At 42.0% G+C, this 922,746-nt stretch carries 765 protein-coding genes, 2 tRNA genes, 13 pseudogenes and 4 riboswitches (2 of these 784 cut by a window edge); of the genes and pseudogenes, 394 read left to right on the plus strand and 386 right to left on the minus strand.

Translation table 11 applies throughout. The annotated features are described in order from the left end of the window. The 8 genes from NG22_RS04945 to NG22_RS04985 all read left to right on the plus strand — a co-directional run. Positions 1–264 carry the 3' portion of an SPOR domain-containing protein gene (locus tag NG22_RS04945; RefSeq protein WP_053404694.1) on the plus strand. 156 nt of this gene lie to the left of the window's left edge, so only the last 264 of its 420 coding nucleotides appear in the window; its start codon lies beyond the left edge, outside the window; the stop codon is at positions 262–264. 214 nt (positions 265–478) lie between these two features. Beyond that, positions 479–1,177, plus strand: a complete 699-nt coding sequence (locus NG22_RS04950) for a MotA/TolQ/ExbB proton channel family protein (RefSeq protein ID WP_053406886.1) — start codon at positions 479–481, stop codon at positions 1,175–1,177. A gap of 19 nt (positions 1,178–1,196) precedes the next feature. Beyond that, positions 1,197–1,592: a biopolymer transporter ExbD gene (locus NG22_RS04955; protein WP_053404695.1), complete on the plus strand. Its 396-nt coding sequence runs from the start codon at positions 1,197–1,199 to the stop codon at positions 1,590–1,592. 2 nt (positions 1,593–1,594) lie between these two features. Next, positions 1,595–2,443, plus strand: coding sequence for a hypothetical protein (locus NG22_RS04960; protein ID WP_053404696.1), 849 nt, complete (start codon positions 1,595–1,597; stop codon positions 2,441–2,443). 614 nt (positions 2,444–3,057) lie between these two features. Beyond that, positions 3,058–3,360 carry a type II toxin-antitoxin system HigB family toxin gene (locus NG22_RS04970; protein ID WP_053404698.1) on the plus strand — a complete coding sequence of 101 codons (303 nt, stop codon included), beginning with the start codon at positions 3,058–3,060 and terminating at the stop codon, positions 3,358–3,360. After that, positions 3,357–3,719 (plus strand): type II toxin-antitoxin system HigA family antitoxin, encoded by a 363-nt coding sequence (locus NG22_RS04975; RefSeq protein ID WP_053404699.1) that lies wholly within the window; start codon positions 3,357–3,359, stop codon positions 3,717–3,719. The genes NG22_RS04970 and NG22_RS04975 overlap by 4 nt, the downstream gene beginning before the upstream one ends. A 126-nt stretch (positions 3,720–3,845) precedes the next feature. After that, a complete protein-coding gene (locus NG22_RS04980) occupies positions 3,846–5,825 on the plus strand; it encodes a LamG-like jellyroll fold domain-containing protein (RefSeq protein ID WP_053404700.1) in 1,980 nt (659 codons plus the stop codon). Between the two features lie 120 nt (positions 5,826–5,945). After that, positions 5,946–8,597: a glycoside hydrolase family 3 C-terminal domain-containing protein gene (locus NG22_RS04985; RefSeq protein WP_172674326.1), complete on the plus strand. Its 2,652-nt coding sequence runs from the start codon at positions 5,946–5,948 to the stop codon at positions 8,595–8,597. Positions 8,598–8,893: 296 nt separating this feature from the next. Here the strand turns inward: NG22_RS04985 and NG22_RS04990 are convergent, their stop codons facing one another. From NG22_RS04990 to NG22_RS05000, 3 genes are read right to left on the minus strand one after another with little or no spacing between them, the layout of a single operon-like run. Next, entirely contained in the window at positions 8,894–9,754 is an 861-nt protein-coding gene (locus tag NG22_RS04990; protein ID WP_053404702.1) for a cyclopropane-fatty-acyl-phospholipid synthase family protein, read from the minus strand. Next, positions 9,744–10,478 (minus strand): hypothetical protein, encoded by a 735-nt coding sequence (locus NG22_RS04995; RefSeq protein WP_053404703.1) that lies wholly within the window; start codon positions 10,476–10,478, stop codon positions 9,744–9,746. Before NG22_RS04995 ends, NG22_RS04990 begins: the two co-directional genes overlap by 11 nt. 28 nt (positions 10,479–10,506) lie before the next feature. Then, complete coding sequence (locus tag NG22_RS05000; protein WP_053404704.1) at positions 10,507–11,451, minus strand: prenyltransferase; 945 nt, start codon at positions 11,449–11,451, stop codon at positions 10,507–10,509. A gap of 148 nt (positions 11,452–11,599) precedes the next feature. On the opposite strand from NG22_RS05000, the gene NG22_RS05005 reads away from it, so the two are divergent. After that, the gene (locus tag NG22_RS05005) at positions 11,600–13,372 is read left to right on the plus strand and encodes a mechanosensitive ion channel family protein (protein ID WP_216597596.1); all 1,773 of its coding nucleotides are present in this window, start codon (positions 11,600–11,602) and stop codon (positions 13,370–13,372) included. Position 13,373: 1 nt separating this feature from the next. Here NG22_RS05005 and NG22_RS05010 read toward each other — a convergent pair whose 3' ends face one another. The 7 genes from NG22_RS05010 to NG22_RS05040 all read right to left on the minus strand — a co-directional run bounded on the left by NG22_RS05010 (position 13,374) and on the right by NG22_RS05040 (position 22,489). Then, the gene (locus tag NG22_RS05010) at positions 13,374–13,838 is read right to left on the minus strand and encodes an N-acetyltransferase (protein WP_053404706.1); all 465 of its coding nucleotides are present in this window, start codon (positions 13,836–13,838) and stop codon (positions 13,374–13,376) included. A gap of 75 nt (positions 13,839–13,913) precedes the next feature. Further along, a complete protein-coding gene (locus NG22_RS05015) occupies positions 13,914–15,116 on the minus strand; it encodes an acetate/propionate family kinase (protein WP_053404707.1) in 1,203 nt (400 codons plus the stop codon). Between the two features lie 111 nt (positions 15,117–15,227). Then, entirely contained in the window at positions 15,228–16,448 is a 1,221-nt protein-coding gene (locus NG22_RS05020) for an acetate/propionate family kinase (protein WP_053404708.1), read from the minus strand. Positions 16,449–16,491: 43 nt separating this feature from the next. Further along, complete coding sequence (locus NG22_RS05025; RefSeq protein ID WP_053404709.1) at positions 16,492–17,448, minus strand: 3-hydroxyacyl-CoA dehydrogenase family protein; 957 nt, start codon at positions 17,446–17,448, stop codon at positions 16,492–16,494. 78 nt (positions 17,449–17,526) lie between these two features. Next, on the minus strand, positions 17,527–18,528 hold the full coding sequence (gene pta / locus NG22_RS05030) for a phosphate acetyltransferase (protein ID WP_053404710.1): 1,002 nt from the start codon (positions 18,526–18,528) through the stop codon (positions 17,527–17,529). Positions 18,529–18,940: 412 nt separating this feature from the next. Next, the gene (gene yidC, locus NG22_RS05035; protein WP_053404711.1) at positions 18,941–20,752 is read right to left on the minus strand and encodes a membrane protein insertase YidC; all 1,812 of its coding nucleotides are present in this window, start codon (positions 20,750–20,752) and stop codon (positions 18,941–18,943) included. A gap of 120 nt (positions 20,753–20,872) precedes the next feature. After that, a complete protein-coding gene (locus tag NG22_RS05040; RefSeq protein ID WP_053404712.1) occupies positions 20,873–22,489 on the minus strand; it encodes a CTP synthase in 1,617 nt (538 codons plus the stop codon). Between the two features lie 370 nt (positions 22,490–22,859). Between NG22_RS05040 and NG22_RS05045 the strand changes: the two genes are divergently transcribed. Then, positions 22,860–24,062, plus strand: a complete 1,203-nt coding sequence (locus NG22_RS05045) for a response regulator (RefSeq protein ID WP_172674327.1) — start codon at positions 22,860–22,862, stop codon at positions 24,060–24,062. Positions 24,063–24,092: 30 nt separating this feature from the next. Here the strand turns inward: NG22_RS05045 and NG22_RS05050 are convergent, their stop codons facing one another. The 3 genes from NG22_RS05050 to NG22_RS05060 all read right to left on the minus strand — a co-directional run bounded on the left by NG22_RS05050 (position 24,093) and on the right by NG22_RS05060 (position 27,027). Continuing rightward, a complete protein-coding gene (locus tag NG22_RS05050; RefSeq protein WP_053404714.1) occupies positions 24,093–25,106 on the minus strand; it encodes a 3-oxoacyl-ACP synthase III family protein in 1,014 nt (337 codons plus the stop codon). Between the two features lie 218 nt (positions 25,107–25,324). Continuing rightward, complete coding sequence (locus tag NG22_RS05055) at positions 25,325–26,752, minus strand: GAF domain-containing protein (protein ID WP_053404715.1); 1,428 nt, start codon at positions 26,750–26,752, stop codon at positions 25,325–25,327. A 71-nt stretch (positions 26,753–26,823) separates the two neighbouring features. After that, a complete protein-coding gene (locus NG22_RS05060) occupies positions 26,824–27,027 on the minus strand; it encodes a hypothetical protein (RefSeq protein WP_053404716.1) in 204 nt (67 codons plus the stop codon). 128 nt (positions 27,028–27,155) lie between these two features. Here NG22_RS05060 and NG22_RS05065 point away from each other — a divergent pair, with 128 nt between their 5' ends. The 6 genes from NG22_RS05065 (at position 27,156) to NG22_RS05090 (ending at position 33,326) form a co-directional block, all read left to right on the plus strand. After that, positions 27,156–28,562 carry a DUF5106 domain-containing protein gene (locus tag NG22_RS05065; RefSeq protein WP_053404717.1) on the plus strand — a complete coding sequence of 469 codons (1,407 nt, stop codon included), beginning with the start codon at positions 27,156–27,158 and terminating at the stop codon, positions 28,560–28,562. Between the two features lie 111 nt (positions 28,563–28,673). Continuing rightward, the gene (locus NG22_RS05070) at positions 28,674–29,063 is read left to right on the plus strand and encodes a GtrA family protein (protein ID WP_082305124.1); all 390 of its coding nucleotides are present in this window, start codon (positions 28,674–28,676) and stop codon (positions 29,061–29,063) included. Then, positions 29,064–30,776: a glycosyltransferase family 39 protein gene (locus NG22_RS05075; protein WP_053404718.1), complete on the plus strand. Its 1,713-nt coding sequence runs from the start codon at positions 29,064–29,066 to the stop codon at positions 30,774–30,776. It begins immediately after the preceding gene. Positions 30,777–30,867: 91 nt separating this feature from the next. Then, on the plus strand, positions 30,868–32,469 hold the full coding sequence (locus tag NG22_RS05080; protein WP_053404719.1) for an OmpA family protein: 1,602 nt from the start codon (positions 30,868–30,870) through the stop codon (positions 32,467–32,469). 1 nt (position 32,470) lies between these two features. Further along, a complete protein-coding gene (locus NG22_RS05085) occupies positions 32,471–32,659 on the plus strand; it encodes a hypothetical protein (protein ID WP_053404720.1) in 189 nt (62 codons plus the stop codon). Further along, on the plus strand, positions 32,646–33,326 hold the full coding sequence (locus NG22_RS05090; protein ID WP_157600870.1) for a hypothetical protein: 681 nt from the start codon (positions 32,646–32,648) through the stop codon (positions 33,324–33,326). Before NG22_RS05085 ends, NG22_RS05090 begins: the two co-directional genes overlap by 14 nt. Positions 33,327–33,612: 286 nt before the next feature. Here the strand turns inward: NG22_RS05090 and NG22_RS05095 are convergent, their stop codons facing one another. The 3 genes from NG22_RS05095 to NG22_RS05105 all read right to left on the minus strand — a co-directional run bounded on the left by NG22_RS05095 (position 33,613) and on the right by NG22_RS05105 (position 35,635). Beyond that, a complete protein-coding gene (locus tag NG22_RS05095) occupies positions 33,613–34,230 on the minus strand; it encodes a deoxynucleoside kinase (protein WP_053404722.1) in 618 nt (205 codons plus the stop codon). A 13-nt stretch (positions 34,231–34,243) separates the two neighbouring features. Continuing rightward, on the minus strand, positions 34,244–34,861 hold the full coding sequence (locus tag NG22_RS05100) for a deoxynucleoside kinase (protein WP_053404723.1): 618 nt from the start codon (positions 34,859–34,861) through the stop codon (positions 34,244–34,246). 441 nt (positions 34,862–35,302) lie between these two features. After that, complete coding sequence (locus NG22_RS05105) at positions 35,303–35,635, minus strand: enzyme of heme biosynthesis (protein ID WP_053404724.1); 333 nt, start codon at positions 35,633–35,635, stop codon at positions 35,303–35,305. Between the two features lie 207 nt (positions 35,636–35,842). Between NG22_RS05105 and NG22_RS05110 the strand changes: the two genes are divergently transcribed. The 4 genes from NG22_RS05110 (at position 35,843) to NG22_RS05125 (ending at position 39,690) form a co-directional block, all read left to right on the plus strand. Then, the gene (locus NG22_RS05110; RefSeq protein ID WP_053404725.1) at positions 35,843–36,577 is read left to right on the plus strand and encodes an electron transfer flavoprotein subunit beta/FixA family protein; all 735 of its coding nucleotides are present in this window, start codon (positions 35,843–35,845) and stop codon (positions 36,575–36,577) included. Positions 36,578–36,634: 57 nt separating this feature from the next. Further along, entirely contained in the window at positions 36,635–37,606 is a 972-nt protein-coding gene (locus tag NG22_RS05115; protein WP_053404726.1) for an electron transfer flavoprotein subunit alpha/FixB family protein, read from the plus strand. Positions 37,607–37,612: 6 nt separating this feature from the next. After that, positions 37,613–38,275 carry a bifunctional nuclease family protein gene (locus NG22_RS05120; protein WP_053404727.1) on the plus strand — a complete coding sequence of 221 codons (663 nt, stop codon included), beginning with the start codon at positions 37,613–37,615 and terminating at the stop codon, positions 38,273–38,275. Positions 38,276–38,373: 98 nt separating this feature from the next. Then, positions 38,374–39,690 (plus strand): NupC/NupG family nucleoside CNT transporter, encoded by a 1,317-nt coding sequence (locus NG22_RS05125; RefSeq protein WP_053404728.1) that lies wholly within the window; start codon positions 38,374–38,376, stop codon positions 39,688–39,690. Between the two features lie 105 nt (positions 39,691–39,795). Here NG22_RS05125 and xseB read toward each other — a convergent pair whose 3' ends face one another. Genes xseB through NG22_RS05150 form a run of 5 tightly spaced genes read right to left on the minus strand, consistent with a single transcriptional unit; the run spans position 39,796 to position 42,929 of the window. Beyond that, the gene (gene xseB / locus NG22_RS05130; protein ID WP_053404729.1) at positions 39,796–40,005 is read right to left on the minus strand and encodes an exodeoxyribonuclease VII small subunit; all 210 of its coding nucleotides are present in this window, start codon (positions 40,003–40,005) and stop codon (positions 39,796–39,798) included. A 3-nt stretch (positions 40,006–40,008) separates the two neighbouring features. Then, on the minus strand, positions 40,009–41,310 hold the full coding sequence (xseA, locus tag NG22_RS05135; RefSeq protein ID WP_053404730.1) for an exodeoxyribonuclease VII large subunit: 1,302 nt from the start codon (positions 41,308–41,310) through the stop codon (positions 40,009–40,011). A gap of 40 nt (positions 41,311–41,350) precedes the next feature. Next, positions 41,351–41,767, minus strand: a complete 417-nt coding sequence (locus NG22_RS05140; RefSeq protein ID WP_172674328.1) for a hypothetical protein — start codon at positions 41,765–41,767, stop codon at positions 41,351–41,353. Positions 41,768–41,816: 49 nt separating this feature from the next. Next, a complete protein-coding gene (locus NG22_RS05145; protein ID WP_053404732.1) occupies positions 41,817–42,218 on the minus strand; it encodes a hypothetical protein in 402 nt (133 codons plus the stop codon). Positions 42,219–42,257: 39 nt separating this feature from the next. After that, positions 42,258–42,929, minus strand: a complete 672-nt coding sequence (locus NG22_RS05150) for an RNA polymerase sigma factor (protein ID WP_082305125.1) — start codon at positions 42,927–42,929, stop codon at positions 42,258–42,260. A 50-nt stretch (positions 42,930–42,979) separates the two neighbouring features. On the opposite strand from NG22_RS05150, the gene NG22_RS05155 reads away from it, so the two are divergent. Then, complete coding sequence (locus NG22_RS05155) at positions 42,980–43,576, plus strand: 3'-5' exonuclease (RefSeq protein WP_053404733.1); 597 nt, start codon at positions 42,980–42,982, stop codon at positions 43,574–43,576. Positions 43,577–43,648: 72 nt separating this feature from the next. On the opposite strand, the gene NG22_RS05160 is transcribed toward NG22_RS05155, so the two are convergent. Then, positions 43,649–43,870: a hypothetical protein gene (locus tag NG22_RS05160; RefSeq protein ID WP_053404734.1), complete on the minus strand. Its 222-nt coding sequence runs from the start codon at positions 43,868–43,870 to the stop codon at positions 43,649–43,651. Between the two features lie 143 nt (positions 43,871–44,013). On the opposite strand from NG22_RS05160, the gene NG22_RS05165 reads away from it, so the two are divergent. The 6 genes from NG22_RS05165 (at position 44,014) to NG22_RS05190 (ending at position 50,011) form a co-directional block, all read left to right on the plus strand. Next, the gene (locus tag NG22_RS05165) at positions 44,014–45,060 is read left to right on the plus strand and encodes a glycosyltransferase family 9 protein (RefSeq protein WP_053404735.1); all 1,047 of its coding nucleotides are present in this window, start codon (positions 44,014–44,016) and stop codon (positions 45,058–45,060) included. After that, positions 45,060–45,872, plus strand: coding sequence for a glutamate racemase (gene murI / locus NG22_RS05170; protein ID WP_053404736.1), 813 nt, complete (start codon positions 45,060–45,062; stop codon positions 45,870–45,872). The genes NG22_RS05165 and murI overlap by 1 nt, the downstream gene beginning before the upstream one ends. Position 45,873: 1 nt before the next feature. Continuing rightward, a complete protein-coding gene (locus NG22_RS05175) occupies positions 45,874–46,776 on the plus strand; it encodes a histone deacetylase (protein WP_053404737.1) in 903 nt (300 codons plus the stop codon). A gap of 882 nt (positions 46,777–47,658) precedes the next feature. Continuing rightward, positions 47,659–48,423: a rhomboid family intramembrane serine protease gene (locus NG22_RS05180; protein WP_082305126.1), complete on the plus strand. Its 765-nt coding sequence runs from the start codon at positions 47,659–47,661 to the stop codon at positions 48,421–48,423. Between the two features lie 119 nt (positions 48,424–48,542). Then, the gene (locus tag NG22_RS05185) at positions 48,543–49,148 is read left to right on the plus strand and encodes an OmpH family outer membrane protein (RefSeq protein ID WP_053404739.1); all 606 of its coding nucleotides are present in this window, start codon (positions 48,543–48,545) and stop codon (positions 49,146–49,148) included. A 206-nt stretch (positions 49,149–49,354) separates the two neighbouring features. Further along, on the plus strand, positions 49,355–50,011 hold the full coding sequence (locus NG22_RS05190; RefSeq protein ID WP_053404740.1) for a hypothetical protein: 657 nt from the start codon (positions 49,355–49,357) through the stop codon (positions 50,009–50,011). A 435-nt stretch (positions 50,012–50,446) separates the two neighbouring features. Here the strand turns inward: NG22_RS05190 and NG22_RS05195 are convergent, their stop codons facing one another. Together NG22_RS05195 and NG22_RS05200 are read right to left on the minus strand one after the other, a co-directional pair. Next, a complete protein-coding gene (locus NG22_RS05195; protein WP_072159038.1) occupies positions 50,447–50,869 on the minus strand; it encodes a hypothetical protein in 423 nt (140 codons plus the stop codon). 179 nt (positions 50,870–51,048) lie between these two features. Continuing rightward, on the minus strand, positions 51,049–52,287 hold the full coding sequence (locus NG22_RS05200; protein WP_053404742.1) for a nucleoside recognition domain-containing protein: 1,239 nt from the start codon (positions 52,285–52,287) through the stop codon (positions 51,049–51,051). Positions 52,288–52,494: 207 nt separating this feature from the next. On the opposite strand from NG22_RS05200, the gene NG22_RS05205 reads away from it, so the two are divergent. Then, the gene (locus NG22_RS05205; RefSeq protein ID WP_053404743.1) at positions 52,495–53,031 is read left to right on the plus strand and encodes a hypothetical protein; all 537 of its coding nucleotides are present in this window, start codon (positions 52,495–52,497) and stop codon (positions 53,029–53,031) included. Between the two features lie 235 nt (positions 53,032–53,266). Next, positions 53,267–54,967, plus strand: coding sequence for an AMP-binding protein (locus NG22_RS05210; protein ID WP_053404744.1), 1,701 nt, complete (start codon positions 53,267–53,269; stop codon positions 54,965–54,967). Between the two features lie 249 nt (positions 54,968–55,216). On the opposite strand, the gene NG22_RS05215 is transcribed toward NG22_RS05210, so the two are convergent. Beyond that, on the minus strand, positions 55,217–56,461 hold the full coding sequence (locus NG22_RS05215; protein ID WP_053404745.1) for an IS256 family transposase: 1,245 nt from the start codon (positions 56,459–56,461) through the stop codon (positions 55,217–55,219). A 177-nt stretch (positions 56,462–56,638) separates the two neighbouring features. On the opposite strand from NG22_RS05215, the gene NG22_RS05220 reads away from it, so the two are divergent. Next, entirely contained in the window at positions 56,639–58,051 is a 1,413-nt protein-coding gene (locus NG22_RS05220; RefSeq protein WP_053404746.1) for a YfcC family protein, read from the plus strand. A gap of 70 nt (positions 58,052–58,121) precedes the next feature. Continuing rightward, the gene (locus NG22_RS05225; RefSeq protein WP_053404747.1) at positions 58,122–58,613 is read left to right on the plus strand and encodes a hypothetical protein; all 492 of its coding nucleotides are present in this window, start codon (positions 58,122–58,124) and stop codon (positions 58,611–58,613) included. Positions 58,614–58,643: 30 nt separating this feature from the next. On the opposite strand, the gene NG22_RS05230 is transcribed toward NG22_RS05225, so the two are convergent. From NG22_RS05230 to NG22_RS05240, 3 genes are all read right to left on the minus strand, one after another. Further along, positions 58,644–59,537 (minus strand): DUF6089 family protein, encoded by an 894-nt coding sequence (locus NG22_RS05230; RefSeq protein WP_157600871.1) that lies wholly within the window; start codon positions 59,535–59,537, stop codon positions 58,644–58,646. Positions 59,538–59,773: 236 nt separating this feature from the next. Further along, positions 59,774–60,286, minus strand: a complete 513-nt coding sequence (locus NG22_RS05235; protein ID WP_053404749.1) for a ferritin — start codon at positions 60,284–60,286, stop codon at positions 59,774–59,776. Positions 60,287–60,351: 65 nt separating this feature from the next. Next, the gene (locus NG22_RS05240; RefSeq protein ID WP_053404750.1) at positions 60,352–61,290 is read right to left on the minus strand and encodes a sulfotransferase; all 939 of its coding nucleotides are present in this window, start codon (positions 61,288–61,290) and stop codon (positions 60,352–60,354) included. A 126-nt stretch (positions 61,291–61,416) separates the two neighbouring features. On the opposite strand from NG22_RS05240, the gene NG22_RS05245 reads away from it, so the two are divergent. From NG22_RS05245 to NG22_RS05260, 4 genes are read left to right on the plus strand one after another with little or no spacing between them, the layout of a single operon-like run. After that, positions 61,417–62,592, plus strand: a complete 1,176-nt coding sequence (locus NG22_RS05245) for a glycosyltransferase (RefSeq protein ID WP_072159039.1) — start codon at positions 61,417–61,419, stop codon at positions 62,590–62,592. Further along, positions 62,582–63,499: a glycosyltransferase family 2 protein gene (locus tag NG22_RS05250; protein WP_053404752.1), complete on the plus strand. Its 918-nt coding sequence runs from the start codon at positions 62,582–62,584 to the stop codon at positions 63,497–63,499. Before NG22_RS05245 ends, NG22_RS05250 begins: the two co-directional genes overlap by 11 nt. After that, the gene (locus NG22_RS05255) at positions 63,496–64,674 is read left to right on the plus strand and encodes a glycosyltransferase family 1 protein (protein WP_053404753.1); all 1,179 of its coding nucleotides are present in this window, start codon (positions 63,496–63,498) and stop codon (positions 64,672–64,674) included. Before NG22_RS05250 ends, NG22_RS05255 begins: the two co-directional genes overlap by 4 nt. Next, on the plus strand, positions 64,665–65,888 hold the full coding sequence (locus NG22_RS05260) for a glycosyltransferase family 2 protein (RefSeq protein WP_253275651.1): 1,224 nt from the start codon (positions 64,665–64,667) through the stop codon (positions 65,886–65,888). The genes NG22_RS05255 and NG22_RS05260 overlap by 10 nt, the downstream gene beginning before the upstream one ends. 436 nt (positions 65,889–66,324) lie before the next feature. On the opposite strand, the gene NG22_RS05265 is transcribed toward NG22_RS05260, so the two are convergent. After that, a complete protein-coding gene (locus NG22_RS05265; RefSeq protein ID WP_053404755.1) occupies positions 66,325–68,742 on the minus strand; it encodes a PspC domain-containing protein in 2,418 nt (805 codons plus the stop codon). Between the two features lie 5 nt (positions 68,743–68,747). Then, the gene (locus tag NG22_RS05270; RefSeq protein ID WP_053404756.1) at positions 68,748–69,083 is read right to left on the minus strand and encodes a PadR family transcriptional regulator; all 336 of its coding nucleotides are present in this window, start codon (positions 69,081–69,083) and stop codon (positions 68,748–68,750) included. A 625-nt stretch (positions 69,084–69,708) separates the two neighbouring features. On the opposite strand from NG22_RS05270, the gene NG22_RS05275 reads away from it, so the two are divergent. Next, entirely contained in the window at positions 69,709–71,412 is a 1,704-nt protein-coding gene (locus tag NG22_RS05275; protein ID WP_053404757.1) for a lysophospholipid acyltransferase family protein, read from the plus strand. Between the two features lie 35 nt (positions 71,413–71,447). Here NG22_RS05275 and NG22_RS05280 read toward each other — a convergent pair whose 3' ends face one another. Continuing rightward, positions 71,448–72,164, minus strand: a complete 717-nt coding sequence (locus NG22_RS05280; RefSeq protein WP_053404758.1) for a hypothetical protein — start codon at positions 72,162–72,164, stop codon at positions 71,448–71,450. Positions 72,165–72,234: 70 nt separating this feature from the next. Next, positions 72,235–74,013, minus strand: coding sequence for a GAF domain-containing protein (locus NG22_RS05285; RefSeq protein ID WP_053404759.1), 1,779 nt, complete (start codon positions 74,011–74,013; stop codon positions 72,235–72,237). Between the two features lie 84 nt (positions 74,014–74,097). Here NG22_RS05285 and NG22_RS05290 point away from each other — a divergent pair, with 84 nt between their 5' ends. Then, a complete protein-coding gene (locus tag NG22_RS05290; RefSeq protein ID WP_053404760.1) occupies positions 74,098–74,883 on the plus strand; it encodes a patatin-like phospholipase family protein in 786 nt (261 codons plus the stop codon). 277 nt (positions 74,884–75,160) lie between these two features. After that, entirely contained in the window at positions 75,161–75,730 is a 570-nt protein-coding gene (locus NG22_RS05295) for a 1-acyl-sn-glycerol-3-phosphate acyltransferase (RefSeq protein ID WP_053404761.1), read from the plus strand. A 306-nt stretch (positions 75,731–76,036) separates the two neighbouring features. Further along, a riboswitch (cobalamin riboswitch) is annotated at positions 76,037–76,224 on the plus strand. A 609-nt stretch (positions 76,225–76,833) separates the two neighbouring features. Here the strand turns inward: NG22_RS05295 and NG22_RS05305 are convergent. The 7 genes and pseudogenes from NG22_RS05305 to NG22_RS05340 form a co-directional block, all read right to left on the minus strand. Continuing rightward, positions 76,834–77,388, minus strand: coding sequence for a toxin-antitoxin system YwqK family antitoxin (locus NG22_RS05305; RefSeq protein ID WP_053404763.1), 555 nt, complete (start codon positions 77,386–77,388; stop codon positions 76,834–76,836). Positions 77,389–77,759: 371 nt separating this feature from the next. After that, positions 77,760–78,209, minus strand: coding sequence for a thioredoxin-dependent thiol peroxidase (bcp, locus tag NG22_RS05315; protein ID WP_053404765.1), 450 nt, complete (start codon positions 78,207–78,209; stop codon positions 77,760–77,762). Between the two features lie 97 nt (positions 78,210–78,306). Continuing rightward, positions 78,307–78,672 (minus strand): hypothetical protein, encoded by a 366-nt coding sequence (locus tag NG22_RS05320; RefSeq protein WP_053404766.1) that lies wholly within the window; start codon positions 78,670–78,672, stop codon positions 78,307–78,309. Between the two features lie 152 nt (positions 78,673–78,824). Further along, a pseudogene (locus NG22_RS05325) lies at positions 78,825–79,046 on the minus strand (peroxiredoxin); the annotation flags it as partial. Positions 79,047–79,143: 97 nt separating this feature from the next. After that, positions 79,144–79,509 (minus strand): hypothetical protein, encoded by a 366-nt coding sequence (locus NG22_RS05330; protein ID WP_053404766.1) that lies wholly within the window; start codon positions 79,507–79,509, stop codon positions 79,144–79,146. A gap of 176 nt (positions 79,510–79,685) precedes the next feature. Further along, on the minus strand, positions 79,686–81,053 hold the full coding sequence (locus tag NG22_RS05335) for a M23 family metallopeptidase (RefSeq protein WP_053404767.1): 1,368 nt from the start codon (positions 81,051–81,053) through the stop codon (positions 79,686–79,688). A gap of 274 nt (positions 81,054–81,327) precedes the next feature. Next, complete coding sequence (locus tag NG22_RS05340; protein WP_053404768.1) at positions 81,328–81,939, minus strand: fumarylacetoacetate hydrolase family protein; 612 nt, start codon at positions 81,937–81,939, stop codon at positions 81,328–81,330. A gap of 125 nt (positions 81,940–82,064) precedes the next feature. Here NG22_RS05340 and NG22_RS05345 point away from each other — a divergent pair, with 125 nt between their 5' ends. After that, positions 82,065–82,610 carry a hypothetical protein gene (locus NG22_RS05345; RefSeq protein WP_063790916.1) on the plus strand — a complete coding sequence of 182 codons (546 nt, stop codon included), beginning with the start codon at positions 82,065–82,067 and terminating at the stop codon, positions 82,608–82,610. Positions 82,611–82,677: 67 nt separating this feature from the next. Here the strand turns inward: NG22_RS05345 and NG22_RS05350 are convergent, their stop codons facing one another. Then, on the minus strand, positions 82,678–84,363 hold the full coding sequence (locus NG22_RS05350; protein ID WP_053404770.1) for an AMP-binding protein: 1,686 nt from the start codon (positions 84,361–84,363) through the stop codon (positions 82,678–82,680). Positions 84,364–84,815: 452 nt separating this feature from the next. Here NG22_RS05350 and NG22_RS05355 point away from each other — a divergent pair, with 452 nt between their 5' ends. The 9 genes from NG22_RS05355 to NG22_RS05400 all read left to right on the plus strand — a co-directional run bounded on the left by NG22_RS05355 (position 84,816) and on the right by NG22_RS05400 (position 93,858). After that, complete coding sequence (locus NG22_RS05355; RefSeq protein ID WP_053406889.1) at positions 84,816–85,283, plus strand: Lrp/AsnC ligand binding domain-containing protein; 468 nt, start codon at positions 84,816–84,818, stop codon at positions 85,281–85,283. 208 nt (positions 85,284–85,491) lie between these two features. Beyond that, positions 85,492–86,943, plus strand: a complete 1,452-nt coding sequence (gene sufB / locus NG22_RS05360) for a Fe-S cluster assembly protein SufB (RefSeq protein ID WP_053404771.1) — start codon at positions 85,492–85,494, stop codon at positions 86,941–86,943. A gap of 84 nt (positions 86,944–87,027) precedes the next feature. Then, positions 87,028–87,789, plus strand: coding sequence for a Fe-S cluster assembly ATPase SufC (gene sufC / locus NG22_RS05365; protein ID WP_053404772.1), 762 nt, complete (start codon positions 87,028–87,030; stop codon positions 87,787–87,789). 24 nt (positions 87,790–87,813) lie between these two features. Further along, the gene (sufD, locus tag NG22_RS05370; RefSeq protein WP_053404773.1) at positions 87,814–89,124 is read left to right on the plus strand and encodes a Fe-S cluster assembly protein SufD; all 1,311 of its coding nucleotides are present in this window, start codon (positions 87,814–87,816) and stop codon (positions 89,122–89,124) included. A gap of 409 nt (positions 89,125–89,533) precedes the next feature. Next, entirely contained in the window at positions 89,534–91,000 is a 1,467-nt protein-coding gene (locus tag NG22_RS05380; protein ID WP_157600872.1) for a hypothetical protein, read from the plus strand. 293 nt (positions 91,001–91,293) lie between these two features. Beyond that, on the plus strand, positions 91,294–92,520 hold the full coding sequence (locus NG22_RS05385) for an aminotransferase class V-fold PLP-dependent enzyme (RefSeq protein WP_053404776.1): 1,227 nt from the start codon (positions 91,294–91,296) through the stop codon (positions 92,518–92,520). Positions 92,521–92,593: 73 nt separating this feature from the next. Continuing rightward, positions 92,594–93,031, plus strand: coding sequence for a SufE family protein (locus NG22_RS05390; protein ID WP_053404777.1), 438 nt, complete (start codon positions 92,594–92,596; stop codon positions 93,029–93,031). 20 nt (positions 93,032–93,051) lie between these two features. After that, entirely contained in the window at positions 93,052–93,363 is a 312-nt protein-coding gene (locus tag NG22_RS05395) for an SUF system Fe-S cluster assembly protein (protein ID WP_053404778.1), read from the plus strand. A gap of 75 nt (positions 93,364–93,438) precedes the next feature. Beyond that, complete coding sequence (locus NG22_RS05400; RefSeq protein WP_053404779.1) at positions 93,439–93,858, plus strand: BrxA/BrxB family bacilliredoxin; 420 nt, start codon at positions 93,439–93,441, stop codon at positions 93,856–93,858. 1,282 nt (positions 93,859–95,140) lie between these two features. Here the strand turns inward: NG22_RS05400 and NG22_RS05410 are convergent. The 4 genes from NG22_RS05410 to NG22_RS05430 all read right to left on the minus strand — a co-directional run bounded on the left by NG22_RS05410 (position 95,141) and on the right by NG22_RS05430 (position 100,379). After that, positions 95,141–97,354: a radical SAM protein gene (locus tag NG22_RS05410; RefSeq protein WP_053404781.1), complete on the minus strand. Its 2,214-nt coding sequence runs from the start codon at positions 97,352–97,354 to the stop codon at positions 95,141–95,143. Positions 97,355–98,172: 818 nt separating this feature from the next. Beyond that, positions 98,173–99,027: a DUF350 domain-containing protein gene (locus NG22_RS05420; protein ID WP_053404783.1), complete on the minus strand. Its 855-nt coding sequence runs from the start codon at positions 99,025–99,027 to the stop codon at positions 98,173–98,175. Between the two features lie 31 nt (positions 99,028–99,058). Then, entirely contained in the window at positions 99,059–99,808 is a 750-nt protein-coding gene (locus tag NG22_RS05425; protein WP_072159040.1) for a hypothetical protein, read from the minus strand. Positions 99,809–99,818: 10 nt separating this feature from the next. Beyond that, positions 99,819–100,379, minus strand: coding sequence for a DUF4178 domain-containing protein (locus NG22_RS05430; protein WP_053404785.1), 561 nt, complete (start codon positions 100,377–100,379; stop codon positions 99,819–99,821). A 519-nt stretch (positions 100,380–100,898) separates the two neighbouring features. Here NG22_RS05430 and NG22_RS05435 point away from each other — a divergent pair. From NG22_RS05435 to NG22_RS05455, 5 genes are all read left to right on the plus strand, one after another. Continuing rightward, positions 100,899–101,657: a helix-turn-helix transcriptional regulator gene (locus NG22_RS05435; RefSeq protein WP_053404786.1), complete on the plus strand. Its 759-nt coding sequence runs from the start codon at positions 100,899–100,901 to the stop codon at positions 101,655–101,657. 63 nt (positions 101,658–101,720) lie between these two features. Then, positions 101,721–102,257 carry a dihydrofolate reductase family protein gene (locus NG22_RS05440; protein ID WP_053404787.1) on the plus strand — a complete coding sequence of 179 codons (537 nt, stop codon included), beginning with the start codon at positions 101,721–101,723 and terminating at the stop codon, positions 102,255–102,257. An 852-nt stretch (positions 102,258–103,109) separates the two neighbouring features. Continuing rightward, positions 103,110–103,841 (plus strand): hypothetical protein, encoded by a 732-nt coding sequence (locus NG22_RS05445; RefSeq protein ID WP_053404788.1) that lies wholly within the window; start codon positions 103,110–103,112, stop codon positions 103,839–103,841. Positions 103,842–103,887: 46 nt separating this feature from the next. Continuing rightward, positions 103,888–104,697 (plus strand): outer membrane beta-barrel protein, encoded by an 810-nt coding sequence (locus NG22_RS05450; RefSeq protein WP_053404789.1) that lies wholly within the window; start codon positions 103,888–103,890, stop codon positions 104,695–104,697. 667 nt (positions 104,698–105,364) lie between these two features. Next, positions 105,365–106,108: a hypothetical protein gene (locus NG22_RS05455; RefSeq protein WP_053404790.1), complete on the plus strand. Its 744-nt coding sequence runs from the start codon at positions 105,365–105,367 to the stop codon at positions 106,106–106,108. A gap of 99 nt (positions 106,109–106,207) precedes the next feature. Here NG22_RS05455 and NG22_RS05460 read toward each other — a convergent pair whose 3' ends face one another. The 4 genes from NG22_RS05460 to NG22_RS05475 form a co-directional block, all read right to left on the minus strand. Beyond that, positions 106,208–107,431 (minus strand): S-adenosylmethionine:tRNA ribosyltransferase-isomerase, encoded by a 1,224-nt coding sequence (locus NG22_RS05460; RefSeq protein WP_053404791.1) that lies wholly within the window; start codon positions 107,429–107,431, stop codon positions 106,208–106,210. Between the two features lie 560 nt (positions 107,432–107,991). Beyond that, a complete protein-coding gene (locus NG22_RS05465; RefSeq protein ID WP_157600873.1) occupies positions 107,992–108,510 on the minus strand; it encodes an outer membrane beta-barrel protein in 519 nt (172 codons plus the stop codon). A 559-nt stretch (positions 108,511–109,069) separates the two neighbouring features. After that, positions 109,070–109,417, minus strand: a complete 348-nt coding sequence (locus NG22_RS05470; RefSeq protein WP_053404793.1) for a DUF2834 domain-containing protein — start codon at positions 109,415–109,417, stop codon at positions 109,070–109,072. 165 nt (positions 109,418–109,582) lie between these two features. Further along, the gene (locus NG22_RS05475) at positions 109,583–110,821 is read right to left on the minus strand and encodes a D-alanyl-D-alanine carboxypeptidase (protein WP_053404794.1); all 1,239 of its coding nucleotides are present in this window, start codon (positions 110,819–110,821) and stop codon (positions 109,583–109,585) included. Between the two features lie 309 nt (positions 110,822–111,130). Here NG22_RS05475 and NG22_RS05480 point away from each other — a divergent pair, with 309 nt between their 5' ends. The 4 genes from NG22_RS05480 to NG22_RS05495 all read left to right on the plus strand — a co-directional run bounded on the left by NG22_RS05480 (position 111,131) and on the right by NG22_RS05495 (position 114,833). Further along, positions 111,131–112,492: an AAA family ATPase gene (locus tag NG22_RS05480; protein ID WP_053404795.1), complete on the plus strand. Its 1,362-nt coding sequence runs from the start codon at positions 111,131–111,133 to the stop codon at positions 112,490–112,492. Continuing rightward, positions 112,489–112,704, plus strand: coding sequence for a PD-(D/E)XK nuclease domain-containing protein (locus NG22_RS17560; protein ID WP_053404796.1), 216 nt, complete (start codon positions 112,489–112,491; stop codon positions 112,702–112,704). Before NG22_RS05480 ends, NG22_RS17560 begins: the two co-directional genes overlap by 4 nt. A gap of 98 nt (positions 112,705–112,802) precedes the next feature. After that, complete coding sequence (locus tag NG22_RS05490; protein WP_072159194.1) at positions 112,803–114,374, plus strand: ATP-binding protein; 1,572 nt, start codon at positions 112,803–112,805, stop codon at positions 114,372–114,374. 24 nt (positions 114,375–114,398) lie between these two features. After that, the gene (locus NG22_RS05495) at positions 114,399–114,833 is read left to right on the plus strand and encodes a hypothetical protein (protein ID WP_053404798.1); all 435 of its coding nucleotides are present in this window, start codon (positions 114,399–114,401) and stop codon (positions 114,831–114,833) included. A 712-nt stretch (positions 114,834–115,545) separates the two neighbouring features. On the opposite strand, the gene purL is transcribed toward NG22_RS05495, so the two are convergent. Continuing rightward, positions 115,546–119,241 (minus strand): phosphoribosylformylglycinamidine synthase, encoded by a 3,696-nt coding sequence (purL, locus tag NG22_RS05500; protein ID WP_053404799.1) that lies wholly within the window; start codon positions 119,239–119,241, stop codon positions 115,546–115,548. Positions 119,242–119,815: 574 nt separating this feature from the next. Here purL and NG22_RS05505 point away from each other — a divergent pair. Then, positions 119,816–120,922, plus strand: coding sequence for an alpha,alpha-trehalase (locus NG22_RS05505; protein ID WP_253275652.1), 1,107 nt, complete (start codon positions 119,816–119,818; stop codon positions 120,920–120,922). A 26-nt stretch (positions 120,923–120,948) separates the two neighbouring features. Continuing rightward, on the plus strand, positions 120,949–121,347 hold the full coding sequence (locus NG22_RS18085; RefSeq protein WP_253275717.1) for an alpha,alpha-trehalase: 399 nt from the start codon (positions 120,949–120,951) through the stop codon (positions 121,345–121,347). Between the two features lie 276 nt (positions 121,348–121,623). Here NG22_RS18085 and NG22_RS05510 read toward each other — a convergent pair whose 3' ends face one another. Then, complete coding sequence (locus NG22_RS05510) at positions 121,624–123,561, minus strand: carbohydrate-binding protein (protein WP_053404800.1); 1,938 nt, start codon at positions 123,559–123,561, stop codon at positions 121,624–121,626. A gap of 352 nt (positions 123,562–123,913) precedes the next feature. Between NG22_RS05510 and NG22_RS05515 the strand changes: the two genes are divergently transcribed. The 5 genes from NG22_RS05515 to NG22_RS05535 all read left to right on the plus strand — a co-directional run bounded on the left by NG22_RS05515 (position 123,914) and on the right by NG22_RS05535 (position 130,261). Further along, positions 123,914–124,252 (plus strand): hypothetical protein, encoded by a 339-nt coding sequence (locus NG22_RS05515; RefSeq protein WP_157600874.1) that lies wholly within the window; start codon positions 123,914–123,916, stop codon positions 124,250–124,252. A 256-nt stretch (positions 124,253–124,508) separates the two neighbouring features. Next, positions 124,509–125,402, plus strand: a complete 894-nt coding sequence (locus NG22_RS05520) for a FixH family protein (protein WP_053404802.1) — start codon at positions 124,509–124,511, stop codon at positions 125,400–125,402. Between the two features lie 345 nt (positions 125,403–125,747). Next, the gene (locus NG22_RS05525) at positions 125,748–127,715 is read left to right on the plus strand and encodes a TonB-dependent receptor (RefSeq protein WP_053404803.1); all 1,968 of its coding nucleotides are present in this window, start codon (positions 125,748–125,750) and stop codon (positions 127,713–127,715) included. Between the two features lie 473 nt (positions 127,716–128,188). Continuing rightward, positions 128,189–129,100 carry a hypothetical protein gene (locus tag NG22_RS05530; RefSeq protein ID WP_157600875.1) on the plus strand — a complete coding sequence of 304 codons (912 nt, stop codon included), beginning with the start codon at positions 128,189–128,191 and terminating at the stop codon, positions 129,098–129,100. A gap of 24 nt (positions 129,101–129,124) precedes the next feature. Then, positions 129,125–130,261, plus strand: coding sequence for a tRNA (5-methylaminomethyl-2-thiouridylate)-methyltransferase (locus NG22_RS05535; RefSeq protein ID WP_082304998.1), 1,137 nt, complete (start codon positions 129,125–129,127; stop codon positions 130,259–130,261). A gap of 40 nt (positions 130,262–130,301) precedes the next feature. Here the strand turns inward: NG22_RS05535 and NG22_RS05540 are convergent, their stop codons facing one another. The 6 genes from NG22_RS05540 to NG22_RS05565 all read right to left on the minus strand — a co-directional run bounded on the left by NG22_RS05540 (position 130,302) and on the right by NG22_RS05565 (position 135,046). Further along, a complete protein-coding gene (locus NG22_RS05540) occupies positions 130,302–131,132 on the minus strand; it encodes a fasciclin domain-containing protein (protein WP_053404805.1) in 831 nt (276 codons plus the stop codon). After that, positions 131,129–132,040 (minus strand): fasciclin domain-containing protein, encoded by a 912-nt coding sequence (locus NG22_RS05545; RefSeq protein WP_172674330.1) that lies wholly within the window; start codon positions 132,038–132,040, stop codon positions 131,129–131,131. Before NG22_RS05545 ends, NG22_RS05540 begins: the two co-directional genes overlap by 4 nt. A 189-nt stretch (positions 132,041–132,229) precedes the next feature. Beyond that, positions 132,230–132,709: an efflux RND transporter periplasmic adaptor subunit gene (locus NG22_RS05550; RefSeq protein WP_060686254.1), complete on the minus strand. Its 480-nt coding sequence runs from the start codon at positions 132,707–132,709 to the stop codon at positions 132,230–132,232. Positions 132,710–132,917: 208 nt separating this feature from the next. Then, entirely contained in the window at positions 132,918–133,790 is an 873-nt protein-coding gene (locus NG22_RS05555; protein WP_053404808.1) for a mechanosensitive ion channel family protein, read from the minus strand. A 131-nt stretch (positions 133,791–133,921) separates the two neighbouring features. Next, a complete protein-coding gene (locus tag NG22_RS05560) occupies positions 133,922–134,626 on the minus strand; it encodes a PspA/IM30 family protein (protein ID WP_053404809.1) in 705 nt (234 codons plus the stop codon). Positions 134,627–134,653: 27 nt separating this feature from the next. Then, positions 134,654–135,046 (minus strand): YbjN domain-containing protein, encoded by a 393-nt coding sequence (locus tag NG22_RS05565; protein ID WP_053404810.1) that lies wholly within the window; start codon positions 135,044–135,046, stop codon positions 134,654–134,656. Between the two features lie 176 nt (positions 135,047–135,222). On the opposite strand from NG22_RS05565, the gene NG22_RS05570 reads away from it, so the two are divergent. Further along, positions 135,223–135,972 (plus strand): helix-turn-helix domain-containing protein, encoded by a 750-nt coding sequence (locus NG22_RS05570; protein ID WP_053404811.1) that lies wholly within the window; start codon positions 135,223–135,225, stop codon positions 135,970–135,972. Here NG22_RS05570 and NG22_RS05575 read toward each other — a convergent pair. The 8 genes from NG22_RS05575 to NG22_RS05605 form a co-directional block, all read right to left on the minus strand. Next, on the minus strand, positions 135,956–137,479 hold the full coding sequence (locus NG22_RS05575) for an NAD(P)-binding protein (protein WP_053404812.1): 1,524 nt from the start codon (positions 137,477–137,479) through the stop codon (positions 135,956–135,958). The two genes, NG22_RS05570 and NG22_RS05575, sit on opposite strands and share 17 nt — an antisense overlap. Continuing rightward, positions 137,479–138,267, minus strand: coding sequence for a hypothetical protein (locus NG22_RS17920; RefSeq protein WP_172674331.1), 789 nt, complete (start codon positions 138,265–138,267; stop codon positions 137,479–137,481). The genes NG22_RS05575 and NG22_RS17920 overlap by 1 nt, the downstream gene beginning before the upstream one ends. Before the next feature lie 635 nt (positions 138,268–138,902). Further along, positions 138,903–140,378, minus strand: coding sequence for a nicotinate phosphoribosyltransferase (locus tag NG22_RS05585; protein WP_053404814.1), 1,476 nt, complete (start codon positions 140,376–140,378; stop codon positions 138,903–138,905). Between the two features lie 85 nt (positions 140,379–140,463). Further along, on the minus strand, positions 140,464–140,691 hold the full coding sequence (locus NG22_RS05590; RefSeq protein ID WP_053404815.1) for a ferredoxin: 228 nt from the start codon (positions 140,689–140,691) through the stop codon (positions 140,464–140,466). Next, the gene (locus NG22_RS05595; protein ID WP_053404816.1) at positions 140,688–141,950 is read right to left on the minus strand and encodes a U32 family peptidase; all 1,263 of its coding nucleotides are present in this window, start codon (positions 141,948–141,950) and stop codon (positions 140,688–140,690) included. Before NG22_RS05595 ends, NG22_RS05590 begins: the two co-directional genes overlap by 4 nt. Before the next feature lie 183 nt (positions 141,951–142,133). Beyond that, complete coding sequence (gene nadA / locus NG22_RS05600) at positions 142,134–143,138, minus strand: quinolinate synthase NadA (protein ID WP_053404817.1); 1,005 nt, start codon at positions 143,136–143,138, stop codon at positions 142,134–142,136. Positions 143,139–143,286: 148 nt separating this feature from the next. After that, entirely contained in the window at positions 143,287–143,415 is a 129-nt protein-coding gene (locus NG22_RS18195) for a hypothetical protein (protein WP_301280964.1), read from the minus strand. Positions 143,416–143,693: 278 nt separating this feature from the next. Beyond that, positions 143,694–144,281: a DUF6134 family protein gene (locus NG22_RS05605; RefSeq protein ID WP_053404818.1), complete on the minus strand. Its 588-nt coding sequence runs from the start codon at positions 144,279–144,281 to the stop codon at positions 143,694–143,696. Positions 144,282–144,468: 187 nt separating this feature from the next. On the opposite strand from NG22_RS05605, the gene NG22_RS18290 reads away from it, so the two are divergent. The 8 genes from NG22_RS18290 to NG22_RS05640 all read left to right on the plus strand — a co-directional run bounded on the left by NG22_RS18290 (position 144,469) and on the right by NG22_RS05640 (position 152,248). After that, positions 144,469–145,260 carry a folylpolyglutamate synthase/dihydrofolate synthase family protein gene (locus NG22_RS18290; RefSeq protein ID WP_367379224.1) on the plus strand — a complete coding sequence of 264 codons (792 nt, stop codon included), beginning with the start codon at positions 144,469–144,471 and terminating at the stop codon, positions 145,258–145,260. Further along, positions 145,260–145,745 (plus strand): glutamate ligase domain-containing protein, encoded by a 486-nt coding sequence (locus NG22_RS18295; RefSeq protein WP_367379225.1) that lies wholly within the window; start codon positions 145,260–145,262, stop codon positions 145,743–145,745. Before NG22_RS18290 ends, NG22_RS18295 begins: the two co-directional genes overlap by 1 nt. Before the next feature lie 9 nt (positions 145,746–145,754). Then, positions 145,755–146,441 carry a tRNA (guanosine(46)-N7)-methyltransferase TrmB gene (gene trmB, locus NG22_RS05615; protein WP_053404819.1) on the plus strand — a complete coding sequence of 229 codons (687 nt, stop codon included), beginning with the start codon at positions 145,755–145,757 and terminating at the stop codon, positions 146,439–146,441. Continuing rightward, on the plus strand, positions 146,438–147,082 hold the full coding sequence (locus NG22_RS05620) for a phosphatase PAP2 family protein (protein ID WP_053404820.1): 645 nt from the start codon (positions 146,438–146,440) through the stop codon (positions 147,080–147,082). The genes trmB and NG22_RS05620 overlap by 4 nt, the downstream gene beginning before the upstream one ends. 213 nt (positions 147,083–147,295) lie before the next feature. After that, entirely contained in the window at positions 147,296–150,646 is a 3,351-nt protein-coding gene (locus NG22_RS05625; protein ID WP_053404821.1) for a SpoIIE family protein phosphatase, read from the plus strand. 92 nt (positions 150,647–150,738) lie between these two features. Then, positions 150,739–150,963 carry a hypothetical protein gene (locus NG22_RS05630; protein WP_053404822.1) on the plus strand — a complete coding sequence of 75 codons (225 nt, stop codon included), beginning with the start codon at positions 150,739–150,741 and terminating at the stop codon, positions 150,961–150,963. A gap of 203 nt (positions 150,964–151,166) precedes the next feature. Beyond that, a complete protein-coding gene (yiaA, locus tag NG22_RS05635; RefSeq protein WP_053404823.1) occupies positions 151,167–151,601 on the plus strand; it encodes an inner membrane protein YiaA in 435 nt (144 codons plus the stop codon). Positions 151,602–151,915: 314 nt separating this feature from the next. Beyond that, complete coding sequence (locus NG22_RS05640; RefSeq protein ID WP_172674400.1) at positions 151,916–152,248, plus strand: multidrug efflux SMR transporter; 333 nt, start codon at positions 151,916–151,918, stop codon at positions 152,246–152,248. Between the two features lie 182 nt (positions 152,249–152,430). On the opposite strand, the gene NG22_RS05645 is transcribed toward NG22_RS05640, so the two are convergent. After that, positions 152,431–152,877, minus strand: a complete 447-nt coding sequence (locus tag NG22_RS05645; RefSeq protein WP_053404825.1) for a hypothetical protein — start codon at positions 152,875–152,877, stop codon at positions 152,431–152,433. A 313-nt stretch (positions 152,878–153,190) separates the two neighbouring features. Between NG22_RS05645 and NG22_RS05650 the strand changes: the two genes are divergently transcribed. Next, complete coding sequence (locus tag NG22_RS05650; RefSeq protein WP_053404826.1) at positions 153,191–153,583, plus strand: hypothetical protein; 393 nt, start codon at positions 153,191–153,193, stop codon at positions 153,581–153,583. 387 nt (positions 153,584–153,970) lie between these two features. On the opposite strand, the gene tyrS is transcribed toward NG22_RS05650, so the two are convergent. Then, on the minus strand, positions 153,971–155,269 hold the full coding sequence (tyrS, locus tag NG22_RS05655; RefSeq protein ID WP_053404827.1) for a tyrosine--tRNA ligase: 1,299 nt from the start codon (positions 155,267–155,269) through the stop codon (positions 153,971–153,973). A 162-nt stretch (positions 155,270–155,431) separates the two neighbouring features. Here tyrS and NG22_RS05660 point away from each other — a divergent pair, with 162 nt between their 5' ends. Both NG22_RS05660 and NG22_RS05670 read left to right on the plus strand, forming a co-directional pair. Continuing rightward, positions 155,432–155,713 (plus strand): DUF427 domain-containing protein, encoded by a 282-nt coding sequence (locus NG22_RS05660; protein WP_053406891.1) that lies wholly within the window; start codon positions 155,432–155,434, stop codon positions 155,711–155,713. Positions 155,714–156,527: 814 nt separating this feature from the next. Beyond that, a complete protein-coding gene (locus NG22_RS05670) occupies positions 156,528–156,848 on the plus strand; it encodes a hypothetical protein (RefSeq protein ID WP_053404829.1) in 321 nt (106 codons plus the stop codon). Between the two features lies 1 nt (position 156,849). Here the strand turns inward: NG22_RS05670 and istB are convergent, their stop codons facing one another. Both istB and istA read right to left on the minus strand, forming a co-directional pair. Next, positions 156,850–157,608 carry an IS21-like element helper ATPase IstB gene (gene istB, locus NG22_RS05675; RefSeq protein WP_172674332.1) on the minus strand — a complete coding sequence of 253 codons (759 nt, stop codon included), beginning with the start codon at positions 157,606–157,608 and terminating at the stop codon, positions 156,850–156,852. Further along, entirely contained in the window at positions 157,605–159,134 is a 1,530-nt protein-coding gene (gene istA / locus NG22_RS05680) for an IS21 family transposase (RefSeq protein ID WP_172674333.1), read from the minus strand. The genes istB and istA overlap by 4 nt, the downstream gene beginning before the upstream one ends. A 184-nt stretch (positions 159,135–159,318) precedes the next feature. Here istA and NG22_RS05685 point away from each other — a divergent pair, with 184 nt between their 5' ends. Continuing rightward, entirely contained in the window at positions 159,319–159,486 is a 168-nt protein-coding gene (locus tag NG22_RS05685; RefSeq protein WP_157600876.1) for a hypothetical protein, read from the plus strand. A 259-nt stretch (positions 159,487–159,745) separates the two neighbouring features. On the opposite strand, the gene NG22_RS05690 is transcribed toward NG22_RS05685, so the two are convergent. The 5 genes from NG22_RS05690 to NG22_RS05710 form a co-directional block, all read right to left on the minus strand. Next, positions 159,746–160,351, minus strand: coding sequence for a hypothetical protein (locus tag NG22_RS05690; RefSeq protein WP_053404833.1), 606 nt, complete (start codon positions 160,349–160,351; stop codon positions 159,746–159,748). 39 nt (positions 160,352–160,390) lie between these two features. Further along, positions 160,391–160,846 carry a potassium channel family protein gene (locus tag NG22_RS05695; RefSeq protein WP_072159042.1) on the minus strand — a complete coding sequence of 152 codons (456 nt, stop codon included), beginning with the start codon at positions 160,844–160,846 and terminating at the stop codon, positions 160,391–160,393. Positions 160,847–160,962: 116 nt separating this feature from the next. Then, positions 160,963–162,060 (minus strand): IS3 family transposase, encoded by a 1,098-nt coding sequence (locus NG22_RS05700; protein WP_157600836.1) that lies wholly within the window; start codon positions 162,058–162,060, stop codon positions 160,963–160,965. Next, complete coding sequence (locus NG22_RS05705) at positions 162,033–162,344, minus strand: transposase (RefSeq protein WP_053404356.1); 312 nt, start codon at positions 162,342–162,344, stop codon at positions 162,033–162,035. The genes NG22_RS05700 and NG22_RS05705 overlap by 28 nt, the downstream gene beginning before the upstream one ends. Positions 162,345–162,385: 41 nt before the next feature. Further along, entirely contained in the window at positions 162,386–162,745 is a 360-nt protein-coding gene (locus NG22_RS05710) for an ion transporter (RefSeq protein WP_053404835.1), read from the minus strand. Positions 162,746–162,853: 108 nt separating this feature from the next. Here NG22_RS05710 and NG22_RS05715 point away from each other — a divergent pair, with 108 nt between their 5' ends. Then, positions 162,854–163,264 (plus strand): UPF0158 family protein, encoded by a 411-nt coding sequence (locus tag NG22_RS05715; RefSeq protein WP_053404836.1) that lies wholly within the window; start codon positions 162,854–162,856, stop codon positions 163,262–163,264. A gap of 399 nt (positions 163,265–163,663) precedes the next feature. Here NG22_RS05715 and bglX read toward each other — a convergent pair whose 3' ends face one another. Both bglX and NG22_RS17925 read right to left on the minus strand, forming a co-directional pair. Continuing rightward, the gene (gene bglX / locus NG22_RS05720; protein WP_216597597.1) at positions 163,664–166,006 is read right to left on the minus strand and encodes a beta-glucosidase BglX; all 2,343 of its coding nucleotides are present in this window, start codon (positions 166,004–166,006) and stop codon (positions 163,664–163,666) included. 128 nt (positions 166,007–166,134) lie between these two features. After that, entirely contained in the window at positions 166,135–166,530 is a 396-nt protein-coding gene (locus tag NG22_RS17925) for a hypothetical protein (protein ID WP_053404837.1), read from the minus strand. On the opposite strand from NG22_RS17925, the gene NG22_RS05730 reads away from it, so the two are divergent. The 3 genes from NG22_RS05730 (at position 166,529) to NG22_RS05740 (ending at position 170,032) form a co-directional block, all read left to right on the plus strand. Further along, a complete protein-coding gene (locus tag NG22_RS05730; RefSeq protein WP_053404838.1) occupies positions 166,529–169,225 on the plus strand; it encodes a triple tyrosine motif-containing protein in 2,697 nt (898 codons plus the stop codon). The genes NG22_RS17925 and NG22_RS05730 overlap by 2 nt on opposite strands. Before the next feature lie 3 nt (positions 169,226–169,228). Then, positions 169,229–169,558, plus strand: coding sequence for a hypothetical protein (locus tag NG22_RS05735; protein WP_053404839.1), 330 nt, complete (start codon positions 169,229–169,231; stop codon positions 169,556–169,558). Between the two features lie 273 nt (positions 169,559–169,831). Then, on the plus strand, positions 169,832–170,032 hold the full coding sequence (locus NG22_RS05740) for a hypothetical protein (RefSeq protein WP_053404840.1): 201 nt from the start codon (positions 169,832–169,834) through the stop codon (positions 170,030–170,032). Here NG22_RS05740 and NG22_RS05745 read toward each other — a convergent pair. Continuing rightward, positions 170,025–170,696 carry a hypothetical protein gene (locus NG22_RS05745; protein WP_216597598.1) on the minus strand — a complete coding sequence of 224 codons (672 nt, stop codon included), beginning with the start codon at positions 170,694–170,696 and terminating at the stop codon, positions 170,025–170,027. The genes NG22_RS05740 and NG22_RS05745 overlap by 8 nt on opposite strands. Positions 170,697–171,321: 625 nt before the next feature. On the opposite strand from NG22_RS05745, the gene fabG reads away from it, so the two are divergent. Beyond that, positions 171,322–172,086: a 3-oxoacyl-ACP reductase FabG gene (fabG, locus tag NG22_RS05750; protein ID WP_216597599.1), complete on the plus strand. Its 765-nt coding sequence runs from the start codon at positions 171,322–171,324 to the stop codon at positions 172,084–172,086. A 654-nt stretch (positions 172,087–172,740) separates the two neighbouring features. Here the strand turns inward: fabG and NG22_RS05755 are convergent. The 3 genes and pseudogenes from NG22_RS05755 to NG22_RS05770 form a co-directional block, all read right to left on the minus strand. Further along, positions 172,741–174,573 carry a thiol-activated cytolysin family protein gene (locus NG22_RS05755; RefSeq protein WP_053404843.1) on the minus strand — a complete coding sequence of 611 codons (1,833 nt, stop codon included), beginning with the start codon at positions 174,571–174,573 and terminating at the stop codon, positions 172,741–172,743. 100 nt (positions 174,574–174,673) lie between these two features. After that, positions 174,674–177,019, minus strand: a pseudogene (locus NG22_RS05765) (TonB-dependent receptor). A gap of 337 nt (positions 177,020–177,356) precedes the next feature. After that, a complete protein-coding gene (locus tag NG22_RS05770; RefSeq protein WP_157600877.1) occupies positions 177,357–177,752 on the minus strand; it encodes a hypothetical protein in 396 nt (131 codons plus the stop codon). 190 nt (positions 177,753–177,942) lie between these two features. Here NG22_RS05770 and NG22_RS05775 point away from each other — a divergent pair, with 190 nt between their 5' ends. Then, on the plus strand, positions 177,943–178,263 hold the full coding sequence (locus NG22_RS05775; protein ID WP_053404847.1) for a hypothetical protein: 321 nt from the start codon (positions 177,943–177,945) through the stop codon (positions 178,261–178,263). 380 nt (positions 178,264–178,643) lie between these two features. After that, positions 178,644–178,765, plus strand: a riboswitch (FMN riboswitch). A 73-nt stretch (positions 178,766–178,838) separates the two neighbouring features. Next, a complete protein-coding gene (gene ribB / locus NG22_RS05780) occupies positions 178,839–179,501 on the plus strand; it encodes a 3,4-dihydroxy-2-butanone-4-phosphate synthase (RefSeq protein ID WP_053406893.1) in 663 nt (220 codons plus the stop codon). A 45-nt stretch (positions 179,502–179,546) separates the two neighbouring features. Here ribB and NG22_RS05785 read toward each other — a convergent pair whose 3' ends face one another. Beyond that, a complete protein-coding gene (locus NG22_RS05785; protein WP_053404848.1) occupies positions 179,547–181,115 on the minus strand; it encodes a glycosyltransferase family 39 protein in 1,569 nt (522 codons plus the stop codon). A gap of 510 nt (positions 181,116–181,625) precedes the next feature. After that, on the minus strand, positions 181,626–182,240 hold the full coding sequence (locus NG22_RS05790) for a hypothetical protein (protein WP_053404849.1): 615 nt from the start codon (positions 182,238–182,240) through the stop codon (positions 181,626–181,628). 146 nt (positions 182,241–182,386) lie between these two features. Here NG22_RS05790 and NG22_RS05795 point away from each other — a divergent pair, with 146 nt between their 5' ends. The 5 genes from NG22_RS05795 to mnmA all read left to right on the plus strand — a co-directional run bounded on the left by NG22_RS05795 (position 182,387) and on the right by mnmA (position 186,508). Then, a complete protein-coding gene (locus NG22_RS05795) occupies positions 182,387–182,719 on the plus strand; it encodes a thioredoxin family protein (protein WP_053404850.1) in 333 nt (110 codons plus the stop codon). Then, positions 182,712–184,310, plus strand: a complete 1,599-nt coding sequence (locus tag NG22_RS05800; RefSeq protein ID WP_082305003.1) for a S8 family peptidase — start codon at positions 182,712–182,714, stop codon at positions 184,308–184,310. Before NG22_RS05795 ends, NG22_RS05800 begins: the two co-directional genes overlap by 8 nt. A 72-nt stretch (positions 184,311–184,382) precedes the next feature. Beyond that, positions 184,383–184,934 carry a tetratricopeptide repeat protein gene (locus tag NG22_RS05805; RefSeq protein ID WP_053404852.1) on the plus strand — a complete coding sequence of 184 codons (552 nt, stop codon included), beginning with the start codon at positions 184,383–184,385 and terminating at the stop codon, positions 184,932–184,934. 17 nt (positions 184,935–184,951) lie between these two features. Beyond that, positions 184,952–185,119: a hypothetical protein gene (locus NG22_RS17740; RefSeq protein ID WP_157600878.1), complete on the plus strand. Its 168-nt coding sequence runs from the start codon at positions 184,952–184,954 to the stop codon at positions 185,117–185,119. Positions 185,120–185,311: 192 nt separating this feature from the next. After that, on the plus strand, positions 185,312–186,508 hold the full coding sequence (gene mnmA / locus NG22_RS05810; RefSeq protein ID WP_053404853.1) for a tRNA 2-thiouridine(34) synthase MnmA: 1,197 nt from the start codon (positions 185,312–185,314) through the stop codon (positions 186,506–186,508). A gap of 208 nt (positions 186,509–186,716) precedes the next feature. On the opposite strand, the gene NG22_RS05815 is transcribed toward mnmA, so the two are convergent. The 3 genes from NG22_RS05815 to NG22_RS05825 all read right to left on the minus strand — a co-directional run bounded on the left by NG22_RS05815 (position 186,717) and on the right by NG22_RS05825 (position 187,965). Further along, entirely contained in the window at positions 186,717–187,112 is a 396-nt protein-coding gene (locus NG22_RS05815) for a hypothetical protein (protein ID WP_157600879.1), read from the minus strand. A 356-nt stretch (positions 187,113–187,468) separates the two neighbouring features. Continuing rightward, a complete protein-coding gene (locus NG22_RS17745) occupies positions 187,469–187,693 on the minus strand; it encodes a hypothetical protein (protein ID WP_157600880.1) in 225 nt (74 codons plus the stop codon). A gap of 44 nt (positions 187,694–187,737) precedes the next feature. Then, positions 187,738–187,965 (minus strand): hypothetical protein, encoded by a 228-nt coding sequence (locus tag NG22_RS05825; RefSeq protein WP_053404856.1) that lies wholly within the window; start codon positions 187,963–187,965, stop codon positions 187,738–187,740. 739 nt (positions 187,966–188,704) lie between these two features. Here NG22_RS05825 and NG22_RS05830 point away from each other — a divergent pair. Further along, positions 188,705–189,127, plus strand: coding sequence for a gamma-glutamylcyclotransferase family protein (locus NG22_RS05830; RefSeq protein ID WP_053404857.1), 423 nt, complete (start codon positions 188,705–188,707; stop codon positions 189,125–189,127). A 14-nt stretch (positions 189,128–189,141) separates the two neighbouring features. Here the strand turns inward: NG22_RS05830 and NG22_RS05835 are convergent, their stop codons facing one another. The 3 genes from NG22_RS05835 to NG22_RS05845 are packed head-to-tail and all read right to left on the minus strand — an operon-like array spanning position 189,142 to position 192,320. Next, complete coding sequence (locus NG22_RS05835; protein ID WP_157600881.1) at positions 189,142–189,561, minus strand: hypothetical protein; 420 nt, start codon at positions 189,559–189,561, stop codon at positions 189,142–189,144. A gap of 29 nt (positions 189,562–189,590) precedes the next feature. Further along, on the minus strand, positions 189,591–190,616 hold the full coding sequence (locus NG22_RS05840) for a glycosyltransferase family 9 protein (RefSeq protein ID WP_367379226.1): 1,026 nt from the start codon (positions 190,614–190,616) through the stop codon (positions 189,591–189,593). A 9-nt stretch (positions 190,617–190,625) separates the two neighbouring features. Beyond that, on the minus strand, positions 190,626–192,320 hold the full coding sequence (locus NG22_RS05845; RefSeq protein ID WP_053404859.1) for a DNA polymerase/3'-5' exonuclease PolX: 1,695 nt from the start codon (positions 192,318–192,320) through the stop codon (positions 190,626–190,628). A 341-nt stretch (positions 192,321–192,661) separates the two neighbouring features. On the opposite strand from NG22_RS05845, the gene NG22_RS05850 reads away from it, so the two are divergent. The 4 genes from NG22_RS05850 (at position 192,662) to NG22_RS05865 (ending at position 196,100) form a co-directional block, all read left to right on the plus strand. After that, entirely contained in the window at positions 192,662–193,846 is a 1,185-nt protein-coding gene (locus NG22_RS05850; RefSeq protein ID WP_053404860.1) for a hypothetical protein, read from the plus strand. Beyond that, entirely contained in the window at positions 193,825–194,199 is a 375-nt protein-coding gene (locus NG22_RS05855) for a hypothetical protein (RefSeq protein ID WP_053404861.1), read from the plus strand. The genes NG22_RS05850 and NG22_RS05855 overlap by 22 nt, the downstream gene beginning before the upstream one ends. Positions 194,200–194,625: 426 nt before the next feature. Continuing rightward, positions 194,626–195,174, plus strand: coding sequence for a bifunctional pyr operon transcriptional regulator/uracil phosphoribosyltransferase PyrR (gene pyrR / locus NG22_RS05860; RefSeq protein WP_053404862.1), 549 nt, complete (start codon positions 194,626–194,628; stop codon positions 195,172–195,174). After that, positions 195,174–196,100, plus strand: coding sequence for an aspartate carbamoyltransferase catalytic subunit (locus NG22_RS05865; RefSeq protein ID WP_053404863.1), 927 nt, complete (start codon positions 195,174–195,176; stop codon positions 196,098–196,100). The genes pyrR and NG22_RS05865 overlap by 1 nt, the downstream gene beginning before the upstream one ends. A gap of 217 nt (positions 196,101–196,317) precedes the next feature. Here NG22_RS05865 and NG22_RS05870 read toward each other — a convergent pair whose 3' ends face one another. The 3 genes from NG22_RS05870 to NG22_RS05880 form a co-directional block, all read right to left on the minus strand. Continuing rightward, a complete protein-coding gene (locus tag NG22_RS05870; protein ID WP_157600882.1) occupies positions 196,318–197,676 on the minus strand; it encodes a hypothetical protein in 1,359 nt (452 codons plus the stop codon). A 161-nt stretch (positions 197,677–197,837) separates the two neighbouring features. Next, a complete protein-coding gene (locus NG22_RS05875) occupies positions 197,838–198,164 on the minus strand; it encodes a hypothetical protein (protein WP_053404865.1) in 327 nt (108 codons plus the stop codon). Between the two features lie 86 nt (positions 198,165–198,250). After that, positions 198,251–199,840 carry a DUF4421 family protein gene (locus tag NG22_RS05880; protein ID WP_172674334.1) on the minus strand — a complete coding sequence of 530 codons (1,590 nt, stop codon included), beginning with the start codon at positions 199,838–199,840 and terminating at the stop codon, positions 198,251–198,253. Positions 199,841–200,027: 187 nt separating this feature from the next. On the opposite strand from NG22_RS05880, the gene NG22_RS05885 reads away from it, so the two are divergent. Further along, entirely contained in the window at positions 200,028–201,284 is a 1,257-nt protein-coding gene (locus NG22_RS05885) for a glycosyltransferase (RefSeq protein WP_053404867.1), read from the plus strand. Between the two features lie 10 nt (positions 201,285–201,294). Here NG22_RS05885 and NG22_RS17565 read toward each other — a convergent pair whose 3' ends face one another. Beyond that, entirely contained in the window at positions 201,295–202,647 is a 1,353-nt protein-coding gene (locus NG22_RS17565) for a response regulator (protein WP_172674335.1), read from the minus strand. A 201-nt stretch (positions 202,648–202,848) separates the two neighbouring features. Between NG22_RS17565 and NG22_RS05895 the strand changes: the two genes are divergently transcribed. From NG22_RS05895 to NG22_RS05910, 4 genes are all read left to right on the plus strand, one after another. After that, complete coding sequence (locus tag NG22_RS05895; RefSeq protein WP_053404869.1) at positions 202,849–205,257, plus strand: TIM-barrel domain-containing protein; 2,409 nt, start codon at positions 202,849–202,851, stop codon at positions 205,255–205,257. A 102-nt stretch (positions 205,258–205,359) separates the two neighbouring features. Continuing rightward, entirely contained in the window at positions 205,360–205,938 is a 579-nt protein-coding gene (locus NG22_RS05900; protein ID WP_053404870.1) for a Crp/Fnr family transcriptional regulator, read from the plus strand. Positions 205,939–206,055: 117 nt separating this feature from the next. After that, complete coding sequence (locus NG22_RS05905; RefSeq protein ID WP_053404871.1) at positions 206,056–207,279, plus strand: serine hydrolase; 1,224 nt, start codon at positions 206,056–206,058, stop codon at positions 207,277–207,279. Positions 207,280–207,396: 117 nt separating this feature from the next. Further along, positions 207,397–208,494 (plus strand): ISAs1 family transposase, encoded by a 1,098-nt coding sequence (locus tag NG22_RS05910; RefSeq protein WP_053404476.1) that lies wholly within the window; start codon positions 207,397–207,399, stop codon positions 208,492–208,494. 664 nt (positions 208,495–209,158) lie between these two features. Here the strand turns inward: NG22_RS05910 and eutB are convergent. Next, positions 209,159–211,459 carry an ethanolamine ammonia-lyase subunit EutB gene (gene eutB / locus NG22_RS05920; protein WP_053404873.1) on the minus strand — a complete coding sequence of 767 codons (2,301 nt, stop codon included), beginning with the start codon at positions 211,457–211,459 and terminating at the stop codon, positions 209,159–209,161. Positions 211,460–211,874: 415 nt separating this feature from the next. On the opposite strand from eutB, the gene NG22_RS05925 reads away from it, so the two are divergent. After that, complete coding sequence (locus tag NG22_RS05925) at positions 211,875–212,465, plus strand: isochorismatase family cysteine hydrolase (RefSeq protein WP_082305004.1); 591 nt, start codon at positions 211,875–211,877, stop codon at positions 212,463–212,465. Positions 212,466–212,467: 2 nt separating this feature from the next. On the opposite strand, the gene NG22_RS05930 is transcribed toward NG22_RS05925, so the two are convergent. Continuing rightward, positions 212,468–213,235 carry a hypothetical protein gene (locus NG22_RS05930; protein WP_053404875.1) on the minus strand — a complete coding sequence of 256 codons (768 nt, stop codon included), beginning with the start codon at positions 213,233–213,235 and terminating at the stop codon, positions 212,468–212,470. A gap of 232 nt (positions 213,236–213,467) precedes the next feature. Between NG22_RS05930 and NG22_RS05935 the strand changes: the two genes are divergently transcribed. From NG22_RS05935 to NG22_RS05945, 3 genes are all read left to right on the plus strand, one after another. Next, entirely contained in the window at positions 213,468–214,520 is a 1,053-nt protein-coding gene (locus tag NG22_RS05935) for an MBL fold metallo-hydrolase (RefSeq protein ID WP_053404876.1), read from the plus strand. 568 nt (positions 214,521–215,088) lie between these two features. Further along, positions 215,089–215,526, plus strand: a complete 438-nt coding sequence (locus NG22_RS05940; protein ID WP_053404877.1) for a hypothetical protein — start codon at positions 215,089–215,091, stop codon at positions 215,524–215,526. Positions 215,527–215,608: 82 nt separating this feature from the next. Further along, entirely contained in the window at positions 215,609–216,091 is a 483-nt protein-coding gene (locus tag NG22_RS05945) for a hypothetical protein (RefSeq protein ID WP_053404878.1), read from the plus strand. 196 nt (positions 216,092–216,287) lie between these two features. On the opposite strand, the gene NG22_RS05950 is transcribed toward NG22_RS05945, so the two are convergent. The 3 genes from NG22_RS05950 to NG22_RS05960 all read right to left on the minus strand — a co-directional run bounded on the left by NG22_RS05950 (position 216,288) and on the right by NG22_RS05960 (position 218,420). Beyond that, on the minus strand, positions 216,288–216,902 hold the full coding sequence (locus NG22_RS05950) for a hypothetical protein (RefSeq protein ID WP_053404879.1): 615 nt from the start codon (positions 216,900–216,902) through the stop codon (positions 216,288–216,290). Positions 216,903–216,944: 42 nt separating this feature from the next. Continuing rightward, positions 216,945–217,595 carry a hypothetical protein gene (locus NG22_RS05955; RefSeq protein WP_157600883.1) on the minus strand — a complete coding sequence of 217 codons (651 nt, stop codon included), beginning with the start codon at positions 217,593–217,595 and terminating at the stop codon, positions 216,945–216,947. 306 nt (positions 217,596–217,901) lie between these two features. Next, on the minus strand, positions 217,902–218,420 hold the full coding sequence (locus NG22_RS05960) for a YcxB family protein (protein ID WP_053404881.1): 519 nt from the start codon (positions 218,418–218,420) through the stop codon (positions 217,902–217,904). Between the two features lie 234 nt (positions 218,421–218,654). Between NG22_RS05960 and NG22_RS05965 the strand changes: the two genes are divergently transcribed. Then, complete coding sequence (locus tag NG22_RS05965; protein ID WP_053404882.1) at positions 218,655–219,155, plus strand: hypothetical protein; 501 nt, start codon at positions 218,655–218,657, stop codon at positions 219,153–219,155. A 32-nt stretch (positions 219,156–219,187) separates the two neighbouring features. Here the strand turns inward: NG22_RS05965 and NG22_RS17570 are convergent, their stop codons facing one another. The 8 genes from NG22_RS17570 to NG22_RS06000 all read right to left on the minus strand — a co-directional run bounded on the left by NG22_RS17570 (position 219,188) and on the right by NG22_RS06000 (position 224,619). Beyond that, entirely contained in the window at positions 219,188–219,400 is a 213-nt protein-coding gene (locus tag NG22_RS17570) for a hypothetical protein (RefSeq protein WP_053404883.1), read from the minus strand. Next, entirely contained in the window at positions 219,397–219,906 is a 510-nt protein-coding gene (locus NG22_RS05975) for a metallophosphoesterase (RefSeq protein ID WP_053404884.1), read from the minus strand. The genes NG22_RS17570 and NG22_RS05975 overlap by 4 nt, the downstream gene beginning before the upstream one ends. Position 219,907: 1 nt before the next feature. Next, positions 219,908–220,513: a rhomboid family intramembrane serine protease gene (locus tag NG22_RS05980; protein ID WP_053404885.1), complete on the minus strand. Its 606-nt coding sequence runs from the start codon at positions 220,511–220,513 to the stop codon at positions 219,908–219,910. Then, positions 220,500–221,195 carry a TVP38/TMEM64 family protein gene (locus NG22_RS05985; RefSeq protein ID WP_053404886.1) on the minus strand — a complete coding sequence of 232 codons (696 nt, stop codon included), beginning with the start codon at positions 221,193–221,195 and terminating at the stop codon, positions 220,500–220,502. Before NG22_RS05985 ends, NG22_RS05980 begins: the two co-directional genes overlap by 14 nt. A 1-nt stretch (position 221,196) precedes the next feature. Continuing rightward, positions 221,197–222,747, minus strand: a complete 1,551-nt coding sequence (locus tag NG22_RS05990; protein WP_053404887.1) for a polyamine aminopropyltransferase — start codon at positions 222,745–222,747, stop codon at positions 221,197–221,199. A 243-nt stretch (positions 222,748–222,990) separates the two neighbouring features. Continuing rightward, positions 222,991–223,266: a hypothetical protein gene (locus NG22_RS17995; RefSeq protein ID WP_216597600.1), complete on the minus strand. Its 276-nt coding sequence runs from the start codon at positions 223,264–223,266 to the stop codon at positions 222,991–222,993. Then, on the minus strand, positions 223,236–223,946 hold the full coding sequence (locus NG22_RS05995) for an alcohol dehydrogenase catalytic domain-containing protein (protein WP_216597601.1): 711 nt from the start codon (positions 223,944–223,946) through the stop codon (positions 223,236–223,238). Before NG22_RS05995 ends, NG22_RS17995 begins: the two co-directional genes overlap by 31 nt. Before the next feature lie 127 nt (positions 223,947–224,073). Continuing rightward, on the minus strand, positions 224,074–224,619 hold the full coding sequence (locus NG22_RS06000) for a GNAT family N-acetyltransferase (RefSeq protein WP_053404888.1): 546 nt from the start codon (positions 224,617–224,619) through the stop codon (positions 224,074–224,076). A 188-nt stretch (positions 224,620–224,807) separates the two neighbouring features. Here NG22_RS06000 and NG22_RS06005 point away from each other — a divergent pair, with 188 nt between their 5' ends. After that, on the plus strand, positions 224,808–225,371 hold the full coding sequence (locus NG22_RS06005; RefSeq protein ID WP_053404889.1) for a hypothetical protein: 564 nt from the start codon (positions 224,808–224,810) through the stop codon (positions 225,369–225,371). A gap of 90 nt (positions 225,372–225,461) precedes the next feature. On the opposite strand, the gene NG22_RS06010 is transcribed toward NG22_RS06005, so the two are convergent. From NG22_RS06010 to NG22_RS06020, 3 genes are all read right to left on the minus strand, one after another. Beyond that, positions 225,462–226,088: a hypothetical protein gene (locus NG22_RS06010; protein WP_157600884.1), complete on the minus strand. Its 627-nt coding sequence runs from the start codon at positions 226,086–226,088 to the stop codon at positions 225,462–225,464. Positions 226,089–226,090: 2 nt separating this feature from the next. Continuing rightward, positions 226,091–226,312 carry a hypothetical protein gene (locus NG22_RS06015; protein WP_053404891.1) on the minus strand — a complete coding sequence of 74 codons (222 nt, stop codon included), beginning with the start codon at positions 226,310–226,312 and terminating at the stop codon, positions 226,091–226,093. A gap of 1,298 nt (positions 226,313–227,610) precedes the next feature. Then, positions 227,611–229,431 carry an arylsulfatase gene (locus NG22_RS06020; protein WP_216597602.1) on the minus strand — a complete coding sequence of 607 codons (1,821 nt, stop codon included), beginning with the start codon at positions 229,429–229,431 and terminating at the stop codon, positions 227,611–227,613. Positions 229,432–229,604: 173 nt separating this feature from the next. On the opposite strand from NG22_RS06020, the gene NG22_RS06025 reads away from it, so the two are divergent. Continuing rightward, positions 229,605–230,444, plus strand: coding sequence for a bile acid:sodium symporter family protein (locus NG22_RS06025; protein WP_072159045.1), 840 nt, complete (start codon positions 229,605–229,607; stop codon positions 230,442–230,444). A 78-nt stretch (positions 230,445–230,522) separates the two neighbouring features. Then, positions 230,523–231,839 carry an O-antigen ligase gene (locus NG22_RS06030; protein WP_053404893.1) on the plus strand — a complete coding sequence of 439 codons (1,317 nt, stop codon included), beginning with the start codon at positions 230,523–230,525 and terminating at the stop codon, positions 231,837–231,839. Positions 231,840–232,409: 570 nt separating this feature from the next. On the opposite strand, the gene NG22_RS06035 is transcribed toward NG22_RS06030, so the two are convergent. Next, on the minus strand, positions 232,410–233,534 hold the full coding sequence (locus tag NG22_RS06035; protein ID WP_053404894.1) for a glycerate kinase: 1,125 nt from the start codon (positions 233,532–233,534) through the stop codon (positions 232,410–232,412). A 513-nt stretch (positions 233,535–234,047) separates the two neighbouring features. On the opposite strand from NG22_RS06035, the gene ctlX reads away from it, so the two are divergent. Both ctlX and NG22_RS06045 read left to right on the plus strand, forming a co-directional pair. Then, complete coding sequence (gene ctlX / locus NG22_RS06040) at positions 234,048–234,974, plus strand: citrulline utilization hydrolase CtlX (protein ID WP_053404895.1); 927 nt, start codon at positions 234,048–234,050, stop codon at positions 234,972–234,974. A gap of 25 nt (positions 234,975–234,999) precedes the next feature. Then, a complete protein-coding gene (locus tag NG22_RS06045; RefSeq protein WP_053404896.1) occupies positions 235,000–236,049 on the plus strand; it encodes a tetratricopeptide repeat protein in 1,050 nt (349 codons plus the stop codon). A 1,414-nt stretch (positions 236,050–237,463) separates the two neighbouring features. On the opposite strand, the gene NG22_RS06055 is transcribed toward NG22_RS06045, so the two are convergent. From NG22_RS06055 to NG22_RS06070, 4 genes are all read right to left on the minus strand, one after another. Further along, positions 237,464–238,456 carry an ABC transporter ATP-binding protein gene (locus NG22_RS06055; RefSeq protein ID WP_053404898.1) on the minus strand — a complete coding sequence of 331 codons (993 nt, stop codon included), beginning with the start codon at positions 238,454–238,456 and terminating at the stop codon, positions 237,464–237,466. Continuing rightward, positions 238,453–239,478 carry an iron ABC transporter permease gene (locus NG22_RS06060; RefSeq protein WP_053404899.1) on the minus strand — a complete coding sequence of 342 codons (1,026 nt, stop codon included), beginning with the start codon at positions 239,476–239,478 and terminating at the stop codon, positions 238,453–238,455. The genes NG22_RS06055 and NG22_RS06060 overlap by 4 nt, the downstream gene beginning before the upstream one ends. Beyond that, positions 239,478–240,611 carry an ABC transporter substrate-binding protein gene (locus tag NG22_RS06065; protein ID WP_172674337.1) on the minus strand — a complete coding sequence of 378 codons (1,134 nt, stop codon included), beginning with the start codon at positions 240,609–240,611 and terminating at the stop codon, positions 239,478–239,480. The genes NG22_RS06060 and NG22_RS06065 overlap by 1 nt, the downstream gene beginning before the upstream one ends. Before the next feature lie 74 nt (positions 240,612–240,685). Continuing rightward, positions 240,686–241,027 carry a MarR family transcriptional regulator gene (locus tag NG22_RS06070; RefSeq protein ID WP_172674338.1) on the minus strand — a complete coding sequence of 114 codons (342 nt, stop codon included), beginning with the start codon at positions 241,025–241,027 and terminating at the stop codon, positions 240,686–240,688. 286 nt (positions 241,028–241,313) lie between these two features. Here NG22_RS06070 and NG22_RS06075 point away from each other — a divergent pair, with 286 nt between their 5' ends. Then, the gene (locus NG22_RS06075) at positions 241,314–242,735 is read left to right on the plus strand and encodes an FGGY-family carbohydrate kinase (protein WP_053404902.1); all 1,422 of its coding nucleotides are present in this window, start codon (positions 241,314–241,316) and stop codon (positions 242,733–242,735) included. A 167-nt stretch (positions 242,736–242,902) separates the two neighbouring features. Beyond that, entirely contained in the window at positions 242,903–244,012 is a 1,110-nt protein-coding gene (locus NG22_RS06080) for a hybrid sensor histidine kinase/response regulator (protein WP_053404903.1), read from the plus strand. Positions 244,013–244,468: 456 nt separating this feature from the next. Here the strand turns inward: NG22_RS06080 and NG22_RS06085 are convergent, their stop codons facing one another. The 9 genes from NG22_RS06085 to folK all read right to left on the minus strand — a co-directional run bounded on the left by NG22_RS06085 (position 244,469) and on the right by folK (position 256,582). Then, positions 244,469–245,692: a hypothetical protein gene (locus tag NG22_RS06085; protein WP_157600885.1), complete on the minus strand. Its 1,224-nt coding sequence runs from the start codon at positions 245,690–245,692 to the stop codon at positions 244,469–244,471. A gap of 35 nt (positions 245,693–245,727) precedes the next feature. Next, positions 245,728–248,295: a DNA gyrase subunit A gene (gyrA, locus tag NG22_RS06090; protein WP_053404905.1), complete on the minus strand. Its 2,568-nt coding sequence runs from the start codon at positions 248,293–248,295 to the stop codon at positions 245,728–245,730. A gap of 398 nt (positions 248,296–248,693) precedes the next feature. After that, positions 248,694–249,872 (minus strand): hypothetical protein, encoded by a 1,179-nt coding sequence (locus tag NG22_RS06095; protein ID WP_053404906.1) that lies wholly within the window; start codon positions 249,870–249,872, stop codon positions 248,694–248,696. 3 nt (positions 249,873–249,875) lie between these two features. Continuing rightward, on the minus strand, positions 249,876–250,850 hold the full coding sequence (locus tag NG22_RS06100; RefSeq protein WP_053404907.1) for a hypothetical protein: 975 nt from the start codon (positions 250,848–250,850) through the stop codon (positions 249,876–249,878). A 194-nt stretch (positions 250,851–251,044) separates the two neighbouring features. Then, positions 251,045–252,112 carry a response regulator gene (locus NG22_RS06105; RefSeq protein WP_053404908.1) on the minus strand — a complete coding sequence of 356 codons (1,068 nt, stop codon included), beginning with the start codon at positions 252,110–252,112 and terminating at the stop codon, positions 251,045–251,047. 96 nt (positions 252,113–252,208) lie between these two features. Beyond that, positions 252,209–253,828 carry an ATP-binding protein gene (locus tag NG22_RS06110; RefSeq protein ID WP_053404909.1) on the minus strand — a complete coding sequence of 540 codons (1,620 nt, stop codon included), beginning with the start codon at positions 253,826–253,828 and terminating at the stop codon, positions 252,209–252,211. 47 nt (positions 253,829–253,875) lie between these two features. Continuing rightward, positions 253,876–254,331, minus strand: a complete 456-nt coding sequence (locus NG22_RS06115) for a response regulator (RefSeq protein ID WP_053404910.1) — start codon at positions 254,329–254,331, stop codon at positions 253,876–253,878. A 225-nt stretch (positions 254,332–254,556) separates the two neighbouring features. After that, a complete protein-coding gene (locus tag NG22_RS06120) occupies positions 254,557–256,062 on the minus strand; it encodes a PAS domain S-box protein (RefSeq protein ID WP_053404911.1) in 1,506 nt (501 codons plus the stop codon). Positions 256,063–256,093: 31 nt separating this feature from the next. Next, positions 256,094–256,582 (minus strand): 2-amino-4-hydroxy-6-hydroxymethyldihydropteridine diphosphokinase, encoded by a 489-nt coding sequence (gene folK, locus NG22_RS06125; RefSeq protein WP_053404912.1) that lies wholly within the window; start codon positions 256,580–256,582, stop codon positions 256,094–256,096. A gap of 104 nt (positions 256,583–256,686) precedes the next feature. Here folK and sppA point away from each other — a divergent pair, with 104 nt between their 5' ends. Continuing rightward, positions 256,687–258,450, plus strand: a complete 1,764-nt coding sequence (gene sppA, locus NG22_RS06130; RefSeq protein WP_053404913.1) for a signal peptide peptidase SppA — start codon at positions 256,687–256,689, stop codon at positions 258,448–258,450. Between the two features lie 60 nt (positions 258,451–258,510). On the opposite strand, the gene NG22_RS06135 is transcribed toward sppA, so the two are convergent. The 3 genes from NG22_RS06135 to NG22_RS06145 all read right to left on the minus strand — a co-directional run bounded on the left by NG22_RS06135 (position 258,511) and on the right by NG22_RS06145 (position 260,744). After that, on the minus strand, positions 258,511–259,083 hold the full coding sequence (locus tag NG22_RS06135) for a hypothetical protein (protein WP_053404914.1): 573 nt from the start codon (positions 259,081–259,083) through the stop codon (positions 258,511–258,513). A 594-nt stretch (positions 259,084–259,677) separates the two neighbouring features. Continuing rightward, a complete protein-coding gene (locus tag NG22_RS06140) occupies positions 259,678–260,325 on the minus strand; it encodes a potassium channel family protein (protein WP_053404915.1) in 648 nt (215 codons plus the stop codon). A 119-nt stretch (positions 260,326–260,444) separates the two neighbouring features. Then, positions 260,445–260,744 (minus strand): isoprenylcysteine carboxylmethyltransferase family protein, encoded by a 300-nt coding sequence (locus NG22_RS06145; protein ID WP_082305005.1) that lies wholly within the window; start codon positions 260,742–260,744, stop codon positions 260,445–260,447. Between the two features lie 142 nt (positions 260,745–260,886). Here NG22_RS06145 and NG22_RS17575 point away from each other — a divergent pair, with 142 nt between their 5' ends. Continuing rightward, positions 260,887–262,371 carry an ISNCY family transposase gene (locus tag NG22_RS17575; protein ID WP_053404917.1) on the plus strand — a complete coding sequence of 495 codons (1,485 nt, stop codon included), beginning with the start codon at positions 260,887–260,889 and terminating at the stop codon, positions 262,369–262,371. 492 nt (positions 262,372–262,863) lie between these two features. Here NG22_RS17575 and NG22_RS06160 read toward each other — a convergent pair whose 3' ends face one another. Continuing rightward, on the minus strand, positions 262,864–264,495 hold the full coding sequence (locus tag NG22_RS06160) for a hypothetical protein (RefSeq protein ID WP_053404919.1): 1,632 nt from the start codon (positions 264,493–264,495) through the stop codon (positions 262,864–262,866). A gap of 219 nt (positions 264,496–264,714) precedes the next feature. On the opposite strand from NG22_RS06160, the gene NG22_RS06170 reads away from it, so the two are divergent. After that, positions 264,715–265,353 carry a hypothetical protein gene (locus NG22_RS06170; RefSeq protein ID WP_053404921.1) on the plus strand — a complete coding sequence of 213 codons (639 nt, stop codon included), beginning with the start codon at positions 264,715–264,717 and terminating at the stop codon, positions 265,351–265,353. Positions 265,354–265,445: 92 nt separating this feature from the next. Here NG22_RS06170 and NG22_RS06175 read toward each other — a convergent pair whose 3' ends face one another. Next, positions 265,446–271,037 carry a BspA family leucine-rich repeat surface protein gene (locus tag NG22_RS06175; RefSeq protein WP_053404922.1) on the minus strand — a complete coding sequence of 1,864 codons (5,592 nt, stop codon included), beginning with the start codon at positions 271,035–271,037 and terminating at the stop codon, positions 265,446–265,448. A gap of 299 nt (positions 271,038–271,336) precedes the next feature. Here NG22_RS06175 and NG22_RS06180 point away from each other — a divergent pair, with 299 nt between their 5' ends. The 7 genes from NG22_RS06180 to NG22_RS06210 all read left to right on the plus strand — a co-directional run bounded on the left by NG22_RS06180 (position 271,337) and on the right by NG22_RS06210 (position 280,904). Beyond that, positions 271,337–272,401, plus strand: a complete 1,065-nt coding sequence (locus tag NG22_RS06180; RefSeq protein WP_082305006.1) for an efflux RND transporter periplasmic adaptor subunit — start codon at positions 271,337–271,339, stop codon at positions 272,399–272,401. Next, positions 272,401–275,475, plus strand: coding sequence for an efflux RND transporter permease subunit (locus NG22_RS06185; protein ID WP_053404924.1), 3,075 nt, complete (start codon positions 272,401–272,403; stop codon positions 275,473–275,475). Before NG22_RS06180 ends, NG22_RS06185 begins: the two co-directional genes overlap by 1 nt. Further along, positions 275,468–276,859 carry a TolC family protein gene (locus NG22_RS06190; RefSeq protein WP_053404925.1) on the plus strand — a complete coding sequence of 464 codons (1,392 nt, stop codon included), beginning with the start codon at positions 275,468–275,470 and terminating at the stop codon, positions 276,857–276,859. Before NG22_RS06185 ends, NG22_RS06190 begins: the two co-directional genes overlap by 8 nt. Before the next feature lie 159 nt (positions 276,860–277,018). Further along, complete coding sequence (locus NG22_RS06195) at positions 277,019–278,125, plus strand: sensor histidine kinase (RefSeq protein ID WP_053404926.1); 1,107 nt, start codon at positions 277,019–277,021, stop codon at positions 278,123–278,125. Between the two features lie 5 nt (positions 278,126–278,130). Then, positions 278,131–278,895, plus strand: a complete 765-nt coding sequence (locus tag NG22_RS06200) for a LytTR family DNA-binding domain-containing protein (protein WP_053404927.1) — start codon at positions 278,131–278,133, stop codon at positions 278,893–278,895. Between the two features lie 158 nt (positions 278,896–279,053). Beyond that, positions 279,054–279,884: a hypothetical protein gene (locus NG22_RS06205; RefSeq protein WP_053404928.1), complete on the plus strand. Its 831-nt coding sequence runs from the start codon at positions 279,054–279,056 to the stop codon at positions 279,882–279,884. A gap of 276 nt (positions 279,885–280,160) precedes the next feature. Beyond that, positions 280,161–280,904, plus strand: coding sequence for a lipopolysaccharide kinase InaA family protein (locus NG22_RS06210; protein WP_053404929.1), 744 nt, complete (start codon positions 280,161–280,163; stop codon positions 280,902–280,904). A 247-nt stretch (positions 280,905–281,151) separates the two neighbouring features. Here the strand turns inward: NG22_RS06210 and NG22_RS06215 are convergent, their stop codons facing one another. Then, positions 281,152–283,173, minus strand: a complete 2,022-nt coding sequence (locus tag NG22_RS06215; protein ID WP_053406896.1) for a transketolase — start codon at positions 283,171–283,173, stop codon at positions 281,152–281,154. Between the two features lie 221 nt (positions 283,174–283,394). Between NG22_RS06215 and NG22_RS06220 the strand changes: the two genes are divergently transcribed. The 6 genes from NG22_RS06220 to NG22_RS06245 all read left to right on the plus strand — a co-directional run bounded on the left by NG22_RS06220 (position 283,395) and on the right by NG22_RS06245 (position 293,720). Next, on the plus strand, positions 283,395–285,269 hold the full coding sequence (locus NG22_RS06220; RefSeq protein ID WP_157600887.1) for an LTA synthase family protein: 1,875 nt from the start codon (positions 283,395–283,397) through the stop codon (positions 285,267–285,269). 738 nt (positions 285,270–286,007) lie between these two features. Next, positions 286,008–288,005 (plus strand): transglutaminase domain-containing protein, encoded by a 1,998-nt coding sequence (locus NG22_RS06225; RefSeq protein WP_053404931.1) that lies wholly within the window; start codon positions 286,008–286,010, stop codon positions 288,003–288,005. Positions 288,006–288,082: 77 nt separating this feature from the next. Then, positions 288,083–288,619, plus strand: coding sequence for a DUF3857 domain-containing protein (locus tag NG22_RS06230; RefSeq protein WP_053404932.1), 537 nt, complete (start codon positions 288,083–288,085; stop codon positions 288,617–288,619). Positions 288,620–288,708: 89 nt separating this feature from the next. After that, the gene (locus NG22_RS06235) at positions 288,709–289,914 is read left to right on the plus strand and encodes a transglutaminase family protein (protein ID WP_157600888.1); all 1,206 of its coding nucleotides are present in this window, start codon (positions 288,709–288,711) and stop codon (positions 289,912–289,914) included. 4 nt (positions 289,915–289,918) lie between these two features. Continuing rightward, positions 289,919–291,823 (plus strand): DUF3857 domain-containing protein, encoded by a 1,905-nt coding sequence (locus tag NG22_RS06240; RefSeq protein WP_053404934.1) that lies wholly within the window; start codon positions 289,919–289,921, stop codon positions 291,821–291,823. Between the two features lie 10 nt (positions 291,824–291,833). Further along, a complete protein-coding gene (locus NG22_RS06245; RefSeq protein ID WP_053404935.1) occupies positions 291,834–293,720 on the plus strand; it encodes a DUF3857 domain-containing protein in 1,887 nt (628 codons plus the stop codon). Positions 293,721–294,221: 501 nt separating this feature from the next. Here NG22_RS06245 and NG22_RS06250 read toward each other — a convergent pair. Together NG22_RS06250 and NG22_RS06255 are read right to left on the minus strand one after the other, a co-directional pair. Further along, the gene (locus NG22_RS06250) at positions 294,222–294,485 is read right to left on the minus strand and encodes a hypothetical protein (RefSeq protein ID WP_053404936.1); all 264 of its coding nucleotides are present in this window, start codon (positions 294,483–294,485) and stop codon (positions 294,222–294,224) included. Between the two features lie 12 nt (positions 294,486–294,497). Continuing rightward, a complete protein-coding gene (locus NG22_RS06255) occupies positions 294,498–295,418 on the minus strand; it encodes a BamA/TamA family outer membrane protein (protein WP_053404937.1) in 921 nt (306 codons plus the stop codon). A gap of 658 nt (positions 295,419–296,076) precedes the next feature. Here NG22_RS06255 and NG22_RS06265 point away from each other — a divergent pair. Continuing rightward, positions 296,077–298,080, plus strand: coding sequence for a hypothetical protein (locus tag NG22_RS06265; RefSeq protein WP_157600889.1), 2,004 nt, complete (start codon positions 296,077–296,079; stop codon positions 298,078–298,080). Between the two features lie 995 nt (positions 298,081–299,075). On the opposite strand, the gene NG22_RS06270 is transcribed toward NG22_RS06265, so the two are convergent. Continuing rightward, a complete protein-coding gene (locus NG22_RS06270; RefSeq protein WP_053404940.1) occupies positions 299,076–299,696 on the minus strand; it encodes a hypothetical protein in 621 nt (206 codons plus the stop codon). 194 nt (positions 299,697–299,890) lie between these two features. Between NG22_RS06270 and NG22_RS06275 the strand changes: the two genes are divergently transcribed. Then, the gene (locus NG22_RS06275; RefSeq protein WP_053404941.1) at positions 299,891–300,397 is read left to right on the plus strand and encodes a hypothetical protein; all 507 of its coding nucleotides are present in this window, start codon (positions 299,891–299,893) and stop codon (positions 300,395–300,397) included. 82 nt (positions 300,398–300,479) lie between these two features. Here the strand turns inward: NG22_RS06275 and NG22_RS06280 are convergent, their stop codons facing one another. The 3 genes from NG22_RS06280 to NG22_RS06290 all read right to left on the minus strand — a co-directional run bounded on the left by NG22_RS06280 (position 300,480) and on the right by NG22_RS06290 (position 302,483). Further along, complete coding sequence (locus NG22_RS06280) at positions 300,480–301,247, minus strand: S1/P1 nuclease (protein WP_053404942.1); 768 nt, start codon at positions 301,245–301,247, stop codon at positions 300,480–300,482. A 50-nt stretch (positions 301,248–301,297) separates the two neighbouring features. Further along, positions 301,298–301,873 (minus strand): HD domain-containing protein, encoded by a 576-nt coding sequence (locus NG22_RS06285; RefSeq protein WP_253275654.1) that lies wholly within the window; start codon positions 301,871–301,873, stop codon positions 301,298–301,300. An 88-nt stretch (positions 301,874–301,961) separates the two neighbouring features. Beyond that, entirely contained in the window at positions 301,962–302,483 is a 522-nt protein-coding gene (locus NG22_RS06290; RefSeq protein ID WP_053404943.1) for a gamma carbonic anhydrase family protein, read from the minus strand. A gap of 34 nt (positions 302,484–302,517) precedes the next feature. Between NG22_RS06290 and NG22_RS06295 the strand changes: the two genes are divergently transcribed. The 3 genes from NG22_RS06295 to NG22_RS06305 all read left to right on the plus strand — a co-directional run bounded on the left by NG22_RS06295 (position 302,518) and on the right by NG22_RS06305 (position 307,298). Beyond that, the gene (locus NG22_RS06295; protein ID WP_053404944.1) at positions 302,518–303,804 is read left to right on the plus strand and encodes an anthranilate synthase component I family protein; all 1,287 of its coding nucleotides are present in this window, start codon (positions 302,518–302,520) and stop codon (positions 303,802–303,804) included. A gap of 34 nt (positions 303,805–303,838) precedes the next feature. Beyond that, complete coding sequence (locus NG22_RS06300; protein ID WP_172674339.1) at positions 303,839–304,627, plus strand: DUF3298 and DUF4163 domain-containing protein; 789 nt, start codon at positions 303,839–303,841, stop codon at positions 304,625–304,627. A 328-nt stretch (positions 304,628–304,955) separates the two neighbouring features. Then, complete coding sequence (locus NG22_RS06305) at positions 304,956–307,298, plus strand: outer membrane beta-barrel family protein (protein ID WP_053404946.1); 2,343 nt, start codon at positions 304,956–304,958, stop codon at positions 307,296–307,298. A 306-nt stretch (positions 307,299–307,604) separates the two neighbouring features. Here NG22_RS06305 and tnpA read toward each other — a convergent pair whose 3' ends face one another. Then, complete coding sequence (tnpA, locus tag NG22_RS06310) at positions 307,605–308,039, minus strand: IS200/IS605 family transposase (protein ID WP_367379241.1); 435 nt, start codon at positions 308,037–308,039, stop codon at positions 307,605–307,607. Between the two features lie 478 nt (positions 308,040–308,517). On the opposite strand from tnpA, the gene NG22_RS18090 reads away from it, so the two are divergent. The 3 genes from NG22_RS18090 to NG22_RS06320 all read left to right on the plus strand — a co-directional run bounded on the left by NG22_RS18090 (position 308,518) and on the right by NG22_RS06320 (position 312,047). After that, entirely contained in the window at positions 308,518–309,306 is a 789-nt protein-coding gene (locus tag NG22_RS18090) for a hypothetical protein (RefSeq protein WP_253275655.1), read from the plus strand. A 482-nt stretch (positions 309,307–309,788) separates the two neighbouring features. Continuing rightward, positions 309,789–310,556, plus strand: coding sequence for a S9 family peptidase (locus NG22_RS18095; RefSeq protein WP_253275718.1), 768 nt, complete (start codon positions 309,789–309,791; stop codon positions 310,554–310,556). 273 nt (positions 310,557–310,829) lie between these two features. Next, positions 310,830–312,047: a 6-phosphofructokinase gene (locus NG22_RS06320; protein WP_053404948.1), complete on the plus strand. Its 1,218-nt coding sequence runs from the start codon at positions 310,830–310,832 to the stop codon at positions 312,045–312,047. A 477-nt stretch (positions 312,048–312,524) separates the two neighbouring features. Here the strand turns inward: NG22_RS06320 and NG22_RS06325 are convergent, their stop codons facing one another. Next, complete coding sequence (locus tag NG22_RS06325; RefSeq protein ID WP_053404949.1) at positions 312,525–313,079, minus strand: hypothetical protein; 555 nt, start codon at positions 313,077–313,079, stop codon at positions 312,525–312,527. 203 nt (positions 313,080–313,282) lie between these two features. On the opposite strand from NG22_RS06325, the gene NG22_RS06330 reads away from it, so the two are divergent. Next, positions 313,283–313,843, plus strand: coding sequence for a GNAT family N-acetyltransferase (locus NG22_RS06330; protein WP_053404950.1), 561 nt, complete (start codon positions 313,283–313,285; stop codon positions 313,841–313,843). A 47-nt stretch (positions 313,844–313,890) separates the two neighbouring features. Here the strand turns inward: NG22_RS06330 and NG22_RS06335 are convergent, their stop codons facing one another. Next, entirely contained in the window at positions 313,891–315,501 is a 1,611-nt protein-coding gene (locus tag NG22_RS06335; protein WP_053404951.1) for a SulP family inorganic anion transporter, read from the minus strand. A 763-nt stretch (positions 315,502–316,264) separates the two neighbouring features. Between NG22_RS06335 and NG22_RS06340 the strand changes: the two genes are divergently transcribed. Further along, a complete protein-coding gene (locus NG22_RS06340) occupies positions 316,265–317,329 on the plus strand; it encodes an IS110 family transposase (protein ID WP_053404952.1) in 1,065 nt (354 codons plus the stop codon). Between the two features lie 748 nt (positions 317,330–318,077). Beyond that, positions 318,078–318,983 carry an alpha/beta hydrolase gene (locus NG22_RS06345; protein ID WP_053404953.1) on the plus strand — a complete coding sequence of 302 codons (906 nt, stop codon included), beginning with the start codon at positions 318,078–318,080 and terminating at the stop codon, positions 318,981–318,983. Positions 318,984–318,997: 14 nt separating this feature from the next. Here NG22_RS06345 and NG22_RS06350 read toward each other — a convergent pair whose 3' ends face one another. Continuing rightward, a complete protein-coding gene (locus NG22_RS06350; RefSeq protein ID WP_082305008.1) occupies positions 318,998–320,578 on the minus strand; it encodes a M1 family metallopeptidase in 1,581 nt (526 codons plus the stop codon). Positions 320,579–320,962: 384 nt separating this feature from the next. After that, the gene (gene miaA / locus NG22_RS06355) at positions 320,963–321,898 is read right to left on the minus strand and encodes a tRNA (adenosine(37)-N6)-dimethylallyltransferase MiaA (RefSeq protein WP_053404955.1); all 936 of its coding nucleotides are present in this window, start codon (positions 321,896–321,898) and stop codon (positions 320,963–320,965) included. A gap of 124 nt (positions 321,899–322,022) precedes the next feature. On the opposite strand from miaA, the gene NG22_RS06360 reads away from it, so the two are divergent. Then, positions 322,023–322,388, plus strand: coding sequence for an arsenate reductase family protein (locus NG22_RS06360; RefSeq protein ID WP_053406897.1), 366 nt, complete (start codon positions 322,023–322,025; stop codon positions 322,386–322,388). 42 nt (positions 322,389–322,430) lie between these two features. Further along, positions 322,431–322,612, plus strand: a riboswitch (cobalamin riboswitch). Positions 322,613–322,687: 75 nt separating this feature from the next. Beyond that, positions 322,688–323,470 (plus strand): DUF4465 domain-containing protein, encoded by a 783-nt coding sequence (locus NG22_RS06365; protein WP_172674340.1) that lies wholly within the window; start codon positions 322,688–322,690, stop codon positions 323,468–323,470. 39 nt (positions 323,471–323,509) lie between these two features. Here NG22_RS06365 and NG22_RS06370 read toward each other — a convergent pair whose 3' ends face one another. Beyond that, positions 323,510–324,181, minus strand: coding sequence for a VOC family protein (locus NG22_RS06370; RefSeq protein ID WP_053404957.1), 672 nt, complete (start codon positions 324,179–324,181; stop codon positions 323,510–323,512). A gap of 89 nt (positions 324,182–324,270) precedes the next feature. Here NG22_RS06370 and NG22_RS06375 point away from each other — a divergent pair, with 89 nt between their 5' ends. Both NG22_RS06375 and NG22_RS06380 read left to right on the plus strand, forming a co-directional pair. Continuing rightward, positions 324,271–324,993 carry a pseudouridine synthase gene (locus NG22_RS06375; RefSeq protein ID WP_053404958.1) on the plus strand — a complete coding sequence of 241 codons (723 nt, stop codon included), beginning with the start codon at positions 324,271–324,273 and terminating at the stop codon, positions 324,991–324,993. A gap of 9 nt (positions 324,994–325,002) precedes the next feature. Next, positions 325,003–326,750, plus strand: a pseudogene (locus NG22_RS06380) (ABC transporter ATP-binding protein). A gap of 135 nt (positions 326,751–326,885) precedes the next feature. Here NG22_RS06380 and NG22_RS06385 read toward each other — a convergent pair. Beyond that, positions 326,886–327,590 (minus strand): hypothetical protein, encoded by a 705-nt coding sequence (locus NG22_RS06385; RefSeq protein ID WP_172674341.1) that lies wholly within the window; start codon positions 327,588–327,590, stop codon positions 326,886–326,888. Between the two features lie 59 nt (positions 327,591–327,649). Beyond that, positions 327,650–329,038: an Mbeg1-like protein gene (locus NG22_RS06390; RefSeq protein ID WP_082305009.1), complete on the minus strand. Its 1,389-nt coding sequence runs from the start codon at positions 329,036–329,038 to the stop codon at positions 327,650–327,652. Positions 329,039–329,120: 82 nt separating this feature from the next. On the opposite strand from NG22_RS06390, the gene NG22_RS06395 reads away from it, so the two are divergent. The 5 genes from NG22_RS06395 to NG22_RS06415 all read left to right on the plus strand — a co-directional run bounded on the left by NG22_RS06395 (position 329,121) and on the right by NG22_RS06415 (position 335,178). Next, complete coding sequence (locus NG22_RS06395) at positions 329,121–330,470, plus strand: ATP-binding protein (protein ID WP_053404961.1); 1,350 nt, start codon at positions 329,121–329,123, stop codon at positions 330,468–330,470. Between the two features lie 204 nt (positions 330,471–330,674). Further along, positions 330,675–330,923 carry a hypothetical protein gene (locus NG22_RS06400; RefSeq protein ID WP_053404962.1) on the plus strand — a complete coding sequence of 83 codons (249 nt, stop codon included), beginning with the start codon at positions 330,675–330,677 and terminating at the stop codon, positions 330,921–330,923. Between the two features lie 94 nt (positions 330,924–331,017). Next, positions 331,018–332,910, plus strand: a complete 1,893-nt coding sequence (serA, locus tag NG22_RS06405; RefSeq protein WP_053404963.1) for a phosphoglycerate dehydrogenase — start codon at positions 331,018–331,020, stop codon at positions 332,908–332,910. 25 nt (positions 332,911–332,935) lie between these two features. Further along, positions 332,936–334,045, plus strand: coding sequence for a GDP-mannose 4,6-dehydratase (gmd, locus tag NG22_RS06410; RefSeq protein ID WP_053404964.1), 1,110 nt, complete (start codon positions 332,936–332,938; stop codon positions 334,043–334,045). A 761-nt stretch (positions 334,046–334,806) separates the two neighbouring features. Continuing rightward, on the plus strand, positions 334,807–335,178 hold the full coding sequence (locus tag NG22_RS06415; protein WP_053404965.1) for a hypothetical protein: 372 nt from the start codon (positions 334,807–334,809) through the stop codon (positions 335,176–335,178). A gap of 1,091 nt (positions 335,179–336,269) precedes the next feature. Here NG22_RS06415 and NG22_RS06420 read toward each other — a convergent pair. Then, a complete protein-coding gene (locus NG22_RS06420; RefSeq protein WP_157600892.1) occupies positions 336,270–336,965 on the minus strand; it encodes a S24 family peptidase in 696 nt (231 codons plus the stop codon). A gap of 189 nt (positions 336,966–337,154) precedes the next feature. On the opposite strand from NG22_RS06420, the gene NG22_RS06425 reads away from it, so the two are divergent. The 15 genes from NG22_RS06425 (at position 337,155) to NG22_RS06500 (ending at position 346,346) form a co-directional block, all read left to right on the plus strand. Then, on the plus strand, positions 337,155–337,304 hold the full coding sequence (locus NG22_RS06425; protein WP_216597605.1) for a hypothetical protein: 150 nt from the start codon (positions 337,155–337,157) through the stop codon (positions 337,302–337,304). A gap of 61 nt (positions 337,305–337,365) precedes the next feature. After that, positions 337,366–339,420 carry a hypothetical protein gene (locus NG22_RS06430; protein WP_053404968.1) on the plus strand — a complete coding sequence of 685 codons (2,055 nt, stop codon included), beginning with the start codon at positions 337,366–337,368 and terminating at the stop codon, positions 339,418–339,420. A gap of 9 nt (positions 339,421–339,429) precedes the next feature. After that, entirely contained in the window at positions 339,430–340,380 is a 951-nt protein-coding gene (locus NG22_RS06435; protein WP_053404969.1) for an AAA family ATPase, read from the plus strand. Further along, positions 340,358–341,035 (plus strand): hypothetical protein, encoded by a 678-nt coding sequence (locus NG22_RS06440; RefSeq protein ID WP_053404970.1) that lies wholly within the window; start codon positions 340,358–340,360, stop codon positions 341,033–341,035. Before NG22_RS06435 ends, NG22_RS06440 begins: the two co-directional genes overlap by 23 nt. 78 nt (positions 341,036–341,113) lie before the next feature. Next, positions 341,114–341,473, plus strand: a complete 360-nt coding sequence (locus NG22_RS06445; protein ID WP_053404971.1) for a hypothetical protein — start codon at positions 341,114–341,116, stop codon at positions 341,471–341,473. Then, entirely contained in the window at positions 341,460–341,813 is a 354-nt protein-coding gene (locus tag NG22_RS06450; RefSeq protein ID WP_053404972.1) for a hypothetical protein, read from the plus strand. Before NG22_RS06445 ends, NG22_RS06450 begins: the two co-directional genes overlap by 14 nt. A 166-nt stretch (positions 341,814–341,979) precedes the next feature. After that, positions 341,980–342,657 (plus strand): DUF3164 family protein, encoded by a 678-nt coding sequence (locus tag NG22_RS06455; protein WP_053404973.1) that lies wholly within the window; start codon positions 341,980–341,982, stop codon positions 342,655–342,657. Between the two features lie 48 nt (positions 342,658–342,705). Further along, the gene (locus NG22_RS06460; RefSeq protein ID WP_216597607.1) at positions 342,706–343,041 is read left to right on the plus strand and encodes a hypothetical protein; all 336 of its coding nucleotides are present in this window, start codon (positions 342,706–342,708) and stop codon (positions 343,039–343,041) included. 261 nt (positions 343,042–343,302) lie between these two features. After that, positions 343,303–343,527, plus strand: a complete 225-nt coding sequence (locus NG22_RS06470) for a hypothetical protein (protein ID WP_053404975.1) — start codon at positions 343,303–343,305, stop codon at positions 343,525–343,527. Continuing rightward, the gene (locus NG22_RS06475) at positions 343,517–344,215 is read left to right on the plus strand and encodes a hypothetical protein (RefSeq protein ID WP_053404976.1); all 699 of its coding nucleotides are present in this window, start codon (positions 343,517–343,519) and stop codon (positions 344,213–344,215) included. The genes NG22_RS06470 and NG22_RS06475 overlap by 11 nt, the downstream gene beginning before the upstream one ends. Before the next feature lie 102 nt (positions 344,216–344,317). Continuing rightward, complete coding sequence (locus NG22_RS06480) at positions 344,318–344,782, plus strand: hypothetical protein (protein WP_053404977.1); 465 nt, start codon at positions 344,318–344,320, stop codon at positions 344,780–344,782. Beyond that, complete coding sequence (locus NG22_RS06485; protein WP_157600893.1) at positions 344,772–345,254, plus strand: hypothetical protein; 483 nt, start codon at positions 344,772–344,774, stop codon at positions 345,252–345,254. Before NG22_RS06480 ends, NG22_RS06485 begins: the two co-directional genes overlap by 11 nt. An 80-nt stretch (positions 345,255–345,334) precedes the next feature. Further along, entirely contained in the window at positions 345,335–345,532 is a 198-nt protein-coding gene (locus tag NG22_RS06490) for a hypothetical protein (RefSeq protein ID WP_053404979.1), read from the plus strand. A gap of 101 nt (positions 345,533–345,633) precedes the next feature. After that, a complete protein-coding gene (locus tag NG22_RS06495; protein WP_053404980.1) occupies positions 345,634–346,008 on the plus strand; it encodes a hypothetical protein in 375 nt (124 codons plus the stop codon). 104 nt (positions 346,009–346,112) lie between these two features. Then, positions 346,113–346,346, plus strand: coding sequence for a hypothetical protein (locus NG22_RS06500; protein ID WP_053404981.1), 234 nt, complete (start codon positions 346,113–346,115; stop codon positions 346,344–346,346). Here the strand turns inward: NG22_RS06500 and NG22_RS06505 are convergent. The 7 genes from NG22_RS06505 to NG22_RS06535 all read right to left on the minus strand — a co-directional run bounded on the left by NG22_RS06505 (position 346,343) and on the right by NG22_RS06535 (position 352,094). Continuing rightward, positions 346,343–346,771, minus strand: coding sequence for a hypothetical protein (locus tag NG22_RS06505; protein ID WP_053404982.1), 429 nt, complete (start codon positions 346,769–346,771; stop codon positions 346,343–346,345). The two genes, NG22_RS06500 and NG22_RS06505, sit on opposite strands and share 4 nt — an antisense overlap. 2 nt (positions 346,772–346,773) lie before the next feature. After that, positions 346,774–347,208, minus strand: a complete 435-nt coding sequence (locus NG22_RS06510; protein ID WP_053404983.1) for a phage virion morphogenesis protein — start codon at positions 347,206–347,208, stop codon at positions 346,774–346,776. A gap of 100 nt (positions 347,209–347,308) precedes the next feature. Beyond that, a complete protein-coding gene (locus tag NG22_RS06515; protein ID WP_053404984.1) occupies positions 347,309–348,286 on the minus strand; it encodes a hypothetical protein in 978 nt (325 codons plus the stop codon). A 148-nt stretch (positions 348,287–348,434) separates the two neighbouring features. Continuing rightward, entirely contained in the window at positions 348,435–349,730 is a 1,296-nt protein-coding gene (locus NG22_RS06520) for a DUF935 family protein (protein ID WP_053404985.1), read from the minus strand. A gap of 1 nt (position 349,731) precedes the next feature. Next, positions 349,732–350,136 carry a phage protein Gp36 family protein gene (locus NG22_RS06525; protein WP_053404986.1) on the minus strand — a complete coding sequence of 135 codons (405 nt, stop codon included), beginning with the start codon at positions 350,134–350,136 and terminating at the stop codon, positions 349,732–349,734. Between the two features lie 2 nt (positions 350,137–350,138). Beyond that, complete coding sequence (locus tag NG22_RS06530) at positions 350,139–351,566, minus strand: hypothetical protein (protein ID WP_053404987.1); 1,428 nt, start codon at positions 351,564–351,566, stop codon at positions 350,139–350,141. Positions 351,567–351,656: 90 nt separating this feature from the next. Beyond that, on the minus strand, positions 351,657–352,094 hold the full coding sequence (locus NG22_RS06535; protein ID WP_053404988.1) for a hypothetical protein: 438 nt from the start codon (positions 352,092–352,094) through the stop codon (positions 351,657–351,659). Positions 352,095–352,263: 169 nt separating this feature from the next. Here NG22_RS06535 and NG22_RS06540 point away from each other — a divergent pair, with 169 nt between their 5' ends. From NG22_RS06540 to NG22_RS06650, 24 genes are all read left to right on the plus strand, one after another. Then, entirely contained in the window at positions 352,264–353,208 is a 945-nt protein-coding gene (locus NG22_RS06540) for a hypothetical protein (protein WP_082305011.1), read from the plus strand. Positions 353,209–353,229: 21 nt separating this feature from the next. Next, positions 353,230–354,084 (plus strand): hypothetical protein, encoded by an 855-nt coding sequence (locus tag NG22_RS06545; RefSeq protein WP_053404990.1) that lies wholly within the window; start codon positions 353,230–353,232, stop codon positions 354,082–354,084. Between the two features lie 5 nt (positions 354,085–354,089). Continuing rightward, entirely contained in the window at positions 354,090–354,272 is a 183-nt protein-coding gene (locus NG22_RS06550) for a hypothetical protein (protein ID WP_053404991.1), read from the plus strand. Then, positions 354,256–354,621: a hypothetical protein gene (locus tag NG22_RS06555; protein ID WP_053404992.1), complete on the plus strand. Its 366-nt coding sequence runs from the start codon at positions 354,256–354,258 to the stop codon at positions 354,619–354,621. The genes NG22_RS06550 and NG22_RS06555 overlap by 17 nt, the downstream gene beginning before the upstream one ends. After that, on the plus strand, positions 354,622–355,176 hold the full coding sequence (locus NG22_RS06560) for a hypothetical protein (RefSeq protein ID WP_053404993.1): 555 nt from the start codon (positions 354,622–354,624) through the stop codon (positions 355,174–355,176). It begins immediately after the preceding gene. Positions 355,177–355,184: 8 nt separating this feature from the next. Continuing rightward, positions 355,185–355,349, plus strand: a complete 165-nt coding sequence (locus tag NG22_RS17750) for a hypothetical protein (protein ID WP_157600895.1) — start codon at positions 355,185–355,187, stop codon at positions 355,347–355,349. Beyond that, positions 355,339–355,662 carry a hypothetical protein gene (locus NG22_RS06565; RefSeq protein ID WP_053404994.1) on the plus strand — a complete coding sequence of 108 codons (324 nt, stop codon included), beginning with the start codon at positions 355,339–355,341 and terminating at the stop codon, positions 355,660–355,662. Before NG22_RS17750 ends, NG22_RS06565 begins: the two co-directional genes overlap by 11 nt. A gap of 2 nt (positions 355,663–355,664) precedes the next feature. Then, positions 355,665–356,867 (plus strand): DUF2586 family protein, encoded by a 1,203-nt coding sequence (locus tag NG22_RS06570; RefSeq protein ID WP_053404995.1) that lies wholly within the window; start codon positions 355,665–355,667, stop codon positions 356,865–356,867. Beyond that, positions 356,867–357,313 (plus strand): hypothetical protein, encoded by a 447-nt coding sequence (locus NG22_RS06575; RefSeq protein WP_053404996.1) that lies wholly within the window; start codon positions 356,867–356,869, stop codon positions 357,311–357,313. Before NG22_RS06570 ends, NG22_RS06575 begins: the two co-directional genes overlap by 1 nt. A 22-nt stretch (positions 357,314–357,335) precedes the next feature. After that, positions 357,336–357,683 (plus strand): hypothetical protein, encoded by a 348-nt coding sequence (locus NG22_RS06580; protein WP_053404997.1) that lies wholly within the window; start codon positions 357,336–357,338, stop codon positions 357,681–357,683. 159 nt (positions 357,684–357,842) lie between these two features. Further along, on the plus strand, positions 357,843–360,203 hold the full coding sequence (locus NG22_RS06585) for a phage tail tape measure protein (RefSeq protein ID WP_053404998.1): 2,361 nt from the start codon (positions 357,843–357,845) through the stop codon (positions 360,201–360,203). Positions 360,204–360,212: 9 nt separating this feature from the next. Beyond that, the gene (locus NG22_RS06590; RefSeq protein WP_053404999.1) at positions 360,213–360,842 is read left to right on the plus strand and encodes a DUF6046 domain-containing protein; all 630 of its coding nucleotides are present in this window, start codon (positions 360,213–360,215) and stop codon (positions 360,840–360,842) included. Next, a complete protein-coding gene (locus NG22_RS06595; protein WP_053405000.1) occupies positions 360,842–361,801 on the plus strand; it encodes a hypothetical protein in 960 nt (319 codons plus the stop codon). The genes NG22_RS06590 and NG22_RS06595 overlap by 1 nt, the downstream gene beginning before the upstream one ends. A gap of 5 nt (positions 361,802–361,806) precedes the next feature. Next, positions 361,807–362,370, plus strand: a complete 564-nt coding sequence (locus NG22_RS06600) for a hypothetical protein (RefSeq protein WP_053405001.1) — start codon at positions 361,807–361,809, stop codon at positions 362,368–362,370. 11 nt (positions 362,371–362,381) lie between these two features. Then, positions 362,382–362,663, plus strand: a complete 282-nt coding sequence (locus NG22_RS06605) for a hypothetical protein (protein WP_053405002.1) — start codon at positions 362,382–362,384, stop codon at positions 362,661–362,663. Further along, entirely contained in the window at positions 362,650–362,877 is a 228-nt protein-coding gene (locus tag NG22_RS06610) for a hypothetical protein (RefSeq protein ID WP_053405003.1), read from the plus strand. Before NG22_RS06605 ends, NG22_RS06610 begins: the two co-directional genes overlap by 14 nt. Positions 362,878–362,888: 11 nt before the next feature. Then, a complete protein-coding gene (locus NG22_RS06615) occupies positions 362,889–363,719 on the plus strand; it encodes a hypothetical protein (RefSeq protein WP_053405004.1) in 831 nt (276 codons plus the stop codon). Positions 363,720–363,721: 2 nt separating this feature from the next. After that, entirely contained in the window at positions 363,722–364,747 is a 1,026-nt protein-coding gene (locus NG22_RS06620) for a tail fiber protein (protein ID WP_053405005.1), read from the plus strand. 66 nt (positions 364,748–364,813) lie between these two features. Continuing rightward, the gene (locus NG22_RS06625) at positions 364,814–365,335 is read left to right on the plus strand and encodes a hypothetical protein (RefSeq protein WP_157600896.1); all 522 of its coding nucleotides are present in this window, start codon (positions 364,814–364,816) and stop codon (positions 365,333–365,335) included. Next, positions 365,328–366,233 (plus strand): hypothetical protein, encoded by a 906-nt coding sequence (locus NG22_RS06630; RefSeq protein ID WP_053405007.1) that lies wholly within the window; start codon positions 365,328–365,330, stop codon positions 366,231–366,233. The genes NG22_RS06625 and NG22_RS06630 overlap by 8 nt, the downstream gene beginning before the upstream one ends. Position 366,234: 1 nt before the next feature. After that, entirely contained in the window at positions 366,235–366,957 is a 723-nt protein-coding gene (locus tag NG22_RS06635) for a hypothetical protein (protein ID WP_053405008.1), read from the plus strand. Positions 366,958–366,992: 35 nt separating this feature from the next. After that, complete coding sequence (locus tag NG22_RS06640; protein WP_053405009.1) at positions 366,993–369,332, plus strand: hypothetical protein; 2,340 nt, start codon at positions 366,993–366,995, stop codon at positions 369,330–369,332. 63 nt (positions 369,333–369,395) lie between these two features. Next, a complete protein-coding gene (locus tag NG22_RS06645; RefSeq protein WP_053405010.1) occupies positions 369,396–369,755 on the plus strand; it encodes a hypothetical protein in 360 nt (119 codons plus the stop codon). A gap of 117 nt (positions 369,756–369,872) precedes the next feature. Beyond that, positions 369,873–370,889, plus strand: coding sequence for a universal stress protein (locus NG22_RS06650; protein ID WP_053405011.1), 1,017 nt, complete (start codon positions 369,873–369,875; stop codon positions 370,887–370,889). Between the two features lie 705 nt (positions 370,890–371,594). On the opposite strand, the gene NG22_RS06655 is transcribed toward NG22_RS06650, so the two are convergent. Next, entirely contained in the window at positions 371,595–371,864 is a 270-nt protein-coding gene (locus NG22_RS06655) for a hypothetical protein (protein ID WP_053405012.1), read from the minus strand. Between the two features lie 230 nt (positions 371,865–372,094). Here NG22_RS06655 and NG22_RS06660 point away from each other — a divergent pair, with 230 nt between their 5' ends. Further along, the gene (locus tag NG22_RS06660; protein WP_053405013.1) at positions 372,095–374,134 is read left to right on the plus strand and encodes a M3 family metallopeptidase; all 2,040 of its coding nucleotides are present in this window, start codon (positions 372,095–372,097) and stop codon (positions 374,132–374,134) included. Positions 374,135–374,478: 344 nt separating this feature from the next. On the opposite strand, the gene NG22_RS06665 is transcribed toward NG22_RS06660, so the two are convergent. Continuing rightward, entirely contained in the window at positions 374,479–375,138 is a 660-nt protein-coding gene (locus tag NG22_RS06665; RefSeq protein WP_053405014.1) for a hypothetical protein, read from the minus strand. Positions 375,139–375,585: 447 nt separating this feature from the next. Between NG22_RS06665 and NG22_RS06670 the strand changes: the two are divergent. Next, positions 375,586–376,895 (plus strand): annotated as a pseudogene (locus NG22_RS06670) (pyridoxal phosphate-dependent aminotransferase). A gap of 542 nt (positions 376,896–377,437) precedes the next feature. After that, positions 377,438–378,583: a site-specific integrase gene (locus NG22_RS06675; RefSeq protein WP_053405015.1), complete on the plus strand. Its 1,146-nt coding sequence runs from the start codon at positions 377,438–377,440 to the stop codon at positions 378,581–378,583. A 368-nt stretch (positions 378,584–378,951) separates the two neighbouring features. Here the strand turns inward: NG22_RS06675 and NG22_RS06680 are convergent, their stop codons facing one another. Genes NG22_RS06680 through NG22_RS06695 form a run of 4 tightly spaced genes read right to left on the minus strand, consistent with a single transcriptional unit; the run spans position 378,952 to position 382,723 of the window. Further along, complete coding sequence (locus NG22_RS06680) at positions 378,952–379,926, minus strand: DNA/RNA helicase domain-containing protein (RefSeq protein ID WP_053405016.1); 975 nt, start codon at positions 379,924–379,926, stop codon at positions 378,952–378,954. Next, a complete protein-coding gene (locus tag NG22_RS18000; protein ID WP_053405017.1) occupies positions 379,923–381,611 on the minus strand; it encodes a hypothetical protein in 1,689 nt (562 codons plus the stop codon). The genes NG22_RS06680 and NG22_RS18000 overlap by 4 nt, the downstream gene beginning before the upstream one ends. Next, positions 381,608–382,534 carry an ArdC family protein gene (locus NG22_RS06690; protein ID WP_053405018.1) on the minus strand — a complete coding sequence of 309 codons (927 nt, stop codon included), beginning with the start codon at positions 382,532–382,534 and terminating at the stop codon, positions 381,608–381,610. Before NG22_RS06690 ends, NG22_RS18000 begins: the two co-directional genes overlap by 4 nt. 6 nt (positions 382,535–382,540) lie before the next feature. Then, entirely contained in the window at positions 382,541–382,723 is a 183-nt protein-coding gene (locus tag NG22_RS06695; RefSeq protein WP_053405019.1) for a hypothetical protein, read from the minus strand. A 109-nt stretch (positions 382,724–382,832) separates the two neighbouring features. Between NG22_RS06695 and NG22_RS06700 the strand changes: the two genes are divergently transcribed. Together NG22_RS06700 and NG22_RS06705 are read left to right on the plus strand one after the other, a co-directional pair. Next, positions 382,833–383,048, plus strand: a complete 216-nt coding sequence (locus tag NG22_RS06700) for a hypothetical protein (RefSeq protein ID WP_053405020.1) — start codon at positions 382,833–382,835, stop codon at positions 383,046–383,048. Then, positions 383,048–383,443 (plus strand): type II toxin-antitoxin system death-on-curing family toxin, encoded by a 396-nt coding sequence (locus NG22_RS06705; protein WP_053405021.1) that lies wholly within the window; start codon positions 383,048–383,050, stop codon positions 383,441–383,443. The genes NG22_RS06700 and NG22_RS06705 overlap by 1 nt, the downstream gene beginning before the upstream one ends. 25 nt (positions 383,444–383,468) lie before the next feature. On the opposite strand, the gene NG22_RS06710 is transcribed toward NG22_RS06705, so the two are convergent. From NG22_RS06710 to NG22_RS06790, 17 genes are read right to left on the minus strand one after another with little or no spacing between them, the layout of a single operon-like run. Beyond that, positions 383,469–383,909: a 3TM-type holin gene (locus NG22_RS06710; protein WP_053405022.1), complete on the minus strand. Its 441-nt coding sequence runs from the start codon at positions 383,907–383,909 to the stop codon at positions 383,469–383,471. After that, entirely contained in the window at positions 383,890–384,534 is a 645-nt protein-coding gene (locus NG22_RS06715; protein WP_053405023.1) for a glycoside hydrolase family 108 protein, read from the minus strand. Before NG22_RS06715 ends, NG22_RS06710 begins: the two co-directional genes overlap by 20 nt. Beyond that, a complete protein-coding gene (locus NG22_RS06720; RefSeq protein ID WP_053405024.1) occupies positions 384,531–384,974 on the minus strand; it encodes a hypothetical protein in 444 nt (147 codons plus the stop codon). Before NG22_RS06720 ends, NG22_RS06715 begins: the two co-directional genes overlap by 4 nt. Next, on the minus strand, positions 384,971–385,402 hold the full coding sequence (locus NG22_RS06725) for a hypothetical protein (RefSeq protein ID WP_053405025.1): 432 nt from the start codon (positions 385,400–385,402) through the stop codon (positions 384,971–384,973). Before NG22_RS06725 ends, NG22_RS06720 begins: the two co-directional genes overlap by 4 nt. Next, on the minus strand, positions 385,403–385,585 hold the full coding sequence (locus tag NG22_RS06730) for a hypothetical protein (RefSeq protein WP_053405026.1): 183 nt from the start codon (positions 385,583–385,585) through the stop codon (positions 385,403–385,405). It lies immediately after the preceding gene. After that, entirely contained in the window at positions 385,578–386,369 is a 792-nt protein-coding gene (locus NG22_RS06735) for a hypothetical protein (protein WP_053405027.1), read from the minus strand. Before NG22_RS06735 ends, NG22_RS06730 begins: the two co-directional genes overlap by 8 nt. Before the next feature lie 16 nt (positions 386,370–386,385). Then, complete coding sequence (locus NG22_RS06740; RefSeq protein ID WP_053405028.1) at positions 386,386–387,126, minus strand: hypothetical protein; 741 nt, start codon at positions 387,124–387,126, stop codon at positions 386,386–386,388. Positions 387,127–387,138: 12 nt separating this feature from the next. Further along, entirely contained in the window at positions 387,139–387,354 is a 216-nt protein-coding gene (locus NG22_RS06745; protein WP_053404244.1) for a hypothetical protein, read from the minus strand. Further along, the gene (locus NG22_RS06750; RefSeq protein ID WP_053405029.1) at positions 387,351–387,683 is read right to left on the minus strand and encodes a hypothetical protein; all 333 of its coding nucleotides are present in this window, start codon (positions 387,681–387,683) and stop codon (positions 387,351–387,353) included. Before NG22_RS06750 ends, NG22_RS06745 begins: the two co-directional genes overlap by 4 nt. Continuing rightward, positions 387,684–388,841, minus strand: coding sequence for a hypothetical protein (locus NG22_RS06755; RefSeq protein ID WP_053405030.1), 1,158 nt, complete (start codon positions 388,839–388,841; stop codon positions 387,684–387,686). A 1-nt stretch (position 388,842) separates the two neighbouring features. Next, positions 388,843–389,994: a hypothetical protein gene (locus NG22_RS06760; RefSeq protein WP_157600898.1), complete on the minus strand. Its 1,152-nt coding sequence runs from the start codon at positions 389,992–389,994 to the stop codon at positions 388,843–388,845. Then, a complete protein-coding gene (locus NG22_RS06765) occupies positions 389,991–390,284 on the minus strand; it encodes a hypothetical protein (protein WP_053405032.1) in 294 nt (97 codons plus the stop codon). Before NG22_RS06765 ends, NG22_RS06760 begins: the two co-directional genes overlap by 4 nt. A gap of 3 nt (positions 390,285–390,287) precedes the next feature. Continuing rightward, entirely contained in the window at positions 390,288–390,662 is a 375-nt protein-coding gene (locus tag NG22_RS06770) for a hypothetical protein (RefSeq protein ID WP_053405033.1), read from the minus strand. 38 nt (positions 390,663–390,700) lie between these two features. Continuing rightward, positions 390,701–391,303 (minus strand): hypothetical protein, encoded by a 603-nt coding sequence (locus NG22_RS06775; RefSeq protein ID WP_053405034.1) that lies wholly within the window; start codon positions 391,301–391,303, stop codon positions 390,701–390,703. Positions 391,304–391,350: 47 nt separating this feature from the next. Further along, positions 391,351–391,773, minus strand: coding sequence for a hypothetical protein (locus NG22_RS06780; RefSeq protein WP_053405035.1), 423 nt, complete (start codon positions 391,771–391,773; stop codon positions 391,351–391,353). 58 nt (positions 391,774–391,831) lie between these two features. Further along, positions 391,832–393,094 (minus strand): hypothetical protein, encoded by a 1,263-nt coding sequence (locus NG22_RS18005; RefSeq protein ID WP_053405036.1) that lies wholly within the window; start codon positions 393,092–393,094, stop codon positions 391,832–391,834. Next, positions 393,091–393,540, minus strand: a complete 450-nt coding sequence (locus NG22_RS06790) for a hypothetical protein (protein WP_157600899.1) — start codon at positions 393,538–393,540, stop codon at positions 393,091–393,093. The genes NG22_RS18005 and NG22_RS06790 overlap by 4 nt, the downstream gene beginning before the upstream one ends. 156 nt (positions 393,541–393,696) lie before the next feature. Between NG22_RS06790 and NG22_RS17760 the strand changes: the two genes are divergently transcribed. The 3 genes from NG22_RS17760 (at position 393,697) to NG22_RS06800 (ending at position 396,076) form a co-directional block, all read left to right on the plus strand. Then, on the plus strand, positions 393,697–393,870 hold the full coding sequence (locus NG22_RS17760; protein ID WP_157600826.1) for a hypothetical protein: 174 nt from the start codon (positions 393,697–393,699) through the stop codon (positions 393,868–393,870). Positions 393,871–394,187: 317 nt separating this feature from the next. Beyond that, on the plus strand, positions 394,188–395,645 hold the full coding sequence (locus NG22_RS06795; protein ID WP_053405038.1) for a hypothetical protein: 1,458 nt from the start codon (positions 394,188–394,190) through the stop codon (positions 395,643–395,645). A gap of 137 nt (positions 395,646–395,782) precedes the next feature. Continuing rightward, the gene (locus NG22_RS06800) at positions 395,783–396,076 is read left to right on the plus strand and encodes a hypothetical protein (protein ID WP_157600901.1); all 294 of its coding nucleotides are present in this window, start codon (positions 395,783–395,785) and stop codon (positions 396,074–396,076) included. Between the two features lie 55 nt (positions 396,077–396,131). Here NG22_RS06800 and brxL read toward each other — a convergent pair whose 3' ends face one another. Both brxL and pglZ read right to left on the minus strand, forming a co-directional pair. Beyond that, the gene (gene brxL, locus NG22_RS06805) at positions 396,132–398,198 is read right to left on the minus strand and encodes a BREX system Lon protease-like protein BrxL (protein WP_053405040.1); all 2,067 of its coding nucleotides are present in this window, start codon (positions 398,196–398,198) and stop codon (positions 396,132–396,134) included. A 10-nt stretch (positions 398,199–398,208) separates the two neighbouring features. After that, positions 398,209–400,704 (minus strand): BREX-1 system phosphatase PglZ type A, encoded by a 2,496-nt coding sequence (gene pglZ / locus NG22_RS06810; RefSeq protein ID WP_053405041.1) that lies wholly within the window; start codon positions 400,702–400,704, stop codon positions 398,209–398,211. A gap of 140 nt (positions 400,705–400,844) precedes the next feature. Between pglZ and NG22_RS06815 the strand changes: the two genes are divergently transcribed. After that, a complete protein-coding gene (locus NG22_RS06815) occupies positions 400,845–402,674 on the plus strand; it encodes a DUF262 domain-containing protein (RefSeq protein WP_053405042.1) in 1,830 nt (609 codons plus the stop codon). Between the two features lie 58 nt (positions 402,675–402,732). Here NG22_RS06815 and pglX read toward each other — a convergent pair whose 3' ends face one another. The 5 genes from pglX to NG22_RS06840 all read right to left on the minus strand — a co-directional run bounded on the left by pglX (position 402,733) and on the right by NG22_RS06840 (position 412,807). Next, positions 402,733–406,335 carry a BREX-1 system adenine-specific DNA-methyltransferase PglX gene (gene pglX / locus NG22_RS06820; RefSeq protein ID WP_053405043.1) on the minus strand — a complete coding sequence of 1,201 codons (3,603 nt, stop codon included), beginning with the start codon at positions 406,333–406,335 and terminating at the stop codon, positions 402,733–402,735. Positions 406,336–406,432: 97 nt separating this feature from the next. Then, positions 406,433–409,972 carry a BREX system P-loop protein BrxC gene (gene brxC, locus NG22_RS06825; protein WP_053405044.1) on the minus strand — a complete coding sequence of 1,180 codons (3,540 nt, stop codon included), beginning with the start codon at positions 409,970–409,972 and terminating at the stop codon, positions 406,433–406,435. A 46-nt stretch (positions 409,973–410,018) separates the two neighbouring features. Continuing rightward, positions 410,019–410,597 (minus strand): DUF1788 domain-containing protein, encoded by a 579-nt coding sequence (locus NG22_RS06830; RefSeq protein ID WP_053405045.1) that lies wholly within the window; start codon positions 410,595–410,597, stop codon positions 410,019–410,021. Beyond that, complete coding sequence (locus tag NG22_RS06835; RefSeq protein ID WP_053405046.1) at positions 410,590–411,201, minus strand: DUF1819 family protein; 612 nt, start codon at positions 411,199–411,201, stop codon at positions 410,590–410,592. Before NG22_RS06835 ends, NG22_RS06830 begins: the two co-directional genes overlap by 8 nt. A gap of 286 nt (positions 411,202–411,487) precedes the next feature. Next, a complete protein-coding gene (locus NG22_RS06840) occupies positions 411,488–412,807 on the minus strand; it encodes an ATP-binding protein (protein ID WP_053405047.1) in 1,320 nt (439 codons plus the stop codon). A 95-nt stretch (positions 412,808–412,902) separates the two neighbouring features. Between NG22_RS06840 and NG22_RS06845 the strand changes: the two genes are divergently transcribed. Together NG22_RS06845 and NG22_RS06850 are read left to right on the plus strand one after the other, a co-directional pair. Continuing rightward, the gene (locus NG22_RS06845; RefSeq protein WP_053405048.1) at positions 412,903–415,002 is read left to right on the plus strand and encodes a hypothetical protein; all 2,100 of its coding nucleotides are present in this window, start codon (positions 412,903–412,905) and stop codon (positions 415,000–415,002) included. After that, positions 414,989–416,266 carry a hypothetical protein gene (locus tag NG22_RS06850; RefSeq protein WP_053405049.1) on the plus strand — a complete coding sequence of 426 codons (1,278 nt, stop codon included), beginning with the start codon at positions 414,989–414,991 and terminating at the stop codon, positions 416,264–416,266. Before NG22_RS06845 ends, NG22_RS06850 begins: the two co-directional genes overlap by 14 nt. A 48-nt stretch (positions 416,267–416,314) precedes the next feature. Here NG22_RS06850 and NG22_RS06855 read toward each other — a convergent pair whose 3' ends face one another. The 23 genes from NG22_RS06855 to sdaAB all read right to left on the minus strand — a co-directional run bounded on the left by NG22_RS06855 (position 416,315) and on the right by sdaAB (position 438,859). Continuing rightward, positions 416,315–417,103 carry a ParB N-terminal domain-containing protein gene (locus NG22_RS06855; protein ID WP_053405050.1) on the minus strand — a complete coding sequence of 263 codons (789 nt, stop codon included), beginning with the start codon at positions 417,101–417,103 and terminating at the stop codon, positions 416,315–416,317. Then, entirely contained in the window at positions 417,100–417,765 is a 666-nt protein-coding gene (locus tag NG22_RS06860) for a ParA family protein (protein WP_082305129.1), read from the minus strand. Before NG22_RS06860 ends, NG22_RS06855 begins: the two co-directional genes overlap by 4 nt. A 1-nt stretch (position 417,766) precedes the next feature. Beyond that, positions 417,767–418,087: a hypothetical protein gene (locus NG22_RS06865; RefSeq protein ID WP_157600829.1), complete on the minus strand. Its 321-nt coding sequence runs from the start codon at positions 418,085–418,087 to the stop codon at positions 417,767–417,769. 196 nt (positions 418,088–418,283) lie between these two features. Further along, positions 418,284–421,406: a DNA primase gene (locus NG22_RS06870; RefSeq protein WP_053405052.1), complete on the minus strand. Its 3,123-nt coding sequence runs from the start codon at positions 421,404–421,406 to the stop codon at positions 418,284–418,286. A 317-nt stretch (positions 421,407–421,723) separates the two neighbouring features. Continuing rightward, positions 421,724–421,945, minus strand: coding sequence for a hypothetical protein (locus tag NG22_RS06875; protein WP_053405053.1), 222 nt, complete (start codon positions 421,943–421,945; stop codon positions 421,724–421,726). Between the two features lie 708 nt (positions 421,946–422,653). Next, positions 422,654–423,247 carry a bifunctional phosphoribosyl-AMP cyclohydrolase/phosphoribosyl-ATP diphosphatase HisIE gene (gene hisIE, locus NG22_RS06880; protein WP_053405054.1) on the minus strand — a complete coding sequence of 198 codons (594 nt, stop codon included), beginning with the start codon at positions 423,245–423,247 and terminating at the stop codon, positions 422,654–422,656. A 14-nt stretch (positions 423,248–423,261) separates the two neighbouring features. After that, positions 423,262–423,819, minus strand: coding sequence for a cysteine hydrolase family protein (locus tag NG22_RS06885; protein ID WP_053405055.1), 558 nt, complete (start codon positions 423,817–423,819; stop codon positions 423,262–423,264). 149 nt (positions 423,820–423,968) lie between these two features. Beyond that, positions 423,969–424,724 (minus strand): imidazole glycerol phosphate synthase subunit HisF, encoded by a 756-nt coding sequence (hisF, locus tag NG22_RS06890; protein WP_053405056.1) that lies wholly within the window; start codon positions 424,722–424,724, stop codon positions 423,969–423,971. Positions 424,725–424,736: 12 nt separating this feature from the next. Next, entirely contained in the window at positions 424,737–425,453 is a 717-nt protein-coding gene (gene hisA, locus NG22_RS06895) for a 1-(5-phosphoribosyl)-5-[(5-phosphoribosylamino)methylideneamino]imidazole-4-carboxamide isomerase (protein ID WP_053405057.1), read from the minus strand. Between the two features lie 95 nt (positions 425,454–425,548). After that, positions 425,549–426,082: a hypothetical protein gene (locus NG22_RS06900; protein ID WP_053405058.1), complete on the minus strand. Its 534-nt coding sequence runs from the start codon at positions 426,080–426,082 to the stop codon at positions 425,549–425,551. Further along, positions 426,075–426,617 carry a hypothetical protein gene (locus NG22_RS06905; RefSeq protein WP_157600902.1) on the minus strand — a complete coding sequence of 181 codons (543 nt, stop codon included), beginning with the start codon at positions 426,615–426,617 and terminating at the stop codon, positions 426,075–426,077. Before NG22_RS06905 ends, NG22_RS06900 begins: the two co-directional genes overlap by 8 nt. Before the next feature lie 324 nt (positions 426,618–426,941). Further along, positions 426,942–427,526 (minus strand): imidazole glycerol phosphate synthase subunit HisH, encoded by a 585-nt coding sequence (gene hisH / locus NG22_RS06910; protein ID WP_253275656.1) that lies wholly within the window; start codon positions 427,524–427,526, stop codon positions 426,942–426,944. A 55-nt stretch (positions 427,527–427,581) separates the two neighbouring features. Next, a complete protein-coding gene (trpA, locus tag NG22_RS06915; RefSeq protein WP_053405060.1) occupies positions 427,582–428,358 on the minus strand; it encodes a tryptophan synthase subunit alpha in 777 nt (258 codons plus the stop codon). 20 nt (positions 428,359–428,378) lie between these two features. Further along, positions 428,379–429,566 (minus strand): tryptophan synthase subunit beta, encoded by a 1,188-nt coding sequence (gene trpB / locus NG22_RS06920; protein ID WP_053405061.1) that lies wholly within the window; start codon positions 429,564–429,566, stop codon positions 428,379–428,381. 1 nt (position 429,567) lies between these two features. After that, complete coding sequence (locus tag NG22_RS06925; RefSeq protein WP_053405062.1) at positions 429,568–430,215, minus strand: phosphoribosylanthranilate isomerase; 648 nt, start codon at positions 430,213–430,215, stop codon at positions 429,568–429,570. Between the two features lie 6 nt (positions 430,216–430,221). Further along, positions 430,222–431,007, minus strand: a complete 786-nt coding sequence (gene trpC / locus NG22_RS06930) for an indole-3-glycerol phosphate synthase TrpC (RefSeq protein ID WP_053405063.1) — start codon at positions 431,005–431,007, stop codon at positions 430,222–430,224. Positions 431,008–431,079: 72 nt separating this feature from the next. Beyond that, a complete protein-coding gene (trpD, locus tag NG22_RS06935) occupies positions 431,080–432,075 on the minus strand; it encodes an anthranilate phosphoribosyltransferase (RefSeq protein ID WP_053405064.1) in 996 nt (331 codons plus the stop codon). 213 nt (positions 432,076–432,288) lie between these two features. Further along, positions 432,289–432,861: an aminodeoxychorismate/anthranilate synthase component II gene (locus tag NG22_RS06940; RefSeq protein WP_053405065.1), complete on the minus strand. Its 573-nt coding sequence runs from the start codon at positions 432,859–432,861 to the stop codon at positions 432,289–432,291. A 38-nt stretch (positions 432,862–432,899) separates the two neighbouring features. Next, positions 432,900–434,321 (minus strand): anthranilate synthase component I family protein, encoded by a 1,422-nt coding sequence (locus tag NG22_RS06945; RefSeq protein WP_053405066.1) that lies wholly within the window; start codon positions 434,319–434,321, stop codon positions 432,900–432,902. A gap of 331 nt (positions 434,322–434,652) precedes the next feature. Continuing rightward, positions 434,653–435,063 carry an META domain-containing protein gene (locus NG22_RS06950; RefSeq protein ID WP_082305012.1) on the minus strand — a complete coding sequence of 137 codons (411 nt, stop codon included), beginning with the start codon at positions 435,061–435,063 and terminating at the stop codon, positions 434,653–434,655. 249 nt (positions 435,064–435,312) lie between these two features. Next, positions 435,313–436,641, minus strand: coding sequence for an efflux RND transporter periplasmic adaptor subunit (locus NG22_RS06955; RefSeq protein ID WP_053405068.1), 1,329 nt, complete (start codon positions 436,639–436,641; stop codon positions 435,313–435,315). Between the two features lie 24 nt (positions 436,642–436,665). Next, positions 436,666–438,165, minus strand: coding sequence for a TolC family protein (locus NG22_RS06960; RefSeq protein ID WP_053405069.1), 1,500 nt, complete (start codon positions 438,163–438,165; stop codon positions 436,666–436,668). 19 nt (positions 438,166–438,184) lie between these two features. Then, positions 438,185–438,859: an L-serine ammonia-lyase, iron-sulfur-dependent subunit beta gene (gene sdaAB, locus NG22_RS06965; protein WP_053405070.1), complete on the minus strand. Its 675-nt coding sequence runs from the start codon at positions 438,857–438,859 to the stop codon at positions 438,185–438,187. A gap of 69 nt (positions 438,860–438,928) precedes the next feature. Between sdaAB and NG22_RS06970 the strand changes: the two genes are divergently transcribed. The 3 genes from NG22_RS06970 (at position 438,929) to NG22_RS06980 (ending at position 442,633) form a co-directional block, all read left to right on the plus strand. Then, positions 438,929–439,735, plus strand: coding sequence for an aminotransferase class IV (locus tag NG22_RS06970; RefSeq protein WP_053405071.1), 807 nt, complete (start codon positions 438,929–438,931; stop codon positions 439,733–439,735). An 81-nt stretch (positions 439,736–439,816) separates the two neighbouring features. Then, on the plus strand, positions 439,817–440,101 hold the full coding sequence (locus NG22_RS06975; protein ID WP_053405072.1) for a hypothetical protein: 285 nt from the start codon (positions 439,817–439,819) through the stop codon (positions 440,099–440,101). 225 nt (positions 440,102–440,326) lie between these two features. Further along, the gene (locus NG22_RS06980; RefSeq protein WP_053405073.1) at positions 440,327–442,633 is read left to right on the plus strand and encodes a patatin-like phospholipase family protein; all 2,307 of its coding nucleotides are present in this window, start codon (positions 440,327–440,329) and stop codon (positions 442,631–442,633) included. A 374-nt stretch (positions 442,634–443,007) separates the two neighbouring features. Here the strand turns inward: NG22_RS06980 and NG22_RS17765 are convergent, their stop codons facing one another. From NG22_RS17765 to NG22_RS07010, 7 genes are all read right to left on the minus strand, one after another. Continuing rightward, a complete protein-coding gene (locus NG22_RS17765) occupies positions 443,008–443,154 on the minus strand; it encodes a hypothetical protein (RefSeq protein ID WP_157600903.1) in 147 nt (48 codons plus the stop codon). A gap of 72 nt (positions 443,155–443,226) precedes the next feature. Then, on the minus strand, positions 443,227–445,833 hold the full coding sequence (locus NG22_RS06985) for a malectin domain-containing carbohydrate-binding protein (RefSeq protein ID WP_053405074.1): 2,607 nt from the start codon (positions 445,831–445,833) through the stop codon (positions 443,227–443,229). A 110-nt stretch (positions 445,834–445,943) separates the two neighbouring features. Continuing rightward, complete coding sequence (locus tag NG22_RS06990; protein ID WP_157600904.1) at positions 445,944–447,185, minus strand: hypothetical protein; 1,242 nt, start codon at positions 447,183–447,185, stop codon at positions 445,944–445,946. Further along, the gene (locus NG22_RS06995) at positions 447,182–447,802 is read right to left on the minus strand and encodes a hypothetical protein (RefSeq protein WP_157600905.1); all 621 of its coding nucleotides are present in this window, start codon (positions 447,800–447,802) and stop codon (positions 447,182–447,184) included. The genes NG22_RS06990 and NG22_RS06995 overlap by 4 nt, the downstream gene beginning before the upstream one ends. 704 nt (positions 447,803–448,506) lie before the next feature. After that, positions 448,507–448,992, minus strand: coding sequence for a DUF4494 domain-containing protein (locus NG22_RS07000; RefSeq protein WP_053405077.1), 486 nt, complete (start codon positions 448,990–448,992; stop codon positions 448,507–448,509). Between the two features lie 69 nt (positions 448,993–449,061). Further along, complete coding sequence (locus NG22_RS07005) at positions 449,062–449,484, minus strand: DUF1573 domain-containing protein (protein ID WP_053405078.1); 423 nt, start codon at positions 449,482–449,484, stop codon at positions 449,062–449,064. Next, entirely contained in the window at positions 449,468–450,865 is a 1,398-nt protein-coding gene (locus tag NG22_RS07010) for an ATP-dependent RecD-like DNA helicase (RefSeq protein ID WP_053405079.1), read from the minus strand. Before NG22_RS07010 ends, NG22_RS07005 begins: the two co-directional genes overlap by 17 nt. 72 nt (positions 450,866–450,937) lie before the next feature. Here NG22_RS07010 and NG22_RS07015 point away from each other — a divergent pair, with 72 nt between their 5' ends. The 5 genes from NG22_RS07015 to NG22_RS07035 all read left to right on the plus strand — a co-directional run bounded on the left by NG22_RS07015 (position 450,938) and on the right by NG22_RS07035 (position 453,927). Continuing rightward, positions 450,938–451,429 (plus strand): NUDIX domain-containing protein, encoded by a 492-nt coding sequence (locus tag NG22_RS07015; protein WP_053405080.1) that lies wholly within the window; start codon positions 450,938–450,940, stop codon positions 451,427–451,429. Between the two features lie 77 nt (positions 451,430–451,506). Then, the gene (locus tag NG22_RS07020) at positions 451,507–452,094 is read left to right on the plus strand and encodes a hypothetical protein (protein ID WP_072159046.1); all 588 of its coding nucleotides are present in this window, start codon (positions 451,507–451,509) and stop codon (positions 452,092–452,094) included. A 4-nt stretch (positions 452,095–452,098) separates the two neighbouring features. Beyond that, entirely contained in the window at positions 452,099–452,992 is an 894-nt protein-coding gene (locus NG22_RS07025; RefSeq protein ID WP_072159047.1) for a DUF3822 family protein, read from the plus strand. Between the two features lie 33 nt (positions 452,993–453,025). Further along, the gene (gene coaD / locus NG22_RS07030; RefSeq protein WP_053405083.1) at positions 453,026–453,481 is read left to right on the plus strand and encodes a pantetheine-phosphate adenylyltransferase; all 456 of its coding nucleotides are present in this window, start codon (positions 453,026–453,028) and stop codon (positions 453,479–453,481) included. A gap of 5 nt (positions 453,482–453,486) precedes the next feature. After that, the gene (locus tag NG22_RS07035; protein ID WP_053405084.1) at positions 453,487–453,927 is read left to right on the plus strand and encodes a hypothetical protein; all 441 of its coding nucleotides are present in this window, start codon (positions 453,487–453,489) and stop codon (positions 453,925–453,927) included. Between the two features lie 269 nt (positions 453,928–454,196). On the opposite strand, the gene NG22_RS07040 is transcribed toward NG22_RS07035, so the two are convergent. The 5 genes from NG22_RS07040 to NG22_RS07060 form a co-directional block, all read right to left on the minus strand. Next, on the minus strand, positions 454,197–455,486 hold the full coding sequence (locus tag NG22_RS07040) for a metallophosphoesterase (RefSeq protein ID WP_053405085.1): 1,290 nt from the start codon (positions 455,484–455,486) through the stop codon (positions 454,197–454,199). A gap of 268 nt (positions 455,487–455,754) precedes the next feature. Beyond that, positions 455,755–459,201: an efflux RND transporter permease subunit gene (locus tag NG22_RS07045; RefSeq protein ID WP_053405086.1), complete on the minus strand. Its 3,447-nt coding sequence runs from the start codon at positions 459,199–459,201 to the stop codon at positions 455,755–455,757. A 12-nt stretch (positions 459,202–459,213) separates the two neighbouring features. Beyond that, on the minus strand, positions 459,214–460,377 hold the full coding sequence (locus NG22_RS07050) for an efflux RND transporter periplasmic adaptor subunit (protein WP_053405087.1): 1,164 nt from the start codon (positions 460,375–460,377) through the stop codon (positions 459,214–459,216). 17 nt (positions 460,378–460,394) lie between these two features. Next, complete coding sequence (locus tag NG22_RS07055; protein ID WP_072159048.1) at positions 460,395–461,762, minus strand: TolC family protein; 1,368 nt, start codon at positions 461,760–461,762, stop codon at positions 460,395–460,397. Next, positions 461,759–462,379 carry a TetR/AcrR family transcriptional regulator gene (locus NG22_RS07060; RefSeq protein ID WP_053405089.1) on the minus strand — a complete coding sequence of 207 codons (621 nt, stop codon included), beginning with the start codon at positions 462,377–462,379 and terminating at the stop codon, positions 461,759–461,761. The genes NG22_RS07055 and NG22_RS07060 overlap by 4 nt, the downstream gene beginning before the upstream one ends. A 348-nt stretch (positions 462,380–462,727) precedes the next feature. Between NG22_RS07060 and NG22_RS07065 the strand changes: the two genes are divergently transcribed. The 7 genes and pseudogenes from NG22_RS07065 to NG22_RS07090 all read left to right on the plus strand — a co-directional run bounded on the left by NG22_RS07065 (position 462,728) and on the right by NG22_RS07090 (position 474,023). Beyond that, on the plus strand, positions 462,728–463,513 hold the full coding sequence (locus NG22_RS07065) for an alpha/beta fold hydrolase (RefSeq protein ID WP_053405090.1): 786 nt from the start codon (positions 462,728–462,730) through the stop codon (positions 463,511–463,513). A 207-nt stretch (positions 463,514–463,720) separates the two neighbouring features. Beyond that, a complete protein-coding gene (locus tag NG22_RS07070; protein WP_053405091.1) occupies positions 463,721–464,662 on the plus strand; it encodes a ribose-phosphate pyrophosphokinase in 942 nt (313 codons plus the stop codon). A 149-nt stretch (positions 464,663–464,811) separates the two neighbouring features. Beyond that, on the plus strand, positions 464,812–465,390 hold the full coding sequence (locus NG22_RS07075) for a 50S ribosomal protein L25/general stress protein Ctc (protein ID WP_053405092.1): 579 nt from the start codon (positions 464,812–464,814) through the stop codon (positions 465,388–465,390). Positions 465,391–465,515: 125 nt separating this feature from the next. Next, positions 465,516–466,076, plus strand: coding sequence for an aminoacyl-tRNA hydrolase (gene pth, locus NG22_RS07080; RefSeq protein WP_053405093.1), 561 nt, complete (start codon positions 465,516–465,518; stop codon positions 466,074–466,076). 950 nt (positions 466,077–467,026) lie between these two features. Next, positions 467,027–470,955, plus strand: a pseudogene (locus NG22_RS07085) (Ig-like domain-containing protein). A 13-nt stretch (positions 470,956–470,968) separates the two neighbouring features. After that, positions 470,969–471,868, plus strand: a pseudogene (locus NG22_RS18300) (type IX secretion system membrane protein PorP/SprF); the annotation flags it as partial. 1 nt (position 471,869) lies between these two features. Further along, a complete protein-coding gene (locus NG22_RS07090; protein WP_053405095.1) occupies positions 471,870–474,023 on the plus strand; it encodes a tetratricopeptide repeat protein in 2,154 nt (717 codons plus the stop codon). A 57-nt stretch (positions 474,024–474,080) separates the two neighbouring features. Here NG22_RS07090 and thiH read toward each other — a convergent pair whose 3' ends face one another. The 8 genes and pseudogenes from thiH to NG22_RS07135 all read right to left on the minus strand — a co-directional run bounded on the left by thiH (position 474,081) and on the right by NG22_RS07135 (position 481,130). Next, the gene (gene thiH, locus NG22_RS07095; RefSeq protein WP_053405096.1) at positions 474,081–475,199 is read right to left on the minus strand and encodes a 2-iminoacetate synthase ThiH; all 1,119 of its coding nucleotides are present in this window, start codon (positions 475,197–475,199) and stop codon (positions 474,081–474,083) included. A 3-nt stretch (positions 475,200–475,202) separates the two neighbouring features. Further along, entirely contained in the window at positions 475,203–475,970 is a 768-nt protein-coding gene (locus NG22_RS07100) for a thiazole synthase (RefSeq protein WP_053405097.1), read from the minus strand. 2 nt (positions 475,971–475,972) lie between these two features. Next, the gene (locus tag NG22_RS07105; protein WP_053405098.1) at positions 475,973–476,623 is read right to left on the minus strand and encodes a thiamine phosphate synthase; all 651 of its coding nucleotides are present in this window, start codon (positions 476,621–476,623) and stop codon (positions 475,973–475,975) included. Continuing rightward, positions 476,620–477,363, minus strand: coding sequence for a hydroxymethylpyrimidine/phosphomethylpyrimidine kinase (locus NG22_RS07110; protein WP_053405099.1), 744 nt, complete (start codon positions 477,361–477,363; stop codon positions 476,620–476,622). Before NG22_RS07110 ends, NG22_RS07105 begins: the two co-directional genes overlap by 4 nt. Then, the gene (locus NG22_RS07115) at positions 477,356–477,955 is read right to left on the minus strand and encodes a thiamine phosphate synthase (protein ID WP_053405100.1); all 600 of its coding nucleotides are present in this window, start codon (positions 477,953–477,955) and stop codon (positions 477,356–477,358) included. Before NG22_RS07115 ends, NG22_RS07110 begins: the two co-directional genes overlap by 8 nt. A gap of 3 nt (positions 477,956–477,958) precedes the next feature. Next, a pseudogene (gene thiC / locus NG22_RS07120) lies at positions 477,959–479,820 on the minus strand (phosphomethylpyrimidine synthase ThiC). A gap of 3 nt (positions 479,821–479,823) precedes the next feature. After that, positions 479,824–480,027, minus strand: coding sequence for a sulfur carrier protein ThiS (gene thiS / locus NG22_RS07125; RefSeq protein WP_053405101.1), 204 nt, complete (start codon positions 480,025–480,027; stop codon positions 479,824–479,826). 129 nt (positions 480,028–480,156) lie between these two features. Continuing rightward, a riboswitch (TPP riboswitch) is annotated at positions 480,157–480,249 on the minus strand. A 137-nt stretch (positions 480,250–480,386) separates the two neighbouring features. After that, on the minus strand, positions 480,387–481,130 hold the full coding sequence (locus tag NG22_RS07135) for an N-acetylmuramoyl-L-alanine amidase (protein WP_053405103.1): 744 nt from the start codon (positions 481,128–481,130) through the stop codon (positions 480,387–480,389). A 539-nt stretch (positions 481,131–481,669) separates the two neighbouring features. On the opposite strand from NG22_RS07135, the gene NG22_RS07140 reads away from it, so the two are divergent. From NG22_RS07140 to priA, 7 genes and pseudogenes are all read left to right on the plus strand, one after another. Further along, positions 481,670–482,065 carry a hypothetical protein gene (locus NG22_RS07140; protein ID WP_157600906.1) on the plus strand — a complete coding sequence of 132 codons (396 nt, stop codon included), beginning with the start codon at positions 481,670–481,672 and terminating at the stop codon, positions 482,063–482,065. A gap of 513 nt (positions 482,066–482,578) precedes the next feature. Continuing rightward, positions 482,579–483,981, plus strand: a pseudogene (locus NG22_RS07145) (S41 family peptidase). 136 nt (positions 483,982–484,117) lie between these two features. Continuing rightward, on the plus strand, positions 484,118–485,104 hold the full coding sequence (gene hutG / locus NG22_RS07150) for a formimidoylglutamase (protein WP_053405105.1): 987 nt from the start codon (positions 484,118–484,120) through the stop codon (positions 485,102–485,104). A gap of 207 nt (positions 485,105–485,311) precedes the next feature. Next, on the plus strand, positions 485,312–486,286 hold the full coding sequence (locus NG22_RS07155; protein WP_053405106.1) for a GSCFA domain-containing protein: 975 nt from the start codon (positions 485,312–485,314) through the stop codon (positions 486,284–486,286). A 166-nt stretch (positions 486,287–486,452) separates the two neighbouring features. Beyond that, complete coding sequence (locus NG22_RS07160; RefSeq protein WP_053405107.1) at positions 486,453–488,480, plus strand: thioredoxin domain-containing protein; 2,028 nt, start codon at positions 486,453–486,455, stop codon at positions 488,478–488,480. A gap of 267 nt (positions 488,481–488,747) precedes the next feature. Then, positions 488,748–489,437 carry a hypothetical protein gene (locus NG22_RS07165; protein ID WP_157600907.1) on the plus strand — a complete coding sequence of 230 codons (690 nt, stop codon included), beginning with the start codon at positions 488,748–488,750 and terminating at the stop codon, positions 489,435–489,437. Positions 489,438–489,505: 68 nt separating this feature from the next. Beyond that, positions 489,506–492,004, plus strand: a complete 2,499-nt coding sequence (gene priA / locus NG22_RS07170) for a primosomal protein N' (protein WP_053405109.1) — start codon at positions 489,506–489,508, stop codon at positions 492,002–492,004. A gap of 16 nt (positions 492,005–492,020) precedes the next feature. Here the strand turns inward: priA and NG22_RS07175 are convergent, their stop codons facing one another. From NG22_RS07175 to dnaG, 5 genes are all read right to left on the minus strand, one after another. After that, positions 492,021–492,449 (minus strand): hypothetical protein, encoded by a 429-nt coding sequence (locus tag NG22_RS07175; protein ID WP_053405110.1) that lies wholly within the window; start codon positions 492,447–492,449, stop codon positions 492,021–492,023. A gap of 963 nt (positions 492,450–493,412) precedes the next feature. Next, complete coding sequence (gene surE, locus NG22_RS07180) at positions 493,413–494,186, minus strand: 5'/3'-nucleotidase SurE (protein WP_053405111.1); 774 nt, start codon at positions 494,184–494,186, stop codon at positions 493,413–493,415. Positions 494,187–494,285: 99 nt separating this feature from the next. Beyond that, positions 494,286–494,945, minus strand: a complete 660-nt coding sequence (locus NG22_RS07185) for a hypothetical protein (protein ID WP_053405112.1) — start codon at positions 494,943–494,945, stop codon at positions 494,286–494,288. A gap of 181 nt (positions 494,946–495,126) precedes the next feature. After that, on the minus strand, positions 495,127–496,347 hold the full coding sequence (locus NG22_RS07190; RefSeq protein WP_053405113.1) for a bifunctional 3,4-dihydroxy-2-butanone-4-phosphate synthase/GTP cyclohydrolase II: 1,221 nt from the start codon (positions 496,345–496,347) through the stop codon (positions 495,127–495,129). Positions 496,348–496,384: 37 nt separating this feature from the next. Then, on the minus strand, positions 496,385–498,406 hold the full coding sequence (dnaG, locus tag NG22_RS07195; protein ID WP_053405114.1) for a DNA primase: 2,022 nt from the start codon (positions 498,404–498,406) through the stop codon (positions 496,385–496,387). Positions 498,407–499,336: 930 nt separating this feature from the next. On the opposite strand from dnaG, the gene NG22_RS07200 reads away from it, so the two are divergent. The 6 genes from NG22_RS07200 to NG22_RS07225 all read left to right on the plus strand — a co-directional run bounded on the left by NG22_RS07200 (position 499,337) and on the right by NG22_RS07225 (position 507,181). Beyond that, positions 499,337–500,434, plus strand: a complete 1,098-nt coding sequence (locus NG22_RS07200) for an Mrp/NBP35 family ATP-binding protein (protein WP_053406900.1) — start codon at positions 499,337–499,339, stop codon at positions 500,432–500,434. 3 nt (positions 500,435–500,437) lie between these two features. Next, positions 500,438–500,695 (plus strand): NifU family protein, encoded by a 258-nt coding sequence (locus tag NG22_RS07205; RefSeq protein ID WP_053405115.1) that lies wholly within the window; start codon positions 500,438–500,440, stop codon positions 500,693–500,695. A 256-nt stretch (positions 500,696–500,951) separates the two neighbouring features. Beyond that, the gene (locus NG22_RS07210) at positions 500,952–503,096 is read left to right on the plus strand and encodes a M43 family zinc metalloprotease (RefSeq protein WP_053405116.1); all 2,145 of its coding nucleotides are present in this window, start codon (positions 500,952–500,954) and stop codon (positions 503,094–503,096) included. Positions 503,097–503,206: 110 nt separating this feature from the next. Further along, positions 503,207–504,292, plus strand: coding sequence for a D-alanine--D-alanine ligase family protein (locus NG22_RS07215; protein ID WP_053405117.1), 1,086 nt, complete (start codon positions 503,207–503,209; stop codon positions 504,290–504,292). Between the two features lie 31 nt (positions 504,293–504,323). Continuing rightward, on the plus strand, positions 504,324–505,124 hold the full coding sequence (locus tag NG22_RS07220) for a PASTA domain-containing protein (protein ID WP_053405118.1): 801 nt from the start codon (positions 504,324–504,326) through the stop codon (positions 505,122–505,124). A gap of 140 nt (positions 505,125–505,264) precedes the next feature. Continuing rightward, positions 505,265–507,181: a T9SS type A sorting domain-containing protein gene (locus tag NG22_RS07225; protein WP_053405119.1), complete on the plus strand. Its 1,917-nt coding sequence runs from the start codon at positions 505,265–505,267 to the stop codon at positions 507,179–507,181. A 188-nt stretch (positions 507,182–507,369) separates the two neighbouring features. On the opposite strand, the gene NG22_RS07230 is transcribed toward NG22_RS07225, so the two are convergent. Then, positions 507,370–507,936, minus strand: coding sequence for a DUF255 domain-containing protein (locus tag NG22_RS07230; protein WP_072159049.1), 567 nt, complete (start codon positions 507,934–507,936; stop codon positions 507,370–507,372). A gap of 103 nt (positions 507,937–508,039) precedes the next feature. On the opposite strand from NG22_RS07230, the gene NG22_RS07235 reads away from it, so the two are divergent. After that, positions 508,040–508,690, plus strand: a complete 651-nt coding sequence (locus NG22_RS07235; RefSeq protein WP_157600908.1) for a class I SAM-dependent methyltransferase — start codon at positions 508,040–508,042, stop codon at positions 508,688–508,690. Here the strand turns inward: NG22_RS07235 and NG22_RS07240 are convergent, their stop codons facing one another. Next, positions 508,691–509,473 carry an S-adenosyl-l-methionine hydroxide adenosyltransferase family protein gene (locus tag NG22_RS07240; protein WP_053405121.1) on the minus strand — a complete coding sequence of 261 codons (783 nt, stop codon included), beginning with the start codon at positions 509,471–509,473 and terminating at the stop codon, positions 508,691–508,693. A gap of 86 nt (positions 509,474–509,559) precedes the next feature. Between NG22_RS07240 and NG22_RS07245 the strand changes: the two are divergent. Beyond that, positions 509,560–510,514 (plus strand): annotated as a pseudogene (locus tag NG22_RS07245) (PhoH family protein). 105 nt (positions 510,515–510,619) lie between these two features. Continuing rightward, complete coding sequence (locus NG22_RS07250; protein ID WP_053405122.1) at positions 510,620–511,054, plus strand: GNAT family N-acetyltransferase; 435 nt, start codon at positions 510,620–510,622, stop codon at positions 511,052–511,054. A 27-nt stretch (positions 511,055–511,081) separates the two neighbouring features. Here NG22_RS07250 and NG22_RS07255 read toward each other — a convergent pair whose 3' ends face one another. Then, positions 511,082–514,576, minus strand: a complete 3,495-nt coding sequence (locus tag NG22_RS07255) for an ATP-binding protein (RefSeq protein ID WP_082305015.1) — start codon at positions 514,574–514,576, stop codon at positions 511,082–511,084. A 503-nt stretch (positions 514,577–515,079) separates the two neighbouring features. On the opposite strand from NG22_RS07255, the gene NG22_RS07260 reads away from it, so the two are divergent. Beyond that, positions 515,080–516,282: a ComEC/Rec2 family competence protein gene (locus NG22_RS07260; protein ID WP_157600909.1), complete on the plus strand. Its 1,203-nt coding sequence runs from the start codon at positions 515,080–515,082 to the stop codon at positions 516,280–516,282. Positions 516,283–516,744: 462 nt separating this feature from the next. On the opposite strand, the gene NG22_RS07265 is transcribed toward NG22_RS07260, so the two are convergent. Next, positions 516,745–518,172 (minus strand): VWA domain-containing protein, encoded by a 1,428-nt coding sequence (locus NG22_RS07265; protein ID WP_053405125.1) that lies wholly within the window; start codon positions 518,170–518,172, stop codon positions 516,745–516,747. After that, positions 518,165–519,688, minus strand: a complete 1,524-nt coding sequence (locus tag NG22_RS07270; RefSeq protein WP_053405126.1) for an AAA family ATPase — start codon at positions 519,686–519,688, stop codon at positions 518,165–518,167. Before NG22_RS07270 ends, NG22_RS07265 begins: the two co-directional genes overlap by 8 nt. A 421-nt stretch (positions 519,689–520,109) precedes the next feature. Between NG22_RS07270 and NG22_RS07275 the strand changes: the two genes are divergently transcribed. The 9 genes from NG22_RS07275 (at position 520,110) to NG22_RS07320 (ending at position 529,744) form a co-directional block, all read left to right on the plus strand. Next, positions 520,110–520,769, plus strand: coding sequence for a metal-dependent transcriptional regulator (locus NG22_RS07275; protein ID WP_053405127.1), 660 nt, complete (start codon positions 520,110–520,112; stop codon positions 520,767–520,769). Further along, complete coding sequence (locus tag NG22_RS07280; RefSeq protein WP_053405128.1) at positions 520,753–521,679, plus strand: zinc ABC transporter substrate-binding protein; 927 nt, start codon at positions 520,753–520,755, stop codon at positions 521,677–521,679. Before NG22_RS07275 ends, NG22_RS07280 begins: the two co-directional genes overlap by 17 nt. Next, positions 521,679–522,476, plus strand: coding sequence for a metal ABC transporter ATP-binding protein (locus tag NG22_RS07285; RefSeq protein ID WP_053405129.1), 798 nt, complete (start codon positions 521,679–521,681; stop codon positions 522,474–522,476). Before NG22_RS07280 ends, NG22_RS07285 begins: the two co-directional genes overlap by 1 nt. Position 522,477: 1 nt before the next feature. Further along, on the plus strand, positions 522,478–523,770 hold the full coding sequence (locus tag NG22_RS07290) for an iron chelate uptake ABC transporter family permease subunit (RefSeq protein WP_053405130.1): 1,293 nt from the start codon (positions 522,478–522,480) through the stop codon (positions 523,768–523,770). 8 nt (positions 523,771–523,778) lie between these two features. Next, positions 523,779–524,678, plus strand: a complete 900-nt coding sequence (locus NG22_RS07295) for a metal ABC transporter permease (RefSeq protein ID WP_053405131.1) — start codon at positions 523,779–523,781, stop codon at positions 524,676–524,678. 136 nt (positions 524,679–524,814) lie between these two features. Continuing rightward, complete coding sequence (locus tag NG22_RS07300) at positions 524,815–525,264, plus strand: thioredoxin fold domain-containing protein (protein WP_157600910.1); 450 nt, start codon at positions 524,815–524,817, stop codon at positions 525,262–525,264. A 662-nt stretch (positions 525,265–525,926) separates the two neighbouring features. Continuing rightward, entirely contained in the window at positions 525,927–526,508 is a 582-nt protein-coding gene (locus tag NG22_RS07305; RefSeq protein WP_053406902.1) for a hypothetical protein, read from the plus strand. A gap of 588 nt (positions 526,509–527,096) precedes the next feature. Continuing rightward, positions 527,097–527,789 (plus strand): hypothetical protein, encoded by a 693-nt coding sequence (locus NG22_RS07310; RefSeq protein ID WP_053405133.1) that lies wholly within the window; start codon positions 527,097–527,099, stop codon positions 527,787–527,789. A gap of 1,295 nt (positions 527,790–529,084) precedes the next feature. Beyond that, on the plus strand, positions 529,085–529,744 hold the full coding sequence (locus NG22_RS07320; protein ID WP_053405135.1) for a hypothetical protein: 660 nt from the start codon (positions 529,085–529,087) through the stop codon (positions 529,742–529,744). 812 nt (positions 529,745–530,556) lie between these two features. Here the strand turns inward: NG22_RS07320 and NG22_RS07330 are convergent. After that, positions 530,557–530,781, minus strand: a complete 225-nt coding sequence (locus tag NG22_RS07330; protein ID WP_053405137.1) for a hypothetical protein — start codon at positions 530,779–530,781, stop codon at positions 530,557–530,559. A 520-nt stretch (positions 530,782–531,301) separates the two neighbouring features. Here NG22_RS07330 and NG22_RS07335 point away from each other — a divergent pair. Then, positions 531,302–532,015 (plus strand): pseudouridine synthase, encoded by a 714-nt coding sequence (locus NG22_RS07335; RefSeq protein ID WP_053405138.1) that lies wholly within the window; start codon positions 531,302–531,304, stop codon positions 532,013–532,015. 125 nt (positions 532,016–532,140) lie between these two features. Here the strand turns inward: NG22_RS07335 and NG22_RS07340 are convergent, their stop codons facing one another. The 5 genes from NG22_RS07340 to NG22_RS07360 form a co-directional block, all read right to left on the minus strand. Beyond that, complete coding sequence (locus tag NG22_RS07340; protein ID WP_053405139.1) at positions 532,141–533,577, minus strand: IS66 family transposase; 1,437 nt, start codon at positions 533,575–533,577, stop codon at positions 532,141–532,143. A gap of 58 nt (positions 533,578–533,635) precedes the next feature. Continuing rightward, entirely contained in the window at positions 533,636–533,980 is a 345-nt protein-coding gene (gene tnpB, locus NG22_RS07345) for an IS66 family insertion sequence element accessory protein TnpB (RefSeq protein WP_053405140.1), read from the minus strand. After that, positions 533,968–534,288 carry a hypothetical protein gene (locus NG22_RS07350; protein ID WP_053405141.1) on the minus strand — a complete coding sequence of 107 codons (321 nt, stop codon included), beginning with the start codon at positions 534,286–534,288 and terminating at the stop codon, positions 533,968–533,970. Before NG22_RS07350 ends, tnpB (NG22_RS07345) begins: the two co-directional genes overlap by 13 nt. A gap of 347 nt (positions 534,289–534,635) precedes the next feature. After that, a complete protein-coding gene (locus NG22_RS07355) occupies positions 534,636–535,244 on the minus strand; it encodes a M48 family metallopeptidase (protein ID WP_157600911.1) in 609 nt (202 codons plus the stop codon). Positions 535,245–536,059: 815 nt separating this feature from the next. Then, positions 536,060–536,860: a LexA family transcriptional regulator gene (locus NG22_RS07360; protein ID WP_053405143.1), complete on the minus strand. Its 801-nt coding sequence runs from the start codon at positions 536,858–536,860 to the stop codon at positions 536,060–536,062. A gap of 272 nt (positions 536,861–537,132) precedes the next feature. Here NG22_RS07360 and NG22_RS07365 point away from each other — a divergent pair, with 272 nt between their 5' ends. The 13 genes from NG22_RS07365 (at position 537,133) to NG22_RS07430 (ending at position 545,818) form a co-directional block, all read left to right on the plus strand. Next, on the plus strand, positions 537,133–539,190 hold the full coding sequence (locus tag NG22_RS07365; protein ID WP_053405144.1) for a hypothetical protein: 2,058 nt from the start codon (positions 537,133–537,135) through the stop codon (positions 539,188–539,190). 12 nt (positions 539,191–539,202) lie between these two features. Next, complete coding sequence (locus tag NG22_RS07370) at positions 539,203–540,153, plus strand: ATP-binding protein (protein ID WP_053405145.1); 951 nt, start codon at positions 539,203–539,205, stop codon at positions 540,151–540,153. Further along, positions 540,131–540,808: a hypothetical protein gene (locus NG22_RS07375; protein WP_157600912.1), complete on the plus strand. Its 678-nt coding sequence runs from the start codon at positions 540,131–540,133 to the stop codon at positions 540,806–540,808. Before NG22_RS07370 ends, NG22_RS07375 begins: the two co-directional genes overlap by 23 nt. A 75-nt stretch (positions 540,809–540,883) precedes the next feature. Next, on the plus strand, positions 540,884–541,243 hold the full coding sequence (locus tag NG22_RS07380) for a hypothetical protein (protein WP_053405147.1): 360 nt from the start codon (positions 540,884–540,886) through the stop codon (positions 541,241–541,243). Next, positions 541,230–541,583, plus strand: a complete 354-nt coding sequence (locus NG22_RS07385) for a hypothetical protein (protein WP_053405148.1) — start codon at positions 541,230–541,232, stop codon at positions 541,581–541,583. Before NG22_RS07380 ends, NG22_RS07385 begins: the two co-directional genes overlap by 14 nt. 165 nt (positions 541,584–541,748) lie before the next feature. Continuing rightward, the gene (locus tag NG22_RS07390; RefSeq protein WP_053405149.1) at positions 541,749–542,426 is read left to right on the plus strand and encodes a DUF3164 family protein; all 678 of its coding nucleotides are present in this window, start codon (positions 541,749–541,751) and stop codon (positions 542,424–542,426) included. A 346-nt stretch (positions 542,427–542,772) separates the two neighbouring features. Further along, complete coding sequence (locus NG22_RS07400) at positions 542,773–542,958, plus strand: hypothetical protein (RefSeq protein WP_157600913.1); 186 nt, start codon at positions 542,773–542,775, stop codon at positions 542,956–542,958. Then, positions 542,948–543,646 carry a hypothetical protein gene (locus tag NG22_RS07405; RefSeq protein ID WP_053405152.1) on the plus strand — a complete coding sequence of 233 codons (699 nt, stop codon included), beginning with the start codon at positions 542,948–542,950 and terminating at the stop codon, positions 543,644–543,646. Before NG22_RS07400 ends, NG22_RS07405 begins: the two co-directional genes overlap by 11 nt. A gap of 102 nt (positions 543,647–543,748) precedes the next feature. After that, positions 543,749–544,213 carry a hypothetical protein gene (locus NG22_RS07410; protein WP_053405153.1) on the plus strand — a complete coding sequence of 155 codons (465 nt, stop codon included), beginning with the start codon at positions 543,749–543,751 and terminating at the stop codon, positions 544,211–544,213. After that, on the plus strand, positions 544,203–544,685 hold the full coding sequence (locus NG22_RS07415; protein ID WP_157600914.1) for a hypothetical protein: 483 nt from the start codon (positions 544,203–544,205) through the stop codon (positions 544,683–544,685). Before NG22_RS07410 ends, NG22_RS07415 begins: the two co-directional genes overlap by 11 nt. Before the next feature lie 80 nt (positions 544,686–544,765). Then, positions 544,766–544,966: a hypothetical protein gene (locus NG22_RS07420; protein ID WP_053405155.1), complete on the plus strand. Its 201-nt coding sequence runs from the start codon at positions 544,766–544,768 to the stop codon at positions 544,964–544,966. A 129-nt stretch (positions 544,967–545,095) separates the two neighbouring features. Next, entirely contained in the window at positions 545,096–545,476 is a 381-nt protein-coding gene (locus NG22_RS07425; RefSeq protein ID WP_157600915.1) for a hypothetical protein, read from the plus strand. A 108-nt stretch (positions 545,477–545,584) separates the two neighbouring features. After that, positions 545,585–545,818, plus strand: a complete 234-nt coding sequence (locus tag NG22_RS07430) for a hypothetical protein (RefSeq protein WP_053405157.1) — start codon at positions 545,585–545,587, stop codon at positions 545,816–545,818. Here NG22_RS07430 and NG22_RS07435 read toward each other — a convergent pair. From NG22_RS07435 to NG22_RS07480, 10 genes are all read right to left on the minus strand, one after another. Beyond that, positions 545,815–546,225 carry a hypothetical protein gene (locus NG22_RS07435; protein ID WP_053405158.1) on the minus strand — a complete coding sequence of 137 codons (411 nt, stop codon included), beginning with the start codon at positions 546,223–546,225 and terminating at the stop codon, positions 545,815–545,817. The genes NG22_RS07430 and NG22_RS07435 overlap by 4 nt on opposite strands. Beyond that, on the minus strand, positions 546,222–546,662 hold the full coding sequence (locus NG22_RS07440; RefSeq protein WP_053405159.1) for a phage virion morphogenesis protein: 441 nt from the start codon (positions 546,660–546,662) through the stop codon (positions 546,222–546,224). Before NG22_RS07440 ends, NG22_RS07435 begins: the two co-directional genes overlap by 4 nt. 102 nt (positions 546,663–546,764) lie before the next feature. After that, positions 546,765–547,109, minus strand: coding sequence for a hypothetical protein (locus NG22_RS07445; protein WP_157600916.1), 345 nt, complete (start codon positions 547,107–547,109; stop codon positions 546,765–546,767). Between the two features lie 116 nt (positions 547,110–547,225). After that, entirely contained in the window at positions 547,226–547,804 is a 579-nt protein-coding gene (locus NG22_RS07450) for a phage minor head protein (protein ID WP_053405161.1), read from the minus strand. Positions 547,805–547,889: 85 nt separating this feature from the next. Next, complete coding sequence (locus NG22_RS07455) at positions 547,890–549,002, minus strand: DUF935 family protein (protein ID WP_172674342.1); 1,113 nt, start codon at positions 549,000–549,002, stop codon at positions 547,890–547,892. Next, a complete protein-coding gene (locus NG22_RS07460) occupies positions 548,984–549,184 on the minus strand; it encodes a hypothetical protein (RefSeq protein ID WP_053405163.1) in 201 nt (66 codons plus the stop codon). Before NG22_RS07460 ends, NG22_RS07455 begins: the two co-directional genes overlap by 19 nt. Before the next feature lie 2 nt (positions 549,185–549,186). Beyond that, positions 549,187–549,591, minus strand: a complete 405-nt coding sequence (locus tag NG22_RS07465; RefSeq protein ID WP_053405164.1) for a phage protein Gp36 family protein — start codon at positions 549,589–549,591, stop codon at positions 549,187–549,189. A 2-nt stretch (positions 549,592–549,593) separates the two neighbouring features. After that, on the minus strand, positions 549,594–550,184 hold the full coding sequence (locus NG22_RS17580) for a hypothetical protein (RefSeq protein ID WP_053405165.1): 591 nt from the start codon (positions 550,182–550,184) through the stop codon (positions 549,594–549,596). Next, a complete protein-coding gene (locus tag NG22_RS17585; protein WP_053405166.1) occupies positions 550,163–551,110 on the minus strand; it encodes a hypothetical protein in 948 nt (315 codons plus the stop codon). The genes NG22_RS17580 and NG22_RS17585 overlap by 22 nt, the downstream gene beginning before the upstream one ends. A 2-nt stretch (positions 551,111–551,112) precedes the next feature. Further along, positions 551,113–551,550, minus strand: coding sequence for a hypothetical protein (locus NG22_RS07480; protein WP_053405167.1), 438 nt, complete (start codon positions 551,548–551,550; stop codon positions 551,113–551,115). Between the two features lie 191 nt (positions 551,551–551,741). On the opposite strand from NG22_RS07480, the gene NG22_RS07485 reads away from it, so the two are divergent. From NG22_RS07485 to mnmE, 26 genes are all read left to right on the plus strand, one after another. After that, a complete protein-coding gene (locus NG22_RS07485) occupies positions 551,742–552,686 on the plus strand; it encodes a hypothetical protein (RefSeq protein WP_053405168.1) in 945 nt (314 codons plus the stop codon). Positions 552,687–552,707: 21 nt separating this feature from the next. Beyond that, on the plus strand, positions 552,708–553,562 hold the full coding sequence (locus tag NG22_RS07490) for a hypothetical protein (RefSeq protein ID WP_053405169.1): 855 nt from the start codon (positions 552,708–552,710) through the stop codon (positions 553,560–553,562). 5 nt (positions 553,563–553,567) lie between these two features. After that, complete coding sequence (locus NG22_RS07495; RefSeq protein WP_053405170.1) at positions 553,568–553,750, plus strand: hypothetical protein; 183 nt, start codon at positions 553,568–553,570, stop codon at positions 553,748–553,750. Then, positions 553,734–554,099, plus strand: coding sequence for a hypothetical protein (locus NG22_RS07500; protein WP_053405171.1), 366 nt, complete (start codon positions 553,734–553,736; stop codon positions 554,097–554,099). Before NG22_RS07495 ends, NG22_RS07500 begins: the two co-directional genes overlap by 17 nt. Beyond that, positions 554,100–554,654: a hypothetical protein gene (locus tag NG22_RS07505; RefSeq protein ID WP_053405172.1), complete on the plus strand. Its 555-nt coding sequence runs from the start codon at positions 554,100–554,102 to the stop codon at positions 554,652–554,654. Next, positions 554,654–554,833, plus strand: a complete 180-nt coding sequence (locus NG22_RS07510; protein WP_053405173.1) for a hypothetical protein — start codon at positions 554,654–554,656, stop codon at positions 554,831–554,833. Before NG22_RS07505 ends, NG22_RS07510 begins: the two co-directional genes overlap by 1 nt. Continuing rightward, positions 554,817–555,143, plus strand: a complete 327-nt coding sequence (locus tag NG22_RS07515; protein ID WP_053405174.1) for a hypothetical protein — start codon at positions 554,817–554,819, stop codon at positions 555,141–555,143. The genes NG22_RS07510 and NG22_RS07515 overlap by 17 nt, the downstream gene beginning before the upstream one ends. 144 nt (positions 555,144–555,287) lie before the next feature. Beyond that, positions 555,288–556,343, plus strand: a complete 1,056-nt coding sequence (locus NG22_RS07520; RefSeq protein WP_301280972.1) for a DUF2586 family protein — start codon at positions 555,288–555,290, stop codon at positions 556,341–556,343. A gap of 2 nt (positions 556,344–556,345) precedes the next feature. Beyond that, positions 556,346–556,792, plus strand: coding sequence for a hypothetical protein (locus NG22_RS07525; RefSeq protein WP_053405176.1), 447 nt, complete (start codon positions 556,346–556,348; stop codon positions 556,790–556,792). A gap of 22 nt (positions 556,793–556,814) precedes the next feature. Continuing rightward, complete coding sequence (locus NG22_RS07530; protein ID WP_053405177.1) at positions 556,815–557,162, plus strand: hypothetical protein; 348 nt, start codon at positions 556,815–556,817, stop codon at positions 557,160–557,162. Further along, positions 557,147–557,368: a hypothetical protein gene (locus tag NG22_RS17770; RefSeq protein WP_053405178.1), complete on the plus strand. Its 222-nt coding sequence runs from the start codon at positions 557,147–557,149 to the stop codon at positions 557,366–557,368. The genes NG22_RS07530 and NG22_RS17770 overlap by 16 nt, the downstream gene beginning before the upstream one ends. Then, on the plus strand, positions 557,328–559,688 hold the full coding sequence (locus NG22_RS07540) for a phage tail tape measure protein (protein WP_082305018.1): 2,361 nt from the start codon (positions 557,328–557,330) through the stop codon (positions 559,686–559,688). Before NG22_RS17770 ends, NG22_RS07540 begins: the two co-directional genes overlap by 41 nt. Next, complete coding sequence (locus tag NG22_RS07545; protein ID WP_053405180.1) at positions 559,688–560,317, plus strand: DUF6046 domain-containing protein; 630 nt, start codon at positions 559,688–559,690, stop codon at positions 560,315–560,317. The genes NG22_RS07540 and NG22_RS07545 overlap by 1 nt, the downstream gene beginning before the upstream one ends. Then, positions 560,318–561,277 carry a hypothetical protein gene (locus tag NG22_RS07550; RefSeq protein ID WP_053405181.1) on the plus strand — a complete coding sequence of 320 codons (960 nt, stop codon included), beginning with the start codon at positions 560,318–560,320 and terminating at the stop codon, positions 561,275–561,277. Beyond that, on the plus strand, positions 561,274–561,840 hold the full coding sequence (locus NG22_RS07555) for a hypothetical protein (RefSeq protein ID WP_053405182.1): 567 nt from the start codon (positions 561,274–561,276) through the stop codon (positions 561,838–561,840). Before NG22_RS07550 ends, NG22_RS07555 begins: the two co-directional genes overlap by 4 nt. Positions 561,841–561,849: 9 nt before the next feature. Continuing rightward, positions 561,850–562,101: a hypothetical protein gene (locus tag NG22_RS07560; RefSeq protein ID WP_053405183.1), complete on the plus strand. Its 252-nt coding sequence runs from the start codon at positions 561,850–561,852 to the stop codon at positions 562,099–562,101. After that, the gene (locus tag NG22_RS07565) at positions 562,098–562,382 is read left to right on the plus strand and encodes a hypothetical protein (protein ID WP_053405184.1); all 285 of its coding nucleotides are present in this window, start codon (positions 562,098–562,100) and stop codon (positions 562,380–562,382) included. Before NG22_RS07560 ends, NG22_RS07565 begins: the two co-directional genes overlap by 4 nt. Further along, positions 562,369–562,596 (plus strand): hypothetical protein, encoded by a 228-nt coding sequence (locus NG22_RS07570; protein ID WP_053405185.1) that lies wholly within the window; start codon positions 562,369–562,371, stop codon positions 562,594–562,596. Before NG22_RS07565 ends, NG22_RS07570 begins: the two co-directional genes overlap by 14 nt. A 2-nt stretch (positions 562,597–562,598) precedes the next feature. Next, positions 562,599–563,429, plus strand: coding sequence for a hypothetical protein (locus NG22_RS07575; protein ID WP_053405186.1), 831 nt, complete (start codon positions 562,599–562,601; stop codon positions 563,427–563,429). A gap of 2 nt (positions 563,430–563,431) precedes the next feature. Further along, positions 563,432–564,490, plus strand: a complete 1,059-nt coding sequence (locus NG22_RS07580) for a tail fiber protein (RefSeq protein WP_053405187.1) — start codon at positions 563,432–563,434, stop codon at positions 564,488–564,490. After that, positions 564,490–565,044 (plus strand): hypothetical protein, encoded by a 555-nt coding sequence (locus NG22_RS07585; RefSeq protein ID WP_053405188.1) that lies wholly within the window; start codon positions 564,490–564,492, stop codon positions 565,042–565,044. Before NG22_RS07580 ends, NG22_RS07585 begins: the two co-directional genes overlap by 1 nt. Then, positions 565,037–566,038, plus strand: a complete 1,002-nt coding sequence (locus NG22_RS07590; RefSeq protein ID WP_053405189.1) for a hypothetical protein — start codon at positions 565,037–565,039, stop codon at positions 566,036–566,038. Before NG22_RS07585 ends, NG22_RS07590 begins: the two co-directional genes overlap by 8 nt. Further along, positions 566,031–566,681: a hypothetical protein gene (locus tag NG22_RS07595; protein WP_053405190.1), complete on the plus strand. Its 651-nt coding sequence runs from the start codon at positions 566,031–566,033 to the stop codon at positions 566,679–566,681. The genes NG22_RS07590 and NG22_RS07595 overlap by 8 nt, the downstream gene beginning before the upstream one ends. Next, complete coding sequence (locus tag NG22_RS07600) at positions 566,659–569,019, plus strand: hypothetical protein (RefSeq protein WP_053405191.1); 2,361 nt, start codon at positions 566,659–566,661, stop codon at positions 569,017–569,019. Before NG22_RS07595 ends, NG22_RS07600 begins: the two co-directional genes overlap by 23 nt. 95 nt (positions 569,020–569,114) lie before the next feature. Beyond that, on the plus strand, positions 569,115–569,765 hold the full coding sequence (locus NG22_RS07605) for a hypothetical protein (RefSeq protein WP_172674343.1): 651 nt from the start codon (positions 569,115–569,117) through the stop codon (positions 569,763–569,765). A 187-nt stretch (positions 569,766–569,952) separates the two neighbouring features. After that, positions 569,953–571,329 carry a tRNA uridine-5-carboxymethylaminomethyl(34) synthesis GTPase MnmE gene (gene mnmE / locus NG22_RS07610; RefSeq protein WP_053405193.1) on the plus strand — a complete coding sequence of 459 codons (1,377 nt, stop codon included), beginning with the start codon at positions 569,953–569,955 and terminating at the stop codon, positions 571,327–571,329. A 281-nt stretch (positions 571,330–571,610) separates the two neighbouring features. On the opposite strand, the gene NG22_RS07615 is transcribed toward mnmE, so the two are convergent. Next, entirely contained in the window at positions 571,611–572,927 is a 1,317-nt protein-coding gene (locus NG22_RS07615; protein ID WP_053405194.1) for an ATP-binding protein, read from the minus strand. An 83-nt stretch (positions 572,928–573,010) separates the two neighbouring features. Between NG22_RS07615 and NG22_RS07620 the strand changes: the two genes are divergently transcribed. From NG22_RS07620 to NG22_RS07655, 7 genes are all read left to right on the plus strand, one after another. Next, positions 573,011–573,253 (plus strand): hypothetical protein, encoded by a 243-nt coding sequence (locus tag NG22_RS07620; RefSeq protein ID WP_053405195.1) that lies wholly within the window; start codon positions 573,011–573,013, stop codon positions 573,251–573,253. Beyond that, entirely contained in the window at positions 573,229–574,236 is a 1,008-nt protein-coding gene (locus tag NG22_RS07625; protein ID WP_053405196.1) for a pesticin C-terminus-like muramidase, read from the plus strand. The genes NG22_RS07620 and NG22_RS07625 overlap by 25 nt, the downstream gene beginning before the upstream one ends. 193 nt (positions 574,237–574,429) lie before the next feature. Then, positions 574,430–575,680: a hypothetical protein gene (locus NG22_RS07630; RefSeq protein ID WP_053405197.1), complete on the plus strand. Its 1,251-nt coding sequence runs from the start codon at positions 574,430–574,432 to the stop codon at positions 575,678–575,680. Positions 575,681–575,686: 6 nt separating this feature from the next. Then, the gene (locus tag NG22_RS07635) at positions 575,687–576,157 is read left to right on the plus strand and encodes a hypothetical protein (RefSeq protein WP_053405198.1); all 471 of its coding nucleotides are present in this window, start codon (positions 575,687–575,689) and stop codon (positions 576,155–576,157) included. 348 nt (positions 576,158–576,505) lie between these two features. Then, entirely contained in the window at positions 576,506–576,736 is a 231-nt protein-coding gene (locus tag NG22_RS07645) for a hypothetical protein (RefSeq protein ID WP_157600920.1), read from the plus strand. A 25-nt stretch (positions 576,737–576,761) separates the two neighbouring features. Next, complete coding sequence (locus NG22_RS07650) at positions 576,762–577,187, plus strand: lysozyme inhibitor LprI family protein (RefSeq protein WP_053405201.1); 426 nt, start codon at positions 576,762–576,764, stop codon at positions 577,185–577,187. 358 nt (positions 577,188–577,545) lie between these two features. Continuing rightward, positions 577,546–578,064, plus strand: a complete 519-nt coding sequence (locus tag NG22_RS07655) for a hypothetical protein (RefSeq protein WP_053405202.1) — start codon at positions 577,546–577,548, stop codon at positions 578,062–578,064. 46 nt (positions 578,065–578,110) lie between these two features. On the opposite strand, the gene NG22_RS07660 is transcribed toward NG22_RS07655, so the two are convergent. The 13 genes from NG22_RS07660 to NG22_RS07715 form a co-directional block, all read right to left on the minus strand. Then, positions 578,111–578,638 (minus strand): hypothetical protein, encoded by a 528-nt coding sequence (locus NG22_RS07660; protein ID WP_157600921.1) that lies wholly within the window; start codon positions 578,636–578,638, stop codon positions 578,111–578,113. Between the two features lie 299 nt (positions 578,639–578,937). After that, the gene (locus NG22_RS07665) at positions 578,938–580,224 is read right to left on the minus strand and encodes an McrC family protein (RefSeq protein WP_053405204.1); all 1,287 of its coding nucleotides are present in this window, start codon (positions 580,222–580,224) and stop codon (positions 578,938–578,940) included. Continuing rightward, entirely contained in the window at positions 580,217–582,130 is a 1,914-nt protein-coding gene (locus NG22_RS07670; RefSeq protein WP_053405205.1) for an AAA family ATPase, read from the minus strand. Before NG22_RS07670 ends, NG22_RS07665 begins: the two co-directional genes overlap by 8 nt. A 17-nt stretch (positions 582,131–582,147) precedes the next feature. Further along, positions 582,148–582,633, minus strand: a complete 486-nt coding sequence (locus NG22_RS07675; protein WP_053405206.1) for a hypothetical protein — start codon at positions 582,631–582,633, stop codon at positions 582,148–582,150. Positions 582,634–582,739: 106 nt separating this feature from the next. After that, positions 582,740–583,384, minus strand: coding sequence for an SLATT domain-containing protein (locus NG22_RS07680; protein WP_053405207.1), 645 nt, complete (start codon positions 583,382–583,384; stop codon positions 582,740–582,742). Then, complete coding sequence (locus NG22_RS07685; RefSeq protein WP_053405208.1) at positions 583,377–586,130, minus strand: hypothetical protein; 2,754 nt, start codon at positions 586,128–586,130, stop codon at positions 583,377–583,379. Before NG22_RS07685 ends, NG22_RS07680 begins: the two co-directional genes overlap by 8 nt. A gap of 1 nt (position 586,131) precedes the next feature. Then, positions 586,132–588,498: a hypothetical protein gene (locus NG22_RS07690; RefSeq protein WP_053405209.1), complete on the minus strand. Its 2,367-nt coding sequence runs from the start codon at positions 588,496–588,498 to the stop codon at positions 586,132–586,134. A 51-nt stretch (positions 588,499–588,549) separates the two neighbouring features. Next, on the minus strand, positions 588,550–591,216 hold the full coding sequence (locus NG22_RS07695; RefSeq protein WP_216597608.1) for a DEAD/DEAH box helicase family protein: 2,667 nt from the start codon (positions 591,214–591,216) through the stop codon (positions 588,550–588,552). Beyond that, positions 591,192–592,016, minus strand: coding sequence for a DUF4145 domain-containing protein (locus NG22_RS18010; protein WP_216597609.1), 825 nt, complete (start codon positions 592,014–592,016; stop codon positions 591,192–591,194). Before NG22_RS18010 ends, NG22_RS07695 begins: the two co-directional genes overlap by 25 nt. Before the next feature lie 310 nt (positions 592,017–592,326). Then, on the minus strand, positions 592,327–593,412 hold the full coding sequence (locus NG22_RS07700) for a restriction endonuclease subunit S (protein ID WP_172674344.1): 1,086 nt from the start codon (positions 593,410–593,412) through the stop codon (positions 592,327–592,329). Between the two features lie 8 nt (positions 593,413–593,420). Continuing rightward, positions 593,421–594,899, minus strand: coding sequence for a class I SAM-dependent DNA methyltransferase (locus tag NG22_RS07705; RefSeq protein WP_053405211.1), 1,479 nt, complete (start codon positions 594,897–594,899; stop codon positions 593,421–593,423). 190 nt (positions 594,900–595,089) lie between these two features. Further along, positions 595,090–596,451 (minus strand): hypothetical protein, encoded by a 1,362-nt coding sequence (locus tag NG22_RS07710; protein ID WP_053405212.1) that lies wholly within the window; start codon positions 596,449–596,451, stop codon positions 595,090–595,092. After that, entirely contained in the window at positions 596,435–597,601 is a 1,167-nt protein-coding gene (locus tag NG22_RS07715; protein ID WP_053405213.1) for a hypothetical protein, read from the minus strand. The genes NG22_RS07710 and NG22_RS07715 overlap by 17 nt, the downstream gene beginning before the upstream one ends. 166 nt (positions 597,602–597,767) lie before the next feature. Between NG22_RS07715 and NG22_RS07720 the strand changes: the two genes are divergently transcribed. Continuing rightward, positions 597,768–598,631 carry a GIY-YIG nuclease family protein gene (locus NG22_RS07720; protein ID WP_053405214.1) on the plus strand — a complete coding sequence of 288 codons (864 nt, stop codon included), beginning with the start codon at positions 597,768–597,770 and terminating at the stop codon, positions 598,629–598,631. Further along, positions 598,628–598,924 carry a hypothetical protein gene (locus NG22_RS07725; RefSeq protein ID WP_053405215.1) on the plus strand — a complete coding sequence of 99 codons (297 nt, stop codon included), beginning with the start codon at positions 598,628–598,630 and terminating at the stop codon, positions 598,922–598,924. Before NG22_RS07720 ends, NG22_RS07725 begins: the two co-directional genes overlap by 4 nt. A gap of 41 nt (positions 598,925–598,965) precedes the next feature. Here NG22_RS07725 and NG22_RS07730 read toward each other — a convergent pair whose 3' ends face one another. The 9 genes from NG22_RS07730 to NG22_RS07770 form a co-directional block, all read right to left on the minus strand. After that, positions 598,966–599,649 (minus strand): tRNA-dependent cyclodipeptide synthase, encoded by a 684-nt coding sequence (locus tag NG22_RS07730; RefSeq protein ID WP_053405216.1) that lies wholly within the window; start codon positions 599,647–599,649, stop codon positions 598,966–598,968. Between the two features lie 198 nt (positions 599,650–599,847). Next, the gene (locus NG22_RS07735) at positions 599,848–600,588 is read right to left on the minus strand and encodes a hypothetical protein (RefSeq protein WP_053405217.1); all 741 of its coding nucleotides are present in this window, start codon (positions 600,586–600,588) and stop codon (positions 599,848–599,850) included. A 179-nt stretch (positions 600,589–600,767) separates the two neighbouring features. After that, positions 600,768–601,859 carry a hypothetical protein gene (locus NG22_RS07740; RefSeq protein ID WP_157600923.1) on the minus strand — a complete coding sequence of 364 codons (1,092 nt, stop codon included), beginning with the start codon at positions 601,857–601,859 and terminating at the stop codon, positions 600,768–600,770. Positions 601,860–602,135: 276 nt separating this feature from the next. Further along, complete coding sequence (locus NG22_RS07745; RefSeq protein ID WP_053405219.1) at positions 602,136–602,819, minus strand: hypothetical protein; 684 nt, start codon at positions 602,817–602,819, stop codon at positions 602,136–602,138. Next, entirely contained in the window at positions 602,792–603,349 is a 558-nt protein-coding gene (locus NG22_RS07750; RefSeq protein WP_157600924.1) for a hypothetical protein, read from the minus strand. The genes NG22_RS07745 and NG22_RS07750 overlap by 28 nt, the downstream gene beginning before the upstream one ends. A gap of 473 nt (positions 603,350–603,822) precedes the next feature. Beyond that, on the minus strand, positions 603,823–604,365 hold the full coding sequence (locus NG22_RS07755) for a hypothetical protein (RefSeq protein WP_157600925.1): 543 nt from the start codon (positions 604,363–604,365) through the stop codon (positions 603,823–603,825). A gap of 14 nt (positions 604,366–604,379) precedes the next feature. Further along, positions 604,380–607,892, minus strand: a complete 3,513-nt coding sequence (locus tag NG22_RS07760; RefSeq protein ID WP_053405222.1) for a D-alanyl-D-alanine carboxypeptidase family protein — start codon at positions 607,890–607,892, stop codon at positions 604,380–604,382. Between the two features lie 1,068 nt (positions 607,893–608,960). After that, the gene (locus NG22_RS07765) at positions 608,961–609,884 is read right to left on the minus strand and encodes a leucine-rich repeat domain-containing protein (RefSeq protein ID WP_053405223.1); all 924 of its coding nucleotides are present in this window, start codon (positions 609,882–609,884) and stop codon (positions 608,961–608,963) included. Between the two features lie 126 nt (positions 609,885–610,010). Continuing rightward, on the minus strand, positions 610,011–610,391 hold the full coding sequence (locus NG22_RS07770; protein ID WP_053405224.1) for a DUF3574 domain-containing protein: 381 nt from the start codon (positions 610,389–610,391) through the stop codon (positions 610,011–610,013). Positions 610,392–611,208: 817 nt separating this feature from the next. On the opposite strand from NG22_RS07770, the gene NG22_RS07775 reads away from it, so the two are divergent. The 3 genes from NG22_RS07775 (at position 611,209) to NG22_RS07785 (ending at position 612,864) form a co-directional block, all read left to right on the plus strand. Next, on the plus strand, positions 611,209–611,439 hold the full coding sequence (locus tag NG22_RS07775) for a hypothetical protein (protein WP_157600926.1): 231 nt from the start codon (positions 611,209–611,211) through the stop codon (positions 611,437–611,439). A 61-nt stretch (positions 611,440–611,500) separates the two neighbouring features. Next, complete coding sequence (locus NG22_RS07780) at positions 611,501–612,574, plus strand: transposase (protein ID WP_053405226.1); 1,074 nt, start codon at positions 611,501–611,503, stop codon at positions 612,572–612,574. Positions 612,575–612,594: 20 nt separating this feature from the next. Further along, complete coding sequence (locus NG22_RS07785; protein ID WP_053405227.1) at positions 612,595–612,864, plus strand: hypothetical protein; 270 nt, start codon at positions 612,595–612,597, stop codon at positions 612,862–612,864. 515 nt (positions 612,865–613,379) lie between these two features. Here the strand turns inward: NG22_RS07785 and NG22_RS07790 are convergent. Further along, positions 613,380–614,276, minus strand: a complete 897-nt coding sequence (locus NG22_RS07790; protein ID WP_053405228.1) for a family 16 glycosylhydrolase — start codon at positions 614,274–614,276, stop codon at positions 613,380–613,382. Positions 614,277–614,497: 221 nt separating this feature from the next. Between NG22_RS07790 and NG22_RS17935 the strand changes: the two genes are divergently transcribed. The 3 genes and pseudogenes from NG22_RS17935 to NG22_RS07820 all read left to right on the plus strand — a co-directional run bounded on the left by NG22_RS17935 (position 614,498) and on the right by NG22_RS07820 (position 618,393). Further along, positions 614,498–614,680 carry a hypothetical protein gene (locus tag NG22_RS17935; protein ID WP_172674345.1) on the plus strand — a complete coding sequence of 61 codons (183 nt, stop codon included), beginning with the start codon at positions 614,498–614,500 and terminating at the stop codon, positions 614,678–614,680. A 559-nt stretch (positions 614,681–615,239) separates the two neighbouring features. Next, a pseudogene (locus tag NG22_RS17590) lies at positions 615,240–616,825 on the plus strand (BCCT family transporter). Positions 616,826–617,637: 812 nt separating this feature from the next. Next, a complete protein-coding gene (locus NG22_RS07820; RefSeq protein ID WP_367379242.1) occupies positions 617,638–618,393 on the plus strand; it encodes a hypothetical protein in 756 nt (251 codons plus the stop codon). 279 nt (positions 618,394–618,672) lie between these two features. On the opposite strand, the gene NG22_RS07825 is transcribed toward NG22_RS07820, so the two are convergent. From NG22_RS07825 to NG22_RS07865, 8 genes are all read right to left on the minus strand, one after another. Then, on the minus strand, positions 618,673–624,405 hold the full coding sequence (locus NG22_RS07825) for a S8 family serine peptidase (RefSeq protein WP_053405235.1): 5,733 nt from the start codon (positions 624,403–624,405) through the stop codon (positions 618,673–618,675). An 899-nt stretch (positions 624,406–625,304) separates the two neighbouring features. Next, a complete protein-coding gene (locus tag NG22_RS18305; protein WP_367379243.1) occupies positions 625,305–625,595 on the minus strand; it encodes a DUF2809 domain-containing protein in 291 nt (96 codons plus the stop codon). A gap of 373 nt (positions 625,596–625,968) precedes the next feature. Continuing rightward, positions 625,969–626,253: a hypothetical protein gene (locus NG22_RS07835; protein WP_053405237.1), complete on the minus strand. Its 285-nt coding sequence runs from the start codon at positions 626,251–626,253 to the stop codon at positions 625,969–625,971. 640 nt (positions 626,254–626,893) lie between these two features. Further along, on the minus strand, positions 626,894–627,997 hold the full coding sequence (locus NG22_RS07840) for a porin (RefSeq protein ID WP_053405238.1): 1,104 nt from the start codon (positions 627,995–627,997) through the stop codon (positions 626,894–626,896). 286 nt (positions 627,998–628,283) lie between these two features. Further along, positions 628,284–630,491 carry an ABC transporter permease gene (locus tag NG22_RS07850; protein WP_172674347.1) on the minus strand — a complete coding sequence of 736 codons (2,208 nt, stop codon included), beginning with the start codon at positions 630,489–630,491 and terminating at the stop codon, positions 628,284–628,286. Positions 630,492–631,187: 696 nt separating this feature from the next. Next, a complete protein-coding gene (locus NG22_RS07855; RefSeq protein ID WP_053405241.1) occupies positions 631,188–632,876 on the minus strand; it encodes a T9SS type A sorting domain-containing protein in 1,689 nt (562 codons plus the stop codon). 1,022 nt (positions 632,877–633,898) lie between these two features. Further along, positions 633,899–641,176 (minus strand): S8 family serine peptidase, encoded by a 7,278-nt coding sequence (locus NG22_RS07860; RefSeq protein WP_082305019.1) that lies wholly within the window; start codon positions 641,174–641,176, stop codon positions 633,899–633,901. Positions 641,177–641,239: 63 nt separating this feature from the next. Beyond that, a complete protein-coding gene (locus NG22_RS07865) occupies positions 641,240–642,001 on the minus strand; it encodes a TrmB family transcriptional regulator (protein WP_053405243.1) in 762 nt (253 codons plus the stop codon). A gap of 707 nt (positions 642,002–642,708) precedes the next feature. Here NG22_RS07865 and NG22_RS07870 point away from each other — a divergent pair. Further along, positions 642,709–643,284: a hypothetical protein gene (locus NG22_RS07870; RefSeq protein WP_053405244.1), complete on the plus strand. Its 576-nt coding sequence runs from the start codon at positions 642,709–642,711 to the stop codon at positions 643,282–643,284. A 640-nt stretch (positions 643,285–643,924) separates the two neighbouring features. Here the strand turns inward: NG22_RS07870 and NG22_RS07875 are convergent. Beyond that, positions 643,925–646,330, minus strand: a complete 2,406-nt coding sequence (locus NG22_RS07875; RefSeq protein WP_253275720.1) for an Ig-like domain-containing protein — start codon at positions 646,328–646,330, stop codon at positions 643,925–643,927. Next, positions 646,327–646,980, minus strand: a complete 654-nt coding sequence (locus NG22_RS18100; protein WP_253275657.1) for a hypothetical protein — start codon at positions 646,978–646,980, stop codon at positions 646,327–646,329. The genes NG22_RS07875 and NG22_RS18100 overlap by 4 nt, the downstream gene beginning before the upstream one ends. Positions 646,981–647,968: 988 nt before the next feature. On the opposite strand from NG22_RS18100, the gene NG22_RS07890 reads away from it, so the two are divergent. Continuing rightward, a complete protein-coding gene (locus tag NG22_RS07890) occupies positions 647,969–650,134 on the plus strand; it encodes a hypothetical protein (protein ID WP_053405248.1) in 2,166 nt (721 codons plus the stop codon). Between the two features lie 555 nt (positions 650,135–650,689). Here NG22_RS07890 and NG22_RS07895 read toward each other — a convergent pair. The 3 genes from NG22_RS07895 to NG22_RS17775 form a co-directional block, all read right to left on the minus strand. Continuing rightward, positions 650,690–651,328 carry an NAD(P)H-dependent oxidoreductase gene (locus tag NG22_RS07895; protein WP_082305132.1) on the minus strand — a complete coding sequence of 213 codons (639 nt, stop codon included), beginning with the start codon at positions 651,326–651,328 and terminating at the stop codon, positions 650,690–650,692. A gap of 401 nt (positions 651,329–651,729) precedes the next feature. Next, the gene (locus tag NG22_RS07900) at positions 651,730–652,332 is read right to left on the minus strand and encodes a Crp/Fnr family transcriptional regulator (RefSeq protein ID WP_053405249.1); all 603 of its coding nucleotides are present in this window, start codon (positions 652,330–652,332) and stop codon (positions 651,730–651,732) included. A 145-nt stretch (positions 652,333–652,477) separates the two neighbouring features. Next, on the minus strand, positions 652,478–652,615 hold the full coding sequence (locus NG22_RS17775) for a hypothetical protein (protein ID WP_157600928.1): 138 nt from the start codon (positions 652,613–652,615) through the stop codon (positions 652,478–652,480). A 246-nt stretch (positions 652,616–652,861) separates the two neighbouring features. Between NG22_RS17775 and NG22_RS07910 the strand changes: the two genes are divergently transcribed. The 4 genes from NG22_RS07910 (at position 652,862) to NG22_RS07925 (ending at position 659,041) form a co-directional block, all read left to right on the plus strand. Further along, complete coding sequence (locus NG22_RS07910; protein ID WP_053405251.1) at positions 652,862–653,548, plus strand: hypothetical protein; 687 nt, start codon at positions 652,862–652,864, stop codon at positions 653,546–653,548. Positions 653,549–653,577: 29 nt separating this feature from the next. Next, positions 653,578–654,804: a peptidase T gene (pepT, locus tag NG22_RS07915; RefSeq protein ID WP_053405252.1), complete on the plus strand. Its 1,227-nt coding sequence runs from the start codon at positions 653,578–653,580 to the stop codon at positions 654,802–654,804. Positions 654,805–654,933: 129 nt separating this feature from the next. Continuing rightward, positions 654,934–656,955 carry a WG repeat-containing protein gene (locus NG22_RS07920; RefSeq protein WP_172674349.1) on the plus strand — a complete coding sequence of 674 codons (2,022 nt, stop codon included), beginning with the start codon at positions 654,934–654,936 and terminating at the stop codon, positions 656,953–656,955. Continuing rightward, a complete protein-coding gene (locus NG22_RS07925) occupies positions 656,942–659,041 on the plus strand; it encodes a WG repeat-containing protein (RefSeq protein WP_053405254.1) in 2,100 nt (699 codons plus the stop codon). The genes NG22_RS07920 and NG22_RS07925 overlap by 14 nt, the downstream gene beginning before the upstream one ends. 80 nt (positions 659,042–659,121) lie before the next feature. On the opposite strand, the gene NG22_RS07930 is transcribed toward NG22_RS07925, so the two are convergent. From NG22_RS07930 to NG22_RS07950, 4 genes are all read right to left on the minus strand, one after another. Further along, the gene (locus NG22_RS07930) at positions 659,122–660,480 is read right to left on the minus strand and encodes a DEAD/DEAH box helicase (RefSeq protein WP_157600929.1); all 1,359 of its coding nucleotides are present in this window, start codon (positions 660,478–660,480) and stop codon (positions 659,122–659,124) included. 162 nt (positions 660,481–660,642) lie between these two features. Beyond that, positions 660,643–661,002 (minus strand): phage holin family protein, encoded by a 360-nt coding sequence (locus tag NG22_RS07935; RefSeq protein WP_053405256.1) that lies wholly within the window; start codon positions 661,000–661,002, stop codon positions 660,643–660,645. A 428-nt stretch (positions 661,003–661,430) separates the two neighbouring features. Continuing rightward, positions 661,431–663,086: a pyruvate dehydrogenase complex dihydrolipoamide acetyltransferase gene (locus NG22_RS07945; RefSeq protein ID WP_053405258.1), complete on the minus strand. Its 1,656-nt coding sequence runs from the start codon at positions 663,084–663,086 to the stop codon at positions 661,431–661,433. A gap of 288 nt (positions 663,087–663,374) precedes the next feature. Next, positions 663,375–666,299, minus strand: a complete 2,925-nt coding sequence (locus NG22_RS07950; protein WP_053405259.1) for a hypothetical protein — start codon at positions 666,297–666,299, stop codon at positions 663,375–663,377. Positions 666,300–666,449: 150 nt separating this feature from the next. On the opposite strand from NG22_RS07950, the gene NG22_RS07955 reads away from it, so the two are divergent. From NG22_RS07955 to NG22_RS07965, 3 genes are all read left to right on the plus strand, one after another. After that, the gene (locus NG22_RS07955) at positions 666,450–667,196 is read left to right on the plus strand and encodes a hypothetical protein (protein WP_053405260.1); all 747 of its coding nucleotides are present in this window, start codon (positions 666,450–666,452) and stop codon (positions 667,194–667,196) included. Positions 667,197–667,475: 279 nt separating this feature from the next. Further along, positions 667,476–669,284: a translational GTPase TypA gene (gene typA, locus NG22_RS07960; protein ID WP_053405261.1), complete on the plus strand. Its 1,809-nt coding sequence runs from the start codon at positions 667,476–667,478 to the stop codon at positions 669,282–669,284. A gap of 292 nt (positions 669,285–669,576) precedes the next feature. Next, positions 669,577–670,542 carry an OmpA family protein gene (locus NG22_RS07965; protein WP_053405262.1) on the plus strand — a complete coding sequence of 322 codons (966 nt, stop codon included), beginning with the start codon at positions 669,577–669,579 and terminating at the stop codon, positions 670,540–670,542. Here the strand turns inward: NG22_RS07965 and NG22_RS07970 are convergent. The 3 genes from NG22_RS07970 to NG22_RS07980 form a co-directional block, all read right to left on the minus strand. Further along, a complete protein-coding gene (locus NG22_RS07970) occupies positions 670,539–671,597 on the minus strand; it encodes a hypothetical protein (protein ID WP_053405263.1) in 1,059 nt (352 codons plus the stop codon). The genes NG22_RS07965 and NG22_RS07970 overlap by 4 nt on opposite strands. Before the next feature lie 38 nt (positions 671,598–671,635). Next, positions 671,636–672,274, minus strand: a complete 639-nt coding sequence (locus NG22_RS07975; RefSeq protein ID WP_157600930.1) for a hypothetical protein — start codon at positions 672,272–672,274, stop codon at positions 671,636–671,638. 332 nt (positions 672,275–672,606) lie between these two features. Further along, the gene (locus tag NG22_RS07980; protein WP_053405265.1) at positions 672,607–673,026 is read right to left on the minus strand and encodes a response regulator; all 420 of its coding nucleotides are present in this window, start codon (positions 673,024–673,026) and stop codon (positions 672,607–672,609) included. Between the two features lie 225 nt (positions 673,027–673,251). Here NG22_RS07980 and NG22_RS07985 point away from each other — a divergent pair, with 225 nt between their 5' ends. Beyond that, positions 673,252–673,896 (plus strand): transglutaminase family protein, encoded by a 645-nt coding sequence (locus tag NG22_RS07985; RefSeq protein ID WP_053405266.1) that lies wholly within the window; start codon positions 673,252–673,254, stop codon positions 673,894–673,896. Here NG22_RS07985 and NG22_RS07990 read toward each other — a convergent pair. The 3 genes from NG22_RS07990 to NG22_RS08000 form a co-directional block, all read right to left on the minus strand. Then, a complete protein-coding gene (locus tag NG22_RS07990; RefSeq protein WP_053405267.1) occupies positions 673,885–674,118 on the minus strand; it encodes a heavy-metal-associated domain-containing protein in 234 nt (77 codons plus the stop codon). The genes NG22_RS07985 and NG22_RS07990 overlap by 12 nt on opposite strands. Before the next feature lie 34 nt (positions 674,119–674,152). Continuing rightward, complete coding sequence (locus NG22_RS07995; protein ID WP_053405268.1) at positions 674,153–674,794, minus strand: 7-carboxy-7-deazaguanine synthase QueE; 642 nt, start codon at positions 674,792–674,794, stop codon at positions 674,153–674,155. Positions 674,795–674,939: 145 nt separating this feature from the next. Next, positions 674,940–675,824, minus strand: coding sequence for a bifunctional 5,10-methylenetetrahydrofolate dehydrogenase/5,10-methenyltetrahydrofolate cyclohydrolase (locus tag NG22_RS08000; protein WP_053406903.1), 885 nt, complete (start codon positions 675,822–675,824; stop codon positions 674,940–674,942). Positions 675,825–676,079: 255 nt separating this feature from the next. Between NG22_RS08000 and NG22_RS08005 the strand changes: the two genes are divergently transcribed. Continuing rightward, complete coding sequence (locus NG22_RS08005; RefSeq protein ID WP_082305134.1) at positions 676,080–677,603, plus strand: sodium:alanine symporter family protein; 1,524 nt, start codon at positions 676,080–676,082, stop codon at positions 677,601–677,603. Positions 677,604–677,658: 55 nt separating this feature from the next. Here the strand turns inward: NG22_RS08005 and NG22_RS08010 are convergent, their stop codons facing one another. Together NG22_RS08010 and NG22_RS08015 are read right to left on the minus strand one after the other, a co-directional pair. Further along, positions 677,659–678,120 carry an RES family NAD+ phosphorylase gene (locus NG22_RS08010; protein WP_053405269.1) on the minus strand — a complete coding sequence of 154 codons (462 nt, stop codon included), beginning with the start codon at positions 678,118–678,120 and terminating at the stop codon, positions 677,659–677,661. Further along, positions 678,120–678,593 (minus strand): antitoxin Xre/MbcA/ParS toxin-binding domain-containing protein, encoded by a 474-nt coding sequence (locus NG22_RS08015; protein WP_053406905.1) that lies wholly within the window; start codon positions 678,591–678,593, stop codon positions 678,120–678,122. Before NG22_RS08015 ends, NG22_RS08010 begins: the two co-directional genes overlap by 1 nt. A gap of 274 nt (positions 678,594–678,867) precedes the next feature. On the opposite strand from NG22_RS08015, the gene NG22_RS08020 reads away from it, so the two are divergent. After that, positions 678,868–680,247: a sulfatase gene (locus NG22_RS08020; protein ID WP_053405270.1), complete on the plus strand. Its 1,380-nt coding sequence runs from the start codon at positions 678,868–678,870 to the stop codon at positions 680,245–680,247. Between the two features lie 271 nt (positions 680,248–680,518). Here NG22_RS08020 and NG22_RS18310 read toward each other — a convergent pair. From NG22_RS18310 to NG22_RS08045, 5 genes and pseudogenes are all read right to left on the minus strand, one after another. Next, positions 680,519–680,704, minus strand: a pseudogene (locus tag NG22_RS18310) (DUF6678 family protein); the annotation flags it as partial. Between the two features lie 414 nt (positions 680,705–681,118). Next, a pseudogene (locus tag NG22_RS08030) lies at positions 681,119–682,695 on the minus strand (NAD(P)/FAD-dependent oxidoreductase). Positions 682,696–683,070: 375 nt separating this feature from the next. Then, positions 683,071–683,808: an RluA family pseudouridine synthase gene (locus NG22_RS08035; RefSeq protein WP_053406906.1), complete on the minus strand. Its 738-nt coding sequence runs from the start codon at positions 683,806–683,808 to the stop codon at positions 683,071–683,073. 84 nt (positions 683,809–683,892) lie between these two features. Beyond that, positions 683,893–685,002: a YhcG family protein gene (locus NG22_RS08040; protein WP_253275658.1), complete on the minus strand. Its 1,110-nt coding sequence runs from the start codon at positions 685,000–685,002 to the stop codon at positions 683,893–683,895. An 89-nt stretch (positions 685,003–685,091) separates the two neighbouring features. Continuing rightward, positions 685,092–686,672, minus strand: a complete 1,581-nt coding sequence (locus tag NG22_RS08045) for a peptide chain release factor 3 (RefSeq protein ID WP_053405272.1) — start codon at positions 686,670–686,672, stop codon at positions 685,092–685,094. Positions 686,673–686,936: 264 nt separating this feature from the next. On the opposite strand from NG22_RS08045, the gene NG22_RS08055 reads away from it, so the two are divergent. From NG22_RS08055 to NG22_RS08070, 4 genes are all read left to right on the plus strand, one after another. Further along, entirely contained in the window at positions 686,937–688,700 is a 1,764-nt protein-coding gene (locus tag NG22_RS08055; protein ID WP_082305023.1) for an ABC transporter ATP-binding protein, read from the plus strand. A 208-nt stretch (positions 688,701–688,908) separates the two neighbouring features. Then, a complete protein-coding gene (gene rnr, locus NG22_RS08060) occupies positions 688,909–691,086 on the plus strand; it encodes a ribonuclease R (RefSeq protein ID WP_053405275.1) in 2,178 nt (725 codons plus the stop codon). Beyond that, on the plus strand, positions 691,079–692,056 hold the full coding sequence (locus tag NG22_RS08065; protein ID WP_053405276.1) for a polyprenyl synthetase family protein: 978 nt from the start codon (positions 691,079–691,081) through the stop codon (positions 692,054–692,056). The genes rnr and NG22_RS08065 overlap by 8 nt, the downstream gene beginning before the upstream one ends. A gap of 176 nt (positions 692,057–692,232) precedes the next feature. After that, positions 692,233–692,772 carry a hypothetical protein gene (locus NG22_RS08070; protein WP_053405277.1) on the plus strand — a complete coding sequence of 180 codons (540 nt, stop codon included), beginning with the start codon at positions 692,233–692,235 and terminating at the stop codon, positions 692,770–692,772. A gap of 34 nt (positions 692,773–692,806) precedes the next feature. On the opposite strand, the gene NG22_RS08075 is transcribed toward NG22_RS08070, so the two are convergent. After that, positions 692,807–693,274, minus strand: a complete 468-nt coding sequence (locus NG22_RS08075) for a thioredoxin family protein (RefSeq protein WP_053405278.1) — start codon at positions 693,272–693,274, stop codon at positions 692,807–692,809. Positions 693,275–693,404: 130 nt separating this feature from the next. Beyond that, positions 693,405–693,881 carry a hypothetical protein gene (locus tag NG22_RS08080; protein WP_053405279.1) on the minus strand — a complete coding sequence of 159 codons (477 nt, stop codon included), beginning with the start codon at positions 693,879–693,881 and terminating at the stop codon, positions 693,405–693,407. A 441-nt stretch (positions 693,882–694,322) separates the two neighbouring features. Here NG22_RS08080 and NG22_RS08090 point away from each other — a divergent pair, with 441 nt between their 5' ends. From NG22_RS08090 to NG22_RS08125, 8 genes are all read left to right on the plus strand, one after another. Beyond that, entirely contained in the window at positions 694,323–695,522 is a 1,200-nt protein-coding gene (locus tag NG22_RS08090) for a DUF1972 domain-containing protein (protein ID WP_072159052.1), read from the plus strand. Between the two features lie 183 nt (positions 695,523–695,705). Beyond that, the gene (locus tag NG22_RS08095) at positions 695,706–696,635 is read left to right on the plus strand and encodes a glycosyltransferase family 4 protein (protein ID WP_157600931.1); all 930 of its coding nucleotides are present in this window, start codon (positions 695,706–695,708) and stop codon (positions 696,633–696,635) included. 105 nt (positions 696,636–696,740) lie between these two features. Continuing rightward, positions 696,741–697,484: a polysaccharide biosynthesis/export family protein gene (locus NG22_RS08100; RefSeq protein WP_053405282.1), complete on the plus strand. Its 744-nt coding sequence runs from the start codon at positions 696,741–696,743 to the stop codon at positions 697,482–697,484. Beyond that, positions 697,481–699,703 (plus strand): exopolysaccharide transport family protein, encoded by a 2,223-nt coding sequence (locus tag NG22_RS08105; protein ID WP_053405283.1) that lies wholly within the window; start codon positions 697,481–697,483, stop codon positions 699,701–699,703. The genes NG22_RS08100 and NG22_RS08105 overlap by 4 nt, the downstream gene beginning before the upstream one ends. Then, positions 699,700–700,980, plus strand: a complete 1,281-nt coding sequence (locus NG22_RS08110) for a hypothetical protein (RefSeq protein ID WP_053405284.1) — start codon at positions 699,700–699,702, stop codon at positions 700,978–700,980. The genes NG22_RS08105 and NG22_RS08110 overlap by 4 nt, the downstream gene beginning before the upstream one ends. A gap of 2 nt (positions 700,981–700,982) precedes the next feature. Then, positions 700,983–702,104, plus strand: a complete 1,122-nt coding sequence (locus NG22_RS08115; protein ID WP_053405285.1) for a glycosyltransferase family 4 protein — start codon at positions 700,983–700,985, stop codon at positions 702,102–702,104. Continuing rightward, complete coding sequence (locus NG22_RS08120) at positions 702,101–703,384, plus strand: O-antigen ligase (RefSeq protein ID WP_053405286.1); 1,284 nt, start codon at positions 702,101–702,103, stop codon at positions 703,382–703,384. Before NG22_RS08115 ends, NG22_RS08120 begins: the two co-directional genes overlap by 4 nt. A gap of 112 nt (positions 703,385–703,496) precedes the next feature. After that, positions 703,497–704,834 (plus strand): sigma-54 dependent transcriptional regulator, encoded by a 1,338-nt coding sequence (locus NG22_RS08125; RefSeq protein WP_053405287.1) that lies wholly within the window; start codon positions 703,497–703,499, stop codon positions 704,832–704,834. A 192-nt stretch (positions 704,835–705,026) separates the two neighbouring features. Here the strand turns inward: NG22_RS08125 and NG22_RS08130 are convergent, their stop codons facing one another. The 4 genes from NG22_RS08130 to NG22_RS08145 are packed head-to-tail and all read right to left on the minus strand — an operon-like array spanning position 705,027 to position 710,616. Next, a complete protein-coding gene (locus tag NG22_RS08130; protein ID WP_053405288.1) occupies positions 705,027–706,094 on the minus strand; it encodes a glycosyltransferase family 4 protein in 1,068 nt (355 codons plus the stop codon). Between the two features lie 11 nt (positions 706,095–706,105). Beyond that, a complete protein-coding gene (locus tag NG22_RS08135; RefSeq protein ID WP_053405289.1) occupies positions 706,106–707,389 on the minus strand; it encodes a glycosyltransferase family 4 protein in 1,284 nt (427 codons plus the stop codon). After that, complete coding sequence (locus tag NG22_RS18200) at positions 707,389–708,096, minus strand: DapH/DapD/GlmU-related protein (protein WP_053405290.1); 708 nt, start codon at positions 708,094–708,096, stop codon at positions 707,389–707,391. Before NG22_RS18200 ends, NG22_RS08135 begins: the two co-directional genes overlap by 1 nt. A gap of 3 nt (positions 708,097–708,099) precedes the next feature. Further along, complete coding sequence (locus NG22_RS08145; protein WP_157600932.1) at positions 708,100–710,616, minus strand: hypothetical protein; 2,517 nt, start codon at positions 710,614–710,616, stop codon at positions 708,100–708,102. Positions 710,617–710,838: 222 nt separating this feature from the next. On the opposite strand from NG22_RS08145, the gene NG22_RS08150 reads away from it, so the two are divergent. Next, positions 710,839–714,981 (plus strand): FG-GAP-like repeat-containing protein, encoded by a 4,143-nt coding sequence (locus NG22_RS08150; RefSeq protein WP_172674350.1) that lies wholly within the window; start codon positions 710,839–710,841, stop codon positions 714,979–714,981. 63 nt (positions 714,982–715,044) lie between these two features. Here the strand turns inward: NG22_RS08150 and NG22_RS08155 are convergent, their stop codons facing one another. After that, complete coding sequence (locus tag NG22_RS08155; protein WP_053405293.1) at positions 715,045–715,245, minus strand: hypothetical protein; 201 nt, start codon at positions 715,243–715,245, stop codon at positions 715,045–715,047. A 196-nt stretch (positions 715,246–715,441) separates the two neighbouring features. Between NG22_RS08155 and NG22_RS08160 the strand changes: the two genes are divergently transcribed. From NG22_RS08160 to NG22_RS08180, 5 genes are all read left to right on the plus strand, one after another. Further along, a complete protein-coding gene (locus NG22_RS08160) occupies positions 715,442–717,328 on the plus strand; it encodes an amidophosphoribosyltransferase (RefSeq protein ID WP_053405294.1) in 1,887 nt (628 codons plus the stop codon). Positions 717,329–717,513: 185 nt separating this feature from the next. Next, positions 717,514–719,094, plus strand: coding sequence for an AbgT family transporter (locus NG22_RS08165; RefSeq protein WP_053405295.1), 1,581 nt, complete (start codon positions 717,514–717,516; stop codon positions 719,092–719,094). A 78-nt stretch (positions 719,095–719,172) separates the two neighbouring features. After that, on the plus strand, positions 719,173–720,189 hold the full coding sequence (locus NG22_RS08170) for an elongator complex protein 3 (RefSeq protein WP_053405296.1): 1,017 nt from the start codon (positions 719,173–719,175) through the stop codon (positions 720,187–720,189). 308 nt (positions 720,190–720,497) lie between these two features. Beyond that, the gene (locus NG22_RS08175; RefSeq protein ID WP_053405297.1) at positions 720,498–720,911 is read left to right on the plus strand and encodes an STAS/SEC14 domain-containing protein; all 414 of its coding nucleotides are present in this window, start codon (positions 720,498–720,500) and stop codon (positions 720,909–720,911) included. A 24-nt stretch (positions 720,912–720,935) separates the two neighbouring features. After that, the gene (locus NG22_RS08180) at positions 720,936–721,649 is read left to right on the plus strand and encodes a hypothetical protein (RefSeq protein ID WP_157600933.1); all 714 of its coding nucleotides are present in this window, start codon (positions 720,936–720,938) and stop codon (positions 721,647–721,649) included. Positions 721,650–721,703: 54 nt separating this feature from the next. On the opposite strand, the gene deoD is transcribed toward NG22_RS08180, so the two are convergent. Genes deoD through deoC form a run of 3 tightly spaced genes read right to left on the minus strand, consistent with a single transcriptional unit; the run spans position 721,704 to position 724,234 of the window. Further along, positions 721,704–722,402 carry a purine-nucleoside phosphorylase gene (gene deoD / locus NG22_RS08185; protein WP_053405299.1) on the minus strand — a complete coding sequence of 233 codons (699 nt, stop codon included), beginning with the start codon at positions 722,400–722,402 and terminating at the stop codon, positions 721,704–721,706. Between the two features lie 6 nt (positions 722,403–722,408). Then, complete coding sequence (locus NG22_RS08190) at positions 722,409–723,560, minus strand: phosphopentomutase (protein WP_053405300.1); 1,152 nt, start codon at positions 723,558–723,560, stop codon at positions 722,409–722,411. 11 nt (positions 723,561–723,571) lie between these two features. Next, positions 723,572–724,234, minus strand: a complete 663-nt coding sequence (gene deoC / locus NG22_RS08195; RefSeq protein WP_053405301.1) for a deoxyribose-phosphate aldolase — start codon at positions 724,232–724,234, stop codon at positions 723,572–723,574. A 246-nt stretch (positions 724,235–724,480) separates the two neighbouring features. Here deoC and NG22_RS08200 point away from each other — a divergent pair, with 246 nt between their 5' ends. The 16 genes from NG22_RS08200 (at position 724,481) to NG22_RS08275 (ending at position 741,241) form a co-directional block, all read left to right on the plus strand. Then, positions 724,481–725,065 (plus strand): alpha-ketoglutarate-dependent dioxygenase AlkB, encoded by a 585-nt coding sequence (locus NG22_RS08200; RefSeq protein WP_072159226.1) that lies wholly within the window; start codon positions 724,481–724,483, stop codon positions 725,063–725,065. 26 nt (positions 725,066–725,091) lie between these two features. After that, positions 725,092–725,865 carry an NAD-dependent deacylase gene (locus NG22_RS08205; protein WP_082305026.1) on the plus strand — a complete coding sequence of 258 codons (774 nt, stop codon included), beginning with the start codon at positions 725,092–725,094 and terminating at the stop codon, positions 725,863–725,865. A 497-nt stretch (positions 725,866–726,362) separates the two neighbouring features. Continuing rightward, complete coding sequence (locus tag NG22_RS08210; RefSeq protein ID WP_157600934.1) at positions 726,363–726,797, plus strand: PleD family two-component system response regulator; 435 nt, start codon at positions 726,363–726,365, stop codon at positions 726,795–726,797. Beyond that, complete coding sequence (locus tag NG22_RS08215) at positions 726,790–728,016, plus strand: sugar transferase (protein WP_053405303.1); 1,227 nt, start codon at positions 726,790–726,792, stop codon at positions 728,014–728,016. The genes NG22_RS08210 and NG22_RS08215 overlap by 8 nt, the downstream gene beginning before the upstream one ends. Next, entirely contained in the window at positions 728,009–728,749 is a 741-nt protein-coding gene (locus NG22_RS08220) for a TolC family protein (protein WP_053405304.1), read from the plus strand. The genes NG22_RS08215 and NG22_RS08220 overlap by 8 nt, the downstream gene beginning before the upstream one ends. 11 nt (positions 728,750–728,760) lie before the next feature. Next, positions 728,761–730,953, plus strand: coding sequence for a hypothetical protein (locus NG22_RS08225; RefSeq protein WP_053405305.1), 2,193 nt, complete (start codon positions 728,761–728,763; stop codon positions 730,951–730,953). After that, a complete protein-coding gene (locus NG22_RS08230) occupies positions 730,932–732,137 on the plus strand; it encodes a glycosyltransferase (protein ID WP_082305027.1) in 1,206 nt (401 codons plus the stop codon). Before NG22_RS08225 ends, NG22_RS08230 begins: the two co-directional genes overlap by 22 nt. After that, positions 732,118–733,434, plus strand: a complete 1,317-nt coding sequence (locus tag NG22_RS08235; protein ID WP_053405307.1) for an oligosaccharide flippase family protein — start codon at positions 732,118–732,120, stop codon at positions 733,432–733,434. The genes NG22_RS08230 and NG22_RS08235 overlap by 20 nt, the downstream gene beginning before the upstream one ends. 66 nt (positions 733,435–733,500) lie before the next feature. Further along, the gene (locus NG22_RS08240) at positions 733,501–734,169 is read left to right on the plus strand and encodes a TetR/AcrR family transcriptional regulator (protein ID WP_053405308.1); all 669 of its coding nucleotides are present in this window, start codon (positions 733,501–733,503) and stop codon (positions 734,167–734,169) included. After that, a complete protein-coding gene (locus NG22_RS08245) occupies positions 734,153–735,472 on the plus strand; it encodes an AarF/ABC1/UbiB kinase family protein (RefSeq protein ID WP_053405309.1) in 1,320 nt (439 codons plus the stop codon). Before NG22_RS08240 ends, NG22_RS08245 begins: the two co-directional genes overlap by 17 nt. A 91-nt stretch (positions 735,473–735,563) precedes the next feature. Further along, positions 735,564–735,637, plus strand: a tRNA-Ile gene (locus tag NG22_RS08250). A gap of 51 nt (positions 735,638–735,688) precedes the next feature. Beyond that, positions 735,689–735,765: transfer RNA gene (locus NG22_RS08255), tRNA-Ile, on the plus strand. A gap of 107 nt (positions 735,766–735,872) precedes the next feature. Beyond that, on the plus strand, positions 735,873–737,993 hold the full coding sequence (locus NG22_RS08260) for a tetratricopeptide repeat protein (protein ID WP_053405310.1): 2,121 nt from the start codon (positions 735,873–735,875) through the stop codon (positions 737,991–737,993). Between the two features lie 80 nt (positions 737,994–738,073). Continuing rightward, the gene (gene menD, locus NG22_RS08265) at positions 738,074–739,762 is read left to right on the plus strand and encodes a 2-succinyl-5-enolpyruvyl-6-hydroxy-3-cyclohexene-1-carboxylic-acid synthase (RefSeq protein ID WP_053405311.1); all 1,689 of its coding nucleotides are present in this window, start codon (positions 738,074–738,076) and stop codon (positions 739,760–739,762) included. Then, on the plus strand, positions 739,759–740,883 hold the full coding sequence (locus tag NG22_RS08270; protein WP_053405312.1) for an AMP-binding protein: 1,125 nt from the start codon (positions 739,759–739,761) through the stop codon (positions 740,881–740,883). Before menD ends, NG22_RS08270 begins: the two co-directional genes overlap by 4 nt. Further along, positions 740,870–741,241, plus strand: a complete 372-nt coding sequence (locus NG22_RS08275) for a DUF2141 domain-containing protein (RefSeq protein WP_053405313.1) — start codon at positions 740,870–740,872, stop codon at positions 741,239–741,241. The genes NG22_RS08270 and NG22_RS08275 overlap by 14 nt, the downstream gene beginning before the upstream one ends. Positions 741,242–741,676: 435 nt before the next feature. Here the strand turns inward: NG22_RS08275 and NG22_RS08280 are convergent, their stop codons facing one another. Then, positions 741,677–742,651 (minus strand): lipid A deacylase LpxR family protein, encoded by a 975-nt coding sequence (locus NG22_RS08280; protein ID WP_157600935.1) that lies wholly within the window; start codon positions 742,649–742,651, stop codon positions 741,677–741,679. Positions 742,652–742,859: 208 nt separating this feature from the next. On the opposite strand from NG22_RS08280, the gene NG22_RS08285 reads away from it, so the two are divergent. Genes NG22_RS08285 through NG22_RS18120 form a run of 3 tightly spaced genes read left to right on the plus strand, consistent with a single transcriptional unit; the run spans position 742,860 to position 744,409 of the window. Next, positions 742,860–743,411: a GNAT family N-acetyltransferase gene (locus NG22_RS08285; RefSeq protein ID WP_053405315.1), complete on the plus strand. Its 552-nt coding sequence runs from the start codon at positions 742,860–742,862 to the stop codon at positions 743,409–743,411. A gap of 60 nt (positions 743,412–743,471) precedes the next feature. Next, positions 743,472–743,849: a LysR family transcriptional regulator gene (locus tag NG22_RS18115; protein WP_253275660.1), complete on the plus strand. Its 378-nt coding sequence runs from the start codon at positions 743,472–743,474 to the stop codon at positions 743,847–743,849. Next, positions 743,846–744,409 (plus strand): LysR substrate-binding domain-containing protein, encoded by a 564-nt coding sequence (locus tag NG22_RS18120; RefSeq protein WP_253275661.1) that lies wholly within the window; start codon positions 743,846–743,848, stop codon positions 744,407–744,409. Before NG22_RS18115 ends, NG22_RS18120 begins: the two co-directional genes overlap by 4 nt. A gap of 18 nt (positions 744,410–744,427) precedes the next feature. Here NG22_RS18120 and NG22_RS08295 read toward each other — a convergent pair whose 3' ends face one another. Next, positions 744,428–744,988: an NUDIX hydrolase gene (locus tag NG22_RS08295; protein ID WP_053405316.1), complete on the minus strand. Its 561-nt coding sequence runs from the start codon at positions 744,986–744,988 to the stop codon at positions 744,428–744,430. After that, positions 744,989–745,405: a BT0820 family HAD-type phosphatase gene (locus NG22_RS08300; RefSeq protein ID WP_053405317.1), complete on the minus strand. Its 417-nt coding sequence runs from the start codon at positions 745,403–745,405 to the stop codon at positions 744,989–744,991. It lies immediately after the preceding gene. 240 nt (positions 745,406–745,645) lie between these two features. Between NG22_RS08300 and NG22_RS08305 the strand changes: the two genes are divergently transcribed. Next, positions 745,646–746,164, plus strand: coding sequence for a haloacid dehalogenase-like hydrolase (locus NG22_RS08305; RefSeq protein WP_053405318.1), 519 nt, complete (start codon positions 745,646–745,648; stop codon positions 746,162–746,164). On the opposite strand, the gene NG22_RS08310 is transcribed toward NG22_RS08305, so the two are convergent. From NG22_RS08310 to NG22_RS08330, 5 genes are all read right to left on the minus strand, one after another. Further along, a complete protein-coding gene (locus NG22_RS08310) occupies positions 746,145–748,226 on the minus strand; it encodes a hypothetical protein (protein ID WP_053405319.1) in 2,082 nt (693 codons plus the stop codon). The two genes, NG22_RS08305 and NG22_RS08310, sit on opposite strands and share 20 nt — an antisense overlap. Continuing rightward, positions 748,223–748,621 carry a PIG-L family deacetylase gene (locus NG22_RS17600; protein ID WP_172674352.1) on the minus strand — a complete coding sequence of 133 codons (399 nt, stop codon included), beginning with the start codon at positions 748,619–748,621 and terminating at the stop codon, positions 748,223–748,225. Before NG22_RS17600 ends, NG22_RS08310 begins: the two co-directional genes overlap by 4 nt. Positions 748,622–748,752: 131 nt before the next feature. Then, on the minus strand, positions 748,753–749,130 hold the full coding sequence (locus NG22_RS08320; protein WP_053405321.1) for a DUF3127 domain-containing protein: 378 nt from the start codon (positions 749,128–749,130) through the stop codon (positions 748,753–748,755). 74 nt (positions 749,131–749,204) lie between these two features. Continuing rightward, entirely contained in the window at positions 749,205–750,011 is an 807-nt protein-coding gene (locus tag NG22_RS08325; RefSeq protein ID WP_053405322.1) for a LexA family transcriptional regulator, read from the minus strand. A 13-nt stretch (positions 750,012–750,024) separates the two neighbouring features. Continuing rightward, a complete protein-coding gene (locus NG22_RS08330) occupies positions 750,025–750,333 on the minus strand; it encodes a hypothetical protein (RefSeq protein WP_053405323.1) in 309 nt (102 codons plus the stop codon). Between the two features lie 132 nt (positions 750,334–750,465). Here NG22_RS08330 and NG22_RS08335 point away from each other — a divergent pair, with 132 nt between their 5' ends. Continuing rightward, positions 750,466–750,900: a peptidylprolyl isomerase gene (locus NG22_RS08335; RefSeq protein ID WP_053405324.1), complete on the plus strand. Its 435-nt coding sequence runs from the start codon at positions 750,466–750,468 to the stop codon at positions 750,898–750,900. Positions 750,901–750,942: 42 nt separating this feature from the next. Here NG22_RS08335 and NG22_RS08340 read toward each other — a convergent pair whose 3' ends face one another. Beyond that, positions 750,943–751,296: an Hpt domain-containing protein gene (locus NG22_RS08340; protein ID WP_053405325.1), complete on the minus strand. Its 354-nt coding sequence runs from the start codon at positions 751,294–751,296 to the stop codon at positions 750,943–750,945. A 25-nt stretch (positions 751,297–751,321) separates the two neighbouring features. Then, positions 751,322–752,671, minus strand: coding sequence for a sigma-54 dependent transcriptional regulator (locus NG22_RS08345; protein ID WP_253275662.1), 1,350 nt, complete (start codon positions 752,669–752,671; stop codon positions 751,322–751,324). 275 nt (positions 752,672–752,946) lie between these two features. On the opposite strand from NG22_RS08345, the gene lhgO reads away from it, so the two are divergent. Next, positions 752,947–754,143, plus strand: coding sequence for an L-2-hydroxyglutarate oxidase (gene lhgO, locus NG22_RS08350; RefSeq protein ID WP_053405327.1), 1,197 nt, complete (start codon positions 752,947–752,949; stop codon positions 754,141–754,143). A 432-nt stretch (positions 754,144–754,575) separates the two neighbouring features. Here lhgO and NG22_RS08355 read toward each other — a convergent pair whose 3' ends face one another. The 7 genes from NG22_RS08355 to NG22_RS08385 all read right to left on the minus strand — a co-directional run bounded on the left by NG22_RS08355 (position 754,576) and on the right by NG22_RS08385 (position 761,330). After that, positions 754,576–755,421: an SDR family NAD(P)-dependent oxidoreductase gene (locus NG22_RS08355; protein ID WP_053405328.1), complete on the minus strand. Its 846-nt coding sequence runs from the start codon at positions 755,419–755,421 to the stop codon at positions 754,576–754,578. 137 nt (positions 755,422–755,558) lie between these two features. Next, positions 755,559–756,971, minus strand: a complete 1,413-nt coding sequence (locus tag NG22_RS08360) for a COG3014 family protein (protein ID WP_053405329.1) — start codon at positions 756,969–756,971, stop codon at positions 755,559–755,561. Positions 756,972–757,240: 269 nt separating this feature from the next. Continuing rightward, on the minus strand, positions 757,241–757,831 hold the full coding sequence (lpoB, locus tag NG22_RS08365; protein WP_053405330.1) for a penicillin-binding protein activator LpoB: 591 nt from the start codon (positions 757,829–757,831) through the stop codon (positions 757,241–757,243). A gap of 16 nt (positions 757,832–757,847) precedes the next feature. Further along, entirely contained in the window at positions 757,848–758,276 is a 429-nt protein-coding gene (locus NG22_RS17605; RefSeq protein ID WP_053405331.1) for a hypothetical protein, read from the minus strand. Continuing rightward, complete coding sequence (locus NG22_RS08375) at positions 758,276–760,156, minus strand: TonB-dependent siderophore receptor (RefSeq protein WP_172674353.1); 1,881 nt, start codon at positions 760,154–760,156, stop codon at positions 758,276–758,278. The genes NG22_RS17605 and NG22_RS08375 overlap by 1 nt, the downstream gene beginning before the upstream one ends. Before the next feature lie 208 nt (positions 760,157–760,364). Next, positions 760,365–761,015 (minus strand): ribulose-phosphate 3-epimerase, encoded by a 651-nt coding sequence (rpe, locus tag NG22_RS08380; RefSeq protein WP_053405333.1) that lies wholly within the window; start codon positions 761,013–761,015, stop codon positions 760,365–760,367. 60 nt (positions 761,016–761,075) lie between these two features. After that, entirely contained in the window at positions 761,076–761,330 is a 255-nt protein-coding gene (locus NG22_RS08385) for a hypothetical protein (RefSeq protein WP_157600936.1), read from the minus strand. 191 nt (positions 761,331–761,521) lie between these two features. Between NG22_RS08385 and NG22_RS08390 the strand changes: the two genes are divergently transcribed. Then, positions 761,522–761,782 carry an acyl-CoA-binding protein gene (locus NG22_RS08390; RefSeq protein ID WP_053406909.1) on the plus strand — a complete coding sequence of 87 codons (261 nt, stop codon included), beginning with the start codon at positions 761,522–761,524 and terminating at the stop codon, positions 761,780–761,782. Between the two features lie 338 nt (positions 761,783–762,120). Then, positions 762,121–762,828, plus strand: a complete 708-nt coding sequence (locus NG22_RS08395; protein ID WP_053405335.1) for a 16S rRNA (uracil(1498)-N(3))-methyltransferase — start codon at positions 762,121–762,123, stop codon at positions 762,826–762,828. An 83-nt stretch (positions 762,829–762,911) separates the two neighbouring features. Here NG22_RS08395 and NG22_RS08400 read toward each other — a convergent pair whose 3' ends face one another. Then, on the minus strand, positions 762,912–763,532 hold the full coding sequence (locus NG22_RS08400; RefSeq protein ID WP_053405336.1) for a histidine phosphatase family protein: 621 nt from the start codon (positions 763,530–763,532) through the stop codon (positions 762,912–762,914). 86 nt (positions 763,533–763,618) lie between these two features. Here NG22_RS08400 and NG22_RS08405 point away from each other — a divergent pair, with 86 nt between their 5' ends. From NG22_RS08405 to NG22_RS08415, 3 genes are read left to right on the plus strand one after another with little or no spacing between them, the layout of a single operon-like run. Beyond that, positions 763,619–764,038 carry a hotdog fold thioesterase gene (locus NG22_RS08405; protein WP_053405337.1) on the plus strand — a complete coding sequence of 140 codons (420 nt, stop codon included), beginning with the start codon at positions 763,619–763,621 and terminating at the stop codon, positions 764,036–764,038. Positions 764,039–764,068: 30 nt separating this feature from the next. Beyond that, the gene (locus NG22_RS08410) at positions 764,069–765,274 is read left to right on the plus strand and encodes a chorismate-binding protein (protein ID WP_053405338.1); all 1,206 of its coding nucleotides are present in this window, start codon (positions 764,069–764,071) and stop codon (positions 765,272–765,274) included. 4 nt (positions 765,275–765,278) lie between these two features. Beyond that, positions 765,279–766,541: a twitch domain-containing radical SAM protein gene (locus tag NG22_RS08415; protein WP_053405339.1), complete on the plus strand. Its 1,263-nt coding sequence runs from the start codon at positions 765,279–765,281 to the stop codon at positions 766,539–766,541. 50 nt (positions 766,542–766,591) lie between these two features. Here the strand turns inward: NG22_RS08415 and NG22_RS08420 are convergent, their stop codons facing one another. Beyond that, positions 766,592–767,830 carry a sodium:solute symporter gene (locus NG22_RS08420; RefSeq protein ID WP_053405340.1) on the minus strand — a complete coding sequence of 413 codons (1,239 nt, stop codon included), beginning with the start codon at positions 767,828–767,830 and terminating at the stop codon, positions 766,592–766,594. A gap of 97 nt (positions 767,831–767,927) precedes the next feature. Between NG22_RS08420 and NG22_RS08425 the strand changes: the two genes are divergently transcribed. The 4 genes from NG22_RS08425 to NG22_RS08440 all read left to right on the plus strand — a co-directional run bounded on the left by NG22_RS08425 (position 767,928) and on the right by NG22_RS08440 (position 773,755). Continuing rightward, entirely contained in the window at positions 767,928–768,623 is a 696-nt protein-coding gene (locus NG22_RS08425) for a hypothetical protein (protein WP_053405341.1), read from the plus strand. A gap of 165 nt (positions 768,624–768,788) precedes the next feature. Continuing rightward, positions 768,789–770,507: a 1-acyl-sn-glycerol-3-phosphate acyltransferase gene (locus NG22_RS08430; protein WP_053405342.1), complete on the plus strand. Its 1,719-nt coding sequence runs from the start codon at positions 768,789–768,791 to the stop codon at positions 770,505–770,507. 18 nt (positions 770,508–770,525) lie between these two features. Next, entirely contained in the window at positions 770,526–771,575 is a 1,050-nt protein-coding gene (locus NG22_RS08435) for an NAD(P)H-dependent glycerol-3-phosphate dehydrogenase (RefSeq protein ID WP_053405343.1), read from the plus strand. A gap of 437 nt (positions 771,576–772,012) precedes the next feature. Continuing rightward, entirely contained in the window at positions 772,013–773,755 is a 1,743-nt protein-coding gene (locus tag NG22_RS08440) for a hypothetical protein (protein ID WP_157600937.1), read from the plus strand. A 223-nt stretch (positions 773,756–773,978) separates the two neighbouring features. On the opposite strand, the gene NG22_RS08445 is transcribed toward NG22_RS08440, so the two are convergent. The 3 genes from NG22_RS08445 to NG22_RS08455 form a co-directional block, all read right to left on the minus strand. Beyond that, positions 773,979–776,318, minus strand: coding sequence for an OmpA family protein (locus tag NG22_RS08445; RefSeq protein ID WP_072159054.1), 2,340 nt, complete (start codon positions 776,316–776,318; stop codon positions 773,979–773,981). Positions 776,319–776,348: 30 nt separating this feature from the next. Further along, positions 776,349–777,596 (minus strand): M48 family metallopeptidase, encoded by a 1,248-nt coding sequence (locus NG22_RS08450; RefSeq protein WP_072159055.1) that lies wholly within the window; start codon positions 777,594–777,596, stop codon positions 776,349–776,351. Positions 777,597–777,677: 81 nt separating this feature from the next. Next, the gene (locus tag NG22_RS08455) at positions 777,678–778,718 is read right to left on the minus strand and encodes a type IX secretion system membrane protein PorP/SprF (protein WP_072159231.1); all 1,041 of its coding nucleotides are present in this window, start codon (positions 778,716–778,718) and stop codon (positions 777,678–777,680) included. Between the two features lie 254 nt (positions 778,719–778,972). Here NG22_RS08455 and NG22_RS08460 point away from each other — a divergent pair, with 254 nt between their 5' ends. The 3 genes from NG22_RS08460 to yaaA all read left to right on the plus strand — a co-directional run bounded on the left by NG22_RS08460 (position 778,973) and on the right by yaaA (position 785,480). Then, complete coding sequence (locus NG22_RS08460; RefSeq protein ID WP_053405348.1) at positions 778,973–781,855, plus strand: hypothetical protein; 2,883 nt, start codon at positions 778,973–778,975, stop codon at positions 781,853–781,855. Next, positions 781,789–784,605, plus strand: a complete 2,817-nt coding sequence (locus NG22_RS08465; RefSeq protein ID WP_053405349.1) for a gliding motility-associated C-terminal domain-containing protein — start codon at positions 781,789–781,791, stop codon at positions 784,603–784,605. The genes NG22_RS08460 and NG22_RS08465 overlap by 67 nt, the downstream gene beginning before the upstream one ends. Positions 784,606–784,712: 107 nt before the next feature. Further along, complete coding sequence (yaaA, locus tag NG22_RS08470) at positions 784,713–785,480, plus strand: peroxide stress protein YaaA (RefSeq protein ID WP_053405350.1); 768 nt, start codon at positions 784,713–784,715, stop codon at positions 785,478–785,480. Positions 785,481–785,516: 36 nt separating this feature from the next. Here yaaA and NG22_RS08475 read toward each other — a convergent pair whose 3' ends face one another. From NG22_RS08475 to NG22_RS08485, 3 genes are all read right to left on the minus strand, one after another. After that, positions 785,517–785,864 (minus strand): carboxypeptidase-like regulatory domain-containing protein, encoded by a 348-nt coding sequence (locus NG22_RS08475; protein ID WP_053405351.1) that lies wholly within the window; start codon positions 785,862–785,864, stop codon positions 785,517–785,519. Between the two features lie 249 nt (positions 785,865–786,113). After that, positions 786,114–787,040 (minus strand): YbhN family protein, encoded by a 927-nt coding sequence (locus NG22_RS08480; protein ID WP_367379228.1) that lies wholly within the window; start codon positions 787,038–787,040, stop codon positions 786,114–786,116. 6 nt (positions 787,041–787,046) lie between these two features. After that, positions 787,047–787,778: a ScpA family protein gene (locus NG22_RS08485; protein ID WP_053406910.1), complete on the minus strand. Its 732-nt coding sequence runs from the start codon at positions 787,776–787,778 to the stop codon at positions 787,047–787,049. 312 nt (positions 787,779–788,090) lie between these two features. Here NG22_RS08485 and dxs point away from each other — a divergent pair. The 3 genes and pseudogenes from dxs (at position 788,091) to NG22_RS08500 (ending at position 793,026) form a co-directional block, all read left to right on the plus strand. Next, positions 788,091–790,021: pseudogene (dxs, locus tag NG22_RS08490) on the plus strand (1-deoxy-D-xylulose-5-phosphate synthase). Between the two features lie 18 nt (positions 790,022–790,039). Continuing rightward, entirely contained in the window at positions 790,040–790,816 is a 777-nt protein-coding gene (locus NG22_RS08495; protein ID WP_053405352.1) for an alpha/beta fold hydrolase, read from the plus strand. Between the two features lie 20 nt (positions 790,817–790,836). Then, entirely contained in the window at positions 790,837–793,026 is a 2,190-nt protein-coding gene (locus NG22_RS08500; protein ID WP_053405353.1) for a S9 family peptidase, read from the plus strand. Positions 793,027–793,089: 63 nt separating this feature from the next. On the opposite strand, the gene NG22_RS08505 is transcribed toward NG22_RS08500, so the two are convergent. Further along, positions 793,090–793,290, minus strand: coding sequence for a hypothetical protein (locus NG22_RS08505; RefSeq protein ID WP_053405354.1), 201 nt, complete (start codon positions 793,288–793,290; stop codon positions 793,090–793,092). Positions 793,291–793,443: 153 nt separating this feature from the next. Between NG22_RS08505 and NG22_RS08510 the strand changes: the two genes are divergently transcribed. From NG22_RS08510 to NG22_RS08530, 4 genes are all read left to right on the plus strand, one after another. After that, positions 793,444–794,841: an exonuclease domain-containing protein gene (locus NG22_RS08510; RefSeq protein WP_053405355.1), complete on the plus strand. Its 1,398-nt coding sequence runs from the start codon at positions 793,444–793,446 to the stop codon at positions 794,839–794,841. 2,880 nt (positions 794,842–797,721) lie between these two features. Further along, positions 797,722–798,048 (plus strand): hypothetical protein, encoded by a 327-nt coding sequence (locus NG22_RS08520; RefSeq protein WP_053405357.1) that lies wholly within the window; start codon positions 797,722–797,724, stop codon positions 798,046–798,048. Beyond that, positions 798,036–798,380: an IS66 family insertion sequence element accessory protein TnpB gene (gene tnpB, locus NG22_RS08525; RefSeq protein WP_053405140.1), complete on the plus strand. Its 345-nt coding sequence runs from the start codon at positions 798,036–798,038 to the stop codon at positions 798,378–798,380. The genes NG22_RS08520 and tnpB (NG22_RS08525) overlap by 13 nt, the downstream gene beginning before the upstream one ends. Before the next feature lie 58 nt (positions 798,381–798,438). Beyond that, positions 798,439–799,875 (plus strand): IS66 family transposase, encoded by a 1,437-nt coding sequence (locus tag NG22_RS08530; RefSeq protein WP_053405358.1) that lies wholly within the window; start codon positions 798,439–798,441, stop codon positions 799,873–799,875. Between the two features lie 484 nt (positions 799,876–800,359). Here NG22_RS08530 and NG22_RS08540 read toward each other — a convergent pair whose 3' ends face one another. From NG22_RS08540 to NG22_RS17780, 6 genes are all read right to left on the minus strand, one after another. Beyond that, positions 800,360–812,971, minus strand: a complete 12,612-nt coding sequence (locus tag NG22_RS08540; protein WP_157600940.1) for a PKD domain-containing protein — start codon at positions 812,969–812,971, stop codon at positions 800,360–800,362. 640 nt (positions 812,972–813,611) lie between these two features. After that, complete coding sequence (locus NG22_RS08545) at positions 813,612–821,861, minus strand: PKD domain-containing protein (protein ID WP_053405361.1); 8,250 nt, start codon at positions 821,859–821,861, stop codon at positions 813,612–813,614. A 44-nt stretch (positions 821,862–821,905) separates the two neighbouring features. Continuing rightward, positions 821,906–826,327 (minus strand): hypothetical protein, encoded by a 4,422-nt coding sequence (locus tag NG22_RS08550; protein WP_053405362.1) that lies wholly within the window; start codon positions 826,325–826,327, stop codon positions 821,906–821,908. 732 nt (positions 826,328–827,059) lie between these two features. After that, positions 827,060–828,505, minus strand: coding sequence for a sodium:alanine symporter family protein (locus tag NG22_RS08555; protein WP_053405363.1), 1,446 nt, complete (start codon positions 828,503–828,505; stop codon positions 827,060–827,062). Between the two features lie 325 nt (positions 828,506–828,830). Beyond that, positions 828,831–829,619, minus strand: a complete 789-nt coding sequence (locus NG22_RS08560; RefSeq protein WP_053405364.1) for an SGNH/GDSL hydrolase family protein — start codon at positions 829,617–829,619, stop codon at positions 828,831–828,833. A gap of 1,214 nt (positions 829,620–830,833) precedes the next feature. Continuing rightward, positions 830,834–831,010, minus strand: a complete 177-nt coding sequence (locus NG22_RS17780) for a hypothetical protein (protein ID WP_157600942.1) — start codon at positions 831,008–831,010, stop codon at positions 830,834–830,836. Positions 831,011–831,410: 400 nt separating this feature from the next. Between NG22_RS17780 and NG22_RS08575 the strand changes: the two genes are divergently transcribed. After that, positions 831,411–832,211 (plus strand): DUF1295 domain-containing protein, encoded by an 801-nt coding sequence (locus NG22_RS08575; protein WP_216597610.1) that lies wholly within the window; start codon positions 831,411–831,413, stop codon positions 832,209–832,211. 834 nt (positions 832,212–833,045) lie between these two features. Here NG22_RS08575 and NG22_RS08580 read toward each other — a convergent pair. Further along, positions 833,046–834,020: a hypothetical protein gene (locus NG22_RS08580; RefSeq protein WP_053405368.1), complete on the minus strand. Its 975-nt coding sequence runs from the start codon at positions 834,018–834,020 to the stop codon at positions 833,046–833,048. A 333-nt stretch (positions 834,021–834,353) separates the two neighbouring features. Between NG22_RS08580 and NG22_RS08585 the strand changes: the two genes are divergently transcribed. The 6 genes from NG22_RS08585 to NG22_RS08615 all read left to right on the plus strand — a co-directional run bounded on the left by NG22_RS08585 (position 834,354) and on the right by NG22_RS08615 (position 839,952). Further along, positions 834,354–835,214 carry a hypothetical protein gene (locus NG22_RS08585; RefSeq protein WP_157600944.1) on the plus strand — a complete coding sequence of 287 codons (861 nt, stop codon included), beginning with the start codon at positions 834,354–834,356 and terminating at the stop codon, positions 835,212–835,214. A 709-nt stretch (positions 835,215–835,923) separates the two neighbouring features. After that, positions 835,924–836,646, plus strand: a complete 723-nt coding sequence (locus tag NG22_RS08595) for a sensor histidine kinase (protein WP_172674354.1) — start codon at positions 835,924–835,926, stop codon at positions 836,644–836,646. Between the two features lie 4 nt (positions 836,647–836,650). After that, the gene (locus tag NG22_RS08600; protein ID WP_053405372.1) at positions 836,651–837,454 is read left to right on the plus strand and encodes a hypothetical protein; all 804 of its coding nucleotides are present in this window, start codon (positions 836,651–836,653) and stop codon (positions 837,452–837,454) included. Between the two features lie 9 nt (positions 837,455–837,463). Next, a complete protein-coding gene (locus NG22_RS08605) occupies positions 837,464–838,267 on the plus strand; it encodes a hypothetical protein (protein ID WP_053405373.1) in 804 nt (267 codons plus the stop codon). Between the two features lie 113 nt (positions 838,268–838,380). Continuing rightward, positions 838,381–839,184, plus strand: a complete 804-nt coding sequence (locus NG22_RS08610; protein WP_053405374.1) for a hypothetical protein — start codon at positions 838,381–838,383, stop codon at positions 839,182–839,184. Positions 839,185–839,370: 186 nt separating this feature from the next. Beyond that, complete coding sequence (locus NG22_RS08615) at positions 839,371–839,952, plus strand: response regulator transcription factor (protein ID WP_053405375.1); 582 nt, start codon at positions 839,371–839,373, stop codon at positions 839,950–839,952. A gap of 111 nt (positions 839,953–840,063) precedes the next feature. Here the strand turns inward: NG22_RS08615 and NG22_RS08620 are convergent, their stop codons facing one another. After that, entirely contained in the window at positions 840,064–841,131 is a 1,068-nt protein-coding gene (locus NG22_RS08620) for a transglutaminase domain-containing protein (protein ID WP_082305030.1), read from the minus strand. Between the two features lie 145 nt (positions 841,132–841,276). Between NG22_RS08620 and NG22_RS08625 the strand changes: the two genes are divergently transcribed. Together NG22_RS08625 and NG22_RS08630 are read left to right on the plus strand one after the other, a co-directional pair. Next, positions 841,277–842,740, plus strand: coding sequence for a M28 family peptidase (locus tag NG22_RS08625; protein WP_053405377.1), 1,464 nt, complete (start codon positions 841,277–841,279; stop codon positions 842,738–842,740). A 2,849-nt stretch (positions 842,741–845,589) separates the two neighbouring features. After that, positions 845,590–846,192, plus strand: a complete 603-nt coding sequence (locus NG22_RS08630) for a hypothetical protein (RefSeq protein ID WP_053405378.1) — start codon at positions 845,590–845,592, stop codon at positions 846,190–846,192. A 378-nt stretch (positions 846,193–846,570) separates the two neighbouring features. Here NG22_RS08630 and NG22_RS08635 read toward each other — a convergent pair whose 3' ends face one another. From NG22_RS08635 to NG22_RS18125, 6 genes are all read right to left on the minus strand, one after another. Then, positions 846,571–847,923, minus strand: a complete 1,353-nt coding sequence (locus tag NG22_RS08635; RefSeq protein WP_053405379.1) for a TolC family protein — start codon at positions 847,921–847,923, stop codon at positions 846,571–846,573. Next, entirely contained in the window at positions 847,920–851,027 is a 3,108-nt protein-coding gene (locus tag NG22_RS08640; protein ID WP_053405380.1) for an efflux RND transporter permease subunit, read from the minus strand. Before NG22_RS08640 ends, NG22_RS08635 begins: the two co-directional genes overlap by 4 nt. A gap of 12 nt (positions 851,028–851,039) precedes the next feature. Next, on the minus strand, positions 851,040–852,116 hold the full coding sequence (locus NG22_RS08645) for an efflux RND transporter periplasmic adaptor subunit (protein WP_053405381.1): 1,077 nt from the start codon (positions 852,114–852,116) through the stop codon (positions 851,040–851,042). A 475-nt stretch (positions 852,117–852,591) separates the two neighbouring features. Further along, entirely contained in the window at positions 852,592–852,873 is a 282-nt protein-coding gene (locus tag NG22_RS08650) for a hypothetical protein (protein WP_053405382.1), read from the minus strand. 107 nt (positions 852,874–852,980) lie between these two features. Next, the gene (locus NG22_RS08655; protein ID WP_053405383.1) at positions 852,981–854,066 is read right to left on the minus strand and encodes an ankyrin repeat domain-containing protein; all 1,086 of its coding nucleotides are present in this window, start codon (positions 854,064–854,066) and stop codon (positions 852,981–852,983) included. Positions 854,067–854,148: 82 nt separating this feature from the next. Continuing rightward, on the minus strand, positions 854,149–854,394 hold the full coding sequence (locus NG22_RS18125; RefSeq protein ID WP_367379244.1) for a winged helix-turn-helix transcriptional regulator: 246 nt from the start codon (positions 854,392–854,394) through the stop codon (positions 854,149–854,151). A 281-nt stretch (positions 854,395–854,675) separates the two neighbouring features. Between NG22_RS18125 and NG22_RS18205 the strand changes: the two genes are divergently transcribed. Further along, positions 854,676–854,801 carry a hypothetical protein gene (locus tag NG22_RS18205; protein WP_301280965.1) on the plus strand — a complete coding sequence of 42 codons (126 nt, stop codon included), beginning with the start codon at positions 854,676–854,678 and terminating at the stop codon, positions 854,799–854,801. A gap of 683 nt (positions 854,802–855,484) precedes the next feature. On the opposite strand, the gene NG22_RS08670 is transcribed toward NG22_RS18205, so the two are convergent. The 7 genes from NG22_RS08670 to NG22_RS08710 all read right to left on the minus strand — a co-directional run bounded on the left by NG22_RS08670 (position 855,485) and on the right by NG22_RS08710 (position 863,436). Then, complete coding sequence (locus NG22_RS08670; RefSeq protein WP_053405384.1) at positions 855,485–855,766, minus strand: hypothetical protein; 282 nt, start codon at positions 855,764–855,766, stop codon at positions 855,485–855,487. A 28-nt stretch (positions 855,767–855,794) separates the two neighbouring features. Next, positions 855,795–856,364, minus strand: coding sequence for a hypothetical protein (locus NG22_RS08675; protein ID WP_053405385.1), 570 nt, complete (start codon positions 856,362–856,364; stop codon positions 855,795–855,797). A 378-nt stretch (positions 856,365–856,742) separates the two neighbouring features. Next, positions 856,743–857,039: a GNAT family N-acetyltransferase gene (locus NG22_RS08680; protein WP_253275721.1), complete on the minus strand. Its 297-nt coding sequence runs from the start codon at positions 857,037–857,039 to the stop codon at positions 856,743–856,745. 5 nt (positions 857,040–857,044) lie between these two features. Then, positions 857,045–857,284, minus strand: coding sequence for a GNAT family N-acetyltransferase (locus NG22_RS08685; protein WP_157600946.1), 240 nt, complete (start codon positions 857,282–857,284; stop codon positions 857,045–857,047). A 2,477-nt stretch (positions 857,285–859,761) separates the two neighbouring features. After that, positions 859,762–860,199: a GNAT family N-acetyltransferase gene (locus tag NG22_RS08700; protein WP_157600948.1), complete on the minus strand. Its 438-nt coding sequence runs from the start codon at positions 860,197–860,199 to the stop codon at positions 859,762–859,764. Between the two features lie 304 nt (positions 860,200–860,503). Then, positions 860,504–861,415: a GyrI-like domain-containing protein gene (locus NG22_RS08705; protein WP_053405390.1), complete on the minus strand. Its 912-nt coding sequence runs from the start codon at positions 861,413–861,415 to the stop codon at positions 860,504–860,506. A 668-nt stretch (positions 861,416–862,083) separates the two neighbouring features. Further along, positions 862,084–863,436 carry an MATE family efflux transporter gene (locus NG22_RS08710; RefSeq protein ID WP_053405391.1) on the minus strand — a complete coding sequence of 451 codons (1,353 nt, stop codon included), beginning with the start codon at positions 863,434–863,436 and terminating at the stop codon, positions 862,084–862,086. 202 nt (positions 863,437–863,638) lie between these two features. Here NG22_RS08710 and NG22_RS08720 point away from each other — a divergent pair, with 202 nt between their 5' ends. The 3 genes from NG22_RS08720 (at position 863,639) to NG22_RS08730 (ending at position 866,615) form a co-directional block, all read left to right on the plus strand. Then, complete coding sequence (locus tag NG22_RS08720; protein WP_301280974.1) at positions 863,639–863,956, plus strand: ATP-binding protein; 318 nt, start codon at positions 863,639–863,641, stop codon at positions 863,954–863,956. Positions 863,957–864,093: 137 nt separating this feature from the next. Next, positions 864,094–864,720: a hypothetical protein gene (locus tag NG22_RS08725; RefSeq protein ID WP_053405394.1), complete on the plus strand. Its 627-nt coding sequence runs from the start codon at positions 864,094–864,096 to the stop codon at positions 864,718–864,720. Between the two features lie 419 nt (positions 864,721–865,139). Beyond that, a complete protein-coding gene (locus tag NG22_RS08730; protein WP_157600950.1) occupies positions 865,140–866,615 on the plus strand; it encodes a hypothetical protein in 1,476 nt (491 codons plus the stop codon). Between the two features lie 294 nt (positions 866,616–866,909). On the opposite strand, the gene NG22_RS08735 is transcribed toward NG22_RS08730, so the two are convergent. The 3 genes from NG22_RS08735 to NG22_RS08745 all read right to left on the minus strand — a co-directional run bounded on the left by NG22_RS08735 (position 866,910) and on the right by NG22_RS08745 (position 869,166). Then, entirely contained in the window at positions 866,910–867,551 is a 642-nt protein-coding gene (locus NG22_RS08735; protein ID WP_053405396.1) for a hypothetical protein, read from the minus strand. Positions 867,552–867,625: 74 nt separating this feature from the next. Further along, positions 867,626–868,564, minus strand: a complete 939-nt coding sequence (locus NG22_RS08740) for an ion channel (protein ID WP_072159238.1) — start codon at positions 868,562–868,564, stop codon at positions 867,626–867,628. Between the two features lie 71 nt (positions 868,565–868,635). After that, positions 868,636–869,166 (minus strand): hypothetical protein, encoded by a 531-nt coding sequence (locus NG22_RS08745; RefSeq protein ID WP_053405398.1) that lies wholly within the window; start codon positions 869,164–869,166, stop codon positions 868,636–868,638. 662 nt (positions 869,167–869,828) lie between these two features. On the opposite strand from NG22_RS08745, the gene NG22_RS08755 reads away from it, so the two are divergent. Together NG22_RS08755 and NG22_RS08760 are read left to right on the plus strand one after the other, a co-directional pair. Then, entirely contained in the window at positions 869,829–870,776 is a 948-nt protein-coding gene (locus tag NG22_RS08755) for an SH3 domain-containing protein (RefSeq protein WP_082305032.1), read from the plus strand. A gap of 550 nt (positions 870,777–871,326) precedes the next feature. Continuing rightward, positions 871,327–871,947, plus strand: coding sequence for a hypothetical protein (locus NG22_RS08760; protein WP_053405401.1), 621 nt, complete (start codon positions 871,327–871,329; stop codon positions 871,945–871,947). Between the two features lie 641 nt (positions 871,948–872,588). On the opposite strand, the gene NG22_RS08765 is transcribed toward NG22_RS08760, so the two are convergent. Both NG22_RS08765 and NG22_RS08770 read right to left on the minus strand, forming a co-directional pair. Continuing rightward, entirely contained in the window at positions 872,589–873,146 is a 558-nt protein-coding gene (locus NG22_RS08765) for a pyridoxamine 5'-phosphate oxidase family protein (protein WP_053405402.1), read from the minus strand. 590 nt (positions 873,147–873,736) lie between these two features. Next, positions 873,737–874,594 carry a helix-turn-helix transcriptional regulator gene (locus NG22_RS08770; protein WP_157600952.1) on the minus strand — a complete coding sequence of 286 codons (858 nt, stop codon included), beginning with the start codon at positions 874,592–874,594 and terminating at the stop codon, positions 873,737–873,739. A 286-nt stretch (positions 874,595–874,880) separates the two neighbouring features. Between NG22_RS08770 and NG22_RS08775 the strand changes: the two genes are divergently transcribed. The 4 genes from NG22_RS08775 to NG22_RS08790 all read left to right on the plus strand — a co-directional run bounded on the left by NG22_RS08775 (position 874,881) and on the right by NG22_RS08790 (position 881,298). After that, positions 874,881–877,259 (plus strand): TonB-dependent receptor plug domain-containing protein, encoded by a 2,379-nt coding sequence (locus NG22_RS08775; RefSeq protein WP_172674355.1) that lies wholly within the window; start codon positions 874,881–874,883, stop codon positions 877,257–877,259. A 4-nt stretch (positions 877,260–877,263) separates the two neighbouring features. Further along, positions 877,264–878,499 carry a DUF4374 domain-containing protein gene (locus NG22_RS08780; protein ID WP_053405405.1) on the plus strand — a complete coding sequence of 412 codons (1,236 nt, stop codon included), beginning with the start codon at positions 877,264–877,266 and terminating at the stop codon, positions 878,497–878,499. A gap of 142 nt (positions 878,500–878,641) precedes the next feature. Next, positions 878,642–879,787, plus strand: a complete 1,146-nt coding sequence (locus NG22_RS08785; protein ID WP_053405406.1) for a PepSY domain-containing protein — start codon at positions 878,642–878,644, stop codon at positions 879,785–879,787. 593 nt (positions 879,788–880,380) lie between these two features. Continuing rightward, positions 880,381–881,298, plus strand: coding sequence for a S41 family peptidase (locus NG22_RS08790; RefSeq protein ID WP_053405407.1), 918 nt, complete (start codon positions 880,381–880,383; stop codon positions 881,296–881,298). Positions 881,299–881,747: 449 nt separating this feature from the next. Here NG22_RS08790 and NG22_RS08795 read toward each other — a convergent pair whose 3' ends face one another. The 3 genes from NG22_RS08795 to NG22_RS17785 form a co-directional block, all read right to left on the minus strand. Further along, complete coding sequence (locus NG22_RS08795) at positions 881,748–882,317, minus strand: hypothetical protein (protein ID WP_053405408.1); 570 nt, start codon at positions 882,315–882,317, stop codon at positions 881,748–881,750. Between the two features lie 102 nt (positions 882,318–882,419). Then, on the minus strand, positions 882,420–883,235 hold the full coding sequence (locus tag NG22_RS08800) for a 2,3,4,5-tetrahydropyridine-2,6-dicarboxylate N-succinyltransferase (RefSeq protein WP_053405409.1): 816 nt from the start codon (positions 883,233–883,235) through the stop codon (positions 882,420–882,422). A 194-nt stretch (positions 883,236–883,429) separates the two neighbouring features. Further along, entirely contained in the window at positions 883,430–883,624 is a 195-nt protein-coding gene (locus NG22_RS17785) for a hypothetical protein (protein ID WP_157600954.1), read from the minus strand. Positions 883,625–883,701: 77 nt separating this feature from the next. Between NG22_RS17785 and NG22_RS18015 the strand changes: the two genes are divergently transcribed. From NG22_RS18015 to NG22_RS08830, 7 genes are all read left to right on the plus strand, one after another. Further along, the gene (locus NG22_RS18015; RefSeq protein ID WP_216597611.1) at positions 883,702–884,670 is read left to right on the plus strand and encodes a Na+/H+ antiporter NhaC family protein; all 969 of its coding nucleotides are present in this window, start codon (positions 883,702–883,704) and stop codon (positions 884,668–884,670) included. Beyond that, positions 884,667–885,194: a hypothetical protein gene (locus NG22_RS18020; RefSeq protein ID WP_216597612.1), complete on the plus strand. Its 528-nt coding sequence runs from the start codon at positions 884,667–884,669 to the stop codon at positions 885,192–885,194. Before NG22_RS18015 ends, NG22_RS18020 begins: the two co-directional genes overlap by 4 nt. A gap of 557 nt (positions 885,195–885,751) precedes the next feature. Then, positions 885,752–887,680, plus strand: coding sequence for an ATP-dependent DNA helicase RecQ (locus NG22_RS08810; protein WP_053405410.1), 1,929 nt, complete (start codon positions 885,752–885,754; stop codon positions 887,678–887,680). Positions 887,681–887,729: 49 nt separating this feature from the next. Continuing rightward, positions 887,730–888,569 carry a prolipoprotein diacylglyceryl transferase gene (lgt, locus tag NG22_RS08815; RefSeq protein ID WP_053405411.1) on the plus strand — a complete coding sequence of 280 codons (840 nt, stop codon included), beginning with the start codon at positions 887,730–887,732 and terminating at the stop codon, positions 888,567–888,569. 730 nt (positions 888,570–889,299) lie between these two features. Next, entirely contained in the window at positions 889,300–889,521 is a 222-nt protein-coding gene (locus NG22_RS08820) for a hypothetical protein (RefSeq protein WP_053405412.1), read from the plus strand. Positions 889,522–889,542: 21 nt separating this feature from the next. After that, positions 889,543–889,734 (plus strand): cold-shock protein, encoded by a 192-nt coding sequence (locus tag NG22_RS08825; protein WP_053405413.1) that lies wholly within the window; start codon positions 889,543–889,545, stop codon positions 889,732–889,734. A 426-nt stretch (positions 889,735–890,160) separates the two neighbouring features. Further along, positions 890,161–891,039, plus strand: a complete 879-nt coding sequence (locus NG22_RS08830) for an alpha/beta hydrolase (protein ID WP_053405414.1) — start codon at positions 890,161–890,163, stop codon at positions 891,037–891,039. Between the two features lie 326 nt (positions 891,040–891,365). Here the strand turns inward: NG22_RS08830 and NG22_RS08835 are convergent, their stop codons facing one another. From NG22_RS08835 to NG22_RS08845, 3 genes are all read right to left on the minus strand, one after another. Beyond that, positions 891,366–892,616 (minus strand): DUF3999 family protein, encoded by a 1,251-nt coding sequence (locus NG22_RS08835; protein ID WP_053405415.1) that lies wholly within the window; start codon positions 892,614–892,616, stop codon positions 891,366–891,368. Further along, on the minus strand, positions 892,609–894,990 hold the full coding sequence (locus NG22_RS08840; RefSeq protein WP_253275664.1) for a DUF2339 domain-containing protein: 2,382 nt from the start codon (positions 894,988–894,990) through the stop codon (positions 892,609–892,611). The genes NG22_RS08835 and NG22_RS08840 overlap by 8 nt, the downstream gene beginning before the upstream one ends. Positions 894,991–895,445: 455 nt before the next feature. Continuing rightward, positions 895,446–895,877 carry a hypothetical protein gene (locus NG22_RS08845; RefSeq protein ID WP_053405417.1) on the minus strand — a complete coding sequence of 144 codons (432 nt, stop codon included), beginning with the start codon at positions 895,875–895,877 and terminating at the stop codon, positions 895,446–895,448. Between the two features lie 252 nt (positions 895,878–896,129). On the opposite strand from NG22_RS08845, the gene NG22_RS08850 reads away from it, so the two are divergent. Continuing rightward, the gene (locus tag NG22_RS08850; RefSeq protein ID WP_053405418.1) at positions 896,130–896,456 is read left to right on the plus strand and encodes a MazG nucleotide pyrophosphohydrolase domain-containing protein; all 327 of its coding nucleotides are present in this window, start codon (positions 896,130–896,132) and stop codon (positions 896,454–896,456) included. Positions 896,457–896,540: 84 nt separating this feature from the next. On the opposite strand, the gene NG22_RS08855 is transcribed toward NG22_RS08850, so the two are convergent. The 4 genes from NG22_RS08855 to lepA form a co-directional block, all read right to left on the minus strand. Continuing rightward, positions 896,541–896,999, minus strand: coding sequence for a GNAT family N-acetyltransferase (locus NG22_RS08855; protein ID WP_053405419.1), 459 nt, complete (start codon positions 896,997–896,999; stop codon positions 896,541–896,543). A 579-nt stretch (positions 897,000–897,578) separates the two neighbouring features. Continuing rightward, on the minus strand, positions 897,579–899,171 hold the full coding sequence (locus tag NG22_RS08865) for a DUF4139 domain-containing protein (protein ID WP_053405421.1): 1,593 nt from the start codon (positions 899,169–899,171) through the stop codon (positions 897,579–897,581). 783 nt (positions 899,172–899,954) lie between these two features. Then, a complete protein-coding gene (locus tag NG22_RS08875) occupies positions 899,955–900,635 on the minus strand; it encodes a hypothetical protein (RefSeq protein ID WP_053405423.1) in 681 nt (226 codons plus the stop codon). A 200-nt stretch (positions 900,636–900,835) separates the two neighbouring features. Further along, the gene (gene lepA / locus NG22_RS08880; protein WP_053405424.1) at positions 900,836–902,626 is read right to left on the minus strand and encodes a translation elongation factor 4; all 1,791 of its coding nucleotides are present in this window, start codon (positions 902,624–902,626) and stop codon (positions 900,836–900,838) included. 449 nt (positions 902,627–903,075) lie between these two features. On the opposite strand from lepA, the gene NG22_RS08885 reads away from it, so the two are divergent. The 3 genes from NG22_RS08885 to NG22_RS08895 all read left to right on the plus strand — a co-directional run bounded on the left by NG22_RS08885 (position 903,076) and on the right by NG22_RS08895 (position 905,245). Next, a complete protein-coding gene (locus NG22_RS08885; protein WP_053405425.1) occupies positions 903,076–904,068 on the plus strand; it encodes a 2-hydroxyacid dehydrogenase in 993 nt (330 codons plus the stop codon). 117 nt (positions 904,069–904,185) lie between these two features. Further along, positions 904,186–904,527 (plus strand): CidA/LrgA family protein, encoded by a 342-nt coding sequence (locus NG22_RS08890; protein ID WP_053405426.1) that lies wholly within the window; start codon positions 904,186–904,188, stop codon positions 904,525–904,527. Further along, positions 904,520–905,245: an LrgB family protein gene (locus tag NG22_RS08895; RefSeq protein WP_053405427.1), complete on the plus strand. Its 726-nt coding sequence runs from the start codon at positions 904,520–904,522 to the stop codon at positions 905,243–905,245. Before NG22_RS08890 ends, NG22_RS08895 begins: the two co-directional genes overlap by 8 nt. Before the next feature lie 71 nt (positions 905,246–905,316). On the opposite strand, the gene NG22_RS08900 is transcribed toward NG22_RS08895, so the two are convergent. The 12 genes from NG22_RS08900 to NG22_RS08955 all read right to left on the minus strand — a co-directional run. After that, complete coding sequence (locus tag NG22_RS08900) at positions 905,317–905,709, minus strand: DUF1987 domain-containing protein (protein WP_053406911.1); 393 nt, start codon at positions 905,707–905,709, stop codon at positions 905,317–905,319. Between the two features lie 7 nt (positions 905,710–905,716). After that, a complete protein-coding gene (locus tag NG22_RS08905; RefSeq protein WP_053405428.1) occupies positions 905,717–906,256 on the minus strand; it encodes a DUF6272 family protein in 540 nt (179 codons plus the stop codon). 4 nt (positions 906,257–906,260) lie between these two features. Further along, positions 906,261–908,711, minus strand: coding sequence for a SpoIIE family protein phosphatase (locus tag NG22_RS08910; protein ID WP_157600955.1), 2,451 nt, complete (start codon positions 908,709–908,711; stop codon positions 906,261–906,263). Positions 908,712–908,797: 86 nt separating this feature from the next. After that, complete coding sequence (locus tag NG22_RS08915) at positions 908,798–910,993, minus strand: TonB-dependent receptor (protein ID WP_053405430.1); 2,196 nt, start codon at positions 910,991–910,993, stop codon at positions 908,798–908,800. Between the two features lie 23 nt (positions 910,994–911,016). Further along, positions 911,017–914,991, minus strand: coding sequence for a fibronectin type III domain-containing protein (locus NG22_RS08920; protein WP_157600957.1), 3,975 nt, complete (start codon positions 914,989–914,991; stop codon positions 911,017–911,019). Beyond that, complete coding sequence (locus NG22_RS08925) at positions 914,949–917,075, minus strand: fibronectin type III domain-containing protein (RefSeq protein WP_053405432.1); 2,127 nt, start codon at positions 917,073–917,075, stop codon at positions 914,949–914,951. Before NG22_RS08925 ends, NG22_RS08920 begins: the two co-directional genes overlap by 43 nt. A 17-nt stretch (positions 917,076–917,092) precedes the next feature. Next, positions 917,093–918,211, minus strand: coding sequence for a fibronectin type III domain-containing protein (locus NG22_RS08930; protein ID WP_053405433.1), 1,119 nt, complete (start codon positions 918,209–918,211; stop codon positions 917,093–917,095). Between the two features lie 38 nt (positions 918,212–918,249). Beyond that, on the minus strand, positions 918,250–918,723 hold the full coding sequence (locus NG22_RS08935) for a fibronectin type III domain-containing protein (RefSeq protein WP_157600959.1): 474 nt from the start codon (positions 918,721–918,723) through the stop codon (positions 918,250–918,252). A gap of 535 nt (positions 918,724–919,258) precedes the next feature. Continuing rightward, on the minus strand, positions 919,259–920,140 hold the full coding sequence (gene cysM, locus NG22_RS08940) for a cysteine synthase CysM (protein ID WP_053405435.1): 882 nt from the start codon (positions 920,138–920,140) through the stop codon (positions 919,259–919,261). Positions 920,141–920,405: 265 nt separating this feature from the next. Continuing rightward, positions 920,406–921,329: an isoaspartyl peptidase/L-asparaginase family protein gene (locus NG22_RS08945; protein ID WP_053405436.1), complete on the minus strand. Its 924-nt coding sequence runs from the start codon at positions 921,327–921,329 to the stop codon at positions 920,406–920,408. A gap of 8 nt (positions 921,330–921,337) precedes the next feature. Continuing rightward, positions 921,338–922,174, minus strand: a complete 837-nt coding sequence (locus NG22_RS08950; RefSeq protein WP_053405437.1) for a cyanophycinase — start codon at positions 922,172–922,174, stop codon at positions 921,338–921,340. A gap of 55 nt (positions 922,175–922,229) precedes the next feature. After that, positions 922,230–922,746 carry the 3' end of a PKD domain-containing protein gene (locus NG22_RS08955; RefSeq protein WP_172674356.1) on the minus strand. The gene runs 677 nt beyond the window's last position, so only the last 517 of its 1,194 coding nucleotides appear in the window; the start codon falls outside the window, past its right edge; the stop codon is at positions 922,230–922,232.

Consider the following 922,746-nt stretch of genomic DNA (forward strand, 5'->3'; position numbering starts at 1 on the left):
TCGGGGATTGAGCGATTAACTTCACTTTCAGGAAATTTCCATGTAGTAGTAAAAAGTTTTCTGGATGGAGATTTAGCATTGGATTTTGCTAAATCATTAGAAGCAGAAGGTAAGATGGTTTACTTATTCCGCTCTCCAAAGAAAAATGGCATTAGCTATCACCGTGTTTCTTTAGGGAAATATGCCACAGAAGAGGAAGCGAATGAAGAACTGGATCTTTACAAATCCAATTTTGGTGAGGATGTGTGGATCAAAAAATTCTAGACTCAAAATAGCTTAAACGTTTTAAAATAAAAAAGCCTCGGTAATGTACATTGCCGGGGCTCTTTTTTTGCGCTCAGGCATCACAAAGCGAAGATTTTATTTTATATTTCGCATTAAACGCATACAGGAAAAGTGTTTCCTGTTGCCGGGTTTTTGAAAATTTCACAGGCCCTTATTGATCAATGAAATACAACCGTAACCCCATATGTTACCTATGCTTTTACTTCAAATCTCTACGACTACCACTGAGCAAGTGATGACGGATGTGGCGACTGAGCCGGCAGCTTCCATCAACCTTTTAGAATTATTGTTTAAAGGAGGCTGGATGATGCTTCCGCTGGCGCTTCTATTAGTCGGAGCCATTTACATTATTTTGGAGCGTTGGTTCACCCTGAAGAATGCCTCTAAGCTTCCCAAAGATTTTAATGAGACGATTCGCGCTTTGGTGGCAGAAGGAGAAGTACAACAGGCTTTGATGGTTTGTCAGCAGAGTGATTCACCGGTGGCAAGGATGATAGAGAAAGGCATCAGCCGTATAGGAAGTTCTTTGAAAAATATCGAGGCCTCTATTGAAAATGTAGGCAAGATTGAGATTTACCGATTAGAGAAAAACCTGAGCGTTTTGGCAACCATCTCCGGAGCAGCGCCTATGATGGGTTTCCTGGGGACGGTAACCGGGATGATTTCCGCCTTTATCGCCATTGCACAGGAGGAAGGATCGGTAAGTCCGAAATTACTTTCTTCCGGTATTTATGAGGCCATGATCACCACTGCTTTTGGTTTGTTGGTAGGCTTAATCGCTTATTTGGGTTATAACTTTTTGGTGGCAAAAGTGCAGAAGCTGATTCAATCAATGGAGTACAATGCTATTGATTTTATTGATTTGTTGCAGGAGCCTCAAAACAAAGTTTAATCCTCCAAAAAGAAAAGCGATGCCTTTACAATCAAAAAATAAAATTAATGCCGCTTTCAGCATGTCTTCCATGACGGATGTGATCTTTTTGTTGTTGATCTTTTTCATGCTGACTTCTAACTTCATTACGCCTTCCGGCCTGCCGGTGAATTTGCCCTCCAGTAAAAAAGCAGAAATAGTGATGCAGAAGTTAAGTGTCACGGTTACATCTGATTTGAATTATTTTGTGAATGACCGCAAAGTAGATCGTGGAATGGTAGAAAGTGCTCTGGCGGCCGAATTAAAAGGAAAGGAAGGAGTTGTGGTGCTCCATATTGATAAGAGTGTACCGACCGAGCATTTAGTTTATGTGGCAGGAATTGCCGCAAAGTTAAAAGCCAAAGTTTCTATTGCGGCCACACCGGAAAACAGATAGATATGAAGGATGCAAAGCAAAAGAAAAGAGAACAACTCAGTGGCATCCTGACGGCAATACTGACCATCGCTTTGGTGGTGTGTTTTTATTTTATTTCCGTCTGGCAGGCACCGGATCCACCTTTGCCAGTGTATGGCTTAGAACTTAGCCTGGGCATGGATGAAAGTGGGAGTGGAGAACCTGTACAGGAAATTCAGGCGCAGGCCCCAACGCCCAATAACCCGGAGCCTATTCAACCCGAGCCATTGCCGGAAGTAGAAGAAGTGCCCCAAGAAGTAATGGAGGAAGTTCCTGAGCAGACGGAGCCGGTAGAGGAAACGGTGAAAACGCCGGTAGAAGATATACAAGAGGAACCGTCCTGGGTGGAAGAAAAGCCGGAAGAGGTCGTGAGTGAGCCAGAAGAACCGAAAAAGGAAAAATTGCCGGCTTATGAATTCCCTTCGGATAAAAAGACGGAAGATCAAAGCAATGCTTCAGCGGCTTCCTCGGGTGATGATGATCATGCCACCGGAACCAAAGGAAAAGAAGAGGGAAAGATTGACGAAAGAGGGATTTATTCCGGAAGCTTTGGTGCTAAGGGTGCGAGTCTGGACATGAAAGGCTGGGCCTGGGATGCTGCGCCTAGACCTTCGGATAATTCCAATGAAAGTGGGAAGATTGTCTATCAGATCCGCATTGATGAGGATGGGGAGATTCAGGAAGTGCGAAGATTAGAATCCACGGTGCGCCCGGAAGTAGAGGCCCGTTATCGAAGAGCCGTCGAGCAGTTAACCTTTAGCCGTTCGGCGGATAATCTGCGTCCGGCACCCTTTACCACAGGTAAGATCACCTTTATCATTAACGCCAATTAAGATTTTGAATAAGAAAGCCGCTGGAGACAGCGGTTTTTTTTGTTTGGGATTTAACCTGAATTATACATACCTGAACCGGACTATTCATGATTATATCCTCGATAAGCTGGAAGGCGGGAAAAATGAAGGAACTTTTCCATTACGAGTTTTTTCCAAAAAAGAAGATGAATGTGGATATAGTAAGCTTTCCCAAATTTGGGTAATTAAAAAATCAGTCTAAATGAATGTACTTCACTGATAATTAGTTGATTAAAGTAAGTTTCTGAATCTGACGGTGAATAATTCGGGTTAATTCGAATTATACATACCTGAGCCGGACTATTCATGATTATATCCTCGATTAGCTGGAAGGCGGGAAAAATGAAGGAACTTTTCCATTACGAGTTTTTTCCAAGAAAGCAGATGAATGAGGAGAAAGTAAGCTTTTCCAAATTCGGGCTATTAAAAACCAAAAAATATCGACTATAATACATTGATAGTAAGTGGTTTGAGTTCTGTCAATGCATCAGTTGGTAATAATCCTAGATGAGGGGATGTAATATTGGGGATTAAACAACTGACTTAAAATATGTTACGCAATTCGTAATAAATTATTTATTTTGTAACTTTCTGTAATGAGAAGGGTTCATATTATTAGCAGGCCGGTATTAAAGGCTTTTGTAGTGAAATATCCGGACAGCAAATCGGCTTTGGATTCCTGGTGGCAAATCAGTTCTCATTCTTATTGGCAAAACTGGTCGGAATTGAAATCAGTTTTTCCTCAGGCTGATAAGGTGGGGGATAAAGTGATTTTTAATATTGGAAGAGCGTATCGGCTTATTTGCAGATTAAAGTTCGGAACCAATAGAACCACCTTGTTTGTGTTGTGGTTGGGTCACCATAATGCATATGATAAATTGGATATTAAAAAATTATGATGGATTACGAACAATATCAGGCTGCATTAGAGAAGGTTGATCAGTTTATGAAATGTCAGGAACTGGATTTTATGGAGGAGACTTTGATGGATAGTTTAGTAGACAAAATTGAGGCTTATGAGGAAGTGCATTATCCTCAAATTCCTGCAAGTCCGCAGCAGGTGATGCGTTTAATCATGGAAGAGCGGGGATTGAAACAAAAAGATTTAATTCCTTTATTTGGGTCAGCCCCAAGAGTGTCGGAATTTTTCTCCGGAAAATTACCTACGGTGGAAACCATTGTAAGCCTGTCAAAAGCCTTTAATTTATCTTTGGAGATATTTTTAAATGAGCACACCGTAAAGGTGAGGGAGCTGTAAAGTTTTTTCAGGAGCTTATTTTATGGTCGCTCTATTTTGCTTTAGATTTTTAATAACATCCGATGCCCTTATTATTGATGCTGCTGGAAATATGGCTTAACTTTGTGTTTTTGAAAGAATTTGATCATGCCCAAAGGATTCCATTTTTCTTTTTTGACCATGCTGCTGTTACTTCCTGTGGGGAAGGGTTTTGCTAGCGAAGCAATTCTTAATTTTTCACATCCTTTGGCAGATACCACCTTGCTTTGGGCTGACCGGCATATTCATCTGAAAAAAGAGGGAAGTCAGCTCTTCCCCTATACCCTTGAACAGGCCCGAACGGGACACCTGACCTTTCTGGATTTGGATACCCTTTCTAAAAATGCAAAAGCTTATATTTTAAGAACTTGGAGGAAATCCGGCAAGCCACCCGTTTTTATAAAGGGTAAAGATGCCCAATCCCTGGTTAGCTGGGTAAATTCACAAGAACGTGCGCAAGTTAATTTACAGTCAGAAGACGGAGTTTTGCCCGAGCACATTCTTTGGGAGGGGGCACCGGATTTAATAACGGGTGCGAGGTGGACTTACCCATGGGGAAATAAACGTACCTTAAAAGTTAGCCCCCAGAGTCCCTCCTGGTCCTTTAGTCCTGAAAATTTACTTTTATTAAAAAGTCGCCCCGGTTTAAAAGTGATTTCGGCTTTTAGGAAATCCTTAGAGGAAGATTTAATAGTGAAATGGTCCATTAATAACCGTTTTAGTGCCCTTGGCGCAACTACCAATCATCATCAATGGCGCCCGCAACATATTGAGGAAAGCAAGGAGGGCTGGCATTTCAATGGGAAAAATGCCAGCGTGCTGGTGAATGATCCACCGATTGATGATGCCAAGGCTCCCTTTTCGGTGTTGATCACCTTCCGGCCGGAAGAAATTAAGGCGGATCGTATGAGTCTGTTAAACCAGGGAAGGGTATTTGACATCAAGTTGATTGATAATCATTTGGTATTCAATCATCATTATGATTACAAATTCGAAAAGGTGGCGCTAGTGCCTTATCAATGGTATGAATTAGTGGTGGTATTTTTTCCCGGTAAAAAGTTTGAGTACTACCTCAATGGTGAACTTCTTTTTGAAAGGGATTTAGTTGCACATCAATATGTGGGGCAGGCCTGGGTAGTCGGAAGTAATATTTGGGGCGAGTATTTTAAAGGGACAATTCAACATTTTCTGGTGTGGGACAGGCCACTCAGCAAAGAGGAAGTAAGCCGCTTATATGAATTTACCAACAGTCCTTTATTTCGACCCTATATTTATTGGGGGCTGATGGTCTTGGGTTTCTTTTTAATATTGGCGTTTTATTTATATAAAAAACCCAAGAAAATGCCGGTGTTTAAGCAGCATCGTCCTGGTCCTGTTTCAAAGTGGCAATTGATCGGGGGCTTTCAAATATTGGATGCCGCCGGAACATTACAATCTCACCATTTTTCTGCTTTGCAAAGAGAGTTTTTAATCAGTCTGTTTTTATGTCAATTACAAAATAAACCATTGACAACTAAGCGGATGAATCAGATATTCTGGCCTGATAAATCCACAGATCAGGCTAAGAATTCCCGAAGTTCCCTTTTGTCACGCCTCCGAAAGGAAATAAAGGCTATAGGGATGGGAAGTATTGAACAACGCGATGGCCATTGGTTTTTTGATGTCAGTGAAAATTTTCAGGTTGACGCGCAGGAGCTGGAAAATTTGTTAAATACGGGGAATTGGGAGCGAAAAGATGCGAGGGTCCTTTTGCAGTCCCTTGCCAATGGAAATTTAGTGGAGGAAGATGCTACAGACTTTATTCATCAGGAGGTCCTTCATATAGAGCGAAAATGGTGGGCTAAACTTCAGGCACAGTTGGAACATATTCCTTCTCCTTTACGGAGCCTTGCCTTTGATGCCCTACTGCGTTTAGATCCTTTAAATGAAGAGGTCTTTGAAAAGAAAACAGCCTTTCTCTTAATGGAAGGAGAATTTCATTTGGCCGAAAAGGGATACCAAACGTTTGTAGCGAACTATTTCCAACAGTTAGAAATGGAATTTCCGATAAAGTTTAGCGATTACGTAAATCGGTTTGCTAAGCGTTAGTCTTGTTTTTATTGTGTTTTTTTGATCATTTTTTAAACACAGTACACCCTCGCTACACGCTCCAATACCCATTATTTCCCATTTTCGAGCATTATGTTTTTTGATTTAAAATATGCTGAAATGAAAAAATGGTTGCTCTTATTTTTAATGTGGATACCCGCTTTTTTAGGGAAGGCGCAGGACTTTCAAAAACCGGATATTCCGTTTTACAATCATCAACTGAGTGTTGAGGAACGGCTGGATGATATTTCCAATCGCCTGACCAATTCTGAAAAAGGTCATATGATCACCCTTTGGAATAAGGGGGTGCCTCGCCTGGGCTTAAAAAGCTTTATGCCTGGAGAAGCTTTACATGGGCTTGCGGCACCAAGACATAATGCTGCTACTGTTTTTCCGCAATCCATAGGACTGGCGGCAAGCTGGAATCCGGATCTTATGAAGGCCATTGGGGATGCCGTTTCAGACGAGGCCCGGGCGCAGTATCACAATGGGCCGGTGATTAAGAAAGGGAATGAAAAAGGGAAAAAAGGTCCTTTATTTTTTTGGTCGCCGGTAATTAATATTGGTCGGGATCCACGCTGGGGGCGTAACCAGGAAAATTATGGAGAGGATCCGCTTTTAACCAGTCAATTTGTAAGTCATTATTTAAAGGGCCTCCAGGGGGACGATCCAAATTATTTGAAAGTAGCGGCAGGTGCCAAGCATTTTGTTGCGAATAATGAAGAACATAATCGCTTTAATGGGAATGCTGATGTCTCCGAGAAACAATTGCGTGAATATTATTTCCCTGCTTATAAGGCAGCGGTTCAGGAAGGGGATGCCAAAATTATCATGACCGCATATAATGCGCTGAACGGTTTGCCTTGTGTGGAAAATTCCTGGTTGGTGAATGACGTGCTGCGTAAAGAGTGGGGCTTTGATGGTTTTGTGATTGGAGATTATGGCTCCGAACTCATGTTGACGCAAGGGTGGAAGGAAAGAGGTTTCCAGGGGCATGAAAAATATGCTGATAATGTGGCCTCAGCTGCAGCCGTAATGAATGCGCAGACTTTGGATATGGGGAATACCCGTTTATTCCGAAAAGAGTTGATGCAGGCGATTGAGGAAGGAAAGGTAGATGAAAAAGAACTGGACCGTGCTTTTCGAAATGTGATGCGGGTAGGTTTACGTTTGGGAATGTTTGATCCGGAGGAATTATCTCCCTGGAAAGACTTGCCTTTCGAAACCATGTGCGCTGATGCACATAAAGCTTTGGCATTGAAAGCTGCTGAGGAAAGCCTGGTGCTGTTGCAGAATAATCCGGTGGATGGACAGCCCATTTTGCCCTTTCAAAAGGAAAAAATAAAAAAAGTGGCCATTGTGGGTCCAAATGCAGACGCCCTGAATTTTGGAACATACAGTGGTGTAGCGAAAGATCCCGTGAGTGTGTTAAATGGTTTACGTCAGTACCTAGGAGAAGACATTGAGGTGGTATATGTTCCCTGGAAGAAAAAAGACCAGGAATTGGTTGATATCCCAATGGACCGCATTATTTCATTGGATAATCAGGGGATGGGTGTTTGGAAAGCCCGCTATTATAATAATAAGCAGGCGCATGGAAAGCCTATTGCCCAAAATACCGTAGCGAATATTGATCAGCATTGGAATGAAAAAGCCCCCCATGCAAAATTGAAAGGCCAGAATAGATATTCAGTGGTTTATTCCTCTACTATAGCCCCAACCAAATCAGGTTTATACACCCTGGGTATTGAGTCCGCGGGAGCGAACGTAACCGTGAAAGTGAATGGAGCCCCATTGATCAGAACGCACGGGGATAAAGAGAATGTAGAGCATCTGGCTAAGGCGATCCGATTTGAGGAAGGACAAAACTATGAGTTGGAAGTGTTGTATATGAAAAATACCAATGCTCAGCTTAATCAATTGCGTTTCGGCTGGCAGTTGCCCGTGGATGAAATGGCATATGAAGGAGGAGAAATGGAGCTAGCCGCTAATGTGGATGCCGTAATTGCGGTCATGGGATTAAGTGTGGAATATGAAAGAGAAAGTATAGACCGCTCTTTTGAGGGTTTACCAAGAGAGCAAGTCGCTTTCCTGAAGGAGTTATTGCAGGTAAATAAAAATACGGCAGTCGTTTTGCAAAATGGTAGTTCTATTGAAAGCGAATGGCTTAAGCAGCATGCTCCGGCTATTTTAGAAGCCTGGTATCCGGGAGAACAGGGTGGTCTGGCCGTAGCTAAGGCACTTTTTGGAGCGGTGAACCCTGGGGGTAAATTACCGATGACCTTTGTGAAAAGCTGGAATGATCTTCCGGGACAAGACGATTATGATATCGCGAAGGGAAGAACTTATTTGTATTTTGAGAAGGAGCCGCTTTTTGCCTTTGGCCATGGCTTGAGTTATACCGATTTTGAATTTTCCCCAATGGAAATCAATGCGGAATCTTTCGCATTAGAAGATGAAATCGTGGTGAGTTTCTCTGTCCGCAATACGGGTGACCAAAGTGGTGATGAGGTGGCACAGCTTTATGTCAAAGAGCTATTTGAGCGAAATGAAAAGCCCATTCAAAGATTAAAGGCTTTCCAGAGGGTGCATTTAGGACAAGGTGAGGACGCCAATGTTCAATTGAGCATTCCGGTAAAGGATTTAGCTTATTGGGATGAAAATGATAAGCAATGGAAGGTGGGGAATGGCCCAATTGAACTGCGTCTTGGAAGTGCTTCCGATAAAATTCATTTGACTAAGACCGTGAATATTGTAGGAGGGGCCTTGTAAGCTTTCCTAATACAACATTATCTGCCACTTTCCTCTATTCAAAAGGAGCGGAAGGCGAGCAGGTGATCAAACAAAAATAAGCCGGGGATTCAGTTTTCCGGCTTTATTTTTTAACCCGGAATATTCATGCCTAAATCCCCGTTAAGCTGCACGGCGGAAAAAATGAAGGAATAGCCCCCATTTTGATTGTTTTTCAACGAAGTAGATGAATATGGAGAAGGCTAGCTCGCCCCAATTTAGGCTATTAAAAATGAAAGAAAATTACTCCTAATAACCTGGTGGCAAGCTATTGGTCATTAGCTAGTGGATTTAGCGGTGAATAATTCGGGTTTAATCGCAGAATATATGCCATAAGCCCAGAGGTCCTGTTCTAATGCTTTATGTTGGGCAATCACACTTTCAATCCGGCTTTTTGGTACCCGCATTTTTTTTGGAAACAGCCATTGAAGAGGAAAAGTCCATTGGCCCATTTTTCCGAAAAAATAGAGTCTTTTGGAAGAGGGAAGGATGTGAGGGGTAAAATCTTCCCAGGAAAGTGCTCTGAAATCCCAATTTTTTAATTGGTGGCTGAAATCTTCCACTTTGCATAATTCCTGTATATGGTAACCCGTAAACCATTGTTTTAATAGGGCTTCCCGGCCATCGGTTTTACCCCAATAATCAGAAATCACCATTCGCCCGCCGGGGCAGAGTACTCTGGCGGCTTCCCTCAGAAATTTGGCTTTGTCCTGAATGTGAAAGGCACTTTCCAAAGCCAGATAATGCGTAAAATGCTGATCCGGAAAAGCTAAATGATGGTAATCCCCTAATTCAAACCGGCATAAATGGGCCACCTCATGTTCAAGGGCTAATTGTTTAGCTTTTTCAATTTGCCGGGGAGAAAGGGTAATACCGGTGATACGGCAACCATATTTTTGAGCCAGCCAAACGGCCGTGCCGCCATAGCCGCAGCCTGCGTCCAGAAGGTGAGCACTAGAATTTAGTTGCAGACGCTCCGCAATTTTTGTCCTCAGATTGATTATGGCTTGACGGATAGTTTGCGTGTCCGCCTCCCAATAACCATAATTCATGGACCATTCCTTCCCCAATCCCCAAACCAATTTATACAGCCATTCAGATTGATCATAGGCAGTGGCTATCTCCTGCTTAGGATCCATGCTTTTGAATTTTTTGGGCCATTTGTTTTCTGGCCTCCTGATAGTCCATTTCCCAATGGGCTTGCCCATTCCAATCCCAAAGTGGAACCGGTATCATACCATGGGCAAAAAGCTGCCGCATCAAACTTTCCTCATTTTCGGGATCCCTTTGATAGGAGAATGGATTCCGAAATCCTTGTTGTGGTTGGAGCTGGTGGTATTTTTGATCATTGATTTTTATCAATTCCAGCATTTCTTTTCCACGATTGACCATCGCTTTCAGAAATTCCGGATGAAAAGGCGGGATTTGCTTTCTTTCCTGCGGATTTTTGGCCACCCATTTTGCCCAGTCAAAACCATAGGTGAAATCATGAACAAATTGAAAATTGATGGTAGTGTTACCTCCAAAAATCCCCATTAATTGTACCAATAACTCATCCATTTTCCGGAGAAAATGAGTGGGGTGATCAGATGCAAATGTCATTTTCACGATTTCTCTGACCATCAGATCATAATCGTAAAAGATATTTTGGGGGTAATGTTGATACTGACTTTGAATAAGGTCCCGGCAAAGCAGGGCAAGCTCCTGGAAATGGTGAAAATCGGGAAATTCCAACGCTGTTTTTTCAGCTAATGCAGCAAAGGAAGTGGCGGTATTTTTTCCCGGATCTACCGATTTAAATTCAATGCCCTGATGGGAGATCCATTGATCAATGGGTGTAAAAAGTTGTTGGGGTTCTCGCATAAGCTTATCAAAGCAGGAATTTAGGGATTCATGGGGAGGCTAACAAGAGTAAACCAATAATTAGCATGCTGGCCCAAATGCCAATATGCAACTCCTGTTTGAAGGCATTTATGGCTTTGAATTGGTTGGTTTGTGCAAATGGGGAAAGTTGTAGCACTTTTCTGCCGTACCATAATATGATGACAGCACCGATGAGGTGGATAATAAACGGAAGATGCCAGCTAAAGAAATAACTAATAATCCAAAAGGCTAAGGCCATTATCCAAAGCCAATGTATAGCTTGCCGAACACGCTGATTACCAAATAGCGTGGTAAAAGTGTTCTTTTTTCCTTTAATATCCGATAATTCGTCCGATAAACCACTGGCCAGGGCGCTACTAAGAGAGAGCAACAGGGTCACCGGAAGGATGATGCGTGCCGAGGGAATGGCTAGTGTGCCAGCTTGTAGGTAGGCCGAAAACAGGGGCAATAGCGCGCCTACACCTAACATCTCCAGTATTTCCCCTCCACCTCTGTAATTTAGTTTAATCGGAGGGAGGGTGTAGGCAACAAAGGTCAGGCAACAGATGATCGCCATGAGAAAAGCTTCTTTTCCCAATGCGATATGTTTCCCCGCCAAAAATGCCGCGGAAAACCCTATGATCATGCTTAGTGCTGCGGCCATTTTCAATTGTCGGGCACTGAGAATATTATCGGGTAAAGTTTTGGGCGAACAGCCCTCCGGGAACATTTGTCGCTTTATTTTATCCACTTTAAAGTCCCCCAAATCATTTACGACCACAATAAATATGACACCGGAAACGGCAAATATACTTCCAAATAGCAAGGGAGTCCATAAGATTTGTCCACTGTAATGAATTCCCATAAGCTGACCTAAAATGAAGGGGACTAGTATTTTGGGCCAGGAGTTGATTTTCAGGACTTTGATCCAGGGAGTGTAGCTGTTCAGATATTTGGCTTGTTTGTAATTCACAAAAGAGGTTTTTCAATAAATATAGTTAAAGAAAGGATAATCTTTATTTTTCAACGAAAAGGTACAAAAGTAAATGTGCTTTCCTCAGTCCCCCACAAAATCCTTATTATCGGCTTCAACGGTTTATGGAATCATTTTGTCCTTACTATTGTTGTTATTTTTTCATACGGATTTATGGGCCCAGGCAACGAAAAGAGATTCACTGGCGCTGAAAATATCAGAAAGGATAGAGCAGCTTATCCTTCAGGATTCCCTGAATAGACTGCAATTGCAACAGGCTTTAGTCGAATATCAGCAGTTGGGGAATGCTGCCGTCCCGCTTGCATCTCCGACCGAAATAGATTCGCTGACACAGGAACATATTCATCAAAAGGAAAAAAATCAGCTGGTTCGCTTGCCGGTGATTCCTTTCGAAGAGGATACTATATTTTTTCTGTTGGATACCAGTATCACCCCTGCTCTGGAAAGGCGAAAAGATCTGATTGAAGGGAATATTCAATATGTGGTGGATCATTATTTGTATTTTGAAGATTCTCTAAAGATCATACATGAGCCTCATTTTAGTCAAATTGTATATCATGACACCGTGTTAATGGTCTTAAATGAGTATGATGCCCTATTGGCCGATACCTTATTGCAGCCATTAGCAGAAACCTACCGGTCAGCGATTGATCATTCCATTAGTGCAAATGTGTCTCAGCGTAATTTGCTGTCCATTGCCATGGCTTTAGGTCTCTTGGTGGGGCTTTTCTTTCTGGTAAAGCTTATCCGACGTTTTTTCCGCTGGATGACCAAGAAAATATGGGACCATCGGGAGGACTGGTTTAAAACCATAAAGTACAAGGGCGTAGATTTTTTGAATGCAGAACAGCAGGAGACTATTGTGAAGCGCCTTTTGACTCTAGTGGAATATGCTTTCCTGTTTCTGGTAGTTTATCTCTGCCTGCCCTTATTGTTCAGTGTGTTCCCTCCGGCTCAGCGCTTTGCAGATAAGTTGTTTGCCTTTATTTGGGATCCGATCAAAGCGGTTTTCCTGGCTGTTTTGGATTATTTGCCCAACCTCTTTTTTATTATGGTGATAGTAGTCGTTTTTCGGTATTTGATTCAGGGAACACGGGCTATTTTTAACGAAATCAAGGTGGGCAAAATTAAGATTAGCGGTTTTTATCCTGAATGGGCAAAGCCTACATTGAAGATTATTACTTTTCTGCTTTATTCCTTCATGCTGGTGTTAATCTTTCCTTATTTGCCCGGTGCACAGTCCGAGGCTTTTAAAGGTATCTCTGTATTTGTCGGGGTATTGATTTCTATCGGTTCCAGTTCGGCGATTACCAACTCTATCGCCGGCATCGTCATCACTTATATGCGCCCGTTTACCATTGGGGATTGGGTGGAAGTTGCCGGTATCCGTGGCGAGTTGATCGAGCGCTCTATGTTTGTAATTCGCATGCGAACCAATGAAAATAAGATTATTACCATTCCGAATTCTTCTGTACTTTCCAATAATTCTATTAATCTAAGTGTCAGTAACCAACGGTTCAAGCTGATTATTCATACAGAAGTAACGATCGGTTATGATGTGCCCTGGAGAAGGGTTCGAGACTTGTTGATTAGGTCTGCGCAGGAAACGGATGGTATTTTGCAGGATCCTACGCCTTTTGTCCTCACTACCAAACTGAATGATTTTTATATCGAATACAGTATCCGATGCTGTACCAATTATCCCGGGAAAATTCCCAGAACCCTGGCGTTATTGAATCAGAATATTCTGGACAATTTTAATAGAGGAGGAGTAGAGATTTTATCTCCCCACTTCAGGGCGCAGCGCAGCGGGGAGGATATTACCATTATCAACCAAAAGGAGTATCCGGAAATGTGGGACATAGGAGATAAAGGGGAAGAGGATAAACCTCAGCATTAGTTTATTGGGCAGCCATATTATCTAAATCTAATTTGAGGCGTAGCATATCCTTATGTTGGATTCCTAATTCAAAAATGGGGGCGGGGTAATTGTTTAGAAAATGATCCTTCAGAATTTTATCCACTCTGAATCCTGCCTTTTGGTAAAAGGCGAGCTGATAGCCAAAGGTGCCCGTGCCCAATTCTATGGAGGAGAAACGATGAAGCAGTGCCCATTGAATACTTTCCTTCAGTAGCTGGCTGCCAATACCTTTTTTTTGGTATTGTGGGTATACTGCGATGTTCATTAACTCCAACTTACTTTCGCTGGTTTCCAGAAAGACTATGATGCCTTCAATATTTCCCTCAGAAATGGCGGCCAAAATTTTACTTTGAGGCAAATATTCCTGAACCACAGATTCATCGGGATCTGCTAAAAGCAGGAGATCCATGGGCGTTTCATTGGGTTGTAAAAATTTGAATTCCATAACTAAGTATAAGCAAAAAAATAAAAAAAGGCACCCCTCAGTGGAATGCCTTTCTGAAATATTTTTAGGAATTTATTACAAATTAGAAACGATATTTTCCGTATCCCTTGCAATCATGTATTCTTCATTGGTTGGTACCACCATTACATCTACTTTAGAATCTTCTGTAGAAACAATGGTTTCCGTTCCAAAGGTTTTAGCGTTCAATTCTTTATTGATCTCCAAACCTAAGTAACCAAAGTTGCTGCTTACGTCCTCACGAACATAGAAAGCATTTTCACCAATACCTCCGGTGAAGATGATCAAATCAACCCCATTCATTACGGCAGTATAGGAACCAATGTATTTGGCAATTCGCTGACAGTACATATCATAAGACAATTTCGCCTGCTCATTACCGTCTTTCATAGCTGCTAAGATATCGCGCATATCCGAGGATACACCAGATACACCCAACATACCAGAGCGTTTGTTAATTAAACTATTGGCTGTATTGGCATCAATACCTTCCTGAATCATGATGTAAGTCAAAACACCCAAATCCACATCACCGGCACGGGTACCCATGATCATACCTTCGGTTGGGGTCATCCCCATGGAGGTATCCACAGACTTACCATACTGGATAGCGGTTACCGAGGCACCACCACCCAGGTGACAGCTGATGATTTTCTTAGTGGTAATATCCCAACCGCGAATTTCACAAGCACGTTCTGCTACATATTGATGAGAGGTCCCGTGGAAACCGTAACGACGAATACCATATTTCTTGTAAAGCTGATATGGAATGGCGTACATATAAGATTTCGCCGGCATGGTCTGGTGGAAAGCGGTATCGAATACTGCCACCTGAGGTACCTCAGGAAGAAGGGTGTCGATAGCGCTGATTCCCATCATATTGGCCGGGTTATGCAATGGCGCTAAGTCAAAAAGCTTGTTAATGCTCTTTCTGACCTCATCATTGATCAGGGTAGAAGTTTTGAAGCGCTCACCACCATGCGTTACACGGTGACCCACCGCATTGATTTCGTTCAGACTCTTAATTACGCCGTGTTTCTCGGAAGTGATGATTCCCAAAACGTACTCAATACCCTGAGTGTGGTCGTTAATTTCTCCGTCAAAGACTACTTTATCCCCATTAGGTTTTTTAATGGTTAAAAAAGCCCCTGCTAATCCTACTTTTTCTACCAATCCCGTGATTTTCACCTCGCGTGAATCAGTGTCGAATAATTGAAACTTGATGGATGACGATCCACAGTTTAGGACAAGAATGTTCATGTATTATGAAGGATTTGTTAATTACTATATTATCATTTGAAAATAAGTATTAAGCCAAAGCGGGGTTGATCGTCGGGAAAGCAGGGCCTGAAAATCAAGCCCTGTTTTCATTTATGAACTTACACTTAAAACCTGTTCAGAAAGACGGTAGGTGTCTTCGGCGATGACCAACTCTTCGTTAGTCGGTACTACCATAACCGTAACTTTGGAGCCTGGTTTGGTAATTACCTTTTCTTCTGCCCGGAATGATTTATTGATCTCGTGGTCAAAATCCACGCCCATAAATTCTAATCCCCGGCATACTCCTTCCCGGGTGGCATCTCCATTTTCGCCCACCCCTCCGGTGAAAACGATGGCGTCAACGCCTCCCATGGCTACCGCATAAGCACCAATATATTTCTTGATACGATAATCATACATGTCCAAAGCCAGCTGGGCACGGTCATTACCTTTTTCAAAGGCTTCCAATTCTATATCTCTCATGTCTGAGGAGATGCCCGTAATGCCCAAAACGCCGGAGCGTTTGTTGATTAACGTATTGGCGGTATTGACACTGATGTCTTCTTTCTTCATGATAAAGGTTAACACCCCAAGGTCCAAATCCCCGGCACGCGTTCCCATAATCATGCCCTCTACAGGCGTCAGTCCCATAGAAGTATCGACGGATTTCCCACCATCAACCGCAGCGACAGAAGCTCCACCGCCTAAATGGCAGGTGATAATCTTCGCCTTACTGTAGTCCAGCCCCAAGATTTCACAAGCCCTACGTGAAACGTATTTGTGTGAGGTCCCATGGAAACCATATCGTCGAATTCCATACTTCTTATATAATTCATATGGAATAGCGTACATATAGGCATGTGCCGGCATTGATTGGTGAAAAGCAGTGTCAAAAACCGCTACCTGAGGTGCTTCCGGTAAAAGTTCCATCATAGAGCGAACCCCTAAAAGGTTCGGCGGATTGTGCAAAGGAGCCAAATCGATACATTTCTCAATTTCTGCCAATACGCTTTCGTCTATCAAAGCAGAATCTTTAAAAGCTTCTCCTCCGTGGACTACGCGATGGCCGATCGCATCAATTTCATTTAATTCCTTCACCACACCATATTTCTCACTCTTCAGCACGCCGAGTATGTACTCGATGCCGATTTTGTGATCCATGATGTCGCCTTCCAAAATGACTTTATTGCCGTCTTTATCCTTGGTTTTTAAGAATGCTCCGGTCAATCCAATTTTTTCTACAATCCCGTTGGCTAACTCTGTAGCCTTCGGCATCGCAAGCAATTGGTATTTGATTGAGGAGCTTCCGCAGTTTAATACTAAAATTTTCATTGTTTGTGTGATTGTGATTGGGGTAAAGTCTTGCGACCCTTATTTAGTCATGGATCTTGGATCCGTATTTGTCGTATTTATAGAATCCTTCACCCACTGAACGGCCAGTCTTACCTGCTCTCATCAATTTTTTCAACATTGGAGAAGCTTTGTAGCGGGTGTTACCGAATTCGTTGTAAAGGTTATCCAACCAGCGGGTTACGCGATCAATACCAAAAAGATCTGCCGCCTCGAATGGCCCCATGGAGTTCCCCATGCCTAAACGCATCGTGGTATCGATATCTTCTTTGGTCGCTACTCCTTCCATCAAAATGGAACAAGCCTCGTTGATCATCGGTGCGATCAGACGGGTAGAAATGATGCCTGGAGATTCTACTACAGGAATTACGGTTTTCTTTAACATTTTTGCAAAACGCTGCACACGCTCATATGCGGCTTCGGAAGTGTGCAAGCCACGGGCTACCTCCACGATTTCTGCATCTTCTACCGGGAAAATGAAGTGTAGGGAGGCACAACGCTCCGGGTGATCCAATTCAGCGGCAAGCTCAGTGATCACCAAAGTAGTGGAGTTCGTAACGATTAAGCACTCCTCAGAAACTACTTCTTCCGCTTTTTTGAAAATGGATTTGCGATCCGGAACACATTTCTCACGGGTGCGAGACTTGATCGCTTCAATAACGATATCGCTTTTTGCTAAGTCAGCATAAACGGTAGTTCCGGAAATGCGGGAAAGGATGGATTTCTTTTCAGAATCTGTTAAACCCCAACGTTCGATTTCCAAATCCAATGCGTGAGACATGCCGTCCATCGCCTGGTCCACACGCTGTTGGCTCAATTCCAAGAAAACGACATCGAAACCACGGCGCGCACATAATAAGGCGATGGCTTGCCCAAGGAAGCCGCAACCTACGATACCTACATGGGAAAAGATGTTGTTCTTAGGAGCATCATTTCCTGCATGTAGGCCATATGATGCAATTGATTCTCTAATTTCAGACATTATTGATATAAAAGGATAAATATTTCGATAACTGTATTAACGCCAAAAGCCCGAGGATTTCCCCGGGCCAGTGCTTTATTAAGCTTCTGCAGCCTGATTTGCCGTAATGGCCACCAGGTTTACGATGTCATTCACGGAACATCCACGTGACAAATCATTGATTGGTGCTGCCATACCCTGAAGTACCGGGCCGATGGCTTCCGCACCTGCTAGTCGCTGTACCAATTTGTAACCAATGTTACCTGACTGTAGATCCGGGAATACCAAAACGTTGGCCTGACCGGCAATTTCAGAGCCCGGCGCTTTAGAAGCCCCCACTGCTGCTACAATGGCAGCATCTGCCTGCAATTCACCGTCAATTTTTAAATCAGGCGCTAATGCTTTTGCCAATGCCGTAGCTTCCGTTACTTTGTCTACAAATTCGTGTTTTGCTGAACCTTTAGTAGAGAAAGACAACATGGCCACTTTAGGGTCGATTTTAGCAATCGCTTTCGCAGTTTCCGCAGAAGAAACCGCAATTTGCGCCAATTGCTTCGCATCCGGGTTTGGTGTTACGGCACAATCCGCAAATACCATTAGCCCATCCTGACCATAGGTGTCATTTGGTAAAATCATTACAAACGCTCCTGATACAACAGAAATACCAGGTTTGGTTTTTACGACCTGGAAAGCAGGGCGCAATACATCGCCAGTGGCATTTTGTGCGCCGGCAACCTCACCATCAGCATCACCCGCTTTAATCATAAGTGTCGCCAGGTATAATGGGTTTTCAACCAATTTGGAAGCTTGTTCCTCGGTCAAGCCTTTAGATTTTCTTAAATCTAATAGTAATTCGGTGTAAGCCTGTTTCTTGTCATGATTCGTAGGATCGATGATCGTCACCTTGTCCAAATTGTTTAAACCTAATCTTCCGGCTTCTTCCTGAATGGTATTCGGGTTTCCAATTAGGATGATATGTGCCAGACCTTCGGCAGCAATTTGGTCCGCTGCTTGCAAAGTACGTTCTTCCTCGCCTTCAGGAAGGACGATTCTTTTATTGTACTTTTTTGCGTTTTCCTTAATCTTCTCAATCAAACTCATAACGGGCTTAACTTATTTTTATTGTTAATCAAATGTTTCTTTATTTAAAAGTCGGGTATCGACTATTTTGCTTCGAATGTAACAAATTATTCCATTAATCGCTGTTTTTTGGCAGACCAAAAATGATTTTGATCAAAGAAAATTTGTTATTCCTGCTGATCTGTGTTTCAGAATATGATAGATGTCTGCATTACGCTTGATTTTGTATTATTTCAATCAGGGCTTTGCGTGTGTTTTGGTTAACCAATATAAGTAAAGGTCAATGTATTTATCCAAATTTGCAATTATTTAGGGCTTTATTCTAATGTAATTTTACTTAGCCTTAAACATGATGATTGTCATGTAATTGCGCAAAATGTCAAAAAAAAGCCCATCCAGTCGGATGGGCTTTTTTCAATAGTTTAATATTTAATTATTTCTTTTTCTTATTCTGGTCAGCAGTGCGTTGCTTTTGCATTTCCTGAGATTGCTTCATGGCTTCCTGAAGACGAGCCTGGAATCCGGTTTTCTTGCGGTTGCCGGCATTCTTTTTTGCTTCCTGTAATTTTGCATGGATGGCATCGTCATCTACAAATTTACGGATGGCGTAAGTCTGACCAAAAGTAATGATGTTAGACAGGAAGTAGTAGTACGTCAAACCAGCAGGGAAATCATTCAGGAAGAAAATCATCATGATCGGCATCATGTACTGAATGCTTTTCATAGGTCCTTCCAAATTCGTGTTTTGGTTCGTTGCCTTGGTGTAAAGGATGGTGGAAACCGTCATCAACAAGGTGAACAAGGAAACGTGATCTCCATAAAATGGGATAGAGAATGGAAGATCTAAAATACTATCAAAAGTGGATAGGTCATGTGCCCAAAGGAAAGATTCCTGACGTAATTCCACGGAGTTCGGGAAGAATCGGAACATCGCGAACAGAATAGGCATCTGAAGCAGCATCGGGATACAACCACTTAGTGGGTTTACGCCTGCTTTAGAGTACAATTCCATCTGTGCGGATTGTTGTTTCTGCATGTCGTCCGGATGCTGTTCCTTGATTTCAGCAAGTTCCGGCTGCAACACCCGCATTTTTGCCATGGACAGATAAGACTTATAAGTCATCGGGAACAACAACATCTTAATCACCAATACCAGCATCAGGATGATCAATCCGTAGTTGGAGGTGAATTTCTCAAAGAAGTGAAAGATATTGATGATGATGTATTTGTTGACATACTTGAAAATGAACCAGCCCAGGTTGAGGTTTTGGTCAAAACCAGGCGCTACTTCTTTCAGGATATCGTACTGGTTAGGTCCAAAGAAGAATTCAATGGACTGATCTGCATTGTAGTCAAAAGTCGCGCGGCCAATTTTCACCGTCGTGCTGTCATTCGCAGGCGTTTCAATACTGACTTCCGAAACTTTTACCGCAGTCGATGGAATTACAGAAGATGTGAAAAACTTCTGCTTAAAAGCAATCCAGCTGATTTGTTCCGCCGGAGAAGCAATTTCTTTATCACTGGAAGACATGGAAAGTTCTTCGAAGTCCCCACCGGCAGTGTAATAATGTGCAGTGGTGTTCATACGAGCACCAGCACGGCTATCCAAATCAGGCTCTACTCTTTTGAGGCGGTTGGTCCAGTCAAAAGCAATGGTTTGTGAATTCAGGGAGCTCCCCAAATTGTTTAATTTGGTGTCAGCGTTTAAGGTATAACCTTCTTCCGACAGGGTGTAGCTTTGCTGAATGCTACCATTTCCCACTTGCAAATTAAAAGTAATGGTGTTGCCATTAAGCTGAGGAGTGGAAAAGTATAATTCCGAAAGGTTTACATTGCGACCTTCAAACTGAATCGTACGATTGAGTTGAGAAGATTCCTCATCTAAAAGAATTAAAGGCTTTTGGTCGTAAGTTTTATATTTTTTCAATTCCACAGAAGCAATGCTTGCGCCTTTGGAAGAGAAAATCACTTTAATGTCTTCGTTTTCTAAAGTGGCATTAGTGGCAGTTCCGGTAGTGGCCTCTGCTAAATTGCCAAATTTTTGCTGGTTGATAAGGGCTTGAACGGAGTCCGGAAGTGCCGGCGTTTCCGCTGGTTGGGAAGGCTGAGTAGTCGTCTGCTCGACTTTTGCTGCTTCAACGGCTTGCTGTTTTGCTAAATCCTCTTCGGATGGTGCAAAAAAGTAGCCGTAGGCGAGAAGTAGGGCAGAGATAAGTACTAAGCCTGTTACTTGATTTTTGTCCATAATTAAACGTCAATTCTAAAAATTGATCCTGGTTATTTCGATTTTAAGAAACGCGAATTTAATGAAAAAAAACACCTCGATGAACCATCGAGGTGTTTTTTAAAAGCTATATTAATGCTATTATTTGTTTTTTGACTGGTAATCCAAGGCCGCTTTCACAAATGAAACAAAGATTGGAGATGGATTAATCACGGTAGATTTCAATTCCGGGTGGAACTGAGAGCCCACAAACCAAGGGTGATCCGGAATTTCCACCATTTCTACCAGTGTAGAGTCTGGATTAATACCGGAGGCAATCATACCGGCCTTTTCGAAATCCGCTAAGAATTTATTATTGAATTCCCAACGGTGACGGTGACGCTCGCGGACTACCGGTTTGCCATAAACCTCTGCCGCTTTCGTGTCCGGTTTGATTTCGCAGGCATAAGCTCCCAGACGCATGGTTCCGCCCAGGTTGGATAAATCCTGTCCTTCCATCAAGTCAATTACCGGGTGAGTGGTCTGAGGATTCATCTCTGAAGATGCTGCATCTTCCCAGCCCAATACGTTGCGGGCGAATTCCACTACCGCCATTTGCATTCCCAGACAGATACCAAAGAATGGAATTTTGTTCTCACGAACATATTGAATCGCTGTGATTTTTCCGTCAATACCGCGCTCACCAAAGCCTGGTGCTACCAATACGCCGGCAGAATCACCCAATAAGTTAGCCACATTATCTTTATTGACAGACTCTGCGCTTACCCAGTTGATGCGAACTTTGGCTTCGTTTTGTGCACCCGCATGAATGAAGGATTCCACGATGGATTTATAGGCATCGTGAAGCTCTACATATTTTCCTACCAAAGAAATTTTCACTTCTGCCGTAGGATTTTTCAATCGACCCAGGAAATCTTTCCAAAGCTCCAGCTTGGGTTCGCTGTCATAGGTCAATTGTAATTTTTCAATAACACGCTCATCCAGCTTTTCTTTTCTCATCAAAAGCGGTACATCGTAAATGGTCTCTGCATCCAAAGATTCAATTACGTTTTTATATTCCACATTGCAGAAAAGAGAAAGTTTGCGACGAACATCATCAGGAAGTGAATGCTCAGAACGACAAACCAAAACATCAGGCTGGATTCCGGCTTCCAAAAGTTGCTTCACCGAATGCTGCGTTGGTTTGGTTTTTAATTCACCTGCTGCTTTCAAATACGGAATCAGCGTCAGGTGGATCACCATAGCATTGGAAGAACCCAATTCTAGTTTTGCCTGACGAACGGCTTCAATAAATGGAAGTGATTCAATATCACCCACGCAACCACCGATTTCTGTGATGATGACATCATACTCGCCGGTTTGGCCTAGTTTATAGAAATTTTCCTTAATTTCATTGGTGATATGAGGGATGACCTGTACCGTTTTTCCAAGGTATTTTCCTTCACGTTCCTTATTGATCACGTTATGGTAAATTCTACCCGTGGTCACATTATTTGCCTGAGAGGTCTTAATGTTAAGAAAACGTTCGTAGTGTCCCAGGTCAAGGTCGGTCTCCGCTCCATCCCGAGTGACGTAACACTCGCCGTGCTCGTATGGATTCAGTGTTCCCGGATCAATATTTAGATAAGGATCGAATTTTTGAATAGTGACAGACAAGCCTCTTGCCTGTAATAATTTTGCCAAAGAAGCGGCGATAATTCCTTTTCCCAAAGAAGATGTTACCCCACCGGTAACGAAGATGTATTTTGCTGAACCCATAAGAAATAAACTGCTGTTTCTGTACTTATGGGATACAAAGTTAGGGGACTTTTTGTATTCTGCACAATAAACTGACTTAATAATTATTAAAAATCGTAAAGCCCCACTGTCTTAGTAAATTACCATTTCGCTAGTGATTTTTAATGGCATGGCTGAAATTTAATATTACATCTTGTTTATGTTTAATTTCATCTGTAGGTCTTACATCTTCCTCGTTGATCCTTCTGCGCTTTTTTCAATAATAAGGAGGAATAACAATATTAGTAATTGCCTGTTATACCCATATTAGTTGCGTAATCTGGCTGAGAGACGGTCATATTATGTTTTAATTAGGAATTAATGTTACATGGTATTGTATAGCGGGATGCAAATGTCTTCTTTTTCTACGAGGGAAACCATACATCAGTGGATGGCGGATTTGAAAGCGGTTGCCCAACAGAAGCAGGTTAAAGTGAAAGCTTGGGTGGATACGGATATCCCGGAATTTTTGGTTGGCGATAAGCTAAAGGTTTATCAATTGGTGCATCAGCAGGTAACCGATCTGCTCGAAACCACGGGGGATCACGCGATTGAAATGGAAGTGGGGGTGGGGAAATGCCTGGAGAAGAATATATGGCTGAATTTCCATATTTCCGGAGGCTTTGATTCTTCCTCTATAACTCAGGAGCAGCTTGCACACACCTATAAAAAAATGGTAGCGGGAATTGGGGCCGAGATGGAGGTCAGTTTTTTGAAAGACAGGGTTAAATTTTCCCTGTGTATTCCCTTTCTAAGAAGTGAAGAGGGACTGCCCAGGCCGCTGGCCAATATGAAAGAAGGTGATTTCGAACATCGTTCCATTTTGCTTATAGAAGATGATCCGGTGAATGTGATTGTGTTTAAAAAATGGATGAAGCGGTGGAATTTAGAGGTTGTGGTGGCACAAAATGGCCTTCAGGGTTTGAAATTGCTCAATGAAAAACCTTTTTCGATGGTTATTCTCGATCTGCAGTTACCCATATTAAATGGCTGGGAATTGATGGAGATGCTCCGGCAATCCGAGCATGCTTATTTTAAGCAAATCCCGGTGGTAGCCATTACCGCTTTGGTGGATTGGTATGAAGGGGTAAGGCCTGTAAAGGGTATTCAGCAGTTATTGATCAAACCATTTAGGCCGAAGGATTTATTATCGGCCATCGGTGATCATGTGTTATTTAAAAATGCCACCTTTAAAAAGTCTGCTGCGCTGGCCAAAAAGATCAATGCGCATTATTCCAAAAGGGATGCCTTAGGCGTACAAACTCTTCCGCTTTATGGGCAGCATGAACTGAAATTAAAGAAATTTTTGCATCGATACCGCAAAGCCCTTAGTACGGAGGACTATTTTTCCCGAATTGAAGCGGTCGATAATATCCGTTCCACCCTTATTCAGTTGGATGCTGACCAGTTATTGTTGGAAATTGACAACAACGGAGGTGATCTTAAGGGGTATGCGGCGGTCGAAAAAGGAGTTCAAAATTTACTGCAATCTTTTGGTCAATATGGCTTGGAAAGCAATGCCAAGCCGGTGCAAGTACAAAAAAAGCACCACTAGTGTGGTGCTTATATGGCTGTTATCATCGATTTACCAGCGAATCAAAGCGGATGCCCAGGTAAATCCGGAGCCAAAGGCGGCCAGGCAGATCAAGTCTCCATCTTTCACTTTTCCTTCCTCCCAAGCCTCACTCAAAGCAATCGGAATAGAAGCTGCTGTGGTGTTACCGTAGCGCATAATGTTGTTGTATACTTTTTCTTCCGGCAATTTCATTTTTTGTTGAATGAAATTACTGATTCTCAAATTGGCCTGATGTGGTACCAGGAGATCAATCTGATCCGGCGTCATTTGATTAGCTTTTAGGGCTTCCCCAATCACTTCCATAAATCTCACCACCGCGTGCTTGAAGACTACATTGCCATTCATGTGTGGGCGGATGCTCATACTCTCTATCACTTCTTGGTTCAGTCTCTGATCCGGATGTCGGCTGGAGCCCGGGTCCTTCCCAAATAACTCCTCCGCATGCGTGCCATCGGCATGCAAATGCGTGGAAAGAATACCCTGACCGCTTGCTCCTTCTTCGGCCTGAATGACGGCCGCACCTGCTCCATCGCCAAAAATAACCGAAACATTTCTACCACGGTCCGACATTTCTAAAGCGGAGGACTGGATTTCGGCACCTACCACTAATACCGTTTTATACATGCCGGTTTTGATGAACTGATCTGCCACCGACAGGCCGTAGATAAAACCGGAGCAGGCATTTCGGATATCAATCGCCGGGATGGTTTTTTCATGAAGTCCCAATTCTCTTTGCATTAAAACGCCGGAGCCCGGAAAAAAGTAATCCGGGGTGATGGTCGCGAAAACGATCATGTCTACCTCCTGAATGGCGATGCCAGCGCGCTCTAATGCCATTTTTGATGCACGGGTTGCCATATTGGAACAGGTATCTTTTTCCGGATCAAAAAATCTTCTGCTTTTAATACCGGTACGTTCCTGAATCCACTGGTCCGAAGTGTCCATTTGGGCAGCCAAATCATCATTTGTCACCACATTTTCGGGAACATAGTGTCCTACACCTTTAATTCTTGAAAATGTCATATTTCTTATTTCTGTGTTTGTTTCTTTTCATTATTACCGCCATCAATTTAATAGTTTATGCGGCAATGGCAAATGACATTTAAACTCCTCAAATCGGCTTGTATTTGGGATCTTCCTTTTAACTATTTGGGATTTAGTGGAATATTACTCAGGATAGGGTGAATTATTGATAGATTAATAATTTTAAAGAATCAGGAAACTCTCTTATTCCTGATGGTTTATTGTGATTTTTTAGCATGCGTATTTCGGGCGGCTGCCACTTGGTTGGAAATGTTATAGACGAACAGCTTTTGTTGACCTCCGGAAATCACCTTTTTGTTCAGCTGCCATTGTTTTGGATTGTTGTTGATGTGGTCTTCAACCAAAATTTCCGCTTTGATCATGTGGAAATAGGAGGGCGTCTCTTCTAAAGCCATTTTTCGGATGTTTTGCCCACTGTGATTTTTTTTATTACAATCTTCTATAATCAATGGGCTCAGCCATAAAATATCGCCACTTTGGCTCAATAGCAAGATTCTTTCTCCGCTAATACCATGACATTCCAGCAGTATTGAAAAATGCAGATTGAAACGATCGATTTGTTTTTGATGGTGGTTTTCCTGATCGGCCTGCATGCGGGTCATTTGTTCGTGAGTAGCGGCCAACTCTTCCATGTTTTGCCGCATTTCTTCTTCCTGTGCCTGCAATTGTTCGGTTTGTAGATTACTGGATTCCAATAGTTTTTTGGTTTGTTTGTTGATGTTCAGGTTAATCAGATGAGCGCCGAGATTATTACATATGCCCTTTAAATACTCGAAATAATGTTTTGGATAGGGGTGTAAGGCTGCTAATTCGAGTATTCCTACCACCTCTTCATTGTATTTCATCGGCATTAGAATGATGGATGTTGGTGGGGCGTCTCCCAGTCCTGATTTGATACTAAAATAATTGGAAGGGATTTCTGTAAGGTAAATTTCCTGAGCCTCCAGATAGCACTGACCCACCAGGCCTTCCCGATCGGTATAGGACTTGTGCAGGTATTTTTTTCGATTGAAGGCATAGCAGGCGACCATGTTTATTTTGGTTTTTCCATGGAGTTGGTCAATATGGTAAATCGCTCCCTGCATGCTGTTAGTGTATTGGACGATGGCACTCAGGAGCCGGTCCTGCTGATTTTCCGCCCCATCGGTTGCCCTGAGCAGCTGATCTATGGCTGCAATGCCTTCTGTAATCCATTGCCTTTTTTTGTCTTCTTCTTTTTGTGTCTCTACCTGTGCGACATAGGCTTGTAATTGCTCCGATTTCGATTGTAAATCTTTCTGGCTTACTTCCATTTTATGGATCATTTTCTGAGCGCTCAACTGCAGATTGCGTTGCACCTTTTTATTGACAAATGTCAGGGCAATGATCATCATCACCCCACCAATCGTATTAATGAAATATTCAAGTGAAGTTGTTTCGTAACCGATAAAAGAGCTCATTTCGAAAAGAGGCGCCATATAAAGCAGGGCGAAGAGGTGAGCGATATTGATGGCTGTGGCCCACCAAAGTGGTTTTTTTTCTGAGAGATCAAATAATACCCAGGGTAAAATAATCATAGCGGTCATCGTGAGGAATAAGGAAGGTACCGGATTTTGTCCCAGAGGTGTAATCAGGCTAATGGCCACTGTGGTGAAAGAGGTGGGGAAGATGGCGGTAATAATTCGTGCAATATGATTAAGCCGGAGTTTGTTTAGGGTCAGGGAAGTAAGGTATACCAGACAGCTTCCCCGAGTAAAATCAATAATGAAGGCGCGGTAAAAAGCGCCAGGCTTCCAAAAATCAGGCAGGCGATCAGACAGAAATAATTTACCAGATTACAAACCCAGAATTTGGTTTTTACCTGTTGATTGTCGGTCGGAAGGCTCCCTAAAAAGAGCAAATTGTCAATTGTCGTCTTCATATTCGTTGGTCAAATCGGCATTATTTATAATATTTGAAACTTAACCACTTTGGGAGCGTGCAAGTCAGAAAGGTGAGGGGGAGTGGTGTCAGAAAAATCAAACAGTTCAATTATTTAGACATTAACTTATGTTTTTAAGGAATAAAGCACATTGGCTATTGGGGGTGATGATGTTTTTTAGCTATGTGGTGAAGGGGCAGGGGTACGAAATAGATCTTCAAATTAAGGGCGTGGCCCTTCCTGAAATGTATTTGGGCTATTACTTTGGAGAAAAACAGTACGTCAAGGATACTGCAAGTATTTTAACAGATATATCCGGTGTGGGGCATTACCAATTTAAGGGAGAAGAGCCCTTAAAAGAGGGGATTTATTTTATTTATCATCCGGAAGGGGTTTATTTTCAAATGGTGCCGGACGAGCAGGCTTTTGCGCTGAAGACCGATACCCTGGACCTGACGGGACATATGGATATTCAGCATTCTCCTAAAAATGAGCTTTTTATTGGCTATGAACATTTTATCACCAGCCAGAATAATAAAGCGCAGCAGATTCAGCAACAGCTGCAGGCCCTGCCGGAGGGAGCCACTGATCAGCAAAAGGCCTTTCAGGAGCAATTGATGCAATTGGACCAAGATGTGAAGGCGCGTCAGTCTGCGGTATTGACCCAACATCCGGAATCCATGACCGCCAAGATTATTAAGGCCACCAAACGACCGGAGGTACCGGCCTCGCTTGGGAGTCAGCTGGAGCGGGTGATTTATTACCGATCTCATTTTTGGGATAATTTTGACCTGAGCGATCCGGCCTTGCTCAGAACTCAATTCTATGCACCAAAAGTGGAGGAATATATGGAGAAACTGACCTATCCGCAGCCGGATTCTTTGTTTGATTCGGCCGTTAGGTTGATTGAATTGTCGAAAGGCGATGAGGAGACTTTCAGATATATGGTGGTGAATTTGTCCAATCAGTTTGAAATGGGCAAGCGCATCGGGGCCGAGAATGTTTTTGTGAAGCTGGCGGAGCGCTATTATTTGTCCGGTCAGGCGACTTGGGCAGAGGAGGAAACCATTTCAAAAATCGAGGAGCGGGTAAATCAGTTGAAGCCGAATTTGATTGGAGAGAGGGCGCCTGATTTAGTGTTGAGAGATCCGGAGGGGAATGAGTTGAATATGGCGGACCATTCCGCACCTTTTACGGTGCTGTTTTTCTATGATCCGGAATGCGGGCATTGTAAGAAAGAAACCCCGAAAGTATTGGAGGCTTTTCATGAACTACGAGATCAGGGCGTTGAATTCTGGGGAGTGAATACGACCACCGATACCGAAAAATGGTTGAAATATGTGGAGGATAAGCAAATGGACTGGATCAATGGGGAGGATCCTTATGTGCAAAGTAATTTCCGCTACGATTATGATATTCGAACTACGCCCATCATTTATATTTTGGATAAGGATAAGAAAATCATTGCCAAAAAGATAGCGGCGGAGAATATCACGAAGTTCATCGAAATTTATCAAAAAGAAGGCGCTAACTAAATTAAAAACCTCTGAGCGGGAATGTCCCCTCAGAGGTTTTTTTTGGCTTTTGATTACGGGGTTTAGCGGATTTGCTTATTTTTGCCCCCTTATGCGCATTGGCAATTTGATATGAAAGAATTATTCATGAAGCTACTCAAATTCGGAGTAGTGGGCTTCTCAGGACTTTTTATAGATTTCGGCATTACCTATTTCACCAAAGAACGTTTGAAGTGGCATAAGTATGTGGCCAACAGTACGGGCTTTATGGTGGCGGCTTCCAGTAATTATATGCTGAACCGCATTTGGACTTTTGAAAGTCATGATCCGCAAATATTAATGCAATACTCTCAGTTTATTGGCGTTAGTTTGATCGGATTGGTGTTGAATAATATCATTATTTATATTTGTAATGATCGGTTTAAGATCAATTTTTATATCTCTAAAGTTTTCGCAGTGGGTGTGGTGACTTTGTGGAATTTCTTTGTGAATTATTACTTTACTTTTTCGTCTACCCTGTAAATGAGCCTTTTCGATAAATCTAATACCCGGTCTCAGGGGCTGCTAATCTTCTTGGGAGCCTGGTTGATCATTAATTTACTTCAGGCCTGGGCCGTAGGCGTGCATGAAGATGAAGCCTATTACTGGATGTGGTCCCGTTGGATGGATTGGGGGTATTTTGATCATCCCCCCATGGTTGCGCTTATCATAAAAATCGGCAAAGGGTTTTTCAGTGGTACATTAGGTTTGCGTCTGATGACGGTGCTCATGAGTACGACTGCCATTTACCTGTTGTGGGAATTGGTCAAGCCTTATCAGGTGAAATTTGCTCACTTCTGTATGGTGGTGGCCTCTGTTCCGTTGATTCACATTTATGGCTTTGTGACCACGCCGGATGTGCCTCTGTTTTTCTTTGGTGTGCTGTATTTTCATGCGCTGAAGCGCTATTATCAGGAAGACAGCTGGAAAAATGTGTTGTTGCTTGCGATAGTCATCGCCCTGATGTTTTATAGTAAATACCATGCGGTATTGTTGGTGTTTTTCAGCTTGCTGGCCAATTGGAAGTTATTAACAAGACCAAGCTTTTGGGTGACGGCTGTGCTTTCCGTTTTATTGTTGACGCCGCATATTTACTGGCAAATTTCCAATGAATTCCCATCTATCCAGTATCATTTATTTGACCGCTCTAAGGAGCCCTATAAAATAGCGAATACCTATATGTATTTGCTGAATGAGTGGGTGGTCTTTGGGCCATTGACGGCTTATTTCTTATTTAAAGCCGCGCTGAAAGTGAAATTGGAAGGCGATTTTGATCGTGCCTTGTTGGTGAATTTATTCGGGATTGTCCTATTTTTCTTTATTTCCTCTTTTAAAGGTTGGGTAGAAGCACACTGGACATTGGTGGCGACGATTCCATTGGTTTTATTGGCGCCCCGAGGGATTCAATATTTATCAGTGGGAGAATACAAGTGGTTTAAAAATTTGTTTGTGGCCAGTTTAGTTTTGCTGATGACTGCTCGTTTGTTGCTTGGCATTCCGGCAGGTCCATGGTACAGTTTGCCGGCATTGAAAATGTTTAAGGAACGCAAGGAATGGTCTGAAAGGATACAGGAAGTGGCGCAGGGTCGTCCGGTGGTTTTTGTGAACGGATTTCAAAAACCTTCTCAATTCGGGTTTTATACAGATGGAGCTCACGTGGCCTGCCTTACGCAGGTGAATTACCGCAAACACCAGTATGATCTTTGGCCCATGCTGGACAGTCTTCAGGGGAAATCCATCGCATTGGTGGGCTATGAAGGGCAGCTTCCTCAAATGCAAACCTTTGATACGCCTAATGGCAAAGTGAGTGTGGGAATAATGGATGATTTTCAATCTCTGGGGAAAATTTGGAGTGAAATTCAAAATCCGGCGCCTACTTATTCTGCCGGGCAAGAGGTAAAACTGGAGGTTTTACTGACGAATAAATTTGACCGAGCCGTTCAATACCATTTCGATTTGGAAGGGGCGTCTCCGGCATTATTGCCTACCTTTTGGAAAGAAGGAAAAATAGTTCCGGTAGCGCAGCAGCCGATTCCTCTGGAGCAATTAAAATGGAGACAAGGCGAACAGCGCCTTCAATCTGTGCATATCAAAATGCCTGCGGAAGCAGGAAAATATAAACTGATGATTTCAACCTGTCAGTTTCCCTTTGAAAGAAGATTAAGTGGACGTGCGATAGATGTGGAGATAAAATAGGGGAATTCAACAGGCTTTCTTAATTTTGGTAAAGGCCCAAAATCAACCTATAGATTTGGTATTTTTTCCTTGAAAATTGAATGTTTGGATAATGCTTTTTAAGAATACACTTTTAACCATTGGTTTAACGATAACCGCAGCCACTTTTGCTAATGCTCAAAATTGGCAGCAGGGCCCGCTGAATGAGGAAATAAATTCCATAGTAGATGAGCGTGCGCCGGTACTGTCGCCGGATGGGCAGATTTTATATTTTGTGCGCGCTTCTCATCCGGAGAATGCAGGTGGGAAGAAAGATAAGGGTGATATCTGGCAGTCGGAGCGCATGGCGAACGGCAGCTGGACAGCTCCTGTTTTGTTGAAAGGCCGGGTGAATAATGAGCAACGCAATGAGATTCTGGGCCTGAGTGCAGACGGAAAAACCATGTTTGTAAATGATGCCTATCGTCAGGATGGGCGCACGGGAATTTCAGTGAGTCAGTTGGAAGGTGGAGCCTGGTCGGCGCCAAGAGCCCTGGAATTGCCCTATTTCAAAAATGCCTCCAAAGAAATTTCCGGTGCTCTAAGTGCTGATGGCAAGGTGATGTTCCTGTCGATTGAGTCTTTTAATAGTCGGGGAGCAGAGGATTTATATGTTTTGTTCAGGAAGGGCAATGGGAGTTATGGCGATCCGAAAAATTTGGGTTCTGTGATCAATTCCGCCTTTCAGGAAGTGTCTCCCTATTTAGCTCCTGATAATAAAACCCTGTATTTTGCTTCTAACGGACATGGGGGAGCGGGAAGTTTTGATCTTTTCCGTTCCGAGCGTTTGGATGATAGTTTCACCGCCTGGTCAAAGCCGGAGAATCTGGGTCCCGAAGTTAATACCAAGGGGAAAGAAACCTATTTCCGCATTATCAATGAAGGCAAGCAAGGACTGTATGTCTCCACTCAGGATTCGAATGGTTATGGCGATTTAAAGGTTTATACCTTCCCGGAGCCACAGGAAGTGGTGGCGCAGGCTGAAATTCAGGTGGAGGAAGCGACCATTACTACGGAAATTTCCGATAGCCTGAAAGTGTCAGCAGTGCCGGAGGTTAAGGAGGTACAGGGTCGAAGATATTTGCAGTTATGGGTGGTTGATGAAAATAGTAATGAATTAATCGCTGCTGAAGTGGAGGCGGTTTTGGAAGACAGCCTTGCGCAGATCATTATTCCTCATGGTCATGAATCTGTGCCACTGCCTCAGGGAAAGCGTTTGAAAGAATTCAGGATTAAGTCGGAAGGCTATTGGGGGATAGAACAAGCTGTGAATGAACTGGTGGAGGAAGCCGCCTCTGCCTACAGGTTTAAATTAAAACCTTTAGAGGTGGGGATGAACGTCCGTCTGGATAATATCTTATTCCAAAGGGGAACGGCCATTATGCTGGAAGGTGGAGATGCGCAGCTGGATAAAATGTATGAGTTGCTAAGTGAGAATCCGAATATGGTGATTGAAGTGGCTGGGCATACGGATAACCGTGGAAGCACGGATGCCAATCGTAAATTGTCCTTGCAAAGAGCGGAATCCATTAAAGCTTATCTGGTGGAGAAGGGCATAAAGAAAAAGCGTGTAGAGGCCAAAGGTTATGGATCAGCCAAGCCTGTAGCGGATAATAAGCGGGAAGAAACCAGAAAATTAAATAGAAGAGTTGAGTTTACCATTTTAGCCCAATAAGATGAAACGCTCCAAAATCATTTTTATCGTCTTCGCCATTTTGTTTTTTGCGGCCTTGTTGTGGGTGAGCTATGATATTTCCACCCGCACCACCTGGCCCGGCTCAAAGGGACAATTGAAAGAGCGAATAAAAGAACAATTACAGGAAGACGAAACGGACAGCAGCCAAACTGAAGATGGACAGAAGTAGTAAGATTTTTTACCAATGGATGGAAGAGCATCTGTTGGTCCGGCCACAGACCTTGCCACTTTCGGAAGCCTTGTTACGCAAGTGGAAAAATTATGAAATGCTGGAGGAGCTTTTCCGGGAGATGGGAGGCGTTTCAGCGCGTATTTTTGTACCGAAGGAAATCACATTGTGGACGGCCAACAGAAAGGCATTGTTGATTGACACCCCTTTGGATTATAACAGATACCGTATGCAGACTTATCGCTCCAAATGGTATGGGGAAAAGATGCCGGAATTGGATGTAAAAGCATTTGCCAGGAATTGCCGCCAGAAGGAAAAGGAATGCCTGAAGTTAGGTTTAGGTCCTGAGCAGTGGACCAATAAGCTGGCAGAGCAATATTTTGGAAAAGCAGCCACTGGTGGGGACTTTTTTGGTAATGGTGCGCCTGCATGGAAATTACGGGCATGGACGGCATTACTGACGGATGTTGCTGCTCACGGGCATTTTTACAATCTGCAGCGGGTGAGTATTTACCAATCCGTGATGATGGATAAAAAGTTACAGCCTTTGGGAAGTATCCTGCTTTTGGGTAAAGAAGTGCATGCCGAGAAGATCGCCAAGCTGGTGAAAAGAGGCTGGGGAGAAAGCAATCCTGCTCCCGCATCGGATGATCTTTTTAAAATATAACCCGAATTATTCGCCGCTAGATTTAGTGATTCACTATAAGTGTTTTGTTAGCAGGATTTTACGGTTAACCCTATCGAATTTTCAATAGCTCAAATTTGGGTATGCTTGCTTTCTCCTCATTCATCTGCTTCCTTGGGAAAAACTCGATATAGGAAACTATTCCTTCATTTTTCCCGCCTAGCAGCTAAACGAGGATTAAAGCATGAAAAATCCGGGATAAGGACATGAAAAAGCCGATTTCTACAGTTTGGAAATCGGCTTTTTTGTGCTGAAATGCAAGCTAACATTAGGAGAATAGCCCATGAAACTCCACATCAATGGCCTGGGTGATTTTGGCGAAATCCTCTGGCTTATTTTCATAATCCATCTCATTTACGTCAAAAATCAAAAGCTTGGAATCACTGTATTGACTAATCCATTCCTCATAATTTTTATTCAGGCTTTCCAAATATTGAAGCGGGATGCTTTGCTCGTAATCCCTTCCTCTTTTCTGAATTTGCTTCACCAATTTGGAAATGTCTGCCTTCAGATATATCATTAAATCCGGTGGCTGAATAAAGCGTTTCATATGCTGGTAAACGGCCAGATAATTATCCCAGTCCCGCTGGTTCAAAACACCTGAATCAAATAAATTCTTAGCGAAAATATTCACCCCCTCATCAATGGTTCTGTCCTGGACGGTCGTGCTGATTCTTTCCTTGATGTCAACGGCTTGCTTGAATCGGCTCTTCAAGAAGTACAATTCCAAATGGAAGGCCCATCGCTCCATATCATCATAAAAATCACTCAGATAGGGGTTGTCATCCACCGGTTCAAATTCTGCCGTCCACCCGTAATGGTGGGCCAGTTTATTGCAAAGGGTGGTTTTGCCTGAGCCTATATTTCCTGCAACTGCAATATGCATGGGTAAATAAATGTTAGGAGAATAAACCGTTTAGTTCTACATCAATTTTGTCCACTACCTGTGCAAAGTCTTCCACACGGTTTTCGTAATCCATTTCATTTACATCGATTACTAAAAGTCGGCCCGCATCATAATTGTCAATCCATGAATTGTAATAATTATTCAACGACTGCAAATAGTCTATGCGAATAGAGTTTTCGTAATCCCTGCCTCTTTTCGTAATCTGATCTACCAGCTTTGGAATATCCGCCTTCAAATAAATCAGCAGGTCAGGTGCCTGAATATAGCGTGTCATGGCCTGAAACAGATCCATATAGTTGGCATAATCACGCTCATTTAAGTTTCCGCCTTCATGTAGGCTACGGGCGAAAATATAGGCGTCCTCATAGATGGTACGATCCTGAATAATGGATTTTCCGCCTTCGCGAATATCCAGAATCTGCTCATAACGCTTGCTTAAAAAATAGACCTGCAAGTGAAATGACCATTGGGACATATCCGCATAAAAATCACTCAAATACGGGTTGTCATCCACGGATTCAAATTGTGGAGTCCAGTGGTAGTGTTTTGCTAATTTTTTGGTCAGGGTGGTTTTGCCTGAACCTATATTTCCTGCTACTGCAATGTGCATTATATACTCTCCCTTTTGAAATTCTTAATTTTTCGGACGGCAAAATAACGCAATAGAATGCGAATAAAAAAGGTTGATTATTTGACCATTTTTCTTATCTGAATATATCTGCCTTAAATCCTTCTTCTTCTGTTTGAAGAAAATAGGAGGGAACCGAAAATTTTTCCAATGCCTTTTCTCCCAAAAAAATGACAGCACATAAATTTCTCCTTCAGGATCTGGTTTAAACCAAATGATTCACCCTCAGATTCAATCCCTCTAGTTAAGAGAGCTTGTCCTCAGGCTGTTGTTTCTGGTTTAAAAAATGGTCCAAATCTGGTTAATCGTGCTTTCCTCTCCTTTTTTGGAAAATACCCGAAACAGGAAACTATTCCTTTATTTTCCTTCCTTGTAGCTGAACGAGTCATCAAGCATGCCTATTTCGGCTTTAAATGCAAAAAACTATTCTTCGTCGTACTCTTCAAACAGAAAATTCTGATAGGCATTTTGCAGTTCCCTAAGCGCAAAGTCATCCCCTTGATTTTTGGCCAGTGCAATACCTTCTTCATAAGTGGATTTCGCCTCTTCCAGCAGTTCCAGTTCTATATACAATTTTGCTGCATGATAATAGGTAGGTAGGTAATTTTTGTGATTTTTTAATAAGTGTTCAAAGTGATTTTTAGCCTTTTGCAGGTCGGATTTCGTATACTCTAAGGCAATTGAATACCAGATAAACGGATCACTTGGATCCTCCTCTTTGAAGGCGATTAATTGCGCTAACCGATCGAAACTCATATCTGAAAATTAGTTTTATTTAAAATTTTTTTAATAAATTAAAGTAAATGAGCTTGCGTGGATAAATTTGAGCTTAAAAAACGAGTGATTTTTTTTATCTTCCTATTCGTCATTTCGTTTCCTAAGGTGAGAATTTTGACGTACGCTTCCTTTTATTGAAACAATCAAAATCTCAAATAAACTTTAACCCATTAATCACCCGATTTTATGAAAATCCTTGTATGTATTACCCACGTCCCAGATACGACGTCAAAGATTGCCTTTACTGACAATAATACCAAATTTGACAGCAGTGGAGTGCAGTATATCATCGGACCTTATGATGATTACGCCCTGGCCAGAGCCGTGGAGTTGAAAGAAGCACATGGTGGCTCGGTGACCGTTTTGAACGTAGGAACGGCTGAATCTGAGCCGACCATTCGAAAAGCCCTGGCCATTGGTGCGGATGAGGCCATTCGGGTAAATGCCGAACCTACTGATTCTTTCTTTGTAGCCAGTCAAATTGCGGAGGTTGCCAAAGAAGGCTATGACCTGATTCTGATGGGAAGAGAATCCATTGATTTTAACAGCGGCGTAGTACACGCTTTGGTTGGAGAAATGCTGGGCATTGTGTCAGTTTCTCCTGTAATGCGTCTGGAAGTGGAAGGCAATACCGCCACCATGGATCGGGAGATTGAAGGAGGGAAGCAGACCATTCAGATTGATTTGCCTTTTGTGGCGGGTTGTCAGGAGCCGATAGCGGAATGGAAAATTCCTAATATGCGCGGTATTATGACCGCACGTACCAAGCCGCTGAACGTAGTGGAGCCTGTTGGTGGAGAAAAACAGGTGAAGCTGGTGGATTATGAATTACCAGCAGCAAAAGGCGCTGTGAAAATTGTGGCACAGGAAGAGGTGAATGAATTGGTGAAGATGCTACAAAATGAAGCCAAAGTATTATAAACCCGCCTTTCAGAACAACAACCTAACAACCCAAACTTCAAATTAGAATCAATTATTATGTCTGTATTAGTATTTATAGAATCAGATAACGGAAATATAAAGAAAAGCTCATTGGAGGCCGTTTCCTTTGGTGCCGGAATTGCCAAGCAGGAAGGAAGCACGGTTACCGCTTTAGTATTAGGGCTGGTGGAAGATTCCCAATTGGGCGCTTTAGGCATGGCGGGAGCGAGTAAAATCCTACATGCCAAGGAAGAAAGATTAAACACGCCGAGTATTATGGCTTATGCCTCTGCGATTTCGCAGGTGTTGGAGCAAACCGGTGCCACCACTTTGGTGTTGGCGCAATCGGCCTTAGCAACCCCCGCGGGCGCCAGAGCGGCGGTAAAAGCAGGCGCAGCCATCGTGTCCAATGTGATTGAATTGCCGGTGGTTGAAGGTGGGCAGTTCAAGGTGAAACGCGGAATTTTCACCGGAAAAGCTTTTGAAACCCTGAATGTAGAGGCGGATAAACGGGTATTGGTGGTGAAGAAAAATGCCGTAGAGTTGAAGGCCGATGGAGGAGAAGCCGTGGTAGAAGAGGTAGCAGTAAGCCTTTCTGATGGAGATTTTGTATTAAAAGTATTGGAAACTCACAAGCAGGAGGGGGATGTTTTACTTCCCGAAGCAGAAATTGTGGTTAGCGGTGGGCGAGGATTGAAAGGCCCGGAGAATTGGGGGATTATTGAGGATTTAGCCAGTAGTTTAGGAGCCGCTACAGGCTGTAGCAAGCCGGTATCCGACATGGATTGGCGTCCTCATCACGAACATGTTGGACAAACAGGAATAAAAGTAAGCCCTAATTTGTACATTGCTGTTGGTATTTCGGGTGCAATTCAGCATCTTGCAGGGGTAAACTCGTCAAAATGTATTGTAGTCATTAACAAGGATCCGGAAGCGCCATTTTTCAAAGCGGCAGATTACGGTATCGTTGGTGATGCATTTGAAGTACTCCCTAAGCTTACTGAAGCGATAAAGGCGGTCAAAAGCTAGATTATTTTGGATAAAATCAAACTCGACATCTTAGGTCTTTCCTCCAGCCAGTCCCAGTCAGGTTCTTTTGCCCTGGTTTTGGGAGAAGAAAGTGGTAACCGAAGGTTGCCCATCATTATTGGTATGTTTGAGGCGCAGGCCATAGCCATTGAAATTGAAAAAATTATTCCTAACCGTCCGATGACGCATGATTTGTTTAAATCAATCGGTTATGCGTTTAATTTTACGGTGGTGGAAATTCTGATTTCTGATTTGCGGGAAGGGGTGTTTTACGCCAAGATTGTCTGCAATGATGGCTTGAAAAATATCGAGATTGATGCGCGTCCTTCGGATGCCATAGCGATTGGCTTGCGATTTTCAGCCCCTATTTATACCTATGAGCGTATTTTAGGAGAAGCAGGAATTGTACTGACTGATGAAGAAGAGGACGAAGGTAAGCCCGCTGAAAAGGCGGAGGACCTGTCTTCTTTTGCACCGGCAGATAATCCTACCAGTAAAGCAGATCCGGTACCACCAAGCTCCGGAAGTGTTTCCAGAAGTAGCGGTGGTTCCTCCAAATTGAAAAATACTTCTTTAGCCAAGCTAAATGAAATGCTGGAGAAGGCCATTATGGATGAGGATTATGAAAAAGCTGCTGAAATTCGCGACGAGATTAATAAGCGACAATGATTTTAATTAAAAAGTTCTTAGAAAAAGCCTACTATTCTGTAGTAGGCTTTTTTTGTGCCATAGAATAAATTACCTTTGCCGAAAAATTATATTATTTGATGGAAATTGTACGGGGTTTCGTTGGTGTACTGATCATTCTCGGAGTGGCGGTTGCTTTTTCACGTAATCGAAAAGCGATTGATTGGCGACTAGTAGGATCAGGGATATTATTGCAAATTGTGATTGGGGTGTTAATCACCCAAGTGCCTTTTGTGAAAAGTGGCTTTGAGTCTGTTAGTGAAGGTTTCGTGACCTTCCTTGGTTTTACTGAAGCAGGAGCGGGTTTCCTTTTTGGTCCCTTGGCAGATGTAGACAGTTCTGGTTTTATCTTCGTTTTTCAAGTACTGACCACCATCGTATTTTTCTCTGCGGTTTCCACTGGTTTGTATTATTTAGGGATTCTTCAAAAGATTGTCTGGGTATTGGCCTGGGTGATGAAGAAGACTATGCGCCTTTCCGGTGCGGAGAGTTTATCCGTTGCTGGTAATATTTTCTTAGGGCAGACAGAAGCACCTTTATTGGTGAAGCCTTTCATTGCCGGAATGACCAAATCTGAGTTGATGTGTTTAATGACCGGAGGAATGGCGACTATTGCAGGTGGTGTTTTAGCGGGTTATGTGAAGTTTTTGGGAGGTTCTGATCCGGTCGAGCAGGCAAGATTCGCTTCCTACTTACTTTCGGCCTCAGTAATGAATGCACCAGCAGCTGTCGTTATGGCAAAAATTTTATTTCCTGAAGAGCATCATGATCAGATTGATACGGAAATGAAAGTAAATCCGGAATCTGTGGGGGTGAATATCATCGATGCCGTTTCCAGAGGGACTTCAGATGGTTTAGGCCTGGCGATGAATGTAGGGGCGATGTTGTTGTCTTTTATTGCAATTATAGCAGCGATCAATTACATGTTCACCGATCTTTTAGGAGAATGGATCGGTTATACTTCAGATGAAGATGTGTGGATTTCTTTGAATATGATGATTAAAGAAAGTACTAGTGGTGCTTTTGAAGGACTTTCTTTAGAATATTTATTCGGTCAGGTTTTTCGCGTATTTGCCTATATTATGGGGGTGGAATGGAGTGAGTCTTTATTGGTAGGTTCTTTATTAGGACAAAAAACGGCCATTAATGAATTTGTTGCTTATAGTAATTTGTCGGAGTTGAAGGCCGCTGGAGACTTAAGCTCCCGTGCGATTATTATTTCCACTTATGCCTTGTGCGGATTTTCCAACTTCTCCTCCATTGCGATTCAGGTAGGAGGTATTGGGGCATTAGCGCCATCTCAGCAAGCAAACCTGTCAAAATTGGGTTTGTTGGCTTTATTAGCGGCTTCCTTGGCTTGTTTGATGACCGGAACAATGGCTGGTATTATTTTGTAAATATTAAAGCTTAAACGAGAAAAAGGCGAAATGTGGAGTTATCCCGCATTTCGCCTTTTTTTTGTCCTCAGAATTTTGTGAGGTGATGGTTTAATTGGAGAAATGTCAACCCTCTTCCGGATCTTCATTCAATTTTTCCAACGCCTTATTCAATTTTTCTTCAGAGCCTCTAAGCTTGGACTGGCAAAATTTTAAGAGGGTGGCCGCTCGTTCTACCATGCCGGCCAATTCATCGACTTCCGGATTTTCTTGTTCCATTTTCTGGACAATCCCTTCCAGTTCTTCCAGGGCTGATTTATAGCTTTGTGTTTCCATATTTTAATTCACTGTACTTTCAATGGTATAATTGGCTGTTCGGGTTTGAATGACATCACCTTTCTCTGGTTTATTTTGCTCAGAGAGTACTTTTCCACCAAAGGTGGTCATAGAATAGCCGCGCTTCAATAGTTGTTTCGGATCCAGTAACTGAATGTTTTTTTGTAACCATTCTAATTTTTGCTGCTCTTTATCCACTATGCGTTTTGGGGCTTTTAGCAATCGATCCTTCAATCCTTCCAGTACCAGATTTTCCCTTTGTAGGCTTAAGCCTGCTTTTTGTGGAATGATGCGGTATAATTGCTCCAGATACTTTTCTTGTGCCCTAATATGTCCCGTTGCTGAAATCTGCAACTTATTACTTAGAAATTGGAGCTTGTCCTTGTCCTGTTGAAGGCGTTGCCCCGCATTCTGGCTGATGGTATTAACCAGATTGAGCACATTTTCTTCATAGCTTCGGAAGCCTTCAATCAGGAATTCTGCTACTGCTGTCGGAGTCTTCAGTTTGGTATGGGCCACCAAATCAGCGATGGTTTCATCCCGCTCATGGCCAATACCGGTGAGTATGGGTAATGGGAATTGGGCAATGTGTGCACAAAGATCGTAATCGTCGAAACAATCCAGATCCGTTTGTGCTCCACCACCACGGATGATCACCACCACATCGAATTCCTCCACCCGGTCATAAATGCTCATTAATGCCTTAATGATACTTTCCGGAGCGTTTTGTCCCTGCATCACCGAAGGGAAGAGTCTGCCCGTGATGGAGTAGCCGTAAATGTTATTTTTGATCTGATTTCTGAAATCCCCGAAGCCGGCCGCATTTTCCGCACTGATAATGGCAATGCGTTGCGGAACAGTGGGCAACAGGTGTTCTTTATTTAAATCAAAAATACCATCGGCCTGTAGCTGATCAATGGTTTCCTTACGTTTTCTGGCCCTTTCTCCAAGCGTATAGTTGGGGTCCAGATCCAGAATATTGGCAGAGATGCCATAAACCTCGTGAAACTGTACTTCTAACTTCACCAGCACTTTCATGCCATTGGCTAAATCAGAGCCGGTGTGTGTTTTAAACCAGGCGCTTAGATTGCGAAAGGTATACGCCCAGATGGTAGCCCGAATCTGAGCTAAAAATTGCGATCCCTTTTTTTCTACCAGATTCAAATAACAGTGTCCGGCACCGTGTATCCGCATTTCGGCAATTTCTGCTACGACCCAATAGCTGGGCGCCATGCTGCGTTGCAATACAGATTTGATTTCCTGATTGAATTGGGAAAGACTAATATGGGATTTGACTTTTTCCATAGGCGCCCAATTTAAGCATATGGGCACCGCTGATCAAGTTTTACTTGTTGCGGCTTCCGCCTCTTTTACGGTTTTCTGCATTCTTCAATAATTTTCTTCTGAATTCCGCCTCCAGTATGGGTACTTGCAGGGCAATGCCGGCGTCTAAAGCTTCAACCATTTCGCTCAGGTATTTTTTTTGAATATCCACTTCCCTGGCTTTTAGCTCAAATACTTCCTGCAAGCCCTGTTCTTCTTTGCCGGCATAATTGCCCGCCTTAATGTCCTCCACCAGTCGGCGCATTTGTCTGCGCAAAGTTTCGGCTTCCTTATTCATTTTATTATAAACAGGCCAAAAGACTTCTGCATCCTGACTGCTCAGGTCAAGCTGTTCCGTAAAATAAGCCACTTTATAATTGTGTATTTTCTCCCGGTTATTACCCTGGGCAAAGCTCAGCTGTATCGTGCTACAGAACATTAAAACGAAAATCGTTTTGATGCTATTGGTTATAAATTGACGTTTCATTTTAAAAAATGTCATTGGTATAGTGAAAGTAATCGATTTCATATTGTAAATCCTCCTCCGTGATTTTCATTTTCAGATCCTGCTCCTCCATGGGTAGGGAATGGATCAATTCCTGTTCTTCAATATCCAGCCCAAGGGGCTGATTTTCTTCTCGCAGATAAGCATAAACTTCTTCTGGGGAGAATTCGGGTGTTGTCAGTCGCTGGTGACCAAAAGGCCAGCTGATCAGCAGGGCCAGCGTTGCGGCAATGCTGATGGAAGCCGCCACCCTGATGGCAGGATAATCCAATAGGGAGGGTTTTTCCTGCTGATGAATGCGCTGATCAATTTTTTCCGCTAATTGATTAAAATACCCATCCGGAGTGGAGTAGGGGTTCTCTTTGGGAATATCTGAAAGTTTCATAATGTCTTTATTGTTTTGATGTTTTTGACCACCAATGGTTTAATGCTTGTCCAGTTGGGCTTCAATTTTTTTTACCGCATGATGGTAGTTCGCTTTGCAGGCGCCCACGCTTTTTTCGGTAATGCGTGCAATGTCTTCATATTTCAAATCCTCAAAATATTTCATATTGAATACCAACTGTTGTTGCGGTGGAAGTCCTAATATAGCCTTATGCAAGATCCTCTGAATTTCATCTCCATTAAAGGTGTTGCTGTGATCTATTTTTTGAATAAGCTCATTTTCCGCCTCCATCCAGGGCAGAAAGTGGCGCTTTTTCTTTTTGCGTAAAAAGTTGAGGCATTCATTACTGGCAATTCTATAAATCCAGGTAAAAAGGGCGGCATCTCCACGGAATTGGTCAAAATTCCGGAAAACCTTTACAAATGTTTCCTGCGTAAGGTCATCCGCATCCTCATGATCCACCACCATTTTTCTGATGTGCCAATACACCCTTTCCTGGTAATTTTCCACCAACTTGCGAAAGCCCAGCTCTCGCAGGTTGCCTTGCTCAGATTTAAGGTGATAGAGGAGTGTTTCTTCTTTCAATGGGATATAAAAAATGATTTTACCTTGGATGCGTTCAAAGTTAAAAGGTTTAACAGGCCAACTCAAAAAAATCAATTTTTCTTTTTTGTTAGAGGGGCAGGAGGTGGTGTGAAAGAAATACTCCATTTTGGCAAGGTGTTTGAAATCAATTAATTGTAAACATCTAAGCCAAAACAATGATTGATTTCAGCGCATATCTAAACGGAGAGAAAAAAATTTCGAAAGAGGAAGTTAATGAATTGCCATTGTGCCGATACGAAGGGGAAATCGTGACGGTGTCCAGTCGGGAAGCATTAATGGAAGCCGTAAAAGATTTAGCGCAATATCATCGTATAGGTTTCGATACTGAGACGCGACCATCAACCCAAAAGGGGTTTTCCAATAGTGTGGCATTATTGCAATTGTCTACACCCAAAACCGCCTATTTGATTCATCTTCATAAAACAGGTTTTCCGATTGAATTACAATGGTTGATGAGTAGTGCGGATCACTTGAAAGTAGGAATTGCGCTCTTAGATGATATCAGAGGTTTGCAGGAATATGCCGATTTTGAACCTCAGGGTTTTGTGGATTTGGCGGAAGTGGCGAAGGAGAAAGGTTTTCAGCAAACCGGAGCAAGAAATTTAGCGGGTATTCTGATGGGCGTTAGGATTTCGAAAACACAACAAACTTCAAATTGGGAGAAGTATCCCTTGAGTCAGGGGCAAAAATTTTATGCGGCTACAGATGCTTGGTTAGGCCCGGAATTATTGCAGCGATTCGAGCAAATTTAAGTTATAATAGTAAAGTAAAAGAATATACTAAAGGCGACCAATTTGGTCGCCCTTTTTATTGTATCGCACAAGTCAGGAAGTGTGGTAATCGTATGCAACGATTCGGACGCACAATTTTTTTTCCAAGTTTTGCACTTTTTTCAATTCCTCATCGGTTAACTGGGCGGGTTTTGGAGGGGTATAGTAGGCCAAAAGCGTTTTGCCTGTTTCTTTTTCCAGCGCTTTGATTTTTTTCAGATCTTTCTCGGATAAATAATCCGCATACTTTCTTTCGAATTCTGGTAAATCTTCCATGAAATTGAATGGTTATGGTGTTGATAATGTTTGTTTGATTATTGTTCTATCATAATATTCGAGTTGCGGAAGTTTTTTGTTTTCACATCGGGATTTTTATTTCCTAACCTGATTGATCAGAAATTTCCTGTATATTTGACGCCATGAATCAGAAAAATCCCAAATTTTTGGTCATGCAGTCCGCATTTATAGGAGATGTCATTCTCACCACGGCTGCATTGGAAAAATTGCATCTATATTATCCCCACGCACAAATCGATTTTTTAGTAAGAAAAGGCAATGAAGGCTTGGTGAAAGATCACCCTTTCTTAAAAAAAGTATACGTTTTCGATAAGAAAGGTGGGAAATTCAAAGAAATGCGACGTTTGATCAGTGAGATCAGGGCAGAAAAATACGATAAGGTGATTAATTTCCAGCGCTTTTTCTCCTCGGGCTTGATGGCGGCCGCATCCGGTGCAAAGGAAATCATTGGTTTTAAAAAGAATCCATTGTCCCGGGCATTTGATGTGAAAGGGGAACACCACTTTTCCAGTATGGACTCGGACTATTATATACATGAAGTAGAACGGAATCAGGCTTTGTTAGCAGCTTTTACTGATGATGAAAAAAATCAGCCTAAGCTGTATCCCACTAAGGAGGATTACGAAAAAGTAGCACCTTATAAAAACAGCGATTATGTTTGTATGGCGCCTACCAGCGTTTGGTTTACCAAGCAGTTTCCTGCGGAGCGTTGGGTGGAATTGATGGATAAAATGCCTGCAGATCTGACGATTTATCTTTTAGGAGCTCCTTCGGATAAAGACGTTTGTGAGCAATTAAAAAATCAGGCTAGGCATCCCCATATTGTGAACCTGGCAGGTGCTTTACCTTTGTTAGCATCGGCGGCATTGATGAAAGATGCTTTGTTGAATTATGTGAATGATTCAGCCCCCATGCATTTATGTTCAGCCATGAATGCCCCGACGGTGGCGATTTATTGTTCTACCGTTCCGGCTTTTGGTTACGGGCCCTTGGCGGATTTTAATCGCATCGTAGAGGTGGAAAAGCCTTTGGAGTGTCGACCTTGTGGCGTTCACGGGCATAAAAAATGTCCGAAAGGACACTTTAAATGTGGTTTTGATATTGAAATGAATGCTTTGCTGAAAGCTTTGGAGGAAGCGAAAGCCTGGCGTTCTGATTTAATGGCGTAATGGATAATAAAAACCAACCAATTGGCATTTTTGATTCTGGTATCGGAGGGCTGACAGTGGCCAAGGCGATCAAAGAAGTGTTGCCTCAGGAGCGTATTGTTTATTTCGGGGATACAGCACATTTGCCCTATGGGGAAAAGTCTACGGCGGCCCTGCAGGCTTATGCCATTAAGATTTGCAATGTGTTGTTGAGCATGTCCTGTAAAATGATCGTGATTGCCTGTAATTCTGCCTCTGCCGCGGCTTTTGATTTGGTGAAGGAGTATGTAGGCTCGAAAGCGGTGGTGATGAATGTGATTGACCCGGTGGTGGATTATGTAGTAGAGCATTATCCGGATCAAACCGTAGGGCTTATCGGTACGCGCCAAACGATTTCCTCCAATATTTATCGCCAGCGAATACACCATTTCCAAAAAGGAGTTAGTCTGAAATCATTGGCGACTCCTTTATTGGCGGGTATGATTGAAGAAGGCTTTCACCATAATCAGATTTCTCGCTCGGTGATTAATGAATACCTGAGCCAAAAAGAGTTGGCGGACATTCGTTCTTTGATTCTGGGTTGTACTCACTATCCTTTGATCAAGGATGAAGTGGAGGACTTTTATAAAGGGAAGGTGGATGTGATAGATTCCCCGGCGATTGTGGCAGCCGCTATTAAGGATAAATTACTTGAACAGGGGCTTCTAAGGAATCAGAAGCCGGCTCGTCAGGATTATTTCATGGTGTCGGATTATACCCAGTCTTTTGAAATGAGTTCAGCCTTGTTTTTTGGAGAAAGTGTTCAGCTCAACAAATACCCGCTTTGGGAATAATATGCTCAAAATTGCCTTTGATCAATCTTTTATTTTGCCACTTCCGGAAGGTCACCGGTTTCCCATGGCCAAATATGAATTGCTTCCCCAGCAGTTGTTGTATGAAGGAACGGTAAAAGAAGAGAATTTTTTTGTTCCTGAAATAGATGCTAGCCCATGGATTAGTCAAACGCATCAGGCTGATTATTTGGAGCGATTGGTCTCCGGAAAACTAAGCAAGGCCGAAATTCGTCGTTCCGGATTTCCATGGAGCAAAGAAATGGTAGAGCGAGAGTTTTTACTGGCTGCCGGTACGGTACAAGCCACGGAATTTGCTCTGAACTACGGCCTGGCCATGAATATTGCCGGAGGAACGCACCATGCTTATTCAGACCGGGGAGAGGGCTTTTGCCTCTTAAATGATCAGGCGATCGCGGCTCAATACCTTATTCAGGAGAAAGGATTCACTCGGGTATTAATTCTGGACCTGGATGTGCACCAGGGAAATGGCACAGCGGAAATTTTTCAAAATGAAGATAGGGTCTTTACTTTTTCCATGCATGGCGAAAAGAATTATCCGATGCATAAGGAAAAGTCAGATCTGGATGTGGCATGCCCCGACGGAATGGAAGATGCCGCCTACTTAGCATTGCTGGAGGAAAAATTATCGGAGGTACTGGATACTTTTCAACCGGAATTTGTCTTTTTTCAATCCGGGGTGGATGTTTTGGCCTCTGATAAATTAGGCCGACTGGCCTTAAGCATGGAGGGCTGTCGGCGTCGGGATGCCATGGTGTTGCAAAATTGTTTTCAAAGAAGTTTGCCTGTCATGATTTCCATGGGCGGCGGCTATTCCGAGAATGTATCCACCATTGTTAATGCGCATGCGAATACTTACCGTTTGGCTCAGGAAATTTATTTTTAAGCCGAATTAATAGGCTCAGATGTAGTAAATACTAAATCGTCTATTGTGAGGGTGTGGTGATTGGTTTTGCTGATTTTTTAACCGTTTAAATTTGCGGGACGATTCTTTCTCTTCAATCATCGGCTTTGTTAGGAAAAATTAGAGGTAGGTAAAATTTTTTCATTTTTCTCAATTTCACGGCTTTTCCTAAAACATTCAAATGAAGAGATCTTAGTAAGATCCAGTTCCATAAGAGGTTCTTTTTGGTTTGACTGCTTGTTAATAGTCAGGCTACGGTTTTTTTTACGGTATTGACTTTATAAGGCAAAATCTATTTTTATCAACAGTCGGGTCTTGGTCAATTGGTGAAAAACCAATGACGCTGCTGCCGAAGAGAATTATCCTATCAATATTTTCTTCTATTAGCTCCCATCGTCAAATATCGTCTTGATGGATTACGGAAGCAGGTTTGGTGACTTCCCGGAATTGATCATCGCCTTGATTTTTGCTTCCTTTTTTATCAACGAAGCTGAAGAATGAAGCAAAAGCAAGCTTGCTCAAATTTGGATAGTCAATAAATTAGGAAGTGAACTCTTATTGTGTTGAAAATGAGTAGTCTGAGGTGGGTTGATGAATTTAGCGGTGAATAACTCGGTTTAAAGATTGATTTATAAATAAAATGAATTGAATTGTCGATCCAGCTTTTAATAAAAAAGCCCTTTTCCCGCCTTTGAGCGGCAAGAGGACTGGAGTACGAATATTTGGCATAAGTCAGACCAGAATGGGGGGTAGAATGTACTTTTTAAGTCATTTATATAAAATCTTTTTGTTTTGTCCCTTTGGGAGAATCCTTTCAGGAATGATTACAGTTTATTAAATAGAATTGTAAATAAATACGAATCCATGATCGAGCAAGAATCCAAAATATTTTACAAAAGCCTGATATATACATTTGGCTTCGTTTCTCTATTGTGGGTAGTTCGGATTTTTGAATGGATAATGGGTCTGGACTTGGGCTTTTTGGGTATTTTACCCAGAACACTGAATGGTTCTATTGGGGTTATTACCTCTCCATTAGTGCATGGTGGATTTATGCATTTGTTATCCAATACTTTTCCCTTACTGGTTTTGGGTATTGGCCTTTTTTATTTTTATGAGCAAATCGCCAAACAGGTTTTCATCTGGATTTATCTGGTGACAGGTCTTTGGGTTTGGATGATTGCGCGTAGTGCCTACCATATTGGGGCCAGTGGGGTGGTGTATGGCTTAGTGGCTTTTATGTTTTTTTCGGGTTTGCTGAGAAAAGATTCGAAATCTGTTGCTATTTCTTTATCCGTCTTTTTTCTATATGGAGGGATGGTTTATGGGGTGTTGCCTACAGACCCTTCCGTTTCCTGGGAAAGTCATTTATTAGGTTCTTTTGCAGGTATTGTGGCCGCCATTCACTATCGGAATGTGCCGGTCAGAATGTTGGATGGAAGTATTCCTACACAGGTAGTACATTCAGAGGTAGATCCAGCGCCTAAGGATCTGTTTGAAACTAAGGAAGTTCCCTTTTTTTATAACGCTTCAGATAATGTGAATTATCAATATTCCTTTAAGTCTAAGGTTAAGCCCCAAAAAAACATTCCTCCCACAGCACCCCATGCTGGGAATGAAGAAAGTTAAAAGCTTTCAGACTCTTGTAAAAATTACGGTGGTATTTTAAATAAGGGACTTTTTTTATTATTATTGCCCTCTCGATTAGGTGCGGGGCGCACCTTATTTTTAATACTAAATGATTAACCGTGAAAAATTTCAAGTTGGCAATTAATGGCCTTTTGGCAGGTGCAGTATTATCTTTATACGCGTGTAACCAACCGACTACCCCTGCTGGAAGCACTGCCGAAGTAGCCTCCGTAAACGCTTCTTCTGCCGCTGCTGCAGGCATGAAAGTAGCTTATATCAATACTGATACATTATTGAACAACTACGGATTTTTTAAAGAGAAGCAAGATGATCTTGCCAGCAAGACCGAGAAATACCAAAAAGAATTCCAAAATCGTGCGGAAGGCTTACAGAGTGAGTTTGAAGCGTATGATAAGACCCGTGGAAGTCTGACCATCAATCAGGCAAGATCTAAAGAAGAAGAATTAATGCGTAAGCGTGATAATTTGGCGCAATACGAAGCTTCATTGAATCAGACCCTGGCAATAGAACGTAACCAAATGTTGGCAGAATTAGACTCTGTAGTTACGGATTACTTGCAGAATTATGGTTCATCCAATGCATATGATTTGGTGTTGACCTATACAAAAGGGTCCGGCGTACTTTATGCTAATCCTAAGTTTGATATTACCAATGAGGTTTTGAAAGGCTTGAATACTGAGTTTGAAGCCAGCAAGCAAAAATAATTGAACGGCAAAGTTCATTGAAAAGGCTCCCATTTGGGGGCTTTTTTTATTTATTTGGTTTTTATTGTACTATACATATTGAAACAATCCATGTTCACGTTACATTTTATTATATAGAGGGATAAAATTAATAAAAGCGAATATTTTATGCTTCATTCTAAATTTGGCACCACCCTTGTGTATTATAAACTGATATTTAATCGCATATGAAAATACTGTATTTAATATTTCTTTGGGTGAGTTTATTTGGATTCAATGGGGCTTCTGAAAAGAAGGAGCTTACAAATGAGGGCGCTGTCGTGTCTTTAGAAGAGCAAATGTTGGGGAATAAAATTATTCCTGAAGAAATACTAGATATAGTGGAGGAGGTGATGCCCCAGTATCCGGAATTATGGGATACGCCGATTGAATTTAAATTCACCAGCATAAAAGGAATGACCATGTGTGCGCAGCCCAAAGCCTCTGTTCTTTACAGGAGTACGGATAAACGTGGATATGTGATAAAAATGAGCGATAATGTTGATCCACTGAATGGAATGGTGGTGGCTGAAGCCCCCAGAGAAGTTTTGGTTGGTCTTATTGCCCACGAACTGGGGCATATTATGGATTATCAGCATAAAAGTAAATTGAGCATGCTGAGATTTGGAATTGGGTATGTTTGTTCCAAAAACTTCATGAGAAAGGCAGAGTATGCCGCGGACAGTTTTGCGGTTTCGAAGGGCTATGCCGCTCACGTTACCGCAATAAAAAATTATGTAATCGGAACCGAATGCTTTCCGGAGTCCTATAAAGATCGCTTGAGAAATTTTTACCCTTCCCCAGAGCAAATTGCTGTTTTGGAAGAGGAGTTTTTGGTGAAGTAGATAATGAGTTTAAAAATGAATAGGTTATAAACCGAAAAAGCCGACAGTTACTGTCGGCTTTTTTGTTTCTTAGGTTCTATTCTTAAGCTAAATTATTCATTCGAAATCCTCCTTTAATTGCTGGGAGGGAAAAATGAAGGATTGTTACCTGTTCCAGAGTTATCCAGCAAAGCAGATGAATAAGCCTACCCAAATTTGAGCGATTTGAAATTCAAGCATGACGATGTCAAAGGGTTGATATCACATTTTTTAGCTGGACTAACTAAATCTATCAAAAAATAAATAATGTGAATGAAAGTAAAGTGAGCGCCTAAGATTAAGCTATTTTCAATCGTTCCCCACGATTAAGATAGGGCGGAATTATTGGTGAAATAAAATACCCAAATCGCCTCAGTTAATTTAATTTTAGCCGGATCGTATGCTTTAATTATATCATTAGTCTTTTGACCACATTTGGAATTTGTGATCCATTAAATCTGAAATTTTCTTGTAATTTCTCCAATTATCCTGAACGTGGTAAATGGAGGGTAGTCCATTGGCCAGAACACTCTCATAATCCTTGAGAAACTCACCTGATGCATAATAGTGATCAGCAAAGCTTTTGCCTTTTTCGTTTAAAAGATCATGACTTAAAGCACCTCCCCAAATTTCGCTTAAAAGCATAGGCGAGAGCTCCCTTAGTTTAAATCTGAAGATTTCTGTTTCTGCTTCTTCTTCAAAATATTCTGAATACAGTTCCTGATCAATGATCCACCCCATAAACATTCCTATATGTAGATAGGCATTTTCTATGGGTAGGCTTTCCGGAAATTTGTTCAGAAAGTGAAATTTTGCATGGTCAAATAGGTCGTTTTGCATGGTTGAATCTGCAAAAATTGTGTTGGGTACCATAGGCAGTATATTTACTACTTTATAAACGACTCATTATTAATAAGTTCAAATAAAGTAGTTCTATAGGTCAACTAATGGGCTAAATGAAAGAATTTCTTACGAATAGAAAATATAATAAATATTTATGCCATTCACTTCGAATTTGGTCAAACTTGATGAAAAAACAAATAGGCAATGAATATTGCGGCAATAATTCCAACAAAATCTGCTATTAGTCCACAAGTGATGGCATATCGTGTTTTGCGAATATTGACAGCCCCAAAGTAAAGCGCCACCACATATAAAGTAGTTTCTGTAGACCCCTGCATTACGGATGTCAGTCTTCCTACAAAAGAATCGGGGCCGTAATTACTCATAGCTTCCACCATGAGTCCACGGGCTCCTGATCCGCTCAGGGGTTTCATCAGAGCAGTAGGCAGGGCTGGTAGAAAATCAGCGTTTACGCCTATCATTTCAAAAGCCAGGCTCAATTGGTCAATAACAAAATCCATTGCACCTGATGCCCGGAATGCACCAATGGCCACCAGCATGGCAACTAAATAGGGGATAATTGTCACTGCAATCCCAAAAGACTCTTTTGCTCCTTCTATGAAGGCTTCATACACATTCACCTTTTTCCTCCAGCCAAAGGCCACGAACAAAGTGATGATGGTTAAAATGATCGCATTGGAAAAAATACGACTGTAAGTAGAAAGTTCTTCAGGACTTAGCAATGAAAAATAATATAGCAGCCCCAGGATGAAAGCTGAGACTCCTCCCAAATAGGCCAATATGGTCGGGTGAAATAAATTTATCTTTTGATAAATGGATACCGCTATCAAACCGGCCAGCGTGGAAAGGAATGTCGTTAATAGAATTGGTATAAAAACATCAGCCGGATTGGCTGCCCCCATTTCCAGTCGGTAAGCCAATATACTCACCGGAAGGATGGTCAGCCCAGAGGTGTTCAAAACCAAAAACATGATTTGAGCATTGGAAGCGGTATCTTTTTGAGGATTGATTGATTGTAAACCTTCCATTGCTTTTAATCCCAAAGGGGTGGCGGCATTGTCCAGTCCCAGCATATTGGCAGAGAAGTTTAATAAAATGGGCGTGAGAACAGGGTGGTTTTCAGGGATTTCTGGGAAGAGTTTTCTGAAAAACGGGCCAACAGCTTTATTGACCACATTTATTAAACCGGCTTTTTCACCAATCCTCATGAGCCCCAGCCAAAAAGCCATGATACCGGTGAGCATAATGGAAATTTCAAATCCGGTTTTGGCCATCTCAAAAATTTTGTCCACCACAGCCGAAAAAACCTCATAGTTTTGAAAAAACAGGGCTTGAATGATGGCAGAGAGAAAGGCCAATAGAAAAAGCCCAATCCAAATGTAATTTAAAATCATAGATTGAAATGCTCGGGTATAAAAACACAAATTAAGCAAAGGAATTTTTAAATCCGTCTTTCTTTCAGGCTAAAGAAGAATTGTTTTTCTTTGTGCAATGCGTAGTGACCCGCGATTTCGGATTTAATGAAGGGAGTTTTTTCCCCTTAGGGAGGGTAGTGTTATTTAAATACCGACTGGTTTCGCATTTTAGTAATAATTCAAGACATGAGGAAGATCGTTTTTTTTGGCCTGATGCTCGGGCTTTTTTTCAGATGTAGTTCCATTGACGATCCGCAGTTTAGCCCTGGGGAAGTCAGCAGAATGATGACTAATGATTCCATCAAATACTGGACGGCCGTTCAGTATTTGATAGATGGGGCTCCGGCAGCATTGGATACCTGCAATGCAAATACCTTAATTGGAAGTGATTTTGTTTTAAATGCCAAATATGATGAGTTGCAGGAAGATTTTGGTTTTGAACTTGAAAATCCATTAGGTTATTGGGTGAAGAGCACGGAGGATTGTCCTGATTTTGAATCAGATTCCATTGCCATTATGGGGGTTTGGAATGTCACACACCGATCGGAATATCAGCCCTTTGTTTCTGATATTTTATTAGAATATTCCGTGGACACTATTCGGACTGAAATGAAAATTCTGGATTTAACCTCGAATAGAATTTCGGTGGAGTATTTCGATAAAAGAGTGGGGGAAGGAGGGGCAAATGTCCGACTGGATTTTATTCACCAACAGGGAAGATGAAAATAATTGTTTTAACCGGGTTTTTAATCCGGTTTTTTTGTGTCTTTTCCATTCTTAAAAAGGAAACTGATGGATCTTTTGGGGATTTTAAATACAAATTTGGTATTTCAAGTATTCAATTACATTTTTGCGGATTGATTGTACTTTTTTTCGTTATATTCTTATAAAAGAGAATTAAAGCCTGGTCAATTGTTGTTTTTGTTTCAGGTGAAATAACAGAACCCAATTATATCTTATGGAAACTCAGAAAGAAAAATATTTTTGGAGGAAAAACTATCCATCAGGAGTCCCCTTTGAAATCGATCCGGAAAAATACAGCTCATTGGTTGATCTGTTTGAGGAGACGGTTTCGGTTTATTCGGATCGGATTGCTTTTAATAATTTTGATAAAGAAATTACTTATAAAGAGCTGGAGGTGTACTCCGCTCAGTTTGCTGGCTATTTGCAAGGCGAATTAGGTTTAAAAAAAGGGGATCGAATTGCTATTCAGGTTCCCAACCTGTTACAATATCCAATCGCACTTTGGGGAGCCATACGTGCAGGCTTGATTGTGGTCAATACCAATCCCTTGTATACGCCCCGGGAAATGGAACACCAGTTTAAGGATGCAGGTGTGAAGGCATTATTGATATATGAGAATTTCGCTTTCAACCTTCAGGGGATATTGAAAAACACTCCGATTGAGCAGGTGATCCTCACCGGAACGGGAGATATGCTGGGAGGTTTAAAAGGCTGGTTGGTGAATTTTGTAGTTCGTCGTATTAAAAAATTAGTCCCTAAATTCAATTTACCCCAGGCTATCAGCTTTAAAGAAGCGCTGAAGTTGGGGAAATCTCATCCTCTGAAAAAGGTGGAGGTGGAGTCTGAGGATATTGCCTTTCTGCAATATACCGGCGGGACTACCGGGCTTTCCAAAGGGGCTATGTTGACCCACAGAAATATTGTGGCGGCACTGGAAGGTTCCACAGCCTGGGTCCGACCGGTTTTGCCGGCAGAGGGAGCGGTGATCATGACCGCCTTGCCAATGTACCATATTTTCGCCCTGACCGCCAATTGTTTATTAGTTTTTAAATTGGGAGGAAAGAATATTTTGGTTACTAACCCAAGGGACTTGCCGGCTTTTGTGAAAATTATGAAGAATAATACCTTCAACATGATTTCCGGTGTCAATACCCTGTTCAATGCCCTGTTGAATAGAGAAGATTTCAAATCTATTGACTTTTCTCAGTTAAAGGTTACGCTCGGTGGAGGAATGGCAGTGCAGGATGCGGTTGCCCAAAAATGGGAAGAAGTCACCAAATGCCCTTTGGCTGAAGCTTATGGCATGACGGAAACTTCTCCGGGAATCACTATTAACCCACTGGATGGTTCTCAACATATGGGAAGTATTGGCCTTCCATTTCCCTCTACGGAAGTGAAAATCATGAAGGAAAATGGCACAGAGGCTGAATTTGGAGAGCCGGGAGAACTTTGGGTGCGTGGACCGCAGGTGATGAAAGGTTATTGGGAAAGACCGGAGGCTACTGCGGAAGTTTTTGAAGGGGATTGGTTAAAAACAGGAGATATAGCGACTGTTGACGAGGAGGGTTTTTTCAAAATTGTGGACAGGAAAAAGGAAATGATCCTAGTTTCTGGCTTTAATGTTTATCCTAATGAGGTCGAGAATATAGTAGCCTCTCACCCTAAAGTACTGGAAGTTGGTGCTATTGGTATCCCTGATGAACGGTCAGGAGAAAAAGTGAAGGTCTGTGTGGTGAAAAGTGATGATGCTCTCACCAAAGAGGAATTAATTGAATTTTGTAAGAAGGAATTAACGGCTTATAAGGTGCCTAAAGAGGTAGAATTTATGGAAGAGCTGCCTAAGAGCAATGTAGGGAAAATTCTCCGACGGTTGCTTAAAGAACAGGAGGGGGGGGGAGTTAATCTAAATAGATAAAAATCAAGCCCCCTAAGGGGAGTGTAAACTGAACGCTGTCTCTAAAAAATTCTCCTCTCTGCAGATAAGCCCTGCTAAGCTAAAGAAATAATATCAAATTATTTCTTTTGAAAGCCAAGTGTTCAGTACTTTTTAAGAGATGTGCTGGCTCCATGCAAGGGTAGGCGACGAAGGAGCCTATTTATATACCCTTGCGTGGATGCATGCTCATCTCTTATTTTTGTATCTGACACTTTGTTTTCTGTGGGATCAGATGTCCATTGGCATTCTGTCTCCAAAGTGGATTCTAAGCTGCTGAGCGGTTATTCCCCAGTTTTGAACAGCAGAGGTCCATTTTTTGGAGATGTTCATATAAGCCAGATAGATGAGTTTTAGCAACGCATTATCGTTGGTAAAAGCACCCTTGGTTTTGGTGATTTTACGAACCTGACGATGAAAACCCTCTACCGCATTAGTGGTGTAAATCATCTTACGAATATGCGTATCATACTGAAAGTAATGGGTTAATTCCTCCCAATTACGTTCCCAGGACTCGATCACCACCGGATATTTACCACCCCACTTATTTTTCAGGTTGCCTAGCTCTGTTTCAGCCACTTCCTTCGTTGTTGCCTTATAGACCAGTTTAAGATCTTTCATGAATTCCTTTTGATCTTTGGAGGCCACATATTTGGTCGAATTGCGAATCTGGTGAATGACACATTTCTGAATTTCAGTCTTTGGAAAGATGCTCTGGATGGCTTCTGAAAAACCTTTCAGGTTATCAGTACAGGCAATCAAAATATCTTCAACCCCTCTATTTTTTAGATGGGTTAGAACATTCAGCCAAAATTTAGCCCCCTCGGATTCAGATACATACATACCAATTAATTCTTTCTTACCTTCTTCATCCAGTGCAAGAACATTGTAAACGGCTCGACTAGTTACCCGACCATCTTCTCCTCTCACCTTAAAGTGAAATGCATCCATCCAGACAATGGGATATACCGATTTAAGATCTCTGTTTTGCCAGGCTTTAACCTCCGGCAAAATCTTGTCAACTATCGAAGAGAGCGTTTGTGCGCTTACTTTCGTGTCATACATGTCTTCAATGTACTCGGAAATATCCCTAAGACTCATCCCCTTAGCATAAAGAACCGTGATTTTAGCGGATAGACTATCTGCTAAAACGGTCGAACGTTTAGGTACAATTTCAGGCTGAAAACTGTTCTCCCTATCTTGAGGAGTGATTAGTTCAACCTCACCAGCTGAGGTTTTAACCGTTTTCTTTCGCTTACCGTTTCTTTTATTTTTCTTGTCAGACTGCTTCTCCTTTCGCAAGTGCGCTTCCATCTCAGCCTCCAAAGCACTGTCTAGGAATTGTTTAAGTAAAGGGGCAAAAACGCCACCTTCTCCTGTTAAGGATTTGCCTGATTTAAGTTGCTTGATGGCTAAGTCGCGCATCTCTTCGAAATTAGTCTCTGACTGCTGGTCTTTGTTCTGGTAAGTATCCATAATGTTTGCAAGTTATAAATTTAACAAATATGGACAGCGTTTATTTTACAGTCTCAGCTAAGGCGTTTCAATCATTTGGAACGCTTTTTTATTTGTAATGAAAATGTGCTTAAATATTTGCCGCTCATTAAGATTAAATTTTAATTTTGCGCCTCCATTTATTATTTAAACGATTTAATGAAAGCCATTAAACTTCCCTCCGCCTATACGATTCTATTGTCGATTATTGTATTCGTAGCCGTTTTAACCCATTTACTCCCTACTGGTAAATATGCCTACCAAAATGGAGAAGGGAAAAGACTTTCTCCCCAGGAAGCGATGCGAGGGGTAGAGGACGGATTTTTGCCCCTACCAAATACTTATGAAGCAGTAGAGGCAAATCCCCAGGGAATTTTTGAGGTGGTCCTGGCGCCAATTCAGGGATTTTATAAAGCCATTGACGTTTCTGTCTTCATTTTAATGATAGGAGGATTTCTCGGAGTAATAATGGCCACTGGAGCAATTGATGCTGGTGTGAAACAAGTGCTGAAGAAGTTACAAGGGAGAGAACAATGGATGATTCCTGTGCTGACCGCTCTTTTTGGTTTAGGTGGTTCCACCTTTGGGATGGCCGAGGAGACATTGGCTTTTTATCCGGTCTTAATTCCAGTTTTTGCTTCAGCGGGCTTTAATGCGCGAACGGCTGTGGGGACAATTTTATTAGGAGCAGGTTTTGGTGTTTTATCTTCCACCGTGAATCCTTTTTCAACGGCAATCGCATCAGGTTTTGCCGGAATTTCTATAGGAGATGGTTTGGGAGTAAGAGTATTCATTTGGTTCGTGATGTGGCTGTTGACTTCCTCCTTTCTCTTAAGGTATGCTAAATCCGTAAAAACAGCGCCCAAAATCGAGGAGGAGCAGCAGGAAATTGCATTGTCAGCACTCAGTCAAAAACAAAGCCTGGCTTTAATCCTTTTTGCCCTGACTTTTTTGGTGATGATTGTGGGCGTTATTCCTTTTGCAGATTTAGGGATAACGATAATGCCCACTTTAGGCTGGTGGTTCAATGAACTGAATGCCCTATTCTTATGCTCTGCTATTTTGATGGGAGTTTTAGTGGGTATGAAAGAGGATGAGATTGCCTCTAATTTTGTGAATGGGGCCCGGGATATGCTAGGCGTGGCATTTATTGTTGGGATTAGCCGTGGAATCACGGTGGTCATGAATGATGGTTTGATTATCGATACTATTTTAAATTATGCCGAAATGGCTATTTCGGGGTTAAGCAGTTCGGTTTTTATCTGCATGATGTTTATCCTGGAGGTTTTTCTTTCTTTTTTCATTCCTTCAACTTCAGGTCTGGCAACTCTGACAATGCCTATTATGGCTCCTTTAAGTTCCTTTGCGGGTGTTGAAGCGCATTGGGTGGTGACCGCTTATCAAACGGCATCAGGTTTTGTGAATCTATTTACACCCACTTCTGCAGTAGTGATGGGGGGACTCGCCATTGGGAAAATTGGGTATGGTGAATTTTTTAAATGGGTTTTGCCCTACCTTGTTGTTGTTTTCCTTTTAGTGTTACTCGTGTTGGGAGTGGGGGTAATGGTTTAGCTCTATTTGCTTTAAAGTTCGTGAAAAATTGTGGTTTCTAATGAATTAAACACTGTTTCTATTGAAGATTATGGAATACAAAGCATTTAGAAATCGATATTTATTTAAGTTGACCATTATCAATATTTTGATGAATGGTTTAGTGGCAGCGATCATGTACCTGCCCAAAGAAGAGATTTCTGTATTTGAGGGTAAAGGACTTTATGTTGATTTTCTAGGGACCGCGTTTTTTATGCCCTTAATTTTAGGGACTATTATTCAAAAAGATATTAGCAATAGTTTAGCTAATTATTCTTTTCTGTCAGACTATAAACCAATGCTGCATAAGTGGCTTAATAGTAGATTAGGTTCATTGCTATTGAATAATAGTAGACCTCAGCTGTTATTCAGTATTTTTAGTCTCGCTTTTTGGGGGATTATTTCGGCCTTAGGATTTTATGGGGTTCATTTGGTGTTGGTGCTTCCCTGGGAAGGTGTTTTAATGAAGGCGCTTTTTGGAGGAATGGTGGCCTTATCTTTGAATTTTTTAATGGCAACATTCTTCCTTGAAAAACAGATATAAAAAAAGCCCTCTTCGGAGGGCTTTGTTGTTTTATCTTCTTCTTCGTTTCTTCGGTTTGTATCTTCTGGTACTTCTTTTTCTCTTATGAACCTTTCCTCCAGATCCAAAGGAGAAAAAGTATTCAACCCGGAAATTCATCAGAAAGTAACCGTCATTGTTGTCCGGGTTTCCTCTTACTTGACTTTCTTCTGGTCGGTTTGATGGCCATCGGTCAGGATCATTAGGTAATATTTCTCTGGTTCTATCCGAAAGCCTTGACTCCAATGATTCGGCATCGAAAGGCATATATCTAGGGCCTGAAACATCGTCTAAATAATCAGTACCTGTAAATCTATATCCTCCGTCTACAGCAATATTGACAAATGGAGAGACTCTGAAACTACAGCCGAATCCCATTGGAATTGTATAAGTAACAGCACCGTAAGACTGTCCGGGCTCCGTTTCAATATTTCTGAGATTGTACTTGGTGCCATCTAGTTTCGTGGTTGGGTTAACGGTTACTCCACCAATACCAATAAAAAAGTAGGGGTTAACTGCTCTACGTGCATAGAACCTGGAAGGCACCGGAAACAAATCCACATGTAGGGTAGTGGCAAATTCCACGTTATGCGACATGAAATTTAAATTCCGATTTCGACGTCCAATGTCATTGGCCTTCGCATCATCACCTCTTAGAGTGAAATAGGTGATGTCTCCGGCAATACTGAGGCGATCCCAGAATCTGTACCTTAATCCAACGGTAAGATTGGGTTGCACCCAAAACTGCCCATCATTTGCAAGGTCACCATAATAGTTGGCTATACCTGTCCCCGCCGTAAAAACAAATCTTCTGTCGGCTCCTCTGGCATAAAATGATTGAGCTGTTACCTCCAGAATACTTAAACAGGAGAAAATAAGTATTAATAAGGGGTATTTTAGTTTCATAGAATGAATGTTGGATGCAATGGTGTTAAAATAACTATTACTTGAGATAATTAATGTCCAAATAATAAATGTCTTTTCAAAAAAGCGAAAAATTTTAAAATTTATCACCAAATAAGGCTAAAAAAATAGCCTTTCCTGTAAGTTTTTTATAATACTTGAATAAAAAATAAGCGTTTTTATTCTTTTGACTGCGCAAAAGTTGATTTTATCCATATTATTATAACTTTTCGTTCCCCTTATTCCGGAGAGGTAGCTAAGTTTCCAATAGATTGGTCTATCATATACAGCGCTACTCCTTCATCTCCGGCCACTTCAAAGAAGTCAAGTATTCTTCTCGCAGTCATTTCCTCCTCGCGTTGCTCTGTGGCAAACCACTGTAAGAAATTGATGGTAATAAAATCGTTTTCCTGATAACAATGGCTCATTAAAGCATTAATCGACTGAGTTACCGAAACCTCATGGTTAAGAAAGGATTCACATAGATTTTTTAAAGATTCATAGTCTTGAGGGATGTCGGTGATTTCAGGACTGATCGCCTGCCCACCAACTTCATTTAGATAATTGAAAATTTTGAGCATATGCATTCTTTCCTCATCTGACTGGAGGTAAAAGAACTTTGCGGAATGTTCAAATGCGTTTCTTTCACACCAGGAGGCCATTCCGAGGTAGATGGCGGAAGCTTTTGCCTCCATGGCGACTTGTTGGTTCAATAATTCTTCTGTTTTTTTGCTAAGGCTGCGATATTCCATGGTTTAGTAGATTTTGATAGGAGAAACTAATTAAATTTCTGCACATATAAAATCAGTACCCAATGTTAGTTGAAATGTTTCCAGTGATCTAAATTTACCCTTAGCAGGTCTTCTAGCTTTTCAATATCCTCCAAATATATTTCTTGTGTGATTTTGTTTTTGAGCTCTTTTGGGAATGAAGGTTTTTCAAGATTGGCATTTCTGGCATTATTCAGCCATTTTTTGAGGTGCGGTTGTCCTTTAATCAGGTTTAAAAGACCGGGAGTTAGCTTTTCAACGGACTTTTTGACCACACTATTTTGTCCGATAATGGCATCCAGCTTTTTATTTTTGATGTATCCGGATTTATTAAATTGCTGGTTGGTTTCAAATTCAAAAGGGGCTAAATCCAGGAATTCAATAAGCTGGTTTAAAACTTCTGAAGGTTTTTTTAAGAGGTCTTCATGAAATAGTATTTTTATCTGATGCTCAGGGAAAAGGTCAAAATAACTTTTTAAATGATCGGCATAAAAGCCACTTGGAATAAGGTCAGGCCTTTTCCAATATATATTTCCTTTTTTTATTACATCATTAAAACTAACCTCAGGAGTCCTGTTTTCTCTAGCCAAATGCAAATATCTAGACCATAATCTTTCTGCGGGCTGCCTCAAAACTGCAATAAGTTTGGCCTCCGGAATCCTTTGTTTAATGCCTTCTGCCGCTTTTTTGCTATATAAATACATGGTAGAAGCTTCGGCTTTGAGCTGGTGGGGTTCCGCTGAGGCGAACAAATCAAGGTATTCCTGGAACTCCGTAACCGCCCATGGATAGTGGAACATCTGTTCCGGGTCGTCTTTTTCATTAACCGGATCAATTCCTTCCAATGCAAAAAAATTGGGTTCTTTTACCTCAGAAAAGAAGATATCAGGATGTTGATCCAAATAATGGTAAAGAGAGGTGGTGCCTGATTTTCCCGCGCCTATAATCAGGAAGTCAGGTAAGGTGATGTTGGCAATGTCTTTCATATTTTTTAATACTCCTTATAAATCTGTAAAGTTTTAACAAAACCTACTATTTATTGCATTTAAGTAAGTGTGGGTGATGTAACATTTTGATTCGTTTCTACTTTAGAAAGTTATAAGTGAATCATTATGGAAATAATTATTAGCCTTCTCCTGCTTTATTTTACATTTAATGCCTGTTACTGGTTGTTCTTCAGTTTGTCAGGACTGTTTTATAAGACCGTAGCGCCAAAGGAAAAGTCAGGCGATTTGTCTTCATTTTTGGTCCTTATTCCTGCTTATAAAGAGGATGGGGTGATTGAATCTGTAGTGAAGGAAAATTTGAACCAAAATTATCCTAAAGAGAAATTTGATATTATAGTTATTGCGGATTCATTTCAGGAAGATACATTGAAGCGGTTGGAGCATTATCCTGTTGAGCTGTTGGTAGTAGAGTTTGAACAATCTACCAAAGTGAAGGCACTCAATGCGGCTTTTGAAAGTCTGAATCGGAATTATGATTATGCGATGATTCTGGATGCTGATAATGTAATGGCGCCCAATTGCCTGATGGAAATGCATAAAGTTTTCTCTGCCGCTAAAGTTCAAGCGGTGCAGGGACAAAGAACGGCAAAAAATGATAATACCTCCATGGCGGTTTTGGATGGAATCAGTGAGGCGATTAATAATCATATTTACCGTTCTGGGCATGCAGTAGTGGGAATGTCCTGTCCGCTAATTGGTTCCGGAATGGCATTTGAATTTCATTTAGTGAAACGGATCTTAAATGAAATGATCTCCGTGGGAGGCTTTGACAGGGAACTGGAACTACGCCTGCTGCGGGAAAATGTGAGTGTGAAGTATCAGGCTACCGCTATTACCTATGATGAAAAAATTCAAAATGCTTCCGGTTTTTATAATCAAAGACGCAGGTGGATTTCCACTCAGTTTGTGTATTTAAAAAAATATTTTTTTGAGGCTCTGATGCTCCTGATGAAGGGTAATCTTTCTTTTTTTGATAATGCCGTTATTCGGAATTTGCAACTTCCAAGGCTGCTGTTTTTGGGTTTAATGGGGCTTTTCACCCTGCTTGCCCTGATCATTCCTCAATTTGTAGGCCCATTTTCGGATTGGGTGAAAATTTGTATTATCACATTACTTTCCATAGTGGTAGCCTTTCCTCGGAGGATGTTGAACAGAAAGCTTTTCGGGGCTATACTGCTTTTGCCTAAAACTTTTTTATTGATGCTATTAGCCTTATTGAAAGTAAAAGGCGCTAATAAGAAATTTATTCACACCACTCATTCCTCCAATAATGTCAAGTAATAAAAGCAAGGTTTCCATTATCGCGATCAATTATAACTCCACAGCATACACCATGGATTTTATTGCCTCTATTGAAAAATATCACGGTAAAGAAGTGGAAATAATCATTGTGGATAATGCCTCGGAGGTTTCCCCAAAGGAAGAAATTCTGACTAAGTTTCCTGATGTGGTGGTTTTAGAATGCGAGACAAACCTGGGATTTGCCGGAGGCAATAATTTGGGCTATCGTCATGCTTCGGGAGATTTTATATTTTTCGCAAATAATGATACGCTCTTTACTGAGGGGCTGATGGACGGATTAATGCAAGTTTTTCAGGATTATCCGGATGTGGGTCTGGTTTGTCCTAAAATTAAGTTTTTTGAACCCTATGGACTTATTCAGTATGCAGGTTCAACGCCTTTAAACCCCTGGACTGCCCGAAACAGTACTTATGGCGCAAAAGAAAAAGACCTTGGACAATATGACAAAACATATGAGACGGCTTTTCCGCATGGCGCAGCTATGATGGTTCCCCGGGCAGTCATTGAAAAGGCGGGCATGATGCCGGAAGATTATTTTTTGTACTATGAGGAACTTGACTGGGGCGCGATGTTGAAAAGGGCAGGCTATAAGCTGATATACAACGGAAAAGTGGAAATCATTCATAGGGAGTCTAGTTCCATCGGCAAAAGCAATCCATTCAAAACTTATTATATGAATCGAAATCGCATATTATTTGTGAAGCGAAATTTTCCCAAAATACACCAGCTGTTTTTCAGTTTGTATTTTGGTTTACTAGCTTTTCCTAAAGGCTTACTTGTTTTTGCGCTAAAAGGAGAGTGGGAGCATTGTAAAGCACTTTGGAGTGCGGTGCGTTGGCATTTTAAATCACCACTAAGCAGAGCTGTTAAATATGAAAGTGTATGAGAATAGGCATTGAAGCAAGGCGGATTTTTCGTCCCAAGAAGCATGGTTTAGAGATCGCTTTACTGGAAATGCTTAAAGCATTGCAAGTGCTGGATCAGGAAAATGAGTACTTCATTTTTGCCAAACCGGACAGCGATTTGTCCTGCATCACTTTTCGCGACAATTTCAAATTGGTCCTATTGCCTTCCCTGACAGAATTAGATTGGGAACAGGTGGTGCTGCCATCTGCGGTTAAAAAATATAAAATTGATTTATTGCACTGCACCAGCAATACTGCTCCCGTATTGGTGTCTGTTCCTTTAATATTGACGCTTCATGATATCATTTATTATCATGCTCCTACTTTTGAAGGAAGCCCTTACCAGATTATCGGAAATGCTTATAGGCGTTTTGTTGTTCCTTTTGCGGTTAAAAACGCGACCCATATTTTCACAGTTTCTTCAAATGCCAAGGAGCAAATAAAAGATCGATTCCCTGTTGCGAATAATAAAATTTCAGTGAACTATAATGGAATTAATCCGGCATTTAAACGCTGTCAGCAATTCAAACCGCTGGAGATTGTCAGGCTGAAATATAATTTACCTGAAACCTTTATTTTTTTTATTGGGAATGATCATCCGCGAAAAAATGCGATAAAGATGATCGAGGCGTATTGTTTGTATTGTCAAAATGTGAAAAACCCTTTGCCATTAGTTTGCCCAAATGTTCCTTCCGAAATGATAATGAATGTTTTGGAAGAAAATCAATTACAACATCTATGGCAGGATTTTATACAGCCTGAATATATCACTTTTGAAGATCTTCCTTTGGTCTATAATTTGGCCGAATTATTTGTTTTTCCTTCTCTGGAAGAGGGGTTTGGCCTTCCCATCATTGAAAGTATGGCCTGTGGGACTCCTGTGATCACATCGAATATTTCCTGTATGCCGGAAGTGTCAGGAGCTGCAGCCAAATTAGTCGATCCACATTCCATACCTGCTTTAGCGGAGGCCATGGAAGAAATTTTGAAAAATCAGGCTTTTCGGAATCAACTTATTTCGGCCGGACTACAGCGTAGTCGTGATTTTTCGTGGCAGGCCAATGCGGAGAATTTATTAAGTCAATATTTAAAAACCGGTCAACAATTTCTCTACAAAAAAACGTCCACCTTAACCTCTGATTACCAATGGAAATAAATTTACTGACGACATCTGATCAGCTGACAATGGCAGAATGGATCTTTTGGACTGCTTTGGCTTTGGTTTTTTATACCTACGTGGGTTACGGCATGCTATTGGGCTTTTTAGTAAGAATGAAGAAGAAATTTTTTCCCGAAAAAATTTTTCATTTTGAGGAGGAGGAGTTGCCATCGGTCACCTTTATAGTGGCTGCCTATAATGAGGAGGCCTACATTCAGGAAAAAATAGATAACTGTTTATCTCTTGAATACCCTCAGGAAAAAATTTCTTATTGGTTCGTGACGGATGGTTCTAATGATGGTACCATGTCGATTATTGAATCCAATCCGGAAGTGCGATTGTTGCATCGGGAGGAACGGGCAGGTAAAATAGCCGCCATGCATCGGGCCATGGGGGAGGTAGAAAGCGATATTGCGATTTTTTCAGATGCCAATGCTCTTCTAAACCCGGAGGCGGTAATGGAAATGGTGCAGTGTTATGCCAATCCTCAGGTGGGAGCCGTTGCCGGAGAAAAGGGGATTGCCATGGATGCAGAGGAAAAAGCCAGCGGGGCAGGGGAAGGAATTTACTGGAAATATGAGTCCCAGTTAAAAAAATGGGACTATCAATTATACTCGGTTGTGGGAGCGGCAGGGGAGTTGTTTTCAGTCAGGACAAGTCTTTATGAAGGTGTTGAGCCGGATACCCTTTTAGATGATTTTATGATTTCCTTAAGAATTGCCCAAAAGGGCTATCGGGTGGCTTATGCGCCAAACGCCAAGGCTACCGAAAAGGCTTCCCTAAATGTAGAGGAAGAAATGAAGCGAAAGATTCGCATTTCAGCCGGAGGCTTGCAATCCATTTCCAGATTAATCCCTTTACTTAATATTTTTAAGCATGGGTGGTTGAGTTTTCAATATATTTCGCATCGGGTTTTACGTTGGACGCTGGCTCCATTGGCTTTGCCGTTCATTTTTATATCCAATGGATATCTGGCGGTTCAGTCCGAGGAGTGGATTTATAGCTTATTGTTGCTTGGCCAATTGGGATTTTACTTTCTGGCCTTTTTAGGGATGATTCTACAGGATAAAAAAGTCAGGATTAAAGGTTTCTTTGTGCCTTACTATTTTGCCATGATGAACTGGTCCGTTTATTTGGGCCTGATTCGGCTGTTAAAAGGCCGTCAATCGGTGAAATGGGAGAAAGCAGTAAGGGCAACCACCACCTCCTGATGATTGCCCTGCCTTTGATGAATTAACCGGGCTACTATGGAATGGAGCTAGCCCGAATTATTTACCGCTATATTTATTAACTGAACGTAAGTAATTTAATTGCAGTTCATTACAAATAATTTGCTTTGATTTTAATAGTCCAAATTTGGGTAGGCTTGCTTTCTCCTCATTCATCTGTTTCGTTTGAAAAAACTCGAAATAGGAAAAATTCCATCATTTTTTCCGCCTTACAGCTAAACGAGGATTTAAGCATGAATTATCCGGGCTAGTAGTTAGAGGATGTTTTACGATCAATTGATCTGCTGGTAAATTTGAAAGATTGGAAGCGACTTTTCTTTTTTTTACCAGGAAGAAAGATTTTCTTTTTCAATAATCCTGTGGTACCGTCGCTGTCCAATCAAATTTTCGCGAGGAATCTTAGCTTTTAGCTTTATTCCTAATTTCCAATCTGCTCAACCTGTGCGGCTCCTGAGGTGGCAGCGTCTATGGTAGGGTTTCCTTCATAGAATATATTTGAGCTACCTGAGGCCTCTGCTTTCAGGTATTCCTGAGCAGAAAGTTTCACCGAACTTGCACCAGAGGAGGTGACTTCCGCATTTTTCACCCAGAATTCCTGCGCTTTCACATTAGAGGCTCCTGAGGTATTGAAAGCACCGAATTTGGCTTTTCCCTTTAGACTGATGTTGGAAGCACCTTCCGCATTACCATGTACTTCCTCATATTCTCCGAAGAGGTCGATGTTGGATGCCCCATTGGCGTAAAGACTGATGCTCTCTTTCTCTTTGAAATCCTGAATGATAACGTGAGTGCTTCCACCAGCTTCTATTGCTTTAATAGTTGGGCAGCCCACTAAAATTTTTATTCGCTTATCAGAAAAAATATTTTTTAAACCACCATTAGATAAATTCAATGTGCCGTTTCTGCTCTTTATTTTACAATCTGCTATAGCCTCCTCCTTTCCAATGGCGATGACTTCAAAATCCTCACTCGGGAAAATTTCTGCTTTCAGACTGCCATTTACTTCAATTTTTTTAAATGGCGCTACTTCGAATTCCTCATAATAACCCGAAATCTGATTTTTCTTCACATTGGAATTATAATGAAACTGTTCCTTGGTAATGCAGGTAACACATTGTAATCCATCTCCGGTATACACCCACTCATTGTCGGCTAGTTGATTGACGCGGTAACCATTTGGACTTAGGGTGTTTCTTAATACAGTTCCCAATGCCGGAGACATTTGAAAATGTAAGCCAAAGGGAAGGTAAAGGGTTGTTAAATGTTTCTGATTTCGAAATTTCCCATTTTTATCCAGTTGGAAGAAGCGATCCAGTGATATTATACTTTCATTAACGGTGTAACCGTAAAGGATTTGTCTGGCATTATCCTCGGCCTCATAAGTAGACTTGCCTCTTGCTTCAAGGGTCTGCACCACTTTGATGTTGTCACCGGAATAGCCTCTTATTTTGAGCTTGGTTTCCGCCCAGTCAATACCCTTGTTTTTGTTTAAATTTAAAATGAGTAAACTGTCAGCCGGGTAAGGAATGACTTCTGAAATTTCCACAGATCCACTTTTCTTAAACTGGGCCACTGTTTTTGGAATAAGAAAAAGACCAACAATCATAGCGATTCCCCACAGAGAAAGCATGGTAATGTGAAAAGCCCTGTTTCCAATGGATCTTTTGAAGAAAAATATCATCCCCAAAATAATCAGGTAAAATGCCGGGATGGCCATCAGGAAAAATCCCGTCACTACTAATGCCGGAGAGGTAACGGTGGTGATTAGTTCGGCGGGGAGAGGGAAATCCCCCACCACGATATCATTGCCCAGCCAGCCCATGCTTGCCACTGCAATGATGAGTAAAACCACCAGTGTAACAAACCCGGTAAAGGAGGTAATAAATCCCAGAAATACTCTGAAAATATCGGCCAGGAAAGTCAATAAAGGCCCTAACACACCCTGTAGTACGGTAAGAAGTTCCGCTAATATCCGAAAGGGAAACAAAAGTATTTTAGTGGCAATATTTTCTTCTCCTTCAATATTATTTAAACGTTTGCGAATATTGCTTTCAATATTTTCAAGGGTGATGGGTTGCCCCTGCATTTTTACCTTTTGGCTAGGGGTTTGTGCTTCGGGAAGAATGACCCAAAGTGCTGCATAGATGAAAATGGCGGTGCCTCCGAGAAAAATCAGGGCGATGAAGATGAGCCGCACAATAGTAATGTCAATGCCATAAAAGGCGGAAAAACCAGCACACACGCCACCTAAAACCTTCTGATCCGGATCTCGATAGATTTTTTTCTCATTTTTCTGCTCAGGGAAATCATTGCGAGCTGGCATAATGAATATCAGGCATAGATAGACCAGGGCCAGAACAGTCGCCACAGAGGGAATGAAACTAAATCCAAAAAAAAGAATCAGAAAACCCAGGCGCATCCACAGCGGGTCGATTTGAAAGTATTGAGCAAGGCCTGCCAACACCCCTCCAAGCACTTTTCTGGATTCATCTCGGAACAGCCTGTTAGGTTCTTCGAAAAATTGTTCTTCTTCGTTTTGGAAATAATCCCGATCTGTTCCGAATTCTTTTTCAATGGTTTCGAAATCATCCAGGCTACCCATGGTGGAAATGAGCTCTTCTACATCCTCTAAAATAATCGCCTGTTTGTTATCGGTTAATTTTGAGAAAAACAGTTCTGCGATGCGGTTTTCAATGTCGTCAATGATCTCATGGCTGTCGGGGTAGGCAGAAAAATGCTGCCGGATACTCTCCAGGTATTCATTTAAAATCAGGTAGCCGTCTTCTTCTATATGGAAAATAATTCCTCCGATGCTGATGCTTATACTTTTTTTCATAGGTCTTATTGAGCTTCGTCGGTCATGAATTCGTGTGTGGTATCTTCGATTTCTCCCCATTCTGCTTTTAGAGCAGCCAATTTATCGGCTCCTTTAGGCGTAATGCAGTATAATCTCATGGTAGGTGAATCCTCCGAACTGCTGTTTTCCTTGAGCAGATATTCATTTCTTTTCAAATCAAAAAGAATGGGGAAAATGACGCCTTCCACCCATAGTAAAGAAACATCTTTCAATTTCTTAATGAGTTGATGAATGTCAATTTGTCCCTTTGACAACAATTGGAGGATATAAAACTCAATAAATCCTCTCTTTAGGATAAGATGGGTATTTCTTCTAATCATGAGATGCTCACTTGTTGATATATTGATATTACGGGGATTTTTAAATTAATGCAAAATAATAAACAAGGAATCTTTACATAAATACCCATTTTATTGGTTGTATTCAATTGGTCTTATTGTAAAAGTTATATTTTGTTCGTGAGGGGACAGTGCGTTCAGTGAAAATTCTTTAGGTTATCGATTTAATTTGGGGGATGGCTTTCAATTAATTTGGGGGCTGGTGACTATAATTATTTATTTTTAGCTAATGGCTTTAATTGTTTTCATTAGCTTATAATTGAAGGGGTTGTGGGGTGGGATATGCATGAACTATTCGTCTTCTCTAATATTTATTTCTACAAAAAGCCGTTTTAATTGAATTTACTTAGTAATTAATCCTTATTTTGTCTTTAGAAATTTTTTAACCTTATTTTATACCCCTATTTTATCTCAAAGTGAAGCGCGATATGCTGGGTTTTGATGATTTGATAATCTGAATTAAATGGTCATTTAGGCTAAAAATGATTAATATTGCAGCTTCAAAAATTATGACCTGATTTCATGATATTGTTTTTTTGAAACAATTTGAGGATAGGGTTAGATTTTTCCATGTCTGCAGAAGCGGTATTGGAAATATAATGCATATATGAAAAAGTTTATTTCTAAAGAGGAGTTTTTCGGAGCCCTGAACAAGGGAGATATTAAGTTGGACACCAAGTCTTTGTTTCAACCATTACATGCTTTGCAACAAGATAGTGAAGAGGGATGGGAGGAGATTTTGGATACTTTTTTCCAACAAGTAGAAATTGAGTTGGAGGTAGATCGCAAGGAATTGCGCAGAATTCCTAAATCAGGAACATTTATCACCATCAGTAATAATCCATTCGGTTTCGTAGATTTTGTTTCTCTAATGAAAGTGGTGAGAAATCGCCGTTTTGATTTTAAAATTTACGGAGAGCATGTTACCGGAGAAGAAGTGCTGGATCATTTTATCGCAGAGGAAAGCAATAGCTTTGAGGAATCTATTCAGCAGGCCATCAAAGAAGGTCATGGAATTGGTTTGTTTCCTTCCGGAGATGTGGAAAGTTTTTATACGGACGATAAAGAAATTGCGGACCGTCAATGGGATTTGGATCATATTGCAGCGGTGAAAAAAGCCGGTGTACCCATCATTCCGATATATATTCAGGGGCAAAATGATTTGTTTTTTCATTTGATGAAAGTATCCAATGGCGAGCTGGATTTGAATGAATGGATCAGTGAAGGGCCAAAGAAGTTACGTGTTATTATCGGTAATCCGATCAGTGCCGAGGAGCAAAATGAGTTTAAGGACTTTAACCGTTTTTCAAGGTTTTTGAGAGTAAAAACCATGATGCTGGGTTGCCGGTTGGAATCCGAAATTACTTCAGATAAGATATTTGCAAAGAAGCAGTTAGAGCAAAAGCCGGTAGGGGTGGAGGAGATTATCCCAGCCGTTAGTCTGGAATTAATTCAGCAGGAACTGGATAATTCCCAAGACCAGCTGGTGGTGGAAAACGGCCCCTTTCAGGTTTACATTTGCAGCGCCAGAAGAGTTCCGAATATTCTCCAGGAAATTGGCCGGCTAAGAGAGATTACTTTCCGGGCGGTAGGAGAAGGCACCAATAAGGCACTGGATTTGGACGAATACGATATGTATTATCATCACCTTTTTGTTTGGGATAAGGAGAATAATAGCATCGTAGGAGCCTACCGAATTGGGAAGGGCGAAGAGATTATGAACAAATATGGGATCAAAGGATTCTATACCAGTTCGCTTTTTCAGATTGATGAAAAGTTCAGTCCCTATTTGATTCACGGTTGTGAGTTAGGTCGTTCATTTGTTCGTCAGGAATATCAGTTAAAACGCCTTCCATTGTTTTTATTGTGGCAAGGTCTATTGATGTTAATGTTGTCTGAGAATCATTATCAGTATTTGCTGGGGCCGGTAAGTATATCCAATGAATACACTACGCTTTCCAAAAGTCTGATTGCTGAGTTTGTGAAGAAGTTTTATTTTGATCATGACTTAGCCAAATTTATTCAACCGTTGAATGAATTTAAAGTACAGTTTGATGATTTCGATCATGAGCCACTTTGGGATTTTACCGGGGATGATTTTCAGCGCTTTGATAAGTTGATCGGAGATGTGGATCCTGTTCATCACGGGGTTCCGATTTTGTTAAAGAAGTATATTAAGCAGAATGGGAAAATTCTCGCCTTTAATGTTGATCCGGATTTTAATGATGCATTGGATGGCTTTTTGCTGTTAAATATGCAGGACGTTCCGCAGGAGCAAATCGACGATTTGAAAAAAAATATTGAAATGTAAAAAAAAGGCAGTACCAAAATACTGCCTTTTTTGTTTTACCTTCTTCTTCGCCTTTTGCCCTTTTTCTTTGGGTTAGCAGATTGGAAAACCAAGCCGATGGAAATCTCATATCCTGAATAATCCAGTTGAGCATTGGCTTCACTGAATGCTTCTCGAATGAAATCACCACTGGCATTCACGCCTTCGACCGTTCCTTTCCATGCCCATTCGCTTTGCCCGGAAAGGTAATTGCCTTCTAGCGTAAGGCTGACCTGGGGGTTGATTTCTACGAGATAACTTAAGCCAAAGCGATAGCCATAACCCAGTCCGTTTTTATTCTCTAGATCGGCATTGGCCAATATCCAGTCATTTTGTTTTTTATAAGCCCGGTCAAAGTTTCCTAGATGGGTCTTGGCATCCAAATTACCATATAAAAACCCTCCTCCTTTGAGTTGAAATAAGCCGATTCCTGTAGGAAGGCTAAATACAGCTTCTACCGGAATCATTAAGGAAAAGAAAGGATCGGTAAGGCTTTCATTGGTTTTAATGGCAGTTTCCTTAATATTCATGCCGGCCATACGAAAAAGCGTGAAGCCCGTTTCTACACCAAATAGTCCCCAGGATTGGCCCAGGCCCCGAAAACTAAAAGGTGTAACCGGGTTGGAAAATGAGCCATTCTTTGGTATAAAGTAAGTGGCGGATAAGCCGTACTGGGCTTGGGAGAACTGGCTGCATAAAAGCAGTGAGAAGAGTAGAAGGCTTTTTTTGATCATAGGGGTTTTGAGGTTGGCTTTCTGAAAGTAAAAAAGCTGCCCTTACTGACAGCTTTTTTTGTTTAATGTATTATTTGATCATCTTTTTACTTTTGAAGAGTTCTTCCTCTAATTGTCGGATCTTGTCCTCAAATTCATACTTTTCTGTTTCGTCAAACTGAATGCCTAACAAGCCGGTGATGCCCAGGTAATCAATAAAAAACGGCATTTTGATGGTTCTCAGGTATTTGGTTTTACCTCCTGAAAGGTCTGCAGCCTCTGTTTGGCGATATTCCCGCGCTCCGGTTCTCATGATTTCTTTTTCTTCATCTATCATGGGTCGTCCTACCTCTTCACCAAAGAAGTCAAGGTCTGATTTACCTAACAGGTCCTCCTCCGAACAGTTATGAGCTTTACAAACGGCTTCATTGACCATTATCATGCGACACTCATCATCTTTCATGAAAATCTTGTTGGGCACCACATTGAATATTTTCTGGAAGACCTTAGCGTGTTGCTGTATTTCTGTTATCATTTTTTCATGTTGCTCCTTTTGTTCATCCTGCATCCGCGTGATTTGCTCGTGCGTAGCGTGAAGCTCTTCCATGTTTTGGCGCATCTCTTCCTCCTGAGCCCTTAGTTGCTCCGTGGCTAATTGAGATTCTTCCAGTAACAGCTGAGTGCGTGCATTTATTTTATTGTTGATCAGGTAAGAGGCGACTGAATGGGATGCTTTTTGCAGGTATTCCATATGGTATTCATCCATCACCTGAAAGGCCGCTAGTTCAATCACTCCGACAATTTCTTCATTGTATTTCAAAGGCATAATTAAAATACAATTCGGATTCGCTTCTCCCAGGCCGGAAGTAATGGAAATGTAGTTTTCCGGAACCTCCGTCAGGTAAATGGTTTCTTGCTCCAGATAACATTGCCCCACCAGGCCTTCGCCAATTTCAATTTTTTGCTCGTGGTACTTTTTGCGATTGTAAGCATAGCAGGCAGTAAGTTGTAAATGCAGGTCCTCACTTTCTCCTTCCACACTGTACAGGCCTCCCTGAATGGCGCCGGCATAATTTACAATTTCCCTGATGATTTGATCCTGTAGTGCATCGTCCTTTTCATTGGTGCGCAGTAATTGGTCAATGGCTGAAACTCCTTGAGTGATCCATTGCCGTTTTTCATCAATGGCCTTTTGCTCCTTAATTTTGGAGACATAATCCTCCATTTCTTCTGATTGTTTTACCAGGTCTTTTTGCTTTTGATCCATGTTTTCCACCAACTCTTCATTGGATTTTCTTTGGAGGTGAGCAAAGTATTCCATTAATAAGATAATGGCGAAAAGCAAAAGGGTGAAAAAGCCCGCGGTTATTTTTCGGCTGATGGTATCTACTGGTCCGAAAATCAATCCTTCCGGTTGAAATGTTCCCGCGAAGAACAAAGGCCCCGCCAGCGCTAAAATGCTCAATCCAAAAGCTAGGAGCAAGTCTTTTGGGTTTCGGAAAGAGAGCAATAAAAATGGTATTGTGGCAATATTGACCTGATATAAAATCATTTCCAGCGTGGGTTCGGCACCAGCCGGGGTATCTGCACAGGAAATGATGCAGGCAAAGATGATACTGCTGTAAATAAGAATAGAACGAGCCGTTCGGTATGACTGGTTTAGATTGAAGGCCAGGCTTAGCAGTAATAAAAAAATGTGGGTCAGTGGAATCCAAAAAAGGTTGCCGCCATTCCAATAATTCAGGGAGGCCAGTCCTAAATTAATGAGGATTAATAATGCAGCACAAAATTTGGTCGCCATCATACTGTTTTGCTGGTGAATCCCGATATTGCTATTGGTCTCACTTTTAAATAACTTAGAAAAGTTCATAATAGGGGGCGATAGGTAAAAAAACTATTTCTTAATGCCCAAATTTAGACTATAAAATTAATTTTTCAACGATAATTAAATAGAATGAAGGCTTATTCTATCAATTTGGATCAAAAAAAAATTGGCGCTTGTTTTTCCGGTGGCGGGGTGAAAGGAGTGGCCCATTTGGGGATGATCAAGGCCTTCGAAGAAGTTGGTATTCAGTTTTCAGCAGTTAGTGGGACTTCCTCCGGAGCCATTGTGGCAGCCTTTTATGCCGCAGGTTATCCGGCGGAAGAATTGCTTGGGATCATTAAGTCGCTTTCTTTGACAAAGCTGGTTAGGCCTGCCTGGAGCAAAAAGGGCTTATTAAATATAGAACAATTGAAGCCTTTGTTTTATAAATACCTGGCAGTTGACAAATTTGAGGAATTATCTATCCCCCTGACCGTTGCAGCGATTGATTTGGTGGATGGTCAAATATGTTATTTTGATACTGGAGATTTAATTTTGCCCTTAATGGCCAGCTGTGCGATTCCGGCAATTTTTGCACCGGTACCTATTGATGGAAAAATGCTTATTGACGGAGGAATGTTAAATAATATGCCGGTGGAAGCCTTGGTTGGTAGAATGGATGTGACGGTGGGTTTTAATTGCAATGTAATACAGAAGGGGTGTACAGATTTTAGTTTGAAAAAGAATCTAGAGCGGAGTTTGTTGTTGGCCGTTAATGTGAATGTTCAACACAGTCAGCGATATTGTGATTGGTACCTGGAAGCTCCACAATTAGCCGGCTACTCTCCGCTGAAACTGGAGGGCTTGGATGATATTTTTGAAATAGGTTATCACTACGCAAAAGATTTTTTGAGGCAACAGGAATTAAACGCTTAAGCCGAAATATTTGCAGCTGAATTAAGGTTGTGCGCTAAGCGGCTTATTTTCATTTTTCTAAAATTGTAATTACTGATTTGTTAATAGCCCAAATGGGGGCAAGCTTGCTTTCTCCTAATTTATCTGCTTCGTTGGAAAATTGCAATAGGGAAGTATTCCATCATTTTTTCCGCCTTGCAGCTAAACGAGGATTAAAGCATGAATAATTCGGGTTAATTTCTTCCTGCCTTTTATTTTACCTACTGAAAACCTAAGTTTGCAGCAAATTAATTGATTCATGTGGAAATTCATTTCAAAAATAATATTTAAAGTTTCCGGTTGGAAAATTGAGGGCGACAGCCATATTGGTTTAAAGAAAGCGGTGGTTATCGCTGCTCCGCATACCAGTAATTGGGATTTTATTTATGCCCGGGCAGCTTTTTTTCTATTGGGCCTTCCGGTAAAATATACCATAAAGCGCGAATGGACGGACAATAAAGTGTTTGGGGGATTACTAAAACGCTTAGGTGCCATCGGTATTGATCGTCGCCCCAAAGGGATGCGAGACGATCAGAAGTTATCCATGGTGGAGGCGATGGCAAATTTGTACAAGGAAAATGATGAAATGATGATCATGATCACTCCTGAGGGTACGCGGAAATATGTGGAGAAATGGAAGTCAGGTTTTTATCGCCTGGCAGAAATGGCGGAGGTGCCCATTGCTTTGGGGTATCTGGATTTTGAACGTAAACGTGCCGGTATTCATAGTGTGTATCATCCCACAGGAAATTATGATCAGGATTTGGAAGAGATTATGTCTTTCTACCGAACGGTAAAAGGAAAACACCCTGAACTGGGGGTTAAGTAAAGATTAAAATTCCCTGCGGGGAATTTTTTTTGTCCTAAGCCGAATTCTGCTTTCGTAAATCCTTGACTTACAGTTAACCGAGGTTTGAAGCATGAATACTCCGGCTTAAGAATTTAGGAAAATATACACCTAAATCATATAAGATAAACTCTTTGGGTGGGTTTATTGAATCCTGTGGGCTGTAATTTGGCTTAGCCAGCCACATCTACTTTTTACAGAAAAGGAGCCAGGCTAGTCCTGTTTAGGGTCAAACAAATAATTTTCGAAAGAGTGTTTCTTTTTTTTGGGATTTATAAAATTGCCTTTAACTTTGTCAATGAGGACGGTTCTTCCAAGGAAGATGAAAAGGGAAGTTTGTGCAATTCAAACACTGTTCCCGCAACTGTAAATCCGTATTTTGAATATTTTACATCCCTCACCACTGCCCGTAAGGGTGGGAAGGTCGTAAAGTGTCTCGGAAAGTCAGGAGACCTGCCGTAGCTCAAAGCTAATGATTTAACATTGCCCGGGATTTGGTAATGTAAATGAATAGAGTTTGTCATTTCTGCAATATGCAAAATGCTTTATTTTCTTGAGAATAATCCCTAAAGCGGTGAATTTGCCTTAATTGGCTAGGTTTCGCTCTATTGTGGCTTTTTTTTGTGAATGGCTATAAAGTGCTTTGAAGCTTAGGGCCTGTTATGTGCTCAGTTTTAAATAATAGCCAAAATTGAGGTGGAAAGGGTTATTGGAAAGTCATGTTTTATAAAATGACAGACCCAAGAAAAAATTAAGCAGTTGATAATTGTTGAATTACCTTTTTTTAAATTTTGATGACTGAGTGGATCAAAGGCTTTGTAGAAATAATGATTGATATTAAATAAAAAATAGTATAGATAATAGATACAAAATCTCATTGAGATGAAGTAAACAGGGACGAACTTGAAATTCTGTCTCGAGTATATTTGAAGGTGGTCATGCCAAGCCCGTTTAAAAGATCCTGGATAGTTTTTGAAATCGGCAGGTTCCTGTACCTGCCGGTTCTTTTTCCCATCCAAAAAGTTCGATAGTTAATTTTCTTTGAGCCGATGTTGAAACACATCGGTTTTTTTGTGGAATTTTTTCTAGAATTCTTCCTCCTTAATAATTTTTCCGCTTGTATTGTAGGAGTACCAAATTCCGGTTTTTTTGCTATTCTCGTATTGACCTTTCTGAATCAGGTTCCCCTCCTGATCATGGGCAAAGTATTTTCCTGACCCTTCAGATAGTAATTGATTCCCCTCTTCATCGAAGAAATTTTTAATAATAAATTGTTCTCGCTCACGGCCATTTTTTTGTTTTACCACTTCCCAGTGCCCCTCTTCTTTTAATTGGCCATTCGAGTACCACCATTGCCATAATCCTATTTTCTTTCCCTTTTCAAAATATTTGACCCCTTTAATGTTTCCATTGGGGTGAAAGTAAAAGAATTTACCATTTTCTTTACCGTCGACGATGGCCCCCCGGCGCATTATTTGGTGGTCGAGGTTGAAATCCTCGCACATGCTTTCAAGGCCTTCCTGCCGGTAGTAGGAGGCATGAGCTTTATCGCAAACGTTAAATTGCTTGTCAAGGTAAGTGGTGTCAGCAGTGACTTCAGTTTGAATTTGAAATAATAGCGATAGTAATAAAATTTTCATATGGCAATTTAGTGCCGAAAACTATTCCAATTCTATTGCGGATACCTGTGAGGTGAAAATATGTCAAAATCGGATAGACTGAACCCAAAAAAAAGAGGAGCAGGGCTCCTCTTAAAATTCTTCATCATCAGATTGTAGATTGTTAAGTTCAGAAATCGTCTTGTTGACGTATTGAATGAACCTTTGATCTACCATACGCCTTGAATCATCTTCTGTGCAATCTATTTCTTTATATACCTTCCCGATTATTTGTCTGATGCCTTTCCAGTGCAGATCAAAATGATCTGCAATCTTTTGGACAGGCCATCCGTTTAGGTAAAGCCGAAATATTTTGAGGTATTTAACTTGCATAGGAGGAGTTCGAGGCCAGTTTATTGGATGATTTGCGCCGTATGTTCTTTGGTTTTTACTTTTTCTATGATTTCCTCCAGCTTTCCTTCTTCGTCAATGATGAAGGTGGTGCGGATGGTACCCATATAGGTTCTTCCATAATTTTTCTTTTCCCCCCAGGTGCCATACATTTCATGAACGGCTTTGTCCTCATCTGCAATCAGAGGAAATGGAAGTTCATGTTTGCTGATGAATTTTTGGTGGGAAGTTTCAGAGTCAGTTGATACCCCAATTACTTCATAGCCTTTTTCCATCAATACTTCATAATTGTCTCGCAAATTACAAGCCTGGGCAGTACATCCTGGGGTATTGTCTTTTGGGTAGAAGTACAATACTACTTTTTTGCCTTTGAAATCTGATAATTTAATCAAATTACCATTTTGGTCTTTGCCCTCGAATGCCGGAGCGGCTTTGCCAATTTCTAATGCCATGGTTTGGATCGGTTTATGTTTGTGAATTTTGGTTTATTTGATCAAATGGGATTCGCAATATAAGCTTTCGTATACGTAAATAAAAGGATATTTTAGTCTATGGTATGTGCTTTTCATATATCTTTTTATTCCCGATTTGATCTGTGACTTCCACCCGTAACAGTCCTTTTAATGGGATAGTTTTGTCCAGTCTTTCGGACCAAATCATATTTGTTTTATAGTCATAATGTAGCAAAAGCCATTGGTCATTGATCCAGGCGTTGTAGCTGCTGATGCCGGAGCGCTCATCGGTGATTCTAAACTTACATTTTTTATTGTTTACTATTATAGGATGAATTTTTGGAGGGATACTATCGTATTTAATAGTAAACTGACCAAATGATCTGCTCTTGAACTTTATCACTTTTTCTTCTTCCCAGGTGCCGCCTATATAGCTATATCCCTTTCCAACTTTTTGGTACACTGCTGCTTTTTCCTGTTCGTACGCCTGCTGTAATTTTAATTCTGCGTAAAAGTTGCTTTTGAGAGGGATAGTCGTTTCGCCAATACTGAATATTTCCTCTCTTAATTTCTCATCATACTGATAGTCTGTATTTAAGTATAAGTCCTGAAACAGTGTGTTTTTGGTGAATTCCCAATTACTTCATAGCCTTTTTCCATCAATACTTCATAATTGTCTCGCAAATTACAAGCCTGGGCAGTACATCCTGGGGTATTGTCTTTTGGGTAGAAGTACAATACTACTTTTTTGCCTTTGAAATCTGATAATTTAATCAAATTACCATTTTGGTCTTTGCCCTCGAATGCCGGAGCGGCTTTGCCAATTTCTAATGCCATGGTTTGGATCGGTTTATGTTTGTGAATTTTGGTTTATTTGATCAAATGGGATTCGCAATATAAGCTTTCGTATACGTAAATAAAAGGATATTTTAGTCTATGGTATGTGCTTTTCATATATCTTTTTATTCCCGATTTGATCTGTGACTTCCACCCGTAACAGTCCTTTTAATGGGATAGTTTTGTCCAGTCTTTCGGACCAAATCATATTTGTTTTATAGTCATAATGTAGCAAAAGCCATTGGTCATTGATCCAGGCGTTGTAGCTGCTGATGCCGGAGCGCTCATCGGTGATTCTAAACTTACATTTTTTATTGTTTACTATTATAGGATGAATTTTTGGAGGGATACTATCGTATTTAATAGTAAACTGACCAAATGATCTGCTCTTGAACTTTATCACTTTTTCTTCTTCCCAGGTGCCGCCTATATAGCTATATCCCTTTCCAACTTTTTGGTACACTGCTGCTTTTTCCTGTTCGTACGCCTGCTGTAATTTTAATTCTGCGTAAAAGTTGCTTTTGAGAGGGATAGTCGTTTCGCCAATACTGAATATTTCCTCTCTTAATTTCTCATCATACTGATAGTCTGTATTTAAGTATAAGTCCTGAAACAGTGTGTTTTTGGTGAATTTTAATTTTAAATTCTTATGAAAGAAATTGATGTTACTGGCCGCCGGAATCTCAATTTGAAAGGGGGGCGGATCGTGTTACTTGAAATTTTAATGGAATCAGGGATGCCATCGTATAAATCAATTAGATAATACTGGCTGTTTTCGTTGCTATAATCCGCCGTTTTTATTCTTTGGGCATGTCCTTCATATAAAAGGCTCTCCTTGTATTCGTCCGCTGGCTTTTGCTCCCAGTACTTCAAAATATTCCCCGCAAGCTTAAAGCCATAGGGGGCTTTTGATTTGTCCATGCCCGGGATTTCACTTCTGTCAGGAATTTCTCCCTGAATGGTGAATCTGACTTCGCGTTTATTTTGATAAGCATCTGTCATCCGGATCCTGATATGGTAAGTGCTGTCGGGTTCTACCCAAAAAGTACCATCTCCATAAGCCTGTTGCTGAAAAGCCAAATGATTCCCCTGATCCAGATATAATTTTGCGAAGCGTTGTCTTCTTAGTTTTTCGATTTCATAATTGGTGTGAACCAAAATCTGTCGGCTTTCCACAAATGACAATAAGTCTAAATGATGCTGGTAAGTCAGGCTGTCATTGATGAAAAGCTCAAAACTGGAAATGCCATTTTTGTTGGAGGCTCCGTTCAATCGGTCAAAGGCCATGATCTCTATGCCGAGTTTTCCGTTTGCCGCTATGGGATCTGTAATTTCGTAATACCCGTTTTTTAAGCTTAGCGGCCAGTCGGTCCATTGGAACCCGTGATTGATGCGGCTATCGATTTCCATTGGGCGAAGTGCCAGTCGAACGGCCGAAGGGGGGATGTCATCTTTAATTTCTTTAAAGCCGTAGGAGAGGGGGTTCACCACTCTTTGTTCCTTATCACGAATTTCGAAATGTAAATGTGGGCCGCCTGATCCACCTGAGTTGCCGGAAAGTGCAATGACTTCCCCTTGTTTCACCGGAAAATCTTTGGGGCCAGGAAACATTTCAATGGTATAGGATTTCTCCTGGTATTGTTTTTTTAGGACTTCCCGGGCAATTTTATCATTAAAGGAAAGTAAGTGGCCGTATACGGTGGTGGAGCCATTGGGGTGAGCAATGTATAATGCCCAACCGTAACCTCCATGGGAGATTTTGATTCTGGAAATATATCCATCCGCTGCGGCATATACGAGTAAGCCCGTGACGCCTTTGGTTTTAATGTCAATACCGGCGTGGAAGTGTCCGGGTCTGAGTTCTCCCATGGTGCCGGAGAGAAAGTTAGTTTTGCCGGTTTGTATGGGGAAGATATAATAACCTTTTTCTGCTTCCACCTGTGCAAGTAGCGGGAAAGACAGGAGGTAGAATAGAAAGCTGAAAAAAAGGATAGGGGAGCATTTCATAAAATGTATTCGAAGGTTATGGGTTAGAATAGTTCGCAATAAAAAAAATGACTGTCTCTTTATCAAACGAAAAAAAAGCGACAGTCATTAAGAGCGTGTTTAAAAGCCAAAATTCGTAACGAAAATTTGATTATGGCAGAAGCCATACCCGATTATTTTGAGGGATTAGTAGCGCTATTATTGAGAAATTATCCAAACTCACTTCCAATAATTCGAATTTGCAGTCGGATAGTGCAGTTTTAAACACGCGCTAAGTTTTTTTATTTTTTCGGGATTATTTCACGTCCACCTCCAGCATTTTCTTTTCACCAATGAAACACTCCAGCTTATCACCGATGTTCACCTTTCCTACTCCGGCAGGGGTACCGGTGAAAATCAAATCACCTTTTTTGAGCATAAAAAACTTACTCATATGGGCAATGATTTCATCGATACTCCAAATCATATGAGACGTATTACCTTTTTGTCGTTCTTCCTTATTCACTTTTAGAGAAAAATCAAGATTGGACAAATCCAGTTCGTCTTTTGGTATAAAAGTCTGGGAAACCGGAGCGGAGCCATTGAAACCTTTAGCGGTGTCCCAGGGTAAACCTTTCGCTTTTAATTTGGCCTGAAGATCCCTGGCCGTAAAATCGATACCAATGCCCACCTCATCATAATATTTATGCGCAAATTTAGGTTTGATGTTTTTTCCATTGTGATTAATCTTCACCACTATTTCTACCTCATGATGGACATCATTGGTCCAGTCCGGAATATAGAAAGGGTCCACCGAGCGAAGATAGGCGGTTTCGGGTTTGGTAAAAATCACAGGTTCGTCCGGGCGTTCATTGTTCAGTTCTTTAATATGGTCTACATAGTTTCTCCCGATTGCGATGATTTTCATAAAAGACGGATATTTATAGGTATAGCGAGGGCAGGGCCTCTGGAAAAATTTTTCTGAAATTTCCGCAAAAATAACTTTTTAATAGGATAAAATTCCGTTCTTTGGATGCAGAAATTAATTGTATTATGAGTAAGGTACTAAAAAATCTTGATCCGAAGGCAGTTGAAGCATTGAAAGCTGAATTTGCCGCTGCTGGCGTAAATCACCAAATTGTGGATGAGGGCGACAATAATGACGAAATGGTCAACTTTCGTTTTGTTGGCAAGCATGAAGGAGAAGAGGTGATCTTTGATGTGATGATGTCCACCCTTCGTTTGGAGCATGCCGGTGAGCTCTATGAAGAGGCCGAGAAAGAGGTGTTGAAGCGTTTTCCTAATCTTCCGCAGAATTCTGAGGAGTGGAACCTGACAGATCAGCAAATCGAAGAAGTAGAAGAAGTTTTGGCAGATGCCATGATGGAAGCTGAGGCAGAAGGAACCGTGAAGGTGAAAGAGCATGTTACTTTGGATTACAATTCCGATTTGGATACGGAAATCTATGTGGATGTAGCGTTGAATGTGGATGCGATCGACAATCAGGTAATTGCCAAGTTTGTGGATGATTACAATAGCGGTGCATTAAAACTTGATGACCAATTGTATTCCTTCGTTCACGAAGAAGATGAGCAATAATCAAAAGCTTATAAAAAAGGAAAGGCTAGCAATTATGCTAGCCTTTTTTGGTTCATAGTGGTTCTGGTTATACAGAAACGCTTTTGCGTTCCTCGTATTCCTTTAATTTTCTCCTTAATATTTTGCCCACATTGGATTTGGGTAATTCTTCCAAAAATTCAATATGTTTAGGTCGTTTGTAGGCAGTTAAATGTGCTTTACAATAAGTGAAAATTTCTTCTTTGGTTAGTGTCGGGTCATTTTTGATGATAAATGCCTTTACGGTTTCATTGGATTTTTCATCCGGTATTCCAATAACCCCAGCTTCCGCCACTTTGGGGTGAGAAGTGACGGCAGCTTCTACCTCATTGGGGTAAACATTGAAGCCGGAAACATTGATCATTTCCTTTTTTCGATCGACTAGCTTAATATAGCCCTCAACGGTCATATATCCAATATCTCCGGTCTTTAACCAATCCCCTTCCATGACCAGCGCTGTTTCGTCTGTTCTGTTCCAGTAGCCTCTCATCACCTGCGGGCCACGCACCCAGACTTCTCCATGTTCCCCGAAATCCATATCCTTTCCTTCGTCGGAAACGATGCGCACGTCAGTACTTGGCAAAGGCATGCCGATCGTCCCGATTTTTTCGGAGCCATCAATCGGGTTGCAGGCCACCACCGGGGAAGATTCTGTTAATCCATAGCCTTCGGCCAATGGGCATCCGGTTACTTTTTTCCACTTTTCAGCTACATGGTCCTGTACTGCCATGCCGCCGCCAATGGCCACTTTAAAATTGGAGAAATCAATATTTAAAAAGTCCTTCTGTAATAATAAGGCATTGAATAAAGTGTTCACGCCAGTAAAAACCGAGAATGGATGTTTTTTTAGTTCTTTGATAAAAGCGGGTAAATCTCGTGGATTCGTGATTAAGATGTTTTTTCCACCGGTTTTGAAGAACAGCCAGCAATTCACTGTGAGCGCAAAAATGTGGTATAATGGTAAAGCCGTGATTACAATTTCCTTCCCAGCTACCAAACCGGTCATCATCCATGCGCCATTTTGCTCCATATTGGCGATGATGTTCCGGTGGGTCAACATCGCGCCTTTGGAGATTCCCGTGGTGCCTCCCGTATATTGTAAAAAGGCCAAATCTTCCGGAGCCAATTCTACTTTTTCCAGCCGGAGCTTGCTGCCTTCTTTTAACGCGTCTTTAAAAGAAACATGCCCGTCCAATTGATATGGAGGGACCATTTTTTTAATATGTTTCACAACAAAGTTCACAATGTTGCCTTTTAAGCCGCCAAGTAAATCACCTAATTTGGTGACAATAACATGCTTAATGTCCGTGTCCGTAAGAATTTCTTCCAGATTCGAGGCGAAGTTGGCAACGATTACAATGGCTTTCGCTCCGGAATCTTTGAACTGATGTGCCATTTCATGAGTGGTATATAACGGATTGGTGTTAACCACGATCAGGCCTGCTTTCAATGCACCAAACATGACGATGGGGTATTGCAGGAGGTTGGGCATCTGAATGGCTATTCGATCTCCTTTTTTAAGACCTAGAGATTGTTGCAGATAGGCTGCAAAATCATCGCTAAGTTGGTCGATTTGGTTAAAAGTCATGGCGGCGCCCATATTTTCAAAGGCGATTTGCTCTCCGTAAGTGTTGACCGCCTCTTCAATAAGTTCAATAAGATTGGTGTAAACCGCAGGGTTGATGTGCTCAGATACTCCTTGGGGATAGTTTTGGAGCCAGGGTTTGTTGTTCATAAGGTAATAGGGTTTCGGGCTAAAGTTGTAAGTAATATATGGTTATTGTTTTAAGGTCTTCATTTAAAATACATAATTTCCAGCATAATGATAAGGGAATTATAAAAAATATGCTGATTTTAGGTAAATTTTTAAATTTAGGGTCGCTATTTATCCATTCTTTTATTATTCTTGTATCGCGCCTTGCGAATGGATACCAAATGTTTTTTGAAAGTCACCCCTTAACAACTCTTTAGCTCTTTGGCTTTTTCTTTTTGGTGTTTTTTTAGCTGATCGTTAATGAGGAATAGGAGATTTTTTTATGATTTGTTAATTGCTTGGTGATAAAGTCGTCAAATATTCGGTGGATTGATGTTTTTTTTGAGAATTCCTTAAAAAAATCGGCAAATAAATACCTCAATCGCTATATTTGACTTGAATAATTCGGGGAATGATAATATTTTTGTGAAATGATGAATAAAAATTATGAGATCGATAATGTGGATATGAAGATCCTTTCACTGTTAACGGAGGATGCCAAGATGCCTTATACAGAGGTAGCGAAGCGTGTTTTCGTGTCAGGGGGTACTGTCCATGTTCGTATGCGTAAACTGGAGGAAATGGGGATTGTTCGTGGGACTACCCTGGATATGGATTACTCCAAGATGGGCTATGATATTACAGCATTCTTAGGGATTTATCTGGAAAAGTCGTCTTTGTATGATTCAGTGATCGAGCGCCTGGTGCAAATTTCGGAAATCGTCACCATTCATTACACTACGGGGAATTACAATATTTTCGTAAAAATGCACTGTCGTGATACCATGCACCTGAAAAATACTTTGCACGATAAGATTCAGCAGATTGAGGGGATTGAAAGAACCGAGACTATCATTTCTTTAGAAGAGTCTATGAATCGTCACATAAAGTTTGGTGAATAATTGACTCCAACTATAGATTGTTCAAATACAATCATAACAATTTATAATTGAATAAGCCCATTTTTACGAATGGGCTTATTTGTTTGCCCCTGTTTCTAATTCTATATTTGCAACAGTGAACAAACAGGTATTTTGCTGCAAATAACTTTTAAGTTAATCTTTTTATTACCTTTGCAGTTGAGTATTTATAAATAGTCTAAATAACGACATGAGTAAAGACGATCAAATTCTTGAGGAATTTACCCAGTCGGAATATAAGCATGGTTTCGTGACCGATATTGAGCAGGAATTTGCTCCTAAAGGTCTTAACGAAGATATCATTCGCTTTATTTCCGCCAAAAAGGAGGAGCCGGAGTGGCTGTTGGAGTGGCGCTTGAAGGCCTTCCGTCATTGGCAGACCCTCACGGAACCAGAATGGCCTAACGTAGATTACCCTAAACCAGACTTTCAGGACCTTCACTATTATGCGGCACCGAAAAAGAAGCCGGAGTTGGAGAGCCTGGACCAAGTGGACCCTGAATTACTAGATACTTTCAAACGCCTAGGAATCTCTCTGGAAGAACAAAAGAGATTAAGTGGCGTGAAAGTAGCGGTGGATGCAGTATTAGACTCTGTTTCCGTTGCCACTACTTTCCGCGAAACCCTGGCAGAGCAGGGGATTATTTTCTGCTCTTTTAGTGAGGCGGTAAAAGATCACCCTGAGCTAGTAAAGAAATATCTGGGTTCCGTAGTACCCTATACGGATAACTTCTATGCCGCTTTGAACTCGGCCGTATTCTCGGACGGTTCATTTGCCTATATTCCTAAAGGGGTACATTGCCCTATGGAACTTTCTACTTACTTCCGAATCAACGCAGCCAACACCGGTCAGTTTGAGCGTACGCTAATCGTTGCGGAAGAAGGTTCAAAGGTTTCTTATTTGGAAGGATGTACTGCTCCTCAGCGTGATGAGAATCAATTGCACGCTGCTGTGGTAGAGATCTTTGTAGAAAAGGAAGCTGATGTAAAATATTCTACTGTACAAAACTGGTTCCCTGGTGATGCAGAAGGAAAAGGAGGTATTTATAACTTCGTAACCAAGCGTGGTATCTGTAATGGATCTCATGCAAAGTTGAGCTGGACGCAGGTGGAAACCGGTTCTGCGGTGACCTGGAAATACCCTTCTTGTGTATTGAAAGGAGACTATTCTATTGGTGAATTCTATTCTGTTGCAGTAACGAACAACTTGCAGCAGGCCGATACAGGTACCAAAATGATCCACATTGGAAAAAATACCAAGTCGCGTATTGTATCCAAAGGGGTTTCTGCCGGTAAATCGCAGAACTCTTACCGTGGATTGGTGAAAGTATTGAAGCGTGCGGAAGGTGCTCGTAACTTCTCTCAGTGTGATTCTCTTTTGATGGGTGATCAGTGTGGTGCACACACTTTCCCTTACATTGAGATTGACAATAAAACTGCACATGTAGAACACGAGGCGACTACCTCCAAAATTGGTGAAGACCAATTGTTCTATTGTAACCAGCGTGGTATTGATACCGAAGCAGCCGTAGCCCTGATCGTAAACGGTTACTGTAAAGAGGTATTGAACCAATTGCCAATGGAGTTCGCAGTAGAGGCGCAGAAATTGTTAGCCCTTACTTTGGAAGGATCCGTAGGTTAATTTTTTATCGCTGATTTATCGGCGGGGATGGGGAAGCCCATCCGAATCAAAAATATTCATAAGACAATCATAAAAATCAGATAAATGTTAAGCATTAAGAATCTGAAGGCAAATATCGGTGAAAAGGAGATCCTGAGAGGGATCAACTTGGAGGTAAAGCCGGGGGAAGTTCACGCAATCATGGGACCTAACGGTTCCGGTAAGTCCACTTTGGCCTCTGTATTGGCAGGTCGTGAGGATTTTGAAGTTGTTGGTGGTGAAGTAGATTTTCAGGGCAAAGATCTTTTGGATTTCGGTCCTGAAGAGCGTGCGCGTGAAGGTGTATTTTTGGCATTCCAGTATCCGGTAGAGATTCCGGGCGTGAGTACGATTAACTTCATGAAGACTGCTTTGAATCAGGTGCGTGAGCATAGAGGAGAAGAGGCTTTGAGTGCAGTTGATTTCCTTAAAGTGATGAAGGAAAAAATGGAGTTGGTAGAGATTTCTCAGTCGCTTTTGAATCGTTCTTTGAACGAAGGTTTCTCCGGTGGGGAGAAAAAGCGTAATGAGATCTTCCAAATGGCCATGTTGGAGCCAAAACTTTCTATTTTGGATGAAACGGATTCCGGTTTGGATATTGATGCCTTGCGTATCGTAGCTAATGGCGTGAATAAGTTGAAAAATAAAGACAACGCGACTATCGTGGTTACCCACTACCAGCGTTTGTTGGATTACATCGTGCCGGATTATGTGCACGTACTTTATAACGGTCGTATCGTGAAGTCCGGTACCAAAGAATTGGCTTTGGAATTGGAAGAGAAAGGATATGACTGGATCAAGGCCGAGGCCGATCAGCAATTTGCTTAATGTTCCACTTTTAAGATCATAGGTATGTCCATGACTCTATCCCAAAAGGATGCCATGAACCAGATCGCTGAGGTACATGAGCAAACCGTCGCTAAAATCCCTGCTGTTGTAGCTGAAAAAGCGAAAGCTGCCTGGGAAGCATTGGCTGCGGAAGGTTTGCCAGCGCCAAAGGCGGAAGAATATAAATATACGCCCATTACAAAGCAAATTGAGAAGCACTTTGACTTTACTGCGGAAGTACCAGCAGGAAAGTTGACCGCAGAGGAGGTGGAAGCACTTCGCTTTGCGAGTGTGGATGCAGATGTTTTTGTAGTGGAGAATGGTGTTTTCAATCCGGCAATTTCCCATTTCGATGCAGCCAACTATACGGCTTGCTCGTTGGCAGAGGCTGCAGACCAGCACGCTGATCTATTGGCGGCGCACTTTGCAAAACACCCTCATCAGGAAGATCCTTTCCTTCAGTTAAATACCGCCATGACGGCTAATGGTGTTTTCATTCATGTGTCAAAGAATAAAGTGGTTGAAAAACCTATCTTATTGTTGCACATCAATGATACCCGTGAAGGTCAGGTGATTGCACAGCCTCGTAATATGGTGATTGCAGCGCAATCGGCTGCAGTGACAGTATTCGAAAGATATCGTACCATCGGGGAGCAAAAGAGTTTGAATAATGTAGTAACTGAAGTTTTCGCGGAAGCGAATGCGAATGTGAACTATTATAAGATTGAAGATGAAGGGGATGCCGCATATCACGTGGGTAACACCATGATCGTCCAGTCGCGTGACTCAGTAGTTTCTACTTTCACCATGACCCTTAATGGGGCGATGGTTCGTAACAACATCAATTTCGTATTGGACGGTGAAAACATCACTTCCAACATGTACGGATTGTCATTGTTGAAAGGAACTTCTCATGTAGATAACCATACCACCGTAGACCATACCCACCCGAATTGTGAGTCCAATGAGCTTTACAAAGGGGTGTATGATGAAAAATCTGCCGGAGTATTCAATGGTAAAATCTTCGTACGTGAAGGTGCACAGAAGACCAATGCATTCCAGTCCAACAAGAATATTTTGTTAACCGACGATGCTTCGATTGATACCAAGCCTCAGTTAGAGATTTGGGCCGATGATGTGAAGTGTTCGCATGGTTGTACAAACGGTCAGTTGGATCCGGAGCAATTATTTTACCTGCGTGCTCGTGGTATCGACCAGAAAACCGCACATGGCATGTTATTGTATGCTTTTGCAGCGGATGTATTGGAGAATATCCACATCGATGCACTTCGTGAAGAATTAGAAAAAATTATTCACGAAAGAGCAGGTTATTAATCGGAGAAATATTAGACGCAAGGAGCGTTAAAAAATACTAAAACGGTAACTATAATTTGGTTGCCGTTTTTTTTTGAATTGAAAATTAAACTCAATTTCTCTTAGTAGAGTGGGGGAATCATTTTTTTTAATTAGCGCTGGGGCCCTCTGGCGTGCGATTTTAGGCTTTATAAAATCAAGGGGTAAAAAACTTGTTTCGGTTTTAGTTGTCAAACTGGTTTGATTACAAAACATTTTTTTTTTAAAATGTACTTTTAGGTAGTATTTTTATTACTGTAAGCATATTTTTATGTATCAGCTTTTTTTAAGTTTTATGGATATGAGACTCTCTTTTTTTATAATTTTCGTTTTTCTAATACCCTCTCTGCTTTCCTGTAGGTCAGAGGTTCCTTCATTGAACGATGGGGAAATGGAGATAAATATTGCTGACCGGGATTTTATCCGCGGAACCAAAGCGACTCTTTTCATGAGTAATATTGGTAATCCATCCTCCGTAAAAGAAGTAAAATATTACCTGTCGGGTAAGGAGATTGGTACAAGTAATCACTTTCCCTTTCAGCTCAAATTTAATTCCCGGGAGTTCGAAGATGGAATTTATGAATTGGATGCAGAGGTGATCTATTCTGTTGAGGAGCAGGTTGCTGTCGTGCGGCGGCAGGTGGGTTTGCATAATGTAATTACGCGTTTGGATTCTAATACGGCATTTTTTGAGCGTTGGGTCTGGTTGATTGATCGGGAAGGAAATCCCATTTCAGAGCCTATGGATGTAACTTCCGCACAAACGTATTTTTTTCCGGATGATTGCCATGAAGAAATGGTGCAATTTGTGATATATTCCTGGCCAGTATTGGAGGGGAATACGGGTTCTTACAAGCTTATTTCTACCGATGTGTTATGTAGTCAGCCTCCTTTTATTTATTTTCCGGCACCAGAGGAAAAGGAATTGCCCGCATTACGTTTTGCGGAAAGCGGTTTGCCCCATTGGGTTGTAAAAGTGCCATTAGCGCCTCAAAATTTGGAGGGAGAGGCGCAGTTTGATTTGCAATTCAATAATGGGGAATGGCCTGTAAGTGTTAAGCAGACAGAAACAGAGTCTCATATGATTTATGAGGTTTCCTTTTTGCAGGAGCCAGGGAATGAGCTATTTGACCTGAATGTATTCAGAAAACAAAGAAGTTCAGGGAAAAGCGGGGCAGGGAAATATTGGCGACTATCCGATGTGAAAACACTACCTAACCAAAGTCAGTGGTTTGTGCTAGAGGAAGAAAAGGGGATGTCCTCTTCAGGTAATATCACCAAAAGCAATGTTCCAATTGCTTATGTCAGGCAAGATGGTCTTCATTTTATGGGCGGAAATATGGAGGGTAGTGAAGAGTTAGGAAGTAGGAAGGAGGTTTTTCAGGAATCGGAACAGGTAAGAGCGTATGAATGGTGGGATTCTTTTGAGCAAAAAGAGGATTTCCAAAAGTCTATAATAATGCTTCATAATGGATTGCAATATATATATGAGCTATCCCCACCACCAGCCCAATTGCCTAATCATCATTGGGAATCCATCCAGTTTAACACTAGAATCAATGGGGTGTCATGGAACCTAAATGGAGAACAGGTCGATTTCCTTCGTGGGAGAGCATCAATGCAGATCTCACCTAATGAAGCCAGATCATTATCAATTGTAATTGCTCTGGACGGGGATAATACTGGAAGTTTTGACTTACGTTTTCCATCGGTGATTCAGGAGGATTTTCAAATTGATTTTAAAAGCCTGAAATACTGTTATTTTTGGAAGGTGTTGGCTTCGAAGGAACAGATAGTGGATAATAACTGGTATCGTATTGATGACCTTGTCGTGAAATCCATGTTGATTCAAGAGTAACGATAAATGGGCATTCTTTTGGGTGATGAGTCTGATGGGTGCAGATTGACGGCCCATTCGTTTATTCATTTGCTCCAATAATTCTTCCCTTGATGGGCTTATCATTTTTTTTTATCCATCTGATCCCCTTCAAAAAACAAACAGTTGTTGAGATATTGCACTATTCCTTCGTAAATTGGATCGATTTTAAATAGCAAACCCTTATGTTGGGCGGCAGACCTTTGATTTGCAGTGATTTGCCCAAATTTGAGTTGGCTTTCTATTAATGAAGCATCACCCTGGAATTAGAAAATATGTCCAATACACTAGATATTCAGCAAATTCGCGCTCAATTTCCGGTCCTGCACCAGGAAGTGAACGGAAAACCACTGGTTTATTTTGATAATGCCGCCACCACCCAGAAACCACAGGTGGTCATTGACGCATTGGACAATTATTATAAGGGATACAATTCCAATATCCACCGCGGCGCACATGCTTTGGCGGATAAGGCCACACAGGCTTTTGAAGAAACCCGTAAAACGGCAGCTAAATTCCTGAATGCGGAATCACCCGAGCAGGTGATTTTCACCAAAGGAACCACGGATGGGATTAATTTGATCGCATCTTCCTATGGTCGTCAAAATATTCAGGCTGGAGATGAGATCATCGTCTCTACATTGGAGCACCATTCTAACATTGTTCCCTGGCAGATGCTATGTCAGGAAAAAGGGGCGACCTTAAAAGTGATTCCGATTAATGCCAAGGGGGAATTGATCATGGAAGAATTTGAAAAGCTGCTTACTGCCAATACCAAGATTGTGGCGGTCAATCATGCTTCCAATGCTTTGGGAACAGTGAACCCTATCGCTGAGATGATTGAAAAGGCACATGCGGTTGGGGCTGTTGTAGTGGTAGATGGAGCACAGTCCGCCTCCCATTTTGATATTGATGTTCAGGCGCTCGGAGTAGATTTCTTCGTGACTTCAGCCCATAAAATTTATGGCCCGACAGGCATCGGCTTATTGTATGGTAAGCGCGTCCTTTTGGAGGAAATGCCCCCTTATCAGGGTGGTGGAGAAATGATTAAGGAAGTCTCTTTTGATGGGACGACCTTTAATGAGATCCCTTATAAATTTGAGGCCGGTACCCCGAATATCGCAGATGTCATTGCCTTTGATGCGGCCATGAAATGGGTGCAGGATTTAGGTAAAGAGGCCATCCGTGCGCATGAGGCGGAGCTATTGGCTTATGCCAATGAGAAGTTATCGGAAATTCCGGGCATCATCTTCTATGGAACTGCAGCCGAAAAAGTGTCCGTACTGTCATTTGGTCTTGAAGGGGTGCACCCTTTTGACATTGGTATGATGTTGGATGCTCGTGGGGTAGCTGTAAGAACAGGCCATCACTGTACGCAGCCATTAATGAAGCACCTTGGCATTGAAGGAACAGTTCGCGCTTCCTTCTCCGTCTACAATACTAAAGAGGAGATTGATACTTTAGTGCAGGGCGTAGCCAGAGTGGCTAAAATGATGGCTTAAATTTTGTAGTTTAAGTAATAGATTTTCAGAAGGTTAACCTCTGTGAGTTAATCCTTTACCATAAAGCATTTTCATGGCGACTATTAACGAAGTTCAAGACGCAATTATTGAAGAGTTCTCCCTTTTTGCCGGAGACCGTGAAGCAATTACAGAATATATTTTTGAGATGGGCCTGAAGCTCGCTCCATTGGCCGAAGAGCATAAGGTGAGTCAGAATGTCATCAAAGGATGTCAGTCAACAGTGTGGCTGGTAGCTGATTTGGTGGACGGGAAAATCATTTTTTCCGCGGACTCCAATACCGGTATTACAAAGGGGTTGATCAGTATGTTACTTCGTATATTTTCTGATCGCAGCCCTGAGGAAATCCTGAATACAGAATTGTATTTTCTCGAAAAAATCGGAATGAGCGGGATTATATCTTCTCAACGTTCTAACGGCTTAACCGCCATGATCAAACAAATCAAACTTTACGCCCTGGCTTTTCAGGCAAAGGCCAAGGCAAACGCATAATCACGATAATAGTGGAAGTAATGAGTGATACAAGCTTAAAAGAGAAGATCGTAGACGCCATTAAAACGGTATACGATCCGGAAATTCCGGTGGACATCTATGAATTGGGACTAATTTATGAAATTGAGGTTTTCCCGATTAATAATGTCAACGTAACGATGACCCTGACTTCTCCATCTTGTCCCGCGGCAGAGCATATCCCGAACGAAGTTAAGGAGAAAGTATCTGCTTTGGAAGAGGTGAATGAGGTTAATGTGGAAATCACCTGGGATCCTCCGTATTCTCAGGACATGATGTCAGAAGCCGCAAAACTGGAGTTGGGTTTTATGTAAGCCTCTCCTTGTAATAAGATAAAATGGCCGTCGGGCCATCAAATTTGTATAAACAACAATTAATATAACCCTATTATGTACCCAGAGGAATTAGTAGCTCCAATGCGTCAGGAATTAGTAGACGCAGGATTCGCAGAATTTAAGACAGCGGAGGCCGTTAATGAGCATTTTAAGGATCATAAAGGAACTACCCTGGTAGTTGTAAACTCAGTTTGTGGTTGTGCAGCCGGTGCTGCCCGTCCTGGTGTTCGTTTCGCATTGCAAAATGCTGCCAATACGCCTGATAACTGTGTAACGGTATTCGCAGGTAACGATCGTGAGGCAACACAAGCTGCACGTGATTTGATGTTGCCTTACCCTCCTTCTTCTCCATGTATCGCTTTGTTCAAAGACGGTGAGTTGGTGCAGATGGTGGAGCGTCACCACATCGAAGGTCGTAATGCCGAGTTGATCGGATCATTTTTGGTAGGCGCTTTTGACGAGCACTGCGCATAAGATTCGATTGCTTTAAAAGCATACTTATAAGATGCCTGTTCCTTCATTGGGGCAGGCATTTTTTATTATATAAACCTTTGGCTTAAGCCGAATTATTCACCGCTAAACTCAATTATAAACACAAGTAATTTTTAGTTAGGCGAATACGAGTCATCCTCTTAGATTTGAAATAGCCCAAATTGGGGTAAGCTTATTTTCACCCTATTCCTTTACTTCCTTGGTAAAAACTCGAAATAGGGAAAATTCCTTCACTTTTTTTCTGTCTTGTAGCTAAGATTTAGGTCGAAACTTCTATTAATCGGTTGGTGACTTTATGTTTTTAGTCGCAAAAACCACCTCATTTAATTCGGTTATCACGCCATGGGTTTGCGTATTATCATTAACTGACTAATGATAAAGGCGAAAATGGAATTCCCAAAGTTTATTTTTAGGCTTTGATTCATTGCCTCCTTTTATCATTCCTACAAAGGCTCTTTTTTCAGCGCAATATTGCAGGTGGAGAATTGATGCGTTTTTATAGGTAGCAGCGTTTCCTTTCGATTTTTGATGCTTTTGATTATGTCGGTTTTGGAACCAGCCGATCATCTGATGAGCTTTTTTTACCTTAGTGAAATTGATGATTTTTGCATTTTTTTTAGGGGAAAAGCTATAATTATGGCTTTAATTTGAGACCTTTTCTGAGGATGATTTGAATCGATATATAAAGCGATACTCTAGACCAATTGTGTATTATTCAAATTTTATTTTGTTTTAAAGGCAGGGGCGCCTGATTTGCATGTTTTGATTTATTGGGATTGCTTTAATAAAGCTTTGCTTAAGATTTTGCAATTCATAAGAAAGGTATTAATATTGCATTCGATTGAATTGTATTATTTCGATAAATTTTGGTGATAAATCCGTCTGATTGATGGGGGTAATTACGCCTTTTCATTGCGTATTTGCGTAATTTGGCCTTATTTCTTTAGTCAATGGGTTTTTATTGATCTCTGGAAAGTTGTTTGAGTTAACTTTACACCCCTTTATCTTTTCACTATCTCTTCCTTAAATTCCACTACCCTTTTTGAAAGGAGTGCCCAAATTGTTCCAATTTCCCGTTTTTATCTTGGTCTATTCAATCCGCTTAAAATGAGGGTTTTTATCTTTGTTATTCGCTTAAGACAGGCATTTTTTGGGTTAAAAAATCAAGATTGCCAATGACGCCATTTAAGCTGTTCAATCTGGTGAAAACGCAAAAGGCAGGTCCTGAAGGAAACCTGCCTTTTAGTCTTATTGTTTTTTGTAATTAGCGAATGAGTAACAGGCCCTTTTCGCGTAGTTTCTGCCAAAGTTTTGTGCTGATCAAACTCAAAGCCGGCAGTTGAAAAGCTTCCTCATATTGTTTTCCCAGCGCTTCCAGCGTTAAACTTTCCCCGTTTTTCAGCATGAACTGAGGAATCTGTTTTTCCATCCAACGGATCAATTCTGCCGAAGCATCCACCCGAATAGTGGAGGATCTTTCATGGATGATTATCCGGCCTTTTTCCTCGGTTTTCATGCCCTTTCGGTTTTTCTTTTTCACCTGGAAATATTCGAAGGAAACATTGCCCCAAATCCAAAATACCCGGTGATTGAGCTTTTCTGCATCGGTCTTTTCCGGGATTTGCAGGGCGTGGTGCAGCAGGTTTTTTGGGATGGTAGTCGACGGGACTTCAAAATCAAACCATTCGTCTGCCTTCCAATCCACTCCCACGGCATGCATGAAGTTGTAAAGGGACTTTTTTAGGGCGCCCCCGTAGGCATCATGATTGCCACCTTTCGGGTCCTCATGGAAAAGGTCATTTTCAGCAAATCCGTCGAATTCCGGCCCTGTTCGAATGACGTCAAAGGCCTCCGGATTTCTGCCAATTGGGCTGTGGGCTGTCATGGCGAAACGATGCCAGAAGCCAGATTGAATAATATTATGCTTAAAGAGCTGGCGGACCACTTCAAGGGAATCCACCGTCTCCTGTTCGGTTTGCGTAGGGAAGCCATACATCAGGTAAGCGTGTACCATAATATTGGCTTCGGTAAGGTCCCTGCAAACTCTGGCGACCTGTTCAATGGAAACCCCTTTTCGCATCATCTTCAGCAAACGATCGGAAGCCACTTCCAGGCCACCGGAGACAGCAATGCAACCTGATTTGGCCAAAAGCTGGCACAGGTCCCGCGTTAAGGTTTTTTCAAACCGGATATTGGTCCACCAGGTGATTTTTACGTTCCGGCGGATGAGCTCCAGGGCCAGATCACGCATCAAAAGCGGGGGAGCCGCTTCATCAACGAAGTGAAAGCCGGTCTCTCCGGTCTGTGCAATAATGGTTTCGATTCGATCCACCAACATTTTTGCCGGAGCCTCTTCATAACGCCCGATATAGTCCAGATTGACATCACAAAAAGAGCAATTTTTCCAATAGCAACCGTGCGCGAGCGTCATCTTGTTCCACCGGCCATCACTCCAAAGGCGGTGCATCGGGTTGACCATTTCAATGATGGAAAGGTAAGATTTTAGAGGGAGGCCCGCATAGTCCGGATAGCCTTGCTCCGTATGTGGAACGGGCTTTTGATCGCCTTCAATGTAGACTACCTGATCATTTTCACAATAGAACGTGCGGGTGAGTGCCTCAATTGGACGATTGCCGGCTAAATGTTCAAGCAAATGGAGCACCGGCCCTTCGCCATCGTCAAGGGTGATATAGTCAATGTAATTAAATACGCGCGGATCATTAATACTTCTCAATTCTGTATTGGGGTATCCGCCGCCCATCGTGATTTTAACCTCAGGATATTCTTGTTTCAGGTATTGAGCGATGCGAAAGGCGCCGAAAAGGTTCCCTGGAAATGGTACTGAAAGCCCCACAAGGTCCGGACTAAATTGCTCCAAATGCTTTTGCAGACATTCGATTAATAGTCGGTCAATCCAATTCAGAGGTTGTCTCAAAGCATCCTCAATGGGAGAGAAACTCGAGGCGGTACGCCCAAGGCGTTCAGCATATCGGCTAAAGCCAAAGTCTGGGCTGATATTTTCCTTAATTAAGTCCCCCAAATCCTCCAGATACAGGGTGGCCAGATGGCGGGCATGGTCATGAATACCCATGGTTCCAAAGGCCCAATCCAATTCCTGCTCTTGTTTGAATCGAGCTCCTCTTGGCAGGTAGTCCTGCCCACAAATTTGATAGGCCAGAGAGGGATCTTTTTCTTGTAAGAAGGCGATTACCGGATCAATGGTCGCCAGGTATTCATCTTTAAGTGCCAGGACTCTTTGAGTGTTGGCATTTGGCTCCTTTTGGGCTTCAATTAAACCAAACAGTTCAGATAATCCTGATTTGTTGAAAATCCGAAGGACTAAATCAATGCCCAGGTCTGCTTGCTGTACGTCGAAGCCTTTCCTTTTTAAATATTGGGTCAAATAAGCAGTAGCCGGATAGGGCGTATTCAACTGCGTAAGTGGGGGGGTTAGAAGTAGTACCTTTTGAGGCCTCACAAGCTTTTGTTTTTATGGTCAATCGCGACAAGAAATAGGCCAAATAGCGGTATCATTTCAATATTCTTTCATCAATACTTATTTGACGGCCCAAAATTAGAGATTTTGACTGAAAATCCATCAAAATGAAGGAAAAGCAGGGGAGTCTGATTTCTCTTAGGTCGGCAAGGTGTTAGGGTTTTTCCTACCTGTAGGGAATTGTCGCCTTTTGCCTTCCATTTTCTTCGCGGAGCTCAAGTCGGAGAGGTAGCCAATTTTTTAGTCTCTGCCATAGCAAATAGCATTTGTTTGTCCGATTTGATAGAATTTGACGGGGCATTTTTTGAAAATGGGAAGGTTAGGGGGATTGCTGTTTTGCTTTATAATCAAAAGCCTTCCCGGGATTTCAAATACTTATAATTTCCCCTTAATTTTTATCCATTCGCTCCCGATTCATTGTGTTTTCGGTCTCCACCAGTCTCTCTCTTTTCCCTGGATGCCCATTCTAACGAGCTACTTTAAGCCGGATTATTCATACCTAAATCCTTCTTTAGCTGCAAGGCGGAAAAAATGATGGAATTTTTCCTATTTCGAGTTTTTTCCAACGAAACAGATGAATGAGGAGAAAAGAAGCCTACCCCCATTAGGGCTATCAGAAATTTGGTAGAATAAACGGTAACTGATTGATAATAAAATCATTGCGGTAATCTCTGGAATTAGCGGTGAATAATTTGGGTTTAAGAATTGTTTTCTCGCCCCACGCCATGGACATAAAAAAACTCCCCGACCTTTTACAGCCAGGGAGTTTAGGATAGTTGTCCAATTAGTTTATCCTTCAATCAGATAGCAAGGGTAATCAAAACAGATCCACCGATGTAAGCAAAAGCTTCAATGATGGCTGCCCCAATATTCGGATGCTCCTGATTCACAATTTCGTCCGTTAAGTTTTGTCCGGGTAATAAAATTTTATCCGTCACCAATCGACAGATTGGTAAGAAGATTAGTCCTAGTACCAATTCGTAGGAAATAATTACGATGGTAGAGGTCCAGTCTTCAAAAGGGTGCATAATGGCCGCTCTCATAATATTTGCCAAGCCAATAAGGGCACCTGCTTTACCTATTCCTACTGCCACATTCAATTTTGAAAGATGCTCATGGGTGTCATAGGGAACAATGGCATTATATACCATACCGGTTAATACGAAAAGGATTTGTCCGACTACCCAAAAGCCGATGGCGGTCCCTAAACCAAAACCTTCCGTATACAAAGCGGCGAAAATAATCATACCGGAGCCGGCAGCAACAGCACCTTCTACCAAACCAACCCCTGCATTCTGACGGCCGGTAATCTCTTCAGTTACCTTGAATTTTGCCAGTAAGAATTTATCAGAGATAATGGTAGAGAGGTTTAACAAAATGATGCCCACCAAACCATAAGTCATGATGGCGATCAGGTCGGCCACTAAACCATCAGACTGACCGGACATTGCCCCCGCAATAGCGAATAGCAAACCGATATAATAGCCCGTATTCGAAAGGGCAAAGGCCAGATTATCTTTAATCACTAATTCTTCATTCACCTTAATGTTCCGGTGAAAAAGCTGATAGGCCACTTTACCTATAAAAAACAGCAGGAAACAGCTTACCAGGTAAGCCAGTGTAAGCATTAAGCTTGTTCCAATTTCTTGTATCATGATCCGTTGGGTTGATTAAATGTTAATTTGATTACTTTCCAAAGCCACCACCACGGCTTCGGAAGGAAGAGGAGGATGAACGGCTGCTTCTGGAGCTTGAACTGCTACTTCTGGTAGAGCTACTGCGGGAAGTTCTGCTGGATACCCGACTCTGGAAACTGCTGTTTTTTGACCAACTGGAACCTGAGCGTGCTCCCTGAGATCCGTAAGTACCGTAATAGGTACGGCCATTACTGCCTACAGGCCCGTAGTAATCACGTCCTCTTGTGCGATAATTGCTGTAGTAATCATTGTAATAAGAATAGCGTACTGGGTAAGTCATCATGTTAAACATGGAATTCATAAAGGCGAACCTTCCATAGAACTCCCAAAAACTGGTGCCTCCGCGATCCACCCAATGGCCATATTGTTTATTCCCTACATAATTGGAATAACCTGCCGGCACAATGGATTTGCTTACCTTGCCCTCTTTCTTAGAGGCGATCTCCATGCCCATTGCGTCTTCATATTGGTAGAAGAATCTTTGCGAAACTTCTTGCCAAGGCGTAATTTCCTCTTTGGGCTCTCCGTTTACCTCTTTAATCACCTTATATTGGTGCTTATAGGTGGTGGAAAACATTCCCTCGGTATCCATATCATATAAAATGATCGTGTAAACGGGTTCTGAATCCAGGTCGCGGATCAATACATCCAGCGGAGATTTGTAATAACGCTTTCCCCCGCAACTGCTCAGGAAAAGCGCCATAAAGAAAAGTAATAAGTATCTTGATTGATGTTTCATTATAAAAGTCTTAGCCGTTTTGGGCTGGAAGAATGTTGGATATTTCAAATGCTTTGATGGGTTTACCTATGGAAGCTTCAAATTCGCGCTCATCCCACTGGCTAACCGCTATCATTTTACTTTCATCCTTAGTATAATATTCCCATTCTATGAATTCTGCCCAGGCATCATCATAGTTGTTTTCTTCCATATCCTTGCAGTATCCGGCAGAGTCCCCATCCAGGTAATAGGTGTCCCCGTCAAAAATAATTTTGGTTGGGCCTTCCTTATGCTTGACAATATATTCCGGCAAGTCCTCATCTATACTGCGAATTTTCACAGATCTGCTGACCGACAGGTCCAATCCATCATTGGCATCCACGGAAAGGTAAAGTTCCAGCTCTCCATCAAATAGTTTAAACTCCTTGGTGAAGTACTCCTTTCCCCAATCATAATCCCAGGCCTGAGTCACTTTCCAACTCTTCAAATCATAGTCCAGCATAAAGCCCACTTGCAAATCCGTTATTTGGATATTGGTAGGGTCATAGGCGGGCTCTTTGTCTTTTTTCTTAAAAAAATCGAACAGTCCCATATTTTATATTTTTTGATTTCGAATATTACTATTCAAACATAAGAAAAAAATATTCCAAATACACCTAATTGCCCTTTCCTGTAAGTTAACGGCGATTATTTGGTTTTAATGGTCTTCTCATTCTGACGGTCATTTTTGCTTTATGTCCTGAAATGAACAAAAAGGGGCCGATATTTATCTTATTTGGGTGAGTGGGAGTTGTTTGAGGGGATTTCATTGGTAATGAAGGGTTTGGGGTTTATCATTACTTGTCCTGCATCTTGAATTAGGTATTTCGAGCTTGCCTCATGAGGGGCAGTTTCTTTAGAAATGTTCCAATTTTACTTTAAGTGGGGGGCTGTATTTTTCTTCCGTTTTTTTATACTACTTTTTCTATTTGTGGATTTTGGCCGTGTTATAAAAAATGATCCCCGGAGCTAAAAGTAAAGAAGGAGGGAAGTAAATATGGGGTAAAGCAAAATTGGTCAACTCATTCGTACATTTGAACTTTAGAGGGAAAGTTCGACTTATCAATTTGAAATGGAATCTTTCGTTTTTCATCCACCGGAATCTCTTCAGCAATATATCGATGTCCTTTGGCTGGGCAAATCAGCTGATTTGTCGATTACTTCCGTGCACTATGCTCCCGAGTTCACAGAATTAATATTTAATTATGGTGATCGCTTCGAAATAAAAGGTGAAAATGTGGCGCAGAAACGAACCCGGGAAAGTTGCACCATCTGTATTTCCGGATTAAAAAAACAGCCCTTTATCACCACCACCGAAGGGCGCTATTGTAGTGCCGGATTAATATTAAAACCCTACTGTTTCCGCTTCCTGCAAGAGCTACTGAAGGCTCCAATACTGGAAAAGGTGGAACGATGCATCTTCAGGGATTTGATTAATACCCAACGGCCCGACGCCACCAAGGTTTTTACACTCCTGGAGGCATTCTTTTCCCAAATCAAGCTGGATCCCATTCTGCAAATATTCGAACAGCAAATTTCTGCTACTTTTTTAGAACGGGGTGCCCTCAGACGGTTTAGTCAGCGGCAGCAGTTGTCCTCCAAAAGTTTTATTCAGAAGTTTAAAAAGCATTATTTTATAACCCCGGCCCAGTATGTTAAGCTCCGACAGATCAATTATGCCCGGAGTTTAATTCATCAGCGTCCAGATCTGTCTTTAGGGCAGATTGGTTTGGAGGCAGGTTTTTATGATCAGCCCCATTTTGTCCGGGTATTTCAGCAGTACATGGGCAGTAGTCCCAAAAATTTCTCTGAACCGAAAGTTCCCGGGTAATTTTTATACAATTTTGAGAACATCCGTTCTCTTACCTTTGTAGCGTAATATAAAATAATAGTCATGGAAGAACGTAAGCTTAAGTTGTATATTAGTATGAGTGTGGATGGTTTTATTGCGACTAAGGATGATGATTTATCCTGGCTGTCTATTGCCGAAAAGGAGGGAGAGGATTATGGCTATGCAGCATTTACCAAAGATGTGGACACTTATATTGTGGGACGCAGAACTTACGAAGTAGTCCTTAAACTTTGTGATGGGAAATTTCCGCCAGCGGAAAAATTTGATTGTTATGTCATCAGCAGAGAAGAGCGAGTGCCAGAAAACGGCGTGCAATTTTACAATGGAGATCTTGAAAAATTAGTCCATGAGTTGAAGCAACGGCCGGGCGGTACGATTTATTGCGATGGCGGTGGCGCAATTGTGAAGCTGCTCATGGCAAAAAGCCTGATTGACGAATATATCATTTTTATGATGCCAACCATGCTGGGAGACGGAATACGTTTGTTTCAGGGAGGGGTGAAACCGATAGGGTTGAAGGCGCTGGAGCCAAAATTCTTTGAGGCCGGAGTTGTTCGCTTGCATTATGTGAAGGAATGAAAGGGGCGCCAATGCATATACTCCTCCTTTACTGCTAATAATGATGATTTTTTAACAGCCTTCCGTGTAACGAAACGGAAGGCTTTTTTTACTAGGAATTTTTAGTCTCAGCGTTTCGGGAAGGATGAGAATTCTAAACCTATTATGATCCATCCTCAAATCTACCTTTTGCCGTAAGTCGGGATAATTGATGGCGTAATTTTTATTTCGAATATATTCACTGGAGTTAGTTTTGTTTCAGAGCCTGTTGAAGCATAGTTTGATTTAACCCGGTTTATTCATGCTTTAATCCTCGTTTAGCTGCAAGGCGGGAAAAATGAAGGAATAGTTTTCTATTTTTTTCTAACGAAGCAGCTGAATGAGGAGAAATCAAGCTTGTCCAAATTTGGGCTATTAAATAATCAGTCGACACGAATGTACTATATTGATAATTAGTTGATTAAATCAAGTCCCTGAATCTGGCGGTGAATAATTCTGGTTAAGCGCTGTAACTCCCTCGTTTTTGGAAGCAATTAGGTAATGGGTATTTCATCAACTTATTGAAAAGTATATTATCATATCAACTCAAAATCAAGGGGTGTTGCCATCCTTTTTTAATCACTTGATTAGTTTTCTTTTTTCAATAGAATCTCAGCTATCTGAATCTGATCAAGTAATACTTTAAAATGATGGGAAAATTAATGGGATTGGGTTTGATTTTCTGTGTTTCCCTGCCGGAGAGTTGTTTACTGCTTATCTGGTTTCTTGAAATAGTACCATTACGATGTGTTAATCCCTGATTAATCTAGCTTTAAGTTTAGTGGGTGCGTGATGGTTTAATTTTGCCTTATAAAACATTGATGAAATAATATTATGTGGGTAAAAATTAAATTTGGCTTGTGGGTCCTTATGTTGTTCGGCTTTTACTTTGTGAATGCGCAAGGTGCTGTTTGTGATGATGATAAGTTTGCTCCGGATAATTATTTCAGAGCCGTTCATAAGGATTATCATCCCGGAAGGATATATTTTCATGATGGGAAGGTACAGGAGGGTTTTGTTTTGGTCTCAAGGGCTGGTTCCGGTCTTATTGCGATCCCGACTCGGATTAATTTCAAAGCAAATGAAAAGTCCCAGGTTGAATATTACAAAATTAAAGATCTTTTCGCATTTGTGGCAGGCGCAGATTCTTTTGCAATCGCGAATAATATTCATCACCATCTGATGATAAAAAAGCCCTTTAAGAAAGAGTTCGTTCGGATCATAGAAACAAAAGGCCCTGTTGTTTACGCCATGGAGCATGGCGAGGCGGGATCAAATGGACAGGTTTTTTATACGAATGCTATGGTTTTAATTGATAAAGCTACTGGTGATGCCGTAAGTGTAGTCAGACCGAAAAAACAGTATCCCAAAATTTTTAAAATGCTTTCTCACAATGCGGAATTTGTAGCTTATACAGAGCGCGTTCCCAAATGGTATTCAAATTTAGCTAAGTCCCCAAAGAAGGAAGAGGTCGGAAGGCCAATTAATTGGGAAACAATGGAGCCGATGTATCAGCATGAATTGATGCGCTTGTATTTTCAAGATTTATTGGAGAATAACCCTTAGTAGTCAATCTATTGTGAATTTATAGTAATGTAAAAAAATTGAGTATATGAATAAAAAACTACTTTTAGTAACATTGTTTTTGCTTCTTGGAGAGCTAGTAACATTTGCGAAAACATCTTCTTCAAATACTGAGGATAAACTTTATAAGTTTGGAATATCTGGTCCCGGGATTGCAGTTTCTTGGTATAATACACCCATATCGAAGTTTCCAGTCAGTGAAGGTTTTTCAAATGCAGGTTATGCTGGCTTGCATTTAGGTATTCGAGGAGTTTATCGTTTAAATTCCCATTTTGATCTTATTGGTGAATTAAACTATTTGGGAACCGGAGGGAATTATACTAAAGAAGATAGACGTGTTACGGTAATTGGAGAAGGGAAAGCGATGATCCATCGAGCCTACGGTTTCAATACCTTAAGTGTTCCATTAATGATCAGCCGAAAGTTTGTCCTTGATCCCGATAGTAAAATGCCTTCATATGCAAGGCCTGCCATTCGTATTTCCGGTGGCGCAGTGTTCAATTTTAATATGAGTCAAAAATATAGTTGGAGTAGATATGAAGGGAATATTGTGGTCGCCTCAAAAACCTATAAAGAGCAAATTGAATTTGCAAATCCCTTTAATGTGGGATTAGCCTTTGAAGCGGCCTATGATCATATTCTTAACACTAATTTCTTTGTCTTTCTAAAGTACCAGCAAACTTTATCACAAATCTTTGATGGCAATCATGATACACTGGACTATCACTACTCAGGAGCAAGTGGTGATAATTGGAATACAAGGATGGGTACAATAACCCTTGGTGTGGGAATTTATATCATAAAGAAAAGACATAAATTTGACACCTCCTGGATGTAAATAAATGAAGGGGTTGTAGCGCAGGGTTTTAAGGTGTGTATTGATGAGGTGATTCTCATTATTCCCAGCTGAGGAAGGCGGCCTTAATGTCGACCTCCTCATTTATGTTAAGAGGGTGAGTAATCATAAATTCTTTCTCCCTCTTTTTTGAGCCTGATCATTTTCCATCTGATGATATGAAGACAAAGCAATCAAAAAGGGAAAACAACACAAACAGCCGTTTTCCCTTTTTTTAGGGTAATTTTTTAATATTTTCTATGCCTGAAGCAAATCCTTCAATGGTTTGATTATATGGAGGATGGGCCCGGTAATTACTTTGTGAGCCCATAAATAAGGGAATTATCGGAGCTGGTTTTGTTTAATTTACTTTAAAAGAGAGCTGCTGTTTTCTTCTAAAAAACTTGTTTCTAATTGCGCAAACCTTCAATTTTTTGAAGCATTTGGTGAGGTTTATAATGCTCTATCTTTAAAAGAACCTTTTACTTCACACTAACTGTATTTGGTATTGAGTATTAAAAAGATTTTAGTTGTTAAGTTTTGGTTTTGATTTGCATTAAATCGGCAAAATAAATGAATTAGAATGTATGGGGAGCGGTTCTGATGGGTGGTAATAAGAATAAAAAATGAATACTTTGCATTAAATTTTTATATATGATTTATGTGCAAGATGAAATTTAAAGTATTTATTTTTTTATCACTCCTGATGTTTTTGCAGAGAAACGCCCAAGGGCAGTATTTAACTACACTACAGTCCTATTTATCAGGGACAGGTAAGTGGGAGAAAGTATTTAAGGGTAAGCATGAGGCGAAGCTCTACTATAAAGATGGTACTATTTCCCATGGAGAAGTAAAAATGCATCGTGCAAATGTCTCTGTTTTTGGTGTTGCTCCCTCTGGGATATCATTGAGGGCTGAAGGGGAAAAGAATTTTAAAAAACTTGAGTTAAAAGAGCTGCTGGGGTTTAGGGTATCGAATGATTCTTTTGCCATTGCTCAGGATGTACGTATTCATGATTTGAAAAAGAAAAAACTGCCCTACGATTATTTTAGAGTGATAGTGGATGCTCCTCTGGTCTTCGGTATTCAGCATACTGCTGCCAGTGACGCACAGTCTACTCGTATCCTTAATCAGGCGGTGATTATGAATAAGGCCACAAAAGAGGTGGTTGTGTCGGTAGCGCCCAAAAAACAGAAACAGGAGCTGTTTGATTTGCTGAAGTTTAACGAAAATTTTGTCATGTACACCTCCAGAGTGTCTAATTGGTACAAGAAACTGAATAAGTCTAATAATATTTTTAATGAGGAGCGGGAATTTAGTTGGGACACCACCCGCCCGCTTTATATCACAGAAATATTATACCTGATTTATAAAGATATGGAAGACCCGACGCAACGACCAGAAGGTTTGTAAAGGTTCCGCTTATAGCGAATAAAAGAAAAGGGAAAGCAACTTACCGGTCGCTTTCCCTTTTTTTTGTCTGACGGCAATGTTTACCGTGTCAACTATTGTTTATCGCTTTCTCCTTAGGAAAGAAGCATCACCATAGCTTAAAAATCGATAATCCTTCTCCAGGGCATTGGCATAGATCTTCTTCCAATCCTCACCAACAAAAGCAGCCACCAACATGATGAGGGTAGAACCTGGTTGGTGGAAGTTGGTGATAATTCCCTCGATGATCTGGAAAGGATAGCCTGGGAAAATAAAGATTTCCGTGCTTCCCTGTAGCACATCGGTTTGGTCACGGTCCATTTTAGCCATCACCGCTTTCATGCTGTCTTCCACCGTCGGCATTTCCTGCATTTCATATTGATAAGGGCGCAATTTCTCCACGAAAAAGGCGGCAGAAGGATCCTCCATCAGCTTTACCCCATACCAATACAAGCTCTCTAGCGTCCGCATGGAAGTGGTCCCCACGCAAAAGACTTTCCCGATATTGTTCAGGATGGTCTGCACGTTTTCCCGGCTGATGATAATCTGCTCCTCATGCATCGGGTGGTTCACCGCATTGGCTTCCTTTACCGGTTGGAAGGTTCCCGCACTTACGTGGAGGGTCAGTTCCTGACGCTGGATATTTTTAGCGTCCAGCTTGCCTAATATCTCATCGGTGAAGTGTAATCCAGAGGTAGGGGCCGCCACAGCGCCTTCATGTTTGGAGAATACCGTCTGATACCGCGGCTTGTCTTCTTCTTCCGCCTCCCGATTCATATAAGGGGGCAGCGGTACAGTTCCTGCGCCTTCCACTATATCCACAAAGGCAATTTCTTCGGGCGTCCATTCGAAAGTTACTTCAAAAGGGGCGCGGCTGGTGATGCGGGCCTTCAACATAACCTTCGTTCCGTTAATGTCCATCTCTCTTTCCAGCACCTGATCATCCTTCCACTTCTTGGCATTACCTACCATGGCCGCCCAGGTAGCCGAACCTTTGGCTTCCATCGCCTGGGTAATTACCGGGCTTGGCTTCAGTGGGTTCAATAGGAAAACCTCGATCTTCGCCCCGGTATCTTTACGGAAAAAGATACGCGCAGGAATTACTTTGGTGTTGTTAAAAAATAAGGCGGAGTCCGCAGGAATCAACTTTTCAATTGCAGGGAATTGCAAATTGTCGATCTCCCCGTCATGATAATATAATAGCTTAGAGGCATCACGATTTTCCAGCGGGTATTTTGCAATACGCTCGTCCGGTAAGTCGTAAGTATATTCTTCTAATTTAATTTCTGGCAGTGTCGTTTTCATAGCCCGCAAATATAAGTCACAAATCAGCAGTGTCAAATACTTTGCCAGCCCCAAAATGCAAAACCCTTTGGTTAATTGCCGTTATTGTCTTTTCCGGTGATAAAATCGTCAGGAATAACCTCTATTTTCGAGGGCTAACATACCTTAGAGTCCGCAGCATAGCCTAATTGGTGTACTTTTTAATTATTTGGGGGTGCCCTCCTGGGCAGTCGGTCGGGCTGGAGGCGGCTCGCTCTTTATTGGTGACTGAAAGTGGTGATAAATAGGCCAGACTTTCACTCACCAATAAAGGAGCTCAGACAGGCCCGCCCCATCCCTCACCCAAGCGCTCTGAAAGCGCAGGTAATCGGCTAGGTGCCCACCGTAAAGGGTTGGCAGAGGGATAGAGGCATTGTTGGAGCTCCTTTTTTCGGCCTTAAAGCGTAGCGGGCTGGGAAAAAGAGCGACTGCCGAAAGCCCGACCGGAGCGGAGCGAAGGGCTGCCCCAAAAAAATACCTATACCGTTCTTTTTAAAGAGCAGTATAGGTATGTAATGAAATGAATCGCTTGGTCTTCAGGTTTAGAAGAAAATAGAAGCAGTAGCTCCGGTTCTGATAAAGCTTCCGGTGTGATCTGCAGCGGAGATTTTCACCTCAGGAGCGATAGAAAAGCGATTAGCGATTCGGAAATCGATGCCAATCCCCAAATTAAAACCGAAATCCACAGCAGATCCGTCAAAGGAATGCTGGCCACCTTCAATTTTTTCTTTAATAGCCATCATGTTGCCTCCAATAATACCGTAAGGACGTACAAGTCCGGTTTTAATGAAAAATCTATGGTAGTCGGCATCTAAAACAAAGCCACCAAGGGTATGTCCTGGCTCCACTTCAGTCGTGGAAAAGTTTGTTCCGGTAACTTGTACCAAGGATTTTTCAGACCATTGGTATCCTACCAAAAAACCGAAGACTCCTTTTTCTGTAAACCTGATATCATGGGAATAATTGATACCCAACTTAACCCATTTTTCGGTTTGATTTTCCTGCGCTAAGGCGGTGAATGATAAAAATGTTGTAAAAATTAAAGCGAAAATGCCTTTCATAAATTTGATGTTTTTCAATAAAAAATTTGGTTTTAAAAAGTAAGGCTGCAAACATAGGCTTTCTTTATGGCTTTAGGGTTAAATAAGGGTTAGGAGGGGATAAGAGTCTTTTTTTTGATTTGTTTTAGGTATGTTTTCCATAGTTTTATTAGAAGTTGTGGGGCTCAGAACGGATTTAAAACCTCACCTTCCAACATCAAATTCGAATTTTGGCTTTTTAATAAGCTCTTAAGTATTCAGCAAATTTTTGAATGAGGGAAATTGACAATGGGAAGTCCAATGTGTTAAAAACAGTGCTCTTAGTTAAGCTTATTGAGTCTGGAGGTGCATTAATCGGTTAAGAAAAGGCCTTGTAAACAAGTTATGGGCCATAAAAGTGTGGGGATGGTGCTGATGAAGTTCGGGTTGGACTAAACTTCATGAAGTGGCTTGTTAATTCTTTAAATGGGATAGGTTCCAGCAGAAATAGCCTTCGGGAAAATAGAAATGGGTAGTTTTCCAGAAAAATTCAACTCCCGGATGGGCGATGATCTTTTAGAACCTGCTATGAGCGGATAGCTTACATTAGCTCTCCATGCTCTTCATGGATAAGTTGTTTTTCCAGGTGTATTTCCCGCAAATACAGAAACAGGGGCAAGCCGAAGGATACTCCGACTAATAAACAGCCCAATATGGGTGCCCAAAGGCCTTTCATATTGAGGCGACGAGCCTCCAGCACAATGAAAGCCAATAGCGTACAGGCCGAAATGATCACATCCCATCCAAAGAAGGCGGAGGAGGGTTTTTCAAAAACGCGCTGGAACAAAAGGGTGACGTCCACGCCATTTTCAATGAAAAACATCATCAGGCTTTCGTAGGGAAGGACAATTCCGAGGATGGTCAGGATCAGGAAGGTTCTTTTGGCCATGGTACTAGCTTTGTATTGGAGAATTCACAATTCAGGCAGATGAGGTTTGGGTGTTCGGGCTCAAGATTAAAAGCCTGTTTCGCCCAAATTGGTTTGGTCTACTGCCTTAGAGAATATGTGAAAAGATAATCAATTTCCTGATGATGCAGATCATCCCCTAAAGGATTAATATGTTTCGGCAACTTGCTGAAGGTAGGCCATCATTCGACTACGGCAAGGGTGGTAGCTTCCATGGATGTTATTATTTAACCAGCTGAAGGTGAGTATGCGACCACTTTTGCATTTGAGGTAGCCACTCAGGCAATAGACGCCCGACATGCTGCCACTTTTTGCAAATAGAAAAGGGGCTTGGCCATTCGCAAGATCCTGAAGGGTGCCTTCGCCACCATTGTGCGGCAAAAGAGAGAATAATCGCTCATGATCTATTTCCGCCCAGGCTTGTTGCAGTAATTGGTTAAAGTGGAGGGGAGTGAATTGATTGTATCTCGAAAGGCCGGAGCCGTCAACCCATTTTGGGCTGGGCAAGCTGTCGGGGATGATGTTTTGCTTGGCCCAATCCAAGGCCTTATCGATGTTGATGGTATCCGACAGCTGGCCTGAGCACATGAGGAGGAGTTGCTCGGCGAAGAGATTGTCTGATGCTTTGAGCATTCGGCTTTGAAGGCTGTCGGTAGGAAGGGTGGCGAGGACGTCCCATTCTATGCCTTCCGGCAATTCATAATGCAAGGGCATGGGCATCAGTCTTTTGTTCAGGGCTTCAGCCAATAGTGGGCCATTGACGGTGAGCTGATTGGTGGCAAATGGTATTTTTTGCCGCTTGCTGCCTATCGGACAGGCTGATGGATTGTAATATACCTTACCGCTATTAATATCCCGAAACATACATTTGCCTTCGGTGGTGGGTTGAGGGCTATTGTTGAACCAGGCCAAATCTGCTTTGGGCTTTAGCGCGAAGGGGTCCCAAGTGTACTCTACAAGATTTCCATGTATGGGCATCAAAGAGCGCTCCGGGCAATAGGCATAGCCGAAGTCATCCCAAGTCCAGCCATCACCCCAGGGGGAAGTCTCAAAAACCCGCGGAGCCAGGTGAATCATTTCCGGAGCTAGCAGGAAAAACTGTCGCGCCAGCTCATCTTCAAAGTCCGGATGGAAAAGGGTGGGATTGGCCGTGGGCTGAAGGATCAGATTTTGCCCTTCCCAGTGATAACGGAAAAGGGGAGCCTTTTTAGGCAATAGCTTTTCTCCGGTCATAAAGGTAAAGAGTTTTACATTGGAGGCCGGGGTAAACCACTGCGCGGCATTATATTGATCCAATAGTTCACCACTTTGGGCATCAGCCAGGACAAAGCCCATATGATGGGGGAATTGATCCGTTAGGTGTGCAATTCCGGAGGGGGCTTCCACCCTTGCTTGTGGCGCCTTCTTACAGGAAAAAAAAAGCAGGAGGCTCAGGCTTAAAATCCAGGGAAAGGGGAAATATTTTGGGCAGATGCAGAATATATTTGGCACTATGGGGAAAGCTAAAGGACTGACGATTGATTACAGGGGTCAATTTAGAGAATATTTCTGAATGATAAAGGAGGAAGAGCGGCATTATGAGGCCTGTATGAGAGTGACGACAATTTTGGAAAGGGAGTTTAAGGCCTTTGGTGTTGGAAAATGGGTATTTGAAAACAAATATTTTATATTTGGATTACTTCAATAATATAAAGCATGCGCAAAGCACTTCCGATCGGTATTCAGACTTTTGAAAAGTTAAAGGAAAAGGAATTTGAATTCCTTTACGTGGATAAGACGAAAGAAATTTTACAGCTGGTCAACCACCCGGGCTATATCTTTCTCTCCCGTCCGCGCCGTTTCGGGAAATCGATGCTGGTCTCTACCATGGCGGCTTTGTTTGAAGGTAAAAAGGATTTGTTCGAAGGACTGTATATTGAAGAGCATTGGGACTGGGGTAAAACTTATCCCGTGATCCGGATGGATATGAGCGGGATTAATTATCAGTCCATCACAGATGTTCGGGGACAGCTGCAAAATATGCTGGCGCAAAACTGCCGGAAGTTTGAAGTGCCTGTAGAAGCCCTTTCTCATGCGGGTTTAGGCCCCAAGCTTGGGCAGTTGATTCAACTCATTTCCGAAAAATACCAGCAACAGGTTGTTATTCTGATTGACGAATACGATAAAGCCATTCAGGATACCCTGAGTAAGGAAGGGGATCTGGCGGCTGAGGCGATGGAAGAGCTTCGGGGTTTTTACAGTGTCTTTAAACCCTACGATGAGTACATTCGCTTCTGCTTTATGACAGGCATTACTAAATTTGCCGGCATGGGGCTCTTCAGCGGCGCGAATAATTTTAAGGATATCACCCTTTCAGCCAAATATGGTAGCATTTGTGGTTTCACGCAAGAGGAGTTGGAACGGGATTTTGCAGATTATCTGGAGGGCGTGGACCTGAAAAGGGTGAAACAGTGGTATAATGGTTATCAATATTTGGGAGATAAGATTTATAATCCTTTTGATGTTTTATTGTTTCTCAGTGAAGAGGGTGTTTTCAGCAACTATTGGTGGGAGACAGGCACTCCTGGCTTTTTAGTGAAACTTTTCGAACAACAAAATTACCGTCCGCAGGAAATGGGCAAGATGGAACTGAAGGAGACACGGTTAAAGCAATTTACGCTGAAGAATCTGGATTTGGTTTCTCTGCTATGGCAAACAGGTTATCTGACCATAACAGGAGTAAAACAAAACAGGGCGGGAGTAAATATTTATGAATTGGGTATTCCGAATCTGGAGGTACAAAATGCCCTGAACGCGCTGTTTTTTGAAACGATATCCAGTACTCAGGTAGACGATTACACTCCTGATCATGTTCTTGATTCATTAAGTGACAATAAAATGGAGACTTTCGAACAGGCAATCCGTTCTTTATTCGCTTCCATTCCTTATGAGAACTATTCCAAAAGTAATATCCAGCAGTTTGAGGGGTATTATGCCGCCATTCTTTTTACTTTTCTCTCCTCCTCCGGGTTGAAGGTGTATCCTGAGAAAAGTATTGCCATCGGCGGGTGGATATGACCATTGAAACGCCGGATTATCTCTATGTGCTGGAATTTAAAGTTGGAGGAGAAGGAAAGGCACTGGAACAGATTCATGAAAAGCGTTACTATGAACCTTATCTGTCGGATGGGCGGAAAGTAATCCTGATCGGGATGGATTTTGATGCGGAGCAGAAGAATCTGGGCGGATTTGAGTGGGAGGAGTTACCGGGAAATTTTAAGGGGAATTAATTTACTATGGACATTATTCTATTTGCTATATAAGGAGATGAGGCGGGGAATCTCTTTTGAAAAATGCTTAATTTTACCTCTCAATAATGACTTTCAATATGCGCAAAGCACTTCCGATCGGTATTCAGACTTTTTCTGAGGTTCGAAATTCTTCTTCAGATTTCCTCTATGTGGATAAGACCGAGTCTGTTCATTTAATGTGCAGGCACAAGGGATACTATTTTCTCTCCCGTCCGCGCCGTTTCGGTAAATCGATGCTGGTCTCTACCATGGCGGCTTTGTTTGAAGGTAAAAGGGATTTGTTCGAAGGACTGTATATTGAAGAGCATTGGGACTGGGGTAAAACTTATCCCGTGATCCGGATGGATATGAGCGGGATTAATTATCAAACCATTCAGGATGTACAGGGCCAGCTGCAAAATATGCTGGCGCAAAACTGCCGGAAGTTTGAAGTACCTGTAGAAGCCCTTACTCATACGGGTTTAGGCCCGAAGCTTGGGCAGTTGATTCAACTCATTTCCGAAAAATACCAGCAACAGGTCGTCATTCTGATTGACGAATACGATAAAGCCATTCAGGATACGTTGAGTAAGGAAGGGGAGTTGGCGGCTGAGGCGATGGAAGAGCTTCGGGGTTTTTACAGTGTCTTTAAACCCTACGATGAGTACATTCGCTTCTGCTTTATGACAGGCATCACTAAATTTGCCGGCATGGGGCTCTTTAGCGGGGCAAATAATTTTGATGATATCACCCTTGATCCGGATTATGCCTCCATTGTTGGTTTTACGCAGTATGAATTGGAACACAGTTTTGGCAGTTACTTCGATGGGGTGGACATGGAGAAGGTGAAACAGTGGTATAATGGTTATGCTTATCTGGGAGAAAAAATTTACAACCCCTTTGATGTACTGTTGTTTCTGAAAAAGAAAAATACCTTTGCCAATTATTGGTGGGAAACGGGTACTCCGGGCTTTTTGGTGAAGCTTTTTGAGCAGCAAAATTACCGCCCGCAGGAATTGGGAAAGATGGAGTTGAAGGAGACGCGCCTAAAGCAATTTACCCTTAAGAATCTGGATTTGGTTTCTCTGCTTTGGCAGTCCGGATACTTAACCATTACAGGCACCCGACAGGATTTTTTGGGGATGACTTACTATCAGTTAGGTGTGCCCAATTTGGAAGTTCAAAATGCACTGAATGAGCTCTTTTTTGAGACCATAGTAAAGGCACCGTCGGGAGATTTTGGAATTGAAAAGGGAGGGTTGGCCTTATATGAAAAGGATATGGAGGCTTTCGAACAGGCAATCCGTTCTATGTTCGCTTCCATTCCCTATGAGAACTATTCCAAAAGTAATATTCAGCAGTTTGAGGGGTATTATGCCGCCATTCTTTTTACTTTTCTCTCCTCCTCCGGGTTGAAGGTGTATCCTGAGAAAAGTATTGCCATCGGGCGGGTGGATATGACCATTGAAACGCCGGATTATCTCTATGTGCTGGAATTTAAAGTTGGAGGAGAAGGAAAGGCACTGGAACAGATTCATGAAAAGCGTTACTATGAACCTTATTTGTCGGATGGGCGGAAAATAATCCTGATCGGGATGGATTTTGATGCGGAGCAGAAGAATCTGGGCGGATTTGAGTGGGAGGAGCTCGAATCCGGATTAATTAACTAATTAAATTTAAAATCAAATATTATTATGATGGACGAATATGAGCAATGGCAGGCAGAAGTGAAAAAACTTCAGGAGGAGAATGAAGGCATTTTGAAAGGATTTCATGATTATCTTGAACGATCAGGGCTTTCGAAGAAAACCATCAGAGTGCATGTAGGTAATATTGAATTTTTTGGCAATGATTACCTTACCCGCGAAGACCCTACTTCACTGGCTGATGGTTGGTCGATGATTGATGAGTTTTTAGGATACTATTTTGTCCGAAAATGTATGTGGTCTAGCCCTGCAACGACCAGACAATATATCACTAGCTTCAAAAAATTCTACGCTTATTACTATGAGGTTGGAGGTATTAGTAAAGAAACCTTGGAAAAGGTGAAATTTGAATTGAAGGAGGGAAAAGAAGATTGGATAGATGCTCATGGGGAGCTGGATGAGCTTTTGGGCTGGGATTGGTAAGTGATATTGTTTGTTTCTTTTGTCGAATTAATTACCGACAAGGGAGGTTTACGATAGGCTTCCCAATGTTCAAGTAGTATCGCCCCGTCGGTGTGATTCAGCCGGAATCTTACTTTTATCGGAATCAACAAAGTGAACTTCATGGAACTTTTTAAGGATGCTCTCTGGCTTTCCTGGGTAGAGAGTTGTTCAATATCGGTGTAGGGAATGTAAAGTGGTGACTTACCAAAGAGATTCAGCTGAATGCCTTCGCTGCCGATGAGTAGCTGATCTAATCCCTTTCTACTTTGATAAGTGTATAGGGTTAAATTCTTGATTTGACAGCTATGGCTGATCTTTAGGTCCTTTGGCTGCCAAACTCCTCCTGAAGCAGGTCCATTATTCTGTGCGTTTTATAAAGGGAAAAAGCAAATAAACCCACGACAGTTAAAAATGGAAGAATGCTGATAATGTGCTCCATGGTTTTGATAGCGTTAAAAAGCGTTTAAAAAGTAATCACGGACATTGGCTTTCCAGCCTTAAAAAAATAAGATATCAAAATCGGTAGAGTAATAAAACAGAGAAGATCAATAATGATAGGTGGGCCGGGCAATTTCATATTGAAGCCTTTTTTTTGTCATTATAGTGAAAGCTTCCCTTAAAATAAGCATAAAAAAATCCCCCGCACCGGACTGGTACGGGGGATTTTCATTTTTATTAAAAAGCTGAACGCTTATTTCTCTTTTTTGGTTGCTTCTACCCATTGGCGAGCATTAACGAATGCTTCGATCCACGGAGTAACTTCATCATTCTTACGGTTGGTTGGGTATTTGGCCCAGTTCCAGGGGAAGATCGCACGCTCCAGGTGAGGCATCATCGCTAAATGACGACCATCGTTAGAAGCGATACCGGCAACATTATAATCAGAACCGTTAGGGTTCGCTGGGTAAGTCTCATAGGAGTATTTACCGATAATGTTGTAGGACTCTTCCGCATAAGGCAAGTTAAATTTACCTTCACCGTGGGCAATCCATACACCCAAACGAGATCCTGATAAGCTGGACAGCATTACAGAGTCGTTTTGAGGAATGGTCATGTTCACGAAGCCGGATTCAAACTTGTGCGAGTCGTTGTGCAACATAGCAGGTTTCTCTTCATGATCAGGGTTGATCAATCCAAGTTCAATCATCAACTGACAGCCGTTGCAAACCCCCAAAGAAAGGGTGTCAGGACGTGTGAAGAAGTTATCCAAAGCTTCTTTTGCTTTCGGGTTGAAAAGGAAAGCTCCGGCCCAACCTTTGGCAGAACCTAACACATCAGAGTTAGAGAAACCACCAACGAAAACAATCAGATTCACGTCTTCCAAAGTCTCACGTCCGGCGATCAAGTCGGTCATGTGAACGTCTTTCACGTCGAAGCCAGCCAAGAACATGGAATAGGCCATTTCACGATCACCATTTACCCCTTTTTCACGGATGATGGCCGCTTTGATACCGGACTCACCTTTGCGATCCTGCGTCAAGCCGTAATCAGCCAATTTACCGGTGAACTCGGTGTTGAAAGTGAAGCGAAGTGGAGATTTTTTGTAAGATTCAAAACGCTCTGAAGCCAATTCCTCACCTGACTGGTGACGATCCAACAAGTAAGAAGTCTTGAACCATACATCACGAAGTTCCGCTACCGGGATGAAGAACTTGGTGCCGCCATTGCGAACGGCCAATTCTTTATCTTCTACCGGAATACCGATCAATTTAGCATTGATACCTGCCTTCTCGAAGAATTCAGTAACATAAGCCTCATCATTCACCTGCAACAACACACCGCTGTTTTCTGCGAACAATACTTTGATCAGGTCTTCTTCCTCAATGCCGGTCAAGTCTACATCAGCAGCGATATTTTGCTCTGCAAAACACATTTCCAACAAAGCGGTAATCAAACCACCGGCAGAAATATCGTGCCCTGCTACAATTTTATCTTCCATGATCAACGTCTGAATAGCGTTGAAGGCATTTTTGAAGTATTCAGGGTCCTTTACGGTAGGAGCAGATTCCCCCAATTTGTTTTGTGCCTGCGCAAAAGCAGATCCACCCAAATTCAAGGCGTCGGAAGAAAGGTCGATGTAGAAGATTGGCTTATCTTCGCCTTTCTGCAATACCGGCTCCACTACTTTTTTCACGTCTGCTACTTCACCAGCAGCAGAGATAATAACTGTACCCGGTGCAATAACGGTTTCGTCCTTGTATTTCTGCGTCATCGACATGGAATCTTTTCCTGTCGGGATGTTAATGCCCAATGCAATGGCGAAATCAGAAGCTGCTTTTACTGCATCGTAAAGGCGAGCGTCCTCTCCTTCATTTTTACATGGCCACATCCAGTTGGCAGAAAGGGATACGCCGTTCATTTGGTGGGTTAATGGTGCCCAAACCAAGTTGGTTAAAGATTCCGCAATAGAATTAACAGAACCTGCTTTAGGATCAATCAATCCGGATACCGGATCGTGACCGATCGCCGTAGCTACACCACCCTTACCTTTGTAATCCATCGCCATAACACCGACGTTGTTCAAAGGTAATTGCAAAGCACCAGCAGTCTGTTGCTTGGCTACTTTACCCGTTACAGAACGGTCTACTTTGTTCGTTAACCAGTCTTTACAAGCTACAGATTCCAGTTGCAATACGTCAACTAGGTAATCCAATAGTTGCTCTGAGCTATATTCCAAAGCGGCATATTTTTCATCTTTGGCATTGTCTTTCATGATGGTCTTCGGTGGGTTACCGAACATGTCCGCCAATTCCAAATCGATAGGGTTTTCTCCTGTTTGCTGATCCTCGAAAGTGAATCGCATGTCACCTGTAGCTTCCCCTACATCATAAATAGGAGCACGCTCGCGGTCACCAATACGCTTCAACTCTTCAATGTCATCGCCCTTCATCACAAGACCCATACGTTCCTGAGATTCGTTACCAACAATCTCTTTTCCGGAAAGGGTAGGGTCACCTACAGGCAATTTACGAAGGTCAATTTTACCACCTACTTCCTCTACCAATTCAGATAGGGAGTTTAAGTGTCCACCAGCACCGTGGTCGTGGATAGAAACGATGGTGTTCTTATCTGACTCTACCAATGCACGGATGGCATTCATGGCACGTTTCTGCATCTCTGGGTTGGAGCGCTGAACCGCATTTAACTCAATCGCAGAAGAAAACTCCCCGGTATCTACAGAAGAAACGGCGCCACCACCCATACCAATACGGTAGTTGTCACCACCCATCACGACGATGCGATCACCTTTGGAAACGGCTTTCTTCAATGCGTGCTCGTGCTTGGCAAAACCAACACCACCGGCCAGCATGATTACCTTGTCGAATCCTAATTTTCGGTCGTTTTCTTCATGCTCGAAGGTTAAAACAGAACCGGTGATCAATGGCTGACCAAATTTGTTACCGAAATCAGAAGCTCCGTTGGAAGCTTTGATCAAAATTTCGATAGGAGTTTGGTATAACCAAGGACGTGGTTGAATATTCTTTTCCCAGTTACGACCTTCCTCCAAACGAGAGTAAGGCGTCATGTAAACGGCAGTACCTGCCAATGGCAAAGATCCCTGCCCCCCTGCTAAACGGTCGCGAATCTCTCCTCCCGCGCCGGTTGCCGCACCGTTGAATGGCTCCACAGTCGTTGGGAAGTTGTGAGTCTCTGCTTTAATGGAAATTACTGAATCAATCTCTTTGGTTTCAAAGAAGTCCGGCTTGTCCTGAGTCTTAGGCGCAAATTGCTCAATCTTCGGACCTTTGATAAATGCCACATTATCTTTGTATGCAGACACCAAATGGTTCGGATGTTCATTTGAAGTCTTGCGAATCATTTTGAACAAAGACTCTTCCTTTTCTTCTCCGTCAATGACGAAGGTCCCGTTGAAGATTTTGTGACGACAGTGCTCTGAATTTACCTGAGAGAATCCGAAAACCTCAGAGTCCGTAAGCTTACGGCCCAATTTCTCGGTTAATCCTTCCAGGTATTTGATTTCTTCCTCACTTAATGCCAATCCTTCTGATTGATTGTAAGCGGCGATGTCCTCGATATACACAACCGCCTCAGGCGCTTTGTGAATATCAAAAACTTCCTGATCCAGCCCGTTGTATTTGGCTTCCAGCATTGGATCAAAAGTAGCATTCTCCTCTTTTAGCAGAAATTGCTCGATACGAATGATACCTTCGATACCCATATTCTGGGTGATTTCCACCGCATTGGTGCTCCATGGGGTGATCATCTCCTTACGCGGGCCGATGAACGTGCCTTCGACTGTTGTTCCGTCAACTTGCGTTGCGTTACCAAACAGCCATGTTAATTTGTTGCGGTCTTGCTCATTTAAAGGCTTCTGAGCTTCCACCACAAAGAAATTTTTGTGTACGCCTTGATAGAATGTGATCATCCTTATAAGAAAATTTGAACGGTTAAGGGATTGATTCCTTTCAAGCGGCAAAAATAGCAGTTTATATTGGAAGGAAAATGATTTGGGGTGGAAAAAATAGCTGTTTCTGCAAGTTTTTTTGGTAAGAGGTATGGGGTGGGTTAGGAATGTATCCTGTTTTTATGATTTTTGTCCGCTTTTAGTGTTTTGTAGGATGTGAAAACACCTCCGAATTACTGTGTAGGGGACTTGATGTTGATTTTGGGCGTCATTTTGAAGGCGGTCCTTTACAAGGTTTGAATAGGATATTTTCTGAATAGCGGCTAAAGTTCTGTTGATCAGGGAAATTGTTGATTGAAGGGTGAAGTGTATATGGAAATGCTTCTTGGGGATTTTGTTTTTTATTGAACGGGTGTAGCACTTTATGGGAAAAACGAATGTTTTTCGTAGTTTATTCTGTTAGGAAAAACGTTTGCATAAAATGAATCGCGAAAACCGCTTATTTATAGCTGCTTTAATTGCAGCAACTGTCATTTTTGGCTTGGTTTTTATACCCATAGCGGAAAAACCTTCTCAGACAGTAAATAATCCTTTCATGCTAATCTATTCAGCAGACCGTCCGATATATCGTTTTTTTCAGGCAGTTCAGCTTTCGGGAATTTTTCCGGATAGCAAAACTTTTGTGGATGCCCGCCTACGTACTTCGGAAGAAGAAGTATTGAAGGATTTTAGTGTTATTGATCCAGAAGATCGCCTGGCACTGGAATCTATCGTTCTGCGTCATTTTGAATTACCACAGGCTTATCAGGTGAAAGAAGAGACCCTTCGTGTGGGTTTTACGGAACACTTGCAGCGGATGTGGCATCGGCTGAAGCGCCCTGCAGATATGTCTGTGGAAGGTAGTACCCTCCTTCCATTGAAGGAGGAATATGTGGTTCCCGGGGGGAGGTTCCGTGAAGTATATTATTGGGACAGTTATTTTACATTATTAGGGCTGCTTGCCTCTGATGAGATAGATTTGGCGGAAAGTCTGGTGAAGAATTTTGCGGATCTTATCAATAGGGAGGGCTTTGTGCCCAACGGCAACAGGAGTTATTACTTGAGTCGATCTCAGCCTCCGGTGTTTTCTTTAATGGTGAAAGCTTTGGAGGAGAAAATGGGGAAAGAATATGCCCTACAATATCTTCCGGCCATGGAGAAGGAATATGCTTTTTGGATGGATGGGGAAAACCAGGAGCAGCTGGATGAGGCCTATCGCCGAATAGTCAAATTACCATCAGGTGCGATATTGAATCGCTTTTGGGATGATGATGACGCTCCAAGGCCAGAGAGTTACCGGGAAGACCGGGAGTTGGCAGAAGGTTTGCCTGAGGAAGAGCGCAGAAAACTATATCGTAATATTCGTGCTGCGGCAGAGTCGGGTTGGGATTTTTCCTCCCGCTGGTTTGGGGATGCTCAACGCTTTGATAAGATTCAGACTACTGATATTTTACCGGTGGATTTAAATGCTTTGATGTATCATTTGGAGCACCAACTGGCGGAATATTATAATCAAAGCGCACAATTTGATATGGCCAGAACTTTTGCATTAAAGGCTTCCCTGAGAAAGCAGGCCATGCAGCAAGTGTTTTGGTCAAATGGCGATGGATTTTATTATGATTATGACTGGGTGAAGGGGAACATACCCATATTCCTACACTAGCCGGATTATGGCCGCTTTATTTAAAGCTGTCAACGGATGCTCAGGCCCTTAAAGTCGCTCGGGTGCTGGAACATGATTTCTTAAAGCCCGGAGGGTGGATTACCACTTTGCATCAGACGGGTCAGCAATGGGATGCACCCAATGGCTGGGCACCACTGCAATGGATTACCTATCAGGGGCTGATGAACTATAATCAAAAAATGCTGGCGGAAGAAGGAGCAGAGCGTTGGTTGTTACTGAATGAAAAAGTGTATCAGCGCACCGGTAAAATGATGGAAAAATATAATGTGGTCGATACCAGTTTGATTGCCGGAGGAGGGGAATACCCCAATCAGGATGGCTTTGGCTGGACGAATGGGGTCGCATTAAGGTTATTGGAAGAAGGAATTGCGGTGGAGTTGCAGCCAATGCAGGCGGAGCGTTAGTATTTAACCCGAATTATTCACCGCTAGATTTAGTGACTCACTTTAAATATCTTTAAGTCAGGGTGTTGGGATTGATTTTATCGAATTGTCAATAGCTCAAATTTGGGTAAGCTTGCTTTCTCCTCATTCATCTGCTTCGTTGGAAAAACTCGAAATAGGCAACTATTCCTTCATTTTTCCCGCCTTGCAGCTAAAGGAGGATTAAAGCATGAAAAATCCGGCTTAAGGTAGCCCGGAAATTTCCGGGCCAGTGCTTTTAAGCATGATCATCCTGCCTTATTGGAGGATGATTTTTTTTGTCTTTTGCTGTCCTAATTTAACATAATACACACCAGTAGGCTGATTCTTTAGGTTGATTTCTACTGGCTGGCGGCAATTCAATGTTTGTTGTAAGACAATCCGTCCTTGTTGGTCCATAACGCGCAGGTCCTTGGCTTCCCCATTTCCCATGGGATCATGTATAGTGAAGATGCCCTCATTGGGGTTAGGAGCCAGGGTATATTCCATATTGTAAATATCTTCCGAAAATGAACGGCTGTTCATTGGCCCGACACGTTTTAGGGAAAATTTATCCATATTAGGTCCCCAGCTTGCTCCCCGGTTTGTCAGGCGGATCAGGTGGTTGCCTGCAGTGAAGTTGGCATTTTTAGAAGCCTTCACGCTTTGATAGTTATTGTAACCACCAGTGTAGGGAAGGTTGGTGGTGTTGAAATAAGTGTTGGATACAATAAAATCGATTTGGGAATCTGCTGAAGGAGTAGCGACTAAATAATTTATTTCGTAAGCGCCCTCTTCCGGAATGTTTACGAAATATTCTACCCAATCCCCATCATTATTATAATCGATAATACTGCCGGAATTTTTAACGCCATATCCGGGTCCTCCAAAAGCCGAATCATTAAATGTCCCCCCGGTAGTATTAAAGGTCTCGGCTTCTATCTCTATCGCGGCTTCTCCGGTCACCACCTCCGGTGTATAGACTCTAATCCAGTCAACTTTCATGATATGGTCTTCGGGTCTTCCGTAGATTTCTCCATCTGTAGGATATCTACCTGCCAGAGCGTTCCAGTCCTGTGCTTCGATATTAATGATCAGCTTCATAGGTTTGGTGAGCCCCTTTCCATTGGTGTAGTTGTATTTGTCCAAAACATTGAAGTCTGCAGATGCTTCAATTAATTTACCATCCGGATCCAGATAGGAATAATTTTTACCGGAAAGCGTTCTTACCCATTTTCCATTGATGTAATATTCTAAATGGTTAGGGTCCTTCCAGTAAACGCCTATGGTAGAGTATTCTCCGGCCCAGTCTGTTCTTCCGTTTTCATAATACCAGGTACCATAAACCCCCTCTTCGTCACGTGGCTGGTAGTCATCAAAGTTGGTTAGGTGGCGATTGTTAAACACATGATGGCTCAGGTGAATGTGTTTGGCAAACCAGGCGTTCATCGCTGTACCCGTTCTTCCAGGGTCTCCCAGACCGCCATAATTTTCACAAATATCAATTTCTTCATAGTCATCATCACTGATCATCCATACATTATTGGCGAAAACGGCATCAGCAATTTTAACACGCGCCTCTACAAATACAGGATACTGGACATGCCCTTTGGATACCACACAGCCCATCTGAGTAGCTGGCAGTGTATGATAAGTGCCATCATGACTATTTCGGAAAGTCTTGGTGTTGCCATTTCGGGAAGCCACGATATTCATGTGCCCATTTGAGACGGAGACGTTTTCATGTCGCCACTGAGTAGGGCCAGGGCCATCCCAGCTGTTATGCCAGAAGTTTTTCCATTTTCCTGCAATATAAGTCTCCTCTTTATTGGCTGGAAAATCATAATTAAAATCATCAGACATATCGGCCTGCAGCTTCCATTGTTTCCCATTTCCCGGATCCGCAGGGACAGGTATACCGGCCCAGTCTTGCGCCTGTGTGGGGGAAATTACTCCAATGAAAATCAGAAAGAGTGAAGCAGGCAGAAGGGTGTTCAGCCAGGTCTGAGCCAGGCGTTTTAGGTTAATATGCGTGCTGGAGATTACTGCTTGACCGTCTGGCCATAATGGCGCAAAAGCGATTGTTTCAAACCAGGAATGGTTGAATGACAGAAGACCTAACTTCTTTTTGAAGTCATTTTTATTTTTTTTTCGACAAAAGAAATTCAAGCTTCTTTTTTGAAAAGCACTACATAAATAGGTCAAGGGCATTTTCATTATTATTGAATTTAGGCCCTTGCAGAAATCAGAAAAGTAGAATGGCTATGCAGAAATAGCCTGATAATGGTATGACAAAAGTATTGATAAAAAAGGAATTACCATTGTTCCTGGCGGATGAAATTAGATTTTCTTGGAATAATTATTTCTCATCACTTAAAAGTATTGCTTTGTTGAGGAGATGAGGGATGAATTATTTCAATATTATTCCTTTGTTACAGGAATGATGGTTTGTTTTAATGATCTATATCATAAAAAATTATTTTACTTGTTGCAATTGTCCATGTCCCCGTCTATGTTTGCATTAATGAAGCAACTCCTGACAATATTTTTAATTGGAAATATCCTGTTAATGTCCCTTTCACGTATTGGGGTGGTGTTTTCCTATGAAATGTTTCAGGACTATATCGCCGAAAACTGGTGTGAAAATCGTGATGAACCCATCACGGTCTGTTATGGTAGTTGTTTTGTGAAAAATAGCATGGAGCTGATTGATAATTTTGAACATCAAACAGGACAGGAAGGAAGTGCTCCAGCGGTTAAGGTCATTACAGATTTTTTTGTTCTTGCCTCAGTTCCTCTTATTATTCCGGAAAACACTGCTTTGCTAAATATTAAGCACCGGAATTTTTATGCTAACTTTTATCAATCTGTCCATACTTCTTCAGTGTTTATACCTCCCTGCGCATAATTTCCCTTCACCTTTAGAGCGTGTTGTCTCTTAGTCGATGGTAGATTAAGAGTAGTATGGATTTGCCTGTCTTATTCATGGCATTGCTGTACCTGAATTCCGGTAGTGAAATCAGCAATTGCTGCGCTCTCGCTGGCTGCTTTGAGCTAGTTTATTTCACCTTTTATTAATTCAGACTTTCGGATTCGGTTTCCAAATTGATTTGTGTGGCCTTTTCCGTTGGTTATTCTATTATTGAAATTTTCTCAAACAGATTATGATGCGCAATTTTTTTTCAATTTATATATTGGTCGCTTTTGTGACCGTCTTTTCGTTATTTTCCTGTTCTAATGAAGGAGCAGATCCTGCTCCTGAAGATCAGGGAACGATGATCGCCCACTACGATATTCCGGATACCGATTTTCAATTAGAAATTTACGGTCAGCAGGCCTACCAATCCGGTTATAATGTGATGGGTTTGCGGGTAGTGGACGCTAATAAGGTCCGAGTGGAGGCCAATATTACCGTGAACCCCATCATGTATATGGATGGTGGGCACTCACATGGATGCCCCGTGGATGTTCCGGCTGTTTCACTTCCTGCAGGGCAACAGGCTGTGGGTGTTTTCTTTATTATGCCTTCCATGAATGGATATTGGGAGTTGAATTTTACGGTGGAAGGTGCCGGTGTGGAAGCCACATTTACCGAGAGGATAACGGTTATAGATCCCACAGATTGGGAGACCAAATATGGTAGCCATTTTCTTAGAACAACTTACCAGGAGGAGTCCTATTTCTTTTCTTATTACTGGAAGAATGGAAAGCCTGCAGCAGATGCCAATACCTGGGTAGGAGTAGCCTATAAAGCGGTGCGCATAATGCAGGGGGACCATATGATGATGACTTTTGAACCGGTGAAAGATTTGGAGTGGAATACCATTTCCTGGATGGCTTCCATGGATCATGGTGCTCCTGAAAATCCAATGGCAATGGAAATGGAAGGGTATGCCGGGCATTATGAAGGGAAAGTGAATTTTACGATGACCGGTGACTGGCAAATTGCTAATCACGTGTTATTGAATGGGGAGTCGGTCCTCACCTCAGAAGAAGTGCCCGCTGAAGGAGATGGAATAGATTATTTCAGTGGAGATGTATTTTATCTGGAGTTTTAATCTGATTTAATCATGCTTGCATCCTCGTTTAGCTGCAAAGTAGGGAAAATGATGAAATAGGAATCTATATCGAGTTTTTCCCAAAGAAACAGCTAAATGAGGAGCAGGTAAACTCCCTCAAAATTGGGCTGTTAAAATCAGCTAAGACCACTCAAAACGTACTGAAGATGATGAGTTTTTGGGGTGGTTTTCTGAGTCTGTCGGTAAATGATTTGGCTTCTGGGAAGCGTATCCGTCAGCCCCTAGAAAAGGAATGAGGATTATTTGTTCATTCTCTTTTTACGTGACTTCTTATGGCAGCCCTCTTTTTCTAAAGATTTACTTCTACTTTAAATCCCTCCTGACATGCGCCTCTTTATAGCTTTTTTGTTTTTATTATCATTTATTTTCCTCGGATTAACGCCCACAAGTGGTCAGGATTCCCTCAGAACGGTGGAATTAAAGCAGGTGATTATTAGGGAGGGGAGAGCAATAAAGCCGAAGATTTCCCTTTCTGCGGGAAATAGTTTGGATCAGGCCTTGGAGTCAAATGGAGCCGTTCAGCTACAGAGAAAAGGAGTTTTTGGGGCGGATCCGGTGATTAATGGCCTCTCGGGTCATCGGATTAGTATGAGTCTGGATGGTATTCGGGTGTTTGGCGCCTGCGCTGACCGGATGGATCCTATGACGAATTATCTCGGAATGGCCTCTATTGCAGGTATGGAAGTGATGGAAGGCATGGGTTCCGCTTTAGAAGGAAACAATATTGGTGGACATATCAATTTTTCGGTTTTTAATTTGGCAGATTTACCCCGGTCATGGTCCGGAAATGTAGGTCTTTTGGCGCAATCCAACGGTTTCGGAGGGGCCATGAATATGGCCTTAGCCTATAAGGGAGAGCACTGGGGCTTCAGGTATACTGCAGAAGCACAATCGGCAGACAGCTACCGATCCGGAGGTGGCGAGCGGGTAGATTTTTCCTATTACCGGAAGATGAATCATCATTTAGCTTTGGAGAAAAATATGGGCAACCATCATTTTCGATTGAACATGCTTTGGGACCAGGCCCATGATATAGGCTATCCGGCCTTACCAATGGACACGGGCTTTTCGGAGGCTTACATCTTCTGGTTGACGCATCATTTCGTATTTTCAGATAATATTTCAGTGGAAAACAAGTTGTATTACAGTCAGATTTACCATGAGATGTCTGATGAGGAGCGTATAGATAAACTAGTGGACATGGATATGCCTAACTGGAGTCGATCCTCCGGCGGATATAGTCGTTGGAAATATCATCAGGGCAGACTGGCCACGGAGGTTAAAGGGGAATATTATCAATATTATTCTTTTTCGGAGATGAAAATGTACCCGGAAGATTTTATTGCGTCCTATATGCAGACCTTACCCGAAGTTAAGCGATCGGTTTTTGCTTTAAGTGCAGTTTTGGATTATCGATTAGGGCTGAATTATTGGTTGGTATTAAACGGCCGGGGAGAATTCTTGGTAGATGAATTGTTGGATGAAAGAGGCATAGCCCAATGGCGGGTTTTAGGTTACGATTTGTCCTCTCCAAGAAATTTTGAGGTCTATAATGCTAATGTAAGGATTGGAAGGCGCATTGGTGAGGCTTCTACCATTGATTTTGGCTTAGGTTTTGGAAAGCGGGCGAGTTCATTATCGGAGCTTTACGCTTATTATTTATTTAATACTTTTGATGGTTATGACTATAGAGGAAATCCAGATTTGGAAGGGGAGTCCGCCATTCAATGGCAGCTGAACTATCAATATCAGCAGGGTTCACATTCCGTCAGTTTAGATGTTTTTTCGCATTATTTTTTCAATTTTATCATGGGAGAAGTGGACCCGGCATTGATCAGGATGACGCCGGAGGCAAATGGGGTGAAAGCTTTTGGAGACAAGCAAGCCGCTATAATCAGTGGGTTGAACTTTCAATATATTTATGAAAAGGATAGCTGGAACTTCTCCCTTCCAATTCATTACCAATTGGGTCAACGAGCAAATGGCGAACCTTTACCATTAATGTTGCCTTTAAGTGTGCGTCCAAAAATTCAAAAGCAGATGCAAAATTTGAGTTTTGAAATGGAATATGAAGCGGCTTTAAGACAATTTCGAATCAGTAAGTCTTTTGGGGAGCAATCAACAAAGGCTTATCATTTGGTGCATCTTGGCCTGCAATGGGAAAAAGCAAACTGGAAAATAAAAGGGCAGATTCAAAATGTGATGGACCAGGCTTATCGTACCCATTTGGATTGGGGAGGGATTTTAAGACCAGGTCGAAATTTTGTACTTGGGCTGTCTTATGGCTTTTAGAGGGTGTTTGACTGCCAAAATTTAGACGAAAATATGGATGGGGCAGCATAAATACCAGTTTTTTGGCAGGGAGAGGTTTTGTTGAAAAATTAACCATAAATCGTTGCGTATATTTTGAGTTTGCTTCCTTCGTTGTGCCTTAACCCGAATTATTCACCAGTAAATTTATTTTGCGCAAGGAGTTTATTTTCAGTTCATTATTATTTGTTTTCTATGATTTATATTAGCCCAAATTTGGGCAAGCTTGCTTTCTCCTCATTCCTCTTTTTCGTTGGAAAAAACTCGAAATAGAAAACGATTCCTTTATTTTTTTCGCCTTACAGATAAACGAGTATTTAGGCATGAATAATCCGGCTTATTTCACGACAATATTCCATGCAATATTAAATGTTAAATTACATCTTATTTAAGTCCAAAGCATTTGCTTCTATAATAAAGATCTTCGTTATCAATTTATGGCCAAATGTTTTGTTATGAATCGCTTACTGATTCCAAGCTTTTTATTTTTATCCTTAATGTGGACTTCTTGTAATAAGAATTCCGAGCCACAACCGAATTTGCCGGAAATTCCCAATTTTCGCTTAGACCAACAAACGATTGTCTATACTTTCGAGGGTGTAGAAAATCAAATTGATTTGAATTATGAATATGGTGGAGATGGTACCGCCCGATTGTTGTCCGTCTCTGGAGGGGATTATCAAATGTCGCTGGCCTATGAATCAGCTAGTAATTTAGTGAAGCGAATTATTGAAATTACGGTTGATGGGGCGAAAAGCGATTTTAGCTGTTCCTATGATAATCGAGGGAGAATCATTAAAATGACGGGAACCTCTAACCTTCCAAATGTGCTGAATATGGATTTTGGGATGAGTAAATTTTTTGATATCAGGGGATATGCCGGTGGGGCAAAACAAGAGCATGAATACGAATATAAATTTGTCTATAATACCTCTACTTTTTTTCCTGATCAGGTTAATATTTATAAAAAACATGGGACCTCTTTTTATGAGGAGTCCACATTAGATTTTTTATATGATCAGGGTTCTTTAAAAGAAACCCAATGGCAAGATTATCAATATTATGGGGGAGTGGCTGAGCCTAGGGTATTGGGGTCCTCTATTCAAGCGCAAATGGAAGAAGTTTTTCACCCAATGGCCAAACTGCCTTATGTTTTACATTTTTTTCTTCCCCTGGCAGGTAATATTTATGCTATTTCTTCAATAAAATACAGTGGTGCACTGAGATTAGAAAATCCGGATGTCCTATTTACCAATACCACCGGGAGTGGAGTCGCTACTCAAATTAATTTTGCTCTTCAAGATAGTGCTGATGCTGAAGAAATGTCTTTTCGCATGCGCTTTAATATCAGTAGTTTACAGGATTAAGCTTTTTTGGCAACTTTTTTGATCATGCTAATTCGTCCGAAAATCCAACAGGATTTTAAGGCGAAGTCAAAAATTCCTTTATTTTTGCAGGCTGAAAAATCTAAACATAGCAGCATCGGGGTAGGTGTTGTTGAGTTTTTCATCAAAAATCAAACAAAGTTGAAACAAAGAAGAGCACTGGCATTGTATTCCGGAGGACTTGATTCTCTGCTAGCGATGAAACTTATCAAAGATCAGGGAATTGAGGTGATTGCCCTGAATTTCGTATCCCACTTTTTTGGCGGGGAAAATGATCGTTCAAAAAAATTGTGTGAACAGATTGGTGTAAAACTAGAATATGTAGATTTCAAGAAGGAGCACACAGAGGTCGTGAAAAATCCGGCCAATGGCCGTGGAAAAAATATGAACCCTTGTGTGGATTGTCATGCTTTGATGATGAGTTTCACCTCTGAGCATTTGATGAAGAAATATGATGCGGATTTTTTGATTTCGGGTGAAGTTTTGAATCAGCGTCCGATGTCACAGACGCGCGGGCCATTGGAAAAGGTACAGAAGCTTTCGGGCATGGAAGATTTAATTGTCCGTCCGATGAGTGCGAAATTACTTCCACCTACAAAGCCTGTTCGAGAGGGTTGGGTGGATATTGAGAAATTAGAGAATATTAGTGGTCGAGGACGTCATCGTCAGATGGAAATGGCGGCTGAATTTGGGATTACTGATTACCCAAAACCTGCTGGCGGGTGTTGGTTGACGGAGCCGGCCTATTCGGATCGCCTTCGGGTATTGGAAGAAGATGGTTTGCTGGAACATGAGCATGCGCCACTGTTTAAGTTGATTAGAAATAGCCGTTTTCTTCGCTTGGGAGAGCAGAAATACTTATTTATGGCCCGAAATCAGGAAGAGGAAGCAATTGTAGAGCGCTATGCAAATTTATCCTCTTTCATGGTGGAGGGAACGGATAAAACTCCCGGGCCTGCAATTTTGGGTTATGGAGAAATGACTCCTGAGGATATGGAACTGGTGAAGGATCTGTTTTCTCGTTATTCCAGAGCGAAAGGGAAGGTGGATGCTCATTTAAAAATCAATCAGGAAGATGTCGTACATGCTCCTTTTGAGGTCGAAACTTTGCAGGATCGAGTTAAAGATTTAATGATAGGATAAAAAAAAATAGCCGCAATTTGCGGCTATTTTTTTGCTGTATTTAGTTAGAAGCTGGAGGTAATAATACCTGATCAATAACGTGGACCACACCATTGGAAACTGCCACATCAGGAATCACTACGTCTGAGTTTCCATTAATAGTAACACCATCTGACAGAGAAACGGAAATATCATTTCCATCCAGCATGGTATAGGTGGTTTCCTCTAACATATCGGAAGTAACTTTAGCCGCTGCTACATGATATTGCAATACCGCTAATAAGGTGGCCTCATCAATATCATCTAAAGAATTCCAATCATCATTAGAATCAAGAAGCGCCTGGAAAGCATCATTGGTTGGGGCAAAAACCGTCAATTGTGCTGATTCGTCTGATAATGCAGTCACAATATCCGGAAATTTGGTTACTGCTGCCACCAAAGTGGATAAATCATCCACCGCTACCGCTTCCTCCACGATATTATTCAAGGGAATTAATACTTTATCAATTACGTGAATAACACCATTTGTAGCATCTACATCCGCGGTGGTCACCATGGCATCATTAATCATTACCCCATTGTCAATATTAATGTCAATGTATTTGCCATTGAGTGTTTCTGCTCTGGAATTGCTCAAGGACGAAGAAAACACCTCTGAAGTCAAAATGTGATATTCCAGCACCGCTTCGAGTGTCGCTTCATCAATATCATCCAGCGTGTTCCATTCCGGATTGGAGGCTAATAAATCAGCAAAAGCCGCATTAGTAGGTGCAAATACAGTTAGCATCGAAGACTCATCCGAGATAGCAGTTAGGAGATCAGGGAATTTTGAAACCGCTTCTACCAAAATGGAGAAGTTCTCATCTGCAACGGCAATTTCGGCTATACTCATGGGTTGTGGGGGATAATGACCATGTCAATTACATGTACAACACCATTCACGGCAAATATGTCCGCCGCAGAAATATTTGCATTTTCGATCATCGCACCATTCTCTAGTGAAATAGTGGCGATAGCTCCATTCAGCATGGTAATTTCTTGTCCTTCGGATAAGTCGGTGGAAGCAATTACCTCAGCAGCTACATGAAACTCTAATACATCTTTGAGTAAGTCGTCTGAAATATCGTCCAGAGAATTCCAATCATCATTAGAGTCAAGAAGCGCCTGGAAAGCATCATTGGTTGGGGCAAAAACCGTCAATTGCGATTCACGGGATGAAATAGCCGCGGTTAAATCGTCAAAACGGGTAACGGCTTCTACCAATAAGGAAAAGTCTTCATTACCTACGGCAATCTCCGCGATAGTTTGAGTTGGTACTGTACTTGGAACCAGTACCATATCAATTTTGTGAATCACTCCATTAACCGCCTCTAAATCTACTTCCGTCACATTCGCATCATTGATCATTACGGAAGCACCATCAATACTGACAATCAAATTTTCACCTTGTAGAGTGGCTAAGGTTTGTCCATCTGATAAATCGGCAGCCATTTCAATAGAAGCCAAAACGTGAAAGGTTAGGATTTCTTCAATTTGATCGTTCGTTAAATTAGGATACAATTCAAGAAAATCAGTGAAGGCATCGTTTGTGGGAGCAAACAGCGTTAATTCGGCATCCGGGTTATTCAGTGCGTCAACCACATCAGGAAATCCACTGGCTACCGTTACCAGCGTGGAGAGATCATCCTCTCCGGAGATTATGTCTAAAATGGAATTTTCCTCAATCGGAGGAGTGGGATCCACCATGCCATCATCATCGTCACTACATGCTGTAAATACGATAAAAATGCTTAATAGCATTAAGAGTTTAAAGTTGAATGTTTTTAAAGCCATCATGATACATGTTATAGTTTAGGTTTTCTAATACAACCTGCCCAACATGTTGTTTAAGAGATATGATGAGAGATTTAATCTTTTGCGATAAAAAATTTCAAAAAACATTCGTTTAACCTTGTGAGTGAATAAGTTAAACACTCGTATTTATTTTTACTATTTTGGAATTAATTGTGCAATTACGGTTTCAGCTTCTAAATAATCCCCTTTTTTTACTTTTAAGTGGCTGATTTTGCCATCTTTGGGCGCTAAAATTATTAAACTTTCTTTGAGGGAACGCCAATATTTTTCATCTTCTCTCAGATCATCTAATTGATATTTTAAAGCTTGCTCCTTTTCATTAAAGGATTTTCTAATGTCTTGCATTTCATTTTCAATGGCACTTTTCATTTTAGTGTCCAAAGAACTGTTTAAGGTTTTCGGATGGTCGTTTTTAAGAATCCTAAGAAGCGCCTTTTTTTCCTGTTGTAGCGCAAGTATTTGTTTCTTCGTATTGGATATTTCATCCAGAGTTAGCCATAAGTTTTTATTTACGGTAGGACTCTCTAATGAGAATAAAAGATCCCCTTGTTTTACGGGTTCTCCTGTTCTGACGTAACTGTCCACTACTTTCACCTCAATCAGGGGTACCTTCAATGAAATATATTTATCGGATTTCTTTTTGAGTGGAGGAGTTACGCATAAATAGCCTAAAACTAGTGAAAGTAGGAGTATTGGGAGAGTATAAATGGTAGTTTTCCTGCTCATAATCAATCATTTACTGTGAATTGTTTTGATGTAAGAAAAGTAACCAATGAGAATGTTTTTTTTACCCAAAAAACTTAAAGTTGATCCTTTTTGACCCTTAGGATTTGGTGTGATCCGTCTTTATATGTAGGTCTCTTTGAGGGAAAGGGATTTCTATTTGATGTAATTTGAATTGTTTGAAAATTTCGAAATAGACTTCACTTTGTAGAATATCAAATTTATGCAGGTAGGATTCCGTCCAAACATCCAGCGAAAAGTCCAGGGAACTCTCTCCGAAATTGGTGAACAAAACCTGAGGTGTAGGCTGTTTCAGAATGCCATGATGTTCCTCGACAATTTTTAATAAAACTTCTTTTACTTTTTCAGGGTCTTCCTTATAACTCACGCCCACGGGAAAACGCAGGCGTATTTTGTGATTGTTGTGAGACCAATTGGTTACCTGCTGATTGGTCAGGTAGGAGTTGGGTAAAATGATGGAGATATTATCATTTGTTAATACGGATGTAGCGCGCGCCTCTATATTTGTGATAATGCCTGAAATCCCATTGACATCAATTCGGTCGCCCACTTTTACCGGTCGCTCAAACATGATTAATATTCCCGAGACAAAATTTTCGGTAATGTTTTGAAGCCCAATACCAATCCCGACGCCCAACGAACCAAAAATAACGTAAAGGGAGGATAAATTGAGCCCCATGGAGTGAACCACAATCATAAAACCCAAAACCAATGTAATGTATCGGGCAATATTTCCGATAGAACTTCCATAGGGTTGAAGTTTTGGCGAAGTTTTAAACAAGCGGTGGCTTATGAAATAGCGAATGTATTTGGCAATAATCAGTACCAGTGCGGTAAAGATGATGAAGTGTAAAATATCCCCCAAACTAAGGTTGAGCCCGCTTTCTGAATTTACAAGCTGAAAATCAAGGATATGATTAAACTTTGTCCAAAAATCATTGATAATTTCCATGACTGATTGGGATTTAAGAAGATGGAAATCTAAATATATTCATTTTTAGGCTGGAAAAAAGGATTTTTACCGGGGCAAAAAAAAGCGATTCACCGGAGCGAATCGCTTTTATACTACTATAAGGTATTCAATTAATCGTTTCCTTTATTCATTTTGGCTTTCAGGGCTGCCAAAGCATCAACGCCTTTTGCATCACCACCCAAAGCTTTGTCTAATTTGTTGTCCAGGCTTTCGTTGCTATCTGCAATGTCGCCATAGGCTTCTGCCAAAGCTTCGTTTTCGTCTACCTTAGCTTTCATTTTTTCCAACATGGAGACGGTGGAAGTGGTGTCGATTTTCGCCATTTGTTTATTCAAACGCTGCGTAGACTCACTTACTTTTACTCTGGCTTTTAGTGTTTTCAGCTCATTTTCCCACTGGTTGATTTGAGAACGTAATTTTTTCACGTTTCCTTCCAGTTGAGGAACTTTTTGGTCGAAAAGCGCCTGTTCTTTTTTCGCTCTTTCCAAATCAGCGTCGATGTCAGCTTTTTTAGCCAAAACTTCTGTGGCTAATTCATCCGCTTCTGTTTCGCTAATTTGTCCTGACTGCGCCTTTTGGATTAAAAGCATGGCCTTGCTTTCATAATCAGCTGATTTTTCTTTCAGCTGATTCACTTCGTTTTTAGAACGAATCGCCATGGATTTTACTTCCGCTAAAGATTGCAAGCTGGCATCCAGATCTTTTTTCATATCACGAATACCCTGCTCGGTCAACTTAATAGGGTTTTCTAATTTGTCCACGGCGGAGTGGGCTTCTGCTTGTCCGATTTTGAATAATCTCTTAAAAACGTTCATGTTCGTATCTTTTAATTTTCTATTTTTTTAGGCTTTGGAGAAGCTGATCAGCTCTTCGGTGTATTCACTCAAAAGTAAACCAAGGGCGTTGAAAGAAGCTTCTATCTCATTTAAGTCCAGATTTTCCAACTGAAGGGTGTCCCTGAAGATCACCTTTTTGCCGGATTCATCCAGTACAAATGCACCGTGCACCATGTCACGATTCTTTTGTAGTAAGGCAATCAGGATATCCGAATCAGCGGAGGTGAGGTCGAATAAAAATTGTTCCATGATCAGGATAGGCTCTGCTACTCCCAACATCATGTTTTTGATTCCGTTCTCTTCATGATTCACTACGAATATTCCGTCTATTTCACTTTCGTAGTGGATGGCGTAGTCTAGTTCTACTAAGTATTCTCTTACTTTTTCAAAGTTGCTCATTGGGAAGGCTTTTTTTGATGTTTATTTGTTTTCCCTTTTGTTTATATAGGGAAGATACGAAACAAAATGACAAGAGTTTTGTCATGGCTCAAAAAATTAGCTAAAATTTTTAAATAATTTTTTCCGGCCATAATTTTGATTAATTTCAAGAATTAAAATCTAACTTTTTCTGATATATGTCATACATAGGTCGAAATATTCGCAAAATCCGGTCGGTCAAAAATTTGAGCCAGGCAAAATTTGCAGAATTGTTTAATCTGGCCCGGCCTTCAGTAGGAGCCTATGAGGAGGGGCGTTCGGAACCAAAAATTGAAACTTTGATTCAGATCGCCAAGCATTTTGACCTCAGTATTGACCTTTTGTTGACAAAGGAAATAACGGTTAACCAGCTGTACCATTTCGATTTGGAAGGCACCTCTACTTTATTAGATAAAAAAGAAGAGATCCCGGCTACCGGCATTCCGGTGCTGGAAGGGAAAGATTGGCTGAATTATGTGTTGGGGCAAAGAAAGGCTGATTTTTTGAGCAGATTACCGAAGGTGCAGGTGCCCGGGGTAAAGCAGGAGGATCATTTGGTTTTTTCACTGACGGAAAATCAGGGCGGCAGTGGGGCAGGCCTGAAAAAAGGGGATTGGCTGATATGTAAAAAAAAGGCTCTTAATGAACTGGAGGAGGGGAAGTTGGTAGTGCTTTTCCATTCCCGGAAAGCCTATGTTTTACGATTCACAGCCATGGTACAGGGGCAGCTGAAGCTTTCTTTGTGGGAAAATCCGGGAGAGCACATTGTGCTTGAAGAAACAGGATTGGAAGAGTGCTGGGAAGTGCGAAAGCGGATTACCAACGATTTAGCAGAGCCCCATTTGCTCGACCGGCGGGTGCTGAAACTGGAAGAGCAAATGGAGCAGTTACTTAAAGGCTTAAACTAGGCTTGCTCAATTTTTGAGCTGCTTGAATTCCGCTGTCCATTGCCTCGAAAAGCAGGGGCAGGCGGAAACAATCCACTCCTGCAAATGCTAAATTTTGTGGCAGGTTTAACGCTTTAAACAGGTAGCCTGGTTTGGGCAATGGCATGGCATGCCCCATAAAATGGATGTATGCGGCCGCCGTATTTTTTTGAATATTTTCGCCAGTGAGTGCTTCCACGGCTTTTACTCCAAACCTGATCAGGTGTTCGGGAGACTCCTTTATTTTTAGCAACTCTTCTCTTTCTTCCATCTGATAGTTGTGATAGAGGGAAAGGATTTGTTGATTTTCATTTTGATGTACTTTGGAGTTGACCATTCCTAATAATGGGCTGTCTTCCTGTATCCATTCATTTTGCCAGACCGCTCGATTTTTTTCCAGAGGTTGGTTCAAGACAAAATTGATCACCAGCCATGGACTGTATTCCTGTCCGATAAAGGGTGCTGCGTATTTTGGAAATAGCCGACTCAGTTGGAACTTTGGAGCAGCGAAGACCAAATTGGTGGACCGGATTTTTCGCAGGCTTTGAGCCGTCATATCCACTACGGTGGTTTCAAAGCCATCTTTCACTTCCTGGATGTTGACGACCATTTGCTGGCATTGTATTCGTTCCTGAGGCAATCTTTCCTTCATTTTTTTGATGAAGTAGTAATTTCCCTCCTCCGGAGAAAAAATTTCCGCATCCATACTGCCATAGGGGCGGCAGGTGAAATAATGGATGCCCGCCAGTGCAGAGACTTCCTCGATGCCCGCCCCATAATCATCGCGCATGGCATAGCTTAAGGCCAAAAGGGTTTCATTGGAAAAGGAATAGTGCTCGTCCAGAAATGATTTAAAAGTGATGTCATTTAAATAATGGAACTCTTTTTTGATCAGCCTCGCTGGCATGGGCATTTTTCCCTCAAAAGGAGCCATCATTTTTTGAAACTGGTGACGTTCCCAGTGATCGGCGATAAGATTTCCACCTCTTTCCCCGTTTTGTAAGTATTGGCCTTCCGCTGAAAATGGGACAATATGTTCGCGGTCTGTAAACCGGTAAGTTCTGGCCAATGGATCAAAATCAATGATATTCATCGATTTCAGGAAGCTCAATACTTCCTCTCCATAATAGGCAGGATAGGCCACATCATAATGTGCTCCCTGCGCCATCCATTGCCCCTGATGGTTTTCTGCCGAGGCGGTTCCTCCTAAACGATCTGACATTTCCAGCAAAAGAAAATCCTGGTCCTCCAGATGGCAAGCCGTACTTAAGCCTGCCATCCCACCGCCCACAATAAGGGTTGTGGTGGTTTCGGTGGCTTTTTGAGGCCAATCCGGTAATCCGAAACGAAGAAAATGCCCTGCTTGATCCTCCGATCTTAAATGAACCGGAAAAGGAAGCGGCTGATTTTTATGTTGACAAGCCCATTGCCAAAGCGGGGCTGCTAATAATCCGGTACTGCTTATTTTTAAAAATTGTCTGCGTTTCATTAAATACTTCCCAGGGTTTCAGATTTTAAAGAGGAGAGGAGTTGAGGATCATCCAGTCGATTGACGGGAAGGTCTGATTGGTTTTTTGCTTTTGGAAAACTCCTTAATAGCGTAATGGCTTCTTCGTTGAGCCATTCGCAGCTTGTATTATCAAAATTGAACTCAAAGGAGCCCAATGCTTTCGGACTGCCAATCAACCAGCATAATTCCCCCATGCTGGTGCCGGCATTATGGATCTTTTCAGTTTGGAATCCAGCGGCACTAATGGTTTTGTTAATTATTTCTATTCCCCGCTCAAAAAGAAAAGGATTGCCAGCGGAAGTAATGAAAATGCCTTGGGGGCGGAGGTTTTTAGCCAGTAATTGATAAAATTCTAAGGTAAAGAACCTGTTGTCTTCTACCGAATTCGGGAATGGTGTATCGACAATAATTAAATCATATTGGTGATTCGATTTTTCTAAATAAACGCCAATCGGTTCCTTCAGTGTGTTTAACCGCTTGTCTAAGAATTCCGATGAGTATTCCTTTGGGAAGTTAATGTAATCCAGGGGCAGGTGATGGATGTTTTTCCAGTTTTTTTGGTGGATCAGTTTTTTAACAGCTGTTTTAAATTCATCACCAATCACCAATACCGATTCCGGATTTTTTAAGTAGCCCTGAGGGTAATAAGTTAAAGGTTCCCGGTAAAGGGCATCATCTGCAGAGCAATGTATGATCTCATTTTTACGGTAAATCCATTGGTGGTTTCGGTATTTTCCGATAAAATAAGAGTGTATATTCCCATTCAATTGATGGGTGATAACATCCTGAAATTGAGCTTGTTCGGGCTTTGGGGTAAAGTTAAAATGTATTGCAGCATAAGCGGCTAAGCCACAGCTGCTTATTAGTATCCAATCGCTCCGTTTTTTGCTCAGAGGCTTAATTTGTTCTTTTTGAAAAAAGGCATAAAGAAAGGCCAGCGCAATCAGTAGTAGGGGGATCCAGTCGATTTTGAATGTTATGGGATAAAGGGAGAAGGCGATAAAAGCAGGGAATAGCAAAGCGGAAAGTCGAAAGCTATTTAGCTGTATTTGAGGTGCTAATGTGCCCAGTAGGATGCAGTAGGCATAAAATGCTGGTTCAAAATAGAGTGTATTGATTTTTATTAAAAATATGATTTTAGGCAAGAGTGCGATCCCAGTAAAGAACAGGGGGGGGCTAATTTGACTTCCTAAAAGCTGTATTTTTTGGTTTGTAAACTTTTTGAAGAGATGGCTTATGATATTTCCTGATAAAAAAGCCAATAGGGCTATGATAAATCCGTAATTTTTGGGTCCATGCCATTGGAACCAAATACCTCTTATCCATATAAATAAAAACAGTAATAGGGATGATGTCAGTAATCCTATGAGCTTTGATCTGTGGTTGGATCGGGTGTTATGCATTATGAGTTCTGCTCGCGTAATTTAAAAATCAGTTCACGTTTTTGTTGGTCTAATTCAGGTTCCAACCCTACAGGATAGCTGTGTGGATTGGTGAACCTTTTAACAGAGGCGTCTAAGGTATGTAAGCTTTGAATTGTCCTTTTTTGCAGGTGCTCTAAAGCCGGCGGCAGGTATTGCAGTTTTCCGCCTTCAAATACCGGAACCAAAAGATCCTGATATAACCAGGTCTTTTTAATTTTCTTTCTTCTGGTGGCATCGGAAGGGTCAATGATCTTTTCCGCATCAGCGCCTATTTCTTGATCATAAATCATATCGGCGACCATTTTTCCTTCTTCATCATAAAATCGCCGGATCTGATGGCTGCCCTGAGTGGTGACTTTTACGGCTTGCTCTGATAATTTAATTTTAGGTTCCCATTGGCCGTCTTTATTTTTGATTTGGGTAAGTTTATATACACCCCCCAAAGCGGGTTGGTCATAAGCCGTTACCAGTTTGGTGCCCACTCCCCAAACGTCGATTTTAGCACCCTGTTCTTTTTTGAGCGATCGGATAATATGTTCGTCCAAATCATTGGAGGCTACAATTACAGTATTGAAAAAACCTGCCTCATCCAGTAATTTTCGGGCTTTTTGGCTTAAATAGGCCAGATCGCCGGAGTCCAGGCGGATGCCATGAAAGGGAATTTTCTTCTTGCTTAAACGTTTCATGACTTGAATGGCTTTTTTTACCCCCTCCAAAGTGTCGTAAGTGTCCACCAGCAGTATGGTGTTATCCGGCATCGCGTTGGCAAAAGATTCAAATGCTTCTTCTTCAGAATCGAAGGCCAAAACCCAAGAATGAGCGTGTGTTCCTTTTACCGGTATGCCGAATAGCATTCCTGCCTGTACGTCGGAAGTGGCATTGACCCCACCGATAAAAGCTGCTCTGGAGGCGGTAATTCCTCCATCAATGCCCTGGGCTCTTCGTAATCCAAACTCCAGCAGGGTGTCAGTCTCCGCAGCCAGTCGAAGTCTGGAAGCTTTTGTGGCGACCAAAGTCTGGAAATTGATGATGGTGAGCAGGGGCGTTTCAATTAATTGGGCTTGTAGTAAAGGTCCTTTAATCTTCAATATGGGTTCGAGGGGGAAGATTACCGTTCCTTCTTCTACGGCCTCAACATCACAGGTGAATCTTAATGTTTTCAGATAATCTATGAAAGCGGTTTCAAACAAAGGACTGCCTGAGGGACCTTTTAATCCACTTAAATATTGGAGTTCAGGTTCATCAAAAGACCAATTTTCCAGATAATCAATGACAAATTGTAATCCGGCTGCAATGGTATAGCCGCCATCAAATGGATTTTTACGAAAGTATAATTCGTAGACGGCCTCCTGATCCTGTTTGCCTTCCTTCCAGTAACCATATGCCATGGTCAGTTGATAAAGGTCGGTTAGCAAGGCCAGGTTGGATTGATATATCTGGGACAAATGGTTCATGCTTCCTTTTGGGGCAAGTTAATCAGAATGTTTTGATCAAAAAAAAGCGCCATAGAAATATGACGCTTTTTGCTGTATTTTGAGGCTAATGCTCTCTTACCTGAATAATATTCACCGGACAAGCTTTAGCCGCACGTTGGTTTTCTTCCAACTCATCCTCGGTCACCTTTACGGTCCAAAAGCCCTTTTTTTCCTTGGCGCCCAATAAAACACTCTTTCCGTCTTTCTTGGACATTCGCCAGCGGCTAAAGGCCATTTCCACGCAATAGTGGCAACCTATGCATTTTTCTCTTTGGTGAATAATGGTGATCATACTACTTCCTCGTTGGCCACCATTTTATATAATTTATCAGAAGGACGCACGCGATCCGGTACTTTGATCGAGCAAAGATCTCCTCTTTTAGCCTCTTCAACCGGTTGGCCATCTACATGAATTTCTTCTACTTCGACTTCCATCACTCCGGTGGTGACCCCTGTGATCAGAAGCTTGTCGCCAACACGCATTTTTTGTGCCTCAATCTTGAACTCTGCTACCCCAATTTTGGTGTAATAGTGTTTCCCAACGCCTAAATACACTTTTTTCTGGGTAGCCTGTGATCCGGCCTGATCCGTCCATTCGCCTAATTCCTGCCCCAGGTAATATCCGCCCCAGAAATCACGATTGTATACCGAACGTAAGCGTTCCATCCAACCCTCTACTTTCTCAGGGGTGTAAGTGTCCTCATAAATGGCATCTACGGCTTCCCGGTAACAGGAAACCACTTCCTTTACATATTCAGGTCCCTTACCACGACCTTCAATTTTCAGTACCTGAACACCGGTGTCCAGCAGTTGATCCATGAAGTTCAAAGTGCATAGGTCTTTTGGAGACATGATGTACTCATTGTCGATCTCAAATTCAATATTCGGATCTTCCGCGTCCATCACCTTGTATTTGCGACGGCAGTTCTGGTTACATGCTCCGCGGTTGGCCGAGGAATTGTAAGTGTGCAGAGATAGATAGCATTTACCGGAAACGGCCATGCAAAGCGCTCCGTGTGCAAAAACCTCAATTTCTACCGGTTTTCCATTTGGTCCGCAAATATTTTCTTTTCTGACCTGATCACAAATATGATTGATCTGCATCAGACTTAATTCTCTCGAAAGTACCATCACATCTGCAAAAAGCGAGTAGAAACGGATGGTCTCTACATTGGTGATATTTACCTGCGTAGAAATATGAATTTCAATGCCGATGGATTTGGCATAGGAAATAACGGCCTGGTCAGAGGCGATGATGGCGGTGATGCCCGCTTCTTTTACGCGATCGCAAACATGCTTCACGATCGACATATCGTGATCATACACGATGGTGTTTAGTGTCAAATAACTTCTAACGCCATGCTCCTGACAAATGGCTGCTACTTTTTCCAAATCATCCAATTTGAAGTTCATAGTAGCTCGGGCACGCATGTTTAACTGCTCTACACCAAAGTATACCGAATCTGCGCCACCTTGTATGGCTGCCATTAATGACTCGAAGCCCCCTGCCGGGGCCATGATTTCAATATCCTTTCTTAGGGGTGCTCTCATGATTTTGTCTGTGGTTATCTATTTGTAGTAGAATCCTGAACAATATACGATTTTAGGCTAAATTACTGAAAATCAAATGATCGTCGGAGTCAGTAAGTAGCGCAAGAAAAAAGCCTGACCATTGGGTAAGGCTTTTGTTTGAGTTCAAATATTGTGCAATTTATCCCGCTGAGGGAGAAAAATCTACTTAATACCTAATTTGTTAGAGATTTCTAACATTTTAAGAATTGGTTTTTTTGCTTTTTCTATTTGGTCGTCAGTTAATTCGATTTCCGGAAGTTCAAATTTCAATGCATTATAAAGCTTTTCCATGGTATTCAGCTTCATAAAGGCACAATCGTTACACCCACAAGTGGCATCCACTGATGGTGCCGGGATGAAAGTCTTCTCCGGAGCCGCTTTTTGCATTTGGTGTAGAATACCGCTTTCGGTCGCCACAATAAACTTTTGCGCTTTTGAAGCTTCCGTCGTGTACCTCAACAAGGCAGTGGTTGAGCCTACAAAGTCCGCAGCCAAAAGCAAAGGGCGTTCACACTCAGGGTGAGCGATAAATTCCGCATCGGTATGCTCTTCCTTCAGGTCCAGAATTTTCTCCAGGGAGTACTGCTCATGTACAATGCAGGCACCATCCCAAAGGACCATTTCGCGGCCGGTTAGGTTGTTGATATAACTTCCCAGATTTTTATCCGGAGCAAAAATGATCTTCTGATCTTTAGGGAACGATTCTACAATCTGAACGGCATTGGAAGAAGTTACAATCACGTCGGAAAGTGCCTTAATGTCTGCAGTACAGTTGATGTAGGAAAGTACAATATGGTCCGGATGTTGGGCTTTGAAAGCAGCAAATGCATCCGCAGGCGCAGATTCAGCCAAAGAACAAGAGGCCTTAAGATCAGGAATGATCACCTTTTTGTTCGGATTAAGGATTTTGGCAGTTTCTCCCATGAAGTGTACTCCAAGGAAAACAATAATGTCTGCGTCGGTCTTCTCCGCTGCTCGGGCCAATCCAAGGCTATCTCCCAAATGATCGGAAATATCCTGTAAATCGCCTGTAATATAATAATGCCCAAGAATTACGGCATTTTTTTCTTTTTTGAGTTTTTTGATCTCCTCAACCAGATCGAGATCGGGATCCACGGGGGCGTTAATAAAGCCCTCTTCACTTAAAGCGGATTGAATACTGTCCATTTTAGCTATTGATGCAATAAATAAGAAGATCAAAGGTAATTAAAAAAAATGAAATTTCGGATATAAAAGGGTATGGGGGCGGACAGATATAAAAAAAATCCCACAAGTCGGGAGGACTTGTGGGATGAGTGAGCGCGTCGAATAATGGTTAAACACGTTTCTTTTCTTTCGCCTGTTTTTCTGATGTTACCTTTTTAACTAGTTTTTTTTGACGCCATTTTTTATAAAATTCAGCAGCATCAGAGATAGCGGTCGTGGGGGAGAATTCTGTTTGCATGAGATTATCTTTTTAAAAAATAATGGGGGATTATTTTAGGAGCAAGTTAAACCAAGTAAAGATCCAATAATCACCAATTATGGACTTGGAATGAAAGGGGACTTCGAGTCTGGTAATGTGCTATACCTATTCAAATACCCTTAGGTCAATAAGGCAATAATTATATGTGATTAAGCAGAACGATTGGTTTATTTGCTCTAATGCAAGTTAAAAAATGTCTGCTTTATTCCTCCAAATCAAAAGAGATAAAAAGGTGTAAAAAGCAGAAAAAAAGCATGTTATCTTCTTTTTTGGAAAATGAAAGCAGCAGGCCCAAACTTACCCTCCACCTTGATACATTGGTTTCCGTCATAATAAAATTTACTTTCCTTCATCATGCTCACCTTAAGCGAATAGGCTGAGGGGGCGATTTTTTTACAAGGAAGAAATTCACCTAATCGTTCACTGAAAATTTCCTGATGTTTCTCCGGTTTCTCAAAATAGGCCCTAATTACAGAAAAAGGTACTTCAGGAATAGTCCATTGATTCTTTTCTTTGCTGATGTGTAGTTTGCCGTTTTTACTGACTACCTCTGTGCGTTCTTTCAGGCTTTGATTCATATAGTTTTCAAAAAAAGAATGGCTCAGACGACCGTTTTTGTAGTGGGTTTTGATGATGAAATTGTTCTCAATTTCCTTGAAGAGGTTGATTTTTAGCCTGGATTCCATGGTGTAGATTTCAAGATCATTAATGATTTTTTTTTCTACGGTCATGCTTCCTACAATTTCCTCTCCCATAAAAATGTCATAAAAATGCTTTTGCGCCTGTGCCAATGAAAAGGTGTTGAAGTTAAGCAGCAGCAGAAAAACATATTGGGAAAAGCGCATTAGCAGGGAAAATTATCTTAAAGAGGTTACTTATTTAAAAAGGAGATTTTGGATTCAATGTTTTATTCTTCATTAAAAGAATGGAATATCAGGGCTTTTGGAGTAGTATTTAGTCCAATTTTGTATTTTTGTCGGATCAAAATTTGGAAACTATCGCTGAGCACTGTCGCTCAGTTAATTAAATAATATGGACTATCAGCAAACGCTTGATTTTTTATATCAGCAATTACCCATGTATCAACGACAAGGGGCGGTTGCTTTCAAAAAAGATTTAACCAATACGCTCGCGCTGTGCGAAGTATTGGAAAATCCGCATCAAAAATTTAAAAGTATTCATATTGCCGGCACCAATGGTAAGGGGAGTAGTTCCCATATGTTGGCCGCGATATTACAATCTGCGGGATATAAGGTCGGGCTATATACTTCCCCTCATCTTAAAAGCTTTCGGGAGCGCATAAAAGTCAACGGAAAGGAAATTTGTGAGGAGCAAGTGGTCTCTTTTGTAGCGGGGATGATGTCGGAGATAGAACGCATTCAGCCTTCATTTTTTGAAATGACCGTCGCCATGGCGTTCGATCATTTTGCTAAAGAAAAAGTGGATGTGGCCATCGTGGAAGTGGGGCTGGGCGGAAGGTTGGATTCCACTAATGTGCTGTCTCCAATCGCTTGTCTGATAACGAATATTGGATTGGATCATCAGGCCATGCTGGGGGAGACGCTTACAGAAATTGCCCAAGAAAAAGCGGGCATCATTAAAGAGAAGACGCCCGTAGTGGTGAGTCGCAAGCAGCCGGAAGTGCAGGAGGTTTTTGAGCAGATCGCGGAGGAGAAAGAAGCGCCATTGATGTTTGCTCAGGATTATTGGAAAATGAAAGCCCAAAATGGCTTGCTGTTTATACAGTCGGATGATGAAGTGGTGGCCTTTGGGGTAGACCCTGAACTGAAAGGGGATTACCAAAAGGAAAACCTGTTGGGGTAATGGAGATGGTTTACGGCTTGCAGTCCATTGGTTGGGAAATTGGTCTGGAAGATATTGTCCATGGGCTGGAATCAGTCGTGGCATTGACCGGCCTTAAAGGAAGATGGCAACTTTTGCAGCAGGATCCCAAAATGATATGCGATACCGGTCATAATATCGATGGCGTGAGGATGCTGGTGAAACAATTGAACCAGCAGACGTATAAGCAGCTTTGGATGGTTTGGGGAGCGGCGAATGATAAGGATTTAGATCCGATACTGGCCCTGCTTCCGAAGTCGGCAAAATATTTGTTCTGTCAGGCTGATGTTCCCAGAGCGTTGAAGGCGGAGGAATTGGCGACAAAAGCTAAAACTCATGGTTTGGTTGGGGAAGTCGTCCCTTCCGTAAAAGAGGCTATCGCCAAAGCGAAAGCAGCAGCTGATCCGGGAGATTTAATATTTATTGGAGGGAGTACCTTCGTAGTAGCAGAAATAGAAGAGTTATAAAAATATACAATGGGGAGAGCGAGTAAATTAGCGCGATTTGCAGATAATTCGGTAAGGTACAATACCATTGAGCCGGGGAAAGAAAAGTTTGAGACCATTAAAGGGAAGTGGAATGCGGAGCATTTTCAGGAGGAAAAGCCTTTAGTAGTAGAATTAGCCTGCGGACGTGGTGAATATACGGTGGGATTAGGGAGGACTAACCCAGATAAAAATCATATCGGTGTGGACATAAAAGGTGCCCGAATTTGGGTTGGCGCCACCATGGCCATTGATGAGGGATTGGAGAATGTGGCTTTTTTACGAACAGAAATTCTTCATATCGAAAAGTTTTTCGCAAAAGGGGAAATCGATGAGTTGTGGATTACTTTTCCGGATCCTCGTCCGAAAGACCGTGATGAGAAGCGTCGATTGACGCATCCAAGATTCCTTGAAATGTATAAAAATATGGTAGATGCAGATGGTTGGGTGAAATTTAAAACAGATAATACCCCGCTGTTTGAATATACCCTGGAGGTTTTGAAGGAACGGTCTGATATTTTGGATCTTACCTATACCTTTGACCTTTATCAGGAAGAGGAACTGATGAAGGAACATTATGGTATTAAAACTTATTATGAAAAATTATTTACCGAAAAAGGTGAAGATATTAAATATTTAAAATTTCGATTTGATCAATCAGTGACCACAAGCTCATGATGAAAAAAAAGCTCAGCATTATAGCCCCCATTTATTTATCCCTGCTCATTATTGGTGGAGTTTTGCTTTTGATGTATGGTAGGGGACCCATGGAAGTATGGGTGAATCAGCATCATTTTCCCGCCGGAGATGTGTTCTTTAAATACATTACTTATTTGGGCGATGGCATAATTCTGGTTTTATTTTTTCTTGGGCTCTTAAAAGTGAAAAAGTATTATGCCCTTGAAGGAGGACTGGTGGTACTTTTTCAAACCTTGGTCACCACTTTTGCGAAAAGAGTGATCTGGGCTGATGTGAAACGGCCACGGGTCTGGTTTGAGCTAAATGAAATACCCATGAATGTGGTAGAAGGGGTGAGCTTACATAGTAAATGGTCATTTCCTTCGGGGCATACTGCTATGGCTTTTGGAGTGGCAACCTATCTGGTCATTATTTCCAATAAAGTTCACTGGGCGTTGATGTGGTTCTTATTAGCACTATTGGCCGCCTTTTCCCGGGTATATCTGGGGCAGCATTTTGTGGTGGATATCTATTTTGGTTCTTTGGTGGGAGTAGTGAGTGCTTTTGCCGTTCATTACCATATGGAATATTGGCATCCGGAATTGAAATTGAAAAAGGGGCTCAAGGGAGGCTTGCTGTAGCTGTGAAACTAATTCAAAACGATAAAAGACGCTGGAAAGCGTTTTTTTTTATGCGTAATTTTTTCATGAGTATCGGTTAGTTGCTTAATAGATAGCTGGTTATAGTATTTTGTTTTAGGTATAATCATTATTAATTACTGTAGGTGACCTTTTAGGTTTTAATCGAAATCTTTTTTTTCTAATTTAGAATGCAATTTGATAATATTCATTCAAATGATTAAAAAGAATAACATCTCCTTCTATACATATTTTTTCCTGTTTTCCTTATTTTTTCATGCTCAGGTATTGGTTTATGGTCAAGAGGTATCCAATATTAAACTTTATGACTATTCTCAACCCTGGGCGAAATATGAAAGGGAGGTGCTGAAGCAACTCGTTTATCAGGATCCAAAAGGGTTTATTCATGTAATAGATGAATTCAGTCGTCCAAGGAGGTTGCAGGGGAAAGAATGGTCGGTTGTTCATGATTTTGATTTTGTCGGAAAGGTGATTAATCATGTTTTTGAGGAAAACAAAATGGTTATAGCTCATCCTGATAAAATTTATTGGAGGGATTATGGGGAAGATCAGCCACAGATATATGACTCCCTTGAAATTCCACAAAACTTTAAACCGATCTACGCTAAGAAATTAAGGCAATTAGCCGTTCAGGGGGATTATTTTTATTTTCTTTCCGCCGAAGGTTTATTGATGCTGAATTGGAAAACAAAAATTTGGAGTATGCACGAGCTTCGCTCTGGTTTTCAGGTTTTTAAGCAGAAAGAGGGCCTTTTTATCACTGATATTTTTCATGGACCTTATTACGTGAAGGAAAATAAAGTCCATCTCCTGGAATTTTTGGGGAAGTCTTTTCGATTGCGGTATACTCCGATTGGTTTTGTGGAAGTGGAAAAAGGGAAGTTTATGACCTTTAACCGGCGGGGACAGATTTATAATTTTGACCTGGAAGGTAATGTCGAGTTGCTAAATGCCTATGATCAACTTACCGCAGAGGCGGGCCCCAATGGAGCATATTTGTTAAATGATGGATTAATCGCCTTAAAAACGGATTCTGAGGGACTTCTTTTTTATACTCAACAAGGAGAGTTTGTCGCAAAGGTTAATGGTGAAAATGGCCTCAAGACTGATTTTGTTCGGGGTTTCATGCAGGATCGTGAGGGCAATATTTGGATTGTAGGAAATGGAGTAATCCAATGTTGGCCTTATTCCAGTTTCTTAACCCAGGTCATGGGGCAAGACAACGGCTTTTGTATTGGCGCAAGCCGATATGATTCTGCTATTATTTATGCCAGTGATAAAGGTTTGTTTAGATTTAAGCAAAACGATCATAATTTTATGTTTCATTATGATGAATTAAAAGAAATTCCCGCCAGAAGTAAATCTATTTTTTCGGTGGGGAATCATTTCTTTTATTCTTCATTTAATTTTTTCTATTCTGATAGCGGTCTCGATAACCTTAAGCAGGTTAATCTCCGGGCCTATGAGGGTTTTCGTCTATTTTCTTATAAGGGAAAGCAATATTTGGCCTGCTTTGGGGCGGCACGCATTGATATATTTGATTTTGAGGGAGAGCAAAAAAGACTTTGGTATTCTAACTATGAAAATGCTTTTAATCCGACTGACTTAGAGTTTGTCCTGGAGCAGGGCCATCCGGTATTTTATTTTACCACTAATGAAAATTGGGGGAAAATAAGACTCGATTCCGATTGGGATACCAAAAATTATAAAGCTTTCCGTTTAACCGATCCCATGGTTAGTTCAAGTCAGGACAATAAAGTACTGGTTCCGGATGTTTTTACTGAACATTTCCTGGATTATAAAATCGAGTATATAGATCGGGATCTTAAATTAATAGGCGATAAAAAACTATATAAACGGGATGATCAGTTGTTTATGGTGGTTAATGATAAACAATATGCTCTTCGTGAGGATCAATGGGTGTTTGATCAGGCTGTCATTCAGGGGGAAGTGCTTTCGAAATCAACTCAAGATACTTATCGTTTGCTTCATTTTGAAAATGAAAAGTATGTCATCCAGACCTTTGGGGAAGAGGAAGAGCACATTAAAAAAGTGGAGGTGAGTCTTCCCGATAAAGTGGTTGGAAAGGTAATAGATATCCTTGATGTGGAGGATGGGAAAAAATGGATTTTCAGCCGAAAAGGGGTTTTCTTTTTAGATCCGAATAAATCTGAACAGGAATATACATTGAAAATTTTCCCTTTGCGTGTTGAAAGTGAAGAGCAGAAATTTAAAATTCAGGACTGGGGCTCAGTCCCTCAATTAGCTTATAATAAACCTTTACATGTAAAGGCTGTTGCGCCTTACTACCAATGCCCAGAGGCTTTACATTATCGATATCGTATAGATGACCAAAGCTGGAGTGCTTGGGCGGATGATGCCGAATTCACAATTTACGATATGAGTCCTGGGGGGCACAGTTTAGAGATTCAGGCCAAAAGTAGTTTTAGTACCGATATTGAACCCTTATATATTCCTTTTGAGGTGAGGTTACCGTGGTTTTTACGTTGGTGGGCAGTGCTCCTTTATATTGTCTTATTATTATCCCTTTTATCGATGGTAGTGAAATGGTACACTATCAAATTGCGAAGACAAAAAATCCAATTGGAAAGGCGTGTGAAAGAACATACCCTGGTGCTTGAACAAAGGAATTTTGAACTAGCGCAAAACCGAAATGAGTTGCTGAAAAAATCTTCGCTTTTGACGAGCCTGAATAAAACCTTAGCGGACCGTAACTCTTCTATTGAGGCGAGTTTGAATTATGCAGACCACGTCCAGCGGATGTTCTCCCTTTCAGAAAAAGAGATAGAGAAAATTATTCCTGACTATTTTCATTTTTCTGTTGCTAAGGATGTGTTAAATGGAGACTTTCTCTGGATTACCCATACTGCAAAAGGGGTTATCGTGGCTGTGGCGGATTGCACCGGGCATGGGGTTCCGGCAGCATTACTTACTATGTATGGGCGTCAATGTCTTCAGGAAATTGTGCATGCCCGGGATATTCACCAACCGGCATTAATATTGGAAGAATTGCAAAGGAAGTTTACCCATACTGAAAGTGGAAAACAGACCGAGTTACCCGATGGAATGGAAATTGGCGTGGTTTTAATCCAGCAAGATCAGGCATTATTTGCAGGGGCAAATTTAGATTTGATAGTTGTCGAAGAGGAGGAGTTGCAAGTGTTTCGTTCAGATCGTTTATATATAGGAACTCCCCTGGAGCAATCCAGTGCGCAAAAATTTACCCAAAAGGAAATTCTTTTGAAAGAGAACAGTACTTTCTATATGGTTACCGATGGTTTTTCGGATCAGTTTGGTAAAGTAAGTGGGAAGAAGTTGATGCGTAAAAATATGAGAAAACTCATTTTTGAAAATTCACATCTTCCTTTAAAGGCTCAGGGTATGGTGATACAAAAGTTTTTTGAAGATTGGAAAGGAGGAGAGGAGCAGTTGGATGATGCCACCGTAGTGGGTTTTAAGCCTTCCTCAGTCATTTTATCAAAAGTAGTGAAACAGGTGCATAGGTTGTCTGGTTACGTGTCGTGATTTAATAAAATTATAATGTTATAAATTTTTATATATTTTCATAAATTATAAATTTCATTTACTTTTGAGTATTCTTTCTTAATTATAATCATATGAAGATTTTTTTTAACACTTTTATTTTATCTAGTCTACTTATTTTAAGTGCATGCCATTATGAAGAGGTGTTGCCGGTTGTAAATGAAAATGACGATTTAGAGGTTGAACAGGTGGAAGATATTCCACAAGAAGAAACAAAAGTAGATATTGCTCCATTTTTCGATTCGATTGACAATGCACCGGATTACCAATCGAATCCAGTTAAAAAGGGGACCCGCTAAGATAGGAATTGTGAGATAAAAACCATTTGCCTGCTAAAAAGCAGGTTTTTTTGTTTTTTGCACTATCAATTGGGTGTGATGTTTCCTGCTAATTGTGAAAATTAATAGCATGATATGTATGAAATTACTTTATCATCCAGTAATAACTAAAAATTCTACACAGAATTCCATATCTTAAAATTTTTGTAATTATTTTTATCATTATGTTAGATATAGAAGAAAAAAAAGATTCAAATACAGTGGTTAATCACGGAACTAGTGTTAATGCACCTTCAAAAGTTTTTATAGCGGCTGGCTGGATTGCTCTGGGTGTGGGATTTATTGCCTTTCTTATTGGGCTTTATAATGCCGAAATGCAATTAAACGAAAAAGGTTACTATCTCACCGTTTTGCTTTATGGGCTGTTTGCTTCGGTTTCGCTTCAAAAAAGTGTAAGAGACCGATTGGAGGGAATTGCAGTTACCGATATGTACTTTGGAATTTGCTGGTTTGCGTTGATAAGTGCGATAGCCCTTTTAGTAGTGGGCTTGTTTAATGCCGACTTGGAGCTGAGTGAGAAAGGCTTTTATGGAATGTCCTATACCCTGGTGATGTTCGCTTCTATTGCCGTTCAGAAGAATGTGCGGGATGCGCAATAAATGTAATTTATAATAAAGTATAAAAGGCCGGAATTTCCGGCTTTTTTTTATTTACACTTAATTTTAGAGATAACGAATACTGTTTATGGGGTTGATCGGAGAGATTGAGCTCCAAGCTTAGCCAAAATGGGGATAATTAAAAATTATCTAATTTCATTTATTATGAAATTCAGGGGGCTAGGATGGTTTAATGAATTAAGTAGTGAACCCTTCAGGTTTTGCTATTTTGCTTAAAAAAGTTGATAATCATTTGGTATGGTTGCAGTTGTTCGGGATGATTTTATCAAATTGCAGCTCTAACAAAAGAATTGCTCATTATGCGGTGGATATTTTTAACGATATCAATTATTTCCGAGGTGATCGGAACCAGTGCCATGAATGCAAGTGAAGGATTTACAAAACCCCTGCCTTCTATCATCACCGCAGTAGGGTATGGCGTTGCTTTTTATTTCCTGTCAATGACTTTGAAAGAAATTAATGTCAGTGTCGCCTATGCTATTTGGTCCGGGGCTGGGATTGTACTTTTGGCCATCATTGGGTATTTTTGGTTGGGTCAGCAATTGGATTTAGCCTCCATTATTGGAATCGGCTTTATTATCGCAGGGGTAATCATTATTAATGTTTTTTCCAACAGCGTTAGTCATTAAGTCGGATATTGCCGGATTAAATTTTTATTGAGCGGCAAGGCTGGGATATTTGAAGATTAGTCCTACCATTTGATTTTTAACATCCAGGTAGAGGAATGAGGGGAAAGCAAGTTCGGCCAAATAATAATAAATAGCATAGATCCCCTTCAATGGTGCTTATTGAAGGGGATTTATTTTGGCGCCTATTTTTTAATGTTCAACCTTACCTTTTCAGATTCAGCTTCATAATTAAGGTAAGAAATCCACCAACGCCCCTTCTTGAAAACCATTTCATATACATTGACTCCGCGGGCAATTTCTCCTTTTCCCTCTACAGAAGCACCGTAGGGCTGAAAAACCTGCGCGATATGCCCGAAAGATTTTACCTCCGTTTCAAAGGCGTATTCTCGAAAGCCATTAGCGCTATAAAAAGGTTTGGTCCGTTCAATGAATTCCTCCACTGAAAATGATTGATGAATTATGCTGTCGCCTTTTAGCCTAATGGCATGAAGTTGGGCATCTGGTGTGAATAAATTTTGAAATCTTTCCCAATCCCGTGGTTCGCCCTTTTTTCCGGAGATGGTTTCCAGTAAGGCCAGTGCAAGCTTTTCGGGATTTTCGTAATCTTTATTTGAGGGATTTTGTCCCATTGAAATAAGGGGGAAGGACCAAAATATAATAAAAAGTAAGGATTTCATTAAGCTGTTTTGAATAAATGGAGTCATGTGGGTGTTTATAGACTGGTTATGTTTAGTTTTATTCTTTTTTGAATATTTTTGGGAAATTAAGTTTTATACCAAGCTTCCGTTAAATACAGCGGTCAGAATTATAAAAATCTGGGCAGACATTTATCTCTGCAATCCGCTAATGGATCTGCAGGGGATTTCAAATGAATTCACCTGATGTAAATATAATGGAGAGCGGGAGATATTTTTAGGAGCGGGAAATTATTATTAAAAAGATATGGCATTTAATCAGGGTGTTTTTTCAAAGCGGTGGGTGGTTTTGAGTTTCGTTATTTTTGTAGCGGTGGAGTTATTTTTTGGGAAATATTTGGCTGAAATGTTAGCAGGTAGAATTGTTTCGGTCAGTTTAAGGTACCAGCTTCAGGGTGGACTGAATTTGATCAGTTATTTATGCGGAGGTTTTATTATTGGGATTATTTCTCCGGGAGTCCGGATTTTAGAACCCGCAGTGGGCGCTTTTCTGGCGGTGGCCTTGATGCTGATAGTATCCGTTTTTACGCCTTATTCTTTTATTTATTTTAGTTTGAGCAAGCTTCTTGTCGGAGGAGGAATAGCCTTTTTTCTGGCCCTGATCGGAGCACATTACGGAGAACGATTAATGGGGAATTAAATGAAGAAAAGCCGGGGGAGATTTCGTTAGGGGAAAATTTAGGGCCTTGGGTGATGATTTTTCTCGAGGACTATCTTCTTGATTTGTCGGTCTTTCAGAGGGCTTATTATTATTTGGGAAAGCGAGGTGCTTTATTGAGGGGGATGGAGTAGTCGTCTGGAGGCCAACATTTTTAGCGGAGTTTTCGGGCTATCCCTATACAGGTTCTGAATGGTCTATAACCTCTATTTCCACCCGTGAGGTAGTGATGGATATTTATATCTCAGAATATAGGTTGCCAAAAACTGCAAGCTGCAAATTGTAGACTATTTTCCACAGCCATAAAAAAACCACGACTTTCGGAGCCGTGGTTTTTTGATTATTTCCTTCGGAGGAAATTTCAATATTTTATGCGTTCACCTTCAACAGGTAGTAGTTTTTCTTTCCTCTTTGCATCAACAAATATTTGTCCTGCAATAAACTAACTTCCACTGCGCCGTTAGGATCAGCAATTTTATTCTTGTTGATCGATACTCCACCGCCTTTGATCATCTTCCGGGCTTCCCCCTTTGATGGGAATACTAAGCCTTCGTAGGATACCAAATCAGTATAATTTTCAATTGCTTCGAAATCCGCCTTGGAAATCTCCGCTTGGGGAACGCCCTCGAAAACAGCCAACAAAGTATCTTCATTCAAGGAAGCCAAGTCCTCAGTGGTAGATTTTCCGAACAAAATTCCAGTAGCCTTAATCGCCATGTCCAGTTCTTCCTGTCCATGAACCATACGGGTTACTTCCTCTGCCAAACGTTTCTGCAAAACTCTGGTGTGTGGAGCCTCTTCATGTTGAGCGATTAGCTCATCAATGGTTGCTTTATCCAGAGTCGTGAAAATTTTGATGTTTTTCTTAGCATCATCATCGGCAACATTTAGCCAGAACTGATAGAAAGCGTATGGCGAAGTACGCTTCGGATCCAGCCAAACTGCACCGCCTTCGGTTTTCCCGAATTTGGTCCCGTCAGATTTTAGCAATAATGGACAAGTAATCGCAAATGCTTCTCCCTGCGCTTTACGGCGAATTAACTCTGTACCGGTGGTGATATTTCCCCACTGATCAGATCCTCCCATTTGCAGCTTCACATTTTCGTGATTATATAAATGAAGGAAATCATATCCCTGCAAAAGCTGATAGGTGAACTCGGTGAAAGACATGCCGTCTCTCGCTTCACCAGTGAGTCTTTTCTTTACAGAATCTTTGGACATCATATAGTTCACCGTAATATGCTTTCCAATATCACGGGCGAAATCCAAAAAGCTGAAATTCTTCATCCAGTCATAGTTGTTCACTAAAACTGCTGCATTGTCAGTATCAGAATCAAAGTCCAAAAATTTGGCCAGCTGATTTTTGATGCTGTTCACATTATGCTGAAGAATTTCTTCCGTCAAAAGATTTCTTTCTTCCGACTTTCCTGAAGGGTCACCGATCATACCAGTCGCACCACCTACCAAAGCATATGGTTTGTGGCCTGCTTCCTGAAAATGTTTCAATAACATCACCCCAACAAGGTGACCGATATGCAGGGAGTCTGCTGTAGGATCAATGCCTAAATAACCGGCAGTCAACTCTTTATTCAGTTGTTCTTCCGTTCCGGGCATTACATCGTGAAGCATGCCTCTCCAGCTTACTTCTTCAACAAAATTCTTCGCCATTGTCTTTTAAAAATTCAATTATAATATAGTCTGCAAATATAGGTTTTTTTGGGAAATCCGAGCGTCTACATTGTGGATTATCCAAACAAATATTCCACTTTGAAAGGATTTTTTCGATCTAAACTTTTGAACATTCAGGCCGTTGGCAAAAATAAAAACTTTATGAAAGCCATTTGGAAAAATCAAATCATTGCAGAAAGTAACGAGACCAAGCTGGTAGAGGGTAATCATTATTTTCCTGCCGAAAGTGTGGTACAGCAATTTTTAAAACCATCGGGCACGCATACCAGCTGTCCATGGAAGGGGCAGGCCTCCTATTATCATGTGGAAGTGGAAGGAGAGGTCAATACCGATGCGGCCTGGTATTATGAACATCCGAAACCCGCGGCGGAAGAAATTAGAGATCATGTGGCTTTTTATAAGGGAGTGAAAGTGGTGGAATAGTTTAGACGGATGATGCATGCCTCACCCGAATAATTTCCCACTGGATTTGGTGAGTTAAACGGAGGCGTTACAGTTTTGAGCATGTTTAAAAGCACATCGTCCGACTGCAAAATCGAATTATTGGAAGCGATTTTGGATAATTTCTCATCAAAAGCGCTGCTATTCTCTTAAATTAATCGGGTATCGCTTCTGCAATAATTCAAATTTTCGTTACGAAACTGGGCTTTTGAACATGCTCTTATTGGATTGGAAAACAAGTCGCTTTTTCAGCTTGGGTATATTCATTAGGAGCAAAATAGGATTCAACCAAATCGTCTGTCTAAAATTTGGTTATAGGGTGGTTGAATTTTTGAAAGAACAGATGCACTTTCCAGCGGCTCTCTCTTTGGCCTATTCAAAATCAAAGTATTTATTTGAAGGCGTAATTATCGATAGGGTAGTATGGGGGTTGAATTTTCTTTCCCTCTACATGGAGTAATATATGGGTGGCTCGATGTTAATATAAAAAAAGAGCGCATTATCCTTCAGAGTAATTAGCCATGAGGCCCTGTGAATCGGCCTGACATCATTGGGGTAATTTGCGCTCGCCTATGTGTTTTCGAACTAAATTTATTATTTTTTTTGGTCCTCGGTATGTGGGTTTAAAGCTAAACGGAGTCATTTTGAGAAAATTCCATGGGCCTGTTGTTGCATTTTTCGAAGTGTGGTTGATATGATAATTTATTTTTTAGGAATAAATACCTAAATTATAACCAACTTATTATCAATCAATAGTTGAATATTGATTCAAAGATTATCAACCAACCTACTTACAATGCATAAAATTTTACAGCATTACCGGGCAATCGGATTAGGATTGATCGGCATTTTTTTTGCGCTCTCTCCTTTAAAAGCCCAGGAATTTTCGATGGTGACCATAGAAAATATCCGACAAATCCCACCAAGATATGAAGTAGTAGATTACGCTACCTGGATTCAAATTAATGGATCAGAATTGGTGTATCGTTTCAAGGGCAAAACAAAAATTTTACAATTGGATGTAATCTCCAACCAAATGGGTACCACCCTTCCAACCGAAAAGGGTACCATTAAAAGTAAAATAAATAGGCTAAAAGCCCATGGTTGTTTTCAATAAATTATGCCTGTTGTGTAAGATTCATTGTCTCTCTTAATCGATAAGACTCCCCATCCATATTGATCAAATGAGCTTTGTGAGTCAACCGGTCAATCAGGGCTGCTGTTAAGACCGGGTCAAGGAATATTTCATGCCATCTCTCAAAGTCCAGATTGGTGGTGATGATCGTTGATTTCCTGCCAGCCCTGAGGGATAAATGATTGAATAAGAGTTCCGCTCCGGCCTTATCAAAGGAGACATAGCCTACTTCATCGCAAATTACCAAATCGTATTTCTCAAATCTGACTTCGATCTGCCTTAGCGCCTTCTGAGAGTGCGATTCCCGTAGGAGGGTTAGTAAAGCATGGATGGTGGTGAAATAAACGGAATAGCCCATTTCACAAGCTTTCAGTCCCAGCCCAATAGCGATATGCGTTTTACCTGTCCCTGGATTGCCTGCCATGATGATATTTTGTCCCTGGTCGATAAATTCCAGTCGTTCAAGAACCGGGAGCTTTTTTTGTGCCGCCTTGGGAAGAAAAGTACGTTCCAACAGCGAAAGATAGCTCTTTGAAGGAAAACCCGCTCTTCGGATAATATTTTTCTTTCTATTTTCATTTCTATTGATGAACTCTTTTTCTAAAATAGCTAACAGGTAGTCCTCATAGTCCAGATTGTTTTCGGCTGCTTCGGCAGCTAATGTGGTAAAATTATTCCTCAGTGCCGGAAGCCTCAATTCCCTGCTGAGTTCAATGATTCGTTCTTTATCTGACTTTCTCATCCCTTCAGTAATTTAGAGGCCTGTGATATGGTTTGTTGAGCATGATGCAGAATGGTCGAATTAATATTAATCACCGGAGTTTCTTTTTCCTTATTGCTTAGTAAAACTCTGATTAATTCCCAGGTAATGGACACCGTCGGTTGCTTCCGCTTTATTTGATCCACACATAAAACCAGCCGTTGACGGTCAATTCCTTCTTTCTGGCAAAAGGCCAGCATCTCGATAAATGATCTTGGATTAGTACTAAAATGATCATCAAAAAGACCCTTTAAAAATGGGTCTGAATCCAATGCCACACTTTTTGCTAACGCTCCGGGTTTCATTGCCAATGTGGGTAGGTAATGATGGAGTGATATTGCCCACTGATGGGTGCCAAATACCCGAGAATGACTCGCGACCAACTCCTCTTGGTAGAAAGCCTTAATCATGTTTGAAGTAACTTCAAGCGTAATAAATTTACCTACAAGATGATCTGGGACAGAATATCTGTTTGTCTTGTAGCACACGGTGGCATACTTATCTACACGTACCTCTTCTCGTTCAAAACAGTGAAATCCACCGGAGTGATCAAGTAGGTAATCTCGTTCCAATTCCAATAACTCTTTGGCTGATTCTTCTTTCCCCGTTAGTCTTCTATTATTAATTTTATCTAATTCTACCTGAAGGTAATCATTAGCCTCTTCCAGTGAATTAAAAGATATTTTTCCCGCAAATGATTTCCGGCGAACATACTCTACACTTCGTTCTACTTTTCCTTTTTCATTCCCCTTTCGAACATTACAAAATCGATGACTGAAACCATAATGAGCTTTTAAATTAATGAGTGCTTCGGTGGGTTCCTTCTCTGTTTTGCTGATGAATGACTTAACTGCTACACGCATATTATCGTAAACCACTTCACGATAAACACCTTCTACATTCGCAAAATAACGGACATGAGCCTCCTGAAATGCAATACTATCCTGCCGGTTAAACAGGCAGGCGAATCGATGATTACTATAGCCAGAAGTGAAGACTGCCATCTGTATTACACGCAGCTTTCCATCTATTTCTAATTTTATCTCTCCCCAATCAAACTCCGTCATGCTTCCAGCTGCAATTTGCTGTCGGATATATGCCTCATTCCTTCTATTTGCCTTTTTCTTATGCAAGTATGCACATACACTTGAATAGCTAATGGAATAGCCCTCAGCCTCCAGGCATTCATGAATATCAACCGCCTTTAAAAGCTGCTTCTTTAACCCCAAACCTTGTCGGCGATCATTTTCTTCCAACAGCGATTCAATTCTTGCGATGACCTTATCTGTCAGCTTCGAATTAGTTCGATTGGAGGAGTCATACTTTGGATGTATTGCCAAACTCGCTCTCAGGGCACTTTGAAAATCATTGTGTTGAGGCCGTAACTCTTCAAATTCCTGAAGGTATTTTCTTACGGTCCTTCTACCAACCTTCAATTCCTTTACAATAGTGCGCTGGCTTTGATGGTCCCTGTATTTCCTTAACAGGATTTCTTGTTTCGTGTTCATAGATACCATTTTGTAATCTAATTCAATTTCGAATTAGATTGGTGAAGTGGTACCCTTTTCAATTAGAAGGTGGTATCGTTTTCATTGGTGGTTACAATTGGATGCAGAACAATTAGCCCACTTGGCAGAGTGTTTAGATCAGGGACGTTTTTCCAGGGTAAATAAAAATTGGAACAAAAAAGGGATGCCTACTTTCACACGTGTGAGCCGGAAGGTGAATAATATGTCCGAAGAGTGGATCCTGGAAGGAATGGAGGGAGATGGCCGGTCTGTGGATTTTTTCCTGGAAGTCCTGAATAATATTTTGCCTGAAGAGGTTGAACTGGTGGTGGAGCAGGCGGTATCACTTTAAGGTGGCTTATTCATTCTTTTAAATTAAATGCCCAAAAGCGGATGATTTTTAGCTTAAATGGTTCATGAGCATTTCTGATCCGGGAAAGCTTGAAGCCTCCTTTTTCATCCGCTTTTATCCCATTAGGATAGGCTGCATTCATTGCCGGGAAGGGAAGCTATTGCACGGTGTTCAGCATATTTTTTGAAGGCAATATCGGAATACCGGGGGCAATTTTGGATTATTTCTTATTTTAATTCCCTTGGCTTTTAAACATCCTCTAAAGCATGACCTCTTGCCAATTAATATTTTCACATTCCAAATTCATCAGTTCTACTTTTTCATTCACCATCCATAAAATTTGGGCGGAATAAGAGGAATCTGCCTTTTGTCGGATGGAAATTTTCGCCGAGGAGGTGTGCACGCGTTTTTCACGCTGCCATTTTTGCAAGTCAAAGGCTTTGGGGATGGAATCATTGGTAGACATCCGGCTGCTAAAAAAGTAAGGTGCTTTAACAATAGCATAGTCCGGGACACTCCGGGATTGGAGTGGCTCAGGCCATGATCTTTTGTTGGGGTAATAGTGGATATAATCACCGCTAATCGTTCCCTCCTGATCAGCGAAGAGGTAAAATTCTACATAATAGCCATTTTCCTCAAATGTCCTGCTATAGTGTCCTTTTTCCATTCCTTTGGTATAAAGAGTGAGCTTATAGGCCCGATCACTTCCATAAATTTCATCAGGTGATATTTTTGCTAAAAATCCGACGGGATAATGGGCACGAAGCTCCTGATATTTGGCGATTTCGAGGTAGTCTTTTTTCCCTGGAGATTTTGAACAGCCCAACAAAATGGTCAGACCAAGGAGCATTAATAAATTCTTCATATTCTGGCTTAATGTTTTTCTTAAATACGAGAAGCAAGCCTAGGAGTGTTCATGAAAATCTTTACCGCAATGAGGACAGGTATGTTTTGAACCGGTTTTATTTTGTTTTTTTTCCTTATGGATTTTTTCCATAAAGCCCGCAGAGATGAGTCCGGTAGGTAATGCTACCAGGCCAATCCCAATGATGGCAATCATTCCACTAATAAATTTTCCCAAGCCGGTTATAGGATAAACATCTCCGTAACCCACGGTTGTTAAAGTGGCTACCGCCCACCAGAATGCCGCCAGAATGTTTGGGAAAGCCTCAGGCTGATGATGTCCTTCGGCGTAGAACATCAAAAAAGAAGCAATCACTAATATCATGATGGTTAAAAAACAGGTCATGTATAGCTCATTCTTTTTTTCGGAGATTACCTGGAAAATTAAGTCGACAGAATGGGTGTAACGGTTTAATTTTAATACCCGAAGAAAACGAAATAGTCTTAATATTCTCAAAAACCGGAGATCAATAGTGGTTTAGCCCCCATATTTTCGGACTTTTTTGATTTTGCCTCTTGTGAGGTCTATTTTTCCATTATAAGTTTGTGTTAGCAAAGAACGATCGACGGCGATTAATTTACCGAAGGTTGTAATGAATTTGGAGTGTTGGGCCCATTCACATCCTCATTCAAATATCCCTCCCCATTTAGGGTCGGCATATTTGAGCAAAGAACTTCTCTCTGACTCATAATCCCCGAAAGTTGACTATGGGGTACTGTAAGTCTAAATTTCACCTTTCGCTCGTTTATTACTGTGCGTTCAATCAAATCATATTCCCACGCTTTCCAAAACAAATTGGGACTAAGATGAGCTATTGACCCATGTAATCTAACATTGTTATATTTTTCATAAAACACTTCTAACCTTTCTCTTAATTCCTCTAAGTTCCAAAATGGCTCTTGTCCCAAGCCCTTCTTAAGAATGCTATGAAAACTTTCAATATGGCCATTCTCCTGAGGCGTATAAGGATGTGTAAAGGTTTGATGAACACTATTTTCCCTTAAAAATTCTTGAACGCTTTTAGCGCTAAACTGAGATCCATTATCATTCCTTAATTCAACATGAAGATCCTGTTTCAATAAGTCATTTGGTTGCAAATAGTTCTCTATTACCCTCTCCCAGGCTTTAATAACCATTTTTTGATCCATTTGATAGCCAACCGACCAATCTAAAATTACTCTTGTAAATGTATCAATAATACTTAATATATAAGCATGACGCCTATGCTCTGTTACCCAAACCATTTTAATATCCATTTCTAAAACCTGCAATGGGCGTTCTGGGCATACACAGCGATATTTGACGTAATTTTTATCACTAACCTTTCTTTTTTCCTGCAGTAAATCTGCTTCCTTCATCAAACGGAAAACCTTTTTATGATTAATATTATATCCTTCAAGCTTCAATTGACTGGTCATCATACGATAACCATAATCAGTGATTGGATCTTCTTTTAAGCACTTAATTTGCCCTATTACATCCTCATTGGGCACTACCGAATGCCCCCTTTGGGTTGTAGTAGTGGCTTTTCTGCCTATATGTTTACGTTCTTTAGTAGGCTGGTAATAGTATTTGTGTTTTGTTATTTGGGCAATCAAAATAGCTTTATCTCGTTTTAGCCCCAGACCAGTGTATTTTCGTGCTATTTCCGCCCTTTCGTCTGAGGATATTTCTTTTTTAGCAGCTCATCCTTCATTTTGGATTCAAGCTCCTTTTCAGCGATGATTTCCTTTAATAGAGCATTCTCTTTCTCAAGACGCTTTATCTCCTTTAATTGAGGTATAGTCATCCCGCGAGTGAAACCTGCCTCTCCCATGGTTTCATATTTTTTCACCCAATTTTTATAGGTGGCTGGATAAACTCCATACTTACTTAGAGTTTCTTCTACTCCTCTTTCCTCGCATTCTTTTAGAATAGCTAGCTTCTCTTCCTTGGTTCGTGTTACTCTTTTCATCGGATTTCAAATATTGTAAAAAAAAATTTAAGTCCGACTATTTACGGGGCGGAATCAATAGGAATGATTAGTGGCAGATAAAAAGGCAATATGGAAAGGAGGTCCACCATTCCATAGAAAGAAAAAATAAATAGGAATGCTGATTTCCAATTATTTGATGCAGGATGGGTCATGTCAGCAATGTAAATTCTCATTACATATTCCAACGTGAAGATGATGATGGAAAAATATTCGATGGCCTGAAAAAGCAGGGAGTATTGCTGCTGAAATTCCGGTATGGACTCTAAGATGAGCGCACCAATATTTATGAAAATTAGGCTCATGATGCCGTAGTCAAAATATTTATTGATATCAGCGCCATGGGTTCCTTTTTGCAATAAATTATAGCTTAATTGTTTCATGTTGGGGAAGGTGAAATTTTCCCACAAAATGATTATTATTATATAAAATTGAAAAGAATTGAAATGATTTTCAATAGTATACTTTTGTGAATCAAAATTTGGGTAAATATGGAATTGACAGCATCACAGATAAATGGTATTTGGCAGGAATTGGAGATGGGCTTTGAACGTCTCTTTTTGCATAGAGCAGATGGGCGATTGATTAGATTACCTTCGCAGGAGCTAATTGATAATTCATGGGATGAAGAAGAGATGGAAGAACTAAGAGGCAATTATGATTTCGTAGAATTTGAGAAAAACCCGGATGATTTTTTTGAGCTGGAGCCTATGGATAGCCGGGAGAGTTACGATGTGATGCTTTCGTTTGTTGAGGGGCGAAATGGGGTGAATCAAAGAAAAATGTTGGATATTTTGGAGGGAAGAAGGCCTTTTGCGAAGTTTAAAAATTTTCTTTCTTATCATCGGATTTGCAAGAAGATTGGTTCAAGCATAAAGCAGCATGTTATGCAGATTATGTGAAGGCTCAGGTAGAGGACTTTAATGATTGGAGGAAATAAGCTTGGATTTAAATGTTGGCCTTTTTCTTCTTGAAAAAGGCCTGCCTAGGAGAAAATGAACAGGAGAAGGGTAGATGCTCTCTGTTCCTATTCGTTTTAGTTAAAAGCCGAAAACTGAAATAAGCGTTCCTTTTTTTAGTTTTTTCAAAGGAAGCTGATGATTTAGTTTACTTAAATTGGCTCATGGATTTAATCATATTGCTAATTGAGGGTTTAAGTTTGCATCATTCGGCTTGAGGGTTCGAAATTGCCAGGAAAGGGCAGTTTCTAAAAAGTCAAAAAAAAATCCATCCCACTGAAAGTCGTGAGATGGATTCAAAATAAAGAGATTATGGATTATACTTGCCTTTTCAGGCACTTATTAATTGTTCGCGTTTTCTACGTAGCGGAAAGAAGCCGCATTGCTGATGTCCGCTGAGTTAGTACCAATCCACAGATTGAATTTACCTGCCTCAGGTGCTACCACATTGTTAAACGTTAAGAATTCGATAGTTGATTCATCGATACTGAACTCGATTGTTTTAGTTTCACCAGCCTTGATCATCACTTTCTCAAAACCTTTCAATTCTTTTACCGGACGGGTCACAGAACCTGCGATGTCACGGATGTAAAGCTGAACGATTTCCTCACCGTCTACTTTAGAGGTATTGGTCACCTCAATAGAAGCTGTGATATTGCCCCCTTTAGAGAATTCATCAGAAGAAAGGTTCAAATTTTTGTACTCGAAAGATGCGTAGCTCAAACCAAAACCGAACGGATAAAGTGGGGTGTTAGGTACATCTAAATAAGTAGATTTGTAATCTGCCCATTTTGCTGGATCTTCCGGACGACCGGTGTTCTTGTGGTTGTAGTAAATTGGAATTTGACCAACGTTGCGTGGGAAAGTCAAAGTAATTTTACCTGATGGGTTATAGTCACCGGAAATTACATCAGCAATCGCATGTCCCGCCTGAGTACCTAAATACCAGGTCTCCAAAATGGCATCCATATTTTCTTCTTCCCAGGAAAGATCCAAAGGACGGCCACCCATCAAGACCAAAGTGATAGGCTTATTCAACTCTTTCAATGCACGCAATAATGCTTTTTGTGATTTTGGAAGGGTGATATCCGTACGTGAAGCCGCCTCACCTGTCCATTTCCAGAATTCACCCGCTGCTACGATAATTTCATCCGCATCCTGAGCTACAGCAAGTGCCTCTTCAACTTTTGACTGGATTTCTTCCGCTGTTTTTGCATTTTCTGCTTCAATCTTACGAGGTAGCGTAGCGCCTTGGGCGTATAGGAAATCTACTTTAGATTTTTTATAAGCAGCCATTAGACCTTCTTCCAGAGTTACCGATTTTTTACGGTCTCCCTTAATCGCCCAGTCACCATTCAAAGACATGCGCTCTTTTACGAATGGCCCAATCAAAGCAACTTTTTTCTTCTCTTTCTTAGCCAATGGCAAGGTATTGTTTTCGTTTTTCAATAATACAATTGAACGCTGCGCGTTTCTTCTTGCTTCTTCAAAGTATTCCGCTTTTTCAATGGTAGCGGCCTCGCGCTCCTCATCCATATAGCGATAAGGATCTTCAAACAATCCCAGGATAAATTTCAATTCCAGAATACGAGCAGCGGCCTGGTTTACGTGATCTTCCGTAATTTTACCTTCTTCAATCAATGCGCCAACGTGCTTGATAAATGCAGCGCCGTTCATGTCCATATCGATTCCGGCATCCAAAGATTTTTGTGCAGCTTCTTTCAAATCTTCTGCAAATCCATGGTCCACCATCTCATTAATCGCCGTGTAATCGGTTACTACCGTTCCGCGGAAATCCCACTCACCACGTAAAACATCCGAGTACAAATATTTTGAACCCGTACAAGGTACGCCACCAATTTCATTAAAAGAAGTCATGAAAGTGGCTACACCAGCATCGATAGCTGCCTCGAATGGAGGGAAATAAGTCTCGCGCAAAGTTCTGTCCGACATATCAGTCGTATTATAATCACGGCCAGCTTCAGCAGCACCATAAGCCACAAAGTGTTTTGCCGTTGCCAGCATGGTATTCGGTTTTCCGAAATCTTCCCAGCTTTCGATACCCTGGAAGCCTTTAACTCGTGCTTCTGCTACTTTTTTTCCTAAGTAAACGTCTTCACCAGCTCCTTCCATTACGCGGCCCCAACGTGGATCGCGGGAAGTGTCAATCATAGGCGCGAAAGTCCAGCTGATACCAGCAGCGGTTCCTTCTTCGGCCGCAATTCTTGCAGAACGCTCCATCAATTCCAAATCCCAGGAACAGGATTCCGCCAAAGGAATAGGGAAGGTGGTTTTATATCCGTGGATAATATCCGCAGCAAAAAGTACCGGAATATTCAAGCGGGAATTTTCAACCGCATATTGCTGCAACTGGCGAAGGCCCTTGGCACCAAATACGTTGAACATGGAGCCCACCAGGCCCTTCTCCATATATTCTTTATAATCATCCTGAATGGCTGGGCCAGTTACCGCAGTTTTACCTGGGAACTGCGTCATCTGACCAATTTTTTCTTCCAGTGTCATTAAAGCCAATAAGGAGTCTACCTTAGCTTCAATGGTGGCATCTTTAGAATAAGATTTCCAGTCACCCGTGTGGGCTAGGCTGGATTGTGCAGTAGCGGAAAATCCCACTCCCGCAGCCAATGCTGTTCCAGCAATCAGCGATTTAAGTTTATTGATTTTCATATAGAAATGTATAAAGGGTTTAGTCGTAAATATGATGTCTGACCGCAAAGCGAAATAGGATGCTTTGCCTGTTTTTCCTGACCTTACAAAGATGGAGTAAAAAGGATGCTTTCCATATTTTAGTCCCCCTACAAAAGCCCTTCATGCTTGTGTTTCCTGTTATTAGCTTGTTTAGCAGGCTTTTGGTTAGTATTTGATTTTATGTGTAGGGGTGCTTGTAGTGGTGAAAACACAACAAAATTCAGCGCATAATTTTCAGTAAAGAGAAAAAATGTAGATTTTTGCTTTTGCCTTATTAGCGCAGGTTTCCCTCTGGCAAATGCTGGATCGGGTAAATTGAATGAGGTTTTGGGATAGTGTTGATTTTTATATTTATGTTGGCTTGTGGATATTTGTAGCATGATAAATAGGTGGCAATGGTGTGAGGGATTTATATGGTATGGAGTTATTATTCCATTACTTTTTTTCACTTGTATTTTTGAAGCGAGTGCAGAAACTGTAGAAATTTCCCGATCCCCACGCATGCAAAATTTTAATAAACTTGCGTATGGGGCTGCTAATCAGAACTGGGATGTAGCCACTTCCGAGGCAGGTTATATTTATTTTGCAAATTCTGTAGGCCTGTTGCAATACGATAGTAAACGATGGGAGCTTTTTCCCACGAAAGAAATGCTTCGGGCGGTGAAGCCTGTAAATAATTTGATTTATGTCGGCGGAAAAGATATCCTGGGATACTATGAAGAGACACATCAGGGTTTGATTTATCATGATCTGACTGAGCTGATCGATTTTCAGGATGAAATCTGGAAAATTATCCCGGTAGCAGAGAAAATTGTTTTTCAATCCTTCAAAGCGCTTTACATTTATGATGGCAAGCGTATCCGGCAACAAAATCTGACGGGAAATTTGACCACCTATGCTTATGGGGTTCGCGATCACCTTTATTACCATGAGTCTCATGGGGCTTTGGTAAAAGTGAATTTGGAAGGAGGGCGACAGGTTTTTGAAGAGCAAATGCTGAAGCAGTGGAAGGTGAAGTTTATTTATGAACTTGAGCAAGACCAACTATTGCTGGGGACCTTGCGCCATGGCTTGTTCTTATATGATCAGGAAGGAATAAGCCCTTTGGAAAATGAACTTTCTGAACTCCTGAAAAAATATCAAATCAATAAAGCCATTCCCTTACCCCAATTGGGTTGGTTTGCTTTTGCCACCATGAATCAAGGGGTGCTGATCGCGCATTTGGATGGTAGGATTCGTCATCATTTAGATACCCAGAATGGGCTGTCGGATAATCGGATTCATGGCCTGGCTTATAAAAATGGTGCCCTATGGGTTGGGACGGAAAATGGTATTTCTCAGGTAGTCCTGGATGATCCGCTCTATTTTTTTCATGATCCCCTGGTACAGTTGGGCGCTATTGAAGATGCAATAGCCTTTGATGGACATTATTATATTGGGACGAATCAGGGCGTTTATGTTAGTGACGGCGCCTTGGAGGATCCGGATCATCGGCTAGAATTAATTCCGGGAACGGATGGGCAGGTTTGGAAATTTTCCATTGTTCATGGGACGCTGTTTTGTGGGCATAATGATGGGGTGTTTCAACTCCAGGGGAAAGTTGCCAGGAAAATTTCCTCCCGTGGCGGGGCTTATCAATTAATTGCGCCCCAGGACAAAGAGGATTTAATGATCACTACAGGGTATCGGGGATTGGAAGTCTATCAGAAATCTGAGGGGGATTGGAAGCATCTTCGATTCATTCCCGGCTTTGATCAGGTACTTCATTATCTGTTGCCGCTGGAGGATGGGAGCTATTTGGCTTCCGGACCTAATAAAAATTTGTGGCAATTTCGATTGGATGAAAAATGCGTTAAAATTTTGGAATTAGAGGATTTGCGGGTAGATGCGCAACTGAAAAATTCAGGGAATTTAAAATTGGATTTTTGGGCCGGGGAGGCCTTGATTATTGGCAAAGATTCGGTGTTTCGATTCAATCAAGACGGAATTTCCGCCGGGCCTGAAGAGTTGCAGGGGGTGCAGGAAATCTCAGCTCGCAATGGGGATTTTCATTTGTTGAATCAAAGAGGGCAATTGGTGCTCTGGGATTTGAAAAAAGGGCAGCGGGTAAGCTTGCCCAAGCATGTGGAACGGCAGGCTGATCTTCAGATCTTTGGTAAAGAGAAACTGATTCCATTTGGGACGGCCTTATTTTTTATCCCGATCGAAAAAGGATTTGAGATTTTGAATGTTGCCCAATTAAATGACAGGACTACTCCCGCCTATGCGCCGGTAATGAGAGGTATTTCCTGGAAGAATGAGCGGACGGATGAATTTTTTGAAAATATTGAGCAAGATGAAATTCCTTATGCATACAATTCCGTAAATCTTCGTTTCACGGATTTTAACTATTTAGAGGAAGTTCCCTATGAATACCAACTATCGGGTTATCATCAGGAGTGGATGCTTTTAGGTGGTCAGGAGAATTTGACTTTTGGTAACTTACCTGCCGGGCAATATCAGTTTCTTTTGAGGAATCCTTCAGGGGATGTTTTTCCTTTAACGGATTTTGAAATTTCACCTCCCTGGTATAAAAATTCATGGTCGATCTTATTGTATGTGATGGTCCTGATCAGCTTGATTGGCCTGGCCTGGAAATGGCATCAGCTAAGAATGCGCAAGCTTACTTTGGAAATGTTGCAGCGTAAGCGAATGCTTTTGAAGCAACAAAGGCAGGAGAATGAATGGCGTTTAAAAGAAATGGAGCGTTTGCAACTGGAAGAAGAGGTTTCGGAAAGTAATCGGGAGCTTTCTCGTATCATGGCCCGCCATGGTAAAAACCGGGAGTTGATCGGAAAGCTCCGTGAGGAAGTAAACAAACTAAAGGATAAGGGGAACATCGGCCAAACAAAAGCGCTGACTAAGCTGCACGATATTATTGATAATAATTTGGATGAGGTTAAGGATTGGCAGGTATTCGAATCGGCCTTTAATCAAAAACATGCCAACTTTTTCACCCATTTAAAAAAGGCGCATCCTCAGTTGACGGCCGAAGATTTAAAACTTTGTGCTTACCTGAAAATGCACTTAAGCACCAAAGAGTTGGCGCCCATTTTTAATATTACCCCTAAATCAGTAGAGGTAAAGCGTTATCGTTTGCGAAAAAAGATGGACCTTCCCAAAGAGAAGAGTTTACAGGAGTATTTGGATAATTTTTAAAGCATGAGTGTTTCTTATAAAGCCGCAGACACCAATTACACGCCCAAGCATTGGAAATTTTTAGCAAGGAAATTTAAAGGCGAAATTAAGCAAGCCATTTTTTATGAAGATGGCCGGGTGAATCGATTTGAATTTTCCTTTCAAAGAGACGGGCAACGGTTTCTTTTTTTAGCTTTTGATGGCGTTTCTCCTGGCAGCAGGGGGAGAGGAAGAGCAGTTTTTACCAGCCTGAGAATGGAGGTTCCCGAAAAGGATCCTGAATTTATTTTGCGGCCAGCAATTCCAACAGTGGATTTCTTTAACCGTTTGGTCTTTAGAAAAAATTATACTTAGCCCGGATTATTCATGCTTAAATCCTCGTTTAGCTGTAAGGCGGAAAAAATGATGGAATAGTTTCCTATTTCGAGTTTTTTCCAACGAAACAGATGAATGAGGAGAAAGCAAGCTTTCGCAAATTTGGGCTATTATAATTCAAAGAAAATAAGTTTTTAAGAACTGAGAATAAGCCGCTTGCTTCTGGTTAAAAATATAGCGGTGAATAATTCGGGTTAGGGCACCGCACTTGATGGTATATATTCGCTGTATGCGGAAGAGGCAACATTTGCGATGCAGTTCTCCAAAGGGCTGACTTTTCTGACTAAAATGCCGTCAACTATTGTTTGTGATAATCAAACCTATGATTGGGTCACCACCCAGCGATATCTGGAAGTCAGAACGCCCTCCCTTTTGTTGGGGAAAAAGGAGGTAGAGCATTTTTTAGCCCTGGCGTTTGATTTGGTTTTTCAATATCAGGAGATCGTTAGTTAGATGAGATTTCTTCCTGCTGAAATACATTGACCACACTTTCAGGAAGCTGGTGAAGCATGATCGCTCTGTTAGGAGATTCTGGTAAATAACAAATGGGATATTCTAACTCCCTGCTATAGGAATTTTCTCCCCTTTGTCTCAAATAGTAAATATGTTTTTTGTGATGCTCATCTTGAAAAGAAAATTCAAATTGATAAACAGGCTCGTCATTTACAGTTATGGAGGTCTCATAAAATTTGACTAAGTGAGCAATAGTAAGCTGCCCTTGCTCCACAATTTTGATTGTCCGAATGCTGGCGTAAACATAATATACTATGCCGAGGAAGCATAACGTTAGTAGGATGCAGAAAAACACAAAACCCGGAGTGTTGGATTGGGTATTGGATAATCCTTTGATCCGATGAATATCTGGATTTTCCAGGCTATATTCGATTTCTACTTCCTCTTGGAGTTGGTATTTGGCTTTTTTGGAGAATGAACTCCATTGTTTATCTCCCCATGGGGAATGAAAGGTGTATACATATTCGTAGTCGGTCACTTCATCCTCATCATCATAGATTTTATAGATGTTGTCAATGGTGCCTTTACCAATGGCAACCTCACTTCTTAGGTGTCGAAATTCTTGCCAATTGATTTGAGTAGATATGATGAAGGTAATTCCCATTAGCACGCAAAAAACGAGCAAGGGAATCCAAATAATCTTTTTTAAAAATATATCAAACTTTAAACTTCTGGAAAGTTCTCGTTGAGTCAGGTTCATAATTGAAAAATAGGTTTTCATAAATATGGGAAAACATTTTAAATATCAATAGATCTTATTAGTTAAATATTGGGATTGAGATGATTAATAAATTATAATAAGTCCCGTTTTAAGCCGGATTATTATGCTTATATCCTCATTTAACTGAAAGGCGGAAAAAATGAAGGGATATTTCTGTTTTGAGATTTTTTCAACAAGCCAGAGGAATGAGTAGAAAGCAAGTTTACCTTATTTTGGGCGATGGGAAATTCAGTAAAATCAATAATTTTTGTTTGATAACAAATAATCTTGCATCCATCGTCTAAGACCCGGGAGTCATAGGGCTAAAGTAGCCCGATAACTCCACAAATTACTGTTATGAATGCTCCCTGGCCAACACCCTATAAACACTTTATGATAAAATAGGTGATTTTTTTGCGTCTTTATGCACACTACATTATCAGTAATTCCTAATTCAGGTTTAATCGCTGAAGTCTGAATTTATCTTTATTTGGATTTTTATTAGTTACGTTTATAGTCAATGAGCAAAATGAATACAGAAAAAATAGCAGTGGTTACAGGTGGGTCAAGAGGAATAGGTAAGGGGATTTCAAAAGTTTTTGCTTCTCAGGGGTATAAGGTGGTTGTGCTTGCCAGGGATGCTGCCCATGGAAAAGTAGTGGTTACTGAATTGAGAAAAGAAGGAGGTGATGTGATTTTTATTTCCTGTGATGTGAGTCAGGAGGAAAGTGTAAAAAAATCCATGCAGGAAATTGTAAATATATATGGTCGTATTGATGTTTTATGTGCTAATGCTGGTATTTTCCCTCAACAGTCATTAGATACTATGGACGGTTCGCAGTGGGATCATGTCATGGCGACCAATTTGAAAAGTCTTTTTTTGACGGTGAAGTATGCCAGCGTTCCCATGAGAAAACAAAAGTGGGGGAGAATTATTGTGACTTCTTCCATCACGGGCCCCATTACCGGCTATGCAGGTTGGACCCACTATGCCGCCTCTAAGGCAGGGCAGTTGGGGTTTATAAAAACAGCGTCTTTGGAATTGGCTAAAGATAATATTACGGTAAATGCAGTCTTGCCGGGAAATATAATCACTGAAGGTCTTGAAGAATTGGGAAGTGATTATTTGGCAGAAATGGCGGCCACTATTCCGATGAAACGCTTGGGCGCTCCTGAAGACATTGGAAATGCGGCTTTATTTTTTGCTTCCGAAGCGGCTTCTTATATTACCGGGCAACATTTGGTGGTGGATGGTGGACAGGTGCTGCCAGAATCTTTAGAAGCGATGCTGTGATTGAGGTCGTTGAAGGTTTTCAGGGGGATCTCCCTATGCTATTGAAAGTATTTGACTATCAAAAGAAAAGGCTGCCGGAATTTGTTTATGATTCCATTCCCTATGGCTCGGAGATGGGAAGCATTTCTCAAGATTTTGAATGAGCTTTCCGGACGTATTGAAATACTCCTATTACTGCCAGGGACATAATTCATAGGAGGAAGAAATAATGGAAAAGGGCGGCTGATTTACAAGGAGGGGATGTTGGTCTCATAATTTGTTTGGATATTGGGGCCAAGAAAAATTTAAAGCGGAGCTTGGGGCCCCGCTTTTTTATTAATATTTGATCATGTTAAATATCAGATAAATGAACAGTAGTACTAAGTTGAGAAGGGTGAGCCATTTGATCGTTTTCCACATTGCTTTCATGAAATAAAATCTTATCACCTGAAAAATGGAAACGAATAGGATGGTTTCAGGTTTTAGTGCCCGCATTGCGGACTTGATTTTTTGGCAATGTTTGATCGTGATTTTCAGTTTTTTACCAAAAGAAAAGAAATTGCGATCAATAATCTTGATGAGCTTAGTAAATTTATAATAAAAAAGCGACCAATCTCATTATCGAATGATTAGTCGCTTTTTTCCTTAGAGCTTTACCCTTATGTCCGGATAAAATTATAGGTCAAATGGCCCGATAAAAGTATTTTCTCCGGTGCCGAAAACATCTCCTGAAATGGCATATTCCGTTCCTTCCAGGTTAAATAAGAGGTAGAAGCGTTTTTGTCCCAGGTAAAAGCCAATGGCGGCGCCTACTTTTTGCTGTTCAAATGGCAGGCTACCATCTGCCCAATTCGTAATTGAAGTTACGTTTCCAAAAGAATTCGGATTGTTTTGGTAAAGGGAAAACTGCGTGCCATCACTATTGATCATATACCGATTTGCCGGCCCTTCGCTGGATTTGAATCTAAAGGCCATGGCCCCAATACCGTTCAAGCTGAAAGGATTAAATCCATCGGCTAATTTGGAAATGGGCTGGGCGCCATTTGAGGACCAGCGGCCGTCAAAACGGATATAGGCATATTGACTACCCGTAACATCCATGGTCATTATCCAGGGCGCAGCATCGTCATTGCCATCGATATTGCAAGCAGCACCTATGTCAAAGGGACGATCACCATCGGCCAATTCATTCACGGAAAATGGTCCTTCCAATTCACCAATATTGCTTCGCATAAATTGTTTGCCATCTTTACTAATGAGTACAAATTCGGTATCCTGGTAGGCATAAGCGGCCCCGACTGGCCCCATTCTATCCAAAACATTACCTGCCCAGTGAGCCGTGTAGGGAGGTTCGCCACCTAACGGAGCAGGCTCGCACTCTGTAATGTCATATTCTGTGGCCAATTGGGTGCTGACAATTTGGTTCGTCAGGACGCTTCGGACTACATAACTAATCGGTAATCCGGTTTGTATGGTCGTGCTTTCAGCTAGTAATTGTACCAATTGATTCAAATCGGTCACTCCAACGGTCAGTAAAGAGGTTTGGGCATCTCCTCCAAAGGCCATGACCTTGATTTTGAGGTTTTCTAGTTTGTCAAGGCTATTAGCGGAAATGTCCACATCTGTTTGATTGGTGACGCCGGAAAAAGACCCCTGAATCTCTGTCTCCATTTCCTGATAGGAGGAGGTGGACTCTATGAGCATATAATAAATCCGTCCATAGGTGACATCAGAAATATAGGTGGCCGGATTGCCCTCTTGTACATATCGGGAAAGATCTTCCGGGCTTACGGATTCAGCAAAAATGCCCGCATTACTGGTCGGGATATCAAAGCTCATAGTGTAAAAGCTCTGGTTTAATTTTACCAAAATTCGGTTAAGGCTGGAGCCGGAGCTGAAACCAAAATCACCACTAACCTCTGCAAAAGCATTTTCAAAATCAATCCCCAATTCAAAAGCCAGTGCACTTTCACTTTGGACTTGTTCGTAATTAAAAACAAAATTGGCGGGAAGATTTTGAGGGGCATTGGCAATGATGTTGTTCATCGCATTCTGGATAGAACTTTTGGCGACTTCTTCCACTGTAAAACTAGAAGCAAGATTTCCATTATTTAAATCATAGGAAATCGTTCCGCCGGCTCTTTCTACGGCGATCACATTAGGGGTGGCTTGCTTGAGGGAATTTCCCTGTAATAAACTTCCCGGATAAATGACGGAAGCGTTAGGGTTGAACAAAGGAAAGCCACTATTTCCTCCTCCGGGTGTTAGGGCATTCACGGTTCTGGTGCGGCATTTCCACACCTCTCCTTCAATAATTTCATTTTCCTCTTTTTCGTCAATGGTTTCTTCTGAGCGCGTGGCTGGAGGAGGGACACCACCATTGTTCAAAACGGCATCAAATTCATTTTCTAGGTTGGTGGGGGTGGGATCGGCAGATCCGTCACTGGAACTATCGCTGCAAGACCAACAAGCAACGATCACGATCAATAGCGGAATAAAATATTTCATACGGGCTGGTTTTATCATTAAACTTGCCTTTTCTTTAGTCCGTTTTATCGCTAGTTTTTACTAGAATAATGCTTATTGGTCATATAAACGCCTCATTTATTTATTCTTTATTCTCCAAGCTGAAGTTGATATTCAACGATAAATAGGGGCTATTGGCGTACTTGAAGTAATAACTGAAATCATCTTCGGCATAGTTAATTTCATAGCGGAAGGTGTTCAAAATATTATTGGCGATAAGGGTGGCGCTCCATCGGTCCGATTTTCCCAATCGTTTTTTGATAGATAAATCTGAGGTGAAATATCCATCCCGTACGCCTTGAGCCATTTGCTGTGGGCTGACGTAGCGGCCATTGAGATTGAGGCTGAATTTTCTCGGGAGCTCAAAAGTATTTTGTAGGCGTCCCCCGTAGTTAAAGTTGTTTTCAAAGCTTTCTTGATCTTGGTATTGAATAAACAAATTATAGCCGGACAAACTAAGGGAAGCATTAATATGCCACCATGTCCATGGCCTCACATTCGCCATCACCTCTGTTCCGTATTCAATGGATCTTCCTACATTTTCCATAGTGGCCAAAAGGCTTCGCTCGTTTAGTGGATGTTGTACTCTTTGGATGAGGTCATGGGCGTCTCTCAGGAATATTTCGGTGGTGAAGCTATTCTGATCCCAGGTTTTGTTATAGTTAATTTCATAACTGTAGGAAATCTCTGGTTGTAATTGGTCATTTCCGGTATAATAATTATAAGGATTGGAATAGGACTCCAACGGCATCAATGCCTAGTACCAGGGTCGACGAATTCTAGTCGAGTAACCGAATGACAATTGTTGACTTTCAGTGATGGGATATAACAAATGGAGGGAAGGGAAAAGGTTCCCGAATTTATCGTCGTACAATTGTTGAACTTTTTCCTGCTTACTGTTGGTGAAGGATAAATCCGATTTTCTGAGGGTGTATTCATATCGAAGACCTGCCTGTATTTGTAGCTTGCTCCATTCACCTTTTAGAGAAATATAGGGGGCATAGACATCCTGCTGATAATCTTTTAGACGTTGATTTGTTTTCTCATTCGGGATGGCTAATGGTTCATCATTTATCCAAAATTGATTAAGAATAGACACCTCTTCAAAGTAATGGGTGTTGATGTCTGCACCGCCATTTATGTTAAATTTTTCACCCAAGGGGCGGACATAGTCTAATTTTAATCGGACCATTCGTTCTCCTTTTTCTACCGTTTGGGCATGTCGCTTTTCGCTTTTCCCGGGGCTGTCGAGTAGAAATATTTCATTATCCGTTCCGGGGGAGAAGAACTCATAATCTATATTGGTAGTGAGTTTGTGCTTGTCTTCCTCGTCGAAAGTTTGTTCAAAGGCTAAGCTTCCTTGTATGCTTCTGTATTGATAATCATAAGTGGTGGTACTATTCCGAGAGGTTTTAATTCCCTCATTCCATTCGTCCAACTGTCCTTTTGCCTCACTTTCGCCGCCGAAATAAAAAGGGTTGAAATTTCCACTGAGCGTAATCCGATTTTTTTCTCCGGGTTTAAGGTAGAAATCATACTGTAAGTAATTATTCTGATAATGTCCGGTTTGCCGGACTTTGGTTTGCATCATGAAATTTTCTTCGGCCGTGAAAATTTCGTTTCGTTGTTCCATCTCTCCATTATTGTAGATGTTTTTCCCCAAATATCCATTAATAGTCCAGCCATATTTTTTCTCTTCTTTGTCAAAATATATCGAACCGGTGGTGGTGCCCATGGAATTGAATCGTGCTTCGGCATTCACGCTGATACCTTCTAATCTCCTTTTTTTCATGACAATATTGATGATTCCGGCAGAGCCCTCCGCATCGTATTTGGAGCCGGGATTGGTGATCATTTCCACCCGATCAATGGAGGAAGCAGGAATACTCCTGAGCCTTTGTTCTCCTCCGACTGCCGGACGCCCATTGATGAAAATGGTGAACTGCCCATCGTTTCTATAAGTAATATTGCCTTCTAAATCCACTTTGATGGAAGGAAGATTCTCGATCAAATCAAGTGCTACTTCGGCTTGGGGGAAGCTTTCTGCATTCAGGATTTTCCGATCCACCTCAAAGCGAATGGCGTCTTTTTTATCGGCAATCACCACATCTTCCAGTACTTTGGTGTCAGCTTTCAGTGCAATGGTTTGGAGGGCGCGGGGGGTACTTTTTATGGAATATTTTTCATAGCCTACCGAAGTAATTTCGATGATATATTCCGAATTTTCTAATTCAATCTCAAAGTATCCTGTTTCATCAGAAATTTTTCCAGCGATCAAGCTTGAATCTGCAGGGAGATTGATGGCGATACTGGCAAAGGGTATTGGTTTGTTAGATTCTGCGTCAACAAGAGTAGCTGAAAGCATTTGACCGAAACTTTGGAGTCCAAAGCCGATAAAAATTAGCAGAAAGGTGATTTTCTTCATCATATGGTAGGTTTCGATTTTTCCTTAAGGAAAGCAAAAAAAATAGATAAACCCTTTTAGGTCGGCAGGTGACCGAGTTTTGTGGATGAAAATTGATATTACTACTATGGTGATGGGAAATGTGCGGAAAGGGTTGCTTTGGACGAAAAAAATAATTCTACTATTAACCAAGCGACTATTAAATGACACGGGGCTGTTGGGTGTGGGGTGTGCGTCAGGTTTTTAGGGAGTTGTATTGCTGCGAAAAATTACCACTGGCTTAATAAAAACTTATAGGAACACCTAGAGTGAGGTGTTCTGGCAAAAAAAGAGCCTCCCTCAGGAAGCTCTTTTAATCATTTTAATAATGCTGTTCTAAAAATTGATAGAAATTTTGTTTAAGCTCTACATTAATCTTTCGATTCAAAGCTAAGTTTTCTTTTAATTCCTGATGGGCATTTATATCCATTTTTTCGGGGATTAAATCTCCATTTTTGGCGTGAAGATTCAGGTTTTTTTCCTGTTTATGGATGTGGTTTTTGTAAATATCGAGTACTTCCTTCTGGCGAATGAATTGATTCTGGAAATGTTCAACCTGAGCTTTGAACTTTTTTTCTTTGACTAATTTGGAGACTTCTCCGAGTCTCATATTTAAAACTTCCAATTCGTCGGCCATCAGGTAGATTTCAGTGATCCACTCATTGTTTTCATTTTTTAAGGCTTCAATGTTGATGGCCTTATTTTGGGGAATTTCCATGGGCGTAATAATTTTTTGGTTATTGAATTGGTTAATTCGGGTCACGCGATCCAATGGTTGCCTTTTGAGTCTTGATCTGAGATCAGTATTAAAATACAAAAAACTTGTCAGATTATGATGTTGAAAATGAGCTTTTTAATGCCGTTGTAAAAATAAACTAATTGGAAGGGGATGGGGGGTAGATTTGAAAATGAAGTTATTGAAATGCAGTCTGATGGTTTTGATTTGGGGAATTTTTTATTTTTCCTGTAATGCACAGGGCCGGTTTCCGGATCCCGGTTTTAGCCCTAAAAATTACCGGCAACAACGACCAGAATGTCAGGATTATTACAAGGTTGATGTAAGTCTCAAAACTTTATGGAAAGTCGGAGGAATTGATGTGTTGGACATTGAGTTGGAGATCAGAGGACAACAAGAGTATGTCACGATAGGTGCAAGAGCGGGGGATTTGTCCGTTTGTATGGGATGTGAATACTTCCGGTTTAAATTTCGGGTATTGGAGATCGTTTGAAGCTTTTTCGCGTCTTTATTATAATTTAGAAAAGCGAGTTTACAGCAATAAGTCTGATGAGTTTTATTCCGGGAACTATTTTAGTCCGGTGGTGGCGTGTTCCTATTCAGGCCTTTCTGCCTCTTCTGAAACTGAAGATCAAAAGAAACGGCAGGTTATGCTTACTTATGGCTTTTTATGAGGTATGCAGCGATATTTTATAATTTTATTTATGGTATGGAAACAGGCCTGAGCAGGGTTAGCGATTTTCGCAATGCTCACCAATGGATGTTGACGCTTCGTTTCAGACTGGCTTATGTATTAAATGGATAATATAAAGGCGATTTAGGCCGGAACTTATTTTCTTTTTTTATCCACGTAATTTTCCCTAAGTTCGCCTCAGTTTTCTTCAGGGCGGGGTGAAATTCCCCACCGGCGGTCATAGCCCGCGACTCCCATATATTGGGATTGATTTGGTGAAATTCCAAAGCCGACGGTATAGTCCGGATGGAAGAAGAAAAAGATATTTCAGATGATAGAGATTGTCTGACCAATTTTTTATGCCCTGATGAGTTTTTATGATTAATCACAGTTTTATGAAAACCATCAAAGAGTTTGACAGCAATTTTGAATTGCGTGTGCAAAAAGCAATGGAAGCCCTTCAGGATGGAAGAGGGGTTTTACTAATGGATGATTTTGACCGGGAAAATGAAGGGGATATTATCTTTCCTGCTTCCACAATGACGGCCAAAGACATGGCCTTAATGATTCGGGAGTGTTCGGGTATTGTTTGTCTTTGCCTGACCGACGAAAAATGCCAATCCCTGGAGTTGCCGCCTATGGTTGCGGTGAATAATTCCAAAAATCAAACCGGATTTACGGTGAGCATTGAGGCCAAAGAAGGCGTCACCACCGGTGTTTCTGCTAAAGATCGTCTTACCACCATTCAAACAGCTATTGCGGCCAATGCGGTGCCGGAGGATTTAGCCCGACCAGGGCATATTTTTCCTTTAAGAGCGAATGCGAAAGGAGTTTTCGGGCGGAGAGGCCATACAGAGGGAAGTGTTGATTTGGTGAAGTTGGCAGGCTTAGGAGAGGCCGCGGTTTTGTGTGAACTTCAAAACGAAGACGGAAGCATGGCTAAATTACCAGAAGTGTTGATGTTTTCAGAAAAGCATGATATGCCGGTGCTTTCTATTGAAGATTTAGTACAATACCGTCAAAAAATGTTAGTAGAAATGGAATTGATGGAAAACTAAGTTTTTAAAAAAATAAATAAGGAATTAGCCGTACGCTCTGGTTCCTTATTTTTCTTCCTGGATTATTTCGCGGTCGGATTTAGCAGTTCTTTTGTAGAATAAATAGCCATTTTCTTCATGAATTAATTCTAGATCCCTAACCCCGCGAATTCGGTATTTATGATCTTTTCGGATGTACAGGTATACATCTTTATCAATATCACCAAAAAGGAACCATTCCTTAGATTTAGCTCTCGGGTTTTCGTATGGCATCACATTGCCATAGAAGTAGGGTAGTGTTTCATCTTTTTCTCTGGCGATGATATAACAGTTTTTGTCTTTCATTTCTCCAACAAAACGGGTCAGCGGACCCTGATATGCTTCCTCAAATATGGGCAAAAACAGATGAATGGTGAATTGAATGCTTAATATGGCAGAAAAACCGAGCCATTCCATGCCAAGGGTGATCTGATTTTTTTTGATCAGGAGCAATGCGACCATAATTCCAAAAATATAGAAAAGCCCTACAATTCCTTCATTTCCGGTAGGGAATCGCATGTGGGTAATTGTCTCCTTCCAAAAGTCATTTTTGATGATCTCCCATGTTGAAAATTGCTCCAATAAAAAGGGACTCAAAAATACCAGGCAACCCATTACGATAACTGTTATGATGATGGAGGAGCTGAGCCATGCGGGAAATTTCAGTCCCCCAGCCAAATATTTTCTTAAATATAGTGCCGAGAAATAGCTTAAAGGAATGAGGGATAAAGAGCTGAAATAGAGCCAGTTTTTTGCGGGAAAAATCGCGAAAAGGATCAAAATCGTCCAGGAGCAAATGCCCATTAATTTTTTGAATCCTTTGTTTCTCTTTTCTTTAAAATTAGCCAGGAAATAGGCCACTGAAAAGTAACTCATCGGAAAACAAGTCATTAAAACCAGCCAAAGGTGGGTGCTGGGTACCGGACCGTTTAAGATTTTATTGCGACCAAGATATTGCAGGTTATGATGAATAGTATTTTTTAAAAGCTCGAAGTCGTTTTTGCTCAAAAATAGCAGTAAAAAGAATAAGAGGAAACTCAATAAGCCTAAGGCCACTTTTAAAATAGTGAGGTTGTCTGGAAGGTATTCGAACCGATTAAGGGTCCAGAAAATGATGAGGATGACCGAGGGGATTACAAAGCCTTCCAGTCCGGAAAGTAAAATACTAATACCGATAAAATTGCCCGAGAGGAAAAGCATAATGTCCTGTTTTTTTTCACTACCGATATAGTAAGTAAATAAGGTGGCGAAAATCAACAAATGGTTAAACGGAGTGGGCCCGGCAAAGCGGAAAAATAAATGGGGAAGAAAGGAAGACAAATAACTGGCTACCCAAAGCCAGGCCAAATAGCTTCCATGCATTTTTCTGCCCATTCGATAAATTAACAAGAGGGTCAAAATGCCCGCCATGGCATTAGGGATTCTAATGGCAAAGGGGTTGGTGCCAAAAAGCTTTATGGAAGCACTTAATAACCAAATATAGCTGGGAAGCTGATCCCATTGATATTGAAAGCCCAACTGTGGCACCCACCATTCTCCGGTGATCAACATTTCCCGGGCCTGTTCAGCAGTCTGTAATTCAACGCCTTCAATCAATGGGAGCTGATGAATGTAGGGGATAAATAATAAGGCACCCAGGAGTGTAATAATGATCTCGTCCTGAAATTGATGAAAGGAATTACGAATTCGGAGTTGGGTAGGGGTTTTAATGGCCTTTTCGTTTTAGCGTTTTTCTATTGTACGAAAAGGGGATTGGGGTGTTGGGACTAGGAGCTGCTGTTTAATCAGATTAAAAAATGCATATATCTTTTCCTGAACCAGCGGAATAAGTAAATGATGAGCTATACGCTTGGATCTGCGTTAAGCGGTAATGGGGATGAAAAAAAGAATAGGGCCTATATGTTTTTTTAAGGCGGCAGAGACAAGAAGAGAAAGCTGGTTCAACCAAAATGAAGCCATCAGAAATTTATCAAAACCCATCAAAACGACCTTGTATTTGAGCTTTTAGGAGGTTTCCTGCATCAGGCAGTGCATAATTCGGTGGAAGGCAAAAAAAAGCCCTGAAAGTCTCAGGGCTTTTGAGTAATTCTTCTTCTTGCAAAAGTGTTATTCTTCTTCCAAGGCTTCCAATATATCCGCCATTTCATCATAGTCTTTGAAGCCAGGACGAATTTCCTCCCCGCCTTTAATTGAAATGCCTTTAATTTCTGAGGAGATTAATTGACTTACATTTTTTTCCTCAATGCCAAATCCAAGTACGATGTCATACTCCTTGGCAAGTTCAAAAACAGCATCCAGTTCTTCCTGAAGCGTTTCTCCCTTACTGTTTTCAATTAAAAGGTATTCGATATATTCTGAAACATCAGAAATTTCATCTTCGATCTCATCCATGCTTTTGGAGGCGAGATCCACCTTGTAAATTAGTTTTTTACCAGTGGTCTGAAGGGCTTCCAATAGATCAATATCGCTCACCTGGATCGCTTCCAATTCACATTCACTGCAAATCTGTTGAATGGTTTGCAGATCATTGCTTTCAAACTCCACTACGCGGTCAACACCAGCAATCCATTCAGTGATTTCGGCATATGAAGTAGGGTTCAGGTTGTTGTCTTGCTTGGTGTCCATAGGGAAACCAATGGCATCAACCAGCATTCCAGCACAGTAACGGGCATCGCTAAGATTATTCACCGCGCTAATTTTAACATATGTTTTGAGTGCCATGAGTATATTTTATCAAAAATTCGGGCTATGTTTAATGTTCATTCCAATAACAGGTTAATTTTTGGCAAAAACTGCTGTTTTGGAATGGCTACGAATTACGAAATTGTCGTTGTACTTAACAACCCCTATGACTAAATTTTTGACAAATGGAAAATTCTTCTCCTGCCGTCCATCAAGTATCTCCGGAAGAGTTTCTTTCTCTTAATAAAAAAAGTACCAAATCGATTGTGTTATTTTCAGCACCTTGGTGTGGCTTATGTAAAAGAATTGCTCCCATTTATAGAAAAAAGGCAATGGAAATAGCCCAGGTGAATTTTTTTAGCATTGATCTCGGCGAATTTCCTCAGGCAAGAAATCTGGCTGAAGTGACCAGTTTACCTTTTTTTGCCACTTTTATTGATGGGCGAATACAGGAGCGTAAAGCCAGCAGTAAACCGGATGTACTTATGAACCTGATTAATCAACTTATAAATGAATAAAATTTTTACACTTTTATTACTCATGGCCTCCACTTTGGTGTGCAATGCACAAGAGAGTAGGTTTTTGGTTCGCTTTATGGACAAATCAGATAATGAGTTTGACCTGAATCAGCCCGAGGAATTTTTAACTGAAGCATCTCTTGAACGCAGGAGCCGACTGGGTATTATTTTAGATGAAAATGATTTACCCCTTTCTCCCAAATACCGACAAAAAGTAAAAGATGAAGGATATTCCATCTGGGGTGAAACAAAATGGTTAAATGGGTTAGTGGTGCTGGCTGATCGCGCCCAGGAAAGTGCTTTAGGTCAGTTGGCCGGAGTAACCGAAGTGGCTTATCTTGGTCCGCATATTATTAAGAATTCAGCTCCGGAAATTCCTGTTTCCAATGCCGGGAGCCCGACTACGGAATTAATGACTAGCCTGCAGAACAGCTTTCTGAATTTGGACTCCCTTTATGAATTGGGATGGAATGCCGAAGGGGTGCGCGTGGCCATTTTTGACGCCGGTTTTCTGAATGTTCCATTTGGGGAAAGCTGGGTAGCGGTACATGAGGATCGGATTTTTGGAGCAAGAAATTATATTGAGCCCGGATTGGACGTTTATCGTTATCATTTGCATGGAACCCATGTGTATTCCACCATGGGGTATTATAAAGAAGGGGAATTTGAGGGCATCGCACCGGAAGCGGACTATATGTTTTGTGTAACCGAAGACGTGGCCAATGAATATCCTTTTGAAGAAATCAATTGGCTAATGGCCGCTGAATATGCCGATAGCCTCGGGGCGGATATTATTCAATCTTCCCTGGGTTATTATGACTTTGATGATCCATCATTGGATTATACACAGGCAGATTTGGATGGGAAAACAGCCTGGATTACTCAGGCAGCAGGAATTGCGGCAGAAAGAGGGATTTTGGTGGTAAATTCTGCGGGAAATGAGGCCAGAAATTATTGGCAAAAGATTTCCTTTCCGGCGGATCATGAACATGTACTGGCTGTGGGCGCAATGGATGAAAAATGGACCAGAAGTAGTTTTTCCTCTTTTGGCCCAAATGCAAATGGGCTGATCAAACCTAATGTTTCTACCCTGGGCTCCTCTGTGGCATTGGCAGTAGGAGAAGGAAAATATGTGAGAAGTTCCGGAACCTCTTATGCTTCTCCGATGATAGCGGCCCTGGCAGCCATGGTAATTCAGGAGTATCCGGATAAAAAACCGGAAGAGGTGATCACTTACCTTCAGGAGAATGCGCATCAGGCTTATGCGCCGGACACTTTAATTGGATATGGCGTTCCGATGAATAACCAGCGTCCTTTATATGTTTTGGAGCCCAATGGGGAAAATTTGCAGGTGAGTCCGAATCCTATGGCGCCTAATCTTCTAAGGCTATTGGTAGGGGAAGCGCCATTGATGGATTGTCAGTTGCAAATCGTTGGGGTGGACGGGAAACCGCATTTTGCTCAGAAGGAGGATTTGAATGCTTTAAGCACCAAAGAAGTTCAGCTTCCGGCGCCTTTAAACAGTGGAGTCTATTTTTTGAGGTGGGCTACCAATAAGGAGCAGGGGGTGAAAAAAATTGTGGTACAATAATCTGCAGAAGTCCTGAATAGTTTGCCTGAACGGCATTTTTTGGCATATTTGTATTCTTATTTTTATATCATTATGAAATTCATCAAGCTATTATTTATACTGTTCTGTGTTTCAATTTTTTCCTGGAATGCAGTAGCTCAAAACACCACCGAAGCGCAAAAATTCATTGATCAGGGCTTGGCTGCTTTTGATAATGGCGCATTGGAAGATGCAGAAAAAGCATTCAGTGCTGCCGCCGAAAAAGACCTTAAAAATGCCGGTATTTATATGCTTCGGGGAATGACCCGCGAGGCGCTGGAAAATGGTCAGGGGGCGTTGGATGATTATAATATGGCATTAAATCTGAACCCGGAAGACACCGTGGGCTATGTGGTGAGAGGCCAATTGCGCATGGCCCTGGGCAATAATGATGGGGCAGTAATGGATTTTACGAAGGCGCTTGACCTGGATGATGAAATGCCGGAAGCTTACCGTTCGCGTGGAATGGTGTATTATTTCCAGAATAATTATCGTCTGGCACTTGCTGATTTTCAGGAAGCCCTGCTTTTGGAAGCGGATGATGCCTCAGACTATTTTTACATTGGTATTTGCCTGCGTGAATTGGGGATAATGCCCGTGCGGTAGGCTTTTTCAATACCTGTTTGCTTTTTGATGAAGAAAATGCAGAGGTTTATTACCAGCGTGGTTTAGCCAACAATGATTTGTTATTTGTGGAAGAGGCTTGTAGTGATTTTAGAAAAGCCTATCAATTAGGGATGACTGATTTGAAGGAATTATTAGTGGAGTACTGCGGGAAAAATAAAGGCTAAGAGGAATTCAGGATTCCAAAATTATTTCCCATAATCTGATTTGGATTAGGTGAGCCCGGTTATTTTGAGGCCGGAATGTGAAGAAGTCCGCTCAGAGACTTTTGAGAATATATTCCCAGCCTCTGCTGATATACTTTGGTTCACAATTTGCAGTTGCGTACCTTTGCCCACTTTCAAGCGAAAGGAGAATAAATGAAAAGAGTGGTAGTTGGTTTGTCAGGAGGGGTTGATTCCTCTGTGGCGGCCTATTTACTCAAGGAACAAGGCTATGAAGTAATTGGCCTTTTTATGAAAAACTGGCATGATGATTCGGTAACCATCAGTGACGAATGTCCGTGGTTGGAAGATTCAAATGATGCCTTAATAGTAGCAGAAAAGTTAGGAATTCCCTTCCAGACCATCGATTTAAGTGAGCAGTACAAGGAACGTATTGTGGACTATATGTTCAATGAATACGAGAAAGGCAGAACGCCGAATCCTGATGTATTGTGTAATCGTGAGATCAAATTCGATATTTTTTTGAAGGCTGCAATGGATTTGGGAGCGGATTATGTCGCTACCGGTCATTATTGCCGAAAGGATGAATTTGAGAAAGACGGTGAAATGGTTTATCGTCTGTTGGCTGGAAAAGATAATAATAAGGATCAGTCTTATTTCCTTTGTCAGTTGAATCAGGAGCAGTTGTCGAAAGCATTGTTCCCGATCGGGCATTTGGAAAAGCCGGAAGTGAGAAAAATTGCGGCGGAAGCGGATCTGATTACTGCGGAAAAGAAAGATTCCCAGGGATTGTGCTTTATCGGTAAGGTACGCCTTCCTGATTTCCTTCAGCAAAAACTGAAGCCCAAAGACGGGAAAATTGTGGAAATTACGGAAGATGCGCCGGTATTTAAGGCACATCAGGAAAAAATCCAGCAGGCTGCTTCAGAGGAAGAATGGTTAAAGGCGATTTCAGCGCCCTATCAGTTTCACCCGACCATGGGGAAAGAGGTGGGAGATCACCGGGGTGCTCATTATTTTACCATTGGGCAGCGCAAGGGGTTGTCGGTTGGTGGAACTAAAGAGCCTTTGTTCGTGGTGGATACCAATACGGATAGCAATGTGATTTTCACGGGTCAGGGGAAAAACCATCCCGGCTTGAAACGTTACGGCCTTTTTGTGTCTAATCAGGAAAGCCATTGGGTAAGGGAAGATTTACGCCTTAAAGTAGGCGAAATGAAAAAATACCTGGCCAGAATTCGCTATCGTGAGGAATTGAGTGCGGCTACGCTTTATCAAAAGGAAGATGGGCTGTACATCGTTTTTGATCAGGAGCGAGTAGGGGTTGCGGCCGGTCAGTTTGTGGCCTGGTACAATGGCGAAGAGTTAATTGGTTCAGGAACAATCGGATAAATTGACCATAATTTTTGGTGAAATTCCTATTGAAAATATTGATAGCCCCAAAGAGATTTTGGTCTGACTTAAATTGAAAAAAAATAGCAAAATAGGTCCTAAAAAATGCGCTTTGGCTTAACAGAAGGACATTTTATGCGTATATTTGACTATTGAATTTCAAATCAAGATACACCCACCCGGTGGTCACGTTTTTCAAATCTAACAGTTACATAGTACCGGGTGAAGCGATGCGGTAAAACCGGGCCTCAACCAAGCCTCGCGTTTGGTCAAGTTCTTCGGAGCTTGTCAACAGTGGAGGGTTGATCCGATTAGCAGCCCAAATCGTGTTTTTTGGAGATTTAGATAAAACCTTCAATACGCCACTGGTGGGTACCTTATATAACCACTGTCTTTGATTAGGCAGTGGTTTTTTTTGGGTGTAACTTTTACAGAGGCTTATAGAAAAAAATGTAGTGAGTACACCAAAAGTTGCTTTTTTGCTGTACTCCCCTTTATTTTTGGAATAATGGGTGTTTGATTTCCCGATAGATTGGCCATTCAATGCCTTATTTGAATATTGAACTGTTTCTTTTTCATTTTTTCTTGATAAAAAACGAAACAAAAAATCAAGGCTGTGATCAATTCTGGCGAGCCATCGAACCTGCTGCCGGAATTCATCAAGGCGTTATTTGAAGGTTGCAGTGCATAGAAGAAAGTATTGAGGAAATAACGCTGTGATGACTTCTCATCGGCAGCAGACTCAATGGCTTTTCGCCAATTGATCAAGGCCGGATTGTTGTGATGGAAGGTTTCGCAGCTAGCTACCCTCACTTCTAAAAGTAAGCCTAAAAAAAATCGAGAAAATTTGTTCAATTTATTGCCAAAAATCTCCTTCAATAATAAGCGCCAATCTGCTCAGTTCGCGATATAATGATATTTCCCTCTTTTCTTTTTCATTTTTTCTTGATAAAAAATGAATCAAAAAATCAAGGCTGTGATCAATTCTGGAGAGCCATCGAACCTGCTGCCGGAATTCATCAAGGCGTTATTTGACGGTTGCAGTGCATAGAAGAAAGTATTGAGGAAATAACGCTGTGATGACTTCTCATCGGCAGCAGACTCAATGGCTTTTCGCCAATTGATCAAGGCCGGATTGTTGTGATGGAAGGTTTTGCAGCTAACCTTACTTCCAAAAGTAAGCAAAAAAAATTGAGAAAATTTGTTCGATTTGTGGCCCAAAAACTTCTTTAATCAGAGCCATCGAACCTGCTGCCGGAATTCATTAAGGCGTTGTTTGACGGTTGCAGTGCATAGAAGAAAATATTGAGGAAATAACGCTGTGATGACTTCTCATCGGCAATAGCCTCAATGGCTTTTCGCCCATTGATCAAAGCCGGATTGATGTGACGGAAGCTTTTGCAGCTACCCTTACTTCTAAAAGTAAGTCTAGCAATAATTCGAGAAAATTTGTTCAATTTGTGGCCAAAAATCTCCTTTAATAATAAGCGCCAATCTGCTCAGTTCGCGATATAATGATATTTTCCTCTTTTCTTTTTCATTTTTTCTTGATAAAAAACGAAACAAAAAATCAAGGCTGTGATCAATTCTGGCGAGCCATCGAACCTGCTGCCGGAATTCATCAAGGCGTAATTTGACGGTTGCAGTGAATAGAAGAAAATATTGAGGAAATAACGCTGTGATGACTTCTCATCGTGAGCAGAACCCTTGGCTTTTCGCCAATTGATCAAGGCCAGTCTGCTGATGTGGAAGATTTTGAGTAGAATGTCAATACTTTGAAAGTATGTAGCTTCACAACTAAAACAAGCATAGCCAAATGTGAGCTATGGAAAAACAGGATAAATGTCCGTAATAATCTGATTGTCAGTTTGTTGAAAAGGAGGTAGATCTATCGGTGCTTAATTCGGTTAAAGTTCATTTTAAGAGTTACTTTTTTTTAGACTTTGCGACGGATTATTTCATATTGAGTTTTATCAAAAATAGTGATGCTAACAGGGCTTATTTACAGTGGAAGCCCTGCGGATAGGCCTGGTTTTTGATGACTTCAAGCGCATTCAATTAGTGAAATCCGATAGAGATGAGGGATTATGTCTAATTCAGTAGGTGATTTTAAAAATTCACCACTCATGAATCTAATTGGATTTTAATCTCGTTGTAAAAAAGTCTATATTTGAGTTAAGGACCTATTTTATATCAATGCAATATTGTCTATTTATCTATGGAACCCTGATGGATTTAGAAATCCATGAAATTCTTTTCGGCAAAACATTTCCGATTAAGCCGGCAGTGCTAGAGGACTATATGATCTGTCATCATGACGATTTTGACTATTTCTTTTTAAGACCAGCGCCTGGGGCGAAAACGCAAGGCGGATATGTGGAAATAGGAGAGCAGGAACTCCGGAAAATAGATTTATGGGAAGGTCGGGAAGAATATGAAAGAACTACCATAAAGATTCAAACCAAACACGGCGTACAGTTTGCTCAAGCTTATATTGGCCTGATGGATGGAAAACCCCTACCGGAAAAATATATTGGAAAATACTCCAAACGCACCCGTAAAATGCAGCAATTAGATCTGATGGAGTGGCGCAAAGAACAAAAAAAAATCCAACCTTAATGGTTGGATTTTTTTTATCTGATTTCCTTCATAGCGAAGAAACCAATCATCACTAAAAAGATTGATTTTATGAATTCAAAGAGGTAATACCAAAATTCAAAGGAACTCTTTCCTTTGATGATCATTTTGAAACTTTCCAGCCAGTAGCCATCCACATTGGGTAGGAAGCGAATACTTTGAACAATCAGCAAGATCACCACAATCAGGAAGGACCAAAACACTTTAGCCCTTGGTATGGCAAAGATAAAGGTGAGTGCGAAAATGATGGACATATAGATTTCCATCTTGTTGAGGCTGTTAAAAACCATCTTACCGGCACCATCCATCAGATCAATGATGAAGTCTTCTCCACCTACTTTGGCGTGCACGGTATTTTGAATAAAAGATAAGCCAATCAGTAATCCCAACCACACAAAGGGGATTCCTACCCGCATTTCTCTTCCGAATTTTTTTAATTGACTAATCATGGTAAATAAAAATCAAACGTCAGTTCTTTCATACATTTAAAATGTCCCTTTGGACATGAATTTCTTCCCGCCTTTGAACAGGGGCGGCATTTTAATTTTGTATTTTCAAAGACAAAAAATTTAGTCTTATAGGGATGGAAATTATTCGGGACAGTGCTGCCCCAAATACTATAGATGGTCTTCTTGAATGCGGCTGCGATATGGGTGAGCCCCGTATCATGGCCGAAGACATATTGGGCCTGTTTCACTAAAGAGGCCGACTGATTCAAATTGAATTTCCCACAGGCATTGAAGATGACGGTCTTCTTACCCAATTCCGTCAGGCCTTCTTCATAAGGTGCATTGCTCTCTCTCTTCCGGAAAAAATCCTCCAGCTTTTCTCCATTTTCCGCATCATCAGGGCCTCCGACCAGTACGATCGGCCGGTTGATGCGGTCGCATAGGACCACCATCTGTTCAAAAGGCAGAATCTTGGTATATTTCGTTCCTCCGATCACATAGGCGACATATCCCTTGCGAAACTCCTCCGGAAGCCACTCCATTTCCACTTCATCCTTTTCGGGAATATAATGATCCATTCCCTGCTCATCATTCACCACTCCCAAAGGTTTCACTGCATCCATATACCGATCGGTGACATGCACATTGGGCATGAAATTGATTTGGAAATTGGTATAAAGGAATCGCTTGATCCTGAGTTTGTCATAAGTGGAAGAGGGGACACCCAGCGCCCATTTTATCCTGCTGGTTCTGAAGTTATTGTGGAGGTCCACCACGAAGTCAAACTTTTCCTGCTTCAAATCAGCAATCAAAGGCGACATACTGCCTTCCAGCAAATGCAGTTTATCAATATAAGGATTGGCCTCCAGAAGCCCCCGGAACTGTTTTTTTACGGCAAAATGCAGTTCGCAGCCCTCAATCTGAGTTTTGATGCAGCGCACCACCGTAGAGGTCCAGGCAATATCTCCAATGGAGGAAAATCGCAGTATTAATATTTTTTTATACTTTTTTGTCATTTTCATAAGCGGCGCTTAGCCTTTCTTGCTTTCGAAATAAGCAGCCACTTCCGCAGTGCTTTTGGTGTTGAAAGTCTGGTCTTTTCTCAAACCGGCCTTTCGTCCCACCTGGACACCATATTGCATGTCTGCAAAACCTTTGATTTCGTGTGCATCCGGATTTATGGAAATTTCCACTCCCTTTTCCAGCGCCTGGTGCACGAAACGCCAGTCCATGTCCAGTCTCCACGGATTAGCATTGATCTCAATGATCACCTTATTGGCCGCACAGGCATCAATAATCATTTCATGATTCACCGGATAACCTGCACGCTTTAAAAGCAATCTGCCTGTAGGATGCCCCAACATGGTGGTGTAAGGATTTTCAATGGCTTTAATCAGTCGCTGCGTAGCGGTGGCCTCATCCATATTCATATTGCCATGAATGGAAGCGACAATAAAATCGAACTGTTTCAGGATTTCGTCCTCATAGTCCAGGCTTCCATCTTGCAGGATATCAGATTCTATGCCTTTAAAAATTCTGAATTTTTCAAAGCCGGCGTTAAGGCGATCAATCTCGGCATGCTGAGCCAGTACTCTTTCCACTTGCAGGCCATTGGCATAGGCGGCAGTCTGGCTGTGATCAGAAATCCCTAAATACTCCCATCCCTGAGACTGGCAATAGGCGGCCAATTCTTCCAGACTATGGGATCCATCAGAATAGTTGGAGTGGTTGTGCATAGGCCCACGCAGATCTGCATAGGTCAATAATTGATCCGGGGAATTTTTATCCAACCAATCCCATTCCCAAAGGCCTTCTCTCATTTCCTGAGGTACGAAGGGAAGGCCTGCGGCTTCATATATTTCCTGCTCGGAGGCAAAAGCTTTTTGATGCAATAGCTGACGCAATGTTTTTTCAGGACTCAACCCCTTATTCAGGTGAGCGGGGGCAACGCCTAATTCAAATTGCCTGTTGGTGAATTGATCCAGTGGGCAGAAGTGAAGCAGAAATCTCATTTCATAATCCTGATGCTCTAGGTAAGCGGTGAATGGACCCGATTGCTCCTTATTTTCCTGAAAGCCGGTGGCTGCTAATATCTTTTGGTGAGCGGCTATCGGGCTTTCTGTAGCAATAACCATTTCAAGTTCGGCCACAGTTTCTCTTTGTAACAGATAGTCACCGGTAAAATCTATTTGCGCCTCCGGTAATAGGGTTTGTAAAAGGCTTTTCATTAATTCCGCCTCTTCCTGAGCGTCAGCCCAACGTTTCTTCCAGTGATTTTCTTGCCAAAATATCAGGGCCTCTTTTAAAGATTCCACCGTTTTGGCCCCAAAACCTTTGGCTTTACCCAGGCTTCCGTTGTTGCAGGCTTCTAAAAGTGCTGCCGGAGTAGTAATATTTAAATCCATCCAAAGGGCACGTAGTTTTTTTGGACCGAGGCCTTTAATCTTTGCCAGTTCCAAAAGTCCCTTAGGCGTATTTTCTTTTAATTCCACCAGCTTGGCGAAGGTGCCGGTTTCGTTAATTTCTGCCAGGGTGGCTGCCATGCTTTTCCCCAGACCTTCCTGTTTTTCCAGGTTTTCTACTGACCAGTCCTCCACCCAAAGCACATTATTTTCAATCATGCTGACTACTTTCTGGTAGGAGCGTAATTGAAAAGGATTTCCTCCGTGAATTTCTTTCAATAACAAGTACTGCTTTAGCGGGCTAATGAGGTCTTTTCTGGTCAAGGGTAATTTGGTTTAGGTATGGAAATATATTTCTGGCCAAAATTAATCAAAATGATCTCCTTTGAAAAATTTATACACATATATGCTGTGCTGTTTACGATTTGTTTAAGGTGTTGTCTGTTAGTGTTTTGTGTTTTTATTTCAGGGGAGGGAGTGATTTGGGTTTCTTTTTATTTTTATAATCCTTGTTTTTAAACGGCCGGTGATAATTGCTTTTTATGCGAAAGAGGCCCATTAAAGCGGTCATTATGTGAGGAATATGGGCCATTCTGAAAAAGCCTTCATAAATTTTACGTATATTTTAAAAAGTACTTTTACCGAGAGTTAAATTATTGCCCGATATGAGTTTCCTGCGTCTTTTTTCAGTAATCTTCCTATCTGTTTATGTTTTTAATGCCCAAGCCCAGTTGGTGAAAAGCGAAGAGGTGATTGGACAGGTGGCAGAGACGGAATCTTTTTTTCATGTATTCAGTAATGCTGATTCCTCCTTATATTTTTTTAAAAAAAACCAGCATAAGGTTAGAGATAAGCAAGCCTTATGGGAGGTGAGTAAATTTAATCAGGCCCTTGAAGAGGTGGCTCATCAACAATATTATTTAAGCAGTAGGGAGGATTTGATTGGTTATGATACTAATGGGCAGGACATTTTTCTTTTATTCACCGAAGACCTGGAGCATATTCGCAAGCTGACCCTTTACCAAATGCCCCTTTTCGGACAGCAGGCCTTGAAGGAGTTTAAAATTGATTTACCCTTTCAATTAAAGATGCAGGCTTATGAGACGGTGGGGACGCATATGGTGCTCGCCGGAGATGTCAATGAAAAGGCGGTGGTGGTATTGTATGATTTGACCAACGGACAATTGAAAGTGGTTCGGAATCATTATAATGAAAAAAGCCGCCTGCTTTCACTGACCATTGATGATGCCACGCAAACATTTAAAACGGTTACTATTTTTCGGCACCGACAGGCAAAATATGAGGTGCGGCTTAGCATTTTTGATGAAACCGGCAAAGAATTACTAAAACATCAGTTTTTAACCCCGGAGAATCAGAATTTTCTTTCCGCTACCACCCAGACCCTCCCTAACTTTGATGAATTGTTGGTGGCAACTTATGCAGAGGGGGGGGCGAACATGGAAGATTATTCCAAGGGCGTAATGGTTTGCCGTTTACCGCTAAGAGGAGAGCAGCAATTTCAGAAAATACCTTTTGGCGCTTTAGGGAATTACTATGGTTACCTTCCCCTTGACAAGCAGGAGAAAATGCAAAAGAAAAAGAAAAAGAGAAGCTCCAGCAGTAAAGATATGAATGTAATGAACCGGATGATCTTGTCTTCTCGTAAAACGGGCTTTGGCGAGTATGCCTTTTATGGGGAATTCTTTTATCCTACTTACCGGGCGCTGCAGGAAGGAATGAGTGCTTTAAATACCATTGTTAACCAGACGCAGGTGTATAGGTTTAGCCATAATATGATGGTGGTTTTTGATGCGAAGGGGAATTTATTGTGGGATCGGGCATTCCACTAAACGATCACGAACAGTTTGTCCTTAAAGGAGCGGGTGCTTTTGCATATTTGCCGGAAGATCATGCGGTGATGATTTACAAAGAAGAAGATGAACTTAAAGGATATGAAGTAAGCCTGTTGGGAGATGGAGAAATCACCGCCGGTCGGGAGTTTAGCCTGATGGGCCTGCCGGAAGATTATGCCAATAATCAACAGTATTCCGGTGCAGGTGGAGAGGTTGTACATTGGTATGGAAATCACTTTTACCATTATGGGGTTTATGACCCTATGGGGAAAGGGCGGGAGCCGTTTTTCTTTTTACAAAAGTACAGCTGGACGCCGGTAGTAGAAGGTAAAGCAGGATCCGTGGAGTAGGGCTTATTCAAAGACTATTTTGAATATAGGGGAAAAATAGACCTCCTCTCAGGCAGTTCTCCTTACCTTATCGCGAGTTTAATAGCCAAAATTGGCCACGAAAATTTCATTAGTGCAAAAGAAGCGCTGCCAGAGTATTTTGAGATAACAGCATTACTATTGTTGGGGAATTATCAAAAATCGCTTACAATAATTCCAATTTTCAGCCGGATGATGCGCTATTAAATAAGCTCCTAATTGAGATTATTAAAAAGTAAAACTAATCTTTTGGGGCTGATAGTCCCGGTGGATAACTTCTTTAAGCTTGAAAGGCAGAGAGAAAATAAGCGCTATTGGTGAAGTGCACAGCAATTTTAAAATTTTGATGCGGCTTTATGCGCGCTTTAGTGGTATAAAAAAACAGACCTTATTATATTTGCTTTCGCTATGAACAGACGTAAGATATTCAGTAGTGAATTGTTGGATATTACCATCCAACGAATGACTCAGCAACTCATTGAAAACCACGGAGACTTTGAAGACACCGTAATTTTGGCGCTTCAACCCCGTGGTGTTTTTTTAGCCGAACGTCTGAAGACGTGTCTGGAGGAAAACATCGGTCGCCCTATAAATCTGGGCTACCTTGATATCACTTTTCATCGTGATGATTTCCGCAGGAGAGAGAAACCTCTGCAGGCGAACACCACTCACATCCCATTTCTAATTGAGAACAAGAAAGTCATCCTGGTTGATGATGTATTGTATACCGGTAGATCCGTCCGCGCTGCAATGGATGCGATGATCACTTTTGGTCGACCGCAGGCTGTGGAGCTGGCAGTGCTGATAGACCGGAAATATACCAGAGACCTTCCCATAGAACCGAATGTGGTCGGGCAGCATGTGAATACTGTCGCCAGCCAACGCATAGAGGTTGAGCTGAAAGGGAAGGATTATCAGGAAGATTCAATTTGGCTTACGGAAAAAACTCAGGATTAATGTCTCAATTAAGTACCAAACATTTACTAGGGATCAAAGACCTTACCCCGGAGGATTTGCATCTCATATTTCAAACTGCCGATCAGTTTAAAGAAGTGATTAATCGCCCCATAAAAAAGGTGCCATCACTACGGGACATTACTATTGCCAATGTGTTTTTCGAAAACTCTACCCGCACCCGCCTTTCTTTCGAATTGGCAGAAAAGCGCTTGAGTGCAGATGTGGTAAACTTTTCGGCTGGTAATAGTTCGGTGAAAAAAGGCGAAACCCTTTTGGATACGGTGAATAATATCCTTTCCATGAAAGTAGATATGGTCGTGATGCGTCACGCCAGTCCCGGAGCACCTCACTTTCTGTCCAAACATATTGATGCCAACATTGTGAATGCGGGTGATGGTACTCATGAGCATCCCACTCAGGCTTTGTTGGATACCTTTTCGATTCGGGAGAAATTGGGCGATGTGGCCGGGAAAAAGGTGTGCTTATTTGGAGATATCGTCCATTCCCGAGTAGCCCTTTCCAATATCTTTGCTCTGAAGAAATTAGGCGCTGAGGTGATGGTGTGTGGACCCAAGACCCTTTTGCCTAAATATGTGGAATCTTTGGGAGTGAAGGTAGAGCTGGACGTTCGCAAGGCATTACAGTGGTGTGATGTGGCCAATGTATTACGAATTCAGCTTGAGCGTCAGCAGTTGAAATACTTTCCTTCATTAAGAGAATACTCTCAGTATTACGGCATCAATAAAGGACTTTTGGACTCCCTGGACAAGGAAATCGTGATTATGCACCCGGGGCCAATTAACCGTGGGGTGGAATTGAATTCCGATGTGGCGGATTCTGATGCGGCGATTATTTTGGATCAGGTTGAGAACGGGGTAGCGGTTCGTATGGCAGTACTTTATTTGTTGGCCGGTGCCGGAGCCTAAGGAAAGCTTGCATCAATGATGATTTTAAAAAAAGTGCTATTAAGCGCCAATTGATATTTAACATAATAAGACCAGCCCTTAGTGGCTGGTTTTTTTATGGTTGAGATGGCAAAAGTGGAATCGGAATTGACCACCAGATTTGCACTATACCCGAGCATAGCGCCTGAAAAATATGGTTTCCCCCACCATTAGCTGATGGGGGATTAGTGCTTTAATTTTAGAAATTAGGAATGCTGGGTTGAGGAATGTTATTCATTTGCATCATCATTTGTTGCTGCATCATTTGCTGGTGAAACATCATATTGTATGAATTAATAACTCCTTCATTGGGCTGGGCCAGATACTTTAACGTATAGACGTATTCCAATTGATCCGCATGCTTAATTCGTTTTTTTCGAGCAAAGAAGTCTTTAGCATAGGGGGCTTTATCAAATGCCTGAGTAAACCGCTCGCTTAATTTAGGGTGAAGTCCATCTGTTAATTTAGCGTATTGGATCACCTCTCCGTTATTGTCAATGTCTACAGCAATCATGGTTTTACCATTCCTTTTAAACGGGAGCGCATTTGCAGTGGTAAAAACGCTGTATTCTGCCTGAAACATAGAACCAATAAGCGTTAATGGACTCACATAGGCTTTACTTACTTGCTCTACCCGGATATTCCCTTTCTTATAAACGGAGGATTTCAATTTTCCTTTTTCAAAGGTTCTGGTGAAAGTGAGACCTCGAAAGGGATCATTGAAAGTTTCTATCCCGGATGATTTTTCATTAAACAAAATAGCCCCCACCTGATCACACACCGCATGGTATTTAACTTTGTTCTTATTAGTTACATAATAGACATAATGGTTTTTCCCGTTGGGATGATAGGTATGTATAATTTTTTCCGCACGTTGGTTCGGGTTTAATTGCAATGCCCCTTTAGGACTAACTTCCAAATAATAATCATGATTGTTTTCGGTGGAGGTAAAGTATATTGTTTTTAATGGAGCGCCATTGGGGTAATAATACTCCGTGGTAAGCTTTTCGATATAAAGTTTTGGGTATTTGCTCAATCCTTCTGATTGATCAATGATTTTTTCCAGGGTTTTGGTGACCAATTCGTCGGTTGCCAAAAGGTAGGTGGATTTGCTCCAGGTACCCGCAGGACTTAATAATTCTGTCTCGGTATAATAGGTTGCTCTCTCCTGATGCTCCACCATGGACCAGTTTTGGTCAAAATAGGTTTTGATTCCATTGATGGCATGAAAATCATTTCTTAATGCGGTAATAAGGTTATCAAGATTTTGATCTCCATTCGCCACTAATTTTTCCTTTGAAAAAAATGGGAAGCCACTGATAGAATTGAAATAACCTTCTTGGAGGTCAGGTTTGTTTGGTATTAAATTTTTTAGGACTTTTTCTCGTTCATACAAGCTTTTTAACCTTCCCTTTTCCGTATAGGGGATCCCCAATTCATAACAAACGGAAGGACTATTTAAAATAATTTTATTGAAAATATCATGATCAAAGTTTTTCCCATTTAATACATAAGCCTGTTGGGTTTCCATGTCTTTACAAACCAGGTATTTTTTCATTGGCTCCGATTTTTTACTTAAGGAGCTCTTTTTCAGAGCAATGTAAAACATGAAGGAACCCATTTGAAATTCTTTTTTCAGTAGTCCCATTTTATCCTTTCCGGAAAGAATTTCATTCCATATCTGGGGGTCATGATCGGAAAATAGAGAGTCTTCCCCAATCACAACACTATATTTTTGAAGTGGATCAAGCTTGGGGTATTATAACCTTCTAAATATTTCAGTTTATAATTCCCAAAGGAAACCTTCACCTTGGTGTAAATGGGGGCTTCCTCCGAACTTAAGTATAGTTTTGCCGGTGTAAACTCCTGACCGTAATAGGCCTTTTCAGTAAAATTGCTATTAGGGTTGTCCATCATGCCTAGATAGCCATATATAGGCTCACCATTCGGTAAGATGTAATGTCCAACAAGATTAGGATCCGTGCTTTGAGTGAAGGCCGTCAGAGCGGAGCTTAGATAAAAAAACAGGAATAATGTACGAGTCATTTATAATGAGATTAAAATAAAATTATAGGGCTCAATATAAAATATTCCTGTTTAATATACGATTATAAATATTTAAAATTAACCGTTTAAAATTTCACCATCCTCATGGCGCGTGGTGGATTGAATCGGAAACCTACAAAAAATTGGAGGCTTTGTCGACTACTCGTGTTGTAGATGTCTTTTTCTTCTATAAAGGCGCCACTGGCAAATTGCGTATACAGGCCCCCAAAATAGCGTTCCCCATTAATTCCAATTCCTATTCGACCATCAATGCGAAACAGAACCCCATAGTCCTGATCTCTAATAAGCTGTTCTTCTTCTAGTTTTTGTAACCAGCTGTAGACCAATCCAAAACCCGGGGCAATTCCAGCGCTGATATAAATGGATTTGTGGATAACAAAGGTGTGGAAATAACCATAGTTTAAGCCGATTTCAATATTATCGGATTGTTTTATCTGAACTGGCAAAAGGGTGTCTGCAGCATCCTGCGTTTGGAAATATCGATAATGTGAAATCACCATCCCACTACCCGCGCTTTTTAATTGTCGTTCTGTCTGGGTGGATAAAGCCCGCAAAGAAAATTTAGGATTAAATTTATAACCAGTGGCCCCCTCAAACGCTCTGTATCGCAATTGATTTTTTTGAATATAGGGGTCGCCAAATTGCCATTGTGGAAGGAAGTCGGCCGTATTGTCCAGATAAAAACCCTTTATCCGGCGCGTTCTAAAATTATGAAACCAATGGGTTCTTATTATAGAAAAGTCCAGATCATAGCCACTGCTTTTGCCTTTGATATCCCGATCCTGATTAGAGGTGAAGAATGGGGGCGTGTAGGAAAAGCCTCCTGCCAAGCCACGGTAATTGACCTGAAACTTTAACCGTTGATTTGAATTCGGAATGAAATCAAACTTTTCATCACCTACAGGGTCAAGAATAAATAATTCGGCATTTTCGATTAAAGCTACTTTAAAGTGCAAATAAGCATTCATTTCATCAATCCACCCATTATATCTGATATGCGTATCGCTGATTTTCCTTAAAGAATCAGCAGTTATAGGTTGAATAAATCCGGACTTTTTTTTTGTACTGTGTTTTTTATAGGTGGTTCGTTCCTGAATTTGTTCCTTGAAAATTTTGCTGAGGCTGCCTAATTTTTCATCATAAATCAAGCATAAATTTTTATTTGGATATTTTTCTAAACTTTTGTCAAAATATTCAAGACGGATTTGCTTAATCACCTCTTTCCGCTCCTTTGCAGGAAGAGAATTTTTAATGGGTGAACTGATGTGGGTATTGAGATCCTCCTGTGTTAATGGAATAGTATTATATTGAGATTCATACACTTGAACTATTTTTTTAGCTCGAATGCTAATAGTGGCTAAGTCGGCTTCTGCATACTGCTCCACAGATAATTGGTAACGGTCTTTCAGTAAATCTTCCGCTAAAAGGTCATAGGATCCGGTGGTGGGTAGGTAGCCATATAGCTTTCGAACTTTCCTTAAATCGGTGGAGTCAGGGAGTACATAGTTGAATTCTTCCTGAATGATCTGGCTGCCACTTATCCTTTGGTTTTCTACTAATTGATGGAGGTTTTGGATATAGGGCTTTTGTCCTAATAAATTCTGTTGAATGACGGTAATGGTCCTTCCTCCTTGTTGAAAGGAATGATATTGCACATCATAGGAATTGGCATTTTTTATGATTTTTAGGCCTGTACATGAAAAGGAAAGTGATAAAAAAATAAATAGGAGACTTCTAAGCATTTTCGGGTAGGATTTTAACCATCTTTACATCATTATTACTTTTAAAAAGATGTTTCTGTTTACTTGGGATCAGGAATTTTAAAGTTTAAATCAATTTTGCATGAGGATACTCTTGACTGCCATAGGCACCCGTGGAGATATGGAGCCTTTTTTGGCTATAGGAAAATTGTTAGTACAAAGAGGACATGAAGTGCATTTGATGATGCCGGCACAATTTGAGCCATTAGCGGAAGAGGAGGGCCTGGCCTTTCACTCTTTGGGGGAGGCCTTTATCAAAATGCTGGATAGTGAGGTGGGGAAGCGCGCGCTCGGAGGAGGTGGGGGATTCTGGTCCAAAATATTGGCCTACATTCAGTTAGCCATGCAACAGGGAAAGGTCAATAAAGACATGGTGCTCATTCAGCAGGAAGTCATTTCCCGACTTCATCCGGACCTGATCCTATACAATGCCAAAGTCATGGTCCCGGTATTATGGGGGATGCAACCACACCATAGGGCCATTCAGGTGAGCCCTGTTTTGTATTTGCATGAGGTGAGGGATCATAGTCATATTGCTTTTAATCGCAATTTCGGACCATTCTGGAACCGACAAACCTTTGCTTTGGCCCGTTTTGGCTTAGTAAAAACCTTGCTAAAAGCACAGGAATGGCTTCAGGTGAACAAGCCTTTTGATAAGCAGTCCATTACTCATTATCTGAAAAATAATGAGGTGATCTATACTATTTCTCCTTACTTATTTCCCAAACCCCAGGAGTGGCCTGAACACCGCCGCGTAATGGGCTACTTTGAGCGGTCCAAGGAAATTCATTTCACGCCCTCAGCTGGATTACTGGCATTTTTGGACCGGCATAAGGAGATCTTATTCATTACGTTCGGAAGTATGACCAATCCCGCTCCGGAGGAGAAGACCCGCATTGTACTTCAGGTCCTGAAGGAATTGCAAATTCCCGCTCTTATTAATACCGCCGCTGGCGGATTAGTGGTTCCTGAAAGTTATGATCAGCAGAGGGTGCATTTTGTGGATCAGGTACCCTATGATTTTATTCTGCCTCATATGAAGGCTATGGTGCATCATGGAGGAAGTGGAACGGTGCATTTGGCTTTAAAAAATGCTTTGCCGACCTTGATCATTCCGCATATTATTGATCAGTTCGTATGGGATCGGGAACTTTCAGCCCAGGCTTTTGGTCCGCGGGGTATTCCAATCGCTAAGCTTAATGAAAAGGTATTGAAAAAGAAGGTTTTGGATCTGTGGACTAATCCGCTGTACACACAAAATGCAAAGGCCATCTCAGAAAAGATGGCCAGCGAAAATTTTGAAAAAGAATTCTTTAAAGTGATCGAAAATCAGGGCTAGCTTTCCCTTACTATTCTTCCTTTTTACTTAAAAGATATTTCAGGCGTTCCAGGCTTAAAGGTTTGGAGGTGAAACCTGAAACGGGTTTGAAATTAGAAGCCTTATTTTCATCATCCGGATCAATGGAGGAGGATAACATATGAATTTTAATATTAAAAGAACGTTCCTCAAAAGCTTCCAAAAACTCCCAGCCGGACATATACGGCATATTGATGTCCAGAAAGATAATGTCCGGAAGGCTTTGGCTGTTTTGTAGTTCCTCCAAGGCCTCATCCGCACGAAGAAATGATTTTACTTTTAGCCCCGAGTCCAGCAATTCCAGCATTTTGGTGGAGATTTTATGATGCAGCGGGTCATCGTCAATCATCCAAACATTGGATACCGCCAAAGGGGAGGCCTGTTCAAAGACGGGCTGTTCTCTTTGGTGCAGGACATCATTCATTTCATGAAGTTGATCATCCAGCTCATTGGCGCTTTGAAGCAGTAATTGTATGTTTTCATTTTCCGGGCAATCCTCCAATAACAATTGCGACAGCCCGATGATGCTGCTTAACTTTGCACGAATCTTATGCGAATTAATATGGTTAAGCTCTCGAAGTTTTTCATTTTGGGTCTGTAGATCCCTATTCAGGGCTTTTAACTGTTCCTGAAAGCGCATTTCCTCTGAAATATCTTTCACAAAAACTGCGCATCCGGTCACTTTTCCATCCATGATGATGGGGTTGTAGTTCGCCTGAAAATAGGTGCGCTCATAAAGCTCATTGCCATATACCTGCGTGATGGAATAAGACTCCCCATCCAATGCTCGCTGAATATCGCTCTCTGCCTTGACATGGTCTCCGTTTACCCGCATATATTCCAAAACGTTTTTACCAATTTCAATATCCAGCCCATAAATCTTTTTCATGGTCAGGAAATGATTGCGGTTAAAAGCCGTGTAACAGAATTGATTATCAAGCGAAAAGATAATGTCCTCCGTGCTTTCAATAATACTGACCAACTGCGTCTCTAATTGGCTCGGCATCAAAGAAAGCGAAGCATTAGATATTTTTTGCGGAAAAAATTGAACAACACAATCTTCCACTGATATTTTCTGATAGAAAATTCGAAAGGGGTGAAGTGTTTTGGATTGTGGAAGCTGAAGCGCTAACTCAACGGCCGGACTATCCGTTTCGATTTGATTTTGCTGACAATGGAGAAGGATTTCTTGGATTAAAATTCCGGTAAACTCTTCACTGAGATATTGAAGTGCATTCTTATTATAATCTAAAATTTTAGCATTGGGAATATTTAATATAACTGCAGCAGTTGGGTATCCCGAGTGAATATTAATAAGCCCATTTTGTCCGGTATCGTTTTTCATCTCCATTTTCGTTACTTCCACACGTAAAGTCGCAATATAAACGAAAATAATAATTGATTTGTATGATTCTTTTTGGAATTTTTAATGATCTACCCGAAATCAAACGATTGTTGTGATTATTCAGGGATATTTCCGTCTAAATTTTGTTAAATTATGAATTGGGGAGTTGGTTTGTTATTTACAATACAAGATTAAAATGGTATGTTAAATAGACTTTTTGCTGGACTGTTTGTCGCTTTCCTGTTCACCGGACAGGTATTTGCTCAACGCGCATATCAGGGGTACCAATATCATCCTGATCACCTTGAGGTTAACACCAATGATGGGAAAATTCATATTACGCCCTATGGCGCATCTTCCTTTCGGGTAGATTTTTTAGCTCATGGAGAGGCATTGCCTTTTCCGGTGAATGCGGCGGCGGGTGCTCCCGAACGTACGGAAACCAAGGTAAAAGAAACGGAAACGCAATTGATTTATTCCGTTGATGATTTATCGGTGATATTAGAGAAAAAGCCCTTTCACCTACGCTTTGTACGCGATGGAAAGGTCATCCTATCTGAAGAGAAAGGCTTCTTTGATCAGGATTCTGTGGCCGGATTCCGCTTTGAATTACAGGATAATGAAAAACTGATCGGTGGAGGGGAACGTGTATTGGGCATGGATCGCCGTGGTCACCGCTTAGAGTTGTACAACCGTGCTTCCTATGGTTATGAGAAACATGCGGAATTGATGTATTACTCTATGCCGATGTTGGTTTCTTCGGAGAAATACGCTTTGATCTTTGATAATGGCGCCAAAGGATTTCTGGATCTTGGCGCTACGGAATCCAATATTCTTCAATTTGAAGCGATGGGTGGCAACATGAGCTACTTTGTTGTCGCTGGAGAAGATTATCCGGAGCTAATGGATAATTTTACGGCTTTGACTGGCCGTAACCCAATGCCGGCGCGTTGGACACTGGGGAACATTGCTTCCCGTATGGGCTATCACAGCCAGGAAGAAGTGGAAATGACCGCCGGAAAATACAAAACCGAGGAAATTCCATTGGATGGTATCGTGATCGATCTTTTCTGGCAAGGTAAAGACCTGACCGGTCATATGGGGAATTTGGATTGGGAGCCGGACAGCTTTCCGCAACCCGAACAAATGATGGCGAACCTAAAAGAGGATGGTGTTAAAACGATTTTGATTACCGAACCTTTCATCCTGACCAATTGTAAGACCTGGGACTCAGCGGTGGAAAATAAAATTTTGGGAACGGATACTTTAGGGAATCCTTATAAGTTTGATTTCTTCTTCGGAAACACCGGTTTGGTGGATATTTTCAAACCTGAGGCCAAAGATTGGTTCTGGTCTTTCTACAAAAAGCATACTGATGCTGGTGTTGGCGGATGGTGGGGCGATTTGGGAGAGCCTGAGGTTCATCCTGCTGGTTTGCAGCATGTGAATGGTTCTGCTGATGAGGTACACAATATTTATGGACATGAGTGGGCGAAAATGGTCTACGATGGATATGCCAAAGATTTTCCAAATGAGCGTCCGCTGATTTTGATGCGTTCCGGCTTTGTGGGTTCTCAACGTTATGGATTGGTGCCCTGGACGGGAGACGTGAACCGTACCTGGGGTGGTTTATGGCCACAGGTAGAACTTTCCTTGAGCATGGGACTACAGGGAGCAGCTTATATGTCTTCTGACTTGGGTGGTTTTGCGGGGACTTATGAGGATCCTGAATTATACCTGCGTTGGTTGCAATTTGGCGTATTCAACCCGGTTTATCGTACGCACGCTCAGGAAGAGGTGCCCGCAGAGCCGGTATTTTGGGATGTGAAAACCAAGGCCATTGCCCGTGAGTTTATTCGTTTGAGATACCAAATGATGCCTTATAACTATACTTTGGCTTATGATAACCACACTACGGGTATGCCATTGATGCGTCCATTGTTCTTCGAAGAAGATCGTGCAGATTTGATCGACTATGTGGATGCTTATATGTGGGGAGATGCCTTCCTGGTAGCGCCGGTTCGTGAAAAAGGACAGCAAAGCAAAAAGCTTTACTTGCCAAAAGGTCACCGTTGGTTTACTTTCGATACCGATCAGGTATTTGATGGCGGTCAGGAAATTTCATTGCCTACAAATATTAAGCATTTGCCGGTAATGGTGAAGGCAGGATCCTTTGTACCGATGGCGGAGGTTTTCCAAAGCACTGAATTTTATAATACTGAAAAACTGACCCTGCATTATTTTGCTGATCCTTCGGTGGAGGAAGCCAAAGGAGAAATGTATGAGGATGATGGCCATTCCAAAGATGCCATTGCCAGGGGAGATTTTCAATTACTGAAATTTGAAGCTGATCAGGTGGGCGATGCTTTGAAAATTGCATTGGAAAAGACTGGCAAAGGTTATGTAGGAGCTCCTGCGGAGCGTCAAACGACTTTGATTGTCCACCAATCACCGGAAGCGAAAAAGGTGTCCGTAAATGGGGAGAAAATAAAAGTGCAGAAATCCAAAGAGAAGTGGGCTGCCAAAGGTGGTGCATTCTATGACGAGGCAAGCAAGCAGCTACATTTGACCGTAGCATTTAAAGATAAAGTTGACATCGTGATCAACTAAGTATATCTGATATCGCATTTCAAGGGCCGGGGCTATTTTTAGCTCCGGTTTTTTTATGACCGATTTTTAATAAATGCTTTTTTATTTTCGTACCTTCCTGCCATGTCGTTAAATCTTTCCCTTCTTCAATCTATCATTAAAATTTATGGAGAGGTCTCTTCGGCCAACCTGAAAAAGATTGCGGATTTGGTGTCGCTTGTTCAATTGGAAAAGGGGACATTAATTTGTAAGGAAGGGAGCAGTAATAATAAAGAGTATTTCCTGACAGCGGGAATTTGTCGTTCTTTTATCTTATCGGAAAAAGGAGAGGAGATCAGTTTGGGCTTTTATATCGGCCCCGTTGTTTTACCTCCACAGACCAGCAGAGTAAAGTTTGAAAAATCTTTATATCAAATGGAATGCCTCTCCGGGGTGGAGATACTGGAATTACCAGCGGATCAATTTTTAAACCTCATGGTGGAAGAGGAGGAAATCCGCAACTGGGGAAATGCGGTACTGCATCAGGAATTAAGTGAAAAGGTGGAGAAGGAATTAATATTGGCCAGTTGTGGAGGGAAGGAAAAGCTTCAGTGGTTCCGTTCCAAATATCCCCTTTTGGAACAACGGATCCCACATGGGATGATTGCCTCATTTTTGGGCATGACTAATATTTCACTAAGTCGGTTACGCGGTGGGGTATAGAGAGGACAGGATGGTTCTTTTTTTCTTTTATATTATTATCCCAAAATAGCGTTTTTTTGATATGGTTTGATCCTAATTATCAGAATGTTGAACTTGAAATAACAACATTGATGATTTATGAAAACCTGGTCAATTTTAACGATTTTCGTCTCCTTTTTTTGGGGAGCAACCGCTGCAAAAGCGCAAGAGTCTGATGGACTAAAAGAGGAGGTAGCTCAATTAACACCTCCTTCCAGAACAGATCAACCTCTATTATCAGATTTTCAGTCTCAACAAAATCAGAGGCCGTTTCATAAACCACCGCATCTGCCGGATGATATTTTGGTGAAGCCTTTGGAAGAACTGGCTTTGAAACCCACGGACTTCAGTCCGATGGTGGCGGATATTTCCAAAGAAAACCTTCGTTTTAAGAAAGAATTATTAGCAGGTAAAAAGCCAAATCAATTGCGCCAGAAAGGAGCTGTGGACAGCTTCCTTTTTTATCAAAAAGGGGCACTTCGGCTGGAGCAATATTTTGCTTATTCGGCAATTGACCGTCCTCATTTCCAAATGTCAATTACTAAAAGTATGACGGCTCTGGCGGTAGGCCTGGCTTTGGAGGAAGGGATTTTCCATTCGGTGGAAGACCCTGTTTTGAAATATTTTCCTTTTGATCAGGGAGAGTTGCCTGAAGCTGCATTCCAAATCAAGATGAAAGATGCACTCACGATGCAATCTGGTATTCGACTACCGAAAAATTTTAAACCCGCCACAGTAAAGGAAGATTTAGAGCTTTGGCGTCAGATTTTTAAGGAGGCAGAATACCATCCAGCTGGAACCACTTACAAATATCAGGGGATTGATCCGTCCTTGTTCAGTTCCGCCCTTTATCTGCAGACCGGGAAAACCATGGAAGAATATTTACATGAAAAATTATTGATGCCAATGGGCATTAAAGCTGCTTTTTCAACCACCCCACAAGGGATGACCAAAGCCCCCGCAGGAATGGATCTTACCTCCAGGGATATGCTAAAATTAGGAATTTTAGTTTTAGAGCAGGGGAAATTTGCAGAACATCAGTTTCTATCTTCCTCCTGGATAAAGGAAATGACGGACGCATATGCTCAAAATGGAAAAAATGAATACGGATATTTTTGGTGGCGCCATGTTGAGCGTTATAATGAAAAGGAGATTGCAGTTATTTCTGCGCGGGGAGCGGGAGGACAGTTTATTTTTATTTTGCCGGAATTTGAGGCGATCTGTATTTTTACCTCCTATGGCACGCGGAAACCATTTCAATATTTATCTCAGGAAATTATTCCCATATTGGCCGGGGGGAAAAACTCCCGGAATCTCCATTAACAATTGTTAATGCAGGGTATTTCATTTTCTGCCTAATTGGGAATAAATCAAATTAATGGAAAATAGGGCAAACGCATCAAGTTAAAAACTATTGAGAAATTGGTTTATTTTTGCCCTATGAATACACCCACGACTATTTTTTCAGGAGTAGAAGACCCTCGCCAAGAGTGGAGATGTCTTCATCCATTAGAAAATATCCTTTTTATCGCCTTAGCAACAATGATTTGTAATGGCGAAGATTTTGAAGATATGGTAATTTTCGGAGAGCAAAATTATGAATGGCTAGCCGAGTGCCTTGATTTATCGAATGGTATCCCATCTCATGATACCTTTAATCGAGTTCTACAAAGATTACGACCAGACTCATTGCTGAATAGTCTCAAAGAAGATGGGCAACAATTACTGGACGTTGTAAATGAAAAGCAGGTGATTTTAGATGGGAAAAAATTAAGGGGAGTTTCTCCAAATCAAAAAGGGAATAAAGGTTTATACATATTAAGTGCTTGGGTTGGTGAAAATAATATTTGCATAGGCCAACAAAAGGTTAAAAATAAAAGCAACGAAATTACAGCCATTCCTGAATTACTTGATAGCATAGAATTGGCCGGCGCTACGGTGAGTATTGATGCGATAGGGTGTCAAAGGGAGATTGCTCAAAAAATAACACAAGATTGTGATGCTCAATACTTTCTTTCGCTTAAAAAAAACCAGAGGAACAGTTATCAGATTGTTGAAGATGCATTCCGCTTCCACAATCCTAGCAAATTTGACTTAATGATTGAAGAAGGGCATGGAAGAAAAGAAGAACGTAAATGCACTATAATTTCAATGGCATCTTTGCCGGAAGAGGAGCAATTAACTGGTTGGGAAGGGCTAAAAACTATTGTTAAGATTGAGAGTAATCGAAATGTTAAAGGGAAGGAAAGTAAGCAGGTTAGATTCTACATGAGTTCTGAAGAAATTTCAGATCCAAAATACTACAATTTATTGGCAAGAGGACATTGGAGCATAGAGAATCAACTGCACTGGCATTTGGATGTGACATTTAATGAGGATGCTTGTAGAGCCAGAAAGGATCATTCCGCTGAAAACTTAAATATCCTCCGAAAAATCGCACTGCAGAGAATTTCTAGAATGGATGATAAACTCAGTAAGAAAAAGAGGAGATACAAGGCTTCAATGGATCATAACTACCTTATATCCATCATCTCCTGATGCGTTTGCCCTAAATGGAAAATGAAAAAGTAGTGATTTATGTTATTTGTTATTGGGTAGGCCAAGCCCCTGCTCAAAATACCGCCCTATTGGTGATTGATTTGCAAACTATTTTCCTGAAGGAAGATTCCCTATTCATGTGGATTTGGCCGCAGTGGAGATTTTCTTTGAAGCCATTCATAAGCAGGAGCGAAATTTTTGCCGAAGCGGACAGTACTTTAATATTTTATGTGCTGAATGAATGGCATTCGCCTTTAGTCCGGATTCAATCCTCTTTTAGCTGCAAGGAGGGAAAAATGAAGGAATAGCCTCCTGTTTCGAGTTTTTTCCAATGAAGCAGATGAATGAGGAGAAAGCAATATTGCCCAAATTTGAGCTAAAAAAATCAGCAGGAATGTATTGAGTTGATGATAAATCAGATAAGGTGAATTACTTAATTTAGTGGTGAATAATTCGGGTTAAAAATTGGATTGCCGGAAATGTATCAAAGGCAGATGCGGAGGGGGTATGGCTTGATGATCGCTTAATGTTTTGTGCCGATCAGTTTTATAGCTTTCAGGACGCGAAACCAATTTAGGAGGAACCGTATGCGGGAAATCTGCTTGTACGGATCTGTGAGGGAGCGTGGAGATAACGAACCGCTCTTCTCGGAAATCCGGCCGGCTTAAGCTTGGTGGAATAATTGATTAATAATACTGACCGTTTCTGATGCGGCTATTTTTGGCTGAAGAGCCGTATCAGAAATGCCCGAAACGACACGAGTAATATCATGGTCGATTTCACCTTTAGCCCAAAGGTCTTTACTCGAAACAGTTAAATAGGCGGAGAAATTATGATGTCCGGAGCCGGGGCGTTCTCCAATAATGTGAATGATCCCACGCTTTTCTTGCTGTTTTCCTGCCTCACCAAAAATATATTGTCCACAGTGATAGCCTGCCCTTACACGTCCATTTTTGATGATGACAGGCTGTTTGCTCAAGTGGTAATTATTAACCGCCAATTCATTTTGCAAATGTTCCAAATAAGGAAATAGATGCCCATCATCCATGATGGCCCGGGCGTTTAAGCCATCCGAAATAATGATCTGAATTTCGGGACTTTCGCCTTTCCAACTCGATCGCATTTCTCGTAAAGCGCTTAGCGATTGACTCGTTATTTTTTCTCCACTCTCCGGATGGTAAACATAGTCCTTTCGGTCAGTTGAAACTGTAAATACCCTCAAAGCAGCAGGGATGGATAAAACAAAATCAGCATTCATTTCTGTCCAAATGCTCACTTTTGCATCCTGGTATAAACTTTCTACTTCCGCAGCTAAGCCGGGATTTAAATCCCAATAATGTTTACCATAACCTTCTGCAATATTCACACCTCTTGATTTGATGCGCTCAATGGCGGCTTGGCCTTCGGCATAAATATCCTCTTTACTTCGGTGATCGTTCTTTTGCTTACAATATTGATAATACACCCAAATTGGATCTCCAAAGTGCTTTGTAGGCTGATTGTCCTCGTCAATAATTTCCAAATCTTTAAAAAATTGCCATATGGTATCCTCGACCTTATAATTGAATTTTTCCCGTACCCGTATATGGTCACTGAAGGAAGTAGTCAGGTAGCTTAACATGGGGTCATTTTTAGTCGGTAAGGCCATGAAATAGGCCGGATTGGCGGGCATAATTTCATCGATGCACCAGTTCAAATCGTCCAGGTCGATGTCCATATGCAGGGTGGAACAGATGTCGAGACCGATGGTTAAGCCGTGAAGTTTTCCCATCGTAATATCTTCCAAACAACATCGGACTAATTGTTCCTTGGTTCGGAAAACCTCAGGGCCAATAAAGCCGGCCACATTATTCAAAAAGGAGGTAGGAGGGTGCTGGTCATTTTGTGACATATAGGTTTTCAGGGCCCTTAGAAAGCCATATTTTCGCGCTTCATGGATCACCATATCAAAACCTTCTCCATGTCCGTTGGTGAAATCGGCTCCCTGCCCCGTTTCAATATATAAGCCATATTGACCATTGCGCTGCTTCGCATATCGGATCATTTTTTCAATGGTCACATCAAAAGTTTGATTCGCTTCGACGGTTCCAGCAAGACTTTGAAACCAAATGCCAGTGCTGCCCGGATGCTCTTGCTCCACCTTCGCTTGAATGTCGATATGGGAAAGCACACAATTGGGCATTTGCTCCTGAAGCCTGAAGGTTTTTAGAACATCATAAAGTGCGGCTTCAATTTTGGCGACCGAATCCGGATTACTGGAAACGGGATTGGTGCCTAAAAGTAAATCGCCTACGGCAAAGGACCAGGCATTGAATACCTGCCAAATGATGTCCTCCGTATTATCTGTTGGAGAATTCGGTTGCACACGCGCCCCTAAATATCCTTTGCTACCAATTTTACTGTTGGGCAAAACATTGAAAATTTTACTGCCGGTTTGGAGGAGTTCCTGATTGCTCATGAGTTTGACTACACAAGCGATCACATCACTACTCAGATAGGGCATTACCGCTTTTACGGCCTGTTCATCTTCCTCAAGGATAAAAGCTTTGAGGTCGCCCATCGTCCAGTCCTGATATTTTTCATCGTATAAGGTGGTCTTTTGGATCAATCGATATAAATTATCCTCGAAAATGGGATGTTGAACCAGCGACCCAATTTTAGTATTGGAGAGTAATTTTCTTGCTGTTGCCCGCTGTTGTGGATTTTCAGCAGCGATGCCCAGTAGGTCATCTCCTTCCTTAAATTCATTGGCCGCCCCTAATAGTTTTTTGTATAGGTCAGCATCAAATTGACCAGCAGTTTGTGTGATATAGGAAAATAGATCTTCTTCCGTAGGAGAAGGCTGAATATTCCTATAGGGCGGTTTTTGCCCAAAGGCATCCAAACAGCTGAAACTACTAAAGGCAAAGTAAAGGCCGAACTTTTTGGATTGCGCTAAAAATTGCTTGCGGGAGATGAGCTTCATGCGGGATATGGTTGGTAGACTATTAATTTACAAAAACATTTATTCTTTTCTTAGGTGCAAAGTGTTGAGGTACATCTTTTTAAATAGGCTTTCGGAAATAGGGTATAAAGTTCTAACCAGCATGAGGTACTACTAAGTTTAAAAAATCTATCCCATAAATTTAATTCAAATACCTACCAGGGCGATTACGGATGTTTTTTTCCACCAGAATCAGGGGAGCTTAACTTCCTGTGATTCCACTTCAGGAAAGTGATATTTTACCAGTGCATTATCTGGTGTGGAAGTTCTGGTATGCGGGTGTATGGAGTGAAAATCTCTCCCAATATCAAAAAGATCAATTTGTACACCACCATTAACAATTGTTAATGCGCTAAACTTTTTTTTCCATTTACTTGTGCGCGTATCAAAATAGTTAATGATGAAAAAGTGGTGTTTTATCTTCCTTTGCCTATGTATGTGCTCGATTAAGCTGGTCGCACAGGAATCTGCCTTATTAGTGATCGATGTTCAAAGCAATTTCCTTCGGGAAGATTCCCCCATGCATGTGGAGCTGTCCTCTATATCGACCTTCTTCGAGGGGATTAATGGGCTGGAATACCAATTTTCCCAAAAGGATAGTACTTTGGTTTTTTATGTAGTAAATGAATGGCATGCCCCCATTAAAAACTGGATGACCGGAAATGTCTCCAAAGCAGGTGAAGCAGGAGTGGAGCTGGATGATCGCTTGCTGTTGTGTTCTGATCAGCTTTATTCCAAATCTAAAGGCGATGCGCTGTCCAATTCAGCATTGAAAGAGGCACTTATGGAAAGGCAAATCGAGCAAGTAGTCGTGGTAGGCTTATTTGCAGAAGGCTGTGTCAGGAAAACAGTAAAGTCGTTGGTCAGGCATGGTTATAAGGTCACCATTCCATCCGCTGCCATCGCCTCCAAAAATGGAAAGAAAAAGGAGAAAGCCCTTCGTCAATTGGAAGCACATTCTCCTTTTGTAAATGTAATATGGGAATAGGTCTATTCTCCTTTCCAGTCCAAATAATTGACATCAATCTGGACATTCATCATTTCGCCCATTTTGACACTTTGTCGACTGGAGGCAGGCCAGTAACGACCATTGGTTTTTTCAAATTGAAAATTCACCGTGGAGGTCATGTTTGGGGTCGCCATATTGATTTTCTCCAGGAACAGCCATTGGTCTAATTGTAAAGTCCTAATTTGGGCAAATATACTGGTGCCATCCGGCATGCTGGAGTTTACACTAATGCTGGAATAATCCTGCGTGATCGAGATCTCATCATTTTGCATTTCCTTTTCCAGGCTTACCTGAATGCCATTTTCAATGTCTTTAATTTTGGTTTTATTCGCGGGAGCATCCAGAAAGTCGGTCATGAAATATTCTTTTATCAGCACAAAAGCACCTTCCGCTGCCTGCAGGTAACCGGCTTTCATTTGGCCAAGGCCCTCAATTTCATTTTCGGCAATATCTAATTCAGAAAGTTCGAATTGGCTTTCCTGGCTAAGCAAGTCATAGTGAATTTTTACGGTAAGGTTTTGCAATTGGCTGGCCACTACATCTTCTCCCTCCGCCAAATACTTCGGAGCAAGCTTAGCGAAAAGTTGTGCGACTTCCGGTATATAGACTTTAAAGCTGATTTCCTTTTGAAGGTCCCGATCAAGGCGATAAAATTTTTCATTGATCTCTGTGATCGAAGGTTGCTGGGCAAAAGCGGGAATGTCGGTTAACCAAAGGGCGGTGATAAGGAAAGCGATATTTTTAAACATAAATCTTCTGTCTTTGTGGCAAAATACAGTTTTTAGGCCAAGCTTAAATGGAAATCAAATGAAAATTGAGCAAGTGTCCGGGCTTTTCCTGATTTTATAGGGAGTGAGGTTGTTTTTGTGTTATTCTTGAATTCAGTGCGGTTTTTATGGGGAAAAGCGAAATATTTATTGCATTATTTCATCTTAATGGCTTCCTTTTGGTTGGATTATAAATGAATTAAATACCGAATATATGAAGGCATTCAAAGCGCAGTTCGGGGGGAAGCCTCGTAAAGATGATATTCAGCGATACGAAAAATCTCCTAATTGGAATGCAGGTAAGTTTCAGAATCTGGAAGAGACTACTATGGCCATTAACCTGAAAGAATTACCTAAATTATTAAAGCAAAATTTTTCAGATAAAGCGATTCGACGCCCTCAGCAGGTTTTGCCGGTAAAAAAGCTGGATATTGATGCTTTTTTGGAGAATGATGGACGGGCCCGCTTCGTCTGGTACGGGCATTCGGTATTGTTGATACAAATTGCAGGGAAGATCATATTAATAGATCCCATGCTTGGCCCTAATGCCTCCCCAATCGCCCCTTTTTCAACGGATCGCTTCTCTGACCATACACTGGATTTAATTGATGATTTTCCCGACATTGATTTGGTGCTGCTCACCCATGATCATTATGACCATCTGGACATGGCCAGTATTATGAAGTTAAAATCCAAGGTGAAAAACTGGTGGACGGCCCTGGGCGTTTCCCGTCACCTGGAATATTGGGGCATAGCAAAAGAAAAGGTAAAACCCTTTGACTGGTGGGAGCAGGCGGAATTCGAAGGACTGCAGATTACCTTCACACCTTCTCGACACTTTTCCGGTCGTGGGGTACTCGATCGGGCCAAGTCTTTATGGGGAGGCTGGGTAATTAAGAGTGAAATGGAGAACATCTATTGGAGTGGTGACGGCGGTCGTGGTGATCATTTTCATGAAGTGGGTGAAAAATTGGGACCATTTGACATCGGCTTTATGGAGTGTGGGCAATATCATCAGCAATGGCACGATATTCATATGTTTCCGGAAGAAAGTGTGCATGCGGCGCTGGATGCAGGTGTAAAAATAGCAGTACCGGTTCATTGGGGAGGGTTCTCTTTGGCTTTACACCATTGGAAAGAACCGGTAGAGCGATTTCAGACTGCAGCTGTTACAAATGAATTGAAATGTTTTTTTCCGAAACTCGGAGAGGTTTTTACAAAAGATTTTACGCTTGGGAAAAACCCGTGGTGGAGTAGGGAAAAATAAAATTTCGGGAACACAAATACATTTGGAAGGCCATTTAATAAGGTACTTATTTTCACTTTGTCGGCTAAGTCGATATAGTTCCTATATCCCCATTAGTTTGGCTCAATAAGAAGCCCGTGAAGTATGGATAATAATGTTTTTAAAGGAGCAGATGGAGCGTACTATATAAGCCTCAAAAATCATATACGATCAAAAGCATTTGACAAATTTGCCTGTGGATCAGGGATTTCAATGCATGTATGGAAGGTGGATGCATGGAAATACCTGACATTGGCATGCTTAAGTGGTGTCTTATCTTAAAAAATTAAAATTGTCCATGGACATTTTTTGAATTTACTCTTCGAGCTTGTCCTTTCTGTGATGCGCTAAACGAATAGCCCAAAAGTACCCATCAAATGGAATCAAAGTAGAGAGGATCGAAATTTGGCAATTCTAATGCCGTATTGAATTCCTACTGGGAATTAATCGTTTGAGAATAAATTATTTAAATCCATCTTTAATTTTTGTATGGAACATACAACCTATCCGTTAAATTTTGGTAAACACCATAATAAAAGATATCAGGATTATGAGTGTATTCACGGAAGTAGATCGTCAGCAAGACATCAAAGGATTTGATGTACCGGCTTTTAAAAAATATTTAGTAGATAAAGAAAAAGAACTTCAGCACCTTCGCCATCAATTAGTAAATAAGGAACATCTGATTATTCGTGCAAAAGATTTTATTGGCCTGGCTAATAATAATATAGCGCAATTTCAAAATAAAATTACAGCCAATAAAGTTAGTGCCCAGGAAGTTCAGTTGGCGCAGGATCAGATTGTGTTTTTGGAAATTAAGCGGGAGCGCCAGCAACAGACTTTAAAGGACTTAGAGGAGCTTCATGACCGCATTGAGCAAAAAATCACGAATTTAGAAAGTGGAGTAGCGGAGAAGCTAAGAGAATTTCAAAATGGGATGATTGGTAGCGGAATGGTACGCTGGAATCAGCAGGAATACCATTATTGAAAATGGAGATTTAGGTAGATAATCCACTAGAAAGTAATCTGCTTTACTTTTTCCCAAGTGAAAAAACGATTTTCTTTGTGGTATGGAATCTCTGTCAATCTCATTGGAGTCTATCACATCAATAGTGAAGGATCACAAGCTTTTATTGCTATTGTTTTATAATAATGACTGTCTTGGATGTACCGGTCGGGCGATACCTTTTGCCCACCAGCTGGATCAGGAATTTCCCGAATTAAAAGTGGTGGGCGTCCATAGCAATTTTGGAAAACGTGCGGCCCACAATGAACAGGAGCTGTTGTCCATTTTCAGAGCAGCTCAGGCACCCTTCGAATTATTTATTGATGCCGACCATCAGCTTTATGATGCGCTCAATTGTGAAGGCACCCCACATTGGGCACTCTTCGATGCCAGGGGGAGCAGTTGCTATCCATCTTTGGTTCGCAGGGCAATGCACAAAATCGTTTGCTGTATTTTCTGGAAGAATATTTCCAGGATGTTTAAAGAAATCTCCCTGGCTTCGGGTTTCAAGAACCGGCAATATCGTTTGGGAATGGATGATTGGTGATTTTAGCCACAAATTCCCCGAATTTTCACAAATGAATTTGAGCCTTATTCTGATGAAGGCATTGACATTGGTGGAGAGCTTTTGTTGTGATTTTAAAACTTCCCGGCCCAACATCCGGCCCGGTTCAATAGGTTAAAATTTCCGCGAGCTGCTACCGATAAGAAAATTTACTTAAACAGGTCTTTTAGGGGTTTTATTAAGGAACGATAAACGTGGCTTCCGAATTTCCCTTCTTTGTTTTCAGGCTGGCAATATACCGGCTCGTCGCCAGGAAAGGCACTTCCAATTGGTAAAATTCTTTAGGACCATTGAATTCCATGACCTGATGCCACACACACTGTCCATTCATTTGGTAAATGAAAAATTCACCACTTTCTGCAGGGCTAGCCACAGCAAATTTTAGCAATTGATTTTGAATCGGGTTTGGCGCAATTAGCAAAGCCGGAATGATTTCAGGAACTTCCAGCTGAACAATAAAATCGAAGTCCTGTTTTTCGGTTACCTTCAACAGGCGGAAATTTTGAAGGTTTCCATTTTGATTGATCGATAAAAAATAATGACCAGCGATTTCAAGTTCTTCTCTGGATTGCAGCCGATTGCTTTTTTCGGCCATCAAAGATTTTTCAATAAGGGCACGTCCAAACTGATCAAACAATTTAATGCTCACACTATCTCCAAAGCTGGCCGGAATGCTGATTTCCAACTCGTTTTCAATCAGGTGCGAGTTAATGCGGGCTGCTGGCTTTTGTTCCTGCCCGGAAGCATTAAAAAAAGTAAGTAGGAAAAGGAGAGGAGTGATAAAAATTTTCATAGGATTAAGAATGAAGATGAAAGCAGGTAAGAGGATTGAATTTTATTGACAGCCTTTAATTATTTCCAAAGACTTTTCGTATTGGGCAATTAACTGTTGGCGGATGTCCTGAGCGATGGTCATGGTTCTTCGGAGTTTGGGGAGATCCTCCTCGATGATATGGTTGGTCATTTTGGCCTGCTCATCCAGAAAAAACTGCTGCGCACTGTACACGTTGATAAGTTCGGCCAGGCATTCATAATCAATTTCCTGACTGAAGTCAGAGAGGGTAGCGGCCTGCCAGGCCACATCCGGCAACTGAATCATATTGATGTTGAGCTCCAGATAAAAATCATACTCAAATTTATTTCCCGAAATTAAGGTGGAATCCTTAATATGAATATGTGGGTGAGGATCAATAAAAGCATGAATTTTTTCCGGTTCCCCCGTAATCACATTCAGGTCGTTGCCCTTATTCAATTGGGTCAGGGTATCCAGCAAATAAAGGATACGGATATTATCCGAACGCTTCTCCAGTTGCTTCCGGTTATTAGTCAGCTCCTCAATGATATTTTTCAGTGCAAGTGCCTTTTGTTTTTTGATACGATGCTGTTGTCCCAGACCATCCACATAAAAGGCCAAAAGCACGCCCATGGTAGTGGCGACCAAAGTAATCACCCAATTTGAAGAAAATATGCGTCGGAGCAGGGACATAATGAAAGCAGGTAGTTTTGAATTTCAGGGATATTCCCCTTGTCAATAAAGATAATTATCAATATTGAAATTCAATGGCAGTTTTTGGAAAAAATACAGGCCTAAGCTTTCTTATAAATTCATTTTCAATTTTATATCCCGGGCTTTCAAGCAAAGTTTGTTTTTCATTTCAGCGGCTTTTTTGAACTACTATATAGCTCGACTTCTTGGCGGTATTTCCTCTCTGAAAATATTAAAACGTAGTGTCAGATGGTTTGGTGTAAAAGAACGTAAGCTGCCGGAATTTAAATCAGTGAGTTGTATTATTTACTTAGTTGCAGCAATTTTCCTTTTTGCAAACTTCCGGAACTCCTGTTCTTCCTCCTGAAAGATTCTTTTAGGGACGATCACTGCCTGTTGGCTGGTGATGAAAAGGTAGTAAAACAGCTGGTCTTCCCGAAAGCTGTGCATACTTTCCCACTTAATAGTGGAGACGATTTCTTCGTCGGCAGACAGGATTAAATTGTTTTCGGTCAATGCGATTGCTTTTTCTCCGGTGATATGAGCAGCTGGATTTTGCCGGAGATATTTTAATGATTTCGATTTAATCAGTTTTCTGTATAATCTGCCGATAAACGGACTAATGGCAACTGTTAGCCCAAGGGTAATCAAATTCGGGATACTGAAAACCTGACCACTATTTTGTACCGCCAGCACTGCCAATACGGCTAAGAAAGGGTATAGGTAAATGATCACCCTTAGCTTTTTCTTTTCCGGACGATACCATCCATAGTAATAGTTAAAATGGATAAAGTCTTCCGGTAATAACTCAAAATTGAATTTCATAGCTTTTAAATATAAAAAAAATAAATGTGTTAACCCGGACGCCTCAAAGCATCCGCATATATATTGGAGAAATCAGGTCCTAAAGATCCGGATATTGTTCAAATTATATGATAACCATCACCGTGGGAATTGTTGATCCTCATTGCAGTGAATTATTGTAATCACTTTCGTTTGGGATAGTTTTATTTAATTTCAATTTTTATTATATCAGGCTATAAAACCATTTTTGGAGTATTGAAAAATATAATTTTTGCTATTGTCATCTTGATTCCGCTAGCTTTGTTGGGCCTATTTGATTTGAGATTATCGGCTTATGAGGAAAAAACTGCAGAGAACTTGGTGAATTTTACCCTTGGGGCTGCCACTCTGGCTTTTGTATGCTTCGCATTCGTTAGAAAGTTTAAAAAACTGGAAGTTGCTTCCGGGAAAAATATCTTTAATTATTTTGTGAAGATGTTCAGACTTTTGTTAGGGACAACTTTTGTTTATTTTATGTTCTTTCTTCCGGTATTTATCAAATCCGTAATTTTTCTGAATGCGAAGATCGGAAAACATGAGAAGGTATGGATAGAGGGAAATGTTTATTACCGGGAATCTTCAAGGGTTCATATTAATACAGCTCAATCCTCCAAAGAGTACATTTTCTTGATTAATAAATATCCTCATTTTCCAAAATCAGGCCCTTTTAAAATAGAAATGAAAAAAGGTTTTTTGGGCCTCCTGTACATTCAATGAAAAAGGCCTGATTTTAAATGCAGAACTCCCTACTATTTCGCCAATCTCAACGCATCGGCATAACTATCCGGAAAATCAGATTGAATGACGCCCTGTGCAGCTTTTTCTACATCATAGGTAAATCGGACAAATTTCACTTTTAAGCTGTCCGGATTTTTGGGATCTAATTCATCAAATTCCACTAACACACAGCAACCCTGAGTATTCCGGTCTTTGGGTTTTCCGACCGAACCGATATTGATCACATGCTTGAAAGTATCGCCTGTTGGGATGAACGATGATAGGGCTTATGGGTGTGTCCGCAAAGGATCAGGTCAGCTTGCGTGCAATGCATCATTGCCAGCACTTCTTCTTCCGGATAATCTTCCAACAGATAATCGTTAATGGCTTTTACACTACCATGCACCAATTCCATCCGGAAAACTTTTTCTCCTTCACCGAATTGCAAGGTCATTTGACGAGGCAACTGTTGCAGGAATTTTCGCTGGTTTTCACCCAATAATTGTTGAGTGATGCCGGCATTGCCTTTATCCCCTTTGAGATCTTTCAGTTGCGCTTCATCATGATTGCCCATGATGGTCGGGATTTTATTGCTTTGAATATAATCCACAATCTGATTTGGCCAGACATTATAGCCCACAAGATCCCCCAGACAATAAATCCCATCGGGTTGAATTTCCGCTACTTTGTGAAGGAAAGCCTCAAAGGCAGGAAGGTTGGCGTGTATATCAGAGAAGAAAATGATTTTCATATTAGCTCAATTTTGAAATGATAGATTTATCGTGTGGATTCGGCGGGATATTGTTCCCGTTTTTCTTTGCCAGCATAAAGCCAAAGATGGATCCGCAAATGCCACCGATGATGTGGGCGGTATGACTGATATTATCCTGTTGATAGATGGACAAAAATTCCTGTCCAAGATAGAGGATGCTTACCAGAATAAAGGTCAGAGGAATATGTCCGCGGCGGTAGTTCACGATCGAGCTCAACAGAATCATCATAAATACAACACCACTGGCGCCTCTTAATCCCGTATCGAACATTAAAATATTGAAGATGCCGGTAAAAAGGCCGGTCATCAGGATCATGACCATCAGTCGGTAGGGCCCGTATTTTTCTTCCAGTAGTGGCCCCAGCAATAAAATGTATAACATATTACTGATCAGATGGGTGGCATCGGCATGCCCGAAAATGTGGCTGAAGATTCGGAAATAGTCCAGCGGATCAAAAAAATTGAAAGTTCCGCTGACCGAAAAAAGATAAACCATCAGCTGAGGAAGGAAAGCCTGTAAAACCAAAACCAGCAGACAGATGCTGGAAAAGCCAATGGTGATCGGTGCGTTATTATAAATTTTCATGTGTTTGAGTGATAGCTTTGGAAATCATCCGGCTTAAACCCAATACCGAAATGATAATCAGTCCCAAGATAATCCATTGTTGCCAGCCGGAAAAAGGATCTGCCAATAAAGCCTCTAATTGATTGGCCTGAATACCGACATAGATCACCAGCAAAGTGCGGGGCAACATGCCGATGGCGGCTCCCCAAAAGAAAGGGCGAAGACGGGCACCGGCAATGGCCAGCAGAATATTACTCACTGCGAAAGGAAGCACCGGGGAAAGCTTGGTCAGAATGACCAGCTGCAATTCCTGATGCTGTAAGCGGTCAAGGATCAGACGGGCCTGTGGGTGCTCCCGCAGGCTATTGGTGAAATTTCCATGGTCCAGCTTTTGAGCGGTGAAATAGCACAATACGGAGGCCAGCAGATAGGAAGGAACAATGAAAAAAATCGCCTTCCAGCCTAAAAGGTATCCGCTGATCAGTGCAATGAGGGTGGTGGGCGTCAGGGCGAAAGCCATGGTGATTACCGTTAGGGCATAAAACAATAACCACTGGGACCAATCGAATGCCCGAAGGGTGGCTTCATTTTGCAACACCAATACCGATGCTGTCCCGCTAAAGATCAGCGGCAGCGCAGTAAGTCCTAAGGCAAAACCCAGAGAGGCACCATTGGCCCGAAGTATTTTGAAAATTTCTTTCATATTAATAAAGCTCCCATTTTCCGTCCAGATAATATTTATAGAGGGTCGGGTGGTGGAGGTAATTTGGTTTTACCTGACTCAAGTCTTCCTTAAAAACGGATTTCCCGAAGGCCATCATCATCTTCATGGCACTTTGATTGAACCAATGGGTATACTCATCCGGATAATCTAAACGACCGAAAGCTTCCTTCATTTTTTCTTGCGGGATGTTTTTACTACCTAAAATCCAACCCCATTCTCCAAGGGTAATCAGATGGGTGTGGTAAGGCAAAGTATTAAAGCCTGCCTGCTGAAAACTGAGATCAATGCAGTGAAAAGCTTTCTCTGCATAATAGGGACTTCCGGCTTGAGTAACTAATAAACCTTCGGGTCTTAAGTGTTTGTAACACAGCTTATAAAACTCCACGCTGTAAAGTCTTCCAATATCCACATTTTTCGGGTCGGGAAGGTCCACGATAATCCCGTCATAATAATTTTGATGGTCAGCCAAAAAGGTGTAACCATCACCATTAATGACCGTCACCCGCGGATCCTTCATGGCATTCTGATTGATCTCCGCCATCACCGGATGTTCCATGGCCAGCTCGGTCATGGCCGGATCAAGATCCACTAATGTAATATTTTGTACCGAAGGATATTTTAAAACTTCGCGTACAGCACAACCATCACCACCGCCAAGGATTAAAATATCCTTGGGTTGTTTCAACTGTGAAAGCATGGGGTGCACGATCGCTTCATGATAGGGGATTTCATCCAAAGTAGAAAGCTGTTGGTTACCGTTCAGGAATAGCCAGTATTCCCCTTTGTTCTCCGTCATCACAATTCGCTGATAATTCGTTTGCTGATCAAAAATCACCCGGTCCGCATATCGCTGTTGCTCCCCGTAAGCGATAATGTCGCCGGCCTTCCATAGCCCCAGTCCCCAACAGGCCATTACGAACAGGGAAGCCAGTCTTAATTTTTTCAAGTGCTCGGATTTCAAATGTCCTTTTAGTAAGTAAAATAACCAAAAGGCTACGGCAAAGTTGACCATTCCCAAAACAAAGGGAGTGTAGGTAAGTCCCAAATAGGGGCGGCCAATAAAAGCAAAGAAAATTCCACCCAACAAGCTGCCATAATAATCATTCTCCATAATGTTGGAGACATTCACTTTCAGCTCCTCATAGGCATCGTTCATCCGAATTACCAAAGGAATCTCCATACCGATGAGTAATCCGATCACAATACTAAGACCGTAAATCACTACAGCAGTCAGGGCAGGAAACAGGCTGATGCCATAGGCAATGAGTGAAGCGAAGGTCACCAAAAAACTCAGGATGTACTCCAGGGAGATAAAAGTAGCCAGCAGATCCTCATCAAACCTACGGGATATTCGCGATCCTAATCCCATGGCAAAAAGCATGAGGGAAACAATCAAGGTAAACTGAATCACCGAGTCTCCCAAAAAGTAGGAGGCCAGGGTGGATAAAACGTATTCCGCTACGATGCCGGAAAGGCCGGTAGCGAATAAGGCAATCTTTAAACTTCTGGAAAAAACGGGATCTTTGGTCATGTTGTAATTTTGCTCCTGCGCATAGGCGCGTATTTTGGCTCAAAATTATACAATTTATTGGTTCAGTTGCCATGATGGCCATGATTAAAGTGCCATGATTAGAAGGATTAAAAGGATTTAGGGATTAAAGTTTTTAGTAATCCTATCAATTCAGTTAATCCGATCACTCAAGTAGCCCTGACCGTGATTAATATGATTGAAAGGATTTAGGGATTAAAGTTTGTGCTAATCCCATCAATCCTGTTAATCCGAATAATCAAGGTAGATTACCGTCTTCTGCTTCGATTGCTCACTATGCGCCAGCGCCTCCAACATTTGTTCAAAAGGAAATTCAACAGGAGCAGGCACCAGTAATTTTTGTCTGCTAACCGCTTCCATTAGTTTCATTCCCGCATCCATCAGGTTTTTCCAATCCCCTGCGTCCCCAAAGTTATGGAGGGCGCCCAGCGCAATTTCATGGTAAGAGATGGTTCGGGAAAAGGGAGGATCTACAGGGCGGGAATCCGGTCCTGTATGCAAATAATATGGCCATTGGCTTTCAGATGAGGAACCATTTCGGCGGCATGAGCACCGCTGATGGCATCATAGATGGCAAAGTAGGGCTGCTTGATCTCTGCAGGGAATCGTAAAATGTTCCGAATGCCATAGGATTGTGCTTCCGCTTCTGAAATATTTTTGGAAAGCACATCCACCCGAAAGTCTGCCTGCACCAGCATTTGTACCAATAATTTATTCACGGCTCCAAGCCCGACTACCAGTACCGGAAATTCTTTTCGCAAGGGAATTTTTTCAAAAGCCTGTCTGGCAGTTAACATCGGGCAGGGAAGGGCAGCAGCCATGGCAAAAGACAGTGTCTCCGGTAATTTCATCACCCTTTCCGGAAACAAGCGGGTGTACAAGCCAAAGCTTCCGTTGTGTGCCAGCGCCTGATGATAGGCGACCCGCTCTCCGATCCAGTCCTGGCTCACCTTTTTTCCAACGGCAACCACCACGCCGGCGCCATCGACTCCGGGGATGTGTCCGTCAGGCCAGTGAAGTGGATTGGTTTTAATGAATTTCCAGTCCACCGGGTTAATGCCGATGGCGGCATTCCGTACTAGGATTTGATTTTCTTCCGGCACAGGCTGATCCGATTCCGTTTGAATGAGGGTATGCTGATGACTGAGATACCCCCAGCCTTGATTCTTTTCCGTGTTCATAAGTGGTTTAGTCAAAAGTCAATCGTTAAAAATTCATTTTTCTCTAAAAGAGGAGATTTATTGGTCTGTCTGCTTATAACAAAAATAGATGGATTATAGACGGAATATTCTTTCTAAAGGAAGTCCGTTATTTTTTCCGACTCAATATGACATTGTCGGTATACCGGCCATTATCGAGTTTAATAAAATCAGCTTGCCGGCCATCCTCTACAAAGCCCAAAGCTTTATAGAGTTTGATGGCAAGTAGATTATTTCCAAACACCTGAAGCCAAATGACTTCAATGCCGCTTCGGTTATCCGCCCATTCCAATAGTTTTTCCATCAGCAGTTTACCAATACCTTTTTGCTGCCAGTCCGGATGAACACCCATTCCCAAATAGCCCGTATGCGAAAGCATTTTGCGATGATGCATACTCAAATCTATATTGCCAATAATCCGTCCTTCATGCTCCGCTACCAGGAGTAAATCATGTTGACCTTCCTGAAATTTTGAAATCCATTTCCCCTGTTCCTTGGGACTTGGTTGATATTCATCTTTGGTCAGTGGAATAGTTTGATTTTTCAGATAAGCCTGGATACAACCGGTGAGGGCCAGGGCATTTCCGGGATGAGCCTCCCTGATGATGATGTTTATTCCGCTGGAAATTGGGCAGATGACAGGTTTGAATTTCATTGAAATTAAAATTAAATCAAAAATTTGGGAATTTAAGGAATGTCAGATTATTCAGAAGGGATTTTCGGGATTATAATTTCATTAAAGACAAAATATGCAATTGCATAATTTTAATACTAAATATTTTTATTTTAACTTAATCTGCAGAGGCATTTCGAAATAATTTGTACCCTTAGATCTGTTGGCTTATGAAGAATTTTTTTCTGTTTACCTGTATATGCTCCCTTCTTTTTTCTTCCGCTTTCGCTCAAAATGAATGCGATGGCCTTGTGGATCGGGTGGAGGAAATGAACAGGCAGATTAACGAAAAAACCAATGAAATACAGCAACTAAATGCCAGTATTGCTTATTACAAAAATACCCTGAAGCTCATTAATTCAAAAAAGGAAACCGAATGCAACGACGTTCTCTTTAAAATTAATAAAGTGACCGGCAATTCGAATTCCGGGGAGGTAAAGATAGAAGGGGTGGTGATTAACACCAAATTGGAGCGTTCTTTACAGGGTTCTTTTTCGGAAGTTTTTGATCCGCAGGGAAATGTCTCCACCTCCTATAAGATTGAGGTGGGCAATCAGAAACGGTTAGCCGCCTTATATAAAGATGTTCCGGTGAAATTTTCAGCGGTTATTGAACAATATGATTTAGATGCTCCAATCATAAATCTGTTGAAAATGAAATTCTATTCTTCGGTGGGTTACAAAAAAGATGATTTGATCGTGGTCTTCAAAAATTTGGAGGTGGATTGGCGTTAGTCCATAATAGCTGCTAAAAAAAAGGGAAAACCGTTATAGGCTTTCCCTTTTTATTATTTTTAAATTAGATTTTGAGCATTTTTTAGGCAATTATTCCCCTGTTAGTTCTCCCAAAACCTGTTGTGCTTTAGCTTTTTCCTGAGCTATTTCATTTTCCATTTCTGAAAGTTTCGCTTCCACCTGGGAAAGAATTTCTTCTTTATCGCTGAGGTCCTTTTTGGAAACTTTGGAGTCCTTTTTCATTTCTTCTACCTTGGCCCGGGCTTCTTTCAATTTTGCCTTTCTTTCCTTTAGCTCCTTTTCGCTTTTGCTGATTTCGTCATTTAGTTGCGCTACATCTTTTTTGACTTTTGCACGCGCTTCTTCAGACCTGATTTTGCCAAATTCTTTCCCGCTTAATTCCCCTTTGTTTTTCCCATGGGCTTTTCCTTTATTGGCCTCCTCCGCTTTTCCATTGCCACCTTTGTGATTCTCTTTGGCTTCTAATCCAGCTTTTTTGTGTTCCTCGGATTTCCCCTTGGCTTTAGCCTTTTTTTCGGATTTATCCTTCTGTTTTCCTTTGCTGAATTCTTCCGCGGCTTCCTCTAAAGTATCCTCTTCCTGTTTTAGCTCAGTTTTATTTTTTCCTTTTCCTTTACCTTGGGAATTTCCCTGAGCCATAGCGCATACTCCAGCAAAAAGGAAAGAAAGGGTCAATAGGGTTAGTATTTTTCTCATGATTATATTTTCTGTAGTAATGAATCAACTTCCTGTAGTTGTTTTTCGGTTTTTTGGTGAATTTTCTCAGTAGCAGTTTTTATCTCACTACTTACTTTTTCTACCTGTTCCTTTTGTTCTTCGCTAACAGGAGCAGAAGATTCTTTTACCTCTTTTTTACCTTCCTGACTTCCGCAAGATGCTAAAGCAAGGCAAAATAGGCCCATTAAAAATATGTTTTTCATAAGTAAATTGGTTGGTGATTATTGGTGTTAATTAGGTATTTAGTGCATTATAGATTTAAAAAACATTAAAAACAATATTTTTTTAATTCAAAGCCAATCCGGGCTTAAAGCAGGTAAACTAAGGATTTATTAAATATTAGGGTAAAATGATGCTTGCGTGCAAACCCTTTGAGCTAAATATGAATGTAACATCAGCGTAGCCTTGCCAAAGGGAGTCGAATAAGAATTTGTGGTGTCACTGCATTGGGTGGGGATGGACTGCCTCTATCAACTAAAATAAAAAAAGGAGAATGATTCATAAAGGAAGGCCTCCGGGTCGCTAATAAGTTTGCTGTTTTGGGCAGTTAGCTCCATCAATAACCCTTTAAAACCAGTGAAGCCTTTAGCCCGAATCGTCTATAGGCTCATCGTGGGTTCCATTTCGGAAATCCATTCACTATAGGCCAGAGGAGCCTGCAGTCAAGGAATGTTCGCTTTTGGAACAAGATTCGGAAACCCTCTTTTTTTCCCAACAAATGATTGGTGGAATAGACAGCAAAATATTTTCTTTTGGGGTGAATCTTCAGTGTTTACTTCGGAAGTTGTTTTGTTTGGGGACACAAATTTTGTCTTTATGATAATTCGGAAGGCCACTTATCCATTGTGAGTTTATTGGCTAGGACAGTCAGTTAGAGGCCATCAGTACTATTTCTTTTGACTTCTCGTATTATTATGATCCGGAGGCAGTCTAGCAGGGCGGCTATTTCATACAGTCTCCGGTTTTTTGGGGAAGTTATTTTGTTTGGGGACTCAAATTTTGTCTTTATGATAATTCGGAAGGCCACTGTTTTTTTCTATCCATTGTGAGTTTATGCGCTAGGACAGTCAGATAGAGGGCATCATTACTATTTCTTTTGACTTCCCGTATTATTGTGATCCGGAGGGAGTCCAGCAGGTCGGCTATTTCAATTAGGCTCCGCTTTTTGGGATTTCCATGCTTTGATGGTCGTGGAGGCAAAGCACCATAGATTTCTAAATAAAAACACCCTCCCGCATATCGAGGAAGGGTGTTTATTTTTGTGAAAATTAATTTCCTTTTTGTATCCATTCCATTCCCATGGGCCTTTGCATGGTGCGCTGGATTAATTATCTAAAGAAATGCCTCATGCATGAATATTCCCTTTTCATAGAACCGATTGTACGTTTCGTTTGACAATACTGAAAGGGTTCTCCTCAATTAATGAAAGCATCCAGAGGCTTGCTTTATTTTTTTAGCAATTGACGGAGGTCCAAAACCTCTAGATTATGCTCCAATTTTTTTAAGAGTTGGAGGGGATTGCACTGATATAGATATAGTAAACACCATATTTTTCATTTCCCTCTATAAAGTCAGCGGTCAGGAAATTACGGCCCTTTTCCAGCTCAACAATGCAATCAATGGCCTCGTCTTCTTCCCTAATAGATTTTACCAAATTGTGCGTTCCAATGCTGATGTGGACCTTTTCAGGTTTTATAGCTTGGTATTGAAAATGGTTTTTGGGGTTTTCTGCAGGCACACCCCATATTTTTCCCGGGCATTCTTTTGGCCATCGTCTACAAGAAATCTGGTATTTTCCTTTACGGTGAACATCCAGTGCAAATCGGTTATTGGTGTTTTTCATACCTTCAGCGACTTGTTCACTTTTCCATATCCCGCGGTCCGTTCCCATGGCGTGCTGTATGGTCAGTACTACTTCTTCCTGTTTTGGATGTCCCACTAAAGGAGCCGGAAGCTGCTGATAGGGCATGGCCGTTTTGGTGGCTTTCATAAAAGCCTCATTTTCCGCTTTTAATTGCGCTACCATCTCAGGCTGTTGTTGATAGATGTCCTTGAGCTGAAGGGAATCCTCCGTAATGTGGTATAATTTTTTACCATGCAGCAAACGCCATTCATTTTTCAGAATGGCACTTCCTTGCCAATCATCCGGAGCAGCTGGATCCTGACGGTGGTGGATGAATACCGAGCGGTCAATGTCTTTCTTTTTCTGTAGCAAGATCTCAGATAGATCGATACCATCAAGGTAAGCCGTTTCTTCAGGAGTAAAATCACAAAGTTGAGCAAGGGTTGGTAATAAATCCACATGGGCCGCCAGCTGATTACTTTCAAAGCCTGCCTCGATTCCACCTTTTGGCCAGCGAATATAGAATGGTACCCGGTGCCCGCCTTCTTCTTTATTGGATTTATTGCCACGGTAACCTTTATTGAAACCCATGTTTTTTTCATAACTGTAGCCATACTGGGTGCCGTTATCGGTCATGAAAATTAGGATGGTATTTTCGGCTTGCCCGCTTTTTTTAAGGTACCGGTCAAGTTTTCCGAAGTTTTCATCTATATTGGCAATCATTCCCAGATAAGCAGCACTGATAATCTGCTTGCCTTCAAACTTTTCGTAGGGCTTTTTGTATTTATCCTCCACAATCAAAGGAGAGTGCGGTGCATTGGTGGCCAGGTAAATGAAAAAAGGTTTGTCCTGATGATTTTCGATGTGGCGGATGGTTTGTTCAAACCAGATATCCGTGCAGTAACCCTGAAATTTTTTAGGCTCGTTGTTTTCGTAGTAGGTATCATCAAAATAAGTATTGCCCCAGTAGTCGGATAGTTCACCCACGCCACCGGAACGGTGCTGCAGGGAATAGTCAAATCCACAATCGGTTGGGCGTACGGGGAAATTATCTCCCAAATGCCATTTACCAAAGTGGGCGGTGTGATACCCCTGAGCCCTGAAAACATCCGCAATGGTGGGGAATTCCCTTTGTATAGCATCCCGGCCTTTATAAGTGGCCCAGGCTCCATTTCGTACGGGGTATTGTCCGGTGATGATGGCTGAGCGGGTAGGGGTACATAGCGGACTGACATGGAAATTGCTCAGGCCGGTGGATTCCGCTGCAAATTTATCCAGATTGGGGGTTTTGAGATATGGGTTACCATGGTAACTCAAATCACCAATTCCCTGGTCGTCGGTCATAACGATAATGACGTTCGGTTTATTGGGTTTTGAGATTTGATGGCAGCCGGTAAGCATCATTACTGCCGAAAGTAAAAATGCAAAATAGCAGAGGCTGTTTTTTTTGTAAGTCTTTAAGAATAAATAGGGATTCATGTTTAAAAAATTTTGAAAATAAAGGTTTAAGCCTAGGAATTTCTACCTGAAAATTAACTGCATTATATTGCAGTATTGGGAACAAAGGCGCCGAATAGTGGGGAGGAAATGTTTTTTCTTTAACGGAGTAGCCTAGTTTCAATTTTTTTGTACTGAAAAAAATTTGGATTAGATTGTTAACTGTTTTATTACCAATAGCATTAGCCTGGTTGATGTTCTGCGTAGGATTAAAGACGGAGCTTGCCGCCTTTAAAAATCTTGGGCAGGAAAAAGTGAAAATTATTTTGGGCGTTGGGCTGCAGGTTTTGGCTATGCCTTTACTAGTATGGTTGTTTCTGCAGGTATTTTATCTGGACAATGTAGTGGCTTTGGGCTTGGTTTTAGTAGCACTTTCCCCGGGAGGAGCTTCTTCAAACTCCATTACCTATCTGAGTCGGGGGAATGTACCCTTATCTATTATGATGACTACTATCAGTAGTTTGTTAGTCCCTTTGACTTTGCCATTCTTTCTTTCGTATTTTACACATTTTGAAATAGCTATTCCTATAGAAAAAACGGTGCTACAATTATTTGTGGTTACGGTGTTACCTTTAGGGCTGGGCCTCCTGTTAGGACATTATTGGGGGCGGAATTCTCGCTGGGTTAATCGATTTGATAAAAGCGCTATTTGGGTTTTTATTTTTATGGTAGGTCTTGTGGTGGGCATGAATGAGCATTTTTGGGAACATATTTTCACCTGGAATTCAATTTTGATTTTATCATTCTGTGTGCTGGCTTGTGGCTTAGGTTGGTTAAGCGCGCTATTGTTTAATTTTACGAGCAGGGACCAGGTCACGATGTCCATTGAGGTAGGCATTCAAAATGCCGGGACTGCTATTTTTGTCGCCATGTCTTTATTAGAAATGCCGGAGTCGGCCATCATTCCTTTACAATATGGTGTATTGATGAACATACCCGCTCTTTGTTTTATTTTTCTGGGAAGAAAAAGAGAGCAATGGGTATTCTCCAGATAATTCTTTCTAAAGTTTATCCGATAAATTCAAAACATTTGCTGGCTGGTGCGTTTTCATTGGTGAGACTCGACCTTCGCCATGGAAATTACTTTTGATCGATTATTTCTTTTGGCCCGTAAAGGGCTATTTTTTTTCCTCCTGATGACCACCGTGCTGCAAATTATTCCTGCTGCACATTCGGAAAGTATTAATTATTATATCTATTGTGCTTTACTTACGGACATGGTGGCCTTGTGCTATGCTTTGCTGGCAATTCAGCGTAAAGAAGGTATAGTTTTCAATTGGATGATCATCTACTTTGCCTATCGCTTCTTAAATGTGATTTTTGTCCGGGGATTTCCGGGAGGCTTTGCCGCTTCCTATTTATTGTTGGTAAATACAATCATAGGACTGGGTTTTTATTTTTTACTTTATCATAATGAACGGAAGGATGTTTTTCGTTTTTGTGTGATTGCCTTAGTAGGCTTAGGTGTTTTTGAAGCCTGTATAGGAATTTCCCAAGCCACTACCGGAGAGCCTTATTTTGAAAATTTAGTAGGGGAAGAGCTCCATACTTTTAATCGAAATTATTTCGCTTATATTTTTCCCGGAGGAGCGAAGTCTACTGTTTTGGGATCCGGTACTTTCCGACACTTCAATGCTTTGGGTTCTTTTTTAGTGGTTGTATTTCCAATCGCCTATGCGCTATGGTATGAGAGTAGGAAGCGCTTAGCGCTTTTTGCACTGGTGGCCATATTTTTGGGTATTGTCTTTACTTTTTCAAGAGGGGCTTTGATTGGTACTTTTTTGATGTACACGATTTTGTATTTTTCCTTTACGAAGGACCGTTGGATGAAAATGGGCCTTATTGTAGCTGGGGGGCTGATCATTTTAGCTTCCATTGCGCCACTGCTTATTTCTTATGCCAATGAAACAGGAAATGCCACGATTCGCTTCAATACCTGGATGGAAATGTGGAAACATGCCAAAACAGACTACCGCATGCTGGTATTTGGGTGGGGAGAAAATTACTTCCGCGATCGGGTATTGAACTGGGGCCATGGCGTTTGGATCATGAATAATACGCATAATACCTTCTTCCAAACCCTATTGGAAAACGGGGTGGTGGGTTTTTTAATTTTTGGAATAGCGATTGGCCAATTTATTTTTAAAGCGATACGGTTTAAGAATATTTGGGCCTATGCCGGAATTGCCATGATAGTGGGCTTCGCCTTTTCACAATTCTTCGAACATACTTTTTATGGTTTTGTCGGGACTATTTTCTTTGCGGTACTGGGATTTTTGCAAATCGCAATGCAAGCATCTTTTACTTATGCAGATGACTCAAAAGAGCTAAAAGAAAATAAAACCCTAACAGAACCAACTGAGAGCCTAAAAGATATGGTGGAGAAATAAATGGGCAGGAGTTTTAGAGGGTGTTTAAATGCAAAAATTTCTAACGGAAATTTGAAGTTTTTCAGAAGCGATACCCGATTATTTTGAGAGCATAGCAGCGGTATTGTTGAGAATTTAACCCAAATCGCCTCCTGTAATTCGAATTTGTAGTCGGGGGGACGGTTTTAAATACGCTCCAGAGGGGCTTATATAAGTCTAATCACAGGTCGATGTAGGCATCCAAGCGAAGTCTTTAATATCAACACAAATGGATGGGGGAGATAATGTTTGATAGCCCAATTTTAAGTAGGCTAGCTTTCTCTTCATTTTTCCTGCCTAACAACTCATTGAAAACTATAGCAAAAATAATTTGGCTACAGTGTTAAATTGACTCATATAGAAAGAGTTAATTTAACATAATGAATAGCGCCTTCCTTTAGTAATTAATATTGTTTTTCTCTTTGATATTACACGCATCAGGATTGACATTAGATTTTTATGTTTTTTGCGAATAGCTCTTAACAGGAATACAAATATATATCGATACAAATAAATAATAGAGAGTCGCTTTTTAATGAATGGGGTTGATGCTTATTGACCATATTGACCTATCCATTCCAGCACTGCATTTCTTAAATTTATCATTGCTTGCTTAGGTGCCATTGCCTCGGCTAAAGATTGACCTTCTATACTGATTTCATATGCCCTTATCTTTTTTATTTTCAGATCACTGAGGATATCAGCTTCAACTTTTCCTGCAAAGGCAATTATCGGAATTTGATAGGGAAGCGCTCTTTGATAGAGTCCTTTCAAGACTTTTCCTTCCAGGCTTTGTCGATCCAATTTTCCTTCTCCAGTGAGGATGAGATCTACCTTAGGTAAGAGTTGATCAATATTTTTTGCCTCGCAAATAATATCGAAACCGGATTTTAACTTTCCATTTAATAAAGCCCATAGTCCTCCGCTGATGCCACCGCCAGCACCGGCGCCTGCAATTTTTTGAATTTCTTTACCATTATGTCGCGCTATAACATGGGCAAAGTTTCTTAAGCCCTGATCCAGTTGTTCGACCATTTGAGCATTCGCACCTTTTTGGGGCGCATAAATAAAAGCGGCCCCCTCTGGCCCAATGAAGGGGTTTTGAACATCACAGGCAATCTGAAAATGACAGTTTTTTAGCTCCGGCAATAAATTTTGCTCACTAACACAGTGGATACGTGAAAGGATTTGACCGCCAGTACCTAAAATATTTCCCTGCACGTCAAAGAATTCAAAACCTAAAGCTTGTAGCAAGCCCGTGCCGGCATCATTGGTTGCGCTTCCACCGATTCCGATAATGAATTTTCGAATTCCCTTTGCAATCGCCTGCCTAATCATAACACCCGTCCCATAAGTACTGCTTAAACAGGGATTGAATTCTTCCTCCCGAAGTAAGGGAAGCCCGGAAGCACTGGCCATTTCAATAATGGCGGTATCTTCATTCAGAATATACTGCGCGCTGATTGGTCGCCCTAGTGGGTCAGATGTTTTCACATCCATTATTCTAGAGGAATCCTTTTTTAGGCAGTCTACAAATCCTTCTCCACCATCAGCAAGAGGGAAAGCAAATGATTGAATCCTATTTGAAAAATCAGCTAAAGCATCCTGAATGATCTGAACTACTTCAGGAGCGGATAAACTACCTTTGAAAGCATCCGGGGCAATTAATATTTTCATATTTCAAAATATCAGTTAGGCCAAGGTAATAAAAACGTGGTATTTAATGAATAACGGTTTTTATGTGTTTCAAATAAATGGATTAAAGTAACACGATTTCACCTAAGTTATCAACCCCTCAATTTATTGCCTTAACACCAGTAATTTGTATTAAGCTATTAATAGCTGTTGTCTTTGATTTGTAATAGCCCTAATTCAGGCAGGCTTGTATTCTTCTTAATCCTCTGCTTCATTGGAACAATCTTGAAATGGAGCATTAATCTTTCATCCTAACGAGTAGGATTAAGACAGATATCTAGCATGAAAAGCAAAACTACTATCAAACACCATTTTTTGAGGCTAATTATAGTTATGTCGTTATATTTAAAACCTTGTCTTTTTAAGGTGGAAAGGGCATATTGCTATAACCGATTTGATGTCAACCTATTATTGCTGCCTTAAAAAAAGATTATCCTCAGCATTTTTTCCATTGAATTGAATGTGTAATTTTGATTAAGGGAAAATAATGAATAGATGAAACAAACAGCCCATACAGTGATGATGGTGCGCCCAGTGCGCTTTGGTTTTAATGTAGAAACTGCGGAAAGCAATGCATTTCAACATTCAGAAACCCAATTAACACCTGCGGAAATTCAACAAAAAGCCTTAGCTGAATTTGATGAATTTGTAGAAAAGCTTCAGGCTAACGGTATTGAGGTTATGGTGGTAGAAGATACCGAACAGCCGCATACGCCTGATTCAATTTTTCCAAATAACTGGATTTCATTTCATGAAGATGGCAAAGTGGTGCTTTACCCAATGCTAGCCAACAATAGACGGCAGGAAAGAAGAATGGATGTAATCGGCAGGCTGCAATCGGAATTTGGCTTTAAAGTCAGGGAAGTATTGGATATTACCAACTATGAAAATCAGGATATTATCCTGGAGGGAACGGGATCCATTATTTTTGATTATCCTCATCAATTGGCTTATGCAACACGCTCCAGTCGTACCGAGGAAAAACTCTTCCGCCAGTTATGTGATCGCCTGGGATTTAAGCCGGTATTGTGTGATGCAGTGGATAAAGACGGTATGGATATTTACCATACCAATGTGGTAATGGCAATTGGTGATCAATTTGCGGTAATTTGTACGGATGCTTTAAAGCCGGATGAGGAGAAGAAAGCCTTTATCGCCAGCTTAGAAAATACCGGACATGAAATAGTGGACATTTCTTTTGACCAATTGTATGCCTTCGCTGGAAATATGATTCAGGTGGAAAATCAGGAGGGAAAGACTTTCCTTTTAATGTCGCAAACTTCATTTGATTCCCTGACAGACGTTCAGAAAAATCATTTGGAGCAATACACTTCGCTTTTGCCAATGAATGTTCATACTATTGAACAATTCGGAGGAGGTTCTGTCAGATGTATGGTGGCAGGTGTTCATTTGCCTAAGTAATTTATATTTAACATAATTTAGAGGGATGAAAATTCCCTCTCATTTTTTTATGCAACACCGAAAATTTATCCTCGCTGGTATATTGTTCCTATCAAGCTGTGGTCTTTTTGACAAAGACCAAAGGCGTGATCAGTTTTTTTTGAAAGGAAAAATTGCCATTGAACAGGCGGAATGGGAAAAGGCAGAACAATATTTTGGACAAGCCATCGAGATGGATCCAAATTTTGTGGATGCCTATAATAATAGAGGTGTTTGTCGACAGAAATTAGGTAGAGTGGGAGCTGCCATAGAAGATTTCAATTCCGCATTGGCTTATGATCCAAATTTCACCGGAGCATATTATAATCGAGCCCAGGCTTTTTTAGATTATAAAGAATATTATCAATGCTTAAGAGATATTCAGCAGGTCGCGAAGGTATATCCTGATACTTTACCGGTGTTTTTTACGGAAGGATTAGCGAAAATGGCTTTGTATGAGTACGATGATGCCATCATTGCTTTTGGAAAAGCGATCCAAAAAGATAGCACCAATGAGGAGTTGTGGATTAACCGGGCTTCCAATTATTATTATTTAGGAGACTATTCAGCGGCTAAAGCGGATATACAAAAAGCGATGGAACTCGATGAAAAGAATCCTTTTGCCTTTAATGTCCGGGGAATGATTGCCGCAGCGGAAGGAGATTATCAATCCGCTATTAAAGATTACGGACAAGCATTAATTATCAAAGGGGGATTGCCTTTTGTGCTGAATAATCGCGCTTTTGCGCATTTACAGATGGATCAATTAGGTGCTGCACAAACAGACATTAATAATAGCATTCAAATAGATCCATATAATCAGTGGGCTTACCGAAATAAAGCGTACTTCTTCATTAAAAAGAAAAATTATTCCAGAGCCATCGCGCTTTTGGAAAAGGTCTACGAGAAAGACCCCAATATTCCGCTAACCACAAATTTGCTTGCTTATGCTTATCTTCAGCAAGGTCAGCTTGACAAAGCCTGTGCTTGGCATGATATATATATATCGAAAGAAGAGATTATGGAAGCAGTTTATGAAATTAATACTTGTATTTGAGAGAGGTTATCTGTAAGTAGCTAACGCTCAATGAATTATAACGTCTTATTTAACATAATACAAGTTATAATTAAAGTTGAAATAAGCTAAAATAAGCCTACATCAAAAATTCAGTACAGAAATAAAAAATGCTTTTAGCTACTAAGTCAAAAAAATTAAATGGCCAATGGCATCTATACCGTGTAATTCAATGTACTCAAATATTTCGCTTAAAAATTCATCGGCGCACCGTAAAAAGCTAACTTATTTGATCAAGGCCAGAAATTACATTCAAACGGAAAATCTTTAGTCGACAGAAAGGCCCACTCTAAAGCTCTTTTGCTTTCAACAGTACGCAAAATTTAATCACCAAAAACCTGGAGTAGCACGGCAATTATTAGCGATAAAATATACACGGCCAAAAACGGAATTAATTATTCTAACAACAGCATAGTTTAGCCCATTTATTTACCTCACCCGCTGAACCGGACCCCCGACTACGGACTGAATTAACCTAAACGAACTATTGATTTCCTTATGTTGAGATTGTTTCCCCTGATTTTTAGAGGAAATAATTCCTCACTTTCCCGCCTTACAGCTAAATATGAATTAGGGCTGGTTAACAAGCCTAACCCACACCGAAAATTTGAGTATTGCTGAAACGATAACCGATTTACTTTGACACAATAACATCGTTATTATTCAGTAACTTTCAAAAATAGCATCCATCCAATAATTCCAAATCGCCGACGGATGGTGCGCTTTCAAACACGCTCCTAAGCAAACCAATTTCGTTTGAGTTATTGCTCCTGTCCAAATTCAATTCCGCTGTTTCACAAATACCCGGATTATTCATGCTATAATCCTCGTTTAGCTGTAAGGCAGAAAAAATGAAGGAATGATTTCCTATTTCGAGTTTTTTCCAACGAAACAGATGAATGAGAATTAAAGCAAGCTTGCCCAAATTTGGGCTATTATAATTCAAAGAAAATAAGTTTTAAAGGGTTGAAAATAAGTCACCCACGATTGTTTAATAAATATAGCGGTGAATAATTCGGGTTAAACAGGAAATAGCCCTTACCAGTATATCAAAAATTAGCCATGCCATAATGGCAGGATCCGCGCTTTGGTTTTGCTAAATTTCTTAGTCTTGGATTTTTTCAAAGATCAAATTTAAATCTTGAATGAAAAGAAATTCATTTTACATTTAAACCCTTTCCTCTTGTCGATTATATCGCCTCCGCGAATCGGTATCTTTATTCTGAATAGAGAGTTATTTCTCGAAAGATTCCTCTTACTTAATTTGGTTTCAAAATGAAACTAAAATAGCGCGCAAAAAAAATGCGGTAGTCGAAATTGACACCGCTCTTTCTAAGGCCCTCCTATTTGTGTAGAGCTGAAATGTAGTTTTGCAATAATAGTACCTCCTATTATGTTAAATAAGACCTTTACCTACCGCATTTACTAAATCAGATAGTCGCCTATAAATCACTTTATTAAAGACATAGTCATTACCGATTTTCTCTACTTTTTCTTGAACATTGGGATTAATCCCTACTCCAATTTTCGCTAGGGCTTGTTGGAGCCATTTCTGCTCTAAAGCTGAAAAATTGACGAGCTGAATAGCTTTATTTAACACCAAAGGTGCCTCAAATCTTCCACTTTCAGCATTGAAAGTCACTTCTTTTTTCTCAAAAAAAGCGGCAAATTCTCCGGAGAGCACCATCTCCTCCGGCATCCCAAATGCCGGACTTTTCTCCTTATGCAATAAAAGTATTTCATCGCAAAACTGCAGACTCAGGTCAAGCTCATGCGAGCTAATTAAGATCGTTTTGCCGGTAGCCGCCAACTCCCGAAGAATACTAAAAATCACAATCTTATTGGGCACATCTAAATGTGCTGCGGGTTCATCCAGAAAAATAATGGGGGTGTCCTGGGCAAGTGCCCGGCCAATTAGAGCCAATTGTTTTTGCCCATCGGATAAATCCGTGATAGGTTGTTGAAGGATGTGACCAATGCCCAGCTTCTCCACAATTCGATCCACTATATCAACATCAGCCTGACTATGCCTTCCCCACCAATTGGTATGGGGACTTCGTCCACTAAATATTAATTCCTCTACCGTCAAAAAAGGCGTGCTTATTTTATCGGTAAGCACTACTGAAATTTCCTTCGCCAATGCCTGATGGGCAATCATAGCCAGGTCTTTACCATTTAAAAAAACTTGCCCCTTTACAATGGGCTGCATTTTCAACAGGCTTCGCATCAGGGTAGATTTACCCACGCCATTTCCTCCAAGGAGTCCAATCATTTTTCCGGAATGAATTTCAGCATTTAAGCCGGCCTGCACAATATTCCAATGACCTGAGGTTTTCTGCGGATACCCGACCGTTAGATTATCTATCTTTAACTGCGGAACTTCACTCATGACCTTCTTTTAATAATCACAAAAATTACGATAGGCGCTCCGACCAATCCCGTTACCGCATTCATGGGCAATACGGCCTGACTATATGGTAATTTGCTAATCAAATCGCAAATTAACATTAATATCGCTCCTCCTAATACCGAGGCGGGAATTAAAGTCTTATGACTTGCCGTTAAAAAAAATCGCCGGGCTAAATGCGGAACCGCAATTCCTACAAATCCTATGGGACCCACAAAAGAAACCGTGGCGGCTGTTAAAACACTGGTGATTCCAATAATCGCTATCCGGATACGCTTGATAGAAAGCCCCATTGATAAGGCATAATTTTCTCCCAACAATAGAATATTCAATGGCTTGGCCATAAAAAAAGCAGCCAAAACACTCATTCCTACCAGGGTTCCCATTACCCAAAGTTGGCTACTATTCAAACCGGCTAAACTACCCAGGGACCATAGCAGAAAATCCTGGATCATTTCTGGACTGGAAAAATACTGACCAATGGCTACAATGGCGTTGGTTAAGAAGCCAATCATCACCCCGACAATTAACAAACTTACTGCATCTTTAAGCTTACTGGCCAATACTAAAATCAATAAAAAAACCATCAATGCTCCCACAAATGCCGCAGCAACCAAAAGCGAACTTTTACCCACATCCACGGTCTGTAGAAATGAGGCGGAAACATTACCTCCAATTCCTAAAACGACCATCGCTACACCAAGGCTGGCGCCGGAAGAAATACCCAATACAGATGGACCGGCCAATGGGTTCCCAAAAAGAGATTGCATCAGCAAGCCTCCCACGGCTAATGCGGCCCCAACAATTATGGCCGCCAAAGCTCTGGGCATTCTGATTTTGAAAATGATGGCTTGAATAATTTCATCTTCTCCAGAGCCTATTAAATGGGAAAAGGTTTCTGAAAAACTAATTTTTACAGATCCCATTCCTACATCCAGGAAAAAAAGGAGAATCAGAATGAAAATGAGCAAAAGCCAACGAACGGATTTGAATTCTCCTCTCATTAATTAATTGGACGATAATACACCAAAGTGGAATCTGAAAAAGCTTCCGGATGAATAATTTTGATCAAATCCTTCAGCACTAAGTCCGGGTTCAAATAGCCCGTGTACCAGAAGGCATTAACCCCATCAATCTCAAGCCCATTATTATTATAAATTCGATTAAGACTATAAGGTGGAAAAAGCGCATACCTTTCATCCAGGTCAACAAGTTCTTCTTTCGTTTTCACCGGCCCCACATTTAACCAAACCTGAGATTGTTGCGCTTTTTTAAAGACCACTTCAAAATCCACCGGCACTGCCGCAACCACATCATTTTCTTTAAACATAAAATTCCCTCCGGCCGCTTCTATAAACTGGGCAGTAAAACTTTTTCCCCCGGCCATATGCCAAACCCCTTTATAGGGTAAGCCACAAATTACATTCACGGAGCGATCCAAGGTATCAGCAAAGGATTTCCAGGAAAAATAATTTTCTCGCGTTCGGTCAAAGGCTAAAGTAGCGCGCTCAGGCTTATCCAATAGCAAAGCCATCACTTTCAACCATTCCGTTCTTCCCAAGGGAGTTTCTTCTTGCCAGGAGGAAATAGGCAACAGGCAAATGCCCTGACTCTTTAATGCCGGGTAGGTTTCATCTTGCCCCATATCATCATAAAGCACCACATCCGGTTTCATTGCCAGGATCAACTCTTCATTCAGTTTTGAATAAGCCCCCACTTCTTTAATTTCTCCGGATTCAATTTTCGTACGAATCGTCCTGTCAGGGATATAATCATGCGCATCAACCCCCTTCAGGGCACTCAGACCTCTTAAGCGGTCCAGCATTCCCACATGGGTATTGGACAGGGCGACTACTTTTCTCACCGGAACTTCAATCACTTTGCTGGAATGAACTCCCTTAGGATAGGGCGTTCCCCGCTTGACCAGATAATATTCTGAGACCTCATGCTTATTATTCAAGCGGCTATGAAGTACTAATTTTTTAAAATTGGAATGTTTACTAATCTCAAAGTTCTTAGCAAATTCTATATTTAAAGAATCCTCAAAAAAAGTATAATCAGTTTGCTGTAAATCAATGGTTTCAGCGCCTTCATTTTTAGTATTATTCGAAGTACCACAAGCCGCGAAAAAACTCACTAAAATCAAGCAGGAATATAGACGGATATTAAACATTAATCTCGTATAGTTAAAAATACCAAAGGAACCATATACTAGCTTATGATTGCCTTCAAACTATTATGCCACGAATTTAAGAAGTCAATCCCTTTCATGCACAGCTCAGAGGAAATTTCCTTCAAGCTTTTTTTCAACATCTGTTCAATCTCCAGATTCCAAATAGTGCAATTTCGCTTAGCCACCTTGGTAGAATAAATATTTTTTTCCCGGCTATCCTCATTCCCCGGAATTCTCACGACCATGGCTTCGTCCTCCAGCAGGTCCAGAAGCCGAGAAACCTGCACTTTAGATAAGCCCAACCTTTGGCCAATATCATGTTGAGAAATACCCTCCTTTTCAACTACTAATTGCAGGATTAAGAATGACTTATAAGACAATTTGATATTTTTTGATTTAAAAAATTCAAGTATCTGTTGTTCAAAATGATGTGATATAAATAAAAGAGAATGGCTGAAACTAATATTACTCATAAATGCAAATTAAGGCGCTTACTAAAAGATGAGCCAGTAAAGGGCATTATTTTGCAAAGACTATCCCGTATAAAGGCTCATTAAGGGACAAAAAGTTAGGAAAAATTGTCACAAACTAATAATTTCGTATCTTGAATTGAGCAGTCATTCGTGTGCCTGTTCATTTTTTCTATTCCACCATTGAATAACTCTTATGAGTAAATCTGTAATTGCAATTTTTGACATAGGTCGTACTTATAAAAAATTCTTTCTTTTTGACAGAAATTATGAGATCGTTCATGAGGAACTCACTCGTTTCGAAGACATAACGGATGAGGATGGGGATGCTTGTGAAGATTTAAATTCAATTGTAGAGTGGGTAAAGAAAACCTTTAAGGATGCCATGAAGATGAAAGATTTTCAGATTCGAGCATTGAATTTTACCTCCTACGGTGCGAGCTGGGTTCATATCAATAAAGCAGGTAAGCCTGTCACCCCGGTGTATAGCTACTGGAAGCCGATTCCTAAACATATACAGGAACAATTTTATAAAAAATACGGAGACGCTGACAAATTTGCTTTAGCGACCTCCTCTCCGCAACATGGCATGTTGAATGCCGGTATGCAATTATACTGGTTAAAGCATGACAAGCCGGAGGTTTTCAAGAAGATCCACACTTCTCTGGGAATTCCACAATACCTTTCGTATGTGATTACCGGAAAAGCATTTTCTGAAATTACCCATTTAGGATGTCATTCTTCTTTATGGGATTTTAAAAAGGATCGCTCACATGATTGGGTATATAAGGAAAAAATGTATTCCAAATTCCCTCCCATTGTGAATACCACTTCTTCTGAAAAGATTTTTGTAAAAAACCGCGAAGTGAAAGTCGGTATTGGAATTATTGGCGGCGCGGCCTCTATGGTTCCCTACCAATTAGGTTTCGAACGTAACTATGTAGTTTTAACAACCGGTACCTGGAGTACTGCCACGAACCCTTCATTGGATGCCAAAATGACCCCCGAAGATATCTACAACGATAACTTCGATCTTTTGAGCTTCCGTGGGGACGTTATGCGTACGGCCAGAATCTTTTTGGGAAGAGAGCACGAATTTCATTTGCAGCGTATTGCAAAGCATTTTGATATTGATCGGACTTTCTATAAATCGGTAATGGCTGATGAGAGCGTAATTTCTGATCTGATCAACCGCCTGACACCGGAAAGAAGATTTTATCCGCAGTCTGCTTTGGGTAGTCGCTTCTCTCCGGAAGAGCCGGAACCCCTGAATGATCTATCGGCCTTTAGTTCTCCTCAGGAAGCTTACCACCAATTAATTTTGGATTTATCCTGTCTGCAGGCCTCCTCTATCACCTCTGTGATTGGAGATACGGATGTAGGGAAAGTATTTATGGCAGGTGGATTCTCATACAATGAATCTTTCAAAAGAATTTTGCCGGCTATTTTGCCGGACATTCAGTTCTATACGAATGGCGTTCAAAGAGCCACTGCTTTGGGAGCCGCTTTAACACTTCACACCCATTGGAATAAGGAAACCAATTTGGATAACTTACTCCGTTTTGAAATGGTGGAAGAATTAAACATTCCGGATGTGGAAGGCCTAGAGCTGGTTTAAAAAAACTCCAAAATGACATTTTAGCCCTTTCGAGGGCTTTTTTTATCTACAAATTTTAATATTTAAATTCTAAATGTTATTATAAAACGCAATTTAGATTAATTTTGCAAAGCGATAATATCCGCCTTTTTTGAAATTCAACATCGCACTTATAACCAATACTATATATGCAGTCTGCTCAGTTCCATGCAAAAATTTTGATTGTCGATGACATTCCAAAAAATATACAGGTAGCGGCAAATATCCTTAAACAGGAAAATTATAATATTACTTTTGCCAAAAGCGGCCCGCAGGCTTTGGAAAAAATTGAAAAAATAGAATTTGATTTAATTCTATTAGATGTCATGATGCCGGAGATGGATGGTTTTGAAGTCTGCCGAAGAATCAAAGAAGATCCTAAAAATCAGGGAATTCCAGTAATATTCCTGACGGCCAAAACTGAATCGGAGAGTATTGTCAAAGGTTTTGAAGTAGGTGGAATTGACTATGTCACCAAACCATTTAATGGCATTGAGCTATTGGCCAGGGTACGTAATCATATTAATCTCCGAAATACTCAAAAAGAATTAGAAAAAGCCAATGCCACCAAAGACCGCATGTTCTCTATTATCGGACATGACTTACGTGGCCCTATTGGCAATATTAAGTCCATTTTTTCGCTACTCACCGATAATCAAAAAAGCTTTGAGCCTAAACAGTTCAAAACCTTTTTGGACCTGGGAAGAGAGTCTGCGGAATCTACCTTTTCCTTATTGGAAAACTTATTAAACTGGGCCCGAAGCCAAAGAAACCAAATTCAATTCAACCCCAGAAAGGTCGATGTTTATCGCCTTACCCTGGAAATGATAAATTTAGTTTCGCTACAGGCCTCTCATAAAGATATTGAGCTGGTCAATGAAGTAGAGCCGCACGCCATAGTTTATGCCGATGATGAAATGATTAAAACCATTATCAGAAATTTGTTATCGAATGCGATTAAATTTACTGACGATGGAGGAAAGATCATGATCAGTGGTCAATCGGAAGGAGATTATTTCCATATGGCGGTCAGAGATACGGGCCAGGGAATGACAGAAGATGTAGTCCAGCAATTAGTGGAAGAAGATGGTTATACCACTTCAGGAACCGCAGGAGAAAAAGGTTCTGGCTTAGGCCTTTATCTTTTCAAAAAATTTGTCAAAATGCATGGGGGAAGTTTTGATATTCAATCCGTTCCTGATCAGGGAAGTATTTTTTCTTTCAAAATCCCACTCCACCCTCCTCAAAAAACAAAGTAATTTTTTAACCCGATCATGTGTCGGGTTTTTTATTGCCGAAAGATATTTTTTATGTTAAATAGACCTGCAGTATTTTCTCTCAATTTATATACAAGTATACAACACTGGGAATTTCAAAAGCAAATATGAGAGCACCTACCCTCAACTTCCCCCAATTTACCAGCGACCTTAAACCAGAATATTCCTACTTAAACCCTCGTTTTCCCATAAGACGGGAAAAATGAAGTAATTTTTCCTATTTCGATTTTTTCCCAAGCAGGCAGATGAATGTGGAGAACGCAAGCTTACCCCAATTTTGATGATTAACATATCAATAAACACCACCTTATCAGATTGAAAATAGCCGATTTAAGCATGAATACAGAATTAAGAGTTGTATAACTCAGGTTAAGTCGACTATATGAACAAAAAAAGCCGCTAAAAGCGGCTTTTCCATTTTTTCATACTTGTTATTCCTTATTCAGGAAGAGACTCTAGTTGTGTTTGAATCTCCGCAGCTTTTTCTTTCTCACCAATTTTCAAGTAAGTACCTGCCAAAGTTTCCAACAACATACGATCTTCCGGCTTCAACTCACGTGCCTTTTCGAAATATGGAATAGACTCACGGAATTGTTGTTTTGCCTTGTTTTCTACTTCTTCACCGCGCTTACGGTACTCTTCCATAGACATATCATTTGCCTCATTCCAAGTTGCCGCAGCAGTGTTGTAGTAATTTACGGCGATATTAAATACCGCATCATAATAATCAGGCTTGATTTCTACTGCACTTTCGTAAGCTTTCAATGCACTAGCAGAGTATTCAGCCATTTTCTCAGCATCTTCTGCTTTTTTAGCACCTGCCGCTAGTTGATCATAAACATAGCCCAAATCGTAATAAAGGATTTCACTGTTTGGGTTAGCATCGATTTCCTTCTGAATTTTTGCAATAGCCTCCTCTGGCTGATCCAATTTCAAGTAAAGACCTACCATTTCCTGGATAAGGTTTTTATCCATTGGGTAGTATTTACGAGCATCATTTACCGCTGCTAAAGCCGCCTGATTATCTTCCTTGAAAGTTCTCTCAAGCAAAATAACTTGCTGATAATAAATCATATCAGCCGTATCATTCAATGCTTCTTTTGCTTCTACATAACCTTTGAAGTTATCCAAAGATTCTTGCTGCATTTCTGCCTGAGATGCAGCAATTGCAGTATACAAATAATTAGTCGTATCTGATTTTACGATTTTAGCCTGGTTGAAATACTTCACCGCATTTTCGTAATCCGCTTCGCCATAAGCACCAGCACCTTTGTTGAACAAATCTCCCCAAAGGCCTTCAATTTGCTGACCAGCCATGATATAGTTAGGAGAAGTTTCTTTCTCTAAGCTTTCAACTTTATGGAAAGCAGCAATCGCTTCTTTCAAAGCCGCCTCATCCAAATTTGTAGAATCTGCAGTAGCTACCGCTGCGTAAATTTTACCTTTGATAAAGTAATCTTTTCCTTTAGGGGCTTTTTTTGCTTTTTCTTTCGCCAACTCATTCATGTAATTGATAGCGTTATCAATTTCAGTCTTAGCCTGGTCAAGCTCACCCTTAGTCAAATAGCCTTCTGCTTTTGTCGAAGAACCTTTTGTTACTTGCGCAAATGACATTGTAGCTGCAGTAGCTACCATCAATGCGGTTACAAATAGTCGTTTCATAACGTGATTTTGATAAATGATATAATAATCAGTTTTTAATTTTCTTCTGTTTCCGAATTTTCGTCGGTATTGTCTACCGCTTCATTCGATTCATTACCTTCTGCAGTTTCGGCAGGAAGTTCCACTTCTACATTTTCCGAGTCTACCACTGCTTCCAACTGCTGTACGCGCTCAATGGAGGCAATTTCATCTCCTTCCTGAAGACGGATCAATTTCACGCCCTGTGTAGCACGGCCCATCACTCTCAAGCCATCCACTGACATACGGATAGTAATACCGGATTTGGTGATGATCATCAAATCATCCGTATCCACTACCTCATTCAAGGCGACAAGCTTTCCGGTTTTTTCCGTGATGTTCATCGCACGAACACCTTTTCCACCACGCTTGGTAATTCGGTAATCACTCATGAGCGAACGCTTACCAAAACCGTTTTCTGAAACCACCAAAATATTGGCTTCCTCTTCAGAATTAACGGCCACCATTCCGATTACCTCATCCTGATCATCCGCTAAAGTTACCCCGCGAACACCCGTTGCGGTACGACCCATAGCACGAACATCCTCTTCATTGAATCGGATTGCCTGTCCGGCTTTGGTACCCAACATGATGAAGTCATTACCGGAAGTCAAGGCAACATCCAAAAGGCGATCACCTTCATTAATAGAAATTGCATTAATACCTCCCTGACGTGGACGCGAGTAAGCACTCAAAATGGTTTTCTTCACTACCCCTTTGGTAGTCACCATCATCAGGTAATTGTTATTCACATAATCCTCATCACGAAGATCTTTCACATTTACAATAGAGCGGATTTTATCCCCCTGCTCAATATTGATCAGGTTCTGAATCGCACGACCTTTAGCAGTCTTGGATCCTTCCGGAACTTCGTATACACGTTTCCAGAATACGCGTCCCATCTCTGTGAAAATCAACAGGAAGTTGTGAGCGGAAGCTACGAACATCAATTCAGTGAAATCATCTTCCTTAGAAGAAGCGCCACGTGAACCTACACCGCCACGTCCCTGTGTTCTGTACTCAGACAATAAGGTACGTTTAATATAACCCTCATGAGAAACGGTAATCACCATTTCCTCATTTGGAATGAAGTCTTCTACATCAAAGTCATCAGCAGAGTGAACAATCTCGGTACGGCGATCATCACCGAACTTCTCTCTTACCTCTTCTAATTCTTCCTTGATGATGTCCATTCTCATTTCCTCACTATTCAAAATAGCATTCAAATGATCAATCAACTTCTTCAATTCCGCATATTCGTTTTGGATTTTCTCGCGCTCCATGCCCGTCAAACGCTGCAGACGCATATCCAAAATGGCTTTCGCCTGAATCTCCGATAGGGCAAATTTCTCGATCAAAGAGTTTTTCGCCAATTCCGGATCACGGGAAGCACGAATCAACGCAATGACCTCATCCAGATTATCCAAAGCAATCAGATAACCTTCCAAAATATGGGCACGTTTTTCCGCTTCCGCCAATTCGTATTGGGTACGACGTACCACTACTTCATGACGGTGCTCCACATAGTATTTTATGATTTCTTTCAGGTTCAAAGTACGTGGACGACCTTTTACCAGCGCTACGTTATTTACCCCAAAAGAAGACTGTAAAGCAGTATATTTGAAAAGATTATTCAATACGATATTCCCTACCGCATCTTTCTTCAATTCATAAACAATGCGCAAACCTTTACGGTCAGACTCATCGCGAATATCAGAAATACCTTCAATTTTCTTTTCATTGACCAAACCTGCGGTTTTCTCAATCATTGCCGCCTTATTCACCATATAAGGAATCTCGGTTACAATGATTTGTTCTCTACCGGTTTTGGTGGTTTCGATCGTTGCCTTGGCTCTCATCACCACTCGGCCCCTGCCCGTTTCAAAGGCAGACTTAACCCCCTGGAAACCATAAATCACACCACCTGTCGGGAAATCCGGGGCGGTAATATGATTCATCAATTCCGGAATAGTGATGTCATTATTATCAATATAGGCAATGGTACCATTCACTACCTCCGTCAGGTTATGCGGTGGCATATTGGTGGCCATACCTACGGCAATACCGGAAGCACCATTAATCAATAAGTTGGGTAATCTTGCTGGCAATACTTCCGGCTCTTTCAAAGAGTCATCGAAGTTGGGCTGAAAGTCTACCGTACTTTTATTGATATCAGACAATAACTCGTCGGAAATTCTTTTAAGGCGAGCCTCCGTATAACGCATTGCTGCAGGAGAATCACCGTCAATAGAACCGAAGTTACCTTGTCCATCTACCAAAGGATAACGTAAGGACCAGTCCTGAGCCATACGCACCATCGTATCATAAACAGAAGAATCTCCGTGTGGGTGGTACTTACCCAACACTTCCCCGACAATACGAGCAGATTTTTTGTAAGATTTATTATATGTGACTCCTAAGTCCAACATCCCGTACAGCACGCGGCGGTGTACAGGCTTCAAACCATCCCTAACATCAGGAAGCGCACGAGATACAATTACCGACATCGAATAATCGATGTAGGCACCTCTCATTTCATCTTCTATGTTAATCGGAATGATATTTTCATTCTCTCCTTTTGCCATATTGTTTTTAAAAGGTTTGCCCTAAAAAGTACATCCGGGCATATTCTTAAAAATATTTCTAATTCATTTAAGCTTTGACAAAAATAACAGATTTCAGCTGTATTGCACTATACTCAGGGAGCCTTTTAACGTTTTTTAGCTAAAAAATGAGCAACTAATCCCCTATTTGATTAAGCAAATTCAATTTAAAGCATTTTAGCGCCCTTCTAAGCTTATAAAGTAAAAATTAGACGATAGATTATGTTAAATAAGGAGCTGAATTACCTTTGTACTGATTGTAGGTTTCAACATTATTTACCCGCCAAACTTAGGGTTGAATTCTGTAGAAAATCTGTAGAATTTCAGGATTTTTTAATAATGATAAACAAAAAAGGAGCCTATTTTCTCCACAAACATTACTACTCACTGGTACCTTTGGAGTTATCTCCTCCAGCGGAATTACCAGCTGGCTTTGGAGTCGCTTTACCACCCTTGCCTTTCTTCAGGTTTTTACGCTTCCAACGCAATTTCTGATAGGTTTGGGGAATTTGGCCGATTTGAGGATTCTGAGGATAGAAAATCGGCTGACCGCGAAATTCCCGGTCTCCATGCTGATGCTTTTGCTGGGTTTCACAATTTCGGATCGGACAACGACGAATCTCAGGTATGGTAAAACTCAAGCCAAAAGTAACCTTAAGACTATTTTGATTGGTCTTAATGGCAGAAGTTGCCCCGGGAATAGTAGTGGAATAGCCTCGGATTTCATAAGACGGACGAATAAAAACCCGAAAGTATTCCGACACATGAAAATACATCGGCAGCGCCAACTGAATATCTACCGTCGGCTTTTGAACATTCTTGTCATATGCACTCCCCAGGCTGTATTTGCCAATACCTAATTCAGCAACATAACTCCAGCCCATAAACTGGAAAAACTCATAGCCTACCAATAGATTATATTTGAAATTCCATGTAGAGAAATCATCCACATAACTTCCAATGAGGCCATTATAAGAGTTATAGGGGTTTAGATAATCAAACTTATGGTGTTCTGCCTCAAAGCCAAAACCCACTCTAAACTTTTTATAATTAAAGAAAATGGACATATGGATCGGTATGACTCTCGCCCTACCACGATACCCTAATTCCGGAAAATCCTGATTGGAATAATGAGAAACCGTATTGGCCGAATCCAATATCCCATCATCAACACCTCCGCCCGGAGGAATTGGATTAGGGATATCTGGAAAATCCCCTCCATTACCACCACCTCCGGTAATGCTTACAGCCTCTGGCCTTGTCAACCAGTTTCGATAAGCCACCGTATCCATGGAGCCGTTTTCCTGAGGAATGCCAATTAACAAATCATCTCCCCGGTAATACAGATCAAATCCTGACAAATCCTGATTGTAAAAGGATTGTCCCGTTCCCACTCCGGCATCGAAGGAAAACATATTCAGCACTCTGCGCACCGGACTGTATTTAATGGCAGGTCGGGTGGCATAAACATCGGATAAATTGAACTGAGCAAAAGCAGGAAGTGCCCACAAATAACCTATCACGAAGGCTCCAAAATATTTCAAGACGGATCTCTTCATGTTCTAATTATTTGCAGGTGGATTTGCCTTCACATACTCTTCAATGGTAAAAAGAGCGGTGGCAAATGGTAAGACATTCACAAAAGCAGGTGCGATAATGCCATCCTCCGCACATTGTGCTCTTAAAAAAGAGGGAACAACCGTGACACTCGCATCATAAGCCATGGAACTGGCCATGGTCAGGTAGCCTGTTTTGTTGTATTGCATTTTTGGAAAGGCATGAATAAAACCTTCAATATAATTGTTTCGCTCATCACCGGCACCATAGTAATAAAGGGTGCTGTCCGTAAAAGCGGTATATTGGGATTGGTCTAAATTTTTAAAATCCATATCCCCACGAAGCCTCCCATAGACCGATGGAGCAGAAACACCAAGTGGATCTTTCACATAATAGACTCCCCGACCTAAATCTTCTACCTCTAAATTTTGTCCAGAATTATCAGAAGCGATGACTTCATTTGCTAATTGCTCTGCCTCGGCAAATTCCCTGGCTTCCCAGGCCGCTGGTGTAAAAACCGTAAGCACTTCTACATCTATCCGGAGATGAGTATCAGAAGGTAATAAATCAAAAGCATAAGATTTCCAGGCCAAAGAAGATGGTACTAAAAAACGAACGGACTGCCCTTGATTTAGACCAACCATGGCAGTATCCAAGGATCGAGGCAATAAAGCTTCCGATAAACTTCGAAAACGCTGTACCGCATTATCAATTTCCTGATCCTCTAAATTATACACCACCATACGAGCTTCTACCACCATTCCTGATGAAATCGTTCCTAAATCAGGGTCACCTGTTGTCTCTTCATATTTATAAGAACCGTTTGGCTGTTTTTCATAGGGTAAATTACTCCCCGCCACATAGTCTTCCAAACTAATCGACACGACATTCTCCCGCTCTACCATGGGAGCTTTGCAGGCCTGAAAGAACATAAACAATGCTAAAATAATAGCAGAGAAAAGTAGTTTGGATTGCATCATAACACAAAAGGCCAATAGCCTGAGCACTATTCGCCGTATACACCTGTTTTCCTAATTAACGTTCAAAATTGCCTATATTCTTCAAAAATCAAAGATATTTTATGATAATTATGGAAAATACTTACATAAAAAAACACCCTCAAATTCTACCAGGAATTCAAGGGTGTCTTTACTATAAGAATAACAGTTATTTATCAATAAAACCCATTTTTAATGGACTGCAATCTTCCTAATTCAATTACTTTAATATTTCTTCCCCGAATCTCAATCAGCCCTTCATCTTTGAAATCTGCCAAGGTCCGGATAACCGATTCTGTTGAAGTCCCCACAATATTCGCCAGGTCTTCCCGAGTGATGGACATGGTAAAATCACCAGGTTTATCCTTTTCATTATAACGCCCCTCCAGCATGATCAATGCCTCAGCTACGCGCTGGCGAACAGAATTATAAGCCAAATTCAACAAACGCTCTTCAGACTCCTTAAGGTTATTGGATAAAATCTTAATGAATTTATGCGCCACTTCTCTTTTACTGGTGAGTAAAGAAAAGAAATCTTCTTTCGGGATAAAGCAAATTTCAGAATCTTCCAAAGCCATCGCAGACTCCGTATAATTCGTTATTTCCAACAATGCCATATACCCAATAAAATCTCCCGCTTTAAAAAGGCCGGTGATATACTCTTTGGCGTCTTCGTTGGTCTTATAGGTTTTTACTTTTCCTTTACTAATGAAGAACAATCCATTTGGAATCGCCTCTTCATGATAAATAATTTCCTTACGCTTGTAGGTTTTCACCTTGCGATCTTTAGAAAGAGAAGCCAGGTCATTATTCTCTGCCGTATTAAAGAAATCATCCAAACCACCCAGATCCTGAGCAAAATCTTTTTTGAATAAATCACTTTTTTTCAAACGACTCTCGACCGCATTCAATAATTCCATATCATCGAAAGGCTTGGTCAGATAGTCATCTGCCCCCATTTCCATTCCTTTGCGAAAATCCGAACGCTCTGCCTTGGCAGTTAGAAAAATGAATGGAATACTCGCTGATGCCGGATTTTTACCCAATAGATAAAGTACACCATAACCATCCAATTCAGGCATCATTACATCACACACAATAAGGTCAGGCAATTCCTTTTGAGCTTTTTCAACTCCTACCTTTCCGTTTTCAGCAGTAATCACCTCATAATTGGCCAACTCAAGGATTTCCGCGGTATTTTCCCGCATCTCATGGTTATCCTCAATTAAAAGTATTTTTTTCATCGGATTTTTCTTAGCGCTCCCCCTGACCCTAAGATCAGAGAAATGAAGGTTATAAATTTGATTGTAAGTTCAGCATTTTTTTTCAAAAAGGAAGCATTAGGCCTCAATTTGATGCGGAATATTAATATAGAAGGTGGTTCCTTCGCCCAGTGCACTCTCAAAGGAGATCTCACCACCAAGCATATCTACATATTTTTTGACAATATTCAGACCCAGACCTGTACCCTGAATATTTTGGGCATTATTGGCCCGAAAGAAACGCTCGAAGATATGTACTTGCTCTGAGTCTGAAATGCCCATACCATTATCTTTCACGCGCACTTTCATTTGTTCAGCGCGCATTTCAATGCCCAGCACAATTTCCTTTCCTTCCTGCGAATACTTAATCGCATTGGACAACAGGTTGATCAGGATATTTTTAAAGATTTGCGGATCGATCTTGATCACATCTTCCTCCGCACCCTGGAAATCAAAATTAATCTGCTGCCCATTGCGCAAAAGTACCTGAATTTCATCGACCACCTGTTGGGCTTTCTCTTTAACCACTATAGTCTCCGGTGTATTTTTGATTTTGCCCTCTTCCAGTTTAGAAATGGAAAGGAAGTCATTCAAAATTCCGGTCAAATTATTTACAGAAGATTTTATCCGCCCGACGTGCTTGTCCCTTCGGTCCTGCTGTTCGCTTTCCGTATACCGCCCAATTAAAGAGGCCGAGGACAAAATAGTACTTAAAGGCGTCCGGAATTCATGTGAAGCAGTGGTTACGAAACGCGTCTTTAACTCATTGAGTTCTATCTCTTTAGCTAATGACTTCCGAATCTCTTCTTCCGCCTTTTTGGCCTCAGTAATATTTTGCAGCACTAAAAGAATCTGCTTGACATAGCCCAAAGAATTAAACAAGGGTACGCCATTCACTTTATAAGCACTGGTGCCAATACTCACCTCAAAAGCTACCGTATTGCCCTGAAAAACAGAATTAAAATTCTCCATCCAGATACCCTTTTCTTCGGTCGCCAAAAAGTCAGTAGCCGGCATACCGATCATTCTTTTGGAGGCCAGACCAAGAATATCCAGTTCCTGTCCATCTATGAAGACAAAATCAAAATTTCGATCTACCACCGAAATAATCCCTTTAGGGAAATTTCGGGCGATGGCTTTATAAAGTCTTTGGGATTGACGTAAGGCTTTTTCGGTCGAACGCCGAACTTCAATTTGCTTTTCCAGAGAATCATTGGACCGCTTCAACTTTTTTACCGCAACGGCTAATTCCCGCGTACGATCCTCTACGCGTTGTTCCAACTCTTCATTCAGATGCTGAATATGCACCAGGTTCTGCGCATGACGCAAACTATATCGGATAGAACGATCCAGTATGTAGGAATTCAAACCACCCTTATAGACATAATCTGCAGCGCCCACTTCTACCGCCTGGTCATCGACCTGCTGGTCCAGTTGCCCGGTAAGTAAAATCAAAGGAGCAGTAATGCCAAGCTGAACGGCCTCCCGGATTAATTCAATACCGGTATAGGCCCCTAGCCTATAATCCACCAGATAGACGTCATGATCATGATGACGTATGGCCTGCAAACCATCCTGATAATTAGATATCCACTCAATACTATAATTCCGATTGGGGATTTCGGAAATCAAATCTTTTGTGATAATATAATCCTCCTCATCATCATCAATGAAGAGAATCCTCACCTGATCATCCATAAATGCGGGTTAAAGCTTGTTTTGTTGGGCAATTTATAAAATCACCATCAAAATCTACTAGCCAAAGGGGTTTTATTGAAAGAGAACCAATAGGTACAAAGGGAATTCATCAGGGCAACAAATTCGTCAAATTGTACAGGTTTGTTAAGGAAAGAGTTAACGCCTAAATCGTAGGATTTCACCATATCCTCATCGGCGCTGGAAGTGGTCAATACTACGATAGGAATTCTTTGAAAACAGGAATGCGCTTTGATCTCCTGTAGCGCTTCACGACCATCCTTTTTAGGCATATTAAGATCCAAAAGAATGAGACTTGGCAGTGGATATGCGCTTCTATCCGCATATTTACCAGCCCCGTGCAAATAATCCAACAATTCTTCCCCATCTTCCACAAAAAGCGTTTTACCTTTATAGTGGCTTTCTTCTAGTGCCTCTTGCGCCAACAAACGATCTTCGATATCATCATCAGCAATTAGAATTACGGGACGGTTGGAATCGATCATACCTTTTCGATGGGTTTAACATTGAAGAATAAATTAGAATAGTACAATTAATCTACTTCTTTCTTCCTTAACGCGAGCCATTATATTTCTTTATAGAGATATAAACAAATCAAAATATGATTTTTGTCAAAATTTCTAAATAGAACATGACAATTATCAACTTTTGGTCGCGAATCAAGCCAAAATCACCTTCAAAGCCCTAAAAAATGGACAAACCTACTCCAGTCAGACCTCTTTCATCTTTACAGGAATAGTGACATTAAATTCCGCACCATGACCTAGCTCACCTTTTGCGGAAATCCCACCGCCATGGAGTTCGGCAATTTTTTTACAAATCGCCAGACCAACGCCGGAACCATCGTATTTCTGACCTTCCAGTCTTTGAAAAATCGTAAATATCTTGTCTACATATTTTTGGTTAAAACCAATACCATTATCCTTTACCGAAAGATGCACATTTTTCAGTTTCCCTTTCTTCCCGGAAGCCACTGCTTCGGCCTTTATTTGAATAAGCGGATCCACATCCGGCTTTCTGAATTTAAGCGCATTGGAGATTAAATTTTGAAATAGCTGCTGAATCAAAATAGGATCAGAATATATGACCGGCATTTCTCCTAATTCAATGGTCGCATTTTCCTTTTCAATCGCGTACTCCAAATCCATCATAACTTCCTGCACGATCTGATTCAAATCCACCTCCTTGAAAGTCCCTTTGCGAGAACCCACCCGGCTAAATTTCAGCAGATCATTAATCAGCTTCTGCATTCGTTTGGCCGCATTATTCATCCTGTCCAGATAATCTACACCGGTTTCACTCAGGTTAGCTTCTTCTTTTACTTTAAGCCGATCTCCAAAAGCGCGAATTTTCCGAAGAGGCTCCTGTAAATCGTGGGAAGAGACATAAGCAAATTCTTCCAGATCGCGATTGGAACGCTCCAGATCCTGGGCATAACTTTTAAGCTTGGCTTCCACCGCTTTCATTTCCGTAAGATCGTGGAGAATACAGGTAAACATTTTGCGGTCCGGCAAATGCACCACACCCACCGAAAGCTTGACCGGCACCTCATCCCCGGACTGCGTTTTACACAAAATTTCTCTGGAAGAAGGAATAGACACGCCGGGCTCATAAGACAGTAATATTTCATTTTCCCCTTCGCTTTGGCTATCATTCGGGTGTACCAATTCCTGGAAATTTTTCCCGTACAGTTCCCGTTGTTTGTAACCAAACAGCCCGGCTGCGGTCGGGTTAACCGTTTCAATATTCCCCTGAGCATCCAGGGTAATGATCCCATCTGCGGCGCTATTGATAATGGCGTTTAGCTTATTGGTATTTTCTGTAAAACCTTTCTCCAGTATGGCTTCCTGTGATTTATCCAGGATCAGTTCAGCAAAGAATAAAGCATCCCCTTCCATTTTGCGGGAAAGCCAAACGTCCGCCGGAAATACATAACCATTCGCTTTTCGTCCTTTCATCCGAAATTCGTCAGAAGGATTCTTTTCCGAAGCCAGCCTACTCACCCGGCGAATACTATAAAGGTGATCACTGTGATATTCCTCATCATAGAGGATATTAATGTGTTGCCCAATTAGTTCCTGGGATTCTTTTCCAAATAATTCCTCCGCCTTAGCGTTAACATGCACAATGGAACAAGCCTCATCGAAAACCACCAAACCGACCATCTGCTCGCGCTGTAAAATCTCATTGGCCCAGCTGTCAAAATTCATCATCATCTTTGCTTTATCAAATGCTTACAACTCCCTATTAATCTGCAGAATAGATCCACACCTTTAAATCATCTTTACAATCGGATAATAGCGCCTTCATATCCTTTTGAAATACCGGATGCTGAAAGCTTCCGGCAATTTCTGCCATGGGTAAAAGAGTGAATTTCCTGTTTTGAATTTCCGGATGTGGCACGGTTAATCTTTGAGCATTAATCTGCTCGTTGCCATAAAACAAAATATCAATATCAATAGTGCGTTCGCCCCACCTTTCATGCCTTACTCTTCCCAACTGTTGTTCAATTTGCTGAATCCCCAAAAGTAAATCCATCGGCGCCAAAGCAGTCTCAATCTCCAACACCTGATTCAGGAATAAGGGCTGCTCTCGTACGCCCCAGGCCTCGGTTTCGTAAATATGACTTTTGTGCAAAACTTTCCCTAAGCGCAAATCAATAGTTTCCGTGGCCTCTCGCAGTAATTTCTCGCGGTCCTGAAGATTGCTCCCTAATAACAGATATACTCCTTTCATCCTCAAATTATGTTCAACAGTATAAATTCACAAGCTCAAAAGTAGTCAATTATTTAAATTTACATGGTATAGATAAATAGAAATAGAACCTATTTAACAATCATATGAAATTCTTAAGAAACGTTTTGGCTGCCTTGGTCGCATTGACCCTCTTCTTTGGATTGCCAATGTTCTTTTTCCTGATGATCGCCATGGTGAGTGGCTCGGCTGATGGATCTGAACCAATCACAAAAGAATCTATCCTTCGCCTTAAATTTTCTGGCCCCATCCAGGACCGTGTGCAGGAGGAAGACCCTATGGCGGTCTTTAATAAAATATTTGGAGACAAAGACGCCATCGGCCTGAATCAGGTCAAGAAAGCTTTGGAAAATGCAGCTACTGATGAAAAAATAAAGGCGGTATACCTGGAGTCGCCCATGATGGCTGCTGGCCCATCTACTGCGCTTGAGATTCATCAGGCCCTAAAAAATTTCAGAGAAGAAAGTGGCAAACCCGTTTTTGCCTATTCTCCATACTATAGTCAATTGTCTTATTATGTGGCATCTGCTGCTGATAGCCTTTATTTGAACCCGATTGGGGGTATGGATTTAAAAGGATTAAGCGCCAATATCTCTTTTTTCAAGGGCACATTGGATAAGCTGGGCATCAAAGCAGAAATTTTCCGGGTAGGAGACTTTAAAAGTGCCGTTGAGCCTTACTTCCGAAAGAATATGAGTGAGGAAAATAGGCTTCAATATCAGGAATTATTAGGGGGCTTAAATGGCGTAATGCTGGAAGGCATCAGTGAGAGCCGGAATATTGACCTGGCCAAACTAAACAATATATCCGACAGCCTTTTAGTACGATCAACCAAAGATGCCATGCAATATCAGCTGGTGGATGATTTAGTGTATGAGGACGAAATCAACGCCAAATTAAGAGCCTTTATGGAATTGGAGGAAGATGACAAAATTCCTTTCGTTGGCCTGAATCGTTACAACAACAGTGTAAAAAGAAAAGTGACCACCAGTCGAGATAAAATCGCAGTCATTTATGCTGATGGAGCTATTCAAACCGGAAAAAGCGAAGAAGGTAAGACTATTGGATCCAAAACATTAATGGAGGAATTAGCCAAGGCCAGAAAAGACGATAAAGTAAAAGCCGTGGTACTACGGGTAAACAGCCCCGGAGGCAGTGCCCTGGCTTCAGACATGATCTGGCGCGAAGTATTGCTAACCCGTGAAAAGAAGCCGGTTATTGCTTCTATGGGAGACTATGCCGCTTCTGGTGGGTATTACATCTCCATGGCCGCTGACACCATCGTTGCTCAGCCGAACACTATTACCGGGTCTATTGGTATTTTTGCGGTCCTGATGAACTTTGAGAAATTTCTCAATGATAAAGTAGGCATCAGCCATGACATCGTGAAGACCGGATTATTTTCTGATTTAGGTAACCCCACCCGACCGATGTCTGCCTATGAGCGCCAAATCATTCAAAGTGGTGTAAATGAAGGCTATGAAATCTTTACTTCCAAAGCAGCTGAAGGACGTCATATGTCCCAGGAGGATTTATTAAAAATTGCCGGTGGCCGCGTATGGACAGGTGCAAAAGCGCAGGAGTTGGGCCTAGTGGATGTTATGGGAGGGCTGGAAACAGCCATAGCAATTGCGGCAGAAAAAGCCGAACTGGAAGAATATAAGATTTCCAATCGACCTGAAATGAAGAGTAAATTCGATCAATTATTTGAAGATCTGAATGAAGAAGTACAATCCAAAATTGTGGAATACCGCTTCGGCCCTTTTGCCAATTATGCAGAGGAGCTTCAAAGACTAGAAGCCATTGAAGGTCCACAGGCTCGAATGGTTTTCGATCTTGAAATTGAATAATCTTCAACAGCAAATAGATTAGTTTAGTCGCAAAAAGGCCGGTATGTACCGGCCTTTTTTTTATTTTAAACGCTTCCTTTTCTCCTTTAATAGATCATAATTTTCATTGGTGGGGTTTTCCTGAAAGTCCTTCAATACTTCCAGATATTCCGGGTAATTTCTAAATCGAAAACGCTCAATGCTACCCGCTGGCAATAAGTTCAGGAGAATGATCAAAAGCATCAATGGAATGCTTCTTTTTAGAATGTTGAGAAATAATCCCTGCTTTTCCCTAGACCATAGTAATAAGCTTATCAATGATATTCCCGAAAGCAAGGCCAAGCCTACAATCCCTATAAATCGTCCTCCAGGGTAAGATAAAACTATAAATTGAATCCCCACCAGGCCAATGCTGAATACCACACCCATGACTAATAACAAGAAAGTGGGCCGATCAGCGTTTCGATTTTTTTGTGAGAGAAAAGAAGTAACTGAACCTCCACTTATGCTAATAGCCCCACCACCCAGTAAATAAAAACAAGCCAAAATCCCAATTACCATCGATAAAAAAATAGATCCACCGGGGAGCAAAAACAAGTAGCCGAAGAAAAAAATCACAAGCAATACAGTCAAAATAATTTCTACTTTACGCATAAAGAAAATATAAAATTGAAAAATGAAAATCTAAACCTTAGACCAAAAGCTTCGGCACCTACCGCCTTTTTCACTAAATCACTTAAAAACAAACTCATAAACGAATCGACATTTAGGCCTAATCCACTTTAAAAAGTGGCTGGAATCATTGTGCACTAATATTCTGCTTTTCGATTTCTCTTGATAGAAAACGAAACAAAAAAATCAAGGCTGTGATCAATCTTGGAGCTCCATTGAATCATCGGAACCCATTACGATAGCTCTGATTGAAAAATGATGAAAATTGAAAACCGCTTTGTGAAAATAATTAGGGGGTAATGACCTTCCTTTCGAGAGCAGCCCCCATGCAGTTCCGCCTATAGATTAAGATCGCAATCTGGCATAAAAAAAACTGAAACTATCAGTAATATTGAAAATATCCATAACTTCATTCATGAAAATACTGGCCATTCGTGGCTACTCCTCCACAACCTTCCTTGGGGTGATTTAACCCAAATCAAAGTCGTTTTAATCATCATTTATGATGCAGGTACCCCTTTTAAAATCCCTGACACATGTTTTTTCAAAAACACCTAATTTAGCAGAAGACCTGTTTTAGGCCTTGCTATTGGTGTATTTACTGATCAACAAAGCCATCACCACCGTCAGGTAAAACTGCCCTGCCATTCCCAAAAACATACTCAAAACCTTGGCAACCGGATGTTCCGGGGTAATATCGCCATAGCCCACAGTGGTCAGGGTCATGAAAGAATAGTAAAAAGCATTTTTCCAATCGGTCGCTTCCATATTGTTATATGCATTCGGAATGGTGATCATTATCGCAATCATGATTAGTGCACAGTTAATCCCGATAAGCATATAGCCTGAAAAGGCGGCATAAAAAGTATTTTGATTGACCTCGGGCGTACTTAGTAAAAATCGTAATACGCGCCATTGGATATAAGTATAAAAAGTAATGGTATATAACAGGTAAATATCCTGATACCAAACAGCCTCCACAAAATAACCCAACACCTGAAAAACGATCCCTCCACCACCAAGTATATAGGCATAAACCTTACGCCTGCGATCCGGACTTATAGAAATAATCGCACCCATGGACACCAGGATTAAGCTTAGCGGAAAGAAAAAACGCATGATTTGTCCATTGGGAAATACCGCTGCCTGAGATAATAACATGAAACAAAGCATGAAAAACAATACCATGAAATTATTCTTGAGCACAAAGCGGATAACTTTCATTGAATGGAGATTTTGATGAGCAATTTTCTCAAAGTTAAAGCAATAAATTTATCTATTTGTTAAAAGCCAAATTGAAATTTCAATTTAAGTACGAAAAGGAATCAAAATTAAATACTTCCTCACAAATAACGACGTACCGACTGGCAATAATCACGATATGGATCTCCAAATTTTTCCGCTAAAAAGCTTTCCTCTGCCTGAATAATCCGATGGTAGACTATAAAATTTAAAATAGCGATTGCCCAAGCCCACCAAAGGTTCAATGCCAGGGCGGCGGCAAATATAATCAAATAGAGCCCCAGATAAATCGGGTTACGGCTGAAGCGGTAAGGACCGGAGGTTTTCAACTTTGTCTGTTCCCTGGGAAGACCAAAGCGTAACGAACTTCCTAAATAGTGCTTGTCCGAAAACTCTAAAATCGTTTATATAGGCCTAATATCATCGATTTTTAGTGATAATTGAAAATGAGTTTTTTCGAAAAAGTCAAAGAAAATGCTTTTATTTAATCGTAATACACGGATAACACTCATTTAAGGCTCAAAACTCATACTTTTTTTAACTATGCGCAGCGGATTCACCCAACAACTCAAAATTAACACAATACCTATAAGTGAGGTTCAATTTCCTAGCAACACACGAGATCATATTGTTAATTTATTACGGGCTCTTCAAGCGATCTACATGAATAAGGAAATTAGTGTTCGCATAGAAAAACTTTTGCAAGAGGCCATTGGGACTAGTCAGACTTCAGGAAGGAAAGGGATGGGATTATGGGAAGTTTTTGTTTTGGCTCAATTACGATTGTGTCAGAATTTATCATACGATGATCTTCTAAATTTGGCAAATTATAACGTTTTGGTTCGAAGGATGCTGGGAAAACAAATTAATCTTGGTCTTGCTGGTGAATCAGTGGATGAATATACCTTTCAAAATATTTATGATAATGTTAGCTTGGTTGATGATGAAACACTAAAAAAAATTAATGCTGTTATTGTTGAATTTGGACATGGTATATTTAAAAAAAAAGACTCGGATCCATTATCCTTAAAAACAGATAGTTTTGTTGTTGAAACAAATACGACTTTTCCATCGGATTATGTATTACTTTTTGAAGCTGGTCGCAAATGCCTAAATATGATCGGTGAAATAGCAAAACAGCATAAAGTAAAAGGTTGGAGAGAAGTAAAAAGCGAATCAAGTAAATTAAAATCACTCTGTAGATCTTTTGGAAGAGCTACCTCAGCAGGTGGGAAAAATAAAGCTAAAAATGAAATTGAAGCTTGTCAGGCATATTTGAATAAAGCAAAATCACTATACAAAAAGGTTGCTGATTTTTGGGAAAAAGATATGCCGGCATTGCTTATTGACCAAAAGACACTGTTGGTTCTTATTAAAGTTGAGTGGTTTAAGTTGATGTTTGAAAAACATATAAACTTGTTGGAGCGAAGAATAATTGGCCAAGAGAAAATCCCAGCATCAGAAAAAGTCTATTCCCTCTATCTTCCTTTCACAGAATGGATAAAAAAGGGAAAGAAACGCCCCCCAATTGAAATAGGGAAAAAGTTATTTGTCACAACAGATCAATTTGGGCTTATTGTTGATCATTGTCTTGGGGATAATTTATCAGACAGAGATTCGATTATGGATATTATTGATCGAGTACTAGAAAAATATCAATTAGTATCATCTTGGAGTACAGATAAAGGATTTTCTTCAAAAGAAAATAAAGCGTTAATTCAGGAAGTTTTCCCTGATTTGCAGTTGATAATGCCTAAACTAGGTAAACGAAATAAAACGGAAGAGGCTGAAGAAAAGAGTAAACCCTTTAAATTATTAAAAAATGCGCACTCTGCTATAGAATCTAACATCAATGAATTGGAGAATAGAGGGTTAGATAGGTGTCCAAATAGATCTCCTGAGCAATTTCGAAATTATGTAGCCCTGGGAATTACAGCATATAATTTGCATAAAATAGGAAAACGATTAAATGAAATAAAAATTAAAAAGGAAAAAACACGATATAAAAAAATTATGTCTGCCGCTTAAAGAAGCTGCCTTTTAGAATGGAATAAAGCCTCTAGATTTACTAAAGGCTAAATTCTGTATGTCTTAATTTTCAAATAATTGTCGTAAAATAACCTTCAATGTCTTCTTCTGTCAAAAATGATAGATTTTAGCAATCAAAGGATAAATATCCAATAATCAAGCCATACCAATAGTGCACAACAATATTGTTTCTGTTATATTTTAAAATATTGTGTTTCATTTTCTTACAGCCACTAAATATTTAAGGGAAGCCAGAATCAATACAATTCCGGCCATCAACAACCAAAAAGAAATGTCCCTCCACCATATTGAATAGGAAGACATAAAAAGAATTTCTTTAAGATAAAATCCGATCAAAACATAACCGGATATTTTGCCACCATAAAAAAATAAAGGTGGAATCGGGGGAGCACCAAAAAAATCCATAAAAAAATATACTATTAAAAAATAAGATTAATGATTTAAACGCTTTTACCATCAACCGATGAGCAATTAAAATGAAGCTGGTCTCCAATGTTGTTTCATTTGTTCCATCCACATATTATTCCACTGTTCATTTTGTAAATATTGATTTTGTGGAAATATCCCAATTGATTGCTTAAGCTGATTCAACTCCAAATCAATGATAGACTCGCCATAAAACGAATAATAATGGAATAAAAATAAGTGTTCAGAATTAAAAGAAAAGGTTTGCTCACTGATATTTTGAGGTGCACTAGAAAACTCTTCTAAATTTGAGACCAAAAAAGATTGAAAAGGGCTGGAGATCAAAGGGGCTTCTGTTGAAAGTGCCCCACCGGTGCCATCGAAAAGAAAGACGGATAGTCCCATTCCATTAGTATCCTGATTCGATAGCTGAGATGGAATTTTATATTCTGTTAGTTTTTTCATTAAACCCTTTACAAAATTATCATAACGCCTCTTATCCACTAATTGATTAATCCATTGTCCATCCTGATACGGATAATAGGACCCCACTAATTCCCCCTTATTATATTTTCTGGAAATTTCAATGCCCCTAATGGAATCTTGAAAATGCTCCACCAATCCTGCTTTTTGCTCGGCAATGGCTAGCGATTGTCCATTAGCTAACCTAACCTCTTTAAAAGAAAAGCCCCCCTTGCTCCCATAAACCATATGATAATGAAGGCTGCCATCAGGATAAAAAGTTTTCTCCTTAAGCTTTTGCCCCTTCTCATCCAGCAAAACTTCCCGTCTTAAAGTAATGCCATCCGGGTAATAAAAGCATCTTTTTTTATACAGTTCATTATGCGCTAAACGCTCAAGGTCCTCCATATCATGGGGAATATCCATTTGTTGAATCTCGACCAAAACATCCTCCTGAATGGTTCTAATCACCAAACTCATTCGTTCATCGAAAATTTTGTACGCTCCATAAAATACGGCACCCTCCGGACTTCGAAGCCTTCTCCAGTATTGGTCATAGTATTCCATTTTATTCGGCCAGGCATAGGCTTCATATTCACTGATCATTTTAGGGATGTCCGCCAAATAGGAATATTGACCACTCTTAATTTTTTGGCGCACCGAAACGCAATCACCGAATACGTCCAACCATCTTCTCTCTTTATCCCTGCTGTTCCTCACATATAAAGGAAAAACACCGAGATCTCCTTTCAAACCAAAATAATAATGGTACTGCGACTTTCCCTCTTTTCCCGGCGTTCTGAAAATAGAAAATTTCTCCGTATCCGTTACATGCAGAAGTAAAGCCCCTTTTTCTCCATTTTTTTCATAGGGATGAGGGAGATAGCTGCTGTAAATCAGAGAATCATTCCCCACCTTAACCGCCCTGAGATTTACTAATGGAAAATGAACCGGTTCATCATAAATGGCAGATGAATTATTCCTCACCTTTTTCTTTCGCATGTCTACCATGACCTCCCTTTTCATAATAGGCCCAAAGGTATACACCTCCGCAGGAAGGGCATGCAAATAATAATTGAAACCAAGAAAAGGATAACTATCCTCCACATAATCACGGTCCAAATAACCGTAAATCACCTGATGAGGTAACAGGTAATGACCAATAGGCAAAGAACCAGTCTGCCCCATGGCACCAAAAGAAAGTAAAGACGAAAAAAGTAATAACAGGAATCTCATAAAAAAATTTTAATCAAAATATAAAATTTAAATTCTATAGAAAAATAAATAAGAAAATTCCCTTTTATTTCAAAAAAACAACCTTCCTCCCTAATGCTTTTAGGGCAAAAATAATCTTCGAAATTATGATCTACCAAAAGGTTTTGAGCCGAATGGTATTTATTTGAACACTTTAAGCCTATCTTGCCTTTTATTTTTTTTATCCCTTTCAAAAGCTTAATGAAAAACGCAGTAGTTCTATGGACGGGCGGTAAAGATTCTGCCATGGCCCTTTATGAGTCAATGAATAAATACAAAATAGTAAAGTTTGTCACCTTTGTGCCTGCGGTAAAAAAAGATTTTATCGCCCATCCTTTGGGATTGATGGAGGCACAGTCCGCTGCCATTGGTATAGACCATGACTTTGTGAAAATTGGCGAACCCTATGCCGACAGCTACCGGAAGGCGATCGCCCGGTTGAAAGATGAAGGTATTGAGGTTTTGATTACCGGCGACATTTCTACCATTAATGGTGCCCCCAACTGGATCAGGCAATGCGCTGAAGGATTAGTTGAAGTGGACACTCCCCTATGGGAACATGACCGAAAGCAGCTGCTGGAAAAATTTATTCAAAGGGATTTTGTAGTGATCTGTTCCCTGTCCTATAAAGCCTATTTTCAAAGCCCGGTGGTTGGGCAGCGATTAAATGAGGAACTGGTCCGAAAATTTGAAGCCATCAATATTGACCTCTGTGGAGAGAATGGGGAATATCACACTTGTGTGTTGAATGCGCCTTTCTTCAAAAAGAAAATTGAACTTGATTTTGATATCCTAGAGGCCGAAGATTATTTCCATATGAAAATCAATCACATCAATTAAGGTATTAATCCTCCAATAACAACCCATCCAAAAAAAGCTCACCGGTCACCGATGAGCTTTTTTATGTTAAACAGGATTTCCGGTCTATTATTCTACTCTTTCATCAATTTTCCGATCACCTGACCATTGATCACCAATTGATAAATACCCGTGCCCAATGCACTGATGTCAAACTGTGAAGCCACTTCTGAAACTTTTGTTTCCAAAACTACTCTTCCCGAAAGATCCAATATCCTCACCTCGCCTGTGGTTTGCAGTCCTTCAATGAAGACTTGTCCTTTGGACGGGTTCGGGTAAAATTTAATTTCCGTCTGTAGCTCATTAGACAACATGCGATCGAAAAGGGCCGTGATCGTATGATCTTCCTCCACATCTTGAAAAGTGTAAGTGCTAACTGCTCCTACGGATTCACCGTCTACCAGTACGTCTGCGATTTGGTAGTGGGTAGCTGGCGTGATCGTGAAGGATTGCTCCGAACCAAGATCCACTACGGTACGCTCTGGAGAGATTGTTCCATTGTCCGTTTGGAAAACGTCAATAACAAATTGCGAACGTTCATAAGTGGCAGTGATCGTATGATCTTCCTCCACATTTTCAAAGGTGTAAGTAGTGACGGCCCCTACGGATTCGCCGTCTACCAGTACGTCTGTGATTTGGTAGTGGGTAGCTGGCGTGATCGTGAAGGTTTGCTCCGAGCCAAGATCCACTACGGTACGCTCTGGAGAGATTGTTCCATTGTCAGTTTGGATAACGTCAATGACAAATTCCGAACGTTCATAAGTGGCAGTGATCGTATGATCTTCCTCCACACTTTCAAATGTATAAGTGCTAACTGCTCCTACGGATTCGCCGTCTACCAATACGTCTGTGATTTGGTGGTGGGTAGCTGGCGTGATTGTGAAGGTTTGGGATTCGCCATAAGCTACCGAAGTTGTTTCCGGAGAGATTGTACCGTTTTCGGTTTGGCTTACGGTAATGTGATATGCTGCGGGAACAATAATCGCTTTGACATCTACTGCCTCCTCTACAGGATAAATATCATAATAATTCACTGCCCCAACACTTTCTCCATTGATCAACACATCCGTTAATAAATAATCCTCAAGGGCATAAATCTCAATAGACAATTGGGAGCCCTTGCGAATACGATCTATAAACGGACTGATCACTCCATGATCACCTGCATCCGTTGTAAAGGCAAAGGTCTGCACTACTTCCGCCTCGACAGTGGTCTGTTCCGTCACATTCTCCAGGAGAAAATCTTTGCCATAATGCCCCTGAGATAAACCATCTACCTTCCAATCTACTACCTCATAGTCTTCCGGCATGGTCAAAGTAAAGGTCTGATCTTCTCCATGCGTAACACTGATTTCCTCCGGACTAATCTTTGCTCCTTCGTTCACCGTGGCCGTTACTACATAGCTTCTCAACTTAAAGCGTACATTCACCTGAACCTCTTGCTGAATATTGCCAATGACAAACTCATTTTGTGCATCCCATTCTGTCGCTTCACCATCTACCAAAATTTGATCTAACTCATAACCCTCATCCGGAATTACTTTTAAGGTAACAGAAGTCCCTACGCTAGCGAAAAGCGGTCCCTCAATATTTCCATTGCCCTCCTTGGATACCATAATGGCGATTAAATCTTTTTGGAAGAAAGGACGAATAGTTCCTCTATCATTGCCTATGGACCAAAGATTATCAAAATCCCAGCCTTTAAAATTAGATTGCAGTTGAAAGTCAGCCGTAGTCAAACCCGCAGAGGCATTGGAACCTGCTGAACTGCTTTGATTAGTGGTTTCCTTATCCCAATAGGCGTTCTCCACTAATAAACCTGTGGTATTAACCCCGACCACGCCACCGATATTACTGCCGCTGGCTTCTATCAAGCCTGAAGCATAAACGTGCGCTGTTCTACCGGCATTATTTCTCGCCACCACGCCCCCTACATTGCTGCTTGCCTTAATGTGTACATTACTATAACTGTTCACAATATTGGCGTTCTGGGCATCTCCCACCAAACCACCAACATAGCTGCTCGCATTTATACTACCATGTGCAGATGCATTTCTAATATCAGTGGAATAACCACCTGCCCCCCACGCATAATTGGCAGACCCCACCAGACCACCTACTTCATTGGACCCATTGAGCCTAACTTGAGCCGTGGCACTAGATACTTTACTATTGATTAAAACACCAGCAACGGCGCCTACACGATCTTTCCCCTGCAGGTAACCTTCCACTTTAATATTTTCAATGGAAGTAGTGTAAGCATTACCAATAGCTCCCACACCTGTACCCGCTTCAATCTTATAATCAATCAAAGACAGATTGCGGATTTCAGCAGCGGTAGTGCTACCGAAAAAGCCCATATTATCCGTATTCGAATCATTTATTCTCAAAGACTGAATCACAAAGCCATTTCCATTAAAATGAGCACGGAATCTGGCGGTTCCGTTACCTACGGGAGCAAAGCCTTTACCCTCATTCCAAATCTCACTTTCCAAAGCATCAATATTTTGGCTTAACTCATAATACGTCTCCGCCTGCCATCTTTCCGCATCTGACAAGCCACCTTCAAGCCCTTCGGACAGCCAACGAAGCTCTGCCAAATTAGAAATCAGATAAGGATTGGCTTCGGTCCCGTCACCCTGAGGTTTTTGCGCTAAAGTCTCCTCATCAAATGCACAGCTTCTGCCTTGATCGGTTATGGTCCAACCTTTGTTTTCAAGCAAGGATTTCGCTTGCATCGCTTCAGTAGAACAGTAGGATAAATCAATATCAATTTCTAACCCGCCATTTATATCTTGTTCACTCCACGATAAAAGCATTTGTTCATAGTCTTCATCAGTATGAGCAGTATTGCGGATAAACTGACTAGCCCTTTTCAATCCGGATAATTGCCATGGACTCAAATCACCATTAAATGAACGGGCATCATAGAACATATAAGACATGTCCGTAACATTACTCACATCCCAGCTACTCAAATCGCCATCAAACAAGAACGCAGAATTGAACATAGCTCCCATACTAGCAACATTACCCACATCCCAAGCACTCAAATCGCCATTAAAGGAACTGGCATATTCGAACATAGATTCCATATTAGTAACATTACTCACATCCCAGCCACTCAAATCGCCATTAAACGATCTGGCGTAATAGAACATAGCTCCCATATAAGTAACATTACTCACATCCCAGTTACTTAAATCGCCATTAAAGGAACTGGCATATTTGAACATAGCTCCCATACTAGCAACATTACTCACACCCCAGCCACTCAAATCGCCATTAAAGGAACTGGCAGAGCGGAACATAGATCCCATAACAGTAACATTATCCACATCCCAGTCACTCAAATCGCCATTAAAGGAACTAGCATATTCGAACATAGATCTCATATCAGTAACATTACCCACATCCCAGCCACTCAAATCGCCATTAAAGGAACTAGCATATTCGAACATAGATCTCATATCAGTAACATTACCCACATCCCAGCCACTCAAATCGCCATTAAAGGAACTGGCACGATAGAACATATGAGACATATCCTTAACATTACTCACATCCCAGTCACTCAAATCAACATTAAAGGAACTGGCATATTGGAACATACAGGACATGCTCTGAGTCAATGACAAATCCGGCTGATCATCTCCTAAAAAATTTTCTAATTCACTGGCAAAAGACAACATATAAGCCGTAGAGTACCACTTATTCGTTCCCCATTGCGCTACGTGTTTTACCTTTGAGACATTATTCCTTTCTAAATCATTTGGCCAACCTTGAAACGTACAAAAAGCTAGCTGCGGTAACTTCCCACTCATGGACACCTGATATTCCCCGCCCTCAGTGTAGGTATGGCTAACAGTTTCTTCCGAGCTGCTTCCTCCCGTGGTAGTACTTCCATCGCCCCAATCAATGGTATAATCACTGGCACCGGAGCCATTTACACCTCCCTTGATCTTTACAAAAAAGTCTTTGCTGTCTTCCGGTACGTTTATAGTGATGATAAAATCATCCGGACGCCCTACAACTGCTTTCAAGCTATGATCCGCTTCGATATTCTCCAGGGTATAGCTAAGGCCTTGCGCTGCTTGACGCACACCATCCAACTCCCAAAATAGCAGGTGTTCGCCTTCAGGAATTTGTACTGAAAAAGTAAAAGCATCCCCCGGGGAAACATGAACATTAGCAGCGTTAATTTCACCGCCCCCTGTGGCAGATGCCCAAATCTGATAATCATATTTGGCATACAAGGTCATATCCTCTTCACCCATTACATCTTTTGCAAAATCCCAAGCAAAATCCAAGGTTACCCCTTCGTCAGGGCTCGTTGCCCAGCCCACACTAGACATCCCCTCCTTTTCTGGAATGATAGCAGGAGCCTGAATTAAACCTGACACAATCCCCGGATAGGCCTCCGGAACTGTCGGTGCTCCCCCTAAAGTATTAAATGTAACTTTATGTCCACAATATTGAGTACTTTCGTTAATGCTCCATCCTTTTTCATCGATTAACGCTTGTCGAAAATCTAAACTTTCATCGGTACAATAATAAGCCGGAGCGCCAAAATTAACGCCTGTCTGCAAATTCAATTTACTCCAGGATTCCAATAAACGATCATAATTTTCAGCAGAATAATTATCAGCATAGCGGAACATATCACTCATATTCGTTACTGCACTTACATCCCAACCACTCAAATCGCCATTAAACGAACTAGCAAAGCGGAACATATTCCTCATATTCGTTACTGCACTCACATCCCAGCCACTCAAATCACCATTAAAAGAACTGGCAGAAGAGAACATATGACCCATCGACGTAACATTACTCACATCCCAGCCACTCAAATCACCATTAAAAGAACTGGCAGAAGAGAACATATACCCCATCGACGTAACATTACTCACATCCCAGCTACTCAAATCGCCATTAAAAGAACTGGCACGATAGAACATATCACTCATATACGTTACTGCACTTACATCCCAGCTACTCAAATCACCATTAAAAGAACCGGCAGAATGGAACATAAAAGACATATATGTTACACCACTCACATCCCAGTCACTCAAATCTCCATTAAACGAACTAGCTGAGCGGAACATATGACCCATATCCTTAACATTACTCACATCCCAACCACTCAAATCGCCATTAAAAGAACTGGCGTAAAAGAACATATAGGACATGCTCTGAGTCAAAGCCAAATCCGGTTGATCAACTCCTGAATTTTCTAATTTACTTGAATAGGAAAACATATATGCAGTAGAATACCACTTATTCGTTCCCCATTGCACTACCTGTCTTACCCTTGAAGCATTATTTTCTTCTAAATCATTTGAACTCCAGCCAAACTTACAAAAAGTAAGCTGTGGCAACTTCCCACTCATGCTCACCTGATATTCCCCGCCTTCAGCATAGGTATGGTTAACGGTTTCTTCCGAGGTGCTTCCTCCTGTCGTTGTAGTACCATCGCCCCAGTCAATGGTATAATCACTGGCACCGGAGCCGTTTACATCTCCCTTAATCTTTACAAAAAAATCTTTGTTGTCTTCCGGGATTTCTATCGTGATAATAAAAGGCCGCTCTTCCTCAGCGGCATAAGTAAGTTGTGTCAGACTGATCATCAACAGGCTGAACCAAAAAAAGTAAGATTTCATAAATAGGATTAATATTTAAATTAAACCGAAAGATATGACCCTTTATTTAAATATATACTTAAAAAAACATAAAATAATGATCGTATTTAAACAACTCTCCGGTATTAAATACCATTCTTTGCAGAATTATTGGAGCTGACGCCAACTCTGATTCATAAATCACAGCAGTCCCCTTCAGTTTCCCACTCCCCCCTCATCACTTCAACCTTCAATTTCAGCACTTCATCCCAATAAATCCCTCCACAGCCTGAGCAGGACCTAGTTTTGTGGCATGTATTCACAAAACAAATGAAAACCTCATGCGCAAGCAATTCACCTTTTTAATGACGGTCGCGATCATGAGTGCCTGCCAAAGCACTACGGAAACGGCCTCCCCTCAGCATGCCAAGCCCGTAAAAGTACAGGCGCTTACTCCACAACAGTCTGCAGAAAAAATCTATTTCAACGGACAGGTGGCAGAACAAAAAGAAGTAATGGTCTCCTTTCGTGTGGGTGGCCCCTTAAGCAGCCTGAAAGTTAATAGTGGCGACTATGTAAAAAAAGGAACCGTCATTGCGACCATTGATTCCCGAGATTATGAGATCGCCCTACGTCAGGCCAAGGCACAATGGGAGCAAGTCAGCAGTGAATATGAACGCTACACCGCCCTCTTTGAGAAAGGGAAATTGCCGGCGAATAATTACGATAAAATTAAGTCAGGCTATAAAATGGCCAAAGTCGCCTACGACCAAGCCACCAACCAGCTACAGGATACCCAATTGCGAGCGCCCTTCTCCGGTTACATCAGCAACAAGATGGCGAATAATTTCGAGACCGTAGGCCCTGGTCAGCCCATCGTGGCGTTAATTGATGCCCAAGCACTGGAAATTGTGGTAGGTGTACCGGCCTCCCGTATCGAAGCGGTAAAATCCGCCAAACATTTTACGGTAGACATTAAAAATGCCGGCGTACAAGACCTACCGGTTCAATTGTTGAGCGTCAATGCGAAAAATGGTCCTGATAAATTGTATGAAGCGCGCTTCCAATTATCACCAGCAAATCAGGCAACGATCAAAACGGGCATGGCTGTAAGAATGGCCTTAGAGGCCTCCACTAGTGATACTGCGATCAATAGCGTTCCGGTGGAAGCCCTAATGAATAAAAGTGGCCAGGATATGGTCTGGGTCTACGATGCCCAGGCAGGTATTGCAAAAACGAAAGCAGTGCGGACTGGTGCACTATTGAACGATGGCCAAATAGAAATTCTTTCCGGCTTGAGTGCTCAGGATAAGGTCATCACCGCTGGCGCACACAGCCTATACGAAGGCCAAAAAGTCAAGCCGATTAAAAACAGTACTAAAACGAATATTGGAGGATTGCTGTAATGCTGGAAAAGGTTTTAGAACAAAAAGCGATGATCTCAGTGGTGCTGATCGCAGTGCTGTTGGGAGGACTATTTGCCTACACCAAGATTGGTAAGCTGGAAGATGCCGAAATTCCCCTAAAAACGGCTTTGGTCATCACCCCCTATCCGGGAGCCAGTGCACATGAGGTGGAATTAGAGGTGACCGATGTTTTAGAAAAAGCGATACAAAAGCTGGAAAACATTAAAAACATCAAGTCGCAATCCATGCCGGGAGTATCGGTGATTGAAATCAATATCCGTGATCAGGTGAAAACCGATGAGCTTCCACAGCTATGGGATCACCTCAGAAGAAAAGTGGGTGATGCGAAATCTCAATTGCCGGCAGCGGCCTACGATCCGCAAGTCAATGATGATTTCGCTGACACCTATGGGATGCTCTATGCGGTGACTTCTGATGGATACACGAAGGCAGAACTAAAGAATTATACCGAATACATCGAAAGAGAGCTATTGGAGGTGGAAGGCATCCGCCGTTCCCAAATCTTTGGTAGTCAGATGGAGGATATTGAAATCACCTTCTCTTCCGAAAAATTAGCCCAACTGAATGTCAACCCGATGATGATCGCCATGGAGATGCAGAACCAGGGCACCATCGTGAATGCAGGACGTATCAGTGCCGGAAGCGAGTCTATTCGCTTAGGCGTTGGGAATAAAATCTCCAATGTTGCGCAACTGGAGGATTTGATCATTCAAATTCCACATGGTGGAAGTATTCGCTTGGGAGATGTCGCTACAGTAAGCAAAAGCTATATGGAACCTAAGCGGGAAGCCATGTATTTCAATGGAGAAATGGCTTTAGCCCTCGCCTTTTCTAATGAAAGCGGAATCAATGTGGTACAATTAGGGGACAGACTGGATGAGCGCGTAGCCGAAATTACCGCCAATCTGCCTGCCGGAATTGAAATGCACAAAATATACTCTCAGCCGGAACGTGTGGACGATGCCGTAACCAACTTCATGTGGAATTTGGTGAGTTCGGTGGCGATCGTAATTGTGGTATTATTATTTGCGATGGGATTCCGTTCCGGTTTGTTGATTTCCTCCGGATTAGTCTTCACCATTTTGGCGACCATTATTGTGATGCTCGGCATTGACCTTCCCCTACACCGCGTAACATTAGCAGCCATCATTTTGGCCATGGGGATGTTGGTGGATAATTCCATCGTGGTGGCAGACGGAATATTGGTTGATTTAAAAAGAGGCGTTGACCCCAAATTGGCCTTTGTCAATACTGCAAAGAAAACAGCCATGCCTCTATTAGGAGCTACCTTGGTCGCCATCCTGGCCTTCTTCCCATTAGCGATGTCGCCTGATATGGCGGGCGAATTTTTAGGTTCTCTCTTCTCGGTGCTGATCATTTCCTTATTGCTCAGCTGGGTATTTGCCATGGTACAAACGCCTTTTATGGCCAAATATTTTTATAAGAAAGAAGGTCAACAAAACAATGTTGCTAAAAATAATGAAGGGGGAATTTACCGCTTGTTCCGCCGTTCGGTGGAGTTTTCCCTGAAGCACAAAAAGACGACGATGGGACTGAGTTTGGGGGTATTAGTGGTTTCCCTTTCGCTCTTCAAATTTGTCAACCTGAGCTTCTTCCCAAAAATTGACTATGACCAATTCGTAATCGAATATGAATTGCCGATAGGCAGTGATATCGAAGCGATAGAACAAGACCTGAAGAAAGCGGCTACGCACCTTTCCCAATTGGAAGGCGTAGAAATCACCAATGTTTCGGTGGGTCGTCCACCAGCGCGTTACACCATGATGCGCCCAATGGCCAAAGGCGGGAACCATTATGGGGAAATCATGATACAGACTGCGGAAACAGATCAGGTAAAGGAACTTGTTCCGCAGGTGGAAAGCTATTTCGCCTCCAACTTCCCTCATGCCTTTGTGAAGGTGCAGGAATACGGTGCCTATATGGCCGACTTTGAAATTGAAGCGGAATTTTCCGGTCCGGATCCATTGGTTTTGGAACAGCTAGCCGATCAGGCCAAAGCGATCATGCATCAGACTGCTGGCGCCCAACATATCACGGATGACTGGAGAAATAAATCCAAAGTACTGAAGCCTGTCTATTCGGTTGAAAATGCCCAGCCTCTCGGACTTAGTCGAAAAGATATGGCCAATTCCATCCTCGTAGCGACAGAGGGCATGCCCATCGGCGCCATATACGAAGGACAAGAAATGTTACCGGTCTTACTAAAAGTGGAAGAACCGGTAGAAAATCAACTGGAGAACATCGGTAACATTCCGGTATGGGGAGAGCGCAGTCAGTTTAGCGTGCCATTGGCGCAAATTACGGAGGACGTGGATTTGAATTGGGAGAATGAAATGGTGCGTCGCTACAATGGTAAGCGTGCGATCAAAGCACAGTGTAATGTAGCCGATGGTTATAATGCTATGAAAGTGCAGGAATCCATGGCGGAAGCATTGGAAAGCATCGAGCTTCCGGAAGGTTACGCCTTTCGTTGGGATGGGACCAATGCCGAGTCAGCCAAATCCACTCAAGCCTTAATGACTTACCTGCCATTGGCTTTGGGCTTGATGTTAATCATCATTATCGGATTGTTCAATAACCTCAAACAACCCCTGATCATCTTTATGGTCTTCCCTTATGCCTTCATCGGCATTGTGATCGGCTATTTGGTCACAGGTGTGGATCTGGAGTTTACCGGTATTATCGGAACGCTTGGACTGATCGGAATGATGATCAAAAACTCGGTGGTGTTGCTCGATGAAATCAACCTGAACATCAAAGCAGGACACGCTCCATTAACGGCCACCATCGAATCATCAGTATCCCGAATGCGCCCCGTAATGATGGCCTCCCTAACGACCATCCTGGGGATGTTGCCCCTGATTTTTGACCCTATGTTCCGCTCCATGGCAGTGGCCATTATGTTCGGACTACTGGTCGGATCTCTCATCACTTTGGTATTGGTACCGGTGATGTATGCGGTATTTTATGGAGTGGATGGCAATAGTGCCGCCAAGGAATCCACAAACGAAAAGACTTTAGCTCATGCTTAATTTCATAAAACAAGGGATGGTGGCCGCACTTTTGGTCACCTCCACTGCGGTTAAGGCCCAAACCTATGTCAGCTTAGAGGATTGTAGGGAGCAGGCGGTGGCCTATAATAAAGATTTGAAAAAAGCCGCCCTGCAAATAGCCGAAGCGGAAAGCAATTTAAAGGTAGCGAAGAAAGCTTATTTGCCTTCCATTGAAGCCTCTGCTACTGCTATGCACATTCCTAATCTTAATGCGGAACTGAATATGCCCGGAGGCTTTCTGCCAACAGCCGAAAGTCTGGAAGCCGCGCAGGCAGGTAATTTCTCCGGCATGAGTGATGTTTATAGTCCGGGGATGTCGATGACGATGGATAAGATGTCTCTGGTCGCTGCCGACGTTTCCCTGATCCAACCGATTTATACAGGCGGTAAAATCAATGCCATTAACAAGCAAGCGAAAATCGGGCAGGAGATCAGTCAGGAGAATTATCAGCTGACTTATAGTGACATCATTGTCAAGACAGATCAGGCCTATTGGAATGTGATCGCTGCCAGAGATGGGGTGGCACTCTCTAAAAGTTATCTGGAGATGCTCACGGATTTAGAGGAACAGATGGCCGATATGCAGGAAGTCGGACTATTACCGGCAAGTGAAAAGTTGCGCGTGAGCGTGCAGAAAAATCAGGCAGAACTGAATGTGGTGAAGGCCGAAAATGGATTAACACTGGCGACCATGTTTTTGAATCAGTTAATGGGAGCGAAATTGAAGCAGGAAACGGTGCCGACCGATGAACTGAATGCAACAGTGGCCAAAATGGATTTGAACGACGGACTGACCTATGGCTTGTCCAATCGTCAGGAATTAAAAATGATGGACAAGCAGGTCGAGATTTCAAAACTACAAGAGCAAGTGGTGCGTGCGGATTACCTGCCTCAGGCCGGGGTCTCCGCTGCTTATATGTATGCCTATGCCACGGATGTGGCGGAGGATTTAGCCCCGATAGCCTTACTTTCCGGGCAGGTGAACATTCCGGTATTCCATTGGGGTGAGCGCAAACAGAAAATGCGGGTGGCCAAATTACAGACCGAACAGCACCAAACGGATTACGAGCAGGCTTTTGACATGATCACCCTGGAAATCCAACAAAAATCATTAGCGCTGGAGGAAGCTTATACGGCCATCCAAATCGCCAAAAAAGGCGTGGCTCAGGCCAAAGAAGCCATGGAGGAAACCCAGTATAGTTTTGAGGCGGACTTAAATACCACGACTGACTTGCTGAATGCTAAAGCTGAATATCAAAATGCACAATATCAGTTGATCGGTGCATTGATTGATTATGAAACTCAAAAAACCGATTGGGCCAAAACTACGGGTACGCTCGTTCGGCCAATGGATAATAAATAAAGGTTGTTAGGCATCGAGGGAGGCCGATTGGTTATAGATTATTATTGCCTTAAAATGGTGCAGGCCTCCCTATTTTTTGTTGACCACCACACTCCCCTGACCACAATAATTAAAGTAAAGGATAGCCTTTACGCTCACTTTTTTTTTAATATTACAGTCATGAATACTTGTAAACCGGGAGAGTTTGAAATTAATGACGGACTGATGAGGAATTTAACGATGATTCATAGCATTATTGCACCAAACCTGTACTCCAAAAGGGAGATACTCAAAAGATTATTCCTGGCCATCATTTGGTCTCAGGGCATTATATACTTCATTGAATACATTATTGAAGATCCTGAACCTGACGGAATGCCCATCTGGCAAGTCCGCTGGATATCCTTTGCGGCTTTTGCCTTTTTGTCTGAAGCGCTAGTCCTAAACGAATATTGGGTCGAACGGCTTTTTCCCATCGATGAGAAAAATTTTACCCGGAGGGTCTCGCTGCAATTTTTAACCAGTTGCGTGCTCTGTATTCTTGTATTTGGCGCGGTCTACCATATTTTCGATGCACCCACTAATCCAGAATATGAAAAAGGCGCTTTTTTGGGATTAGCATTAGGACTATGGTCCATGATGATGCAGGTATTTATTGTATTGGTAAACCGCATGATGCGGAAATGGAAAGAAACCACCAAAGAGATGGAGGCATTAAAAAGGGAAAAAATGGAAATGACCATTACCTCCTTACAAGATCAACTGAATCCGCATTTTCTATTCAACAATCTGAGTGTATTGAAATCCTTGGTGATGCTCAATCAGCAAAAAGCGGCTTTGGGTTTTATCCAAAATTTTTCCGAAATCTATCGCTATGTTTTGACGCAGTCGGAAGCCATGACGGTGCCCTTAGCCGAAGAGTTGGCATTTATCAAACAATATGCTGCCTTGCATCAAGAACGATTGGACGATGCCTTGTATATGGAATATGACATCCCGGAGCAGCATTTGCAAGATCACCTTCCCCCGATGACTTTACAATTATTGGTGGAGAATGCCCTCAAACACAATATTGCGGAAGAGGGTAATGAACTGCTGATCAAAATAAAAATTGTGGCGGGCTATTTAGTGGTCTCCAATAATGTCCAAAAGAAAAGCAGTACCTATTCGACCTATAAAGGATTAGAGAATTTAAAAAGAAGATGTGAACTACTCAGTAGCCGTCCAATGATTATTCTGGAAAATGAGCAACAGTTCACGGTAAAAGTTCCCCTTATACAAGCCTAAGCCCCATGAATTATATCATCATTGAAGACGAAAAGCATAATCGATTAATGCTCGAAGCGCAGGTGGCCATGTTGCGGCCGGATTGGCAGTGCCAGCATTATTTTGACAAAGTATCCACCGCAGTAGATTACCTGAAGAATAATCCGGATCCGGAACTCATCTTTATGGACATTCAACTTAAGGATGATAATTGCTTTGCCATCTTCGAGCAATGCATCGTAAATGCTCCGATAATTTTCACCACAGCCTATGATGAGTTTGCCATCAAAGCCTTTGAAGTCAATAGCATTGATTACCTTTTAAAGCCTATTGACGAACAAAAACTAAGTTTATCCCTGGATAAATTTGATCGATTGCATTTAAAGGAAACACCTGTTCCGCAGGATTATGACGCGCTGGTGCAAATGATCCAAACAGAGAAAAACAACTATAAACAACGTTTCCTGATCAGTGGTATTGATTCCTACTTTAAGGTGAACACCAGCGATATCGCCTACTTTATTTCCGAATCAGGAGTCACCCATGTGGTGCTATACAATGGGAAAAAATATACCCTGGACCAAACGCTGGAAAAATTGGAACAGCAGGTAGATCCAACCCTGTTCTTTCGGGCCAATCGCCACATCATCCTCCACATTGATGCGGTGGTGAAATTTGAAAACTATTTCGGCGGGAAATTATCCGTCTTCCTTCACCCTAAGCCATCAGAGGAGACGATTACCATCAGTCGATTAAAAGCTACGGCATTTAAGGCCTGGATGGATCAATAAAACAACATTCAAAGGATGAGGCCTGAATGGACTGGTCGAAATGAGCATTTCCTACCCTTCGCATTTCATCTGTGAAATTTTTCGTTTCAATACCAGAATTCAGCGCTTCATCCTTTTTTATCTCCAGCGCTTGGCTTGAATATCTAAATTGGGGGCATATGAGCCAGATAATTATAAACCCAGCCTTTAAACCTTTCGCTGATATCATTGAGGAAATCCCCTTCCTCTTTCAGAACAGCAGTCCATTGAAAGAAAAGCCTCAACACCTCACCCTACAAAAAGAGCATCGGGGTATTTCACTGAGCATCCATTTTTTTTCAGATAAGGATGGAGGATCAATCCGAGACAAAACGCCAAAACCTACCGCCGGAAGGGCCTATGATAATGCCTGGAAATTGATTCAGTTGGGCCTTCGCTCTCCAGAACCATTGGCATGGATGGATACAGATCATTCATTTTTGCTCGGAAAAGGAAGTGTTTATATCACGCATCAGGAATCGGGCCTTGGATCTTTAACATCGGTTTTTCAAAAGGCCCCGGACAAGGAGAAATTAACTGAAAAATTGCTCCATTTCATCTTGGAGGATTTACAAGCCAGACAAATTGGGCATCACCATCTAAATGGTGAAAATATAGGAGTTCATCTAAAAAATGGACATTATACTTTTTCCATTGAAGAGCCCCAGGGCATTCGCTTTGACCAGCCTTTTACAAAAGAAAGCAGGCTGCTGCAATTACAGCAATTAAGCCAGGAACCCGAACTCCTATTTGACTTAGCACAAGCTTTTGCCGATCAGCAGAATGAAGACTTCTCAGAGGTTATTTTTAATATATTCCAACAAGATGTAAAAATGAACTTTTTACACCACCTCACCTATCATAAACAACCAATAATTAAGAGAAGAACAAGCCTGACTTATACCGAAATATTGGCATCCTCAAACCCTACTAAAAATCAACAAAATCATAAGATACTGAAAAACAGCTAAAAAATATTCTTCTAAAATTATATTTATGTTATTGAAATCCAATACTTACCGGGACCGTATATTATTTAAATATGTTGCTCGGAATAGCTGATCACCACGCCCTGAATGAAGGCCTTATTGAACAAGAATTTGCAATATTTAAATTGGGAGAACCTCATCAAACCTTCGTTCTTTTTAACTTGAAAAATCTGATTATCAGCATTAATTGCACTACTAGTTTGTGACTATTATGAAAAAAATTATACTAAATCCTTCCTATAAAAGCGTTCAGAAAAATTGAATGCCATTCCTACGGATTTCCAAAATGAAGGGGAATTAATTCAGGGAGGACGGAATATAATTAAGAATATTGAATATCAAGGAGATACCTACTGCGTCAAATCCTTTGGTAAACCTACCTGGGCTAATATGTTCATTTATTCCTTTTTCCGAAAATCCAAAGCACAGCGTTCCTATGAACATGGTATGAAGCTTCTGAAATTAGGCATCGCTACCCCAATGCCCATTGCCTGGATTGAAATTAAAAACAATTGGGGAATTATTACTGAAAGTTATTATATCTCTAATTATGAACCGGGACTTTTTGACATGTCAAATGTCTTCTTTAATAATGACACCAAGGATCGGGAACATATTATTTCAGAATTTCTCTATTTTGTGAATCACGACCTGCACCGCCAAGGTATCCTGCATAAGGACTTTAATGGCGGCAATGTGTTGGTCAATCAGAAAGAGAATGGAGCATACTACTTCTCCCTGATTGACATCAATCGCATGAGCTTCGATAATCATTTCACCCAGGCGAAAGCCATTAAAAATTTGCAGGGCATTACCTCTAATACTGATGCGTTGATCCTGGTGGCCCGGAAGTATGCGGAATTATTACACAAGAATTTTGCGGAAATCTTATATCCATTGATCACCACTAAGAATATACAAGGCAAAAGAAGGTTTGTACGAAAGAGTATCACCAATTGGCTGAAGGTACATGTGCTGCATAAGCCAGTGAAGGTTCATTGAAAATAAAAAACTATGCCTGCTCTGCATCCTTAAGCCGTACTTCAAAAAGGCCGGCTTAAAGATTTTAAATATTTAAACCACCGGTCTTCGCGTCCTGGCTAGTCAGCAGGTTCTCTGTCCGCCGACATTGGTTACAGGAGTTGAAATACACTAAGGATTCCTAAAGACGGAACCCATCCCCAAAAAGAAAAAAAGCCCGCCGGAGAATCCAGCGGGCTTTACTATTTATATCTTATGAACGCAAATATTAGGCTTTCACTTCTGCCAAATACTCCGTCACTTGCTTCACTACGTTTTCACCAGTGAAACCGAATTTCTCATCCAATACCCCTGCAGGCGCAGAATAACCGAAGTGATCCAAACCGAATACTTTACCGAAAGGACCTACCAGGCCTTCTAATGTTACAGGCAAACCAGCCGTCATACCGAAAGTAGGAACGTTGGTTGGCAATACTGCTTGCTGGTAAGCTTTATCCTGCGTACGGAACAAACCTTCAGAAGGAGCAGAAACGATACGAACTTTCAATCCATCTGCTTCAAGCTTTTCAGCACCATCCGCCAAAGTCGCTACTTCAGAACCGGAAGCTACCAAAATTACATCTGGATTCTCCACATCTTTCACGATGTAAGCACCACGCTCCGCACCCAAAGCTTCGGTATAGGAAACCTGAGATTTGATGTTCTGACGAGAGAAAATCAAAGCCGTAGGCGTCTTGGTGTTCTCCATCGCCATTTTCCAGGCCACTGTCGTTTCATCAGCATCTGCAGGACGCAAAGCCAACAAAGACATATCACCGTGGTGGTTTTTCAATTTCTCCATCAAACGGATCTGTGCTTCCTGCTCGATTGGCTGGTGAGTAGGACCATCCTCTCCTACGCGGAAAGCATCGTGTGTCCAAATATATTTCACTGGCAAGCCCATCAATGCAGACAAACGGAAAGCAGGCTTCATATAATCAGAGAATACGAAGAAAGTCGCTACCGCTACCTGAACACCGCCGTGCAATGCAATACCGTTTGCGATTACCGCCATGGTAAATTCACAAACCCCTGCCTGCAAGAAAGCACCAGAGAAGTCCCCTTTTTTCAATACAGTGGTCTTCTTCAAGAAGCCATCTGTTTTATCTGAGTTAGACAAATCCGCAGAAGAAACGATCATGTTTTCTACATTCTCTGCCAAGTGACCCAATACGGTTGCAGAAGCTGCACGCGTAGCAACACCTTGCTTTTGCTCAATTGATTCCCAATTGATCGCAGTAGCCTCACCGGAGAAGAATTGCTCCAACTTCGCTGCTAATTCAGGATGTGCTTTGGCCCACTCTGCCTGTGCTGCTTTTTTCTCAGAAGCGTAATCTGCTTTTTCTTCCAATACTTTCGCATAGAAAGCGGCTACGTCTTCGAATACTACGAATGGGTTCGCAGCATCACCTCCCAGGTTCTCGATGGTTTTATCCAAAGAAGCACCTGCCGCAGTCAATGGCTGACCGTGAGTAGAAACTTTGCGCTCGAAGCTTTCGCCTTCAGCAGTTACCGCTCCTTTACCCATAATCGTCTTACCGATGATCAAAGAAGGACGTGCATCCGCATTCGCCGCAACCAATGCCTCACGAAGGGCCTCCACATTGTTACCTTCTACGGTAACAACATGCCAGTTCCAGGCTTCATATTTTTTAGCAACATCCTCAGAAGTTACCTCATCCACTTCTGTTGACAGCTGAATATCGTTGGCATCATAGAACATGATCAAGTTCCCTAAGCCTAAGTGACCTGCGATACGACCTGCTCCCTGAGAAATTTCTTCCTGAATACCTCCATCAGAAATGAATGCATAAGTTTTGTGTGCCATCCACTCGCCAAAGCGTGCTACCAAAAAGCGCTCCGCAATCGCTGCACCTACTGCCATGGCATGTCCCTGACCCAATGGTCCGGAAGTATTTTCAACACCTCGGTCCAAGTCCACTTCAGGGTGTCCTGGAGTTGGGCTTCCCCACTGACGGAAATTTTTCAAATCCTCCATGCTATAGTGCCCTAACATATGAAGCTGGCTGTACAACATCGGAGACATGTGTCCCGGATCCATGAAGAAACGATCACGGTTGATCCAGCGTGGATCTTTTGGATCGTAATTTAAAAATTCGGTATAAAGTAAGTTAATAAAGTCAGCACCACCCATTGCACCCCCTGGGTGTCCAGACTTTGCTTTTTCTACCATGGAAGCAGAAAGGATACGGATATTATCCGCCGCACGATTTAAGATTTCGTTATTCATCAGTTTTGTAACGTGTTGAAATTGCTCGCAAATATAATCAAAAGCCGACATTTAGCAGGCAAAAAACCAGCCAAAGCACAGAAAAATGGGCGGGGGTCCAATATTTCCCGAAAACCATTGGATTATTTTTAGCTTATTAATAGAGGATCCAACATTAACCAAAAAGAAATGTCATTGCTCTATTATAAAAAATACCAACTTTGGATCAGCTGCGTAAAAATTTGTTTCAATCAAATATAGTATTTACCCTACAACTATTCCTTTTTTGGGTGTTGTTTTTCGGCCTTTGCCGTTCGATTTTCATACTTCATAATTGGGATGCTTTTGAAACCGTTCCCAATGATGAAATTTTCAAATCCTTTTGGAAGGCCCTCCCCCTGGATGCTTCAGCTTCCGGCTACTTGATCATTATCCCGACGGTTTTAGGCCTTTTCATGAACCTCTTCGATGGCGAGGGCACCATCAAAAAGTTTTTATTGTTCTATCATTTATTCCTTATTGGCCTGATCAGCCTGATGTGCAGTGCGGAGCTTTCCCTCTTCGATGAATGGCAAAGCCGACTCAGTTATCGGGTATTGGATTATCTGGCCAATCCCGGGCTCATTATTGACTCTCTGAGTTCGGGTATTATCATTACCACCAGCCTCTACTTTTGCCTGCTCTATTTCAGTGGAAGATGGATATTCCACCAATTAATCAAGCGAAAAGCCCGGATCTCAAAGATCACCTGGCCATGGGCCTTGAGTTCTTTTCTGGTGGCAGGCTTTATTATTGCCTCTGCCATGCGTGGGGGACTGCTACGGGCCATTCCCATTTCGCAATCGGATGTGTACTTTAGCCAAAACGCCATTGTCAATACCGCCACGATCAATGGCCCCTGGGGATTTTTCCAAAGCATCGAAAATAATGCGCAGACTTCTTCCAGGAATCGATTTTCTCATTATTTGAAACCGGAAGAAGCCAATGAAATTTTTCATTCACTCGTCGACATCCCCAAAGACACCACGATATACCTTTTTCAACAGGACAGACCCAATATCGTATTTTTCTTATTGGAAAGCTTTACTTCTGACCTGATTGAACCCCTGGGAGGATTTCCGGAAGTAAGCCCGAACCTGAATGAAATTATTAAGGAGAGTTATACCTTTTCCAACTGCATCACCTCGGCCTCCCGAACGGATCAGGGCATCTCTGCCACTCAGTCCGGCTATCCGGCGCAACCGATGACCTCTATTATCGGGCAGCTTTCCAAGCATAAAAACCTTCCCTCCATTACGCAGGAACTTAAAAAGGAAAACTATTTTTCGGCCTTTTATTACGGAGGACAACTCTCTTATGTCAATATTAAAGCCTGGCTGTATACCTCGGGTTGGGACCATATCGTAGATCAGGCCAACCTGAAGGAGTATCCTAATAAAGGTGGGCTGGGATATCATGAAGAGGTGTATTTCCAAAAATTCCTGGAAGATGTGGATCAATACCCAAAAGACCAACCCTTTTACACGGTGCTGTTATCAATCAGCACGCATCAGCCCTATGATCAAAAAAGCTTGCGCAACTTTCAATACGGAAAAGACCGGAACCAAATTTTGGATGCCGCGCATTATACCGACCATCAAATCGGGAAATTATTGGAGGCTGCGCGAGAAAAAGACTGGTACGACAATACGATTTTTGTTTTTCTGGCCGATCACTCCGGTATTACCCCCCGGCACTGGCCATTGGACTCCTATCAGCACCGGCTGATTCCCTGGATCTTTTATGGGGAACCATTGAAAAGAGAATTCCGCGGAAAAATGAATGAACAGTTAGTTTCGCAGGTTGATGTCACCCAGACCTTATTAAAACAACTAAAAATAGATTCCGACCGATACCCCTTTAGCAAAAATGTGATGAATCCCTATAGCCCGAAATACGCCTACTTTTCCTCTCAGGAGCATATCGGCTGGGCATGCCCGGAGGATTACCTCGTCTATGACTTCAGGACTAACCGGATTACTTATCAAAAAACCACTCAGGACAGTATCGCTTCGCGCAGTCAAAAGTATCTGAAAAGCTATATTATTAAACTAAAAGACGATTACCTGAATCGTTAAGAGAATGAAGCAATTAAGTTAACCCGAATTATTCAGGCTTAAAACCTCATTGAGCTGCAAGGCGGGAAAATGAAGGAATTTTTCATATTGCCCGCTTTTTTCAAGGAAGCAGATGAATGAGGAGAAGGCAAGCCTGCCTTAACCCGGATTATACATGCTTCAATCCTCTTTTAGCTGCAAGGCGGGAAAAATGAAGGAATAGTCTCCTATTTCGAGTTTTTTCCAACGAAGCAGATGAAGGAGGAGAAAGCAAGCTTGCCCAAATTTGGGCTATAAAAAAATCAGCAGAAACAATCCTATTGAGTTGATTTTAAATTAGTTAAGGCGGGTTACTTAATTTAGCGGTGAATAATTCGGGTTAATTTGGCAATTAATAATCAAAGAAAAACAACCCATTAAACTGAAAATAGCACCTTTTAGCGGTATCGGTCAATTTGTCGGTAAATACATTTAGGCTGATTTTTACAAAAAAGGTCGCAATAAATTGGAATAAACCGCCCCCGATTGTTAAAGCGAAATCCCCAATCGCTTTCAAATATTTGAATTTGTACGAATGCTGCGGTTTCTACAACGCTCTTGAAAAAAATGATACTGTTTATCCACCACCTCCAATCTCAGGAAAAAACTTATCAAGAATGAATATAAAATAGCAATATCAAAAAGGCCGTATTTGCTATATTTTATATAATCTAAAATAATTATTATTTTTAGCGATATTTTACCGAAAATAGCTCCAACATGAAGTATTTTTTCTTTCTTTTATCCCTATTTTTAATATCTACCATCGGCTATTCTGCTGAGAAAGAACTTCCCAAATTTAAAATGGGAAAAGTCTCTGCAGCCTTATTTACCAAAACCTTTGAAGGTGTCGATAATGAAGATGATGCGCTTATCATCTACGACGAGGGAAATGAAATCATTAGCTATACCAAAGATCTGGGTTGGATGCGCTCCTTCAAGCACCACAAAATTATCAGAATTCAAAAAGAAGCCGGCACCCAATATGCCAATATTGAACTGGATATCTACGATCTATCAGGAGGTAGAAAAGATTTGATTAATATCAAAGGATATACCTACAATTTGGAAGGTGGAAAAGTTTCCAGAATAAAATTAAGCAACGATAATATATTAAGAGAAAAAGTAACCGATACTCACTTTAAAAGAAAGATAATGTTCCCCAATGTGAAGGAAGGAAGCATTATTGAATTAGAATATACCCTAAGGACAGACCGTGCTTATGACCTTGAAACCTGGCGTTTTCAGTCTAACATCCCAACGGTTTGGAGTAAACACACGACCACTATTCCAGAATATTTTAAATTCAGCACCCCTACTCAAGGATTTCATGCCCCATTTCATGCTGATAGTAGAACTGCCTCCGGATCCATATCTTTCGGCACCGATAGCCAACCCCTTAACTATGTCAATGACATCCATGAATATGTCTATCACAATCTACCCGCTCTGAAGCCACAAAAGTTCTCCACGGCTTTGGTCGATTTTTACCAGCAAATTCGCTTTAATCTTAATTATTACAGAAGCCCGGGCGATAATTCCATTCAGAACTTCCTAAACTCCTGGGAAAAGATATCGGATGAATTGGAAAAAAACGCTCATTTTGGAGGTTATTATTTAGCCAAAAAAGGCACCTATAAAGCCATTTTGGAATCCATTGCCCCGCAATCTGAACATTCCTTGGAACAGGTGGTCGCCATTTACGAGTACGTTAAAAACAATTATCAATGGAATAGCAAAAACCGTCTGACGACCAAAGTGAATCATCCCAAAAAATTCATCGAAAGTCAAACCGGTAATGCAGCGGAAATGAATTTATTCCTGGCGGGACTCCTGCACCATGCGGGTTATACGGTAAAGCCGGTATTGGTTAGTACCAGAGACCATGGTCGCCCGAATTTTGCCGTTCCAATCATCGAAGATTATAATTATCCGCTCGTCTTACTTTCGTTCAATAACCAACGCTTGTTCCTCGATGCTACTTCCAAACTCCAGCCATTGGGGCAGGTGCCTTTCCGTTGTTTATCTGATCGGGGACAGCTTTTAGCAGAAAAACATAGCCAGGTGATCGATATCCCCACTGGCCACGGCTGGACCAGCGCCAAACAATTATCCATTAAGCCACAGGAAGACGGAAGTATCCATTATGAAGGAAAAATAATTTCCAAAGGCTACTCCGCCCTTCGCAAAAGAAGTAACCATCTGGGAAAAGAAAATGATGAAATTTTGGAAGCCTATACCAGTAGTCTGCCCGATTTCGAAGTGGAATCAGTGGAGGGTATAGACCTGGAGCATATTTACAAACCTTATACAGAAAATATTAGCCTGCGATATGATGAAGGAGCCGGAGCATTGGGCGAACAAATCTACATCCCCCTTCCTTTCAAGGAAGAGGACAATGATTTTCTGGAAGAAAACAGGGTTATTCCGCTGAATTTTGGCTGTACCATGAAGGATAAATATATGTACCAGATTCATATTCCGGAGGGATATAAACTGGAAAATAAACTGGAACCTGTCCGAGTGAGCTTTCCGGATAAGAAGACCTATTTTCATTTCACTCCTTCTGTTACCAACAACGTTATTACGCTTATTTATGAAGTAAAAACGGGTCATAGCCAATATGAGCCTGACCAGTTCGGATTCTTCAAAACTTTGTATGACGAAGCCCTGCGGGTTTTTGGAGAAGAAATAATCCTTACTAAAACTGCCCTCTAATCATGATCGGTAAAAAAATATTCCTGAGCAGCATGCTAATTACATGCTGCTTTTCTTCCTTTGGGCAAATCAAAAAAATGCCTTATAGTGCTTGGTTCCGGCAACCGGTAGTAGAAAATACCAATGCCAGGATTCATTACGACTCTACTCATATACAGATTAACTCCTCTAAAAGCATGCGGGAGTACCAGAAAATAGTGCTGACGATCTATAACAAAAAGGCGGAAAAATTAGCCATGCATTACGCCTATTATAACCGAAACTCGGAGATCACCACTTTTAATGCCCGTATTCTGGATGACAGAGGCAAGACGGTACTCAAACTAAAAAAGGCGGACATCATTGACGTCAGCGCTTCCGGTAATAATGATGTAACCGACAGCCGACTGCAATACGCAGAAATGAATCGGGCAAAATACCCCATGCATCTGGAGCTGGAGTATGAGAAAGTATATAAAAAAGGATTTTATAGTATCCCTCCCTGGACGCCACAGGAGGCATTAAAAGTTCAGGTGGATCAATCCATTTATGTGGTAAACTATCCCAAGACTATGCCTTTGATACCTTTGAACAATTGCTTGAGGGCAACGAATTTTCGAAAGTCAAACAAATAGAAGCCATCAGGTGGTCGGCGGTAAATCTGCCACCCAAAAAAGAATGGGAGTCGCACTTTCCGGCAAGTAACCAAATCCCTGTTCTGCAATTGATCCCTGAAAGTTTTGAATACGAAAAATGGAAAGGATCCAACAGTTCCTGGGCTATGTTGGGAAATTGGTATGCGGAGTTGAATCAGGGCCGGGAGGAAATCCCGGAAAAGCTTCAGGCTATAGTAGACCAACTGGTAGCAGGTAAATCGGAAAAAGAAAAAATCCAGGCCATTTATGAATGGGTGCAGGACAATACCCGCTATATCTCTATTCAGGTGGGGATTGGTGGAAATCAAAGCCAAACCGCTGCCAAAACTTTCGATACCGGCTACGGAGACTGTAAAGCGCTTACCACCCTGACGATGGGCATGCTGAAACATGCAGGCATTAAATCACATCCTGCCCTGGTGTATGGGGGAAGGCAAAATACCATTTTTGAAATTGATCCGGTAATGGACCAGTTCAATCATGTGATTTTGGGCGTTCCACATCCACAAGACACCACCTGGATTGAATGCACCAGCTCAAGCTTGCCCGCTGGCTATTTGGGAACTTTTACCGGCAACCGGTATGCCTTATGGATAGATGGAGCACAGAGCAAACTGGTCAAAACCCAAAACTTTAAAGCGGAGGAGAATCTGGAGGAACATAAAGCGACCATAAGCATTGATAAGCATCTCAAAGGAACCGTCAGCCTCCACAGCAGCTACCGGGGCCAAAATTATGATTATCTGGAACACCTCAGTCAAAAGAAAGAAAGTGAACTTAAGGATTACTATTATAAACGATTACCCCTAAAATCTTTCCAAATCAATGATTTGAAAATCGAAAACCGAAAGGAAAGCTGCGCTTTTGAAGAACAATTAGACCTTAGCGTTCCGCAGGTTGTGAAAAAAGCCGGGAATCGCCTTTTACTCAGTCCGGGAATATTGTCCGCTGGAGGAAAAAAAATCATCGACAAAGAACGCCTATTCCCTATGATGTTCTTTAACGGCTTTTCCAGCGAGCAGGAAATCATATGGGAAATCCCGGTGGAATATTCCGCCCAAAAACTACCGGAAGAAATTCATTTGGAAAGTGAGTTCGGCTGGTATAAATGCGTCATCACCTGCCGGGACCAACAACTCATTTTCCATAGAACCTATCATTTGAAAGCAGGGCAATACGCACCTGAACTTTATTCGGAATATGTAAAATTCAGAAATCAGATTCGCAAATATGACAATCAAAAGATCAGCTTGATCCAGACGCTTAATCATTAACGGTTTGCAAAAATTTCATTTATTTTTAAAGCTATTTTTCGGAAGCATTTTCCTTATTTTTTCGCATCCTTCCTGCCCGCAGTCGCAGTCAAAGGATGCGGAAAGTTATATCGATGAAAAATCTGAAGCACTTGAATTATTAATGGATTGTGTGGTCAGCTGGGAAAATGGCATACACTACCGACACCATTATAAAAGAAAAATCCTCCGGGATAATTATGGGGAGGCGGCAGACATCAAAATCAAATATTTTGCCTTTAAATCCCTGGAGTCCATCCGGGACCTGAAAGCGGTGATCTACACGCCTAAAGGAGACGGCACTTTTCAAAAAAAGGAACTTGCCCCTGAAAATATAATTGAGGTAAATCTGGACAATAAGTACCGACAAGTCAACCTATTATTTCCAAAGGTGCAAAAAGGCGCCATTTTGGAGTGGAAATATACGATTTCCTCTTACTCCTTTTTGGGAATTGGCCCCTGGCACTTTTCCTCCGTCTACCCGATTAAAAAATCTTCCTTCGCCGTAAATATCTACAGCATTCCCTGGCACATTATGCTCAGGGGGAAGGAATTAATCGAAAAATATCAAGGTGATGAGGGCCGCCTGCTTTATCGCTGGGAAATGGAAAACATTAAAGCTCAAAATCAAAATATTCCTTTCTTAGATAATGTTCAAAATTATTCCAATTCCGTGACCTTACACCAAGGAAGGCTCAAGGCTGTGTCCCGGAAAAAAAAAGGGAATTCCAATCATTTTACCAATAGCCCAATAGACACACTTTGGCTCCCACAACAGCTCAATACCATCGTCACCGACATCTTTATGGCTGGGGAAAGTCCTAAGTATAAAAACGAATCCCATGCCTATAAAAAATATTTCGAAACTCATTTCCCGGATTCCATCGCAGGGGATGCCTTAAAAATCATCGACTGGTATAAAAATGAATTCAAATGGAATAATTCATATTCTTATTCGGCCAGCCAACCGCTAAGGTCATTTTTAAAAAAGAAAAGCGGTAATGATACAGAGATGGCCTTAGGCCTATATGGCTTTTTAAAATCACAGGGTTTTGAATCCGAAATGATCCTCTCCGCCCCTACCCAACACATTAAAATACAACCGGAATACCCTTTCTTGCCGAACTTTTCGGCCATGTTCCTCCGGCTCAAACTTAATGAAGAGTGGATTTATATCGATCCTTGCCAACCGCATTTACCCCCAGGCTTTATTAACCCGAATTATCTGGAAAATGCCGCCATTTGCTGTTCGGAAACTCCATGGATCATCGAAAGCCTCTCGGATAAAGGCCGAAGCCAGGAGTTATGGAATATCGTTCTTGACCTGAAAGCGGCTCAGCCTAAATACCAGATAAAATTAAGAGCTAATGGGCATAAGATGCAAAAAATCATCCCTCAGCCTAAGCATTATATTGCCCGCCACCTCAACATACAGCCGGAAAACATTGAACAATTCTCCATAGTAAAAAATGAGAAAGGGATTCAGATCGAATGTTACGCAGCTTATGATTCGGAAGGGGAATCCACCTTAGCCGTACTCCCTTTTAAATCCTTTACAAAAAATCCATTTGCCTCTGACAAGGAGAGAATTTATCCGATAGATTTGGGCTATCCCGCAAGTGAAAAAATAATATTCAATGTATTATTTCCAAAAACGATAGCCCCCCTCTCGTCACCTGATGAACAAAAGTACCTATTACCCAATAAAATGGGCGGCTTCACCTTAAAGAGTGCCTATACGGGAAACGCATTAACAACCATTAGTCATTTTTATAACAATCAACGCTTTTTACCGGCTGAATTTTTTCCCATCCTTCGTCAATTAACAGAAGATCTCATGGCTTTGCAGGAGCAGGTCGTCCTACTGAAAAATAATCCCAATAAACAATAAGACATCCGTTATGAAACGCCTTTTTTTATACTTCAACATTTTTTGCTTACTATTTACGGCCAGCCCTTCCTGGGCCAAAGCCCCAAAATTTGGCAAGCTCAGCAAGGAAGAACATAACTTAATTAGGGTAGATTTTGAACCCGAAGCCGATGCCGTGGAACTGTTTCAAAACTGTAAAGTTACCTTTGGCCCTGCCGTCTTCCATAAAAAACATTTCCGAAGAAAATTACTCACTGATCAGGTGGAGGAATCAGGAAAAGTGGAAATCATTTTCTATCATCATCAGGATATGGAAAGTATTCATAGCTTAAATGCCGTGGTGCACATTCCGCAGCCTGATGGAAGTTACACCAAAATCAAGTTAAGTAAGGAACAAATGCCCACTGCGGAAATTTCCGAACTTAGAAGTAAAGTTTCCCTGATCTTCCCTCAATTACAAAAAGGTGCAATCATTGAGTGGGAATACACTTTGGCCTCCAAGCGGTTCTTTTTCATCGGTCCGTGGAATTATTTATCGCGCTACCCCATTTTAAAATCCACCTTTTCCTTTTTATCGCCTTCTTACCTGAAATATCAAATGGTCATGAAAGGCGATGAAATGACAGAAAAATACGCCAATAAAAACACCAATACCTGGACTTTAGAAAATATCAAAGGATATGATCCCAATGCTCGATTTGTAGACAATCCTTTCAACTATGCCAATAAGCTTTCCCTTCAATTAAAGGAATATCCTGCCAGTGGAGCAATGGGAGGAACTGAAATGAAATCTTATGTGCATGACATTCAGGACCTGGCCAATGAACTTCGGAAAAGCGGGAACAATTATAGATTTTTACGCAAAGTGACTTCCCTGGCGGAAAGCATGCCTGTGAACGTCAATGACTATGAGGGCATCGAAAAGGCAAAGTTCATCTTAAGGGAAGTACAAAATAAATATCAGTGGAATGGCATGTACAGTTCCTCCGCCAGGAGAACGCCGGCACAATTAGCCAAAGAGAAGAAAGGTAATTCTGCGGAAATCAATCTGGTGTTGTATTCCATTTTAAAGTCCTACGGACTGGACGCCCAATTAATTGCCACCTCGCCAACCCAACATGGCTTTATTACGAAAGTAGGCGCATTCCGGGATCAATTCAGCACCTTTATTGTGGGCATCCCAGCGGAACACGGATGGCATTTTATGGATGCTACCCAGCCCTCTTTACCCATGGGCTATATCAATCCTGATTGCTGGAATAATCAGGCGTTGGTATGTGAAAGTAAAGCGAGCTGGATAGAAAACCTGGAACCCAAATCCCCAAGTAAATCCCTTTGGAGTTTGTACTTAAACCTCAACGAAGAAAATCCTCATTATCAGGTGACCCTTAGTCTAATTGGCAATTGCATCGATAACATCGCTGGAGGAGTATCGGAATATATTGCCCGAAAATTCCACATTAATCAGGAGGAAATTGCGGATTTAAAGGTAGAACATCAATTTAAGCAAACTAAAATCACCTGCAGCCTTCCCTACCAGTCAGAAGCCGCGGATTTACTCCCTTTGATCCCGATCAAAACGATGGATGAAAATCCCTTTCAATCGGATAAAGAGCGAAATTTACCGCTCGATTTGAACTATGCTTATTCCGAACAAATCATCCTAAATTATGTACTTCCCACGGACCTAAAGGCCGCTAATCCTCCGGAAAATATCCGCATCGCACTCCCTAATAAAGCCGGGAGTCTTACCCTGCTCACCCAGATCAATCAAAACTCGGTGGCGATAAGTTCCAAATATGTACAACAATACCGGTTCCTGAATGCCAACTACTACCCTTATCTCCGAAATATGGCGGAAGAAGTCATCAACCGACAATCCGCCTATCTGACCATTGAGAAAAATCAGGCCAATTAACAATAATCCGTTTCGAAAAATCGGATTTCCATTAAGCCGAAAAATTCATGCTTTAATCCTCGTTTAACTGCAAGTCGGGAAAAATGAAGGAATAGTTTCCTATTTCGAATTTTTTCCAACGAAACAGATGAAGGAGGAGAAAGCAAGCTTGCCCAAATTTGGGCTATAAAAAAATCAGGAAAAATGAGCCAATTGAGTTGATAATAATTCAGTTAAGGTGAATTACTTAATTTAGCGATGAATAATTCGGGATAATAATCTAAAAATAGCCTACTTAGGTTTGGTTGTTGAATTTAGCGGTGAATAATTCGGGTTAAGCCGGATGGTACGGTTTTAAACACGCCCTCAATCAACCGCAAAATTTTAAAGCATACTATAGCCTATTTTTTAAATCAACAGGCAAAAATCACCCGCTGAGAAAAAGGTGTTATAAAAGATGCAACCTGAAGAAATCCTTGGAGAGCTCCTCTCGAAAGTCAGCATTTGTGGCTGCTACCTTATTTAAAAGGATTCCGTGATACCAAAATAAAATACCGAGCCCGTTTTGCCATAGGCATAATCAAATTTTAGATTCAACCGCTCATATGGGAGCAATCTATACCGAACTCCCGCCGCAACAGCAGGCAACCACTCTGCATCCTTAAAATCCTTCGACATACCGGAAGAATGCTTGCTACTTCCAAAAACTTTACCTGTAGATACAGCGGCGACAAATCCCAACTTACTATTCAGCCAGAGAGTTTCCTTCCTGTATTCCACCTCCATATTCACCAGGTTTCAGTCATTATATCGTCCTGTTTCATATCCTCGTTGAGCGATGCCTCCGGCACGCCCATAAGAAGACCAAAAAGAGCGGGAAGCATCTGCAGAAATAAACCTACCGAATGCATGCACAGCCAACACATTACTCACATTATCCCCTAAGGTGAAAAATTGACGGTAATCGGCCAGAAAAATATTTTGCTTGTCTGAGCCAAGCATTTGATCCATGCTCACCTTTACAATCATTCCGGAATATGGATAATTGACATTATCCCGCGTATCATAGCTCAATGCATAACGCAGGCCGTGCATATGTTCAAATTCATCTCCAAAATGATTTTTATCGAGCAATTCTTGTGAAGCGGAGTCCCGTCCTTCTACCAGGCGGCCATTATATTGATAACCCAGCCCCAAATAGACTCTGGAAAAGATTTTCCGTTCTACCATGAAATTCCCGATCGCTATATTGGTCGTTACTTTGGCTAATCCCATGGGGGCTTCCTCCTGCCCCGGAGCAGTGGATAAATACATTTCCGTATTAAAAGCGCCATAAAACCCAAATGCGGTTAATCGCCACAGATCTTCTTTCAAATAAATCTTATTAAAAACTCCCGCCATCCAGCTGTTGTTGGTGGTGTAATTCGCCATAGCGCCAGAGGTAGAAGGCGGAGATTTTAAATCCCCTTTAGAGGGATAATAATTAATGAGATTAATCAATGAAATACCCCATTTTGAAGCGGGGTCGTAGGAGGGTAAAGGCACAAGATTGTATTTAACCCCTTTACGTTCCTTTTTGTCATCAAAAATCTGACGACCGTGCTCATCTTTTTTCACCTCTTCCTTATCTTGCCCTATCGGTAATTGAGCAAAAGCGCCTAATGTGGAAAAAGTTAAAATTAAAAATGAAAATAGTACTTTTTTTATTTTATTTAACATGACATAATTTTTCAAAAAGCTAATCTGCCTAAAGACCAGCCATTGAGCTCATCAAAAAATCATCCAAATTTCATCACTTTATTGAATTTCATTAAAATATAATTCAATGCTCTCTTTTTTCGAATAAAGAGGGTTTTAGGCTCATGTCGAATAGATCAAACCCAAACGACACCTCTACTCCAAACAGAATTAATCCATAATCCTGCTTATTCAAAAAAGGGTGGAAGAATAAAATTACCCTAAGCCCGATCCAATTAGCATAAAAAATTGATTTTGCACTACAGCCCGATACTTTCATAGAATAACCAAAAGAAAATACTAAAAAAATGAGGGAAAATATTCAAATCAGCGATCACAAAACCCCACAACCGACTGGCCTACAATTGGATACAAAACCCCATTAACTTCTCCAGCAAATTCCCCCATAATGACAAGAGAAAATCTAACCGTCTACAACTTGCATAATTCTCACATCATCAGGCAAGCGAACTGCTTAAACAAGCCGTCTAAAGTTGGGGTAAAGGATTCAGTAAGCGATTTGCAATAATTAAAGAAATTAATATTAGATGCTATATTTATAATTAAACCAATAAAAAATTTACGATCTTCAAGTAATATTGTGTATCACGATCTCATGAAAAAACTGTTCCTCCTTATATTGATAAGCACTCAAGCGGCGCTGGCCTTTGCTTCAGGTAACAATAACATTCCTGAATCTACTTTTGGGACTATCAACAAAAATTTAATTACTGACAGCGTCTCCAGCTTCTTACATCAGGATCATGCGGCCATATTATGGGATCAGGCCAATTTTGAAATAAAACCTACAGCGCTCTCCGGTAAGTTAACCGCTACGGTAACCATTCACCGTCAAATTTTGATTCAGAACATTGAAGCCGCCCAATCTTTATTGAATTTTATCATTAAACTGCCTCAGCACACGGAGGGTGAACTGGATCAGTTTAGATCAAAATGGTACAAATTATCAGACGGACAATTTTCTCCGATCAAGACGGATATTCATCATATTAAAAAAGCCAATACGCGTACTAATTTAGCCTATTCGATCAATATTGATGGAATTTCAGGTCCTTGCATATTAGAATACGAATATACTTACCGTTACAGAGACAATTTTCATCTGCCGGATTGGAGCTTTCAAGCTGAATTTCCTACGCTCTGGTCTATTTTGCAGGTTCAGTATCCGGAAAATTTAACCTATAATTTCAGTCCAAGGGGTAATTTAGATTTTCACACCTCCTCGCAGGAAAGCTTGACTGCTCGTGTTAAAATTCAACAAGACAAAAAGAAGGTAAAACACGATTATAATATTGAGCGTCGGAAATTTATTATTCATCAGGCTCCCGCAATCAAACCTGTGGCTCATGCCACCTATGTTCAAAATTACTTTCAAAGAATGAACATTTATCTGATGGAAGTAGCTCCTTTTTTAAATGAAGGCGAGCGAATAGAAGTTGCAAAGGATTGGGAGGACATACAGCAATACCTGATTTCCATGAGCAAATTTGGTAAATTCTATCTCCGCCATCAGGAAGAATATGAAAAGCTACTGCGGGAAATTGGAGTTACCGCTGCCGATGAAGAAAATTTGCAGAAGATTTATGAATACGTTACGCAACATGTGAGGTGGAATAATAAATTTCGATTGATTGCCAGAGCAGATGGCCCATCCGAATTATTGGATAAGCGTGACGGTAATTCAGCAGATATCAACCTGACCATTCTGGGACTGGCACATCATGCTGGATTTAATGCCACCCCCTATATCTCCTCTATCAGACAAAAACCCCTGGCCAACCCTAACTTCCCAACTTTATCAGATTATCATTACGTTTGCCCCATCATTGCAATTAACGGGCAGCGCATATTCATCGATGGCACTAGTCCTTACCGAACGATGGGAGAGCTTCCACTGGAATGTGGAGTGAATGCGGGCAAACATTTAACCCAGCATCAAGTCAAGACAATCAAGCCGATTATCGGAAGGGGATATTTTATGGAGCAGTCCACCCAAATCACGACCAAAAACCGACGAAGATTCTCCTATAAAAATGAATATATTTCGGAAGGCATTACAGCTTACGAACGAAGAAAACATCGCTCTGAAAAGCCACAAAATTACCAAATTAAAAAATGGACGATCCCTCACTTTTTCACTATTATCAGCAACCGTTCACTAAATCTGGAGAATGTACAAGAACCTCTGAAAGAAATATTTGAATTTGAAGTTGAAGAGGCTGACTATCATTCAGAACAAATCAACATCTTCCTTCCGGTAGAGTTTGAAGCTCATCAAATACGAACTACGGACAGAAACATTCCGCTGGATTTAGGGGCTCCTTTGCATCAAAAAATCACTTACCACATCCCAATTCCAAGGGGTTATCAGTTACAACACCAATTTTTCAACCAAAAAATTCAGCTTAGTGGTGGTTTAAATTACTTTTCCTGCACCCTGCTTCCTGAAGCAGAAAGCTTAACTTTGATTTTCGAATTGGAATTATCGGATAGTATCTATCCTTTGACTGCTTTTCCAAAACTTAATGAAATGATTAACGCTTGGGAAGATATCTCGACCTCACCTATCGTTTTGAAAAAGCTCCCCAACACCATAGCTGAGGAAGCTATTGAAGAATATTAATGCGCCCGGATTTTCAAGTTTAAACCCTCATTTAGCGGTAAGGCAAAAATAAAAGATTTTTCCTGTTTCGAGTTTTCCCAAGGCAGTAGAGGAATGAGGAGTAAGCGAGCCGAAAGCAATTTGTGTTATTTGTAAATCAGTAAAATCAAACCCAACAAACTGACCAAAACCTGCTTTGTGTGGCTCACGAATCCACGGCTTTTACCTAAAACTACAAATGGGCAAATTATAGGAATGTTCTAGTTCTCAGTGAGGGTTGATTTGAGCGCTTGTTTATGAGTTAGATTACTATCTTTTACAGTATTGATATTATGGTATAAAATCTTCCGCATCAACAGTCCGGCCTTGATCAATGGGCGGATAGACAAGGGTTCTCCTGGCAACTAGAAGGCATCACAGCGACATTTTAGCAATATTTCACCAGTCTTTTGCCCTCTCCAAATGTTGCCTTGAGGGATTCCGTCAGCAGGTTCTTTGTTCCGCCAATATTGATCACAGCCTTGATTTTTTTGTTTCGTTTTTTATCAAGAAAAAATGAAAAAGAAAACCTTGAATATTAAATATAAGGTGTTAAATGGCTGATCTATATCTCTATAAAAAAAACTACTCACGAAACCTATTGAGGTATAATTCGGATTAAATTTGACAAGTGGAAATAATTTCGCCTTCAGCAATTTATATGCTTTACTAAGAGCATGCTTAATAGCGCATCCTCCGACTGCAAATTCGAATTATTGGAAGCGATTTTGGATAATTGCTCAACAATAGCGCATCTATTCTCTCCAAAATAATCCGGTATCGCTTCTGCTATAATCAAATTTTCGTTACGAATTTTAACTTTTAAACACGCTATAAATGAAGAGGTACGTAATTTTTCATGACCACAAAAAGCTAATACCCTTAGAATATCAGAATTTAACCATTGATTCAGAGAAGGTTTTACTTTTACCGGCAATAAAGGTAGCATAAGGCACCCCTTCGTATAACATGATTACTTATTCGTGAATTGAATAGATCGTCTGCGGATTTTGAAACCTTTGATAAGCACTCCAAATCAAATAGGCGATCACCCCTATTCCTACGGCCCAAACGCCCTCTACCCCTAAAAACTCAAAGGCCATGGTCATCAGTTTTTTAATGCCCCGATTTCTACCACTGTAAGCAATCTCCTCCCCGCGGGCCAAAGCGGCATTAGTGGTTAATCCCAACCAAATCATGCCCCCAACAAATGCCATCCAAAACACATTTATGGCCAGCGGCACCCATTTTTTTTCAGCTCTTTGCGTTGTTACAAAATTTCGACTGTCCTTCAATTGCTGTATAACATAAGCCCGGTCTTCTGTATTGGCCATCACCACCGATTTGCTCTTTTCTTTACCCTCAGCATTTTGAAAAAATATTTCCAAAGTGTTTTCCTCTTCCCGGTATTCCAGTCTTATTACTTGACTTAGGGGGATTCTGCTTAAATTTTCGAGCATTCCCTTTTTCTCCAGAGATTTTAGTACACTCTCTGCTGTCTTGTGCTTTTTATCACTAATGATAATTTCCTCACTGGTTAAAGCAAGTACTTTATTATGCTTTTCATTTAAAGCAAAAATATTAATTGTTAATTCCATTATTCCTCCTCAATTACAAAACATTCACAAATATGAAAAAAATATAATTAAATCTTTAGGTAGCCATTCCCTGATCAGTCATAATTATTATTGATTTTTATCACTAAAACAATAATCATCTCTTACTTTAACTGATTATCACTGGATTAAAAAGCAATAATAATATATATTGAGAGAGACCAAAATTTACCATAATGAAAAAACTTAGTCTCCTTATCCTGGCCCTCTTCTGCTTCACCGCTTGCTCAGAAGAGCCTAGTCCATCCATAACCGCAGATCTACTAGAAAGTAGAGAAGCCTGGGGAAACTTCAAGAAAGAGCATGCGAACACCTATTCCTTTACCAGCACAACCTCCTCTTTTACCTCTTTACAAACAGCATCCACCCTTATCGTTTCTAATGGAGTAGTCATTCGAAAAGATTATTATGCCCAATACCGGGATGATAACGGTGACTTAGTCGAGGAAAGATTTCAGGAGACTGGAGGGGATATAGGCCTTTCACCAAAAGGCATCAGGCCAATGACCATGGATGAAATTTATGATTTGGCAGAAACCGAATGGTTAAAACCTGAAGTCCCGGCAGAAGTTTTCTTCGAAGTAGATCACCTTGGCATTCTTTCCAAAGCCGGATATCAGGCTGAAGGATGTATCGATGACTGCTTTAAGGGTATTACCATTGAAAAAATCACGGCTTTATAATTCACCAGTCGTCCCATCCCAAAACAAAAAAATCCTCTGAAGGCAGCCCTCAGAGGATTGTTATTATGTTAAATCCAGTAGATTATCCGAATAACTCATTCAGGTAGCCAGCCAGACGAACGCCACCTTTAAGAATCTGGTGATACATCACATCTTTATAATCATAAACGTAACGGTAACCAAAATTCCCATCCCCAACATTGTCATACAACTCATTGGCGATCAGGTGCGACTCCTCTACCCAATCCAATACCTTGGCAGATTGCCATTCTTTGACTTCAGCCTCTTTGGGAATTCCTACATGGCGCGCCAGTTCGGTATAGCTTAAATCCAGATAATTGATAATATCCGAATCCCACACACGGTGCAGGTTAGAATCCTTACGGAACCACTTTACTTTCACTATGTTTCCACCTAAATCTTCGGCATGGCCAACGTGCATCGGCTGATGTAAATCTCCCACTATATGAACAATATAACGGAATGCTTCACGTTTTTTCTCTATCGTGGCATTGGGATCCTTCAAAATAGAAGACATCAATTCCAAAGCCATCACCGCATCGCCTTCCGGATTTTTTGTGGAACGCTCATAAGTCTCATCTCCTTTCATGTTCACGTAATGATAAACATTACAAGAATCATAGGCATGATCCGACTTCACCTCATCTGCCCAGGTAGAAGCCATGGCCAGGTTCTCATCACCCATTAGGGCCAGAATCGCCTTGCGCGCTTTACTGGAAAGGTGTTGCTCCGCAATTTCACCTACGGCGCGGTGACCGTTAGCCCCCCAACCGAATGACTGCCCTACCAGAGCAACCATCATCAGCACTACCAAATTAATTTTCTTCATCAATCTCAGATTTGTTTCATTCTTCTAATAATGCAAAGAAAGCGGAAAAATTATTTCTTCCCATCCCATTCGGCATAAAATCGCATTAGAAAGTCCTCCATGAAAGCATGACGATCTTCGGCGATCACTTTTGCAGCATCCGTATTCATCCTTTCTTTTAAAAGCAATAACTTCTCATAGAAATGGTTAATGGTACTTCCCCTGCTATTTTTATAAGATTCAAAATCTTTATGCAGGACTGGCTCCTGCTCCGGATCATGCATGGGGTTCCCCACACTGCCTCCATAGGCGAAGGTCCGGGCCACACCAATGGCGCCAATAGCATCGAGGCGGTCAGCATCCTGCACCACCAAACCTTCGATAGATTCCATTTTGTTTGCTACCCCGGCTCCTTTATAAGAAATATGTTCAATGATGTGAACAACTGCCGCAATGTCCCGCTCGGCAACACCGAGCCCTTCCATATACTCGCGGGCCACCCTCGGACCCACGGTCTCATCTCCATCATGAAATTTAAAATCAGCAATATCATGCAGCAGGGCACCCATTTCAGAGATAAACATATTGGCTTTCGGTACCCCTGCAAAATCAACTTTGTATTTTTCCAGACCCGATAAATATGCCACCAGTCATGACCGGTGCCTTCTCCCAAAAATTTCTCCCGCACATAAGCGGCGGTTTGTTCAACCCACTGCTGCTTTTGATCTTCCTTCATTATTCTTCCTCTTTATACCAGGTCGCGTATTTTTGGTAATAGTTTTCACCAATTCGCTGAATCATTTCCTTACGATCCCCAATTTCCTTCACTTTCTTCGCCGGAATGCCCGCATAGATGGTACCGGATTCTACTACTGTATTTTCCAAAACAACTGCTCCAGCTGCTACGATCGCACCTTCTTTCACCACTACACCGTCCAGAAGCACCGAATTCATCCCGATCAGGCAATTGTCTTCAATGGTACAACCATGGATCATGGCTTTATGACCAATGGTTACATTAGAACCAATCGTAGTCGGATGAGTTTGGTAAGAACAATGGATACAAGCCAAGTCCTGAATATTGGTATTATCCCCCACTTTAATATAATGCACGTCTCCGCGAACCACTGCATTGAACCATACGGAGCAATTGTCCCCTAACTCTACTTCCCCAATTACGGTGGCATTGTCGGCTAAAAATACATTTTTCCCAAATTTAGGGCTTACATTTCCTCTGATGGTCTTTATTAGTGCCATAGCTTTTTTACTTTTGTGAAAAAATTAAACATCCTTGAAAAGAAATCAGCTTTCCTTTCCTTCCTTTTCGGAAAAACAATTACTGCAGTGGGCGGCCAGCTACGAACAGCTTTTGTTTTTAAACCCCAATCATTATGGGCAACAGGAAAAATTTTCCCATTTCCCCAAAATGCTGGCCGTGGGCGCAAAAGCTACCCTACATATTCCCGAAGGTGGAAAGGCCAAAGCTTTCGAGCAACTTAAAGCTTTCCACCAAAAGCATGGCGATTGGCTGTTTGGCCACCTGAACTACGACCTGAAAAATGAGGTAGAGGATTTAAAAAGTCGACACAAGGCCAAAACCGAATTCCCTGACCTCCATTTTTTCGTTCCGGAGCATCTTTGCTTTTTCGAAAAAGACGGCGTAAGAATAGAAACTTATAGTTCCCCAAGCAAGCTAAAAGAGGAAATATTGGCCACCAAGATAGCCGATAATCCGCAACTGACTAAGCTTCACTTCCATCCGCAAATTTCCCAGGAGGCTTATTTAAATATGATCGACCGGCTCAAGGAACATATTCGGCAGGGAGATTTTTACGAAATAAATTTTTGTCAGGAATTTATTGCAGAGCAGGCCGAGATTCAACCGGTACCCGCCTATTGGGCACTGAATGAAATGTCGCCCATGCCCTTTTCAGCCTTTTACAAACTGAAAGATCAATATGCCATGGTAGCCTCGCCAGAGCGTTATGTCAAAAAAGTGGGACATCAGATTTATTCAGAACCAATTAAAGGCACCAGCCGAAGAAGAACGGATCCTTTGAAAGATCAGGAGCAGATCAATTATCTGAAAACTTCTGAAAAGGAAATCGCTGAAAACATGATGATTGTGGACCTGGTTCGGAATGATTTGGCCCGAACGGCCATCCCGGGGACTGTTCGGGTTCCGGAGCTGTTTGAAGTGTATTCTTTTCCGCAGGTGCATCAACTGATTTCAACTATCAGCGCCACTATGGCTCCGGAATACCACTGGACAGATGTGTTGGAAAAATCCTTCCCGATGGGTTCCATGACCGGTGCGCCGAAAATCTCCGTGATGCAACATGCCGACCAATATGAAAGTGGAAGGCGGGAATTATATGCCGGCACACTGGGCTATGTGAGCCCTGAAGGAGACTTCGATTTTAATGTAGTGATCCGCAGTCTTTTTTATAATGACCAAAAGAAATTCGCCCATTATTGGGTGGGCGGTGCCATTACCATCGATTCGGAAGCCGAGGATGAATACCGGGAGTGTCTGCTAAAAGCCAAAGCGATTCAAAGTATCTTTTCAAAAAATTAAAATGAATTCTAAGCCCTCAAAACCTATCAACCTTATGAAAAATTTCGGACTGATTATCATGTGCCTCCTTACTGGACTCATCGCATGCGAAACCAAGAGCAACAAGGAGGAGCATTTCGAGCAAAATGCCCTTGAATTTGAAACATTAACCTTTCGAGTAGACGAAAAAGATTGTGAAGAAGAGGAAAAGAATGCCTGCACCTATTTTGAGGTGGAATTACCTTATATCACGAAAGCAACACTATCCGGGAAGGAGGAAAGATTTAATCAGGCCGTGATGGACTTCTTTGAGGAAGATAGTATTAAATCGGTCAAGGAAATTTCGGCATTTATAGAAAATGACATGGTCATCTATGAAGATTTTACTGAATTTTTAGGAGATAATAGAACCAAATGGTTTTATTCAAAAAAAGTAGATTTAATATATACCAACCCTCAATTATGGTCCTTTCACTTTGCACAAAAAGAATATATGGGAGGCGCACATGGAAATACTTCCCATCAGTATAAAGTAATTAATAGTGCCACCGGCCAAAAACTCACTTTAACCGATTTATTCCGGCCAGATTTTCTCCCTGAATTAACCGCCATGGGCGAAGCCGCTTTTAAAGAAGCAAGAGGCATTTCAGACTCCACCTCTTTATCATCTTCAGGGTTTCAATTCCCCAAAAATGAATTTGAACTCAACAATAATTTTGGTTTAAGCGAGGAAGGTATTCGTTTTTATTACAATCCTTATGAAATAGGCCCCTATAGCCTGGGTGCATCTTTTTTTGACCTGCCCATGGAACAAATAAAAGCAGGTCTAAAATTTGATATTTAAAGCGCCAGTTCTCCCGAAATTCCAGCCATAAAACATTATGAAATTGACTGAAATTTCGGGGGTAAATTAAATAATCATTAAGACTTCAAATTATTCTTTGCATCCTTTCTAAAAATTTCCATGTGATAGAATTCTTTAATATCACTAAAAAAGGGGAAAACCAAGATTTTCAGGCATGCCCACCAAAATCATTAAGCATTGATTTACAGGCTATTCCAAAATCTATCAAAAAAATTAACGAATCTAACCGAATCCTAATGTATTTATTTCGATAATGGCGAGGTTTCTGCCTATCATTGAACAATATTATTAGAGAAATTGGAGAAAAATGAAGTTTCGCTTACCGCTTTTTAAGCTCGCTTTCTTTCTTGTTTTTCTGTTCAGCCTTACCGTTACTCAAGCACAAACCATTGTTAGTGTTTCAGGCCAGTTTGTTGATTCGGAAAAAGATGAAGGCGTCCCATTTGCTACTGTAGCCATTTTTAAAAATAAAGGGGATGTTAATCCTATTGGCTCTGGATTTTCAGAAGAAGATGGGTCCTTTGAAATAATTTTAACAGAATCCGGCACCTTTTTTATGCAAGTCCAGTGTATGGGTTTTGATGGATATGAGCAAGCGCTGACTGTTGATATCAGTGATATCAAATTGGGACAAATTCCACTGAAAAGCCAGACTCAAATGCTGGAGAGTGTGGTGATCACCGGAGAAAAAGTATCCGGTACTTCCACCCCGGGTGCTATGAAATTCAATATGGATGCTCAGGGTTCGGATGATATGGAGGAAATCGTATCCAATATGCCCGGGGTCGAAATGGACTTTGACGGAAATGCCTCTATCCGTGGACTAAGTGTTACTTATTTAGTAAATGGAGAAGAATCTGGAATGGAAAATCCGCTTCAGGAAATCCCGAAACAATCTATTGCTTCTATCGAATTAATGACGAACCCACCGGTAGAATATGCCTCTTCCGGACCGGTGATCAATATTATTCTAAAAGAAGATGCCAAAATAGGTAACAGCTTTCGAATGGGTGGAAACTTCGGCAACCTTAATTCCGCTAAAGGCTACGTTGGTGGATCTGTCCGTACCGAAAACCTGACCATTAACCCATGGGTTTATTATTCTCAGCGCGACCGCGAAACATTTGGGAATAATGAGCAACTGAATTACGACGAACGTTTCATGGAGCAAAGCCATACCAGTAAAAATGGCTGGAGGTACGGAAGTGCCGGCACCTGGTGGGCGTATAAGTTCAAAGATAAATCCGAATTAAGTGGAACCATCAGATACTCCCTTTCAGATAATTTCTCCGAAAGTTGGAACAATAACGATTTCTACGATCTGGATTCGGTAACTTTCCGGAACACCAACGTTCGGACCAATGAAAACAACGGCTTCACCAGAGATTTCAGTTATGAAAACAAATACCGAAAAACCTGGGAAAGTGGCCAAAAGCTGTCCTTACGTTATTTGATGAATTATAAGGAAAGCTTTTCTTCTCAACACCAGGGCAGTGACTATATCTACAATGCCGAGGAGGATAATGCAACAATTCTGGATCGCGGTGACCGTACCAATGATAATATGCGTCATCGTTTTCAGGCACGCTTCACGCAGCCAATAAATGAAGAAATGCGTGTGGTGACCGGTTATTATTTCGATTATCGGAAAAATAATCAGACGGCAGAATATGATCGTAAAGAAAATGAAGGCGACTGGATTTATAATCCGGATCGTCGTCAGGATGCCTGCACGGAAACCATGGCCCATGATGTTTTTGCCAGCTTTACCGGAAAATGGGATCGTTTTGGATTAAATCTGGGGATGCGCTATAAAACGGGTAAAACTGATATTCACCAATGGGATGCCGGAATGGGCGTTTATGATGACTTTCTGAACCAGTTCTCTAACCTGAACAACACCATCAAGCTGAGTTACGATTTGAAAGAAGAAGGCGAAAATATTATGCTTTCTTATCGGAATAACGTTCGCCCTCCAAGTGCCGGGCAATTAAACCCTTTCGTGAACGATGCCAATCCGCTTTGGATCACCATGGGTAATCCCGATTTGAACTCGACGAAAACCCACTATCTGGAATTAGAATATTTGAAAGTCGGAGATACCTATACTTTTAAGGGAGGAGCATTTGGAAGAAAAATCTTTGATCAGGTGGCCAGATACCAGTGGTCAGAAGCCGATACTATTTACAATTCCTTCCACAATATTGAAGGCGTATCCGTTGCCGGATTAAATGTCTATTTACAAAAAGACATTGTGCCCGGACTTCGCGGAACAGTGGACGGATCCTGGTCTTATGAATACATGCCGGATCGTGAAGGAGATTTGAGTAAAGCCCAGACCTACTACTTCATTAAGGGTAATGTGGAATACAAATTTGCGAAAAATTACCGTATCGCCCTGACGGGTCGCTACACCTCCACCAAACTTTCCAATAACGCCCAGACAGCGGGATATGGAAGTATGGACATTAACTTTGAAAGGAAATTCTACGATGGTAAAGGAAAGGTATATTTGAACATCCGGGATGTCCTAAACACCATCGAACAAAATGTATTGACCTCCTCGGATTCCTTTATTCGGGACAGCTTTGCAAAACAAGAAACCAGAATGATCATGCTCGGCATGTCTTTCTACTTAAACGGCTTATAAATCAACAAAGCACTAATTATTCTAGTCGTATATCCGGCCTCCTCTGAAATTTCAGGGGAGGCATTTTTTGTGATTATGGTTATTGAGGCCAGCCAATTCCTTGCCCACGAATGAATTCGTGGGCAAGGAATTGGGTAGAACCGACGCATCGTGTAAGCCAACTATTATCAGGCTGTCCTAAATTTTTCACCCATCTCATAGGGCAGATCGAAACTCTAGGTAGATGCGCAAGATAATGCACCTGAAGATTCCTTTTTTGCCCATGAATTCATTCGTGGGCAAAAAAATAGATTACGCCAAAGGTATTTAACAACCATTCAACCTCCTCAAAGCTTCAATTTCCTTTTCAACTTCCCGTCGCAAGTGTATCGATTTTTGATTGATGATATAATGATAAACACGATCCGTTTGGGATTGGCTCACCGAAAAAGCACTAAAACCCACCTGCCATTGAAATTTTTCCCCAACCTCAAAATGAAGATTAAACCAGCGAGAAGAACTCCCTTTTAACTGCTTCGCCACATGCGAAATGGATAGGGTTATAGGATGATGATACAAAATATGGATATGATTTTCTGTACCATTAATCACTATAAAATTCCCACCACATTTCAGTAGTTCCTTTTTCAGAAAATCATGAAAATCAGCCTCCAGCCAATGCTTAATAAACGGCTTTCTGAATTTTGTCACCAGGATCATATGGATCCATACATTACTATAGGAATGAGACATGAAAACCATACCATCCTTGAGAATAAAGGTTTCCCTCACATAAATCCCAGGATGTAAGAATTCCTTCAATTATGAAAAATCATTCCTAGCCCTTCCCTCACCCATGAATTTAATCATTGGACTAAACCAACAGAAAAGCTTACTACTTTCTCATCTACTCTTCCATCACCCATGAATTTATTCATGAGATCATCCCTAATAGTCTAAACACTCCTAAATTTAAACAATCCACAAAAAAACATTCTACACCATATCCACTCCTTTTATCAAAAAGAATGACTACAATACACTTAGCCTTCCCTTTCACCCATGAATTCATTCATGGGGGAACTTCCCCTACCAGCCAACAATCTTCTCCCATTGCCCTAAATCCATAACAATTCCTTAAGCCGGATGACATTCCCGTAACATTTAGTTTGGGAAATTCGCCACGGACCAATTAAAACTGTATTTTTGCGGGAATTATACACAACCAAAATATAGTTTTATGTTCAAAAGAGGTTTACTGTTATTTTCCTGCCTGCTCATGGCCTGGAGTGTAACAGCTCAAAAGGTATTGACTCCAGAATTGTTATGGGAAATGGGCCGTGTAAACGGAGGAGAAATCTCTCCTGACCAAACGACCTTGCTTTACGGCGTAGTAAATTATGAATTATCTGAGAACAGTGGCAAGAACACCCTGTTTCTGAAAGATCTTAAAAGCGGTGAAGACCGTGAATTAAAATTACCTTCCAGTGCTTCTTCCGCAGTTTGGACTCCTGACGGGCAGATGATCGCCTTTTTGATGGGAGGACAAGTTTACGAAATCCGTCCGGATGGCTCAGGACTTCGCAAAGTAACCGAGGTAGAAAGCGGGGTTTCCTCTTTCAACTACGCTGCTTCCGGTGATAAACTGGCTTACTCCACCTCTGTAAAATTAAAGCCTACCACTGCAGACCTTTACCCGGATTACACCAAGGCCAATGCCGTAGTGATCGATGATTTGATGTATCGTCACTGGCAGCATGGTCAGATGAATTCTTCAACCACGTATTCGTGGCAGACTATAAAGAAGGAAGCATTACTAACGCCAAAGACATCATGGGCAAAGAAGCTTATGACTGTCCTACGATGCCATTCGGCGGTGGAGATGACTATACCTTCAGCCCTGACGGGAGCAAATTGGTTTACGTTTGCAAAAAGAAAGAAGGAAAAGAATATGCCGTATCCACCAATACGGATTTGTACGTGTATGACATCGCAGCCGGTACCACTCAGAATTTCACGGAGGGCATGATGGGTTATGATACTCACCCTACTTTCTCCAACGATGGTACTAAATTGGCTTGGTTGAGCATGGCCCGTGATGGTTACGAGTCAGATAAAAACGACATCGTGGTTTATGATTTCACGGCACAAACCAAAACCAACATCACCAAAGATTGGGACAACACCGTGGATGGATTCATCTGGGGTGAAAAAGACCGCAACATTTTCTTTGTAGCGGGTAAAGACGCGACTTACCAATTGTGGGATTATAAATTAGGCAAAAAAGTAGTAGACACCAAGGTAGCGGATATCCGCATGATCACCGAAGGCGTTCACAACTACGGTTCGGTAGCGCAATTGGATGGCAAGACTTTGATCGGTTCTCGCATGTCCATGTCTTCTGCTTCAGAGCTTTTCAAGGTAGATATCAAAAAAGGAACGGAAACAGCACTTACTCAGGTTAACCAGCCTATCTACGATTCCATCGAAATGGGTAAAGTAGAAAAGCGCATGGTACCTACCTCAGATGGTAAGGAAGAATTGGTATGGGTAATCTATCCACCAAACTTCGATCCGAACAAAAAATATCCAGCCTTGCTATACTGCCAGGGTGGTCCACAATCAGCGGTTTCACAGTTCTTCTCCTTCCGTTGGAACTTCCAGTTAATGGCTGCAAACGGTTATATCGTGGTAGCACCTAATCGTCGTGGTTTGCCATCTTTCGGTACCAAGTGGAATGAGGACATCTCTGGTGACTGGGGTGGTCAGCCAATGCGTGATTACCTAGCAGCCATTGATGCCGTAGCCGCCGAACCATATGTAGATAACAACGCACTTGGTTGTATCGGTGCTTCTTATGGTGGATACTCTACCTATATGTTAGCCGGTATTCACGAAGGTAGATTCTCCGCTTTTGTTTCCCACTGTGGTTTATTCGACATGCGTTCCTGGTATGGCACTACAGAAGAATTGTTCTTCGCCAATTGGGATTTGGGTGGCGCTTATTGGGAGAAAGATGCCCCAAAAGCTTATACCGAATTCAACCCTTCCAGCTATGTGCAAAACTGGGATACGCCGATGATGGTGATTCACGGTGGAAAAGATTTCCGTGTACCGGAAGGTCAGGGTATGCAGGCTTTCCAGGCGGCGAAATTGCAAGGCATTCCTTCCCGATTCCTTTACTTCCCGGAAGAAGGACACTGGGTATTATCTCCACAAAACGGTATGATCTGGCACACGGAATTCTTCCGTTGGTTGGATGAGTGGTTGAAAAAATAAACCTCCTCACTTAGAAAAAAGGATTTGGTCACTGGCCAAATCCTTTTTTTATGCCCCAAAATTTCCTTCAGGCGCAATCAGGTATCAAAAGCCCTCATCTTTTAATTATGCAATAAAAGACGCTTTCCTTTACATCCCCCTCCCTTTTCTTTAGCAAGCAATTACAACTTAGCACTAATTGTAAAGTCAGCCGACCAAAAATCCTTTAAGTTTAATATCAAATCCTTACCTTTGCAGTCGGGATAAATCTCGATTTAGAAGTAAAAACAAATTATGAAAGACGCTATCGCAATTTTGTGCGGAGGAGGACCTGCGCCCGGTATCAACACCGTGATCAGTTCCGTGGCCAAAGTTTTCCTCAACAACGGTTATCGTGTAATCGGTCTTCACGAAGGCTACAAGGGCCTTTTTAGCAATGAAACTCGTATAGACGAGATTGACTACAATTTCGCTGATGACATCTACACCCGTGGTGGTTCCGCTCTGCAAATGAGCCGTTTCAAGCCGGATCTGAGCACCTTGAATGTAGAATTCTTCCGTGAAAACAACATCAAATTATTGGTGACTATTGGTGGAGATGACACCGCCTCTACCGCCAACCGTATCTCCAAATACTTGGAAGAAAAGAATGTGAAGTTGCAAAACATCCACGTTCCGAAAACCATTGACAACGATCTTCCTCTTCCTGAAGGCGTGCCTACTTTTGGTTACAACTCTGCCAAAAACGAAGGGGTAATGATCGCCAACACCGTTTTGGAAGATGCCCGTACCAGCCAAAACTGGTTCATCCTTTCGGCTATGGGACGTGAGGCGGGTCACCTGACCATCGGTATTGGTTCTGCTTGCCACTACCCGATGATCATCATTCCGGAAATGTTCAATAATGCCGAGGTGACTTTCGAAAACATCATCCGACTGAACATCTCCTCTATCATCAAGCGTAAAATCCTGGGCTTGAAATACGGGGCTTCTATCATTTCTGAAGGGGTATTCCATTTCATGAAGGAAGACGAAATCAGAAATTCCGGCATCAACTTCACATTCGATGCACACGGCCATCCGGAATTGCACTCCATCTCCAAATCCCACGTATTCGCCTCATTGGTGCAAAAACGCGTGAAAGAATTGGGCTTAGACAACAAGATGCGTCCGGTAGAGTTAGGCTTCGAATTGCGATGCACCAAGCCCATCGGATACGACCTGACCTACTGTACCCTTTTGGGCTTCGGCGTTTACCAATTGTTTGAGCAAGGTCACTCCCGCTGTATGGTTTCTGTAGACCACACCGGTAAAGTGGATCCATTATTCCTTAAAGATGTGGAAGATGAAAACGGTCGCGTAAAGGCACGTTTGGTGAACATCAACGCTTCCAACACACAGGCAGTACTGAACCACGGTATGCACTACCTGACCGAGAAAGACTACGAGGCCGCAAAAGCTTATGTAGAAAATCCGGAATACTACGACTTCAATAACATTCTAAATCGATAGATTTTCTCCTCAAGAGAAATGACGATCACAAAAAACTCCCGCTGTTATCCGGCGGGAGTTTTTTATTCACAATCAAACCCGGATTATTGAGGCTTAAATCCTCGTTTAGCTGTAAGGCGGAAAAAATGAAGGAATAGTTTCCTATTTCGAGTTTTTTCCAACGAAACAGGTGAATGAGGAGAAAGCAAGCTTGCCCAAATCTGGGCTATTATAAACCATAGAAAATAAATTATAATGAACTAAAAATAAGTCACTTGCGCTTATCTGATTAATTTAGCGGTGAATAATTCGGGCAAATTTTCTTTTTCAGGGGCTGCCCTTCGCTACACTCCGGTCGGGCTCGCACCACTCGCTTTTTGGGCCGCCTTTTGGTAAAAAACCGGACAACCGCAAAGCCGCCCCAAAAGAGCTCAGACAATGGCTTGATCCCTCAGCCAAAAAGCTTGCCCGCAAGCTTACAGGCACCTCACCTTCCCTTTATTCAAATAAGACCTTTTCACCATGGGCATTTACCGCCCACACCTCCTTCACCTTGCCAAACACAAAATAGTAATCCTTATTTTGATAAATATCTTTACGAAAATCCGATAGTTTAATCTGCACCACTAAATGGTTCATTTTCGACAAATCCTCTTCCTTAATTATGATGGACTGTCCCTTTTCCTTCACATTGATGCGAAAACCTTTCTCCTCCTCCACTGCTTTATAGATCTCATCCCAAAACTTTACCTTTTGCGCTGTGGAATCATAAAGGTCCATTTGAAATATTTCCTCCGGACTAAGCGTCAATTCATAAAGGTGCTTTCCCTTCTTTTTATAAGCCGAAAGTAACTTTTTGGAAGCTTTGGATTTCCGGTCCTTTTCACTGTTCATCTTTGTCAGTTGATCGTAAACGCCCTTCCAATCCTGTACCACCACCTCAATATCACTATTGGTGCGGGAGGCATTTGAAATACTTTCACCTTCGGCCATAACCACGGAAGAAGTAAAAAAAGTGAACATTAAAAATAAAGTCGTAATCATCGGTTTCATCTGTGCTGTTATTTAAAATGACAGAGCCAGGCAGATTAAACTCAAAATTAAGGGGAATTCATCAGGCTGACCATGGGTATTCCCCACCGATTAGAAGGTATATCATGTTAATATCAGACACTAAAACGATATTTTTAAAATAAAATTAAAAAAAACAAAGCATTCATAAATGAAATCAGATATCTTCCCCAAAAGCATTGCCTATGAGAACGATCGAAGACCTTCCCCTGCTAAAGGGCCCGAAAATCCACCTGAAAACGCCCGGGGCGAAGGATATTCCCCGAATTTGCGAACTCCTGAATGAACCTGAAGTATCCGCCTACACCCTGTTCATCCCCCATCCCTATAGGGAAAAAGATGCCATCTTCTGGCTCAATATGGGACATCAGGGGTTGAACAATCAGAATCAATTCATCTTCGGTATCTATAAAAATGACAGCGGGGAATTTATCGGTGGGATTGATCTGAGACTGGAGCGGATGCATCGCAAGGGAGAATTGGGCTACTGGCTGGGCAAACCCCATTGGAACCAGGGCCTGATGACCGAGGCCCTGGAGCTGATGATTTCCTGGGCGATGGAAGATTTAAAGGTAAATAAAATCATCGCCCTGCATGATGTGGACAATCCCGCCTCCGGAAGAGTAATGGAAAAATGCGGAATGATAAAAGAAGCTACTTTAATTGATCACTTTTTTGTCAATAAAAAGTTCACCACCCTCCATCAGTATTATATCAATAAAAACCACTATTATAAAACCCATTAAAACAAAAATCCGGAGACTACATCCGGATTTTTGGTTAAAAGACAAAGCTAAGCTACTACTTCATCAATGGAGGTATCTTCCCTCATGGAAGCGGGAATGTCCAGCTGAGGTAGGCCGCTAATCTTCAATTGAATTTGATTTTTTGGGGCATGATCTGCAAATTTCTCTATCTCCTCCAATACATCTTCATCAATAAACCGACAGTCTGTCCCGTCAATCCACACTTTTGATCCCTCCGTAATCTCCTCCAACATCAAGGCAATGGAGGCCCGGTTTAAAAAAGAAACATCCTGAGCCAATCGCAACTGGGTGATCTCTCCCTCAGGCGTTTTTTCCTTCTTCAAAAATGCAGGTGTGTGATAATTGTTCAATAAAATATAAAAGAGGGCCAAAGACATCCCAATAGCGATTCCCATCAGCATATCGGTAAATACCAATCCGAGGACTGTCAGCATGAAGGGAATAAACTGCCGTCGACCTTTTTGATACAGCTCCTTGAATAAGGCCGGAGAAGCCAGTTTATAACCCACCATGATTAAAATAGCCGATAAACTAGCCAGAGGAATTTTATTGAGAAAAGCAGGAATGAGCATCACAAAAATCAGCATAAACAGCCCATGAAACATTGCGGCTAATTTGGTTTTACCTCCGGAAACGATATTGGTGGAGGAACGAACAATCACTTGAGTAACCGGCAGCCCTCCAATCAGACCACTGCAAATATTACCCCAACCCTGCGCGATTAATTCCAGATTCTTGGAAGAAATTCTTTGCTCAGGATCAAGTTTATCGGTAGCCTCCAAACTCAGTAAACTCTCCAAACTCCCCACTATCGCCAAAGTAATCGCTACTACATAAACTTCTTTTTGACCAATGGCAGAAAAATCAGGGAACACTAGCAGACTTTTCAATTCCGCTAGGGAGGTAATTTCCGGTAGGCTGACCAAATGAGTGTTCCCATTAGCATTCGAGATGGCCCAATTCGGAAAAAACTGTAGAAATATCTCATTCAAGGCAATCCCTAAAATCACCACCAATAATGGCGCAGGAATCATCCTCAGCCATTTTATGGATTTCACCCAGCCGGTGTCCCACATCACCAACAAAAAAATGGAGAGTGCCGAAATCAACACTGCCCCCGGACTATAATATTGAAAAGCAAAGAAAATTTCCTGAAAGGTATTATCTCCACTTGATTGGATAAAGGAAAGTTCGCCTTCAAAACTCCGGTCATAGCCCAGTGCATGTTGGATTTGCTTTAAGATAATGATGATGCCAATACCGGCCAGCATTCCCTTAATGACAGAGGTAGGAAAAAAAGCTGCGATGATGCCCGCACGCAGATAGCCCACAATAATCTGAATAATCCCGGAAATCATTACCGCCAAAAGAAAAACTTCAAAACCCAAATCTAAAATGGCGCCTGAAACAATGACCACCAGACCAGCGGCAGGCCCACTCACCCCAAGGGCGGAATTAGAAATGGCAGCCACCACTAATCCCCCCACTACACCGGCAATAATGCCTGAAAACATCGGCGCTCCAGATGCCAGTGCAATGCCCAGACACAAAGGAAGGGCTACTAAAAACACCACCAAACCAGCGAGTAAATCACTGGGCCAGGATTCACTTAATGAAAGAGACTGAGATTTTTTCATAAGGTAGATCTTTAAAAAATTGAAGGAAAATATTCAATTTTGTGCGCACCAATAAGCACGGCCAGCAGTATTGACACCAGGACAATTAAGAGTTGTATTTTTCAGCAATGAAAAAAAACTAAAAACGAGAAATAAAAAAAAAATCACTTCTGTAAAATCAAATGGTTGATATTGGTATTTTTTTATTTCTAAATGCAATAATTTTCCCTCTCATTACCCCCAAAAAATAATTGCGATACAAAAGTCCAATTATGCTTTCTAATTTAAACCACACTAATTCGTTCCAGCAACATTAAGCTACCAACCATACCATTAAGCGATGAAACCTTATTTTATAATAGCATACTTAATAGCCAAAATTCGCACCGAAAATTTGATTATTACAGAAGCGATACCCGATTATTTTAAGGGCATAGCAGCGCTATTGTTGAGCAATTTTCCAAAATCGCTTCGAATAATTCCCTTTTGCAGCCGGATAGCGTGCTTTTAAACACGCTCTCATATCTTGACTTCTATAAAGCAGATAACGAAATAATTCAATTTTCATTATATTATAGCTTGTCAGCAAAAAGGAGTAAGAACATACGCTCAAAAGATGGCATTATTGTCAATCTAGCAATTTAGGAAATCCCCTTTTTGCCCAAGCTTTAGAGTTAGAACAGTACCTAAGAACGTGGGAACTTGCCCTCGATTCAGTATCAATCATGAGAAAAGACGATGAAGATTGGTGACAAATTGAGTATTTATTAAATCGTAAAGGACTATGGAAATCAAGTATGTAGCAGGCGTTGATATCGCCAAATCAGATTTTAAGGTCAGCCTGGTTTTAGGTTTCTCGGATCGTGAGCCAAAGGTTTTAGGCAGTAGAAAATTTAAAAATACGGAGAAAGGCTTTGATGAATTAGTTTCGTGGGCTGCTAAGAAATGTAAATTGGATTTGCCTTTAAGCTTTGTCATGGAAGCCACGGGAAATTACCATGAGAAGCTCGCCTGGTACTTAAATCTGAATTCGCACCGCGTGTGTGTTGTACTGGCGAATCGGGCAAAATCCTATATGAAAAGCATTGGGCATAAAACTAAGAATGATAAAATGGACGCCAAAGGTTTGGCCTTCATGGGTGCTTTTCAACATTTGAAAGAATGGGAGCCGATGAGTAAAGACCTCTACCAGCTAAGGGAACGTACCCGCTTATTGGAAGATTTGCTAAAGGTAGAAACAAGCTTGAAAAATAGAATGGAGCATGCCAAGCACACGATGATCATTGTCGAAGATGCTCAGCAATGCCTGCAAGAGGCGATTGATGCGATAGAAACACAAATTTCTAAGTGCAGAGAGCAGATTAAAGAAGTGGTTCAGAAGGATCCGGAATTAGCCCGAAAAATCGAATTCTTAACTTCCATCAAAGGGATCGGCCCCATCACAGCAGCTACCATAATTGCAGAAACCAACGGATTCTTGTTATTTGAAAACCTACGGCAACTTACCAGCTATGCAGGATATGATGTTCAGGAAAACCAGTCTGGTCAAAAAGAGGGAAAGACTTCAATCAGTAAAAAGGGAAATTCACACATTAGAAGAATTCTACATATGGCAGCATTGAATGTCGTTAAGCATGAAAAGGGCGCTTTTAAAGCACTTCAGGTACGGATTTATAAAAAGACAAATATCAAAATGAAAGGGTATGTGGCCGTGCAGTCCAAATTATTAAGGATAATGTATACCCTCTGGCACAATGAACAGCCTTATGACAATCAATATCATCGAAATTGTGCCAGGACAGTCGAAGGCGATCCAAGTCAATTGATCGTGGAACAGAAGGTTGCCTGAGGGAAAACATGAAGTGCCCCCATCTAGGGGCATAGATGCAATCGGTAATCTTTAACCATTGATCCGATAATCAATACCTAAGAACAACTATAGGAGTGCCATTTACAACCTTTAGGAATTAACCTGAAGATGATACTAAAAAGGGAACATTCCCTTAAAATGGAAGTAGCTGCCTTAAAAAAAGACAGCTACAGAAGGTAGACGTAATCGCCTCCTTTGAATTTCAAATATATTAAAATAATTCAATTCAAATATTTGCTTTTTTAGACAGTACCTAATGCTTCACCGTGACTGATGAATAGAAAACAGAAGCTTACCAAAACTTTCCCTTTTCAAACATACAAAAGTCCATAATCAAGTTTGTAGTCCACTCGTTACGACGAAGAATGAATCTACTCCTAAGTCAATCGGCCTAAAAACAATCATAAAATAGGCACCCCTTAATCAGTAACAGATGATCCCCAAATTCCCTACTTCAAACTTTAACTTCAAGCTATAATTAAGTCCTACAATTACTCTAATAAAATAATAAAAAAAGGCGATGACTAACGTAATCTCTTATTATATTTAAATTAAAATCTATGTAGAAACAAATAAAGAATAGCCGTACAATCCAAAAAACATGCTCCCACAGGTAATTTTTTTTTGACTGGAATTCTGATAACATTATTTCACGACACAGAAAATCATTGCGTAAATGACCAAAAAGTACGGAGGGTTTTAGTAAGTTTGAGATAAATCCAAGCTGATGACTGACTTCAAAACAAGAACCTACAAAGCTTTAGGCTTTTTAACCTTTCTTTACCTGACGATTAGTGGCATTTTTTTCTTCCAACAGGAAAAATTAATGTTTCACCCTAATCCGCTTGAAAAAAATCATCGATTTGAGACTGAAGTCTCCCATTATGAACACTATTTCAAAATGGCTGATGGCACCAAGCTTCACGGTCTATATTTAGAGGCAGAAAACCCCAAAGGACTCGTTTATTATTATCATGGCAATACTGGAGACATCAGCACCTATCTTCCCTCCTGTGAATTTTATGTAGCATCAGGATTTGATGTTTTCTTAATGGATTATCGGGGCTTTGGCAAAAGTGATGGAAAAATCAGTAGTGAGCAGCAATTTTTATCTGATGCTTTAGAAGTATTTAAAATGGTGGGCACGGACTATACCAGCGAAGAGAAAATTATCATAGGCTACTCCATTGGCACAGCCCCTGCCGCTTATGTAGCGTCAAAAGTTAACAGTAAGGAAGTAATTTTGCTGGCCCCATTCACCAGTATGCATTACCTAAGAGAACATTTATATCCCTGGTTACCCAGCATTGCCGTAAACTACCCATTAGATATCCAGCAATTTTTAAAGGAGGCTCCTATGCCGGTCACTATTTTTCATGGCCTGGAAGACAATATCATTCCCTTTGATTGTGCCCTGCAATTAAGAAAAGACTTTAAGGAAGAAGATCAATTATTTCCTATACCCGGACAGGATCACATGAAGTTTGAAAATCAAAAGCAATACAGAAAGCAGGTGAAAAAAATTCTTCACCGTGCTCCGCAAGCTAAAAAATCCCCCTATTTTTTACCCCAGAGACGACCTAAACAATCGTCAGAGCAAGGGAGCGCAATAAAAAAAAGCACCGATCCATGATCAGTGCTTTTTACCTATTCTGCCAATTCAAATAGCAAATGCCCATTCGGGTCTAATTTAATGGCATTGGGTTCCTCTCCTACCGTCAATCTGAAAACTTGCTCTTTTTCACTTAGCTTTTCAGAAAAATAAATCTTATCCCCTTCAAAGGTAATGGCCATTAATTCCAGCGGAAAGCTCGTGAGGTTTTCTTGTTCCTGCCGTACAGTGACGATGGATTCCTTCCTTTCCTTATCATAAGTCACCTTATAACTTAGTCGTGGAAGCCCTGCTTCCATTAACCAGGGATAAAAAAAGCTTTTTAATGATCTGCCGCTTACCGACTCCATCGTTACGATGAAATCCTCCGTGTTGGCATTTCCACCCGCAAATGTCTGGTAATACTGCTGAATTCCATCCCTAAAAGCCAAATCCCCAATTTCCTGACGAAGCATATGCAAAACCCAGGCTCCCTTATAATAGGAATACTTATTCAGCATTTTATTCGGGTCTTCTACCACTTCGGGCACCACTACTTTAGATGGAAACTGCTTTTTATAATTGAACACCTTATCCTTGCCCTCTTTCATAAAGGCGATCAAAGCCGGAGTACCATACCGGTGCTCCAGATACATGGCCGTAAAATAAGTCGCAAAGCCTTCCGACAACCACAAGTCATTCCAGCGTACTTCGGTCACCATATTCCCCCACCATTGATGGGCAATCTCATGTGCGATCAAACGCTCCATCCGCTTCGGATTATCGACTGCACGCTCATCATAAAAAATACAAGCTGCATTTTCCATTCCCCCATAACGGGTAGTGGACTGCGACTGCCAAAGCGACTCAAATGGATATGGCGCAATATACTCTCCAAAGAAATTCAAGACATCCTGCGTCACGCTCAGGGCCTGCTTCATATGCTCGGCATCCTCCGGATAGGCATAACCTTTCATCGGCAAAGCACCCTCCAGTGGCCAGGCCTCCAATTGAGCCGCTCCAAAAACCATCACCTTCGTAGGAATATCCTGCTTTTCCTCGAAAAACCACTCTTTATACATTCCACCAAAAGGTCGAACCTCTTTCAAAATACCATTGGCCAATACTTCATAATGCTCCGGAGCCAAAATATGCCAGTTCACCGTAGCCTTATCCGAGGGATGATCCACCACCGGTAAATAATGATGCGCCCGGTTGGGCCAGTTATCCCCGAAAATAGTCCTGTTGCCATATCGATTTTGGCCCATGATCAGGCCATCTTTCGGTACGCCTCGATACTCCACCTTTATGGAGGCCGTATCTCCCTGCTGCAAACTTAGGTCTACCACCAATTGCTGTTTCAATTGCTCAAACTTCAATGATTGCCCCATTCGGCTTACCGACAACACCTCCATCCCTCCATTATCATCAGCACTGACCAGTTCTAGTGTACACTGGTCCAGGTCTTCAGTGGCCAAATAATGGATTTGAGCCGTAGCATTGAGACTGTCATTTAAACTATTTACCATCATATGGAAATCATAATGATGAACATCAATCCCTTGCTGAGCAATAGATTTACTTGCAATAGTCGACAGGGCCATCAATACACCTGCTCGCAAAAATTTACATATCATAGATGACTGGATTAAAGGAATAGATTCTAATCGAATGCCCAAAATTAAAATTACTTTCCTACTATTTGAATTTTCGGAAAAGTAAATTTTTCGTGAAGGCTACCCCCCAATGGCGGCCAGTCCAAAAATACGGGCACAAAAAAAAGGCAACTCCCTCAGGAACTGCCTTTTTGTTTAGATTTGGTATTTTGAGTTCAAAGAAAACTTTCCCTATTGATTTGACCTCACGCGCACCGGCGCCAATTTACGTTTTGGCTTGTTGTTGTTCTTGAACTGATCATACAGCACAATCATCATTATCAGGGAAATTATAAAACTAATCATATAACATTATTTAGTTCTGCTATTATTACAGCAAGAATCATTCCAACCAAACGATGTGCCCTAAGACCGCTGCCATTCTGCCAAAAGTTCTTGTATGTTTTGATCTACACCTGCTTCACTCTTTAACCAGTAAATCTGATGTCCCATCTTTTCCATTCTACGGAAAAAAGTCATCTGCCGTTTAGCAAAACGATGAATTTGCGCTTCTAATGACGAAAACATCTCTTCGTAGCTTAACTTCCCCTGTAAATGCTCGGTAATCATCTTATACTCTAAACCGTAGTAAATCAAGCCTTCAGCAGGTACTTTTTTCAGCAAAGCCTCTACTTCGCCGAGCATGCCTTCCTCAAATCTTTTTTTCAGGCGAAGGGAAATTTTACGTCTTCTTGCTTCCCGATCAATCTCAATACCCACCAACAACTGCTTTTCTGCTGCTACCGGTCTTACATAAGCGGGTAATTCCGCCGGGGGATGTTGGTCAAAATATCGTTTCACCTCCAGCGCCCGGATCATCCGTTTCCGATGCCCCCAATCTTTAAAATAGGCCGGGGCACCCCATTCCTTCAGCTTTTGCTCAATTTCCTTATCGGATAATAATTCCGCTGCTGCCCGCCAGCTCATATCTTCCGGCACCAGTGTGTTGATATTTCCTGCCAGTATGGTTTGAATATACAAACCTGTTCCCCCACAGAGAATAGGCAATTTTCCCCGCTCACTTATATCATTAAAAGCCAAATGAAAATCTTCCTGAAACTCCCGAAGATTATATTGATAACCTGCTTGGCGAATATCAATCAAATGGTATGGGATATTGCCGTATTCAGCCAGATCTTTCCCCGTTCCCAAATCCATCTCCTTATAAACCTGTCGGCTATCTCCACTGATAATTTCGCCCTCCAGCTCCTGCGCAAGCCTGACCGCCAGGGCTGTCTTTCCAGAAGCTGTAGGCCCTATGATCGTGATTAAGGCCTTATGTTTTTCATTGGACTGTTGCATTCCGCAAAATTAGAAAATCTTCCCCAAAGCAGCCTCATTCAAAAAATCAATTGGCCAATTAATTTTTCCCATTTGCCCCGTGGATGAAAATTCCTCAAATTTGATTTTCAAAATTATCATTTCTATGAGCAGAAAAATATATCACCTTTCCACCTGCAGTACCTGTAAGAAGATTATTGCAGAAATTCAACCAGATCAGACTTTTGAATTACAAGACATCAAAACCGAAAAAATCTCGGAAGCCCAATTAGCAGAAATGCAGGCTTTAGCCGGAAATTACGAAAGTTTGTTCAGTCGCAGGGCCCGAAACTATGCCGCCCGGGGACTAAAAGATCAAATTCTAACAGAAGAGGATTATAAAAACCTCATTTTGGAAGATTACACCTTCCTTAAACGCCCCGTCATTCTTTTTGAAAATCAGATATTTATCGGAAACAGCAAGAAAACTGTAGGGGCCGCCATAGAAAGTATCCAAAATCATTCCGCATAAAATGATCTAAATCCTTTTTTGGTAGCTGGAATTTTAACTACTTCGCGCAAGTATTTTTAAGGTACATCCTCGGATGTTGAAAAGGGAACCGGGTGTAAATCCCGGGCAGTACCCGCTGCTGTAATTTCCCCACGTTCGCTTACCCTCTGCCACTGACTATCGTCGGGAAGGCCAGGCGAATATGGGAATGAGCCAGAAGACCTGCCTGTAAACTATGTTAAACACTTTCGGGAGTTAGAGTGGAATATTTTTTCGATCATCGAAAGATGGATCACCCTTCCGTATTTTTCAAAAAACCTATGTTAAAAAGAACGCTACTATTGATGAGTCTGGCGGCTACTGTTGTATTATCTGCCTGTAACAATGATGATGATCCGGTAAAAGATACCGTGATTGATTTTTCAAATTTGACGCTTGAAGAGGAAGAGACTTATTACCTTGACAGCGAAATGACCGGTGAAAAAGGTGATGATGGTTGGGGAGGAGACGCCTATTTTTCTGAAATAAACTCAGGAATTCTTTCGTTCACTCACCAGTATAATGCAGGCTGGGGAGGTTTTGCTGGCTATACCTATTCCAACGTTTCTGATGCTACCTACAATAAGGAGGAAACGGACGCAGACAAATTTCTTTCCTATCAATCTGCAGCGGCCAGTAATTATGACAAAAATTATTTAATCGCCTATCCAAATAAAACGCATAACCTGAAATTTAATACGGTTACCGCTATTAAAACCATCACCATTAATAACAATGGAACGGCTTATTTAAGCATGAAAAATGGGGACGCTTTTGCCAAAAAATTCGGCGGAGAAGATGGAAATGATCCTGATTTCTTCAAAGTTATTTTTACCGGTTTGGATGTTGATGGTAAAGAAACAGGTTCTGTAGAATTTTTCTTAGCAGATTACCGTTTTGAAGACAATTCTCAAGACTATATTTTGGAAGATTGGACAACTGTGGATCTTACTGGTCTGGGTGAAGTTAAAGAAATTGCCATCAATTTTGATAGTACAGACCCTGGCTATGGCGGAGGAATACAAACTCCTTCTTACCTTGCCATCGGTCAACTGACTTACTAATCAGCCACCAAAAAAAAATATTCAAATCCCCTGATCACCTCAGGGGATTTTTTTTATCCCTTCAAAAACACCAGCCCTGACTTTCGCAAAAAATCGCCCCCCGGTATCAGTCCACTCTAACTCCAGATCATTCACCACAGACGGTTTTGTGGTCGGCAACCAATTCCTTCCGGCCTTTACACAAATCATGACGCCCTGATGATCGCCCACCCAACAGAAATTGGGTCGGAAACTTTCCGGTGCTTTGGGTTTAATGCCGAAAATCGTCTGTAAATATTGGGCTAAGGCCAAAGGGTCCTCTGAAGGCAAACCCACTTCATTAACTCCCAAGACTTCCGTTAAAGAAAAAGCCCCTTTTACAGAAGCAGCAAAACCCGGCCGCTCAATAAACTCCACGATATTGCCTGCCGGATCATAAAAATAGATCGCGCGGCCATTTGTAAATTCAATAATTTCGGACGCTTCAAAGGGCAAAAGTCCTATTCCTTTTTGCTTCACAAATTCCAGGGCCGCCTGAATTCTTCCCCGGGGGATTAAAAAAGCAAAATGATAATAGGGCGCCCCAACTTGTTCTTGAAAAATGAGCTGCGTCCAGCCAGCTTTCATTACAATAAGACTCCCCTCCCGTCTTAGCTCAAAACCCATATGTTGATAAAAAGACAATTGGGCGGGAAGCTCACTACAAAACAATTTCAATCGGTGAATTTGCATAGGCTTTGATTCATACCATTCAGAAATAAAAAGAATATAAGCACATACTGTTTCAATTCCTGTTTCAAGCCCCTATTTTTGCGCGCTATATGGAACAGAATACACTATCCATGGAATTGGAAATATTATACCTCGACGAATACTTTTGTGCTATCAACAAACCGGCCGGCTTGATGGTCCATAAATCCCGTGTTGCCCGGGACGTAAAAACCTTCGCCATGCAGGAGTTAAGAAATCAGCTGGACCGATATGTTTATCCGGTGCACCGGTTGGATCGCGCCACTTCAGGCATCCTGCTTTTTGCCCTGAGCCCGGAGGATTGCACGCTGGCCCAGCAAATGATTACGGACCGAAAAATCACCAAAAAATACTGGACAGTACTACGCGGCTACACACCGGAGGAAGGAGAAATTGACAAAGCCCTGACGTCCGAATTCAATGATACCCCCAAGGAGTCCCTGACCATTTATAAAAAACTGGAACAGCAGGAGTCTCCCTTTAAAGTTTCGGAAAGATATCCGGCCTGCAGAACTTCTCTGGTAGAAGCGCAGCCGATAACCGGCCGAACGCATCAATTGCGTCAGCATTTTGCCAAAATCCGGCACTATATTATCGGAGACAATAAGCATGGGGACCATAAGCTGAACAAAGGCTTCAAATCAGAAGTGGGCGTGGAGAACATGCTGTTACATGCCAGAAGTTTGACTTTTATACATCCCCATAGCCGGGAAAACGTTCATATAGAAGCTCCTTTGCCTGATTATTATTCCGAAATATTGGATAAATTAGGTTATCAATATCATCAACAATAAGCTAGACTCGTGTCCAAAACCACCAAAACCTCCCTAAACTCCATTCAGTACGCATTCAAATCCATCATCTGGCCCAGACGAAAACTGCTCTTTTTAGGATTAATCCTGATTGTCATTAATCGTCTGGCAGGACTGGTGTTACCTGGCGCATCCAAATACCTGATTGATAATATCATCACTCCTGGAAATTTAGACTTGCTACAATATTTATTAATGGCGGTGGGCGCTGCTGTAGCCGTACAGGCGATCACCTCTTTTTTCCTGACCAAATTACTCAGCGTAGAAGCTCAAAAACTCATTGCGGAATTGAGAGTGAAAGTGCATCGTCAGGTGATTCAGCTTCCGCTGCATTATTTTGATGATCACAAATCCGGTGAAGTAGTTTCGCGAATTATGAACGATGTAGAAGGGGTTCGGAATTTAGTCGGCACCGGACTGGTGCAATTAATCGGTGGCATTTTGACCGCCATCCTGTCGCTAATCCTGCTGATCAACATCTCCCCCAGCCTCACCGGATTTGCCTTATTGCCCCTGATTCTATTTGCCGTAATTTCCACTCAGGCCTTTAAATTTATTCGCCCTATTTTCCGGGAGCGCTCCAAAATTCAGGCAGAAGTTACCGGAAGGCTGACAGAATCTATCGGTGGAATTCGCGTGGTGAAGGGATTCAATGCCGAGGAATTTGAATTGACCACCTTTGAAAGCGGTGTGGACCGGATTTTTCAAAATGTTAAAAAAACACTGACTTCCACCTCCCTGATCACTTCTTCGGCCACCTTATTATTGGGAGTAGCTTCCACGGCCATCATGGGACTGGGAGCCTACCGAATCATTGAGGGGCTCATGACCGTGGGGACTTTTTCGCCTTTACGCTTTATCTGGGATTTATGGTGGCGCCCATCGTGCAGATGAGTTCCATCGGGACTCAAATCACGGAGGCTTTTGCCGGACTGGACCGAATGGAAGAAATCTTCCAACAGGAAAAAGAAGGAGAAGAAAATGACCGAACTTTGGAGCTGAAAAACACCCAGGGGTATTTCAGCTTTCAAAAAGTCAACTTTTCCTATGAGGAAGGAAAAGAAGTACTGCATGACATCAACTTCGAAATGCCCTCCGGATCGGTAACGGCGCTGGTGGGCAGTTCCGGCTCAGGCAAATCCACCATTGCCAGCCTGACCGCCACTTTCCTGCAACCATCTTCCGGTGAAATTTTGCTGGATGATCAGCCACTTGCTCAAATTAAATTATCTGCATATCGTGATCACCTTGGACTTGTTTTACAGGAAGATTTTCTGTTTGAAGGTACGATCAAAGAAAATATTCTTTTTGCCAAGCCGGAAGCACAGGCCCATGAGGTGGAAAATGCCATTAAATCTGCCTATGTGAATGAGTTTACGGATCGCTTTGAGGAAGGCCTAGACACCTTAATTGGCGAAAGAGGCGTAAAGTTATCCGGTGGACAGCGACAGCGGATCGCTATTGCCCGGGCGCTATTGGCAGATCCGAAAATATTGATACTCGATGAGGCTACTTCCAATCTGGATACAGAGAGTGAAGCAATGATACAGGAATCCCTGGCGCATCTGATGAAAGGCCGTACCACATTGGTAATCGCCCACCGATTAAGTACCATCCAAAAGGCCGATCAGATTCTGGTGCTGGAGAAAGGTGAGATTGTGGAGCGGGGCAATCACGAAAGTCTGATCGCAGCAAAAGGCCGATATCACCAACTCTATACCTATCAAAGTAGAATTTAGCAGGTTAATCACTTCGCCAAACAGCTTATAAAAACTTCGAAAAGCCGCGCAAAAAGAGAATTACTATTTTTCATTTGAATAAAAAAAAGGATTCGATCAATCACCGAATCCTTTTTTCCTTTTCAAGCTAATATTTTATTGATTAAGCGATAAACGCTTATTGGTTTTAGCATATGTACCAGGACTCACCTCCCGAACCAAATTCAAAAGGGTATCCACATTAAAATCGGAAACTGGCTTATTTGATTTGAAAATAATATTCAGACGCTGCTGCACCAATGATTCCTCTACTTCCACCGTTTTATTGATCAGCCCCCGATCTACCACCTCCTTTGGAGTAGTAGCTTTAAGAAATTTAAAGTCTATCCAAAAAGAAGCCTTTGGATGATCTTTAAACTTTTCCAACAATTGCTGTAAGTCCCCCAGCATTTGCGTTTGATTCTCCGCATTCACTTCCCCAATAATATCTGCAAAAATCTTCACCGATACATAAGGCTCATTTATCAGCATTGCGGTGGACACCTCTGATTGCGCCCAAACCTCCTCCGTATAACGCTCATCCGAAAGCACTACGGAAGCATAAATATAAGCGGTTCCAAATTTGGCCTTCCAATGGTCATTGATATAACGATTAAACTTATAGGAAAAGACCGCTCGATCATATTCATCCATAAACTGTTGAAATCCCTCATCGTGATACCCACGAAATACGATATTGGGATTTTTTAATGGATAAGCCTGAAAACCGTAGTTACCACGTACAGCAGAAAACTCATCTCTGATAATATGAAATTCTTCCTGATACTTTTCTTCTAAATGTGCTTTTAGCTTCTTTTCCATGGAGGTATTACAGGACAATAATGTTAAAACGAGCGTAAAAATAAAAAAAATACGGATCATCATGCGTTCATTTCTATTTTTGACCAATCAAAAGTTTCAATACTCTGCACCACATACTTTTCATCTGCTGTCATGGTTCGATTCTCCGAGGCAATTTTTCCGAAAATTGTTGCTTTTATTTTTTTGAAAATTTCGATTAACTCCTGCTTAGCCTCCTGAATAAATTTAACAACATTACCTATTTTATCTCTCACACCTTCAGCTACTGCTCTTTCAGACTGAAATGGATAATATTCATGACCGGAAATAACCGCCGCTTCATTCATTTTTTCCAACCCAAGCCCCTCCCCTTTGGCAAAATGCTCCTGACTGGAATAATAGGTCTCATCTAACTCCGTGGTACGCCGAAGTTCCTGAAACTGATCAGAGGAAAAAACATGTTTTAAATGCCCTTCTTTCACTCCGGCGATAATGGTTTTCAAGGTTCCATATAAATCCCAAAGCCTGGTCTCCATGATTTGTTGAGTGGTCATCCAGGGCGTCCCAAAATCATGCGTGTAAAATACGCCGGGTATACTTTCATCACCGGCTTTATCCACCAAATCGCCCACCACAATATGATGAAATACTTCCGGACGATCTTCCTCCGGAGTTTGCTTAAATTTTTCGACAGAAGCCGTATCAATTCCCGGCGCCTGAAAGGTAAACGCCTGCCCGATACGGGAAGCATAATTTGCCGTCACCAATTGCGCCAATGCTCCCCCCAGACTATGACCGGTTACATCCACCTTCCCATCGGAGCGGGCAATCAACTTTTCTATTAATTCCTGATTCGCTATAAATTGCGGCATGCCCACAGCGATCGGGTCCAAATCTGCCAAAATGGTATCAAACTCACTGACTTCCGTTCCCCGAAATGCAATGATATCGTTCCCCTCGTCATTGCCCAAATAAGCATACTGAAATCCTTTTTTACCACGCTTGATTTCCACAAAGTAATAACCAAAGCTTTCAATCAAATCATTCAGTCTTTCGGGCAATTCAGTAGTCTCCTCCTGATAGGCCAGATTATGCGCGACAAACTCAAAAAACGCGTGCCGATCGGCATCCGTCTTTAAGGCCTGTGTAAGCTCCTGCCCTTTTTGGTATTCCTCCTCAGAATTGTAGTGAATAGGACGAATGCTTTCCCCCTCCCCATTTTTCCCGGTAATTTCAATACCCTCTTCATTTCTCCGAATACTCCCGTTTTTCAAACCCTCCACCCCACGTACCGTCTCATGGGCATCATACTGCCGGTGATCATAGCTTTGGTATGGGTCCATAAGCAACTCATCAGCCAAAATTCGAAAATCTGGCGACTGATATTGATATTGATGTAGTGGATCGTTGTGGAGCAAGCCATTCCTTGGATTATTCCCAATATTATGATCCGGCCGAAGTGATCTCATATTATTTAATACAATTATACTTAATCAATATATTTATATTTTTATAATTATCTTAAATTAACCCCTTAGAATTAGAAGAAAAATGGAAATTAATAACCAAAACCTAGGGGTAATAAGTAGCGACATCTTATTGCTCATTAAAATAATTGAAGAAAATTTCCCTGATAATCAATCACTTGAAGGAGAATTCAGACAATTCAAGGGTATTGATCCGGAAAGAATTATTCAATTATATATTCAGTCAGCATTTAAAGATCAAATTGAGCCAGAACTCAACCCTGTTGAGTATTTCATTTTACTTTGCGCGGTAGCTCCCCACCTTTACCCCCCGACCTTTCAAAGGTTCGTGTTTTTACTCCAACAAAACCCCATTACCTTTGCCGCGGTGGGCGGACAGTTTCAAAAAGAACAGACCCTTTTCTACCCGACCATTGAGACGATATTATTCTTACTTTTGGGACATAAATTGAAAGATCGGATTAGTTTTTTAACCCTTTTCGATCCCACAAATACCCTTTTCACCCAGAACCTTGTTCAACTCACCAGTGTCTCTCCGCAGTTTTCTGCCAATACCCGACAAATTTACCCCACTGCCGAATTATTAGCATTGGTGCGAAGCCAAACCTATTTACCGGAATACAGTACCGATTTCCCCGCCAGCAGAATTTCTACCGAGCTTGACTGGGAAGACTTAGTATTACCACATGACACCCTGGAAAGTCTCGAAGAATTGAAAATGTGGATGTTCCATGGTAAAGAACTACATCAGCATCCGGAATTAAGAAAAAAAATCAAACCGGGTTACCGTGTGCTTTTCTATGGCCCTTCCGGTACCGGCAAAACATTAACGGCCTCCTTAATTGGAAAAACTTTCCAATTGCCCGTTTACCGCATAGACCTGAGCATGGTGGTTTCTAAGTGGGTGGGGGAAACAGAGAAAAACCTCAAACAGCTATTTGACACCGCAGAAAACAAAAACTGGATTCTATTTTTTGATGAGGCCGACTCCATTTTTGGAAAACGTACCCAAACCAATAGCTCCAATGATAAATACGCCAATCAGGAAGTCTCCTACCTATTACAGAGAATAGAGGACTTTCCCGGACTGATTATTCTGGCCTCCAACTTAAAAAGTAATATCGACAATGCCTTTAATCGAAGATTTCAGTCCAATATCATCTTTCCCATGCCTGATGAAGACATGCGTTACGCCCTCTGGGAAAAGGCTTTCCCAAAAGATTTCCCCCTAAGTGAAGAGGTGGATTTATGGGAAATTTCCAGAAATTATGAATTGGCCGGTGGGTCCATCACCAATATTATCCGCTATTGTGTATTGAAAGCCATGCAGGGCAGTGAAAAAATGATACAATCGCAGGACCTGCGATATGCTATTGTAAGGGAATTCAAGAAAAGTGGTAAAATGGTAAAATAGCTAAAATAAATGGAGGATGTTCTGCATTAAGTGAAATCGGATCAGCAGTACGAAATTCCCTTCTAAGCTTTTCCATATAAATAATATAATCTTCTTTTTTTCAAAAACCCTATTTATCAACCGCTTAAAAACAGCTCTCGCACCCGCTACAGTATTATTAGGATCAAAAATGCCTCAATTGAGAATTTTCTGTATTTTTGGTACATGAGATCCATTATATTAAAGATTATCATTAAAAAAATGGGAAATGCCATTCCCTTGGATATTTCCCAACACCGACGTATCCCATGCTACTCTCTGACAAGTTTTGAGTTCGAGGAAAAACTTTTTCAAATCCAATACAACCCTCAGGAGGGCACCACGGAGGCTGCTATAATTCAGGAACACCTGATTGCCCTCCATAAAAAATACAAAATTCACCGTTTCGAAATTTTAAAACCAGAAGCGAAATAGTTGTGAAAAATCTCGTTTTATAGACAAAACATTTGAAAATTAGCAATTAAATAAGGAATTTCCATTTTTAATATTACCAAACAACCATTCATCCATGGAAGCGCAGAACAATTTCATCATTGACTATGACAGCACCTTTATCCAAGTGGAGTCTCTGGACTTTTTAGCCAATAAGGCCTTTTCCAGAGCTGCAAATGCTGAAGAACTTATTTCGACCTTTAAAGCGATAACAGACCGGGGGATGAATGGAGAAATTTCTTTTGAAGAATCCATCAATCACCGCCTGAACCTACTAAAAGCAGATAAAAGCCTCATTGCCGAAACTGTAGAAGAGCTTAAAGCTTTAGTGACGCCTTCATTCAAGAGAAATGCCGAATTCCTCAAAAAAAATGCGGAGAACATTTACATTGTTTCCAATGGTTTCTTTGAGCTGATTGCTCCTGTAGTAGGAGAATACGGCATTCCGGAGTCCAATATTTTTGCAAACCGCTTTGTATTTGGCCCTGAGAACCGCATTATCGGTATGAATAAGGAAAATCCATTATCCGGAAATCAGGGAAAAGTGACCGTAGCCAAAGCTTTGACACTGGAAGGGTTCACCTATGTGATTGGTGATGGCTATACGGATTATGAAATTCGTCAGGCGGGTCTGGCGGATCGTTTTTATGCATTCACCGCCAATGTGAGCCGCAAAAGAGTGTTGGAAGTTGCAGATCACGAAGCTCCAAGTCTGGACGAAATCCTTTACGACTTAAAAATTGAAGGAGCCGTTTCCTACCCCAAGTCCCGAATTAAGATTTTATTACTGGAAAACGTACATCCTAATGCGGCAGAGGCACTTCGTAAAGATGGATTCCATGTAGAAACTTATCCGGCAGCCATGGATGAGGACATGCTCCTGGAGAAAATCAAAGGGGTTTCTATCCTAGGCCTGCGTTCCAAAACTAAATTGACCCGCAAAGTGGTGGAGGCTGCCGATCGATTAATCGCGGTGGGCGCATTCTGTATTGGCACCAATCAAATAGATCTTCCTGCCTGTACCGAAAAAGGAATAGCCATTTTCAATGCCCCATTCTCAAACACCCGCTCCGTAGTGGAATTGGCCTTGGGACAGATCATCATGTTGATGAGAAATGTGCATGATGCCAGCATCAGCATGCATCAGGGAAAATGGAGCAAAACAGCCAAGGGTTGTTTCGAAATCCGTGGAAAAAAACTGGGCATCATTGGCTATGGCAATATTGGTTCACAGTTGTCCATTTTAGCAGAAGCAGCCGGTATGGATGTCTATTATTACGATTTGGGCGAAAAACTACCGCTTGGTAATGTCACCAAATGCGAAACCATGGAAGGCCTACTTTCTATTGCAGATGTGGTTTCCCTGCACGTAGATGGTCGCCCTGAAAACAAGAGTTTCTTTGGGGAACGCGAATTCAAATTGATGAAAAACGGATCTGTGTTCATTAACCTGAGCCGGGGCCATGTAGTGGACATTGAGGCACTGAAGGAAAATATTGATTCCGGCAAATTGCTGGGAGCCGCTGTGGACGTGTTCCCATCCGAGCCAAGAAGTAATGATGATCCTTTTGAGTCTATTTTGATCGGATGCAGAAACACCATTCTCACTTCCCACATTGGCGGATCGACACTGGAAGCGCAGGAAAATATCGCGGACTTCGTCCCTACCAAATTAGCCCAATATGTGAACAGTGGCTCCACTTTAAACAGTGTGAACTTCCCTGAAATTCAGTTGGGTAAAATTGAAGGTGCACACCGCCTGATTCACATTCACCGCAATGTTCCGGGGATTTTGGCCAACATCAACCAGGTGTTCGCTAAACATAAATGTAATATTTTGGGACAAAATTTAAAAACAAATGAGTCTATAGGCTATTTAATCACGGCAATAGACAAACAATACGATGATGAGGTGGTTCAGGATTTAAAAAATATCCCTGATACCATTCGCTTCAGGGTATTATATTAATCCCTACATCATCAAACATATTTTTATGAAAAAGGCGCTAATCACCGGTGTAACCGGACAAGATGGAGCATATTTGGCGGAACTGCTTTTGGAAAAAGGCTATGAGGTGCACGGTATTAAAAGACGAAGCTCTTTATTCAATACTTCCCGCATTGACCACCTTTATCAGGATCCGCACGATAAGGATATCCGCTTTAAGTTACACTACGGTGATTTAACCGATTCCATGAACCTCACCCGCATTATTCAGGAGGTGCAGCCGGATGAAATCTATAACCTTGGGGCCATGTCCCATGTAAAAGTTTCCTTCGACACTCCTGAATATACGGCCAATGCTGATGCGGTGGGTACCTTAAGAATTCTGGAAGCCATCCGGTTATTGGGGCTGGAGAAAAAGACCAAATTCTATCAGGCCTCAACCTCGGAGCTTTATGGATTAGTGCAGGAAATCCCACAAAAAGAAACCACTCCTTTCTACCCTCGTTCCCCCTATGCGGTGGCTAAAATGTACGGCTACTGGATTACGGTGAACTATCGGGAGGCTTATAATATGTACGCCTGTAATGGTATTCTTTTTAATCACGAGTCTCCTTTAAGAGGAGAAACTTTCGTCACCAGAAAGATTACCCGTGGGGCCGCAAAAATCGCCCTTGGGCTGGAGGAAACCATTTTCTTAGGAAATATGGACGCCAAGCGGGACTGGGGACATGCCAAAGATTATGTAAAAGCGATGTGGCTGATGCTGCAGCAGGATGAAGCGGAAGATTATGTGGTTGCCACAGGGGTAACCACCACTGTTCGTGATTTTGTAAAAATGGCTTTTGGGGAATTAGGCATTGAGGTGGAATTTTCAGGAGAAGGTGTCAAAGAAGTAGGACGGGTGAAAAGCTGTTCCGGGGAATACCAATTACCGGAAGGCGCAGAGGTTGTGAAAGTGGATCCGAAATATTTCCGCCCCACCGAAGTAGATTTACTAATAGGAGATCCGACCAAGGCCAAAACCAAGTTAGGCTGGGAATTGGAATATGATTTACAGGCGCTGGTAAAAGATATGGTATTAAGCGATATGGAAATTTTCAAACGGGATCAATTCCTTCTGAAAGGAGGGCACAAAGTTTATAACCAATACGAATAAAAAACGGGAGTCGAAAGACTCCTTTTTTTATGCAATGCACCTAAAGCTTTAAAAGAAGGATTTCCCAAATTCGCAATTATCCGGGCAATTGAAACCTTCACATTGGAAATATTACCATAACACCCCTTGAAACACCCTATCCAAACTAATCAAACACACTTGCCCAGCATCAAACCATATAAAATTTCGAATTTTCAGCCCCGCTCGCAATTTAATTCCAGAAACGGATTATTCCACTTCCTAAAGCCTTCCTTTTAATCACCAAAACCAATCCGTGACAAAAGTCATAAATATTCAAAAAATACAATTAAGTAAAAATTTTAGGCAAGCTTTATTCTCACTCCAATTTCCACCTTAACAATCAATTCACAGTAAGATTATCGAAAACACCACAGAATCTATCTGTTTTTGAAAAATTCATAATTAGCCCACCAACATTTAATAAATCCGTAATATTTAAGCGTAAATCAGGCAAATAATCAACACTAAACCCCAAATAGAAAGTTTTTTTAAAATTTTCAAAAAAAATTAAAAAGCCTCCAAATCACCCCAAACAGAATAAAAGGTGTCCTTTTTGACCAAAACAAAATAAATTATGGTATTTGCCATTCCCGCAAAATTCTCTGAACAGGCCGTGTTTTAAGGTTTTTCGAGCGGACTTGTTCTTTAAAAATTACTATGTACATTTGTAATGTCATCAGGGAATAAAACGCCACTAATGACAACATAAAGGATCATTAATTATTCAATTCTTTTCAGTCATGAAAGCCCTTAAAATTTTAGTAGCACTTTTTATGATAAGCGGGAGCGCTTATGCTACTACTCCTCCAGCAGGAGATGCTGTTGTGGGTGAGGCCAATGTCGACATGATGATCGTGAGCTTTGATCACGAAAATGCTAATTTAGTATTATCTATGGAGGCGCATGCAGATCATGTGATCAGTACCATGATTGATCTGACAAGAGTTAATGAACTGGCATATAAAACCAGAATTTACCGTTATTTCGGTGGCTTGTTAAAAGCGGAAAATATGGCTTTCAACACCATTACCTTAAAGAAAAACGGTGAAACCACTTCTGTTCCATTTACAAGAGAAAATCTTTCTTCTGTAGTAGAACAGGCCATGAATTAGAAAGTAATAAGGTTAAAGGATAAGCATTATAGGTAATTGGGACTCCTGCTGTAAAGGCAGGAGTTTTTTTTTTCAGGCAAACATCTCAAAAAAATTCAATTGGCTAATTCCCCCACCCTTTGAAAAATCACCCTCCTTCACCCGTTCTACCCGCCTACTCCGGCCACTTAGGAGCAAGTTGACTAGCGCTACCCTTATTTTACGAATTTGTTAAATTTTAGAAAATTTTCAGCACCATTTTTACGAAATACATTTATTTTAAACTTTCTGAAAAAAATTTTATAAGGACAATCGTGAGAAAGGGCAATATTATTCCGCTTTCCAGGTAAAAACAAGCTGCCCGAAATGTACTTTACCATAAAGCCGAAATGTTGAAAAACCAACAATCAGACCGGTCCACAAACAGGCTTTGACATTTAAATAATCCTACCTACCTTCATATCATCAAAGGGGCAAAAGGCCATTCAAACCTCCCTTTTTATATTTTTTTTACCCCGTAAATTTTACCGTGATGAGTATAAGGGGTAAAACCAAAAGGGCAAATTTATAAAAACAGCCAAAAGGGCAAAAAACCGCCATGCACATATCTGCAAGGCGGTTTTTTTGTGTCCTGGAGCTTAACCAGCTTAAAAACCAAATTTCCATTAACTACCATTTAACTACCATTTCATGACCGCATTTAAGGAGCTTACAGGAACGGAATTATCATTTTGCAGGTGAATACCAGAAACGTCTTTAAAGACCATGTATGTGGGGATTTACGTCATTTTATAGAAACATTTGGAGGGTGGTTTTGTTGCCGGTGGCTGAATCCTGGTCTTTTGCCCTTGAGGGTGGTTTTTGTGTATGGGGTGACAATTGGGGTGACAATTGGGGGGACAAAAGCAGGAAAAAAAACACCTATTTTTGATTGTTTTTCGCTAAAATCCCAAAGAAAATCTTTAAATTTTTAGAACATTATATCCCTCAATTGAAAAAACAGCAGCGCTAAAACAAATAAAGCACTTATTTTCAGTCAATTAGCGGTAATTAATGCTAAATCGAAATCCTCTTTGGTGATAATTGCAAAAATGCTTATTTGGTTTTTGGTGTTAATTCAGTCTAATGGAGGCCTTAACCATTGCAATGGCCCTAATTTTTGAAAAATGCACATCCTTTGGAGAGTGATGTCTATTTTGTGAGACTAAGGTTATAAAATCATTTCCCTGCTCTGATTTATGAATAAATTTCACTGACACAAACTCTTCTCCCGAAACCTCCACACTTATTAAGTACATTTCTCCCCAAAATATTTCGTCAATATCATTACTAACTATTTTGTAAGCCACCATATCTCCACTTTTAAGTAGTGGATACATGCTATCTCCTTTAACGAAAATTGCTCCATCACATTTAGGTAGGTTAGGGATTTTGATTGTATCTATTATGTTCTGCCTAGATGGAGAATCAAAAAGGTGAACTAACCCCGCAGTAGCTTCTAGATTATATAAAGGAATAACCTGGTCGTCCACATTCTCCTTATCAAATAATTGCGTAACCTCAACATCTCGCTCTTTTTTTATCATTGGCCCCTCTCCTGTAACAAGCCAGTTCAAATCAATGTCATCAAACTTGTTTGATATATCTAAAAGAATGTCCATGCTGGGCTTTTTTTCAGGGTCTTTTAATCTATTGAGCTTTTGGGAAGACCCATACTCCAAACCATTTAAAGAGAAGTCTCTAAGGTTTTTATACCCTTTATATTTAGACACTTCCATTAATCTATCAAAGAAGGTTGAAAAAATCATTGATGTTGTTTTGTAAAATCAAACTTGTTTTATATAATTGCAATACACTAATGCGTTTCGCATTGGGAATTAACAAATAAAAAAAATATTTACATTTTTCACTAACTCAAATTTCTTATGGTCTCACCAAAACGAATAATTTCGCCTCCTGCTCACAAACAAATCATTAGAAAGGAGCTAAAAATTAGTATGCAATCAGTAGACTTTGCATTAAGGTATGTAACCAATTCTCAGATATCTCACAAAGTAAGGCAAAGGGCTAAGGAGCTCTTAGAACAAGAGGCTAAAGAAGTCGTCATTGATTTAAATAATCAGGATGAGGAGCAATTGGATGATTAAAGCCTATTTGATTAGATGGGTAATTTAAAATGAGGTAATTACTACCACAATAATTAAATAGATGCCACATGAATGGAATGAATTATTGGTTGTCTTCATTGATGAAATTGTACCGGATTTCTGGAATAATTATGAACATTTAAAGCGAGAACTCCACCGCTACAAAGACAAAAAGTACGGTATCAAAAGAGCCCGGAGAGCATGCAGAGGACATCAGGCACTTATTCTTTTTGACTCCCTGCCAGAGGACGTCCGGAAAGCTTTAGGAGATCCGAGAAAAAGATTTGATCATCCCCTGGAGCAATATTATGAAGAAACTGAAGCCAATTATCGCTTTTATGAAGAATTCAAAAGGCCGGGTTTTGGGAATCTGGGACAGGAAGAAAAGGAACGTTACCGGGTGAATGCTGCCATGTGTGAGGCATTAATCGCACTGGATACCTGGAGACGGAAGGAGTATAAAACGCTCAAGAAGTCCACCAGAGGTTTAAATCAAGTTTTATTATCTGACGCAATGAGTTTTCAGGAAGTATTAAAAGAGAAGCACCACACCTCGCACACCTTACCATCAAGCTGGAGAGGGTTAAATGAGAAAATGCGTGCTTATGAGGAGAAAGGCCCCGTTGCATTAATAAAAGATGCTGAAGGTAATTCCCTTTCAAACGCAAGGAAAGTGGATGGCGCCTCTTCTATGATACTTGAAGCGCTCTTTGCCGGAGTGGATTACAAACCGGATGCCACTGAGGTAAGAAGACAGTTTGATACTTTTTTGGATGGTTATCTGGAGGTGGTTAATCCCGAAACAGGAGAATTATTTTCGCCAAAAGGGATGAAAGCTTTAAGTGATTCGGCTGTTCGCAGTTTCTTACGTTCATGGGATTCCAGTATTGGTACATTAGCCAAACGGCAGGGAGATCGCCAGAAATTGATTCAGCGATTTGATCCTTATCATTCTTTGCAACGCCCGGAGTTTGCAGGCTCATTAATCTCAATAGACGACCGCCAACCGCCTTTCTATTATGCGAAAGGGAAAAGGGCGTGGTTTTACCTGGGCATTGACTTAGCCTCTGAAGCATTCACCACCTGGGTCTCCGGAAAAAGTAAGGAAGGATTGATTCTGGAGTTTTACAGGCAAATGGTTCGTAATTATGCACAGTGGGGCATGCAAATACCGCATGGTTTGGAGTGTGAAAGTTCACTAAACAGCAGTTATCGTAAAAGCTTTTTAGCCAATGGAGCCATGTTCGGAGATGTCCGGATAGAAGCCAATAAAGCAAGAGCCAAACGGATTGAAGCTTATTTCAGACCCTTGCGTTACGGATTGGAAAAGAAACGGCATGGCTGGGTCGCGCGGCCTACCGCAGTTGCAGAAGCTAATCAAACCCAATACGGGCAGGGTAAGGAGGTGATACTCCCCTATGAGGAAATAATTGAAGGTTGTCTTCGTGACGTTGTCACCTGGAACAATACCTTACATTCTGATCAGGAGATGTATCCGGGAAAAACCCGCTGGGAAGTTTTCGTTGAAAACCAAAACCCCGGATTGAGTCAGACCCCTTATAAGTCGTTTTTACCTCATTTGGGTTACCACTCCAAAACTTCCTGTAATGCGGGTATCGTGAAACTGCAATACAGCGAATGGCTTTTGGGCAATGACGGAAAGATTGCTACTGGTGAAGAGTTGATTGAACTTATGCGCCGGGTTGAAGGCAAAGAACTGGATGTTTATTGGCTCAATGATAACGATGGTAAAGTGCTGAAGGCTATTGTTTATACAGATCGGTATATATGCGAATTGTTGCCTAAACCTGTTTATCAGCGTGCGGTGATTGAGCAAACCGATAAAGACAAGGAAAAGCAAAGTCTGATGTCTGCTTATGCGATGACCATTGCCGGATATCAGAAGCGCAGACGTAATGAGATTCAGGATGTGGTGGTCATCGATAATACACCGAAGCACAAACCACGGATTGAATTTACCATTGATGGCGTAAGTCAATATCAGGCTCCTGAGGAAGATGCACAGGAGATGCCTGATTTAGCCGATGAACTGGATATTGAGACATTGGATGAACGTCCGTCACAAGGCAGACGCTCATTAGATCAACGTTTTTAACAAACTATTATGAAAAACATTCAAATTACGGATGAGTACCGCAAAAAAGTACTTGCCGCCATACTGGAAGACCGGGAGCGGTTTGACGGTACGGATACTGATTATGCAAGGCGAATCGGTGTAAACAATTCAGTTTTCTCTTCGCTGAAAAAGGGGGAGATAGAAGGTAAACTGGCTTCGGAGAAATGGCTGAGTATTGGCAAGATACTGGATGTACACCTCGGGCAAAGAAACTGGAAGGCAGTGAGGACAGAGGTTTTTGAGCAGATTCAGGAAGATGTGGATTACTGCCAGCTCCATAGTCGTTCGATGCTTTTTGTGGATGATTGTGCCATTGGGAAGACTTTTGCGGCAAAATACCTTTCACGTAGTCGAAGAAACTGTTTCTACATGGACGCATCGCAGTGCAAGCGAAAGATTTCCTTTATCCGGACGATGGCAAGGACGCTCGGACTGGAGAGCACCGGACGGGTGGATGATGTGAAACAGACGGTGAAGTATTACTTATCCTCTTATCTGGGTGGCATGGAAGATAAGCCGCTTATTATCATTGATGAAGCGGGAGATCTGGAGTATTCGGCTTTTCTGGAGCTGAAGGAACTGTGGAACGCTACTGAGCACCGCTGCGGTTGGTACATGATCGGGGCAGATGGCCTCCGCAGGAAAATTACCAGGGGGATTGATGCAGAGAAGGTGGGCTTTCGGGAGATCTTTTCCCGCTTTGGCAACTCTTACAGTAAGGCAGTGCCAGTGGGTAAGGAAGCGCAGCAGGCATTTTACAAAAAGTTGATCGCTGATGTTGTTAAGGCGAATGCAACGGATAAAAAAGTAGTGAATGAGATCGTTAGAAGATGTCTTTCACATAATGACAACCGTGGTGGTCTGAGACGAGCAGAAGACCTTTTGATATTGTTGGATCAAAAGGATGTGCAAGGCCATGAAAATCAAAGCGCTGTTTGATGAAGCAGAAAAACTGAAACGTTTTCAGTTTAATGATGCCAAATGGGATGAGGTATTAGGCCAGCCCGGACGTGATGGGTTATGGTTAATACAGGGCCCGGAGAAGCATGGGAAAACCACTTTCTGTTTGGAGTTAGCCAAGTTTTTAAGTGGCTATGTTCAGCAAGTGTTATTTGTGAACTATGAAACGGGCGTAATTGAAACCTCTTTTGTAGATAGTTTATTGCGGGTTGGGATTCAACCAAAGGCAAAGGTGGGAAAGAATATTTTTTGGGAGGAATTTTTAGAATGGGATCACCTTATTAAAGCCATTTCCAATCCGGCAGAATCAAAAAGCCAAAAACCGGCACCTGCAAATATTGTCTTCATTGATAATATTACTTATGCAAGGCATGTTTTAAAAGAAGGCTGGATTGAAGCTTTACCGAAACAACATAAAAACACCCTCTTCATTTATGTGGCGCATGAGGAAGGCGGGGAAGTTGTGGGGGCTGAAGCAAAAGCAGCCAGGCGACTGGCAAAGATAATATTTCGGGTAGATGCTCATACCGCCTATGCTGGTGGCCGATGCCCGGGAGGAAATGTTTCTTTTACCGACAGGGCTCCTGCTCTGCACGGACATGAAAGAACTAAAGGAACGGCAATACATGCCTGATATTTTTTAAGTGAGCTGATCTCATTCACTTCAATAAATTGGGATCTATTATTTAGTATATCCAAAACGTTTTCAAAAATGGCAAACGTTAAGACTGATTTGCACCAGGCGATCAACGATGAGGTGCAAAAAAACAGCGGGATGAATGACCATGATTACTTTTTTTTAATCGTGGACAGTGGAGTGGCTTTCGTTGATTTTTTCCTGACTGGTTGTAATGCCGATGTAAATCATTGGACACAATCTCAGATTATTGCTCAGAAAGACTTCTGGCAAATGTTTATAGAAGAATGGGATCTGATGATTCAATCCTTCTATACCTCTCAATCAGGGTCTGTTTACCCTTACATTCAGCAATGGATGCAGTGTAATTGTGACCTGATTGTCCGTTTAGATTGTCTACTTATTCAATGGGAGGAGGGTCATGCAGTACAGTAAATTTTATCTTTTACTTACCGAGCTCCAGGTGGATGAGCCGGAGGTTACCAAAGAGCAGGTGATTGCTGAGACTATTTGTCGCTATGTAAATAGCTTAACAGAGCTTTCAAAAGAGGAATATTATGCGGTAATGGAACACCTTAAAGCCTCTGTTAAAAGGTATCGTGCATCAAAGAATCAAATGCGCCGGAAGCTTTGGCAGATCTTCAAAGCAAGGGCGTCTCAAGATCCTGCGGAAGCTTCAAGAGATTGGTTTGAGAAGAATGCCAAATATCCGATGACCAATGATGCACCTCGTAAGGTCTACGCCAAATTTGTTTCTGTAGCGGAAAGAATGTAAAGCACCCTAAAACTCTAAATTATGACTTCTAAAGCCATTATACAGCGCGAAATCAAAAAGTATAACCTCTGCGCTGCCATGTGCAAATCTGAGGAGAACCGAATGTTCTACCTCGAAAAAGTAAGCCTATTTCAACAAGTTTTAAACGATCTAAAAAGCAAATAACATGGATATTTCAAATTTATCACCGGAACAAAAAGCAGCTCTGTTAGAAGATCTTCAAAGAGAGCAGAAAGAACAAAAAGCGGCCATTCAGGAAGAGCGCGTCATTTATAAGGACACTGTAAAAGAACAGGTCGGGCATACCATTGACGGCTTACAGGATTTAAGTGAGGTGCTTTCCAGAGCCAAAGCAGAAGTTTTCAATGCTTTCAGTGCCCTGATCTCCCTCAAAAAGGATTTGTTTGGCTATAAGGAAGGCCAACAAAGTCACACTTTTACTGATGATCTTGGTCGTTCCATTGAAATTGGGTACAGAACCATTGACGGCTGGGATGATACGCAGGAGGCAGGTATTGCCAAGGTTAATCAGTTTATAGAATCATTGGCTACCAATGAGGAGACCGCCAAGCTGGTGAAAATGATTCAGAACCTTTTGAAAAAGGATGCAAAAGGAAATTTAAAGGCTTCCAGGGTACTGGAGCTGAAGCAGCTGGCAGAAGAGCATGACAACCCTGTGTTTTCCGAAGGGGTGGAAATTCTGGTAGAGAGCTATAAGCCCGTGCGCTCAGCTTATTTCGTGGAAGCCCGAATGAAAAATCAATTGGGTAAATCCGTTACCATTCCTCTGTCCATTACGGCAGTGCCCTTTCCGGAGGGCATGGAAGTAGAAGTGAATTTTTAATCCATTCCACTAAGGGGGTGCCTTCGGGCATTCCCAAAATTTGATGATATGAAAAACATGAATATTCAGGAAAGAATTCTTAATCAGATTAAAATTGAGCGGCAAAAGCAGGACGCCAAATGGGGAGAGCAAAATCACTTACCAATGGAGTGGATTACAATATTAATGGAGGAAATTGGAGAAGTGTCCAAAGAAGCTTGTGATCATCATTTCAGAAATGGTTTTGGGGAAGATCCAATATTGGATGAAAATTTTAGTCTTGTTCAGGAGCAGAGACTAATCAGATATCGACAAGAGCTGATACAAGTTGCAGCAGTTGCTGTATCAATGATAGAATGTTTAGACCGTGGATTTCCGGTCAGTATTGCAATAAATGATGAATAGCTATGGTAACAATGGAACAAATCTCCTTTGAGATCAAAAACCTTGAAAGTGACATCAAAGCTGTGGATCGACATATAAGAGCTACGGCTGGGCATCTGAAGGAAATGCGCCAAAGGAAGCAACGATTTGAAGCTCGGATGGACAAATTATTAAGGAAACTCAAATCACTGACCCAATGCTAGTAAAAGGTTTAGTATTCATTTGCTTTATCATGGTTCTGGTTTGGGCCATGGATAATACCAACACTCCAAATTTAATGCGATGAAAATATTTAGATTTTATAAAAACCAGTCAGGTCAAATGACTATTGGTGAAGTCCAGGTTGTTCCTGGTAACAGAAGAATTAGTTGTGCAAATCAACTATCAGAGGCACGTAAAACTAATCAGGAACATGTGGTAAAAGTTAATCAATATTTGGCTTATGTGGTAGCTGAGTCTACTTATGCAGCCGTTCACCTTTTTGACCAAAGCGGACATGAAGCCTGATCATTTATTCCACTACCTACTGGTAATTGTATCCGTGAGCTACAATGCCTTTGCAGCAGGAAACTATGCCGCGAAAATGATTCCCTCATTTTACGCCTATATATGCGCAATCTTACTAAGTACTCTGGCCCACTATTATTTAATTGAAGGGATTAAGCACTGGAAAAAAATGGGCACAGCAAATGAAAATTTATTGTGTGCGGTTGTTCTATGTGGTTGTTGCGTATTCGCTGACCTGAATGGGGTGAGTGTTCTCGCTTTTAAAAAGGAAGTTAGTCCGATAGAATATCAATTTCAAAAGCAAATCACCTCTCTGGAAAATGCCTACAACACGACTCTTACGGAGGCTTCCAGCGCCAGAACCATCAAATTAAGATCGGATCTTTTACTCCTGGCAAAACAGCAGGGAAAGGAACTGGAGCTTAAAAGAGCGGAAAGGGATCAGGCATTATTGAATGCCTCGGCCATTGCTAACCAATCAAAAAAAGCATTTCGAATATTCTCCATTTTGCTTTTCATTCTTTCAGGGGCAGTGGCTTCTTTATTAGCACCTGTGCTTTCTCCTATGGCCAAAAGAGTAAGGGAATTATGGATGAAAGGGAAGCGCAAAAAGCAGGAATTAGCCAAAGAACTAGGGGTTAATCATTCTTCTTTAAATCGCTTGATGCAGGAAGCAGAACTGATATGAGCAAAGAAAAGCCGGATTTAGGTGAGATTGTAATCCACCCCAATCAGCTTCATCTCTTTGACTGGATGCACAATGAATTTGTAAACCGAAAACTTTTAAAAAATGGAAGTTCAAAAAGTAAAGGAGCTCCTGAGAAACCCAAACGCAAAACGGGCAGACCTTAAAGCAGCTCTGGCAGATGCGTACCATTTAGATCTGCATGCCTTGAAGGCAGCAAAGGAAATGGAAAGCCGGATTTTTAATCAATGTAAGGGGTATTTCTCCCAGCAGTATCAAAATCATACACAAGTACCCCTGGCGTGGTCTGCTAAAGATGCCGGAGCCCTAAAGGATATCATGAAAAAGCTCAATCAATTAACGGAGGGTAGGACTCCGGTGGTGGAAGCTTTTCAGTACCTGATTATTAACCTTCCGGACTGGTACAAGAGTCATGGCTTTAGCCTGCCCGTCATTAATGGGAAATTTAATGAGCTGATTGCAGAAATCAAGACAAACCGAAATGGAGCTTCAAAAAGCAACGTCTCAGACGATTACAAAGCAAGGGTACTTAAAGACCTTGTCTCCTAAACAAGTGGCCCAGGAGTGCCGGTTGGTTCGTAGAATTGAGCAGGTTATTGAGTTAAATCACCCTCCGGTGGGACAGTTACGCAGGGAGCTGGGAGAAACACAACTGCTGGCACTGATCAAAATACACCTGATTGACTTTAATGAGTTGCTGGATCTTCGCAAGCCTTTGGGGGAGCGGCAGATTGATAAGATTGCAGAGGTGCTGCTGGAGCAGTTTCCCAGCCTTTCTTTTGCGGATATTCACTTTGTTTTTAATCAGGTCATGCTGGGCGCTTACGGTGAGCTGTATGAATCCCTGAACATTTCTAAAGTCATGAGTTGGTTCAAAGTGTATTTTGATGAGCGTACTGAAGTATTCGGGGAACGCTCACGGCTCCAGGCAGATAGTCATAAAAGCCCGGGAATCCATAGAGAAGTATTGGAAATTAAAGAGTTGGAAGACTTTTATAAACGGGTAAGGAATGAAACTTAGTATCCTGATTCATATATGTTGGATTTACCCGCTCATCTGCTTTTTATGGGCGGTTTACGATAAACTTAAAAACCGAAAAAATGGCAAAAGTTCAAGTAATCAGAAAAGGAGTAGACAATTTTAAAGTCGAGCAATCAATTCAAACTTGCGAACTCTTTATTCGCGATCTAACCGATCATGATGGAAGCGTTTGCTTAGTGCTAAAAGGAAAGCGAGAAGAAGCTCGAGTCTGGCTTAGTGAAACTGAGCAGCAAAAGATCAATTTAACAAATAAGTAAATCCTAACCCTTCTTTTTTTAAAGAAGGGTTTTTTATTACATTGCAAATCAATTCGATAACTAGCTGATAATTGTTGCGTTATAATAACAAATACTAAAATATGAGACTTCTGTTTTTAATACTTTTCGGACTTGTAGCCCATTTTTCTTTTGCCCAGGAGCTTAATGATGATGCGAAAGAAATTAAAGAGTTTGACCCTGTTGAGTATCAACGAATCTACACTGCGTCTTTGAGGTTAGCAGGAAACGATCATCAAAATTTCATCAAGCTAATTAATGGCTTTTGTAGTTCTTTCATTTATACAGTCGATATTTGTGAAAAAGAGGGGGCTGAAAGCAAACCGTGCTGGATAGTATTTCAATTAACAGAAGACCCTACTTACACAAAAGAAATCGAAGGCCATGTATATTATGATTGGATCGCGATGGCAAAAGAAGCGCAAATTAGAATACAGGCAATCAAGAACACAAAGTAGATTTATACTCCCTTTTAAATACCCAATCCCTGCCATTTGGTAGGGATTTTTTGTTAAAAAATGGTTATATTCGAATTGTCATTCCACCATTCCTTTTTTGTAATATGAGATATTCGCAGAACCGCAATAAGCTGTTGTTGATTATTGACATTCAGGAAATCTTCCTGGAGGAAAAAGAAAAGAGTCGCGGAGGCTTTTCGAATAGATTCATCTATAATGAAAAGATTTACCCAGTGTATCGGATTGCAGAGAACACATTTTATGAGTACCTCCGGACTCCAGCAAAAAAGCTTTTAAAAAAATTAGATGAAACACCAGCTCAGATGAATCTTTTCTAAGCTAGACTTACAGTATCAGGCGACCATTCTACACGTCCGTAGAAAGTTAAAGGAACCTCGTAATCGGTTCCTTTTTTTTGTGCGTGTTCTCGGGCCAGCATTATGCCAAAGATCCCTTCAACGTCATTTTCTACTAGCCTGGACTTAATGATTTCAATCACGTTGGTTTGCTCCCGTAGGGCCAGTAGCTGCTCCTTTGGAGTGCCTTTACCCTCTGACCTTAGATAAGGCGAAAACTTAACATTAACCGTAAATCGGATATCAGCTTGGGTGCTGCCTTTTGGTAGTTGCTCATGATTAAGTGGATCAAAACTTACCAGAGCGGCGGGAAAAATATTTGGATCTTCACCTCCTTTCATATCGATGAATTTCAGTGCGGGAATTTCACTTAGCGCTTCGGCTATATTAAGGTACAGAGCTATCATTTTTAAAGGTCTTTAAATCGTTTTTCAATTTTTGCTATAATCTTCGCATTCAATAGGTCAGACTGCTTGATAAAAGGTCGGGCAGGCATTTTAAAGGGAGCTGATTTCCTTCCGGATGTTCCTCCTTCATTGTGTACCTGTGCATATTCTTTATCGGAAATAATTTCAACGCCCTGGGCGGTTTTTTTATAGTCCGGCGACCGTCCAAGATCTCCTGTTTCACCCGTCAGGATCTTTCTCTTCGCTGCGGCTCCATCGCCACTTCCCTGGCGTCTGCCTACTTCTTTCCACCTGTTATCATTTTTAGATTTGTCTGAAAAACCTTCATTTTGAAATGATCCTTTAGCGTGCTCCACTGCTAACATGCCGATATCGTCTTTGACCTCGTCTTGCAAATAATGATGTAGCTTTGTGATTTTATCGATGAATTCTTTCATTTACGAACTGATATTCTTATAATTACATCTCTAATAAAGCGATTAACACTGCGACTCTTTGATTGCATATCACTGTAGCGACGGGTGTTAGTCGCTTTTTTTATTGCAATGATTCTACCACAGAGTAAATCTGACGCTCTCCATTGGCCAGCTCTCGAAGTACCAGGAATGAGTCCCGCTCATTCACCGTAATTTTGTAATAGTGATATTGGCGGATCAATGGATTAGCCTTTGTATTCGGGTCGGTTCTGATAAATTCAGCATTCTCCAGCACCTCCTCCAGGGTAAATAAAATCCGGTTCTTTAGGGCATAATCCCGGTGAGGTTGGTTTAAAATCTCTTTTATACCGGAGGTATGTAAAACAGCCGGACTTCCACCCAACTGATAGGTACTTTTCAGCTCACTTTTCGCCCATTCCAACAAAAGTTTACGCTCCAGTCGCATTGCGGCGGTTGGTGCGCTCTTTTTCACCTTTCGCGGTGCACTGGCCTGATAGGGATGATCATCCCCAAATACTTTACGACTAATGCACGGATTCTCTTTAAGTCCGGCTTGTGGCCTGATTTCCACTTCTGGAGCATCTGTTACCGGATCATCAGTCAGAGCCCAATCGCATTTACAGTTGTAGCGATTACCCGGAAAATTTGTCGCCCAGAAAGGATCTGACTGAGGTAATACCGTATGCCAGTATCCTTTATGTATTGCATCAGGAATAGCCGCTCTGGAGGGAATCCACTTGATGTTTCGTCCTGGGGTCTGCTGAAACTTATTCCATTGCACTGCTGTGCGGGCTCGCGCCACAGTGGTATTATATTCAGTTCGCAACCATTGTTGATTATAATTACCAATGATTTGCTTTGAGTCGCGCTTAAAGGCTGCAAAGCTCTTCAGCTTTCCATCATCTCCAACGACAATCTTTTTTAGCTCTGTGTACTGTTGGTGTGTTTTGAAGGCGGCAAACACGGCATTGCTTTGCTGCAAAGCTTCCTTAATGCCCCATTCGGAGTCGATATAGGAGATTGCTCCCACTCCCTCTTCCACTGCCTTATTCAGCTCGGTATAGGCAATTCGCCACAAATTTGGCTCAATGGTGCCATTGAAGTTATCAGCGTAGATATTGACCAGTGCCTTATCAACTAAGTCCTGAATATCAAAAAGGGGCTCATCGGCCAGTTCCAGCTCACAGCAATGACCGTACTGGTGTTTTAGTTGCTCCCCGACCGTTTCATGATCGGGGAAAATCCGAAAAAAAGGATTTCAGTTTCAACCAAAAAGACTGCTCCTCCTGGCTTAATTTTACCTCTTCTTTCTTCTCCTCTTTTTTTGCTGGCTTTGGCTTATGATTTTCTTTGGGCTTGGGGTCGCCCCCTTCTTTCTCCAGCTCCTTTTGCTTCTTTTTGGGACGTGGTCGGTTGTATGTTTCATACCAATAGTCGTCATCTAGTGGGGCTTTCTCGCTGAATTTTTCGTCAAATTCAAATCGTTCCTTTGGCGTCATCCCGTCCTGCTCTTCATAGCCAAAACGCCCACCCGCGACGGCATAGCCAAACTTCTCCAGTATAGGAATGAACTTTTCATTCAGGAGGCGAAGCATGAAGCGACGGTCAGCCTTAGCCACTTCTTTTTCACTACTTGCGTGCACCTCTCCCTTGTAATTACCGCCTTGGGCGTCCGTGGTCATGGTGTTCAAAAGGATCGCTTTGGAGTTTTGCTCATCACAGAACTTTGCCAGATTGCTGTATAAGTCAGAGGAGCCGGATTTATGCGTGGTTTCATGCAGCTTAAACTCTGAATTCCGTGGACGTACAACATATGAAGCGGCTGATTGCTCCTTGGCAATTGCTTCTAACTGCGGCCTTGCGGTCGGGTCATCATAAATGTATTCACGGAAAGGAGCGCCAAAGACCTGGGCAAATACTGACCAATCCGAAACATTACCCTTTTTATAAATCACCGCCAACGCGGCTTTTGAAAGTAGCCCTAAATCATCCGGCTTCCCTGCTTCCAAACAATACATGTTGTATGGTGCCTCCCGGTACTGCTCCCCGGAATCATCATATTGATGCTTCATGACAATTCCCTTTCGCGGATTGACATGCTTTCTTGGGATGAGCTTATAGTCAAGTGTTTTCCCCTCAATTGAATCAAACCAAATCAACGAATGACCATAAAAGCGACAATCAATCAAATCCTTCATCATTTCCTCGAAATTCTCGGTATTGATCAAATCATTGATGATTTCCACTTCCTTGCCGGACTTGTCAAAAAATTTCAGTGGGATATTGGTCACAAACATTTGGCGCTTTTCGATTAAAGCGGTAAGGTGCAGATCCAATACGACTTCCTCATACAAATCATAAAGTAGTGTTCGTCTGGGGTTATCCGCACTTTCAGCCGCTTTAATGGCACTACGCCATTCGGGGATACCCTTATAGCTCCTGTCTATATTGGAAATGGTGAAATTATTCACCTCAATTTTGTGCGTTTTTTTGTTGTCTTTTTTATTGATTCGCTTAGCCATATTAGTATCTGTTGTTTAATCCACCTGCAAAAAAATCAGCTTGTTTGTCCGGTTCTGCCTTCTCTGACCATAGTGGTAGATCCAGCTTTAAAAGCCCTTCTCGGATCTCTTTAAGTGCTTCCTTTGCCCACTTATAGCGGTCAACAATATCCTGTTTAATCTTCTCGGTAACCGAAAAAATATGATATAAGGAAACATCTATGCAGAGTCCTTTAATGATGCCGTTCCGCTCGTCTCCTGTTTGCGTCCAGAGTTCAGAGGTGTCATACTTTTGATTCATATAACCGTCCACTTCAGCAATTGCGCGAGCAATATTTTGCTCGATATAGGTCGGGTCTTGGCGGCTGACGTTTTGCAAAATATCAGCGTAAACGCCCTGGCTTAAATCTTTTTCTTCAATGAACATAATTAGTAATGTGATGGCCGCCTATTCGAACCCATAATAGGTTTTTCGTGCGGATTGGCAGTTGATGAAATATGTTGAGATAGTTTTGATATCGCCCCCTGGTCAGCATCCGGGGCGTCATCATGTGAATTGTAGCCCGGCTCTATCCCCTTGGTTTGCTCCTCACCCTGTGAATGATCATTCGATGAATATTCCTTTTCATTGTATATCATTCGGCCCTGCTGGTATAGCGGTAAAAGTTCGCTGACAATCCGGTCATATTTTTTACCCTTCTTTGAGTCGTCTTTGATCATGCCAATATCAAAACCAAAATCAGCTCTGATTTCGTCGTAAGTGTCTTGAAGCGTTTTGTTCCAAAATTGTGATTCATACCAAAAAGGAATCCATACCCTAGGATTAAGCATTTTAAAATAGAACATCCACCTTATGGCCTCATCCATTGTGGATTGACGGACAAATGATTTGATCAGGTAGTATTTCTTGCCCTTCTTCCCCCAAATCCTCACTGCGTTATAATCATTATTACCGGAGTACGCCACGTCCCAATAGCCCACAATAGCATCATAATGATCTATTCGCGGGATTTTTTCATACCTGAAGTATTCATTTTTGAAAAGCTTACCCTCAGTGTGTGGATCTTGATTAAACTCCGCTTTACAGGCCAGTATCCCCAGTTCTTCCTCCATATCACGCCAGTATTGAGGCGTGTATTTTTGGTGCCACCGAGGATTGTAATCATGGTCATAAGCTTTGATGTGATGCACCCACCATTTCGGGTGTTTCTTCTGCAATACCGTTTGCACCATGCGCGGTGCATAACGGTTGTTTGCCCAAATGAACCTCCGGATAGGGCCGTCCATTGTGGGGATCAAATCCCGCTCCACCCATTGCGCCAGCTCGTCCTGACGTTTAGGATTTTTTACAAGTTCTCTGGTCTCGTTATCATCCCCCACGCAGTAATCCGGCCTTTGTGCTCCTTTTCGCAGTCCCCGCACGGACTGTCCAGCGCCCAGAGCTTTTGCCATAAAGCCGCCTTTTGTCTTAAAATCTCCTGACTCCCATTGCCCTAGGTTCTTTTGTGGCCCAAAGTCCGTGATAATCTTCTGATTTGATTCGAACTCGGCCTTAAGGTCGTCCAATAGTTGAGCCGCCTTGTCAAAGCTATTACCTATCAGCACCATATAATGGCATTGGTCATTAATCCAAAGCCAAAAGGGTAGAAAAATATTTACATGCACTGATTTGGCGTGCCCTCTTGGCCATTCAGCAAAAGCCTTAATAGTGGGATTTCTTTTGATCTTACGGGCAAATTCAATATGAAAGTCTGCGCTTTCACAAGTTGCGTAATGACTGAAATAAGTTTCAATCATAAACTTATAGTCTTTCTTTGCCCGTGCGATACGCGCCTCCTTTTGCTCTGGGGAATCCATCCCCCGCCTTTGGAGTTTTGGTATATCCAGTCACATTTTGCCTGATAGTCTTTGAGTGCCTGTTTATCCTTTACGGTGATTTTTGCCATACTACAATGCGGCTTTATGTTTTTCCTCCAGGAACCCACGAAACAACTTTGAATACTCCAGCGCCTTATCGGGCTTATTCTCAATAATCCACTCGGTCAGCTCGTCGAAAACTTCGCAATACACATGCAATGGATTCGACTCCAGGAACTCAATTTCTTTACGCAGGGCCGACTTTGCGTCTGACAATACTTTATCCGGCACGCCGCCCATTTCCTCAATTTTTTGATTCACCGCTTTAAGCTGCGAAAAGGCATCTTGCAGAAGCTGTTGACGGGTCACGGTCTGCGCTTCCTTCAAACTATCCCAGTCCTCTTTTGTGATCCAGGCCCGTAAGGTCTTTTCCGTCACATTTACAAGTGAAGCTATTTCTTTTCTATTGATCCGGCCTTTAGTATACAGGTTGCGAGCCTGCTCTTTTTTTGCATCAAATTTACCCATGAGTGATACTTTTTTATAGACAAAAATATGCTTTTTACTGTCTACAAAAACTAGTCTATTCACGTTGAGATGTGATTTATTGACAATTTGAACAGGGGTGTTGGCGACGTCAAAAGATACTTTTCGAAGTAAAAAATTAGCCCAATATTGCATCATCAAAAAAGGAAAAATGACAAAAAAAAGTAAGCGTTTTGTATTACATGATCAATCAAAGAACAGTTACGGACTGATTCTTCAGACCTCCGGCGGTGATCTGACTCAATTCAAAAAGAATCCGGTTATGCTGCATGAGCATAACGGTTGGATGATGCCTATTGGGCACTGGGATGACATTCAGGTGGAAGGTGAAAAAATTACCGCGGTGCCTGTATTTGACCTTAAGGATGAATTTGCAAAGGTGATTGCTCAAAAGGTGGAAGACGGGCATATCCGCATGGCATCCATGGGAGTGCTACCGCTGGAGGTGGACGGTGATGTGGTTACAAAATGGGAAGTCCGCGAAGCCTCCATTGTTACCTTTGGTAGCAATAAAAATGCGCTTCGCCTTATGGATGCCAATGGCGAGCTTTTAACGCTTTCCGCAGTCAAAAATTTAAAGCCTTCGGGTAAATCTAATAATCAAAAAAATAGCATGGAATTTAAAGAAACCATTGCAACGGCCATCAACTTGTCTGCAAGTTCAGAGCCAGCTCAGGTTTTGGCTAAAGTGCTGGAGCTTTCGCAAGAAAACATTAGCCTGAAGGCCGAAAATGCGCGACTCAAAGAGGAAAAAGAGGCCGCTCAAAAATCCGCTGAAACAAAGGAGAAGGAAGAAATTTTGCTTTCTGCGGTGACCAGCAAAAAAATCACGGTTGAGCAAAAGAAGATCTACGAAAAGCTGGAGCTCTCCGAGGTCAAAACTTTGGTAGGTGATTTGAAAAAGCCGCTTAACCTTAGTGAGTTCCCCGAGCCAGGGGGTGAGGAAGTTCAGCTTCCTAAACAGCTTGAAGGCATGACCTTTTCTGAGATTTCAAGAAAGAATCCTCAAGCATTAGAACAGTTGAAGCTTTCCAATAAGGAGGCTTATAAGAAGCTATTCAAGGATCAGTATGGCAAAGAGCCGACTAACTTTTAATCCCTTTTAAAAATCATTTAAATGGCTTTAGAAAAAGAAATTTGGCAAAATGATATCGTTGACCATCTTTGGAAAGAGAATGATTTCATGTCAACGGTAACAGCAGAGGATGAATATGTCCTACAAGGAAAAGTAGTCCATATCCCACAGGCGGGGCCACCTTCCAATGTTGAGAAAAACAGAACGACAGTACCCGCTACCCCGGCTCAAAGGCCAGATAGTGAAGTATTGTATTCTCTTAATGAGTTTACAACTGACCCACGTTTGATCCGGGATGCGGAAAAGGTAGAACTTTCCTACAACAAGCGCGATAGTATCATTGGTGATGACAAACAAAAGATTGCGGAGGAAGTAGCGGAAGATTTAATTGATGTTTGGGCAAGAGGTTTAACTACTGATCATATCATTACAGAATCTGACATTGCCCGGGCATCTTTGCAGAAAATGCAGACCATGTTTAATACTCATAATGTACCCCTACAGGATCGTTATGCATTGGTTCCGGCACAAATCATTCCATTATTATTTCCGGATACGGAAGTAACCGCCTTGCTCTCAATGATGCGCTCCAACGATGAACGACTGAATTCTATGTTTGACAACCTTTACGGTTTCAAAATTAAGATGCGTTCTTCTGTGCTGACTTTTGATGCTGGCGGAGCATTAAAACCTCCAGGATCAGCTGGGGCGGAAGATGACACAGAGGGCGTCCTTTGCTATCAAAAAAGATCACTGGCTAAAGCCGTGGGTGAGGTTAAAATGTTTGACAACCCAAATCAGGCCACCTATTATGGTGATATCGTTTCCTTTCTCCTTCGTGCTGGTGGACGTCGTCGCCGGGAAGATGATAAAGGAGTGGGTATCCTAAAAGTATAAATCGGATGAATAACTTTGAATCTTCAGTCTCCGGACTGTCCGCCTCTGTTTTAGCCATGTTCTTTAAAGTGGTTTCGGTTGGTGACCTTTTCACCGCATTCCTTTGTGGACTCTGTGGCGCAGCCGGAGGCTGGATTTTCAAAATTGGTATAGACAAAATCATAAAGTACCGTGAAAAGAATTCTTGATATTATCAAGCATTGGGGTGAGTACATTCCCTTTTTGCTTGCCGTGGTTTTCTGGTGGTTATCCAGATACGTGACCACTTGGTTAGATCCCACCGCAGCGGTGGACGATGCCGGGCTCCTACAGGCTTTCCTTTTTAAGGCCATGTGCTACTTCGGGGCAGTGTCATTTACCTGGATCGCATTACGTCTTGTCTTCCCGCGTGTCTTGCGCTATATGGATGAAGATTTTGGACGGCCCTTTGATAAGCCATTTCATGAGGACGGGATTTCCGAGTATGATCCCAGGCTCTGGCTATCGATCTGCATGCTCGGCCTTTATTTAATTTCAGCAGCTATAATTTTTGCATAAATGAAACAGTTATTTTTATTACTCATCATGTCCCTGTATACCCTCTCTGGTATTGGGCAGGGACGCACAGAACAGAAGATCCGTGATGAGCTGGATTCTACTTTCCTTTCACAGGTAGGCGTTCGGGAAGCCACAGGCAAAAACGATGGCCCGGAGGTGGAAATGTATCTGGCATCTTGCGGACTTGGTAAAGGTTATGCCTGGTGCGGGGCTAAGATGAATTGGGGTTTTCTGGAGAATGATTTAGTACCTCCTCGATCAGCCGCATGGTCGCCGTCCTGGTTTCCAAGTAACAAGGTGATCTATAAGAAGGGTAAGTCACTAACGGGTAAGCCTCCGCAAAAGTCCGATGTCATGGGGATCTACTTTGCATCCAAGAAAAGGATTGCCCATGTGGGGCATGTACATCGTTGGCCTCCTAATAGTGACTATGCCACGACCATTGAAGGCAATACGAACGGAGCAGGTTCACGAGAAGGTGATGGAGTATATAAGAAACGAAGACTCAAACGGCAGCTTTGGATTGCCGATTGGGTCAGTGCACAAAGTGGTTAATGTTGGGTTTGGTAAAGCCGTGGCGATTCGTCGCCGCGGTACTTCTCGGGTTTGCCCTGGGCTTTGCTTCCGGGGTGACTGTTGGCATCAAGCTGGTAGATAAGCCGCAGACGGTCAACAATATTAAAATGAAGCGTAACATCTTTCAACGAATATTTTCAGATGAACGATAAGCAAAAAAAATACTTTGAGGCTCACCCGACGGTGAAAAAGTTCTATTTCACTTCAGACGGCATGGCTTTTCAGCGAGAGAATCCCGCGATTCAACACCAAAAGAATATTGACAAAAAGAAAGAGATTCAAACGGTGAAGCGTCCGCAGGAGGCGAAAGGATTAACCGCCGCGCAAAAGGGTCAGCAAACCAAGCTCACTAAAAAGCTGGAGGAACTTCGCGCCTCCTTGCTCGATGCTCCGGGGCAGCAGGAGCGCGATGCAATCCAGGAGCAGATTAATGAAACCGAGCAGAAGCTCGAAAACTTACAGTAGGTATGGGTATCCCAAACGTTTCTTTTGAACTGCTTAAAGGGCAGCTGGGTGGAACAATTAACCTGGACGATGGTATTGCGGGATTAATTGTTTCCGGAACAGCGACGCCTGATATTGCCCTATCGGAGCCGAAGGTAATTTTCTCTTATGAAGATGCTCTTGACCTGGAGCTTTCTGGCTTTGCCCTGCGTGAAATTCAGGAGTTTTATCAATTCGCTGGGGCCGGGCAAGAGCTATGGATTATGCTGGTTGCGGATGATACCTTAATTTCCGAGATCTGCGATATTACTAATCCACTTGCGAAAAAATTGTTGGATGCCAGCGCTGGCCGCATCAAAGTATGGGGCGTTAATGTGGAGCTTACCAGCTCATACTCCCCTTCAATTCCTTCGGCCGAAGGCATCGACGCTGATGTGTTGGCCGCCTTGCCACTTGCTCAGGCGCTGTGCGAAGACTTTGCGGGGCGTCACCACCCCACGCGTTGCGTTATGGGGGGTAGAATGTTCGATGCAGGTAAAATCGCAGAACTGAGAGACTTAAAACAAGGATCTGACAACCGCGTCCAAATCACGCTGTTGGGTCGTAGCCTGGAGGAGCTGGATTCCGACCCAACGAACCATGAAGGTAAAGAAGCACGCGTGGGTTTCTTGCTCGGTTTATACTCCAGTCTTTCGGTTCAAAGAAACATTGGGCGTGTTGCTAATGGAGACCTCGGTTTGACGGAGGCTTTCTATTCCGACGGGGAGACCACCGCAGAGGAGCTGATGAATGCGGCCGATACCATACACGATAAGGGTTATGTCCTGCCTATTGTCCGCTATGGAAAGAACGGCTACTTCTATGCTGATGATCCAACGGCGACCGCTGATACGGATGATTTCAATTCATTCGCTCGTGGTCGGGTGATCGACAAGGCGCAGCGTATCGCCTACAATGTGTTTTGTGATTTTGTCAATGACGACTATTCCGTTGACGCCTCCGGGCAGATTGGTATCGGAGAGCTGAAGCGCCTCCAGGGCGGCATTGACGATGCAGTGAATCAACAAATGACCGCGGCCGGGGAAATCTCCGCCTTCCAGTCATTTGTAGATCCGGCGCAGGACACATTGGCCACCGGGCAAACCAAAGTGAAATTGATGGTGCAACCAAGGGCCTACCACAAGCAAATTGTGATTGAGCTGGGCTTTTCAAAAACGATTGAATAATGTCATTTTCAACGAAAACCGGACAATTCAGCTGGAAAGATCTTAACGTGATCATGGACGGCCGCCCTATGCTCGGCGCTACTGATGTCGAGTACGGCACTGAGTTGGCCCTTGAAGCTATTTTTGGGGCGGGTAATACTGCACAATACATCGGTGAAGGTAATGAAGCCACGGCCGGAGCTTTGGAGATGCTTCAGGCTGACTATGAAGCCATGACCGAGGAAGCTAAAAAGCGGGGCCATAATTCCATCGCGGGTATGGAGGTGGATTTATTGATTACCTACATTCCTAAAAGTACTGACCCTGCCACAGTGGTCATGAAAACCATTGTTGACCGCGTTGTGGGTGCGAAATTCAGCGGACAGGTCAAAAAACTTACGCAAGGCGATACGCATATGAAAGTCTCATTGCCTTTTCTTGCCCTGCGTGTAGAGCATCAAATTTAATTTAACCAAACCCATATTTAACATGTCTGAGAAAAAAGAAGCACTTAAATTCCCTGCGAAGTATGCGAAGCAGGTAGAAGCCTGGAAGAAAGAGCACGGCCGAATCAAGTATTACGAGTTTGAGGGTCTGGCACTATTTTTCAAATTACCTAACCGTCAGCAACTTTCAGCAGCGGAGGGTATAGCCACAAATGAAGACGGTAGCATGGATCTGACTAAAAAAGCAGACCAGCTAATAAGTGACTGCTTTATAGGAGGTGATTTGACAGTTGATCAAATCAATGATGATATTGAAGTGTATGTGTCAATTGTATCATTCTGTAACAGCAAACTAGTCGAGGCAAAAAAGGCTACCTGGGGGAGCTGCTAGAGCAGTCACAAAAAACGGTCAATACCGGAAGTGTAGGATATATCAATACCCTTCTCCAATATTATAATGTTTGTCCCAATCCTGAGAAATTAACAGATCAGGAGTGGGCTTATAAATTCGCGATGCTGGATCATATCCGGCAGCAGGAAAAATCAGATAATGAGTTCAACAACGCTGCATACAATACAGGTCGAGACAAACGGTAATGAGGTTTTACCGCGCCTGACCCAAAACGCTAAAGCGGCTGATCATTCTCTGACGAAATTTTCTAAAGATGCTAACGGCCGTTTACGTGATGTGAACGGCCGTTTTGTTAAGACGAAGGAATCTTCCGATAAAGCCACAAACTCTCTTGTCCGCTTCGGTAAAAGTGGAACGTCGAGTCTCCGCAGGGTGGAGCAACAAGCCACTTCTCTGACTTCAAAATTCAAAAGCCTTGTTGCTGGGCTCGGCTTAACGGTCACTACAGGGGCCGCGTTGGGCGGTATTGTTGGTATTGGTGCTGGGTTTGAAAAGTCCATGTCCAATGTGCAAGCATTGTCAGGGGCTACCACCGAGCAAATGATTGAGCTCCGCCAGGCATCGCGTGATGCCGGAGCAAGCACCGCCTTTTCAGCCAGAGAATCAGCGGACGCCCTGGGCTTTTTATCCCTTGCGGGCTTTGATGCTAATCAACAGATTGCGGCTTTACCCGCCACGCTCGATCTGGCCGCAGCCGCAAGTTTGGATCTTTCCACCTCGGCCGACATTGCTACTAACATACTTTCCCAGTTCCGGATGACCGCCGCCCAAACGGGTACGGTGGTGGATCAGGCGGCCTTCCTCCAGGCGAACTTTAATACGAATGTGCAGGAAGGTGCCGAGGCGATGAAGTACTTCGGCCCGACTGCGGCGGCTATGAAGGTTTCGCTCTCCGAGAGTGGGGCCACCATTGGACTTATGGCTAATGCGGGTTTAAAGGGTACGGTAGCTACGCGTGCCCTGGGCACGGGAATGGTGCGGCTTGCCAAGCCTACTAAGGCGATGTCCGACACCATGAAGCAGCTTAACCTGAATTTCCACGATACCAATGGTGAGTTTGTGGGTATGGCAAACATGGTGGAGCAGCTGGAGACAAGTTTTAGCGGGCTGACCACAAAGCAACAACAAGCGGCGCTTTCTACCATTTTCGGCAATGAGGCGATACAGGAAATGAATATCCTGCTGGCTGCTGGTTCCGACCAGATCCGGTACTGGACACAGGAGTTGGAGAACGCCGAGGGCACGGCGGCAAAAATCGCTGCCACGAAGCTGGACAACCTAGCGGGCGACTTTGTTACCCTCCGCTCGGCCTCGGAGGAAATCACTTTGCAGCTGTACGATCATTTACAGCCGACACTCCGACTTATCACGCAGGAGGCTACTTTGTTTGTCCGCTCGTTGGATACGCGTGAAATCGGTAACTACTTATCCCAGACGATTAAGGGCATCCGTACTGGCATGGTGTTTTTGATGAAGCACCGCAAAGAAATTGTGTTGCTCGGCAAAGCAATGCTGGTTATGAAAGCCAGTACGATTGGCTATAATGTGGCCCTGAAGGCTCAGACAGCACTCACGGTGGCGCACCGGGCAGCTGTGATCGCGCATACCATCGCCACACGTGGTGCAGCAGTGGCGACTAGGGCATTTAACTTGACGCTTTCAGCTTCTCCTTTCGGAATTGTGCTGGCGGGTCTTGCGGCCATCACCACGGCCATGATTCTTTTCAGAGACAAGAGCCAGGAGGCGACCACGGCACAGTCCAAGCTCAACGACACGATGGAGGCCACCAAGCTGATTGACAGCTCAGTGGAGATGATGCGCAAGGACAATGAGCTTGACCTGTTCAAGCTTCAGAACCGGGACATTAACGAGCAGCAGGCCCAGTCCATCTTTCGCAATGCGCTGAGCCGTCGCGGCCAGCTGGAGAATGAACTGGATAAGGTGGCGCTACAGACCAGGGCCCACCGCGAGGCGGCAACCGATGAGCGGGCCCGTCTGGTATCCGAGCGAGACCAATTACGTGAGCGGGTAGAGAACCCGCAATTCACCGCAGGAGGTGGAGCTGGAGATGCTATTGCTAATAGCTTAGTAAATCGCCAATATCGCAGAAAACAGCAAGAACTCATCACTTTCGACAAGCAGACGGCTGCTTTTGGTCGTGAGCAAGAGCAGGGCATCCGCGCAGCGCTGGAGCAGGTGAATAGCATCATCACGCAGACCCGAAACATGGGAGCTTCAGAGGGGGGATTACTCACCCCTGGCCCAACAACGGGCGGGGCTGTTGATCCGGCCGCCAGCCGCATGGCGGAGAGCGTTGTTAGCGGTGGAGCAAGGCAGACAGTTATTAATATTGATATAGAAAAATTTCAGGATTACATCAACTTCAATATTGAAGGAGAGGTGGAAGAAATCCGCGAAAGCATGGACGAGCTGGTGGAAGAGGTGACCGAGCGATTTTTAAGGGTAGTCAATAGCGCCAATCAATTAGCACGAAATTAATACACACTGATGGAATTTGATATAAAAAACATATACGAATCACTGGCAAGTTATAAGGGCCTTCCGTTCCCTTTGAGCCTCGGCCAGATCCCTGCCTATCGAAAGAAGCAGTGGGTTGACCGTGGTGATATTCTGGACGGTGTTTTCTCTCAAAACGAGGGCGTGAAGTTTGGGGAGGCGGAAGTGTGGGACTTGTTTGGTCAGCCGATTATTTGCCCTATCCAGCTGGATGGGATCTACCTAGGCAGTGGTGAGTCGGGTCATATCAACCTTCAGCCGATGATGGTGATTGACGCCAAGAAGCGGATGACCAAGAGCTATATCCCAGGAGGTGACCACCGTGGGTCAGTGAAGGAATTTATTGCCGTGGATGATTACAAAATCAAGATTACGGGCATACTGCTTAACCATCGAGACCGTGGGCAGTACCCGCATTCGGAGGCTAGCATCCTGCGGAGCATTTGGAAAAAGAATACGGCACTGGACTTTTCATGCGTGATCACCAATGAGCTGTTTCAATATGTGGTAATAGAGAAGCTAAAATTTAAGGAGCTGTCAATGGCCCCTGGTTATCAGCGTTACGAGATTGAGCTGGTAAGTGATATCCCTAACGAAGTTGAATTACTGTCTGGAGAATAATGTTAACACCAAAAGTAAATATCAAGATTGCAGGACGCTACCTTTTCAAGGGCTGCAAGAGCTTTCGTGTGCTGAAGGATTTGGACAATCTTTCTGCTACTGGAGAGCTGAGGTTTCCGGTCATGATGACGCTTTTGGGTCAGCGCATGCGGATTGATGATACGATCCGCACGGGCGATGAAATCACGATTGAAGCGGGTTACCTGGAGGAAGAAATCCGAGAGATTTTTCAAGGATATATCACCAATATTGACACGGGCACGGAGGTAAGGGTACGGGTAGAAGATGCAGTGTACCAGCTCCGGAAACGGGCGATTGTGATCAATGAAAAGAACACGACCGTCAAGCAGATTGCCGCTAAATTGATTGAAGGAACGGCCTTAAAAGTGTCTTCAAACACTATTGAAGCAGGCATTGATAAAATGACTTTTAAGGGCAATGCGGCAGGGGCGCTGGCGAAGCTGCGGGAGACTTTCAATTTTACGGTCTCAATGGATCATAATGAGCTATATATTGGAGGTATTGGCTTGAATCCTAAAGCTCAGGTTCCGGCAATTTTTGGAAGAAACATTTTGAAGAACAACGTGGCTTACCAGTATGCTGACGCTAACCCGGTTCAGATTACGGTTGTGGGTAAGAAGCCGGACGGTACTGAGGTGAAAATTATAAAGGGCATGGAAGGAGGAATGGCCATGACTTTCTTCCGATACAATGTGACTGACACAAAGGTACTGGAGAACATTGCAGACCAAGAGCTGAAGCGGTATTACTATGATGGTTTTGAAGGCAGTTTGAAGATGTTTTTTATACCATTTGCAGAGGCTGGCGGTTCGGTGAGTTATCAAAATTTGAATTATCAGCAAGAGGTGGAAGGTAAGTATTTCATTCGCGCGGTGAATTACTCCTTTTCTCCTGCTGATGGATTGCGACAGGATCTTAAACTAGGATTTAAGCTTTAAGTGATATGAACGAAAAACGAATATTAGACGGGCTTAGTAACCTGGTGAAATCAGTATCTGAGGAATCATTTATTGGTATCGTGAAGCAGGTAGATGAAAAGGAGATGGTCGCACAGGTGGAATATGATGAGCTACTTTTTGATGTGCAGCTTCGCGCGGTGGCTGATAGTGATCAGAGCTGTTTTGTTCAGGTTCCGGCGATTGGTAGTTATGTGGTCGCAGCTCCAGTGGGTCATGACAAAGAGCGTTGTGTTTTACTTATTGCTTCGGTGGTGGAAAAGGTGATCTACCAGGGCAAGAAGACTTCACTTATTATTGATGATGTGGAAGAAAAGATCATTTTCAATAATGCTGATAAGGGCTCCTTCATGACGGACATTAACGAGCTGGTGGATAAGCTTAATACTATTGAGCGGGATATTAACAGTTTGAAGACAGCTTTTTCCAATTGGGTGACCGCTCCGAATGATGGAGGTGCAGCACTAAAAGCAATCACAGCCAGCTGGGCGGGGCAACAGCTAACCCCTACGAAAGTGGATGATATTTCTGACGAAAGCATTGAACATTAATAATTTATGATATGGCAAACGATATTAAAAATATCAATGGAGACCTTGACTTTTCCGGTGGTGATGTGTCTTGGGGAGAGTCCACGCGGGCACTTACTCAAAAGATTATTAGTGTCAGAAAAGGTAGTTTGAAGCATGCTCCTGGTTTGGGTGTAGGTATTGAGGATTATCTGAATGATGATGATTCAGCAAAGATATTGAATTCTATCAATCAGGAACTTACTAGTGATGGAATGACGGTGAAATCATTAAGTATAGAGAACTCAAAAATCAGTATAGATGCAGACTATTAAAACGGTCAGGGGACAATCAATTTTTGATTTAGCTATTCAGGAATATGGCAATATTGAAGCTGCATTTATGATTATCGAGGATAATAATTTATATACCATTGACGTGGCTGACTCACTTCCTGAAGGCATGGAGGTGAAAATTCGGGAGACGGATGATACTATACGACAAAATGTATTGAAAAAGCTAGATGGTGAAAAAGTAATAAGCGAATAAGGCATAAGGTTATGGCTAGAGAAATCACTGAAATACAGCAAGAATTGGAGCAGAACATCAATGATGTTTTTGAAACTCCTTCGCAATCTGATGCAGCGGATTGGAAACTTTGGAGCTATATATGGGCGCATGCTATTTGGGCTTTTGAGAACATCATGCAAATTTTTCAAAATGACGTTGATATGATAATCAATACAAAAAGATATGGCACGCTGGCATGGTATTATGATCGCATAATGGAGTTTCAAGGCGCTGATGATGGAGCAGGGTTTGAGGGCGATAAATTAATTGTTGACGAGCATGGCCGGATAGTCTTTGAAGTTCAGGACGAGACGCGGAGAATCATCTCGCGTGCATCAGTTCAGGAAATCAGCGGAGGTATTGCGGTGAAGCTCGCCAAAATGGTGGACGATGAGCTGGAGCAGTTGAGCCCGCAGGAGCTGAACGCTTTTGAGCAATACCTGAGAAACGTAAAGTATCCTGGTACGGCGGTAAACTTAATATCCTTGTCGGCAGATATTATCCGCTATGACCTGAATATATATTATGATCCGCATTATTCAGCCGTAACTGTTCAGCAAAATATTGAAGCTGCGATTGAGCAGTACCGCTGGGTGGTGGGCTTCGATGCCCGATTTTATAAACAGCAATTTGCTGAGTATTTAATGCGGGTTGAAGGGCTGATTTCTATGCGGTTTAATGGCCTGTTTGTTCAGACTACAACCTCGGACTGGACGGCCATAGATGTATACCACGAGCTGGAAAGTGGCTATTTCAATTACCAGCCGCAAGAGGGAGATAATCACTCCAGTATTACAATGATTAACGCTTCAGACTTATAAATATGAAAAGACAAACACAAGACGTTGGTATAAAGAAATGGTGGGGTGACTATTTCGTAGATATGCAAGATCAGATCTATACCGTACTTGATCGGCTTTTTTCGCAGTATGGTAATTGTGTCATTGAAGGCTGTGAAACGACAGGAACAGCGGGGAATTGGTCAATCTCTGAAGGTTTGGTGGGTATCATCCATGCCGACGGTTTCCGCGTGGGCCGCCTGGAGGCTCAAAGTGTAACGGGACTTACCGAGGTACACTTTGAGATGGAAAAGATCACGCACGATGGTGAGTACAAGGATGGAGGAATCCGACCAATTGCTTTTGAATATAAAGCGAATAGAGTTCTGAATGCATCGGCCAACACTTTAACCATTAAGCTGGACGGTTCGCATAATATTTATCAGGATCTAGTGCAAAAGAAAGCTTACGAGCTAGCAGAGTCTAGAGAGCCAAAAATTGAAACGAAGTATAGCGGCTTCAACCTTCCAAAATCCGATTCGATTGATTCAAAAGATTCCAATGAGCTTGCGACCTCAAAGGCTGTTGGCGATTTAAACGAGGTTAAAGAGCCGAAAATTGAAACGAAGGAAAGCGGCTTCAATCTTCCAAAATCTGATTCGGTTGATTCAAATGAGAGCAGCCAATTAGCCACCTCAAAGGCTGTAAAAGCGGCTTATGATAAGATCTACTATAAATCAGAGAAGCTTAAACTAAATAGTACAGTTCAGCCAGACACATATATTACAATAGACCTTGAAAGAATTGGGCGAGTGGTTCATTGTAGAGTGATAGGTAATGAGTCTAAGGGTTTATTTGGTAACATAGTGTATTCCGGTCTCCCTGTAGGGTACCGCCCTTCCCGATATCAGCGGGTCCGGGGGTACTTGCCTAATGCTTCTGGTTGGGGTTACGACGCGTCAACCAGTGCTCCAATGTCTATCTGGCCTGATGGACATATTGATGGGGGGTGGGCTGATGGTGACACATTCCCAAAAGAAGGAGATTTCATGGTCACTTGGATGGTTTAAAAAAACAGCTTGCTACAATCATATAAAGAAATATTCCTTATGCTCGGATTCGACATATTAAGATTTGTGAAAAGGAAAATTCCTTTTTCAATTCGACTACCTAACCGGGTAGTGTATTTATCGTGGCCCTTCCGCTCCTTGTTGACAACCTGGAACAACTTTTTGCCGTGGCGTTCAAATGCACTGTGGCGTGCCAATATCACTGGTCAGACACTCGCTTTAGAATCTAATTTGAATCGTCACGTATCTGGCAGCCAGAACAGTATCTATATAATTGAAGGCTCCCCGCTCTCCAGATGGATATCATTAATTAGCGAACAGGCGGATGTGTTTGAGCCAGGGCTATTACCGGATGAGGAACCGGAAGAAATTGGCCTAAGCACTGAAAATAGTGGCTCACTTGGTGTGAGCTTCCGCGTGATGGCTCCTTCTACGGCCGATGTGCTCGAAATTCAAAACATTGTTGAAACGTTTCGAATAGTCGGAAAGACTTATGACATAGTCACCTTTGTGCCAGGCGCTGGAATAGTAACGAGCTCAGGTCACATACTTATTGATCATAATCAAAACAGAATTACCTATGGCTGATGCAAAAAGAATATATGAGTTAGAGGATGAGGAATTTAGCCCTCACTCTAATGACTATGCAATGATTGACCGGGTGGGTACTACGACCCGGAAGGTGAAAGTAGAAAACCTTGCTGCTACAAAGAATCTAAGTAATGTCCCTGTAAGTGATTTTCGAAACAAAGCCACCAATGCAGGCGTTGGAGTCACCGCGCAGGATCATACTTTCAATATCGACGTTGGAGCTATCAAGGCGGGTGATACAGTACCTTCTGGACTATCATTTGACGATTGGGTCGCACTGGTCGGCACGGAGATTTTCCCACCTGTTGCGGCCATTTCTGGCGGCGGAGTGCATGAGTATACCGGAGCTGCTACGGTTCCTATTACCCTGAATTGGAGCGTAACAAAAGGAAGTCTTAATATCACTAACATCCTTGTTGCAGGTGAGAGCATCCCACCAACTGGCGGCAATCAATCCGGAACAAAGCCCGTTAATGCTCCGGCTAATACTTCAACAAGCTACAGCATCACAGTGACGGACGAGCAGGGACAGCAGGACACGAAAAGCACAACGGTAAGCTTCCGCCACCGCCGCTTCTTTTTCGCTGACTCAGATGACCTACAAGCTATGTCTGACACGGAGATTAGTAACCGGATGAATGCTTCCCACCTTTCACGCTCGGAACTTGCCACAAACCGCCTGAAAAGCTACTCACAGCCCTGCGCAGATGAGTACTTTTACTATGCCTACCCAGCAGCATGGGCAAAAGCCACCTTCCGCGTGAACGGCCTCATTAACAATGCAGTGATCGAAAAGGAATTCCAGTACACTAACCAAAACGGGCATACTGAGACTTACTATTTGTATCGCTCATTCGGAAAAAATTCTTCTACTCTTTCAATTGAAGTTATTTAATATGGATCACGTAAATGACCCCGCCGGAACCGTTGTAGCCGATGCTTTAGCGAGTCCGGGTAAAGGCACAAACTATTCACACAAGCAAATAGGTGGATATTATATCGTTCCAACCGTAGAAATCCGTGACCAAATCCCTGCGGGTGAAAGCTTAAACCCCGACGGCTGGAGCTGTGGACAGCGCGAAAATGGAATGTTGTGCGGCGTAGGACTTGGCAGGGATGCGGTAACTTACCAGTTGGAGGTCGAGAACTGGGATTCTTTAACAGATGCTCAGAAGGTTGCCGAGCTAGCGAATAATGATAATTGGAAGATTCACGACAACGATATAAGCTTTTTCACGCAAGACGTTAAGCCAGATGATGGCCTTGATTACACAGTGATCGACCTAAAAAAAGCCAAATATCAATTTTTGAACATATACCGTGACACTAAAATCATGTTCATTAATACGGAGTATTATAGCGAATATCGTATTGGTATTTTCGTATTCGGATCATTTAATGTGAATTTCCCCGGATTCGACAAATTCCTGAACGGCCAGGGCACAGCGGAAAAACCAGACTTAGCTTATCTTTCCATTGCTAATATTGAAGTTGGGCCGATATTGGTTGATTGGGTTCCGACTGATCTACAACGGTATACGCCATGGGTTCCGGCGGGGTTTGATCCAACGAAACACGGATTACCCGCAGATTGGACGCCTTTTACCCCTACTACTTAATATCTTAATATGAAACCACATAAAGGACTGCCGGGGTGATTCAGCTACTTCTTGACCCCTATGACAAAGAATCTATTCTGCCTGAAGATGAGGAATTATTAATGAAATCGACTATAGGAAATCAGCGCGATGTTATAGGTGCAAATTGTCTTTTCTTCGATGGCACATACGGACTACTATTTCCCTTCACACCTACTTTAGCGCGCGCATGGGTGAAATTAGAAGGCGATGGTGAAGTCTGGCAGGAAGATTTCGACTTAATGCCTTTTTTTGTTGATGCTGAATTTGGTGAGACCTTTAGGGGGTATGTGAAAAAAATCGTCGCAACTGACGGAACGAATGATTTTTCTAGCCCGGGAGAACAAGGAGGTGGTTTTTTTCTATTTCACGAGGAATCAATTGAAATTTATGCTGAAATCCGTGGATTTGTTGGAGCTTCTAGGATCACATTGCTTGATGATTCCGGAGATCCGCTTGACGATTTCTTGATATACTCTCAGCAAAGTGACTGCCCGTGGACTTCAGGTGACTTGTTAGGATTCAACAAGTCTGATGTGATGTCAATAACTCCAGAAGGTGCTGACCCTGCATATCCAGACGTTTGGACCGCGTGGAAGTACGCATCAAATTCGCCTGATCTCTTTTTTTACTCAGCTTTCAACACAAGCGGAATTCAGACGCACGTTGATTATCGATCCCCCACAAGCGATGATTCAATTAGAGTTCGTCTAAGCTTACGTGTAGACGGTGATCAACGAGCTGACCCTTCAGGGTCGAACCCCGGCCCGCCCCGACCTGATTTCGACATCGATTCATACATAGAGGCAGACATGGGAGGTGTTCTTCCATACCTTCAGCAAAATTCAGATGGAAGGCCGTATATAGGAATGCAAGCACCACGGGCACTACCTGGTGCTATTAATTCAAATCAGCTAGCATTTGCAATTACAGACCCTGAAAAGGTCATTGATATTGAATTTAAGCTTGTGGATCTCGGCGATCCTTCGACGTATGTCGATTTGATTACGCAAACTTCTAATATGATGTCGGGTATGAATCTTCAACGCACATCCGGAGGCGGCACTATCGGGATGAGGGACTTCCTTGCTCGAAATGATTTTAGAGACGTTTGGAATACGAGGAATAAGGTAATATTAATTGAAGGGCAAACTGAATTGATTAATTCACGATTTGCGGCTGTGAACATAAGTAACTCATTAGTTTATCCGGAGCTAAGTGTGATTCATTTTTTCATGCTGCAAATACAGGAATATATTGACGGAAACGCGAACGAACTCGATCAAATCACAACAGAAATTTTTAACTCGATTGACGATTTAGATTCAATTTGGGCGCCTACAGAGGAAGATTTGAAGCAAAATTTCATTAACATGTTTAATGAATGGAATGACTTTATAGTACTAGTAAGCCGTGAACAGCGTGACGCGCGGCATTGGATTCAATATGTTACTGATTATTATTCTGCAAATTATGTATTGAATGACTATGAAAATCCCGACATGGCTAACGGCTGGTCATTCGGATCTCCTGTAGGTGGGCGTTTCGCTTACTCAAATCGAGTTACGAATGTTGGCCACAACATCATCCACCTGCAAGGCTTTGTTAATTCACTACGCAATTACTACGAAGGTTTCATTTTCCCGCCAATCACCATAGAGGTTTCCATGACTCCCGGCAATTGCGCACTTGAACTGTATCGTTTTGGGTTTGAAGGAAACAACAATATACCCGCGAACCCTGCAAAGCCTGGCTTTTCAGCCGATGGTATGACCCTTAATTATCGTGGACAAGCGGCCATTAACGCCAAAAGACTACCGAATGGCAACATTGATCCAAATCCAGAAAGTTCACCTATTGCAAACCATTTTCCTAATGAACTCATTCCTGGGGTTGGCATCCCAGGCTTGTACTACATGGAAAATGAATCAAAGAATTATGTAGGCCTTTCCGCTACTGCCACAGCGCGGGAAGATGAGGTCGCAAGGGCTTGGACAAACTACGGCAATCACTTACTCTCTGTTGAAGCGCATCCGGATGATATTTTGATATTTTCGGGATATGATCGAGCGAACGGGTATGATTTAGGTGAGTTTAATCCCGAAATCATTTATCCAGGCTTTAAGGTTACCAGCTTTGGGGCCATTCAAAATGAAGTGTTTTTGCAGGTAGAGGGCGATCATACTGATATTGAACAGGTATCCCTTTGGATTGAAGGCTTCGGCCAGACTCCTTTTTATGACGTTGAGTTGGTTATGGACGGAACCCAAACCCGCTGGGTGTATCCATCATCGAGCATGGCAAATCATTTTCGCTCTTTCGTGGGCAGCAACATGCAAATTAAATCATACTGGTAGTCGTGTGAAAAAATCGTGCACAATTCGTTTTGAAATTTGTGCACGATTCGTTTTCCCGTTTATATGAGAGCTTTTAAAATGATCGCAGTGTTTTTCTTTTTAGGTTTAGGAAGCGTTGCTATGGCATCGGAAAATAACGATGCTGAAAAAGCGAATCGTGTTGTAGTTTCATTCAATCATCAAAATAAATCCCTGATCCTTAAAAGAGGGGCTGATTGTTGCCCCAATACCAATGCCACCATCAATTTGAACCGAGTGGATGAATTGGCCTATAAAACCAAAATATACCGCTACTTTGGAGGAATCCTCCGAACCAATGCCCTGGGCTTTGAAACAATTGTAGTGGAAGAAGGCGGTGAACAAAACATTCTGGATTTTAATCGAGAAAATATTGCTTTAGTGGTGAATAACCTTATAGATTAAATTCAACCCACTCTTTAAAAAGCACCATTCTTTTTGGATGGTGCTTTTTTTTGCATTATTCAAAGGACAACATTAAAAAATCTACATGGTTTTGTATTAAAGAACAAAAACAAAACCATGTATTATAAAATAAAAAGGATACTTGTTCCCCTTGATTTCTCTGCACAGGATGACCGAATTCTTCAGTTCCTATCCATGATCTGTCGAATAGTGGACGTAAAAGAAATTTACTTTCTGCATATCATCCCGAAAGAAGACTGGACCTCCGCCTATAAAAACAAAGCGGACCGAAATCTTGAGGAGATTTTAATGGACAGCATCGAACAGTCTGTGGAGCGTTACTTCAAAGATCAACAAAGCCGCATTCACTTCCGCATTAAAAAGGGTAATAAAGCGGAAACAATTGTACAGTATGCCAAAACAAAAATGGTGGATTTAATTGCTATTGGGAAGAAAGAACGTCAAAACACCCCAATGATGGAGGAGGAAGAAGAAAAACCAAAAGTATTCCCTGAATTTGCCCAAGAGATCGAATTATTACCCTCGGGTATCAGAGGCAGTATGGATACCAGTGGATATTTGGTCAGAAAAGTGGCCAATATGGCTCCTTGTTCCATGCTGATTATTCCGGAAACGCTACCGGAGAAAATTGACCATGTCATTGTCCCTGTTGATTTTACCGATGCCTCTAGGCTGGCGCTGGAAAAGGCCTATGAAATCGCCTTCCAGTCAGCCAACAAACCCATTATTGACTGTGTTCATGTATTCTCGGCACCCATTGGAAATTATTCCGTGGGTATTCCTTATGATGAATGGGTGGAAACTATCCGGAACAATCGAAAAAAGGAATTTGAGCAATTTCTGAAAAAAAGCAGAATCCCGGAGAGAGATGCCGTTCAGTGCAAATTCCTGCTGGATAATGAAGGTAACCCAGCAGAAATTATCTCTGATTACGCCCAAAAGATAAAGGCTTCTGCTATCTGTATTGGTACGGAAGGAAAATCCTTCTTGGCTTCCCTCATCCTCGGAGATGTAGCCGAACGTCTGATCAATTACCCTTTCAGTAAGCCTCTGTTTATTATTAAAGACAAAACGAAAAATATGGGATTTTTCGATGCCTTACTTAAATTATAAACTACGCCTCTGGAATCAACTCGAAAACTCCTCTTTTAGCCGGATTAACCCGGATTGTTCATGCTTAAATCCTCGTTTAGCTGTAAGGCGGAAAAAATGAAGGAATTTTTCCTATTTCGAATTTTTTCCAACGAAACAGATGAATGAGGAGAAAGCAAGCTTGCCCAGATTTGGGATATTATAAATCAAAGAAAACAAACAATAATGAACTTAGAGTAAGCTACTTAGGACTGACCAGTAAATTTAGCGCTGAATAATTCGGCTTAAACCTGCTTTTATCCAGGTCTAGGCGAAGGGCGTTGAAAGAAAAAGACGCCCTTTTTTCGAGTTTTTTCCAAGGGAAGCAGATGAATAGGAAACAATTTAGCAAGGCCGTTTGAAAACTGAAAAATCACAGAATTACAGCTGGCCTCTAAATTGAATTTACCTGAATTATGAAGGCTAAAACCTCGTTCAGTGTCAAGGGAGGAAAATGAAGGAACAATTCCTTATTTCGAGATTTTTCCAACAAAGCAGATGAGTGAGGAAGAAAGCTAACTATTTCGCCAATTCGGACTCTCAACAATCAAAACCACCCACAAAACACTGACAATCAATCCTTATATGGGTTAATGAATGTTGTAGTACATCATTCCATCAATCAGATTGTATGGTAGTTAAAAACGAGGCATAATGGCATTCTAAAGCTCAGACATTCACAATACATTATGCCTTGAGCTTTTTAGGAGGACGAGTCATTTTTATCATTTGCTTAAACTCGTCAATACTTATGGGGGCAATGACCTCCTCTACCTGAGGCTCAGATTTTTTCAGATGCTCTTTTTGACTTTGTTTCCGCTGTATTCCCTTCTCTTGCTTTTGTTCTTTCTTATGAGACCTCTTCTCTCGATCCTGATGAGGTTCTTGCTCCGCCATGGCAGAAGAACCAAAAAGAAAGCATATCCCAAAAATGATTACCTGTAAAGTTCTCTTCATAATTGTGCAAATAATGTTCTAAAATTAAAGCTACATAAGCACAACTACCTGTAATTTAAATTGATAACTCACCAGTGTAAGAATTGGTTTAAACCCATAGTTTTTAGATCAATAGCAGGAAAAAAGTCTTAAATTAATCTGCTCCGCCGGACCTTTTTGGATGAAATCACGTAAATTTTTACAAAACTGTCCTATTTTTGGAATTATTCCCATAATGAAAAATCGATCTAATGAGTCATAACCCACTTTTAGTAGAGAAATTTGCCGGATCTTACGAGGCAATTCCTTTTGATCAAATAGAAGAAAAACATTTTTTGCCTGCTTTGGAGGAAGCCATTGCCAGTGGCAAAAAAGATATTGAGGCCATTAAAGCCAATACTGCACCAGCAGATTTTGATAATACCATCGTTGCTTTGGATGAAGCCGGGAAATTGGTAGGGCGTGTATCTTCCATCTTTTTCAATTTGAATTCCGCCGAAACCAATGATGAAATTCAAAAAATCGCTCAGGAATTCGCTCCGAAACTAACGGTTTATTCCAATGAGATTTTGTTAGATGAGGCCCTTTTCGAAAGAGTAAAAACGGTTTTTGAAAATACCAACCTTGATGCGCTTTCTCCGGAAGACAAGACCCTTTTGGAAAAGACTTACAAAGGTTTCGTGAGAAATGGTGCTCTTTTAGCCGAGGATCAAAAAGCCCGGCTGACCGAAATCTCTACTGAACTTTCCAAAACAAGTCTTCAGTTTGGTGAAAACGTACTGGCCGAAACCAATAAATATGTCAAAATTGTAGAGAACAAGGAAGACTTAGCCGGTCTGCCGGATTTTGCTTTGGAAGCCGCAGCAGCGGAAGCCAAAAACCAGGAGGCAGAAGGCCAATACGCCCTGACACTCCAGTACCCTTCTTATATCCCGACCATGACCTATGCTGACAATCGGGAATTAAGAAAGGAATTATTCCTGGCTTTTGGACAAAAAGGGTTCCATGGAGATGATTTGGACAACCAGGAAATCATTAAAAAAATCGTAAGCCTTCGCCATAAAAAGGCCCGGATTCTGGGCTATAAAAACCATGCGGACTTCACCTTGGAAGAACGTATGGCTGGCAGCCCCGAAGCCGTAAAAGGCTTTTTGAATGACCTTTTAGAAAAAGCGAAGCCGGTAGCTGATGAACAGGTCGCGGAAGTGAAAGCATTTGCCGCTTCCAAAGGACTGGAAGGAGAATTGCAAAGATGGGACTGGGCTTACTATGCCGAAAAGCTAAAAAAGGAAAAGTTTGCCATTGATGACGAAATCCTTAAACCTTATTTCCAACTGGAAAAAGTAGTGGACGGGGTTTTTGAAACGGCTCGCAGACTTTTCGGCATTACCTTTAAGCAGATTGACATCCCGGTTTACCATGAAGAAGTCACCGCCTACGAGGTAAAAACAGAGGCTGGCGACTATGTAGGTTTATTTTACGCAGATTTCTTCCCAAGAAAAGGAAAAAGAAATGGTGCCTGGATGACCTCCTACCGTGGACAGTCCAACGTACATGGCCAGCAACAGCGTCCGCATATTTCCATCGTATGTAACTTCACCAAACCAACTGCTACCAAACCAAGCCTGCTGACTTTCAATGAAGTCACCACCCTTTTCCATGAGTTCGGGCATGCTTTGCACGGATTATTGGCCAACACCACATACAGCAGTCTTTCCGGCACCAGCGTTTATTGGGACTTTGTGGAGCTCCCAAGCCAGATTCTGGAAAACTGGGCCTATGAAAAAGAATGCCTGGACTTGTTCGCCAAGCATTATGAAACTGGTGAAAGCATTCCAATGGAGTTGATCACTAAAATTAAAGAATCGGCCAACTTCCTGGAGGGCTACCAAACCCTTCGTCAGTTGAGCTTTGGACTCCTAGACATGGCCTGGCACGGGCAGGCGCCTGAGGAAAACACCAAAGTGGGTGAGTTTGAGAAAAAGGCCATGGCACCCACCGAGCTTTTCCCCACAGTAGAAAGTACTTGTATGAGTACCAGCTTCAGCCACATTTTCCAGGGCGGCTATTCCGCGGGATACTACTCCTACAAATGGGCCGAAGTGCTGGACGCCGATGCCTTTGAAGCATTTCAGGAAAAAGGCATTTTTGATGTCACTACCGCCACTTCCTTTAAAGAAAATATCCTTTCCAAAGGAGGAAGTGAACACCCCATGACTTTATATAAACGTTTCCGTGGAGACGAACCCAAAACTGATGCACTGCTCAAGCGTGCCGGTTTGTTGAAATAATATTAGCCTAAAAGGTCGGAAAATTTCCGGCCTTTTTTTTATTCCCCATTACACAGGAACGATCCATACTGAGTTTTGGGGGCCTTTTGCTAACGCAAAACCGGGCTGGCGGCACTCGCTTTTTGGCCCTATCAGCCTCCATTAGAGGAGCCAAAAGAGCTCAAACAAACTGCCTTCATCCCTGGCCCGGAACCCAACTTGCACCAACCTCCGGAAATGGAAAGGCTGAAGCTATTAATCAGGGACTTCTCCACCAAATCAACTTATTTCACCCTTTCCACCTTATGCCTTTCACAAGGATACCCTCCCAAAGGAATGCTGGAATTTAGCTGGAAACGAATAATTCATCGCAACCGAAAACGTGATGGTGACGGCTCATAGTACTGTTCCCCAATCCAAAATCCGGAATTTAACTCTAAAATAATCACCTTATCAGACAAGGGCTCAAACACCCCTTGCTCCAGGCCATCCAATACCGGATTCCACAAAAATGCTTTGGCCAGTTGAGGCGCGTACTCTTTTCTGATTCGCTTGGACAAATCCCTTAAGGTATTCACATCATCCATCTGAGATAACCAGCTCTCTTCCAGAGAATTAATACTCACCCCTTCAATATCAAAATAAAGATGATCCATGATCAAATCAGCCGCAATAATTATGGAATCACCCTGTGAATAAATTTGTGTTTTCTCCCCATCACCAAAATCTACCATAAAGGAACATCTGCCCGGCACATAAAACACCCGACTGGTCGTGGCATCATACAGAGAAAAGCCAAAAACAGTGTAGGGTTCTACCTTCTTCACCGTATCCACATACACAAACTCTTCCACCGCCAGCTCTACCCTTCCACTACTTTTGATTTGCTCAATATACAGGCGTTCCCGTTTCAATCGGGCTTCCCGATCGGCCATTGCCTTCTGAGAAAGCCGCTGCTCATGAAAGAAAAATGCAGCTACTAACACAACTACTGTTGAAATCAAAAAATACCAAATTCTATTCATCCTGTTAAATATCCATTTTCTCTTATAACAGCCTTAAAACAGGGATTATCTGCCCCGGATTCCTGACCTTTGATCAAAATCCAAATAATCATACCCTAAAACGCTCTCCCACCTTTGAATTTTGAAGAAATAATAAGAATTTCACAAACTTTACAACATTATAATTCACAAAATCAAAATTAATCCGCCACTCGCGGAAAAAACCGGAAGATTCTGGTACCAAATGAAGGCATACACACCGCCATTAATTTTAATGGAAATTAACGCAAAACGCCACAAATAGCCCAATCAGGCATTAATTTTGTATAAAATAATCACCTCTATTTCACCAACGGAATAGAACCGCCAGAAATTCATCAACAATCAAAGGTTGAATTTTTCGCAATTTAATTTAGACGGGAAAGCCATGGCTACCTGAATGCCCGTCATTAATGAGTATAATTTAATATGAGACAACGTCTTTTAAGAGAGGGAGCAAGCGAGCTAACGTACGAAATCCGGGGCATTGTAAAAAAGGCGGAACAACTGAAAAAGGTTGGTCAGCCTATTTACTGGGAAAACATTGGGGATCCCATTCAGAAAAATGCCAAAATGCCCGATTGGATGAAGGACATTATTGGCCAATTGGTAAAAGAGGATGATACTTTTGGATATTGCCATTCCAAAGGGATTCCGGAAACACGAGCCTTTTTGGCCGCCAGGACCAATACCCTGGGGGGTGCCCAAATCTCTGCTGAAGACATTTTATTTTTCAATGGTCTGGGAGATGCCATATCAAAGGTGTATCAATTCCTGATGCCGACCTCCCGAATTATTGGTCCGTCTCCGGCCTATTCCACGCACTCTTCTTCTGAAGGAGCGCATGCGAACACCAGCCCCCTGACCTATAAACTGGATCCGGACAATCACTGGTATCCGGATATGGATGATTTATACCTGAAGATCAAATACAATCCCAATGTGGTGGGCATCCTGATTATTAATCCGGATAACCCAACGGGAATGGTATACCCAAAAGAAATTCTGGATCGCTTTGTAGAAATTGCCAGAGAGTTCAATCTGATGTTGGTCTCCGATGAGATATATTGCAATGTAACCTATAATGACGCTCGGCATGGCAACTGGCGGAGTACATTCAGGAAGTTCCGGGCATTGCTTTGAAAGGTATTTCCAAAGAATTCCCCTGGCCGGGTGCGCGTTGTGGATGGATGGAATATTACAATCGTGGAGCCGACGAACAGTTCGAACGCTTCTGTCAGACCCTGGACAATGCCAAAATGATTGAGGTTTGTTCCACCAAATTACCACAGAAAGCGATTCCGATCATTATGGGAGATGAGCGCTACCAGCCCTACCGTATTGAAAAGAATAAAGAAATCGGGCAGAGAAGTAATATCATCACGGATATTTTAAATGACATCCCCTACATTACCTTCAACCCCACCAATGGTGCCTTTTATAACACCATCATTTTCCGGGAGGACGTACTGAAAAAAGGGCAGCATTTAAAGATTGAAAATCCCGAAGCAGCAGCACTTCTGAAAAGTTGGGAAGATGCTGAACCCAATATGTCTTTGGACAAGCACTTTGTTTATTCACTCTTAGCAGCGGAAGGAGTCTGTGTAGTCCCAACCTCTTCCTTTGCCAGTGAGTTACAGGGATTCCGCGTCACCCTACTGGAGGAAAATGAGGAATTATTAAAATCGACCTTCGGCAAAATTAAAAAAGCCTTGATGGCTTACTGTGAGAGCATTTAATTTTTTATTGAATACCCATAATCTAAAAAGCACGATCCCTTACCGATCGTGCTTTTTTCATTTACTCAAAAATGATTTTCATTCTTACCATGTTTTCGTCACATTTTCAACAACCTCCCATAAACTGAAAATCGCCCAATTAAATTTACGAAGACTAAAAACAGATGTCCCTCTTTCAAATCCCTCCTGTATACGGTGTTTATTATCCGTTTCCCCACCATCTTTCATAAGGTCGGCTGACTTTACAGCACCAAAATTTCCACTTCAACACAACGGCCTTGATCAATTGGCGAAAAGCCATGGAGACTGCTACCGATAAGAAGTCGTCACAGCGTTATTTCCTCAATATTTTCTTCTAACCCCTCAGAGGTCAAATAACGCCTTGATGAATTCCGGTAGTAGACTCAATGGCGCGCCCGAATTGATCACAGCCTTGATTTTTTTGTTTCGTTTTTTATCAAGGAAAATGAAAAGTATGCCTATTGCGCAATTAAGGATGATTTTGTAGTTTTTGATACACAGACTTTTAACGCGATAAATTTATGAAGAAAGTAAGATTTAACTACTACAATAATGATATAAGTAAACGTTGGTATATCACCTATCCGGTTATAAAGAATGGGAAACTGAAATCGCACCGAAAGTATATTAAAAGCAAAAAATACCCTACAGTGGATGAAAAGCACGCATTTGCAAAAGAATTTATCGCGGATATGGAGCAAAGAATAGAAAATAACGATTTAATAGATATAACTTCTAACGAAACTCCCAAAGAAATCCCAACTCTGGAAAGTGCAATAACGAATATTATTTCGATTTTTAAACAAACTTTAGCGGACAATACTTTGAGCTCATACAAATGTGTGCTAAAAAATTTTTTGAAATTTGTTCAGGAAGGGGAAGATTCCGGTATTTTGGTCAATAATGTGACCACTGCCCACGTCCATGAATTTCTAGATTTTAAGGTTTCCGAAGGGCAATTGTGTATTAGTAGTAGAAATCGATATCTCAGAACTCTGAAGGCTTCTTTCGAGTTGATGAGGGAAAGGGAAATCATTGAAATTAATCCAGCCAGAACAATAAAAGGAATCCGTAATCCTGGACAAAAATCTCATCAGCCCTATACCATGTTGGAGGCTACTCAAATATTGAACTATTTAAGGAAACATGACCCACAACTTTTCGTTTTTGTTTCCATCATTTTCCATACCTTTTTGCGTCCTATTGAAATATGTCGAATGCGGGTAAATGACATTGATTTTGATAATCAACGTATCCATGTATCTAAGGAAAATTCAAAAACGAGGATTGCCAAAAACCCAAGGTTCTCCAAACAGCTTCTCCAAATTTTAAGAGAGTACATGGTGGAGCCTAATTTTGGCGATCTATTTATTTCGGTGAATGGTGCTCCAGGTATGAGGAGTTTGCAAGTAGATCAAATCCGGTACAGATACAATAAGGCTTTAAAAGCGATAAAACTGGATGGCAAGGGACATACACTCTACAGTTGGAAGCATACTGGAAATATTGAACTCTATAAGCAATGTAAGGATGTCAAATATGTGCAGTTTCAAAATGGGCACACCTCGCTATCAATGACGGATCAATATTTAAGAAATCTCGGCCTTATGATGGATGATAGCTGGAGCTACGAAATGCCTGACCTTCAATTTGAAGAAATTGCATAGTAGCTAGGTGATTTTCTGTTTCCTCTTTCCTCACCTCATTTTCGAGAAATTGTACTTTAAATCCCTCTTCTGGGGCTCCTGGTATTTTTGGTAGTCAGAAAAGTACAAATATTTTGAGGAAACAGAGGTTAAAGTGCAATTTTATGGCGATTATTAGAAAAGTACTAATGAAATAATACAAATGACTGTTGAGGCTCATTTATTAGGGTTTTTGAGAGGCTGATTTCGATGAATTTTCAAATTTCATCTCTAAATACAGGGATTTATATTGGGTTATTTATATTTCCTTTTGAGGGGATAGGAAGGAAGTTAGAGGGAGAATAGGTGAAATAGTGAGGAAACAGAGGTGTTTTTCTAGAAAGATAGCCTCACCTCACCACCACTTCAACATCCTCTCCTCCCTCAATCCTTTCCTCAAACACATTAAAGACCCTATCCGCATTCGAATACCTGTTCTTCTCAAACATCGCCCGACCGCCTTCATGCACATGAATGACCATATCGGAATCGAATTCCACCATATTTCCGCCGCGGGTTTGGCGTCCGGTGGTGGATTGGAAGATCATGATGAAGATGGTTTGTTTGTGCTGCTTGCGGAGGTCATTCAGGTCTTGCTGTTTGGCATTGGGGACTTTGTTCCAGGAATCGACCACCACGACATCAAAGTGCTGGGCGGCTTCGTGTAGCGAAGTAACGCCTTTGGCGGCTTCAGCCGCAGATTGAATTTTGGATCGGTTTTCCGGGTGGATGTATTGTTCGGTATAATTTCGGATTACGGGATGAGCCGGGTCCATCTCCAGAGTAAAAAATCCGACTGACTTTCCGAGACTGGCCAAGCCGTTCATTAGTTGGAAAGCCAGGCGCGTTTTGCCGGCTCCTTTGTCGCCACGGAGGACGATGGCGGATTCATGTGGGGCAAATTCTCCCAACCACAAACCGATCTGTCCAGGGATTTTGATCTTGGGGGTAGGATCTTCGGTTCTTTCTAAGCTTCCAAAACCGGAAAATCCATTTTCCTGCTTATGGTTTGTTGGTTGAGCTTCCTTATTTTGGGTGATTTGCCGGTATTGTTCCGCTTTGATGGAGCTGCCTTTGTGGTCCTCACATTCACAGCCGCAAATACAGGTCACGGCATTTCCCAGGCCGGCACCATGGAACTTTCCTCCGCATTTGCATTCACATTTCGGTCCGGTGGCGGACTCGCATTTCCCGGAGTGTTTTTCGGGCATACCTGCTATGGCAGATTCATTTATATTTTCCTCCATAGATGCCAAAATGATCATACGCTCGGTTTCATCTTTGGCATTTTTTAAGGCATCGATATATTTTTTGGGAATACTCATGAGGCTTTCTTTTTGGTTCCGAAGAGAGAAGTTTGCTTTTTGCCGGCCTGTTTGGCTTCGGATTTTTTCTTCATATGCTTGGCTAATTTCCGCTTGATCGTCCCCACCTTGTCGAGGTAGGGCTTGGCCAATTCATCGGCCTTGTTTTTAGAGATTTTTCGTGTGGCATCGCTACTATTCACCGCAGCATAAAATCGTGTCGATTTTTCATGGTATTCTTTTTCAGCGACTTTCAACTCCTTTTCAATGCTTCTTTTCTGTTCCTCCCAGGCCGCTTCTGATGGAGATTTGGAGAGCTGTCGGTTCAGATTGATCACTGCATCATATTTTCCCATATTCGCAAACCTCTCCAGGTATTGAAAGAACTTGCTTTTAGCTGAAAATTGTCCGCTTTTATTGCCATATCCTTGCTGAAATAGCCATTTAGCGATCTGATTTTCATTTTGATGCGTCAGCTTTGGGAACCGTCTTCGCGCCTCTCCAGTCCAGTTGGCTATGGTGGAAAGGTTGTTTAGAGAGGTCTTGTCTTTGCCGTCAAATTGCAATAATTGCCCAATCATCCAGCCCTTGGGGTTGAGATATGACAAATTATGGATGGTCGATGCGTTCTTGCCTTCTTTCTCGCGGATTTCTTCCTCAATTTGCTTGGCGCAAGAGGGTCCGGAAAGCCCACATTCCTCCCGTTTTTTTCGATAATATCCGGCACGCTCCAGGTCGGTTTCTTTGGTGGAAAGCGTGTTTGAATTCAGTGCAAAATTAATGGCCTGTGCTTCGCTTCCCTCAAAGATCTTCGCCGGTATCCTTTTAAAATAATGGTCAATTTTTGAAATTCTTTTGAATGCCTCAAAGCGGCTGTGCCCACTTAAAACGAAGTATCTATTTTTCTTGTTTGGATCCTCCCAAACGACGATGGAATCAAAAGCGGACCAGTCAAATTTTTGATTGAAATGAGCCGATTCAATTCGCTTTACCGACTCCTCAGAATAGGCATTATTTCGGTTTTGAAAACGCTTTTCATCTGTTTGGATCTTCCACAAATCAATAGTGTGAACCTTTACCTTATTTGAACTAGCTCCCTTCTCGGACTTTACTTTCGTCTTTTTAGCTGGTGTGGCCGGTTTTGACTTTGGCTTTAACTCACTCTTTTTTTTTAAGATGCAGCTCATTTGACCCAATGCAACTTGAACCTTTTCTTCATTTGTTTCGGAAAGGGGAATTTGCCAAACCTTCTGCTTTGGTGCCCAGGTGAAGCCATTGGACTTCAGAATTGCCCGGTCTACTTCACTAGGTTTATGGCTGAATTTTAGTTGTATGCGTTTGATTTTTTCATTGCGAACTACCTCTGTTTCAATAGTGGATGCTGCTTTTTTCGGACTTCCTTTTGCTGCCGCTGGGACTTTGGGTTTTGGGGCAGCTTTTGGCGCTGAGCTCGGTTTAGGGACAGATTCAGGCTTTTCCGGACTCGCTTTTTCCGGTCTATTTTCCGGATTAAAGGCCTGGTATTCTCCCTTTTTGAGAATGAAATCTGCAGCCTTTTGCGCCTTGGCCGTAGTGTTCGTAATCCAGCGGTTATCCTCTCTCATTTTTTTGAGAATACGGCTTTTCCAGTTTCGAATATAGGCGGCGCTATTGTCAATGGTAAACATCAAAATGCCCGCCTGCCCACATAAATAGGAAGCGCTCATTTCTGCGATAAGTTCTTCTGCAGCATATCCCGGATCACCCCAAACAGCTCCCCGCGCGACTTATCATTGAGTCGTTTTCGGTGCTTTGTGCTATGAACCAACTCATGAAAAAGGGTAGCATAGTAACGCTGTTTTTCTTCGAATTGGTCAAAATAGGGCATGGTCACCGTATCCTTTTGTGGGGTGTAAAATGCCCGATCCTTTTTGGAATGCAGGATAGGAGGCCTTTCCGGCATATGTGCAATTATCTGATTAGCAGAATCAATATCATCACCTTTAAATTTTTCTGCTTCTATTTTCGTGAAGTTGTGGTCAATTCCCTCAGTATCATCCAGATTGAATACCCGGTAGTACTTCAGAAATTTGATTTCCTCATTGTTTTGCGGGTCACTTTCGTATTCTTCTTTTGTGATGGTATTCCCTTCCGAATCTTTATACATGATGGAATAATAGACCACTATTCGGCTTTCTGCTCCCTTTTCAATTTGCCCTTTTAGCTTCTGGACCTGCTTGAAAGTAAGATAATAAGGCAAGGCTCTCCGATCCATCATACTCAGCATAAAGTAGTTCATACCCGTGTAGGGCTTATCACTGACGTAATTTTTAGCAATGGGACCAAGTGGTCTGCCGTTTTTATCCAGGAAGATAGTCTGAGACCAGGGTTTCCTCCAGGGCAGCTCTTCTTCAGAAGTGGATTCAATTTTATCAATGATCATTTGGGTGATGATGTCGTTGACATTGGCGGTCTTTCCCAGTCCCATCAAGCCGCCCAGTTCTTCCAAGGGTCGTCCTTCATCTCCAAGGAGTTCCTGCTCTTCCTTTTCGCAGAGGCATGGAATACCGTTTAATAATTCGTTGTCATTATTATTATCGGAGAACATCCACCAGGTAAGTCCTCCCAAGGCTAGGGCTGGAATGATCATATTTCTTTAATTGTTTTGGACTACAGTATTTTCCGCCAATATTTCCCCCAGTAATCCCCCCACAAAAAGGAAAGCCGAAGCATCTTTTTTCAGATGCCTGGCTAAATAATAGGCCGCCAACCCGCAGGCACCTACATAAATGGCTTTTTTAGTTGTGTTTTTTAGGGTTAGGAGGTGAACTTGACTCATTACTCTTAGGGTTTCAATTTCTCTTTAAATGCAGGATTCCGTGTTTTTTGTATTACTTAATGTCATTTAGTATTACTTTTGCGTATACTCTATTAAAAAGTAAAGTATTATGGAAAGCTCAAAAATCAGAAAGTCACTAACACTTGATCCGGATGTGGTTCAATTTATTGACAAATACTCACGTACGAGCCGAGTTAGCTTCAGTACCGCCGTTAATCAGATTCTGTTGATTTATAAGCAGAAGCAGCAAAAAGAGACCGCTATGCAAATGGCTGATCGGTTAATGGATGATAATGAAGATGTATTTGAACACTTGGCTAAATAATGGTTAATTCTTATATCACTAAAGAGGAGCTACTCTTATTGCATCACAAATCCATCAAGCGATTTGGTGGTTTAGATGGAATTAAATCACCTGAGCACGAAGGTTTGATTGATTCCTGTTTATCTCATATTCAAAACGATGATTATTATCCGGATCTGGAAAGCAAAAGTGTGCATTTGTATTGGAGCCTGATAAAGAATCATTGTTTTGAAGATGGAAACAAACGAATAGCCTTAAGAGCGGTTACCTTTTTTTGGTTGAAAAACGGAATAGAATACGATGTAGCCAATTCATTTATTAAACAACATGGTATTTCACTCACAGAAGGAATTGCTGCCGGTAAGTTTGAGAAAAACCAAGTATTTTCCATTATCCAGGACTTTCTAAAGTCTTAATTTTTTCAACCTTGCGAATAGTCGATTATACATTATTGTCTTCATTTTTTCTTTTGTAGTTAATCATGGATATATCAAAATGCTGACTCACTTTACCGGCCACCTTTTCAATCGTTCGGCCTGCCACATAACCACCAATGCCTACGGTGAGCAGGTTCCAGAATGGTTCCGGTATACGATGTAATTCAACCGGATAGAAGCAGGAAATCATCACAATAAGGGCAAAGCAAACCATCACCGCTGGTCGCCAATTCCGTTGCAGGGCATTTCCTTGGCTTTCACTGAGGATAATTTGTGTCTGCAGGCGACTAATTTCCACCAAATGCTCTAGGAGCATTTTGGCTAATCGGTTTTTCAGGGCTTGCTTTTCCTCTTCGGAAGTAACTACTTCATCGACCACATTCCCAACGGATTCCACTAGTTTTGATGCCCCACTGGAAATGATTTTAGATAGAAAATTTCCCATAATGCATCAATATTATTCCCCCGATAAGCACCAAGGCTAAACTGCCTAAACCATAGACCTGCCAGTCTGCATAAACAAAAGCCATGGCCCGCTTTTTCCAACCGGATAAAAACTTTTTCAGAGTGCTATTCTTTTGGGCCAAGGCCTCATAATATTCCACTCTGGCCAGCTTGTACTGCTCAAATAGCAAGGCTCCATCCACGGAGTTTATCGCACCTATAGTCATTGGACCCATGGCACCATCTACTGAAAGATTCAGGCTAAATGATTTATTTAGAGTTCGCTGCAAAACCTTAATGGCATTTCCTCCGGCATTGACAAAGAAGTCAAAGATTTGAGCCTGTAGCGCAGTATTTTGGATATAATCTAGTTGAGCTCTTTTCCAGAATTTTTCAAGGTAAAAAGCTTTAACTAAGTCGTTTATTTCCACTGCTTTGACTTGGGTATTCCAGGGTAATTTACCTCCGGCCTGCGCCTTGGCCATATCGATATGGATCCAGCCCGGCCATGAGGGATGATAATTTCGGGCAATACCCTGATAGGTTTCTCCGCCGCTATCTCCAGGGACAAAGGCGTAAAAACCTTCGTGCCTGAGGGTTTCATTTAAAATTTTATCAAAACTCATAAAGCAAAAGCGTTATTTCGAATTTCAATCAACTGTTGTTCGGTTTTATCCAACACCGGAAATTGAGAAAATTCATCATAAGTCAACATGCTAACAGCGGACTCATGAACGAAATACCGATAGTCCTGACCACCAATTTGAGTCTGAACTTCCAGCATCTGATTTTCCTTTTTTCCACTGAATTTTCCGGCCAGATTATCGCGGTATAAGGTGGTAATCAGTCCGGTTCCATTTCCATCCGGGTAAGAAGGTACCACTTTTGATCCCTGATAAACTCCGGTCTTATCCAGGGATACCACCGCATAAAGGGGAGTTTGCACTGGGCTGACCTCCTTCTCTGTTGCCAATACAGGAAGTAAATCCTTCATTCCTTTTTCCCGAATGTATTGAGAGGTAATGAGCAAAATTCCCATTCCCATTAGTAAGTCTTCCGTTCTCATGCTGCCAGAATTTGGTTCAACTTCATCAGGTCGGAGCCGCTGAGTTCATCGGTCAGGTCCTGCACCACATTTCTTTGGTAGAGGGAGCGATAAGCGTTGTTCACTGCCGCCATGGAAATCTTATTGTTTTTCATATCATGAATCACCCGAAAGATTTCTCCTTCATTAGTGCCATCCCAAAGCCATGAAAAAGAAGAAGGATGCATGGCCGCATACAGACGGGTTGCATAGGAAGTGCTGAGCCCTTTATCCGATTGCATGCCGAATTGATTGGCGGCCTGAATGGCCTTCGACTTTTTTAACTGTCGATCAATCACCAAATAAACGGCAACACCCACCCCCGCTAAAAGGGCGAATTTGATCACCGTCTTTCCGGTATCACTGGAGACCACATTTTTCGCTGTTGATAGTGCCGTTATTGGATTCATTTACAGTATATTTTGGTAATTTTTAATCATCATATTGATGCCGGGCTTCTTACTTTTTTGAGCTAAAATTTCCAGACTTTCCACCGTCAATTGATTGACAATAGTCTGAATGGCACGAGCCATTTTTTGTCCCTCTGCTGTGGATTTTACATTCACTGAAATGCTTAAATTAGCCTTACTCATAGTCCACCTCCTCACCACTTGGTTTTCGGAAATTGCTTAATAATTGTCCCAGTAATTCCTCATTTTGAGCGAGTAATTGTACCAGAATGAAGAACTCTTTTTGGTATTGCTCATCTTTAGAGAGTAACCATTTTTCCGTCTCCGCTATAACTTCATTTTCAGCCCCTTCAAAAGCTACATTTGCATTATTTCCAGCAGGCAGGGAGTTGGATAGGTCCACGCCCATCAACCGACTTACCGCCACAGCTGCCAAATTGGCCAGTACCGGATTTTCGCCCACTTTTTCCATCACTCCGGCTAAGCCATTGCTCTGCTCAATCTCCTTTTTTCGGTCTTCAATGGCATGGACTTCATCCTTCAGCTGGTTCTCTTTCTGAAGTTTAAAATTTTCTTCCTTGAGACGTTCATTTTGAGATTCCAGCTGATCCGCTTTCTTCTCCATCTTCAGCAAATCTTTCTCCAGTTGCTGAATCATATAGGCTTTTACATCGTTGAGCTGCTCCTGAGGGAGGCCATGCAGGGCGGAAGTTTTTTCCAGTTCAGCGGTTTCTACGGATTTCTTTCCGGCGTCCACAAATTCACCATCTACCTTTTTTTTCGTGTTGACGATGATTTTTTCCGGTTCATAAGTGAATTTGATGTCCTCCAGTATTTCCACCAATTCTTGCTGATCAGCCGTACTTTGGTTTTCATAGACCAGCTGCTCCTCTCCATCTTTGAGGTAGCCAATGTCCACAGCCTCATAACGGGCGGTATGTTTGGCGATGTTATGTAATTTATTCATAGCGGGTTAATTTGGTTTATCTTTTGCGTCTTCGAAACAAGCGTTTCAATCCTCTTCCGGCAATGGCTGCCGGATGGTATCGCAGGACTTTTTTCAAAATAGACGACCTTTTCTTTGCTGATTTTCTTACTGCCGGTTTTCGACTGGACAATATAGGTCGTCGATTAACAGGCGATTTTTTTAATGTGGATGGAAAGCGCCTAAATCTCAAAGATGGTCTGCCAGGGAAGCCTTTTTTTTTGATCTTTGAACGCAGGCTTCTTGTTTTTAGAGAGGGTTTAAATGAAGGTTGCTGAATGCTCCTATTTTGATCTACAGCCCTTCTTTGACCAAAATAGGTAGGTCTTCTTTTTATGGAAGAAGTGCCCTTACAATGCTTCAAGGCCTGCTTCAAAACCCGGTTTTGTCTATGCACTGCAGCCTGTTTTCTTTTGGCCAGGAGCATGCTTCTTCGCCTTTCTTTTTGTGCTCTTTCCTTCTTTTTTTGAAGTGCAAAGCGTCTTTTTCTCTCCTCACGGTTCCTTCGGAGCTGCGATTGCTTTTTCACTTCCATTTGTTGAGCCACAGGATTGGTATTTTTTCCGGTTTTGACCGTCGGGATACGCTTAATCGCCGGTACCACTTTTGAGCTGCCCGGTAGTTTTTGAAGATTAGCCTGAGGCACCACTTTTCCATTGGGACGATTCATCTGGTCCACATCAATACCAAATGCATTGGCTACTCCTGCCGCAAATTGTTGGGTAAGTGTTCTTTGCATGATACTATATGATTAAGGCGTATTTTTAGAATTTTTAGCAGACTTCCATTCCTGTCTGATTTTAAATAGTAGCCATATGATTCCCAGCATAGAATTCAGCAATACAAAGCCCTTATCGATATGATGCCACTGGATGTCATGAGTAGTTTTGAGGTACTCATTGTAGAAGGTCAGGAAGAAAGCAGCAAAGCCACTTTTATCGAAGAAATTGTATACTAATCTATTCATGTGTTTCCCTCTATTTGCGTAATTCTGGATTCCAGTCTGGTGACTTTTTCGTAAAGCATTTTCATTGCTTTTGCCGAGGCAGCAATAAGACTGGAGTCTTCAGAAAAACTATCGGTCAGACTGATTTCAAAATTGACCCAATCGGCATTGGTGGAGCCCATTAGTTTAAAGTATTCCTTGCTATCCAATTGAAAAACCATCAACCCCATATAGGCCCGTCCGCTTTCTACCAATGCATATCGGCTTTTCTCATCGGCACAAACCAAGCGAGAATCCACCGGATCATTGGAGGCAATATGCAGCCCATATGGAAGGTTGAACTTGTTCATTTAGGAAATGGTGAAATCGTAATTCGCTTCCGAAGCATAACCAGATCCCGCCAAAGTTGAAGTATAGACATCATAATCCCGAAGGTTGCCTCCGGCGTCTTCAATTTGTTTCAGGCTGGCGCTAATGGCAAAAGAACCGGTCACGTCAGCATTGGAAGATTCCCGGAACAATACTTTTAGCGTGCGTCCCTTGGGCACACAAATGGCCAGATTCTTTTCTCCAGCCGGAATGGTCAGGCTGCCGGAAGCGTTATTTCCGCTCAATAATTTTTGCTTCAATCCCCTGGCTTCAGCGCTATTATTCGGGATGGAAATCCCATAAAATACAGCGTATTGGGGCGTGAAAATCAAAATATTACTGTCTTTTAGTCCAGCGGTAATCCGCCCATTGGGATAGGGGTTTCCTTTGTTGTCGTTTTTTATTGGTCCTTCCAGATAATTGAGCTCCACATACACTCCAAGTGTTTCGCCCGGATTAGCAAAAGTAATAGGCTCCAAAATGTAGGAGGTGTCTGTATTGGCAATTGCGCCCTGGTTGACCTCACTATTTTGATTGAAATTATCATTAGGAAAGGAGCGATAAACCGCAATTTCATCGATTTCACCTGCATCATTTAGTTGAATAACCCAATTGATTTTTGGAGTAATCGTACTTCCGATCTCCACGTTTTTGACATCCGAACTTGAAGCAGAAATGCTCGGAGCGGTATAAGTGGGGTTAATGGTGGGATTTTCAATTTCATCTAATCTCGCCAAAATCGATAGGTATTCGGCCTGATCCACGGGACCAATTTCCAGCCAGTCACTATTGGAATCCCCCCGAAGACCGTAGTACTGGTCCTCCTCTTTGACATAGACCGTCGAGCCCTCCGTCACTTTTCCATCGGTCAACAATTGGTTGCGCTCTGCTAAACTCTGGACAATAAGCGTTCCGCCGGACACGCCTGTAGGACCAACCAAAAGCACCCAGTCTCCGGTAGATTTATCCCGAAGCCCGTAAAGCTCTTTGGTGTCTTGCTGGAAAACAATCATGCCGTTGAAAGCTAATCCATCCGAAATCAGGGCGGCTCTGGCGGCGGCATCCGCTACTTGTTGCCTTTGATCGGTAGGGTCGGAAGAGGCGATATTGAGGCCGAAAGGTAGGTTGAATTTTGACATATCAAATAAGGGTTATATCGTAATGTGCGTCCATGCTATAGCCGGAGCCGGCCAGGCTACTGGTGAGCAACCAATAGGCCTGATCATTTCCTCCGGCGTCCTGCACAACTATTTCTTTTTTTATAAATGCGGCAGTCACTTCTGCATTGGAAGATTCCCGAAATGTTACTTTAAGTGACTGATTTTTAGGGAGAGCGATAAAACAGGATTTCTCCCCCTGTGGAATGAATAAGGTTCCGGAGAAGGCGTTTTTAATTAGGTGTTGCTCCCCGGATCGTATTTGTTCAGAGTTCACAGGGAGTCCTAAACCAAAAAATATTTTTTGATATCCTCTAAAATTAAGGTTAGCAGATAATGCCCCTGCCGGAATTTGGTATTCTCTTCCCTGAATATCATACCATTTTGGACCGGCCTCATAAGCAGCTTTGGCTTGAAACCCTATTATCCCTAAAGGCATATTCCATCCATAAGAAAAACGGTTTGATCCGCTATGAATCAGTTGGTTGTCCTGGAGTAATTCAATGCTGGGAAGTAATATATTCCCACCATCATTTTGGCTGAATTGGATTTGAAACAGGGCTTCCATCTTGCTGCCCACTTCCGCCTCTAAATCGATATCACCAAGAAGCTTTAAGCTGGGGGCAACTGGTGGGCGGAAAGGGTTGATGAGTTCCTGTATTTTCCAATATTCCGCCTGTGAGAACTGATGGAATTGCCTTACTTTTTGTTCGACAAAAGCCCTTTTCCTGATAAATTCCACCTCAATGATTTCAACATAATCTTCCCCTCCGGAAGCTGTATAAGCTTTTTTCACATAGGGATCTAACCACTGAATGATAATATCATTTTCCTCTGAACGGTGAACAAATAGCTTATAGCGCGCTCCGACTTGGCCCCGAAATACTTCAATTTGAAAGTCCTGATCGATATGGATTTCAAATTCGGAATACTCCAAATTTTTGCAATCCAGGAGTAAATTTCCCTCCGGAATTTTCCGTCCAAATAACGGCATGCCTGCCGGATAATCCTGGGAGCCATCACTCACGCTCACGAATTGAGGGGCCTTTGCTTTGGCATTGGTAGCATTAGAAAATGACTGATAGGGACCGAAAGAAAACATAAAGAGTAGAAGACTTAGCAGTTTGATTTTCATCGAATGGTTTCGTTAAGTTTGGCGACATATTTAAAGATTCTGACCAATCCGGTGCCGGTTTGGTCAAATCTGATTTCCATCTCTCCTTCAAAGGCATAGCCGGAAGATGCTGGAAATGAATATCTTTCCCCTGCAGGAATATCGATATCCAATGGCTCGCCCACATAGCCAATGTGTGCAGTGGTATCACCGGCATTAATGACGGTAAAGCCAGCGCAGGCATTCAGGCTAAAAGTGTCCCCATCCTTAAGCAGGGAGTCCGAAGTGAGCTTCATCAGATATAATCCCATGGCTTAAGATTTAAGGGTTCTGGTTAACCTGAAGACAAAATCATACACCAATTTTTCAGTGGTTTGCTGGTCAAATTGTGTATTGATTTTTACAGTATGTCCATTCGCAGGAATATCCACTTCCTGGAATCGATCATGGAAGGGCAATGATTTATCAGCCGTGAGTGCATCCTGATGCGTAACCTGCAGCAGGGCGCCACCATTGTCTTCCAACCCCACCCGAAAGGCATCCAATCCGCCTTGCTTGATGGGGTAAATCGCTACGCCCGTGCAGCGTTCGTAGGAAGAATTGAGTTTTACCTCTGAGCGAATTACGGTAGAAGCTGTACCGGCCGGTACCTCGATGGTCTTGGTCTGGAGGAAGGTTTCTTTTCTCATAAGAAGGAAAAATGGGGGCCGAGGCCCCGATCATCAAATTATTTCGGCATGGTCTGGGCACCCATGAGTCGAACCTGGAAGAAATGTCTTCCGACAGATTCATCCATGGCCTGATCCGGATTGAATTCGATCACCATTTCAATGATCTTCTTTTCAATCAACAAAATGGGGGTATCCAGGTGATAAGTGTCTTCCTCACCTTGCACCTTGGTGGATTTGGCCGCATGGGTGAAACGCTCCACCGGTAGCGATAGAAGCGTCTTTCCATCCTGTTTGATCAGGAATTTGGAGTTGAGCAATTCGGCCGGGAAGCTGGCATAATCCGAAGAGTACTTCACTGATGCCGGGGAGCCGACATAGTCTTTGGCCTTCATGATATAACCCAATTTGATTTTATCCACCGCCACATTTTGGCCTACATCCAGGGTATTTTCATTGAAATCAGAAACCCCAACCACCTTTTGATTGGTAGATCTTAACAGTGGATGTACCGAACCGGCATTGCTGATGTCGGAGGCATGCACCACATCGGCATCCGTAATTCGGATAGATTTTTTGGCAAATTCCTCCTGCGTCTGACGCGGTAATTTGCCTTTTCTTTTGTGCAAAAACTGAATTGCACGGGAGAATTGTTGAGTCATGATTTGATAGTATTAGATATTCTTTTTTAGGGAGTCAGACCTCCGAATTAACCCACGGTATCTTCCAATCCGATGAGCTCGTCATCGTAATCAATGGCTCCCACGGTATCTTCGATTTCTCCTCCTTCGCCACCATTGAGCATATAGGTGTTGCCGTATTCATCCTGCACCAGAGAAGGATTTCCCAGGCCGTCAATCTGGTAGATGTTGCCATCCTCATCCTGAATGAGTTCTCCCATTCCATTGATGCCGACCCCAACAGTGGGGACATAAGGCTTCAATACGGCTACTTTTTCCGCGACCTTTCCGGCCACTCCAATGGCGCCTTTCACCGCCATGCCCACCCCAATGCTGGAGAACTTTGGAGACTTCAGCGCAATGGCCATTCCGGCTGCCAATAATCCTATTTCAGCTAAGGGATTGTTGATACGGTTTCCGATTACGGAGGCGATGGTAATTCCTCCGGCCACCCCGCGATTTCTTTTAATTGAGTTGAATATTGTTTCATGGTAAATATGATAAGCGAAACTATTTTTTCATTACAGCGATCAAAGCCAATGCGCCCATGCCCATCATCATCATGGTTTGAGGGTTCATCTGGCTGCCTTGTTGGGTTTTCATGATTTCAAAGGCCGCAGCATTGGCGGCAGCTTCTCCCTGCGCTTTGGCAATGGAGGCGCTTTCATGCACCGACATCCCATTACCTTGTTGCGGACGAATGATATTCATAACCGTATCCAAGGTGTCCTTCAGGAAGTTACCGCCACTTCCGCCACTTGGCATCAAAGCATTTGGCGGAAGTGGCGGAAGCGCTGGTGCGGTGTTCATGGTTTGTATTCCTTTGGGTTGTAGCGGCGCTACACTCACCGGTTTAGGCGGAGAAATCCGGGCCATTTTTTTGGCTTTTCTGCGTTCTCGGATTTTCTTAATTCCTTTTCCAATGGCTTTTACTCCTTTGCCTACCAGACTGGCGACTGGCGCTAAGAAAGAGAGTAAGCCCAATTGTCCCAGGCCGCCAAGCCCAAGCATTTGCCGGGGCTGCATTTCATAATAGGTGGTACCATCGAAGAATAGCATGTCGTCTTCCGGTCCGTAAATGCCCTGAATTTCTTCCGAATAATAGAGCTGTTGATTAGCTGAGGCGGATTTTTCAATGGGCTGGAAAGATTCTTCCACCCCCTCTAATCCATTGAGGAAACGAATGGGTAACATGCTTTTATCGTATTTTTTACTGAATGGCTTTTCCTGATCGAACTGGCTGAGCACCGGATCAATGGTGGCATAAGGCTTGGGCATGGAGCCGTCTTTATTCGGGACAATCACATAGACATGCTGATAACTTTCTCGGCCATTGTAGGCCGTTTTTCGAAGCTTGTGCGCAATGCCCAAATTGTACAAAATGGAGCTGGCTAAAATCGAATAGCAATCACAATCCACGCCTTCGGCCCGGTCTGCCCATGACCTCGCAGGTCGACGCAATTGTTCTTCGTGTCGGGCGTCAGGGGTGTATTGGATATGATGATAGATGAAATTCCAAATGTTTCGGGCAGTCTCATAATCATTCTTGCCTTTTAAAACAGTGGAAATCCTTTGGGTATCTTTTAGGGTCTGCTCAATGATTTGCCCCATGAATTTGAGGGTATCAAAGCTATCGCCCGAATGCGTCAATAAAGGATTGGTCCTTTCCGGCTTGGGGAAATACCGATCGAACTCCCTGCCGGATTTAATCTTCCGCTTACCACTGGCCACAAGGCCCAAATGATCATTGCCGTTCAAATATCTCACAATCATAGCTGAAAAGTTTTGGTGTGAGACAATGACTGCCCATTCAGTTTGCCGGTGACTTTCGCCACGATGGTGGCGCCTTTCAAACTGAAATTGCTCAGCATATTCCGAACGGTCGAAAAGGGCAGCTCCAGGGTGATATTATTGATGCGCTGCGTGCTTCCGGCTTTGATCTCAAATGACTGATGGATGGAATAACCTTCCACCAACGGATTCAAAACACCAGGAGCCTTCTGGTGAAAAAGCTTCACAAAAACATCCTGCACATGAGCATCAATATTCGAAACATTGATCACCTGCAAGTCCACCTTGAAAGTCAGTTTGGTCAGGTCCACCGAATGGAGTCGCACCGCTTTTAAATCCAATTTCACCTGATCAGATAAGTGAGCGAATTGATTGTACAGCATGCCCGCGCCTATAATTGCCGATATGATAAGTCCTGCTTGGATCATATCGATTTAACTGTAACCGCTATCGCTCATCAGGCATTTTTAAGCAAGCGCGACCATTTTCAGGCTAGAAAGTGCAACAAAGTGCATTATAGTTCATGAACTGACGAATAATTTGCGCAAAAGATAGTTATTCTACATGAACCAACATTTAACCTGATGAATGCAGAAGAACTCAATGGGATGTACACAAGGATTGAAGTGGCTCGTATGCTCAATATTCACCGCAATACCCTGCGCCTGTACATGAAACGCTATGGAGTGGAAGTCGAAAAGAGGCGGTTGTCGATAAAGGATGTGAAGCGGATTTTTGAGGCTTTGGGGATGGGGTGAAATATTATTCAAGCGCCGTTTTTTTGATGTTAATAAAACATCCCTTCTATAATCGGAATAAAAATTGATATTTCTCTTTTCTATTAAAGTCAAAAGCCATAAGTTTGAAATAGTATGATTCCAATAAAATAAATAACTATATAAACTTAACGTTACATTTTTTAAAAATGCATTTACCTACTTTACAAAAAAACTCACGAATAAGAAGTTGGGTTATCTTATCTCTATTTAGTGTTATACTTATATATACTACATCGTGTAAAAAGGACGATACTGTAGAACCAATCGGTACAGATTCCTTTTTGACTGATTCGGATATGGAAAATATGACTAAGTTGGGAAACCAGTTGGATAATCCATTTTCTGTAAAAAATATGAGTTTGGCATGGGAAAACCTAAAAAAGGAAAATTCAAAATTAAGAATGGGAAACAGTGAGGATGTTATTAAGACAACTCATCTGTATTTAAAATTTATTCCGAAAAATGAAGAGCAGCTTTCCATTTTGGCAAGAGACACTTCCTTGGTACTATACACATATCCTCTAGATTATGAAATAGTAAAGGAAGGAAATTTTTACCATGACCCCAGTGTTCCAGTTTCTCAGCCTACTTATCAATATTGCGCTATTGAAAAAGACCAACAAATACCCGAACAAATTGAATATGAGGTATTGGAGGAATTATTTATCCCAGATGAGGCTGAAAATAATGAAAATGTTAGGTTGAACTCAATTTTTAATGAGGAGATTACACAACAATTAATCGATGAAGCTTATCGAATAACTGGAAATGAAGATTTTAGCTCTGAAAATTCTAAAGTTGCTGCAAGTAAATGGCGACCTTCTGGAAGAATTCGAGTTTGGGATGATGTAAGAGGTAATTGGAGTGGTGTTGTAGGGGTGGAAGTTAGGGCTAGACGCTGGTTTACAACTTATAAGGGACAGACAAATTCAACGGGTTCTTTTACTTGTAATGGAACTTTTAGAAGGGATGCTAATTATTCTTTAAAATGGGAGCAATATCATTACAGTATACGCTCTGGTTCTTTCGGCCAAGCAAAACTAGATGGGCCTAAAAGAAGAGGAAGTTGGTTTCGTGATATTGGTAATAATGAATTGCAAAAACTATATGCCTTTATTCACTTAGCATCCTATAATTATTATTACGGGAATCGTTTATGGTTAAAGAGACCGCCTTTAAATGGAATTTTTAAGCCCCAGATGAAGATTGGCGGACACGATGAAGATGGTCGATCAAATCACAATAAAAATAGAAGGTGTTTAGGTTTTAGCGATCGAATTAGAATTTTTCGAAACATAAATGGAAGTCGAAGAAATTCTGAAGAAATTTATAACGTTACGCTTCACGAATTAGCACATGCCTCACATTGGGAGCTTCGAAAAGGGAATTGGAGTAGCACAGAAGGAAAGTTAAAAGAAAGCTGGGCCTTAGGTGCTGCCTGGGCGCTAACAAGGTTGAGATATCCGAATCATGATCAATGGGAAAATGTATCTTTTGAATGGATGAGAAATGAGGGAGAAGGCAATTATACGCCTTTAATAATTGATTTAATTGATAATGTAAATCAGGGAGCGACTAATACCGCAAGGCCGTTTGATCGGGTAACAGGTTATTCCATTCGTGAAATCGAAGCGGTACTGAGTAGATGCAAAAATATAGCCCAATTGCAAAATGAATTAGATGCCCGATATAATAAAAATTCGGATGAATTTTTAGATGAGTTATTTGAACAATATATTAATTTAGAAAGATGAGAAATATTATATTTTTGGGACTTGGCCTTTTATTCATCACAAGTTGTGGTGATTGTGATGATTGCGGACCGAACCGCGTATCGGAGTATTCAATTACTAATAGCACAGGAAATGGAATACGCATAATTTGGTACGGTTTGTCTACTGAAGATGACAATATAGATGCTGAATTTGACCTTTCTGCCGGGGAGAAAAAAATATTGTACGGATCCTCTTTGGAGGGAGCAACTGGTCCTTTAACGCTACCTCCATTTGGAGCATCCCCCTCTTATGATTCCGTAAAGGTAATTTTTTCGGAAGGTTCTGAGCTTTTGTATCTGCCAAATAATTGTGACCAGCATAATAACCCTCTTTGTGAAAGTAGCTATGAGTTGGTAAAGGATGTTGATAATAAGGAAGAAAAGATCCGAATTTGGAATCTGGAGTACTAATTTTTCCGACTTATAAAGAAAAAAGGCCAACAACTTTGTTGGTCTTTTTTTGTAGTTATATCGTAGTAATAGGGATCTTTTTTTCTTTAATATATATTATACTACACTGCCTGCACAACCTTTGCGTCGGTACAAAAATTCCCAGATCAAAGCGATTAGAATTCTGGCTGCTTTGGAAAATATCGAGTCCTCTTCCAAGTACAATGCGCCAGCCATTATTCATGGTCAGGGAGCGGTCGTGCATGGTTTCATTGAATTCGAATTCAAAGCTGATGCCGGTTCTTTTTAGTTGATCCTGAATGTCTTCGAAGTTATTCACCGAGCTGGATAGGTACTCCGCCTTATTATTCGTGATGAGCTTGAATTTAATTTCCTGATCGGGTGTTTTGACCTCAAAGAGCAAGGAGATGAATTCCATCAGGTTTTTGATCTGATGTGGGGTCCGGATATATGGATCCTGTAGAATAATTTCTGAAGCTCCTATGAGATATTCCTTGAATAAACCCTGATAGGATATGCCTCTCTGGTTTTCAAAAATCTGTTTTTCTCCTTCAAAGAGTGGCTTACTTTCAGCGTCCTCAACCGAAGGCGCTGAAGGAAGGTCTTTGGTTTTTGGTGCAGGGACATCAGCAGGTGTTTTCTTTTCAACCGTTGATGTATGCGTATTTTGATACTCAATTTCTTCAAGCGTGATAACCTTTTGCTTACTTTCGGAAGAATTGATGGTATAACTAAAGTCTACCTCCTCAAAGGTTTCATCCATTTTCCGCAACTGCTCCTTCACTCTCCGGCGGTTTTCAATGGCGAAGTCCAGTAATTCTTTACCTTCTTCTTCAGTGAATTCCCCGTTTGGAAAGATGATTTTCACAAGGCCGGAGAATGTCTTGGCTATAGCCGTTTTGTCGCGGGTGGTGATGCTGTTAGACAGCTGGAAATATTGCTCATAGCTATGGCTGAAGTCCTCTTTTCGAAGCCCTTTTAATACCTCCGCCAGATAATCGACAATGAATCCAAAATCACTGGTGAACATTTCATTCCGCAATTTATCTACTTCCCAACCCGGTAAGTAGCCATGCATACGATCCAAAAAGGCGGTATCATAATAGTCCTTTGGTAAGGCTTCAAACAGGTTGGAATGCTTGAGCATATAGGGAACGGAACGGTCCGTATTGCCAACAAATACCATGGAGGCTGCAGCACTGTACACATTGGTGCCTCTGGAGAAGGACTTATTGGCCATATAGTTTTTCATAATATCGACTAGCCCACGATCCACTTTTTTGGTTTTGCCGGCAAATTCATCATAGGCCACCACATCCCAATAACCTACTAAACCAATTTCTCCGTTGCTGTTATTAACAAACAGCTTGGCTTTGGATACTTCCCCTCCCGAAATCAAAATTCCATGGGGAGACATTTCAGAAAAAATATGGGATTTTCCGGTGCCCTTTGGGCCAAGTTCAATCAGGTTGTAATTGTTTTCTACATAGGGGATCAGACGGCACAGCTGAATTAGTTTGGAGCGGAAGGAAAACTCCTTTGGATTCAGGCCAATACTTTGCATCAGGGCATCAATCCATTCAATTCTGGAGAAGTGCTCCCTGGCTTTTTTGTACTCTTCAATATCTGCCTCCGGAATCTGAATGGGCTTCAGATTTTCTACTATCCAGGGGTTGGTCCCTTTTTCATCGGTAGCCAAATAGCCCATGGTCAGGATACACCACACGCCACCGGAAAGCAACTTTTGATTCGCTTTGATGATCTCATCGCCAATGGGTACCCCATTTAGCCCCAGGTTAGCAAAAAAGGCCTCGTATTGATCTTTTTTGTCATTCAGTTTAACGGAGATTTTATCGATGATCCGGTGAGAACCCTGCTCGCGGATAGTAGATTTAATGATTTGAGCCTCATCGCGATGAACGAAATGCCTGGATATTATATTTTTTACGGTTTCGACCCCACCTTCAATAGTGGCTTCATCATTGGTCGCACAGTATTGTCCTAGAAGATACTCCAACACATAAGTAGGCACAATGGCATTGCCCTTCACTTTTTTGGTCAGGTCTTTACGAACTACTTTTCCTTCAAAAAATTTATTCAGCTTTTCGTTGATTATGCTCATCAGTAAAAAATTAAAAATCGGTAGGTATTGAAATATTCATGGTGTAAAAGAACTCTTTGTATTTAGTCCATTTTGAAGTGCCCTCAACAGGAGTTTCAAGCCTTAAGGCCACCTGCTGGTTTTTGTATCTGGCGCTGGCCTCATAGTTCAGCTTAAAATGGTGTGTTTGTTCTCTCTGGCGTTCCATGGCCGCTTCTGAGTCAAAATTATAGGTAAATACATCACTTAACAGTACCCCATCCTGACTATAAATTCCGGCACGGATTTTTTGGGCCAAGCAGTTTTGACTAACCGGCTCTGACTGCATAAAGGAAACCGCCAGTGCTCCGGTGGTAATTCTTTCCACAGACCGAATGATATCAATTTCTACTGCTTTGACCGTATTGCTTCTCTTTTTGCTGATTTTTATCAAAGGGATGACCATTTCCTGCAAGCTGGCTCCCCCGTGAATGAATCTGGCCCCTGCGCCACTAATGCGATATCGGTTAACGGATTTTGGGAGCAAAAATTCCGCCTCTCCTTTTAAGCCTAATTGTTCACTGTTCCATTTTTGAGCGGAGTCTTCCTGTGGTAATCCTTGCCCTATGATAAAACGGCGGTTCTTTTTCCAGATTACTTTGTCCTCTGCTGCCGTAGCGCAATAATCACTTTCCTGTACTTCAGAAGCCTGATACAGGAAGCCATGATCCGCCGTGATAAAGATATTATTCCCATTCAGGTTGGTGATTTTTTTCACCAGTTGCAGCAGGGTATTCATGGTTTCTGCTGTAGCTGCGGGCACCTGTTGCTCGGTGGTTTTGTCATCACCGGTTTTGTCTATTTGGTTATGGTAAACGTAAATCAGGTCATATTGCTTTACATATTCCCGCCCCTGGTCACGGTTCAGATTCAGAAAATTATCAGCCGTAATGGCACCGGCTCTTTCGCCTGCAGCAGAGTTTTGCTGAAGAATTTTAGTTCTTCCTTCTAGCCCCATGGCCGTGATTTCGCCCACCTGAACCGCATCGCTTCCGGCTTTGATGCTCAGGCTGTTTTTATGCGGCAACAGGGCGGCCATTCCCAGCTGCGTGTAGGAGGGCAAAGCACTGAAAAGGGGCGTAATACCGGCTTCGAATCGGTTTTCCTGTAAAATTTTTTGCTGAAGTTCCTTTCCGCATTCAAAGCGAAGGGCATCGGAAACAATCACAAACAAGCGCTTGCCCTGCTCCGGAAATGGCGCTACATAATTAGTGTAAAAGCCTTGCTGGTTGGTGTCGTTCAGCGGCAGGCGCTCCATGCGGTCCAGCACCTTCTGCCATTGGTTATTCAGTGGCAGGAGCCAGTCATTGGCATAGCGTTTATTTATCACTTCAAACAGGGCTGCCAGTGGATCTTTTTCTTCAATTTTCAACCATGCCTGCAGGAAATGACGATAGGCCATATCCACCTGATACAGTGCATTGGAATAAAGAGAAATTCCCTGACTGAAGTCCTGCAGTTCTTCTTTTGATAATGCTTTCTGCAGGGAAATTATCCGGCTGGCCTGCAGGATACACTGATAATAATCTGCATACAGCGGATACCAGCATTTATTTTCTCTTTGCTTGATCATGCTTAGCACCTGATCATGAGGGAGCGCTTGCTGGTGGACGTTTTCGGCCAGTTGCAGGACGATGTGCTGCTCGGCTTTTCGGAATAGATTGTCTTTTAGTAGCGTCTGAAGGCTGCTCTCCTCAGCCTTAGTAGCTACCTGAAGGTCTTCTGCTACCCGCTTACTCATTTCATAAAAACCGGCTTGCATGGATTGGCTGTCCTGCCATTGCCATAGCAACAGGCCGGAATCACCACTAAGCTTTTTTTCCTGGGTAAACAGCGGGGAATTCTCCTGGAATACTTCCACCATGAAATCATAGATGCCAGGCGTTTCTGACTGGTAGCCATATCTTTTTTCCACCAACTTCCAGAGCACCTTTTCCAGCTTAAAACGCTTGAGTTCGTCCGGAATTTTATTTTCCTCTTCCAGAAAGGATTTGGTTAGTTGCCACAAAAAGTGATCAAGGCTGGCCTGTTTACTTTTGAAAACCTGCTGGAGCATTTTTAAATGCAGGGAGTTCATTGATTCGTCTTCGGAAATTACAGCCTGTAGTTTTTGCAGGCGCTCTTTGGCTTTGAAAAATTCCAGATGTTCCTGAATCAGGCCAGCAAAGTCCGAAGGCAGATTTAAATCCTGCAAAAGCACTGCTTTTTGGTCGGTTTGGAAAACGAAGTGGGCCAATTCAAGGTCCAGCAGCCAGTGTTGGTCATTGGCGGGTCTTCCTTCGGGAAAATACAGCAGGAACTTCTCCTTTTCTGCCGACTTTGAGATTTGATAACGAAGGGCAAATTCATTGTTTTGAATCCGGACTTTTTCAATGCCGGGCGTATTCAGTTGCTCAAATTCCTGCTCAAATTCCTGTTTTTCATCATACCAGAATATCAGCTTATGCTGTTCAAAATGTTTTGCCAGTGCGTTCGCTACCTTCGTCATATTTTTATTTTATTGGACGGTCAAGTTAAAAAATATTGGCGGGAATTTCATGATTTTCCATCGGTGGGAGTAAGCATTGCCGCATTTTTATTTTTACATTTAGATTTTTATCTACAATATTTTTAAACACGAGAAAGCACATGAGTTTTTCAATAGATGCCGGAATTTTTACGCTCAAAAACAATTCAAAAAAAGATAAGACCATACTGAATCGCGGGATTAAGTACACTATCCCCATTTATCAGCGGCCTTATTCCTGGAAGGAAGAACAAATTGGGAAATTTATCTCGGATCTGTTTCTGTCTTTTTGGGGCTATGATAAGGAGAAGGCGCCGGAGCCTTTATTCATCGGGACCATGCAATTGTCCGGTGTGGAAGACCATACCAGAGAAATTATTGACGGTCAGCAGCGGTTAACAACGCTTTTTATTCTGCTGAAAGTACTGGGGCTCAAATACCCGGAGAATGAGGAACTCCAGGCATTGGGATTGGACTGGATAAAAACGGAGGTGAGCTTAGGCGCTCAGCAGGACTATCTGACCGCATTGATTGAGCTCAGTACCCTGGAGCAGTCGGACGACCACCAGCTGAATCCTTATATAGAAAATGCCCACCTAATCAGCCAGTTAGTAGAACAGCATATCGCTCAGGAAACGCCTGAAGATCCGGTATTTGATTTCCCGAAATTCCTTGATCATCTGTCGGCTAATATTCTCTTTGCGGTGATTGAAACCAATGCCGGACTATCGAAAACCCTTCAGATATTTGATGCCATTAATACTACCGGCCTTGATCTGAATACCGGTGATTTGTTTAAGATCCGAATGTATGAATATCTGAAAATGGAAGGTGCGGAATCCTCTGCTTTTGAGGATATCAGTGCATTATACGGAAAAATTGATACCGGCAACGAAGCACTGAATTTGGGCTGGGAAGTAGTGCCGGTCACCTCCATTTTAACCTTGTATCAGCATTATCTTATTGCCCGATATGAGTTGCCTGTAGTATTGTATTCGTATGCAGTAGAGACTTTTTACCAACGGTTGTTTGATACCATTTTTAATGTCCGCAGGTGGGAGCACTTTCAGAATAATGTGGAGAACGGAAAGGTGAAGCTTTGCCTGAAAGAGTTGGAGCGGATGATAGACATTCGTTTTGACTGGGAAACAAGATGGCGGAATAATAACTATGGCAGCCCCTTTACGCTCTGTGTGCTCCATATTTTAAGCCGGTCAAGATACAGCCGCTTCAGGGATTATATTCATTTGGTACTGTTTCGGATTGCTGAAAATGAGCTGCCCGGGGAGGCCGATTATGAACGAATGTATGCCTTTACCGAAAAGCTCAACCGCCTCTATTTGCTCTACAGTGTGGTTTATCAAAAGGCGGTCAACCGGATAAGTACAGGATTCAACAGTGAACTACTGCATGCGCTGGTACATGAAGGCTATGAAGAGGCCATGGCTGTGATCGATAAAAGATGGGAAGAAAGCCAGTGGGAAAAGGAACAGTTCAGAAAAATATTGGAGGGCACTATTGTTTATAATCCAAAGGTGAAATACCTGCTTTGCTGGCTATCGGCTTCACTGGAAGAGGTGGGACAAAAGGACAAGGACGCCTATGAGGCAGTACGGGAAATGTTTTTTGAGCCTGTTGATATCGAGCATATTCAGTCTTTTCATGATGAGAACGAGCAGCTACGGGAAAGCATATGGAATGAATATGGTGAAGATATTCACTCGATCGGGAATTTGGTGATTCTTGAACGGCATTTGAACCGCAGCATCAATAACCGGGAAGCGGAAAAAATGAAGAAGTATCAGGAAAGTAAATTCAGCATTGTGAAGGATAAACTGGTGAGTCAATATGGCCAAAAGTGGGAGCTGGACCAATGCCTGCAACGTAAAGCCACAGAAACGGAGAAAATTTGCGACTATCTCTTCCAGTCCGTGGAAGCTTCGGTTGAATAAAAAAAACAGCGCAGCAGTATCATTTTCCTGCTGCGCTGTATTTTTTTTAGCTAAAAGCTTAGGCTACCGGCACTTCCAGCCAGTCGAAGCCTTTGACTTTCTTGAGGGTTTTGGCGTCATTCAGGCCGGCTACGGCTTTGATGGCCTGCCCAAAGCGGTTGTAGTTCACCAATACTCCATCATCCAGATTAATAGGAAGGCGCTTGAGGGCCAGTGGCTGGATGGTGTCCCGCTCGTATTGCTCCAGCTCCAGCAGGATCTTACGGGCTTTTTCTTTGGCTTTGGTGGCCCGGTTTTGCTCGGCGGCGGTACCATTGATCTCGATATGCTCCTGGTGCTGCATATGCTGGCGGAGCTTCTCCTGATACTCCCGCAGGTAGCCATTGAGCAGGTGGTTGAGGGTATCCGGATTATAACGGTGCATATAAATGAGCGCATTGAAACTGCCACTCGGACTGCTGAACTGCCAGTAGATCGGGCGTTTTTTATAGCGCTTGATGTGATCCTTGTAGAAATCTGCCATGAAGTATTTACGCAGGGATTTGCCCAAGGCTTCTTCCACAAAGCGCAGGTTCTCCGCATAATGTTCTTCTCCGAAGCTAGCCTTTAAGAAGGCGTAGAAGCGGCCCACAATATCATCGGCAAACCACTCATCATCCAGCACCGGAATGATATTGTCCTCATCCGGCAGGAAGCGTACTTCGGCCTCACTTTTCCCCAGTTTTTGAAGGTAATCTTCCAGCGTTTCGCCCTGATTGGCTAAAATTAAGCCTTCCTGCTCCAAAGCATAACGCCCGAACATACAACCCACCGCATAGCTGATGAACTGCATCACAATTTCCTGCTGATCAAACGGCAGGACTAAAGTGGCATAAGGATCTTCCTGACGCAACTGCCAGCTTTCCCTCCCCAATTCCCAGCCACTCTGGAATTTTTCGGAAATCTTCGCCAAAGCTTTTTGATCCACCTCATCCCGTAAAATGGTGATGTCTTTCAGCTCCACATCCGGAGTGAGTTCTTCCTGCAAGCCGTAGATCTCGATGAATTCTTTATTCAATGCCTCCTCATTGCGGTGTAATTGGATGAATTGGGATTGCCAGTGGGCACAGAACGCTTGAAAAGCATCTGAAATTGTATGTTTTTCTTGTTTTACAAGTTCATTTTTTAAAAATCCGAAGGATGTTTCACGAGAGTTCCATTCTTTTTTTGCACTATCAATTAATTCGATAACAGATGAGTTAATCAAATTGGATTGTAAATCAATGTAAGGAATTCGACCTACTGGGCCTTCATGATAATCAAGTGTTGGAGCTAAAAACCGTAAAAAGTGATTGACTAAATGACTATTAAGAAATCCTAATAAAATATTGTCAGATTTCAAATTTTTAGGGAAACAAACAGATCCCTTAGATTCGAAAAGCCAATCTTTGTCGAATACTCTAAATGAAGCTTTACTCGATGAAATTGTAGACCATGTGAAACCTGATCGAGAGAAGTAGTAGGATTGGTTTCTTAAAACCGACCTTAGTTTACCCTTTTCATTGAAATAGTTCTTTAATTCATACCCATCATTAGACCAATTGATCAAAATATCTGCATTGCCAAACCATTTTCGATAAGCACCTCCTTTGGTACATGTAAACCACCTCTTATTATAATCGTCCAGACTAACTTCCCAGTTTTGTCTTAAAAAATAGTCGTTATTTCCTGTAGCAAGACCTTGTCTCGGGTCTGCATGATTTGAAACCATCCGATTTTCATCAAAAATTTGGATGTCTGTTCTGGTAGCCCAATACCCAATCGGGCTACCAGGGATTTTTTGGAAGTTGTTTTGGTTGGCGGTGTAGAAGAATCCGCAGTCAGGGTTTTGGATGGCTTCGAGGGTTTTATCACTTTTGAGTTTACTGTTTCCAAAATCCACCAATCGCAGATAGCTCCCTTTTTCATCACTTTGGGTGTTCCAAAAAGTAAAAGCAGCATTTTGCACTACTTCACCACCAATTTCAGGGAAAGTTCTTGGCCCTAAATGCAGTAGGGTATCAAAGAATGTGTTTTTTACCAACTTATTTCGCAGCGCTTCATAACTACTTAGGAACATCCAGGAGTGCTGGTTAATCATTCCTAAATAACCTTTGGGTTCCAGCATCGTCAAACCAGCTTCCATAAAGCAAGCCATTAAGTCTGCTTTGCTGTCCGGATAATTTTTCTTCACAAAATCCGACAGAGGCTTATTCATATTCCCCCCGCCCATATATGGAGGGTTGTCCACGATACAGTGGTATTTCATGGCTAGGAGCTTCAGGCTGCCCAAAGCTTTTTGTAAGGTCAGTAGGTAAGGACTGAAGATGGAACCTGTCTGGAGTTGTGTTTGTAATCGCTCCGCTAAAGTAGCTCTTTCCATTTCCTCACTCTCCACTTTGATCAGGGAGCCTAAATTGGTGGCCTGCTGTAAATGTTCTAAATCCGTGAGTAAGGCTTTGGTGGGTGTAAAAGCCAGTGCGTGAAAAACTTCCTGTAAACGTTCTGCGCTTAAGGTTAAATCTTCGTATTGCAGAATCTGCGGGCGCAGGGCTTTGCGGAATACGCGTCGGTGGTAGGCGCGGGCCTGCATCATCAAAGCAAAGCCGGCCAACTGTGCGGCACGTTCATCAATTTCAAAACCGAAGAGGTTATGCTCCAGAATCAGCTGAGGAATTTCACTGCTGGAAAAACCTTCTTCCTCATAGATTTTGGTCAGCAGCTCAAAGCCATACAGCAGGATGTGCCCACTCCCGCATGCCTGATCCAGAAAACGGATCTCTTCTGCGCTGTTGATTTTCAGATAATCCTCTGTATGCAGGGAAGGCGAATCAATGAAATAGGGCATTACTTCCCTCAAAGCAGATTGCGGGCGGTTTTGCAACCATAGTTTCCCAAGCGTATTCTGCACCATATATTCCACAATCCAGCGGGGAGTAAAGAGTTGGGTGGCTGCGGGAATTTCATCGGTTTCCACCTTGCCTTTTTTGGCAAACACCTCATCCTTCTTCTCCGAAATATAGAACTGATACAACCAGCCAATGATTTCCACCTGTTGGCAGTCTTCCTCCGGCATGCCTTCCCGCACATCGTTCAGGATGGATTGCTCCGAGAGCAGATCATCCGGCAGCAGGAGGTCGGTATAGTCATTGATGGCCTCAAAAAGAAAAGGAAACAGCTGGTGGAGCTGGTTACAGGCGGCAATGAGTAGCAGCTTATAGGCGTCATTTTGGGCATTGCCGGTAGCGGCAGGAATCTGCCCGCTGAGCAGGCCGTCTACCTGTGCGCCAATCTTGGGCCAATAGTCCGCATCGGTGAGCATGCCCTGCTTGGCCTGATCGAGCAGCTCCGGCTGGCTGAAGTCTTCTTTAGGGCTGATCACCGCCATACCATCCGGCTGGTATTGCTGCACATCCATATAGCGCAGGGCCACCAGTCGGTTGAACCAGCTGTAGGCCACTTTTTCAATCACGGCGGCCTCGCTGCTCTGTTCAATTTCTTTCTTCAGCTTCTCTACGGCAGTCTGCTGCTCGCGCAGAGCCGCAGAGTCCTGTGTCAAAACGTAGTTCAGCTTGTTGCCCACCTGTTGGATGAGCTTCTGGCGCGCCTGCTGCGCGAATATTTTCAGTTTGTTGGTATTCATGTGCTTTTAAAAATCGGCCCCAAGCCGTATCAGAGAAAAAAAGGGGCGCTATTGCTATTGCCCCTTTTTGGTGAATGTTTTTTTAATGGATTGCTGCCTACACCATAATGATCCTGTCCTGCTCCAGCTCTTTGAGATAAGCCTTGCGCAGGCTATCCAGATAAGCCTCTACATCGCGGGGATTCTCCAGCTTCTTCAGGGTACTGTTCACGCGGATATTGTCCTTTTTGATGTATTTCTTAGGCGCCGGTTTGGGTGGGCTCACCACTGGTTTTGCCACTGCCGTTCCGCCAGTGTCCGGAACAGCCGGTTGAGGATCTGCCACCGGTGCCGGGGTCAGCATTTCCGCCATGCGGTTCCACTGTTTTTCTTCCAGTTGTTCCAGCTCCTGTTTGCTGTTCTTCAGGTTTGCGATAAAACGCTCAATGGCCAGGCGTTGCATTTTGGTGGTAAAAGGCGCGATAATTTCCTGCTGTTGTGCCGGGCTTAAGCGGGTAAAGTCTTCTTCTGCCTGTAATTCTTTCATCACCAGGTCCACCGCCATAATGGCTTCTTCCCGATGGTTTTGCAATACGTCTTGTAAAGTTTTGAGCGCAATATCATATTGGCCCTTGGCCTGTTGCATCACACTGCCCTTATAGGGGCTGGCATGTTCCAGTACTGCATTTAGGGGCTTCAGATATTCCTCTTCCAGATAGCTCAGGTTCTGCGCATCGGTATGTAATAGCGTGTATATTTTATCAAAAATACTCTTTTGCTCTCCGTTCCAGAACTTCAATACCGGTTCCCAAAGGTCTTCTTTAAAGTCCAGCAGGGCATCTTCAAATTGGGCCTGCTCATTCAGGAAGAAGCGGTATTCCTTATGCTCCCATCTTTGGAATTGCTGCACCGGTGCCTCCATGGCATGGAGGAAAGGGTATTTCTTTTGCTCCTGCGCCAATTCCTTCATTTTGCTGAGCATTTCCCCTAATTTTTTCTGGAAATCCCTGGCCACTTCCTTACCATCATTGGCATTAACGGGCTCATCAAAAGCTTCCTGATAAATGGTTTTCAGGTTTTTGATGGCCTTCGGATCAATAGCTTCCTGTGGCTCCAGTAAAACATTGCCATGCAGGCGGCTGTTCAGCAGGGCTTCTGCCAATTTTTGGCTTTCTAACAGATTGCTGTCCTGCCTTACTTCCAGCTTGGATTTCTTCACCAGGCGCATGGTGATCAGCCAAATGGCATTGGCCGGCCAGCCATAAGGAGCCCGTTCAAAGCACTCTTTTAAATCTGACAGGCTGGTGCGGTTGGCATTTTGCTTGCGGCGGTTAATCAGATTGAAAACTTCCTGTTCTTCCTCCCGCAGGGATTGATGGAAAAGATCCCCATCGCTACTTTTCAGTTCCTGTCGGATCAGGTCCTCGGTATAAATCTGTGTGCCTATCATCTTCAGGTTGGGATAGACATAGGTGATCAGTTCCTGGGCCGCTCTTTGCAAGAAGCTGCGGGCTTCATTACCACCGCTGGTATTCAGGCTGCCTCCATTCATAAAAATGGTGGATGCTGTCAGCAAGCCGGAGGCCTGCGTACTGAGGCGTTTACGTCTTTCGCCGTTCAGCTGGCCTTTTTCCTGCAAAATGCGGGTTCTTTCCGGACGATTATTGGCCGAATTGTTTTGCCTTATGTATTTGTCCGTTGCCAGATAAAGCTTCAGGTCTTTATAAAAAGTTTTGTCTGCCGGTAATACCAATCGCAGCATGCGTTGGCTCATGGTCTCCGAGGCCAGAAGATCAATATTTTCATAATTGAAATGATCCGGACTGATCAGCTCAATCTTTAATTCCCGGTCTTTCCCAAACAGTTGCCCATTAATCTTAGGGGTAAACTCAAATTCCTGCTTGTTCTCCGCATATTGAATTTTTTTCAGCCGCAGGACTTCATCAAAGAAGATGTCGCGCATCATATTCGGCACGGCCTGTTCCTCAATATCGGTGTTTTTGATGTCGTTCTCAATTTCCTTTTCGTCGTCGGTCAGGAACTCGTACACCTCTCCACTTCTTTGCACAAAACTTTGGCTTTCCAGCAGGTTCAGGGCATGCTCGATCTGCTCCTGATGTGCCTGAAAATCGGCTTTGATATCATTCAGCAACAGCACCGCTACATTTTCCAGTGTGGCTTTAAAATTGCGGAAATATTTCACCAAAAAGAGCGCCTTTAGCACGCGAATGGCCAGGGGATCTTCAATATTGCCCTCTGCGAGTAAAACAGGTCGCTGAATTTCACTTCTGAGCTCATTGCGAATGCCTTCATACATAAGGTCAAAACTCACCAGCTGACTCAGGCGCTCATGGGGTGTTTGCAAAATGATCTGCTGGAATACGCCCAGCATAGAACGCTCTCCTACAGAAGCGTGTTTCCCCTGAAAAGCATTGTGAGTGGAAAGACTGATCCGGCATTGCTGGAACAAATCAAACTGGTAAGAGGCAAAAGGGTATTTGGAGATAAAGTCTTCCTCTCCCTGATAAGACTTTAACTGAATGGAATCCCGGAAAGCCAGTAAGGTGCGCATATTGGCATTTTCAGCATGCCAGAATCCGGTCAGCTGCGATTGCCCCAAATCGTTTTTGGAAAGCAAACGCTTTTCAATTACTTCATCAATATTGGCAGAAGTCAGCGGTACTTTTACCGAGAAGCGGGCCTGAATGCGGGAGAAGTCATTCTGCTGCTGCTTGTTCATATCACCTACCACTTTCTCCATATCCTCCTGAGAGGTCACGAAAATCCAAGAGCGCCCTTTGGTGCGGGTGGCCAGTGTTTCGGCAATGGTCTGCAGGTTCAGCATCAGTTTGGTGTTGTCGCCAATATACTGACCTACCTCATCCACAAAGAAATTCAGCCGGAAATTTCCGCCCTGCCTTTGGATGTATTCATCCACTCTTTCGCAGAAGTTTTCTATCGATTGCTTCTCGTTATCTTCCAGCTTATCGAGGATATTCAGATAGCGTTCCGCATCGCCACCTTTACAAATGGCCACTGCCTCCGCAATGGCGTCCTCAACATCCGGATCGTGGTAGTCTCTTCGGGCCATCTCCCAGCTTTTCCCCAGTTGACTTTGGAAATGCGTTTTAAAGGCTGCATAATGCCCTTCTTTGTCCAGCCAGGACTCAAATTCTGCTACATGTTGCTGATAACCATAGTAGCCTAAATGGTCGAAAAAGACTTTGTAAAAGACGGAAAGAATGGCGTTCGGATTGGCCTTTGAGGTAATCTGTGATTGCTGATCAATGTTGAACAGAATGGACTCTGAGGAAATATTGATGGCCGCCTGAATGTCTCCCTTTAGCAGGGCGTCATTTTCAATCTTTTCGGCAAATACCTCTCCGCAACGGGTCCCATTAAATTCCTTGTTTTCCAGTACATAGGAAAGGATTTTCAGTAAGTGGGACTTACCCGAGCCAAAGAAACCCGAAATCCAAACCCCGTTGGTGCCACTGGCTTGCTTATAAGCCTGAAACAGGTCCCCGATTTTTTTGGCAATTTCCCTGGTGATGACATATTCAGAAACTTCATCTGCAATATGGGTACGGTCGTCAGCCTTGATGACCGTCTCAATATTTCTGCCAACATCCTTTGCAAAAAATGTCTTTAATTCCATTAGTCTAAAAATTTCTTATCAACAATCAATCTTTTACTTCTGCCTGTTACAGCTGATAGCGATCCAGGTTAAATGCCCGGTAATAGTTATCATCTTTTAGCAGGCCAAACAGTTCCAGTGAGGTTCCACTGTAATTCCCCGGAAAGAACATTACCGTGGGCGCATTTTTGGCAATGTTCTGTAAATTATTCAGCACCGTATGGGACCGGATAAAGGGGAATACCGCACCGATACCGGTAATAAAGTAAATCTTCGCATTTGATTCCTTTATTTTTTTATCAATAGCCGGCATCAACACTTCCTGAATATTGAGGGAAGATTGCAGTGCCCTTAAAAATTTGTCCTTGTTTCGGCGCGTCTCTGCTTTTATCATTTTCTCCATGCCCATTCCTCCTTCGATGATCTCGCAGGAAAGTGCATATAAATTGATCTCCAGCACCTCAATATTGTTGGACGCCAGTTTATTGATCAGTCCCTTGATGGCCTTTTCCACCTCAACCTGCATTTTGGGGTCATAAGGAGCGATAAAAAATGGAATTTCCCCGCCCAGAGCATTCATTTTAAGGAACTGCTCAGAGGATGCTACCCTGAATAAATGCTGAAACTGCTCCGATGTATTATACATTTTGCTTTCTTTCTAAAATTTCCTGATCTCCCCAAAAAAATAATCCAAGGTGTTCCGGATTGTCCTGAAGAAGTAAATTTATTATTTCTTCCGGCAAAATTTGAAATAAAAGGGTTTTTTCTCTTGTACTTTTTATTATTCCGGCTTCCTCTAAAATCCTGAAAATGGTTGCCCTTGCGGATTTTAAGGTCACCGGAGATAGCCGTTCCATTTCGGGATATAATTCCGTTTTTTGCGTTAGGAATTTTTGATAATCACTTTCCCTGATATCCATATCATGGAATAGGACCTTCTCCCGTAATACCTCCATTACAAAGTCGGCCATAAAGGGGTAGCATCTGCAAACAGCCAGATAAGCCAATTGGCGTTGCCCGCTGAGATCAAGATGGATATATGATTTTCTCTGTGCTTCGCTCAGGGTTAATGCTCTTCTTTTTAGCTCGTTGAATAATTTTTTACCGGTGCTTTCTTTTCCTGCTCCCAATCTGTAAATCAGTTCGGAGCGGTCTCCTTCATCCTCCAAATACTCCATTACCATGGTAAATTCAGGCAACCGTAAAGATGCCGTAGTAATACCAAAGGAGTATTTATTCGCCTTGTTCATACCTTGTTTTTAATCAATTGTTCCAGGCGTGAAATTACAATACTATTTTCGGAAGAAAAAGCGCCGAAATTGTCTATTGCAGGAGTATGGGGGAATTGAAAGGGACAGGAGATCGTCTTTTGGTACGAACGTCCATTGCCTGATAGCTTGTGATTTTTTAACCGTTTGACCACCCATAGCGCTAAGGGAAAATTTTTCCCATAGCTCTCGAAAGCCCATTAAGTATGTATTCGTGCAGATTCTAAAAGTGGAAAAAGTAAGCACTCTTTTGCTCTTGTGGGCTGCCTCATTTCACCATTTTCCCACTCTTCTTAAATTCCCTTACAATAGCATAGCGGAGGTCATGTTCTTTCACCATATGGTCCTGATTACTCAGGGATTTCAAAACACAATACCGAATGATATTCGTAATCGCACCTCCGGCCAGTTCATAATTGCGGGCAATATCCCGGATGTCAATTTCTTCATGAAGTCTGAATTCTTCCGGAAAGGCCTTCTCCCAAAGCATATAGCGCATGTCTTCATCCGGCATCGGGAAGTGAATGGTGGCCTGGAATCGTCGGTTGAAAGCCGTGTCGATATTGCTTTTCAGGTTGGAAGCCAGAATCACCAGTCCTGGAAAATCTTCTATGCGCTGCAAAAGGTAAGATACTTCCTGATTGGCGTATTTATCGTTAGAGCTGTTGGTCTGGGTGCGTTTACCAAAGATAGAATCCGCCTCATCAAAAAATAGGATCCAGTTTTTGTTTTCAGCGATGTCAAAGAGTTGCTTCAGGTTTTTCTCCGTTTCACCCACCCATTTTGAAACCACCATGCTTAGATCCACTCGATAAACCGGCAGGTTAAAAGTCTTGCCGATCAGGGAAGCCGTCAGGGTTTTTCCGGTACCGGAAGGGCCATAAAAAAGCACTCTATAGCCCGGCTTCACCTTTTTCAATAATTCAGGATGCGCATTTAGTTTTTTCCCGTGCTCCATCCACATATTCAACTCCTCCAGGTTTTCCAGCGTATCATGCGGCAGCACCAGGTCTTCCCAATTCATTTTGGTTTGGATTCTTGATGCCGGAAAGTTGGTGGAATATTCCGGCTCGAATTCCTCTCCCTGTAGCAGGGCCATTAGCTCCGCGGTGGGATATATTTGCCGGCTGGTGGGAGACTCCATGGGATTGAGCGGAGCGAGCTGGAGAAGGTTGTGGCGGAATAAAGGGTTGGTGGGTTTGAAGAGTGGCAGAAGATCCAAACGTTCTTTTAGGGAAGCACCGATCAGCAAAAAAAGGATACTATCGATGGTGGGGTAAAATATGGCACTTTCTGCTTTATTAATTCCTCCAAGCATACTGGAATAGGCGCCATTTTTTTGCTTCAGCCTGATGAGCGTATCAAAAGTATTTGGGATTAAAAAGGGAGCCGCAGCACTAATCAGGACAAAATACTCAATGGGGTTTACTTCAAATGGCAGGGTGTTTTTAAATTGCGATTTGTTAAAAATATCAAGGATTACCTCTTTAGGCATCCCTAACAGGAGGGTATTGGAGCTTTCCTCCTCATTTGAACCAAACCACTCATTGAGGTGGTTAATCAATACTTTTATTTCTTCCGCAATCATTTATCGTATGTAGAAAATTCTAAATTTATCTCAATTCGCTTTTAGGTCACATATTTAAGTATAAAAATGATATATTTAAACCAAATTATTGAAAAATGAGGACCAGAAGCCAGGAGCGACAAGTTGGGCCTGATAATAATCGTTATCAGAGCCAAAGAAATAATCAGCAGGAACAAGCTGCCAATTATGTGCCCATTGATTCAGAATTGTTAAACTCAGAATCAAATGGCCAGATTGGCGCATGGTATAATGAGTTGACCGCTGAAACGGAGGCTATTTCTTCCGAAGAATCAGACACCGTATCAGAATCTTCTACGGACACCTATTATATTTTTGATAAAAATGCCATTATTAGGTCTGAGGAAAATAATTTTGCTTCAACAGGGACTAAAATTCCACAATGGTCTGCGGTGAAGGTGATCGAAACTTCAGAGAATGGAAAATATATCAAAGTTGAAAGCGTTAGTGATAGCGCTCAGGTATGGTGGACATCAAAGTCTAATGCAGTGAAATCAGACACTTCGTCAGATTCAGCTAGTTATAAAGTTTTATACAATGATGTTGATCTATTGTCCGCTCCGGGTGAAAAAGAGGGTACTGAGAAGTTAGAAGATAATTGTGATTATCAGATTTTGCAGTCCTTTACTTCGACAGAGGGGGATTATGCTCAGATTAAATATGTTGATGGTGAAGAGTCATTGGGTTGGATAAAGGATGCTTCTGCAAATTTGGCTACAGGCGCAGCGATAACCCGCAGGGACACGATGGAAGATCTGAAAAAGTATCTGGAAGATCAGCTGGAAACCGCTAAATCCAAAACGGGAGAGGATAAAATCTCTTTTGTACAGGGGATGCTGTATCAGATAGAACAATTCAGTGAGAATATAGCGAAGGATCCGCCAATATATCCGGTGATCGCTAATTTAGATAGAAATCCTTCTTTTTCTGAAGCAGATGATATTGCCAAGGGTACTTCTGTACCGCATGAACTTACCGGAATAGTAAGAGGGTTTATTGAAATCACTGAATTTAAGCCGGCCGAGGAAGTGAGTACGGTTTCGGAGGAAAGTAATGTAGTAGTTGAAGCAGGCCAAAACGAAACCACTCCCCCTTCAAGGGAAAATGATCCGCAACAGTTGGAAGCCTGGTTGGAAGGTGGACTTAATGCGCCCGCTCAGGAGCAGACGGCTGCTACGGAGAGTGCTGCTGAAGAACCGCAGCGCATTGTGGGAGGCTCTCAGCATAGTAATATTGATTGGAATTCCCGACTGGGTGTTCCACAATACAGAACGCAAAGTGATAACCTATCAATCCCGGAAGCTACCTGTAATGTGACCACTATGGCCATGACTTTGGAGAAATTAGGTAATAGCCGCTCCGATGTGATAACGGCCATAGAGGCTAAAATGGTGGAAGGGGTTGAGAATCCAAATTTGGATAACTTGTGGGAAACGAAGGCAGAGGCGTATTTTAAAGCGATAACGACCGCTGCGGTGAATACGAAATATAGAAAACTTAGAGGCGGGGAAGAAGGGCTAGTCGGGAAAGAAAATGATTTGGCCAAGATTTTTAAAGATCATGGTCAGATGGAAGACTTGATTGATTTTTATCTTTATTTGCGAGACAACTCTGTTTCTAATAGAATATTATTATTAGCAAGTAATAATTATAATGATTCGGTTCCGGAAGAAATTAATGATTTGAATTTTGAGAATGAAGGGGCTTTTGATACGAAAAAAATTGACCTTGAGACATCGCCTTTTACTGCTAAAGAAAAAATGGCTATTAAGAAAACATTAAATTCTGGAGGTTCAGTTGTTTTAAGTATTAGGCATAAGGGTTTAAATACTGATGGCCATATTGTTTCGGTCCAGTCAATAACATCAGAAGGTTTGATTGTGGATGATCCATATGGTAGTCATTGTGAGGATTATATTTATGGTAACTCTGGTGATTTATTTAAGGATAAGGGTGGCAAGAAAAGGAGAAGTCAATATAATTATAGAAATGTTCCCAAAAGTTCATCGGATTCCGACCTTACAAAACGGGATTTTACTGCCACTGCTGCTCAAAACTTAGAGGAAAATGAGTCGAGGGGAAAGAATCAATTAATGAAATGGGAAATGTTTAATAAGAGCAAAAAACACCAAGGAGTATTTTTTGCTAAATACATTATATTATATGAAAAGAACTAGCTTACTTTTTGCCATTTTATGTTTAAATATTAATTTATTTGCCCAGGAACATGAAATTAGTCTAAGGGAAGTGACTCTTAGTTTGCCAGATACAGCATATACTCAAATATCACGTGAAACTATTTTAGAGTTTTGGAAACTATTAGATAATAATGAATTAGAGGGTGATTTCAGGAAAGATCAAGAGCCAAGCTATTTTAGTCCAGTGAATCCTTATTATAATTGTTCAGGAAGTTTTGGGCCAGCTGGTAGGCGATCTATTAATTGCCCTTTTGGATATTTCCCTAAAAATGATCTATTGGTTTTTTCTGAACTGATTCAAATAAAAATATTTCGGTTGTACAATCAGACAATTGTTGGGGTTAGTTCAAATATTTCTACATTTACGGGAATAGAACAACAATTGTCGTTGTTTTATGATTATAGAAATAATGAATTTTTAGACATAACTAACGATATTTTTACTGAATTTAACTTCAAAAATAATTATCCCTCTTGGTTTAGTGACTATTACGGTAAAAGTGATAAGTCTGGTATTTTGACCTTTTCTCCAATTAAGAATACACTATATTTTTCAAAACAGGATATAGAGTGGGAATATGTAGGCGGATCTTTTGAAGACAGTGATGCCGCTCTTTTTTTACTACTTGATTCGACGCATGTATATAACGAAGAATATTTCTGGCGGGAGTATGAACTCACGGAAGATGGTTTTAAACCATTAGGAGTATTAAATCACCGCCAATTAGCGCCATCCTTTGACTGGCAGAAGCAAATTGCAAAAAGGGAAAATCTGACTGTTAAAGATTATTTTTCTTTATTAACACAAGAGCAGATTTACAAGGACTTTCCTGTTTTGGAAAGCGAAACGGATCGTGATAAATTGATTAAAACATTGGATGCAAAAAATGGCTACCTTGAATTTGGGGAGCAAGGCCAGTGTGTTCTGTTTAAAGATAGAAAAAGAAAACAGGATATAATCGCCATAGAGCAAATTAACACTGGTGATTTTGAATTCCCTTTTCTAAATGGCTTTTTCTCTTTCAATAAGGAGCGGCAAGCATGGCAACTAGAACCAGTTTTTCCATATATGGAAGTTAATAATGCGCTTAGTCAAAAAATCGATGGTAATTATGTTGAATATCGCTTAAAACTCCCTCAGCACGGCACCACCATAATCGCCTATATTGAGGACAATCCGGATGTCTTTGTTGAGGTTAAGTGGGATGGGGAGAAATTTCGGCTTGAGGGAGAGGGGAATTAAATTCAGGCCTATGCTACTCCTTAACAAGTAGCATAGGTTTGTTGAATCTTAAGCAAACAGGAAGTTAATTTTATCCTTTTGCTCGGAATTCAGGATGCCTTCCTTCTTGGCCTGCTCCAATGTCTGGATCGCCTTTTCCACTTTCTTCAAAAAGGCATGCTTACTTTTTTCTTTTTGGTTTTCCTCCGGAACTCCAAAAGCCCATTTTCGGATTTTAGCATCTGAAATTTTCTTTTTCCCACTGAGTACCGCTTCTTTTATTCCGGGTTCTTTTAATTCCATTTGATCCAATCCTGCTTGATACAATCCATCATTTCGGATCGTTTTTTCAGTGACACCTTGCTCCTTTGCTATTTGCTCTGAGGTACGCTGAGCTAAGGGAAAATTTTTCCCATAGCTGACTGAGGTATAATCTCCCCCTTTTTCTTTCTTCATCCGATTATACAACAATCCCCGATAATACTTTAGCTGTTTGGCATTCAAATTCCGGCGGCTGAACTGGTTCAAAATCATCCAGTCTTTGGCTTCTTCCAGAGATTGGAAGTCTTTTTCTATCCAGGGATAATCCTTGATGCCCAGCTTTTGAATGGCCTCATATCGGTTGTGGCCGTCAATAATGACATGGTCTTCCTCCCGCTTCCAGAGGATGAGCGGGTCCCGAATACCGTCAGTTTTGATGCTTTCAAAAAGGTTAAACTTTTCTTCCGGAGTGAGTGGTTGGATGAATTGCTTCAGCTCCATTAGCTCGGTGATGATAAAAGGTTTCTTGGGTAATTGGTCGATGTGCTGGATTTTATCAAAATCCATATCACGCATCATATTGAGGATTTTACTCATAGCGCAGGTATGTTTTCAGGTTCTAAAATAATTTTATTAAGATGTTCATATAGGATGTTGAATTCGTCGTCTATTTCCGCGCCTGCAATTATTTTGTCAGCTTGGGTGAGTTGATAGCGCTTCAGCTGACGTAGGCCCTGTCCATAAACCGGAATTTGGTGCTTTTTGAAAAATTCTATAGCAGCGCCAAAGTCTTTGCTTCGGTCTCTTTTATTGAGAATCACCCCAATTTCAGTTTCCAAACCATAGGAGGCCCGGCTTTCCTTTACCGCTTTCAGTTGCTGGATGAATTGTATGGTGGTGTAAAGTTCCAGGGATGCGGTGGAAGTGGGGACAATTATATGATCCGCCATAGTCAGGATAATTGATACGTCTCCACCTTCCAATCGGCCGGGCACATCAATGATGGTGATATCATATTGAGCGGAAAGTGTTATCACTTTTTCCTTTAATGCATTCCTATGGCCGGTGGTGTCGAGGAAAATGATATCAAAATGCTTCCTTTTTGTATTCATCTTCATTACTTCAAATGAACGCTGAGGGTCGGCATCAATGACGGCCACTTTGAGCCCTTTCCGATAGTAGAGTGCTGCGGCGTACATACAGGCGATGGTCGATTTCCCAACGCCGCCTTTTTGATTCGCTAATGCAATGATTTTCATATTATTCACTTAAGATTTGGATTTTATATTGGATGTTTAAATGCTTGTATTGGAGAATTTTTGCCAGTATATTAAAGGTTTCAAAATCCTGAGACTCACTGTAAATCACGATTTCGCCATCCTCTTCCAGTAGGCTGGAGGAGCGTACCATGATGAAGTTGTTCAGTTCATAGCACTTAGGGGAAATGTCAATGGCGTATTCCATGGCTTTGATAAGCGCCAATTCCTTTTCGGCTATGCCGGAGAGTAGCACAAAGAAATTTCCGCATTCAATGATGTGTTGGTCGAATTGTGTAATCACCATATGCTTGGGTTTGATCAATTGAATCCAATTTTGGTTGAGGAAACCTTAGTGGTCTTTCCTCATTTTCACTTGCTGTTTCCTCAAAAATGGGGGCTGTTTCCTCACTATCTCCTCATTAAATAATTATATAAATATTATTTTTATTGTATTATTATATGAAATTAGGGCTAATGAGCTTGAAAGTTCGACCCAGTGAGGAAACAGCAAATTTTGCTTACGCGTGTATGAGCTCTTCTTTTAAAAAGTGATTGATTTTCTCAAATTGGTCTCTGAAGCGGATGTCATGTTCTTGGTATAATTTGAGGTAGTCAAAGACAAATCCGGAGGATCGGCTGCCCGTTTCAGTGTAGAGCAGATTTTTATCCTTAAATTCAATAAAGCTTTCGTGTGATTTTAAAGCTTCCCGAATGGTCACTTCTTTCTCCGGCTGGATTCCTCTATTTCGGCATTCGTTTAAATATACGTCTTTATGAATTTCCCTTAGCTTGAAGTAAATGTGCAGCTCCTTATCATCCTTTGTGTAAAAATCATAATGCACGCCTTGGTGTAGGTCAGTACTATTTCTGATGGTTAGGAAGAAATCGATGGTAATGTCATGAACATTGGCCAGGTCTTTCTGTCGAGAAATCAAATCCAGGAAGTTGTCAACTAATGTATTCGGATCGATATATTCCGCCAATACCGGATACTTTTCCGCTACCAAAAAGAAAATAGCAATCAAAGGAGAGATATTATTCGAATCCCGATCAATGAGCTCAATTCCCCTTTCTTTTGCCCGCTTATAAACCTCTCTTGAAATCGTTTTTCTGGTTTTTCGATATCTTTCATTGACATGGGCACTAAATGATAAAAATTGATTGGTGAGGAAGGTCAATTTTTTGGTCTGGAGTATTTCCTTAAAGTCCTCAAACTTATCCCGATCCCAGTTGGGAGCATCTTTCAATGAGTAGCATAGAAGGATACAGCGGGAATATAATGCATCATCACAAAGCGGATAGGCGTTGCCGGTAATAATCACGCTACCTTTCGGCATGCTCTTATTCGTTTGGTTGTCATTGCTGAGTTTTCCCCGAACATCCCCGGAGCCGTCGGCCAGTCCCTTTAAGAATTCTATTTTCTTCTGATCCAGATGGTTATTGAATTCAGAAAGATAAAAAGGGATATTGGAAGTCATATTCATTGACCTTCGGATTCCTACCGTAGTACCTCCGGCAGTTAAGTTAATCCCATCACGGTGCAGTAGCCCACCGAAGAGGTAAAGAATAGTGCGGGCAGCATTGGTTTTTCCCGCTCCCTTTTCACCATAAAGAAAAAGTAGCGGGAAATATTCATCGTGCTCAAAGATCTCATTCCAAAACAGAGAGGTCAGATAGTAGAGGATCAAAACCTCTGCTTTTTCCTGGTGGATGTCTGTCATATATTGGAGGAATTCTTTTATGGATAAATCACAGTTTTGGTGATATTGATGCACCAGAGCGGCACTGTAGCCGCTGAGATTATTGTCCTCTACATAGCCAATTTGCTGTACTTTCCATGGGAAATAATAGTTTTCAGGCCCATCTTCTCCTGGGAGTTGTACCACTCCGTTTTCATCCACAGGATAAAATTTTTGGTCCTTGCTAATGCCATTTCCCCATACCCAAAAATCACGCCTCACATTTCGACCAATGGTTTCTAACTGATAAGCGGTTTCACTTTTTCTCATTGCCATGTCTTTGGCAGATTGAAAAATGGTCTCAGTGGCATTGGATCCATACCAAATCAAACCCAGACTATTGGAAATTAATTTCTTGAATGCGTTTAGGTTAGCGGTATCAATAGCAGAAGCCAACATGGTCGATTTTTTGCCATCATACCTTTTGAAATGAATGAGTAATCGATTGGATTCCCCTTGCTGTTCCAGATAGTATTGGATATGGAAAGTAAAGTTGGCCACTCGTTTGGGTCCCTGTGGGGTAGGACTCATCATAAAGCCATCTTCCACATAGTAACCCTCAGTTTCCCATTGTTCCAATGAACTTTCCGAAAGGTCATTGTCTTTGGAGAGTAAATCCTGTTGTTTCGGCAGTTTGATCTGCGTTTTGAACAGCCGCCATTTTTTCGCAATCAAATCATAATAGGCCGCTCGTTTGATCGTATCCGGAATAGAGAGAATGAGCTCTCCCATTTCTTTGACTTTCTCCGCTTCATATATCGGACCCTGAACCTTCGCCTCCAATAGAGTGGGTAACAGCAAGTAATCTTCAATATAGGCCTGGGCAGAATCTAGAAAATCCGTAATCTTTTCTTCTGTATCTAGCGTTTGGAAGTAATCATCCGGATCACCCTTTTCAGGAATTAAAATTGAAACATTTAATCCCTGAGCCACAGCTTTTTTCGCAATTTTGTCTACGGCTTTAATGCCTTCTTCTCCGTCATTATCTGCGATGAAGCAGATGTTTTGCGTGAGCCTCTTAATCAATTTAATTTGACCATCGTGCAGGTCTTTTCCGAGTAATGCACAAACGTTAAATATGCCTTTAGACCAAAGCCTTAAAACATCCGTAGCGCCTTCGCAAAGGTAGAGTAAATCTCTTTTCTCCTGTTTAATGCCCTCGTAGTTCACTTTTCCTTTTCCCACAAATCGATTGGCGATATGAATGCCATAAAGCGCTTTTTGTTTGTCCCAAATCTTGGCGAAAGAATGGCGATATTTGGGACCAGTACCTTCCACTTTTCTACCTGAAAAAGCAATGGGTTGGCCCTGTATATCCAGAATGGGAAACATGACCCGATTAGTAAAATTGAACCGTCCCGACTTGTTAATCAGATCCGCTTGTAATAATTGCGTTTTGGTTAGGTCTTTCAATTCCGATAGGCTGGACGCAAATCCAATCTTCGCCCATTCCAATGCTCGATCATCATAAGCCCGATTGAGGAAAGCTTCCGGAATTTCATTGAGAATGAAGGATTCCATGGCAGATATCAAGGTGGACTGTAGTTCGTTCTTTTGATGACGAGCGGTTTCAATGGCCTTAGCTTGCTCAGCCGATAAGGCTTCATATTGTAATGCAATGCCATATTTTTGCCCCAGGTATTGGAGTGCCTCCAAATAGCTCATTTTCTGATGATTCATCAAAAATGAAATGGCGTCTCCACTTTTTCCGCATCCATAGCAATTATAATAATTCTTAGCCCGGTGGATTTTAAAGGAGGGCGTTTTCTCTTCGTGAAACGGACAACAGGCTTCATAATATTGTCCGGATTTTTTGACCGGTACAAATTCATTGATCACCTCATAGGTGACCATCGCTGACTTGATTTGCTGTATGGTATCAGCAGAAAGAAAGTTCTTCATATTAAATTACATGAATATTACATGTATTAATTGAAATAAAATAAGTGATTGATTTAGAATTGGTAAAAAAATCCCATCACTGAGCTGACTTTCAATCTTTGATTAATTATATTTAATTCATCAAATCAATCAGAAGTATTCAGTGCTTTATCCTTGGTGGGGACAATGATTTTTAACCAATCATGTTGCGCTTTATTTCCTTTGGTTTGAGTCGTACAAGAAATTGTACTTTGCCAGTATTGCTCTTCGACCTTCAATACTGGTTCTCTAAACTTTTAAGAGCTAGCGCAGCAATGTGTTAGCTTTTTTTATGCCGTTTAGCTCACAAATTGGCCTATTTCGACTTTTAGCCAGTTACTTAGGCTTTTAGCTTCTTCAATTGTGATCGGCTTGCCACTGTTGTTTAAAATACGGGTAAATCGCTTTCTGGTAAGTCCTAGTTCACTGAGTTTTTCATCAGTGGGTCTGGCCTCCAGACCAAACCTTTCTTCTATCAAATTCGATAGGATGTTGAGGGGTTTTTGCTTCGATAATGTCATATAATCACCTTAATTATGTACAATAATTTAAGCGATTATCGGCAATAGGAAATGGAAAGTCAAGGGGGAGAAAAGCGAGGCTCAAAAAATGTTTGAACTTAAAGATTTAGATAATTATATAAATACCTATTTAAATCCTATCCGAAAATGTATGTCACTTGCGAAATAATGCAAAAATAACCAAATAGATCAGGTATAAATGTACTTTCCATAGAGGAAAGTGATAGCTGTATCAATTTCTGTATCAAAAAATGATACAAGTTTTTTTGTTGCTAAACCACTGAGTTACAAGGTAATAAAAATTTAGAATTGGCTTTACGTTTTCTATCAAGAAAAAATGAAAACAGAGCTGTTAAATAGAATCCCCTGCATGATATAACTTACTGCCTGAATCAATAAAAAAGTGAAATGTCATTAAGACTTTAGATTCATTACCCTCTCCAAAATGAAATTCCAGCCCTTATATATAATGCCAAAGAGAAGCCTTCTCTTGATAGGTAGCTAATGTAACGCTGGCATTAACAAAGTGCTTTTCCAGCAAAAGAGGAGATTGGCTAAGTGGAATTAATAAAATTTCCGCCGATCTGTCTCGTTGCAGAAAGTGGTTAATCCGCATTTTATCGCAATATCAATTACCCATAAACGCAAAAAGCACGATCCCTTTCCGATCGTGCTTTTTTCATTTACTAAAAAATGATTTGCTTATCCTTATTTATGGCGTTCTCGCAGTACATCCGCCACCTCTTCCAAAGAATGCCCCTTGGCCTCCAACAGCACTAAATAGTGATACAACAAATCCGCAGACTCATTCAGGAACAATTCCGCATTGTCATCCTTAGCTTCAATCACCACTTCCACGGCTTCCTCTCCTACCTTCTGCGCCACCTTATTGATCCCTCTTTTCACCAACTTATTCGTATAAGAATTCGGATCATCCTCGGCAATTCGATCGTGAATCGTCTTTCTCAAATGATCAATAAAGGCCAGGCTGCTGTCATTCTTTTCATCCCAACAAGTATCCGCACCCGTATGGCATACCGGCCCTACCGGATCCACCTTTATCAGTAAAGTATCCCGGTCACAATCCAACCGAATGTCCTTTACCATTAAAAAATTACCGCTCTCTTCCCCCTTCGTCCATAACCTGTTCTTGGACCGGCTGAAAAAAGTCACCTTGCCTTCCTCCTTAGTTTGGGCAAAAGCAGCCTCATTCATATAGCCCAGCATCAACACCTTTGCAGTCGCAAAATCCTGAATAATCACGGGCACCAAACCGTCCCCTTTTTGAAAATCAATATTCATAATATAAAAATTTATTACTCAACTAAATCCACCCCCAGCTTTTCCAGTATTTCCGCTGAAGGCACCACACGCACGCGTCCTTCTGTCGGGCTTAAATCCGCCCATATTTCGTTATAATGATCAATGGCCTGCCTGGCCGAAATATGCGTTCTGTCCGCCGTCGTATGCCCGTCAGCCACCACAACCACCTGGTAATCCTTCACCAAAGCCGATTGCACCGAAGCCTCCACACAATAATCCGTCGCACAGCCGGTCACATAAATGGTCTTTATCCCCTTTCTGTCCAATATTTCATGCAGATCGGTTTTATAAAACATATCATTTGCCTGCTTACTTACCAGCAGATCCGAAGCCTTCCGATCAAGACTATCCAAAATCTCCCATGCCTCCGTTTCCGGAAAAAAACCACCTTCCCGGCTGCCATCATGCTGAATAAAAATCACCGGCCAGGCCAATGCGTTGAATCGCTTACTGAGCGAATTAATTCGGGCCACCACCTGATCCGCCGCATAGCGGGGAGTTTCAGGAGTAAAGGAACCCTTCTGCATATCAATTATAATGAGTGCTTCCATTGTTTATCTTTTTTTGGGGGCTGCCCACCTGACGGCGGTCGGGCTATTGGCAGTCGCTCTTTTTGCGAGCCGCTACGCCCTAAGGCTGCAAAAAGGAGCTCCAACAACGGCTTCGCCTCTGCCGCTATCCCTCAGCCAACCCACTCAACTTATAACCGAACTTCCACGCCCTGCTCCCGCAAATAAGCCTTCAGCTCCGGCACCGGAATTTCTTTAAAGTGAAAAATACTTGCCGCCAGAGCAGCGTCGGCTTTTCCGTCAGTAAAAACATCCACAAAATGCGGCATTGTTCCCGCACCGCCGGAAGCAATCACCGGAATCGGCAACATCCCCGAAAGCTCCTCTGTAATTTCATTGGCAAAGCCTGCCTTTGTTCCATCATGATCCATGGAAGTCAGTAAAATCTCTCCGGCACCGCGCGCCGCCACTTCCTTCGCCCACTCCTGGGTGATAATTTCCGTAGGTTTTGTACCTCCATGCGTATGCACCAAATCCACATCGCCCACACGGCGCGTATCAATCGCCACCACCACACACTGACTGCCGAATTCCTGCGCCAATTCATTGATCAATTCCGGACGGCGCACCGCCGAGCTATTGATACTGATTTTATCCGCTCCGGCATTCAACAGTGCCCGAACATCTTCCACGGAACTAATCCCGCCGCCCACGGTAAAGGGAATATTGATCTGACGCGCCACCTGATCGACCAAATCCACCAGAGTCTTGCGCTTTTCCTGCGTGGCAGAAATGTCCAGAAATACCAATTCATCGGCACCTTCCTTGGCGTAAACCTTCGCCAACTCCACCGGATCTCCGGCATCGCGAAGCTCCACAAAGTTCACCCCTTTTACTGTGCGGCCATCTTTAATATCCAAACAGGGAATTATTCTTTTCGCTAACATAATCTTTTATTTTCAGGCGAATGAAGCCAATTGTTCCAAACTGATTCTCCCTTCATAAAATGCCTTCCCGACAATCGTTCCATACACGCCAATGTCCTCCAGCCTTTTCAAATCATCGAATTCCGCCACGCCACCGCTGGCAATCAGCTTTACTTCCGGAAAAGCGGCTAATATTTTTTGATATAATGCCACATTCGGCCCCTGCAGTAAGCCATCCTTGCTTACATCTGTACAAATGACATATTGCAAACCTAACCCAAGGTATTCCTCCAGGAAAGGTAACAACTTACGATCTGAAGATTCGGCCCAGCCACTCACGGCAATATTCTCCCCATGCACATCGGCACCGAGAATAATCTTATCACCACCAAAATCCTGAATCCAGCGCTTGAAGGTCTCCGGATCTTTCACCGCTATGGAACCTCCGGTAATTTGCTTCGCCCCGCTCTCAAAGGCAATTTTCAGATCTTCATCTGTCCGCAGGCCACCACCAAAATCTATATGGAGCGCCGTATTTTCAGCTACTCTTTTCAATACCGCATCATTGGTGATTTTTCGGGCTTTGGCCCCATCCAAATCCACCAGATGCAGGCGCTGAATACCAGCGGCCTCAAAGCTTTTGGCCATTTTCAGTGGATCGGATTCATAAACTTTTTTTTGGGCATAGTCACCCTGCGTCAACCGGACGCATTGACCGTCGATAAGGTCTATTGCTGGAATAATTTCCATAATTTGTTAAAGGCTAAAAGATGTTTAAAAATGCATTAATGGTCAGTATCGCCCAATTAATAAAAATAATATTTCGGGAACGATCCGGATTTTCGCTAATCCTCCGACGTCAGAGGTAACTTATCCACTTGTTTACTTAAATAATAAAGGCCGTCAAAATCATATTTAATGGATTTATAAGTCCAGTACCTTCCATGCGCCAACCAGTGACGATAGTGAAAAGCCCCCTTAATTTCTGAAATTAAAGCAGGGGAAACCAGCCCACTGGATTTCCATAAATTAAAAATCCCCTGATCCAAAGGACAGTGGTATAGGTAACGTTGAAATAGCATCCTCATTTGTTTGGATAAGGGATCTTTCAATTTTCGTTCACAACGATAGCTATAATCCAATCTGAATTTAGCCTCTATACCTGCCAAAAGATTTAAACAAGCGTCTTTTTCTGCTTCAGAAATTTGTTCACCCTTTAAAAAGTGGACTTCCTCAGAGAGCAAACCCGCAAAAACCAGTGAAAACTTTGGATTTTCTTCAGAAAAAAACAATTGTAGAGATTTACAACGATAATGATAAACCTCTGCAATATTTTCTAAGCTCAAATGTTGATTGGAAACCGATAGTCGTTTAGCCATTCACCACCTTCATCAGGATATCAAAAAAAGCATTGGCATCCAGATGGGTATATTTCACCTCTGGAGGGCGAGTAGCCAGCTTCCAGGCCCAATCCACTTTCACGAAATACTGGCCCGTAGCCTCAAAAACTTCGACCTCTCCATTAGGAGTGATATAGGTCGCAATATTTGGTTCAGTGGCTGTTTTATCTACAAGTAACAGGCGCTGCGTGGCTTTAGGACCAATGACATCCACCCGCCCGACAGATCCGATTAAGCGGGTACCGACAGGGGTAATGGAAATAATACGGTGACCGAATTCCAAGCGAAGCCCCTTCACGGCATAACTTCCTAATCCTTCTTCAATTAGGGTTTTCTCCTCTTCAGAAATAACAATACTCCCGGCCTCTACATATTTGGCCAGCCATTGATGAATATCAGCCCGCAAAACCTGTAGCTTATCCTGCCAAAGCACCAAACGATCCTCCCAATTTTCTGTGGTGGAGAAATCACCCTCTGCCTCTTTCAAAAATGCTTCAAATTCCCGCTCACTCATAATATCAAATTTTTCCTTATTGAATTTCAAAATGGGTAATCCCACCCACAACTAAAACTTGCCACTCTCCAAAATGAAAAACGTCCCTATTCAGCACTTTGTTTGCCTAACTTATTTACCCAACACTATTTTATCGCTATAGACCCGACCCGCAAAAGACTTATTATAAACACCTTACAGGATCAAGGGTAAACTGTAAATTGTCGCCGGGTTTATAACTTGCTCCATCTGAAAAACCAAACTTCCCGCCACCCCCCAATTTACCTCAACTTATTCGTCAGGAAAAATAAACTTCACCAACTACCAGACAAAAGGATCAACCCTCTATAGCTTAAGAAAATTCTCCAAAATCTTTGCGCCCACTTCCCCGCTCTTCTCCGGATGCGCCTGAATGGCATAAAAATTATCCCGATGCAAAGCAGTGGCAAAAGGCAAAATGTAATTCGCCTCCGCAATCTCCCACTCATTGGTCTCGGCATAATAGCTGTGTACAAAATACACATAAGGCTTTTCCAGGCCCTCAAACAAGGGAGACTTCAATTTACTCAGGGAATTCCAGCCCACATGAGGTACTTTATCCTCAGGAGGAAAACGCTTCACTAAAACATCAAAAATCCCCAGGCAGTCCGCATCTCCTTCCTCCGTATGTTTACACATCAGCTGAAGACCGAGGCAAATGCCCAAAACCGGCTGTTTCAGATTTTTAATGACTTCGTCCAGTCCCTTTGCTTTCAAAAAATTCATCGCCGTGGAAGCTTCCCCCACCCCGGGAAAGATCACTTTATCCGCAGCTTTCAGCTCTTCCGGATCATCAGTGATGATTGGGTCAACGCCCAGTCGGTGCAGGGTATTCTCCACCGACCGGACATTGCCGGCATTATATTTTACAATCGCAATTTTGCTCATCATGTTGAGTCGTTCAAATAGGTGTTAAAAATTAAGTTTAGGCAATATTTAGCAAAGCCTATCCATTTTTGACACGGCTAACAAAATTGGTGATCGCTGTTGGAATATCTTCTGCCTCCGACAGGCTATTCACAAAAGCAGATCCGATGATCGCACCATTGGCATAGTTACAAGCCGTACTGAAGGAATCGTGATCTGAAATTCCGAAACCTATCAGGCGCGGGTTTTTCAATTTCATATCCTGAATACGCTCAAAATACGTCAGCTGCGCTTCCGAAATTCCCTTACGGGCTCCGGTCGTTCCGGCATCTGACACCATATAGATAAAACCATCCGTCTTTTCATCAATCAAACGAATACGCTCTTCTGAAGTCTGTGGAGAAATCAGGAATACATTGCGAATCCCATAGTCATCAAAGGTAGCTTTATAATCATCCAAATAAGCCTGCAGTGGCAAGTCCGGCACGATGATACCATCTACACCCACACGCTGACACTCCTTGCAGAATTCCTCAATGCCAAACTGAATCACCGGATTCACATAGCCCATCAAAATCACCGGGGCCTTCACCTTCTCGCGCATGCCATCCAATTGCTCAAACAAAAGCTTCAGACTCATGCCCTGCGCCAGGGCTTTTTCATTGCTGCGCTGAATCACCGGACCATCTGCCACGGGATCAGAAAAAGGAATACCGATTTCAATCAGGTCGGCACCGGAGGCATCCAGACTTTCCAACACCGTTCTGGTATCAGCCGTATTCGGGTAACCGGCTGTAAAATATACATTCAGCAGATTGCTGTCTTTTTCTTCAAATAATTGATTGATTCTGTTCATTTTCAAAAAATTGGCTGCCGTTAATATTTTCCGTATTTGATGTAAGTGGCCAAATCCTTATCCCCTCTACCGGATAAATTCACCACGACCACATCGTCTGCCTTAAATTCCATTTTTTCCAAAGCGGCAAAAGCATGCGCCGATTCCACTGCCGGAATAATGCCTTCCAGCTTGCTTAATTTCACGCCGGCCTCCATGGCCTCATCATCCGTAATCGACAGGAAGGTTCCGCGTTTACTATCGAACAAATGCGCATGCAAGGGACCGATACCAGGATAATCCAAACCTGCAGAAATAGAATAAGGCTCCACAATCTGCCCATCTTCAGTCTGCATCAAAATAGTCTTAGAACCATGCAAAACGCCTTCAGTACCGATGCTGGTCGTTGCTGCTGTTTTTCCGGAATCAACTCCCAATCCACCGGCTTCTGTGGCGACCAATTGCACTTCCGGCTCATCCATAAAGTGATAGAAAGCGCCAGCGGCATTGGAACCACCACCCACACAGGCAATCACATAATCCGGATTCTCACGTCCCTCCTGCTCCAGCAATTGCTTTCTGATTTCCTCTGAAATCACCGACTGGAATTTAGCCACCATATCCGGATAAGGGTGAGGCCCCACTACCGAACCAATAATATAATGCGTATCCGTGGGATGCTGAATCCAATGACGCATCGCCTCATTCGTGGCATCTTTCAGGGTCTTGGAACCACTGGTCGCCGGTACTACTTCGGCACCCAAAATTCGCATACGCTCCACATTCGGCTTTTGACGCTCCATATCAATCTCGCCCATGTACACGATACACTCCATGCCCATCAGCGCACAAACGGTCGCTGTCGCCACTCCATGCTGACCGGCTCCGGTTTCGGCAATGATTTTATGCTTACCCAAACGCTTGGCCAACAAAATCTGCCCGATCGTATTATTCACCTTATGTGCGCCGGTATGATTCAAATCCTCCCGCTTTAAATAAACCTTTGCCCCCACCGACTCGGACAATCGCTTTGCGAAATACAATGGTGTCGGACGACCTACATAGTTTTTCAATAAATCCTCAAAGTCTGCCTGAAAATCAGGATCTGCCATAATCTGCAAATACGACTGCCGCAACTCCTCCACATTCGGATACAGCATTTCGGGAATATAGGCTCCGCCAAATTTGCCGTAATAGCCCTTCTCGCTCACTTCAAATGAAACTGCCATTTTATATATTTTCTTTATGTCTTAAAATCGTTTTTAACTCCATCAGCTTCCGCACATCTTTCATGGCCGGACTTAATTCAAACTTACTGTTGACGTCCAACCCTACAGGTTTTGGAGTATTTATGCGTTTGGCGCGTTTAATATTTTTTAAACTCAGTCCACCGCTCAGCATATAGGGAATATCCTCCGGAATACGTTCGAGTAAATTCCAATCGAAAGTTTCCCCGCTACCGCCATGTTCCTTGGTTTTGGTATCAAAAAGGAATAGATCCACCACCTTGCGATAAGGCTCCAGCTCCTCCGGATTGAAATTTTCATCCATTGGAAAATTCTTAATCACCTTCAGGCCTTTAGCTTTAATGGAAGCGCAGAATTCCGGTGTTTCCTTTCCATGCAATTGCAGATAATCAAAACTTCCGGTATCAATCAGTCGAACGGCCTCTTCAATGGTCGGATTCACCATAACGCCCACCGTATAAGTATCTTCTTCCAGATAACGGAAGCTGTCCAGCACCGCCTCCAAATCACTCACATGTCGTGGCGAAGGCTCATAAAAAATGAAACCCATCATATCCGGTCTCAAAGCCGCCACCTCCCGAATATTCTCCGGATCCCGCATGCCACAAACTTTCCAAAGTAATTTCCCCATGCTGTCCTATTCTTTTAGTTGGTTCATAAAATCCGCTATGGCCAGTGCCGGATTTTCCGTTTTCATAAAATTCTCCCCGATCAGGAATCCGTCAAAACCGGCTGCTTTCAATTCCTTCAGTTGGCTTACCTCATGCAATCCACTCTCAGAAATTTTCACCGTCCCCGAAGGAAAGAAAGGCAATAGCTCCAGACTTTGGCGGTAATCGGTGACAAAGGTTTTCAGGTTTCGGTTGTTAACGCCCACCACATCCATGTCCTCATTCTGATATTGCAGCAACTCCTCTTTATCATGAACCTCTAACAGCGTATTCAGTCCCAGACTTTTTGCAAAAGCCGCAAACTGATGACATTCCTCCACACTCAAAGCGGATGCAATCAGCAGGATAATATCCGCTCCATAGCCCTTGGCTTCCAGAATCTGATACTCATCAACGATGAATTCCTTTCTCAACACCGGAATATCCACCGCACCGCGCACTGCCGACAAATCCGCTAAAGTCCCGCCGAAGAACGGTTCATCCGTCAGGCAGGAGATCGCTGCGGCACCTGCTGCCTCATAACCTTTCGCCGTTTCCGCCGGCTTGGCCGTACCATTGATCAGTCCCTTGGAAGGCGACTGTCTTTTAAATTCTGAAATGATGCCATAAGGATGACTTTTCAGCGAATCCGCCAGGGAAGGACAAACGCGTCCAAACAATGGCATTTGCTCAATAGCCGCCGTACTGACTTTCGACTTCGCGATTGCCACTTCTTCCTTTTTGGCTAATATGATTTTATCTAAAATATTCACGTCGATTGCTTATTGTTAAAGGTGTTTTGGATTAGAGCATGCCGTTACGAAATTTGGCTTTTTAATGCGCGCTTACTGCGACAGCTCCACAAACTTTTTGAAGGAAGCCAGGGCCTTACCGGACTCCAAAGATTCCCTCGCTTCGGCCATCGCCGTCTCCATAGATTTCTCCGGTGCCGCACATTTCAAACTCACCCCCGCATTGGCAATCACCACATCGGACTGCGCCTCCGTGCCACGCCCTTCCAAAATATTCATGAAAATTGTCGCCGCATCTTTCACCGAATTCCCGCCATAAAGCGCTTCCGCCGGATGCTGATTAAAGCCCAACTGCTGCGGACTCAAGGTCTGCTCGCCCTGTTGATCAATCAGCTTCACCGCTCCTGTCAGCGAGATCTCATCATAACCATCCAAAGCATGTAAAATGGTGAAATTTCGATCACTGTTCTGATACAAATAGCCGTACAAACGCGCCAGTCCCAGATTAAACACCCCATTCACCATATTCTTCGGAAAGGCCGGATTCGTTAACGGCCCCAAAATATTGAAGAAAGTTCTCACGCCCAGCTCCTTGCGCACCGGCGCCACATTCGCCATCGCCGGGTGAAACAAAGGCGCATGCAAGAAGCAAATCCCCGCCTCTTCCAGCAGTTGCTTCAGCTTGTCCTCCTCATTGGTAAACTTCACGCCCGCCTGCACCAACACATTGGACGATCCACTCACCGAGCTCACCGAATTATTTCCATGCTTGGCCACGCGCTGTCCCGCACCCGCCACCACAAAGGAACTCAAAGTCGAAATATTGAAGGTATTTTTACCGTCACCACCCGTCCCTACAATATCAATCGGGTTAAATTCCGACAGCTCCACGCGGTTACACATCTCCAACATGGCATCACGAAAACCCGCCAATTCCTCCACCGTAATCGGTCGCATCAGGTACACCGTCATAAAGGCCGCCATCTGCGAAGTATTGATTTCCCCCTTGGCAATCTGCGTCAGAATATGCTTTGCCGTCTCCTGATCCAATGCCTTATGGTCAAAAAGTCTGTTGAGAATCGATTTCATTATCTTTAAAAATTTTGATCGTTATTGATTTTTTGGGGCTTCCCTCCCATACGGTCGGTCGGGCTCGCGCCACTCGCTCTTTGGCCCCTGTCCTGAAATTCCATACCCTTGCGCCTCATGCATTTCGCCAAAAGCATCCGAAGAAATTTGGAAGGAACCGACCAAAGGAGCTCAGACAATGGCTTCATCCCTAAGCCTCCACTAGCACGAAGTTTACTTTACGCCCAACCAGTTTTTCATCATGGCCATGCCGTGCTCAGTCAGGATCGATTCCGGATGGAACTGCACCCCCTGCACATCATGCTCCTGATGTCGAACCGCCATCACGCGCCCCTGCTCATCGGTAGCGGTTACGGCTAATGGTGCTTTCACTGTCTCTGGTTTCACTGTCCAGCTGTGATAACGACAAACCTTAAAGTCCTCCGGCAATCCGTCAAAAATGCCTTCCGCTGCCCCCACTTTAATTGGGTGGTCAATACCATGATACACTTCCGACATATTTTCCAGCTCCGCACCGTAGACCTCACTGATCGCCTGATGCCCCAAACACACCCCAAAGATGGATTTGCTGGCGCCATAGGCTTTGATCACCTCCAACAGGATGCCCGCTTCTTCCGGTATGCCCGGCCCCGGACTCAACAAAATTTTATCAAACTTTTCAATTTCCTCCAAAGCAATCTGATCATTGCGGTGCACTTCCAGCTGACCAGCAAAGCCCAACTCGCGAATCATATGCACCAAATTATAGGTGAAGGAATCGTAATTATCGAATACTAATATTTTCATCTGCTCGTTTCTTTTTCAAAAACCCAAAGGTTATACTCTTATCGTCCTACTTGCTCTGCCGTCTTAATCGCTTTTCTCAAAGCCGCCAGCTTATTATTCACTTCCTGCAATTCCGACTCCGGCACCGACTTGGCCACCACGCCGGCTCCTGCCTGATAATACAGACGGTTCGCCTTGGACATAAAAGAGCGAATCATGATCGCATGATTGAAATCACCATTGAAGCCCATAAACCCGATCGCGCCACCGTAGTAACCTCTTCGGTTGGGCTCATATTCATTGATCAGCTTCATGGCCATATGCTTGGGCGCTCCGGAAAGTGTGCCCGCCGGAAAAGTATCCGCTGCCATCTGATAGCCTTCACCCTGATCCTCCAATTTGCCCGTCACCTTAGAAACCAGGTGAATCACATGACTATAAAACTGTATTTCTTTAAAAACTTCTACCTTCACCTCATCCCCGTGACGGCTCAAATCGTTTCTGGCCAAATCCACCAGCATCACGTGTTCGGAATTTTCTTTAGGGTCGGCAAAAAGCTTGGTCGCCAATTCGGCATCGCTTTTATCATCTCCGGTACGACGAAAAGTCCCGGCAATCGGGAAGATGGAAGCCTGCTGATCTTTAATCACCAACTGGGCCTCGGGCGAGGAACCAAAAATTTTGAAGCTTCCGAAATCAAAAAAGAATAAATAAGGAGAGGGGTTGATCGATCTCAACGCACGATACACATTAAATTCATCGCCCTGAAATCCGGTGCTGAATCTTCTGGACAATACAATCTGGAAAACATCGCCCCGCATGCAGTGACCTATTCCTTTCTTCACTACCTCCACATATTCCTCATCGGTGAAATTCGATTCCTCATCATGCTCCGAATTGAATAAGTAAGTCGGCAATGCCTGGGCCTTCATGATAGCGATGATATTGTCCAGACCGGCGCCATCATACATACCTTCCGGCTCATGCTCGAAGACATACAAGTCGTTATTGAAATGATTGATGGCGATCACATACCGATAAACACGGTAGATCATCTCCGGCGCATCATAACCCGAAGGCTCATTTTCACTAAAATCCAGATCTTCATACAGCGTTACAGCATCATAGGCCATATAGCCGAATAGGCCATTGGAAATAAATTTCTGATCCTCCTGCTCCTCCACCTCAAATCCGGCCGCAAATTCTTTCAATTTAGCAATGGCTTCGCCCTTATTGCTGACATTAAATTCCTGTAAAGGACGATTGGGCTGCCGAACCGTGGCTATCCCATTCCGAACCCTGAATTCCGCCACCGGATCACAGCACACATAGGAAAAACTGTTGTCCGTTCCGCGATAATCGGAACTCTCCAACAAAATACTTTCTGCATACACATCTCGCAGACGAAGATAAACACTCACCGGAGTTACGGTGTCTGCCAACAAGTGGCGGAAGCGGGTATTGAGCTTTATTCTCTCCATGAAAAAAATCCGGATTTTGATCCTTATAATATTGCTTAATAATTTATTCAATTTTCACAGCACTACAGCCAAACCGTTCAAAAATTCGCATAAAAAAAAGGCTTACCGTTCTGATGAACAGCAAGCCTCTTTATATCGATTGGTTTAGTTTAGTACTAAGCGAGCGAAAACTTTGGCAATACACGGCTGTTCATCTTTCTTTCGTAAAGATGCCACCACCATGCTGTATGTACCATTGTTGTTTTCATATGTCGCTAAGGTATTGAATATTCTTTTATTTCAAAAAATATTTACAAAAAAATACGCAATTCCGATACTAAGCTCAAATTAATTATTGCTTTTCGAAGATCATTTCAACACTTTCTTCTTCATTGGTCAAAACCAATTTTCCTTTTTTCATCTCCAACTGATTGATTTTATACCAGTTTTTCAGGAAAATCACCTCTTCCGGTGGTTGTGCCATCATGGTAGAAGGCCCCATGCCGAATTTAATTTCAGCCCCCTTTAATTCGTAAGGACCGGAAACAGAATTCGCAGGACGTACCTGAAATTTATTCCCTTCACGGAAAATTAAAGGCACAGGAGGAACGGTCTCCAATTTATCAGCATCCTCTCCTTTGAAGGCTACCATTACCCACTCCCCCTCCAAAGCCGGAGCTTCAGCACTTTTACTTTGCTTTCCTGTGGTGCAGGCCATCATGACCACACCCAGCATCATCAACATCAAAAAGTTTCTCATCATGCTTATTTAATTATATATGCAGTTATGGATTACCCTTTACAAAAACTGTTCCAGCTGATCTAACAATAATGCTATAAATCCACTAAATATAACAGAGCTCAACTTTAAAAACTTTAAGTATCAAAAGATGAAACAGATATGGTGGGCTTAAATTTTTAAAATAATGGAAATAAATTTTTCATGGGCCAAATCTGCATAAAAAAAGACGTCTCAATTAAGAAACGTCTTTTTTTATCGATTCAGACGGGATTAAGATTCACCCTTATCTTCTTTATTTTCCTCTTTTAACCGGACAGCCTGCCCATCATTTAAACGACGCGCCACTAACTGATAAGGACCGGAAATCACCTCATCGCCCTCTTCCAGCCCTTCTAAAATTTCAATATAGTCAAAATCCGAAATGCCGGTTTTCACTTTAACTTTCAAAGCTTTACCCTCTCTCATAACGAATACTACTTCTTCCACTTCCGTATTTTTCTTACTCCCGGAAGAGGCCTCAATCGTATCTTTGGCGGAACGTGTAGTGACTGCCGCTAGTGGGGCCATCACGATATCTTCCTTCACTGAAGTAATGATTTCCACCGAGGCGGTCATTCCGGGACGAAAAGGAAATTCCGCATCCTCTCCTTCCATCAAATCGGCATAGGAATCGTTCAACACCCGTATTTTAACTTCAAATTCCGTAATGGCATCTGCCGAAATTTTATCCTTGGCCGTATTGGCAATAGAAGTCACGATTCCCTCAAATTTCTTTCCCAAATAGGTATAAGAATCCACCGTGATGATGGCCGTATCCCCTTTATGCACCCGGATAATATCATTTTCATTCACATCTACTCGCGCTTCCATAGAAGAAAGATCCGCGATTCGCAGCATCTCCGTACCCGCCATGGTTTGGGTTCCCACTACCCGCTCTCCTTTCTCAACATCCAGCTTGGTCACTTTCCCATGCATAGGAGATACAATTTTGGTCAATCGTAAATTCTCCATGGCTTCATCCAAAGAAGCCTTGGAAGATTTAACGATAAACTGAGAAGCTTTCACATTTTCCTCACTGGCAATAAGATCTTCTTTAGCGGCTAAAAATTCTGCCTCCGCCCGCTGGAAATCGGCATCCGAAGCCACCTCTTCCTCATGCAGCTGTTTCTGACGTCCGAATTCCGCCTCTGAGCGAACAAAATTGGCTTTGGACTTTGCCAGATTGGCCCTGGCCACCGCCAGATTAGCCATTTGCTGATTATAAGAAGCTCTCGCACGATCTACGGCAGAGATAAAGTTATCCGGTCGAATTCTTAATAAAGGTTGGTCCTTTTTAACAGAATCCCCCTCCTGAATATCCAATTCAATAATTTCACCCGAAACTTCAGGGGAAATTTTCACCTCCACCACCGGTTGAATCATGCCTGAGGCACTCACCACTTCAGTTATCCGACCTAATTTCACCTTTCCGGTTTCCACCTCCAGACCTTCTTCACTTCCAATCAAACCTGCTTGTTTCAGACCCAGGACGCCAAGTACCAATACAACCACTATCAGGGAGAGGAAGCGCCAATCTGTAAATATTTTATTAATTTTCATGATGTTCGATTAATGTTGGAGTGATTATAGGACGATGGGTTGACCAAGATAAAATTCTAAAAGCTTTAATTTATAGATATAGTCATATTTTGCACGCACCATTTCGGTATTGGCGGTAAAAAGACTATTGGAGGCAATTTGAAACTCTACACTGTTGGCGGCTCCGGTTTCAAATCTTTTCTCCACTACACGGAGATTTTCTTCCAGTGCCATCACGGATTTTTGGGCCGCATCATAAATTTTGACGGCAGAATAGGCCTCATTATAGGCTTGTTCAATATCCTGACGTAATTGTGTTTCTACTTCTAACACATTCAATGCGGCGATATTTTTCTGGATTTTAGCCCTTTGGTAATCTCCGGAGCGCTTGAATCCTTCGAAAATAGGAACGCTCAAATTTAATAAAACCTCATTAGACCAGTTTTCTCGGTATTGAGTTCCCAGATTAATCGTTCGAAATTCCCCATCTTCAAAGGTGACTTCCTGTATGGGAATAACGGACGGTAAACCTACTTCATCAGGAAGACTACTGGCATCAATAAAATACTGCTCAGATTTTTTAGGAGAAAACTCTCCTGACCCTTCAATGAGTTCCTTATTCTGATCGGAATAGTTGGTATACGAACTACCTGAAAGGGAAAGTACCGGCATCATATTCCCCTTCGCTACTTTCATTCCCAGCATGGCGCTTTCTTCTCTTTCCCGGGCGGCGGTCACCTGAGGCTGTGTCCCCAAAGCAATGCCATACACCTCTTCGACTGATTTTTGAATCCAGGGATATTTATTGGCGTCCAGTTCGGGGATATCAATATCAAAACCAGTTTCTACCGGCTTTTGCATGGCCTGCTGCAATTGCAGCAGCGCAAAGCGCACATTATTTTCCTGCTGGATCAGTTCCGCTTCATTACTCGCCAAAGTAGATTGCATCTGCAAAAGCTCCGTGCGGGCAATCGCTCCCACTTTCACTTGTTTTTCTAATTGTTCTACCTGAGTTTGGGTGGTGGCTACTTTATCTTGCGAATTACGTAAAACCTCTTTATTAAAAATAACATTCATGTAAAGCTGTGCCACCATCAGGGCTACATCATTTTTAGCGGTGGCCAATTCGCTATCTGCCACCTCCACATTGTTGCGTGCCTGCTTTATGCTATTGTTGACCTGAAATCCGGCATAAATCGGAATGCTGGCATTAAAAAACAAACCGTTAGTCTGAATTCGTTGTTGCGTTGGAACGAACTGGTTGGTCGTCCGGTCAATCGAACGCCCCCAGGCATTACCATAGCGTCCTCCACCGGTGACCGAAGGCAATCGACTTCCTTTGGCCTGTTTCAAACCAATTTCTGCATCCTGCCTGTTGAGCATCTGCTGCTTAATGGACAAGCTGTTCGTCAACGCGTAATCCAAACATTGCTGCAAATCCCAGATGGAATTTTCCACCGCCGAATCTTTCAGCGGTTGGGCTTGCAGGAAAAGCGCACTACATGAAAGTAATAAAAGTAAAGGCAAACATTTCCAGGTCATCATATAATAGGTAGTTAAGAGTCTAATCAATGATCGGTACGTAAAGTACCTCTTTCACCCAATCCAGGCTCGCCAGATATTGGGTGGTCAGCTCCCGCAGCGGGGAATCCATTTCAATCACCTGACAGGCCAGATCTGACTTCCCTCTTCGGGAGACCGTCATATTAGCGATATTGCAATGATCATGGGATAACACACTGGAGATAAAAGCAATGGATCCCGGCACGTCATCCGCCAAAATGATCAGCGTATGCAGGTTGGCGGAGAAATTAGCGGAAAATCCATTCACCTGTACGATGGTAATTACACCTCCGCCACGGCTTTCACCCACTACTTCCACTTCCTGCTCTCCGGCACGCAGCAATAATTTGATGGTATTCGGGTGCATGGTGGAAGCATTCCCCACTGACTTAAAATGATACTCCAAACCAGCTGTCTCTGCATGGTCAAAAGCATTTTTTATGCGTTTATCATCGGTTTTAAAATCCATTAAACCCGCAATAATGGCACGATCTGAACCGTGCCCTTCATAGGTGCGGGCAAATGAATTATAAAAGGTGATCTCTGCATATTCAGGTTTTTCACCCAAAACACGGATTGCAGCACGGGCAATTCTCACAACACCAGCGGTGTGGCTACTAGATGGCCCAATCATTACCGGGCCGATCATATCAAAAACACTACTTCTTTCTGCCATAATATCAATGAAAATCTTATTAATTTGGCCGATCTAAAACCTTTTTTATATAATCGGTAAAATAACGCTATGAAAGTCCTTTTTAATCATCAAATACTGGAAGCCCATCAAGTCAAAATTCCCTGGTACGACAGAGGGTTCCAGTATGCGGATGGCATTTTTGAAACAATCATCGTAAAAGGAGGAATAATTCAATTCTGGGATTACCACTTAGAAAGGTTAAAAAATGGACTTCAATGTTTGAAATTAGAAAATTCCCCTCAATCTACGCCCATTGATTGGAAGGAAAAAACCTTAGAATTATTAAAAAATAATCGATTGGAGGATGCCCGAATCAAGATCATGGTTTGGAGAAAATCAGGCGGTCTTTATACGCCTCAATCCAAGGACTTTGATTTCCTGATCAGTAGCCAGCAATACAACGATTTATCAAACTCTTCCATTAACCAATGCGGCATCAGCCAGGAAGTACGGTTAGGCAGAAGCTCTTTCTCTCATTGCAAAACCATAAATGCCCTCCCCTATGTCATCGCAGGCATGGAACGAAAAGAAAAACAGTGGCAAGAAATTATCCTATTAGACCACTTTGGCCACATCAGCGAATGTGGAAGTGCTAATATTTTCTGGATGAAAAACCAAACGGTATATACGCCCTCTTTGGAAAGTGGTTGTATCGCAGGGGTGAGACGAGCGGCCTTGGTGGATCAATTGCGAAAGGCAGATATACCGGTAGTTGAAGGGCTGTTTGCTCCGAAAAGCCTGTTTGGTGCGGATGCCGTCTGGAAAACCAATGTAACCGGAATTGTCGCCATCACACAAATTGAAAACCACCTTTTCCAGCAAAACCTTCTCACCGTTATTAAAAACTTGTATTAATCCAAGGCCTTTCATTTCCAGCAAACGAATCGCGACAGGCATCGTTATTATTGATAGGAAAGGAAACTAACGCTAAGTATTATGCTCAATAAAGAAACTGCTTTAGTCTGGAAACTGGTCTGCATGGATGAAAAAACCATTCAAGACTGGAAAAAACAAGCCGCGGCTGTGGACAATGACGCGGAATTGTTAAGTAGCAAAATCCGGGACTGGCTGACCAATATGAGTCAGAAAGTAGACCGGGAAGCGGAAGATGTCGAACATCAATTTGTAGAAGAAATGGCACAGGTGGTAGACTGGGATTTAATTTCCCGATCTATTATTTATTCTTTACAACCTCCTGTACCCAAAGAAGAAGTCAACTAAGCGGATTAAAGTGTATAAAATAAGTCTTTTCCATTTTGGACTATAAAAAATGGAACCAATATACTGTTAATTTATTCCCTTGGATAGATTTATTGAATCTGTCCGTACATGCTAGGGGTGAAATAAGCAAGCCTGTTGTTCATTCAGCAGGCTTTTATTTTTTTCTATTTTATTGTAAAGCATTGGGAAAGCTTCGATATTTAAAAATGCAATCGAATAACCCATATGCCAAAATATTATACCCTCCTTGTTTATTTCCTTTTCCTCCCCATTATTCTTTTTGGAAAGGATAAAAACACCGCTGAGCGACCTAAAATAGGCCTGGTTTTAAGTGGCGGTGGCGCCAAAGGTCTCGCGCACATTGGTATCCTAAAGGCAATGGAAAATGCCGGAATCCGCCCGGATTACATCACCGGCACTTCTATGGGCTCACTAGTCGGTGGATTATACGCCATCGGTTACAGTGCAGATGAAATTGAAACGATCGTAAGTGGCGTAGACTGGGAAAAAGTACTTTCTAATAAAATTCCTTTTCGAAATGTGGTGGTGGAAGAAAAGCCCTATTACAATCGTTTTATGATTGACCTGGTCTTTGATGGAAAAAAACTCAGCCTTCCGGCAGGAGTGCTCCAAAGCCAACAAATCAACCAATTGCTTTCCACGCTCACACGAGGCGTTCACAATATTGAGTCCTTTGATGATTTCCCCATCCCCTTTCGCTGTGTAGCCTCTGATATTGTGAAGGGCGAAAAGGTCGTCCTGGACTCCGGTAATCTGGCGCTTTCCATGCGTGCTTCCATGGCGATACCGTCTATATTTACACCCATTGAAATGGGAGACCGTATTTTAGTGGACGGTGGACTTATCCGGAATTTTCCGGTGGATGAGGTACTGGAAATGGGGGCAGATTATGTTATTGGGGTATTGGTAGCTCAGGATCTACTTGATCGAAAGAATTTAAAATCTGCCACTGGTATTCTTTTCCAATCTGCCTGGATGAATGGCGTGTACGACACCCGGGAACAAAAAAAGAAATGTGATATTCTCATCACTCCAGACCTGATGGAATTCTCTTCTGCCTCCTTCAGTAAAACACCTGAAATTCTGAAAGTTGGAGATCACTATGGCGCATTATATGCTGAGCAATTTCAGACACTAGCAGATAGCCTGGGCCTATACCCCAAACAAAATAACTTAAGAAAGCCTTCACTGAAAGAGGAATATAAGATCACCGAAATTGATTTGGATCCCAATTTAAAGCGTAATCAGGAATTATTGGAATCCACTATAAGAATGAAAAAATCTAATGAATGGTCCATTAATGAAATTAATAATGAACTTACGCGCCTTTACGGAACATTAAAATTTTCCAGTTTAAATTTTGAGATTGAAGACGCCAATAAAACGAATGGGGATGCCATAAAAATCATTGGACAGGAAAGCCCTCCTGGCCGCTTATCTTTTAGTCCGAACTATTCTTCAGAATACCGCGCAGGACTTGTATTTAACTTTTCCTTATATGACTTCCTTGCTCCTTCTTCCCGATCACTAGCGGAATTGAATTTATCAGAGAACCCTTATGTCCACTTAAATATGCTTAAAAGTATTGGCAAAAGTAATCGTTTTGCGCTGTATGCAGATATCAATGCGGTGCAAAATCCTTTACCCCGATATAATGAAAAAGGACATAAAACGGCCCTGATGACGGAAACCATTTTTCAGCCCCGGGTCGGGCTTAGGACCACCGGCACCTTCAGACATACTTTTGGGCTGGATTTTGGGGCCAAACTGGCCAATCAGTCTCCCACCATTGCGGATGAAACCCTTCGGATTGTGAATACACTGAGTTACACCAATATGGAGTATCGTTTTTACTACAGCTACAACAGCCTAAATAAACGGTATTATCCCTCATCCGGAGCCTGGGTACACTTCAGCACCATAGTAGGAGAAGGGGTCGAGCGCATTAAATTTGACAATGAGGCGGTTAGTGATATAGTGGAAGAGCAAGTCAATCTAAGCGAATTTGTCACCCTTTCTGAAATTGCTGTCTCCACTTTTGGATTTGACCAATATGTGCAATTCAATGATAACCTTTCGCTTCAAATTGGAGGAAATTTGGGCTTCTCCTACAATACCAATCAAAATTTATTGAATTCCCTTTACGTTGGAGGCTTTTACCCCAGAGAAGAGAACTCCATTCCTTTTTGGGGATTAAGCCTAAGAGAAATCCCGGTGGAGAACCTGGGAATTGCACGCCTGGGGATTCAATATGGATTCCAGAACAAATTATTCCTCAAACTGATGGCTAATTATGGAAAGATGAAGCTGGTGGATTCCTTTTTAGTCTCAGACCTTAACCCACAGCCCGACCCATTCATTTTGGAACCTAATTCACAGGAATTTGAAGCTTTTGGGGTAGGTGGAGAAATTGGATATTTAACGCCTTTTGGGCCGATCTCGTTTCAAAGTGGAAAAGTGATTGGCAACCGCCGCATCACCAGTAATATTATTATTGGTTTTTGGTTGTAAAGATAAAGGCCACCTCCCCCTGGAAGGCAGCCCACCCTTAATCGACAATCATTAATCTTTGAGATTCCTGTTCTTTTCCATCGATCCGATACCGCACCATATAAGTAGGCTGTCGAAAATCCTTTAATGTGAGGTAATCAACCCCTGTTTTGATCACGCCAGAGTCATTCATCAGGAAGAAATCAGCTACCTGTCCGAAATATTCGACAACCTACCATATAAGTACCATTTTCCTAACCATAGGGAAATAAGTTGACCCGAAGCAAGATGTCCACCATTGAAGTGATTGGCAACCGCCGCATCACCAGCAATATTATTAATGGTTTTTGGCAGTAAAGATAAAGGGCCACCTCCCCCTGGAAGGCAGCCCACCCTTAATCGACAATCATTAGTCTTTGAGATTCCGGTTCTTTCCCATCAATCCGGTACCGCACCATATAGGTGCCATTTCCCAGACCATAAGGAAATAAATTGACCCGGAGCAGGATGTCCACTATTGAAGTGATTGGTAACCGCCCCATCACCTGCAATATTATTATTGGTTTTTGGCAGTTAAAATAAAGGGCCACCTCCCCTTGGAAGGCAGCCCACCCTTAATCGACAATCATTAATCTTTGAGATTCCTGTTCTTTTCCATCGATCCAGTACCGCACCATATACGTACCATTTTCCAGACCATAGGGTAATAAATTGACCCGGAGCAGGTTGTCCACCAATGAAAACAGGGAGGAATCCACTATTCGTACTTTACCATCCAGGGACAGAATCTGCATAGCAAATTCGGATGGATCATTGATCTCTATATTAAAGTTTACATAATCCTTGGTAGGATTAGGGAACATAATGGCTTGATCTTCCAGAGAAAATTCCGCATTAATGGTTTGCAAAAAGCCCAGAGTCCATAATTCATTCACAGGACTGGCATTGGTCACTTTGATCGCAGAAATCTTGGCATTATCCGCACAAAGGTTTGTTTCACCCCCGTCTACATAAAAACGTAAATTCAATTCCTGGTCCTTTGCCTGCACAATGAACCTTTTCACCAGCGCCTGATGACTTCCGCCAGCTTCTCTGAAAATATCCAAAGCCTGAATCACCTGTTCGCCTTCAATGTCTACGTTAAAAAATCGGTTACCAGGCGCATCCCAGTACACTTCCGTAAAGTGCAACTCTACCTGATAAAAACGGTCTGCTTCAGCCGGAATCGCATAAGAAAAATCTTTGCCAAACCGTTCGGTCAAATACAATTGTGGGTCCTCCGTCCCTTGAATCGCCACATTTCCGCCCAAACTAAATGGCCTCCCACCTTCGAAATATTTATCCGCAGAAAACAAATCTCCGGAAGAAGCAATGTATCCATCCACCGCATTAGCATTAATCAAAGTGCCTGTTTGAGGCGGATCCTGATTGAAGCTTTTCACAAATTTCATAGCGGAAAGCTTTGGGTTGCCATCCACTCCGGAGGGAAGATTTACCGGTTTTTTAAATTTTATTCTCGTAATCCCCTCGGTGGCTTTGAAATTGAAATTTTCCACGGCAGCTTCAAAGGGCTTACCCGCCTTGCCGATAATATCATAATTTTCAAGAATCCTTTGATCGTTGAGGTATACATCAAACAATCGCTTACCCGCGGCTTGATGAAAGATCTCCGCAAAATAGAGCGTCAGCTCATAATTTTGCCCCACTTCCGTATTTAATCGGTATTCAAATTCACCGTAGCGCTCTGACCAAAACAGCTCATCCAAATCCGTATTGCCAATCTCCGGTCTGGACACATCCGTATAACTTCCTCCCCCACGTGCAAAATTGTCCGGTTCAAAAAGTTCGAAATCATCCGTTAAAACAGGCTGAACGCCACTGGCATTTAGAAAGACTCCCTCCCTGATTTGTTCCGGAATGACCGTCACCGCATTGACCATGGCCAAGCCCGGGCTCCCCTCTTCCTGCACAAATCGAATGTCCAGCATATCATCCTCCGAAACCACTTCCAGCACTACCTGATGAGCAATCGCCCTACCTCCGGCCTCTTGAACTACATCAAAATTTTCATAAACCTCAAAGCCATCCAACCAAATATCAAAGACACGCTCTCCTACCGCATCATACTCCAATTCGGCAAACTCCATGATTACCCGATACCGAAGACCAGACTCTACCGGGATTTTATAAGAAAAATCTTCCCCTTCCCGAAATTCCCGCAAAATACGATCCTCTATGGTTCCGGATATCAGCCGATATGGGAGTTCTTTCAATGCTCCGCCATAAAAAAAACGATCTTCCTCAAAGTGCTTTCCTTCATCGGAGAAAAAATTCTGCAAAGAACCGGCATTCAGGTATAAGGGGTTTCTTAAATTCCGATTGTTACTTTCTTGAATTACCTCTATGGTGAAAGTATCTTCTATTACCTGATTACACTCACTCACCATCCGCATGGCGACTTCATGGGTTCCAATTCCAAATTTAGTTCCGGAAGGAATGGACGTCTCCACTATGGCTTCTTCAATGCCCCAATAGGCTTCCGCATCGAAAAAAACTACTGTACCCGAAGCGTCTCGGGTATAAACTTTATATCCGCGAGGATAATAGGGTTCAAAGATTTTTTCTCCGATCACCTGTATGATCTGCACCCGCTCCGTGGTATTCCCATCATAATCATAGGCGGTCCAGGTGCGAAAAACGCGGGTGGTGTTACAATCAACTTCCTCGGCTTTATCGGTATAACAAAGTCCGCGAATCTCTGTACATTCATCCGCAGCGGTGGGCTTAAGGGTAACATCCGGTGAAACCGACAAATTCCAATGCTTGGGATCCAGGCGGGGAACATCAATATCTTCAGGAAAGGAGGTAAACACCGGTCCGGTATTATCATCAGAAGAAAAGATCTGAACAGTATAGTCCCCTTCAAGGTCTAATTGATCGGTAACTTTTAGGAAGTAATACCCATATGACAGGCCATCAAGGGAAGTCGTTCCCTCCAAAGGGTTACCCATTTCATCCACCCAATCATATTGATAAGGAGGTAGTCCTCCTTTGACTTCTACTTCCACAAAACCTGTTTCTTTTCCACAGGAAGAATTGCCAAAGGCTACCTGCTTGATGGTAATGGGTTCAATGCCTGCATAGGAGTGAAAATTAAGTGCAGGCCAACTAATGACGACAAAAAGAAATCGTATAAATAACGAGCGTAAACTATTTTTCATGATGTCGATGGTTAATGATGCGATTAGGGTTATATGTAAATAGACTTGTATTTGCCTCCCTAAGATTATGCTTTAGGATAAAGGATAATTCTTCAATACAAAGTCTATTATTACCTGACCAAAAGAGTGATCTGCTCCCGTGGGGCGTAAACCAAAGTACCTTTGGGTATAAAAAGGAAATCCCCGGGGATGACGTTGGAATAGAAAGTATCATCCACCAAATCTTCCTGATCAAAAAGAATTTTCCTTTTGCCCTGCCAAAAATCATAACAGTAGAATCCACCGTTATCTTCCTTATTGATGACCTCCAGCAAAACGGACGCATTTTTGAAATAGGAAAATACGCACTGCCCATCTTCAACCATCAAAAATGCTTTATGGGATTCGCCTGAAAGATTATGGACGGATTGAAAATCCACCTGCATGGCCGACTCCTGATTGCTAAAGGGTTGAGGAGGATAATAGGAAGGAAACAAAAAGCTTCCCTGAATCTGCTCCATACAAACATTAAAAAGGGCATTGAATTCCGTTGGACTTATTCCCTGCCCATAATAATGCAGGACCTGATGAACCAACATTTGATTAAGCTTAAGAGTAAAGCTTTCCAAATCTATCTGGCGCTGATGGTATTGCGCGAAAAAGCGTTCATAGACCAAACTACGCATAATCACTTTTCGGGCATACTTTTCCGCATGTTCCCCTATTCCATTATAGGCGCGAATTCCATCAAATTTATTGTCAGCTCCATATTCTTTTTCAAGTTTCAAAAAATCAAAAGTAAAGCGAACCATATCGCGGACCGAGCGAAAATGATGCTGCCCCTTGCGGTCAAAATAAAAATACTTGCTCCAAAAGGCCTTATCTTGTTGCAATAGAATACGAGCGGTGGGCTTGTACAATTGCCCAAGGCCAATACTATTCCCCCTATCACCTAAACTTTTAGGATTAAAAGCAGATTCGGTATAATGCATGGCCAGCACCACACTCAAAGGCGGAGCATCCTTTCCATATTGCTGATATGCGCGCCAGGCCTCTTCTTCATACAATTGCACTAAATCCGAAGGAACCATACCGACGCTGAAAGGGTAATTCCGGTTCTTAAGTGCATAACAATGTCCCTCTCCTGATTCCCGGTAAAAAATCATTTTATTCGGGATAGTAAATTCCTGAGGAACGCCATTTTCCTTCAGGGATTCCTGCCTTTTTTTCAATGACTTTTCAAGAGCCCACTGTTGCTCTTCCTCTAATAATTCAAAACGAAAGGTTTCCCTAGCAAACTCAAAGGCATTCGCCCCGGCCACTGAATGGAAACTTACTACTATCGATATTAAGAGTAGAAAACATCGCATCATTTTAAATTTGGAGTGAATACAAAATTTAAGCTAATGGCATTCTGATGACGATGCAGCGCATGCCCACTAAGGGACTGCAATGCATTGGAGTATATTTGTTGTTGATAAGTGAGCTCCACGGCTGATAATCCACTGAAAGCCCAACCCAGCCCCATATTGGAAAAAGCAGTCGCTCCCCAGGCCGCTGTATGACTATCCGGTGCAATGGCACGCATTTCATAGCCTGCTAAAAAATAAAGGGGCTGATCCGGAATAGGGTGAATTACCAGCGTCAAAGGGACCCCAAACTGAAAGCTATTTTGGGTGATAGGCTTTTCGAAATTATCCACCACCAAAGGAATGATTTCATAGGACCGATAGGTCCCAAAACCCAAAAAACCTCCCGTTCTCAAAGCAAGCCGATCAGCCACATTCCACTGGCTCCCCATGGCAATGCCCATTCCTAATTGCCCCACCTGCCCTGTCAGGGATTCTGTCCAAGCAAAAGAATTGGCCACTGAAATCGCCCCCCAGGCACCAGAAGTGCTCCGGCAGAAGCCCTTTTGAAATTTGGCCCCACCTGCCATAAGCGGGCTACTCAAAAGAATAAGTAAGAAAAGTGGTAAATATTTCTTCATACGGCTAGGTTAGGTTGGTTTTCAAGCTAAAAACTACACACCTAACCACCTGAATGTAAATCGGTTTGATCCCTAATTTAGAAATTGACGAACAAGTAGGAATTCTTTATAAACGTTCATTTTTTCAAGAGTCTCTTTAAATAAAAGACGCTTCAGAACACCAATTTCACCATTCTATTAGCTTACCCCTATTATAAACACCAAATGCGCATGTAAGCTATCGCCACCAACTTCAGTCAAATACAGTTGATAAGCTCCAAAAAACTATCAGGAACACTCTATTTCTTACCTTAAAACTGCTTTGTGGAAAAAAATCCATTTCTTAGCCTCAATTATTCATCGCTAAATTGAGAGCCCTTAGTCGAAAAACTTACCCTCCTATTATTACAAGTATTTTTCTTTAATTTTAAAAAGCCCCAATATGGGGATGCTTGCTTTCTCCTCTTTCATCTGCTTCGTTGCAAAAAAAATCGAAGTAGAAAACTATTCCTTCATTTTTCCCGCCCTGCAGCTTAACGAGGATTGTAGCATGAATAATCCGGGTTAAAGCCTCAATAATCCTGGCTAATTTTAAGGACAAGAATTTTGGGCATAAAAAAAGCTGCCAACTTTCTGTTGACAGCCTTTTTTATAGTATTTCAAAGCCTGCATTCGGCTCTAAAAACGGTATGGTTTAAAAATGCTCATCATTTTGAGCACCGGTTTTATTCCGCCTCTTCTGTTTTTTCTACAGGTTTAAAACCCTCAGGAACTCTTTGATCCGGACTTTTGTATTTGAATATTTCTACAATCGGAGTTTCTGCAATTTCCGGAATTTGAAAGGGCACCAACATAGAGGAAAGGCTTTCCTGAATACGCTCATAGGCCTCTTTTACATTTGCTGCGGAAACGATCATAATATTGGAAACTTTCTTCTCTTTTTTAGCCTCCTCATCAATCATTACATAGGTCACCTTACATTTGTGCCAATTGTCCGTATCTGGATATTCAAAAACGTCCACAATTCTACTTTTGGACATATTGGTTACCTGAAATTCTCCCCGAATCACAGAACCCAGCTCCTCATGGATACGAGATTCCGCTTCAGTAAAAGACAGGGCATCTACCAGATAGGCCTCAGAGATGTTTTTCAAAATACCTTTATCGTCTTCCTTGCGATATTTTACCTTACAAAGAAACCAGTTATTCATAAATATCTTTAATTAAAATGTATGCTTATTCAAGGGCATGCAAGATAGAAATTTTTCCCATCAATGAATTTAATTTTCCATTTCTTTCGGGACCACCTGTCCACTTAACCGCAAAACCTTATAACCCTCCACTACATTACAAACCACCCGAATCAATTTATTTTGCCGACCCACTTTGCCGGTTGAATTAAACTTCACTACAATTTTCGACTTCTCTCCGGAATAAATGGGATCATGCGGCCATTCTGGAATGGTGCAACCGCAGGTACTCATCACCTTGGAAATAATGAGCGGCTCCCCGCCCTCATTCACCACCGCGAAGGCCACTTCTATTTCCTCTCCCTCGGTTATTTCACCGAAATCCACCACCTCATTTTCCCACTTTACTATTGGATGCTGCTGGGCCAAAACCGCCGAGCTGAAAACTAGCATCCAGAAAATAATCCATGCACTTTTCATGATGATCTTCTTTTGGTTAAAAGAACTTTTCATTAAAATTCATCAAAAACAATTCCTCACTGGCGCGGGTAACAGCCGTATAGAGCCAGCGTAGCCATTCTGCATTTACCTGATCTTCCCGCAGGTAGCCCTGGTCCACGAAAATGGCCGGCCATTGCCCACCCTGTGCCTTGTGACAGGTCAGGGCATAGGCAAATTTCACCTGAAGGGCATTCAAATAAGGATCCTTCCGAAGGGCCTCTCGGAATGTTCTTTCAGAACTTTCGTCCTGATAATCGAACTTTACCGCTTGCTGCAATTGCTGAAATTGCTCTTCGGTCAATGCCGGGCTGTGCGTATACAAGGTATCCAAACATACCATAGCATCAAAGGGTAATTGCTTCTCTACATCCAATAATCTTAACTGCAAAAGGGCAAATTTCAATCCGTATCGCTCCTCCAGGTTGATCACCTTCATCACTTCCACAAAATCCCCATTGGCCAGAAAACCGGCAGGCGCATCATCCGGAAGAATGGAATAGTTATTTTTGACGATCATCAAAAAATCTCCGGCTTCAATCTCCTCCTCCGCGAAGCGAATCGCCCTGCGAATATATTGATTATACTGAACCGCCGAACGGTTGGACCGGCAAATAATGGCCGTTCCCTCCACCCCAAATTTGTCATAGGCGTATCGAAGACCATCCTCCAGGCGCTCGCCCGTCATTCGGTAAATATCGTCATATCCTCCCACTTGCAACTTAGGCTGGGCACTGGCCCTTTGAATTTCATAGCGTAAACGGGTAGCATTAGTCAAAATGCCGGATCCCTCGGCCTGTCGCACTACCTCTGTCAACTCAAAACTATTGACTTTCAGTCCGTATTTCCCTTCCAGATGGAAAGGCTTCAATGCCGGACTCTCCTGAAAGCCCACCGGGGGCAACTGGGCAACATCTCCTACCAGCAAAAGCTTATTAGAGGGGTCTGCAAAAACAAATTGCAACAAATCAGCAAAAACACTGCTACCACTATAATTCCCTTCATCACTCAGCATGGAGGCCTCATCAACAATAAATAAGGTACGCTTGGCATTATTTTTTTGAAGATCAAAACTAAGCAAACCACTGATTTCATCCACCACCTGCTTATAAATTAAACGGTGAATGGTAAAAGCACGACGGCCGGAATAATTGGCCATCACCTTAGCTGCCCGTCCCGTGGGAGCCATCAATAAGGAGCGGTAAGCGATATAAGTGAGACTTTTGGTAATGGCAGAAACCACGGAGGTTTTACCGGTACCGGCATAACCCCTCAGGATAAACACCTGCTGCTGTTCATTACTCATAAACTCATCCAGCAACTCGAAAACCAATTGCTGGCCGGAGGTAGGCTCATGCTGAAAATGGGTGGATAATAAGGAAGCGAATTTTGCCAAGGAAGAGGTATTTAATTAGTTTCACACAAATTTAGCGCAGAGCGCCGGCAAAACTAAAGATCCTGAAAAAAAATGACCACAGAAGAAGCCATTGTTAAAACCTTTGGAGGAAAGTTGCGCATTCGAGTGAGCGGACTGTTGATAGAAAATGATAAATGCCTGATGATAGAGCACCATAGCATCAATGAAGCAGGCAATTTTTGGGGCCCTCCGGGTGGCGGATTAAATTATGCCCAAAGCATCGATCAAGCACTCAAACAAGAATTCCTGGAAGAATGTGGAATTGAAATTAGCGTGAATCGATTTTTGTTTTTTAATGAATTTTTGGAACCACCCCTTCACGCCATCGAATTATTTTATGAAGTCAAAAAACTGTCTGGCAATATCAGAATGGGCTTCGACCCGGAATTAAGCGCTGATAATCAGATTATAAAAAAATTGGATTATCTTAGGCTGCAGCAAATACAACAACTACCAAAAGGATGTCGGCATTCTTTTTTCGACCGAGCAAAAGACTGGTCTGGCATCCTTGGATTAAATGGTCATTTAAAAAATGATCTTTAAACGCCAAATAAATTGTTTTGTTCGTTGCCTTGTGACCGAATAAACCTTATAATTGCATAAAAAATTAGAGAATAATAATGAACGCGACTAGGATTTTAACACTTGTTTTTGGAGCTGTGGCCATTGGTCTTGCATACTTTCTTTTCTCAGATATCAAGGCCGATATCGATCTGCAGAAAAAAATCAAGGTAACAGAAAAAGCGGTTATCGAACGTTTGAAAACTATCCGTGAGGCTGAAATCGCTTATCAGTCCGTATACGGAGATTATTGTGGTAACTGGGATACTTTGAAGGCTTTTGCGGATACTGGTTCTGTATTTATCATTCAAAAGACAGAGCACATTGAGCAATTGGCTTATGGTGCTGAAAAAGTAACCATTGAAATCGATACATTGGACCAAATTGCTTTGCGTGATACAATCTTCACTGCAGCTAAGTTCCCTAACTTTGATCCAACTAAATTGAACCGTATTCCTGGTTCTTCAAAAGATTTCTCTATTTGGGCTGGTCACGTAAAGAAGGGTAACAACGACGTAGCGGTTTTCGAGGTGAAAGACATCGATCCGGTAGATCCTACTCGTAAAGAAAGTAACCAGATTTACAGCCGTAAGCCGTTAAGAATCGGTTCTAGAACTGACGTAACAACTGCAGGTAACTTCGAATAATAAATTGACTGCTATCAGTACACTGAATTACCAAGAAGTTCATCATATTCAAGACAGCGAGAAACTCGTTATTGATGACTTGCATCACTATGACCTCCTATTGCAGATAGGTCAGCGTGACGTGCAAGCGTGCATCATTGACAGCAGAGATTCTCGCTGTCTTCTTCTTGATGACTTCATTTTACAGGAAAGTGAGACGGAGGAAGATCATGTGGAGAAGATCCGTCAACTAATCGAGGCGCATCACTTATTGCCCGCCGGATTTTGGAAGCGTATTAAAGTGGCCTTTAAGACCAATACTTTTGCTTTAGTCCCTTCTAAGTTTTTCATCCCGGATCAAGCGCAAAATTACCTCTCTCTAGTAGCGCCGGTAGATCATCAAAAAAACCTGACTTTCAGTGCCGCCTGCATGGCCAATCAGGAGGTCATTAATGTTTTCTCTGCCTCACAATTATTGGTTGACTTTCTCAGAAACCAATACCCTCTGAAGGAATTAGAATTTTACCATCAGGGAAATGCGGTGATAAACGGAATTTTTGAAGGATCGAAAGATCAACAGGATCAATTTCACCTTTTTGTGGATCGCTTTTATCTCCATATTGTTTACGTTAACAACGGAAGACTGAAGTTCTATAATCAGTTCCCCATTAAAAGCTTTGATGATTACGGACAATATGCTTATATGGTGATGCAGGAGCAGGAATTGAACCGCCAAGATACAGAAGTACAGATTCACGGATTTATTTCAGCAAATAGTGCTCACTTTGAGAAGTTGAAACAAATATTCCCAAAACTAATTGCGGGGAAACGACCGAAAAACTTGTTTTACCCCTTTTATTTTGATGAATTAGCCGAGAACGCCTATTTCGATATTTTATCGATGAGCCTTTGCAAATAGTAAATTTGCAAAGGCTTTTTATTATTATTGAATATGAAAAAAATCGCCCTATTCCCTGGTTCTTTTGACCCTTTCACCAAAGGACATGAAGATATTGTCAGAAGAGGCTTAGGACTTTTTGATGAAGTGCATATCGCCATTGGGCATAACACCAAAAAGCAAAGACACTTTTCTCTGGATAAAATGATCCCAAAGATGGAGGCTCTTTTTGAAAAAGAACCTCGGATAAAAATCTTCGCTTATGAGGAATTAACGGCCAATTACGCCAAAAAAATCAAGGCGAATTTTATTTTAAGGGGCCTTCGGAACACCACAGATTTCGAATACGAGAACAGTATCGCCCAAGTCAACAAACACTTGAATGATCAGCTGGAAACGGTATTCCTGATTACCTCTCCAGAATTTGCGGCGATTAGCTCCAGCATTATCCGGGAAGTACACAAATACAATGGGGATGTTAGCGATTTTGTCCCATTTCCACTAGATTAGTTTTTATGAAATATTTACTCATCTCAACCTTATTCCTATTCACCGCTTTTTCTGTACCCAAAAACGACAAAGCTTTCGAAATTCATGGCAAACGCATTCAGGTGAATCATGAAATTGGACAAAAGTTTGTAGGGAAATACCAGGGAAAAACCGGAGGTTATTTAATTTTAAATGCCGATGGAAGCGGAACTTATAAATATGATTACGCCTTTGGTTCTTGCTCCAATGAACCCATTCAGATTTCCTGGGGCATGATCAAATCTGAAAATGGAAGCCCGGTGAGTTTCACCCGAAAATACGGAAAGTCCTACCCTATTTTCTTTCAAAGTCAGGATGGAAAAAGATTCAGAGGTTGCCAGGAGGAAGTACTGGAAGATTATTTACTGGTCTATAAAGATGGAAGCATTGAAGTTTCTACTTCTGATGACTGGAAAAAAATAAATTAAAAAAATCCCCAGCCAGCAATGGTTGGGGATTTCTTTTTCGCACTGATTTAAGCCGAATTATTCACTGCCAGATTCAGCCACTTTCTTTAATTAACTAATTATCAGTTTAATACATTCGCGCCGACTGATTTTTTTTTAAAACCTAAATTTGAGCAAGCTTACTTTCTCCTCATTCTTCTGCTTCGTGGGAAAAAACTCGAAATAGAAAACTATTCCTTCATTTCTCCCGCCTTGCAGCTAAACGAGGATTGAAGCATGAATGATCCGGCTTAAGCCTGCTCACGCTTCAATTCCAAAATGGTAATTTCAGGCAATATCCCGATTCTTCCCGGGTAACCGATATAACCAAAACCACGATTAACATATAAATACTGGTCTTTTTCCTGATAAAGATCCGCCCACTGTTTATAACGCCACTGCGCCGGGCTCCATCGGAAGTCGCCAATCTCCACCCCAAACTGAAAACCGTGGGTGTGCCCACTCAGGGTAAGGTCGATAGCGCCATAAGCTGGGCGCACCTGAGCATCCCAATGACTGGGATCGTGGGACAATAAAATTTTAGCCTCTGCTTCTTCCATTCCCCGATAAGCCTTTTCCAGATTACCGTATTGAGCAAAACCACCAGTTCCCCAATTCTGGACCCCGATCACACCAACTTCCGCCCCATCTACCTGAATGGTCCTATTTTCATCTAATAATAAATCCCAGCCCATTTCATGATGCGCGGTATGAAGTGCTTTCAGGTTTTCCTGTTTGGCTTTTGGACTGGCCCAACGATGGTAATCGCCATAATCGTGATTGCCCATCACCGAATATACACCTAAATCTGCTTTTACTTTTTCAAAAATCGGCACATATTCCCTGGCTTCCCTGGCCTCATTATTAACTAAATCACCGGTAAAGAAAACCATATCAGGTTTTTCGGCCATAAGCATCTCCACGCCACCTTTTACAGCCGTTTTATTGAAGAAGGATCCGGTGTGAATATCTGACAATTGCGCCACCTTAATCCCATCAAATGCGGGAGGCAAGTTTTTAAGAACAATCGTCTTTTTCCGTACGCGATAGTCATGAGCGCCGGAGATAATCCCAAAACTCATTGTCGCGACGGGCACCCCTACGCCCACCAGACCTGCTTTAGAGAGAAACTCCCCCCGACTAATCCCCTGGCTAACAGACTCCTTTATTGGCGATGTCGATTCTCCCGATCCTGATAATTCGGAGGAGGATTGCAAAAACTGAGTCATCCAGCGAACCCCACGCAACACATCATCAAGTACTAAAAACAACGAACCGATCATTTTCGAAAAATAAGTGATGGACATAACGGTTAAAAATGGCTGGCGATTTTTAGCAACCCATAGCGGATCAGCAGTGGCCAAAAGCACCACACTCCCAAGACAGAGAAAAGAAAACGCCCAATAAACGCCTTTTATCCATTTGGCCGCTTGTGCGGAAAAGGAATCAGATACCACTTTTACGGCCTGATAAATATAGAGATCTAAAAGTAGCATCACGCCCATAAACACTATCATGGGGAAAAACTTTGCTAAACTCATGGTGATAAATTTTAATTACAGGTCGATTGTCAACAAAATCTTACGTAAGGTACGGCTAAAAAATGCCATAAATGAGGTTATTTTACAGATGGAGCCAATCTTTTTTGGAGGGTAGAAAAAAAGGCCCGCGCACGCTTTCATAAAATTAAAACTGCAATAATCTACCTAAAACTACTCCAAAGTGCCCGGGATTAACCGAAGACATAAAAAAAGGGAGGGAATCTTTACGACTCCTCCCCTTACAATTTAATCAATCAACCTTTACAATCTAATATACTGTTGATTTAAGCTTTAGTTTAATATCCTCGATAATAATATACATTACAGGCACAATTACCAATGTAAGAAAGGTCGCGAAAGTCAATCCAAAAATGATCGTCCATGACATAGGCCCCCAAAAGATAACATTGTCCCCACCAATGTAGAAGTCGGCATTAAAGTTGGATATCCAACCTAGGAAGTCAATATTAATACCTACTGCAAGAGGAATCAAACCTAAAACGGTGGTAATCGCAGTTAAAAGTACCGGACGTAAACGCGTTTTACCCGCCTCCACGACAGCTTCTCTCAATTGGTCGCTTCGTAAGCTTTCGCCCTCTTTTAAACCAATTAATCTTTCCTGCTTTTTCAGGCCGATGAAGTCAATCAATACGATCGCATTATTCACCACAATCCCTGCCAGGGAAATGATCCCAATCATAGTCATGATAATAATGAAATCCATTTGAAAGACTACCAGCCCCAGGAATACGCCAATGGTAGAAAATACCACTGAGGTGATGATAATAAACGGTGCAGTAACCTGATTAAACTGTGCCACAATGATCAAAAAGATCATAAACACCGCAATCATTAAAGCGCCGGAAAGAAATCCCATCTCTTCCGCCTGCTTTTCCTGTTCTCCCCCAAATTTCACTTCATAACCTTCCGGAATATACATATCCGCCACCAAGGCCCGGATCTGATCATTTATTTTGGTCGCATTATAACCATCCAAAACATTGGAGGACAGGGTCACCACCCGATCCAAATCCTTGCGCTTTATTGAACCATAGGTCGAGCTCAACTCAATGGTAGCTACTGCAGATATGGGTACCTGGCGGATTTTTCCATCGGATTGATTCCGGAAAGTGATGTTTTGATTCATCAAAGCCTCAATATCATAACGATAATTTTTATCCAGTCTGAGCTGAATCTCATAATCGTCCTCGCCCTGTTTGTATTTGGAAATTTCCTTTCCAAACAAAGCCGTCCTGATTTCAGAAGCAATGGAAACCGTCGACAAGCCAAAACGGCGTGCTTTTTCGCGGTCAATGTTCACTAATAATTCAGGCTTACCACGCTCTAAATCTGATTTTAACTTTTCAATGCCCATAATGCCCGCCGTGGCAATTTCATTGGTCAGGTCATCGGACAAGCCAATAAGCTTTTCAAACTTAGGCCCTGAAATCTCAATACTGATCGGCTTACCCGTCGGTGGACCATTCTGATCCTGATCTACCGTGATGGAAACTCCCGGAGCACCATCAATTCCATCCCGGATGTCATTCATAATGGTTCTGGTGCTCACCCCTCCTCGATCAGCAAAATCCACAAAATTGATCGTAATACGCGCCTTATGCGGAGTAGATGCACCACCAACCGACATTTCGCCGGGATCACTGGTTCCCTCCCCCACATTAGAAATAATGGATTCCACAATTTCGCCATAAGGTTTCACCAAAGCCGCAACCTGTTTTTCAATCTTCTTGCCGGTAACATTGGTGGTTTCAATGTCTGTCCCTACCGGATATTCGATAAATACATTGACATATTTAGGATCGCCGGTCGGGAAGAATTCCACATTGGGTGTAAAAACCCCCATCAGTGCAAAAGAGAAAATCAACATGCCGACGGTTCCAAAGAAGAAAGCGTAGGGACCTCTGCCCGTTACCGCTTTTCGTAAAGTACCTTCATACAAATTCTCCAGCCAAGGAAGGAATATCGCCTGAAAACGTTCACTTAAAGGAGTTAAAACATAAACATTTAAAAGCAGTACACCACCGGCCATTCCTAAAAGATTCCCAAGGGTATTGAAGAATTTGCCATCCGCATCGGAACCATGCATGGCCACCATTTTTAAAGCGAAAACAGCCAAACCGGCCACTATTAACCCCACTCCCCAAAAGTTCACTTTACGATAATTCAGTTGCATGCCTTCTCCCTGCACTTTCATAAAATGGGCAATGAATACCGGGTTAATGACCAAAGCCACAAAAAGGGATGAGCCCAGGGTGATCATCAGGGTGATCGGCAAATACTTCATAAATTCCCCCATCATGCCCGGCCAGAAAGCCAAAGGCAGGAAGGCCGCTAAAGTAGTGGCCGTAGAAGAAATAATCGGCAAAGCCACTTCTCCCACTCCTTTTTTAGCAGCATCAAAGGGCTGGAGCCCTTCTTCCATCATCCGGTAAACATTTTCCACCACCACGATACCATTATCCACCAACATTCCCAATGCCATAATCAGGGAGAATAACACAATCATATTGATTGTCACGCCCATGATACCGAGAATCAAAAAAGATAAAAACATGGAAAGTGGAATGGCCATTCCCACAAATAACGCATTACGCGTACCCAGGAAAAACAATAGCACCAAGACCACCAGAATTACCCCGGAAATGATATTGTTCTCCAGACTATTCACCTGCGTACGGGTCTCTTTGGACTGGTCTCCCGTCATGACAATATTTAAGTCCTCCGGAAAAACATTTTTTTGCGCATAGGCCAGAACTTTATTGATCTTTTCGGTCGCGGCTAACAGGTTCTCTCCGGAACGTTTCACCACGTCAACCATCACCACCGACTCCTCGCCCAAGCGCGCAAAAGACTCCGGATCTTTATAATCAAATTCCACGGTGGCCACATCTCTCAGATAAACTATATTTCCGTTTTCTGCTTTCACCACTACATCCAGTAAATTTTCCGGTTCCGAGAATTCCCCTAAAATCCGAATATTCCGGCGCACACCATCGGAAAGGGCATCTCCCCCGGAAATATTGACATTTTCATTCGCCACCGCCATTTCGATGTCTCCAAAGGACACCATGCGGGCAGCCATCAGATAAGGATTACAGTTAATCTTAACCTCACGCTCCCCTACACCACGAATTTCAACTTTAGAGATTTCACGAAATTTTTCAATTTCATCCTCCAGGTATTCTGCATACTCATTCAACTGCACCATTGGGTAATCCCCGGACAGGTTGATATTCAAAATTGGAAATTCGGAGAAATTAAGTTCGAATACATCCGGCTCAAACTTTAAATCCGTGGGTAATTCAGAGCGGGCTTTATCCACCGCATCCTTCACTTTCACCAAAGCATCCTTCACATCCGTTCCGGTCACAAATTCGATGATAATGGTCGAATATCCCTGAACGGAGGTAGATTTGATGTTATCAATATTCTCCACCGTATTGATTTCCTTTTCCAAAGGACGGGTAATCAGGTTCTCAATATCCGCGGGAGAGTTACCGGAATAGATAGTCCCGACGTAAATGGTCGGCATCTCTACCTCCGGGAAGTTTTCCTTGGGCAGGTTGACGTATTGATAAATCCCGGCAATGGCAATAATCAAAGTCATCACCATCACTGTCGCACTATTATTCAAGGAGAGAGAGGTTAAGCCAAACTCCTTGGTAATTTTATTTTTTTGCTTATTTTCTTCCATGATCAGGTGCGTTTATTCTCCACTGTCTGCAGTTGGGCGAATAATGGACAGAATAGTATTCTCTGCAGCATCACGATAACCTTCGGTAATCAAAACATCCCCGGTTTCCAGCCCGGTAGCAATCTCCGTTTGGCCACGGAAGGTCTTGCCTAACTCCACCCGGGCTTTTTTCGCAACTTCTTTGCCTTCATCTTTGCCGACGATAAAAACAAAGTGCCCTTCATTATCTTTTTGGATCAATTTGGTGGGGACCACCACCGCTGAGTCATTGGTGTAATCCGTGGCCTCAATCACCGCTAATAGATTTGGTTTCATTAATTCATCCATTTCTTTCAGCTTAACCTCCAAAGAAAATGTCCGGTTATTTTTATTGATGACCTGACCTACGCTGCTTATGGTAGAGGTCAGAGATTTGTCCAGAGAAGGAAAGTTGACGGTGACCTCATCTCCCCTGTGGAATTTACCCAAATAGCGCTCTGAAACTTCCGCAGTAATATACATATCAGAATTCCCCGTTAATCGCATCAGTGGCATTCCCGGCTGTACAATCTCTCCCGTTTTGGCCAATACCTGATCCACCTGCCCAGAAAATGGCGCTTTAATATAGGCCATGTCCAATTGGGAATTCAGAGTGGCGAGTTTACGCTGTAGGCTTTCAAAATTGTTTTTAGCCTCCAAATACTGGACCTCCGAACCTACATTCTTGTCCCATAGGGATTTCCGTTTTGTGTACATCTTTTCTGCAAACTCCAATGAAGTTTTCACCTCCGCAATGGAGTTTTCCAACTGTTCAGCATCCAGATGCATCAAAAGCTGTCCTTTTTTTACTCTTGCTCCTTCATAAGCATGTATTTCCAACAGCCGCCCCATCATTTCTCCGGAAAGCATTACATTCTTACGCGACTGCACTTCTCCCCGAATATCAATTTTATGCTGAAACTCCGTAGGGTTTACCGGTAAGGTGGCAACATTCAAACGATTTCCGCTGGCATTGAAGGCATCCGGATCTATTTTCAAGATCTCCTGCTCCAAAGCACGAATTTCTTCCTTTTTACTCACCAGCTCTTCTCTGAGACCGGCTAATTCCGCTTTTTTTCCCTCCAGGGAATCCTCTTTGGAACCGCAGGCGGCCATGGCGGCCAGCATTCCCAGGGTCAAATAAGTAGTATATTTCATGATAGTTGATATTTCGGTTATCGGTTGTAAAGGCGGCCAACGGATTTTTCCAGGTTCACCTTATTCAATAAGGCATCGTATAGCGCATTGAAGTAATTGACCTGAGCAGTGACATAGGAATTATTGGCATCTACCAGCTCCAAATTCGTTCCTACGCCTTCCTGAAATTTCAAACGCGTGGTTTCATAAACATCCTCTGCCAAATCCACATTTTCCTGCTCAATATTCAGTTGATCTATAGCCGTAAGTAAATTCGCCTTGGACTGGAAAATTTCATTATCGATGGCCTGCATGGTCATGTTCCGGTCAATTTCAATTTGCTGCAATTTGATTTTCACCTGTTGCGCTTTATGGCGCTTCATTAAACCATCAAAAATGGGAATCTTCATTTGTAAACCCACAATACCATAGCCAAACCAGCTTTCTGAAAAATCACCAAGATCACTAATTCCATCCACCCCGGCATTATATCCCATATTACCTATGGCGTATAAATTGGGCAGGTATTGCGCATTGACGTTTTTGAGTTCGTAACGGCCTAATTCTTCCCGCACATCGAGAATCTGCATTTCCACACGGTCTCTGGGATCAAAAGCCAGATCCGCATCCAGAATGGTCGCGTCAAAATTTATATTGTGAATGGTATCGGTTACCACCACCGGTTGGTTAACATCCAGCCCCATATTAAATGTGAGCAGACGCACAGACAATTCAATCAGTCTTTGAGAACTTTTCAGCGAAGCCCGCACATTATTATAAGAAACTTTGATGCGATCCACATCAATTTTTTCGGCAAATCCTTCCTCATACATTGCCTGCGTTTCCGTCAAAAGCGTATCCAGTCGACCCAGATTTTGCTCCACCAGATTGAGCCTTTCCTTGTTTATTAATACCAGGTAGTACGCTTTCTTGACCGATTCCACTACATCGATCTCCTGACGATACAAATCTTTTTCTGATAATTCCACATAAGTTCGGGCAGCCTCCAGGCCTACAAAAAATGACCCGTCAAAAATCAACTGACTCACGGTAATGCCGGCAGCAGCATCATAGGGCACCCCAAACTGCACCGGAACATTCCCCTCAGCAGGATTACCGTCCTCATCCGGAGGAAGAAAAAATGCTGCAGGAACAAAGGAAGTCCTGATCGCAAAATTATAGTTCGCATCAATTTGCCCGTTGACCTGCGGCAGCCCAATCGACAGCGTTTCTTTTACTTTATAATCGGAAGCATGTACTTCCAGCGCCGCCTTCTGAACGTTTTGATTATTTTTTAAGGCAATTTGAATGCATTGCTCAAGGGTCACCGGTTGGCCGGAAAGGTTTTCCTCCGCCCGGACGAGTGGCCCAAAAAGCAAAAGGAGCAACATAAGCGGTAGTCTCATGATTTATTGTTATGGTTTTCTGTATTGTTTTTTAGTTCCTGATAGATCTTTCTTCCCTGACCAGTGAGGATTCCATGCATAAAGTGATCGAAGAGCTGATCGCAAACATGATTGTATTCAAATTCTGCCCGGGGAAAAATATCCGGTTTAAAAATGTATTCGAATTGCTCCATCCGAAGCTTAGCAATGATTTGTGGATCCAAATCTTCCCGAAAATACCCCTCTTTCATTCCCTGCCGAAAAAAATCCGCTATGGAATGGGAGATGCAATGCTTTTTAAATGAAAGGTAATGCTCAAATACCTTGGGGTAATACCGTTCCATCTCAAAAATCACAATCGGATTTGTTTGAGAATGCATATTGCGGACATACTCCGAAATATTATAAAAAGCCTCCACCGCATTATCGGCCTCCCGAATGGTTTCATCAATTAAAAGTTCCTGCTTTTTCAGTTCCTGGTCCAAAGCAGCCGTTAGCAAGGCTTCTTTATTCGGGAAAAACTGATAAAGTGTCTTTTTGGAAATTCCTAAAGGCCTTGCGATTTCATCCATGGTGACCGACCTAATCCCTATTCTACTGAAAAGGTCATAGGCCAACTCAATAATGCGATCTTGCATAATCAGGATTTTGATTTGATTTGGATTAATAAAGCATTAAAGAAACGCTCGAAACTATGGGATTTTACAGCGTTTCCAAAGTTTTTGTTTTAGTTTTGTAGATAAAGTTTCTCTATAAGCTGATTTTTATCACCAAACCAATAAAACCCTGCCATTAGCGCAAATCCACCTGCCCTTACCGGATGAAGGTAATTTAATGTACATTTAAGCTTTTGCCTAATGATAAAAGTTATGTTATTGGAAATTATAGGTTAAAAATCCCCTCATAACCTACTTCGGTATAACACTTTAAAATACCGGTTCGTGTGAGGGTTGGTAATTCCAAATGCATAGCATAACTTTGTTCGGATGACTCATTTACACTTTGAGAAAAAAGGAAGCGGAAAGAAAATTTTAATCACCTTCCATGGCTTCGGACAAAGCGCACAAGCCTTTGAAGGGCTGGAAACATTTTTTCCTCATTACACCTTTTATCATTTCGATCTTTTTTTCCATGGTAAAAGCCAGCTACACCGGGATAAAGAAGAAGTCAATCAAAACTTATGGAAAGATTTGCTGACTGAATTTCTGGAAAAAGAAGAAATAGATCGCTTTGATATAATGGGCTTCAGCATGGGCGGGAAATTTGCCCTGATGACTACCGTCCTCTTCCCGGAGAAGATTGATCAGATCACCCTTTTAGCTCCGGATGGCATTAAAACCAATTTCTGGTATTCCATGAGTACGCAGCCGAAATTTTTTCGTAATATTTTTCGATATACCGTACATCATCCCAAACCTTTCTTCCGGTCCATCAAATTTTTGCAAAAGGTAAAACTCCTGCATCCCTCTGTGGTCCGTTTTGCCAATAGCCAGATGCGATCCAGAAGGCAAAGAAGGCAGGTATACCTTTCCTGGGTCAAATTCAGAAACATCAAACCCCGCTTAGCTTTGCTCGCCAGCCATATTAACAATCATGGCATAAAAGTAAAATTTATAATAGGGCTTCATGACAAAATCATCCCCCGGGAAAACCTCCAGCCACTGCTAAAATATTTGAAATCTGATCCTGAAATAGTATTACTTGATGCCGGACATCATCATTTAATCGCTTCCTACATTGCTCATTTGCATCAGATACAAAAAAAGTCTTAACCAGTCGTCCGGTGAAAGCAGAAAGACGTCCTTAGCCATTTATTTGGGCGAAAAATGGTATTTTTCTCTGACAGCCTACATAAATTTAATATTTTTCTTACCTTTGCAGCGCTATTGATAACACAAAGGATCAATCTGCTGATGATCTTGTTTTTATACAAATTCAGCTTCAGGTGATCCCCATCCCTTGAACATATTCATTCAAAAATGTCTGCGGTAAAAATCTTCTCCGGTACTGAATCCAAATATTTAGCTGAAAAAATCGCCCATCAGTATGGCACTGATTTAGGTGATGTTAAAATCAGCAAATTTAGCGATGGTGAAATGTGCCCTGCTTTCCAAGAGTCCGTTCGTGGCTGTGATGTTTTCATCATTCAATCTACTTTCGCTCCTTCTGACAACATCATGGAGGTATTGTTAATGGTAGATGCAGCGCGTCGAGCTTCAGCAAAATACGTAACGGTAGTTGCTCCTTATTTTGGCTATGCACGTCAAGATAGAAAAGACAAGCCAAGAGTTCCAATCGCAGCGAAATTAGTAGCCAATTTGCTTACCGCTGCGGGTGCGGATCGTATCATGACTTGTGATTTGCACGCCGGACAAATTCAGGCTTTCTTTGATATCCCGGTGGATCACCTGGAAGGTGCTTCTGTTTTTGTTCCTTATATTGCTTCCTTAGGTTTAGAGAACTTATTGTTCGCCGCTCCTGATGTGGGAGGAACCAAGCGTGCGCGTGATTTAGCGAAAATCTTCCGTTCTAATATGGTGATCTGCGACAAGCATCGCGAGCGTGCCAACGAAGTTGCTTCCATGCAGGTGATTGGTGACGTTACTGGTGCAGATGTAATCATTGTGGATGACATCATCGATACAGGAGGGACCTTATGCAAAGCAGCAGACATCCTGATTGAAAAAGGTGCTAATTCGGTTCGTGCCGTAATTACTCACCCTATTCTTTCCGGTAAAGCATACGAAAATATCCAAAACTCTAAGTTAACAGAGTTGGTAGTCACCGATACTATTCCATTGCGTCAGCAATCGGATAAAATCAAAGTATTGTCAGTAGGAGAATTGTTTGGAAAAGCGATTCGTAAAATCCACGACAATGAGTCGATCTCCTCTCTTTTTATTAAAGGATTGTCGATCTAATCGGATCTGAAAAATATTTCCAGAAAACCACAGGTATTTTTATTAAATCCTGTGGTTTTTTATTGGAAACTTACGATATTTGCGAGCCTGTTTGAAAGCGCTATGTTTTTAAGCAGTTTCATATTTTATAATTTTAACAATTTATTATCATGCAAACTATTGAGGTTGTAGGGTTTAAAAGAGCGAACCTTGGTAAAAAAGATGCAAAAGATCTTCGTTTAGAAGGTAATGTTCCTGCTGTACTTTACGGTGGAGAAGAGCAAGTTCACTTCCACGCTCCTGCGTACTTATTCCGTGACTTGATCTACACTCCAAACGTATACTTCGTAACTTTGAACATCGAAGGAACTGAGTACAAAGCGGTTTTGCAAGACGCACAATTCCACCCAGTATCAGAGAACTTGATGCACGCTGACTTCTTGTTGTTGAACGACGAGAAAGAATTGAAAATGGAAGTTCCTGTTGTTTTCGAAGGTCAGTCTCCTGGTGTAGCAGTTGGTGGTCGTTTGGTAACTAAATTGCGTAAAATTAAAGTGAAAGCTTTGCCAAAAGATATGCCTGAGAACATCAAAGTGAACATCTCTGGTTTAGAATTAGGTAAATCTATCAAAGTTGGTGAAGTTCCAGTTGAAGGTGTTGAGGTATTGAACAACCCATCAATTTCTATTGCAACTGTAGAAATTCCACGTGCATTGCGTTCGAAGCAATCACAAGAGGATGCAGAATAATTATTCCGCATTTAAAAATATTAATCCCTTCGAAACCGGAGGGATTTTTTTTGCTCAAAAATTTATCTCCCAAAACAGGAATAGCATTATTTTTGAAAAAATCTTCGAAAATCATTTAATCTAACATGAAATATCTCATCGTAGGATTGGGCAATATTGGGCCTGAATACGAACTCACTCGTCATAACATCGGCTTCCTAACTTTGGATCGACTGGCAGATGCCAAAGGAGTAGAATTCAAATCGGATCGATTGGCGTTTAAAACTGAATACAAATTCAAGGGAAGACACATTCACCTGATCAAACCCACTACTTATATGAATTTAAGTGGGAAAGCCATGCGCCATTGGATGAATGAGCTAAAAGTTCCAAAGGAAAATGTTTTGGTAATTGTGGATGATTTAGCACTTCCTTTCGGAAAATTAAGAATGCGGGCTAAAGGTTCTTCTGCTGGTCACAATGGCTTAAAAAACATTGAAGAGTTAACCGGTGGACAAAATTATGCCCGATTGAAATTTGGCATTGGTGATGAATTTTCAAAAGGAAAGCAAGTGGATTATGTTCTTGGCAAATTCTCAGAAGGTGAATTCGCCGAATTACCCATTGTAATGGACAGGGCTATTGAAATGATTCACGGTTTTTGCAGCATCGGCATTGGCAGAACGATGAATCAATATAATGATTAAGAAGGAAGCCCCAGGGCTTCCTTTTTTATTAAAAGCCCGATTACCCAAATGACGTATACCTAATTCATGGTGGAGGAAGAAGGTGGCTTAATTCCCATAATTCGAGCGTATTTCACCGAAACAGATGAATAAGCAGAAAGCAAGCTCAGCCAAATTGGGTTTAACCGGAAAGCCCTTAGTATAAGCAAGACAGGAAAAGGTAATTCATAAAAATTGAAATTTTTCTTCAAAAGGCACATCAACCAATAACATCTCCACCTCAACCTAAGCCCCTCAAATACTCGTTGTTAGGAATGCTAACCTAACACAGTATGATTTTTATAAGCTCAATAGCCCCAAGGCCAATACTTTATTGGCTTCTTTGCGTTTTTTTGCTTTCCAGCCCACTCAGTGGCCATTCCCAAGAAAATCAAAACCTTTCGGGAATTATCAATGAATATGGAGAAGTGCTGGGCATCAATGCCCAAAAATGCAAATTAAAAATCACCAATCCGGAAGGCTTCGCTGCCGGAGACAAGATTATTATCCATCAATCCAAAGGCGCAGAGATCATCCGAACGGAATCTGAGGCCTATGGAAATATTGACCAACTCAACAATGCAGGGAATTTCGAAATGGGAACAGTATTGGCCGTACAGGGAGACTCCCTCTTCCTTACCCATAAACTTCTGCGGGATTATGACCCCGGCTTTGGGCTCCAAATTGTTGGAATTTCCCCCCTTCAAAATGCAACCATAAGCAGTGAAGTCACTGCTCAACCATGGAATGGAACCACTGGTGGGATTGTATTTATTAATGCTACCGGTACCCTGACGCTAAATGCAGATATAGAAGTGGACTCCCTGGGCTATTTGGGCGGACGAATTACTCGCGGCACCAGCCAGGACAATGTGGACACCTATGGAATATCAGGCAGAAACAGTGTTTTAGGAGCTGAAAAAGGCGAATCGATGGCCTACCCTTTTGACAAGGATGGTTTGAATTATAATTATGGAAGAGGCAAACTAGTGGTAGGAGGCGGTGGTGGTAATAACCATAATGCCGGTGGCGGTGGTGGCGCAAATTACGGAGCAGGAGGAGAAGGCGGACGTGCCTTACAAACCGACCGAAGAATTACGAATGGTAATGACAATACGGGTACTGTACCCGGAGATTTAATTGGAGGAAAAGGAGGATTAGCCTTAAGCGCTCTTTATTCCAGTCCCTCCTTTAATAAAATATTCTTTGGTGGTGGCGGAGGAAGCGGCCATCAAAATTCAGGAAATTCTGATTTTAAAAATCGTCGACATTCCGCTGGGAAAGCAGGAGGTGGAATCGTCATTTTGAGTGTGGAAAGCTTGGTAACTAATAGAAAGGCCATTCATGCTAATGGGGGCTCCTACCCCCTTGCTGCTGATGTAAGATTAGACGAAAGCAACCTGTCCACGATCGACAACGCTTCTGGCGCCGGAGGGGCCGGAGGTACTGTGATCATTGAAACCAAGGGAATTATTGGCACACTAGAGGTAGAACTAAACGGCGGACAAGGCGGCCATACCTATAAGGGAAATGCACTGGACGCCTATGGCCCGGGCGGTGGCGGTGGAGGAGGAGTCCTCTCCCTGGCACGTTCAGAGTTTATTTCCAACATCAATGCCTCCTATATTGGAGGGGAAGCCGGGACCATCCATCAGGGCTCACAACTTTTTGATCTTGACAATCATTATGGAGCCATAGGAGGTACACAGGGAGGATTTGCCGTAGGCATTACCATTTTAGAAGGTACCATTCCCTGCAATAACGCTCCGGAAGCCAATGACGATTTTGGAACTACCGGTGCCAGCACCCCTATTTCCTTAAATTTTCTCCAAAATGACCATTCGCTGCTACCCGTTACTTTTGAAATATTAAATCATTTCAATTACGGCAATCTGAATATCACCGACAGCATGCTGACCTACAGCCCAGTGGATAATTTTATAGGAAATGACACCTTGGATTACCAAATATGTGTAGGAACAGGAGAAAATGCCACCTGTGATCCCGCAAAAGTAGTGATCACCGTCATTCCACTGGAAGCCCCCAAACTTAAGGATAAATCCTATTCCTTAACAGAATTTGGGCCTATCGAAATCAACCTTTCAGAATTGGTGGATGAAATACCACCAAATTATAAATTAACCGTTTGCGAGGATCCCGTTTCCGGTACTGTCAATATTATCGACAATAATATTATCCAATACCTACCTAATTACACCACCACTTCAGGTCAGGATTTGATTTGCTATCAGCTTTGTGTGAATGAAGGAACCACTGATGAAGCCTGTTCAGAGGCACAAATCATCATCCCCTTTGAATATGAAATCACGGTTGCAGCGCAAAATGATGAAAGTCAGATTCCTCAAAATGGGACTGTCTTAATCGATTGTATCGCCAATGATATCATCCCTGATGACGGCTTTAGCCTGAGCCTATGTGATGAAGCCACCACCTTAGGCACGGCCACCATTACCGCAGACAATAAAATCAACTATACCCCTCCTACCGGTTATACCGGCACAGACATTATCTGTTATACGCTATGCAATAGTGACAATTCCATTTGCCAGAGTGCCGTCATTCAGGTGGTTATTTCGGGGCCTGATCCGGCCCAACTAACGGATGACTTCCTTACCACTCATTACAATACGGCATTGACTGCTGATGTGATCATTAATGATATTATCCCGGAAGGTTATGATGCGCCCACACTTTGTTCCACCCCCATAAACGGAACCGCCTCATTTTCCGGTAACAATTTACGCTATACGCCCAATAATGGATTTATTGGAAGGGAATTAATTTGTTACCAGGTTTGTGAAAGTGGCAATGCAAATAATTGCTATACCGGAAATGTAGTGATTGACGTTTCCCTAGATCCCAATCAAATTCCACAGCTTTACCCCGTTTCCATTGATGGGCTTCCCAATAATGTGGATTTAGTATTTTATTTGCTCGATCCGGTTTACAACTTTATTCTTCCGCCTAATTTCTCGATAACCATCATCAGTCAACCTGCTCAGGGAAGTACCACAGTAGATAACAGCACAGGCACCATCATCTATAACCCGGAAGGAAGCAATCCGGGGCTGGCTCAAATTGTCTACCGCATCTGCAATACTGATCCGGAATATAGCGATACGGTCTATTGTACTGAAAATGTACTGGCGATCAACATAATTCCACCAGCGGTGGATTTAGTCGCTGAAGTGGATGCCACCGTCATCAATCAGGGAGACACCGCCATTATTGACCTGATCGCCAACGACATCATCAATGGCTCTCCTCTGGCCAGCATCCAACTCATTACCGGAACCAATAATGGAATCGTCACTTTAAATGGAAGTGAACTCCAATTTATTCCCAATGGGGATTTTATCGGTACGGAGATTTTAACCTATGGCATTTGCAATGAAAATGGAGATTGTGACGAAGCCCTCATCCTTATTGGGGTAAACCCCGTCACCAATGTAGTCGCCAATGAAGACTTTGTCAGTACCCCTGCCCGAAAGGTAGTATCAGTAAATCCACTGGCCAATGATAATTTCCCGAATCAGGTAAACATATCGATCTGTACAGACTACCCTCCTCAGCATGGAGAGGTACAGTTCAATGCCGATGGAAGCTTTATTTATACCCCTGATGACAACTTCTTCGGCACAGATGTATTCTGCTATGAAATCTGTGATCAAGACATTATGACCAATTGTGACAAAGCTTTTGTTTTCATCACAGTTGAAGCGCCCATAGATTTAAATGCCCATACAGATGAAGTCAGCTTACCGGTAGGCGGAACTATTCAGATTCCGGTATGGCAAAATGACCAAATAATGGAGAAAGACATTTCTTCTATCTCCCTATGTTCCACGCCCTCAGAAGGTACTGCCAAAGTGGAGGGCAACCATATTCTATACACCGCCAGTGAAACTATATCGAGTCAACCCATCCTATTCTGTTACCAAATTTGCGATGTTTTTGGCAGATGCGCTAACGCCTATGTGGTCGTCAGTTTAGTCGGCGAACCAGAAGACTACCTCTTGCAGGATGATGTGGTGCAACTCCCTCCATCCACCACCTCCACTATTAATGTCTTAGAGAATGATGAGCTACCCGCCTCCTTCTCTCTCATCCTCTGTTCTACAGATTTCCCAGGAAGCATCAGAATTCTTCCCAGCCTGGAAATGGAGTACACCCCGGAAGAAAATTTCACCGGAGAAGTATCGGTATGCTATGAAGTATGCGAACAAGTCAGGGGGCAATCCATACAATGCCGGACCGCCCAGTTAAGGATATTGATTGACGATGGTTTAGTCGCTAATGACATCAGTTACAATACTACTTTGAACACCGCAATCAATATTAGACCATGGGAAAATGACAACTACTTCGGGCAGGAGAACGGAGATTTGCCTGCTTACTTTGAAATCATTCAAAGACCTGAAAATGGAGGCTTATTCCCCTCCTCTGACTTCATAACCTATACACCTGATACCGCTTTTTATGGCACAGATGAATTTACTTATCGAATTTGCCTGGCGCCGGATAGCGACCTCTGTGACTCAGCTCGTGTGACGATTGTGATTGAAAACACCGTTAACATCACCATTTACAATGCCCTTTCTCCCAATGGGGATGAAATGAACGAAGTGTTCTTCATTGAAAACCTGGAAAACTACCCGAACAACAGCCTATTGATTTTTAATCGTTGGGGGAAAGAGTGTTTTCCACCGAAGGCTATCTCAATGATTGGGCAGGAACAGATGACAGGGGCAGGTCATTGCCTGACGGCACCTATTATTATGTGCTCAGGATCATTAGTGCAAACAAAGAATTTTCTGGTTTCATTTCCATCCAACGTTAATATGAAAAGCTTAATCCTACTTCCCTGCTTGTTGTTGTGTTCGCTTTTCGCCTTTGGACAACAGGAACCCATGTACACCCAGTACTTGTTCAATGGCTTGATGTATAATCCTGCCTATGCGGGCAGCCGGGCATCCCTATCCGGCATATTATTATTCCGGCAGCAATGGACAGGGCTCGAAGGTGCTCCTTCCACCCAAACGCTGAGCGCCCATGGCCAGGCGACCAAAAGAATGGGACTTGGTGTCAACCTATACAATGACATGATCGGGGTAAACCGCACCACCGGAATGAATGGCAATTACAGCTATTCTATCCCCTTCAATAATAAGCATCGGATCCGACTTGGCGTTTCTGCCGGCATTATTCAGTATAACAATGACTGGGACAAATTAAATATTAAAGACCCCGATGACCCCATGTTCGGCTTGAATAAAGAGTCCTTTTTCCTCCCTACCATTGGGATGGGCGCATATTACAGTAGTGATGTCCTCTTTGTTGGGGTTTCCTTACCTCAAATGCTCCAACACCGGCTGGATAAAGAAAACCCACAGGCAGAAGCCAAATTATTTAATCACCTGTACCTTACACTGGGTGGAATCATTCCATTAGGGATGCGCTTTAAACTCAAGCCCTCTACCCTGCTGAAAAAAGTAAGTGACCGCCCCTTTCAGGCGGATCTCAACCTGACCGGTATCATTGATGATTTGATCTGGCTAGGCTTTACCTATCGTACCAACGATGGTATCGCGGCCATGATTGAACTCCATCCTACCACCAACTGGTGGTTTGGCTATGCCTATGATTATCCCATCACCAAACTCAATGGGCAGCAAAATGGCTCCCACGAGTTTTTTATCGGGGTTGACCTGTACAGAAAGCAAGAAACCATTTTGAGCCCAAGATACTTTTAGCATGAAATTCTTATTCACTATCCTGCTGTTGCTCTTAAGCTCAAGCCTAACCATCGCGCAAAAAAGCGTTTTGGTCAAAGCCAATGAGCATTTCGAACGCCATGAATATACGGCCGCCATCGAGAACTACGAAAAGTACCTCCAAAACCACAATAGCACTAAGGTTTCCATTCGTTTAGCAGAAGCCTATATGGCGGCCAAACGGTACCCCGAAGCTTTGGAAAGTTACCGCTTGCTCATTAAGCTGCATCCTACAGAGGGCAAACTCCTCCTTCCTTATGCCGAGCTTCTGATGAATCAAAAAAAATATAAAAATGCGCGGGCAGCTTACAAAAGGTATCTACAGATGCATCCGGAGGATAAAAAAAGTATCCGACATAAAATGGAAGCCTGCAGTAATTTCGAAAGCCTACAAAGTAACCATTTAGCTGTTAGAGCCGAGCAGGCGGCCTTCAATTCGGAATATAATGACTTTTCCCCCCTTATGACGGATCAACAATTAATTTGGTGCTCCTCAAGGCCACACCATAAGCAAAAGTACCTTTGGGATAATCAGCATTTCATCAACCTTTTTGGTGGCGAATGGGATCCTTCCATGAATGTCAATGGAATTACCGCATTGCCCAAAAAGATAAATGCCAAAACACATGAAGGGCCAGCCACTTATGATCCGGAAAACCAAAGGCTATATTTCACCAGAAATGCTGACAAAGAAAACGCAAAGCGACAGCTGGAAATCTTTTATACAGATCAAACTGAAAGAGGCTGGACCAAACCTAAATCCATGGGATTCCATCGAAAAGGGCACTCTGAAGGACACCCTACATTAAGCCCGGACGGAAATTCGATGGTTTTTACTGCCGATTTTAAAGGCGGATTAGGTGGTACTGACCTGTATATCAGCCAGCGAACGCCCTATGGACAATGGCAACAGCCCAAAAATTTGGGGGAAGCTGTAAATTCTCCCGGCGATGAAATGTTTCCCTATTGGGGGCCTGATGATTATTTATATTTCTCCTCCGACTTTTACCCTGGACTGGGCGGGCTGGATTTATTTCGGGTAAAAATAACGGAAAATGAATATGGCACGATCGAACATTTGGGTGCTCCATTCAACTCTGAAAAGGATGACTTTGGAATCTACCTTATTGATGCTAGCGAAAAAAACTTCAAAGGATACTTTTCCTCTAATCGGGCGGATGAAAGAGGCAACGATGACATTTACCATTTTCATAAAATCTTCATTGACCTGAATGTCCTCGTTTTGGACAAGACAACGGAAAAACCCATCCGAAATGCTACGGTTGGACTTCGCAATCAAACCAAAAACCTGGATGAGGGGAAAACAGATCAGTGGGGCGAGTATTATGCGCAGCTCAGTCCGGAGGAAATTTACAGGATTACCGTCGATCATCCTGAATATGCTGCCTACCATGAAGCATTCAATACCCAAAACTTGGAGGATCATACTACTTTGGAAAAGGTGATTTATCTTGAACAGGGATTCACTCCTCGACTCCAAGGGACGGTGGTGTCTAAAGAAACCGATCAGCTGTTATCCCCCGCGCAGGTAAGTTTAAGAAATTTACATACGGAGGAAGAAATTCGGCTGAATAGTCCTGATGGAAATTTTTCCTTTGTGATTGATCCGGGTACTGACTATATCCTCTCCACCAAAACCAATGGCTACCTGACTTATTCGGAAGAGTTTTATGTAGCGGAAAATATTCAACAAGATCTGATCATGAAGTTGCCACTGGAACGATTGGAGCAAGATAAAATATTGGACATTGAAAATATCTACTACGATTTCGACCGATCCAATATCACCTCACAAGCCTCCACTACCCTGGATAAGGTGGTCATCATCCTGCGGGATAATCCCGACATTGTGATTGAATTAAGCTCCCATACCGATGCCCGGGGACTGATCAATACAATCGAAAACTATCCGCCGAACGGGCCAAAGCGGCCATGGAATACATCAGCGGAAAGGGCATTGAACCCTTCCGAATGGTCTACAAATATTATGGAGAGACCCAACCTAAAATTCCCTGCGCTCCGGGCCAAGATTGCGATGAGGAAGTACATGCCATTAACCGAAGGACAGAATTTAAGATTATTGGTTTTTAAAAATAAAGAAACACTGTGTTAGGCGATCCCAAAATTGGGGACTAAAAAAGGAGGCTTTAAACGGCCTCCTTTGTTCTTTTTATTTCATATCGTAAGCAATATCCCAGTCTTTCCAAACGGTTTCGTAGCCATTTTTCTCCAGCATTTCCTCAATCAATGCCGGCGACCTTTCATCCGAAATTTCAAATTGCTCCAGCGATTGGGGCTCTACCGCATAGCCTCCCGGATTGGTTTTAGACCCGGCACTCATCGCCGTAATTCCTAATTTACTAACATGGTCACGGAATTTTTCACTTTCACGGGTCGATAAGCTCAATTCCACCTCCTCATCAAAAATCCGATAAGCACAAATCAATTGCACCAATTCCCGATCCGACATTTCCACCTTCGGATCCAAGCCGCCACTGAAAGGACGTAAGCGTGGAAAGGAAATGGAGTATTTTGCGCGCCAGTAAGTTTTCTCCAGATATTCCAAATGCATCGCATTGAAAAAACAATCCGTTCTCCAGTCTTCCAGCCCAATCAATACGCCAAGCCCAATCTTGTGTATACCTGCTTTTCCCAACCGATCTGGTGTTGCCAAACGATATTCGAAATTGGATTTTTTTCCCTTCGGATGATGCTTTTTATAATCTTCCTGATGGTAAGTTTCCTGATAAATATAAACCGTATTCAAGCCCTCGGCAATCAGCTCCTCATACTCTTCCTGATCCATCGGCTGTACTTCCATGGACAAATGGGCAAAATGCGGACGCAGCAATTGCATGGCATTTTTGATATAAGGCACCCCAACGGTTCTGTTGGCTTCTCCGGTCACCAAAAGCAAATGTTCAAAACCCATTTCTTTGATGTGATCAGCTTCTTTCAGAATTTCTGCATCGGTAAGCGTTCGTCGGGGAATTTTATTATCCAGACTAAAACCACAATAGGTACAAATATTCTGACACTCATTGGAAAGATAAAGCGGCACATAAAGCTGCATCGTTTTCCCAAATCGCTTTTGAGTGATCTGATGACTAAGCTGCGCCATCTGCTCCAAATAAGGGGCTGCAGCCGGTGAAATCATGGCCTTAAAGTCTTCCAAATCCCGCTTTGATTTCCCCAAAGCATGTTCCACATCTTTGGCCGTTTTAGCATAGATGCTTTGCTTTACCCCTTCCCAATCGTGTTGATGAAATAATTCGCTGAATGTACTCATGGCTTATAATTCGTCTAAAAAGGAAGTCAACGGACTGCTTGCTTCTGCTACTTGCAAGGGCTTTGCCAAACGCGCTTCATAGGCCATTCTCCCGGATTCCACGGCCAGTTTGAACGCTTTCCCCATCACCACGGGATCTCCTGCCACCGCTATCGCGGTATTGACCAATACCGCATCTGCTCCCAATTCCATGGCTGCAGCAGCATGAGATGGTGCTCCAATGCCTGCATCCACCACCACCGGCACATTAGCTTGTTCAATGATAATTTCCAAAAAGTCTAAAGCTTTCAAGCCCTTATTGGAGCCAATTGGAGCGGCTAAAGGCATCACAGCAGCCGTCCCTACTTCTTCCAGACGCTTACACAATACCGGATCAGCATGGCAATAAGGTAAAACGATGAATCCTTTTTTCACTAATTCTTCCGCAGCCTTCAGGGTTTCAATCGGATCCGGCAATAAATATTTAGGATCCGGATGAATTTCCAGTTTCAGCCAATTGGTTCCTAATGCTTCACGGGCCAGTTCTGCTGCAAAGACCGCCTCTTTAGCGGTACGAACACCGGAGGTATTCGGCAATAAATTGATATGGTCGTGATTCAAATGACTCAGAATATCATCCTGCTGATCATTCACATTCACCCGCTTCAGGGCCATTGTCACTAATTCTGAGCCGGAAGCTAAAAGAGCATCTTCCATTTCTTTAGAAGAGGCGAATTTTCCAGTGCCGGTAAACAAGCGGGACTGAAAGGTTTTATCTGCAATTATTAACATGCTTATATGGATTTGGAAGAGATCGTATGTGGAGAAAAATGTTGGTCGATTTGTTCAATCAGAAGTTCAGGTTGCCCTGCATTCAACAAAGCAGAAGAAAGTGAAACACCATGCACACCCACTTGGGATAAGGAAAGAAAATCATCCGCTGTCAGACCTCCGATAGCAAATACCGGAATATCCAGATCTTCGGATTTCATTTTTTCGATGATGGACTTATAGCCCTCGAGGCCAAGAACAGGACTCAGATTTTTTTTGGTAGTCGTAAAGCGCATCGGGCCAACACCTACATAATCCGCTCCGGCGGCCATATGCATTTTGATATCCTCAAAGGTATTGGCCGTTCCGCCGATGATCACCTCAGGGCCTAAAAGTGCTCGAGCCTCGCTCACCGGCATATCGGTCAGCCCCAAGTGTACGGAGGGAATCCCCAACTCCTTTACAATGCTCGGGTGATCATTCAACGTCAGCAAAACATTATTTTCCTTGCACAAATCCATAGCCGCCTTTGCGCCGGTCATTATTTCTGCTTCGGATACGGCTTTCAGTCTTAGCTGTACCCAATCGGCTCCGGCTTTAATGGCTTTTCGAATGGAATTCAGGTTTTCTTCCACTCCATTGCCCTGACTGATGAAGATTAAGTTCGTTTTCATGAAGTTTTTTGATGATAGGCTAAAATTCCGGGATTACTCTCCATGCATTGTTCCAGATACTGTTTCGCCAGTTGACAGGCTTTTTCAAGGGAATGACCTTTCGCCAAATTAGCAGTAATCGCCGCGCTTAAAATACAGCCTGTACCATGCTTGTCCGGCAATTTTCCCTTGTCGGAAGTGAGTTTCACCGCATCACCAAGCATTAGGCAAAGTAAATCAGTACCCAAATCCGCCCCACTCGCATGTCCGCCTTTGAGGAGAATATTGGTGCTCAGCGGAATATCAAAATTCAATCCCAATTTATCTGCCTCCGGTTGATTTGGCGTCAGCAAAAAAAGGTGAGGCAAAATCCGTTCTTGGAAGAAATCCGCGCCTTCTGCATGAAATTCAAAACCTGCAGAGGCCGAAAGAATCGGATCCAGGATCAATCGGGCTGTGGGCAACACTTCTTTGAGGTGCAGGATGATTTCCCATAAAAATGGCCAGGACTTTACCAATCCGATTTTCACAAATTGAATTTCCTGCCCTGCAATCACAGCATCAATCTGACTTTTCACTTCCTCCACGGTGAGCCAGTGCGCACTTTGAAACTGATGTCCGTTCTGAACCGTCCAGCAAGTCATTGCTGTCAGTCCCAGACACTCCAACTGCTCAAAGGTTTTGGCATCCGCCAGTATGCCCGCTCCGCCGGAAGGGTCATAACCTGCGATACTCAAAACAACCGGTCTTGGCTCATTCATGGATTTGGTTTTTAATTTGCTCAAAATTTTCCAAGGGATCGGAATCTCCCTTCCACACTGCTCCCATCAAGGCACAGGATTGAAATCCAATCTCCCGAATTTGACGAATCTGATTTTTCCCAATACCCCCCAAAGCCGTGCAATTGGGGACCTGCTCCAAGGCTTTTTGGAAAAAACCGGGATCCTCAGCCTGATAATTCAACTTTGAAATGCTCGGGAATACGGGACTTACCAAAACAGCATCAGCCCAGGCCTGAACCGCATTCAATTCCGCCTCATCATGTGCTCCCGCGGAGAATTTCCGCCCCTCAGATTTTTCTTCTTCAATAAAATCCGATAAATCGGAAGCGTACAGTTGCCCCTTCAGATGAAAGCCGATATGTTCAAAAGTTTCCTCCGGGATTTCCTTTAAATGTAGAAAAATCCGTGAATGGAAACACTCCGGCAATTGCTCCAGAAAACGGGCAAACACCTTCCGCTCAAAATTACTTTTGCGGTAATGGTAATAATCCAAAGCCCGGTCAAAGAAGTCCGCTACCATAGCTGCCTCTTCCCTGACCGGAACTTCCGGAGAGATTAGCCTCCATTCCATGGATTAGGAATAGATTTCTTTTCCGTTATTCTCAAACTGCTGAGATTTCTCTTTCATTCCCTGCTCAATAGCCTCCACGGTATTCAAACCATTCTCATCCGCATAATCGCGAACTTCCTGGGTGATTTTCATTGAGCAGAAATTCGGTCCACACATAGAGCAGAAGTGCGCTACTTTCGCTCCTTCAGCAGGTAAAGTCTCATCATGATATTCGCGGGCAGTGTCCGGATCCAAGGCCAAATTAAACTGGTCTTCCCAACGGAATTCAAATCTGGCCTTACTCATGGCGTTATCACGAATATAGGCTCCCGGATGTCCTTTGGCTAAATCTGCGGCGTGGGCAGCAATTTTATAGGTAATAACCCCATCCTTCACGTCCTTTTTATTCGGCAGTCCCAAATGCTCTTTTGGAGTTACATAACACAACATCGCCGTGCCGTACCAACCAATCTGAGCCGCACCAATAGCGGAAGTAATGTGATCATAACCAGGCGCAATATCCGTTACCAAGGGGCCTAAGGTATAGAATGGCGCTTCAAAACAATCACGCAACTCTTTCTTCATATTCTCACGAATCATCTGCATCGGCACGTGACCTGGTCCTTCAATCATCACCTGACAATCATGCTCCCAGGCACGCTTGGTCAATTCCCCCAAGGTCTCCAATTCCGCAAACTGAGCCGCATCATTAGCATCCGCCAATGCGCCCGGACGTAAACCATCGCCCAAAGAGAAAGCTACATCATAAGCTTTCATGATTTCACAAATCTCATCGAAATGTGTATAAATGAAGTTTTCTTTATGATGCGCCAAACACCATTTGGCCATGATCGAACCCCCACGTGATACAATTCCGGTCAAACGCTTCGCCGTCAATGGAATGTAACGCAACAATACGCCGGCATGCAAGGTGAAATAATCCACACCCTGTTCCGCCTGCTCAATCAAAGTGTCACGGAACAGCTCCCAAGTCAAATCCTCTGCTTTACCATTAACTTTCTCCAAAGCCTGGTAAATCGGCACCGTACCAATCGGCACCGGAGAGTTACGGATAATCCATTCGCGGGTCTCATGAATATTCTTTCCGGTAGACAAATCCATTACGGTGTCGGCACCCCAACGAATCGCCCAAACCGCTTTCTCGACTTCCTCCTCAATGGAACTGGTAACTGCAGAATTACCAATATTCGCATTGATCTTCACCAAAAAGTTACGACCAATAATCATCGGCTCCGTCTCCGGGTGGTTAACATTGGCCGGAATAATCGCACGACCGGCAGCAATCTCCTGACGTACGAACTCTGGCGTAATTTCCCCCTTAGGTGTCAAGGCCCCAAAGCTTTCTCCCGGATGCTCCACCCTCGGTCTTTTACTTCCTGTAGCTTTTGGTTTTCACGAATAGCAACATACTCCATTTCCGGAGTAATGATGCCCTGCTTCGCATAGTACATTTGTGTTACCGGCGTATCGCCTTTCGCCACCAATGGCTTTCTCAAATGCTGAAAGCGGAAGGCATCCAGATTTTCATTGGCCAAGCGCTCCTTGCCATAATCGGAAGTAATGCCTTCCAATGCTTTAACATCCTCACGATCCTGAATCCATTGTTCACGAATGGGCTCCAATCCTTTGCGTACATCAATTTCAATTTCTGTATCCGTATAGGCGCCGGAAGTATCATAAACGGTTACCGGTTGATTGGGAACTTTTTTCTCTGTACCAAAAACTTTGGTATCCGTCAAAGAGATTTCACGCATCGGCACGCGGATATCCTGATGGATTTTCCCTTCAACATAGATCTTTTTAGATGCCGGAAATGGCGCACGCGTAATCGTGGCTTGAGTGGGTGTGGTTTCTTGTTTTTTCATGTGTTATCCTCCTTGGGTGGCGCGAATGACCATCACTTGATCTTGGTTTTTTAGCTGATAAGTTTCCCAATCCGAGCGTGGAACGACGGATTGATTAACGGCTACAGCGATGCCTCTGGCTTCCGCCAAACTTTCTGTTTGTAAAAATCCAAGAAGTGAAATGGATGATTCACACTCCTTTGCAGTATCATTGAGGTAGATTGTCATACCTGTTTTTTAATAATTCAGATTAAAATCGAAGCTATTCCGACGAAATCTGTAAAAAAAGTACATGATAAGGGCGAATTTTTAACCCCTAATTCTTTAGGTATGACCTCACAAGGAGGGATTCACTATGAAATGAAAATCACTTTTCCCTTCGGCAGTATTAACTGCATCAGGTTCATAGGGTATAATCTCAGCCAAACAAGGGCACCCCTAAAGTTTCCTAAAGGTAAATAAAAAAAAATCAATCCTGCAAATAAAAAAAGGAAAGGAAAAACGATTAACGTTTTCTCCTTCCCTCTGTACAAAATATAACGCATCTATAAAAAATTATATTCTTTAAGTAAGAAAAATATACTTTTCTATGCCCCTTTGGCCTGTGGTTTAAAGGAAGCGACTGCCAGGCAATTTTTCATTTTTTTCCAGGAGACTTCCCCCATCAAACCATCCGGCAACAATTGATTATCGACCTGAAACTGTAATACCGCTTTTCGACATTCCGGGGACCAAAGACCATCGATACGACCATGATAATAACCTAAGCTGGAAAGCGCCTTTTGTAAGGTAATCATCAGTTTTGGGTCTTCATTATTGACCAAATCAGTAATTTGACCGCTTTTTAGAAAAGTGATCCATTCTTGCAAATAATAACCCGGACAGGGACCTTCTCTAAAATCATGGTGGCCAAAAACCTTTTGTAAACTAATCCTGTATTCCTTACACAGATATTGAATCAGTTCTCCTAAGGCCATCAATTGCTGACTACTTGGCTGTTGTCCACCCCGGTAATTTAATCCATTAAAATTTCCCAGCACTACTATACCAATACTAGTGGTATTTTCTCCTTTGGTATGCCAGACAATATCGGAGACATCATTGCATTGTACAATTTTCCCATCGGATTCAATGGCAAAATGGTAACAAATTCTGGGGCATCCCTGCAGGCAAATATGATTGGAAGAAATGTGGTATTGGTTGAGGGCTTTCGTATCTGAAGCCGTCATGGACTGGTGCAGAATAATTTTGTCAATTACGGAAAGAGGGCGGTTCGTCCAGCTTCGATGGGGGTGACGATCCAATGATAGTACCTGATCGACTATATGCATAATGGGGGAGTTGGTGATACGGCAATTTAAAAATCAAACAGAAGGTAACCTTTTCAGCATCAGTATTTTCTTACCTAAGTAAGTTTTAGTTAAAAATTACAATCTTTAATTAAACAAGCTGGAAAAAGTCCCAGTCGCCATTTTGATTTTTTCCCATTAATATTGCTGCCAGGATCATGGGTTTCCTAAATAAACAGATTCGGTCATATTTGATTTGGTTATTTATCCCGTATTATTTGTGCTAAGTTCCTCATTTCATCTTCTTCTTTGGATATTACCCATAAAGAAGAAAATCCCTTCATTTTCCCACCTTCAGCTAAACAAAAATTTGAACAGGTAACCTCTAGCCTAAGCAGGTCTAAATAACTGGCTACTCTTCCACTGAGAGCATGCAAACAAAGGCCGTTGAAACATCACCTCAAAGATATGCAGGCAATCTTTTTCGCCCTATATTCCCTTCAGGAGCAATTATTCCTTAAAAAATGCAATCTTTTCATTCAGGGCTTTACGTATATGCTAATACAGAAAACCCCCTCAGTATGAACAACGCAAAAATCCATCTCCCCGACCTCGACTTCGATTTCAAATTATGGAAAGAAACCCTTGCCTTTTGGAAAAGGACTGGTGAGCTTCATTTATTGAGATTAAGTGACCTTCATAAACTAGATAAAATTTCCAGTGAGTCCTATGGTTCCTTACGCTGGGAGTATGAGCAACAGCTGGACAAGATTGTAGCACTCCTTGCCAAAATAAAAGTGCAGGAAGATGAAATGGCCTATTATCATAAAGATTACCCCATCAATATGGGGCATCAGCATTATAAAGATTATCTAAGTATTAGGGACCGAATGCGACAATTAGAATCCTACACCAAAGATCTTGAAGAAGAATTCGATTACATTAACCGAAAAGTAGTCCTTCCCCATCTACATTAAGTTTATATTTTAAAACACATTTCATTAACTTTCAACCTAATAATACCCATTGCAAAGGTTAAAATATAGAATTGTTTACTAATCGATAAACTTTTCGCAAATAATGCGTAAAACTAGAAGGGTATGCTGCAGAATATCCCATTAAAGTAGCATTAAATCACGACCATTTGATGCTTTGCACTTTGGATATTGCCGATAAATTCACAACTTGTTCGAGTTTTTTAATTCGGATGAGGGCTTAGCCAAGACTAAATCTTAAATACTACAACCTATTTTCTTTGGATAATGAGTAAAACAAAAAATTCAAAATTTCACATTAAACTACCTTTGTTTATTGCCATGGGATTGGCTGCGGGGATATTGATTGGGGCTACCATGGCCGGAAATGAATCGCCAAAGAATAATTCGCTTATCAGTAGTATCCATAAATTCTCGAACATCGTCAGCTATATTCAGCGTGATTATGTAGATGAGGTGGATACGGAAGATTTAGTGGAAACCGCTATTGCGAAAATGCTGGAAAAGCTCGATCCACACAGCGTTTACATCGCTGCCAAAGATTTGGAATTATCCAAGTCACAATTGGAGGGTAAATTTTACGGGATCGGAATCGAGTTTAATATTCTGAGAGACACCCTTTATGTGGTGGCTCCTTTGAGTGGTGGCCCTTCCGAAAAATTAGGCATTCGCAGTGGAGATAAAATTGTAGAGGTGGACGGAGAAAATGTTGCCAGTACTGGTATTTCCAATCGAGATGTGATCAATATCCTACGTGGAGAGAAAGGCACAAAAGTAAGTGTGAAAATCTATCGTAAAAATGCCCCTGAACTATTGGCCTTTGACATTATCCGTGACAAAATCCCTCAAAATTCTGTGGATGTATCTTATATGGTAAACGATGAAATTGGTTACCTAAAAGTAAGTCGTTTCTCCGCCACTACCTACCAGGAGTTTTATGAGGCCATGAAAAGCCTTAAAGAACAAGGCATGACCAAATTAATTTTGGATCTACAGGGAAATCCTGGTGGTTATATGGATCGCGCAGTGAACATGGTGGATGAAATCCTGAAAGACGGCGATATGATCGTTTACACCAAAGGGAAAGAAAAACGTTACAATGTCCAGTATGTAGCGAAACGCAAAGGCATGTTCGAAGAAGGAAAAGTGATTGTCCTTTTAGATGAAGGTTCTGCTTCTGCTTCAGAGATTGTTTCGGGGCTATTCAGGACAATGACCGCGGTTTAGTGATTGGTAGAAGATCCTTCGGAAAAGGTCTGGTTCAAATGCCGATTCCTTTGAATGATGGCTCGGAATTGAGATTAACGATTTCCAGATACTATACGCCTAGTGGCCGCTCAATTCAGAAACCATATGATAAAGAACATATGGAAGATTACTATATGGACCGCATTAACCGCTACGAACATGGAGAGTTCTTCCATGCGGATAGTATTAAAATGAATGATTCGCTAAAATATGAAACAGCTCACGGGCGAATCGTTTACGGTGGCGGAGGTATTATGCCGGATTATTTCGTTCCTTTGGATACCACCATGCACAGTAATTATTTCACCAAATTGTTTTACAGCAATGCCCTTCGGGAATACACCATTAAGTATTACGAAAAGAATCAAAACAAGCTGAAGTCCATGGATTACCAAGATTTCAAAGCAAATTTTGAGGTGAGTGATGCCATGCTGAAGGACCTGGTAAAAACAGCCAAAGAACTGGATGTGGCTTACAATGAAGAAGAATTTGAAATCTCAAAACCATTGATCAAACTACGAATAAAGGCGCAGCTCGCCCGAAGTGTTTGGGACAATGAAGGCTTCTTCCCGATATTCAATGAAACCAATGAAGTCTTCCAGCAAGCCCTTAAGATCATGGAAGATGATCAAGCCTGGTCGAAATTATAATTAACCAAAAGGTTGTTCCCCGGAGCAACCTTTTTTGTTTTTAATATCAAAATGCAAGCAATTGCATCTCCTGTTAGTACTATTTTTTTTACCTTTGAGGAGAGTAATTTCCCACTCAATCTAATCCAATAATATCATGAGCTATACCATTCCCGATCTACATCAGTGGCACGGAAGAATAGATACTGAAGATGGCGAACTGGGCCATCGTTGGCACCAAATTGTTGAAGCTTTAAACCTGGAAGAAGCTTCTGACTTAAAAGAAGGTAATCAAAGATTTGCTTTCCTGGGTTTCAGAAGTGATGAAGGTGTCAAAAGGAATAAAGGAAGAATTGGCGCTTTAAAAGGCCCGGAAACTCTTCGCAGAGTAATGAGCAGTACCGCGGTTCACTTTGATGAACAAAAAGTGAAATTATTGGAGGCGGGAGATGTTTCTTGTGTAAATCATAAAATGGAGGAAGCACAAGAAGAGTTAGGTAAACGAGTAAAACAACTGCTCGAGAGAAAAACGCTTCCTATTGTCTTAGGCGGTGGTCATGAAATCTCCTTTGGACACTACCTTGGGCTGCATAATTGGGTAAAGAAACACCATCCCGGAAAGAAAATCGGAATAGTCAATTTTGACGCCCACTTTGACTTGAGAGTTCCTAGTCCGGAGCCATCGTCAGGAACACCTTTTAATCAGATTTCACAACTATGTGAAAAAGATGACACTTCTTTCCTGTATCAGGTGATGGGTATCAACCCAGCAGCCAATACCAGAAAACTTTTCCAAATTGCGGAAGAATTAAAGGTGCATCACGTCCCTTATTATGAAATGCACATCAGCCATATTCATGAATTAGCCCATGCGCTGCATAAATTCATTAATCGTTGCGATTTCATTTATATGACCATTGACATGGATGTTTTTTCCGCTCCATTTGCACCAGGCGTCAGTGCATTAAATTCCTGTGGCACATTCCCGGAAGTAATTTCTGCCATGATCCGAAGAGTAGCAAAGTCAGGTAAACTTTTGAGTATGGATATTGCCGAACTCAATCCTAAATTCGACATCGATGACCGTACGGCAAAACTAGCGAGCCACCTGATCTACGAATTGATCAATGCTAAATGTGAGTAAGAACAGGCTTAATGGCCAAAAACTATCTGTAAAATAAAAAGAAATTCAAAATCCTATCCGGTGGCGTGACTTTTAACATGCCGTAAATAATTTAAATTACTGAGGCTGCTTCTTTAAGGCAGCCTCTGTTATTTCCCATCAGGATTAAACCATCAGTTTTAGTTGGGAAAGGATTTTGGTAAATTGGTCAAAAATTAATGCGCAAAAATGTTTTTCACCACCTTCCAGCCGGAATCCTTACCCACCCCTATCCAACATACGGACAAAATCCTTAGCCTCGGATCGTGCTTCGCCAATGCCACAGGAAACAGACTTGTTGAAGGTGGCATGCAGGTTTTAGCGAACCCCTTTGGCACGATCTACAATCCCAAATCATTGAATCAAATCCTTAAAAATGCGATTCACCTCCAGACTCCAAATGAAAACTTAATCATCGAATCCCAGTCTGTCTGGAGGCACTATCAGTACCATTCCGATATTTCAGCTTTAAACTCACAGGATTTATTGGAAGAAATCAGCAATAAACAAAATCAGGTGCATCAGTTTCTAAAATCTGCCAACTGGTTGATGATCACCTGGGGGACTGCCTGGGGCTACGAATTAATCGACGAACAGGCCTGGGTGGGAAATTGTCACAAACAACCCGCGAAAAAATTCAAAAAAATAGCGCTTTCCGTGGAAGAAATAGTAAACGACTTCCAACTAACCTATCAGGAATTAAGGCGACTTAATCCGGAATTAAAAATCATTTTCACCCTCTCCCCTGTCCGGCACTTAAAAGATGGCTTCACTGAGAATTCCCTGAGCAAAGCCACACTTAGGCTGGCCATCGCAGAAATTATTAAAAGGCAGCAGCAGATCTTTTATTTTCCATCCTATGAAATTCTGTTGGATGAACTGCGCGACTACCGCTTTTTCGCCGAAGACATGATCCATCCAAGTCAAACAGCCGAGGCTTATATCTTTAATAAGTTTGTTGAAAGCCAATGCGACCCGGCTTGTCAAAAAACATTAGAACGCATTCAAAAGCTTAAAAAAGCGGCCCAACACCGCCCTTTTCATATTGAAGGCCGGGAGCATCAAAAATTCCTGCATAAGACTATTGCCAAAATGGAACAACAAGCCTCCTACATCTCCTTAGAAAAGGAAATACAGGCACTGAAAAGTCAATTAAGGGAATAAAGTAATCCAAAAGACAAATCGGCCTATTGCTTTTTTTACGGTTGCTTTTACTTCCGGGAAATTGGATATTTTGAAATGATATTCTTCCGGTTTAGAAAATCATAAGTACAACAATGATGTACTCATGCTCCTATTTCTTACCGGCTCATTCCTACATCCACAAACCATGAAACCATCCCATAGCAATCGACTTATCGACTCCACCAGCCCCTACCTCTTACAACATGCCCATAATCCGGTCAACTGGTATCCCTGGGGTCCGGAAGCACTGAATAGGGCTACAAATGAAAACAAACCCATTTTAGTCTCCATTGGGTATTCTGCCTGCCATTGGTGTCATGTAATGGAAAGAGAGTCTTTTGAAAATGATGCGATTGCCGAAATCATGAATGAATATTTCATCTGCATTAAAGTGGATCGGGAGGAGCGCCCCGATGTGGATCAGCTATATATGGATGCTGTACAAGCCATGGGAAAACAAGGAGGCTGGCCGCTAAATGTATTTCTTACGCCGGAACAGCAACCATTCTTCGGTGGTACCTATTTCCCTCCACAACAATGGGAACATTTATTAGAGAAAATTCACCAAGCCTGGTTTGAAAAACAAGCGGAAATTAATCAGTCTGCCAATCGGTTGGCAGAACGATTGGGCTTATCTGATATAGATAAATTCGGATTAAAGCCCGGAGAAGACCCGGAAGACATCCGGCAATGGATTGATCAACTGGCACAGGACATCCTCTCGGAAGTGGATTGGGAAAAGGGCGGCATGAATCGGGCACCCAAATTCCCCATGCCTGTCATTTGGGACTTTTTGTTAGATTACAGCCTCCTTCAAAAAAACCAGCAAGCCACAGAAGCGGTAAAGTTGGTTCTAAATCAAATGGCTTATGGAGGAATTTATGACCAATTAGGGGGAGGCTTCTCCAGATACTCCGTAGATGCAGACTGGTTTGCGCCACATTTTGAAAAAATGCTCTATGACAATGCTCAGTTACTCAGCCTGTATAGCAAGGCTTATAGAACAGAAGGAAATGAGGAGTATAAAAGAATCATCACCGAAACATTGAATTGGCTGGAAAGAGAGATGAAGTCTCCAGAGGGTGGATATTATGCGGCTTTGGATGCAGACAGTGAAGGGGTGGAAGGTCTTTTCTACACATGGTCAGCAGCAGAGTTGAAAAGCCTTTTGGGAAATCAATACGCCGTTTTCGCCCAATATTACCAAATAGAAGAGCATGGAAATTTTGAAGGAAGAAACATCCTATTTCCACAAAAATCCATCAAAGTATTTGAAGAAACAGTACCAAATGCTTCCGCAATAATTGAAAATTGCCACCATAAGTTGTGGGAAATTAGAAATGAAAGAAGCCGGCCCGCCACAGATGATAAAATATTAGCCGCCTGGAATGGCTTATTGCTCAAAGGCCTGGCTGATGCCTGGCTGGTAAGTCAAAGGCAGAAAGACAAGGATAACGCCATTGCCCTTGGAGCATTCATTAGTGGCAAAATGATAAAAGAAGACGGAAGCCTATGGCGTTCTTTTAAAAATGGACATGGAAGTATTGAGGCATTTCTGGAAGATTATGCCGCGGTAATTGAAGGATTTATTCACCTTTATCAAATCACCTTCAATGAAAAATGGCTATTGCAATCCGAACAATTGACCAAGTATGTACTGCAAAATTTCGCTCAAAAAGACAGCCCTTATTTAAACTTTACCAACATCTTACACCATGATTTGATTGTCCAAAAAGCAGAGTTTTTCGATAATGTGATCCCTGCTTCCAACTCTATCATGGCCTTTAATTTATATTATTTGGGAACTGCCCTGGACCGGCCAGACTGGACAAAGCGCGCCTGGGAAATGCTTTCCTATACCCGAAAAATAGCCGATCAAAATGCGCAATATATAGCGAATTGGTCAAGATTATGGCTATTCAAACTCCATCCCTCCCCTGAAATTATTTGCCTTGGAGAACAAGCACTTCAACATGGAATCCAGTGGCAATTGGATTACCTGCCCAACCAAATAATACAGGCCTCTATCCATAATAGTACTTTACCATTATTTTATGGTAAAACCTTAAAAAATGAGCAAAGCACTATTTTTGTATGCCTGAACAACCAATGCCAATCACCTGTTAATGAACTAAAACAGGCCAAATCACAATTAAAAAGCCTGATTCCTTAAGATTTTTATAAAAAAAAGGGTGGAAATGATTTTTATATCCTTTTCGCTCCGCTATTTTTGAAAATAATGCTTTTTCGTCTAAAATTACTACAGCACAATATTGGACAAACGCGAACTAATTTTAAATTATTTCATTTTTAATTATGACTGTTCAATCTATTAATGGTGTTTGGTGTAATTTTTGGGCAGTTAAACACGTTGAAAAACACCCAGTAATTCATCGTCTAATAAAAGGAATTTAAGTTGGCAAACTATTTTAAAGGGACTATGACAAAGATGACCGATGAGGAGTTGGATCTGGTCATCGCCCAAAAAGAAAACTTCTCTGAAATGTATATTGATGCAGCAGTAGAAGAAATTCAACTAAGAAAAAACCCTCCCAAACCTTCTACTCCATCCGTAACCATTGAAAATGGGGAGAAAATCAGAAGGATAGAATTAAATAAAGAGCAGGTTAAGAATTTAGTTCAAAAGAAGCAAATCAGGTTGGTTCCAAGCCTTTATTCAAAGGTTTCCATTGCAGTTGCCTCTTTGATCATTCACCCATTGTTGGGTATTATTTTATTCACCTCCAATTTGAGGTACGCAGGCAAAAGAGAAGGAATGAATATGACCTGGATATTGGTGCTGGGCTATATAGTTGCTGCTAACCTAATGACACTGGCTCTAAAGCATTGGTTCCCGGTTGCGGAAGATGCCTTGATGCAGTTTTCTATGAATGAAGCTGCCGAATCAGTTATGAATGGTAATATAGGAGCGATTTCTCCTTTAATTCCAGCTGCTATTGGTGGTTTTTTATTAAACGTGGTCATTACCATTTTGCTCGTAAAAGTATTTTGGGAAAAATTTCTGGGAAAAAAATTCATCTACCAAAAGAAATCAGCCTGGGGAACAGTCATTATTTATATGTTGATTTTAGTTCTTTCCTTTCAATTATTCGGTTTTGGTATTCTATAAAAAAATTAAATGATAAATTTGAAGGTAGTCGATTTTCGACTACCTTTTTTTGTGCTTAAAGCTTTAGAATGTCCCTATTTCCGATAGAAGAAACCCCGATTACATATGCTGATGTTATGGTGCCACTAGCGGTACCGAACCTTTTTACCTATAAGGTTCCGGAAGATTTCGTGCCTTTTCTGGAAATAGGCTTTCGGGTGATTGTCCCTTTTGGTAGTAAAATCACCACCGGCATTGTAGCGAAAATACATGATCAGGAACCAGCCTACAAAACCAAGTATATTGACAATATTTTAGACGGACGTCCGGTAGTCTCCCCACAGCAGATTAAGCTGATGCACTGGATGGCGGACTATTATATGTGTACCATAGGTGAAGTGCTGATTGCGACCCTTCCGGCGGGGATGAAAATATCCTCAGATTCCAAGATTCAGCTGCACCCTGACTATGATCCGGAATGGTCAGGTGTGGAGTTAAATGAAAAAGAACGATTGTTGGTGGAGCACTTGCTCGAACAACCTCATGTGGATTTTAAGGAATTACCGGAAATCATTGGCATCAAATCGCCCTCCAAGGTTATAAAATCTCTGGTAGAAAAGCAGGCCATCATTCTGTTCGAACAGGTAAAAGATAAGTATTCCCCTAAAAAGGAGAAATATGTTCGCTTAAAAGAACATTGGGCGGAAGAGACTGCCCTGCAACAATTATTTGGCTTACTGGAAAAAAAAGAAAAACAGCAGGAGGTGATTATGCGCTACCTGCAGGCGGTGAATATTTTTGACCAGCCAGAACTCAATGAAATTGGCCTGAGTAAGAAGAGTTTGACGGCTCAGGAGGTCTCCCCTTCTGCTATAAAAACACTTGTAAAAAACCAAATACTGGAGGAGTTTAATGTGGAAATTTCCCGCATTGGCCATACCAGCAAAACCATCCCGGATCAGGTGGAATTAACACCTGCTCAACAAAAGGCCAAGGCAGAAATTAATCAGGGATTTGAAAATAACCAGCCGGTACTATTACATGGAATTACCGGATCAGGAAAAACGGAGCTCTACATTTCCATGATTCAGGAAGCCCTCGACTCAGGGGTTCAGGTACTGTTGGCATTACCGGAAATTGCCTTAACGACCCAAATTGTAGACCGCCTCTCCAAATATTTTGGAGATCAAATGGGCGTTTACCACTCCAAATATTCCGATAATGAACGTGTGGAAGTATGGAAAGGTGTGGTCAATGGCACTATCCAATTTGTGGTAGGCGTGCGTTCGTCGCTCTTATTACCTTTTGATCATTTGGGCCTGATCATCGTGGATGAATGTCATGAAACCTCCTTTAAACAATATGATCCGGCACCAAGATATTATGGGGCGGATTTGGCGCTTGTGCTGGGACGTTTACATCAGGCGAGGCTTGTCATGGGATCAGCAACTCCTTCATTCGAGCAGTTTTATCTGGCCGAAAAAGGGAAATATAAATTGGTGCAGCTTACCGAACGATTTGGGCAGGCACAACTTCCCGAAATTCAATTGGTTGATATCAGCCGCGAACGGAAAGCGAAAACCATGCAGGGACCCTATTCCTCTGTTTTGGTAAAAGCGCTAGAAGAAGCGCTAAAAAAAGGAGAACAAGCGATTATTTTCCAAAACCGAAGAGGTTATGCTCCGGTCCTGATTTGCGAAGACTGTGGAACGGTTCATCAATGTCCGAACTGTGCGGTCTCTTTAACCAAACACCAGTTTCAAAATGAATTAAAATGTCATTATTGCGGATACAAAGCCGCTGTGCCGCATGAGTGCTTTGCCTGTGGCTCAAAGGATTTGGTAGATCAGGGATTTGGAACACAGAAGCTAGAAGAAAGTCTCCAGCAAATTTTTCCGGAGATTAGCATTCAAAGGATGGACCTGGATACTACCCGTAATAAATACAGCTACCAAACCATTATTGATGATTTTGAAAAACAAAAAATTCAAGTGCTGATCGGCACACAGATGGTGACCAAAGGACTGGATTTTGAAGGCGTAAGTCTGGTGGGCATCGTAGATGCGGATCGCATGCTGGGGTTCCCGGATTTCCGATCCAATGAACGCGCCTACCAAATGATGACCCAGGTTGGTGGTCGGGCAGGACGAAGAGCCGAACGTAAAGGGGTGGTGATTATTCAATCACGAGATTTAGCACAAGCCACTTTACACACTGTGGTGGAACAAAACTATACCGGGCTTTATAAAAATGAAATTGCTGAACGGGAAGAATTCCACTACCCTCCTTTCAGAAGGCTAATCAAAATCGTGGTAAAACACCGCGAGGAAAGGGATTGTCAACAAGCGGCTGTTTATTTAAATGCGATACTACAAGAATGGCTGGGAGCCCATCGAGCATTAGGAGCACAAAGCCCGGCCGTATCCAAAATCCGAAACGAATTCATCCGGGAAATTATCGTAAAACTAGAGCGTGAAAATATTGACCTTAAAAAAGCAAAACGGTTAATACAACAAGCCATTATAGAAACTGAAAAACAGGCCGCCTTTAAAAAAGTAAGGATCTACTGTGATGTAGACCCTTATTAATCGGTTGTTGAGTGCGCTATATTTTTATGATTTTATCTAAAATAAATTTCTCTCTGGAATTATTATCAAAAATTGTCAGCCGATCATTGACCACAAAGATTGACCAACCCGTTCCGCCGCCATTTCTTTCTCTATTCAGACGATGACTGGTATTAAACACCTCCGGAAGTCCGCTAATATATAATTGGTTGGTATTCGGATCTGACTGCCAGACACCGGCACCCTCGACATTGTTGCCATCTGCAATCAAAACCCCATTTTGACTAATGGTCACGACCATACTCAGATAAAGGGTATCCATTTGGTTGTAACTATCAATCTGAATTTCATTAACCGCCCATTGTCCATAAATGGCTGAACCGTCACCAATTTGAGATAACTGGGATTGTACTTCATATTCAGAAATATCTCGGACCGCGGGGTTCACATCCTCCGTACAACTCATAAGAATAATTGGAAGAAACAGTAAAAGGAAGTAGAATATTTTTGTCATAGGTGGTATAGCATTATATAATGCTATACGAATCGGAGCTAACCTAATGTTATGGTAATATTATGCAGCTAATACATGGACAATATTTTTTATGACGAACATCAATTTTTTGCGTTGAATTCTCCATAAACAAAAAACTATTCCCTTTTTTCTTACATCCTGCTTTTCAAAAAGTAATAAGTACCACTAAATACCCAACATGCAATAATAATATCAGAAAATAAAACTACGCCACCCATAGATACTCCCTCTCGACCCAAACACTTATACCCCTAAAATTCTGCAACTTACCCAAAGCCCCACCACTTTGATTAAGGGAAAATTCACCAAATTTCTTTTCACATTTTTCAAACCTTCCCCCACAGACACAGCGGAGTCGGGCATTCTTCTAACAAGATAATAAGCAGGTGGAATCCCAAAATTTGATATAAATAAGTCCGATGCCATTCAAAAACATACCTTAAAAAGCAGAATCCAAAAAAAAGCCAATGGAAATTCCATTGGCCCTTAGCTTGTAAGAAAAACCTTAAAAAGGAAATATTTACGATGACTGGCGGCCTAATTTCCCCTAGCCTATTTCTGCTTGACCCCAACATCTGAATGCTTAAATCCTCGTTGAGGTACAAGGCAAAAAAAATGAAGGAGAGGTTTCCTATTTCAGGTTTTTCCCAACGAAGCAGGTGAAGGAGGCGTAAACATGCTCCCCCAAATTTAGGCTAATAAAAAATCCGCAATACCAATACAAACGCATCGATATTGAGACTTTCAGCAGAGCCATCTAAATCTAGCAATGGATGATACAGGTTAAGAAATGCTAGGAGGAAGGCACTTGAATTTGAATTTTACTCGACAACCTCTTCAGTGCAAAATTTCTAATAACCAACTATTTACGCTACAAAATTAAGGGAGATAAAATTATAATCCCCACTCATTAATAATATTCACGGCATGGTAGGCACTTAAGTCAAATTGCGTAGGAACTACTGCCACATAATTATTATCAATAGCCCAAACGTCATTATCCACGCCTTTGTCCAAATTCTTAAATTGTCCGGCCATCCAATAATAGGTTCGTCCCATCGGATCATTTCGTTTATCAAATTCCTCCTGCCAACGTGCTCTTGCCTGACGACAAACCTTAATGCCTTTAATAGGCTCATCTTGCTTCATCGGGAAGTTCACATTCAGGGCGATTTCTTTAGGCAGGCCATTTTCCAAGACTTTCTCTGTGATGATCTGTACATACTTTTTCACATGAGAAAAATCCGCATCCCAACCGTATTCACATAATGAAAAACCAATGGCCGGAATCCCTTCCACAGCCCCTTCAATGGCTGCCGACATGGTACCGGAATATAAAACCGAGATGGAAGTATTTGCGCCGTGGTTGATTCCACTGACCACCAAATCTAATTTTCGGCCTTTCAAAACTTCCGATTTAGCTATCTTCACACAATCCGCAGGGGTACCGGAACATGAAAAAGCTTTCACTCCTTCAAATAAATGCTCCTCATTTACCCGAATTACTTCGCCGATGGTAATGGCGTGGCCCATTCCTGATTGTGGAGAATCAGGGGCAACCACTACGACTTCTCCAATTTCCTGCATTGTTTCCACCAATACACGGATACCCGGAGAGGTAATACCGTCATCGTTGGTCACCAAAATAAGTGGTTTATTCTTTGACATTAGATTTTTTGTTTAATCATTTACAAGCTTGGCAATTTATATCTTTTTTATACAGTTCGACAATTTCCCATAAAAAAAGGGAATCGAAATTCCCTGTTTTTAAGATTTTGCTTTTTTATCCCCTGAGGCCAACTCATTATAATAATCGGTAATACGAATCAGGTCATTTCGATCATTATACTTCAGGCGGTTGTCTTTCACAAAGCGCTTGATTTCGTTGGAATACCGCCGCATAATGTGAAGAAGGGTCTTCTTTTTGAAATCAAAGAACATCACTTTTCCTTTGATATCCAGATAGTAGTAATCATAGGATAACTTCCGCTGTGTGGAATAATAGGTGTTTTGGTTATACCCATAATAGCCATAATTATATTGCGGTAAAGTTTCCTGAACAATTTCCTCCCTGGACATCAGCGTCAGCGGCCCCTCATGAAGCACTTCAAATAATACCGGAATTTTATAATTTGACCGTACCCGATAGGGAATGGAGAAAAATTCCCGATAATCCTCCACGGTGGAATCGTATATTTCAAAATAGAGAATTTTCCTGGAAGAGAAAGTTCTGATTCGGTTTTCAGCGTTAATTAATACCGCATCATTACCAAAATCATACTTTAACGCTCCTGCAAGGGTATCTCCATTCAATAAAACCAATTCGCCCAAATGCCACATTTCTGAGGGAAATTGCCGATTGGATTGGGCTTGAAGGCACAGGTTAAAACTAAAGAAAAAAACAAAAAGCAGGAGTTTATTTATCATGGTCAGGTTTTGTTTGCAATATAATGATTGAACGCAATCCCTTTGGTAAAAGATCAGCAACCGCAATCCAATTTAAAAAAATATCAGTAGGAGAATCAATTCTAAAGCCGAAAAACCCCAAACTATATATAAACAGATAGAATTTCATCCAAAAAAAAGGTGCCACAACGGGCACCTTGCTTTATTCTCCTTTAAGGATCTGATGATCCATTTTGTCTCTTTTAGTTTTCAAATACTCTTCATTGTATTTGTTCGGCTCTACCTCAATTGGCACCCGATCAACAATCTCCAGACCATAACCGATTAAGCCGGTACGTTTCATAGGGTTATTGGAAATCAACTTGATTTTGGATACATTCAAATCTCTTAAAATCTGAGCACCGACCCCATAATCACGCTGATCCGATTTAAAACCTAATTTCACATTGGCTTCTACCGTGTCCAAACCCTGCTCCTGCAATTGGTAGGCTTTCAGTTTATTTACCAATCCGATACCACGACCTTCCTGATTCATATAAACCACCACTCCTTTTCCGGCCTTCTCAACCGCTTCCATCGCACGGTGCAATTGTTCTCCACAATCACAACGGCAGGAACCAAAAATATCTCCGGTTACACAAGAGGAGTGAACACGCACCAAAATGGGTTCATCCTTTTCCCATTCTCCCTTCACCAGTGCCAAATGATTTTCCCCTGTGGTTTTCTGCTTGTAACAAACCATGCGGAAATCCCCCCACTCGGTGGGCATGTGCACTTCCACTTCTCTTTCGATCAGACTATCGTGACGCATGCGATAAGCAATCAAATCTTCGATTGACACCAACTTCAGGCTGTGCTTATCGGCAATTTTTCGAAGCTGAGGCAAACGCGCCATGGATCCGTCTTCATTCAAAATCTCCACCAAAGCTCCTGCCGGACGGTAGCCCGCCAATCTCGCCAAATCAATGGTAGCCTCGGTATGCCCGGCTCTTCTCAAAACGCCACCATTGCGGGCTTTTAATGGGAAGATATGTCCGGGACGGCCTAATTCTTCCGGCTTGGTTTCAGGATTCACCAATGCCTGCACGGTCTTGGCGCGATCATGGGCAGAAATTCCGGTGGTACAACCATGGCCAATCAAATCAACAGATACGGTAAAGGCAGTCTCATATTCCGCGGTATTTTTCCCCACCATCATATGTAGTCCTAACTCTTCACAACGCTCCTCTGTAATGGAAGCGCAAATCAATCCACGACCATGAGTCGCCATAAAATTAATTACCTCCGGGGTAATGGCCTCCGCAGCACAAATAAAGTCCCCTTCATTTTCGCGGTCTTCATCATCCACAACAATGATGACCTCCCCTTTTTTGATGGCCGCAATGCCTTCTTCAATCGGGTCCAAAAGTCGTTCGTCCTTCATATCTGTATTCCTTGTTTTTCTTCTAAATCAGTTTCGATTAAATTTTGTAGCGAATCTGGCGGGTTTCATCCTGTGCCTGCTTTTTCATCTGCTGCAACTCCACCATCATCTGAAGGGTCTCCATCATGCCTTCCTCATTAGCCTGCGCCTGATTTTGTTCCAATTGCTGTTCCAATTGCTTTTCCATCAAACTAAAATGGGCCACTTTTAAATTAATGATTGCTTTATACAGATTGTTTCCCAAATTATCTTGTTCCATGGGCACATTAATTTGGTGACGATCCATCCACTGGCTCAAACTGTATTTCATTTCTACCAGCTCTTCCATTACTTCCAGTGCTTCTCCTTCCACCGCTGCCAGCATCGCCTGCGGGCTAATATCCTGCTCTAAGCTCATGCGATGAAAATATACATTTACGATTTGCGCATGTCGCATTTCATAAATATCCAGACTGGAAATTTCTTCCTGTATATAATCTGCTACTCGCCTGCCGGCTTCTATTTCTAATATTCCATAAACGAGCAACATCCTCACCACCTCGCGCTCATGCAACATCAGTAAGTTGATATCACGATCCCCGGGAGCGACCTGCTCCACCGTTTGCGACTGCCCAAGCTCCGGATACATTTCCTCCGGTGGGAGAAAAGCCTCCGGTGGTAGATCCTGGTCCGGAATATAACCGGGCACCTGGCTGGGCATAGGGGGCTGACTACCAGCCGATGGGTAATTTCTATGCGCTCGTTTCTGCTGCTCTTCAAAGATGCCCTGCAATTCCTGCTGCAAAGCTTCTTCCGCAATTCCCAATTTTTGTGCGGATGCTTTTAAATAAACATCTCGTTTAATGGCATCGGGAATTTGCGCTACGGCCTCCAAAATTTCTCTGGCGGCCTTGGTTTTTTTCAGGGGATCATCTCCAACATCAGCCAACAACACCTCCGTAATAAAGGAAATAAAGTCGGTTTGATGATCTTTCAAATATTCCCCGAAAGCATTCGGTCCAATTTTCCGAATATAACTGTCCGGATCTTCCCCTTCCGGGAATGCCACGGCCTGCACATCCAGCCCACCGGCCAAAATCATAGAAATTCCGCGCAGGGAAGCTTTCACTCCGGCGGCATCTCCATCATAAAGTACGGTGATGTTATTGGTAAACCTTTTGATCAGTCGGATTTGATCTTCTGTCAAAGAGGTTCCGGAGGAAGCCACCACATTTTCTACTCCCGCCATATGCATGGAGATCACATCGGTGTAACCCTCCACCAAATAACAGTTATCCTCCTTTCGGATACGGTCCTTGGCCTGGTAAATACCATATAATACCCGGGACTTATGATAAATTTCTGTCTCGGGGGAGTTCAGGTATTTGGCTTCTTTTTTATTATTGGAAAGCGTACGCGCTCCAAAAGCAATCACCTTTCCGGAAAGGTCATGCACCGGAAACATTACCCGCGCCCGGAAGCGGTCGAAGATTTTCTTTCCATCTTCCTTGACGATCACCAGTCCGGCGCCTTCCATTTCGGAAGTAGTGAAATCAACTTTTTTGGCGGACTTATAAAATGCTTCCCATTTGTCCAGGGAGTAACCCAACTCAAAGGTTTTAATAATCTCATCCGTCAGCCCTCTTTCCCGCAAATAGCTATATCCTATGGCGTGGCCTTCTTTATTCTCCCACAGTTGTTGGGCAAATAACTCTTTGGCGTAATGCATGACGGAATGAAGACGCTCGCGGAAAGATATTTTCTCTTTCACCTCTTCTGTCAGCTTGGTCTCCTCTATCGGAATACCATACTTCTGGGCCAAATGCCGTATGGCCTCCGGAAACTCCATCCCTTCCAATTCCATCACGAATCGAATAGAGTCACCGGTTTTACCACAGCCAAAGCATTTATAAATCCCTTTACCTGGCGCAACTGAAAAGGAGGGCGTTTTTTCTTCATGAAATGGACAGCAAGCCCACATATTGTTCCCCTTTTTTTTCAGTGGAACATAATCGCCGACCACTTCGACGATATCCATGCGATCCTTCACTTGCTGTACAGTATTTTGACTAATGCCCAATTTGGTTCAGAATTTATTGCGAATAACAGTAGAACAAATTTACGCATTTCTCCCTCTTAATTCCTATCCAGTAGCTGAGGATAATCCAAAATATATGGGAATAAAAGCAGCGTTCTCCCTAAAATCTACCAAAAAGTCATTTCCGCAGCATTTAGAAGATAGCTAATACCGGAGTCTTCACGCAAAAGAAAGGGAGAAAACTATCATAAAATCCACCTTGCTCCTGTTTACTATTCACTGCCGGATTCAATAAAGCTTCTTAGGAGCCTGTGGGATTAATATAAATTTAGCGAATTCGACGAAATTTTATTTGGAACATCAGTTTACACTGGAAGAAGACTCTTTTTAAATCCTCTCTATATGGGATTTAGAACTGAATTGAATTAGCTAAAAAATGGGCTGTTAGAATAACATTTTGTGCTTCTATTGAAATCACTAATAATCCGACAAGCTTTTAGACAACTTATTTTCACCCCAAATAAGACTGCGCAGCTAATTTTTTAAAAGCCCAAATTTGGGCATGTTGGCTTTCTCCTCATTCATCTGCTTCCTTAATAAAAACTCAAAACAGAAAACTATTCCTCCATTTTGCCGCCAAGCAGCTAATCGGGGTATTAAACGCACATAATTCGGCTTAAGAAATACCCACAATATTTAAAAAACTATTTTGAGTCTCTGGGCATCATTAAACCCACCTACGGCATCCGCATATCCCCAACCCTTTAACCCTAAAGGATTTCACCTTCAAAAACCCCTTATCGTTTTGGTTCTGCAAACATTGTCAGCCAGATTTCCTCAACAGGAGGTTTAATATCATTATATCCGCTAAATTGATTTTTTTTAATTAATTTGCGAAGGTTACAGGTGAAGATTATCCAAAGCTATTGCTTTTTCCTCACCTCGGTCAATACCGAAAATTCCCTAGAGATAATGACTATTACTAAAGACCAAATATTAAAAGCCCTCGGCACTGTAGAGGATCCGGATCTGAAAAAAGATTTGGTAACCCTTGGCATGATTAAGGAGCTGGAGATTGAAAATAATACGGTAAAATTTCAGGTGGTATTAACCACTCCCGCCTGTCCGTTAAAAGAACAGATCAGAAAAAGCTGTATTGAGGCGATTCATGAGCAGGTCAATGCTGATTTGGAAGTAATTCCGGAGATGACCCACGATGTTACTGCCGCACAGGCTGCAACACCATTATTACCTCAGGTAAAAAACATTATTGCAGTGGCATCCGGTAAAGGTGGCGTGGGAAAATCTACGGTATCTACGAATCTGGCTGTAGCACTAGCGCGTACCGGTGCTAAAGTAGGATTCCTGGATGCTGACATTTACGGACCATCCGCCCCGACCATGTTTAATTGTGAGCATGAACAACCGGGTATGGAAAAAGAAGGGGAAAAAACCTGGATTATTCCGATTGAGCAATATGGTGTAAAAATCATGTCTATTGGGTTTTTAACCCCACCAGATAGTCCGATGATCTGGAGAGGTCCTATGGCGACCTCCGCGATTCGTCAGTTTTTGGGGGACACCAAATGGGGCGAGTTAGATTATATGGTGGTAGATTTACCTCCGGGGACCAGCGATATCCATTTGTCACTAATACAAAATGTAGCTGTTACCGGTGCAGTTGTGGTTACCACCCCTCAAAAAGTGGCCATAATGGATGCTCAAAAAGGTTTGGCGATGTTCCAACAGCCTCAAATCAATGTACCGGTTTTAGGAATGATTGAAAATATGGCCTACTTCACGCCAAAAGAATTGCCGGAAAATAAGTATTATATTTTCGGAAAAGATGGTGGAAAAGAAATGGCAGAGCGATTCAAGGTACCATTTTTGGGAGAAATTCCTATTGTTCAGGAAATTCGTGAAAGTGGAGACAATGGCTATCCGGCGGTACTGAAAGACAGCATTACCTCTGAAGCTTTTGATCAACTGGCGAAGGAAGTTGCCCGACAGGTAGCCATGAGAAACGCGACCATGGACAAAACAGAACGAGTAAAAATTACACAAGTATAGATAATGAATATTCAGGAGCTACAGCAGCAGGTAGAAACGGCCCTCGATAGCATCAGGCCTTATCTGGAATCCGATGGTGGAAATGTCAGAATTTTGGAAATCACGGAAGATTTTATCGTGAAATTGGAACTTTTGGGTGCTTGCGGAAGCTGCCCCATGTCCACCATGACCATGAAAGCCGGCATTGAAGAAGCCATTAAAAAACAAGTTCCGGAAATTAAAGAAGTAGTAGCGGTAAATATGACCCCACTACCGAATTAATTCCTGCTTATAAATTAGAGCGTGTTTAAAAGCCAAAATTGGCAGCGAAAATAGGAAGCATTGCAGAAGCGATACTTGATTATTTAGAGAGCATAGCATCGCTATTGTGGAGAATTTATCCTTAATCGCTTCCAATAATTCGAATTTGCAGCCGGATGGTGTGCTTTTTAACACGCTCTTCATAGAACGGCCATACCTTACTGCTTATGCTGCGGAAATGTATGGCCATTTTTTTATTTAGCTTATTGACTATATTTTGAAAAAAGTCCTAATCATCCTATTGTTTTTCTTTGCTCATTGGTCTTACGCCCAAACGGATCGATGTGGAGCGGTGAATCATCATCGGAATGACCACCGAATGGCACCTGTTCAGGGCTTCGAATCCTGGATGTTGGAGAAACAACGTGTATTGGCCGAACAATTCCCCCAACGAAATGCAGCCGATCCCGTGGAAATTCCGGTAGTTTTTCACATTATTCATAATGGCGAAGCGATGGGCAGTGGAAAAAATATCTCTGAAGAACAAATCCTAAGTCAGCTGGAAGTTTTGAATGAGGATTTCCAAAGACAAAATGAAGATGCCATAAATACCCGCCAGCAGTTTTTGAGCGTTGCTGCTGACTTCGGAATTAAATTCGTTATGGCGAAACAGGATCCGGAGGGAAATGCCACCAACGGTATTACGCGCACGCAAACCGAAATTACTTCTTTTGGCATTAGTTCCTCCGCACAGACGGCCCTAAAATCTTTGAGTTACTGGAATTCACAAGATTATCTGAATATTTGGGTAGCCAACCTTTCCGGTCAGCTGTTAGGCTATGCCTCCTGGCCTGAAACCGACAGAATAGAGGGGACAGGCGCTCCTTCAGCCCCTACAGAAGATGGCGTAGTGATTGATTTTACCGTTTGCGGATCCAATGCGAAGGGCAACTTCCCTACCATAGACCCTACTTATAACTTAGGCAGAACTTTAAGCCACGAAATCGGACACTTTTTCGGACTGCTTCATATCTGGGGAGATGGAGGCTGCGGGGTTGATGATTTTTGTGGTGACACTCCGGATCAGTCAAGTCAGACTACAACCTCCTGTGATCAGCTTCAAGATAATCCACCCTTTTCATGCGGCTCTGATGATCAGTATGAAAACTTCATGGATTATACGCCAGATGCCTGCATGAACATGTTCACCGCCCATCAAAAGGCTCGTGTAGATGTAGTGCTGGAATTTAGCCCAAGACGTGCTTCTTTACTCCATTCTCCCGGACTGGTTGATCCCAATTTTGAAGAAAATGCCGTGCGCTTAGTGGCCATTCCATCTCCACAAACCGTGAGTTGTGCTGCTGCCCTCCCCCTTGTACTTGAAGTGAGAAATGTCGGGATCAATGAGGTAAACTCCATGGTGGTGGAATTAACTTTTGGTGAATATGAAGCCCAAAATACGATTGAAAACCTCAAGCTTGCACCAGGTGAAAACAAGATACTAAGCACCACTTTATTGGGACTACCGGAAGGAGAAAAAGAGTTAACAGCCATCGTTACCCGGGTAAATAATGAAGACAATGATGCCATTGTAGTGGGAAGCCTGAAGAAAACCATTTTGGTGGATCAGAGTGAAGCCGAGATGCCCTTTTACACTGCTTTTAATTCTACTTCCATTGTGTCTGAAGGTTGGATTCCTTTCCCGGAGAACTCAAATAATCGATGGGAAGGCGGCCAAACCGCTGATCAGGAATGGGCAGCCCTGCTTCGATCAGGAAGCACCATGGTGAATCACTTGATATCTCCCCTCATTTTACTTTCGGAAACAGACTCCTTAACCATCACCTTTGAGACGCAGCGTACCGTTTCAGGCACTAGTGAAACCGACTTAAATTTATGGATATCCAATGACTGCGGTGCATCAGAAGCATTAATTTACAGCGCAAACAGTTCGGACTTAAAACCAGCAGAAGAGCATAAAAAATGGGTACGTCATTATGTGGACATCAGCCCATTCCAGGAGCAGGAGGTTCGATTAGATTTTGCCAGTGCCAACCCCAATGGAGGTACTTTATATTTAAGAGAATTCCGAATTTTTGAAAAAGGAAAACATCAGCTCAAAGCAGAATTGGAAGAGTCCATCATCCTTGATCCCCAAAAAGATGATATACTTCCTAGGTTCGTACTGTCTACCAGTGGCAGTTTACCCATACAATATGCGCTGGTATACGAATTGGAAGAAGAAGGCCCCATCTACCTTAAATTAATGGCAATGGATGGCCGCCTGCTCCAGCAATATCAAAAACAAAATACTTTACAGGGCTCCATCCCTATCGATCTCAACAATTTAGCCTCCGGCTATTACCTGCTGGAAATAAATTCCTTAAAGGGCCGAACGGTCAAACGTTTATTTCAGCCTTAAACAAAATGGCTTGCCAATTGCCGGCAAGCCTTTTTTTTATGCTTCTTTTTCAGAAATTTTGTCAATTAAATCCCTATTTTTGGATGTTCGAGATATAGAAATTTAATTCAATGAAGGAAAAATTAAACGTAGGGGTACTTTTTGGTGGTCGTTCTGTAGAACATGAGATTTCATTGAAATCCGCGACCAATGTGCTGAAAAATATTGATCAGTCGCAATTCAATATCTTCCCTATTGGAATTGATAAAGTGGGAGCCTGGCATTTAGGGCTCACCCCGGATCAACAATTCCCCAAGGAAAATAATGTACAGATTAATATGAATCCTGCGGATCCATTCCTGTTGAATAAGGATACGGGTGAAGAAATCCGCCTGGACGTGGTCTTCCCGGTACTTCATGGTACGGATGGAGAAGATGGCAGCGTACAGGGATTGTTGAAAATTCTTCGCATTCCGGTAGTAGGCGTGGACGTTTTACCTGCGGCAATCACCATGTCCAAAGTCGCTACCAAGCATTTATTAGAGGCCAATGGCGTTCCGGTGGCCAAATATGTAGTCAGTAGAATCGAAGAGCGCGACCAACTGAGCCTGGACATTTTAGAAAAAAAATTAGGCCTTCCCTGTATCGCCAAGCCGGCAAATCTGGGGTCTTCCGTTGGCGTCAACAAAATCTCTGATCAGGCTTCCTTTGAAAAAGCCATTGAAGAAGGTTTTAAATATGACAACCTGCTGTTGATTGAAGAATTTGTTGTCGGAAAAGAATTTGAATGCGGCATCATCGGAAATGAAATTCCTAAAGCCACCGTTGCCGGAGAGGTGAAGGTGAACAGCAAGCATGAATTTTACACTTTCGAGGCCAAATATGTAGACCCGGAAGGAGCCATCATTCAGGTTCCTGCCGAAATTCCGGAAGAGGTGCATCACCGCATCATGAAATATTGTGAGGACTCCTACAAAGCCTTGCATTGTAATGGATTTGCGCGCGCTGATGTTTTCTACACCGAAGACGATCGTATTTTATTAAATGAGATCAATGCCATTCCTGGCTTTACGGATATTTCCATGTTCCCCTCCCTGTGGGCACATGCAGGATTGGCTTATACTGACCTGATCACCAAATTAATTGATTTGGCCATGGAACGCGCCAGCAAAATGGCAGAGCAGGAAACGCATTTTGAATCAGCTTTCACCAAATAAATAGCCCAGCTTTTAATACAAGAATTTTAATATGTCTTTTTTTAAACCTAAATCATTCCTAGACCTTATTCTTCATTGGGTACTGATCGGAATAATCGGAACAGGCTTTGTGGGTGGATTTTTCTATCTGTATTTGCCCAATGTTACTGAACATGGCGAAACGGTCACCGTGCCAAATGTGATGGAAAGAAATTATCAGGAATTGGAAGCCGAATTAGGCGCTCGCTCTCTTCGATATGAAATTGAATTAGATTCCGGGTTTTCAGCAGATTTACCTCCTTTGGCAGTCATCAAGCAATTCCCGGAAGCAGGTACCAAAGTTAAATCGAACAGAAAGATTTACATTACGCTAAATGCCAGCAACCCTCCTAAAGTTAAAATGCCACATTTGATTGATGGCTCTTTGACCAACGCTCAAATCGTACTGAACTCTTATGATTTAAAAATGGGAGAAATCAAATACGAACCGGATTTAGCCGAAAATGCCGTTTTGCGCCAGGAGTATAAAGGCAGTCCGGTAGAAGCCGGCACTTTAATCGCCAAGGGTTCTACCATTGATTTGGTGGTTGGAGATGGCTATGGAAAGCGAACTTTCGAACTGGAAAATTATGTTGGCCGTCCGCTGGATGAGGTAGAACTAGCCATTAAAGGCTCTTCTCTAAAAGTAGGGTTTGTAAAACCAAGAGATCGAAATGATTCATTAAACTATGTAGTTATCCGACAGCGTCCATTGGAAGACACCCAGGTTCGCGTAGGACAGGAAATTGATCTTTGGGTAGAACTGGCTCCCGAACCGGAGGAAGATGCACCTGCAACAGAAGATATTTTCTAAAAAACACTAAAGCCCCTTTCGAAAAACAAAGGGGCTTTTTCTTTTATAAGGATAAAGATTTAAATTAGTCTTTATTTTATACGTTACCGGCACCTTGTGCTCCCATAAACAGGAACACCGATGAGCCTAACCATCAACCCATGTCAAAACGGATTTTCATTCTTTTTATATTAGGGTACTTTTTATTCCCCACAGCAAAAGCCCAGCTGGTTCAACTTCCGCTTCAGCGGGACTTAAGTCAACAAAATTTTCGAATTACGGCATCGGAGGATACCCTACCGAAACTCCCCTTTTTTGATGATGTTTCCCAGGCCAGCTTCCTTCCTGATACCAGCTGGTGGAAAAACACCAATACCGTCACGGTAAGATCCGGCATTGACATTAACAGCCTGAGTTATCAGGTCATGGTTTTTGATGGTCTAAAAGCCGATGGAACACCCTACAACACTACCAACCCCACCACTTATGGGCCAACAGACAGCCTGGTCTCCTGCCCGATCAATATGCTGGAGGTGGCTGATAGTGAAGTTGCAGACACCTATTTAACCTTCTTTTTACAAAAAGGAGGACAAGCCAATCCGCCTAATGTACGAGACATTTTACGCTTGTCTTTCTTCGATAAAGACAGTGAGTGGGAAGAAGTATGGGAAATAAACGGAGATGACGAAAGCATGCCCGATACTGAAACCTTTTACATGTTCGCTATTCCCTTTGAATCTCGTTACATCCATGAAGGTTTCAAATTCAAATTCCAGGCTTTTGGGAACCAATCCGGCTCTTTTGACAACTGGATTATGAATTATGTCCATCTGGATAAAAGAAGAGGCCTGGAAAATCCAGATAATCCAACGGCCAATGATCGGGCCTATATCGACCGGGCACTAACGCGTCGCCCTTCCAGCCCCTTTTCGCCTTACACCATGCTGCCCATGAAGCAATACCTGGAAGATCCCGAGGGCTTTACGGCAGTATCCCATGCGGAAATGTACAATCTGAATAATAGCGAACAGCTCGTTTCGTTTAACTTTACCATTTCAGATACTACCACCAACTCGGTATTGGATAAACCCGATGAGGCAACGCTTTTGCCCATTATCCCCGCATTTGGAACCTTAGACATTACCTCTTCGGCCATCAACACCAATAACCTTTTGGCTGGAGATCCGGACTCTCTTTATATGGAATTAGAATATTCCATCAGTACCAATGACGACTTTTTGGTGCGCTGGCAGGAAAATGGCGTAGATGTCATTGCCGAGGACATTAACCTTCGGATGAACGACACCACCCGAAGCATAGTCGTCATTGATAATATATTGGCTTACGATGATGGAGAGGCCGAATATGCCGCAGGTATTGCCCAGCAAGCCGGGCAGTTGGCGTATGAGTTCAATATTCCTACGGAAGATATCATGACGGGCGTCTCTATTGCCTGGAGAAACGAAGCTTATGGACAGGGCGGAGCCTCCTTCACCCTTAAAATCTGGGAGGACCTGGAAGAGGAGCCCATTTATGAACAAGCCACGATCACCATTGCGGGAAGTCCTGAAAATCCCTATTCCTATTATTCCATTGGCTACCTGCCCATAAGCGGAAAATTCTATGTAGGCTATGAGCAAAACACCAATAACCGATTGGCCATTGGACTGGATAAAGACAATGATGCCTCTGCCTTTATGTATTTCAACACGAAAGGCATCTGGGAGTCTAATATTTTGGAGGATGAAGAAACGGGTGAAACTGTGGCCGGTGTGGAAGGAGCTTTAATGATCCGACCTACCTTCCTTAAAATCAATGAAGAGATACCGGTGGATAATGAAAAAGCTCGTGAACAGGTGAAGCTCTACCCTAACCCAAATCGCGGATCATTTCACATCAATTATCCGGTAGAAGCCATTCAAATTTCAGATATGGCGGGACGAAGCATACCGCATCAACTGATCAACAATTTTTCGGATAGTCAGGTCATTTTAGATCAGGTAAAAGCAGGCTTATACATCGTACGTTACCGGATTGCCGGAGAATGGCAAAACCAAAAAATGATCATTCAGCCTTAAAGGGGATTAAACCGGGATATTCATACCTAAAGCCTTGTTTAGCCAGAAGGCGGGAATAATAAAGAAATAGTTCCCTATTTCGTTTTTTTTTCCGACAAAGCCGGACTCTAATTTTAAGCACAAGTTTTTTTGGCATAAAAAAAAGGACTATCCATCAGGACGGTCCTTTTTTTATTAAACAACAGCCATTAGAAAGGCGCTGGATTTTTCTTCACAAATTCTTCAAAATTAGATTCCGTATTCTTGTATTGTTCCTGAGATATGAAATTGGCCAACTGGTAAAAATCTTTTGCATCTCGGTAGCCCGGAACCGGAATCGGAGTCAATTTTTGTGCTTCCCCCGGCACCATAAAAACAATGGTCGGGTAGCTCATTTTCCCACCGGTAAGTGCCGCCGCCAATTCATGATATCCTTTTCTTCCATTTGGGACAAATTTGAAAGTTTGGCCATCGTATTCGATCTCTTCCCTCTGCTCGGCATCAAACTTCACGGCATAGAAATTTTCATTGATGAATTTCGCGACCTCCGCATGTTCGAATGTAGTTTTATCCATCTTCTTACACCATCCACACCAGTCCGTGAATAAGTCAATCACGATTTTTTTCGGTTTTTTCTCTTGGGCTTTCACCGCTTCTTCAAAAGTCATCCATTGAATTTCACCTCCTTTGGAAGCTTTTTCACCATTTCCGGCAAAGGTTAAATGGCCATTGGCTATAAAAATCAGGGCGAAAACCCACATCAAATTTCTTTTCATAAATATATTTAGTTTGTATTGGCTTTAAAAATTTGGCAATCTTTTGATATTATTGTCCTCTGCTTGTTTATAACGCAATTTCACTTAATATTTCTTAAATTTTATGTCGTTTAATTTACTAAATCGATCTTTTTACGACGAAATGAAGATCCAAAAACTTCAGGAGTTTGCAAAACTGACCGGATTTAGTGATGGCACTGACATCCAAACCCTTTATCCACTGCTCCAAAATGCCCAAACCATCGTTGAACTAGGCTCAGGCTATGGTAGAGGCCTGGCTTTTTTAAAGCAAAAAGGATTCCTGGGAAAACTCATTGGAATAGAACGCGCTCCCCACTTCGTTTCTTATGCTAATGAACAATTAGCGGGCCACTCGCAAAGCCACTGCCAGGATTTGATGGAAGACATTCAAATCCCACATTGCGATGCCCTGCTCTGGCTTTGGTCCGGCTTAATGGAATTTTCTGCCGACGAACAAGCCAACCGCATTCATTATTTCAGCCAATTTTTAAGACCGGAAGGAAAATTTTTCATAGATCTTCCCTTTCAGGAAGTCTCCATTGTTGGAGAATATCAGGATGAAAAATCATTAATCCTCCAGCAGCCCTGGGGAAAGCTTTATGCTTTTCAACCCAATGATTTAGACATGGATCGCTTTGCCTTAAAGGCACAGCTTAAAGTGCTCTCTCCCATAATTTACGCTACCTCTAAAGGCTACCAGAGAAAAATCTACATCTTTCAAAAACCTGCCTAATTAGCTTTCTTTCTTCTCAAATTGAATACTAATTAAGCTTTCAAACTCCAGACCCAATAACTGAGCGGCATTTCCCTTATGGATCCCCACCTCCAGCACATTCTGACTGTTAAAGATCAGAAAAATATCACCCGGCTCCACCTCTGCAATGGAACCATGCACATGCTGAAACTGCTCTCGTGCCACCCGGATATTATAAGTCATTTTGGACGCCCGTGTTTCGAAATCTTCTCTTTTGATATTGGTAATTAAATTCCCATAGGCATCCACATGCAATACATGGCCAATGATCAGATCCGCCCCCACCCTGGGTTTTCGGCTCACGAAACGCTTTAAATCTGAAGTATAAGTACCCACCGCGGGCAATCCCGAACCGGAAGCCAGTTTCGCCACTGCTTCAGCACAGATATCCTTAAGTGGAAAAGGAGACTTTTCCTCCCCCACTTCGGTAAGCTCTACCATGCCTTTAGGTGCTTCCGCACTAATTTGGCTGAGCAAACCATTATCGGGCCCCACGAAAAAGTGACCTTCGAGTTTCACCGCAATATGTCGTGTATTTTCATTCGCAAAGGAGTCCACCCCAAAAAGGTGAATGGTTCCTTCGGGAAAATCACGAAAAACCGCCCCAAGCACATGGGAACCATGAATAATATCAAATGGTTTGATTGCGTGGGTAATATCTATTATCTGTGCTGCCGGGAAAAATTTCAAAATTTTCGCCTTTACTGCAGCCACGTAGTGATCGCTTACACCAAAATCTGACAAGAAAGTTATCAGTGCCATATATGAATCAAAAAAATCATTAGCTTTGTATGAATGGCAAAAATACGGCAATAGACGTGATTCGCAAATTTTAAATCCAATAGCATTTGATAGAAAAGATAATAAGCCTGGAGGGCAACTCTCCGGTAGAGATTTTGGGAGTTGCTAATCAGAATCTGAATGAAATAAGCAATGCCTTTCCTCAAGCTCAAATTGTATCCAGGGGAAATGAAATCCGCATAAAAGGTTCAGGAAAGGACATCTTGAGGATCAACGATTTACTTCATATTTTAATCAATCATCAAAAAAAATATGGGAAAATCAATCCGGAAGTCGTGAAGGATTACCTCACCGAGGAGCAGACTCCTGTTACTGATACGCAGAATGATGTAGTCCTTTTTGGTACAAAGGGCCTCACCATTAAGGCACGTACAGAAAACCAAAAAACTTTGGTGGAAGCGGTACGAAAGAATGATTTAGTGTTTGCCTTAGGACCTGCCGGTACGGGAAAAACCTATATTTCGGTGGCGATGGCGGTGAAAGCATTAAAAAATAAAGAAGTCAAGAAGATCATCATCACCCGCCCGGCAGTGGAAGCGGGGGAAAATTTGGGATTCTTGCCTGGTGATTTACAGGAAAAGCTGGATCCCTATTTACGTCCGATTTATGATGCCCTGAATGAGATGATTCCGGCTGAAAAGCTGAAACTATACCAGGAAAACGGAACCATCGAAATCGCTCCGCTGGCCTATATGCGTGGACGAACCCTGAAGGATGCCTTTATTCTTTTGGACGAAGCCCAAAATACCACGCCGATGCAGATCAAAATGTTTTTGACACGTATGGGGCAAAACTCTAAGGTTATTATTACCGGAGACGAAAGCCAGGTGGACCTTCCAAGAATCAAAAATCCGGACTCAGAGAATCTCTGAAAATTCTGGGGGAATTACCGGCATTGGCGTTGTGCGTTTACAAGCCTCTGATGTGATTCGTCATAAACTGGTTAAACATATTATTCGCGCCTACGATAAGTTTGAAAGCCGAAATAAAGACGAAAAGTAAAAATTACATTTTTTTCTATTGGAAATCTACTTTCGATTTCCGACTTTAAATATTTATTAATAATAAATACCACCTACGTCACATTGATTTTTTTAGTATCAGCGTATGATAAAGGTTAAAAAAGTAAGCAGTCCGGAAGGTATTATTGAGGCACTCAATATTAGAGAAAGAGTCTTTGTAGATGAGCGCCAGGGAAAGTTTGAAGAAGAGATAGACGAATTTGAGCAGGTGTCTGAACACTTTTTAGCCAAGGATGAAAATGGCAGAAGTTGTGGATCTGCTCGATGGCGATTTGCAGAAATGGGCATTGTATTGGAAAAATTTGCGGTTCTTTCTGAATACAGAGGAAAAGGCGTGGGCAAGGCACTTTCCCTGGAAGTGCTATTGGACATTAGTAAAAACCCCAATACAGAAGGTTTTCCGATCTATTTATATGCATCTCCGGAGTCCGTAGCTTTATATCAAACCCTTGGGTTTAACAAAAAAGAAGAGTACAAAATCATCAGTAAAAAAGAACACGTATTGATGATCAAAGAATAAAAAGCGGCAAAATTTGCTGCTTTTTTTTTAGTCCTTAATGCGCTGACGAAGACTCCGCAATACGCGATCATAGGCCATTCTGAATTTTCGTTGCAGTTCTTTCCGGATCGGTTGCTCGTGATCATAAGCCGCCAGCACTTCCACATCTAAACTCCTGATTTCATACATTTGCAGCACATCAATGGAACTGTTGAGTTTATGCATAATTTTCCGATAAGGACGCTCTTCTCCTTTTTCCAAACTTGTCAGCAGTGCTTTCCTACATTTCTCCATTTCCATCAAAACTAGAGAAAGGAATTTTTCATATTCAGCTGCCGAAGAAAAAACAGCACTTAGCTGATCATACTCAATAAATCTTTCTTTTGAAAAATAGCGATTTCTCTCCTCTGCAGGTAACTCTTCCTTAAAAGCACATCCATAATTTAAAAAGGCCAAATAAATCTGTGTGGCTTTGAAGGGCTTTAATAAAATGTCATTCATCCCACTGGACATCACTTCGGATTCGATCAAGGACGGATTGGATGCGGTCATCGCCAAAATGGGAATATGTTTGAAATACGGTCCGCCCATCTCTCGAATCCTCTCCGCCGTTTGAAAGCCACTTATAGCGGGCAATTGAAGATCCATCAAAATCAAATCAAAATCATGCTGACTTTTGAGTAATGCCAAGGCCGCCTCCCCGGAATCTGCCACGGTTAAACCCACGGATTGCTTGTCGCACAATCCCTGCATCAGGAATTGATTGGTGGTGACATCCTCCACATACAGCACCTGGAGCCCCTTTAATTTCTGCCAGGAATAATCCACTTCCTGCGTGGACACCAATTCCCCCCTGGCATGCTCAATAGGTAACCGGACTTCAAAAGTCGTCCCCTCCCCTTCTTTACTTCTGACGATGATTTTCCCACCCAGCAACTCTACCAGTTCCTTGGTAATGGTCAAACCAAGCCCGGTGCCTCCATACAAACGGCTCGTATTTTGTGAAGCTTGTAAAAATGGTTCAAATATCTCCTCCAATTTATGCGCCGGAATTCCAATGCCGTCATCCCGGACAATAATACTTAACTCCGGGGCAGGAATATCCACAAAATCAACCGTTAACGATATTAATCCGTTCTTAGTAAATTTATTAGCATTCCCCACCAAATTCAATAAAATTTGATTGATACGCAGCGCATCACTATGTAAGAATTTAGGAACAGACGGCTTTACTTCTAACTTTAAAACATTGTGATTTTCCCTCGTCTGGTAATTCATACTTTTCTCCAAAACCAGCAGTAAATCCCGAAAATTAAAATCCCTGAGTTCGGCCTGCACCTTACCGGATTCTACTTTGGATAAATCAAGGAGATCATCCGATAACCGCCGCATCATTTTGGCAGCCAAATGAATATGCTGGAAGGCCTCCTTTTGATCATTTTTACCCTCTGCATTCAAAATCATTTCACTGATTCCCAAGATGCCATTTAACGGATTCCTTAACTCATGGATGACCTTCGAAAGGAATCGATTATTATCAGATTGAAATTGGTCAATCTGATCTTCAAGATGTCTGACCTTCTTTTTTAATTTGACCAATTCCTGTTGTGGCCGCAATGTAATTTGAACCCATTCTTCCTGAACAGGGTGAACAATATAGTGCGTCTGATAAGTACGTTTCTGATGATGCACATTTTCCAAATCTACTTCAAATATCCCTTCTCGCTGATCTGTTTGGATGGACTTTCTGATCGCCTCCAAGAAATGAGGTTTTTGACCAATAAAAAGGTCCCGCGAGCCAAATTCATTCTCATAGGCAGTATTCCTTTCAACCAAATGATCATTTTGATCAATGATGACCATAGGATCGGAATAGACAGGAATTTGATCAGGCTTTGTTGGAGCCTCAGGAAATAGAATGAAGCCCCTAAGCTCTAATTGCCCTTTGATATTATATGAAATTTGACATCGATAAATCGTCCTCACTTCTTGCTGATCAGGAATTTTTATGCTCAAATCCCCCTCAATCATCTCTTGCTCATTGCCGATGGCCTGACTTAATGTTCCCCTGAATTCCTGTAACATTTCAGTAGAAAGATAAGATTTCCATGCTGGCAGTGGACGTAAAAAATCAGTCCCCGGCAAAGGGCTATGTAGTAGGTCAGCCAATACATCATTCACCCTCAGCCCCTGACCTAAGCTAAAATCCCAAAAACCAAGCTTCAGGGGAGCTGCATGCTGATATTGTATTCGCCTGTCTTTTAAGAAGTTTTCTTGAACAGCGAAACGCTCGGAAACATCAAGCGCCAACAAAAATACTTTTTCCCCTAAAGGCTCCTCTCCCATTTTAAAAGGAACTAAACGCAGCTGAATATTGGCATAATAACCATTTGCCCGGCGCAACCTCACTCCTCGCTCAGCAACAGTATTCAAGGAATTTTTTATCAATAAACCTTTCCACCAGCTTTGATCATCAGCATGAAAAATTTGCCGGAGAAAATTAACAAAACCTTTCCTGACCTCTTTTTCATCATAGCCTAAATGAACCAGTAAGTTCCGGTTTTGAAATTTAATCTGCTTCTCCTTTAAGTCCAGTACCCCAAAGTGCCCCGGAACAAAGTCCAAAACCTGCTTCAAAAAACTGAGGTTTTGACGATGCTGATTTTCAATGAATGTTTTTTGAGAAATGTCTGTGACCTCAACCAAATGCAAATGATGTGCATAAGCCTGAGCCGCATAAAACTTCCATTCCAAATGTTTAGTTTCCTGCTGGCCGATCAGCGGGATAGAGGTACAAAATCGAATGATGGGATCCACCCCATCCTCCTGCCTCATCCCCAATAAAGTCTTGACGACATCTTTGCGATACGCTACCGGTAAAAAATCAAAAATCAGCTGCCCTTTCAAGGGCTTCCGTTTACCAAAAACTTCCAAAGCCTCTGGGTTAATCTGTTCGATCATCCCCTGATCATTAATCAACAACAGGGCATTATTACTTATGCCGGCATGCAATCCATATTCGGCAATGGTAGGCGATTTTGCTCTTTCTCTATAGTATTGGGAAAGAAGCCGCTCAGATAGTAATTGAAAGGGAAAAGCAGTGGTGTTTTCAGGAATAATAGACGCTTGTTGTTGCTCGGTAAACACGATTAACAAAAACGCTTCGTCCCCACATTTGGGAAGAAAAATCACTTGATTAGGAAACAATTGATCGAATTTCGGATCAAAATCAAGCGATTGAAAACAGGTACCTGTTTTATCGCCTCCCGAAAAAATTGACCATGGCATAAAATCCTTCTGCGCCTCCGATAAAGCGTTCCAAAAAGCTTCAGCCAACTCGGTTTGCTCCGTCAGCGTGGTGAAGTGCGTCAGGCACTGTTCTTTTTCTTGATATAATACCAAGGCGCTTCCTACTACTTGATATTGACCCGGAGGAAACAGCAGGTGAGTCAAAAAACGCAATATCTCATCTCGATCAGGACTGCTTTCCAAAAACTGAAAAACCTTATCGCGATCGACAGATGGAGATACCTTAAACATCATACTGAACTTTAATAATATAAAATCACTGAAGCATGAGCCGCTTATCTCTTCAAAGTTGAACCTTTTTTCGTTCACAAACTTCCAAAAAAGCACTCAAAACGCACTCGCGATAATTCTAATGCTTCAAACCATGAGTAGATGATTTTTATTAAATAAAAACTAAGAATCCCCCTACTATTTTGAATAAACCTAGCTTGATTTTACTTAACGCAGGATTAATTCTTGGAATCCTCGCAAGCCAACTTACTCAAAATGAGCGAGACATTCGCTTTTTTATTATTTTGATTATTATTCTTACACCAATATTATATTTAGGCAGTAATCAAAATATCCGGCATTTTTCCCTAAAAATATTCCTTTCTGCACTTTTAGGATATGGCCAGGGGCAGCTTTTGCCTCCACAGCCAGGGCAAAAAACAGCACATGAAGAGCAAAAAATCACATGGGTAAAAGGGTATTTAAACTCAATTCCATCCGCTTCCAGTCCTTCCTACAGTAGACTTATGAGTGATTACGCCCAAAAGAACGGTACCTGGAAAAAACAGGAGACCATTTACTACCTAAAAAAAATACCGGATAGTTTAATATCTGACTTTGGGCGGTATGGTGATTACCTGGTGGAGGTAAAACCTTCAAACTGGAGTAGCCTGATCGCTTTTCAAGCCCAAGAACCACCTCTGTTACATTACAAATCATTACAAGTCATTCTTCAAAAACGCATCCAACCCTATTTATCCGCAGGATCTCTTGGACTTTTAGCCCCACTTTGCTGGGGCGGCAGTACCGCAGAAAGCCCCAAAATAAAAGGAATATATAAAAAAGTGGGCTTAGCCCATGTTTTGGCAGTTTCCGGCATGCATGTAGGCTTACTCTTTGGTTTACTCTTTTTTCTCTTCCGTATTACCTTAAAGCGAAAGCGGCAGCTATGGTGGAAAATGAGCCTGGTGGCCACTGCTCTGCTGGCTTTCACTTTCCTTACCGGAGGGCGACCGAGTGTGCTTCGGGCCACTGGAATGGCCTTTCTTTTTTTATTATCGATTAAATGGAGAAAAAACTACCGCTTAATAAACGCCCTGCTTTGGACTACTTTCTTCTTATTGGCCTTTCAACCTCAACTCCTGTTTTCATTGAGCTTCCAACTGTCCAGCTTAGCTGTTTTGGGCATTGCCAATTGGTATTCTCCCATTATGAACTTAATTCCAAAATTTAGGGGAAAGTCAGTACTATCGGTATTCGTTATAGGTTTGTGTGCACAAATGCTGACTTTCCCGCTCCTCATTTTTCATTTTGAGGGAATTTCTAAAGTGGGATTCTTTACCAATTATTTGGCAACGCTCTCCATACCCTTATTTTTTATTGGGGGATGGTTAATGCAAGTACTCACTTTTTTCCCTCCTGCGGCGGAAATTTTTGGAGAATGGTTTTCCCTGCTCATTGAAAAACATAACCTGCTCCTCGCCCAAATCGCAGCATGGCCGAATAGTTATCAAGCTCAATTATCCTTTCCTTTATGGCTTATCCCCTGTTATTGGGTTTTCATCATTTCCTTAAGTTCCTTTTGGCAATATCGATTAAAAAAGATGCTTTGGCTGGCGGGAATTTCCTTTATCATTGGCAACGGGGTGTATTATATTCATCAATGGGAAAAAGAGACTTCATCAACTGAAGAGCGGATTATAATGCTACAAGAGTTGGCTGAAAATTAGCCCGCAGTATTCATGCTTAAATCCTCGTTTATCTGTCAGGCGGAAAAAATGATGGAATAGTTTCCTATTTGGAGTTTTTTCCAACGAAAAAGATGAATGAGGAGAAAGCAAGCTTACCCAAATTTGGGCTATTGTAATTCAAAGAAAATAAGTTTTACATACTTGAATTTAAGCCACTTGCGCTTGGCTAATAAATTTGGCGGTGAATATTCTGGGTTAGAATTCTGGATTTATCAATGCTTCTTCCTTTATCTCAAACCGTAGAAATGAAGCAAATAGGAAGGAAATAAGTCGGAGATGACTTCTATTCGATAAAAGAACCCTTGGCTTCCCGCCCATTGATCAAGGCCGGCTTGTTGGAGTGGGAAAAAACAACTGACCTCCAACCCTAAAAAGAATTCGTGAAAATTTGTGCAATTTGTGGCTAAAAATAACCCCTCCAAAAATGCCCTTCAACCCGCCTTAAGAAAATGAAGTTCGCAATTCATTCACCATGCTTTCAAAGCCATCCCCATTCATAGGATTGTACCGCCAATTTGCCGTAAAACTTGGGAAATTCACCTTTTCATAGGCCGTTCCTGCGATGATGATAGAAAAAAAACGGTTTCCTTTGGTTTTGGCACTTAAGAGACGCGAACGTAACATCGGATCCAGCATAGGCACCTTACCGTCAGTGAGCATGATCAAATCTGCTTTATGAAATTTGCCATCCTTCATGAGTTCCAGGGCCCGATCCAAAGCCACCCCGGCATCGGTACCACCATGAAAAGACATGGACAAAAATTTTAATAACACCTCAATATCATCGCCCACGCCATCCATTTCCAGGACTTCAATCTGCTTTGAAAAAGCCACCACATAACAAGGCCGGTGATCCATCATCGCCCTTTTTAACATGGCCAGCGCAATAACTTTCGCAGCCTCCTCCACCTTTCCCATCATAGAGGCGGAAGTATCCACACATAAAATGATGGGCCCTTTTTTATCTTCTCCTTTAGCCTTGGGCTTCTTTTGCTTGGGCTGCCCCTCCTCCTGTGCGTCCGCGATCAAGTCAAACTCCAATAATTTCTTTTCGGCATATCGTTGATAAAAAAGATCCTCTGTCTCCTCATCTCCCAATAAAGCCACCTCAGCAGGAAGCACATAGGGCAAATCATCCCCCTGGGTAATTCCCTTAATTTCTTCTTTGTCTTTTTTAGGGTTTTTGATCAATGATTTAATTTCCACTTCCTCCACTTCTTTAAAAGTAGATCGGGCCATTTCACGATCCATTCGCCCAAAAGCAGCAACTAATTCATCCAATTTTTTATGATTGGACATTTGACTCTCATATTTAGCCAATAAACCAAAAGGAACATCTTTCCAAACTCCGCTCTCTGATGACCAATGCGGTATCAGATTTTGCTTTAAAGTCTGGATCAGATTATTGGTATTCTTCGTAAACTCTCCCTTTTTAGAAATATTACCCTTCAATTTCCTAACTTCCAGCGTTCCCAAAACACGACGCTGCATATCAAATACGGAAGAGGAAAATAACTTATTCAGGAAATCAAAAAACTTATACAGCAATTCGGAAGAAACTACTCGCCAACGGTTTCTCCTTTTGATTCCATTTTCAATGCTATGCATGGACTTAGCATCCAGCTGATGCAAAATTTCCAATAGCACATAATTCTGAAACTCTGCATGGCTCACCATATATTCCTTCAGGCCGGGCATGGACAAAATTTCATCCAGTGGGTCAGTCAAATTCGCAGATAACTGCCCCCCGGTATAGGGCGTTCCGTTACAGACCGCCCGCATATACTCCACCAAATCGGTGCGCTTTTGCTCAGTCCCAAACCTTCCAAAAACTTTAAATTCCTCAATTTGCGTTTTAAAATCAGCCATACTGCATGCCTATCTTCTCCACTTCTGTTTTTCGGGCCACTAATTCCTTTAAAATCATTTGCAGGTTAAAATCCATGGCCTGCGCTTGTTTTTTGGTCAGGAAAATCGAGGACATCGGATGATCTTTTCCCTGTTCCCGCATTTCCGAAAGGATGATCGCCACTTTATCTAAATAGTTTAAAATCTCTTCCTTTTGGCGATTCAAAATTTCAACTACCTCCGGACCTATTTTAATCCTTATATGTTTTTCTACGGTTTCCTCGACATTAACAAGCGAAAATTTACGAAAATGACCGCCCACCTCCACCTCAATTTCGGTATTGGAGATTTTGGAAACTTTAAAAGTTTGTTCACCTCCTGCTGAGCTGTAAAGCTGCACATCCTGCACACCACCGCCTAAAAGCTCAAAATCCTCTGCCAGTATATTTTTGTGAAAGCCAGGGAATTCCATAATGGTATGATATTTCCCATTGACCAACTGAGGGACATTTTCCACCATTTTTTTAACCTCAAAAGCAGTCTTCATCACTTCCTCCCGGAAAGAATCAATTTGCGCTTCCACCAGGTGTAATTTAAATTCTGTAGGAAAGCCCACCTTAAAAATGGCCTGCGAAACCCATTTTTTGGTTTCTTCAATTTCTGAAGGCTTACTCCATAAGCATGGCGAAATAAGCAAACAATCAGCCAGATTCACCTCACTGCGACCATTCAAAAAGGCGGCGGTTTTTAACAAACGAGCAATTTTTGACCATCTCCGGTCAGAGACATATAGAGGGGTTTCATCTTCCTTGGCCTCCTGCGCAAATTTGGCAATGGTTTTACGGATAGTAGTGATGGTTTTCAAAATGTTCTTTGGGATAGTAACTTCATGTATCGCCAAATCCCATTCCGCAATTTCCTCCTGCGTAATCACCAATTCCTCCTCCAGGTCCACCGTATTCGACGTATGTCGCTCGGTGATCATCCGATAGAAATTATCCTCATCCAGAATCCTGTCCACAAAACACCGGATCAGAAAACGATCCCACAGGGCTTCCAATCCACTATTTTCTTCCGGCAATTCATTGGAGGCAGAAAACAAGGCCTGTAACTTCACCTTAATTTCAGAATCACCATTCCGATAAATCTTCTCATTCAAAACGGTCAAAAGGGCGTTTTGAATTGCCGGCCCCGCCTTCCAAATTTCATCCAAAAAGACCACCGTAGCACCAGGCAAATACCCCTCGGTCATCCGCTCATATTTGTCCTCTTTACTTAGCTTTTTGATGGAAATCGGTCCAAAGATCTCGTCCGGAGTGGAGAAACGGTTCATCAGATATTCAAAAGATCGCCCCTCTTTAAAGGCATGTTTCAGACGCTTGGCCACCATACTTTTCCCCACGCCCGGAGGGCCCAACATAAAAATACTTTCTCCCGCAATAGCAGAAAGTACCCCCAACATGGTGACTTCCTCTTTTTCAAACATCCCCTCTCCAATACTTTCCAGAATCCTTTTGATCCGGTCTCGAATTAACATATACAAAATACTATAGCGTGAAAAAAAAGAGCACCTACTTTCATAACCACTCCATACACAAAGGTTCAACAAGGACCCTCAGAAAATTAACTAAAATACGCCCATAAATATTTTGGGCGGGTAAATATTCAAAAATCCATTTTCTCAAAAACAGACTTTTGTCATTGTTTTTTAAATTTTGTCCTCCACAGGAGTACAACCGCATTATGAAGCGGCCAATATTGCATTTATTGCGAGCGGAAGGTAAATATTCACTCCCAAAATCCAAGGCACCCCGCTTTATTTAAAATAATCATTTTATAGAACCTGACCAATGTCAGTTTCTATAAAAAACAAAATCACCCTATTTTTTTTCATAAAATATTTTTTTAGACAAGCCTAAAACTTAAATTTACCGCTACAAATATATTTACCGAGGATCATGGAGCTAAGTTTTGTTGAAGAAAATTATTTGAAAGCCATATACCAGTTGGAACTGGAAAATCCCAGCGGCGTAAGTACCACTGCCCTGGCAGAAAAAACGAAAACCAAACCCGCCTCTGTGAGCGACATGCTCAAAAAGCTCGCCCAAAAAGAACTGATCTTTTACAAAAAATATCAGGGCGCCAAGCTCTCCAAAAGCGGACTTCAGGCCGCTTTATTGGTCATTCGAAAGCACCGCCTTTGGGAAGTTTTTCTGGTAAAGCACCTCAGCTTTGCCTGGGATGAAGTGCATGAGGTAGCCGAGCAACTGGAGCATATTAAATCCAATTTACTGATCAAAAGGCTGGATCAATTTTTAGGCTACCCTAAAGAAGATCCACATGGTGATCCCATTCCGAATGAGAATGGAGAGATTATTGAAATCCCCAAAATTCTGCTTTCGGATTTTACCACTGGGAAAAAGGCCCAAATTAGCGCAGTAAAAGAAAGTAGTCCTTTGTTTTTGCAATATTTAGATAAAATCAAAGCAGGCATTGGCTCGAATATCATCATACAGGAGCGTATTGCCTTTGACAATTCTCTGGAAATCCTGCTGGACGATCGCACCCTGTATATCTCTGAAGAAGTGGCCAAAAACATCTATGTTACCGAAGACTAAATATCTCCTTTTATCATTTGGCCTGTGGACGATCATGCTACTGAGCAGCTGCGACCGCAACCCACAGATGAATAATGGCAAGCCCAATATTGTCTGCACCACAGGCATGATTGGCGATGCCTTGCAACATTTGGTGAAAGATTCCGCCAATGTGATCAGCCTGATGGGGCCAGGTGTAGATCCGCATTTATACAAAGCCACCCATGGCGACATTGACCGGCTGGCGCGTGCGGATGTCATCTTTTACAACGGCCTGCATCTGGAAGGCAAAATGGGCGAAGTGCTACACAAGCTGGAACGTACCCGCCCAGTGGTGGCTGTAGCGAAATCCATTCCTGAAAATGCCCTGCTTACCGTTGAGGACACCGAAGTACACGACCCCCACATTTGGTTCGATTTAATGCTCTGGGATCAGGCTGTAGCCGAATCGGCCATTGCCCTTCGGGAAATTTACCCCGATTGGACCAAGATGATCAACGCCAATGAACAAGCCTACCGGCAGGAAATCCAGGTGTTGCATCAGGAGGTTAAACGGCAAATCGCCACCATTCCGCAAAAGCAACGGGTGATGATTACCGCCCATGATGCCTTCGGCTATTTCGGTAAAGCCTATGATATTGAAGTCAGAGGTCTGCAGGGCATCTCCACCCTATCGGAATTTGGATTGAGAGGACGCGTGGAATTGGTCAATTATATCATTGACAAAGGCATCAAAGCCATTTTCGTAGAATCTTCCGTTTCGCCCAAAGCCATAGAATCCGTGGTCGAGGCCTGTCAGCAAAAAGGCCATGATTTGAAAATCGGAGGTAGCCTGTACAGCGATGCCATGGGCGCTCCCGGTACCGCAGAGGGCACCTACCTGGGCATGGTTCGGGCCAATGTTCACACCATTGTAAATGCACTGAAATAATGAAAAAGAAAATACTACAAGCCGATAATCCGGTAACGGAAGTCCATGACCTGACCGTCACCTATGACCGGAAGCCTGTGCTTTGGGACATTGACCTGACACTGCCCAAAGGATCCGTGATCGGGGTAATGGGACCAAATGGTGCCGGAAAATCCACCCTGATCAAAGCCATGATGGGTTTACTGCCACTGGCCTCCGGTTATGTAAAAATGTTCGATGAAAAGCTGGACGATGTCCGGGAACAGGTAAGCTACGTACCACAAAGAGGGACGGTGGACTGGGATTTCCCGGCTTTAGTGAAGGATGTGGTATTAATGGGCCGCTATTCCAAAATCGGATTATTTAAAAGACCACGACAGTCCGATAAGGAAATTGCCATGGACTGCCTGCGTAAGGTGAATATGGAAGCCTTTGCTGAACGGCAGATTTCGCAGCTTTCCGGCGGTCAGCAACAAAGGGTATTCCTGGCCCGAGCACTGGCGCAACATGCCGATCTTTATTTTATGGATGAACCCTTTGTCGGCGTGGATATGGCGACCGAAAAAGCCATCGTAGACCTGCTGCAGGAAATGTCGGCAAAAGGCAAAACAGTAGTGGTCGTGCATCACGATCTGCAAACTGCCCGTCAGTATTTCGACTGGATCGTACTGCTGAACACCCGCCTGGTCGCTTCCGGCCCTACCAAGGAAGTCCTGACCGACGAATTACTAGCCGAGACTTATGGCGGAAAGCTGACCCTGCTCAATGAAGTTTCGCAGGAGATTAAAAATAAGGAATTTCCAAACCGGGAAGAATAATATGGAAGCATTACTGGAGTTTTTATCCTTTCAGGATCCATCGGTACGGATGGTAACGCTGGGTGCGGTAATCCTGACCGCCTCCTCTGCATTGGTGGGAAGTTTTACCTTCCTGAAAAAGAAAGCCCTCATTGGCGATGCAGTAGCACATGCCGTCTTGCCTGGCGTCTGCCTGGCTTTTCTGCTATCCGGAGAAAAGAATCCCCTGTTACTGATCATCGGTGCCTTCATCACCGGCTGGCTGTCCCTGAACATCATTGACTTTGTTACTAATGAATCCAAAATCAAGGAGGATACCGCCATCGCATTGGTGTTATCCGTCTTCTTCGGCTTTGGTATTTTACTACTCACCTTCATTCAGCATGGAGATTATGCCGAGCAATCCGGACTGGATCATTTCCTCTTCGGGCAGGCAGCCTCTTTGGTGGGAGAAGATTTGATCATCTTCCTATCCGTCGGGCTTTTACTCATTGCCCTGATCCTGTTGTTTTTTAAGGAACTTACGCTTATTTCCTTTGATCGCCAATTTGCGCAAACTTCCGGCTTGCCCGTAAAATGGCTGGAGCTTTTGCTCACTTCCATGACCGTGCTGGCGGTGGTCATTGGCATACAGGCCGTTGGGGTAGTTTTAATGGCGGCCATGCTGATCACTCCTCCGGCAGCGGCAAGATACTGGACCGATTACCTGCCACGGATGGTTTTGCTGGCCGCGATCTTCGGTGCTTTCTCAGGATTTTCTGGTGCACTAATTTCCTACGTCTCCCCTGCTATGCCCACCGGCCCGTGGATTGTGATGGTCGCTACCACCATCGCATTATTATCCATACTATTTGCACCGGCAAGAGGCATCATTTTCAAAATGAAAAGACAGCAGGAAAATCAATTAAAAATCCTGACCGAAAATATCCTGAAATCCTTTTATCATTTAGGTCAAAAGCATCAGGACATGAAGCATCGCTATAGTTTTGACGAAATTCACAGTATTCGACCTTCCATCCCCAAACCCCGCCTGAAGAAGGGATTAAGAGTTTTGGAAAAAGAAGGATTTCTCCGAAAGAAGGAAAACAGCTATCGCCTGAGTGCAGAAGGCACAGAAAAAGGGAAACGCGTAGTGAAGCTTCACCGCCTGTGGGAAGTATACCTGACCGAATACCTTTATCTGGATCCGGACCATGTGCATGATTCTGCCGAAACCATGGAGCACGTCATTACCCCGGAACTGGAAAAGAAACTGGAAGAAATGCTCAACTATCCGGACCGCGATCCGCACGATGAAGAAATTCCTTATACCTGATAAATATTATGAACGATTTACTGATCATACTCACTGCCAGCTTCGTGGCCATCTCCTGCAGTTTGCTCGGCTGTTTTCTGGTATTAAGGAAAATGACCATGGTGGCCGATGCCATTTCCCATGCCGTTTTGCCGGGAATTGTCATCGCCTTTTTACTTTCCGGCAGCCGTGACTCCATGGTAATGCTGGCAGGCGCCGCCGCATTCGGTATCCTCACCACCTTTTTGATCGAATTATTCCACCTCAAGGGCGGCCTGCAGTCCGATGCTTCCATCGGTGTGACCTTCACCTGGCTGTTTGCCCTGGGTGTCATCCTGATCTCCGTTTTCGCCGGACAAGTGGATCTGGACCAGGATTGTGTGCTTTATGGAGAAATCGCCTACGTTCCCATTGATTTGTGGATCACCAAAAGCGGTACCATCATGGGACCCAGAGCACTCTGGATCTCCGCCATCGTCATGGTGATCATCATCGCATTTATTCTATTGGCTTATAAAGAACTATACCTGACGACCTTCGATCCGGCCTTTGCGGCCGCCATTGGCATTTCCACCACGCTCTGGCATTATTTATTGATGTCCATGGTTTCGCTGGTATCTGTGGCCTCCTTCGAGTCCGTCGGGGCTATTCTGGTGGTGGCCCTGATTGTGACACCACCGGCCACCGCCTATCTGCTCACCCGGGAATTGAAAAAAATGCTGATCCTGTCAGTCATCATCGGTGTGATCACTTCAGTGGGAGGATTTTATCTGGCCTACGCACTCGATGGTTCCATTGCCGGTGCCATGGCCACTGTGGGCGGCATCCTATTCGGGCTGGCCTTTTTATTCTCTCCAACCGACGGCTACATCAGCCGATTCAGGCGAAAAACCAATAAAGCCGCCATGATCAATGCATTACAGGAATAGTGAATTTACAGACTACACCAAGGCTTCTGATTTCTAAAAAAATGATGAAATGCCATTGTTATGTTACACAGACGACTTAAATTTCAGGCCTTTTTTACACCTCCACCGTAAAAAACATAAAAACTAACGATTGAATATGTATAAAAAGACATTTTGGATGATCCTTTTGCTGGCAGCTGTACAGCTAACTGCTTTTGCCGGAAGGGACAATGAGGGAGAAATTAAATGGGTGAGTTTCGAGGAGGCAATTGAAATGGCCGAGCAGGATCCATCCAAAAACATCATGATTGACTTTTATACCTCCTGGTGTGGCTATTGTAAAAAGATGGACAAAACCACTTTCAAAGATAAGGATGTAGTCAATGCCGTTAATGCCAGTTTTTATGCCGTAAAAATAAATGCGGAATCCAAGGATCGCATCACTTACAAGGGAGAAAATCTCACTTATTCTGATCTTGCACGAAAATTCCGCGTTCCAGGCTATCCCACCATCCTGCTTTTAAAATCTGATCTGGATAAGCAAGCGGTGGAACCCGGCTACAAAAGCGCCAAGCAATTTACCCGCATGCTCGAGGACTTTGACTAAATAAGATATTTAATCCCAAGACAGGCACTTTCCATTTCGGAAGGTGCTTTTTTTTTGATCTTATTTTTCTTGGGGACTGCTGCCGCTTAGACGTCAGCACCGGGCTGGCGCGGCTCACCCCATCGGCCTTTTGGGCCGCTGTGGTTCAAACAAGCCCGCTTCATCCCTGCCCCAAAACCCTTTTTCAATAATAGCCCGCAACAGATGTGAGGTTCATCTGTATTTCAAAACAATCCAGGAGCATTCGCTCCTTTTTACTTCCAGAAAGAACAACAATCCATTTAATCCGAAAAATAACGCAAAAAACAAGTCGGCATCTATGCCCCACTTAGTACCTACTCTACAAATGATTAAAATTGATGTTTTTATTCCTATACCTTCCTTTTGATTACCAAAAATAAACACTCCTGGTATAAAAGACCCTAAGCAGAATCTTCGATCAGGGTGTGAGGTAATAATTTTGGAATTAAGAGAATAATCCTTTGAAAAAAAGCCTTAGGCTCCTACTTTGCTGTGGTATAATGAATTTAGCGTTAGATGAAAAAATATCAATTTTTACAGCCTGATGATCGTAATTTCGGGCTCATGATAATCTTGAGCTATTGTTATGGCATTTTCGAAAGCAATATGAAAAGCTAAAAAGTGACAACTTAAAAAAGAAAATGAAATTTTCAATTACAGAAATTGTAGCCATTATTTCAGCTACAGGAATTATTGGCTGGATTAGCACAAACTTTTTGGGCGGAATGATAATTTGGCTGCTTTCATACGGAATAATTATTATCCCAATAATACTACTTTACGTCTTCTCTATCTTCGAAACCTCTATTTCATTACTAAAAAAAGGTACGCAGGAAAATAAAATCAAACTAATAGCACATGGAACGGTACTCTTTTCAATTTTGACAATTAGCCTATATCACTCGGAGGTTTTCAAATCAGAGCCAATTTTAACTGCTGTTCTAAAGGACGACCTTTGCCATTATCGCCTTGTATTCAGAAAAGACCGAACAGTAGAAAACCAAATAAATGGTTTTATGGGATTTTCACAAACCATTCATGGGAAGTATAAAATTAAAAATGACCTAATAATTTTTAATCCAAAACCACATGATAATGATTTTATTCCAGACACACTCTTAATTGACAAACAACAGCATGCTATTTTCATTAAAAAGGATAAAGATGGCAAATTCATCAATGAGAAAGAATGGTTAAATCATTTTGAAATCATAGAAAACTAGTAATCCATTGCCCCCACTGATCGTAGTCTTCCCTAGCTGAACTTTATAGTCTTGTAAGAACGTAGCGCGGCGACTACGATCCAGCCCCCAGAATTTGGTGGTTCGTCTTTTAAGGCTGGTAAGCTTGCTGTAACACAAAAGATCAAAGGGTATTTAATGAGCAATTATCGGCCACCCCGAAAAAGTGGAACAAAACAACACTGGTTAGTTGAGTTTAATCCTTTTGGAGTCGGAAATCGCCCCCTGGTGGTCATAGATTCCATCTACGACCCCAAAACATTGGAGCATTCGCTCCTTATCCCATCTGGTTTAATACCCAATCCATTCATTTCGAAAAATACGCTTTAAGATTACAGCAAGGGAATTAACAAGCCTACATAAATGCAAAAATTAGAAAATATCTGGTCTGCTCTAATTTGGATATTTTCTTTTATCCCTGTGCTTTCATACTGTATTTCAGCAGATAACAATTCATTCATCGAGAAACTTGAATAAAACCAAAAATATTTAAACTTGGTTTGTATTTAATTATTATTTAATTTAAAAAGCTAAAAATCATTATTAACCACTAATTAAAGGACTAGATTCATGAATGGAATTATCGTCAAACCATTAACCTATTTAAAAAATATTACAATATTACTAATACTCACTCTTCTATGCACAAATTTAAAAGCTCAAGAGAAAGCCATAGTAAACTTATTTAAGACTACTGACGACTACATTTCAAATACATATACTGATACGAATGTCACCATATTAATAAAAGAAATGGGAGAGAATCACATTTGGGTAAAAAAATTCATCGACGATAAAACCGGAAAAAAAATAAAGAAAGCCAATTACTCGTGGGCGATAGAATACAACGGTAACAATTATTTCAATTTAGGATATTCCCATGACTTAAATAACTGGAATGTTTTTATTAAATTTAATTCAGAGGGAGAGAAATATTGCATGAGTTTTATCGACAATAATTCCGCAGGAGTAATTAAAAATTCTGGAATAAATTACGGTGGTGGCTTACAAGGCGTGCTTATGAAAGACTCAGACAAGTGGGGGAAATATTGGAGGAATAATAATGAAGAAAAAATAAAAATTCTATTTATCGATCTTACAAATCAAATGGAAGCAAATACGGGTAGAAACAAAGGAAGCTTAGGTAATTTATTGAAGCGAAACGAATTAAAAACTAAATTTGGCCTTGAAAAAACTTATGCTGAAATAAAAAACTTGACTTTTGAAGAGGTTCTAGCGATAATAGAACGGAACAACAAATAAAAAAACTCCCCTCTAGTGGGTGGTCTCGATAATAACATAGCGCCCACTTGTTTCTCTTCCGAAACACCCCTCTGGTAGTAGATTACATCTACGACCAAAAATATTAGAACACTCTGGGCGTAGATTCCATCAACAATCCAAAAACTTTAGACCGTCCACTCCTTACTCCTTCCAGATTCATCCACTATCCATTCCTTTCGAAAAACACGCTTTAACCCGGATTATTCATACCCTTATATCTAAATAGATTTTGGTAGTGTATTTCCTGATATCTCCCACTGATCGTAGTCTTCGCTAGCTGAACTTTATAGTCTTGTAAGAAGGTAGCGCGGCGACTACGATCCAGCCCTCGGAATTTGGTGGTTCGTCTTTTAAGACTCGTTAACATGCTGTACCAAAAAGATCAAAGGGTATTTAATGAGCAATTATCGGCCACCCCGAAAAAGTGGAACAAAACAACACTGGTTAGTTGAGTTTAATCCTTTTGGAGTCGGAAATCGCCCCCTGGTGGTCATAGATTCCATCTACGACCCCAAAACATTGTTGCGAACACTCCTATTCCCTTCCGTATTGAACCATTATCCCTTCACTACAAAAATCTTTCGCCGGGGAAATAAACAAGTTTGCATCAATATTAAATTCTGCTGGTACCCGTTCGGATATGATTTGAAGGAATACTGAATTCCTTGGTTGAATTTCAGGAGCAAATGCACTTAATATAAGGGCTCGAAGATAGAGACCAAGTTCAGGCTGTATCATTTTGCCCCCCGGATAAAAGAATAAAACTCCTTCCAAAAAGCATAAACACATTCGAGCCTGGAGACGATGGCAATTTCCTACCACAGCCTACTCCCGGAGAGAACGAATTCCTATGAAAAAATAAAAGTCCCCTAATACATCACCAAAGTTCATTGGCTAAACAAAAACCATCCTTTCAGGCGCCTATTTTTTTTGATAAGCGAAAAACAGAAAAAAATCATTTATTAAAATCGAATTAATAAATATCTTTAACAGATAGCTATCACGGGGAACCGAAAAGGTTTAGTTAAAATAGACTAAACTCACCCTGATCGCGGAAGATTTTTAATAGATATAGTTAATCTCAAATATCTAAGAGTGTGTTTTAAAGCCAAAATTCGTAGCGAAAATTTGAAGTATTGCAGAATCGATACAGGATTATTTTGAGAGAATAGCATCGCCATTTTTGAAAAATTATCCAAAGTCGCTTCCAATAATTCGAATTTGCAGCCGAATGTTGTGCTTTTAAACACGCTCTAACGAAATTAAAATTACAAATGAATAGAAAAGAATTTCCATTCGAATATACTGATGAAAAGTTTAGCCTATTACTTATCCTATCGTGTATAATTATATTTTTTATTTTAATCTACACCACGGCACTGAATAATGATCTTTTAGGAGGACATTTTGTTGCCTTATTACTTTCAGTTGGTGTACCATTAATAATTTTTATAATAAACAAAAAGAAAATAAAACAGCAAGGAAAAGGCATAATACACGACTCATTTTTTGAAGTTGTTTTCGAAAAATCAAGGACCAAAATAAACTTTTCAGAAATTAAATCTTACAATATTCGACATTACAGAGGTTCAATTTTAAAAATCAGATTAATAAATGAAACAAGCATCAAATTAGTCGCAAACAGTAACTTTTGCGATCACTCTTACTTTAAATCTTTCATTAACGAACTGGAAAAATCATTATTACTTTTTTCAGATTCACAGCATCATAATTTAAACAAAGAGAAGTCAATATTTGAACAAAAATGGTTTTTTATTTTTCTTATCTCCATGACAACAATCATTATTTTGGGTGTGCCTTTAGCAATAATCTCAGGCTATAAATGGGCTTCCATTTTTTTCCTACTATTGTTCACTTTCATCTTCCCTTTGTGGTTGGGCTATGTATTGAAGCAAAAAAGTAAAAACACATAAAAAAATCCGTCCCACTCTGGTCATAGAAGTCCCTAAGAAGTTGAATTTCCAAAAGTCACACCCCTTTCTCCATTAACCCATACCGCATTTATATCGATCATTTATTAATATAATAAAATTTGATTTTTCATGTAATTCTCTTTATAATGGCACAAGATTCAATCTACTAGCAGATTACCCAGAGAAGACCTCTCCTTAGCCTTTGGAAAACTCACACCATACAGTCCTAACGACCTAGGAGGCTGGCGGAAATGCAAACCTTCCTCAATCCGTAACGAATGTAAAAGGGGCATAGGAATCATTTAATTATTAATCCTATAATAATTCCTCATTCACCTGTTTATTGGATATCAACAATTGCCCCATTTAATGTATATTTGTATACGAACGATGGACACAGGAAATTAATTAAATAAAATGAAATACCTATCAAGCTTTTTTTTGACTCTTTCTTTAATAAGTTGCGGCCCTACGGAGTTTTTCCCTAATGAAAGTGATTACCGTGATAGTCGATTAGTCGGGACTTGGGAGCTAATTTATTCAGGCGCTCTCAGTAATAATTATGTTGTTTTTGAAGAATCAGGTTATCAAGGCATAGTACACCCCGAGGGGAAGATTATACACCCCTTACTTATATTTGGAAAAATATCAATGGAGAAGAGGCTCAGTCAATAAATATATCTGAATCCTCATCCAGCTGGGTAAAGAAAAAAGACTCAGAGAACATAAATTACACACTATCGGCAGACAGTTTAGTGCTATATCATAATAAAGGCCAATATTACGACACTTTAGTTTGGGCCGCTATTCAGTTAAAATTCAAGGGTCCCTACTTCATTGAGGAAATTACAGTACCATAATTTATCTTTGATGGCCACAACCTGATTGCCAAGCGCCACCCCTTTCCCTTGCAGTCCCACCACCCCACTGATCGTAGTCTTCGCTAGCTGAACTTTATAGTCTTGTAAGAACGTAACGCGGCGACTACGATCCAGCTCTCGGAATTTGGCGGTTCGTCTTTTAAGGCTCCTAAACATGCTGTACCACAAAAGATCAAAGGGATATTTGATGAGCAAATATACTTTACACCGAAATAGCGGGACAAACCACCACTGGTTAGTTGAGTTTAATCCTTTTGGAGTCGGAAAACAACCCCTACTGTTCATAGATTCAATCTACGACCCAAAAACATTAGAGCGTCCCCTCCTAACTCCTTCCGGATTCATCCACAATCCATTCCTTTCGAAAAACACGCTTCAAGATTATGCAAGAGCATGAACAAGCCGGCATTAGTGCAAAATTTGCCTGAAACCTATTCGGTCATGATATAAAGGAGTACTCGCCCCCTGGACTTTCCTTCTGAATTTCAAGAACAAAGACTCCATGCCTATGGAGTCGTATATTGACACTACGACTAAGTAATCAAAAATGCCAAGGACTTCTCCCCACTTCTCTGAAGAAAAAACCTAATGCCTCACGCTCCATTTTTCACCTCCTGTTCTGAGCAAATCACCGTCATTCCCTATCTTTGCATTAAGCCAAATCCATTTTCCGCTTATGCGCCTCGATAAATTTCTTTGTCAAAGTACCGTTTTAGACCGCCCCACTGCTCATGAATGCATCATCAGCGAGCGGGTAAAAGTGGGAAGAGCGGTGATCACTTTGCCGGAGGCGCAGGTACATCCGGAAGAAAAAGTTTATCTGGATGATGTGCTGCTTAAATTACGCCCTTTCCGTTATTTTCTGATCCATAAGCCTGCCCAAACGGTTTGCTCGAACAAAGACGAGCACTACCCTTCTGTATTTACCACGGTCGGATTGGAGCCGGAGAACCTCCACATTGTCGGGCGATTGGATGCTGACACCACGGGTTTGGTGCTGGCCACGGATGATGGGCAGTGGTCTTTCCTAATCATGCATCCGGATTATAAATGTCCGAAGACTTATCGGGTACAATTGCAAAAACCCATTGATGCTGGTGCTATTGAAAAACTGGAGAAGGGCGTCCAGCTGCAAGGAGAAAAGCAGGCCACGGCACCGGCAAAAGTGGAAATCATTCATGAGAAAGAAGTTTTGCTCACCATCACCGAAGGAAAATTCCATCAGGTGAAACGAATGTTTGCGGTGGTGAAAAATAAGGTAGTGCAATTACATCGGGAACGTATCGGTCCGGTGGAACTGGATATGGCTGAGGGGAGTTTTAGGGAATTGACGAAAAAAGAGGTCAACCTTTTGGTGGCGGAGAAGAACAGGCCTCAAAAGAAAAAATAGATCAGGCTTTCCACAAAGCCGACCAAATCTAATCCGAATTATGCAGACTTAAATCCTCCTTTAGCTGCTTGGCGGAGAGAACGAAATAATAGGTAAACCTTCAGCCAACCACACTTGCAAAAAAATCAAAGCCATTGAGGGTTGGCGGCCAAATTTTCATTTAGCGGGAGGAGCTCTCTGATTTTAGAAATAGAATGGTTATTAATTCTTCGAAGCACATCCTCCAGCCATTTGGATGGATTTATTCCATTAGCTTTACAGGTGCCGAAGAAGGAATAATACATCGCAATATTTTGGGCAGCAGCATGTGAGCCCGCAAAAAGAAAGTTCTTTTTTCCGAGGGCTAAAGGTCTGATCAGGTTTTCAATCAGGTTATTGTCCGGATGTAATTGGGGATCTTGTGTAAAGGTGATCAATCGATCCCAGAGGTTAAGCATATAGTTAATCGCCTTTCCGATGAGCGATCTTGGAAGCGCATCTTTCTGTTCTTTAAGTGCCCAACTTTTGAGTTCCTCCAAAATCTTTATGCTATCAGATTTTCTCATTTTCAGGATTTGTTCCGGGGAAAACTGCTCCTCTTTAGCTTTGGCCTCCAGGGCATAAAGCCTCCCTATTAAATCCAGTGCAATTTGCGCTTTCTTCCTGTGGTTTTTGAGTGCGGCGTCAAACTTTCTCCGGACATGTGCCCAGCAAGCCAGCAAGTTGATATTCGGAATTTGACCAAACTGATCATAGGCGGCGTAACCATCGGTTTGCAGGAAATCAGGCAGCTTTTTTAATAAATCTTTTGGGATTTGCTTCCCTCTCCCTTTGGCATAATCAAAAATGACCAAACCGCTTTCGGGGACATGCCTGACCCACATATATCCCCGGTGAGAGGAACCAGGTTTTTCGCCATCAAGTACCTGAATGGGTGATTCATCCATTTGTAAGTATCCCGCCTCTAGGGCCATTTTCACGGCCTCTTCAAAAAGTGGTAGCATTAAACGGCTCACATTGTTGAACCAGTTAATCACGGTACTCGGTGCAAGGGATTCACCGGTTTCACGAGCTAAAATTTTAATCTGTCTGTCCCAAGGAAGGTGGTCGTCAAATTTGCCAATAAGCAAATAAGCAATTAATGACGCATCTGCACCACTCTTAGGCAAAACAATATCCGGAGGAAAATCAGCGATAACGATATCGCCGTTTGGCAGCTTGTATTTATAACGGATGATCTGTCTGACCACCATCCGTTCGGGATAAATCTTCCTATATTCGGAAACCTCTGTGCCTAAAAAATGAGCTCCCGGGATCTCCAGCTTACAATGTTCAACCTCACGCTCCAAATGGTCGCTAATCGGCTTTCTTACCGGTGGGATAGAACCTTCTTTTGGAGCTTTTCTGGCAGGCTTTTCGATATCAGAATCTTTGGGCGATTTTTTTCGTTTTTCGGACTTACCTGTCTTTAGTAATTTCAGGACGGCATCCAATTGTTGTTGCAGAGAATTAACCTGTTCTTTCAATGAAAGAATTTCATCATCCTTCTCTTTAATAACTGATTCAAAATGCTGCTCTGACATACCTAAAGATACGAAAAAACCGCCTTAAAACATAAATTAAGGCGGTTTTTGATGTCTATCAGGCATATCTTTTTCTCTGAATTCTTTGCTCCAAACTTATCCCACAGAGCATCATTTCCAAGGTGTGTTTCGGGATTGGAATGGATTTATCTCCAGCTTTATGACTCGGAATTTCAAACGTCCCTTTTTCCAACCTTTTATAGTAAATGGCAAACCCTCCAGCTTCCCATTGCAATAACTTGATTTTATTTCTCGCCTTATTAATGAAAATAAATATCTCTCCATTGGTGGGGTCTCTTTCCAGTTCATTTTCCACCAGGCCACTCAGGCCATCAAAACCTTTTCTCATATCTACAGCCTCCGCATAGAAATTGAGTTTATCGTTAGGACCTACGCTAAGCATGTGGAAAGAATTAATTCAATAACATGTGACGGTGCGGAGACCGGAATTTCTATAGCATTACCAGTCTTCAGCCTGAATACTATCACTGCTGAAGCATGGGCTGCTTCTTCTAAAATCATATCGGTTTTGATCTCTACAAAACGCGGTTCTGGTGTTTTTTCAACATCCTGCTCTTTCCTCCAGGCAGCTAACCACCCTCTGAAGGACCCTGAAGGGATCCCATTTTTCCTACAGTAATCTGCCTGACTCAATCCACTCATCTCCCACTTTTTGATATGAGCCTCTTTAACGGCCTTTGTTTTCCTCATTTTTTTTAGAGCAAAGGTATGTGATGGGGAGGTTGGAGGAAACAGTGGTTAGCTGAAGGCTTACAATAATAGTTCCTTAATTCGCGCTGTTTCCTGGAAAGTAAACGGCCGAGAGAAAAGCAAACTTTCCCAAATATGGCTATTAGAAATCAAGGATAAACCCCTGAAAAGACTGAGGGTAGCCACTTTGAGCAAGATAAATCTTGCGGAATTAATTCGGCTTAATGCCCCGCTATCACCAACTACTTCCACAAAGGATGCATCCTCCTAAATCCCACCCTTTACAGCAAAGCATCCTGTGTAGCTTGGGGAAATTTCCGGAGCATTTTTGTTTTATGCTATTCTGTTTAAAAAGTACTTTTAATGCCATCCATAAATTTCATTTTGCTCTTGAGTGTACCGATCCATTCTCTTATCATATTCCGGTTTTCAGGAAAGTCGACCAATACTTCCTCAAGCTGAGTTAAGGTCGACAAGGCTTTTTCATAATCAGAGATACATTCATAATATTGTGCTACCGTCATATAATAGGTAGTAACCTCCGCCCCATGGAATATATGCCGATCGGGATACAAATCTTCCAGCTCAAGTGTTTCGCCTAATAAATCATGAATTTCATCAAAGTAGCCGGCTTCCATATCGAGTTTGGCCGCTTCTACTCTGGCAAAAAGGTAGTCGGGAAAACGTTCCATCATAACATCCACCACATTAATTGCCATACTCTTTTGCTCCAAAAGCTCATAAGCTGAAAATAAATAGTTGTAAGCGGAGGGGTAGTTTGGATGTTTGTGAATAAACTTTCTTAGACGCTGCAAGAATCGACTGTCAGCTTTTGCATTTTCCCCTAAGTGGTATAATTGCATACCAAAGTATTCTAATTCCATTTGAATATAGGAGGAAGGCTGAGCCCCTACCGGATAAACCGGTATATCTGTTATGTTTTCGATTTTTATCATAGCTCTGAAAAACAATAAAATAACACAAAAAAACGAGCAAGTGAAGACCTTTGGTAAAATAAAAATCTCCCATGGATGCCGGGCCAGGGATAGAGGCAGCGGCGCAGCCGGTTGTTGGAGCTCCTTTTTGCAGCCTGAGGGCGTAGCGGCTCGCAAAAAGAGCGACTGCCGAAAGCCCGACCGCGCTTGGGCGGTGGCCTCCATACCAAAAACTACTCGGCAATTAGTAAGGCAATGGACTCGCAGCTATAAAGGGTAAAACCAAAAGGGCAAATTTCTAAAAACAGCCAAAAGGGCAAAAAACCGCCATGCACATATCTGCAAGGCGGTTTTTTTGTATCCTGGAGCTTAACCATCTAAAAAACCAAATTTCCATTATCTACCATTTTACTACCATTTCATGACCGCATTTAAGGAGTAGGTATTAGGTTATTACCATATTTGCCAAAACAACCCTGAAACGGCCTTAGAAAGTGACTCTGAGCCATTTTAAAGGCTATTTAAAGGGTAATTGAAGCAAGGTTAAACAGGGTTTTGAAACTGTTTGAAAATTCTGTTAAAGGTGGTAAAAATGGAATGGGGTACCAATTGGGGTATCAATTGGGGTATCAAAAGCGACGAAAAAAAACCAGTTTTTTGGAGTTTTTCACCCTATTTTTATTCAAAAACACCTAATTTTTCAGGGTTGCTCTATCAAATTTCCTTGTCAAAATAAAATAAAGACTCAAAAACAACTGATATTCAGTTGATTGCCGGATTTAAATAAGGTGGTATCCCGAAAATTATTTAAAGCTATGTATTTGCTGATTTGGAATTTAGTTTCCTCCCTTCTTTAATAAATTTATCAAGTCTTTTTGAGTGCTCGAAAGTTCCAAATAAGCCTCTGCTTTCTTTTCAGCTGCTTCTAATGCGATTTTTGAATTTATTGCTTCTGATTTTTTGATTAAGGCTTCTGTATACCAAAATCTTCCTTTATGAGGTTTAGTCAAAATATATTCCACTTCGTGAATTGAATGGATAATAGAACAATCAAGCTTAATCGGAGGATATGATGGATTCTCACTAATCATAAGCATCAAGTCAAATTTATCCTCCACCCTTTTTACATACAAACTTCGATCTTTTGTTACGATAACATAAACTCTAGAATCTAAAATGTCAGCTCGACTATTTACTACTCTTGCTATTAATAAGTCTCCGTCATCAATTGTAGGATTCATGCTATCTCCATGAGCCACAAATACATGGCAATCTTCCTTGTTGGGGATAAAAGAAAGATCAAACCCTTGCATTTTATCTAAAGATTGAATTACAGAACCTGTCCCAGCACTGGCCTTTAAATCCGGATGAAACTTTATTGACTTATTAGGAACAAAAGTTTGAATTGATAGGCTTTCTTTCTCCTTGATCATATTACCCTCTCCTGTAAAGAGCCAATTCGCATCAATATCGCTATACGTGGATAGTAATTTTGATATATTCTCTTGGGACAGGGTACCTCTTTTTCGTCCTTTCCCTATAAGGCCGTTGGATATTCCACATTGAACAGTAACTTGATTATCATTCAACCCTTTGAAGGTAAAGTACTTATCCAGTCTATTAAAAAAATCTGTCATTTTTGATATAAAAGCCTTGGTGGTGTATCAATAATTCTATATAATTGTAGTGTTCTTATAATTCAGTTACAAAATAGTAATAAAATGAAATACAAAACAATTGGAGTGCACCCTTCAACGATGGATTTGATTGAGGAGGCCCTTAAAAAAACGAACTCAAACAATTCCCGCCCCAATATTAGGAAAATGGATTTAATACACCAGTGGGCGGAAAGAGCAGTGAATGAATTAAGCCAATCCAGCAAAGGGAGTCCAAAAATGGAAAAATAGAAATGCCACATGAATGGAATGAATTATTAGTTGTTACCATCGATGAGTTGATTCCAGAATATTGGAGTTCCTATCCAGTTTTGAAAAATGAGCTTCACCGCTACAAGGACAAAAAATACGGCATAAAGCGAGCTCGTAGAGGATGTAGAGGGCATCAGGCATTGATCCTATTTGATTCCTTACCGGAAGATGTCCGGAAAGCCATCGGAGACCCAAGAAAACGGTTTGACCATCCCTTAGAACGATATTATGAAGAAACAGAAGCAAATTATCGATTCTATGAGAAATTCAAAAGACCGGGTTTTGGGAATTTAGGGCAGGAAGAAAAGGAACGTTACCGGGTAAATGCGGCGATGTGTGAGGCGTTAATCCAGCTGAATAACTGGAGGCGAAAGGAATACAAAACGCTTAAAAAGTCTACCAGGGGTTTAAATCAAATTTTATTATCAGATGCTATGAGTTTTCAGGAAGTATTGAGAGAAAAACACCATACCATGCATACTTTACCGTCCACCTGGCGCGGATTAAATGAAAAAATGCGTGCGTATGAAAAAGATGGCCCGGTGGCATTGATTAAAGATGCTAAAGGCACCTCTCTTTCGAATGCTAGAAAGGTGGATGATATATCCTCGGTCATTCTTGAAGCGTTGTTTGCAGGGGTGGAACATAAGCCGGATGCTACCGAAGTAAGAAGGCAGTTTGACTCTTTCCTTGCGGGATATTTAGAAGTGATTGACCCAGAAACAGGAGCTCTTTTTGAACCAAAAGGACTTAAAGCACTTTCGGACTCTACGGTTAGGAGTTTTTTACGATCCTGGAATAGTTCCATCGGAACTTCCGCCAAAAGAACTGGTGACCGTCAAAAGCTAATCCAACGCTTTGATCCTTATCATTCCCTGGAGCGCCCCGCTTTTGCTGGTTCTTTGATCTCCATTGATGACCGCCAACCTCCATTTTATTATGCGAAGGGAAAGCGTGCATGGTTTTACCTGGGTATTGACTTAGCCTCTGAAGCATTCACCACATGGGTTTCCGGCAAAAGTAAGGAAGGATTGATTTTGGAGTTTTACAGGCAAATGGTTCGTAATTACGCGCAGTGGGGCATGCAAATACCGCATGGTTTAGAGTGTGAAAGCTCATTGAATAGCAGTTATCGTAAAAGCTTTTTAGCCAATGGCGCCATGTTTGGCGATGTCCGGATTGAAGCCAACAAAGCTAGAGCCAAGCGGATAGAAGCTTATTTTCGACCATTACGTTACGGATTGGAAAAGAAACGGCATGGTTGGGTCGCGCGGCCTACCGCAGTTGCAGAAGCTAACCAAACCCAATACGGACAGGGTAAGGAAGTGATACTTCCCTATGAAGAGATTGTTGAAGGTTGTCTTCGTGACCTTATCACTTGGAATAATACTTTGCATTCTGATCAGGAGATGTATCCGGGAAAAACACGTTGGGAAGTATTCGTAGAAAATCAGCACCCTGATTTGGCGCCAACCTCCTATGGTTCTTTCCTACCTCATTTGGGCTATTGTACTAAAACTTCCTGTCATGCGGGTATCGTCAAATTGCAGTACGGTGAATGGCTTTTGGGTGACGCAGGTAAAATTGCCACTGGAGACAATCTCATTGAGCTTATGCAGAGAGTGGAAGGTAAAGAGCTGAATGTTTATTGGCTCAATGGTAACGATGGTAAGGTATTAAAGGCCATAGTTTATACAGATCGCTATCTCTGCGAGCTATTTCCTAAGCCTGTATATCAGCGTGCAGTGATTGAACAAACCGATAAGGATAAGGAAAAGCAAAGCTTGATGTCGGCTTATGCCATGACTATTGCAGGCTATCAAAAGCGACGAAAGCATGAAATACAGGATGTTGTGGTAATAGATAACACCCCTAAGCATCAGCCACGGATTGAATTTACAATTGATGGCGTTAGTAAATATCAGGCCTCTGAGGAAGATGCACAGGTATTACCTGGCTTAAAAGATGAAATGACCGAATTCGAAAATAAAGAAAACGGTGGCAGTAGCTACCTAAGGTCTTTAAAGGATGATTTTTAAATTTTTCACAAGATGAATAACATTCAAATTACAGATGATTATCGCAGAAAAGTGCTTCATGCGATACTGGAGAACCGTCAACGGTTTGATGGTTCTGATACCGATTTTGCCCGGAAAATAGGCGTGAACAATGCCGTATTCTCCACTCTCAAAAAAGGAGAAATTGAAGGCAAGTTAAAGGCAGAGAAATGGCTGGCCATTGGGAAAGCTCTCGGGGTGCATTTAGGAGGACGGGAATGGAAGGTAGTAAAGACGGAGGTATTTAATAAGATTGAGGAAGATGTTAATTACTGCCAAACCCATAGCCGATCAATGGTATTTGTAGATGACTGCGCTATCGGCAAAACCTTTGCAGCCAAATACCTATCAAGAAGTCGCCGAAATTGCTTTTATATGGATGGCTCTCAATGCAAACGAAAGGTTTCTTTTATCCGGGCCATGGCTCAAACTTTAGGGCTGGAAAGCAACGGAAAAGTAGCAGAAGTCAAGGCCAGTATTAAGTACTATTTGAATGCCTATTTGGGGGGTATGGCAGATAAACCTATCATCATCATTGATGAGGCCGGAGACTTAGATTATACCGCATTTTTAGAGCTTAAAGAAATGTGGAATGCCACTGAGCATCGTTGCGGGTGGTATATGATTGGTGCCGATGGCCTGCGTCGTAAAATTGAAAATGGCATTGAGTATGAAAAGGTAGGTTATCGGGAAATATTCTCACGATTTGGGAATAATTACCGTAGTGTGGTGCCAGTAGGTAAAGAAAACCAGCAGGCCTTTTACAAAAAGTTAATCGCGGATGTTGTTACCGCGAATTGCAATGACAAAAAAGTGGTGAAGAACATTGTTAGAAGATGTTTGAGTCATAATGACAACCGTGGTGGTCTGAGACGAGCAGAAGACCTTTTGATATTGTTGGATCAAAAGGATGTGGAAGGCCATGAAAATCAAAGCGCTATTTGATGAAGCGGAAAAACTAAAACGCTTTCAGTTTAAAAACTCAAATTGGGCGGACGTGCTGGGTGAGCCAGGCCGTGATGGGCTTTGGCTAATACAGGGCCCGGAAAAGCACGGCAAGACTACTTTTTGTTTGGAGTTAGCCAAATTTTTAAGTGGCTATGTTCAGCAAGTGTTATTTGTGAATTACGAAACGGGCGTAATTGAAACCTCTTTTGTAGATAGTTTATTGCGGGTTGGTATTCAACCTCTGGCAAAGGTTGGTAAAAATATTTTTTGGGAAGAATTTTTAAGTTGGGAAAACTTGCTTGCTGCCATATCCAATCCGGCAGAATCAAAGAGTAAACGACCTGCTCCAGCGAATATTGTTTTCATTGATAATATCACCTATGCCCGGCATATCCTAAAAGATGGTTGGATTGAAGACCTCCCTAAGCGGCATAAGAACACATTGTTTATTTATGTGGCGCATGAAGAAGGAGGTGAAGTAGTGGGGGCTGAAGCAAAGGCAGCCAGGCGGTTGGCTAAAATCATTTTTCGCGTAGATGCGCATACTGTCCATGCCGGAGGGCGATGCCCTGGAGGATTAATATCTTTCACCGACCGGGCAAAAGATTTACATGGGCATAACAATACTAAAGGAACGGCAGTACACGTCTGATTCCTGGAGTGAACTGATCTCATTCACTTTGTTAATTGAGGTCTTATTATTAGTATATCCAAAACGTTTTCAAAAATGGCAAACGTTAAGACTGATTTGCACCAGGCGATCAACGATGAGGTGCAAAAAAACAGTGGGATGAACGACTACGATTACTTTTTCTTAATCGTGGATAGTGGTGTGGCTTTCGTTGATTTTTTCCTGACTGGTTGTAATGCCGATGTAAATCATTGGACACAATCTCAGATTATTGCTCAGAAGGACTTCTGGCAAATGTTTATAGAAGAATGGGATCTGATGATTCAATCCTTCTATACCTCTCAATCAGGGTCTGTTTACCCTTACATTCAGCAATGGATGCAGTGTAATTGTGACCTGATTGTCCGTTTAGATTGTCTACTTATTAAATGGGAGGAGGGTCATGCAGTACAGTAAATTTTATCTTTTACTTACCGAGCTCCAGGTGGATGAGCCGGAGGTTACCAAAGAGCAGGTGATTGCTGAGACTATTTGTCGCTATGTAAATAGCTTAACAGAGCTTTCAAAAGAGGAATATTATGCGGTAATGGAACACCTGAAAGCCTCTGTTAAAAGGTATCGTGCATCAAAGAATCAAATGCGCCGGAAGCTTTGGCAGATCTTCAAAGCAAGGGCGTCCCAAGATCCTGCGGAAGCTTCAAGAAATTGGTTTGAGAAGAATGCCAAATATCCGATGACCAATGATGCACCTCGTAAGGTCTACGCCAAATTTGTTTCTGTAGCGGAAAGAATGTAAAACCGATCAACCTCATTGATATGACTTCAATTGCTTTCATCCAGCGCGAAATTCAAAAGTATAACCTATGCGCTGCGCTTTGCAAATCAGAGGAAAACAGGATGTTTTACCTCGAAAAAGTATACCATTTCCAAAAAGTTTTAAACGATCTAAAAAGCAAATAACATGAATATTTCAGAATTAACTCCAGCACAAAAAACAGAATTGCTTAACCAGCTCAAACAAGAAGAAAAAGAAACTCAGGCCGCCATCCAGGAGGAGCGTGTAATTTATAAAGAAACCGTCAAAGAGCAGGTGGGCCGTACCATTGATGGCCTATTGGATTTGAGTGAAATTCTATCCAAATCCAAAGCGGAGGTTTTCAATGCCTTCAGTACTTTAATATCCCTGAAAAAGGAATTATTTGGCTACAAAGATGGTCAGCAAAGTCACACTTTTACTGATGATCTTGGTCGTTCCATTGAAATTGGGTACAGAACTATTGACGGCTGGGATGATACCCAGGAAGCGGGTGTCGCAAAAGTGAATCAATTTATTGACTCCCTGGCAACCAATGAGGAGACAGCTAAACTAGTCAAAATGATTCAAAACCTTCTTAAAAAGGATACTAAAGGGAATTTGAAAGCAAACCGGGTTCTGGAGCTAAAGCAATTAGCACAAGAACATGATAATCCCATTTTTTTAGAAGGGGTTCAAATTTTAATGGAAAGCTATAAGCCTGTTCGTTCCGCTTTCTTTGTAGAGGCACGCATAAAAGACAAACTAGGTAAGTCAGTAAGTATTCCGTTGTCTATCACTTCTGCCCCGTTTCCTGAGGGTACTGAAGTATCTGTCAATTTTTAATCCATTCCACAAAGGGGGTGCCTTCGGGCACTCCCAAAATTTGATGATATGAAAAACATGGAACAAGTCTCCTTTGAGATCAAAAACCTTGAAAGTGACATCAAAGCTGTGGATCGACATATAAGAGCTACGGCTGGGCATCTGAAGGAAATGCGCCAAAGGAAGCAACGATTTGAAGCTCGGATGAACAAATTATTAAGGAAACTCAAATCATTGACCCAATGCTAGTAAAAGGTTTAGTATTCATTTGCTTTTTTATGGTTCTGGTTTGGGCCATGGATAATACCAACACTCCAAATTTAATGCGATGAAAATATTTAGATTTTATAAAAACCAGTCAGGTCAAATGACTATTGGTGAAGTCCAGGTTGTTCCTGGTAACAGTAGAATTAGTTGTGCAAATCAACTATCAGAGGCACGTAAAACTAATCAGGAACATGTGGTAAAAGTTAATCAATATTTGGCTTATGTGGTAGCTGAGTCTACTTATGCAGCCGTTCACCTTTTTGACCAAAGCGGACATGAAACCTGATCATTTATTCCACTACCTACTGGTAATTGTATCCGTGAGCTACAATGCCTTTGCAGCAGGAAACTATGCTGCGAAAATGATTCCCTTATTTTACGCCTATATATGCGCAATCTTACTAAGTACCCTGGCCCACTATTATTTAATTGAAGGGATTAAGCACTGGAAAAAAATGGGCACAGCAAATGAAAATTTATTGTGTGCGGTTATTCTATGTGGTTGTTGCGTATTCGCTGACCTGAATGGGGTGAGTATTCTCGCTTTTAAAAAGGAATTTAGTCCGGTAGAATATCAATTTCAAAAGCAAATCACCTCACTGGAAAATGCCTACAACACGACTCTTTCGGAGGCTTCCAGTGCAAGAACCATCAAATTAAGATCGGATCTTTTACTCCTGGCAAAACAGCAGGGAAAGGAACTGGAGCTTAAAAGAGCGGAAAAGGATCAGGCATTATTGAATGCCTCCGACATTGCTAATCAATCAAAAAAAGCATTTCGAATATTCTCCATTTTGCTTTTCATTCTTTCAGGGGCAGTCGCTTCTTTATTAGCACCTGTGCTTTCTCCTATGGCCAAAAGAGTAAGAAAATTATGGATGAAGGGAGAGCGCAAAAAGCAGGAATTAGCCAAAGAACTAGGGGTTAATCATTCTGCTTTAAATCGCTTGATGCAGGAAGCAGAACTGATATGAGCAAAGAAAAGCCGGATTTAGGTGAGATTGTTATCCACCCCAATCAGCTTCATCTCTTTGACTGGATGCACAATGAATTTGTAAACCGAAAACCGTTAAAAAATGGAAGTTCAAAAAGTAAAGGAGCTCCTGAAAAACCCAAACGCAAAACGGGCAGACCTTAAAGCAGCTCTGGCAGATGCGTACCATTTAGACCTGCATGCCTTGAAGGCAGCAAAGGAAATGGAAAGCCGGATTTTTAATCAATGTAAGGGGTATTTCTCCCAGCAGTATCAAAATCATACACAAGTACCACTGATGTGGTCTGCTAAAGATGCCGGAGCCCTAAAGGATATCATGAAAAAGCTCAATCAATTAACGGAGGGAAAGACTCCGGTGGTGGAAGCTTTTCAATACCTGATTATAAACCTTCCGGACTGGTACAAGAGTCATGGCTTTAGCCTGCCCGTCATTAATGGGAAATTTAATGAGCTGATTGCAGAAATCAAGACAAACCGAAATGGAGCTTCAAAAAGCAACGTCTCAGACGATTACAAAGCAAGGGTACTTAAAGACCTTGTCTCCTAAACAAGTGGCGCAGGAGTGCCGATTGGTTCGTAGAATTGAGCAGGTTATTGAGTTAAATCACCCTCCGGTGGGACAATTACGCAGGGAGCTGGGAGAAACTCAACTGCTGGCGCTGATCAAAATCCACCTGATTGACTTTAATGAATTGCTGGATCTTCGCAAGCCTTTGGGGGAGCGGCAGATTGATAAGATTGCAGAGGTGCTGCTGGAGCAGTTTCCCAGCCTTTCTTTTGCGGATATTCATTTTGTTTTTAATCAGGCCATGTTGGGGGCTTACGGGGAGCTGTATGAATCCCTGAACATTTCTAAAGTCATGAGTTGGTTCAAAGTGTATTTTGAGGAGCGTACTAAAGTATTCGGGGAGCGCTCACGACTTCAGGCGGATAGTCATAAAAGCCAGGGCGCACAAAGAAAAATATTGGAAATAAAAGAGTTGGAAGACTTTTATAAACGGGTAAGGAATGAAACTTAATACCCTGATTCACCTATGTTGGATTTACCCGCTCATATGCTTTTTATGGGCGGTTTACGATAAATTTAAAAACAGAAAAAATGGCAAGAGTACAGATAATTAGCAATGGCAAAAACGAACTCAAAGTAGAGAGAGATATTGACACCTGTGAAATTAAGGTATATGCCTTAACGGATGGAGTGGATTGCCTTGTAATCAAAAGTAAATGTGGTAATGAGGTCTTCCGGCTATGGCTCAACCCTGAGGAGCAGGAAAGAATTTTACTCACAAATAAAAGTTAATCTTTAATTGATGATCCCTCAGCCCTTCGGCTGAGGGATTTTTTGTTATTATGAAAATTATATTACATTGGACTTTATTCAGCCAACCTACAGTGTTGGAATTAGTTAATGAAGTAAATAATGAATCCAATGAAATATCTATTCGCTCTTATATTTTCGCTTTCATTTTGGTCAGTTTCCATCGCTCAGGGGTTAAATGAGGATGCAAAGCACGTTAAGGAATCCAATCCGACTGAGTATCAGAGAATATATACCGCCTCAATTAAATTAGCAGGAGAAGATCATAAAAAGTTCATCATTTTGATAAATGACTTTTGTACTTCAATTAATTTAATGGCTAATGATTGTATTAAACTGGGGGAAGAAAGTAAGGAATGTTGGATTTATACCAAGTTGGCTTCAGATCCCAAATTTGAAAAGTCAATCGATGGACACCTTTATTATGATTGGATTGAAATTGCTAAGGAAGCCAAAAAACAAATTGCTGAATTAAACAGCCATTCAAGGTGAGAAAATCATATTGCCAATTATGCCTCAGTAATTTAACTGAGGCTTTTTTGTGTAAAAATGATTATATTGCTCATATTCTATTCATTCCACCATTCCTTTTTTGATAATATGAGATACGCTCAAAACCGCAATAAGCTGCTTTTGATTCAGGACATACAAAACATTCACCTGGAGAAAAAAGAAGAGAGCAGAGGCGGGTTTTCGAATCGCTTTATCTGGAGAGAATTTATTTACCCGACTTATCGGATCGCTGAAAACACCTATTATGAATACCTGCGAACTCCTGCGAAGCGATTATTAAAGAAACTTGAAGAACAACCCGCACAAATGAATCTATTTTAATCAGGGTGCCATTCCACCCTTCCAAAAAATACCAAAGGAGCCTCATAGTAGGTTCCTTTTTTTTGTAAGCTTTCCCTGGATAACATCACGGCCTCAATTCCCTCAATATTTTCTTTTACCAGCTTTGATTTAATTACTTCAATCACCTGTAAGGAGGTGGCTAGTTCTTCCAACTGGCTTTGCGGGGTATCGGCATTTGAGCGGATGTAAGGCGCAAATTTTGCTGTGATCGTAAATTGAATATCTGCTTCCGTACTACCCGCATTGAGTTGTTTATGGTCTATTGGGTCAATATGAATAAAGGCAGCTGGAAAAATTTGAGGATCATTTCCCCCCTCCATGTCCACGAATTTAAGTTCGTTGATTTGCTTTAATGATTTGGCAATGTTTAAGAATAGTCCGATCATTTTAAAAACCCTTTAAATCGCTTTTCAAGCTTATTTGAAATCTTTTTATCTAATACTTTGGAAGGAGCAGCAAACTTTCGTTGTGGCATGGTGAAGCGCGCTTTTTTACTTCCGGCTTCACCTCCTTCATTATGCACCTGGGCGTATTCTTTATCAGAAATAAGGGCCACGCCTTTAGGTGTTTTTTGATACCCTGGTGACCTCCCGAGATCTCCGGTTTCTCCGGTCAGAATGTTTCGAATGGCCGCCGCTCCCTTACCTTTTCCCTGACGTCTTTTTACTTCCTGCCACTTCTCATCCTTAGGGCTGTTTTTAGAGAAGGCTTCATTTTGAAATGCTTCCTTTGAGTGTTCGACCGCAAGCATTCCAATGTCGTCTTTTACTTCATCCTGTAAGTACTTATGCAGGTTAAGTACCTTATTAATAAAATCTTGCATAAATCAACTCAAATTATTAATATTACGTCTCTTAAATAAAGCGATTAGCACTGCGACTCCTTGATTGCATATCATTGTAGTGACGGGTGTTAGTCGCTTTTTTTATTGCAGAGATTCCACCACTGAATAAATCTGACGCTCCCCATTTGCCAGCTCCCTTAGTACCAGGAATGAGTCCTGCTGATTTACCTGAATTTTGTAATAGTGAAATTGACTGATCAAAGGATTGGCCTTGGTATTGGGATCAGTTCGAACAAATTCAGCATTCTCCAGCACTTCCTCCAGGGCAAATAAAATCCGGTTCTTTAGGGCATAATCCCGGTGAGGTTGGTTTAAAATTTCTTTTATGCCGGAGGTATGTAAAACCGCCGGACTTCCACCCACCTGATAAGTTCCTTTCAGCTCACCCTTTGCCCATTCCAACATCAGTTTACGCTCAAGCCGCATGGCCGCGGTTGGCGCACTCTTTTTGACCTTTCTCGGTGCACTGGCCTGGTACGGGTGATCACTCCCAAATACCTTACGACTAATGCCCGGATTTTCTTTAAGCCCTGCCTGAGCTCTTACCTCAACCTCGGAGCATCAGTGGCCTTCTCATCCGTAAGTATCCAATCGCATTTACAATTATATCGATTACCCGGAAAATTCGTCGCCCAGAAAGGATCTGCCTGAGGTAATACCGTATGCCAGTATCCTTTGTGTACAGGGTCGGGCTCTGCTGCTCTGGAGGGAATCCACTTAATGTTTCGCCCAGGAGTTTGTTGAAAACTATGCCACTGTACTGCCGTCCTGGCTCTTGCTACGGTGGTATTATACTCTGTCCGTAACCATCGTTGATTATAATCACCAATGATTTTCTTTGAATCCCTTTTAAAGGCCGCAAAACTCTTCAGTTTACCGTCTTCGTCAACGATAATCTTTTTAAGCGCTGTATACTGTTGATGTGTTTTAAATGCGGCAAACACGGCATTACTTTGCTGTAAAGCTTCCTTAATGCCCCATTCGGGGTCGATATAGGAGATTGCTCCCACTCCCTCTTCCACTGCCTTATTTAATTCCGTATAAGCAATTTTCCAAAGGCTGGGTTCAATGGTGCCTTTGATATTATCAGCGTATATGTTGATGAGCGCCTGATCAACCAAATCCTGAATATCAAAAAGTGGTTCTTCAGCAAGCTCCAGTTCACAGCAATGACCGTATTGGTGTTTTAGTTGTTCCCCGACCGTTTCATGATCGGGGAAAAACCGAAAAAAAGGATTTCAGTTTCAGCCATAGGCTTTGTTCCTCCTGGCTTAATTTCACCTCCTTCTTTTTGGATTTTTGAGAAGGTGTTGGCTTTTTTTGCTCCTTTGGTTGCTGCTCTTCCTCCGCTGCTTCCACTTCCTCTTTCTGCATCTTTTTAGGGCGTGGTCGGTTGTAGGTCTCATACCAATATTCCTGATCGATGGGAGCAATTTCATTAAGCTTCATGTCAAACTCCAAACGCTCCTTTGGCGTCATCCCGTCCTGCTCTTCATACCCAAAGCGACCACCCGCTACGGCATAGCCAAACTTCTCCAGTATAGGGATAAATTTCTCATTCAACAGGCGAAGCATAAAGCGACGGTCCGCTTTGGCCACCTCCTTCTCACTACTGGCATGTACCTCTCCCTTGTAATTTCCACCCTGAGCATCAGTGGTCATGGTGTTCAGCAGGATGGCTTTGGAGTTTTGTTCATCACAGAACTTTGCCAGATTGCTGTACAAGTCAGAGGAACCTGACTTATGGGTGGTTTCGTGCAGCTTAAATTCTGAATTACGGGGACGCACCACATAAGAAGCTACTGCCTGTTGTTTGGCAATGGCCTCCAGCTGCGCACGTGCAGTCGGGTCATCATATACGTATTCACGGAATGGCGCACCAAACACCTGGGCAAATACCGACCAGTCCGAAACATTTCCTTTTTTATAGATTACTGCTACTGCTGCTTTGGAAAGTAAGCCTAGGTCATCAGGTCGTCCGGCTTCCATGCAATACATGTTATACGGAGTTTCCCGATAGCTTTCGCCATGCTCATCCGATTGATGCTTCATGACAATCCCTTTTTTGGGGTTGACATGCTTTCGGGGAATGAGCTTATGCTCCAGGGTAGTGCCTTCAATCTTATCAAACCACACCAGGGAATGACCATAGAATCTACTATCAATCAAATCCTTCATCATTTCCTCAAAAGCCTCGGTATTGATCAGGTCATTGATTTGCTCAACTTCCTTACCGGATTGATCAAAGAACTTTAAAGGCAGGTTGGTGACAAACATTTGCCGCTTCTCCATCAAAGCAGTCAAGTGCAGATCCAGCACCACTTCTTCATATAGATCGTAAAGACGTGCCCTTCTGGGTTGTCTACACTTTCAGCGGCTTTAATGGCATCCCGCCATTCCGGAATGCCTTTATAACTCCTGTCAATATTCGAAAGGGTGATATTATTCACCTCAACTTTAGGCGAAATTTTATTCTCTTTTTTATTGCTGCGCTTTGCCATAATTAATATCTGTTGTTAAGTCCGCCCGTGAAAAAGTCTGCTTGCTTATCCGGTTCTTCTTTTTCTGACCAAAGGGGAATATCCAGCTTCATTAAGCCATCACGGATATCTTTCAGGGTTTCTTTCGCCCACTTATAGCGCTCCTTTATTTTGTCCGGTATTTCCTCTGTAACGCTGTAAATATGATATAAAGAAACATCGATGCTAAGCCCCTTTATAATGCCATTCCGGTCATCTCCGGTTTGTGCCCAGAGCTCGGAAGTATCGTATTTTTGGTTGAGGTAACCGTCAATTTCTGCGATTGCCCGTGAGATGTTTTGTGATACAAAAGTTTCATCTTCCCGGCTAAGGGCATTCAGTATCTCGATGTAGACACCCTGCTTTAAATCTGCTTCTTCTAAAAACATAGTTAATAATGTGATGGTCTCCGCTCTGTACCGACAATGGGTTTATCATTGGCATTTGCAGTGGAAGAGATGTGTTGAGATAATTTGGAAATAGCTCCCTGGTCAGCATCCGGTGCATCGTCATGGGACTTATATCCCGGCTCTATTCCCTTGGTCTGGTTGGAGCCTTCGGCCATATCATTGGAGGAATATTCCTTTTCATTGTAGATGATCCGCCCCTGTTGGTACAAGGGCAAAAGTGTGCTGACCATCCGGTCATATTTATTCCCTTTTTTAGTGTCGTCTTTTATCAGGCCAATATCAAAGTCAAATCCTTTACGCACCTCATTATAGGTTTCCTGAAGCGTTTCGTTCCAAAATTGTGCTTCGTACCAAAAAGGTATCCACACCCTTGGGTGAAGCATTTTGAAATAGAACATCCACTTTATGGCCTCATCCATTTTGCACTGTCTGACAAAAGATTTAATGAGGTAATATTTATTCCCCCTCTTTCCCCAAATCCGAATAGCATTATAGTCATTGTTCCCACTATAGGCCACGTCCCAATAAGCCACAATAGCATCATAGTGGTCTATCCGGGGATTTTTTCCCACCGGAAGTATTCGTCCTTAAACAACTTACCTTCGATATGGGCATCTTGATTAAACTCCGCCTTACAGGCCAATATTCCCAGTTCGTCTTCCATGTCACGCCAATATTGAGGCGTGTATTTTTGTGGCCATGAAGGCGTATAATTATGATCATAGGCTTTAATATGGTGGACAAACCAATTCGGGTGTTTCTTCTGTAAGACCGTTTGCACCATACGTGGAGCATAGCGGTTGTTTGCCCAAATAAACCTCCGGATAGGGCCGTCCATCGTGGGAATTAAATCCCGCTCCACCCATTGGACAAGTTCGTCCTGACGTTTGGGGTTTTTAACCAGGTCTTTGGTTTCGTTGTCATCCCCCACGCAGTAATCCGGCCTTTGAGCTCCTTTCCGCAAACCACGCACTGACTGGCCTGCCCCCAGCGCTTTAGCCATAAAGCCTCCTTTGGTTTTAAAGTCTCCTGACTCCCATTGCCCTAAGTTCTTTTGGGGGCCAAAGTCCGTGATAATCTTTTGATTTGATTCGAACTCGGCTTTGAGGTCGTCCAAAAGTTGAGCCGCCTTGTCAAAACTATTGCCTATTAATACCATATAATGGCATTGGTCATTAATCCAAAGCCAGAATGGTAGGAAAATATTCACGTGTACTGATTTAGCATGACCTCTGGGCCATTCGGCAAAAGCTTTAATGGTAGGGTTTCTCTTTACCTTTCCTGCAAATTCAATATGAAAATCAGCACTTTCACAGGTGGCATAATGACTGAAATAGGTTTCAATCAAAAACTTATAATCTGACTTAGCTCTTTTAACTCGGGCCTCTTTCTGCTCCGGGGAATCCATCCCTCCGCCTTTGGAATTCTGGTATATCCAGTCACATTTTGCCTGATAGTCTTTGAGTGCCTGTTTGTCCTTTGTGGTAATTTTCGCCATAACTAAACCGCGGCTTTATGTTTCTGTTCCAAAAATTCCCGGAATAGCTTTGAATACTCCAGTGCCTTGGCAGGTTTGTTTTCTATAACCCACTCGGTTAGCTCATCAAAGACCTCACAGTATACATGCAGGGGGTTGGACTCCAGAAACTCAATTTCTTTTCTTAAAGCTGTTTTGGCGTCTGAAAGTACTTTGTCCGGAACGCCACCGATTTCATCAATTTTTTGATTGACGGCTTTAAGCTGACTAAAGGCATCTTGTAATAGCTGTTGACGGGTGACGGTTTGAGCTTCTTTCAAACTGTCCCAGTCTTCTTTGATGATCCACGTCCTCAGCGTTTTTTCAGTGACACCAACAATCTGACTAATTTCCTTCCGGTTAATCCTTCCCTTTACATAAAGGCTCCTGGCCTGCTCCTTTTTTATATCAAACTTACCCATGCTATAATTGATGAAATATCAAAAGATATATTCATTATGAATGAAATACACCACAACGAGACTCCAATTTCCAAACAATACACCTTTATATATAGAGAGTCTCCACGTTGTGATTAGCAGTGTTCACGATGCCAATAAATACTATTTTTTAATTATCATACTTCACATATTGCATCATCAAAAAAGGAAAAATGAGCGAAAAGAATAAGCGTTTTGTTTTACATGACCAGTCAGAAAATAGTTACGGACTGGTTCTTCTGACCTCCGGCGGTGATCTGACTCAGTTCAAAAAGAACCCGGTTATGCTACATGAGCATAACGGCTGGATGATGCCCATCGGGCACTGGGAAGATATCCGGGTAGAAGGTGAAGAAATCACCGCCCTACCTGTATTTGACCTAAAAGATGACTATGCCAAATTGATCGCCCAAAAGGTGGAAGACGGGCATATACGCATGGCATCTATGGGTGTGTTGCCGCTGGAGGTGAATGATAATGTGGTGACAAAATGGGAAGTCCGGGAGGCGTCGATAGTTACCTTCGGAAGCAACAAAAATGCGCTTCGACTGATGGATGCCAACGGTGATATTTTGACGCTTTCCGCTGTAAAAAAATTAACGCCTTCGGGCAATTCTATTAATACAAAAAAGAGTATGGAACTGAAAGACACCATCATTGCCGCATTGAATTTGTCGGCAGGTTTGGAAGACAGTCAGGTGCTTACCAGCGTACTGCAATTATCGCAGGAAAACGTTAGCCTGAAGGCCGAAAATGCGCGACTCAAAGAGGAAAAAGAGGCCGCACAAAAATCCGCTGAAACAAAGGAGAAGGAAGATATTCTTCTGTCAGCTGTTACCAACAAAAAAATCACCGTAGAGCAGAAGAAAATCTATGAAAAACTAGAGCTTTCTGAGGTGAAAACTTTAGTTGGGGATCTTAAATCACCAATGAATTTGGGTGAATTTACTGAGCCAGGAGGTGATGAGGTGAAAATCCCTAAAGAGCTTGAGGGTTTGACTTTCTCGGAGCTTTCCCAAAAGAAGCCCCAGGCATTAGAGCAGTTGAAGCTTTCCAATAAGGAGGCTTATAAGAAGCTGTTCAAAGATGAGTTTGGCAAAGAGCCGACTAATTTTTAACCTCTTTTAAAAATCATTTAAATGGCTTTAGAAAAAGAAATTTGGCAAAAGGATATCGTTGATCACCTTTGGAAAGAGAATGGATTCTTATCAACGGTTACAGCGGAGGATGAGTACGTTTTGGCAGGAAAGGTGGTGCATATCCCACAAGCCGGAGCGCCCTCCAATGTGGAGAAAAACAGGGCAACTGTACCTGCTACTCCGGCGCAAAGAACGGATAGCGAGGTGCTTTATGCACTGAACGAATTCACAACTGATCCACGCCTGATCCGCGATGCGGAAAAGGTGGAGCTTTCTTACAACAAACGCGATAGCATCATTGGGGATGACAAGCAAAAGATCGCGGAGGAAGTGGCTGAAGATTTAATCGATGTTTGGGCAAGAGGTTTGAACACTGATCATATCATTACGGAAGCCGCCATTGCCCGTGCTTCTTTGCAGAAAATGCAGACCATGTTTAATGTTCATAACGTACCGCAGCAGGATCGTTATGCATTGGTTCCTGCGAGTATCATCCCTGTATTGTTTCCGGATACGGAAGTAACCGCCTTGCTTGCAATGATGCGCTCCAATGATGAGCGCCTGAATTCTATGTTTGATAACCTTTACGGTTTCAAAATTCAAATGCGTTCTTCTGCGCTGACCTTTGATGCTGGTGGAGCACTAAAACCTCCAGGGTCAGCCGGGGCAGCAGATGATACAGAGGGCATCCTTTGTTATCAGAAAAGATCACTGGCCAAAGCCGTGGGTGAAGTTAAAATGTTTGACAACCCTGCTCAGGCCGCTTATTACGGCGACCTGGTTTCATTCCTGCTTCGTGCAGGTGGGCGTCGTCGCCGGGAAGATGATAAAGGAGTGGGTATCCTAAAAGTATAAACCGGATGAATCATTTTGAATCTTCGGCCTCCGGACTGTCAGCCTCTGTTTTAGCCATGATTTTTAAACTGGTTCCGGTAGGTGACCTTTTCACCGCATTCCTATGTGGAGTATGTGGCGCAGCCGGAGGCTGGATTTTCAAATTTGGTATAGACAAAATCAAAAAGTACCGTGAAAAGAATTCTTGATATTATTAAGCATTGGAATGAGTACATTCCCTTTTTGCTCGCCATGGTCTTCTGGTGGTTATCCAGATATGTAACTACCTGGCTAGACCCCACCGCAGCGGTGGATGATGCCGGGCTAATTCAGGCTTTCCTTTTTAAAGCTATGTGTTATTTCGGGGCAGTATCTTTTGCCTGGATCGTAATGCGGCTTGTGTTCCCTCGTGTTATGCGCTATATGGATGAGGATTTTGGAAGGCCCTTTGATAAGCCATTTCATGAAGACGGGATTTCCGAGTATGATCCACGGCTGTTACTGTCGCTTTGCATGTTCGGGCTTTATCTAATTTCAGCAGCTATAATTTTCGCATAAATGAAACAGTTATTTTTACTACTCATTCTGTCCCTGTATTCCCTTTCTAGTATTGGGCAGGAACGCACAGAGCAACAGATCCGTGATGAGCTGGACTCTACTTTCCTTTTACAGGTAGGCGTCCGGGAAGCGACAGGAAAAAATGATGGCCCGGAGGTGGAAATGTATTTGGCCAGCTGTGGGCTTGGCAAAGGCTTTGCCTGGTGTGGCGCTCAGATGAATTGGGGCTTTCTGGAAAATGATTTAGTACCTCCAAAATCAGCGGCATGGTCTCCCTCCTGGTTTCCGAATGACAAGGTGATCTATAAGAAAGGTAAGTCACTAACGGGAAAACCTCCTCAAAAGTCTGATGTCATGGGCATTTACTTTGCCTCCAAGAAAAGGATTGCCCATGTGGGGCATGTGCACAGGTGGCCTCCGGATAGTGATTACACCATTACTATTGAAGGCAATACGAACGGAGCAGGTTCCCGTGAAGGTGACGGAGTGTATAAGAAACGAAGGCTCAAACGGCAGCTTTGGATTGCTGATTGGGTCAGTCATCAAAGTGGTTAATGTTGGGTTTGGTAAAGCCGTGGCGATTCGTCGCCGCGGTACTTCTCGGCTTTGCCCTGGGCTTTGCTTCCGGGGTGGTGGTTGGTATTAAGCTGGTGGATAAGCCACAGACTGTCAATCATATTAAACTAAAAAGAAACATCTTTCAAAAGATCTTTTCCAATGAAAGCGACTCATAAAAAGTATTTCGATAAACATCCAAAGGTGAAAAAGTTCTATTTCACCACTGATGGTATGGCCTTCCAGCGTGAAAATCCGGCAATCCAGCACCAACTCAATTTAACCAAAAGTGCGGATGATGTGGAAGTGGTTAACCGCCCCAAGGAAAGCAAGGATAAAACCCCACAGCAAAAGGCGCAGGCTACCAAGCTGACCAATAAGCTGGAGGAATTAAACAATTCCTTACTGGAGGCTCAGGGAGATGAGCAACGCCAGGCCATCGAAAATGAAATTAAGGAAACAGAGCAAAAGCTCGAAAAACTGAAATAAGATGGCTATCCCGAACGTTTCATTTGAATTATTAAAGGGGGAGCTCGGAGGTACCGCAAGCCAGAATGATGGTATAGCGGGTTTGATTCTTTCGGGAGTTGCTACCCCTGAGATTAGCCTGGGGAATCCAGGGTAATATTCTCCCTGGAAGAAGCGGAAGACCTTGGAATTACTGGATTTGCTTTACGCGAAATTCAGGAGTTTTACCAGTTCACCGGAGCTGGTCAGGAGTTGTGGATTATGCTGGTGGCAGCGGACACCCTGATTTCAGCTATTTGTGACAAGCAAAATAACTTCGCTCAAAAGCTTCTGGCAGACAGTGCCGGACGCATTAAGCTTTGGGGTTGTAATGTTGAACTAACTTCCACCTATAATCCGGCCTCTCCAAGTGATGAGGGAATTGATTCGGACGTTTTAGACGCTGTTCCATTGGCGCAGGCTCTCTGTGAGGAATTTGCAAACCGCCATCATCCCACCCGCTGTTTATTGGGAGGCCGGATGTTCGATTATTCGAAATTGGGAAGTCTCAAAGACCTTAAACAAGGCACTGATAACCGGGCGCAAATCAGTCTTCATGGCCGTAGCCTGGAAGATTATGAGGGAGAACCCTCAGCCTTTGAAGGACAGGAAGCCCGGGTGGGATTCTTACTCGGTCTTTATTCGTCTCTGGCGGTTCAGCGAAATATCGGGCGTGTAGCTAATGGTGATCTTGGAATTAGTGCTGCTTACCTGACTGATGGGAAAACTACCGCAGAGCAGGTAATGAATGCGGCTGATGCCATTCATGATAAGGGTTATGTATTGCCGATTGTCCGCTATGGGAAAAATGGATATTTCTATGCGGATGATCCAATGGCCACCGCGGACAGTGATGATTTCTCCAGTATGGCCAATGGCCGTGTAATGGACAAGGTGCAACGCATTGCCTATGAGGTATTCTGTGATTTTGTGAATGATGATTATGAGGTGGATTCCGAAGGTCAGATTTCCATTACTGAACTCAAGCGTTTGCAGGGCGGGATTGATGATGCAGTGAATCAACAAATGACGGCTTCCGGAGAAATTTCAGGTTTCCAGTCTTTTGTAGATCCTATTCAGGACACACTGGCCACCGGGCAAACCAAAGTAAAATTGATGGTGCAACCAAGAGCCTACCACAAGCAAATTGTGATTGAATTGGGCTTTAGTAAAACGCTTTAATCATGTCTTTTAGTACCAAAACAGGACAATTCTCCTGGAAGGATTTAAACCTGATCATTGACGGACGTCCTATGCTGGGTTTTACGGATGTTGAATACACAACAGAAGTTAACCTGGAGGCCATTTACGGAGCTGGTGATATGGCCCAGTATATTGGTGAGGGTAATGAGGCGATTACCGGAAGCATAGAATTACTCCAGTCTAATTATGAGGCGCTGGTGGAAGAAGCTAAAAAGCGTGGACGTCGATCTGTAGCGGGTATGGAGGTGGACATGTTGGTGTCCTACATTCCGAAATCCGAAGATCCGGCAATAATTGCTCTAAAGACCATTGTGGATCGTATTGTAGGAGCCAAGTTCTCCACAGCGGGCAAAAAGTTTACGCAGGGTGATACCCATGCAAAGGTATCTATTCCGTTTTTAGCCTTGCGTGTAGAGGCGCAGATTTAACATTTATCAAACCCATATTAACATGTCAAAAAAAGAAGAAAAATTCGTTGTGCCAGAGGCGCACAAAGGTCAGGTAGAAGCCTGGAAGAAAAAGCATGGGCGTATCAAGTACTTTACTTTTGATGGTGTATCGCTGTTTTTCAAAATGCCCAGCCGCCAGCAACTAAGTGCCGCGGAAGCCATTGCGCAGAACGAAGACGGTACATTTGATCTGACTAAAAAAACAGATCAGCTGATGGTAGATTGCTTTTTAGGCGGTGATATGACGCGCGAGCAAATTGATGCTGATATAGAAGTTTATACTTCTTTGGTCGGCTTCTGTAACAGCAAATTAGTTGAGGCAAAAAACGCCAGTTGGGGGAGCTGTTAGAAGATGCTAAAAAGCAGGTTCAGTCCGGAAGCATAGCATATTTCAACACCCTTCTCCAGTATTATAATATCTGCTCCACTCCCGAACAACTAAGTGACCTGGAGTGGGCTCAACAAATAGCCCTGCTGGAGCATATCCGGCAGGAAGAAAAAACCTCCAGAGAAAATGAGTTCAAGTACGCTTTACAACATAGACGTAGCAACTAACGGCAATAAGGTATTACCGCAGTTGATCCGAAATGCACAGGCGGCTGATCAATCTCTGACGAAGTTTTCTAAAGATGCTAACGGCCGTTTACGTGATGTGAACGGCCGTTTTGTTAAGACCAAAACATCCTCTGACCAGGCCACAGGTTCATTGATTCGATTCGGAAATTCAGGAGCCTCCAGTATTAAAAAGGTGGAACAACAAACCAGTTCACTTTCTTCAAAAATGAAGAGTCTGGCCGCAGGTTTAGGCATGACATTGACTACTGGTGCTGCTCTTGGCAGTGTAGTGGGAATAGGTGCCGGATTTGGAAAGTCGATGTCTAATGTACAGGCACTTTCCGGAGCGACCACCGAGCAAATGGTTGAGCTCAGGCAGGCGGCCAGAGAGGCCGGAGCAACCACGGCTTTTTCCGCCCGTGAATCGGCAGACGCTATGGGTTATTTATCTCTGGCGGGTTTTGATGCGACTCAGCAAATTAAGGCATTACCGGGTACATTGGATTTGGCTGCGGCGGGGAATCTTCAGTTGGCTCAGTCCGCAGACATTGCCACCAATGTGCTCTCCCAGTTTCGCATGGGGGCCACTCAAACAGGAACCGTAGTTGATCAGCTGGCTTTTACTCAGGCTCGCTTTAATACGAATGTCCAGGAGGCAGCGGAAGCGATGAACTACTGGGGGCCTACTGCCTCGGCCATGAATATCAAGCTTTCAGAGTCCAATGCTACGATTGGTATTCTGGCGAATAATGGCCTGAAAGGTTCCCTTGCCACAAGAGCTTTAGGGACGGGAATTGTCCGGCTGGCAAAGCCTACCAGCCAGATGACAGCTACCATGAAGCAGCTTAATTTAAACTTCCATGATGCTAATGGGGAGTTTATAGGAATGGCTGATATGGTGGAGCACCTGCAAACGCAAATGAGTGGGCTTACCACTAAGCAGAAGCAGGCGACTTTGGCGACTCTTTTTGGTGCTGAGGCGATACAGGAAATGAATATCCTGTTGGCTGCTGGCTCCGACCAGATCCGGTACTGGACACAGGAGCTGGAGAATGCCGAAGGTACGGCCGCAAAGATGGCAGCCATTAAGCTGGATAATCTTGCCGGAGATTTTGTGACGCTGCGGTCTGCTTCGGAAGAGGTTGCACTACAGTTGTATGACCATATGCAGCCTACCCTGAGGCTGATTACTCAGGAAGCTACCCTGTTTGTGCGCTCACTAGATACCCGTGAAATAGGTGGTTATCTGTCTGAGACTGTAAAGGGGATTAAGTCGGGCATGGTGTTTTTGATGAAGCACCGTAAAGAAATTGTGATGCTGGGCAAGGCAATGCTGGTTATTAAAACCACCACCATTGCTTATTCAGTAGCATTAAAAGCACAAACAGCGCTGACTGTGGCGCACAGAGCAGCAGTAGTGGCGCACACCATTGCCACCCGGGGAGCCGCAGTAGCCACCAGGGCATTTAACCTGACCATGTCCATGTCTCCTTTTGGAATCGTACTGGCAGGTCTTGCGGCCATTACCACTGCACTGGTGCTTTTCAGAGATAAAAGCACAGAGGCAACGACCGCCCAGACAAAGCTGAATGAAACCATGGAAGCCACCAAGCTGATTGACAGCTCTGTGGACATGATGGCCAAGGACAATGAACTGGATTTATTCAAATTGAATAAAGGCGCTGTTAATAAGGATGCGGCTCAGTCTATGTTCCGGAATGCATATTCCAGGTTAGGGTCTTTGGAAAATGAACGGGATAAATTAGAGCTCCAAACCAGAGCTCAAAGGGAAGCCGCAGTAGAAGAAAGGGTAAGGTTAGTTTCAGAAAGAGATGCTTTAAAAGCCAGGTTGGATAATCCAATGAATACCCCAGGATCGGGCGGAGGTAATGCATTTGGAAATCATATAATAGCCAATCAATATACTGCAAAAAAACAAGAGCTTTTGGCTTTTGATAAGCAGACCGCAGCTTTTGGCCGCAAGCAAATGCAAGCCATAGAGTCAGAAATCCTGAATGCTAAAAACATTATTGCGCTTACCCGGAATGCCGGGGCCTCAGAAAATGGATTGATGTCTCCTAATTCCAATACCTCAAATGTCATTGATCCTTCTGCGGGTAAAACTGCGGAAAGCGTGGTGAGCGGTGGAGCAAGGCAGACAGTAATCAATATTGATATAGAAAAATTTCAGGATGCCATCAACTTCAATATAGAAGGTGAAATGGAAGAAATCAGGGAGAGCATGGATGAGATTGTTGAGGAAATAACGGAGCGTCTTTTAAGAGTTCTAAATAGTGCTAACCAATTAGCAAGAAACTAATGGAATTTGATATCAAAAAAATATATGAATCACTGACCTCCTATAAGGGGTTGCCTTTTCCATTGTCACTAGATCAAATCCCTGCTTATCGGAAGAAACAATGGGTGGATCGTGGAGATATTTTGAACGGGGTTTTTAATCAGAATGAGGGGGTCAAATTTGGGGAGGCGGAAGTGTGGGACTTGTTTGGTCAGCCTATTATTTGCCCCATGCAGATTGATGGTATCTACCTTGGAAGTGGGGAAATCGGCCATATTAACCTTCAGCCCATGATGGTAATTGATGGCAAAAAACGGATGAACAAAAGTTACATTCCAGGGGGTGATCATCCAGGCTCAGTGAAGGAGTTTATTGCCGTCGATGATTATAAAATCAAGATCACGGGTATTCTTTTGAATCACCTGGACCGGGGGCAATGGCCTCATGACGAGGCCAGTATTTTGCGTGGTATCTGGAAAAAGAATAATGCTATACCCTTTGATTGTGTGATTACTAATGAGCTTTTTCAATACGTCGTGGTGGAGAAACTGAAGTTTAAGGAATTGGCTCAGGCTCCGGGGTTTCAACGTTATGAGCTGGAGCTGGTCAGTGATGTACCTATGGAAGTGGAATTGTTATCCGGAGAATAAATGTTAACACCAAAAGTAAATATCGTCATCGCTAATCAGTATCGCTTCAGGGGGTGTAAGAGCTTTCGGGTAATAAAGGATTTGGATAATCTTTCCGCCACGGGAGAATTAAGGTTCCCTATTATGATGACGCTCTTAGGACAGCGAATGCGCATTGATGATACTATTCGTACAGGGGATCGGATTACCATTGAAGCGGGCTATTTGGAGCATACCATAGAACAAGTTTTTGAAGGGTATATCACCAATATTGACACCGGAACAGAGGTGAAAGTGCGAATGGAGGATGCTGTTTATTTACTTCGGAAAAAGGCGACTGTCATCAATGAAAAGAATACTACGGTAAAGCAGATTGCGGAAAAATTGATACAGGGCACTGACCTGCAAATTTCTCCCAATATCATTGAGGCGGGGATTGATAAAATGACTTTTAAAGGCAATGCAGCCGGAGCACTGGCCAAACTAAAGGAGACCTTTAATTTCACGGTCTCCATGGATCATAATGAGCTATATATTGGAGGTATTGGCTTGAATCCTAAAGCTCAGGTTCCGGCAATTTTTGGAAGAAATATTTTAAAGAACAATGTGGCCTATCAATACGCTGATGCTAACCCGGTACAGATTACGGTGGTGGGTAAAAAGCCGGATGGGACTGAGGTGAAAATTATCAAAGGAATGGAAGGTGGTGTGGCCATGACTTTCTTTCGCTACAATGTAACTGACAAAAAAGTACTGGAAACGATAGCTGATCAAGAATTGAAACGGTATTACTATGATGGTTTTGAAGGCAGCTTGAAGATGTTCTTTATCCCCTTTGCAGAGCCGGGTGGGTCAATTTCTTATCAGAATCTGAATTACACTCAGGAGGTGGAAGGCAAGTATTTTATTCGTGCCGTTACTTATAGTTTCTCTCCTTCAGAAGGTTTGAGACAGGATTTAAAAATGGGATTTAAGCTATGAGTGAAGATAAGATTTTAGACGCCTTCAGGGGACTAATAAAGGGCATTGCACAGGAAACTTTTATTGGTAAGGTGATTGGGGTAAATGAAAAATCAATGGTCGCTGAAGTAGCGTATGATGAGCTGATTTATGATGTCCAGCTCCGTGCTGTGGCTGACCAGGAGCAGCGACTATTTGTACAAATTCCCGCCTTGCAAAGCTATGTGGTGGCTGCTCCTGTGGGGCATGACAAGGAGCGTTGTGTTTTACTTATTGCCAGTGTGGTGGAAAAGGTCATTTATCAGGGGGAGAATACTTCTTTCATTATCGATGATAAGGAGGGGAAGATCATTTTCAATAATGCGGATAAGGGGTCTTACCTCACCGATATAAATAAACTGGTGGAGAAGATCAATGCTTTTGAAAATGATTTAAATGCCCTTAAAAATGTGTTTAAATCATGGGTTCCTGCGGCCATGGATGGAGGAGCAGCCTTAAAGGTTTTGAGCAAAGTGTGGGAGGAACAACCTTTTAATCCGCTGACTACAGTGGATGATTTAAAGGATGAAATGGTAGAACATTAATTCATAATTATGGCACTGGATAAAGATGATTTAGAAAATAAGCTAAAGGCACGGATTAAAGCGGTAGACTTACTAAAGGAAGATGCGGCAGCAAGTATATCTAAAATTGTGGCTGAGGAAATTCATTATTATACCAAGCCTCTGGTAGATGCTTATAATCAGCATACACATGATAAAGTAATCGTAACGGTGACGGGAGGCTCCGGGGCTCCGGCAGTTGGAACACCTGGTAATTCTGGCACCACATCAAATAGCGTATGACCAACGATATCAAAAATACTGTAAATGGCGACATCGATTTTTCAGGTGGTGATGTGCATTGGGGGGAATCCTCTAAATCCTTGCAGCAAAAGGTCATTGTAACAAGAAAAGGAGGGATTAAACGGGCGCCTGAGGTGGGTGTTGGGGCTATTGATTACTATGCCGATGAGGATAATGGTAAGCTGATCAATGCCATAAAACAGGAACTGGAAGCAGATAATGCGAATGTAGAATCAGTCACAGTTGAAGGCTCTAAAATAAAAGTAAATGCGAACTATTGAGACGGTTAAAGGGCAGACTATATACGACCTGGCGGTACAGGAGTACGGCAATGTGGAAGCGGCTTTTCTTATTGTTGAGGATAATAATTTATACGGCATTGATGTGGCAGCTTCTTTACCTGTAAAGCAAAAAATTCAAATTCGGGAAAATGATGACGCTATCCGCACGGGAGTACTTCAAAGATTAGATAGGGCAATTGTAATTTCTGAATAATTATGGCAAGAGAAATAGCTGAAATAGAAACGGAACTGGATCAGAATATAGAACAGGTGTTTGATGATCCTTCAGCCTCCAATGGAGCAGACTGGAAGCTATGGCGCTCTATCTGGGCCATGGCTATCTGGACTTTTGAAAAGATCATGGATATTCATCAGGGAAATGTAGAGTCCATTATTTCTTCAAAACGATATGGCACCCTTGCCTGGTATCATGATCGGGTTATGGAATTTCAGGGGGCGGATGATGGCGAAGGATTTCAAGGTGATCGGTTGATTATTGATGATAATGGGAAGATTGTATATGAGGTGTCTGATGAGTCCAGGCGTATCATAGCACAGGCGTCCCTTAAAGAAAGCTCCTCCGGAATCGCTATTAAGGTGGCGAAATGGGAGGATGATATTTTGGTGCAATTGGTATTTGAAGAACAGGAAGCGCTAATACAATACTTATTCAATATCAAATATCCGGGCACACGTATCAATGTCATTTCATTGCCTGCTGATATTTTTAAATATGATATCAATATCTATTATGATCCGAAGTTTTCAAAAGAAGATGTAAAGCAAAGAATAATGGAGGCAATTGAATCCTTTAAAACATTGATTGGATTTGATGCGCGATTTTATAAACAAAAATTCATTGACCATTTAATGGCCATTGATGGAGTGGTAACGATAAAGCTAAATAGTTTGATGGTAAAGACAGCAACTTCTGATTATACAGAAATTGACGTGGTGCACGAACTGGAATCAGGGTACTTAAACTATCAACCTACCGAGGGAGAGATACCTTCCAGAATTACAATGATTAACTCAGCTGAATTATAATTATGAAAAGACAATTTCAGGACATTGGCGTAAAGAAATGGTATGGTGATCATTTGCTTGATATGCAGGATGAGCTCTATACTCTATTGGACACTTTCTTTTCAAATTACGGAGCCCATGTAGTATATGGCTGTAAAATTCAGGACAATGGCGATAGCTGGACCATTGGAAACGGACTGGTTTCACTTCCTTTCAATGGTGCTTTCAGAGTATGTCGATTTGAAACCATTGAGATTGCAGATGGTGAGGAAGCTTATTTCTCAGTAGATGTGCGGGATCACCTTGGGGCTTATAAGGATGGAAGTCAAAAGGCAATTGCCAAAGAATATGTAGCCAAAAAAGTATTAACCCCTACCGATGCCTTGACCATTAAAAAGGATGGGACTCACCATATTTTTGATGCATTAGTGCAGCAAAAAGCCTATGAGGAGGCAAAAAGCAAAGAGCCTGCCTTTGAAAAAAATTCAGGATTTAACCTCAATAAATCTTCGGCTATTGATTCAGACAAAGAGGATGAGCTGGCTACCAGTAAAGCGATTAAAGAGGTCAAGGAAATAGCAGAGGAAAAGGAATCGGCTCTTCCCGCTGGTGCTATCATCATGTGGGCTGGCGCTTTGGCTGATATCCCCCAGGGCTGGAGATTGTGTGATGGTTCTAATGGTACACCTGATCTTCGTGGTCGATTTGTAGTGGGGTATCACTCAGGGGATACTGATTACAATAGTTTAAAAAAGACTGGAGGGCTTAAGTCTGTGACTTTGCTTTCAACCCAAATCCCAAAACATACTCACCCACTTACTATCGATGATAATGGTGGTGGCCATAGCCATGTCATACAAGGTAGACTAAGAGGCGGGGGGTCTGGATCTCCGAATATTCACGTGAATTCCTCAACTGATAATGGAAACTGGGCTGATACCATATCAGGACGTGAAATGTTAAGAACGAACTCAAGTGGTTTTCATACGCACACCGGATCAGTTGGTCAACAATCCTCTGGGGGAAGCTCTCACGAAAACCGTCCTCCCTATTTAGTATTGGCTTATATCATGAAAATGTAATGATAGATTTTGATATCATTCGTTTTGTCCTCCGGAAAATCCCGTGGGAATGGCGTTTCCCAAATCGGGAAAAGCTTTTCAAGTGGCCATTTTTCTCTTTAAACACCGTTTGGATTGACTTTAAAGACTGGAGAAATTCCTCTCTTTGGAGGGCAAATATCACAGGCCAGTTAATGAGTCTTGAAACCAACCTAAACAGAAATGTGGATGGTGCCTTTGGGCAGATTAAAATCATTGAAGGACTTCCTTTGTCTGCCTGGATATCTCTGGAGAGTGAGCAAGCCGATGTTTTGGAAGTAGGTTTGTTAGACAAGGAGCCCGATGATTTCAGAGAGATTGGACTGGAGCAGGAAGAAGGTGCCAGCCTGGAGGTGGACTTTCGAGTGGCAGCTCCTTTGGGGGCAGATGAGCGTCAGATAAGAAATATTGTGGAAACCTTCCGATTAGCCGGAATGACTTATGACATCGTTCTTATTGATCCTGAGGCAGGATTAGTGACGCATACAGGAGAGTACATTATAGATCACAACAATTATAGAATTGGATATGGGTAATTTTATTGATACTGGTGAAAGAGTAAAAGATTTAGACCTGGAGTCATTTGACCCGGGTCAGGATGAATATGCCCTAATTGACTCAGATAAAGGCACGCAAAAGGTGAAGCTTGAGAACCTTGCAGCGGCTAAAAAATTACAGAATGTCGATAAGGCTGATTTTCATAATAAAGCTAAACAAGCTGATATTGGCTTTACAACAGAAGATATTCCGGTATTAGGCACCAATATTGGAGCGATTGAAGATGGGCAGACCATACCTGCCGGAACAAGTGTAAATGCTTTCGTGAAAATGGCTGCTCGAAAGCAAATCCCTCCCACCTATACATCACCTACTTTGAGTCTGTCCATTGATCCTTCCAATACACAAGAGGTGGGCAGTGCTATTGAAGTTCAACTATCGGCAGACTTTGAGAATCATGACGGAGGAGCAGCGAACCAAACGCAGTATTTTCTTAATGATTCAGTGATTGAAGATCAGCCCGGATTAGCCCCTGATAAGACACATAATTTAACTGTTGAATTGGGTGATAATGATTATAAGGTTCAAGTAGATTACAATCAGGGGCCAGTTAAGGATGATAATTTGGGTAACCCCTATCCTGATGGTCAAATCCCTGCGGGCAGTAAAACGGCAAGTAAAAGTATTACTGGAGCTAATTATCATTTTTATGGCCCGAATGGGAATACTCCCCCTGCTGATGGTACGGAGGTCAGAGCTTTAGGCAAAACATTCGCTAACTCTTTTACTCTGAATACCGGAGTAACGGATAAGGTTTTTGTGATAGCCGTGCCGACCTCTAAAGCCCTGGACAAAGTGATTGATCAGGATGCGTTGAATGCAAATATCACGGCTTCTTTTGTGTTGTCCACGACGATCACCACGGTGCCAGATGCCAGCGGAGCAGATGTCAATTATAATGTATATGTGATGGAAAATGCAGTTGCTTTTCCTTCGAATCATCGACTTTTAACAACGTTGAAAAATGCCTGATTTTGTTGACGCTAACGGATTTGTGAACCCTGTGCCGGATGATAAGCGCAGGTATGTCGCCAGCCTGGCCAGTATTGCTAATTCACCTGTGTACTATGTCGGCTATACGGGAGTATATGCAATTGATGAAGGGAAGTGGTATAATGTGTCAGGAGGTGATGCTATGAATGGGTGGATTTTTGAGGCTGCTGGCCGTGGAGCAGGTTCATTTAGTGAGCTTGAAGGAGTCGCAAGGGATAATGCCGATTTGCAAGCAGAGCTTGAGGCGCATGACATAGGAATTGATACCGCTCAACAGGCGGCAGATGATGCGCAGGCGGATGCAGACACCGCAAATCAAAAAGCGGATGCCCTTGCGGACGTGACCCAAAATCTTAACCTTACAGGTGATTTGGTCATTGATCTTTCATTAGGTAATATCATCAACATCAATGCAACGGCGGCCGGAAATATCACATTTTCTAATCTTGGCAATAAGGAATATAAGCTATTCATCACCACTACAGGCGTCTTTGATGTAACGATAGAGGGCTTTGCCCCATACCTGAACACGAGGAACGGCACAGACTATGTGATGTGCAGAAATTTTGGAGGAACTTTGGCGTTTTTAGATTGGGCATATGAAATCACACAAGGCAGTTAAGGCTATTCAGCATTTGTACGATCGGACAGATAAAAGATCGATGGAGCCGGATGAGAATGGGGTGGTATTAAGTACGGTTGGGGAGCAGAGGGAGCTAGTGGGTTCAAATTGTTTTTATTTCAATGGCACTTATGGGCTCTTATTTAATTTTATGCCGCAAATAGCCTATGCGTGGGTCAAATTTGATGGAGAAAACGAATGGCAGGAAAATTATGACCTTTTAGCTTATTTCGAGGAAATAACGGAGGGATCTGAATTCGGTCGAAATTTTAATGGTTACATTAAGTTTTTGTATGTTAATGACAACAATAATCAATACTTTTCCCCTTGCGAACAGAATTCCGGCTTCTTCACCTTTTCAGCCTACAACCTGAAGGATTACGCCCAAATCATCGGATTTCTTGGAGAGGAAACACCTAATTTAAATGAGGAAGACTACTTGATCTATAGCAAGCAAGATGACTGCCCTACAGAGTCCGGTGACTCTCTGGGGTACAGTATTTCAAAAGATTTATCAATAAATGCTCAAAACATAGATCCAGCGACTGACGACCGTTTTAAAATATGGAATATAACCCCGGACAGTAATAAGGAGCTTTGGTATTCAGTCAATCAGCATACCAGTTCCTATGCATGGTATGGGAAGTTTCTCAATACTTATACTGGGGAATACCTTAACGTAAGATCAAGCTGGTATCATCTTGGTGATTTGCGGATTGATACAAGTAAAAACCCGAATAAACCTATTCCCGAATTCGATTTAAATAATTATACAGAATATATAACAGAAAGCAATATTAAACCTTGGTGGAACCTTGATCATAATGGTGAGGCCTATATAGGCATTCAACAACATATCGAAAATATGCCAGAAGGGATAACATCTGGAGGAGCAATAGCATTCAATGTAATTGGGACAAATAGGAAAGTGGAATTCGATGTTGAATTAGGAAGTGACTTAGGTCAAGAAGCTCCTGTACTCAGTATTACAGGAAACTATGGAAATATTGCTCAAGGAGCATATTTTAGAAGGTTTCAGGAAGGAGACTTTTTTAGAGGGTTAAGAGATTTTTTATTACAGGTAGATTTAACGCCTGTTTGGAACTCAAAAAAACAAGTTATTAATAGTGGTACTGATAATTTAACTTCAAATTTTAAGGCTGAAAATGTTTCAAATTCACTCGTACTGTTTGAGTTAGGCGTATTTCACTACATTTTATTTCATATTGGACAGCATGTAAAAGGAATCGATTCAACAGAATTTGAGATTTTTACTCAGGAAATATTTGAAATTGGCGTTTCTGATTTCATTTATGCCCCAACGCTAGAGGATCTAAGAGACACCTTTGTCATGATGTATGAAAATGTTGATAATGATATGCAGTATGTAAGTAGAGGGGTAAAAACAGTTCAAGATTGGATTCAAGAGACCACATATTTACATGAAAATAACCTAAACAGAGCAAATTATTTAGATCCAGGACTTTCCAACTCCTGGGCATATTCGGTGGATACAGGCGGACGATTTTCGCTTGGTATTTCAGTTCGGGAATTTGGTAGGCAAAAAATCAACTTTCAAGGTTTTATAAATTCAGCGCCTAATTTTTATGAGGGTTTAGCCTTTCCTGAAGAGGTTATAGGTGTTCAATTATCAGCGACCCGATGTGCTGCGAAATTATTTTCTTTTACAGCGAATGGCGTCGTTTTCGTACCTTCAAATCCAAATGTTCCGGGATTTGGTGCTGATGGAAAACCTTTAGATCATTTTGGGCAAGCGGCAATAAATGCCCAAATCACCGAGTCCGGAGAACTCGACACCAACCCATTCAACTCCCCACTGCTCCACCACGCCTCAAAGATTTTTGCAGGATCAGAAGATAATGTCCGGTACTATCGCAACGACCAGAGGGATATAATTACCATGCAGCAAGATGAGGATGAAAGATGGATAGAGCGAACACAGCGGTATGTTTACTATGGCGAACACACTTTATCCGTAGAAGCGCATCCAGATGATCCACTGACTTTTACAGGCTTTGATCGCGCAAACGGTTACAATCTCGGAGCTTTTACTCCAGATGTCATTTATGAAGACCTGAAATTGAAAGTCACTTCATTCGGTGCTATTCAGTATAAGGTGTATTTGCAAGTTGAAGGTGATCATACTGATTTAGAACAGGTATCTCTGTGGGTCGAGGGGTTTGGACAAGTCCCTTTTTATGATGTCGAGTTGGTTGAGGGTGGCACCCAAACCCGTTGGACTTATCCGTCTTCTTCTTTATCGAATGCAATCAGGTCAAAAGCTGGGGAAGATATGTTGATTAAGTCTGTGTGGTGATTAAAAAATGTACCGCCTTAGTTTTTCAGAATGCTTACATTTCGATTTGCCCTTTGTGGTACCCGGACGGAAACCATACCCCTCAACATTAACCGTTGGGGGTTTTCTTTTTATGGGGTATATTGGGGCTAAAATTGATACTTTTTGATATGATTGATCCATCGAACTACTTTTATGATAAAGAAACCTCCCAAATACTAGATGAAGAGTTATTAAAAATCATTTCGACAAAAGCTGCCTTAACCTATACCCAAGCAAATTATGGGAGGGTGGATCGAGATGAGTTAATAAAAGTAAATGGTGAACGTATCCCCTTGTTTCCTGGAGTAATCGATCAATTAGTTTCTTTTGATTTGATTTTTCTAGAAAATAAGCGAAAAATTAAAGAAGGAGAAGGGGTCTTTGTTTATGATGTCTTTTTAAATAAGAAATCATACTTCTTTTTACTATCAGCTGGTGGTTTCTCCAAAATATGGGAAGAAAAACAGAAACAGGAAAAAAAAGGCAAAAATCAGTGGTACCTGAACCTATTTACAGTTTTCATTTCACTCGCTGCTCTAGGCCTTACGACTTATAGCAACTTCACCACCTCCAATACCCAAAAGCTTGATATTTCGAATATTGTACAGGAGCGGGACTCCTTGATCAAAGCCAGCTCCCTTTCTAACCAAAGATTCGACAGTATTTCGAAAATCCATTTTCATTTAAATAATAAAGTTCCTGTTCTTGAGGCTGGTGGGGATTGAATTCCATTTAGATAGGATTTAATTGGGTTTAAAACTCGAATTTGTGCTGAAAAAATGTGCTCATTTGGTTTTTCAAAATGGGTACATTTCGATTTGCCGTTTATACAGCTGACGAATGTGGTCATAGGAGAAGGGGGTGCGAAAAAAAATCCCTACCTTTGTGGCGAAATTAACAGGAGAAGTAAATATGAATCCAATAGCGGCTATGGACGACACCATCGTGGCATTGGCGACTCCGCAGGGAGTAGGTGCCATCGCAGTGATCAGGTTGTCGGGAAATGAAGCGATCAGTATAGTCAATGAGGTATTTAAGGGTAAAGACCTGAGCAAGCAGGAGAGCCATACCATCCACTTCGGAACCATTCGCGATGGGGAGAAGATTCTGGATGAGGTTTTGGTATCGCTTTTTATTGCACCGAAATCTTTCACCAAGGAAAATGTGGTGGAAATTTCTACTCACGGCTCCCCTTTCATCATCAAGCAGATGATTCAGCTGTTTTTGAGAAAGGGTGCGCGACTGGCTCGTGCTGGTGAGTTCACCAAACGTGCCTTTATGAACGGACAGTTCGATTTGGCGCAGGCGGAAGCGGTGGCAGACCTGATTCATTCGGATTCGGAAGCGGCACATGCGGCGGCCATGAATCAGATGCGCGGTGGTTTTTCCGCGGAAATTGCAGCCTTACGTGAGCAACTGATTCACTTTGCCTCTATGATTGAGCTGGAACTGGACTTCTCTGAAGAAGATGTAGAATTTGCGGATCGTCAGCAATTGCAGGGATTGGTAGATCGCCTGCAGGAGGTGATCAAGAAGCTGGTAGATTCTTTTGACCTGGGTAATGTGATCAAGAATGGCGTGCCGACGGTGATTGCGGGTAAGCCGAATGCCGGAAAGTCTACCCTGCTGAATGCGCTGTTGAATGAGGAAAAAGCGATTGTTTCCGATATCGCCGGAACGACGCGTGACTTTATTGAGGATGAGATTCATTTGGAAGGTTTGTCTTTCCGCTTTATCGATACGGCAGGACTTCGGGAAACGGAAGACAAGGTGGAAGCGATTGGCGTGGAGCGTACCCGTGAGAAAATGAAGCAGGCGGCGGTGATCATTTATCTGTTTGATTTGGCAGAAGAAAGACTGGAGGATATTCAGGAAGAAGTCGCTAAACTGCAGGAAGGCAGCATCCCATTTATTAAGGTGGGCAATAAGATGGATGAGGCGAAACCGGAAATCCTGGAAGCCCTGAAGCAAGAAGATGGCTGGATTTTCATCTCTGCCGGGCAAAAGGAAAACCTGGAGGAGCTGAAAGATCAGCTGGTGTCCAAAGTGAATATGCAGGAGATCAAGGCTGGCAATACGGTGGTGACCAACGCCCGCCACTATGAATCCCTGATCCGTACGCAACAGGCGCTGGACAATGTGACCAATGCGATTGTCGCCCAAATACCGGGTGACCTGATGGCGATGGACATCCGAGAAGCCCTGCACTATCTGGGAGAAATCTCGGGAACAGTAACGACGGATGATCTGCTGGAGAATATTTTTAGTAAGTTTTGTATAGGCAAATAGATAAAAAATGACATAAAATAAATCCCTGTAGGTTTGATACTTGCAGGGATTTTTTTGCCCAATATTTTGTTCCACAAGTATACCATCGACTTTGTATTACTATATATTTAAAAGAATGAAACTCAGCCCTCCTTAACAGATAAGAAGGACAAAAAGGCTATCGTTTATAAGCGAAATCCTTACCACCCAACCCTCATTTAACTCATCAGGCCAAAAAAAGTGGAGAAAAAACTTAGGGTTTAGCTTTCAACCTCAGCTTTGACTGTCTAACATATGAAGAATCACTTCACAGATTTTCCTGTCTTTCGAAACTCTCTTGTAATAGCATATTTCAGGTCTTCATTTTGAATAATTAATTCTTCGGATTCAAACGCTTTTAAAGAACAAAAACGAATAATATTAGTGATAGCCCCGCCGGCCAACTCATATTTTCTGGCTATTTCCCATAAGTCAATTTCTTCACTAAGCTTAAAATCTTTAGGAAAAGCCTTACACCATAATGAATATCGGGTTTCCTCGTCCGGCATTGGAAAGGTAATGGTTGCCTGGAATCTTCTGTTAAAGGCAGCATCCATATTACTTTTTAAATTTGAAGCAAGGATAACCAAGCCCGGAAAATCCTCTACCCGCTGAAGCAAATACGAGACCTCCTGATTAGCATATTTATCATTTGAACTGTTTGTCTGAGTTCTTTTTCCAAAAATGGAGTCTGCTTCATCAAAGAAAAGAATCCAATTTTTATTCTCGGCTACATCAAATAGTTGCTTTAGATTTTTTTCAGTTTCTCCTACCCATTTTGATACCACCATACTTAAATCCACACGATAAACCGGAAGATTAAATGCCTTTCCAATTAATGAAGCGGTCAAAGTTTTTCCTGTACCTGAAGGACCATGAAATAATACCCGATAACCTGGCTTCACCTTTTTACTAAGTTCCGGCATATCCTCTAGCCTTTGCCGGTGCTTCATCCACAGCTTTAATTCATTTAAACCGTCTAAGGTCTGATAGGGCAGAATTAAATCCTCCCATTCCATTTTAGTTTCCAGTAGGGAGGCAGGAAAACCAGAACCGTATTTTGGTTTAAACTCCAGGCCTCTTATCAAAGCAAACAATTCTCCGGTAGGAATTAACTGGGAAGTTGTAAAAGATCTGTTAGACTCCACCTTTTCCACCTGAATCAGATTTTGGGCTATTACGGTATTTGACCCCTCAAAAAGTGGAATCATACTGATCCTTTCTTTTATTTTGAAGCCATTTAACAAAAATATAACCGTCTCTATAGTTGGATAGAAGGTCTGCTTTTCCGCATGAACCTCTCCTCCCAAATAGACTCCACTCAGCTTATTATTATTAATTGAAACATAGAACTTGTTAAAGGTGGGCGGGTAAATATGTGGGGCAACCGCACATAATAAAATAAAATATTCAATCGGATGAATATTAAAAGGGAGTGATTTCTTAAACTCAGAGTGATCAAAAATATTTAAAATCTGCTGCTCTGATAGACCAGAAAAATTCATATCTAAATTTTCCTCTTTCCCTGAAAAAGCAACCTGAGTAGCCTCTATCAGCATGAAAATATCATTAATTATCATTTTATATGTTATTTTCCTTTTCTAGTATCAATAATTTGTGAATTTAGGAATATATTTAGGCTTGTAAAAATCTTGGCTATAATATGAGTTTTTCAGCGCAGGTAGAAGAAAGAAATACCGGAACAAGAAATCGAAATAATCAACAATCGCAGGACCCTGCAAGAGTAAACACAGATCACCTTCCTGATTTAGACGTTTTGCTAGGAAATTCTGAATTTTCATCAAATCAGCTGGAAACCCAAACTCAGCAAGCCAATAGTAGTACCGATCAACAGACTTCCGCCCAAATCAGACTCCCAAAATGGAAATTACTTCCGGAGAATTAACTGAAATAGGCGAAGGGACAAGTTTATATATTCATTGGCCGGGAGGCAATTCCGGTGTAACCATTGGAAGTGGCTACGACATAGGCTCAAGAAGTAAAGAAGAAGTTCTTGCTGCCTTACAAGCTGCTGGAATGGAATTAAATCAAGCTACTGCAATAAGCGCAGGGGCAGGATTAAAACAAGACCAAGCCAAAAAGTTCGTTACAGATAATAAACAAGCAATTGGCAAAATAAACGAAAATGTCAGAGTAAACTTACTTGCCTCCTTATTGCCGGAATATACGGAAAAAGCCAAAAATATTGCAACCAGTACAACTGCTGACTCAAAAAATGTTAATGCCCGTTCAAGGGAAAAAAAGGATGGAGTACAGCAGGGAAGTTATGTACTCTCCTCTGAACAATGGGATAATTTACACCCCGCCATGGTGGAATTTATTACAGATCTGGCCTATCAGGGAGGAACTTATGCATATGACAGAGTCGCAAAAGTAAATAAAGCTATAGTCGACAATATTGATAACGACCTTGAACAATTTAAAGCGGTCAGACAATTATATGAAGACGGCTATTTTGATACTTATTTTGACAACTTGGGAACAATGAGTAGAGTTTCCGGAGATTTTTCAGAAAATTTTTATGATCAACAGATTGCGCTTAAAGGAGAATACCGAAGAAACCAATTAAGACTGGCCTATCTAAATCATATTATTTCCGCTTTAGAAAGTAATAAATCCGTAGTGGTAACCAGTGAATCAGACCAAAAGGAAAATGATACGCTATCTACTTCAAATACAGAAGTTGTCGAAAGAACTGAAACTAACGAGAACCATCAGGAAAATGAAGGACTAATTCCCAAAATGGTTCTTCCTATGCTTATCAAGTTGAAGAAGGGTTTGGGAATATTGCAATTGCCAAAAAATTTGGTGTTTCAGTCGCAGCAATTGAAAATGAAAATCAGGAGCTCTACAATAAAAGGGGGCTAAAGGTTACTTTTGGCCGGGAGACCTTATCATAATTCCTAACCCCACAAAAAATATTGATGCTTTAGATAATAGTACGCAAAACAATGCTCCTTCTACGGAAGAAACTGTTTCAGAAACTGAAACAGCAACAAACAGTCCTGCTGTTGAAGTGGCAAATCCTTCCACTTCTTATTACTATATTGTCGGGAAAGGCATGAGTAATGCAATGATTGCGTCGAAGTTTGGAACATCAGTGACATTAATAGAGGAAGCAAACCAGGAATTACACAAAAAGAGAGGCGAAAAAGGGTACTTCTGGGCTTTGGACAATATTGTCATCCCCTCTCCCACAAAAAATTTAGACCTATTATCTACCCAATCAGAAAACAACACTACATCAGGAAATACGGAAAGTGAGCAAGAAGCCAATCCAACCCGCGTTGTCACAGTAAATAAGCTGTTTCAGCAGTATAATGATAAGGATTTAACCATGCCCGCCTTTGCGAGAGCCATAATTCCTTTTGCTGCTAAAAGCCCTGATGATATTAAAGCTGTTTTTTCAAAATTATCCTGGACTTCCAAAGATAATTTCGCTTATGCATTAGCCGTAAATGCTGGAAAATCGACTATGGCGAGCTGGGATAAGACATTATTAAAAGAAATGTCAAATGCCTTATCGACATTCTTAACAACGTCCAGGGATCAAAATCTGATGCAGAAAAAAATTGTTGATGAAATTATTGGGGTGGAAATAAAAACAAAGGCCAGTACAGAGACTACAAACCAGGAAGGCAATGATAAGGAAATTCTAAACGCCGAAGCAAGACAAGCTGGAATTGATTTTTTGGAAAACAATAAGGAGGCTTATTTAAAAGGAGATGAAAGGTGGGAATCAGGAACTTATAATGACATCACTTTCAATAACATCTTAATTGTTCATAAGGACAAAGCATCTGGGGAACATTTAAAAGTATATAGAACATACAGTGATGGAGTTTACACTTTGGCTGGAAAAATCACCTTAACTGATCAGGAATATTCCACTGAAAAAGATAAGGCCACCCTATCCATAACCTACTGCAACTTGGCAGCAACGAAAATAGGCATGGAATACGATGCTCCTAATCTTCAACGGTATAAGAATAAAGAATATAATGCAAATGGTATTTTTGACAACCTTAAAAAGGGTCACTACAACTCTGATACGCACCAATTCAAACCTATCGACTATAAAGAGGCTGAAAAATATGCAGCAAAAGGAGGTTTAGCCTATGCTATTTGGAAAAACCCTTCAGGAGGATCAGGACATATTGCTACTTTAATTGGAGGATACGGAGGAGATGGTACAAATACCATGAAAAATCTAAAAATATTTCAGGCTGGATCAACCTTTGGTGAGATGGTTTACTCAAGTGGGTTTGGTGGAAATCTAATTTGTGACTTTTATATTTGGATAAAAAAATAATACTAAATGAAAAATATAATCATATATTTAATAGTGCTCACTTCTTTTGCCTGTGCTAAAAAAGAAACAACAAAAGAAGTAGTAGTTGGTATTTGGCAAAAATCCCCCGTAATGGCATCCGGTTGGGTACAATCTTACACCTTTTTCCCAGACGGGAAATTTATATATCGAAAGTCCCAAGGGGATCAACTTGATCGAGAGCTTTCTAGCGAAGGCATTTTCAAAATTTCCAATGACACTTTAACTTTAGAAACTCAGTTATTAGTTAAATTAGAAGGAGGACAAATTGTAAATGGCCCTTTCGATGACAAGGTTATAGAGGGAGCCAAAGAAACCCAAACTCTAATTAAGCCAGCAACCATTGAAAAATTCTTTCTCCCTAAAATCGAGCTTGATGAGAATTTTCAAAAATTAAAAATGGAAATTGGTGAGACCACATTTTGGAAATTCAGAGACAATCCCAATGAATACGAATAATATAATAATGGGAACCATTATTTCCCTCCTGCTATTTTTAGGTGCTTGTAATTCTCACACCTCAACCAAAAATCAGAGGGAATCCCAAACTCTTCCATTCCTATTCACAAGTGAGCATCCGGAATTCACCCAATACCTCAGTTCCTTTTCTGAAATCAAATATCCTTATGCCTTTGATTCGATCTGGAAAGCCATCGGAAGAGGAATCAAAAATAAAATTTCAACAGATTCTCCTTTTTTCAATCAATCCATTTTAATACCCCTTTAAATAAGGATTTGGATTATTTAGCGGCTTTTAAAATACCAATATCCCCAAAATTAGTGGGCTTAGTTTATAGCGGATCCGGAATGAGTCCCATTGACCATCATGTATTGATGGTAGTATATGATGAAAAGGGAAATGCGGTAGAGTCTTTCAATATTCATGGTGAATACGGAGAAATCTATAATTTGTATGGCATGATTAAAGAAGACCTCACCTTAAAAATTGATAGTGCCTCTTCCCTTGATCCGGAGAAAAAGATTCATAGACGATATTCATTTTCTCCTTCAGGGCATAGAACACCCATAAAAAATTAAACGGTAACCTTTCGAAATCTTCAACATGAAGCAATTAGTAATCCTTTTTGGAATCATCATCTTTTCTGCAGCTACCCTCAAGGCTCAAGATCAAAAACATCCTGTTGAGCAAAAATATGAAAACTGTATGGCTGAAGGAAGTTTCACAAATACAGCAAATAAAGCTTGCCTTGAAGAACAGTTACTGGATTGGGACCTTCAATTAAATAAAAAATATAAGGAAGTCATGAGTTTTCTTCCTACTGAGGGAACCCTTAAAAACCAACTCAGAGCGTCACAGCGAAATTGGTTGAAATATTATCAGGCTGAATGCGTATTTATTGAAGCAAAATTCGAAGGACTGGAAGGCTCCATGTACCCCATAATAATACTGAAGGAAAAAATAAATATCCTAAAGCACAGGGTTCTGGAGCTAGAATCCTACGCGAATTATTATGAAGTGAACAATTAGTGTTTATCAATACGGGAATTTCTCAGTTTCTTGATTCAATGTTGGACAGGTATTAACCCGAATAATGCATGCTTAAATCGTCGTTTAGCTGCAAGGCGGAAAAAATGAAGGAATAGTTTCCTATTTCGAGTTTTTTCCAACAAAGCAGATAAATGAGGAGAAAGCAAGCTTGCCCAAATTTGAGCTATACACAAATGGCCAAACACAACCTTATCAGATTGAGACTAAGTCACTTAAAGAAATTAACTAAATCTAGCGGTGAATAATTCGGGTTAAATCCCGTTTCCATTATTAGAGCTCCAAACCTTTTGTAGCTTTTAAATGAACGATTGGCAAACGCTTTATTCCGGAATATGAAGTGCGGTTTGATGAGTATGGCAAAGGGCGCATGCATGATTTGGGCATTGAAGCCATCACTGATAGCGGAAAGCACGTTTTTGTTGGCCTTGAAGCCAAGGTGGACGAAAGCTTTGGTCCACGGATTAAAAAGCCCTATTTGGAGGCAAGAACCAAACGGATAAATGGGAAAAACACCAATGCCGATTTCCGCATTGAAGGGCTCATCAAAAGCTATTTCCCAAAGCCGAAAGCATCACTCTTTGACCTCCGATACCAGCTATTACACGGACTAGCAGGCACCGTAAACGCCAAAACAGGGGATGGCAAAAGTTACGACCACTATTGCATGCTTGTGATGACCTTCCAAACAAGCCTGTACGACCCGAAAAAAGGTCAGAAAAACCTTGAAGACTTTAACACCTTCATGAAGCAGACTTCCCTACTGGAACAACCCTCCAAAGGATCCTCATCAATATGGTATAAAGGACAGGTCGCAGATCAGAATGCAGACGTCCTATTTCAATCCATCAAATACTAAAAAAAACGAGCTTCCCTTAGAGGTGAGGAGCTCGCCTGGTCAGGGCTTATGCTTTGACCTGCTCCTCCTGGTAGAAGGCTCCCCAATCTGATATACCACTATTAAAGCCTAATACTTGGTATTTCAATCCGGCCGCTTCTAACACCTGCTGGTCCTTCTTTTCCAGCCCTCCTTCACCAATAAGGCCCCAACAGGGTGTTCCTCTCTTATCTTCAGGGTTCCCTGTACTCAAGTATACCGCATCAAAGCGCGAGCCTCTGCCTGTCCGATCTCCAAACTGCGCCTCAAGTTCTGCCAGCCGCTGCTGCTTCTTTTCTTCACTCATAAACATGAAGTAATTGTACTGATCGAAGGGCATGTGCTTCAAAAGCGCCTCCTCCCGATTTTCAACATGAAAAGCCATATATTCAAAGTACACCTCTTCACTTCTCCCCTCCAACATCTTGGTCACCATAGCTTCTATTGCCGGCTCTTCCATTTTCACCCACTGCTCAACAGGAGGAAGTTCCTTAATGAAGTCTGCTAAAAATTTCAGGAACTGGTCGTATTTTGTGAAATCTATTTTGTTGTTCATTTTCATTGGGCTAAAAAATATTTATACTCCTACAATTTAGGATATTTACTGATGCTGCTTTCAAATTTATGGAGAATTACTTTCTTCCACCCCTCAATAACCTGAGAATCATTCAGATAATTCATAGACTACTTTTCTGTATATACTCTTTCTTGCGGCTGTACTTAATCAAGCAAGGAACAAGCTGGCTGTAACTGTCTGCATCATTAGTAACAAAAAGAGTTCCTGTGAAAAGGAATTCCACGACCAATCACCATTTATAACGATAACCAGGTAAGAGATAAAAAAGCTATTTACCTCTATAATGAATGTAATACTTTAACAACACCACCGGACACCGAGCCTAAACACAACAGACTGAATCCCTTTTCCCAATTACGGAGGTCTTCTCTTGGAGCAATCTGAACCACCTCACAAACCTTTTCCTCCTGCCCTTCACTAAGTTTCTGGAATTTCCCACAAACACGATTATCCTCTTTTCCTGGATAAACCAATGCCACCCGGCTGGCACCATAGTAATCTGCGTACACATACATTTGGCGTAAGTCTTCCGGACTTGGAGCATTTCCATTAATATTTTTCCACTTGGTATCTAAAACTACAACCCGCTGTGAATTTCTGTGCCGACAGACAATATCGGCCTTCATATCAGAGGAATTATTACCCCCTGTCCAAAAGAGCTTCGTCACTTGTTCGCGGATCTCCCAATCCGTGTTTTGTTGAAGGTTGACAAAGACAAAGCGTTCCCAAAGGGCATTCATATCGAATAACAGAGCCAACACATCCTCCTGCCCCGAAACAACATCCGGATGATAGTTCAACAGTAGCAGTTTCGCAATGTGAATCGCTTTCTGATAAGGAGCCTGCTTCCGGCCAAAACTTAATTTTGAAAAAGTTCCCTCATGGACTTTTATACGTTGCTGTGGCGGGAAGTCAAGTAATAGACGTGCAATACGCCCTTGTAAAGCATGGCCTTTACACAAACGCTCTATGAGGATCAAAGCCTCAAAAAGGATTTCATGCAGTAGATGTTGCTGGTCATAAACCGTATGGCGAGTATAAAAACGCTCCTGATGTATCAGGTTTTGTTGTAGGTGCTGCCCGAACAATAGCGCTCCTTTGAGTGCTTTGGTATTCCCTGATTGTTGCCGATACTGCTTTATCAAGCCTAAACGCATGAATGCATCAACCTCTTTCACAAATAACTCAAAATAGAGCTCCAGGATATCGTATTGCTGCACGTACAGACTGGAAAAGGATGGGGCCTGCACGGGTAAAGTACCGACGGCACGTAGCATTTGTAGTAATTGATTACGCCAATAGTTTGCTTCAGATCCTTCCCCGGCAACCCGGTCTGCCTTGGGCAAGACCTCTATGGTAAGCTCCCCGACCTGTAAAACACCCACATATTGAGCAAACTTCACTGCACCAAAAAGCAGACTAAAATAATCCGTCTTTCCATTTTTGTCTGCTTGTTGGCGCTGGAATTTACCCAAGGCATCGTAATGCGCTTGGGTAAACTTCACTCCAGTACAGGTATGGCCAACCTCTAATTGCCCATGTTCAAAAACGGTGATTCTAGCCATTCATCAACCTTTTTATGGCTTCAATGAATGCTTCTCCGGTAGGATTCAACAACTCATACTGTTTATTTCCTGCGTGGGAATAGTTCTTTTGACCAGCAAAAACAACCTGATGCTCCTTCTCTTTGCAAAACCCTTCCCCCAATACCAAAGCAATCTTTTCATAGTCGCTATAGAAATACTCTTGCAACAAAGGGATGATGTTGCGCTGGAATGTATTCTCAAGGTCCTTTTCAGAAGTACAATTGATCAAATAGGCGTGCCCTATCAAATGATCACGGTCCAGCAATACTGCTATTCGTTCGTTAATGGTTTGGAGCAATGAACCTAAATTGTAGCCGGCAATATCTCTGTTCAAGTCGGCTAAATCATACCTTGGAGGCATCTCTTCAAAATGAAAACGGCGACGCAAAGCACTGTCCAGCGCTTCAACACTCCGATCAGCAGTGTTCATGGTACCAATGATGTAAAGATTGGAGGGAACGCCAAACTCTTTCTTACTGTAGGGAAGCGTTGCTTTCAGCTCTTCTGATGCTCCCAGCCTTTTATCCGGTTCCAAAAGCGTAATTAGTTCACCTAAAATGGCAGAAACATTCCCTCGATTGATTTCATCGATAATGAGAACTTTTGGCTGATTGAAACTTGAGTTCTTCTCACTTGATATGAATTGTAAATGTTTGACCAAAGGATTAATCAAATTGAGATACCCATTAACAATATAGGGCTCTATTAAACGGTATTGCGCTCTATCAACAAGGTCAGTGCTCTCTTTCTTGACGAACTGCTCTAATCCCTCTGCCTCTAAAAATCGAGAACATTCTTTGAGTAGGGCCTTGGAAAAAGGGAGTTCTCCACCATTAGACTTTTTTAAATAGATTTCACAATCGTTTTCTCGAATCACTTCATTGCCATTAAACTTGTATCCAACAATTGATGGAAATTCTCCTTCGCATATTTTTCGAAAAATGCCAGCCTGCACCTCATAGCTAATTGCACCTTCTTCTGTCGTCGGCTTGATCCCTTCTACAAAATCCTCATAAGTCATACTCTGGTGGAAGGTGGTGAAAACGATCTGCCCTGCTTCCTTTAACGCCTTAAAGCGCTCGGTTGCTTTAATTCGCTTTCCGGGAACATGACCATCAATAATCTCCAGGGCTTTGTTGATGGTGTGGTAGGTCTTTCCAGTGCCCGGAGGGCCATAGAGGATTTGATTGAGTGGGTTATCCATTAAATGGTCATTTTTTAAGGGAAATTGCATCTTCTTGACATATTCGGTTTCAAATATCCGGGAAATATGCTCTTGATTGGAGAGTTTATGAATGGTTCGCCCATACCCCCCAATATCAAATGACTGTGAAACTGGTGCTGCCAACCACTTCACCTTTATGCAGTGCCCATAACCCTCAGGATCATAAATATAGTAATCGCTTCCATCAACTACCTCTGCAATCCCTACTATGGATAAAAAGCCCATTTTACCTTTCGGACTGCCATCAGCCTTGACCGCAATCTTATCTCCGGCCTTAATTTTCAAAAAATGCTTCAAGCAATTATAAGCAGCCGGTGCTTCACCTTTCTCCTTTAAAAAATCAACGATCTCTTCTGAAGAACGATCAAGCATGCCTCCTAAATCTGTTCCATTGGCATAGCCTACACAAACAAAATCCCCGTCCAACATGGCTGGAAACACATCTTGGCTCCCTCCATATTTGGAGCCTAATATATAATAATCACAATTAGGGTTAGCTTCATTTTTCGATTCCTCCTGTTCATACTCTTCTAGATCAAAAGCATGGTACAATACATCCTGAGCCAACACCAAATTTCCTTCATCAACAAAACAATCATCTGTTAAATAGGACTGCTTTAAGGATAGTAATTCCTGATCCTGAGCCACTGGCTTGAGCATAAAATCATTTAGAAGTTCTATATAATGAACGTACTTTTCTCCGGCCTTCTTTTTTTCAATCCCGAGGAATTCGCAAAACTTCCCATAATACGAACTTTTATACAATGGATATTTATTCCATCGAAAAACGCCAGATATACAGAAATAGATCGCTCATCTTGAAATGAGCTTTTACCAGGCGTTATTGCCTCAAATAATGAATTAGTTCTCCTTTTAAATTCATCAATCCGTTGTTGCAAAGGATGTTTTTCATCGAATAAATAGCGGAAGGCCTCTCGCAAATCCTGGGAGCTATACTTCGAAATATCCTTAAGAACTGCGACAGATAAGTGATATAATAAATTCCCGAAGTTTAAAGAGGCTATCTCAGCCTGGAAATCATCAGCCTCTACATCTGGTTTACCTCTATACTTCTTCAATAATTCCCATTTGTAGAGCTCGTTTTGATTACCCGATTTTTGAATACGTTTTTTATATCTTGATATTAAATCTAAAGAATCCATCAGCTATTTATTTTAAAAAATCTTCTCCCTCACCTCACAAATGGTTGAATTAAAAACAATATTAAAACGGAAACCCTCTATACTCCAACTCTAGTCTCCTAACCAATCAAACCGTTTTCTCCGCAACAATCCCTTCTAACTTGCTCAACTGCTGCTGATACTCCTTTATCCAAACATTAGTCTCTTCAATGATGAGCGCATGAGAATCCTTGTAAAACTTTTCTGTTAATTGAATGAAGGACAAGTCAGAATTCCCCTTTGGGGCGAGAGCATATTTATTGATATCATTGAGGTACTGATCTCTCAGTTGCTCCAATGCCATTTTGGTCTGGGTAAAACGAAACCAGCTGGAAGAGAAGTTATTGAGATTATCCCAAAGCTTAAAAAAACCAGCCAACACAAATGAAATATAACCTAAGGCGATGGCATTCTCCTGAACAACTCCAGGCAACATAACCTTCACTTCCTCCATATTAACCAATAAGGGTAAGAGTACTCCATAGCAAAAAAACTCCAACATGGCCCTTCTTATAGCAATTGCCCATGGACGATTAAAACGGATACTATTGCTGTACCAATCAATCGTCTTTTTATTAAATTCAAGGGCATTATTGAATACCAGAACCTCCTCTTCCTGAAGTCCAGCAACCACTTCCTCTGAATCTTCGAGGCTTTTATTAAAAAAATAGTTCCAACACCACTGAATCCCCCTTGCCAACAATTTCACCAATTCCCATAAAAAACTAATCATATTGAATATCCTGTTTAAAACTTTGCTCAATTCCCATTTGGCGGACCCTATCCAGCCAATCATATATGGCATCTGGACGGTATTTCGGGCTACCGTCTTCATTTTCCATTTTCTCTAATGCTTTAGCCATTACGGCATACTCATTTTCCAAATAAGTACCAAAAACACCCTGATCGTCCGTATTAATGGAGACAAAAAGTTGCGCATGCTGATCATCATGCCCGTTTAATCCCCGATTGTAAAGATTCAGCATGGGATGCTCATCATATCGGTTGAAGGGGCCTATTAACAAGTTGGACGATGGATTACATTCAATCCCCAGGTGCTTTCGTTCTATTTCGAGGGCCATTGCTCTTTGCAAGGCCTTGATCAATTGTGCATAGCCCCTCGGCACAGAAAACTCCTCAATCTCAGCGCCCTTTCTTTTAGCCTCCCCACTGTAATGATACAATTGGTAAAGGAATCGGGCGTCCTTACTCGTTTTTCGTATTTGACTTACCTCCTTATCCTCCGAAAGTCTACAACGTTCCCAATAGGTAATATTCTGAGGTTCGGTAAAGGTATCAATAGCAGTTTGATACAACTCCGGTTGATCCGCCCTTAACAGCCAGGCATCATAATAAGTAGACAGACAGGGCGCCTTGGTCCACTCATCTCCGTACAACTCCTGAAAAAGATGTTTGAAGCATTGCTCCAGTCGCATGCATACCCCCTGGTAATCCTGAATCTGATATTCTCTTACCCGAATTAACAACCAAGCCAGATTATCCAACAACACCTGTTTGGGCAAAGTGATCATGCCCTGCTTTAAGGCATAGAAGCTCTTAACATGCAAACCCAAAGCCATCGCATGCCCCAGCCGGTCTCCATGTCTTAAATCTAAAAAGCGAATGGCTTCATCAATGGTCCTCAGACCATCCACCAAATCATAAAAATCTTCCCCTGCATGAAAAGTGGCACGCAAAAAAGGAACTTTATCATGCTGAATATCAAAATGCGCAAATTTACCGGAAATTCTATGTCCTTTCAGAAAGCGGAAGGCTTGTGCATAGACTTCAGGACGACAGGCAAACTCTGAATTTGCTGCATCAATCCCCAGGACTCTTAGCCCCTTCTTTGACATACTATCCCGTAATTTTGCCAATGCCTGTGCTTGCTTCTTTACCGTACGACGCATATCATAGTTCCGACAATATGCCTCCGACAAGTGACCCTTTCCCCATTTCTTATCCTCAAACAGCTTTATGAAGTGAATGGTATAAAAGAAATCATCAAGGGTAGGCTCCGGATATTCCGCTTCCGCCATTCCCTCTGTTGTTACTAAACCCTTCAGTGATGCAGTAGGGACATTCAGCAGTGTCGCCATATTTGCCAATAGCTCATCACTTACCGCCTGCTCCTTTTTATCCGAATACCGGTGTTCAGACTCAAAGGGGCTTTGAGTAACCGCATGATCAATTTGGCATAACGTTCTATGCAATTGGGAGGGAGAGACCTGCGGCGCAATGCGAGCTTCAAAGCTTACAATACGCTGATTGCCAAAAGAAGCATTCACTGCCAAATAATACATTGCCGCCTCGTAAGTGCTTCCCTTAGGCAAAAAACAACCTTTTCGATCCTGATAATCCGCAAAATTCTGGAAACCTATTTTCTCATTCACCTGAATGAACTCCTGCCGAAACTCTATCTTGATCAGTAAATAGAGATAAAATAAATCCAAATACTGCCATACCGGATGCCCTATATCATGCTCAAAAATCACTTTGAAAATTTGATACAAAAAGGCTCGTTCACCTGTCAGTATAAAGTTTTGGGGCATCAGGCAGTCCTCCGGCTTTTGACGCAAAGCATAGTCAGGGCAAGGATAACTTAATTTACTCCCCGCATAACGAAAAGCCTCGTATTTCTCTAGGTCAATCTCGGATTGAGCGAAGTTCAAGTACTGATGTTCGTTCCAATCAGATTGGATAATTTGATGCCATTCTACTTGCTTGGCTGAAAAATCTCCATTAGGGGAAGCATTTAGCAATCTATGCAAAAAAATACGTATCACTCCTGCCTTACGCACTTTGTCTGCTCCTGAGGCGAAGCCCTCTCCTTGCATGGAAGTGCTTAAACCTACCACTTGCCTTGAATTCTCAAAAAACCAATCCGCATCTCCCTTAAAGTGCTTTTTCCATCCGGTAAGCTGATTCATTACCGCCATCCATGAAAGCTCAAAATGAGGGGCAGAACCTTTCAGGTGAAAATGATTTTCCGCCACCCCTTTCTTTAACAAATTACTCAAGCGGACATTGTCCGTAGGCACAATGGGGCGCCATGAAAAATCCGTTCGATTTCTTGTTTGCTCCAGGTCCACATGGGCCATGAAGGCAGTGGTGACCAAATCCTCTCCTAAGAGATGAGTAGTCTCTCGCCAGCGAAGTAAATGCTCATACTTTATAACGGGGCTCCCCTCTTTTTTCAATAAAACTTCCTGAGCGAAATAGCGAAGTGGATCAAAGACATGAGTAGGTTCTTTTTCAGACTTAATCTTAAATTTTGATCGAAAGAGTTGCTCAACGCACTTCACTTCGTCTTTACTTAAATATGGAATAGTTTCGTTGCCTAAGACATTAAAATGATTTTGATCGTAATTTTCAAAAAGAGGGAGCTTCCTTAGATTCCCACTTTGGTATAAATAAAATAATTGTTCTGGTTTAGTCTTTTGAAAGAGGATCTTGATGATGTTGCGGAGGCTGTTCATATTAATTGGAATCTAAATCCAAATCCAAACCTAAATCTAAATCGAACGCCCTTCCCTCTAACACCTTTTTAAATTCCGAAACATACAATCTAAATGTTTTATTAAATGAGCCTTTTACACTTAATTTGTTTTTATTTTCGCTCAACCATGAGTCAATCTTGTCATCCCCAAAAGGTATTATTAATTTCTCGAAAAAATTCATCCATGTATTCCTATTAGCATTTACACTTTTAGGGATGTCTTCTTCTATATAATTCAATCTCCCTTCGATTTTCTCTCTCAAAGGGACAGGAGAATTTACTTCTGAAAACACCGATAATGAATTTTGGTAATGCTCCTCCCAGAATTCAACCATGCCATTTCTTATTTCATTTATTTCGTCTGACAAGAACTCATTACTTTTAGAAATGGTACCCATAGCCTTTAATGCATTATCATGATAACTACTATAATTCTTCTCATCCTCTGAAAACCCCTTTTTTTCTTTTTCCTTGACAACATTATCAAAAAAGGCATTAAGAAGTTGCATACTTTGAAAAGGTAATATACTACAAATTTTACTATCAATTATTTTAATTTTACTGATAGACGGATAAAAGAAGTCATATGTAAACTTTTTAACATTGCTTTTGGATGATTTTTCAATAATACTCGAATTAAAAAAAATTGATTTACTCGACCAGACCCCATAATGAAGAATAAAATCATCTGAAACACCAAGCTTTCCAATATTTTTAAAGTAGATCCGAGATTCACCTTCTTGAGAACTTCTAATCAACCGATTATCCTCACTATAAATCAAATTCTTCAACAACAAGCGAATCCTTTTCTCTTTGAGCCCCCCACTATCTAAAACAATCTTATTTACACTTACTGTATACAAGGACTTTATTAAAAATTTGAATTTAACGATCCCTTCTAAAGATCTGATTTTCGTCAAATTCGACAAAAAATGACTCACATCACCAAAAGAAACATTTCTTGGATCACCATTTCCATAAGAACTTGGCAAACAATCTTCAATTGCCTTTACATCCACTTTTTTTGAAAAATATCGAAACAAGCTATCAATAATGAATCGATTTTTAATTTCATCCTGAGCTAAACAGAACTCATGAGCTATTTCACTTAACTTTAAGTCATTCAAGCCCTTTAACCAATCATTTAATAAATACTCTTCAAATAGATTCAGATTTTGAAGTTTCTGCGTGGATGTTAATAACTGATTCTCCTTGGGCTTCATATGCCACAACATAGACATTAAATTCACATATCCACGTAAATTGCTTGGGACTAAATAGTGTAAACCATACTCTGGAATTAAAAAGATTAGTCCGGTAGTATCATATATCAATCTCAATAATGCCGTCTCGAGGGTATGAGACTGATCCCCAGACGAAAACACTGTTTTTTCGCCAAAAACAAGCTTCAACTTAAATTCCTCATCATTAGAGTACCCTCCCATTTCAGGCATCAAAATCCTTCGATCAATAGGAATTAATTTCTGAATGAACTTGTCAGCCATCTCAGAAGGCTTATCAACCAACTCCTCTGTTTTACTAATTTGACTTTTATTTTTCAACTGCACCCAAAAAGCCTGTTCCACAGCCTCATGCATCTGCTCAATTTTCACTGCCATTAATACAATGACATTGGAACAGTTCAAATACTTACGAAGCTGTTCAGCCATGTCATATGCCTTAGTAATATTCAGATCGAAATCATCAATACTAATAACAAGCACCTGCTTTTCAACAAATTCTAAATACTTCTTGACCAGCTTTTCAAAACGCTCCCTTAATTTTGTTCCAGAAGCCAGCAAGCTCAATGCTTCCAGACATTCTCCGTCCATAATTGACCCCTTATGAATCGCTTGTAATATTTGAAATACTTCTTCAAACTCCTTCAATAACTCTCGCTTCAGACTTTGCTTTAAACCAGGGTTTTCCTTTAGTTGCGTTTCAAATTCAGCAAACATATAGGCCAAAACGACCTTGATCAGATCGTCATTATCCTCCATCATAGTAGGATCAATGGTTGGTAACCCAGTGAACCCTATAGAGCCCTTATTCGAATTCACGGAGAAACTTTCTCGAATGTAATAATCCTTACACAGTGCATTTTTCACACTCACCATCACCGAACTTTTTCCAGTACCACGATCTCCACAAAAGGCAATCACGTTATTGGAAAGATTGTCAGAGTTACTGGCCTTCAAATTTTGTGATAAAATCTCCTGAACATGATGCTCTGCTCTTTGATACAGGTTTAAAAATAAACTATTCTCATTTTTATAATCGTCACCTTCTTTTACTACCACACGGTAAGCCTTACTAAGGTCTATAGTTAATGGATTCACGTTACTCATCCTGAGTATAATTAGTTGTAATGGTTGAAAAAATAAATTAAACAGAGCAACCTATGCCACTCCAACCCCGCCTGCATTCAGGTTCACCTGCTCCAGAATCCCAATAATATGATCTGCCTGTTGATCGCCAAACACGCCATCAATACCATCGGAATGGATATGAGAAAACGGGCTTTCATAGAGCTGACCAATGTCCATCACCCCGTTCTTCTTGAGGTATTGAACAATCATATTGATGAAGTTCATCTGCGTGGCCGTGAGTTTTTGGTTGTTCAGGTAGTCCGCAAAAAGGCTTTGGGCTACGGACTGCTCCAAGCCGAGAATGCTTCGAATGAAGGCCCCCAGAGGTTTGTCCTTCATGGCATCTTTGAGTTCCTCCGGATTGCCACCCAGTTCCTCCGAATGAAGAATACGCTCCAATTGCTCCAGCTCTGCACTGGTGATCGGAATGTTGTGCGTCAATTTGTGAATGGCCGTTTCATGGCGGTGTTGCTTCAGGTAATGTTCTACCCGCTCTCTGTAAGTCGTCAATTGATGTGCGGTATTGATAATCCGGTCCGTATCCCGAATCTTAATATCACCGGTTTTCAGTTCATCCTTAAAAGCGGTATAAACAATCTCCTGCGTTTCCTTTTCGATGAACTTCACGATTTCCCGTAGCGCCAATCGTACCTTTTCCAGTGCAGGCACCGTCGGTTCTTCCCAAAAAGCTTCCGATAAGACCCGCTCAATAACCGGCATTTGCTTGCTTACCGCAGGCACATTCCCTTTTTTGCGCAAGCCTTTAGCAATCAGAATCAGCTGTTGGGAATAACGATCCGTGGGCAGTTCTTCGAGCAACGCCAATTGATAGTGCAGCATCATTTTATCAAAACGACGGCAATCAATATCCTCCTCCCCTATGCTCGGAATCAATTTGGAGACATGATCATAGAGCTCACCCAAATCCACCTTTTTCAACTGCTCCCAAGTGCTGGCTTGTGAAAATCGTGTGACATAACGCATTTCCTGCTTCACCTGAAAACGTTGCGGATCCAATGCTGCAATGGCCTGATGCGCCTCTGTCAAAAATTGTTCTCCCAGCGCCAGCCCCGCTGCATCCGCCTCTGGAAACTGTCGCAGGGCATAACCCAGCTCTACCTTGGCTTCAAAGATCTGTTGGGTCAAAGATTTGGCAATGCGATTCCCCTGACCCTCCCCGATATGCTCATAATATTCAAAGTTGGCCGCACAATCAATGATCAAAAAGTGATCTTTATCCTGCGAGGGTCCGAATAAGTCCGGACAAAGGCGTGTACCACGACCGATCATCTGCCAATATTTGGACACAGACTTCACCAACTTGGCAAAGACAAGATTGACCACTCTGGGGGCATCAACTCCGGTATCCATCATGTCCACCGAGATCGCAATTTGCGGAAATTTCTCCTCCTTGTCATAGCAGAAGTCTTCCAGTACACTTTCAACTTTCTCGGTTTGATTATCAATCACCTGCGCAAATTGCGGATCATATTCCGGAAAAAGCTTATCAAAACGCTCTTTCAGGAATATGGCATGCCGGTGATTTCGGGCAAAGATGATCGTCTTCCCGATCCTATCTCCCTCTTCCACCTTGATGCCTTTTTCCATCAACTGTTGCAGGATTTTGTCCTGCGTATCGTTATTGAACAGCCATTTATTCACCGCTCCACCTTCAATTTCCTCCGGTGCCTCCCCCTCTGAAGGATCTCCGAATTTCTCCTCATACTCCTCCTTTTCCTTTTCTTTCAGGTCCTTGTATTTGATGCCGTCAAAAGGAAATTTCAGCTTGAGCTCCAACCCTTGGGGTGGGGTCAAATATCCATCCCGCACCGCTTCCTCCAATTCATAGGCGAAAGTGGGCGCATCATCTTCAATATGAAACAGGGAATAAGTATTCCGGTCAATGTCCTTTCGTGGAGTAGCCGTAAGCCCGACTAAGAGCGCATCGAAATAGTCAAAAATGGATTTATATTTCTGATAAACTGAACGGTGCGCCTCATCAATAATGATCAGGTCAAAATGCCCGATGCCATAAAATCGTTCGTCTCCATTACGGAGGCTGTCGATTTTATTCATAATCGTGGGATAGGTAGAAAACACCAGTCGGGTATTTTTATCTTCCTTCTCTTTGGTCAGGTCAATGCCCGACAAATGCTCCAAGTGTGCCTTGAAAGCTTTTTTGGCCTGAGTAACCAAAGCCTTGCGATCCGCCAGAAAAAGCACCCGCTTCGCCCAATTGCATTGGGTCATCATATCGACCAAGGCAGCGGCCGTACGGGTTTTTCCCGTTCCGGTAGCCATCACCAAGAGGGTCTCCCTGCGATTCCCTCTGATGCCTCCTTGAGGATCGTCAGTAATAAAGGATTCTGCAATACGCTGCAAAGCTTCCAGCTGATAGGGACGACCGGCAATATCCGTATTAATGGCAAAACCCCTCAAATCCTGCCGCTTGGTCCTGCGGTCCACCAGCGTTTCCAATTCGGCTTTGGTATAAAATCCATAAACCTGCCGTGCCTGATAAAAAGTATCATCCAGCATATAGGTCTCAAAGCCATTGGTATAATAAATGACAGGTCGTTGCCCGAATTGCTTTTCGAGACATTGCGCATACAGGACCGCCTGCGCACGACCGGACGCCACTTCCTTGCCGGTGCGCTTGGCCTCGATAATGGCTAAAGGACGACCATTATCCCCCAAAGCACATAATCCACATAGCCCTTACCACTCGGATTGGTCACCTCCGGCATGCCGGTAACTTCGTATTCAATGTCCCTACCTTCCACAAAGCTATTCCAGCCCGCTTCCTTCAAGGACTGATCAATGAACAGCTTACGGGTATCAGCTTCCGGCACATCATGCGGCAGCACGGCAGCCTTGTCCAGCTCCGATGCATTTACCTTTCGGGTATGGGTGTATTCTTCCGCCACAAAAGCCAAGCGTGCCGAAAGCTCCGCATTGAGCTTCTTCTGTGCTTCCAGCTCATTTTTGGCCGCAATAAGTTCATTTGTTTTCTCCTCCTCTTTTTTGACCAATGCCTGCAATTCGCCCTTGCTGCGTTCCTCCTCCCTGCCATCAGGAATGAGCTCATCCTGAAAAGCCACAAAATCCTTAACGTCAAAATAATAACGACCAATAAAGCGCAATAAGCGATACAGGTATTTGACGGACTTCACCGACTCATTGCGGCTCACCTTTTTACCATGGGCGGCATTATTGCCAATATCCTTGATCAGCTTGACCTCAGTAAACAGATGAAAAGGCTGCACCAGATTCCGGAAGCTGAAATGGTGGATTAATCCGCTCAGGCTTTGCTGATTTTTGATACTGGGCCAGTGCAGCTCCTGATCGTGTTCATACAGCCAGTGTACAGCCAGTTCCAATGCGGTGCGGGATCTTACCGCCGAAGCACTGGGCGATTTAAGGGCCAATTGTTCCGCATCTACCGCACAGCTGTAAATTTCAGGAAGGTGATCTTGCAGGTATAAAAAATTACTCATAGTCAAAAAATACTCAATCCGTATTGCTCATTTAATCAATAAGCTAATTATCGAATTTTAACATAAAAACCAATATCAATATTTATTTTTGACAGGCTTAATTAGCTATATTTCAACCCCTATCCCCTCAAAAGAAAAAAACCGCTTTCCTCTCGAAAAACGGTTTTGATATTTTTAGGCAGTCGCCATTTCATTAAGTTGCGCTTCTTTCACCAACTCCCCTTAAAGGCTCGCTGTAAGAGCGATTGGAAAAGTTCTTCACTCTTCGCAGCGGTCGCCTGCATTTGGGCTTTTTGGGCTTCAATGGCTTCTACTCGCTCCGCAAATTGGTTTTGAAGGGAGAGAGGGGGGATAGTATAGGCAATTCTCTAACGGCTGTCTTTGTAATTGATTTAGTTGTCGCCCCATTTAATTTAGATTTTATATTTATTTGCCCATAATTGGTAGACAAAAAATAATAAAAGTAAAATAAATTAATATCAGTAAGCCTTATAACAAATTGATTCAGTCCTAAAGAAACAGGCTTATTTAACTGAGGCATAATCCAAAACTCACCAGCACTACCAATTTTATTCATTATAATTTCACCCCCATACACTTTAGTTTTGCTGAAAAAATTATAAACTTCCTCAGAAACGTATTTTATATTTTTAGTAAAATCATTTTTTGTGAAGTTCATAGTTCTTACCATGATGGCATAATCTTCTTTGTCTGTCATCTGCAGTTTTTCCGCAACAGTTTTATTCGAACCATTTGAACCAACATCAGCTAAATAAGAAATAAAATCACCACAGGTCTTCTTCTCCCACCCCTTCGGATTAGTCACAGGATCCCCAAACATCTCCAAAAACAGCGACTGCGTCAGCTGATCATACTTTTTAAGCATGGCAGCATCCAATTGACGAAGACGATCCGCCTCGTCCAATATCGTAGCGATGCGCTTTTGGATTGGGAGTGGTGGAAGGGGGATTTTTATTTTCCTAATGTCTTTAAGATAAATCCCTTTTTGAGCAACGCCTTTAGCTCCTTCATTTAATTTTATTTGAATTGGAGTAGACCTTAGAATATACCCTAGATATGAGGGGGTTATTAATTCTTTATTAGGTTTTAATACGCCGACTGAACGTTGAAGGGTAAACTTTGGGTGAGATTCATTAACTACTAGTACTCGTCCAATTGACCCTACAATAGTCAAAAGAACATCGCCAACTTTGACATCTGTTCTTTTATTCTCAGTATTAAAATCTTGTTCAGATAAGTACCTAACGTCATCTAGCACTAGGCCATTTGCATTGATGTTTCTCGAACTAAGCATTAATAATCCCTCTTCAATTCCTTTAGGTGGATTATGAGAACCATCAGTAATTTTTGTGCATATTTCTTGAAGCTCAATCATTGGAAAACTCATCTCATAAGCTCCTCCAAAGCTTTGAGTGCATTGCTACGCTCCTGATCTAAGGTTTTAATGGCTTGAATAATATCGGCAGGAGCATCATAAACCACTTCTTCATACACTATCTCTTTATAGCGGTTAATGCTCAGGTCCCAGTCGTTGGCTTTGATCTCCGCCAAGGGCACCATGAAAGACTGCTCGGTACGGGCACGCTTTGCCTCTTCCTCCGGCTTATGAAAACGGGCAATGATGTCAGGAATGTCATTGGCCTGAACAGCGGTACGTTTATCATCGAGGCTGTAGCCGTCCGCTTTCATATCATAAAACCACACCTTATCCGTTCCACCACTATTGGTTTTGGTAAAGAACAAAACGGCAGTACTCACCCCTGCATAAGGCTTAAACACACCGGAAGGCATGGAAACCACGGCTTCCAGCTTTTGATTTTCAATGATCTCCTTACGGATATCCTTATGTGCCTTGCTACTGCCAAAAAGTACCCCATCCGGAATAATCACGGCACAACGGCCACCCAGCTTCATCATGCGGAGCATAAGGGCTAAGAAAAGCAACTCGGTCTTTTTGGTTTTTACCGTTTGCAAAAGCGAGCTCTCCACACTATCGGCATCCAAAGAGCCTTTGAATGGCGGATTGGCGAGTATCAGGCTGTATTGTTCTTCAATCTTATTGTCTTCGCTCAGGGCATCCATAAAATGCAACTGAGGATGCTCAATGCCGTGCAGTTGCAGGTTCATGGCCCCAATACGCACCATGGAGTTGTCAAACTCCAGACCGTTGAACATGCCTGCATTGAAATGCGTATTGAAGTCGGCATCCATAAAGGCCTCCTGATCTTTCTCATGGAAATACTCATTGGCCGCCACCAAAAAGCCCGCCGAACCACAGGAAGGATCACAGATGATCTCATCACGCTGTGGCTTCACCATCTCCACCATCATTTTGATGATGTGGCGAGGGGTACGGAACTGTCCGTTGGTACCGGCAGTAGCCATTTTAGAAAGCAGGTATTCGTACAGATCTCCCTTGGTGTCCCGATCATCCATATTGATTGCGGAGATCATATCCACCACCAAAGCCAAAAGTCTTGGCGTAGGAATCATGAAGGTCGCCCCTTTCATCAGTTGGGCAAAAACACCCTCCTGCGCTCCAATACTTTTCATGTGCTCAAAGACCGTCAGACCGTCCGCCACTTCCTGCGGTTGCGTGAATCGCTCAAACATCACCTGCGGCGCATCTTCCTTAAAGGAGCTCCAACGCAACACCTGCTGGTGCTCCTGATAAACAGGCTTATCGATCGGTCGCTTCGTGCGCAGCGCACGCTTCTCCTTACGGTTCTGCTCCTCATCTAACCTCTTGATAAAAAGCAGATAAGTGAACTGCTCAATTACGGTAAGCGGATTCGATATCCCCCCTGTCCAGAATGCTTCCCAAATCTTATCGACTTGCGATTTCAACTCGCCTGTGATCATGAAAAAATATTATTTATAAAGTGTTTAAATACCATTTAGCTGTTCCCAAAATGCGGTTTATACACGTTTTGGGCCAGTTTGTAAATATAGGGGGATTTTTGGGTTTGGGGGGTAAAGTATGAGTGGATTTAATGCTTATTATTCAATTTTCCTAAATGGGTTCGCACTTTATTCTAAGTTAGGGTACAAATCAAATACACCTAAGTAAGAATAAAGCCGCTATGCCATAAAGCAAGCTTAATAAAATTGAGGGAAGGATGAGTAATCGCAATGTCTTTTTCCTTTTTTTATCTAACTTCGACTTGATAGTACTGGAAAAGTAATGCTCCTCTTCAATTCTTTTTTTCAAGAGTTTCGACTGATTACATACACCGTACCAACTACCGGTGAGTTGAAGAATCAACGAGCCGATAAAATACCATGGCAATAGTTTGGCGATCAAATCTAATTTAACGCTACTTTCTGAAGTGTCGATCAACTTAACCCAATTTACCCCTAGTAAAAATAGGGAAGCTAAAAAATCACGTGTAGTTCCTCTAATGAATGAATTAATATTGGCTAGAATTTGGTCATAATAATTACTAACCTCAGTTAAAACCGTACGATACTCCTTATCAAATTCCTCTATTCTTTGGGCAATCACGGCAAAATATGCATCCTGTGCTCTAACAAGTGCTTCGGCCCCTTGTTCAGCAACTAAGAAAACATAATCCTTATTTGCGTATTTATCATCAAACTGCCTAGCAAAAATTCGAAGCCTTAAGTCATGGTCATTTCGTTCATATACCCACGAAACGATCGTTAATAGTTTGTTTATATAATCTCGATCATTAATTCTTAGGCCTGCACCATTATACAACGGAATTTCAATTCTTTTATTCCCTTTAATCAGCACCTCATCCCCAATTCTGGAAGAAAAAATTTCATGCGTCAGTGTAGCTAACAATGACAAACACAAAAGCTTGTTAAGCTGCTTGTGAATAGGTTTAGCTACCCCAGTAAGGGTGGTATCTATATAAAACACGTTTGGATTAATAAGTGCCTGACAATGAAACTTAATCTGCTGTTGAATCTCGATATAACTTGGTATTGGCTGATTATTATCAATAGCTTCGAAGTCTGAATCAAAATCAATGAGAGGAACTATATTTATATTTTTTGCCTTGATTTCTTCATCCAAGTCACCAATAGCAAAAAAAACTTGATGACCACTGAATGGAAGGCTAAGATCCAAAGGGTTAATAGTCTTTAGGTATGCCACAAAATCATTAATGGAAAAAAAGAAATATTTATCATTCGATACTTTTTCTTTATTTAAATTAACTTTCAGCGAATCAATGTCATGTTCAAATTCATCTGTAATAGGCTCGTTATTCAGTATATCGATAAACCTAAAACCAAAACCCCCTAAATCCCCATGAGATTCATAAAAAGTCCTTAAAGAAGAAATAGAACCAATATCATTCGTGGTGGCGGTAAAATATGATAATTGATCGTCAACATCGAACTGTCCTCTTGATAAAATTTCAAGAAAATCAATTAAAATTCTCATTCCCCAAATCTGTAGTTGGTACTTGTATTATCAATTTAGATTTCCCGTTACCCTCATCACTACGTTCTATCTTAATCTCATCTGAGTTCCAATTAATCGCTAACCAAGGCGTTTTAAATTTTTTATCTAACCTATAAACACTCATCCTATCCACTTCAAACTCTTGACCTAGAACAGCCTGATCCCTTAGGGCTTGTTTGAAACACCCACTAACTACACCTCGATTTTCCTCGGATACTTCATCACATACCGCTTCTATAAAAGAATCTTCTTGGAAATGGCTATTTGCCAATAAACAAATCCTAGCTTTTCTATTAAAATCTATTTTTTTTACATCTTCATCTAACTCCTCAGCCCTCTTAATCGTCCTAACAGCTGACCTTACCCCAGTTAAAACTTTCTTGGTTAAAGTCCTACCATATTCTGCATCTAGGGCAACATTAAGAAAATTGGAAAAATAGGCAGGGATATAAATACTACTTCTATCCTTTGCGATTACCCCCCAATTAAATTCTCTCCTTGTACTTATAATAGCCACTTTTTGAATATGTTTTTGACTTTCAGTAATACTAGTTGTGTTATTTTTTAACTTAACTTCTTTATCTCCATCCACCTCAATCACTTCATAAGATATGGCTGTGCTACTATCAATTTTTAATAAAAATACCAGATTAACAGACTCAATAGAATCGTCAAGTTTATATTCAACGTTTGCTTTAGAAAGGATCAACACTCCATCATTGACATTCCCCTGAGCATTATTATGGCTCTTGCAAAAATCTTCAGTCAAACTAACGGATAAATCAGCTAATGCATCAGTATCAGAAACATCCTGCTCTGAGAAATTTTGAATCACTTCAGGAATCGCTCCTTTGAATTGATAGTACCCCCCTTTTTTAAGCACTTCCCAAAATATTTTTTCAAAAAATTCTTTATTAGATTCAATCAATCTAACCTTCTTGAAAGAATTTATCACAAATTTGTCGGCTGATGTGCTGAAATTGTTCTTTTTGAGTTCGTGAAAAATAAACCAATTAATACTGATTTTTTGAACTCTGTCATAAGAAAAGGTCAATGAATTTTGAATTTCCGATTCAACCATATTAATAGCTTTGTTGTTAAAAAAATATTTTTGCAAAAAATCCTCCATGGGAAGTGAAACGAATCAGGGAGTACAGTAAATATAATGGGAAAACTGAAGTAATAAATAGTGACTCATGGATTTTTTTATATAGTAATACAGACCGAAAAATCCATTTTCATTTTTAATCCGATCCCTTAACTTAGCTATCATTTTTCATTCATTAGCCCAAACCATGAGAGGAAAGACCATTCAGGTATTTTTAACCGACGGAACACCGAGAGGCATCAAAATAGCCGATATTACCAGTAATATTGAACAGGCGGTATTCATTCCCCGAAACAAGATGAAGGAAGCCCAGGAGCGGAAGGAAGTTTACCGCCCTGGACTGTACTTTCTTTTAGGTGAAAATGAATCCTCCTCCAAGCCTTTGGTTTACATCGGCCAGTCCAGAAATGTAATGGAGCGCATCAAAACTCATGACCAGAAAAAGGATTTTTGGAATTATGCGGTAATGATCGTCTCCAAAACCGAAAGTTTTACGCAAACACATATTGAATACCTGGAACAATTGGCTATTCAAAAAGCGGCTGGCATTGGGAGATTCAAGTTAGAAAACAGTGCAAACCCAAAGGCCTTTAGCATTCCCGAAACCCTTGAAGCGGATCTGCTGGATAATTTTGACACGATTAAAATCCTGCTTTCCACCTTAGGTTTTACCGTTTTCGAATCGCTAAAGAAGGAGCCATTGACAAAAGGATCAGATAATAAGGAAATATTTTTCTGTAAGGGAAAAATAGCAGATGCTAAAGGCGAATATCAGGAGGATGGATTTGTAGTTTATAAGCACTCACTGGCCGCAAAGGAATTAAAGCCCTCTGCCGGAGATCCACTACGAAATCAGAGGTCAAAATTAATTGCAGATAAGATCCTGATCGAAAAAGGGGATAGTTACGAATTTCAGGAAGACTTTCTTTTCAACTCCCCATCTGCAGCAGCCTCTCAGGTGCTAGGCAGAAGCGCTAACGGTTGGAGAAATTGGAGGGATCACCATAATTTAACGCTGGACCAAGTGAAACGAAAAGATGATGCATCATGAATAAAGCAACCAAAATAAAGGGGTACCTGAAATTGATCACTCCTTTTACCATCCTCGGGACGATATCAATATTACACCTCATTCATAGGTATGTGGTAGGATCAACAATGGGTGAATGGTACAGACATTTCACCCATTTTCTAACAGCATTTACAATTCTTCTCTTAGTAGCTGAATTCATCTTACAAGCAGCTACCAGGGGAAACCAAAAAATCATTTGGTTACTGGAATTAGCTGGAATTTTAGGTTTTTTAGTGTTGGTTATAAAAGTTTTTAATATCACCAGTATTTAATAATCGGCAAAAGGGCTATACTGAGTAAACCACAAAAATGCCTACTTATTAAAATTGATTCTGGCAAAAACGATATTCTCAATTCCCTGTGGGGCATCATATTTTTGGCTGGACAATGCCAAAACAGTTTTGAAGGGTTTTGCGGGATAAGCCTTAAGGTATTTTCCACTGCGGCCCATAATCGTCCAAACACTTAGTTCCTCTAATAAATAATTGACACACCTCCTCTCCAGCTCTTCTCTGGTTAATAAATGGTTCAATTTATCCAGATGAGCATCTGTAAATCGGGCAAGGTCAAGGTGAGCAAGCTCCTGAAAAGAAGAATTATTTTCATATAGATTGTAATAGCCTTCCAAAACTTCCGGAAAATCGGGATGTAGTCTCCAATGATCCCAACGGGTAACTTTGTAAGGAATTGAAAGTTTTTCAATATATCGCAAATTATCAAACAACCACTGATCACCCCAACTCAATGCTTCCGAGTAAGCCGCGCTTTCCTCCCGATTCTCCATCATTAAGTTATGCCGCTGGCTGGTATCAGCAATATTAATCAAACAGTAATCAAAATTTCGATTGGCATAAGCTATGGTAGCTTCCAAATAATCCCCTCTTTGCTGCTGATTCCCTATGCTGATCCCAATATGAAGATTCCTGATGTTTTTCCCCTCTAAATAATGGCCGGCAACGTATGCCTTTTTTACTTTTGATGATTTGGTGATTTCCATACCGAGTGCTTATATGAAATAAATAGTGGGGTAATCATTCCCTCATATAATAATATAAAATATGCTATAACACTCAAAATCAACTTATAGCTAAACCTTAAAGAAGCTAAGTACCATTAACCCTACAAACGCCTAAAAAAATGAAAAGAAAACATTGTTAGTCTGCCGAAATTTGGGATAGCGGCCTGTGGAAAACACCTAATGGTGCGTAAATTTTTGACCATCCCACTTAAAGACCGACCCATGCTGCGGCTCATTGTCTAATTGAAGTTCGTCCCTACTTTTAAAACTAATGGTATTATCTTCCGAATCCACTGCAGCCGCTAGTCTTAATACACCTGTAAGTTGTTGGTTTTGTTGTGAATAAATATAAGTGACATAAACCCTATTTTGCACAAGAAGGGCTGCTGCTTCTTCACTTTTACCCAGAAAGTGAGCTACCGGATTAATATTCAGATCACGATTGCCGAAATTATCGAAAACGACCTCTTCGGAAGTCACTTCTAAGCCCGAATACCTTAAAAGCTTTATGGATTGCTCTATTCCCAATGTTGCGTCTTCAGCAATACGGATACTCAAAACGGAATTGCTATCAAGTAAGTAATAATTTTCTTCATAGCTTCCCGCTCCTCCTGGAAGCGCTTTTACTTTTAAAAAATGGGATGTGGTGTCATATTCAACCGAATACATCGCTTCTTCTAAAAACGCCTCATAATGATCATAATCGTCCTGTACGATTGAATATTCGGCACCTAAGCTATTATAAAGCCATTTATTCCAAGTTGGACTATAATCAACCGAATATTCGCTGATGCTATTTACCATGCTAATCAATTGAGGAAAATTTTCTTTTGGACCTCCCTCTTTTACTTTCCTCCCTTCACATGAGGCAAGCAAGAAAATGATCACCACAATGCTTAATTTAAGCTGATATCTCATAACAAATTTTTAAATAATTCACAAGCTTTACCCTGGCGTTCCCTTTGGTACACATTACTGAAAAGGTGCAGACGAAGCCCACCTAAAGTTCAGGGCATGAATAAGGCCAGCAGAACGCCGGCCTTTGGATTTTATTAAAACAGAGCATGACTTTCCTGCTGGCCCTTTTTATCAAACTATTACTTCACCCTGGTAACACTCCATTTTCCACGCTGAAATCCATATACTTTTTGCTCAGGAGAGCCATCCATTTTCTTTTGATACTCCAAATTCCAGCCCTCCAAAATATCGGTCATATCCATCGGACGTACAGTTTCTACCTCCATGGAATATCCACTTCCACCATTTACGCCGGAAAGAATTCGGGCAGGATAAACTTTCCCCTCGTTATCTACAGGCACTCCATATACCACTTGACTCCCTAAATCCATTGGGCTCTTCACCAACAATAAAATAAAGGATTTTCCAAGTGGCCAATAACCTGCCACCTGAAGGTCTTCTTCTTCAAAAGCCGGATAATCCAGGAAAGGCTCCCCTTCAGAGGAAACAGCCTTTATACTACTATAGATTTCATCACAGTACATAATAATGGTTAAAGCCTCTTTCCCAATGCACTTGCTGGTCACTACCCGATTACCTTCCATTAATTCCGGCGATCCTAAATCGGAAAGTAGCTTTTTTCGTTTGGCATCAATTTCAGGTAAGACATCAAACCTTTCCCGCATATCATCTATCTTCCACTTCCCATCCTCTTTCACTACCTTAACCGAAAACAGCCATTCTTTCCCTTCGGGGCTGACATCATATAGATATTGCCATTCTTCATCATGGCCATAAGTTGGCACACTTCCTGGAGAAGCCACCTTGTTAAAGTCACACAAGTAAAGGTATTCGTCTGGTGATACCTTTACGAAAGATCGATCAATTGGATTATCCTCAATTAGCCGTTTGAACGGCAGGAAAACCTCGCTAAATATGAACATAAAATTCATATTTATACCAAATTTCAGTTCCTCCCCTCTTTGCTTTTGTTTATCTAAAAAACTTGTAGAAAAGAAACCCATCTTCATTGATGCTTCATGAATCAAACTGGCATTGACTTTTATATTATCATAATCATAAAAATCCCAGATGCTATCACCCAAGTAGGCAATTTTCCAATCGCTGGCATCTTTAATTAATTTTGCTACTTCTTGATATTCACCCGTCAATCCTTGAGCTACAGAAATCTGACTAAAAACCAAAAACACAATAAATAGTAATCTCCTCATTGCTAACTTTCAAAATCTAACAACTCTTGTTTTGAAGAAGAAACTCTCTTATCTGAACACTCAAAAGGGCATTGTTAACCTGGAGTTGACCTTACCAAACCGAAAGAGCGCGCGATTAAATGAAAAATAACCATTAGAGTTTCTTAGGCTATTTTTTTGCTTCAATGTAAAGAGCATCTTACTTATTTCGTATTACTGAAATACAAGTATCATTGTATTTTCTTCCAGCATAGACGTCAATTAGCTCAATCGCAATTAAATAGTCTTTTGATCTATCTAAGTTCTCGGAAGATCTAAATCAACATCCTGAAATCCATTAAAATCTTTTAAAGCTATTTGATGAACAGCCACCCTTGTCAGGCCAGAAAATAATTTCCCGTTCTCAGTATCTTCAGATGAATCAACCTGCAAAACATAAACATTAATGTTATGAGGTCTATTATTTGCAGAGAATAAGCCAGGGGATTTCCCATAACCTGCCCAAATCTCAATCGGTTTAAATATGTCCAAAAAAGTAAGTACTATTTCCCCGGCACCGGAACCCTCAACCCCCTCGACCCAAGCTGAATTATGATCAGCCTGAAGTTGTAAGGGACTATACTTACAGGACCAATTAACAAAATCCCTTCTTTGAGCCTCGAGCTCTTCGATTATATCAGGGTCGTCTAGTTCATAGGCTTTTACAATTTCATCCTGGGTTGGATTTTTAGGTGCAATTCCACCAGGCTTCAGATAACTAGTACACCAATTACTCGAGCTTCCATCAAAAGAATAATAGAGGCTAATGTCTATATTTTCGAATTCAGATACCTTTTTCAATTCTGAATTACCACAACATTCACATGGTAAAATTTCAACCTCTTGGGCAAATGTACTAAGAGAGAAAAAATAGCAAATGCTAAAAAATATAACGAGTTTACTTACCATAATAATCAAAGAATGAACTGCTCTCCATTCCATTTAACTTCAATACTTATACGAGGATCGTGCTCCACAAAAGCTATTATTTTTGTTCCAAATTGCGGTAATTTTAGCCTTAAACAAAAATCGTTATCTCCAAGAAGCTCTTCTAAAACCTCATTGACCTTATCATATGGAAATACATCTTGTCTTCTCCAGGTTCTATTTGATTTATCATAAGTAAAAAAACCATTAACTGGGCTGCAATTAGAGCCTTGCGTGCACAATTGCTCAATCGCTATAATATCAATTCCTTTTTTTCTATTTTTAAACAGAACACATTTACCACTGGCCAAATATTCGATATAGCCATTCTTAAGGTCACATTTGGTGATTAATTCCTCCCTTGATTTATAGGTTTCAACTATTTCGCCATCACAAAAAATATGCTCCTTATTGAGCAACATAAAATATGATTCTACATCATCTGGATTCACTATTTCTTTTTGCCATTTTTCTTGCGCTTTCGCATCATAAGAAATACAAAAAAATAATGAAAGCATTAAAGTTATCACATCATTTCTTTTCATATATAACTGCATCGTTTAATCTTTGACACATCCGCCCATTTTCAAATATAATCTTCGCCTTTATCCCCCTCTGCCGTAGTATTTTCGAATATCAAAGCCTACTTCTCGATAATTACTTTTTCCTTTTCCCTTCCCAGGTCAATGTAATAGAGCGAGCCGAGGAAGCATCACTAAGCCTAGGCTGTCGAATATTCCGGACAGATAGCTGGTTTCTTGCTGAAGAATGGCTCTGGCGTGATTAGAACAGGGGGTGATTTCCTCACATTAAAGGATTTTCGACAACCTACACTAAGCCCCACCAATAAATCACCCCACGGATTAGATAGATTTGCCTCTGAAATTCAATATTAAACTTTTGACTTCCATGTTCGAAGACGACGATTACTTGCCAGTTCGGCTAACGGCAGAGGGCAATAAATTTACTTAAAATGGTGAATTTTGGAGATTTATTCCACATTGAAACAACCGACGGGCTAGTCCCCTTCATTCACTGAAAGGACTGTATCGCTGCATTCTCTCCCATTAAATTTAGCAAAATAAAGCATTTCATCACCAGACCACAAGGAAATTTTGGCATCATCAAATTGAAACTTAAATCCAGTTTCTTTGCTAAGCTCTATAACATCGGCTTTTAAAGAATCACTATAAATTGGAACAAATTCTTTTGACCAATAGGATTCAAGATTGGAAGCTCCTCGAATAAAAAATTTCCCTTCTACAAACACTTTAATTGGCCTACTAAAATTATAAATGAAAATCTTTACTTCCCGATGATTCTCATAGACAGCTTGGTGATTATAAGGAGAAACGTCACTCATAGGATTGTAGTGACAATAATTAACATGATCCTTTCCTGTAATATCAAAAATTGAATCTGAAGAAATTAAATCTATATTTTCATTTATCTTCCAAGTTGAATCTTCAAATTGCATAAACATTTTTGCTTTCGAAAAATCCGATCCGGAAGAACAACCACTTAACAGGAAAAGAAGAATAGCTACTTTTAAAAATCTCATAAACATCTTCCTCATTAGTCTTTCTCAAATTTAAACTCTTGATTTTTACTTTTATCAAAACGAATACTTGAAGACTCATCTTTTTCAGGTGCTTCCCCTTTCAAGCTAAAGTCAACATAGGTGTTTTTTGTTTTCATACGCTCTCCTACATACTCCCAATGATGTTTTTCATTTGGCTTTGAAACAGTAATTGCAAAACCAAAATCGGGTGCATTTTTACGTAGCCACTTATCTATTTTTTTGGTCTTGGCACTCATCCCCTCCGAAGGTAGTTTGTTAGTTTTATAACCTAAAGACCTAAAATAATCAGCATTACCCAAATCAAAAGCCACTCCTGATTGGTGGTTTGACCTTCCTGCCGGTGCTGCGCCATTAATTCCAGAATCTCCTCCCTTTTGCCTTACGTTCATTTCCTGTTGTTGTGAAAAAGTCCTGAAACCACTTGAAAAACCTAATATTTCAGGATTTGCTCTCTGAAGGTCAGAAACCACTTCAAAAACACTATCTTTTTGAGCCTTATCCACCATATTCAAAAACGCCTCTCCTGCACTATTCAGCAGTATTTGGCCAGTATTATGGATGGTCTCAACGATATCAGCATGTCCTTGAAATTCTCCCTTCCTCCATTGCGCAGTAGGTGCGTAAATATCAGTCCAATTATTGATGAAATTGGAAACAGCCGTCCAACCCTTTAGAGAAGTGTCTTCAGAATAAGTGCCCTTTTCCTGGTCATAAATACATTTTACTACATTTGCGTACTCATTTCCCCCACTATCCTTTTCAGTATTAAGCACCTTCACAAAATCACCCATTGTAAAGTTTGTATTCGTTTTTTTAAAACTAACCACTCCATTCTTATCCTCTCTAATCCTAAGAATGGGCTTTTTATCAATTATCGTCTTATGGTTTGCTTCTGTCGAAAAAGAATCTTGGGCTTTGGTAACCCCAAAAAATTCATCATTTAATTGGTTTCCAAAATTAGCATTTGAAATATTTACCCAATGACTTGTCCCACTAACCTTTCCATAAACTTTTCTAGACCTAAAACTTTTATCTCCCTTTGATAATTGAGTTGCAGTAGGCTTTTGATGAATAGTTCTGATTTCGGAAATAGAAATTTCACTCCCCTTTGTTAACTTCAACTGCACTCCATCTTTATCTTTGGCTGGTTTTAGATCGGCAGTTCTTAACCACACGTCCGATCCTTTAACTATAATCAATTTGCCTGATACTGTATCAAAATTCTTCTCCTTTAACGATCTTAAATAATCCGAGTCAGTATTTCGTATTGGTACTATTAATTCATCTTGATTTTCAAAAATGGAAATCTCTGAATCATTAATCCCCAAATAAGTATTGATAGCCCTTACTTTTGCTTGTTCTTCTTTTGAATCCCAACCACTCGCTAACTCAATCTTAAATCTGTTTAAAATTGATTTGGAAAAAATACTATAATCTGTAACCCCATCCAAAATAGCCATCACCAGATCATCCCTATCCTGAGATTTCTGCTGATCTATAATTTCAAAAATCACATTTTCATGATCCTTTCCATACTTTCTTAACTCCTTTCCAAGTTTGGAAAAATCCTTATCTAAAAAATTCAGCGCATGGAAACGGGAATTGGTATCATCCAAAAGCTGGTCTGCAGTTTTGGGAACAAATTCCTTTACAGGTGACTCATTTTTATTTTGAGGTGTCCAAAGATTTGGCTTCCACATAAAATCAGTCTCGTCTTTTTCCGGAAGTACCACAGGCCCCGGCACAAAATCAGGAGCAGCCTTTGCCGCCTCATCTGCCGCTAACTGGTCCTGATAAGCTTTTTCCCTCGCTCGTTTTTCCCGTTCCGCCTTCACCTGCGGATATTGCTCAATCCGCTGCTTCACATATTCCGCGGTGCAAGCGGTGCCATTCAATTCAGCAAGCGTCTTGCTGGAAGCGCCGCCGATATTTCCATCCGAACTAGACCAATGCAATACTTGCTGCTGAAATTTATAGATCGCGGCAATGGTTGCTTTCAAATCTTTCTGATCCACTGCGGTCTCAACGGCCTCAGCCTTGGCTTTTTCATCCGCATAAGCGGTTGGGGAAAGCAATCCTAATGCATGAAGACGTGCCTGAATCAATAGTACATCCGCTTTATTATTGGCCGCGCTTCCGCTTCCCACTCCGGCCGAGATGGTTGGAGTGGCCGCCTTTTTAGCAGCGCTTTCAGTGCCGGCTTTTTCTTCTGTCTTATCTTTGGAAGTCTCCAGGCCTTTCACCCGACCTTCCAAAAAGGCAACCCGCTGATCAAAACGGTCATCCGATACTTTTAACCAACGACTGCGATTTTTCATTTCTTTGGTAAATCCTTCCAGATCGTTTTTCACCACATGCGGCTGTAAAAACTCCCGTGTATCTCTTTCATAATCCCCTCGGTAAGTCAAATCAAAAAGCATCTCTTTGATCATCGGATTAAGCTTTTCCCAATCCGTTGCTCCATATTTGGCGGTCACATCCGCCTTAGTCGCCATCCGCTTAGCATCAGATTTCTTCTCTGCAAAAGCTAGTTGAAATAAGGCATTCTGTTGCGGATGACTAATGATGGGTAACTTAGCGGCATTTCCTTCCAGCCAGTTTTTTGCGCCAAGCCCTCGCAATCCAATGGCGGATTTCCATGGACTAATCGCGATTCCGGCCTGTTTGAATTCATTCTCTATCAAAGTACTCGTTCCTCTATGCCCAAGATCATAACCCCTCCCGATGGTCACCCCGGATTTTTTTCCCGGCCAATGCGCCTTTCTACTAAAATAGAGACTGTCAGGATTATCATCCCCCTCTACCAAATTGGTGAAATCGCCTACAGACTGATCTCCGATGAGCATTTTCATGTCCTCCGCTTTTTCCTCTTTCTTGCTTTTCGCCTGCGGCTCCTTCACTACCTCTGACAATTTCGGCGCTTCCTGCTCTCCCTGAACTTTAGAAGTAGTTTTGGGAATCTCAATGGTCGCCCCGGCATTAAAGCCTTCAATATTGCCCCACTGTTGTAAAGCATCGGCATTTTCAGCCTTGAGGGCCGAAACGGACACCCCAAATTTGGCCGCAATCACTTCTAAACGGTCGCCAGCCTGTACTTCATAAGCATTCGGAGTCTGCTTTTCCTGTACCAATTCCTGAGCCACAGCCACTAAGTCCTCCCGCCGCTCTTCCACAGGAGTAATGGGCGTATGCGGCAATTCCGGAACTTCAATCCCCTTCGCTTTCAACACCTGCGCCCTGCTTTCCGGACTCCCCATATAAAAATCTTTAATCTCTTCCAATGGGTAGCGCTGATAATAGGCTGCATCTCGCTCGGCCAAAGGCACTTCAGCCCCGGCCTTATTGGGCTTCCCGCTTTTATGTGCAGCTAACTCAGCCCGCAAATCCTGCAGCATCGCTTCTTCCGATTGCTGCATTTCCTGATAATCCTGAAAGGATTGCCTTTGAGGCTCCTGATTTTGACGGACTTGAGGACTATTATGAAGGACGTCTTGCTTGGTACTCATGTAAGGTTGAAGTAATTTTCATAAAGCTAATAAGAAATTAGCTTATTTGAGGAAAGTATTCCTAGAGATTTTTATTTTTTAATGAAATTTTAAAGGCGAGTCATTTATCCAAACCTAAGTCGTTTTGTGGTTGAATAATAAAGTTCTCAAACCCGAATCTCCTTTAATCAAAATTCTTGGTTTTTAGCCAATATCATTTTTTATCGGATGAGTGATGCATTCCCTTAATAACAAAAATATAACCTGGGAATCAGGTGCTTATCAGATCTGCAATAAATAAATCGAATTAGAAGTCTAGCCACTCATCAGGCCATCAGATGAATCGAGAAAATTCCTATAGTCATAACTCATTTGACAGGATTGGAGGGGCTATGCACTTTTAGTTCTAAAAAAAACAGGGAATGCCAGAATTTTAAACCTCGCAGAAAAATTAACTACCATAAAAAATGCTGGTGGGCCCGACTGAACCGACTTTCACTTAGCCGCTACAATTAATGGCCAATGGTATTCCCCACTCGATTGACAAGCCAAATCAACCATTAATTAATCTGAAGGGATTATCAAATCGCTTCCATCATTACTTCCGTAAAGAATTCAATTTTATGAGATAATTAACATTCAATCCCCTAAAAGGTCTATTTGTCCCAATTTAAATATTTTTCCTTCGAAAATTTATTTTTACCCCATTAATGCAACGGCCCTTTTCGCGCCCCATCGAAGCAAAAAATGCCCTGAGAGGCCGTGAAGAGCGATTACCCGGGCTGTATCGGGAAGTAAAATGCTACTTTAGCGAGTTATTTTTAGCTGCTAATGTCCACTATTGTGCTTCATTTTTTTCAACACAGGGCACCTTTGACTCAGACTAAACATATAAAAGTGTATATCAAAAATATTAACCCGGATTATTCATGCTTCAATCCTCGATTAGCCGCTAGGCGGGAAAAATGAAGGAATTTTTCCTATTTCGAGTTTTTTCCAACGAAACAGATGAATGAGGAGAAAGCAAGCCTACCCAAATTTGAGCTTTTGATAATTCGACAAAACTAATCGTAAAATCCTAAAAAATAGCTACTTACAGTAAATCACTAAATCTAGCGGTGAATAATTCGGGTTAAATTTTACAACAACATAAAAAGTTTGACCTCGTCTACCACTCCCTATTGAATGCCCTTTCCAGCGAGGAATAATCTCCCCGATATCATCGGCATTAAATCCCTCAAATGGGTTTTGGGAGGCATAAAGATTTTGCAAGGCAGGAAGGCTAAATACTTCTTTTGGAATGGTCTTTAGGTGATTTTCATTAAGCGAAATTTCTTCCAGCTGCGTCATTTGAAGTAAATACTCTGGAAACTCCCTAAATTGATTCTGATCCAGAATGATTTGATTCAAGCTACTTAACTCCAACACCTCCTGTGGCAGGGAATTCAGCTGATTACCACTTAAATTCAAAGCCTTTAGCTCCTTCAGCTTTCCAATTCCCGGGGACAACATCTTCAATTCAAAAGCATGAATTTCTAAATGCTCCAGTTCTTCGATCTCAAATAATTCCATAGGAATCATTCGCAGGGGTTTATTCCATGAAAAACGTTTCCTTTCCTGCTGAGCCTGTAAATCCCTAACGGCAGCCAGACACTCCCGATACCCTTTCCAACGGTTATGCTCCCAGAAAAAGTCCACCGCGGATTGATAATCCATCGGATTATCAGCCAAATCGAAACACTCTAAATATGGCATTTCAATTAACAATTCCGGGCTAACATCCGTGATCCGGTTATTATACAAATACAAATGTCGCAGATTTTCCAGTTTGCGGATACGCTCCGGTATCCCACGGATTTTATTGTTCATCACCTTCAATACCTCTAGGGAGGTAATTTCAAAAACCTCCTGAGGAATATCCTCCAGCCCCAAATTGGACAGATCAAGCTCGGTCCAATTTTCTTTTCTGGCCTTTTCTATATGAGCATATATTTTGGGGTGAAGTTCTTGCATAATGGAAGGGGTTCAGCATTTAGACGACTAATTTAGCCAGATTGGCAAAATCATGCAAATAGCACAGAAATACTGGAGAAACAGAAAATGTTTTTCAATGCCACAGGCTTGTTTTTGTACTATATTTCAAAAAGAAACCCGCACTTTTTGGTCAATGCGCATAACGCTTTCCTGCCGGAACAGTCGCTTATAACGTGCCCTCAATGTATCCAAGGCAGCATTTTGGTCACCTTCATGAATACAAATCAATATTCGACTCCCCTCTTGAGCAGCACTTCCATTTGCTGATGTCCAGTAACCGTCCGCAGAAACAATGCTGTAACCGGATAGTTGAGCATCGATCTGGGAGGCACGAAAGACTTCCCAATCCGCATTGGAAATCACTCCCCCATCGGGAACTGACAGTCCGAAATACAATTCAGTCTTTACTTTTTTGTCCCCTTTTAAAAACCACGCTGAAGATAAAATGGCAACTATCAACAGCGCAATCGAAACTTTTTTCCTCATTTTTTGTCCTTTTTTCCTCTATTAATAAAAACACACTCGTGTATAAAGTCAAAATTCATACTAGTTATTTCCTTCTTACAGAAGAATATAGACAATTTTCAAAAAAAATATTCAACCCCAAATTTCATTACCTAAAGCTGAAATAAAGCTGAATTAAATTCTGATTGTTTAAAGTGGATAGTGGCGATATAGTTGAAAATCATTCAAACCCTTTGTCGGCAATTCGGATTTGTTTCGAATCGCATGCTTTTAATATTACCGGAATTAATACTTGCCTAATTCGGATTATTTTTTCCCAGGAGCATTTCTCAACAATTACGATGCTATTCTCTCAATATAATTCTGTCTCGCTTCTGCAATACTTAAAAATTACGCTGCAGATTTTGGCATGAAACACGCCTTAAACCCTCGTTTAACTGCACGGCAGTTAAAATTAAGGCATTTCTTTATTTCTCCTTTTCCCAATGAAACAGATAGAGGTATTCATTTAAATATTTTGAGTATATATATAATATTTCGTTTATTGTATTTATTAACCAGATTATTAATGCTTAAATCCACGTTTAGCTGTAAAGCGGAAAAAATGATGGAATTTTACCTATTTCGAGTTTTTCCCAACGAAACAGATGAATGAGGAGAAAGCAAGCTTGCCCAAATTTGGGCTATGATAAATCAAAGAAATTAGATTATAAAGATCTAAAAATTAACTTATTACGATTAGTTAGTGAATAATTCGGGTTAAATAATTTGGTAATCTCTTTAACTGTCACATTTAATTATGAAAAACCTTACTCTTCTCTGCCTATGCCTCTTATTTATGAGTAACTGTACCCACCGCATGGTCCGTACAGGTTATGAACCTACCTCCACTGCCTATAACCAGTGTAATGTTGAGGTCAGAAAGTGGATGACCCCCACGGATTCCCTTCAAAAAATTGGACAGCTAAAATTAGGCGAATCCGGCTTTGCTGTTTCCTGTAATGAACAAAGAGCCCTTGACATTTTAAGGAACGAAGCTTGTTCCATTAATGCGAATATTATCAACTGACCTTTCGCTACTCAAAAACTTGTTTTTTGACTTTATATGATTTACTAAATATCTTTGGAGCATGAAGAAGTCAGATGCAATAGATCTTTACGTGGATTATTTATTGGCCAATTCCGGTCAGGCTACAGCTACTGAGTTGTCTGCATTGACTGATAATTCCATGAAGCATGATTACATAAGTGACTGTCTTGCCCAAGAAGGCTTGGATCAAAAAGTATTTTGGAAACAAGTCAAGCCTTTTGTGCGTGAGCATGAATCTGAAAATGGCGCAATTATAATTGATGACACTATAGTTGATAAACTTTACAGCACTATTAATGAGGTGATTAATTATCATTTTGATCACACAAAAGGTATGTCTGTAAAGGGGATTAATTTGCTCAATTTCCTGTACAATATTGAAGTGGGAGGTGAATTCATTAATTGTCCTATAGCATTTCATGTTATTCGGAAAGACCAACCATATATTGATAAAAATGGGAATAGGAAATTTCGTAGTAGCTTGACTAAAAATCAGTTAATGAGGGACATCCTGCGTCGTTTGGTGTTTGTAAATCAAATAAAATGTAAATACATATTATTCGATACGTGGTTTTCTGCAAATGATAATTTGAAATTCATTCAGAAAGATTTAAAGAGGACCTTCGTGTGTCCGCTAAAGAAAAACCGTCTAATAGCCTTAAGTTATGAAGACAAACTTGCTGGTAAATTCATATCGGTAGAATCGTTAAATATGACAGCTAATGAGCTTCGAACGGTGTACATCAAAGGGTTAGATTTTGATGTTCAGTTAGTTCGAAAAGTTTTTACAAACAAAGACCGCTCAGAAGGGGAACTATTTTTGATTACGAATGACACCTCAATGGATTACGAGCAAATCTCTAAGATCTATCAAGGACGATGGAAAATAGAGGAATATCATAAGTCACTGAAACAAAATGCCCTATTAGGCAAGTCACCAACAAAAATGGAAACGTCACAATGTAATCACATATTCACTGCAAATTTAGCATATCTCCAATTAGAGCGACTAAAAATCAAGGAGCGATTGAATCATTTTGCACTGAAAGCAAAGATTCGACTAAAGATGTTGATGGCAGCATTGGATGAGGTACATGCCCTCAAAATGTCTTAAATTCTAGGACCTGTAAATTCATGTGTATTATCAAATTTTTGGACAGCGAAAGGTCAGTTATCAATATAATAGACGAAAAAAGACCAGATGCCTGGAGTTCCTGCTACCGTTGTACGGCGGAATTTTATCAATATACTCAGCCGGAATTCATTGTTGAGGCAAAAGATGAAGATTATTATCATCCTGCGGAGGTAAGCCAGCGAGTAAATAAAGACCGGAGTCAAAATACTATCGTATTCGTGATAGCAGGAATAGTGGGCTTTGCGATCGGATATATGCTGGTTCAATAGATTTCCATCCATTTAAGCAAAAGCTCAAATTGGGGCTCCACTTCAGCTTGTGTCATCAAGCGATATGGCGTCCCACTAACCCTCACTCTTTTGCTAATTATATCAAAACCATTCCGCAGGAACCAGCCCACTAAAGAGGCAAACCGCTTAACCCGAATAAAACCTTATTAACCTGAATTATTTATGCTTAAACCCACCTTTAGCTTAAGTCAGGAAAAATAAAGGAATAATTTTTATTTCGAATTATTTTCATGGAGGTAGAGGAATGGGAAGAAATCAAACTCACCCTAAATCATGCGATTTAAAAATCAGGGACAACACCCGCTTGTCTATACTTATGGGATCTGAAAATGCATAATTCAGAATTAAGCCTCCTGTAGAACAAGAATTAAACCGTAATTTGAGGGAATTACACTGTAATTAGCCCCTTCGTAGTTTTATAAAAAGGCCGTACCTGGGGCAAAAAAAACCACTGCATTCCCCGAATGGCAGTGGTTTTCATCAACTATGTCCCCTTATTTTTTCGCTTTACTTTTAGATTTTTTATCCGATAATTTCCAGGTACGCACCCAATCATATTGAGTAGTCCGCTCTTCCCAGCTTCCCATCATGCCACCATCTTCAGGAGCCTTATTCCAATCATAAGTTTCGGTCACCAATTTAATGTACATATCCAAATCAAATGGAGCCACTGGATTCAAAGTATACTGATAGACCCCATCCAGGTAAAAAAGAATTTCATTTTCACTCTTCCACCATGCCCCATAAACGTGGAAATCATCATACACTTTACCGGAAGTGGCCACATTATTCCCCTTGGAACCTTTAGGAATTTCTTCACAGACCATTTGACGGCTATGCGTATTGGAATGCATGGATTCGTCAAAGTTTTTCGCAAATGGTTTGCTCGTATTCACTACGCCCACGCATTCCTGAATATCCAGTTCTGTTACCCGGCGATCGCAATCCTTCCCTTCATTTCTTTTATTAATCAACCAAAATGTTGACGAAAGGAAAGTTTTATTCGCCTTCATCCGGCACTCCATATAGTCCCCTACTGTCGCTTTATTCACTGACTCTATGTGGCCACAAGCATGTGTGAATATTTTTCCTTTAATCTCCTTGGGCTCGTCCAACAGAAAATTGGTAACACACAACTTGCCACCTTTCATGCTGACGGTTTCTTTGACGAACAACCCAGGAGGTCTTCCAATCCAGCCGTTTGGAACCGTATTTTTCCATTTCTTTTCATCCAGTTTCTTTCCCTTGAACTCATCCGATAATGATTTTTTTAATTCCCAGAAACTTCCCTCAGGTTTTGGATCATTGCCTTCTGTAAAAGTGGGCTGAGCCAATGCGGCAGTGGTGAGCAACAAGCCCAACAATACTAAAAAATAGTTTTTCTTTTTCACGCTAAGTTGATTTAGTAATCATCAATATTTGCAGGCAAGATATTAGTTCAGGCGCGTTCAAGCGGCCTAAAAAATAGGGTCATTAGGGGGATATAGTGCTATTTCGGACTTTTATCAGTTTATATTTATTTTTTTTTACCGATATAGCCCCTGTTCACTTCCCGATTACTCCTCTTCTATGGTGGAATATAAGGCCGCATAAACTAAGCTTAAACCGGAATATGCAATTCTTTAATCCTCGATTAGCTGATGTGCAGGAAATAATGGAGGAATTTTACATTCTATTCTTTACCATAAAGCAGATGAATGAGGGGAAAGCAAGCTTAGCCCAATTTACGCTTTTCAAAATCTATGGAAATTATTTCTTTAGAGCTGATGGTGACCACCTTGGCTTAAGTCAATAAATTTCGAGGTGAAAAATTCGGATTAAGGTTCAACCTCCAACTCAACAAAGCGTCCGGCCCATAAAAACAATGTGTTTTCTCAACTCCAAGGGCATTGACTTTTAACCAAAGAAGAACCTCTGGCATTATTTAATAAACACGACATAGGTCGTTTTTTGGCGATCATATCTTTATTAGTTTTGTACAAAATATAAACTTCCAGACGGGCACTAACCGTAATTTATGGACAATCCTATGGATGAAACCCTCCTTACTGTCCAATTTTGCTGTTAATCTCCAAAAGTCCATAGCGTACCAATTCAGCCATATCATTTGAATGCAAATTCGAATTTTTGGCTTTTTTGCTGACACTTTATGAAAAGTAAACATGAGCAAATCCTGTTGCTGTTGCTTTGGTAAAAAAAGTTGAAACGCTACATACTGATTAAAAGCCTGACCATTTCCTTTGGAGTGGAATCAATTTCAGTTTACAGAAGTTTATGAAAATAAGTGCAAAAGCCTGTGGTGCCCGGAGACCATCCCAGTAACGTTTTGCCAATTGTAGAATAAACACAGTAGAATGTCAAAAAAGTATTCATTTTTCAAAAAACATTTTGATTTGCACGGGCCGGTTTTTTGGCCCTCCACTATATTCATCCTGCTCTTTATCATCGTTACTTTGGTAGTGGGTAAACCCATGAATAAAGTTTTCTCGGCCATTCAGGCAGGCATTAGTCATAATTTTGGCTGGCTGTTTATCCTGGCCGTGAATGTTTTCCTGGTATTTTGTGCCTACCTCATTTTCAGCCCCTTTGGCAAAATTCGGATTGGAGGGCCGAAGGCCAAGCCACAGTTTAGCCTGGTATCCTGGTTCGCGATGTTGTTCAGTGCCGGTATGGGAATCGGGATTATTTTCTGGTCGGTGGCAGAGCCCATTTATCATTTCAATAGTTTTCCCGGAGTAGCGCCCGGGACGGAGGCTGCTGCCAAAAATGCCATGCAATATGCCTTTTAGCATTGGGGTTTTCATACCTGGGCCATTTATGCGGTAGTAGGCCTGGCCCTTGCCTACTTCACCTTTAACAAGAAATTACCACTGACTTTCCGCTCGGTATTTTACCCTTTATTAGGTGAAAAAATTTACGGTCCTATTGGGCATTTGATTGATATTCTATCTGTTGTGGCCACATTATTTGGTCTGGCCACTTCCCTTGGGTTTGGCGTGCAACAAGTGGGAGCAGGTTTCAGCACCTAGTCGGCTGGGTCAATGACACTTCTCTTCAAATCATCCTGATTGGTTTAATTACCGGAGTAGCCACGATTTCCGTAGTTACCGGCCTTGATAAGGGAGTAAGAATCCTTAGTAACGTCAATCTATATCTGGCTCTGGCCTTTATGATCCTGATGGTCCTTATTGGTCCTACCTTGTTCATTATCGAAAGCTTTATTGAAAATACCGGAAACTACTTCCAGAAGCTTTTAAGTATGGGCATGTGGAACCAGGCCTATGCCGTGGAGAAGTATGTGAGTGATGAATTCGTAGACTGGCAAAGTAGCTGGACCGTGTTTTATTGGGCATGGTGGATTTCCTGGTCCCCATTCGTTGGGACTTTCATCGCCCGCATTTCCAAGGGACGTACCATCCGAGATTTCGTTTTGGGCGTATTGGTAGTGCCTTCGCTCATTGGTTTCCTTTGGTTCAGCACCTTTGGTGGTTCCGGTCTGTTCCTGGAACTTACCGGCACCGGTGAAATTGTGGCAGCAGTGCAGGCAGATATATCCACGGCCATGTATGTGATGTTGCATCATTATCCACTGGCCATCTTCACCAGTATCATTTTGGTGATCAACTTCTTTGTGACTTCCTCAGACTCCGGCTCACTGGTAATCGACAGTATTACCGCTGGAGGAAAGCTGGATGCGCCGGTAGGACAGCGGATCTTTTGGGCTTTGATTGAAGGAGTGGTCGCAGCTGTTTTATTGTATGGCGGAGGCTTACAAGCCATTCAAACCGCCTCCATCATTTCCGGTCTGCCATTTGTAATGGTTTTGCTGATCATGGTTTTTTCTCTGGTCAAATCCCTTAGGAAAGATCAGCGCAAAATGGAGAAAAAAGAAATTGCCCTTTATCGGGTGTTGAGCAAAAAGCGCCCTGCGGGTTATTAAAAAGCACCGAGCACCTTATGCCGCGCCGGATTTAGGGAGTTTAAATGCTAAATAAAACTATCTTATCTGATATATTAAAGCCCCGATATCGGGGCTTTTTTTGAATATGACGCTCAGGAAATGATCATTTTTAAGGAAATAGGCTCCCCCGCTGCGAGTGGAGAGAGATCATTTGCTGCGCAACTCACAAATCCTGGGAATAAAAAAAATCGGGGATGATGTGATCTTTTTGATTCAATAATAAGGGCAAAAAAGCAATTCATGATTAAAATCTAAGCAAGGTGATTTCAGATAATTTCCCGAATTCATATCCACCAAAAGGTTTTTGAATTTTTAATGGGCACAACTTGCTTTGTTTATTGAATTCTATAAGCTAATCAGACCTCATAAAATCTTCCCTAAAGAAATCATTCCAAATATTTAAAGTATTGACCTCTTCCATCCCAATTGAGGATAAGCCTAAAAAATAAATCTTTCCCGAAAACGAAAGGAGGATTTCAAATAAGACAAAAGACTTATTCAGCACGAATTTGCCCTGCCATAAAGAAAGCATCAACACCCGTCCGTATAATATTAAAGATCAATAATTTAATATTAACCGACATGAAAAACCTACTTCAACACCAACAAGATTTAGTATCAAAGTATCTACAAATGAACTTTGAAACCCATAAATTGAAGGATGCGTACCTATCCTCACCAGCTTATTGGCTTATGACGCTCAGAAGAGGTATATCTCTTATTACGGAGGGAAAGCATAGTCTTTTGTATGGTATTCATCCCAATCAAAATTCCACGGTAGTGGCTCCCCAATCAGCCCGAAACAAATAAAACTTTTAGAAAAATGGTATCGGCAGCGGCAGGAAAAAACTCAACTGGTAGAAATAATTCGCTTAGATGCTCACTTAATAAGTCTATGGCAAAAATACGCAAACCTTCCCTACCAAATTGTGGAAGAGAAAGTACTCGACTGGGCATTCCCCAGTGTCACCATAGATAACAACCAACTCGAAAGTTGCAGCGGTCAGCAATTCAAGGCCTTTAGAAATAACATTCGATATGCCCAAAAAAATGGCTGTTCGATCATTCCACTTAATAGGGAAAACCAAACCTACCTTAGCGGTTGTGTTGATTTAGCCAAAATTTGGAGTAAAAATCAGGTGAAAGCGCAAAGGTCACCCATGAGCTATGAGGAACTCTTGGCTCCCTACCGCTACTTACTTGATCATTTTTTTGATCTTCAAATTCAAGGTTATTGTATCCTTCTAAAAAATAAAGTGGTAGCCTTCAATTTGCTTGACACCTCTTTGCAGCAAGCCGACACACTGGTTTCATTGGCATTCTTAGCCCAAAGACCCCAAAAAATGGAAAAGGATTCTGAGGACACCAAAAATTCCTTTCCCAGGGGTATTCCTTCTTATTGTAGATATGGCGTAAGCTCCGAAAGTAAGAAAAAAGGCTACCGGTTTATCAGTATTGGGGGATCAGAAACAGGAGGACTAAGCCATTTCAAAGAATCACTATCAACCCTTCCCAGCTTAAGTTTAAAAACCATTCGATTATTATAATCCCACATGCTCATTAGCCTCTCTGGAGCATTGCCCTTTTGAAAAAGTTGGTTTCGTTTTGTTTGAAAACTTACCCTGAAGATACTGCTGCATGATATTCGTGTCCCTCAGGCCAGAGACTTGCATTGGATTGCCTTTATATGCCAACACCCAAGCCTTCTATTGGTGGGGGACATACTACGGCTTGGCACCCATTAGTTAATCACCATGCACGGTGTAAAAAAAAGCAGGCTATCAATAATCATCAATAGCCTGCTTAATCTTTATTTATTCACCCATTTATTTGATGAATTTCGATCGTATAACCTCTTTGTCTTCTGAATAAATCTGAATGATGTACAAGCCTTTGGCCAGATGAGCAACATTCAATTGGACAGGTTCTGATTGAGTTGCAAATTCCATTTCACTCACCAATTTACCGGCTTCGGTATAAATCACTGCTTTGGAAATCACTCCCTCTGCCAAACCAGAAATATTCAATACATTATGAACAGGGTTTGGATAAATAAGAAACTTACTTTCCTCCACTCCCAGAATTGCGGATTGACGCAAATAAACATTGGTGCTGATGTTTTCCCCATGAATGGCAATTACATCATGATCAACGACCTTATACCCATCCTTAATGGCTTGATAGTCGTATTCTCCTTCCTCTAGCTCAATGGCTGCTTCTCCATTTTCATCAGTAAAAATATCCTCTCCGTCAATTTTCACCATAGCATTTTCCAAAAGTTCACCTTCCTCAGTCAATACTACAAAGGTGGCCATAAATCCTCCAGCTTTCAGTGAGAAGCTGATCTTCACGTCCTTATTCTGAACCACGGCCATTCCCCATTTGGTACGGAAACCTTCCAAAGAGGCCACATAATTATACCAACCATTGGTTTTAGTAACGGTCGCCATTCCAGCGTCGTCCGTAGTCAGTGTTTCTCCGTCAATGGCTATGTTTACGCCTGCCAGCGGTACGGAATTTTGGTCAGTAGCCTCAAAGGTAACCGTATAGATCGCTTTGGCCATTGTGACTTCCATCGTCATATCAGCGCCACTAACGCTAAGGGTGCCTGTTGCGTCGGGATAATCATAAAGAGACACTTCATAATCGTATTCCCCATTACTCAACTCCATTGACGCTTTTCCTGCTCCATTGGTATTAGCGTGTTGGCCATCAACTTTTATCCAGGCATTCTTCAATGCTTTACCATTTTCGTCCGACACCAGGAATTTAACGGTATAAGTTGGAGCTGTGAGGGTTACTCTCACCACAGGATCGTAGTTTCTAACTACTACCTCTCCTGCAACTGCGTCATAACCTTCCAGGCTGGCAGTGTAAGCATATGTTCCGTTGTTAAAGACTTTTGTAGCCTTCCCTGAAGCATCAGTGGTTAGGAAAACCCCGGCAATTTCGATAGTTGCATCGGCCAATGGCTGGTATTTATTGTCCCTTACTTCAAAAGTAACCAAATGTCCCTTTTGAATCAGATTCACCAATTCTACCTGTCCATTCTCTGCCACGGTCAGATCACCCATAAACTTATAAAAGCCTTCCAACACCACCTCATAGGCATGAGCGCCGGCAGTTAAACTGACAATAGCCATTCCTTCTGCATCTGAAGTTACCGCCTTACCATCTACAATGACCATGGCATCGGCCAGCGGCGCTTCACTTTCATCCTTTACATTAAAATAAACCTCGTACAGACTTTCTTTTAATGTCACCTTTTCGGTATCCGGCTCATCAAATACCGTTAAGCTTCCCGCATAGAAATCATAGCCTTCCAAACTCACCACATAATCAAATTTACCATTCACCAGCTCGATCTCCGCTTTTCCGACCATGTCCGTAAGCAGGCTATCACCGGCAATAAATACATTTGCCCCGGCAAGTGGAACATCATTCTCATCTGTCACCTCAAAGGTGATCAAAGATTGATGGATTAACATCACCGGAATGGTCAGGTCAGCGTTGTCCACCGTTAAACTATCCGCAACGCCAGCAAAGCCACTTTTTTCTGCTGTGAAGAAGGCGGTACCATTTGGCATTTTTTTAATGGCTAATCCGGCAGCATCGGAAAAGAGGGTGTCCTCCGCAATGATAATCTGAGCATCAGCCACGGGATTTCTCCTTTCATCTATTACCTCAAAAGTGAGGTCAAACATCGGCGTATAAACGGAAATGGCATCCAGTTTAATGGCGTACTCATTGTAGGTATCAAAGTGCACCCAGGCGATTCTGATCGTTTGTCCGGCATAATCGGTAAGGTCTACCTCTCTTTTGTGGAAATACTGCCCAATTTCACCAACCGTTAAAGTCTCCTCAAATAGAATATTCTCATCCGGGAAATCACTAATTTCGGTTCCACCGGTAGATACAACGCACTTATAATGTTCCGCCTCCCAAGTTGCGCTATGTGGGGCAACAAAATAGGACAGTCGGAAATCACCAGTTGTCGGAATGGTTATTTCAGGAGAAATCAACCAGTTATCTGGTCGTAAGGCACCCGTGCTATTGAAAGAATCTGAAGTCATACAGCTAGTACCATCAATGACTTTGCTGCTATCCCCATAATCTTTCACAAACCATTCCTGACCATCCCCATCTGCATCAATGGTAATCCACTCTGACACCTCTCCCTCAAAGTTTTCATAAAAGAAGATCCCATTATAAATCAAGGCAACCTGTTTGGAAAGTGGTGCATCTACCACCGTAATGGTATCGGTATAACTATCATACTCGCTAAGCTTAACCGTGAAGGTATAAGAATCCGGAAGTAGCTCCGCTTTGGCCACCCCATTATCATCACTTAAATATACTTGGCCATCCACCGATAGCTTGGCGCCAGCCAAAGGCATTTGCTCCTCATTGGTGATATTAAAAGTAACCGTATAGGTCGGTAAAGGCGCCAGTTCTACGGAAATAGCCAAAGGTTCCGAGCCCATCACGAATTCTCCTGACAACGCTTCATAGCCTTTTACTTCGATCGAATAATGGTATGTCCCTTCCGCTAAAGCTACGGTAGCCTCTCCGTTTTCATCCGTCACAATGGTTTTCTCTCCTTCAATAACAATGGGGGCCTCAGGTAAAATTACCCCATTTTGATCCATCACCGTGAAAGTCGCAGGGAAACGAGGGGTTCCTTTATAAATGGCAAATTTTAGGGAGGTGGTCGCCTCTCCAATCAGCCCGTTAATGGGAGCCCAGGTATCATCATCGCCAAAAATCTTGGCATTATCGCGTAATTGGGCTTCCTCCGCTTTGGTATCCATAACGGTGTACATATTCCACCGCGCACTGCTAAGACTGCTGGCTGTAGGATAATGCCCGGCTATTGTCAGCCAATATTTGCCTGAAGTCAGATTCATATTATTGAGTGGGAAAACCGGCTCCTCAGAATTTTCGGGCGTCAGAAAATCTTCGAATACTGCACTCCCTGGTTGTCCGGCCTCATCCGCATAAATGGCGACATAATAACTACCAGGATAGGCGGAATTAGAAAAACCATAGGCATAAATATCGATATCATTCCAAATAGCCCCGGCAGGAACGATAAAATCATCGGCACTTTCTACCAAACCAGAGGGTATTTCACCAAGACCTCCTAAATTAGTAGATACGATACCGGAAGTGGTCGAGACGGTAGAAAAGTTATCCCACAAAAGTGGGGTTGCTTCCAGGAGGACTTCTACAAATTCGTCTCCGGAAATGGTCAGACTAGCTGAATAATCAATAAATTCGTTGGCGGTCACTTTGTAAGACTGTTCCCCCTCATAAATCCCCTGGATAACCACTACTCCTGTAGAATCTGTCAATCCTGATTTTTGATCAATTTCCACCAAAGCATTTTCAATGGGCAAATCTGTCTCTTCGGCTTTTACCATGAAAGTCACCGAATAAGTAGCCGTTGGGGTTAAAGTAACCGTTTCTGCAATATGATCGCCCTCTACCGTAAATGCACCAGTAGCCTCTTCATATCCATAAGCATTGACGGTGTAATCATAAGACTCCTCATCCTGCACCACAAATGAGGCGCTTCCAGTGGAATCCGTCATTTGAAGTAGGCCATTCAGGTTTACACTGGCACCTTCCACAGGCCCGTCAGTCCCCAATACCTCAAAACTAGCCGTATAAGAACCTTCCAATAAAACCCCTGTGGCAATTAAAGAAAAAGCCTGACTACCTCCGGTAATGTCACCTTTATGCGTAATAGAAACGGTATAAGTCTCTCCTGCCACCGCATTAGCGATTACAATTTTCTCCACATTATCGACATCATTGACGCCGGTGGTAGCTGCTGCCTCAGGATTGAATTTATCCAGCTTGTAAGGATAGAAGTCCTCATCATTACCGGTAACTTTAAGATCCAGATCATTCACCAGCATAATATCTTCAGGATCTAATGCAGGAGCAACAGGGCTGCCGGGTAAATCGGTCCAAACAATGGTCACTACCAAAGGCTCCGTACCGGAGGCTTTAACCGTAAGTTCTTGAGTGGATCCCGTATATTCCCGCTCCTGAATGATCGATTCAATATCTTTATTCGAAATAACACTGGCGGCAGTAGCGGTATTCAACAGCCCCCAACCGTACATATAATCCGGTCCCGGCGCAGGTCCGGCCTCATCTGCGGTTTGAATCGCCAAGGCCTTTAGTGTGGCCGACTTCATATAGGCATTATTCAAATTATAATAATGCTCCTGCAAAAGCATCAGAGAACCCGCCGTAGATGGGGATGACATACTGGTTCCACTCATCGTGGTGTAGGAATCATCAGCCTCATCCAGGGTAGAGTACACATTCACGCCCTTCGCTACGATGTCCGGTTTAATACGACCATCATCCACAGGTCCCCAGCTACTAAAAGAAGACATCACCACATCCGATGGATTTCCCTGATAACCATTAGACAGTTGGTTCACTGCGCCAACCGTTAAAATATTTTTCGCTACACCAGTGGTTCCCACGCAGTCATAGGGTCCATCCTGAGGATATGTTCCATTTGTTGGCCCATCTCCTCTATCATTTCCTGCCGACTTTACAATCAAATAATAAGGGGCATTATGCGCGATTTCATCCAGCACTTTTGTTTCTTCAGAATAAAAACCGAAACGATAATCTTCTTCGGTACTGATGCTTGGATCTCCGGCCCATGACCAGGTGATTCCGGTCCAGTACCAGCCATGCACATAACCATAGGAGTGATTGGAAATCAACAAACCTTCTGCCGCCTCGGCGGCCATTTCTGCATTGTCATTATTCCAATCATATGCATTCAGTGTACCATTAAAGGCCATTCCTTTGGCATTGGCATCCAGTCCACCGGCCACCATTGTCCCTGCCACATGTGTTGCATGATAGTTAGTGGAAGACGGATTGTCCATTTGCGTCACTCTTCCTCCACCCGTATTATTAAATTCCTGATGACTAACCCGTACGCCACCACCATCCCATATTCCGGCGTGAATACCACTGCCATCTAAAGCTAAGCCCATTCCTCCATTTGCATAGACTTTGTCGGTGGAAGTGGTTTTGGCGGCTCCCGCATTATGGGTGATATAATAAAGGGGTTGCTTATTCTGATCAACACCCTGCAACTCCATGATTCGACCTTCAACCTCTTGCTGAACCAACCAGTTTTTCTCCTTGGCCATCACCAAAGCTTTGGCCTTATTTTGATCATACTCCTGGCTTAAATCCATAGAAAGCTTATTCAGCACCGCCGTATTGGTAAGCTTCGACTGTACTTTCCTATTTTGCATTCCTCTGCTTTGAGGACTGCTCATAGTGGATTTTTGAGTAATCACCTTCCCCGATTTTCCTTTTTTATCCACCGCCGTCAGCTTCTCCACTGAGGAGGTCTTAGATACATCCGGCTTAGATTGATTTTGAGCAATTGCTGCTAAAGGAGCAAAAGCGACTAAAAATAGTAGCCCCCAGCTTAAACATGATTTCCTCCAACCCCATCCGGGCCTAAAAAAAGGGAAATCCATGCCTTTTCTAATAAAATTTTTGATCATAAGTATTAAGGTAAAAGATTAAAAATATGTATAACTATAACGTTATTAGATAATTTATTAATGTATTTAAGTGATTATTTTAAAATCAAAAAAATTACATCCCTTCATTTATTATCTTGATCTATAACTTATTAGACAAAAAACACATCCCTTGATGTAAACAAAGGGCATAGGAATAAGCCTGTCAAAAAAGAACGACATTACAGATCCATTCCTGAAATGGAATAATAAATAGCATATAATAGCCTATTGAAAAGCCAGAATTGATAATGAAAATCGGATTATTATAGCAGTAAAACTGGAGTGCTTTCAAAAAATAGCGCTGCTATTATTAAAAATCACAACCATTCACTTCCAATACTTCAAATCACCTTAGCATTGTATGGCTTTTTCATTCGCCTAGGCAACTGGATATTTCAGGTTGATGTCCGGGAAAACCCATCAACTCGCTTAATAAGTGGAATTATAAAAAATATAAATCAATACTAACTATACATTTCAATAATACATTCAATTAACCACAAAGTCAACAAGGAAAAAAGACATAAAAAAAAGAAAGAACGGGCTAAATTGTATGATTCGTTGCCGAAATTATTAAAGTTCTAAAACTTTATGCAATTACTTTTTTTTAACAGGCAGCAGCCAAGGTGTTATATTTGGTCAGTAAAAAAAGAAATCATATTTAACCCAACCGTTTGGAATAAGGAGGGAAGCACCGGTGGAAATAAATCAAATAATTGCACTATTTGAATACAGCACTCACTCAATAAAAACTTTCTTTTTTTGTCAAAAATACAAAATTTATTCAGTCAATTGCGTTTTTCGTAATTTAGAGGCCTGTATCTTTCAAAAATCATTCCATCAGCTATGGGGAAACTGCTGAAAAGAATTTGTTCGCCTCAATATTTCATCGCCCTAACCTGCGATTTTCTTAGTATAAAATGCTGATCCAAAAGAAATGCCATTCCGACACCGGTGATATAACAAATCAGATCGCTGAACTTAAATCCATAGCCGAGGACCAGCCTCATCCCGGGAAGATTCCGAATCGCCTCCAGCCAATCCGCGGTAATAAGTTGAGAGCATTCTACCGAAAAAGAAAAGCATATCGCAGCAAGCATTTTCCACTGCCCACTACCAAAGGGCCAGAGTACCGCAAACATAAAATATACCATCCCGGCCCAAATAATATCCCCAAATGATCATCAATGTACTGAGGAAAATCAACGAAATCCGAGCGGGAAAGCAGGCCTGCAATAATGGCTACGGTAAAACAAATGATATACTTAATGCGAAATTTATTTTTAGTTTTCATCGTCTCAGTACTTATATAGCGCGTTGTCCAGTTTAGGGAGTATTGGAAAATATGAATTAAAGAGCCTGTTCAAAAGCAAACCATCCAGCTGTTTATTCAAATTATTGGACGCGATTTTAGAGAACTTCTTAACAATACAGATGGTATTCTCTCAAAATAATCGGATATCGTTTCTTCAATGCCGCAAATTTTGGTTTTTAAACAGACTCTAAATCATAAAACGCGCCCCACCTGCCCAATAACAAATATTACTTCAAGATTATAATATCCTCTGGAGAAGGCCGGACAATTTCACCTTTGATATTTACTTCCGTCCACCTATTTTGATTATCTGATTCATGATCCTCAATAAGCCGGTATTCAGAGGAAGGAGTGTTTGTTAGGGTTTCAGGCAAGACAACAAACTCTGAAGAAGGATCAATTTGGAAATCTTCACCTTGTTTCAACCAGCGGATTGCACCAGCCAGTTCGTTTTTCTTTTCAACTAAATCAGCTGATTTATTCAACCTCAGCTGATCGGTAATATGTCCCATTTCCCTTTCCAGGATCTTAATTACTCTATCATATTTTATTTCCTTGAAGCCTCTTTGAGCTGCAAGGCGGGAAAAATGAAGGTATTTTTCCTATTTCAAATTTTCCAACGAAGTAAATAAGGAGAAGAAAGCAAGCTTACCCAAAATTCCGGCTATTAAAAAACAAAGGAAACATCTGTTAATGTAGCACATGCAGTGATTCAATAAATCCACCGTAGATTAATTTGGGTTAAAACCCTTTTCCCATTTACAGGAGAGAGAAATTTGCAAGCCTGAAGAAGCCATACCCGGAAATTTTGAAATCACAGAAAACTATTGCAGCGGATCGTCCGCATTGATCAATAGTCGAAAAGTCATATGTGCTATTGTCGAAGCGCATCCATCTCCTCCTTATTTCAATGAAACTTTCTGCTTTTTCCCTGATCCTCAAATAACGCCTTGAGGAATTCCGGCAGCCGGTTCAGTGGTTCGTCAAAATTGATTACAGCTTTAATTATTTGTTTCACTTTTTATCAAAGTAGGTGGAGTGATTAAGCATTAAATAAAGAGCAATGAAAGACCATTCCAACTTTTTATGAAAAGGCTTTGCCCCGATATTCCACCCAATTAAAATCAAAATAAAAGGAACACCTATCTTTCCCTACCGCAACTTTTCTCCAAACTTCATCGCCAATGATGTCGCCACAAAAACATTCTGATTCGTAAAACCGGAAGATTTTTCAAAAATATTATCAGGACTCTGTAGCCATCGACCTTCTAAACGACAAATGATTCGTGGATTAGGTTGGTAATCAAAATTGAGGGAAAAACCACTGGTTCGAAAGCCGCCTGTGGCATCGGTGGGAATAATCACGCCTCCTTTATCCTGATAATATTCTAAACGAAATGCCGATTGCCATTTAGGATTAATACGGTATTGGCCAATAATGGTAGGAACCCACCATAAGTCATAAGTCGCACCTCCCTTACTTTGCTGTTGAAAGCCAAAATCAAAGCCGCTGAGGAGCAGGAACTTTTCTGACCACTGAAACTGCCCATACAAATTATTAAAATACCGCATCCGGCGTTCCTCATCGGGGAAATCAGTCCCAATAAAAGTACTCCAGTTCAACAACATGCGATCAGAGGCGGCAAATTGTACCTGTGTGCCAAATGAGGGCAGACTGTTTCCTTCCAGCCGCTGAATCCGCTGCCAGCCATTAACCACCAGCCCGGCCAGCTCCAGACGATCTGTCGGATTAAAAGTCAACTTTGCACCGGTCAAAAAATAGGGAGAGTTTTCTGCCGACAAAGAGCGGCTAAGGGTTGGGTTTTCAATTCCCAGGGCACTTTCGAAGCCCAAATGAGAAGGTAGCACCCCAACATCCAGCCATAAATTATTCTTCTGATTTAGGGAAACCCCTATATTGGCTTCAAATATAGTTTTTAATAAATCCTGTTCTGCTGCATAGTTATCCTGCGCATAAGTACCCGCCTGAAAGGCCAGATTGGCCCGGTATTTTGAATGATCCAAATTCAGGCGAATCATCCCCAAATTCAGGTTGAACTCATTATGACGATTATAATTATAGAAAAAAGGCTGCCGGCTATTGCCCTCCGGCCGGTTAAAATCATACACGTAAAATACTTCGGCATAAGCTTCCAGGGATAATTGATAATCCTGCTGCCAGTCATCCTGTGCAAAGGTTAACAGAGGCCTGCAAACTGAAAAAATAATCAAACAAAGCGTAAAGGGTGCTTTCATTTCATGATATTGGAGAAAGATAAATACCGTGATGGTACAGTCAGGACGAGCATTTACCTTTTTTTAAAAAAATATTTAACACCAAAAATTACCATAAAAAATTCACTTTACTCTTGGTTAATCAACATAAAAAACTTTTTATCTGCCCATTATTTCCATAATTCCACCATTACCCACCGGAACGGCTCATGTCCTGCTCAGAAAACGAACAGGATTAGTGTAAATGGTTCTCCAAATCTGAAAACCCGTGGTTAACAAGATAAAGAGTAGTTCTAATCCCTCAGCTCTAAAAAAACAAGGGACTCAAAGCAATCCGGTAAGCAAAACCTTCCAGCCATAAATTCATCAGGAAAAAGCCTGGCGGAATGGCAATCAGGATGGCAAAAGTCAGCCAGAGGAGATATTTTTTTAACAGCAGTCCGTACAAATGGAAAAATCCGGCGCCATTTATTTTTCTGATACAAACTTCCTTTTTCCGGAGATTAGTGGTAAAAACAATCATGGCCAATAAACCGGAAAAACACATCCAAAGTGTCAAAACCATCGACACATAAAAAATAAACCTGCCCGTTTCTTCCTTCTGATATTGCTCCCTGTGGGCATCCTCTAAATACTTATACTGGAATTCCCGCTTCGAATATCTGGACCAAATTTGATCCACATATTCAATTCCTGAAGCAACATCCTGATTAAATTTGATCAAAAAACAATCAGAAGGCTGCACTTGGTTCATGATCGTATATATTTGTGCTTCCTGAGCCTGATAACCAGTATGCAATATATCCGGAATCACCTCCCGCCCTATGAACTTTTGACCATTTACCGTAAAATATAGATCATCATCCGGAGCTAAATCCAAATAATTCAAAAGCTTTTGATTCACTGCCAGGGTGGTAAAATCCCGATCCTGCTGTTGCAAATCATATTGAAAATAAGTGGGAATTCCCATAAATTGGAAATAGTTGGACTTTACCCTGTAGTGATTAGCCCCTACTCGCTTTTCATTCGACATGGTGCTGATTTCAAAAAGTTCCCCGGCTTCAAAAGGCATCCGGTTACTCACCGTAACCCCGGCTATTGCCGGATGTCTTAACAATTCCTGTTTGATAAAATCATACCGACCGGAGAATTGCTCATGAGGATGAAAAAATATGGTATTTTCAATCTCATATCCCAGGGGCAATTTCAAAGCATATTTCAGCTGCTTTTCAATAATCAGAATTCCGGAGATCAAAAACAACACCACCGAAAACTGAAGAATAAGCAGTGCCGCCTGAAAACCATTTACTTTTACCTTTTCCCGACCGCTGTTTCCATTTTGCAAAACGACCCGATTGGCGATAAAAACAGCCGGAAGAACAGAAGCCAAAACAATCAATATGCTCATCACCATCAGAGCATTCCTGAAAAATACGGAGAAGCATAATTTTACTCCCAAATGTTGCTCCATCCATGGACTCCCTGATTTAAAAATAAGGCCGGCCAGTAATAGTGAAAAAATCGTCGTCAGGACTACTTCAGCTAAAACCTCCAGAAATACCCTTTTCCTGCCTGCACCGAGGATATACTTCACTTCATACACCCTGGTCCGGGCAAGGTAAACAGCATACATCAAATTAATATAGATAATCGCCGAAATGAAAAGCATCAATAAACCTACAATGGCAATAATAAGGAGTATGCTTTTTTGCCGTTTTTCCTTAATGAAATCAGAAGGAACATCTGTACTGAACCTGATCTGCGAAAGCGGCTGCAATTCATACCTGATGCCCATCTTTTCGTATCTCCCTCCCGTTCTGATCCCCCCGATTTTCTTTGCCACCTGTAGCGGATCTGCGGAAGGGGCCAGTTTAAAATAGATAAGAAAATCTGCATCCTGATCAAACCAATCCAGCCCATAATATGGGATTAAAATATCTCCGGACAGATGGGTGTTAGAGGGGAAGTCCTGAAACACCCCCACCACCTTCCAGTTCTTTCCAAAAAATGAAAGCTGTTCTCCCAAAGGGTCTGCTCCCTGAAATACCCTTCCTGCAAAACCGGATGACACCACCATATCATCAGGGGAGCGCAGGACCATTTCCCTGTCGCCTGAGATCAGAGGAAAATCAAAGAAACTAAAAAAAGCAGAATCCACAAAAGCCAAATGAGGAGTACGAAAGCGCTTAGCATTAACATTTTCCACCTCCACCTCAGCCCAATAAGCCGGATTCAAAATCGTTGCAGCCGTAATCTCCGGACACTGGCTTTTACAGGCCTCAAATAAGGGTAAATTCAGCCCGCTGCCCTTTAGAAATTTCCCATTGACCTCTCCGCCAAAAATCAGCCGGTAAGTATGCTCCGCATCCTGATGAAAAGTATCGAAATTCATCTCATGACCTACCCACTTAAATAAAAAAGCAGCAGTGGAAAAGCCCGTCGCCAGACTGAACACCGCGATCAATAAGTAAAATTTATACTTTCTATCCGGACTAAAAAATTGATAAAATCCCATAATGGCTGAGCTTAGTATCACCAACGATTCAGAACCATAAATTGAATGATCCTCTGCATAAATACAAGCCAAGTTTGTGCCATTCAGATTATCCCCCTGCATTGCTCAACAGCGCATCCGGGCATTTCTGTATTGTAAAAAAATCATACGGACAGGTGTAAAATAAATGGACAATTTAAAGCGTGTTTAAAAACCGCAACGTCCGGGACGATTCAAATTATTGAAAACGATTTCAGGCTTTTTTGACCATAGCCCTATTATTTACTCAAAATTATCTTATACCCCTTTTGCTATAAACATTATCCTGCAAATAATCCTGCCAGCTAAACGCTTTCTTAAATTCGATTTAGTGATCAACCAACTGAAAACAACCTCCTTAAGGCACCAGCACTCCCTGGCTCAAAAAAAAACCGGAACACTCCTGAAAGTGCTCCGGTGAAAGCCTTTAAGCCGGATTATGCTACTTAAGCCCTCGGTTAAAGCCTGTTTAAAAAACGCGCTTAGCTTAAGCCGGGGAAAATGAAAGAGGAGTTCCCTTTTTCGGCATTTTTCCCCAAAAGCGGGTAAAGGAGGAGAAAACAAGCTCACGCCTATTCTGATAATAAAAAATATCAGCAGTTACATCCTCCATGCCCTGAAAATAATTTCCCCGAGCCGCTTAGTTGCACCAGGCAGTGCATAATCCGGATTGATTTTTTACTCTACTAATATCCGCTCAGTATAGCTTTTCGCCTCCACCTGAACATGCACTAAATATAGCTGCCCGGACCGAAGCATTCCATTGATTGGCAAATTAAGCTCTCCGGAATAATGCATTTCCTGATACAGTGTCCGCCCTGAGGTATCGGTAATCGTGATTTGTGCAGGTACCGGACTAGACGGTAAACGCATATGCAGCAAGCCATTTGTCACGGGGTTCGGGAATACCTTTACTTCCTGCAAGCCATAATCCGCTGACAAAGGAACGGCCGTCCTCAGAGGAGTACCGGTTTGAACGCTCACCAATTGCCATTGGGTCCAGTCACCGGAATAGCTGGTGGGGCGTTGCAATAGCGGCGAATAATCTACCTCTGATTCCGGGCGAAACCACATGCCCGTCTCCTTATTTTCCAGATAATAATAGCCTCCACTGGCCGCAACAGTTTTCCAACGAGTGAAATCCCCGTTATAACTATCCGGACGCTGAATAAGCACCGAGCCGTCTGTTTCATCCGTCGGGCGGAAATAGAAACCGGTATCCACATTTCTTAAATGGAAATAGCCGTCCCCGGTATCGACTTTCTCCCACTGCGTCGGGCTACCACTCCAACTGGCTGGCACCAGTTGCAAAGGAGCTCCGTCGGTATTATTCCCGCAACGGATCTTTTTTCCTGTTTCCTTATTGATAATAAAGAACACTTCCTGTGCCTCCCCTTCCAGCTCCCAGACCCGGACCCAGTCAAACTTAGTACTTCGCTCCGCCCTGGTCTTATTGAAACCCATCGCCTCAGGCTCAATTTCCTTAATCCAGTCGTAAAAATTACTGGACATGATGAGTTTCAGAGGAGCGGTAAAAGGAACCGCAGGCGTAACGGATTTAATGAAATCCCCGTCAAGGAAAAAGTCCACTCGATTGCCATCCGGGTACCAATAAGCCCCGTAAATGTGGAAAGCACTGGCATTGGTTCCACTCTCCAAATTCACCTTACCTCCTACGGTTTGCTGTTCTCCTGAATAACAATTCCAGGTAGTATGACGGTGGGTATTATAATGAAAAATCCGGTCCCATTTCGCATTCACTGCCCAGTCATCATTGGTCCATTCATCTCCCAGCTCTCCGGTCATCACGCCTACACATTCCTGTATATCCAGTTCTGATTTCTCCCCATTGTTAGGTAATTCGATACAAGGTTTAGATTCCGACATTAACCAAAAAGCAGCGGACATGGCCGTTTGGCTGGCCTGCATTCTGGCTTCCATATAATAGCCCGGCTTTGCCAGTGTTTTGCCGTATACATAGGCTCCGCCATATTTCCGGGCAGGCGGATTGGACTGGTCATCAGAAGGGGCATATTGCGGGCTTGCAAACATTTTCGCTTCAATGCGCATTTGGCCGTTGGTCACCGTGGCATTTTCTTCCTGAAAGAGGGAGCGGGCTGAACCATACCATCCCCTATCCTGCCCGTTCCACAGGTACTCGGGATTAGCCGTCCACTTATTAGGATCTAATGTCCCTCCCGAAAACTCATCGGTCAAAGCCTCCACTTTCACCCAGCTTTGGCCGGTGGATTTGGGGTCATGTCCGGAAGTAAATACAGGCTCCGACTGCGCCCGGACTTCCGGACTAAAATGGAGGAAAAAGGCCACTAACAGGCTTGTACAGATTGGTAAAAAAATCTGTTTCATAAAATTTTACTTATTATGGGTTATACAAACAGCTGAAAAAATATTGATTCCATCTTCAGCTCATTAATGCTGTCAAACATCCCTCTCCTGTTAGGAAAGGACATTGAAAACGCTTCATAACGATCTAATGGTATGTGAAATTTACCAGTAAGTTTTGGGGAGAACAGAATAAACCAAGGCCTTAAGGAGGGGTAAATGTATAAGCATACAGGTTGTGATAGTGTCAAAAAATAAGACAGCTGACCCGTCTTGCGCTAACGGCATAATCAACAAAAATATCTTCGGTGCTAATTTTACCCTTATGGAGGATTTTATCACATTCCGCACTCACATCGGACCGGAAAAACTGCTGCTGCCGGAATTCAGCCATGTTCAGATTTAGAATATGCCTTTCTCCTCATTTCTGCCATCCGTAACCGACACTGAGATTGTAAATGACTCCGAAATCTGTACCCCTTTCCTCAAAAGGTTATAATGATGATGTGTCAGGTCGTTTTTAACCGCTATTGATCAGGAATTAAAATGGTTCACAAAACCCCTTGGACTAAGTAGTTTTGTTCAAAGCAGAAAATCGACTACCGGTTATACTGTGGAAGTTTCACCTTCCCCGCATGCAGGGAGGATGATGACAAAGGAGACCTGATTCCGGCTCCTCCGAATAATAAGGGGTATGACTGGTTCGCTAAAAAATTTTTGAGTTAGCCGCTTTTTCCCTTTCCAGAATTTCAAATATACGTCAATTTAACCGCTTTAGGTGGTACACTTACCTATTCCACCAGGGATGGATTGGAATTTGAAAAACACCCTAGCCACTATGTTATTAAGCTGATTCCTTGGAAAAAACTCGAAAGAGAGAATTATTCCTTCCTATTTCTCTCCGTGCACCTAAGGGAGAATGAAAGCATGCATAATTCGGATGATGTAAATAACAAAAAAAGCCGATCCTCAAGACCGGCTTCACTAACAGCAATTACGAAGGTAACTGTATCTAAACTATCATTAAATTATACTCCTCCACTGAATTATTGCTTCAGGATTTTAAAATGATTCACTTTTTGCCCCTGAATAATGGTTAAAATATAACTACCCGACGATAAGGGGGCTAAAGACAAGGCACTACGATCACGGTTGGTCCCTTTCATCTGCGAACGACCTGCCATATCCCGAATTCTCCATTCAAAGGCACCTGATACTTCCACATTCAGTTGATCTACTACCGGATTTGGGTAGATCCGGGCAAAGCTTATCTGAGGCTTCACCTGAAGGACGTGTTCGTCAATTTCCAACTGATAGGTTTTATAAGTCTGCCCATCCTCCGCCAAAACGTGAAGACTTTCCACTTCTGAAAAATTGATAATCGTTTCACCGGATAAAACTTCTGCATCATCCAGCATTAAACTGGCAGCCTCTGAAACTTCAAAGGAAGGAATTAATTGTAAAGGTGCGCCCAAAAGGGACTTAAGGTCCATTTTGATTTTACCTTCTTCCACTTCTGCTTCCACATCTTCTTGCAAGGCATCATTATATTGTGCCTGCAAAGCAAATCGCAATAAGTCAGCTGCTTCACTCAGGAAGAACTTCACCTTTAAGGTAAAGGAATTTTCCTGCTGCCCATCTTCAGAAATGATATTAAAGCCATCAAAATGATTAAAATCAAAAGGATGTTCATCAGATGGATATGACAATCCTTTATAGAATAATTCAGCACCTTCAGACATGGTAAAGTAAGGATATAAGGATTCAAACTGACCAAGAGAGGAAAGGTCAAGCTGGACTTCATTGCCCTCAATCTGAGCCTGAATCGGGCTTTCCAGTTCCGATTGTCCCTCGGCAGCAATTCCAAAAGTAAATAGATCAGCGGCTGAATTTTGAGCATAATTCACAAAGACAATGTATTCTAAATACATTTCTTTGAGATCATCATATACCGTATAAATTACAGGGGCACTAAAGTCTACAATATTCTTCGACGATTGCTGAAGCTTCCCATTTACCAAAACCTGTTTATACTCACTTATATCAAAAGCAGGCACTAAACTCTTCGGACTTATACCTTCCGGTAATTCCAAATAAATACTCTGTCCTGAAATTTCGCCAATAATATCCTGATCCAATATCGGATTATCCATTACCAAAAGGTCAAAACGCTTAAATTCATTAGAAAAATCGCCCTTAAAAATATGCATAGCCCAATTATCAGAAGCAGGTAAATTTCCATCTCCCCGATTAAAGGGTACCGACGCCAACCGAGCACTTTCACCTGCTAGCGCCATGGTAGAAGAAGGCTCCAGTGTTGAAATCCATTCTGATGACCTAAATCCTATATTCCCATAAAAATCTAGAAAGATAAAATTATCCTTTAGTCTGTTCAGATTAACCGTTTGACCCGACTGAACAAGACCAGAGCTCCGATCGATGAACTTCCCATCGTTCCCCAATTTAAAATCAAGGCGAACACTTTCTTCAGCAACTTCTTCCGGCAAATAAATCAAAATATTTCCCTTTTCATGGTCAATGGTAGTATGATAAGCCCCCTCAATCTGGAAGGACCTTGGGTGCTGGGTAGCCCGTATGTAAGATTCGCTGGCAACATGCGTCATTCCGACCAACTGTCGTCCATCCAGCTCAGCAAAATCTTTTAATACCTCAAGCTTTGGTTTTGGACCCTGTTCATTTAATCGGAATACACGATTGACAACATCTTCCCCGGCCGCCGTCTGTACCACTTCATTGCCATAGATGTACAAATGACCATCCTTTCGATCAAAATAAACTCCCTGGCTGGAAAGCAAATTTCTTTCTAAAACACAATACGTTTTTGCTTCATTTAGAAATCCTCCATTTCCATCCGGGCTATAAGTCACAATTTCATTGTTGATCGCATCGAGCAAATAGAGTGTACCGTCCATATCAACATCCATTCCGGCATAACGAGCCCCCGCATTCATTTGAAGGTTGGCAATCAATAATTCAGGTGCCCCATCACTAGTGTTAATCCTGTACATGGTGTACTTACCTGCTGATGATCCTATTGCGTATAGCTGGTCACACTTTGGACTATAGGCAATTTCAAAGAGGTTTAAATCTTTAAATGCCAGGGAATCTTCGGCCAATCGTATTACAGCTCCATTATAGGGGTCAATTTCAAAAATCATAGGAGCCGCCAAATAAGTCCGTTCGGACAAACCATATAGCTTTGGTTGTACATTTGGCCTGAAATTACTCGCCCAAGTGGTTGAAATAATTTTAGACTTGGCATCAAACAGCTTCAGGCGATCTCTTTTCAGGGGCTCTTTTCTATCCCATCTAAACAGGATTCCTCCATTAGAGGCTAACAGATAGTTTTTTTGGCTTTTGGAAAGTACTTTCAAAGACGCCGAAGCGGAATTATTGTCTAAATAGCCATCTTCCTCATTCAAAACTGTTGCCAACAAGGTCATGCTTTTCCCTCCACTCCACTTAAAATTTTCCGAAGGAATTTGAAAAGCCGTTTCATAAAACATCTCCATGGTGATATCCTTAAGGGTATCATCAAAATAATAAAAGGAATAATCATCATTATGATTTCTACCCAACTCATCGAAAAGTTGCAGTACGATATCTACATCTTCTTCCGGCTGAATGGTCTGCATCAGTCCGATTTTCACCTCCAGATTTTCGTCTTGAAAAGTGCTGTGTTTCGTACTTAAATAATCCAGACGAATGTCATGGTTGTAAGGCGTCCCTCGCAAATCGATACGATAGTCATTTGCCACTTCCCCTGAAAAATATTCACTCATTGCGGCTATTCTCATCACTTTCACCCCAGTAGCACCGCCAATTTTTTCCGGTTCCAAATAGCCATAGTAGCGATGGTCATAATCATGGTCCTGATACATGCGCATTTTTTCTTCCATAGAAAAATAGCCATCCTCATTCCAGTCTACAAAAACTACCGGCTTCATGGCTCCTGCCAGATATCCATCCAAAATCACCTCCAGCTCTTTTTTCTGCCCATATTCCAGATGGAACATCCGATCGGAAAAATCCTGATAGCCATACTGATCATTGGTAAACTCCTGGTCTGGCTGGCCGCCATTTTCATTAAAATAGAAATCACCAATACTGGCTTTGGCAATATACACTTCCTCCAAAGTTTCTGGTGCCGGATCATTTTCCATTTTCAACACGAAAGTTTTACGGTTATTTTCCGGCACTTCATCCTCTACCATCAATTCCACCATAATTTCATATTCCTCGCCCGGGCTCAGCGCTGGAAGCAAATCATCCATAAAGGTAAAGCTCGTGGTTCTATTATAATCCAAACCTGCTGATCTTGCGAAATGCGCTTCGCCTTTTTGTACCCCATCAACAAAATATCGGGCATCAAATTCATATAAATTTTCACTACCACTTACTCCCAAAGTAAATGATACCCGGTATTTGTTTTCTAGAGTAGACTGATAATCATAAAACCACTCTCCGGCCCGCACAGATTCTACCGAGAAGTCCTTTGTATACATGGGAGGAACCTCGGTCGCTTTGATCACAAATCCCTGAGCAGTTTCCTGTCGCTCCTCCGATAGTTCAGCGGAGATAAAAATGATGGTCATTTGACCACTGGGAGTGGTAGAAACCACCTGCTGCCCCAGTTCAAAGTCCTGCCCTCCAACATAATCCAATACAATATGCTCCTCATATATGCCGTATCGAGCACCATCCAGAATAATCAGTCGGTCACCTTCTGCCAAGTCCAGTTCCTGAACCTCCAGCATGATACGTTTCCCTTGATTTTTTGGAGCCACTGGGTAGCCTGCCGCATGGCCGGCATCATAATTATAAATCCTGCCTCCTAAATCAGTAATATATAACTCCTGGTTAACTTTCGGACTCAAAAGACTTCCAAGAAAATCTTTCACCCCCAATCTGAAATAGTCTCCATAGCGATCCACGGGGCCATAAGTTTCACTTACTGTCCCCAAATTGGAAGTGACGGAATATCGAATCTGATATGATTCGTCTACCGTTTCCATGTTTACGGGCCTACGGAATTTATGATGATAACCAAAGCCCGGCATAATCACCTGATGCACCATTTCATTGTAAGAACTCACCACATTCTCCTGCCGATCCAATAACTCCCATTTAAAATCCAGACTCATGGCAGCCATATCTCCCCAGTTGGTAATTTGCATCTCTACCTCCTGACTACTTTCTCCCGGGCCGGAAACCAATCGGGTGAAATCCTCAATTTTAAGGTTATTACCCCCTACAAAATCCTCCAGGATAATATTATCTATTTTCACCTCAGCACCATAGTAATCTCCCCCGTCGGTGGCACGCATTGAACGGCAAATAGCCTCAAAACCAATTTCAACTTCCTGCCCTTTATAAGCCATTAAACTAAAAACTGGTTGTTCGATCTTGAGTACCGATCTAAAATTAGGATTCATCTCCGGCCAGGCCTCATAATCAGCAAAAGACTGTCGATGGAAATAACTTTGGCCCAAAGTATTACTCAATGGGTTACCGTTCACCGTCAAACGGAAATAGGTGGCATCCGCATAGGCGGATAACAATAGCAAATCAAACTTCACCACCGGATTATTGATTTTCTCGGGTACTTTGACTTTTAGCACCGCCTTGCTCAGGAAGGCCTGGTTATTTTCAAAGGCTTTTTTCGCATTCAGTACCTGATTCTCCAAATCGCCGATTTCCGTTGCCCCCACCCAGGCCTCATTTCCAATGGAAGAATTTCCGGTAAGTAGAAGGATCTTGCTATTGAAAACTTCAGGGTCTTGAGCGCCATACAATGCCTGAGCAAAAGGGCCATTTTTTGCATTGCCCAAACCCTGAAAGTAGGGGCGATGCTCCTCGGATTCAAAGTCCATCGAAATTGGCCAACTAAGCGTGGTCATAGGTGCCGCATCTTCCACCTGAATGGCCAAAGAGCGAAGGCCTTTAATACCGTTAGATTCTTGTATGGCTCGCACTGCAAACCAATCCCCGGAAGTAACTTCTTCCAGGCTCAGGCTGAACTTGTCAAAAGCCACCTTCTTATATAACTGAAAGCTATCGGTTTCATATTTTAATACTTCATAATGACTGGCTCCGCGGATCATTTCCCAGGAAAGCACAGGTTTGCCTTCCTCCCGAATTACCTGTAGTTCCTGCACTCTGCCCATAATGGTTCCGGAAACCTCCCGAACCTCTCCTGCCTGCACCAACCGTAAATGCATCTGATCACTCACCACATCAGGAAGCACAGCAATGGCCTGCATTTGTCCTGCAGCAGCCTCTGCTAATAACTCATAATCTTCCCCATTAGCAGAAAAATACAACTTTGTTGGAGCATCATGATTAGTAGAATTCCAACGGAAAAAGGTATTTGCTCCGGAAGTAAGATTTTCCCCTTCAAAAGGATACACCCAATTCAAGCCACTTTCCACATAATCCATATTAACATAGAATTCCTGAGGACCTTCCGGAACGCTATATCCTTTCACCTTAATGGTGTATTGCCCCGGAGCGGGTTGTTGGAGTACTACTTGCTCGATATTATTTATTCTGTCTACACCGGCTTTGGCCTCAAAATCCGGATTCAGCGGATCCAGCACCAATGGTAGTTGAATTCCTGATGGACCATGGATCTCCAAATCCAGGTCATTCACCAAAGGGTTGCCCAATGTGGGAATGGAAGCAGGGTCAAGCCAACTCAGCATAATTTTAGCCTCTAATAGGCCTGAAGGAATCGTAAACCGATAAGTCCACTCTTCCCCCTGCTCTACGGCACCTTGCTCAAAACGGCCGAACTCAATACTCTTCAGCGCCTTTTCTACATTAATTTCTCCAAAACCGGAATAAAAATCTGGTCCCGGCTGGGCAATATCATGAGCCGTATTACAAATCAACCCCTTGATGAGAGCAGAAGCAGGCTGCTCCCCATATTGCTGCTTATAGTATTCCATTAAAATGGCAGCACCTCCGGATACCAATGGGCAAGCCATGGAGGTGCCCGTCGCTGGAGCATACTTATCGTATAAGTGTAAAGACCACACATTAGTCCCCAATGCGGCTACATGTGGCACCAGCATACCATGATGCCCCGGCCCATAGGAACTCGACCAATTCAAGGCACGCGTATAATCCAAATTGGCTACCGAGAGCATATTTTTGGAAGAGTTGGAAACCGTGGAATAAGTTTCACTGCCCGCCTGGTCCTTCTGTCGATTACTATTCCCACAGGCGAATACATGTAATAAATCCGCATAATCATTCGCCACCTGATCAAGGCCGTATTCCGTTGGACCATAAGGAAATTTGACCCCTAGTGGGTTGTTATAACCATAAGAATTTTGGGTAATCTTTATTTCCTTTTCTTTGGCGGATATTGCCATCTCTTCAAATTCACGCAAGCCATTACGACCTACATTAAAATTCCAGCTTTCCACTTTTGCCCCAGGCGCCATTCCTTCAAATGCCGGATTAATCACCCCTGCACCAGCCATAATACCGGTAACATGCATTCCATGAAAATTGGTATGATCTTCCAACTCATTCGCATTTACGCGGGAGCCCAGATCAGTATGATCCGTCACATTGGTATCCCATACCCCAATATTTATCCCGGTTCCTCTGAGCCCTCCGTAATTCCTTTTGCCATTCATAATTCCGGACATTTTCTGTCCGGTGATATCCAAAGACTTTCTTTCAGGAGTAAGGGGCATCAGGGTCGTCAGCCAATCAATTGAAGCGATTTGATCCAATTGATTTTCATAAAAACTAATCTCATATAAGTCAAAGCCCTTCAGTCGCTTGACCTTTTGAACGCCCATCTCTTTAAAGGTGGACAAAACCTGCGCTTCCGGAACGTCTTTAATCACATGCACCATTCCCTTTTTCACAAGGTCAAAGGTGTTGGTTTTGAGAGAATCATTCAGAAACTGAGGCGCCACTTTTCGAAGCTGATTACTTTCAAAAGCCGTTCTAATATTTTTGTTAGTGTAAGAAGAGCGGAATTGGGCACTGCTCAATTGAACGTAATAGGCATTACCACCAATATAGTTCTTCAGGGAAATGCCATTGGCGGCTAATTCAACCTTTTCCGCCTGAGTGGGTGGCGTGAAAAATTGCATGACAATATACTGCGGTTCCCCCACTGCCTGTCTGGTATTGGCCTTTTGTTGGAGAAAATCCATGCCGGTAGCCTCCGGTATGAAATGCTGACCCGGTCGGTCAATAGAAAACTGGGCCTGTCCCATGGCATTGCACGTTATCAAAAGACAATACAATGCCAGGACAAATCTGAAAAGATGTGCCATAAGTAGTAAGTAAATGGTTAAAATTAGGATATTATAATTCTGACTATTTCAGAATATTAGGCATTAAATTTCACTAGACTGTTCCCAATACCGTTCAAAGGTCTCCTGAAGAACCTGACTGAAAACCGGATGGTTGACCAAAATGGCCAGAGTACCAGAACTCCCCGGACTATCCAAAGCAATAAAAGCCTTTTCACGGTCAATAATGACCATTTTCATAGGCAGTTCATCATGCAACCGAACCTCTTCTCCTTTTGCCTGAAAGTGACTGGCTATCTGTTGCACTTTTTCCTGTTGCTCATCTCCCACTTCATAAATGGCCCGATAATGGAGCCCATTTTTTATGCTCTCCTCGATAGCACTGGGCTGATGAGCAACCTGATCCAAATCCATTAAATAGGGGCCTTTAATAAAACCAACCCCACCTTCCCTGGCATCCAAAAAAAGCTGATTGAAGGTAGAAACGATAGCCGTTTTGGAGGTCACCACCTTCACTACCCGTTCAGATTGCTGTACTCCTTTGGCCTGAAATAGCTCGCGGCCTAAACTTTTTAATTGCTCTAACAGCAGGCCTTTCTGCCGATACTCCTCTTGCAAGCCCTGGAAACCCTCTGCCGGATCTTTTGCCTGATAAAGGCGCTTTTCCCCCTCCACCTCAAACACTAAGCCTTTTTCTTTCAGTCTGGCGAGTAAATTATAAATTTTTGAATTGGCGACCCCTGCCTCCTTGGCTAAAGTGGTAGCAGAGGCTTGTTCAAACTGCAATAACTTTTCATAAACGGTTATTTCATTGGCTGTAAAACCAAAATTTATTAATTCTTTCATTATATTCTTCTCCCCCACAAAGGAGAGAATTTTTTTACAAAGACAAAAACATAAAACGCAACATGGTATTCTAACCTTGACCCGAAAGACGAAATATTATTCCATTTTATTATTAAAATTAGATTAACGCACTATACCAGACCCCCTTAGGGGCCATAAGCAAATTGTTATCGATTATTTTTTTAAGCCCTTTTTAATTTCACGCGACCCGACATTTGATTGATGTTAAATCAAAAAAAAGGAAAATTTTATCTCAATACTTAAAAAACCATGACGTAATACTTAATTAGCCATAAATCCACACCAAGTGGTCAATATTTAACAATTCCAGAATGAGATCCAGATAAAGAGAAATTTTTAACCCATACAAACGATTTCCCACCCTAAAACACATTATTAACTTTACCAAAAAGACCCGCAGAAAAACAAAATAAAAAAATTATCGCCCTCAGTCCCTTTCTACTCCTCTGATAATAGAGGAAATATCATGCGCAAAAATTAAAATAAGTTTACGCAATATTAATCATCCTATTTACAATGAATAAATAATTTCATTATTTATTTGAACTTTAAAAATATGCGCAAAACAAAAATTTGCACAATTCAAAAAACGATAATTGCGTAAATAATCTAATCAAATTATAATGTGGTTTTATCATAAAATTAGTCTCTCATTCGTATCATTGACCAAACTCTCAAACAAAACCATGACTTCAATCAAACCAATTCCATTAAAAATAGGTCTTAGACTAATACTTTGGCCTATACTTTTTTTACTTCTTGCGTCTGCATTACTTACCTATTTAATACTTACCAGTCCAGGTCAGGAAAAAATAAAATCAGAAGAAAAAATTTCCGAATTCGAAACAAACACTAATCAAACATTTGATAAATATGACATAAAATTCAATGATGATCATAATATATCAAATGAGGCCTCCATTGGCATTTCTCAAATTCACTTTCTCTGGATCATTCATCTTTATTTTCTCTTCAGAATAACAAAAGCGAAGCAACTTTATCTAAGGTTTAGAAAAAATAGCATCCTAATTCCGTTATATGATGAAAATGGATTGAATTACACAGCCAATAAGGATGAAACGTTTAACATTTCCCACAATGGAAAAACATACAAGTGTAACACAAAAAAATACACTATATCATTTCCGCAAGCCTTAATCAATCCGGTAACAGGTAAAACAATTATATTTGATGACCTCCCCAACTTACTACAGAAGTGGATTATCAGACAACATCCGAAAAGTGTACCGTGGATAAAATAAATTTATCAAATCAAGAAACAATGCTTAACAATCTTTAAATTCAGAAATGGACATTAAAAAAACGACCACTTTTGGTCGTTTTTTTTTAATACCTCGATTGAAATTTATCCCAATTTACCCACCATCAGAATAACGAATCCAAACAAGGAATTATTTAGCGATCAATTGCTATTGGTTTTTTATTTTTTTTAATCGCTATAATTTGAGTAAGTTCGCACTCTACTCCTTCATTTACTGGGTGGAAAAAACTCAAAAAAAGAACCTCTTATTCAACCCCTTACGGTAAACCGAGCGATTGACTCGCATTTTTTGAGTAAAAAATAATAAGTAAAATAATACTCATTCCAATCTATACCAACTCCACAATTCAAGCCATTCTCAAAAACTGTGAAGTTAATCTAAATTATTCTTCACCTGGCTCAGGAATCTACCCAAAAAAAACTTTAATCCCAGCCCATCATTCAGTCAGCTTATGATAATTTCTTAATCACCCAAATTTGGGTATACTAGCTTTCTCCTCATTCACCTGCCTCCTTAGGAAAAACTCGAAATGGAAAAATATCCCTTCATTTTTCCCGCCTAGCAGTTAAATGAGGATTAAAGCATGAATAAATCGGATTGATTAGGCGCTAAAATAGCATCAATCCTTCAATAACTTAAAAGTCTGTACCAGTCCATCCACCTCTATCACCCCCAGATATTGCCCAACCGGGAGATGAGCAATATTTACATTTTCAGTGACGTCACTCTCTAATACCTTCTGCCCATTCATATTCACCAAACTCAATAAACCATTTGAAGAATTACCTGAAACAGAAAAATAGTCTTGCGCAGGCACAGGGGCAACGCTCAATTTACCGGATTTAGGATCAGCAGACAATGGAGGTTCTGGCGCTCCCGGATCCACCACTTCATGCACCACCACCTCACAATAATCGGCAAAACGGCCATCTGCCACCGTTGCATATACCTTTGCTTTTCCCCTACCTACTGGCTTTAGCAATCCATTTTCATCCACGGTCACCACTGCAGGATTCTCTGTTTTCCATTCGATGGTTTCGTCCTCATAATCGGAATGGATAATATTGGCAGCGATTTGCAGGTCAACCCCTTCCCGAATATCAAGATGCTGTTGTTCCAACTGCACCACCTGAATCTGGTCACCGCCGGAAATAGATCCCTGATAAAATCCGGTACCCAAATTCGCAATCCAGATTTCGCTGGCATCAAAAATACTGAATTCAATTTCTTCCAACCGATGTGGGGTCACGATTCCGGTATTGGCTTTTTTCCAATTCAGCCCTCGGTCACGACTCACGTACACGCCGGGATTTCTTTCCAAAAAGCCTACCGTCACCACTAAAAGGTGATGATCGAAAGGAGAAACATTTACGCTAATCGCCCCGGCATAAGGGAAGCAATTCACCCAATTTTCGCCGAAGTCATCGGAATACCAAAGGCCTGCACCACCTCCACGGTAGCCTGTTGTAATATAGATCCGATTAGCATGATCGATGGCAATTTCATTTACTCCGCCAATGGCCGCAGGAGTGGACACTTTAGTCCAATTCGCACCACGGTCTGAAGAATGGTACAATCCACCTTCCGCCACCGGGGATTCTTGGTTAAAGGCATTTTTCTCTGCCGCGGCAAATAAAGAAGCCCGACTATCGTCCTGAGGATCAAAAGCGATGTCCTTAATACGCACAGGGTTTGGCAAGCCATTGTTGGATTGTTGAAAGGTCTTCCCTCCATCTTTGGACACAAAAAAGCCCCCCTGATCTGCCTTACTTACATCTACTATCTTGTTGATCCCATGATACATGTATTGCGGATTGATGGGGTCGATCGTCAGACCATTGGTATAAAAATCATCCAGCCATTTATTGGTCGCTGGTGTGGCCGTACCCCACCTTTCCCAATGATAGCCACCATCTGAACTGCGATAAATATATTGCTTCTCGGCTTGTCGGTTAGAGGTGGCATAAATGATGTTCGCATCATAAGGATCAAAGGCCAAATTGGACACCGTTTCCTGTGCACTTTCAATAAATTTCATGGCCTGGCGCTCATCCGGACTGTCTGCGGTCGGTATCCATACCCGGTGCTCGCCTGAGCCCAACACCATATAATCCAATCGCTTGTCCTGCCCAATAGTGAGGCCAGGCAAATTACTGTTTCCGCGACCGATGATACTGCCTCCCTCCGTATAATCCTCATCTACCTGCGTCCAGCTGGCACCATGATCCGTACTCAACATCGTACTGTGATCCGAAATGATCATCACACTGCCATCCACGCCGACATCAAGCCCGCGCATAGAGCGTAGCGCATAATTATTCCCGAACTGGAAATGCGGAGACTCATGCCCTACCACCATATTCTCATGCCATGGGTTATCTCTTTCTTCCCAATAAGCCTTATCATTCTCCCAAACATGCTCCCCCAATCTGGCCGTATTCACCCAATGGTCACCATTATCACTGGTAGTCCACAATCGGCCTGGAACAAAGGAATTCGCAATTTGAGGATCAGCAAATCCTACATACAAAGCGCCTTCCCGGCTAGGATCTGCACTCAGCATAAAGAAAAATTGCATGGCCGCTGTAGGCAATTCGGAATACTGAGCTTTGGCCTCGGCTTCCTTAATGCCAAACCAGGAGGCGATAAATTTATAATAACTTGCTGGTGTTCCTCCTGTGAGCCGGTTAATATCCAGCCCAATATCCCCATTCATTTTGATCCAGCTGGCTCCATTATCCTCGGAACGGAAAATTCCACCCGTGCAGGCAGTGGTATTTCCGGCGGCCACAAACTGCACCTGGTCAATCAAATAAAGTATAAATTTCTGACGTGATTCATCATAGTAAAAATCCATATCCATGATGATATCATTATCCAGTTGCTCACCAATGGAAGCCCAGCTATCTCCCCCGTCATTGGAACGGAAAATACCGTAATTAGAAGCTGCAAACACCTGATTGGAATTCGTGGGATTCACGATTATTCTGCCCACTTGCGCTTTGGCCGGAAGGCCGGTGTTCACCAATTCCCAGCTAATACCACCATCTTTGGTACGCCAAAGGTCGCCCTGAAAATCGGCTTCTTTACCATGCGGTGTCGCTTGCGATACGGTTTGATAACAGGACAACCACTCCTGTCCCCGCACAAAAGAGCCTCCCCCACGAACCAAACATTTTCATCATTCGGATCAATCGCCAGGGAGGCGACTTTCTTTTTCCAGGATTCCTGATCATCTCCATCTGCCAGGGGCTTATACCACGGACAATTGGGCACGATTTGCCAACTTCTGCCTGTATCATGGGTCTGATACATGCGAGCAGAACTAATGGCGATACCAAATTCCGGTACTTTAGGAGAATAATATAAATCACGGATATGGTAAAACTCACCCTTTCCATCTGAATCAGTAATATGGTACCAGCTGATCCCATTGTTGTCAGACTGATAGGCATTCCACATATCAGGAATGGTGGCTACCTTCTGAGGAATGGTGGGATGATAACGCATGACGTTAGCGAAACCTGCATTCCCGGGCCCCACCTGGCTCCAAACAATATCGCCTTCTGATTCCACCCGCTCTGCTTTCAATCGGTCAAAAAAATCGGAATGGTTGGCTGCAGTCAATGCCACCACAGTGATAAATCCAAATACTCGAAAAAATAGGGTTCTCATTTTCATTCTAATCTATAGGTAATGGTTTATAAAATGACGCTTTCAAAAAATAGTGTTCCATATTAGCTAGTTGAATAGCCCTAAACTACATGGGGAGTTTTCACCCTTGACAAAACGGCACCAGTATATTTAAAAGAAAATGGCCCGCTACCGCTAAAAACATGAAGTCAATTTCACCTAATGCGAAATTGCTTGAAATGATGCGACCTAACCGCGCACTTATTACAGGAATAAAATTAAAGAAACCATTATGAATTGGGTGCAAAAAAAACTCAGGTAAAGGTGGTAAAAATTTATTTTCCTTAAACCAACCGGCCTTGTCAAATAAAATCTAGCTAAAAACCGTCAGTGAGTGGTTTATATTACGATACCGCATCACATTTACGCAGAACTCCCCTTCTGCCAGCCCCCAACTAATCAGACACTTCTATTTTAAATCATGAAAAAATAACCCTATGCATCGCTAAAGCCATGAAGGCAACTTCAAGGAGGAAGCCAAATATGACCAGCAAAACTTCAGCCGAATTATTCACCGGAAGACTTAAAAAAACCGAAATTTATCACTTATTGTCGATGGTTGGTGGTTTGTTTCGCTGTTTTTTGAATAGCTCTAATTCGAGTGAGCTTGCGTTCTCCTCATTCCCCTTTTTGGAGGAAAAAACACGAAATAGCAAAAGTTCCTTCATTGTTCCAGCCGTGCAGCTAAAGGGGGAATTAAGCAGTAAAATCCGGCTTAGCGTGTTTTTTAAAAAGCTGGAATTTGAAAGCTTGCGCGATGAGTGTTTTTTGAGAGGATATACCTTTGGAATTTAAAAATAAGGGATATCCATTTCAATCATTTTAATTTTCCTTGGAGGTCAAGTTAGAATGAAATGCTACACCTTACTCACAAACCCCAATCCAGAAAGCTTTATAATTTCTATTCAATAATTATTGACATCATCAGACAAAGCATGTAGATTCCCTAAAATTCATTAACCGATCCATCATGATACTCCAGCTTTTATCCAACGGCCAAATCAAATCCCTCTTAAAGAATAAGTGGCCTGCCCTTTCAAAACTAAGTCCGGAACAATGTAAAAATTTATTTGGGGATCAAATTCAATTTGATCAGGAGCAATCCTTTCCGGTGATCCATGAACAATTTCCCCTAAATTTTGCCTCCGGAGCAAAACTAAGCGCTCGGCTTTTTAGAACAGAGGAAGACCTGCTGGAGACCAGTGGGGAAAACTTCCTGGATCCGGAAATGATAAGAGAAGCCCTGAAGGAAAAAGCGTATTATATCCGTTATGAATTGGAGGGGCAAATTGGTGGCGCTGTTGAAGGGGTATTGGGATCATTGGGCTTCACTTTAGGCGCTGACCGCCATTTGAATCTGTTTTTCTATCAAAAAGTAAATGCTGATAAAACTGTATTGGAATGTTTATCGGCTGCTCTTCCTCATTTCCCCGTATTTTTAACAGCCAAAGCGGCCAATGAACTTTCCGCTGGTGAAGGAATCAAAATAGGCTATGGAGGTAATTTGGCGATGGAAGTCGGCCTCGACCTTTCCACCCTTTTGGTTCCCGCTTTAGGAACCACGCTTAAACAATTGAAAAAGACCACAAAGGAATTGGTGGAGCTTGCTCTGGTGGATGATGTAATTAATTTCGAAGTTGCATTTAGCGACCAGTTTGATACGCTACTTTACCGAAAAGCAACGGATCAATTCGCTTTAACCATTAAAAAGGCAGCAGCTAAAAGTTGGAATTTAGGTCTGAGTCCTAATCTCCGCATTAGCATTTCGGAGGAAGCAAAGACTAAAATTTCGACATTTATTCAAAAATTACCATTGGATAATATCCCCATAAAAGCGGAAGATATCGAAAAAGAGGTCATCAAATATGCAGAAAAACAAATTCGCCTGGGACTGCAATGGAAATTGAAAAGGGAACAAGAACGGTCTACCATCATTAGTATGGAAATGCCCTATGCTTCGCTTTCGGAAATCCATACTGATTTGCTTTTAAAACGCATCAATAAAATCCAGGAAAAGGCGCAACAAGACGAAAGCATCAGGATTACCGCCCTTTTTGATGAGCAAACCTATAAAAGAGGAAGTATTTTCAATATTGGTTTAGAGATTGGAGGCTGGAGCGCCAATGCTAAAAATCAACGGGATTTGGCTTACAGCCTAAGTGAAAAATTAGGGGATCTCAAAAAGTTCACCCTCAAAGCTCAGGCAGTAAGAGAACGGCAACCGAACAAACACGAAAAAGGATTGCTTTATCTGGACTTTGGGCTACAAACCCCCAAGTTCCTAAGCAATCCCAGTTATGGAGATTTAGAGACCTTTATGGACTTCCAGTACAAAAGGGAGGATTCCAAAATAAGATCCTGGGACAAAAGGGATTTTGAGCGTTTTATGCTGTTCAGTTTGAGTACCGGTGCCATCAATGCTGCCGCTTATTCCAAAATCGCTGCCCAGTGGGAGGCAAAACTACGCCCCGCAGATAAGATAAAAATGGAAGCCGGCATTCGACTAAATCCTCAGCAAATGCTCTCCATTTGGTCCGTAATGAACCGTTTCGAGGAAGCTAAAATCCATGAATTCGCGGCACAAACTTTGGCTGAAATTTTCCCGCTTAGCGATACATTCTCCAACAGCTCCCTGCTCCGAAAGCAAGGTTTAGAGCCTCTTTTCTTTAATTATCTGAGGAACGGACAACAGTTCAGAGATGCCTTTTATGAAGATCAATGCAGGGACCTTTACCGGAATTTGCTGGAAGAACCCCGGGTGATTTCCCAAATGATACGGACCGACTTCTCAAATTGGTATCAAAACGAACTCGATATGGGCCCGGGCTGCAGCTGGGATGTGATCTATAGCAGCGGCTGGCTGGATAAGGTGGACACGGCAATTCCTGCCTTGCGAACATTTGCGCCAAAGGTCATTTTACAAGAATCATTGGAAGAGGATTTTTCTGATTTTATTGCCCTGTATCAGCAACTCAATGATTTACCATTCGCCCAGGGGGCCAATGCTTCCACGCATTACCTTGCTTTTGGCTGGTTAGGTCACTTTCTTAATACCCTTGCAGGAGGACAAGGACTGACCAATTTCCAATTGCAATATCAGAAAGCGGATAAATGGATCAGTATCCTGCCGGCATAATGCCGTTCAAATATTAAACTGAAATCATCCTTAAGCTGCAGGCTGTAAATCACGAGAGAATATTGTGCTATCTCTTCATTTTTATAGCTAAGCAGCTCATGGACGATTTTTTGCCAGTTTCAGCCTGTGTTTTCATGCTTAAATTCTCGTTTAACTGCATGGGTGGAAAATGAAGGAATTTTTCCTATTTCGAGTTTTCTCCAACGCAACAAATTAATGAGGAGAAAGCATGCTACCCCAATTTGGCCTTTTAAAAAATCAAGGCTTTGATCAATGCCGGCGGGACAAAGAACCTGCAGACGGAACCCACCAAAGCGACATGCAGTTGACGCGGCACTGGTAAAGTATTGCAGAAATGTCGCTGCGATGCCTTCTTATCGCCAGCAGGGCCTTTGTCTATCCGCCCATTAATCAAGGCCGTCTGTTGATCTGGAAGATTATTTATATTAAAATCAATACTGTAAAAGATAATAATCTAACTCATAAACAAGCGCTCAAACTAAATAGACCTTCATGGGGAACCAGATCCTGCCAATAATTTGCCCAATTGTAATCTTATGAAAAAGCCGTGTCCTTCCTCCCTGCGGCCTCTCTCATTATTTTTTTTGAAGCAGTCGGTAATTTTTGTGCTCTTTTCTTACCTAAACGCCTTACCTTTTCCAGCCACTGATGGCGCTTAAGGTCTTTGGAACCTTTTACCGGACCAATAAAAACCTCCTTCAGTACCTTCACACCACAAAATTCCAGAGTACCCTTTTTAAATTGCCGACTAGCTGGAGCCCCCATCCACCAACGATAATACCAGTAGGGACTGTCGGCGGTCATGATAATATCGGAAGTTCGGCCTTTCAACAGGCCTTTGGGCATTGGACTGTCGGCTGTAATTTCAAAGGTTAATCCGGGTAAAAAAATGCGGTCAATAAAACCTTTCATTCTTGCAGGCAATCCATACCACCAAAGCGGAAACACCCACACCAAATGATCGGCCTCCTGAATTTTATCATAAGCCATTTGCAAATCGGCTTCCCAAGGTGTACGTTGGTCATAGCCAAACTCTAAATCCAGACCAAAATTCAGGTCAACTAAGTGGAGCACCTCCGCTTGTGAACCGTAGCCCTCTGCATAAGCCTGAGACAGGGCCTTAGAAAAACTTTCCGGCTTCGGATTTCCGTTGATAATGAGCACTTTTCCCATTTGTTTTTTTATTTTAAAGAAAGGCATTCCTATTGAAGAGGGAAAAGACATTTGTCCATTTCGTCTACCATTTCAAAATATTTTCCACGGAAAAAGGCTCCTCACCAATACTCAACGCACATCAAGTTCTTAGCCCGGATTATTCAAGGTTAATTCCTCGCTTAGCCGTAAGGCGGAAAAATTGAAGGAATAGTTTCCCATTTCGAGTTTTTTCCAACGAAAAAGATGAAAGCAAGCTTGCCCAAATTTGGGCTATTAATAAATCAAAGAAAACAAATTATAATGAGCTGTAAATAAACCACTTGATCTTAATTAATGAATTTAGCGGTGAATAATTCAGTTAGGGCATGTTAAAAAGCACACCATCCGACTGCGAATTTTAGCTTTTAAACACCCGCTTATTATTTACCAGTCAATACACCTTCCTCCTGCCAACCAGCCCGTATGCGACTCAGATGTCTTGGGGTAATACCCAGGTAAGAAGCCAGATATTGCAAGGGGATAAATTGTAAAAATTCCGGATAATGACGTAATAAATACCCGTACCGTTCTTCAGCAGTTTCTCGTTGCAATTGAAAAATCCGTTGCTCCAGCTCCATATACTGCTGCTCTGCTGTTAGCCTGCGGAAATGTTCCCATTCTGGATATTTCGCCTGCATGGCTTCCAAATCTGACTTCTTAAATTCAATAAAACTTACCTCTGTAAGGGCTTCCAGACTTTCCACGCTTTTTTTTCCAGAAATAAAAGAGGAATAAGCCGTCATCAGCCGATTCGGGAACACGAAGCAATAAGTAATTTCCTCCCCTTTGCTATTCAAATATATGGAGCGAAGAACACCTTTATGAATGAAAGCCAGCTTATTACTCACCTGCCCTTCCTGAAGTAGCAACTCCCCCTTTTTCAATTCTTTCAGTTGTCCTTTACTGAGCAATTCTTCCACCGTGGCGGCAGACAAAAAAGAAAAGGGTTCAAAAAAATCTCTGAGAGCATCGAAGGCATTCATACGGTCTGTCTTTTTCGGTTTTGAAGGGCTAACATATTCATAATGCCCCGATAACGGTCTATAATTTAAACATCGAAGGCCATAATTTTAAAAAATGGGACATAAAAAAACCTGCTTCAAAATGAAAACAGGTTTCAAACGCTATTTATCCAATTTTTAAACTCGTCGAAGTGCGGCTTACTTGTTTTTTCACCACCCATTTTAAAGCCCGATAAAGATTTTCTTCCCTTTTAAGGAGAATTCCGCCGGGTCCTACAAATATATCTGAATTTTCTTTTTCCATGATTTCCAAGCTTTGAAGGGTTTTATTCCATTATCATGCCAAATCAGTCCCCTGAAAGGCAATCACTTAACAAAAGGTCTAACGATTTGATCGACACAAAAGAAATAGCTTTTAGCCAAATATTACATGAAATAGGAAGGACTATGCTAATTGCTGATGATATGATTCCTAAAATAATGGATTCGGGCTCACTGAAAAGCGGGAAAAAAGTATAAATTTGAAGCTTCAACATTTAGTGGTGTATATATGATCATCAACTCGATTTTACCTGAAGAATGCCTTTTAAAGGACATAAAAGGGGATTTTTCAGATCTTCGACATGAGAAATATTTTTTGGAACAGCAAAAGAGATTAGGGCTCATCAATTCCTTTGAAAAAAAGGAAAAGACGGATGAGCTGCAAATCAGTACATCTGAAGCTGGTGCGGTTAGGAAAGAAAACCGAAAATCTAATCGTAAAGAGCCTGTAAATCAGGAAGTGAAAATCTCTATGGGGGATCAAAGTTACCTCAAAAAGATTTTCAATGAAGAGGGCCAGTTGCTTTGCCAGGAGGATGTACAATTAAATGACAAAGGGAACATCTCCCAGATCATTATTAATGATTATGCGGCAAAGGAAGAAACAACCATCATTTGCCTGTATAATGAACAGGGCCAAATGCAAAGAATTGAATTCAAAAATGAACATGGCTCCACCTTCCAGCAGGCTGCCTTCAAATATGATAAGAAAGGACGAATTATAGAGGAAAAAGGCAGTCGCCATAAACGAAAGATCAATTTCGATGAATTCCACTATGTGACCTCCTATAAATATTTGAACAAAGATAAACAAGGCAACTGGACCAGGCGCCGATTAAAAACGGAATTTGGTTTTCACTATCAAAATGTGGTCAAATATACTTTAGAAGAGCGAAACTTGACTTATCGTCAATAATTCACCCTTTTCCCAAAAAGCAATACAGGATGAAACCCATCGTAGAAAGATTTATTAGATATGTAAAATTCGACACCGAATCTGAAGCCGGTGTTGAAGCCATTCCTTCCACCCCAAAGCAACGCCTACTCGCTGAGCATTTGGTAGCGGAATTGAATAAAATCGGAATGGAAGAAGTAACCATCGACGAGCATGCTTATGTGATGGCCACTTTACCTTCCAATGTAGCACATGCAGTTCCCGTTATTGGATTTGTAGCTCATATGGATACCAGCCCGGACTTCTCAGGCGCTAATGTTCAGCCGAAAATTTGGGAGAATTACCAGGGCGGCGATTTGGTTTTAAATGAGGCGCAAAATATTGTGCTTAAAGTCGCTGATTTCCCTGAGGTGGAAGATTATATCGGTCAGGATTTGATCACTACTGATGGCACTACCCTATTGGGGGCTGATGATAAAGCCGGGGTTACCGAGATTGTAACGGCCATGGAATACTTGATCCAACATCCGGAAATTAAACACGGAAAAATCCGTATTTGCTTTACGCCGGATGAAGAAGTAGGGCGCGGCGCCGATCTTTTCGATGTGGAGAAATTTGGTGCCGAATATGCCTATACCTTAGATGGTGGACCGGTTGGAGAATTGGAATACGAAAATTTCAATGCTGCAGGGGCTGAAATTCAATTCAAGGGCGTTTCCGTACACCCGGGTTCTGCCAAAGACAAAATGGTGAATGCCATGCGCATGGCAGCTGCATTTGCCATGGAGTTTCCGGAGAAAGAAGTTCCGGAGCATACGGAAGGCTATGAAGGATTTTTCCACTTAGTGGGTATGGATGGCAATCTGGAGGACACCAAATTGCAATACATTATCCGCGATCATGACCATGCGAAATATGAAGCCCGTAAGCAGTTCATGACCGACACCGTAGAAAAATATAAAAAATTACATGGAGAAGATATGGTCAGCCTTAAAATGGTGGATCAGTACTTTAACATGAGAGAAAAGGTCGAGCCGGTGATGCACATTGTGGATGTGGCAGAAGAAGCCATGAAACAATTGGACATTAAACCTCTGATCAAGCCGATTCGCGGTGGAACCGATGGTTCTCGTCTTTCCTATATGGGCTTACCTTGTCCGAATATCTTCGCCGGAGGGCATAATTTCCACGGGAAGTTTGAATTCGTACCGGTACAATCCATGGAAAAAGCGACTGAGGTGATTGTCAGAATTGCAGAATTAACTGCAAAAAATTAAACAGACTTCACAATGAAATTAAGGCAGACTTAAAAAGTCTGCCTTTTTTTATTAACTATAAAAAGAAAATATTCTCTAGCATAAATCATATCCCTTTTTAGCTATCTTCGCAGCCCTATGAAATTCATTATGCGAAGATTAATATTACTTACTCTTTTAATTCTAAATACTCCATTTGTGGAGGCTCAGGAATTAAAGGAAACCCCTATTCCATTTAGAAACCAAAAAGGCTATCAATTTCTCAAGAAAAATGGAAAACCGGCATTCAAGGCGGCCTTCCACAATGCGGAAATTTTCGAAGGCTCCTTAGCCATTGTTCAAAAAGACCAAAGCCAACGTTTCCTCTGGGGAGCCATCAATCAAAAAGGCAAAATCGTTATCCCCTTTGAATACCAATACATCAATCGAACAGAAAACTACCTATATGCGGCAACCAAATCCTCCACGGTCATCCATGATTTGGAGGGAAATGTATTGACCAAAATCGAGACTCCGTATCATAATCCAAGAGAAAAATACGGCTTCGATTATGGCCAAATCTACTACAATAAATACGCCGACCCTGCCGACCATAGCAGCTATAAGGAGGTCAAGCCCCTTAATGAAGAAGAGACAATCTTCCAACTAAAGGCAGAAGAACAGCTGTATCTATATTTTCAACAGAACAGAAAAAAAATTGCACTTCCTGAAGCAGCCGTAGCGATTTGGACCACCAATAAGCATAACACCGCCATTTTTCGGATACAGAATAAAGATTATAAATTAGCGCTGATCAATGCGGAAGGAGAATTACTCACCGATTTCATCTACGATGATATTTCAGCGGGCAATAGTGCTGATCATCTCATTTTAGGAATAAAAGAGGACGGTAAAGACATCTTCAATGCGAAAGGCGAGTTTTTAAGACAAATTCCCCCTTCCCGTAATAGCTGGGACTATTACAACAGCTACACAGACAGCGAATTCATTTTCACTTACCAAAAAGACAGTGTTCCGCACTTTGAATTATGCAACCATCAGGGCGCAGTGCTTATTCCGGGACAGCCGGGCACCATCAAGTATTTCCGAAAAAAAGATGACGAAGATGAAGATCATCTCTATCTGGTTTTCGATCAGGAAAAGCAACATGTGCAGTTGTTCGATGTGGCGGGGAAACAATTTTTTGACATCAGTCACTTAAAAACATTAACGATTAGTTTTGATCATCAGGCCTATTTCACCAATCAGGAGGGGAAATTCGGACAATTTACGCTTGGCAAAGGAGACACTACCTTTTTGCCTTTCAAAGAGCTCTATTGTCTTTTCAACCAAAAAGTGATTTTCCAGGATGACGAAAAAAACCTTTGGATGGAAAACGGCGCAAAGCCCGCAATTCCTCTTAACATTCAAAGACTGAGGGTCATCAATGAGCAATTCGCAGAGGGTAGCATGGGCAAGGAACGCGTGATCATTGACCAAAACGGCACCATCCTTCACCGTGGACACCAACGTTACGACTTACTGGACAACAAAGCACTGGCACTGAGAGGAGAAGATCAATACTGGTTAATCGACAGCCTGGGGTATAAAAGCTCCACCCCTTTCGCCATTACCAAATACCTCACACATTCAGGCAAAGGCTATTATCTGTACATTGATGACAGGAAAGCGGGAATGATGAACAGCAACACTATGGACATTATTTTCCCTTCAGACCTTGGCTATAGCAGTGTGCATCCGATTCAAAAAGCCAATTCTCTGTGGATCGTGGCAACAAAAAGGGGGCAGAAAGATCATTTATACAAGGGGAATGAGTTGATCTCAGAAAACTTTTATTACACCAGAGATGAATGCGATTTTATATTGGGTAAAGTGTATGATCGTGAACCAAAGAAAAGCTCGGCAGTAACCAAAGACGGCGCATTTTTGGACATCCAATACCAGGAAGCGACTAGTCTTGGAGACTGGATTATGTTCCGCTATTCCTCCGGATGGTCCGATTCAAGCAACTCAAAAAGATACTCGCTCTGGCACCCTGATAATAAGGAACACTTTTACTTTTCTGAAGCACCCGTATTGCTCCCGAATGGACTAATAAAGGCTCTCAGAGGAAAGTCCCCATTCTATTTTCACCCCAACGGAAAAGCGCTATTCGAATATGAAAAACTATAATTATTTATTGATCATATGTTTCCTACTTGCTCCCCTAGGGCTTCAAGCACAGGAAAAGTTCATCCCCTTTTCGATTAATGGTATTTGGGGGTACCACAATCAGGAAGGAAAAGAGGTCATCACTCCCCAATTCCAGGACGCCAAGGCTGCGAATGAAAATGGATTCATTGTGGCAAAGTCTTATGCTGAAGGAGACCTCTATGGTTTTATAAGCCCCAAACAGGAAACCATCATTCCATTTGTCTATGAAAAGCTCTACTATGTGGGAACCAATCTATTGGTCGGGCAACAGGGGAAAGTCTACACCCTGCTGAATGAGCAAGGACAGGCACTAATGGAAATCAACGGAGAGGAAAGCAAGCTGCTGCACGATGACGGACAAACGAATCAACTCATCAGTCTGAATGAAAGTCTGTGGCGCACCCATTATTTACACTATCCCAGTGGGAATACTTTTGATGTCCTGGAGACAAAATACTACCATCAAAAGAATGATAAGGAGTCGGAACAGTATTCCGATCGGAAGAAAAATGGAATCATACTCTATCATGCCCAAAACCGTAAACGTCGCCTTCAACAGTTTTTTGACCAACAGTTTCAGCAGGTCCTAAAAAAACCCATTAACAATGATTGCGATATCATTTATCCTAAATTACCGACGGAAAAATGGCTGTTTTGGTCAAGGTGGGATAAAGAATTATATGATATTAATGGGGAACGACTCCTGGCCGATGAAAAAATCAGTCAAATAGGATATCATAAAAAACTGGATATTTATGAAATCAGCTTCCAGTCCGGTAAGCCCACAGAATTCTGGAACACTGATCAGGAATGTATTTGGACGGATAAAAAAGGATACGAGATCAGCAAAAATGCCCTGATCCATGAACTGGACAACAAGGAGTACGAGCTGGTCTCACTTAGTGATCAACAACCCATTACTCCCCATACCTTTCATCATATTGAATTTTGGGATGACGTCTTTTACTGCGCAAAAGAAATTGGAGAAGACAGTATTCATCTGGTCGTTTTAACACCTGAAAAGAACGGTAAATTCAGAGAACTCCAAAATCTAAAAACTTCGAAAACTGCCGAAAGACAGGACCCACCTATCTCTGAATTGCTGAAATGCGAAACGCTGAAAGTCTTTTTAAATCAAACCTTTCCTTCAGAGATGATCATTAAAAAGCTTATAGCAGAAAATGAGGGATTGGACAGCATTGCATTCAACCAAAAACTCTTCCCCTATGAAGGCAAAGAAGCCTACAAAAGACAAGTCATCACCGAAATATATGCAAGTACCGGATATCTGGAAAAAGCGGACGAAGCCCTTTACACTTTCAGTTTGGAGCAGCAATACCAAATCCTTATCGACAGTAACTTCCAGATAAAAGAAGTGACTGTTGACCGCTATATACAAGGGCATACTGTCTCCACCGATAATCAGTGGCTGATCAAATATGACCAAAAGACAGCAGCAATCATCCGACTCCCCCTATTGCACAATTTGGATCAGCAATTTTATGATCAATTGTACAAACGTCCCTATGTGAAGGAAACTTCGACCTATCTCGAAATTAAGGAAATGAAGGGTAAATCCGGGATTCAGGATTATCTCCAACAGAAATTTATCATTCCGGCCGAATATGACTCCATCGCAATAAAATCCGACTGTTTCCCTTTGCTGGGCATTGGATGGAAAAAGGACAAAGCTTATTTCCTCTTTGAAGAGGAACTTCCTCCTTTCGAAACTTCAGCATCCGTTGCTCAGGCGCTATTGAACAAATATGCCCGATGGGACAAAAGTGATGCGCTGGATTATCTCAATTTTGGTTCGAATGTACTTATCCGTAAAGAAGCGAAAATGGCACTTTTTGAAAATTATGCGATGCTCTACGAAGATCCTCCAATTCCAAATTATTGGGTCTTGTCCAGAAAGGATGAGGAGGGTCAAACCACTTATGCCATTATCAATGATAAGCTGGAAATCCTGATGGAGGGATTGGATCAGGTGACCAAAGCACCATTCCCATTTCCGCATTTAATTGGGGTAATCAACCAGCACTTTCTTTATAGTCCGCTTTAGTAAGAACAAAGCAACCTCAATCTTCATAAATACAGGCCAAAAAAAACCGGAAAGCATTAACTCTCCGGTTTTTTTTAAAATTATTTATCCTTCCGAACCATGCGGTTGGTGTTTTCCTTAAAGCCTTTTCGTGCCGACCATTTCTGGCGCGGTTTCAGGTTAAATTCCTTACTGTTTTTCGCACTTTTTTCATGAGTGGAAGCGCCTTTCTCCTTCTGCTCGCGTTCCAATCTCGAACGACGGCGGTTGGAATTTTTCATGGTGTTACCATAATGCTGATCCGCCTTAGGTCGATCCGTCTCCTCGATGATCAGCAAGTTGTCCGGCAATGGAATTTCCTCCATTTTCTCCCCCAAAATTTCTTCAATAGACGCAAAGTGGGTCTTTTCAATATCCCCCACAAAAGTAATAGAAGCTCCTTCTGCCCCATTACGAGCAGTACGTCCTACCTTGTGTACATAATCAGTATAGGTGTACGGCGTATTGAAGTTCACCACATGAGAAACATCTTCCACGTCAATACCACGAGCCGCTACATCCGTCGCTACCAAAACGCGGGCTTCACCAGAACGGAACTCTTCTAAGGAACGTTGACGGTAAGTCTCATCTTTGTTGGAGTGAATCACGCGGACCTCACCCGGAATGGTGGCGCCTAACTTGGAAGTAATCGCATCAGCCTCTTTCTTCGAAGCTGCGAACACGATCACCTTGGTGAATTTCTCATAATCCCAAAGCATACCGGACAACAAGTTCAACTTCGTCGGCTTGTTAATCGGATACATTACATATTGCTGCAATTGCTCTACCGGACGCTGCTCCTCAGAAATCTCCACTTTCATGGGATTAAGGCATATCAGCTGAGACAATTCATCCGCTTCCTGATTAAAGGTTGCCGAGAAAAAGATGTTCTGACGCTCCTCCGGCAACATCTCCAAAATCTTTTCTACCTGGCGGTAAAATTCCTTTTCCAACATGGAATCGGCCTCATCCACCACCAAATATTTGATATCCTTCAGAATCAAAAAACGGGTAACCGCCAACTCCTGTACACGACCGGGCGTGGCAATCAAAATATCCGTACCGCGCTCCAATTCATCCATCATGCGCTGCTTTCCACTTCCCCCATAGATGGAAGTGATCCGAAGATTATTAAACCTACACAGCTGCTCCACTACCTCACGCACCTGAAATACCAAATCTTTGGTTGGCACCATGATCATCAAACGCGGATTTTCGCCCTGCGCATATTGCAATTTATTGATCATTGGAATCAGGTAAGCGGCCGTTTTACCGGAACCGGTAGGCGCAATTCCTACCAAATCTCTACCGGAAGAAATCTTCTTAATCGACTTCTCCTGAATGGGGCTCATCTCTTCCCATCCCAACTCACGAATACCTTTTGCAAGGTTTTTATTCAATTTAATATCTTCGAAATGCACAACGATTTTGTTTATTTCCTCTGGCCCCGACAGGCCGATGATTCAATTTAGCATGCAAAGGTACAAAAATCGGGCAGGAAATTCATCCCCTGCCCGATTAATGGTTTTTATTTGTTCCAAGCCGCTCAATAATGGAGTAAAAAGCCGCCAAAATATCCCTGACTATTGCTCTATGCCCAAAATAGATTCTAGAAAGGTGGTGGTCAGAGATAGCAGAATACTAAAAAAGAGGGCTGCCCAAAAACCGGCCACATGAAAGCCAGAAACGATGCTATCGGCGAATAAAATCACCACTGCATTTATGACAAATGTGAAAAGTCCGAGGGTTAAAATATTTACCGGCAAGGTAAATATAAGCATCAGCGGACGGATAAAGGCATTTAAAATGGAAAGCACGAAGGCGACTTTCAGACCGACGATGTATTTGTTTTGCCCTGGATCAATTTGTACCCAATCCAGCACCCAAACCACAAACAGTACTGCCAGCGTGGTTACCAGCAGATTAACGATGTATCTTTTCATAGTCCAATATTTTTAGAAAAATTAGAGGATCCTCATGAAAAAACAAAGGATTAAGGAAGAAAGGGATTTGAAATAATCCGGATTATTCATGCTTCTGTCCTCGTCTAGCTGTAAAGCGGAAAAAATGAAGGCATAGTTTCCTATTTCCAGTTTTTCCCAACGAAACAGATGAATGAGGAGAAAGCAAGCTTGCCCAAAATCGGACTATTATAAACCAAGGAAAATAAATTATAACAACCAGAAAATAAGATGCTTGCGATTAAGCGATAAATATAACGGCGAATAATTCGGGATAATTTTCCCAGGAATGATCGACGCAATTCAGGAGTGAACTTGGAGCCTAATTCCACTCCTACCAAACACAAGTGGCACAAAAAAAAGCCCATGAAAAATCACAGGCTTTCTTATGTTATATTTTTTGATGTTGATTAGATCAACATGCGTACTGGCTCTTCCAACAATTCCTTGAAAGTTTTTAGGAAAGCTGCTCCCAAAGCACCATCCACTACTCGGTGGTCACAGGCCAAAGTTACTTTCATTACATTTCCAGGAACCACTGCTCCATCTTTCACTACTGGCACCTGCTTGATACCCCCTACGGAAAGAATACAAGCAGAAGGAGGGTTCACAATAGAAGTGAAAGACTCAATACCGAACATTCCCAAGTTGGAAATGGTGAAAGTATTTCCTTCCATCTCTGCTGGCCCTAACTTGCGGTTTTTCGCTTTACCTGCCAATTCTTTGATCTCAGCACCGATGTGCGACAAAGATTTGTTATCAGTGAAACGAACCGTTGGTACTACCAATCCATCCTCGATCGCTACTGCTACACCAATGTGAATGTGGTGGTTGTATCGGATTTTATCTCCCAGCCATGCCGCATTCACTTTTGGATTCTGACGCAATGCCAAAGCAGTTGCTTTCACTACCATGTCGTTGAAGGAAATCTTCACTGGAGACACTTCATTCATCTGCTTACGCGCGGCGATAGCAGAATCCATGTCGATGTCCATGGTCAAATAATAGTGAGGTGCTTGTTGCTTGGACTCTGTCAAACGAGAAGCGATAATGTTTCTCATCTTGGAGTTCGCTACTTCCTCGAAGCTCTCCTCCCCTACTACCTGAGGCAACGCTACTGGTGCTGGTGCGGCATCATTGGAAGAAGTTGCTGCTGGCGCTGCCACTGGTGCAGGTGCTGCCGCAGGAACATAGTTTTCAATATCACGCTTAATGATACGTCCGTGATCTCCGGTACCTGCTACCTGACTCAGGTCAATGCCTTTATCAGCTGCCATTTTCTTCGCCAAAGGAGATGCTTTGATTCTGCCATTAGAGGAAGAAACAGCCGGTGCTGCTGCAGGAGTTGTCGCTGGAGCCGCCGCAGGCGCTGCTTTCTCTGCTGCTGGTGCTTCTACCGGTGCTGGCGCTGCTGCACCCGCCGATTCAGCTTCCAACAAAGCTTTCCAATCTGCATCAGACTCACCAATGATAGCAATAATACCGTCAATTGGCACTGCCCCACCTGCTTCTACAGCGATGTATAATAATTTCCCATCAGAATAAGATTCCAATTCCATGGTCGCCTTATCGGTCTCTACCTCTGCAAGGATATCGCCGGTCTCTACAGCATCTCCTACATTTTTCACCCAAGAGGCGATTACCCCTTCGGTCATGGTATCAGACATTTTAGGCATGCGGATAACCTCTGCTGCAATTTTAGAAGTATCCACGGAAGCAGCGGCTGGAGCGGCCTCTGCTGCTGGAGCCGGAGCGGCTTCTTCTACAGCTGCTGGTGCTGAAGCACCACCACTCTGGATGTCTGCCAACAAGCTGTCAATATTCTCTCCGTCTTCTCCAATAATAGCGATTACACCGTCGATAGGTACACTCGCTTTTTCTTCAACCCCGATATATAGCAATGTGCCCTCTTCGTAGGACTCCAATTCCATCGTGGCTTTATCGGTCTCCACTTCTGCAAGGATATCGCCTGATTCAACTTTATCTCCTACTTTTTTCAGCCAAGATGCGATAGTACCTTCGGTCATGGTATCGCTCATCTTAGGCATGCGGATCACTTCTGCCATAGTTCTATGATTGTGTTGTTTGGATATTAAAATTAGGTTTCGATTGTTTGTGGTTCCCAGCAAAAATGGATTGGGAGACCGCTGCAATATTAAAGAAATAATTCTTTAGCTGAAACAGAAAATGGGACTTGTTTCAAGTAAAAACATTAATAATATCAGTTTTTTAGATGCATGCAGCTCATTTTCACCTGAAAGAAAACAAAAAAGCCGTAAAAAATTATTTTCTATCTCGCAATAGAAGGAATTGATTATGATTTACATCAAGTTGATTTCATTCCATCACACGCATTAGAAAGCTAATAAAAAACTAAAGGTCGTATCCCCGTCTACTTCCTGCGCCAAACGAAATCCTGCCGAAAGTAAGGGCAGGGTTCGAATACCATTGAAATCAAACATCATTTCTAAACCATAAGTCAGCTGTTGATTATCCACCCCATTATCCAGTCTAAAATCCACCAGCTCCCCTCCGCTGTTAAAGACAGGAACAAACACCCCTTTATAATAACCGATATCTGAAAACAAATTCAGGCGAACGCGTTGAATGTTTACCAACGGCCCTATATGAATATCCGGATACCATAACGGAAAACCATAATCAAAAGAAGCCAGGGCGTAGTTTTCTGCTGTAGGATAGCCCGCCCCTCTAGCCCATCCAATGGTGGAACTATAAGAATAAGTGGTCAAATCTTTTAAATACTGATACTGATAAGCGCCCCGCACCCTAAGGGAATGATGTCGCCAAATGCCTGGCAAATACAACCTGGCATTTGCCCCGACAATCTCTCCTTCATAATCCCCCGAAACGGAAGTCTTCCATTGCATATAGGCCGTAGCTCCCCATCGGGAATAAATATCTCGCTTCGATTGCTTAAATAAGTAACTCCATGAAACCAGAGAGTTCAGGGTATTCAGATATCCATTCCCCTGTTCAAAAGGCTGGACGGAATTATCAACAGTGGGAGAATCATAATCAGTAATGTAGGTATGATCCATCCCCACTCTCGCATTTACAAAATGAAAAAATCGATTGCGGGTAAAATTCAAAGGTATACCTGCGCTATAGGAAACATTAGCCTCCGTCCATTTCACGGGCAAGCTCACCAATTCATCTCCGGAGCGGAATGTTTCGTTGACGGATCGGTTTCCGTAATCCGCAGACAAATTCAGCACCGGATACCAAGCCTGCCAGCTGATCCCGGCAGTAGCCTTACCGGTCATCTCCGTCAGGTTATATTTATACCCTCCCGTAAATGCAAAATTAGAAAGGTCAGAAGTGGAAGTTAGCCCTATTAAAAATTCATCCATATCAGTATTAGCATCCACGGTAACTCCCCAAAGATAAGGATGGAACAAATGCGCGCCTTTATGGTAGTTTTTGGAATGATGTTCCTCCTTTTGTATGTGATCCAACAGGGCTTCCTTATTCTCCTGTTGTACCAAGGGTGCATAATAATGAATACCATTATCTTTCACCTCTTCCATCTTTTTCCAATGATCCGGATTTCCATGAGGAGCCAGTGCGATATTCATCCCATTCTTCCCAAAATCATTATAGATTAAATTCCCTGACTTTGAATCGAAAAGACCGTTAAAAGCCCCATATCGGGAAGACGTTAGCTGGAAACGTTCCCCTGTAGAGCGCTCCAAAGCATAAATATTGTCGATCCCCGAAATGGGCGAGTTATACAAAACAAATTCACGAGAAGGCCTGGGTAAACCAAAATTCTCCAGCGTGGGACCAATCAGGATTTCTCTTTTTCCGGTTTTTAAATCTAACTGTACCATTTCCTTGCCTGCTTCAAGGGTCGTCACATAGACCAACGCTTTACCATCCACTGTCCATCGTGGTGTAAGTACATTCCACTCTCCCGCTCGTGAAAAATATTGCAATTCAGCCCCCGTAAAAGCATTTAGAATGGCAATACCGTAAGTCCCATTTTCATTACTTTTCACGACGGCTATACGCTCTGCATCAGGCGAAAAACTAGGCGCCATATAACGACTTCTCCTGACTACCTTATGCACTTTTTTTTCATCCAGGTCCATCCACTTCACCACAGAGTACACCCGCATCGGCCACCGTGGATCAGATTCAAACTCCGCCCACACCACCTTATTTTGTTCCACCGAAATAAAACCGGGGTTATTAAAACGCCCTAAGGTTTTAATCAGCGATTGACTACCATCCGGTTTAACGCGCACCAATTCATCGATATGGCTTAATCCACTTTTCACAACTATAATATCTCCATTGGGCAGCAATTCCGGTGCGGAATAATTGGTATAGGTTTTATTAGGTCGATCCACGACCAGTTGAAAGCCTGAAATATCCAGAGAAGCGATCTGCTGCTCCCACTGCTGTTTCAAATCATCAAGCATTTCCCCATAAGTAAAGCGGACATAACTCCCCGAGTATTTTTTTATAGAAGAAGAAAAAGTAAATGGAATAAAGGGTCGATTAAAAGTACGGTTAATAATACTCCCCCATACTTTCACATCATCCGTTTTCCTGCGCACATAAGTCACCATATGATAGCCGGTCACGTAATGATTCGGCACGAAATCTTTAAAGGAAGTCCCAATTTGCTTTTCATAGTTAAAACCACCGCGCTCCAACAAATTCATCCGGAATACCATATCAAATTGCGGATATCTTCCTCTTCCCCCTCGGGTGAGTGAGGTTTCCGCTGCTACGGCATCTCCCTCCCAAAACCAGGAATGCGCCATGACCCCGGCGGCTCCCCGGGCGGCCAAAGTCCCAAACAATGCCTCAATCACACTACCGGTTCCCGTGCGGGCAAGCTCATTCTGCACCACATGCCGATACTCATGTACCGCCAGTAAATCCATCCAGTCAATAGTGCCTAAAAAATTATAATCCTGAGTAGAATTAGTGAAAAATTCCGTCCTCCTTGGCCCCATAGAAACAAAACCATTCGAAATCATGGTTTGGTTTTGAAGAATCAAAGGCAATTTCTTAGGGGTAATCCCCAAGCCAAAAGAAACGGCTTCCTGCACATGATCCATCGTATTGGACATTCTTATCGCTAAAGAATCTGCTCCTTCAGGGTAAATCACCTTTACACTTTTTACATTAATGGACTTCCATTTTAGTGATGCAGGTCCAGTGTCCAGTGTTCCTTGACCGAAAAGGTAATCGGATGATAAACAGAAAATAGCGAAAATGACCAAAAAACGCATGTAGGTATTCAAATCGTGATGGGTTTGGGTTATTAATTCAAGGTAAAAATAATACTATGTATAGTATAAGATAAACAAGGTAAATCTGTTCCTCAATGGTTTTAACGTTTTATGTGAGAGAAATTCAATAATTTTTCTTTTTTTTGAAATAGAAATAATCCTATGAAATACATCAACCTAACTTTTATCTGTCTGATCAGCCTGTTTTATGGTGGCTGTAAAGAGGAGGTAGACCTTCGGGAGCTCCCCTACTATCAGGCCGATTATCGTGTTCAAATCATTAACAACTGGAATTCTGACGCATTTCCGGCCGATACCGTGGACCAACCGCATTTTTCAGAATGGGTACTTATGACTAACAATGGGGATCAAAGAGCCAAATTCTTTGAGCGATTCGATAATTATGCTTCTCCTCATTTAGATACACTCATCAACCCGGACTATTTGAGTACTTCATCACTCATCAGGCAGGCCGAAAGCTTTGTTGAAACCGGCATGGCCAACCGAAACTGGACCAGTCCAATGGCTAATGCCCCGGATACCTCGCAAGTTTTCGAAGTGAATTTCAACCTGCACTACCCCTTCCTGGATGGTATTGCCAGAATCAATCCATCCCCCGACTGGTATGTTTCCTTCGACCGTGTAAAGCCACTGAGCAATGAGATCTGGGAAAAAAACCAGCTCTATTCCGCTCATTTTTTTGATGCCGGCTTATATGCTGACACCATTGGGTTTAATTTCCCCAGTCAGGAAATGCGCCACTATATCGCCAATAAAATTTCTTCCCTCACTGTTCCGCCCTTTGATTATCACTATCAGGAAAGTAATGGGCAATACCCGTACAGACAAACGGTCCTTATCCGATTGGAACTTATTGAAGGAAGTGTAAGAAATGGATTAGACGATTAAATCACTACGCCAAGCGAAAAACAGAATCCCCAAAAGCAATTAGCCCTTTGTTTTTTTGGGGATTTTTCATTTTTCAGAGAAGAAATTAAAATAAACACAAGTATTTTGATTTTACTCTGCAAAAAAAGGTAGTTCCCTCATTAAATTTGCTATTTTTGCACGTCAATTGAAAATGGGATTGTTTTTCCTTAATAAATGCTTGTCAAAATAGTCCATTCTGCAAGTATATAGAAACAATTCCTACCCAATGAAGGCAATTAAATTTCTCTATAAAATATTATGCAAAGCATCAGAAACGTTGCAATTATTGCACACGTCGACCACGGGAAAACGACCCTGGTAGACAAAATTATCCACGCCTCGAAGTTGTTCCGTGAAAATCAGGAATTCGATGACTTGATTTTGGATAACAACGATTTGGAGCGTGAGCGTGGAATTACCATCACCGCAAAAAACGTTTCCGTAAACTACAAAGGAGTTAAGATCAATATTATCGATACTCCTGGTCACGCCGATTTCGGTGGTGAGGTAGAGCGGGTTCTTAAAATGGCCGACGGTGTACTATTGTTGGTAGATGCCTTTGAAGGGGCTATGCCACAAACACGTTTCGTATTGAGCAAAGCTTTAGGGCTTGGTTTGAAGCCTATCGTAGTGGTAAACAAGGTCGATAAAGAAAACTGCCGTCCTGATGAAGTTCACGAGCAGGTATTCGACTTGATGTTCAACTTGGAAGCTACAGAAGAACAGTTGGATTTCGTAACCCTTTATGGTTCTTCGAAAAATGGCTGGATGTCTACCGATTGGCAAAAGCCAACCGATAGTATCACACCTTTATTGGATGAAATTTTGGAAACCATTCCGGAAGCTCCACAACCAGAAGGTAACCTTCAGTTTCAGGTAACTAACCTGGATTATTCTTCTTTCGTTGGTCGTATTGCGATTGGTCGTGTATACCAGGGCGAAATCAAAGAAGGTCAGTGGGTAGCGGTTACTAAAGCTGATGGCTCCATCACTAAGTCTAAAGTGAAAGAACTTCAAATTTTTGAAGGTCTTGGTAAAAGAAAGGTAGAAAGAGTAGGTGCTGGTGATATTTGTGCCGTGGTAGGTATTGATGGTTTTGAAATTGGTGATACTTTCACCTCTGTAGAAAACCCTGAGCCAATGCCTCGTATCGCTATTGATGAGCCTACCATGAGTATGCTTTTCGCTATTAACAACTCTCCATTCTTCGGTAAGGAAGGTAAGTTTGTCACTTCTCGTCACTTGAGGGATCGTCTTTTCAAAGAAACGGAAAAGAACCTGGCACTTCGCGTGAAAGAAACCGATACAGAGGATAAATTCTTAGTATTTGGTCGTGGTATTCTTCACTTGGCGGTATTGATTGAAACCATGCGTCGTGAAGGCTACGAGCTTCAGGTAGGACAGCCACAGGTGATCTTTAAAGAGATCGATGGTGAAAAGCATGAGCCTATCGAGTTGTTGGTGGTAGATGTACCGGACGAAACTTCAGGTAAAGTAATTGAATTGGCGACGCAGCGTAAAGGTGAGTTAAAGATTATGGAACCTAAAGGTGACTTGCAACATTTGGAATTCGAAATCCCATCTCGTGGTTTGATTGGATTGCGTAACAATATGTTGACCGCTACTCAGGGTGAGGCCATCATGACGCACCGCTTCCTGAAATACGCTCCTTTCAAAGGAGGTATTCCAGAGCGCTTGAACGGCTCCATCATCTCTATGGAAAACGGACCTTCCACCGCTTACTCTTTGGATAAACTTCAGGACCGTGGAATTTTCTTCGTTGACCCAGGGGTAGATTTGTATGCAGGTCAGGTGATTGGTGAGCATTCTCGTTCTAACGACTTGGCAGTTAACGTACAAAAGGGCAAGAAATTAAGCAACGTGCGTGCATCAGGATCTGATGACGCGGCCAAAATCGCTCCTGCTCGTAAGTTCTCTTTAGAAGAATCTTTAGAGTACATCCAAAAAGACGAATACGTAGAGGTTACGCCATTGAGCATCCGTATGCGTAAAATCATTTTAGATGAAAACGAACGTAAGCGTGCTTCTTCGAAAGCAAACGGCTAGGAGCGGTTTTAAAAGCTAAAATTCGCAACCGGATGGTATGCTTTTAAACATACGCTACGCTTATAAGCAATATTGAATTTAAAAAAGCAGCTCAAAAGGGCTGCTTTTTTATTTTGACGTAAATTGGGATCAATATTTTAAAGAAAATCCTACTTCTTTTATTTCAAAATTGCTTATTCTTGTTTGTGTATTGAGTTTCAATACCGATGAAGTACCTCTAATTCCAACTATTTTAAAAGTTAAACATTTAAGTGCTTCATACCCAATTATTTCCTTTCAATCAACCAATAGTATGGGAACTATTTTTACAACGAAACGTGGGCTGACTTTTGCCTTGGCCCTTTTTGCCTTGTCCGGCTGTGTCAGTCAGAAAAAATATGATGAGATCCTGGCCCGAAGAGATATACTTGCGGAAGAAAATGCCTCTGCCAATGAAGCTCTGGAACTTGTCCAGGATGAAAATGACCGTTTAAAAGATCGTTTAAACAAAAATGATCAACTCATTGAAAGCCTCAATGATCAGGCAGCCAAAGAAAGACTAGAGGCTGAAAAACTACAGGCTAAATACAAAAATGTAGACTTCCTCTACAATGATATGGTGCGCAATTCCGGTCGATTAAACCAATCGGTAGCTGATCAACAAAGACGATTAAGCGAAATGACCGCTGACCTGGAAGTTTCCCGCAGGAACAATGAGGCGCTGGAACAAGATTTACAAATCCGGGAAGCACGGGTAAAGGAATTGGAAAAGGTGGTGAAGCAAAGAGAAGAAGCGGTAAACTCTTTGAAGCAAAAATTAGATAATGCCTTAACTGATTTTGAAGTAAACGACTTACAGGTTGAAACCAGACAAGGAAAAATATACGTTTCTGTAGCGGATAAATTGTTATTTGGCTCCGGATCCGTAGAAGTGGATGAATTAGGCATTAAAGCACTTCAAAAATTAGCGGTGGTCGTTAAGTCCCAAGAAGATTTTGAAGTATCCGTGGAGGGCCACACCGATAATGTTCCGGTATCCCGATTTTCAAAATACATGAATGATAACTGGGATCTATCAGTTGCACGAGCTACTTCTATCGTCCGCATTCTATTAGAAGCTGGCGTTAGCCCCGGAAGCATACAGGCAGTTGGAAAAGGAGAGCATTATCCGGTTACCGAAAACAACACCAAAGAAGGCCGTAGCCTTAACCGAAGAATTGAAATTATTTTGATTCCTAAGGTAACCGAAGATTATATCTCCAATATTTTAGAGGGCTAAACCGGAATAAAGCATAAAAAAAGGCGTCGAAGATTCGACGCCTTTTTTATTACACTAATTTTTATTACACTACAGTGTGGAATTCCGGACAATTTGATATTCCGTCCCGAAACTTCATTCACATAATCGCCTGATGAATTATAATACACGATATCATTTACGTCAAAATGCAAATACTCATTATTGGCCGTTCCATTATCAAAATATACAACAAACGCATAGGATCCGCTTACAGATTTACTTACAATAGGTTTTTGATCAACGATAACATTAACATTTAGCTCTCCATTTAGAAAGTCTATTTCTCGAATAGTAACGAGCCCTGCATCTAAGTCAACAATATAACACAATTCGGTTAAAACTTCATGAGTTAATTCCTGCCCCTCAATAGTATAAGTTTTATTGGTAGATTTAAGGGTGAAATATTCAAAATAACCTGAAGAAGCATTCAAAATTCCATTTTTCGAATCTGAATAATTATAATAATCAAAATCAAAACTATCTAGGATATAAAAATCGACATCATAGTAATCAATATCAAGTAACATCGAATCCCCTTCAAAAAAATAGGCCGCTTTATAATGTTTGTCATGATTCACTCTAACCCCATAAGAATCCCGGTAATTAAATTCTTGATCCCAATCAAAATTATAATCGAACCAAGCATAAGACTGATCATATGAATTAATCCTGATATCAGTAAAATAGATATCCTTTTGGTCATCTTCCACATCCATATTCGTGAAATCAGAAATCCAGTTCGGATCATTATAAGAATCCTCTAAAAACCCTCCTAGCTTGGAAAAAACGGATGCCTCATAGCCCATTTCGCTTAACCCGTCAAAAAACGTTGCTCTCCCCTGATTAAACGTACGCATCCAAGCCTGAGGAACATATTCATCTGAGGTAATATCATACACCTCATACATAAAATCGGACTCATCATAATATTGATACTCCCGCTCAGTAAAATCATAATAATCAGTCATTTTACGCTGTGCGAAATCCATGATTTGATTATAATCACTCATGCTAACCGTACCAGTATAGGCCATAAAATTATGGACATAGCGCCTTAGTGCTATTAACGAGGCTACCTCTTCATCCCCCAATCCTTATCCTCTCCAAGATACTTCCATATACTTGGATGATAATTAGCATCCAATTGCAAAACATAATTATCAACATATTGCTGCAAATCACTATCATACCACGAATTAGAGTACATATTAATAATATTATATATATCAAATTCGGGATATGCCCCTCCCCAATCATTCACAGACTTCAGGAAATAGTAGATTTCATACTTTTCATAAAAAGCATCAATAATTTGCTCAGGAGAACTTGAAGACATAAAATTAAAATCCTCATTCAGGGCGCCATTAAGAGAAATTAAACCATCCTCTACCTGTTCTATCAAGGGACTCATTTGATCTGTAGGCATATCAGCAGTAAGCATTGACTTTACAGAATCTAATTGAAATTGCAAATCTTCAATCTCCATATTGTAGGTGGAGAACTCAGCTGATGTTAGGAGAAGTTCTTTATATAAATCCTCAACTTCCTGTTCGACATTATCCAACGCCAACTCTTTTCGGTTAACATCGGCTAAGACCATTTCTTGAGACAGCAGATCCTGATCCAATTGATCAACTTCCTTCTCTAAATCATTGGTACACGCTACTGAACCTAGCAGCAATAAAATGATAAACGAATAACTCTTTTTCATAATAGATTAATGTTTGTAAGAGATTTAGTATGCTTATCAAATAAAATTGCCGGTCGAAAGTTCATCCAGTGGACGAAAAAAAATTACCACTATTACTTTTCGACCAAAACAAGATGTTAGAAAATAGTCCTATTTAAAAATAAACAGCGTTTAAAAACTAAAAAAAATATTGTAGCGGTGCCTTATTAAACCTCAATCGGTGTTTTGGAAATAGGTATTGCGTATATTGACAGGTTATTTCACGCAAGAGATTTATTCCTTTTATAAATTTTGACACAAAAAAAAAGTCACCGTTTTCACCATGACTTTCTCCATTAGTTTGTGTAAACACCCTACTCAAACATACCAACGGCCTGCTGTTGGATCTCCTCCAACATTTCGGCTTTTAAGGGTTTAGCGTGGTATTGCTGAATCATTGGATGATTTCTTGCCTGCTCCATGTCTTCTGAAAAAATAGAAGAAGAAAACATCACAATAAAGATTTTTTGTGCAATTTCTTGATCAATTTCCTTTAATCGACTTAAAAACTGCCAACCATTGACTTTCGGCATCTGTAGATCCAAAAAAAGCACCTGAGGTAATTCTTGCCACAATCCCTTCTTAACAATATTATTGAGGTGTCCTAAAGCCTTTTCCGGCAACGAAAAAGTCAATACTTCTTTTGCATAATTTGATCGATCCAATGTACGTTCACAAATATAATTGCTCACCACATCGTCGTCGACGATCATAATCCGCTCAAAAATTGCCATAGTTAAAAGTAATGTTATGCTATAATTTTCTTTTTGTTTTAAACAATATAATAAGCCTGAATCAGTTTTACATCATTACGAATAGGCTTCTGGTCGAATAATTTCCATTTTCATGAATACACGAAAACAAAAAGTATTATCTACACAAAAACTATGATAATCAGGAGGAAAAACCTATTTTATAATAAGGGTTTCTCCCGGCAATCATACAAGAACCAAATACTCATGAAACTGAACCAGCCTCATCAATTTTTTGATATAGAAAATCCAGACCTTATTAATTTCACCAATAATGTGGTAGGCAACGAAACAAATCCTCAGGAAAAGGCCAAATTGCTTTATTATGCCGTGCGGGATCAATTTCTTTACAACCCCTTTTTGATTTATTTTTCAGATCAGGAAAATAAGGCAAGTCATTTATTAAAAGTAGGTTCAGGCCACTGTATTGCCAAGGCTTCCTTCCTATGTTGTTGTCTAAGAATTGCTGATATACCAGCCAAATTGGGAATGGCTAAAGTGCGCAACCACATGGGGACGGCAAAATTAGAAGAAATCCTGCAAAGCGATGTTCTGGTACCCCATGGCTACACCGAGGTATTTTTAAATGGAAAATGGATAAAATGTACGCCGGCATTCAATAAACAATTATGCCAAAAACTGGGAACACACCCCCTGGACTGGGATGGCGAAACGGACTCCATTTTCCATGAGTATGACCGGGAAGGCGGGAAATTTATGGAGTACCTGGAGGATTACGGAACCTTCGACGACTTTCCAGTGGAAATGGCCAAGGCTCTCATGCAAAAGGAATACCCCCACCTGTTCGACCATAATGGGAAATTCCTTTTACATGAACTATTAACCAAATAGTTTAGAAAGCAAATTCTTCTTTAGGGGACTGATTTGAAATCCGGCCGTTCTGACGATTTCCATCACCTCCTCCTGAGATTTATTGGTCTCTACAGACAATATCTTGTCCTGATGGCTGGTATCTACCGACCACTCCTCTTTTGAAAAATGAGCATTCATGGCAGGACTTACTTTATCAATACATCCTCCACAATTAATATTGGTTTTGAACTGGTGTTTCATATCTATAACAGGTTTTGGTTTTACCGACCCACAATCAAGGAATATCCATATATTTATGCGTTTGCAGGCTCACCTGCCATTCCGGATGCTCCTTAACATATTCAATGATTTGAGGCAGCAGTTCTGCAGATTTCCCCCATTCCACCTGCAGTAATAATTTACAGTCAGGCTTTACCATGGCGGCATATTCCTCCGCCCATTTGAAATCACTTTTATGAAAAATAACCACCTTCAGCTCATCAGCAGCTTCACACACTTCCACTAAGGGCTTTTTGAATTTTTTGGGGGATAAGGTAATCCAATCCCATTGGCCACTCAATGGATGAGCGCCGGAGGTTTCAATATTGGTCTGAAAACCCGCTGCCTGCAGCTTGTCTGTCAGCAAATCACAATTATACATCAAGGGTTCCCCTCCGGTCACCACTGCCAGACGCCCCTGATGCTGAGCGGCATTGTCCACAATTTGCTTTACCGTTTGGACCGGGTGCAATGCTGCATCCCAGCTTTCTTTCACATCACACCATACACATCCCACATCACAGCCTGCCAGGCGGATAAAATAAGCCGCATGCCCTGCATACTTCCCCTCTCCCTGTAAAGTGTAGAAGGCTTCCATAATCGGTAATTCTTCCCCAGCTGCTATCGCTGTGGTATAAACTGCTTGTCCTTTATTCATAAATTTCGGCTATTCCGTATTGCACTGATCTTCCTCAGTGTTAATGGACGAACTCCATCTTTCCCGCAAAATTAAATAAATTTCCGGCTGGAAAAAAACAAAGGCCCGACACATGCCGGACCTTTATTAAAGAATATCTTTTCTGTTATTGGAAAATCACCTTTTTGGCCGACTGCAAAGTATTGTACAATAAGGATGCAATCGTCATTGGCCCTACACCGCCCGGAACCGGAGTAATGAAACTCGATTTCGGTGCTACTTCTTCATAAGCAACATCCCCTACCAAACGGAAACCGGACTTTTTAGAAGCATCCTCCACACGGGTAATCCCCACATCAATCACTACCGCATCCTCTTTCACCATATCCCCTTTCAGGAATTCAGGAATACCCAAAGCCGCCACCACAATATCGGCCTGCAAAGTCATTTCCTTCAAATTCTTCGTCCGGCTATGGCAAATAGTGACCGTACAATCTCCCGGCGTCCCTTTCTGAGATAGCAAAATACTCATAGGACGTCCTACAATATCCGAACGACCAATCACTACGCAGTGCTTACCGGCCGTTTCCACCTTATACTGCTCCAATAATTTCATAATCCCAAAAGGAGTAGCGGCAATATAAGCAGGTTGTCCCAAAGTCATCCGCCCAACGTTGATCGGGTGAAAACCATCCACATCTTTCTCAGGTCTGATTTTATCCGTCACCTTCGTCACATTGATATGCCCGGGCAATGGTAATTGAACAATCAAGCCATCAATATCATCGTTTGCATTAATGGCTTCCACCTCGGCCAATAAAGCTTCCTCTGAAATATCGGCAGGAAATCTTTTCAGTGTGGAAGCAAATCCCACTTTTTCACAGGCTTTGACCTTATGATTTACATAAGTCTGAGAGGCGCCATCATCACCTACTAAAATAGCAGCCAGATGAGGTTTTTTTCCACCCGAAGCAGTCCATGATTTAACTTCTTCCCCTATTTGTTCTTGTAATGCTATGGAAGTGGCCTTTCCATCTAATATTGTTGGCATGTTCAACAGGTTTGGTTATTGTAGATTTAGTATTGCAAAAAAAACCATTTTTAGTGAAAGGAAAGAGAATTTTGGCACGAAATATGAAAATTTGTTCGCTTCATCCCCTTCATTACCAAATCATAAACCGAAGAATATCTTACCCATTAACAAAAGTTCAAAATAAAGAGGCTTTCTTTGGTTTTAACAAAGGTTGAAAACTACCTTTGGCAAAATTTTGCAAAAATAAATTATAAATACATCGAGTTTTCACCAATGAGTGATCTTTTACAATTATTACCCTTCTTTCAAAAACTACTTCAACGCCCCATTAACCTTCAGTCCTCTGCCTTGAGTATAGATGAACGCATCAATCAAGCTTTGGAACCTTTCATTAGTGCATTAGAAAAAATAATATTCTTTACCGTTTCCATCACGGAAGATGTTTCCCTTCCTATTGTAGTGATTTGGTTATTTGCAGCAGCACTAATCTTTACCGTATACTTTAAAGGGTTAAACTTCCGTGGTTTCAAACATGCTTTTGATGTGATTCGGGGAAAATATGACGAACCCGATTCTAAAGGGGAAGTCAGCCATTTTCAGGCTTTAACTGCAGCCCTTTCAGGCACGGTGGGCATCGGAAATATTGCCGGAGTAGCTTTGGCAATTTCTATTGGTGGTCCGGGCGCTACCTTCTGGATGATAATGGCCGGTATTTTTGGAATGGCCACCAAATTTGTAGAGTGTACATTAGCGGTTAAATACAGAATTGTTCACGCTTCAGGAGAAGTATCCGGTGGTCCGATGTATTATCTGTGGCAGGGACTTACCGCGCAGGGAAAAGGCAGGTTGGGTAAAGGCCTGGCCTTAGCATATGCGATCCCCGCTGTGGGCTGTTCTTTTGGAGGAGGCTGCATGATACAGATTAATCAGGCTACAAAACAATTGATTAATGTCACCGGTGGAGAACAAAGTATCCTTTACGGACAAGGCTGGATCTTTGGATTAATTATCGCCCTTATTACGGGTTCTATTATCATAGGAGGCATAAAATCCATTGCAAAGGTAACCTCCAAAATCGTCCCAATGATGGTGGTCATTTATATGACGGCAGCCTTTTTTGTGATCGGTGCACATTGGACAGATATTCCGGCCGCATTAATGCAAATCATTTCGCAGGGATTCAATCCGGAAGCGGTGGCCGGTGGATTCATTGGGGTATTGGTAATAGGCGTTCAAAGAGCGGCCTTTTCCAATGAGGCGGGAATCGGACAGGCTGCTACTGCTCACGCACCTGCTAAAACAGAACATCCGGTGTCTGAAGGCTATGTCGGCATGATAGAACCATTCGTTGATACGGTATTGGTTTGTACCATGACTGCTTTGGTGATTATTCTTACCAATTCGTTTGATCCATCCGCTACCGAAGGCGTTGAATTAACCTCACGTGCTTTCGGTTCCGTAATCTCCTGGTTCCCGATTGTGCTCTCTGTAGCTGTAATATTATTCGCACTTTCCACCATGATTTCCTGCTCCTACTACGGACTGAAGGCATGGACCTATATTTTCGGAGAAAATAAAGTAGCCGATTTATCCTATAAATTGATCTTCTGCATTTTTGTAGTCATCGGTTCCTCTTTAAGCCTGACTTCAGTATTCAGATTCGGAGACGCCATGGCCTTCGCCATGTGTGCGCCTAATATTATAGGATTATATTTGTTAGCTCCGGTGGTAAAAAGAGACCTGAAGGAGTACAAAAGCTGGATCAAAACGTATAAACCGACAGCTTCTCAGAAATAAGGAGAATAAATAAAGCATAAAAAAAGCGACATTTCAATTTGAGGTGTCGCTTTCTTTATATCCGTAGTAATCGTCGGTCAAATGGAAAAGGATAGGTATTCACGATTTTGACTTCAGAAAGTTGAGCATGAAAGGGGTTGATCACATAGTTGAAATCCCCGAAAACCACCACACTGGGCACCTTCAATAGCAAAAACGCATTTTCTCTGACAAACAAATCTCCGATTTTCTGAGTGGCAGGAATATGAGGCAGAGCGTTCCAGCCTTTGGGAAGGTCTTCCATATTAAGCTCCAATGTGGATGAATTTTCCGGCACCCCAATTTCTACCATATAATAATCCTGAGGTAAAATTCCCAGCGGCAAATGAACCGCCACCTCCGCATTCGCCAGCGCTCTGGAAGAAGCAGTATAAATCACCTCCGTTCCTTTGGAATTCCATCGGTTTCCAAACTTAGCAGCCCCTTTGCCTGATAATTCATCCTTATAGGGAAACCGGCTCAACCTGAATAACTGCATCAAACAAAAATCCCGTGCTCAATTCTGTTCAATTCCGCCATCACCAAATCTTTCCCGTAAGAGCTATCCAACAACTGAATCGGTGCCTCTCCTCCCAAAGCAAGACAGGGCAACTGCAACCATTGTAAAAAATGAGCCTCTTCATCAAAAAGCGCATTACCGGCGGTAAACACCTCTGCCAACTCAAAAATCCGCTCACTTTGTAAGGAATTGAAGATATGATCTTCATCCTTCAAGTACCGCTGAAAAGTACGAATATTAACCCCTAACAAATTGGCCCATTGCTTATCGGACAAAGGGCTATTACCTCTTATTTCCTCAAACAAAGGAAAGGAAACCCCATGCCGGACCGCCTTGGCCACCTGCAACTTATCCTCCATAAAGGTTCCGTAAGTAACCTCTGAATCAGACACCATGGGTTGTGGAAGCTCTTCCACCACATATTCCTTTAATTTTTTATCATTGGATTCCATAAAAAACCACCCATTTACAATTATACTTTTTAAAACGACAAACATACCCATTTCGTTTCACTCTTCCCCAAAATTAGCCCGTCATCCAGTCCAAAAAACCAGTTAATATTCGATATTAATTTCCCAAAATGGGACAAAATTAATTTAACAATAATAACGATCTTCAAATTTCCTTAAGTCTTAATTCCACAATTTATAAAGCAGAAAAAGCGTCAATGTGGTTTTTTAGCAAAGGAAATAAACTAACCCTCAATAAAGATAATTTCAAATTAGGATGATGAAGAAATTCGCCTTAGTGGCCACTGCTTTTGCCCTATCTCTGAGCATAGCAGAAGCCCACAACAAAAAGAAAAATACCCCTAATATTATCATGATCGTTGCTGACGACTTAGGTTATGCAGACGTTGGCTTTCATGGAAGCAGTGAAATCCCAACCCCGAATCTGGACAAACTGGCAGCAAGTGGGGTAATTTTTGAAAATGGCTATGTTACCGCTTCCGTATGCGGACCAACAAGAGCGGCCTTGGTTACTGGCAGATACCAACAGCGTTTCGGGTGTGAAAACAATCCGGCTCCCTATAAATTAGATGAAGAAGTAATAGTCGGAATGCCACTCAGCCAAACCAATGTAGCCGAAACCTTAAAAGCCGAAGGATATGCAACCGCCTGCTTTGGAAAATGGCATTTAGGAGGCGAAAGAGGCAATGAGGCGCTGATGCCCCGCCAAAGAGGCTTCGATGAATACTTTGGATTTTTAGAAGGGGCAGCCCGCTACCTGGATCATCAGAATGAAGAAAAGAAATACATGCGCAACGAGCAGGAACTGGAAATGGAGCCCCGCTACTTTACGGATGCTTTAGGCGACGAAACGGTGGATTTCATCGAGAGAAATAAAGAAAATCCGTTCTTCATCTACCTTCCTTTTAATGCCGTTCATGCCCCACTGGAAGCTACAGAAGAATACCTTGCCCACTTCCAGCATATTGAAAATGAAAACCGTCGTAAGCTTTGCGCCATGCAATTTGGAATGGATGCCAATGTCGGGAAAATCATGAATAAACTGGAAGAACTCCAACTCAGAGAAAATACGCTGGTAATCTTCTTAAGTGATAATGGCGGGAAACCAAAAAACAATTTCTCCTACAATACGCCAATGCGTGGACAAAAAGGACAGTATTATGAGGGTGGTATTCATATTCCATTCGTTATGAGCTGGCCGGGACAAATTCCTTCCGGTGAAAAATATGCGCACCCAATTTCCGGCGTTGATATGACCCCAACCATTTTAGCTACGGCCAACATTCCGGAAAAAGCTGAAGCTAATTTCGATGGCGTCAACCTGCTCCCTTTTGTAAAAGGCGAGAAGGCACAAGCTCCTCATGAATACTTATACTGGAAATTAGGCGCTAATCGCGCTATTCGAAATGATCAGTGGAAGTTGGTACAACATGGAAAAAAGACCGAGTTATTCCATATCGCCAATGATCCCTACGAAACCACTGATCTTTATGAGCAGCAGCCTGAGATTGTCAAAATGCTGGAAGAGGCATATGCAGCTTGGGACAAAGACAATATGCCGGCCCAATATGGCTGGGACAAAAAACAATTTCCAGTATTGGAAAAACGAAGCCGACGCATTGGTTTAGAGCTATAAATCAAAAAAGCTACCCTAACCCGGATTATTCATGCTTAAATCCTCGTTTAGCTGTAAGGCGGAAAAAATGAAGGAATAGTTTCCTATTTCGAGTTTTTTCCAACGAAACAGATGAATGAGGAGAAAGCAAGCTTGCCCAAATTTGGGCTATTACAAACTAAAGAAAATTAATTATAATGAACTAAAAATAAGCCACTTGAACTTAGTTAATTAATTTAGCGGTGAATAATTCGGGCTAAGTTAATCATGGCTGAGGCTAGCTTTTTTTCGATCATTGGTTATATCCATTAACTTTGAAAACACCTTGATTTAACTCAGAAGGAATAGTATTACCCTTCAATGCATTTTCTATAAAAAGGGAAAAATCTTCCTTTATCGGGTCCAAAAGTGGCCCCACATGGGTGACCTTTATTGGATTAATTTCAATCCATTCCATCAACTCAAACCCATCCTGTTTTACCTCATCCCACTAAACTAAAGAGTCCATTATTTTCTGAACCAAGGACCAGACTGTCGAATATTTCGGACTGAAAGCTGGTTTCTTCCTGACAAATGGCTCTGATGTGATCAGAACAGGGGGTGTTATTCTCACATTAAGGGATTTTCGACAGCCCACTCAAGGACATCTTTGATATTGACTGAAGGCTTGAAATCCTGACTGGCATTATTAGCGTCCACTAACTGTTTCCATTCCGTATGGTTCATCCATCAACTGAGTTGGGGTTTAAAAACATATTCCAGCCATATACTATTTCCCATTCCCATCAAATTGACTTCAAAAATTACCCCGGTACAAGCAATTTCTACCCTAAAGCAAAAAAGCCACCCCAACCGGAGCAGCTTTTTACTATTGCTTATTTCATCTGTGAAATTACTTCCTGATATATAAATCAAAAATACGTTCAGCACATCGCTCGCCATCAATAGCCGCAGAAGCAATACCTCCGGCATAACCAGCACCTTCCCCACATGGGAAAAGCCCCTTAATTTCCGGATGCTCCAGACTTTCCTTATCTCTCGGAATTCTCACGGGAGAAGAAGTCCTGGATTCCACCCCCAATATCTGTGCATCATTGGTCAGGTAACCTTTCATCTTCTTTCCAAAAGATTTAAATCCAAATTTCAATCGATGCGCCACGGCTTCCGGCAACACATTCCGCATATCCACAGAACTCACCCCGGCTGATAAGAAGTCTCCAAAAGCGAATTCGACACCTTGCCATTCACAAAGTCCATCATCCGCTGTGCCGGAGCCACCTGCGTTTCACCTCCCGCACGGAAAGCCGCCTGCTCTATTCTACGCTGATACTCCATCGCCGCCAACTGTCCGAATTCCGGAATCAAATGCCCGTAATCGTCCTCATCGACCGCCACTACCATTCCGGAGTTCGCATATTTGGAATCCCTTCTGGAAGGCGACATCCCGTTGACCACAATCTCTCCCGGAGCCGTAGCCGCCGGCACAATAAAGCCTCCTGGACACATACAGAAAGAAAATACCCCTTTCTTCAGGCCCTTAAAAGCTTCCTGTGAAACCAATGAATAAGCGGCCGCAGGTAAAATCCCACGATCAGGCCCACAACTATACTGAATATTATCAATCAACGGTTGCGCATGCTCAATCCTTACACCCAGGGCAAAAGGCTTGTTCTCAATCAGAATGCGCTTACGATTCAGCAGTTCAAAAATATCTCTGGCCGAATGTCCGGTTGCCAGCAAAACAGCCTCTCCTTCGATATACTGCCCGCTTTGCAACACCACACCCTGCACCTTACCGCTGCGAATCTTGATATCCTCTACCCGGCTATCAAACAGAATTTCTCCACCCGAATCTTTAATCGACTGGCGAATCTCTGCAATCAGCTTCGGTAGTTTATTCGTTCCAATATGCGGATGTGCATCCACCAACAACTCCTCACGACCACCATGCGCTACCAAAATCTCCAATATTCTGCGGAAATCTCCACGCTTTTTAGAACGCGTGTACAATTTACCATCAGAATACGTTCCAGCACCGCCTTCTCCAAAACAATAATTGGAATCCGGATTCACCGTATGCTCTTTATTGATCGCCGCCAAATCCCGACGACGCGCCTGCACATCCTTGCCGCGCTCCACCACTATCGGCTTCACGCCCAACTCCAGCAAACGCAAAGCCGCGAACAATCCCGCAGGACCAGCGCCCACAATCACTACACGCTTCGCATTCGAAACGTTCAAATAATCCCGCTGATAACTGATCGTGTTCGAAGGCTGCTCATCCACAAAAACCTCCACGCCCACATTCACGCGCACCTTTTTCTTGCGCGCATCAATCGAACGGCGCGTCATGCGTACATGCACCTGATCACGATCCGTCAACCCCTCACGCTTGCGCACATAGGCATCAAATGCCTGCTCATCAAACGCTACCTCAGGGGCTACATTTAAATTAAATTCCTTCTTCATACCGGAAGACACCTCCCAATGCCCATTCCCGAATTGATCAAAATGTTTTTAGCGCATGTTTAAAACTTAAAATCCGAAACGAAAATTTGGAGTATTGTAGAAGTGATGAAGTATTATTTTGAGAGAATAGCAACGCTATTGTTGAAAAATAATTCAAAATCAATTCAATAATCCGAATCTGTAGTAGAATGGTAAGTTTTTAAACACGCTCGTAATTTGGGGCTTCCCACCTGACGGCGGTCGGGCTTGCGGCAGTCGCTCTTTTGGGCGGGCAGTCCTGAAAAAATCAAATAACCTGCCCGCCCAAAAGGAGCTCCAACAATCGGCTAACGCCTCTGCCGCTATCCCTAAGCCAAAACCGCAAACCGGAAAGTCCTAGCCGTGGTAGCGCTCCATATGCTTGTCCTTCAGCTTGCGATTTTCCAGCTGCAACCACTGCTCCCAGAAATCATTCGCAGGAACACCAGCTCTCAAAAACATCTTCTCCTTCGTTACCGGATGGGTAAAGTTCAAATACAAGGCATGTAAATTAATCGACTTATCCGGATTAGGCTTGTGGAAACCATAACGCAAATCCCCACGAATCGGGCAACCCATATGGGACAACTGCACCCGAATCTGATGCGGACGCCCCGTCAACGGATTCACCTCTAATAGGAAATGCTCATTCATTTTACCCAAAGACTTATAAGTCAGCTCCGAACGCTGCGCGCCTTCCACTTCCTTATCATAAGCTGTCGTTACATTCCGCTTTCCATCTTTCTTCAGGTAGTTCACCAACTTATCTTCCCATTTCGGCGGACGTTTCTTCACCACCGCCCAATAAGTTTTATATACTTTCTTATCACGGAAAGCTTTAGTCATTCTTTCCAATGCCTTGGAAGTTCGGGCTAAAATCACCAATCCCGACACCGGACGATCCAAACGGTGCACCGCATGTAAAAATACCGCCCCCGGCTTATTATATTTTTCCTTAATATACTCTTTGGCATAATCCAATAGGGTCTTATCGCCTGTTGCGTCACCCTGAACCAAAACGCCCGCGTCCTTGTCCACCACCAATAAGTGATTGTCTTCAAAAACGACGCGGAATGGATATTTATTCTTATTCATACCTGTTGTATTTATTTTTGGGAGGCATTTATCCTCCAATTGTTCTTTCAATTACAGAAACCATTCCAAAGAACAGTTCTTTGGCTATCCGTCGAGCAAAGCCTTAAATTGTTCCTTACTTGGGATAACCGTTTTATATCTGCTGGCAAAAATCTGGTCATTATCTTCCGGCAGACTGATTTTCACCAGGGTTTCATTCTTTTCTTTGCAGAGAATAATTCCCACTGTTTTATGCTCATGCGCTAAACGAACGTGCCGGTCGTAGAAATTTACATACATCTGCATTTGACCTAAATCCTGATGGCTCAATTCGCCTATCTTCAGGTCAATCAACACAAAGCTTTGCAGGATCCGATTGAAAAATACCAGATCAACCCAAAAGTGTTTATCATCAAAAGAAATGCGTTCCTGTCGGCCCACGAAGGTAAAACCCTGTCCCAACTCCAAAAGAAAGTGCTCCAATTTCTCAATGATGGCAGATTCCAGATCCAACTCGGAATAACGCTCCTTTTCCGGCAAGCCTACAAACTCCAGCACATAAGGATCCTTTAACAAATCATGCACCGTCTGTATCTCCTGTCCTACTTCCGAAAGCTTCCGAACGCCCTCCTTATCACGACTCAGCGCCAGGCGTTCATAGAGAGAAGTATCATATTGTCGCTTAAATTCCCGGAGGCTCCAGTTATTTCGCAAGCACTCTATCTCGTAAAACCGTCGCTCCTTTTCATCTGAAATCCGCATCAACCGCAAATAATGCGACCAACTCAGCGGAAACGGATTGGACAAAGGGTCATTTTTAGTACTTTTCAGAGTATCTGCCAATTCAGCAGACACTGTCTGCTGTTTCTCCTGATGCTCTAACTCCCCAAGTTCCTTGAATTCAGCAGACACTGTCTGCTGTTTTTCAAAAGCCAGAAAAAAAGTCCGCATCTGCCGAAGGTTGGTTGCTGAAAAACCTTTCCCAAACTCGCTGGTAAGCCTTTTTGACAAATCGGCCAACAATTCCTTCCCATAAGCTGCCCTTTCCTCTCCCTGCTGTTCTTCCTCCACAATCATCCGACCAATCTCAAAATAAGTATTGGTCATCGTCTCATTGACCGACCGGGCAATATGATTTCTGGCCTGATTCAGCAAGGCAGCAACCTTTTCAAAAAATTGCATATTAGAAAGAGAAGACATTTCGTTCATGATCATATTTTAAGGTAAAATCATAACAGAATCCACTCAAAATATAAACAAAAACCCACAGGCATACAATCATGCTCCATGGGTTTGAAATGATCTTAAAATTCCGAAGTAAAGTGGAATTGAATATTCGGGAAGTTGTCCTGAACCATCTGCAACCACGCACGTGATTCCGCCATAAACACCAATTTACCATCTTTATCACGGGCAATATGACGACCTTTGGACGCGATAAAAGCATCCATGTCTTTTTCATTTTCTGCCGAAATCCAACAAGCTTTGTACAAGTTCATTGGACGGAAATCACAGGAAGCCCCATACTCCCCCTTCAATCGGAATTGAATTACTTCAAACTGAAGTTGTCCTACAACACCCACAACCTTACGGGATCCCATCTCGAAAGTAAACAACTGCGCCAAACCTTCCTCCATTAGCTGAGAAAGCCCTTTTTCCAATTGCTTGGTTTTCATCGCATCCTTATTCACCACCTCGCGGAACATTTCCGGCGAGAAGGAAGGAATACCTTTATAATTACCTTTTTCTCCTTCGGTAAGCGTATCGCCGATTTTCAGGTTACCCGTATCATACAAACCGATGATATCGCCCGGCCATGCCTCATCGACAATCTCCTTATCCTGCGCCATAAAAGCGGTGGTATTGGAGAATTTCATCTTTTTATCATGACGGATGTGCAAATAAGGCTTCGAACGCTCAAACTTACCGGAACACACCCGCATAAAGGCGATACGGTTACGGTGCTTAGGATCCATATTGGCGTGGATCTTAAAGATAAATCCGGAGAATTTTGGATCCTGAGGTTCCACCTCGCGAAGCTCCGTCTCACGTGGAATTGGTGCCGGCGCAATATCCACGAAACAATCCAACAGCTCCTGCACCCCGAAGTTATTCACTGCTGAGCCAAAGAATACGGGTGCAATATTTCCTGCCAAATATTCCTCTGTATCGAATTTCTCATATACTCCATTGATCAACTCCACGTCTTCACGCAATTGAGCAGCATCATTTTCGCCAACATATTGCTCCAATTCAGGGCTCTCAATATCAGAAATCTCGATTTTTTCAGCAGACAGCTTCTGACGGCTCGCTTCAAACAAAACCAATTTCTTTTCATATAAAGAGTAAACCCCCTTGAAGTTTTTACCAATATTGATGGGCCATGACAATGGATGAACCTGCAAGCCTAACTTCTCCTCAATCTCCTCCAACAACTCGAAAGGATCACGACCCTCACGGTCCAATTTGTTAATAAAACAAAGCACCGGCGTCTGACGCATTCGACAAACCTCCATCAATCGCTCGGTTTGTTCCTCCACACCCTTCACACAGTCAATCACCATAATTACAGAGTCCACGGCCGTCAGGGTTCTGTAGGTATCTTCCGCAAAATCCTTGTGACCCGGTGTATCCAGCAAGTTGATACGCTTGTTTCGGTAATCAAATCCCATTACGGAAGTCGCTACCGAGATACCACGTTGCTTCTCAATCTCCATCCAGTCAGATCGGGCATGATCCTTAATTTTATTGGATTTTACCGCACCCGCAGTCTGAATCGCCCCCCCGAAAAGCAAAAGCTTCTCCGTCAGGGTCGTTTTACCGGCATCAGGGTGAGAAATGATACCAAAGGTTCTTCTTTTCTTAATTTCCTCAACTAAACTCATCGTGGAATATATCTATAATTATGTTGCGCTAAAGGCGGTTTTTAAATCAGTCCGCAAAATTAGTAATTTAACAAGACAATCCCTTCATTAATCCGTAACATTTAGCGGAAAAGCATTTTTCGCAAAGAAGGTAATGGCCTTATTCACCTTGAGATTTCCTTTTCCATAAAAATCCCCTAATTTGCCCATTCCAATTGGCAACACCAACCCAACACCAACCATGCCTGAGGATATTTCTAATCCAGCGAAACTTCTGCTAGAGGTTTGCAACCTGAGCATTACGCTCAATGGTCAGTCCGGCCCTATAAAAGTGGTCGAAAATCTTTCCTTTTGCCTCCGGGAAGGAGAAACTCTGGGATCGTAGGAGAATCCGGCTCCGGAAAATCCGTAACGGCCACCAGTATTCTAGGACTGTGGACCGGGCCGGAGGTTCATCATTATGAGGGCGAAGCCTGGTACTATCTGCCCCATGGAGAAAAAATAAATTTATTGAATTTCGGAGAACGGGATTTCCTGAAAATCAGAGGAAAAGAAATTGCCATGGTTTTTCAGGAACCGATGACCGCCCTGAATCCCTTGATGAAAGTGGGCAAACAACTACTGGAAGCGATACAAAGGCGCCAAAAGCTTCATCCAAAAGAGGCGAAGTCCAAAGCCATTGAAGTACTGGAAAACATCCCATTTAGTGAACCGGAAAGAATTTTCTCCGCCTATCCCCATCAGCTTTCCGGAGGACAAAAGCAACGAATCCTGATCGCCATGGCCATGGTGAATCATCCACGATTATTGGTCGCGGATGAGCCCACAACTGCCTTGGACACAATCATTCAAAATAAGATCATCCAAACCTTTGAAAGGTTAAAAAAACAGTACGGAACCTCCATGCTGTTCATTTCGCATGATTTAGGCGTGGTTTCTAAATTAGCGGATAAAATACTGGTACTGAATCAAGGCCAAACAGAAGAGCAGGGCGATACCCATGTCATTTTCGAAAATCCCCAGGCGCCCTACACCAAAGGACTCATCGCATGCCGGCCAAGATTGGATCTAAAGATGAACCGACTACCTACTCTAAATGATTTTCTTCCTCAAAATGGCAATCCGGCCAAATATAAAGCCGTAGAAGATGCCATCATTCAGCAGGTGCTTACTGATGAAGCATTGGAAACTAAGCGAAAAGCATTTTTTAAACGAAAACCTCTGATTCAAATTCGGGATTTAAACTTTGCTTATAACGCATCTAAACGCTTCCCCTGGTCCTCCGCCACGCGTAAAAAAGTGATCCACTCGGTCAGCCTTGAATTGTATGAAGGGGAGATTTTAGGTCTTGTGGGCCAGTCCGGATCAGGCAAAAGCACGCTGGCTCGTATTCTGATGCAACTCGTTAAGGGCGCAGAGGGAAGCATTATCTTCAATGGGAGAAATATACTGGAATCAAGCCAAAAGGAGCTTTTTGCAATCAGAAAAAAAATCGGCATCATCTTTCAGGATCCTTTTCAATCCTTGAACCCCAGACACACCATAGCGCATTGCCTGATGGAACCACTGGAATCATTCGGCATCGGCAAGAACAAAGCCGATCGATGGGCCCTGGCCGCTATCTGGATTAAAAAAGTGGGATTACCTCAGGATGCTTTATATCGCTATCCCCACGCTTTTAGTGGTGGACAACGCCAAAGAATCGCGATCGCACGCGCATTAATTACAGAGCCGGAACTCATCATTTGCGATGAATGTGTTTCTGCCCTTGATGTTTCGGTTCAGGCGCAGATCCTCAATCTTTTGATGGATCTCAAAGAAGAATTAAAGGTCTCCTTTTTATTTATTTCCCATGACCTTTCGGTCATTAAATCCGTCTCCGATCGGGTATTGGTTATGAACAAAGGAAGAATAGTGGAACAGGATTTTGCAGAGGTGCTCTTCGAAAAACCCAAACACCAATACACCCAAAGACTATTGGAAGCTATTCCGAAAATAGAATTCCATAACCTCCAGCAACCCTACTCCTCTAAAAACAATAAGATTTGAGGAAAATTTATTTATTAACCAAAAAAAAATACGAATTACTATTTCTTTACCCTGCTTCTTGATAATATTAGTAAATTGCAAGCCAAATTTTTGAGGATTTGAGCCCTGAAGTTTAACTTCTAAATAATTAATCCCGGGAACACGCTTGACTCCACAAGGAGTAAGTTAATTAAACATAGTTCACAGCCATCAGGCTGAAATCTTTTATATGGGAAGAAAAAACAGAAAAACCGCGGTTTTCAAAAAGAGACAAACCAGAGAAAAACGGATTACCCAAAATCTGGAAAGCCGCATCCTGCAACTCCTCAACAGCGACCCCACCAAATCCTGGTCTGTTAAGCAACTTTGCAGAAAGCTCCTGCTTAAAGACCGCATGAGTAAACAAAAAGCCGCCTTCTTTTTGGAAGACCTGGCAGGTGAAGGAGATATTATATTTACTTCAGATGCCCGCTATCAGGCTAAAGATACCGCCGACCGCTTAATCGGGAAGGTGGACCATGTCAATCCAAGATTCGCTTTTATCATTATTGAAGGCCGTGAAGATGACATCAAAGTAACCACAGATAAATTAAATGATGCGCTGGACGGCGACCAGGTAGAAGTTGCCATTACCTCCACCCGTGGAGGTCGTGCCGAAGGTCGTGTCACCAACATCATTGAACGAAGCAAAAAAGACTGGGTAGGAAAAATTGAGCTTCTTCCCCGCTATGCTTTCGTTGTTCCCGACAATAAAAAGATCTACAAAGATGTATTTGTGCCATTGGAAAAAACCAAGGGAGCAAAACATAATGACAAGGTGATTGTCAAAATAGATAAATGGTCGGATGACCGAAATAAAAACGCGGTGGGTACGGTGACCCGCGTATTGGGTGCTTCAGGAGAAAACGAAGCCGAAATTCACTCCATTATGGCGGAATACGGCCTTCCTTTTGAATTCCCGAAACGTGTTTTAAAGGAAGCTGAACGCATTCCGGATGAAATTTCAGCTGAGGAAATCAGCAAAAGACGTGATTTCCGTAACATCACCACCTTCACTATTGACCCTTTCGACGCCAAGGATTTTGACGATGCTCTTTCCCTTCGTAAACTGGACAATGGAAATATTGAGGTAGGGGTGCATATTGCGGATGTTACCCATTACGTTCAGCCGAATACCCAACTTCAGGCGGAAGCCTACGATCGTGCAACTTCGGTTTATCTGGTGGATCGCACCATTCCGATGTTACCGGAAAGACTTTCCAACCAGCTGTGCTCACTGCGACCAAATGAAGATAAACTGACATTTTCAGCCGTTTTCGAACTGAATGAAAATGCGCAGATTCAAAAAGAATGGTTTGGTCGTACCATTATTCATTCTGATCGCCGATTCACTTATGAAGAAGCACAGGAAAGAATCGAAACGCAGGAAGGGGATTTCCATGAAGAAATCATTGAGCTTAACCGCCTTTCGAAAATCATCAAAGACCGCCGTTTCAGCAATGGGGCCATTGCCTTTGAGACCATTGAAGTAAAATTCAAACTGGATGAAAATGGCAAGCCATTAATGGTGATTCCCAAAGAAAGAAAAGACGCCCATAAACTGATTGAAGAGTTTATGCTGCTGGCCAATAAACGAGTGGCAGAATTTGTCTTCAATTCAAAGAAAAAGGGAGACGCCAAATCTCCAACTTTTGTCTACCGAACCCACGATTATCCAAATACGGAAAAACTGGAAAGTTTCGGATCTTTTGCCAAACGATTCGGCCACCAGTTCAAAACGAGTGAAACCGGCGTTTCCAAGGAATTAAATAAGCTGATGGCGGAGATTCAGGGCAAGCCGGAACAAAATGTTTTGGAACAATTGGCGATCCGCTCCATGGCGAAGGCGATTTACACCACCGAGCCATTGATGCACTTTGGACTGGCCTTTGACCATTATTCGCACTTCACTTCCCCTATTCGCCGTTATCCGGATATGATGGTGCACCGATTATTGCAACACTATCTGGATGGAGGAAAATCGGTATCAGCACCGGAATACGAAACTGAATGTGAGCATTCCTCTGACCGGGAAAAAAGAGCCGCTGAAGCGGAACGCGCATCCATCAAATACAAGCAGGTGGAATTCATGGAAAATGCCCCTGAAAAGGCTTATGAAGGCGTGATTACCGGCGTGACGGAGTTTGGTATTTTTGTAGAAATCACCGAAACCCGCTGCGAGGGAATGGTTCGCATGATGGACATGGATGACGATTATTATGAATACGATGAAAAAAATATGCGTATCATAGGCCGTCATAATAAGCAAATGTTCAGCCTGGGAGACAAAGTGTATGTTCGGGTAAAACACACCGACATTAACAGAAGAACAATCGACCTTATTTTTTCACAAAAGGAACATGAATAATATTTTAAATCCTTTGATTGAAACCATTGACAAAGCAATCAAAGCGCACCAGTGGGGAGAGGAACCCAAAGAATTATACGAACCAATAGGATACATCATGAGTTTGGGCGGCAAAAGACTGCGCCCCTTGCTTACCCTTTTAGGTTATCGCCTTTTCAATGATGATATTCGTCCGGCTATTGCCCCGGCCATGGCAGTGGAAACTTTCCATAATTTTACCCTGGTACATGATGACATCATGGACAAGGCGCCTTTGAGAAGAGGAAAGGAAACCGTCCACACTAAATGGAATGATAATATTGCCATTCTGAGTGGAGACGTGATGATGATCAAGGTTTATGATCACCTGTTGGAATTGGATCCTGAAATATTGCCGGCAGCCCTGAAAGCTTTCAATGCCAATGCCACGGAAGTTTGCGAAGGGCAACAGAAAGATATGAATTTCGAAAGCCGTGATGATGTCACCGCTGAGGAATATCTGGACATGATCCGCCAAAAGACGGCCGTACTTTTGGGGCTGGCACTACAATTGGGTGCAATGGTGGCGAAAGCCCCTGAGGAAATTCAATCCGGTTTATATGATTTCGCGGTAAAATTAGGCATCGGCTTTCAGTTAAAAGACGACTTGCTGGATGTTTACGGTGATCAGGCCAAATTTGGGAAGCAGGTTGGTGGAGACATTATTGAAAACAAAAAGACTTATTTGTTGATAAAAGCCAAAGAATTAGCAAGCGGTGAGTTGGCAGCGGAATTGGAAAAATGGATTGCACATGAAAATCCAATTGCGGAAGATAAAGTGAAAGCTGTAACTGAAATTTATAATCAGCTGGACATTAAAAACATTACGGAGCAACTGATGCAAAGTAGTTTTGAAGAAGCATTCGGTATACTGGAAAGCATGCCACTAAATGAGCAGCAGAAAACTTACCTTTCAGATTTTGCCACGATTGTTATTAATCGCGAAAAATAAAGAGACAAGCCCCGTTTGAATAACGAACGGGGCTTTTTTATGCCGTTTTGTTGTCCTTTTTCCCTAATCGGGTGCTATTTTTTATAAAAAAACCTCAAAGCATCCATACAAATCCGCTTTTATTATATTTTTTTATAAATTGTGTTCTATTCGATTAAGAAGGAAATAAACCGATTATGAAAAATATTTGCTCATTCCTGTTGATTTTTGGGTTTTATGCCTATTTCAATTTTAGCCATGCACAATGTGTAGAAGGCCATGACGACTTTGAAGATGTCGACATCGTACAAACCGGCCAAATTTCAGTGGCACCCATGGGAAATATCAAATTAACTTTTGCTTCTTATCAATACCCCACCAAAGGGAAAGAAGTATACGTGTACGTTTCCGTTTTAAAAGAAGTGATGGATGACCTTACGCTAAGACCTTATCAGAACCCTTATCTGGCAGTAAAAACCAGGGCCGGAAAAATAAAAAGATATCAATATGCAGGGCCGGTGGCGATCAACCCCTATTTGATGGCCTTTAAAATTGATAAAGAATTGGTAGATATGTTTCGGGCCAAAATGGTCACCAAAGCCAGAATTCACTATGACGGAAAAAACCGGGATTTGGACCTAAAAGGCTCCTATGGCGATAAGCTGTCAGATGGCATTGAATGCTTTGTGGAATCTACCAAAGACCTCAAACCCACAGGAAAAGAAAAAACAAAGTAATAAAAAAGCCGATCATCACTGATCGGCTTTTTTATTATCCGGCATTTTCGCGATATACCTTTTCTAACTTTCCTTTATTGTAAGTCTCTCCTTCCTCCAGACTGCCCGTCTCTTGTACATTGGTCAACTTTCCGTTTTCATCCAAAAAGACATAAACCGGAAAACCGTGTTCGTTAGGATTTCCCCATTTCTCCAATAAGGCTTCGTTTTTATTTTCTTTGCTGTAGTTCAGGTGCACATAAACGTAATTATCATCAATCATCTTTTTCAATTCAGCATCCGTCATGACATATTTATTCAATCGGATACAGAATTTACACCAATTGCCCCCGACCTGCACCAATACTTTTTTACCTTCTTTTTTTGCCTGATTTACAGCGGCAGCGATTTGCTCCTCACCATTAATAGAAGGATTATAAATTTTTCTCCAGTTCGTCTCCTGTGCGCTGACCGCAAAAGTCACCATTAGCATGGTCAAGACAGTCAATAGGTATTTTTTCATTAGATGTAATTTTTAAATGTAGGGCAAACATAATATTTATCCCTTTAATCTAAAAACCGCAATCCTGATATACCCTAAATAAAAAAAGCCCCTGTTCAGGAGCTTCTTATGACAAATAAAATTATTGCTTTTATAATCTGTGCCAGATTTCTTCCAGTAAAGTAGAATCAACCACCACATACTTGCCGGAGTTAGGATCCATCTGTACATTATGTACATAGCCTGATATCCGCCATTCATTGCCCTTTACCGTGTACTTAAATTTAACAGAGGTACCGGCTAATTTCGAACCGGAGGGCTGAAAGAAATCAATATGCTCCGTATAAAAATCATCGGTCAGATCATAAGTTCCTCCTCCGGTCCCGACCACATTTCCATCGTTAGGAGAATAAGAAACCCAGGTAAAATGGTCTTCCGTGATGTGTTTCACATACTTCATCATTTGAGGGAGTTCTGAAAAATCAGGATCAGCACCATATTTAAAAGAAGACATTTCCCATGAACCCATCAGTGGATTTTCCTTTTTCTTTTTGGGATTCATGGCCATAATACCCACCAAAAAAATCAGGGAAACAGAGAGTAAAATAGAATAATTCAATTTTTTCATAACACAGGTCTTTTGTTTATTAACCATCTAAAAGATCAGAGGTTACCAAAACGCCCCTACTTATTTTAAAAGAATTCCCAAAAAATTGGATTAACTCAAATCCAATAAATAAACCTTAACAAAACCTACAAAAGTCCTATTTACCACCCTCCTAGCAGAAGAACTTCCAACAATTGGGAGCACCAATCTCGCTCGTTTCCTTTCAACCGCTCACTTCTAAATTCCTACGTTATTATTTAAATCAAAAAAATAAAGCGTATTATACCATTTAGCAAGTGCTGCTATTTCCAAATTTTGGAAATCTTCCAATTCAAAAACCTCCCTGGTAATCCACACCTTCTCAAAAACACTCCTGCGAAACTCTGAAAGCCTATTTTTAAAAATATTTAAAACTGGAATCAATTTGGTCAATAGAATAGCATAAGAAAATGCTTTGGCCTTATGAAAGAAAAAATAGCCGTTATCGGAACCGTGGGAGTTCCCGCTTGCTACGGAGGATTTGAAACCCTGGTACATCAACTGGTGCTTCATCTTAACCAACAATTTGACTTTACGGTCTATTGCAGTGCGCACCATTACCCGAAAGGAGAAAGACCAAGAAATTGGAATAATGCCAAATTAGTATACCTCCCGCTGAAAGCCAACGGGGTACAAAGCATTCTTTACGATATCCTATCTATCATTCATGCGCTCTTCTTTGCCGATGTCTTGCTCATTCTTGGGGTATCCGGCTGTATCATTCTTCCTTTTGTGAAATTATTCAGAAATAAAAAAGTCATTGTTCACATTGACGGATTGGAGTGGAAAAGAGCCAAATGGCATCCGCTGGCAAAAGCCTATTTGAAATTTGCCGAAATGGTAGCCGTACGTTTTTCTGATGCAGATATTGCCGATAATGAAGCCATCCGTAAATATACTGCCTTACGCTACAGAACCCTCAGCGCCTGCATCGCCTATGGTGGAGATCAGGCGGAAAAGGTGATTGCCAATGCACAGGATTTTCAAAATTTCCCCTTCCTTCAGAAGCCCTATGCATTTGGTGTTTGTCGCATCGAGCCGGAGAACAATATCCATTTAATTTTAGAAGCCTTCTCCACCCAGGAAAATATGCCGTTGGTGTTGGTTGGCAATTGGGATAATAGTCCCTACGGCCAAAAATTAAAGCAAATTTATAGAGGTCATTCCCATTTACATTTACTCGATCCTATTTATGAGAACAGGCCCCTAAATCTTATTCGAAGCCGCTGTTTCTGCTACATTCACGGGCACAGTGCCGGTGGCACCAATCCTTCTTTGGTAGAAGCAATGAATTTGAACTTACCCATTATTGCTTTTGACGTGATCTATAACCGCTGTACGACCAATGAGCAGGCCTTTTATTTTAAAGATCATCAATCTTTGAATGACTTGCTACAAAGACTCACAAAAGAGGAATATCAACAATGTAGCCACAGGATGTACGACCTTGCCCAAACCCATTACCAATGGGCTCAAATTAGTCAACAATATACAAGCCTCATCAATGGCATTATGGAGGACTATCAGAAACCGGAAATTTTCACCTACCCCATCCCCCAACATCTCATTCAACCCTGGGAAACTTCCCAAACCATTCCGGAACCTGCTCAAAAACTGGCATAATTCTTAAAATCTCATCGTGATGTTACCACTTCAGTTCTTATTAACTTCGACCATCAGTGCCCTTATCTTGCATTTTCTATTACATTTTAAATACGAAATAGGGCTACTGGATAAACCCAATCAGCGCAAGGTGCATTTATCCATCAAAGCCTGCTCGGGGGAATTGCCTTGTATTTGGCTTTCATGATGATGAACATCTCCCTGCAGTCAGACCATCTTCCCAAGACTTTTCTATTATGTGCAAGTGGCATATTTTTGATGGGTTTATGGGATGATTACCGACCTTTAAGCGCACTGCTTCGATTATTCTGGCAATTGAGCTTAGCTGCCATAATTGCATTCCCGCTGGCTGAAAACCCGGCGCTTACCCCAGGCCTTTTGTTTCTTCAGCATCTTCCCTTCCCGCTTGTGTGGATGTTATTTACCCTATTCATTGTCGCCAGCACGAATGCCTTTAATTTGATGGATGGCATTGATGGACTCGCAGGAAGTTTAGCACTGGTGGTGATGGCTTGTTTGGCTTTCTGCCTTTTCTTAGTCAATGATATGCAAGCGGCGCTTTTGATGTTAGCCATGATGGCTGCTTTAGTTCCTTTCCTCAGCCTGAATTGGGCACCTTCCAAAATTTTCATGGGAGATTCAGGATCCATGCTTCTGGGTTTTACAATAGCCTACGGAGGGCTCAGACTGGTACAAGGCCCAATGGCGCCAGTAGAAGCATATTATTTTCAGGTGGCCGTTGGATGTTTCAGCTTACCGGTAATGGATATGCTGCGGGTTTTTGGACAACGAATGTTAAAAGGAAACTCCCCCCTGAAACCGGATAAAACTCACCTTCACCATATCCTTTTGAAATACATCAATGTGCCGCAGGCAACTTTAACCATTGTTGCTTTTCAGACCCTGTGCATTTTAATGTGTATGCTGCTGCAAGATTTTTCTCACTGGTTCGCGATTCTCTCCTTGGTGGGTCTATATTTTTCTATGATTTGGACCATCAAACGATGCTTTCAACCCCTGGCTAGCGCTGGCCCAAAGATCAATACCAACAAGAAACAGACAGTTGAAAATGCTAAATATTCCGAAATCCAACCGTTCATACCCAATAAATAAATTAAAGTCATCTAAAAATATTGCACTTTAAATAATTCAGGCAAATCCTAGATCACTTATTCTAAAGAGTTTCGTTAAACAAACTGTGATAAATTATATTTTTTCATGAAAACCTCAACCAAATGGGCCTGTCTCATTTTATTGTTTGCCAACCTATTATCCTGTCAAACCAGAAAATTATTTGACAGTGCCACCCCGCCTATGGGGATAGAAGAATTTATTGAGGATTGTCAGGCATTACCGCTTCATCTCCTCCAGGCAGATGACAAAATTAGTCTGAGCATCTGGAATCATGATGATCTAAGCATTGGTTCCATTTTCGGAATTTATAATTCCAATGAAGTTTATGGAAAATGGACCATGGTCGATCAGGAGGGATTTATCTTGTTACCTAAAGTGGGCAAACTACAGGTAAAAGGCCTGACCACTCAGGAAGCCAATGCCCTCATCACTTCCGCCTACCGCCCATGGCTCAAAGACCCCATTCTCACCATCAAGGTGCTCAACAGGGAGGTTAATATCCTGGGTGAAGTAATGCAACAAGGCACCATTTTATTAGAAAAAGAGCGTAATACTCTGGTGGAAGCCCTGGCGCAAAGCGGGGGTTTTGATTTCTATGCGGACACCCGTCACATAAAGATAATCAGAACCATAAACCATCAACAAAAACAGTTTTTAATTGACCTCACTCAAACCACCGATCGGCAACAAGCCCAAATGTGGCTTTACCATGGAGATATCATTTATGTCCCTACCAAAGGAGGGAAAACGGTAGACAAAAAAACCCCGTTAATCGTCGCATTGGCAAGTGTAATCACGGCCATTGCGGTTCTAATTTCAGTACAATGAATGAAAGCTCGGAAATATTAAAAATCCTCCGACCGATAATCCGGGGTTCAGGCATCATTGCGGTCTGCATACTCCTTGCTTTTCTTCTGGGACAAAGAAGTTTATTGTATTCTACTGCTCAATTCCAGAGCGTAGCTATCCTAAGGCTGGATGACAAAAGTGGGTTTACCGAAAATAACCTTTACAAAGATTTGGATTACTTCTCCAGCAAGAAGAACATTGAGACCGAAATAGAGACCATGAAATCTTTCCAAATTTTGGAAAAAGTGGCGGAAAAGCTGGACTTCCAGCAAATGTACTACAGAAAGGGGCTTATTAAGACAAAAGAACTTTACTACGACAGCCCGTTTTTATTGGTTAATCTGGACACCTCCCCTTCACTTCATAATAAAAAAATTCAACTCCATTTTACCTCACCAGATACTTTCGAATTAAAAATCCCGGAAGGAGGAGGCTTCATCACCCAAAAAGGGAGCTGGGATGATATACTGAAAAACCCAAATTTTCAATGGATCATCAGAAAAAATCAATCTTTTTGGGCCAAACAAAAAGCACCAAATTTGAAGGACACCTTCTTTTTTGAAATCCTTTCCCGGGAGCAGGAAATTCAGCTCATCAAAGAAAATTTACAAATCACCCCACAGGCCGAGGACATTCCCATATTAAGAATTGCCTATACCTCTCCGGTACCGGAAAAAGCTCCAATGATAGTAAATACCCTCTGCGAAGTATATATCGAAGATTATATCCTGTATAAAATTGGGGCTTCACAAAAAACACTCACTTTTTTAGATCAGAGAATAAAGGACATGGGGATTCAGCTTCAAAAAGCCGAAGCCAATATAGAAAGCTTCCGATTGAAAAATGGCATTGTTAATACCCGGCAGGAAACAGAAACCGGTCTCAGAAGAACCGCTCAGTTACGAACCCTGTTAGCCAATCTGGATATGGAAATGGCGTCTCTGGATAGTATCAATAAAAATGTGCAGTCGGACACCATACGCCTGGAAACATTGTCCCTGAATACCAATATGACCGTGGGTTTGCTTTTCACAGACCTTATCAAACGCCTGGAAACCTACCGGGCGGAGAAAAGAGAACTGTTGACCCGCTATGGACCCCAGCATGAAGAAGTGCAAAATATCGATCAAAACATATCGGATATTCTGCGCTATATAAAAAGGAGTATTGCCCAAAATCAAAAGGAAATTGCGATTAAAAGAGCCTCTATCGCCAAAGAAGTACAAGAGGCAGAAAGGCAATTTGAGACTTTACCTTCCAAGGAAAGGCAACTGGTAATTTTACAAAGAGACTTCCAGCTACTACAGAACAGCTATAATTTCCTGAATGAAAAACGTATAGAAGCGGAAATCTCCAGGCATGCCACCATCGCATTTCACAGAATACTGGAAGAGGGAAAAACACCTCGAAAAGCCAGTTCACCCAATATAACGCTGGTATTAGTGGTTTCCATTTTCCTGGGGCTGGTGACAGGACTGGTAATTGTTTATTTCAGACAGTTCTTTTACGGAAAGGTGGAGGAAATTTCCACCATTGAAAAATATTCGGATCAAGCGGTACTGGCCACAATTCCACATATGCCTAAAGGAGAAATCGAAATCAGGGGATTACTCAATACGCTATATCAGCAGGGGAGTTTGCAAAAAGGAAACATGGTGGCGGTCACCTCCTCAGGGGCAAAAGAAGGAAAGAGTTTTATCAGTCAGAAATTATGTTTACAGCTCAACCAGTTACAGCAAAACGTTCTATTTATCCGATGTAATTTAGACCCGAAAAAAAAATCAGCTAAGGGACTTTGGGAATACCTTCAAAGTCCACAGAGCGAAATAATGGCCAATAAAAAAGAAAACATCAGTTTTATGAATCTGGGGAATTACCCTTCAGAAGAACAGCTATTTCTCCACCCCAACTTTAAGCAACGCCTTGCTTCTCTGGCTCAAAAATTTGACCTGATCATAGTGGACTTCCCTCCTTTGAAATCCGACTCCCTGATGACTGTTTTTCTTCAGGAGTGTCAATGCATTCTTTATCTTATCCGCTATAACCATACCCCTATCAGTAAATTAGAGGACATCTCCTATTTCAAAAACAAATACCAACTGAAACAATTAGAAACAGTGTTCAACGACCAACAATCTTATCGCCGGTCGCTCATCGCAAAATTTAAAAACAGTATAGCCGGCTTTTCCAAAAAATGAAAGTGCTTCTTCAAATAAAATCGAAAGCAGAAAAGCTGGGCGAACAGGCACTTTTGAGCCTGAACAGCTTCCTGCTCACTATTTTATTGGGAAGATATGCCAGCGCGGAAACCTTTGCCCAATATGCCCTCTCTTTTCTTTGGGTCTTATTTGGCTTTGCCCTCCTGCAGGCTTACCTGCTTCAGCCCCTTTCCTACTTTTCTGAAAAAAACGGCAAAAGAAGCACCCAGACGCAATTCATCAGTTTTTTTGTCATTTTCCAACTCCTGTTCCTAATCGGCTTCAAGCTCTTTCTAGTGGGTTATGATGCCCTCACCCATAACCGGCAGGCTCACCTGCCGCTCCTGTGCTGGGCATTCTCCTATAATGCCTTTTATTTTTTCCGGCATTTACTCATTATGCACCAAAACAAAAAGGGCCAGTGGAGAAGTGTCATCACCTTCAGCCTCCTTTGTATCGGTGGTATTTCAGGCCTCATTCTATTGCAAGAGCTCCACTACGATTATATTCTCTATCTCCTGGCTTTGGCCTTATTGTCAGGAAGTATGGTGAGCTATTTTCACCTCCCGCAGGTCCGGCCGGCGGCTTTGCATCAATTGCCCTGGAAAAAACACTGGATTTATGCCCGATACCTAATGGCCACCGCTGTTTTTCAGTGGTTTTCCGGAAATGCCTTCTGGGTGGCTGCCGGTACCTTACTGGCTCCCTTTCTGTTTTCCGGCATTCGCCTGGTACAAAACCTGACCGGACTACTTAATATCGGAATGATGGCCATAGACAATTACCTTCCTTTCCGCTGGATGAAAAAACTACCCGGAGAAAAAAAATGGGCGCAGGTGCTCATCAGGGAAAGTCTGCTCCCCTCTGTCCTCATCATATTCGTATGTCTGCTGGCCTGGATGTTTGGAGAATCATTAATGATAGGGGTGTATGGAAAAACTTACGCCACTTTTGCGCATTGGATCGCCCCCATGGCAGCCCTTTCGCTTTTGGGCTTGTGGAGCCTGGAATTAAAAATTGCCGCCCGCTGTTTTTCACAAAACGGTTTGATTCTGCTTTCGAATATTATCGTCTCCCTGTTCAGTATTTCCATAGCTCCCTGGCTCCTGAAAAATTTTGAAATAAAGGGGTTGCTGATCGGACTGGGAGCTGCCCAATTCCTGATGGCAAGCAGCCTGCTGCTGGGTCTAATTTTTTGGTCCCATCGGATAAAGGAAGTATCTCAAGCGACCAAAAACAATCTTTCCGCCTTAAATAAAAGCCCTGAACATAATTAATTATGAAAATCATCCACTTCATATTAGGCAAAGCCAATCCGGATCGGCTCAATGGTGTAAATCGCGTAGTTGATGCCCTGACTAAAGCTCAGTTTGAACTTGGTTATGATATTGAAATATGGGGCATCACTCCAAGCCCGGATATTGCCGGCCCGAACCGCCCCTTTCCCTGTCGGTATTTTCAATCGCATCCGTTTTGGAAAAAACTCGACGGAAAAATAAATCAGGCTTTGAGTACTTTACCCCAAAAAGAAAAGGTGGTCTTTCATTTACACGGGGGCTTTATACCAGACATGTTTCGGATGTCGAGTTTACTTCAAAAATGGAAATACCCCTATATTTTCACGCCTCATGGTAGCTACAACGCAGAAGCACTGAAAAAATCTAAATGGCGAAAACGCATCTATTTTAAGCTATTCGACAAAAAGGTGGTGGAGAATGCACAGTGTCTGCACTTACTCGGACAAAGTGAAAAAGACCATATCATCCACCTGGCCAATCCGGCCAAAGTGGTGCTGGTTCCTAACGGTTATGAGGCAGAGGCGCAGGCAACGCCCTATCCGGCACAAAAAGAAACGCTGGTTTTTGGATTCTGCGGCCGACTTAAAATCTATGTAAAAGGGCTAAATGAATTAGTGGATGGTTTTGCAGCTTACAGTAAAAACAGCCCACAACCTTCCGAACTATGGTTGATCGGGGACAGTGAAGAGAGTTCCAAACTCAAAGCCAGAGCAGAAAAATTAAAAATAACCGACAATGTAAAATTCCTAGGCGCGCAATACGGAGCCGAAAAAATCAAGCTGCTTTCGCAAATGGATTACTTCTGCCACCCCTCCCGATATGAGGGCTTTCCAAATGCCGTATTAGAAGCTTTGGGGTTAGAAATTCCGGTTTTAGTCACTCCGGCCACCAATATTCTTTCCACCGTATTGGACGAAAACTGTGGCATGGAAATTACGCAAACCAAAGCGAAAGCCATTCAAAAAAGCATGGAACTTGCTGCCGGAAAGTGGCAGACTGAGGAGTATTTCAGCATGCGAAAAAATGCGGGCAAAACCGTTGCGGAACAGTTCAACTGGAAGCAGATTGCCCAGCGATTTTCAAAAATCTATGCCGCCCTATGAAAATCCCCGCCCTTCAGAAACCTACCTTTCCGGTGAATCACCTTATCCCATGGCTCATTGTGATTCTGGGCCTGAAAATTCTGGGATTTTTTACCCTCTCGGAGAATATTACCATTACCAGAGGACTAAAAATATTAATCCGGATGGCCTGCACCGGCACTACGGCCTTCCTCATTTTTCACTATCAGGCTAAAGGCTATGCCGCAAATTTTCGGCAATCCAATAGTCTGGTATTTTGGGGATACTGCACCTATTTACTACTGGCCCTCTTCTCCTTTCTGTGGAGTACCGATGTAGCCTATTCGGCGCTACAATGGTTTATGGACACGGAGACATTCATTTTCTCCATGCTATTTATCCGCTTAATCCTATTGGTCAATCAATATGCCGGGGAGCATGAAATCCGCCTCAGTGATCTCCTTTCCAGGGCGGTATTCCTTTTGATGGCCTGGAATATTTTGGGCGCCTGGTTTTTCCCGGACACCTTTTACCGCCTGACCCACGGACAGGAAGTAGCCCGACTGGGCGGATTTTTAATGAACCCCAATGAATTAGGAATGTTGGCGGTAGTGGGAATAGCCGCCTCTTATCTGGAATTATTCCAAGCCAAAAAAAATCATTATTGGGACTATTTCCGAATTGCCTGTGCCCTGTATGCATTGATCCTTACCGGATCACGTTCCTCTATGATCGGCTTTCTTTTAGTGAGTTATTATGCCATCAATCTGACCAACAACCGCTGGTTCAGATGGGTCGTCATTGGGGCACTATTACTGAGCATTCCCATAATTGTGCAATTTATCTTTATTAAAGAAGGAGACCTTAAGGAAGTGCTGAGCATGACGGGCCGGCTCCCTTTTTGGAAGGCCTTGTTAACCGAAGGATTCCCTAAGCAACCCTGGCTGGGCTTTGGCTTTATGCGCATATCCAATGAAGGCTTCTTTCAAAGCGTGAATACTTACGCCGGAAAAATGACCCATAATACTTTTATTCAGGTGTTGATGAATCTGGGCATTATTGGCTTTTTCATTTGCCTGAGCCAATTAGCCTTAACCCTCTATGCTTGTGTCAAAAGTAAATCTTCAAATAAGAAAAGGTTTTTCACAGCCGTCTTCATTCCCGTCCTGATCAACTCCTTCACGGAATTTGGCATTTTTGGAGAAACCAATTACGGTATACTGTTCTATCAGCTTCTTTTTTTGATTTTCGTCATTGATGTTTCTCCTCATTTTAGTCAAAAACAAATCCTCAAAATTCGGCAACTAGCCGCTACAAAATGAATTGTATATCGATAAGCTCAACTTCCTATAAAAAAAATCACATTCATCCATTCCCTATAACATTGACTTTTCCATGGCCGTTATTTTCCTGAAAAATAAGGGATAATATTACATGAAAATTTTTATCGTTGAGGATAACGACTGGTACGCCAATTTTCTTTGTCACCACCTGAGTCGTAATCCAGAATTTGAAGTCCAACATTTCGCCACTGGCAAACAATTGATCAGTCATCTGGAAGAATTGCCAGATGTGATTTCTCTGGATTATGAATTACCCGATTTGGATGGAGACAACTTACTTAAAAAAATACAATCCTTCGACGAAGAATTACCGGTAATCATGGTATCCGGGCAGGAAGATGTCAATACCGCCATAGAAATCCTCAAAGCCGGGGCTTTTGATTATATCGTCAAAAATGAGGATGCGCCGGAAAGGTTATGGCAAGCCATGCACCGGGTACAAAAACAGCAAAAGTTATTAAAAGAGGTCAAGAATCTGAGAAAAGAGGTGGTGAAACAATACCATTTCAAAAATCAGATGATTGGAGAAAGCCCTGCACTAAAGGCATGTTATGCCATGGTTGAAAAGGCGATTCAAACGGAGATCACGGTAATGATCAATGGGGAAACCGGAACGGGAAAGGAAGTGCTGGCGAAAGCCATTCATTACAACTCCAAGCGCAAGCAAAAACCCTTCATCGCGGTCAATATTGCCTCCATTCCGGAAAATTTATTGGAAAGTGAGTTATTCGGACATGAAAAAGGCGCCTTTACGGACGCGCAAAAACGCCATATCGGGAAATTTGAAGAAGCACAGGGAGGCACTCTTTTTTTGGATGAAATAGGGGAATTGCCCTTACCCGCACAAGCCAAATTACTCAGGGTTTTACAGGAAAAAGAAGTCGTGCGGGTAGGAGGAAATGAAATCGTCAAACTAAATGTACGGATCATTACGGCCACTCACCGGAATCTCAAAAATGCGGTCAAGGAAGGTGCCTTCCGAAAAGATTTATTTTATCGGCTGTGGGGATTACCCATAGTTTTGCCCCCGCTGCGAGAAAGAGGGCATGACGTCATTCTCCTTGCCCAGCATTTTATCAATACCTTCAGCAAAGACAATCATTTGGGTGAAAAAACACTTAGCCCCCTTGCCAAGAAAAAACTACTCAGCTATAATTTTCCAGGAAACATCCGTGAACTACGTTCAGCAATCGAGTTGGCCACGGTGCTATCCCATGGAAATTGCATAGAGGCAGATGACCTTACTTTTGCGGAATTGGAAGAATTTCCAGAATTGATGGAGGAGAAAATGACCTTAAAAAAATACATACAGAAAATTCTTCAGCATCACTTAGACAATAATGAGGGCAATGTGATCACTACCGCCCGTGAGTTGGATATCGGAAAATCCACCATTTACAATATGTTGAAAAGTGGAGAATTAAAATAAAACGCACTATACTCTCATAATCCACTGGCTATGTTCACCCAGAATTTTTCCTATTGCTGATTTTTCCCAAAGAAGCAGATGCATGAGGAGAAAGCAAGCCAATGCAGACCTCTCTCTGCCTGGAAAGCATCAGTAAGCCACTCAAACACACGGACCATAAGGGCTGTAGCGAAGAATTCCGATTGAATATCATTAGCCAACTGCTTTCATCCCCTTTCGGGAGGTAAATTCATTGGCCCGTACCTTAGCCGCAGCGGATAACTGTCGGTAATAGGTTTTATCACGGGCAAATTTCCGGATGTGGGTCAAAAGCGTTGCCATATGCGTAACATCACAACATATCCCCTGCACTCCGTTTTCTACTACTTCCAATGGCCCGCCGGCATTCGGACAAATACAGGGTAAACCATAGGCCATTCCTTCTAACAGTGTCATTCCAAAAGTTTCAACCCATTGTTCGGGATCAGACAGGTTCAGTAAGAGATCAGCCTCTGCGTAAAAAGGATGAATATTTTTTTGAGCCGGATAAATAAAAAGGTTAGAAGGGCGGTTTTGGAAATATTGATCCACCTCCTCCATACTGGCATTCAAGACCAGATTAAATCGGTATTCCGGCAGGAAGGCGGCCAGGTTTACAAAAGTGTCCACCCCTTTATATTTTTTTAAGGAGCATAACATCAGCACAACAAAACCCTTTTTCTTTGAGGTCCGTGGGGCTTCCGATTGCTGCATAAATTCTTCTGACAAACCATTATAAATCACCCGAATATTCGTTAAACCCTGGCCTTCCGCCCTGGCCAAATAAGCCGAGACAAAAATCACTTCCTGTGCGCCTATCAAAGGCCATTTCAGAAATTGCTTAAAAATCTCCGGGCGAATACTGGTTTCGTGGATATGATAAACCCAGGGGGTTTGTGAAACATAGCCCATCAGGGCCGCCCCAAAAGGCAATAAAGTATTGATATAAATCTGCTCAAAACACTTACGATTTTGCCATAATAAATAAATCATACAAAGCTGCGCCCAAAAAAAGCGCAATAAAGTGATCAGCTTATTGGAAGCGGGCTGGTAAGGGAAATGTAAAGTCCTTACGCCTTTCAGACCGGAAAGTACCCCGTTGGTATTGGAGGTGATCAGCATGCAGGAACGCCCCTCCTGAACTTCTTTCTGCAAATGATCCCGAAGCACCACTGCGCTCCCGCTATAATCATTAAATAAATGACAATAAACCCGATTTTCTAATTTTTCACTTACTTTCATAATCCCCTGCTTTAAGTGGTGATGAGGTTCTTTTTCATTTCAGGAAGGCTGGCGCCAGATTTTCCGGCTAATACTTTTTGATAAACTCCTTTCAACTTATCCGCCTTCCGGTCCCAGTCAAAAAGCGATTGATGTCTTTCCTTTGCCGACTTCGACATTTCTTCCCGCAAAATGGGATTGGAAAACAGGGTAGTCAATGCCTGTGAAAGATGACCGACCATTTGAGAATAGCCTCCATAGGAGATGGTTAACCCGCATTGGGCATCAATAAACTCCCCTGCTCCGCTGGAGTCAAGGGTAACAATGGGTAAACCAAAAGCTAAAGCTTCACTGACTACCATACCGGCCCCCTCATGAGAAGGAAATAAAAAAACGGAAGCTTGTTGATAATACAAATCCAGTTGCTGTCGATCCACCCAGGAGATTACCTCTACATTTTCTTCAATTCCAAGTCGCTGAATTTCATTACGAAGAAATTCTTCAGAAGTCCCCTGCCCGATAAGCTGCAGACTAACATTTTCCCGATCTTCCAGGGGCAAGGTTTTTAAAAAGGCAGCAAAAGAGGCAATGGTCAAATCAAAACCCTTCAATGGAGTAAAACGACCCACAGAAAGAATTTTAAAGCCTTTCTGCTTTTGCTCCATTTTTAAGCTTTTTGGTTCAGAACTCACCGATGGCATCAAACTTTTGTCAGATCCCCAATACCAGGCCTTGGAGTTCATACAAAACACATGGTCGGCCTTCCAGCGGGCAAGCCAAAGGAGTGGATCGAAATGCCCCAAAGTCCATTTTACCACATCCCGAAGGCGATAACTCAACCATTGTTTCCATCCATATCTGCGCAAACAATTGGTGGGAATAGCCGGGTGATGCCCTACAGGTCCCCATACCAAGGGCTTGCCCAGTACCCAAAGAAAAGTAGGTGTCCAGTCATTATGAAAATTTACATTATGACAAACATCAAAAGCCAATGACCGCTGCCAGATGAATAAAGGCAAAAACAATTGCCATAGGTAATAATACAATAAGGCGCCCCGCCCTCCTTTCTTCCAAAATCGCATCCAATAGGGCAAATCAAAATATTCAAATCGAATACGGGCATATCGTGCATCGGGATGGTCCAACTGATAGGCTTCAATGTCTTCCCGATTATTTTCCCGGGTAATCGCAACCACCTCCTGATGACTGGCAATTTGTAAAATAAAATTCCAGCCCATCCCATCTTCAGAACCTTTGTAAGGGTTCACGGCATAGGTGGTCGCCAACACCCTAATATTTTTCTCTAATGCTTTCATCAGGCAATTTCCTTTATTTGTCTGGATCGAATAACACGCGCCGGAACTCCGCCAATTACGGTATAAGCAGGCATGGATTTAGTGACCACGGCCCCGGCGGCTATTACGCAATGGTCGCCTATCGTCACACCATCAGTGATGGTGACTTTGGCCCCAATCCAGCAATCTCTTCCTATACTAATCCCCTGCCGGCTCACTCCCTGCTGACGGATTTCCTGATCCAAATTTTCAAAATGATGATTCTCCGGATGGCAACTCAGATACTGACCGACAATGGTTCCCCTACCGATTGTCAGGCCTCCACCCCCACCCAGATAGGCAAATTCACCTATACTGACATTATCCTCTAAATGAATGTAAGCCCCGATTTGGTTCATGGAAGTACTCAGAATAATCCGGCTAAAAGAGCCGATGCCCACTCCATTTCCCAGCGTTAAGGATAATTTCCCCATAGCCGACAAATGCACGTAGTCCCCGATTTTCACCCATTTGCCTAATTTCATATTGCTCCTGCAGCTTAGACGCAGGCCACGTCCGGCCAATAATCCTTTGGCGGAAAGGCCAACGAGGTTCCAGCCCAGGCCGCGGATCATTCCCCAACCAATTTCCCATAATTGCCCTAAGAGCATATCACCTGTAAGTGCGGGATCAAAGGCAAACTGCGGATTCCGCTTTCTGATCAACGATTCAATTATTCTCTTCCACATCACTCAAAGCTTTTTAATAATTTGTTGCATAATTTGCTCCACTGAATCTTCCCTGGAGATATTTGACAGGCATAAATACTGATGCTTCGGGTCTGATTTACCCAAATAGTCAAATGTCTGTTTATAATTAGCAGTCAGTGCTTCAATGGTCTCCCGAGACAGTTCCTGCTTCCTTTGTAAGATGACCTCTGCCGGCGCATACAGGAAGAAGTTCAATTGTGGAAGCCTCAGCCAGCGGTGTCCCCATTGGGCCAGGGTCTCGATACCCACCAGGTTACTCCGTTTTGGGTCAGACATAAAATCGAAATAATAGCGATCATAAAGCACAATTTCCCTGGATAATACCGCCTTCAGCCAAACCCACCATTGTCCTAATAAATAATCCAGATAGTAATAGGAAAAACGTATCACAGATACCCAAAAGGACTGATTTTTTCCCTCCCGAGGAAGCTGGGACAACACCTTTTCCCGTGATTTTCTTTTTCCCAGAGACCATCGACTCAAAATAGGAAGGATACTGGGACGGTGGCGCCGAACCACTACTTTTTGACGATATTTTTTCCTTAACTGACCTGCTACCTCTTCAATAATGGTGGACTTTCCTGCTCCATCCACTCCACTGAAACTAATCCAAAGAACAGGTTGCCGAAAGAGGCTTTTGAAAAGATAGGCGAGATAGCGGAAAGCTGCTGGTATCCTCTTCCATATAGGCTGCTTGCGGTTCAAAACCGCGATATATTGGGGAGCGTTTTCCGGTTCAGGACGACAATTAAAATTATTTTGAAAATAACGATTGATATATTGCCGCTGCGTACTCAAAAGGCTGTTGAACCAATTTTGATAATGAACTGGAATATCAGCTCCATTTAAGGTATAAAAACCATAGATATAGGCCCAGTCTTGCGCCACATCTGCATATTTCACTCCATCCGTTGCCGTTCTGGCGGTTTGTAAAACTTCCCGTGCAGACAAAAAGGTGATCGACTTTCTCTGAAAATGCAGAATGAAATCCAGTTGCAGGAAACTCTCATCTTCAAAATACAAAAACAGCTGGATCAAATGCGGAAACTTCCTTTGCTGGCATTTTTTTATCGTCGGGTCACGCTCCACCAACGATTTTATGGATTTAAACTCTGAGGGATCAATGACCATATCAATATCAGCGGTCGAAGGAAACTCACTAACCGATTGTCCGGCTGCTTTCAATACCGCATAAGCTTTATTGCTGATCCTTGGAAAGAAATTACGAATGAACACCATCCGGTCATTCTCCCAAAGCTCCTTCGTTGATAAATTTTCTTCCCTAAGCGCTTCTTCCCAAATCTTTAATAACCAGTGCGCCTGCTGATGCAATTCTCCCTGCTCTAAATACAGATTCAAATAATAAGAAATCTGATACAACAGATAACAACGGAAATGCAATTGAAAATCAATCTCATAGATTTGACACATCCGAAGTACAGCGGAGTTTTGGGAAAGAGCATGTAGCATTTGACTGATTTTCCCATAATCTGCATGGTGCACCAGCACTTCCGTTTGCATTACGAAATGGAAGAGATCAAACAAAAGAGGCGCCTCCGCCATACTCAGTTCCCAATCATAACAATACAATTGCGACTGATTTCGGTACATATTCCAGGGGGTAAAATCACCATGCGCCATGGAGCAAGGCAACAAATATTCCTGTGACAGCAGCTGTTCCCTTAGGTCAATTAACAGTTCCTTCATTCTAAAACTTTCCGGCAACTGCATGGAAGGGCTAATGGCCTCAAGCAGCTGTTCCAATTCGTCCCAAAATCTGCTCTCGGATAAAAACTGAAAATGCACACGTCCTTCATACATTTCTGCCAGCGCTTGTAAATGAAGCATACTGAAATCATTGCTACTCCACATTCCACTTTGCCTTCCATTACTCAGACTGAGCGCGTTAGCTTTTTCAACAGACTTCGGAAAAGTTAAAATTTCAAAAGCATGATGATTAAGATTTTTTAGCACCTGATGCTCATTTTTTACCAACTCTGCACTTTTTTCATTCAAAGGAATTTTATAAAAATGCTCCTCACCGCGCTCTGTTTTGGCGAAAGCAATGACTTTTCGGTTGGGGCCAACCGTGCCAGTAAAAATGGCGTACTGTTTCGTTTCAAATCGGGAGGCAAGCGGTGCCTCATTTTGGTAATAAAGCCAAAAGCTTCCATCGGCGACTAATTGCTGTCCCCTCATTTGATAAAGAGATTTTACAAGACCTCTTCCCAATTTTGCTTTCCAGGTGTTTCCATTGTATAAATGTAAAAATAAAGCTTCTTTCACCTGAGCTGGTATGATCCAGCGAATAGAAAGATCTGTATTTTGAAAATAAAGAAATTTAACGCTCTTCCATGAGTCGGTGGTCTTAAGAGGGGTCTCACTTAATACCGGCTCTGATGGTACTCCTTTTAAATCTTCGGATTCCTGTTGCCATAGCTTTTCCTCAGAAACGAATAATTTAGAAAGGAGGCGTTGATCGCTGTCGGAGATTTTCATAGTGGTTTCTTTTTCCCTACCTATTGCCAAATCATTGCCAACGCTTAAAATCAGCCTCTAAGCGAACTGAAGCCCCTTTTAAGGATTATTATGCGTCTGAAGAGTGGAAAGATTCCAAATTTTGGACAAGTGAAATAAGCCGATTCCCTCTTAATTCGCTCCAATCCCCCTTTTTTCAAAATGGCTTGGCTATTGAATCGTTTAAGAAAAAACTTAAAGGCTATGAACTTGCGCTATTTTGGATTCTTTCTTTACCTGTTCCTGATTTCAGCCAATATGGCTCATGGTCAGATCATCTCCACTGATAAGGTAGATTATATGCCAGGCGAAACCGTAATACTCACCGGAAAGGGTTGGAATCCCTTTGAAAAAGTACGGTTCTATTTGGAAGAGTTCCCGAATAGGCATTTAAACAAAGATACCACACTCTATGCCAATGCCCTGGGACAATTTGCTGAGCCCTTTTATTTGGTTCAAAATTCAGACTTAGGCGTCACCTTTCAACTTTCTGCCCAGGGTGGGTATTCCTCTCGTATTGCGACGACCACATTTAACGATGCTTCCGGGGATTATTCTATTGATTTTAGCGCCTATGATCCCGCGATTTATGATCGCATTATGTATGATTCTCAAAGCAATTATCCTTCCGGGCGGATAATCAGTCCTTTAGGCAATACCAGCCATAGTCAAACAATAGAATCTTTGCAACCTCCATTCTTAGGTTTGGGACAGATCGTCGCTTTTGAATATCAAATTCGGGCAGATGCCAATGGTGCCTGTAATAACGATCAGATTCAAATAAATGGAGAATTCTTATCCGTAACCACAAACGGACACCCATTTGGTTTCGACAAAAATGCGGGATTAATCGCTGCTTTTGTAGATGCCGGAACAGATCCCGGACTGATAGACAACGGTACCTCCGCCAACGTGTCCAATTTTTCCTGGCTTTTAAACGGCAATACGATTGAAACTACCGTGGACATCACAGGCTTAGATCCCGGTGATGAAATTATCGTGGAGCTTTGGCTGGTATTGCAAAATTATGTCCCGGAAACTTTGGGGGGAAATGTAAAAACCCGGCTTTCCGGAGCCAGCCTGATCGGCTCCTGCGAAACGCAAAAAACCAGCATCAATACCGGTAATCAGGAGATTCCCCTCCTACAGGTAGGAGATTTCCTGACGGCAGATGTAAATATGACTGTTTCCAAAACAGATGCCGAGGACCCCATTGCCATTGGGGACAACATCACCTACACCCTAACCATCAGCAACGATGGAAATGCCGTGGCCAATGCCATTGAAATCATCGATAATCTGGATGCCAATACAGCCTATGTGCCTGGTTCACTCATGATCTCTGACAATACCGGAGATAGTTGGACTTTAACTCAACAAAATAACAGTCTGATACTTACCACCTCCTATATGGATATCGGAGAGATCGCCACTTTGACTTACCAGGTAGAAATCATAAGTAGCAGTGGCTTTACCGGTACCGGAGGAGATCAGTGTAATGGTAGTGAAGATGTTTGTAATAGTGTATCCGTAACCTCCATCGGTACCGATTCCGAACTCTCCAACAATACCGACTCAGAAGCCACAGGAGTGAGCTCCGGTGGAGATAATAATAATTTCCAATGTCCGGTACAGGGCGTAAGTTTTCAGTCTTGCGCCAGTGGGGCCCTGGCCAGTGATATCATGGACAGCTGGAATGGTGCCTGGATGGACTATGACAATGATAATGATGAGGATCTCTTCATTGCTAATAAAAACAAAAACCAGGCAGGTAAATTGTACCGAAATAATGGCGATGGATCCTTTACCTCAGTCACCAACACGGCCATTAGTAATATTTTAGGCCCCACCACTGGTGGTAGCTGGGCAGATTATAATAATGACAACTTTATTGATGGTTTTTTAACCAATGCCACTCAAGTGAGCAGTAGTTTACTGAAAGGAGCATCCGGCGGACAATTCAATAAAATTACCAATAGCGACATTTACGCCAGCCCGGAATATTTCCATGGAGCCGCCTGGGCGGACTATGACAATGATGGGTATGTGGATTTAGTCCTGACGAATTTCTTCCCTACCCGATTCCATCACCTCTATCACAATGATGGAGATGGCACATTCAGCAGAATGCAAAATTCGCCCATCAGCCTTGAGAATCAACGTGCCATGGCTCCCATTTGGGGGGATTACAACAATGATTGCCTGCCGGATCTTTTTATTCCAAATGGAAATAATCAGGGAAACTCCCTCTTCAAAAATTTAGGGAACGGACAATTTGAGAAAATTACCTCCGGAGCTATTGTCACCGATAAATTCAACTCCGTTGGTGCGGCCTGGGGCGATTATGATAATGATGGCTGGCTGGACCTGGTGGTGGCCAATTCCTCCAACCAAGTTAATCAGCTTTACAGAAATAACAGAAACGGTACTTTTACCAGGATTAATTCGGGCGTTTTTGCCACCGATAAGGGAAATAGTCATGGCATTAGCTGGGCAGATGTGGATAATGATGGCGATTTAGACCTATATGTAACCAATGATAGTGAAGAAAAAAAGCTGTACTACAACGACAATGGCACATTTATCAATAGTGTAAGTCTGCTCAACCAAAACTATGGAAGCAGCTTTGGGCACAGCTGGGCGGATTTCAATAAGGATGGATTTCTGGATGTGGCGGTATTCACCCATGGCAATGAAGTCAATCACCTCTTTTGTAATCAGGGAAATGCCAATCACTGGTCCAATATTCTTCTGAAAGGAACTAATAGTAATCGCTCGGCTATAGGCGCGCGTATTCGGGTAAAAAGCGACGGAAAGTGGCAAACCAGAGAAGTACAGGCCCAATCCGGATTTGGTAGTCCCAATAGCTTAAGGCAACATTTTGGTCTGGCCTGTGCCACCTCAATTGATTCCATCGTGATAAAATGGCCTTCCGGCTATACCCAATACGAGACCAATATTCCTGCCGACCAGTTCATTACCATCTCCGAGCAAAATGCCAGCTTGGTACAAGGGACCGCCTATCATGATGAAAACGGGAACTGCGTTATGGACGAAGGAGAAAGCCCCATTGCCCATGCACAATTTACCCTAAGCCCCTCGGGCATGAGAATCTCAACCGATTCGGAAGGTAATTACCAGTTTTATATCGAAAGTGGTTCCTATAATTATAATCTGGACAGCGATTATTGGAATTTAAACTGTAGTGGTTCCCTCACGGTGGGGTCCGATATCAATACGGTTTACACCAAAAACCTGGGGCTAAGCACCGGAAGCACTAATTATGACCTATGCGTTTCCTACGGAAGCACCGCGTGGAGGCGAGGTTTCACCAATACTTCCGACATTTATATCGCCAATGTAGGAACCTCAGACGCCACCAATGTTACATTGACGGTTACCTATCCGCCTGAAGTGATAATTGAATCTGCCAGTATTCCCTGGGACTCCCAAAGTGGCAACACCTACACCTGGAATATATCCCTATTGGAAATGGGAAGTGAAATGTACATTCAGCTCACGGATTATGTTACCCTCGAAAGTTCAGTAGGAGATGTTTACCCGGTTAGCATTAACCTGACCTCGGAGGGTACAGACCTGAACCCGGCGAATAACACCTTTAGTGAAAGTAATGAAATTGTGGGAGCAATAGACCCGAATGATATATTAGTTAGCCCGGGGGGAGATGGAGAACAAGGATACATTAATAAAAACCAAAGCCTGATCTACACCATCCGATTTCAAAATGTGGGCACCTGGTGGGCCACTAATGTTTACATCAAAAATCAATTATCGGAAATGTTGGATTTGAATTCCTTCAGAGTAATCAGCGCCAGCCACTCATACAATTACTCCCTGGATAGTACGGGCCATTTTTCAGTAAATTTCCTCAATATTAACTTACCGGATAGTAATCGTAACGAACCGGAAAGCCATGGTTTTATTAAATATGAAATAAAAGCCAAACCAACACTGCTGGGTGGAGAAGTCATTCTCAACAATGCTTCTATCGTCTTTGACTTTGAGGATCCGATCATTACCAACACCACCCTCCATACCATAAAATACACTGAAAACCCGCCTCAACTTCAACTGCTGCTATTCCCAAATCCGGCGCGGGGAGAAGTTTCCGCCCGACTCATCCGTAAAGATCTGGCCTATGAAGTGGCGGATGAAATTCAAAGCATGGCCATTTTTGACCTGCAAGGCAGACTAGTGAATTCCACTATGGGAGAAATTAGTCAGGAAATCAGCCTGAACCTTCAGGGTTTGATGACCGGCATGTACGTGGTCAAAGCTAAAAGCCGCACCGGCGCGATTGTATCTGCCAGGATATTGGTAGAATAATTTTTGCTTTGGATAATGGGGGTATGTGCAGTTGAAATTCCAGATAGTTTGGTGCAAATACCCCTATAATTCCTCCAACTCATAATCATTACCCTTCCCATAAGCCACCAATTCTTCAAAATGGTATTCTTCCATGGTATTCAGGTCTTTGCAAAGAAAATCCGTATTACTGAAGATTTCCAAAACCTGAAATTGTAGTTTTTCCCCGAAATTAGTCAATTGATAGTTTTTACCTACTCTGACATTTATCGTTGAAATCCCCATAACATTTAATCACTTTTTTAATTTAAAAATTACCTTTCGGCACAAATATGGTGATAAATAGTCTAAATCAGCTTCAAATCCGATTTATTAAAAAAAAACTGATTAACCATGTGCCAAAAAACATTAAATGGAATATTTTTGCGCATGGTTTCATATTCTAGGGTAATTTTTAACCCAAAGCCACACAAAAACGAGGATGAGCGACGCAATTAAACACGAATGCGGTATTGCAATGATCCGTCTGCGCAAACCACTTCAGTATTATTACGACAAGTACAAAACCCCTTCCTACGGAATGAGTAAGCTTTACCTATTAATGGAAAAGCAACACAACCGTGGACAAGATGGAGTTGGGGTAGCCAACATTAAATTGGATCTTCCTCCAGGAAGCCGATACATCAGCCGTTACCGTTCGGTAGCCGAAAAACCCATTCAGGAGATTTTTGAAAAAATTGCCAAAAAATACAATAAGGCAAAAAAAATCGATGAAGAAGGTTATATGGATGCCCAATGGATGAAGGAGAACACTGCCTTCACCGGAGAGATGTGGCTAGGGCATTTACGCTATGGTACCCACGGGAAAAACAGCATTGAAAATTGTCATCCATTCTTGCGTCAAAACAACTGGAGAAGCCGCAACCTGGTCGTTGCCGGTAACTTCAACATGACCAATGTAGATGAGCTATTCGACAGACTGGTAAGCCTTGGACAGTACCCAAAAGAAAAGATCGATACCGTTACCGTAATGGAAAAAATCGGTCATTTTCTGGATATGGAAGTACAGCGTCTGTTTGATGAAAACAAAGACAAGTACGACAATCAGTCCATCAATGCCATTATTGAAGAACAAATTGATTTACAGGGCGTACTGCAACGCTCTTGTAAGGATTTGGATGGTGGATATGCCATGGCCGGTATGACGGGATACGGTGGTGCTTTTGTAGCGCGTGATCCTGCAGGTATCCGTCCGGCCTATTACTATGCGGATGATGAGGTGATTGTGGTGGCTTCTGAAAAGCCTGCCATCAAAACGGCTTTTGATATTGACTATGATCAGATCAAAGAAATTCCGGCAGCTCATGCCCTGATCATTGATAAGGACGCTGAATATAAAGTAGTACCTTTCATTGACAGCCTTCCGAAAAAGTCATGTTCTTTTGAACGCATTTATTTCTCTCGTGGCTCTGATCCAAATATTTATCAGGAAAGAAAAGACCTTGGGAAATTATTGATTCCACAGGTTTTGAAGGCCATTGACCATGATTTAGAAAATACCGTTTTCTCTTTCATTCCGAATACGGCGGAAATTTCTTTCCTGGGAATGACAGAAGCGGTAGACAACTATCTGGTTGAAGAACGTTTAAGAGCTGTTCAAAAATATTCCAATGATGTGGAGGCCCTGAAAAAGGTATTAACCTTCCGCCCTCGCATTGAAAAATTGGTAATCAAAGACGCTAAGTTGCGTACTTTTATTGCTGATGATGATCACCGCGATCAGTTAGTAGCCCATGTTTATGACACCACTTACGAGGTGGTTCAAAAAGGTAAAGATACTTTGGTCATCATCGATGACTCTATCGTTCGTGGTACTACTTTGGAGAAATCAATTTTGACTTTGGTGAATAAGCTGAGACCGAAAAAAGTGGTCATCGTTTCTTCTGCTCCTCAAATCCGTTTCCCAGACTGTTACGGAATTGATATGTCGCGTATGAAAGAATTCATTGCTTTCCGCGCTACTTTGGAATTGTTGGAAGAAAGCGGTCAGTCTCAAATTCTGAAGGATGTTTATCAAAAAATCATTGAGAATGAGCAGGATTTGACCAAAGAGAACTATGTGAAAGCGATTTACGAACCATTTACAGATGAGCAAATCTCTAAAAAGGTAGCGGAAATCGTGACTCCGAAGGTGATGGAATCTGAAGTGGAAGTCATTTTCCAAACCGTGGACAATCTGCACAAAGCTTGTCCGGAACATACGGGTGACTGGTACTTTACTGGAAACTATCCTACCGCAGGTGGAAATCGCGTAGTAAATAAAGCATTTAAACTATTTATGGAGAACAGCGAAGAGCGTTCCTATTAGTAGTTAAACATACTTCTCAAAAGGCCATTCATTTCCGGATGGCCTTTTTTTATATCAGATAATCTAAAACACGCCGAATTTTATAACATTCCCCCTTAAAAAAAGCATTGATTCCTCGCCAAAAGAGTATATTTGCGATCATTAAAAACAGGACAATTTTTTCATTTAAACAACAGATTATACGCATGGCGCAGCAGGCTTCGAAAAAGGGGGGATTGGTCAATTCATTTTTGGGGACCATTGAGAAAGTAGGTAATGCTCTACCACACCCGGCATCTTTATTTGCCATTTTGGCTTTTATGGTAATTATCCTTTCTGGCATTATGGCTGAACTGGATTTTATTGCCAAAAACCCAACTACTAATGAAATTATTGAGCCCTTCAGCCTTCTCTCCGTAGAGGGACTCCACATGATGCTCACCAATATGGTGAAAAACTTTACGGGCTTCGCCCCATTAGGCGTGGTGCTGGTTGCTATGCTGGGCATAGGAATTGCGGAGGGAAGTGGCCTCATCGGTGCCCTCATTCGTCTATTAGTGGTTCGTTCTCCAAAATCCATTATCACTTTTGTGGTCGTTTTTGCGGGTATTATTTCCAATACCGCCTCGGAAGTCGGCTATGTATTATTGGTCCCTTTGGCAGCCATCATTTTCCATGCCTTTGGGAAACACCCCCTGGCCGGACTGGCTGCTGCCTTTGCCGGAGTTTCCGGAGGATATAGCGCGAACTTGCTTTTGGGCACGATTGACCCGCTGCTTTCAGGACTTTCAGAGGAAGCAGCACAGATCATTGACCCGACCTATACCGTAAACCCGGCCGCCAATTATTATTTCATGTTCGTTTCTACTTTCTTCATCGCATTAGCCGGCACCTTTGTTACTGAAAAAATCGTGATCCCCAGACTTGGAGAATATAAAGGAGATGCAGAAAAGGAAGAAGTAAAACCATTGAGCCCGGCGGAGAAAAAAGGATTGCGCTATGCTACTTTGGTTTCCATTGCATGGCTAGCGATTATTTTAGTGGGCATTATTCCTGAAGAAGGATTTTTAAGAGGTGCCAACGGAGACGTACTTCGGTCACCATTAATGAAAGGGATTGTATCCTTTATTTTCCTGATTGCTGCCACTTGCGGTATTGCTTACGGAAAAGGCGCCGGAACGATAAAAAACGATGCCGATATCATGAACGGCATGGGAGAATCCATGAAAACCATGGGCATCTATATTGTATTGGTTTTCTTTGCCGCCCAGTTTGTGGCTTACTTTAAATGGACCAATCTGGGAATGATCGTAGCTGTAAAAGGAGCAGAATTCCTGCAAGGCATTATCGGTACCCCTGATGGAGAAACTACTTCTATGGTGGCGAAAATTCCTTTAATGATCGGCTTTATTTTCATCACGGCCTTAATCAACCTGGTGATGGGATCTGCCTCCGCCAAGTGGACCTTAATGGCACCCGTATTCATTCCCATGTTTATGCTGATTGGTTTATCCCCGGAATTAACGCAAGTAGTTTACCGCATTGGAGACTCGGTGACCAATATTATTTCCCCCATGATGTCCTACTTTGCGCTCATTGTCGCCTTCATGCAAAAATATGATAAGAATGCAGGTATCGGCACCATTATTTCCACCATGCTCCCCTACACCATCGTCTTTATGCTGGTGTGGACGGCGCTGCTGGTGGTTTGGATGTTATTTGCGTTACCGATCGGGCCGGATGCACCATTAATTTATTCCCTGCCTCAAAACATTCCTGTTCAATAAAAAAAATCCCCAGCTGTTTCGGTTGGGGATTTTCCTTTTAAGGAAAAGCATTATTTTTGCCCAAACAATCAAACTCCCGTGAAAAAAAAGCATTATAATATCCCCATCTTTATTCCAGAGCTGGCTTGCCCACACCAATGTGTCTTTTGCGATCAGGTGCAAATCAGCGGAGAGGAGGAAGTCCCGGCACCGGAAGAAGTGCCCACCATTATCGAATCCTATCTGCAAACCATGGATGCCGGTAAAGCGGAAATTGAAATTGCTTTTTTCGGAGGTAGCTTTACCGGAATACCGGCTGAGCAGCAGGAGGCATACTTATCCGCCGCGCATACTTATTTGAAGGCGGGAAAAGTTCATGGCATTCGCCTCTCTACTCGCCCTGATTATATTGATGAAGAAATCCTGAATCGTCTTCAAAAATTTGGCGTAACGGCGATTGAATTAGGGGCACAGTCCATGGATCCCCTGGTGCTAAAGAGAACCGCTCGCGGCCATTCCATACAGGACGTTTATGATGCGGTCGCCCTGATCAAAAAATATGATTTCGAACTGGGCCTTCAAATGATGATTGGCCTGCCCGAAGATACGCTGGAAAAGGCTTTATTCACCGCCAAAGAAATCATTAAGTTGGGTGCAGAAACTACCAGAATCTATCCTACCCTGATTATCCCCAATACCGCCCTGCATCGGCTTTACAAAACCAATCGCTACCAACCACTGGAACTAGAGGATGCCGTGAATTGGGTGGCAGAAATTCTACCCCTTTTTGAAGCAGCTGGCATAAAAGTTTTACGCACCGGATTACACCCTTCAGACGATTTGAGGTCAGGGAAAGCGATGGTCGCCGGGCCTTTTCATCCCTCCTTTAAAGAATTGGTACTGAGTAGAATTTGGGGAAATATTCTAAAACCTGCCCTGGCCATGCATGCCCAAAAAGCGCCACAAGTACTAATATCCGTTCCTCCAAACCAATTGAATTATGCCGTTGGTTTTAAAGCACAAAACCGGAATTACCTAAAGAAGGAAGGAATTCAAGCCAAATTCGTGGCAGACGCTAATCTTTCCGCCTTCAATTTTTCTTTGGTTAAAAAATAAACCGCGCAACAACCTGTCGTTTTGCGCAAACAATTTTCGGCCATTTTGAGAATAAATCACTGAAAAAATACATTTATGAATTTTAATAGTGGCCAAAATTAACAAGCCAAAAGGAAATTAAGGTTACCTTATTCTTTAATAAAATTACGCTTTTAGAGCCTAAAAGAGGGGTTTAATACATTCGACGCCCTAAAGATTAGCCAAAACTTCGGCTACCAAAAAGTAAATAATCCTACATAATGGGATCTTTGAGACAAAAATCTAAATTTAAAATTGAATGTTAGATCAGGGCACAACATTCAATTACTATGCAAATTACCCCTAATAAACTCAAAAAAGACAGCACAAATGAACCAAATTGCTTTTTCGACAAAGAGCAAAATCTTGTTCGTGCCATTTATGTTGGTTTCCTTTCCTCGGAGGAATTCCAAAACATCGGCCTAAAAACCATTGAAACACTGAAAAGCACCAACACCACCCGCCTTCTCGTGGATACTGAACGACTGAAAGTACTTCGGGCAGAAAACCAAGATTGGATAAAGCATGAGTGGTTCCCCAAAGCCCTTTCCACCAAGCTGACAAAAATGGCCTTTATCGAGCCAGACAATCCCTTCGGAAAGGCTTCCGCTCAAGCGGCCAATACAGTGGAGGAAATTGTAGGGAAAATCACGATAAACTACTTTAAATCAGAGGCTGAGGCACTCAATTGGCTAAATCAATAATAGATGTTCACCAACGCTTATTTTATGATTGAAAATAATATTGTGGAGGTGGTTAAACATCTGTCCCAAAGAAAAGTCCAGTTGGATCATAATCCCTTTTGCCATTGGATGAAAAACCCAAAGGTGCCAACGGAAGAAAAAATTTCCTTTGCTCCCAAAATGTACTTCTTTGTTTTAGGATTTCGTGACATCCTACTGGAATTAGAAGATCATTCATTCCAAAGCCCTTTACAAGATGAAATTAATCAACATTGTAAAGAAGACGCCCACCATTGGATTTGGTATTTGGAGGATTGTGAAAAATTGGCCAATGCAGGATTCTTCAGCTTCCCACCCACTTCCTCAGAAATTTACCAAAGAGATTGGTATCCGGTTCGGAAGCACCTATACAAATGCATGAAGGTCGCAGAGGAATCCAATGATCATCCCTTTCAAAAATTAGTCCTCATTCAAGTATTGGAGTCGGCCTTTGAATCTTTCAATGATGTCATGGCTCCGGTGATTGAGCAAATGGGCAAAATGAATTCCCTGTCTTATTTTGGAAACGCACACCAAATGGCCGAAGAAGCACATGAAAGCCCCTTGTGGATTGAAAGTGATCTGAAGACACTTCAAAAAATTCAATGTGACGGGCAAACCGCTATTGAATCCATTGAAACGATCGACTATATATTCGATGGTTTTGAAAAAATGTTTAATCAATGGAGCATCCCCGTTCCGGTAGGAAAACACCCCTAATTGACTAAATTTATCTAACATAAAAGGAGGCCCCGAAAAGCCTCCCTTTTTTATTTATGCAATATCTAATGCGATTTCCATCATCTGGGTAAATGTCTTCTCTCTGTCTTCTGCCGGAAGCGCCTCATGCGTGACTAAAGAATCTGAAACCGTTAGAACGGTTAAAGCCTTCACCCCAAACTTAGCCGCAAGCGTATAAAGCGCCGTAGTCTCCATTTCTACCGCTAACACGCCATACTCTGCCCAAAGCTTCCACGCATTTGGATCATCATCATAGAAAATATCCGAAGAAAGAATATTCCCTACATGTGGGTTTATGCCCATATCCATCGCCTTGGCAACAGCACCCATCAGCATATCAAAATCTCCAACAGGAGCGAAATCCATCCCTTTAAAACGGTTTCGGTTAACGGAGGCATTGGTAGAAGCAGCCTGCGCGATAACAATATCACGCACCTTAACGTGAGGCTGAAAAGAACCGCAGCTCCCTACACGAATCAATTTCTTAACGCCATATTCGTTGATCAATTCATGACCATAAATACTGATAGAAGGCAAGCCCATACCAGAACCCTGAACAGAAATCCGCTTTCCTTTGTACGTTCCGGTGTAGCCATACATCCCTCTGACTTCATTGTAACAAACTGCATCCTCCAGAAAGTTCTCCGCGATAAATTTTGCACGAAGGGGATCTCCGGGCATCAAAACAGTTTCTGCAATTTCCCCTTTTTGGGCGCCAATATGTACACTCATAATTTCTTAACTCAAAATTTCAGGGGCAAAAGAACCACTTTTCTCCTCACCCATTAAAACATGTTCAATTGTATCTGCAATATCTTTGAAGGTCTGGCGGAAGCCAATGTCCACCGCATCTACTTTTCGACCAGCCACTAAAATCGGAATATGCTCGCGCGTATGATCCGTCCCTTTAAAGATCGGGTCGTTACCATGATCTGCAGTAATAATTAGTAAATCATCCTCACGCATCGCTTCCAAAAGCTCCGGAATCCGGGCATCCCATTCTTCCAAGCAATTCTTATACCCATGAACATCTCTTCTATGTCCAAAATGCATATCGAAATCCACAAGATTAGTGAAAATCAAGCCCTGAAAATCTTCCTTTATCCACTCTAGGGTACGATCAATCCCTTCCTGATTATCCTTAGTAGAAACCGTATGGGTCACCCCTTTTCCGGCAAAAATATCAGAGATTTTACCAACAGCACGTACATCCTGTCCGGCGGCTTGCAGTCTCGACATCATATTATCTGCAGGCTCCAGGGCATAATCATGTCGTCCGGAAGTACGCTGGTAAGCGCCACTTTTTCCAATAAATGGGCGGGCAATCACTCGACCCACATCCAGCATCTCTCTTGCAATTTCGCAATAGCGATATAAGTCTTCTAAGGGGACAATTTCTTCATGCGCTGCAATTTGGAAAACAGAATCTGCAGACGTATATACAATCAAATCACCGCTGGCCACATGGAAATCGCCCAATTCCATAATGATCTCCGTACCGGAAGCCACCTTATTTCCAATGGTTTTTCTTCCCGTTTTGGATTCAAATTCCTCAATGATTTCCTTCGGAAAACCATTTGGATAGGTGGGAAAAGCCTGTTCTAAAATCTGGCCGGCAATTTCCCAGTGCCCTGTTGTAGTATCTTTTCCTTTGGAAACTTCTTTCGCCTTTCCGAAAGCTCCTTCCGGGTAATCTACCGCAGTTATCCCTTTAAAATTACCCAAATGCCCCAAACCCAAACGCTCCATATTCGGAACATTCAAGCCTACCGCATCCGCAATATGACCTACGGTGTTGGCTCCCAAATCGCCGAATTCATCCGCATCAGCGGCAAAGCCCACACCGACCGAATCCAATACGATTAGTACGATACGATTAATATCTTTCATCTCGCCAGCAATTAATAGCCTGAAGTAGAAGTCTCGCCCTTCACAATTTTAATTCCGGAGCTGGTTCCTAAACGATCCACCCCCATTGCAATATACTTTTCTGCGACTTCCTTAGATCTCACACCTCCGGATGCTTTCAATTTGGCTTGTCCGTTCACCGCATCCTTCATAATCTGGATATCCTCAAAAGTGGCTCCTCCTGTTCCAAAACCTGTTGAGGTCTTCACGAAGTCCGCTTTAGCTTCCACGGATAACTCACTGGCTACTTTCTTCTCCTCATCCGTAAGGTAACAAGTCTCAATGATCACTTTTAACACCCGATCACCACAAGCTGCCTTAATCTGGCTGATCTCCTCTCTTACCAGATCGTTTTTCCCATCTTTCAACCAGCCTACATTGATCACCATATCAATTTCATCTGCACCGTCCGCAATTGCCTGCTTCGTTTCAAACACTTTAGCAGCGGTAGACATCATCCCCAAGGGAAATCCAACTACCGAACACACCGCCACACCTGATCCGGCCACTTCCTGTTTAGCCAAAGGTACATAGGCTGAATTTACACAAACAGAGAAAAAGTTATATTCTTTTGCCTCTTTACACAATTGTTTGATTTGTTCCTCTGTTGCATTAGCTGCAAGTATCGTGTGATCGATATATTGACTAACTTCCATAATAAATATATTTGGATTAATACATGATTGGCGCTTAGGGGATCACAGGTTATTTATCATGAAGTGAGGTGCAACGCCATAACCTTATTTTGATGAGCAAATCTAATCAAAATCTTCAGATTATATAAATTTCACTTCTTAAGATTTATTTCATAAAACTGATTTAACGACCTATTAACCTTGACTCCATTCACCTCTAATTCACTTTTATTGATTAACTTCTAAATAAATCAATTGATTAATAAATTGGAATATTTAAATCCCCTTACCGGCCTAAATCTAACTTTATTCCCAAACTTCCTAAACAGGCGTCAATCTTCCCTCTTATTTGACATATTGGAGAATGAAATTGCCTGGGAAAAAACTCAGGTAAAAGTTTTTGGGAAAATTTATCCGGTACCACGATTAACCGCATTTCTCGGTGATGAGGGAATCCATTACAAATATTCAGGACAGATTCATGCGGCAGCGCCCTGGCTTCCTTCCCTTTTAGATATTAAAGCGCAAATTGAATCAAAAGCAGGTCAGGCGTTCAATTCAGTGCTTTTGAATCGATACAATAACGGCCTGGATAAAATGGGTTGGCATGCCGATAATGAAAAAGAATTAGGCCCGGAACCTGTGATCGCCTCTTTGAACCTTGGAGCAAGCAGACGCATGGATTTTAAGTCAAAAAAAAATCCAAAAGAAAAATACGCCATCCAACTAGAAGACGGGATGCTGCTGATTATGGGAAAGGGTTGTCAGGAACATTTTTACCACCAGATACCCGTTCAAAAAAAAATTACAGAAATCCGGATAAATTTAACTTTTCGACAAATATTGCAGTAATATCAATTGTTCAACAAATTGCAGGTATGAAGAAAAAAATAGTTGTACTATCCGGAGCCGGCATCAGTGCGGAAAGCGGATTAAAAACTTTCCGGGATTCTGACGGGCTTTGGGAAGGACATAACGTCACCGAGGTGGCCACCCCGGAAGGCTGGGAGCGGGATCCACAGCTGGTTTTAAATTTTTATAATGAAAGGAGAAAACAAGCTAAATTAGCCCAACCCAATTCTGCCCATCGGGCTCTTCAACAATTAGAAGCAAGGTATGAGGTTCAGGTCATTACCCAAAATGTAGATCATTTACATGAGGCTGCCGGCAGCTCGAATGTCATTCACCTACATGGGAACCTGTTCACCTCCCGCTCCTCCATAGATGAAAATTTAATTTTCGAAATTCCGGATAAGGGAATCGAAATAGGCGATTTGTGCCCATTAGGTAGCCAATTACGACCCAATATCGTCTGGTTCGGAGAGGCAGTCCCAATGATTGAAGTAGCGGCCGAGGAAATTTCCACTGCAGATATCGTCATCATCATTGGCACTTCCTTACAGGTTTATCCTGCCGCTGGCCTTATCGATTACAGGCCATCAAATGCAGAAGTGTATTTAGTGGATCCCAATGCACGGCAACTACGCCTCCCCCGCTTTTTCATGTTTTTAATGAAAAAGCTACCAATGGCATGGAGCTCATTCTGGAAAAGCTACTATTTAATTGAGTCAAGAATCGGCTTTTGTCTATTTTTTGTCAATGTAGTAAACTTTTTTCCTGGAGCACCTTTAGATAAACAAGATCTACTTTAACCCAAATTTATCACCGCCAAATTCAGCTCACTCCCTAAGTAACTTTATTTCAATTTGTTAATATTGGTTTCACTAATTTATCATTAACCCCAATTGGGGTAGGCTTGCTTTTCCTCATTCATCTGCTTCGTTGAAAAAAACACAAAAAAGGAACCCATTCCGTCAATTTTTCCGCCCAGCGGCTATACGAGGCTTAAAGTAAGCCCCCTCCCTGTTGAGGAGATAAATTTCCCCATACCCCTTGAAAAGTAAATAAAATAGGTTAAAACCTTACCTATGTAAATTTTTTAATCAAGCTGCAATAACATAATAGGAAATGACCATTTCCCTTTCCTAAAAAGTCTTTGAATCCATCAGAATAGACTAACAAAATATTCTTATCTATTCCCCTCCTTAATCTCCCCCACTTTTCTTTAAAAATTTATTCTTTTCCAACATTCGACAACTAACCTTTAGTTGCTTCATCAGGTACGCACTAGATATACTAAATGATGAATATGGAAGCGCTTAAAACTACTTTTCCCGGACCTGAGGCTCCTGAAAAAATGAGCATTTTAGCGATAGATGACGAAACCAGTATCAGAAAGCTATTGAATTTCACGCTTAAAGAGAAATTTCAAGTCATTGAAAAGCGAAATGGCATGGAGGCCATGATTTGGCTGGAGGATGGTAATGTACCCGACTTAATTGTGACCGACATTGAAATGCCGGAAATGAATGGCTATACGCTGGTTGAGATTTTAAGGAATTCCGGCTTCTACAAAGAGATTCCGATTATTATGCTATCCGCCAGGGAAAAAAGTGAGGAGAGGATTAAATGCCTGGAGCTTGGCGCAGATGACTATATGATCAAGCCTTTTAACCCTCATGAACTTAAGCTAAGAATCGCAAGATTAATGGAGCATATAAAAAGATATAAATACCATGCATAATATCCCCTTGCTCACCCAGCCCAAAGCTTCTGAACTCAAACACCAAATAAATTATAAACTTTTTATTTTGGGAGAACGCCTGGATCCCTTGGAATTACAGGCACAGGCGTTAAAAATTCCGCTAGCCTATTCCTCCGAAATTTCGGATATCTTTCTTGGAATAAAAGACCAGGTCGAAACGGAAGAAAAAGCGGTATTAATCCTGTTTGACCATCAGGCGCACGATAAGCTTGCTGATCCTCACTTTTGGGAATTAAAAGACTATTGTCAGCATAATGGCGTACCTATTATTCTGATTACAAAAGGCTTTAGGTTGAATATTCTTTACAAGGCCTTAGACCTGGGAATTGATGATGTTTTTTTTCAACCAGTAAAGCTTTCTTCCCTGTTTAAACGCATCAATTTCCTTTTTAACTTCAGGAAAAACAAACTTAACTACCTCGCCCACAACACAAATCAGGAACATGAAATCCATATATCTCCACTGAAAAGAGCCTTTGACATTTTTGTCAGCGTATCTGTTTTGCTGGCACTTAGTCCGCTCTTGTTGGTCGTGATTTTACTCATCTACATAGAATCGCCCGGACCCGTTTTTTATGCTTCTAAAAGAGTGGGTGCCGGATATAAAATTTTTGACTTCTATAAGCTTAGAAGCATGAAAATTGGGGCGGATCAACTGTTAAACAGCATTAAAAACCAAAACCAATATGCCAAAAACCACCAACAATCCTATTTTAATCACTGCGAAAATTGTTTAGAAGGAAAAGGAACCTGTAGTCCATACCTTTTCTCAAATAATGGGAAAATCTTATGTGAAAAGCATATTCAATTCCTTAAGGAAAAAGAAAAACTCAATACTTTTATTAAGGTAGAAAAGGACCCCAGGATCACGAAAATTGGCAAGTTTATCCGAAATACCTCTATTGATGAATTGCCCCAGCTAATCAACGTTTTGAAGGGAGACATGTCCATAGTGGGCAACCGCCCATTGCCACTATATGAAGCGGAAAAACTGACTACCGATCAATCCTCCAAGCGATTTTTTGCTCCGGCCGGAATTACCGGACTTTGGCAAGTCAGCAAAAGAGGAAAGGGAGAAATGTCACAAGAGGAACGTATTGCCCTGGACAACGAATACGCGGAGAAAAATAATTTTTGGTATGATATGGGATTAATTCTCAAAACCATACCGGCCCTACTTCAAACTGAAAATGTTTAAAAAACTCTTTTTATATCTTTTGGTTTTTGCGCCCCTGATCTGCTATGGCCAGCATATCGAAATTTATCAGGAAAAAATTTTCAAAGAACTTCCTGACCGGGTAGCCTTGGTGGACAGTGCCCAATATCATTCTCCTTTGCTGACTATCCAAAAGATAGAGGCCGAACGCATTGAGCTGGAACTTCGCATCAATCGAAATGAAATATGGAAAGATTTTAAAGTCTTTACGCAGGGGTTTTATACCAATACTACATCAGTCATTTATAATGACATCTCCAATGGACAAACCCCTGTTTATAGCGATACCCGCGCCTCTGGTTACCAGGGGCGAATGCTTTTTGGTATAAATTTTCAATTCTCCCTGATCGACCTGTTAAATCGCCCAAAACAATTGCGAAAGGATCGACTAGAATTACAACAAACCAATTTAGAATTAAGGAATGGAATCACCGAGGTACGGACCACCATATTAAGGCAATATTTTGCACTTGGGAAAGCCCAACTGGGCCTTGCCTCCACCATCAAAACTGAAAATGAAGCTTATTACGCATACAAAAAAGGGCAGCAGGAATTTGAAGCCGGCCTTCTTCCACTCGAAGATTTGGGGAAATTAGAAAAAGCGTATTCTTCCAGTCAAACTGCTTCTGAAGAACAAAAAATGAATGTTTTGATGGAATTTCTGATTTTGGAAGAATATGTGGGCCTTCCTCTCATCAATTTTTATAATGAATAGGCAAGCAAAAGATGGATTTAATCAACCTCATACGGCTTCTCATTTCCAACTGGAAATACCTGGTTTTTTTACCGGTAGCGACCGCTATAGCGATTGCCTATGCAACTAAGGATGAAGTCCGCACTTACACTACTGCCTCCAAAATTTATACGGGACTAGCATCAGGTTACGATATTGAAACCCATGCAGCAGGAAACTTCAACTATAAATTATCACAGGTCATTTTTGACAATGCCATCAACCTGATCAAAGCAGATAAGATGGCCGAGGAGGTTTCCCTTCAATTATTGGCCCAGCATTTATCCATGAAGGAGGAAAATCCCTTTATTTTAAAAAATGAAAACTATAAAGAAGTCCAAAGCATATTTACTCCTGAAACCTTAAGCCAAGTAGTCCATAAAGGAAATGAAGCGGAAACATATCGAAACCTTACCAAATTCCGACATTCTTCTGTAAAAAATGAAATAACCGATTTACTCCAAAGCTCCCATCCTTACTATTCCCTTAAATCGATTAAAGGTTACAGCGTAAAACGGCTACAGGGAAGTGATTTGGTGTCTTTTGAGTTTTCAAGCTCGGATCCCGGGATAGCTCAAAACACCTTAATTTTCCTGGCCAAAGCCTTCAATCAGGTTTATAATAACCTCAAAAAACAACAAGCTGAGCAGGTAGTGGCCTATTTTGGAAAGCAGGTGGACTCCACCTACCATGCACTAAAAGGGGCAGAGCGAAGACTATTAAACCTAAAGGTAGACAATCAGATATTGGTTTTGGAAGACCATGTAAAACTCATGGAATTCAAGCGGGACGATTTACTCAACCTGAAGGAATCTTATGAAATAGAACTTTCCGCCAAAGAGGCCCAACTAAAAGCCCTGGAAGCCGGAGGTGGTGAAAATATTAAAATTAAACCCTCCAGTGAATTACTAGAAATTAAGAATAAACTCGCAGAAGATAATGCCCGCCTTTCTTTAATTCAAATTACCAACCAATCAGACGATAAAGAAGTCAAATTACTCGAAAAACGTATCGCCAGAAGTAAGGAACAACTTGAGAGCTCAATATCTGAAAATCTTTCACAAAAAAGCGGCAATACCGTCGATGCCGAAGTAATCGCACTCACCATGAGTGAGGTAGAAGCTTTAAGATCCAAAATTGCTGTAACTAAAAGAATATTGGCCGACTTCTGGAATGATTATGCCAGTGTAACCGAAATGGAACTGGAAATTAAAATGATCGAGCGAAATATCTTCATTGCTCAGGAAAACTACATCCACCTGTTAACCGATTACCAAAAAGCTAAAACGAAACTCAAAAATCTCACGGTAAGCCATAGCATCAGTATGGTGGATATTCCTTTTTACCCCATCAACCCGGACCCATCCATGCGCAAGCTGATCATTGTGGCAGGATTCATGGGCATGTTCATTTTCATTGCCTCTGTAATTATCGGAGCTTATTTCATGGATTCCTCGATTACCACCATTAACAAGGCACAGCAACTTACCGGTGCTGAGGTGGTAGGAGGACTACCTCAGATGGACAAAATCGAGAAGGGAGTAGATATGGTGCAAATTAAGGAGAAGCTTTCTCGTCAAATTGAAGCTGATATCCGACAAAAACAGACCCTTGTTAAATCTAAGCCCATGCTATTAGCTTTAGTTTCCCTTCGAGAGCAGGAAGGCAAAACCACTATTGGCTATGAAGTGGGTAAACAATTGGCTGAATACAATAAAATTCTGCTGGTTCGCAATGGCAATTCCACTTTAGAACCCAAAAAAATAGTGAGCAAAAATCTGGAACCCTGGTATTACCAGCAGACGAAATCGCTCCATCAGTCTAAAGATTTTGACAAATTTTTAGAAAACCCCTATATACAAAATGAATATGATTACATCATTCTGGAACTCGGGGCAATCCTAAATTTCGAATATCCTATACAGCTTTTGGCGAAGGCTCACCATAGCTTCCTAATCATCGATGTCCATCGTAGTTGGTCCAATGCGGACACTAAGGCCATCGAAAAAATCAAGCAATTGGAATCGGTTCAGTTTGATATCCTGTTGAACAACATCAATTTATTTGAAATAGAAAAACTCATTGGGGAAATCCCCAAACAGCGATCAAAATTTAGGGCCACTGTAAAATCGATTCTTCAACTTAAACTAAAAAGCAAAAAGTTTTGGGTAAAAAACAACCAGTAATCGTTTGTATAGGATTCCCTTCCTGGGATACCAATTACACCAAATCCACATTGGAATTAATGAAGGTCATGAGTTCCCAAATACCCGTGGTGTATGTTAATTACCCTTTTACAATGATTGATGTTGTAAGGGGAATATTGGGCAAGAAAAGATTACCCTTAGCTGAAATTCTAAAAAATCCACACCAAAAAACCTTTCAATATGATAAAGGAGAGGTCACGGTACTCTATCCGCCTCCTTTTTTACCCAATCAATTTTTACCCAAAGGAAAATGGTTCGATTACTTTTCCCGTGTTAATGCCCGGATGCTCATCCGCCGACTTGAAAATCATCTCACGAAATGTGAACTTCAGCCTCTGGCCGTTATCAATGCCTTTAACCCATTTGTAGGCGCTTATTATCCAGAAGACTTTCAAAAGAAATACCCACACTACTATTACTGCTATGATGAAATTAAACTCACCCAATGGTCCGGGAAACATGGGGGCTATCTGGAAGAACAGTTTTTAACGCAAACAGCGGCGCACTTCTTTAGCTCAAAACCGCTTCTAGAAACAAAATCAAAAAAGGAAATCCCGGCCTTCCTGATACAAAATGGGGTTAACTATGACCTGTTCCATCAGGCATTTTGTCGGGTATCAGACCGAAGCAGCACGCCCTCCGCTTTCTATATTGGCGCGATCGATGACCGCCTGGATTACTCCCTACTTGCTGATTTAATCGGGCAATTCAAGCACTGGAAATTTCACTTTTTTGGACCGATAAAATCTGAGCATTTTCAAACGCTATTGGCACAAAATAAAAACCTCCATTATGAAGGAAATATGGACGCTCAGGAAATCCCGGCCAAGATCCGAGATTTTCATATTGGACTTATTCCTTTTGTCCATAATGATTTCACCAAAAATATTTACCCACTCAAAATCAATGAATACCTCGCAGCAGGGAAACAGGTGGTCAGCACCGACTTTGGGGACCTGAAAGATTTTGAGCATACAATTTATATTAGCCAAAACAGTGAACAATTCGCATCGGCTTGTCAAAAAGCCCTAGAAGAATTGACTGAGGAGCGCATTGCTAAAAATGCCGCCTTTGCGGCGAACAATAGCTGGCAACACCGGGGGGCCGTATTCTTAGAGTCGATAATGCAATTAGCCAAACAGCATGAGCAAATTCCTTATTAACCGATTTAAAAACTCCACCAATTTTGGTGCTCTATTATCCAATGGCTTGTTGGCTGGGATGCGTTTGCTCAATTTCACCCTGCTGGCCAGAAGCACTTCAAAAACCGATTTTGGGATTTGGATCATTTACCTGACCACGGTGAACTTCGTAGAAATGGTTCGGTTTGGCCTTCTGCGTACAGCCTACGTAAAATATACCAGTGGTTTGGAAAAGGTGGACAGGGATCCCATTGAAGGGAGTAGTTGGATATTGGCCATCCTGTTTTCCGGCATCGTATTTTTAGCTTGTCTTTTATTGTTTTGGTTGCCCCTAGAAGTGTCCGATGGTTTTCAATATTTCTTCTACTATTATCCGCTATATTCTTTAGTGATCCTGCCTTTTCATTATGCTACTTTCCGCTTCCAGACTTATCGAAAGTTTTTTCACATTTTCAGAATCACTCTGGTACAAACCGGCCTGTGGGCCATCTTACTTTTGTATCATTACTTTCAACCCCAATCCATTCAATGGCTTATCAGGGCGCATTTAGCCGCCTCTTTTTTATCAGGTTTAGTGGCTCTGTTGGGAGGATGGTCCAATGTATTAGCCATCAAAAAAGCTGAATTTCAATGGATCAAAAGATTATTAAATTTCGGGAAATTTTCAATCGGGACACTCATAGGCTCCAATCTGTTAAAAAGTGCCGACACCTATTTAATCAATTACTTTTTAGGGCCTGCAGCCACCGCCTTATATAATATTCCTTTACGGCTTACAGAAATGCTGGAAATCCCATTGAGGGCACTCGCACAAACTGCCTTGCCCAAGATCTCCAAGGCCGCCAACCAAAATTCCAAAACCGAAGTCAGCCAGTTATTTGCACAATACACTACCTTCGCCTCCATCATTTATTTCCCAATGCTTCTGCTTGCTTTCCTGCTCGCCCCCTGGTTAGTAGAATTTGTAGGGGGAGCCGCTTACAGGGAAACCTACCCTATTTTTAGGATTTTTCTCGTGGCTGCTATCTTCCTACCCTTGGATCGTTTTACCGGCATCACCCTGGATGCCGTAAACCTCCCCCAAATCAACCTCAAAAAAGTGGTATTGATGGCTTCATGCAATGTCATTGGCGATGTGCTCATTCTTCTATTCTTGCCTCAACTCAACTGGGTAGCCGTTGTGACGATTAACACCCTGTTTATCGGCATGCTTTACGGCATTCATCAATTACGCGCCCTCAAAATCATTGACCGACAGCACTTGTTCCATTTTTGGTTCAAATACAGCCAAAGGATTAAAAGTCTGAAAAATGGTTAAACAGAAGGAACCTGTTTACTCTACAGAGAGTCTGAACTAATATCTTGAAATTTCAAAAAATTCATCATGGCCAAGAAAGTCATTAACAAGGAATCGATAATTCAGGCTTATATGGACTATTACCTTACGGAGGGCAAAGAACCCGCCTCGGTTTACCATTTTGCCAAAGAAATAGGGAGTTCAGAAGAAGAATTCTACAAGCATTTTAACTCCTTTAAGGGCATCAATAATTTCATTTGGAAAAGTTTCTTTGAAAATACCATTGAGGGAATTAAATCTGAAGAAGTCTACGAAACCTATTCTGTCAGAGAAAAATTACTTTCCTTCTATTTTACCCTGTGTGAAGTTTTAAAAAAGAAGCGCAGTTTTGTGAGTGCCAAATTTCCCCAAAACCCTAAAGAATTCTTGCAGGCCGCATACTTAAAAACCTTTAAGGATGCTTATCTGATCTACGTTCAGGATTTGGTTCAGGAAGGCATGGATACCGGCGAAATACAATCCAGAGGAAAGGTGAACAACAAATACAAAGAAGCGCTTTGGGCGCAATGTGTATTCCTGATTGATTTTTGGATAAAAGATGAAAGTGAAAATTTCGAATCCACCGATGCCGCTGTAGAGAAAACCGTCAATCTTAGTTTTGAATTGATGGGTGCATCAGCCCTGGACTCCATTCTGGATTTCGGGAAATTCTTATTTCATAACCGAGACAAATATTCGCATGAAAGAGCAAAATAAAATTCCGGTAAGTAAAGTTGAGCGCGCTTCCAAATTCATGAAGGCCGGTGTGAAGGTAGGTGGAAATTATATTAAGCATTATGCGAAAAAAGTAATTTCCGGTGATGAAACCGATAAAGCTGATTTAAATGAAAATAATGCCAAAGCCATTTATGGATCCTTAAGTGAGCTTAAAGGAAGTGCGCTTAAGGTCGCGCAAATGATGGCCATGGATAAAAATTTATTGCCTACGGCCTATCAAAATCAATTTGCCATGGCGCAATACAGTGCGCCTCCACTCTCCTATCCATTGGTGGTAAAAACTTTTCAGAAATATTTTGGAAAAAGTCCTGTCCAGATGTTTGACAAATTTTCCCAGTCCGCCTTAAATGCCGCCTCCATTGGTCAGGTACATGAGGCTTATGCGAATGGGAACCGCCTGGCGGTAAAAATCCAATACCCGGGGGTGGCGGAATCCGTCAGCTCTGATTTAAAGATTGCGAAACCCCTTGCGGCAAAACTTTTTGGGCTATCCAATGCAGAAGTGAGCCAGTATATGGGAGAAGTAGAAGAAAAGTTACTGGAGGAAACAGATTATGACCTGGAACTTAAGCGGTCTCAGGAAATCACCGCCGCCTGTGCTCATATTGAAAATGTAATCTTCCCCAATTATCATCCGGAGTTTTCCTGTAAAAGGATTTTAACCATGGATTGGATGCCGGGAGCACATTTGAAAGAATTTCTTCAGCAAAACCCCAGTCAGGAGGTAAAAAATAAAATTGGGCAGGCCCTGTGGGATTTTTACGATTTCCAGATCCACTCCCTTCAGCAAGTGCATGCAGATCCGCATCCAGGCAATTTTCTGATGCAAATGAACGGCGATTTAGGGATTATCGACTTCGGCTGTGTGAAAGTAATTCCCGATAAATTCTATCAGGCCTATTTTAGTTTATTAGCTAAAGACCTGGTGAAAAATGATGAAATCCTTGAAAAGCTCTTATTCGACTTGGAGTTCCTATTTCCAGAAGATACCCCCGATGAAAAACGATTCTTCAGTGACATTTTCCGGGAGATGATCCAATTATTAGGTAAGCCCTTCCATTTTGAGGAATTCGATTTTAGTGATTCCCAATATTTCAACCAGATCTACTATTTAGGGGAAAGAATAAAAAACATGAAGGAAATCAGAAAATCAAGGACGGCAAGAGGTTCCCGCCACGGGTTATACATTAATCGAACCTATTTCGGACTTTATAACCTCCTACATGATTTAAAGGCAAAAATTAATACAAAGACGCTCAGCAAATTAGCCCTCATCGCCTAAAAAAGGCGAAAAAATATCATTTTGGTATTTGGCGTTACCGTAAAATTGCCCTAATATTGCAGAGCAAAACGGCAGTAATGCCTGCATTGCAGGGCCTATAGCTCAGTTGGTTAGAGCTTCTGACTCATAATCAGGAGGTCGCTGGTTCGAGCCCAGCTGGGCCCACTTCCGTCTTCTTAGACAATAAAAATCTTTCGAATGTTATTCATACATTCAGGGCCTATAGCTCAGTTGGTTAGAGCTTCTGACTCATAATCAGGAGGTCGCTGGTTCGAGCCCAGCTGGGCCCACCAACCGCTTCAATATTTGAAGCGGTTTTTTTATATCCAAAGTTGAAAGCTACCAATTATTAGAATTTATTGGGTATTTTTTCTATATTCCCGATGATAATTTTTTGATAATGCGCTGTATTCTTTTCCTACCAACTTTTATCATCTTTTTCCTCTTTGCCCTCCCTTCTTTTGCGGAGGAATACCTTTCTGAGGAAATGTTTCTAAAAAAACTACAATCTACCAATGATAACTATGAAAAATCATATTACCTGGTAGGTCTGGCGCAACTACATTGGGAAAAGAACCCATCGCTTACCATCAAATATGGAAAAGAAGCTTTAAAATATGCCGAGGCAAGTAATAACCCGGAAAGAATCGCTTTCGCCCTCAACTGTGTCGCCTATGGGCAACAAAAGAAGGGATTCAGAGCACAAGCTTCCAAAAATTTTCACCGTGCTTTAATTGTAGCAGAAAAAGCCCATTTAAATATTCTCAGGGCTAAAATCCTGAATAATCTGGGCGCCATGGAAAAGGATGATGGCCGAGTCAATATTGCCAAGGATTATTTTGAACAAGCCTTGGAATTGGCCGATGAAGACACCAGAATCTCCCTATTGAATAATCTTGCTTCCTGTTATATTGTATTAAAAAGGTATGAAGAGGCCGAGAAATTACTTCAAACCTATTTAGACTATCAGGAAATGGTAGAGGACACCCTTTATATGGGGATCGCCATTGGCAATATCGGAGACATTTATCACGCTCGAGGACAATTCGATATTGCCAAAGAAAAATATTTACTTTCCCTTCAATATGCCGAAAAAGTAAATGATCACTACGGGATGGTCTTTATTAAAAATGCTTTAGGGGATATTGCAGTCCGGAAACAAGAATACGCCCTTGCATCCTCCATTTTCAAGGAGGCGGAGCAAATTGCCAAAAAGCATCAATTTCAATCTTTAGAGCTGGACGCAAATCTGGGACGAGCGGAAACCTATGCCGCCAGACAAAATTATAAAAAAGGCTATCAAATGCTTTGGGCGCAGATTCAGTTAAGAGACTCTTTATATAATCAGAATCTGATTAGCGAACTATCAAAAGTTAAAACTTCCTACGAATTAGAAAATAAAACTTTGGAGCTTGAAGCTGCAAACCGAAAAAACGCCCTTCTTGAAATGGAAAGGAAAAATCATTTATTGGTCATGTGTCTGACCTGGGGCATTTTTATGATAGGTCTTATTGTTTTTTATCAATTCCGAAAGAAACAAAAGGAAAAGGATAATTTATTTAAAATCATACAAGAAAGTAAGAATGAAATCGAAGCACAAAATGAAGAATTAATTGCCTCCAACGAGGAAATAGAAGCGCAGCGATTCCACCTTTCAGAAGCTAATCAAAAATTGGAGCAGGCCAATCTGGAAGTGGAGAAAAAATCAACGGACTTACTCAGTTCCATCCAATATGCAAGAGGCATTCAGGAGGCCATATTGCCCAATGATGCTAAATTGAAGGCCTTATTAGGCAATCATTTGATATTTTTTCAACCCATGCAAATTGTGAGTGGCGACTATTTTTGGCTAGAAAAAATCGATAATAAAATTTTCTGGGCCGTCATAGATTGCACAGGCCATGGTGTGGCTGGTGCTTTCATGTCCATGACCAGTTTCAGTTTATTATACCAAATCATAAATGTGGAGAAAAATGACCAACCCGCTAAAATTCTCCAATTGCTCAAAAGAAGATTGGAAAAAATCCTCCACCATAATAACCCCAACCGAAATGAGGGATTGGAAATCGGGCTTTGCGTCATGGACCTGGAACAAAATCAATTAGAATTTTCAGGCTCTTTTCAGCGTTTATACATTTATGAAGAACAGGTCGGTTTATCCAAATTCCCTGGCGACCGCACTGCCATTGGGGGTAGTTTCATCTCTAAAAATATCTTTGAGCAGCACAAAATTATGCTCAATGAGCGCCAAACCCTTTACATGATGACCGATGGCCTGCAGGACCAATTTGGAGGACCAAGAGATCAAAAATTTCTAATTAAAAACCTGGAACTGCTCCTCATTGACATTCAGGGGCTTGATTTAAATGAGCAGAAAAAAGCTATTGAAAAAAATTTCAATGAATGGAAAGGCCAGCAGGCGCAAACAGACGACATTCTGTTGATGGGAATAAAATGGAAAAATATTATGGCCGCCAACTTCAACAAAGAAAGCATTTTAAACGATAGTTTACACCGCTAAGGTGGACCACTGCTTTTTTTGCTTTCTCAGCATTCCGTATCTTGCAGTAAAATTAGCCAAGCCCTTTTAGATTTAATCGCATGGTATTGCCGGAAATCAACAGTATAGCAGAAATTTGCGCCCAACACAAAATTGAAGACGTCGTATTATCCCCTGGATCAAGATGTGCTCCTATTACGATAGCCTTCAACCGACATCCTCAATTCTCTCCCATTACTTTATCCGATGAAAGAGCTGCTGCCTTCACGGCGCTGGGCATGTCACTAGAGACGGACAAGCCTTCGGTATTGGTTTGCACCAGTGGAAGTGCCGCTTATAACTACGCTCCTGCGGTAGCGGAGGCATTTTTCGCTCAGGTTCCTTTGTTAGTCATTACGGCAGACAGGCCTCCGGAGTGGGTAGACCAAATGGATGGACAGACCATCCGACAATCCGGCATATTCGGCAAACACGTTAAAAAGTCTTTTGACCTACCGGTAGATCATCAACATCCGGATGCAAAATGGCAATTTAATCGACAGGTAAACGAAGCTATTTTGGAAGCGAACAGTTTTCCGAAGGGCCCTGTACACCTAAACATTCCGATAAGAGAACCTTTTTACCCGGAAAAGGGGGAGGCCATAAAATTTGACGCTAGTTGCAGGGTCATTAAAAAAAGGAGCGTTCTAAATGATTTTTCGCCTCAGGTTTGGGAAGAGCTCAAACAGGAATTTAGCCGGTATTCAAAACCCCTCATCGTCCTCGGGCAACAAAAATTAAGAGCCGACCTAATTGAATCCCTGGGGCAATTTTCCTCCAAACATCAAATTCCGGTAATTGCAGATGGCATAAGTAATTTTCACGACCTGGAGGATGTAATCAGTCTGCCTGACAACATTTTGATTGGCAAGCAAGACAAAAAATCGCTTCAACCTGATTTATTAATCACATTTGGTGCCTCTGTAATTTCAAAACCATTGAAACAGTTTTTGAGGAGTTACCCTCCCAATGCCCAATGGCATCTTGAAGAAACCGGGATGACCGCAGATACCTTTCAGTGTTTGACCGAGATTCTTCCGGTATCTCCCGCAACTTTTCTTCAACATATGAAAGAGGCCTCCACTAGCTTTTCTGCTCCCTATTTCCAATTATGGCAACAGGAACAAAAGCGGCAACAAGAAAAATTACAAGCATTTGTGGAGGTAAGCCCTTTTACAGAGATAAAAATTGCACATCAAATATTAAATCATTTACCTCAGGATAGTCTGCTTCATCTTTCAAACTCTATGACGGTTAGGAATGTGAATTTTGTAGGCGTCCCGGTTCAGAAAAATATTGAAATCGCCTGTAATCGAGGCACCAGTGGCATTGACGGATCCAATTCTACCGCCATAGGAGCTGCCATGAAAACTGAACGGTTGACAACGCTGATTACGGGAGATATGGCTTTTTTCTATGACAGAAACGGTCTTTGGAACAATTACCTACCAACCAATTTAAGAATCATCGTCATCAACAACCATGCTGGTGGCATTTTCGGTCTCATTCAAGGGCCAAGAGAACAAGAAGAGTTGGCCACCTATTTTGAAACTCACCAACAATTAAAGGCCAAAAACACGGCGGAAGATTTCAACTTAGATTACTTCAGTTGCTCTGACTTTAAAGCACTCAATACGCTTTTACCTGACTTTTTTAAAGCATCAGAGCGACCAAAATTATTGGAAATTTTCGTAGACAAAGAAGAGAATAAATCCTCATTTGACCAATTTAAAGCACATCTTAAAGGATGATTCCAATTACCATCAATGGGAAAATGCTTTCCGATCAGAGAAAAACCTTCACAGCTATTGAAAAGGAAATTCTTCATTTTGTAAAAGCATGGGAAGCTGGTCAGGAAGACTTTGAACTCCATACTTCCGGTTCCACCGGCACCCCAAAGGCCATTAAAATTTCCAGAAAGCAAATGGAGCAAAGTGCTTTAATGACCGCCAGGGCGCTCCAGCTGCAAAAAGGAGACCGGGCAGTATTGGGCATGAACCCGAATATGGTGGGTGGAAGAATGATGATCGTTCGGGCTTTGGTGACAGAAATGGCATTAGAAGTGGTGGAAGCCAGTCTAAACCCATTGCTGGATATTCAACAGCCTTTTGATTTTACAGCCTTGGTCCCTATGCAATTAGACGCAGCCATAGAAAATCCCCATTCCTATCAACTTTTGAATCAGGCGAAAGTGGTGATTATTGGTGGCGCTCCCATGTCGGAAGGCCTCATTCAAAAATGCCAAAAATTAAAATGCATTGTTTACGCCACTTATGGCATGACGGAAACCGTTAGCCACATCGCCCTGAAAGCCATTAATGGGCCACAGCCACAAAAAGATTTCCATACGTTAAGTGGCGTAAAAATTCAACGGGATGAAAGGGGTTGCCTCCAAATAGAAAGCCCTACCGCAGCAGAAGATGTAATCACTACCAATGATTTAGTGGAGCTCACCTCCCCTTCCTCTTTTCGGTGGCTCGGCAGAATAGACCGAACGATTAACACCGGAGGTATAAAAATTCAAGCCGAATTAATTGAAAATGCGATTGAAAAGATACTTACCAAACATCATATAAAGGCCCATTATTTTATTGAAGGTACGCAGGATCAAAAGTTAGGACAAAAAATCTCTTTATTTGTTGAAACCTCCACAACAGACAGGGAGTTTCAAGGGTTAATTAAAACAAAACTAATTACCCAACTCCCCAACCGGTATCATTTACCAAAATGCTTTATTTTGGTAGACAAATTCAAACTACTTCCTTCCGGTAAAGTAGATCGTAGGGGAATACTCCAAGATTTTGAAAATGACCAAACTCATCCCGCTTATCATTTTAATCTCCTTTCCTTTGATCCTAGTGGCACAAAATAACAAACTGACCATAGAAATACAGGGACTCAGAAATGAAAATGGTGCCATTAACTATTTATTATTTGATCAGGAAGAGGGCTTTCCGGACAAAAAAGAACGGGCCATCAGAAAAAATGTAGTGCATGCAAGAGATGGGATAATCGAAATTTCAGGGCTGAAATCAGCAGATTATGCTGTAGTGGTACTCCATGATGAAAATCAGGACCTCAAAATGAACTATAATTGGGTAGGCTTCCCCACAGAAGGTTTCGGTTTTTCCAACAATCATCGCCTCTTGTCCGGCCCCCCTTCCTTCGATCGAACCTCCTTTAGCCTGAATACTGACGCCCATATTATTATTAAAATGAAGTATTTGTAAGATCGTAAATCCAAAAAAAACAACCTTCCCCTCAAAAGCAGGCTCTTCTTTATCGATTTGATTTAGCCCACATCCGAATCGAAACATTAGACTATTATTTTTTGTAGCCAAATTATGCACTGCCATAAGCAGTAAACCCAACAATCATTTCCCAGCAGACAGGGGTTATACCTCGCTTTTATATCATCCGGATTGAGCTGCGCTTACTTTCTCCTTTTCATATGCCTGATGGGAACAACTCAAATAATGGAATAACTCCATCACCTTTCCCGCAATGCTGCAAAACGAGGATTTAAAATTAGAATCCAGGTATGGTAAATATTATCCAACCTCATTTGAAAAAATAGGATCACTTTTGCCTATTACAAATCGGCATCTGTTCAAAAAATTAATCTACTCCCGACGGAGTTTTATTATCTGCATAAGCTGCCTCGCCTAAAACCAGAACTTATAACTGACCGAACCAAATCGGTGCCAACCAGATCCAATAAATTCCGGACTTAAAAGCACCAGCTTCCCCACAATTTGATGTCTTCGAAAACTTAGCCCCATTTCAGAATAATATTGCTGCACTATTGGTTCAACTTCTACCCTTTCAATAACGTGTGGACTCTCTTCATAATTAAAAACTAATCCCCCTTGCATGGTGGCATCATAAAAAACCGCCTTGACATCTGCCCCAAAAGTTAAATAAAAATCAAAACCCCTTCTGGGGGAGGCACCCAATGGGGCTATTTGGCTAAAATAAGGAGATCGGTGTCCAAATCTTATTCTTGCACCTACCCCTACATTATCTTGCCAGGTACCAACAGCCGTCTCTCCATGAAGGATAACATCCATTAAAGAAGAAGTCCACAAACCCTTATCTACTTCAAAGAAATAATTAATTAAAAAATCATTCCTGATCTGATTTTCCCATCCTAATGGTGGGTGCGAAGGTGTAATTTTGTGCACCAGGCCCTGAGTAATCCCACCCAATGCATACTGCCCAACCAAGCCAGTAGTAAAGGCCGTTCGAAACCTTAATTTACGTTCTGGAATAAAACCATAGGCAATTTGACTAATCGTTAATGTACTGGCATAAGGGCGATCACCACTTCGATCTATATCCAAATGGGTATCATCAGGCGTGTACATATTCTGACGAAACAAAATGCCCGACACAATTTGATTAGTATCCCTTACAAAGGGACTTAGCGGATAAATCAATGGAGAATGCTTGAAAACAGGATCGATATACGACAACGCTACCCCATTAGTGTAATACTTATCCGTAAAGAAGAAAAAATCATTTTCCAATGTTAATTGGATGGATCTTAAATTGTTGGGCACCAATTTACTTTGCGCCAACAAGTTACCAGACAGATTGTAACAAAGGACAACCCCTAATAATAGTTTAAATAATTTCATACGGTAGGTCACAAGAAATTTTACGTCCCCCAACGCTTAAATGATTTCTTGATTCCCCAAATAGATGATCAAATATCCATTAAATCACATCCAATTCCAATCCTTTGTACATCTTTATATAATTAGGTCCAAATCCATACTTTAGCCCCACTTCATCAAACAATTCGATTTTGCATCAGTATTTTTATTTATAACCCATTGAAAAACTATGCTAGCGTTAGAGATTAACCCTATTGTAAAACTTCAACCCCTGGACCATATCCATATCGGACCACTACTTGAACTTATCGACCAAAACAGGGATTTTTTACAGAAAAACCTATCCTGGTTGGAGGCCCAAACACGCCGAGAGGATGTAGCCCATTTCATTAGCCATTATCAAAAATTAATGTCCAGCAAAAGAGGGATTATGTTTGGTATTTTTCACAAGAAAATGCTGATCGGTAATATTGGACTTTTTGATATTGATCCGCACAACAAAAATGGTCAAATCTCCATCTGGATTAGTCAGGAGTATCAAAATCAAGGCATTGCTGAGAATGCCATGCAACAAGTGATTAAGTTTGCTTTCATGGACTGGAAATTAAACCGACTTGAAATTCGTTGCAAAGCCGACAATGAACCAACTGCAAAATTAGCATCAAAATTAGGATTTAACCTAGAGGGGAAATTACGCCAAAGCGAATGGTACTATGACCATTTTGAAGACCTGGTGGTTTTTGGACTTTTAGGGCATGAAGTAAGGGCTAAAAGAGCTTAAAACTTTGGATTATTCGCATGAGGCATCTAATTTAGAATCCTTACATTTTTAGAGATTCGTATGATGCTGAATATTTCATTGACACAAATGGAATACATCGTGGCGGTGGATACACATCGCCATTTTGTTACGGCTGCTGAACATTGTTTTGTAACGCAGCCCACCCTTAGTATGCAGATTAAGAAGTTGGAGGATCAATTAGGGGTAACCATTTTTGATCGTACAAAACAACCCATTATCCCAACCGATGCGGGTGCAAAAATCATTAAACAGGCTAGAATTATCCTCAATGAGGTAGAACGAATCAATGATATTCTTCAGGAATACCGTGATACCGTAGCTGGAGAATTAAAGATAGGGATTATACCTACCCTAGCCCCTTACCTTGTTCCTCGATTTATTGGAAACTTTTATAAAGCATTCCAAATGTTAAGTTGAACATTAAGGAGATGCTTACCCAGGATATTTTGAAAGCCCTAAGAAATGATTCATTGGATGTGGCCATCTTGGTAACCCCTTTGAATGAGTCAGAAGTAGAGGAAATCCCTTTATTTTATGAAGAGCTTTTCTTATATCTGAATAAAAACCAAGTCAATAAAATTCAAAACCCCATTTCCCCCGAAATTCTTAAAGGAGAAAGAATTTGGCTTCTATCTGAAGGGCATTGTTTCCGAAATCAAATGATGAACCTATGCAAAATTGGGAAGAACAATAGTCTTCCGGGTTTTGATTTTGAAAGTGGCTCCCTGGAAACGCTACGAAAAATTGTAGACACAGAAGGGGGAATGACTGTTTTACCTGAGCTGGGTACAGACCAAATTTCTGAAAGCCAGTTGAGACAAATTGGTCACGGAAAACACTACCGGGAAATCAGCCTGGTGTATACGAGGAACTTTGCAAAAAAGAAATTGATCAAAGTGTTAGAAGAAGAATTAAAGAAATCAGTTCCTTCTAGCATGCACTCCGCTGAAAACGGAGAAATTGTGGAATGGAAATAAACAAAGAAGGGAAGTTGCTCAGCAGCTTCCCTTTTTTTGATTCCAATCTTTTAGTACCAAAGAGCCTTGATAAACCCGTTTATCCGGGTATTCTTGTTCAATCCATTTTGTTAATGCAAATTTGGTACTTTCAAAGGCTAATTCACTCCAAGGAATCTCTTCGGGCTGAAACCAGTCAATTTCCAGCGTCTCCTCTCCAGCACCAAAAGCCTCCCCTTCCAACTCACTAAGGTAAATCAAATAAACCTGATTGAATTGAGGCAAATTATAAAGCGTATGAAGGTGTGAAATCTTCACCCGGGCCATGGCCTCTTCCCAAATCTCCCGTATGGCACCTTCTTCTACACTTTCCCCATTCTCCAGAAATCCGGCAGGTAAATTCCACAGCCCGTATCGAGGCTCAATCGCTCGCCTGCAGAGCATCACCCTTCCCGATTTCACCACCAAACTTCCTGCGATGATTCTGGGGTTTTGATAATGAATGGTATTACAGTCCGGACAGCACCATCGGGCCCGGCTATCTCCCTCCGGAATAACCAATTCAATTTTACTACTCCCACAGTGACTGCAATAATTCATTTAGCCAAATATTTTTTTCCAAAAACTCTTTTCTTCCCGATGATTAGTATGGGCAGCAAAATCGATCATTTGAGCCTCTGGCTCATTTTCATTTAAGAGCTGCCAAATTTTACTCCAACCTAAAAAGCCTCCAATATTTCGATCATCAATAAAGACATCTGCATCAATTTTACGACTAATCCCCTCCACTTGTTCGCCAGGATAGCTTTCATTAACCGCATAAAAGCTTATTCCTTTCTCCTCACAAAACGCAACCGCCTCCTGAAGTGGCCGCCCTTTTCTATAAGTCCAAAGAATCAATTGATGCCCCTGTTTTTGTAATTCGTTTAAAGTTTCAAAGGCAAAAATCATAGGTTTTCCAATTTCAGGATACTGATCCTCCACAATAGTTCCATCAAAGTCTACCGCGATCTTCATTTTCTTAATTTAGCTTTTTCTAGTTAACAATGGTAATTGAAATTATTGGAAAGTTCAAACATGCATAGGGAGATTCCCCGGATGAATTCAGTAATATTTATTCGTAATCCTTCCCCAAAATCAACACAAAATGAGCAAGTCCATCGTTATTTGAAATATACCTAAAATTGGCATGTTTTAATGGACTCCACCACACTTGTAATTTTCGATTTAGACAATATTCTTCCCCCGTCAAAATACATGCAACATTTTATCCCCTTTGCCTTCGGACACAAGCCTTCTTGGAGCCAGGATTTATTCTTCTTATGGAAAAAAAAATTGTATGATTTTCGACTCATTTCAGAAAATGCCTATCAGCGATCATTGATCAAGAAGTACTTTAAAGGCATAAATTTGTTTGTACTGGAAGAACAATGCAAACGGTTTTTTCTGAAAAAATCCAATTTGTTATTTCCCGAAAATATTCGAAATAAAATCAAGTTTCATCAACTCTTGGATCATCAAATCATTTTCATTTCCTCCTTGCCCAAAAATCTCCTTTATTTTTGGTGCCGGGAACAGTCAGGGCTTATCCTGGCGAATGAATTGGAAGAAAAAAATGAACTGCTGACGGGAAATCTGAAGTACAATTCTCTGGACGACACCCTTCAAATGCACTGGATAAAACAAAAAATCACTCCAGAATACTATTCCGAAGTGATTGTTTATTCAGACAAAAAAGAAAACTCGAAAGAATGGATTACTTACCGGCGCCCTTAAATTGATTTTTTTCCAAACCAATTATATTCATAAATAGTCGATAAGCTCCCGGAACTCCAGCCGGTAATTCTCGAAAGAAACTTAAAGAGGTATAAACATACACGCCCTTTCCATATGGAGCCACTAGTAGAGATGAATTTAAAGCATCCTCCCCTTCATCATGCATTGATAAAATCGGTTCATATCTCTCATCCCACTCCTGAGGAAAATACAAACCACGCTCCTGTACCCATCCATCAAAATCATCCTGACTGATCTGATTATAATTGGTCAAAACAGGGTGCTGGGGAGATAATATTTGTACATCAGCCTGCTCATTCGTCACACGAGATCTTCCCAATTTTAATGGATAGGGTGCAAAATCATCATCTTTCAGGCGGAAGGACGTATTATACTGCGTGATTACCGTACCTCCTTTTGCCACAAAATCCTTTAATAATGGAGACCATTCCGGCATATTCTCTAAAGTATTCAAAGCCCGAACTCCCAGGATGACCACATCATAGCCTGATAATACTTTGGCAGAGGGCTGCTGTGCATCCAATTCCGCCACCGGCATTCCAACCTCTTTCAAAGCCTCGGGAATTACATCCCCAGCCCCCTGAAGATAGGCCACTTTGCGATTTGGAACGGCAAGATTGATTTTCTTCACCACCACCGAAGCATTATGCATCCAAATTTGAATTGGAATATGATCATATGCTATTCTTTGCACATATTGGGTATAAGTTTGCCCATTAGACTCTTCAAAATAAAACTTCAAAGCAGAAAAATCAGCTGAATCCGGTGCCTTCACCCTCACCACAACTTCCTGAGGAATAGGCCCAATCTCTATTTCTCCTTTCGGCATAATTACTTCCCAGCCCGCGGGGGTTTGCACCCCTAAATAGCCTCTGGTCGAGACTTTGGCAGTTAGCTTAATCGATAGCGCTTTCAGCTTTTCCCCATCAAAAATAAGCTGTTCCACTGCCGGCGCAACTTCTACCTTGGGCACATTGTAAACTGGCTTTTGAATCAAACCCTTCACAGGGTCAGATGACTCAAATAACACCGACACAGGACAAGAAAATGGCGTTCCATTGATTTTCATTTGGGCTGTAGCCTTGAAAGAAGGATCTGAATCTGCCTTTCCTATATTCAGCACATCATCCACCTCAAAATTACCCAAACCATGAGAGTTTGCCAGCCAATAGGGCTGTGAAAATGGCTTATCAGCTTCTACCTGATAGCTCACCTCCTTGGTGAAAAGCTCATTTTGGAGTAAATCCTGAGGGCCACCAGCCCATAACTCCTGCCCGCTAAGAAGAATGCTTTCCAAACCAATAGCCAAATTAGAAGGATGGCTTAGTTTGATTTGTAAATTAATTTCCTCTCCGGGAAATACCTCTGAACTTGGAAACAATACTTGTGCGTAAAGCCCACTACAGTCAAAAATGAGGGATTCCACCTCTTTGATCTTTTCATCTCTCCAAAAAGAAGAGGGAAGATTTTCCAAATCTTCCTTTAAGGTCAATAAATCCGGAACAGACTTCCAGGGAGCCATGGGCTGAAATTCCTCTACCAAATTTGCGACCTTTTTGTCCAAACTTTTACCGCCCTCAAATCTTGACCAGCTTAATTCCAGTCCTGCCAGTATTTCATCAGGAGTAGCCTGCCCATCAATGGCTACCAGGTATTCCATCATTTCTCCCGGGGCTCCTTTACTGCCAAAGCCTTGACTTTTGTGCTGACTTCGGCTTAGCGCGGCATTTTCCGCAACAGACTGCCCCTGTAGAGGCAAGTATTTTCCAATATTAAGTTCAAGAACCTCAAGGGCTTCAAAATCCTTAGGGTGATCACGATAAAACCAACTCGAAGTATTCCATAACACGCGCTTTACCTGATGTGCAGCCCCCCATTCCCGAAATTGGCGGGGATCAGCCGCAGCCTCAACTCCTTCTAAAGCTAAAATCGCAGAGGCCGTATGGTGACCGTGGGTAATACCCGGGGTTGTTGGAAACCGGGTGATGATCACATCTGGTCTAAATTCCCGAATCACCTTGACCACATCCCCCAAAATCATTGCTCTATCCCAGAAGCCAAAAGTTTCATCCGGATGCTTTGAATATCCAAAATCATAAGCCCTGGAAAAAAATTGTTGCCCATGATCCACCCACGAGCGGCAATAAGTTCCTGTGTTCTGATAAGCCCAAGGCCTTCCCAAATCTCCGGACCAATAAGGTTTTGGCCTCCATCTCCCCGGGTAAGGGACAAATAGGCTGTTTCAATATGCTCCACATTATTCAAATAGGAAATCAGACGGGTATTTTCATCATCCGGATGAGCAGCCATATAAAGAACTCGAGCGGCTACAGGGAGCTTTTGCAATTGTAATTGCAATTCTGCAGCACTTTTAGTTTGTGCAAAACCAAAAAGAGAAAGGAAGCACAAGCAAAAAAATGTGATTGCCTTCGGCATGTAAATAATATTTTGAATGATTGTATAATTCTTCCAAGTTATAAAAATAATTGGCATCCAACTATCGGAAAAAAGACAAAAAAATACCCCGCAAATAATTGCAGGGTATCATTTATGCGATTAAAGCGCATTTAGAAAGGAAGGTCATCTCCAGAATCATCATTAGTGATAAATGGAGGTTCTGCTGGAGGTGGTGGTACTGCACCTGGAGCTTCCGGAGCAGCAGTCGCCGCTGCAGGGCTCAATCTCCACGCCTGCAAAGTGTTAAAATAAACGGCCTGTCCCTGTGGATTTACCCACTTACGACCTCTCAAATTGAATTCAACATTTACATCTTGTCCTACCTGGTACTTATCCAACTCCTCACAAGCATCCTGAATGAATTCGAACTTAATAAATTGAGGATATTGCGGGTTATCCGCGTACTCAATAACAAACTCACGCTTGCGGAAACGATCTGACACATTCTGGACAGCGTAAATCTCCACCAATTTTCCTTGAATATTCATGTTTTATTAAAATCTTTAATTTCTACCCAGCTTGGTCTACAAACATAATACAAAGATCAGAAGGCCACAACCAATCAATCATTTTTAAGTTTAATGATTTCTTCCTGAAGGTGCATCACCATTCTACTCAGATTCTTTAAATCAAGCTCTTCGGGGTTAGACTGGGTTTGTTGGCTTGGAAATTTCACGCTAATAAAAGCTTTGGCCTCCCAAACTTCCAAAACTTCATCAGCGGATACTTCATAAGGAGAGTATTGTTGATTATCCGAAACCAAAAACAAGGAACTTTTATCCTCCAAATAATTAAATACTCGTTTATATACCACGCCCTCTTTTGTAGTGACCACCACATAGGTTTTTCCACTGGCTATTTGGGTCAAATTATCCAAATATTTTCCTACGATGATGGTTCCTGATTCTAAGGGCAACATGGAATCGCCATTGATTTCAAAAGCCCGAAAAGTTCCGGAGCCATTTAAGTTCGGCAGGTTAAATTTCGGCAACTCGCCAATATATTCCGGATCCATATATCCATTCAAATAACCCGCAGAAGCCTTTTGAGGCACTAGCTGAATATTCTCATTCTCCTCTTTATCTACTGTAATAGCTAAAACTCGATTCCCGCGGAAGTGAGCTGATTCCCCGGCCTTCTCAGCGAGAATTTCCGCTCCATGGCCTTCAAAATCCTCCTTCACCAATTGATCCACTGAAATACCAAAATAATTAGTAATTTTGAGTAGATTCTGAATCCTAGGATCTGCTCTCCCTTCCTCATAAGCTCCAATCAAAGAACGTTTTACCTCAAGCGCGTCAGCCAGCTGCCCCTGCGTTAAATGATGAAACTTTCTTAACCACTTAATATTAGCACTAATTAAAGACATAAAATTAAAAATTTTAGGCAGACATATAAATCATAAAATCTTCCGCTTTCCGCTTTCCTCCCACACCATAAAGATGACTATGCTGAAAATAATCATCTTTACAAATAGAAAGCACGCGATGTTCAATCTCCTGAACAATTTCCTCCTGAAGCATAGCGGATTGTGCTTTTTCTTTCAGAAGATAACCATAAAGCAATTCTTTCTCTTCCTGATGAATAAGAAATTTAATTTGAAAATTGCCTGATTTTAGTTTTTTTGCATTCAAAGTCAGCGTCAAGTTAGCCTCAAGGGCTTCTTTGATCTTTTGGCTATTTATGTTCATAGTGCTACTATTTTTAGCTCTTCGATAAAACAAAAATAGGAAACCTAAAATAATTAGCCAAACAAAACAGGCTAAAAAATTTAGTCTTTTCAATTTATTACTAATTCAATTATCAATAAATAAAAATATAAGATGGCTCAAGCAGAAATCCATACCGAAAAAGGCCTAATGAAAGTATCATTTTACGATAATGATGCTCCTAACACTGTTGCGAACTTCGTTAAATTATCAAAAGAAGGTTTTTATGATGGATTAACTTTCCACCGTGTCATTCCTGATTTTGTTATTCAGGGGGGGTGCCCGCAAGGTACTGGTGTCGGCGGACCAGGTTATTCTATCGACTGTGAATTGGATGGGGACAACCAATATCACGACCGTGGAGTACTGTCTATGGCACATGCCGGACGTAATACGGGTGGCTCGCAATTTTTCATTTGCCACAGTCGCAAAAATACCTCACATTTAGATCGCAATCACACTTGCTTTGGCAAAGTGACGGAAGGCTTGGAGGTAATTGATGATATTCGTCAGGGAGACAAAATTGAGAAAATCGTGATTATCGATTAATAAAAAAAGGGTGAGCAATCACCCTTTTTTTTACGCTAATTTTTATGCATTAATTTCAGCAATAGTTTCTCTCAGCTCTCGGTAGGCCATCTCACAGCCATTTTCAAATTCCTCAATTTTACCCATTAACTTCTCCACATTTCGGGCATCCTTACCGGAGTGCTCAATATCCAGAATTAAATCCTTCATAGACTCAATCCCCATAAAGGTAATGGATGGCTTGACCTTATGTGCTACAGCTCCTACTTCAGCCCAGTTCTGATTTTTACAAGCCACTTTCAGCTGATCAATAATCTCAGGAGTTCCCTGTAAAAAAGTTTCGATCATTTCTGTCATGAAGGAGCTGTCTCCGTCGCATACAGATTTAAGATAGGTTAGGTCGGTTAATTTACTCATTGTATCTTTAAGTTAAGCGCAAATTTCATTGATTAGGATCCACTTCATCCATTTCTTTAAGGTATCGATAAATAGTGGACTTCCCGATATCTAGTTTCTCCGCTACCAACATCACATTATTGTCGTATTTCTCTAAAAAATGATTGATGATTTTATAGGTGTAGTCTTTTAATGTTAATTCTTCCGTTATAAAATGCTCTTCTTTCACGACACTATTAAAACTAATCGCCTCCGGGCCAATCTCTTCTCCTTGTGTTAAAACAGCTGCTAACTCAATGACTGACTTCAATTCCCGGATATTACCAGGGAAACGGTATTTCATTAATTTTGCTTTAGCATGCTCCGATAGGTACATTGGCTCCAACTTATTTTCGCGGACAAAATGGTCCAAAAAATGTTTGGCAATCATCAAAACATCATTATCTCGTTCACGAAGAGGTGGTAAATGCACTGGAAGACCTAGTAAACGATAATAAAGATCCTCTCTAAAAGTACCATCTTTCACCATTTGTGATAAATTTCGATGTGTTGCAACGATAATGCGAACATCTATTTTGTTTACGGAATTCCCACCAATCCGAACAACTTCCCGCTCCTGAATCACACGTAATAATTTGGCCTGTAAGTTCAAATCCATCTCCCCAATCTCATCCAAAAAAATCGACCCCCCATTTGCCTCTTCAAATTTCCCAATCCTTCTGGAAAAAGCTCCCGTAAAAGCCCCTTTCTCATGACCAAAAAGCTCACTTTCAATAAGATCCGCAGGGATTGCCGCAATATTTACCGGAACGAATGACTGAGACCGCCTGGAAGAATTAAAATGAATCGCCTTAGCCACCAGCTCTTTGCCGGTTCCGGTCTCTCCAGTGATAGAAACCGTAATATTGGTTTTTACCGCCTTCTCCAACAAAGAAAATACCCGACGAATGGCCGCTGAATTTCCGATAATGGTATTTTCAAAATCATATTTATCCGATATCTCTCTTCTTAGCGAATCTAACTCCTCCCGCATAGAAACTTTTTGCAAAGCATTCCGGACGACTGCCATCAAGCGCTCCTGGGTATCTTCATCTTTTGGAATATAATCATACGCGCCTTGTCTTAGGAGAGAAACAGCCGTTCTTACGTTTTCCTGACCGGAAATAATAATCACTGGAATATCCAAATCATGAGTTTTGATCTTCTGAAAAACCTCATCTCCGTCCATGTCAGGGAGCTTATAGTCAAGCGTTATCAGGTCCGGATTCTCATGCAGCTTCGAAAGCAAACTTTTAGCAGTTTGAAACAAATTAACGTCGTAATCCGGATTGAGAGATAAAATATGCTTCAGGAAGGCACTATAGGTCAAATCATCCTCCAGTACAAAAATTTTCATGAGCTTGTTTTCAGGCATAATTATGGGTTTGTATTAATACCTCTTACAGCACTTTTTTGTTTACTTTTGGCACCCACTATTTTCCCAAATTGGGAAATAAATCCTAAAAAAAGACAGGAAAAATCCCTCAAGAAAGTCCAATTTGAATCAAACAATTGAATTCTTTTGTATTCACCTATCCCTGAGCATAAAAAACTTTTTCAAGGATTGTTACAGATCATGGTAATGAGGTAATTTTTATTCTATTTTTGCACGAAATTTTTCTGAAATAACCCATGGAGTACGACATTATTATTGTGGGAGGTGGTATTGTAGGATTAGCCACCGCCCTTAAAATAAAGGAGCAACAAGCTGATTTAAAACTTTTAATTCTGGAAAAAGAGCCTTCACTGGCGCATCATCAAACCGGAAACAACTCAGGGGTAATCCATTCTGGCCTTTATTATAAGCCTGGAAGCCTAAAAGCCATCAACTGTCGAGAAGGTTATCAAAAACTGATCGCTTTCTGCGACCAGCACGAGATTCCATATGATCTTTGCGGGAAAATTGTAGTAGCCACCAGCGAGGAACAAGTTCCGTTGATGCATAATTTGCATGAAAGAGGAATAGCCAATGGCCTGGAAGGCATGAAAATTCTCAATGCACAGGAACTAAAGGAGTACGAGCCCAATGTGGCCGGCGTTGCGGGCATTTTTGTCCCCCAAACCGGTATTGTAGACTATAAGCAAGTTTGCTTAAAATATGCTGATATCATTACAGAAACAGGAGGTCATATACACCTGAATGAAAAGGTGACCGATATCAAAGAAAAATCAGGGAAGTGCTATGTGGAAACCGACAAACACAGTTATGCCAGTAAACTTTTAGTGAACTGCGCTGGTCTGTATTCAGATAAAATTGCAAAGATGACCCAGCCGGAGATTGATTTAAAGATTATTCCATTCCGTGGGGAATACTACAAACTGAGCGCGGAAAAAACCAATATGGTTAAAAACCTTATTTATCCAGTGCCGGACCCTAATTTCCCGTTTTTGGGCGTTCATTTCACCCGTATGATGAAAGGTGGTGTAGAAGCCGGCCCGAATGCGGTTCTGGCTTTTGGCCGGGAGAGCTATAAAAAAATGCAAATCAATCTGGGAGAGCTTTTGGAAACCTTAACTTTTAAGGGCTTTCAGGTAGTGGCTTCCAAATTTTGGAAAACCGGCATGGGGGAAATGTACCGTTCTTTCAGTAAATCAGCCTTTACCAAAGCTCTGCAGGCATTAATGCCATCTATTCAGGAAAAAGACTTGGTAGCTGGTGGCGCCGGAATCAGAGCACAGGCCTGCAAAAAAGATGGAAGTTTAGTGGATGATTTCCTCATTTATGAGACCAAGCATGTGGTAAATGTTTGTAATGCGCCTTCTCCTGCTGCTACCGCATCTCTGGCCATAGGAGAAACCATTGCAGCAAAGGTACTTCAAAAAATATAATAAAATTAAACTGAATGAGGCACGCTTAACCCGAATTATTCGCGCTTTTATCCTCGTTTAGCTGTAAGGCGGAAAAAATGAAGGAATAGTTTCCTATTTCGAGTTTTTTCCAACGAAACAGATGAATGAGGAGAAAGCAAGCTTGCCCAAATTTGGGCTATTATAACTCAAAGAAAATAAGTTTTAAAGAACTGAAAACAAGTCGCTTATGATTGATTAACAATATAGCGGTGAATAATTTGGGTTAAATCCTCATTGAACTGCAAGATTGAAAAACTCCCAATTTGGCATTTTTTCTATCGAAGCAGATAAATAAGGGGAAAGCTAGCTTTGCCAATATTGGGCTTTTAAAATTTTAGAGAACCAAATTTGGAAGGTTTGGATACAGGCAATAAAAATAGAATTATTGCCCCAGGTAGTGCATCATTCTAATTAAAAATCAGAAGGGTTGGCGACTGATTGGTCAACCTTTTTTTTTACCCTGGCCCTCACTATCCGCTCCAGCAATGCCGGAAAAAAGCGCTTAATCCAGACTCCAATACGCTGCTGCCATTTGCCCATCACAATCTCCCGCTTATTTTTATCAATGGCTTTAAGGATATCCTCGGCACACTCTTCAGGAGAGATCCCATGCGCCTGCCCTTTATCTTGTTTTGCCTGCTCATTTCCATTGCTCAGCATGGCATGAAAAGCAAATTCTGTATTGATATAAGCCGGGCACACCAATAAGACTTTTAACCAAGGGAAATTTTCAGCCCTTAAACTATCAAAAAAACCATGCAAAGCATGTTTGCTAGCAGCATAGGCGGTCCGATTAGGAATCCCAAATTTACCCTGCACGGAACTCAGCACTACAAATCTACCGGCCTCCGCAGCTTCAAAATAAGGAAGGATTAATTTGGTGAGGTAAGTATAGCTCATAAAATTAACCTGCATCACCCTTTCAAATACCCAGTACTCCAAATCCACGAAAGATGACCTTTGCCCAATACCCGCTGAAAAAATAACCGATTCAATAGATCCCTCTGCCCACCGAAATACTTCGTCGACGATATCGGGAAAAGTATCAGGTTGTTCCAGGTTTAATGGTTTTACCAATAAATCCTTTTCCACATAAACTACCTCACGCACTGCCGCCTGAAGTTTTTGGGCATCACTGGAGGATACGATAATCCTGTAATCTCTATTTAAGAATTCATATAATAAAGCTTTCCCTACTCCTGAGGAAGCCCCTATAATCCAGACGGTTTTGGAAGCCATAAAGTGCCGATTAGTCATGTATTGCAATTTTAGCTTTTTTTAAGCAAAAACTACATGAATATCTCATTTAATAAGCCTATTAATTATTACAAATTTCACAAAAAAACTACATCAAATAAAAAAACTACCGGATTTCGGTAATTTTTCTATTTTTCTTAGTAGTAAGGCATTTTCCAGCGTGGATCAATCTCCAGGGAATAAAAGGTTTGGAAAACCGTTTTGCGTGGACTTCCTTCAAATTTAAAATGATGCTTTTGATTCATTTGAGGCCCTACACTGGATTGAATGTTCAGATCAAATTCATTGACCCCTTCATTCAAAGGCACTCTGCTGTAATAAATGGTATGAGGGATGGTTTGCCAGTTCCGAGTATCTGCCTTTTCAGTCAATGCATTTAAAATCCCCACAGCGAAACCGGCATTTTCATTTTCCTGTCGCACGGCATATTCCGCAGACTTTTTGATCGCCACGCGCAACAAACTTTTACTAAACTCTAAAAGCATCCGCTCCTGTAAGGTTTTAAATGCAATTGCATTCACATCCTCCACCTTATTCAAAGGGTAAGTTTCTCCATTCCCAACTAATTGCGCTCCTTGAAAAGCCGCGGGGCGCTCCACATATTTTGGAAAGGCCACCCGTACAAACTGCAGATTGGAAAGATCATTACCCTCCTTTCCCGGAGAATAGGGGAAAGCAAAATTCATCCCCAGGTCTTGATTCGCGAAAGTAACCATACCGGCATTATTTCCAAGAGTAAAGTTTACACTCCACTCCGCTTTGACCGGCCCCAGGCCATTATTCCAGAAAAACACCAATTCCCCCTGCTGCTTTCGGTAATTTTTCGGTAACTGATAATCAATATTAAAGGCCTTCCGGTACTGGTCTGCTTCATCGGGAAAGCCGGACAAAAGCGCCGTTCGGATCAGATCTTCCTTTAATTGATAAGGAGCTTCTAAGTTAAAAAGCTTTTTATAGTCATTTTTAAAGATTTCGTAAGCATTTCTGTACGCAATAAAAGCATTGTTATAATCCCGGTCAGCATCATAACAAATGCCCATCAGCGTATGGACAAAGGCGTCTTTACGGTATTTGGTTTCGGATTTATATTTATCCGAAAGGGCATATTGACGAATATCTAATCTCCGGCATTCCACCAAAGCCTTCTCCGTATCACCCATCATCAAATAATTCAATGCTTTGTAATAGAGCAGTAATAAATGCTCATGATCCTCTCCCGGATAAGTAGTCACCATGGGATTGGAAACCATTGCTAATGCTTCCTGTCCGTAATTCTTTTTAAAATCTTCTCCGAACACATAGGCCTTTTCAAAGTAGTCATTACTTAAATCATAATTCCCCATCAAAGAATTAACCACTCCCATATTCACCAAATAAAGGAAGCGATTTCGGCCCTCCTCTCCTTTTTTATCAGAGGAAAGGGTTTTTTCAGCCTGACTGATTTTACCGGATTCAAACTCAGCATTAAACTTCTGGTTAATCTGATAATAAGTTGCGCAGGAGGTCAGGCAGAAAATAAAAAGAAGAGCAAAAAAACTGGATGATCTCATGATATCAATCGGTAGAATTTGGAAGATTCACTCGTTATAAAGAGGCTCAATCTCAAACCCAAAATTCGCTACAAACATCTGACTTTTACGCAATTAAACCCTTTAATATTTTGAATGAATAGCACAGCTATTATTGAAAATTCATCGGGAATCACTTCCAGAGATTTGAATTTGTAGTCGGATGGTGTGGCTTAAAATCCGCTCCAAAAAGATAAGGAGTAATGAATATACACTACTCCTTATCTAATAGCCATTTATAAACCACAAAATTAGTTAGTGATGTACTTTTTAATTTCCTTATCATTCAACCACACTTTCTCATTGGTTTCCAAATTAACCAATTCCAGGTTGACCTTATAATTCACCACTTTCTTTTTATTATAGGCATCTGTAATGGAAGTCATCACTCCAAACATCATATAGTCTGCACCTAACTCCTTACCCCAACCTTTTGCGGTTTCTTTAGATGCAAAATCGGACTGATCAGCACGTTCTTCGCGGATTTTCTCACGGAAAGAAGCATCCTGAACCACACGCACTCTACCAGAGTTGATAAATTCCTTCTCCATATCCTTAATAAACACTTCCGGATCAATGTGCTCGGAAGTTTTATTCTTGACGGAACCGATAATGACGACCGGTTTTTTACCCGTTGCACGTAAATGCTCCTCCACCCATGGACGTGTCATGACATCTGAAATCATCTCCTGTGCTACCATTTTGGAATCCGTATCATTCCAACGGCCACTTAAATCAATTTGCTGATCCGGCGATACGCGTGTCACCGTGCGTTTCTGACAGCCCCAAGTAATTGTCGCCACTACAGCGAAAAACAAAAATTTTCTAAGGGTAAGTTTCATGCTAAGCGATATTTAATTAAAAATTTATCTTAATTTTCATATTCCAAAACCGTGCCGACAAGGAATTAGGAATGGCATATTGACCGCCACCAGTGGCATTCACCCAGTTATAAGAAATAACATTATCAATACCAAAAGCATTAAGCAACTCTAAACCAAGCCATAAATTCAGCGGGTTTTTATACTTTTCTAAGCCTGAATTTAATTCAAAAACTTTAAAAAAACCCAAATCTACCCGATTATAAGCTTTGCCTGTCAAACTATTTCGACCTTCCAAACTTCCCGGCGGACTAAAAGGAAGTCCACTCCCATAGAAATAACGGACAAACACCCTAGCCGAAGGAATATTAGGCAGATGATCCTGAAAATACAAACCCAGACGAAACCGCTGATCCGTTGGCCGTGGCTGCCAGCCGTATTCGGGAATAAACTCTTCGGTTTTCATTACCCGAGGCTTACCCAGGATTGAGTCCCCGGAATGAATTCCCCACTTAAGAAAAGGTCTGCCCCGGCCGCGTAGGCGTCCGCCACATTCTCCCCATAATATCGGAGGCGTACATTATCTACATCATAGGGTACCATATCTGACATCCTTTTGTACCAAAGCTCCGAAACCAGCTTAAAGGGGCGGTCCCACATTTGGAACATCCGGTCAAAACCTGCCAAAAAATGCCATGATTTTTGCGCTAGTAAATCTTCATTTAATGTTCCATCCTGACGTCGCATTTCCCGATAAAAAGCAGGTTGATCATACTTTCCCACAGCAGCCCGGAGCACCCAATCAGGATTAGACGGGAGCTGATAGGCCGTTTGCAATCTGGGGTTAAAAAGTACCTCTCCGGATTGCTGATTATAAATGGCACGCAAGCCGGCCGTCAATGACCAACCACTCAGGGGCTCCCAATCATACTGCCCGTAGCCAGACAGCCAATATTTAAATATTTGATGGTGCTCATCCGCCTGATCAATCACTTCCAGTTCCTCTCCCCCATCTTCTACAATTTTATATTCCTTTACCCGATCATCAAATGCCTGTCCATTCCATTCCAGGCCAAAAGACAGCCGACGCTTTTCATCAATTTGAACTTCATGATGCGACTGCAGGCTCAATATTTCGGCATCCAAGGCATTTCGGGCATAATGAAACTCCCCACCTACGCCGATAATGGTGGCGCAATCATTGGGACCTCCTCCCCCGACGATATCACACAAACGATAATTACTCTGGACATTTATATGCTCTCGCTCAGCTGTCCCAAAGCCAGAGGCAATAAATTCGGATTTCCATTGGGTATTCCACTTTCGAATTAATCTTAGGCCGGCCTGCATGGTTTGGTAGTTCAACTCCTCCTGCCCCTGAAAGGCCACGGTAAAACTTAAAAGCTGACTAAGCGTCCCAAATTCCGTTCTTCGACTGGTGGGGATAACGGAATACTGATTTCTACCATAACCAAACAACAATTCCAGCTCGGTATATCGGTTTTGATCTGCTAAATCTTTGGATAAGCGATAATGACCAAAGGCCTGCACATCAGTGAAACGAGGCTTGTATTCTCCCTCCGTTTCCAATGTCCCCAATAGATAATCCGTTCTTTTGTGTCGGGCACCAATCATCCAACCACCTCTTTCATTAACCTTTTGCTCCAGGAACAAACTCCCCCCCAGTAATCCAACTTCGGCACTTCCGCCTGTTCGATCCGGATGGCGATAATCAATATTTAAAACGGAAGCCATCTTATCGCCATATCGGGGCTGCCAGCCTCCTGCAGAAAAAGTAACGCCCGAAACCATATCCCCATTCACGAAGCTCAAACCCTCCTGCTGACCCTGAGCCGCCAAAAAGGGACGATAAATGGGCATATTATTGACATAAACCAAATTCTCATCGAAGCTACCACCTCTTACCGAATAACTAGAAGAAAGCTCTGAATTACTACTCACCCCGGGCAGCAAAGCGATAACCTGATTAAATTCTCCGCCTACCGTAGGCATATTCACCGTTTGCTCCGGCTCAATGGTGACTACACCGGCCTGCCGACGATTATCATCCCAACGATCACCACTGATTTCCACCTCTTCCAGCTTCTTACCGCTAAGGAATAGGCGAATTAATTGATGTCCCTTCCAGTCTGACAGCGGAAGTGCATACTCCTCCGCATTTGTATTAAGGTGAAATATTTTTAGGCGTACAATTTGTAAAGAATCCGGAACCGCAATTTCAAAATTCCCCAGGGAATCTGTCTGGCTCTGGCCCTTAAAATTTTGTCCGATAACTTGCGCAAAAGAGAGGCTATAATCATACTGATCGATAATCCTTCCTTTCAAATCTATGGTTTGTCCCCATACCGAAGCCCCGGACAGGAAAAAATAAAACGCCAGTAAAAAAAAGCCAGAAAATTGAGTTTTAGAAAATTGAGGCCGAGGTCGAAAGCGCATTGGTAATGGTATAAAATGAAAAAATGACCCCAGCATTTGGCGTCATCAGGTAAGGTAAAAAAAGAGCGATTGATTATCAACCGCTCTGTCCTTTGATTTAAAGTTCGTTTAATTGTTGAATGGTAGCTTTCGGATCCTCCGACCCAAAAACGTAACTTCCTGCCACTAATACATCTACGCCAGCTTCCACTAACTTCGGCGCTGAATCTGCATTTACGCCACCGTCTACCTCTATCAACGCTTTACTGTTTTTCTTTTCAATCAGTTCTTTTAGGCGTTGTACTTTGTCATAAATCCCCGGGATCAATTTCTGACCTCCAAAACCGGGATTTACAGACATTAACAGCACCAAATCCAAATCTTCAATTACTTCTTCGAGTACTGCTACCGGCGTATGTGGATTCAGGGCCACACCCGCTTTTGCTCCAGTACTGTGAATTAACTGAATATCTCGGTGTAGGTGTCTACAAGCCTCGTAATGAACAGTGATCAAATCTGCTCCTGCTTTTCTGAAAGCCTCCACATATTTCCCAGGCTCCTCAATCATCAGGTGAACATCCTGAAAAACCTTTGCATGGCGATTAATTGCCTCACAAACCGGAATCCCGAAAGAAATATTAGGGACAAACATACCGTCCATTACATCTATGTGCACCCATTCAGCTGCACTTTCATTCACTAATTCTACGTCGCGCTGCAAATTGGCAAAATCTGCAGCCAATAAAGATGGGGATACAATCGTACTCATGCCGCAAAGATAGCTAAAAGGTTTAACCAATTCCCAATAATGACGGCAATCCGCTATGGATTAATTTACAAATACAGAAGAAATATTAATTTCTCCCAGATAGGGCTCCAAGCTGGTCGCATTTTTAAATGATTTGATATCCGTCAATAAGTTGGTCTCCGGATCATACCAAACCTCAACAAAAAATTGCCCCACATAATAGAGGTTAATTTTTTGTTTTTCCTCGTCCCGATAAGCGATCAAACGACCAAACTCCTTCGTGTATTGATATTTGACCTTAAATGATAATTGATTGAAATAATATAAGAGCATCATAGTCAGCATATTATAAATACTGTGCCAACTTTTTATCATGTACGTTTCAAGCCCAAAACGCACTTTTTGACCGAACATTCTCCTGCTTTTTTCCCATTATCATACATCGATTCCTAATTCGGGAAAGAAATGGAAACTAATTTTTCGATATGAATGTAAAAATTTGTAGTTTAAGTAAAAACAAAACCATTATGACCCAAAACTTAACTGAACTATTCGAAAAGGCGGTAGTAGCCTCTAAGGCATTAACTGAACGCCCCTCCAATGAAGACCTTCTATCCCTTTATGCGCATTTCAAACAAGCCAAAGAAGGAGATAACGTAGAAAGAAAGCCGGCCATGTTTGACTTTAAGGCCATTGCCAAGCACCAGGCATGGGAAAAATTAAAAGGCATGTCCAAGGAAGATGCCATGCTGAATTACATTGAACTGGTAAAAAAACTACAGGACTAAAGGCGTTAAGCACTTAAAATAGGCACTGGTTGATTGAGCCGGAATATTCCTGCTTATATCCTCGATTAGCTGCGAGGTGGGAAAAATGAAAGAATAGTCCTCTATTTCGTTTTTTTCCAAGAAAACAGACGGAGGAGGAGAAAGCAGGCTTGTCCAAATTTGAGATAGTAATACATCAATAAACACAATCTTATTGAGCTAAAATTAAGCCACAGAAGGCGAGTCAATAAATTTAGTGTGAGTATTAGGGCAAAGAATAAAATCGCAGGACAACTGAACTACTAAGTGATTCTCGGTAGTTTTTTTTATTTTTACGCCAGAATAAACCTTTATTTATTTTGGCGCTATTTTACCAACCCGGACTAAGAGACGGTGCTCTATATTTAGAGCCCGATGAGTCCAAACACTGTATTAAAGTACTTCGAAAAAAAGCCGGTGATCCCATCGATATTACGGATGGCCTTGGCACCCTTTATAAAGCAGAAATTACGGAACCCAACCATAAAAAAGTGGGTATTAGGATCCTGAGTCAGGAAAACATTGCATTCCTGAATGGCTTCCATATCCATTTAATTGTGGCTCCCACCAAGAACCTGGACCGCATTGAATGGTTAGTGGAAAAAGCGACTGAAATTGGGGTTCACCGCATTAGTTTCGTTATTTGCAAGCATTCTGAAAGAAGGATCTTAAAGACTGACCGACTGATAAAGAAAGCTATTTCTGCTATGAAACAGTCGAAAAAAGCACTTTTACCACAAATTGATGAAGCGCTTTCTTTTAAAGATTGGATGACGCAAGAAATTGACGAAAATGCACAAAAATTCATTGCGTATGTGGACAGCGCGAACCCTAATCACCTAAAAGATTTAATCCAACCTAAGCAATCTTATCAGATGTTTATTGGGCCGGAGGGTGATTTTGACCCGGAGGAAATCACTATGGCGCAAGCCGGTGGATTCCAAAAAGTTTCCTTAGGACCAAGTGTATTAAGAACAGAAACAGCCGCCTTAGCAGCAACCCTCACTTTGAATTTATACAACCAATAGAGCAGAGGTAATCTATTAAGGCTGTGACGAGCCAAAAAATAGTCAGGTATTTTATGCTATACCTGACTATTTCTGAATAGCGATTATAAATGTTCTAAATGAGAGCGATCGTCAAATCGTACAATCTTAGGGCCTTTATCCGACTCCCAATCAATTTCATATAAGGACAGGTTGGAATGAGAAAACTGATCCATTCCTATTAAGGTATCATTCACCCACCAACCTAAAAGAATCCGCATCGCTCTGCCATGCATGGCCACCAGCACACATTCTTCCTCCTGAGCTAAAATATGATCAATCGCCACTTTTTGGCGCTCCACCACTTCCTGTAAGCTCTCGCCTCCCTCATATTTTTGAGACAGGTCCCCATCAGCCCAGGCTTGCAATAAAGCCTGATAGCGGGCCTTATTTTCTGGAGTAGGACTTTTGCCTTCTACCACGCCCCAGGAAATCTCATTCAGCCCGGGCAATTCCTGAGGCACAAATCCGGCCTCCTCAAAATGCAGCACCGTCTCCTTGGTGCGCTTAAGGGCAGATGTATAAACTTTTTCAAATGGAAAATCTTTATACTTCTCATAAAACGCACTGGCCTGCGCCCTTCCCAGATCATTCAGTGAGGAATCCACCCCACTGCCCTGAACGATTCCTTTTTTATTCAGATCTGTTTGCCCATGACGAATGATGTATAGTTTCTTCCTTTTCATTTTTTCCCTATTTTTGCGTTTGCATCCATTAAAAAAATGGCACATGGCTTACAAAATGGCCAAAATCCTTAAATAAACCCAAATATATGCTCAACATTCACCAAAATTTGGAAGAATTGAATGCCCGGAACAAGGGAACCCTTATGGAAACATTATCCATACGATACACCGACATTGGGGAGGATTATCTATGTGCCAGCATGCCGGTGGGGCCATTTAACCACCAACCTGCCGGTTTATTACATGGAGGCGCAGCAGTGGCATTGGCCGAAACCTTAGGCTCCATGGCGGCCACCCTTTGCATTAACACCAAAACTCACCATTGTGTGGGACTGGACATCAATGCCAATCATATCAGATCCGTGAGAGCGGGCATGGTATTTGGGAAAGCCAAAGCCATACACATCGGACGTTCGACACATGTTTGGGAGATCAAAATCCAGGATGAAGAGGAAAGACTTTTAAGTATTCACCGCCTGACTGTAGCAGTGATTGAAAAAAAATGAAGCCGGTGTTAAACGAAGCGTTGATTTAATATGAATACCCCCCTTACGCAAGCTAAAATCCAAATTGAAAAAGCAATTGTCACTTTTGAAAATGTGATCAAAATAGCCCTGAAAAAAGGTTATGGTGTGGCCTGTTACCGCCTGCCGCACCAAGACCGCTTCAAGCTGATGATTGACACCCGTGAAGAAACCCACACTTGTGGCGAGGCCATTGAAAATTTACCTTCAGGATTCATTTTTAATCCTTTCGAAAACAAAAACGCCAAAGCCGCCTACTATCTTCAGGCACATTTAGAAATGGTTTTAGGGGATGAGGAAGTTAAGGCCAATCAGGCAGAATATTACCCCCTAAGAGACGAAATAAACCAACAATTATCCACGGACAACCTTCCCTCGGACTGGCAGTATCATCAACTTGCCGGAAATGAAAAGTCCACCATGGGAAACCGGGAAGATTTCATTCAATTAGTAGAAAAGGGCATCCAGCAAATTCAGGATGGTAAAATGGAAAAATTTGTCCCCTCCAAATGCAAAAAAATGGCTTTGGAGCACTTCCAACTAATGGACACCCTTTGGAAGCTATCCTGTAAATACCCCAATGCTTTTGTCTCTTTTGTGAGCATGTCAGAAACCGGCAGCTGGTTGGGAGCTACTCCTGAAATATTAATCCATATGGATCGGGAGAAAATTTTCCATACCGTTGCACTTGCCGGTACTCAGGCCTATGAGGAAAATATGGACCTCAAAGATGTGGCCTGGAAACAAAAAGAAATTGAGGAACAGGCATTGGTAAGTCGTTATATCATTGGCATTTTAAAAAAATTACGCATACGGGAATTTATTGAAAATGGCCCTAAGACGGCTCGTGCAGGTAATTTAATTCACCTGAAAACGACTTTCGAAATTGATACCAAGGCCATCAACTTTCCGGACTTAGGAGGCGTAATGATTGATCTGCTCCATCCCACTTCTGCTGTTTGTGGTATGCCTCTGAAAGAAAGTGAGCAATTTTTACTGGCAGAAGAAAAACATGATCGTGCTTTTTTCTCCGGTTATCTGGGTCCCATCAATACGGATGGCGAATCCTACGCTTTTGTGAATTTAAGGTGCATGCAATTATTAAAAAATGAAGCCATTTTTTATGCCGGAGCAGGTGCTACCATTGATTCCAATCCGGAAAAAGAATGGCAGGAAACGGAGATGAAGTGCAATACCTTACTTTCAGTACTGAAATAAAAACATGACCGCATCCCCCATTTCCAAACTTGCCCATGAAAATGCGCCACTGGAAGCCTGGCTGCATACCCAGGCATTCTGTCCCTTGCCCTGGTTGCATTTGCATGTTTTTACTGATGGAAAAGTTACGCCCTGCTGCAGCAACTTCCTTCATTTTGGAAGGGTGAAAGAACAATCCGCCGAAGCGATATTTCAGGGAAAACCTGCCAATAGATTTCGGAAAAAACTTTTGGCAGACGAGCAGGAGAAAAGGTGCCAGTCCTGCTATAAAATGGAGGCCGCTCAGGGCGATAGTTTAAGAACAGAAGCCATCAAGCGATATTTCGAAGTATTCAGAGAGAAAATCCTTCATACTAATCCCGAAGGAAAAATTAAGCTCAAGCCGGAGTCCTGGGACCTCCGATTTTCCAATCAATGCAATCTGCGCTGCAGAAGTTGTTTCCATGGCAACAGCTCAAAATGGTATGAAGAAGCTAAAAGCCTGAACCGAACCGCCTCTGACAAAAAATTGATCCATGCCTTTGAGGAAAAATCCTGGAAAGACTTCACTCATGGAAGCCTTCAAACGGCGCGTGACTTTTATTTTGCGGGTGGAGAACCTATTTTAATTCCGGAACATTGGGAAATTCTGGACTTCCTCCTTGCGCAGCAAAAAACAGACACCCTATTACGTTACAACACCAACCTTTCCACCATTACTTTTAAGGGCAAAGATATTATTGAGTATTGGAAAAAATTCCCCCGACTGGAAATAGGCATTAGCATAGATGCCGTTGGAAAAGCCGGAGAATACATCCGGAAAGATTTACGGTGGTCACTATTCGAAAAAAACATCCAGCGATTAATTTTGGAAGTACCAAATGCCAAAATTAAATGGGAGCCTACCATCAGCCTGATGAACATCCATTCCTGGGGGAAAGACCATCGATATTTGATCGAACATTTCAATATTTCTCCGGATGCGATCAAACTGAACATCCTTCACCGACCTGAAATATTTTCCATTCAGGCCCTAACTTCCTGTGAGAAAGAGCAAGTTCATCAAAAAATCGAAAAATTATTAAGTGATCTGCCCTTTAGCAAAACCACTCAAGATGCCTACCGAGCGCTATTGAGCTTCATGCATGCCGAATCTAAAACCGCGCTTATTCCGGCATTTTTTCAGGAACTCGAAAGGATGGACCGCATGCGTCAGGAAAATTGGCAAGAAAGCCTACCGCAACTTCTCCCACTTTTCAAAGCCTACGAAAAGGAAAAGCAGGTTTAAGCCAAAGGCTGCAAAAATGAATAAGGCGCTTAGCTCCGGCTGACTATTCGCTATAAACTTTCCAATACCGGCCACCACACCCCAAATACCATGGCCAGATGTACAAACAGCGGTTTCCCCCGGTATCCCATCAGGCCTAAAGCCATGGGTAAAATAAAAGCACCTGAATAAATGGATAATCCTAATAACAAAGAACCGATCACGGATTGCATTTTCCAGGCCAGCCCGAAGCTTAATATGGCCAGAACCACCATCCAGATTCTACTTTGCTTCACCGGTAGCGCCACTTTCGGCTTGATCACCTGCCCTAAAATTAAGGCGGCGGATAGCAAAGTAGTATCTGCAGAAGAAATCACTGCAGAAAGAAGAGCCAGAATCATCAGGATACCCAAAAAACCCGGCAGATGGTTTTGAACCACACCGACAAAGGCATGAAAAACATCTACCGCATCCGGATAAATCGTCATGGCTTTCATCCCCAAATAAGGCACCAGAAAAGCCAATGGAAGAATGACTACCACCGAAATCAGCACTGCCCTTTTCGCCGAAAATTCATCTTTAGCGCAAAAGATACGAGAGTAAATATCTGGGCCAACCAAAAAAGTGGAGGCATAAGTTAACAATAATAAAAGTAGATCAACCGGCTGAAAATTTACTTCAAAAGGAAAATGGTCCGTCAATTTTGGCAGGGGAACCGCTCCCTCAACGCTCATTAAAAAATAACCGGTCAAATACAAAGCCACCAAAATAATGATCGATTGCCAGAAATCCGTCTTGATCACCGACCACTGCCCACCCAAAATGGTGTAAACCGTGATGACCAGCGTGCTGCCATACATCGTGTGAAGCACAGGCCAATCCATCCAGGCGGAAAGGATTTTCGCCGCACCCATAATTTGAGCTGCAATAATTCCCATCCAGGCCAAGCCGATCATCATGCCTGCAATACGGCCGGCGGTATCTCCATAAAAATCGGCTAGCAGTTGCGGCAAGGTGAATTTCCCTAATCGTTTCACTCTTCCGGCCAAGGGGGATAATGCCGCCAGGCCAATTACTCCACAAAGCAACAGCCAGGCCGCAGCCCAGGACTGCTTCTGACTCAACTCCATAGTGCCGATTATGGCAGAGCTACCCAGTACTGTCGCAATCAGACTCCCACTGACCTTCCAGGCACTCCCCTGCTCACCTGCAACATAAAAATCACTTTCATTTTTAATTTTTCGGGAAGAAAGCCAGCCAATCACCATTAAAAGGAGTATATATAACCCCAGGACCAAAACCTGCATCATCTAGAAATTAATTGGATTATTTTGAAAGATTGTTCAAACTAACACAAAAGATTTCACATTTTTGTCTCAACACTGAATATCCTGCAATAAAATATAAATGGAAACAAAAAAGCCGGAAGCCGCTTTGGCTGAATGTCCACTAAATGCTGGTGAGAAAAATGTGGATAAAGCATTACTCTCCAATCGAAGCCTATGGATTTTTCATTCAGAAAAAAGCTTTTCCTTTCCTTTAGGGGAGGTGAATCAGCTCCAGGTGGAATTAAGAAAAAAAATGGGTTGGGTATTTTTGGGCGGAATCCTTATGCCTTTGGCAATTGTCGCCTTCCTCACCCACACCATAAGCTCAGGCATTTCTTTACTTTTTGTGCTCGTCTTTGGCTTTCTCTGTTTTTATTATGGCTGGCGTGGCCAAATGATGCTGACCATTTATGGTAAAAATTACGAAAGACGATTCCCCCTATCCATCCCGCATAAGGAATTAATGACCTTTTGCAGCTGGCTCAATGGAAAGCTCCCTCAACTGAAGAAAAAAATAGTATTTTTCGAATATCCTGTTCAGCTCTGGCCACAGGCATTGGAAAACCAGGCACTTCATTTCCCCAGCCCTCAAGCGGCCTCTTTCCAGCCTCCACGCCAGCCTGGCTTGGATCAAATCCTGATTAAATTTCATTATGAGGGTCAGGAGGAAAGTATCCAATTGCAGCTACATCCTGCTGATCGCCAAATTATCGGAACCGTGCAAGGAATAATTCCCCTCCATAAAATTACAACCATCAACTTCTCAGGATCTTAACATTAAAGACGAAAAATTGCAGGAAATTAAGGACAGCCGCTCCGATAAAATCAAAAAAAATAGTATTTTTGCAGCTTGGAGTATGGAGTATGCCCGTATAAAAAATGGCGGTTCCATACAATTAGGGGAAACCTGAGAGGGAACTCCAATCAGTAATTAATGCACATGAAGGAGAAGGCAAAAAGTCCTGACAACTCTAATTACCAACCCATCGAGGGGGATCTTTCGCGTTGGCCAGTAGTAAAAATGGCCCGCAACAGAAAGGCTTTTGTCAAGGCAGTAGCAGATGAAAGCCTGGAAAGGCTATTGGAAAACAGACGTTCCAGTGCTGCTCTGATTGAAGAATTGGAAACTACGGTTTTTAAGGAACGACTAAGAATTAAACAAAATCCATGGGATGTTGACCCGGAGGATGACCGTAAATTCTGGAACAGTCTGCGCTCAGAACTGGGCGCCCTTTCCCATAAGCAATCTTCCGAGGAAGAAAAAATGGGACAATTGCGAGTGATGGTTCACAAAGTGGTCAGTCGCTATGCGGAAGAAATCGCTGGAAATTTTAAACCTTCTCATTACCGCCTGGCCCGTACGGTGGTAACTTTTGGATTAACCCGCCTGCTGAATGCGGCCAAGCTGCATAAGTTCACGGGTATTTTCAAAAATGACTACACCCTGGACGAGAAAATAAAAATTAAAGGGGCAGGAGATAAAATCCGAGCACTGGCGAAAAAGGGAACCATCATTTTGGTGCCTACGCATTTTTCCAATCTGGACTCCGTACTTTTAGGCTATGTCATTCACCGTTTAGGCCTTCCGCCATTTATTTATGGGGCGGGTCTGAATCTTTTCAATATTAAAATCTTCGCTTATTTTATGGATAGCCTTGGCGCCTATAAGGTAGACCGAAGAAAGAAAAACCAGATTTATCTGGAGGCGCTGAAAACGTATTCCTCCAAAGCGATTCGTGAGGGAGCGCATTCCCTGTTTTTCCCGGGCGGTACCCGTTCTCGCTCAGGAAAGATGGAGAAAAAGTTGAAATTGGGCTTATTGAGCACAGCCATTGAAGCACAACGCTACAATTTCACCAGTACTGACGAAAATAAAGACCGCAAGATTTATGTAGTCCCTTTGGTCATCAATTATAACTTCGTTTTAGAAGCTCCTGAGCTGATTGACCAGTACCTGAAGCTAAAAGGACAGGAACGCTATTATGTGGAGAATGATGAATATTCGGACTCCTACAAAATCCTTAAATTTTTAATCAAATTCTTTACCAGAGGCTCCTCTATCGCCGTTTCCCTTGGAGAACCTATGGATGTAGTGGGTAATCTGGTCAATGAAAAAGGCGAAAGCCTGGACAGCCGCAACAAAGTGGTTGATGTTCGCGACTATTTTGTCAAGAATGGCGAAATTAATATCGACCACCAGCGGGAGCACCAGTATACGCGTATGTTGGGGGATAAAATTTCCAAAGCTTATTACGATATCAACTGTGTGCAGGGAAGTAATCTGTCGGCATTTATTGCCTATCAGATGCTGAAGAAAAAGCATAGCCGAATAGATTTCTTTAATTTACTGAGGCTACCGGAGGAGGAACTGATCATTGATTACGAAGCCTTCAAACAGAATTTCGCCAAACTCCTGGAAACGATTAAGGCAATGCAAAAGCAGGGAAAAATTGAAGTTGCTGACCACCTGTTACGGGAGGACCTGGATTTGGATAAAATGATTGCCTCCGGCATTAGAAATGTTGGAATGTACCATTCCAAGCAGGCCCTGTATATAGCGAAAGACCAACAGAGAATACAATCGGAGGACATGAACCTGCTCTTCTATTACCACAATCGCCTGGATGGATACCATCTGGATGAACATATTACGATTTAACCTTAAGCGCCGAACACTATGAATGTTAACCAACATAAACCCGTTGGGGTAATCGGATCCGGAAGCTTTGGGCTTGCCGTGGCCAATCTGCTGGCTGAAAACAGTGAGGTATTGGTTTATGCACGTAAGGAGCAGGTAGCTCATGCGATTAATGTGGATCGCTTTTATAACAATCAGCAGATATCCGAAAGAATTTCCTGCATTACCGACTATGGAGAACTTGCCGATAGATGTGATGTGATTTTTCCGGTGGTACCTTCCATCTCCTTCCGGCAAATGATGAAAGATCTTTCTCCTCATTTGCGTCCCTACCATATGTTGATTCATGGCACCAAAGGCCTGGATCTCCCCAGCCATATTTTAGAGGACCTGGAGGCCGTCTATGAAGTAAGCCGGGAAAATGTAAAAACAATGAGCGAGGTGATCTCGGAAGAGTCTGTGGTGGTAAGAACCGGCTGCCTGGCAGGGCCTAATCTGGCCAGGGAATTAGCTGAAAAGCACCCGGCGGCTACTGTGGTGGCCAGCCATTTCGATGAGGTCATCAAGGAAGGACAACGACTGCTTCGCTCGGAGAGATTTCAGGTTTTTGGCTCCAAAGAGCTGATCGGTATTGAGCTTGCAGGTGTTTTAAAGAATATTTTAGCCATTGCTTCCGGTGCTATTTCGGGCCTGGGCTTTGGTGAAAATGCCCGCGGACTATTAATTAGTCGGGGCTTGGTAGAATTCATCTACCTAGGCAAAATGTTAGGTGGAAATACAGAAGCTTTCCTCGGGGTAGCGGGTATTGGGGACTTAGTCACGACTTGCACCTCGAAGCTTAGCCGTAATTATACGGTAGGTTACCGCCTTTCTCAGGGAGAAAAGCTCAAGGACATTGTGACTTCTATGGAAGAGGTTGCGGAAGGTGTGAAGACGGTCAGGATTATGAAAAAGCTTTGCGAACACTTTGGGGTTCGTGCTCCCATCACCGAAAGCATCTATCAGGTATTATACGAAGAGGAAACAGTGGATCACGCCTTAAGGCGATTAATGAAGATTCCTTTTCACAATGACATTGACTTTCTATAAAATTAGTCGGCATCTTTTCAGGTGCCGACTTTTTTTATGCTTAACAAAAACGATTCGATCAGACAATCGTTGAACTAAACATTGAATATTGTTATTTTAAGGAATAACAGCTATTTTTTTGGATATTTTAGCGCACCCGAACTTTTTGCGCGAAAGAACCTGTTTATTGACTAAGTCCTTTGTGTTTGAATGATACGCGACATATCGTTACCCCTACCATAACAGGCTTTTGGCTAAGTCTAACGCTACTTTTGTGCTTTTTTCTGACGAATACTTCAGTTTCCGCACAGGGCGGCTTGTGCTTTAATTGCCCCCGACATCCCGCTTTCCTCAATCCTGTGGATAGCGTAACCAAAGATTATCATTTTATCCCTAAAGAGGAGGTCTTAAGGCCGGAGGATGTCAACCGTCGGTTTTATTTAAACCTAAAAAATAAAATGAGTACCTCCTGGGTAGGCAAAAGCCTGGTAGATGCTTTTATCACCATCCCTCCTTCTAAGGAAATTGTCGAAGATGAAAACTCCACAGAGCGCTTCAAACAATTTGAGGGAAAGACCATCAACAGCATTAGCATTAAAAAGGTAGGCGTGTTTTTAGAAGATGTGGATGACACCACCAAAACGGCGCAGAATCCCTGGGTTCGAACCTATAATAAAACACATGTCAATACCGTAAACTGGAATATTAAAACCAACCTGATCATCAGAGCTGGCGATGACATCAATGCCAACACCATTGCGGACAATGAAAGGATCTTACGTAGTCTTCCCTATATCAGGGATGCACGCATTTATGTGCAGGAGGATCCGCTAAATCCGCAATTGGTAAATTTAATTGTGGTAACCCAGGACATCATGCCATTGGAAGTGGGTTTAGCTCCCAAGGGTTTTGATAGAGGCTCACTAATGCTTGGGCACCGAAACCTATTCGGCACCGGTCTGACCTTCCGGAACACCATTTACCTCGATCAAGTCCGGGTAGAGGACGAAACGACCGAGGAGGCCACCCAACAAGCACATTGGGGTTATGGCTTTCGATTAGGAATGCGAAATATTCGCCGAAGTTTTATTGACGTACAGCTGGATTATCGACAAACTTATCCTCAGGATATCATCGGACTCAATGCCTATCGGGGCTACCTTACCCCCGACCTCAATTGGGCAGGTGGGGCCACTGTGCAATATCAACGACTATTCGCAAGCGTTTATGAGCCCGACAGTGCATACTATACCGAATTTCGTTTCAAACATATTACACAGGACTATTGGGTGTCCAGAGCCCTTAAATTCCCCTGCAATGACCCTTCTAACCGGAAAAGAATAATTTTTTCTGCGCGCTATTTCCAAGATCAATTTTTAGAAAGGCCAACAGTAGCGCAGGATGAAAATTTCCCTTATCATAATCGGACCATGCTATTGGGAAATATTGGATATTCCAATCGGAATTATTATACGGACAAATTCTTGTATGAATTCGGAAGAAATGAGGATATCCCTTTCGGGATGAGCTTAGAACTTTTGGCAGGACGAGATTTTAGTGAATTTACTACCCGGGACTATCTGGGGTTTAAATATGCGCACGGGCGGCCGTTTCCGAAAATTGGATATTTGAGATGGGAACTTGCCGCAGGTCAATTCTTCGGTCCCGCCAACTATAATGAAGGGGTTTTTCGTACCGGAATGCAATATTTCAGTAAGTTACTGGGCCCGGATCAGTTAAGAATGAGGCAGTTTATAACAGTAAATTACGTGACAGGCTATAACAGGCGGGAAAACGAAAGAATAGTGTTGGACCAAAGGGATGTACGAGGATTTAGATCGGATAAAGTGGGAGATCAGGAACAATTCCTTATTCGGTTTGAATCCATCAAATTCACTGACTTTCAACCTTTAGGCTTTCGAATGGCTTTCTTCGCTTTTGCGGACATGGCCTTTATTTCGGAGCATAATTTCAGCCCCTTCGGAGGCTCTTTTTATGGTGCCTTTGGCGGAGGAATAAGAATGAGAAATGACCATTTCACCTTCAAAACCCTGCAGATCAGACTGGCTTATTACCCTAAAGCCCCTCAGGGACTTGCCCCCTTCAACATCATGATGGACAACAATATCTCTCAAAACTTCCTGGACTACAAAGTAGAAAAGCCCACTACCGTTCCCTTCAACGAATATTATGAAAGATAAAAAGGCCAGCAAAAATGCCAGCCTTTTTATTTTAGTCTAGATTATTTATGCTTAAATCCTCGTTTAGCAACAAAGGGGGAAATAGGAAGAAATTTTTCCTATTTCTGGCTTCCCCCAACCAAGCATATGAAAGAGGAGAAAATAAACTTAGCCAAATATGAGCCATTCGAATCAATAAAATCCCTTGGCTCCGCCCGCTCAATCTTGCGGTGAATCATTCGGCTTAGTTTTCATATGTTTTTAAATCCACCAGGCGAATGTCTACCCTTCGGGCCTGCTCCTTGCTCACCTGCTCATCCTGAATCACCCCATATCCTTTGGCTTTGATCCGTCTTCTCACCACCCCTTTGTGGTTAAAGAAATTCAACACCTCAATGGCCCGCTCATTGGATAATTTTTCATTTGTAGCCGCATCTCCATCCTGGCTGGCATGACCGGAAATCTCAATACCTAAATCCTCATACTTCATCAGGTCTTCCAGCAGTGACTGCAATTCCGGTTTGTATTTATCCTCCATCTCTGAAGAACCCACCTGGAAGAAAACCTGATGTTGCTTATTGAGTAAAGAGGCTTCAAAAGTAGACTGTAAAACTTTTGGCTGTGCCTTCTGCGCTTTTTGCTTTTTAGACTCTTCCGCTACCGAAAGCGTAGGCAAGGTGAAAATCTCCTGCCCATCAACCACCTTTCTTTCCAAATGCTCCGTAGTACTCTCATCAAAGAAATATCTTCTCTTGGCTACTTCCATCTTTTCCGTTTCCTGATCAAAGTTAATTAGGTCTACCGGTTTTACTTTAAAAGCTAAATCAAGTAAATAGTCCATCGCCACTTCATCCTCTGAAGCAACAATCAGGTCCATCATCTCATACATGTCCAGGCTGTCATTCTGCACCAACTGCGACTCTTTGAATAACTTCTGATCAATCATGGAATTCACTTCCTGCTCCACATCGTAGAACTTATTCTTCACACTCACTTCCTGACCAACCAAAACACCGAACTGCTTAATGCTTTTCAACTGGATCATTTGGTACAACTCATAGAAATAAGTCTGATTCGGGATATTCACATTGATGGTATATGGCATAAATCCCTCTGACTCGATAATCATATCATAATTCTGTCCCGGAGGCAAAATAATCAGGAAGTTACCGGTATTTGGATTAGGATCGTAAACAAAGTCTACCGATTCCTGCGTCTTGCGGTTGACCATCTTTATGGAGGTCTTAATCGGCTTCCCATCTTCCCCAACAATCTTACCTTTTAGCATCGTCAAAGGAATATTGGCTTCCTGTTCCGGCATATCGAAGTAGTAGATATCCTGAAGTCCCTGCCCTCCTTTTCGGTTGGAGGAAAAATAACCTTTGGATCCATCCGCGATCAAGGTAAAGTAGCTATCATCTGCCGGCGTATTAATAGGATAACCCATATTTTCTGGCTTTGTCCACTCTTTGCCTCTCAGTACCGATCTGAAAATATCATTCCCCCCCATGGTTTCATGTCCATCGGAGGTAAAAAACAAGGTAATATTATCCGGATGAATAAATGGCGCATCCTCATTGGCGGGGGAGTTAATCTTGGGACCTAAATTCTTAGGCTGCCCCCACTTTCCGTTTTGGCCTTTTTCCACCTTCCAAATATCCATTCCGCCATATCCTCCCGGACGATCTGAGGCGAAATAAATGGTTTTTCCATCCGAAGTAATAGAAAGCGTGGTTTCATGGAACCTGGAAGTATTCACCATATTCATGGCTTTGGGCTTAGTCCAGCCGGATTCAGTTCTTAGCACCTCGTAGATATCGCCAGTATTGGAAGCTCCTCCCATATAAATCAGCATTTGCTCACCATCTGGAGAAATTCCGGCAGTTCCCACATTAAAACGAGCATTGGTCTCAATTTCCACTTTCTCAGGATGTTTCCAATTGCCCATGCCATCCTTGGTAGTCATCATAATTTGCTCCACCATTTCACGCCCTTTTTCATCAGGATGCAAAACCGTATAAGCTATAATGGCCTCGTCTGCCGATACTACCGGATTATACTCTACGTGCTCAGAATTCACCTGGAAGCCAAAATCATGAACGGCTATTTTTCTCGGCTTTCCGATATATTTTTTTGCATTCTTCAGCGCCTTTTTAAAAGCTTGCACTTCTTGCACCGCTTTTGGATCTCGCCGATCCATGACTTGCTCATAAGCCGCCAATGCTTTTTCCGCTTGAGGAATCTGCTCATTGAGGTGGTACAATTTCGCCAAATTCAAATAAGTCCATTTTGGGAATCGACCGGCATCCAAATCCAAGGCTTTCTGCAAAGACTCAGCCCCTTTTACGCGTTGATTTACATCTGCCAGTGAAAAATAACTCATTCCCAGCCCATAAAATGTCTTTGGGTTTTCGGATCCTTTTTCCACTGCCTGCTGATAAATGCCTATCGCCTCTTCATATTGCCTGGTGCGAAACAGCTTTTCCGCCTTTGACTCCAATGAACTAACCGACTGCGCCATCGCTCCTCCGGCCATTATTGCCCAAGCGAAAAGCAGTAAGAAACACTGTTTTGGTTGAAGCATATTGCTATAAAGTTTTGTTGGGTTACTAATTTATTGTTTTACCGTCTCTTCCTGAATTGCTCTGATACGATAAAGCAAGGGCGGATGAGAGTAATGTAAGGCTACAAAATAAGGATGAGGATTCAATCCGCTCAAACTTTTTGTAGATATTTTCTTTAAGGCCTCAATTAATGCAGAACCTGAAGCGGTGGAAGCGGCATAAGCATCCGCCTCATATTCATTCTTTCGGCTCAACAAATTGGCAAAAAATCCAAGAATCAGATTCAAAGGAGAGAAAAGCAGTCCAAAAACTAATAAATTGATGCCAATCGAATATCCACTTCCTCCCATGGCCTCAGTAAATAGCGGATTTGTAACCATCCAACTGAATAAAAACACCATTAAGCCCATTTGCATTGCACCAATGATGAAGCCCTGATAAATATGCCCCTTTTTAAAGTGCCCCACTTCATGGGCAAATACGCCCACAATTTCCTCCTCTTCCAACTCTTCGATTAAAGTATCAAAAAGTACTAAGCGCTTAAACTTCCCTAGCCCGGCGAAAAAAGCATTGGCCTTTGTACTGCGTTTTGAGCCATCCATCACGAAAATGTTTTGCAAAGGAAAATCCACAGAGGCAGAATAACGCTCAATGGAAGAACGCAGCACTCCGGCTTCCAGAGGAGTAAATTTATTGAAAAGCGGCATGATCACTGTCGGATAAAGGATATTCATTAAGAATAAAAATCCCACCAAAATCAACCAAAAGACATACCAGTAAGAGGTGCCGTAATTCTCCAAAAAAGCGACCAATCCGGCCAATAAACCACCAGACAATAGTCCCCCTAAGGCATAGCCTTTCGCTTTATCCAACCAAAAGGTTTTGGGCGTCATCTTATTAAAGCCATATTTTTGCTCAATGGTAAAAGTACCATACCAATCAAAAGGCAGCGAGATAACATCTGATATGATCGTGATCGCTGCAAAAAATCCCAGCGTAATGAAAATCGTGGAATCGGTATACTGCCCTATCCAATGTTCTAAACTACCCAAGGCGCCTGAAAAAATCACCACAAGTGTCAGGACCAGGGAAACTAATCCGGACCAATTCCCTAATTTTTTTAGTTCATCATGATAATTCAGAGACTTTAATCTTTCCTCCGGAGAGTACAAACCATCTAATTCAGGAGGCACCACCCCTCTTTCATGCCGGTCATTTAACATTGACAGCCATTTGTCTATCAAAAAGTTAAACCCTAAAACGCCTACTACTATCCACTTTATCGTTATGGCATCCATAAAAAATTCCCTACTAAATCTTGATTATTGCTGCAAAATAGGGAATAATCCCCACTAAGAAAAAAATAGTGCAATGCCCCGCTAAAAACTTGGGCAAGGGATTTGGCGAATATGCTTGGCAGGCTTTCGGTGATCTCCAAGAAAAATGGTGTAGGTTACGGAAACCTCATGCGCCCCACCGGAACGCCCTCCAAGACCGGAAATCGTAAAATCATAGCTGTAACCGAAATTGAATCCGTTCCATTCAAATCCCACCAATGCCACCATGGAATCACTATTGTTGTGATCACCGGTGGTTTGCACTGGAATACCTCTATACCAAAGCCCCACCACCAAAGGATCAAACTGACCGTATAGTCCTAAATCCAATTGGTCGAATTTGCCCTGAAGCTTATACTGAAAGGTAGGAATAATGGCGAATTCCCGGGCGGAATAGCCTCTTCCCGCTTTCTTTTGGATCAGGAATTTATAACCGCCATGTACACTAAATTTCATTGGAAGCTGATCTTCCGAACCCTCTATATTGGATAAATTAGGTTGTAGTAAATGATAAGCACTCAGCCCTATCCATAGCTCCTTGGAATACAAAACACCTCCAAGACCTAAATCCATAAAACCCTGATTTACCCCTTCTAAGCCTGGATCTATTCCCTGACCCGGAGGGAGGACCTCCCCGGTATCCGGATCTATCTGACTACCGAATATAAGATTTGAATAATTAGCATTTTGAGAGGTGTATGAAATTTGAGCTCCCGGGCGGAAGGTTAATTTTTTAGAAATGGGCAACTGATAAGCGTAATTTAAGCCAATCATATTGGAGCTTACCGAGCCCAAACCAATACGATCTCCCAATGCAATTAAACCAATACCGCTGTTGTAATCATCAATATAATGATCCACATAAGCACTGTAGGTCACAAATGAACCCGGCAATGAAGGCCACTGATTCCGGTAATTCAAACCGAAGCGGGTCATCTGGGTATTCCCGGTAAAACCGGGATTTAAATATAGTGGAGCAGCATAAAACTGACTGAACTGAGGATCCTGAGCACGGGCTTCCTGCACCGCAAAAGTCAGTCCTAAGGTCATCAGAATTAAAAATTGAAGATGCTTACAACGCATAGTCATAGGTTTGATGGGGCTAATTGTATTTACGGTTGAACTACAATGATAACCAAAGTTGAAAGAAGATTCCTTCAAAAAAAACACTTTATCGCTATAATTTAAGGCCAATTGCCCAAAAATAGCATTATTCCGAATAGAAATCACATTTTTTCTATAACACTTGGCCCATTTTTTACACTTTAAGCGGCATTGTTTGTACCTTAGGGCGATAAGTGACGTTACTAAAAAAAACATAATCTCAGACTACACCCATGAAGATCCGCCTTTATTTACTGATTTTAGCCTGTTTTTTTATTTCCCCCTATTCCGTTTTTGGGCAGGGACAAACAGAAAGAAACTGGTTTACTGCCAATCTACAATGGGACTTTTCCAAGGAAGGCCGATTCCCGGAGTCTCCTGTTGCCATCACCAATCTTGACCCTCAGGGCAATACCGCTGTAGCCACTGATGGCTTCACCGGAGACTGGCACTTTTATACCGATGGGCAAAACTTCTACCGCAAAGATGCCGCGGGCAACCTCATTACGGATAACTTGCCGGTGAAAGCCACCCCGACCTATAATCAAAGAGTGGCGGCAGCTCCTGCAGACGGATCCATCGGAGCGGATTATTTATTCTGGGTAAACAATAACGGAGACCTTCATCAATATCGGGTAACGATTGATAATGACGGACTGGCCGGCCCAGCTGTGGCAGAAGGCAATCCGCTGGCCTTTCAAATTGCTCCTGCCATGCGGGTGATCCATCAAATGACACAGGGGAATGTAGTCCTGCGCCTACTGGTTCAGGATGCCACGACCCGAGAATTAGTCCTTCTGGACATCACCAATGGTTTATCCGAAATTGTCAGAACTGATGCTTATGGGGCTACTTTCCAAAATTTTGAATGGACCCCGCCTTATATTTCTCTGGAACAGGATCCTTTTGATCCCAATAACCAAATTCAGGTATTGAACCCGGGAAAAGTGGCCTTAACCCCAAATGGCATCAACAATTTAATGTTTGCCAACTTTTGGTTTGACCCAGCCAACGGTCCGCTTATTGAAAAAAATGATCGGGAAGTTTTCAACCAATCTGCGGCTACCTTTTACGATACTGAATGGGTCAATGACACTACTCTTCTCATTTCTGCCGACAATGCCATTTTAAAATTTGATTATAGAGGCAATACCGCCAATGGCAATTACCCTAACATTTTGGCCAACAAAGGAGCCACCTCAGTAAAGGGAATTCAAATGGCGCCGGATGGTTTTATTTATTTCCTGCAGGCTAATAATAATGTGGGGCGGATAAGACCTACCATTGCCGGGGAAATTGTGGATCGATGGGTGAGCTTGACCTCCGAATTTGGAAATGGAAGTGTAGCCCAATTGAATGCGGATCAATTCCCTGTATTTGCCCCTCCAAGGGTGGAAGATATAAATGTAAGCAATGTACCTACCCAGGAAATTATCTGCGACCAGCAGAATAACCAATTCCACCCAAGCGTCACCCGAAACGGCGTCGAAATAGCGGCAGATGCCTATTTTTGGGATTTGGGAGAAGGACCGGTGGCTTCGGTTATCCCTACCATCAATCCGCAATCCGCACCGGGAGGGAGCATCAACATAGCCGCGGAAGTGGGTGGGGTCACCTATTTTGGATCAGGAACATTTAATGCGGCACAAAACCAATTGGACCCTAACAGTATCATCAAAGATACTCCAACGGATTTATCCTCCCAACAAGGAGGCGGTGGTGGCGGTGGCTTACCCGGTGGTGGCGGAACCGGAGGCGGTGGAGCCGGCAACCAGGTGGGAAATCGTTATGTACAGGACACTTTAATGTGTGCGCCACCTTTTGTAGGCTGGGCCAATGATGCGACCGTTGCGGCCCGTTTTTGGTATAACCGCAGTCAGGAACCTTCTGACACCATTACTGATCCTGGAAATTATTGGGTAAAAGCCTACGATAATGGGGGTTGTAATGTCAGAGCGTCAGTACAGGTCAGAATGGTGCTGGAAGAAGATGGTGGCGGCTACCTGCTGGACACCACCCAACAGTCCACAATTGGGCAATGGTACTTCGGCACTCAGCCCGGGCTGGATTTTAACACTGACCTCTATGGCGATAATATTCCCCAGCCCATTGAACCTATCGGCCTGGATGACCTTAATGCCATGGACGATGTAGAGACCGTTTATGATGAAAGAGGTCGTGCTTTCTTCGTGACGAATGGAGATGGCCTTTGGATTGCAGACACCAGTGGGGTTAATTTCACCCGCGTGCAGGGAGTCGCTTTAGGTGGAGATGCCGAGCCGGGTTCTGCCGTTGCGGTAATCCAATTGGTAGAAGATGAAACCAAATACTATGTTTTCAGTACCCGTCAAAAAGCAGGAGGAGCTCCCGGAGAATATGAAGTTCGCTATTCCTTGATCGATGTGGCGGCCCTGGATCTGAATAATGGCATTATCACCATTACTGCTATTGCTCAGGATGTGCTCCTGATGGAAAGTGCCATGGGTCGATTGATCAGTAATCAGGGTTATCTAGTTGCCCATGAATACGGCAATAATAACTGGAAAGCTTTTCCGGTGACCGCACAGGGCTTGGGCAATCCGGTGATCAGTTCCACCGGCAGAGTTTATGATGAAAACGTAATCTTCAACTATGGAGAAATTGGCACTTTCGATGTACCGGATGTCGGTCTGGTATCAAAAGTAGCGGTCGCCATAAAAGACCTCAATAGTGGCTTAAACTATCTGGATGTTTATGACCTCAACCCCAATCCTGACACTTATGATTCTGCTGCTTTAGCTTCCGGCGGCACTCCGGCCTTTATTCCGGATGTGGATGTAGACAAATTATACAATCCCATCCAAATTCCATTAGGAGACGATAACCTGGAACCTTATGGTGTGGAATTCAATGGGAATTTTGTCATGGTTTCATTACAGGGGAATAACAACTCCAAGGTATTTGCAGCGGACTTAAGGTACCAGATATATGAAGACAATGGAGAGGATTTAAAACCGGAAAGTACGCAATTAGGAGAAATATCCACCACCAGTACCGGAGGTGGGGGATTTTGGGAGAAATTTCTGCGGCCCCTAACAATTCCATCTATATCGCAAACCAGGGAAGCAACACCCTAAAAGAAATTACCGGTATCGGGAACACCGAAAGTGGTGGGTTGAATCTACAAGTAGGAGATTCACAGTTTTCTTTAACTTCCACCAGCCAATTGGGGCTACCAAGTTTTGTCCTTCAGGCAGGACAGGGAAGCGGAGGAGATCCTTCTTTGGAAGCGGAGGATGTTTGCCTGGGAGATAGTGCCGTTTTTAACCTCAATATGGGAGAGTATTACACCTCCGCGGGTAACTTTACCCTTTTATGGGAATTTGGCGACGGCAACACCCAGCGTCAGGACACCACCACAGAGGCTACCCACTTATATGCAGAAGCCGACACCTATATTTATAAAGTAGATTGGAAAAACCATTGTAGCGCAGCCCCTTTCAGCTTCAATCCGGTGTTAACCGATACGATCACCGTAAACCCTGCTATTCCAGACGATCAATGGGGCGTATCCGATGGGGAAAAAGTCTGTCAGGACACTGAACTGACGGCCTTCACCGGAGATGCCACCGGCTATACCATCACCTGGACCAACCGTGGAACCGTGGTGCATGAAGGCAATGTCATTCAGGTGGATACGGAAAATCCGGTTTTCCATAATGAGTTTTTCTTAATCCAGGTAGAAGATCCTAATGGTTGTTTGGCAGAAAGAGAAGTACTACTGACCACCCCACTGGTGGATGCCGGATTCCCGGATAGCACCTATTGTCAAAACACCGAAGACGTTATTCTGAGCTCAGGTGCTTCCAGCCTGTTATCTTACCAATGGGCGGTGGAGAACGCCCCAACCAATTCGCCGGCCTACAGCCCGGGCACCAATACTTTCCCGGTAGAAACCGACACCCCCGGAGACTTTGTCTATTATATGCAGGTGCAGGACCCGGATGACGCGACCTGTTTTGTGGAGATTTCCGCAGACATCAAAGTGGTGGGAGTTATTGACGGCCCTACCCTACCATTATCTGCTGCTTGTGGCGCTACCACTGCCATTAAATTTGAAAACAACAAGGGCATTGAGTTTGACCGATTGACCTTTAATTGGAATTCACCAGATGTGGTGGCCACCGGAGACTTTGAATATGAAGCGGAACCGGGAGCTTATAATGTGAACGTCATTGATAATTTGTATAAATGCGAAGTGAATTTCAATGTTCCCATTGAGGCGACAGATTTTAAACCAGACTACGACACCGAAATTTTTGACAAATGCAATACAGGCAGTAATTTTGGAATCATTCGCATTTCAAATCCGGATGCAGGTTTACAGTTCACCCTGATCAGAGAGGAAGATGGGACTGAAATCACCCCAAATGGACTTGACTTCAACAATATTACCCCCGGTAATTACACCCTACAAATTGAGCAAAATGGCGGTGGGTGTGAAACCTCGGAGGCCCTGGTTTTCGAAGAAAACAGCACGGAATTCAGCCTTTCTACCGACAATTTAATGGCCTGTCTGGATGGAACGCCTAACATTACATTAAGTCCTATTGGAGGCGGAACCATTGACCAATTGGACATTGAATATTATACCGCCAACGGATCCATATTGGAAAGACAAGAGGATGTCAACATCAATAGTATTATCGTCGACAATGAAGAAGCGGCCTCGGCTACATTCTTCGCCACTACCGGCGTTTGTACCTTTGAAAAAACCATTCCTATTAATGTTGCTTCCGCTCCGGAAGACTTCGAAATTGATCAAAGTGGGGATCGCTGTGATGGGGAAGTCACCGTTTTCGTGGTCGACGCTGACTTGGCCTTTGATTACAATTGGGCCATCACCTCTGCTGGGGTAAGCACGACCAACAATGGCCCCAATTATCTGGCCACCAAAAGTAGCAACTTTGTGATAACGGTAACAGATAAACAAACCCAATGTCAAAGCACTCTGGCAGATGAAGTAGAAGTGGCCAAACAAATTGGAATTGCCCTCACCGGCGAAACCATTTGCGAAGGCACTGAATCTCCGATTAATATCGCCAGCACTACTGCTCCTGATTTTACCGAAGACTTGTTATACCAATGGTACCAGGGAAGCCTGGAAGACAACAATGTACTGCCCGATGCTGGCGCAACCCTTTCCTACGGTGGAGCAGACAGTGTTATATTTGTGGTGGCAACGGCTCAGCTTAGCGGATGTCAGGATACGGCCAGTTTCAACATACAACCACTTCCGGCTACCATTATAAACCCAAATGTTTTGGGAGTGAATCCGGCCTATTGCTTTTTCGATGAAGATCAGATTCCGGAAGATTCCGTGATTTATCCCGGGCAGTTTCTTAGCTATGAATGGGTGAATTTGGATCAGGATATTTTCCTTTCAGATGAGTCCGCTTTGGAGCTTTCTGATGATGAAGCACTGATCGGTACCATAAAAGGTACCTTTAATAATGCTTTCAATTGCCCAGCAGAGATGATCTTCAATATTATAAATCAATGTAAGCCCACAGTGGTATTCCCCAATGCCTTTGCCCCCAGAGGAAGCTTCAATGGCAATAGGGCTGAAAGAGGAAACATCTTCTCGGTAGAATATGCCCAGAACCTGGATCCTAACCGATTCATCATTGAAATTTATAACCGTTGGGGAGAGAAGATCTTCCAAACGGAGGATTATGAAACGTTCAAAGACGAAGGTTGGGATGGTACGGATAGAGGCGGTCGTGAAATGCCTGCCGGAGCTTATTCCTACGTTGCCCGATTTGGCAGCATTACCGAAAATTCCCCTATTGAAGAGGTACGCGGAAGTGTGCTGCTCATCCGATAATCACTTTCATAAATCCGGACATTAGGATTTTCAATAAAAATAGAAAGCGAAGGAAGATTAAACTTTTCCTTCGCTTTTTTATTTTTGTCCAAAGAACAGACATTAATATGATCGCAATTATTTCACCTGCAAAATCTCAGGATTTTTCTATAGACATCAGGACCGAAGCTTTTAGTCAACCCACTTTTTTGAACGAGTCCAAAAAACTCATTTCTTCTTTAAAGAAATATAAAAAAGAGGATCTAAAATCTTTGATGGAGATTAGTGATAATCTGGCAGAATTGAATTACGACCGTTATCGTAATTTCCACCTGCCTTTCACTTCGGAAAATGCCCGTCAGGCATTACTGGCCTTCAAAGGAGATGTTTATACCGGAATTGACGCGCATAACCTTTCAGATGAAGATTTAATATTTGCACAGGATCATTTAAGAATTCTTTCAGGACTTTATGGATATTTACTCCCTCTGGATCTTATCCAACCCTATCGACTGGAGATGAAAATCAAATTACCCACCAAGGGAAATGACAACTTGTATCAGTTCTGGGACGATCGCATCACCAAAGCATTAAATGCGGATTTAGAGCAGGAAGAAAATCCGGTATTGATCAATCTGGCTTCTAATGAGTATTTCAAATCCATTCAGAAAAAAGTGGTAAAGGGCCAAATCATTACCCCGATTTTTAAAGAAAAAAAGGGAGACAGCTATAAAACTATTGCGCTATTTGCCAAAAAAGCCCGCGGACAGATGGTTCGGTTTATGATTACCCACCGCATTCAAAATCCGGAAGATTTGAAAGCCTTTGATCAGGATGGCTATCAATTTAATGAAGCACTTTCCAAAGGAAATGACTGGGTATTTACCCGAGGATAAAAAAAAAGCCTGAGCTCCAACTCAGGCTTTTTTTACTTACTCAATGATCAAATTGACCTTATTAATGGTTTTAGGCTTAAGCTTTTCGATATAATCAGCTCCCCAATAGTTACTTGCTTCTCCTTTTTCAGCTCGAACCCAATACTTTTTTACATTCAATTTTTTAAAGGCAACCCTCCCCTTCTCATCAGTAGTTTGTGTTTCCTGAACAGGATTTTCATTCTTATCATAATCCTTTTCATTCGCATAAAGCGTCACGGAAGCGCCTTTCACCGGATTTCCATTTTTGTCCAATACCGTTATCTTAACTTGAGTGCTTACGATTTGAGCAAAAACTGCTACAGACACCATAAAAAGAGCAAAAAATGCCACCAACTTTTTCATCTAAAAATCAAATAAAGGTTAATAATAGTAATTGACCGCAATAAAATGATCAAATTTATTTGTAACAACCTTTATGTCAATAAATATACCAGCTTTATATTTTATCCTTTTCTTCCTTTAAAACTTCCTCCACATTTTTCTTAAAAAACACCCGCTGTATCCAACGAGGAAGAAATACAGCGCCCAAAAATAAGTAAGGGTAATAAGACAACAATCTCCAAAGTAAGCTGATACCGAAGGTATACTCGCCTAAAAGCGATTGAAAAAACTGCTGAAAAAAGAACTCCGCCGTTCCGCTACTTCCCGGGTTGGGGAAATCAGCATAACAATCCACATGATCAGCTGCTTTCCGAAGGTTAAAAGATGCTGCCCCCAGGACAAATCCACATAAGCCGCCATTACAGAATTCAGCATCAAATAGCGGGCAACCCAAACGAAAATAGTCGCACAAATAATCTTCAACCAATAATCAAGGGGCTTCCCTCTGAGTTCCTGAGAAGCAATAATCATTTCATCACCCTGCTGGTTCGCTTTAATTCGAAAACGCCTTAACCAGCGAAGGGTCGTCATTTTTAATAAAAACCACTTAAAACCACGGGGATGAAAGAGTAAAGCCCAGGACATCACCAGGGTGTATAAAGCTATCAAGCTGTAGGAAAGCCAAAAGAAAAAAGGCAATCCCCGATCAAAAATATTATCCGGAATACCACTGAAAACATCTCCCTGACTTAACCATAGCACCAATGGGGCAAACAATACAAAGAATAAATTATCGAGAATGGCGGTCAGCATTACAAAAGCCAGCGCCCGGCCAAAGGGAATCCCTTCTTTCATCAAAATAAAGACTGCCACTGCCGTTCCTCCCACCACAGAGGGAGTGACCGCGGAAGAAAATTCCCAAAGAATAATCACATAAAAGGAGGATTTCCAGCTCAGTCTTTCCCCGGTGAGTGTTCGGATGCGGTAGATATAGCCCGCGTCACGGGAAATAATCACCAAAAAGGCGATGAGCAATGGAAATAAACGGGCAGGCTGAAAAAGAATCCCTAGGTTTTCCCAAGAAACCTGATCATCACTCATAAATAACAATACCGCAATGGCCAGTCCTAAAATGATCGGAATCCAGACATTTCTTGGATTCAGGGTTGAAAAAATCTTTCTGTTGGAAATATCCATATTTGATTAAGCCGATTCAATCCAAAAGTTATTGAAACCCTCTCCCAACACCAATTTCAATTCCTGCCATTGCGCCAATTCCAGGATGGCCAAAAAAGTAAAAATCAGACCTACCCGATCCCCTACTTCCTCTACCAAAGTCCCAAAGTCCATTTGCGATCTGGATTTTAATTTTTCCAATAGCCAAATCTTCTGATCTGCGATAGTGTATTCATAGGGAACAATTTCATGAACGGGCTGATGCGCTGCTTTTTCTGCTCTGTTGAGCACCTGTTGGTAAACTTTAAGCAGCTTATACATATCCAGATTGTGCATTTCCATTTCTGTAGAATAGGCCGCTTGCATTTGTAATATTTCCCGTTGCAGATTGCCCCTTTTTTCTTTACCTAATTCCGCCTCCTCTAGTTGTCGAAAATCCTCTAAAACCGATTTATATTTTTTGTACTCCAACAAATGCTGCATCAACTCCTCCCGTGGGTCAATTTCCTGCCCTTCCTCATCCAATTCCGGACGAGGCAAAAGCATTTTGGCCTTAATTCGCATTAAGGTGGCCGCCACCACCATAAACTCAGATGCCAACTCTACATCCAACTCTTTCATTTCCCGGATATAGGCCAGAAAGTCTGACGTCACCTTCGCAATAGGAATATCATTGACGTCCAACTCATCGCGCTGGATAAAGAAAAGCAGAAGATCAAAGGGACCTTCAAAAAGCGGCAGTTTTATTTCAAATGACAAAATCCAAACAGTTAAGGGCAAAGCATCAATCTATTTAATTGTGGCACTTCAAAATTATTATTTTTATCGGGATCTGCCATCATGAAATTTGAAAACAGTCCATTTCAACAAATATTTATTGATTCTGTTAGATACTTCGTATAAAAATTGGACCGATGATCCGAACGTTTCAAAAGATTCTTCAAGGATTTATAGGTTGAATTTAGTACATTCTAAAAAACATAGCTTATTTTTGCACATTCGAGCCCACAAGTTTTAGTGGCTTGGAATATGGATTGTTCTGCGAGTCAGATCATGAAAAACAAATTGATTATGCTGATAGAGCCCGGTAAATTACTGAAGAATATAAATTGTCCTGAGGACCTTAAAAAACTGAACACAAAAGAATTGCACCAGCTTCGCGATGAGTTGAGACAATTCATTATTGATAATGTATCAGTTTACGGTGGGCATTTTGGTGCGAGTTTGGGAACTGTGGAGTTGACAACGGCTTTGCACTATGTCTTTGACACTCCTAAGGATCAGTTGGTATGGGATGTTGGACATCAAGCATATGGCCACAAGATACTAACCGGAAGAAGAGATCAATTTCACACCAACCGTGTTTATGGCGGTATTTCAGGTTTTCCAAAGCGTAAAGAAAGTGAATTTGACACTTTTGGCGTAGGTCACAGCTCCACTTCCATCTCTGCTGCTTTGGGAATGGCGGTGGCCAATAATGAGTTCAAAGACGATCGCCACCACATTGCCGTAATTGGCGATGGGGCGATGACTGGCGGAATGGCCTTTGAGGCAATGAATCATGCCGGAGATTTGCAAGACACCAATTTGCTGATTATCCTGAATGATAATAATATGTCCATTGACCCGAACGTTGGGGCGCTGAAAGACTATCTCACCGACATTACCACTTCCAAAACTTACAATAAAATTAAGGATGAGGTTTGGGATCTTCTGGGAAGGTGTCCAAATTTGGTCCTAATGCACAAGAGATTGCCTCCAAGATTGAAAATAGCACCAAAGCTTTTTTCATGCAGCATAGCAATCTTTTTGAATCCTTTAATTTGCGCTATTTTGGTCCGGTAGACGGCCATGATCTGGATCATCTGGTGAGCGTTATGCGCGACCTTAAATCCATTAAAGGCCCCAAATTATTGCATGTGCTCACCACGAAAGGGAAAGGCTATGCACCTGCGGAAAAGGATCAAACCAAGTGGCATGCACCCGGAACTTTTGATAAGGTTACCGGAGAGATTCAAAAAAAGCCGATCTTAAGTCCACAGCCGCCAAAATACCAAGAGGTTTTTGGTCATACCATCGTGGAACTAGCGAAACAAAATGATAAAATCATGGGAGTAACTCCTGCGATGCCTTCAGGCTGTTCGCTTAATATCATGATGAAGGCCATGCCAGAGCGTGCCTTTGATGTCGGCATTGCCGAACAACATGCGGTAACTTTCTCTGCCGGCCTTGCCACCCAGGGAGCCGTTCCGTTTTGTAATATTTACTCCACCTTTATGCAGCGAGCCTATGATCAGGTGATTCATGATGTCTGTATTCAGGACTTGCATGTGATCTTCTGTTTGGACCGTGCCGGATTTGCCGGAGCAGACGGCCCCACCCACCATGGGGCTTATGATTTGGCCTATATGCGTTGCATCCCGAATTTGGTGGTGATGGCTCCTATGAATGAGCAGGAATTGCGCAATATGATGTTTACCGCTCAATTGGAGAAAAATGCGCGTCCATTTTCTATTCGATATCCGAGAGGAAAAGGAGTGATGCCTGAATGGAAAACCCCATTGGAAGAAATTCAAATTGGCCAGGGCCGAAAAGTGAAAGAGGGGGAAGATATCGCTATTCTAACGATTGGAACGGTTGGAAACTATGCGCTAACGGCTGCAGAAGCGGTTGCGAAAGACGCCAATGTTGCGGTCTATGATATGCGATTTGTAAAGCCCCTGGATGAGGCCATGTTGCATGAGGTATTCCGCAAATTTGATAAAGTGATCACGGTAGAGGATGGATGCTTAATGGGCGGATTTGGTTCTGCCGTATTGGAATTCATGGTGGATCATCAATATACTTCAAAACTTAAAAGATTGGGCATTCCGGACGCCATCGTCGAGCATGGTACCCAATTAGAGCTGCATCAGGAATGCGGATTCGATCCGGAAGGAATAAAAAATACTATTATCGAAATGCTTGCACCCTCCAATAAAACAGTAAACGTGCAGGCCTGAAATCGATTTAATCAATCTATGTCAAAATATTTTTACACCACCCATGGAGAAGGATTTCCCGTAATCTTTCTCCATGGTTTTTGTGAGACCTCCCAAATCTGGGAGCAATGGATAAACCTTCTGCCGAAAAGCTTTCAAAGCATCGCGCTGGATTTACCCGGATTTGGGAAAAGTGATCCTATCCATCCAAAATCTCTGGAAGATATCGCTCGGTATATAGCTGATTTTATGGAGGAGCAAGGCATTGAAAAGACTATTATGGTGGGGCACTCACTTGGCGGCTATATCACGCTGGAGTTTGCCCGATTGTTCCCGGAAAAGCTTAAAGGCTTTGGCCTTTTCCACTCCACGGCTTATGAAGATGCGGAAGAGAAAAAGAAAAACCGCACCAAAACCATCGAGTTTGTTCGGGAAAAATCAGTTGCTGCTTTCTCTAAAGATTTTGTCAAAAATCTATTCGCCCCGGCCAATGTTCCACTAATGGCAAAAGAGATAAAAATGCTTTCCGAATTGGCCGCGGATACGCCTAAAGATACTTTTTGTGATTATGCCGCCGCCATGAGAGACCGGGCAGACGCCAAAACAGTATTAGAACAATTTAACCGACCAATATTTATGATAGCCGGTAAGGAAGACCCTGCCGTTAGCCTTCAGGACAGCCAAATGCAAGCCCGATTAAGTCAATACATCACCTTGCACCAACTGGACAATGTAGGACATATGGGCATGTTTGAAGCTCCAGAGGAAACCGCCCAGATGGTAGCAGGATTTATCTCGGCAGTGAGTAAATTCTAATGGCTTAACAATTACCCTTTATGAAAAAATCCTTATTACTTTTTACCCTATGTTTTTGGGGTGCTTTTGCCTGGGCACAGGCGAAAAAAGACCTTAACATTGATGACATTTTTAAAAATGGCGTATTCAGAGGCCAATCTGTATACGGCATTAATTGGATGAAAGATGGGCAGTACTACAGCAGCATGATCCGGGATATCAACGGTGATTTTGTAGTCAAGATGGACATTCAATCCGGCCTGCCGGTGGACACCCTGGCCTCTTCCAAAGGCCTGACAGACCTATTGGATAAAAGCATCCGCATTGATGCCTACCACTTTTCTGCCGATGAGCAAAAAATATTGATAGAAACGGAGCATGAAGCCATTTACCGCCGTTCGTGGAAAGCTTTCTACTATGTTTATGACCGTCAGGCAAACACCGTAGTGGCCTTAGCCGAAGGAGACAAGCAATCTTTTGCGACCTTTTCACCTGATGGTAATAAGGTGGCTTTTGTAAGAAACAATAATCTATTTGTGACGGATTTGGCCACCATGGAAGAAACTGCCGTTACTACAGATGGCCAGTATAACGCCTTATTGCATGGAATGGGGGACTGGGTGTATGAGGAAGAATTCTCCATCGCCAAAGCCTTCAAATGGTCACCAGACAGTAAGAAATTAGCTTACCTTTCTTTTGATGAGTCTGAAGTAAAGGAATTTTCCATGGCAATGTATGGCAGTCTTTATCCGGTGGAATATAAATTCAAATACCCGAAGGCAGGGGAAAAGAATTCAGATATTTTCCTGAGCATTTATGATTTAGCTTCCGCAAAGACCACCGCTGTTGATAAGGGAAGTGAAGAAGATGTATATATCCCAAGAATGTACTGGTCCAATGACAGTCAGCATCTTTCTTATATCTGGATGAACCGATTGCAAAATGAATTGGAGTTGAGAGCAGCCAATGCTACGGATGGAAAGTTTGAGCTATTGTTGAAAGAAACAAGCAAGACTTATGTTGATCTTGATTTTAACGATCAGATCGAATTCCTGGCAGACGGCAGCTTCATCCGCACCTCAGAAAAGGATGGCTTTAAACACATATATTTGCATGATGCCGCTGGCAAGGAAATCCGCCAGATCACCAGTGGAGCCTGGGAGGTGAGTTCTATTGTGGGAGTGGACAAGAAGAAAAAGAAAATTTACTTTTTGTCAAGAGAGCAAAGCAGCCTGGAAGATCAGTTTTATGTTGTGGACTATAAAGGAAAAGGTAAAAAGCAGCTAAGCACTCGCGAAGGTAATCACAGCATCAATTTCTCCGGAGACTTCAAATACTACATTCAATACCAATCCAATGTGGAGCAGCCACTAAGAGTGACGCTTCACAATTCAAAGGGACAGGAATTAAAAGTTCTGGAGGAAAATGAAGCACAGGCAGAAACCTGGGCCAATTACCAAATCGGGACAAAGGAATTTATGACGGTAAAAGCGGCGGATGGTCAAACGGACCTTAACGCTTATATGATTAAGCCTGCCGACTTTGACCCCAATAAAAAATATCCTTTGCTGATGTTTGTTTATGGCGGGCCAGGCTCACAGATGGTGAAAAACTCCTTCCCTTCTTCCAGGGATGCCTGGTACTTTATGTTGGCCAACCAGGGCTATTTAGTAGCCTGTGTGGACAACCGCGGTACCGGTGGCAAAGGACGTGACTTTAAGCACATCACTTATAAGGATTTGGGGAAAATAGAGTCCGAAGATCAAATTTATGCGGCAAAATCATTTGCCCGGGAAAGCTATATTGATGAAAGCCGTATTGGTATTTGGGGCTGGAGCTTTGGTGGATATATGTCCTCGCTTTGCTTGATGAAAGGTGCAGATGTTTTCAGCACTGCTATTGCGGTTGCTCCGGTAACGAACTGGCGTTATTATGACACCATTTATACGGAACGTTACCAATCTACACCACAGCTTAACCCCAACGGTTATGATGATAATTCTCCCGTATTCCATGTAGACAAATTAGAAGGAAATTTCTTCCTGATTCATGGAACAGCCGATGATAATGTTCACTTTCAGAATGCAGTAGAATTGGAAAATGCGCTTATTAGTGCTAACAAACAGTTCCGCTCTTTCTACTATCCGAACAGAAACCACGGCATTTACGGAGATAATGCTACCCGACACCTTTACACCATGATGACGAATTACATCCTGGAAAAACTATAAGGGCGGAGTTCATAAAATATTAAGGGGATGCTAGTAATAGTGTCCCTTTTTTTTGGCCTGCTATTAATTCATTCTATTGGCCAGATCCTGTAATAAGTTCAAACCGTTTATCTGCTCATCCAAAACAGGACTTTTCGAAGTTTGATAGCTCATTAAATCATCAGCATACTCAAAATCTTCTGCCAATTTTTTCACCAAAGACTCCAATGCGTCGTTCAACTCACGCATGGAATTCAATAAGTTATCTAAATTATTTTCTTCCATTATTCAATTGTTTATGTTCGCAGATACAATTACAATAACTCTGCCTAAGCGATGGAAGATTCCAAGAAAATACCAACATCTAGGTTTAAGGATAAAATACATTGTTTAAGTTCAATTAAAAATTTTAAGGACGAATAAGCCGGGAGGAAAACCATGGTTGAGGATAAAAATTTCCCAAAAAAATACGCCATTATTGATATTGAGACGACGGGTGGGAATACCAAGGAAGAAAAAATTACGGAAATCGCCATTTTTATTCACGATGGGGAAAAAGTGATCCAAGAGTTTAGCAGCTTGATCAATCCGGAGAAAAACATCCCCTATCACATTACCCGATTGACCGGCATTGATAATGAGATGGTCGCTGATGCTCCTCGTTTTTTTGAGGTGGCGAAGGAAATTGTGGAGATCACGGAGGACTGTATTTTTGTCGCCCATAATGTCGGCTTTGATTACCAATTTGTTCGGCAGGAATTCAAAAGCCTGGGTTTTGAATATAAGCGTCCCACGCTTTGCACTGTGAAAATGAGTCGCGCCCTCTTACCGGGTTTCCCCTCTTATAGTCTGGGCAAATTGACGGACCGGCTTGGGATCCACATTTCGGCCCGTCACCGCGCCTTTGGAGATGCGGAGGCGACCGTAAAACTTTTTGAAATCCTGCTAGAAAAGGATACCGGCAAAATTCAGCTTCAGCTCCCACAAGCGCATCAATACCGAAACCATTTACATCCAAAATTTCAACATCAAGATGTAGAAGCGCTTCCGGAAGATCCGGGGGTATATTATTTTCTGGATGAGCAAGGACAATTACTCTATATTGGAAAAAGCATTAATATCCACAAAAGGGTATTAAGTCATCTGTACAATACTAAAACGAAAAAAGCGATACAACTCAAATCACAAATCGTCAATATTGATTTTGTTTCTACTGGAAACGAACTGGCGGCTTTGCTTTTGGAGTCCCATGAGATTAAGAAAAATAAACCACCCTTCAACCGGGCATTGAGAAGAAGTAAATTTCATTATCAGCTATTCGCGGGCTATAATTTGGAAGGCTACATCACTTTCAATATTGCCAAGGATGATCCTCATGGCACGCCGATTTACCAATTTTCCAACCGGAATGCCGCACAGGAATTTATGTTTCAGGCAGTAGAAAAATATGACCTTTGCCAAAAGCTTAGTGGTTTATATAAAAGTCAAAAAGAGTGTTTTAATTATACCCTGAAACGCTGTAAGGGAGCCTGCCTGGGAAAAGAAGAAGTGAATGCCTATAATCAGCGTGCACAACTACTCCTGGATCGTTTTCAATATGATGAGCAAAATTTTCTTTTGGTGGAAGATGGTCGACAACCGGGCGAATATTGCCTCGTGCTGGTGGAGAATGGGGTTTATCAAGGCTTTGGTTATGTGGAGAAGGAGTACTACCAAAATGATGTGCATTATTTGAGGGACTTCATTCAGGCTTATGAAAATAATCGGGATACGCACCGGATTCTGCTCTCACACCTTCGGAAAAAGAAGAAAGTCCGGATGTTAAAGTGGAATTAGGTTTTGAGCCTGGTTTAGCTACCTTAAGACTAAGCCTTTGTTGTTGATCTTGTAATAGCCTATTAATAAGCTTGGGCTTATCAAAAAAAAGCTATATCCCTGAAATTAAATTTTTATAAGCACTTTTGGGACCTTCAGCACCTATTTCGGATTAAGATAAATGGATAATTTTCCTCCTTTCCTTTTTCATTTTTTCTTGATAAAAAACGAAACAAAAAAATCAAGGCTGTGATCAATGTTGGCGGGCCAAGGAACCTGCTGCCGGAATCCATCAAGGCGACATTTGGAGAGGACAGGAGAATGGTAAAATCCTGCAGAAATGTCGCTGTGATGCCTTCTGGTCGCCAGCAGAACCCTTGTCGATCCGCCCATTGATCAAGGCCGGAAGGTTGTGATGGAAGGTGCCGCAGCTAACTACAACCTCAAAATAATTCGTGAAAATTCGAGCCATTCGTGGCTAAAAAAAAATCCATTTAATCGTGAGCGCCAATTCACCAACTACGCGAAATAAGTAAATCCTCTCCTTTTCAACCTTGATCTTTGCGTCCTCGCTAAGACCCTAAATTGAGTGAGCGTCCGCTCATAAATCCACTAAATTACATTTGTTAATCCCTTAACTCCTGAAAATCATCCCAAAAGCTCATTAGTAGAATTATCCGGCCAATTACTCATTTCTATCTTCACATAATGCTACACCTTCTTCTTTTCATTTTTTCTTGATAAAAAACGAAACAAAAAAATCAAGGCTGTGATCAATGTTGGCGGGCCAAGGAACCTACTGCCGGAATCCATCAAGGCGACATTTGGAGAGGACAGGAGAATGGTATAATCTTGCAAAAATGTCGCTGTGATGTCTCCTGGTCGCCAGCAGAACCCTTGTCGATCCGCCCATTGATCAAGGCCGGAAGGTTGTTGTGGAAGGTGCCGCAGCTAACTACAGCCCCAAAAGCAACCTCAAAATAATTCGTGAAAATTCGAGCCATTCGTGGCTAAAAAAAAATCCATTTAATCGTGAGCGCCAATTCGCCAACTACGCGAAATAAGTAAATCCTCTCTTCTTCAACCCTGGTCTTTGCGTCCTCGCTAAGACCCTAAATTGAGTGAGCGTCCGCTCATAAATCCACTAAATTACATTTGTTAATCCCTTAACTCCTGAAAATCATCCCAAAAGCTCCCTAGTTGAATTATCCGGCCAATTGCTCATTTCTATCTTCACATAATGCTACACCTTCTTCTTTTCATTTTTTCTTGATAAAAAACGAAACAAAAAAATCAAGGCTGTGATCAATGTTGGCGGGCCAAGGAACCTGCTGCCGGAATCCATCAAGGCGACATTTGGAGAGGACAGGAGAATGGTATAATCTTGCAAAAATGTCGCTGTGATGTCTCCTGGTCGCCAGCAGAACCCTTGTCGATCCGCCCATTGATCAAGGCCGGAAGGTTGTGATGGAAGGTGCCGCAGCTAACTACAACCTAAAAGGCAACCACAATATAATTTGTGAAAATTTGTGCAATTGGTGGCAAAAAAAACACCCATTTAATCGTGAGCGCCAATTCGCCAACTACGCGAAATAAGTTAATCCTCTCCTCTTCAACCCTGGTCTTTGCGCCCTCGCTAAGACCCTAAATTGCGTGAGCGTCCGCTCATAAATCCACTAAATTGGATTTGTAAATCCCTTATCTCCTGAAAATCATCCCAAAAGCTCATTAGTAGAATTATCCGGCCAATTACTCATTTCTATCTTCACATAATGCTACACCTTCTTCTTTTCATTTTTTCTTGATAAAAAACGAAACAAAAAAATCAAGGCTGTGATCAATGTTGGCGGGCCAAGGAACCTGCTGCCGGAATCCATCAAGGCGACATTTGGAGAGGACAGGAGAATGGTATAATCTTGCAAAAATGTCGCTGTGATGCCTTCTGGTCGCCAGCAGAACCCTTGTCGATCCGCCCATTGATCAAGGCCGGAAGGTTGTTGTGGAAGGTGCCGCAGCTAACTACAGTCCAAAAAGCTTCCTCAAAATAATTCTTGAAAATTCGAGCCATTCGTGGCTAAAAAAAAATCCATTTAATCGTGAGCGCCAATTCGCCAACCACGCGAAATAAGTACATTTCCTCCCCTACTCTTCAACCCTGGTCTTTGCGTCCTCGCTAAGACCCTAGATTGCGTGAGCGTCCGCTCATAAATCCACAAAATTGGATTTGTAAATCCTTATCTCCTGAAAGTCATCCCAAAAGCTCATTTGCAGAATTACGTATCCAATTGCACATTTCACTCTTCACATAATGCTACACCTTCTTCTTTTCATTTTTTCTTGATAAAAAACGAAACAAAAAAATCAAGGCTGTGATCAATGTTGGCGGGCCAAGGAACCTGCTGCCGGAATCCATCAAGGCGACATTTGGAGAGGACAGGAGAATGGTAAAATCCTGCAGAAATGTCGCTGTGATGCCTTCTGGTCGCCAGCAGAACCCTTGTCGATCCGCCCATTGATCAAGGCCGAAAGGTTGCTGTGGAAGGTACTGCAGCTAACTACAGTCCAAAAAGCTTCCTCAAAATAATTCTTAAAAATTCGAGCCATTCGTGGCTAAAAAAAAATCCATTTAATCGTGAGCGCCAATTTGCCAACCACGCGAAATAAGTACATTTCCTCCCCTACTCTTCAACCCTGGTCTTTGCGTCCTCGCTAAGACCCTAAATTGCGTGAGCGTCCGCTCATAAATCCACTAAATTGCATTTGTTAATCCCTTATCTCCTGAAAATCATCCCAAAAGCTCATTAGTAGAATTATCCGGCCAATTGCTCATTTCTATCGTAAGCCTTCAGCTAACCACTGTTTCCTCCAACCTCCCCACCACATACCTTTGCTCTAAAAAAAATGAGGAAAACAAAGGCCGTTAAAGAGGCTCATATCAAAAAGTGGGAGATGAGTGGATTGAGTCAGGCAGATTACTGTAGGAAAAATGGGATCCCTTCAGGGTCCTTCAGAGGGTGGTTAGCTGCCTGGAGGAAAGAGCAGGATGTTGAAAAAACACCAGAACCGCGTTTTGTAGAGATCAAAACCGATATGATTTTAGAAGAAGCAGCCCATGCTTCAGCTACAGCAGTGATAGTATTCAGGCTGAAGACTGGTAATGCTATAGAAATTCCGGTCTCCGCACCGTCACATGTTATTGAATTAATTCTTTCCACATGCTTAGCGTAGGTCCTAACGATAAACTCAATTTCTATGCGGAGGCTGTAGATATGAGAAAAGGTTTTGATGGCCTGAGTGGCCTGGTGGAAAATGAACTGGAAAGAGACCCCACCAATGGAGAGATATTTATTTTCATTAATAAGGCGAGAAATAAAATCAAGTTATTGCAATGGGAAGCTGGAGGGTTTGCCATTTACTATAAAAGGTTGGAAAAAGGGACGTTTGAAATTCCGAGTCATAAAGCTGGAGATAAATCCATTCCAATCCCGAAACACACCTTGGAAATGATGCTCTGTGGGATAAGTTTGGAGCAAAGAATTCAGAGAAAAAGATATGCCTGATAGACATCAAAAACCGCCTTAATTTATGTTTTAAGGCGGTTTTTTCGTATCTTTAGGTATGTCAGAGCAGCATTTTGAATCAGTTATTAAAGAGAAGGATGATGAAATTCTTTCATTGAAAGAACAGGTTAATTCTCTGCAACAACAATTGGATGCCGTCCTGAAATTACTAAAGACAGGTAAGTCTGAAAAACGAAAAAAATCGCACAAAGATTCTGATATCGAAAAGCCTCCCAGAAAAGCTCCAAAAGAAGGTTCTATCCCACCGGTAAGAAAGCCGATTAGCGACCATTTGGAGCGTGAGGTTGAACATTATAAGCTGGAGATCCCGGGAGCTCATTTTTTAGGCACAGAGGTTTCCGAATATAGGAAGATTTATCCTGAACGGATGGTGGTCAGACAGATCATCCGTTATAAATACAAGCTGCCAAACGGCGATATCGTTATCGCTGATTTTCCTCCGGATATTGTTTTGCCTAAGAGTGGTGCAGATGCGTCATTAATTGCTTATTTGCTTATTGGCAAATTTGACGACCACCTTCCTTGGGACAGACAGATTAAAATTTTAGCTCGTGAAACCGGTGAATCCCTTGCACCGAGTACCGTGATTAACTGGTTCAACAATGTGAGCCGTTTAATGCTACCACTTTTTGAAGAGGCCGTGAAAATGGCCCTAGAGGCGGGATACTTACAAATGGATGAATCACCCATTCAGGTACTTGATGGCGAAAAACCTGGTTCCTCTCACCGGGGATATATGTGGGTCAGGCATGTCCCCGAAAGCGGTTTGGTCATTTTTGATTATGCCAAAGGGAGAGGGAAGCAAATCCCAAAAGATTTATTAAAAAAGCTGCCTGATTTCCTGCAAACCGATGGTTACGCCGCCTATGATCAGTTTGGTCAAATTCCGAATATCAACTTGCTGGCTTGCTGGGCACATGTCCGGAGAAAGTTTGACGCCGCACTCAAAAACCACAGGAAGAAAGCGCAAATTGCACTGGATTTAATAGGGAGGCTTTATGCCCTGGAGACCAAAGCTAAAGAGGAGCAGTTTTCCCCGGAACAAATCCTGAAAATGAGAAAATCTGATAGCATAAAGATTTTGGAGGAACTCAAAAGTTGGGCACTTAAAGAACAGAAAGATGCGCTTCCAAGATCGCTCATCGGAAAGGCGATTAACTATATGCTTAACCTCTGGGATCGCTTGATCACCTTTACACAAGATCCCCAATTACATCCGGACAATAACCTGATTGAAAACCTGATCAGACCTTTAGCCCTCGGAAAAAAGAACTTTCTTTTTGCGGGCTCACATGCTGCTGCCCAAAATATTGCGATGTATTATTCCTTCTTCGGCACCTGTAAAGCTAATGGTATTAATCCATCCAAATGGCTGGAGGATGTGCTTCGAAGAATTAATAACCATTCTATTTCCAAAATCAGGGAGCTACTTCCGCTAGATGAAAATTTGGTTGCCAATCCTCAATGGCTTTAATTTTTTTACAAGTGTCGTTGGCTGAAGGTTTACTTTCTATCTTCACATAATGCTACACCTTCTTCTTTTCATTTTTTCTTGATAAAAAACGAAACAAAAAAATCAAGGCTGTGATCAATGTTGGCGGGCCAAGGAACCTACTGCCGGAATCCATCAAGGCGACATTTGGAGAGGACAGGAGAATGGTAAAATCTTGCAGAAATGTCGCTGTGATGCCTTCTGGTCGCCAGCAGAACCCATGTCGATCCGCCCATTGATCAAGGCCGGAAGGTTGTGGCGGAAGGTACCGCAGCTAACTACAGTCCAAAAAGCTTCCTCAAAATAATTCGTGGCATTCGTGGCAAAAAATCTCACAACCACCTCAGCAAAGTGCACCCACCGAAGCATATGTTTGAGGGAAAAGCAAGCCTACAGGAGTAGGCAATTAGAATCAAAAAAAATCCCGCTCTAATTTAAAGCGAGATTTTTTTAGTTTTTATTTCATTTATTTCAGCAGCGTCACATCTCCTACCAAACTCACGCGCTGTCCGTCATCCGTTCTGGCTTGCAACTTGAATATGTAAACCCCTGCCGGCAGGGCATCTCCGGAATTGAAATAGTAACCATTCCACCCTTCTCCCAATACTTCTGTCTGATAGATTAACTGGCCCCAACGGGTATAAACTTCCAGTCGATAACCCGTTTCAACCACATTAGGGGTGTAAGGTGCAAAGACGGGATAATAACCTCTTGTTCCATCATTTTCAGAAATATGACCGGAACCCGGACCATCTTGTCTAGGGACGAAGGAGTTTGGTGTATCGACTTTACCACCATCCCGTACCATCACTGGTCGCTCGATGGTTTTCTGCCCCTCACATCCAAATTCATTTTCCACATACATGGTGATGAAATAATCATCCGGCTGAGTGTAAAGATGCGTTGCATCAGGATTAGCAAACTCCGTCATGGTGCCATCTCCCCAGTCAATGGTATAAATATTTTTGGAACCGGTCACATAGCTCTCCAATTGTACCTCCGCATCCGGCAGGAAGACTCTTTCAGGCTTCACATTAAAATTCACACTAGGAACAGGGTGAATAATAACGTCCTTAATGATACTGAATATACCACCAGACACCGCATTCGTCGCTTCAAGTCTTACCGTATAAGTATTAGGATTTTCATACTCATGCTCCGGATGTACCTCATTAGACTTGGTCCCATCCCCAAAGTCCCAGGTGAAGATGGTGGTTTCATCGGTGTTCTTCGTTAGGTTTTCAAATTTAACCACCTGCGGCGCACAAGCCACCTCCGGAGTAGGCTCAAAGTCCACAATAGGGTTGGTCGCCTCCAATTTTAGGAATTGTGTAGCCTGAGCTTCGCATCTTTCATTGGAGACCAATAAAGTCAGATTAGCGACAGATGGTTTTTCTAGTACTACTGAACCTATTTGGGCTCCCACAAAAATTTCCTGTGCATTTAATATCCAACGATAGGTCCAATTTTCAGGAACGGAAGCATCATTGGTGGTATTAATAATGACAAATTCATTATCGGGCCAAAGTTGTGTATTGTCCTTGGCATCCACAATAAAAGAAGGACGAATTTCCGGATATACTTTTACCTCAACCGCATGAAAATCCTGACAGCCGTAAGCATCAGTACCGACCAGTTTCACTTCGTAAACAATCTCGTCCAGCGTGATATTAGGCAACTCAAAGAAAGGATTTTCCAATTCGGAAGTCGCAATAACCTCACCACTGGTCATATTAGTAACAGCCCATGCCCATGAAGAAGCATCAGTGATGTTCACCAAATTAGAGCTATTCTCCGCGCCGATGGTCAAAGGAGCACAACCTCCGTCAGCAGTCAATTCGAAGTAAACTTCCGGCGTTGGATTCACCTTGATCTCCTGCTCGAAAACATTGGAGCAGTCCGTTGCCGCATTATATACAGTAAGTTTAACGGTATGACGATTCTGCAGGAATGGAGAGGAATTGATAAACTCATGCGTCACCACTTTGCTGTCATGAACTTCCACGGTTCCGTCTCCAAAGTTCCAGGTGTATTCCAATCCTGCTACAAATTCCTCCACTTCAAAGACCGCTGCAAAAGGACTGCAAGACTGAGAAGGTCCCACAATGGCAAAATTGGGGTTAATACTATCCACCGATTGTGGCAGTATCTCGCTGTGCCCTGAGCAACCGGAATAAGTAATGGCCTCAACGCGCACCTGATCTCCATTTTTCAATCTGGAATAACGGAAACTGTTTCGCTCCAAATTAGCCGCAAAAGGCTCATCATTCACATAGAAAATATAGGTTTGAATATTCAAATCTGCATCTGCTGTAAATACCACTTCCTCTCCCGGACAAAGAATTTTCCCTGGTTTGTTTCGCTCTAAGACCACATTCGGAATTTCGTAAGCCGTAATTCTTAAGGTATCAGAAACTCGGGAACAACCCACACCATCCAGTTGAGTGACCGTCAAATGATAAGCCCCGGTTTCAGCCACCAAGATATCCGCTGAGGTTTCCCCAGCAATGGCCACCTCATCCTTAAACCACTGGTAGCTCACATTTTCATTTACCTCACTGGTCAAGGCTACAGATCCTCCAAAACAGAATTCTTTTGGCCCTTGGGCATTGATCTCCACATCCGGAGAAATCTGTATTTGCATCTCACTACTATAGGTATCCGTACATCCCAGGTCATTGGTAGCCGTCATCGTCACCCGGTATAATCCCGCCACTTTATAAGTATACTCTAATGTTTCTCCATAGCGAGGCAGGGTGAAATCTCCCATTTCCCAACGATAACTGTCAATATTTCCGGTAGACGCAGAAGCATCAAATACCGCCGGGGAACCTTCACATAGCAGATTGTCATGAACAAAGGTAGCGACAGGTCGTGGATTCACCGTCACCAGTCTTTCTGCCGAGATATCCGGGCAACCATATTGATTTCTGGCAAAATAACGTACTTCCCAAACCTGCGGCAGCGTGGTGGTATTATCAAAAATAAACTTAAGGTCTGTTAGCGTAATGGTTTCCCAAGCCGAGCTTCCCTGCAATCTTCTTTGATATTCCCCAAGGCTTTCATCATGCCCTCTGGAATTATTGATAAAGGACACTTCCAAAGGTCCACAGCCATAATTGTCCAACAGATCCAGATTTGCCAAGACTTGTGGATAAATCTCCACATTGAGCTGTTCGGTCTGGCGACAATAACCGGCATCTACGGTTAGCGCCACCGGATAGTTCCGAATATTTTCAAAAGAAGCATTCTCATAAAGGTGCGTTACTTCGGGCTCATCGGTCACCAGGGTACTTCCATCTCCAAAGCTCCAGGTGTATTTCAAATTTGGAATTAAATCCGTATTCCCCAGATTCGTTCTTTTAAAGGTGTATTCGGTGCCAGAACAAGCCGGATCCGGATGCGTGGCCGGTAGTAACACCTCCACCATAAACTCTATCTGCGGCATCACCTCCAAATCAGTAATGACCGTTTCAAAACAACCCAAATCCGTCCCTGCGGTATAAATCACCTCATAAGTCAATGGCAAGCCCGTATTATTTTGGAAAATGGCTTCATTGTTTCCATCCCAGTTCAGGGGAAGTTTAGAAGATGGATCGCCTTTAATCTGATATTCCCAAAGATCCAGATCAGGATTATGACCGCTGGTCACGTTCACCAATTTTACACTTAAAGGCGTACATTCCGAATTCGGCACCAGGTTATAGGCAATGAATGGTTTGGGGTTCACGATAAATTCTACCTCTTCCGCCTCTGACTCACAACCATTAATGGTTTGCGTCACATAGAGGGTGTAAAGACCGGGATAACTGGTATCCACATCCTCTGCGGCAGGGGTGAAAGTATTCCCGGATCCGACCCAAGAGCCTGAACCCAGAATGCTACTATTGTACCAATTGACCTCCTGCCCCGTAGCGGTTAAGGCTTGTAGCGCATCATCCTGACAATAATCAAGCACTCCCGACACCACCGGGGTTTCCGGCGTCGGCTTCACGGTAATGGTGAACCTCATTGGGGTTGTATAACAGCCCTGTGTGTTTCCGATCACTTCAATATTCGCCACCTGATCCACATCAGTATCATTCACTGAAGTAAATACCGGTAAATTTCTATCGCCGGAAGCCGCCAAACCAATGGATGGATTATCATTGGTCCAGGTATAAGAGGCTGCACCGGAAAATGCCGGAATTACCACCAGCTCATCCGGACAAACTGCCACATCGGGAAGTTGATCCACATTTAGGCTTGGTCGAATGAAAATACCGACTTCCCGTTCTACAGATTGGCACAGAATGCTATTGGCGGCATCAGTAATCAACATCCAAACACGATAGCGTTGTTCCTGAATATTGGCATCCGTATTGGTCAATACAGAACCGGCGGCGCCATTTCCATTAGCATCCACTTCAAACATACCGCTCACCAATGCGCCATTGACGTTGGCATTCGCAATACTTTCAAAACGGAACTGAATTTTCTGACCATTTGAGGTTTGTACATGGGTACTTACCTCAAAACCTCCGTATTCCACATTACAAATTTGCTCTTGCTGGGCTTTCAAATCGAAGGTAAGGTTTGGATCAACTACCACCTCCCTCACAATTTCAGGTCCATCACACAAGCCGCCATCGGTTACAGCCCGGAAATAATAGGTGACGGTCTGCGGCACAGCAGACATATTGGTGATGGTCTCTGCCAATACGTCCCCCACATTACCATATCGTTCAAAATTCGAATAACCAAAGACCTGATCGCTGGCACATTCTGCACGATAAGCAATCTGGAAACCTGTAATATTAATCAATGATTGTAATTCTAGGCTGGTCTGCCCCTCCGAACAAATTCTCGGCGCGGCATTACTCACCTGAATGTCCAAAGTCGGATAAACCTGCACCGTTGTTACGATTTCCTCCCCTTCGCAATTGTCATAATAAGGGCGCAAGGTGATGGTTAAAGTCTGTATTTCATTGGAGGTATTGGATAAAGCGTCCAAGATTTGGGCTTCTCCGTTTACCGCTAAAAGATCAATATTTGGGTTAAATCCGGATAAAGCCGGATCGGAAGCTACTGCCGTTCCTTTGAATCTAATTTCGGCATTAGGCAATAGGGCGTTGATCAAATTTGGTGAGCTCAATAGGATATCCATTGCCGCTCCATTACAAATTTTCTCCAGCTTATTGCTAATGGACATGACCGGTACCGGCTTCACAATCACTTCTTCCCTAACCGATACCACTTTGTTATTATCACAACCCTGCACCGTTGGGGTGGCTTCATAAACCATTTTCTGAGGTTCGAAAGTTCTATTTTCCAACACACCGGCAATGGTGTAAGCAGGAGCAACCACTGATCCATTTTGAACGCCATCTCCTACTACAGTTCCAAATCCACCTTCCGAAATAGAAGAGTAAGTATACACCAAATTAAATCCATTGATCAAATTCGTTGCCGAGGTCATCTCCAGATTAATTTGATCCCCGCTACAAATGCTCTCCGGTAAAGTGGACAAACTGATCACCGGTGTTGGATTTACACTTACAGTAGTGACTTCGGTCAGGCCAGGTAATGCACAACCATTTCTCCATGGAGTAACTTCAAAGCTATAATCCTGAGGATCCTGCCCTAGGTTTTCCAAAGTTTCGGCTATACTCTCATAATTCAACAGCTTGATTGGGTCTCCATTGCCATCCAGCTGCGGAACGCCATCAATAGCATAGGTAAAATACAATTGATTCGCCGGACTCACCGGTGTTCTGACCAGGATAGCCGTTTCTGCTTCGTCACAAATCTCTGCTCTGTTATTCTCCAAAGTCACTACCGGCTGAGGATTCACAATGGTAGTTATGGTAAATGGAAGAGAAACACAGCCCGGATCACCATTATAGGCTGTATAAACCACCTCGAAGCCCTGATCAGAATAGGTAGTATTACCTAAAGTCCAATTAATGGCGCCTTGGCCACTATCTGCCGTAGGTAATCCATTAATATTTTCATTACGCACCAACGCCCAGTTAAAGTCCGTCACGGCCATTCCGCTTTCGGTTTCCGGCGTAATCACCAATTCCGTATCAGAACAGATCGCCAGGGTGGATGGCATATTAGGATCCATAGCAGGGCGAACATTGATATTGAACACGACCTCTGTTCCATTCTGACAATTATTCAGATTTCTCACCAATGGATATACCTTCTCTCCATCTCTCACCTGATGGGCAAATTTATTGCTCACCTCGGAAGTATAATGTTCATCTACATACCAGAACACTAAAATGTCTGAATCCGTGCTGCCTTTAACGTCTGCCTCATAATTGGTCAGATTCACCGTTGAGGTTAATCCTCCTGCATTATCCGTACATACCTCATAGGTCTGCGGGAAAGCATCCGGCAATGGTAATACGGTCAAAATAGCTTCTTCTCCCGGCTCCGGTCTGGCTGTTGTACTACAGAAGCCTGCGGAGGAACCGATGGTAACACTATATCTATATTGATCCTTGCTGCCTACATTCTTCACCAACAGGAATTCCTGATTTACTCCTTCATAATCCGCATCTGCCGGATCAATATCCACCCAGCTGGCACCACCGTCGGTACTTACCTGCCACTGGTAGGTCGGCTGATAAGTATTCAAAGCATCGGCATAAAACTCCGCTTTTCCCCCAAAAGCATCACAAACCGACTGCGAAACCAATGGCACTCTTAGGGCCGGTTTTTTATAAATGGTCAACACGGCATTCTGCGAAATTTGCCAGTTGCCATTATCACACAATCCCTGGATTTTCGCACGGAAGTTGGCATTATTATTATCCGCCGTGGTAAAAGCCTCATGAACCGTAAGTTGTCGCGTACTTACTCCTGAAAATTCAGTTCCATCAGTCAAAGCTACCCAGGCTCTGGATCCGGAATCCCAACGCTCCCATTGGATAACAGGGCGATTTTCAGGTAAAGCGGAATCATAGGGCTCAATTTCAATATCAAATGCGGCCGGATTGTCCTCACAAATTTCCACATTCACCGGATCTCTGCTGATCATCGGTTTTGGAATGATATTCAGGGTAACGGCATTACTTTCCTCCAAACCATTACAGGCCAAAATTTCCAGTTTGAACTGCGCACCATTCAATACCAGATAGTTGGCATTTCTCACCACTAAGGTTGGGGAAGAAACATTGGAAAAATAGGTTAAATAATCCCCTCCCATTCCGTCATCAAAATCGGTTACCAAACCAAAAGTTGCTCCAGCATCTGTGGAGATGTACCAGGTATAGGTATTGCCCTCAATGATGTCGGAAGCAATTTCGATATCCCGCTCACCATCACAAATTTGGGAAGCCTGTACGGAGATGGTTGGCGTTCCAATAGAAGGTGCCACTTCCACTTCCACCTCTTTATCGGTGAAACAACGCTTGCTACCGGCAGCAATTTCATAAGCTCTGATGGAGTATTTGGCAATTTGCGTAGCGGCTTCATTGTGGGTCAGGACATCTTTAATATCAAAAGTGGTCACATTGCCAAATGAACCGTCCACTCCACCGGAAATATTCGCTCCATCGAAAGTGTACTCATAATCATAAGCTGTGGTAGAACTCACATTTAAATCTACCTCAGCTCCGGAACAAATTCTGTTCTCCGCCAGGAAGGTTTCAAAATCAGGACTAGGGCTCACAGGCACTGTAATTTCAGCCACTGTCGCACAGCCTGTTACCACATTTCCGCCACCATCCAACACTGGATTCCCGTCACTATCTTTGACAATGGTGCTAATTTTCACCTGCACCTTAATATTACCGGAAGAAATAAAAGTCAAATCCTTTTCCTGATCCGTTGCACCATCGGCTATTTGATAGTCAAAGGAACGCACCCATTCATATTCGTAATCTTCCGGTACAAAGGGATCAATTCTGAAAGTGACCGTTTCAAACTCACAAATTTTGTTTTCATTAGTAGATACTGCATGCGCCAATGGTTCCGGGTTTACCACTACCGGCAAACTTGCCCATGGAGAGGGACAGTCCAAATTGTTTGGATACTGCTGCACGATCTGCGCCTGAATATCATAAGCACCAGACACATTATACTGCACGAAGAAAGACTTCGTCTGAGAAATAATGGAAGAAGTGGTCGAACCGTCATCCGGATCTACCCGGTAATCATAATTCCAGGTTCCGGTGTAAGCGTTTTGGTTAAAACCGTAAATCCCCTGTGGTAAAATCCCGGAATCCATACAGAAATCCGATTGGCCGGTCATGGATGGCTCAGCAGGTCTGGCACGGGTTAACAAGCCCTGATGAATATCAGGGTTGTTATCCACCAATACGCTTTTACAACCAAACTCATCCTCTACCTGAACATAAAAAGACTTACCGGTGAAATTCGGATATAATGGTTCATCAGGATAAATATTCGCATAATCCGGATGGGTGTTGTCGACCAATTCACCCGTAGCCATTTGCACCGGCTGGCCTCCGACAAACTCAAACCATCTCACCTCATTAGACGCACGGCCATCAGGCATTAAAATATTGGCTTCCAGGGCAACATCATCCCCAAAACATACTTCCTGATCCCCGGCCGCTTTCACTTCCGGCAAAGCATAAACTTTGGCTTCAATCTCATGCTCAGCTTTACATTCCAAACCGGAGGTCGTGATCAAATCATCCATCACTTCATATCTGATGACATATTCTTTGGACTGATCAGCAAAATCGACGGTCTGGCTAAAGTTAAAATTAGGGGAATTATTACCCTGATTCACATTATCCAAATACCAGCGGTAGGAATAGTTCCCTGTACCACCGACTTGTTGCCCTTCTAGTAATTCATTGACATTCGAACAAGCCGCCAATTCATCCGGTAAATTGCTAATGACAATTTTGGCATTATGATAAATGGCAACCGTATCTGAGAAATTCTTTTTGACGTCCACATTACAGGCCGCCACTACATTGGTCGGGTACAATAATAATTTATTGGTAACCCCATCCTCAGTCGAAGTGTTAGGGGTAAAGGTATTTCCACCAATGGTACCCGGGAAATCAGGAATGGCTTCCACCACATCCCAGGCATAGTCTCCCACATTTGCGGAAGGGATATTTTTATCTGTTCGCTCGGCATTAAGGGTGACCTCCACACCATAGCAAAACTTATCATCAATTAAAGGATTGACTTTCGGAGTTGGATAAATATAAACCGGAATATCCACAAAGGCCTCCTGACAAGCCGCAATATTGGAAGGGTTGCGAACAAAAAACCTTAAGGTGATTTGCTGATCCTCATCGAGTAATACCGGCTTATAGAAATTGTCAAAATACTTGGAGGAACTCACATCCACTTCAGCGCCACTATCGTCAAATTTAAATTTACCACTGCCACTTAAGATGGTCCATTCCACTTCCGTTTCTCCAGAGAAGGTCAGACCAATATCTGTAGCCATTTGGGCCAAATCCAATTCAAAAGCACCACAGGCGGCATAAGTACTGGGGTCTGACACACTCACTAAAGGTATCTCATGTACCTCTTGCTGCCCTACTACTTTAGAGTAATCACAAACTTCTCCATTAGAAGCTGCTGCTGTTACAATGAGTCGCACTTCAAATGAGCCCGGCGCATTAAATTCATAATCAGCCACAGGGTCTGCTCCTCCATTCTCTCCATCCACCACAACAGTGGAATTATCCGCTAAATTTTTAATTTCCCATTTAAAATAAGTAGGCGTATAATCCAAAGCCGACCAGTTTGTTTTGTCTTCCAAAGTTACCGTGGTACCCTGGCAAATATCGGCAAAATTAACCTCTAAAATATTCGGCAATTTCATCACATGCACCAATTGGTTTACAATGGATACATTACAACCGGAGCCACCGGCGGTGTTGGTTAGGATCATCTCCACCCGATAAATTCCTGCGCTAGGAAAGTTCACCAAATTAGACCAGCTCGCATTTTGCGTGGCGGTATTTCCTGCCAGCAGGTGCTGCGCCTCTACCACATTTCCACTCTGATCCAAAACCCGAATTTCTACCTGGTCAAAATTGGCCGCAGGATAATTCGAATCTGTATTGATGGTATTTCTCCACTTCAATGCGGTGCCTTCATATACAAATAAATCCGAAGTGCAGTCCGGGCTGAAAGCGGAACCATCGCCATTTAACAATCCGGCAGGAATGGAAATGCCACTCTCATCCTTATCAGTTAAAATACCGGCTGTCGGGGCATTGGAATCAATGGTTACCCGCACACGATTAGTAGAAATAGTACAGGGATGCCCGTTATTGGTTTCGGTAACCTCCAGCCAAAACTCGAAGCTACCACTCAAATTCCCATCAGGAATAAAATAAGGTGAGGCAATATTTCCACCATCAGGGTTATTTCCTGCCGCATCCGAAAAAAGGTAATTGGTAATAATTCCCTCCCCTTCTCGGTCTGATCTCCACTGGTAAGTCAAAGTTCCACCAGAACCTCCCGCAGCGGTAGTCGTCTCCAATTGCAAGGGAACACCCGGACAAATGGTTTTGTCGCTAATATCAACCGTCCCTGTGGGGTTTTCAAAAATCGTCACCTCTCTGGTATCCTGAATTTCACAACCTTCACCAGAAACAGAATGGTTGAATCCATTTTCACTCACCGTAAAAGTATAAGTATGCGTGGTGTTTAATGCCGGATAGGTGCCATCAGCCGGATTAATGGTCACATTGATGTTATTCTGATTTAACCCTGAAGGGCCTGACCAATTATATTTAAAATTATTGGATCCGCCATTGGCCGCACCCAGCAACACAATAGACTCTCCTTCACATAATAATAAATCCAGCCCCGCATCTACATTGATTTCCGGATTAACCGTAATTTTCAGTTCATCAAACCTTTCTATACAACGATCTCCGAAATTATCCTGATCCTTATATCGGATGCGGACATTAAAGGTACGATTGGAGGTTTCCGGATCAAATGAGAAAGACAAATCACCATTGTTGCCATCTGTCCAGCCTTTTCTTCTACTCGCTCCTTCATAAACAGCATATTGAATTCGCCTTGTATCTCCATTTCCTAAAACCACGTCCCGAATGGTATTCGGGACTACCACTTTATATGCCTCTTCATAGCAAATAAAGGCATGCTGACCCGCATTGGTGGACTGCACTTCTACATAGGGCGTGCCATTAAAGCTTAGGTCAGGTCGCACCCAAACCTTGACTACATTAGAAACCAAATCATCTCCACAATTGGCCGAAGTGACCGTCCTTCTGTACTGAGTATCCACTAATAAATTCCCAGGCGTGTAATTCTTGTTTGTTGCCCCTGCAATCAAAGACCAATTGTTGCCGCCATCTTCGGATTTTTCCCAGATATAGGATAATCCTCCAAAGCCACCTGTAGGCGTAGAGCCATTAATGCGACCCGGGGACTCCCCAAAACAAATTTCGATTTCTGTACTATTATTTCGATCAAACCGCAGGGAATTATTCTTCAGCTCCGGATAAACAATAATGTCTACTTCATTTGAGATAGATTCACACAGCCCACCTGTACATTCATTTCCGGGAGTTCCTCCATTATCACAGGTTCCGGAGTATACTTTTCTTCTAAAGGAATAGGTAATAGGATTATTGGTGGTATTCGCTAACACCGGAGGATCATAAGTATTACCAGTAGCGCCTCCAATATTGGACCAGCCACCCCCATTTACCGATCGTTCCCACTGGTAAGTGTAAGTGCCTGCTCCAGCACCACCCGTTGGATTCGAACCAGTCAGTTCTGCCGGATTTCCTCCAAAGCAAATCTCCTGATCCGCTGCAATCGTATTGTTTTTTATTTCCGGATAAATTGTCAGGTTGACCTCTGTGGGTAAACTCTCACACTCCTCCGATCCAACAGTGGCGTAAGCTTGCGTCACCCAATAAGTATGAGTGGTAATATTATTGGGAAAAACATTCACAGAGGGACTAAACGGATTGCCCTCATAAATTGGCGTTATTGGCGTAGGCGAAAGTGTAGGATCCTGATCGTACCATCTTACCGTCGCTCCATTTTGAGCCGTTGCTCTTAAGGTAGGATCACCCCCCGCACAAATCGTGACATCCGGAACAATTGGAGGCTCAGGCGCCTCTACTGTACAAATGGTTCTGGTCCATAAATCTACCGGATCATTTGCATACGGAAAATCATTAGGGTTAAATGAGCCTGCAGGTTGATCTGATCCATTGGGGCCATATCGGTTACAGACGTTCCAACTCCGCAAACGCACGGAGAAACACTCATTTTCTCCCGCCAGTGGAGGAAAACGCACCGGCAGTGTGCGGCCTCCACCAGCAGTACCGCCTGGAATCCATTCTACTGGTCCATAATAAACTTGTCCACTGGGGATATCCTGACCACCAACGGATACCTCTCCACCCGTGACGGAGTTGGTTTCGCCATATACGTATTGTACCCATCGGCCCTCATTGTTGGGGTTTCTGCTTTCCTCTGGATTAGTAGTACAGTTCCAAATGGTCAAGTCAACTAAAAAGTGTTCATTTGTATTACCCGCACACATATTGTAGTCTCCTACTCCTCCAGAAGTAAAAAGACCTGAACCACCATTTAAGGCATCCTCTTCATTAATGGAATTCAAAAAATGGTTATCCTCTGTATCCCAAACAGTAACAAAACTACCAACCCCTACAAATTTGGTACACCTCACCCCATTAATCCTAATGTAAAGTTTTGGTAAATAAGTACAATTTTGCACCGCAAGATCATCATTATTCCCCCCTGGGGCTCCACTACCATTTTGATAATCATAGGTGTGTTGTCTTTCACTTACCCCCCAAAAATTAGAATTCATTGATAGGTTTTCAATGGGAATAACTTCTACTACCCCATCATCCCAATCGATTTCCACTTCACATAAAGCAGCATTAGCTGCACTCAAATTCCATCCATAACTCCACGTCACTGTAGCCTCCCCAGAACAGTTACCACTAGGGGTAAATAGTTTGAGGTCAGCGCCGGCATCACCAAGGATAGAACAATCTTGCGCAAGAAGATTGCGATTAAACAATAAAGCGCAACAAAAAAGAAAAAACGTAAACGTCCTTCTCATAATATATAGGTCGATGTTGATAACAATTGAAACTAAGAGGGGAAACTAAACTATAAAACCGAGAATTGATTTATAGAAAAAGTTCAAAAAGAGAACATATCAAAAAACGACAAGAAAATCTCACCTCCATTACAAATGTAAGAAAAGATAAAAAAATCAATAAGTCCACTGTTAGTGGCTGAAAATTTGTAATAAGCACCCTCTAAAATTGCCTAAAACCTAGTATAAAAAGTTGAACATCGGGAAATAAATAACGATTACGCTTAAAAATATCCCTAAATGAAGCAAAACTAAACACACGTAACTTTTTCCTCATTCACAACAAAAAAGCATAAAGAATTACATTTTTTGGATTTAAAAAACACAGACAGTACTTACACTAAGACCGAAAAACAGGAAAAATCATACTCCAAAAGGAAACCTTCTTGATATAATTATAAAAATATCAATAAAATCTCGCCTAACCACATCACTTATCAAGCGAATTTTTATAGGCATTATAAAGTCAGGAATAATAGAAATATTGAAAATAAAAAACAATATCCATACCGTTTTAAGACAAAAAAAAGTGTTGTTATTATGGTAAAAAAATATTTAATAATATAAAAAAAAGGAATCCGAAGATCCCTTTTTCAAACATTTATTTTAGTAAGGTAACATCCCCTACCTGACTTACCCGGTTGCCATCCACCGTCCTCGCATCCAATTTATAAATATAAACCCCGGCGGGAAGTGGATTCCCATTGTTAAAATAATAGCCGTTCCAGCCCTCGCCCAATACCTGTGTTTGGTAAATCATTTGCCCCCATCGGGTATAGATTTCCAATTGATATCCTTCAGGCACCACATTCGGGGTATAAGGCGCAAAGATGGGGTAATAACCGGATCTACTATCATTTTCAGAAATAACCGAACCGGATGGACCATCTCCCCGAGGCTGGAAAGCATTGGGAGACTGTATTTTACCTCCATCCCGCACCAAAACCGGTTGTTCAATGGTGGAGGAAGCCGCACAGCCAAATTCATTCTCTACGGTCATGGTGACGAAATAATCATCTGGCTGGGAATAAATATGATCTGCATCCGGACTGGCATTTTCTACGATGGTGCCATCCCCCCAGTCCAAAGTATATTGATTAAAAGCACCAGTGGTAAAATTATTAATCTCTACCTCCGCCTCCGGCAGAAAGACCTTTTCGGGTGTCACCCGGAAATTCACTGTTGGCGTTGGATGAACGATAATGGTATCTTTTTGAAAGAACAAACCATCCGACACCAAATTATTCGCACTCAAACTCACATAATAGGTCCCCGGATTTTCATAAGTGTAAGTGGGATTTTCCTCATTGGATTGTCCCCCGTCCCCAAAGTCCCAGGTAAAGAGGGTAAATTCATCTGTATTTCTGGATAAATTCTCAAAATGGACTTCCAGAGGTACACAACCCACCTTAGGGTTGGGCAAGAAATCTACAATTGGATTTGTGCCTTGCAGGGTCAGTAACTGGGTCACTTCCGCAATACAAGGCCCGGATTCCACCACCAGCGTCAAATTATATAAGCCTGGCTGTTCAAAAAACAGGGAATGAATATCTGCTCCCAAAAACACCTCTTCCCCATTTACTCTCCATACATATCTCCAGTCACTTGGCTTCTCCCCTTCGTTGGTGGTATTGATTATGGAAAACTCACGATCAGGCCATAATTGTGTATTATCCAAGGCATCCACAATATAATCCGGACGCACTTCAGGATAAACCGTGACATAGCGAGTAGCAGTGCTCTCGCACCCATAGGCATCTTCTACGGTCAGGCTTACCTCGTAAATAATCTTTGAGGTAGACACATTCGGCAATTCAAAATAAGGATTATCTAATGCCGAAGTGAAAATCACCCTTTGATCTAAAGAGTCGCTCACCACCCAGGAATAAGAGCTTCCGTTAATTTTATTGACCAAGGCAGAATTATTAATCACCCCCACTCTCAAAGGCGCACAGCCCCTATCCGCTGTTAAATCAAAATCCGCCACCGGACTGGGGTTCACCCTTATTTCCCCCTCCGCGCTCGCCGAGCAGTCTGTGGCTGGATTAAACACCGTTAGCGTTACCACATGCCGATTCTGAAGAAAGGCATCGCTGTTGATATAGGTATGGGATACCAGGGCCGTGTTATGCTGTTCGATAACACCATCCCCAAAATCCCAGGTATACTGCAAGCCATTGACGAGCGTGTCCAATTCAAAGCTTGCCGTGAAAGCACTACATCCCTCTGCAGAACCTATCACGGTAAAGTCCGGGTTCAGAATATCCGTATCCTGAATCAAGTCAGAACTTTGCCCCAAACAACCTTCATACGTGATCGCCTGAACAAAAACCGTATCATACTCCTGAATTCTGTTAAACCTAAATTCATTTCGTTCCAAATTGGCAGAATAGGCTTGTTCGTTAACATGGAAAATAAAATGCTGAATATTTAAATCCGCAGATGCCGTAAAGACCACTTCTTCTCCGGGACATAAAATTTTATCAGGCTTATTCCGAACCAGTTGAACATTAGGCAAATCATAAACCTGAACCCTCAGGGTATCCGACAAACGAGAACAGCCCACGCCAGCCGTTTGCGTCACTACCAGCGCGTAAGCACCAGTCTCAGTGGCGCTATAATTTGGATTAGTCGCCCCTGAAATGACGGCCTGATCTTTTAACCACTGATAAGTGACACTATCATTTACCGTACTGGTAATTTCTACCGCTCCCCCGTCACAAAAATTCACCGGCCCCTGAGATTCCAGCGTCACCTGTGGGGAGATCTGAACCTGAAGATTCGCACTAATAGTATCCGTACAGCCGACGGTATTGGTAGTGGTTAAGAGCACATTATAATAACCGGCAAAGGGGTAATTATAGGTTAAACTGTCCCCATATTTTGGCAAGCTAAAGTCCCCAAAATCCCATTGATAACTATCAATATCACCCGTGGAAGCAGTGGCATCGAAAATTGCAGGCGCCCCTTCACATATTAAAGTCGGATGACTAAAACTTGCAACCGGCCTTGGGTTTACCGTCACCAGGCTAATGGCGGAAACTTCCGGACAACTGAATTGGTTGCGTGCCACATAGCGAACTTCCCAAACGATCTGATCGAAAGTAGTATTATCAAATGTAAACTCATTATTCAGCGGGCTAAAAGACTGCCAAGTGGTCGTTCCCAAAATTCTGCGCTCATACTGCCCTAAGGATAAATCATATCCACGAGAATTATTAATAAAAGTAACCGCTAATGGACCACAACCCACATTATTCAGCAACTCCAAATTTGATAATACCTGTGGGTAAATTTCCACCGGCAATGTTCTGCTTTCCTGACAAAAACTACTTTCCACCGTTAAGCTGACATTAAAGGTCCTTGGGTTTTGGAAGGAGGCATTTTCAAAAAGGTGGGTAACCTGAAGGGAATCGGTCTCCAGCACTGTTCCATCGCCAAAATTCCAAATATACCTAAGGTCGGGAATGGCATTGGTATTGCCTAAATTTTGTCGCTCAAAAGTATAAGCAGTTCCCGAACAGGAGGAGGATGGATAAGTCAAAGGACGAACCACCCGGAAGGAGAAGTCGATTTGTGGATTTACAACGATCTGCTGGCGGTGCATTTCAGCACATCCCAATGCTGTGGTAGCAGTATACATCAACTCATAAGTAACGGCAGTGGCGGCAGTATTTTGAAAAACCGCTTCCTCATTCGCATCCCAGGAGAATACCTGCCTGCTGGAGGGATCATTCAGAATTTGATATTCCCATAAATCCTGAAGAGTATCCTGTCCCTGAGTAACATTCACCAGTTTTACCGATGTTGGGGAACAATCCGAAAGCGGAATCAAATTATAGGCGACCAATGCTTTTGGATTGATAGTATAATTAACGGTGGTCGCTGGGCTCTCACATCCATTGATGGTTTGTGTGCCATAAATGGCATAAGCTCCGGGATATCGACTATCTACATCTGTGGTGTCAGGGGTAAAACTATTACCTGCGCCAATCAGTGAATTGGCACTCAATAAATTACTGTTATACCAGTTAATATTGGAGCCTGTTGCTGCGAGTTGCCTTAAAGTATCATCCTGACAATAACCGCGATCACCGTTTACTAAGGGTGCGTTTGGCGTTGGCTTTACGGTGATGGTAAAATTCAGGGGTTGTGTATTACAACCCTGACTTAAGCCCTGCACCGTAATATTGGCCACTTCGTTTACATTCAGAACATTCGCAGAGGTGAATACCGGAATATTTCTACTGCCATTTGCGGCAAGGTTAATCGCCGTATTATCATTGGTCCAGGTATAAGTGGCTGCACCGGAAAATGGCGGAATAACCACTAATTCATCCGGGCAAACCACCACATCGGCTACCGGATCTACAAATAGGGTTGGTCGGACAAAAATACTCACGACTTGCTCAGCAGATTGACAAATAATATTATTCGCCCCATCAGTTAAGGTGAGCCAGAGCTGATATTGCTGCTCCTGAATGGTGGTAGTATCATTGACCAGCACAGAAGCCAAACTGGCCAATCCGGAGGAATCCGCGGTTTGAAAAGCCATTGGCAACGCCCCTGTAATATGGGAGTTCACCACCGGACTAAAATGATATTGCAAAATCTGTCCACCAGAAGTACGCACAGGAGTACTTAACTCAATTATAGCGGTATCTCCATTACAAATTTGATCCTGAACAGCCTCCACCGCAAAAGTCAAATCCGCATCTATGGCCACGGATCGGTTAAGCAGTGGACCAGTACAAGCCCCATCATCTGTAACCGCCTGAAATTCATAAGTCACAAGCTGTGGTGTGTTGCTATAATTGGTAATGGTTTCCCTGATAGTATCTCCAATATTCGCCACTCTATTGAAATTTGAAAAACCAAATACGGAAGGATCACTGGCGGTGGCCCTATAATTTATCTGATGATTGGGGACATTCACCAAGGTATTCAACAGCAAGGCCGCCGAACCATCAGAACATATCCTGGGGTCTAAATTATTAACCGTAATATCAAGTGTAGGATACACCTCTACGGTGGTCACCACCTCCGCTCCCAAACAACCATCAAAATAGGGCCTTATGCGATAAGTAACCGTTTGCAGCTGGTTGGAGGTATTCACCAGAACATCCTCAATAACCGCATGCCCACTTGTCGCAGGTAAATTATAGGAGGAGGCAAAACCACTAAGCGAGGGGTCCGAAGCGGTGGCTGTCCCCACAAAACCAATGGAGGCCATTGGCAAATTGCTATTAGTTACATTCGTGGTATTCAAACTAATTTCAGTTGATCCAAAGTTACAAATACGCTCTGCCTCATTTACCATCGTCATGGACGGCACGGGTTTAATTATTAAGGAGTCGCTAATGGTCAGCACCTTGTTATTGTTACAGCCCTGGATGGTTGGTGTTACCGAATAAATTAGTTTTCTAGGCTCATCCGTCACATTGTCAATTTGGCCTGAAATCGTGTAAGCAGTATCTACCACAAAACCATTTTGTACTCCTGGGCCCGAAAGCGTCCCAAAACCTCCATCTGATACGGAATTGTAGGTATAAACCAGATCAAAACCATCTATCAGGCTGGTATTGCTTGTTATGGGAATATTGACCAGCTCTCCACTACAAAGGGTATCCGGGAGGGCACCCATTAAGGCAATCGGCGTAGGGTTTACAGCGACCAAAACGGAATCTGAGGGACCGGGATTGGGACAACCCAAACGCCAGGGCGTAAGGCTGAACTCGAAATCCACAGGTATCTGGCTGGTATTTTCCAATTCATCCATAATGGCCCCGTAATTCGTCAATTGAATGGGATTGTTCAGACTATCTCTTTGGGTAACGCCGTCCACTGCATAAGTGAAATAGGTGAAATTAGCAGGATTAACGCCCGTCCTCACAGAGATGGCCGTTTCGGCCTGATCACAAATTTCCGGTCGGTTATTCTCCACCACTACAGATGGCTGGGGATAAACCGTGGCATTCACCACTAGTGGCTCTGAAAAACAGCCATTATTTTCAGCAGTAAACGATATTTCCAATGATTGGTCCGTAGTGGTTCTATTCTTCAAAAGCCATGTCAAACTATCCGTGCCCTGAGTAACTGTATTTCCAAAACCATCCATCGCCAGGCCTTCGATATTGCCATTTGGCACTAATTGCCAATGATACTGATCAACGATCGCTGATGGACTCACATCCGGCTGAACGACTAAAGCCGTGCTATCACAAACATAATAAGCGGTAGACATTGTACTTGCCATCTGCGGTCGACTGGTTAAATTAAAAACAACCACTGCCCCACTGGCACAACCATTGGCATTCACCACCCTGGCGTATAGTGTATCAGCATCTTCAGTATAATGGGAGAATTTATTGGAAACCTCCAAACTGAACGAGGCATCCATATACCAACTTACAAAATTACTAGTACCTCCATTGACCAATGAATCATAATGCGTCAATCTTAGGAAAGCCGAATTTCCTAATTCATCGTCCGAGCAAAATGAAATGCTTTGGTCGTAAGCATTGGGTAAGGCCAAAACGGTTAATTTCCCTACCTCATCCGCTGCCGGCTCCACAGTGGAGCCACAAGCCAGGGAACTTGAGCCAATTTCTACACTGAATCTTAAACCTCCTTTGCCATTTACATTCTCCACCTGTAATAAATCGGTTCCCTGCCCTCGGAAATCGGCAAAAAACACATTGGTAGTGTCTACCAACTGATAAGTGGCCCCGCTATCAAAACTAACTTTCCAGGCGTAAGTAGGCTCAAAAGTATTTAATGCATCAGCATAAAAACTGGCCACTTCCTGAGCAGTGTTACAGACCGAAATGGAATCAAGCGGCACCCTTAAACCGGGCTGAGGGTAAATGGTCAGCATGGCAGGTTGCGAAGGAATAAAGTTTGCATCACAAATGCCCCGAATATTAGCCCTGAACCTGGAGCGGTCGTTCTCCGGCAAGGCAAAAGTATCTTTCACCACCAGGCGATTAGTTTCATAGCCTGCAAAAAACAGGCTGTCTGCATCCGTGATGCGCTCCCAGGTTCCTAACTGCCGGACTTCCCAATAAATTTCAGGCCTTAATGCGGGCTCTAAACTATCATAAGGATCGATCTCCACTACAAAAGCGGCAGTAGTCCTTTCACATATTCCTGTATCTAAAGGAGATTGAACGATTTCCGGCCTTGGAATAATGAGTAGATCAATCGAATTACTCTGCTCTATGCCGCCACAGCCCAAAACTTCCTGATAAATCCGGGTATTTTTTAAAACCTCATAATCACTATCGATCACCGATAAGCTCGAACCTCTGTCCCTTAAATAAGGAACCAGATCACCTCTATTTGCTAAGGAATCAAAAGTAGATCCTCCATCAGTAGAGATCATCCAATTGTAGGCATAACCGTTGGTGATGCTGCTCGTTATTTCGGCCGTTGAATTAGCACATATACTATCCGGAGCCACCGAAACTACCGGATTACTGATGGAAGGATTAACCAGCATGGTGATAGAATCCAAAGCCTGACAACCACTGTTGTTATTGGTAACCGCTAAGCGGTAATGGGCATTTATAGCGGAAGTTTCAGCATGCAGCAGAGTATCTGTAAAATCATAAAAATTGGCGGGCGCCGGTGGCGGAGAGGCTACCGGGACGGTCTGAACAGCTGTGGATCCTCCTGTGATCAACCCTCCACCATCGAAAGAATAATCAAAAGTCAGGGAATCAACGTCAGTATTCTCAAGACTCAGTACCACTGCTGCCCCGGAACAAATATTATAAGCATCTGCTGTGAAAGTATAATCCGGCGCTTCATTTATAAAAATCGACAGGGTATCGGTGACTCCACAACCCCGTACCGTGTTGCCAAAGGCATCCGTAATCAGGTTGAACACCTCGACCTCTACCTTCACAGTTCCGGCAAAATCCCCATTAAAAACCAAATATTTCTGATGGACAGCCGGCCCGCTTAAGGTATCAAAGTACGACCTGTTCACCTGCCATTCATACTCAAAAGCCCCACCAGGCGAGACCGGGGCGATGGTGAACAATAGCGTATCTCCCTGGCAAATCGTCCCGGGCTCGCGGCTGATAATATGATCCGTAGGTTCCGGATTAACTGTCACCTGCATAGTATCCGCTGGAGAAATACAAGACAATCCGGTATAATGGTGAGTAACCTCCAGCTGGACATCCCACACTCCATCATCTTTAAATTCAACTAAATAGGCATTAAAAGGCGCCCCCACCACCGAAGTACTGGTAGTGGTGTCTGCGGGATCAATTGTAAACTGATAAGTGGTATTGGCGATAGAATAAGCATTCCGGTTAAAGGTATAAAAACCACTTGGGTTCAGCCCGCCTCCGGTAAGGCACAACTCATCTTCCCCATTAATAATTGGTTGCTGAGGGGACGCATAGGCGGTTAAGCTTTGTTCAATGGAAGGAATACCGGTTCCAAAAATACTTCTACAACCATGTTCATCCTCAATCTGAACCCGATAGGTAACCTCATTATAACCGGGATAGGTGGGAGATTGCGGATAAATATTACTGTAATCTTGGTCAGTGAAATCAATAGTCCCATTGATTGAATCCTTAGCAGCCAATACAAAACCGTCATACCAATAAGTCATGGCCAGGCTCCTGCTTGGCGGGAGATTTACCACCGCATTTAAAGAGGTCGTATCACCAAAACAAAAAGTCTTATCTGCCCCTGCAGTCACTTCCGGTAAAGCGAAAACGGAAGCATTCAGGCTAAAAGTTTGCGTACATTCATTTCCGGGAGTAGTAATAAAATCATCCCTGACTTCATGCAAAATAGGAAAGATGGTGGAATCATCGGCAAAAGGCACGCTTTGCGAAAAATTAAATTGTGGTGCATTATTTCCCTGAGGATTTACGCCAACATACCATTCATAATCATAATTGCCACTCCCCCGCTGACTATTGCAATCAGGGTATCCACCTCATCGGAACATAGGGAAATTTGATCAGGCAAATTCGAAATATCGATTCTGGCATTATGCTCAATTTGAATGGTGTCGGAAAAGTTTTGCATCACCTCCACATTACATGCCGCTACCACATTGGTGGGATAGAGGATTAAATCACTGGTTACGGCGCTATTGGTAGCGGTATTGGGATAAAATACACCGGAAGTAATAGTACCCCGAAAATCAGGACTAGCGCCCAAGGTATCCCAGGCAAAATCATTTACATTCGCGGGTGCAATCCCCACATCGGTTCTTTCTGCCAATAAAGTGACTTCCGCCCCATAACAATATTTGGTATCTATCTGGGCGTTCACCCTTGGACTGGCATGGATGAATAACGGAATGTCAATATAGGCCGAATCACAGGCTGCTACGTTCGCAGGATTCCGAACCACAAAGCGCAGGGTGACGCTGGAATTTTCATCTCCGGCAGCGGGCAGGTAGAAATTATTAAATTCCTTTGAACTGTTCACGGAAGCTTCCAGCCCCGTATCATCAAATTTAAAATTACCGGCTCCTGATTCGACAAACCACTCCACCTCCGTTTGCCCGGAGTAAGCCAAGCCTATAGCAGATGCCATAGCGGCAAGATCTACCTCAAATGCACCACAGGCCTGAAAGGGATTCGCATCTGTCACATTTACCAAAGGTGCCTCATGAACATTCACTGTATCAATCACTTTTGAATAATCACAGCTCAGTCCATTTTGAGAAAGGGCCGTAACAATTGCCCGAAGTTCAAATTCCCCAAAATCAGGAAAATTATAGGTCGTAAAGGCATCCACTCCCCCATTATCTCCGCTGAGCAGAAGGGTACTATTATCTGACAGGTCTTTTACCTCCCATTGGTAATAGGTGGGTGTAAAATTATTGCCGACCCAATCAGTAGTTTCATTTATCGTCACAGTGGTTCCCTGACAAATATCCGGAATATCAATTTCCTGAATAAAGGGCAGGTTTTGAACACGAATGGTCTGAGGTCTTGTCGCTACATTACATCCCGAACCACCGCTGGTATTGGTAAAAATCATCTCCAACCGATATTCCCCAGAATGAATGAATTGATACTCATTGGAGGTGGAGGAATTATTAGTGGTATTATTCCCGCTAAGCACATGCCGGGCCATCACAATATTCCCCAGGCTATCAAACAGCAATACCTCTACCTGATCAAAGTTGGCAGCAGGAAAATTCAAATCACCGGCTAAAGTATTTTTCCAATTCACGGAAGCGCCGGCATATAAAAACACATCGGTACTACAATCTGAAGGAGCAAAAGTGGTCCCATCTGCCTGTAAAAGTCCCGGTGGAATATCCGTGGTGGAATGATCAATATTGGTCAATATTCCTCCGGTGGGCGCATTACTATCAATCGACACCTGCACCGTATCAGAATACACCAAACAACCATGGCCGGCATTGGTCTCCGTCACCTCTACCCAAAAATCAAAAGTCCCTGCAAGGCTCCCATCCGGGATAAAAAAGGGCGTTTGTTCATCATGGGCATTATCATTCGAACCGATAGCATCATCAAACAAAAAATCCGTTACGGCTCCGTCCGGCTCCCGATCTGACCTCCAATTATAGGTCAATGAACCGGATGCGCCTCCGGCAGAAATGGTATTCGCCAATTCCAATGCAGCGCCCGGGCAAATGGTAATATCACTTACATCCAGTGTCGCGCTTGGGTTTTCATATATGATGACCTGTTTGGTATCGGTTATAGGGCAGGTTTCCCCGGCAACGGAATGCGCAAAACCGGTATCTTCCACGGTAAGCGTATAAGTATGATCGGTATTTAAAGCCGGATAGGTAGCGTCTCCCTCAGTAATGGTTACGGTTTGCGCATTTTGAGAAAGTGAAGAGGGACCGGTCCAGGTATAACTAAAAGCTCCTGAACCACCCGTTGCATTTGGAGCGTCTAACAACAGTTGGTCCCCCTCACAAAGTTGGTCATCAGATCCGGCGGCCACCGTAATCTGATCATTGATATTCAGGCTGATCACATTTGAATTGACATTGCATCGATTGCCATAATCATCCCGGGTAGAATACCTCATTTCCACCCGAAAATTTTGATTAGGATTGTTATAATTAAAACCTCCCGAACCGGTTAGTTCACTTACATTAATGGTAATTTGCCCATCCTGCCCATTTTGCCAGCCTCTTTTGGTGGAATAATTGCCACCTGAATTACCTCTTACCCGGTATTGGACATTCAATCCATCGATTTGAGCGGAGCCATTTTTTATCACAATGTTGAAATCTTCCTCATAGCAGATATTCGCCGTGGTATGTTCATTATTATCTCCGGCCAAGTCAAAAAAGATCTCCGGAGGAAGCAGTTCTTCCTTGACGATCACCCTAATGGAATTGGAAATGGCTGCCGAATGCCCGGCAATCAAATGTTCATCACAATCACTCCATACAATCCTCCTCACATACAAATCCTGATGCAAGGCTTCCGTAATCTCAACACCACTTAAGCTTGAATTTGCGGTAGCAGGATTTTCCAGTACGGAAAAATCACTCAAGTAGGAGAACTCCCAGGCAAATTGATAATCCGGATCATCCATCAATTTTCCCCCCATGGGAGTGGATCCATCCACCTGAACAGGGGTTCGCCCATAGCACACCCGAATGGTGGCGTTCCCATTTTCATTAAAATCAATCGTGTTATTGGACAAATCCGGATATACGCGTAATGCAATTTCATTGGAATTACTCTCGCAAAGGGTAGCCACACAAGCATCATTTCCGCTCCCATTTCCAGCATTACAATTTGAAACCAATGATGCAACCACCCGACGAAATTCATAATAGCCCTCATTCGTTTTATAATTCCCTTCTTCGGTATCATAATTTTGTCCGCTCGCACTTCCCTGAGCATTCTGCCAGGCGCCCCAGCTGCTGCCATCACCCGAGAAACGATACTCCCATTGATATTGATAACCATTACCTGCCCCACCGGAAGCCACATTGCCCGAAATCGTTCCCAGATTGGTATTAAAGCAAAAGTCTGCCGGTGCTAAAGGACTCAGGCTGTTGTCAATTTCAGGATATAAGGTAAGGGTAACCGGGCTGGGGACACTTTCACAAACAACCCCTGCGCCAGCATCGTATTTTTGAGTTGCGAAAAAGGCTACTGTTGTTGGGGTGGAAATCCCGGCCCAGTTGATATTGGGATTATAGGTATTCGAACCATCCAGGATAAAATTCATATTTTCATCATACCAGCTAATAATAGCATTGGGATCTGAAGGAGTGGCGGTAATGGTCTGATCGCCTTCGAAACAGACTGTAGGTTGCGTCACCGCAGGAGCTGGTGGCGCCTCAATGGTACATATCGTCCTGGTCCATAAATCAACCGGATCATTTGCCCCACCATGGTTTAAATTATCGGATGCTGCACCTAAAAAACCGGCTGCAGTGCTTCCATCTGCCCCATAAGCATTACACACGTTCCAGCTTCTAAACCGAATAGAAAAACACTCTCCCACCCCTGCATTGGCCGGAAAAACAACTGCTGCCGATGCAGGAGTGGCAGCGGTAGGATCGGCCACCCACTGGATCGGGCCGTAGTATACCTGGCCGGCTGGAACATTCGCCCCTCCTACGGTAACGGTGCCACCCGAGAAAGAATTCGTTTCGCCATAAATATATTGGACCCATCGACCTTCTTCATTCGGGCTTAAAGTTTCTTCCGGATTAGTGGTACAATTCCAGATGGAGATATCCTGTAAGCGATGTGCATTGGTGTTTCCCGCGCAAATATTATAATCACCAGCAGCAGGCGTGGTAAATAAACCTGTACCTCCGGCAGCCGGGTCTTCCTCATCCACTGCATTGAGGTTAAAGTTATCTTCGGTATCCCAAACGGTCACCTGAGTACCAAGCGTAAACAAATCCGGGCAGTCCACCCCATTGATCCGAAGGTAAATGCGGGGAACGAAAGTACAATTCTCTGTATCTGCATTAATATTATTGCCACTGGGGTAGCCATTGGCATAATCATAGGTATGCGTTTGCCCGGTAATACCATAATAATCTATTGAACCTACGGATTCGATCACCGATAAACTTCCAAAAACCTGTGGTGCCTGCCCGTCATCCCAATCTACCAGGATCTCCGCATTGGCGGCTTGGGCAGCATCCATGATCCAGCCCACTTTAAGGATATATTCGGCATCACCGGAGCAGCCATTGATGGCTATCGGCGTTAAAGTAAAGTCATTATTAATATCCGCACACGTTTGGGCCCAAAGCCCCTGCATCGTCAAAAAATAAACAAAAAATAATGTCCATTTTTTACTCACCCTCTTCATAATGGTCAATGTTGGTTAAAATAATTTTGCCTGAGCAAACTGTTTGAGTTTGATCAAAGGACTTGACTATTTGTAACCAACTACAAAGTGCATTGATCAACCGCCCTAATGCTGGCTGTAGTAAGGTTTATAGGGCTTAACCACAATTTTGACGGCTATATGGAAAGCCATCAGTGGAACAGTCTGTAAGCGGAGAAATTGAAAGAAAAACCATTAGTTCCCTATTCAATGGTCTTCAGATAAACGCAAAAAAAGGGTCAAAAAAAAGAAGTGCTTTAAACCAAATAATAGGCGTTCAAATTAAAAAAGGAGCTGAAAACAATATAAACCCGATTTAAAAAAGCCTATCCGCCGATTACCCATCCAAATGCTTATCGTTAACTTCAGCTTATGTTATTAACTGGGCAATGGTGGATAATCTCTACAAGCTGCTTGACGACCACATTCAACATTCCCCATTGAAAATCAAACGCATTCCAAATACGCTCCAACACGGAACAAAAAATTATCAAGATCTATCCTCTGCCAGTAAAACGTCCTCGTCACCCGCAACAAATGGGATTTTAACTGCCTTTTGTAGCGCATTACACCAAGCATCCGACTACTATTCCACCCCAAAAAAATGCTTGAGCATAATATTCAAGTAATAAAAAGAGCACTTTTATCATTTTTTTTGGACACAAAAAAAGGCCTGATTTCAAAAACCAGACCTTTTACAAATGATATACTACTTTACATCACTACCTGTTCTTTGGGCTCTTCCCAACATTCGGCGCCCTCTTTTATACCAATATTACTGGCCCTGAAAACGGGATCCTTCCCTTCCTTTTTCTGTTGGCGATAATCCTTAAGGGCGGCAAAAGCAATCGGCCCCAACTTAATGATGGCATAAATATTTACCAGTGCCATCAAAGCCATGAACAAATCGGCCATATCCCAGACAGTCTGAACCTTTACTAATGCACCGAAGACTAACATGCCCAATGCCGCAAATCGATAAATCATTTTCAACTTACTATCGCCACGGTGAATAAAATCAATATTGGCCTCACCATAATAATAGTTACCAATAATGGAGCTGTAAGCAAATAACAGAATCGCCACGGCTATAAAAATTCCACCCCAGCTTCCAACCTGAGACTGAAGTGCAGCCTGCGTTAACTTAATTCCATCTTCAGCACCAGCGGCTTCTACGCCGGAAACCAAAATCAACATCGCCGTAGCCGTACAAATTAAAATGGTATCTGTAAAAACGCCCAAAGTCTGAATCAGACCCTGCTTCACCGGATGACTTACGGAAGCCGTTGCCGCGGCATTAGGAGCAGAACCCATACCGGCTTCATTGGAGAACAAACCTCTTTTGATTCCTTGCATTAATGCCGCCCCCACTGCACCGGCTGCCATCTCTCTCAAGCCAAAAGCGGATTCCAAAATCAATGAGATGACCGCCGGAATCTGGCTGAAATTCACCACCAATACATAAATCACTATAAATAAATAGGCGATGGCCATAATCGGTACAATGACCTCCGCTACAACGGCAATTCTCCTTACACCTCCCATAATTACAGGGGCTGAAATTACAACGAGTATTAAAGCCATCCACTTCGCCTCAATATCAAATGCTCCGTGAAAAGCAGCAGCAATCGTATTGGCCTGCACCGCATTAAAAATAAAACCAAAACAAATGGTAATCAAAATGGAGAACACGATTCCTAAAGAACGATTCCCCAAAGCCTTTTCCATATAATAAGCGGGGCCTCCCCGAAAACCATGAGGTGTTTTTTCTTTGTAAATTTGAGCCAATGTACTTTCCACAAATGCAGAGGCCGATCCGATCAAAGCAATTAACCACATCCAAAACACCGCTCCGGGCCCACCAGCGCCTACTGCCAGCGCTACTCCTGCCAAATTTCCGGTACCTACCCTTGAGGCGGTACTCATGCAAAAAGCCTGAAAAGAAGAGGTTCCTTTAGATTCACTTTTGGAACGGCCATCCGCCAATAGCTTGACCATTTCTTTGAACATTCCAAACTGAACAAAGCCTGAATTGATGGTGAAATAGAGTCCCGCAAGAATCAGGACTGCGATTAACACATAAGACCAAAGGAAATTATTACTACTATTTAGCGCCCACAACAAACCATTCTGAATAGACGACAGTAAAGAATCCTGCATTATAAATTTTTATGGATTAAACAAAGTTCAAAAAGAAACGCAAAATAGGGTTTCTTTTCCGGACATTGTGAGAAATGGAAGAGTTATTACCAAAGATTCATCGAAACCTTAGAAATTTTCCAAAATTTACACTAAACCGGAATGATCTTTTAAAATGCAATGACTATACCAATCCCTAAAAAATTCGAAGTTGCCTTCATATTCCTGACAATATATAATTATTACAGTAAAACATATTGCATCCTGAACTACCCCAATTCCAAAATAGCATTTCGCGAATTTTTCATGCCCTTCTCTCAGCCAGTGCCTCCGCCAGAAAAGAAGGCTACCCTTTCAGGACATTCCTGATCACCTTAAAAACCTGCATAAATCTGAAAATCTCCTCTGCCCAAATTTGGTAAGCCTTTTGGGAAGGGTGAACCCCATCGCAAAATAACTCCTCCCTTTTCACCTCTACTTGATATCGCTCGCCCCATTCTTCAAAGTCAATTTCATTGGCAGGAAAAAATACATCTTCAAATCCAGACACCACATTTCTCAAACTAGCGGATAAAATTGCCGCATGACGACACATATAACGTTTTAGCAGGAAAGGAAAGGCTGGAAATTCATGTATGGGAGGTAAGTGCATGAAAATTATCGGTACACCCGGCCAAAGAAGATGAATCTTTCGAATCAATGCCTCACCATCTCGTTCCCAATCCCTTGGAGCCCTCATCTCGAAAGTATCATTACCTCCCATGGCCACCACAATTAAATCAGGAATTTCCGTGGGGGCCGCTTTCAAATATTTACGATGAAGATCTCTTAAATTAATACCATTCTCCGCCAAAACTTCCCAATGCACCTCCCGCTGATATTTAGCCGATATTAAACCGGAAAGCTGTCCTGCAATGGCATTCTTATGCGAAGACTCCCCAATGCCTGCCATGGCACTTTCACCCAGACAAAGTAATTTTAAGGGCTTACCGCTACCGATATGCCCTGACTCCTCCATTGCCGGATTGATTTTAGGCACCTTTGCTTTTACCTTTTTGCCCTGCAAGATTAAAAGGGGGGCAAAAGGAAGCATTAATAATAAGTTCAACCGATATTTTAACTGGTTTGCATGCATAGGAGCTCTATTTTCACGAAAAAGGATCAATGTACCCTGCCAAATGCTTATTCTAAAGATAAGAGCAACATGTTAAAGTAAGGTGTTTTAAAGATGCTTTTGACTGGAAATTCCGAATTTTTAAATGAAAATGAGACGGCGTTTTTTAGCCACAAATATTCTCGAATGGATTGAGTGAAGCTGTCGGTGGTGGTGCTTTATAATTACAACGATAGGCGATGCTTTACTATTTTTGTAGTTGCTAGGGATGATGGGGAGTATTTTTAACCACAAATTGCACCAATTTACACGAATTATTTTTGGGGGATTGAGCTGTGCAGTCGGTGGTGGTTCTTTCCATTCCAACAAGCCGGCCTTGATCAATGGGCGGAAAGCCATGGGTTCTGCTGGCGAACAGAAGGCATCACAGCCTTATTTCCATGACATTATTTTCAGTTCACTGCATTATTCAAATAAGGCCTTGATGAATTCCGTCAGCAGGTTCCATGGCCCGCCAACATTGATCACAGCCTTGATTTTTTTGTTTCGTTTTTTATCAAGAAAAAATGAAAATAGAAAGCCTTAAATTTTGTGGTAAAAGAGGAATGCTTTCAACCCCAAACCCTTACTAATGAACACCTTGATAATATCCGGCAATAATCATCCATTAAAACTCAGAAATGTCTTTTAAAATATTAGGGTGATGAGAACAACTTTCAGTGGATTTATGAGCGGACGCTCATGCGGTATTGGGTCTTAGCAAGGACGCTAAGACCAGAGGTGTTTTTTTTTAAGCCACGAATGAACTCGAATAATTTTAGGGATGGATTGGGTCTTGCAGTCGGTTGGAGGCTTCCCATCACAACAAGCCGGCCTTGATCAATGGACGGGAGGGCATCGGAACTACTGTAAGATTGACTTTGAGATATTTAGGAGATGTAAACGTAGTAATTTTATGAACGGACGCTCATGCGATTTTGGGTCTTAGCAATATCGCTAAGACCAGTGACAGCGTCAAAATCAAGGGTATCAAAAAAAATATCAACTTCATGACTTCAAGAAAAAAGGGAGTTGGATTTCAAACCCTTACTCTCGACAACTTAAGTCGAAAATCATCTCTCCCTCATCCTCCTCGTTTTTATCCCACCGATTTTTTTACAAAAAATGATAATAAAAAAGCATGTACTTCATATAAAAGGTACATGCTCTTTAGAGGAGGATTTTTTGATCTGATACTAATTTGTGGCCTTCCACCTACCAAATAAATAAACGCCAAGGCCGATATAGGTCATCAGCATTCCAATAAATTCCATCTTAGGACTAATAGGTGCAGAGACCAAAAACACAAAACAAATTACCAGCAGACTTCCAAAAACCACCAAAAATAACGCAATAATGTAAGTGTTATTCATAGGCTCATGATTTAAGTTTGCTATAGTATTGCTTACGTAAAAATGCAGCTAACCATCACCATTACAGGCTTTTTTATTTATGATTCAAAAAAAAAATTAAAGGTAAACAAGCATCATCTCCTTTGACCAATCCGGAGGGCAATTATAATTTAACAAGCCCATCCGTTCCTACTCCAAACGAAATGTTTTGAATCCAGGACAGGTATAGAAACCCTCACCCTACCCACAAACTCCAATAATGATCGAAATGATCCCATCCTCAGAAATTCAACACCTCAAATGCTTTTCTTACATGATTTTGCAAGGGTCTTATACTCAACAAATAGCCTCATTATATACAATGGTAAAATGTTGGCAGAATGGCACATCGAATTATTCCGGAGAATACCTATATTTCTGTATGATCCTGGAAAAAATACTCCTGTACTTCCACCAAATAACCCTCATTTGGTCGATAATGGCATTGATTACTTTTGTTTTCTTATGGAAATCTAATATCAGAGCACCATACGGCCGACATAGTCAGGCCGGATGGGGCTTTATGATCGACAATAAATTCGCCTGGTTCCTAATGGAATTGCCCGCACTTCTGCTAATTCCCCTTATTCCGTTCTTTGGCCCTTCCCTTCATCCTTTTCAAATCGGGCTAATTGCGCTATGGACCCTGCATTATGGCTACCGCACTCTAATTTTCCCCTTAAGAATTAAAACCAAGGGAAAAAAAATGCCCATCAGTATCGTTATCTCAGCCCTATTTTTTAATCTGATCAACGGTTTACTCAATGGGCTGTGGATTACTTTTTTGGCCCCGGAAAAAATGCCATTTCAATGGCAATGGATCGGTCTTTTGATTTTTATGGCAGGCTGGGCCATTAACCAATACCATGATCATTTGCTCATCCAAATTCGAAAACACCAAAAAGGCTACAAGATTCCTTATGGAGGCTTATTCCAATATATTTCCTGTCCCAATCTTTTGGGAGAAATTATCGAATGGGGCGGTTTCGCCATACTCGCATGGAATGAGCCTGCTTTTAGCTTCTTTTTTTGGACTTGCGCCAATTTAATCCCACGGGCCAAAAATCATCATCAGTGGTATTCGGAGCAATTCCCCAATTACCCCAAAAACAGAAATCCTCTTTGGCCACCTTTAGGCCAGATCATCCACCGTCATTTTCCTTTTACCAATAATAAAAGTTGAAGCTCGATTTTAAATTGAGTGTGTTTAAAAGCTAAAATTCCCAGCGAAAATTTGATTATTACAGCAGCGATGCCCGATTGTTTTGAGAGAAGAGCAGCGCTATTGTTGAGAAATGATCCAAAATCGCTTCCAATAATGCGAATTTACAACCGGAGGGTGCGCTTTTAAACATGCGCTTATTCCCCATCCATTAAAATGAATTCCGGTCACTATACTCAAATCTGGCTTAATGATTTCGAATTATTCATGCTAACCCGAATTATTGATGCTTAAATCCTCGTTTAGCTGTAAGGCGGAAAAAAGACAGCGTCGTTCCCTATTTCGGGTTTTTCCCAGGAAAGGAGAGAAATGAACAGTAAGTTTGCCCGAGGGGTTATGGAAAAACCTACAAAACCAACTGGATCGCATTGAGAATAAAGATTTTGGCAGGACCTCCTGAATCTGACCTGGAATTTTATGTTTAAAACTGCTTTGAGTAGCAAGACGGAAAAAATGAAGCAATAGTACTCAATACCCTGACTTTCCCGGGGAAAAGAGGAATGAAAAGCAAGCATAACCACAGTACGGCGAATAAAAAACAGGAATCCAACTTCCTAAAATGAGTAAATCCATTAAGACTGCTCACTAAAGCAAGCGCTGCATCTTTCGGATCTATCCCCTTATATACTCGCGTAAAATGTAGCCAATGCCCCTGACCTAAAAGTCGAAAAAGGAGTCTCCCGACCCTAAATCCAAAAACCCCTGAAAAAAAAAGTGGCCCCTTTCGGGGCCCAAATTACTATAGAAAATTAGAAGATGGAATCCTTCTTTCGAAGGTAATTGATAGTTATAATCTTAGTATAAGCTATTTATTTTATTACAAATAGAAAGCAGGGTGGTCGAAATCTCTGACCATACCTCCAATACTTCCGCTTGTTTTTCTGCATCCTTTTTCCAGGCTACCTGCTCCTGGATTTGACTGTCCATTTCTGAAAACTCAATCCCGCAACGGTCTTTCCCCATACAGGAAATCACGGTAGCCTTTTCCTGCAAACAACTGTCCATTGAAATAGAGAAACCAACTATCCAGCCATTGGTAATATTGAATTGCAGTCTGCATTTCACGCACAGTTCCTCCCCAAAACGACGAATCTTCTTAAAATGCACATCAGTTAAGAAATATGCTGCGTGATCCCCAGCGACGGGAGTCACTGACAGATGGCCTATTTCATAAATGGCCATGGCTTTTTTGTCCACCCAGGAACTCAACGGTTTCTGCCCCTCTACACGAAGCGTTAAAACATCCCGAAGGTCCCCCATGGGAAACATCCCATAAATTGCCTTTTGAATATCCTCCAAAAGGGGCGCCGATACATAATCCGTGTTGGCTTTAAGGGAACAAACCACCGATTTCACAGGCCCCTGATCTTTTACCTCCAGCTCATAGGTATATCCCTTGGGTAAATTACCACAAGTAATCACCGGAGGCTGATCCTGTCCCATGAGTGATAAATGCAATTTAAAAAGGTGCAAACCACCGATCTGAAAAAATATAAAGCCGTCAATACCGCCCCTTCTATCCGGCTCCATCCACAAAACCTCATTCTCCACCTGATGAACAGGCCCCGGAGTACGCTCTAAACAACCTCTATGCATTTGACTAAACAGGTATTGTACCTGCTCATCAGTCTGATTATCTATTTGTACAGCAGCAAAGGGAGTGGGAGGCACAATTGACTTTTCCCGCTCGAATCTGTTGGAGGAAATCAAAAGCGCAATGGTATGTTGGCTTTTATTACGTCCGGATGGCTGTTGGTAAATATAACTCATTACTTAATTCGGTGTTATTGACAAATCATTTCCCCGAAGGGAATTCCCTATCACATCACAAATATCTCCCGAATCCTGCTATTACAACAGAGTAAAAATACCTAATTTTAAAAAATAACCCCAAATACTGCAATTTACGCAATTTTGATTAGAAAACGATTAAAGCTATCGATAAACATTCATATTTGTAGGATTTCTTACATCCAATATGTATCTTTCCATTGTATTGGAGGAAACCTTAATTTGTCCAGTCCAACTTTTCCTTTCTATTTTAGCATCACTAACCACTTAGGTTAGTATGTGATTGAAAATTATTTTTGCTATCAATTAAAAATGGAAAAAGAAACAACCTATTTGGGGATGAATCCCGGCCATGTAAAAAAGCTTAAAGCAAGCTGGCTTGACGCTGACAGCAATGCAGTAGACAACGCCTTACACTTCAATAAGCTTGTAAAGTCGACTAAAGCCACGCTTAATGCTTCTTCTATGCGGACAGAAGCAAAGGAAAGCTATGGCTATGAAAAAAGACAATCTTATCAACTGGCCAAAAATCAAAAAGCCGATTTCCTGAAGGCCATCCAGCGCCATGCCATCGTGAAAATTCACCTGGGCATGGAAAAGAATGAGGCTAACGAAAAAGAAAACCGTGCTGTGGCATTGAAGCCGGTTATGGAACTTTGCGATGCCTGCAAAGGAGAAGAAGGAAGTTATTTCAAACTGAATTTCTTTCAGGGAAAAAGACAAAAGATTAGTGGAAAGACGGTCGGGAATTTCCCCAAAGAATTCATGGAAATGTGGACCGACAACTGGATGAAAATGCCGGACACGACCATGCCAGATCAGTTTATGGTTGAATACGAAGATCCGGAGACCAAGGAAATGCGTTATAGCCGCGTGGAGCATTTCACCTATAATGAAGAGGTGGGTTTAGGCATCCGCAACCAATTGAATGGACTATCCGCTGATGACTTCAATATCTACATCTATTTTGGGAAAGATTTAAATAAGGAGGCCGCCAATATGGTATCTTTTACCCCCATTATCCATGTGAAAATTGAAAAGGAACTAGATGCCGTTGCAAACCAGGATAACCAACCGCAAATCATGGCAATGTCAGTAGCTCAAGAACCTACTCAAAACGGGGTTTATGATATTGCAAACCCATGCCCTCCTTGTAGCGCTGGAGTAAATTAAAAAAACGTATGCTCCTTAAATTATTATTCAGATCAATTCCCCTTTTCGCTTTTTTCCCTGTGCTGACAGGAATCATCAGAAGGGATAAATTGGAGCTCACTCAAAAAAGGTTGTTTTATTTAACAACCTTTTATTTTATTTCTGAGTGCTTCTTTTTATACACCTCTGTGGCTGGAATGGAAAACTTAAAATACGTTCCCTTTGTAATAATTTGTGAATTAATTTTTTATTTTAGATTATTTACAACAAATAAAAGCTCTAATTTGCATAAAAGAACAACATTATTCTTATGCATAATATGTATTTTTTTCACCGCATTTAACTACATCTATATTCAGGGTAGTAATCAAATGAATTCGTATTCTACCTTGATTAGAGACCTTTTCTTAATATATTTAGTCCTTTCTAACTTTTACTTTCTAATCCAAAACTTAAATGAAAAAAATCTAGAAAACTCACCCATATTTTGGGTTTGTACAGGAGTATTACTTTACAACTCAAGTACTATGATTATTTTTGCACTAGGCAACATTATTAATATGAATGATTATGACTCCGCTACAAACATTTGGACTATCAATGTATTTTTAGATATCATTAAATACATTTTATTTGGCGTTGCACTATGGATTACTCCCCGAAATTAGAATTATACGGCATCATAATATTGGTAGTTGTAGGGATGTTCTTTATTAGCTGCGTAATAGTCATGTTTTTCATTGTTTACCAAAGACGACTATTTGAAAGTAAAGAACTTGTTCAAAACCTTGAGAAAGATCATCATAGAAAACTACATGAAGCCTCAGTAGCAGCTCAAGAGTCTGAACAAGAAAGAATCGCCAAAGATCTTCATGATGAAATAGGAGCTATGCTCTCCACATCAAGGCTTTACATTAATCAAATACTATCAACCGAAGAAAACCTAAACACTATTTCATTAGCAGCAGAAGCAAAAAACATTTTGAGCGATACGATAATATCTGTTAGACGTATTTCTCAAAATCTAAAACCAGTTGCGCTTGAAAGGTTTGGATTAGAAGAAGCAATTCAAAATTTTCTTAAACCAATTAACAACACCACTATAAAAGCTGATTTCAATTATAAATCAACACAAATATTAGAATCAGAGGAGCAATTAGGAATATACAGAATAATACAAGAGCTAGTTAACAACACGCTAAAACATGCTAATGCAAATAAAATTGAAATCTCCTTAAATATCAATCAGGATATTTCCGTTTTAAATTATAAAGACAATGGGATTGGTGTTGACCATTCAAAATCGCTTCAAAATCCAACTAATGGATTAGGATTAAAATCTATTGAAAGTAGAATTTCATTGATGAATGGTAAAGTGGAATACATAAATATAAAACCTCACGGTTTTGGTGCAAAAATATATTTTAATTCTAAAAACTCAATAAAATTATAATTTCATGAAAAAACTATTCATTTACCTAAGCCTTTTCTCGATATTGAGCTGCGAGAAAGTTGACCAAACTAATCCTACTCATAACATTTTTGATCAAAATATTGCTAAAAATGGAATTGCCCAATGGACAGGACAGACAGCGAATAATATTAGTGAAACAATAGAAAATATTGATTTCACAAACACTCAATTCAAACTCAAAGCCTCTGACATACTAAACCTCTATAAGAGCAGTGGAAACCTTAAGTTCTATCCTGCTCTAAACGAAAATGATGGAAATTTTGAGTTCTACTGTCTTGCACAAAAAGGGGATGGAGATTTTTATCCACTATATGCAGAACCCATTGATGAGACAGTTTCTCCTCTTAAGATCAGAACACAGGAATTCGAAAACACAGGCTTTTTAACCCAAGAAATGTCGGCCATTTTGAAGGAACGCCTAAACAGCGTTGCAAGAGAAAAATTTATTGAATTATTTAATGACGAGGAGAGTAATGACAGAGTAGAACTCTTTGAAATGTTTGAAAAGGATTACCCGTCAATAATTGTAGGAGATCAAATTTATTTGGGTGCATATGATCAGCCTGAAAGTATTACAGAATTTAGTATTCAGTTTGGTTTACACGAGAAAGGAGAAGAAAACTTAGAAGGAACTGAGTATAAAATTCAGATTACGACAATCCTTAAATTAAGTAGAGAAGATATTTCAACAAAGTCTCGAACAGCCAATTTAAGTTCAACTCAATCAAATTACCTTGAATACGATTTTGCCAATCCATGCCCGCCGTGTAATGCCGGGATCCAATAATTTATTATCATGAAAAAACTCAACCTACTTACACTCCTCATCATCTTCCTCTACTCCTGCACCAGCACAGAGGAAGCGAAACAAGCGGAATCCTCCACCTTCAAGCAGGAAACCGCCATCATCGACCAAAGTCGATGGACTACCCTTCCAGAGGAAGAGGTAAGCACAGCCTTGGCGAACATTGATTTTGCTAATACCGCATTTACACTGGAGACTGAAAACATTGCCGCTCTTTATGCGACAAAAGGAGATTTCCGATTCTTTCCTGCTTTGAGCAGATCCAATGCCGGTACTTTGGAATTCTATTGGTTAGCACAGAAAGGAGAAGGCAATTTCTTCCCTTTATACGCCGCTGAAGCCCCAAAACAATCCATCGGACTTAAGGAGAGAAGCCAGGCTTTTGAAAAAACAGGCCTACTTTCTGTAGCGATGTCCAATAGCTTGAAAAACACACTGACAACTACCGAAAGATCGGCCATCCTACAGCAATTCACTAATCCTGCTACCCAGGAAAGAGTGGCTTATTTCTCAATGCCTGAGGCCAACTATCCTACTATTCAGGAGAATGGTTTCACCCATTTGGGATTGTATGAGCTTCCGGAAACCATCAGCCAATTTTCACTGATTTTAGGCCAACATCAGGAAAATGAGCTTGATCTGGGCGGTGAGGCTTTCGCTGTAAAAGCGGCTACCATTATTCATCTGGAGAGAAATGAGACTTTATTGTCCAATTTAAGAATGGAGAATGCAGAAATTAATTCAGAGTATGATTTTGGAAACCCTTGTCCTCCTTGTAATGACAACCTCCAATAAAATTTGAACCAAAGGAAACTTGGGCATTTCCTACTCTCTTCCTAAAAACTTAATCATCTCCATTATTTAAAGAATGGATTTATATTTAACTTTTTAAATTCACTTTTTTCAAAATGAAAAAACTCAACCTACTTACACTCCTTATCATCTTCCTCTACTCCTGCACCAGCACAGAGGAAGCAAAACAAGCGGAATCCACCACCTTTAACCAGGAAACCGCCATCATCGACCAAAGCCGATGGACTACCCTTCCAGAGGAAGAGGTAAGCACAGCCTTGGCGAGCACTGATTTTGCCAATACCGCATTCACACTCGAAACAGAAAACATTGCCGCTCTTTATGCGACTAAAGGAGATTTCCGATTCTTCCCTGCGCTGAGCAGATCTAGTGCCGGTACTTTGGAATTTTATTGGTTAGCACAAAAAGGAGAAGGCGCTTTCTTCCCCTTATACGCCAGTGAAGCCCCAAAACAATCCATCGGACTCAAGGAGAGAAGCCAGGCTTTTGAAAAAACAGGCCTACTTTCTGTAGCGATGTCTAATAATTTGAAAAACACCCTGGCAGCTACCGAAAGATCGGCCATCCTGCAGCAATTCACCAATCCTGCTACGCAAGAAAGAGTGGCTTATTTCTCAATGCCGGAGGCCAACTATCCTACTATTCAGGACAATGGCTTAACCCATTTGGGATTGTATGAGCTTCCGGAAACCATCAGCCAATTTTCACTGATTTTAGGGCAACATCAGGAAAATGAGCTTGATCTGGGCGGTGAGGCTTTCGCTGTAAAAGCGGCTACCATTATTCATCTGAATAGAAATGCGGCTGCATTATCCAATTTAAGAATGGTGAATGCAGAAATCAATTCAGAATATGATTTCTCAAATCCTTGCCCTCCTTGTAACGACAACATCCATTAAAAATTAAGCCCAAGGAAACTTGGGCTTTTTCAAAATCTAAAAGTCAATAATCGATTGCTTTTTAGCCTACTCATAAAATTTTAATAAAAGAATCCACAAACAGTCCGGAATAAAAATCAATATTTTTGTATATTCACCCTATTCTGACACTTAGTTACCTAAAGCCTAATTTTAACCCACTTTAACATGCTTCGAATCGGATTAGCCGACGACCACACCATGTTCCGCAAAGGACTGTGCTTTTTCATTGAAAACCACGACAATCTAACTTTGGCCTGGGAATCAGAAAATGGAAAAGAGGCCGTAGAGAAGGCCTTGGAAGATCCCGCAGACATCATTCTGATGGACCTCAAAATGCCTATTATGGACGGGCTGGAGGCGAGCAAGATCATTTTGGAAAAAAACGAAAAATCCAAGATCATTGCTTTAACGATGTATGATGAGCCCAAAATGATTGCACATATGTTGGAAATGGGCATTCACGGCTATATCCTTAAAGACCGTAGCCCGGAGGAATTAGGCAAAGCCATTGAGGAAGTTTATCAGCGGGGCTTTTACCACAATGAGCACATCAAAGAGGCTTTAAAAAAGGCCAATAAAGATAAGAGCACGAAGAAAATGGACCAATTCACGATCTCGAAGCGAGAGCGAGAGATTCTGGGTTTTATCTGTTTGGAATACACTACTGAGGACATCAGTCAAATCCTTAACCTGAGTTCCAGAACCATTGAAAACCACCGCAACAATATGATGCAAAAGTTGGGGTAAGGAATTCTGCCGGTTTGGTCATGCAGGGATACCGCCATGATCTCATTCCGGAAAATATCAAAATGGGTTTGGTCGAGAAAAAATCCGATTTACTGGAGGAAAGCTAATTTACTAAGGCACATTCATTTTCCGCATATCACCCTCCAACCTACTCATGACTTCTTTCAGCACTTGCTGGTTATAGCTTAGCTGCTCCAAAAGAACCGGTTCCGCTGTTTGAATCCCGTTCATTTGCACTGACAACGCCTCCAATTGCTGGTAGGCCGCCAACATCACCTTATGCTGATCTTCCACTGCTACTTTTCCTGAAGACAGTTTCCGATAAAAGGCATTTAACTCTTCAATCTGTTTATTGAGCATCTCCACCGCCGTATTCATGCTGGCGGCATCCACATTATATTTCCGCACCCTGAGCTGCTCTTCCATACGTTTCAGGTGAGTTTTTGTCAATTCATTGACCGGCTGAGCGCTACGAATACGGGCTACCTCCTGTTCCTTCCAATCCACTGAAGTTACTTCATATCGCCCCCAAACTTCAGCAACCGGATAAAACAATGTAGGCCTCTGCCCCTCCATCCCTGCTATTACCTGCTGATGAGAAAAAACGCTATCCGTCAATTGCCATAAAGGATCAAAGGGAATATGCCTATCAAAAAATAGCTTCGCAGTCTGCCGGAACCATTCCGCCTGATACTCCGGATGAAATCCTCTTTCATCCACGGTGCCGGAGGCCCAGGTAGGGTCAAATAAAAACCATCCCTCAGCCGTTTTCACTGCATTCCAGGAATGTCCCAGATCCAAACGAAATTTCCCTTCATCCAGCACATAGCCTGAAACCACATAGGCCGGATACCCCAACTCTTCCATCATCAAATGAAAAGTCTCCGCATAATGCTGACAGACCCCTTTTCGCTTTTTCAAAGCTTCCCAAACCAGATGATAATTACTCTCATACGTTTTGGGCGCCCTTAAAAAGGCCAAATCATAGGTATAGTTTTTAGCCACCCATTCAAAAGCTGCCCGGAGACTATCCTCCCCAAAATCCATCTGGGTCAAAATTTGCTGAATTTCCTTTCTTGCCCGGGCTTCATATGGGGATTTATCCTGTCCCGCAACCTTTTCTGCCAGCAGAGAGAAGAGGATTACCAAAGCAAAAAAACAGTTCCGGTATATTTTCATAATCTTAAGGTTAATGTCTGCCAGCGTTTTTTCCTGCCACTAATATTAAAAATAACAGGGCTAAAACAGAAAATAACCCTATGCTAATTTATTACGAAGAAGAACCACACGGCTTTTATATATTTACAAAAAAATTACCATTTCTATGTTTCAGTCAATAAAGGCATTTGCCTTACTGTTTTTATTTTTTAGCTGCGCATTTCCTTCCATGGCGCAATTCAATCCCAAAAACATCGATGTTAATCCGGTGAAGCTGGAAGGCCAAATGAATTTCTTTGCTTCCGATGAACTCAGAGGACGAGATGTTGGCACTCCTGAGATTGACATTGCCGCCAAATGGCTGGCGGCCACCATGCAGTCCTTTGGCGTTCAAAGTCCGAAAACAGGAACTTCCGGCTATTTCCAGGAAGTACTCCTTTATAAAAAGTCGGCACCTACTGCGAAAGTGAGCGCAGAAAAATGGGAGGCCCGCGCCAGTCTGGCATTTTCAGCTAATCGTATTTCCGGTCAACAGGAAGCGATCTTTTTAGGCTATGGAAGCGAAAAAGACTTTGAAAATACAGCCATTAAAGGCAAAGTGGTCATTACCCTTGCCGGAAACGGCGAATCGGGCGATTTGCGAAGCAATATGGGTGCCATGCAACAAAAAAAGGCCCTTGCGGAACAAAAAGGGGCAAAAGCCCTGGTAGAACTATATTCCGGAGATGCAAAAGACTGGGATAAACTGGATCATCATTATAGTAGTGACAAACTACAACTGGAATCCACCGCCGTGGAAGAATTTCCAGTAGTGTGGCAACAATTGGATGCAGGAGTGGTGGACATGAACCCCGGAACCATCTTTGAAATTGAAATGGAGGTGACGCTCCCGAAAATGACTTTAGTGAAATCCAAAAATGTTATTGGCATTGTAGAGGGGACGGACGCTAAGCTAAAAAATGAATTCGTCCTGTATACGGCGCATTATGATCATATCGGAGTGGGCTTACCTAATGCCGAAGGAGATTCTATTTATAATGGCGCCCGAGATAATGGCTCCGGAGTTTTAGCCGTACTGAATGCGGCAGAACAAATGACCAAGACCCCAACGAAAAGATCTGCGGCTTTCCTATTTTTAACTGCAGAAGAAAAGGGCATTTTGGGAAGTAAATGGTATGTGGAGCATCCTGTAATTCCTTTGGAGAACAGTGTCTTTGTACTCAACAATGATAGTGGCGGACTAAATGACCCAAGCACCATTACGGTTATTGGATTACACCGAACTTCGGCGGAACGTCATTTTGTAAAAGCAGCAAAAACCTTTAACCTTACTGCCAAAAAGGATCCTACAAATTTTGGTTTATTTGATCGCTCAGATAACGTAAGCTTTGCACAAAAGGGAATTCCCGCTCCCATGTTGAGCCTTGGCTTTACTGGCTTCGATGAAGAAATCACTAAGTACTATCACCAGCAGGCCGATAATCCTGAAAATATGGATTATGAATATTTAAACCAATACGTTAAGGCTTTCATCTATAGTGGGCAGCTGATTGGGAATGATAAAAAACGTCCCTATTGGACCAGCGGCGATAAATATGAAAATGCCGGAAACAAGCTGTATGGATTTTAATCGGTGCCAGTTTATTAGGGCGTTAGTACAAGCCCTACTCTAATGATAACACTTCGTTTTTAAACAAGCGTTGGATACTATGAGATCAGACCTGAAGGTCTGATCTCTTTTTTTGATAAAACAAATGTCGGTGTATAAATGGTAAGGTTTCGTTATCAATTTCATTTCCTCTCCACTGGTATTTGGGTATCTCTACGGGTTTCCACTGGCCTTAGCGTCATCTCCACTGGTCTTAGCGTCCTCGCTAAGACCCATTATCGAATGAGCGTTCGCTCATAAATCCACTAAATTCGCCCCCTAACCTTCTACAAACCAAAAACACCCTTCTAACATTTCATTTTAAAACCTCCTATCCCTTTTCATTTTTTCTTGATAAAAAACGAAACAAAAAAATCAAGGCTGTGATCAATTCTGGCGAGCCATCGAACCTGCTACCGGAATTCATCAAGGCATTATTTGTAACATGTCAGGAATAGATTTTAATGTAGTGGAAATAATGCTGTGATGACTTCTTACCGACAGCAGAGCCTATGGCTTTTCGCCAATTGATCAAGGCCGGCCTGTTGGATTGGAAATTTCTTCACTATATTTCCAAAACATCACTTATGGCTCATCAATGCCCATAATCAAAAAAAATTCGAGCACATTAGGGACATTCGTGGCTAAAATCATCACTCCTGGTCCTCCACTGGTCTTAGCGTCCTCGCTAAGACCCATTCCCGAATGAGCGTTCGCTCATAAACCCACTAAATTTACCACCTAACCTCCTGCAAATCAAACCCAAAGCTCACCGAACGAAATTCGAAACCAAAAATACCCTTCTAACATTTCATTTTAAAACCTCCTTTCCTTTTTCATTTTTTCTTTATAAAAAACGAAACAAAAAAATCAAGGCTGTGATCAATTCTGGCGAGCCATCGAACCTGCTACCGGAATTCATCAAGGCATTATTTGTAACATGTCAGGAATAGATTTTAATGTAGTGGAAATAATGCTGTGATGACTTCTTACCGGCAGCAGAACCTATGGCTTTCCGCCAATTGATCAAGGCCGGCCGTTGAAATGGAGGGGCCCGCAGCCAACCACATCCCCAAAAGCAAACACAAAATAATTCGTGAAAATTGGTAAAATTCGTGGTTAATAATGCTCAACAACAGCCCTAATAATGGTCTTAACGTCCTATCCACTGGTCTTAGCGTCCTCGCTAAGACCCATTATCGAATGAGCGTTCGCTCATAAATCCACTAAATTCACCCCTAACCTTCTGCAAATCAAACCCAAAGCTCACGGATAGAAATTCGAAACCAAAAACAACCTTCTAACATTTCATATTAAAACCCCCTATCCTTTTTCATTTTTTCTTGATAAAAAACGAAACAAAAAAATCAAGGCTGTGATCAATTCTGGCGAGCCATCGAACCTGCTACCGGAATTCATCAAGGCATTATTTGTAACATGTCAGGAATAGATTTTAATGTAGTGGAAATAATGCTGTGATGACTTCTTACCGGCAGCAGAGCCTATGGCTTTTCGCCAATTGATCAAGGCCGGCCTGTTGGATTGGAAATTTCTTCACTATATTTCCAAAACATCACTTATGGCTCATCAATGCCCATAATCAAAAAAAATTCGAGCACATTAGGGACATTCGTGGCTAAAATCATCACTCCTGGTCCTCCACTGGTCTTAGCGTCCTCGCTAAGACCCATTCCCGAATGAGCGTTCGCTCATAAACCCACTAAATTTACCACCTAACCTCCTGCAAATCAAACCCAAAGCTCACCGAACGAAATTCGAAACCAAAAATACCCTTCTAACATTTCATTTTAAAACCTCCTTTCCTTTTTCATTTTTTCTTGATAAAAAACGAAACAAAAAAATCAAGGCTGTAATCAATTCTGGCGAGCCATCGAACCTGCTACCGGAATTCATCAAGGCATTATTTGTAACATGTCAGGAATAGATTTTAATGTAGTGGAAATAATGCTGTGATGACTTCTTACCGGCAGCAGAACCTATGGCTTTTCGCCAATTGATCAAGGCCGGCCGTTGAAATGGAGGGTACCGCAGCCAACCACATCCCCAAAAGCAAACACAAAATAATTCGTGAAAATTGGTGAAATTCGTGGTTAATAATGCTCAACAACAGCCCTAATAATGGTCTTAACGTCCTATCCACTGGTCTTAGCGTCCTCGCTAAGACCCATTATCGAATGAGCGTTCGCTCATAAATCCACTAAATTCACCCCTAACCTTCTGCAAATCAAACCCAAAGCTCACGGATAGAAATTCGAAACCAAAAACAACCTTCTAACATTTCATATTAAAACCCCCTATCCTTTTTCATTTTTTCTTGATAAAAAACGAAACAAAAAAATCAAGGCTGTGATCAATTCTGGCGAGCCATCGAACATGCTACCGGAATTGATCAAGGCCGGCTGTTGATATGGAGAGTACCCCAGCCAACCACATCCCCAAAAGCAAACACAAAATAATTCGTGAAAATTGGTGAAATTCGTGGTTAATAATGCTCAACAAAGGAGCCCACATTGATATAGAAAACACCATTCGTGAAAATTCGGGTCATTCGCGGGAAAGAATCTCACCAGAATGAAGCACAAAAAACGATATTTCTTAATAAAAACTACAAAATCTTGACCAAAAATTACACAAATAGATTCACTCAAAAATCAACTATTGTGGCTCATAAACCAATATTTCGGCTCATTTTCAATCATTTAACGCATTAAAAAATTATTAAATGAGTTGAAATTTATCCAAAAAATGACATGATAATTACGAAAAATTCTTAGATTTGATTTAATCATATCAACCTACTTATTTAAACTATGAAAAATTTATTTGCCTTTATGTTTGCTGCAATGGCTTTTGTGGCCTGCGAAAACAAAGCAAGTGAGAAAACGACTGAGACCCCTGAAGCGGTTACCGCAACCACTCCAAGCCAGGAGATCGAAGTTCTGAAGGCCTCTTTGGAAGTCAGCATTATTCCCGATAGCCTGCCGATAAACGAAAGCGCTGTCTTAAGAGCGGATTTCAACGGAGACGAACAGGAGGATTTGGCTGCGCTCATTATGGAGGGAGAACAAATCAAAGGGGTTTACATTGTTCATAACGATAGTGCCAAAACCACTTTTTTCTTTGATAAGAACAGCCCGATTCAGGAATTTGAGGATTTAAACTGGGTATCTTCCTTCACCATATTGGAGGCAGGGAATACCCTTCCGGAAGCAATTGCCGATTCTATAGCAGTGGCAAGCACGGAAGTGATCGCTGATTCTCTCGTAGTGACCGAGACAGCTATCAGCACTGATTCAGTAGAGGATAAATCTTTACAGACTGCAGCCATTAAACTTTCCGCTTCTGAGGAAGTGCAGGGCGGAGGAGTGCTTTTCTGGGATGGTGAGGGCTATCAATGGGAGGCCATCAAATAAGTGACATAAAGCTGTAAGATCGTTTCAGTACAAAATACTTAACAGGTGTATATTTTTTGACCCGCGGGAAAATTCCTGCGGGTACTTTTTTGGACTTAAAAAAGGGACCACAAACTATTAGCCTGTGCTCCCATAAATTATATTAACCCGAATTATTCACCGCTATATTAATTAACTAATCGTATATGACTTATTTTCCGTTCTTTAAAGCTTATTTTCTTTAAATTATAATAGCCCAAATTTAGGCAAGCTTGCTTTCTCCTCATTCATCTGTTTCGTTGGAAAAAACTCGAAATAGGAAACTATTCCTTCATTTTTTCCGCCTTACAGCTAAACGAGGATTTAAGCATGAATAATCCGGCTTAAGGACTATTTTTTCTATTCCTGCACCAAGGCACCAATTTCCCCGGTTAGGCGCTTGAGCTCCATCTGGCTCTGATTTACCAGATAGGCCGCCTCCAAATACCGGATAGCTGCTTCTGCCTGAGAACGCTGGGCCTCCCTTAATTCCACAAAGGAGCTCTTCCCGATTTTATAGCGTTCAAACATATATTCCGTATTTTCACGCGCTACTTCGACATTATCTTTTTCAACTTCTACCAAAACCACATAGCTGCTATAATCCTGAAAATTTCTCAAAATATTGGATTCCAAAAGCTGCTGTTGATCCTGCAGCGCAATGGCTGCACTTTCCTGTTCAATCTTCGCCCGTTGAATTTTTCGCTTCACATCACCGGCTCCATAAATATTCCAGCGCAAAGTTAAGCCGCCATCAAAACCCATGGTTTGGGTATAAGCCATTACTCCGGCCTGAGAGGCATTCCGATTATAACCGTAGGATAAGTTCGCGTCCAGGGTTGGATAGCGCTCTGCCAATACCTTCTTCCGCTCCAAATAAGCAATGGTTTCCTGACTATGAGCAGCCATGAGCTCTGGTGACATATTCAAGCCACTCTCCAGCATCTGATCCACACTCAAATCCTCCAGATAAGTAAACTCAAAGGCCACCGCATAAACGGACTGCAAATCCGGAATCCCCATCAGGCGGTTCAACTCAGTGCGCAAATTATTGATCACCGCAATTTGCCGCACCACCTCAGAACGGTCCGCATTAAAATCCACCTGAGCGGCCAAAAACTCCGGACGGGAGGCCTTTCCGATGGAGTACTTATTTTCAGATATTTCCAGTCGCAAAGCGGACAGCGCCTGTTTCTCCTTAATGACGCCCAGCTTATGCTCTTCTAAAGCCAGGGCCAAAAATACATTGCCTATTTCTGCCAGTTTTGCATTAATGGCGGCCTGCAAATTATAATTCCCCTGTTGTTCGAGCGCCTGTAGCTGATCATAAGCCGCAAACATTTGCAAACCATCGAACAATCGCCACTCTACGCCAACATTGGCATTATAACGATGCGAACGCGCTCCGTAAATGGTATTGGCATCGCGCTCCGAGTCATGGAAAGCCTGTTCGGTATTATTCACCGACCCATTCAGTCCGCCGTTCAGGTTTACCCTGGGCAAAAATCCGGCATTCCCCAAAGCCACCTCATTGGTTAACAAGCGTTGACCATTACGCGAAAGCTGTAATTCAAAGTTATTCTCCAGGCCAATCAGCAGGGCTTCCTGCAATGTCAGGCGAATACCGGTGGAGTCCAGTTCCTCCACCTGTGGCTGAGCATATGTCCGGAAGGCCAGAGCTGTTACCGCCAATATTAAAATCAATTTTTTCATGCCTTCATCTCCATTTCTTCTTGCTCCAAAGCTTTCAGCGCCTCGGCGGTTTTATTTCTCTTTTTACTGAAATAGCTATAGAAAGCCGGGATTAAATAAAGCGTCAAAATGGAGGCAAACAACATGCCCCCGATTACGGAAATCCCCATGGCCTGACGGCTTTCGGCTCCTGCACCCGTGGCTACTGCAATGGGGATAATTCCCAATACCGTGGACAAAACGGTCATTAATACCGGACGAAAACGGGCAGTTGCCCCTCCGACAATCGCTTCATAAAACGGAATACCTTCCTCTTTTCGCTGATTAGCAAACTCCACAATCAGAATGGCATTCTTGGTGACCAGCCCCACCAGCATAATGATTCCGATCTGAGAGAAAATGTTCAGCGTTTGTCCGCAATACCAAATGGCAAATAAAGCTCCAACAATGGCCAGTGGCACCGTCAGCAAGATGATCAAAGGATCAATAAAACTTTCGAACTGCGCACTCAACACCAGGTAAATCAGGATAATGGCAAACAGCAAGGCAAACTGCAGGTTGCGCATACTTTCCTTAAATTCCTGCGAACTACCGGCCAAACTGGTGGTGAATCGTTCATCCAAAGTCTGTCGGGCAATATCCTCCATAATCTCCAGGCCATCACCCATGGTATAGCCTTCGGCCATATTCGCTGAGACAGTGGCGGAAATTGCCCGGTTATAGCGGTATAATTTCGGTGGCATGGAGGTTTCTTTTAGATGCACCACATTGTCCAGCTGAATCAATTCACCGGTTTTCTGACTGCGCACATATAAGGACCGGACATCTGTCGGGGAACTACGCTTCTCCCGCATAATCTGCCCAATGATTTCATACTGTCGCCCTTTCATCAGGAAATAATCGTAACGCTGCCCACTCAATGCCAACTGCAAAGTAGAAGCAATATCACGAACCGAAACACCCATATTCATGGCTTTTTCCCGGTTGATAGACAAATGAATTTCCGGCTTATTAAATCGAAGGTTAATGTCTGTATAACTAAACTCCTCCCGACCATTCAACTCATCCATAAAGTCCGGCAATTTATCCACCATATCTTCAATACTGGTGGCTTGCAAGACGAAATTGACATCATTCTTACCTCCTCCACCGGAAATTTTGATGGAAGGATCCTGCTGCACGAAGGACTTCGCACCGGACATGGTATAGAGTTTAGTCGCTACTTTTCTTGCCAAATCCCGCTGATCATCCGGACGCTCGTCCGAGGGCTTAAGATAAACCCTGGCCCAGCCCTGATTCACCGAACCGGAACCATAGGCCGAGGAAGCCATAGACACGATACCTCTCAGGTTTTCTTCCGGCACTTCTTCCCGAACGGCCTCTTCTACCCGATCAATATAATCATCCATATACTCAAAAGTGGCGCCTTCCATGGCGGTGGAGCTCACCCGGAAGGTATCCCGATCCTCCAAAGGGGACAGCTCTTGCTGAATTTCTCCATTCAGCCACACCAAACCCACTATGCTCAAAATCAAAATGGGAAACGCCTGCCAGCGATAACGCATAAAAGCATTTAAAGAACGTGCATACCAATCGTTCAGCTTTAGGAAGAGTGGCTCTGTTTTGGTATAAAACCAACCAGGATTCTGCTTCTTCTTCAACAACTTGGTACAAGCCATTGGCGTGAAAGTCAAGGCGACAAAAGAAGAAATAATCACCGAACCGGCCAGCACCAGGCCGAACTCGCGGAAAAGCTGTCCGATCATTCCATCCAGGAAAATAATCGGCAAAAATACGGATACCAAAGCCACCGTGGTGGAGACTACCGCAAAGAAAATCTCCCCGGAACCTTTCAGGCCGGCCTGCAATGGAGGCATGCCGTTTTCAATTTTGGTATAAATATTTTCCAGCACGACAATGGTATCATCCACCACCAGCCCAATGGCCAAAACCATGGCCAGGAGCGTCAGTACGTTGATGGAGAACCCCAGAATGTACATCATGAAAAAGGTACCGATCAGGGAAATGGGGATAGTGGTCAAGGGAATCACCGTGGATCTCCAGTCCCGCAGGAAGGCGAAAATGATCAGTGCTACCAGGGCCAGGGCGAAGTAAATACTTTCCTGCACTTCCCCGATAGACCGTCGGATGAATTTGGTTTTATCAAAACCGATATCCAGCTTCAAATCCTCCGGAATAATCTTTTCAATGGTTTCCAGACGGTTATAAAATTCATCTACAATCTCAATCGCATTCGCTCCCGGCTGTGGAATTAAAACCAAACCTACCATCGGCACGCCATCTCTTTTCAAAACCGCCACTTCGGACTGCGGACCATATTCTGCTGTTCCCACATCTCCGAAACGGATCACCCCTGTTTCATCCTCAAACAAAATCAGATCGTTGAATTCTTCCGGGCTAGATAATCGGCCCTGCGTTTTCACGGCAAATTCGGTGGTCATTCCCTCTACCTTTCCGGATGGCAATTCCACATTGGCGGTTTGCAAGGCATCATAAACATCCAGAGCTGTCAGACCATAAGCGGCCATCTTGTCCGGATCCATCCACAAACGCATTGCATACTGCTTGAAACCCCAGATCTGCACTTCGGCCACATCCGGTATGGTTTGTAAACGTTCCTTCATCACGGATTCGGCATAATAACTCAAATCCAACAGGGAACGCTTTTCACTACTCATATTCAGAAACACAATCGGATCGGCATCTCCATCGGCCTTTCGAACTACCGGCGGATCACAATCTTTCGGCAGGCGCCTTTGTGCACTAGATACTTTATCCCGCACATCATTGGTGGCGGCTTCCAGGTCCATCCCCAGTTCAAACTCTACCTTGATATTGGATCGCCCTTCCAGAGAGGTTGATGTCAAACTCTTAATTCCGGGAATCCCGTTCAGTTGCTCCTCAATCGGCTCCGTAATTTGTGCCTCAATCACCTGCGCATTCGCTCCCGGATAGGAGGTCTGCACGTTCACAATCGGGGGATCCGTTACCGGATACTCCCGCACCCCCAAAAAGCTGAAACCCAGCACTCCGAAGATGATGATGATGATGGACATCACCGAGGCCAAAACCGGGCGCTTAATACTTGCTGCTGATAAACTCATGGCTTCCCTCTTTTAAGCGTCCACTTCTTTTACCAAAACCCTCATCCCGTCTTTTATCTGGTGAAGTCCGGAGATGATCACCCGGTCAGAAGATTTCAAACCGGAAAGAATTTGTACTTTATTTTCTGTGCGAACCCCGAGTTCCACTTCACGCTCCTCCGCAACGCCCCCGTTGAGCACATAAATTTTATGTACATCAAGCTCGGGCACTACCGCATAGGTGGGCAATAACATCGCCTCCTCAAAGGAGTTCAACACCACCTGAATGTTGGCAAATTGCCCCGCAATCAGGCGATCACTGTTTCGGCTACATCGGGCGCGGATCTTCAAAGAACGCGTGGACTCCTTGATATTAGATTCCTGTGCATATACCACTGCTTCAAATCGTTGGGTCTGCCCAGCGACTGTGAAGTAAATTTTCTTCCCCGGACGCATCTCTAATGCGTATTTTTCCGGAACGGAGAACTCAATTTTAGCCACATCCATATTAAACAGACTGGCCACCACCACATTATTATCAATATATGCCCCTTCACTGACAAAGCGCAAACCTATTTTCCCATTAAAGGGCGCATAGATCTGAGACTTGCGAATCAAGGCTTTGGTATGCTGAATATCAGATTGAATAGCGAAAAGCTCATTCATACTAATTTCATATTCCTCTCTGGAAATAGCCTCCTTGTCCAACAATTGCTTTTGGCGTTCTGATGTTTTTTGATTCAGCTCCAGCGTATGTTTTTGCTTACTCAATAATGCTTTCAAATCCTCATTATTGGTCTCCAAAAGTAAAGTCCCCTTTTTCACATACTGCCCTTCCTGAAAATGCAGGGCGGTAATCGTTCCTGAGGATTCACATCGAAGGTCCACACTTTCATTGGCCATCACGGATCCAGCCACTTTGAAAATATCATCTATCGTATTCTTTTCCGGAATCATGATCCGGACAGGCAATACCTTTTCTGCTTTCTTTTCGGCAACAGGAGACAAGTCTCCCTCTTCCCAAAACCGGGCTACTCTTGAATAAGAAATCATTACCACTACCACTAGGGCTGCCGCCCCGAGGATGGTCCACTTTAACCGTTTTTTCATTAGTCTAACAAAGGAGGATTTAGCTTTCGATCCGGATTTGACCATTCAGACCCGAAATCGATTTCACTTACAAATATAGCGGCCACCCTCACATAAAGACAAACGAATCCCCCTTTAATGCGCAATGGAAAATAGTTAAATAAATGTTAATTTCGCAAACCTAACCCTATTCTAATCTCGATCTCACTAAAATAAATCGTGAACATTGAAAATTTTACATCCAGAAAATCAGCGCAATAAATTCGGCTAAATCCCTAAAAAAGGTCATAAACGAAACCAGAGAAAAACCTACCTAATTTGAAATACAGATTTCAATAGTCCATCTACTTATAATACTAACACTATACTTTACAGGAAATTAACAAAGCCAAATTTCCGATTAACATGATTAACAAAACGGTTAAGACACACCATAGAACCCCTGTCATTTTAATTTTTCAACAACTTTCCCTCAACACATTCTAATCATCTGGATTCAAGTAGGCAAATGCCTGTCTTCCCAATAGAAATAATAATCCCTGCCTTTTATGACCACCCGAAAGCGATGCACGATTTCGTCTCCCTTCCAATCCTGAAAAACAGATTCCAACCAACTCCCTTCAGCTGTTTCCTTTGCGGCAAAATCTCCCTTGAATAAGGCTTTGTCAATTTTTAAAAAATAACCCTCCTCTCTTTTTTCAATAAGTGCAGGATGAAGCCCGGCAAAACCACAGTTTTCCGTATTATCAAATTGGGTATTGAGTGAGATGTATTTCATTTGGCGAAATTAAAAATTCCCACCGACAAGGAGCATCAGCTACCTTACATTCCTCGTGGAAAGCCGGATATTAAAAAGCGGACGAGCCTCACTGTCCGCTTCCTTATCTATTTGCTTTGAAAAGCTTCAATGAACTTTATAATATCTTCATACTGATAGCGCCTAGCCAAATCAAGGGGAGTATCTCCCTCATAATTTTTCAAATCGAGTCTTGCCCCAGCTTCCACCAAAATCTTTGCTGACGCTGTATTTCCATGCCAAATGGCATCATGCAATGGTGTATAACCATTATTAAGTCCCTGATCATTTATAAATCTCATCGCGTCGGGGTGCTGCACCAATAAACGAGTTACCTCAGGGTTTCCTTTATAGGCAGCTTTATGAAATGGAATGGCATTCATCATATAGCCTCGCTGACCGATATCTGCTCCAGCTTCCAATAACATTTCTACTATATTTGGGTAATTTTCCCGTGATGCCACCAATAGTGCGGAGTGACGATCATTTCCGCTACCAATCACCATGGACTCCGTATTCACGGGAGCGCCACTATTTATCAATGCCTTCACTTTATTTTCCTTTTCCTTCAGGCTCAGTTCCTGATCAATGACTACCTGATAAATTTCCTGATCCGCAATACGCTGATTCAGTTCAGCCTCATAGTCCGCTAGAATTTTTAATAAGGCAGTATTTCGAGCAACATCATTTTTATCCGGATTTTTATCTCCTCCTCCAATCATATTTTTCGCCATCGCACCGCCATGTGGTGATCGCGCATAAATATTAATATCCTCGGCCTTTAACAATGCTCTCATATTTTCTCCCTTACTGTACCAACAAGCCACCATTAAGGGAGTATGTCCAGCGCGTGGTGTATGTAAATTCACAAAAGCACCATGCGCTAATAAAAGAGCGATCATTTCAGGAGAATCACACTGTGCTGCAATATGTAATGGTGCATTTCCCATTTGAGGATCCAGTTGATTTACATCGGCGCCATTTTTCAACATAGCCTCCACTTTATCGATTTGATTGTCCATCACGGCCTGATGAAGCTCGGGCATACCAGAAGCAGTCCTAAGGCTCTCCGCCTCCTCCAAAGGTGACTCTTCCGGGGACGTTGGCTTGGCATTTTCACAAGCCATCAATAAGCCAAAAATGAAAGCCAATAAATAATGAAACAACTTAATCATAGTCTGAATTATATTTAAAATTATCTATTAAAATAAACACCACACCGACATATGGCTTTACCCAAATATTGCGTCAACTTCCTCATTCTTTCTTTTCCCCTACCCCTTCGGCTTCCATTAATTCCAATACGTAATTTCGAATGGCTTCAATGATGGGGATGGCGGTCATTCCCTTGTCGGAAATAGAATACTCCACTTTTTTGAAGGGAACCACCGGGTACGGCTTCCGATGAATAAATCCCTCCCGCTCCAATTGGCGCAATTGACCGGTCAATATCTTATCCGTTATGCGGGCAACGTTTTTTTCCAATTCACCAAATCTAATGATTCTATCCTTTAACCGTCAGAGAATGGGCATTTCCCAGATACCACCTGTACGACCCAGTGTAAACTCAACCGGCTTATGGCAAAGCTTATTATCGTAGAGAAACTCAGCTGTAACAACTTGATTTACAGCATCACTCCCCAAAAAGCAAGTATATATCGATTGGGTAATCATATAGTGTAAGGTAAGTCTATTTTCTAATTTTATTCAAATATAAAGGCAAAAATCAATCCTCTCCCCCAGACCATAGACAAGCAATCATCCTCCTGAAAAAATCTAATAAAATGACGTTAATCAAAGCAAATCACCACTATATTCATGCGCAGGGCATGTCGATCAAAGGAAAAATGCTTATGGTGACCAGCAGCCCTGCTATTTCCACACAAACCACCTGGCCAATTGGCTTTTAGTCTGCAGGACTAACGCATCCGATGCGTGTTTTTCAGGAAGCCGGCTATGAGGTAGAAATTGCCTCTACTCATGATGGTATAATCGAAAGAGACACCTTTTCCATACCCTTGGACAATAGTGGATATCCCCCCCTAATATCATCTGTCTGGGATTTTAGCATATCCCCTCATTCCTCCAATTACTTGAGAATACGAAAAAAATCGACGCATTATCGGCCGCTGATTATGAGGCCATTTCCCTGGTTGGTGGTCAGGGCCCAATGTACACTTTCCGGAGAAACAGATCCCTGAAAACTTATTTGCCAGATTCTATGAGGCAGGTAAGGCCAGCGTAGCAGTTTGCCCTTCCACGAGCTTGGTATTGGAAGCCCGAAAAAGCAATGGAGAATTAATCGTAAAAGGCAAAACGCGGACAGGATTTTCCTATGAGGAAAAAAAATTCGCCGATCAGGCAGTAGTAAAAAAAATCAATCCTATTGAATTGAGGAGGAAGCCCGCAGGCTCGAAGACACTCTCTTGAAGACGGCTACTCCTTTCTTGGCTTATGCCATTAGGAACGGCAACCTGATCATTGGCCAATAGCAAAACTCCGTTGACGCGACTACCTGGAGGGTAGTTGATCTTCTGAACCAAAAGATTCCGCAAGCATGAGCTATTCCTCGATACATTCTAATCATCTGAATTCAAGTAGGCAAATGCCTGTCTTCCCAATAGAAATAATAATCCCTGCCTTTTATGACCACCCGAAAGCGATGCACGATTTCGTCTCCTTTCCAATCCTGAAAAACGGATTCCATCCAACTCCCTTCAGCCGTTTCCTTTGAGGCAAAATCTCCCTTGAATAAGGCTTTGTCAATTTTTAAAAAATAACCCTCCTCTCTTTTTTCAATAAGTGCAAGATGAAACCCGGCAAAACCGCAGTTTTCCGTATTATCAAATTGGGTATTGAGTGAGATGTATTTCATAAACTACTTTTTTATTCTAAATCCAGCATCACAAAACCATATCCGGCTCCAAAAGGTCTAAAAAATCAGCTTCATCTCCCTGCTCCTCCTCATCCTCCGAAACTACACATTCCTGCACGGTATAGAGCAAAGCCATAGTATGCAGAAAAAAATAATCCGCCTGCCTTTGATCCAACTTCACCCCTACTGATTCCCAACCGTAGGCCAAAGCATGAGCCAAGACCTTAACACTACCCAAGCGGACACCTCTGATATATACATTAATGGCTTTTTTACGATTCTTCTTTACCGCAGCAAATAATCGGGGCAATCGATTCACTTCTTTCTTATACAGACAAACAGCAATATGCTCACTTTTTTTTTCTAATATCACCAGCCCTTCTGACCACAAAACGAAAAATAGATAATGGAGCAAGGGAATACACTGCGCCCCAAGCTCAGCAATTATTTTGTTCGCAAAAGATTGTAATACTGCTTGACGGCTCATCATTGCTGTTGCTATGACCGAAAAGGCTTCCATATTTTTCTTTTTTATCTGCCCGATCAACTCCACTCCCTCCTCGATATTACGAAAACCGATCATACTCAAGTCCAGCATATTTCTTTTTTTAAGTTTCCGAAAGTTCGCATTTATCTTTCAAATAACGGCCATATCATAAAAAAAGCTTGCATTATATATGGCTCTGGATCAAGCCTCCCCTTTCCCGAATAAGATCTAAGCCGATTAAAGCATGTTTCAGTCCTCATCTAGCTAGCTACAAAGCGAAAAAAATGAAGGAATAGTTCCCTGTTTTGAGTATTATCCAAGGAAGCAAATTAATGAGGATAAAGCAAGTTTAGCCAAATATAAGCAGTTAAAAACCAGCAATCCCACCGGAACACACTAGCAACAAACCCTTAAGATCTTCACTATAAATCTAGTAGTGAATAAATTGGATAAACGTGCTAAGACCTGCATGTCCGTTTCTTTTCATAATCAAACTTCCGCTTCTTTCCCATTCACCGGAACACCATAAACGACCAAGGGCATGCCGATCATCTCCAATTCAAACAAAACCTGCATTCCGTTTTTCCTTGCCACATGAGCAGAAGCTTTATTTTCAACATGGATCAGCGAAAGGAGTCTATCTGTCTCCAAATTTTCCATCCCCCACTGCTTGATAGTCTTGGCAATCTCTGTCCCATATCCATTTCCCCAATATTTCGGTTTTAGGGAATAGGCCACCTCATATTCCAACCGATCCTGATAAGGACGAGGCAAAATACCTCCCATACCGATCAAATCCCCGTAGTTTTCAACTCTACTGCCAAATGACCAAATCCAAATTCCTCATATCTGCCCAGCTGCTTCTCCACCCACTCCTGCGCCAAAACCTTCGGGCTTTTGCCGGGATCCAATCCCAGAAAAGGCAAGCGATCATTATTCATGAAAAATGCTTCCCAGGAAGGAATATCTTCCAAATGGAGTTTCCGAAAAAGTAATCGTTCGCTTTCTTGCTGGAAATAGCTCATAGTCATTGATTGAGGTTTATTCTAAGCGACAATATATGGAAATCAACATAAACTACAACTCCTCTTCTTTCCCAAAAGGCAGAATAAAGAGCGGACGCTCATTCGATTTTGGGGCTTAGCAGGGACGCAAAGACCCGTGGTGAGTTTTTGTTTCCTATTGCTCATTTCGTGCTGGAACGGTGGAGAGATTTTTTTAACCGCGAATTACACTAATTTACACGAATTATTGTAAGGTTGCTTTTGTGGAATGGGTGGCTGCGGTACTTTCCATTACTACACAGTGGCCTTGATCAATTGGCGAAAAGCCATAGGATCTGCTGCCGATGAGAAGTCATCACAGCATTATTTCCACTACATTAAAATCTATTTCTGACATGGTACAAATAATGCCTTGATGAATTCCGGTAGCAGGTTCGATGGCTCGCCAAAATTGATCACAGCCTTGATTTTTTTGTTTCGTTTTTTATCAAGAAAAAATGAAAAGAAAGGTTCAAGGAATGTATTTTTGGAACTACGGATTACACTAATTAGTGTTTGAGGATTAGGAGTGATGATTTTAGCCACGAATATCCCTAATGTGCTCGAATGTTTTTTTAGAATAGGGGCATTGATGAGCCATAAGTGATGTTTTCGAAATATAGTGAAGAAATTTCCAATCCAACAGGACGGCCTTGATCAATAGGCGTAAGGAGAATGGTTAGGTTGTCGAATTAGAATGCTTCACAGTGACATTTCAACTGATCATTAGCTAGTTTACAGCTCTTCGCAAATGTCGTCTTGATGGATTCCAACAACCGGGACATTTTCCCGCCAGAATTGATCACAGCCTTGATTTTTTTGTTTCGTTTTTTATCAAGAAAAAATGAAAAGAAAGGTTCAAGGAATGTATTTTTGGAACTACGGATTACCCCAATTCCACTAATTAGTGTTTGAGGATTAGGAGTGATGATTTTAGCCACGAATGTCCCTAATGTGCTCGAATGTTTTTTTAGAATAGGGGCATCGATGAGCCATAAGTGATGTTTTCGAAATATAGTGAAGAAATTTCCAATCCAACAGGACGGCCTTGATCAATGGGCGTAAGGAGAATGGTTAAGTTGTCGAATTAGAATGCTTCACACCGACATTTCAACTGATCATTAGCTAGTTTACAGCTCTTCGCAAATGTCGTCTTGATGGATTCCAACAGCCGGGACATTTTCCCGCCAACATTGATCACCGCCTTGGTTTTTTGTTTCGTTTTTTATCAAGAAAAAATGAAAAGAAGAAGGAGAAAGTGTTGCATTGCAAAATGATTGCAGGGTGTTTTGGGATGCCTGTTTCTGGCAATGGGTTTTAGAAATGGCTCTCAGGAGATAAGGGATGAAGCAACATAATGAAGTGGATTTATGAGCGGAGGCTCATTCGATTTTGGGGCATAGCAAGGACGCTAAGACCCGTGGTGAGTTTTTGTTTCCTATTGCTCATTTCGTACTGGAACGGTGGAGAGATTTTTTTAACCGCGAATTACACTAATTTACACGAATTATTGTAAGGTTGCTTTTGTGGATTGGGTGGCTGCGGTACTTTCCATTACTACACATCGGCCTTGATCAATTGGCGAAAATCCATAGGATCTGCTGCCGATAAGAAGTCATCACAGCATTATTTCCACTACATTAAAATCTATTTCTGAAATGACCCAAATAATGCCTTGATGAATTCCGGTAGCAGGTTCGATGGTACGCCAAAATTGATCACAGCCTTGATTTTTTTGTTTCGTTTTTTATCAAGAAAAAATGAAAAGAAAGGTTCAAGGAATGTATTTTTGGAACTACGGATTAGCCCAATTCCACTAATTAGTTTTTGAGGATTAGGAGTGATGATTTTAGCCACGAATGTCCCTAATGTGCTCGAATGTTTTTTTAGAATAGGGGCATCGATGAGCCATAAGTGATGTTTTCGAAATATAGTGAAGAAATTTCCAATCCAACAGGACGGCCTTGATCAATGGGCGTAAGGAGAATGGTTAGGTTGTCGAATTAGAATGCATCACAGCGACATTTCAACTGATCATTAGCTAGTTTACAGCTCTTCGCAAATGTCGTCTTGATGGATTCCAACAGCCGGGACATTTTCCCGCCAACATTGATCACCGCCTTGGTTTTTTGTTTCGTTTTTTATCAAGAAAAAATGAAAAGAAGAAGGAGAAATGAAAAGAAGAAGGAGAAAGTGTTGCATTATATAAAGATAGAAGGGTGTATTGGGCTTCAAATATCTATCGGTGAACTTTAGGATAATTTCCAAAAGGTTTGGGATGTTCAGCTCAAATTTAATGGAATTAAGTGCGTGTTTAAAAGCAGACCATCCGGCTGCAAACTCGAATTATTGGAAACGATTTTGGATAATTCCTCAACAAGAGCGATGCTATTCTCTCAAAATAATCGGGTATCGCGCCTGCAATAATCAAATTTTCGCTACGAATTTTGGCGTTTAAACACGCTCTACCCCAATTGTAGCACCATCACAAATTCTTGTTCTGTTTCTCTAACCGTTTGGAAGCCCAACTTTTTATATAATTTAACCGCATAATTCTTCTTCTGAACGGCTAAGGAACATTTGGAATAACCCGCCTCCTCTAATCGAAAAATCATTCTTCTCATTAAAAGCGCTCCGACCCCTCTCCTTCTAAAATTTTCTTTCACTGCGATGGCAAATTCAGGACTGCAATCATCTACATTTCCGAAACCATCCTTCAATACTCTAACCCAGACAGCCCCAATAATTTCTTGCTCAAATTCTGCCAATAGGCAATCGTCATGCGCCCTACTGCCAAAATCCTGAATATATTGCCTTACGGCAGGCTGGTGAATGATACTTCTGGGGATAATATTCCCAGGGTCTGGCTGAAAAATGGCCCAATACAAGAAATCCTCCAACATTTCTTATTCATGGGAATGTATTTCCCGGATTGTACAGCCGGACAAAAAAGGATCTCTGGCCTGCATAATCTTGACTTTATTCAAATATAAGAATTACTCAAATTAGACAATTAATTTTGTCAATCCAGTTCTCACCCTCATTTCATGATGATAAAAAGGGAAATAAAATCTAAGGAAACGAACAATGTTATCCCTCCCAAAAAAAATGTACAATCCATGGGTGAAAATTTGTGAAATTTGGGGTTCAAGAATCTCACCGCATTCCTTGTCCTAGAATGAACGAGTGAAGTAACATACTTCCCCGCTATTTCTTCACCGGAATATAAAAATCCACTATGGCCTTTTTCTCCGGATGCTCATTGAAATTATTGTGATAAATCTCGAAAGGCTCGGCATCTCCCATCGCATAACCATTTTCATTCATCCACAAAAACAAAGCGGTCCAGGATTTTTCAAATTCCTCCACGAGAATCTCATAGCTTCCCACAATGTATTTCCCTCCGGCCAGGGTGCGAAGGCCGATAGCTCCCTCTGCTGCTAGAGGTGATTCCAACAAAAGACAAGCACTCATTCTTACCTTCTCTGCCGGCGTTACTTTAAAACTATCATAATAGACCGTCGCCATTTTGCTGGTAGGGTCAAAAAGTCCTTTTGGTGCCGCCCAAGAGATCAATTGCTGAAAAGTAGCAGCCAGATTTTGAGGTCCGGTACAATTAATATAAGCCACCTCGATTGGGGCTATCTCCTTTACTTCAATTTTAGCTTCCATATTTATCCATGCTTTCAGATGATTTAATTTCCGAAGATAAGCCTCCGCATCAGGATATTCATGTCCGATCTTGCTATTTGGAAATTGAATTCGTTCCAGCCGATGCGGATGCTCCTGACGAAAAGCGGAGGGGTTTATGCCATAAAACTTTTTAAAAGCTTTGGAATAGGCAGACCCGTCACTAAACCCCAGGACATGGGCGATTTCGGAAACCGATTTTTGCTGATGCAGGAGCAGGCTTACCGATTTTTCAATTCTGCGGCGCTGTACATACTCCCCCGGTGTTTCCCCCGTGATAAATTTAAACAATCGGTGAAAATGGAAAGGGGAAAAATGAGCCACCCCGGCGATCTTTTCCAGGGACAAATCTCCGGACAGGTGCTGATCAATATAGGTAAAAACCTCATTCATTCTCCCTGCATAAGTGGCTTTCAGATTGTTATCCATGGTTATCAAATTAAAATTGTGCTTTCTAAGCCGGATTATTCCTGCTTAAATCCTCATTTAGCTGCAGGGCGATTTCATAAAAAGCTAGATCAGCCATTCAACACCTTATATTTAATCATAAATCGTTTCTTTTTCATTTTTTCTTGATAAAAAACGAAACAAAAAAATCAAGGCTTGTGATCAATGTTGGCGGGACAAAGAACCCGCTGGCGGAATCTATCAAGGCGACATTGGACAGGGCAGGAAACTGGTGAAATATGGCTAAAATGTCGCTGTGATGCCTTCTTATCGCCAGCAGAACCTTTGTCTATCCGCCCATTGATCAAGGCCGGATGTTGATATGGAAGATTTTATACTATAAAGGCAATACTGTAAAAGATAGAAAGCTAACTCATAAACAAGCGCTCAAATCAAATAAACTCTCATTGGAAACTAGATCATTCCTATAATTTGTCCTTTTTTAATTTTATGAAAAAGCCGGGCGGTTAGCTGCAAGGCGGGAAAAATGAAGGAATAGTTACCTATTTTGAGTTTTTTCCTCCGAAACAGATGAATAAGGAGAAAGCAGGCTCCTCCCAATTTGGCCTATTAAAAATTAGAAAAAACCTTCCCTCTCTAGCAATAAGCCACTTAAAAAGAATTATTGAATCTGCAGGCGAGAAATCGGGCTAAAAAGACATGGCCCTCAAAGCCCCGGTATCCCGGAAACCTTTATTCCACCGGATCAACATCAATACGCCCCGCAACCATTCGTCCATGGCGAAGGCGAGCCAGCAACCGATTAGTCCCCAACCAAAACCTAATCCAAAAACATAAGAAAAAACAACGGCTACCCCCCACATGGAAGCCATCGCCAGATACATCGGATAGCGGACATCCCCTTTGGCCCGCAGGGCATTACCCATCACCAGATTAAAAGCACGGCCGGGCTCCATCAGGATGGAGAGCAATAAAATTTGCTTGGCCACTACCGTTATTTCTGGATCTTGCGTGAAGATGGCCAGTATAGGATCGGCAAAAATATAAACCACTATGGCCGCCAAAAAGGAAATGCCAATGGCTATTTTCAAACTTTGAATCCCCTGCTGATAAGCACTTTTAAAGGCTTTACTTCCCATTTTATAACCCACTAAAATCTGTGTCCCCTGCCCGATCGCAATGGCGGACAAGAAGATAAACATCACAATATTCGTGGCGTAAACCTTGGTAGTCAGGGCAGCAGTCCCCATAAAAGTAATGATATAAGTCACCGCCATTTGGGTGGCGTCATAGGTCAAATGTTCTCCTGCCGAAGGTAAACCAATTCGCAATAATTCTTTTAAATATTTCGTTGGAGCGGTGATTTTGCTCCAGCGTTTTATCGGTCTTTTGAGCTTATATTGCAGATAAACCAGGCCCACGATCATCCCCAAAATCCGACTAAAGGTGGTTGAAAAAGCCACTCCCATCACGCCGTAAGAAGGCAGTCCCCAGGGCCCGAAAACTAAAATATAGTTTCCGATTACATTGATAATGTTCATGCCAAGGGTAATCATCATGGAATCCTTGGTAAAGCCATGAGCGCGCAGTGAAGCACTAACCGTCATGACCAGCGCCTGTACCACCAGGAAGCCACCTACCCATTGCGTATATTGAGCCGCCTGCTCTAGCACAGCTGCTTCCAGGTTCATCCATTGCATGATCTGCCAACCCAAAAGTCCCATCACCAGACTGATGATCAGTCCGAATAATCCATTTGCCCAAAAAGAAACCGTAATGATATCACGTGCTTTTTCCTCCCGCTGAGCACCCAGGGCATTCGCCACCAATATAGCAGTACCCGTCGTCACGAAGCCGAACATGATCACCAGCAGGTTCAACACCTGATTCGATACCCCCACCGCCGCCACTGCATCATCGGCATACTGGCTCAGCATCAGGGTATCGGCATTTCCCATCATGATGAACAATAAAATCTCCAAAAAAAGCGGCCAGGTGATTTTCCACAAACCGGCTTGCTGATTTGAATTTGATTTCCCCATTTTATTCTATTCCTAATATCCGCAAAGATATCATTATCAACCATTGTACAGTGCCTTTGGCTTTGAATTATCTCCCTTTTTCACTGCAAGCGATTGTGTCTCTTCAAAACCCAGGAGAGAGGGATTAACCTAAATATCGTGCCAAAAGTGGTAACAATTGAGCACGGTTGGCCAAGGAAAGTGGAAAGAAGAATCATTAAAATTGCATTTTCCGCTTCTCGGAAGGCTCCGATCCATTTTACCAATTCAAAATATTATTTTATTAATAATAATTGATACCTTATATTTTATGGACAAAAATTACATTTACAAAACCGTAAATCTGGACTTTGAGAAATGGCATGAAATACTCCTTGACCCAGTCCTATTAGCAGCCTTTAGTGACCGGCTGACTCACAAACCTCATTTGATCAATATGGAAGGGGAGTCTTATCGATTAAGAGAGACAATGAATCTTATGCAACAGGAATATTTTATTGAAAACAACCATGGGCTTTTAGCCTATTTATTTTACTTTTAATGGTACCCTTTTCGATTGGAAGGGTGGTACCCATTTGGTTGGAGATTACACGGAACAGGATAATATTAAATTTAAATCTCATTGTTCCCTCTATACGGAAATTCTAGCTTTGTAAATAAAAAATCAGTTTGAGCGAAATGGAATTCGATATTACTGAACATATTGTGAATAAGGAAAGGGTAAAGAAAAAGAAAAAAGCAGAACGGGCTTATTACCTTATTTTATTATTCCCAGTTCTTAACCTTTTTGGACTGGGAGAAAAAATCGCACAACTCATTGGAGATGACTTGTTTGTGATTTTCATTTTCTCAATCATGTTTTACTTTGTCTATTGGATGATTAAAGTACCTCGTGTTTTTATGAAAGGGCAGGCATATAACGTAACTCAGCCAGTTGTCTCAGGTAAAATAAAATTTTCAGAGGAGGGCTATTCCGTCAATGACGTTTTTACACCCTTTGATAAGCACACAGATCAGATCAAGTTTTATGTGGAAGGGTACAAGAACAAAAATCTTTTCATTGATGGAAGTCAAAACACTTTTGAAGTTAAAGGTGCTAAAAACTTCTCCTGTACTTTTCAAATAAACCGCATGAAGGAGGAAATTGGACTTACCGAACTGTTTTTGGCTTATTATGAAAATGGATATCAACTCCACGAAAGCGCTTATGGAAAAGTGGGCCGTACTTATTTACTAAAAGGAGATATGAGCTATCAGGAAATTCAGGTGATTAAACACCGGCACAAATTAACAAAGTGGGTATAAACTAATAGGGATAACAAACCACCAGGCTCACACCCCCTACCCAATGGATTTATTTCTATCTCCATACGAGTATTATCCCTGATTTTTTAGTAGCCCAAATTTGAGTGAGCTCACTTTCTCCCCTTTCATCTGCTTTGTTAAAGAAGTGAAGTGGGACAAATCCCTTCATTTTCCCGCCTAGCAGCTAAACGAGATTTATGCAGGAAGAATCATGTTTAAGGAATAGCCCCAATCAAAAATCAGTTCAGGGAATTTGACTCGGATAAAGGATAGTTTATTGGGGTTTTATCCGCAAAACTAAAAAAGGAAAGCAAGTCAAATGATGGAGGATATCAAGATAAGACGATTATAAGGTCATTCTAATTGAATAAAGGTAAAAGGGGTTTGATCCTTGTGGAGCAATAGCCAAAAACAACTAGATGAAACCACTATTACCTTTTATTGCTTTTTGCATATTGCTGTTTTCCTGCCAGCAAGATATTATTCCGGACATCGAATCTGAGCAGATCGAGATTGAAATTGTAGGCAAAGATTTTATCCGCGGGCGTGAAGCGAAAATTCAGTTAGCCAACCTTCCGGAATTACAAAGCCTGAAAAGTGTTCGCTACCTTATGGATGAGCAAGAAATTGGCAGCAGTCAACAGGCCCCATTTCAAATCTCCTTCAACTCCAGAGTCATTCAAGATGGACTTAAAACATTAACGGTATTGGCTACGCCTCGAAATGGGGATGCCGCCTTTGAAAAATCCTGGCAGGTACAGGTGGACAATGTAATTCTGCTTCCTGAAAACCCAAAAACGGATTGGAAACATTTTTATTATTGGGCAGTGGATCATGAAGGTCATATTTTAACAGAAGCGATAGACTTTTGCGATCCGAATAATGAACAGGAGGTGCTCTACGCTCCGGATGATTCGCCGGAACAAAACATCCTGATTGCTCATGCAAGCCAGGCAGATGCGAATGATCGGTACGATTTGACCTATAACCCAAGAACCGTGAAGTTTGAATCTCCGGAGCCTATAATTTCTCCAACTGCAATACAAAGCAAGTATATTCTTAAAGTAGTGGCCAAATTACCTTACAAAGAGGGAATACCACCCGAAAAGCATCATTTTTGGGTAGATTCAGCCTATGATTTTGAAAATCAACAAGTAGAGTTCAAATCAGAGTATGCGCTATTCACTTTTGACCTTCATTGGCATTTCCTAGATGACTTTGTTTTACGGCTTAACATCCACCGTGACATTGAAGGTAGCGGAAAATTATTTGATGACTACTGGAGTATTCCCATGGGGAAGGAGAATACAGCAATAGATGCCAGAGGCATCAACCCAACACCTGCTTCGGAGGTCACCTTTAAATCTCCCTATGCCATCTCGCAAATTGGTCAAACTGATATTTCCCGAACCCCAATGAATCCTAATCGCCTCCTTTGGAGAAGTAAGGAGGAGGATATTTATGAGGCAAATTTCTTTATTGGGAATACGAGTGAGCACCTTACTACTAATATCAGAACAAAAGCAAATATAGTTTATGCGCTTAGAAACCATATACTTACCAATTTGCCTACCTATCAACCAGAAGTCAAATATGAGATTTCAGATGAAGCGATAAAACTCAGTACGAGCGGAGATCAGGTGGATATAATAACGTATACCGCTATTTGCCCTGAAACAAGGAATTTTCTTGGGATTACCAATTTTCATTTTGATCGGGAAACAGTATTTCAGCTACAACTTCCAGAAAATGTGAACCCTGATTTTGCGACAGTTTTCACCGGAGGCAAAGATTTTTTTATTGACCTGAGTCAGTATTTGCATGAGGATGCACAAGAAATTGATGGGGTTATGCATTGGAATAGAGCACAAGTAATCTATTACGTTCCAATGTAATGGTTGCTTGCGCGGTCTTTTTTTTCCTTAATTATCTTGACCTACATCGGAATATTTTTTTGTCTTGAACGAAGGAAATATTTTGCAAAAGGCAGGACGTGAAAGCCCTCCACAGGCCGGTGCAGATAAAGGGCGGGCCAGCGATGAAGGCAGCGGCAGCGCCGGTTGTTTGAGCTCCTTTGGGCAGGAGATGCATTTAGATATCCATCCCTGATCGCCTGCCCAAAGAGCGAGTGCCGCCAGCGCGGTGGGCGGCCAGCCCAGGCCCAAAAAAAAAATGGAGAGGGGGGCTGTTTAAAAGCCTCCGAACTTCAATCCAAGGCTGTACTGAAAATTATTCAGGGCGTTGGAAGAAGTGGAGATGAGCGCAAAATTGGTGGCCATCATATAGGAGACGCCCAGATTGATCCGAAAGAAAGATGCCACATTAATTTCTACTGCTGCCCCAGGCCGGAAATACCAAAAGGTGGACTGATCGTAGATTTCGCCGTGATGATAGAAATAATCATCACTCAGGAAATCTGACAGATAACCTGCCCAGCCGGCACCGGCAGAAAGCGGAAAAGTAGCATGCACTACATTGTTGGAAAAAATGACGGGCTCCAGGAGTAAACCACCATATCCACCAGCCAGGCGGGCATCCTGTTCTCCTCTGAAGAATCCCTCCCGGACATCCACCCGGTACACTTCTGAGGGGATAAAGCCCTGCATGTCGAGGCCAATGCCCAGGGCGCGGTTAATCACCCAGGCCCCTCGAAGGCCGGCCATGGGTAAGAATTTACCGTTGAAGGTCGTTCCATGGAACATGACGGCTCCATAGCCACCATTGTGAAAATTATTGCCTGCTAAAGTTTTAGGAGCATCCTCCACAAAGGCCTCTGCCAGGCCATTCAGAGAGAACAAAATCGCCAGGGTAAAAAGTAAAAGCTGTTTCATATCGTTTATATTATCCGGTTTCACTATTAAGATAAGCCAAAACGATTTCACCCCTACTCCCTCTGTAAAAAAAATTAAAGCGGTTTTCGACCGGCAGTATCTAACTCATCTATAAAGACATCCATCACCCCATCTTCCGCTCTGGAATACATTTTTTCAAACTTCCGGCCATAAAGAAAGTCGGATTCATTATAGGACATGCGCTGCTGCACGGTTTGCCCATAAGCTTCATCAAAGCCTTTGACCAGGATCACCACTTCAAATGGCTTTTTCCAATCTTCTTTAGAAAAATGATAGAAGGGGCTCTCTTCATCTATTTCATGCACAATGGTCCAGTTGTAAGGGAAGAACATGATTTCATTTCGTTCCAGCGGCAATTCCTGGAAATTACTATGATAGGTACCATCGGCCATTTTTTTCTCCATTCGGGAAGCCACGCGGATGTTCACTTCGGTCATGGAATGGCGGCGGTTATTGACAAACCGGAACATAAGGGCCTTACTATCCTTTTTATAGGGCGCGAGGATGATATTTTTGGAAAAGCGTAAGCTCGCCCGGGGCTGAGAAAAACGGGCAAAAAACAAGGCAGTCGCCATGGCCACGAACAATAAGCCAATGAGGGAATCCATGGTGGCGAAAATATTAGCCCAATGCCCCAGCGGAGTGATGCCTCCATAGCCCACCGTGGAAAAGGTCTGGAAACTGAAATAAAGGTAAAACAGAAATTCGTTAAAAGGATCTGTAGCGGTGATCCCTGAGAAGTGCTGGGGCCCGATTAAAAAGAAAATGCCGGCAAAGAAAAAGTTGATGGCCATCATGGTCAGGCCTGTCCATAGGAAAAACTTCCTCCAGGAATAAGACAAAAGTTGCTGATAAAGGCTAATTTCCCTAAAGCCCTGGTAGCGGACATTGAAGGATCCGTCATCGTTGATTACTCTGGTGGCCCGATTGCGAGAATCCAGGGCAAAACCCAGATCTTTTTCTAATGCTTTAGACTTGGCTTCTTCTGTCATAAATAGTTGAGGCAATAAAAAAGGGGAAGCTGCCTCCCCCAATATTTTTCAAGGAGTTTCAAACTCCAAAATTAGTATTTTCTGTTGATTATTTCCGCCATGATCACAGCATCTTTTAATCCGCCTTTTGATCTCAGGCGTTTGCCATATTTACTAGCAGATTTTTTCTTTTTGGGCATCCGGAAGGCGCCTAACCTTTCCTTATCAGCATTTTCTACAGATTTCATAAGGCTTTCCGAAGACTTTCTTGTTTCGCTCAGAGGTTCATCTGCCGGCTGCTTCACCTCATAAGCAGGACTCAGGGATTCAGCCTCTGGTTGGGCTTCTTCCCGAAAAGGAGAGGAATACGTTCTTACCGGTAGCTCTTCCTCTTCTTCCAATATTTGCTCCTGCTCCTGTTTTTTTACTGGCTGCCCGGAAAGCTGCGCCAGAATTTCTTCAAAACTTAAGGGGGGCTCATTGGGATTTTGCGCTTCCGATCCGGATGGTGGATACTCGTCTTCAAATGGAAGCTCTTCCTGCTTTTTCTTCTTTTTGGGCTTGAAGATCGCCCAAAGAATAGCCAGAACGATGTATATTATATATATTAAATTATCTTCCATATCCACTGATTAAGTCTTAAAAGCTAAAGTAAGGGATATTTATTCATTTTACCAATGATTGAGCCCGATTAGCATTCTGATGCCGAATTATTCACCGCTATATTTAGTATACTATGATAAAGGATTCACAACCTGCTTATTGTGGTTAGTATCACTAATCTTTTTATAGCCCCAATTAGGGTAAGCTTGCTCCCACCTCTTTTTGCTGCCGCTTTGGAAAAACTCCAAATAGGAAAAATCCCTTCCTTTTTCCCTTCTTACAGCTATAGAAGGATTAAAGCATCCATCATTCATATTTAGCGCGTGTTTAAAGCCTAAATTCGAAGCTAAAATTTGAAGAATTGCAGTAGCGATACCCGATTATTTTGGGAGATCAACATCCCTATTGTGGTTAAATTACTCGAATTTGCAGCCGGATGGTATGCTTTTAAACACAGGCTTAACTTCATATGAAAAATTCAACTTTTATTTACAATCCAATATATAAGTATACCATTGTAGATATCAATAACTGTTTCGTTTAATGAACAATACAGATCCAGATATTAAAATTTAGATTTTTGTGTAAAAAACTAATTAAAATTACACACCAACCTAACGCCGACTTAATTCACAATACCTACTTCTCTCCTTACCTTCGCAATTCAATCTATCTTTACAAAATGAAAAGAATTCTATTTATCATGTTAATGTTCATGGGCTTAAATGCTTATGCACAAAAACAAATGTATGTACAGTCCGGGAATGGACTGAATTTAAGATCAGCACCTTCTACCTCCGGCGAGGTGATTACTTCTATTCCTTACAGCGAAAAGGTACATGTGATCTCCAGAACAAATGATGAATGGGTAGAGGTAAAATACAAAGGCAACACAGGCTACATCTCTTCTAAATATATTGACGAGAATAAACCTAAAAAGCAGAATAACAACTCGTCCAAGAGCAACAAGAATAACGCTAAAGGGAATAAATCCAACAACGGCTCGAATTCTTCAAAATCCTCAAGCAACAACTCGTCCAACAACAGTAGCTCCTCTGGTGGCTCATCTTCCCGATCAAATTCACAAGTTTACGCTAATGAATATGACTGGGGAATTGGACTTCGAATAGGAGATCCATTTGGATTAACCGTTAAGAAATACTTAGCGCGTGGCAGAGCTTTCGAAATCAATTTGGGAGGCACCCATCAGTGGGGCTATAGCTACCAAAGCCAATTCTACAAAAGAGATCGTTTTTATCGTCAGGATTATGAGTACAGAGGCTCCGTACCTACCTCTTCTGTATCTCTTCAGGGTCACTATTTATTCTCTACTCAGCTGGGAGATGTACAGGGCTTGCGTCTGTACTATGGATTTGGTGCACAATTCCGTTTCCTAACCCGTGAATATCGTTTCCGCGAGCGCATCTATACTAACGGACGTGACCGCTGGGTAGATGCTCGCGACCGCATCACCCGGGTTGAATTTGGTTTAGATGGCGTAGTGGGATTAGAATATACCCTTCCTACAGCTCCGGTTTCCTTCTTTACCGAATTTGATATGATGATTCAGTTTGTGGCTCCAAGTCGTGTGATTCCACAATTTGGTATTGGCGCGAGATTCAACTTCTAAGCCCAGAATATCCTATTGAAAAAGCGAAGTCCATAATGGGCTTCGCTTTTTTTATGCCCTTATGCTTAAGCCAGTTTACAATGAGTTTAAAAGCCAAAATTCTCAGCGAAAATTTGAAGTATTGCAGAAACGAAACCCGATTATCTAGAAAGAATAGCATCGCTATTGTGGAGAAATTATTCAAAATCGCTATTAATAATTCGAATTTGCGGCCGGATGGTGAGCTATTAAACACGCTCTCATCATGCTTAAACCCACGTTCAGCTGCCAGGCGGAAAAAATGAAGGAATTTTTCCTATTTCGCGTTTTTCCCAAAAGAAGCCAATGCATGAAGCAAGCAAGCTTATCCAAATTTGGGCTAAAAAAACAAACACCACCGTAACTCCCTCAAAAAGAGACCCTTACTTTTTAACCAAAATTCTATCGATGAATAATTCGGCTTAAATCATCTAAAATTGTACTCCTGATCTTACCAGTAAATAATATCTTTCAACTCTATAATAGATTGTAAAGTCCCATTATATTGCATTTTTTAATTTAAATAATCAATATGATTACCACTCCACCTACTAAATCTGACCTCCTCGAGCAAATGAAATCCGGCAAGAGTACGGAAGCCTTAAGGGAAAGTCTTATTCCCGAAATAGGCCTTAGGAGAACTGAAAAAATGATTGATCAGGCCAAAAATGATCTCAGGAAAGCTTATCGGCCACGGATATATCAATGGATAAAGGAAGGGGCCACCGTCACCACTCTAAGATCACAAATTGAAGAGGAAATTAAAGGAGAGGCGGCTGAATATATCTATAAAAGAGGCATAGATGATTATCGATCCACTATCCATCAGGAAGCTTTAAAGCAATTTAAGCGGACGGTGGGCTATCATTCCGCGATTAAAGTGTTGGCCAATGAATTTGTATCGGAAAGTATGATAAAAGATTGGGGAAAGGCTTACTATAGTGCAAAACACCGCACCGAAAAAGAAAACAAAAATGGGGCGATCGCCAAGGGAGCAGGCTTGATGCTTTTCGGCATCATCATTACCGTTCTCAGTTATTTCTTTGCTTCGGATATGGGTGGTCGGCATGTGATTACCTATGGGCTAATTATTGCCGGAGCGATTCAATTATTCAAAGCCTTTGCCATGGAAGTATCCGAAATACCGGATTGACCCTCCGAACCAATTAAAATTTCAAAAAATTAAAAGCCGGATTGCCCTCCGGCTTTGATAACTTTCTTCAACTCGTCTTTTGCATTGAAAAATTTTAAAAAACCAATCAAAGGGGTTTTTCTTAATCCAAATTATTCTCCACTAGATTTAACCCGAATTATTCACCGCTAGATTTAGTGACTCACCATAAGTGTCTAATTTTCAGTATTTTCTAATTAGTTTTATCGAATTATCAATAGCTCAATTTTGGGTATGCTTGCTTTCTCCTCATTCATCTGCTTCGTTGAGAAAAACTCGAAACAGAAAAAAATTTCCTTCATATTTCCCGCCTAGCAGCAAAACGAGGATTTTCCGAGTAGAGCCGGTTAATAAGTCGCGATTAGAAGCATTAGGCCCGTTCACTTAAATTAATTTTACTGATTTTCTAATCACTCAAATTTGGCCAAGTATGCTTTCCTCACATTCGCCTGCTGCTTTGAAAAATCACAAAACAGGGAACCATCCTACCAATTTTTCCCAGCTCGCAGCAAAACAAAGTTTTGTGCATGCATTAATTCGGGTTAAATAATTTGTGAAAATTTGTGGCCAAAAACCTCCTTACACAAGTATTTTCACCTCATCCGACAAACCTCCGGCTTCCCTTACGGCACCAGCGGATTCGCCTCCCAGCCATCAATTTCTTTGGTGAATTTCGCCCGATAATGACCTCCATTCTCCAACAACAACACATCCAGCTCCTCAGGGGTCACCTCAATCGCAGCAAAATTCACTTTTTGCCCGTAAGGCTGATCCCCGATTCCGGCCAACAAATTACTACTCGGAGAGGCTACCGTAGAATAATCCTTAATTTTACCGGTGTCCTGAACCTGATCCAAGCCATCTTGAAAAGCCTGCTCTTCTTCCGCGATTATTCGTGCCCTGCCTTTCATGCGAATTTGCAATTGTTTCTTCGGGTGATAAAATAGCAAAGAGACTTTTTCCTCCTTCATCATTTGTTGTACTTTCGGACTTCTGGAATCGGTATAAAAAATCACCCCCAACTCCTCGGAAATGGCGCGTGTTACAACCGTCCTTACCTCTGGCGAGCCATCTTTGGCATTCACGGTCGCCAAAGCGATGTATTTGAAGGGATGATAGGGCGTGGTTTTGGACCTAATAAATTCAGTTTTTGCTAATTCCAACAAAAATTCCGGACTCATGCGTTTTGTGCTTAAAACTTTTTGTACAATAGCATCCTCTTGTGCTAAAAAATCATCCCAATTTAGTCAGAAGGATTCAGTTTCACTCACTGGAATTCAGATTTTAATTCAATACCCATTCTCTACCAAACTATAGTATTTTTGGGAAAACCAACCTTTGAATCCATAAAACTATTAACATGCATAAGGCATCACTTACTTAACCTGAATGATTCACCGCTAAATTTATTAACTAAGCGCAAGTGGCTTATCTTCAGTTCTTTAATGTTTGTTTTCTTTAATTTATAATAGCCCAAATTTGGGCAAACTTGCTTTCTCCTCATTCATCTGTTTCGTTGGAAAAAACTTGAAATAAGAAACTATTCCTTTATTTTTTCCGACTTACAGCTAAACGAGGATTTATGCCTGAATAATCCGGGTTAATTTTGAAAACAGGCTAATGAATCGGAAAGCTTGGGCTGTGTACATTATTCGTCTTGGAGACTAAACCAATGGCAAATTTCCGCTGCACTCCCCTGTCTGATCAACTCCATTACTTTTCACCTTAAACGCTGACCATAGTTTCGTTCACAGATCGCCATCCACTTGCCTCAAAGCAATCGTTTTTTTCTAAAAACAGACGGACTGCAACCGTAAAACTTTTTAAAAGCATAAGAAAAATGAGAGCTATGCTGAAAACCCACTATTTCTGAAATCATGGTCACTGACAACTCTCCTTCTTTAAGTAATTCCCGGGCTTTTTCCATACGATGTCGATTCGAGAATTCAAAAATGGTTTCTTGATTTTTGGTTTTGAAATACTTTTTCAAATAAAATTCATTCAGCCCAACCAATCTGGATAATTGCGCAATAGACCATTGCTGTTGTGGATTGTTCAATATTAATTGTTCTGCCGCAATTACCTCTTTTTCATAAAGGTCTTCTTCAACAGGCTGCTGAAGCAAGAAAATATGGGCCAATAAATCGAAAAATTTTGACCGCAACAGCATTCGATCTGCTGTTTTTGCAACCACTTTTTGCATATAAGGCAATAGCTTTTCTATTCTCACCCTCGCGTCATAGGGCTGAATGCGAACAGAGGGAGTGTTATGGTTTTTACCGGTCAATAGCGATTGAATATCCTGCTCCGAGTAACCAATGATATAAATTTTTACTGCCTGCCCTGTTTTCAAAGCGACTTCCAAGTGATAGCTAATCCCTCTTTTAGATGTATTTTCATCTTGCGCTGCCCGCTTGATTTCTTTAAATGGAATATGATCCTCCAGCATGATGAAATAAGCAAAGCCTCCTAGTTTCAAAATCACTTCTAATTTAGACTCCTCCTCCACTTCAATTTCCAAATACTGGACCGTCCAATCAAACTGAGACACCAAACCAAGCGCCACCCTGGGAGAGGAGGAGTACTCGCACCAAGCATTACAATTATCATTTCCATCAGCCTTTAACACGCTAGAATCGGGGATATCCCCAAGGCTTGTCCATTCATGTAAAGGCGCACATTGATGTTTTCAGAGGTCAACATTTCAGCAAAAATAAGTACAAAAAAGGCTATAAGACTGATAAACAACGGGCTTAAAAATCAACTTTTGTGCAGTATCCAAAGCACAAAGGCATTATTCCTGATTTCATAAAAACTATTCCGCATTTCATAACTCACCACAAAAAGGAATTCACAAATTTGCATCCACTATTTTTAATTGATCTAAATAAATGAAATTTCTGGTCAAGATCACTATGACTCCTATAAAAAATCAATCCTATAAACTCCTTCTTTTGCTACCGTTGGTTATTTGTGAGACTTTTCTACCGCTTAGCACTATAGCCCAAAACGCGCATCAGGCACGGGTAATAGATGAAAAAGGAATTGGGGTATCCTTCGCCAGCATCCTGATTGAACCAAGTGGAGAGATTTTACTTTCAGATGAAAGTGGTTATTTCACTTTTCACAAACCCCCGAAGGGTAGTTTAACATTCACCGTATCACATTTAAGCTTTATCGCCTTTGAAAAGAACATTAAAGCTTCCAGCCTGGAAAACCAGCTGCTTCTGATCAAATTGCAGCCCAAAAACATTGAATTAGATCAGGTCATCATTCGGGGAAAGTCCGAGGCCACCCAATTACGTGAGGCAGCATACGCCATAGAAGTCATTGAAGCCGAATCCTTTAAAAAGTCAAGTGTGGATGTTAATCAAATTCTTGGACGGATTTCCGGCGTAAATATTCGGGAAAACGGAGGCTTGGGTTCCAGCTTTAACCTTTCATTAAATGGCCTTTCAGGAAACCGGGTACGAACATTCATTAATGGCGTCCCGATGGACTATTTCGGTAATTCCCTAACCTTAAATAATTTCCCGGCCAATCAAATTGAAGCCATTGAAGTCTATAAGGGGGCCGTTCCCATTCATCTATCATCCGATGCCCTTGGCGGAGCAGTAAATATCAGCCTGAAGCAACAACCCATTACTTTTTTGGATGCCTCCTATTCTGTTGGTAGTTTCAACACCCATAAAGCCGCTGTAAACGGGCAATGGCACCACCCCAAAAGTGGCCTAACCTTCCGATTGAAATCATTTTACAATCAATCAGACAATGACTATAAGGTAAATGTCCATTTGTTGGATTACGAAACCGGTAAACTGGCCGAAGAAAGCACCAATGTGCGCCGATTCCATGATGCCTACCAATCAAATATGGTTTGGGCAGAAGCTGGCTTTCAGAACAAATCTTTTGCGGATGAATTGATGCTCGGCTTCCTGCATTCAGCCAATCACAATGAATTCCAACAATCTCCCTATGCCACCGGAATTTCCGCCTTCCCTACAGGCGAAGCATTTAGCAAAACCCAAAGCAAAATCGGGAACCTATCCTACCGAAAAAAAGGACTACTGACCAAGCGATTAAATGTAGCCGGATATGTCGTTTATGTCAGCGGACAGGATCAAATGGTCGACATAAGCCCTCACCGTTATGACTGGTTTGGCAACTATGAACCCAATGTGCATCCCACCACAGGAGAGATGGGACGCAAAACCAACTTCCAGCTGAATCGAGAAAACTGGCTGGGCAATTTCAATACTGAATACAGTTTGGGTGAACACCATGGTTTGGCCTTTAATTACTCCCTAAATCAACTCTCCGTACAGGGAGAAGATGAATTCCAGCCACAGAACAACACCCAATTTAGTGAACCTAATGAGGTACGAAAAGACGTGTTGGGATTATCCTATTCGGTTAAAGCCCTTCATGACAAATGGAAAACAAATGTTTTTGGCAAGAAATATCTATATGAGTTAAATGCGGTAGAGGCATCCTATGATGGCAGCTCTTCCGAAGAAGTCAGAATTTTTAAACAAAACAATGGTTTAGGGATCGCCAGTACATACGTTTTTGGTGACATCCAATTGAAGGCTTCTTTCGAAAAAGCTTATCGTTTTCCGGAGTATTATGAGTTGTTCGGGGATGGACTGAATGTAATCCCGAACCAAAATCTACAAGCGGAAGAAAGTCAGAATTATAACCTGGGATTCCGGCTAAATAAATTGGGAAGCCACAGTATCCGGGCGGAGCTGAACACTTTCATGCGCGATACCAAAAACTATATTCGTTTTGAACCGCGAATGAACCGAAGTCGATATATTAACGACGAGGCAGTTTTGGCCAAAGGCCTTGATCTGACCTTAAACTATGCTTATGATAATACCCTTAATGTGAATTTTTCCGGTACTTATCAGTCTCTCAAAAATAACGATAAAGCCTCCGCGCTTTACCAGGACAGAATCCCGAATGAACCTTACCTCTTCGGAAACCTGTCCCTGATCTATCAGCTGCCGCTGGATGACCGAAATGAACTTTCCTTTGCTACCACTCATCGCTATGTTCATGAATTTTATTTCCAGTGGCCCTCCATTGCCAACCAGGACAGCAAAGCGGTAATCCCCTCCCAGTTGACGCATAATATTGAATTGACCTATGTCAGGAAAAAAGGGCGATTGAGCTTCTCCTTCCTGATCGCCAACATCATGGACGCGGAAGTTTTTGATAATTTAAATCAGCCCAAACCCGGAAGAGCATACAGCTTAAAAAGCAGAATTTACTTACAGAAAAACCAATAAAATCATGAAAAAACAAACTACTTTTCTTCTATCCGTCCTTTCTTTAACCGCTGTATTATTATGGAGCTGTGAAAGTGATGAAACTGCTACACCAGACCTAAAAGAAGCACAATTTGTTGTGGCTGTTGAGGCGGCTACCGGCACCGATGTATTGCTGACCGTGGATGACCTGACAACCGGGGAAATCTCACCTATGGGTCAGGGCGTAGAACAACCCGCCTGGATGACTTTCTTTAGTGGTGGTGACCAAATTATTGCCACCGGATACACCAGTGACAATATCTCCACTGCCTATAATTTAGGTGCTGATGGTAACCTGCTTACCGGTGAAACATTAATTACCGACCAGGGCATTTATGCTGCTACCAGCGCGGATGAGGAGGTGATGTTGGCCGTAGGTACCACCCGCGCCGGCTATGAAGACCGTACCATTTATGTGATCGACAAAAACAATATGGCCATTTCCAAAAGAGTACTGACCAGAATTGATGAGCGTCAAGAAGAAGGATTGGTCGCCTTCCCCACCGGCATCTACCGCAGAGGAAACCAGGTTTTTCTTTCTTATTACTTGATGGGTTCGGGCGAGGAAGGTGGTATTCCTGCCTTTGCCACACCTAATTCCAACCAGGCCCGGATCGCAGTTTACAGTTATCCTGATTTAGTATTTGAAGGCCTGATCACGGATGACCGCACTTCAGACATTGGCGTTTACACCGCAGTCACGGCCATTCAGGAAACAGAAAACGGAGACCTTTATACCTTCTCCACCTCCAGTAATGCTTCGGGCTTTTTCCCAACCCCCACAAATCCATCTGGCTTCTTGAGAATCAAAGCCGGAGCATCAGATTTTGATGAGGACTACTTCTTCAACTTTGAGCAAGCTAGTGGTGGATTGAAAATCAACAATGCCATTTATGCCGGTAATGGCAAAATGGTAGTGCGTACCATCACCGACGATTCTGGTCTTTGGGCGGCATATGGCCCTAATACCGAAACACCAATTTGTGGATTGGCCATTGCTGACCTAACTACAAAAACCGTCACCGTTGTTAACGATGTTCCATTACATGGAGGAGAATGGGGAATGGCTCACTTGGTACATGAAGGCAAAGTATATATTAATGTATCGGACAGCAGGGGTGGTCATATTTATCAGGTAGACCCAGAAACCGCAACTGCCGAAAAAGGTGCGCATATTGATGGCCATTATGCGAAAGGGATCTTTGTATTAAATAAATGACCCGGGTAAAGGTCTTCCTTTTGAAAACCTAAAGGCCCTCAATGGCTACACCATAAAGCGTCAAGATCAAAAAAGTACCGCTTCATTATCCTATTCAATTCTGTAACCGGGGAAGGGAAACCTTCCCCAATTTCGCATTTGCATGACTTTCAAGAAATTTTTGGGTCAATTACACCTTATCCTTGGCCTGATGACCGGTTTGGTCGTTTTTATTGTTTCCATCACTGGATGCATTTACGCCTTTGAACATGAGATTCAGGAAATCAGTCAACCCTACCGCTGGGTGAAAGAAAAAGGAACCCAAATGCTTCCTCCCTCCAAAATCAAAGAAATTGCATTGGAAGCTACCGATGGTATGTTGGTCCGTCGAATTTATTATGAACATCCCGAAACCAGCGCCATCGCCCTGCACTATGCCGATGATGCTCCCTACTATTACCTTACTTTCATCGATCAGTATACCGGAGAAGTATTGAAGGTCAAAAATCTGGAAAAGGATTTCTTTACCATTATCCTCTACCTCCACATCAGCTTGTTACTCCCCTATGGAAAAGAAATTATCGGAGTATCCACCCTGCTGTTTTTAGTCTTACTGATCAGTGGACTATACCTTTGGTTTCCACGCAACAAAAATAAAAAAGCCGTACGGCAAAAATTCAAAATCAAATGGAAAGCCAGTTGGAGGCGTCAAAATTATGATCTCCACTCCGTATTGGGTTTTTATGCCTGCTGGATTCTAATTTTCTCCGCTATTACCGGCCTGGTCTGGTCTTTCGAATGGTTTGAAAAAAGCTATTATTATTTACTCAGTGGTGGAGATCATTTAAAAAAGAGCGAACTACAATCCAAAGTTAAAGAGGAAGCTTCGATCAATACGCCGATGGTGGACCGGGTCTGGCAAAAAGTATTGGCTGACGACCCCGAAATTTTAGGTATCACCATCTATCTTCCCATAAGCCCGGAGGAGGTCATCACCACTTATAGTAGCCCTGATTATGGCACTTATGGTCGGTTGGACTGGCGCTATTTCGATCAGTTTACCATGGAAGAATATCCCGCTTTGGATTTCCGTGGCCGGCACGAAGACGCCACGGTTGCACAAAAAATAATGAAGCTCAATTACGACATTCACACCGGAGGGATCCTGGGCCTTGCCGGAAAGTTTCTGATGTTCTTCGCGAGTCTCATCAGTGCAAGTCTGCCCGTTACAGGCTTTTTACTATGGAGGGGGCGAAGTAAAAAGAAGCGCCAAAAATCCTCGCATAGGCAAGAGAAGATCTACTCATAAATAAAATAATAGACCATCGACTTCACTTTGGTCTTTCCTATTTCACCTCTCATCGACCCAAACTAACAAAACCAACTATAGCGCAGCCCACATCTGATCGCAACCACCTACCTATTGTAGAACAACCACCTCTTCATAATATAGTGCTCCATCAAAAATCATAAACTCACCAAGCTCCAAAAGAGCACTTGCTGGCGAAGGCCCCTTTCCACAACAATGGGATTCATTATTTTTTGTTAGAATCCCAACATTAGGTTACTATAAAATCATTGCTGTAATTGAATATTAATATTTGAATGAAAAAAAATTCAATGAATAAAAATCTTGACCTATGCGAAATATAACGCTACTATTTTTTTTTAACACTACTCCCACTAAAAATTGCCTTTGCCCAACCACTAACGCAGGAGGAAAAACTAGAAGACTTCCAATTTTTATTTAATTCCATTAAAGAAAACTACCCCCTATTCGGGGAACTCGAAAGAACGCATGGAATCAAGTGGCTGGAAAAAGAAGAAGAGTTCCGTAATAACATCATTAACACGACTAATGATAAGGAATTTATTATTGCCGTATTTGATATATTAAAACAATTGGAAAGTCAGCACACGGATCTTTTCCCCACCATAAAAAGAAATGCATTTCTTGAAATCTATAAAACTGCCGGAGAAGAACGTGCTCACTGGCGACGAACGCTGGAACAGGGAAATGACTATTGGAGTGAATTATTAGGAGTAGAAGACAAACCCTTTACCTCCAAGGACGAACAGCCCTATCACCCTGAATCACTAAATTGCGCTATCCTTGATACCGGAAACGTGGCGGTAATCAAAATAAGGTCTTTTGATACTTTCCAGATAGAGCAAGACATAGAACGCATTGAGCAATTTCTCCCCACCATTGAGGATTATCCACATCTGATCATTGACATTCAAGATAATGAAGGAGGAGATTCTCATTACTGGAAAGATCATCTGGTCCCATTACTCTCTCATGAAGACCAAGAATACAACGCTTTATACGCTATCCGGAAAAGCGATTTCCTGAAAACCTATTTCAGCACGATTGATCTAAAAAAAGAAAAATTTAAATCCCTACAGCATTTACCGGCCTTACCTCCGGAATTAAACGCCAAAGACTTTGATTTCTGGTCAGAAAGCATCACCATCAAAGGAAAACGGACGCGCCCCTATCAGGGAAAAATCTATTTACTGGTCAACAAAGGGGTATTCTCCTCGGCAGAGGGCTTGGCGGTTTTTTGTAAGTCCAGCCATTGGGCGACCGTGGTAGGAGAAGTAACTGCAGGAGATGGGGCCGGCTCGATTGACGCCGTCATTCAAATGCTACCGAACAGCAAGATCATGTTCCGGTATACCGGAGAATTGGCCCTCAATCCGGATGGCAGCTCCAATACGCAAATGAAAACGACCCCTGATATTGTAATGGAGGGAAAGGATAGTGAGGATCGCCTACAAAATTTTGTTAAAACCCTTACTGCAACAGTAAATTAACTATAAGTTACCTTCAAAATGACGGCCGAAAAATGACCATGGGCATCCCCAACCATCTGAAGGACTAAGCTCCTCCTGGCTACTAAAAAGGTAAGCTAATTTCCAAAGCGGAATGGCTTGCCTTTTTATTTTTAGAAGCTAATCCGAATTGAATATGCTTCAAATGAATTGATTCGAATTATACATTGTAAAACCACTTTGGCGGCAAGGCGGGAAAAATGAAGGAATAGTTCCCTATTTCCATTTTTTTCCATCGAAGCAGATGAATGAGGAGAAAGCAAGCTAGCCTAAATTTGAACTATTCATAAATCAGTAAATACAACCATATTGGATTGAAAACAAACAACTTAATAAAAGCCACTAATTTTAGCGATGAATAATTCGGTTTAAAATATTTCACCTTGGATACACATTTCCTTATGAGATAACGCTCATCAGGGAATCCATGATTAGCTCCCCAGGTTAAGCATAAATCCAACATCAAATGAAAAACCTCCAGGAGCAATGAAACCTGCTAAGGCATTGGTGGAACTATTCCCCTCACCTGAAGTCATGGTATATCTTTGATTGTCAAAGGCAATCCCGTGCCCCAATTCAATCATAACAGAGAAACGGGAATTGGTTCTAATTTTTATACCAGTATTTAAAACCAGTGTATTATTAGCATGAATATCGTAATAACCATAAGTAGCATCGTACCCATCGTTATAGGTTACTTCCAAATCACTAAATCCATTATTGCGATAAAACTGAGCCCCTAAAATAGGCTGAACGTAGCGTCCGGAAAGCAAAAAATAACGCATACCTAGGCCAAATTTCCCTCCGGCCAAACCAGTTCCTATGCCCGCGTTTAATTGAAAATCTTCCGTCGCCAAATACCCCAACTCCACTCCATTGGAATAGGTAAAACCGGAACCTAAATGTACTCCCAACAACCATTTCGAAGCAGGCTCATATTGCGCGTGCGCAAAATTAGTGATCATAAATACGCTAAAAAATATCAATAACTTTTTCATCATAAGAATTATTAAATAAATAATATTCAAATAAAATAAAAAAACCCATCATAGTAAAATGATGGGCTTCAATAACAAAAAGTTATCTCTTTAAATCAGTATCAATTAAACAGATACGTTGTTCTCACGCAATGCAGAGTTCAAAGATGTTTTCTTATCAGTAGACTCTTTACGCTTACCAATGATCAATGCACATGGCACATTGAAAGTACCTGCTTTGAATTCCTTCGGCAAAGTGCCTGGAATAACTACTGAACGAGGAGGCACATAACCACGGTATTCTACCGGCTCGTCACCTGTAACGTCAATGATTTTTGTAGAACCTGTTAAGGTAACGTTCGCTCCCAAAACAGCCTCGCGACCTACGCGTACTCCTTCTACCAAAATACAACGAGATCCGATGAAGGCGTCATCTTCGATGATTACCGGAGCGGCTTGTAATGGCTCCAAAACACCACCTACACCAACACCACCGGAAAGGTGAACGTTTTTACCAACTTGTGCACAAGAACCAACGGTTGCCCAGGTATCTACCATAGTACCGGAACCTACACGCGCGCCAATGTTCACGTAAGAAGGCATCATGACCACACCCGGAGACAAATAAGCACCATAACGCGCTACTGCGTGAGGTACTACACGCACACCCAAGTCAGCATAGTTAGTCTTCAATTTCATTTTGTCGTGGAACTCCAATGGACCTGCCTCCAAAGTTTCCATTTTACGCAATGGGAAGTAAAGTACTACTGCTTTCTTTACCCACTCGTTAACTTGCCAATCGTCTCCTACAGGCTCAGCAGTACGCAACTCACCTTTATCCAACATTTCGATCACCGTCTCAACAGCTTCAACCGTTTTTGGATCTTCTAAAAGGGAACGATCATCCCAAGCCTTATTTATAATTGACTTTAATTCTTCCATTCTTATTATAAGTGTAATTTTTGTGATTGGACGCCGCAAAATTAGGGAAAAGGAGAACCCTACAAAATCTTGGCTAGGGCTTTTCCTTCAAACAAACAAAAACTGAAATTCAATTCAAAAATATAACAAGCATTCTCCTAATTATACCAGCAAAACCTCACAAAAATCAAGTTAAGAGAAATTTCAAAGCCATTTTAAGGGTAGTTCAAGCCCAAACCTTCTAAAAACGCCCCGATATTTGTTTCATCAATAACAACAATTGTTTTTTCTATATGAAGGACATAAATCCCATTGAGCCGCCAAAGCCATGCTGGAATAATACAATCTACTCTTAAATGCAAACCATCTTTTGTTATATTTATAACTCGAACGATTGAATTTATACTCATTAGAACAATTCCGTTTCCATTCCTGACAAGCCACTACCTTTGCAATTGAATAACACGACATAAACACAAAAGAATACATGTTAGCGTTGATTAAAATCAGCCCGGTCTTCTTGCTTGCGGCAATGATGATCTCCGGGATGGATGTGCTGTTGGCTGCTCCGATTGCTACCCTTTATGCTGCAGTGGTAGCGTATTTCTCAGAAAAATTAAATTTCAATCAGGTGCTCAATGCCGCCGTAGACAATGTGAAAGAGATGCAGATGGTCTTTTTTATATTAATGGCGGCCTATGCGATGGCCGAAGCATTTATGGCCACAGGCGTAGGAGCCTCCATCATAAACCTGGCGCTGGAATTAGGCGTAACCGCTCAAAGCATCGCGATGATTGGCCTCGTGGTGACCGCCATTTTATCCATTGCCACAGGTTCTTCCTGGGGAACTTTTGCGGCTTGCGCACCCGTATTCCTTTGGCTGAACCATATATTAGGTGGAAATGTGGCCCTGACCATTGGCGCCATTGCAGGCGGCGCTTGTTTTGGAGATAACATCGGATTGATTTCCGACACCACCATTGTCAGCTCCGGCATCCAAAAAGTAGAGGTGATTGATCGCATTCGCCATCAGGGAGTGTGGTCAGGCCTGGTGCTATTGCTTGGCGTGATTGCCTTTGGCATCAGTGGTTACACCATGGACTTACCTACTGAAACGGCAGACGCCACCTCTGCCATTGCGGCCATTCCGGAAAGTGCCTGGACCGCCTTAGAAACGGAAAGAGCCTCTGCCGTGGCATTGCTCAATCAGGTAAAAGAAGGCATGGCCTGGTATATGACGATTCCATTAATATTGGTTTTAATCGCCGCCATAAAAGGATTACCTACTCTGGCCTGCTTGTTTATCGGGATTATCAGTGCGATGGGCTTCGGACTTTATGAAGGCACCGTTGAATCTACTGCCGCTTTTGGCCAATTGGTTTATGATGGCTTCTCCGGTGCGGGATCCTGGGTGATCGTGATGATGATGTGGGTGGCAGCCTTTGGGGCATCATGAAAAAGATCAACGCCTTTGAACCCTTGTCTTTATTGGTGGTCAGAATTTCAACTAAAGTAAGACATTTGATGACCGCCAATGGCGTATTGTCTATCCTGGGTAATGCGGCTTTGGCAGATGAGATGGCCCAGATCGTGACGGTAGGACCGATGATTAAGAACCTGGTGGATGACAATGTGGAAGGTAGTGAAGAAGATTTATACAAATTGCGATTACGCAATGCGACCTTCTCCGATGCCCTGGGGGTATTCGGCTCGCAACTTATCCCCTGGCATGTTTATATTGGATTCTATGTCGGAATTGCCACGGCAGTCTACCCAAAGGAATTTTACCAATTTGATCCGATCAGCATTATTCAATACAATTATATGGCGATGATAGCGGTGGCTACCATCCTGATTGCTACTTTCACGGGCTGGGACCGCTTTATTCCGCTGTTCCAATTGCCGGCAGAGCCTAGTGTTCAATTAAAGAAAAATATAGCCATAGAAGAAAAGGCCCCTTTGGTGGAAGAGGTGATATAACGAGAATTAATCATTGCTAAATTTCGAATTGCTCATTAATAGCGCTGCTATGCTCTCAAAATAATCGGGCATCGCTTCTGCAATAATCAAATTTTCGCTGCGAATTTCGGCCCTTAAACACGTTAAAAACGAAGATTTAAGCCGGATTATTCATGCATCAATGCTCGTTAGGCTGCCAGGCGGAAAAAACGAAGGAAAAGTTTCCTATTTCGAGTTTTTTCCAGGGAAGCAGATGAATGAGGAGAAAACAAGCCTACCCAATTTTGGGCTATCAGAAATTTGGCAGACTAAATTATAACTGATTAACATACGGCTTCTTATGGCACACTCTGATTCTAGCGGTGAAAAATTCAGGCTAAAGTATGAATCATCCGGATTAAGCGACACCACAAAAATTTAAATAAAAGCAGTCTTTGGGCTGCTTTTTTTATTTTCAATTTTATCAACATTGGCAGGATTTCTTGCCTGAACTATTTATTCCCATTTTTTTCTATTTACTTACCTGTTGGAATTGGAATCCGCATTGACAAGCGAAAAAAAACTGAAATTATTCGTCTATGGCCACACTTGAGCAGTCTCTTGAAAAACACTTTGGTTACTCCGACTTTCGTCCCGGACAGAAAAAAGTTATTGAAACCCTTATGCGGGGAGAATCGGCTGGCGCCATATTTCCTACCGGATCCGGTAAGTCCATGTGTTATCAATTACCGGCGATTTTATTACCCCATTTAACGGTGGTGGTATCTCCCCTACTGGCTTTGATCGAAGACCAACTGAAGTTTCTTCATGCTAAAGGTATTGCCGCCACTCGAATTGATTCCACCCTGGATCCTAAAGAGGCTAAACAAATTGCAGCAGACTTAAAAGCGGACCGATACAAGGTCCTGTTTATAGCGGTGGAGCGCTTTAAGAATGAAAGGTTCCGAAATTTCCTGAGCCAGCTAAAGCTTTCCATGCTGGTGATTGATGAGGCCCACTGTATTTCGGAATGGGGACATAACTTTCGTCCGGATTATATCAAATTACCGCAGTATAAAGAAACCTTCCAATTCCCACAGGTACTTTTGCTCACGGCTACGGCCCCTCCAAAGGTTTTTGAAGATATGGGCGAGAAATTTGACATTCCGCTGGATAACTTCTCGGTTACCGGCTTTCACCGCCCAAACCTCATTCTTAATGTCCGGCCTTATAATGATGCAGATCGACAGGAAGCCATTATTGACTATTTGAGGCAGCATGTGGAAGAATCTGCTATTGTTTATGTCACCCTGCAAAAGAATACCGAAGATCTTGCCCGTATTCTGAGAGAAAATGGCATCAATGCCACCGCTTACCATGGCGGAATGCCTTCAGACCAACGGAAGGAAATTCAGCAGCAATTCATGAGTGGGGATAAAGATGTGATTGTGGCTACCATCGCCTTCGGAATGGGTATTGACAAAGCCGACATCCGCCATGTCATTCATTATCATCTGCCCAAATCTATAGAAAATTATTCTCAGGAGATTGGCCGTGCCGGCCGTGACGGGCAGGAATCCCAGTGTATCATGATGGCGGATGAAAGTAATTTTGCCCTATTGGAAAACTTCATCTATGGAGACACCCCGGACAAAGAAGCCGTAGCACGTGTTTTACGATCTATTGACCGGGCAGAGAATAATTTATGGGAGCCCAAGATTTATGACCTTTCCTATAATGCCAACTTCCGCCCAACGCCGCTGCGCACCATGCTGGTCTATTTGGAAAACGAAGGGATCATCACCCCTTCTCATTCCTATTTCTCCGAATACAAAATAAAATTTGTAACACTCAAGGAAAATGTGCTGCGCAAATGCGCGCCGGAGCAGAAACCCCTGATCGAAGCCATTTTCAAAAGTAGCAAAATGGCCCGCATGTGGATGACCATAGACTTTGAGGCCATTGAAAAACATTACCCTCAGGGAGATCGCAAAAGTGTTATTGCCGTGCTCGAAAGCCTGCAACAGCAAAGCCTGATCAAAATGGAGGCGAGTAAAATGAAAGAAGCTTTTGAAGTGAACTGGCCGGAACGCTATTCTATAGAGGAAATGACCGACCAATTGTATCAGGTATTTTTGCATAAAGAGATTGCGGAAGTAGATCGCCTGCATGAAATGGTAAACTTCTTTAAGTCGCAAGGCTGTCTGAGTAAAAAATTATCCCTTTACTTTGGTGAAAACACCGATTGGGAAAGCTGCGGTAAATGCAGCTATTGCCGTGACCAAAAGGCAGCCGTATTCCCTGAGGGCGCCTTTTCCGATAATTTTGAGGAGCTCGACAAAGCAAATATTCTCACCAAAGCAGAAAAACTGGCCGGCAAACTGGATGCCCGACTGATGACCAAATTCCTTTTGGGCGTGAGCATGCCGAAATTTTCCCGCCTGCGCAATAAAAAAACAGCCGGCTATGGTCTTTTAGAAACTTATCCTTTTGATAAAGTACTCAAGTGGATTGAAGAAGAAGAATAAAAACCTCAACCTATATTAATGGGCAGGACGCCCTCCTTACAATTTAATCATGACCGCTTTTTATATTCACTGGAACCCCAGCCTGGAGCTTTTCTCTGTGGCAGGTGTTCCCCTTCGTTATTATGGCTTTCTTTTTATGATCGGCGTTTTGCTGAGCATTTATGTTCTCTATCTTATATTCAAAAAAGAAAGCATCCCGGCAGGGCATCTGGAGAAACTTTTTTATGGCGGCATGTTCGGTGGCTTACTGGGCGCCCGATTGGGCCATTGCCTGATCTATGAACCTGGCTATTTCCTTTCACGGCCCTTAGAGATGCTTTTCCCCATCGCCATCTCCCCTGGCGGAGACATTACCTTTATCGGCTATCAGGGCCTGGCCAGTCACGGAGGAACCCTGAGCTTATTATTAGTGTTCCTTATATTTAGTCGTTGGGCAAAAATTCCTCTTTTAAAAACCCTGGACATGGTGGCGGTCGTTGGGCCACTGGGCGCCGGATTTATTCGATTGGGAAACCTGATGAACTCCGAAATTATTGGAAAAATCACCACTGCCCCCTGGGCCTTTATCTTTGAACAGGTGGATCAGCAACCCAGACATCCCGCGCAGCTTTATGAGGCCATTGCCTATTTGGGTATCTTTTGCTTAAATTTTTTCTTATATAAAAAACGTAATGCCATCACGCAGCCCGGGCTACTTTTTGGAACTTCCACTGCTTTGGTGTTCACTGCTCGTTTTGTTCTGGAATTTGTCAAGGAAAACCAAACTTCTGCCGAACAGGAAATGCTCTTCAATATGGGCCAGTGGCTCAGCATTCCATTTATTTTACTTGGGCTAGGGTTTATCCTTCGGGCGAATATCAAACAAAAAAATACTAGCCTGGCCTTATAAATTGTTAACCCGAATTATTCACCGCTAAATTAAGTAAACCAGCTTAGTCACTTATTTTCAATTCAATAGCGCTATGCTTACCGATTTGTTAATAACCCAAATTGAGGCAAACTTACTTGCTCCTCATATATATGTTTCCTTAGATAAAAATGAAATAAGAAAAATTCCTTCATCTTTCCCGCCTTGCAGCTAAACGAGGATTTAAGCTGAATAATCCGGCTAAAGCGGTTCGGATATTCAAATTCGCCCATCAAATGAGCAAAAAAGTAACCATCAGACCATTTTTCTGCTAAATAAAGTCAATTTCAATGATTTAACTCAAAGCAGGCGCACAAGGCGCTGAGCAGGCTTATTGGATTAAAAAAGGCTGAATTTCGGTTACCAAAACGGTCAAATAACACCTCGTAAGCCTGCATTCAAAGTGGAATATCCACAATACCATTAGGAATCGGCAAAAGTTCCTCTTACCTTTGTGTCAAGTTATACTCATTGTACAGTCTGCTATTCATCAGTAAGTTTGTCATTTGTGCCGCCGGAATTTCACGAATTTTACTCTCCGGCTCCGATAAGCAAAACCCTCATGCATCTGCCACTGTTTGTATTTAATCATAAAGGCAAGCGTTCCCTCCTATCAGGTTTTAATTCTTTTCTTTAACAATATACTTCCTCCCGGAAGCCTTGATTATGACGACACCCTCCCAAGGAGGCATTATTAACATGAAAAGAGCGTATGGCAAGGTCACAGAATAGTTTTATCAAAAAACAGAAAGCGGAAAAGAAGCGGAAAAAAAAGGCTGAAAAATTCGAGAAACGCCTGGATCGTAAATCTCAGGATAGCAGCGGAAAGCTGGAAGATATGATGGCCTATGTAGACGAATTTGGTAATATTACTACTGTCCCTCCAGAAGAACGAGAAAATAAAGCTGAGAAAAAGAAAGATCAGCAACAATAATATATTTTAATAATTAATACAATGAGTACAGGTACCGTAAAATTCTTTAACGACGAAAAAGGTTTTGGTTTCATCAAAGATGATGCAACTAATCAAGATATTTTTGTTCACAAAACAGGTCTACAGGACGATATCCGCGAAAATGACAAAGTGGAATATGACGTAGAGCGTGGACCAAAAGGATTGAATGCCGTGAACGTACGTCGCGTATAATCACAGGATCAAATCCTTTTTTCTTAAAGTCGTTTCGAAAGATTCGGCTTTTTTTATGCCCTGAAATTTCATCCACTCAATGAGAAATCGTCATTTGCGGCTCATTCTAAATCCTAAAGATTCCTAAACCGAATTATTCACCGCAAGCATTAGTAGATTGCCCTAAAGAATTTCATATCAGGTCGCAAACTGATTTTACTGCTGTCCTAATTGCCCAAATTGGGGTTGGCTTGCTTCCTTCTCCCTCGAAAAAACGCCAAATAAGGCACTAGCCCTTAACTCCCCTCCTGTGGCTGGAGGAGGGTTTGTGCATGCATCATTTAGTTTATATGCCCCCATTTGAAAAACGACTTATACGGAGGAATAAATTTTGATATTAAAATATACCGACATATTTTGCCACGCTAACCTTAACCTTAACACCTTATGATGAAAATATTGAAAGTTTTGGGAGCCCTCCTTTTACTATTTCTGTTCACCTCTATTGGCTTTGGCCTATACCTATACCATAGTAATCCCAGGATAAAGGCCATTGTAGATAATGATGAATCCGTATTGTATTATTTTCCTACCAAAGAGCTGGCCGATCTATCCGATTTTGACTATCAGGAAGTGGAGCTCATCGAGCAGGACTCCCTCTCGCTATATCATTACTTTTTCAAACAAAAGACAGACAGTCTGATTGGGAATATATTCTTTGTTCATGGAGCAGGGGGAAATGCCAGCAGATATGCGTCCAAAATAGAACCCCTGCTTCAGGCGGGATTCAATGTCTACATTCCAGACTGGCGAGGCTATGGAAAATCCATGGGCAAACCCAACTACAAAAATGTATTGAGTGATAGCCAGCATGCCTTCGAAGATTTCCTTCTCAAAACTAAGGAGGATAGTGTAAAAACGATTATGATGGGACTTTCCCTTGGCGGGCAGGTCGCTATTAAGCTGGCCCTTGACAATCAGGAGCAGGTGGATGCGCTGGTGACAGATGGCAGTATCCCTTCGGCCCAACAACTGGCCATTGATTATGCCCCTGTAGATTTCCTTAAAAAACAGGCCATCGCACATCCGGAAAATTTCAATCAGGAATATGTCGCTGTACGTGATATTGCTAAAATCCAAAATCTCCCAAAACTCATTATCCATAGTAAGAAGGACCGGGAGGTAAAGGCGGAGCATGGAAAAACTTTGTTTGCCAATGCCCGTGCTCCGAAAACTTTTTGGGAAACCGATACGGAGCATATCCAAACCCTGGTTGCACTACCGGAAGAAACGGTCAATAAAATTAAAGCATTGATCGCTGATTGATATGATCCGACGACTTATTGGCCACCCAAAAAAACCGCTTCTTTCCTGCCGGCTCAGGGAGGAAACGGTTTTTTAAACGTTTTCGGGCAAATTCATCTAAATCACACACCACTAGATTAAGTAGCTCGCCCACAGCCCTTTATTCCTGCTGATGGAGATTGATTATGCTCATTTTCTAATCGCCCAAATTTGGGCAGACTTGTCTTTGCCTCATTCACCTGCTACCTTGAAAAAAAGGAAAAACTCCGTCATTTTTCCGTATTGCCGTTAATCGGGATAAAAGCATGAATAATACGGATTGAGGGGACCCATAAAAGATTTATGGATTAGTTAAAAGAATTTCCATCTGCCTCTGTCGCTTGTTTTTCCTTCAGCATCGAAAGGGTAAAACCTCCCAAAAGCAAAATAATCAAAACCATAACGCCCCAAAACCAGTAGTCTGACAGCCCATTTGATTTTTCATCAGGGGATTGGGAAGTCAATTTTTCTTCCTCCCCTAAATTCAGCGCGATGACTTCTTTAGGAATATTAGCGGAAAAGCGATGAATATCGTATCGTGGAAATATGGCCTTTTTATTTCCATAATAAAGGAAATAATCTGCCTCTTCAATAAATCGAGCCAGAAGAATATATGCTGGTCCTTCTAAGGAAACTTGACCAATTGAAAGCGGGGCATTGTCCTCATTTTCGATATGGATTTTAACTTTTTTCGCCCGCACCGATTCAAAATCGAATTCATTTTTCCGAACAGAAGTCAACACCCCATTATAAACAGGCCTAAAATTCCATCGCCATCCCTTAGCGGTCTTAAAACTATCGCTGGCACACATTACCACAAACTTTCGGTAGTAATCATATTCAGAATGGACAGGAATTTCCAGCTTACTTACAGGCAATTCCCCTGCTAAATTCAATCGGATTACCGTCCTTTTCCACTCCGTTTCTACCTCTTGCGTTAAAAAAGAGTATTTTCTATAAGTTCCCGGGTCAAATTTCGCTTGCCATAATCTGGCTTTTTGAAATAATGGATCTGTAGCGCTCTTAATGGCTACTCGATAGTAAGTAAATTCAGATTCCGGAAAATTTAACCGGGAAAATTTAAAATCAGCAGCATCATTATGAAGAGATAAAATCCTATAATCAGCAAGTATTTCAAACCATTCTTGCTGATCGTAGCTACCAGCCAATTGTATTTTCCAATCAAAATTTTGCTGACCAAAATCGAGTTCAATCCTATTAAGACTTCTCCCTTCATTTAACTTAAAGGTATAAAAATAAATACCCTCCTTTTTAACCTGATTGATCAGCTTAAAGTCCACCATCAACTTACGACTTTGCCCCTCCAGCTTCTTTAAAATATAGGGTACCTCCAGCGTGTCTGCCAATGTCCTGCCCAGAATACGAAGATCAGAAAGGTCCCCATTGAGCTGGGAAAACATCTCATTGGGGATGGATATCTTATGCCAAACATCTTTTACCTCTGATAATGGCCGTCGATAAGCATACTCATTATCTGCCTGAGCCTCCGTTATTATTGGACTACCTATTAATAAAAGTAACCATAAAAGCTTATTCATTACCTATCAGGTTTTTATACTTATTATAGAGGAAAGATATCACCAAAAGTAATAGTCCGAGTGCCACCAGAGTGATGGTTTTGGAAATAGTGCTTAAATGGGCGATATCATAAAAGAATAATTTCAATAAAGTGCCTCCGAAAAGCACCATGGCGGCCCATCTCAAGTGTTGCTTCTTTTTCCAAATGCCCAATGCAATCAGCATTAATGAATAAGACCCCCAAAGTATGCTCAGCCCTAATTTCATGGCAGAGTCATCATTTTCAATCCACAATAATAACTCACTACTCAATACCCAAATCAGGGTAATATACAATAACAGGTCATAAGGAATACGAAGCATTTCTGCCCAATCACTTTGCTGTTTTTGTAAATAAAGCATATACATTCCGAAGGCCAATATCAGATAACTTAAATAACGGATGCCCAAATAATAGAAGTTCACCGCATAGTTACTATCAACATCAGGGAATCTCCAGGCCTCCGCCAAAGCAGACAACTCCTCCGTACCTGCCAAAATAAACAGACTCACAAAAAGAAATTGAAATATCAGGTTAACCTTTTCCAAGGACTTGTTTTTCAACTTCCACAGATTCAAACCGATAAGCACCGAGGGAAAGACAACCGAATAGTTGATCAGCCAGACCTCCCTGAACTTCAATTGATAAGTATCAAACACCGTCACCAAATCTCCCGTTTCCCGATCCGGTATTTTTAGCATGGAGTTAGAGTATTTTTGCACCCAATAATTGTTGACCTCCAGAAAGAAGGTGCCATACAAAACGAATAGAAAAATTGCAGGAATCGCTGGCAGCCACCACTTGTTCCAAAATTCAGAAAGCTCGACGGGTTGCCTGCTCGTCTGATAAACATAGGTCATCCAACCAAAGGCCAGTGTAAATAACAGACTATTTAAAAATGCGGTATTGAATAAAAAAGGCACTGATTTCACCTGATCAAAAAGAGATAATGACGGGTAGTCATTCCCCCAATCATGCAGCAAACTAATTACGGCCAAAATAATCAAGGGAAAGGCTAATTTCGCATAAATCTCCACTGATTTAGTCCTCCCAATCCAAAACAGCAAAGCCGCTTCCCCTGACCATAAAAGGGTTACCCAATGCCCGTCCAGCTGAACAGGTATTGCAATAGTGATAAAAACCAACACCAAACCAGCTATGAGGTAAAATAGGTTACTGTCTGATAATTTTCGTTTATAAACACCATAACCTACACAAAAATGTAGCAGGGCATTGAGGAGGGTAAACAAACCAAGGAAATCCTCCCCAATCGCATGTCCGGCTAAAATGTAATACCCAAAACTATAATAAAGGAAAGCATTCCCCAGAATTAAATATAAGTCAGCTCTGCCAAATTTTTCTTTTTGCAATAGCTTGTAGGAAATGCTGGTCAAATAAAACAGGGAAAAGAAAATCGTTAAAAAGACTAAAGCGGTGACAAAATACTCATTTGCTCTATAGCCAGAAAACATCCAAAAAGAATAGATTAGCCAGCTAAAGGAAAAGGCCGAATAATATAATGCTTTCCAATATTTTTTTACAGCCAGCACTAAAATCCCCATATTGATTAAACTAATATAGCCCAGAAAGACATTCGCATTTCCGGCTTTGTTACCCAATAAAAAAGGAACCGCATAAGCACCCACCATTCCCAATAGTGCGATAATTTGCTGATTAAAAACTAAGGCCGCAAAGACTGTAAATCCGGTAAAAACCACCATCAGGAAAAAAGCGAAACCGAGTGGCATTAAGTCATAGAAACTGTGAGCGATATAAGAAATGAAATAAAAAATAGCCATTCCCCCACTTAGCAAGACGGCACTGTAGTTTTCGTATTTCGGTTTTAATTTAAACGAAAAACCCAACAAGCCAATCCCCATTAAATACCCCATAATAATTCGGGCCAATGGGCTAATCAAATCATGATCAATGGCATATTTCGCCCCAATCCCCACTCCCAGAACCAAAATAAAAATCCCGATCTTATTGATCAGATTTTCGCCGATGAACTTCTCCCAATTAAAGGAAAAGGCTTCGGCGGTCTTTTTAGCCAGCTTTGGGGAGGATGGCGCTTCGGCTTGTTTTGGAGAGAAAGCGGGCCCTGACTTGGGTTGTTCTATAATCTCTAGCACCGCTTCAGCTGCAGGAGAAACTTTTTGCTCAGATTCTAGAGCGCTTGAGGAAGACTCCATCTTTTGTGCCTGCTGCTCCAATAATTCCCGCTTGATCGCCATCAGCTCTCTTTGCTGCGCCTGGTACTGAGCCTGCAAACGATCCAGCCTCATTAATAAAGATTGATATTGATCCTGACCTTCTGCCATAAGTAGGTTGCCTTTTGAAAAATACTGTAGCATACGAATTTTATTGCTACAACAAAGCTTTCAATTTATGGAAGGCATATGGAGAAAACAAACTATAGAAATGATATTCAGTATGATATTAAATTAAAAGTAGCTATAAAAACACAAAAATATCATCAGCAACCTCTCTTTGGGATTAGCATTAAGCCTGAATTTTGTATGCTAGAATCCCTGTTTGGCTGCTAGGCGGGGAAGAGGAAGGAGTAGTTTCCTATTTCGAGTTTTTTCCAACGAAACAGAGGAATGAGGAGAAAGCAAGCTTGCCCAAATTTGGGCTATTATAACTCAAAGAAAACAAGTTTCAAAGAACTGAAAATAAACCTCTTCCGATTGGTTTATAAATATAGCGGTGAATATTTCGGATTAAGTAGCACAAAAGATAGCCTTTCAAAATAAAGCACTAAATCAGCAAGCCGGAGTTTGTCATGCACTTCTGCTGCTAACTTTTGCTATTCATCCGCCTCAAGATCAATCCTGTTTGCAGACCATTCCTTTAATAGTTTTTCGACTTGAACTCTTTCATTTTCCGGGATATTTACATTTCTTCTACGACACCATCTTAGTTGGATAGAAAGTTGTAAAGGCCCGCCGAACCAGTATTTTTTTAATTGCATCGTTCTTATTTCCCTTCGGTGAATTCGATGTTTAGAGGAGGTAAAACTCCAGGCAGTAACCAATAAAAAATGAATCAGAAACACCCCAAAATAGAAGTTTAAACCGGCAGCTTCAGACTCATAGAAAATCCTGCCAATGATGACAAACAGCCAAAGTACAAATATCGTCAGAAAAACCCTCCGTTGAGTAACTTTACCATCTGAAATACAAATCAGGTCTTTCTCAAAAATGATTTTCCCCTTTTGCAATGGAATTTCTTTCGCCACCTTATCTGTATTATAAATTCAAATTTTTATAAATATAATTATTTCAAACAAGGAAATAAGTGATCTTCCGGAATCCTGTCCACCAGCAAACAAGAATATCCTGCAGCGGTCATTCATGGAAGGATAAATTCCCGGCCGCTTTCCACATTAGAAGTAGTGGAATTTTATTGAAAGAAATTCCGCTTAAAGAAAAGGGGATTGAAAGAGAATCCTTAATTTCCCGCCTAATTTCAATTTTCATAACATTTCATAATGCCAAAACTCAAATCACAGCCTACCCTCAAGGACTTCCAACAATACATCACAGAGATGGAAATCGAAAGAGGATTTGATCAGCAATCTGCACGGGACAAATGCCTGTTAATGGGTGAAGAAGTCGGGGAACTATTTAAAGCGGTTCGCAAGGCGGAAGGATTGGCCATTGACCAACATTCCAAATTTGAAAATTTATCCGGGGAGCTGGCCGACATCTTCATTTATCTCTGCGCCATAGCCAACCGCTATGAAGTAAATCTGGAAGAGGCATTCCGACAGAAGGAAATCATCAACGAAAAAAGAGTTTGGAAGCAGGCAGAATAAGAGATTTCTGCCCTGTATAGATTCAGTTTCCAGCCTTTCATCAAAATATGGTTGGATTTTGAATCATGCGGCTTAAAAATTGTGTTAAATTTCCGCCAATTGCTTTTCAAAACAAAGGCTGTCCTCCACCATGGCATATGGCCCATAGTTGGGAATCCTTTGATATTGTTGCTTCTGATATAAACCAATCGCTTCCGGTTGCTGAATGCCGGTTTCCAGTACGCAACTTTGCATACCGAGCTCTTCGGCCCATTGCTCCAACTCCTTCAATATGGCGGAGGCCACTCCCTTTCCCCGGCACGCTTCCAGCGTAAACATGCGCTTGATTTCCATTTTCCCGGGACTAAAAAATTTCATGGCCCCACAACCCGCCGGCTTGCCCTCCAAAAACGCAACTACCACGCAAGGAATGGCATCCACCTTATTGAATTGCGCATAGAAAGCATTATCCTCTCCATTGCGAATGGCGAGATCCTGATCTAAATTTTGCACCAGCTGAAGAAAATCTTGGTGAGAGGAGTCGGTTCTAAGTAGGCTAAGCATGATGTTATTGATTTTTGCACCCTAAAAATAAAGATCTTGCCTAAAAAATGAGGCTAAAAAGGAGCATTATTTTACTGATGGGCGAGGGTGGGTTTTCACTGCACCCCCGGCCAGGGATGAAGGCAGCGGCGAAGCCGGTTGTTGGAGCTCCTTTTGGGGGAAGCAATCCGTTGATGAATCTCAATCTTCCCCCAAAAGAGCGACTGCCGACAGCCCGGTCAGGCGTTAGCCTGGGGCCGCCCAAAAATAAAAAACACCCTGTTTTTCATGATTACCATTGAAGAAAAGCTTGAGCCGGAATATTCACCATTAGCCTTAAAAATTCGCTTTAAGGAGCTAGACTTCAGCTTATTTTGGTCGATTTAGAGGTGACTGAATGACCCAAATTCGGGTGAACTTGCGTTCTCCTCCTTCGTCTGCCTGATTGAGAAAAATGGCAATAGGAAAACGCCGTCCTTTTTCCGAATGGCAGCTAAATGAGGATTTAAATATGAATATCCAGCTGATGGGCCGTTGCCCTTCGCCTCATAAGTGAGCCGCGTCAGCCCGATTGAGGGCAACCCCCAGGAGAAAAGTCACCTATAGCCCATCCACTGAAAACCCCTTGGGATATTCCACTTCGAAGCCTAATTGAATGGTTTTTTTGGCTCCGGGAGCAAGCTCAAATTCCCATTTCAATTTCCCTGAAAACGCATCATGCACCGCTCCGCTTAATTCGGTGGGCTTCACCACAATTTTACCATTCTGACTCACGGGCAGTTGATCTTCGACGGCTACTTTTGCGGTGTTTTGACCATTATTCCGAACCTCAATTTGATAAAGCCGGCTTTCCCGAACTTTGCCTCCCAATACCCTTTTGCTTTTGTTTTGCTTCAGTTCTTTACGGCTACATTGAATTTGCGGACTAACCCCAAGGGAGATGACGAGCGTATCCGAAACAGCAGGATCAATATAGCCCTGCCCCACATAACGGCCACCAAAATAATTCTGCGAGGGACCTTTTAACAAGGGATGATCTCCCCAATCAAAGAGGGTGGCGATCAGAAAAGCACTGGTATTTTCCTTTGGCACGACCTTGAATTGATAATCCGCCGTAAGTTCATATTGCGCCAACTCTACATAGCCATTCATTTTTTCAGATAGAATGGTGGTAGGTTTCTCAATGGAAAAATCGGTCTGGATCACGTTCGTAGTCGTTTTGGTGTATTGATGCATGGCGGGTGCTTTAGCCTTTACCTCAAAATCCTCATCCACCGCTTCTTCTTCATAGTCCAAGTCAATATCCAATTCCATCATTTGGGTAGCAGCCCCACGCACCATGATTTTCGAAGGCTGGTTTTCCCGCAGATACCAAGGGTTTAGTGTCGCCAACTGCTGATTACTGTTGGCATTCCCGGTTACTAAGGTAAGAGGTACCTGTTTCCAATCGGCTCCGGTACTCTGATAAATCTCTGCCTTGTGCACCAGCTGAACGGGACTTTGAATATCTTTTATCCTAATGTCATACTGTGTTTCCCATCCTGTCGCAGAGACCCGGTAATTGAGGTCGAAAGTCGCTTTGACTGCTTGAAAAGCTTCCAGGTTGACGATTACCGCCCCGCTTGTAATATAATAACTTCCCTTGTTATTTCTTCTCAAAAAATCCTGAAAAACTGCTTTTGCCTGCTGTTGTGCTTGTCGCGTCTTATTGATTGCCCGAAACAAGTCGGCGTCCTTTTGAGCATAATATTGTAATAGTTGCTTGATTTCCTCTGTAGAACGATGTTCATTTCCGGCTTGCTGACTGTTTTGCTTAAGGATCTCTTGTTGCTTTTTTAGGGATTCCAGCTCAAACTCCAGCTCCTCCCTCTGATCCTGTAGCAGGAATAGAGAATCAGTATAATTTTGTTGTTGCAGTCGGATTTTGTCGGTCTTATAATCGTAGTCAAACCGGACCCCTTTGATCAATACCTGCCCACTGGAAGCTAGCTGAATACTCGCTTCCTCCACTCCCTGACTGATGCCCGTAAAAATAATTTCATGCTCTCCCTTACTCAAACTTTTGATGGCCTTTCGATGAATGGTAGCACCGGACTCAAACAAGTCTACTTTGGAGATTTTGGAGGAAATTTCCTGTGCAAGGAGGGGGGTCGATAAAAACAGGAATAATAAGAGGTTGCTTAGATACTTCATCGCTTTGGAGTTTAGGAATGAAATATACCGACCTGCCTACTCCCGTCATCAGCCCTCACCAAATGGTCAGTATACTTAGAAAAATCACAAAAATTATTCCAAAACAAAAAATACGCCTGAGGTTGGGGAATAGGTGAGCTTTTTGAGGCAACCTTACAAAACTCTATTGCTCTACCCATTTACTATCTCCGCACAAAAAATTGGTCGAAATGAAATAGGCAAAAACATATGTCACCATCACCAGAGGACAATACAGATAGATCAAATTCCGATCATGAAAACTAAATAACCCTACATCATCATTCAGAATTGAGGGCAAAACTAGATTTAAGCTACCATAAACAATTGAAAGATAAAGCATCGAAGGCCACAATAGCTTAAGCCTAAATATCCAGTGATTGACAATAAAGACAAACATTGGAAAACCAACAATCATGACCAGTAGATCAAATATTAAAAAGCCGAAATAATCTTCTTCGATCATTGAAAAATATTGTGGCCAATTCCTTACCACAATTAAACTAATAAGCATTAGGAGCAAAATCGCTAGATGCACCATAACTATTCTATACTTTTTCTTGGCTTTAATGATCATTGCTAATAACTATTTATACCTCACCAGAGACTCTTAGAGTATAATGTGATTTTAAAAAAAAGGAATTTGGCCTTAACTCCCTATCAAAGAAAAATCCAATGGAATCACTACTACATTGGATTACATTTCTTGGGGTAGCACGGAGAATTAGAAAAGCCCCAAACGCATAGTTGATGGCCAACTCCAAGCTATCGCAACATTATTCGCAACATTTCATTTCCCCCTTTCTGAAACTCGTAGGTCACTTGCTCTATACTCAGGACATAATCCTTTTCCAAGGCCTTCAAAATCCCGGGTAGAACCTCTGAAGGTTGTCCGGACAGATTTAATAAAGGAAAAATTCTGACTTCTTCACACACTCTCAGCATTTCGTAAATGGCTTGCAGATGGAAGGACAGCCCAAGCTCTGCATATAGCAATAAAAAATGAGAGCTCAGCCCAAGCTCAAAAGAAAGATCATCAAAGGGCATTGGTTGAGGCAGGGCATGAAAAATATATCGATTTTGATTTTTACCCATTTCAAAATCATCCAAAAAAGCCTGCATAGCCTCCATCCTGCATTTCTCCAGAGCATCCGCATCTTTAAAAACCGACCAATCGAATTGCTGCTCATTCTGGCGAATTTGCGACATCACGATCTCTTTGGTCTCCAGTATACGATTCTCGATATCATTTTTGGAAAACTGGTATATTGGATCTATTGAAACTACCGCATTTCCCAGGGCCGTCATTTCCTGATTAAAACTGGCAGGACCGTCTCCAAAACTGATGATTTTTCGTTTGAAATCCTTAGGTGATAAAGCAAACATGGATTGATATTCGCCCATTGTCCTACCCCATGGGACTACATTTTCTAATTCAAAAGCCATAAACCGTTATTTAAAATACTTCCACAAAATATACCCAACAGTAAATCGCTCTTTTTGTGGAAATCACCTCCAAATAACTTTTACAAAAAACCAATTCCAAGCAGAATCAGACAATTATAATTTTCATAACAAAATAAAAAAACACCGACCTTACAGCCGGTGTTTTTGCATTATCTTAAAACGACCAAAGGCCGCCAAACTTAATCATCCAATTTCAAGACGGCCATAAAGGCTTCTTGTGGGATTTCCACATTACCTACCTGACGCATACGCTTTTTACCTTTCTTCTGCTTCTCCAAAAGTTTACGCTTACGGGAAATATCACCACCGTAACATTTCGCAATTACGTTTTTACGCAAGGCTTTTACTGTTTCACGAGCGATAATCTTGGTACCAATTGCGGCCTGAATGGCCACCTCGAATTGCTGACGCGGTAATAACTCACGTAACTTTTCACACAGTCGCTTACCCCACTCATAGGCTTTGTCACGGTGAACTACAGCAGAAAGCGCATCCACTCCTTCGCCATTCAACATGATGTCCAGCTTCACCAATTTAGACTTACGGAATCCGATCAATTCGTAATCCAATGAAGCATAACCTTTGGAGATGGTTTTCAACTTATCGAAGAAATCAAATACGATCTCGGCCAATGGAATTTCAAAGATCAATTCCACCCGATCCGTCGTCAGATAAGTTTGCGACAACAAGGTACCGCGCTTATCCATACACAAACCGATCACCGGACCGATAAACTCCGCCTTGGTAATGATCTGTGCCTTGATAAATGGCTCCTCCATAGTGTCAATAAAGTTCGGCTCCGGCATTTCAGAAGGCGCATTGATCGCCACCGTCTGACCATCAGTCGTGGTGCAACGGAACTGTACGGAAGGAACCGTCGTAATCACCGTCATGTCGAACTCACGCTCCAAACGCTCCTGCACGATCTCCAGGTGCAACATGCCTAGGAATCCACAACGAAATCCAAAACCCAGGGCAGCAGAAGTCTCCGGTTCCCAAACTAAGGAAGCATCATTCAGCTGCAATTTCTCCATAGAGGATCGTAGCTCCTCAAACTCCGTAGTATCCACCGGATAAATACCGGCAAAGACCATCGGTTTTACATCCTCAAAACCTTTTACGATTTCGGTGGTCGGGTTTTCCACATGCGTGATCGTATCCCCCACTTTTACCTCGCGGGCATCTTTAATACCAGAGATCAGGTAACCTACATCTCCTACCCCAATTTCTTTCTGAGGATCCTGCTCCAGGCGCAATATTCCGATTTCATCAGCATTATATTGGCGTCCGGTGGCACAGAATTTTACTTTATCTCCCTTGCGGATCATACCGTCATACACCCGGAAGATTACCTCCACCCCACGGAATGGGTTAAACTGCGAATCAAAAATCATCGCACGTAAAGGTTTCTTCGGATCTCCGCTTGGGGCAGGAATACGATCCACAATCGCTTCCAAAATCTCCGGAACCCCTTGTCCGGTTTTACCTGATGCCGTCAGGATCTCATCATAGTCTACTCCGCAAAGCTCCACGACCTCATCTGAGACCGCCTCTGGATCCGCCGATGGCAAATCAATCTTATTCAGGATTGGAATGATTTTCAAATCATGCTCCATCGCTAAATAAAGGTTGGAGATGGTCTGCGCCTCAACTCCCTGAGAAGCGTCGACAATCAACAATGCACCTTCACAAGCCGCGATGGAACGGGAAACCTCGTAAGAGAAATCCACGTGGCCGGGAGTATCAATCAAATTCAGGGTGTATTTCTGTCCGTCTTTCTCATAGTCCATCTGGATGGCATGAGACTTAATCGTGATCCCGCGCTCGCGCTCAAGATCCATATCATCCAGCACCTGACTCTGCATTTCCCGATCGCCCACTGTGGAAGTTTCCTGCAGCAGTCGGTCCGCTAAAGTACTCTTACCGTGGTCGATATGCGCAATGATGCAAAAATTTCTAATATGATCCATTGAAGATTATTTGTTTCAATTATGGTGATATCCCGGGAATTATTCACAGCCCTAGGCATAAGTACGCAAATATACGAAAATTAAAGCGATTGGAAGCAAGCCGAAAAAAAATTGATGGGATTAGAAAACGATTGAAAAGGAAAAATTCCGGTTTTTTTTAAAGGGGGATTTTGGTGAATTACCATATGACGGGAACAAAAAGCCCTGCATAAAGCGTTTTCCTCAAAAAAGCAGTATGGAAATAGGGAATATCACAAAACATGATCGTGGTCAGTTAAACAAACCACCCTCATTAGCTTCCACTATTCAATAAATGATCTAAATTTGTATTGAAAAAAAAAGAAATATAGGTTCGAGCGCCCCCTCAAGGCGCTTAGAAACTTACTATAACATCAAGGATTAGCTTTTTTTTAAGAAGTTGATCCCTCACCAATTCAAAACATAAATACATGAAAATTGCATTCTATTCTTACAAATCTTATGATAAAGAATGGTTTAATCGCTGTAACGAAGACTTTGGCTACGAATTCAAATATTTCCGTGTTCAGCTAGACGAGGAAACAGTGGATTACTCCAAAGGGTGTGATGCTGTTTGTGTTTTTGTAAATGACAAACTTAACCGCGAAATCATTGAAAAACTGGCAGCCAACGGCATCAAATTGATTGCCCTTCGATGTGCCGGTTTCAACAATGTAGATTTGGAAGCTGCTCAGGAATTTGGCATTGACGTTCGTCGTGTACCGGCTTACTCTCCGGAGGCGGTTGCCGAGCACGCTGTAGCTTTGATTCTGACTTTGAACCGCAAGATCCACCGTGCCTATAATCGTGTTCGTGACGGCAACTTCTCTTTGTCTCGCTTAACAGGCTTTAACCTGCATGGAAAGACTGTGGGCGTGGTAGGTACCGGTAAAATCGGGATGATCTTCGCCAATATCATGAAAGGATTTGGTTGTGAAATTGTGATGTATGACAAATTCCCGAACAAAAAATTCGAGAAAGATGGGATGCGTTATGTAGACCTGACGGAACTATTGCAAAAGTCGGACATTGTCTCGCTGCATACCCCACTGCTACCGGAAACTTCCCACATGATGAACCAGTATACTTTTGGTTTAATGAAGGAAGGTGCCATGTTGATTAACACTTCTCGTGGTGGACTGATCAATACACAGGCTGCTATTGACGCCCTGAAGACTGGTCAATTGGGATATTTAGCGATTGATGTATATGAGATGGAAGAAGGCTTGTTCTTCCACAATCACTCGGAGAAAATCATTACGGATGATACCATTTCCCGATTGTTGGCCTTCCCTAACGTATTGATCACTTCGCACCAGGCTTTCTTTACGGTAGAAGCCCTGAACCAAATCTCTCTGGTTACCTTGACGAACATTAAAGAACATCAGGAAGGTGTGATCAGCGCCAATCAGGTGAAAATCTAAGCCTAGTTTCGGGCTTACGGTCAAACAGACCATGAAAGTAAAAAATGATCTGGAGGCACTTCAGATCATTTTTTGTTTCTCCGCCTTCCAATTGTCTTCTCAAAAATTTGAAGCAGAATGATTAAAAGTCTTACCTATATCTTCGGATGCCTGTTATTGGGTGAAATCATCCAGACCTTCGGGCATCTTTCCATACCAGGCAGTATTATTGGTATGCTCTTGCTGACTGCAGCACTGCATTTTAAGATTTTATTGCTGGATGATGTAAAGCGATTCGCCACTATTTTGAATAAAAATATGGCCTTCCTATTCGTTCCTCCAGGGGTGGCACTGATTCAGTACATCTCCACCATTCAATCACAACTTCTGGCCATTGTGGGATCCTGTGTCCTGAGTACCATCATCGTACTCATCGTTGTGGCTTTCACCATGCAAAAATTAGACAAAACCAATGGATGAGTTATACGCCGTATTAAATACTAAAATCTTCAGCATCACCTTTACCTGTTTGGTGTATCTGCTTTCCCAAAAACTGTATGCCAGGAGCAGGAATTTCTTTTTATTCCACCCTGTATTATTAAGCATCGCCGTATTGATCGCCTATCTGAAAATCTCCGGGGTTTCCTATGAAACCTATAAAGAAGGCGGGGATTATATCAGCTTTTTTCTAGGGCCAGCCGTAGTGGCACTGGGGGTGCCTTTATACTTGCAAATTGAAGAAATCCGTGCTCAAAAAGGACCAATTCTAATTTCCCTGATTATCGGATGTATCATCGGGATATTATCCGGTGTTTTCTTCGCTTTCCTTTTTGGAGGCACCAAGGAAGTGATTTTCTCTATCGCTCCTAAGTCGGTGACCACCCCAATCGCAATGGGAATTTCAGGAAGTATTGGTGGCATTCCATCCCTTACCGCTATTATTGTGGTACTTGTAGGGATTTTCGGTGGGATTGTCGGAGTTCCGATTTTAAAAGCCTTAAAAATCACCAACCCTAAAGCCATGGGCCTAGGCATGGGTGCTTGTGCGCATGGCGTTGGCACTGCAGCAGTATCGGAAGAGGGGCAGGTGCATGCAGCTTATGGAGGACTGGCACTTGGGTTATGCGGCGTGATCACGGCCATTTTAACACCGCTTTTTATGAATGTGGTTTGGCCATTGATGGAAATGTGGAAATAGCAAAAAAATGCCCAATGGGTGAGATTCCAATCTTACCCATTGGGAAAACTATATCCATGCGAGTTTTTAGATTATAGCTCGTATTCTACCAGGTTCATTTCCAACTCACTCTCCTCAATAAAATCCTCTGCTTCCATCAGCATCTCCTCATCATCCGGGTCAGGATAGAACCAGTTGACCGTGATATTATTATTTGAATCTTCCAGTGCTTTGAGATTAATAAATAAATCCAGTAACGCACGGGAAGAGGCCGTATTAAAATACGTCAGTTTAATATCTAAATTGAATTCCTCTCCACCCTCTTCAAAGAATACGGAAACCCACTTAAAAATATCTTCATAAAACTGGTAGGGCTCTTCCAGATAAGACTCCCCTTCAATAGTACCTTTACGCTCCTCAGCACTTAATTTAATATTCGGGATAAAGAACTTTTCCCGACTTCCTTCAACAATAAAATCTTGCATGGTTATTTTATTTTTCAAGTTTCACAAAAATAGATAATAAGGATCTTCTGTCGTCAATATCCTCGACGTCAAAGGTGATCGGACCTTGCGCTTTTATGGCAACTTGTATGATCCCAATATTGCCAGAATTTGGGCGATTTTCATCTGCATGTAATAAATATGCCCTTTTCATCTTGCGCAAACCTTCCTTGCCCAATTGATTGATCAACTCCCCCTTTTGCTCTACCTTGGAAAGATCTGCTTTGTTAACTTCATTGCAGGCCCAAATCTCCAAATGAGTCTCGGTTTCCTCCAATTTAAACAATCCTACTCCTGCCTCGGATTCCCGGTCACGAACAGCTGAATAATTTGAAATGTTTTGTACTAATTCCATATAGATGGAAAAAGCCCGCTTCCATAGGCTGGAATTATCCCCGAACTTCACCCTGAGATAGTTGCCTACCAAGCCAATGTTCCCCGAATTAAAGGGGCCGTAAACCTCTAATTTGGCAGGATATGACTGCCAAAATATGGTTCTTCGCTTTTGTTTGATTTGGTCGTAACGCATGGTATTATAGTTTTAATGCCAAAACAGTGATATCATCTCGCTGATCGGCATCCTTTTGATGCAATGTGAGTGCTTCCGAAAGTCGCTCTTGCTGAGTGGCTAAAGGGAGCTCCTGTATCTCTTCTAATAATGCTTTGAATCTTCTTCTATTAAATTTCCTACGCTCCGGATTGGCCTGATCGATATAACCATCAGTAGGCAGGTAAACAATATCACCCTTATCCAGAACCACTTCTTTTTGTCCAAATTCCACTACTTTATGTGCGTAAATCCCACCGATGGATTTTCGTTCTCCCAGTACTTCATGAATTTCTCCCTGATGACGGAAATACACCACCTGCTTGGCCGCAACAAATGTAAGTTTTATCTTATTTTCACCTATTTCCTCGAATGAACAGACCGTCAGATCCATCCCATCTTTATTCCGACTCTCCTGTTGGTTGAAGCGTTCCACTATATTGGCATGTAAGCTTTCCACCATTTCATTAGGCTGCAGAGCATGCTCTTTTTCGATGATTTCATTCAGTCCGTTCATGCCGACCATAGACAAAAAAGCGCCGGGAACACCATGGCCTGTACAATCCACCACCGCCACCAATTTGCGGTGGCCCTGATTTTTTGCCCAATAAAAATCCCCGGAAACGATGTCTCGCGGTTTATACATCAGGAACATTTCCTCAAACATTTCACCGATCAGCTTTTCATTGGGTAAAAAGGCCTGCTGCATGGTTTGCGCATACTGAATGGATTGCGTCACTTGCAGATTTTTCTCTTCCAGATCCTCCTTGGCCGCCGTAATTTCCTGATTGGCTTTCTCGATTTTCTGCTGCTGCACCTGCAAAATCTTGTTGTCCTTCCGCTTTCGGTTCACCGAAAAGATTAAGCCCATAATACCCATCAGGAAAAAGAATATCACCACTATAAACAGGTTGCGTTGACTTTGGGTAGCGTCCAACTCGGCCTGCTTTGCGCGTTCCTGTGACTCTAACAAGCGAATTTGCTCCTGTCGCTTTTCTTTTTCGATCTGCTGATTTCGCAATTCAATCTCCTGCAATTCCTTTTCCCGGGTCACCTTGTCCAGTTCACTGGCCTGCTTGATGGCTTCCAGCTCACGTTCCACTATATTCCGTGCCTGCTGGGCACGCAGGCGTTCCAGCTCCTGGTTCTTTAATTCCACATCGCGGATTTCGGCCTCTTGCCGCAGAATACTTAATTCTTTCTCCTTCATGGCCAGCATGGTATTCCTTCGTCTGTCATCCTCCATCCTGCGATATCGTTGCGCGATTTTCTTCTTAATCTGATCCTCGTTTCGGGTCAAGACGTCCAAATCAAAAGCCGTCTCCTTATTATAGCGCTGGATCGCTTCGATTTCTTCATACTTTGATTTGGCATCTTTGGAAGAATTGTATTTGCCATCGCGCTGATGAATCATTTCCAAAATGCGATAGCTCGTTCTTTGCAGATCCTTGAAATCCTCCCTTATTCCAATCTGTAAGGCCGCTGAAGCTTCCCGTAAGGCATCTACCGAATATCCGGAAACATAATAATTGGCGGCCAAATGATTCAATGCATTGGCCTGCTCATATTCATTGTTTGTCCGCTCCGTTATTCGAAAAGCCTCTGTATAGTGCTCTCTGGCTTTATTGTAGGACTTCAAATTGGAATAGGCCACCCCCACATTAAGGTGGAAGCGGATTTCTTCTACCGGCGTTAATTCTTCCTGTCTGGCATTTAATAAGTCGGTCACTTCCGCAAAATAAGAGGCAGATTGCCGCATATTCCCCAACCGCTTTTCGATCACTCCCAGGTTATTTAAAATGGTGGCTTGCAGCTCTACTTCCCCTTTGGCTGCATAATCTTTTAAAAGCGATAAATAAGCTTTTAGGGCCTGATCATTGCGTTCCAGCTCAAAATCAATATTGGCAATTCTTAATCGGGTGGCCAATATTTTATCCTCTAGCTGCTTCCCCTGATAATAGACTAACAATTGACGATAAACCTCCTGAGATTTTCTGGGATCCTCCCGGCGGCACAACAATGCCAAATATTCTTTTGAAAAAGCTAAGCGTTCCTGATTTCCTACTTCTTCATATTTTTTCACTGCCATTTCCAGGTCAGCAATGGCCAGCGGAACCACTCCCCTATGGTCATAATATTTCGCCTTTAATAAATAAACCTGCGCCTCTTTCTCCGGGTCAGCGATAACTTCAGCCGCCCGCAGTGCCGCCATATAATTTTCTAATACCAAATCCAGATGGTTTTCCCGGGAATGAATATCTGCGATAAACAAATAAATCTCATATTCCTGGGTTTCCAGGAACTCTTTTTGCGCAAGCTCCAGGGCCTGCTCTCCTAAAGCGTAAGCCAGAATAAAATCCTCATTATTGGCATATATTCTCCCCTCGGCCAGCATGACCTCTATATTGCGAGCGGTCATCAACTGAGTGGAATCCATCTCGGCTTTCTGCGCAACAGCATGGCCCCTCCACAGCAGTCCAAGGGTTAGTAAAAAAATCCTATATGTAATTATTAATCTCAAAATTATAACTTCAAATTAAGCCCGATCATAAATTGCGCCCTTGTGGGGTCTCCCATGGGGTAAAAAGCATCCTGAGTAGGTAGTAAATTTCTAACATTCACAAATACAGAGGAAAATTTATAGAATTGGTAAGTCAAGCCGAGTTGCCATTGATAATTAAAAGGGATTTCAAAGACATTGGCACCTGCCATCGCAGCGTCCTCGCTGGCGATCAAAGTATACTGATAAGCGGTATTATAAGTAAAAGTTGTATTTACCAAAACTCTATTATATAAAAACCTAAAGTAAGAGTTAAATCCCCCGACGTAAGTTGGCATACTCAGCACCTTTTCCCCAGAAGCCACTCCTTTTTGGTAAGCACTCCATACATTTAGATGAAAGCGGTTATTGGGCATAAACTCCAAGGAAGCGGTAAGGGCATTGGTGGTCTCGGTGCCGGATACATTTTCATATTTGATAATATAATCCGTACCCGCGGGGGATGAGGTCACACTTAAGTCGGTTTGATCCGAAACCTTTGTCATGGCGCCATGCCATCGATTATCGGAAGCGGAAAAGCCATAGGCCAATGAAAGATAAAACATCTCATGGAAAGCATTGCGGTAGCCGATTTTTACATTTCTCAACATTTGCGGCGCTAGCTCCTGATTCATTCCATAATGAACCAGATTCAAATCTCCCGTACCATGGGCATCGGGATCATAAACCGGATTTAAAAAAATGGAATGGAAATCTGTCAGGCCGTAGGGTGCCAATCGGTAACTGTTGGAAAGATTGGCCCATACATTACTATTTTTATCAATATCAAATTTTGTCTGCAGTTCAATTGCGGGCAAAAAATGGGCACTTCCATTTTGGGAATAATCCAGCCGCATTCCATAATTAAAAGACCAGCGATTCAGCTTAAAATTATTCTTGGCATACAGCCCGTACATTTGCCTTAAGTAATAAGGATAAATGGTCTGACTTTTATATTCCTGCAAAAGGGCATTATGGGGTAAGGTCAAATATTTTGAAAATTCTTCTTCTGTAGAAGATTTTATCCCTTCCCGCTGGAAGTGTAAACCTATGATTCCTTCCCCTCTAAAAAATTTCGTCAGGTATTCTAACCGTCCATTTAAATAATCAACATCCTGCTGACCACCAATCATTCCACCGGTCTGGCTATCTCCTGATTGATAGGAAAGCTGGTATCGAAACTTATCCCAAAGGCCATTCAAATTTAAATAATGGGTTTTGGAGTCCGTATAACTTAAGGCTAAGTTGGAGGGAGACTGGTATAAATCCTGAAACTGTGATCTCACATAGGAATAATCCAGCGCAATTTCGCGATTTTCAGAAATCACCAAATTAGTGCCCAAATCAAAAACATGTCGATTTTTCGCAATGAAAGGATAGGGGTTGGTATAATAGGCATTAGGCTCATAGAACAACAATTCCTGATTAGACCGGAAGCCCCCCTGAGATTTCACATAACTCTCCTCCACGACACGCTCTATATAGGTATGGTTATATCCACTTTTAAAATATAGGCGATCGTTGATTCCCCATTCTGCATTCAGCCGGGTATCTACCGTATTAGGCGCTCCTGCCTGCACAGCTCCATTAAAGTGAAGCTTATTGGTTCCCGGCTTTTTGGTGATAATTTGAATAATCCCCTTCATAGCGCCGTCACCATAGGTAACTGCGGAGGCATTCAGCACCACCTCAATGCGCTGGACCTGATTCAAATTCACCGGGATTTCCTCCCATCGTGGCCGGTTATATACCCGATCCATCATGGGCATTCCATCTCTTAACAAAAGATATCCCTGACCACCAATATCCCCCATACTTTGAGCAGCATTTTGCCCCTGCTGCCCCACCATCATTACATCGTAAGTACCATTTAATTTGGGACGAACAATCAGTCCCGGAATCATTTTCAAACCTTCTTCCAGGGTCAGCATTCCGTGATCTACCAGCTTAGCTGCAGACACCACATAGGCTTCCACAGGCACATCACTGGTCTCCTCCATTTTTCCGGTAGCAGAACTAATCAATGCCCTGGCGGAAACATCCACAGGCATGGTGAGGATATCACGTTCCACCTCGAAACGCAAAATATCATTCACCGCCTGCTGTGACCAAGCCGATTGGTGCGTCAGCCATAAGCAAGCCAACAAAGTGATAAAATATGGTTGATTATATAATTTCATTAATGGTTTAGTCTTTAAAAAACTCAGGTCGTCAAGGTGGTATAATTCAGCTCAGGCGATAAAAGACTTTCCTGGGCAATCACCACCGAAACCCTAAATTTATAGCTTGTACCCCCATTCAAAGGTGAAAAAGTATAATTATTCGCGGAAACCTCAACCGATTCCAAAAGTACGCCACTGTCACTATACCTTCTTAAGATATATTTGACGGCTCCGGGAACGGCATCCCAGGAAAGCGTAAGCTCCCTTAGTCCTCCATTATCGATATCGGTCACTACACTTAAATTGGTGGGTGCTGCCAACTGGCTGGTTGGTAAGCTTTCCACATTTGAAAAAACGGAGAGCACCCCTCCTCCCCGGCTGGAGAGGACGCGAACAAAGTAGGTCGTGTAATCCTCCAGTCCGCTTATGGTGAAGCTGGTTCCGGAAGTTACTGTGCTTCCCTTTCCTGTGGCAAAAGCATTATCTTTCGCCCACTCCACATAATATTCGGTCGCCTCCGTAATGGCACTCCAGGATACATCCAGGCTATTGGTAGTGGCATTGTTCAGCGCTATGGTTGGCGCTGTCAAAGTCAAGGTCGAGAAGGAATTGTTGGCAGATAGGCTTTCTTCTGCATTATAGCGCGCCACCACCCTTAGCCAATAAGTCGTACTCGCATTAAGACCTGAAATGTTAGCCGTTAAAACATCTCCAAGGGGCAGGCTGGCATAGGAGGAAAAGGAAGCATCCCCATCCGTCCATTGTAACTCATAGGCATTGGCCTCCGTGGCGGCAGTCCAGGAAACGGTCGCCTGGTCGAAATCTACTCCAGTAATGGTCGGTGTGCCTGGCGTCCCCAAAGTCTTGGTCGTTATTTCTACCGTGGTGGAAAAGTCCGAAACAATCCCGGCGGCCTTCGCTCTAATTTTTGCAAAATACTTTGTGGACTGTGCCAGCCCCGATACTAATTGCGTCGTTTGTCCGGCACTTAAGTCAAATTTTAGGGTATTGGTAAAAGCACTACTTTCAGATATCCATAATTCATAACCCTCATCGGCCTCGGCCATATTGAACCAGCTAGCGGTAAATTGGTCCACGGTTTCCGCTCCCAGGCTTAGTCCATTTGGGGCGGCCAATTGCTGGGTAGTTCCCGAAACTGCCGGAGGGTAGACCGATGACTGACCATTGATCACGGAAGCCACCGAAAAGTAATAAGTCATATTCTGATCCAGATTATCAATCGTCCATTCGGTCGCGGTGCCGGGCAGATTCAAAACCACTCCATCGGAAAGGTCCGCCATTTGCCCATATTTTAACAAAAAGCCGGTTTCCTTTCCATTATTTCCGGCATCTTTGGTCCAGTTGACTTTTAAGGAAGCATAGGTACTTTGGAATGCGCTGGCCAATGTGGGGGCCAAAACGGTAGCGGTATTAACACTCACTGCCGGACTTTGAGCCGCAGACTGGTATCCGTTGTGAATTCCCTTCACCGTATAATGATAGGTAGAAGACTGCTCCAGGCCGGACAAAACATAGGAGGTAACATTTCCTACATTCAGCTCCTGCGCACTTTCTCCATCTTTATTATAGACCAATACATAACCTTCCGTTGGGCTATAATCAACCGCTTGCCAGTTCGCTGTAAAGCCATCTGTTTCCACATCTGAAGCGGCAGCCAATGTTGGCATCGCAAGCGCTAGGGTGCTTGCAGACAAGACATTCGAATAAGCGGTAGAATAATCATTCACCCAGGCCTTCATTCTTACATAGTATTGAGTATCGGGCATTAAACCCGTCATCACTTCTGTAGCAGTCGCCCCATCCGCGATGATGATTTGTCCTGCAGCAGCAAAGGAATTATCCGTGGCATATTCCAGCGTATAGGAGGTTGCTTTGTCCACTACATTCCAATCCGCAGTTATCGTGTGGTGGGTAAAATCTTTTAAGTTGGTCAATACCGGAGTGGCCAAATCATCCGTCCCTCCACTAATTGCTGAGGTATAATCTGAGCGAACATTATTATAAGCACTTCTGATTTTGAAATGGTAAGTAGTGCCGGGCAACAGGTCAATAAAAGTATAACTGTTACCACTAAGACCAGCAATTACCTTTTGATCGGTAAAACTAGTATTGGTCGCATAGGCAATCTCGTAATTTTGCGCATCCGTTGCCGCAGTCCAGCTCAGGTTAATATTGTTAAAATCAACACTGCTTACCGCAAAATTAGTCGGTGGTAGCAGGTCCAACGTTTGCATTGAACTAACCGCACTTTCCACTTTATAGGTACCGGCGTAAAGCCCTACTACCATAAGGCCATAAACGGTATTTTTTTCTAAATCGGAAAAAGTCCAGCTGGTCAAATTGCCAGCATTGATCACCTCTGACTTACCTCCGGAAATAATAAGTTCATAAGAATCAAAATCCGTCCCGGACCAGTCTACAGTAAAAGCATCCTGACTAATGGAATGCACGGCAGTAATAACCGGAGCCACTAAGGGATTGGTATTAAGGGTAACGACATTGGAGTAATCACTAAAATGATCTGTAATCCACGCCCGCATTCTCAAATGATAGGTAGTGGCGGGCATTAAGCCACTTAATATCGCCATAGTGGCGGCCCCATCATTTACCTCAAGCTGATAAGTTACTGAAAAGCTCGCATCCTCTGCATACTCAATGGTATAACGGCTGGCGTTGTCCACCAAATCCCAATTTACCTGGGCACTATTAAAACTGATATTGCTGGCAGCCTTCAGCACCGGCCTTTCCAATTCCAAAGTAGTCCCTAAAATTGCCGGACTGGAATAGGCTGATTGCTGGGTATTGTAAACGCTACGGATTCTAAAATAATAGCCGGTACCTGGTAATAAATTATTCATTTCATAGGTAGTTCCACTCAGCACTTCTGTTTTGGGAGAAGCAGTAAAATTCGCATCCGTATCATATTGAATTTCATAGGACTGCGCATCAGTAGCGGCTGACCAACTGAGCTGAATGGTATTAAAACTCACGGCATCCACCTGGAAGTTGGCTGGCGCTAAAAGATCCAGGGTGCGCACAGGCTCGGCAATAGAGGACACCTTATAATCTCCCCCAAAAACGCCGGTCACCATTACTTCATAATCCGTATTTTTGGTCAGATTTGTCACTTCATAAGTGAAAACATTTCCTACGCGCTCCGTCTTATTCACTCCTCCGGAAATACTCACTTCAAATTCTTCAAAATTACTGGCGACCCAGCTTACCGTAAAGGCATCTTGGCGAATATTCGAAATCGTTAAACCGGCAGGAGCAGGAATGGCCGCCGTTTTGGTCACCATCGGATCAGAATAGGCACTGAAATGATCCGTAATCCAGGCTCGTATTCTCACATAATAATCCGAATCTGGTTTCAAATCCGTCAAAGCTACGGACAGCTGATTGCCATCAGTCACCTCCACCTCATTCACTATAGAAAAGTCTGACTGCAAACTATACTGAATGGTGTATTTAGTGGCATTCTCCACTTGCTTCCAATGCGTGGTGAAGCCATTATAAAAAATATCAGTCGAAGCCAATAACTCTGGCTTTTCCAATGCCAAAGTAGCGGCATCCGCCGTGGTATAGGTATCAGATTTTTCGGTATCGAATAAGCTGTATAGTCTAAAGTACCAGTGCATTCCTGCTTTTAAACCTGTCAGCCTGAAGCTGGTGGAAGAAATCGTGCTGGTGGTAGCATCTAAAAAGGAAGGATTGTCTGCCCAGACTAATTCATAGGCATTGGCGGTGCTTACCGCATCCCACTGCAAGTCCATGCTATTAAATGAAATATTACTAATGGTCAGGTTCGTTGGAGCAGTTAATTCCAGCGTGGTCACTTGTTCAGCATCTGACCATTCGGAAGAATGTGCATTATACCAACCTCTGACCCGGTAATAGTAGCTTTTATTTTTGTCCAAACCGGAAAAAGCATAATCCGTGGACATGCCCACTTTCATGGTCGGTTCTCCCCCAACAGTGGAACTTTCCCCAACCAAATTTCATATTCCGTTTCATAACCCATGCCGGAAGCTGCCCAATTCGCTCTGAATCCTGAGGCGGTAATATTATCTCCGGCGGCAATCACGGGCAATGCCAGTGCTGAGGTATTCAATTGTTCGATGCCGGAAAACTGGGAATAATAACCTCCCACCTTGGCTCTAAAGCGAACAAAATAGGGTTGATTAGGATCTAAATCCGTAATGGTATGCGCCAGACTTGAGGCGCTCAGTGTAACGCTTTTAGGGCTGGAGAAATTATTATCAGTGGCCCATTGCAATTCATATTCATTGGCCAAATTCACCGCTTCCCAAGAGGCATCGATCGCATTATATTGAGCATTTTCTAATTTTAAACCGGTAGGTTCCACCAAAATCAAGGTCGACAATTTGATTTCCGCACTGACCTCGGAAGTTTCGGCATTATGATTGGCCCGAATTCGAAAAAAACGGTCCGTTCCGGGACTCAAATCACTAATGAGATAACGGGTTTGTCCCGAAGGGATGGACACCGGGGTAGCCGAAGCATTATTAGCCGTACCGGAAATGTAGAGGGTGTAGGAGGTCACGGGCGTCACCGCATCCCACTCTACCTCCATGGAGTAAAAATCCACGGCTTTTTCTCTTAAGTTTTCAGGGGTGGGCAAATCAATCGTCGCCTGTTCTTTGACAACAGAATAGGCGGAACGATTTCCTTCAAAAATTCCCCGAACCCTGAAATAATAAGTAGTATTCTTTTTAAGGCTGTTGAAGGTATAGGTATTCCCGGATACATTCAGGACATTGACATCCGTGTTAAAATTTTCATCGGTGGAATATTCCAACTCATAAGCATTGGAATAAGGCACCATGGACCAGGAGAGGATGATTTCATCCGGTTTGGTAGAATTGCTGCCTGTGATTAGCGGAATTTCCAGCGTCTTGGTGAATCCTTCCCGCACCTCCGAAATTGGGGAGCTGTGCCCCTGATAATGCGCCTGAATCCAAAAATAATAAGCGGACTCCGGAGTTAAAGCGGTGATGGTTTGGTTATTCCCATAAACAGGAATGGCTACCGCAGCAGACAGGTCATTTGTCTGTGACCAATAGAGGGTATAATTTTCCGCCTCAAATTCACCGGCCGAAACGGTGGGCCAGTTTAAGGAAATTAAGGTGTAATCATTCCCCACCACAGCAGGAGGCATAGGTTGCCCGAAGAATAAGGTCTGGGCAGCAAAAGCGGTGGGTACGTCTGAGTACTCATTTCCAAATCTGGAGTACAGCCTAAAATGACGGTAGGTGCCCGGTTGTAAGCTTTGCAAAAGGTACGCATTGGCACTTAACTCCAACACCACGGGTTCATCAGAGTAGTCGGATTCCTCATAGATGGCCAATCGGTAGGCTGTTGCATCTGCTACTAATCCCCAATTCAATTGCATCGAATTGAAAGTCAAATCAACCGTAACCGTTGATGGATCCGGAGAATGTAAACCTAAAGTCTGAGCCTGCTTAGTTGAAGACCAGGCAGAGGCATACTCCTTAAAGAGGCCCTTCACCCGATAATAATAGGTCGTACTTTTACTTAAATTATCCAGCAATACTTCCGTGGCGCCACTAACCAGGACATTGACACTGTCTGACCAATCCGCCTGCGTCGCATATTGCACCATATAATCACCACTGGACCCCAGCCCCTGATAATCCACCGCGGACCAAGTCGCCCTGAAAGCATCAATGGTCTCTTCTGAAGAACTTAGATCAGCCGGAACTGCTAAGTCTACAGTCAAAAACTCCGCCGAAAGAGCAGTATAGTCAGAATAATACATCTGTCCCGCCTCATCATATACTGCCCGAACCGTGTACTTATAGGCGGTACTATTGGGGACTAAATCATTGGGAGTTGTGAAAAATGCCTCCGTAGAACCACCTGTCCGAAACTCTCCCTGATCAAACCTGCTGCTTTCTTCAAATAACACCTCAAAGCTTACCGGTGCCACATGATCAAATTGGTGATTCCATTTTAATCGCGCAGTATCATAGCCCACCTCATAAAGTAAGGAAGTGGGTGCATTCAGGGTCTCGGTAGAAAAAGGATTATCCAACACCTGGCTGGCTTGGGACTCTACCCTTCAAAAACACTTACGATCTTGATTTGATATTCCTGCCCCGGCTCTAATCCTTCCAGAAGGGTCGTATTTTGGCTGGCCAATACCTCTTTTGTTTTGGCTTCCGTTTCCGCTTCTCCCTCTTTAAAATAAAAGATTCTGTACTTATCAACTTCTGACTGCGCATCCCAAACTAATTTCAACTTGGTCAGAAAAACCTCACTCACCCTAAAGCCGGTAGGCGTCGGAACACTTTCGGTGATAGCCCCGGCTGGATCAGAAAAATCACTTTCATAACCATGATTAGGTTTATTATTCCGGGCTTTTACCCGAAAGGTAAATTCGGTATCTGCCGGTAAAGCGGTAAAGGTAAAGTTTGTTTCTACTATGTTCGTTGCCTGTTTAAAAACGGATCCGTCTTCAGATCTCAATTCCGCATCATAATGGGTGGCCGCCTCCACCGCATCCCAACTGATGGTGATGGTATTTTTGGTATGGCTATGCTGAAGATTAATAGGCGCCGGAAAAACCAGTGTTTGGGCCGCTACTACCTCAGAAAAATCAGAAATGGTATAATCATTTTCGACATAAACCCTGAAATAATAGACACGTGCTTCAGAAGCCTTCGAGGCCTGCAAACCATCTACCAGTACCTGCACCTTTGGTTGAGTCTCTTGCTGCGCATTTATTTTTATTTCTTTAAAATATTCCCCATCGGCCTGAGAAAAATCACCATTAGAGGAAATCTGCAGGAAATAAAAATAACCGGTATTGACCAAATCCCGATCCCATTGAATTTGCACAAAATCAAGCCCTTCCTCTAAGACCTGTAAAGCATTCGGTGGATAAATTTCATTTGTTTTGATCGCCTGATTGGCTGCCACCTGAAAATAATCCACAGATCGTACAGAATCCGAAGGGATCAATTGTTCATTTTTATACAAGCCATAAACCCTTACCCAATACTCCGTGTCGGGGTTTAATTCATTAATGGACTGCATTTGATTCTCTCCCAGCGGAATATCCTGATTTCTGGAAACAATGGGAGAACGATCTTTACGATAATTATCCTGATAGCCTGCTTCAGGTGCATGTTCGAATAGCTGAATAGCATAATGCGTAGCTCCTTTGGTCACTGGCCACGAAAACTTAATAGAATTGGTATTCTCCGCATTTAAGGGGTAATTCTGGATATTGCCCCATCCTCATGAACTTCATCTGAAATGCCGGCCAATCTTAAAGGCGCTATCTTGACATTGGCAATGTCCGACATCTGAGATTGACCAAGAGCAGCATTAGTAGACTGCAAAACTTCTACCGCCACTTTGAAATCTCTCCCGGGAACCAGACTTTGAAAATCATCAATTTGAACAGAAGTTATCCCTGCATCATTGATTGAAACCACTTCAGGGTCTGCCAACTCCCCCTGGTCATTATCATCAATTTCATAATAAACCTTATAGGCCCCCGCTCCTAAAATGGGATCCCAATTTACATGAAGAAAATAGGAACTATCAGATACTGCAGTGAATACCGGTTTGGGAAACAGAAATTCCGGCGTTTCCAAAACGCAACCAACAAGCACAGCCATCAAAATGGCAAATACAGATAGGTAATGACTTATCCTTCGGCCCTTAAATGCAGTCATGGATAAAGGTTGATATTGGGTTGATGTAAGGTTGAAATAGGTTTTAAAAATTAAAACCAATTCGAATAAAAAGAATAATTCAGATATTTTAAAATCAATCGCTTAAAAAATATAGAAATAATCTTAATCTTACTTGGATCAGGTACAAAATAGTGCAATTTGAGAATTTCTCAAGAATCCACAAGTCCCTTCTGAAACCCTGAAATAAAACCGCACAATGCACTAATCTTCAGTTTTTTAAATCTCCCCTTCAAATCCACACGCTTTATTTGGCTTCAAAATTTAAAAAAAACAAAACAATTTTTAATGAGAAAGTACAAGAGTGACTTATTTCCGTAAAATTAAAATAACATTAAATCCAGAGCCTGTCTCGCTGGGAACTACATTTAATCTGAGGTAAAAAATTCCGCAAAGCATTTAAAAAACTAATGCACTCCATTCTTCAAAAAACAAAAAAAGGCACCCCAATTGGGATACCTATTGTTCTTATTATTGTAGAGTTATATTAATTGAAATCTTTAAGCGGCATATTCTCCTAAGCGAAAAGAGTGGAAGACAAATAGCGATCACCTCTATCGCATATTATACATACCACTACCCCTTCCTCCAGAGTTTCCGCTAAACGAACCGCTGCGGCTACGGCTCCCCCACTGCTCATCCCACCAAATACGCCTTCTTCCTTGGCTAATCGGCGCGCCATAATGGTGGCATCCTCCTGCGATACTTCGATCGTCTGATCCACTCTCTCTGGTTCGAATATTTTGGGTAGATATTCTTTCGGCCAACGACGAATACCCGGAATTTTGGAACCTTCTGTTGGTTGCACCCCCACAATCTGCACCGCCTCGGACTGCTCCTTGAGGTAGCGGGAAGTCCCCATGATCGTGCCCGTTGTCCCCATGGCAGAGACGAAATGGGTGACCGTCCCCTCCGTATCGCGCCAGATCTCCGGGCCCGTGGTTTTATAATGCATGCCGTAATTATCAGGATTATCGAACTGATTGAGCATGAAATAACCTCCCTCTTTTACTTTCTCCAGGGCATAATCACGCGCACCCAGCATACCCGCTGAAGCGGACACGAGCGTCACCACTGCCCCATAGGCTTCCATGGTTTTGACGCGCTCCGCAGTGGCCGTCTCTGGCATGACCAGCTCAATTTCCACGTCCATCAATCGGGCGATCATGGCCAGGGCAATGCCTGTATTCCCGGAGGTCGCCTCAATTAATTTCATTCCCGGCTTCAAATCCCCACGATCTATAGCTCCTTTAATCATTCCATAAGCCGCCCGGTCTTTTACAGAGCCACCCGGATTATGTCCTTCTAATTTGCCATATATCTTAACGGTAGGCTTTGGACTCAAATGCGCCAATTCTACCAGTGGTGTATTTCCTATCAGTGACAGTAGGTCTTTCATATTATGATTCTTTCACAGATCCGTTTGATTGATTATCAAATTTATGACAATATTCGAAATAAATACAAATTCGATCACCAACCAATGATTAAAGCCAATAATCTACCGGTGAAGTCAAAATGATGACGAAGGAGCGCAAAAAAAATGGAGAACCGGTGGATAAATGCTTTACCCTCCGATCCTCCCGATCATCTGTTTGCTTAAATGTACTTTCAAATTCTTTTTCACCCGAAGCAGGATGACAAGACTGCATCGATATTTTATTCTATTCAAAAATGGCGGTTTGGATCTCCCCTCCAGACTTCACCCATGCACGGTACATGCCGGCGCTGTTGAAAACCAATGCAATATTGCCTTCTCCATCTAAACCTATGATGCCGCCTTCACCACCACGCTCAACCAATTTTTTCATGACCACCTCCTGCGCCGATTTCTCCAAAGACTTGGCGCCATAGTCCATACGCGCCGCAATGTCAAAAGCCACCACATTTCTCAAAAAATATTCCCCGTATCCTGTACAGGAGATGGCGCAAGTATCATTATCTGCATATGTTCCGGCGCCAATCACCGCACTATCCCCAAGACGGCTATATTGCTTATTGACCAAACCACCGGTAGAAGTGGCGGCCGCCAGGTTACCGTCCATATCTAAAGCTACTGCCCCAACGGTGCCAAATTTCCTTTCTCCATCATGATCCACCAACATCTCGCCTGTTTCGCGGGCGGCTTCCCACTGTTTTTGCCGACCAGCCGTCAGAAAATATTCATCTTCCACTAATTCCAAACCTTTCTCCGTAGCAAAGTCTTTAGCACCTTCCCCATGCAGCATGACAAATCGCCCATCCTTGAGCACCTCTTCCGCCAGGGCTACCGGATTTTTCACATTCCGTACTCCGGCCACCGCCCCGGCTTCACCGGTTTCTCCACACATGATGGAGGCTTCCAGCTCAAAGCTCCCTTCATGGTCCAAAACGGCGCCTTTGCCTGCGTTGAACAATGGGCAGTTTTCGAGGGAAATTACCGCCATCTTCACCGCCTCCACTGCATTTCCGCCATTTTTCAATATGGCTTCTCCTGCTGATACAGCAGCGCGTAGTCCTTCATCAATGGCCTGTTGTTTTTCAGGCGTGATTTCTTCCGGCAACAAAGTACCGGCTCCTCCATGTATCGCTAATGCAAATTGCTTCATACTCTTCCTCAGTTATGCACTTCTCTTAAATCAATTTCTTCTCCGGGCAGATATATCTTTAAACCCAGATTCTGGTGGCCCAGCTTTTTTTCATGCCTACTTTTTTTCCCGGATAAGGCCCTGATCCAAACAACCTGACTCTCGCCCACCACCAGTCCTTTTTCGCCTTTCACATAAAGGGCTGTAGACTCGTCAATCCCCACGCAAATTTTGGATGGGTATTCGATCGCCGTTGCAATCAAACGGTTATAGCGTGACCGCTTAATGAAATGCTGATCTACAAGGACATGCTGCAACAGGCCTAAACCTGGTTTATAAATCACATTCTCCTCCTCTATATGGCGATTGGTGTCTCGGTAATCCGGATAATGTCGTTCATCTCCCGAAATCATCTGCTCGCTCATCAAGGCGGCTCCAGCACTCGTTCCGGCAATCATCGCCCCATTTTGATAAGCTGTCTGAATGACCTGCTTCAGGGGTGATCCCTGAAAGGTGGACATGAAGCGATTTTGATCTCCCCCGGTCATATAGATCAGGGAGGCATTTTTCAAACTATCCGACCATTCCTCCTGATAAGCTCCTTGTAAAACACCTACATTACGAAATCCTAGCGCATCAAACTGCTTCAAAACATAATAAGCCGAAGAGTCTGGCTCACCACTGGACTGTGGCAAAATGAGGCCGTATCCTTTTTCCAGCTTGGCCTTATCCGTCATCTCCTTCATCAGGGACAATGGACGTTTACCTCCACCGATAATGAACAGGCTCCCTTTGGGATGCTGGGCAGTACAGGTCGTATTCAACACCAGCACCATCAGGCTGAGCAGTATTAAAAAATTTCTCATAGTGTAAAAAAACCTGCCGGACAAAGCCGACAGGCTGGTCAGTCTTTATCCGTTTTTAGTATAAACCCAGTCCCAAAGCATAAGGACGCAAAATACCATTCGGTGCATCAGCGGCCTCTAATAGCATCATCGGCTCTGATCCATCCAAATTAGCACACCATATTACACCATCGGAACCATCATCTTCAGTACCACGATCCGTCCAGTAAACTTTTTCAGTAATTGGGTCTGCAATCGTCCCCCAAACAAACTCTACAGGATACTCAACAAAAGTTTGCTTTGATCCTCCGGCAATATCATAGATTACGCCACCTTCCTCATATTCAAAATAATACAGCTTACCATCCAAGTATGAGATTGCCCCGGTATCAACACCGTCAATCACCAATTCCAATCCAGTTCCGTCTGTATGAACACGGTAAACTCCGCCATCAAAATCATATTTATCATTACAGAAGTAAATCCAATCATTTTCAGCATCATAGCTTAAACTCAAAGGCGAGGAATCTCCACCTACAACCTCCACTAACTGTTGTGGATTACTCCCATCTAAATTACTAGTGTAAATACCT

The sequence above is a fragment of the Persicobacter sp. CCB-QB2 genome (assembly GCF_001274635.1).
Taxonomy (GTDB): domain Bacteria; phylum Bacteroidota; class Bacteroidia; order Cytophagales; family Cyclobacteriaceae; genus Persicobacter; species Persicobacter diffluens.

Coding starts and splice junctions, on each gene's coding strand:
- NG22_RS04950 (WP_053406886.1), top strand. CDS start 479: ATGCTTTTACTTCAAATCTCTACGACTACCACTGAGCAAGTGATGACG.
- NG22_RS04955 (WP_053404695.1), top strand. CDS start 1,197: ATGCCTTTACAATCAAAAAATAAAATTAATGCCGCTTTCAGCATGTCT.
- NG22_RS04960 (WP_053404696.1), top strand. CDS start 1,595: ATGAAGGATGCAAAGCAAAAGAAAAGAGAACAACTCAGTGGCATCCTG.
- NG22_RS04970 (WP_053404698.1), top strand. CDS start 3,058: ATGAGAAGGGTTCATATTATTAGCAGGCCGGTATTAAAGGCTTTTGTA.
- NG22_RS04975 (WP_053404699.1), top strand. CDS start 3,357: ATGATGGATTACGAACAATATCAGGCTGCATTAGAGAAGGTTGATCAG.
- NG22_RS04980 (WP_053404700.1), top strand. CDS start 3,846: ATGCCCAAAGGATTCCATTTTTCTTTTTTGACCATGCTGCTGTTACTT.
- NG22_RS04985 (WP_172674326.1), top strand. CDS start 5,946: ATGAAAAAATGGTTGCTCTTATTTTTAATGTGGATACCCGCTTTTTTA.
- NG22_RS04990 (WP_053404702.1), bottom strand. CDS start 9,754: ATGGATCCTAAGCAGGAGATAGCCACTGCCTATGATCAATCTGAATGG.
- NG22_RS04995 (WP_053404703.1), bottom strand. CDS start 10,478: ATGCGAGAACCCCAACAACTTTTTACACCCATTGATCAATGGATCTCC.
- NG22_RS05010 (WP_053404706.1), bottom strand. CDS start 13,838: ATGGAATTCAAATTTTTACAACCCAATGAAACGCCCATGGATCTCCTG.
- NG22_RS05015 (WP_053404707.1), bottom strand. CDS start 15,116: ATGAACATTCTTGTCCTAAACTGTGGATCGTCATCCATCAAGTTTCAA.
- NG22_RS05020 (WP_053404708.1), bottom strand. CDS start 16,448: ATGAAAATTTTAGTATTAAACTGCGGAAGCTCCTCAATCAAATACCAA.
- NG22_RS05025 (WP_053404709.1), bottom strand. CDS start 17,448: ATGTCTGAAATTAGAGAATCAATTGCATCATATGGCCTACATGCAGGA.
- pta (WP_053404710.1), bottom strand. CDS start 18,528: ATGAGTTTGATTGAGAAGATTAAGGAAAACGCAAAAAAGTACAATAAA.
- yidC (WP_053404711.1), bottom strand. CDS start 20,752: ATGGACAAAAATCAAGTAACAGGCTTAGTACTTATCTCTGCCCTACTT.
- NG22_RS05040 (WP_053404712.1), bottom strand. CDS start 22,489: ATGGGTTCAGCAAAATACATCTTCGTTACCGGTGGGGTAACATCTTCT.
- NG22_RS05045 (WP_172674327.1), top strand. CDS start 22,860: ATGTCTTCTTTTTCTACGAGGGAAACCATACATCAGTGGATGGCGGAT.
- NG22_RS05050 (WP_053404714.1), bottom strand. CDS start 25,106: ATGACATTTTCAAGAATTAAAGGTGTAGGACACTATGTTCCCGAAAAT.
- NG22_RS05060 (WP_053404716.1), bottom strand. CDS start 27,027: ATGAAGACGACAATTGACAATTTGCTCTTTTTAGGGAGCCTTCCGACC.
- NG22_RS05065 (WP_053404717.1), top strand. CDS start 27,156: ATGTTTTTAAGGAATAAAGCACATTGGCTATTGGGGGTGATGATGTTT.
- NG22_RS05070 (WP_082305124.1), top strand. CDS start 28,674: ATGAAAGAATTATTCATGAAGCTACTCAAATTCGGAGTAGTGGGCTTC.
- NG22_RS05075 (WP_053404718.1), top strand. CDS start 29,064: ATGAGCCTTTTCGATAAATCTAATACCCGGTCTCAGGGGCTGCTAATC.
- NG22_RS05080 (WP_053404719.1), top strand. CDS start 30,868: ATGCTTTTTAAGAATACACTTTTAACCATTGGTTTAACGATAACCGCA.
- NG22_RS05085 (WP_053404720.1), top strand. CDS start 32,471: ATGAAACGCTCCAAAATCATTTTTATCGTCTTCGCCATTTTGTTTTTT.
- NG22_RS05090 (WP_157600870.1), top strand. CDS start 32,646: ATGGACAGAAGTAGTAAGATTTTTTACCAATGGATGGAAGAGCATCTG.
- NG22_RS05095 (WP_053404722.1), bottom strand. CDS start 34,230: ATGCATATTGCAGTTGCAGGAAATATAGGCTCAGGCAAAACCACCCTT.
- NG22_RS05100 (WP_053404723.1), bottom strand. CDS start 34,861: ATGCACATTGCAGTAGCAGGAAATATAGGTTCAGGCAAAACCACCCTG.
- NG22_RS05105 (WP_053404724.1), bottom strand. CDS start 35,635: ATGAGTTTCGATCGGTTAGCGCAATTAATCGCCTTCAAAGAGGAGGAT.
- NG22_RS05110 (WP_053404725.1), top strand. CDS start 35,843: ATGAAAATCCTTGTATGTATTACCCACGTCCCAGATACGACGTCAAAG.
- NG22_RS05115 (WP_053404726.1), top strand. CDS start 36,635: ATGTCTGTATTAGTATTTATAGAATCAGATAACGGAAATATAAAGAAA.
- NG22_RS05125 (WP_053404728.1), top strand. CDS start 38,374: ATGGAAATTGTACGGGGTTTCGTTGGTGTACTGATCATTCTCGGAGTG.
- xseB (WP_053404729.1), bottom strand. CDS start 40,005: ATGGAAACACAAAGCTATAAATCAGCCCTGGAAGAACTGGAAGGGATT.
- xseA (WP_053404730.1), bottom strand. CDS start 41,310: ATGGAAAAAGTCAAATCCCATATTAGTCTTTCCCAATTCAATCAGGAA.
- NG22_RS05140 (WP_172674328.1), bottom strand. CDS start 41,767: ATGTTCTGTAGCACGATACAGCTGAGCTTTGCCCAGGGTAATAACCGG.
- NG22_RS05145 (WP_053404732.1), bottom strand. CDS start 42,218: ATGAAACTTTCAGATATTCCCAAAGAGAACCCCTACTCCACTCCGGAT.
- NG22_RS05150 (WP_082305125.1), bottom strand. CDS start 42,929: ATGGAGTATTTCTTTCACACCACCTCCTGCCCCTCTAACAAAAAAGAA.
- NG22_RS05155 (WP_053404733.1), top strand. CDS start 42,980: ATGATTGATTTCAGCGCATATCTAAACGGAGAGAAAAAAATTTCGAAA.
- NG22_RS05160 (WP_053404734.1), bottom strand. CDS start 43,870: ATGGAAGATTTACCAGAATTCGAAAGAAAGTATGCGGATTATTTATCC.
- NG22_RS05165 (WP_053404735.1), top strand. CDS start 44,014: ATGAATCAGAAAAATCCCAAATTTTTGGTCATGCAGTCCGCATTTATA.
- murI (WP_053404736.1), top strand. CDS start 45,060: ATGGATAATAAAAACCAACCAATTGGCATTTTTGATTCTGGTATCGGA.
- NG22_RS05175 (WP_053404737.1), top strand. CDS start 45,874: ATGCTCAAAATTGCCTTTGATCAATCTTTTATTTTGCCACTTCCGGAA.
- NG22_RS05180 (WP_082305126.1), top strand. CDS start 47,659: ATGATCGAGCAAGAATCCAAAATATTTTACAAAAGCCTGATATATACA.
- NG22_RS05190 (WP_053404740.1), top strand. CDS start 49,355: ATGAAAATACTGTATTTAATATTTCTTTGGGTGAGTTTATTTGGATTC.
- NG22_RS05195 (WP_072159038.1), bottom strand. CDS start 50,869: ATGCAAAACGACCTATTTGACCATGCAAAATTTCACTTTCTGAACAAA.
- NG22_RS05200 (WP_053404742.1), bottom strand. CDS start 52,287: ATGATTTTAAATTACATTTGGATTGGGCTTTTTCTATTGGCCTTTCTC.
- NG22_RS05205 (WP_053404743.1), top strand. CDS start 52,495: ATGAGGAAGATCGTTTTTTTTGGCCTGATGCTCGGGCTTTTTTTCAGA.
- NG22_RS05210 (WP_053404744.1), top strand. CDS start 53,267: ATGGAAACTCAGAAAGAAAAATATTTTTGGAGGAAAAACTATCCATCA.
- NG22_RS05215 (WP_053404745.1), bottom strand. CDS start 56,461: ATGGATACTTACCAGAACAAAGACCAGCAGTCAGAGACTAATTTCGAA.
- NG22_RS05220 (WP_053404746.1), top strand. CDS start 56,639: ATGAAAGCCATTAAACTTCCCTCCGCCTATACGATTCTATTGTCGATT.
- NG22_RS05225 (WP_053404747.1), top strand. CDS start 58,122: ATGGAATACAAAGCATTTAGAAATCGATATTTATTTAAGTTGACCATT.
- NG22_RS05230 (WP_157600871.1), bottom strand. CDS start 59,537: ATGAAACTAAAATACCCCTTATTAATACTTATTTTCTCCTGTTTAAGT.
- NG22_RS05235 (WP_053404749.1), bottom strand. CDS start 60,286: ATGGAATATCGCAGCCTTAGCAAAAAAACAGAAGAATTATTGAACCAA.
- NG22_RS05240 (WP_053404750.1), bottom strand. CDS start 61,290: ATGAAAGACATTGCCAACATCACCTTACCTGACTTCCTGATTATAGGC.
- NG22_RS05245 (WP_072159039.1), top strand. CDS start 61,417: ATGGAAATAATTATTAGCCTTCTCCTGCTTTATTTTACATTTAATGCC.
- NG22_RS05250 (WP_053404752.1), top strand. CDS start 62,582: ATGTCAAGTAATAAAAGCAAGGTTTCCATTATCGCGATCAATTATAAC.
- NG22_RS05255 (WP_053404753.1), top strand. CDS start 63,496: ATGAGAATAGGCATTGAAGCAAGGCGGATTTTTCGTCCCAAGAAGCAT.
- NG22_RS05260 (WP_253275651.1), top strand. CDS start 64,665: ATGGAAATAAATTTACTGACGACATCTGATCAGCTGACAATGGCAGAA.
- NG22_RS05265 (WP_053404755.1), bottom strand. CDS start 68,742: ATGAAAAAAAGTATAAGCATCAGCATCGGAGGAATTATTTTCCATATA.
- NG22_RS05270 (WP_053404756.1), bottom strand. CDS start 69,083: ATGATTAGAAGAAATACCCATCTTATCCTAAAGAGAGGATTTATTGAG.
- NG22_RS05275 (WP_053404757.1), top strand. CDS start 69,709: ATGAAAAAGTTTATTTCTAAAGAGGAGTTTTTCGGAGCCCTGAACAAG.
- NG22_RS05280 (WP_053404758.1), bottom strand. CDS start 72,164: ATGATCAAAAAAAGCCTTCTACTCTTCTCACTGCTTTTATGCAGCCAG.
- NG22_RS05285 (WP_053404759.1), bottom strand. CDS start 74,013: ATGAACTTTTCTAAGTTATTTAAAAGTGAGACCAATAGCAATATCGGG.
- NG22_RS05290 (WP_053404760.1), top strand. CDS start 74,098: ATGAAGGCTTATTCTATCAATTTGGATCAAAAAAAAATTGGCGCTTGT.
- NG22_RS05295 (WP_053404761.1), top strand. CDS start 75,161: ATGTGGAAATTCATTTCAAAAATAATATTTAAAGTTTCCGGTTGGAAA.
- NG22_RS05305 (WP_053404763.1), bottom strand. CDS start 77,388: ATGAAAATTTTATTACTATCGCTATTATTTCAAATTCAAACTGAAGTC.
- bcp (WP_053404765.1), bottom strand. CDS start 78,209: ATGGCATTAGAAATTGGCAAAGCCGCTCCGGCATTCGAGGGCAAAGAC.
- NG22_RS05335 (WP_053404767.1), bottom strand. CDS start 81,053: ATGAAATGCTCCCCTATCCTTTTTTTCAGCTTTCTATTCTACCTCCTG.
- NG22_RS05340 (WP_053404768.1), bottom strand. CDS start 81,939: ATGAAAATCATCGCAATCGGGAGAAACTATGTAGACCATATTAAAGAA.
- NG22_RS05345 (WP_063790916.1), top strand. CDS start 82,065: ATGAGTAAGGTACTAAAAAATCTTGATCCGAAGGCAGTTGAAGCATTG.
- NG22_RS05350 (WP_053404770.1), bottom strand. CDS start 84,363: ATGAACAACAAACCCTGGCTCCAAAACTATCCCCAAGGAGTATCTGAG.
- NG22_RS05355 (WP_053406889.1), top strand. CDS start 84,816: ATGAATAAAAATTATGAGATCGATAATGTGGATATGAAGATCCTTTCA.
- sufB (WP_053404771.1), top strand. CDS start 85,492: ATGAGTAAAGACGATCAAATTCTTGAGGAATTTACCCAGTCGGAATAT.
- sufC (WP_053404772.1), top strand. CDS start 87,028: ATGTTAAGCATTAAGAATCTGAAGGCAAATATCGGTGAAAAGGAGATC.
- sufD (WP_053404773.1), top strand. CDS start 87,814: ATGTCCATGACTCTATCCCAAAAGGATGCCATGAACCAGATCGCTGAG.
- NG22_RS05380 (WP_157600872.1), top strand. CDS start 89,534: ATGGAGATAAATATTGCTGACCGGGATTTTATCCGCGGAACCAAAGCG.
- NG22_RS05385 (WP_053404776.1), top strand. CDS start 91,294: ATGTCCAATACACTAGATATTCAGCAAATTCGCGCTCAATTTCCGGTC.
- NG22_RS05390 (WP_053404777.1), top strand. CDS start 92,594: ATGGCGACTATTAACGAAGTTCAAGACGCAATTATTGAAGAGTTCTCC.
- NG22_RS05395 (WP_053404778.1), top strand. CDS start 93,052: ATGAGTGATACAAGCTTAAAAGAGAAGATCGTAGACGCCATTAAAACG.
- NG22_RS05400 (WP_053404779.1), top strand. CDS start 93,439: ATGTACCCAGAGGAATTAGTAGCTCCAATGCGTCAGGAATTAGTAGAC.
- NG22_RS05420 (WP_053404783.1), bottom strand. CDS start 99,027: ATGATACAAGAAATTGGAACAAGCTTAATGCTTACACTGGCTTACCTG.
- NG22_RS05425 (WP_072159040.1), bottom strand. CDS start 99,808: ATGAAACATCAATCAAGATACTTATTACTTTTCTTTATGGCGCTTTTC.
- NG22_RS05430 (WP_053404785.1), bottom strand. CDS start 100,379: ATGGGACTGTTCGATTTTTTTAAGAAAAAAGACAAAGAGCCCGCCTAT.
- NG22_RS05435 (WP_053404786.1), top strand. CDS start 100,899: ATGGAATCTTTCGTTTTTCATCCACCGGAATCTCTTCAGCAATATATC.
- NG22_RS05440 (WP_053404787.1), top strand. CDS start 101,721: ATGGAAGAACGTAAGCTTAAGTTGTATATTAGTATGAGTGTGGATGGT.
- NG22_RS05445 (WP_053404788.1), top strand. CDS start 103,110: ATGTGGGTAAAAATTAAATTTGGCTTGTGGGTCCTTATGTTGTTCGGC.
- NG22_RS05450 (WP_053404789.1), top strand. CDS start 103,888: ATGAATAAAAAACTACTTTTAGTAACATTGTTTTTGCTTCTTGGAGAG.
- NG22_RS05455 (WP_053404790.1), top strand. CDS start 105,365: ATGAAATTTAAAGTATTTATTTTTTTATCACTCCTGATGTTTTTGCAG.
- NG22_RS05460 (WP_053404791.1), bottom strand. CDS start 107,431: ATGAAAACGACACTGCCAGAAATTAAATTAGAAGAATATACTTACGAC.
- NG22_RS05465 (WP_157600873.1), bottom strand. CDS start 108,510: ATGAAAGGCATTTTCGCTTTAATTTTTACAACATTTTTATCATTCACC.
- NG22_RS05470 (WP_053404793.1), bottom strand. CDS start 109,417: ATGGCCAAAAGAACCTTCCTGATCCTGACCATCCTCGGAATTGTCCTT.
- NG22_RS05480 (WP_053404795.1), top strand. CDS start 111,131: ATGCGCAAAGCACTTCCGATCGGTATTCAGACTTTTGAAAAGTTAAAG.
- NG22_RS17560 (WP_053404796.1), top strand. CDS start 112,489: ATGACCATTGAAACGCCGGATTATCTCTATGTGCTGGAATTTAAAGTT.
- NG22_RS05490 (WP_072159194.1), top strand. CDS start 112,803: ATGCGCAAAGCACTTCCGATCGGTATTCAGACTTTTTCTGAGGTTCGA.
- NG22_RS05495 (WP_053404798.1), top strand. CDS start 114,399: ATGATGGACGAATATGAGCAATGGCAGGCAGAAGTGAAAAAACTTCAG.
- purL (WP_053404799.1), bottom strand. CDS start 119,241: ATGATCACATTCTATCAAGGCGTACACAAAAATTTCTTTGTGGTGGAA.
- NG22_RS05505 (WP_253275652.1), top strand. CDS start 119,816: ATGCTAATCTATTCAGCAGACCGTCCGATATATCGTTTTTTTCAGGCA.
- NG22_RS05510 (WP_053404800.1), bottom strand. CDS start 123,561: ATGAAAATGCCCTTGACCTATTTATGTAGTGCTTTTCAAAAAAGAAGC.
- NG22_RS05515 (WP_157600874.1), top strand. CDS start 123,914: ATGTCCCTTTCACGTATTGGGGTGGTGTTTTCCTATGAAATGTTTCAG.
- NG22_RS05520 (WP_053404802.1), top strand. CDS start 124,509: ATGATGCGCAATTTTTTTTCAATTTATATATTGGTCGCTTTTGTGACC.
- NG22_RS05525 (WP_053404803.1), top strand. CDS start 125,748: ATGCGCCTCTTTATAGCTTTTTTGTTTTTATTATCATTTATTTTCCTC.
- NG22_RS05530 (WP_157600875.1), top strand. CDS start 128,189: ATGAATCGCTTACTGATTCCAAGCTTTTTATTTTTATCCTTAATGTGG.
- NG22_RS05535 (WP_082304998.1), top strand. CDS start 129,125: ATGCTAATTCGTCCGAAAATCCAACAGGATTTTAAGGCGAAGTCAAAA.
- NG22_RS05540 (WP_053404805.1), bottom strand. CDS start 131,132: ATGAGTATAGCCGAAATTGCCGTTGCAGATGAGAACTTCTCCATTTTG.
- NG22_RS05545 (WP_172674330.1), bottom strand. CDS start 132,040: ATGCTATTAAGCATTTTTATCGTATTTACAGCATGTAGTGACGATGAT.
- NG22_RS05555 (WP_053404808.1), bottom strand. CDS start 133,790: ATGGAAATTATCAATGATTTTTGGACAAAGTTTAATCATATCCTTGAT.
- NG22_RS05560 (WP_053404809.1), bottom strand. CDS start 134,626: ATGAACGTTTTTAAGAGATTATTCAAAATCGGACAAGCAGAAGCCCAC.
- NG22_RS05565 (WP_053404810.1), bottom strand. CDS start 135,046: ATGAGCAACTTTGAAAAAGTAAGAGAATACTTAGTAGAACTAGACTAC.
- NG22_RS05570 (WP_053404811.1), top strand. CDS start 135,223: ATGTCATACATAGGTCGAAATATTCGCAAAATCCGGTCGGTCAAAAAT.
- NG22_RS05575 (WP_053404812.1), bottom strand. CDS start 137,479: ATGAAACGCAGACAATTTTTAAAAATAAGCAGTACCGGATTATTAGCA.
- NG22_RS05585 (WP_053404814.1), bottom strand. CDS start 140,378: ATGAACCATTTGTCCCAGATATATCAATCCAACCTGGCCTTGCTAACC.
- NG22_RS05590 (WP_053404815.1), bottom strand. CDS start 140,691: ATGATCACCATTATTCACCAAAGAGAAAAATGCATAGGTTGCCACTAT.
- NG22_RS05595 (WP_053404816.1), bottom strand. CDS start 141,950: ATGAGAGCACCCCTAAGAAAGGATATTGAAATCATGGCCCCGGCAGGG.
- nadA (WP_053404817.1), bottom strand. CDS start 143,138: ATGGACAGTATTCAATCCGCTTTAAGTGAAGAGGGCTTTATTAACGCC.
- NG22_RS18195 (WP_301280964.1), bottom strand. CDS start 143,415: ATGCAAACAGAATTCTCCCCCACGACCGCTATCTCTGATGCTGCTGAA.
- NG22_RS05605 (WP_053404818.1), bottom strand. CDS start 144,281: ATGCGCTTTTCCCAATATGTTTTTCTGCTGCTGCTTAACTTCAACACC.
- NG22_RS18290 (WP_367379224.1), top strand. CDS start 144,469: ATGGACTATCAGCAAACGCTTGATTTTTTATATCAGCAATTACCCATG.
- NG22_RS18295 (WP_367379225.1), top strand. CDS start 145,260: ATGGAGATGGTTTACGGCTTGCAGTCCATTGGTTGGGAAATTGGTCTG.
- trmB (WP_053404819.1), top strand. CDS start 145,755: ATGGGGAGAGCGAGTAAATTAGCGCGATTTGCAGATAATTCGGTAAGG.
- NG22_RS05620 (WP_053404820.1), top strand. CDS start 146,438: ATGATGAAAAAAAAGCTCAGCATTATAGCCCCCATTTATTTATCCCTG.
- NG22_RS05625 (WP_053404821.1), top strand. CDS start 147,296: ATGATTAAAAAGAATAACATCTCCTTCTATACATATTTTTTCCTGTTT.
- NG22_RS05630 (WP_053404822.1), top strand. CDS start 150,739: ATGAAGATTTTTTTTAACACTTTTATTTTATCTAGTCTACTTATTTTA.
- yiaA (WP_053404823.1), top strand. CDS start 151,167: ATGTTAGATATAGAAGAAAAAAAAGATTCAAATACAGTGGTTAATCAC.
- NG22_RS05645 (WP_053404825.1), bottom strand. CDS start 152,877: ATGGGACAAAATCCCTCAAATAAAGATTACGAAAATCCCGAAAAGCTT.
- NG22_RS05650 (WP_053404826.1), top strand. CDS start 153,191: ATGGCATTTAATCAGGGTGTTTTTTCAAAGCGGTGGGTGGTTTTGAGT.
- tyrS (WP_053404827.1), bottom strand. CDS start 155,269: ATGGCGAAGAATTTTGTTGAAGAAGTAAGCTGGAGAGGCATGCTTCAC.
- NG22_RS05660 (WP_053406891.1), top strand. CDS start 155,432: ATGAAAGCCATTTGGAAAAATCAAATCATTGCAGAAAGTAACGAGACC.
- NG22_RS05670 (WP_053404829.1), top strand. CDS start 156,528: ATGCATAAAATTTTACAGCATTACCGGGCAATCGGATTAGGATTGATC.
- istB (WP_172674332.1), bottom strand. CDS start 157,608: ATGAGAAAGTCAGATAAAGAACGAATCATTGAACTCAGCAGGGAATTG.
- istA (WP_172674333.1), bottom strand. CDS start 159,134: ATGAACACGAAACAAGAAATCCTGTTAAGGAAATACAGGGACCATCAA.
- NG22_RS05685 (WP_157600876.1), top strand. CDS start 159,319: ATGCCTACTTTCACACGTGTGAGCCGGAAGGTGAATAATATGTCCGAA.
- NG22_RS05690 (WP_053404833.1), bottom strand. CDS start 160,351: ATGAAGAATTTATTAATGCTCCTTGGTCTGACCATTTTGTTGGGCTGT.
- NG22_RS05705 (WP_053404356.1), bottom strand. CDS start 162,344: ATGAAAAGAGTAACACGAACCAAGGAAGAGAAGCTAGCTATTCTAAAA.
- NG22_RS05710 (WP_053404835.1), bottom strand. CDS start 162,745: ATGAAACAATTAAGCTATAATTTATTGCAAAAAGGAACCCATGGCGCT.
- NG22_RS05715 (WP_053404836.1), top strand. CDS start 162,854: ATGGAATTGACAGCATCACAGATAAATGGTATTTGGCAGGAATTGGAG.
- bglX (WP_216597597.1), bottom strand. CDS start 166,006: ATGAAAATCAATAAACTTAAATCGCTGATTGCTGGAACAGCATTGGCT.
- NG22_RS05730 (WP_053404838.1), top strand. CDS start 166,529: ATGCAAAATTTTAATAAACTTGCGTATGGGGCTGCTAATCAGAACTGG.
- NG22_RS17925 (WP_053404837.1), bottom strand. CDS start 166,530: ATGCGTGGGGATCGGGAAATTTCTACAGTTTCTGCACTCGCTTCAAAA.
- NG22_RS05735 (WP_053404839.1), top strand. CDS start 169,229: ATGAGTGTTTCTTATAAAGCCGCAGACACCAATTACACGCCCAAGCAT.
- NG22_RS05740 (WP_053404840.1), top strand. CDS start 169,832: ATGCAGTTCTCCAAAGGGCTGACTTTTCTGACTAAAATGCCGTCAACT.
- NG22_RS05745 (WP_216597598.1), bottom strand. CDS start 170,696: ATGGGAATTACCTTCATCATATCTACTCAAATCAATTGGCAAGAATTT.
- fabG (WP_216597599.1), top strand. CDS start 171,322: ATGAATACAGAAAAAATAGCAGTGGTTACAGGTGGGTCAAGAGGAATA.
- NG22_RS05755 (WP_053404843.1), bottom strand. CDS start 174,573: ATGAAATATTTTATTCCGCTATTGATCGTGATCGTTGCTTGTTGGTCT.
- NG22_RS05770 (WP_157600877.1), bottom strand. CDS start 177,752: ATGGAAATTCCCCAAAATAAGGCCATCAACATTGAAGCCTTAAAAAAT.
- NG22_RS05775 (WP_053404847.1), top strand. CDS start 177,943: ATGAAGTTATTGAAATGCAGTCTGATGGTTTTGATTTGGGGAATTTTT.
- ribB (WP_053406893.1), top strand. CDS start 178,839: ATGAAAACCATCAAAGAGTTTGACAGCAATTTTGAATTGCGTGTGCAA.
- NG22_RS05790 (WP_053404849.1), bottom strand. CDS start 182,240: ATGGCACTCAAAACATATGTTAAAATTAGCGCGGTGAATAATCTTAGC.
- NG22_RS05795 (WP_053404850.1), top strand. CDS start 182,387: ATGGAAAATTCTTCTCCTGCCGTCCATCAAGTATCTCCGGAAGAGTTT.
- NG22_RS05800 (WP_082305003.1), top strand. CDS start 182,712: ATGAATAAAATTTTTACACTTTTATTACTCATGGCCTCCACTTTGGTG.
- NG22_RS05805 (WP_053404852.1), top strand. CDS start 184,383: ATGAAATTCATCAAGCTATTATTTATACTGTTCTGTGTTTCAATTTTT.
- mnmA (WP_053404853.1), top strand. CDS start 185,312: ATGAAAAGAGTGGTAGTTGGTTTGTCAGGAGGGGTTGATTCCTCTGTG.
- NG22_RS05830 (WP_053404857.1), top strand. CDS start 188,705: ATGCAATATTGTCTATTTATCTATGGAACCCTGATGGATTTAGAAATC.
- NG22_RS05835 (WP_157600881.1), bottom strand. CDS start 189,561: ATGCGGGTAGGAATCCCCTTTGTGTGGTTGGGATTACTGATTGGCTTA.
- NG22_RS05840 (WP_367379226.1), bottom strand. CDS start 190,616: ATGAAAATGACAAAAAAGTATAAAAAAATATTAATACTGCGATTTTCC.
- NG22_RS05850 (WP_053404860.1), top strand. CDS start 192,662: ATGAGTTTCCTGCGTCTTTTTTCAGTAATCTTCCTATCTGTTTATGTT.
- pyrR (WP_053404862.1), top strand. CDS start 194,626: ATGAACAGACGTAAGATATTCAGTAGTGAATTGTTGGATATTACCATC.
- NG22_RS05865 (WP_053404863.1), top strand. CDS start 195,174: ATGTCTCAATTAAGTACCAAACATTTACTAGGGATCAAAGACCTTACC.
- NG22_RS05870 (WP_157600882.1), bottom strand. CDS start 197,676: ATGAAAAAATACCTGGTTTGTAAAGACATGGAAACCCAACAGGCTTAT.
- NG22_RS05875 (WP_053404865.1), bottom strand. CDS start 198,164: ATGACTCGTACATTATTCCTGTTTTTTTATCTAAGCTCCGCTCTGACG.
- NG22_RS05885 (WP_053404867.1), top strand. CDS start 200,028: ATGAGGATACTCTTGACTGCCATAGGCACCCGTGGAGATATGGAGCCT.
- NG22_RS17565 (WP_172674335.1), bottom strand. CDS start 202,647: ATGAAAAACGATACCGGACAAAATGGGCTTATTAATATTCACTCGGGA.
- NG22_RS05895 (WP_053404869.1), top strand. CDS start 202,849: ATGTTAAATAGACTTTTTGCTGGACTGTTTGTCGCTTTCCTGTTCACC.
- NG22_RS05900 (WP_053404870.1), top strand. CDS start 205,360: ATGTCGTTAAATCTTTCCCTTCTTCAATCTATCATTAAAATTTATGGA.
- NG22_RS05905 (WP_053404871.1), top strand. CDS start 206,056: ATGAAAACCTGGTCAATTTTAACGATTTTCGTCTCCTTTTTTTGGGGA.
- NG22_RS05910 (WP_053404476.1), top strand. CDS start 207,397: ATGAATACACCCACGACTATTTTTTCAGGAGTAGAAGACCCTCGCCAA.
- eutB (WP_053404873.1), bottom strand. CDS start 211,459: ATGAAGCTCATCTCCCGCAAGCAATTTTTAGCGCAATCCAAAAAGTTC.
- NG22_RS05925 (WP_082305004.1), top strand. CDS start 211,875: ATGATGAAAAAGTGGTGTTTTATCTTCCTTTGCCTATGTATGTGCTCG.
- NG22_RS05930 (WP_053404875.1), bottom strand. CDS start 213,235: ATGTTTAAAAATATCGCTTTCCTTATCACCGCCCTTTGGTTAACCGAC.
- NG22_RS05935 (WP_053404876.1), top strand. CDS start 213,468: ATGAAGGCATTCAAAGCGCAGTTCGGGGGGAAGCCTCGTAAAGATGAT.
- NG22_RS05940 (WP_053404877.1), top strand. CDS start 215,089: ATGAGTGTATTCACGGAAGTAGATCGTCAGCAAGACATCAAAGGATTT.
- NG22_RS05945 (WP_053404878.1), top strand. CDS start 215,609: ATGGAATCTCTGTCAATCTCATTGGAGTCTATCACATCAATAGTGAAG.
- NG22_RS05950 (WP_053404879.1), bottom strand. CDS start 216,902: ATGAAAATTTTTATCACTCCTCTCCTTTTCCTACTTACTTTTTTTAAT.
- NG22_RS05955 (WP_157600883.1), bottom strand. CDS start 217,595: ATGTCCCTGCTCCGACGCATATTTTCTTCAAATTGGGTGATTACTTTG.
- NG22_RS05960 (WP_053404881.1), bottom strand. CDS start 218,420: ATGAAATTCAATTTTGAGTTATTACCGGAAGACTTTATCCATTTTAAC.
- NG22_RS05975 (WP_053404884.1), bottom strand. CDS start 219,906: ATGAAAATCATTTTCTTCTCTGATATACACGCCAACCTTCCTGCCTTT.
- NG22_RS05980 (WP_053404885.1), bottom strand. CDS start 220,513: ATGAAAATTTATAATAACGCACCGATCACCATTGGCTTTTCCAGCATC.
- NG22_RS05985 (WP_053404886.1), bottom strand. CDS start 221,195: ATGAAAGAAATTTTCAAAATACTTCGGGCCAATGGTGCCTCTCTGGGT.
- NG22_RS05990 (WP_053404887.1), bottom strand. CDS start 222,747: ATGACCAAAGATCCCGTTTTTTCCAGAAGTTTAAAGATTGCCTTATTC.
- NG22_RS05995 (WP_216597601.1), bottom strand. CDS start 223,946: ATGAACACGGAAAAGAATCAAGGCTGGGGGTATCTCAGTCATCAGCAT.
- NG22_RS06000 (WP_053404888.1), bottom strand. CDS start 224,619: ATGAAATTCAAACCTGTCATCTGCCCAATTTCCAGCGGAATAAACATC.
- NG22_RS06005 (WP_053404889.1), top strand. CDS start 224,808: ATGAAGAATTTTTTTCTGTTTACCTGTATATGCTCCCTTCTTTTTTCT.
- NG22_RS06010 (WP_157600884.1), bottom strand. CDS start 226,088: ATGAGAAAAATACTAACCCTATTGACCCTTTCTTTCCTTTTTGCTGGA.
- NG22_RS06015 (WP_053404891.1), bottom strand. CDS start 226,312: ATGAAAAACATATTTTTAATGGGCCTATTTTGCCTTGCTTTAGCATCT.
- NG22_RS06020 (WP_216597602.1), bottom strand. CDS start 229,431: ATGAATCCCTATTTATTCTTAAAGACTTACAAAAAAAACAGCCTCTGC.
- NG22_RS06030 (WP_053404893.1), top strand. CDS start 230,523: ATGGAAATTACTTTTGATCGATTATTTCTTTTGGCCCGTAAAGGGCTA.
- NG22_RS06035 (WP_053404894.1), bottom strand. CDS start 233,534: ATGAAAATATTAATTGCCCCGGATGCTTTCAAAGGTAGTTTATCCGCT.
- ctlX (WP_053404895.1), top strand. CDS start 234,048: ATGAAACAAACAGCCCATACAGTGATGATGGTGCGCCCAGTGCGCTTT.
- NG22_RS06045 (WP_053404896.1), top strand. CDS start 235,000: ATGAAAATTCCCTCTCATTTTTTTATGCAACACCGAAAATTTATCCTC.
- NG22_RS06055 (WP_053404898.1), bottom strand. CDS start 238,456: ATGAGTGAAGTTCCGCAGTTAAAGATAGATAATCTAACGGTCGGGTAT.
- NG22_RS06060 (WP_053404899.1), bottom strand. CDS start 239,478: ATGAGAGGAGAATTCAAATCCGTTCGTTGGCTTTTGCTCATTTTCATT.
- NG22_RS06075 (WP_053404902.1), top strand. CDS start 241,314: ATGAGTAAATCTGTAATTGCAATTTTTGACATAGGTCGTACTTATAAA.
- NG22_RS06080 (WP_053404903.1), top strand. CDS start 242,903: ATGCAGTCTGCTCAGTTCCATGCAAAAATTTTGATTGTCGATGACATT.
- NG22_RS06085 (WP_157600885.1), bottom strand. CDS start 245,692: ATGAAACGACTATTTGTAACCGCATTGATGGTAGCTACTGCAGCTACA.
- gyrA (WP_053404905.1), bottom strand. CDS start 248,295: ATGGCAAAAGGAGAGAATGAAAATATCATTCCGATTAACATAGAAGAT.
- NG22_RS06095 (WP_053404906.1), bottom strand. CDS start 249,872: ATGAAGAGATCCGTCTTGAAATATTTTGGAGCCTTCGTGATAGGTTAT.
- NG22_RS06100 (WP_053404907.1), bottom strand. CDS start 250,850: ATGATGCAATCCAAACTACTTTTCTCTGCTATTATTTTAGCATTGTTT.
- NG22_RS06105 (WP_053404908.1), bottom strand. CDS start 252,112: ATGAAAAAAATACTTTTAATTGAGGATAACCATGAGATGCGGGAAAAT.
- NG22_RS06110 (WP_053404909.1), bottom strand. CDS start 253,828: ATGGATGATCAGGTGAGGATTCTCTTCATTGATGATGATGAGGAGGAT.
- NG22_RS06115 (WP_053404910.1), bottom strand. CDS start 254,331: ATGATCGATTCCAACCGTCCCGTAATTCTAATTGCTGATGATGATATC.
- NG22_RS06120 (WP_053404911.1), bottom strand. CDS start 256,062: ATGATGATGAATTTTGACAGCTGGGCCAATGAGATTTTACAGCGCGAG.
- folK (WP_053404912.1), bottom strand. CDS start 256,582: ATGAAAGGAGTATATCTGTTATTAGGGAGCAATCTTCAGGACCGCGAG.
- sppA (WP_053404913.1), top strand. CDS start 256,687: ATGAAATTCTTAAGAAACGTTTTGGCTGCCTTGGTCGCATTGACCCTC.
- NG22_RS06135 (WP_053404914.1), bottom strand. CDS start 259,083: ATGCGTAAAGTAGAAATTATTTTGACTGTATTGCTTGTGATTTTTTTC.
- NG22_RS06140 (WP_053404915.1), bottom strand. CDS start 260,325: ATGAAAGTTATCCGCTTTGTGCTCAAGAATAATTTCATGGTATTGTTT.
- NG22_RS17575 (WP_053404917.1), top strand. CDS start 260,887: ATGCGCAGCGGATTCACCCAACAACTCAAAATTAACACAATACCTATA.
- NG22_RS06160 (WP_053404919.1), bottom strand. CDS start 264,495: ATGAGATTCCTGTTATTACTTTTTTCGTCTTTACTTTCTTTTGGTGCC.
- NG22_RS06170 (WP_053404921.1), top strand. CDS start 264,715: ATGAAAAACGCAGTAGTTCTATGGACGGGCGGTAAAGATTCTGCCATG.
- NG22_RS06175 (WP_053404922.1), bottom strand. CDS start 271,037: ATGAAATCTTACTTTTTTTGGTTCAGCCTGTTGATGATCAGTCTGACA.
- NG22_RS06180 (WP_082305006.1), top strand. CDS start 271,337: ATGCGCAAGCAATTCACCTTTTTAATGACGGTCGCGATCATGAGTGCC.
- NG22_RS06185 (WP_053404924.1), top strand. CDS start 272,401: ATGCTGGAAAAGGTTTTAGAACAAAAAGCGATGATCTCAGTGGTGCTG.
- NG22_RS06190 (WP_053404925.1), top strand. CDS start 275,468: ATGCTTAATTTCATAAAACAAGGGATGGTGGCCGCACTTTTGGTCACC.
- NG22_RS06195 (WP_053404926.1), top strand. CDS start 277,019: ATGAATACTTGTAAACCGGGAGAGTTTGAAATTAATGACGGACTGATG.
- NG22_RS06200 (WP_053404927.1), top strand. CDS start 278,131: ATGAATTATATCATCATTGAAGACGAAAAGCATAATCGATTAATGCTC.
- NG22_RS06205 (WP_053404928.1), top strand. CDS start 279,054: ATGAGCCAGATAATTATAAACCCAGCCTTTAAACCTTTCGCTGATATC.
- NG22_RS06215 (WP_053406896.1), bottom strand. CDS start 283,173: ATGAATAACGAAATCTTAAATCGTGCGGCGGATAATATCCGTATCCTT.
- NG22_RS06225 (WP_053404931.1), top strand. CDS start 286,008: ATGAAGTATTTTTTCTTTCTTTTATCCCTATTTTTAATATCTACCATC.
- NG22_RS06230 (WP_053404932.1), top strand. CDS start 288,083: ATGCCTTATAGTGCTTGGTTCCGGCAACCGGTAGTAGAAAATACCAAT.
- NG22_RS06245 (WP_053404935.1), top strand. CDS start 291,834: ATGAAACGCCTTTTTTTATACTTCAACATTTTTTGCTTACTATTTACG.
- NG22_RS06250 (WP_053404936.1), bottom strand. CDS start 294,485: ATGGAGGTGGAATACAGGAAGGAAACTCTCTGGCTGAATAGTAAGTTG.
- NG22_RS06255 (WP_053404937.1), bottom strand. CDS start 295,418: ATGTTAAATAAAATAAAAAAAGTACTATTTTCATTTTTAATTTTAACT.
- NG22_RS06270 (WP_053404940.1), bottom strand. CDS start 299,696: ATGGAATTAACAATTAATATTTTTGCTTTAAATGAAAAGCATAATAAA.
- NG22_RS06275 (WP_053404941.1), top strand. CDS start 299,891: ATGAAAAAACTTAGTCTCCTTATCCTGGCCCTCTTCTGCTTCACCGCT.
- NG22_RS06280 (WP_053404942.1), bottom strand. CDS start 301,247: ATGAAGAAAATTAATTTGGTAGTGCTGATGATGGTTGCTCTGGTAGGG.
- NG22_RS06290 (WP_053404943.1), bottom strand. CDS start 302,483: ATGGCACTAATAAAGACCATCAGAGGAAATGTAAGCCCTAAATTTGGG.
- NG22_RS06300 (WP_172674339.1), top strand. CDS start 303,839: ATGAAAAATTTCGGACTGATTATCATGTGCCTCCTTACTGGACTCATC.
- NG22_RS06305 (WP_053404946.1), top strand. CDS start 304,956: ATGAAGTTTCGCTTACCGCTTTTTAAGCTCGCTTTCTTTCTTGTTTTT.
- tnpA (WP_367379241.1), bottom strand. CDS start 308,039: ATGGTTTTCATGTCTCATTCCTATAGTAATGTATGGATCCATATGATC.
- NG22_RS18090 (WP_253275655.1), top strand. CDS start 308,518: ATGTTCAAAAGAGGTTTACTGTTATTTTCCTGCCTGCTCATGGCCTGG.
- NG22_RS18095 (WP_253275718.1), top strand. CDS start 309,789: ATGGTACCTACCTCAGATGGTAAGGAAGAATTGGTATGGGTAATCTAT.
- NG22_RS06320 (WP_053404948.1), top strand. CDS start 310,830: ATGAAAGACGCTATCGCAATTTTGTGCGGAGGAGGACCTGCGCCCGGT.
- NG22_RS06325 (WP_053404949.1), bottom strand. CDS start 313,079: ATGAAACCGATGATTACGACTTTATTTTTAATGTTCACTTTTTTTACT.
- NG22_RS06330 (WP_053404950.1), top strand. CDS start 313,283: ATGAGAACGATCGAAGACCTTCCCCTGCTAAAGGGCCCGAAAATCCAC.
- NG22_RS06335 (WP_053404951.1), bottom strand. CDS start 315,501: ATGAAAAAATCTCAGTCTCTTTCATTAAGTGAATCCTGGCCCAGTGAT.
- NG22_RS06340 (WP_053404952.1), top strand. CDS start 316,265: ATGGAAATCAAGTATGTAGCAGGCGTTGATATCGCCAAATCAGATTTT.
- NG22_RS06345 (WP_053404953.1), top strand. CDS start 318,078: ATGACTGACTTCAAAACAAGAACCTACAAAGCTTTAGGCTTTTTAACC.
- NG22_RS06350 (WP_082305008.1), bottom strand. CDS start 320,578: ATGATATGTAAATTTTTGCGAGCAGGTGTATTGATGGCCCTGTCGACT.
- miaA (WP_053404955.1), bottom strand. CDS start 321,898: ATGCAACAGTCCAATGAAAAACATAAGGCCTTAATCACGATCATAGGG.
- NG22_RS06360 (WP_053406897.1), top strand. CDS start 322,023: ATGAGCAGAAAAATATATCACCTTTCCACCTGCAGTACCTGTAAGAAG.
- NG22_RS06365 (WP_172674340.1), top strand. CDS start 322,688: ATGTTAAAAAGAACGCTACTATTGATGAGTCTGGCGGCTACTGTTGTA.
- NG22_RS06370 (WP_053404957.1), bottom strand. CDS start 324,181: ATGCAAATTCACCGATTGAAATTGTTTTGTAGTGAGCTTCCCGCCCAA.
- NG22_RS06375 (WP_053404958.1), top strand. CDS start 324,271: ATGGAACAGAATACACTATCCATGGAATTGGAAATATTATACCTCGAC.
- NG22_RS06385 (WP_172674341.1), bottom strand. CDS start 327,590: ATGGAAAAGAAGCTAAAAGCACATTTAGAAGAAAAGTATCAGGAAGAA.
- NG22_RS06390 (WP_082305009.1), bottom strand. CDS start 329,038: ATGAGATCACTTCGGCCGGATCATAATATTGGGAATAATCCAAGGAAT.
- NG22_RS06395 (WP_053404961.1), top strand. CDS start 329,121: ATGGAAATTAATAACCAAAACCTAGGGGTAATAAGTAGCGACATCTTA.
- NG22_RS06400 (WP_053404962.1), top strand. CDS start 330,675: ATGAGATCCATTATATTAAAGATTATCATTAAAAAAATGGGAAATGCC.
- serA (WP_053404963.1), top strand. CDS start 331,018: ATGGAAGCGCAGAACAATTTCATCATTGACTATGACAGCACCTTTATC.
- gmd (WP_053404964.1), top strand. CDS start 332,936: ATGAAAAAGGCGCTAATCACCGGTGTAACCGGACAAGATGGAGCATAT.
- NG22_RS06415 (WP_053404965.1), top strand. CDS start 334,807: ATGAAAGCCCTTAAAATTTTAGTAGCACTTTTTATGATAAGCGGGAGC.
- NG22_RS06420 (WP_157600892.1), bottom strand. CDS start 336,965: ATGATTTTTTCAACCTTCTTTGATAGATTAATGGAAGTGTCTAAATAT.
- NG22_RS06425 (WP_216597605.1), top strand. CDS start 337,155: ATGCAATCAGTAGACTTTGCATTAAGGTATGTAACCAATTCTCAGATA.
- NG22_RS06430 (WP_053404968.1), top strand. CDS start 337,366: ATGCCACATGAATGGAATGAATTATTGGTTGTCTTCATTGATGAAATT.
- NG22_RS06435 (WP_053404969.1), top strand. CDS start 339,430: ATGAAAAACATTCAAATTACGGATGAGTACCGCAAAAAAGTACTTGCC.
- NG22_RS06440 (WP_053404970.1), top strand. CDS start 340,358: ATGAAAATCAAAGCGCTGTTTGATGAAGCAGAAAAACTGAAACGTTTT.
- NG22_RS06445 (WP_053404971.1), top strand. CDS start 341,114: ATGGCAAACGTTAAGACTGATTTGCACCAGGCGATCAACGATGAGGTG.
- NG22_RS06450 (WP_053404972.1), top strand. CDS start 341,460: ATGCAGTACAGTAAATTTTATCTTTTACTTACCGAGCTCCAGGTGGAT.
- NG22_RS06455 (WP_053404973.1), top strand. CDS start 341,980: ATGGATATTTCAAATTTATCACCGGAACAAAAAGCAGCTCTGTTAGAA.
- NG22_RS06460 (WP_216597607.1), top strand. CDS start 342,706: ATGAAAAACATGAATATTCAGGAAAGAATTCTTAATCAGATTAAAATT.
- NG22_RS06470 (WP_053404975.1), top strand. CDS start 343,303: ATGAAAATATTTAGATTTTATAAAAACCAGTCAGGTCAAATGACTATT.
- NG22_RS06475 (WP_053404976.1), top strand. CDS start 343,517: ATGAAGCCTGATCATTTATTCCACTACCTACTGGTAATTGTATCCGTG.
- NG22_RS06480 (WP_053404977.1), top strand. CDS start 344,318: ATGGAAGTTCAAAAAGTAAAGGAGCTCCTGAGAAACCCAAACGCAAAA.
- NG22_RS06490 (WP_053404979.1), top strand. CDS start 345,335: ATGGCAAAAGTTCAAGTAATCAGAAAAGGAGTAGACAATTTTAAAGTC.
- NG22_RS06495 (WP_053404980.1), top strand. CDS start 345,634: ATGAGACTTCTGTTTTTAATACTTTTCGGACTTGTAGCCCATTTTTCT.
- NG22_RS06500 (WP_053404981.1), top strand. CDS start 346,113: ATGAGATATTCGCAGAACCGCAATAAGCTGTTGTTGATTATTGACATT.
- NG22_RS06505 (WP_053404982.1), bottom strand. CDS start 346,771: ATGATAGCTCTGTACCTTAATATAGCCGAAGCGCTAAGTGAAATTCCC.
- NG22_RS06510 (WP_053404983.1), bottom strand. CDS start 347,208: ATGAAAGAATTCATCGATAAAATCACAAAGCTACATCATTATTTGCAA.
- NG22_RS06520 (WP_053404985.1), bottom strand. CDS start 349,730: ATGGCTAAGCGAATCAATAAAAAAGACAACAAAAAAACGCACAAAATT.
- NG22_RS06525 (WP_053404986.1), bottom strand. CDS start 350,136: ATGTTCATTGAAGAAAAAGATTTAAGCCAGGGCGTTTACGCTGATATT.
- NG22_RS06530 (WP_053404987.1), bottom strand. CDS start 351,566: ATGGATTCCCCAGAGCAAAAGGAGGCGCGTATCGCACGGGCAAAGAAA.
- NG22_RS06535 (WP_053404988.1), bottom strand. CDS start 352,094: ATGGGTAAATTTGATGCAAAAAAAGAGCAGGCTCGCAACCTGTATACT.
- NG22_RS06540 (WP_082305011.1), top strand. CDS start 352,264: ATGACAAAAAAAAGTAAGCGTTTTGTATTACATGATCAATCAAAGAAC.
- NG22_RS06545 (WP_053404990.1), top strand. CDS start 353,230: ATGGCTTTAGAAAAAGAAATTTGGCAAAATGATATCGTTGACCATCTT.
- NG22_RS06550 (WP_053404991.1), top strand. CDS start 354,090: ATGAATAACTTTGAATCTTCAGTCTCCGGACTGTCCGCCTCTGTTTTA.
- NG22_RS06560 (WP_053404993.1), top strand. CDS start 354,622: ATGAAACAGTTATTTTTATTACTCATCATGTCCCTGTATACCCTCTCT.
- NG22_RS06565 (WP_053404994.1), top strand. CDS start 355,339: ATGAACGATAAGCAAAAAAAATACTTTGAGGCTCACCCGACGGTGAAA.
- NG22_RS06570 (WP_053404995.1), top strand. CDS start 355,665: ATGGGTATCCCAAACGTTTCTTTTGAACTGCTTAAAGGGCAGCTGGGT.
- NG22_RS06575 (WP_053404996.1), top strand. CDS start 356,867: ATGTCATTTTCAACGAAAACCGGACAATTCAGCTGGAAAGATCTTAAC.
- NG22_RS06580 (WP_053404997.1), top strand. CDS start 357,336: ATGTCTGAGAAAAAAGAAGCACTTAAATTCCCTGCGAAGTATGCGAAG.
- NG22_RS06585 (WP_053404998.1), top strand. CDS start 357,843: ATGAGTTCAACAACGCTGCATACAATACAGGTCGAGACAAACGGTAAT.
- NG22_RS06590 (WP_053404999.1), top strand. CDS start 360,213: ATGGAATTTGATATAAAAAACATATACGAATCACTGGCAAGTTATAAG.
- NG22_RS06595 (WP_053405000.1), top strand. CDS start 360,842: ATGTTAACACCAAAAGTAAATATCAAGATTGCAGGACGCTACCTTTTC.
- NG22_RS06600 (WP_053405001.1), top strand. CDS start 361,807: ATGAACGAAAAACGAATATTAGACGGGCTTAGTAACCTGGTGAAATCA.
- NG22_RS06605 (WP_053405002.1), top strand. CDS start 362,382: ATGGCAAACGATATTAAAAATATCAATGGAGACCTTGACTTTTCCGGT.
- NG22_RS06610 (WP_053405003.1), top strand. CDS start 362,650: ATGCAGACTATTAAAACGGTCAGGGGACAATCAATTTTTGATTTAGCT.
- NG22_RS06615 (WP_053405004.1), top strand. CDS start 362,889: ATGGCTAGAGAAATCACTGAAATACAGCAAGAATTGGAGCAGAACATC.
- NG22_RS06620 (WP_053405005.1), top strand. CDS start 363,722: ATGAAAAGACAAACACAAGACGTTGGTATAAAGAAATGGTGGGGTGAC.
- NG22_RS06630 (WP_053405007.1), top strand. CDS start 365,328: ATGGCTGATGCAAAAAGAATATATGAGTTAGAGGATGAGGAATTTAGC.
- NG22_RS06635 (WP_053405008.1), top strand. CDS start 366,235: ATGGATCACGTAAATGACCCCGCCGGAACCGTTGTAGCCGATGCTTTA.
- NG22_RS06645 (WP_053405010.1), top strand. CDS start 369,396: ATGAGAGCTTTTAAAATGATCGCAGTGTTTTTCTTTTTAGGTTTAGGA.
- NG22_RS06650 (WP_053405011.1), top strand. CDS start 369,873: ATGTATTATAAAATAAAAAGGATACTTGTTCCCCTTGATTTCTCTGCA.
- NG22_RS06655 (WP_053405012.1), bottom strand. CDS start 371,864: ATGAAGAGAACTTTACAGGTAATCATTTTTGGGATATGCTTTCTTTTT.
- NG22_RS06660 (WP_053405013.1), top strand. CDS start 372,095: ATGAGTCATAACCCACTTTTAGTAGAGAAATTTGCCGGATCTTACGAG.
- NG22_RS06665 (WP_053405014.1), bottom strand. CDS start 375,138: ATGAATAGAATTTGGTATTTTTTGATTTCAACAGTAGTTGTGTTAGTA.
- NG22_RS06675 (WP_053405015.1), top strand. CDS start 377,438: ATGAAGAAAGTAAGATTTAACTACTACAATAATGATATAAGTAAACGT.
- NG22_RS06680 (WP_053405016.1), bottom strand. CDS start 379,926: ATGAGTATTCCCAAAAAATATATCGATGCCTTAAAAAATGCCAAAGAT.
- NG22_RS18000 (WP_053405017.1), bottom strand. CDS start 381,611: ATGAGCGCTTCCTATTTATGTGGGCAGGCGGGCATTTTGATGTTTACC.
- NG22_RS06690 (WP_053405018.1), bottom strand. CDS start 382,534: ATGATCATTCCAGCCCTAGCCTTGGGAGGACTTACCTGGTGGATGTTC.
- NG22_RS06695 (WP_053405019.1), bottom strand. CDS start 382,723: ATGAGTCAAGTTCACCTCCTAACCCTAAAAAACACAACTAAAAAAGCC.
- NG22_RS06700 (WP_053405020.1), top strand. CDS start 382,833: ATGGAAAGCTCAAAAATCAGAAAGTCACTAACACTTGATCCGGATGTG.
- NG22_RS06705 (WP_053405021.1), top strand. CDS start 383,048: ATGGTTAATTCTTATATCACTAAAGAGGAGCTACTCTTATTGCATCAC.
- NG22_RS06710 (WP_053405022.1), bottom strand. CDS start 383,909: ATGGGAAATTTTCTATCTAAAATCATTTCCAGTGGGGCATCAAAACTA.
- NG22_RS06715 (WP_053405023.1), bottom strand. CDS start 384,534: ATGAGTTTTGATAAAATTTTAAATGAAACCCTCAGGCACGAAGGTTTT.
- NG22_RS06720 (WP_053405024.1), bottom strand. CDS start 384,974: ATGAGAACGGAAGACTTACTAATGGGAATGGGAATTTTGCTCATTACC.
- NG22_RS06725 (WP_053405025.1), bottom strand. CDS start 385,402: ATGAATCCAATAACGGCACTATCAACAGCGAAAAATGTGGTCTCCAGT.
- NG22_RS06730 (WP_053405026.1), bottom strand. CDS start 385,585: ATGAGTAAGGCTAATTTAAGCATTTCAGTGAATGTAAAATCCACAGCA.
- NG22_RS06735 (WP_053405027.1), bottom strand. CDS start 386,369: ATGAATAAATTACATAACATCGCCAAACATACCGCCCGTTATGAGGCT.
- NG22_RS06740 (WP_053405028.1), bottom strand. CDS start 387,126: ATGCAAAGAACACTTACCCAACAATTTGCGGCAGGAGTAGCCAATGCA.
- NG22_RS06745 (WP_053404244.1), bottom strand. CDS start 387,354: ATGAATAGATTAGTATACAATTTCTTCGATAAAAGTGGCTTTGCTGCT.
- NG22_RS06750 (WP_053405029.1), bottom strand. CDS start 387,683: ATGAACAAGTTCAACCTTCCATATGGGCTGCATATTGCCTCCAATGAT.
- NG22_RS06755 (WP_053405030.1), bottom strand. CDS start 388,841: ATGTCAAAATTCAACCTACCTTTCGGCCTCAATATCGCCTCTTCCGAC.
- NG22_RS06760 (WP_157600898.1), bottom strand. CDS start 389,994: ATGAAAATCAAACTGCTAAGTCTTCTACTCTTTATGTTTTCTTTCGGT.
- NG22_RS06765 (WP_053405032.1), bottom strand. CDS start 390,284: ATGGGATTATATCTGATGAAGCTCACTTCGGACTCCCTGCTTAAGGAT.
- NG22_RS06770 (WP_053405033.1), bottom strand. CDS start 390,662: ATGAGAAAAGAAACCTTCCTCCAGACCAAGACCATCGAGGTACCGGCC.
- NG22_RS06775 (WP_053405034.1), bottom strand. CDS start 391,303: ATGACTCAACAATTCTCCCGTGCAATTCAGTTTTTGCACAAAAGAAAA.
- NG22_RS18005 (WP_053405036.1), bottom strand. CDS start 393,094: ATGATTGTGAGATATTTGAACGGCAATGATCATTTGGGCCTTGTGGCC.
- NG22_RS06790 (WP_157600899.1), bottom strand. CDS start 393,540: ATGATCCAAGCAGGACTTATCATATCGGCAATTATAGGCGCGGGCATG.
- NG22_RS17760 (WP_157600826.1), top strand. CDS start 393,697: ATGAATGCAGAAGAACTCAATGGGATGTACACAAGGATTGAAGTGGCT.
- NG22_RS06795 (WP_053405038.1), top strand. CDS start 394,188: ATGGAAAATATGACTAAGTTGGGAAACCAGTTGGATAATCCATTTTCT.
- brxL (WP_053405040.1), bottom strand. CDS start 398,198: ATGAGCATAATCAACGAAAAGCTGAATAAATTTTTTGAAGGAAAAGTA.
- pglZ (WP_053405041.1), bottom strand. CDS start 400,704: ATGACGAAGGTAGCGAACGCACTGGCAAAACATTTTGAACAGCATAAG.
- NG22_RS06815 (WP_053405042.1), top strand. CDS start 400,845: ATGAGTTTTTCAATAGATGCCGGAATTTTTACGCTCAAAAACAATTCA.
- pglX (WP_053405043.1), bottom strand. CDS start 406,335: ATGAATACCAACAAACTGAAAATATTCGCGCAGCAGGCGCGCCAGAAG.
- brxC (WP_053405044.1), bottom strand. CDS start 409,972: ATGGAATTAAAGACATTTTTTGCAAAGGATGTTGGCAGAAATATTGAG.
- NG22_RS06830 (WP_053405045.1), bottom strand. CDS start 410,597: ATGTATAATACATCGGAGCAGTTTCAGCATTTATTCAGGGTAGCATCC.
- NG22_RS06835 (WP_053405046.1), bottom strand. CDS start 411,201: ATGAACAAGGCGAATAAATACTCCTTTGGTATTACTACGGCATCTTTA.
- NG22_RS06840 (WP_053405047.1), bottom strand. CDS start 412,807: ATGATTGCGGAAGAAATAAAAGTATTGATTAACCACCTCAATGAGTGG.
- NG22_RS06845 (WP_053405048.1), top strand. CDS start 412,903: ATGAGGACCAGAAGCCAGGAGCGACAAGTTGGGCCTGATAATAATCGT.
- NG22_RS06850 (WP_053405049.1), top strand. CDS start 414,989: ATGAAAAGAACTAGCTTACTTTTTGCCATTTTATGTTTAAATATTAAT.
- NG22_RS06855 (WP_053405050.1), bottom strand. CDS start 417,103: ATGAGTAAAATCCTCAATATGATGCGTGATATGGATTTTGATAAAATC.
- NG22_RS06860 (WP_082305129.1), bottom strand. CDS start 417,765: ATGAAAATCATTGCATTAGCGAATCAAAAAGGCGGCGTTGGGAAATCG.
- NG22_RS06870 (WP_053405052.1), bottom strand. CDS start 421,406: ATGAAGAACTTTCTTTCTGCTGATACCATACAGCAAATCAAGTCAGCG.
- NG22_RS06875 (WP_053405053.1), bottom strand. CDS start 421,945: ATGACATTATCGAAGCAAAAACCCCTCAACATCCTATCGAATTTGATA.
- hisIE (WP_053405054.1), bottom strand. CDS start 423,247: ATGAATATTGATTTTCAAAAAGGGGACGGTTTGGTGCCCGTGATTATT.
- NG22_RS06885 (WP_053405055.1), bottom strand. CDS start 423,819: ATGGAAGCACTCATTATAATTGATATGCAGAAGGGTTCCTTTACTCCT.
- hisF (WP_053405056.1), bottom strand. CDS start 424,724: ATGTTAGCGAAAAGAATAATTCCCTGTTTGGATATTAAAGATGGCCGC.
- hisA (WP_053405057.1), bottom strand. CDS start 425,453: ATGGAAATTATTCCAGCAATAGACCTTATCGACGGTCAATGCGTCCGG.
- NG22_RS06900 (WP_053405058.1), bottom strand. CDS start 426,082: ATGGCTAAACGACTATCGGTTTCCAATCAACATTTGAGCTTAGAAAAT.
- NG22_RS06905 (WP_157600902.1), bottom strand. CDS start 426,617: ATGAGTGAGCGGGAATTTGAAGCATTTTTGAAAGAGGCAGAGGGTGAT.
- hisH (WP_253275656.1), bottom strand. CDS start 427,526: ATGATGAGCAAAATTGCGATTGTAAAATATAATGCCGGCAATGTCCGG.
- trpA (WP_053405060.1), bottom strand. CDS start 428,358: ATGAACAGAATCAATCAATTATTTGAAGAAAAAGACAGCAATCTGCTG.
- trpB (WP_053405061.1), bottom strand. CDS start 429,566: ATGGCAGTTTCATTTGAAGTGAGCGAGAAGGGCTATTACGGCAAATTT.
- NG22_RS06925 (WP_053405062.1), bottom strand. CDS start 430,215: ATGGGGAAATTACTTTGGAAAGTTTGTGGCATGCGGGATCCGGAGAAT.
- trpD (WP_053405064.1), bottom strand. CDS start 432,075: ATGAAATCGATTCTCAACAGACTTTTTGACCATAAGGCATTGGATCAG.
- NG22_RS06940 (WP_053405065.1), bottom strand. CDS start 432,861: ATGAAAATATTAGTATTCGATAATTACGATTCCTTCACCTATAATTTG.
- NG22_RS06945 (WP_053405066.1), bottom strand. CDS start 434,321: ATGGAGAGAATAAAGCTCAATACCCGCTTCCGCCACTTGTTGGCAGAC.
- NG22_RS06950 (WP_082305012.1), bottom strand. CDS start 435,063: ATGATGAGAAACTTTTTGATGTTGATGATGCTGGGTGTGGTCATGATG.
- NG22_RS06955 (WP_053405068.1), bottom strand. CDS start 436,641: ATGAAAATTAATAAAATATTTACAGATTGGCGCTTCCTCTCCCTGATA.
- NG22_RS06960 (WP_053405069.1), bottom strand. CDS start 438,165: ATGATGACCTGGAAATGTTTGCCTTTACTTTTATTACTTTCATGTAGT.
- sdaAB (WP_053405070.1), bottom strand. CDS start 438,859: ATGGCAGAAAGAAGTAGTGTTTTTGATATGATCGGCCCGGTAATGATT.
- NG22_RS06970 (WP_053405071.1), top strand. CDS start 438,929: ATGAAAGTCCTTTTTAATCATCAAATACTGGAAGCCCATCAAGTCAAA.
- NG22_RS06975 (WP_053405072.1), top strand. CDS start 439,817: ATGCTCAATAAAGAAACTGCTTTAGTCTGGAAACTGGTCTGCATGGAT.
- NG22_RS06980 (WP_053405073.1), top strand. CDS start 440,327: ATGCCAAAATATTATACCCTCCTTGTTTATTTCCTTTTCCTCCCCATT.
- NG22_RS17765 (WP_157600903.1), bottom strand. CDS start 443,154: ATGGGGCGGTTACCAATCACTTCAATAGTGGACATCCTGCTCCGGGTC.
- NG22_RS06985 (WP_053405074.1), bottom strand. CDS start 445,833: ATGAAAAATAGTTTACGCTCGTTATTTATACGATTTCTTTTTGTCGTC.
- NG22_RS06990 (WP_157600904.1), bottom strand. CDS start 447,185: ATGATGCGATGTTTTCTACTCTTAATATCGATAGTAGTAAGTTTCCAT.
- NG22_RS06995 (WP_157600905.1), bottom strand. CDS start 447,802: ATGAAGAAATATTTACCACTTTTCTTACTTATTCTTTTGAGTAGCCCG.
- NG22_RS07000 (WP_053405077.1), bottom strand. CDS start 448,992: ATGAATAACTGGTTTCTTTGTAAGGTAAAATATCGCAAGGAAGACGAT.
- NG22_RS07005 (WP_053405078.1), bottom strand. CDS start 449,484: ATGAAAAGTTCTTTTAACCAAAAGAAGATCATCATGAAAAGTGCATGG.
- NG22_RS07015 (WP_053405080.1), top strand. CDS start 450,938: ATGACCACAGAAGAAGCCATTGTTAAAACCTTTGGAGGAAAGTTGCGC.
- NG22_RS07020 (WP_072159046.1), top strand. CDS start 451,507: ATGAACGCGACTAGGATTTTAACACTTGTTTTTGGAGCTGTGGCCATT.
- coaD (WP_053405083.1), top strand. CDS start 453,026: ATGAAAAAAATCGCCCTATTCCCTGGTTCTTTTGACCCTTTCACCAAA.
- NG22_RS07035 (WP_053405084.1), top strand. CDS start 453,487: ATGAAATATTTACTCATCTCAACCTTATTCCTATTCACCGCTTTTTCT.
- NG22_RS07040 (WP_053405085.1), bottom strand. CDS start 455,486: ATGAGTTTAGCAAAGTTTTTCCCCATGATAGTGTTTATGGGCGTGATG.
- NG22_RS07045 (WP_053405086.1), bottom strand. CDS start 459,201: ATGGAAGAAAATAAGCAAAAAAATAAAATTACCAAGGAGTTTGGCTTA.
- NG22_RS07050 (WP_053405087.1), bottom strand. CDS start 460,377: ATGAAATATACTACTTATTTGACCCTGGGAATGCTGGCCGCCATGGCC.
- NG22_RS07055 (WP_072159048.1), bottom strand. CDS start 461,762: ATGAGACTACCGCTTATGTTGCTCCTTTTGCTTTTTGGGCCACTCGTC.
- NG22_RS07060 (WP_053405089.1), bottom strand. CDS start 462,379: ATGCAAGATCGCATTATTGAGTTGGCCTATGACCTTTTCAGTAGAATA.
- NG22_RS07065 (WP_053405090.1), top strand. CDS start 462,728: ATGACTCATTTACACTTTGAGAAAAAAGGAAGCGGAAAGAAAATTTTA.
- NG22_RS07070 (WP_053405091.1), top strand. CDS start 463,721: ATGTCTGCGGTAAAAATCTTCTCCGGTACTGAATCCAAATATTTAGCT.
- NG22_RS07075 (WP_053405092.1), top strand. CDS start 464,812: ATGCAAACTATTGAGGTTGTAGGGTTTAAAAGAGCGAACCTTGGTAAA.
- pth (WP_053405093.1), top strand. CDS start 465,516: ATGAAATATCTCATCGTAGGATTGGGCAATATTGGGCCTGAATACGAA.
- NG22_RS07090 (WP_053405095.1), top strand. CDS start 471,870: ATGAAATTCTTATTCACTATCCTGCTGTTGCTCTTAAGCTCAAGCCTA.
- thiH (WP_053405096.1), bottom strand. CDS start 475,199: ATGAGTACATTCAGCGAATTATTTCATCAACACGATTGGGAAGGGGTA.
- NG22_RS07100 (WP_053405097.1), bottom strand. CDS start 475,970: ATGTTAATAATTGCAGATAAAACCTTTCAGTCCCGCTTGTTTACCGGC.
- NG22_RS07105 (WP_053405098.1), bottom strand. CDS start 476,623: ATGAAAACGAACTTAATCTTCATCAGTCAGGGCAATGGAGTGGAAGAA.
- NG22_RS07110 (WP_053405099.1), bottom strand. CDS start 477,363: ATGAATGAGCCAAGACCGGTTGTTTTGAGTATCGCAGGTTATGACCCT.
- NG22_RS07115 (WP_053405100.1), bottom strand. CDS start 477,955: ATGGAATGGAGGCTAATCTCTCCGGAAGTTCCGGTCAGGGAAGAGGCA.
- thiS (WP_053405101.1), bottom strand. CDS start 480,027: ATGACAATCTACCTCAATGATACTGCAAAGGAGTGTGAATCATCCATT.
- NG22_RS07135 (WP_053405103.1), bottom strand. CDS start 481,130: ATGCATATAGTCGATCAGGTACTATCATTGGATCGTCACCCCCATCGA.
- NG22_RS07140 (WP_157600906.1), top strand. CDS start 481,670: ATGAACAACGCAAAAATCCATCTCCCCGACCTCGACTTCGATTTCAAA.
- hutG (WP_053405105.1), top strand. CDS start 484,118: ATGAGCTATACCATTCCCGATCTACATCAGTGGCACGGAAGAATAGAT.
- NG22_RS07155 (WP_053405106.1), top strand. CDS start 485,312: ATGTTTTTCACCACCTTCCAGCCGGAATCCTTACCCACCCCTATCCAA.
- NG22_RS07160 (WP_053405107.1), top strand. CDS start 486,453: ATGAAACCATCCCATAGCAATCGACTTATCGACTCCACCAGCCCCTAC.
- NG22_RS07165 (WP_157600907.1), top strand. CDS start 488,748: ATGACAAAGATGACCGATGAGGAGTTGGATCTGGTCATCGCCCAAAAA.
- priA (WP_053405109.1), top strand. CDS start 489,506: ATGTCCCTATTTCCGATAGAAGAAACCCCGATTACATATGCTGATGTT.
- NG22_RS07175 (WP_053405110.1), bottom strand. CDS start 492,449: ATGAGTTGTACGGAGGATGTGAACCCCGCGGTCCGAGATATTTCTGAA.
- surE (WP_053405111.1), bottom strand. CDS start 494,186: ATGTCAAAGAATAAACCACTTATTTTGGTGACCAACGATGACGGTATT.
- NG22_RS07185 (WP_053405112.1), bottom strand. CDS start 494,945: ATGATAAATAAACTCCTGCTTTTTGTTTTTTTCTTTAGTTTTAACCTG.
- NG22_RS07190 (WP_053405113.1), bottom strand. CDS start 496,347: ATGAAGGACGAACGACTTTTGGACCCGATTGAAGAAGGCATTGCGGCC.
- NG22_RS07200 (WP_053406900.1), top strand. CDS start 499,337: ATGACTATTACTAAAGACCAAATATTAAAAGCCCTCGGCACTGTAGAG.
- NG22_RS07205 (WP_053405115.1), top strand. CDS start 500,438: ATGAATATTCAGGAGCTACAGCAGCAGGTAGAAACGGCCCTCGATAGC.
- NG22_RS07215 (WP_053405117.1), top strand. CDS start 503,207: ATGAAGGAAAAATTAAACGTAGGGGTACTTTTTGGTGGTCGTTCTGTA.
- NG22_RS07220 (WP_053405118.1), top strand. CDS start 504,324: ATGTCTTTTTTTAAACCTAAATCATTCCTAGACCTTATTCTTCATTGG.
- NG22_RS07225 (WP_053405119.1), top strand. CDS start 505,265: ATGTCAAAACGGATTTTCATTCTTTTTATATTAGGGTACTTTTTATTC.
- NG22_RS07230 (WP_072159049.1), bottom strand. CDS start 507,936: ATGAAAAGAAATTTGATGTGGGTTTTCGCCCTGATTTTTATAGCCAAT.
- NG22_RS07235 (WP_157600908.1), top strand. CDS start 508,040: ATGTCGTTTAATTTACTAAATCGATCTTTTTACGACGAAATGAAGATC.
- NG22_RS07240 (WP_053405121.1), bottom strand. CDS start 509,473: ATGGCACTGATAACTTTCTTGTCAGATTTTGGTGTAAGCGATCACTAC.
- NG22_RS07250 (WP_053405122.1), top strand. CDS start 510,620: ATGATAAAGGTTAAAAAAGTAAGCAGTCCGGAAGGTATTATTGAGGCA.
- NG22_RS07255 (WP_082305015.1), bottom strand. CDS start 514,576: ATGATGTTTAAGGTATCTCCATCTGTCGATCGCGATAAGGTTTTTCAG.
- NG22_RS07260 (WP_157600909.1), top strand. CDS start 515,080: ATGAGTGATTACGCCCAAAAGAACGGTACCTGGAAAAAACAGGAGACC.
- NG22_RS07265 (WP_053405125.1), bottom strand. CDS start 518,172: ATGGCTGATTTTAAAACGCAAATTGAGGAATTTAAAGTTTTTGGAAGG.
- NG22_RS07270 (WP_053405126.1), bottom strand. CDS start 519,688: ATGTTAATTCGAGACCGGATCAAAAGGATTCTGGAAAGTATTGGAGAG.
- NG22_RS07275 (WP_053405127.1), top strand. CDS start 520,110: ATGGAGCTAAGTTTTGTTGAAGAAAATTATTTGAAAGCCATATACCAG.
- NG22_RS07280 (WP_053405128.1), top strand. CDS start 520,753: ATGTTACCGAAGACTAAATATCTCCTTTTATCATTTGGCCTGTGGACG.
- NG22_RS07285 (WP_053405129.1), top strand. CDS start 521,679: ATGAAAAAGAAAATACTACAAGCCGATAATCCGGTAACGGAAGTCCAT.
- NG22_RS07290 (WP_053405130.1), top strand. CDS start 522,478: ATGGAAGCATTACTGGAGTTTTTATCCTTTCAGGATCCATCGGTACGG.
- NG22_RS07295 (WP_053405131.1), top strand. CDS start 523,779: ATGAACGATTTACTGATCATACTCACTGCCAGCTTCGTGGCCATCTCC.
- NG22_RS07300 (WP_157600910.1), top strand. CDS start 524,815: ATGTATAAAAAGACATTTTGGATGATCCTTTTGCTGGCAGCTGTACAG.
- NG22_RS07305 (WP_053406902.1), top strand. CDS start 525,927: ATGAAATTTTCAATTACAGAAATTGTAGCCATTATTTCAGCTACAGGA.
- NG22_RS07310 (WP_053405133.1), top strand. CDS start 527,097: ATGAATGGAATTATCGTCAAACCATTAACCTATTTAAAAAATATTACA.
- NG22_RS07320 (WP_053405135.1), top strand. CDS start 529,085: ATGAATAGAAAAGAATTTCCATTCGAATATACTGATGAAAAGTTTAGC.
- NG22_RS07330 (WP_053405137.1), bottom strand. CDS start 530,781: ATGTTTAGGAGCCTTAAAAGACGAACCGCCAAATTCCGAGAGCTGGAT.
- NG22_RS07335 (WP_053405138.1), top strand. CDS start 531,302: ATGCGCCTCGATAAATTTCTTTGTCAAAGTACCGTTTTAGACCGCCCC.
- NG22_RS07340 (WP_053405139.1), bottom strand. CDS start 533,577: ATGTCAGAGCAGCATTTTGAATCAGTTATTAAAGAGAAGGATGATGAA.
- tnpB (WP_053405140.1), bottom strand. CDS start 533,980: ATGCTTAGCGTAGGTCCTAACGATAAACTCAATTTCTATGCGGAGGCT.
- NG22_RS07350 (WP_053405141.1), bottom strand. CDS start 534,288: ATGAGGAAAACAAAGGCCGTTAAAGAGGCTCATATCAAAAAGTGGGAG.
- NG22_RS07355 (WP_157600911.1), bottom strand. CDS start 535,244: ATGATAAAAATCGAAAACATAACAGATATACCGGTTTATCCGGTAGGG.
- NG22_RS07360 (WP_053405143.1), bottom strand. CDS start 536,860: ATGACAGATTTTTTTAATAGACTGGATAAGTACTTTACCTTCAAAGGG.
- NG22_RS07365 (WP_053405144.1), top strand. CDS start 537,133: ATGCCACATGAATGGAATGAATTATTAGTTGTTACCATCGATGAGTTG.
- NG22_RS07370 (WP_053405145.1), top strand. CDS start 539,203: ATGAATAACATTCAAATTACAGATGATTATCGCAGAAAAGTGCTTCAT.
- NG22_RS07375 (WP_157600912.1), top strand. CDS start 540,131: ATGAAAATCAAAGCGCTATTTGATGAAGCGGAAAAACTAAAACGCTTT.
- NG22_RS07380 (WP_053405147.1), top strand. CDS start 540,884: ATGGCAAACGTTAAGACTGATTTGCACCAGGCGATCAACGATGAGGTG.
- NG22_RS07385 (WP_053405148.1), top strand. CDS start 541,230: ATGCAGTACAGTAAATTTTATCTTTTACTTACCGAGCTCCAGGTGGAT.
- NG22_RS07390 (WP_053405149.1), top strand. CDS start 541,749: ATGAATATTTCAGAATTAACTCCAGCACAAAAAACAGAATTGCTTAAC.
- NG22_RS07400 (WP_157600913.1), top strand. CDS start 542,773: ATGACTATTGGTGAAGTCCAGGTTGTTCCTGGTAACAGTAGAATTAGT.
- NG22_RS07405 (WP_053405152.1), top strand. CDS start 542,948: ATGAAACCTGATCATTTATTCCACTACCTACTGGTAATTGTATCCGTG.
- NG22_RS07410 (WP_053405153.1), top strand. CDS start 543,749: ATGGAAGTTCAAAAAGTAAAGGAGCTCCTGAAAAACCCAAACGCAAAA.
- NG22_RS07420 (WP_053405155.1), top strand. CDS start 544,766: ATGGCAAGAGTACAGATAATTAGCAATGGCAAAAACGAACTCAAAGTA.
- NG22_RS07425 (WP_157600915.1), top strand. CDS start 545,096: ATGAAATATCTATTCGCTCTTATATTTTCGCTTTCATTTTGGTCAGTT.
- NG22_RS07430 (WP_053405157.1), top strand. CDS start 545,585: ATGAGATACGCTCAAAACCGCAATAAGCTGCTTTTGATTCAGGACATA.
- NG22_RS07435 (WP_053405158.1), bottom strand. CDS start 546,225: ATGATCGGACTATTCTTAAACATTGCCAAATCATTAAAGCAAATCAAC.
- NG22_RS07440 (WP_053405159.1), bottom strand. CDS start 546,662: ATGCAAGATTTTATTAATAAGGTACTTAACCTGCATAAGTACTTACAG.
- NG22_RS07445 (WP_157600916.1), bottom strand. CDS start 547,109: ATGCGGCTTGAGCGTAAACTGATGTTGGAATGGGCAAAGGGTGAGCTG.
- NG22_RS07460 (WP_053405163.1), bottom strand. CDS start 549,184: ATGGCAAAGCGCAGCAATAAAAAAGAGAATAAAATTTCGCCTAAAGTT.
- NG22_RS07465 (WP_053405164.1), bottom strand. CDS start 549,591: ATGTTTTTAGAAGAAGCAGATTTAAAGCAGGGTGTCTACATCGAGATA.
- NG22_RS17585 (WP_053405166.1), bottom strand. CDS start 551,110: ATGGCGAAAATTACCACAAAGGACAAACAGGCACTCAAAGACTATCAG.
- NG22_RS07480 (WP_053405167.1), bottom strand. CDS start 551,550: ATGGGTAAGTTTGATATAAAAAAGGAGCAGGCCAGGAGCCTTTATGTA.
- NG22_RS07485 (WP_053405168.1), top strand. CDS start 551,742: ATGAGCGAAAAGAATAAGCGTTTTGTTTTACATGACCAGTCAGAAAAT.
- NG22_RS07490 (WP_053405169.1), top strand. CDS start 552,708: ATGGCTTTAGAAAAAGAAATTTGGCAAAAGGATATCGTTGATCACCTT.
- NG22_RS07495 (WP_053405170.1), top strand. CDS start 553,568: ATGAATCATTTTGAATCTTCGGCCTCCGGACTGTCAGCCTCTGTTTTA.
- NG22_RS07505 (WP_053405172.1), top strand. CDS start 554,100: ATGAAACAGTTATTTTTACTACTCATTCTGTCCCTGTATTCCCTTTCT.
- NG22_RS07510 (WP_053405173.1), top strand. CDS start 554,654: ATGTTGGGTTTGGTAAAGCCGTGGCGATTCGTCGCCGCGGTACTTCTC.
- NG22_RS07515 (WP_053405174.1), top strand. CDS start 554,817: ATGAAAGCGACTCATAAAAAGTATTTCGATAAACATCCAAAGGTGAAA.
- NG22_RS07525 (WP_053405176.1), top strand. CDS start 556,346: ATGTCTTTTAGTACCAAAACAGGACAATTCTCCTGGAAGGATTTAAAC.
- NG22_RS07530 (WP_053405177.1), top strand. CDS start 556,815: ATGTCAAAAAAAGAAGAAAAATTCGTTGTGCCAGAGGCGCACAAAGGT.
- NG22_RS07540 (WP_082305018.1), top strand. CDS start 557,328: ATGAGTTCAAGTACGCTTTACAACATAGACGTAGCAACTAACGGCAAT.
- NG22_RS07545 (WP_053405180.1), top strand. CDS start 559,688: ATGGAATTTGATATCAAAAAAATATATGAATCACTGACCTCCTATAAG.
- NG22_RS07550 (WP_053405181.1), top strand. CDS start 560,318: ATGTTAACACCAAAAGTAAATATCGTCATCGCTAATCAGTATCGCTTC.
- NG22_RS07555 (WP_053405182.1), top strand. CDS start 561,274: ATGAGTGAAGATAAGATTTTAGACGCCTTCAGGGGACTAATAAAGGGC.
- NG22_RS07560 (WP_053405183.1), top strand. CDS start 561,850: ATGGCACTGGATAAAGATGATTTAGAAAATAAGCTAAAGGCACGGATT.
- NG22_RS07565 (WP_053405184.1), top strand. CDS start 562,098: ATGACCAACGATATCAAAAATACTGTAAATGGCGACATCGATTTTTCA.
- NG22_RS07570 (WP_053405185.1), top strand. CDS start 562,369: ATGCGAACTATTGAGACGGTTAAAGGGCAGACTATATACGACCTGGCG.
- NG22_RS07575 (WP_053405186.1), top strand. CDS start 562,599: ATGGCAAGAGAAATAGCTGAAATAGAAACGGAACTGGATCAGAATATA.
- NG22_RS07580 (WP_053405187.1), top strand. CDS start 563,432: ATGAAAAGACAATTTCAGGACATTGGCGTAAAGAAATGGTATGGTGAT.
- NG22_RS07585 (WP_053405188.1), top strand. CDS start 564,490: ATGATAGATTTTGATATCATTCGTTTTGTCCTCCGGAAAATCCCGTGG.
- NG22_RS07590 (WP_053405189.1), top strand. CDS start 565,037: ATGGGTAATTTTATTGATACTGGTGAAAGAGTAAAAGATTTAGACCTG.
- NG22_RS07595 (WP_053405190.1), top strand. CDS start 566,031: ATGCCTGATTTTGTTGACGCTAACGGATTTGTGAACCCTGTGCCGGAT.
- NG22_RS07600 (WP_053405191.1), top strand. CDS start 566,659: ATGAAATCACACAAGGCAGTTAAGGCTATTCAGCATTTGTACGATCGG.
- mnmE (WP_053405193.1), top strand. CDS start 569,953: ATGAATCCAATAGCGGCTATGGACGACACCATCGTGGCATTGGCGACT.
- NG22_RS07615 (WP_053405194.1), bottom strand. CDS start 572,927: ATGATAATTAATGATATTTTCATGCTGATAGAGGCTACTCAGGTTGCT.
- NG22_RS07620 (WP_053405195.1), top strand. CDS start 573,011: ATGAGTTTTTCAGCGCAGGTAGAAGAAAGAAATACCGGAACAAGAAAT.
- NG22_RS07625 (WP_053405196.1), top strand. CDS start 573,229: ATGGAAATTACTTCCGGAGAATTAACTGAAATAGGCGAAGGGACAAGT.
- NG22_RS07630 (WP_053405197.1), top strand. CDS start 574,430: ATGAGTAATGCAATGATTGCGTCGAAGTTTGGAACATCAGTGACATTA.
- NG22_RS07635 (WP_053405198.1), top strand. CDS start 575,687: ATGAAAAATATAATCATATATTTAATAGTGCTCACTTCTTTTGCCTGT.
- NG22_RS07645 (WP_157600920.1), top strand. CDS start 576,506: ATGAGTCCCATTGACCATCATGTATTGATGGTAGTATATGATGAAAAG.
- NG22_RS07650 (WP_053405201.1), top strand. CDS start 576,762: ATGAAGCAATTAGTAATCCTTTTTGGAATCATCATCTTTTCTGCAGCT.
- NG22_RS07660 (WP_157600921.1), bottom strand. CDS start 578,638: ATGAACAACAAAATAGATTTCACAAAATACGACCAGTTCCTGAAATTT.
- NG22_RS07665 (WP_053405204.1), bottom strand. CDS start 580,224: ATGGCTAGAATCACCGTTTTTGAACATGGGCAATTAGAGGTTGGCCAT.
- NG22_RS07670 (WP_053405205.1), bottom strand. CDS start 582,130: ATGCTCAAGCCAGTGGCTCAGGATCAGGAATTACTATCCTTAAAGCAG.
- NG22_RS07675 (WP_053405206.1), bottom strand. CDS start 582,633: ATGGATTCTTTAGATTTAATATCAAGATATAAAAAACGTATTCAAAAA.
- NG22_RS07680 (WP_053405207.1), bottom strand. CDS start 583,384: ATGATTAGTTTTTTATGGGAATTGGTGAAATTGTTGGCAAGGGGGATT.
- NG22_RS07685 (WP_053405208.1), bottom strand. CDS start 586,130: ATGAACAGCCTCCGCAACATCATCAAGATCCTCTTTCAAAAGACTAAA.
- NG22_RS07690 (WP_053405209.1), bottom strand. CDS start 588,498: ATGAGTAACGTGAATCCATTAACTATAGACCTTAGTAAGGCTTACCGT.
- NG22_RS18010 (WP_216597609.1), bottom strand. CDS start 592,016: ATGAGTAATTTTTTATACCTGCAAGATCACCTTCCTGAAATTTACAGC.
- NG22_RS07700 (WP_172674344.1), bottom strand. CDS start 593,412: ATGATTGAGCTTCAAGAAATATGCACAAAAATTACTGATGGTTCTCAT.
- NG22_RS07705 (WP_053405211.1), bottom strand. CDS start 594,899: ATGATCACAGGCGAGTTGAAATCGCAAGTCGATAAGATTTGGGAAGCA.
- NG22_RS07710 (WP_053405212.1), bottom strand. CDS start 596,451: ATGAGAATTTTAATTGATTTTCTTGAAATTTTATCAAGAGGACAGTTC.
- NG22_RS07715 (WP_053405213.1), bottom strand. CDS start 597,601: ATGGAGGATTTTTTGCAAAAATATTTTTTTAACAACAAAGCTATTAAT.
- NG22_RS07720 (WP_053405214.1), top strand. CDS start 597,768: ATGAGAGGAAAGACCATTCAGGTATTTTTAACCGACGGAACACCGAGA.
- NG22_RS07725 (WP_053405215.1), top strand. CDS start 598,628: ATGAATAAAGCAACCAAAATAAAGGGGTACCTGAAATTGATCACTCCT.
- NG22_RS07730 (WP_053405216.1), bottom strand. CDS start 599,649: ATGGAAATCACCAAATCATCAAAAGTAAAAAAGGCATACGTTGCCGGC.
- NG22_RS07735 (WP_053405217.1), bottom strand. CDS start 600,588: ATGAGATATCAGCTTAAATTAAGCATTGTGGTGATCATTTTCTTGCTT.
- NG22_RS07740 (WP_157600923.1), bottom strand. CDS start 601,859: ATGAGGAGATTACTATTTATTGTGTTTTTGGTTTTTAGTCAGATTTCT.
- NG22_RS07745 (WP_053405219.1), bottom strand. CDS start 602,819: ATGGAATGGAGAGCAGTTCATTCTTTGATTATTATGGTAAGTAAACTC.
- NG22_RS07750 (WP_157600924.1), bottom strand. CDS start 603,349: ATGAAAAGAAATGATGTGATAACTTTAATGCTTTCATTATTTTTTTGT.
- NG22_RS07755 (WP_157600925.1), bottom strand. CDS start 604,365: ATGAGATTTTTAAAAGTAGCTATTCTTCTTTTCCTGTTAAGTGGTTGT.
- NG22_RS07760 (WP_053405222.1), bottom strand. CDS start 607,892: ATGAGTACCAAGCAAGACGTCCTTCATAATAGTCCTCAAGTCCGTCAA.
- NG22_RS07765 (WP_053405223.1), bottom strand. CDS start 609,884: ATGCAAGAACTTCACCCCAAAATATATGCTCATATAGAAAAGGCCAGA.
- NG22_RS07770 (WP_053405224.1), bottom strand. CDS start 610,391: ATGAGGAAAAAAGTTTCGATTGCGCTGTTGATAGTTGCCATTTTATCT.
- NG22_RS07775 (WP_157600926.1), top strand. CDS start 611,209: ATGAGTAACTGTACCCACCGCATGGTCCGTACAGGTTATGAACCTACC.
- NG22_RS07780 (WP_053405226.1), top strand. CDS start 611,501: ATGAAGAAGTCAGATGCAATAGATCTTTACGTGGATTATTTATTGGCC.
- NG22_RS07785 (WP_053405227.1), top strand. CDS start 612,595: ATGTGTATTATCAAATTTTTGGACAGCGAAAGGTCAGTTATCAATATA.
- NG22_RS17935 (WP_172674345.1), top strand. CDS start 614,498: ATGCAATTCTTTAATCCTCGATTAGCTGATGTGCAGGAAATAATGGAG.
- NG22_RS07825 (WP_053405235.1), bottom strand. CDS start 624,405: ATGATCAAAAATTTTATTAGAAAAGGCATGGATTTCCCTTTTTTTAGG.
- NG22_RS07835 (WP_053405237.1), bottom strand. CDS start 626,253: ATGGGACATATTACCGATCAGCTGAGGTTGAATAAATCAGCTGATTTA.
- NG22_RS07840 (WP_053405238.1), bottom strand. CDS start 627,997: ATGAAAGCACCCTTTACGCTTTGTTTGATTATTTTTTCAGTTTGCAGG.
- NG22_RS07850 (WP_172674347.1), bottom strand. CDS start 630,491: ATGGGATTTTATCAATTTTTTAGTCCGGATAGAAAGTATAAATTTTAC.
- NG22_RS07855 (WP_053405241.1), bottom strand. CDS start 632,876: ATGAAACAGATTTTTTTACCAATCTGTACAAGCCTGTTAGTGGCCTTT.
- NG22_RS07860 (WP_082305019.1), bottom strand. CDS start 641,176: ATGGCACATCTTTTCAGATTTGTCCTGGCATTGTATTGTCTTTTGATA.
- NG22_RS07865 (WP_053405243.1), bottom strand. CDS start 642,001: ATGAAAGAATTAATAAATTTTGGTTTTACAGCCAATGAAATAACCGTT.
- NG22_RS07870 (WP_053405244.1), top strand. CDS start 642,709: ATGACTTCAATCAAACCAATTCCATTAAAAATAGGTCTTAGACTAATA.
- NG22_RS18100 (WP_253275657.1), bottom strand. CDS start 646,980: ATGAGAACCCTATTTTTTCGAGTATTTGGATTTATCACTGTGGTGGCA.
- NG22_RS07890 (WP_053405248.1), top strand. CDS start 647,969: ATGATACTCCAGCTTTTATCCAACGGCCAAATCAAATCCCTCTTAAAG.
- NG22_RS07895 (WP_082305132.1), bottom strand. CDS start 651,328: ATGGGAAAAGTGCTCATTATCAACGGAAATCCGAAGCCGGAAAGTTTT.
- NG22_RS07900 (WP_053405249.1), bottom strand. CDS start 652,332: ATGAATGCCTTCGATGCTCTCAGAGATTTTTTTGAACCCTTTTCTTTT.
- NG22_RS17775 (WP_157600928.1), bottom strand. CDS start 652,615: ATGGAAAAAGAAAATTCAGATATATTTGTAGGACCCGGCGGAATTCTC.
- NG22_RS07910 (WP_053405251.1), top strand. CDS start 652,862: ATGATCATCAACTCGATTTTACCTGAAGAATGCCTTTTAAAGGACATA.
- pepT (WP_053405252.1), top strand. CDS start 653,578: ATGAAACCCATCGTAGAAAGATTTATTAGATATGTAAAATTCGACACC.
- NG22_RS07920 (WP_172674349.1), top strand. CDS start 654,934: ATGCGAAGATTAATATTACTTACTCTTTTAATTCTAAATACTCCATTT.
- NG22_RS07925 (WP_053405254.1), top strand. CDS start 656,942: ATGAAAAACTATAATTATTTATTGATCATATGTTTCCTACTTGCTCCC.
- NG22_RS07935 (WP_053405256.1), bottom strand. CDS start 661,002: ATGAAAAGATACATCGTTAATCTGCTGGTAACCACGCTGGCAGTACTG.
- NG22_RS07945 (WP_053405258.1), bottom strand. CDS start 663,086: ATGGCAGAAGTGATCCGCATGCCTAAGATGAGCGATACCATGACCGAA.
- NG22_RS07955 (WP_053405260.1), top strand. CDS start 666,450: ATGAAATACATCAACCTAACTTTTATCTGTCTGATCAGCCTGTTTTAT.
- typA (WP_053405261.1), top strand. CDS start 667,476: ATGCAAAGCATCAGAAACGTTGCAATTATTGCACACGTCGACCACGGG.
- NG22_RS07965 (WP_053405262.1), top strand. CDS start 669,577: ATGGGAACTATTTTTACAACGAAACGTGGGCTGACTTTTGCCTTGGCC.
- NG22_RS07970 (WP_053405263.1), bottom strand. CDS start 671,597: ATGGCCTATACTGGTACGGTTAGCATGAGTGATTATAATCAAATCATG.
- NG22_RS07975 (WP_157600930.1), bottom strand. CDS start 672,274: ATGAAAAAGAGTTATTCGTTTATCATTTTATTGCTGCTAGGTTCAGTA.
- NG22_RS07980 (WP_053405265.1), bottom strand. CDS start 673,026: ATGGCAATTTTTGAGCGGATTATGATCGTCGACGACGATGTGGTGAGC.
- NG22_RS07985 (WP_053405266.1), top strand. CDS start 673,252: ATGAAACTGAACCAGCCTCATCAATTTTTTGATATAGAAAATCCAGAC.
- NG22_RS07990 (WP_053405267.1), bottom strand. CDS start 674,118: ATGAAACACCAGTTCAAAACCAATATTAATTGTGGAGGATGTATTGAT.
- NG22_RS07995 (WP_053405268.1), bottom strand. CDS start 674,794: ATGAATAAAGGACAAGCAGTTTATACCACAGCGATAGCAGCTGGGGAA.
- NG22_RS08000 (WP_053406903.1), bottom strand. CDS start 675,824: ATGCCAACAATATTAGATGGAAAGGCCACTTCCATAGCATTACAAGAA.
- NG22_RS08005 (WP_082305134.1), top strand. CDS start 676,080: ATGAGTGATCTTTTACAATTATTACCCTTCTTTCAAAAACTACTTCAA.
- NG22_RS08010 (WP_053405269.1), bottom strand. CDS start 678,120: ATGCAGTTATTCAGGTTGAGCCGGTTTCCCTATAAGGATGAATTATCA.
- NG22_RS08015 (WP_053406905.1), bottom strand. CDS start 678,593: ATGGAATCCAATGATAAAAAATTAAAGGAATATGTGGTGGAAGAGCTT.
- NG22_RS08020 (WP_053405270.1), top strand. CDS start 678,868: ATGATGAAGAAATTCGCCTTAGTGGCCACTGCTTTTGCCCTATCTCTG.
- NG22_RS08035 (WP_053406906.1), bottom strand. CDS start 683,808: ATGAATAAGAATAAATATCCATTCCGCGTCGTTTTTGAAGACAATCAC.
- NG22_RS08040 (WP_253275658.1), bottom strand. CDS start 685,002: ATGATCATGAACGAAATGTCTTCTCTTTCTAATATGCAATTTTTTGAA.
- NG22_RS08045 (WP_053405272.1), bottom strand. CDS start 686,672: ATGAGTTTAGTTGAGGAAATTAAGAAAAGAAGAACCTTTGGTATCATT.
- rnr (WP_053405275.1), top strand. CDS start 688,909: ATGGGAAGAAAAAACAGAAAAACCGCGGTTTTCAAAAAGAGACAAACC.
- NG22_RS08065 (WP_053405276.1), top strand. CDS start 691,079: ATGAATAATATTTTAAATCCTTTGATTGAAACCATTGACAAAGCAATC.
- NG22_RS08070 (WP_053405277.1), top strand. CDS start 692,233: ATGAAAAATATTTGCTCATTCCTGTTGATTTTTGGGTTTTATGCCTAT.
- NG22_RS08075 (WP_053405278.1), bottom strand. CDS start 693,274: ATGAAAAAATACCTATTGACTGTCTTGACCATGCTAATGGTGACTTTT.
- NG22_RS08080 (WP_053405279.1), bottom strand. CDS start 693,881: ATGAAAAAATTGAATTATTCTATTTTACTCTCTGTTTCCCTGATTTTT.
- NG22_RS08090 (WP_072159052.1), top strand. CDS start 694,323: ATGAAAGAAAAAATAGCCGTTATCGGAACCGTGGGAGTTCCCGCTTGC.
- NG22_RS08095 (WP_157600931.1), top strand. CDS start 695,706: ATGATGATGAACATCTCCCTGCAGTCAGACCATCTTCCCAAGACTTTT.
- NG22_RS08100 (WP_053405282.1), top strand. CDS start 696,741: ATGAAAACCTCAACCAAATGGGCCTGTCTCATTTTATTGTTTGCCAAC.
- NG22_RS08105 (WP_053405283.1), top strand. CDS start 697,481: ATGAATGAAAGCTCGGAAATATTAAAAATCCTCCGACCGATAATCCGG.
- NG22_RS08110 (WP_053405284.1), top strand. CDS start 699,700: ATGAAAGTGCTTCTTCAAATAAAATCGAAAGCAGAAAAGCTGGGCGAA.
- NG22_RS08115 (WP_053405285.1), top strand. CDS start 700,983: ATGAAAATCATCCACTTCATATTAGGCAAAGCCAATCCGGATCGGCTC.
- NG22_RS08120 (WP_053405286.1), top strand. CDS start 702,101: ATGAAAATCCCCGCCCTTCAGAAACCTACCTTTCCGGTGAATCACCTT.
- NG22_RS08125 (WP_053405287.1), top strand. CDS start 703,497: ATGAAAATTTTTATCGTTGAGGATAACGACTGGTACGCCAATTTTCTT.
- NG22_RS08130 (WP_053405288.1), bottom strand. CDS start 706,094: ATGAAAGTAAGTGAAAAATTAGAAAATCGGGTTTATTGTCATTTATTT.
- NG22_RS08135 (WP_053405289.1), bottom strand. CDS start 707,389: ATGAAAGCATTAGAGAAAAATATTAGGGTGTTGGCGACCACCTATGCC.
- NG22_RS18200 (WP_053405290.1), bottom strand. CDS start 708,096: ATGTGGAAGAGAATAATTGAATCGTTGATCAGAAAGCGGAATCCGCAG.
- NG22_RS08145 (WP_157600932.1), bottom strand. CDS start 710,616: ATGAAAATCTCCGACAGCGATCAACGCCTCCTTTCTAAATTATTCGTT.
- NG22_RS08150 (WP_172674350.1), top strand. CDS start 710,839: ATGAACTTGCGCTATTTTGGATTCTTTCTTTACCTGTTCCTGATTTCA.
- NG22_RS08155 (WP_053405293.1), bottom strand. CDS start 715,245: ATGGGGATTTCAACGATAAATGTCAGAGTAGGTAAAAACTATCAATTG.
- NG22_RS08160 (WP_053405294.1), top strand. CDS start 715,442: ATGAGCGACGCAATTAAACACGAATGCGGTATTGCAATGATCCGTCTG.
- NG22_RS08165 (WP_053405295.1), top strand. CDS start 717,514: ATGGCGCAGCAGGCTTCGAAAAAGGGGGGATTGGTCAATTCATTTTTG.
- NG22_RS08175 (WP_053405297.1), top strand. CDS start 720,498: ATGCAAATTACCCCTAATAAACTCAAAAAAGACAGCACAAATGAACCA.
- NG22_RS08180 (WP_157600933.1), top strand. CDS start 720,936: ATGATTGAAAATAATATTGTGGAGGTGGTTAAACATCTGTCCCAAAGA.
- deoD (WP_053405299.1), bottom strand. CDS start 722,402: ATGAGTGTACATATTGGCGCCCAAAAAGGGGAAATTGCAGAAACTGTT.
- NG22_RS08190 (WP_053405300.1), bottom strand. CDS start 723,560: ATGAAAGATATTAATCGTATCGTACTAATCGTATTGGATTCGGTCGGT.
- deoC (WP_053405301.1), bottom strand. CDS start 724,234: ATGGAAGTTAGTCAATATATCGATCACACGATACTTGCAGCTAATGCA.
- NG22_RS08205 (WP_082305026.1), top strand. CDS start 725,092: ATGAAGAAAAAAATAGTTGTACTATCCGGAGCCGGCATCAGTGCGGAA.
- NG22_RS08210 (WP_157600934.1), top strand. CDS start 726,363: ATGGAAGCGCTTAAAACTACTTTTCCCGGACCTGAGGCTCCTGAAAAA.
- NG22_RS08215 (WP_053405303.1), top strand. CDS start 726,790: ATGCATAATATCCCCTTGCTCACCCAGCCCAAAGCTTCTGAACTCAAA.
- NG22_RS08220 (WP_053405304.1), top strand. CDS start 728,009: ATGTTTAAAAAACTCTTTTTATATCTTTTGGTTTTTGCGCCCCTGATC.
- NG22_RS08225 (WP_053405305.1), top strand. CDS start 728,761: ATGGATTTAATCAACCTCATACGGCTTCTCATTTCCAACTGGAAATAC.
- NG22_RS08235 (WP_053405307.1), top strand. CDS start 732,118: ATGAGCAAATTCCTTATTAACCGATTTAAAAACTCCACCAATTTTGGT.
- NG22_RS08240 (WP_053405308.1), top strand. CDS start 733,501: ATGGCCAAGAAAGTCATTAACAAGGAATCGATAATTCAGGCTTATATG.
- NG22_RS08245 (WP_053405309.1), top strand. CDS start 734,153: ATGAAAGAGCAAAATAAAATTCCGGTAAGTAAAGTTGAGCGCGCTTCC.
- NG22_RS08260 (WP_053405310.1), top strand. CDS start 735,873: ATGCGCTGTATTCTTTTCCTACCAACTTTTATCATCTTTTTCCTCTTT.
- menD (WP_053405311.1), top strand. CDS start 738,074: ATGGTATTGCCGGAAATCAACAGTATAGCAGAAATTTGCGCCCAACAC.
- NG22_RS08270 (WP_053405312.1), top strand. CDS start 739,759: ATGATTCCAATTACCATCAATGGGAAAATGCTTTCCGATCAGAGAAAA.
- NG22_RS08280 (WP_157600935.1), bottom strand. CDS start 742,651: ATGAAATTATTTAAACTATTATTAGGGGTTGTCCTTTGTTACAATCTG.
- NG22_RS08285 (WP_053405315.1), top strand. CDS start 742,860: ATGCTAGCGTTAGAGATTAACCCTATTGTAAAACTTCAACCCCTGGAC.
- NG22_RS18115 (WP_253275660.1), top strand. CDS start 743,472: ATGATGCTGAATATTTCATTGACACAAATGGAATACATCGTGGCGGTG.
- NG22_RS08295 (WP_053405316.1), bottom strand. CDS start 744,988: ATGAATTATTGCAGTCACTGTGGGAGTAGTAAAATTGAATTGGTTATT.
- NG22_RS08300 (WP_053405317.1), bottom strand. CDS start 745,405: ATGAAGATCGCGGTAGACTTTGATGGAACTATTGTGGAGGATCAGTAT.
- NG22_RS08305 (WP_053405318.1), top strand. CDS start 745,646: ATGCAACATTTTATCCCCTTTGCCTTCGGACACAAGCCTTCTTGGAGC.
- NG22_RS08310 (WP_053405319.1), bottom strand. CDS start 748,226: ATGATTTTGGGGGATGTGGTCAAGGTGATTCGGGAATTTAGACCAGAT.
- NG22_RS17600 (WP_172674352.1), bottom strand. CDS start 748,621: ATGCCGAAGGCAATCACATTTTTTTGCTTGTGCTTCCTTTCTCTTTTT.
- NG22_RS08320 (WP_053405321.1), bottom strand. CDS start 749,130: ATGAATATTCAAGGAAAATTGGTGGAGATTTACGCTGTCCAGAATGTG.
- NG22_RS08325 (WP_053405322.1), bottom strand. CDS start 750,011: ATGTCTTTAATTAGTGCTAATATTAAGTGGTTAAGAAAGTTTCATCAT.
- NG22_RS08330 (WP_053405323.1), bottom strand. CDS start 750,333: ATGAACATAAATAGCCAAAAGATCAAAGAAGCCCTTGAGGCTAACTTG.
- NG22_RS08335 (WP_053405324.1), top strand. CDS start 750,466: ATGGCTCAAGCAGAAATCCATACCGAAAAAGGCCTAATGAAAGTATCA.
- NG22_RS08340 (WP_053405325.1), bottom strand. CDS start 751,296: ATGAGTAAATTAACCGACCTAACCTATCTTAAATCTGTATGCGACGGA.
- NG22_RS08345 (WP_253275662.1), bottom strand. CDS start 752,671: ATGAAAATTTTTGTACTGGAGGATGATTTGACCTATAGTGCCTTCCTG.
- lhgO (WP_053405327.1), top strand. CDS start 752,947: ATGGAGTACGACATTATTATTGTGGGAGGTGGTATTGTAGGATTAGCC.
- NG22_RS08355 (WP_053405328.1), bottom strand. CDS start 755,421: ATGACTAATCGGCACTTTATGGCTTCCAAAACCGTCTGGATTATAGGG.
- NG22_RS08360 (WP_053405329.1), bottom strand. CDS start 756,971: ATGAGATCATCCAGTTTTTTTGCTCTTCTTTTTATTTTCTGCCTGACC.
- lpoB (WP_053405330.1), bottom strand. CDS start 757,831: ATGAAACTTACCCTTAGAAAATTTTTGTTTTTCGCTGTAGTGGCGACA.
- NG22_RS17605 (WP_053405331.1), bottom strand. CDS start 758,276: ATGAAAACCGAAGAGTTTATTCCCGAATACGGCTGGCAGCCACGGCCA.
- rpe (WP_053405333.1), bottom strand. CDS start 761,015: ATGAGTACGATTGTATCCCCATCTTTATTGGCTGCAGATTTTGCCAAT.
- NG22_RS08385 (WP_157600936.1), bottom strand. CDS start 761,330: ATGATGCTCTTATATTATTTCAATCAATTATCATTTAAGGTCAAATAT.
- NG22_RS08390 (WP_053406909.1), top strand. CDS start 761,522: ATGACCCAAAACTTAACTGAACTATTCGAAAAGGCGGTAGTAGCCTCT.
- NG22_RS08400 (WP_053405336.1), bottom strand. CDS start 763,532: ATGAAAAGGAAGAAACTATACATCATTCGTCATGGGCAAACAGATCTG.
- NG22_RS08405 (WP_053405337.1), top strand. CDS start 763,619: ATGCTCAACATTCACCAAAATTTGGAAGAATTGAATGCCCGGAACAAG.
- NG22_RS08410 (WP_053405338.1), top strand. CDS start 764,069: ATGAATACCCCCCTTACGCAAGCTAAAATCCAAATTGAAAAAGCAATT.
- NG22_RS08415 (WP_053405339.1), top strand. CDS start 765,279: ATGACCGCATCCCCCATTTCCAAACTTGCCCATGAAAATGCGCCACTG.
- NG22_RS08420 (WP_053405340.1), bottom strand. CDS start 767,830: ATGATGCAGGTTTTGGTCCTGGGGTTATATATACTCCTTTTAATGGTG.
- NG22_RS08425 (WP_053405341.1), top strand. CDS start 767,928: ATGGAAACAAAAAAGCCGGAAGCCGCTTTGGCTGAATGTCCACTAAAT.
- NG22_RS08430 (WP_053405342.1), top strand. CDS start 768,789: ATGAAGGAGAAGGCAAAAAGTCCTGACAACTCTAATTACCAACCCATC.
- NG22_RS08435 (WP_053405343.1), top strand. CDS start 770,526: ATGAATGTTAACCAACATAAACCCGTTGGGGTAATCGGATCCGGAAGC.
- NG22_RS08440 (WP_157600937.1), top strand. CDS start 772,013: ATGAGTACCTCCTGGGTAGGCAAAAGCCTGGTAGATGCTTTTATCACC.
- NG22_RS08445 (WP_072159054.1), bottom strand. CDS start 776,318: ATGCTTCAACCAAAACAGTGTTTCTTACTGCTTTTCGCTTGGGCAATA.
- NG22_RS08450 (WP_072159055.1), bottom strand. CDS start 777,596: ATGGATGCCATAACGATAAAGTGGATAGTAGTAGGCGTTTTAGGGTTT.
- NG22_RS08455 (WP_072159231.1), bottom strand. CDS start 778,718: ATGCGTTGTAAGCATCTTCAATTTTTAATTCTGATGACCTTAGGACTG.
- NG22_RS08460 (WP_053405348.1), top strand. CDS start 778,973: ATGAAGATCCGCCTTTATTTACTGATTTTAGCCTGTTTTTTTATTTCC.
- yaaA (WP_053405350.1), top strand. CDS start 784,713: ATGATCGCAATTATTTCACCTGCAAAATCTCAGGATTTTTCTATAGAC.
- NG22_RS08475 (WP_053405351.1), bottom strand. CDS start 785,864: ATGAAAAAGTTGGTGGCATTTTTTGCTCTTTTTATGGTGTCTGTAGCA.
- NG22_RS08480 (WP_367379228.1), bottom strand. CDS start 787,040: ATGGATATTTCCAACAGAAAGATTTTTTCAACCCTGAATCCAAGAAAT.
- NG22_RS08495 (WP_053405352.1), top strand. CDS start 790,040: ATGTCAAAATATTTTTACACCACCCATGGAGAAGGATTTCCCGTAATC.
- NG22_RS08500 (WP_053405353.1), top strand. CDS start 790,837: ATGAAAAAATCCTTATTACTTTTTACCCTATGTTTTTGGGGTGCTTTT.
- NG22_RS08505 (WP_053405354.1), bottom strand. CDS start 793,290: ATGGAAGAAAATAATTTAGATAACTTATTGAATTCCATGCGTGAGTTG.
- NG22_RS08510 (WP_053405355.1), top strand. CDS start 793,444: ATGGTTGAGGATAAAAATTTCCCAAAAAAATACGCCATTATTGATATT.
- NG22_RS08520 (WP_053405357.1), top strand. CDS start 797,722: ATGAGGAAAACAAAGGCCGTTAAAGAGGCTCATATCAAAAAGTGGGAG.
- tnpB (WP_053405140.1), top strand. CDS start 798,036: ATGCTTAGCGTAGGTCCTAACGATAAACTCAATTTCTATGCGGAGGCT.
- NG22_RS08530 (WP_053405358.1), top strand. CDS start 798,439: ATGTCAGAGCAGCATTTTGAATCAGTTATTAAAGAGAAGGATGATGAA.
- NG22_RS08540 (WP_157600940.1), bottom strand. CDS start 812,971: ATGAGAAGGACGTTTACGTTTTTTCTTTTTTGTTGCGCTTTATTGTTT.
- NG22_RS08550 (WP_053405362.1), bottom strand. CDS start 826,327: ATGAAGAGGGTGAGTAAAAAATGGACATTATTTTTTGTTTATTTTTTG.
- NG22_RS08555 (WP_053405363.1), bottom strand. CDS start 828,505: ATGCAGGATTCTTTACTGTCGTCTATTCAGAATGGTTTGTTGTGGGCG.
- NG22_RS08560 (WP_053405364.1), bottom strand. CDS start 829,619: ATGCATGCAAACCAGTTAAAATATCGGTTGAACTTATTATTAATGCTT.
- NG22_RS17780 (WP_157600942.1), bottom strand. CDS start 831,010: ATGAATAACACTTACATTATTGCGTTATTTTTGGTGGTTTTTGGAAGT.
- NG22_RS08575 (WP_216597610.1), top strand. CDS start 831,411: ATGATCCTGGAAAAAATACTCCTGTACTTCCACCAAATAACCCTCATT.
- NG22_RS08580 (WP_053405368.1), bottom strand. CDS start 834,020: ATGAGTTATATTTACCAACAGCCATCCGGACGTAATAAAAGCCAACAT.
- NG22_RS08585 (WP_157600944.1), top strand. CDS start 834,354: ATGGAAAAAGAAACAACCTATTTGGGGATGAATCCCGGCCATGTAAAA.
- NG22_RS08595 (WP_172674354.1), top strand. CDS start 835,924: ATGTTTTTCATTGTTTACCAAAGACGACTATTTGAAAGTAAAGAACTT.
- NG22_RS08600 (WP_053405372.1), top strand. CDS start 836,651: ATGAAAAAACTATTCATTTACCTAAGCCTTTTCTCGATATTGAGCTGC.
- NG22_RS08605 (WP_053405373.1), top strand. CDS start 837,464: ATGAAAAAACTCAACCTACTTACACTCCTCATCATCTTCCTCTACTCC.
- NG22_RS08610 (WP_053405374.1), top strand. CDS start 838,381: ATGAAAAAACTCAACCTACTTACACTCCTTATCATCTTCCTCTACTCC.
- NG22_RS08615 (WP_053405375.1), top strand. CDS start 839,371: ATGCTTCGAATCGGATTAGCCGACGACCACACCATGTTCCGCAAAGGA.
- NG22_RS08620 (WP_082305030.1), bottom strand. CDS start 841,131: ATGAAAATATACCGGAACTGTTTTTTTGCTTTGGTAATCCTCTTCTCT.
- NG22_RS08625 (WP_053405377.1), top strand. CDS start 841,277: ATGTTTCAGTCAATAAAGGCATTTGCCTTACTGTTTTTATTTTTTAGC.
- NG22_RS08630 (WP_053405378.1), top strand. CDS start 845,590: ATGAAAAATTTATTTGCCTTTATGTTTGCTGCAATGGCTTTTGTGGCC.
- NG22_RS08635 (WP_053405379.1), bottom strand. CDS start 847,923: ATGAAAAAATTGATTTTAATATTGGCGGTAACAGCTCTGGCCTTCCGG.
- NG22_RS08640 (WP_053405380.1), bottom strand. CDS start 851,027: ATGAGTTTATCAGCAGCAAGTATTAAGCGCCCGGTTTTGGCCTCGGTG.
- NG22_RS08645 (WP_053405381.1), bottom strand. CDS start 852,116: ATGAAAAAACGGTTAAAGTGGACCATCCTCGGGGCGGCAGCCCTAGTG.
- NG22_RS08650 (WP_053405382.1), bottom strand. CDS start 852,873: ATGAAATACATCTCACTCAATACCCAATTTGATAATACGGAAAACTGT.
- NG22_RS08655 (WP_053405383.1), bottom strand. CDS start 854,066: ATGATTAAGTTGTTTCATTATTTATTGGCTTTCATTTTTGGCTTATTG.
- NG22_RS18205 (WP_301280965.1), top strand. CDS start 854,676: ATGACGTTAATCAAAGCAAATCACCACTATATTCATGCGCAGGGCATG.
- NG22_RS08670 (WP_053405384.1), bottom strand. CDS start 855,766: ATGAAATACATCTCACTCAATACCCAATTTGATAATACGGAAAACTGC.
- NG22_RS08675 (WP_053405385.1), bottom strand. CDS start 856,364: ATGCTGGACTTGAGTATGATCGGTTTTCGTAATATCGAGGAGGGAGTG.
- NG22_RS08680 (WP_253275721.1), bottom strand. CDS start 857,039: ATGGGAGGTATTTTGCCTCGTCCTTATCAGGATCGGTTGGAATATGAG.
- NG22_RS08685 (WP_157600946.1), bottom strand. CDS start 857,284: ATGACTATGAGCTATTTCCAGCAAGAAAGCGAACGATTACTTTTTCGG.
- NG22_RS08700 (WP_157600948.1), bottom strand. CDS start 860,199: ATGTTGGAGGATTTCTTGTATTGGGCCATTTTTCAGCCAGACCCTGGG.
- NG22_RS08705 (WP_053405390.1), bottom strand. CDS start 861,415: ATGGATAACAATCTGAAAGCCACTTATGCAGGGAGAATGAATGAGGTT.
- NG22_RS08710 (WP_053405391.1), bottom strand. CDS start 863,436: ATGGGGAAATCAAATTCAAATCAGCAAGCCGGTTTGTGGAAAATCACC.
- NG22_RS08725 (WP_053405394.1), top strand. CDS start 864,094: ATGGAATTCGATATTACTGAACATATTGTGAATAAGGAAAGGGTAAAG.
- NG22_RS08730 (WP_157600950.1), top strand. CDS start 865,140: ATGAAACCACTATTACCTTTTATTGCTTTTTGCATATTGCTGTTTTCC.
- NG22_RS08735 (WP_053405396.1), bottom strand. CDS start 867,551: ATGAAACAGCTTTTACTTTTTACCCTGGCGATTTTGTTCTCTCTGAAT.
- NG22_RS08740 (WP_072159238.1), bottom strand. CDS start 868,564: ATGACAGAAGAAGCCAAGTCTAAAGCATTAGAAAAAGATCTGGGTTTT.
- NG22_RS08745 (WP_053405398.1), bottom strand. CDS start 869,166: ATGGAAGATAATTTAATATATATAATATACATCGTTCTGGCTATTCTT.
- NG22_RS08755 (WP_082305032.1), top strand. CDS start 869,829: ATGAAAAGAATTCTATTTATCATGTTAATGTTCATGGGCTTAAATGCT.
- NG22_RS08760 (WP_053405401.1), top strand. CDS start 871,327: ATGATTACCACTCCACCTACTAAATCTGACCTCCTCGAGCAAATGAAA.
- NG22_RS08765 (WP_053405402.1), bottom strand. CDS start 873,146: ATGAGTCCGGAATTTTTGTTGGAATTAGCAAAAACTGAATTTATTAGG.
- NG22_RS08775 (WP_172674355.1), top strand. CDS start 874,881: ATGACTCCTATAAAAAATCAATCCTATAAACTCCTTCTTTTGCTACCG.
- NG22_RS08780 (WP_053405405.1), top strand. CDS start 877,264: ATGAAAAAACAAACTACTTTTCTTCTATCCGTCCTTTCTTTAACCGCT.
- NG22_RS08785 (WP_053405406.1), top strand. CDS start 878,642: ATGACTTTCAAGAAATTTTTGGGTCAATTACACCTTATCCTTGGCCTG.
- NG22_RS08795 (WP_053405408.1), bottom strand. CDS start 882,317: ATGATGAAAAAGTTATTGATATTTTTTAGCGTATTTATGATCACTAAT.
- NG22_RS08800 (WP_053405409.1), bottom strand. CDS start 883,235: ATGGAAGAATTAAAGTCAATTATAAATAAGGCTTGGGATGATCGTTCC.
- NG22_RS17785 (WP_157600954.1), bottom strand. CDS start 883,624: ATGAGTATAAATTCAATCGTTCGAGTTATAAATATAACAAAAGATGGT.
- NG22_RS18015 (WP_216597611.1), top strand. CDS start 883,702: ATGTTAGCGTTGATTAAAATCAGCCCGGTCTTCTTGCTTGCGGCAATG.
- NG22_RS18020 (WP_216597612.1), top strand. CDS start 884,667: ATGAAAAAGATCAACGCCTTTGAACCCTTGTCTTTATTGGTGGTCAGA.
- NG22_RS08810 (WP_053405410.1), top strand. CDS start 885,752: ATGGCCACACTTGAGCAGTCTCTTGAAAAACACTTTGGTTACTCCGAC.
- lgt (WP_053405411.1), top strand. CDS start 887,730: ATGACCGCTTTTTATATTCACTGGAACCCCAGCCTGGAGCTTTTCTCT.
- NG22_RS08820 (WP_053405412.1), top strand. CDS start 889,300: ATGGCAAGGTCACAGAATAGTTTTATCAAAAAACAGAAAGCGGAAAAG.
- NG22_RS08825 (WP_053405413.1), top strand. CDS start 889,543: ATGAGTACAGGTACCGTAAAATTCTTTAACGACGAAAAAGGTTTTGGT.
- NG22_RS08830 (WP_053405414.1), top strand. CDS start 890,161: ATGATGAAAATATTGAAAGTTTTGGGAGCCCTCCTTTTACTATTTCTG.
- NG22_RS08835 (WP_053405415.1), bottom strand. CDS start 892,616: ATGAATAAGCTTTTATGGTTACTTTTATTAATAGGTAGTCCAATAATA.
- NG22_RS08840 (WP_253275664.1), bottom strand. CDS start 894,990: ATGCTACAGTATTTTTCAAAAGGCAACCTACTTATGGCAGAAGGTCAG.
- NG22_RS08850 (WP_053405418.1), top strand. CDS start 896,130: ATGCCAAAACTCAAATCACAGCCTACCCTCAAGGACTTCCAACAATAC.
- NG22_RS08855 (WP_053405419.1), bottom strand. CDS start 896,999: ATGCTTAGCCTACTTAGAACCGACTCCTCTCACCAAGATTTTCTTCAG.
- NG22_RS08865 (WP_053405421.1), bottom strand. CDS start 899,171: ATGAAGTATCTAAGCAACCTCTTATTATTCCTGTTTTTATCGACCCCC.
- NG22_RS08875 (WP_053405423.1), bottom strand. CDS start 900,635: ATGGCTTTTGAATTAGAAAATGTAGTCCCATGGGGTAGGACAATGGGC.
- lepA (WP_053405424.1), bottom strand. CDS start 902,626: ATGGATCATATTAGAAATTTTTGCATCATTGCGCATATCGACCACGGT.
- NG22_RS08885 (WP_053405425.1), top strand. CDS start 903,076: ATGAAAATTGCATTCTATTCTTACAAATCTTATGATAAAGAATGGTTT.
- NG22_RS08890 (WP_053405426.1), top strand. CDS start 904,186: ATGATTAAAAGTCTTACCTATATCTTCGGATGCCTGTTATTGGGTGAA.
- NG22_RS08895 (WP_053405427.1), top strand. CDS start 904,520: ATGGATGAGTTATACGCCGTATTAAATACTAAAATCTTCAGCATCACC.
- NG22_RS08900 (WP_053406911.1), bottom strand. CDS start 905,709: ATGCAAGATTTTATTGTTGAAGGAAGTCGGGAAAAGTTCTTTATCCCG.
- NG22_RS08905 (WP_053405428.1), bottom strand. CDS start 906,256: ATGCGTTACGACCAAATCAAACAAAAGCGAAGAACCATATTTTGGCAG.
- NG22_RS08910 (WP_157600955.1), bottom strand. CDS start 908,711: ATGGATTCCACTCAGTTGATGACCGCTCGCAATATAGAGGTCATGCTG.
- NG22_RS08915 (WP_053405430.1), bottom strand. CDS start 910,993: ATGAAATTATATAATCAACCATATTTTATCACTTTGTTGGCTTGCTTA.
- NG22_RS08935 (WP_157600959.1), bottom strand. CDS start 918,723: ATGACTGCATTTAAGGGCCGAAGGATAAGTCATTACCTATCTGTATTT.
- cysM (WP_053405435.1), bottom strand. CDS start 920,140: ATGAAAGACCTACTGTCACTGATAGGAAATACACCACTGGTAGAATTG.
- NG22_RS08945 (WP_053405436.1), bottom strand. CDS start 921,329: ATGAAGCAATTTGCATTAGCGATACATGGAGGAGCCGGTACTTTGTTG.
- NG22_RS08950 (WP_053405437.1), bottom strand. CDS start 922,174: ATGAGAAATTTTTTAATACTGCTCAGCCTGATGGTGCTGGTGTTGAAT.